847 protein-coding genes, 19 tRNA genes, 3 rRNA genes, 2 other RNA genes, 9 pseudogenes and 1 riboswitch (2 of these 881 cut by a window edge) are annotated in these 922,746 nt (G+C 72.1%); of the genes and pseudogenes, 568 read left to right on the top strand and 312 right to left on the bottom strand.

Annotated features, from left to right (window positions below):
• The 4 genes from FB462_RS13250 to FB462_RS13235 all read right to left on the bottom strand — a co-directional run.
• Positions 1-455, bottom strand: the 5' portion of a protein-coding gene (locus FB462_RS13250; RefSeq protein WP_141862354.1) for a bifunctional 4-hydroxy-2-oxoglutarate aldolase/2-dehydro-3-deoxy-phosphogluconate aldolase. 187 nt of this gene lie to the left of the window's left edge; only the first 455 of its 642 coding nucleotides appear in the window; it begins with the start codon at positions 453-455; its stop codon lies off the left edge, out of view.
• A gap of 83 nt (positions 456-538) precedes the next feature.
• Entirely contained in the window at positions 539-1,519 is a 981-nt protein-coding gene (locus FB462_RS13245; protein ID WP_141862352.1) for a sugar kinase, read from the bottom strand.
• Entirely contained in the window at positions 1,516-2,346 is an 831-nt protein-coding gene (locus FB462_RS13240; protein ID WP_058741400.1) for an IclR family transcriptional regulator, read from the bottom strand. The genes FB462_RS13245 and FB462_RS13240 overlap by 4 nt, the downstream gene beginning before the upstream one ends.
• Entirely contained in the window at positions 2,346-3,650 is a 1,305-nt protein-coding gene (locus FB462_RS13235) for an alanine racemase (RefSeq protein ID WP_167510112.1), read from the bottom strand. The genes FB462_RS13240 and FB462_RS13235 overlap by 1 nt, the downstream gene beginning before the upstream one ends.
• A 138-nt stretch (positions 3,651-3,788) precedes the next feature.
• On the opposite strand from FB462_RS13235, the gene FB462_RS13230 reads away from it, so the two are divergent.
• Both FB462_RS13230 and FB462_RS13225 read left to right on the top strand, forming a co-directional pair.
• Positions 3,789-5,192: an MFS transporter gene (locus FB462_RS13230; RefSeq protein WP_208738913.1), complete on the top strand. Its 1,404-nt coding sequence runs from the start codon at positions 3,789-3,791 to the stop codon at positions 5,190-5,192.
• A 156-nt stretch (positions 5,193-5,348) separates the two neighbouring features.
• Complete coding sequence (locus FB462_RS13225) at positions 5,349-6,125, top strand: endonuclease/exonuclease/phosphatase family protein (protein WP_141862349.1); 777 nt, start codon at positions 5,349-5,351, stop codon at positions 6,123-6,125.
• 370 nt (positions 6,126-6,495) lie between these two features.
• Here FB462_RS13225 and FB462_RS13220 read toward each other — a convergent pair whose 3' ends face one another.
• From FB462_RS13220 to FB462_RS13210, 3 genes are read right to left on the bottom strand one after another with little or no spacing between them, the layout of a single operon-like run.
• Complete coding sequence (locus FB462_RS13220; RefSeq protein WP_058741398.1) at positions 6,496-7,170, bottom strand: methionine ABC transporter permease; 675 nt, start codon at positions 7,168-7,170, stop codon at positions 6,496-6,498.
• Positions 7,167-8,207: a methionine ABC transporter ATP-binding protein gene (locus tag FB462_RS13215; RefSeq protein ID WP_141862347.1), complete on the bottom strand. Its 1,041-nt coding sequence runs from the start codon at positions 8,205-8,207 to the stop codon at positions 7,167-7,169. Before FB462_RS13215 ends, FB462_RS13220 begins: the two co-directional genes overlap by 4 nt.
• The gene (locus FB462_RS13210; protein ID WP_141862345.1) at positions 8,207-9,154 is read right to left on the bottom strand and encodes a MetQ/NlpA family ABC transporter substrate-binding protein; all 948 of its coding nucleotides are present in this window, start codon (positions 9,152-9,154) and stop codon (positions 8,207-8,209) included. The genes FB462_RS13215 and FB462_RS13210 overlap by 1 nt, the downstream gene beginning before the upstream one ends.
• A gap of 174 nt (positions 9,155-9,328) precedes the next feature.
• Between FB462_RS13210 and FB462_RS13205 the strand changes: the two genes are divergently transcribed.
• Entirely contained in the window at positions 9,329-9,817 is a 489-nt protein-coding gene (locus FB462_RS13205; protein WP_167510111.1) for a 2'-5' RNA ligase family protein, read from the top strand.
• Between the two features lie 31 nt (positions 9,818-9,848).
• Here FB462_RS13205 and FB462_RS13200 read toward each other — a convergent pair whose 3' ends face one another.
• The 3 genes from FB462_RS13200 to FB462_RS13190 form a co-directional block, all read right to left on the bottom strand.
• On the bottom strand, positions 9,849-11,096 hold the full coding sequence (locus tag FB462_RS13200) for an FAD-binding protein (RefSeq protein ID WP_141862341.1): 1,248 nt from the start codon (positions 11,094-11,096) through the stop codon (positions 9,849-9,851).
• A 153-nt stretch (positions 11,097-11,249) separates the two neighbouring features.
• Positions 11,250-12,728 carry an MDR family MFS transporter gene (locus tag FB462_RS13195; RefSeq protein WP_141862339.1) on the bottom strand — a complete coding sequence of 493 codons (1,479 nt, stop codon included), beginning with the start codon at positions 12,726-12,728 and terminating at the stop codon, positions 11,250-11,252.
• A gap of 107 nt (positions 12,729-12,835) precedes the next feature.
• Positions 12,836-13,117 (bottom strand): acylphosphatase, encoded by a 282-nt coding sequence (locus FB462_RS13190; protein ID WP_058741392.1) that lies wholly within the window; start codon positions 13,115-13,117, stop codon positions 12,836-12,838.
• A 101-nt stretch (positions 13,118-13,218) separates the two neighbouring features.
• On the opposite strand from FB462_RS13190, the gene FB462_RS13185 reads away from it, so the two are divergent.
• The 6 genes from FB462_RS13185 to FB462_RS13160 all read left to right on the top strand — a co-directional run bounded on the left by FB462_RS13185 (position 13,219) and on the right by FB462_RS13160 (position 19,405).
• Positions 13,219-13,950 (top strand): NUDIX hydrolase, encoded by a 732-nt coding sequence (locus FB462_RS13185; protein WP_114849758.1) that lies wholly within the window; start codon positions 13,219-13,221, stop codon positions 13,948-13,950.
• A 24-nt stretch (positions 13,951-13,974) separates the two neighbouring features.
• Positions 13,975-15,246: a quinolinate synthase NadA gene (gene nadA, locus FB462_RS13180; protein ID WP_141862337.1), complete on the top strand. Its 1,272-nt coding sequence runs from the start codon at positions 13,975-13,977 to the stop codon at positions 15,244-15,246.
• 16 nt (positions 15,247-15,262) lie between these two features.
• A complete protein-coding gene (locus FB462_RS13175; protein ID WP_141862335.1) occupies positions 15,263-16,933 on the top strand; it encodes an L-aspartate oxidase in 1,671 nt (556 codons plus the stop codon).
• Complete coding sequence (nadC, locus tag FB462_RS13170; RefSeq protein ID WP_141862333.1) at positions 16,930-17,868, top strand: carboxylating nicotinate-nucleotide diphosphorylase; 939 nt, start codon at positions 16,930-16,932, stop codon at positions 17,866-17,868. Before FB462_RS13175 ends, nadC begins: the two co-directional genes overlap by 4 nt.
• Position 17,869: 1 nt before the next feature.
• Positions 17,870-19,021 (top strand): cysteine desulfurase family protein, encoded by a 1,152-nt coding sequence (locus FB462_RS13165; RefSeq protein ID WP_141862331.1) that lies wholly within the window; start codon positions 17,870-17,872, stop codon positions 19,019-19,021.
• 69 nt (positions 19,022-19,090) lie between these two features.
• A complete protein-coding gene (locus FB462_RS13160) occupies positions 19,091-19,405 on the top strand; it encodes a hypothetical protein (RefSeq protein WP_114849754.1) in 315 nt (104 codons plus the stop codon).
• Between the two features lie 133 nt (positions 19,406-19,538).
• On the opposite strand, the gene FB462_RS13155 is transcribed toward FB462_RS13160, so the two are convergent.
• Complete coding sequence (locus FB462_RS13155; protein WP_058741387.1) at positions 19,539-20,003, bottom strand: MSMEG_6728 family protein; 465 nt, start codon at positions 20,001-20,003, stop codon at positions 19,539-19,541.
• 87 nt (positions 20,004-20,090) lie between these two features.
• On the opposite strand from FB462_RS13155, the gene FB462_RS13150 reads away from it, so the two are divergent.
• Positions 20,091-20,687, top strand: coding sequence for an NAD(P)H-dependent oxidoreductase (locus FB462_RS13150; protein WP_114849880.1), 597 nt, complete (start codon positions 20,091-20,093; stop codon positions 20,685-20,687).
• Between the two features lie 223 nt (positions 20,688-20,910).
• Here FB462_RS13150 and aroQ (FB462_RS13145) read toward each other — a convergent pair whose 3' ends face one another.
• On the bottom strand, positions 20,911-21,378 hold the full coding sequence (gene aroQ, locus FB462_RS13145; protein WP_141862329.1) for a type II 3-dehydroquinate dehydratase: 468 nt from the start codon (positions 21,376-21,378) through the stop codon (positions 20,911-20,913).
• A 137-nt stretch (positions 21,379-21,515) separates the two neighbouring features.
• Here aroQ (FB462_RS13145) and FB462_RS13140 point away from each other — a divergent pair, with 137 nt between their 5' ends.
• The gene (locus FB462_RS13140; RefSeq protein ID WP_141862327.1) at positions 21,516-23,186 is read left to right on the top strand and encodes a sodium:solute symporter family protein; all 1,671 of its coding nucleotides are present in this window, start codon (positions 21,516-21,518) and stop codon (positions 23,184-23,186) included.
• 24 nt (positions 23,187-23,210) lie between these two features.
• Positions 23,211-23,537, top strand: coding sequence for a hypothetical protein (locus tag FB462_RS13135; RefSeq protein WP_114849753.1), 327 nt, complete (start codon positions 23,211-23,213; stop codon positions 23,535-23,537).
• Positions 23,538-23,874: 337 nt separating this feature from the next.
• Here FB462_RS13135 and FB462_RS13130 read toward each other — a convergent pair whose 3' ends face one another.
• Positions 23,875-24,405, bottom strand: a complete 531-nt coding sequence (locus tag FB462_RS13130; RefSeq protein WP_141862325.1) for a DUF3800 domain-containing protein — start codon at positions 24,403-24,405, stop codon at positions 23,875-23,877.
• Between the two features lie 98 nt (positions 24,406-24,503).
• On the opposite strand from FB462_RS13130, the gene FB462_RS13125 reads away from it, so the two are divergent.
• The 3 genes from FB462_RS13125 to FB462_RS13115 are packed head-to-tail and all read left to right on the top strand — an operon-like array spanning position 24,504 to position 26,374.
• Positions 24,504-24,920 carry a VOC family protein gene (locus FB462_RS13125; RefSeq protein WP_058741383.1) on the top strand — a complete coding sequence of 139 codons (417 nt, stop codon included), beginning with the start codon at positions 24,504-24,506 and terminating at the stop codon, positions 24,918-24,920.
• A 37-nt stretch (positions 24,921-24,957) separates the two neighbouring features.
• Positions 24,958-25,596, top strand: a complete 639-nt coding sequence (locus FB462_RS13120) for a DNA-3-methyladenine glycosylase I (protein WP_058741382.1) — start codon at positions 24,958-24,960, stop codon at positions 25,594-25,596.
• A 58-nt stretch (positions 25,597-25,654) separates the two neighbouring features.
• A complete protein-coding gene (locus tag FB462_RS13115; protein ID WP_141862323.1) occupies positions 25,655-26,374 on the top strand; it encodes a DJ-1/PfpI family protein in 720 nt (239 codons plus the stop codon).
• A gap of 4 nt (positions 26,375-26,378) precedes the next feature.
• On the opposite strand, the gene FB462_RS13110 is transcribed toward FB462_RS13115, so the two are convergent.
• Together FB462_RS13110 and FB462_RS13105 are read right to left on the bottom strand one after the other, a co-directional pair.
• On the bottom strand, positions 26,379-26,849 hold the full coding sequence (locus FB462_RS13110; RefSeq protein ID WP_141862321.1) for a GNAT family N-acetyltransferase: 471 nt from the start codon (positions 26,847-26,849) through the stop codon (positions 26,379-26,381).
• A complete protein-coding gene (locus FB462_RS13105) occupies positions 26,846-27,658 on the bottom strand; it encodes a LysR family transcriptional regulator substrate-binding protein (RefSeq protein ID WP_167510110.1) in 813 nt (270 codons plus the stop codon). The genes FB462_RS13110 and FB462_RS13105 overlap by 4 nt, the downstream gene beginning before the upstream one ends.
• 32 nt (positions 27,659-27,690) lie before the next feature.
• Here FB462_RS13105 and FB462_RS13100 point away from each other — a divergent pair, with 32 nt between their 5' ends.
• From FB462_RS13100 to FB462_RS13090, 3 genes are all read left to right on the top strand, one after another.
• Positions 27,691-28,083 carry a DUF5997 family protein gene (locus tag FB462_RS13100; protein WP_058741378.1) on the top strand — a complete coding sequence of 131 codons (393 nt, stop codon included), beginning with the start codon at positions 27,691-27,693 and terminating at the stop codon, positions 28,081-28,083.
• A gap of 31 nt (positions 28,084-28,114) precedes the next feature.
• Positions 28,115-28,630: a hypothetical protein gene (locus FB462_RS13095; RefSeq protein ID WP_141862319.1), complete on the top strand. Its 516-nt coding sequence runs from the start codon at positions 28,115-28,117 to the stop codon at positions 28,628-28,630.
• A gap of 121 nt (positions 28,631-28,751) precedes the next feature.
• Positions 28,752-29,279, top strand: coding sequence for an Lrp/AsnC family transcriptional regulator (locus FB462_RS13090; protein WP_058741376.1), 528 nt, complete (start codon positions 28,752-28,754; stop codon positions 29,277-29,279).
• 46 nt (positions 29,280-29,325) lie between these two features.
• Here FB462_RS13090 and FB462_RS13085 read toward each other — a convergent pair whose 3' ends face one another.
• Entirely contained in the window at positions 29,326-29,757 is a 432-nt protein-coding gene (locus FB462_RS13085; protein ID WP_114849747.1) for a GNAT family N-acetyltransferase, read from the bottom strand.
• A 110-nt stretch (positions 29,758-29,867) separates the two neighbouring features.
• Between FB462_RS13085 and FB462_RS17560 the strand changes: the two genes are divergently transcribed.
• From FB462_RS17560 to FB462_RS13040, 9 genes are all read left to right on the top strand, one after another.
• Complete coding sequence (locus tag FB462_RS17560) at positions 29,868-31,268, top strand: hypothetical protein (protein ID WP_188868824.1); 1,401 nt, start codon at positions 29,868-29,870, stop codon at positions 31,266-31,268.
• Positions 31,269-31,356: 88 nt separating this feature from the next.
• Positions 31,357-33,042 carry an LPXTG cell wall anchor domain-containing protein gene (locus FB462_RS17555; protein ID WP_141862317.1) on the top strand — a complete coding sequence of 562 codons (1,686 nt, stop codon included), beginning with the start codon at positions 31,357-31,359 and terminating at the stop codon, positions 33,040-33,042.
• Positions 33,043-33,214: 172 nt separating this feature from the next.
• On the top strand, positions 33,215-34,540 hold the full coding sequence (locus tag FB462_RS13070; protein ID WP_229666651.1) for an alpha/beta hydrolase: 1,326 nt from the start codon (positions 33,215-33,217) through the stop codon (positions 34,538-34,540).
• A gap of 86 nt (positions 34,541-34,626) precedes the next feature.
• Positions 34,627-37,065, top strand: a complete 2,439-nt coding sequence (locus tag FB462_RS13065) for a bifunctional lysylphosphatidylglycerol flippase/synthetase MprF (protein WP_141862315.1) — start codon at positions 34,627-34,629, stop codon at positions 37,063-37,065.
• A gap of 317 nt (positions 37,066-37,382) precedes the next feature.
• Positions 37,383-37,514: riboswitch (FMN riboswitch) on the top strand.
• 81 nt (positions 37,515-37,595) lie between these two features.
• Positions 37,596-38,243, top strand: a complete 648-nt coding sequence (locus FB462_RS13060) for a riboflavin synthase (RefSeq protein ID WP_114849744.1) — start codon at positions 37,596-37,598, stop codon at positions 38,241-38,243.
• On the top strand, positions 38,240-39,001 hold the full coding sequence (ribB, locus tag FB462_RS13055) for a 3,4-dihydroxy-2-butanone-4-phosphate synthase (RefSeq protein WP_373286833.1): 762 nt from the start codon (positions 38,240-38,242) through the stop codon (positions 38,999-39,001). Before FB462_RS13060 ends, ribB begins: the two co-directional genes overlap by 4 nt.
• Positions 38,998-39,480 (top strand): 6,7-dimethyl-8-ribityllumazine synthase, encoded by a 483-nt coding sequence (ribH, locus tag FB462_RS13050; RefSeq protein ID WP_114849743.1) that lies wholly within the window; start codon positions 38,998-39,000, stop codon positions 39,478-39,480. Before ribB ends, ribH begins: the two co-directional genes overlap by 4 nt.
• 92 nt (positions 39,481-39,572) lie before the next feature.
• On the top strand, positions 39,573-40,250 hold the full coding sequence (locus FB462_RS13045; protein WP_141862313.1) for a TetR/AcrR family transcriptional regulator: 678 nt from the start codon (positions 39,573-39,575) through the stop codon (positions 40,248-40,250).
• The gene (locus tag FB462_RS13040; RefSeq protein ID WP_141862311.1) at positions 40,247-40,777 is read left to right on the top strand and encodes a hypothetical protein; all 531 of its coding nucleotides are present in this window, start codon (positions 40,247-40,249) and stop codon (positions 40,775-40,777) included. The genes FB462_RS13045 and FB462_RS13040 overlap by 4 nt, the downstream gene beginning before the upstream one ends.
• 219 nt (positions 40,778-40,996) lie before the next feature.
• Here the strand turns inward: FB462_RS13040 and FB462_RS17415 are convergent, their stop codons facing one another.
• Positions 40,997-41,167, bottom strand: coding sequence for a hypothetical protein (locus tag FB462_RS17415; protein ID WP_167510109.1), 171 nt, complete (start codon positions 41,165-41,167; stop codon positions 40,997-40,999).
• Between the two features lie 91 nt (positions 41,168-41,258).
• Positions 41,259-41,813: a TetR/AcrR family transcriptional regulator gene (locus FB462_RS13035; RefSeq protein WP_058742641.1), complete on the bottom strand. Its 555-nt coding sequence runs from the start codon at positions 41,811-41,813 to the stop codon at positions 41,259-41,261.
• Between the two features lie 135 nt (positions 41,814-41,948).
• Here FB462_RS13035 and FB462_RS13030 point away from each other — a divergent pair, with 135 nt between their 5' ends.
• The 5 genes from FB462_RS13030 (at position 41,949) to FB462_RS13010 (ending at position 48,291) form a co-directional block, all read left to right on the top strand.
• Positions 41,949-43,982 carry an aldo/keto reductase gene (locus tag FB462_RS13030; RefSeq protein ID WP_141862309.1) on the top strand — a complete coding sequence of 678 codons (2,034 nt, stop codon included), beginning with the start codon at positions 41,949-41,951 and terminating at the stop codon, positions 43,980-43,982.
• Between the two features lie 56 nt (positions 43,983-44,038).
• The gene (locus tag FB462_RS13025; protein WP_229666649.1) at positions 44,039-44,953 is read left to right on the top strand and encodes a LacI family DNA-binding transcriptional regulator; all 915 of its coding nucleotides are present in this window, start codon (positions 44,039-44,041) and stop codon (positions 44,951-44,953) included.
• Between the two features lie 354 nt (positions 44,954-45,307).
• Positions 45,308-46,831, top strand: a complete 1,524-nt coding sequence (locus FB462_RS13020) for an MFS transporter (protein WP_114849739.1) — start codon at positions 45,308-45,310, stop codon at positions 46,829-46,831.
• 292 nt (positions 46,832-47,123) lie between these two features.
• Complete coding sequence (locus FB462_RS13015; RefSeq protein WP_114849738.1) at positions 47,124-47,633, top strand: flavin reductase family protein; 510 nt, start codon at positions 47,124-47,126, stop codon at positions 47,631-47,633.
• 43 nt (positions 47,634-47,676) lie between these two features.
• Complete coding sequence (locus tag FB462_RS13010; protein ID WP_058742645.1) at positions 47,677-48,291, top strand: superoxide dismutase; 615 nt, start codon at positions 47,677-47,679, stop codon at positions 48,289-48,291.
• A 236-nt stretch (positions 48,292-48,527) separates the two neighbouring features.
• On the opposite strand, the gene FB462_RS13005 is transcribed toward FB462_RS13010, so the two are convergent.
• Positions 48,528-49,100, bottom strand: coding sequence for a TetR/AcrR family transcriptional regulator (locus FB462_RS13005; RefSeq protein ID WP_141862307.1), 573 nt, complete (start codon positions 49,098-49,100; stop codon positions 48,528-48,530).
• Positions 49,101-49,268: 168 nt separating this feature from the next.
• On the opposite strand from FB462_RS13005, the gene FB462_RS13000 reads away from it, so the two are divergent.
• Positions 49,269-50,243 (top strand): carbohydrate kinase family protein, encoded by a 975-nt coding sequence (locus tag FB462_RS13000; protein WP_167510108.1) that lies wholly within the window; start codon positions 49,269-49,271, stop codon positions 50,241-50,243.
• A gap of 8 nt (positions 50,244-50,251) precedes the next feature.
• Here FB462_RS13000 and FB462_RS12995 read toward each other — a convergent pair whose 3' ends face one another.
• The 5 genes from FB462_RS12995 to upp form a co-directional block, all read right to left on the bottom strand.
• Positions 50,252-51,703 (bottom strand): serine hydrolase domain-containing protein, encoded by a 1,452-nt coding sequence (locus tag FB462_RS12995; RefSeq protein ID WP_141862303.1) that lies wholly within the window; start codon positions 51,701-51,703, stop codon positions 50,252-50,254.
• Positions 51,700-53,049 carry a cryptochrome/photolyase family protein gene (locus FB462_RS12990; protein WP_141862301.1) on the bottom strand — a complete coding sequence of 450 codons (1,350 nt, stop codon included), beginning with the start codon at positions 53,047-53,049 and terminating at the stop codon, positions 51,700-51,702. The genes FB462_RS12995 and FB462_RS12990 overlap by 4 nt, the downstream gene beginning before the upstream one ends.
• Positions 53,046-53,552 (bottom strand): MarR family winged helix-turn-helix transcriptional regulator, encoded by a 507-nt coding sequence (locus tag FB462_RS12985; protein WP_114849734.1) that lies wholly within the window; start codon positions 53,550-53,552, stop codon positions 53,046-53,048. Before FB462_RS12985 ends, FB462_RS12990 begins: the two co-directional genes overlap by 4 nt.
• Positions 53,553-53,840: 288 nt before the next feature.
• Entirely contained in the window at positions 53,841-54,611 is a 771-nt protein-coding gene (locus tag FB462_RS12980) for a winged helix-turn-helix domain-containing protein (RefSeq protein WP_058741916.1), read from the bottom strand.
• Between the two features lie 526 nt (positions 54,612-55,137).
• Positions 55,138-55,773: a uracil phosphoribosyltransferase gene (gene upp / locus FB462_RS12975; protein ID WP_114849733.1), complete on the bottom strand. Its 636-nt coding sequence runs from the start codon at positions 55,771-55,773 to the stop codon at positions 55,138-55,140.
• Positions 55,774-55,848: 75 nt separating this feature from the next.
• Here upp and FB462_RS12970 point away from each other — a divergent pair, with 75 nt between their 5' ends.
• Positions 55,849-56,280 (top strand): nucleoside deaminase, encoded by a 432-nt coding sequence (locus tag FB462_RS12970; RefSeq protein ID WP_114849877.1) that lies wholly within the window; start codon positions 55,849-55,851, stop codon positions 56,278-56,280.
• A gap of 49 nt (positions 56,281-56,329) precedes the next feature.
• On the opposite strand, the gene FB462_RS12965 is transcribed toward FB462_RS12970, so the two are convergent.
• Together FB462_RS12965 and FB462_RS12960 are read right to left on the bottom strand one after the other, a co-directional pair.
• The gene (locus FB462_RS12965) at positions 56,330-56,707 is read right to left on the bottom strand and encodes a hypothetical protein (RefSeq protein ID WP_114849732.1); all 378 of its coding nucleotides are present in this window, start codon (positions 56,705-56,707) and stop codon (positions 56,330-56,332) included.
• Between the two features lie 49 nt (positions 56,708-56,756).
• Positions 56,757-57,713 (bottom strand): cation diffusion facilitator family transporter, encoded by a 957-nt coding sequence (locus FB462_RS12960; protein WP_114849731.1) that lies wholly within the window; start codon positions 57,711-57,713, stop codon positions 56,757-56,759.
• Between the two features lie 74 nt (positions 57,714-57,787).
• Between FB462_RS12960 and proC the strand changes: the two genes are divergently transcribed.
• Positions 57,788-58,618 (top strand): pyrroline-5-carboxylate reductase, encoded by an 831-nt coding sequence (gene proC / locus FB462_RS12955; protein WP_141862299.1) that lies wholly within the window; start codon positions 57,788-57,790, stop codon positions 58,616-58,618.
• A gap of 96 nt (positions 58,619-58,714) precedes the next feature.
• On the opposite strand, the gene FB462_RS12950 is transcribed toward proC, so the two are convergent.
• Both FB462_RS12950 and FB462_RS12945 read right to left on the bottom strand, forming a co-directional pair.
• Positions 58,715-59,422, bottom strand: a complete 708-nt coding sequence (locus FB462_RS12950) for a potassium channel family protein (protein ID WP_217507587.1) — start codon at positions 59,420-59,422, stop codon at positions 58,715-58,717.
• Complete coding sequence (locus tag FB462_RS12945) at positions 59,415-60,848, bottom strand: TrkH family potassium uptake protein (RefSeq protein ID WP_141862297.1); 1,434 nt, start codon at positions 60,846-60,848, stop codon at positions 59,415-59,417. Before FB462_RS12945 ends, FB462_RS12950 begins: the two co-directional genes overlap by 8 nt.
• Positions 60,849-60,919: 71 nt before the next feature.
• Between FB462_RS12945 and FB462_RS12940 the strand changes: the two genes are divergently transcribed.
• From FB462_RS12940 to FB462_RS12920, 5 genes are all read left to right on the top strand, one after another.
• A complete protein-coding gene (locus FB462_RS12940; protein WP_141862295.1) occupies positions 60,920-61,435 on the top strand; it encodes an ArsR/SmtB family transcription factor in 516 nt (171 codons plus the stop codon).
• Positions 61,436-61,561: 126 nt separating this feature from the next.
• Positions 61,562-61,759, top strand: coding sequence for a helix-turn-helix domain-containing protein (locus FB462_RS12935; protein ID WP_058741922.1), 198 nt, complete (start codon positions 61,562-61,564; stop codon positions 61,757-61,759).
• Between the two features lie 131 nt (positions 61,760-61,890).
• Complete coding sequence (locus FB462_RS12930; RefSeq protein WP_003792170.1) at positions 61,891-61,989, top strand: 30S ribosomal protein bS22; 99 nt, start codon at positions 61,891-61,893, stop codon at positions 61,987-61,989.
• 84 nt (positions 61,990-62,073) lie between these two features.
• Positions 62,074-62,328, top strand: coding sequence for a glutaredoxin family protein (locus tag FB462_RS12925; RefSeq protein ID WP_114849728.1), 255 nt, complete (start codon positions 62,074-62,076; stop codon positions 62,326-62,328).
• Entirely contained in the window at positions 62,325-62,618 is a 294-nt protein-coding gene (locus FB462_RS12920) for a Dabb family protein (RefSeq protein ID WP_114849727.1), read from the top strand. The genes FB462_RS12925 and FB462_RS12920 overlap by 4 nt, the downstream gene beginning before the upstream one ends.
• Positions 62,619-62,725: 107 nt before the next feature.
• On the opposite strand, the gene aspS is transcribed toward FB462_RS12920, so the two are convergent.
• A complete protein-coding gene (aspS, locus tag FB462_RS12915; protein WP_114849875.1) occupies positions 62,726-64,066 on the bottom strand; it encodes an aspartate--tRNA(Asn) ligase in 1,341 nt (446 codons plus the stop codon).
• 190 nt (positions 64,067-64,256) lie between these two features.
• Positions 64,257-64,658, bottom strand: a complete 402-nt coding sequence (locus tag FB462_RS12910) for a MerR family transcriptional regulator (RefSeq protein WP_114849724.1) — start codon at positions 64,656-64,658, stop codon at positions 64,257-64,259.
• Positions 64,659-64,698: 40 nt separating this feature from the next.
• Here FB462_RS12910 and FB462_RS12905 point away from each other — a divergent pair, with 40 nt between their 5' ends.
• From FB462_RS12905 to ccsB, 6 genes are all read left to right on the top strand, one after another.
• Positions 64,699-66,189, top strand: a complete 1,491-nt coding sequence (locus FB462_RS12905) for a SulP family inorganic anion transporter (RefSeq protein ID WP_058742566.1) — start codon at positions 64,699-64,701, stop codon at positions 66,187-66,189.
• Between the two features lie 67 nt (positions 66,190-66,256).
• Positions 66,257-66,913, top strand: coding sequence for a histidine phosphatase family protein (locus tag FB462_RS12900; RefSeq protein ID WP_141862293.1), 657 nt, complete (start codon positions 66,257-66,259; stop codon positions 66,911-66,913).
• Complete coding sequence (locus FB462_RS12895; protein ID WP_114849721.1) at positions 66,913-67,524, top strand: TlpA family protein disulfide reductase; 612 nt, start codon at positions 66,913-66,915, stop codon at positions 67,522-67,524. The genes FB462_RS12900 and FB462_RS12895 overlap by 1 nt, the downstream gene beginning before the upstream one ends.
• Before the next feature lie 45 nt (positions 67,525-67,569).
• Positions 67,570-68,268 carry a cytochrome c biogenesis CcdA family protein gene (locus tag FB462_RS12890; RefSeq protein ID WP_114849874.1) on the top strand — a complete coding sequence of 233 codons (699 nt, stop codon included), beginning with the start codon at positions 67,570-67,572 and terminating at the stop codon, positions 68,266-68,268.
• A 97-nt stretch (positions 68,269-68,365) separates the two neighbouring features.
• Complete coding sequence (resB, locus tag FB462_RS12885) at positions 68,366-70,045, top strand: cytochrome c biogenesis protein ResB (RefSeq protein WP_058742577.1); 1,680 nt, start codon at positions 68,366-68,368, stop codon at positions 70,043-70,045.
• A gap of 8 nt (positions 70,046-70,053) precedes the next feature.
• Positions 70,054-71,031: a c-type cytochrome biogenesis protein CcsB gene (ccsB, locus tag FB462_RS12880; RefSeq protein WP_141863357.1), complete on the top strand. Its 978-nt coding sequence runs from the start codon at positions 70,054-70,056 to the stop codon at positions 71,029-71,031.
• A gap of 273 nt (positions 71,032-71,304) precedes the next feature.
• Here ccsB and FB462_RS12875 read toward each other — a convergent pair whose 3' ends face one another.
• Positions 71,305-72,285 (bottom strand): o-succinylbenzoate synthase, encoded by a 981-nt coding sequence (locus FB462_RS12875; RefSeq protein ID WP_141862291.1) that lies wholly within the window; start codon positions 72,283-72,285, stop codon positions 71,305-71,307.
• Positions 72,286-72,493: 208 nt separating this feature from the next.
• Between FB462_RS12875 and FB462_RS12870 the strand changes: the two genes are divergently transcribed.
• The 4 genes from FB462_RS12870 (at position 72,494) to FB462_RS12855 (ending at position 76,330) form a co-directional block, all read left to right on the top strand.
• Positions 72,494-73,063, top strand: a complete 570-nt coding sequence (locus FB462_RS12870; protein ID WP_141862289.1) for a hypothetical protein — start codon at positions 72,494-72,496, stop codon at positions 73,061-73,063.
• Between the two features lie 107 nt (positions 73,064-73,170).
• Positions 73,171-74,100, top strand: a complete 930-nt coding sequence (locus FB462_RS12865) for a 1,4-dihydroxy-2-naphthoyl-CoA synthase (RefSeq protein WP_141862287.1) — start codon at positions 73,171-73,173, stop codon at positions 74,098-74,100.
• A complete protein-coding gene (locus tag FB462_RS12860) occupies positions 74,100-75,236 on the top strand; it encodes an AMP-binding protein (protein ID WP_141862285.1) in 1,137 nt (378 codons plus the stop codon). The genes FB462_RS12865 and FB462_RS12860 overlap by 1 nt, the downstream gene beginning before the upstream one ends.
• A gap of 98 nt (positions 75,237-75,334) precedes the next feature.
• Positions 75,335-76,330: a 1,4-dihydroxy-2-naphthoate polyprenyltransferase gene (locus tag FB462_RS12855; RefSeq protein WP_058742573.1), complete on the top strand. Its 996-nt coding sequence runs from the start codon at positions 75,335-75,337 to the stop codon at positions 76,328-76,330.
• Between the two features lie 55 nt (positions 76,331-76,385).
• On the opposite strand, the gene FB462_RS12850 is transcribed toward FB462_RS12855, so the two are convergent.
• A complete protein-coding gene (locus FB462_RS12850; RefSeq protein WP_058742574.1) occupies positions 76,386-76,709 on the bottom strand; it encodes a DUF4229 domain-containing protein in 324 nt (107 codons plus the stop codon).
• Between the two features lie 78 nt (positions 76,710-76,787).
• Between FB462_RS12850 and FB462_RS12845 the strand changes: the two genes are divergently transcribed.
• Both FB462_RS12845 and menD read left to right on the top strand, forming a co-directional pair.
• Positions 76,788-77,144: a PLDc N-terminal domain-containing protein gene (locus FB462_RS12845; protein ID WP_083520054.1), complete on the top strand. Its 357-nt coding sequence runs from the start codon at positions 76,788-76,790 to the stop codon at positions 77,142-77,144.
• Complete coding sequence (gene menD / locus FB462_RS12840; RefSeq protein WP_188868823.1) at positions 77,116-78,873, top strand: 2-succinyl-5-enolpyruvyl-6-hydroxy-3-cyclohexene-1-carboxylic-acid synthase; 1,758 nt, start codon at positions 77,116-77,118, stop codon at positions 78,871-78,873. Before FB462_RS12845 ends, menD begins: the two co-directional genes overlap by 29 nt.
• 393 nt (positions 78,874-79,266) lie before the next feature.
• Here menD and FB462_RS12835 read toward each other — a convergent pair whose 3' ends face one another.
• On the bottom strand, positions 79,267-80,526 hold the full coding sequence (locus FB462_RS12835) for an isochorismate synthase (RefSeq protein WP_141862281.1): 1,260 nt from the start codon (positions 80,524-80,526) through the stop codon (positions 79,267-79,269).
• A gap of 84 nt (positions 80,527-80,610) precedes the next feature.
• On the opposite strand from FB462_RS12835, the gene FB462_RS12830 reads away from it, so the two are divergent.
• The 4 genes from FB462_RS12830 to FB462_RS12815 all read left to right on the top strand — a co-directional run bounded on the left by FB462_RS12830 (position 80,611) and on the right by FB462_RS12815 (position 85,116).
• The gene (locus tag FB462_RS12830) at positions 80,611-81,423 is read left to right on the top strand and encodes a demethylmenaquinone methyltransferase (protein ID WP_114849713.1); all 813 of its coding nucleotides are present in this window, start codon (positions 80,611-80,613) and stop codon (positions 81,421-81,423) included.
• A 30-nt stretch (positions 81,424-81,453) separates the two neighbouring features.
• The gene (locus FB462_RS12825) at positions 81,454-82,530 is read left to right on the top strand and encodes a polyprenyl synthetase family protein (protein ID WP_141862279.1); all 1,077 of its coding nucleotides are present in this window, start codon (positions 81,454-81,456) and stop codon (positions 82,528-82,530) included.
• Positions 82,531-82,592: 62 nt separating this feature from the next.
• Positions 82,593-83,963, top strand: coding sequence for an FAD-dependent oxidoreductase (locus FB462_RS12820; protein WP_141862276.1), 1,371 nt, complete (start codon positions 82,593-82,595; stop codon positions 83,961-83,963).
• Positions 83,964-83,997: 34 nt separating this feature from the next.
• Positions 83,998-85,116 carry a heparan-alpha-glucosaminide N-acetyltransferase domain-containing protein gene (locus FB462_RS12815; RefSeq protein WP_141862274.1) on the top strand — a complete coding sequence of 373 codons (1,119 nt, stop codon included), beginning with the start codon at positions 83,998-84,000 and terminating at the stop codon, positions 85,114-85,116.
• Positions 85,117-85,191: 75 nt separating this feature from the next.
• Here the strand turns inward: FB462_RS12815 and cls are convergent, their stop codons facing one another.
• Positions 85,192-86,652 carry a cardiolipin synthase gene (gene cls / locus FB462_RS12810; protein WP_141862272.1) on the bottom strand — a complete coding sequence of 487 codons (1,461 nt, stop codon included), beginning with the start codon at positions 86,650-86,652 and terminating at the stop codon, positions 85,192-85,194.
• Between the two features lie 11 nt (positions 86,653-86,663).
• Entirely contained in the window at positions 86,664-87,152 is a 489-nt protein-coding gene (locus tag FB462_RS12805) for a YajQ family cyclic di-GMP-binding protein (RefSeq protein WP_114849708.1), read from the bottom strand.
• A 144-nt stretch (positions 87,153-87,296) separates the two neighbouring features.
• On the opposite strand from FB462_RS12805, the gene FB462_RS12800 reads away from it, so the two are divergent.
• From FB462_RS12800 to FB462_RS12780, 5 genes are all read left to right on the top strand, one after another.
• A tRNA-Tyr gene (locus FB462_RS12800) sits at positions 87,297-87,378 on the top strand.
• A gap of 95 nt (positions 87,379-87,473) precedes the next feature.
• Positions 87,474-88,295, top strand: coding sequence for an inositol monophosphatase family protein (locus FB462_RS12795; protein WP_141862270.1), 822 nt, complete (start codon positions 87,474-87,476; stop codon positions 88,293-88,295).
• A gap of 180 nt (positions 88,296-88,475) precedes the next feature.
• Positions 88,476-89,561: a M23 family metallopeptidase gene (locus FB462_RS12790; RefSeq protein WP_141862268.1), complete on the top strand. Its 1,086-nt coding sequence runs from the start codon at positions 88,476-88,478 to the stop codon at positions 89,559-89,561.
• Between the two features lie 92 nt (positions 89,562-89,653).
• A tRNA-Thr gene (locus tag FB462_RS12785) sits at positions 89,654-89,725 on the top strand.
• A 30-nt stretch (positions 89,726-89,755) separates the two neighbouring features.
• Positions 89,756-89,832 (top strand) — tRNA-Met (locus FB462_RS12780).
• Between the two features lie 443 nt (positions 89,833-90,275).
• Here the strand turns inward: FB462_RS12780 and FB462_RS12775 are convergent.
• Positions 90,276-90,653, bottom strand: a complete 378-nt coding sequence (locus FB462_RS12775) for a hypothetical protein (RefSeq protein WP_058741949.1) — start codon at positions 90,651-90,653, stop codon at positions 90,276-90,278.
• Between the two features lie 127 nt (positions 90,654-90,780).
• Here FB462_RS12775 and FB462_RS12770 point away from each other — a divergent pair, with 127 nt between their 5' ends.
• From FB462_RS12770 to FB462_RS12760, 3 genes are read left to right on the top strand one after another with little or no spacing between them, the layout of a single operon-like run.
• The gene (locus tag FB462_RS12770) at positions 90,781-91,230 is read left to right on the top strand and encodes a MaoC family dehydratase N-terminal domain-containing protein (RefSeq protein ID WP_114849705.1); all 450 of its coding nucleotides are present in this window, start codon (positions 90,781-90,783) and stop codon (positions 91,228-91,230) included.
• On the top strand, positions 91,227-91,652 hold the full coding sequence (locus FB462_RS12765; RefSeq protein ID WP_114849704.1) for a MaoC/PaaZ C-terminal domain-containing protein: 426 nt from the start codon (positions 91,227-91,229) through the stop codon (positions 91,650-91,652). Before FB462_RS12770 ends, FB462_RS12765 begins: the two co-directional genes overlap by 4 nt.
• On the top strand, positions 91,649-92,680 hold the full coding sequence (locus FB462_RS12760) for a UDP-N-acetylmuramate dehydrogenase (RefSeq protein WP_141863356.1): 1,032 nt from the start codon (positions 91,649-91,651) through the stop codon (positions 92,678-92,680). Before FB462_RS12765 ends, FB462_RS12760 begins: the two co-directional genes overlap by 4 nt.
• 109 nt (positions 92,681-92,789) lie before the next feature.
• On the opposite strand, the gene FB462_RS12755 is transcribed toward FB462_RS12760, so the two are convergent.
• Complete coding sequence (locus tag FB462_RS12755; protein ID WP_373286834.1) at positions 92,790-94,052, bottom strand: pyridoxal phosphate-dependent aminotransferase; 1,263 nt, start codon at positions 94,050-94,052, stop codon at positions 92,790-92,792.
• A gap of 118 nt (positions 94,053-94,170) precedes the next feature.
• Here FB462_RS12755 and FB462_RS12750 point away from each other — a divergent pair.
• From FB462_RS12750 to FB462_RS12725, 6 genes are all read left to right on the top strand, one after another.
• A tRNA-Trp gene (locus tag FB462_RS12750) sits at positions 94,171-94,243 on the top strand.
• A 20-nt stretch (positions 94,244-94,263) separates the two neighbouring features.
• Complete coding sequence (secE, locus tag FB462_RS12745) at positions 94,264-94,542, top strand: preprotein translocase subunit SecE (protein ID WP_058741959.1); 279 nt, start codon at positions 94,264-94,266, stop codon at positions 94,540-94,542.
• 132 nt (positions 94,543-94,674) lie between these two features.
• A complete protein-coding gene (gene nusG / locus FB462_RS12740; protein ID WP_141862267.1) occupies positions 94,675-95,727 on the top strand; it encodes a transcription termination/antitermination protein NusG in 1,053 nt (350 codons plus the stop codon).
• Between the two features lie 142 nt (positions 95,728-95,869).
• Complete coding sequence (gene rplK, locus FB462_RS12735) at positions 95,870-96,301, top strand: 50S ribosomal protein L11 (RefSeq protein WP_017888638.1); 432 nt, start codon at positions 95,870-95,872, stop codon at positions 96,299-96,301.
• A gap of 82 nt (positions 96,302-96,383) precedes the next feature.
• Positions 96,384-97,073, top strand: coding sequence for a 50S ribosomal protein L1 (rplA, locus tag FB462_RS12730; protein WP_058741945.1), 690 nt, complete (start codon positions 96,384-96,386; stop codon positions 97,071-97,073).
• Positions 97,074-97,264: 191 nt separating this feature from the next.
• Positions 97,265-97,873, top strand: a complete 609-nt coding sequence (locus FB462_RS12725; protein ID WP_141862265.1) for a Pr6Pr family membrane protein — start codon at positions 97,265-97,267, stop codon at positions 97,871-97,873.
• A gap of 6 nt (positions 97,874-97,879) precedes the next feature.
• On the opposite strand, the gene FB462_RS12720 is transcribed toward FB462_RS12725, so the two are convergent.
• Complete coding sequence (locus tag FB462_RS12720; protein WP_114849700.1) at positions 97,880-98,575, bottom strand: YqaJ viral recombinase family protein; 696 nt, start codon at positions 98,573-98,575, stop codon at positions 97,880-97,882.
• Between the two features lie 91 nt (positions 98,576-98,666).
• Positions 98,667-99,878, bottom strand: a complete 1,212-nt coding sequence (locus FB462_RS12715) for an ROK family transcriptional regulator (protein WP_058741942.1) — start codon at positions 99,876-99,878, stop codon at positions 98,667-98,669.
• A gap of 143 nt (positions 99,879-100,021) precedes the next feature.
• On the opposite strand from FB462_RS12715, the gene FB462_RS12710 reads away from it, so the two are divergent.
• The 6 genes from FB462_RS12710 (at position 100,022) to FB462_RS12685 (ending at position 106,410) form a co-directional block, all read left to right on the top strand.
• Positions 100,022-100,768, top strand: coding sequence for a sugar phosphate isomerase/epimerase family protein (locus tag FB462_RS12710; RefSeq protein ID WP_058741941.1), 747 nt, complete (start codon positions 100,022-100,024; stop codon positions 100,766-100,768).
• Complete coding sequence (locus tag FB462_RS12705; RefSeq protein WP_141862262.1) at positions 100,765-101,916, top strand: Gfo/Idh/MocA family protein; 1,152 nt, start codon at positions 100,765-100,767, stop codon at positions 101,914-101,916. The genes FB462_RS12710 and FB462_RS12705 overlap by 4 nt, the downstream gene beginning before the upstream one ends.
• A gap of 118 nt (positions 101,917-102,034) precedes the next feature.
• The gene (locus tag FB462_RS12700) at positions 102,035-103,336 is read left to right on the top strand and encodes an ABC transporter substrate-binding protein (protein WP_141862260.1); all 1,302 of its coding nucleotides are present in this window, start codon (positions 102,035-102,037) and stop codon (positions 103,334-103,336) included.
• A 191-nt stretch (positions 103,337-103,527) separates the two neighbouring features.
• Positions 103,528-104,520 (top strand): carbohydrate ABC transporter permease, encoded by a 993-nt coding sequence (locus FB462_RS12695; RefSeq protein ID WP_188868822.1) that lies wholly within the window; start codon positions 103,528-103,530, stop codon positions 104,518-104,520.
• Positions 104,513-105,352 (top strand): carbohydrate ABC transporter permease, encoded by an 840-nt coding sequence (locus FB462_RS12690; RefSeq protein WP_114849696.1) that lies wholly within the window; start codon positions 104,513-104,515, stop codon positions 105,350-105,352. Before FB462_RS12695 ends, FB462_RS12690 begins: the two co-directional genes overlap by 8 nt.
• Before the next feature lie 113 nt (positions 105,353-105,465).
• On the top strand, positions 105,466-106,410 hold the full coding sequence (locus FB462_RS12685) for a TolB family protein (RefSeq protein ID WP_141862258.1): 945 nt from the start codon (positions 105,466-105,468) through the stop codon (positions 106,408-106,410).
• Positions 106,411-106,429: 19 nt separating this feature from the next.
• Here FB462_RS12685 and FB462_RS12680 read toward each other — a convergent pair whose 3' ends face one another.
• The 3 genes from FB462_RS12680 to FB462_RS17410 are packed head-to-tail and all read right to left on the bottom strand — an operon-like array spanning position 106,430 to position 109,580.
• Complete coding sequence (locus FB462_RS12680) at positions 106,430-107,164, bottom strand: glycosyltransferase family 2 protein (protein WP_229666645.1); 735 nt, start codon at positions 107,162-107,164, stop codon at positions 106,430-106,432.
• The gene (locus FB462_RS12675; protein WP_229666644.1) at positions 107,161-108,558 is read right to left on the bottom strand and encodes a bifunctional PIG-L family deacetylase/class I SAM-dependent methyltransferase; all 1,398 of its coding nucleotides are present in this window, start codon (positions 108,556-108,558) and stop codon (positions 107,161-107,163) included. The genes FB462_RS12680 and FB462_RS12675 overlap by 4 nt, the downstream gene beginning before the upstream one ends.
• Positions 108,555-109,580, bottom strand: a complete 1,026-nt coding sequence (locus FB462_RS17410; protein ID WP_167510106.1) for an acyl-CoA dehydrogenase family protein — start codon at positions 109,578-109,580, stop codon at positions 108,555-108,557. Before FB462_RS17410 ends, FB462_RS12675 begins: the two co-directional genes overlap by 4 nt.
• A 112-nt stretch (positions 109,581-109,692) precedes the next feature.
• Here FB462_RS17410 and FB462_RS12665 point away from each other — a divergent pair, with 112 nt between their 5' ends.
• From FB462_RS12665 to rplL, 4 genes are all read left to right on the top strand, one after another.
• The gene (locus FB462_RS12665; RefSeq protein WP_204623197.1) at positions 109,693-110,427 is read left to right on the top strand and encodes a response regulator transcription factor; all 735 of its coding nucleotides are present in this window, start codon (positions 109,693-109,695) and stop codon (positions 110,425-110,427) included.
• Complete coding sequence (locus FB462_RS12660; RefSeq protein ID WP_141862253.1) at positions 110,424-111,875, top strand: sensor histidine kinase; 1,452 nt, start codon at positions 110,424-110,426, stop codon at positions 111,873-111,875. The genes FB462_RS12665 and FB462_RS12660 overlap by 4 nt, the downstream gene beginning before the upstream one ends.
• A gap of 268 nt (positions 111,876-112,143) precedes the next feature.
• On the top strand, positions 112,144-112,659 hold the full coding sequence (gene rplJ, locus FB462_RS12655) for a 50S ribosomal protein L10 (RefSeq protein WP_058741931.1): 516 nt from the start codon (positions 112,144-112,146) through the stop codon (positions 112,657-112,659).
• 51 nt (positions 112,660-112,710) lie between these two features.
• Complete coding sequence (rplL, locus tag FB462_RS12650) at positions 112,711-113,094, top strand: 50S ribosomal protein L7/L12 (protein ID WP_114849690.1); 384 nt, start codon at positions 112,711-112,713, stop codon at positions 113,092-113,094.
• 159 nt (positions 113,095-113,253) lie between these two features.
• Here the strand turns inward: rplL and FB462_RS12645 are convergent, their stop codons facing one another.
• Both FB462_RS12645 and FB462_RS12640 read right to left on the bottom strand, forming a co-directional pair.
• Positions 113,254-114,180 (bottom strand): hypothetical protein, encoded by a 927-nt coding sequence (locus tag FB462_RS12645; RefSeq protein WP_141862251.1) that lies wholly within the window; start codon positions 114,178-114,180, stop codon positions 113,254-113,256.
• Positions 114,181-114,365: 185 nt separating this feature from the next.
• Positions 114,366-115,790, bottom strand: coding sequence for an APC family permease (locus tag FB462_RS12640; RefSeq protein ID WP_141862249.1), 1,425 nt, complete (start codon positions 115,788-115,790; stop codon positions 114,366-114,368).
• 110 nt (positions 115,791-115,900) lie between these two features.
• Here FB462_RS12640 and FB462_RS12635 point away from each other — a divergent pair, with 110 nt between their 5' ends.
• The 7 genes from FB462_RS12635 (at position 115,901) to FB462_RS12605 (ending at position 126,470) form a co-directional block, all read left to right on the top strand.
• On the top strand, positions 115,901-117,787 hold the full coding sequence (locus tag FB462_RS12635) for an ABC transporter ATP-binding protein (protein WP_229666643.1): 1,887 nt from the start codon (positions 115,901-115,903) through the stop codon (positions 117,785-117,787).
• A 365-nt stretch (positions 117,788-118,152) separates the two neighbouring features.
• Complete coding sequence (locus FB462_RS12630) at positions 118,153-120,372, top strand: adenylate/guanylate cyclase domain-containing protein (RefSeq protein WP_167510105.1); 2,220 nt, start codon at positions 118,153-118,155, stop codon at positions 120,370-120,372.
• Positions 120,369-121,826, top strand: coding sequence for a mechanosensitive ion channel domain-containing protein (locus FB462_RS12625; protein WP_141862245.1), 1,458 nt, complete (start codon positions 120,369-120,371; stop codon positions 121,824-121,826). The genes FB462_RS12630 and FB462_RS12625 overlap by 4 nt, the downstream gene beginning before the upstream one ends.
• A 10-nt stretch (positions 121,827-121,836) precedes the next feature.
• Positions 121,837-123,201 carry a cystathionine beta-synthase gene (locus FB462_RS12620; RefSeq protein ID WP_114849685.1) on the top strand — a complete coding sequence of 455 codons (1,365 nt, stop codon included), beginning with the start codon at positions 121,837-121,839 and terminating at the stop codon, positions 123,199-123,201.
• Between the two features lie 61 nt (positions 123,202-123,262).
• Positions 123,263-124,408 carry a cystathionine gamma-synthase gene (locus FB462_RS12615; RefSeq protein ID WP_141862243.1) on the top strand — a complete coding sequence of 382 codons (1,146 nt, stop codon included), beginning with the start codon at positions 123,263-123,265 and terminating at the stop codon, positions 124,406-124,408.
• Between the two features lie 116 nt (positions 124,409-124,524).
• On the top strand, positions 124,525-125,913 hold the full coding sequence (locus tag FB462_RS12610) for an MFS transporter (protein ID WP_167510104.1): 1,389 nt from the start codon (positions 124,525-124,527) through the stop codon (positions 125,911-125,913).
• Between the two features lie 11 nt (positions 125,914-125,924).
• The gene (locus tag FB462_RS12605; protein WP_229666671.1) at positions 125,925-126,470 is read left to right on the top strand and encodes a substrate-binding domain-containing protein; all 546 of its coding nucleotides are present in this window, start codon (positions 125,925-125,927) and stop codon (positions 126,468-126,470) included.
• A 114-nt stretch (positions 126,471-126,584) separates the two neighbouring features.
• On the opposite strand, the gene FB462_RS12600 is transcribed toward FB462_RS12605, so the two are convergent.
• Positions 126,585-127,163: a TetR/AcrR family transcriptional regulator gene (locus FB462_RS12600; RefSeq protein WP_141862237.1), complete on the bottom strand. Its 579-nt coding sequence runs from the start codon at positions 127,161-127,163 to the stop codon at positions 126,585-126,587.
• Positions 127,164-127,462: 299 nt separating this feature from the next.
• Here FB462_RS12600 and FB462_RS12595 point away from each other — a divergent pair, with 299 nt between their 5' ends.
• Both FB462_RS12595 and FB462_RS12590 read left to right on the top strand, forming a co-directional pair.
• On the top strand, positions 127,463-128,719 hold the full coding sequence (locus tag FB462_RS12595) for a multidrug effflux MFS transporter (RefSeq protein ID WP_141862235.1): 1,257 nt from the start codon (positions 127,463-127,465) through the stop codon (positions 128,717-128,719).
• A 58-nt stretch (positions 128,720-128,777) separates the two neighbouring features.
• Entirely contained in the window at positions 128,778-130,796 is a 2,019-nt protein-coding gene (locus FB462_RS12590) for a helicase HerA-like domain-containing protein (RefSeq protein WP_141862233.1), read from the top strand.
• A 95-nt stretch (positions 130,797-130,891) separates the two neighbouring features.
• Here the strand turns inward: FB462_RS12590 and FB462_RS12585 are convergent, their stop codons facing one another.
• Together FB462_RS12585 and FB462_RS12580 are read right to left on the bottom strand one after the other, a co-directional pair.
• Positions 130,892-131,536, bottom strand: coding sequence for a hypothetical protein (locus FB462_RS12585; protein ID WP_141862232.1), 645 nt, complete (start codon positions 131,534-131,536; stop codon positions 130,892-130,894).
• Positions 131,537-131,868: 332 nt separating this feature from the next.
• Positions 131,869-131,956, bottom strand: a tRNA-Ser gene (locus tag FB462_RS12580).
• A gap of 122 nt (positions 131,957-132,078) precedes the next feature.
• On the opposite strand from FB462_RS12580, the gene pta reads away from it, so the two are divergent.
• Positions 132,079-134,187: a phosphate acetyltransferase gene (gene pta / locus FB462_RS12575; protein ID WP_141862230.1), complete on the top strand. Its 2,109-nt coding sequence runs from the start codon at positions 132,079-132,081 to the stop codon at positions 134,185-134,187.
• Positions 134,188-134,239: 52 nt separating this feature from the next.
• Positions 134,240-135,436 (top strand): acetate/propionate family kinase, encoded by a 1,197-nt coding sequence (locus FB462_RS12570; protein WP_141862228.1) that lies wholly within the window; start codon positions 134,240-134,242, stop codon positions 135,434-135,436.
• Between the two features lie 120 nt (positions 135,437-135,556).
• On the opposite strand, the gene FB462_RS12565 is transcribed toward FB462_RS12570, so the two are convergent.
• Complete coding sequence (locus FB462_RS12565; RefSeq protein ID WP_141862226.1) at positions 135,557-136,231, bottom strand: NAD(P)H-binding protein; 675 nt, start codon at positions 136,229-136,231, stop codon at positions 135,557-135,559.
• A gap of 36 nt (positions 136,232-136,267) precedes the next feature.
• Between FB462_RS12565 and ffs the strand changes: the two genes are divergently transcribed.
• The 12 genes from ffs to FB462_RS12505 all read left to right on the top strand — a co-directional run bounded on the left by ffs (position 136,268) and on the right by FB462_RS12505 (position 150,129).
• Positions 136,268-136,364, top strand: an RNA gene (gene ffs, locus FB462_RS12560) — signal recognition particle sRNA small type.
• An 85-nt stretch (positions 136,365-136,449) separates the two neighbouring features.
• Positions 136,450-139,191: a DNA polymerase III subunit gamma and tau gene (locus tag FB462_RS12555; protein WP_141862224.1), complete on the top strand. Its 2,742-nt coding sequence runs from the start codon at positions 136,450-136,452 to the stop codon at positions 139,189-139,191.
• A complete protein-coding gene (gene recR / locus FB462_RS12550; protein WP_058743291.1) occupies positions 139,191-139,790 on the top strand; it encodes a recombination mediator RecR in 600 nt (199 codons plus the stop codon). Before FB462_RS12555 ends, recR begins: the two co-directional genes overlap by 1 nt.
• A 165-nt stretch (positions 139,791-139,955) precedes the next feature.
• A complete protein-coding gene (locus FB462_RS12545) occupies positions 139,956-141,221 on the top strand; it encodes an aspartate kinase (RefSeq protein WP_058743290.1) in 1,266 nt (421 codons plus the stop codon).
• Positions 141,222-141,252: 31 nt separating this feature from the next.
• Entirely contained in the window at positions 141,253-142,302 is a 1,050-nt protein-coding gene (locus tag FB462_RS12540) for an aspartate-semialdehyde dehydrogenase (protein WP_141862222.1), read from the top strand.
• 113 nt (positions 142,303-142,415) lie between these two features.
• The gene (locus FB462_RS12535) at positions 142,416-143,903 is read left to right on the top strand and encodes a malate:quinone oxidoreductase (RefSeq protein ID WP_083520149.1); all 1,488 of its coding nucleotides are present in this window, start codon (positions 142,416-142,418) and stop codon (positions 143,901-143,903) included.
• Positions 143,904-143,954: 51 nt separating this feature from the next.
• Positions 143,955-145,103, top strand: a complete 1,149-nt coding sequence (locus FB462_RS12530) for an Rv2578c family radical SAM protein (protein WP_058743294.1) — start codon at positions 143,955-143,957, stop codon at positions 145,101-145,103.
• Between the two features lie 106 nt (positions 145,104-145,209).
• Complete coding sequence (locus FB462_RS12525) at positions 145,210-146,484, top strand: sensor histidine kinase (RefSeq protein ID WP_141862220.1); 1,275 nt, start codon at positions 145,210-145,212, stop codon at positions 146,482-146,484.
• Positions 146,481-147,680 carry a hypothetical protein gene (locus tag FB462_RS12520; protein ID WP_141862218.1) on the top strand — a complete coding sequence of 400 codons (1,200 nt, stop codon included), beginning with the start codon at positions 146,481-146,483 and terminating at the stop codon, positions 147,678-147,680. Before FB462_RS12525 ends, FB462_RS12520 begins: the two co-directional genes overlap by 4 nt.
• On the top strand, positions 147,667-148,368 hold the full coding sequence (locus FB462_RS12515) for a response regulator transcription factor (protein ID WP_229666641.1): 702 nt from the start codon (positions 147,667-147,669) through the stop codon (positions 148,366-148,368). Before FB462_RS12520 ends, FB462_RS12515 begins: the two co-directional genes overlap by 14 nt.
• Positions 148,368-148,994 (top strand): thymidine kinase, encoded by a 627-nt coding sequence (locus FB462_RS12510; RefSeq protein ID WP_141862217.1) that lies wholly within the window; start codon positions 148,368-148,370, stop codon positions 148,992-148,994. Before FB462_RS12515 ends, FB462_RS12510 begins: the two co-directional genes overlap by 1 nt.
• Positions 148,995-149,085: 91 nt before the next feature.
• Positions 149,086-150,129, top strand: a complete 1,044-nt coding sequence (locus FB462_RS12505) for an LLM class flavin-dependent oxidoreductase (protein WP_141862216.1) — start codon at positions 149,086-149,088, stop codon at positions 150,127-150,129.
• Between the two features lie 134 nt (positions 150,130-150,263).
• Here the strand turns inward: FB462_RS12505 and FB462_RS12500 are convergent, their stop codons facing one another.
• The 5 genes from FB462_RS12500 to FB462_RS12480 all read right to left on the bottom strand — a co-directional run bounded on the left by FB462_RS12500 (position 150,264) and on the right by FB462_RS12480 (position 155,788).
• Complete coding sequence (locus FB462_RS12500) at positions 150,264-150,896, bottom strand: response regulator transcription factor (RefSeq protein ID WP_141862214.1); 633 nt, start codon at positions 150,894-150,896, stop codon at positions 150,264-150,266.
• The gene (locus FB462_RS12495; RefSeq protein ID WP_141862212.1) at positions 150,893-151,921 is read right to left on the bottom strand and encodes a sensor histidine kinase; all 1,029 of its coding nucleotides are present in this window, start codon (positions 151,919-151,921) and stop codon (positions 150,893-150,895) included. Before FB462_RS12495 ends, FB462_RS12500 begins: the two co-directional genes overlap by 4 nt.
• A 180-nt stretch (positions 151,922-152,101) precedes the next feature.
• Positions 152,102-152,175: transfer RNA gene (locus tag FB462_RS12490), tRNA-Pro, on the bottom strand.
• 104 nt (positions 152,176-152,279) lie between these two features.
• Positions 152,280-153,236, bottom strand: a complete 957-nt coding sequence (locus tag FB462_RS12485; RefSeq protein WP_141862210.1) for a metallophosphoesterase — start codon at positions 153,234-153,236, stop codon at positions 152,280-152,282.
• A complete protein-coding gene (locus FB462_RS12480) occupies positions 153,233-155,788 on the bottom strand; it encodes a transglycosylase domain-containing protein (protein ID WP_141862208.1) in 2,556 nt (851 codons plus the stop codon). Before FB462_RS12480 ends, FB462_RS12485 begins: the two co-directional genes overlap by 4 nt.
• A gap of 50 nt (positions 155,789-155,838) precedes the next feature.
• Between FB462_RS12480 and sp36 the strand changes: the two genes are divergently transcribed.
• Positions 155,839-155,997 carry a Sp36 family protein gene (sp36, locus tag FB462_RS12475; protein ID WP_111227112.1) on the top strand — a complete coding sequence of 53 codons (159 nt, stop codon included), beginning with the start codon at positions 155,839-155,841 and terminating at the stop codon, positions 155,995-155,997.
• The gene (locus FB462_RS12470; protein WP_114849661.1) at positions 155,994-156,455 is read left to right on the top strand and encodes a RidA family protein; all 462 of its coding nucleotides are present in this window, start codon (positions 155,994-155,996) and stop codon (positions 156,453-156,455) included. Before sp36 ends, FB462_RS12470 begins: the two co-directional genes overlap by 4 nt.
• 85 nt (positions 156,456-156,540) lie before the next feature.
• Here the strand turns inward: FB462_RS12470 and acs are convergent, their stop codons facing one another.
• Positions 156,541-158,493: an acetate--CoA ligase gene (acs, locus tag FB462_RS12465; protein WP_141862206.1), complete on the bottom strand. Its 1,953-nt coding sequence runs from the start codon at positions 158,491-158,493 to the stop codon at positions 156,541-156,543.
• Between the two features lie 658 nt (positions 158,494-159,151).
• Between acs and FB462_RS12460 the strand changes: the two genes are divergently transcribed.
• The 13 genes from FB462_RS12460 to FB462_RS12400 all read left to right on the top strand — a co-directional run bounded on the left by FB462_RS12460 (position 159,152) and on the right by FB462_RS12400 (position 172,888).
• On the top strand, positions 159,152-160,165 hold the full coding sequence (locus FB462_RS12460; protein ID WP_114849659.1) for a TadA family conjugal transfer-associated ATPase: 1,014 nt from the start codon (positions 159,152-159,154) through the stop codon (positions 160,163-160,165).
• Positions 160,162-161,133 (top strand): type II secretion system F family protein, encoded by a 972-nt coding sequence (locus FB462_RS12455; protein ID WP_141862204.1) that lies wholly within the window; start codon positions 160,162-160,164, stop codon positions 161,131-161,133. The genes FB462_RS12460 and FB462_RS12455 overlap by 4 nt, the downstream gene beginning before the upstream one ends.
• 99 nt (positions 161,134-161,232) lie before the next feature.
• Entirely contained in the window at positions 161,233-161,439 is a 207-nt protein-coding gene (locus FB462_RS12450; RefSeq protein WP_058741674.1) for a DUF4244 domain-containing protein, read from the top strand.
• Positions 161,440-161,455: 16 nt separating this feature from the next.
• A complete protein-coding gene (locus tag FB462_RS12445; RefSeq protein WP_167510103.1) occupies positions 161,456-161,755 on the top strand; it encodes a hypothetical protein in 300 nt (99 codons plus the stop codon).
• A gap of 20 nt (positions 161,756-161,775) precedes the next feature.
• On the top strand, positions 161,776-165,015 hold the full coding sequence (topA, locus tag FB462_RS12440; protein ID WP_167510102.1) for a type I DNA topoisomerase: 3,240 nt from the start codon (positions 161,776-161,778) through the stop codon (positions 165,013-165,015).
• Positions 165,012-165,686 carry a dTMP kinase gene (gene tmk / locus FB462_RS12435; RefSeq protein ID WP_114849655.1) on the top strand — a complete coding sequence of 225 codons (675 nt, stop codon included), beginning with the start codon at positions 165,012-165,014 and terminating at the stop codon, positions 165,684-165,686. Before topA ends, tmk begins: the two co-directional genes overlap by 4 nt.
• A 25-nt stretch (positions 165,687-165,711) precedes the next feature.
• Complete coding sequence (locus FB462_RS12430) at positions 165,712-166,854, top strand: DNA polymerase III subunit delta' (protein WP_141862200.1); 1,143 nt, start codon at positions 165,712-165,714, stop codon at positions 166,852-166,854.
• A gap of 144 nt (positions 166,855-166,998) precedes the next feature.
• Positions 166,999-167,640 (top strand): TetR family transcriptional regulator, encoded by a 642-nt coding sequence (locus FB462_RS12425; RefSeq protein ID WP_114849653.1) that lies wholly within the window; start codon positions 166,999-167,001, stop codon positions 167,638-167,640.
• 44 nt (positions 167,641-167,684) lie between these two features.
• Positions 167,685-167,760: transfer RNA gene (locus FB462_RS12420), tRNA-Thr, on the top strand.
• Between the two features lie 311 nt (positions 167,761-168,071).
• Positions 168,072-169,142 (top strand): Gfo/Idh/MocA family protein, encoded by a 1,071-nt coding sequence (locus tag FB462_RS12415; protein ID WP_141862198.1) that lies wholly within the window; start codon positions 168,072-168,074, stop codon positions 169,140-169,142.
• 11 nt (positions 169,143-169,153) lie between these two features.
• Positions 169,154-170,641, top strand: a complete 1,488-nt coding sequence (gene dacB, locus FB462_RS12410) for a D-alanyl-D-alanine carboxypeptidase/D-alanyl-D-alanine endopeptidase (RefSeq protein WP_141862197.1) — start codon at positions 169,154-169,156, stop codon at positions 170,639-170,641.
• A gap of 100 nt (positions 170,642-170,741) precedes the next feature.
• Positions 170,742-171,362, top strand: a complete 621-nt coding sequence (locus FB462_RS12405; RefSeq protein ID WP_141862195.1) for an isochorismatase family protein — start codon at positions 170,742-170,744, stop codon at positions 171,360-171,362.
• Positions 171,363-171,418: 56 nt separating this feature from the next.
• Entirely contained in the window at positions 171,419-172,888 is a 1,470-nt protein-coding gene (locus tag FB462_RS12400; protein ID WP_141863352.1) for an NAD-dependent succinate-semialdehyde dehydrogenase, read from the top strand.
• 4 nt (positions 172,889-172,892) lie between these two features.
• Here the strand turns inward: FB462_RS12400 and FB462_RS12395 are convergent, their stop codons facing one another.
• From FB462_RS12395 to FB462_RS12355, 9 genes and pseudogenes are all read right to left on the bottom strand, one after another.
• Complete coding sequence (locus FB462_RS12395; RefSeq protein ID WP_141862193.1) at positions 172,893-174,737, bottom strand: ABC transporter ATP-binding protein; 1,845 nt, start codon at positions 174,735-174,737, stop codon at positions 172,893-172,895.
• A 225-nt stretch (positions 174,738-174,962) separates the two neighbouring features.
• A complete protein-coding gene (locus tag FB462_RS12390) occupies positions 174,963-176,360 on the bottom strand; it encodes an MFS transporter (RefSeq protein WP_141862191.1) in 1,398 nt (465 codons plus the stop codon).
• A gap of 253 nt (positions 176,361-176,613) precedes the next feature.
• Positions 176,614-177,237, bottom strand: a pseudogene (gene ribA, locus FB462_RS12385) (GTP cyclohydrolase II); the annotation flags it as partial.
• Between the two features lie 29 nt (positions 177,238-177,266).
• Positions 177,267-178,334, bottom strand: a complete 1,068-nt coding sequence (gene ribD, locus FB462_RS12380) for a bifunctional diaminohydroxyphosphoribosylaminopyrimidine deaminase/5-amino-6-(5-phosphoribosylamino)uracil reductase RibD (protein WP_141863351.1) — start codon at positions 178,332-178,334, stop codon at positions 177,267-177,269.
• 100 nt (positions 178,335-178,434) lie between these two features.
• Complete coding sequence (locus tag FB462_RS12375; protein WP_058742708.1) at positions 178,435-179,016, bottom strand: GNAT family N-acetyltransferase; 582 nt, start codon at positions 179,014-179,016, stop codon at positions 178,435-178,437.
• Positions 179,017-179,018: 2 nt separating this feature from the next.
• A complete protein-coding gene (gene trpS / locus FB462_RS12370) occupies positions 179,019-180,029 on the bottom strand; it encodes a tryptophan--tRNA ligase (protein WP_058742715.1) in 1,011 nt (336 codons plus the stop codon).
• Positions 180,030-180,064: 35 nt separating this feature from the next.
• Positions 180,065-180,907 carry an exodeoxyribonuclease III gene (locus FB462_RS12365; protein WP_114849865.1) on the bottom strand — a complete coding sequence of 281 codons (843 nt, stop codon included), beginning with the start codon at positions 180,905-180,907 and terminating at the stop codon, positions 180,065-180,067.
• A gap of 208 nt (positions 180,908-181,115) precedes the next feature.
• Positions 181,116-181,388 (bottom strand): HPr family phosphocarrier protein, encoded by a 273-nt coding sequence (locus FB462_RS12360; RefSeq protein WP_058742743.1) that lies wholly within the window; start codon positions 181,386-181,388, stop codon positions 181,116-181,118.
• Positions 181,389-181,463: 75 nt separating this feature from the next.
• A complete protein-coding gene (locus FB462_RS12355; RefSeq protein ID WP_058742742.1) occupies positions 181,464-182,234 on the bottom strand; it encodes a DeoR/GlpR family DNA-binding transcription regulator in 771 nt (256 codons plus the stop codon).
• Positions 182,235-182,483: 249 nt separating this feature from the next.
• On the opposite strand from FB462_RS12355, the gene ptsP reads away from it, so the two are divergent.
• The 4 genes from ptsP (at position 182,484) to FB462_RS12335 (ending at position 187,427) form a co-directional block, all read left to right on the top strand.
• A complete protein-coding gene (ptsP, locus tag FB462_RS12350) occupies positions 182,484-184,139 on the top strand; it encodes a phosphoenolpyruvate--protein phosphotransferase (RefSeq protein ID WP_141862189.1) in 1,656 nt (551 codons plus the stop codon).
• Between the two features lie 74 nt (positions 184,140-184,213).
• Positions 184,214-185,755 carry a PTS mannitol transporter subunit IIBC gene (locus FB462_RS12345; protein WP_141862187.1) on the top strand — a complete coding sequence of 514 codons (1,542 nt, stop codon included), beginning with the start codon at positions 184,214-184,216 and terminating at the stop codon, positions 185,753-185,755.
• Between the two features lie 74 nt (positions 185,756-185,829).
• On the top strand, positions 185,830-186,267 hold the full coding sequence (locus FB462_RS12340) for a PTS mannitol transporter subunit IIA (RefSeq protein WP_141862185.1): 438 nt from the start codon (positions 185,830-185,832) through the stop codon (positions 186,265-186,267).
• Positions 186,264-187,427 carry a mannitol-1-phosphate 5-dehydrogenase gene (locus FB462_RS12335; protein ID WP_141862183.1) on the top strand — a complete coding sequence of 388 codons (1,164 nt, stop codon included), beginning with the start codon at positions 186,264-186,266 and terminating at the stop codon, positions 187,425-187,427. Before FB462_RS12340 ends, FB462_RS12335 begins: the two co-directional genes overlap by 4 nt.
• Positions 187,428-187,496: 69 nt before the next feature.
• Here FB462_RS12335 and FB462_RS12330 read toward each other — a convergent pair whose 3' ends face one another.
• Entirely contained in the window at positions 187,497-187,847 is a 351-nt protein-coding gene (locus FB462_RS12330) for a hypothetical protein (protein WP_141862181.1), read from the bottom strand.
• Between the two features lie 148 nt (positions 187,848-187,995).
• On the opposite strand from FB462_RS12330, the gene FB462_RS12325 reads away from it, so the two are divergent.
• The 5 genes from FB462_RS12325 to FB462_RS12305 all read left to right on the top strand — a co-directional run bounded on the left by FB462_RS12325 (position 187,996) and on the right by FB462_RS12305 (position 191,341).
• Positions 187,996-188,928: an NADP-dependent oxidoreductase gene (locus FB462_RS12325; protein ID WP_141862179.1), complete on the top strand. Its 933-nt coding sequence runs from the start codon at positions 187,996-187,998 to the stop codon at positions 188,926-188,928.
• A gap of 94 nt (positions 188,929-189,022) precedes the next feature.
• Positions 189,023-189,640 (top strand): DUF805 domain-containing protein, encoded by a 618-nt coding sequence (locus FB462_RS12320; RefSeq protein ID WP_141862177.1) that lies wholly within the window; start codon positions 189,023-189,025, stop codon positions 189,638-189,640.
• 63 nt (positions 189,641-189,703) lie between these two features.
• Entirely contained in the window at positions 189,704-190,234 is a 531-nt protein-coding gene (locus tag FB462_RS12315) for a DUF805 domain-containing protein (protein ID WP_141862175.1), read from the top strand.
• Positions 190,231-190,968, top strand: coding sequence for a DUF805 domain-containing protein (locus tag FB462_RS12310; protein WP_141862173.1), 738 nt, complete (start codon positions 190,231-190,233; stop codon positions 190,966-190,968). The genes FB462_RS12315 and FB462_RS12310 overlap by 4 nt, the downstream gene beginning before the upstream one ends.
• Positions 190,969-191,062: 94 nt before the next feature.
• On the top strand, positions 191,063-191,341 hold the full coding sequence (locus FB462_RS12305) for a DUF4190 domain-containing protein (RefSeq protein WP_058742736.1): 279 nt from the start codon (positions 191,063-191,065) through the stop codon (positions 191,339-191,341).
• Between the two features lie 110 nt (positions 191,342-191,451).
• Here FB462_RS12305 and FB462_RS12300 read toward each other — a convergent pair whose 3' ends face one another.
• The 6 genes from FB462_RS12300 to FB462_RS12275 all read right to left on the bottom strand — a co-directional run bounded on the left by FB462_RS12300 (position 191,452) and on the right by FB462_RS12275 (position 197,023).
• The gene (locus FB462_RS12300) at positions 191,452-192,096 is read right to left on the bottom strand and encodes a TNT domain-containing protein (RefSeq protein WP_167510101.1); all 645 of its coding nucleotides are present in this window, start codon (positions 192,094-192,096) and stop codon (positions 191,452-191,454) included.
• A gap of 70 nt (positions 192,097-192,166) precedes the next feature.
• Complete coding sequence (locus FB462_RS12295; protein ID WP_058742734.1) at positions 192,167-192,940, bottom strand: succinate dehydrogenase iron-sulfur subunit; 774 nt, start codon at positions 192,938-192,940, stop codon at positions 192,167-192,169.
• Positions 192,940-194,748, bottom strand: a complete 1,809-nt coding sequence (sdhA, locus tag FB462_RS12290) for a succinate dehydrogenase flavoprotein subunit (RefSeq protein WP_058742733.1) — start codon at positions 194,746-194,748, stop codon at positions 192,940-192,942. Before sdhA ends, FB462_RS12295 begins: the two co-directional genes overlap by 1 nt.
• A 41-nt stretch (positions 194,749-194,789) precedes the next feature.
• Positions 194,790-195,236, bottom strand: coding sequence for a succinate dehydrogenase, hydrophobic membrane anchor protein (gene sdhD / locus FB462_RS12285; RefSeq protein WP_141862169.1), 447 nt, complete (start codon positions 195,234-195,236; stop codon positions 194,790-194,792).
• A 21-nt stretch (positions 195,237-195,257) separates the two neighbouring features.
• Positions 195,258-195,707: a succinate dehydrogenase, cytochrome b556 subunit gene (gene sdhC, locus FB462_RS12280; RefSeq protein WP_114849864.1), complete on the bottom strand. Its 450-nt coding sequence runs from the start codon at positions 195,705-195,707 to the stop codon at positions 195,258-195,260.
• Positions 195,708-195,784: 77 nt separating this feature from the next.
• Entirely contained in the window at positions 195,785-197,023 is a 1,239-nt protein-coding gene (locus FB462_RS12275) for a glycosyltransferase family 4 protein (RefSeq protein ID WP_229666638.1), read from the bottom strand.
• A gap of 187 nt (positions 197,024-197,210) precedes the next feature.
• Between FB462_RS12275 and FB462_RS12270 the strand changes: the two genes are divergently transcribed.
• The 15 genes from FB462_RS12270 to FB462_RS12200 all read left to right on the top strand — a co-directional run bounded on the left by FB462_RS12270 (position 197,211) and on the right by FB462_RS12200 (position 213,940).
• Positions 197,211-198,326 (top strand): mannose-1-phosphate guanylyltransferase, encoded by a 1,116-nt coding sequence (locus FB462_RS12270; RefSeq protein WP_141862165.1) that lies wholly within the window; start codon positions 197,211-197,213, stop codon positions 198,324-198,326.
• A 259-nt stretch (positions 198,327-198,585) separates the two neighbouring features.
• Complete coding sequence (locus tag FB462_RS12265; RefSeq protein ID WP_167510100.1) at positions 198,586-200,358, top strand: alpha/beta hydrolase; 1,773 nt, start codon at positions 198,586-198,588, stop codon at positions 200,356-200,358.
• Positions 200,359-200,489: 131 nt separating this feature from the next.
• Positions 200,490-200,888, top strand: coding sequence for a hypothetical protein (locus FB462_RS12260; protein ID WP_167510099.1), 399 nt, complete (start codon positions 200,490-200,492; stop codon positions 200,886-200,888).
• Positions 200,889-201,153: 265 nt separating this feature from the next.
• The gene (locus tag FB462_RS12255; protein ID WP_058742724.1) at positions 201,154-202,227 is read left to right on the top strand and encodes a BMP family lipoprotein; all 1,074 of its coding nucleotides are present in this window, start codon (positions 201,154-201,156) and stop codon (positions 202,225-202,227) included.
• 82 nt (positions 202,228-202,309) lie between these two features.
• A complete protein-coding gene (locus tag FB462_RS12250; RefSeq protein WP_114849632.1) occupies positions 202,310-203,830 on the top strand; it encodes an ABC transporter ATP-binding protein in 1,521 nt (506 codons plus the stop codon).
• Between the two features lie 49 nt (positions 203,831-203,879).
• Positions 203,880-205,259 carry an ABC transporter permease gene (locus tag FB462_RS12245; protein WP_208738912.1) on the top strand — a complete coding sequence of 460 codons (1,380 nt, stop codon included), beginning with the start codon at positions 203,880-203,882 and terminating at the stop codon, positions 205,257-205,259.
• Positions 205,256-206,542 carry an ABC transporter permease gene (locus FB462_RS12240; RefSeq protein ID WP_114849631.1) on the top strand — a complete coding sequence of 429 codons (1,287 nt, stop codon included), beginning with the start codon at positions 205,256-205,258 and terminating at the stop codon, positions 206,540-206,542. The genes FB462_RS12245 and FB462_RS12240 overlap by 4 nt, the downstream gene beginning before the upstream one ends.
• Before the next feature lie 19 nt (positions 206,543-206,561).
• On the top strand, positions 206,562-207,074 hold the full coding sequence (locus FB462_RS12235) for a cytidine deaminase (RefSeq protein WP_114849630.1): 513 nt from the start codon (positions 206,562-206,564) through the stop codon (positions 207,072-207,074).
• 1 nt (position 207,075) lies between these two features.
• Complete coding sequence (locus FB462_RS12230; RefSeq protein ID WP_114849629.1) at positions 207,076-208,365, top strand: thymidine phosphorylase; 1,290 nt, start codon at positions 207,076-207,078, stop codon at positions 208,363-208,365.
• A 38-nt stretch (positions 208,366-208,403) separates the two neighbouring features.
• Positions 208,404-209,516, top strand: coding sequence for an adenosine deaminase (locus FB462_RS12225; RefSeq protein WP_114849628.1), 1,113 nt, complete (start codon positions 208,404-208,406; stop codon positions 209,514-209,516).
• Positions 209,517-209,519: 3 nt separating this feature from the next.
• The gene (locus FB462_RS12220; RefSeq protein ID WP_058742376.1) at positions 209,520-209,966 is read left to right on the top strand and encodes a PTS sugar transporter subunit IIA; all 447 of its coding nucleotides are present in this window, start codon (positions 209,520-209,522) and stop codon (positions 209,964-209,966) included.
• Positions 209,963-210,241, top strand: coding sequence for a PTS sugar transporter subunit IIB (locus tag FB462_RS12215; RefSeq protein ID WP_058742375.1), 279 nt, complete (start codon positions 209,963-209,965; stop codon positions 210,239-210,241). The genes FB462_RS12220 and FB462_RS12215 overlap by 4 nt, the downstream gene beginning before the upstream one ends.
• 32 nt (positions 210,242-210,273) lie before the next feature.
• On the top strand, positions 210,274-211,101 hold the full coding sequence (locus FB462_RS12210; RefSeq protein WP_141862158.1) for a purine-nucleoside phosphorylase: 828 nt from the start codon (positions 210,274-210,276) through the stop codon (positions 211,099-211,101).
• On the top strand, positions 211,098-212,729 hold the full coding sequence (locus FB462_RS12205) for a phospho-sugar mutase (protein WP_141862157.1): 1,632 nt from the start codon (positions 211,098-211,100) through the stop codon (positions 212,727-212,729). Before FB462_RS12210 ends, FB462_RS12205 begins: the two co-directional genes overlap by 4 nt.
• A 257-nt stretch (positions 212,730-212,986) precedes the next feature.
• Positions 212,987-213,940 (top strand): hypothetical protein, encoded by a 954-nt coding sequence (locus tag FB462_RS12200; RefSeq protein ID WP_141862155.1) that lies wholly within the window; start codon positions 212,987-212,989, stop codon positions 213,938-213,940.
• Between the two features lie 98 nt (positions 213,941-214,038).
• Here FB462_RS12200 and FB462_RS12195 read toward each other — a convergent pair whose 3' ends face one another.
• Positions 214,039-215,817, bottom strand: coding sequence for an acetyl/propionyl/methylcrotonyl-CoA carboxylase subunit alpha (locus tag FB462_RS12195; protein ID WP_141862153.1), 1,779 nt, complete (start codon positions 215,815-215,817; stop codon positions 214,039-214,041).
• A 79-nt stretch (positions 215,818-215,896) separates the two neighbouring features.
• On the bottom strand, positions 215,897-216,694 hold the full coding sequence (locus tag FB462_RS12190) for a Maf family protein (protein ID WP_114849623.1): 798 nt from the start codon (positions 216,692-216,694) through the stop codon (positions 215,897-215,899).
• Between the two features lie 14 nt (positions 216,695-216,708).
• On the opposite strand from FB462_RS12190, the gene FB462_RS12185 reads away from it, so the two are divergent.
• The 4 genes and pseudogenes from FB462_RS12185 (at position 216,709) to FB462_RS12170 (ending at position 221,127) form a co-directional block, all read left to right on the top strand.
• Positions 216,709-217,968 carry a class I SAM-dependent RNA methyltransferase gene (locus FB462_RS12185; protein WP_114849622.1) on the top strand — a complete coding sequence of 420 codons (1,260 nt, stop codon included), beginning with the start codon at positions 216,709-216,711 and terminating at the stop codon, positions 217,966-217,968.
• 128 nt (positions 217,969-218,096) lie between these two features.
• Positions 218,097-218,812 (top strand): annotated as a pseudogene (locus FB462_RS12180) (response regulator transcription factor).
• 3 nt (positions 218,813-218,815) lie between these two features.
• The gene (locus FB462_RS12175) at positions 218,816-220,060 is read left to right on the top strand and encodes a sensor histidine kinase (RefSeq protein ID WP_114849621.1); all 1,245 of its coding nucleotides are present in this window, start codon (positions 218,816-218,818) and stop codon (positions 220,058-220,060) included.
• Entirely contained in the window at positions 220,057-221,127 is a 1,071-nt protein-coding gene (locus tag FB462_RS12170; protein ID WP_141862150.1) for a hypothetical protein, read from the top strand. The genes FB462_RS12175 and FB462_RS12170 overlap by 4 nt, the downstream gene beginning before the upstream one ends.
• A 455-nt stretch (positions 221,128-221,582) precedes the next feature.
• Here the strand turns inward: FB462_RS12170 and FB462_RS12165 are convergent, their stop codons facing one another.
• Together FB462_RS12165 and FB462_RS12160 are read right to left on the bottom strand one after the other, a co-directional pair.
• Positions 221,583-221,840 carry an acyl-CoA carboxylase subunit epsilon gene (locus FB462_RS12165; protein ID WP_114849620.1) on the bottom strand — a complete coding sequence of 86 codons (258 nt, stop codon included), beginning with the start codon at positions 221,838-221,840 and terminating at the stop codon, positions 221,583-221,585.
• The gene (locus FB462_RS12160) at positions 221,837-223,432 is read right to left on the bottom strand and encodes an acyl-CoA carboxylase subunit beta (protein WP_114849619.1); all 1,596 of its coding nucleotides are present in this window, start codon (positions 223,430-223,432) and stop codon (positions 221,837-221,839) included. The genes FB462_RS12165 and FB462_RS12160 overlap by 4 nt, the downstream gene beginning before the upstream one ends.
• A 74-nt stretch (positions 223,433-223,506) precedes the next feature.
• On the opposite strand from FB462_RS12160, the gene FB462_RS12155 reads away from it, so the two are divergent.
• The 3 genes from FB462_RS12155 to FB462_RS12145 are packed head-to-tail and all read left to right on the top strand — an operon-like array spanning position 223,507 to position 226,244.
• Positions 223,507-224,361 carry a biotin--[acetyl-CoA-carboxylase] ligase gene (locus tag FB462_RS12155; RefSeq protein ID WP_114849618.1) on the top strand — a complete coding sequence of 285 codons (855 nt, stop codon included), beginning with the start codon at positions 223,507-223,509 and terminating at the stop codon, positions 224,359-224,361.
• Positions 224,362-224,365: 4 nt separating this feature from the next.
• On the top strand, positions 224,366-224,884 hold the full coding sequence (locus tag FB462_RS12150; protein WP_058742363.1) for a PH domain-containing protein: 519 nt from the start codon (positions 224,366-224,368) through the stop codon (positions 224,882-224,884).
• Positions 224,885-224,936: 52 nt separating this feature from the next.
• Positions 224,937-226,244 (top strand): UDP-glucose dehydrogenase family protein, encoded by a 1,308-nt coding sequence (locus FB462_RS12145; RefSeq protein WP_141862146.1) that lies wholly within the window; start codon positions 224,937-224,939, stop codon positions 226,242-226,244.
• Positions 226,245-226,257: 13 nt separating this feature from the next.
• On the opposite strand, the gene FB462_RS12140 is transcribed toward FB462_RS12145, so the two are convergent.
• Positions 226,258-226,752 carry a GtrA family protein gene (locus FB462_RS12140; RefSeq protein ID WP_141862145.1) on the bottom strand — a complete coding sequence of 165 codons (495 nt, stop codon included), beginning with the start codon at positions 226,750-226,752 and terminating at the stop codon, positions 226,258-226,260.
• A gap of 129 nt (positions 226,753-226,881) precedes the next feature.
• Between FB462_RS12140 and FB462_RS12135 the strand changes: the two genes are divergently transcribed.
• Positions 226,882-228,018: a 5-(carboxyamino)imidazole ribonucleotide synthase gene (locus FB462_RS12135; protein ID WP_141862144.1), complete on the top strand. Its 1,137-nt coding sequence runs from the start codon at positions 226,882-226,884 to the stop codon at positions 228,016-228,018.
• A gap of 79 nt (positions 228,019-228,097) precedes the next feature.
• On the top strand, positions 228,098-228,565 hold the full coding sequence (gene purE / locus FB462_RS12130) for a 5-(carboxyamino)imidazole ribonucleotide mutase (protein ID WP_188868828.1): 468 nt from the start codon (positions 228,098-228,100) through the stop codon (positions 228,563-228,565).
• A gap of 27 nt (positions 228,566-228,592) precedes the next feature.
• Here purE and FB462_RS12125 read toward each other — a convergent pair whose 3' ends face one another.
• The 3 genes from FB462_RS12125 to FB462_RS12115 form a co-directional block, all read right to left on the bottom strand.
• Positions 228,593-229,285, bottom strand: coding sequence for a hypothetical protein (locus FB462_RS12125; protein ID WP_141862140.1), 693 nt, complete (start codon positions 229,283-229,285; stop codon positions 228,593-228,595).
• 85 nt (positions 229,286-229,370) lie between these two features.
• Positions 229,371-230,513, bottom strand: coding sequence for a glycosyltransferase family 4 protein (locus FB462_RS12120; RefSeq protein ID WP_141862138.1), 1,143 nt, complete (start codon positions 230,511-230,513; stop codon positions 229,371-229,373).
• A 78-nt stretch (positions 230,514-230,591) separates the two neighbouring features.
• The gene (locus tag FB462_RS12115) at positions 230,592-231,578 is read right to left on the bottom strand and encodes a lysylphosphatidylglycerol synthase domain-containing protein (protein ID WP_141862136.1); all 987 of its coding nucleotides are present in this window, start codon (positions 231,576-231,578) and stop codon (positions 230,592-230,594) included.
• Positions 231,579-231,643: 65 nt separating this feature from the next.
• On the opposite strand from FB462_RS12115, the gene FB462_RS12110 reads away from it, so the two are divergent.
• Positions 231,644-232,756, top strand: coding sequence for a glycosyltransferase (locus tag FB462_RS12110; RefSeq protein ID WP_229666635.1), 1,113 nt, complete (start codon positions 231,644-231,646; stop codon positions 232,754-232,756).
• Between the two features lie 111 nt (positions 232,757-232,867).
• Here the strand turns inward: FB462_RS12110 and rfbD are convergent, their stop codons facing one another.
• The 5 genes from rfbD to FB462_RS12085 are packed head-to-tail and all read right to left on the bottom strand — an operon-like array spanning position 232,868 to position 238,946.
• The gene (gene rfbD, locus FB462_RS12105; RefSeq protein ID WP_141862134.1) at positions 232,868-233,719 is read right to left on the bottom strand and encodes a dTDP-4-dehydrorhamnose reductase; all 852 of its coding nucleotides are present in this window, start codon (positions 233,717-233,719) and stop codon (positions 232,868-232,870) included.
• Positions 233,716-234,702 (bottom strand): dTDP-glucose 4,6-dehydratase, encoded by a 987-nt coding sequence (rfbB, locus tag FB462_RS12100; protein ID WP_141862132.1) that lies wholly within the window; start codon positions 234,700-234,702, stop codon positions 233,716-233,718. The genes rfbD and rfbB overlap by 4 nt, the downstream gene beginning before the upstream one ends.
• A gap of 11 nt (positions 234,703-234,713) precedes the next feature.
• Positions 234,714-236,297 carry a hypothetical protein gene (locus FB462_RS12095; protein WP_141862130.1) on the bottom strand — a complete coding sequence of 528 codons (1,584 nt, stop codon included), beginning with the start codon at positions 236,295-236,297 and terminating at the stop codon, positions 234,714-234,716.
• Positions 236,294-238,015, bottom strand: a complete 1,722-nt coding sequence (locus FB462_RS12090) for a glycosyltransferase family 39 protein (RefSeq protein WP_141862128.1) — start codon at positions 238,013-238,015, stop codon at positions 236,294-236,296. The genes FB462_RS12095 and FB462_RS12090 overlap by 4 nt, the downstream gene beginning before the upstream one ends.
• On the bottom strand, positions 238,005-238,946 hold the full coding sequence (locus tag FB462_RS12085) for a glycosyltransferase family 2 protein (RefSeq protein ID WP_141862126.1): 942 nt from the start codon (positions 238,944-238,946) through the stop codon (positions 238,005-238,007). The genes FB462_RS12090 and FB462_RS12085 overlap by 11 nt, the downstream gene beginning before the upstream one ends.
• A gap of 207 nt (positions 238,947-239,153) precedes the next feature.
• Between FB462_RS12085 and FB462_RS12080 the strand changes: the two genes are divergently transcribed.
• From FB462_RS12080 to FB462_RS12065, 4 genes are all read left to right on the top strand, one after another.
• On the top strand, positions 239,154-241,655 hold the full coding sequence (locus FB462_RS12080; protein ID WP_141862124.1) for a glycosyltransferase family 39 protein: 2,502 nt from the start codon (positions 239,154-239,156) through the stop codon (positions 241,653-241,655).
• 109 nt (positions 241,656-241,764) lie between these two features.
• Positions 241,765-242,373 carry a dTDP-4-dehydrorhamnose 3,5-epimerase family protein gene (locus FB462_RS12075; RefSeq protein WP_141862122.1) on the top strand — a complete coding sequence of 203 codons (609 nt, stop codon included), beginning with the start codon at positions 241,765-241,767 and terminating at the stop codon, positions 242,371-242,373.
• A 12-nt stretch (positions 242,374-242,385) separates the two neighbouring features.
• Positions 242,386-243,249 carry a glucose-1-phosphate thymidylyltransferase RfbA gene (gene rfbA / locus FB462_RS12070; protein ID WP_058741225.1) on the top strand — a complete coding sequence of 288 codons (864 nt, stop codon included), beginning with the start codon at positions 242,386-242,388 and terminating at the stop codon, positions 243,247-243,249.
• Entirely contained in the window at positions 243,249-245,231 is a 1,983-nt protein-coding gene (locus FB462_RS12065) for a glycosyltransferase family protein (protein WP_141862120.1), read from the top strand. Before rfbA ends, FB462_RS12065 begins: the two co-directional genes overlap by 1 nt.
• On the opposite strand, the gene FB462_RS12060 is transcribed toward FB462_RS12065, so the two are convergent.
• From FB462_RS12060 to FB462_RS12035, 6 genes are all read right to left on the bottom strand, one after another.
• A complete protein-coding gene (locus tag FB462_RS12060) occupies positions 245,228-246,397 on the bottom strand; it encodes a glycosyltransferase family 2 protein (protein ID WP_141862118.1) in 1,170 nt (389 codons plus the stop codon). The two genes, FB462_RS12065 and FB462_RS12060, sit on opposite strands and share 4 nt — an antisense overlap.
• A gap of 54 nt (positions 246,398-246,451) precedes the next feature.
• Positions 246,452-247,327, bottom strand: coding sequence for a glycosyltransferase family 2 protein (locus FB462_RS12055; RefSeq protein ID WP_141862116.1), 876 nt, complete (start codon positions 247,325-247,327; stop codon positions 246,452-246,454).
• Complete coding sequence (locus FB462_RS12050) at positions 247,324-248,466, bottom strand: glycosyltransferase family 4 protein (RefSeq protein ID WP_167510098.1); 1,143 nt, start codon at positions 248,464-248,466, stop codon at positions 247,324-247,326. Before FB462_RS12050 ends, FB462_RS12055 begins: the two co-directional genes overlap by 4 nt.
• A 2-nt stretch (positions 248,467-248,468) precedes the next feature.
• Complete coding sequence (locus FB462_RS12045) at positions 248,469-249,710, bottom strand: ABC transporter ATP-binding protein (RefSeq protein ID WP_141862113.1); 1,242 nt, start codon at positions 249,708-249,710, stop codon at positions 248,469-248,471.
• 4 nt (positions 249,711-249,714) lie between these two features.
• On the bottom strand, positions 249,715-250,611 hold the full coding sequence (locus FB462_RS12040; RefSeq protein ID WP_229666634.1) for an ABC transporter permease: 897 nt from the start codon (positions 250,609-250,611) through the stop codon (positions 249,715-249,717).
• Between the two features lie 69 nt (positions 250,612-250,680).
• Positions 250,681-253,248: a glycosyltransferase gene (locus FB462_RS12035; RefSeq protein ID WP_208738911.1), complete on the bottom strand. Its 2,568-nt coding sequence runs from the start codon at positions 253,246-253,248 to the stop codon at positions 250,681-250,683.
• Positions 253,249-253,369: 121 nt separating this feature from the next.
• Between FB462_RS12035 and FB462_RS17550 the strand changes: the two genes are divergently transcribed.
• The 4 genes from FB462_RS17550 (at position 253,370) to FB462_RS12015 (ending at position 258,943) form a co-directional block, all read left to right on the top strand.
• Positions 253,370-254,401 (top strand): glycosyltransferase family 2 protein, encoded by a 1,032-nt coding sequence (locus FB462_RS17550; RefSeq protein WP_208738910.1) that lies wholly within the window; start codon positions 253,370-253,372, stop codon positions 254,399-254,401.
• A gap of 225 nt (positions 254,402-254,626) precedes the next feature.
• Positions 254,627-256,711, top strand: a complete 2,085-nt coding sequence (locus tag FB462_RS12025; protein ID WP_141862109.1) for a hypothetical protein — start codon at positions 254,627-254,629, stop codon at positions 256,709-256,711.
• A 73-nt stretch (positions 256,712-256,784) separates the two neighbouring features.
• Positions 256,785-258,152 carry a hypothetical protein gene (locus tag FB462_RS12020; RefSeq protein WP_141862107.1) on the top strand — a complete coding sequence of 456 codons (1,368 nt, stop codon included), beginning with the start codon at positions 256,785-256,787 and terminating at the stop codon, positions 258,150-258,152.
• 26 nt (positions 258,153-258,178) lie between these two features.
• Positions 258,179-258,943, top strand: coding sequence for a polyprenol monophosphomannose synthase (locus FB462_RS12015; RefSeq protein ID WP_141862106.1), 765 nt, complete (start codon positions 258,179-258,181; stop codon positions 258,941-258,943).
• A gap of 59 nt (positions 258,944-259,002) precedes the next feature.
• On the opposite strand, the gene FB462_RS12010 is transcribed toward FB462_RS12015, so the two are convergent.
• Positions 259,003-260,337, bottom strand: coding sequence for a DUF2029 domain-containing protein (locus tag FB462_RS12010; protein ID WP_141862104.1), 1,335 nt, complete (start codon positions 260,335-260,337; stop codon positions 259,003-259,005).
• Between the two features lie 26 nt (positions 260,338-260,363).
• Complete coding sequence (locus FB462_RS12005) at positions 260,364-261,671, bottom strand: exopolysaccharide production protein (RefSeq protein ID WP_141862102.1); 1,308 nt, start codon at positions 261,669-261,671, stop codon at positions 260,364-260,366.
• Positions 261,672-261,767: 96 nt separating this feature from the next.
• On the opposite strand from FB462_RS12005, the gene FB462_RS12000 reads away from it, so the two are divergent.
• Positions 261,768-263,207, top strand: a complete 1,440-nt coding sequence (locus FB462_RS12000) for a hypothetical protein (protein ID WP_141862100.1) — start codon at positions 261,768-261,770, stop codon at positions 263,205-263,207.
• Here FB462_RS12000 and FB462_RS11995 read toward each other — a convergent pair.
• Positions 263,204-264,598 (bottom strand): O-antigen ligase family protein, encoded by a 1,395-nt coding sequence (locus FB462_RS11995; protein ID WP_141862098.1) that lies wholly within the window; start codon positions 264,596-264,598, stop codon positions 263,204-263,206. The genes FB462_RS12000 and FB462_RS11995 overlap by 4 nt on opposite strands.
• A gap of 34 nt (positions 264,599-264,632) precedes the next feature.
• Between FB462_RS11995 and manA the strand changes: the two genes are divergently transcribed.
• The 5 genes from manA to FB462_RS11970 all read left to right on the top strand — a co-directional run bounded on the left by manA (position 264,633) and on the right by FB462_RS11970 (position 271,930).
• The gene (gene manA, locus FB462_RS11990; protein ID WP_141862096.1) at positions 264,633-265,841 is read left to right on the top strand and encodes a mannose-6-phosphate isomerase, class I; all 1,209 of its coding nucleotides are present in this window, start codon (positions 264,633-264,635) and stop codon (positions 265,839-265,841) included.
• Positions 265,842-265,955: 114 nt separating this feature from the next.
• Complete coding sequence (gene galE, locus FB462_RS11985; RefSeq protein WP_141862094.1) at positions 265,956-266,918, top strand: UDP-glucose 4-epimerase GalE; 963 nt, start codon at positions 265,956-265,958, stop codon at positions 266,916-266,918.
• Between the two features lie 187 nt (positions 266,919-267,105).
• Positions 267,106-267,435: a WhiB family transcriptional regulator gene (locus FB462_RS11980; protein ID WP_373286830.1), complete on the top strand. Its 330-nt coding sequence runs from the start codon at positions 267,106-267,108 to the stop codon at positions 267,433-267,435.
• Between the two features lie 143 nt (positions 267,436-267,578).
• Positions 267,579-270,530 carry a glycosyltransferase family 2 protein gene (locus FB462_RS11975; protein WP_141862093.1) on the top strand — a complete coding sequence of 984 codons (2,952 nt, stop codon included), beginning with the start codon at positions 267,579-267,581 and terminating at the stop codon, positions 270,528-270,530.
• Positions 270,527-271,930, top strand: coding sequence for a DUF5719 family protein (locus tag FB462_RS11970; RefSeq protein WP_141862091.1), 1,404 nt, complete (start codon positions 270,527-270,529; stop codon positions 271,928-271,930). Before FB462_RS11975 ends, FB462_RS11970 begins: the two co-directional genes overlap by 4 nt.
• Before the next feature lie 73 nt (positions 271,931-272,003).
• Here the strand turns inward: FB462_RS11970 and FB462_RS11965 are convergent, their stop codons facing one another.
• Positions 272,004-272,444, bottom strand: coding sequence for a metallopeptidase family protein (locus FB462_RS11965; RefSeq protein ID WP_058742157.1), 441 nt, complete (start codon positions 272,442-272,444; stop codon positions 272,004-272,006).
• Positions 272,445-272,526: 82 nt separating this feature from the next.
• Here FB462_RS11965 and FB462_RS11960 point away from each other — a divergent pair, with 82 nt between their 5' ends.
• Positions 272,527-272,742, top strand: coding sequence for a DUF3499 family protein (locus FB462_RS11960; protein WP_058742158.1), 216 nt, complete (start codon positions 272,527-272,529; stop codon positions 272,740-272,742).
• A gap of 69 nt (positions 272,743-272,811) precedes the next feature.
• On the top strand, positions 272,812-274,290 hold the full coding sequence (gene ahcY / locus FB462_RS11955) for an adenosylhomocysteinase (protein ID WP_141862088.1): 1,479 nt from the start codon (positions 272,812-272,814) through the stop codon (positions 274,288-274,290).
• A 178-nt stretch (positions 274,291-274,468) separates the two neighbouring features.
• On the opposite strand, the gene FB462_RS11950 is transcribed toward ahcY, so the two are convergent.
• Positions 274,469-275,338: an RDD family protein gene (locus tag FB462_RS11950; protein WP_114849582.1), complete on the bottom strand. Its 870-nt coding sequence runs from the start codon at positions 275,336-275,338 to the stop codon at positions 274,469-274,471.
• Positions 275,339-275,406: 68 nt separating this feature from the next.
• Here FB462_RS11950 and FB462_RS11945 point away from each other — a divergent pair, with 68 nt between their 5' ends.
• Positions 275,407-276,402 (top strand): stage II sporulation protein M, encoded by a 996-nt coding sequence (locus tag FB462_RS11945; protein WP_141862086.1) that lies wholly within the window; start codon positions 275,407-275,409, stop codon positions 276,400-276,402.
• A 31-nt stretch (positions 276,403-276,433) separates the two neighbouring features.
• On the opposite strand, the gene FB462_RS11940 is transcribed toward FB462_RS11945, so the two are convergent.
• Genes FB462_RS11940 through FB462_RS11920 form a run of 5 tightly spaced genes read right to left on the bottom strand, consistent with a single transcriptional unit; the run spans position 276,434 to position 282,222 of the window.
• Positions 276,434-277,810, bottom strand: coding sequence for a DUF58 domain-containing protein (locus FB462_RS11940; protein WP_141862084.1), 1,377 nt, complete (start codon positions 277,808-277,810; stop codon positions 276,434-276,436).
• Positions 277,810-278,835: an AAA family ATPase gene (locus FB462_RS11935; RefSeq protein WP_229666630.1), complete on the bottom strand. Its 1,026-nt coding sequence runs from the start codon at positions 278,833-278,835 to the stop codon at positions 277,810-277,812. The genes FB462_RS11940 and FB462_RS11935 overlap by 1 nt, the downstream gene beginning before the upstream one ends.
• Entirely contained in the window at positions 278,832-280,208 is a 1,377-nt protein-coding gene (locus FB462_RS11930) for a DUF4350 domain-containing protein (protein WP_141862082.1), read from the bottom strand. The genes FB462_RS11935 and FB462_RS11930 overlap by 4 nt, the downstream gene beginning before the upstream one ends.
• Positions 280,205-280,843, bottom strand: a complete 639-nt coding sequence (locus FB462_RS11925; protein ID WP_141862081.1) for a DUF4129 domain-containing protein — start codon at positions 280,841-280,843, stop codon at positions 280,205-280,207. The genes FB462_RS11930 and FB462_RS11925 overlap by 4 nt, the downstream gene beginning before the upstream one ends.
• Entirely contained in the window at positions 280,840-282,222 is a 1,383-nt protein-coding gene (locus FB462_RS11920; protein WP_141862079.1) for a glycerophosphoryl diester phosphodiesterase membrane domain-containing protein, read from the bottom strand. Before FB462_RS11920 ends, FB462_RS11925 begins: the two co-directional genes overlap by 4 nt.
• A gap of 148 nt (positions 282,223-282,370) precedes the next feature.
• On the opposite strand from FB462_RS11920, the gene mtrA reads away from it, so the two are divergent.
• The 6 genes from mtrA (at position 282,371) to secA (ending at position 290,968) form a co-directional block, all read left to right on the top strand.
• Entirely contained in the window at positions 282,371-283,045 is a 675-nt protein-coding gene (gene mtrA, locus FB462_RS11915; RefSeq protein WP_058742167.1) for an MtrAB system response regulator MtrA, read from the top strand.
• Between the two features lie 5 nt (positions 283,046-283,050).
• Positions 283,051-284,730 (top strand): MtrAB system histidine kinase MtrB, encoded by a 1,680-nt coding sequence (gene mtrB, locus FB462_RS11910; protein WP_229666628.1) that lies wholly within the window; start codon positions 283,051-283,053, stop codon positions 284,728-284,730.
• The gene (locus FB462_RS11905; RefSeq protein ID WP_141862077.1) at positions 284,727-286,406 is read left to right on the top strand and encodes an LpqB family beta-propeller domain-containing protein; all 1,680 of its coding nucleotides are present in this window, start codon (positions 284,727-284,729) and stop codon (positions 286,404-286,406) included. The genes mtrB and FB462_RS11905 overlap by 4 nt, the downstream gene beginning before the upstream one ends.
• 108 nt (positions 286,407-286,514) lie before the next feature.
• Positions 286,515-287,204: a ComF family protein gene (locus FB462_RS11900; protein ID WP_141862075.1), complete on the top strand. Its 690-nt coding sequence runs from the start codon at positions 286,515-286,517 to the stop codon at positions 287,202-287,204.
• Between the two features lie 140 nt (positions 287,205-287,344).
• Positions 287,345-288,040, top strand: a complete 696-nt coding sequence (gene hpf / locus FB462_RS11895; RefSeq protein WP_141862073.1) for a ribosome hibernation-promoting factor, HPF/YfiA family — start codon at positions 287,345-287,347, stop codon at positions 288,038-288,040.
• Between the two features lie 147 nt (positions 288,041-288,187).
• Positions 288,188-290,968: a preprotein translocase subunit SecA gene (secA, locus tag FB462_RS11890; protein WP_058742171.1), complete on the top strand. Its 2,781-nt coding sequence runs from the start codon at positions 288,188-288,190 to the stop codon at positions 290,966-290,968.
• Positions 290,969-291,058: 90 nt separating this feature from the next.
• Here the strand turns inward: secA and FB462_RS11885 are convergent, their stop codons facing one another.
• Positions 291,059-291,544: an Rv3235 family protein gene (locus FB462_RS11885; RefSeq protein WP_141862071.1), complete on the bottom strand. Its 486-nt coding sequence runs from the start codon at positions 291,542-291,544 to the stop codon at positions 291,059-291,061.
• Positions 291,545-291,658: 114 nt separating this feature from the next.
• On the opposite strand from FB462_RS11885, the gene FB462_RS11880 reads away from it, so the two are divergent.
• The gene (locus FB462_RS11880; protein ID WP_141862069.1) at positions 291,659-293,164 is read left to right on the top strand and encodes a sensor histidine kinase; all 1,506 of its coding nucleotides are present in this window, start codon (positions 291,659-291,661) and stop codon (positions 293,162-293,164) included.
• Positions 293,165-293,261: 97 nt separating this feature from the next.
• Here FB462_RS11880 and FB462_RS11875 read toward each other — a convergent pair whose 3' ends face one another.
• Entirely contained in the window at positions 293,262-293,510 is a 249-nt protein-coding gene (locus tag FB462_RS11875) for a WhiB family transcriptional regulator (RefSeq protein ID WP_022904217.1), read from the bottom strand.
• Positions 293,511-293,768: 258 nt separating this feature from the next.
• Here FB462_RS11875 and FB462_RS11870 point away from each other — a divergent pair, with 258 nt between their 5' ends.
• The gene (locus FB462_RS11870; protein ID WP_114849572.1) at positions 293,769-294,200 is read left to right on the top strand and encodes a hypothetical protein; all 432 of its coding nucleotides are present in this window, start codon (positions 293,769-293,771) and stop codon (positions 294,198-294,200) included.
• Between the two features lie 146 nt (positions 294,201-294,346).
• Here FB462_RS11870 and bcp read toward each other — a convergent pair whose 3' ends face one another.
• Positions 294,347-294,817: a thioredoxin-dependent thiol peroxidase gene (bcp, locus tag FB462_RS11865; protein WP_114849571.1), complete on the bottom strand. Its 471-nt coding sequence runs from the start codon at positions 294,815-294,817 to the stop codon at positions 294,347-294,349.
• Between the two features lie 113 nt (positions 294,818-294,930).
• On the opposite strand from bcp, the gene FB462_RS11860 reads away from it, so the two are divergent.
• Positions 294,931-295,006 (top strand) — tRNA-Lys (locus FB462_RS11860).
• Between the two features lie 177 nt (positions 295,007-295,183).
• Here the strand turns inward: FB462_RS11860 and FB462_RS11855 are convergent.
• Positions 295,184-295,846 (bottom strand): IMPACT family protein, encoded by a 663-nt coding sequence (locus tag FB462_RS11855; protein ID WP_141862067.1) that lies wholly within the window; start codon positions 295,844-295,846, stop codon positions 295,184-295,186.
• A gap of 71 nt (positions 295,847-295,917) precedes the next feature.
• Here FB462_RS11855 and FB462_RS17405 point away from each other — a divergent pair, with 71 nt between their 5' ends.
• The 4 genes from FB462_RS17405 to FB462_RS11840 all read left to right on the top strand — a co-directional run bounded on the left by FB462_RS17405 (position 295,918) and on the right by FB462_RS11840 (position 298,199).
• On the top strand, positions 295,918-296,358 hold the full coding sequence (locus tag FB462_RS17405) for a hypothetical protein (RefSeq protein ID WP_058742987.1): 441 nt from the start codon (positions 295,918-295,920) through the stop codon (positions 296,356-296,358).
• Positions 296,355-296,840: an ImmA/IrrE family metallo-endopeptidase gene (locus tag FB462_RS17400; RefSeq protein WP_058742986.1), complete on the top strand. Its 486-nt coding sequence runs from the start codon at positions 296,355-296,357 to the stop codon at positions 296,838-296,840. Before FB462_RS17405 ends, FB462_RS17400 begins: the two co-directional genes overlap by 4 nt.
• Complete coding sequence (locus FB462_RS11845) at positions 296,837-297,775, top strand: hypothetical protein (RefSeq protein WP_141862065.1); 939 nt, start codon at positions 296,837-296,839, stop codon at positions 297,773-297,775. Before FB462_RS17400 ends, FB462_RS11845 begins: the two co-directional genes overlap by 4 nt.
• 208 nt (positions 297,776-297,983) lie before the next feature.
• Positions 297,984-298,199 (top strand): SCO4848 family membrane protein, encoded by a 216-nt coding sequence (locus tag FB462_RS11840; protein WP_114849568.1) that lies wholly within the window; start codon positions 297,984-297,986, stop codon positions 298,197-298,199.
• Positions 298,200-298,257: 58 nt separating this feature from the next.
• Here the strand turns inward: FB462_RS11840 and FB462_RS11835 are convergent, their stop codons facing one another.
• On the bottom strand, positions 298,258-298,569 hold the full coding sequence (locus FB462_RS11835; RefSeq protein ID WP_114849567.1) for a hypothetical protein: 312 nt from the start codon (positions 298,567-298,569) through the stop codon (positions 298,258-298,260).
• A gap of 101 nt (positions 298,570-298,670) precedes the next feature.
• Entirely contained in the window at positions 298,671-300,215 is a 1,545-nt protein-coding gene (locus FB462_RS11830; protein WP_114849566.1) for an amino acid permease, read from the bottom strand.
• Positions 300,216-300,330: 115 nt separating this feature from the next.
• Here FB462_RS11830 and FB462_RS11825 point away from each other — a divergent pair, with 115 nt between their 5' ends.
• Positions 300,331-301,509: a mechanosensitive ion channel family protein gene (locus tag FB462_RS11825; protein WP_141862063.1), complete on the top strand. Its 1,179-nt coding sequence runs from the start codon at positions 300,331-300,333 to the stop codon at positions 301,507-301,509.
• A gap of 142 nt (positions 301,510-301,651) precedes the next feature.
• Here FB462_RS11825 and FB462_RS11820 read toward each other — a convergent pair whose 3' ends face one another.
• The gene (locus FB462_RS11820; protein WP_058728987.1) at positions 301,652-301,843 is read right to left on the bottom strand and encodes a hypothetical protein; all 192 of its coding nucleotides are present in this window, start codon (positions 301,841-301,843) and stop codon (positions 301,652-301,654) included.
• 93 nt (positions 301,844-301,936) lie between these two features.
• Between FB462_RS11820 and FB462_RS11815 the strand changes: the two genes are divergently transcribed.
• Positions 301,937-303,088, top strand: coding sequence for an SLC13 family permease (locus FB462_RS11815; RefSeq protein ID WP_141862061.1), 1,152 nt, complete (start codon positions 301,937-301,939; stop codon positions 303,086-303,088).
• Between the two features lie 6 nt (positions 303,089-303,094).
• Here the strand turns inward: FB462_RS11815 and FB462_RS11810 are convergent, their stop codons facing one another.
• Positions 303,095-304,069 carry a magnesium transporter CorA family protein gene (locus FB462_RS11810; RefSeq protein WP_114851532.1) on the bottom strand — a complete coding sequence of 325 codons (975 nt, stop codon included), beginning with the start codon at positions 304,067-304,069 and terminating at the stop codon, positions 303,095-303,097.
• Between the two features lie 119 nt (positions 304,070-304,188).
• Between FB462_RS11810 and otsA the strand changes: the two genes are divergently transcribed.
• The 23 genes from otsA to FB462_RS11695 all read left to right on the top strand — a co-directional run bounded on the left by otsA (position 304,189) and on the right by FB462_RS11695 (position 332,821).
• Positions 304,189-305,784, top strand: a complete 1,596-nt coding sequence (gene otsA / locus FB462_RS11805; RefSeq protein WP_114851531.1) for an alpha,alpha-trehalose-phosphate synthase (UDP-forming) — start codon at positions 304,189-304,191, stop codon at positions 305,782-305,784.
• On the top strand, positions 305,777-306,559 hold the full coding sequence (otsB, locus tag FB462_RS11800) for a trehalose-phosphatase (RefSeq protein WP_229666626.1): 783 nt from the start codon (positions 305,777-305,779) through the stop codon (positions 306,557-306,559). Before otsA ends, otsB begins: the two co-directional genes overlap by 8 nt.
• 72 nt (positions 306,560-306,631) lie before the next feature.
• Positions 306,632-308,326, top strand: a complete 1,695-nt coding sequence (gene ilvD / locus FB462_RS11795; protein ID WP_058742977.1) for a dihydroxy-acid dehydratase — start codon at positions 306,632-306,634, stop codon at positions 308,324-308,326.
• 46 nt (positions 308,327-308,372) lie between these two features.
• Entirely contained in the window at positions 308,373-310,193 is a 1,821-nt protein-coding gene (locus tag FB462_RS11790; protein ID WP_141862057.1) for an acetolactate synthase large subunit, read from the top strand.
• Positions 310,190-310,690 carry an acetolactate synthase small subunit gene (gene ilvN, locus FB462_RS11785; RefSeq protein WP_022904394.1) on the top strand — a complete coding sequence of 167 codons (501 nt, stop codon included), beginning with the start codon at positions 310,190-310,192 and terminating at the stop codon, positions 310,688-310,690. Before FB462_RS11790 ends, ilvN begins: the two co-directional genes overlap by 4 nt.
• A 52-nt stretch (positions 310,691-310,742) precedes the next feature.
• Positions 310,743-311,768 (top strand): ketol-acid reductoisomerase, encoded by a 1,026-nt coding sequence (ilvC, locus tag FB462_RS11780; protein ID WP_058742975.1) that lies wholly within the window; start codon positions 310,743-310,745, stop codon positions 311,766-311,768.
• A 207-nt stretch (positions 311,769-311,975) separates the two neighbouring features.
• On the top strand, positions 311,976-313,166 hold the full coding sequence (locus tag FB462_RS11775) for a mannitol-1-phosphate 5-dehydrogenase (protein ID WP_058742974.1): 1,191 nt from the start codon (positions 311,976-311,978) through the stop codon (positions 313,164-313,166).
• Positions 313,167-313,215: 49 nt separating this feature from the next.
• Complete coding sequence (locus tag FB462_RS11770; RefSeq protein WP_058742973.1) at positions 313,216-313,659, top strand: hypothetical protein; 444 nt, start codon at positions 313,216-313,218, stop codon at positions 313,657-313,659.
• Positions 313,656-314,036: a hypothetical protein gene (locus FB462_RS11765; RefSeq protein ID WP_058742972.1), complete on the top strand. Its 381-nt coding sequence runs from the start codon at positions 313,656-313,658 to the stop codon at positions 314,034-314,036. The genes FB462_RS11770 and FB462_RS11765 overlap by 4 nt, the downstream gene beginning before the upstream one ends.
• A 156-nt stretch (positions 314,037-314,192) precedes the next feature.
• Positions 314,193-315,782 carry a phosphoglycerate dehydrogenase gene (gene serA, locus FB462_RS11760; protein WP_058742971.1) on the top strand — a complete coding sequence of 530 codons (1,590 nt, stop codon included), beginning with the start codon at positions 314,193-314,195 and terminating at the stop codon, positions 315,780-315,782.
• Positions 315,783-315,796: 14 nt separating this feature from the next.
• Positions 315,797-316,858 carry a 3-isopropylmalate dehydrogenase gene (locus FB462_RS11755; protein ID WP_058742991.1) on the top strand — a complete coding sequence of 354 codons (1,062 nt, stop codon included), beginning with the start codon at positions 315,797-315,799 and terminating at the stop codon, positions 316,856-316,858.
• Positions 316,859-316,872: 14 nt separating this feature from the next.
• Complete coding sequence (locus FB462_RS11750; protein WP_058742970.1) at positions 316,873-317,988, top strand: branched-chain amino acid aminotransferase; 1,116 nt, start codon at positions 316,873-316,875, stop codon at positions 317,986-317,988.
• A 24-nt stretch (positions 317,989-318,012) separates the two neighbouring features.
• Positions 318,013-318,783, top strand: coding sequence for a fumarylacetoacetate hydrolase family protein (locus FB462_RS11745; RefSeq protein ID WP_058742969.1), 771 nt, complete (start codon positions 318,013-318,015; stop codon positions 318,781-318,783).
• 516 nt (positions 318,784-319,299) lie between these two features.
• Positions 319,300-320,821: ribosomal RNA gene (locus tag FB462_RS11740) — 16S ribosomal RNA — on the top strand.
• Positions 320,822-321,286: 465 nt separating this feature from the next.
• Positions 321,287-324,415: ribosomal RNA gene (locus FB462_RS11735) — 23S ribosomal RNA — on the top strand.
• Positions 324,416-324,553: 138 nt separating this feature from the next.
• Positions 324,554-324,670, top strand: a 5S ribosomal RNA gene (gene rrf / locus FB462_RS11730).
• Together the 16S, 23S and 5S rRNA genes form the textbook arrangement of a ribosomal RNA operon.
• A gap of 144 nt (positions 324,671-324,814) precedes the next feature.
• Entirely contained in the window at positions 324,815-326,302 is a 1,488-nt protein-coding gene (gltX, locus tag FB462_RS11725; RefSeq protein ID WP_141862048.1) for a glutamate--tRNA ligase, read from the top strand.
• 7 nt (positions 326,303-326,309) lie between these two features.
• A complete protein-coding gene (locus tag FB462_RS11720; protein WP_308423653.1) occupies positions 326,310-327,299 on the top strand; it encodes an NAD(P)/FAD-dependent oxidoreductase in 990 nt (329 codons plus the stop codon).
• Between the two features lie 45 nt (positions 327,300-327,344).
• Positions 327,345-327,416, top strand: a tRNA-Gln gene (locus FB462_RS11715).
• Positions 327,417-327,860: 444 nt separating this feature from the next.
• A complete protein-coding gene (locus FB462_RS17545; protein ID WP_141862046.1) occupies positions 327,861-328,751 on the top strand; it encodes a glycosyltransferase family 2 protein in 891 nt (296 codons plus the stop codon).
• A complete protein-coding gene (locus tag FB462_RS17540; RefSeq protein ID WP_188868845.1) occupies positions 328,748-329,710 on the top strand; it encodes a glycosyltransferase family 2 protein in 963 nt (320 codons plus the stop codon). Before FB462_RS17545 ends, FB462_RS17540 begins: the two co-directional genes overlap by 4 nt.
• Positions 329,707-331,956: a hypothetical protein gene (locus FB462_RS11700; protein ID WP_167510097.1), complete on the top strand. Its 2,250-nt coding sequence runs from the start codon at positions 329,707-329,709 to the stop codon at positions 331,954-331,956. Before FB462_RS17540 ends, FB462_RS11700 begins: the two co-directional genes overlap by 4 nt.
• 7 nt (positions 331,957-331,963) lie before the next feature.
• The gene (locus tag FB462_RS11695; RefSeq protein ID WP_167510096.1) at positions 331,964-332,821 is read left to right on the top strand and encodes a glycoside hydrolase family 16 protein; all 858 of its coding nucleotides are present in this window, start codon (positions 331,964-331,966) and stop codon (positions 332,819-332,821) included.
• 87 nt (positions 332,822-332,908) lie between these two features.
• Here the strand turns inward: FB462_RS11695 and FB462_RS11690 are convergent, their stop codons facing one another.
• From FB462_RS11690 to FB462_RS17910, 3 genes and pseudogenes are all read right to left on the bottom strand, one after another.
• Positions 332,909-334,414 carry a lipopolysaccharide biosynthesis protein gene (locus tag FB462_RS11690; RefSeq protein WP_141862040.1) on the bottom strand — a complete coding sequence of 502 codons (1,506 nt, stop codon included), beginning with the start codon at positions 334,412-334,414 and terminating at the stop codon, positions 332,909-332,911.
• The gene (locus tag FB462_RS11685) at positions 334,411-334,677 is read right to left on the bottom strand and encodes a hypothetical protein (protein ID WP_141862038.1); all 267 of its coding nucleotides are present in this window, start codon (positions 334,675-334,677) and stop codon (positions 334,411-334,413) included. The genes FB462_RS11690 and FB462_RS11685 overlap by 4 nt, the downstream gene beginning before the upstream one ends.
• A gap of 89 nt (positions 334,678-334,766) precedes the next feature.
• A pseudogene (locus FB462_RS17910) lies at positions 334,767-335,306 on the bottom strand (beta-1,6-N-acetylglucosaminyltransferase); the annotation flags it as partial.
• 423 nt (positions 335,307-335,729) lie between these two features.
• Between FB462_RS17910 and FB462_RS11675 the strand changes: the two are divergent.
• Complete coding sequence (locus FB462_RS11675) at positions 335,730-337,070, top strand: glycosyltransferase family 2 protein (RefSeq protein WP_167510095.1); 1,341 nt, start codon at positions 335,730-335,732, stop codon at positions 337,068-337,070.
• A 216-nt stretch (positions 337,071-337,286) separates the two neighbouring features.
• On the opposite strand, the gene FB462_RS11670 is transcribed toward FB462_RS11675, so the two are convergent.
• Complete coding sequence (locus FB462_RS11670) at positions 337,287-338,666, bottom strand: glycosyltransferase (RefSeq protein WP_141862034.1); 1,380 nt, start codon at positions 338,664-338,666, stop codon at positions 337,287-337,289.
• 313 nt (positions 338,667-338,979) lie between these two features.
• Here FB462_RS11670 and FB462_RS11665 point away from each other — a divergent pair, with 313 nt between their 5' ends.
• The 8 genes from FB462_RS11665 to FB462_RS11630 all read left to right on the top strand — a co-directional run bounded on the left by FB462_RS11665 (position 338,980) and on the right by FB462_RS11630 (position 344,924).
• Positions 338,980-340,269: an ABC transporter substrate-binding protein gene (locus FB462_RS11665; protein WP_229666800.1), complete on the top strand. Its 1,290-nt coding sequence runs from the start codon at positions 338,980-338,982 to the stop codon at positions 340,267-340,269.
• A gap of 157 nt (positions 340,270-340,426) precedes the next feature.
• Entirely contained in the window at positions 340,427-341,401 is a 975-nt protein-coding gene (locus tag FB462_RS11660) for a carbohydrate ABC transporter permease (RefSeq protein WP_058741711.1), read from the top strand.
• Positions 341,398-342,300 (top strand): carbohydrate ABC transporter permease, encoded by a 903-nt coding sequence (locus FB462_RS11655; protein ID WP_141862032.1) that lies wholly within the window; start codon positions 341,398-341,400, stop codon positions 342,298-342,300. Before FB462_RS11660 ends, FB462_RS11655 begins: the two co-directional genes overlap by 4 nt.
• A gap of 7 nt (positions 342,301-342,307) precedes the next feature.
• Positions 342,308-342,700: a hypothetical protein gene (locus FB462_RS11650; RefSeq protein ID WP_141862030.1), complete on the top strand. Its 393-nt coding sequence runs from the start codon at positions 342,308-342,310 to the stop codon at positions 342,698-342,700.
• Positions 342,701-342,713: 13 nt separating this feature from the next.
• On the top strand, positions 342,714-343,727 hold the full coding sequence (locus FB462_RS11645; protein WP_141862028.1) for a LacI family DNA-binding transcriptional regulator: 1,014 nt from the start codon (positions 342,714-342,716) through the stop codon (positions 343,725-343,727).
• Positions 343,728-343,946: 219 nt separating this feature from the next.
• Positions 343,947-344,579, top strand: a complete 633-nt coding sequence (locus tag FB462_RS11640) for an MBL fold metallo-hydrolase (protein ID WP_141862026.1) — start codon at positions 343,947-343,949, stop codon at positions 344,577-344,579.
• A gap of 129 nt (positions 344,580-344,708) precedes the next feature.
• Positions 344,709-344,784 (top strand) — tRNA-Glu (locus tag FB462_RS11635).
• A gap of 67 nt (positions 344,785-344,851) precedes the next feature.
• A tRNA-Glu gene (locus FB462_RS11630) sits at positions 344,852-344,924 on the top strand.
• A 244-nt stretch (positions 344,925-345,168) separates the two neighbouring features.
• On the opposite strand, the gene FB462_RS11625 is transcribed toward FB462_RS11630, so the two are convergent.
• Positions 345,169-345,672, bottom strand: a complete 504-nt coding sequence (locus FB462_RS11625) for a MarR family winged helix-turn-helix transcriptional regulator (protein WP_058743298.1) — start codon at positions 345,670-345,672, stop codon at positions 345,169-345,171.
• A gap of 84 nt (positions 345,673-345,756) precedes the next feature.
• On the opposite strand from FB462_RS11625, the gene FB462_RS11620 reads away from it, so the two are divergent.
• On the top strand, positions 345,757-347,007 hold the full coding sequence (locus tag FB462_RS11620; RefSeq protein WP_141862024.1) for an FAD-dependent oxidoreductase: 1,251 nt from the start codon (positions 345,757-345,759) through the stop codon (positions 347,005-347,007).
• 219 nt (positions 347,008-347,226) lie between these two features.
• On the opposite strand, the gene FB462_RS11615 is transcribed toward FB462_RS11620, so the two are convergent.
• Positions 347,227-348,336, bottom strand: a complete 1,110-nt coding sequence (locus FB462_RS11615) for an FAD-dependent oxidoreductase (protein WP_141862022.1) — start codon at positions 348,334-348,336, stop codon at positions 347,227-347,229.
• Positions 348,337-348,455: 119 nt separating this feature from the next.
• Between FB462_RS11615 and FB462_RS11610 the strand changes: the two genes are divergently transcribed.
• From FB462_RS11610 to FB462_RS11580, 7 genes are all read left to right on the top strand, one after another.
• On the top strand, positions 348,456-349,961 hold the full coding sequence (locus FB462_RS11610) for a pyridoxal phosphate-dependent decarboxylase family protein (protein ID WP_141862020.1): 1,506 nt from the start codon (positions 348,456-348,458) through the stop codon (positions 349,959-349,961).
• The gene (locus tag FB462_RS11605) at positions 349,958-351,358 is read left to right on the top strand and encodes a lysine N(6)-hydroxylase/L-ornithine N(5)-oxygenase family protein (RefSeq protein WP_141862018.1); all 1,401 of its coding nucleotides are present in this window, start codon (positions 349,958-349,960) and stop codon (positions 351,356-351,358) included. The genes FB462_RS11610 and FB462_RS11605 overlap by 4 nt, the downstream gene beginning before the upstream one ends.
• On the top strand, positions 351,355-353,676 hold the full coding sequence (locus FB462_RS11600) for a GNAT family N-acetyltransferase (protein ID WP_141862016.1): 2,322 nt from the start codon (positions 351,355-351,357) through the stop codon (positions 353,674-353,676). The genes FB462_RS11605 and FB462_RS11600 overlap by 4 nt, the downstream gene beginning before the upstream one ends.
• Before the next feature lie 82 nt (positions 353,677-353,758).
• Positions 353,759-354,229 carry a RidA family protein gene (locus FB462_RS11595; protein ID WP_114850154.1) on the top strand — a complete coding sequence of 157 codons (471 nt, stop codon included), beginning with the start codon at positions 353,759-353,761 and terminating at the stop codon, positions 354,227-354,229.
• A gap of 69 nt (positions 354,230-354,298) precedes the next feature.
• Positions 354,299-354,745: a fluoride efflux transporter FluC gene (locus FB462_RS11590; protein WP_058742007.1), complete on the top strand. Its 447-nt coding sequence runs from the start codon at positions 354,299-354,301 to the stop codon at positions 354,743-354,745.
• Complete coding sequence (locus tag FB462_RS11585; RefSeq protein WP_058742008.1) at positions 354,742-355,131, top strand: fluoride efflux transporter FluC; 390 nt, start codon at positions 354,742-354,744, stop codon at positions 355,129-355,131. The genes FB462_RS11590 and FB462_RS11585 overlap by 4 nt, the downstream gene beginning before the upstream one ends.
• Positions 355,128-355,733 (top strand): histidine phosphatase family protein, encoded by a 606-nt coding sequence (locus tag FB462_RS11580; RefSeq protein ID WP_058742009.1) that lies wholly within the window; start codon positions 355,128-355,130, stop codon positions 355,731-355,733. The genes FB462_RS11585 and FB462_RS11580 overlap by 4 nt, the downstream gene beginning before the upstream one ends.
• A gap of 154 nt (positions 355,734-355,887) precedes the next feature.
• Here the strand turns inward: FB462_RS11580 and FB462_RS11575 are convergent, their stop codons facing one another.
• On the bottom strand, positions 355,888-356,955 hold the full coding sequence (locus FB462_RS11575; protein WP_141862014.1) for an FUSC family protein: 1,068 nt from the start codon (positions 356,953-356,955) through the stop codon (positions 355,888-355,890).
• Between the two features lie 227 nt (positions 356,956-357,182).
• On the opposite strand from FB462_RS11575, the gene leuC reads away from it, so the two are divergent.
• From leuC to FB462_RS11545, 6 genes are all read left to right on the top strand, one after another.
• Entirely contained in the window at positions 357,183-358,634 is a 1,452-nt protein-coding gene (gene leuC / locus FB462_RS11570) for a 3-isopropylmalate dehydratase large subunit (protein ID WP_058742011.1), read from the top strand.
• Complete coding sequence (gene leuD / locus FB462_RS11565) at positions 358,634-359,230, top strand: 3-isopropylmalate dehydratase small subunit (protein WP_114850093.1); 597 nt, start codon at positions 358,634-358,636, stop codon at positions 359,228-359,230. Before leuC ends, leuD begins: the two co-directional genes overlap by 1 nt.
• The gene (gene murA / locus FB462_RS11560; RefSeq protein WP_058742013.1) at positions 359,230-360,597 is read left to right on the top strand and encodes a UDP-N-acetylglucosamine 1-carboxyvinyltransferase; all 1,368 of its coding nucleotides are present in this window, start codon (positions 359,230-359,232) and stop codon (positions 360,595-360,597) included. Before leuD ends, murA begins: the two co-directional genes overlap by 1 nt.
• Positions 360,598-360,601: 4 nt before the next feature.
• Positions 360,602-361,450 carry a lysophospholipid acyltransferase family protein gene (locus FB462_RS11555; RefSeq protein WP_229666802.1) on the top strand — a complete coding sequence of 283 codons (849 nt, stop codon included), beginning with the start codon at positions 360,602-360,604 and terminating at the stop codon, positions 361,448-361,450.
• A 91-nt stretch (positions 361,451-361,541) separates the two neighbouring features.
• Positions 361,542-362,555 (top strand): NAD(P)H-dependent glycerol-3-phosphate dehydrogenase, encoded by a 1,014-nt coding sequence (locus FB462_RS11550; RefSeq protein ID WP_058742053.1) that lies wholly within the window; start codon positions 361,542-361,544, stop codon positions 362,553-362,555.
• A gap of 32 nt (positions 362,556-362,587) precedes the next feature.
• Positions 362,588-363,685 carry a D-alanine--D-alanine ligase family protein gene (locus FB462_RS11545; protein WP_141862012.1) on the top strand — a complete coding sequence of 366 codons (1,098 nt, stop codon included), beginning with the start codon at positions 362,588-362,590 and terminating at the stop codon, positions 363,683-363,685.
• A 112-nt stretch (positions 363,686-363,797) separates the two neighbouring features.
• Here the strand turns inward: FB462_RS11545 and FB462_RS11540 are convergent, their stop codons facing one another.
• Complete coding sequence (locus FB462_RS11540; RefSeq protein ID WP_058742014.1) at positions 363,798-364,283, bottom strand: DUF3515 family protein; 486 nt, start codon at positions 364,281-364,283, stop codon at positions 363,798-363,800.
• Positions 364,284-364,307: 24 nt separating this feature from the next.
• Here FB462_RS11540 and thiL point away from each other — a divergent pair, with 24 nt between their 5' ends.
• On the top strand, positions 364,308-365,303 hold the full coding sequence (gene thiL / locus FB462_RS11535; protein ID WP_114850092.1) for a thiamine-phosphate kinase: 996 nt from the start codon (positions 364,308-364,310) through the stop codon (positions 365,301-365,303).
• 40 nt (positions 365,304-365,343) lie between these two features.
• Here the strand turns inward: thiL and FB462_RS11530 are convergent, their stop codons facing one another.
• Positions 365,344-365,907 (bottom strand): RsmD family RNA methyltransferase, encoded by a 564-nt coding sequence (locus tag FB462_RS11530; protein WP_114850091.1) that lies wholly within the window; start codon positions 365,905-365,907, stop codon positions 365,344-365,346.
• Positions 365,908-366,075: 168 nt separating this feature from the next.
• On the opposite strand from FB462_RS11530, the gene FB462_RS11525 reads away from it, so the two are divergent.
• From FB462_RS11525 to FB462_RS11495, 7 genes are all read left to right on the top strand, one after another.
• Complete coding sequence (locus FB462_RS11525; RefSeq protein ID WP_373286843.1) at positions 366,076-368,256, top strand: ATP-dependent DNA helicase RecG; 2,181 nt, start codon at positions 366,076-366,078, stop codon at positions 368,254-368,256.
• A 91-nt stretch (positions 368,257-368,347) separates the two neighbouring features.
• Entirely contained in the window at positions 368,348-368,851 is a 504-nt protein-coding gene (gene coaD / locus FB462_RS11520) for a pantetheine-phosphate adenylyltransferase (protein WP_114850089.1), read from the top strand.
• A 66-nt stretch (positions 368,852-368,917) separates the two neighbouring features.
• The gene (locus tag FB462_RS11515) at positions 368,918-369,469 is read left to right on the top strand and encodes a YceD family protein (RefSeq protein ID WP_058742018.1); all 552 of its coding nucleotides are present in this window, start codon (positions 368,918-368,920) and stop codon (positions 369,467-369,469) included.
• Positions 369,470-369,513: 44 nt separating this feature from the next.
• Complete coding sequence (rpmF, locus tag FB462_RS11510) at positions 369,514-369,717, top strand: 50S ribosomal protein L32 (RefSeq protein ID WP_056126067.1); 204 nt, start codon at positions 369,514-369,516, stop codon at positions 369,715-369,717.
• 13 nt (positions 369,718-369,730) lie between these two features.
• Positions 369,731-370,456, top strand: a complete 726-nt coding sequence (gene rnc / locus FB462_RS11505; protein ID WP_141862009.1) for a ribonuclease III — start codon at positions 369,731-369,733, stop codon at positions 370,454-370,456.
• A gap of 4 nt (positions 370,457-370,460) precedes the next feature.
• A complete protein-coding gene (gene mutM, locus FB462_RS11500; protein WP_141862007.1) occupies positions 370,461-371,435 on the top strand; it encodes a bifunctional DNA-formamidopyrimidine glycosylase/DNA-(apurinic or apyrimidinic site) lyase in 975 nt (324 codons plus the stop codon).
• Positions 371,436-371,513: 78 nt separating this feature from the next.
• Positions 371,514-375,263 carry a chromosome segregation SMC family protein gene (locus FB462_RS11495; RefSeq protein WP_141862005.1) on the top strand — a complete coding sequence of 1,250 codons (3,750 nt, stop codon included), beginning with the start codon at positions 371,514-371,516 and terminating at the stop codon, positions 375,261-375,263.
• 155 nt (positions 375,264-375,418) lie between these two features.
• On the opposite strand, the gene FB462_RS11490 is transcribed toward FB462_RS11495, so the two are convergent.
• On the bottom strand, positions 375,419-376,447 hold the full coding sequence (locus FB462_RS11490) for a TerC family protein (protein ID WP_141862003.1): 1,029 nt from the start codon (positions 376,445-376,447) through the stop codon (positions 375,419-375,421).
• Between the two features lie 209 nt (positions 376,448-376,656).
• On the opposite strand from FB462_RS11490, the gene ftsY reads away from it, so the two are divergent.
• Together ftsY and FB462_RS11480 are read left to right on the top strand one after the other, a co-directional pair.
• Positions 376,657-377,526, top strand: coding sequence for a signal recognition particle-docking protein FtsY (ftsY, locus tag FB462_RS11485; protein ID WP_058742022.1), 870 nt, complete (start codon positions 376,657-376,659; stop codon positions 377,524-377,526).
• 50 nt (positions 377,527-377,576) lie between these two features.
• On the top strand, positions 377,577-377,735 hold the full coding sequence (locus FB462_RS11480; protein WP_141862001.1) for a DUF4175 domain-containing protein: 159 nt from the start codon (positions 377,577-377,579) through the stop codon (positions 377,733-377,735).
• A gap of 162 nt (positions 377,736-377,897) precedes the next feature.
• On the opposite strand, the gene lipA is transcribed toward FB462_RS11480, so the two are convergent.
• On the bottom strand, positions 377,898-378,881 hold the full coding sequence (gene lipA, locus FB462_RS11475; RefSeq protein ID WP_141861999.1) for a lipoyl synthase: 984 nt from the start codon (positions 378,879-378,881) through the stop codon (positions 377,898-377,900).
• Positions 378,878-379,630 (bottom strand): lipoyl(octanoyl) transferase LipB, encoded by a 753-nt coding sequence (gene lipB, locus FB462_RS11470; protein ID WP_141861997.1) that lies wholly within the window; start codon positions 379,628-379,630, stop codon positions 378,878-378,880. The genes lipA and lipB overlap by 4 nt, the downstream gene beginning before the upstream one ends.
• A gap of 117 nt (positions 379,631-379,747) precedes the next feature.
• On the opposite strand from lipB, the gene ffh reads away from it, so the two are divergent.
• Entirely contained in the window at positions 379,748-381,304 is a 1,557-nt protein-coding gene (gene ffh, locus FB462_RS11465) for a signal recognition particle protein (protein WP_058742024.1), read from the top strand.
• Between the two features lie 72 nt (positions 381,305-381,376).
• Here ffh and FB462_RS11460 read toward each other — a convergent pair whose 3' ends face one another.
• Entirely contained in the window at positions 381,377-382,507 is a 1,131-nt protein-coding gene (locus FB462_RS11460) for a glutamate--cysteine ligase (protein WP_141861995.1), read from the bottom strand.
• Positions 382,508-382,585: 78 nt separating this feature from the next.
• Here FB462_RS11460 and FB462_RS11455 point away from each other — a divergent pair, with 78 nt between their 5' ends.
• The 5 genes from FB462_RS11455 (at position 382,586) to trmD (ending at position 386,798) form a co-directional block, all read left to right on the top strand.
• Entirely contained in the window at positions 382,586-384,706 is a 2,121-nt protein-coding gene (locus FB462_RS11455) for an FAD-dependent oxidoreductase (RefSeq protein WP_141861993.1), read from the top strand.
• A gap of 176 nt (positions 384,707-384,882) precedes the next feature.
• Positions 384,883-385,296 carry a 30S ribosomal protein S16 gene (rpsP, locus tag FB462_RS11450; RefSeq protein WP_058742027.1) on the top strand — a complete coding sequence of 138 codons (414 nt, stop codon included), beginning with the start codon at positions 384,883-384,885 and terminating at the stop codon, positions 385,294-385,296.
• A gap of 4 nt (positions 385,297-385,300) precedes the next feature.
• On the top strand, positions 385,301-385,537 hold the full coding sequence (locus tag FB462_RS11445) for an RNA-binding protein (protein ID WP_022902329.1): 237 nt from the start codon (positions 385,301-385,303) through the stop codon (positions 385,535-385,537).
• Between the two features lie 19 nt (positions 385,538-385,556).
• Complete coding sequence (gene rimM / locus FB462_RS11440; protein ID WP_174778092.1) at positions 385,557-386,099, top strand: ribosome maturation factor RimM; 543 nt, start codon at positions 385,557-385,559, stop codon at positions 386,097-386,099.
• Between the two features lie 6 nt (positions 386,100-386,105).
• The gene (trmD, locus tag FB462_RS11435; RefSeq protein ID WP_141861989.1) at positions 386,106-386,798 is read left to right on the top strand and encodes a tRNA (guanosine(37)-N1)-methyltransferase TrmD; all 693 of its coding nucleotides are present in this window, start codon (positions 386,106-386,108) and stop codon (positions 386,796-386,798) included.
• Positions 386,799-386,857: 59 nt separating this feature from the next.
• Here trmD and map (FB462_RS11430) read toward each other — a convergent pair whose 3' ends face one another.
• Entirely contained in the window at positions 386,858-387,649 is a 792-nt protein-coding gene (gene map / locus FB462_RS11430) for a type I methionyl aminopeptidase (RefSeq protein WP_141861987.1), read from the bottom strand.
• Positions 387,650-387,815: 166 nt separating this feature from the next.
• Here map (FB462_RS11430) and rplS point away from each other — a divergent pair, with 166 nt between their 5' ends.
• The 9 genes and pseudogenes from rplS (at position 387,816) to FB462_RS11385 (ending at position 395,006) form a co-directional block, all read left to right on the top strand.
• Positions 387,816-388,172 carry a 50S ribosomal protein L19 gene (rplS, locus tag FB462_RS11425; RefSeq protein WP_058742031.1) on the top strand — a complete coding sequence of 119 codons (357 nt, stop codon included), beginning with the start codon at positions 387,816-387,818 and terminating at the stop codon, positions 388,170-388,172.
• Positions 388,173-388,340: 168 nt separating this feature from the next.
• Positions 388,341-389,089 (top strand): annotated as a pseudogene (gene lepB, locus FB462_RS11420) (signal peptidase I).
• Positions 389,086-389,793, top strand: a complete 708-nt coding sequence (locus tag FB462_RS11415; protein ID WP_180225439.1) for a ribonuclease HII — start codon at positions 389,086-389,088, stop codon at positions 389,791-389,793. Before lepB ends, FB462_RS11415 begins: the two are co-directional and overlap by 4 nt.
• Positions 389,794-389,837: 44 nt before the next feature.
• A complete protein-coding gene (locus FB462_RS11410; protein ID WP_058742034.1) occupies positions 389,838-390,161 on the top strand; it encodes a DUF2469 family protein in 324 nt (107 codons plus the stop codon).
• 114 nt (positions 390,162-390,275) lie between these two features.
• On the top strand, positions 390,276-390,632 hold the full coding sequence (locus FB462_RS11405) for a histone-like nucleoid-structuring protein Lsr2 (RefSeq protein WP_058742035.1): 357 nt from the start codon (positions 390,276-390,278) through the stop codon (positions 390,630-390,632).
• A gap of 163 nt (positions 390,633-390,795) precedes the next feature.
• On the top strand, positions 390,796-391,164 hold the full coding sequence (locus FB462_RS11400) for a YraN family protein (protein WP_141861985.1): 369 nt from the start codon (positions 390,796-390,798) through the stop codon (positions 391,162-391,164).
• Positions 391,161-392,681, top strand: coding sequence for a YifB family Mg chelatase-like AAA ATPase (locus FB462_RS11395; protein WP_141861983.1), 1,521 nt, complete (start codon positions 391,161-391,163; stop codon positions 392,679-392,681). The genes FB462_RS11400 and FB462_RS11395 overlap by 4 nt, the downstream gene beginning before the upstream one ends.
• Positions 392,681-393,985 carry a DNA-processing protein DprA gene (gene dprA / locus FB462_RS11390; protein WP_114850073.1) on the top strand — a complete coding sequence of 435 codons (1,305 nt, stop codon included), beginning with the start codon at positions 392,681-392,683 and terminating at the stop codon, positions 393,983-393,985. The genes FB462_RS11395 and dprA overlap by 1 nt, the downstream gene beginning before the upstream one ends.
• Before the next feature lie 25 nt (positions 393,986-394,010).
• The gene (locus FB462_RS11385; protein WP_141861981.1) at positions 394,011-395,006 is read left to right on the top strand and encodes a tyrosine recombinase XerC; all 996 of its coding nucleotides are present in this window, start codon (positions 394,011-394,013) and stop codon (positions 395,004-395,006) included.
• Positions 395,007-395,117: 111 nt separating this feature from the next.
• Here FB462_RS11385 and FB462_RS11380 read toward each other — a convergent pair whose 3' ends face one another.
• The gene (locus FB462_RS11380; protein WP_141861979.1) at positions 395,118-395,750 is read right to left on the bottom strand and encodes a M23 family metallopeptidase; all 633 of its coding nucleotides are present in this window, start codon (positions 395,748-395,750) and stop codon (positions 395,118-395,120) included.
• A 245-nt stretch (positions 395,751-395,995) separates the two neighbouring features.
• Here FB462_RS11380 and FB462_RS11375 point away from each other — a divergent pair, with 245 nt between their 5' ends.
• The 10 genes from FB462_RS11375 to FB462_RS11330 all read left to right on the top strand — a co-directional run bounded on the left by FB462_RS11375 (position 395,996) and on the right by FB462_RS11330 (position 404,716).
• Complete coding sequence (locus FB462_RS11375; protein WP_114850070.1) at positions 395,996-397,435, top strand: sugar porter family MFS transporter; 1,440 nt, start codon at positions 395,996-395,998, stop codon at positions 397,433-397,435.
• 274 nt (positions 397,436-397,709) lie between these two features.
• The gene (gene rpsB, locus FB462_RS11370) at positions 397,710-398,588 is read left to right on the top strand and encodes a 30S ribosomal protein S2 (RefSeq protein ID WP_141861977.1); all 879 of its coding nucleotides are present in this window, start codon (positions 397,710-397,712) and stop codon (positions 398,586-398,588) included.
• An 80-nt stretch (positions 398,589-398,668) separates the two neighbouring features.
• A complete protein-coding gene (gene tsf / locus FB462_RS11365) occupies positions 398,669-399,496 on the top strand; it encodes a translation elongation factor Ts (protein WP_058742042.1) in 828 nt (275 codons plus the stop codon).
• 156 nt (positions 399,497-399,652) lie between these two features.
• Positions 399,653-400,372, top strand: coding sequence for a UMP kinase (gene pyrH / locus FB462_RS11360; RefSeq protein ID WP_058742043.1), 720 nt, complete (start codon positions 399,653-399,655; stop codon positions 400,370-400,372).
• Between the two features lie 47 nt (positions 400,373-400,419).
• Entirely contained in the window at positions 400,420-400,974 is a 555-nt protein-coding gene (gene frr, locus FB462_RS11355; RefSeq protein WP_114850068.1) for a ribosome recycling factor, read from the top strand.
• A complete protein-coding gene (locus FB462_RS11350) occupies positions 400,974-401,969 on the top strand; it encodes a phosphatidate cytidylyltransferase (protein ID WP_058742045.1) in 996 nt (331 codons plus the stop codon). Before frr ends, FB462_RS11350 begins: the two co-directional genes overlap by 1 nt.
• Positions 401,970-402,074: 105 nt before the next feature.
• A complete protein-coding gene (locus FB462_RS11345; RefSeq protein WP_058742046.1) occupies positions 402,075-402,623 on the top strand; it encodes a DivIVA domain-containing protein in 549 nt (182 codons plus the stop codon).
• 93 nt (positions 402,624-402,716) lie between these two features.
• Positions 402,717-403,658, top strand: coding sequence for an aggregation-promoting factor C-terminal-like domain-containing protein (locus FB462_RS11340; protein WP_229666805.1), 942 nt, complete (start codon positions 402,717-402,719; stop codon positions 403,656-403,658).
• Between the two features lie 12 nt (positions 403,659-403,670).
• A complete protein-coding gene (locus FB462_RS11335) occupies positions 403,671-403,976 on the top strand; it encodes a hypothetical protein (RefSeq protein WP_058742047.1) in 306 nt (101 codons plus the stop codon).
• Positions 403,973-404,716 (top strand): alpha/beta hydrolase, encoded by a 744-nt coding sequence (locus FB462_RS11330; RefSeq protein ID WP_141861975.1) that lies wholly within the window; start codon positions 403,973-403,975, stop codon positions 404,714-404,716. The genes FB462_RS11335 and FB462_RS11330 overlap by 4 nt, the downstream gene beginning before the upstream one ends.
• 72 nt (positions 404,717-404,788) lie before the next feature.
• Here FB462_RS11330 and FB462_RS11325 read toward each other — a convergent pair whose 3' ends face one another.
• Positions 404,789-406,633 (bottom strand): coiled-coil domain-containing protein, encoded by a 1,845-nt coding sequence (locus tag FB462_RS11325; protein WP_188868846.1) that lies wholly within the window; start codon positions 406,631-406,633, stop codon positions 404,789-404,791.
• 260 nt (positions 406,634-406,893) lie between these two features.
• Here FB462_RS11325 and FB462_RS11320 point away from each other — a divergent pair, with 260 nt between their 5' ends.
• Together FB462_RS11320 and FB462_RS11315 are read left to right on the top strand one after the other, a co-directional pair.
• Positions 406,894-408,633, top strand: coding sequence for a DUF8094 domain-containing protein (locus tag FB462_RS11320; RefSeq protein WP_141861973.1), 1,740 nt, complete (start codon positions 406,894-406,896; stop codon positions 408,631-408,633).
• Positions 408,630-409,628, top strand: a complete 999-nt coding sequence (locus FB462_RS11315) for a tetratricopeptide repeat protein (RefSeq protein WP_141861971.1) — start codon at positions 408,630-408,632, stop codon at positions 409,626-409,628. The genes FB462_RS11320 and FB462_RS11315 overlap by 4 nt, the downstream gene beginning before the upstream one ends.
• A gap of 224 nt (positions 409,629-409,852) precedes the next feature.
• Here the strand turns inward: FB462_RS11315 and glgB are convergent, their stop codons facing one another.
• The 3 genes from glgB to FB462_RS11300 form a co-directional block, all read right to left on the bottom strand.
• Positions 409,853-412,447 (bottom strand): 1,4-alpha-glucan branching protein GlgB, encoded by a 2,595-nt coding sequence (glgB, locus tag FB462_RS11310; RefSeq protein ID WP_229666812.1) that lies wholly within the window; start codon positions 412,445-412,447, stop codon positions 409,853-409,855.
• On the bottom strand, positions 412,444-414,444 hold the full coding sequence (locus FB462_RS11305; protein WP_204622584.1) for an alpha-1,4-glucan--maltose-1-phosphate maltosyltransferase: 2,001 nt from the start codon (positions 414,442-414,444) through the stop codon (positions 412,444-412,446). Before FB462_RS11305 ends, glgB begins: the two co-directional genes overlap by 4 nt.
• 235 nt (positions 414,445-414,679) lie before the next feature.
• On the bottom strand, positions 414,680-416,743 hold the full coding sequence (locus tag FB462_RS11300; RefSeq protein WP_141861969.1) for a glycogen debranching protein: 2,064 nt from the start codon (positions 416,741-416,743) through the stop codon (positions 414,680-414,682).
• 89 nt (positions 416,744-416,832) lie between these two features.
• Here FB462_RS11300 and FB462_RS11295 point away from each other — a divergent pair, with 89 nt between their 5' ends.
• Entirely contained in the window at positions 416,833-417,996 is a 1,164-nt protein-coding gene (locus FB462_RS11295) for a cysteine desulfurase family protein (RefSeq protein ID WP_141861967.1), read from the top strand.
• A gap of 25 nt (positions 417,997-418,021) precedes the next feature.
• Here the strand turns inward: FB462_RS11295 and FB462_RS11290 are convergent, their stop codons facing one another.
• A complete protein-coding gene (locus FB462_RS11290) occupies positions 418,022-418,384 on the bottom strand; it encodes a hypothetical protein (protein WP_114850061.1) in 363 nt (120 codons plus the stop codon).
• Positions 418,385-418,483: 99 nt separating this feature from the next.
• On the opposite strand from FB462_RS11290, the gene prfB reads away from it, so the two are divergent.
• The 7 genes from prfB to FB462_RS11255 all read left to right on the top strand — a co-directional run bounded on the left by prfB (position 418,484) and on the right by FB462_RS11255 (position 425,269).
• On the top strand, positions 418,484-419,593 hold the full coding sequence (gene prfB, locus FB462_RS11285) for a peptide chain release factor 2 (protein WP_141861965.1): 1,110 nt from the start codon (positions 418,484-418,486) through the stop codon (positions 419,591-419,593).
• Positions 419,594-419,665: 72 nt separating this feature from the next.
• On the top strand, positions 419,666-420,424 hold the full coding sequence (ftsE, locus tag FB462_RS11280; protein WP_058740697.1) for a cell division ATP-binding protein FtsE: 759 nt from the start codon (positions 419,666-419,668) through the stop codon (positions 420,422-420,424).
• Positions 420,421-421,335 (top strand): permease-like cell division protein FtsX, encoded by a 915-nt coding sequence (gene ftsX / locus FB462_RS11275; protein ID WP_058740696.1) that lies wholly within the window; start codon positions 420,421-420,423, stop codon positions 421,333-421,335. The genes ftsE and ftsX overlap by 4 nt, the downstream gene beginning before the upstream one ends.
• Before the next feature lie 124 nt (positions 421,336-421,459).
• Complete coding sequence (smpB, locus tag FB462_RS11270; protein WP_058740695.1) at positions 421,460-421,936, top strand: SsrA-binding protein SmpB; 477 nt, start codon at positions 421,460-421,462, stop codon at positions 421,934-421,936.
• A 98-nt stretch (positions 421,937-422,034) separates the two neighbouring features.
• Positions 422,035-422,411, top strand: a transfer-messenger RNA (tmRNA) gene (gene ssrA, locus FB462_RS11265).
• A gap of 278 nt (positions 422,412-422,689) precedes the next feature.
• Positions 422,690-423,457 carry a hypothetical protein gene (locus FB462_RS11260; protein WP_141861963.1) on the top strand — a complete coding sequence of 256 codons (768 nt, stop codon included), beginning with the start codon at positions 422,690-422,692 and terminating at the stop codon, positions 423,455-423,457.
• Between the two features lie 141 nt (positions 423,458-423,598).
• Complete coding sequence (locus FB462_RS11255; protein WP_208738909.1) at positions 423,599-425,269, top strand: APC family permease; 1,671 nt, start codon at positions 423,599-423,601, stop codon at positions 425,267-425,269.
• Here the strand turns inward: FB462_RS11255 and FB462_RS11250 are convergent.
• The 9 genes from FB462_RS11250 to aroA form a co-directional block, all read right to left on the bottom strand.
• Complete coding sequence (locus FB462_RS11250) at positions 425,266-426,570, bottom strand: LLM class flavin-dependent oxidoreductase (RefSeq protein WP_141861961.1); 1,305 nt, start codon at positions 426,568-426,570, stop codon at positions 425,266-425,268. The two genes, FB462_RS11255 and FB462_RS11250, sit on opposite strands and share 4 nt — an antisense overlap.
• A 1-nt stretch (position 426,571) precedes the next feature.
• On the bottom strand, positions 426,572-427,939 hold the full coding sequence (locus FB462_RS11245) for an O-acetylhomoserine aminocarboxypropyltransferase/cysteine synthase family protein (RefSeq protein ID WP_141861959.1): 1,368 nt from the start codon (positions 427,937-427,939) through the stop codon (positions 426,572-426,574).
• Between the two features lie 149 nt (positions 427,940-428,088).
• Positions 428,089-428,799, bottom strand: a complete 711-nt coding sequence (locus tag FB462_RS11240) for a M50 family metallopeptidase (RefSeq protein WP_167510094.1) — start codon at positions 428,797-428,799, stop codon at positions 428,089-428,091.
• Between the two features lie 153 nt (positions 428,800-428,952).
• On the bottom strand, positions 428,953-430,806 hold the full coding sequence (gene glmS / locus FB462_RS11235; RefSeq protein ID WP_141861955.1) for a glutamine--fructose-6-phosphate transaminase (isomerizing): 1,854 nt from the start codon (positions 430,804-430,806) through the stop codon (positions 428,953-428,955).
• 427 nt (positions 430,807-431,233) lie between these two features.
• Entirely contained in the window at positions 431,234-433,924 is a 2,691-nt protein-coding gene (locus FB462_RS11230) for a helix-turn-helix transcriptional regulator (RefSeq protein ID WP_141861953.1), read from the bottom strand.
• A gap of 471 nt (positions 433,925-434,395) precedes the next feature.
• Positions 434,396-435,181: an inositol monophosphatase family protein gene (locus FB462_RS11225; RefSeq protein WP_141861951.1), complete on the bottom strand. Its 786-nt coding sequence runs from the start codon at positions 435,179-435,181 to the stop codon at positions 434,396-434,398.
• Positions 435,182-435,224: 43 nt separating this feature from the next.
• Complete coding sequence (locus FB462_RS11220) at positions 435,225-436,373, bottom strand: ABC-2 transporter permease (protein WP_141861949.1); 1,149 nt, start codon at positions 436,371-436,373, stop codon at positions 435,225-435,227.
• A gap of 31 nt (positions 436,374-436,404) precedes the next feature.
• Positions 436,405-437,448 carry a ribosome small subunit-dependent GTPase A gene (gene rsgA / locus FB462_RS11215; protein ID WP_141861947.1) on the bottom strand — a complete coding sequence of 348 codons (1,044 nt, stop codon included), beginning with the start codon at positions 437,446-437,448 and terminating at the stop codon, positions 436,405-436,407.
• A 5-nt stretch (positions 437,449-437,453) separates the two neighbouring features.
• Positions 437,454-438,833: a 3-phosphoshikimate 1-carboxyvinyltransferase gene (gene aroA, locus FB462_RS11210; protein WP_141861945.1), complete on the bottom strand. Its 1,380-nt coding sequence runs from the start codon at positions 438,831-438,833 to the stop codon at positions 437,454-437,456.
• A gap of 186 nt (positions 438,834-439,019) precedes the next feature.
• Between aroA and FB462_RS11205 the strand changes: the two genes are divergently transcribed.
• Genes FB462_RS11205 through FB462_RS11195 form a run of 3 tightly spaced genes read left to right on the top strand, consistent with a single transcriptional unit; the run spans position 439,020 to position 440,519 of the window.
• Positions 439,020-439,787 (top strand): sigma-70 family RNA polymerase sigma factor, encoded by a 768-nt coding sequence (locus FB462_RS11205; protein ID WP_114850145.1) that lies wholly within the window; start codon positions 439,020-439,022, stop codon positions 439,785-439,787.
• Positions 439,784-440,026 (top strand): zf-HC2 domain-containing protein, encoded by a 243-nt coding sequence (locus FB462_RS11200; protein ID WP_058740684.1) that lies wholly within the window; start codon positions 439,784-439,786, stop codon positions 440,024-440,026. The genes FB462_RS11205 and FB462_RS11200 overlap by 4 nt, the downstream gene beginning before the upstream one ends.
• A gap of 52 nt (positions 440,027-440,078) precedes the next feature.
• Positions 440,079-440,519: a GNAT family N-acetyltransferase gene (locus FB462_RS11195; protein ID WP_141861943.1), complete on the top strand. Its 441-nt coding sequence runs from the start codon at positions 440,079-440,081 to the stop codon at positions 440,517-440,519.
• A gap of 76 nt (positions 440,520-440,595) precedes the next feature.
• Here FB462_RS11195 and FB462_RS11190 read toward each other — a convergent pair whose 3' ends face one another.
• Positions 440,596-444,354: a multifunctional oxoglutarate decarboxylase/oxoglutarate dehydrogenase thiamine pyrophosphate-binding subunit/dihydrolipoyllysine-residue succinyltransferase subunit gene (locus tag FB462_RS11190; RefSeq protein WP_188868847.1), complete on the bottom strand. Its 3,759-nt coding sequence runs from the start codon at positions 444,352-444,354 to the stop codon at positions 440,596-440,598.
• Positions 444,355-444,565: 211 nt separating this feature from the next.
• Between FB462_RS11190 and guaB1 the strand changes: the two genes are divergently transcribed.
• Positions 444,566-446,005, top strand: a complete 1,440-nt coding sequence (gene guaB1, locus FB462_RS11185; protein WP_114850050.1) for a GMP reductase — start codon at positions 444,566-444,568, stop codon at positions 446,003-446,005.
• Between the two features lie 113 nt (positions 446,006-446,118).
• Here the strand turns inward: guaB1 and FB462_RS11180 are convergent, their stop codons facing one another.
• The 4 genes from FB462_RS11180 to FB462_RS11165 all read right to left on the bottom strand — a co-directional run bounded on the left by FB462_RS11180 (position 446,119) and on the right by FB462_RS11165 (position 450,477).
• Positions 446,119-447,228, bottom strand: coding sequence for a hemolysin family protein (locus tag FB462_RS11180; RefSeq protein ID WP_229666814.1), 1,110 nt, complete (start codon positions 447,226-447,228; stop codon positions 446,119-446,121).
• Positions 447,225-448,610, bottom strand: coding sequence for a hemolysin family protein (locus FB462_RS11175; RefSeq protein WP_114850049.1), 1,386 nt, complete (start codon positions 448,608-448,610; stop codon positions 447,225-447,227). The genes FB462_RS11180 and FB462_RS11175 overlap by 4 nt, the downstream gene beginning before the upstream one ends.
• 152 nt (positions 448,611-448,762) lie before the next feature.
• Positions 448,763-449,845: an NADH:flavin oxidoreductase/NADH oxidase gene (locus FB462_RS11170; protein WP_114850048.1), complete on the bottom strand. Its 1,083-nt coding sequence runs from the start codon at positions 449,843-449,845 to the stop codon at positions 448,763-448,765.
• A complete protein-coding gene (locus FB462_RS11165; protein WP_141861941.1) occupies positions 449,842-450,477 on the bottom strand; it encodes an HAD family hydrolase in 636 nt (211 codons plus the stop codon). Before FB462_RS11165 ends, FB462_RS11170 begins: the two co-directional genes overlap by 4 nt.
• A gap of 24 nt (positions 450,478-450,501) precedes the next feature.
• On the opposite strand from FB462_RS11165, the gene FB462_RS11160 reads away from it, so the two are divergent.
• Both FB462_RS11160 and FB462_RS11155 read left to right on the top strand, forming a co-directional pair.
• The gene (locus FB462_RS11160; RefSeq protein ID WP_141861940.1) at positions 450,502-451,347 is read left to right on the top strand and encodes an ADP-dependent NAD(P)H-hydrate dehydratase; all 846 of its coding nucleotides are present in this window, start codon (positions 450,502-450,504) and stop codon (positions 451,345-451,347) included.
• A 318-nt stretch (positions 451,348-451,665) separates the two neighbouring features.
• Complete coding sequence (locus tag FB462_RS11155; RefSeq protein ID WP_141861938.1) at positions 451,666-452,478, top strand: glycoside hydrolase family 16 protein; 813 nt, start codon at positions 451,666-451,668, stop codon at positions 452,476-452,478.
• A 41-nt stretch (positions 452,479-452,519) separates the two neighbouring features.
• Here the strand turns inward: FB462_RS11155 and FB462_RS11150 are convergent, their stop codons facing one another.
• Positions 452,520-453,236 carry a YceI family protein gene (locus FB462_RS11150; protein ID WP_114850044.1) on the bottom strand — a complete coding sequence of 239 codons (717 nt, stop codon included), beginning with the start codon at positions 453,234-453,236 and terminating at the stop codon, positions 452,520-452,522.
• A 61-nt stretch (positions 453,237-453,297) separates the two neighbouring features.
• Between FB462_RS11150 and FB462_RS11145 the strand changes: the two genes are divergently transcribed.
• Entirely contained in the window at positions 453,298-454,575 is a 1,278-nt protein-coding gene (locus tag FB462_RS11145) for a glycosyltransferase 87 family protein (RefSeq protein ID WP_141861936.1), read from the top strand.
• Entirely contained in the window at positions 454,572-454,880 is a 309-nt protein-coding gene (locus FB462_RS11140; protein ID WP_141861933.1) for a thiamine-binding protein, read from the top strand. The genes FB462_RS11145 and FB462_RS11140 overlap by 4 nt, the downstream gene beginning before the upstream one ends.
• Positions 454,881-454,911: 31 nt before the next feature.
• On the opposite strand, the gene FB462_RS11135 is transcribed toward FB462_RS11140, so the two are convergent.
• Entirely contained in the window at positions 454,912-455,091 is a 180-nt protein-coding gene (locus tag FB462_RS11135) for a hypothetical protein (RefSeq protein ID WP_141861931.1), read from the bottom strand.
• Between the two features lie 47 nt (positions 455,092-455,138).
• On the opposite strand from FB462_RS11135, the gene FB462_RS11130 reads away from it, so the two are divergent.
• Together FB462_RS11130 and FB462_RS11125 are read left to right on the top strand one after the other, a co-directional pair.
• Entirely contained in the window at positions 455,139-455,393 is a 255-nt protein-coding gene (locus tag FB462_RS11130; protein WP_141861929.1) for a hypothetical protein, read from the top strand.
• Between the two features lie 253 nt (positions 455,394-455,646).
• Positions 455,647-456,912, top strand: a complete 1,266-nt coding sequence (locus tag FB462_RS11125) for an MFS transporter (RefSeq protein WP_114850039.1) — start codon at positions 455,647-455,649, stop codon at positions 456,910-456,912.
• 284 nt (positions 456,913-457,196) lie between these two features.
• Here the strand turns inward: FB462_RS11125 and FB462_RS11120 are convergent, their stop codons facing one another.
• The 6 genes from FB462_RS11120 to FB462_RS11095 form a co-directional block, all read right to left on the bottom strand.
• On the bottom strand, positions 457,197-457,868 hold the full coding sequence (locus FB462_RS11120; protein ID WP_058740671.1) for a response regulator transcription factor: 672 nt from the start codon (positions 457,866-457,868) through the stop codon (positions 457,197-457,199).
• A 146-nt stretch (positions 457,869-458,014) separates the two neighbouring features.
• Positions 458,015-459,337 (bottom strand): hypothetical protein, encoded by a 1,323-nt coding sequence (locus tag FB462_RS11115; RefSeq protein ID WP_141861927.1) that lies wholly within the window; start codon positions 459,335-459,337, stop codon positions 458,015-458,017.
• On the bottom strand, positions 459,334-460,491 hold the full coding sequence (locus FB462_RS11110) for a sensor histidine kinase (protein WP_114850037.1): 1,158 nt from the start codon (positions 460,489-460,491) through the stop codon (positions 459,334-459,336). The genes FB462_RS11115 and FB462_RS11110 overlap by 4 nt, the downstream gene beginning before the upstream one ends.
• A gap of 296 nt (positions 460,492-460,787) precedes the next feature.
• Positions 460,788-461,987, bottom strand: coding sequence for a homoserine O-acetyltransferase MetX (gene metX / locus FB462_RS11105; RefSeq protein WP_141861925.1), 1,200 nt, complete (start codon positions 461,985-461,987; stop codon positions 460,788-460,790).
• 117 nt (positions 461,988-462,104) lie between these two features.
• Positions 462,105-463,436: a bifunctional o-acetylhomoserine/o-acetylserine sulfhydrylase gene (locus tag FB462_RS11100; RefSeq protein ID WP_058740667.1), complete on the bottom strand. Its 1,332-nt coding sequence runs from the start codon at positions 463,434-463,436 to the stop codon at positions 462,105-462,107.
• A gap of 147 nt (positions 463,437-463,583) precedes the next feature.
• Positions 463,584-464,753 (bottom strand): acyltransferase family protein, encoded by a 1,170-nt coding sequence (locus FB462_RS11095; protein WP_141861922.1) that lies wholly within the window; start codon positions 464,751-464,753, stop codon positions 463,584-463,586.
• A gap of 72 nt (positions 464,754-464,825) precedes the next feature.
• Here FB462_RS11095 and FB462_RS11090 point away from each other — a divergent pair, with 72 nt between their 5' ends.
• The 5 genes from FB462_RS11090 to FB462_RS11070 all read left to right on the top strand — a co-directional run bounded on the left by FB462_RS11090 (position 464,826) and on the right by FB462_RS11070 (position 468,403).
• Complete coding sequence (locus FB462_RS11090) at positions 464,826-465,599, top strand: SDR family oxidoreductase (RefSeq protein ID WP_114850035.1); 774 nt, start codon at positions 464,826-464,828, stop codon at positions 465,597-465,599.
• 109 nt (positions 465,600-465,708) lie between these two features.
• Positions 465,709-466,242: a phosphoribosyltransferase gene (locus tag FB462_RS11085; protein WP_217507756.1), complete on the top strand. Its 534-nt coding sequence runs from the start codon at positions 465,709-465,711 to the stop codon at positions 466,240-466,242.
• The gene (locus FB462_RS11080; RefSeq protein ID WP_141861920.1) at positions 466,239-466,958 is read left to right on the top strand and encodes a Type 1 glutamine amidotransferase-like domain-containing protein; all 720 of its coding nucleotides are present in this window, start codon (positions 466,239-466,241) and stop codon (positions 466,956-466,958) included. Before FB462_RS11085 ends, FB462_RS11080 begins: the two co-directional genes overlap by 4 nt.
• Positions 466,959-466,967: 9 nt before the next feature.
• Positions 466,968-467,648: a uracil-DNA glycosylase gene (locus FB462_RS11075; protein WP_141861918.1), complete on the top strand. Its 681-nt coding sequence runs from the start codon at positions 466,968-466,970 to the stop codon at positions 467,646-467,648.
• Between the two features lie 146 nt (positions 467,649-467,794).
• A complete protein-coding gene (locus FB462_RS11070; RefSeq protein ID WP_058740663.1) occupies positions 467,795-468,403 on the top strand; it encodes a GNAT family N-acetyltransferase in 609 nt (202 codons plus the stop codon).
• Between the two features lie 163 nt (positions 468,404-468,566).
• Here FB462_RS11070 and FB462_RS11065 read toward each other — a convergent pair whose 3' ends face one another.
• Positions 468,567-469,292 carry a FadR/GntR family transcriptional regulator gene (locus FB462_RS11065; RefSeq protein ID WP_141861916.1) on the bottom strand — a complete coding sequence of 242 codons (726 nt, stop codon included), beginning with the start codon at positions 469,290-469,292 and terminating at the stop codon, positions 468,567-468,569.
• Between the two features lie 311 nt (positions 469,293-469,603).
• On the opposite strand from FB462_RS11065, the gene FB462_RS11060 reads away from it, so the two are divergent.
• Together FB462_RS11060 and FB462_RS11055 are read left to right on the top strand one after the other, a co-directional pair.
• On the top strand, positions 469,604-471,181 hold the full coding sequence (locus FB462_RS11060) for a GntP family permease (protein ID WP_254631632.1): 1,578 nt from the start codon (positions 469,604-469,606) through the stop codon (positions 471,179-471,181).
• A gap of 38 nt (positions 471,182-471,219) precedes the next feature.
• Positions 471,220-471,705, top strand: a complete 486-nt coding sequence (locus tag FB462_RS11055; protein ID WP_141863338.1) for a gluconokinase — start codon at positions 471,220-471,222, stop codon at positions 471,703-471,705.
• 21 nt (positions 471,706-471,726) lie between these two features.
• Here FB462_RS11055 and FB462_RS11050 read toward each other — a convergent pair whose 3' ends face one another.
• The 6 genes from FB462_RS11050 to FB462_RS11025 all read right to left on the bottom strand — a co-directional run bounded on the left by FB462_RS11050 (position 471,727) and on the right by FB462_RS11025 (position 479,713).
• On the bottom strand, positions 471,727-472,650 hold the full coding sequence (locus tag FB462_RS11050; RefSeq protein ID WP_141861914.1) for a L,D-transpeptidase: 924 nt from the start codon (positions 472,648-472,650) through the stop codon (positions 471,727-471,729).
• Positions 472,651-472,731: 81 nt separating this feature from the next.
• Positions 472,732-474,723 carry a glycoside hydrolase family 43 protein gene (locus FB462_RS11045; protein WP_141861912.1) on the bottom strand — a complete coding sequence of 664 codons (1,992 nt, stop codon included), beginning with the start codon at positions 474,721-474,723 and terminating at the stop codon, positions 472,732-472,734.
• A gap of 129 nt (positions 474,724-474,852) precedes the next feature.
• A complete protein-coding gene (locus FB462_RS11040; protein WP_141861910.1) occupies positions 474,853-476,517 on the bottom strand; it encodes an ABC-F family ATP-binding cassette domain-containing protein in 1,665 nt (554 codons plus the stop codon).
• A gap of 246 nt (positions 476,518-476,763) precedes the next feature.
• Positions 476,764-477,432 carry a response regulator gene (locus FB462_RS11035; RefSeq protein ID WP_141861908.1) on the bottom strand — a complete coding sequence of 223 codons (669 nt, stop codon included), beginning with the start codon at positions 477,430-477,432 and terminating at the stop codon, positions 476,764-476,766.
• Positions 477,429-478,274, bottom strand: coding sequence for a sensor histidine kinase (locus FB462_RS11030; RefSeq protein WP_141861906.1), 846 nt, complete (start codon positions 478,272-478,274; stop codon positions 477,429-477,431). Before FB462_RS11030 ends, FB462_RS11035 begins: the two co-directional genes overlap by 4 nt.
• A 461-nt stretch (positions 478,275-478,735) precedes the next feature.
• A complete protein-coding gene (locus FB462_RS11025; protein WP_141861903.1) occupies positions 478,736-479,713 on the bottom strand; it encodes a type II CAAX endopeptidase family protein in 978 nt (325 codons plus the stop codon).
• A gap of 119 nt (positions 479,714-479,832) precedes the next feature.
• On the opposite strand from FB462_RS11025, the gene FB462_RS11020 reads away from it, so the two are divergent.
• Together FB462_RS11020 and FB462_RS11015 are read left to right on the top strand one after the other, a co-directional pair.
• Positions 479,833-480,795 carry an NmrA family NAD(P)-binding protein gene (locus tag FB462_RS11020; protein WP_141861901.1) on the top strand — a complete coding sequence of 321 codons (963 nt, stop codon included), beginning with the start codon at positions 479,833-479,835 and terminating at the stop codon, positions 480,793-480,795.
• Between the two features lie 11 nt (positions 480,796-480,806).
• The gene (locus FB462_RS11015) at positions 480,807-482,264 is read left to right on the top strand and encodes an amidase (protein WP_141861899.1); all 1,458 of its coding nucleotides are present in this window, start codon (positions 480,807-480,809) and stop codon (positions 482,262-482,264) included.
• 24 nt (positions 482,265-482,288) lie between these two features.
• On the opposite strand, the gene FB462_RS11010 is transcribed toward FB462_RS11015, so the two are convergent.
• The 6 genes from FB462_RS11010 to FB462_RS10985 all read right to left on the bottom strand — a co-directional run bounded on the left by FB462_RS11010 (position 482,289) and on the right by FB462_RS10985 (position 488,356).
• Complete coding sequence (locus FB462_RS11010) at positions 482,289-483,104, bottom strand: ABC transporter ATP-binding protein (protein ID WP_229666816.1); 816 nt, start codon at positions 483,102-483,104, stop codon at positions 482,289-482,291.
• Complete coding sequence (locus FB462_RS11005) at positions 483,101-483,958, bottom strand: ABC transporter ATP-binding protein (RefSeq protein WP_308423658.1); 858 nt, start codon at positions 483,956-483,958, stop codon at positions 483,101-483,103. The genes FB462_RS11010 and FB462_RS11005 overlap by 4 nt, the downstream gene beginning before the upstream one ends.
• Entirely contained in the window at positions 483,955-484,833 is an 879-nt protein-coding gene (locus tag FB462_RS11000; protein ID WP_114850022.1) for an ABC transporter permease, read from the bottom strand. The genes FB462_RS11005 and FB462_RS11000 overlap by 4 nt, the downstream gene beginning before the upstream one ends.
• Positions 484,830-485,783 (bottom strand): ABC transporter permease, encoded by a 954-nt coding sequence (locus FB462_RS10995; protein ID WP_114850021.1) that lies wholly within the window; start codon positions 485,781-485,783, stop codon positions 484,830-484,832. Before FB462_RS10995 ends, FB462_RS11000 begins: the two co-directional genes overlap by 4 nt.
• Positions 485,784-485,820: 37 nt before the next feature.
• The gene (locus tag FB462_RS10990) at positions 485,821-487,347 is read right to left on the bottom strand and encodes an ABC transporter substrate-binding protein (RefSeq protein WP_114850020.1); all 1,527 of its coding nucleotides are present in this window, start codon (positions 487,345-487,347) and stop codon (positions 485,821-485,823) included.
• Between the two features lie 61 nt (positions 487,348-487,408).
• Entirely contained in the window at positions 487,409-488,356 is a 948-nt protein-coding gene (locus tag FB462_RS10985; protein ID WP_167510093.1) for an alpha/beta fold hydrolase, read from the bottom strand.
• 77 nt (positions 488,357-488,433) lie between these two features.
• Here FB462_RS10985 and FB462_RS10980 point away from each other — a divergent pair, with 77 nt between their 5' ends.
• The gene (locus FB462_RS10980; protein ID WP_229666817.1) at positions 488,434-489,366 is read left to right on the top strand and encodes a siderophore-interacting protein; all 933 of its coding nucleotides are present in this window, start codon (positions 488,434-488,436) and stop codon (positions 489,364-489,366) included.
• Positions 489,363-490,175 carry an ABC transporter ATP-binding protein gene (locus FB462_RS10975; protein ID WP_141863334.1) on the top strand — a complete coding sequence of 271 codons (813 nt, stop codon included), beginning with the start codon at positions 489,363-489,365 and terminating at the stop codon, positions 490,173-490,175. Before FB462_RS10980 ends, FB462_RS10975 begins: the two co-directional genes overlap by 4 nt.
• A 149-nt stretch (positions 490,176-490,324) precedes the next feature.
• Here the strand turns inward: FB462_RS10975 and FB462_RS10970 are convergent, their stop codons facing one another.
• The 5 genes from FB462_RS10970 to FB462_RS10950 all read right to left on the bottom strand — a co-directional run bounded on the left by FB462_RS10970 (position 490,325) and on the right by FB462_RS10950 (position 496,089).
• Positions 490,325-490,684 carry a Fe-S oxidoreductase gene (locus FB462_RS10970; RefSeq protein ID WP_188868848.1) on the bottom strand — a complete coding sequence of 120 codons (360 nt, stop codon included), beginning with the start codon at positions 490,682-490,684 and terminating at the stop codon, positions 490,325-490,327.
• Positions 490,685-490,686: 2 nt separating this feature from the next.
• Positions 490,687-492,090 carry a dihydrolipoyl dehydrogenase family protein gene (locus tag FB462_RS10965; RefSeq protein WP_114850018.1) on the bottom strand — a complete coding sequence of 468 codons (1,404 nt, stop codon included), beginning with the start codon at positions 492,088-492,090 and terminating at the stop codon, positions 490,687-490,689.
• Between the two features lie 392 nt (positions 492,091-492,482).
• The gene (locus FB462_RS10960) at positions 492,483-493,301 is read right to left on the bottom strand and encodes an arginase family protein (RefSeq protein WP_141861897.1); all 819 of its coding nucleotides are present in this window, start codon (positions 493,299-493,301) and stop codon (positions 492,483-492,485) included.
• Between the two features lie 50 nt (positions 493,302-493,351).
• Entirely contained in the window at positions 493,352-494,077 is a 726-nt protein-coding gene (locus FB462_RS10955) for a PspA/IM30 family protein (protein ID WP_114850016.1), read from the bottom strand.
• Between the two features lie 113 nt (positions 494,078-494,190).
• Positions 494,191-496,089, bottom strand: coding sequence for a TPM domain-containing protein (locus FB462_RS10950; protein WP_167510092.1), 1,899 nt, complete (start codon positions 496,087-496,089; stop codon positions 494,191-494,193).
• Positions 496,090-496,413: 324 nt separating this feature from the next.
• Here FB462_RS10950 and FB462_RS10945 point away from each other — a divergent pair, with 324 nt between their 5' ends.
• Both FB462_RS10945 and FB462_RS10940 read left to right on the top strand, forming a co-directional pair.
• Positions 496,414-496,617 carry a hypothetical protein gene (locus FB462_RS10945; protein WP_058729997.1) on the top strand — a complete coding sequence of 68 codons (204 nt, stop codon included), beginning with the start codon at positions 496,414-496,416 and terminating at the stop codon, positions 496,615-496,617.
• Positions 496,618-496,648: 31 nt separating this feature from the next.
• Positions 496,649-497,299: a 4'-phosphopantetheinyl transferase family protein gene (locus FB462_RS10940; RefSeq protein WP_141861893.1), complete on the top strand. Its 651-nt coding sequence runs from the start codon at positions 496,649-496,651 to the stop codon at positions 497,297-497,299.
• On the opposite strand, the gene map (FB462_RS10935) is transcribed toward FB462_RS10940, so the two are convergent.
• A complete protein-coding gene (gene map, locus FB462_RS10935) occupies positions 497,280-498,050 on the bottom strand; it encodes a type I methionyl aminopeptidase (RefSeq protein WP_141861891.1) in 771 nt (256 codons plus the stop codon). The genes FB462_RS10940 and map (FB462_RS10935) overlap by 20 nt on opposite strands.
• Positions 498,051-498,110: 60 nt before the next feature.
• Between map (FB462_RS10935) and FB462_RS10930 the strand changes: the two genes are divergently transcribed.
• Entirely contained in the window at positions 498,111-498,371 is a 261-nt protein-coding gene (locus tag FB462_RS10930) for a helix-turn-helix domain-containing protein (protein WP_141861889.1), read from the top strand.
• Positions 498,372-498,388: 17 nt separating this feature from the next.
• On the opposite strand, the gene FB462_RS10925 is transcribed toward FB462_RS10930, so the two are convergent.
• The 4 genes from FB462_RS10925 to FB462_RS17535 all read right to left on the bottom strand — a co-directional run bounded on the left by FB462_RS10925 (position 498,389) and on the right by FB462_RS17535 (position 504,715).
• On the bottom strand, positions 498,389-499,717 hold the full coding sequence (locus FB462_RS10925; protein WP_141861887.1) for a M1 family metallopeptidase: 1,329 nt from the start codon (positions 499,715-499,717) through the stop codon (positions 498,389-498,391).
• Positions 499,714-503,640 (bottom strand): Pls/PosA family non-ribosomal peptide synthetase, encoded by a 3,927-nt coding sequence (locus FB462_RS10920; protein ID WP_141861885.1) that lies wholly within the window; start codon positions 503,638-503,640, stop codon positions 499,714-499,716. The genes FB462_RS10925 and FB462_RS10920 overlap by 4 nt, the downstream gene beginning before the upstream one ends.
• A gap of 135 nt (positions 503,641-503,775) precedes the next feature.
• Positions 503,776-503,847, bottom strand: a tRNA-Arg gene (locus tag FB462_RS10915).
• A gap of 289 nt (positions 503,848-504,136) precedes the next feature.
• Positions 504,137-504,715, bottom strand: coding sequence for a hypothetical protein (locus FB462_RS17535; RefSeq protein ID WP_188868849.1), 579 nt, complete (start codon positions 504,713-504,715; stop codon positions 504,137-504,139).
• A gap of 71 nt (positions 504,716-504,786) precedes the next feature.
• Between FB462_RS17535 and argS the strand changes: the two genes are divergently transcribed.
• The 9 genes from argS to prmC all read left to right on the top strand — a co-directional run bounded on the left by argS (position 504,787) and on the right by prmC (position 516,720).
• Positions 504,787-506,451, top strand: coding sequence for an arginine--tRNA ligase (argS, locus tag FB462_RS10905; RefSeq protein WP_141861883.1), 1,665 nt, complete (start codon positions 504,787-504,789; stop codon positions 506,449-506,451).
• 205 nt (positions 506,452-506,656) lie between these two features.
• The gene (locus tag FB462_RS10900; RefSeq protein ID WP_141861881.1) at positions 506,657-507,415 is read left to right on the top strand and encodes an LmeA family phospholipid-binding protein; all 759 of its coding nucleotides are present in this window, start codon (positions 506,657-506,659) and stop codon (positions 507,413-507,415) included.
• A 99-nt stretch (positions 507,416-507,514) separates the two neighbouring features.
• Positions 507,515-508,936: a diaminopimelate decarboxylase gene (gene lysA / locus FB462_RS10895; RefSeq protein WP_141861879.1), complete on the top strand. Its 1,422-nt coding sequence runs from the start codon at positions 507,515-507,517 to the stop codon at positions 508,934-508,936.
• A 26-nt stretch (positions 508,937-508,962) separates the two neighbouring features.
• On the top strand, positions 508,963-510,282 hold the full coding sequence (locus tag FB462_RS10890) for a homoserine dehydrogenase (RefSeq protein ID WP_058742857.1): 1,320 nt from the start codon (positions 508,963-508,965) through the stop codon (positions 510,280-510,282).
• A gap of 49 nt (positions 510,283-510,331) precedes the next feature.
• Positions 510,332-511,411, top strand: coding sequence for a threonine synthase (gene thrC / locus FB462_RS10885; RefSeq protein WP_141861877.1), 1,080 nt, complete (start codon positions 510,332-510,334; stop codon positions 511,409-511,411).
• A 32-nt stretch (positions 511,412-511,443) separates the two neighbouring features.
• Complete coding sequence (gene thrB / locus FB462_RS10880) at positions 511,444-512,400, top strand: homoserine kinase (protein WP_141863332.1); 957 nt, start codon at positions 511,444-511,446, stop codon at positions 512,398-512,400.
• Positions 512,401-512,561: 161 nt separating this feature from the next.
• A complete protein-coding gene (gene rho / locus FB462_RS10875) occupies positions 512,562-514,739 on the top strand; it encodes a transcription termination factor Rho (RefSeq protein ID WP_141861875.1) in 2,178 nt (725 codons plus the stop codon).
• Positions 514,740-514,742: 3 nt separating this feature from the next.
• Complete coding sequence (prfA, locus tag FB462_RS10870) at positions 514,743-515,828, top strand: peptide chain release factor 1 (protein WP_058740390.1); 1,086 nt, start codon at positions 514,743-514,745, stop codon at positions 515,826-515,828.
• 16 nt (positions 515,829-515,844) lie between these two features.
• On the top strand, positions 515,845-516,720 hold the full coding sequence (gene prmC / locus FB462_RS10865) for a peptide chain release factor N(5)-glutamine methyltransferase (protein WP_141861873.1): 876 nt from the start codon (positions 515,845-515,847) through the stop codon (positions 516,718-516,720).
• On the opposite strand, the gene FB462_RS10860 is transcribed toward prmC, so the two are convergent.
• Positions 516,717-517,379 (bottom strand): HAD family hydrolase, encoded by a 663-nt coding sequence (locus FB462_RS10860; RefSeq protein WP_141861871.1) that lies wholly within the window; start codon positions 517,377-517,379, stop codon positions 516,717-516,719. The two genes, prmC and FB462_RS10860, sit on opposite strands and share 4 nt — an antisense overlap.
• A gap of 37 nt (positions 517,380-517,416) precedes the next feature.
• On the opposite strand from FB462_RS10860, the gene FB462_RS10855 reads away from it, so the two are divergent.
• The 22 genes from FB462_RS10855 (at position 517,417) to FB462_RS10750 (ending at position 544,730) form a co-directional block, all read left to right on the top strand.
• A complete protein-coding gene (locus tag FB462_RS10855) occupies positions 517,417-518,091 on the top strand; it encodes an L-threonylcarbamoyladenylate synthase (RefSeq protein ID WP_114850007.1) in 675 nt (224 codons plus the stop codon).
• A complete protein-coding gene (locus FB462_RS10850) occupies positions 518,088-519,314 on the top strand; it encodes an MraY family glycosyltransferase (protein WP_114850006.1) in 1,227 nt (408 codons plus the stop codon). Before FB462_RS10855 ends, FB462_RS10850 begins: the two co-directional genes overlap by 4 nt.
• Positions 519,311-519,790 (top strand): Cg1360 family ATP-synthase-associated protein, encoded by a 480-nt coding sequence (locus FB462_RS10845; protein WP_058740386.1) that lies wholly within the window; start codon positions 519,311-519,313, stop codon positions 519,788-519,790. Before FB462_RS10850 ends, FB462_RS10845 begins: the two co-directional genes overlap by 4 nt.
• 180 nt (positions 519,791-519,970) lie before the next feature.
• Positions 519,971-520,756 carry a F0F1 ATP synthase subunit A gene (gene atpB, locus FB462_RS10840; RefSeq protein WP_114850005.1) on the top strand — a complete coding sequence of 262 codons (786 nt, stop codon included), beginning with the start codon at positions 519,971-519,973 and terminating at the stop codon, positions 520,754-520,756.
• Between the two features lie 56 nt (positions 520,757-520,812).
• Positions 520,813-521,049 carry an ATP synthase F0 subunit C gene (gene atpE / locus FB462_RS10835; protein ID WP_058729232.1) on the top strand — a complete coding sequence of 79 codons (237 nt, stop codon included), beginning with the start codon at positions 520,813-520,815 and terminating at the stop codon, positions 521,047-521,049.
• Between the two features lie 9 nt (positions 521,050-521,058).
• Complete coding sequence (locus FB462_RS10830; RefSeq protein ID WP_058740385.1) at positions 521,059-521,613, top strand: F0F1 ATP synthase subunit B; 555 nt, start codon at positions 521,059-521,061, stop codon at positions 521,611-521,613.
• 2 nt (positions 521,614-521,615) lie between these two features.
• Entirely contained in the window at positions 521,616-522,410 is a 795-nt protein-coding gene (locus FB462_RS10825) for a F0F1 ATP synthase subunit delta (protein ID WP_058740384.1), read from the top strand.
• 107 nt (positions 522,411-522,517) lie between these two features.
• The gene (atpA, locus tag FB462_RS10820; RefSeq protein WP_058740383.1) at positions 522,518-524,146 is read left to right on the top strand and encodes a F0F1 ATP synthase subunit alpha; all 1,629 of its coding nucleotides are present in this window, start codon (positions 522,518-522,520) and stop codon (positions 524,144-524,146) included.
• Positions 524,147-525,049 (top strand): F0F1 ATP synthase subunit gamma, encoded by a 903-nt coding sequence (locus FB462_RS17530; RefSeq protein ID WP_058740382.1) that lies wholly within the window; start codon positions 524,147-524,149, stop codon positions 525,047-525,049.
• 48 nt (positions 525,050-525,097) lie between these two features.
• On the top strand, positions 525,098-526,552 hold the full coding sequence (gene atpD / locus FB462_RS17525) for a F0F1 ATP synthase subunit beta (RefSeq protein WP_058740381.1): 1,455 nt from the start codon (positions 525,098-525,100) through the stop codon (positions 526,550-526,552).
• A gap of 1 nt (position 526,553) precedes the next feature.
• On the top strand, positions 526,554-526,817 hold the full coding sequence (locus FB462_RS10805) for a F0F1 ATP synthase subunit epsilon (protein ID WP_058740380.1): 264 nt from the start codon (positions 526,554-526,556) through the stop codon (positions 526,815-526,817).
• On the top strand, positions 526,814-527,584 hold the full coding sequence (locus FB462_RS10800) for a YaaA family protein (protein WP_141861869.1): 771 nt from the start codon (positions 526,814-526,816) through the stop codon (positions 527,582-527,584). The genes FB462_RS10805 and FB462_RS10800 overlap by 4 nt, the downstream gene beginning before the upstream one ends.
• A gap of 89 nt (positions 527,585-527,673) precedes the next feature.
• Positions 527,674-528,270 (top strand): hypothetical protein, encoded by a 597-nt coding sequence (locus FB462_RS10795; protein WP_141861867.1) that lies wholly within the window; start codon positions 527,674-527,676, stop codon positions 528,268-528,270.
• Positions 528,267-528,947 carry an FHA domain-containing protein gene (locus FB462_RS10790; protein ID WP_141861865.1) on the top strand — a complete coding sequence of 227 codons (681 nt, stop codon included), beginning with the start codon at positions 528,267-528,269 and terminating at the stop codon, positions 528,945-528,947. Before FB462_RS10795 ends, FB462_RS10790 begins: the two co-directional genes overlap by 4 nt.
• Before the next feature lie 60 nt (positions 528,948-529,007).
• Positions 529,008-529,829, top strand: coding sequence for a PP2C family protein-serine/threonine phosphatase (locus tag FB462_RS10785; RefSeq protein ID WP_229666818.1), 822 nt, complete (start codon positions 529,008-529,010; stop codon positions 529,827-529,829).
• Positions 529,830-530,014: 185 nt separating this feature from the next.
• Positions 530,015-531,424, top strand: a complete 1,410-nt coding sequence (locus tag FB462_RS10780) for a serine/threonine-protein kinase (protein ID WP_141861863.1) — start codon at positions 530,015-530,017, stop codon at positions 531,422-531,424.
• The gene (locus FB462_RS10775) at positions 531,421-537,234 is read left to right on the top strand and encodes an Ig-like domain-containing protein (RefSeq protein WP_167510091.1); all 5,814 of its coding nucleotides are present in this window, start codon (positions 531,421-531,423) and stop codon (positions 537,232-537,234) included. Before FB462_RS10780 ends, FB462_RS10775 begins: the two co-directional genes overlap by 4 nt.
• Positions 537,235-537,301: 67 nt before the next feature.
• The gene (locus FB462_RS10770; protein ID WP_141861859.1) at positions 537,302-538,273 is read left to right on the top strand and encodes an AAA family ATPase; all 972 of its coding nucleotides are present in this window, start codon (positions 537,302-537,304) and stop codon (positions 538,271-538,273) included.
• Complete coding sequence (locus tag FB462_RS10765; protein WP_141861857.1) at positions 538,270-539,682, top strand: DUF58 domain-containing protein; 1,413 nt, start codon at positions 538,270-538,272, stop codon at positions 539,680-539,682. The genes FB462_RS10770 and FB462_RS10765 overlap by 4 nt, the downstream gene beginning before the upstream one ends.
• Entirely contained in the window at positions 539,679-542,144 is a 2,466-nt protein-coding gene (locus FB462_RS10760) for a transglutaminase domain-containing protein (RefSeq protein WP_141861855.1), read from the top strand. The genes FB462_RS10765 and FB462_RS10760 overlap by 4 nt, the downstream gene beginning before the upstream one ends.
• Positions 542,141-543,883 carry a zinc-ribbon domain-containing protein gene (locus FB462_RS17690; RefSeq protein WP_229666819.1) on the top strand — a complete coding sequence of 581 codons (1,743 nt, stop codon included), beginning with the start codon at positions 542,141-542,143 and terminating at the stop codon, positions 543,881-543,883. The genes FB462_RS10760 and FB462_RS17690 overlap by 4 nt, the downstream gene beginning before the upstream one ends.
• A 103-nt stretch (positions 543,884-543,986) precedes the next feature.
• Entirely contained in the window at positions 543,987-544,730 is a 744-nt protein-coding gene (locus FB462_RS10750) for a hypothetical protein (protein WP_141861853.1), read from the top strand.
• A gap of 11 nt (positions 544,731-544,741) precedes the next feature.
• On the opposite strand, the gene FB462_RS10745 is transcribed toward FB462_RS10750, so the two are convergent.
• The gene (locus tag FB462_RS10745; protein WP_141861851.1) at positions 544,742-545,734 is read right to left on the bottom strand and encodes an asparaginase; all 993 of its coding nucleotides are present in this window, start codon (positions 545,732-545,734) and stop codon (positions 544,742-544,744) included.
• Between the two features lie 34 nt (positions 545,735-545,768).
• Between FB462_RS10745 and FB462_RS10740 the strand changes: the two genes are divergently transcribed.
• The 12 genes from FB462_RS10740 (at position 545,769) to rbfA (ending at position 560,126) form a co-directional block, all read left to right on the top strand.
• Positions 545,769-546,245 carry an OsmC family protein gene (locus FB462_RS10740; protein ID WP_229666820.1) on the top strand — a complete coding sequence of 159 codons (477 nt, stop codon included), beginning with the start codon at positions 545,769-545,771 and terminating at the stop codon, positions 546,243-546,245.
• A gap of 6 nt (positions 546,246-546,251) precedes the next feature.
• The gene (locus FB462_RS10735; protein WP_141861847.1) at positions 546,252-547,223 is read left to right on the top strand and encodes an FKBP-type peptidyl-prolyl cis-trans isomerase; all 972 of its coding nucleotides are present in this window, start codon (positions 546,252-546,254) and stop codon (positions 547,221-547,223) included.
• 2 nt (positions 547,224-547,225) lie between these two features.
• On the top strand, positions 547,226-548,533 hold the full coding sequence (locus tag FB462_RS10725; protein ID WP_244289134.1) for a 1-deoxy-D-xylulose-5-phosphate reductoisomerase: 1,308 nt from the start codon (positions 547,226-547,228) through the stop codon (positions 548,531-548,533).
• Between the two features lie 122 nt (positions 548,534-548,655).
• On the top strand, positions 548,656-549,990 hold the full coding sequence (locus FB462_RS10720) for a M50 family metallopeptidase (protein ID WP_175326338.1): 1,335 nt from the start codon (positions 548,656-548,658) through the stop codon (positions 549,988-549,990).
• Between the two features lie 16 nt (positions 549,991-550,006).
• Positions 550,007-551,452, top strand: a complete 1,446-nt coding sequence (locus FB462_RS10715) for a purine-cytosine permease family protein (protein ID WP_141861845.1) — start codon at positions 550,007-550,009, stop codon at positions 551,450-551,452.
• Positions 551,449-552,024, top strand: coding sequence for a cysteine hydrolase family protein (locus FB462_RS10710; RefSeq protein ID WP_058742889.1), 576 nt, complete (start codon positions 551,449-551,451; stop codon positions 552,022-552,024). The genes FB462_RS10715 and FB462_RS10710 overlap by 4 nt, the downstream gene beginning before the upstream one ends.
• 50 nt (positions 552,025-552,074) lie before the next feature.
• Positions 552,075-553,208 (top strand): flavodoxin-dependent (E)-4-hydroxy-3-methylbut-2-enyl-diphosphate synthase, encoded by a 1,134-nt coding sequence (gene ispG / locus FB462_RS10705; RefSeq protein ID WP_058742895.1) that lies wholly within the window; start codon positions 552,075-552,077, stop codon positions 553,206-553,208.
• 37 nt (positions 553,209-553,245) lie between these two features.
• Positions 553,246-555,000: a proline--tRNA ligase gene (locus FB462_RS10700; RefSeq protein ID WP_141861843.1), complete on the top strand. Its 1,755-nt coding sequence runs from the start codon at positions 553,246-553,248 to the stop codon at positions 554,998-555,000.
• A gap of 197 nt (positions 555,001-555,197) precedes the next feature.
• Positions 555,198-556,193 carry a transcription termination factor NusA gene (gene nusA / locus FB462_RS10695; protein WP_141861841.1) on the top strand — a complete coding sequence of 332 codons (996 nt, stop codon included), beginning with the start codon at positions 555,198-555,200 and terminating at the stop codon, positions 556,191-556,193.
• A gap of 178 nt (positions 556,194-556,371) precedes the next feature.
• A complete protein-coding gene (locus FB462_RS10690; protein ID WP_114849987.1) occupies positions 556,372-556,686 on the top strand; it encodes a YlxR family protein in 315 nt (104 codons plus the stop codon).
• A gap of 75 nt (positions 556,687-556,761) precedes the next feature.
• Positions 556,762-559,593, top strand: a complete 2,832-nt coding sequence (gene infB / locus FB462_RS10685; RefSeq protein WP_114849986.1) for a translation initiation factor IF-2 — start codon at positions 556,762-556,764, stop codon at positions 559,591-559,593.
• Between the two features lie 89 nt (positions 559,594-559,682).
• Positions 559,683-560,126: a 30S ribosome-binding factor RbfA gene (rbfA, locus tag FB462_RS10680; RefSeq protein WP_058742112.1), complete on the top strand. Its 444-nt coding sequence runs from the start codon at positions 559,683-559,685 to the stop codon at positions 560,124-560,126.
• 3 nt (positions 560,127-560,129) lie between these two features.
• On the opposite strand, the gene FB462_RS10675 is transcribed toward rbfA, so the two are convergent.
• Positions 560,130-561,029, bottom strand: coding sequence for an HhH-GPD family protein (locus FB462_RS10675; protein ID WP_141861839.1), 900 nt, complete (start codon positions 561,027-561,029; stop codon positions 560,130-560,132).
• Between the two features lie 52 nt (positions 561,030-561,081).
• On the opposite strand from FB462_RS10675, the gene FB462_RS10670 reads away from it, so the two are divergent.
• The 5 genes from FB462_RS10670 (at position 561,082) to FB462_RS10650 (ending at position 564,387) form a co-directional block, all read left to right on the top strand.
• Complete coding sequence (locus FB462_RS10670; RefSeq protein ID WP_058742114.1) at positions 561,082-561,528, top strand: hypothetical protein; 447 nt, start codon at positions 561,082-561,084, stop codon at positions 561,526-561,528.
• 36 nt (positions 561,529-561,564) lie between these two features.
• Positions 561,565-562,533 carry a tRNA pseudouridine(55) synthase TruB gene (gene truB / locus FB462_RS10665; RefSeq protein WP_141861837.1) on the top strand — a complete coding sequence of 323 codons (969 nt, stop codon included), beginning with the start codon at positions 561,565-561,567 and terminating at the stop codon, positions 562,531-562,533.
• The gene (locus FB462_RS10660; RefSeq protein ID WP_058742116.1) at positions 562,530-562,895 is read left to right on the top strand and encodes a hypothetical protein; all 366 of its coding nucleotides are present in this window, start codon (positions 562,530-562,532) and stop codon (positions 562,893-562,895) included. The genes truB and FB462_RS10660 overlap by 4 nt, the downstream gene beginning before the upstream one ends.
• 80 nt (positions 562,896-562,975) lie before the next feature.
• Entirely contained in the window at positions 562,976-563,416 is a 441-nt protein-coding gene (locus tag FB462_RS10655) for a hypothetical protein (protein WP_141861835.1), read from the top strand.
• Positions 563,417-563,424: 8 nt separating this feature from the next.
• Positions 563,425-564,387, top strand: a complete 963-nt coding sequence (locus tag FB462_RS10650; protein ID WP_141861833.1) for a bifunctional riboflavin kinase/FAD synthetase — start codon at positions 563,425-563,427, stop codon at positions 564,385-564,387.
• A 223-nt stretch (positions 564,388-564,610) separates the two neighbouring features.
• On the opposite strand, the gene FB462_RS10640 is transcribed toward FB462_RS10650, so the two are convergent.
• Together FB462_RS10640 and FB462_RS10635 are read right to left on the bottom strand one after the other, a co-directional pair.
• Positions 564,611-565,843 carry a DUF349 domain-containing protein gene (locus FB462_RS10640; RefSeq protein ID WP_180225371.1) on the bottom strand — a complete coding sequence of 411 codons (1,233 nt, stop codon included), beginning with the start codon at positions 565,841-565,843 and terminating at the stop codon, positions 564,611-564,613.
• Between the two features lie 111 nt (positions 565,844-565,954).
• The gene (locus FB462_RS10635; RefSeq protein ID WP_141861831.1) at positions 565,955-566,770 is read right to left on the bottom strand and encodes a peptidylprolyl isomerase; all 816 of its coding nucleotides are present in this window, start codon (positions 566,768-566,770) and stop codon (positions 565,955-565,957) included.
• A 128-nt stretch (positions 566,771-566,898) separates the two neighbouring features.
• Between FB462_RS10635 and FB462_RS10630 the strand changes: the two genes are divergently transcribed.
• From FB462_RS10630 to aroB, 9 genes are all read left to right on the top strand, one after another.
• Positions 566,899-568,281, top strand: coding sequence for a replication-associated recombination protein A (locus FB462_RS10630; RefSeq protein ID WP_114849981.1), 1,383 nt, complete (start codon positions 566,899-566,901; stop codon positions 568,279-568,281).
• Positions 568,282-568,546: 265 nt separating this feature from the next.
• On the top strand, positions 568,547-569,176 hold the full coding sequence (gene rpsD, locus FB462_RS10625; protein WP_141861829.1) for a 30S ribosomal protein S4: 630 nt from the start codon (positions 568,547-568,549) through the stop codon (positions 569,174-569,176).
• A 129-nt stretch (positions 569,177-569,305) separates the two neighbouring features.
• Positions 569,306-569,500 (top strand): hypothetical protein, encoded by a 195-nt coding sequence (locus tag FB462_RS10620; RefSeq protein ID WP_114849980.1) that lies wholly within the window; start codon positions 569,306-569,308, stop codon positions 569,498-569,500.
• A 59-nt stretch (positions 569,501-569,559) separates the two neighbouring features.
• Entirely contained in the window at positions 569,560-572,217 is a 2,658-nt protein-coding gene (gene alaS / locus FB462_RS10615; RefSeq protein WP_141861827.1) for an alanine--tRNA ligase, read from the top strand.
• 8 nt (positions 572,218-572,225) lie between these two features.
• The gene (ruvX, locus tag FB462_RS10610; RefSeq protein ID WP_058742143.1) at positions 572,226-572,669 is read left to right on the top strand and encodes a Holliday junction resolvase RuvX; all 444 of its coding nucleotides are present in this window, start codon (positions 572,226-572,228) and stop codon (positions 572,667-572,669) included.
• A gap of 93 nt (positions 572,670-572,762) precedes the next feature.
• On the top strand, positions 572,763-574,256 hold the full coding sequence (mltG, locus tag FB462_RS10605) for an endolytic transglycosylase MltG (protein ID WP_141861825.1): 1,494 nt from the start codon (positions 572,763-572,765) through the stop codon (positions 574,254-574,256).
• Positions 574,257-574,325: 69 nt separating this feature from the next.
• On the top strand, positions 574,326-575,546 hold the full coding sequence (aroC, locus tag FB462_RS10600; RefSeq protein WP_141861823.1) for a chorismate synthase: 1,221 nt from the start codon (positions 574,326-574,328) through the stop codon (positions 575,544-575,546).
• On the top strand, positions 575,543-576,085 hold the full coding sequence (locus tag FB462_RS10595; protein WP_373286840.1) for a shikimate kinase: 543 nt from the start codon (positions 575,543-575,545) through the stop codon (positions 576,083-576,085). The genes aroC and FB462_RS10595 overlap by 4 nt, the downstream gene beginning before the upstream one ends.
• Complete coding sequence (gene aroB, locus FB462_RS10590) at positions 576,082-577,179, top strand: 3-dehydroquinate synthase (protein WP_373286841.1); 1,098 nt, start codon at positions 576,082-576,084, stop codon at positions 577,177-577,179. The genes FB462_RS10595 and aroB overlap by 4 nt, the downstream gene beginning before the upstream one ends.
• 13 nt (positions 577,180-577,192) lie before the next feature.
• Here aroB and FB462_RS10585 read toward each other — a convergent pair whose 3' ends face one another.
• Together FB462_RS10585 and FB462_RS10580 are read right to left on the bottom strand one after the other, a co-directional pair.
• Positions 577,193-578,152, bottom strand: a complete 960-nt coding sequence (locus tag FB462_RS10585) for an IS481 family transposase (protein ID WP_114851556.1) — start codon at positions 578,150-578,152, stop codon at positions 577,193-577,195.
• 118 nt (positions 578,153-578,270) lie between these two features.
• Positions 578,271-578,450: a hypothetical protein gene (locus tag FB462_RS10580; RefSeq protein WP_058742123.1), complete on the bottom strand. Its 180-nt coding sequence runs from the start codon at positions 578,448-578,450 to the stop codon at positions 578,271-578,273.
• 447 nt (positions 578,451-578,897) lie between these two features.
• On the opposite strand from FB462_RS10580, the gene FB462_RS10575 reads away from it, so the two are divergent.
• The 16 genes from FB462_RS10575 (at position 578,898) to FB462_RS10500 (ending at position 597,650) form a co-directional block, all read left to right on the top strand.
• Positions 578,898-580,586, top strand: a complete 1,689-nt coding sequence (locus FB462_RS10575; protein ID WP_167510090.1) for an ABC1 kinase family protein — start codon at positions 578,898-578,900, stop codon at positions 580,584-580,586.
• Between the two features lie 198 nt (positions 580,587-580,784).
• Positions 580,785-581,348 (top strand): elongation factor P, encoded by a 564-nt coding sequence (gene efp, locus FB462_RS10570; protein ID WP_058742126.1) that lies wholly within the window; start codon positions 580,785-580,787, stop codon positions 581,346-581,348.
• 11 nt (positions 581,349-581,359) lie between these two features.
• Positions 581,360-581,869, top strand: a complete 510-nt coding sequence (nusB, locus tag FB462_RS10565) for a transcription antitermination factor NusB (protein WP_083519979.1) — start codon at positions 581,360-581,362, stop codon at positions 581,867-581,869.
• Positions 581,870-581,926: 57 nt separating this feature from the next.
• Entirely contained in the window at positions 581,927-582,487 is a 561-nt protein-coding gene (gene pyrR, locus FB462_RS10560) for a bifunctional pyr operon transcriptional regulator/uracil phosphoribosyltransferase PyrR (RefSeq protein ID WP_141861818.1), read from the top strand.
• A complete protein-coding gene (locus FB462_RS10555; protein ID WP_058742128.1) occupies positions 582,487-583,449 on the top strand; it encodes an aspartate carbamoyltransferase catalytic subunit in 963 nt (320 codons plus the stop codon). The genes pyrR and FB462_RS10555 overlap by 1 nt, the downstream gene beginning before the upstream one ends.
• Entirely contained in the window at positions 583,446-584,804 is a 1,359-nt protein-coding gene (locus FB462_RS10550) for a dihydroorotase (protein ID WP_141861816.1), read from the top strand. Before FB462_RS10555 ends, FB462_RS10550 begins: the two co-directional genes overlap by 4 nt.
• Positions 584,801-585,343, top strand: a complete 543-nt coding sequence (locus FB462_RS10545; protein WP_058742130.1) for a PH-like domain-containing protein — start codon at positions 584,801-584,803, stop codon at positions 585,341-585,343. The genes FB462_RS10550 and FB462_RS10545 overlap by 4 nt, the downstream gene beginning before the upstream one ends.
• Complete coding sequence (gene carA / locus FB462_RS10540) at positions 585,343-586,542, top strand: glutamine-hydrolyzing carbamoyl-phosphate synthase small subunit (RefSeq protein ID WP_058742131.1); 1,200 nt, start codon at positions 585,343-585,345, stop codon at positions 586,540-586,542. The genes FB462_RS10545 and carA overlap by 1 nt, the downstream gene beginning before the upstream one ends.
• Positions 586,542-589,820: a carbamoyl-phosphate synthase large subunit gene (gene carB / locus FB462_RS10535; protein WP_141861814.1), complete on the top strand. Its 3,279-nt coding sequence runs from the start codon at positions 586,542-586,544 to the stop codon at positions 589,818-589,820. The genes carA and carB overlap by 1 nt, the downstream gene beginning before the upstream one ends.
• Positions 589,821-589,831: 11 nt before the next feature.
• Positions 589,832-590,719: an orotidine-5'-phosphate decarboxylase gene (gene pyrF / locus FB462_RS10530; RefSeq protein ID WP_229666822.1), complete on the top strand. Its 888-nt coding sequence runs from the start codon at positions 589,832-589,834 to the stop codon at positions 590,717-590,719.
• Complete coding sequence (gene gmk, locus FB462_RS10525) at positions 590,716-591,651, top strand: guanylate kinase (RefSeq protein ID WP_058742133.1); 936 nt, start codon at positions 590,716-590,718, stop codon at positions 591,649-591,651. Before pyrF ends, gmk begins: the two co-directional genes overlap by 4 nt.
• 56 nt (positions 591,652-591,707) lie before the next feature.
• Complete coding sequence (gene rpoZ / locus FB462_RS10520; protein WP_058742134.1) at positions 591,708-591,968, top strand: DNA-directed RNA polymerase subunit omega; 261 nt, start codon at positions 591,708-591,710, stop codon at positions 591,966-591,968.
• Positions 591,969-591,973: 5 nt separating this feature from the next.
• Positions 591,974-593,188 (top strand): methionine adenosyltransferase, encoded by a 1,215-nt coding sequence (gene metK, locus FB462_RS10515; RefSeq protein ID WP_058742135.1) that lies wholly within the window; start codon positions 591,974-591,976, stop codon positions 593,186-593,188.
• Between the two features lie 8 nt (positions 593,189-593,196).
• The gene (locus tag FB462_RS10510; protein WP_141861812.1) at positions 593,197-595,275 is read left to right on the top strand and encodes a primosomal protein N' family DNA-binding protein; all 2,079 of its coding nucleotides are present in this window, start codon (positions 593,197-593,199) and stop codon (positions 595,273-595,275) included.
• Between the two features lie 102 nt (positions 595,276-595,377).
• On the top strand, positions 595,378-596,469 hold the full coding sequence (gene tdh / locus FB462_RS10505; RefSeq protein ID WP_141861811.1) for an L-threonine 3-dehydrogenase: 1,092 nt from the start codon (positions 595,378-595,380) through the stop codon (positions 596,467-596,469).
• Positions 596,469-597,650: a glycine C-acetyltransferase gene (locus FB462_RS10500; protein ID WP_141863327.1), complete on the top strand. Its 1,182-nt coding sequence runs from the start codon at positions 596,469-596,471 to the stop codon at positions 597,648-597,650. Before tdh ends, FB462_RS10500 begins: the two co-directional genes overlap by 1 nt.
• A gap of 123 nt (positions 597,651-597,773) precedes the next feature.
• On the opposite strand, the gene FB462_RS10495 is transcribed toward FB462_RS10500, so the two are convergent.
• Positions 597,774-598,229 carry a DUF4383 domain-containing protein gene (locus tag FB462_RS10495; protein ID WP_181819222.1) on the bottom strand — a complete coding sequence of 152 codons (456 nt, stop codon included), beginning with the start codon at positions 598,227-598,229 and terminating at the stop codon, positions 597,774-597,776.
• Between the two features lie 93 nt (positions 598,230-598,322).
• Between FB462_RS10495 and FB462_RS10490 the strand changes: the two genes are divergently transcribed.
• The 18 genes from FB462_RS10490 (at position 598,323) to FB462_RS10405 (ending at position 620,092) form a co-directional block, all read left to right on the top strand.
• The gene (locus FB462_RS10490) at positions 598,323-599,255 is read left to right on the top strand and encodes a methionyl-tRNA formyltransferase (RefSeq protein ID WP_141861810.1); all 933 of its coding nucleotides are present in this window, start codon (positions 598,323-598,325) and stop codon (positions 599,253-599,255) included.
• Entirely contained in the window at positions 599,252-600,736 is a 1,485-nt protein-coding gene (locus tag FB462_RS10485; protein WP_167510089.1) for an RsmB/NOP family class I SAM-dependent RNA methyltransferase, read from the top strand. The genes FB462_RS10490 and FB462_RS10485 overlap by 4 nt, the downstream gene beginning before the upstream one ends.
• A gap of 162 nt (positions 600,737-600,898) precedes the next feature.
• The gene (gene rpe / locus FB462_RS10480) at positions 600,899-601,558 is read left to right on the top strand and encodes a ribulose-phosphate 3-epimerase (protein ID WP_141861809.1); all 660 of its coding nucleotides are present in this window, start codon (positions 600,899-600,901) and stop codon (positions 601,556-601,558) included.
• Between the two features lie 107 nt (positions 601,559-601,665).
• Positions 601,666-601,929, top strand: coding sequence for a phosphoribosyl-ATP diphosphatase (locus tag FB462_RS10475; RefSeq protein WP_058742152.1), 264 nt, complete (start codon positions 601,666-601,668; stop codon positions 601,927-601,929).
• Between the two features lie 72 nt (positions 601,930-602,001).
• Positions 602,002-602,841 (top strand): ATP phosphoribosyltransferase, encoded by an 840-nt coding sequence (hisG, locus tag FB462_RS10470; RefSeq protein ID WP_058742140.1) that lies wholly within the window; start codon positions 602,002-602,004, stop codon positions 602,839-602,841.
• Entirely contained in the window at positions 602,838-603,686 is an 849-nt protein-coding gene (gene hisF / locus FB462_RS10465; RefSeq protein WP_259549864.1) for an imidazole glycerol phosphate synthase subunit HisF, read from the top strand. The genes hisG and hisF overlap by 4 nt, the downstream gene beginning before the upstream one ends.
• A 152-nt stretch (positions 603,687-603,838) precedes the next feature.
• Positions 603,839-604,222, top strand: a complete 384-nt coding sequence (gene hisI / locus FB462_RS10460; RefSeq protein WP_058741458.1) for a phosphoribosyl-AMP cyclohydrolase — start codon at positions 603,839-603,841, stop codon at positions 604,220-604,222.
• Complete coding sequence (locus tag FB462_RS10455; RefSeq protein WP_141861807.1) at positions 604,219-605,745, top strand: anthranilate synthase component I; 1,527 nt, start codon at positions 604,219-604,221, stop codon at positions 605,743-605,745. Before hisI ends, FB462_RS10455 begins: the two co-directional genes overlap by 4 nt.
• On the top strand, positions 605,742-606,428 hold the full coding sequence (locus tag FB462_RS10450) for a Trp biosynthesis-associated membrane protein (protein ID WP_114849963.1): 687 nt from the start codon (positions 605,742-605,744) through the stop codon (positions 606,426-606,428). The genes FB462_RS10455 and FB462_RS10450 overlap by 4 nt, the downstream gene beginning before the upstream one ends.
• Entirely contained in the window at positions 606,425-606,664 is a 240-nt protein-coding gene (locus FB462_RS17390; RefSeq protein ID WP_058741461.1) for a DUF6704 family protein, read from the top strand. The genes FB462_RS10450 and FB462_RS17390 overlap by 4 nt, the downstream gene beginning before the upstream one ends.
• 11 nt (positions 606,665-606,675) lie before the next feature.
• Complete coding sequence (trpC, locus tag FB462_RS10440) at positions 606,676-607,476, top strand: indole-3-glycerol phosphate synthase TrpC (RefSeq protein WP_058741464.1); 801 nt, start codon at positions 606,676-606,678, stop codon at positions 607,474-607,476.
• 67 nt (positions 607,477-607,543) lie between these two features.
• Positions 607,544-608,758, top strand: coding sequence for a tryptophan synthase subunit beta (trpB, locus tag FB462_RS10435; protein ID WP_141861803.1), 1,215 nt, complete (start codon positions 607,544-607,546; stop codon positions 608,756-608,758).
• On the top strand, positions 608,755-609,558 hold the full coding sequence (trpA, locus tag FB462_RS10430; protein ID WP_114849960.1) for a tryptophan synthase subunit alpha: 804 nt from the start codon (positions 608,755-608,757) through the stop codon (positions 609,556-609,558). Before trpB ends, trpA begins: the two co-directional genes overlap by 4 nt.
• A 217-nt stretch (positions 609,559-609,775) precedes the next feature.
• Positions 609,776-610,771 carry a prolipoprotein diacylglyceryl transferase gene (gene lgt, locus FB462_RS10425; RefSeq protein WP_141861801.1) on the top strand — a complete coding sequence of 332 codons (996 nt, stop codon included), beginning with the start codon at positions 609,776-609,778 and terminating at the stop codon, positions 610,769-610,771.
• Positions 610,772-611,010: 239 nt separating this feature from the next.
• Positions 611,011-615,663, top strand: coding sequence for a glutamate synthase large subunit (gene gltB, locus FB462_RS10420; RefSeq protein WP_268238499.1), 4,653 nt, complete (start codon positions 611,011-611,013; stop codon positions 615,661-615,663).
• 108 nt (positions 615,664-615,771) lie between these two features.
• Positions 615,772-617,229 carry a glutamate synthase subunit beta gene (locus FB462_RS10415; protein WP_141861799.1) on the top strand — a complete coding sequence of 486 codons (1,458 nt, stop codon included), beginning with the start codon at positions 615,772-615,774 and terminating at the stop codon, positions 617,227-617,229.
• A gap of 150 nt (positions 617,230-617,379) precedes the next feature.
• Positions 617,380-618,825, top strand: a complete 1,446-nt coding sequence (gene pyk, locus FB462_RS10410) for a pyruvate kinase (RefSeq protein ID WP_058742554.1) — start codon at positions 617,380-617,382, stop codon at positions 618,823-618,825.
• A gap of 181 nt (positions 618,826-619,006) precedes the next feature.
• On the top strand, positions 619,007-620,092 hold the full coding sequence (locus FB462_RS10405) for a VIT1/CCC1 transporter family protein (RefSeq protein WP_373286845.1): 1,086 nt from the start codon (positions 619,007-619,009) through the stop codon (positions 620,090-620,092).
• A 56-nt stretch (positions 620,093-620,148) separates the two neighbouring features.
• Here the strand turns inward: FB462_RS10405 and FB462_RS10400 are convergent, their stop codons facing one another.
• Complete coding sequence (locus tag FB462_RS10400) at positions 620,149-620,688, bottom strand: HdeD family acid-resistance protein (protein WP_167510088.1); 540 nt, start codon at positions 620,686-620,688, stop codon at positions 620,149-620,151.
• A gap of 532 nt (positions 620,689-621,220) precedes the next feature.
• Here FB462_RS10400 and FB462_RS10395 point away from each other — a divergent pair.
• From FB462_RS10395 to FB462_RS10385, 3 genes are all read left to right on the top strand, one after another.
• Positions 621,221-621,751 (top strand): DNA/RNA non-specific endonuclease, encoded by a 531-nt coding sequence (locus FB462_RS10395; RefSeq protein ID WP_141861795.1) that lies wholly within the window; start codon positions 621,221-621,223, stop codon positions 621,749-621,751.
• 277 nt (positions 621,752-622,028) lie between these two features.
• Positions 622,029-622,637: a hypothetical protein gene (locus FB462_RS10390; protein ID WP_141861793.1), complete on the top strand. Its 609-nt coding sequence runs from the start codon at positions 622,029-622,031 to the stop codon at positions 622,635-622,637.
• Entirely contained in the window at positions 622,634-623,497 is an 864-nt protein-coding gene (locus FB462_RS10385) for an SseB family protein (RefSeq protein WP_141861791.1), read from the top strand. Before FB462_RS10390 ends, FB462_RS10385 begins: the two co-directional genes overlap by 4 nt.
• Here the strand turns inward: FB462_RS10385 and FB462_RS17385 are convergent.
• Genes FB462_RS17385 through FB462_RS10365 form a run of 4 tightly spaced genes read right to left on the bottom strand, consistent with a single transcriptional unit; the run spans position 623,475 to position 627,858 of the window.
• Positions 623,475-625,085 (bottom strand): hypothetical protein, encoded by a 1,611-nt coding sequence (locus FB462_RS17385; RefSeq protein WP_167510087.1) that lies wholly within the window; start codon positions 625,083-625,085, stop codon positions 623,475-623,477. The genes FB462_RS10385 and FB462_RS17385 overlap by 23 nt on opposite strands.
• The gene (locus tag FB462_RS10375; RefSeq protein WP_141861789.1) at positions 625,075-626,415 is read right to left on the bottom strand and encodes an AAA family ATPase; all 1,341 of its coding nucleotides are present in this window, start codon (positions 626,413-626,415) and stop codon (positions 625,075-625,077) included. Before FB462_RS10375 ends, FB462_RS17385 begins: the two co-directional genes overlap by 11 nt.
• A complete protein-coding gene (locus FB462_RS10370; protein WP_141861787.1) occupies positions 626,412-626,786 on the bottom strand; it encodes a hypothetical protein in 375 nt (124 codons plus the stop codon). The genes FB462_RS10375 and FB462_RS10370 overlap by 4 nt, the downstream gene beginning before the upstream one ends.
• Positions 626,776-627,858 (bottom strand): DUF6177 family protein, encoded by a 1,083-nt coding sequence (locus FB462_RS10365; protein WP_141861785.1) that lies wholly within the window; start codon positions 627,856-627,858, stop codon positions 626,776-626,778. Before FB462_RS10365 ends, FB462_RS10370 begins: the two co-directional genes overlap by 11 nt.
• A 139-nt stretch (positions 627,859-627,997) precedes the next feature.
• Here FB462_RS10365 and exaC point away from each other — a divergent pair, with 139 nt between their 5' ends.
• Both exaC and FB462_RS10355 read left to right on the top strand, forming a co-directional pair.
• Positions 627,998-629,539 (top strand): acetaldehyde dehydrogenase ExaC, encoded by a 1,542-nt coding sequence (gene exaC / locus FB462_RS10360; protein WP_141861783.1) that lies wholly within the window; start codon positions 627,998-628,000, stop codon positions 629,537-629,539.
• Between the two features lie 49 nt (positions 629,540-629,588).
• Entirely contained in the window at positions 629,589-630,035 is a 447-nt protein-coding gene (locus FB462_RS10355) for a DUF779 domain-containing protein (RefSeq protein ID WP_141861781.1), read from the top strand.
• Here the strand turns inward: FB462_RS10355 and FB462_RS17515 are convergent.
• The 3 genes and pseudogenes from FB462_RS17515 to FB462_RS10345 form a co-directional block, all read right to left on the bottom strand.
• A complete protein-coding gene (locus tag FB462_RS17515) occupies positions 629,989-630,606 on the bottom strand; it encodes a site-specific integrase (RefSeq protein ID WP_208738908.1) in 618 nt (205 codons plus the stop codon). The genes FB462_RS10355 and FB462_RS17515 overlap by 47 nt on opposite strands.
• A 402-nt stretch (positions 630,607-631,008) precedes the next feature.
• Positions 631,009-631,080: pseudogene (locus FB462_RS17925) on the bottom strand (hypothetical protein); the annotation flags it as partial.
• Positions 631,055-631,504, bottom strand: a complete 450-nt coding sequence (locus FB462_RS10345; RefSeq protein ID WP_141861777.1) for a hypothetical protein — start codon at positions 631,502-631,504, stop codon at positions 631,055-631,057. The pseudogene FB462_RS17925 and the gene FB462_RS10345, both read right to left, overlap by 26 nt.
• Positions 631,505-631,607: 103 nt before the next feature.
• Here FB462_RS10345 and FB462_RS10340 point away from each other — a divergent pair, with 103 nt between their 5' ends.
• The 8 genes from FB462_RS10340 (at position 631,608) to FB462_RS10305 (ending at position 635,210) form a co-directional block, all read left to right on the top strand.
• On the top strand, positions 631,608-631,790 hold the full coding sequence (locus FB462_RS10340) for a helix-turn-helix transcriptional regulator (RefSeq protein ID WP_141861775.1): 183 nt from the start codon (positions 631,608-631,610) through the stop codon (positions 631,788-631,790).
• Positions 631,790-632,332, top strand: a complete 543-nt coding sequence (locus FB462_RS10335; RefSeq protein WP_141861772.1) for a hypothetical protein — start codon at positions 631,790-631,792, stop codon at positions 632,330-632,332. The genes FB462_RS10340 and FB462_RS10335 overlap by 1 nt, the downstream gene beginning before the upstream one ends.
• Positions 632,332-632,604: a hypothetical protein gene (locus FB462_RS10330; protein ID WP_141861770.1), complete on the top strand. Its 273-nt coding sequence runs from the start codon at positions 632,332-632,334 to the stop codon at positions 632,602-632,604. Before FB462_RS10335 ends, FB462_RS10330 begins: the two co-directional genes overlap by 1 nt.
• The gene (locus FB462_RS10325) at positions 632,604-633,461 is read left to right on the top strand and encodes a hypothetical protein (RefSeq protein WP_141861768.1); all 858 of its coding nucleotides are present in this window, start codon (positions 632,604-632,606) and stop codon (positions 633,459-633,461) included. The genes FB462_RS10330 and FB462_RS10325 overlap by 1 nt, the downstream gene beginning before the upstream one ends.
• Positions 633,370-633,747, top strand: coding sequence for a hypothetical protein (locus tag FB462_RS10320; protein WP_141861766.1), 378 nt, complete (start codon positions 633,370-633,372; stop codon positions 633,745-633,747). Before FB462_RS10325 ends, FB462_RS10320 begins: the two co-directional genes overlap by 92 nt.
• 86 nt (positions 633,748-633,833) lie before the next feature.
• Positions 633,834-634,076 (top strand): hypothetical protein, encoded by a 243-nt coding sequence (locus FB462_RS10315; RefSeq protein WP_141861764.1) that lies wholly within the window; start codon positions 633,834-633,836, stop codon positions 634,074-634,076.
• Positions 634,073-634,993 (top strand): hypothetical protein, encoded by a 921-nt coding sequence (locus FB462_RS10310; RefSeq protein ID WP_141861762.1) that lies wholly within the window; start codon positions 634,073-634,075, stop codon positions 634,991-634,993. The genes FB462_RS10315 and FB462_RS10310 overlap by 4 nt, the downstream gene beginning before the upstream one ends.
• The gene (locus tag FB462_RS10305; RefSeq protein ID WP_141861760.1) at positions 634,986-635,210 is read left to right on the top strand and encodes a helix-turn-helix domain-containing protein; all 225 of its coding nucleotides are present in this window, start codon (positions 634,986-634,988) and stop codon (positions 635,208-635,210) included. Before FB462_RS10310 ends, FB462_RS10305 begins: the two co-directional genes overlap by 8 nt.
• Before the next feature lie 724 nt (positions 635,211-635,934).
• On the opposite strand, the gene FB462_RS10300 is transcribed toward FB462_RS10305, so the two are convergent.
• Positions 635,935-636,546, bottom strand: a complete 612-nt coding sequence (locus tag FB462_RS10300; protein WP_141861758.1) for a HEPN domain-containing protein — start codon at positions 636,544-636,546, stop codon at positions 635,935-635,937.
• 208 nt (positions 636,547-636,754) lie between these two features.
• On the opposite strand from FB462_RS10300, the gene FB462_RS10295 reads away from it, so the two are divergent.
• From FB462_RS10295 to FB462_RS10180, 25 genes are all read left to right on the top strand, one after another.
• Positions 636,755-637,078: a hypothetical protein gene (locus FB462_RS10295; protein WP_141861756.1), complete on the top strand. Its 324-nt coding sequence runs from the start codon at positions 636,755-636,757 to the stop codon at positions 637,076-637,078.
• 82 nt (positions 637,079-637,160) lie between these two features.
• On the top strand, positions 637,161-638,651 hold the full coding sequence (locus FB462_RS10290; protein ID WP_141861754.1) for a terminase: 1,491 nt from the start codon (positions 637,161-637,163) through the stop codon (positions 638,649-638,651).
• Positions 638,652-638,665: 14 nt separating this feature from the next.
• The gene (locus tag FB462_RS10285; RefSeq protein WP_141861752.1) at positions 638,666-638,872 is read left to right on the top strand and encodes a hypothetical protein; all 207 of its coding nucleotides are present in this window, start codon (positions 638,666-638,668) and stop codon (positions 638,870-638,872) included.
• Positions 638,869-640,299: a phage portal protein gene (locus FB462_RS10280; protein WP_141861750.1), complete on the top strand. Its 1,431-nt coding sequence runs from the start codon at positions 638,869-638,871 to the stop codon at positions 640,297-640,299. The genes FB462_RS10285 and FB462_RS10280 overlap by 4 nt, the downstream gene beginning before the upstream one ends.
• Positions 640,296-641,030, top strand: a complete 735-nt coding sequence (locus FB462_RS10275; protein WP_167510086.1) for an HK97 family phage prohead protease — start codon at positions 640,296-640,298, stop codon at positions 641,028-641,030. The genes FB462_RS10280 and FB462_RS10275 overlap by 4 nt, the downstream gene beginning before the upstream one ends.
• A 21-nt stretch (positions 641,031-641,051) precedes the next feature.
• Entirely contained in the window at positions 641,052-642,305 is a 1,254-nt protein-coding gene (locus tag FB462_RS10270; RefSeq protein WP_208738907.1) for a phage major capsid protein, read from the top strand.
• A 17-nt stretch (positions 642,306-642,322) separates the two neighbouring features.
• On the top strand, positions 642,323-642,472 hold the full coding sequence (locus tag FB462_RS17380; RefSeq protein WP_167510085.1) for a hypothetical protein: 150 nt from the start codon (positions 642,323-642,325) through the stop codon (positions 642,470-642,472).
• A 12-nt stretch (positions 642,473-642,484) separates the two neighbouring features.
• A complete protein-coding gene (locus tag FB462_RS10265) occupies positions 642,485-642,982 on the top strand; it encodes a hypothetical protein (protein WP_141861746.1) in 498 nt (165 codons plus the stop codon).
• A 14-nt stretch (positions 642,983-642,996) separates the two neighbouring features.
• Positions 642,997-643,230, top strand: a complete 234-nt coding sequence (locus FB462_RS10260) for a hypothetical protein (RefSeq protein WP_141861744.1) — start codon at positions 642,997-642,999, stop codon at positions 643,228-643,230.
• On the top strand, positions 643,230-643,577 hold the full coding sequence (locus tag FB462_RS10255; RefSeq protein ID WP_141861742.1) for a hypothetical protein: 348 nt from the start codon (positions 643,230-643,232) through the stop codon (positions 643,575-643,577). Before FB462_RS10260 ends, FB462_RS10255 begins: the two co-directional genes overlap by 1 nt.
• A complete protein-coding gene (locus FB462_RS10250) occupies positions 643,577-643,852 on the top strand; it encodes an HK97 gp10 family phage protein (RefSeq protein ID WP_141861740.1) in 276 nt (91 codons plus the stop codon). Before FB462_RS10255 ends, FB462_RS10250 begins: the two co-directional genes overlap by 1 nt.
• Positions 643,849-644,271 carry a hypothetical protein gene (locus FB462_RS10245; protein WP_141861737.1) on the top strand — a complete coding sequence of 141 codons (423 nt, stop codon included), beginning with the start codon at positions 643,849-643,851 and terminating at the stop codon, positions 644,269-644,271. Before FB462_RS10250 ends, FB462_RS10245 begins: the two co-directional genes overlap by 4 nt.
• A gap of 70 nt (positions 644,272-644,341) precedes the next feature.
• Positions 644,342-644,935 (top strand): hypothetical protein, encoded by a 594-nt coding sequence (locus tag FB462_RS10240; RefSeq protein ID WP_141861735.1) that lies wholly within the window; start codon positions 644,342-644,344, stop codon positions 644,933-644,935.
• 93 nt (positions 644,936-645,028) lie between these two features.
• Complete coding sequence (locus FB462_RS10235) at positions 645,029-645,385, top strand: hypothetical protein (RefSeq protein WP_141861733.1); 357 nt, start codon at positions 645,029-645,031, stop codon at positions 645,383-645,385.
• Positions 645,386-645,761: 376 nt separating this feature from the next.
• A complete protein-coding gene (locus tag FB462_RS10230) occupies positions 645,762-649,712 on the top strand; it encodes a phage tail protein (RefSeq protein WP_141861731.1) in 3,951 nt (1,316 codons plus the stop codon).
• 16 nt (positions 649,713-649,728) lie between these two features.
• Positions 649,729-650,634, top strand: a complete 906-nt coding sequence (locus tag FB462_RS10225) for a hypothetical protein (RefSeq protein ID WP_141861729.1) — start codon at positions 649,729-649,731, stop codon at positions 650,632-650,634.
• Complete coding sequence (locus FB462_RS10220; RefSeq protein WP_141861727.1) at positions 650,627-651,748, top strand: hypothetical protein; 1,122 nt, start codon at positions 650,627-650,629, stop codon at positions 651,746-651,748. Before FB462_RS10225 ends, FB462_RS10220 begins: the two co-directional genes overlap by 8 nt.
• 26 nt (positions 651,749-651,774) lie before the next feature.
• Positions 651,775-652,644: a hypothetical protein gene (locus FB462_RS10215; RefSeq protein WP_141861725.1), complete on the top strand. Its 870-nt coding sequence runs from the start codon at positions 651,775-651,777 to the stop codon at positions 652,642-652,644.
• Positions 652,645-652,683: 39 nt separating this feature from the next.
• Positions 652,684-653,298 (top strand): hypothetical protein, encoded by a 615-nt coding sequence (locus tag FB462_RS10210; RefSeq protein WP_141861723.1) that lies wholly within the window; start codon positions 652,684-652,686, stop codon positions 653,296-653,298.
• Positions 653,299-653,363: 65 nt separating this feature from the next.
• Positions 653,364-654,086, top strand: coding sequence for a M15 family metallopeptidase (locus FB462_RS10205; protein WP_141861721.1), 723 nt, complete (start codon positions 653,364-653,366; stop codon positions 654,084-654,086).
• Entirely contained in the window at positions 654,083-654,490 is a 408-nt protein-coding gene (locus FB462_RS10200; RefSeq protein ID WP_141861720.1) for a hypothetical protein, read from the top strand. Before FB462_RS10205 ends, FB462_RS10200 begins: the two co-directional genes overlap by 4 nt.
• 30 nt (positions 654,491-654,520) lie before the next feature.
• On the top strand, positions 654,521-654,919 hold the full coding sequence (locus tag FB462_RS10195) for a hypothetical protein (protein WP_167510084.1): 399 nt from the start codon (positions 654,521-654,523) through the stop codon (positions 654,917-654,919).
• Entirely contained in the window at positions 654,916-655,101 is a 186-nt protein-coding gene (locus tag FB462_RS10190; protein ID WP_141861716.1) for a hypothetical protein, read from the top strand. Before FB462_RS10195 ends, FB462_RS10190 begins: the two co-directional genes overlap by 4 nt.
• Entirely contained in the window at positions 655,101-655,478 is a 378-nt protein-coding gene (locus FB462_RS10185) for a putative phage holin (RefSeq protein WP_141861714.1), read from the top strand. The genes FB462_RS10190 and FB462_RS10185 overlap by 1 nt, the downstream gene beginning before the upstream one ends.
• Positions 655,479-655,489: 11 nt before the next feature.
• Complete coding sequence (locus FB462_RS10180; protein ID WP_141861712.1) at positions 655,490-656,878, top strand: SGNH/GDSL hydrolase family protein; 1,389 nt, start codon at positions 655,490-655,492, stop codon at positions 656,876-656,878.
• A 35-nt stretch (positions 656,879-656,913) separates the two neighbouring features.
• Here the strand turns inward: FB462_RS10180 and FB462_RS10175 are convergent, their stop codons facing one another.
• The 4 genes from FB462_RS10175 to FB462_RS17375 form a co-directional block, all read right to left on the bottom strand.
• Positions 656,914-658,341, bottom strand: a complete 1,428-nt coding sequence (locus FB462_RS10175; RefSeq protein WP_167510083.1) for an oligosaccharide repeat unit polymerase — start codon at positions 658,339-658,341, stop codon at positions 656,914-656,916.
• Positions 658,342-658,402: 61 nt separating this feature from the next.
• Positions 658,403-659,173, bottom strand: a complete 771-nt coding sequence (locus FB462_RS10170; RefSeq protein ID WP_141861707.1) for an SGNH/GDSL hydrolase family protein — start codon at positions 659,171-659,173, stop codon at positions 658,403-658,405.
• A gap of 23 nt (positions 659,174-659,196) precedes the next feature.
• On the bottom strand, positions 659,197-659,496 hold the full coding sequence (locus tag FB462_RS10165; RefSeq protein WP_141861705.1) for a hypothetical protein: 300 nt from the start codon (positions 659,494-659,496) through the stop codon (positions 659,197-659,199).
• Positions 659,497-659,967: 471 nt separating this feature from the next.
• Complete coding sequence (locus FB462_RS17375; RefSeq protein ID WP_167510082.1) at positions 659,968-660,105, bottom strand: hypothetical protein; 138 nt, start codon at positions 660,103-660,105, stop codon at positions 659,968-659,970.
• Between the two features lie 301 nt (positions 660,106-660,406).
• Between FB462_RS17375 and FB462_RS10160 the strand changes: the two genes are divergently transcribed.
• On the top strand, positions 660,407-662,056 hold the full coding sequence (locus tag FB462_RS10160; protein ID WP_141861703.1) for a PLL family lectin: 1,650 nt from the start codon (positions 660,407-660,409) through the stop codon (positions 662,054-662,056).
• A 97-nt stretch (positions 662,057-662,153) separates the two neighbouring features.
• On the opposite strand, the gene FB462_RS10155 is transcribed toward FB462_RS10160, so the two are convergent.
• Positions 662,154-662,387, bottom strand: coding sequence for a hypothetical protein (locus FB462_RS10155; protein ID WP_141861701.1), 234 nt, complete (start codon positions 662,385-662,387; stop codon positions 662,154-662,156).
• Positions 662,388-662,634: 247 nt separating this feature from the next.
• Here FB462_RS10155 and FB462_RS10150 point away from each other — a divergent pair, with 247 nt between their 5' ends.
• Positions 662,635-663,234, top strand: a complete 600-nt coding sequence (locus FB462_RS10150) for a hypothetical protein (protein ID WP_167510081.1) — start codon at positions 662,635-662,637, stop codon at positions 663,232-663,234.
• A 133-nt stretch (positions 663,235-663,367) separates the two neighbouring features.
• Here FB462_RS10150 and FB462_RS10145 read toward each other — a convergent pair whose 3' ends face one another.
• The gene (locus FB462_RS10145) at positions 663,368-663,553 is read right to left on the bottom strand and encodes a hypothetical protein (protein WP_141861697.1); all 186 of its coding nucleotides are present in this window, start codon (positions 663,551-663,553) and stop codon (positions 663,368-663,370) included.
• A gap of 159 nt (positions 663,554-663,712) precedes the next feature.
• Here FB462_RS10145 and FB462_RS10140 point away from each other — a divergent pair, with 159 nt between their 5' ends.
• Both FB462_RS10140 and FB462_RS10135 read left to right on the top strand, forming a co-directional pair.
• On the top strand, positions 663,713-664,264 hold the full coding sequence (locus FB462_RS10140; protein ID WP_141861695.1) for a Panacea domain-containing protein: 552 nt from the start codon (positions 663,713-663,715) through the stop codon (positions 664,262-664,264).
• A complete protein-coding gene (locus tag FB462_RS10135; protein WP_141861693.1) occupies positions 664,261-664,629 on the top strand; it encodes a type II toxin-antitoxin system death-on-curing family toxin in 369 nt (122 codons plus the stop codon). The genes FB462_RS10140 and FB462_RS10135 overlap by 4 nt, the downstream gene beginning before the upstream one ends.
• A gap of 61 nt (positions 664,630-664,690) precedes the next feature.
• Here FB462_RS10135 and FB462_RS10130 read toward each other — a convergent pair whose 3' ends face one another.
• Both FB462_RS10130 and FB462_RS10125 read right to left on the bottom strand, forming a co-directional pair.
• On the bottom strand, positions 664,691-665,158 hold the full coding sequence (locus tag FB462_RS10130; protein ID WP_141861691.1) for a hypothetical protein: 468 nt from the start codon (positions 665,156-665,158) through the stop codon (positions 664,691-664,693).
• Positions 665,155-665,394, bottom strand: coding sequence for a hypothetical protein (locus tag FB462_RS10125; protein WP_141861689.1), 240 nt, complete (start codon positions 665,392-665,394; stop codon positions 665,155-665,157). The genes FB462_RS10130 and FB462_RS10125 overlap by 4 nt, the downstream gene beginning before the upstream one ends.
• A gap of 423 nt (positions 665,395-665,817) precedes the next feature.
• On the opposite strand from FB462_RS10125, the gene FB462_RS10120 reads away from it, so the two are divergent.
• Together FB462_RS10120 and FB462_RS10115 are read left to right on the top strand one after the other, a co-directional pair.
• Complete coding sequence (locus tag FB462_RS10120; RefSeq protein WP_141861687.1) at positions 665,818-666,009, top strand: hypothetical protein; 192 nt, start codon at positions 665,818-665,820, stop codon at positions 666,007-666,009.
• A 76-nt stretch (positions 666,010-666,085) separates the two neighbouring features.
• On the top strand, positions 666,086-666,340 hold the full coding sequence (locus FB462_RS10115; RefSeq protein WP_141861685.1) for a hypothetical protein: 255 nt from the start codon (positions 666,086-666,088) through the stop codon (positions 666,338-666,340).
• Positions 666,341-666,402: 62 nt separating this feature from the next.
• Here FB462_RS10115 and FB462_RS10110 read toward each other — a convergent pair whose 3' ends face one another.
• A complete protein-coding gene (locus FB462_RS10110) occupies positions 666,403-667,005 on the bottom strand; it encodes a hypothetical protein (protein ID WP_141861683.1) in 603 nt (200 codons plus the stop codon).
• Positions 667,006-667,401: 396 nt separating this feature from the next.
• Entirely contained in the window at positions 667,402-667,791 is a 390-nt protein-coding gene (locus FB462_RS10105) for a hypothetical protein (RefSeq protein WP_167510080.1), read from the bottom strand.
• Positions 667,792-667,906: 115 nt separating this feature from the next.
• On the opposite strand from FB462_RS10105, the gene FB462_RS10100 reads away from it, so the two are divergent.
• A complete protein-coding gene (locus FB462_RS10100; RefSeq protein ID WP_141861679.1) occupies positions 667,907-668,161 on the top strand; it encodes a DUF2188 domain-containing protein in 255 nt (84 codons plus the stop codon).
• A 59-nt stretch (positions 668,162-668,220) separates the two neighbouring features.
• On the opposite strand, the gene FB462_RS10095 is transcribed toward FB462_RS10100, so the two are convergent.
• Positions 668,221-668,409 (bottom strand): hypothetical protein, encoded by a 189-nt coding sequence (locus FB462_RS10095; protein WP_141861677.1) that lies wholly within the window; start codon positions 668,407-668,409, stop codon positions 668,221-668,223.
• A gap of 375 nt (positions 668,410-668,784) precedes the next feature.
• Here FB462_RS10095 and FB462_RS10090 point away from each other — a divergent pair, with 375 nt between their 5' ends.
• Positions 668,785-669,309, top strand: a complete 525-nt coding sequence (locus FB462_RS10090) for a hypothetical protein (RefSeq protein WP_141861675.1) — start codon at positions 668,785-668,787, stop codon at positions 669,307-669,309.
• Positions 669,310-669,314: 5 nt separating this feature from the next.
• Here FB462_RS10090 and FB462_RS17370 read toward each other — a convergent pair whose 3' ends face one another.
• The gene (locus FB462_RS17370; RefSeq protein ID WP_167510079.1) at positions 669,315-669,779 is read right to left on the bottom strand and encodes a helix-turn-helix domain-containing protein; all 465 of its coding nucleotides are present in this window, start codon (positions 669,777-669,779) and stop codon (positions 669,315-669,317) included.
• Positions 669,780-669,920: 141 nt separating this feature from the next.
• On the opposite strand from FB462_RS17370, the pseudogene FB462_RS10080 reads away from it, so the two are divergent.
• Positions 669,921-670,085, top strand: a pseudogene (locus FB462_RS10080) (DUF779 domain-containing protein); the annotation flags it as partial.
• Between the two features lie 52 nt (positions 670,086-670,137).
• Positions 670,138-671,361: a GAF domain-containing protein gene (locus tag FB462_RS10075; protein ID WP_167510078.1), complete on the top strand. Its 1,224-nt coding sequence runs from the start codon at positions 670,138-670,140 to the stop codon at positions 671,359-671,361.
• A gap of 85 nt (positions 671,362-671,446) precedes the next feature.
• Here the strand turns inward: FB462_RS10075 and FB462_RS10070 are convergent, their stop codons facing one another.
• Positions 671,447-671,983 (bottom strand): hypothetical protein, encoded by a 537-nt coding sequence (locus FB462_RS10070; RefSeq protein ID WP_141861671.1) that lies wholly within the window; start codon positions 671,981-671,983, stop codon positions 671,447-671,449.
• A gap of 145 nt (positions 671,984-672,128) precedes the next feature.
• Between FB462_RS10070 and FB462_RS10065 the strand changes: the two genes are divergently transcribed.
• The 5 genes from FB462_RS10065 to FB462_RS10045 all read left to right on the top strand — a co-directional run bounded on the left by FB462_RS10065 (position 672,129) and on the right by FB462_RS10045 (position 675,932).
• Entirely contained in the window at positions 672,129-672,812 is a 684-nt protein-coding gene (locus FB462_RS10065) for a response regulator transcription factor (protein ID WP_167510077.1), read from the top strand.
• Positions 672,809-674,338, top strand: a complete 1,530-nt coding sequence (locus tag FB462_RS10060) for a sensor histidine kinase (protein WP_167510076.1) — start codon at positions 672,809-672,811, stop codon at positions 674,336-674,338. The genes FB462_RS10065 and FB462_RS10060 overlap by 4 nt, the downstream gene beginning before the upstream one ends.
• A 7-nt stretch (positions 674,339-674,345) precedes the next feature.
• Positions 674,346-674,426 (top strand) — tRNA-Leu (locus tag FB462_RS10055).
• Between the two features lie 182 nt (positions 674,427-674,608).
• Positions 674,609-675,214: an ANTAR domain-containing response regulator gene (locus FB462_RS10050; RefSeq protein ID WP_022903868.1), complete on the top strand. Its 606-nt coding sequence runs from the start codon at positions 674,609-674,611 to the stop codon at positions 675,212-675,214.
• Positions 675,215-675,461: 247 nt separating this feature from the next.
• A complete protein-coding gene (locus tag FB462_RS10045; RefSeq protein WP_167510075.1) occupies positions 675,462-675,932 on the top strand; it encodes a GNAT family N-acetyltransferase in 471 nt (156 codons plus the stop codon).
• 20 nt (positions 675,933-675,952) lie between these two features.
• Here the strand turns inward: FB462_RS10045 and FB462_RS10040 are convergent, their stop codons facing one another.
• Positions 675,953-676,321: a PaaI family thioesterase gene (locus FB462_RS10040; protein WP_058743365.1), complete on the bottom strand. Its 369-nt coding sequence runs from the start codon at positions 676,319-676,321 to the stop codon at positions 675,953-675,955.
• A gap of 143 nt (positions 676,322-676,464) precedes the next feature.
• Between FB462_RS10040 and polA the strand changes: the two genes are divergently transcribed.
• The 15 genes from polA to FB462_RS09965 all read left to right on the top strand — a co-directional run bounded on the left by polA (position 676,465) and on the right by FB462_RS09965 (position 698,082).
• Positions 676,465-679,110, top strand: a complete 2,646-nt coding sequence (polA, locus tag FB462_RS10035; protein WP_229666682.1) for a DNA polymerase I — start codon at positions 676,465-676,467, stop codon at positions 679,108-679,110.
• A gap of 286 nt (positions 679,111-679,396) precedes the next feature.
• Complete coding sequence (locus tag FB462_RS10030; RefSeq protein WP_114849938.1) at positions 679,397-681,076, top strand: DUF885 domain-containing protein; 1,680 nt, start codon at positions 679,397-679,399, stop codon at positions 681,074-681,076.
• 244 nt (positions 681,077-681,320) lie between these two features.
• Entirely contained in the window at positions 681,321-682,784 is a 1,464-nt protein-coding gene (rpsA, locus tag FB462_RS10025; RefSeq protein ID WP_058742916.1) for a 30S ribosomal protein S1, read from the top strand.
• 92 nt (positions 682,785-682,876) lie between these two features.
• On the top strand, positions 682,877-683,479 hold the full coding sequence (gene coaE / locus FB462_RS10020) for a dephospho-CoA kinase (RefSeq protein ID WP_141861666.1): 603 nt from the start codon (positions 682,877-682,879) through the stop codon (positions 683,477-683,479).
• Between the two features lie 86 nt (positions 683,480-683,565).
• Positions 683,566-685,650 (top strand): excinuclease ABC subunit UvrB, encoded by a 2,085-nt coding sequence (gene uvrB / locus FB462_RS10015; protein WP_175325186.1) that lies wholly within the window; start codon positions 683,566-683,568, stop codon positions 685,648-685,650.
• Entirely contained in the window at positions 685,640-686,587 is a 948-nt protein-coding gene (locus FB462_RS10010) for an SDR family NAD(P)-dependent oxidoreductase (protein ID WP_141861664.1), read from the top strand. The genes uvrB and FB462_RS10010 overlap by 11 nt, the downstream gene beginning before the upstream one ends.
• Before the next feature lie 59 nt (positions 686,588-686,646).
• Complete coding sequence (gene uvrA / locus FB462_RS10005; protein ID WP_229666684.1) at positions 686,647-689,652, top strand: excinuclease ABC subunit UvrA; 3,006 nt, start codon at positions 686,647-686,649, stop codon at positions 689,650-689,652.
• Positions 689,653-691,704 (top strand): excinuclease ABC subunit UvrC, encoded by a 2,052-nt coding sequence (gene uvrC / locus FB462_RS10000; protein ID WP_141861662.1) that lies wholly within the window; start codon positions 689,653-689,655, stop codon positions 691,702-691,704.
• Positions 691,705-691,906: 202 nt separating this feature from the next.
• Positions 691,907-692,860, top strand: coding sequence for an RNase adapter RapZ (gene rapZ / locus FB462_RS09995; protein WP_141861660.1), 954 nt, complete (start codon positions 691,907-691,909; stop codon positions 692,858-692,860).
• Positions 692,861-692,968: 108 nt separating this feature from the next.
• Entirely contained in the window at positions 692,969-693,949 is a 981-nt protein-coding gene (gene whiA / locus FB462_RS09990; RefSeq protein WP_141861658.1) for a DNA-binding protein WhiA, read from the top strand.
• 257 nt (positions 693,950-694,206) lie between these two features.
• On the top strand, positions 694,207-695,259 hold the full coding sequence (gene gap, locus FB462_RS09985) for a type I glyceraldehyde-3-phosphate dehydrogenase (protein WP_141861655.1): 1,053 nt from the start codon (positions 694,207-694,209) through the stop codon (positions 695,257-695,259).
• Positions 695,256-696,473, top strand: coding sequence for a phosphoglycerate kinase (locus tag FB462_RS09980; protein WP_141861653.1), 1,218 nt, complete (start codon positions 695,256-695,258; stop codon positions 696,471-696,473). The genes gap and FB462_RS09980 overlap by 4 nt, the downstream gene beginning before the upstream one ends.
• A gap of 43 nt (positions 696,474-696,516) precedes the next feature.
• On the top strand, positions 696,517-697,296 hold the full coding sequence (gene tpiA / locus FB462_RS09975; RefSeq protein ID WP_141861651.1) for a triose-phosphate isomerase: 780 nt from the start codon (positions 696,517-696,519) through the stop codon (positions 697,294-697,296).
• A 172-nt stretch (positions 697,297-697,468) separates the two neighbouring features.
• Positions 697,469-697,720 (top strand): preprotein translocase subunit SecG, encoded by a 252-nt coding sequence (gene secG / locus FB462_RS09970; RefSeq protein WP_058742909.1) that lies wholly within the window; start codon positions 697,469-697,471, stop codon positions 697,718-697,720.
• 2 nt (positions 697,721-697,722) lie between these two features.
• Entirely contained in the window at positions 697,723-698,082 is a 360-nt protein-coding gene (locus FB462_RS09965) for an RNA polymerase-binding protein RbpA (protein ID WP_058742908.1), read from the top strand.
• A gap of 226 nt (positions 698,083-698,308) precedes the next feature.
• Here the strand turns inward: FB462_RS09965 and pgl are convergent, their stop codons facing one another.
• From pgl to tkt, 5 genes are all read right to left on the bottom strand, one after another.
• The gene (gene pgl / locus FB462_RS09960) at positions 698,309-699,079 is read right to left on the bottom strand and encodes a 6-phosphogluconolactonase (protein WP_141861649.1); all 771 of its coding nucleotides are present in this window, start codon (positions 699,077-699,079) and stop codon (positions 698,309-698,311) included.
• 88 nt (positions 699,080-699,167) lie between these two features.
• Complete coding sequence (locus tag FB462_RS09955) at positions 699,168-700,112, bottom strand: glucose-6-phosphate dehydrogenase assembly protein OpcA (RefSeq protein ID WP_058742906.1); 945 nt, start codon at positions 700,110-700,112, stop codon at positions 699,168-699,170.
• On the bottom strand, positions 700,109-701,647 hold the full coding sequence (zwf, locus tag FB462_RS09950) for a glucose-6-phosphate dehydrogenase (RefSeq protein ID WP_065959048.1): 1,539 nt from the start codon (positions 701,645-701,647) through the stop codon (positions 700,109-700,111). The genes FB462_RS09955 and zwf overlap by 4 nt, the downstream gene beginning before the upstream one ends.
• Before the next feature lie 192 nt (positions 701,648-701,839).
• Positions 701,840-702,952, bottom strand: a complete 1,113-nt coding sequence (gene tal / locus FB462_RS09945; protein WP_114849930.1) for a transaldolase — start codon at positions 702,950-702,952, stop codon at positions 701,840-701,842.
• A gap of 128 nt (positions 702,953-703,080) precedes the next feature.
• Positions 703,081-705,174: a transketolase gene (gene tkt / locus FB462_RS09940; protein ID WP_114849929.1), complete on the bottom strand. Its 2,094-nt coding sequence runs from the start codon at positions 705,172-705,174 to the stop codon at positions 703,081-703,083.
• Positions 705,175-705,569: 395 nt separating this feature from the next.
• Between tkt and FB462_RS09935 the strand changes: the two genes are divergently transcribed.
• Positions 705,570-706,502: a heme o synthase gene (locus FB462_RS09935; protein ID WP_114849928.1), complete on the top strand. Its 933-nt coding sequence runs from the start codon at positions 705,570-705,572 to the stop codon at positions 706,500-706,502.
• A gap of 426 nt (positions 706,503-706,928) precedes the next feature.
• Here the strand turns inward: FB462_RS09935 and FB462_RS09930 are convergent, their stop codons facing one another.
• Positions 706,929-707,915 carry a COX15/CtaA family protein gene (locus FB462_RS09930; RefSeq protein WP_114849927.1) on the bottom strand — a complete coding sequence of 329 codons (987 nt, stop codon included), beginning with the start codon at positions 707,913-707,915 and terminating at the stop codon, positions 706,929-706,931.
• Positions 707,916-708,181: 266 nt separating this feature from the next.
• On the opposite strand from FB462_RS09930, the gene sufB reads away from it, so the two are divergent.
• From sufB to FB462_RS09905, 5 genes are all read left to right on the top strand, one after another.
• Entirely contained in the window at positions 708,182-709,600 is a 1,419-nt protein-coding gene (gene sufB, locus FB462_RS09925) for a Fe-S cluster assembly protein SufB (protein WP_114849926.1), read from the top strand.
• The gene (gene sufD / locus FB462_RS09920; protein WP_114849925.1) at positions 709,600-710,874 is read left to right on the top strand and encodes a Fe-S cluster assembly protein SufD; all 1,275 of its coding nucleotides are present in this window, start codon (positions 709,600-709,602) and stop codon (positions 710,872-710,874) included. The genes sufB and sufD overlap by 1 nt, the downstream gene beginning before the upstream one ends.
• Positions 710,874-711,200, top strand: a complete 327-nt coding sequence (locus FB462_RS09915; RefSeq protein ID WP_213143203.1) for a non-heme iron oxygenase ferredoxin subunit — start codon at positions 710,874-710,876, stop codon at positions 711,198-711,200. The genes sufD and FB462_RS09915 overlap by 1 nt, the downstream gene beginning before the upstream one ends.
• A gap of 70 nt (positions 711,201-711,270) precedes the next feature.
• Positions 711,271-712,038, top strand: a complete 768-nt coding sequence (sufC, locus tag FB462_RS09910) for a Fe-S cluster assembly ATPase SufC (protein ID WP_058727807.1) — start codon at positions 711,271-711,273, stop codon at positions 712,036-712,038.
• Positions 712,038-712,367: a metal-sulfur cluster assembly factor gene (locus FB462_RS09905; RefSeq protein WP_022902786.1), complete on the top strand. Its 330-nt coding sequence runs from the start codon at positions 712,038-712,040 to the stop codon at positions 712,365-712,367. The genes sufC and FB462_RS09905 overlap by 1 nt, the downstream gene beginning before the upstream one ends.
• Before the next feature lie 294 nt (positions 712,368-712,661).
• Here the strand turns inward: FB462_RS09905 and FB462_RS09900 are convergent, their stop codons facing one another.
• A complete protein-coding gene (locus FB462_RS09900; RefSeq protein WP_141861647.1) occupies positions 712,662-713,261 on the bottom strand; it encodes a biotin transporter BioY in 600 nt (199 codons plus the stop codon).
• A gap of 115 nt (positions 713,262-713,376) precedes the next feature.
• Between FB462_RS09900 and FB462_RS09895 the strand changes: the two genes are divergently transcribed.
• Complete coding sequence (locus FB462_RS09895; RefSeq protein ID WP_141861645.1) at positions 713,377-714,975, top strand: ABC-F family ATP-binding cassette domain-containing protein; 1,599 nt, start codon at positions 713,377-713,379, stop codon at positions 714,973-714,975.
• A 12-nt stretch (positions 714,976-714,987) separates the two neighbouring features.
• Here FB462_RS09895 and FB462_RS09890 read toward each other — a convergent pair whose 3' ends face one another.
• The 3 genes from FB462_RS09890 to FB462_RS09880 are packed head-to-tail and all read right to left on the bottom strand — an operon-like array spanning position 714,988 to position 716,758.
• Entirely contained in the window at positions 714,988-715,992 is a 1,005-nt protein-coding gene (locus tag FB462_RS09890; protein WP_141861643.1) for an SURF1 family cytochrome oxidase biogenesis protein, read from the bottom strand.
• A complete protein-coding gene (locus FB462_RS09885; protein WP_373286835.1) occupies positions 715,989-716,297 on the bottom strand; it encodes a hypothetical protein in 309 nt (102 codons plus the stop codon). The genes FB462_RS09890 and FB462_RS09885 overlap by 4 nt, the downstream gene beginning before the upstream one ends.
• Positions 716,297-716,758: a DUF3099 domain-containing protein gene (locus FB462_RS09880; RefSeq protein ID WP_114849922.1), complete on the bottom strand. Its 462-nt coding sequence runs from the start codon at positions 716,756-716,758 to the stop codon at positions 716,297-716,299. Before FB462_RS09880 ends, FB462_RS09885 begins: the two co-directional genes overlap by 1 nt.
• A 165-nt stretch (positions 716,759-716,923) precedes the next feature.
• Here FB462_RS09880 and fabG point away from each other — a divergent pair, with 165 nt between their 5' ends.
• Positions 716,924-717,637, top strand: coding sequence for a 3-oxoacyl-ACP reductase FabG (gene fabG, locus FB462_RS09875; protein ID WP_114850118.1), 714 nt, complete (start codon positions 716,924-716,926; stop codon positions 717,635-717,637).
• An 18-nt stretch (positions 717,638-717,655) separates the two neighbouring features.
• Here fabG and serB read toward each other — a convergent pair whose 3' ends face one another.
• Complete coding sequence (gene serB, locus FB462_RS09870; RefSeq protein WP_141861641.1) at positions 717,656-718,294, bottom strand: phosphoserine phosphatase SerB; 639 nt, start codon at positions 718,292-718,294, stop codon at positions 717,656-717,658.
• Positions 718,295-718,874: 580 nt separating this feature from the next.
• Positions 718,875-720,116, bottom strand: coding sequence for a glucose-1-phosphate adenylyltransferase (locus tag FB462_RS09865; RefSeq protein ID WP_141861639.1), 1,242 nt, complete (start codon positions 720,114-720,116; stop codon positions 718,875-718,877).
• 47 nt (positions 720,117-720,163) lie between these two features.
• On the opposite strand from FB462_RS09865, the gene glgA reads away from it, so the two are divergent.
• The 3 genes from glgA (at position 720,164) to FB462_RS09850 (ending at position 722,525) form a co-directional block, all read left to right on the top strand.
• Positions 720,164-721,363 (top strand): glycogen synthase, encoded by a 1,200-nt coding sequence (glgA, locus tag FB462_RS09860; protein WP_141861637.1) that lies wholly within the window; start codon positions 720,164-720,166, stop codon positions 721,361-721,363.
• A gap of 10 nt (positions 721,364-721,373) precedes the next feature.
• Positions 721,374-722,156, top strand: a complete 783-nt coding sequence (locus tag FB462_RS09855; RefSeq protein ID WP_058743382.1) for an ABC transporter ATP-binding protein — start codon at positions 721,374-721,376, stop codon at positions 722,154-722,156.
• 120 nt (positions 722,157-722,276) lie between these two features.
• Positions 722,277-722,525 (top strand): type B 50S ribosomal protein L31, encoded by a 249-nt coding sequence (locus FB462_RS09850; RefSeq protein WP_058743381.1) that lies wholly within the window; start codon positions 722,277-722,279, stop codon positions 722,523-722,525.
• 301 nt (positions 722,526-722,826) lie between these two features.
• Here the strand turns inward: FB462_RS09850 and FB462_RS09845 are convergent, their stop codons facing one another.
• The 13 genes from FB462_RS09845 to treS form a co-directional block, all read right to left on the bottom strand.
• A complete protein-coding gene (locus FB462_RS09845; RefSeq protein WP_141861635.1) occupies positions 722,827-723,636 on the bottom strand; it encodes an HAD family hydrolase in 810 nt (269 codons plus the stop codon).
• On the bottom strand, positions 723,633-726,269 hold the full coding sequence (locus FB462_RS09840) for a phosphoribosyltransferase domain-containing protein (RefSeq protein ID WP_208738906.1): 2,637 nt from the start codon (positions 726,267-726,269) through the stop codon (positions 723,633-723,635). The genes FB462_RS09845 and FB462_RS09840 overlap by 4 nt, the downstream gene beginning before the upstream one ends.
• The gene (locus FB462_RS09835) at positions 726,266-727,447 is read right to left on the bottom strand and encodes an HpcH/HpaI aldolase/citrate lyase family protein (protein ID WP_141861631.1); all 1,182 of its coding nucleotides are present in this window, start codon (positions 727,445-727,447) and stop codon (positions 726,266-726,268) included. The genes FB462_RS09840 and FB462_RS09835 overlap by 4 nt, the downstream gene beginning before the upstream one ends.
• Before the next feature lie 3 nt (positions 727,448-727,450).
• Positions 727,451-728,191: a hypothetical protein gene (locus tag FB462_RS09830; RefSeq protein ID WP_141861629.1), complete on the bottom strand. Its 741-nt coding sequence runs from the start codon at positions 728,189-728,191 to the stop codon at positions 727,451-727,453.
• Between the two features lie 38 nt (positions 728,192-728,229).
• A complete protein-coding gene (locus FB462_RS09825) occupies positions 728,230-728,790 on the bottom strand; it encodes a TerD family protein (protein WP_141861627.1) in 561 nt (186 codons plus the stop codon).
• Positions 728,787-729,362 (bottom strand): hypothetical protein, encoded by a 576-nt coding sequence (locus tag FB462_RS09820; protein ID WP_141861625.1) that lies wholly within the window; start codon positions 729,360-729,362, stop codon positions 728,787-728,789. Before FB462_RS09820 ends, FB462_RS09825 begins: the two co-directional genes overlap by 4 nt.
• 18 nt (positions 729,363-729,380) lie before the next feature.
• Positions 729,381-730,601, bottom strand: a complete 1,221-nt coding sequence (locus FB462_RS09815; RefSeq protein WP_141861623.1) for a toxic anion resistance protein — start codon at positions 730,599-730,601, stop codon at positions 729,381-729,383.
• Between the two features lie 56 nt (positions 730,602-730,657).
• Positions 730,658-731,236: a TerD family protein gene (locus FB462_RS09810; RefSeq protein ID WP_141861621.1), complete on the bottom strand. Its 579-nt coding sequence runs from the start codon at positions 731,234-731,236 to the stop codon at positions 730,658-730,660.
• Positions 731,237-731,279: 43 nt separating this feature from the next.
• Positions 731,280-731,861 carry a TerD family protein gene (locus FB462_RS09805; RefSeq protein WP_114849910.1) on the bottom strand — a complete coding sequence of 194 codons (582 nt, stop codon included), beginning with the start codon at positions 731,859-731,861 and terminating at the stop codon, positions 731,280-731,282.
• Positions 731,862-731,881: 20 nt separating this feature from the next.
• Entirely contained in the window at positions 731,882-732,469 is a 588-nt protein-coding gene (locus tag FB462_RS09800; RefSeq protein ID WP_141861619.1) for a TerD family protein, read from the bottom strand.
• Positions 732,470-732,531: 62 nt separating this feature from the next.
• Positions 732,532-733,659 carry a DUF475 domain-containing protein gene (locus FB462_RS09795; RefSeq protein ID WP_058740892.1) on the bottom strand — a complete coding sequence of 376 codons (1,128 nt, stop codon included), beginning with the start codon at positions 733,657-733,659 and terminating at the stop codon, positions 732,532-732,534.
• 78 nt (positions 733,660-733,737) lie between these two features.
• Entirely contained in the window at positions 733,738-734,454 is a 717-nt protein-coding gene (locus FB462_RS09790) for a 3'-5' exonuclease (RefSeq protein ID WP_058740911.1), read from the bottom strand.
• 132 nt (positions 734,455-734,586) lie between these two features.
• The gene (gene treS / locus FB462_RS09785; RefSeq protein ID WP_141861617.1) at positions 734,587-736,299 is read right to left on the bottom strand and encodes a maltose alpha-D-glucosyltransferase; all 1,713 of its coding nucleotides are present in this window, start codon (positions 736,297-736,299) and stop codon (positions 734,587-734,589) included.
• Positions 736,300-736,565: 266 nt separating this feature from the next.
• Between treS and FB462_RS09780 the strand changes: the two genes are divergently transcribed.
• Positions 736,566-737,516, top strand: a complete 951-nt coding sequence (locus FB462_RS09780; protein ID WP_141861615.1) for an alpha/beta fold hydrolase — start codon at positions 736,566-736,568, stop codon at positions 737,514-737,516.
• Between the two features lie 5 nt (positions 737,517-737,521).
• Positions 737,522-738,601 (top strand): glycosyltransferase family 4 protein, encoded by a 1,080-nt coding sequence (locus FB462_RS09775; RefSeq protein WP_141863320.1) that lies wholly within the window; start codon positions 737,522-737,524, stop codon positions 738,599-738,601.
• A gap of 112 nt (positions 738,602-738,713) precedes the next feature.
• Here the strand turns inward: FB462_RS09775 and FB462_RS09770 are convergent, their stop codons facing one another.
• From FB462_RS09770 to FB462_RS09760, 3 genes are all read right to left on the bottom strand, one after another.
• Positions 738,714-739,541 (bottom strand): hypothetical protein, encoded by an 828-nt coding sequence (locus FB462_RS09770; protein WP_141861613.1) that lies wholly within the window; start codon positions 739,539-739,541, stop codon positions 738,714-738,716.
• A gap of 114 nt (positions 739,542-739,655) precedes the next feature.
• Positions 739,656-740,294 carry a histidine phosphatase family protein gene (locus FB462_RS09765; RefSeq protein ID WP_141861611.1) on the bottom strand — a complete coding sequence of 213 codons (639 nt, stop codon included), beginning with the start codon at positions 740,292-740,294 and terminating at the stop codon, positions 739,656-739,658.
• A complete protein-coding gene (locus FB462_RS09760; protein WP_058740909.1) occupies positions 740,291-741,124 on the bottom strand; it encodes a Sir2 family NAD-dependent protein deacetylase in 834 nt (277 codons plus the stop codon). The genes FB462_RS09765 and FB462_RS09760 overlap by 4 nt, the downstream gene beginning before the upstream one ends.
• 74 nt (positions 741,125-741,198) lie before the next feature.
• Between FB462_RS09760 and FB462_RS09755 the strand changes: the two genes are divergently transcribed.
• On the top strand, positions 741,199-742,017 hold the full coding sequence (locus FB462_RS09755) for a TrmH family RNA methyltransferase (RefSeq protein WP_114849903.1): 819 nt from the start codon (positions 741,199-741,201) through the stop codon (positions 742,015-742,017).
• A gap of 51 nt (positions 742,018-742,068) precedes the next feature.
• Here FB462_RS09755 and FB462_RS09750 read toward each other — a convergent pair whose 3' ends face one another.
• Entirely contained in the window at positions 742,069-743,589 is a 1,521-nt protein-coding gene (locus tag FB462_RS09750) for an AtzH-like domain-containing protein (RefSeq protein ID WP_141861609.1), read from the bottom strand.
• Positions 743,586-744,722 (bottom strand): acetamidase/formamidase family protein, encoded by a 1,137-nt coding sequence (locus FB462_RS09745; RefSeq protein WP_141861608.1) that lies wholly within the window; start codon positions 744,720-744,722, stop codon positions 743,586-743,588. The genes FB462_RS09750 and FB462_RS09745 overlap by 4 nt, the downstream gene beginning before the upstream one ends.
• Positions 744,723-744,873: 151 nt before the next feature.
• On the opposite strand from FB462_RS09745, the gene FB462_RS09740 reads away from it, so the two are divergent.
• Both FB462_RS09740 and FB462_RS09735 read left to right on the top strand, forming a co-directional pair.
• Positions 744,874-746,067, top strand: a complete 1,194-nt coding sequence (locus tag FB462_RS09740; RefSeq protein WP_167510074.1) for a D-alanyl-D-alanine carboxypeptidase family protein — start codon at positions 744,874-744,876, stop codon at positions 746,065-746,067.
• Between the two features lie 27 nt (positions 746,068-746,094).
• The gene (locus tag FB462_RS09735; RefSeq protein WP_141861604.1) at positions 746,095-747,465 is read left to right on the top strand and encodes a serine hydrolase domain-containing protein; all 1,371 of its coding nucleotides are present in this window, start codon (positions 746,095-746,097) and stop codon (positions 747,463-747,465) included.
• Between the two features lie 105 nt (positions 747,466-747,570).
• On the opposite strand, the gene FB462_RS09730 is transcribed toward FB462_RS09735, so the two are convergent.
• Positions 747,571-748,365 (bottom strand): SGNH/GDSL hydrolase family protein, encoded by a 795-nt coding sequence (locus tag FB462_RS09730; protein WP_141861602.1) that lies wholly within the window; start codon positions 748,363-748,365, stop codon positions 747,571-747,573.
• A gap of 23 nt (positions 748,366-748,388) precedes the next feature.
• Between FB462_RS09730 and FB462_RS09725 the strand changes: the two genes are divergently transcribed.
• From FB462_RS09725 to FB462_RS09700, 6 genes and pseudogenes are all read left to right on the top strand, one after another.
• Complete coding sequence (locus FB462_RS09725) at positions 748,389-749,543, top strand: acyl-CoA dehydrogenase family protein (RefSeq protein ID WP_141861600.1); 1,155 nt, start codon at positions 748,389-748,391, stop codon at positions 749,541-749,543.
• A gap of 58 nt (positions 749,544-749,601) precedes the next feature.
• Positions 749,602-750,852 (top strand): DNA polymerase IV, encoded by a 1,251-nt coding sequence (gene dinB, locus FB462_RS09720; RefSeq protein WP_141861598.1) that lies wholly within the window; start codon positions 749,602-749,604, stop codon positions 750,850-750,852.
• 119 nt (positions 750,853-750,971) lie between these two features.
• Positions 750,972-752,771 carry a DEAD/DEAH box helicase gene (locus tag FB462_RS09715; protein WP_058740907.1) on the top strand — a complete coding sequence of 600 codons (1,800 nt, stop codon included), beginning with the start codon at positions 750,972-750,974 and terminating at the stop codon, positions 752,769-752,771.
• 7 nt (positions 752,772-752,778) lie between these two features.
• Positions 752,779-752,988 (top strand): hypothetical protein, encoded by a 210-nt coding sequence (locus tag FB462_RS09710; RefSeq protein ID WP_114851209.1) that lies wholly within the window; start codon positions 752,779-752,781, stop codon positions 752,986-752,988.
• A gap of 98 nt (positions 752,989-753,086) precedes the next feature.
• On the top strand, positions 753,087-754,415 hold the full coding sequence (locus tag FB462_RS09705) for an NAD(P)/FAD-dependent oxidoreductase (RefSeq protein WP_058740879.1): 1,329 nt from the start codon (positions 753,087-753,089) through the stop codon (positions 754,413-754,415).
• A 121-nt stretch (positions 754,416-754,536) separates the two neighbouring features.
• Positions 754,537-754,980: pseudogene (locus tag FB462_RS09700) on the top strand (alcohol dehydrogenase catalytic domain-containing protein); the annotation flags it as partial.
• 418 nt (positions 754,981-755,398) lie between these two features.
• On the opposite strand, the gene FB462_RS09695 reads toward FB462_RS09700, so the two are convergent.
• Positions 755,399-755,484 (bottom strand) — tRNA-Leu (locus FB462_RS09695).
• 171 nt (positions 755,485-755,655) lie between these two features.
• Between FB462_RS09695 and FB462_RS09690 the strand changes: the two genes are divergently transcribed.
• From FB462_RS09690 to mshC, 3 genes are all read left to right on the top strand, one after another.
• Positions 755,656-756,984 (top strand): M20/M25/M40 family metallo-hydrolase, encoded by a 1,329-nt coding sequence (locus FB462_RS09690; protein WP_058740876.1) that lies wholly within the window; start codon positions 755,656-755,658, stop codon positions 756,982-756,984.
• A 61-nt stretch (positions 756,985-757,045) separates the two neighbouring features.
• The gene (locus FB462_RS09685) at positions 757,046-757,876 is read left to right on the top strand and encodes an undecaprenyl-diphosphate phosphatase (protein WP_114851207.1); all 831 of its coding nucleotides are present in this window, start codon (positions 757,046-757,048) and stop codon (positions 757,874-757,876) included.
• Complete coding sequence (gene mshC, locus FB462_RS09680; protein WP_114851206.1) at positions 757,873-759,117, top strand: cysteine--1-D-myo-inosityl 2-amino-2-deoxy-alpha-D-glucopyranoside ligase; 1,245 nt, start codon at positions 757,873-757,875, stop codon at positions 759,115-759,117. Before FB462_RS09685 ends, mshC begins: the two co-directional genes overlap by 4 nt.
• A 229-nt stretch (positions 759,118-759,346) precedes the next feature.
• Here the strand turns inward: mshC and FB462_RS09675 are convergent, their stop codons facing one another.
• Positions 759,347-760,273 (bottom strand): proteasome assembly chaperone family protein, encoded by a 927-nt coding sequence (locus FB462_RS09675; RefSeq protein WP_141861596.1) that lies wholly within the window; start codon positions 760,271-760,273, stop codon positions 759,347-759,349.
• A gap of 145 nt (positions 760,274-760,418) precedes the next feature.
• On the opposite strand from FB462_RS09675, the gene FB462_RS09670 reads away from it, so the two are divergent.
• From FB462_RS09670 to FB462_RS09630, 9 genes are all read left to right on the top strand, one after another.
• Positions 760,419-761,129, top strand: coding sequence for an HAD family hydrolase (locus tag FB462_RS09670; RefSeq protein WP_229666686.1), 711 nt, complete (start codon positions 760,419-760,421; stop codon positions 761,127-761,129).
• On the top strand, positions 761,126-762,241 hold the full coding sequence (locus FB462_RS09665; protein WP_229666688.1) for a tRNA (adenine-N1)-methyltransferase: 1,116 nt from the start codon (positions 761,126-761,128) through the stop codon (positions 762,239-762,241). Before FB462_RS09670 ends, FB462_RS09665 begins: the two co-directional genes overlap by 4 nt.
• 43 nt (positions 762,242-762,284) lie before the next feature.
• On the top strand, positions 762,285-763,208 hold the full coding sequence (locus FB462_RS09660; protein ID WP_141861594.1) for an FKBP-type peptidyl-prolyl cis-trans isomerase: 924 nt from the start codon (positions 762,285-762,287) through the stop codon (positions 763,206-763,208).
• 102 nt (positions 763,209-763,310) lie between these two features.
• A complete protein-coding gene (locus FB462_RS09655) occupies positions 763,311-764,366 on the top strand; it encodes a helix-turn-helix transcriptional regulator (RefSeq protein ID WP_114851205.1) in 1,056 nt (351 codons plus the stop codon).
• Positions 764,359-765,330 carry a helix-turn-helix transcriptional regulator gene (locus FB462_RS09650; RefSeq protein ID WP_141861592.1) on the top strand — a complete coding sequence of 324 codons (972 nt, stop codon included), beginning with the start codon at positions 764,359-764,361 and terminating at the stop codon, positions 765,328-765,330. The genes FB462_RS09655 and FB462_RS09650 overlap by 8 nt, the downstream gene beginning before the upstream one ends.
• Before the next feature lie 236 nt (positions 765,331-765,566).
• Positions 765,567-766,319, top strand: a complete 753-nt coding sequence (tatC, locus tag FB462_RS09645) for a twin-arginine translocase subunit TatC (RefSeq protein WP_141863317.1) — start codon at positions 765,567-765,569, stop codon at positions 766,317-766,319.
• Entirely contained in the window at positions 766,319-768,760 is a 2,442-nt protein-coding gene (locus FB462_RS09640; protein WP_058740869.1) for a DEAD/DEAH box helicase, read from the top strand. Before tatC ends, FB462_RS09640 begins: the two co-directional genes overlap by 1 nt.
• Positions 768,761-768,771: 11 nt before the next feature.
• Positions 768,772-770,403 (top strand): apolipoprotein N-acyltransferase, encoded by a 1,632-nt coding sequence (gene lnt, locus FB462_RS09635; protein WP_141861590.1) that lies wholly within the window; start codon positions 768,772-768,774, stop codon positions 770,401-770,403.
• A gap of 104 nt (positions 770,404-770,507) precedes the next feature.
• Entirely contained in the window at positions 770,508-770,858 is a 351-nt protein-coding gene (locus FB462_RS09630) for an RNA polymerase-binding protein RbpA (protein WP_058740868.1), read from the top strand.
• A gap of 136 nt (positions 770,859-770,994) precedes the next feature.
• On the opposite strand, the gene FB462_RS09625 is transcribed toward FB462_RS09630, so the two are convergent.
• Both FB462_RS09625 and FB462_RS09620 read right to left on the bottom strand, forming a co-directional pair.
• Entirely contained in the window at positions 770,995-772,152 is a 1,158-nt protein-coding gene (locus tag FB462_RS09625; protein ID WP_141861588.1) for an SPFH domain-containing protein, read from the bottom strand.
• A complete protein-coding gene (locus FB462_RS09620) occupies positions 772,149-772,619 on the bottom strand; it encodes an NfeD family protein (protein WP_141861586.1) in 471 nt (156 codons plus the stop codon). Before FB462_RS09620 ends, FB462_RS09625 begins: the two co-directional genes overlap by 4 nt.
• 172 nt (positions 772,620-772,791) lie before the next feature.
• Between FB462_RS09620 and FB462_RS09615 the strand changes: the two genes are divergently transcribed.
• The 5 genes from FB462_RS09615 (at position 772,792) to FB462_RS17360 (ending at position 777,160) form a co-directional block, all read left to right on the top strand.
• Positions 772,792-773,553, top strand: a complete 762-nt coding sequence (locus FB462_RS09615; protein ID WP_141861584.1) for an SDR family oxidoreductase — start codon at positions 772,792-772,794, stop codon at positions 773,551-773,553.
• Positions 773,554-773,563: 10 nt separating this feature from the next.
• Positions 773,564-774,019, top strand: a complete 456-nt coding sequence (locus FB462_RS09610) for an NUDIX hydrolase (protein ID WP_141861582.1) — start codon at positions 773,564-773,566, stop codon at positions 774,017-774,019.
• 40 nt (positions 774,020-774,059) lie between these two features.
• Positions 774,060-776,444: an excinuclease ABC subunit UvrA gene (locus FB462_RS09605; protein WP_141861580.1), complete on the top strand. Its 2,385-nt coding sequence runs from the start codon at positions 774,060-774,062 to the stop codon at positions 776,442-776,444.
• Between the two features lie 114 nt (positions 776,445-776,558).
• On the top strand, positions 776,559-776,867 hold the full coding sequence (locus FB462_RS17365; RefSeq protein WP_114851196.1) for a DUF4190 domain-containing protein: 309 nt from the start codon (positions 776,559-776,561) through the stop codon (positions 776,865-776,867).
• Positions 776,868-776,995: 128 nt separating this feature from the next.
• Positions 776,996-777,160, top strand: a complete 165-nt coding sequence (locus FB462_RS17360; RefSeq protein ID WP_167510073.1) for a hypothetical protein — start codon at positions 776,996-776,998, stop codon at positions 777,158-777,160.
• Between the two features lie 154 nt (positions 777,161-777,314).
• Here FB462_RS17360 and FB462_RS09595 read toward each other — a convergent pair whose 3' ends face one another.
• Together FB462_RS09595 and FB462_RS09590 are read right to left on the bottom strand one after the other, a co-directional pair.
• Positions 777,315-778,352, bottom strand: coding sequence for an alcohol dehydrogenase catalytic domain-containing protein (locus FB462_RS09595; protein ID WP_141861578.1), 1,038 nt, complete (start codon positions 778,350-778,352; stop codon positions 777,315-777,317).
• Positions 778,353-778,439: 87 nt separating this feature from the next.
• Positions 778,440-779,660: a beta-ketoacyl-[acyl-carrier-protein] synthase family protein gene (locus FB462_RS09590; protein ID WP_141861577.1), complete on the bottom strand. Its 1,221-nt coding sequence runs from the start codon at positions 779,658-779,660 to the stop codon at positions 778,440-778,442.
• Between the two features lie 56 nt (positions 779,661-779,716).
• On the opposite strand from FB462_RS09590, the gene FB462_RS09585 reads away from it, so the two are divergent.
• Positions 779,717-780,334 carry a TetR/AcrR family transcriptional regulator gene (locus FB462_RS09585; RefSeq protein WP_141861575.1) on the top strand — a complete coding sequence of 206 codons (618 nt, stop codon included), beginning with the start codon at positions 779,717-779,719 and terminating at the stop codon, positions 780,332-780,334.
• A gap of 53 nt (positions 780,335-780,387) precedes the next feature.
• Here the strand turns inward: FB462_RS09585 and dhaM are convergent, their stop codons facing one another.
• Genes dhaM through dhaK form a run of 3 tightly spaced genes read right to left on the bottom strand, consistent with a single transcriptional unit; the run spans position 780,388 to position 782,765 of the window.
• Entirely contained in the window at positions 780,388-781,110 is a 723-nt protein-coding gene (gene dhaM, locus FB462_RS09580) for a dihydroxyacetone kinase phosphoryl donor subunit DhaM (protein WP_141861573.1), read from the bottom strand.
• The gene (dhaL, locus tag FB462_RS09575; RefSeq protein WP_141861571.1) at positions 781,107-781,733 is read right to left on the bottom strand and encodes a dihydroxyacetone kinase subunit DhaL; all 627 of its coding nucleotides are present in this window, start codon (positions 781,731-781,733) and stop codon (positions 781,107-781,109) included. Before dhaL ends, dhaM begins: the two co-directional genes overlap by 4 nt.
• Positions 781,734-781,763: 30 nt before the next feature.
• The gene (gene dhaK, locus FB462_RS09570; protein WP_141861569.1) at positions 781,764-782,765 is read right to left on the bottom strand and encodes a dihydroxyacetone kinase subunit DhaK; all 1,002 of its coding nucleotides are present in this window, start codon (positions 782,763-782,765) and stop codon (positions 781,764-781,766) included.
• A 310-nt stretch (positions 782,766-783,075) separates the two neighbouring features.
• Between dhaK and FB462_RS09565 the strand changes: the two genes are divergently transcribed.
• Together FB462_RS09565 and glpK are read left to right on the top strand one after the other, a co-directional pair.
• Entirely contained in the window at positions 783,076-783,798 is a 723-nt protein-coding gene (locus FB462_RS09565) for an MIP/aquaporin family protein (protein WP_058742687.1), read from the top strand.
• 92 nt (positions 783,799-783,890) lie between these two features.
• Positions 783,891-785,402 carry a glycerol kinase GlpK gene (glpK, locus tag FB462_RS09560; protein ID WP_141861567.1) on the top strand — a complete coding sequence of 504 codons (1,512 nt, stop codon included), beginning with the start codon at positions 783,891-783,893 and terminating at the stop codon, positions 785,400-785,402.
• A gap of 215 nt (positions 785,403-785,617) precedes the next feature.
• Here glpK and trpD read toward each other — a convergent pair whose 3' ends face one another.
• Positions 785,618-786,673: an anthranilate phosphoribosyltransferase gene (gene trpD / locus FB462_RS09555; RefSeq protein ID WP_141861565.1), complete on the bottom strand. Its 1,056-nt coding sequence runs from the start codon at positions 786,671-786,673 to the stop codon at positions 785,618-785,620.
• Positions 786,674-786,743: 70 nt separating this feature from the next.
• Between trpD and ctaE the strand changes: the two genes are divergently transcribed.
• The 5 genes from ctaE (at position 786,744) to FB462_RS09530 (ending at position 792,148) form a co-directional block, all read left to right on the top strand.
• Positions 786,744-787,382: an aa3-type cytochrome oxidase subunit III gene (ctaE, locus tag FB462_RS09550; RefSeq protein WP_141861563.1), complete on the top strand. Its 639-nt coding sequence runs from the start codon at positions 786,744-786,746 to the stop codon at positions 787,380-787,382.
• A 21-nt stretch (positions 787,383-787,403) separates the two neighbouring features.
• A complete protein-coding gene (qcrC, locus tag FB462_RS09545) occupies positions 787,404-788,207 on the top strand; it encodes a cytochrome bc1 complex diheme cytochrome c subunit (protein ID WP_058743206.1) in 804 nt (267 codons plus the stop codon).
• A 33-nt stretch (positions 788,208-788,240) separates the two neighbouring features.
• Complete coding sequence (gene qcrA, locus FB462_RS09540; protein ID WP_058743207.1) at positions 788,241-789,308, top strand: cytochrome bc1 complex Rieske iron-sulfur subunit; 1,068 nt, start codon at positions 788,241-788,243, stop codon at positions 789,306-789,308.
• On the top strand, positions 789,308-790,996 hold the full coding sequence (gene qcrB, locus FB462_RS09535; RefSeq protein ID WP_058743208.1) for a cytochrome bc1 complex cytochrome b subunit: 1,689 nt from the start codon (positions 789,308-789,310) through the stop codon (positions 790,994-790,996). The genes qcrA and qcrB overlap by 1 nt, the downstream gene beginning before the upstream one ends.
• A 192-nt stretch (positions 790,997-791,188) precedes the next feature.
• Positions 791,189-792,148, top strand: coding sequence for a phosphodiesterase (locus FB462_RS09530; RefSeq protein WP_114851188.1), 960 nt, complete (start codon positions 791,189-791,191; stop codon positions 792,146-792,148).
• Positions 792,149-792,329: 181 nt separating this feature from the next.
• Here the strand turns inward: FB462_RS09530 and FB462_RS09525 are convergent, their stop codons facing one another.
• From FB462_RS09525 to FB462_RS09510, 4 genes are all read right to left on the bottom strand, one after another.
• A complete protein-coding gene (locus FB462_RS09525) occupies positions 792,330-793,883 on the bottom strand; it encodes a stealth conserved region 3 domain-containing protein (RefSeq protein WP_141861561.1) in 1,554 nt (517 codons plus the stop codon).
• 107 nt (positions 793,884-793,990) lie between these two features.
• Entirely contained in the window at positions 793,991-794,431 is a 441-nt protein-coding gene (locus FB462_RS09520) for a DUF6804 family protein (protein WP_229666691.1), read from the bottom strand.
• Positions 794,431-795,033 (bottom strand): GDSL-type esterase/lipase family protein, encoded by a 603-nt coding sequence (locus FB462_RS09515; protein WP_058743211.1) that lies wholly within the window; start codon positions 795,031-795,033, stop codon positions 794,431-794,433. Before FB462_RS09515 ends, FB462_RS09520 begins: the two co-directional genes overlap by 1 nt.
• Complete coding sequence (locus tag FB462_RS09510) at positions 795,030-796,562, bottom strand: SDR family oxidoreductase (protein WP_141861559.1); 1,533 nt, start codon at positions 796,560-796,562, stop codon at positions 795,030-795,032. The genes FB462_RS09515 and FB462_RS09510 overlap by 4 nt, the downstream gene beginning before the upstream one ends.
• 42 nt (positions 796,563-796,604) lie before the next feature.
• On the opposite strand from FB462_RS09510, the gene deoC reads away from it, so the two are divergent.
• The 3 genes from deoC (at position 796,605) to FB462_RS09495 (ending at position 799,085) form a co-directional block, all read left to right on the top strand.
• Positions 796,605-797,366, top strand: a complete 762-nt coding sequence (gene deoC / locus FB462_RS09505; protein ID WP_373286836.1) for a deoxyribose-phosphate aldolase — start codon at positions 796,605-796,607, stop codon at positions 797,364-797,366.
• 137 nt (positions 797,367-797,503) lie between these two features.
• A complete protein-coding gene (locus tag FB462_RS09500; RefSeq protein ID WP_141861557.1) occupies positions 797,504-798,454 on the top strand; it encodes an ROK family protein in 951 nt (316 codons plus the stop codon).
• An 88-nt stretch (positions 798,455-798,542) separates the two neighbouring features.
• Entirely contained in the window at positions 798,543-799,085 is a 543-nt protein-coding gene (locus tag FB462_RS09495) for a hypothetical protein (protein ID WP_141861555.1), read from the top strand.
• A 15-nt stretch (positions 799,086-799,100) separates the two neighbouring features.
• Here FB462_RS09495 and FB462_RS09490 read toward each other — a convergent pair whose 3' ends face one another.
• The 14 genes from FB462_RS09490 to FB462_RS09425 form a co-directional block, all read right to left on the bottom strand.
• The gene (locus FB462_RS09490; RefSeq protein ID WP_229666693.1) at positions 799,101-801,440 is read right to left on the bottom strand and encodes a RelA/SpoT family protein; all 2,340 of its coding nucleotides are present in this window, start codon (positions 801,438-801,440) and stop codon (positions 799,101-799,103) included.
• A gap of 57 nt (positions 801,441-801,497) precedes the next feature.
• Positions 801,498-801,863, bottom strand: a complete 366-nt coding sequence (locus tag FB462_RS09485) for a rhodanese-like domain-containing protein (protein ID WP_114851181.1) — start codon at positions 801,861-801,863, stop codon at positions 801,498-801,500.
• A complete protein-coding gene (secF, locus tag FB462_RS09480) occupies positions 801,863-802,867 on the bottom strand; it encodes a protein translocase subunit SecF (RefSeq protein WP_141861553.1) in 1,005 nt (334 codons plus the stop codon). The genes FB462_RS09485 and secF overlap by 1 nt, the downstream gene beginning before the upstream one ends.
• Positions 802,867-804,621, bottom strand: coding sequence for a protein translocase subunit SecD (gene secD, locus FB462_RS09475; protein ID WP_141861552.1), 1,755 nt, complete (start codon positions 804,619-804,621; stop codon positions 802,867-802,869). Before secD ends, secF begins: the two co-directional genes overlap by 1 nt.
• A gap of 91 nt (positions 804,622-804,712) precedes the next feature.
• Positions 804,713-805,123 carry a preprotein translocase subunit YajC gene (locus FB462_RS09470; RefSeq protein ID WP_058743035.1) on the bottom strand — a complete coding sequence of 137 codons (411 nt, stop codon included), beginning with the start codon at positions 805,121-805,123 and terminating at the stop codon, positions 804,713-804,715.
• A gap of 127 nt (positions 805,124-805,250) precedes the next feature.
• Positions 805,251-806,282, bottom strand: a complete 1,032-nt coding sequence (gene ruvB / locus FB462_RS09465; protein WP_058743034.1) for a Holliday junction branch migration DNA helicase RuvB — start codon at positions 806,280-806,282, stop codon at positions 805,251-805,253.
• On the bottom strand, positions 806,279-806,902 hold the full coding sequence (ruvA, locus tag FB462_RS09460) for a Holliday junction branch migration protein RuvA (RefSeq protein WP_058743033.1): 624 nt from the start codon (positions 806,900-806,902) through the stop codon (positions 806,279-806,281). The genes ruvB and ruvA overlap by 4 nt, the downstream gene beginning before the upstream one ends.
• Positions 806,903-806,911: 9 nt before the next feature.
• The gene (gene ruvC, locus FB462_RS09455; RefSeq protein WP_083520117.1) at positions 806,912-807,580 is read right to left on the bottom strand and encodes a crossover junction endodeoxyribonuclease RuvC; all 669 of its coding nucleotides are present in this window, start codon (positions 807,578-807,580) and stop codon (positions 806,912-806,914) included.
• Positions 807,581-807,584: 4 nt separating this feature from the next.
• Complete coding sequence (locus tag FB462_RS09450) at positions 807,585-808,349, bottom strand: YebC/PmpR family DNA-binding transcriptional regulator (protein WP_058743032.1); 765 nt, start codon at positions 808,347-808,349, stop codon at positions 807,585-807,587.
• 115 nt (positions 808,350-808,464) lie between these two features.
• Positions 808,465-809,058: a pyridoxal 5'-phosphate synthase glutaminase subunit PdxT gene (gene pdxT / locus FB462_RS09445; RefSeq protein ID WP_141861550.1), complete on the bottom strand. Its 594-nt coding sequence runs from the start codon at positions 809,056-809,058 to the stop codon at positions 808,465-808,467.
• Positions 809,055-809,975, bottom strand: a complete 921-nt coding sequence (gene pdxS / locus FB462_RS09440; RefSeq protein ID WP_141861548.1) for a pyridoxal 5'-phosphate synthase lyase subunit PdxS — start codon at positions 809,973-809,975, stop codon at positions 809,055-809,057. The genes pdxT and pdxS overlap by 4 nt, the downstream gene beginning before the upstream one ends.
• Before the next feature lie 13 nt (positions 809,976-809,988).
• The gene (locus tag FB462_RS09435) at positions 809,989-810,615 is read right to left on the bottom strand and encodes an HIT family protein (protein ID WP_114851173.1); all 627 of its coding nucleotides are present in this window, start codon (positions 810,613-810,615) and stop codon (positions 809,989-809,991) included.
• The gene (thrS, locus tag FB462_RS09430; protein ID WP_141863314.1) at positions 810,615-812,603 is read right to left on the bottom strand and encodes a threonine--tRNA ligase; all 1,989 of its coding nucleotides are present in this window, start codon (positions 812,601-812,603) and stop codon (positions 810,615-810,617) included. The genes FB462_RS09435 and thrS overlap by 1 nt, the downstream gene beginning before the upstream one ends.
• A gap of 94 nt (positions 812,604-812,697) precedes the next feature.
• Positions 812,698-813,240, bottom strand: coding sequence for an adenine phosphoribosyltransferase (locus tag FB462_RS09425; protein ID WP_058743030.1), 543 nt, complete (start codon positions 813,238-813,240; stop codon positions 812,698-812,700).
• Between the two features lie 152 nt (positions 813,241-813,392).
• Between FB462_RS09425 and FB462_RS09420 the strand changes: the two genes are divergently transcribed.
• Positions 813,393-814,412, top strand: a complete 1,020-nt coding sequence (locus FB462_RS09420; protein ID WP_141861546.1) for a glycoside hydrolase family 6 protein — start codon at positions 813,393-813,395, stop codon at positions 814,410-814,412.
• A gap of 125 nt (positions 814,413-814,537) precedes the next feature.
• Here FB462_RS09420 and FB462_RS09415 read toward each other — a convergent pair whose 3' ends face one another.
• The 3 genes from FB462_RS09415 to ybaK form a co-directional block, all read right to left on the bottom strand.
• On the bottom strand, positions 814,538-814,771 hold the full coding sequence (locus FB462_RS09415; protein WP_141861544.1) for a hypothetical protein: 234 nt from the start codon (positions 814,769-814,771) through the stop codon (positions 814,538-814,540).
• Between the two features lie 629 nt (positions 814,772-815,400).
• Entirely contained in the window at positions 815,401-817,983 is a 2,583-nt protein-coding gene (locus FB462_RS09410) for an ATP-dependent Clp protease ATP-binding subunit (RefSeq protein WP_141861542.1), read from the bottom strand.
• 95 nt (positions 817,984-818,078) lie between these two features.
• Complete coding sequence (gene ybaK / locus FB462_RS09405) at positions 818,079-818,564, bottom strand: Cys-tRNA(Pro) deacylase (RefSeq protein WP_058743027.1); 486 nt, start codon at positions 818,562-818,564, stop codon at positions 818,079-818,081.
• Positions 818,565-818,628: 64 nt separating this feature from the next.
• Here ybaK and FB462_RS09400 point away from each other — a divergent pair, with 64 nt between their 5' ends.
• Positions 818,629-818,919 carry a hypothetical protein gene (locus tag FB462_RS09400; RefSeq protein WP_058743026.1) on the top strand — a complete coding sequence of 97 codons (291 nt, stop codon included), beginning with the start codon at positions 818,629-818,631 and terminating at the stop codon, positions 818,917-818,919.
• Between the two features lie 72 nt (positions 818,920-818,991).
• Positions 818,992-819,732 carry a YidC/Oxa1 family membrane protein insertase gene (locus FB462_RS09395; RefSeq protein ID WP_141861540.1) on the top strand — a complete coding sequence of 247 codons (741 nt, stop codon included), beginning with the start codon at positions 818,992-818,994 and terminating at the stop codon, positions 819,730-819,732.
• Here the strand turns inward: FB462_RS09395 and FB462_RS09390 are convergent.
• On the bottom strand, positions 819,729-819,983 hold the full coding sequence (locus tag FB462_RS09390) for a hypothetical protein (protein ID WP_141861538.1): 255 nt from the start codon (positions 819,981-819,983) through the stop codon (positions 819,729-819,731). The genes FB462_RS09395 and FB462_RS09390 overlap by 4 nt on opposite strands.
• A gap of 109 nt (positions 819,984-820,092) precedes the next feature.
• On the opposite strand from FB462_RS09390, the gene FB462_RS09385 reads away from it, so the two are divergent.
• Entirely contained in the window at positions 820,093-820,938 is an 846-nt protein-coding gene (locus FB462_RS09385; protein ID WP_141861536.1) for a hypothetical protein, read from the top strand.
• Between the two features lie 245 nt (positions 820,939-821,183).
• A complete protein-coding gene (locus tag FB462_RS09380) occupies positions 821,184-822,545 on the top strand; it encodes an MFS transporter (protein ID WP_141861534.1) in 1,362 nt (453 codons plus the stop codon).
• A gap of 164 nt (positions 822,546-822,709) precedes the next feature.
• Here the strand turns inward: FB462_RS09380 and FB462_RS09375 are convergent, their stop codons facing one another.
• Both FB462_RS09375 and FB462_RS09370 read right to left on the bottom strand, forming a co-directional pair.
• A complete protein-coding gene (locus tag FB462_RS09375) occupies positions 822,710-824,977 on the bottom strand; it encodes a carboxypeptidase regulatory-like domain-containing protein (protein ID WP_141861532.1) in 2,268 nt (755 codons plus the stop codon).
• Positions 824,978-825,090: 113 nt separating this feature from the next.
• Entirely contained in the window at positions 825,091-825,552 is a 462-nt protein-coding gene (locus FB462_RS09370) for an NUDIX hydrolase (protein ID WP_141861530.1), read from the bottom strand.
• Positions 825,553-825,686: 134 nt separating this feature from the next.
• Between FB462_RS09370 and FB462_RS09365 the strand changes: the two genes are divergently transcribed.
• Positions 825,687-826,532, top strand: coding sequence for a universal stress protein (locus FB462_RS09365; protein WP_141861528.1), 846 nt, complete (start codon positions 825,687-825,689; stop codon positions 826,530-826,532).
• Positions 826,533-826,595: 63 nt separating this feature from the next.
• On the opposite strand, the gene FB462_RS09360 is transcribed toward FB462_RS09365, so the two are convergent.
• The 3 genes from FB462_RS09360 to FB462_RS09350 form a co-directional block, all read right to left on the bottom strand.
• On the bottom strand, positions 826,596-827,711 hold the full coding sequence (locus FB462_RS09360; RefSeq protein WP_141861526.1) for an SGNH/GDSL hydrolase family protein: 1,116 nt from the start codon (positions 827,709-827,711) through the stop codon (positions 826,596-826,598).
• A gap of 81 nt (positions 827,712-827,792) precedes the next feature.
• A complete protein-coding gene (locus FB462_RS09355; RefSeq protein WP_058743018.1) occupies positions 827,793-828,149 on the bottom strand; it encodes a PRC-barrel domain-containing protein in 357 nt (118 codons plus the stop codon).
• Positions 828,150-828,189: 40 nt separating this feature from the next.
• Positions 828,190-829,170, bottom strand: a complete 981-nt coding sequence (locus tag FB462_RS09350) for a glycosyltransferase family 9 protein (RefSeq protein WP_141861524.1) — start codon at positions 829,168-829,170, stop codon at positions 828,190-828,192.
• Positions 829,171-829,233: 63 nt separating this feature from the next.
• Between FB462_RS09350 and FB462_RS09345 the strand changes: the two genes are divergently transcribed.
• From FB462_RS09345 to FB462_RS09305, 7 genes are all read left to right on the top strand, one after another.
• The gene (locus FB462_RS09345; protein ID WP_141861522.1) at positions 829,234-829,785 is read left to right on the top strand and encodes a D-glycero-alpha-D-manno-heptose-1,7-bisphosphate 7-phosphatase; all 552 of its coding nucleotides are present in this window, start codon (positions 829,234-829,236) and stop codon (positions 829,783-829,785) included.
• Between the two features lie 134 nt (positions 829,786-829,919).
• Positions 829,920-830,975: a glycosyltransferase family 9 protein gene (locus FB462_RS09335; RefSeq protein WP_141863313.1), complete on the top strand. Its 1,056-nt coding sequence runs from the start codon at positions 829,920-829,922 to the stop codon at positions 830,973-830,975.
• Positions 830,976-831,059: 84 nt separating this feature from the next.
• On the top strand, positions 831,060-832,061 hold the full coding sequence (locus FB462_RS09330) for a glycosyltransferase (RefSeq protein ID WP_141861520.1): 1,002 nt from the start codon (positions 831,060-831,062) through the stop codon (positions 832,059-832,061).
• Positions 832,058-833,425, top strand: coding sequence for a glycosyltransferase (locus tag FB462_RS09325; RefSeq protein ID WP_141861518.1), 1,368 nt, complete (start codon positions 832,058-832,060; stop codon positions 833,423-833,425). The genes FB462_RS09330 and FB462_RS09325 overlap by 4 nt, the downstream gene beginning before the upstream one ends.
• Positions 833,422-834,048: a D-sedoheptulose-7-phosphate isomerase gene (locus FB462_RS09320; RefSeq protein ID WP_141861516.1), complete on the top strand. Its 627-nt coding sequence runs from the start codon at positions 833,422-833,424 to the stop codon at positions 834,046-834,048. The genes FB462_RS09325 and FB462_RS09320 overlap by 4 nt, the downstream gene beginning before the upstream one ends.
• Positions 834,049-834,134: 86 nt before the next feature.
• Entirely contained in the window at positions 834,135-835,520 is a 1,386-nt protein-coding gene (locus FB462_RS09310) for a PfkB family carbohydrate kinase (protein ID WP_141863312.1), read from the top strand.
• 136 nt (positions 835,521-835,656) lie between these two features.
• The gene (locus FB462_RS09305; protein ID WP_058741779.1) at positions 835,657-836,361 is read left to right on the top strand and encodes an SDR family oxidoreductase; all 705 of its coding nucleotides are present in this window, start codon (positions 835,657-835,659) and stop codon (positions 836,359-836,361) included.
• A gap of 369 nt (positions 836,362-836,730) precedes the next feature.
• Here FB462_RS09305 and FB462_RS09300 read toward each other — a convergent pair whose 3' ends face one another.
• A complete protein-coding gene (locus tag FB462_RS09300; protein ID WP_141861514.1) occupies positions 836,731-837,843 on the bottom strand; it encodes a glycosyltransferase family 9 protein in 1,113 nt (370 codons plus the stop codon).
• Between the two features lie 167 nt (positions 837,844-838,010).
• Between FB462_RS09300 and FB462_RS09295 the strand changes: the two genes are divergently transcribed.
• Genes FB462_RS09295 through FB462_RS09285 form a run of 3 tightly spaced genes read left to right on the top strand, consistent with a single transcriptional unit; the run spans position 838,011 to position 841,989 of the window.
• A complete protein-coding gene (locus FB462_RS09295; RefSeq protein WP_141861513.1) occupies positions 838,011-839,579 on the top strand; it encodes an aldehyde dehydrogenase family protein in 1,569 nt (522 codons plus the stop codon).
• Complete coding sequence (rfaE2, locus tag FB462_RS09290) at positions 839,576-841,108, top strand: D-glycero-beta-D-manno-heptose 1-phosphate adenylyltransferase (protein WP_229666696.1); 1,533 nt, start codon at positions 839,576-839,578, stop codon at positions 841,106-841,108. Before FB462_RS09295 ends, rfaE2 begins: the two co-directional genes overlap by 4 nt.
• Positions 841,105-841,989, top strand: coding sequence for a glycosyltransferase (locus FB462_RS09285; RefSeq protein WP_141861511.1), 885 nt, complete (start codon positions 841,105-841,107; stop codon positions 841,987-841,989). The genes rfaE2 and FB462_RS09285 overlap by 4 nt, the downstream gene beginning before the upstream one ends.
• A gap of 100 nt (positions 841,990-842,089) precedes the next feature.
• On the opposite strand, the gene FB462_RS09280 is transcribed toward FB462_RS09285, so the two are convergent.
• Positions 842,090-842,542 carry an SIP domain-containing protein gene (locus FB462_RS09280; protein ID WP_167510072.1) on the bottom strand — a complete coding sequence of 151 codons (453 nt, stop codon included), beginning with the start codon at positions 842,540-842,542 and terminating at the stop codon, positions 842,090-842,092.
• 148 nt (positions 842,543-842,690) lie between these two features.
• Here FB462_RS09280 and FB462_RS09275 point away from each other — a divergent pair, with 148 nt between their 5' ends.
• Positions 842,691-843,284, top strand: coding sequence for a molybdopterin-dependent oxidoreductase (locus FB462_RS09275; RefSeq protein WP_114851152.1), 594 nt, complete (start codon positions 842,691-842,693; stop codon positions 843,282-843,284).
• A complete protein-coding gene (locus tag FB462_RS09270) occupies positions 843,281-844,081 on the top strand; it encodes an FAD-binding oxidoreductase (protein WP_114851151.1) in 801 nt (266 codons plus the stop codon). The genes FB462_RS09275 and FB462_RS09270 overlap by 4 nt, the downstream gene beginning before the upstream one ends.
• A gap of 106 nt (positions 844,082-844,187) precedes the next feature.
• Here the strand turns inward: FB462_RS09270 and FB462_RS09265 are convergent.
• Positions 844,188-844,259: transfer RNA gene (locus FB462_RS09265), tRNA-Gly, on the bottom strand.
• Positions 844,260-844,514: 255 nt separating this feature from the next.
• Here FB462_RS09265 and FB462_RS09260 point away from each other — a divergent pair.
• The gene (locus FB462_RS09260; protein ID WP_114851150.1) at positions 844,515-844,721 is read left to right on the top strand and encodes a hypothetical protein; all 207 of its coding nucleotides are present in this window, start codon (positions 844,515-844,517) and stop codon (positions 844,719-844,721) included.
• Positions 844,722-844,772: 51 nt separating this feature from the next.
• On the opposite strand, the gene FB462_RS09255 is transcribed toward FB462_RS09260, so the two are convergent.
• Both FB462_RS09255 and FB462_RS09250 read right to left on the bottom strand, forming a co-directional pair.
• Positions 844,773-845,162 carry a hypothetical protein gene (locus tag FB462_RS09255; protein WP_141861507.1) on the bottom strand — a complete coding sequence of 130 codons (390 nt, stop codon included), beginning with the start codon at positions 845,160-845,162 and terminating at the stop codon, positions 844,773-844,775.
• A 46-nt stretch (positions 845,163-845,208) separates the two neighbouring features.
• The gene (locus FB462_RS09250) at positions 845,209-845,892 is read right to left on the bottom strand and encodes an SMI1/KNR4 family protein (RefSeq protein ID WP_141861505.1); all 684 of its coding nucleotides are present in this window, start codon (positions 845,890-845,892) and stop codon (positions 845,209-845,211) included.
• Between the two features lie 107 nt (positions 845,893-845,999).
• Here FB462_RS09250 and FB462_RS09245 point away from each other — a divergent pair, with 107 nt between their 5' ends.
• Positions 846,000-846,905: a hypothetical protein gene (locus FB462_RS09245; protein ID WP_141861503.1), complete on the top strand. Its 906-nt coding sequence runs from the start codon at positions 846,000-846,002 to the stop codon at positions 846,903-846,905.
• 57 nt (positions 846,906-846,962) lie between these two features.
• A complete protein-coding gene (locus FB462_RS09240; protein WP_141861501.1) occupies positions 846,963-847,532 on the top strand; it encodes an AAA family ATPase in 570 nt (189 codons plus the stop codon).
• 310 nt (positions 847,533-847,842) lie between these two features.
• On the opposite strand, the gene FB462_RS09230 is transcribed toward FB462_RS09240, so the two are convergent.
• Both FB462_RS09230 and FB462_RS09225 read right to left on the bottom strand, forming a co-directional pair.
• Positions 847,843-848,268: a hypothetical protein gene (locus FB462_RS09230; RefSeq protein ID WP_141861499.1), complete on the bottom strand. Its 426-nt coding sequence runs from the start codon at positions 848,266-848,268 to the stop codon at positions 847,843-847,845.
• Positions 848,269-848,443: 175 nt separating this feature from the next.
• On the bottom strand, positions 848,444-848,953 hold the full coding sequence (locus FB462_RS09225; RefSeq protein WP_167510071.1) for a hypothetical protein: 510 nt from the start codon (positions 848,951-848,953) through the stop codon (positions 848,444-848,446).
• Positions 848,954-849,402: 449 nt separating this feature from the next.
• Between FB462_RS09225 and FB462_RS09220 the strand changes: the two genes are divergently transcribed.
• On the top strand, positions 849,403-850,113 hold the full coding sequence (locus FB462_RS09220) for a hypothetical protein (protein WP_114851143.1): 711 nt from the start codon (positions 849,403-849,405) through the stop codon (positions 850,111-850,113).
• 17 nt (positions 850,114-850,130) lie between these two features.
• On the opposite strand, the gene FB462_RS17355 is transcribed toward FB462_RS09220, so the two are convergent.
• From FB462_RS17355 to FB462_RS09200, 5 genes are all read right to left on the bottom strand, one after another.
• Positions 850,131-850,304 (bottom strand): hypothetical protein, encoded by a 174-nt coding sequence (locus FB462_RS17355; RefSeq protein ID WP_167510070.1) that lies wholly within the window; start codon positions 850,302-850,304, stop codon positions 850,131-850,133.
• Positions 850,305-850,385: 81 nt separating this feature from the next.
• Entirely contained in the window at positions 850,386-851,237 is an 852-nt protein-coding gene (locus FB462_RS09215) for a universal stress protein (RefSeq protein ID WP_114851142.1), read from the bottom strand.
• Positions 851,238-851,292: 55 nt separating this feature from the next.
• The gene (locus tag FB462_RS09210; protein WP_141861497.1) at positions 851,293-852,903 is read right to left on the bottom strand and encodes an ABC transporter permease; all 1,611 of its coding nucleotides are present in this window, start codon (positions 852,901-852,903) and stop codon (positions 851,293-851,295) included.
• Positions 852,900-853,862, bottom strand: coding sequence for an ABC transporter ATP-binding protein (locus FB462_RS09205; RefSeq protein ID WP_229666698.1), 963 nt, complete (start codon positions 853,860-853,862; stop codon positions 852,900-852,902). The genes FB462_RS09210 and FB462_RS09205 overlap by 4 nt, the downstream gene beginning before the upstream one ends.
• Positions 853,859-854,650: a universal stress protein gene (locus FB462_RS09200; RefSeq protein WP_114851140.1), complete on the bottom strand. Its 792-nt coding sequence runs from the start codon at positions 854,648-854,650 to the stop codon at positions 853,859-853,861. The genes FB462_RS09205 and FB462_RS09200 overlap by 4 nt, the downstream gene beginning before the upstream one ends.
• A gap of 252 nt (positions 854,651-854,902) precedes the next feature.
• On the opposite strand from FB462_RS09200, the gene FB462_RS09195 reads away from it, so the two are divergent.
• From FB462_RS09195 to FB462_RS09180, 4 genes are all read left to right on the top strand, one after another.
• Positions 854,903-855,775: a universal stress protein gene (locus FB462_RS09195; protein WP_167510069.1), complete on the top strand. Its 873-nt coding sequence runs from the start codon at positions 854,903-854,905 to the stop codon at positions 855,773-855,775.
• Between the two features lies 1 nt (position 855,776).
• On the top strand, positions 855,777-856,634 hold the full coding sequence (locus FB462_RS09190; protein ID WP_141861495.1) for a universal stress protein: 858 nt from the start codon (positions 855,777-855,779) through the stop codon (positions 856,632-856,634).
• Between the two features lie 216 nt (positions 856,635-856,850).
• On the top strand, positions 856,851-858,563 hold the full coding sequence (locus FB462_RS09185; protein ID WP_114851137.1) for a sensor histidine kinase: 1,713 nt from the start codon (positions 856,851-856,853) through the stop codon (positions 858,561-858,563).
• Positions 858,560-859,201 (top strand): response regulator, encoded by a 642-nt coding sequence (locus FB462_RS09180; protein ID WP_141861493.1) that lies wholly within the window; start codon positions 858,560-858,562, stop codon positions 859,199-859,201. The genes FB462_RS09185 and FB462_RS09180 overlap by 4 nt, the downstream gene beginning before the upstream one ends.
• A 296-nt stretch (positions 859,202-859,497) precedes the next feature.
• Here the strand turns inward: FB462_RS09180 and FB462_RS09170 are convergent, their stop codons facing one another.
• Positions 859,498-860,553 (bottom strand): 2,3-butanediol dehydrogenase, encoded by a 1,056-nt coding sequence (locus FB462_RS09170; protein ID WP_114851213.1) that lies wholly within the window; start codon positions 860,551-860,553, stop codon positions 859,498-859,500.
• A gap of 32 nt (positions 860,554-860,585) precedes the next feature.
• Positions 860,586-863,114 carry a phosphoketolase family protein gene (locus FB462_RS09165; protein WP_114851212.1) on the bottom strand — a complete coding sequence of 843 codons (2,529 nt, stop codon included), beginning with the start codon at positions 863,112-863,114 and terminating at the stop codon, positions 860,586-860,588.
• Positions 863,115-863,467: 353 nt separating this feature from the next.
• On the opposite strand from FB462_RS09165, the gene FB462_RS09160 reads away from it, so the two are divergent.
• The 5 genes from FB462_RS09160 to adhP all read left to right on the top strand — a co-directional run bounded on the left by FB462_RS09160 (position 863,468) and on the right by adhP (position 868,534).
• The gene (locus FB462_RS09160) at positions 863,468-864,880 is read left to right on the top strand and encodes a cytochrome ubiquinol oxidase subunit I (RefSeq protein ID WP_141861491.1); all 1,413 of its coding nucleotides are present in this window, start codon (positions 863,468-863,470) and stop codon (positions 864,878-864,880) included.
• Between the two features lies 1 nt (position 864,881).
• On the top strand, positions 864,882-865,886 hold the full coding sequence (gene cydB / locus FB462_RS09155) for a cytochrome d ubiquinol oxidase subunit II (RefSeq protein ID WP_141861489.1): 1,005 nt from the start codon (positions 864,882-864,884) through the stop codon (positions 865,884-865,886).
• 145 nt (positions 865,887-866,031) lie between these two features.
• On the top strand, positions 866,032-866,583 hold the full coding sequence (locus FB462_RS09150) for a BON domain-containing protein (protein WP_167510068.1): 552 nt from the start codon (positions 866,032-866,034) through the stop codon (positions 866,581-866,583).
• A 402-nt stretch (positions 866,584-866,985) separates the two neighbouring features.
• Positions 866,986-867,381: a hypothetical protein gene (locus FB462_RS09145; RefSeq protein WP_141861487.1), complete on the top strand. Its 396-nt coding sequence runs from the start codon at positions 866,986-866,988 to the stop codon at positions 867,379-867,381.
• An 82-nt stretch (positions 867,382-867,463) separates the two neighbouring features.
• Positions 867,464-868,534, top strand: coding sequence for an alcohol dehydrogenase AdhP (gene adhP, locus FB462_RS09140; RefSeq protein WP_141861486.1), 1,071 nt, complete (start codon positions 867,464-867,466; stop codon positions 868,532-868,534).
• Positions 868,535-869,000: 466 nt separating this feature from the next.
• On the opposite strand, the gene FB462_RS09135 is transcribed toward adhP, so the two are convergent.
• Positions 869,001-870,176, bottom strand: a complete 1,176-nt coding sequence (locus tag FB462_RS09135; RefSeq protein WP_167510067.1) for a polymer-forming cytoskeletal protein — start codon at positions 870,174-870,176, stop codon at positions 869,001-869,003.
• A 192-nt stretch (positions 870,177-870,368) separates the two neighbouring features.
• Here FB462_RS09135 and FB462_RS09130 point away from each other — a divergent pair, with 192 nt between their 5' ends.
• The 6 genes from FB462_RS09130 (at position 870,369) to FB462_RS09105 (ending at position 877,871) form a co-directional block, all read left to right on the top strand.
• Complete coding sequence (locus FB462_RS09130; protein ID WP_167510066.1) at positions 870,369-871,250, top strand: universal stress protein; 882 nt, start codon at positions 870,369-870,371, stop codon at positions 871,248-871,250.
• A complete protein-coding gene (locus FB462_RS09125; RefSeq protein ID WP_022904011.1) occupies positions 871,250-872,110 on the top strand; it encodes a universal stress protein in 861 nt (286 codons plus the stop codon). The genes FB462_RS09130 and FB462_RS09125 overlap by 1 nt, the downstream gene beginning before the upstream one ends.
• Positions 872,107-874,641, top strand: a complete 2,535-nt coding sequence (locus tag FB462_RS09120) for a cation-translocating P-type ATPase (RefSeq protein ID WP_141861482.1) — start codon at positions 872,107-872,109, stop codon at positions 874,639-874,641. Before FB462_RS09125 ends, FB462_RS09120 begins: the two co-directional genes overlap by 4 nt.
• A 137-nt stretch (positions 874,642-874,778) precedes the next feature.
• Positions 874,779-875,249: a pyridoxamine 5'-phosphate oxidase family protein gene (locus tag FB462_RS09115; RefSeq protein WP_141861480.1), complete on the top strand. Its 471-nt coding sequence runs from the start codon at positions 874,779-874,781 to the stop codon at positions 875,247-875,249.
• An 86-nt stretch (positions 875,250-875,335) separates the two neighbouring features.
• The gene (locus tag FB462_RS09110; protein WP_167510065.1) at positions 875,336-876,388 is read left to right on the top strand and encodes a lysylphosphatidylglycerol synthase transmembrane domain-containing protein; all 1,053 of its coding nucleotides are present in this window, start codon (positions 875,336-875,338) and stop codon (positions 876,386-876,388) included.
• 955 nt (positions 876,389-877,343) lie between these two features.
• The gene (locus FB462_RS09105; RefSeq protein ID WP_141861476.1) at positions 877,344-877,871 is read left to right on the top strand and encodes a hypothetical protein; all 528 of its coding nucleotides are present in this window, start codon (positions 877,344-877,346) and stop codon (positions 877,869-877,871) included.
• 42 nt (positions 877,872-877,913) lie between these two features.
• Here the strand turns inward: FB462_RS09105 and FB462_RS09100 are convergent, their stop codons facing one another.
• The 4 genes from FB462_RS09100 to FB462_RS09085 all read right to left on the bottom strand — a co-directional run bounded on the left by FB462_RS09100 (position 877,914) and on the right by FB462_RS09085 (position 880,609).
• Positions 877,914-878,372 (bottom strand): hypothetical protein, encoded by a 459-nt coding sequence (locus FB462_RS09100; protein WP_141861474.1) that lies wholly within the window; start codon positions 878,370-878,372, stop codon positions 877,914-877,916.
• Positions 878,369-879,583, bottom strand: a complete 1,215-nt coding sequence (locus FB462_RS09095) for a hypothetical protein (RefSeq protein ID WP_167510064.1) — start codon at positions 879,581-879,583, stop codon at positions 878,369-878,371. Before FB462_RS09095 ends, FB462_RS09100 begins: the two co-directional genes overlap by 4 nt.
• 221 nt (positions 879,584-879,804) lie before the next feature.
• Positions 879,805-880,434, bottom strand: a complete 630-nt coding sequence (locus FB462_RS09090; RefSeq protein ID WP_114851121.1) for a hypothetical protein — start codon at positions 880,432-880,434, stop codon at positions 879,805-879,807.
• A 1-nt stretch (position 880,435) separates the two neighbouring features.
• Positions 880,436-880,609: a DUF4177 domain-containing protein gene (locus FB462_RS09085; RefSeq protein WP_114851120.1), complete on the bottom strand. Its 174-nt coding sequence runs from the start codon at positions 880,607-880,609 to the stop codon at positions 880,436-880,438.
• Between the two features lie 694 nt (positions 880,610-881,303).
• On the opposite strand from FB462_RS09085, the gene FB462_RS09080 reads away from it, so the two are divergent.
• The gene (locus FB462_RS09080) at positions 881,304-881,543 is read left to right on the top strand and encodes a hypothetical protein (protein WP_208738905.1); all 240 of its coding nucleotides are present in this window, start codon (positions 881,304-881,306) and stop codon (positions 881,541-881,543) included.
• Complete coding sequence (locus tag FB462_RS09075; RefSeq protein ID WP_141861469.1) at positions 881,543-882,685, top strand: site-specific integrase; 1,143 nt, start codon at positions 881,543-881,545, stop codon at positions 882,683-882,685. The genes FB462_RS09080 and FB462_RS09075 overlap by 1 nt, the downstream gene beginning before the upstream one ends.
• 593 nt (positions 882,686-883,278) lie before the next feature.
• On the opposite strand, the gene FB462_RS09070 is transcribed toward FB462_RS09075, so the two are convergent.
• From FB462_RS09070 to FB462_RS09060, 3 genes are all read right to left on the bottom strand, one after another.
• Positions 883,279-883,353 (bottom strand) — tRNA-Val (locus FB462_RS09070).
• Positions 883,354-883,368: 15 nt separating this feature from the next.
• A tRNA-Cys gene (locus tag FB462_RS09065) sits at positions 883,369-883,442 on the bottom strand.
• Positions 883,443-883,524: 82 nt separating this feature from the next.
• A tRNA-Gly gene (locus FB462_RS09060) sits at positions 883,525-883,596 on the bottom strand.
• A 367-nt stretch (positions 883,597-883,963) separates the two neighbouring features.
• Between FB462_RS09060 and FB462_RS09055 the strand changes: the two genes are divergently transcribed.
• From FB462_RS09055 to FB462_RS09035, 5 genes are all read left to right on the top strand, one after another.
• Positions 883,964-884,036, top strand: a tRNA-Val gene (locus tag FB462_RS09055).
• A gap of 115 nt (positions 884,037-884,151) precedes the next feature.
• Entirely contained in the window at positions 884,152-885,678 is a 1,527-nt protein-coding gene (locus FB462_RS09050) for a DUF3375 family protein (protein WP_141861467.1), read from the top strand.
• A complete protein-coding gene (locus tag FB462_RS09045) occupies positions 885,675-886,442 on the top strand; it encodes a DUF4194 domain-containing protein (protein ID WP_114851106.1) in 768 nt (255 codons plus the stop codon). The genes FB462_RS09050 and FB462_RS09045 overlap by 4 nt, the downstream gene beginning before the upstream one ends.
• Positions 886,439-889,819: an ATP-binding protein gene (locus FB462_RS09040; RefSeq protein WP_141861465.1), complete on the top strand. Its 3,381-nt coding sequence runs from the start codon at positions 886,439-886,441 to the stop codon at positions 889,817-889,819. The genes FB462_RS09045 and FB462_RS09040 overlap by 4 nt, the downstream gene beginning before the upstream one ends.
• Positions 889,820-890,027: 208 nt before the next feature.
• Positions 890,028-890,336, top strand: coding sequence for a hypothetical protein (locus FB462_RS09035; protein ID WP_229666702.1), 309 nt, complete (start codon positions 890,028-890,030; stop codon positions 890,334-890,336).
• Between the two features lie 185 nt (positions 890,337-890,521).
• Here FB462_RS09035 and FB462_RS09030 read toward each other — a convergent pair whose 3' ends face one another.
• Positions 890,522-891,985, bottom strand: a complete 1,464-nt coding sequence (locus tag FB462_RS09030) for a peptide MFS transporter (protein WP_141861462.1) — start codon at positions 891,983-891,985, stop codon at positions 890,522-890,524.
• A 211-nt stretch (positions 891,986-892,196) separates the two neighbouring features.
• On the opposite strand from FB462_RS09030, the gene FB462_RS09025 reads away from it, so the two are divergent.
• Complete coding sequence (locus tag FB462_RS09025; protein ID WP_114851103.1) at positions 892,197-894,311, top strand: acyl-CoA dehydrogenase family protein; 2,115 nt, start codon at positions 892,197-892,199, stop codon at positions 894,309-894,311.
• Between the two features lie 137 nt (positions 894,312-894,448).
• On the opposite strand, the gene csrA is transcribed toward FB462_RS09025, so the two are convergent.
• From csrA to FB462_RS08960, 13 genes are all read right to left on the bottom strand, one after another.
• Positions 894,449-894,718, bottom strand: coding sequence for a carbon storage regulator CsrA (gene csrA / locus FB462_RS09020; protein ID WP_058740408.1), 270 nt, complete (start codon positions 894,716-894,718; stop codon positions 894,449-894,451).
• A 4-nt stretch (positions 894,719-894,722) separates the two neighbouring features.
• Positions 894,723-895,697: a hypothetical protein gene (locus FB462_RS09015; protein ID WP_141861460.1), complete on the bottom strand. Its 975-nt coding sequence runs from the start codon at positions 895,695-895,697 to the stop codon at positions 894,723-894,725.
• Complete coding sequence (locus FB462_RS09010; protein WP_141861459.1) at positions 895,672-897,726, bottom strand: flagellar biosynthesis protein FlhA; 2,055 nt, start codon at positions 897,724-897,726, stop codon at positions 895,672-895,674. The genes FB462_RS09015 and FB462_RS09010 overlap by 26 nt, the downstream gene beginning before the upstream one ends.
• Positions 897,723-898,955: an EscU/YscU/HrcU family type III secretion system export apparatus switch protein gene (locus tag FB462_RS09005; RefSeq protein WP_114851100.1), complete on the bottom strand. Its 1,233-nt coding sequence runs from the start codon at positions 898,953-898,955 to the stop codon at positions 897,723-897,725. Before FB462_RS09005 ends, FB462_RS09010 begins: the two co-directional genes overlap by 4 nt.
• Before the next feature lie 4 nt (positions 898,956-898,959).
• Entirely contained in the window at positions 898,960-899,736 is a 777-nt protein-coding gene (locus FB462_RS09000; RefSeq protein WP_114851099.1) for a flagellar biosynthetic protein FliR, read from the bottom strand.
• Entirely contained in the window at positions 899,736-900,011 is a 276-nt protein-coding gene (gene fliQ, locus FB462_RS08995; RefSeq protein ID WP_058740403.1) for a flagellar biosynthesis protein FliQ, read from the bottom strand. Before fliQ ends, FB462_RS09000 begins: the two co-directional genes overlap by 1 nt.
• Complete coding sequence (fliP, locus tag FB462_RS08990; protein ID WP_141861457.1) at positions 900,011-900,832, bottom strand: flagellar type III secretion system pore protein FliP; 822 nt, start codon at positions 900,830-900,832, stop codon at positions 900,011-900,013. The genes fliQ and fliP overlap by 1 nt, the downstream gene beginning before the upstream one ends.
• Complete coding sequence (locus tag FB462_RS08985; RefSeq protein WP_141861455.1) at positions 900,829-901,353, bottom strand: FliO/MopB family protein; 525 nt, start codon at positions 901,351-901,353, stop codon at positions 900,829-900,831. Before FB462_RS08985 ends, fliP begins: the two co-directional genes overlap by 4 nt.
• An 8-nt stretch (positions 901,354-901,361) precedes the next feature.
• Entirely contained in the window at positions 901,362-902,066 is a 705-nt protein-coding gene (gene fliN / locus FB462_RS08980) for a flagellar motor switch protein FliN (RefSeq protein ID WP_058740401.1), read from the bottom strand.
• Positions 902,063-902,941 carry a flagellar motor switch protein FliM gene (locus FB462_RS08975; RefSeq protein WP_141861453.1) on the bottom strand — a complete coding sequence of 293 codons (879 nt, stop codon included), beginning with the start codon at positions 902,939-902,941 and terminating at the stop codon, positions 902,063-902,065. The genes fliN and FB462_RS08975 overlap by 4 nt, the downstream gene beginning before the upstream one ends.
• A gap of 132 nt (positions 902,942-903,073) precedes the next feature.
• Complete coding sequence (locus FB462_RS08970) at positions 903,074-904,009, bottom strand: OmpA/MotB family protein (protein ID WP_114851095.1); 936 nt, start codon at positions 904,007-904,009, stop codon at positions 903,074-903,076.
• 2 nt (positions 904,010-904,011) lie between these two features.
• Positions 904,012-904,836: a motility protein A gene (locus FB462_RS08965; RefSeq protein WP_058740398.1), complete on the bottom strand. Its 825-nt coding sequence runs from the start codon at positions 904,834-904,836 to the stop codon at positions 904,012-904,014.
• Position 904,837: 1 nt separating this feature from the next.
• Positions 904,838-905,134 carry a flagellar FlbD family protein gene (locus tag FB462_RS08960; RefSeq protein ID WP_141861452.1) on the bottom strand — a complete coding sequence of 99 codons (297 nt, stop codon included), beginning with the start codon at positions 905,132-905,134 and terminating at the stop codon, positions 904,838-904,840.
• 223 nt (positions 905,135-905,357) lie between these two features.
• Between FB462_RS08960 and FB462_RS08955 the strand changes: the two genes are divergently transcribed.
• The 4 genes from FB462_RS08955 to FB462_RS08940 all read left to right on the top strand — a co-directional run bounded on the left by FB462_RS08955 (position 905,358) and on the right by FB462_RS08940 (position 910,108).
• Positions 905,358-906,938 carry a helix-turn-helix domain-containing protein gene (locus tag FB462_RS08955; RefSeq protein WP_229666703.1) on the top strand — a complete coding sequence of 527 codons (1,581 nt, stop codon included), beginning with the start codon at positions 905,358-905,360 and terminating at the stop codon, positions 906,936-906,938.
• A gap of 206 nt (positions 906,939-907,144) precedes the next feature.
• Positions 907,145-907,621, top strand: coding sequence for an RNA polymerase sigma factor (locus tag FB462_RS08950; protein WP_141861450.1), 477 nt, complete (start codon positions 907,145-907,147; stop codon positions 907,619-907,621).
• A complete protein-coding gene (locus FB462_RS08945; protein WP_167510063.1) occupies positions 907,611-908,423 on the top strand; it encodes a hypothetical protein in 813 nt (270 codons plus the stop codon). Before FB462_RS08950 ends, FB462_RS08945 begins: the two co-directional genes overlap by 11 nt.
• Positions 908,424-908,527: 104 nt before the next feature.
• The gene (locus tag FB462_RS08940) at positions 908,528-910,108 is read left to right on the top strand and encodes a Na+/H+ antiporter (RefSeq protein ID WP_141861447.1); all 1,581 of its coding nucleotides are present in this window, start codon (positions 908,528-908,530) and stop codon (positions 910,106-910,108) included.
• Here FB462_RS08940 and FB462_RS08935 read toward each other — a convergent pair.
• On the bottom strand, positions 910,063-910,839 hold the full coding sequence (locus tag FB462_RS08935; RefSeq protein ID WP_141861445.1) for a FadR/GntR family transcriptional regulator: 777 nt from the start codon (positions 910,837-910,839) through the stop codon (positions 910,063-910,065). The genes FB462_RS08940 and FB462_RS08935 overlap by 46 nt on opposite strands.
• A 74-nt stretch (positions 910,840-910,913) precedes the next feature.
• Here FB462_RS08935 and FB462_RS08930 point away from each other — a divergent pair.
• The 6 genes and pseudogenes from FB462_RS08930 (at position 910,914) to FB462_RS08910 (ending at position 916,068) form a co-directional block, all read left to right on the top strand.
• Positions 910,914-911,858, top strand: a pseudogene (locus tag FB462_RS08930) (proline iminopeptidase-family hydrolase).
• A 218-nt stretch (positions 911,859-912,076) separates the two neighbouring features.
• Positions 912,077-913,351 carry an APC family permease gene (locus tag FB462_RS08925; RefSeq protein WP_229666704.1) on the top strand — a complete coding sequence of 425 codons (1,275 nt, stop codon included), beginning with the start codon at positions 912,077-912,079 and terminating at the stop codon, positions 913,349-913,351.
• A complete protein-coding gene (locus FB462_RS08920; protein WP_141861444.1) occupies positions 913,348-914,292 on the top strand; it encodes an acetamidase/formamidase family protein in 945 nt (314 codons plus the stop codon). Before FB462_RS08925 ends, FB462_RS08920 begins: the two co-directional genes overlap by 4 nt.
• 225 nt (positions 914,293-914,517) lie before the next feature.
• Positions 914,518-914,763, top strand: coding sequence for a hypothetical protein (locus tag FB462_RS17350; RefSeq protein ID WP_167510062.1), 246 nt, complete (start codon positions 914,518-914,520; stop codon positions 914,761-914,763).
• The gene (aroQ, locus tag FB462_RS17345) at positions 914,760-915,356 is read left to right on the top strand and encodes a gamma subclass chorismate mutase AroQ (RefSeq protein WP_167510061.1); all 597 of its coding nucleotides are present in this window, start codon (positions 914,760-914,762) and stop codon (positions 915,354-915,356) included. The genes FB462_RS17350 and aroQ (FB462_RS17345) overlap by 4 nt, the downstream gene beginning before the upstream one ends.
• Positions 915,357-915,438: 82 nt before the next feature.
• Complete coding sequence (locus FB462_RS08910) at positions 915,439-916,068, top strand: TetR family transcriptional regulator (RefSeq protein WP_141861442.1); 630 nt, start codon at positions 915,439-915,441, stop codon at positions 916,066-916,068.
• Positions 916,069-916,228: 160 nt separating this feature from the next.
• Here FB462_RS08910 and FB462_RS08905 read toward each other — a convergent pair whose 3' ends face one another.
• Positions 916,229-916,786 (bottom strand): DUF6611 family protein, encoded by a 558-nt coding sequence (locus tag FB462_RS08905; RefSeq protein ID WP_141861440.1) that lies wholly within the window; start codon positions 916,784-916,786, stop codon positions 916,229-916,231.
• 157 nt (positions 916,787-916,943) lie between these two features.
• On the opposite strand from FB462_RS08905, the gene FB462_RS08900 reads away from it, so the two are divergent.
• From FB462_RS08900 to FB462_RS17815, 3 genes and pseudogenes are all read left to right on the top strand, one after another.
• Positions 916,944-917,618, top strand: a complete 675-nt coding sequence (locus FB462_RS08900; RefSeq protein ID WP_141861438.1) for an NUDIX domain-containing protein — start codon at positions 916,944-916,946, stop codon at positions 917,616-917,618.
• Positions 917,615-917,959, top strand: a pseudogene (locus tag FB462_RS17905) (inositol monophosphatase family protein); the annotation flags it as partial. The gene FB462_RS08900 and the pseudogene FB462_RS17905, both read left to right, overlap by 4 nt.
• 70 nt (positions 917,960-918,029) lie before the next feature.
• Positions 918,030-918,383: an inositol monophosphatase family protein gene (locus FB462_RS17815; protein ID WP_141861436.1), complete on the top strand. Its 354-nt coding sequence runs from the start codon at positions 918,030-918,032 to the stop codon at positions 918,381-918,383.
• A gap of 154 nt (positions 918,384-918,537) precedes the next feature.
• Here FB462_RS17815 and FB462_RS08885 read toward each other — a convergent pair whose 3' ends face one another.
• Positions 918,538-919,116, bottom strand: coding sequence for a TetR/AcrR family transcriptional regulator (locus FB462_RS08885; RefSeq protein ID WP_058741999.1), 579 nt, complete (start codon positions 919,114-919,116; stop codon positions 918,538-918,540).
• A 141-nt stretch (positions 919,117-919,257) separates the two neighbouring features.
• Between FB462_RS08885 and FB462_RS08880 the strand changes: the two genes are divergently transcribed.
• Entirely contained in the window at positions 919,258-920,139 is an 882-nt protein-coding gene (locus FB462_RS08880) for an NAD-dependent epimerase/dehydratase family protein (protein ID WP_141861434.1), read from the top strand.
• 143 nt (positions 920,140-920,282) lie between these two features.
• On the top strand, positions 920,283-920,966 hold the full coding sequence (locus tag FB462_RS08875; protein WP_114851078.1) for a DUF1345 domain-containing protein: 684 nt from the start codon (positions 920,283-920,285) through the stop codon (positions 920,964-920,966).
• A 59-nt stretch (positions 920,967-921,025) separates the two neighbouring features.
• Here the strand turns inward: FB462_RS08875 and FB462_RS08870 are convergent, their stop codons facing one another.
• Together FB462_RS08870 and FB462_RS08865 are read right to left on the bottom strand one after the other, a co-directional pair.
• Positions 921,026-921,478, bottom strand: a complete 453-nt coding sequence (locus FB462_RS08870; RefSeq protein ID WP_141861432.1) for a hypothetical protein — start codon at positions 921,476-921,478, stop codon at positions 921,026-921,028.
• Between the two features lie 327 nt (positions 921,479-921,805).
• Positions 921,806-922,746, bottom strand: the 3' portion of a protein-coding gene (locus FB462_RS08865; RefSeq protein WP_141861430.1) for a UDP-glucose dehydrogenase family protein. The gene runs 490 nt beyond the window's last position; the window shows 941 of its 1,431 coding nt (coding positions 491-1,431); the start codon falls outside the window, past its right edge; its stop codon occupies positions 921,806-921,808.

Genomic DNA, 922,746 nt, shown 5'->3' with positions numbered 1-922,746 from the left:
GCGAGCGCCTGGCGCAGGAACGCCGGGCCGCCGAGCTGCGCCGCGGGGAAGACCTTCACCGCACGGGCGCCGAGCTGCCACGCGCGGACGATCTCGCTCGGCGTCGCGGCGCCCGGGTACCAGCCGAGTCCGAGTGCGTGGGCCCGCTCGCCGATCGCGGGGTCGGTGTGCGGGCTGACCGCGAAGGTCGCGCCGAGGGCGGCCGCCTCGTCGACCTGTCCGGGCTCCATCACGGTGCCGACGCCGACCGCGACGCCGCTGCCGTGGCGCTCGACGGTCCGGGCGATGCCCTCGCGCCAGCCCGGGGTGTTCGTCGTCAGCTCGACCGCGCGGACCCCGGCCTCGACGAGGGTCGTGACGACGGCCTCGACGTGCTCGCCCGTCCCGCCACGGAGGATCGCGACGGCGGGGCCCGCGGCGTGCCGGTGGCGGGGGTGCGGGGCGGTGTCGGTCATGCGGGCTCCTGGTGGTCGCGGCTCGTGGTCTGCGGTGCGGTGCGGTGCGGTGCGGTGCGGTCGTGTGGTGGGGTCGTGCGGTGTCAGCGGTCGACGCGGTCGTGGACGTCGGCGGTGTCCGGCGTGCCCGGGCGGTGCAGTGCGGCGGGGTCGGGTCGGTGCCAGTCGCCCGCGACCGTGCACGCGAGCGCCCCGGCGTCGGCGGCACGGTCCAGCGCGGTCTCCGCCGGCGCCCCGGTCAGCGTCGCGGCGAGCCAGGCGGCGACGAACGCGTCCCCGGCGCCGACCGGGTCGACGACCCGCACGGGTGTGGCCGGGCGCCGCAGGGTCCGTCCGTCGACGACCGCGACGGCCCCGCGCGACCCGGCCTTCACGACCGCGGGGCCCCGCGACACGGCGGCGAGCGCGTGGGCGAGGTCCTCGTCGGTGCCCTCGTCGTCGCCGAGGCCCAGGAGCAGGCGGGCCTCGTCGTCACCGGCGAACAGGACCTCGGCGCGCTCGGCGACCGGACGGTAGACCCCCCGGGCGGTCGACGCGTCGACGAGCTTCGCCCGGTGGTTGACGTCGAACGACACCGGCACCCCGGCGGCGTCGGCGCGGTCGAGGACGGCATGGACGGTCGCCCGCGCGGTGTCGGACAGGGCGAGCGTGATGCCGGTCAGGTGCACCGCGGCCGCGCGTTCGACGAGTCCGGCGGGGACGTCCTCCGGCACGAGGGCCGACGCCGCGGAGTGCCGTCGGTGGTAGGTCACCCGCGTGCGGCCGTCGTGCAGGCGCTCCTTGACCATGAGGCCCGTCGAGCGGTCGGGGTCGACCACGGGGACGACGTCGACCCCGGCTGAGCGGACGTCGCGGAGCACGCGGTCGCCGGCCGGGTCCGCGCCGACCCGACCGACCCACGTCGCGGGGACGCCGGCACGGACGAGTCCGATCGCGACGTTGCTCTCGGCGCCGCCGGTGTCGACCCGGAGGTGTTCGAGCTCGGCGACCTCGCCGGGCTCGGTCCCGCTGAGCAGGAGCATCGTCTCGCCGACGGTCACCACGGCGCCGGTCGGCTCGGTCACCGGACGCCGCCGGAGCTCGCGGTGCGGGCGAGGGCCAGCCCGGCGGAGGACGACCCGAGCGCCACCGACACCTCGAGTGCGGTCCGGACGACGCCCTCGCCGAGCTCCCGGACGGCCGCGGCGGGGAAGCGGGAGGCCAGCCCGGAGATGCTCATCGCCCCGACGACCTGGTTCGCGTGGTCGAGCACGGGCGCGGCGACGCAGCGGATGCCCGGTTCGTTCTCGCGGTCGTCGATGCCGTAGCCGCGCGCGCGGGTCCGCTCGACCTCCTGCCGCCAGCGGTCGTCGTCCGTGATCGTCTGGTCGGTCATCGCGACGGCGGGTACGGCCAGGACCTGGGTCAGGAGCTCGGGCTCGCCGAACGCCACGATCGCCTTGCCCGAGGCCGTGTTCCGCATCGGCAGGCGGTTCCCGATCCGCGACCCCATCCGGACGGTGCCTCGGGTCTCGACCTTGTCGACGTAGACGATGTCGGTGCCGTCCGGGACGACCAGGTGGCAGGTGAGCCCGGTGGCCTCGGCCGTCCGGCGGAGGAACGGTGCCGCGGCGGCGCGGAGGTCGATGCCCTCCAGGTAGCTCTGGCCGAGGAGCAGCGCCCCGAGCCCGAGCGTGAAGCCGGCCTCGGGCGTCCGGCGGAGCAGGTCGGTCTCGAGCATCGGGGCCGTCAGTCGCAGCACGGTCGACTTCGCCGTGCCGAGCTCGGCCGCGAGCTCGGTCAGGGACACCGACGCGGCGCCGCCCCGGGTCCGGTCCGCGACGTGCTCGAGCAGCCGCAGCCCGCGGCGGAGCGACAGCGCGGCGTTCCGGGCCGGCACCTCCGCGGTCATCAGAACCACGTCCCGATCGTCTGCACGACGGTGTCGTCGTCGTCGAGGACCCGCACCTGACGCCACTTGTCGAACACCGTGCACGGGTGCGAGACCCCGAGCACGACGACGTCGCCCGGCGTGAGCCGGGGTGCGTCGTCCGTCAGCGCGAGGTAGCAGTGCTGGTCGTCCAGGCACACCACGGTGACCGCCCCGGGTGGCGGGACGACCTGCGGGTCGTGCGCCGTGCCTCCAGGCCGGATCCCCCGCACGACGGGCAGGCCCTCGTCGAAGGAGACGTCGCGCTTGCCGATCGCGACGAAGGCGCGACCCGGTTCCGGGCACGAGGTGACGCGGCCCCAGACCTCGATCGCCGGGCGGAGGGAGCCCTCTTCGGGGCGACGGCCGAAGGGCGTGCGCTCGGCGTAGAAGCCGTCGTCGTGGGTCAGGTACGCGCCGGAGCGGAGCAGCACGTCGACGTCGGCGGGCCGGTCCGCGAGCGCGTCGACCACGCCGTCGAACCAGGCGCTGCCGCCCATGCTGAGGAGCATCCGGTCAGCGGGGACGAGCGGACGGAGGTCGGCTGCGACGGCGGCGACGCCGGCGACCCAGCGTCGGGCGGTGTCGACGTCGGGCAGGCCGCCCTCGTACCCGGTGACGCCCCGGAGGACCAGGCCCGCGTCGACGGCCGCCTGTGCGACGGTGCGGGCCTCGGCGGGGGAGCGCACGCCGGTGCGGCCACCGGGGAAGCCGACCTCGACCAGGACGTGGACCGTGCCGCCGGTGCGTGCCTGCGCGGCGGAGGCGGCGGTGACGCCGGCGAGCGAGTCGACGTTGCAGAGGACGTCGGCGGGTGCCGGTGCGATCGTTGCCGGGGCGTCGGTGCTCGCGTCCGTTCCGGTGCTCGCGTCGGTGGCCTCGTCGCGGGTGGCGAGCCAGTCGAGGCCCGCCGGGTCGAGCACCTCGTTCGCGACGAGGACCCGCCGCACGCCGTGCGCCCACGCCACCATCGCCTGCTGCACGGAGGCGACCGTGACGCCCCACGCGCCGGCGCGGAGCTGCCGCTCGACCAGGGCGGGGGCCATGTGGGTCTTCATGTGCGGGGCGAGCAGCAGGCCGTGGCGGTCGACGTAGGCCTGCATGACCGTGGTGTTGTGCGCCAGGGCGGAGCCGCGGAGGGTCATGACGGGCAGGTGCGCGTGGTCGAGCACGTGGGGGCGGGCCGGTGCCGCCGGGTCGGGTGCGCCCTTGTCGGTCACGGTGGCGGGGCGGTCGGCGGCGTCCTCGCGCTCCGGTGCGGCCGGGCGGTCGGGGGTGGTGGCCATCGGTCCTCCTGCTGGTCGCGGTGGTCCCACCGTCCACGGGGGAGGTGCGGCCGGGCAACGTCGCCGTCCTCTCCATTGTGCGGTGCAGAACCATCCCGGGTGTGGCGGAAACCGAGCGGGCATAGCATTCGAGGCGACATGACGACGATGACGACGACCCGACGGCGGGGGAGCACGGCGGTGGCGGTGCTCGTCGCCGGCACCTACTTCATGGAGCTCCTGGACGGGACGATCCTCGCGACCGCTGCGCCGGCGATGGGACGGGACCTCGGGGTCGACTCCGCGGCCGTCGGCGTCGCGATCACGGCGTACCTCGTCACCCTCGCGGTGTTCATCCCGGTCAGCGGGTGGCTCACGGACCGGATCGGTTCCCGCACGGTCTTCGCGGGCGCGATCGTGCTCTTCACGGTCGCCTCCGGGCTGTGCGCGATGGCGACGGGACTCGTCGACCTGACGATCTGGCGCATCGTGCAGGGCCTCGGTGGGGCGCTCATGGTGCCGGTCGGCCGCCTGGTGGTCCTGCGGAGCGCCGGGCGGGACCAGCTCGTCCGCGCCATCGCGATCCTGACCTGGCCGGCACTCGCGGCACCGATCGTCGCGCCCTTCGTCGGCGGGGTGCTCGTCGACACCTTGAGCTGGCACTGGATCTTCCTCGTCAACATCCCCCTCGGCGTCGTCGCGTTCGTCGCGGCGCTCGTCCTCGTCCCGCAGGAGCGCGCGCCGGAACGGGTACCGTTCGACTGGTTCGGGTCGCTGCTGGCGTGCCTCGGCCTCGGTGCCCTCGTCGTGATGGCCTCGCTGCTCGCGCTCGACGACATCCCCGTGGTCGCCGTCGTCGTGTCCGGGATCGTCGGCGCGGTGTGCTCTTGGCAGGCCGTCCGGCACTTCCGCAGCGCGCCGCACCCGATCATGGGGCTGGAGTCCTTCCGGCTCGAGACCTTCCGGGTCTCGCACGCAGGCGGCAGCCTGTTCCGCCTGGCCGTCTCGGCGGTGCCGTTCGTCCTGCCGCTGCTGTTCCAGGACGCGTGGGGGTGGAGCGCCGTCCTCGCGGGGTCGGCCGTGCTCTGGGTCTTCGTCGGCAACCTCGGGATCAAGCCCATGACGACGCCGTTCCTGCGGTGGTTCGGGTACCGGCCGGTCATCGTCGTGTCGAGTGCCGTCGCCGCGCTGACGGTCGTCGCGATGGTGTTCATGACCGAGGACACCCCGTTCTGGCTCCTCGCGCTCCTGCTCGTGGTGAGCGGCGCCGCGCGCTCCGTGGGGTTCACCGCCTACAACACGATCGCGTTCGCGGACGTCGAGCAGGCGGACATGACGCCGGCGAACACCCTGTCGTCGACGCTGCAGCAGGTCGCCGCCGGGTTCGGCGTCGCGGTCGCCGCCGTCGCGATCCGGGCGGCGGCCGGTCTCGGCGGGTCCGGGCCGTACCACGTGGCGTTCTGGGTGGTCGCGGCGCTGCTCGCGGTGGCCTGCCTGGAGGGCGTGCTCATGAGCCGGACCGCCGGCGAGACCGTCCGGCCCGTGCGGCGCGCGCGTGCCTGAGCGCGGCGCGACGCGGGGCCGGGCCGCGCCGTCATCCGTTTCCGACACGGTCACACGCGCGAAACCCGGGGTGCGCTACGGTCACAGCAACTGTCCGCGACAGCCGAGTACGGTGACCGCGGCAGGGTGACCGAGACACCCAGGACGGAAGGCAGCATGGCCGGGCCACAGCAGCAGGGATCGATCGCAGCCGACGCGGCTGTGGAGCCGACGGCCCTGCGCGTCGTGAGCTACAACCTGCGCGAGCACACCGCCAACGGCGAGCTCGCCGCCCTCGCAGAGGCGTCCGACGCCGACGTCATCTGCGTCCAGGAGTGCGACAGCAACGACCTCGCGCCTCAGGTCGGTGGGCTCTCGCTCGCGGCCTCCACCAAGGCGAACCGACTCGGTCTGGCGATCTACAAGCGGGACGACCGGTTCGAGGTCGAGGACTTCAGCATCCACTCACTGCAGAAGTCCCTGCACGACCGGGTCCTCGCGCCCGCGCACGAGCGCCTCATCGCGATGCGCCTCCGCGACACCGAGGCAGACACCGAGGTCATCGTCGCCTCGTTCCACGCCTCGCCGCTCACCGCCACGAACTCCCTGCGCCGCAAGCAGATCGAGGCCGCGCACCAGTTCGTCCGCGACCTGTCGGACGAGGCTCCGGCGATCATGGTCGGCGACTTCAACTACCCGTGGTTCCAGACGAACCTGCGCCGGAAGATCGAGGAACACGGCTTCGCGCTGTCGCTGTCCGACCAGCCCACCTACCTGCGCTACCGCAAGTTCACGGGCCACTTCGACTTCGCCACGAGCGTCGGCCTGCACATCGCGGGCGTGGAGACCCTGCCCGCGGGCATCTCCGACCACCGGCCGATCCTGGTCCGGGCGCACTACGAACACCTCGGCGCGACCGGCGCGGTCCCCGTGCCCGAGGCTCCCGCCGCCTGACGGGCAGACCACTCGCACGCGGCGGCGTCGCGCGGCGGAGCGCCGGGGGTGCCTGCATGCGGGCGCCGCGCGTGCAGGACACGCCGCCTGCGGGGCGCAGCGCGTGCACAGAACGTCGCGTGGACCCGCCGAGCGCGACAGATGTGGCCCGCTCGGCGCGCGGCCGCTCGGCTCGGGCATCGACGCGCGAGCGTGCACGACACCCCGCGTGCGGGGCGCCGAGCGTGCACGGAACGTCGGGTGGTCGCGCCGAGCGCGACAGATGTGGCCCGCTCGGCGCGCGGCCCGGCGGTCTGCCGCACCGACGACGGACGGAAGGCACGGTGCCAGCCGGCACCGTGCCTCCCGTCCGTGGGGTGGTCGCGTCGCGTCAGCGACGCAGCGTGGCGCGCGCCAACCGGTTGCCGACCAGCTGCCCGAGCTGGACGATGACCACGATCGCCGCGACGGACACGTACACGATCCACCAGTCGTACCGCTGCGACCCGTACACGATCGCGTACTCGCCGAGACCGCCGCCGCCGATGAGCGCCCCCTGCGCGGTCATGTCGACGATGCCCACGAAGATGAACGTGTACCCGAGGATGAGCGGCCCGATGCCCTCCGGGATGAGCACGGTCAGCAGGATCGACACCGGGTGTGCGCCCGAGGCCCGTGCGGCCTCGACGACACCCGGGTCGACAGCGAGCAGGTTCTGCTCGACGATCCGGGCGACCGCGAACGACGCCGCGAGGGAGATCGCGAAGGTCACCGCGGGGACCCCGATCGTGGTCTGCACGGCGACGCGGGACAGGGGCGCGATCGCCGCGAGGAAGATCACGAACGGGATCGGTCGGACGATGTTCACGACCACGTTGACGATCGTGTGGACCGTCCGGTTGCCGAGCAGGTTGCCCGGACGGGTGGCGTACAGGACGAGTCCGAGTGCCAGGCCGATGACCCCGGCGACGACGAGCGAGACCAGCGTCATCACGAGGGTGTCGCGGATCGCGGCGAAGAACACGTCGGACGTGTCGATCACGCTCTGGAAGCCGTTGCCGTTCACGCTGCCACCTCCTCGTCGACGGTGATGCCCCCGGCGCGGAGTGCACCGACCGCCCGGTCGACTGTCGCCGGGTCCGGCGCCGTCAGTTCGTAGGTCAGGGATCCGATCCGGCGCTCCCGGATCTCACCGACGCCGCCGAACACGAGCTCGGCGCCGACGCCGGCATCGCGCCAGGCGGCGTCGATCCGGTTCTGCAGACCGACCTCGTCGGTGATCCGCACCGTGACGAGCCGTCCGCGGTGGTGCTCGCGGAGCCGGGCGAGCTGCTCGCCGGAGGGCCGGTCGTGCAGCGCGGTCCGGACGAACCGCTGGGCGGCGCCGGTCTGCGGGTCCGCGAACACGTCGTAGACGTCGCCGACCTCGACCACGCGGCCCTGCTCCATGACGGCGACCCGGTCCGCGATCTGGCGGACGGCGTCCATCTCGTGGGTGATCACGATGATCGTCACACCGAGCTCCCGGTTGACGCGGCGCAGGAGTGCGAGCACCTCGGCCGTGGTCTCGGGGTCGAGGGCACTCGTGGCCTCGTCCGCGAGCAGCAGCTCGGGGTTCGAGGCCAGCGCCCGGGCGATGCCGACACGCTGCTTCTGCCCGCCGGAGAGCTGCTCCGGGTAGGCGTGGGCACGCTCGAGCAGCCCGACGAAGTCGAGCAGCTCGGCCACGCGGCGGTCCCGCTCGGCCTTCGCGACACCGGCGACCTTGAGCGGGTACGCGACGTTGCCGGCGATCGTGCGGGACCGGAACAGGTTGAACTGCTGGAAGATCATGCCGATCTTCCGACGCGCCAGACGGCGGTCCCGCTCGGGGATCGCCGTCAGCTCCTGCCCGCCGACCGTGACGCTGCCCGACGAGGGCAGCTCCAGGGCGTTGACGAGCCGGACCAGGGTGGACTTGCCGGCACCGGAGTACCCGATGACGCCGAGGACCTCTCCCCGGTGCACGTCCAGGGAGACATCCTCGACGGCCACCACGGTCTCGCCGGTGTCGGCGCGACGGTAGTGCTTCGAGACGCCGCGGAGTTCGACGAGGACCGGCACTACTGCTTGGCCGCCTTCGCGTCCTGCTCGACCTTCGCGAGCTCGTCCTGCAGCTTCGTGGCGCTCTCGTCGCGGGCGACCGCCTCGGGCAGGTCCTGCTTGAAGGCCTTCTGCACGGCCGAGTCCTGGAAGAGCTTCGCCAGGTCCAGGTAGGTCTTGTTGTCCTTGTCGGCGTCGCGCACGGCGAAGACGTTGACGTACGGGGCGGCGCTCGCGCTCGCGGGGTCGTCCTGGAAGATGATGTCGCTCGTCGGCAGCTTGGCCGCGGTGGCGAAGTTGTTGTTCACGACGGCCGCGGCGACCGAGCCCTGCTGCAGGGCGTTCGCGGTCTGCGAGGCGTCGAGCGGCTGGACGTCGACCTTCGACGACGTGATGTCGGTCGTCGTCGAGAACGCGGAGCCGCCGTCCTTCAGCTCGAGGAGCTTCGCGGACTGCAGGATGAGGAGCGCCCGCGCCTGGTTGATCGAGTCGTTCGGGATCGCGACCTTGGCGTCCTTCGGCAGCTCGCTCGTCTTCGTGTAGTCCGTCGCGTAGAGCGGCAGCGGGTAGACGGCGGTCGAACCGATGGGCTGCAGGTCGTCGTCCGACGTGACGTTGTAGTCCGCCAGGTACTGGATGTGCTGGAACTGGTTGATGTCCAGCTGGCCGTCCTTCAGCGCGGGGTTCGGCAGCGAGTAGTCGGAGAAGTTGGTGAGCTTCACGGTCACGCCGAGCTCGTCCTTCGCCAGCTTCGTGTACGTGCTCCAGTAGCCGAGCGACTTGTCGGCGACACCGATCGTCACGGTCTTCTGCGCGCCGCCGGCGGCGGTGCTGTCCGAACCGCCGGAGCGGACGGCACCGACGATGACGGCGACGACGATCGCGACGACGACCACCGCGGCGGCGATGATCCAGCCGATCGGGCGCTTGCTCCTCGGCTTCTCGGGCAGGACGGGTGCTGCGGACATGGGTGCTCCTCGTGGGCCGTGCTGTGGGGGTCGCGGTGGTCCGCGGTGTGCGTTCGAGTGTGACGGGCGGTCGGGGCGCCGGGCCAATCCCGTTCCGTCGTGTTACATCCCGTGGTTCTCCACAGGACGCCGTCCACGAGCCCGTCGGACGTGCCCGGTTGGTTGACTCGTCCTGTGCGCAGCATCGAACTCGTCCTCACCCCCGACGCCGACCTGGCGGTCCGGGCGGCGTGGGACGCCCTGACCCTCGCCGACCTGCCGAGCCTCGGACGGTCCGGCACGAACGACCCGCACGTCACGGTGGTCGCCGGCGACGGTGTCACCGTCCCGGACACGATCGCGACGCCGCCCGTGCAGCTGCGGCTCGGCGGGGTGCTGCTCTTCCCCGCGGGGCCCGGGCGGTCGGTGCTCGCCCGGGCGGTCGTGGTCGGTCCGGCCCTCGCGGCGTTCCACGCGGCCGTGCACCGAGCCGCGCGGGGCACGGTCGACACCTCGGCACCCGGGGCGTGGTCGCCGCACGTCACCTTCGCGCGTCGGGTCCGGGACGTCGACCTCGGGCCGGCGGTCGCCGCGCTGCGCTCGGCACCACTGCCGGACAGGCTGGGCGTGGCGGGCGTGCGTCACTGGGACGGCGAGACGAAGACCGTCACCCGGCTCGCGTGATCGGGATCGACGGTCGGACGGGAGGCACGGGTCAGGTCCGCAGGACCCGCTCGCCGAGCGCCGACGCGAACTTCCGCTGCGGGTCCGCCGCGGCTACCAGTCGACGGAAGTCGGGCAGCCGCGGCCAGAGGCGCTCGACCGTCTCCGCGTCCAGGGAGCTCATCTTGCCCCAGTGCGGTCGGCCGTCGAACGGGGCGAGGAGCCCCTCGAGGTCGGGGAGCAGGGCCGCGACCGCCTCCGGGTGCTTCTGCCAGGTGAAGGCGATGCAGAGCAGGTCCTCGCCCTGGGTCGGGCTGAGCCAGAACGGGTCGGCGGCCATCGTCCGGAGTTCGCACACGTGCAGGTGTGGCTGGATGCGGGCGGCCATCGTGCGGACGGCGTCCAGCGCGGGCGCCGCGAGCCGCAGCGGCACGAAGTGTTCGCTCTGCACCTCGGAGCCGTGGGACGGGACGGTGTCGATCGGGAAGTGCGGCAGCCGGTCCCACCACGGGCCGACGGATCCGTCCCGGGCGGTGTGGTGGCCGTCCGCGGGGCGACCGGGCAGCCGTGGGGCGCCGACGAGGTCGTCCGGGACCGGGACGTCGCCCGCACCGTCGGGGACGCGCGACTTCAGCAGGACCTCGCCGACCTCGTCACCGAAGACCGTGTAGGCGCACACCGAGTACGCACTCGCGTGGACCGCGGCGACGTTCGCGACGTAGACGTCCCATGGAAGCGGACCGTAGGAGTCCTGGCGCATCCGGTAGGTCCGTTCGACGTCGACCTCGACCCGGGTGACGACGCCGAGGAGACCGAGGTGCAGCACGGCGCCGTCGAAGTCGGGGTCACCACGGCGCAGGGTCCGCCGCGACCCGTCCGGACCGAGCAGCTCGAACGCGCGGACGGCGGTGCTCAGCGAGCCGAGGGCGGTGCCGGAGCCGTGCGTCCCGGTGGCGATGGCACCGCCGAGGGAGATGTGGGGGAGTGACCCGGTGTTGTGCAGGGCGACCCCGGCCCGGTCGAGCTCGGGCGCGACGACGCCGTACCGGGTGCCGGCGCCCATGGTCGCGGTGCCGGCGGCGGTGTCCACGACCAGGTCGGTGGGGACGTCCGACAGGTCGAGCAGCACGCCGGGGGCGTCGGCGACGTCGTTGAAGGAGTGCCGGGTGCCGAGACCGTGGACGCGGGACTCCCGGGCGACGATCTCGGCGGCCTCGTCGATCGAGCGCGGCCGCTCCACCCGCCGGGCCGAGTAGGTGACCGTGCCGGACCAGTTCAGCTCGCGCGCCGTCGACCGCATGCCCTCACGATGCCACGCGGGTGCCCGGCGCGGTAGCGGTGTCCGCGGACCACGACGTCGACGAACCACGTTCCCGACGTCGAACCAGGGATCAGGGCTGGTTCGACGTCGGGAACGTGGTTCGACCCGGGGCGCGGTGCGCGCCGACGGGCCTCAGTGCACGACGGGCGTGGGTGCGCCCTCCGGGGTGTCCGGCCGGCGCACGAGCGCCGAGGTCGCGATCCCGGCGAGCGAGATCACCGCCCCGACGAGGAACGCCGTGGCGACACCGGACGCCGTCGCGGAGCGCACGCCCTCGGCGTCCGCCCCGGCACCGGCCGACGCGGCGCCGATCGTCAGGAGCGTCACGAACAGGGCCGTCCCGGCTGCGCCGGCCAGCTGCTGCGTGGTGCCGAGCACCGCGCTGCCGTGCGAGTACAGGCGCTGCGGCAGCCCGCCGAGCGCCGCGGTGAACAGCGGCGTGAACGTCAGAGCGAGGCCGAGGCTCAGCACGACGTGCGCACCGAGGACGAACCACACGCTCGTGTCCGCGCCGACCGTCGCGAGCGCCCAGAGCACGGCGCTGATGATGATCGAGCCGGGGATCAGCAGCACGCGCGGACCGCGACGGTCGTAGATGCGCCCGACGACGGGGGACAGGAGGCCCATGAGCAGCCCGCCGGGGAGCAGGAGCAGCCCGACCTGCAGGACCTCGAGCCCGAGCACGCGCTCGAGGTAGATCGGCAGCAGGATGAGCGTCCCGAACATCGCCATGAAGCTCAGCCCCATCGCGACGATCGGGATCGTGAAGCCGCGCGTCCGGAAGGTCCGCAGGTCGAGCAGGGCGCTGTCGGTGCGCTGCAGACGGGTCTGCCGCAGGACGAACACCACGAGGGCGACGACCCCGACGACCAGGGCCGCGACGGGGACGAGCGGACCGGTCGACCCCGCCTCGCCGAGGCTGGACAGGCCGAACACGATGCCGCCGAACGCGAAGGCCGACACCACGACGGAGAGCACGTCGAGCGGCGCCTTCCGCGGCGTCGAGACGTTCCGGACCTTCAGGGCGCCGAGGACGAGCGCGACGAGCGCGATCGGCAGGACGAAGCCGAACAGCCAGCGCCACGAGAACGCGTTGAGGATGAGCCCGGAGATCGTCGGTCCGACGGCGGGTGCCACCGAGATGACGATCGAGATGTTGCCCATGATCCGGCCGCGGTGCGCGGGCTCGACGAGGTTCAGGACCGTCGTCATGAGGAGCGGCATCATGATCGCCGTGCCGCTGGCCTGCACGATGCGGCCGACGAGCAGCATCGGGAAGCCCGTCGCGGCGAGGGCGATCAGCGTCCCGGCGGCGAACAGGCTCATCGCCCAGGTGAAGACCGGGCGGGTGTGGAACCGCTGGAGCAGGAAGCCCGTGACCGGGATCACCACGGCCATGGTGAGCAGGAAGCCCGTGGTGAGCCACTGGCCGGTCGCTGCGCTGATGCCGAGGTCGTCCATGAGCCGGGGGAGCGCGACGCCCATGATCGTCTCGTTGAGGATCACCACGAACGCCGATACGAGCAGCAGCCCGATCACGAGTCGGGTCTCGCCGGGGGACGGCTGCACGACGCTCCCGGTGCGGGGTGCGGAATCGACGGCCTGGGTCATGCTGGGCTCCTGACGGGGTCACGGCGTGGGCGGGGCGCCGAGGGCGCAGACGGGGGAACATCCTGAGCGGACGTCCACATTCCCGATCAGTGCAGGACCGATCCCGATCAGTGCAGGATCGCGAACCCGTCCCCGTCGCCGTGCGGCACCACCGTCCGCAACGACACGTCCGTCACCGTGGCCGACGGCGGCCCGGTCCGGATGAACGCCATGAGCGCGTCCACCGCGGCCGACGGCCCCTCCGCCTCGACCTCCACCGTCCCGTCGAACAGGTTCCTGGCGTACCCGACGAGCTCGAGCCCGTCGGCCTTCCGTGCGGTCCAGTACCGGAACCCGACCCCCTGGACCGTGCCCGACACCACGGCGTGCATCCTCGTCACCGTCGTCATGGACCCGAACGTAGGCCGCGATGCGTCCTCCGGCATTTCCGCCGTGTTCCGATCGCGTGAACGGTGATAGTGTCACTACAACCCGAACACTTCGAGTCACCATGACACTATCTCCTGAACCCGCACCCACCGCCATCCGCGTCGCGGTCTCCACCGTGATCGTGGCGCTGCGCCCGCACCCGGACACCGGGGCACCGGCGCTCTGGATGCCGCTCGTGCGCCGTGTCGCCGAGCCGCACGAGGGCTCGTGGGCGCTGCCGGGCGGCTGGGTCGGTCCGGACGAGGGGCTCGAGGACTCCGCCGCCGCCCGCCTCCGCGAGACGACGAACGTGCAGCCGCGGTACCTCGAGCAGCTCTACGCCTTCGGTGACGTCGACCGCTCCCCGAGTCGGGTCGTGTCGATCGTGTACTGGGCCCTCGTGCACCCGGACGAGGCGAGCTCGGTGCCGGACGACTGGAACGTGCGGTGGTTCCTCGCCGACGAGCACCCGCCGCTCGCGTTCGACCACGACCGCATCGTCGAGTACGCCCTCTGGCGCCTGCGCACCAAGGTGTCGTACTCGCGGATCGCCCAGGCGTTCCTCGGCGACCGCTTCACCCTGACCGAGCTCCGCGGTGTGTACGAGGCCGTGCTCGGGCGGGCGCTCGACCCCGCGAACTTCCGACGCCAGGTGGCGCAGGGCGACGCGGTGCTTCCCACCGACGAGACGACGAGCGGCGGGCGGCACCGTCCGGCCAGGCTCTACCGTTCGAACCCCGACCTCGCGTACGCCGACAACGGCCCCCTCACGCCGACGACCGCCGCGACGACCGTCACCGCCGCGACCCACTAGCCACCCCGAACCGAAGGAAGCACCGTGTCCATCGCGACCACCATCGAGCTCATCTCCAACGGCCGGGCCGACGGCAGCACGTGCACGCCCGACCTCGCGGCGCCCACGTGGGACTTCGACGCGCGCCCCGGCTACGGCCCGGGCTCCTCGATGTCCGACGTCATCCCGACGGGTGCTCCGCGGCAGGGGCAGATCCCGGAGGAGTACAAGACCGCCAGCGACGATGAGCTGCACGCCCGCATCGAGCGCGCGAAGGCGACCCTGGGGGACCGCGTCGTGGTGCTCGGGCACTTCTACCAGCGCGACGAGGTCGTCCGGCACGCCGACTTCCTCGGCGACTCGTTCCAGCTCGCGAACGCCGCCCTGACCAAGCCCGACGCCGAGGCGATCGTCTTCTGCGGTGTGCACTTCATGGCGGAGACGGCGGACATCCTGGCGCGGGACGACCAGCGCGTGATCCTGCCGAACCTCGCCGCCGGGTGCTCGATGGCCGACATGGCCGACATCGACAGCGTCGAGCAGGCCTGGGCCGAGCTCGAGCAGGTCTACGGCACGGAACCGGACGCCGACGGCCGCGTCCCGGTCGTCCCCGTGACGTACATGAACTCCGCCGCCGACCTCAAGGCGTTCTGCGGCCGGCACGGCGGCATCGTCTGCACGAGCTCGAACGCGGCGACGGTGCTCGAGTGGGCGTTCGAGCGCGGGCAGCGCGTGCTCTTCTTCCCGGACCAGCACCTCGGGCGCAACACCGCGAAGGCCATGGGCGTCAGCACCGACCGCATGCCGATGTGGAACCCGCGCAAGCCCCTCGGCGGCAACACCGCCCAGGAGCTGCAGGACGCGCAGGTGGTCCTCTGGCACGGGTTCTGCTCGGTGCACCGTCGCTTCACGGTCGACCAGATCGAGCAGGCACGGCGGGACCACCCGGGCGTGCAGGTCATCGTCCACCCGGAGTGCCCGATGGCCGTCGTGGACGCCGCCGACGCCGCCGGCAGCACCGACCTGATCCGCCGGACCGTCGCCGTGGCGACCGAACCGACGACGTTCGCGATCGGCACCGAGATCAACATGGTGAACCGGCTCGCCGCCGAGTTCCCGCAGCACACGATCTTCTGCCTGGACCCCGTCGTGTGCCCCTGCTCGACGATGTACCGCATCCACCCGGGCTACCTCGCGTGGGTCCTCGAGGCGCTCGTCCGCGGTGAGGTCCTGAACGAGATCGTCGTCCCCGCCGACGTCCAGGCCGACGCCCGGGTCGCCCTCGAGCGCATGCTCGCCGCGAAGCCGCGCGGCTGACGGACGGCACCGCACCGTGCACGTCGTCATCGTCGGATCCGGGATCGCCGGACTCACCGCCGCCGTCCGCGCGAGCGCCCGCCACGACGTCACCCTCGTGACGAAGGGTGCGCTGCGCGACGGCGCCACCGCGTACGCCCAGGGCGGCATCGCCGTCGCGCTCGGCGCCGACGACCGTGTCGCCCTGCACGAGCAGGACACCCGGGCCGCGGCCGCCGGCAGCGCCGACGAGCACGCCGTCGCGGTGCTCTGCGCCGACGGCCCCGCCCGGGTCCGCGACCTGCTCGCGCTCGGGGTGCCGTTCGACCGGACCACCGACCCCGCCAGCCTCGACCGGTACGGCGACGACCTCGCCCGCGGGCGCGAGGCCGCCCATGGTCGCTGGCGCGTCCTGCACGCGGACGGCGACGCGACGGGAGCCGCCGTCGAGCGGACCCTGGTCGACGCGCTGCACCGGTGCCACGTCACGATCCTCGAGCGCACCTGCCTGACCGGCCTCGTGCTGCGGGCCGGCGCCGTGGTCGGGGTCGACGTCCTCGACCTGCTCGGCGAGCCCCGCCGGATCGACGCCGACGCCGTCGTGCTCGCCGCCGGCGGGGCCGGGCACCTGTACCGGGAGACCACGAACCCGCTCGTCGCGACGGGCGACGGGGTCGCCGCGGCGTGGCGTGCCGGCGCGGTGGTCGCGGACCTGGAGTTCGTCCAGTTCCACCCGACCCGCCTCGCCGTGCCGGACGGTGGTCTGGTCTCCGAGGCCGTCCGCGGCGAGGGTGCCGTCCTGCGGGACGCGGCCGGTCGCCGCTTCATGACCGCCGTGCACCCGGACGCCGAGCTCGCCCCGCGGGACGTCGTCGCCCGCGGCATCGCGGCCGCGGTCCGCGAGCAGGGTGGTGCGCCCGTCCTCCTCGACGCGACGGGCCTCGACCCCGACCACCTCGTCCGCCGTTTCCCCGGCCTGACCCGCGCGACACGGGCCGCCGGGTTCGACTGGACCCGCGAGGGCGTCCCGGTCGCGCCCGCCGCGCACTACGCGATGGGCGGTGTGGTCACGGACGCCGAGGGGCGCACGAGCCTGCCCGGCCTCCTCGCCGTCGGCGAGACCGCCTGCACAGGGGTGCACGGTGCGAACCGGCTCGCGTCGAACTCCCTGCTCGAGGGACTCGTCTTCGGGGTCCGCGCCGCCGACGCGGTCGCCGTGCCGCGCCCCGCGCACCTCCGGCTCCGCGGCGACGCCGACCTGCCCGTCGTGACCGTCCCGCCCGTGGTGACCGATGGGCACGACGGGACCGACGTGGCGGGCGCACACCGCGCCTCCCGTCCGGTGCACGGTGACCGGCCTGGAGGCGCGACCCACCCCCGCGACGTCACCGACGTCCGCCGGGTGGTCCAGACCGAGATGACCGAGCGGGTCGGGCTGCTGCGCGACGCCGCCGGGCTCGCCGCGGCGCGGCGGACGCTCGACGCCCTGCCGGACCCGGCCCCGACCGGGGTGCGGGCCGCCGAGGACCGCGCGCTGCTCGACCTGGCGCGCATCACGGCCCGCGCCGCCGAGGCGCGGCGCGAGTCCCGCGGCGCGCACGCCCGGACCGACCACCCCGACACCGACCCGACCGCGCCGGCCAGCACCGCGTGGGTCCGGACCCCCGTCACCGTCACCACGCCCGTCCAGCAGGGAGTCCCCGCATGACCACCACCGTCCCCGTCGATCCCGGCACCATCCCGCCGCACGCGCTGCGACGCGTGATCGAGACGGCGCTCGAGGAGGACGCGCCCTGGGGCGACGTGACCAGCGAGGCGCTCATCCCCGCCGACGCGACCGCCACGGCGATCCTGGCGGCGCGCGAGTCCGGCGTGTTCGCCGGCGGGACCGTCTTCGCCGCCGTCATGGTCGCGGTCGACCCGTCCGTCGAGACCGTCCTGCACGTGCGGGACGGTGCTCGGTTCGCGGCCGGTGACGTGCTCGCGACCGTGCACGGGTCGGCACGCTCGGTGCTCCGTGCCGAGCGCGTCGCCCTCAACCTGGCGCAGCGGATGTCCGGCATCGCCACCGTCACCGCCCGGTACGTCGCCGCGGTCGAGGGCACGCGCGCCCGCATCGCCGACACCCGGAAGACCACCCCGGGCCTCCGGGCGCTCGAGCGCTACGCCGTGCGCTGCGGCGGCGGGCACAACCACCGGACCTCGCTGTCCGACGCGGTGCTCGCGAAGGACAACCACCTCGCCGTCCTCGCGGCACGCGGGGTGCCGATCGGCGACGCGATCACCGCGGCCCGCGAGCGGCTCGGGCACACCGTGCACGTCGAGGTCGAGGTGGACCGGCTCGACCAGGTGGAGCCCGTCGTCGCCGCCGGCGTGGACACGATCATGCTCGACAACTTCACCCCGGAGCAGCTCGTCGCCGGCGTCGCGGCCGTGGCCGGGCGCGCGGTGGTCGAGGCCTCCGGCGGGGTGTCGCTCGAGACCGTCGCGGCGATCGCGGCGACCGGGGTCGACGTCGTGTCGGTCGGGGCGCTGACGCACTCGGCGAGGGCGCTCGACCTGGGCCTCGACATCGCGGTGTCCGACGGCGCCGTCGGTGTTCCGTCGCCGTCCGTGTCGCCCGCCGCCCCGGGTCGCGGCTGACGTGTTCTACCTGGACCGCGCCGCGACGACCCCGGTCCGCCGCGAGGTGCTCGAGGCGATGTGGCCCTACCTGACCGGGGTGTTCGGCAACCCGTCCTCCACGCACGGCGTCGGGGACGCGGCGGCGCGCGGGCTCGCCGACGCCCGGGCGACGGTGGCGCGGGTGCTCGGCTGCCGTCCGGGCGAGGTCGTCTTCACCACGGGCGGCACCGAGGGCGCGAACACCGCGGTCAAGGGCATCGCCCTCGCCGCACCCCGCGGTCGGCACGTCGTCACGAGCGCGATCGAGCACGAGGCGGTGCTCGAGAGCTGCCGGTACCTCGAGCGGTACCACGGCTTCACGGTCACGCTCGTGCCGGTGGACGCGGACGGGGTCGTCACGGTCGAGGCGCTCACCGCGGCCCTCCGGCCGGACACCACGCTCGTCTCGATCGCGCACGCCGACAACGAGATCGGGACGGTGCAGGACGTGCCGGCGCTCGCCGCGGCCGCACACGCCGTCGGAGCGCGGTTCCACACCGACGCCGTGCAGAGCGCGCCGTGGCTGGCGGTCGGGCTCGACGTGCTCGGCGTGGACGCGCTCTCGCTCTCTGGTCACAAGCTCGGCGCACCGAAGGGCACCGGCGTCCTCGTGCTCCGCGCCGGGGTCCCGCTCGAGCCGCTCCTGCACGGCGGTGGGCAGGAACGCGGACGACGGTCCGGCACCGAGGACGTCGCCGGAGCGGTGGCGGTGGCGACCGCGCTCGCCCTCGCGGCGGGGGAGCGGGCGGACGCGGCGGCGATGGCGGCGGTGACCCGGGACGCCGTGCTCGACGGGGTGACCGCGGCGGTCCCCGGCGCGGTCGTCACGGGATCGCGGCGCTCGCGCCTGCCGGGGCACGCGTCGTTCTGCTTCCCGGGGGAGCCCGTCAACGGGGAGACCGTGCTGCTCGAGCTCGAGCAGCACGACGTGGTGTCCTCGTCGGGCAGCGCCTGCGCGGCCGGCAGCACCGAGGCCTCGCACGTCCTCACCGCGACCGGGCTGTCCGAGGACGTCGCGAGGACCGCGCTCCGCCTGACCTTCGACGCGTCCCTGACCGAGGACGATGCGGCCGCGGTGGTCCGGGCGGTGGCCGATGCGGTGTCGACCGTGCGGCGACTCGGAGTGAACTAGACGTTCTACTCCATGAATGGGGTGATGTCCCCCCTTCTGCGGACCGGCGTGGTCCGCCACGATGGGGGCATGGCCAACGCGATCACGACCCGCCTCCGGCAGGAGGACCGCTTCCGAGTGGTCCAGCTCCTCCCGGCTCCGGCCACCGTCGTCGCGCTCGCCATCGCCGCGCAGCACGACCTCGGGACCGCACCGCTCGGCGTGATCGCGTCCGTCGGTGCGCTCGCGACCCTCGGCAGCGCGCTGCTCCCGATGGTCCGCCCCGCGGCGGTCCGACGGTCGATGCCCGTCCCGCGGGAGGCCGACCGGTACGCCGCGGCCACGCTCACGGCGCTGACGCCGGCCGTCACCACCCCTGACCAGGGGGATGCCGAACAGCACTGAACCACCCGAACCCCGGACGCAGGACCCCTGACCGCGTCCGGAGCAGGGCACGACGTCCCCCTGTCGTCGGACCCTGCAGCGCCGCCCCCGCCGTGGACGCGGCGCCGGACCCTGACCGGCGCCGCACCCCCTGTCAGTCCGCGGACGGGGGCGGCGTCGTCCCCGGCCAGACGTACTCCAGGTCGTCCGGCACGTCGGGGAACAGCGGGCGGTAGTGCTCCGGAGCCTTCTGCACGAGCTTCGACCGGTGCGACTCGTGCACCGCGGGGTCGTGGTTCCAGGCGGGCACCGGGAAGTCGCCGCGCTCGTACGCCGCCAGGTCCTCCGGCACACGGGCGAGGTCGACGAGCGTCTTGCCCAGGCACGTGTCGGCGTGCCCACGCTCGAGCCACACCCGGCACGTCGCGTCCTGGTACGCCATCAGTGCCGGCCGGTACCCGCGCCACATCGCGACGACGGGGTGGTGCTGCCAGCCGTAGTCCGGCAGCGTCAGGGCGCGCATGACCTGCAGCGTCTCGACCCGCTGCTTCCCGAGTCGCTTGTCGTCGAGCACCTCGGCGGAGGCCCGGAAGTCGGCGTAGGGCAGGAACGTCTGCATCCCCGCGACGGTACGCGCGGGTGCTGGAGCGCGACACAAGTCGTCACACCCGGGCGGGCGCGGAGCGGGCGTGTGAGCATCGACCGCATGAGCGGAGAACTCGTCGTCGGCGTCAGTGGCAGCCCCTCCGACCCGTCCCGGACGTCCACCCTGGTGGCCGCCACGGTCGCACGGCTCGGGGAGGAGATCGAGGACGCCCGGACCGAGACGGTGGAGATCGGGCCCCTGCTCGCCGACCTCGGCGCAGCGTCCTCACGCGAGGCGATGTCGGACCGGACACGTCGGGCGCTCGAGACGGTCGAGGCCGCGGACGTGCTCGTGGTCGGCAGCCCGGCGTTCCGCGCGGCGTACTCCGGGGCCTTCAAGCTCTTCTTCGACTGGGTCGGGCAGTACGACCTCGTCGACACCCCGGTGCTGCTCACGGCCACCGGCGGCAGTGACCGGCACGCGCTCCTCGTCGAGCACCAGATGCGGCCGTTGTTCGGCTTCTTCCAGTCCACGACCCTGCCGCTCGGCGTGTTCGGCAACGAGCGCGACTTCACCAAGCGCGAGGGCGGCTACGACATCAGCAGCGTCGACCTCGAGCTCCGCATCGACCAGGCCGTCCGGCGGGCGCTGCCGATCATCCGCGGCGGCTTCGCCACGGCGGGCCTGGCCGACGTCCGCCGCCCCGCCGACTTCTAGACACGCAGCGCGCGGCGCGACCGCGCCGACCTGCCCGGCTCGGCTTCGGCGAGGTGCCGCAACTCGCCGCTGACGCGGCGTCGAGGTGTCACAGAATCCCGGAACGTCCGTCGAGATGCCGAGATCTCGGCACCTCGGGGAAGCAGGCTGTGCGCGTCACGCGGCGCGCGGGCGGACGGGAGGCGCGTGGCGGGCCCGCCACGAGCCTCCTGTCCGGTGCGGCTCAGCCGAGCAGGGTCGCGACGTGCGCGACCGCGAGGCGGTAGCCGTCGGCGCCCGCGCCGGCGATCACGGCCGTCGCCGCGGTGGCCACGTGGTCGACGTGCCGGAAGGGTTCGCGCTTCCACGTGTTCGACAGGTGCACCTCGACGACGGGGACGTCGAGCGCCTCGACCGCGTCGTGCAGTGCGACGGAGGTGTGCGCGTAGGCGGCGGGGTTGATCACGACGCCGGCGAAGTCGTCGAGTGCCTCGTGCAGCCACTCGACCAGCTCGCCCTCACGGTTGGTCTGACGGAAGTCCGCCTCGAGCTCGTGCACGGCCGCCTCGGTGTGCACGATCGCCTCGATCTCTGCGAGTGTCACGGTGCCGTACTGCGTCGCGTCCCGTCGCCCGAGGATGTCCAGGTTCGGCCCGTTCAGGACGAGGATCCGCCGCGGGCGTGTCGTGGTGTCGGTGGCCGGCTCGCTCATGGGGGAGAGCATACCGAGCGGGACGCACGGCGACACGGCCACGCATGCGCTGGCTGTGTGAACGGTCACATCGCGGTGTAACGTCTCCGTCCGTGTCGGCGCAGTTGCCGACTGCAACACATGGATGTGGAGATCGCATGGTCCTCGCTGCGGCGACCAACGGGATCCGGCTCGAACTGGGCTGGGTCGACTACTTGATGATCATCGTGTACTTCGCGGTGGTGATCGGCATCGGGTTCACCGCCAGGCGGCAGGTGCGCACGAGCATGGACTTCTTCCTGTCGGGACGGTCCATGCCCGCGTGGATCACCGGTCTGGCCTTCGTGTCCGCGAACCTCGGCGCGACCGAGATCCTGGGCATGGCCGCGAACGGTGCCCAGATCGGCATGGCGACGCTGCACTACTACCTCATCGGTGCGGTGCCGGCGATGGTGTTCCTCGGCCTCGTGATGATGCCCTTCTACTACGGCTCGAAGGTCCGGAGCGTCCCGGAGTTCATGCTCCGCCGCTTCGGCAAGGCCCCGCACCTCGTCAACGCCATCGCCTTCGCGGTGTCGAACGTCCTGATCGCCGGCATCAACCTCTACGCGATGGCCATCGTCATCGAGGCGATGCTCGGCTGGCCGGAGTGGCTCGCCATCCTGGTGTCCGCCGCGTTCGTGCTCGCCTACATCACCCTCGGCGGCCTGAGCAGCGCCATCTACAACGAGGTCATGCAGTTCTTCGTGATCATCGCCGGCCTCGTGCCGCTGACGATCGTCGGTCTGCACCGCGTCGGCGGGTGGAGCGGCCTGACCGAGGCCATCGAGCAGACCCAGGGCGTGCGGCACCTGCAGACCTGGGCCGGGACCGGCATCGGCGACGTCACCAACCCGATCGGCGCGAACTGGCTCGCGATCGTGCTCGGCCTGGGCTTCGTCCTGTCCTTCGGCTACTGGACGACGAACTTCACCGAGGTGCAGCGCGCGTTCTCGGCGAAGAACATGTCGGCCGCCCGACGGACGCCGCTCATCGCCGCGATCCCGAAGCTCTTCATCCCGTTCATCGTCGTCATCCCGGGCCTCATCGCCGCGGCGGTCGTCGGCAACCAGTTCGCCTCGGGGGAGCTGACCTACAACGACGCGATCCCGAAGCTCATCCAGATGTACCTGCCGACGGGCGTGCTCGGCATCGCGGTGACGGGCCTCCTCGCCTCGTTCATGGCGGGCATGGCGGCCAACGTGTCGTCCTTCAACACCGTCTTCACGTACGACATCTGGCAGCGCTACATCAAGCCGAACATGCCCGACCTGCACTACCTGCAGACCGGCCGCTGGGTCACGGTCGTCGGCGTGGTCGTCGGCATCGGCACGGCGTTCCTCGCAGCGCAGGCCGGCAACATCATGACGTACATGCAGACGCTGTTCTCGTTCTTCAACGCACCGCTGTTCGGCGTCTTCATCCTCGGCCTGCTGTGGAAGCGGATGACCACGCAGGGCGCACTGTGGGGCTACGTCCTCGGCATCGTCACGCCGACCATCACCTGGATCGCGTACCTGGTGAACCCGGAGCTGTTCTCCACCGCGACCGCGGAGACGATGTACGGCGCGATCATCTCGTTCGTCACGGTGCTCGTCGTCGGTGTGCTCGTCTCGCTCGCGACGAAGCCGAAGGACGTCTCGGAGCTCGGCGGCCTGGTCTACGGCGTCGGCAAGATCGACATGACCGCCGGGGCCGTCGCGACCGACACCGCCTGGTACCGCTCGCCCGCCCTGCTCGGCACCGTCGCCCTGGTGCTCTGCGTCGCCCTCTACCTGCCGTTCCTCTAGGCCCGGACCCGAAGGAGTACCACCATGCGTGACGACACCACCACGCTGACCGAGGAGCAGGTCGCCCTCGTCCGCTCCACCCGTCGACTCGACCTGCGCCGCATCCTCGGCGGACTGTTCGTGCTCTACGGCGTGATCACCACGATCGTCGGGATCGTGCACTGGGACACCGACCCGCAGAAGACCGGCGGCATCCACATCAACCTGTGGGTGGGCCTGTCGCTGCTCGTCGGCGGCCTGCTCTTCTTCCTCTGGGACCGCCTCAACCCGGTCCCCGCGGAGGACATCATCGGCCAGGCCGAGTCCGAGGCGGACCAGCGCGCCGCCGGCGAGGGCCGCGACGCGGTCTGACCCGGGGGAGCGCCACGGCGCACCAGGCAGGAACGGGCGTGCCCGGTCGGATCACCCGACCGGGCACGCCCGTCCTCGCTCGGTCCAGCGGGTCGGACTGCGTCGCGTCGCGGAGATGGTTGCGGCGACGGCCTGGAGGCACGGTGCGGTTCCGGCGCGCGGGCCACGTCGTGCTTCGCGCGATTGACGCACGCTGCGCTCCGCGCCTAACATTGACATGTCGGTCGGGTGCTCTCGGCCGGAAGCGATCCCCGGATGTCCTGCAGCCAGCGCGGGCCCGGGGATCCGCGCTGTTCAGGATCCGCGCTGTTCAGGGACCCGCCATCGAGATCGGTCTTCACGGGACGACGACGGTCGCGCTCGGCCTCCCGTGATCGAGTCCCGCGCTGTGCGCGCCACAGGCGAGGTCCGCCAGCGCCAGGAGCGTCTCGTCGGAGGCGTGCGCATGCTCGTACCGGACGGCCCGTCCGATGCCGCGGTCGCGCAGTGCCCGCAACATCGACCGGTCGTCGCGATCGCGTGCCGGTCCTCGTGTCTCGAACACGACTTCGCCGACGTGCCGCTGTTCGAGCTCCCACACCAGGCGTTCCAGGCAGTGTCGTCGCCTGCGTTCCACCCGGGCAACCGGGCCGTCGTACCGGATGACCAGGACCTCGACTGCGTGACGCAGGAGATCGAGCCACGAGACCCGCTGTGCCGGGAGGGCCTCGTACCAGTGCAGCTTGCGCATCCGACGTGGCGTCGCGGCGAGGATCGCTGTTCGTGCCGCCTGACGATCGCTGATCGCGACGATGACGGCGGCCATCAGGTACGTCGTGTGGTCGAGACCGCCGCCCGGCTCGGATTCGTCGACGAAGGCGGTGCGCATCTCGGTAGCATATTGCGTTCCACGTTGGTACCGGTCGTGAAGGATGGTTGCGCGTGGTCCGGTACTGCGAGAGGTTCGACCTCGACGAAGGAGTCCCCATGCCCACGATGGTGTTCATCAACCTGCCCGTGACCGACCTCGCCCGGGCGACCGGGTTCTACGAGGCGCTCGGCTACTCGATCAACCCGGACTTCACGGACGAGACCGCCGCGTGCGTCGTGGTGAGCGACACCGTGTACGTGATGCTGCTCACGCACGCGAAGTTCCAGGAGTTCACCGACAAGACGATCGCGGACCCGGGGACGATCGAGGTGATCAACTCCCTGAGCGCCGCGTCGAAGGACGAGGTGCACCGCATCGTCGACGCGGCCGTGATGAGCGGCGGGAACGAGGACCGGCCGGAGATGGACCTCGGCTTCATGTACCAGCGGAGCTTCACGGACCCGGACGGGCACCGCTGGGAGTACGTCTGGATGGACGAGCAGGCGATGACGGACGGCCCGCCGGCCGAGTAGTCCCGACGTCGTCGGTGCCGGCCGCCAAGATGGCAGGGTGACCGACGAACCCGTGGCCCCGCCCGCCGACGAACGCACGACCGCGACGACCGACCTCGTCACGGGGGAGGACGGTCTCGCCCGCCCGGTGTGGGCCGCCACCGACGCGATGCTCCGCGACTACTACGACACCGAGTGGGGGATGCCCGTGCACGACGAGCGTGGGGTGTTCGAGCGCCTCTCGCTCGAGGCGTTCCAGTCCGGGCTCTCCTGGCGCACGATCCTGGCGAAGCGTCCGGCGTTCCGCGCAGCCTTCGCGGACTTCGACCCGGACACGGTCGCGCGCTTCGACGAGGACGACGTCGCACGACTGATGGCCGACGCCGGCATCGTGCGGAACCAGGCGAAGATCCGGGCGACCATCACCAACGCGAACGCCACGGTCGCCCTCCGCGCGGACGGCGGTCTGGCGGACCTCGTGTGGTCCTTCCGCCCCGACGCCACCCCGGCGCCCCGGACCGCCGCCGAGGTGCCGACCACGAGCCCCGAGTCCGTCGCCCTGTCGAAGGCCCTGCGGAAGCGCGGGTTCGCGTTCGTCGGACCGACCACGATGCACGCCCTGATGGAGGCGCTCGGCATCGTCGACACGCACCTGCTCGGCAGCCACCGCCGCGGGACCTCCGGCGTCTGGGCCTGAGCGGGACCGGCACCGAGCGGAACGACCCGACCCGACCCGCCGGGGCTAGGGTCGCGGCATGGACGCCGACACGACACCGGACGCCGAGCGCGGGCACGACCCGGCCGAGGTACGGATCGCGTTCCTGCTGTTCCCCCCGGTGACGCAGCTCGACCTGACCGGCCCGGCGCAGGTCCTCACCCGCGTGCCGGGTGCCCGGGCCGAGTACGTCGCCGCGACGCTCGACCCGGTCGCCACCGACTGCGGGTTCGCCGTCGTCCCGACCCGGACCCTCGAGACCGCCGCCGACGCCGACGTGCTCGTCGTCCCGGGCGGGGACGGCGCCTTCGACGCGATGCTCGACCCCGCGGTGGTGGCGTTCGTCCGACGGCAGGCCGAGCGTGCCACCTGGGTGGTCTCGGTGTGCACGGGAGCGTTCGTGCTCGGGGCCGCCGGGCTCCTCGCGGGGAAGCGGGCGACGACGCACTGGGCGTCGGCGCCCCTGCTCGAGGCGTTCGGCGCCGAACCGGTGCCGGAGCGGGTCGTGACCGACGGCTCCGTCGTGACCGCGGCCGGGGTGAGCGCCGGGATCGACATGGCGCTGTGGCTTGCGGCGGAGCTCGCCGGGCAGCCCGTCGCCGAGCGGATCCAGCTGCAGCTCGAGTACGACCCGCAGCCGCCGTTCGAGGCCGGGTCGGCCCTCCGCGCGGACGCCCTGGTGGTCACCGCGGCCCGCGCCGACACCGAGGCACGTCGGGGTGCCCGCGTCGCGCAGGCTGCCGCAGCGGTGCTGCCCTGACGGTTCAGTCCAGCGGGAGCTGCATCTGCGTCGCGGTGACGCGGTACCCGAGCTGCGCGTACAGGTCCTGCGCCCCGGTGTTGTAGCCGAAGACGTTCAGGCCGATCGACGTCGCGCCGTGCTCACGGGCGACCCGCTGCCCGGCCTCGAGCGCCCGTCGGGCGTGCCCGCGCCGCCGGTGCTCCTCGTCGACCTCGACGTCGAACACCCACCACTCCGCGCTGCCGACCGAGAACGGTCCGATCCAGAGGTACCCGGCCACGTCTCCGGCGTCGTCGACCACGTCCCACACGAAGTGCTCCGGCAGGGGAGCGCCGCCCGGGAACCACTGGTCGAGCGACTTCTGCTTGTTCGCCTCGGCCTGCTCGCGGGTCTCGCCGGAGCGCATGCGGGACGCGACGTACTCGGCCATCGTGCGGTCCAGCCACCCCGGGATCCGGTCCGCCGGCATCGGGACGAGCTGCGTCCCGGTCACCGGTTCCCCTTGGAGCCGCGCTTCGGCTTGCCGTTCCCGAGCCGCTGTGTGCCCGGTCGGCCGGTCCCGCGGGGCTTCCGCGCGCCCTTGCCCCCGGCCTTGCCGCCGGACGCCTGCTTCGCGGTGGCCTTGCCGCCGCCGCTCCCGGTGCCCGAGCCGCGCCCTCCGCCGCGCCCACCCGTGCCGGCCCGACCCGTGCCGGAGCCACCCCGCGACCCACGCGAGCCGTCGTCGTCGGCGTCCGGAGTGCCTCCTGGCCGGTCCTGCGCAGCACGCGAACTGTTGGCGGTCCGCCCACGCACCACGCCGATGAACTCCTCCGTCGTCTCGGACGCGTCCGCGTCCCGCCAGACGAGCGCGATCCGGGTCCCCGCGGCGTCCGCCAGTGGGCGAGCGACCAGGTCCTTCCGGCTCGCGGCGCGGAAGAGCGACTGCGGGAGCACCGCGACGCCGACGTTCGCCTCGACCAGGTCGAGCACCGCGGCGACGTCGGCGGGGACCGGACCGGCGTCGACGACGTGCACGTCGGCCAGGTCGGTGTCGGAGACGACGTCGGAGGCGGCGAGGGGCGCGTCCTTCGGCATCGCGACGACGGCCGTCTCGGTCCAGAGCGGGATGGCGTTCAGGTGTACGCCGACGGGCATCCGCGCGAAGGCCATGTCGGCCTCGCCGGCGAGGGCCTCGTCGACCCCGTCGTGGCCGATCGGGAGCAGGCCGAGGGTGGCGTCCGGGAAGCGTTCCCGCCAGACCCGGACCCACTTCGCGGGGGAGACCCCCGGGACGAAGGCGATGGTGAGGGCCGCGGTCATGCAACCGAGCATAGGGGCCGTACCCTAGACCCATGGCGCAGGAACAGACGATGAAGGCCGAGACGGCTGCGAAGAAGCTCGGCATCCTGCTGGCGGCCGCCCCGGAGTCCTTCCGCGAGGGTCTCGTCACGCGGACCGCCTTCGACGAGCTCCGCACGCAGCCGCCGGCGTGGCTCGAGGACCTCCGTCGCGACGGCCCGCACCCGCGCCCCGTCGTCGCCCAGAAGCTCGGCGTCTCGATCTCCGGCCTGAACCGTGCCGGCATCGACGAGCCGCTCACGACCGCCCAGGTCAAGGAGTTGCTGCAGGAGATGCCCGAGTGGCTCGTCCGTGAGCGCGCGACCCAGGCCGAGGTGCACGCCGAGAACGCCCGCGTGAAGCAGCAGCGCGCCGAGAAGGCCGCGGCCCGCGCCGCCCAGGACTGACCACCCGGCCCCACCCCGACCACCGCACGCCATGACCGCCGCGCACGAGACCGTCGCCGACGCGATGCTCGTCGTGCCGCAGTTCGCGTCGGTGTGCTGCATCGTCGGCGATCGCTACCGTCCCCGGCCCGGCGTGATCGTGCCCGCGACGGTCATGCTCGTCGCGATGGTGTTGCCGGTGGCGCAGGTCGGTTCCGTCTGGACGCTCCTGGCCGCGACGGCGCTGCTCCTCCTCGCCCCGCTGCCGGTGATGCGTCGTCGCCGCCCCGACGGGCGACGGGCGGAGCCCATGGACGTGCACCGGGCGCTGTCGTCGGTCGTGATGGCCGGCATGCTCCTGATGGGGCACGCGACCGGCTTGGTCGACGACCATGCTGGACACGGCGTGGCCCTGTCCGCCGTGCTCGGCGCCGGGGTGATCGGCTACTGCGCGTTCAGCGGCTGGCTGCTCCGGTACGAGTGGGGCCGGGCGGACCGTCGCGCGGTCCGCAGCGGCGAGGTCTTCGCGATGACGGTCGCCGTCATCGGCATGACGCTCGCCATGTGACCCACGGCCTGGAGGCACGACCCGCCTCCGCCCGTCGGCCCGCCCCGTTCCGATCGCCGGGTCCGGCGGTCGGCCCGGTGCTCCGGTGCGCGGGCGGACCGGCTCGCGGTAGCGTCGGGGCGTGTCCGACCGACCAGCACGCCGCCCCGATCCCGCGCCGCGCCTCGACGAGGTCGACGAGCGCATCCTCTGGACCCTTGCCGCCGACGCCCGGATCCCGAACAACCGGCTCGCGGCCGCCGTGGGGGTGGCACCGTCGACGTGCCTCGCCCGGGTGCGGGCGCTCGAGGACGCCGGGCTGATCCGGGGCTACCGGGCGGACGTGGACGTCGCGGGGCTCGGGTTCGCGATCGAGGCGATGGTATCCGTCCGCGTGCACGCCGCCGCCCGGCACGAGCTGCGCGAGTTCGCGAAGCGCCTGCTCCGGGTGCCGGTCGTGCAGGACGTGTCGTTCCTCGCCGGCGACAAGGACTTCCTCGTGCACATCGCGTGCACGTCCACCGAGCAGCTGCGGGACTTCGTCGCGGACGAGCTGAGCGGGGACCCCTCGGTCGCGACGACGCAGACGAACATCGTGTTCGAGCGACTCGTGGCCGACCGGGCGCAGCAGGGCCGGTCGTTCGACGAGCTGCGGCGCTGGCGGGCCTGAGCGGGGCGCCTCGTCCGGTCAGCGCTGCCGGGTCAGCCCTGTCGGGTCAGCGCTGCCGGGTCATCGGGACGTGCGGGATGGCGTCCTCGAGGAAGTCCTCGCCGGAGCGCACGAAGCCGAACCGGGCGTACCACTGCTCGAGGTGCGCCTGGGCGTTGATCGCGATCGAGCCGGAGCGTGACTCGGCGATGGCGGCCTCCATGAGCCGGGCTCCGAGGCCCTGTCCGCGGGCGTGCCGAGCGGTGGCGACGCGACCGATCCGCTCCGTGCCGTCGGCCTCGCGGAGCAGGCGCAGGGTGGCGTCGACCGAGCCCTGCCCGGCCCAGAACTGCAGCGTGCCCGGCTCGAGGTCGCGGCCGTCGATGTCCGGGTAGGCGCACTCCTGCTCGACGACGAAGACGTCCTGCCGCAGGCGCAGCAGCTCGTGCAGCGTGACGACGTCCAGGTTGCGCGTGGGGGCGTGGAAGATCGAGGTCACGACCGGCCTTTCTCGAAGAATCCTCCAGAAAGGGTTCCGATCCGGAGCGGGACGGCGTACCGTACCGGCCAACCACTCTACGTGCGCAGCCGAGATCAGGAGGTGAGCGCATGGACCAGCCGTTGCGCGACCCCTGGCGCGCGCTGCTCCGGATCGTCCTCGCGGGCGTCGGGGTCGCCGCTGCCCTCGTGCTGCTCTCGCTCGTGCTCGGTGCCCGGCCGGCCGCTGCCGCCGAGGGAGCGCCGCAGCAGCGGGGCATCGTCGGTGGACTCGTGCAGGACCTCGGCGGGACCGTCCAGGGCGTCACCGGCGAGGTCGGCTCCGTGGTCGACCAGTCCGTCGCGCCCGTCCGGAAGGCCGTGCCGGCTCCGGCGCCCGCTCCGGCCGCACCTGCCCCGGCTCCGGCGCCCGCTCCGGCCGCACCTGCCCCGGCTCCGGTCCCTGCCGCACCCGTTCCCGCTGCTCCCGCTCCCGTTCCTGCCGCGCCTGCCCCCGCCGCGGCGGCACCCGCGCCGGCTGCTTCCTCGCCTGCGGCGCCGGCTCCTGCGGCACCCGCTGCTCCTGCACCCGCTCCTGCCGCACCTGCTGCTGCCGCACCTGCTGCTCCCGCTCCTGCCGCACCCGCTGCTGCCGGAGTCGGGATGACAACGGGGGCTCCGGACGTGTCCGAGACGAGCACCGCCTCCCGGCCGCTCTCCGGCACGCTCGTATCCGTCCTCGAGCCGGTCACCGGCACCGTGCAGTCGGTGACCGACGCCCGGCCGGTGACCGCGGTCGTCGAGGCCGTCGACACCGTCGTCGGCGCGCTCCCGCTGACGGGCACGCTCCTCAGCGACGACACCGTGGGGACGGTCGTCGCTCCGGTCACGGGTGTGGTCGACGACACCCTCGGCGTCGTCGGCGGAACGGTCGGCACGCTCCCCGAGACCGTCGGCGACGTCGTCGGACCGGTCGAGGCCGTCCTGCCCCTGCCCGCGCCGGTGCTGCCCGTGCCGTCCCTCCCGGTCCCGGCCCTGCCGACGCCCGGCGTCCCCGTGCCCGGCCAGACCGTGCCGACGTCCACGGCACTCCCCGGCGGCAGCACCGTCGCGGTGCCGGCACCGGCGTCCGCAGGGGATCCGGCCGGTCCGGTCGCCTTCGCGGCGGCCGCGCCGTCCGCGAGCGCCGGACCCGCGAGCGACGACCAGCTGGTCGCGAGCACGACGTCGATCGTCCCCGTTCGCGGGGTCGCCGCCGAGCACGCCACGACGGGCGCCGCGGGATCGGTCACGGTCGACGGCACCGCACTCCGCGTGCCCGCCGACGGCGACCGGGTCGTCCCGCTGCCGGGCGGTGGCGGATCGACGGGCTCCGGCTCCGGCGGTGGCTCCGGTTCCGCCGGGGCTGCACCGGTCGGCGTCGACGGCACCGTCGGCACCCAGGTCTCCCTCGCCGCGGGGTCACGCGGCACGCTCGACGACGACGTGGTCCCCGCGTCGGTCGTCGGCGACCACGACGTCGCTCCTGACTGAGGTCGGTGCGCCTGTCCAGCCCGGCAGGCACGCACCTCCCGACCGCACCAGCGGTCGGTGACGATCTCGATCAGGAAGTGACACGACCATGAACAAGCACGTCTCCAGGGGGCTGTGGTTCGCCCTCTGCCTCGGAGGCCTGACGCTCGGAGGGGCAGCGGCCGCGAACGCCGCGACGACCTCCGGCGCGGACGGCATCCTGTCCGGCACCCAGGTCGCGCCGTCCGTGAGCGCCCCGGTGTCCGTCGCCGGGAACGCTCTCGGGGTGCTCGGCGACGCCGTCTCCGCTCCCGCTCCGGCAGCGCCCGCTCCGGCCCCGGCGGCGCCCGCTCCCGCGGCTCCGGCCCCCGCTCCTGCGGCTTCGACCCCCGCTCCTGCGCCCGTCACGTCGGGCGCGGACGGCGTGGCCTCGGGGACCCAGGTGGCCCCGGTGGTCACCGCCCCGGTCGCCGTCTCCGGCACCGCGGTCGCAGTCGGCGGCGACGCCACCACGAGCACTCCGGCCCCGGCCGCTCCGGCTCCGGCTCCCGCTCCGGCCGCTCCGGCACCCGTGACGTCCGGCGAGGACGGCATCGGCTCCGGCACCCAGGTCGTCGGTGACGTCACCGCTCCGGTCACGGTCGGCGGCAACGCGGTCGGTGTCCTCGGGGACGCCACCGCGACGGCGCCGACCCCGGCTCCCGCAGCACCGGCGGCGCCCGCAGCACCCGCGGCGCCCGCTGCCGAGCCGACGACGTCGGGTCAGGACGGCGTCGCCTCGGGCACGCAGGTCGCCCCGGTCGTCTCGGTCCCGGTGACCGTGACCGGCAACGGGATCGGGCTCCTCGGTGACGGCACGTCGACCGCCACGGGCCCGGCGGCGCCGGCTGCTCCGGCGGCGCCGTCGGCGGGTGGTACGACCTCGGGTGAGGACGGCATCGGTTCGGGCACGCAGGTGTCGCCGGTGGTGAGCCTGCCGGTGACGATCGGTGGCAACGGGATCGGTGTCGTCGGTGACGGCACGTCGACCTCGACCGGTGGGACCGGCTCGGGCACGGGTTCCACGACCCCGTCGGCGGGTGGTACGACCTCGGGTGAGGACGGCATCGGTTCGGGCACGCAGGTGTCGCCGGTGGTGAGCCTGCCGGTGACGATCGGTGGCAACGGGATCGGTGTCGTCGGTGACGGCACGTCGACCTCGACCGGTGGGACCGGCTCGGGCACGGGTTCCACGGTCCCGACGGCCGGTGGCACGACCTCCGGCGCCGGCGGCCTGCTGTCCGGGACGCAGATCGTCCCCGTGATCAGCATCCCGGTCACCATCGGCGGGAACGGCATCGGCGTCGTCGGTGACGGCACGAGCACCACCCCCGGCACCGGGACCGACCCGGGCACCCCCGGCACCCCGGGCACCCCCGGCACCCCCGGCACCCCGGGAACGCCCGGCACCCCGGGAACGCCCGGCACCCCGGGAACGCCCGGGACGCCCGGCACTCCGGGAACCCCTGGTGAGCCCGGCACGCCCGGCACCCCGGGCACGCCCGGCACCGGGACCGACGGCACGACGCCCGTCGTGACCACGGTGCCGGTCGCGACCACGACCACCACGGTCGCCGCCGCGACCGAGGTGACCACCGCCTCCCGTCCGACCGTCGCGACCACGTCGACGACGCAGGCCGGACAGCCGCAGCTCGCGTACACCGGAGCCGCGTCGCAGACGCTGCCCGCGGCGGTCGCGCTGCTGCTGCTGATGGCGGGAGCCGGGGCGTTGGTCCTGCGCAAGCGGCTCGGCTGACACCACCACGGGTCGGAGGGGCACCGTCCGCGGTGCCCCTCCGACCCGTGCGCCGTCGAAGCGCAGGCTTGGACGACACCGAACGTTCCCTGGGAGCACTCGGTACCGAACCTGTGCGCAGTGGAAGCGCTTGCGCGGCCCCGCGGCAGCGGGGGAGCGCCACGATGAGAGCGTGCTCCACGAACTCCTGCGCATCCCGATCACCGGCCGGGCGGTCCTCGTCCCGGTCTACGTCATCACGGCCGTCCTGGCGGCCTGGGTCCTCGTCGGACCGGCGCGGGAACGGCACCGCGGACGGCGGCTCGCGTTCCGCGTCGGTGCCGGTGTGCTCGGTGCCGTGGTCGGCCTCGTCGCGGTGTGGTGGACGGGTGACGTGCAGGACCTGTTCGGCGTCGCCTTCACGCCGATCACCCGGATGTGGGTGGCGTTCGCGTTCGCCGGGGTCGCCCTGCTCCTGGTCGTCCTCGTCCAGGGCGGGTGGCGTCGCCGTGGACTGGCGGTGGCCGCCGCGGCCGCGGTCGTCCTGTCTGCGGGCCTGGGCGTGAACGTCGACTTCGGCTTCTACAAGAACGTGCAGCAGGCCATCGCGACGAGCCCCTACAAGACCGTCAAGCTGGCGGAGCGCAGCAGCTCGGCGACCCCCGCGACCGACCTCTCCGGGTGGCAGGCCCCGGCGGGCATGCCGAAGACCGGCGAGACCATCAGCGTGGCGATCCCCGGCACGGTGTCCCACTTCCGCGCCCGCAAGGCCGTGGTGTGGCTGCCGCCGGCGGCCCGGGTCGCGAACCCGCCGAAGCTCCCCGTCATCATCGCCTTCTCGGGGCAGCCCGGACAGCCCGCCGACCTGTTCCAGACCGGCAACATGGGGCAGTACCTCGACCACTACGCCGCGGCACACCAGGGCCTCGGGCCGATCGTCGTGTCGCCGGACCAGCTCGGGGCGCCGAACCGCAACCCGATGTGCCTGGACTCGCGTCGACTCGGCCGGAGCGAGACGTACATCATGACCGACACCGTGGACTGGATCCAGTCGCACCTGCCGGTCGAGAGCGGCCCGTCGCACTGGGCCGTCGCCGGCTTCTCCGAGGGGGCGACCTGCGCGATGCAGCTCTCCGCCGCGCACCCGGACGTGTTCGGTACCGCCCTGGCGATCTCGAGCGAGATCGGTCCGAAGAACGGCAGCGTGCAGCAGACCATCGCGCTCGGGTTCGGCGGGGACGCCGCCGCCTACCGCGCCGCGATGCCCGTCGCCCTGATGGCGGCACACGCGCCGTACCGCGACCACCTCACGGTCTTCGGCTACGGTCAGGACGACGCCCCGTACACGGCGTCGACCGAGACGCTCCGGACCGCCGCGGAGCGGGCCGGGATGCAGACGCAGACCTTCGTCTCGCCCGGGTCCGCCCACGACTGGAACACCGTGCGGTACGTGCTCGCGCACGGGCTGCCCCCGGTGCTGGCGCACCTCGGTCTCCCGGCAGCGGAAGGCACCCTGTGAACGACCAGACGGCGACGGCGCCGCCGGACTCCGGCACCGCGCCGGGCACTTCCCCCCAGGGCGCCCCCGGACCACGGGAGCCGCGCATGCCCGGCAAGGTCCAGGCGGCCACCGTCGCAGCCGCCCGGACCGTCGGCCGGTCGGTCCGCCGGTACCCCGTCACCACCGTCGTCGTGCTGCTCGTGCTCGTGACCTCGGTGGTCGGTGTGGTCCTCCGGGTCTCCCACGGCATCACGCCGTCACACTTCGGGCCGCTCCGGGTCTTCGCCGCGTCGACCGGCCTGCTCGCACTCGTCGCCACGATCGTCGGCGTCGTCGTGCTGCTCGGCGCGTCCGAGCGCCTGATGGGGCCGTGGCGCACGGTCACCGCCTTCGTCGTCACGACGGTCGTCGGCACCGGCCTCGGCGCGCTCACCGCGTTCCTCGACCCGGACGGCCGTCCGATCGGTTCGCTCCTGCTCGGCCGGGCGACGAGCTTCGACCCGTGGACCGCGATGGTCGGGACGATCGTCACCGCGAGCGCCTTCGCCGGGCCGCTCTGGCGTCGCCGCATCCGGGTCAACGCCTTCGCGGTCGTCGCCGCGCTCCTGCTCTACGCCGGGCACGTCTCGGACCTGTACGCCGCGTTCGCCGCCCTCGTCGGCTGGGGCCTCGGGACGATGCTCCGGAGCGGTCCGGCCCGCATCGGCTGGGTGCGCAGCTCGCACCGCGAGACCCGTGTGCTCCTCGGGACCGTCGTGCTCGTGTCCGCGGTCGGCCCGGTCATCGCGCTCGTGTCGCGCGCCCGCGTCGGACTCCTCGCGCCGCTCGCCGCGGTCGTCGGGGCCGGCCCGGTGACCCCGGTCCGCGGCTGCCACGCCGACGGCGCGGTGGACACGTGCCTGCGCGGGCTCCTCGACTACCGGGCGACCGACCCCTGGACCCTCCTGCTCGCCGTCGCACCGCTGCTCGTCCTGGTCGTGGGCGGTCTCGGGCTGTTCCGGGGGAGCCGCTTCGCGGTCTGGCTCGTCGTCGCCGTCGACCTGGTCACCGCGATCGCCGCAGCGGTCACCTACAGTGCCGTCCCCGGTCGGGTCCAGCAGCTGCACGCATCGGAGAACCTGGTCGTGGTGGACCTGTCGATCGCCGCGTCCATCGTCGTGCCGCTCGCGACCGCGCTCGTGCTCGTCGTCCTGCGCCGGTCGTTCACGGTGCTGCCGTCCCGCCGTCGCATCGCCACCTTCGCGGTCGTCGTGCTCGCGGCCGCCGCGGTCATCGTCGTGGTCGTGCTCGTCACCGCGGCCTCGTCGCCCCAGCGGGTCCCCGACCCCTTCCGCCTGGTGATCGCCGTGCTCGGCCCGCTGTCCCCGGTGACGTTCTGGGACCGGCTGCCCGCGATGGACCCCGCGCTCCGGTTCGTGCTCGGCGTCTCCGGCCCCCTGCTGTGGACCGTCATCGCGCTCGCCGCGATCCGGCCGACCGGCGCCGCGCCGCACGCGCTCGACACCGACGAGGTCGGTATGGACCGCGCCCGCGCCCGCGCACTCCTGGAGGCCGCGGGCGGCGACACCTTCGGGTGGATGACGACGTGGCAGGGCAACGCCTACTGGTTCGCCGCCGACGGCCGCGCCGGGGTCGCGTTCCGGCGCAACGGCCGGGTCGCGGTGACGGTCGGCGGGCCGTTCGGGTGGCCGGACGCCCGCGACCGGGCGATGACCGAGTTCGCCCGGTACTGCGACGACAACGGATGGACGGCGGTGTTCTACGGCATCGAGGCCACCGCGGCCGAGCACCTCACGGGGCAGGGCTGGGCGACGCTCCCCGTCGCCGAGGACGCCGACTTCGACCCCCGCACGTGGACGACCACCGGCAAGAAGAAGCAGGACGTCCGCACCTCGGTGAACAAGGCGAAGCGCGAGGGCATCACCGCGCTGTGGTCGTCGTGGCAGGACCTGCCCGTGGCCACCACCCGGCAGATCGAGGCGATCTCCGAGGAGTGGGTCTCCGAGCGGGAGCTGCCGGAGATGGGCTTCACGCTCGGCGGGATCGACGAGATGCGCGACCCGGCCGTCCGCACCCTCGTCGCGCTCGACGCCGCGGGCACGGTCCTCGCGGTGACGAGCTGGCTGCCCACGTTCCGCGAGGGACGCGTCGTCGGCTGGACCCTCGACGTGATGCGCCGCACCGCCGCGGCCCCGAACGGCGTGATGGAGTTCCTGGTCGCCAGCGCCGCGGACCGGATGCGCGAGGACGGCGTCGAGCGGCTCAGCCTGTCCGCGGCGCCGCTCGCGTCGTCGGGGGACGCACCGCCGTCGAGCGACGGCGTGCAGAACCTGCTCGACCTGGTCGGCGGGGTGCTCGAGCCGGTCTACGGGTTCCGGTCGCTCCTGCGGTTCAAGGCGAAGTTCGGTCCGGACCTGCACCCGCTCGTGCTCGCATACCCGGACCCGGTCGCGCTGCCGTCGATCGGCATCGCGGTCGTGCGGGCGTACCTGCCCGACCTGTCGCTCCGGCAGGCGGTCGCCCTGGTGCGCGGTCGCGGCTGACGGGCGGTCCGCGACGACGGACGGGAGGATCGTGGCGGGCCCCGCCACGATCCTCCCGTCCGTCCCGCCCCCACACGACGGGACGGTCCCGCCCTGCCGAGGCGCCGCCGAGCTGTCGAGGCGCCGCCGAGCTGTCGAGACGCCGCCGTGTGCGCGAGACGCCGCCTTGTGCGCGAGACGCCGCCGGATCCGGGGGCGTCTCGGTGACTCCGAGCCGTCTCGCGCCCGCGTTCTCCGGCCCACCCAGTCCCGCCACGTCACACCGCGCAACCGGCCGGACGTCGTGCCGGTGGGGTGGGGTATGGTTCGGGGTACGCAAGCGCTCCGGGGTCGGTGCAATTCCGAACCGGTGGTGACAGTCCACGAGCTGACGTCGGGTACGCCCGACCGAGGCTGACCCGGTGGGACTCCGGGACCGACGGTGAGAGTCCGGATGGGAGGAAGCGCTGGCGGGCAGGGCGATCCGTCGTCCCCTCCCGCCGATGCCGACGTCCGTCGAGCACACCCGGAGTCCCGTTGAGAGGACACCAGTGTTCACCGGCATCATCGAGGAACTCGGCACCGTCACCGCCGTCGAGCAGCACGGCGACTCCGTCGCGCTCACCGTCCGCGGACCGGTCGTGGTCGCGGACGCCCGGCACGGCGACTCCATCGCCACGAGCGGCGTCTGCCTGACCGTGGTCGAGCGGACCGACGACACCTTCACGGCCTTCGTCATGGCGCAGACCCTCGACATGAGCGCGCACGGCTCGCTCGCCGTGGGGGACCGCCTGAACCTCGAGCGCGCGGCCTCGGTCGGCGACCGGCTCGGCGGCCACATCGTGCAGGGGCACGTCGACGGCACCGCGACCGTCCTGTCGACGAACGACGGCGACGGGTGGCGGCGCGTGCGGTTCTCGCTCGCACCGGACCTCAGCCCGCTCGTCGTCGACAAGGGCTCGGTCGCGATCGACGGCGTCTCGCTCACCGTCAGCGCCGTCTCCGACGAGACCACCGACCCGGCGTCCGCCTGGTTCGAGGTCAGCCTGATCCCCGAGACGCTCACCGCGACGACCCTCGGGGAACGCGTCCCCGGCGACCGCGTGAACATCGAGACCGACGTCCTCGCCCGCCACGTCCGGCGCATGCTCCGGCTCGACGCGGCGGTCGCCGCGGAACCCGCCCTGGAGGCACGGTGAGTGCCCTCGACGCCGCGCACGTCGTGCCCCTGCCCGTGGCCGACTCCGGCGCGCCCGTGGCGGGCTCCGGCCCGACCGCGGCTGGTTCGGGCCCGTCCGCGACCCGGGGTCTCTCCTCGGTCGAGGACGCCGTCGCGGCCATCGCGGCGGGTCGGCCCGTGATCGTGGCGGACGACGAGCACCGCGAGAACGAGGGCGACGTCGTCCTCGCCGCGGAGCTCGCGACGCCGGAGTGGATCGCCTGGACCGTGGCGCACTCGTCCGGGTTCATCTGCGCCCCGGTCAGCGCGGACATCGCGGACGCGCTCGACCTGCCGCCGATGGTCGCGCACAACGAGGACGTCCGGGGCACCGCCTACACGGTCACCGTCGACGCCGCGGTCGGGGTCACGACCGGCATCAGCGCGCACGACCGCGCCAGGACGCTCCGGGTGCTCGCGGACCCGACGTCCGTGCGCGACGACCTGCACCGTCCGGGGCACGTCGTCCCGCTGCGCGCGCGACCAGGTGGGGTCCGGGAGCGCGCCGGGCACACCGAGGCCTCGATCGAGCTCGTCACCGCGGCAGGGCTCCGGCCCGCCGCGGCGATCTGCGAGATCGTCGGCGACGACGGCGAGATGATGCGGTTGCCGCAGCTCGTCGAACTCGGGGCACGCGAGGGCGTGCCCGTCATCACCATCGCCGCACTCGTCGACTGGCTCGACGCGGCCGACCGGGCAGCGACGGACGTCGCGTCCACCGAAGGGACCACACGATGAGCGGAGCAGGAGCCGCGGAGCGCGACCACGTCGACGGGACGGGCGTCCGGGTGGCGATCGTCGCCGGGCAGTGGCACGAGACGATCGCGGGCGGGTTGCTCGCCGGCGCACAGCGCGAGGTGCAGCGGCTCGGCGCGACGGCGCAGGTCGTTCCCGTGCCGGGGAGCTTCGAACTGCCGGTCGTCGCGAAGGCGGCGCTCGAGTCCGGCTTCGACGCGGTCGTCGCCCTCGGGGTGATCATCCGCGGCGGGACCCCGCACTTCGAGTTCGTCTCGGACGCGGCGACGAGCGGCCTGACCCGGGTGGCGATCGACACCGGCAAGCCTGTCGGCTTCGGCGTGCTGACGCTCGAGGACGAACAGCAGGGCCTCGACCGCGCCGGCCTGCCCGGGTCGAAGGAGGACAAGGGAGCCGAGGCCGCGCACGCCGCGATCGCCACGGCCGTGTCCCTCCGGAGCCTGCGCCAGATGGCCGGCTGACCTCCGACCCCCACGACGAGCACTCCGCACACCTCGTGCGGGGTGCTCGTCGTCGTCGTGCCCGGGAGCGGTCCGAGGTGTAGTTTTTGAACATGTTCGAAAATGACGCCGCGCCGGTGACGAAGCGCGACCGCACGCGGGCCCGCATCCGCGAGGTGGCGATCCGGTCCCTCCGCGAACGCGGGTACGACGGCACGACCATGCGGGGGATCGCGGACGAGGCCGGGTTGTCGGTCGGCAACGCCTACTACCACTTCCCGACGAAGGACCACCTGGTCCAGGAGCTCTACGTCGAGGTGCAGCACGAGCACGTCGCCCGAGCCACCCCGGAGCTCGAGGGCGTCGAGGAGCTCGCCGACCGCGTGGGGGTCGTCGTGCGGACGGGCCTGGCGAACCTCCGGTCCTGGCACGGGATCGCGCCGCAGTTCCTGACGACCGCGATCGCGCCCGGGTCCCCGAACAACCCGATGTCGCCGGAGTCCGCGCCGGCGCGCGACGTCGTGCTCGGGCTCTTCCGTCAGGCCGTCGACGGTTCCCGTACGAAGCTCCCCGCGCCGCTCGGCGAGGACCTGCCGCGGGCGCTGTGGACCGCCTACCTGCTCGTCACGCTGTTCTGGGTGTACGACACCTCGCCCGACCAGCGTCGGACGGACCGGCTCGTCGACACGGCCCTCGGGGTGCTCCGCTTCGCCCTGCCGATGCTCCGCGTCCGGCCCTTCCGCCGCACGGTCACCGAGATCGTCGGCATCGTCGCCGGGCGGGACGCGTGACCGCCGGACCGGGGCGCGGTTGGACCGTCGCCGAGTCCGTCGAGCTCGAGGCCCGCGCGTACGGCTGGCTGGTCCTCGTGACGCTGCCGGCCGTCACCCTCGCTGCGATGCAGGTCCTCGTCCTCGGCCCCGGGAACGGAGGCCTCGACTGGTCGGTCCTGTGGTGGGCGGTCGCCGTCCCGCTCACCTCGGCGCTGCCGGCGCTCGGGGCGGCGATCGTCGTCCTGCCGGTCACGTACGGCGTCGGTCGGTGCCTGCGGCGGGTGGACTCGGACGCGGCGCACGTCGGATGGACGGCCGTGACGGCCGGGCTCAGCGCCGCGGTGATGATCGAGGTGATCACGGGGGCGACCTCGTACACGGCCCCGTTCCGTGCCGACGCGCTCCTGTTCGGGCTGGTCTACGCGGTGCCGTTCGGGATCGCCGCCGCGGTGGCGGGTGCCCTCGCCCGGATCGGGCAGCTGCGCCGCACCGCCGCCGTGGTCCCGGCGCCGGAGCCGGTGTCGGTGCCCGCGCCGCTGGGGTAGGCACGTCGAACCAGGGAACCGACGTCGAACCAGCTGTGGGGGGTGGTTCGACGTCGGCTCCGTGGTTCGATGCCGCACGGACGCGGGCCGGGCCCGTGGTGCGCGCGGCGCGGACGCGGGGCGCGGAGCGCGACGGCCGCGCGGACGCAGGACGGCCCCGCACCGATCGGTGCGGGGCCGTCCTGACGAGCGCCGGAGCGCTGCGACCAAGCGCTGCGGTCAGCGCTTGCCGAAGACGTGGATCGGCAGGTAGAACGACAGGCACATGAGGAGCACGCCGCCCATGAAGACGAACGCCTGACCGGACTGCACCTGGAACGCGAACCCGAACAGGTACATCGACACCAGCAGCAGCAGGATCGAGAAGAAAGCGGCGATGACGCGGCCCACGGTGGTACCTCCGGTTCGAGCGGGTGGATCTCGACCAGTCTATCCCCAGGTCGGCCGGGGCCGGTGCACGCCCCGACGACGGGGCGCCGGTTCACGCAGCGGGGCGGGTGGCGATGAGGCGGTCGACGACGGCGAGCAACGTCTCCATGTCGACGGTGCCACGGTTCGGCCGGACCTCGGACCCGGTCACCGCGCCGAGGGAGGCCTGGTGGTACAGCCCGTCGCCGAGGAGCTTGACGGCCTGCGCGGTGGGCGCGTCGCCGAGCTCGTCGACGAGGGTCTCGAGCCATGCGTTCTCGGTGTCGTCGAGGGTCCGGCCGGCTTCCTCGTACCCGGCCTGCTGCAGCCGGCTGGCCGCCAGGAGGGCGAGGTCGAGCTCACTGCCGACGAACAGGCAGTTCCGCACGAAGTACCGCGCGGCGCCGTCCTCGGCCTCGCGCATCCGCTCGACGTCGATCGCCCCGAGGTCGGACAGGCGCTCGCACAGCCCCTCGACCAGGGCGGCCTTCGAGCCGAAGTGGTACAGCAGTCCGCCCTTCGAGACGCCCGCCCGCGCGGCGACGGCGTCGAGGGTCGCCGGACGCTCGCCTTCCTCGCACACGATGGCGACGAAGCTGTCCAGGACGCGGTCTCGGGCGCTTGCCATGCGCACGAGTCTAGGCAACCGCCCGCACGCCGACGAACGACCGGTTCCGTGAACGTTCACGAACTCCTTGTCCGCGCGCTCGGCGGTGGGTAGCGTCGCAGCGACCGCACGGCCCACCGCACGAACAGGAACCGCATGTCAGCGCAGACCGCGACCCCCTCGACCACGCCGTCCACGGGCGCCGACCGGCCCGGATGGGCGGTGCTCGGCCCCGGCAGCATCGCCCGCCGCTTCCTGTCGCAGCTGCCGGCGAGCACCGGCACGCTCGTGGCCGCCGGGAGCTCGTCGCCGGAGCGCGCGCAGGCCTTCGCCGACGAAGCCGCCGAGCACGGATTCGCCGACGTCGCCGCGGTGGACCACGCCGGGGTGCTCGCGGACGACCGGGTCGACGCCGTCTACGTCTCGACGGTGCACACCGGCCACGCCGACCTCGTGCTCCGTGCCCTCGCCGCCGGCAAGGCCGTGCTCTGCGAGAAGCCGCTCGCCCCGAACCACGGCACCGCGATGGCGCTCGTCGACGCCGCACGCCAGGCGGGTCTGCCCCTCGTCGAGGCCTACATGTACCGATTCCACCCGCAGACCGCGGCGCTCCTCGACCTCGTCCGCCAGGGTGCGATCGGCGACGTCCTGCACGTGGACGCGTCCTTCGCGTTCCGCACGGGCGAGCGCAGCGGTCGACTGTACGACCCGGCGACGGCGGGCGGCGGCATCCTCGACGTCGGCGGGTACCCGGTCACGATGACCGCCGCGATCGTGCAGGCGGCGACCGGTGTCGCCGTCGCCGAGCCGATCGACCTGACGGCCACCGGGACCCTCGGCCCCACCGGGGTCGACGAGTGGACGGTGGCGCAGCTGACCTACCGCGGCGGCATCACGGCGAGCGTCCGGACCGGCGTGCACCTGCAGGACGACAACGCGGTGACCGTCCACGGCAGCCGCGGCCGCATCGTCCTCACCGACCCGTGGACGCTGTCGGCCGACCCGACGATCACCGTCAGCACCGTCGACGAGGAGCCCCGCACCATCTCCTTCGCGGGCGAGCACCCCTACGCCCGCGAGGCTGACGCGACGACCGACGCGCTGCGCGCCGGAGCCGTCGAGGCGGCGCAGATGACCCTGGACGAGACGCTCGCGACCGCCCGCACGCTCGACCGCTGGCGCGCCGCGATCGGCCTGCGCTACCCGTTCGAGGCGGAGACGGCCGACATCCCCACGGTGAGCAGCGCCCCGTTGCGCGTCCGCGACGACGCCCCGATGCGGTACGGCGAGGTCCCCGGCGTCGGCAAGCGCATGTCCCGGCTGGTCATGGGTGTCGACAACCAGCCCGACCTCGCCCACGCGAGCGCGCTGTTCGACATGTTCGTCGAGCAGGGCGGCAACGTCTTCGACACCGGCTACGTCTACGGCGGCGGCGTCCTCGAGGGTCGACTCGGCAAGTGGATCGAGAACCGCGGCATCCGGGACGACGTGGTCGTCATCACCAAGGGCGCCCACACCCCGTACTGCGACCCGGAGTCGCTCACCCGGCAGCTGCTCGAGAGCCTCGAGCGGCAGGGCACGGACCACGCGGACATCTACATGATGCACCGCGACAACGAGGACGTACCCGTCGGGGAGTTCGTCGACGTGCTCGACGAGCACCGCCGCGCTGGTCGGATCCGGGTGTTCGGCGGCTCGAACTGGAGCACCGCCCGGTTCGACGAGGCGAACGAGTACGCCCGGGCGAACGGCAAGCACGGGTTCGAGGTCCTCAGCAACCACTTCGGTCTCGCCGAGGCGTACGACGTCCCGTGGGCCGGCTGCCGCCACGCGACCGACCCGGAGTCGAAGCGCTGGCTCGAGGAACGACAGGTCCCGCTCCTGCCGTGGTCGTCCCAGGCCCGCGGGTTCTTCACCGGCCGTGCCGCTCCCGGCGACACGAGCGACCCGGAGCTCGTGCGCTGCTACTACTCGGACGAGAACTTCGAGCGCCTCCGCCGCGCACGCGAGCTCGGCGCGCAGCACGGCGTGCCCGCGACCGCGATCGCCCTGGCGTACGTGCTGCACCAGCCGTTCCCGACCTTCCCGCTGTTCGGTCCGCGCACCATCGAGGAGGCCCGTTCGTCGATGACCGGACTGTCCGTCGAGCTGAGCCCCGAGCAGGTCGCCTGGCTGGACCTGCGCGCCTGACCGCGGCGCTCGACCGACAGCGCGACCCGAACGTGACCGACACCACGCCCCACGGCGTGACCGACACCGTCCACCCCGCGGACGCAGCAGCACCGGACGGAGCAGCAGGCGCCGACGCGTCCGCGGGGCGGTCGGCCACCCGCGCCACGATCCACGACGTCGCCGCGGCTGCCGGGGTCTCGCGCCAGACCGTGACCCGTGCGATGAACGGCATGTACGGCATCAGCGCGGCGACGCAGGAGCGCGTCCTGGCCGCTGCGTCGGCGCTGCACTACCGGCCGTCGCGCTTCGGCCGCGGGCTCGTCACCGGCGGTGACCGCCAGCTCGGCCTCGTGGTGAACGACCTCCGGAACCCGTACTCGCCCGAGCTCGCGGCCGCGGTGCTCGGCCTGGCTGCGGCCCGCGGGTGGAACGTCATGCTCGCCGACGTCGGGCTCGCGGGGGACTCCGACCGCGCGGTGCAGGCCCTCGGGGCGCAGACCGACGTGGTGATCGGGTACCTCGGCATCCGCGCGCCCGAGTGGATCGAGCGGCTCGGCACGGTCCCCGTGGTCGAGCTCGACCCCGCTGGCGAGGTCCTCCGCGGCGCCGTCCGCATCGACCCGGCGTCGGCCGTCGAGGACCTCGCCGACCACCTGACGGCCACGGGGGTCCGGCACCCGGTGATCGTCGACGCCTCGCACACCGGCCGTCCGAGCAGTCGCGGGCTCCTCGTGCTCGACGCACTCCGGCGCCGTGGGCACCGCCCGGAGATCGCGATCGCCGAGGCGTCGACGTCCGAGCACGGAGCCGCGATGGCCGCGCGGGCGCTCGAACGGTTCCCCGCTGTCGACGCGGTGGTCGCGTTCAACGACGTGATGGCGCTCGGCGTCCTCGCCGCGTGCCGTCGCGCCGGTGTCGACGTCCCCGGACGCGTCCGCGTCGTCGGCGTCGACGGGCTCGCGGTCGGCACGCTCGTCGCGCCCACCTGACCACCCTGGCGGTCGACCTCGGCGCCGTCGCACGCGAGGCCCTCGACCTCGCCCTCGGCATGATCGCGGGGGAGCTGCCCCGCTCCGGCGCGTCGGTGCAGCGCACCGTGCGCCACCGGTTGCTGGTGCGCGAGTCCGCCTGAGCGGCCCGCGTCCGCAGGGTTCGCAGGAAACGGACGGGAGGCCCGTGGCGGCGCCGCCACGGGCCTCCCGTCCGCTGTTCGGTTGCACTTGCAACCAACACCGTCCAGACGGTACACTTACGGAGTCCTGACGGGGCGCGTGCCGACACCGCGCCCCGTCTCGTCTGCTCCGCCGTCGACCTGGTCCGGCTCGAACCCCCAGGGAGTCACCGTGTCCGCACTGCTCACCAGCCCCGTCGCCACCGCCGTCACCGGCAGCCGCGCCCGACGGTTCGCCGCGCTCGCCGTGCTGATGCTGCCCGTCCTGCTCATCTCGGTGGACAACACCGTCCTGAGCTTCGCGCTGCCGACGATCGCCCGCGCCCTCGACCCCAGCGCGACCACGCAGCTCTGGATCGTCGACGCCTACCCGCTCGTCCTCGCCGGCCTGCTCGTCGTCATGGGCAGCATCGGCGACCGCATCGGACGCCGCCGGATCCTCGTCGTCGGCGCGACCGGGTTCGCGCTGTTCTCCGTCGCCGCCGCGTTCGCGACCGAGGCCTGGATGCTCGTCGCGGCCCGCATCGCGATGGGCGTCTTCGGCGCGATGCTCATGCCGGCCACGCTCTCGATCATCCGCAACGTGTTCACCGACGCGGGGGAGCGGCGGATGGCGCTCGCCGTCTGGTCGACGATGTTCGCCGCCGGCAACGCCCTCGGCCCGCTCGTCGGCGGTGTGCTCCTGGCGCACTTCCACTGGGGCAGCGTCTTCCTGGTCGCCGTCCCGATCCTCGTGCTCATGCTCGTCGGCGTGCCGTTCTTCGTGCCGGAGTCCCGCGACCCCGCGCCGGGGCCCGTCGACGTCCCGAGCATGCTGCTCTCGCTCGGGACGCTCGCGCCCGTTGCCTGGGCGATCAAGTCGATCGTGCACCCGGAGGAGCGCGGCTTCGCGATCGCCATGCTCGCCGTCGGCGTGCTCTGCGGCATCGCGTTCGTCCGCCGGCAGCTCCGGTCGCGCACGCCCATGCTCGACCTCCGGCTGTTCCGGAGCACGGCCTTCAGCGGCAGCGTGCTCATGAACATGGCGGCGATGTTCTCGCTCACCGGCTTCCTGTTCTTCATCGCGCAGCACCTGCAGCTCGTCGCCGGGCTCGACCCGTTCGCCTCCGGGATGGTGCTCATCCCCGGGTCGGTGCTCACGATCGTCGCCGGACTCGTCGTCGTGCCGATCGTCGCCCGGGTGGCCCCACGGTGGGTCGTCGCGGTCTCGCTGACGTTCTCGGCTGCCGCGTACGCGATGGTCTCGGTCCTCGGGCACCACGCGTCCGTGGTCGCCCTGGCGTTCGCGTTCGTGCTGCTCGGCATCGGGATCGGCGCGTCCGAGACGGTCACGAACGACCTCATCATCTCGACGGCGCCCGCGGACAAGGCCGGTGCGGCGTCGGCGGTGTCCGAGACGGCGTACGAGATCGGCGCGGTCCTCGGGACGGCCGTGCTCGGCACCATCCTCGCGACGGCCTACCGGGCGCACGTCGTGGTGCCCGGCGGCCTGAGCGGGTCGGCGCACACGGCGGCGCAGGAGACCCTCGGCGGCGCGGTGTCGGCGGCGCAGGACCTCGGCGGCACGGCCGGGCAGGCGCTGCTCGAGAGCGCCCGATCGGCGTTCGACTCCGGCGTGACGATCACGGCGGGCGTCGCCGCGGTGCTCATGCTCGTCGCGGCGGCCGCGTCGGTCGTCATGCTCAAGCGCGACTGACCCGGCGGCGCGCGACCGGCGCGGGCGGTCCTGCGTGGCCCCGTGCTTGCTCGCGCGCACTCGATGGAGCAGAAGACGTCGGGTCGGTGACCGCCGCCCGACGTCGACTGCTCCATCGACGACCCCGGGCAGGCTCCGGCGCACCCGGGTGTCGGCCTCCGGCGTCCCCTCCGGCGCGCCCGGGATCGGACGAACCTGGGAATCGTTGACCTGAACCACGGTTGAGGTCCTACGTTGGGACGTGGCCGCGCAGCCGCGGCCCACCCCACCCCGGAGGAACCCCACGACTGCCATGCCCGACGAAGCACCGGCCACGACCGCCGACGCGTACAAGGCCGCCTTCCGCGGACACCCCGCCGGTGTGGCGGTCATCACCGCCGAGGGACCCGACGGCCCCACCGGCCTCACCGCCTCGAGCGTCGCGAGCGTCGCCGTGGACCCGCCCGTCCTGGTGTTCTCGCTCTCGACGAAATCCGGCTCCGCCGGGGTCGTGCTCGGCGCCGACGTCTTCGTCGTGCACCTCGTCGACTCGCTGAGCGTCGGACTCGCCAAGCGCTTCGCCGCGACCGGCAGCCCGGCCGCCGACGACCCGATGTGGGGGACCCTGCCCACGGGCGAGCGGTACCTACCGACTGCGGCCACCGCCCTGCGCTGCCGGCCGCGCTCGACGACCGAGATCGGTTCGTCCACCGTGGTCGTCGCCGAGGTCCTCGACATCGTCGTCGGCCGCGAGCACGGCGAGCCGCTGGTCTACCACAACCGGGAGTTCCACTCCCTCTCCGAACGTTCCCGGCTCTCCTGAGTCGCGGAGCACCGTCCGACAACCACGAACGAAAGGACCTCCGATGGCTGAGTACACCCTGCCCGACCTGCCGTACGACTACGCCGCCCTCGAGCCGCACATCAGCGGCAAGATCATGCAGCTGCACCACGACAAGCACCACCAGGCCTACGTGACGGGCGCCAACACCGCGCTGCAGCAGCTCGGCGAGGCTCGTGAGTCGGGCAACTTCGGTGCGATCAACAAGCTCGAGAAGGACCTCGCGTTCCACCTCGGCGGCCACGTCAACCACTCGATCTTCTGGACCAACCTCGGGCCGGACACGAAGGTCCCCGAGGGTGAGCTCGCCGCGGCGATCGACGAGTTCTTCGGCTCCTTCGAGCAGTTCCAGGCGCAGTTCGCGGCGGTCGCGAACGGCATCCAGGGCTCCGGCTGGTCCGTCCTCGCGTGGGACCAGGTCGGCCAGAAGCTGGTCACGTTCCAGCTCTTCGACCAGCAGGCCAACGTCCCGCTCGGCGTCGTCCCGATCTTCATGCTCGACATGTGGGAGCACGCCTTCTACCTCGACTACCTCAACGTCAAGGCGGACTACGTCAAGGCCGTGTGGAACATCGTCGACTGGGAGAACGTGGCAGCGCGCTTCGCGAACGCGAAGGCGCAGTCGTTCGTCACCCTGTGACGCGACGTCGGTCACCCCGGTGACCGACCCACGGACGGGAGGCGCGGTGCCGGCTGGTACCGCGCCTCCCGTCCGTCGTCTGGTCACCGCGCGCAGTCTGGTCGCCGTGCGCAGTCTGGCGGTCGCGCGCGGTCTGCTGACAGGCGTCGGCCGATGGCCGCGGGTGGGCTGACGGGCACGCGTCTGCTGGCGGTTCGTCGATCCTGTGCGACCCGCCGGCGGGCGGACGGGCGCCGTCAGGCGGTGGCGAGGGAGCCGACGGACACCTCGAGCGCGATCGCCCGGAGCGCGCCGTCGACGTCCGTGCCGGCCGGGTCGACGAGGGCGCCCCACTGCACGCCACGTGCGGCACCGACGGCGGCGCGTGCCGTGCGCTCGGCGGTGTCCGGGCAGGCGCCGTGCGCGGAGCACCAGGCAGCGATCTCCGCGATCCGCCGCCGGAACGACCGCCGTTCGCGATCCCGCCCGTCGATGGACTCCACGCAGCCGAGCTCGAACGTCAGCCGCGCGGCGAGTGCGCGTTCGGGGGAGTCCAGTCCGCCGAACACCGTGACGAGGTGCCGGCCCAGTGCGTCGGTGTCGCCCTCGGGGTCGAGGACGAGATCGACCACGTCGGCCTCGAGGTGGTCGACCACCGCCTGGATCAGGGACTCCCGCGAGCCGAAGTGGTACACGATCGGGTACGCGCTCGTGCCGAGGACCCGGCCGAGGCTGCGGACGGAGACGTCCTCGAGCTTGGTGTCGAGCAGGTGCTGCGCGACCTTCTCGACGATCGCGGGCTTGAGCGTCGGGTCGGGCTTCCTGGGCATGGGATCTCCGGGGGTCGCGGTCGCGTGGTGGTCGGTCGACGCGCACGACGCAGCCGATCACCTGAAATGTTAGCCGATCGCCATGACATCCCGCACCTGCGAGGATCGACATCTGCTCGCAGCTTCCCTGAAGTAGAGGAATACTCGGGTCTGGCTAGGATGGCGGACGTGTCATCGTCCTCCGAGCCCGTCGTGGTGCCCCCACGGCCCGCAGCCACCCGCGCCGGACGAGAGGTCACGGGTCGTCGTCGCGGCGTCGGGAAGCGCTTCCTGGTCGTCGGCGACGTGCTCGACGGGGTCCTCGTGCAGACGAGCGCCGAGGCGGTGGGGACGCACGACCCGGCGGCCGTGATCCAGCACCGGTCGCTCGGCGCCGCGGGCAACACCGCCACCTGGCTCGGCTGGCTCGGGGCGGAGGTCGACCTCGTCGCCCGCGTCGGCGTCGACGACGTCCTCCGGCACGAGCGCTCCCTGGCGGACGCCGGCGTCCGGGCGCACGTGCGCTACGACGCGCGCGCCGCGACCGGGGCGATCGTCTCCGTACGCGACGGCCGCGGCCGGACCGCGATGACGGATCCCGCGGCGAGCGGTGACCTCGACGCGGCGGACGTGCCGGGCGACCTCGTCGCGCGCGCGGACATCGTGCACCTCACCGGGGCGGCGATGCTCGGTGGTGGTGGTGCCGAGCGGATCGCAGGGCTCGTCGCACGAGCGGGGTCCGCGGGTGCGCGGGTGTCGCTCGACCCGTCCGCCGAGGCCGTGGTCCGCTCCGTCGGCCCCGAGGCGTTCCTCGCCGCCCTGGACGGCGTCGACGTGCTCTTCCCGGACGAGGCCGAGGCCTGCGCGCTGACCGGCGCGGCGACCGCAGCCGAGGCCGTCCGCCGGCTCACCGCGGTCGTGCCGCTCGTCGTCGTGACGACCGGGTCCGACGGGGCGCTGCTCGGACGTCCGGGCCGGAGCCCGCAGCGGGTCCCGGCCACCCCGGCGACGGTCGTCGACACGCTCGGGGCCGGGGACGCCTTCGCCGCCGGGTTCCTGCGTGCGTGGGCGACCGACCCCGTGCGGGTCGGCGCCGCCGCGCGCGAGGGCACCCGGGTGGCGTCGCGTGCGCTGGGCTTCGTGGGCGGCCGTCCGCCGGTCTGAGCTGGGCCCTAGCGCTCGGTGGGCTCCGCGGTCACCGTCAGGGTCTGCACGAGTCCGACGGCGAGCGGCGCGAGCTTGATCTCGATGCGGAGGCGCCCGTTCGTCCCCGGCAGCCACCAGCGCAGCTGTGAGGGCACGGTCGCGTGCTCCTCGACGGGGTCCGCGTGCAGGTCGACACCGACGCGGGCGACGGCCTCAGCGAGTGCCCGCCGTCGCCGTTCGTACGGCTGGTCCATCGCGACGTTCGGGCTGCAGACGCGGTCGGCGAGGGCGTCGCCGGCGGGGTCCTGCGGGGCGTCGGCCCACTGCTGGAGCAGGGTCGTGACCGAGCGCTGGGCGTCCCGGGCGGCGGCGGTGGTCCGCTCGACGCCCGGCGCGACCGGGACCGGCTGGCCCGGGATTCGGTCCAGCACGAGGTCGAGCGCCCGGTCGGCGGCCGCGGAGACCTTGGCCTGCGTGGCGTTCTCGAACGCGACCACGCCGAGGCCGTGCTCGACGGACCAGCGCATGTGCGCGGAGAAGCCGGGGTAGCCGCCGGAGTGGCTGACGAGCTCACCGAACCGCGGGTCCTGCTCGACGAACAGCCCGAAGCCGTACGCGGTCGCCCGGGTCGAGGACGGGACCACCGACGGCGGCACGACGCGCATCGCCTGCTGCATGAGCCGCCGGTCGGCGGGGGAGAGCGGTCCGGGCTCCGGGGCGGTCGACGTTGCCGAGGCCAGGTGCCGTGCCCACCGGGCGAGGTCGCGGACGGTCGAGAACAGTCCGCCGATCGACGAGAACGCTCCGGGGCCGGTCATCGGCTGCGGGGTCCACGACCCGTCGTCGTCGCGCTGCCCGGTCACCACGTACCCGCGGGCGTCCTCGGCGCGGAACACCGTGTCCTCCAGGCCGAGGGGTACCAGCACGCGGCTGGCCGCGGCTTCGTGGAACGTCGTCCCGGCCGCGACGGCCACCGCGCGACCGAGCAGGGCGTACCCGGTGTTCGAGTAGGCGAACCGGGTCCCGGGCACCGAGTCGAACAGCAGCCCGCCCCGGAGCACGTCGTCGAGTTCCGCGTCGGCGATCGACTCCTGCCGGTCGGCCCACGGGTCGTCCGTCGGGAACCCGCCGGCCATGGTGAGGAGCATGCGCAGGGTCGGGACCGGGGCGTCCCGCGACGGCAGCGTGACCTCGGCGAACGCCGGGACCGCGTCGGTGATCGGGGCGTCCAGGTCGGCGCGGCCCTCGGCGACGAGCGTGAGGAGGGTCGCCGCGGTGACGCTCTTCGTGCACGACGCGATGCGGTACACGGTGTCGGCGTCCGGTGCCCGACCGTCCCCGCGGTCGCCGTGCCCGCCGGAGGCGATGAGCCCGTCACGGTCGAACACGCCCCAGACGCTGCTCGGGGCCGTCCGGGCCGCGACGCGGTCATGGAACAGCGCGTCGACCTCGGCCAGCAGGTCGTCGGGCAGGCTCATCCGCGGCGCATCCGGTCGTAGGCGTCGAGGGCGCGCTGCCGGCTCGCCTTGAGGTCGACCATCGGCTCCGGCCGGTCCTCGTCCGCGGGGACCCAGCGGTGCACGTACTCACGGTGCGGGTCGAACCGCTCGAGCTGCCGGTCGGGGTTGAAGACGCGGAAGTACGGCGCCGCGTCGAACCCGGACCCGGCGACCCACTGCCAGTTGCCCGCGTTGTTGGCCGGGTCGGCGTCGACGAGGGTGTCCCAGAACCACTGCTCGCCGATCCGCCAGTCGACCAGCAGGTTCTTCACGAGGAAGCTCGCCGCCGCCAGCCGCACACGGTTGTGCATCGCGCCGGAGTGCCAGAGCTCCCGCATCCCCGCGTCGACCAGGTCGAAGCCCGTGCGGCCGTGCCGCCAGCGGTCGATCTCGTCCTGGTCGGCGTCGCGCCACGGGAAGGCGTCGAACTCACGGCGGACGTTCACGGTGGCGATGTCGTCGCAGTGGAAGTACTCGTTCCAGTTGAACTCGCGCCATGCGAGCTGCCGGAGGAAGGCCGGGGCCTGCCGACGCTGCTCGGGCTCGAGTTCGCCGTGCAGCCGGTGCCACACCTGGTACGGGCTGACCTCGCCCCAGCGCAGGTGCGGGGACAGGTCGCTCGTCGCCGCCATCGCGGGCTCATCGCGCTGGTCGTAGTCCTCGAGCGCGTCGTGGACGAACCGTTCGAGCTTCCGGTGCGCCCCGGCCTCGCCCGGCTCCCAGGCGTCGCGGAGCCCGCCGGCCCAGTCCGGAGCGGTCGGCAGCAGGGCCCAGTCGTCCAGGTCGTCGCCGTCCACGTCCGCCGGCGCCGGCAGGTCGCGGGGCTTCGGCAGCGGGTGCCGGGGTTCGGGCATCGCCTGCGCCGCGCGCCAGAACGGCGTGAAGACCTTGAACGGCTCGCCCTGGCCGGTCAGGACGGTCCACGGCTCCCAGAGCAGGTTCGCCGCGAAGCTGTGCGCCTCGGTCCCGGCGTCGGTCAGGGCGCTCTTGATGCCGGCGTCCAGGTCGCGCTCGACCCGGCCGTAGCGACGGTTCCAGTAGACCGCGTCCGCACCGGCGTCACGGACCAGGGCCGGCACCACGTCGGCAGCAGCGCCCTTCCGGAACACGAGTCGTGACCCCCGGTCCCGCAGCTCGCCGTCGAGCGCCGCGAGCGAGTGGTGCAGCCACCAGCGGCTCGCGGCCCCGACCGGTCGGATGCCGTCGGTCTCCTCGTCGAGGACGACCGCGACCGTGACGGGTCCACCGTGGTCGATCGCGGCACGGAGCGCGGGGTTGTCGGCGAGCCGCAGGTCCTCCCGCAGCCAGACGACCGCGCCGCTCATGCGTCCACCGTGGCCCGGTCACGCGGGACGCGGGTGGTGCTCCGCCCCGGTGCGTCCGCCGCGACCCGGAGCTTCGTGCACAGGGCGGTGAGCGTCTGGAGCTCGTCGTCGTCGAGACCGGCGCCGACCTGCTCCGCGATGGTCTGCGCGTGCTGCACGGCGACCGAGCGGTAGACGTCGAACCCGTGCGCCGTGAGGGCGACGATGACCCCGCGGGCGTCGCTCGGGTCCGGCTGCTTCTCGACGATGCCCTTCGACGCCAGGCGCTCGACGAGTCGGCTGACGCTCGGCTGGGTGAGCAGCAGGTGTCCGGTGAGCTCGCGCATCCGGCACCGACGGCCGGGCTGCGTCGACAGGTTGAAGCACACGTCGTACTCGTTGAACGAGATCTCCGCGCTCGGGAAGTCGGCGTTGAGCGCCCGCATGACCGTCACCTGCGCCCGGAACAGTGCTTCCCAGGCCGCGACGGCGGTCGCCTTGTCGCTGCGGCGTGACTCGTCCACGGTGCGGCCCCTTCGGTCGTGCGGTCAACCCACACTAGCGACGGAGCACGAGCGCGCCGTGCAGACGGGGGACACGCCCGCGGACGGGTCGGCAGACGCAACGAGGGCCGGTCGCCTTCTGGGCGACCGGCCCTCTCCCTTGCACCAAGAGTGTCCTGCAATCACATTCCGCAGCCAGTGCCACAGCAAACACTGTCTGCAAGAAGGACTGTATAACGGCGAGGTAACGGCGCGCCAGCGTGTGACGAGGTCGTTCGCTGCGAGTTCACCGGGAGGACGCCGAGCGGATCAGAAGAGGTCGGGCGAGGGCGTCGAGGCGTAGCGCACCGCGACGTCGGCGTGCCGGTCGAACCGGTAGCCGACACCCCGCACGGTGCGGACGATCTCCTCGAACGCGCCGAGCTTCGAACGGAGCCGACGGACGTGCACGTCGATCGTGCGCTCGTTCGGGGTCTCGTCCTCGCCGTCCGACCACAGGCCCTCGATGATGGCCGCGCGGTCGACGGTCTGTCCCTCGCGGAGGACGAGGAACTGCAGGAGCTCGAACTCCTTGTAGGTCAGGGGAGCGGCCTCGCCGTCGAGCGTGACCCGCTTCCGGGAGATGTCGATGACGACCCCGGTCTCCTCGGGCTCGGGCTTCTCGGCCTGCTTGCGGGCGGCGACGGCGGAGCGGTCCTGCAGGGCGAGCCGGACGACGTCGACGTCGCGGCCTCCGGAGCCCTCGGCGGCGACGGCCACCGCGGCGTACGTCTCCGAGGTCGGCACGAGCTGCGCGGTGAGGGCCTTGAGCTGCTCGACCACCGCGGCGAGCGAGGTGCCCGCGGCAGCGGCCTGCGCCTCGTCGATGCCGACGTACAGCGCGAAGCCGCGGGCCTCGGTGCCCTCGGGCAGCGACCGGTTGCGCTGCGGCGCGACGACCGGGCTGGTCGGGATGCCGTCCGGGACCGGCGGGGCGGCCGGCGCGCGACGGGACCGGATCGACGTCACGGTGCCGAGGTCCGTCGACACGGACGCGGGGGAGCGGTGAGCGGTGCGGGGCTGGGCGATGGTGAGCGACATGGCGGTTCTTCCGTGCGGGTTGCTGCGCTGCGTGCGGCGCGGCGGTGTCGAATGCGTCGGTCCGGGTTCGGCGGATCGCCGTGTCGCCCTGCGGTCCGTCGGTGGACCGGGGCCTTCCCGGGGGTACGGGTGCACCGTCTCGAGCACGGTCGCTGTCCGTCGCCGGACGCTGTGCGTCGTCGATTCGGTGTCACCCGGGGATCACACGCTCGCGACCGGGGTGGTGTCGCGGGGGATCCAGCTGGAACGGGTACCGATCAGGCACACATTCGACAACGCATGACCGCCGTCGTCGGCATCATCGTGCCGACGGTCCCCACTGCCCCTCGGGAGGAGCACGTCTCGAGGACGCGGGTGGACGGGTTCGCAGTCATGGGACGAGTATCAGCGGTATACCAACCCCGTGTCAACCGTCCGTGCGGACGGTGCGCGGTCCGGCCCCCGGGATGCAGGACGCCCCCGACCACGCGGGACGCCACGCCTTCCGGCAGGGTCTCGCGCGAGCGGGGGCGTCGCGTCGGTGGTGCTACTCGGCCAGCCCGTACAGGCGGTCGCCGGCGTCGCCGAGGCCCGGGACGATGTACCCGTTCTCGTCGAGCTTCTCGTCGAGGGCGCCGAGCACGATCGTGACGTTGCGGTCGCCGACGGCCTGCTCGACGGCGGCCAGGCCCTCGGGAGCGCCCAGGATGCACACGCACGTGACCTCCTCCGCGCCGCGGTCGAACAGGAAGTCGATCGCCGCCGCGAGGGTACCGCCCGTCGCGAGCATCGGGTCGAGCACGAAGCACTGGCGGCCGGACAGGTCGTCGGGCAGGCGCTCGGCGTAGGTCTGGGGCTCGAGCGTGGTCTCGTTGCGCGCCATGCCGAGGAAGCCGACCTCGGCCGTGGGGACGAGCTTGACCATGCCCTCGAGCATGCCGAGGCCCGCGCGGAGGATCGGGACGACGAGCGGGCGGGGCTTCGCGATGGAGACGCCCATGGTGTGCGCCACCGGGGTGTCGATCGGCGTGGCCGTGACGCGGACGTTGCGCGTCGCCTCGTACGCGAGGAGCGTGACGAGCTCCTCGGTCAGGGCGCGGAACGTGGGGGACGGTGTGGTCCGGTCGCGGAGCACCGAGAGCTTGTGGGTGATGAGCGGGTGGTCGGCGACGTGGACTCGCATGGAGTCGAGCGTACCGTGCCGATGGGGCAGGATCGACGCGTGGAAGACCCCGCCGGCCGCCCGTTCACCGCCGCCATGGACCGTGCCCTCGCCGAGGCACGCGCGTGCCTGGCCACCGGTGACGTCCCGGTCGGGGCCGTCGTGCTCGACGCCGACGGCGCCGTCGTGGCGGTGGGGCGCAACGAGCGCGAGGCGCGGCAGGACCCGACCGCCCACGCCGAGGTCCTGGCGCTCCGGGCCGCGGCCGAGGTCACGCGGGACTGGCACCTCGCGGAGCACACGCTCGTGGTGACGCTGGAGCCGTGCCCCATGTGCGCCGGTGCCGCGCTCGCCGCCCGGGTGCCGCGGATCGTGTTCGGGGCGTGGGACCCGAAGGCCGGGGCGTCGGGGAGCGTCTACGACATCGCGCGGGACCGCCGGCTGCCGCACCGGTCCGAGGTCGTCGGCGGCGTGCGGGAGGCGGCCTGCGCCGCACTGCTCGACGCGTTCTTCCACGAACGACGCTGACCCCGCGGACCGCGGACCGCGGACCACGAACCGCGGACCGCGGAGCGCCCTACTTCCAGAGCACCGCGACGAGCACGTTGATGATCGCCAGCGCCCCGGCCGAGTGGAAGAACGGCAGCGCGGCCTTCGCCTTCGCCTTCCCGGCGTCGGCCTGCGCCTGACGCGCCCGGGCGACGAGCGCCAGGACGAGCGCGACCACCGCGACGGCCAGCTTCACGCCGAGCTTCGCGTGGTTCGCCCCGCCGTCCGTCGTGGCATCGAGGATGCCCATCATCGCGAGGCCCGTGACGAGCTGCGTGACGAGCCCGATGACCATCCAGCCGGTCTGGAACCCGCCCTTCCGGCGCACCTGCACGAGGAACGCGCCGATCACGGCCGCGAGGCCGAGGAAGTGCAGGATGAGCAGGACCGAGGAGAGCGCCGTCATGGACACGAGCCTGGCGGAAGCGGGTGGTCCTCCGCCAGCAAGGCTGCCCTCAGTCGGCGGCGCGGATGACGATCGCCTCGGTCGGCGGTCGTGGTCCGGTCCGGAGCACGTCCGGCTCGACGTAGATCACCCGTGCGGCCGGGACCGCTGCGCGGATCCGCTGCTCCACGGCGTCGATGCCCGCCGCGACGTCGCCGAGCCGCCGGTCGCCGTCGACGGCGACCTTCATGCCGACCATGAGCTCGTCCGGGCCGAGGTACAGGGTCTTGAGGTGCACGATCGAGTCGACCTCCGGCCCGTCGAGCGTCGCGGTCCGGATGCGTTCGACGTCGGCGTCGTTCGCTCCCTCGCCCACGAGCAGGCTCTTCGTCTCGATGCCGAGCACGACCGCCACCGCGATGAGGAGCAGGGCGATCAGGATCGTGCCGGCCGCGTCGAACACCCCGTTGCCGGTGACCACCGTCAGCCCGACGCCGAGCAGCGCGAACACCAGGCCGGTCAGGGCCGCCGTGTCCTCGAGCATGACGACGGGGAGTTCGGGCGCCTTCGCCCGGCGCACGAACTGCACCCACGACTGCGACCCCTTGTGCGGGCGGGCCTCCCGCAGCGCCGTGCGGAGCGAGAAGCCCTCGAGCCCGATCGCGACGACGAGCACGGCGACCGGCAGCCACCAGTTCTCGAGCGGGTGCGGCGCCGCGAGCTTCTCGAGCCCCTCGTACAGCGAGAAGACCCCGCCGACGGTGAACAGGATGATCGACACGACGAACGCGTACACGTACCGTTCGCGCCCGTGGCCGAAGGGGTGCTCCTGGTCGGCCGCCTTCCGCGCGCGCCGTCCGCCGAGCAGCAGCAGGAGCTGGTTCGCGGAGTCGGCCAGGGAGTGCACGCCCTCCGCGAGCATCGCCGCGGACCCGCTGATCGCCGCCGCGACGAACTTGACGATCGCGATCCCGACGTTCGCGGCCAGTGCGGCGAGGATCGCCCTCGTGCCTCCCGAAGCGCTCACAGGTGTCCCTTCTCCCGACGTGCCCCGATCCTAGGCGCGACCGGTGCGCGAGGTCGCTGGATAGGGTCATGAGCATGACGATCGAACTGCCCCGCACCGCCATGCTCGGCGTCGGCTCCATGTCCGGCGCGGTCCTCGACGGCCTGCTCGCCGCGGGGCTCGACCCGGCGACCGTGACGCTCACGACGAAGTCCGAGGGCTCGGCTGCGGCACTGCGGGAGCGCGGGCTCGACGCCCTCGCCACCGACACGGACCCGGACGCCAACCGGCACGCGGTCCGCGGCGCCGACCTCGTGGTGCTCGGGGTGAAGCCGTACATGGTGGCCGACGTGCTCGACGAGGTCGCCGCCTCCCTGCACCCGGGCGCCGTGGTCGTCAGCGTCGCCGTCGGCACGACCACCGCAGCGATGGAGACCCGCGTGCCCGCCGGCGTCCGCGTCGTCCGCGCGCTGCCGAACACCCCGATCGGCGTCGGGCACGGCGTCACCGGCATCAGCGCCGGCGCGACCGCCGACGACGCCGCGGTCGCGGTCGCGTCGTCCGTGTTCAGTGCCTCCGGCACCGTGCTCACCGTGCCCGAGGACCGGCTCGACGCCCTGTCCGCGGTCTCCGGTTCCGGACCCGCCTACGTCTTCCTGCTCGTCGAGCAGTGGCAGGAGGCCGCCGAGCGCCTCGGCTTCGACCACGAGCAGGCCGCCGCGATGGTGCAGGGGACGCTCCGCGGCGCGGTCGAGCTGCTGGCCGCCTCCGGGCGGGAGCCCGCGGACCTCCGGCGGGCGGTCACCAGCCCGGCCGGCACGACCGAGCGCGCCGTCGCCGTCCTGCAGGACGCGGACCTCGCCGCGACCCTGGAGCGCGCGTCGCGCGCGGCGATCGCACGGGCCGAGGAGATCGCGCGGTCCTGACACCGTGCGGTCCAGCCCTCGCGTCGCCGGGGGCGACGAACACCGGAAGGGAGGATCGTGACGGGCCCCGCCACGAGCCTCCAGGCCGTCAGCGGGTCACTCGAGCGCCGCGAAGCGTTCCAGGTCCGTCTCGGTGCCGGAGACGATGATCACGTCGTCCTCGCCGATCACGCTGTCCGGCGTCGCCGGCACGAACGCCCGCCCCGGCGACTTGATGCCGAGCACGGTGAGTCCGTGCCGCGTGCGGATGACCGTCGTGGCGAGGTCCTTGCCGCGCACCGCGCGGGGCGGGTGCATCTTGACCACCGCGAAGTCGTCGTCGAACTCGATGAAGTCGAGCATGCGTCCCGAGACCAGGTGGGCGGTCCGCTCGCCGGCCTCGCGCTCCGGGTAGACGACGTGGTTCGCGCCGATGCGGGACAGGATCGTGCCGTGCGACCGGCTGACGGCCTTCGCCCAGATCTGCGGGATCCCGAGGTCGACGAGGTTCGAGGTGATGAGGACGCTCGACTCCAGGTGCGAGCCGACCGCGACCACGGCGATCGCGAAGTCCTGCGCACCGATCTGCCGCAGGGCGTCGATGTCGGTGGCGTCCGCCTGCACGGCGTGGGTGACCCGGTCCGACCACTTCTGCACCAGCGCGGCGTCGGTGTCGACGACGAGGACCTCGCGGTTCTGGCGCTCGAGCTGCCCGGCGGTCGCGGCGCCGAAGCGGCCGAGGCCGAGGACGAGCACGGGGGCGTCGTGGCTCACGGCTCCGGTGACGGGGTGGGGCGCACGGCGGTCGGCGCGTCGGTCAGCCAACGATGGGCCTCTCTTCGGGTCGGCGGAACAGCTGCCGGCTCTGGCTGGCGGCCAGGGCTGCGGCGATCGTCACTGTACCGACCCGGCCGAGGAACATGGTGGCGGCGAGCACGTACTTGCCGGACTCGGGCAGCTCGGCCGAGATCCCGGAGGACAGGCCGCACGTGGCGAAGGCCGAGATGACCTCGAACAGCACGCGGTCCAGGGAGTCGCCGGTGATCTGCAGGAGCACGACGGTGGCGACGGCGACGATCGTCGCGCCCCACAGCACGACGGCGACGGCGACGCGGAGGACGTCGCTCGGGATGCGGCGGCCGAACGCCTCCATGCTGCGGCGGCCCCGGGCCTCGGCGACGGCGGCGAGGAACAGCACGGCGAGGGTCGTCACCTTGATGCCGCCGGCGGTCGAGGCCGAGCCGCCGCCGATGAACATGAGCATGTCGGTGACGAGCAGGCTCGCGCCGTTCATCTGCTCGACGTCGATCGTCGCGAAGCCGCCCGAGCGGGTCATCGTCGAGAAGAAGAGCGCCTGGAACGCGGTGTGGCCGGCGCCCTCGGACCCGAGCGTGCGGGGGTTCGAGGCCTCGAGCGCGGTGTAGACGACGGCGCCGAGGAGCAGCAGGACCGCACTCGTGGTCAGCGTGAGCTTGACGTGGATCGGCCACCGCCGCGGGGAGCGGAGCTGCTTGGTGAGCGTCCGGATGACCGGGAAGCCGATCGACCCGAGGACGACCGCGACCATGAGCAGCGACAGGAACCAGTAGTCGTGGGTGAACGGCGCGAGGCCGTCGGCGTTCGGTGCGAACCCCGTGTTCGTGAACGCCATCGCCGCGTAGTAGAAGGAGTCGCCCACGGCCGTCCAGAACGGGTACCCGGCGACGAGCACGGACGGCAGGAGCAGGAGCCCGACGGCGATCTCGATCGTCAGCGTGCTCACCGCCACCGTCAGCAGGAGCGTGCCGACCTCGCCGAGCCGGACCGCCTGGCCCTCGGGGACGGCGCCGTGGTGGGTGCGGAGCGGGTTCGAGTCGCCCGCGGCGATGAGCTTCGCGCGGAGCCCGAGCCGACGGGTCACCACGAGCCCGAGGATCGACGCGAAGGTCAGGACCCCGACGGCGCCGATCTGCGTGCCGATCACCACGAGGGTCTTGCCGAACACCGACCAGTGCGTGGCCATGTCGACCGTGGCGAGTCCGGTCACGCAGACGACCGACGCGGCGGTGAACAGGGCGTCCGAGAAGTGCGTCGTCGTGCCGTCCGCCGAGGCCATCGGCGTCATGAACAGCAGCGTGAACAGGAGCACCAGCGCGATGAAGACGAGGATCGCCAGTCGGGAGGGCGAGGAGCGCAGCACCGCGGCGATCCGGCTCACCTGTCGCCGGGAGGCGCTCACCTGGGGCGGGAGCGGCTCGGTGCGGTCGAGCATCGTATGCCTCCGGGGACATGGGCGGGACAGCGGTCATGGTACATCCGTGCCCGCCCGACTAGCCTTGCCGCATGGCCGACATCTTCACCGTCGTGGCGGACCCGACCCGGCGCGAACTGCTCGGTGCGCTGCTCGCCGCGTACGGGTCGGACAGCACCGGGGGCGAGCTCAGCGTCGGGCAGCTCGTCACGAAGCTCGGCGTGAGCCAGCCGACCGTGTCGAAGCACCTCCGGGTCCTGCGGGACAACGGCCTCGTGTCCACGCGCGATGAGGGCCAGCACCGCTTCTACCGCCTCGACCCCGAGCCCCTCGTCCGGCTCGAGGAGTGGGTGGTCCCGTTCACCGGCGCGGTGGACGCCGACGGCACCCCCGCCACGACGGCCTGGACGCTCGACGGCCAGCCGGTCTCGATCCGCCGCAACGGCACCGCCGGCAAGGCCACGGTCGAGGTCGGCACGGAGCTCGGCCGCGTGATGGCCGAGGCGTCCTACCGCGCGAACGCGGCGTTCAGCGGGGCGCAGCAGGGCTGGGAGCGCGTCGTCGAGAGCAGTCGGAAGCGCTTCACCCGACGGGGCGAGGACGACTGACGTCACGGTTCGGCCCCGAGCCTCGGAAGTGCCTGGACACGTCGTCCCGTCGGCCCCTACAGTTACCAGAGACCACACAGGTCACACCCATCCCGCGCGGGAGCGCGGGTCACCCGAAGGACCACCATGAGCGGCAGTTTCGACGACGTGCGCTTCCTCACCGTCGCAGAGGTCGCCGAGATGATGCGCGTCTCCAAGATGACGGTCTACCGGATGGTGCACGCCGGTGAGCTGCCCGCGATCCGCTTCGGCCGGTCGTTCCGCGTCCCGGAGTCCGCGGTCGCCGACGTCCTGCGCGGCGGCGGGGTCGCCGACGTCGGCTAGCGCCCGTCCGCCCGGCCACGCCGCTCGTTCGACAGGACCGCTGCGCTCCGCTAGACTCGGCCGGGTTGATTTTCCGCGGTCTCTTCGGGCCCGGTGTCCACACATCAGCATCGTTCCGAGCGAGGTCCACTATGGGTTCTGTCATCAAGAAGCGTCGCAAGCGCATGGCGAAGAAGAAGCACCGCAAGCTCCTGCGCAAGACGCGTCACCAGCGTCGCAACAAGAAGTAAGTCCAGTACTTGCACCCGAAGCCCCGGTCCGCCGGGGCTTTCGTGTGTCCGGGCGCCGGTCCCCCTGCGGGCTAGGGTGATGACATGCCCGCCGTGACCCTGTTGACGAAGCCCGGCTGCCACCTCTGCGACGACGCCCGACCGATCGTCGAGCGGGTCGTGGCCGACCATCCCGGCACCATCCTGCAGGAGCGGTCGATCCTGGACGACGACGCGCTGCGCGAGCAGTACGCCGAGGACATCCCGGTCGTCCTGGTCGACGGGCGGGTCCACAGCAACTGGCACGTGGACGCCGACCGGCTCCACCGTGCACTCGAGAAGGCCGAGGCCCGCGCATGATCCACCACGTCGTCTCATGGACCCTGCGGGAGGACCTCGACCGCTCGGCGTCGATCGACCGCATCCGCGAACTGCTGACCGGCCTGGTCGGCACCGTCGAGGCGATCCGCTCCCTCGAGGTCGTCGAGAACGTCGCCTACCCGGGGAAGAACCAGGACGTCGCGGTCGTCGCGACGTTCGACGACCTCGTCGGGCTGGACGCGTACCAGGTGCACCCCGACCACCAGGCGGCGGCAGCGGAGATCCGCGGACTCGTCACGTCGCGGGCGGCCATCGACTGGGAGCGGTGATCCGCGCCTCTCGTCCATGACGTGCGACCAGCCGGGACCGTCCCGGTCGTGGACACGAGAACGGCCACCCTCCTGCAGGAGGGCGGCCGTTCTCGTGTCGTCGCAGGTTACGGGGTGAGCCGCGTCGGCCCGCGGAACAGGTACGTGACCTCGCGGATCGACGGCTCGTGCAGCGCGAGCATGAGCACGCGGGCCAGACCCATGCCGAAGCCGCCGTGCGGCGGGACGCCGTAGCGGAAGAAGTCGAGGTACCAGTCGATCTCGGCGGTGTCGAGACCCTTCTCCTCGGCCTGTGCCGCGAGGCGCTCGACGCGGTGCTCGCGCTGCGCGCCGGTCGAGATCTCGGCGCCGTTGAACAGCAGGTCGTAGCTGTTCGTGAGCGTCGGGTCGTCCTCGTGGCGCATGTGGTAGTAGGGCCGGATCGTGGCGTCGTAGTCGGTGACGAACACGAACTCGGAGCCGTGCGTCTCCTTCGCCCAGGCGCTCACGCGGCGCTCGCCCTCGGGGTCCAGATCACCGTCGGCGCGCACGACCTCGTAGCCGCTTTCGGCCACGATCTTCCGGGCCTCGGCGAGGGTGACGCGGGGGAACGGGGCGGTCGGCACGACGAACTCGAAGCCGAAGACCTCCTCGATCTCCTCGCCGTACTTCTCCTTGACGGCGGTGAAGCCGGCGACGAGCAGCTCCTCGTGCATGGCCATGACGTCGGCGTGCGACTCGACCCACGAGATCTCGGCGTCGACGCTCGTGAACTCGGTGGCGTGCCGGCTCGTGAACGACGGGTCCGCGCGGAAGGCGTCGGCGATCTCGAACACCGCGCCGAAGCCGGCGGGCTGCGCCATCTGCTTGAAGTTCTGCGGCGACTGCGCCAGGTAGGCCGTCGTCTCGAAGTACTCGAGCTGGAAGAGCTCGGCGCGGGACTCCGACGCCGACGCCATCAGCTTCGGGGTGTGGATCTCGATGTAGTCGCGCTCGACCCAGTACGTGCGGAACGCGTGCTCCATCGTCGTCTGGATGCGGAAGATCAGGTTCTGCTTCCGGTTGCGCAGGTCCAGGAAGCGCCAGTCGAGCCGCTTGTCCAGGGAGGAGTCGTCGGCGATCGGGGTCTCCGGGATCGCGGCGCTCACCACCTCGAGCGAGCCGACCTTGACCTCGAGCCCGCCGAGCTTCACGCGCTCGTCGTGCTTCAGGGTGCCGCGCACGTGCACGAAGGTGCCGTGGGCGAGACCGGAGATCGCGTTGGTGATGCCGAGGGCGGCCTGGGCGGCGTCGTCGCCGTCCTCCGCCTCGCGCGTGGCCGGGTTCACCAGCTGCGCGGCACCGGTCTCGTCGCGCAGGACGACGAACTGGACCTTCTTCTGGTCACGGACGGTCTCCACCCATCCGGCGACGGCAACGGGGCCGTCGGGGAGGGCGGCGAGGTCGGCGATACGGGTGCGTTCGATCACGGTCGTCGAGTCTACGGCCTCCTCCACAGGGAGGGTTCCGCGGGTGGTCCTCCACAGATCCGGACGGGAGGCACGGGTCGGGCCCGTCTGGTCCGTAGCGTCGGGTGCGTGGTCGGGTCGCGAGTCGAGAGGGGTCCCCGGTGACGGCAGGGGGAGTGGGGCTCGCGGCCTGGCCGCCCCTCGCGGGGCATCAGGGGAGCGAGGCGCGGAGGGTGCTCAGCGTCCCGATGAACTCCTCCGCCATGCCGGCACGCTCGACGAGCTTCGCGTGGCGAGCCCGGGCGTCGTCCAGGAACGCGTCGAGTCGGGCGGCGCGGGTCCTGGCATCGTCCGGGTCGGCGTCGCGCAGGCCGTCGACGACCCGGAGCAGCTCGGCCATCTCGTCGAGGGTGAACCCGAGGGGCTTCATCCGTCGGATCACGAGCAGGCGCTCGAGGTCGTCGCCCGTGTAGACGCGGAAGCCTCCGGTGGTGCGGCCGCTCGGGACGAGGAGCCCGACCTCGTCGTAGTGCCGGATCGTCCGGAGGGACATCCCCGCACGCTCGGCCAGCTCGCCGATGTGCATGGTCGCAGGGAGGCCGGCATCGCTCATGGTCCAACCCTACCCTCACGTGAGGGTAGGGTTGCCCGCGATGACCGTGCTCACCCATGCCCCCACGCCGCCGCGCGTCCTCGATGCCCTCCGATCGCCGCGGATGCTGACGCGCGAGGTCCTCGCCGGCGTCGTCACCGCGCTCGCCCTGATCCCCGAGGCGATCTCGTTCTCGGTCGTCGCCGGCGTCGACCCCGCCGTCGGGCTGTTCTCGAGCGTCGTCATCGCCGTGGTGATCGCGTTCGTCGGCGGTCGCCCCGCGATGGTCTCGGCCGCCGCAGGGTCGGTCGCCCTGGTGATCGCTCCGCTCGTGCGCGACCACGGGATCGCCTACCTCGTCCCCGCGGTGGTGCTCGGCGGCGTGTTCCAGCTCGTCCTCGGGTTCCTCGGGGTCGCACGGCTGATGCGCTTCATCCCGCGGAGCGTCAACGTCGCGTTCGTGAACGCGCTGGCCATCCTCATCTTCACCGCGCAGCTGCCGAACCTGTTCGGCGGGGACGTGCCCGTCGTGGTGTGGCCGCTCACCGCGCTCGGCGTCGGCATCGTCGTCGGGTTCCCGTTCCTCACGAAGGCCGTCCCCGCGCCGCTCGTCGCCGTGGTCGTCGTCACGGCGATCACGATCGTCTTCGGCATCGCCGTGCCGACCGTCGGCGACGAGGGGGCCCTGCCGACGGCACTGCCCGGCTTCGGCGGGATCACCGTCCCGATCACGTTCGAGACGCTGCAGATCGTCGCGCCGTACGCGTTCGGCGTCGCGATCGTCGGACTCATCGAGACACTCCTCACGGCACAGCTCGTCGACTCGATCACCGAGACCCGGTCGAGCGCCTGGCGGGAGTCCTGGGGGCAGGGCATCGCGAACATCGCGTCCGCGTTCTTCGGCGGCACGGGCGGCTGCGCGATGATCGGCCAGACGGTCATCAACGTGAAGACCGCCGGCGCGCGCACCCGGATCTCGACGTTCGTGGCCGGCGTCTCGGTGCTCGTGCTGACGATCGTGCTGCACGACCTGGTCGCGCAGATCCCGATGGCGGCGCTCACCGCCGTGATGCTCATGGTGTGCGTCGCGACCTTCGACTGGCACAGCATCCGACCGCGCACCCTCGGGCGGATGCCGCTCGGCGAGACCGCCGTCATGCTGATCACGGTCGTGGTGGTCGTCGCGACCGACAACCTCGCCACCGGCGTGCTCGTCGGGGTGGTCGTCGCCGCACTCGTCTTCGCGCGGCGGGCGGCGCACCTCGTCACGGTCGTGCGGGAGCCGGTGGACGAGCGCACCGTCCGCTACCGGGTCCGCGGCGCGCTGTTCTTCGCGTCGTCGAACGACCTCGTCACCAGGTTCTCGTACGCCGAGGACCCCGAGCACGTCATCGTCGACATGAGCGACGCGCACGTGTTCGACGCGAGCACCGTCGCCGCGCTCGACGGCGTGGAGCAGCGGTTCGCGAAGCACGGCTCGACGGTCGAGGTCGTGAACCTCAACACCGGGTCGGTCGCCCTGCACGGACGGTTGACGGGGCGCCTCGGCTGAACGTCCCCGCATCCGTGAATCCGCTGTGGGGCGGGTGGGAACAGCGGAGCGACCTAGACTGGAACCCATGCCCGCGACACGGATCCACCTCGTCCGGCACGGCGAGGTCCACAACCCGGGGCGAGTGCTCTACGGCCGTCTGCCCGGCTTCGGCCTGAGCGACCTCGGCGCCCGGATGGCCGCGGCGTCGGCGACCGCGTGGAAGGGAGCCGGCGTCGATGTTCGCCGGATCGTGGCGTCCCCGCTCCAGCGCACGCAGGAGTCCGCAGCGCCGTGGGCCCAGGCCTACGGCCTCGACGTCTCGCTCGACGAGCGCCTCATCGAGCCGACGAACCGGTACGAGGGGCAGCGTCCCGGCTTCACGAAGCGGTCGCTCGGTCGCCCGACGGAGTGGCCCTGGATCGCGAACCCGTTCCGACCGAGCTGGGGCGAGGCGTACGAGTCCATCGCGGGCCGCATGCTCGCCGCCGTCACCACGGCGTGGGAGAGCGTCGACGAGGGCGACGTCGTCCTCGTGAGCCACCAGCTGCCGATCTGGACGGTGCACCGCAAGCTCGCGGGGGAGCCCCTGTGGCACGACCCGCGCAAGCGCCGGTGCGACCTGTCCAGCATCACGACCGTCGAGCGTGTGCCCGCCACCTCGTCCGGCCGCTTCACCGAGGTCGGGTACGCGGACCCGGCGCACGCGTTGCGCGGATCCGCCGTCGACGAAGGAGCTGTCTGATGTCCACCCGAACCCGGTTCGCCACCCTCGCGGCGACGGCGGTGATCGCCGCCCTGGCGCTCGCCGGGTGCTCGTCGTCGAACGACTCGCTGTCCAAGCAGTACGGCAGCGGGACCACGCAGAACTACATCTCCGGCGACGGCGCGGTGACCGAGGTCGCCGCCGACAAGCGCACCGACCCGGTCGAGTTCAGCGCGAAGGACTCCGACGGCGACACCATCTCGTCGAAGGCGCTCCGCGGCAAGGTCGTCGTCCTGAACTTCTGGTACGCCGGCTGCCCGCCGTGCCGTGCCGAGGCGAAGTACCTCAACCAGGTGCACGACCAGTACGCCGACCAGGACGTCGCCTTCGTGGGTGTCAACGTCCGGGACGAGGCCGGTACCGCCGCCGCGTTCGAGCGCACCTTCAAGGTCGACTACCCGAACGTGCTCGACGCGGGGACGGGCACGATGCAGCTCGCGCTCTCCGGGCAGATCGCCCCGAACGCCGTGCCCGCGACGATCGTGCTCGACAAGCAGGGTCGCGTCGCCGCCCGTGTGCTCGGCGCGGTCGACGGTCCGAGCATCCTGCAGACCCTGGTCGGCGACGAGCTGCACGGCAAGGCCTCCTGACCCGTGTCCGGCAACCCCTTCGCCGACGCGATCCTCAGCGGCCAGATGGTCGTCGCGCTGCCCGTGGCCGCGCTCGCGGGGCTCGTGTCGTTCCTGTCGCCGTGCGTGCTGCCGCTCGTCCCGGGCTACCTCGGGTACGTCGGCGGCGTCGCCGAGGGCGGGCAGCGTCGCGGCCGTGTGGTGCTCGGGGTGCTGCTGTTCATCCTCGGCTTCACCGCCGTGTTCGTCGCGTACACGACCGTCTTCGGTGCGCTCGGCTTCTGGCTCGTCCGCTGGCGCGACCTCATCACGCAGGTGCTCGGCGTCGTGGTCATCGCGATGGGGCTGGTCTTCGTCGGCCGGTTCACGTTCCTGCAGCGCACCCTCAAGCCGTCGTGGACGCCCGCGACGGGTCTCGTCGGCGCGCCGCTCCTCGGCATCGTGTTCGGTCTCGGCTGGACCCCCTGCCTGGGCCCGACGCTCGCCGCTATCAACCTGCTCAGCGTGCAGTCGGGCAGCGCTTGGCAGGGCATGTGGCTCGGCGTCGCGTACTGCCTGGGCCTCGGCGTCCCGTTCGTCCTCGTGGCGCTCGGCGCCGGCTGGGCCACCGGGGCGATCCGCGCCGTCAAGCGCCACATGCGTGTCGTCAACATCATCGGAGGAGCGATCCTGATCGTCATCGGTCTGCTCATGGTCACCGGCATCTGGTCGGCCGTCATGTCGAGTCTCGGGGCGGTGATCCAGAGCTTTGTCCCCGCAGTCTGACCGCGACGCCGACGACACCGCGCGCGCCGATGCCCCAACGGACGCCACCGCGACCGACGCCACCGCACGCGACGACACCGTCTCCGGCGGCGACCCCATGCGACCGTCGGACCACGTCGACAGCACCGCCGCCGCGGCCGCGGACGACGCCGACGGCGGGGTGACGCAGCCGAAGCTCGGGTTCGTCGGCTACCTGCGCTTCTTCTGGCGGCAGCTGACCAGCATGCGGACCGCACTGTTCCTGCTCATGCTCCTCGCGCTCGCGGCGATCCCCGGCTCCCTCGTGCCGCAGCGGACCGCGGACCCGAACGGCGTCGTGCAGTACAAGGCCGACCACCCGCAGCTCTTCCCGGTGCTCGACACGCTCCAGGTCTTCGACACCTACACCTCGGTGTGGTTCTCGGCGATCTACCTGCTGCTGTTCGTGTCCCTCATCGGCTGCATCGTGCCGCGGACGAAGCACCACTGGCAGGCCCTCCGCACCCGCCCGCCGCGGACCCCGGTGCGGCTCGGTCGCCTGGCGGGCTACCGCTCCGTCCCGGTCGAAGCAGCGGCGCTCCAGGGCGACCGGACGACCGACGTGGGCGGTGCGACGGACGCAGCCACGAGCCTCCCGTCCGTCGACCACGCCGTGACGCGAGCCGCCGCGCTCCTGAAGCGGTCCGGCTACCGCGTCGAGCGCTTCGGCGACTCGGTCAGCGCGGAGCGCGGCTACCTGCGCGAGACCGGCAACCTCGTGTTCCACGCGGCCCTCGTCGGTGTGCTCGTCGCCGTCGGGCTCGGCGGTGGCTTCAGCTACACCGGACAGCGGCTGCTCGTCGAGGGCCAGACGTTCTCGAACGTCCTCGGCTCCTACGACTCGTTCAACCCGGGTCGCTGGTTCACCCAGTCCGACCTGCAGGGCTACAACCTGACGCTCGACAAGTTCACGACGACGTACGAGGAGCGCAACCTCGACGCCCTCGGCCAGGCGCTCGACTACTCGGCGACGATCACCGCACGTCAGAAGGACGGCCAGGAGCGCACGGAGCGCCTCGGCGTCAACGAGCCGCTGTCCATCGGCGGCACCAACGTGTACCTGCTCGGCAACGGCTACGCGATGCAGGTGACGGTGCGCGACGGCGACGGGAACGTGGCGTTCAAGGACGTCGTGCCGTTCCTGCCCGAGGACGCGAACTACACGTCCACCGGCGTCATCAAGGTCCCGGACGCGAAGCCGTCGCAGCTCGGCATGGTCGGGTTCTTCTACCCGACGGCGTCGAAGCTCGGCTCCGGTGCGTTCGCGAGCGCCTACCCGGACGCGCAGAACCCGCTGCTGACGCTGCAGGTCTACCGCGGCGACCTCGGGCTCGACAGCGGCGTGCCGCAGAGCGTCTACTCGCTCGACACGAGCGGGCTCGAGCAGATCGCCGGACGCCAGTCGAAGGCGGCGAGCATCGAGCTGAAGCCCGGGCAGTCGAAGGAGCTCCCCGACGGCACGGGCTCGATCACGTTCGACGGCGTCAAGCGCTACGTGTCGCTCGACGTGCACCACGACCCGTCGCAGCTCTTCGTCGCCGGCTTCGCGGTCCTCGCCGTGCTCGGTCTGCTCACCTCGCTGTTCGTCCCGCGCCGACGTGTGTGGGTGAAGGCGGTCCCGCGTCGCGGTGCGGAACACGGCGAGTACGACCTGGAGTACGCCGGGCTCGCCCGCGGCGAGGACCCCAACCTCGAACGAGCGGTCGCGGACATCGCTCGACGCCACCTGTCGGACCTCGGAGTTAGGATCCCTGCGTGAACCCGGACATGACGACCAACCTCGCGACCTACTCGGTCGTGCTGACCTACTCGGCGATCGCCGTGTACGTCATCGCGTTCATCGCGTTCGCGCTGGACATGGCGAAGCGCTCGGGTGAGGTCACCGCCGCCGCTGCCGGGGCGTCCACCGCGGCGGCCGAGCGGACGGTCGCCACCGTCCAGGGCGGCACGGTCGTGCTCGAGAAGGTCACCGAGTCGGCTGATCGGTCGGACCGCGGCACGAAGTTCGAGCGCGTCGGCATGGCCGTGACGATCCTCGCGCTCGTGCTGCACGTCGGGGCGGTCGTCCTCCGGGGCATCGCGGCCGACCGTGTGCCGTGGGGCAACATGTTCGAGTTCTCGCTCACGGGCACGGCGCTCATCACGCTGATCTTCCTGCTCGTGCAGTTCTGGCAGAACCTGAAGTTCCTCGGTGTCTTCATCAGCGGCCTGACGATCATCCTGCTCGGCATCGCCACGGTGAACTACTACGTGCCCGTCCGGCCGCTCGTGCCGGCGCTCGAGTCGTACTGGCTCGTCATCCACGTGTTCGTGGCGATCGCCGGGACCGGGTTCTTCGCCCTCGGCGCCGGGCTCGCGGTGGCGCAGCTCGTGCAGACGTCCCGACAGAGCCGCGGTCTCGCGACCAAGCTGCGGTTCATGGAGACCCTGCCGGACGCCGACCGGCTCGAGGTCCTGAGCTACCGGGTCATCCTGGTCGGCTTCGTCCTCTGGACCTTCACGCTGATCGCCGGTGCCATCTGGGCCGAGCGAGCGTGGGGCCGCTACTGGGGCTGGGACACGAAGGAGGTCTGGACCTTCATCATCTGGACCCTCTACGCCGGGTACATCCACGCCCGTGCGACGCGCGGTTGGCGCGGGGCGCGCTCGTCCTGGCTGGCGCTCATCGGGTTCGCCGCGGTGATGTTCAACTTCGCCGTCGTGAACGTGTTCTTCAAGGGGCTGCACAGCTACTCCGGCCTGTGAGCCGTCGAGTGCGGTGACGGACCAGGATCCGTGACGGACGGGAGGCGCGGTGCCGGCTGGCACCGCGCCTCCCGTCCGTCACGGGTGCGGCCCGGCGGTCGCGTGCTCGCTCGGGCTGGGGTGCGCTCGAGCGGGCCACATCTGGGCCGCTCGACGTCGCCCGGCGACGGATTGCGCCCGCGCGGCGAACGCGCGCGGCGTGTCCTGCCCACTCGGCGCCCGCTCGGCGCCCGCTCGGCGCGCCACAAGGGCGCACGCGCCGCCGCCCGCGGGTCAGGCCGCGGCGAGCAGGGCGTGCGTCCGCCGGAGCCGGTCGAGCCACCACGCCCGGCGCTCCGGGGCCGCGGCGTGCCGCTCGAGCAGCTCGACCGACACCTCGGCCCGCCGGACGGCGACGCGCCCGCCGACCGGCAGGAGCGGGGTCGCGGTCACGTCGGCCTCGAACATCGCCGCCGTGCCGAGGCCGGCGGCGTAGCCCGGGGACATCGCCGCAGCCGCGAGGAACGCCCCCATCCCGAGCCCGACCGAGGTGTCGAGCGCGCTGGACACCACGCAGGGCAGTCCGGCCTCCGCGACGACCCGCTGCGCAGCGGTCACGCCCCCGAGCGGCTGCGCCTTCACGACCAGGACGTCGGCAGCGCCGGCCCGTGCCACCGCGAGGGGATCGGCGGCGCGACGGACGCTCTCGTCGGCGGCGATCGCGACCCCGAGCCCGGAGGTCCGGCGGCGGAGGTCGGCGAGCTCGGGGACGGACCGGACCGGCTGTTCGGCGTACTGCAGGTCGAGGGGTGCGAGGGACTCGAGCGCCCGGACAGCCTGGTCGACGGTCCACAGGCCGTTCGCGTCGACCCGGACGGCGGCGTCCGGACCCATCACACGACGGACCGCGGTGACCCGGTCGACGTCGTCCTCCAAGGTCGTCCCGGGTTCGGCGACCTTCACCTTCGCGGTCGTGCACCCGGGGTAGCGGGCGAGGACCTCGGCGACGCGGTCGGCGGGGACGGCCGGGACGGTGGCGTTCACCGGGACGGAGTCGGCCGCCGGTTCGTGGTCGGTCCAGCCGAAGTCGATCGCCGCGCGGAGCCACGCGGTGGCCTCGGCGTCGTCGTACTCGACGAACGGCGAGAACTCCGTCCAACCGGCGGGGCCGCGGAGCACGAGGGCCTCGCGGATGGTGATGCCCCGGAAGCGCACCCGCATCGGCAGGGCGACGACGTGGGCGTCGGCGGTCAGGTCGGCGAGGTCGGGGAGCACGGTCCATCCTCCCGCAGGGACTGTGAGCGCGCTCGGCCCCCGCCGCAGGTCACGGTCCGGACACGTCCAGCGCGTCCGCCGGTTCCTCGGAGCGGACCGCCAGGGCCGGCCATTAGCATGCGACGGTCGGCCAGCGCCGACGCACGTGCACCACGTGACCGACGTCGCGGCGACGACCGCGACGCACCCTGTGACGAATGGAGGGCCGGTGCCGCCGGAACCGCAGCAGCGCGCGCAGCGAGCAGCCGCGCCCGCGACGAGCGCGCAGCGGCGACCCGCCCCCGCACCGGCCCGCACGACGCAAGACAAGCAGGTCCGCACGGCGCCGGACAAGCAGCTCCGAGCCGCGCAGGGCAAGCAGGCCCGCGGCGCCACGAACCAGCGGGTGGGCGCCCGTCCGGCCGGGAGCGGCACGAGCGACTTCGAGCGCCTCATGCAGCGCAACACCGTCGACGCTCGGACCCTCGCGCAGCGGGCCCGCCGGCGCAAGAACCCGATGGCCGGCAAGATCGCCCTCGGCCTCGCGATCGTCTCGGCCGCGGTGGACGCCAGCGCCTTCGCGGTGTTCATGGGCGGCGACACCACCTTCGCGTTCGGCATCTGCTTCGTCGTGGTGTTCCTGACGCTGATCGCCGCGGTGCTCGGCTTCGTCGCCGCGGTCGGGTCGTTCGGCCGCTGGTACGGCGCGATCGGGGTCGTCCTGGCGTTCTTCGCGAACCCGGTGATCCTCATCGTCCTGCTGGTGGTGGTGGCGCCCGAAGCGCTCACCACCATGTGACCGGCCCGACGCACCACGAGCACGCCGCACCACGAGCACGACGCGGCCCGACGCACCACCAGCACGAGCACGACCGCCTGCCCGGGCGACGGCGATACGGTGGAGGCATGCCCGCCCCCGTCTCCGACCTGTTCGACCCCGACGTCTGGACCGCGGCTCCGATCGCGGAGCACTTCACCGACATCACGTACCACAAGCACGTGTCGCAGGGCATCGTCCGCGTCGCCTTCGACCGCCCCGAGGTCCGGAACGCCTTCCGTCCCCGCACGGTCGACGAGCTGTACCGCGCCCTGGACGACGCCCGCCAGGACCCCCGCGTCGGCGTCGTCCTGCTCACCGGCAACGGCCCGAGCCCGAAGGACGGCGGGTGGGCGTTCTGCTCCGGCGGCGACCAGCGCATCCGCGGACGCAGCGGCTACCAGTACGTCGGCGACGAGGGTGCCCCGCCCGAGGGCGTCGACCCCGCCGCGGCGCAGGCGTCGATGGGCCGCCTGCACATCCTCGAGGTGCAGCGCCTCATCCGCATGATGCCGAAGGTCGTCATCGCGGTCGTCCCCGGCTGGGCGGCCGGCGGCGGCCACTCGTTGCACGCGATCTGCGACCTGACGATCGCGAGCGCCGAGCACGGGAAGTTCAAGCAGACCGACGCCGACGTCGGCTCGTTCGACGGCGGGTACGGCAGCGCCTACTACGCCCGCCAGATCGGCCAGAAGCTCGCGCGCGAGGTCTTCTTCCTCGCCGAGGAGTACTCCGCCCAGCGTGCCTACGAGATGGGTGCGGTGAACAAGGTGGTTCCGCACGCCGACCTGGAGCGCGAGGCCATCGCGTGGGGCGAGACGATCCTGGGCAAGTCGCCGACCGCGATCCGGATGCTCAAGTACGCCTTCAACGCGGTGGACGACGGGATGGTCGGCCAGCAGGTCTTCGCGGGCGAGGCCACGCGCCTCGCCTACGGCACGGACGAGGCGGTCGAGGGCCGCGACTCGTTCCTGCAGAAGCGCGAGCCCGACTGGACCGCCTTCCCCTGGCACTTCTGATGGCCCGTCCGCTGGTCGCGCTGGGGGCGTCCGACCCGTCGGCCGTGCTGCGCGGCCTGGAGGCAGCGCTCGCCGGCGGCCCCGCGCTGCTCCCCGTCGCGGAGGACGCCCCGGCCCTGCCGACCGCACCACCGTCCCACGTCGAGCAGCGGGTCGCCCTGGTCGTCGAGACGAGCGGCTCGACGGGGACCGGCAAGCGGGTGGCACTGTCGTCCGACGCCGTCCTCGCGGGTGCGGCGGCCGCGGACGCGACCCTCGGCGGACCGGGCGCGTGGCTCCTCGCGTTGCCGACGCACTACATCGCCGGCCTCAACGTCCTGACGCGGTCGATCACCGCCGGGACGACCCCGGTCGTGCTGCCCGTCGGCCACTTCGACCCCGCGGCCTTCGCGGACGCGGTGGACCGGCTCGACGTCGGTCCGGCCGCCCCGCGACGCTACACCTCGCTCGTCCCGGTGCAGCTGGCGCGGGTGCTCGACGACCCCCGGGCGATCGCGGCCGCGGCGACGCTCGACGCGGTGCTCGTCGGCGGGCAGGCCACCCCGGTGCCCCTCCGCGAGCGTGCCCGTGCCGCCGGCGTCCGTGTCGTCACGACCTACGGCGCGAGCGAGACGAGCGGCGGCTGCGTGTACGACGGCGTTCCCCTCGGGCCGGTGCGGGCCGCGGTCGACGACGGGGAGCTGCTGCTCGCCGGGCCGGTGCTCGCCGAGGGGTACCTCGGCGACGACGAGCGGACGGCGCGGACCTTCACGGAGCGCGACGGCCTCCGCTGGTACCGGACGGGCGATGCCGGGCAGGTCGAGGACGGCCGCGTCCGCGTGCTCGGGCGGCTCGACGACGTCGTGATCTCCGGTGGTGAGAAGGTCCCGCTCGGTGCGGTCGAACGGATCGTGCGCGGCATCGCCGGACAGGAGAGCGCGGTGGTGACGCGCCGCGCGTCCGCGGAGTGGGGCGAGGTGCCCGTCGTCGTGACGGAGCGGTCGCTCGACCTGGACACCGTGCGCGCCGTCGTCGGCGACGCCCTCGGCCGGGCCGCCCGGCCCGCCGACGTGGTCGTCGTGGACCGCCTGCCGATGCTCGCGTCGGGCAAGCCGGACCGCCGGGCGGTGCGCACGATCGCCGACCCCGCCAGCTGACGGACCCCCGTCCTGACGGGCCGGGCCACCTGACGGACCGGACCGGCGTGGGGGAGGTGCGCCGTGCCTCCCGGTCGACGTCGGTACGATGGTCGGCCGTGGCACGTACGAAGAACACGACCCCGGCGAAGCGCCGCAGCGGCAACCCCGCGAAGGCCGCTGCGCCGCAGCGCACGAAGCGGCGCGCGACCGCACGCGACTGGATCGGCGGGGCGCGCCTGCGCACCCTGACGCTCGGCGTCGTCCCGGTCGTGCTGGGGACGGGCGTCGCGTTCGTCGACAGCGGCGAACCCGGCGACTTCGGTGCGTACCTGGTGAAGGACCACCATCTCGTCGTGGCCCTGCTCGCCCTCGCGGTCGCGCTGTTCCTGCAGATCGGCGTGAACTACAGCAACGACTACTCGGACGGCGTCCGGGGCACCGACGAGTTCCGCGTCGGACCCGCACGTCTGACCGGGGCCGGGCTCGCGAAGCCGCGCACGGTGCTCACCGTCGCGCTGACGTTCTTCGGCCTGGCCGCGGTCGCGGGTCTCGTCATCGTCGTGCTCACCGGGCTGTGGTGGCTGCTGCTCGTGGGCGCCGCCGCGATCGTCGCCGCCTGGTTCTACACCGGGGGCAAGCGGCCCTACGGGTACAACGCCCTCGGCGAGGTGTTCGTCTTCGTGTTCTTCGGGCTCGTCGCCGTGCTCGGTACCGAGTTCGTGCAGATCCGTGCCGTCACGACGAGCGGGTGGGCGGCGGCCGTCGCCGCGGGCCTGTTCGCGTGCGCGGTCCTCATGGTGAACAACATCCGCGACATCGACGAGGACCAGCAGGCGGGCAAGCGCACCCTCGCGGTCGTCGTCGGCCGTCCGGTGGCCCGCGTGCTCTTCGCGCTGTTCCTGCTGCTGCCCTACGTCGCGCTGCTCTGGTTCACGCTGCTGTACTTCCGGACCGGCTTCGCGTACTTCTCGCTGCTGCTGGCCCTGCCGGCGCTGGCGATCGGGGTGTCGTCGCGGAAGCCGCGGGAGCTCATCACCGCGCTCCAGCTGTCGTCCTTCGCGTCGCTGGCCTACGGCGTCGTGCTCGGCGTCACACTCGCCGTCCAGCCGTAGCGGCCGCTGCGGCGGTCAGGCCCCAGCGACGCCGGGCCCGGCCGGTGGCGGCGAGTCACTCCTCGCCGGACTCCCGACGGACCTCGTGCCGCTCGGCATCGGACACCGGACGCGGCGCGGGGGAGTCGGAGTCGGCGGCGTCGACGAAGTCGTCCTCGAAGTCGCTGTCCGCGTCGTGCTCCTTGCGGGGCCGACGGGACGCGAGGCTCGAGGTGACCTGGCCGCGCAGTCCCGGGAGCGCGATGTACGAGACGAGCAGGCCGATGAGCGCCGCACCGATCGTCGCCCAGTACCAGGGCAGACCGATCACGAACAGGACGACGAGGGCCACGGCGAAGATGCCGAGCCGGGCCAGGGTGTAGACGAGCCACGCTTTCACCCGACGAGTCTACGGACCCCACGGCGCACGGCGGCTGACGGGCAGGTGCATCCCAGGCGCCGAACCTAGACTCCGTCCATGGTCCGTCTGTGGTTGATCGTCGTCGTCGCCGCCGTGGCCTTCACGGTCTACGCGGTCATCGACTGCGCGACCATGCCCCGGCAGCGCATCCGGTCGCTCCGCAAGGGCTGGTGGATCCTCCTCGTGCTCGTCCTGCCCGTCCTCGGTGCCGTGCTGTGGTTCCTGCTCGGCCGGGCACCGGCGGCCAGCGGCCCGGGCCCCCGCTACCGTGGACCCGAAGACGACCCGGACTTCCTCGGCGGCCCCCGTGCTCCCGAGCCCCACCGCACGGACAAGGACCAGGACGACGAGACCCTCCGAGACCTCGAAGAACAGTTCCACGAGCGTGACGACGACGGCCCCGCCGATCGCTGACGATCCTGCGGGATCCGGCAGCCCGGCGACCGACTTCGCCCTCGCGCTCCTCGGCGCCCTCGCGCGCGCCGGCGTCACCGACGTCGTCGTCAGTCCGGGTTCACGCTCGCAGGCCCTCGCCCTCGCCGCCGTCGCCCTCGAACGGGCCGGCGGGGTCACGGTGCACGTCCGGCTCGACGAGCGCACCGCCGGGTTCTTCGCCCTCGGGCTCGCCGTCGAGAGCGGCCGGCCCGCCGCGGTCGTGACGACCTCGGGCACCGCCGTCGCGAACCTGCACCCCGCCGTGCTCGAGGCGCACCACTCCGGCGTACCGATGGTCGTGCTCAGCGCCGACCGTCCGGACGAGCTCCGCGGCATCGGCAGCAACCAGACGACCGTGCAGCCGGGGCTGTTCGGCCCTGCGGTCGCCTTCGTGCGGGACGTGCAGGCGCCGACCGCGGGTGGGGTCGACCAGGACGCCGTCCGGTCCCTCGCGCGCGAGGCCGTCGCGGTCGCCGCAGGCCACACCGGCCAGCCGGGTCCGGTCCAGCTCAACGTCGCCTTCCGCGAGCCGCTGTCCGCGGGGCTCCGCGCCGAGGACGTCCAGGGCGTCCCCGACGACGAGGTCGACCTCGAGCACGCCCGGCGCCGGGTGCACACGGACCTGCCCGTCGCGGAGCTCGCACCCGACGAGGTCCCCGGGACCGTCGTCGTCGCAGGACACGACGCCGGCGAGGACGCCGAGCGGATCGCGTGGGAGCTCGGTGCGCCGCTGCTGGCCGAGGTGTCGAGCGGGGCGCGCTTCGGACGGAACCTCGTCGTCGCCTACCGCGACCTGCTCCGCGACGCCGACTTCGGTGGTGCGGTCCGCCGCGCGGTCGTGCTCGGTCACCCCACGCTCAGCCGCGAGGTCCCCGCGCTCCTGCAGCGCGACGACGTCGAGACGGTCGTGGTCCGCGGACCGGGGGCCGACCCGTACGACCCGGCCCGTGCCTCCCGTCCGTCCGCCGAGACCACCTTCGTGTCCGACGTCCGCGTGACGGGCCGGACCACCCCGGCACACCGGGCGTGGGTGGGGCGCTGGGTGGCGACGAGCCGCGCGCTCCTCGGCGACGGCGACGCCGGTCCGGACCTGGACGCCAAGCGGTCCGCCGACCGGACCGAGCGCAACCGATTCCTGCGCGACGAGGTCGCGCTGCGCCGCCGCGCGGTCGACCGCGAGATGCTCGTCGAGGCGGTCTGGGGTGCGACGTGGCCGCACGACCGGCTCGTGCTCGGCGCCTCGCAGCTCATCCGGGTCGCGGACGCGCACGTCGCCGGCAAGAAGCTCCGGGTGCACGCCAACCGCGGGCTCGCGGGCATCGACGGCACGGTGTCGACGGCGCTCGGGATCGCGGCGGCGCTGGACCGGTCACCGGACTCGATCGGCACGACGCGGGTGCTCGTGGGGGACCTGACGTTCCTGCACGACCTCGGCGCGTTCGTCACCGGGACCGAGGAGCGGCGGCACCGCGTGCAGGTCGTGGTCGGCAACGACGGCGGGGGCGCGATCTTCCGCGGACTCGAGGTCGTGGCGACCACGCCCGAGCAGGACATGCGACGGATGATGACGACGCCGCAGCAGGTGGACGTCGAGCGCGTGGTGACGGGGCTCGGGTGGTCGTACCGGCGGGCAGCGACGTGGGGTGACCTCGAGGCGGTGCTCACCGACCCGGCGGAGCGGCTGGTGGTCGAGGTGCCGCTGGTCTGACGGGCCGGTGCTCGCTCCTCTCGGCTGGGCTGGGCTGGGCTGGGCTCGGCTCGGCTCGTCTCGTCTCGTCTCGTCGAGACGGTCCGGTCGCGTCGAGACGCCGCCGGATCCGGGGGCGTCTCGCGTGTGGCGGTGCGTCTCGCGCGGACGCGGGCGTCTCGCGTTCGCCGTGTGGCCGGGTGGCGCCGGACGGGAGGCACGGTGCGGGCCCGCCACGATCATCCCGTCGGGGGCGGTCACGCGGGTGACGTTCCTGCCCATCGCACCCGACATGGGAAGCCGATCCGCGCGTCGGAGGCCGGAAGGAACGACTGCCCACGCGCGGATCGGTCTCCCGTGCGCGGATCGGCACCCGTCGCGCGGATCGGCACCCGCCCGCCTGCCGGCGCGCGCTCAGGCCAGGGCGTCGCGCACCGGGCGGAACTTGAGCGCCGTCTCGGCGACCTCGCGCGCCGGGTCGGAGCCGGCGACGATGCCTGCGCCGGCCCAGGCGCGGACGGTCCCGTCGTCCTCGATGCGGGCGCTGCGGAGCGCGAGCATCCACTCGCCGTCGCCGTTCGCCCCGAGCCAACCGACGGGTCCGGCGTAGCGGCCCCGGTCGACGCCCTCGAGCTCGGCGACGAGCCGCACGGCCACGTCGGTCGGCGTCCCGGCGACCGCGGCCGTCGGGTGCAGCGCGTCGGCGACGTCGAGCGAGGTCGTCCCGGCGGGGAGCGTCGCGCGGACGTCGGTCGCGAGGTGCCAGAGGTTCGGCAGCTGCAGCCGGAACGGCTCCGGGTCGGCCCGCAGGTCGGTGGCGATCGGTCGGAGCGCCGCCAGCAGGCTCGCGATCGCGAAGCCGTGCTCCTCGACGTCCTTCCCACTCGACGCCAGCGCCTCGGCGGCGGCGCGGTCGGACACCGGGTCGGTCCCGCGTGCGGCGCTGCCGGCGAGCACCCGCGCGGACAGCTCGGTGCCGTCCGTCCGGGCGAGCGTCTCGGGCGTGGCTCCGACGAGCCCGTCCACGGCGAAGGTGACGCACTGCGGGTAGGCGGCGGCGAGGTCGAGCAGGATCGCCCGGCGATCGGCGCCGTCCGGCAGGGTCCCGACGAGGTCGCGCGCGAGCACGACCTTCTCGGCGCGGCCCGCGATGATCCGGCGGACGGCCTCGGCGACGTTCGCGGCGTAGGTGTCCTCGTCGACCCGGCCGGGGCCGAAGGCGACCGAGACGTGCCCACCCACCGCGGGCACCGGGACCGAGGTCCGGGTGAACGCGAGCGGAGCCGGGTCCGGGGTCGTGTCGACGGCGGTGAGCCATGCCTTGCCGCGGCGCTTGCCGATGACCACCCGGGGGACGACCAGCACGCTGCGCTCGGCGGAGTCGTCCGCGAACGTGAAGGAGCCGAACGCCACGAGCCCGGTCCCGCGGAGCTGCACCGGGTCGTCGACCACGGCGCTGCCGACGACGTCCCGCCAGACCACGGCGGCGTCGCGCATCCGGTCCGGTCCGGAGAACTCGAAGCGCAGGGCCTCGCCGATCCCGACGATGCCGTCGCCGCCCCGCACGAACGCGAGCGGAGCGTCCCGCAGGGTGTGCCGCAGCACGTCGCCGGGATCGTCGAGGATGCGGGTCGAGACCGTGAGCGTGGGAGCCGCCGTGGTGGTTCGGGTCACGCACCGATCGTACGCGCGGACGGGGTGCAAGGGCCCCGGCCCGGCGTCGGGGACACCCTCGGGCGCGACCTCTAGGATGGTGCGGTGAGCAGAGCGGACCTGAGCAAGCAGCCGGCTGAAGTGGCGGCCATGTTCGACGACGTCGCCGCGAAGTACGACCTCACGAACGACATCCTGTCGGCGGGCAACGCCCCGCTGTGGCGCGTCGCCACGGTCCGTGCGGTCGACCCGCAGCCGGGCGAGCGCGTCCTCGACATCGCCGCGGGCACGGGCACGAGCGCCGCGGCACTCGCCAAGAAGGGTGCCGAGGTCACCGCGCTCGACCTGTCCGCGGGCATGATCGCCGTCGGGCGTGAGCGCCACCCCGAGATCACCTTCGTCGAGGGCGACGCCGAGCACCTGCCCTTCGACGACGACTCGTTCGACGCCGTGACGATCTCGTTCGGCCTCCGCAACGTGAACGACCCGATGCAGGCCATCACCGAGATGCTCCGGGTGCTCAAGCCCGGCGGTCGCGTCGTGATCTGCGAGTTCTCCACCCCGCCGATGGCGCTGCTGCGCTTCGGCTACGGCGCCTACCTCAAGCGCGTGCTCCCGGGCATCGCGCGGCTGTCGAGCAGCAACCCGGCCGCCTACCGCTACCTCGCCGAGTCCATCGAGGCCTGGCCCGACCAGCAGGTCCTCAGCCAGTGGCTGCGCGGCGTCGGCTTCACGATGGTCGCGCACCGCAACCTGACCGCCGGCATCGTAGCGCTGCACCGCGGCCGGAAGCCCGTCGCCGGCACCGTCCGCGAGTCGGTGGCCCGCCGTGCCAAGGCCCGTCGGGAGCACCAGCACACGGGCGAGCAGCCCAGCGTGGTCGACCCCGGCGCCGAGCAGCCCGGCACGGACGCCTGACGGCCCCCACCCCCGAACACGGAGCAGCACTTGAACCCGAGCGTCCCGGTCGCACGTCGCGCACCGAGTCTCCGCGCGTCGTTGGGCATCGGCGAGCGACTCTTCGCCACGCCGTCGGAGCGCCGCTTCATCACCGCCGTCGACGACGGTCTCGAGCTCGTCGAGGAGCAGCTCGAGGTCGCGATGCGGTCCACCGACACCCTCGCCGACACGACGAGCCGCTACCTGCTGTCGGCCGGTGGCAAGCGGATCCGCCCGACGCTGACGCTCCTCATCGCGCAGCTCGGCCAGGGCGTGACGGACGCCGTGGTCAAGGCCGCGGTGAGCATCGAGACCACACACCTCGCGTCGCTCTACCACGACGACGTCATGGACGAGGCCCCGGTGCGCCGCGGTGTCCCCGCGGCACACGTGACCTACGGCAACAACGTCGCCATCCTGACGGGAGACCTGCTGTTCGCCCGTGCGAGCCTCATCACCGCGGACCTCGGCGCCGAGGGCATCCGGATGCAGGCCGAGACCTTCCAGCGCCTCTGCATGGGGCAGCTCCACGAGACCACCGGCCCGCAGCCCGAGGACGACCCCGTCGAGCACTACATCCAGGTGCTCAGCGACAAGACCGGCTCGCTCATCGCCACCGCGGCCCGCGCCGGCGTGATGTTCTCGGGCGCCGACCGGGCGTACCTCGACGCCGTCGGCACCTTCGGCGAGAAGGTGGGCGTCGCGTTCCAGCTCGTCGACGACGTGATCGACCTGGCGCCCGCGACGGACAAGACCGGCAAGATCGCCGGCAACGACCTCCGCGCCGGCGTCGACACCCTGCCCCTGCTCCAGCTCCGCCGACTCGCGGGTGACGACGCCGAGGCCGCCGCGCTGCTCGGCCGTATCGAACGCGACGTCAAGGACGCCCCGGACGACGCCGTCGACTCCACGCCGTACCAGTCCGCGGTCGCCGCGCTCCGGGCGCACCAGGCGACCACCGCCACACGCGCCGTCGCCGTGCGCTGGGCAGAGGAAGCCGTCGAGGCCCTCGCCCCGCTGCCCGACGGCACCGTGAAGCGCGCACTCACCCGCTTCGCCGAGTCGGTCGTCGAGCGGAGCCGATGACCTCGCCGGCACACCAGCCGACACCCCCGGCAGCACCCCGCACGAACGAACTGGAGACACCAGTGCCCACCCTCCGACTCGCCATCGTCGGCGCCGGTCCCGCCGGCATCTACGCCGCGGACATCCTGTTGCGGGAGGCCCGCGGGTTCGACGTCTCGATCGACCTGTTCGAGCAGCTCCCGGCGCCGTACGGCCTGGTCCGCTACGGCGTCGCACCGGACCACCCCCGCATCAAGGGCATCGTCAACGCGCTCCGTGACGTGCTCGACCGCGGCGTCGTCCGGCTGTTCGGCAACGTGCGGTTCGGCGAGGACATCACGCTCGACGACCTGCAGCAGCACTACCACGCGGTGCTCTTCTCGACGGGTGCCATCAAGGACGCCGACCTGGACGTCCCCGGCGTCGAGCTCGAGGGCTCCTACGGCGCGGCGGACTTCGTCAGCTGGTTCGACGGGCACCCGGACGTCCCGCGCACCTGGCCGCTCGAGGCCGAGAGCGTCGCGGTGATCGGCAACGGCAACGTCGCACTCGACGTCTCCCGTATCCTCGCGAAGCACGCCGACGACCTGCTGCCGACCGAGATCCCCGCGAACGTCTACGACGGCCTCAAGGCCAGCCCCGTCACCGACGTGCACGTCTTCGGCCGCCGCGGTCCGGCGCAGGTGAAGTTCACGCCGCTCGAGCTCCGCGAGCTCGGTGAGCTCCGCGACGTCGACATGGTCGTGTACGACGAGGACTTCGACCATGACGAGGCCTCGAAGACCGCCATCGCCACGAACAAGCAGGTCATGGTGATGAACCGCGTGCTCGAGCAGTGGCGCCAGCGCGAGACCGGCACCGCCAGCCGCCGCCTGCACCTGCACTTCTACGCGAAGCCCCTCGAGCTCGTCGGCGAGGACGGCCACGTCACGGCGATCCGCTACGAGCGCACCCGCCCCGACGGTCTCGGCGGGGTCGAGGGCACCGGCGAGGTCCGCGAGCTCCCGGTGCAGGCCGTGTACCGCGCGGTCGGATACTTCGGGTCCCCGCTCCCGGGCGTGCCGTTCGACGAGCGCACCGGCGTCATCCCGAACCACGAGGGCCAGGTCCTCGACGCCGACGGCCACCAGCTCCCCGGCATCTACGCCACCGGCTGGATCAAGCGCGGACCCGTCGGGCTCATCGGACACACCAAGTCCGACGCGATGGAGACCGTCCAGCACATCGTCACCGACCAGGCGTCGTGGTGGAGCCCGGCCGACCCGTCGCCCGAGGCCGTCCCGGCGCTGCTCCGCGAGCGCGGCGTGGAGTTCACGGACCTCGACGGCTGGCACGCGCTCGACGAGCACGAGCAGGCACTCGGCGGCGCCGAGGGTCGCGAGCGCATCAAGGTCGTCCCACGCGACGAGATGGTCGACGTGTCGCTTCGTCGCGTCGACCAGCCGACGAGCTGACCGCCCCGACGACCACCGCGCGCCCCGCACCGCGATGACCACCGCCCGCCCCGCACCGCCCGCCGCGATGCGGGGCGTGCTCGTCGCGCCCGGACGGCTGCAAGGCGTCGACGTGGCGCGGGCCCTCGCGCTGCTCGGCATGATGGCCGCGCACGTCGGCGGCGTCGCGGACGCGTTCGACTGGGCCGACGGCGCGACGTGGTCCGCCGTCGCGAACGGCCGGCCGTCGACGCTGTTCGCGGTCCTCGCCGGGGTGTCGATCGGGTTGACCAGCGGCCGCACCACGCCGCCCGGAGCGCCGGCGATCGGCCGGGTCCGCGCACGGCTCGCGGTCCGCGCGGTCTTCGTGTTCTCGATCGGGCTGCTGCTCATGGCGCTCGACACGCCCGTCTACGTCATCCTGCCGACCTACGGGGCGCTCTTCCTGCTCGTCGTGCCGGTCCTGCGGCTGCGCGCACGGTGGCTGTTCGTCCTCGCCGCGGTGTGTGCGCTCGCGTCGCCGGTGGCTGCCCTCGCGGTCGTCCCGCTCTACGCGGACGCCGGCATGTTCGGGGTGCAGCTCGGGCTGGTCTACCCGGTGGTCACGTTCCTGGCGTACGTCCTGGTCGGAATCGCGGTCGCCAGGAGCGGTCTGGAGGATCGTGTCCGGCAGGTCCTGCTCCTCGCGTCCGGCGCGCTGGTCGCCGCCACCGCCTACGTGGTCGGGAACCTGGTCGCCCCGGTCCCGACGGACGCCGAGTACGCGTTCCCGGGGCTGCCGTACGCTCCGGACGACAGCACGCCGGGGCAGGTGCTCGCGCAGTACTTCGCGTCGCCCCGGGACCACTCGTCCTCGGTCGTGGACGTCGTGGCGACGGCCGGGATCGCCGTCGCGGTCGTCGCCCTGTGCACGCTCGTGTTCGACGGACGTGGTCGGACGGTCGCCCGGGTCGCGTTCCCGCTCGCGGCGGTCGGGTCGATGCCGCTGACCGTGTACGCCGGCCACCTCGTCGTCATCGCGGCGCTGCCCGAGTACCCGGAGTCCGCGACCGCGTGGGGCTGGTTCGCCGTCGGCTCGGTGCTGTTCGCGATGACGTGGCGGGCGGTCCTGGGACGCGGCCCGCTCGAGCGGCTCGTGGCGCGGCTCACCCGACTGGTGGCGGAAGCACGCTGACCCCGCGGTGCCGGGCCGGCACCGACGTCCGACGGGTCGGGCGGGGCGGACCCGCACCGTGCCTCCCGGCTGGCCCTACTGCAGGGCTGCCGTCAGCCGCGCGACGTTGTCGAGCACCTGGGACCGACGCGGACGTTCGAGCCACGCGTCCAGCGTGAGCTCGAACGAGGCCTCCTTGTAGGCGGCCTGCACTCCGCGCAGCGCGTCCACGAACCGGCGCCCGCGGACCATCACCGAGACCTCGAGGTTCAGGCTGAACGACCGCATGTCCATGTTGCTCGACCCGATGACGGACACGTCGTCGTCGATCGTGAAGTGCTTCGCGTGCAGGATCGTCGGGGCGCGGTACAGCCAGATCTTCACGCCGGCACGCAGGAGCTCCTCGTAGTAGGAGCGCTGCGCGTGCCAGGTCATCGCGTGGTCGCCCATCTCGCCGACGAACAGCTCGACCTCGACCCCGCGCTGCGCCGTCGTCGTGATCGCGTAGAGCATCGAGTCGTCCGGCACGAAGTACGGCGACGTGATCGACACCTTCTCCTGGGCGGAGTAGAGCAGCGCGTTGAACAGGCGCAGGTTGTTCTCGCCGTCGAACCCGGGGCCGGAGGGGACCACCTGGCAGTCGAGGGCGTCCCCGCGGTCGGCGCGCTGCACCGGGTCGCTCTCGCGGAGCAGGAGCTCGTCCGTCTCGCTGTACCAGTCGGTGACGAACAGGGCGTTCAGGCCGGCGACGACCGGGCCCTCGAAGCGGGCGAACAGGTCCTTGTAGACCATGCCCTTCTCGATGTGCGACGGCAGGTCGTAGGACGGGTCGATGAGGTTCTGCGACCCGGTGAACGCGACCGAGCCGTCGATCACCATGATCTTCCGGTGGTTGCGGAGATCCGGGCGCTGGAACTTCCCCTGCAGCGGCTGCAGGGGGAGCATGAGGTGCCACTCGATGCCGGCCTGGTCGAGGAACGCGAGCGTGTCCTTGTAGCCCGGGTAGCCGCGGCTCGCCCAGTGGTCCAGGAGGAACCGGACCGTCACACCGCGGGCCTGCGCACGGGCGAGGGCCTCGAAGTACGGCCGCGTCGTGTCGTCGATCGTCGCGATGTAGAACTCGACGTGGACGAACCGGCGCGACTGGTCGATCGCGCGGGTCATCTCCTGCACCGACTCGTACGAGTCCGGGTAGAGCTCCGCCGAGTTGCCGCCGACCAGGGGCATCGCGCCGAGCTCGCGGTTGAGCTTCGTGATGCTCTCGAGCCACGGCGGCCACGGGTGGTCCCGTCGCACGCGCTCGATGCCCTCGGTCTGCTCGAGGATGTACGCGTTGATCTCCGTCTGCTTCTCGCGCCGGGCCTTCGGCAGCTTCGTCGACCCGATCACCAGGAAGACGATGAACCCGATGTAGGGGATCAGGAAGATCGCGAGGAGCCAGGCGGTCGCGGTCTGCGGCTTCCGGTTGTACGGGACGTAGATGATCGAGAAGACACGGATCGCCAGGTCCAGCAGGACCAGGAGAACGGTGATCGCGACGCTGAGCCAGTGCTCCACGGGGTGCGGCGCTAGCGGAAGTTGATGAACTGCAGCGGCACGTCGAACTCTTCACCCTTGAGGAGCTGGATCGTGTTCTGCAGGTCGTCACGGCTCTTCGAGGAGACGCGCAGCTCGTCGCCCTGGATCTGGTTCTTCACGCTCTTCGGGGCGTTCGCTCGGAGGAACGCGCCGATCTTCTTCGCGACGTCCTGCTCGATGCCGTTCTTGAACTTCACCTCGATGCGGTACTCCTTGCCCGAGGGGAAGGGGTCGCCGGCGTCCAGGCTCTTCAGGCTGATGTTGCGCTTGATCGCCTTGGTCTGCAGGACGTCGAGGACGGCCTTCGCACGCTCCTCGGAGTTCGCCTTGATGAGGACGTCCTCGCCGCTGAACGCGATCGAGGCCGCGGCGCCCTTGAAGTCGTAGCGCTGCTCGATCTCCTTGGCTGCCTGGTTGACGGCGTTCTCCGCCTCCATCTTGTCGACCTTGCTCACCACGTCGAAGGAACTGTCTGCCATGCCGGACAGCCTAACGGCGGACGGGAGGCACGGTTCGGGTCCGGCACGTCGGCTGCGGTGGGCGGTGGTCACGACCACCCTTCGGCATCCGCTATGCTCTTGGAGCGCCTTCGGTTGGTGATCACACGAGCCGGGTGCGCACATGGCGAGTTACCCAAGCGGCCAAAGGGATCTGACTGTAAATCAGCCGGCGTAGCCTTCGGGGGTTCGAATCCCTCACTCGCCACTCGATGAACCGGCCCCGTCCTCCTCGGACGGGGCCGTTCGCGTTCCGGCACGCATCGCGTTCCGGCACGCGTCGCGTTCCGGCATGCTGGGGTCGTGTCCGACGCGCTCACCCCAGTCCAGTTCGCCGACCTCGCCGAGTCGATCGCACGCGAAGGAGCCGCCCTCGCCGCCCGTCGTCGTGCCGAGGGGGTCGAAGTCGCCGACCGCAAGTCGAGCATCGTCGACGTCGTCACCGCGGCCGACCGCGAGGTCGAGGAGCTGGTCCGTCGCCGGATCGCCGAGGCCCGTCCCGACGACGGCTTCCACGGCGAGGAGTCCGGCTCAGGCACCGGGACGTCCGGCTACACGTGGGTCGTCGACCCGATCGACGGGACCGTCAACTACCTCTACGGCAGCGACGTGTACGGCGTCAGCATCGGCGTCGTCCGCGGTGAGCCGGACCCGACGACGTGGGAGCCGGTCGCCGGCATCGTGGTGCAGCCCGCGACCGGCACCGTCTTCCGCGGCGCGGTCGGCGCCGGGGCGACCCGCGACGGGGTGCCGCTCCGCGTGGCGGCGCCGGCGTCGCTCGCCGAGACGCTCGTCGCCACCGGCTTCGGGTACACGGCGGACCGTCGTCGGGAGCAGGTCGCCGTGCTCGCCGGGCTCATCGGCGAGGTGCGGGACGTCCGACGCGGGGGAGCAGCGTCGCTCGACTGCTGCGCGGTGGGCGCCGGGACCGTCGACGCCTACTACGAGCGGGGGATCAACCCGTGGGACATGGCCGGCGGCGCGGTCGTCGCGGCCGAGGCCGGCGCCACGGTCCGCATCTGGGACGCGGGCGGGACCCGGTCCTTCCTGTTCGCCGCGCCAGCGGTGGCCGACGGACTCGAGGCACTCGTCCGACGGCTCGAGCGGGAGGTGCTCGGCGGCTGAGCGCTCCGGGCGACCTGCACGGACGTGCACGCGACTGGCGAGGAGCTGTACGTCCTGCTAGCGTGCTCCAGTCCCGTTACCTGCTCGTTACCAACGGGAGCCCTGCCCCACGCTCGTGCTCCCGACCCACGAGCGCTCCGTGCCCCGAACTCCCGCCGAACCAGGATCAGCCCCGAACGCATGCCCCACGCTCCCGTGACGCCCACCCGCACCGCCGACGTCGACGCCGCTCCCGAGCCGGTCGTCCACCTCACCCGACGCGAGCGCATCGCCGCCGAGCGACGAGCGGCAGCAGCAGGCGGACCGGTCGCAGCCCCGGTCCGTGCCGAGGTCGCCGCGCCCGTGACCCCGCCCGCGCCGGCGTCGCCGATCGACCTGGCACCCGCGTCGCCCGTGCGTCCCGAGCCCTCTGCCGGCGCGGTCACTCCGCCGGCTCCCACCTCGCCGGTCGTCGGTCAGGCTGCCGTCCGCAGGGCCGGTCGTGCCGCACGTCCCGTCGTCACCACGGCGGACCGGGCGACCAGGCACATCCCCGCGGTCCCGGCTGCCCCGGCTGCGGCCACCGCGTCCACCGGCTCGTCCTTCCGCCGGACCGCGTCGCGCATCACCGCGGTCGGTGCCCTGCTCTTCGCCGCCGGACTCGTCGTGTCGACGTCGCTCCCGGCGCAGGCGCTCTGGGTCCCGACGAGCACGACGGCCGAGCGCACCGGCAGCGGCGCCGCCCAGACCCTCGCGGTCGGCGACGGCGCGACCGACGCGGAGACCACGCGCGACCAGTACTCGGTGTCGAGCGCTGCGCAGTACAAGAACGTCGACGCGTCCTCGTTCACGAACGACGCGAACGGCACCATCCAGTGGCCGTTCCTCACCGGTGTCCCGATCACGTCCGGCTTCGGCGGCCGCCAGGTGGAGGGCTGCTCCTTCTGCTCGACGAACCACATGGGCGTCGACTTCGCCCCGGGCGAGGGCACCCCGATCCGTTCGGTCGCCGCCGGAACGGTCATCAAGGTGCAGGCGCACGACGGCGGTTTCGGCAATGACGTCTGGGTGCAGCACGACGTCGACGGCAAGCAGTTCGTCAGCGTCTACGGCCACATGAAGGACAACACGTTCGAGGTGGTCCGCGGCCAGCAGATCGAGGTCGGTCAGGTCCTCGGCCAGGTCGGCTCGACGGGCAACTCGACCGGGCCGCACCTGCACCTCGAGATCCACGTCGACGGAGTCCCCGTGGACCCGCTGGCGTGGCTCCGCGCGAACGCGAACTAGCGGGTCAGCTGCGGCACGCCCGGGCGTCACGTCCGGTTCCCGACCACCGTCGCGGGTCTGCTACTCTCGTCTGGTGCCGCCGAGCGGCACTCGCCCCGATAGCTCAGTGGTAGAGCACTTCCATGGTAAGGAAGGGGTCGTCAGTTCAATCCTGACTCGGGGCTCCGACCCGGAGCTGTGCGCTCCGGATCTCTGGCGGGGTAGCTCAGTTGGTTAGAGCACACGACTCATAATCGTGGGGTCACGGGTTCAAGTCCCGTCCTCGCTACCACAAGCCCGGCGATCTGCTCGCCGGGCTTTCGTCGTTCCCGGGCTGGACTCGTCTCGGGCTCTGCTGGTCTCGGGCTGTACCCGTCTCGGGCTGTACCTGTCTCGGGCCGTGCTGGTGTCGGGCTGTGCTCGTCCCGCTGCGTGTGCTGCGCCGCCGCCCACCCCGCGCGCCTGGTCGTTCCGGGCATCCCTGGTCGTTCCGGGCATCCCTGGTCGTCCCGGAGCACCAGGGACGCGCGATCCCACCAGGTACGGGCGCGCGTTCCTGCCCATCACGCTCGACATGAGATGCCGATCCGCTCGTAGGGCGCTGGAAAGGACGACCTGCCTTGCGCGGAACGGCCTCCTACGCGCGGATCGGCCTCCTACGCGCGGATCGGCCTCCTACGCGCGGAACGGCCTCCTACGCGCGGATCGGCCTCCTACACGCGGATCGGCCTCGGGTCAGCGTGGGGGAGCGGTGAGCAGGCCGGCCGCGCGCAGGGAGCGCTCGAGCGTCGCGTTCACCTGCTGCCACGCCGAGCGGCGTCGTCCGGCGCCGATGCTCCCGCCGGACACCGCGGTGCCGTGCACGGCGTGCCGCAGGGTGATCGTGGTCGAGGTCCCCGTGACGGTGGAGGACAGCTCGTAGCGGCGGAACTGCCGCGACGGGTGCACCAGGGCCCCGAGCAGGATCGTCAGCGCGCGGCTGCCCGACGTCGCGGTGAGCGTGCCGCCGGTGGACTCCACGCGGTGGCCGGCCTGGCGCAGTGCGGCGCCCGCGACCTCCATGGCCGTGCAGCGGTCACCCGTGTGCACCGCGAACTCGGTCGTCGTCTCCATCGTTCCTCCCCACCCCCGGGGTCGGCACAGCGACCCGACGACTTCCCCCGAAGCCGTTCGCGGCAGCATAGCCGAAACCGTCTCAGTTCCGGGCAGTGTGTCGCGGGGCGTCGGTAGACTCCCGGACGTGTCAGTGAACCCCGAGCTCGTCGGCAGGACGTTCCCGCCGGCCCAGCCCTACCTGGTCGGTCGCGAGAAGGTGCGCGAGTTCTCGCGGGCCGTCTTCGCGACGAACCCGATCCACCACGACCCCGACGCCGCCCGGAACGCCGGGTACGCCGACGTCGTCGCACCGCCGACCTTCGCCGTCGTCGTGCAGGAAGCCACGCTCGCGCAGCTCCTCGCCGAGCCCGACGCCGGGATCGACTTCTCGCGCGTCGTGCACGGCGAGCAGTCCTTCACGTACGAGCGGCCGATCGTCGCGGGCGACGAGCTCACCGCGACGCTGACCGTCACGAGCGTGAAGTCCCTCGGCGGCAACGCCATGGTCACCGCCGAGAGCACGATGCAGGACGCCACCGGGGAGCACGTCGTCACGGCGACCTCCACCCTCGTGGTCCGAGGAGACGACGCATGACCGCCGCACCGCTCACCGCCGTCGAGGTCGGCACCGTCGTCGCCGAGCGCACGGTCCACCTCACCCGCGACTCGCTCGTCCGCTACGCCGGGGCCTCCGGGGACTTCAACCCGATCCACTACCGCGACGACGTCGCCGCCTCGGTCGGCCTCCCCGGTGTCCTCGCGCACGGCATGCTGACGATGGGCCTCGCGGTCCAGCCGGTGTCCGAGTGGCTCGGCGACCGCGGGACCGTCCAGCGCTACGGCGTGCGGTTCACCCGCCCCGTCGTCGTCGATCCGCAACAGGGTGCCGACGTCACCGTCATCGCGAAGGTCGGCACGGTCGACGCGGACGGTCGCCCCCAGCGCATCGACCTCACCGTGACCGCCGGCGGGCCGACCGTGCTCGGCAAGGCGCAGGTGACGGTGGTGCTCCGCTGACCGGGTCGACGCGTCTCGCCGACCTGACGACGTTCCGCGTCGGGGGTCCCGCCAGGACGCTCCTGACCGCCGAGACAACCGACGAGCTCGTCGCGCACGCGCACACGGCCTGGGCGGACGACGAGTGGCTGGTCGTCGGCGGCGGCAGCAACCTGCTGGTCGCCGACGACGGCTTCGACGGCACCGTCGTGCTGGTCCGCACCCGCGGCGTCACCGCCGAGCCCGACGCGGACGGCGTCACCGTCCGCGTCGCGGCCGGTGAGCCGTGGGACGCGTTCGTCGCCACCACGATCGCGAACGGGTGGACCGGACTGGAGGCACTGAGCGGCATCCCGGGCACGGTCGGCGCCGCCCCCGTGCAGAACATCGGCGCCTACGGGGTCGAGCTGTCCGACGTGCTCACCGCGATCGACTTCCTCGACGCGTCGACGGGGGAGCGCGCGTGGGTCCCGGCCGCCGAGCTGGCGCTCGGCTACCGCACGTCGACGCTCAAGCACGGCCGGCGCGGGGTCGTCCTCGCCGTCGAGTTCCGTCTCGGCTCGGCTCCCGAGGCCGGGGTGCCGGTCCGGTACGCCCAGCTCGCTGGCTCGCTGGAGGTCGACCTCGGCGCGCCGGTCGACCCGGCGACGATCCGCGAGACCGTGCTCCGGCTCCGTGCGTCGAAGGGCATGGTCCTCGACGACGCCGATCCGGACACGTGGAGCGCCGGGTCGTTCTTCACGAACCCGGTCGTCTCCGCCGCCTTCGCCGAGACGCTCCCGCCGGAGGCGCCGCGCTGGCCCGCCGGGGACGACGTCAAGCTCAGTGCGGCCTGGCTCATCGAGCACGCTGGGGTGCACCGCGGTTACGCGGTCCCGGGGTCCCGTGCGGGGATCTCGTCGAAGCACACCCTCGCGCTGACGAACCGGGGCGACGCGACCGCGGCGCAGGTCGCGGAGCTCGCGCGCTACGTGCAGGCGACCGTCCTGAACCGCTTCGGGGTCGCGCTCGTGCCCGAGCCGGTCGTGGTCGGTGACCTGACCGCCTGATCGCCACGATCCTCCCGGCCGTCCCGCAGCCGGTCTGACGGACCGCACCCCCGGAACGACGTCGCGCCCCGCTGCTGCGGGGCGCGACGTCGTCGACGGGGTGCGACGATCAGGCGGAGAAGAACGCCGCCAGGCGACGGACGCCCTCGGCGATGTCGTCGTCGCCCAGGGCGTAGGACAGTCGCAGGTAGCCGGAGGGGCCGAAGGCCTCGCCGGGGACGACCGCGACCTCGGCGTGCTCGAGGATCAGGTCGGCGAGCTCGAGCGTCGTCGTGGGGGTGGAACCTGCCCACTCGCGACCGAGCAGCGCCGTCACGTCGGGGTAGACGTAGAACGCGCCCTGCGGGGTCGGCGTGACGAAGCCGGGGATCGCGTTGAGGCCGTCGACGATCGAGCGGCGACGGCGGTCGAACGCATCGCGCATCGCGGCGACGGGCTTCTGCGGGCCGGTCAGTGCGGCGATCGCGGCGCGCTGGGACACGTTCGACACGTTCGAGGACAGGTGCGACTGCAGGTTCGACGCGGCCTTGACGGCGTCGGCCGGGCCGATGAACCACCCGACGCGCCAGCCGGTCATGGCGTAGGTCTTCGCGACGCCGTTCACCAGGATCGTGGTGTCGGCGAGGGCCGGGACCGCCTCGAGGATGCCGGTGAAGCGCACGCCGTCGTACACGAGGTCCTGGTAGATCTCGTCGCTGATCACCCAGATGCCGTGCTCGAGGGCCCACTCACCGATGGCCTTCGTCTGCTCGGCGGTGTAGACCGAGCCGGTCGGGTTCGACGGCGAGCAGAACAGCAGCGCCTTCGTCGCTGGGGTCCTGGCGGCCTCGAGCTGCTCGACGGTGACGAGGTAGTCCTGGTCGCTACCGGCGAAGACCTCGACCGGGACGCCGCCGGCGAGCCGGATGGCCTCGGGGTAGGTGGTCCAGTACGGGGCCGGCAGCAGGACCTCGTCGCCGGCGTCGACGATCGTCTGGAACGCCTGGTACACGGCCTGCTTGCCGCCGTTCGTGACGATCACCTGCGCGGGGTCGACGGTCACGCCGGACTCGCGCGCGGTCTTGTCGGCGATGGCCTGCTTGAGCTCGGGCAGCCCGGTCGCCGGCGTGTACCGGTGGTTCCTCGGGTCCTGCGCGGCCTGGACGGCGGCGTCGACGACGTGCTGTGGCGTCGCGAAGTCGGGCTCGCCCGCGGCGAAGGACACGACCGGTCGGCCGGCGGCCTTGAGCGCCTTGGCCTTCGCGTCGACCTTGAGCGTGGCGGACTCGGCGATCGCCGCGATGCGCGACGCGATGCGCGGTCGGTCCGCCTGTGCGGCGGGCTCGGGGGTGGTGGACTCGGGGCCGGGGGCTGCGGTGCTCACGGCTCCCAGCCTACCGACGCGGCGCGCCGGAGCATCCGTCAAGTGGACAGCGTGTGACGGACTCCCGTACACTCGACCACCGGCGCACGGAACGCTCTGCGGAACGTGGCCACGGGGCATTCCCCCTAGGGCGGTGGCTCAATTGGTAGAGCAGCGGTCTCCAAAACCGCAGGTTGCAGGTTCGAGTCCTGTCCGCCCTGCAAGTCTGGAAGGTGTGAAGTTGGCGAGCAAGGACATGGAGACGACGACGGACGACGTCGTCGCGAAGGCCAAGGCCGATCGCGCCCAGCGCGGCGGGCCGTTCGCCGCCATCGCCCTCTTCATCCGCCAGGTCATCGGCGAGCTCCGCAAGGTCGTGACACCGACCCGCAAGGAGCTCTTCAGCTACACCGGCGTCGTGCTGGTCTTCGTCATCGTGATGATGATCCTCGTGTCGATCCTCGACTTCGTGTTCGGTCTCGGCGTCGGTTACGTCTTCGGCAACGGTCCGACGGTCTGATCCGACGGGCCCCTGCGGGCGTCCGGCTGGTCTGGGCGTCGTCCGACAGGAGTACGGTCGCCCGAGACGGAACCGGACGCGCACCGCTCCGACCGCACACCCGATCCGCACCACCGAACGGAAAGAACCGCAGTGTCTGACAACTCCCGCGACGACATCGACCTCGCCACGGCTGCCGAGCAGTCCTCGGAGGTCGAGGAGAACCAGGAAGGCGACGTCGAGACGAGCGAGGGCCGCTCGGTCGAGTCCGCCGAGGAGCGTGCGATCTCCGTCGAGGACGAGGACGAGGACGAGGACGACGAGTCCCTCGGTCTGAGCGACGAGCCCGACGACGGCACGGTCGACGCCTCCATCGACGAGGCGCTCACGGCGCTGCAGGAGTCCCGCGACCCCGAGGCGGACGCTGTCGTGGACGACGCACTCGACGTCGACACCCTGGACGAGGCGGAGGCCGCCGTCGAGGCCGTCGAGGACGAGGAAGAGACCGAGCTCGAGGCGGAGACCGCCGCCGAGGCGAACGAGACGATCGCCGCGGACGAGGCCCTCGACGCTGACGACGACACCGAGGTCGACCCGTACGAGGCGTTCAAGGCCGAGCTGCGGATGAAGCCGGGCAAGTGGTACGTCATCCACTCCTACGCGGGCTTCGAGCGCCGCGTGAAGTCGAACATCGAGAACCGCATGGTCTCGATGTCGATGGAGGACTCGATCTACCAGGTCGAGGTCCCCATGGAGGACGTCGTCGAGATCAAGAACGGACAGCGCAAGCTGGTCACCCGCGTCCGGATCCCCTCGTACGTGCTCGTCCGCATGGACCTCAACGAGGACTCGTGGTCGGTCGTCCGCCACACCCCGGGCGTCACCGGCTTCGTCGGCAACGCGCACAACCCCACGCCGCTCCGCTTCGACGAGGCGTTCGGCATGCTGAAGTCCCTCGTGCAGGTCGCCGAGGCGGCCCCCACCAAGGGTGGCGCCAAGGGCAGCGGCTTCGCGCAGGCCCAGCCGCAGGCCGAGGTCGACTTCGAGATCGGCGAGACGATCACCATCAAGGAGGGCTCGTTCGCGGGTCTGCCCGGTTCGATCTCCGAGATCAAGCCCGAGAGCGGCAAGCTCACCGTCCTCGTCTCGCTGTTCGAGCGCGAGACGCCGGTCGAGCTCAGCTTCGACCAGGTCACCAAGCTCTAGTCCGATCCGCGAGATCGGGTAGACTACTGAGGTTTGGCCCCGTGCGCTGACGCGTGCGGGGCTTCACCGCGGTCCGGATCCGCCGGACCAGCGGGAGAGTGCACGGGTCCCCGTGCGTTCGATTCCAGGAGGAAAGCGAAGAATGGCACCGAAGAAGAAGGTCACGGGCCTGATCAAGCTGCAGATCAACGCGGGCGCCGCCAACCCGGCCCCGCCGATCGGTCCGGCGCTCGGTCAGCACGGCGTGAACATCATGGAGTTCTGCAAGGCGTACAACGCCGCGACCGAGTCGCAGCGCGGGAACGTCGTGCCGGTCGAGATCACCGTCTACGAGGACCGTTCGTTCACGTTCGTCCTCAAGACCCCGCCGGCCGCGGAGCTCATCAAGAAGGCTGCGGGTGTGCAGAAGGGGTCTTCGACCCCGCACACGGTCAAGGTCGCGAAGATCTCGATGGACCAGGTCCGTCAGATCGCCGAAACGAAGCAGGCCGACCTGAACGCCAACGACATCGAGCAGGCCGCGAAGATCATCGCCGGCACCGCTCGTTCGATGGGCATCACGGTCGAGGCCTGAGCCTCAGCGCCACACACACCCCAACCTTTCCGTGGGAGAGCCTCGCCGGCTCGTCAACCACGTAGCTCCTGAGGAGAACACCATGGCGAAGAAGTCCAAGGCCTACCAGGCCGCGGCCGCGAAGATCGAGGCCGACAAGTTCTACACCCCGACCGAGGCCGTCGCCCTCGCGAAGGAGACCGGGTCGGCCAAGACCGACTCGACCATCGAGGTCGCGCTCAAGCTCGGCGTCGACCCGCGCAAGGCGGACCAGATGGTCCGCGGCACGGTCATCCTGCCGCACGGCACGGGCAAGACCGCCCGCGTCATCGTCTTCGCCGTGGGCGCTGCGGCCGAGGCCGCCATCGCCGCCGGTGCCGACGAGGTCGGTGGCGACGAGCTCATCGCGAAGGTCGCCGAGGGCTACACCGCCTTCGACTCGGCCGTCGCGACCCCGGACCTCATGGGCAAGGTCGGTCGACTCGGCAAGGTGCTCGGCCCGCGTGGCCTCATGCCGAACCCCAAGACCGGCACCGTGACGCCGAACGTGGCCCAGGCCGTGAACGACATCAAGGGCGGCAAGATCGAGTTCCGCGTCGACAAGCACGCCAACGTGCACTTCGTCGTCGGCAAGGCCTCGTTCACGCCGGAGCAGCTCGACGAGAACATCTCGACCGCGCTCGAGGAGATCGTCCGTCTCAAGCCGTCCGCCTCCAAGGGCCGTTACATCACGAAGGGCGCCGTCTCGACGACCTTCGGCCCCGGCATCCCGCTGGACGTCAACGCGATCTGACGACCTTCGGCACAGGGCTGGTTCAGGCCATCCCGCTGGACGTCAACGCGATCTGACGACCTTCGGCACAGGGCTGGTTCAGGCCATCCCGCTGGACGTCGACGCGATCTGAATCTGATCGACCAGGAGACCCGCACCGCTTCCGGTGCGGGTCTCCTGCGTTCCGGCCCGGGTCCGGATAGCGTGGTGTCGTGCGGACCATCGTCAACTCGCTCCGGCTGATCGCCGTGATCGCCATCGTGGCGGCAGTGCTGGCCCAGTGGCTCGTCAGCTCGAAGTCCCCGGACTACCTGTTCTGGAACTTCTTCGGGTACTTCACGATCCAGTCCAACATCGTCATCGCGGTCGCCCTCGCGCTGACGCTCGTCGCCGCTGCCCGCCGGAAGCGCGGCGACGTCCTCGTCAGCGGGCTCCGCGGTGCGGCGACGGTCTACATCGCCACGACCGGCGTCGTCTACAACACGCTGCTCGTCGGGGCAGCTGTCGAGAACACGGTGCCGTGGTCCAACGACCTGCTGCACAAGTGGATCCCGCTGTACGCGGTGCTCGACTGGCTGCTCTTCTCGGACCGGGCGCGCCTGCTGCTGCGGCACGTCTGGTGGTTCCTGGTCTACCCGGCCGTGTGGCTCGCGGTCGTCCTGATCCGTGGCGCGACCGACGGGTGGGTGCCGTACCCGTTCCTGAACCCGGAACAGGGCTACGGGGTGGTGAGCCTGTACTGCCTCGGGGTCGCCGTCTTCATCGGGCTGATGGGCATCCTGGTGGTGGGGATGAGCAGGTTGCGGATCGTGAAGGTCTGACGCCGGTCAGGTGCGGAACGCCCGCAGCTTGTCCAGCACCAGGTCGGCGAGCTGTACGAGGCCGCGGATCTGGTCGTCGTCGCGGTCGATCCACCGGCACTCCGGCTCGTCGGCGACGGGGACGAACCCGTCGTGGCGCTCCCAGACGAACAGCGTGCGGTCGGCGCCGAGCACGTACTGCTGCCACCAGACCTGCCGCAGGTAGTGCCGCGGGATGCTCCGCCACGCCTTGCCCGTGGTCTTGATCTCGGCGAGGACGAGTCGCTCCGACGCATCGAACCCGACACCGTCCGGGGTGGCCAGGTGTGCGCGGTTCGTGCTCGCGTGGAACAGGTGTGCCGAGGGCTCGATGCCGTGCGTGGCGGCCACCCAGGCGGCGATCACGGGTTCGCGGTCCTTGCCGTGCTCGGTGAAGGCGTTGCCGGAGAACCGGGAGCCGTAGCGCTTGTCGGTGACGACCGCCTCGACCGCGCGGAGCGACGCGAGCCGCGCGACGTCGGTCGCGGTGATGCCCATCGCGCGCGCCCGCAACCAGGCGACCCGGTCGGAGGAGTGCGCGACGATCCGCTCGGTGTGCCCTCGCAGCGCGGTGAAGGCATCGTGTCGTGCCGCCGCGGCCGGGGCGACCGGCGTGGCGGACGCGGGGCGATCCTCCAGGCCGGGGTCCAGGTCGCCCCACAGGGTGGGCTGCACGATCGTCACCCGACGATTCTCACCCCGCGCGCCGACAGCGCGGTAACCGACGCGCGCGGCGCCCGGCGACAGCGCGGTGATCGACGCGCGCAGCGCGCGGTCAGGAGACGAGTGCCCGGCGCTCCGCGAAGACGACGAGTTCGTCGACCCCGGCGGGGGAGAGGGCGTAGTCGATCGCCAGGGCCGCGGCGCCGTGGAGTGCCGCGAGCGATCCGGCGTGCGACTGGGCGATGACGAGGTGCTCGGTGGCGAGGGGCATCGAGCGGGAGTAGACGACCTCTCGGACGCCGGCGAGCAGGTGCTCCCCGGCGCGGGTGATCGACCCGCCGAGGACGATCACCGACGGGTTCATCAGGGAGACGCAGGTCGCGAGCACCTCGCCGATGTCGCGCCCGGCCTGGCGCACGGCGCCGATCGCGTCGAGCTCGGCGCGGTTCACCAGGTCGATGACGTCGCCGCTCGTGTGCACGTCGTGCCCCTTCGCCCGGAGGGCACGGGCGATCGCGGGTCCGGAGGCGACGGCCTCGAGGCACCCGGTGTTGCCGCAGTGGCACGGCACGTCGCCCGCACGGGACACCCGCACGTGGCCGATGTCGCCCGCGGTGCCCTGCGCGCCGCGCTGCAGTGCGCCGTCGGAGACGATGCCGGAGCCGATGCCGGTCGCGACCTTGACGAAGAGCAGGTGGTCGACGCCGGACCAGCCGTGTCCGCGTTCGCCGAGCGCGGCGATGTTCACGTCGTTGTCGACCAGGACGTGGGCGGGCACGTGCGCGCGGAGCCACGCGGGGACGTCGAAGCCGTCCCACCCGGGCATGATCGGCGGGTTGGCCGGACGCCCCGTGGAGAACTCGACGGGACCGGGGACGCCGATGCCGATCGCGATGACGTCCTCGCGGGCGCGGCCGACCTCGTCGAGGAGCGCGTCGATGGTCTCGACGAGCCAGGTCAGGGTCGGTACGGGGCCGGCGGCGATGTCGATCGCGGCCTCGCGCGTGGCGAGCGGAGTGGCGACGAGGTCGGTCACCGCGACCCGGCCGTGCGAGGCACCGAGGTCGGCGGCGACGACGAGTCGGGCGCGGGGGACGAGTGCGACCTGCGCGGGTGGGCGGCCGCCCGTGGAGGCGGCGGTCTCGACGGGGCCGACGAGTCCGACCTCGATGAGGGCGTCCAGGCGCACGGCGATGGTCGAGCGTGCGAGTCCCGTCAGGGCGGCGAGCTCCCCGCGGGTCCGCGGCACTCCGTCGCGGAGGATCTGGAACAGCTCGCTCGTCCCGACCGGAGGCGACGCTGCCGTCCGTGTCGTGTCGACCATGTCGGGAGTGAACCACACATCGATCGCGCCACGCAACGAAGATCGTCGACGAAGTCACAACTTTTGCTTGACCGCCGACAGAAGCGGTCATAGTGTGACGCTCGGTCAGTGACGATCCACCATCTCGACGAGGAGAACCCCTGGTGACGCAACCCCTCTCGGTCCAGCTCTACACGGTGCGCGACGCGCTCTCGGCGGACCTGCTCGGCACGCTGCAGCGCATCGCGGGCATCGGCTACACGGACGTCGAGGCCTTCGGCTTCGTGGACCGCGCCGAAGCCCTGCGCGACGCACTCGGCGAGGCCGGCCTCCGTTCCCCGAGCGGCCACGCCCGACTGCTGGACGCCGGTGAGCAGGACCTCGAGCGCATCTTCCACGCCAGCACCACGATCGGCCTCGGGACGCTCATCGACCCGCACATCGACGAGGCCCGCTGGACGACCCGCGAGGACGTCGAGGCGATCGCCCGCGAGCTCAGCGCCCTCGCCCCGCGTGCGGCCGACCACGGTCTGACGCTCGGCTACCACAACCACGCGTTCGAGTTCTCGAACCGCATCGACGGCGTCTCGGCCTACGAGGTCTTCGCCGACGCGCTCTCCGACGACGTCGTGCTCGAGCTCGACACCTACTGGGTGACCGTCGGTGGCGACGACCCCGTCGCGGTGCTCGGCAAGTACGGCGACAAGGTGCAGTTCCTGCACGTCAAGGACGGCGACGGCTCGCACGACGACAAGCAGCAGGTCGCGGTCGGCAACGGCATCATGCCGATCCGTGACATCGTCGCCGCCGCTCCCGACGCCCAGCACGTCGTCGAGCTCGACGACCACGAGGGCGACGTGTTCCAGGCCGTCGCCGACTCCTACACGTTCCTCCAGGGGGCCCGAGCATGACCGACACCACCACGACCGCAGCCGCGTCGACCGACAGCGCCCGCCGCACCGGTCCCGTCGGCGTCGGCGTCATCGGCGCCGGGGTCATCTCCGACCAGTACCTGTCGAACCTCACCGCGTTCCCCGACCTGCAGGTCCGGTTCGTCGCGGACATCGACGAGCCGCGCGCCGCCGCACAGGCCGAGAAGTGGGGCGTGCCCGGCTCCGGCTCGGTCGCCGAGCTCCTGGCGGACGACGACGTCGAGATCGTCGTGAACCTGACGATCCCGGCCGCGCACGTCGAGGTCGCCCTGCAGGCCCTCGCCGCCGGCAAGCACGTCTGGGGCGAGAAGCCCTACGCGCTCGACCGGGAGAGCGCCGCGCAGCTCCGTGACGCCGCGGCCGCCGCGGGCAAGACCGTGAGCGTCGCCCCGGACACGTTCCTCGGCGCCGGGCTGCAGACCGCCCTCCGCACGATCCGCGAGGGCCGCATCGGCACGCCGCTCAACGGCCTGACGCTCTTCCAGAGCCCCGGACCGGAGTCGTGGCACCCGAGCCCCGAGTTCCTGTTCGCGTACGGTGCCGGTCCGCTGTTCGACATCGGCCCGTACTACATCACGACGCTCGTGCAGGCGTTCGGCCCGGTCGCCAAGGTGACCGCGACGGCGTCGAAGTCCCGCGCCACCCGGACGATCGGCTCCGGCCCGAAGGCCGGCACGGACTTCCCGGTCGAGGTGCCGACGAACCACTCCGCGCTCATCCAGTTCGAGGACGGCGGGAGCGCGCAGAGCGTCTTCTCGTTCGAGTCGGACCGTGGTCGCACCGGCTTCGTCGAGATCGCGGGGGAGACCGGCACGGTCGTGTTCCCGGACCCGAACAACTTCGACGGCGACACCGAGCTGTACGCGCACGGTGCCGAGGGCCCCGAGACGATCCCCGCGGTCGGCTCCACCTACTCGCGCGGCACGGGCGTGGTCGACCTCGCCCGCTCGCTCCGCGCCGGGGAGGACAACCGGGTCCCCGGTGCCCTCGCCTTCCACGTCCTCGACGTGATGGTCTCCATCGCCGAGGCGGCCGAACGTGGTGAGACCGTGCTCGTGGAGAGCACGGTCGAGCCCTCCCCGACCCTCCCCGAGGGTTGGGACCCCGCGGAGCAGACCCTGTCCTGACCCCAGGACGGGCCCGCTCCGGCCCGCGCGTCGGCCACACGGCCGGCTCGCACCCACACAGCAGCACCCGACACGCACCACCCTCAGCACCATCTCAACGACGAGAAAGTAGAGAGTCATGCGCACTGCCATCCGCGCACTGGCCATCACCGCGGCCGCGGCACTCACCGTGACCGGCCTGGCGGCCTGCTCATCCGGGTCGTCCGGTTCCTCCGGCGACGGGAAGACGCTCACGTACTGGGCGTCGAACCAGGGCACGTCGCTCCAGAACGACAAGGAGGTGCTCACCCCCGTCCTCGAGAAGTTCACCAAGGAGACCGGGATCAAGGTGAACCTCCAGGTCATCGGCTGGAACGACCTGCAGAACAAGATCCAGACCGCCGTCACCTCGGGCCAGGGCCCGGACGTCGTCAACATCGGCAACACCTGGGCCACCTCGCTCCAGGCCACCGGCGCCTTCCAGGAGTTCGGTGACTCGGAGATGCAGGCGATCGGCGGCGCCGACAAGTTCGGCAAGGTCGCACTCTCCACCGGTGGTGCGCCCGGCAAGACCGTCACGAGCGTCCCGCTCTACGGCCTCGCCTACGGCCTGTACTACAACAAGCAGATGTTCAAGGACGCCGGTCTCGAGGCGCCGACGACGTGGGAGGACCTCACGGCGGACGCCAAGAAGCTCACCTCGGGCGACAAGTACGGCTTCACCATCGCCGGTGGTTCGTACACCGAGAACTCGCACTTCGCGTTCATCACCTCGGCGCAGAACGGCGGCGAGTGGTTCGACAAGAGCGGCAAGCCGACCTTCACCGAGAAGGCGAACGTCGACGGCATCAAGCGCTACCTCGACCTGATGCAGTCGGACAAGGTCGTCAACCCGTCGAACGCGCAGTACGACAACGGCACGCAGGCGGTCTCGGACTTCGCGAACAAGAAGGCCGCGATGATGCTGACGCAGAACAACGCGAACGCCACCATCACGTCGCAGGGCATGACCACCGACGAGTTCGGTGTCGTCCCCTTCCCGACGACCGCTGACGGCAAGGACATCGCGTCCTTCCCGGCCGGCATCAACCTGTCGATCTTCAAGAACACGAAGAACAAGGACGGCGCCCTGAAGTTCGTCAAGTACATGACGAGCGAGGAGACCCAGACCACGCTGGACAAGCCGTACGCGGCCCTGCCGGTGCTGGCCTCGGCTGCGGACTCGGTCACCGACGAGCAGACGAAGACCTTCCTCGACATCTACAACAACAAGGCGAAGCCCCTTCCGCTGGTGCCCGCCGAGGACCAGTTCGAGTCGACGGTCGGCAAGGCGATGAACGACATGTTCGCCAAGATCGCCACCGGCTCGACGGTGTCGGACAGCGACATCAAGTCGGCGCTGCAGACCGCGCAGGACCAGGTCTCGCAGGCGGCCGGTTAGTCGGCCTGGAGGCCCGGGGCGCGTCCGCAGGACGCGTCCCGGGCCTCGCCCCTCCGCACCCGGCCGCGTGCCGGGGGTGAGCCGATCGGCTCACGCATGCCGCGCCTCCAGGCCGCTGCCACGGCCCGACCGCCACCGCGGTCACGAGACGCGAAGCACCCGATCCCATCCTCGCCGGAAGGCCACCACCCATGACCACCTCGGTCCTGCCCGAATCCGAGCGCATCGACCTGACGCACACGAAGGCACCGACCCTGTCGGGGCCGCAGCCCGGTCGCAAGCCCAAGCGACACTGGCTGCCGTACGCGCTCGTCGCACCGGCGATCCTGTTCGAGCTGCTCATCCACATCGTGCCGATGCTCGTCGGCATCTGGATCTCCTTCATCCAGCTCACCAAGTACTTCATCGCGAACTGGGGCGCCGCACCGTTCGCAGGCTTCCGGAACTACTCGATCGTCGTCGACTTCGACCAGGCGATCGGCAAGGGCGTCCTCAACTCGTTCCTGATCACGTGCGGGTTCACCGTCCTGGTGGTCGGGCTCTCGTGGACGTTCGGCATGGCCGCCGCGGTCGCGCTGCAGAAGCCCTTCAAGGGTCGCGGCCTGTTCCGCACGCTGTTCCTGGTGCCCTACGCGCTGCCGATGTACGCCGGCATCATCACGTGGAAGTTCATGTTCCAGCGTGACTCCGGCGCGATCAACCACATCCTGGTCGACCAGCTGCACCTGATGGGGCAGGGGCCGTTCTGGCTGATCGGGTCGAACGCCTTCGTCTCGGTCGTCGTCGTGGCGATCTGGAAGACCTGGCCGTTCGCGTTCCTCATGCTCATGGCCGGCCTGCAGTCGGTGCCGAACGACGTGTACGAGGCCGCCTCGGTCGACGGCGCGAAGCCGTTCCGGCAGTGGCGCTCGATCACGCTGCCGATGGTCCGCCCGGTCAACGTGACGCTCGTGCTCGTGATGTTCCTCTGGACGTTCAACGACTTCAACACGCCGTTCGTGCTGTTCGGCTCGACCGCGCAGCCGCCGGCCGCCGACCTGCTCAGCTTCCACATCTACAACGCGTCGTTCATCACCTGGAACTTCGGCTCCGGTGCCGCGATGAGCGTCCTGCTCCTCATCTTCCTGCTCATCGTCACGGGCATCTACCTCGCCGTGACCAACCGGAGGTCCGTCCGTGCGTGAGACATTCGGCGCCAAGTCCTTCAAGGTCGTCACCCTCGTCCTGCTGACCCTGTTCACGGTCGTCCCGCTCTACGTGATGATCACGACGGCGATCAAGCCGCTCGGCGACGTCCAGAACGACTTCACGTGGATCCCGACGAACATCACCCTGCAGCCGTTCATCGACATGTGGACGACGGTTCCGCTCGGGCAGTACTTCATCAACTCGCTCGTGGTCTGCACGGTCGCGACGGTGTTCTCGCTCATCATCGCGACGTTCGCCGCCTACGGGGTCTCCCGGTGGAACTTCACGGGCAAGAGCACCTTCACCACCGCGGTGCTCTCGACGCAGATGTTCCCCGGTGTGCTGTTCCTGCTCCCGCTGTTCCTGATCTTCACGAACCTCGGGAACGCGCTCGGCATCCAGCTCGTCGGGTCGTGGACCGGCCTGATCATCACCTACCTGACCTTCACGCTGCCGTTCTCGATCTGGATGCTCGCGGGGTACTTCGAGACCATCCCGCGGGAGCTCGACGAGGCCGCGATGGTCGACGGCTCGGGTCCGATGGGTGCCCTGTTCCGGGTGATCCTGCCCTCGGCCCGTCCGGGTCTGGTCGCGGTCGGCATCTACTCGTTCATGACGGCGTGGGGTGAGGTGCTGTTCGCCTCGGTCATGACGAACGGCAACGGGTCCACCCTGGCGGTCGGTCTGCAGCAGTACTCGACGCAGACCAACGTGTACTGGAACCAGATCATGGCGGCGTCGCTCGTCGTCTCGATCCCCGTCGTGGTGGCGTTCCTCATCGTGCAGCGCCAGTTCGTGGCCGGCCTGACCGCGGGTGCGGTGAAGTAGGGGCGGCTGCCTGCCTGCCCGAGACTCGGCTCGGCGGACGGTTTCGTGGCCTGAGGGCCGCGGAACCGTCCGCCGGGCCGGGTCTCGTTCCACGACGACGACAGGATGGACGCATGACCGACACCACCCGCGGGCGGCAGCTGCTGCCCGGACAGACGAGCCGCGTGCACGTGTACGACCTCGCGTCGCGGACGAGCCGACCCGTGTTCGCGTCGCGGACCGTGCTCGTCGAGGCGCCGAACGTGCTCGACGAGCGCACCCTCGTGCTGAACGGCGACGGTGACCTCTGGCTGCTGCGCCTGCCCGACCCCGGGAGCGACGTCGTGCTCGACGAGTCCGCGCTCGTCCGCGTGCCGATGCCCGGGGTCACGGAGATCAACAACGACCACGTGCTCGACCCCTCCGGGACCTCCGTCGTGGTGAGCGCCCGCGACGGGGAGCTGTACCGGGTGCCCCTGCCCGACGGCGGCTCGGCGGAGCGCCTGACCGACACCGCGGCCGTGCTGCCGGTCGTCCGGAAGTACTACCTGCACGGCATCGCCCCGGACGGCAGCGCGCTCGCGGCGATCGTGGGGGAGCGCACGGTCGACGGGGTCTGGACGACGGACGTCGCGCTCGTCGACCCGGCCACCGGCGCCACGACGTTCCTGACCCGTGACGAGCACCCGGACGACGGCTGCGCGATCACCCCGGACGGCCGCACGGTCCTGTTCAACACGGAGCGCTTCACCCCGGGGACCGCGCAGCTCGCGGCGCTCCGGCTCGACGGCGGCGACCCGGTCCGCCTGACCGCGGACGAGCGGGTGGACTGGTTCCCGCACCTGTCGCCGGACGGGCAGCACCTGCTCTACCTGTCCTACGGACCGGGTGTGCAGGGCCACCCCGCCGACCACCCCGTCGAGCTCCGGCTGCTCCCGGGTGTGCTGACCCGCGGCGCGCGGGTGGCCGTCGTGCCGGAGACCCTCGTCGCGCTCCACGGTGGCCAGGGCACGGTCAACGTGCCGCCGTGGTCGCCCGACTCGACGTGGTTCGCGTACTGCGACTACCCGGTGGCGTGACCGCCGAGCCCGGCTCCGCTCAGCCGGCGTCGCCGTAGGTGCGGCGCAGGTGCTCCGCGTACCCGCCGGGCGTCCGACCGTCGAAGCGGCCGCTCGTGACGACGGGCAGCGCGGTCGTCGCGCGGACGTCGAAGCCGAGTGCTCGGGCCCGCTCGACGAGTCGGACGTCCTCGTGCTCCGGTACGGGATCGAACCCGCCGACCGCGCGGTCGACGTCCGCCCGGACCCCGAGGTTCGCGCCGTGCACGTGGCCGAGCGTCGACCCGGGCGGGTGGGCCGCACGCCAGCGCCGGAGCACCTCGGGTTCCAGGTCGTCGGGGTCGGGCACGACCGCGCCGACGAGCAGGTGGCCGCCGTCGACCAGCACGTCGGCCTGCTGCACGAGCCAGTCCCGGTGCACCCGCGAGTCGGCGTCGGTGTGGGCGAACCAGTGGCCGGACGGCGGCACGTCAGCGGCCGCCCGCCGTCGGGCGAGCAGCACGCCGAGCGCCCGGGCCCGACCGACCCCGACCCGGTCCGAGGTGTGCACCGCGAGGGTGCCGTCCGCCCAGGTCCGGTGCGTGCGGACCGCGGCGTCGACCGCAGCGGCCGTGCCGTCCGTGCAGCCGTCGAGAACGAGGGTCACGCCGACCGCGGTGGCCGGGTGGGCCCGACGAACGATCCGGACGGCGACGGCCAGTGCCGCGAGCGACCGGCCGATCGTGGTCTCCTCGTCGTGCGCGGGGACCACGACGTCGATGCGGTGCCCGCTCACCCGACGAGCCCCTCCGCACGCGCGACCGAGGTCACTGCGGCACCGGGGAACACCGTGAGCACGAAGTCCGGCTCGACGTGCTGCACGAGCGCCGGACGGGGCCATCGCCGCGCGATCGCGGCGTGCACCGTGTCGCCGTCCGACACGGCGTGGTCGTCCGGGTGTCGCCAGTGGCAGGCGACGAGCACCCCGTCGTCGTCGAGCGTGTCGAGCACCCGGTCCACGGTCCGGTCGAGGTCGTCCGGGGACAGGTAGTAGCCGACCTCGCTGAGGACGACGAGGTCCCGGCGTCCCTCGGGCCACTCCCCGGGGAACGCCGCGAGGGCGAACCGGGCCGACGGCGCGCGACGTCGGGCGCGCTCGAGCGCCGCCGCCGCGAGGTCCGTGCCGAGGACGTCGTCCGCCCGTTCGGTGAGCGCGGCGGTCAGGACGCCGGTGGCGCACCCGAGCTCGAGCGCCGACCGGAAGCGTTCGCGGGGGAGCGCCGCGAGCGTCACCGCGCGCTTCCGCCGCTCGTACCAGGAGCCCTCGAAGTCCCAGCCCTCGGGCTTCCGGGCGTAGTGCGCGTCGAACGACTCGCGCGACCTCGACTGCACGGGCGCGAAGTACCACTCCTCGGCGCGCAGGTGGTGGGCGGCATGGCGGGCGTCCACCACCGCCTCGTCGCCGGGCGCCGGGGAGAGCGGTCGGGTCTGCGACCGGTGGGCATCGAGGGCCCGCGCCTTGCGGTCTCGCACGGCGGCGGCGAGGTGCAGCGCGCGCGCCCGCGAGCACGGCATCGCAGCGGCAGCGGCAGCGGCATCAGCGGCATCAGCGCCACGAGCGTCGGCATCGGTGAGGGGCGCGTCCCAGTGCCACGCCCAGATCGGGTACGCCAGGAGCGTCGCCCCGGGGGTGGCGGCCACGACCTGCTCGGCGACCTCGCCCGCGACGCGGTGGTCCCGGTGCCCGTCGCCCCGCCAGGGTGCGACCACGAGCGTCGGGCGCACGGCCCCGGCCAGCCACCGGACGAGCGCCTCGCGGAGGACCTCGGCGTGCTCGCGGACCCCGCCGTCCGGCACGTCGAGCTCGGTGGCGGTCGCGGTCGGGTGCAGCACCCGGAGCGCCGCACGGAACTCGGCGCCACGACGCTCGGCCAGCGCCGCGGGCGTCGTCGTGGGGGAGTCGGGGTGGGAGCGCTCGCCGCGGGTGCCGAGGAGCACGTGCACCGGGATCCCGGCGTCGGCCGCGGTCGCGACGAGTCCGCCGGCGCCCAGGGTCTCGTCGTCCGGGTGCGGTGCGACCACGACGACCGACCCGGTCCCACGCAGGTCGACCCTGTCCGGGTCGAGACCCGCGAGGAAGGTCGTCCAGACGGCGGGATCGGTGCCGGGGTCCCGGTGGTCGAAGCTCACCACGCGACACCGCCGTGCTCGAGGACCTTGCGGCCGATCCGGGCGAGGTCCCGGTCCCCGTGGTCCTGCAGCACGTACAGCTCGAGGTCGGCGACCCGCGCGGCGACGGCGCGGTCCGCGGTCAGCGGCGCCGGACCGACCGTGCGGACCACACGCTCGCGGACGGTGTCGACGGCTCGGCGCACCCGCGACCGGGTGACCTGAGCGAGGAAGGACCAGTCGGTGTCGTCGTCGGTGCCGTCGATGCGGGCGGCGGCCGCGGCCAGGGCGTCTTCGGCGTCGGCGAGGTCGGCAACGGTCACGCCGAGTGCCGCCTGGAGCAACTCCGAGTCCGGCCGCGTCGCCGCGAGGGACCGGAGGACCCGGGCCAGCCCGAGCGCACCACCCCACCAGCAGGCCGCGACACCGATGCCGCCCCAGGCGAACCCCGGTCGGGTCAGGTACCACCCGGGCCCACCGACCGGGACGGCCCGGACGTCCACGAGGTCGACCGGCCCGCTCGGGACGTCCGGCATGCCCCTGGCCACCCAGGCCTCGTCGTGCACCGTCACCCCAGGCTGACGGAGGTCGACGGCGAAGAGCTGCCGGTCGTCGCCGACGTGCGCGGTGACCAGGGCGTGCGAGAGCGTCGACGCCAGGGAGCACCACGGCTTCGTCCCGTCGAGCCGGAAGACCCCCGCACCGCCCTCGGTCGCGTCGACGCGGAGCCCCGGGGCCTCGGCGGCGAAGACGCCGAACGTGGCGTCTGCCGGAGCCGGCACACCCGCCTGCGCGAGGATCGCCAGCGCGTCGAGGTGCGGCTCGACCGTCCGAGCGGTGGCGACGTCCGCGGCGGCGACCGCGGCGAGCGTCGCGAACACGGCGCCCGACGTGCCGGCGGTGATGACCGGGGTGGTGGACGCGAGGGTCCGCGCGACCGCGAGCCGATCAACCGGGGTGGCACCGTGCCTCCCGGCCGTGGCCTCGACGTCCGCGGTGGCGACGTCCCGCGCAGAAGCGGGCCATGCGGGGGACTGGAGCATGTCGCCGACGCTACGGAGCGGACCCTTCGGACCCTGCCCGGCGATCCACAGAGCGCGGAGGGGTGCTGCACAGACGGCTCATAGGAATTGCTCGATACTCGAAGACGTGACCATCTCCCAGCCCGCAGCAGCCCCGCGTCTCTCCCGTGCCGACGGATCCCCGTTGCGCATCCTCGTCGTCGACGACGAGGCCAGCCTCACCGACCTGCTGTCGATGGCGCTCCGCTACGAGGGCTGGGACGTCAAGAGCGCGAACGGCGGGCAGGAGGCCCTCGCCACGGCCCGCGAGTGGAAGCCCGATGCGATGGTGCTCGACGTGATGATGCCGGACCTCGACGGGCTGCAGGTGCTCGGTCGGCTCCGGCAGAACAACGACGACACCCCGGTGCTGTTCCTCACCGCGAAGGACTCCGTCGAGGACCGGGTGACCGGGCTCACGGCAGGTGGCGACGACTACGTCACGAAGCCGTTCTCGCTGGAGGAGGTCGTGGCTCGGCTCCGCGGGCTCATCCGTCGGTCGCAGATCTCGATCTCCGAGGCGGGGGACTCCCGCATCGTCGTCGGCGACCTCGTGCTCGACGAGGAGTCCTACGAGGTCTCCCGCGCCGGACGCCCGATCGAGCTGACCGCCACCGAGTTCGAGCTGCTCCGCTTCCTCATGCGCAACCCGCGCCGCGTGCTCTCGAAGGCGCAGATCCTGGACCGCGTCTGGTCCTACGACTTCGGCGGCAAGTCGTCGGTCGTCGAGATCTACATCTCGTACCTGCGCAAGAAGATCGACGCCGGCGAGACCCCGATGATCCACACGGTCCGGGGCGTCGGGTACGTCATCAAGCCGACGTCGTGACGCTGCGCCGCCGGCTCGTCCTGAGCATCGTCGCGCTCGTGGTCGCCGTGAGCGCGGTGATCGGCGCCGGCAGCATCCTCGCGCTCGCGTCCATCCAGCGCTCGGCGATCGACCAGCAGCTGCAGTACGCGACGAGCCGAGCGCAGCGGTCGGTCGAGCAGCAGCAGGGCGGCGGGAGCCCCGGGATCGACATCGGCCGTCCGAGCGGGCAGGCCGCCGGCACGCTCACCGTCTACTTCCTGAACGGCGACGTGGCGGTCGGGACCGTGCTCGACAACGACGGGGCGGTCGACCGCATCGGCACGGACGTCGTCCGACCGCTCGGCGGCGTGACCGTCGACGGGCTCGCGCACACCGTCGACCTGGGCGGTGACCTCGGGCGCTACCGCGTCACCGCGGTGTCCCTCGGGACCGCGGTCCTCGTCGTCGGCCTGCCGATGGCCCCGGTGTACGAGAGCGTGTGGAAGCTCCTCGGGGTCGTCCTCGTCGTCACCGTGCTCGCGCTCCTCGTCGCGTCGCTCGTCGCGGCCGTCGTCGTCCGCCGGTCGCTCCGGCCGCTCGAGCGCGTCGCGGAGACCGCCTCGGCCGTGGCCCGGATGCCCCTCGAGCGGAGCGACGCCCTCGACGGGGTCCGCGTTCCCGACACCGACCCCCGGACCGAGGTCGGCCGGGTCGGCACCGCGTTCAACCGGATGCTCGGGCACATCGGGAACGCCATGCAGGCGCGCGAGCGCTCGGAGCAGAAGGTCCGCCAGTTCGTCGCGGACGCCTCGCACGAACTCCGCACCCCGCTCGCGTCGGTGCGCGGGTACGCCGAGCTCACCCGACGGATGGGGGGCGACCTGCCGCCGGACGTCGTCTACGCCATGGGCCGGATCGAGTCCGAGTCGCTCCGGATGACGAGCATGGTCGAGGACCTGCTCCTGCTCGCCCGGCTCGACGAGGGCCGCGAGGTCCAGTTCGCCGAGGTCGACCTGACCGGCCTGGTGTTCGACGCCGTCAACGACGCGCACGCCGCCTCGCCGGCGCACGAGATCGCCGTCGAGGTCCCGGACGAGCCCGTGGTCGTCCCCGGTGACGCGGCTCGGCTGCACCAGGTCATCGTCAACCTCGTCACGAACGCGCGGACGCACACCCCGGACGGCACCCGGATCACGGTCGGGTTGGCCCCGGCGGCCGGCGGTGTGGACCTGACCGTGCGGGACGACGGGCAGGGCATCGACCCGGAGTTCCTGCCGAAGCTGTTCGAGCGGTTCGCGCGGGCGGACAGCTCGCGGTCGCGGAGTGCGGGGTCGACCGGGCTCGGGCTCGCGATCGTCGACGCGGTCGTGCAGGCGCACGGCGGGACGGTGTCGGTCGCGAGCGTGCCGGGGGACACCGTGTTCACGGTGCACCTGCCGAGCACGCGTCCGGTCGTGCCCGCCGACGTGGTGGCGGCGACCGCCTGACGGGCTGGAGGTGCGGAGGGGGCCCGCCACGTGCCTCCCGTCCGTGGGTTGGTCGCCACCCTCGTCCTGTGGTACCGTTCTCGAAGCCAAAGACCGCCGGTCGTCTGTGCGCTCGCGCACAGACCGAAGGTCCTCACTCGTGGGGCAGCCAGCGCAGGTGTTCAGACCCTCTCCTCTTCACGGGGGAGCAGCTCCGAGCCTCTGCGCCGGAGCTTTTTCCATGTACGGGGTCCTGGGGCTAGCCGGCAAGAAACCCCCAAGGAGAACCATGGCGAACAAGGAAGCTGCGGTCGCCGAGCTCACGGATGCATTCCAGAGCTCGAACGCCGTTCTGCTCACCGAGTACCGCGGTCTCACGGTCGCGCAGCTCAAGGAGCTCCGCAACTCGATCCGTGAGCACGCCACGTACGCCGTGGTGAAGAACACGCTGACCAAGATCGCGGCGAACAACGCCGGCATCACGTCGTTCGACGACGAGCTCGCCGGTCCGTCCGCTCTCGCCTTCGTCCACGGTGACACCGTCGCCGTCGCGAAGTCGCTGCGTGCATTCGCCAAGGCGAACCCCCAGCTCGTGGTGAAGGGCGGTTACTTCGACGGTAACCCGCTCACCGCGACCGAGGTGGACAAGCTCGCCGACCTCGAGTCCCGTGAAGTCCTGCTCGGCAAGCTCGCCGGCGCCTTCAAGGCCTCGCTGTTCGGTGCTGCGTACCTGTTCCAGGCACCCCTCTCGCAGGCCGTCCGCACCGTGGACGCCCTCCGCGAGAAGCAGGAGTCCGCGGCCTGACCAGGCACGCGTTCATCAACCACACGTACTAGCTAGTAGTAGGAGAAAATCATGGCGAAGCTTTCGCAGGACGAGCTCATCGAGGCCTTCAAGGAGCTCACGCTCATCGAGCTCTCGGACTTCGTGAAGAAGTTCGAGGAGGTCTTCGAGGTCACCGCTGCTGCCCCCGTCGCGGTCGCCGCGGCCGGTGGCGCCGCTGCCCCGGCCGAGGAGGTCGAGGAGAAGACCGAGTTCGACGTCGTCCTCAAGTCGGCCGGTGACAAGAAGATCCAGGTCATCAAGGAGGTCCGTGGCCTCACGTCGCTCGGCCTGGGCGAGGCCAAGGCGCTCGTCGAGACCGCCGACGCCAAGATCCTCGAGGGTGTCAACAAGGAGACGGCCGACAAGGCGAAGGAGGCCCTCGAGGCCGCCGGCGCCACGGTCGAGCTCGCGTAAGTACTGCTTACGGCTCTTCGCGAAGGCCGCTGCCCCTCGGGGTGGCGGCCTTCGTCGTGTGCGGGGGCGGCGCGGGTCGGGCGGGAGTTCACGCGCTGAGCGACACTTCACGGCGGCAGGCGCGCGTGAAGTGTCGCTGAGCGCGTGAGCTGCTCTGGCTCACACCGGGACGCCGTGTGCGCGGAAGAGCGCTCGGAGTCGGTCGAGCTCGACCAGGTGCCACCACGTCGCCCGGACGACCGTACGGACGGCGGGCAGCGCCCGGACCCGGTCCTCGCGACGCTTCTCCGCCCAGAGCACGTCGCCGGGGTCGCGTCCGTCCAGCATCGTCGGGTCGACGTACTTCTGTCGCCCGTCGAACTCGACGACCACCCCCAGGGACGGGAACCAGAAGTCGAGCCGGTCGATCGTGCCGTCGGCGTGCCGTACCAGCGCCTGGCTCACCCACGGCGGCATGCCCAGCTCGACGAACCGCGCGGCGGCGAAGGACTCCCCGGCGGACTCGTGGAGCGGGTCGAGCGCATCGAGCACGGCGGCGGCGCGGACGGACCCACGGGCTGGTCGTCGGGGGACGTGCTGTTGCAGCTCGTCGATCCGGACCTGCCTGCGGCGGACGGCGGCATCGACGGCAACCGCTGCGACGTGCAGCGCACACGACGTCGCGAGCATCACCGCCGTGTCGAGGGCCGAGGTGACGGGAACGCCATCGAACGCCGCGGCGTCGACGGCGGTCCGCGGGACGCCGGGGTGACGGATGACACCAGCTCGGTGCTGGATGAGCGTTGCGTTCGGATCGAGCACGTGGACCCGATCGCCGACGTTCCCGATCCAGGGCCAGCCGTGGATCATCGCGGCGGTCCCGTGCGAGAAGACGGAACCGGGACGCAGCAGCGGCGCGACGGCACGCGCGCGGGTGCGGTGTCGTTCGTGGAGGGCGAGGCCTTCCCAGACGTCGCGCTCGATGAACACCCCGGGCAGCAGCCGCACGAGACTGCCCGCCGCGTGCCGACGCTGCAGGGTCCGAGCGGTCGCCGGGTCGGCGGGGGACGTCCGGAGGATCGGTGTGCGCTTCCGGTGTTCGTGCATGCGCCGATCGTGGCCGTGCCCGGGCGGGTCCGGGGTGGGATCGGCGGGACCGGTGCACGACCTCCGCAGCGACCGGCTGTGTGGAGGACGGATGGCACGGGCTCAGCGACAGGTCACGGGCTGACCGGCGCGTGAGGTGTCGCTGAGCGCGTGAGGACGCAGCAGGGCGCGGGCCGCCGGGCGCGTCAGCGCAGGGTGCTGTGTCGGCGGCCGTAGGCCAGGTAGAGCACCACGCCGGCGAGCATCCACAGCCCGAAGGCGATCCACGTGCCGGCTCCGAGGAACACGGCGAGCAGGACGCAGCAGAGCGTGCCGAGCACCGGGACGACCGGGAAGAGCGGGACGCGGTACGAGCGCTCGAGGCCGGGCCGGCTGCGGCGCAGCACGAGCACCGACACGTTGACGAGGGCGAACGCGACGAGGGTGCCGATGCTCGTGGCGTCGGCGAGCTCGCCGAGGGGGACGAGCGCCGCGACGACGGTCACGACGACGCCGACCACGAGGGTGCCGACGACGGGCGTGCCGGTGCGGTGGGAGACCCGGCCGAAGAGCTTCGGCACGAGCCCGTCCCGCGCCATGGTCAGCAGGATGCGTGTCTGGCCGTAGAGCACGGTGAGCACGACGCTCGCGATCGCGATCACGGCGCCGACGGAGAACACGAGCGCGACCCAGGGCTGGCCGGTGACGTCGACGACGATGCGGACGAGCGAGGCCTCGTCCGCGGAGAACGACGTCCACGAGCGGGCCCCGATCGCGGCGATGGCCACGAGGATGTAGAGCGCGGTGATGAGCGCGATCGACCCGATGATCGCGCGGGGGAGGTCCCGGCGGGGGTCCTTCGCCTCTTCGCCCGCGGTCGACGCGGCGTCGAACCCGATGTACGAGAAGAACAGGCGCGAGGCCGCAGCGGTGACGCCCGCGGCACCCATGGGTGCGAGGGGCTCGAAGTTCTGCGCGCGGAACGCGGTGAAGGCGACGGCGACGAAGAACACCAGCAGGGCGATCTTCACGACGACCATGAGCGTGTTGACCCAGGCGCTCTCGCGCGCGCCGGGCAGCAGGACCGCCGTCGCGAGCAGGACCAGGAGCGCCGCGGGCAGGTTGACGACCCCGCCGTCGCCCGGGGGCGCTGCGAGGGCCGTCGGCAGGTGCAGACCGAAGACGCGGAGGGTCTCGTCGACGTACTCGCTCGCACCTACGGCCACGGCGGCCACGGACACCGCGTACTCGAGGACCAGGCACCAGCCGCAGACCCAGGCGATGCCCTCGCCCATCGTCGCGTACGTGTACGAGTAGCTCGACCCCGACGTCGGCACCGCGCCGGCCATCTCGGCGTACGACAGCGCGGAGAGCAGGGCGGCGACCCCGGCCACGACGAACGAGATCCACACGGCCGGTCCGGCGAGGGGCACCGCGGTCCCGAGCACGACGAGGATGCCGGTGCCGAGGGTCGCGCCGACGCTGATCATCGTCAGGTGCCACACGCCGAGCGAGCGGCGGAGCGGCGCACCGTCCACGCCGCGCGCGGCCTCGGCCTGCAGCTGCTCGATGGGCTTGCGCCGAGCGAGCTGCTGGCGGAGCGACGTGGGGCGGGTGGGCGCGGACGTCATGGGACCTCTGTGGAGCCGGGGAAGGGGACTGCTGATGGTCGCACGGCCCCTGAACGGGGTCAAATACGGGCCGCCCCGCCACTGTCCCCGGGCGGGGATAGGTTTGCCCCATGAGCATGGGTCACGGGATGCGACCGGGTACCGCGGGTGGGCCCCGCGGCGGTGGGCGCATCTCGAGCGGCGACAGCCGGGCACAGAAGGCCGCCAACGCCGAGGCACCGCGCATCCCGCACCTCGTCCGGCGGATCGCGGAACTGTTCGTGCCGCACCGCCGCGCCATCGTCCTGACGGTCGTGCTCGTGCTCGTCGGGGCCGCCCTGTCGGTGATCCCGCCGCTGCTCACCCAGCAGGCCTTCGACCGCGGACTGTTCCCGCCGGGTGGTCGCCCGGACCTGCCGGTGCTGTTCGAGCTCGTCGGCGGCATGATCGCCCTCTGGATCGCGAGTGCCGGCGTCGGCATCTGGCAGACCTACCTGACGGCGACCGTCGGCAACAAGGTCATGGGCGCCATGCGCATGCGGCTCTTCGGGCACCTGCAGCGGATGGAACTGGCGTTCTTCACCCGCACGAAGACCGGCGTCATCCAGTCGCGGCTGCAGAACGACGTCGGTGGCGTCGCGAGCGTCCTCAACAACACGATCTCGTCCGTCCTCGGCAACACCGTCACCGTCATCGCCGCGATCGTCGCGATGCTGCTGCTGAGCTGGCAGATGACGCTCGTCGCGGTCGTCCTGCTGCCGCTGCTGGTCGTCGCCCAGCGGCGGGTCGGCCAGGTCCGCGCGCGGATCGCCGCGCAGACGCAGGAGTCGCTGTCCGACATGACGGCGATCACCCAGGAGGCACTGAGCGTCTCCGGCATCCTGCTCGCCAAGTCCTTCAACCAGCAGCGCAGCGAGACGCAGCGCTACGGGGACGAGAACCGCAACCAGATCCAGTTGCAGGTGCGGCAGCAGATGTCCGGCCAGTGGTTCTTCGCCATCGTCCAGGTCTTCCTGTCGATCATCCCCGCGGTCATCTACGTGGTGGCCGCGTACCTGATCATCGGGAACGTGCCGTTCACCGCCGGCACCATCGTCGCGTTCACCACGGTGCAGTCGCGGCTGCTCTTCCCGACCGTGGGCCTGCTGCGCGTCGTCCTCGACCTGCAGACCTCGGGAGCGCTGTTCGCCCGGATCTTCGAGTACCTGGACCTGCGTCCCGCCATCACCGACGCGCCGACCGCCCAGAAGGTCGACGAGCGCCGCGTCGGGCACGTGGCGTTCGAGGACGTCACCTTCGCCTACCCGGACGCCCAGGCCGACGCACCCACGTTGCAGCAGGTCTCGTTCGAGCTCGAACCGGGGCAGTTCGCCGCCTTCGTCGGGCCGTCGGGCGCGGGCAAGACGACGATCTCCTACCTGGTCCCTCGGCTGTACGAAGCGTCCTCGGGCTCGGTGCGGTTCGCGGGCGCAGACGTGCGCGACCTGGAGCACGAGGACCTGATGCGTCACGTCGGCATCGTCAGCCAGGAGACGTACCTGTTCCACGCCTCGATCGGCGACAACCTCCGGTACGCCAAGCCGGACGCGACCGACGCCGAGCTCGAGCGTGCGGCGCGTGCGGCGAACATCCACGAGACGATCGCCTCGTTCCCCGACGGCTACGACACCGTCGTGGGGGAGCGCGGTTACCGGTTGTCCGGCGGTGAGAAGCAGCGCATCGCGATCGCTCGGGTGCTGCTCAAGGACCCGCCGGTGCTCGTGCTCGACGAGGCGACGAGCGCGCTCGACTCCATCTCCGAACACGTCGTCCAGACCGCCCTCGACACGGCGGCTGCCGGGCGGACGACGATCTCGATCGCGCACCGGCTCTCGACGATCCGGGACGCCGACGTGATCTTCGTCCTCGACCACGGGCGGATCGTCGAGCGCGGGACACACGACGGACTGCTCGACCGTGACGGCGTGTACGCGGCGCTCTTCCGGCAGCAGAATGCGACGGTCGACGCGGACCGCTGACCGCCCGGAGCCCACCGGCCCGCCCGCCGAGGCCTCCCGAGGCGCCCGCCGAGGCGCCACCGCGCACCGTCGACTGAGCAGACGACGTCGCGCGCCGGAGACGCAGGCGACGTCTTCTGCTCACCGGAGGAACCGGCGGGGCGCCCCACGCGCTGCGGGCACCTGCGCGCCGCACCGGACGCGCCGGACGCGACCCCGTGCCTCCAGTCCGGACCCCGGCCCGTCCACCCGACGGCCGCCCGCCCGCCCGCGCGATGCGGCGAGCGGACAGCCGCGCCGAGCAGACAGCCGATCCCGCACCCGAGCACCCCTCACCTGGTAACCGTGGTCTGACAGCCCGCGCCTCGATCCACCAGGAGAACGACGTGACCGCAGTCCCACCGCAGCCCGATCCGATCCCGCCCGCGGCTGACGCGGCACCCGACGCCCCGCGCGTCGTCGAGGAGGCGCCGCGGCGCCGACCCGCCGTGCGGGGCCTGTTCTCGCGGGGGTCGCTGGACATCCAGTCGAAGCTCCTCGTGATGCTGCTCGGGGTGAGCATCGTCGCGGCGCTGGTCGTCGGCGCGGTGGGCTACCTGAACGGCCGGTCCTCGTTGCAGACCGCGGCGACGAACCAGGTGACGTCCCTCCGTGAAACGCGGATCACCGAGCTGCAGCGTTCGTTCTCGCAGTTCACGCAGACCGTGGTCGCCCAGACCCGGAACGCGAGCGTCGTGGGCGCGACGAAGGCCTTCACGGCCGGGTGGCAGGACCTCCAGCGCCAGCCGGTGACAGACGCGGACCGGACGAAGGTCGACGGCTGGTACCGCGACACGTTCGTGCCGCAGCTCGACGCCCGCTCCGGCGAGACCGCGAACCCGGAGCAGTTCGCCCCGACGACGGACCCGCAGATCTACCTGCAGGCGCGGTACACGGCGCCGTTCACCGACTACGACGAGGCGATCAAGGAAGACGACGCGGGCGACGGCAGCGCGTGGTCGGCCGCGCACGCGGAGTACCAGGAGTACTTCCGGCAGGCGACCGAGACCGTCGGCTACGACGACCTGCTCCTCATGGACACCGACGGGAACGTCGTCTACTCGGCGTACGGCGGCGCGGACCTCGGGACGGACCTGGACGACGGGCCGTACCGGGACTCGAACCTGGCGTCCGGCTACCAGGACGCCCTCCGGCTGACGAGCGCCGACGACTTCGTGGTGACCGACTTCGCGCGGTACGTCCCGAGCCTGAACGTCCCGACGCTGTGGGTGATGTCCCCGGTCGGCGACCAGGGGAAGATCATCGGCGTGATGGCCGTGCAGGTGCCGGTCGAGCTCGTGAACAGCGTCATGACCGGCAACGAGGGCTGGAAGGGCGACGGGCTCGGGGACACCGGTGAGTCGTACCTGGTCGGCGCCGACCACCTCATGCGGTCGTACCCCCGCCAGCTGCTCCAGCACCCCCGGCAGTACGAGCAGGACGTCGTCGCCGCGGGGACGGCACCGTCCGTCGCGGAGCGGCAGCTGGCCGTGAAGGGGTCGGTGCTGCTCCAGGAGGTGGACTCGACCGCGGTGTCCCGGGCGCTGCAGGGGAAGACCGGGACGGTGATCGGCACCGACTACCGCGGCAAGGAGGTCCTCGCCGCGTACGCGCCGCTCGAGGTGGACGGCCTGCGGTGGGTGGTCGTCGCGCAGACCGACACCGCCGAGGCGTTCGGCCCGGTGAACGACTTCACCCGCAACCTCGGGCTGTCCCTCGTCGGGATCATCGTGCTCGTCAGCCTGCTCTCGCTGCTCCTCGCGCAGGTGTTCGTGCGCCCGGTCCGACGGCTGCAGACCGCCGTGAACCGGGTCAGCGCGGGCGAGCTCGGGGTCGAGGTGCGCACCCGTCCCGGAGACGAGATCGGCGACCTCGGGGTGGCGTTCAACGACATGAGCCGGAGCCTGCAGGTGAAGCAGGACCTGCTCGACGAGCAGCGGCGGCAGAACGACGCGCTGCTCCTCACGATGATGCCGGCCGACGTCGCCGAGCGGTACAAGCAGGGTGACGACACGATCGCGGCCGACCACCAGGACGTGGCCGTCGTCTACGCGGACCTGGTCGGGTTCGACGACTTCGCGCGTGGCCTGTCCGCCGAGGAGAGCCTGTCGCTCGTCAACGACCTGTGGCGGTCGCTGGACGAGGCGGCGAGTCGGTACGGCGTCGAGCGGGTGCGCACGACGCGGGCGGGCTACCTGGCGTCGTGCGGCCTGAGCGTTCCCCGGGTCGACAACGTCCGGCGGATGGTCGACTGGGCGGAGGAGTCCCAGCGCGTCGTCGACCGCTTCAACGCGCAACACGGCTCGCGCGTGGGCCTCCGCGCCGGCATCGACACCGGGCAGGTGACGAGCGGGCTCGTCGGCCGGTCGAAGCTCGTCTACGACATGTGGGGCGACGCGGTCAGCCTGGCGTACCGCGTGCAGGGCATCGCACCGGCCGCCGGCGTCTACGCGACGCAGCGCGTGGTCGACAAGCTCGGCGACCGCGACGGCCTGGTCGACGCCGGCGAGGTCCGCACCCAGAGCGGCACGCAGCGCATCTGGAAGCTCGAGCAGGTGGCGTCGTGACCGCGTTCTGGGAGCAGTCGTGGTTCTGGCCGTCGATCGCGGTGATCGTCGGCCTGCCGGTGCTGCTGCTCGTCCTCACCGAGCTGCAGTCCTCGCTGCAGCGCCGGCACAACCCGATGCACAAGGTCATCGGGCTGCTCCGGAACGCGGTCGTGCCGATCATCGCGATCCTGGTGCTGTCCGTGCAGGTCACCGATGCGGTGGACCCCGGCCAGCCGGTCGTGAACCAGGTCATCGCCTCGGTCCTCGGGTTCCTGGTGATCGTGTTCGTGCTGAACGGGTTGAACGTCCTGCTCTTCACGAACGCCCGCGCCGGGTCGTGGCGCGAGAAGGTCCCGTCGATATTCGTCGACATCGCCCGGATCGTGCTCATCGCGCTCGGGCTCGCGCTCGTCTTCAAGATCGTCTGGGGCGCCGACGTCGGCGGGATCTTCACCGCCCTGGGTGTCGGGTCGCTCGTCATCGGCCTCGCGCTGCAGTCCGCGGTCGGACCGGTCATCGCGGGACTCTTCCTGCTCTTCGAGCAGCCGTTCCGGCTCGGCGACTGGCTCGACGTGGGCGGCACCCGTGGCCGGGTCGTCGAGGTGAACTGGCGGTCCGTGCACATCGACACCGGGGGTGGGATCCTGGTCACCCCGAACTCGTCGCTCGCCGGTGCGTCGTTCACGAACCTCAGCCGGACAGGAGGCACGTTCCCGGTCACGACGTCCGTCACGTTCACGACGGACGACGCCCCGGCGGCCGTGGTCGCGCTGTTGCAGCGCACCGCCGCGGCCCTGCCGCAGCTCGCGCGGGACACCGCGCCGGCGGCTGAGCCGGCCGGCGGCGCGGCGTACACGGTGTCGTTCGAGGTCGGCGGCCCGTCCCAGGAGGGACCGGCGCTCGCGCAGTTCCGGACTTGGCTCTGGTACGCCGCCCGCCGTGAGGGCTTGGCACTCGACGGCGACGGGACGGACGACCACGCGACCGAGGAACGGCGGGACGCGGCGCTCGCCGCGGTGGCGCCGATCCTGTACCTCGGTGACGAGGACCGCGCGGCGCTCGCCCCTGCCGTGCGGCTCGAGCGCTACGCGGCCGGCGAGGTGATCGCCCGCCCCGGCGTCGTGCCGACGGTGATCCGGTTCGTCCTCAGCGGCAGCATCGAGCTGCGGGTGCCGTTCGACGGGACGCAGCTCCTGGCGACGAAGGTGGAAGCCGGCGACTACGTCGGGCAGACGGCCCTGACCCGCGAGGTCGTGCAGGCGTTCCAGGTGGCGACCACCGAGGTGTCCGTGCTCGCGGTCCCGGCCCCGGTCCTCGACGCGATCGTGCAGCGGACCCCGCGCCTGGCGAAGGACATCAGCGCCGTCATCGACCGCCGTCACCAGGACGTCCAGGACGTCCTGCAGGCCCAGGAGCAGGTCCGCCTGCAGTCCCGCGTCGCATCCCAGCGGGTCGCCGGGGGAGCCGCCTAGACTCGGCCGCGTGCGTTACGCGAACTCGGTCGTCGACCTCGTCGGCGACACCCCGCTCGTCCGTCTGAACCGCGTCACCGAGGGCATCCGGCCGACCGTCCTGGTCAAGGTCGAGTACCTGAACCCGGGCGGCTCGTCGAAGGACCGCATCGCGACGCGGATCATCGATGCGGCCGAGGCCTCCGGCGACCTGCGCCCCGGCGGGACGATCGTCGAACCGACCTCCGGGAACACCGGGGTCGGGCTCGCGCTCGTGGCCCAGCAGCGCGGGTACCGGTGCGTGTTCGTCCTGCCGGACAAGGTCGGCGAGGACAAGCGGAACGTCCTCACCGCGTACGGCGCCGAGATCGTCGTCACCCCCACCGCGGTCCCGCCGGAGCACCCGGAGTCGTACTACTCGGTGTCGGACCGGCTCGTGCGGGAGATCCCCGGCGCCTACAAGCCGAACCAGTACGCGAACCCGAACGGCCCGCGGAGCCACTACGAGACCACCGGTCCCGAGATCTGGCGCGACACCGAGGGGCAGATCACGCACTTCGTCGCCGGCGTCGGCACCGGGGGCACCATCTCCGGCACCGGCCGGTACCTCAAGGAAGCGTCGGACGGACGCGTCCGGATCGTCGGCGCGGACCCGGAGGGCTCGGTCTACTCGGGCGGCACCGGGCGGCCGTACCTGGTGGAGGGCGTCGGCGAGGACTTCTGGCCAGCCGCGTACGACGCCGGGATCCCGGACGAGATCATCGCCGTGACGGACGCCGAGTCGTTCGCGATGACCCGCCGCCTGGCGCGCGAGGAGGGCCTGCTCGTGGGCGGGTCGAGCGGCATGGCCGTGGTCGCCGCGCTCCGGGCCGCGCAGGACCTGACCGAGGACGACGTCGTCGTGGTGCTCCTGCCGGACAGCGGCCGGGGCTACCTCGGCAAGATCTTCAACGACCGGTGGATGCGCTCGTACGGCTTCGCCGAGACCGACGACGCGCGGACGGTGGGGTCCGTCGTCGCGGGCAAGGACGGCCGTCTGCCGGACCTCGTGCACGCGCACCCGTCGGACACCGTGCGGGACGTCGTCGAGATCATGGCGACGTACGGCGTCTCGCAGATGCCGGTCCTGAGCGCCGAGCCGCCCGTCGTGATCGGCGAGGTCGTCGGTGCCGTCGCCGAGAAGGACCTGCTCGAGCAGGTGTTCACCGGCGCGGCCGCGATGACCGACGCGGTGTCCGGCTTCGTCGGGGACCCGCTCCCGCTCATCGGCACGGGGGAGTCCCTGTCCGCGGCCCGGCGGGCGCTCGAGTCCGTCGACGCCCTGCTCGTCGTCGACGACGGCAAGCCGGTGACCGTGCTGACCCGGCACGACCTGCTGACCTCCCTGTCCGAGTGACCCGGGCCGCGCACCGACGCGCCCCCGACCACGACCCCGAGCTGCAAGGAACCCCGATCGCATGACCGAGTTCGACACCCGTGCCGTCCACGCCGGCCAGGACCCCGACGCCACGACCGGCGCGGTGATCCCGCCCATCCACGTCACGAGCACCTACGTGCAGGACGGCGTGGGGAACATGCGGAACGGCTACGAGTACTCGCGCGGCGGCAACCCGACGCGGGACGCCCTGCAGACGCTCCTCGCCGACCTGGACGGCGGCGTCGCGGCGTACTCGTTCGCGTCCGGGCTGGCCGCCGAGGACGCCCTGCTCCGCGCGTACCTGGAGCCCGGCGCCCGCGTGGTGATGGGCAACGACGTCTACGGCGGGACGCACCGCCTGGTGAACCGGCTGCACGTGCCGTGGGGCGTCGAGCTCGTCGTCGTCGACATGAGCGACGTCGACCGGGTCCGCGCCGCGCTCGAGGGTGCCCCCGCGAAGACCGTCCTGTGGGTCGAGACCCCGACGAACCCGCTCATGAAGATCGCCGACATCGCGCTGCTGTCCGAGGTCGGGCACGCCGCCGGTGCGCTCGTCGTCGTGGACAACACGTTCGCCTCGCCGTACCTGCAGCAGCCGCTCGCGCTCGGCGCCGACGCGGTGTCGTACTCCACGACGAAGTACCTCGGGGGCCACTCCGACGTCGTCGGCGGTGCGGTCGTGCTGCGGGACCAGGAGTTCGCGGAGCAGGTCGGCTTCCTGCAGTTCGGTGCGGGTGCGATCGCCTCGCCGTTCGACGCCTTCCTGACCACCCGCGGCATCAAGACGCTGCCGCTGCGGATGGAGCGGCACTCCGCGAACGCGCAGGCCGTGGCCGAGGCGCTCGTGTCCGCCCCGGGTGTCGAGCGCGTCTTCTACCCGGGCCTCGCCGACCACCCCGGGCACGACGTCGCCGCGAAGCAGATGCGTGGCTTCGGCGGCATGCTCTCGGTCGCGCTGACCGGCGGCCCCGCGGCGGCGAAGCGGTTCGTCGAGTCGACCGAGGTGTTCACGCTCGCCGAGTCGCTCGGCGGGGTCGAGTCGCTCATCGGCTACCCGAGCGAGATGACGCACGCGTCCGTCAAGGGCACGGAGCTCGCCGTGCCGGAGAACGTCGTCCGCCTGTCGGTGGGCATCGAGGACGCCGGCGACCTGGTCGCGGACGTCCTGCAGGCGTTGGAGCGCTGACGTCCCGGCGCGCTGACGTCGCGGCGCGCTGACGCGCGCGCAGGGCGGACTGGAGGATCGTGGCGGCGCCGCCACGATCCTCCAGTCCGTCCGTGGTCACCGGTAGCGTGACCCGGGTGAGCAGCGTGGCGACGACGACCGGGATCCTCAGCGGGCGCTACGCGCTCGCGACGATCGGCATGGTCGCCATCGTGGGCGTCGCGGCGTTCCAGAACCTGGCGATGACCACGGTCATGCCGGAGATCAGCCGTGACCTCGACGGCGAGACGCTGTACGCGCTCGCCTTCGCGGCACCCCTCGCCGCGGGTGTCCCTGGCATGGTGCTCGCGGGGAACTGGACGGACCGGTCCGGCGGTCGTGTCGTCGCGTGGGTCTCGGCCGCGCTCTTCGCGCTCGGCACCGCGGTCGTGATGCTGGCGCCCACGATGGAGGTGTTCCTCGTCGGGCGGCTCGTCGAGGGCTTCGGTGCCGGGGCGATCGACGTCGTGCTCTACGTGCTCGTCGCACGGATCTTCCCAGCCGAGCTGCACGGCCCGGTGTTCGCCGGGTTCGCCGCGGCGTGGGTCGTCCCGGCGCTCGTCGGCCCGGCGGTCGCGGGGATCGTCACCGAGACGTGGGGCTGGCACTGGGTCTTCGCCGGGGCGCTCGTCATCGCGGTGGTGTCGTTCGCCCTGCTCGTGCCGACCCTCGGGAAGCTGCACGCCCCGGCCGCCGCGCTCCGACCGGTGTGGCAACGCACCAGGATCGGCTGGTCCGTCGGGGCGGCGATCGCGATCCTGCTCCTCAACGTCGCCCCGGACCTCGGCCCGTGGCCGCGCGTCGCCGCGGTCGTCGTCGGGGTCGTCGGCACGTGGGCGGCGCTCCGTCCGCTGCTGCCGACCGGGACGTTCCGTGCGGCGCCCGGGCTGCCGAGCGTGGTGCTCCTGCGGGGACTCGTCGCGGCGGCGTTCTTCGGGAGCGAGGCCTACGTGCCGTTCCTGCTGCAGTCGCGGCACGGTCTGTCGGCGTCGACGGCGGGCCTCGCGCTGACCGTCGCCGCCCTGAGCTGGGCCGGTGCCAGCTGGGTGCACGGACGGGTCGGCGAGGAACGCCTGACGGCCGCCAGGACGTTCGGTGTCGGGCTCGCCCTGGTGCTCGTCAGCCTGGTCACGGCGCTCGCGGTCGCCGCGTTCGACCTGCCGTGGTGGGTGCTCGTCGTCGGCTGGTTCGTCGGCGGCGCGGGCATGGGCGGGCTGTACCCGCGGGCGTCGATGCTGACGCTGCGGTTCTCGGGCGAGGGCGACGACGGGTTCGCGAGCTCGGCGCTGACGATCGCGGACGCCTCGGGCAGCGTCGTCGGGCTCGCGGTCACCGGGTTGCTGTTCGTCGGCAGCGGGGGAGCGGACGCCGCGTGGTCGTTCCCGCTCGTGTTCCTCGCGATGATCGTGATCGCGCTGCTCGCCACCGCGGCGGTCCGACGGCTCGGCCCGGTGCCGCCGCCTGCAGGTGCCGAGCGGGTAGCGTGACGCGCGTGCGCATGCGGGTCGGGGCCGTCGTGGCCGTCGTGGTGGGGGCGGCCCTCGTCGCCCTGACCGGTTGCCAGGGTCCCACGACCGCGGCGCCGACGCCCGTGCAGAGCTCGGACCTGACCAGCTCGGACGGCGGCTTCGACCGGCACGCCGTGGTCGGGGTGGTCCTGTCCGCCGCGGACGGCTCGCTCGGCACGGCGCTCGGCGACCGGCTCGACGCAGCGGGGTTCCGGTCGGACGTCCGGGTGGCGCCCGAGCAGGACGGCGCGGCGGCCCAGCGCGAGGCGATCGACGCGCTCGTCCGGGGCGGCGCGAAGGCGGTGCTCGTCCGCGCAGTCGACGCCTCGGCCCTGGCCGGGGCGCTCCAGACCGCGCACGACGCCGGCGTGGTCGTGGTGTCCCTCGGTGGGTCCCTGCCCGCGAGCGGGACCGGGGGCGACGGGGTGTCCGCCGACCATCGAGTGCCCGGCGACGACGGGGACGCGTTCGTCGACGCCACGGTCGACGTGGTGCGGTCGCTGCAGCGCGGCGAGAAGCCGACGGTCAGCAACTGACGATCAGCGACCGACGATCAGCGACCGACGATCAGCGACCGACGATCAGCGACCGACGATCAGCGACCGACGATCAGCGACTGACGGTCGCTGCTGTCGCCGGTGCCGCGGCGCTCAGTGCCACCAGGACGGGAACGACAGCGTGATCGTCTCGACGAGCGACCTCCGCGACCGCCGGGGCCCGGCGAGCCAGGCCTCGATCGCACCGACGAACCCCTGCGCGACGAACCCGGCCGCGACGTCGTCGAGCATGGTCGGGCGCTCGGTGGGGAGCTCGCGGATGTGCTGCGCGCTCGAAACGGTGAAGTGCTCGACGAGGAGCCGGTGGAGCGAGGCGTCCTCGGTGTCCGGGAGCCCCTTCGCGTAGATGTCCCGGTGGGACACCACGTGCTCGACGACCGCGTCGATCCCGCGACGGGTGATCGCAGCGAGCTCGTCGGCACCCGCACCACGGGCGGCAGCCGTCCGGCGGGCCTCGGCGTCGTCCTCGCGGATGCGGTCGAGCTCGGGCGTGAGCACGTCGGCGAGCAGCGACCCCGGCGAGACCGCGTGCGAGTAGAAGGTCGCACGGTTGATCCCGGCCGCGCGCGTGACGTCCGCGACGGTGATCGTGGACACGGGGCGGTCGGCGGCCAGCCGCAGGATCGCCTCGCGCAGGGCTGCGGTGGTGTGCAGGATCCGTGCGTCGACCACGGTCCCACCCCCTTCTCGCCGAGTCCGTTGCCCGGTCCGACCGGGTGTCGACGAGCACGGTCGACGCTACCGTACGGCGACCGCCCGGACGGGACGGAGAGCGCGGTGTGACGCGACGGATGTGGTGCGGGAGGTTCCGGGAGCGCTCACGCAGCCCGTAGGATGGTTCCGTGGGCGAATCGATTCGATTCGACTCGGCCGGGTCCGCCCGGTGCGACCCCGCTCTCCCGGCGCCGGGCAACCGCGGCGCCCGTGATCACCTCCCTCTCCCGTCTCTCCTGTCGAAGGACCGCTCGCTCGTGACCGCGCCCGCCACCACTGGTCCACTCCGCGTCGTGCTCCACCCCGGTGACTCGCTCACCCGGGGTCAGCGCCTCGTCTACGTCTTCGTGCTCGGCGCGCTCACCGCGCTCGGGCCGTTCACCATCGACCTCTACCTGCCGGCGTTCCCGTCGCTCAAGGAGCAGTTCGGGGTCTCCGACGGCGCCGTGCAGCTCACGCTCACGGCGACGACGCTCGGGTTCGCGGTCGGCCAGCTGCTGGTCGGCCCGTGGAGCGACAAGGTCGGTCGTCGCCTGCCGCTCATCATCGCCACCACGGTGCACATCGCGGCGTCCATCGGAGCGGCCACCGCGCCGGACATCGAGCTGCTGGCCGTGTTCCGCGTCCTGCAGGGCATGGGTGCCGCGGCGGGTGGTGTCGTCGCGATGGCCACCGTCCGCGACCTGTTCGGCGGCAAGCCCCTCGTGCGCATGCTGTCGCGCCTGGCGATGGTGAACGGCCTCGCACCGATCCTCGCGCCGCTCATCGGCTCGCAGATGCTCCGCTTCACCAGCTGGCGCGGCATCTTCGTGTTCCTCGCCTGCTACGGCCTGGCCGTCGTGATCGCGTCGATCCTGCTCATCGTCGAGACGCTGCCGAAGGAGCGCCGGCACGAGGCCGGCCACTCCACCGTCGGCCAGCGGTACAGGGCGCTGTTCTCCGACCGGATCTTCGTCGGCGTCGCGCTCATCGGAGCGATGGTGTTCAGCGGCCTGTTCTCGTACCTGAGTTCGTCGCCGTTCCTGTTCCAGGGCGTCTACGGGCTCAACGCGCAGCAGTACGGACTGCTCTTCGCGGTGAACTCCATCGGCGTCGTCGTCGGCGTGCAGATCTCCTCGCGGATCGCGCAGCGTGTCGGCCCGCAGTGGATCCTCGCCTGCTCGACCGCGACCCTGTTCCTGGCGTCGGTCGCGATCATCGTGCTCGACGCGCTGGGTGCCGGACTGGTCGGCGTGCTCGTGCCGCTCTGGTTCTTCATCGCGGCGTGCGGCTTCTCGTTCCCGCTCGTCCAGGTGATCGGCCTCGCCGCGCACGGCAAGGAAGCCGGCACCGCCGCCTCGCTCCTCGGCGCCCTGAACTTCGGTGTCGCCGGGCTCATCTCGCCGGTCGTCGGCTGGCTCGGCATCGAGACCGCGGCGCCGATGGCGGCCGTGATGGCGTGCACGGCGGCGGTGGCGATCGTCCTGCTCTGGGCCGTGGTCCGCCCCCGCACGGTCCCCGCCCTCACGCACTAGTCACTCCCCGTCGTCGTCCGGCCGGACCGGCGTCGGTCGGCGTCCGTACGCTGTGGCCATGAGCGACGACGCGGTGGAGCAGGCGAGATCAGCGGCAGCGGCGGCGCAGGCCGCCGCCGAGGAGGCGCGTCGGCTCGCCGACGAGGCCGCACGGCGGGCCGAGGAGCTCGCCGCAGCGCTGAGCCGGACAGTGGCCGCAGCGCCCACCGAGCCGGCGGCGACGACAGCCGAGCCGGCAGCAGCGCCCACGGACCCGGCCACCCCGGCAGCCGAGTCGACGTCGTCCACAGGCACCGAGCCTCCCGTCCGGCCCGACACCCGACCCGGCGACCAGGCGACCCCGCCGCTCACCGCACCACCCGCCGGACCGCTCGGCGCCGACGCCGTGGCGGCCGTCCGTACCGGGTACGCCGTCGGCGGCACCGCCCTCGAACTCGGCGCGCTCGTCAACGGCGAGGCGCTGCCGGACGTCCAGGTCCGCATCCCGCTCGGCATGCTCAACCGGCACGGCCTCGTCGCGGGTGCCACCGGCACGGGCAAGACCCGCACCCTGCAGCTCCTCGCCGAGCAGATCGCCGCGGCCGGTGTGCCGGTGTTCGCGGCGGACGTCAAGGGCGACCTGTCCGGCTTGGCGACCCCCGGCCAGCCGAACGACAAGCTGCTCGCGCGCACGGCGGGCATCGGCCAGCAGTGGCAGGGCGTCGGCAGCCAGGCCGAGTTCTACGCCCTCGGCGGCGTCGGCACGGGTGTCCCGGTCCGGGCGACGGTGTCCGGGTTCGGGCCGCTGCTGCTCGCGAAGGTGCTCGGTCTCAACGAGACGCAGGAGTCGTCGCTCGGGCTCGTCTTCCACTACGCCGAGCAGGCCGGGCTGCCGCTCGTCGACCTGTCCGACCTGCGGAGCGTCCTGACCTACCTGACGAGCGACGCGGGCAAGGGCGAACTCGCGGACCTCGGCGGTCTGTCGAAGCAGACGGTCGGCGTGATCCTGCGCGAGCTCGTCACCTTCGCCGACCAGGGTGCCGACGCGTTCTTCGGGGAGCCGGAGATCGACACCGCCGAGTTCCTCCGGACGGCCCCGGACGGCCGCGGGATCGTGAGCCTGCTCGAGGTCCCCGGCGTGCAGGACCAGCCACAGCTGTTCTCGACGTTCCTGATGTGGATGCTCGCAGACCTGTTCAACGAGCTGCCCGAGGTCGGCGACCAGGACAAGCCGAAGCTCGTGTTCTTCCTCGACGAGGCGCACCTGCTGTTCACGGGTGCGTCGAAGGACTTCACCGAGCAGGTCGTCCGCACCGTCCGGCTGATCCGTTCGAAGGGCGTCGGCGTGTTCTTCGTCACGCAGACGCCGAAGGACGTCCCGAACGACGTGCTCGCGCAGCTGGGGTCGCGCATCCAGCACCAGCTCCGCGCCCACACGCCCGACGACGCGAAGGCTCTCCGCGCCACGGTGTCGACCTACCCGACGAGCGAGTACGACCTCGGCGAGGTCCTGACCTCGCTGGCGACGGGTGAGGCGATCGTCACCGTGATGAACGAGCGTGGTGCGCCCACGCCGGTCGCGTGGACGCGCCTGCGCGCGCCGCAGGGCTCCATGGAGCCCCTGCCGGGGGCGGACCTGGAGGCCCGGGTCACCTCGTCCCCGCTCCTCGCCCGGTACGGCACCCGCGTCGACCCCGACTCGGCGCACGAGATCCTCGCGCGCCGGATGGAGGCCGCGGCCGCCGAGGCCGCCGCCGCGGAGGCGGCGGAGCACGCCGCGTCCGCGCAGGCCGAGGCCGAGAAGCAGGCGGCGCGGGCCGCCGCGGCAGCCGCGAAGGAGGCGGCGGCACGGGCGAAGCAGGACGAGCGAGAGCGTCGGGCCGCGCAGCAGGAGTACGAGCGCACGCAGCGGGAGTTCGAGCGCGCGGAGCGGACGGCCGAGTCGCGGCGGAGCGGTCGCTCGCCACGGTCGTCGCGGACGTCGACCTCGCGGCGGTCGGGGGACCCGCTGTCGGACCTGCTCGGTCCGGGGCTCGGCGGGACCATCGCCAAGGAGGTCGTGAAGGGGATCTTCTCGACCCTGCGACGCCGGCGCTGAGGGGCCGCGCTGACGGTCGGCGAGCTCGGGTGGCGCGGTCGGTCAGCGTGCTCGTCGGGCGCTGATCGGTCAGCGTGCTCGGGCGGCGCGGACGGTCAGCGTGCGAGGAGTCCGATCGTCTCGACGGCGAGGACCCCGACGACGAGGGCGGCCGCAGCGCCACCCGCGACCGCGACGCCGGCACGACGCTCGTACCAGGCGCGGCTCGACGGCCAGCGGCGGGCGACCTCGCGTGCCGGCAGGACGCGGCCTTCGCGGTCCACCTGGACGTCGAGCACGTCGACCACGCGCTCGAGTGCCGCGTCGCCCCAGACGTCGCCGCGCATGCGGAACAGGTGCTCGTCGTCGGCGTCGAACGCCAGGAGCGTCCGGACCGGGCGGTCGGCCGTCCCGTGCTGCGTCGTCACGAGGACGAGGTGGTGCACCCGGGCCCGCGGGATGCGTCGGTTTGCGGTGACCACGCCGTGCAGCACGACGTCGTCCTCATCGATCCCGAGGAACGCCGAGCCGAGCCGAACGAACAGCACACCGGCCAGGACGGCGAGGAGCACGACGAAGCCGGCCACGAGCGACCACCAGCGCATCGGGAGGGTGACCCAGACCAGCGCGACGACGAGTGGGACGGCGGAGCAGACGACGCTCAGGGCGGTGGAGCGGACCAGTGCGCGACGGGGCCGGAGCACCGTGTCGAACACCGGCGCGCGCAGTCGTCCCGTCGCCGGTACCGTCGCGTCCCCCACGTGGGTCTCCTCGCCCTCGGGTGCGCGGGCAGCGTCGACCGCACGCCCGTCGGGCGACGCCCCTGCCGCCCGGTTGCACCGTGTCCGACCCGTCCCGGGGTCGTCCGTGAGTACAGACTAGGGCCTCGGCGGGGCCGGAGGACAGTGCGTTCCACTGCGCAGCGGCGTGTTCCGGCCACCTCGTTGCGGACGGGGGGCACAGCCGTCGGCCTGACGGGGGACACGGGCGTCGACGGGCGCCACCGGAACGACGAAGGGCACCCGCTAGGCGGGTGCCCTTCGTCGTTCTTGACCGGTACGTTCCTGGCCGGACCGCTCCTGGTGGGAGTTGCTGGCGGAGAATGGGGGATTCGAACCCCCGAGGGCTTGCACCCAACACGCTTTCCAAGCGTGCGCCATAGGCCACTAGGCGAATTCTCCAGGCGACATCTCGCGATGACGAAAACCAATGGTACAGGTTCCCGAGGGTGTGGATGACCACGAGCCTCCACAGCCCCGCCGGCTCCCAGAGGGCCCGTCGAGCGCGCGACTACCCTGGAGGTGTGTCGACCCGCATCTACATCACGTCAGCAGAGGGGCACACCGGCAAGAGCACCGTGGCCCTCGGTGTCCTCGAGACCCTCGCCCGATCCGTCGGTCGCGTCGGCGTGTTCCGACCCGTCGCCCGGTCGGTCGCCGAGCCCGACTACGTGCTCGAGCTGCTCCTGCAGCACACCGCCGTCGGGCTCTCGTACGACGAGGCCGTCGGCGTCACCTACGACGACGTCCACGCGGACCCCGACGCCGCGCTCGGCACGATCCTGTCCCGATTCGCGCAGGTCGAGCGGCAGTGCGACGCGGTCGTGGTCCTCGGGTCCGACTACACCGACGTGGGCAGCCCGACGGAGCTGTCCTTCAACGCGAAGGTCGCGGCGAACCTCGGGGCGCCCGTGCTGCTCGTGCTCGGCGGCCGCGACTCCGCCGAGCGGGGGGCGCGCACGGCCGAGGCGATGGCGCAGGTCGCCGACGTCACGACGAGCGAGCTCCGGGCGGCGCACGCCCAGCTCCTCGGCGTGGTGGTGAACCGTGCCGACCCGGACGCGCTCGCGGCGATCGTCGCGAGCGTCGAGCACGCGGTGCGCGACGTCCACCCCGACACGCCCGTCTGGGCCATCCCCGAGGACCGCGTGCTCGTCGCACCGACCGTCCGTGCCCTGCTGCAGGCGACCGGCGCGACGCTCGTCCGTGGGGACGAGGCCCTGCTCGACCGCGAGGCCCTGGGCACCGTCGTCGCCGGCATGAGCATGGAGAACGTGCTGCCCCGGCTCATCGAGGGCGGGATCGTGGTCGTGCCGGGGGACCGCAGCGACGTGCTGCTCGCCACGGTGCTCGCGAACCAGTCCGAGACCTTCCCGAGCCTGGCCGGTGTCATCCTGAACGGCGGGTTCGAGACCTCGCCGCAGATCACCCGCCTGCTCGAGGGCCTGTCGAGCTCGCTGCCGATCGCCCGGAACGACCTCGGCACGTACGACACCGCGCTCCGGATCACCCACACCCGCGGGCGGCTCGCGGCGGACTCCCCGCGGAAGGCCGACCTCGCGCTCGCGCTCTTCGAGCAGCACGTCGACGCCGACGCCCTGCGCGACCGGCTGCAGCTCACGCCGTCCGGCGTCGTGACGCCGCTCATGTTCGAGCACGGCCTGCTCGACCGGGCCCGCGGCTACGGCAAGCGGATCGTCCTGCCCGAGGGCGACGACGACCGCATCCTGCACGCCGCGTCCACGCTGCTGCAGCGTCAGGTCTGCGCGCTGACGATCCTCGGCGAACCCGCCGCGATCCGTGCCCGCGCGACCGAGCTCGGGCTCGACCTCGAGGGTGCGCAGCTCGTCAGCCCGTTCGACCCCGAGCTCCGCGAGCGCTTCGCCGAGGAGTACACCCGGCTGCGGGCGCACAAGGGCATGTCGATCGAGCTCGCCCGCGACACCGTCACGGACGTCTCGTACTTCGGCACGCTCATGGTGCAGCTCGGGTTGGCCGACGGCATGGTGTCCGGCGCGAAGCACACCACGGCGCACACGATCCGGCCGTCCTTCGAGATCATCAAGACCCGGCCGGACACGTCGATCGTGTCGAGCGTCTTCCTCATGGCGCTGGCCGACCGCGTGCTCGTTTACGGCGACTGCGCGGTGATCCCGGACCCGACGAGCGAGCAGCTCGCCGACATCGCGATCTCGTCGGCCGAGACCGCGGCGCAGTTCGGCATCGATCCGCGGGTGGCGATGCTCAGCTACTCGACCGGGGACAGCGGCACCGGGGCGGACGTCGACAAGGTCCGCGCGGGCACCGCCTTCGTGCGGGAGCGTCGCCCGGACCTGCTCGTCGAGGGCCCCATCCAGTACGACGCCGCCGCCGACCCGACCGTCGCGAGCACGAAGATGCCGGGCTCGCCGGTCGCCGGCAGGGCGACGGTGTTCGTCTTCCCGGACCTGAACACCGGCAACAACACCTACAAGGCCGTGCAGCGGTCGGCGGGTGCCGTGGCCATCGGTCCGGTGCTCCAGGGCCTGCGCAAGCCGATCAACGACCTCTCGCGGGGCGCCCTCGTCGGCGACATCGTGAACACCGTCGCGATCACCGCGATCCAGGCCGGCACCGCGACCGACGCGGCCTGACCGACCGACCCGCACCGCGCCTCCAGTCCGTCCCGAGAAAGGCACCACCCCAGTGACCGCAGCCCTCGTCGTGAACTCCGGTTCGAGTTCGTTCAAGTACCAGCTCATCGAGCTCGAGGGCGAGCGCACGCTCGCCTCCGGGCTGGTGGAGCGCATCGGCGAGTCCGCCGGCGCGTGGAAGCACACGAACGCGGTGACGGGGGAGTCGTCCTCGAACGACTCAGCCGACGTCCCGGACCACGCGGCGGGCTTCCAAGCCATGCTCGACGCCTTCGCGAAGGTCGGCCCGTCGTTCGACGAGCACCCCCCGGCGGTCGTCGGCCACCGCGTGGTGCACGGCGGGACCACGTTCGACCGGGCGACGGTCGTGACGGACGAGGTCGAGGAGCAGATCGAGGCGCTGAACAGCCTCGCGCCGCTGCACAACCCGGCGAACCTCGAGGGGATCCGGGCCGCGAAGCAGGTCTTCGCCGACGTCCCGCACGTCGCCGTGTTCGACACCGCGTTCCACCAGACGATGCCGCCGCACGCGTACACGTACGCGATCCCGGCCGACCTCGCCGAGAAGCACCAGATCCGGCGCTACGGCATGCACGGCACGAGCCACAAGTACGTCTCCGAGCAGGCCGCCGCGTTCCTCGACCGCCCGCTGTCCGAGCTGAAGACCATCGTGCTGCACCTCGGCAACGGGGCTTCGGCCGCGGCGATCGACGGCGGCCGCTCGATCGAGACCTCGATGGGCCTGACCCCGCTCGAGGGCCTGGTGATGGGGACCCGCTCCGGCGACCTCGACCCCGCCGTCCTGCTGCACCTGCACCGCGAGGCCGGACTCGACTTCGACGAGCTCGACACCATGCTCAACAAGCAGTCGGGCCTGCTCGGGCTCACCGGCAACGGGGACATGAGGGACGTGCAGGACGCTGCGTCGCGCGGTGACGAGACCGCCGAGGCGGCGCTCGCCGTGTACCGGCACCGGATCCGCCGGTACGTGGGGGCGTACACGGCGCAGCTCGGTGGGCTGGACGCCGTGGTCTTCACCGCGGGCGTCGGGGAGAACAACGCGCTGCTGCGCCGGCGCGTGCTCGCGGGGCTCGAGCACCTGGGCATCGAGGTCGACGCGGACCGGAACGAGTTGGCCTCACGGGAGGCACGGCGCATCTCCACGGACGCGTCGCGTGTCGCGGTGCTCGTCATCCCGACGAACGAGGAGCTCGAGATCGCCCGGCAGTCGGCTGCGGTCGCGCTGTAGCTCGCGGCGGTCGCGCGCGAGACGCCCCCGAGTGCGCGAGACGCCCCCGGATCCGGGGGCGTCTCGACGGTTGGGGGGCGTCTCGGCAGCGCGGGGGGCGTCTCGTTCGTGCGGATCGGGTCAGCCGAGGGCGTGCAGGGCGGCGGGGATCGGTGTGTTGCCGCTCGTCACCTCGAACTGCACGCCGACCGCGGAGTCGTCGAGGAGCGCGTGCAGCACGACCGCGGCGACGTCCGCACGGGGGATCGACCCGCGCGGCACCGTGCGCCCGACGGCGACCGTGCCCTGCGGCGGTGTGTCGAGGAGCGCACCCGGACGGACGATCGTCCAGCGCAGGTTCCGCGCGCGGATGTCCGCGTCCGCCTCGGACTTCGCGCGCAGGTACACCTGGAAGACGTCGTCCTCGGAGCGGGCGGGCACGACGGCCCGCTCCGGGTCGTACGAGTCGGCCGCCATCGCCGAGATCATCACGTAGCGGTCGATGCCCATCCGCTCGGCGGCGTCGGCGAGGAGCAGTGCGGCGTCCCGGTCGACGGTCTCCTTCCGCTCCGCACCGCTGTTCGGGCCGGCACCGGCCGCGAACACCACCGCGTCGACCCCGCGCAGGCGCAGGGCGAGTTCGTCGTCGTCGACCTGCTCCAGGTCCACGACCAGCGCGGTCGCGCCCTGCTGCTCCACGTCGGCGCGGTGCGCGGGGTTCCTGATGACGGCGACGGCGTCGTGGCCGGCGTCGGTGACGAGGCGGGCGAGGAGCAGGGCGATCTGTCCGTGTCCTCCGGCGATGGCGATCTTCATGTGTCCGATACTGCCCGTCGCGTCCGGTAGACTTCCGGAGGCTCCTCACGTGACGCCATCCAGGCCAACTCCCCCAGGGCGGAAACGCAGCAAGGGTAACCGGGCTCTGGCGGGTGCGTGAGGAGTCTTCTTCGTTCCCGGAAGGGGTGTGACCCGACGCCGTCCACAGGCTCGGTGTGACGGCTGGTGGTGTCGGCCGTCCCGGCTACCCTTGGTCCGTGGTCACCGCCCTGTATCGCCGTTACCGGCCCGAGAACTTCGCCGAGCTGATCGGGCAGTCGCAGGTCACCGACCCGCTGCGGACCGCGCTCCGGACGAACCGTGTCAACCACGCGTACCTGTTCAGCGGGCCGCGCGGCTGCGGCAAGACGACCTCGGCCCGCATCCTCGCACGCTGCCTCAACTGCGCCGAGGGGCCGACGGACACCCCGTGCGGTGTCTGCCCGAGCTGCGTCGAGCTCGCGCGCGGGGGCAGCGGTTCCCTCGACGTGATCGAGATCGACGCGGCGAGCCACAACGGTGTCGACGACGCTCGCGACCTGCGCGACCGCGCCGTGTTCGCCCCGGCACGCGACCGCTTCAAGATCTTCATCCTGGACGAGGCGCACATGGTGACGCCGCAGGGCTTCAACGCGCTGCTCAAGCTGGTCGAGGAGCCCCCTGAGCACGTCAAGTTCATCTTCGCGACGACCGAGCCCGAGAAGGTCATCGGCACCATCCGGTCGCGGACCCACCACTACCCGTTCCGTCTCGTGCCGCCGGCCACGATGCTCGAGTACGTCGAGCAGCTCTGTGCGCAGGAGTCCGTGTCGGTCGCGCCGGGCGTCCTGCCCCTGGTGGTCCGGGCCGGTGGCGGATCGGTGCGGGACACCCTGTCGCTGCTCGACCAGCTCATGGCGGGGAGCGAGGACGGCGCCATCGCGTACGAGCGTGCCGTCGCCCTGCTCGGCTACACCGACGCGGCACTGCTCGACGACGTGGTCGACGCGCTCGCCGTCGCGGACCCGGCATCGGCGTTCGCGGCCATCGACCGCGTCGTGCAGACCGGTCAAGACCCGCGACGCTTCGTCGAGGACCTGCTCGAGCGGCTTCGTGACCTGATCGTCGTCGCCGCCACGAACGAGAGCGCGGCGGCGGTCCTGCGCGGCATCTCGCCCGAGGAACTCGACACCATGACCCGCCAGGCCGGGGTGTTCGGGGCGACGGCGCTGTCCCGGGCGGCGGACATCGCGAACCGCGCCCTGACGGACATGACCGGTGCGACCTCACCGCGGCTGCACCTCGAGCTGATGACGGCACGCATGCTCGTGCCCGAGGCCGACGACACCCAGCGCGGGGCCCTCGCCCGTGTGGAGCGGCTCGAGCGCCGTGTCGGTGTCGGCGACGCGGGCGGACACCAGGGCGGCTCCACGGCGGCCGTGGCTCCTGCCGCTCCGCAGCGCACCGCGGCTCCGGCGCCCGCGTCGACCGCTTCGCCTGAGTCGACCGCTGCGCCCGCGCAGTCGGCGGCTCCTGCAGCGAGCGCACGCTCGACCACCGAGTCGTCGTCCGCCGGCGGGTCGGCCGCCCCCGGAGATGCCGTGCGTGACGCCGCCGCGGCGTGGGGAGCGGTCGCCCCGAGCACCCCGCAGCCCGTGCAGCAGCCGCACGCCGAGCGCCCGTCGACGGATGCCCCGGCCGCCCCGTCCGGCACGGCCAACGCCTCGTCGACCGGGCAGGGCACGGCCGTCGGCGACGAGCCCGTGGTCCGTCCCATCTCGGCCGTGGGCTTCCAGCAGCTCCGCGACGCCTGGCCGCAGGTCGTCGAGCACGTGCAGAAGGCCCGTCGGTCGGCGTGGTCCGTGGTCGTCACGGCGCAGGTCACAGCCCTGCGTGAGGACGTGCTCACCCTGACGTTCCCGAGCCAGCAGGACGTGGCGTCCTTCAAGGAGATGTCCGATCCCGCGACGAGCGTCAGTGAGCTCCTCCGCTCGGCGATCATCGACGTCCTCGGACTCCGGGTGAAGTTCGTCGCCCGCGGGCCCGGGCAGCACCAGCAGCAGCCGCACGGTCAGCAGCGGGCTCCGCAGCAGCAGATCCCGCAGCAGCAGGCACAGCAGGCCCCGCAGCAGGCGCAGCAGGCCCCGCAGCAGGCGCAGCAGGCGGCGGCGCCGGAGCGTCGTGCCCCCGAGCCGAAGCCCGAGCCCGAGGTCGCGGCGCCGCGGGCTCAGGCGCCGCAGGCTCCGGGGCAGCAGCAGGCGCCCCAGGCTCCCGCGGCACCGACTCCCGCACCGCAGCCCGCGGTGACACCGCCACCGGCGCCGGCGTCCAGCAGCCCGGTCACCGACTGGGCCGTCGCCACCATCCCGGCGACGGACCCGACGCCCGCACCCGCCGCCCCGGCCGGACGAGCGGAACCGAGCTGGTCGGCGCCCTTCGGCACGACGGACACCGGCGAGCCCGTCACCCCCGTCCCGGTCGTCGGCGACCCCGCCGCCGACGCAGCGCTCGCCGCACAGCTGCGTCCGGCCTCGGCACTCGGCGGAGGCGCCTCCGCGACGCCGCGCCCGCGTGCCGAGTCCACCTCGGCCGCCGCACCGGCGGCAGCCGAGACGTCGGGGTCCGCACCCGCTGCGCCCGACACCTCGGCGACCCGGTCCGACGTGCCCGTCGACGACCACCCCCTCGACGACGAGCCGTACGACGACGGCGCCCCGTTCCCCGACCCGGGCACCGGAGCGCCGGCCGCGGCGCCGACACCGCCCGCAGCGGCGTCCGGCCTGCAGCAGGGCGCTGCCCGACAGCAGGGCGCCGCCCAGCAGCAGGCCGCACCCCGACAGCAGGCCGCCCGGCCGCAGCCGACCACCGCACCTCCGGCCCGTCGTGCCCCCGTCGCGGGACGCTACGGCGAGGCCGTCGTCCGTGAGATCCTCGGTGCCCAGTTCATCGAGGAGACCGCCCTGCACGAGGAAGGTGCCTGATGTACGACGGCATCGTCCAGGACCTGATCGACGAGTTCGGTCGCCTGCCCGGCATCGGCCCGAAGTCCGCGCAGCGGATCGCGTTCCACATCCTGCAGACCGAGTCGTTCGACCCGAGCCGACTGGCGGAGCTCCTGGCCGACGTCAAGGAGAAGGTCCGCTTCTGCGAGGTCTGCGGCAACGTGACCGAGTCCGAGCGCTGCAGCATCTGCCGCGACCCCCGTCGTTCGCCGACCGTGATCTGCGTGGTGGAAGAGGCGAAGGACGTCGCCGCGATCGAACGGACGCGCGAGTTCCGCGGGCTCTACCACGTGCTCGGCGGTGCGATCAGCCCGATCGACGGTGTCGGTCCGGACGACCTGCGCATCCAGCAGCTCATGACGCGCCTGGCCGACGGCACGGTGGACGAGGTCATCATCGCGACCGACCCGAACCTCGAGGGCGAAGCGACGGCGACGTACCTCAGTCGTCTGCTCGTCCCGATGGGCATCCGGACGACCCGACTCGCGTCCGGTCTGCCCGTGGGCGGCGACCTGGAGTACGCCGACGAGGTCACACTCGGACGGGCCTTCGAGGGTCGTCGCCTGGTCGGCGGCTGAGCACGACGCCACCGGCGGCACGCACCCGCCGCGCGGCTCCTCACGCCCAACAGCACGCAGGATCCTTGCGTCCCACCCCGTTCCGACGCAACATCCGCGGAACACCCTCTACCATTGTCGAACCGCTCCACATCGCGGATCCGTCGTTCCCGGGAGTACCAAGCAGTGGCCTTGATCGTGCAGAAGTTCGGTGGATCGTCCGTCGCGGACGCCGAGAGCATCAAGCGCGTGGCGAAGCGGATCGTCCAGACGAAGAAGGCCGGCAACGACGTCGTCGTCGCGGTCTCGGCGATGGGCGACACCACCGACGAGCTCGTCGACCTCGCGCACTCGGTGACGCCCATCCCGGCTGGTCGTGAGCTCGACATGCTGCTCACGGCGGGGGAGCGCATCTCGATGGCCCTGCTCGCGATGGCGATCAAGAGCCTGGGCGTCGAAGCCTCGTCCTACACCGGCAGCCAGGCGGGCATGCTCACCGACGCCCAGCACGGCAAGGCCCGCATCGTCGACGTCACCCCGAAGCGCGTGCGCGAGGCGCTCGACGCCGGCCACGTCGCGATCGTCGCGGGCTTCCAGGGCTTCAACCGCACGACCGGCGAGATCACCACGCTCGGTCGCGGCGGCTCCGACACCACGGCCGTCGCCCTCGCCGCCGCGCTCGACGCCGACGTCTGCGAGATCTACACCGACGTCGACGGCATCTTCACCGCCGACCCGCGCGTGGTCCCGAAGGCCAAGAAGGTCGACCGGATCACGAGCGAGGAGATGCTCGAGCTCGCGGCCTCCGGCGCCAAGGTCCTGTACATCCGTGCCGTCGAGTACGCCCGTCGGCACGGCGTCACCCTGCACGTCCGCTCCTCCTTCAGCAACGCCGAGGGAACCATCGTCTACAACCCTGCAGAGGGGGAAACCGTGGAAGAACCGATCATCACCGGGATCGCCGGAGACCTCTCCGAGGGCAAGATCACCGTCGTCGGCGTGCCCGACACCCCGGGCAAGGCCGCCGAGATCTTCACGATCGTGGCCCGTGCCGGCGCGAACATCGACATGATCGTGCAGAACGTGTCCGAGGCCGTCACCGGCCGCACGGACATCTCCTTCACGCTGCCGAAGGACCAGGGCCAGGGCGTGCTCACGGCGCTCGAGGTCGCGAAGGCCGACATCGGCTACGAGGGCATCCAGTACGACGACCAGATCGGCAAGCTCGCCCTCGTCGGTGCGGGCATGCGCACGAACGCCGGCGTCTCCGCCGCGCTCTTCCGCGCCCTGCACGAGGCGTCGATCAACATCGAGATGATCTCGACCTCGGAGATCCGCATCTCGGTCGTCACCCGTGCCGACACCCTGAACGAGGCGATGCGCGTCGTGCACGCGGCGTTCGGCCTCGACGCCGACCAGGAAGCCGTCGTCTACGCCGGCACGGGCCGCTGACCGCGGTCCCGCGAACGAGCAGGAGCACCACATGAGCACCACCGTCGCCGTCGTCGGCGCCACCGGTCAGGTCGGCGCCGTGATGCGTCGCCTCCTCGAGGAGCGCGCGTTCCCGGCCGACCGCGTCCGGTTCTTCGCGAGCGCCCGATCCGCCGGCACCACGCTGCCGTTCCGCGGCGAGGAGATCCTCGTCGAGGACTCCGAGACCGCCGACCCGTCCGGCATCGACATCGCGCTGTTCTCGGCGGGTGCCACCGCCTCGCGCGCCCTCGCGCCGAAGTTCGCCGCTGCGGGAGCCGTCGTCGTCGACAACTCCAGCGCCTGGCGGATGGACCCGGAGGTCCCGCTCGTGGTGAGCGAGGTGAACCCGCACGCCATCGACCAGGCGCCGAAGGGCATCATCGCGAACCCGAACTGCACGACGATGGCGATCATGCCCGTGCTCAAGGTCCTGGACACCGAGTCCGGTCTCCGCCGACTCGTGGCCACGACGTACCAGGCCGTGTCCGGGTCCGGGCTCGCCGGGGTCGAGGAACTGCTCGGCCAGGCCGAGGCCGCCCTCGAGCAGGACGCCGCGGCGCTGACCCACGACGGCTCGGCCGTGACCTTCCCGGAGCCGGTCAAGTACGTGCGTCCCATCGCGTTCGACGTCGTGCCGCTCGCCGGATCGATCGTCGAGGACGGCGAGGGCGAGACCGACGAGGAGAAGAAGCTCCGCAACGAGAGCCGGAAGATCCTCGAGCTGCCCGACCTGCTCGTCGCCGGCACCTGCGTGCGCGTCCCGGTCTTCACCGGGCACTCGATCTCGGTGCACGCCGAGTTCGACCGTCCGCTCTCGCCCGAGCGCGCGACGGCGATCCTCGCCGAGGCGCCCGGCGTCGAGCTCGCCGACGTGCCGACGCCGCTGCAGGCCGCCGGGCAGGACCCGTCGTTCGTCGGCCGGATCCGGGCCGACCAGTCCGCGCCCGCCGGTCACGGCCTCGCGCTCTTCGTGAGCAGCGACAACCTGCGGAAGGGCGCCGCGCTCAACGCGGTACAGATCGCCGAGACGATCGTCGCCAGCCGCACCGTCGCCGCGTAGCGGCCGGGGTAGGGACCAGAAGACGGACGGGAGGCACGTGGCGGGTCCGCCACGTGCCTCCCGTCCGTCTGTCGGTCGGCTCGCACCCGGCCGCACGCCGGTAGGATCGACGGGTGGCAGTGAAGCAGGTGGACCCCATCGACGTCGTCCTGGTCGGGGGAGGGATCATGAGCGCCACGCTCGGCGCGATCATCCACCGGCTCGAGCCCACGTGGCGCATCCGCGTGTACGAGCGGCTCGGATCGGTCGCGCAGGAGTCCTCGAACCCGTGGAACAACGCGGGCACCGGGCACTCGGCGCTCTGCGAGCTGAACTACACGCCCGAGCTGCCCGACGGACGGGTCGAGATCGCGAAGGCCGTCACGGTCAACGAGCAGTTCCAGGTGTCGCGGCAGTTCTGGGCCCACCTCGTCGAGACCGGTGCGCTGCCGGAACCTTCGAACTTCATCAACCCGACGCCGCACATCTCGTTCGTCTGGGGTGCTGACAACGTCGAGTACATGCGGAAGCGCTGGGAGGCGCTCAAGGACCACCCGCTGTTCGCGGGCATCGAGTTCTCGGACGACCCCGCGCAGATCCGGCAGTGGGCACCCGCGCTCATCCCGGGGCGCAAGAAGGACCAGCCGATCGCGGCGACGTACTCCGCCGCCGGCTCCGACGTCGACTTCGGGTCGCTGACCCGCCAGCTCTTCGACGAGCTCGAGATCGCCGGCGTCGAGTTCGAGCCGTCACACCAGGTCCGGAAGATCACCCGCTCGACGGTGTCCGAGGGCTGGGTCCTCGACGTCCGCAACGAGATCGGTCGCTCCACGCAGCGCATCGCGGCGAAGTTCGTCTTCGTCGGCGCGGGCGGCGGAGCACTCCACCTGCTGCAGAAGTCCGGCATCCCGGAGATCCGCGGGTACGGCGGGTTCCCGGTGTCCGGCGAGTTCCTCCGGACCGACGAGCCCGAGGTCGTGCAGAAGCACGCGGCGAAGGTGTACGGCAAGGCGAGCGTCGGCGCTCCGCCGATGTCCGTCCCGCACCTCGACACCCGCATCGTCGACGGCAAGGCGTCGCTCATGTTCGGCCCGTACGCCGGGTTCAGCCCGAAGTTCCTCAAGCAGGGCTCCGTGCTCGACCTGTTCCGCTCGATCCGACCACACAACCTGCGCCCGATGCTCAGCGTCGCGTTCTCGAACTTCGACCTCGTCCGCTACCTCGTCGGACAGCTGCTCGCGTCGAAGCAGACGAAGTTCGACGCCCTCCGCGAGTTCATGCCGACGGCCGAGCCGGACAACTGGCACCGGATCACCGCCGGGCAGCGTGTCCAGGTGATCAAGCCCGACCGCGAGAAGGGTGGGGTGCTGCAGTTCGGGACCGAGGTCATCACGTCGGCCGACGGGTCGATCGCGGGTCTGCTCGGTGCGAGCCCCGGGGCGTCCACCGCGGTGCCGATCATGCTGTCCATGCTGCAGCGGTGCTTCCCGGACCGCTGGGCAGGCTGGGAGCCGACGGTGCGCGAGATGGTGCCGACGTACGGCACGGACCTCGGCTCCGACCCGGCGCTCGCGGACGAGACCCTCGCGCGGACCGCGAAGGTGCTCGGGCTGCACCACTGAACCGGGCTCGCCCGGCTTGACCACTGTTCGAACGTGTGTTCGAATGGCGGCATGCGGTGGAGTGGGCAGGCGATCGACGCGGAGCGGACCGACGCGCTCCCGGGACTCGCGTCGAACAGCGGACTCGTGCGGAGCGTCACGACGCCGGAGTTCGCGGGCGTCACCTTCCACGAGGTCCTGGCGAAGAGTGCCCTGAACCGTGTGCCCAGTGCCGACGGTGCCGGTACCTACGGCTGGACGATCAACCCGTACCGCGGGTGCAGCCACGCGTGCGTGTACTGCTTCGCCCGGCCGACGCACACCTACCTGGAGTTCGACGGCGGCGCGGACTTCGACCAGCAGATCGTCGTGAAGACCAACGTCGCCGACGTGCTCCGCCGCGAACTCCGCCGACCGAGCTGGCAGGGGCACCCGGTCGCCCTCGGCACGAACACCGACCCGTACCAGCGCGCCGAGGGCAAGTACCGGCTGATGCCGGGCGTGATCCGTGCCCTCGCCGAGTCCGGGACGCCGTTCAGCATCCTGACGAAGGGCACGCTGCTCCGACGCGACCTGCCCCTGCTGGCCGAGGCGGCACGGCAGGTACCGATCGACCTGGCGATGTCGATCGCGGTGTACGACGACGCGCTGCAGCAGCAGGTCGAGCCGGGCACCCCGACGACGGCGGCACGGTTGGCGACCGTCCGGGCGATCCGGGACGCGGGCCTCGACTGCTCGGTGTTCCTGATGCCCGTGCTGCCGTTCATCACCGACACCCGGGCACACCTCGACGACGCGATCGGGCGGGCGGCCGCGGCCGGTGCGACGAGCGTCATGTACTCGGCGTTGCACCTGCGGCCCGGGGTCAAGCCGTGGTGGTTCGCGTGGCTGCAGCAGACCCGGCCGGACCTGGTCGCGCGGTACCGGTCGATGTACCTCGACAACACGTACGCCCCGAAGGACTACCGCCGGTGGCTCGCGGAGCGGGTCCGTCCCATCCTGCGCGCCCACGGGGTCGCGGTCGGTCGGGTCGACCCGGCGACCGGCTCGATGGGGTTCCGCGACCGCGAGGAACGGCTGCGCACGATCCCGACGGGACCCACGGCCTCGCCGCTCGACGAGCAGTCGCGTCCGTCGGTGTCGCCGCTGCAGCGCGCGGACCCCGGCTGGGGGCATCGGACGGCCAGCGTCGGTGCGGCGTCCGGGCCGACCCTGTTCTGACGCGAGTGCGCTTCCGCGTTCGGGGGACACCGAGTGTCGGTGATCGGCGGTAACATCGGGCGGGTCGCCGAACGGTGCTCGTTTCGGGGTACACGACAGCCTCCCGATGGCCGTCGTCGGCGACACGACGACCCTCCGGAAGGACCCTCGACCCGTGCTCGGCATCCCCACGCACCTCGCGCCCCGCGTGAATGCCTGGTCGACCGTGCGCGCCTTCCATGCCGCCGCCGTCGGGTCCGTGGTGGCCGCGGCGGTCGTGCTGCTGCTCTACCGGCTGGCCGACCCGGACGTCCGGATCGTCGGCGCCGTGCTCGCCCTCGTGCCGATGGCCCTGATGATCGGCGTGCACGTGCAGTTCGGCACGTGGCGGTCGGCCGTGGCCTTCCTGCTCGTCGGCGGGGTGTCCGCGTGGTGGTTCGCGCTCGTCGTGCAGCGCGAGGTCCCGGCGGGCTGGGTGACGAGCTACCTGCTGTCGCTCGTGATCATCCCGCTCGTCCTCGTCGGTGGTGCCGGCGCGGTGGCCGGACGCGTCGTGCTCTGGTCGGTCGGCGGGTTCCTGGTCGGACGCCTCGCGACCTCGATCGCCGTCGCGCAGGTGGACGGGCCGCCACGGCCGCTCCTGCTCGCCTGGGTGACCCTCGGCTTCGTCGTCGCGCTCGTGCTCTTCACCAGCCGGAACACCGCACGGTCCGAGCGGGTCCAGCCCGAGCTGCTCCGCTCCGCGCGCGAGGAGCACGTCTCGGCGTACCGCGCCGGGGTCGAGGCCGAGGCCGCGGCGATCCTCCACGACACCGTGCTCAACCACCTCGGCGCCATCGCCCTGGCACCGGACGGCCCGATGGACCCGCAACTCGCACGCACGGTGGAGTCCGACGTCGCGATGCTGACCGGCAAGGAGTGGCTCGCGCCGTCCGGGTCCACCGTGGACCGGCCGTCCGCCGTCGCCGTCGACGCGTTCGAGGCGATGGTCGACGAGCACCGCGCCGAGGGCCTGCAGGTCGACGTGACGGGTGACACCGCCGTGCTCGGCGCCCTCGACCACACCGCCTCGACCGCGCTGTTCCGCGCGGTCGGCCAGTGCCTCGCCAACGTCCGGAAGCACGCCGGCACCGACCGAGCCGAGGTCAGCGTCTTCGACGACGGTGCATCGTGCACGGTCATGGTCGTCGACGACGGCCGTGGCTTCGACGAGCAGGAGACCAGCCCGGACCGGATGGGCCTGCGCGGCTCCGTCCGCGAGCGCATCGCGCGCGTCGGTGGCGACGTGCAGGTCTGGTCGTCGCCCGGGTCCGGCACCAGCGTGATGATGACGGTGCCGCACGCCGCCGTCGCGGTCCCGGTCGCTGCCACGCTCGACGACGAGTGGGGGACCGGCCGGTGAGCCGCGTCGACGACGTCCGGGCCCGCACCCGTGGCAGCCGCACGGCGCAGCAGTACGACCCGCTCGGCGCGATGGGGTCCCGTCCGCTCGCGATCGTCCTCGGCGCCGGTGGGGTCGCCTGGGCGCTCCTCGTGTCCGTGTTCGACCGGGACGTGCCCGGGAGCCCGACGCTCAGCGCGTTGACCGTCCTGCTCCTCGCTGCGTCCGGCGCGGTCGTGTTCGTCGCCTCGTCGCCGTTCCGCGCCCCGTTCCCGCGGTGGGCGTTCGTGCTCCACGTCGTCCTGCTCGCCGCAGCGACCGTCGCGAGCGTCGCGGCGCAGTGGGGCCCTGACCGCAGCGCCCTGAACGACTTCATGAGCCTGCTCACCGCGACCGGCATCGTGATGGCAGCGCCGTACCGACCGTGGCGGGACCTCGCCGTGGGCGGGGTGGTGCTGGCCGTCGTCGACGCCGGAGCGTGGGGCGCTGCCGCGACCGTGTTCCCGTACGGCGTCCCGGCGTCGGTCGCGGCGTTCCTCGCCGCCGCCCCGACGCTCGTGCTCACCACGGCGGCCGTGGTGTTCGCCGCGACCTTCGCCGGGCTCGCCGAGCGCGTCCAGATCCGGGCCGGGTCCTACTCCGTCGCCCGCGCGGAGCGGGACGGCATCGCCGCGAGCGTGCAGCACGACCGCTCGGTGGTCCTCGCCCGCGACGTCGCACCGTTCTTCGCCGAGCTCCGCACGAGGGAGGTCATCACGGACGCCGACCGTGCGCGGGCCCGTGCGATCGCCGACGGCATCCGGCGGGCCATGGTCGCCGACGCCGACCGGACGTGGTTCGAGCACGCCGTGGTCGTGGACGGCGGGACGGCCAGCGCGATCGACGACCCGGACGGGCTGATCGCGACGCTCGACGCCGACCAGCGCACCGTCGTCCGGACGTTCCTGCGCGCGGCCCTCCGCGCGGCGACGGTCGACCCGGCCGGGTTCCGCGCCCGGGTCCGGCGGGCGGTGGACGACGATCCGCCGACGACCCCGAGCGCCACCGGGGCCGGAGCGGTCTCCGTCGCGCTCGACCTGGCCGTGGATGACTCCGACGTGGGCATCCACCGCACCTTCGACCCCTACCTCGCGGTCCTCCGCGTGACCTTCCCCGACCTCGACGTCGCCGTCCGGCCGTCGTCCCTCGCACTAAGGTTCTCCTATGACCAGCACTGACCCGAACCGGACCACGGAGGGCGTGCCCCCGCTCCCGCAGCCCGGCACCCGACGCGTGCGGCTGGCGATCCTCGACGACCACGAGGTGCTGCTCGACAGCCTCTCGAGCTGGATCGCCGTGAACGCCTTCGACTTCGACCTCGCGCTGACGGCCCACACCTGGCTCGAGATGGTGCACAGCGAGAACTTCCCGACCGACCTGGTCTTCCTCGACTTCCAGCTCAAGGAGCCGGTGTCGATCGAGGCTCGGGTCCGCACCTGCCGCGCGGCCGGGGCGAAGGTCATCGTGCTGTCCAGCGTCGACAGCCGCGAGTCGCGCGACCGCGCCCTCGCCGCCGGTGCCGCGGCGTTCCTGTCGAAGTCGCTGCCGATGCGCGAGGTCATGGACGTGGCGCGCGAGGTCATGGGCGTCTCGCGAGAGACCCCGCCGCAGCGCGACTGGCGTCCGCTGCCCACCGGCGCGAACGCGCACCAGCGGCCGAAGCTCAGCCACGGCGAGGAAGAGGCGCTGCGCCTGTACGTGTCGGGCTACTCGACGAACGAGGTCGCCGCGCAGATGAACGTGCAGTACGAGACGGCCAAGACCTACCTGCGCCGCGTGCGCGAGAAGTACAGCAAGGTCGGTCGTCCGGCGTCGAAGAAGTCCGACCTGATCCGTCGTGCGGCAGAGGACGGGTTCCTCGCGTAGTGGCGAAGCTCTACTTCCGCTACGGCGCGATGAACAGCGGCAAGAGCACCGGACTCCTGCAGGCCGCCTACAACTACGAGGAGCGCGGGCAGCGCGTGCTGCTCGCGAAGCCGTCGGTCGACACCAAGGGTGACCGCGAGATCGTGTCGCGCCTCGGCGTCACCCGGTCCGTCGACGTCGTCTTCGCGCCGGACGACGACGTCCGCGCGTCCGTCGCAGCTGCCGGTGCGGTAGACCCGGAGTCCGACCGGCTCGACGGCATGGTCCGGCCGCTCAGCTGCGTCCTCGTCGACGAGGCGCAGTTCCTGACGCCCCGCCAGGTCGACGACCTGCTCCGCATCGCCGTCCTCGACGACGTCCCGGTGCTCGCCTACGGCATCCGCACCGACTTCCGCACCGAGGCGTTCCCCGGCAGCGCGCGGCTGCTCGAGATCGCGCACTCCCTCGAGGAGCTCAAGACCATCTGCCGCTGCGGTCGCAAGGCGGTGTTCAATCCCCGCAAGGTCGACGGACGCTTCGTCTTCGACGGCTCGCAGGTCGCCATCGACGGCGCCGGCGTCACCTACGAGGCGCTGTGCGCCAACTGCTACCTCACCGAGTCGGGCGGTCGCCTGGACGGCGACTGACGGACTGGAGGCTCGTGGCGGGCCCCGCCACGAGCCTCCAGTCCGTCCCGTGGCCCGGAATGCACGCGAGCCGGCGACCGTTGGTGCCCACATGAGCGACGCCACCGTGCACCTGTCCGTCCTGGACCTGGCCACCCGCGAGTACGGCCAGACGAACACCGAGGCCCTGCAGGGCACCATCGACACGGCGGTGCACGCCGAACGGCTGGGCTACGAGCGGATCTGGGTCGCCGAGCACCACGGCATGCCGGGCATCACCTCGTCGGCGCCCGCGGTGCTGCTGAGCGCCGTCGGCGCCGCCACCTCGCGGATCCGGATCGGCTCCGGTGGCGTGATGCTGCCGAACCACGCGCCGCTCGTCGTCGCCGAGCAGTTCGGCACGCTGCGAGCGCTGTACGGCGACCGGGTCGACCTCGGCATCGGCCGGGCGCCGGGCACCGACGGTGCGACCGCGATGGCGCTGCGCCGCACGGACCGTCTCGACGTCGACGACTTCCCGCAGCAGCTCGCCGACCTGATCGGCTTCTTCACGGGGATGGACGCCGAGAACCCGCTGTCGCGCATCCGCGCGGTTCCCGGGTACGGCGACGTGCCGGAGTTCTGGCTGCTCGGATCCTCCGGGTACAGCGCCCAGGTGGCGGGGGCGCTCGGCGTCTCGTTCGCCTTCGCGCACCACTTCGCGTCGGACAACACCGAGGCGGCGCTCGCGCTGTACCGGGACTCGTTCCGGCCCTCGCGCTTCCGGCAGACGCCGAACGCGCTGATCGGCGTGCAGGTCGTCACCGACGAGGACCCCGCGGTCGTCGACGAGCAGAGCGCCCCGGGGATGATCTCGTTCATCCGGATGCGGCAGGGTGCCAAGCCCGAGCCGGTGTCGATGGACGAGGCCCGCGCGTACGAGTTCTCCGACCTCGAGCGACGGTTCATCGCGGCACGCACGGAGCGCCAGGCGTACGGCTCACGTGAGCAGGTCGCGGCGAAGCTCAACGAGCTCGTGGCGTCCACGGGCGCGGACGGGGTGATCGTGGCGCCGGGGGCCGCCCAGGCGCGGTACCGGCACCAGGCGCTCGAGGTCGTCGCGTCGCTGCAGGCCGAGGGACGGCTCGTGCCCGCCGGGGTGGCTGCGGCGCGGTAGCCCGGGCTGCGGTGCCGCTGCGGCTGTTGCGGTGCCGCTGCTGCGGTGTTGGCGGCCACTCTTCGCGCCCAGCGACACCTCACGCGCTCGCGATGCCGTGAGATGTCGCTGGGCGCGAATGATCGCTGGCTGGCTCAGGCCAGCAGGCCGAGGCGGTTCGCGGTGGCGATCGCGCCGACGCGGGTGCCCACGTCGAGCTTCCGGAACACGTTGTAGACGTGGCGCTTCACCGTGCCGACCGCCAGGCCCAGCTCCGACGCGATCTCGGCGTTCGACCGAGCGGCGGCGACGAGCCGCAGGACCTCGAGTTCGCGGTCGCTCAGGGGCGTGCCCGCCCGTGCCTCGGTGACGAGGTCGATCGGGAAGGTCACCGGCGCGGCGTCGGTGCTCGTCGCCCGGACGATGCGGTCGACGAGCTCGCGGCTCGGGGTGTCCTTGGTGACGAAGTCCACGGCACCGGCGTCGAGGAGCGCCCGGCGCAGCACCGCGTCCCGGTGCATGGTCAGCACGACCACCCGGACGTGCGGGTGCCGCCGACGCACCGTCGCGATGGTCGTCCGTGCCGGTGGCCCGTCGAGCTCCACGTCCAGGAGCAGCACGTCGATCGCCGCGACCTCGGGGGAGTCCAGCACATCGGACGGCCGTTCGCCGTGCGCGACGACGCGGATGGTCGGTACCGCGGACAGGATCGTGGCGAGTCCCTCGCGGAACAGCCGGTGGTCGTCGACGATCGCGACGTGCGTGATGCCCGGCCGCTGCCCGGTCACAGCGACCCCATGGGGACGACGAGCCGAACGGTGGTCCCGGTGCCCGGGGCGCTCTCGACGTCGAGTCGTGCCCCGAGGACGCCCGCGCGCTCGCGCATGGTGTGCTGCCCGAGCCGGCCCTCCGCCGCGGTCCCCGGCGTGAACCCCGGTCCGTCGTCCCGCACGGTCACCACGACCGTCGTCTCCGACCACGCGAACGTCACCGTCCCCGTCGACCCCGGGGCGTGCTTGCGCCGGTTCGTGAGGGCCTCGAGCAGGATCGTCAGGGTCTCCTCGGCCTTCCAGTTCGGCAGGGCACCGGGCACGCCCGTCGTGGTGATCGTCAGCCGGTCGTCGCCGGGGAACAGGTCGTCGACGTGCCGTCGCAGGGCGTCGTCGAGGCGGTCGTCGCCGACCCGGGCGTGCAGCGAGACCGCGAGGTCCTGGACGTCCCCGAGCGCGGTCCGGAGCAGCCGTCCGGCCGCCTCGAGCTGCGCGGTGCGCTCGGAGGTCGGGGGATCGGTCAGCAGGACCAGGTCGAGCCGCTGCAGCCCCGCGAGGACGCCGTGGGCGACCCGGTCGTGCAGGTCCCGGGCGATCTGGGTGCGGGAGTCGAGGTTGGTCGTCGTGACGCGCTGCCGCAGCGCCTCGGTGTACGCGATCGCCCCCGCCGGGAACCGGCTCCAGACGCCCGCGTGCAGGGCCCGGGTGGCGCGGAGGACCTCGTCGGTGGTGCTCGCACCGACCTCGGCGACGAAGACCGGCAGGTAGGCGTCGAAGAGCATCTCCGCGGCGAGCATGGCGCCGGCCGGGTGCTGGGCGTGCTCGGCGTGCAGCGCACCGGTGGCGAGGTGCTCCGGGTCGAGGTAGCGGTCGCTGACGATGCTCGCGGTGCCGTCACCCGCGGCGTACCGAGCGTGCGCTTCGGTGATCATCGAGGTCACGTTCTCGAGCAGGCTCTGCGCCAGCACGGGATCGTCGGCGAGCTCCGGGAACCGGGACCCGATCTCGGTGAGGACGGCGGCGAGCTGCGGAGGGATCGTCATGACGCCTGTGAGCGTAGCGGGGCCCCGGGGTGGGGAGCGTGCCGCGGGCCGGTCCTGTACCCACGGACACACGCCGTCGGGGACCGAGCACGGGGCCAGAAAGAGCAGAAGGCCAGACAGAGCAAGAGGCCCTGGTTCCTTCGAACCAGGGCCTCTTGCGGTTACTGTCTCAACACAGTGTCGGGGTGACAGGATTTGAACCTGCGACCTCCTCGTCCCGAACGAGGCGCGCTACCAAGCTGCGCCACACCCCGCGGTGTGATCACTCCGTTCCCGGAGCAACCCCAGAAGTCTATCCGATGTTCGGGGGTGCTCACGACCATCGGCGAGACGCCCGGGCGAGTCGCTGTCGCAGGGGTCAGTCGGTGCGTGCCGTGAGGGTCACGACGACGGCCTCGGGGCGGCAGGCGAAGCGGACGGGCGCGTAGATCGACGTCCCGATGCCCGCGGAGACCTCGAGCCACGACCAGTGCGCGCGGTGCTGCCACTTGTGCAGGCCGCTCACGTACCGCCGCGGCAGGTCGGAGTTCGTGACGAGGGCGCCGATGCCGGGGACCTGCACCTGCCCGCCGTGGGTGTGCCCGGCGAAGACGATGTCCGCGCCCTGGTCGACGAAGGCGTTGAGCACGCGGCGGTACGGCGCGTGCGTGATCCCGATCGCGACGGGGGAGGGGCCGTCCTCGTCCTCGGTCCACGGGACGTCGCTGCGCATCTCGTCGACGTTCGTCGGCAGCAGGTCGAGCCGGTCCCAGCCCCGGTGCGCGTCCGACGTGCCGAACAGCTCGAAGCGTGACCCGCGGAGCTCGATCGCGTGCGCCTGGTCGTTCACGTCGAGCCAGCCGAGCGACTCGAAGAAGGCCGTCTGCCGGTCGATGTCGAGCGACACCGGCCGACGGTCGGCGTGCATGCGGCTCGGACCGCCGAAGTACTTCAGCGGGTTGCGGGGCGACGGTCCGTAGAAGTCGTTCGAACCGTGCGCGAAGGCACCCGGGACGCCGCGGAACGGCTCGAGCGCGTACTCCACCGCGCTGTTCGCCGTCGCGTGCCCGAGATTGTCGCCGGTGTTCACGACGAAGTCCGGCTCGACGAGCGACAGGTCGCGCAGCCACTGCTGCTTGTCGGCCTGCCACGGTGCCATGTGGATGTCGGAGAGGTGCAGCACCGTCACGTCGCGGGATCCGGGCGCGAGCACCGGCACGGTCTCCCACCGGATACCGAAGCGGCGACGCTCGACGAGGGAACCCCACGCCGCCGTCGCCGCTCCGATGGTCGCACCCGCGGCGATGATGCCCAGCGCGGCGCGACCGCGACTCACTTGCAGTCCTTCGGCGCCTTGCCGTCCTTGTCCCCGAAGAGCTGGAGCGTCAGCGCCGTGCTCTTCGCGGTGGCGGTCCCGGCACCCGGGTCGACCGCGGCCACGGTGCACTCCTTGCCGCCCTTCGCGTACTGGTCGGAGACGTTCACCGAGCCGAAGCCGGCGTCGCCGAGCGTGCTCCGGGCGTCCTGCAGGCTCTTGCCCGCGACCTCCGGCACGGTCGACTGCGAGCCGTCCGTCGTGTACACGGTCACCGAGGAGCCGGTGGAGAGCAGGGAACCGGCGCCCGGCGAGGTCGAGGAGACCGTGCCCGCCGTGCCGGCACCCGGCTGCGCGCCACCGTCGACGTACGTGAACCCGGCGGACGACAGGATCGAACGGGCCTCGTCGGCGGTCTTGCCCGACACGTCCGGGACGGCGACGCTGTTGCCGCGGAGGGCGGTCTGCGACGGGGTCGGGAACGGGTCGGCCGGGTGCTTGGCGTTGATCGGGATCATCGCCTGCTGCCACACGTGCGCACGCTGCGAAGCGTAGGAGCCCCACCCGGCGCCGGGCAGGTAGTGGCGGAGGTTGTTCTTGCCACCGTCCGTGTTGCCCTGCCAGTACGCCGTCGCGACCTTCGAGCTCGCACCGACGAGCCAGATCTGGTCGGCGTCGTCCGTGGTGCCCGTCTTCGCGAACAGCTGCGTGCCGTCCGGGGTCTGCGCGCCCACGGCCGTACCGGACGCGATCGTCCCGCGCATGGCGAAGGCCGCGGTCGCGGCGACGCTCGGGTCGAGCACCTGCTTGCACTGCTTCGGCTGGCCGCCGAGCGACTTGCCCTCGGCGTTCGTGATGTTGTCGATCGCGATCGGGGAGCAGTACGTGCCGTTGTTCGCGATGGTCGCGTAGGCGGACGCCATGGTGAGCGGCGCGATGTTGTTCGTGCCGAGGATCGACGACGGGTATGCGTTCAGCTCGGTCTTCTCGTCGGCGGAGTGCACGCCGAGGTCCTGCGCGGTCTGGCGGATGTCGCACAGGTCGAGCTTCGCGGCCATGGACGCGAACGCCGCGTTCACGGACAGCGCGGTGGCACGGGCGACCGTGAAGTTGCCGTTCTCACCCGCGGAGTCGTTCTTCGGCGCCCAGTTCGACGTGATGGTCGAGCCGCACTGCGTCCACCGCGACGTGTTGTGCGGCGTGCCGTTGACGCTCTCGTTCAGCCCGTGCCCGGCCTTCAGCCAGTCGAGGAGCGTGAACACCTTGTAGGTCGAGCCGACCTGGAAGCCGATCGACCCGCCGTACTCCTTGTCGACCGAGTAGTTGATCGACGTCGCCGTGGGCGGGGTCTGCAGGGACTGGTCGTAGTCCTTGTTCTGCGCCATCGTCAGGATGCGCCCGGTCGACGCCTCGACGGAGTTGAGGGCACCACCGAGGCTGAAGCGGCTCTCGGTGTTCGGGTCGAACGTGTTGAGCAGGTCCTTCTGCTGACCGTTCAGGTCGAGGTCGAGGGTGGTCTGCACGGTGTAGCCGCCGTTGCGCCAGGCGGTCGCGCGCTCCTTCTCGGTCGCGCCGAGCTGGGACATCTGCTTGACGACCTTGACCGCGTAGTCGCAGAAGAACTGCGAGCCGTTGCCGGCCGCCGACTGGCAACCCTGGTTCGGCTCCGTCAGGTGCACGTAGTCCGCGGGCTTCGAGGCGATGGCCGCGTCGAACTGCTCCTTGGTCAGGTGCTTCTGCGCGTACATGGACTTGAGGATGACGTCGCGACGGGCGACGTTCGCGTCGTAGTACTTGGGGTCGGACAGGTTCCGCGAGTTCGGCGACTGCACGATCGCGAGGATCGAGGCGGCCTCCTGCGGGGTCAGGTCCGTGGCGTTCTTGTTGAAGTAGTGCTGTGCGGCGGCCTGCACGCCGTACGTCTGGTCGCCGAAGTAGGCGATGTTGAGGTACCCGGTCAGGATCTCCTTGTGCGAGTACTTCTTCGCCAGACCGATCGCGAGCTTCATCTCCTCGAGCTTGCGGGGGATGGTCTGCTCGACGGCGTCGTTGTAGGCCTTCTCGCGCTCCTCCGGGGTGGGGAGCTCGAGCGCCTGCTGCATCTTGATGTTGCGCACCAGCTGCATGGTCAGCGTCGACCCACCGCCGGACTCGCCGAGACCCCCGGCCAGGGATCCGACGCCCGCACGCACCAGGGACGTCATGTCGACACCGCCGTGGTCGTAGAAGCGCTTGTCCTCGCCGTCGATCGCCGCGTTCTTCAGCTGGTCGCTGATCTGGTCGAACTGCAGCTCCTGGCGGTTCTGGTCGTAGACCGTCGCGAGGTGCACCGGCTGCCCGTTCGAGTACGCCAGGACCTCGTTGCGCTGCGGCAGGTCACCGATCTCGATGTACTCCGGCAGTGACTCGAAGACGCCGATCGTCGAGGTCGTCGTGACGCCGGCGACCGCGATCGCCGGGGTGACGCCGATCGTGACCAGCAGGCCGGCGAGCGCGCTGAAGCCGACGAAACCGACGAAGGCGCCGATCGCGGAGACGGGCTTGGTCCGCGAGGCAGACTTCTGGGCAGACATAGGATGCAGCCTAAACGACGCCCACGACTGAAAGGCTGGCAAGGAACCGCATGACTCGCTGGGAGTACTTCACCACGCCGTTGATGATCCACAACACCGCCGCCATCCTGAACGCCCACGGCGACGAGGGCTGGGAGCTGGTCCAGGTCGTCACCGGACCCGAGGGCGGACTGGTCGCCTACCTGAAGCGCCCGAAGGCGGACGCGTGAGCCTCGCGGACCGCCTCGCCGAGCTCGGGCTGACGATCCCCGCGGTCGCCGCCCCCGTCGCCGCCTACGTGCCCGCGGTCGTCACCGGCCGGTACGTCTACACCGCGGGACAGCTGCCCTTCGTCGACGGCGCGCTGCCCGTCACGGGCAAGGTCGGGACGTCGGTCGACGCCGAGACCGCCACGGCGCAGGCGCGCGTGGCCGCGCTGAACGCGCTCGCGGCCGTCCAGTCGGTCGCCGGTTCCCTCGAGCGGGTCGCCCGGGTCGTCAAGGTGACGGTCTTCGTCGCCTCGGACCCGTCCTTCACCGGCCAGCCCGCCGTCGCCAACGGCGCGTCGACCCTGGTCGGCGAGGTCTTCGGCGACGCCGGCGTCCACGCGCGGAGCGCCGTGGGCGTCGCGGTGCTGCCGCTGGACGCGCCGGTCGAGGTCGAGCTGGTCGTCGAGCTGACGGACTGAACCACCTGCGCACCGCAGCCGGTGCGCCCACGTGAGCGGGGCCTCCAGTCAGGACGGACTGGAGGCCCCGCTCACGTTCCGTGCGCTACATCAGTTCCGCGATGGTCGCCATGACCGTCGGGTCGGCGAGCGTCGTCGTGTCGCCGATGCGGCGGCCCTCGGCCGCGTCGCGGAGGAGGCGGCGCATGATCTTGCCGGAGCGGGTCTTCGGGAGCTCCGGGACCACGACCACCTGGCGCGGCTTCGCGATCGCCCCGATGCGCTTGCCGACCCAGTCACGGAGTTCCTTCGCGACCGCGTCGCGGTCGACGCCCTCGGCCGCCTCGGCGGTGAGGATCACGAACGCGACCACGGCCTGACCGGTCGTCTCGTCGGCGGCGCCGACGACCGCGGCCTCGGCGACGCCCTCGTGCCCGACGAGTGCCGACTCGATCTCCGCGGTGGACAGGCGGTGACCGGAGACGTTCATGACGTCGTCGACCCGCCCCTGCACCCAGATGTCGCCCTGGCCGTCGAGCCGCGCCCCGTCGCCCGCGAAGTAGCGGCCGGGGAAGCGCGACCAGTAGGTCTCGACGAAGCGGTCCGGGTCGCCCCAGATGCCGCGGGCCATCGACGGCCACGGGTCGGTGATCGTGAGGTAGCCGCTGCCGCCGGGGGCGACACGCTGGCCGTCCTCGTCCACGATCTCCGCGGTGATGCCGGGGAGCGGGGTCTGGGCGGCGCCGGGCTTGAGCTTCGTGACCCCCGGGAGCGCGGAGATCATGATCGCGCCGGTCTCGGTCTGCCACCACGTGTCGACGATGGGCGTGCGGTCGTGTCCGATGACCTGGCGGTACCACTGCCACGCCTCGGGGTTGATCGGCTCGCCGACGCTCCCGAGCAGGCGGAGGGACGCCAGGCTGCGTGCCTCGGGGATCTGGCGGCCGGCCTTCATGGCGGCGCGGACCGCGGTGGGGGCGGTGTACAGGACCGTCACGCCGTACGAGTCGACGATGTCCCACCAGCGGCCGGGCTTCGGCTCGTCCGGGGTGCCCTCGTACAGGACCTGCGTGACGCCGTTCGCCAGGGGGCCGTAGACGACGTAGGAGTGCCCGGTGATCCAGCCGATGTCGGCCGTGCACCAGTAGACGTCCTTCTCCGGGTGCATGTCGAACACGTTGCGGTGCGTGTACGCCGCCTGCGTCAGGTAGCCACCTGACGTGTGCACGATGCCCTTCGGCTTCCCGGTCGTCCCGGACGTGTAGAGGATGAACAGGGGCGTCTCGGCGGGGAACGCCTGCGGCTCGTGCTCGGCTGCGGCCTTCGCGATCTCGTCGTGCCACCACAGGTCGCGATCGGTCCAGCCGACCTCGTTGCCCCCGCGCTTCACGACCAGCACGTGCTCGACGGTGTCCGTGCCGTCGCCGGCCAGGGCCTCGTCGACCGCGGGCTTGAGCGGCGACACCGCTCCGCGCCGCCAGCCGCCGTCCGCGGTGACGACGAGCTTCGCGCCGGCGTCCTCGATGCGGGCGCGGAGGCTCTCGGCGCTGAACCCGCCGAACACCACCGAGTGCACGGCACCGATGCGCGCGACGGCGAGCATCGTGACCACGGCCTCGGGGATGAGGGGCATGTAGACGACGACGCGGTCGCCCTGCTCGACGCCCAGGTCGGTGAGCATGTTCGCGGCGCGCTGCACCTCGGCGGTGAGCTCGGCGTAGGTGATCCGGCGGGTGTCGCCGGGGGCGCCCTCGAAGTGGATCGCCACGCGGTCGCCGTTGCCCGCGCGGACGTGGCGGTCCAGGCAGTTCTCCGCGACGTTGAGCGTGCCGTCGTCGAACCACTTGGCGAACGGCGTGCCCGACCAGTCGAGCGTCCGGGTGAACGGCGTCCGCCAGTCGAGCAGGTTCCGCGCCTGGTCCGCCCAGAACGCCTCGCGGTCGGCGGCGGCGGCCTCGTGCAGGTCCTCGTGCGCGACGGCGTCGGCGACGAAGTCGGCGGGGGGAGCGAAGGTCGGGCCGTCCTCGTGGCGTTCGTCGGCCTGGGTCGGAGTGGACATCGGTGTCCTTTCGCGTCGTTGCGGCAGGGGTGCTCGGCCGTCGGTTGCTGGTGCGGTCGGCGCCGGGTGGCGGTCGTCGGTCGCGGGTGCGGTCGGCGCCGGGTGGCGGTCGTCGGTCGCGGGTGCGGTCGGCGGTCGAGTGGGTGCAGACGGAGACTACCGCCGGGCGCGGACCGGAGGGTCGTCGTGACACGAGCCGGATCACGACCGGGGGTTGCCGAGCAGGCTCGTTCATGGGGTACAGTGATTCCTACCGGGCTCGTTCCCGGTGGCACCGGTTCGGATTCCCCCCAATCCACCGATGTCCGGCGGCACCAGTTCCCCCCAACCGGTGCCGCCTCTTCTTTTTCCCCGACGGGTGTCGCGCATCCGTCCGGCGGCCCGTCGGGTGATCCCCGATCTGGTGCCGAACCGTGGACAGACCTGTCCATAGCGGCGCGACGCGCGTTCGATCGGTGTCGAGGCCCCGGGACCTCTCGTGAGACGGGTCAGGGCGGGTCGGTACGGTGTTGCGCCACCCCTGGACTCGCGGCACTGAACGGGGTACGGCTTTGTAGTTCGGGGTACAAAAGAGTCCGCTGGCCGGGATCCGCTCTGTTGTCCACAGAGCCGTTCGTCCGCGCGGCGAACCACGGATGGTCGCCCTACCGTCCCCGTCATGCACCGACACCGAGCCGCGACCGATCCCTTCCTGCCGCACGTCGACCGGCCGGCGCACCGGCGTCGGGTGGACGCCGGTGTCTTCGAGGAGCTCGCCGCCCTCGTGGTCGACGCGGACACGACCGACGTCCTGGTCGTCGGCGGACGTGGCACGTGGGTCGACCGGGGGCGAGGACTCGAACGGGTCCCGCCGGCCCTGCCCGAGCGGCGCGTGCGGGCGCTGGCGACCGAGCTCGTCGCACTCGGCGACCGGCACGTCGACGAGAGCACACCGTGTGCGGACGTCCGGATCGGGGACGGCATCCGGGTGCACGTCGTGCTCGCGCCGGTCGCGGTCGACGGGACCGCGCTGTCCGTCCGCCTGCCGCGGCCCGGTCGTCCGACCCTCGCCGACCTCGAGGGCCTCGGCGCGTTCCGGACGGTGCCACGGTCGGTGATCGAGGACGCCGTCGCCGCGCGGCGGAACGTCCTGGTGACCGGCGCGACCGGCAGCGGCAAGACGACGATGCTCTCCGCGATGCTCGCCGCCGTCCCGCACACCGAGCGGATCGTGACCGTCGAGGACGTCGCCGAACTCCGCGTGGACCATCCCCACGTCGTCGCGCTCGAGGCACGTCAGGCGAACGCCGAGGGGGCCGGAGCGCTCGGCCTCGAACGGCTCGTCCGCGAGGCCCTGCGGATGCGTCCGGACCGCCTCGTGGTGGGGGAGTGCCGGGGCGCCGAGGTGCGCGAGCTCCTCGCCGCGCTGAACACGGGGCACGACGGTGGCGCCGGGACCCTGCACGCGAACGGTCTGGCGGACGTCGCAGCCCGGCTCGAGGCCCTCGGAGCGCTCGCCGGGCTCGGGGCCACCGCCGTCGCCCGGCAGGTCGTCAGCGCGCTGGACCTCGTCGTGCACCTCGAGCGGCGGGCCGGGAAACGCATCGTCGCAGCGGTCGGCACGCTCGTCGTGGACGAGGGCGGTCGGCTCGCGACGCGACCGCTCCAGGGCACGGCACGCCGGCGACGATGACCGGTGACGGCTCGGACGGGTGGCAGGCCGGCGGCGGCGCGGCTGCGCGTCGGGTCGGAGGCGGCGCGGCCGGGCACAGGGTCGACGGCGCTGCGATCGCGCGTCGGATCGACCAGGTCGCGGTCCTGGTGGCTGCCGGCGTCCCACCGCCGCGCGCATGGACGCTGGTCGGCGGACTCCCCGACGGGGACGACCCGGCCTGGCAGGACGTGCGCACCGTCCTCGCGGTCGCCGAGCGCACCGGGGCGCCCGTGGCCGACGCGCTCCGGGTGCTCGCCGCGGCGATGCGTCGGACGGCAGCCTCGGACCGGGCGGTCCGGGTGGCGCTCGCGGGGCCGCGGACGAGTGCCCGGGTGGTGCTGACGCTGCCGGTGTTCGGCCTCGCGCTCGCGTCGGCGTGGGGAGCCGGAGCGGTCGAGGTGCTCGTCACCGGTCCGGTCGGCTGGTGCTGCACGGTGTCGGCCGGGCTCCTCGTCCTGGTCGGTCGACGGTGGAGTGCCGGCCTCGTCCGCCGAGCGACGCCGGACGGCCGGGTCGCGGGGGTCCTGCTCGACGCCTGGGCGGTCGCGGTGTCCGGCGGAGGGTCGTGGGCGGCGGCCGCCACGACGGTGCGGGAGGTCCTCGCCGAGCAGGGCGGTGGTGCCCTGGCTCCGGCTTCGGCTTCGGCTTCGGCTCCGGCTCCGGCTCCGGCTCCGGCTCCGTCTCCGGCGGAGGCGGCGACCGAGCGCCGGCTCCGGGAGGTCCTGTCCCTCAGCCGTCGTGCCGGTGTGCCCGCGGCGGGGCTCCTCCGTGCCGCGGCCGAGGACGTGCGCGACGACGCGGCTGCCGCCGCGCTCGCCGAGGCCGAACGGCTCGGCGTGCGACTCGTCCTGCCCCTGGGGGTGTGCGTGCTCCCGGCGTTCGTGCTGGTCGCCGTCGTGCCGGTCGTCGTCGGTGTCCTCTCCTCCACCGTCGGGGGTCCGGGCTGACGCATCCACAGACCGCATGGTCCGCCCGTCCCGCGGCCGCCGCGCTCGCGAGGCTGGTCCCACGACGAGCGAGATGCCTCACAGAGAAAGGGGAACGACATGACCGACACCACGAGGGGCCACCGCGGCCACCGCCGCACGAGGCGCCGGCTGCGGCTCCGCGCCGACGACGGGTCCGCCACGGCCGAGTACGCGGTCGTCATCCTGGCCGCGGTGGCCTTCGCCGGCGTGCTCGTGGCCGTGATGCGGTCGGGCGAGGTCCAGCAGATCCTGACCGACCTCGTCCGCGGTGCGCTCACCTCGTGACGGCGGGAGCGTGACCGTGGAGTTCGCTGTGGCACTGCCCGCCGTGGTCCTCGTGCTCGTGACGCTGGCGGCCGGGGTCGTCCTGGTCGACCGCGTCGGGAGCATGCAGGCCGCGGCGGGCGCCGCCGCACGGGCGCTCGGGCGGGGCGACCAGGCCGCGGCCGACCGGCTGGTGCGCGAGGGGGCGCCGGGCACGGTCGCGACCGTCCGGCACGCCGACGGCACGGTGTGCGTCGACCTGGTGGGGCGGACGGGCGGCCCGCTGTCCGCCGTCCCGCTGACCGCGACGGGGTGCGCGGCGGAGGCGGGTCGGTGAGCGGGCACCGGGGAGGTCCGGTGCTCCGGTCGGACCGCGGTTCAGCGACGATCCTGCTGGTCGGGGTCGTCGCCCTCGTCCTGCTCGTCGGCTCGGTGGCGCTCGGCGCCGCGCGCGACCGGGTCCTGTCGACTCGTGCGGCGGCCACGGCGGACTCGGCGGCGATCGCCGCTGCCGCGGCCGCCGTCGGGCTCGTGGCCGGTGCGCCGTGCGCCGCTGCCGGTCGGGTCGCCAGCGCGAACGACGCGCGGCTCACCGACTGTCGGACGGCGGGCTCCGTCGCCCGGGTCGGCGTCACGGTCGGTTCCGGAGCGTTCGCCGTGGGCGCGCTCGCGGTGGCCGGTCCGCCCACCGGGACGTGCCGACAGTGTGTGTATGGTGTGCACGTCGGCCCCCGGTCACCGTCGTCCCGGTCGTCCATGGTCCCCGTGCGGGACGGAGCCGGCGTGCACCATCGATCAAGGAGTCACGTGCCAGGCACGAAGAAGCTCGTGATCGTCGAGAGCCCCGCGAAGGCGAAGACGATCGCGCAATACCTCGGTGACGGATACGAAGTCCAGGCGTCAGTCGGACACATCCGCGACCTCGTCGAGCCCAAGAACCTGCCGGCCGAGCTGAAGAAGGGGTCGCTCGGCAAGTTCTCCGTCGACGTCGACAACGGCTTCGAGCCCTACTACGTGGTCTCCGACGCGAAGAAGAAGACGGTGACCGAGCTCAAGCGGGCGCTCAAGGACGCCGACGAGCTCTACCTCGCAACTGATGAGGACCGCGAGGGCGAGGCCATCGCGTGGCACCTCCTGCAGGTGCTCAAGCCCAAGGTGCCCGTGAAGCGCATGGTGTTCCACGAGATCACGAAGGAGGCCATCCAGCGCGCGCAGGAGGCCACCCGCGAACTCGACACCGCGCTCGTCGACGCCCAGGAGACCCGTCGCATCCTCGACCGGCTCTACGGGTACGAGGTCTCGCCGGTGCTCTGGCGCAAGGTCGGACCCGGGCTGTCCGCCGGGCGCGTGCAGTCCGCCGCGACCCGTCTCGTCGTGGACCGGGAGCGCGAGCGCCTGGCGTTCGTCTCGGCGAACTACTGGGACCTGACGGCGCGCTTCGAGAAGGTCGGCGACACCGCCTTCACCGCCCGGCTCGCTCGTCTCCAGGGCGCCCGCGTGGCCTCCGGTCGCGACTTCGACGACCGCGGTGCGCTCAAGGGCGAGGCCGTCCGGCTGGACGAGGCGTCCGCCGCTGCCCTGACCCGTGTGCTCGAGCAGGCCGGCGACGCCGTCGTCCGCAGCGTCGACTCGAAGCCGTACACGCGCCGTCCGGCTGCGCCGTTCACCACCTCGACGCTCCAGCAGGAGGCCGCGCGGAAGCTCCGCTTCTCGGCCCGGCAGACGATGAGCGTCGCGCAGGGGCTGTACGAGAACGGCCACATCACCTACATGCGAACGGACTCGTCGTCCCTGTCGCAGCAGGCGATCACGGCCGCCCGCAAGCAGGCGTCATCGCTGTACGGTCCGGAGACCGTCCCGGACAAGCCGCGCAGCTACGCCGGCAAGAGCAAGAACGCGCAGGAGGCGCACGAGGCCATCCGGCCTGCGGGCGACACCTTCAAGACCCCGTCCGAGATGGAGGGGGTGCTGCGCGGCAACGACTGGAAGCTCTACGACCTCATCTGGAAGCGCACGGTCGCGTCGCAGATGGCGGACGCCAAGGGCTCGACCGCGTCGGTCGTCCTCGGGATCACGTCGACCGAGCCCGTCACGGGCCTGGCGTCGACGGCGAACGGCACGGACGCGGAGTTCACCGCGTCCGGCACCGTGATCACCTTCCGCGGCTTCCTCAACGCGTACGAGGAAGGTCGCGACGAGGAGCGCCACGGCGGTGCCGACGGCGCGGACGCGAAGCTCCCGCAGATGGCCGAGGGGGACCACCTCGGCGTCAGCGAGGTCGACGCCAAGGGCCACGACACCTCGGCCCCGCCGCGGTACACCGAGGCGAGCCTGGTGAAGACGCTCGAGGAGCTCGGCATCGGTCGACCCTCGACGTACGCCGCGATCATCTCGACGATCATGGACCGCGGCTACGTGACCCAGCGCGGCAGCGCACTCGTGCCGAACTGGATCGCGTTCAGCGTGGTCCGGCTGCTCGAGGACCACTTCGCCGACCTGGTGCAGTACGACTTCACCGCCGGGATGGAAGAGGACCTCGACCGCATCGCCAGCGGCGACGAGGACCGGGTCGACTGGCTCAAGGAGTTCTACTTCGGCGGCGGCGACCAGCGTGGTCTGCGCACGGTCATCGACAACCTCGGCGAGATCGACGCGCGGGACATCAACTCGGTCGATCTCGCGCCGGGGCTCACGCTCCGCATCGGTCGGTACGGCCCCTACATCGAGGTGCCGGGCGAGGACCCCGAGAAGCCTCGACGCGTGAACGTCCCCGAGGACCTGGCGCCGGACGAGCTCACCGCCGAGAAGGCACAGGAGCTCGTCGACGCCCCGGTCGTCGGCGACCGCGTCGTGGGCATCAACCCGGAGTCCGGGAAGGAGGTCCTGGCGAAGGACGGTCGGTTCGGCCCCTACGTCACCGAGCGGACCCCCGAGCCCGAGCCCACCGTGGACCCCGCGACCGGCGAGGTGACGGAGCCTGCCCCGGCCGAGGCCGCAGCAGCGACGACGACCGCAGCGGCGACGACCGCGACGAAGGCGCCGGCGAAGAAGACCACGAAGAAGGCCGCCGCGCCGAAGGAGCGCACCGCGTCGCTCTTCAAGTCGATGGACCCGCAGACCGTCGACCTGGAGACCGCGCTGAAGCTCCTCGACCTGCCCCGCGTCGTCGGGAAGGACCCGGAGTCCGGCGAGGACATCACGGCGCAGAACGGCCGCTACGGTCCGTACATCAAGAAGGGCACGGACACCCGGACCCTGCCGAGCGAGGACGCGATCTTCGAGGTCGACCTGCCCGGCGCGCTCGAGCTGTTCGCCCAGCCGAAGTACGGCGGCCGTCGGACCGCGAGCGCCGCGCTCAAGGAGTTCGAGGCGGACCCGGTGTCCGGCAAGCCGATCAAGGTGAAGGACGGTCGCTTCGGTCCGTACGTCACCGACGGTGAGACGAACGCCACGATCCCGCGCGGCGAGGACGTCGAGTCCGTCGACCATGCCCGCGCCGTCCAGCTCCTGGCCGACAAGCGTGCCAAGGGTCCGGTCAAGAAGAAGGCCCCGGCGCGGAAGGCCGCTCCGAAGAAGGCCGCCCCGAAGAAGCAGTGACCGACGGAACAGCGCCGCTCGCAGCAGCGGACGGATCGCCGGCGCGCGGGTGGTTCATCACGCTCGAAGGAGGGGACGGTGTCGGCAAGACGACACAGGCCGCCCTGCTGACGGCGTGGCTCGAGGCGCGCGGCCGCACGGTCGTCCGGACCCGTGAGCCCGGGGGCACCGACCTCGGGCAGCGGATCCGCGAGATCGTCCTGCACGAACGCGGCCACGTCGCCCCGCGCGCCGAGGCCCTGCTCTACGCGGCCGACCGGGCGCACCACGTCGAGACCGTGGTGCGCCCCGCCGTCGCGCGCGGCGACGTCGTGCTGCAGGACCGCTACATCGACTCGTCGGTGGCGTACCAGGGCGTCGCGCGCGGCCTCGGCGCCGACCACATCCGGTCGGTGTCGGACTGGGCCGCCGACGGGCTCGTCCCGGACCTGACCGTCCTGCTCGACCTCGACGTCACGGTCGGCCGTTCGCGGGTGGCAGCGGCCCGGGGCGACACGTTCGACCGGCTCGAGTCCGAGGCCGAGGCGTTCCACGAGTCGGTCCGGCAGGCGTTCCTCGCCATGGCGACGGCCGAGCCGGACCGGTTCCTGGTCGTCGACGCCGCCGAGGACCCCGTTGCGGTGCAGCAGCGCATCCGTGCGGCCGTCGCTGCCCTGGTGCCCGCGGCGTGACGGTGGCTGCTGACAGGATGACCACGTGAGCGTGTGGGACGGCCTGACCGGTCAGGACGAGGCGGTGGCTGCGCTGCGGTCCGCTGCCGAGGGGCCGGAGGACACCGGTGGCATGACGCACTCGTGGCTCATCACCGGCCCGCCCGGGTCCGGTCGGTCGAACGTCGCCGCGGCCTTCGCCGCCGCGCTGGTCGGTGCAGGCTCCGACGTCGACCACGCGCTCCGGCAGATCGCAGCGCGCACCCACCCGGACGTGTCCGTCCTGACCACCCAGCGGGTGATCATCACGATCGACGAGATCCGGCAGCTCGTGACGTCGTCGTACTACTCGCCGTCGGTGGGCCGGTACCGCGTCGTCATCATCGAGGACGCCGACCGCATGACCGAGCGGACCTCGAACCTGCTGCTCAAGGCGCTCGAGGAGCCCCCGGAGCGGACGGTGTGGATCCTGTGCGCCCCGAGCGAGGCCGACCTGCTGCCGACCATCCGGTCCCGCGTCCGGTCCGTGCGTCTCCGGGTGCCCGACGTCGCCTCGGTCGCCGAGCTCATCGTCGCGCGCACCGGTGTCGACCGCGCCCTCGCGACGGATGCCGCGCGCCAGGCGCAGAGCCACATCGGGATGGCCCAGCGGCTCGCCACGAGCGAGGAGGCCCGCGGTCGCCGACGGCGCACCCTGACCACCGTGCTCGGCGTGCGCTCCGTGGGTGACGCCGTGATGGCTGCGGCGGACCTGCTCGCGGTCGCGGACGAGGACGCGAAGGCGATCACCCAGCAGCGCGACGCCGAGGAACGAGACGCCGCCCTGCGGTCCCTCGGCATCGAGCCCGGCGGGACGGTCCCGCCCGCGCTCCGCTCGCAGCTCCGTGCCCTCGAGGAAGACCAGAAGCGCCGGGCGACGCGGAGCCTGCGGGACGGTCTCGACCGCATCCTGGTCGACGTCTCCTCGCTGTACCGCGACCTGCTCCTGCTCGGGCTCGGTGCTCCGGCGGAACCGGTGAACGAGGCCATGCGGGACGAACTCGACCGGGCCCTCGGAGCGGTACCCCCGGCGGCCGCGCTCGAGGTCCTCGACGCGATCGCCCTCGCACGGCAGCGGATCGCCGCCAACGTCGCCGCGCTCCTGGCACTCGAGGCCCTCCTGGTCACGATCGCCCGCGCGACCCGCTGACCAGCGTCGCCCGCTCGGCGGGCCGCGCCACGATCGCCCGCGCGACCCGCTGACCACCGCCCCCCGCTCGGCGGGCCGCGCCACGATCCTCCCGTCCGTCCCCGCCCCCACCTGCGGGCCCGGCGCCCGTGAGAAGATCACCGCATGCCCGACGCCGCTCCCGGCCTGCGCGAGCGCAAGCGCCGCGCCACCCGCTTCGCGATCCAGCAGGCCGCCCTCCGGATCGCGATCGAGTCCGGCCTCGCCGCCGTGACGGTCGACGAGGTCTCGCGACGCGCCGACGTGTCGCCGCGCACGTTCTTCAACTACTTCCCGAGCAAGGAGCAGGCGCTCCTCGGCGACGACCCGACGCTGCCGGACGACGACGCCCTGGCGACGTTCCGCGCCGGCGGGCCGAGCGGGGACCTGCTCGGCGACCTGGGGACCCTGCTGGTGCACGCGACCGAGGAGCTCATCGAGGAGCGCGGCCTGCTCGAGGAGCGGCAGCAGGTGCTGCGCGCCGCGCCCGAGCTGTTCAGTCGGCGGATGGCGTCGATGAAGGAGTTCCAGGCGCAGATCGAGGACGCCGTCGCCGCCCGACTCCGGACGACGGACCCCGCGTTGGCGGACGCCGCGGACCCGGATGCGCTGCGGCGCCGGGCGAGACTGGCCTCGATCGTGGCGCTCGCGGCCCTGCGGCACGCCTGGTGGGAGTGGTCGGACAGCACGACCGAGACGCACCTGGTGGACGAGCTGGAGCGGTCCTTCGCCGAGCTCGGGGCGCTCGTTTCGCGTTCGCTCGTCTGAACCTGTATAGTCCTTACCCGTGCCACTCCGGCAACGGAGTGCCCGCCGCCTTAGCTCAGTCGGCAGAGCGATTCACTCGTAATGAATAGGTCGTCGGTTCGATTCCGACAGGCGGCTCCACCGAGAACCCCCGTCCTCCAGCAGGAGGCGGGGGTTCTCGCCGTTCCGGGCCGCAACGCCGGGCACGCCCGGGACCCGCCCGCCGGACGCGCCGGGCACGCGCCGGCGCGTCCGCCGGACCCGCCGGGCACGCCCGGGACCCGCCCGCCGGACGCGCCGGGCACGCCCGGGACCCGCCCGCCGGACGCGCCGGCCACACGCGGGCGCGTCCGCCGGACGCGCCGAGCCCGTGCGCGACACGACCCGTCCGCCGGACGCACCCACCCCGTCACACGACCGGCCGTCCCGGCGCCGACTGGTAGACAGGTCGCATGACGGTTCGCTGGGGAGTCATCGGCACGGGCGGCATCGCCCACTCGTTCGTGCGGGACTGCACCGCCGCCGGGGTCGCGTTCGTCGCGGTCGGCAGCCGCACGCCGGAGCGCGCCGAGGCGTTCGCCGCCGAGCACGGCATCCCGCGGGCGTACGGCTCGTACGAGGACCTCGTCGCCGCGGACGACGTCGACGCGGTGTACGTCGCGACCCCGCACTCCCGGCACGCCGAGGACGCCCTCCTCGCCGTCGCCGCCGGCAAGCACGTCCTCGTCGAGAAGGCCTTCACGATCACCGCGGCAGAGGCCCGCCGCGTCGTCGATGCCGCCCGCCGCGCCGACGTCGCCGTGATGGAGGCGATGTGGACGCGCTTCCTGCCGCAGTCCGCGATGATCCGCCAGGTCATCGCCGAGGGGCGCATCGGTCGCCCCCGGGTGGTCGAGGCCACGCACCACCAGGCGCTGCCGTCCGACCCGACGCATCGCCTCAACGACCCCGCGCTCGGCGGGGGCGCGATCCTGGACCTCGGCGTCTACCCGATCTCGTTCGCGGTCGACGTGCTCGGGGTCCCGACGGCGGTCACCGCGGCGGGCACGCTGAGCGACCAGGGCGTCGACACGCAGATGGGCGTCGTGCTCACCCATGGGGGCGGCGCGCAGTCGATGCTCCACTTCGGCCTGGACCTGCGGAGCCCGAACACCGCGTCGATCATCGGCGAGGACGGCCGCATCGACCTCGACGCGACCTGGTACACCCCGACGACGTGGCGGATCCGGGACCGGGACGGTGTGGTGGTCGAGGAGTTCGACGGCCGCGAGGAACTCGCGGGCTACGGGCACGAGGCCCGCGCCTTCGAGGCGATGATCGCCTCCGGCATGCACGAGGGCGGTCCGATGGACCCCGAGGAGACCGTCGCGATCATGACCGTGATGGACGAGGCTCGTCGCCAGGTCGGCGTCCGCTACGCGGCCGACGGCGACGGCGACACCGCTGCTCCCTCTGGTGCGCCGGCCGACGGTGCACGGTCGGTTCCGGGATCCGGCCTGGAGGCTCCTCCCGCAGTTCCGTAGGATCGGTCGGGATGTCCGACCAGCAGCCCTCGTCGCAGTCCGTCGCCGACCGCCTCCGTCACGCGGTCGCCGCCGTCCGCGGGTCCGTCACCCGCCGCCCGGTGCCGTGGATCGCGGGTGCCCTGGCCGGCGTCCTCGTGCTCGGGTCCGGGGGAGCCGTCGCGATCGCGGCGGCGACCGCTCCGACCACGCGGTCGACGAGCGCCGCCGCGGCGCCGTCGGCGACGACGTCCCGGACGCCGAGCCCGACCCCCACCCCGACGCCCACGCCGGCCGGCCGGTCGGTGCCGCAGGACGTCGCCGGCCCGTCCGCCCTGCGGACGTGCACGATCGACGCCGCGGCCTCGGCGCCCGGCCTCGGCGACTTCGAGGGGTACGTGATGAACGCGGCGACCGGCGAGGTCCTGTTCTCCCGCAAGGGCGACCAGCCCGCGCAGACCGGCAGCGTGATGAAGACCCTCACGACGGCGACGGCCCTCGCGGTCCTCGGCGGCGACCACCGGATCCCGACGACGGTGACGAAGGAGTCGGACGGCACGATCGCGATCGTCGGTCACGGCGACCCGACGCTCTCGGTCGGCGGCGGCACGGTCTACCCCGGGGCGCCCACCCTGGCGCAGCTCGCCCAGCAGGTGAAGGCGTCCCTCGGTGACGCCCCCGTCACGACGATCGTCACCGACGACACCTACTGGAACGACGCCGACGCGTGGGATCCCACGTGGCCCGTGAGCGAGCGGACGATCGGGTACCAGCCCGAGGTCACGGCGCTCATGGTGGACGGCGACCGGGCGAACCCCGCGGCCGCGACCTCGCCGCGCTCCACCGATCCGGTCGGTCGCGCGGGTGCGGCGTTCCGGACGGCACTGGCGAACGCGGGCGTGGTCGGGGCGGGGAACGCCCAGATCGTCAAGCGGGCCACGACGAGCACGGACACGATCGCGACGGTCTCCTCGCAGCCCGTCTCGACGCTGATCGGGCAGATGATCCCGAACTCGGACAACACCCTGGCCGAGATGCTCGCGCGGATCTCCTCGAAGGAGTCCGGCGCCGACGGCTCCGCAGCTTCGCTCACCGGGGTCTACCAGAAGGCACTCTCGTCGTACGGGGTCGACCCGGCGGGCATCGTGATCAAGGACGGCTCGGGGGAGAGCGCGTCGAACGCGGTGTCGCCCGACTTCGTCGCCCACCTCATGGTCCAGGTCGCGGCCGGCGCGAAGGGCCTCGGGACCCTCGCGGAGTCGCTGCCGGTGGCCGGGCAGTCGGGGACGCTCGCGAGCCGCTTCACCGGGGCGAACGCCGTGGCGCGCGGCAAGGTGCACGCCAAGACCGGGTGGATCGACAGCGCGAACACCCTCGGCGGCTACATCGACGCGGCGGACGGCACCCGGTTGACGTTCGCGTTCTACGCGATCGGCTCGTCGCGGGCGGCGGCGCTCCCCGCGCTCGACGCCGTGACCGCGGCCACCTACTCGTGCGGTGGGCAGCTCACCGGGTCCTGATCCCGCGACGGACGCCGCCCTGTTCGCGCTCCGCTGAGTCCTGCGCGCGTCGCCCTCGCGGCCGACCGGGCTCGGAGGCGCCGGGTGCAGGATGGACAGCATGGCCAGGGCACTGCTCGTCGTCGACGTCCAGAACGACTTCACGGAGGGCGGTGCGCTCAGCGTCGCCGGCGGGGCCGCCCTCGCGGAGCGCATCACGGCGCTCCTCGGTCGGCACGCCGACGAGTACGACCTGATCGTCGGGTCCCGCGACTGGCACCACGGCGACGACGACAACGGCGGCCACTTCGCCGGCGCGGCGGGCCCGGACTTCGTCGACACCTGGCCCGTGCACTGCGTCGGCGGTACCGCGGGCGCCGAGTACCACCCGGCCCTCGACACCTCGGTCGTGGACGTCCACGTGTTCAAGGGGCAGGGCCGTCCCGACTACTCGGCGTTCCAGGCCGTGACCGAGGACGGCACCGCCCTGCCGGACCTGCTGGCGGAGCGCCGCGTGACCACGGTCGACATCGTCGGCATCGCGACGGACCACTGCGTCCGGGCCTCGGCGCTCGACGCCCGCGAAGCCGGCCTGGACGTCGCCGTGTACGAGGACCTGGTCGCGGGCGTGGACCCGGACCGGAGCGCTGCGGCGCTCGACGACATCCGAGCGGCCGGCGGACACGTCGACCGCAGCGACATGGACGAGGGGCTCGCGAACCCCGGAGGAGCAGTACTGTGACCGACACCACCACCGACACCACCGGCACCGAGCTCGACGGTGGCCAGACCACGACCGTGGCGGACGACCACGTCCGCGTCACGGGGGTACCGACGGGCCTGTTCATCGGCGGGCAGTGGCGGGCCGCGAGCGGTGGCGCGACGTTCGCCGTCCGGGACCCGTCGACGGGGGAGGTCCTCGCCGAGGTCGCCGACGCCACGCCGGAGGACGGTACGGCCGCCCTCGACGCCGCTGCCGCCGCGCAGGAGTCGTGGGCCGCGACACCGCCCCGCACGCGGTCGGACATCCTGCGCCGGGCCTTCGACCTGGCGCTCGAGCACGAGGACGACCTCGCCGCGCTCATGACCCTCGAGATGGGCAAGCCCCTCGCCGAGTCGCGGGGCGAGGTGACCTACGGTGCCGAGTTCCTCCGCTGGTTCTCGGAGGAGGCCGTCCGGATCCACGGCGACTACCGCACGAACCCGGAGGGCACCGGCCGCGGGATCGTCCTGCGTCGGCCGGTCGGCCCGGTGTACGCGATCACCCCGTGGAACTTCCCGCTCGCGATGGCGACCCGGAAGATCGGGCCCGCCCTGGCCGCCGGCTGCACCGTGGTGCTCAAGCCCGCCGAGCTCACCCCGCTCACGACGCTGTTCCTCGTCGAGCTGTTCCGCCGTGCGGGGCTGCCGGACGGCGTGCTCAACGTCGTGCCGGCCCTCGACGCGAAGGGCCTGTCCGCGCCGATCCTCGCCGACCGTCGCCTTCGGAAGCTCACCTTCACGGGGTCGACCCCGGTCGGCTCGGCGCTCCTCAAGCAGGCCGCGGACACCGTCCTCAAGACGAGCATGGAGCTCGGCGGCAACGCCCCGCTCCTGGTCTTCGACGACGCCGACCTGGACCAGGCCGTCGAGGCCGCGATGCAGGCGAAGTTCCGGAACGTCGGCGAGGCCTGCACCGCCGCGAACCGCTTCTTCGTGCAGGAGGGCATCGCGGACGCCTTCACCGCGGCGCTCACCGCGAAGGTGGACGCGTTCCGCATCGGCCGCGGGACCGAGGACGGCACGACGATGGGGCCGCTCATCGACGACCGGGCGGTGGACAAGGCCGCGGCCCTGGTCGACGACGCCGTGCAGCGCGGGGCGCGGCTCGTCACCGGCGGCGAGCGGGTCGACCGGCCGGGGACGTTCTACGCGCCCACCGTCCTGGACGACGTGCAGCCGGGGTCCGACATCCTGACGACCGAGATCTTCGGCCCGGTCGTCTCGATCACCCGGTTCGCCACCGAGGAGGAGGGCATCCGGCTCGCGAACGACACCGAGTACGGCCTGGTCGCCTACGCGTTCACCGGTGACTTCCGGCGGGGGCAGCGGCTGGCGGAGCGCCTGGAGACGGGGATGCTCGGGTTGAACACGGGCGTCGTCTCGAACGCCGCGTTCCCGTTCGGCGGGGTGAAGTCCTCCGGACTCGGGCGCGAGGGGTCGCACGAGGGCATCGAGGAGTACCTGGAGTCGGTGTACGTCCTGACGCCGGACCCCTTCGCCGCCTGACGGTTCAGACCAGGAGCTGGTGCTTCGCCAGGTCCCGGTACAGCGGGGTGGACTGCACGAGCTCGGAGTGCGTGCCCGTGCCCACCACCCGGCCGTGCTCGAGCACCACGATGACGTCGGAGTCCACCACGGTCGACAGCCGGTGGGCGATGACGAGCAGGGTGCGGTCCTCGGCCACGGCGTCGATCGCGAGCCGCATCTTCTGCTCGTTCACCCCGTCGAGCGACGAGGTCGACTCGTCGAGCAGCAGGATCGGCGGCGCCGCCAGGAGCGCCCGGGCGATCGCGAGCCGCTGCCGCTCACCGCCGGAGAGCATCACGCCGTCCTCACCGACCTGCGCGTCGAGGCCACGCGGGTCGCGGTGCAGCACGTCGCCGAGGTTCACGGCCTCGAGCACGCGGACGCACTCGGCCTCGGACGCGTCGGGGGATCCGAGCAGCAGGTTCGCCCGGATCGTGCCGGCGAGCACGGGGGCGTCCTGCTCGACGTAGCCGATCTGCGCGCGGAGCTCCGCGCGGTCGAGCCCGCGCACGTCGACCCCGCCGAGCCGGATGACACCGGAGGTCGGGTCGTAGAACCGCTCGATGAGCGCGAGCGTCGTCGACTTGCCCGCGCCCGAGGGCCCGACGAGCGCGACCCGGGCACCGCGCGGCACCCGGAAGGACACGTCGTCCAGCACGTCGTCGTCCGCACCAGGAGCGCCATCACCAGCACCAGCACCGCCACCAACGGCACCCGCACCCGCAGCCCCGTCCGCGCCCGACGCATCGGCGCCCCGCGCGTACCGGAACGTGACGTGCTCGAACGCGATCGCGTCGTCCGTCTCCGTCGCGGCGGCCACCCGCACGGCGCCGTCGTCCTGGTCCTCGGTCGGCAGGTGCAGGATCTCCTCGATGCGGCCGAGCGCGCCGAGCGCCTGCGCGACGGCCACCGCGGCGCCGAGGGCCTGCCCGAGCGGCATCACCATCATGAAGAGCAGCAGGATGAACGTGATGAGCGTCGCGATGGTGATCTGCCCAGCGGCGACCTGCGCGCCGCCGACACCGAGCACGGCGATGAACGCGACCTGCATGACGATGCTCGCGACCGGCACGACGAACGCCGACATCTTCGCGATGTCGAGGCCGCGACGGTAGGCCTCGGTCGCGTGGTCGTCGACCTCGCGGACCTCGCGGTCGGTGGCGCCGGCGGCGCGGATGGTCCGCACGGCCCCGATGCCGCGCTCGATCGCGGCCGTGAGGTCGCCGACCTTCTCCTGCGCCCGCTTCGACGCGATGCGGATGCGCCGGCTGAGCCCGCCGACGACGACGATCGCGACGAGGACGATGACGACCGTGATCCCGAGGAGGAGCGGGTCGATCACGGCCATCGCGATGATCGCGCCGATGAACGTGAGCGCGCCGCCGATCGACTCGATGAGCCCCTGCGTGAGCACCGCGCGCAGGAGCGTCGTGTCGCTCCCCACGCGGGAGACGAGGTCACCCGTGCGCCGCGTGTCGAACTCCGAGATCGGCAGGTTGAGGATCCGCGCGATGAGCTTGCGGCGCGTCGAGAGCACCACGCCCTCGCCCGCGCGTTGGAGCAGGAAGTGCTGGACGCCGTTCAGGAGTCCGGACACGAGCACGAGCGCCACGAGCACCCAGACGAGGACCGACAGGGTGTCGCCCTGCTGCACGGCCGTCACGACCTGGTTCACCAGCAGCGGCTGCGCGAGCGATGCGGCGGCTCCGAGGACGCTCAGCACGATGATCACGGCCATCGCGGGCTTGTTCTCGAACAGGTAGGTCAGCAGCCGTCCGAAGCTGGCGCGGGGCCCGTCGGACTTCTTGGCACGTGCGAAGAGACTCATCGTTCCTGGTTCCTGCCGCCCGTGCGGGAGGTGCCGGCGGCCGTCGTCCAGTCTCGCACCGACCGGTGGGTGCGCGCTGCGCGAGGACGGACGGGAGGCACGGTGCCAGCTGGCACACCTCCCTCGCAGGCTCGGTCGGCGCGCCCCGCGTGACGCTGGCGCGTCACCGCTGAGCGGGGCGCGCTCCCGTCCGAAGTGGAGTCGCGTCAGCGACGTGTGGTCGCGTCAGCGACGCGTCGTCGTCGCGTCCCCGTCCGCGAGGCCGGCCTGCTTGGTCTCGCGGACGAGCAGGAGGGCGACGAGCGTCACGACGGCGGCCCCGGTCAGGTACAGCCCGACGAAGAAGATGTTCCCGTCCGGCTGCCACAGCTTCAGCGCGATCGTCGGCGCGAGCGAGGCCCCGATGATCGACGCGATGTTGTACGCCAGCGCGGAGCCCGTGTACCGGACGTTCGTCGGGAAGAGCTCCGGAAGGAGCGCCCCCATCGGCCCGAACGTCAGGCCCATGAGCGACAGCCCGACGATCAGGAACGTCACGACGGTGATCGGCCCGTTGGCGGCGGCGAACCAGAGCTGGAACGTCAGACCGAACAGGGCGATGCCGAGCGTGGTCGGGATCAGGGTGCGGCGGCGACCGTACTTGTCCGCGAGCCAGCCGGCGATCGGGGTGAAGATGCCGAAGAACACCACGCCGATCATGAGCAGCGTGAGGAACTCACCGCGGCTGTAGCCGAGCCCGAGCTTCTGCAGCGGTGCCGGCTCGGACGGGTTCGTGCCGTAGTTCAGCGTGAACGTCGTCATGAAGTAGAAGAGGACGTACGTGGCGACCATGCCGAACGTGCCGACGACGACGGCTTTCCACGACGTGCGGAACACCCGGCCGAGCGGGAGCTTCGCGACCGAGCCGCTCTCCTGGACGCCGCGGAACACGGTCGACTCGACCAGCTTGAAGCGGACGTAGAGACCCACCATGACGAGCACCGCGGACAGCAGGAACGGGATGCGCCAGCCCCACGCCTGGAAGTCGGCGTTCGGGGTGCCGTCGGCGGCGGCGGGCATGGCGGCGTTGATCGCGATGAACAGGCCGTTCGCGAGCAGGAAGCCGATCGGGGCGCCGAGCTGCGGCATCGAGCCGAAGACACCACGCTTGCCCTTCGGGGCGTTCTCGGTCGCGAGCAGGGCCGCGCCGGACCACTCGCCGCCGAGGCCGACGCCCTGGGCGAAGCGCAGCACGGCGAGGAGCACCGGCGCCCAGATGCCGACGCTCGCGAAGGTCGGCAGGCAGCCGATCAGGAACGTCGCGGTGCCCATCACGAGCAAGGACGCGACGAGCGTCGCTTTGCGGCCGATGCGGTCACCGAAGTGGCCGAACAGGATCGACCCGACGGGCCGGGCGAAGAAGGCGAGGGCGAACGTGACGAACGACGACAGCTGCGAGGCCGTCGGGTCCTCGTTCGGGAAGAAGAGCGTCGGGAAGACCAGGACGGCGGCGGTCGCGTAGACGTAGAAGTCGTAGAACTCGATCGACGTGCCGACGAGGCTCGCGATGACGACGCGGGAGCGCGGGTTCTCGGCGGCCGGGGCCGGTGTGGTCGTGGACGTGGGTGCCGGTGCGGCGGACATGGTGCGGGGGACTCCGAGGGGAGCGCTCGGACGAGCGCGGCGGTGTGCCGAAGCTGCGGACACCGGCTGGTCCGCGCGGGGTGGCGCGGGCGTTGCCGGGTGCGTTCTGTGGTTGGGACCGCTCGTGACGGAGAACCCAGCGTACGACAGATGTCGCCCAGCTGCGAATCCACCGAGGATCGGCTGGCGCGGCGCTGGGGGGTCGCCCGCGCCGCGCATCGCCGCGCGGTCGCCCGCGCAGCCCTGCTCGTGGTCAGCTCGCGGCGCCGGCCTGCAGGTGCGCGGGGAGCTGGTGCCCCATCCGGTCGCGCTTCGTGTCGAGGTACCCGGCGTTCTGCGCGGAGACCCCGACGACGAGCGGGACGAGGGACTCGACGGTGATGCCGTGCTCCTCGAGCTGTCGGCGCTTCTCCGGGTTGTTCGAGAGCAGGCGGACGCTCGTGATCCCGAGGTCGGCGAGGATGCCGGCCGCGCCGCCGTACTCCCGCGAGTCGGCGGGGAGCCCGAGCGCCAGGTTCGCGTCGAGCGTGTCGAGGCCGTCCTCCTGCAGGCGGTAGGCCTTGAGCTTGTTGATGAGGCCGATGCCCCGGCCCTCCTGCCCGCGCAGGTAGACGACCACACCGCCCTCGGCGGCGATCGTGTCCAGCGCGGCGTCGAGCTGCGGTCCGCACTCGCACTTCAGCGAGCCGAACGCCTCGCCGGTCAGGCACTCGGAGTGCACCCGCACGAGCGCACCGGGGCCGGGCAGTGAACCGTCGTCGTCCGTCGCGATGATCGCGACGTGCTCCGCGCCCGTGACGAGGTCGCGGTAGGCGCGCATCTGGAAGGTGCCGTGGGTGGTCGGGACGTTCGTCGCGACCTCGAACTGGACCGGGCTGCCCGGGGTGGGGGAGGTGAGTGCGTCGGTCATGGGGTACTCCGGTCGTCGTGAGCCCCGTCGTCTCCGCGCTCGTCGACCGCCGTCGTCGGTCCGGTACCGGGCCGGGAACGGTGGGGTCGTGCGCGGACCAGCAGGTCGGGGCCGAGGCTGGTGGTCGATGTTACGTCCAACTGGTGACGCTCGCCGATGCTTCCCACCCCGACGTCGCCGAGGGCGGTCCGGGGACCTCCGAGCAGCACCGGGGCGAGGTAGACGAGCACCTCGTCGACGAGTCCCGCGGCGATCAGCGCGGACGCGATCGTCGGACCCCCCTCGACGAAGACGGAGTGGACACCGTGGTCGCGCAGGCTGCGCAGGGCGGTGTCGAGGTCGTGCCCGGGGAGGGTCACGAGGCCGCGGGGGTGCCGACGGACGGCGGCGTCCTCGGGCACGGGGCGGTCGCCCAGGACGACCGGGAGCGGCTGGTCGGCGAGGAGCTCGCCGCCATCGCCGCGGGCGGTCAGGCTCGGGTCGTCGGCGAGCACGGTGCCCGTGCCGACGAGGATGGCGTCGTGCGCGGCCCGCTGCTCGTGCACGTGCTGGCGGGCGGCTGCGCCGGTGATCCACTTGCTCGTGCCGTCGGCAGCCGCGGCACGACCGTCCAGGCTCGACGCCCACTTCACGGTGACCCACGGCCGCCCGGCGCGGACCGACAGCAGCCAGCGCTCGAGGAACGCCTCGGCCTCGTCGGCGAGGACGCCGGAGACCACCTCGACCCCGGCGGCGCGCAGGCGGTCGGCGCCCCCGCGCGCCTGGACGCCCGGGTCGTCGACGGCGTAGACGACCCGTGCGACGCCGGCCTCGATGAGCGCGACGGCGCAGGGCCCGGTGCGTCCGGTGTGGTTGCACGGCTCGAGGGTCACGACGGCCGTGGCGCCGCGGAGCTGCTCCGGCGACAGCTTGGCCATCGCGTCGACCTCGGCGTGCGGGGTCCCCGCGCCCTTGTGCCAGCCCTCGGCGAGGACGTCACCGGCGGGGGAGAGCACCACGGCGCCGACGCGGGCGTGGTCGCCGACGACGGGTCCGCGGGCCGCGAGGTCGAGCGCTCGCTGCATCGCACGGACCTCGGCCGGACGAGCCGGCGGGAGGGGGGACGTGGTCACGCTCCGACACTACCGACGGGAGCGTGGTGACGCGTCACCGACTTGTCCCCTGTCAGCGAACGACGCCGCCGTCACGGAAGGACGCGTCCGGCCAGGGGAGCGCCGACGCCGGGACGCCGTCCGCGCGACGGAGCCCGGTCCAGGCCGTCGTCGGCGCGCCGTCCCGTGCGGGGATGCGGGCCGGACCGGTGCCGGTGAACGAGAACCCGGCCGAGCGGGCGACGGACGCCGACGCGGTGTTGCCCTCGTAGCACTCCCAGTACACGTCCGCCGCGCCCTGGGAGAACGCCCACCGGACGACCAGGTCGACGGCCTCGTGCATGAGCCCGGCGCCCCGGGCGGACGGCGCCAGCCAGAAGCCGAGGTCGCGGTGCTCGGTGCGGAAGGACACGACGCCCTCGAGCCAGGTCGACCCGGTACGGCGGATCGCCCAGGTGTACTCGCGGTCGGACGCCCACCCGGGGCCGACGAGGGCGTCCAGGAAGGTCCGTGCGTGCTGCTCGGTGTACGGCGTCGGCACGGTCGTCCACCGCACGACGTCGGGGTCCTGGCACGCCGCGGTGATCGCCGCCGTGTCGGACCGGATCGGCAGGTCGAGCCGGACCCGGTCCGACGACAGCGTGACGGGCAGCATCGTCAGCCGCGGGTGCGGGGCACGAAGCCGATGCGGTCGTACACCCGGGCGAGCGTCGCCTGCGCGATGGACTCGGCGCGGTCGGCGCCGACCGCGAGCAGGCGGTCGAGCTCGGCGGGGTCGTCGAGCAGCTCGAGCGTGCGCGCCCGCACCGGCTCGAGCTCGGCGACGACGGCGTCGGCCACCGCGCCCTTGAGGTCGCCGTAGCCCTTGCCGACGAACTGCTCCTCGAGCGTCGCGACGGGCGTGCGCGTGAACGCGGACAGGATCGCGAGGAGGTTCGTGACGCCGGGCTTCGCCTGCCGGTCCGCCCGGATCTCGCGCTCGGTGTCGGTGACCGCCGACCGGATCTTCTTCGCGGTCCGCTTCGGGTCGTCGAGCAGGCGGATGAGGCCGTTGTCGGACGCGGCCGACTTGCTCATCTTGCTCGTCGGGTCCTGCAGGTCGTAGATCCGCGCGGTCTCGGTGCCGATCTTGGCCTCCGGCACGACGAACGTGTCCCCGAACCGGGAGTTGAAGCGGTTCGCCAGGTCCCGGGTCAGTTCGACGTGCTGGCGCTGGTCGTCGCCGACCGGGACGACGGCGGTGTCGTAGAGCAGGATGTCCGCGGCCATCAGGATCGGGTACGTGAAGAGCCCGACGGACGCCGCCTCGGCGCCCTGACGTGCCGACTTGTCCTTGAACTGGGTCATCCGGCTGGCCTCGCCGAAGCCGGTGAGGGTGTTGAGGACCCAGGCCAGCTCGGCGTGCGCGGGGACGTGCGACTGCACGAACAGCGTCGACTTCGTCGGGTCGATGCCCGAGGCGATGTACTGCGCCGCGGTCGCTCGGGTGCTCGCGCGGAGCTCGGACGGGTCCTGCGGCGAGGTGATCGCGTGCATGTCGACCACGCAGTAGATCGCGTCGTGGTCGTCCTGCAGGTCGCGCCACTGCATGAGCGCCCCGACGTAGTTGCCGAGGTGGAGGGACCCGGCGGAGGGCTGGATCCCGGAGAAGATGCGCGTCGTGGTCATGGGGGTGTCCTGGTGGTGCGGGGGTGAGAGGAGGGTCAGAGCTCGTAGTCGACGACCACGGGGGCGTGGTCGGACCATCGCTGGTCGTACGCCGCGGCGCGGTCCACCGTGTACTGCGCGACCTTCGCCGCGAGTTCGGGGGTCGCCACCTGGTAGTCGATGCGCCAGCCGCTGTCGTTGTCGAACGCCTGGCCGCGCCAGGACCACCACGTGTACGGGCCGTCGACGTCGCCGGCCTGCTCGCGACCGACGTCGACCCAGCCGAGCCCCGGTCCGGTCGAGCCGTCCGCGCCCTCGACCTGCTCGCCGTCGGCGCCGAAGAACCGCGAGAAGTAGGCACGCTCGCGCGGGAGGAACCCGGCACGCTTGACGTTGCCCTTCCAGTTCTTGATGTCGCGCTGGTCGTGGCCGACGTTGAGGTCACCGACGACGACCGCGAGCGGGTTGTGCGCGCGGAGCGCCGGGAGCCGCTCGGTCATCGCGTCGAGGAACTTCCACTTCTCGTCCTGCTTGGGGGTGTCGACCTCGCCCGAGTGCACGTACGCCGACACGACCGTGACCGTGGCGTCGCCGACCTCGTAGTCGGCCTCGATCCAGCGGCCGGCCGAGTCGAAGTCGGCGGGGCCGAGCTCGACGCGGTGCAGGTGCGCGCGCTTCCGTGACGCGATGGCGACGCCCGCGCGGCCCTTCGCCGTCGCCGGGTCGTGCACGACGTCCCACTCGTCGCCGAGCAGCCCGGTCAGGTCGTCGGTGGACGCACGGACCTCTTGGAGGGCGAGCACGTCGACGTCGCGGGTGGCGAGCCAGTCGCCCATGCCCTTCCGGAACGCGGCGCGGACGCCGTTCACGTTGACGGATGCGAGGCGCAGGCGTGTCATGCCGACCACCTTATCGGCGGGCGCGGACGCGGCCGGTCCCGCCGCCGTTCCTGCATCGGTGAAGCAGCAACTGTCGGGTGCGGACGGGCGACGCGACGTCGTCTGCTCCATGACGGCCGTACAAGCGCGCACGGACGGACGGGAGGCACGGTGCCAGCTGGCACCGTGCCTCCCGTCCGTCGTCTGGTCGCGACCGCGACCTGCGCGCTCAGGCCGCGTCGTGGTCCGTCTGCAGGAACTCGACCAGGCTGTCGGCGGTCGCCTCGGCGTCGTCGCCGGACACCGTCAGGGTGACCTCGTCGCCGTTCTCGATGCCCAGGCCGAGGAGGGCCAGGATGCTGCCGGCATTGCCGGACTTGTCGCCCTTGGCGATCGTCACCTGGTGGCCGGACGCGGTGACGGTCTGGACGAACAGCGAGGCGGGGCGGGCGTGCAGCCCGGACGCGCTGGCGACGGTGACGGTGCGGGTGGCTTCGGACATCGATGAACTCCTGTCGACGGGGTGGTGGCGCTCATGGTAGCGAGCGCCGGGTGGGACGGTCCTGGCGGCCGGACGTCAGTCGCGGCCGGGCCAGAAGACCTCGGTGCCGGCCGCCTCGACCTCGCGGACGAGGTCGGCGTTGACGGCGGGATCGGTGATGATCGTGTCGATCGCGGCGAGCGGGGCGACGCGGCCGAACTCCTCGCGTCCGAACTTCGTGTGGTCGGCGAGCAGGATGCTCCGGCGCGCGGACTTGATCATCGCGCTCTTCACGGCGGCCTCGGCCATGTTGTGCGTGGTGAGGCCGCGCTCGGGCGTGATGCCGTTGATGCTGATGAAGGCGACGTCGACGCTCACCATGCCGATGAGCTGGTGCGTCCACGTCCCGACGCCGGCGAGCGAGTCGCTGCGGATGTTGCCGCCCAGCAGGTGCAGGTCGATGCCGGGGCGGTTCGCGACGGCCATCGCGACGGGGAGCGAGTGCGTGACGACGGTCAGCCCCCGGTCGGTCGGGAGCATCTCGGCGAGGCAGATCGTCGAGGTCCCGGCGTCGATCATCACCGAGCCGTTCTCGGGCAGCTCGCCGAGGGCCGCCTCGGCGATGACCATCTTCTCGGCCTGGTTGATGCCGCCGCGGTCGCCGACCCCCGGGTGCAGGGTGATCCGCTCGACGGGGATGGCGCCACCGTGCGCGCGGCGGACGAGGCCACGCCGCTCGAGGCTCGTGAGGTCGCGCCGGATGGTCTCCGGCGTGACCGCGAGGAGCTCGGCGAGGTCCTTCACGTCGACCCGGCCGTGCGCCCGCGCCTGCTCGACGATGCGCTGGTGGCGCTCTGGTGCGTACATGGACCTCGTCGTCTCGGTCGATCGGCGTGCTCGGAACAGAACGGACACGACCGGGCACGATCTCGACGGATCAGCGCGGATCGGTTCGTCCGTCAGACGCAAACGGGCATCTGTTTCTGCATTTTTATCCCCGGATGTGTTTGTTTGTCAACGTGGATCGGGGTAGTGTGACGTCACGCCGCCGCGGTCGAGCCCTCGTTCGTCGCGCGGCAGCCCCAAGCACCTCCGCGTGAGATGAAGGAGTCTCGAATGACCGAACTGCTCGGCACCGGCGTCGGCAGTGGCGTCGCCCACGGCCCCGTGCTCCGCATGGCGGACCCGCTCGGCGAACCGTCGACCGCCCCGCTCGAGGGTTCCGCGGACGACGCGAAGCAGGCCGTGCACGACGCGCTCGCCGTGGTCGCGGAGGACCTCAACACGCGCGGGCAGCTCGCCGGCGGCGACGCCCAGGCCGTGCTCGAGGCGCAGGCGCTCATGGCGCAGGACCCCACGCTCCTCGACGACGTGCACGCCCGCATCGACGGCGGCACGAACGCCGAGCGTGCGGTGTTCGAGGCGTTCGGCCAGTTCCGCGACCTGCTCGTCGGCATGGGCGGCTACATGGGGGAGCGTGCCGCCGACCTCGACGACGTGGCGCAGCGCATCGTCGCGAAGCTCCGCGGCGTCCCCGCTCCCGGCGTCCCCGAGTCGGACAACCCCTTCGTGCTCGTCGCCCGCGACCTCGCGCCGGCCGACACCGCACTCCTCGACCTCGACAAGGTGCAGGCGCTCGTCACCCGTGACGGCGGCCCGACCTCGCACACCGCGATCCTCGCCCGCGCCAAGGGCATCACGGCCATCGTCGGCGTCACCGGGGCCGACGCCCTGGCCGACGGCACCGAGGTCGTCGTCGACGCCGCGGCCGGCACGGTCGTCACCGACCCGTCGGACGAGCTCGTCGCCGACGTCGAGCGCCGCATCGCCGAGCGTGCCGCCGCCGCGTCCGCGCCGCTCACTGCCGGTGCGCTCGCCGACGGCCACACCGTCCCGCTCCTGGCGAACCTCGGCAGCCCCGCCGACGCCGCCGGTGCCGTTGCTCTCGGTGCGGAGGGCGTGGGGCTCTTCCGCACCGAGTTCCTCTTCCTCGACGCGCCGACGGCCCCGACCGTCGAGCAGCAGACGGCGTCCTACCGCCAGCTGCTCGAGGCGTTCCCGGGCAAGAAGGTCGTCGTCCGCGCGCTCGACGCCGGCGCCGACAAGCCCCTGCCGTTCCTCACCGACAAGGACGAGGAGAACCCGGCGCTCGGCCGTCGCGGCCTCCGCGCCCTCCGGAACCACGAGGAGGTGCTGCGCGACCAGCTCACCGCCCTCGCGCAGGCCGACGCGGCGACCGAGGCCGACCTCTGGGTGATGGCCCCGATGGTCGCCGACGCCGAGGAGACCGAGTACTTCGTCGACCTCGCCCGCGACCTCGGGATCCGCACCGCCGGGGTGATGGCCGAGGTGCCGTCGCTCGCCCTGATGGCGGAGCAGGTCCTGACGCACGCCGACTTCGTGTCGATCGGCACGAACGACCTGACCCAGTACACGATGGCCGCCGACCGAATGCTCGGCACCGTCGCGTCCTACCAGGACCCGTGGCACCCCGCCGTCCTGCGCCTTGTCGCGCAGCTCGGACAGGCCGGACAGACCGCCGGGAAGGCCGTCGGCATCTGCGGCGAGGCGGCGGCCGACCCGCTGCTCGCCGTCGTGCTCGTCGGCCTCGGCGCCACCACCCTCTCGATGACCCCCGCGGCCCTGGCCGACGTGCGCGCCGAACTCGGCAAGCACACGCTCGACCAGGCCCGCGAGATGGCGAAGGCGGCACTCGCCGCGAGCACCGCGGCGGCTGCCAAGTCCGCCGCGGCCGCAGCGCACGCCGCCTAGCCGCAGCACCACCGCAGCACAGCAGCACCCCACACCCTCCACCACTGCAGCACCCATCACAGAAAGCCAGGCACATGACAACGTCGTCCGTTGCAGCGCCCGACGCTCCCGCGAAGTCGCGGGGCGGCGCACGCGTCGCCGTGCAGAAGTTCGGCACCTTCCTCTCCGGCATGGTCATGCCCAACATCGCGATCTTCATCGCGTGGGGCATCATCACCGCCTTCTTCATCCCGAAGGGCTGGACCCCGGTGGCCGTCCTCGGTGGCTCGGCCGACGGGACCGTCCCAGGCGTGGTCGGACCGATCCTGACCTACCTCATCCCCCTCGCGATCGCGATCCAGGGCGGCCGCATGGTCTACGAGACCCGAGGCGCGGTCGTCGGCTCGATCTTCGCCATGGGCGTCATCCTCGGCTCCGACACGACGATGATCCTCGGCGCGATGATCTGCGGTCCGCTGGGGGCGTACGTCATGAAGCAGGTCGACCGCATCTGGGACGGCAAGATCAAGCCGGGCTTCGAGATGCTCGTGAACAACTACGCGGCCGGCATCCTCGGCTTCGGGCTGTTCATGATCGGGTTCTTCTGGCTGTCCAAGGTCTTCACCGGGATCGCGACCGTGCTGGGCGCAGCTGTCGAGTTCCTGATCACGCATTCGCTGCTGCCGCTCGCGAGCGTCTTCATCGAGCCCGCGAAGGTCTTCTTCCTCAACAACGCCATCAACCACGGCGTCCTCGACCAGCTCGGTGTCGACCAGGTCAAGGAGTCGGGCAAGAGCATCCTGTTCCTCCTCGAGGCGAACCCCGGCCCCGGTCTCGGCATCCTGCTCGCCTTCACCTTCTTCGGGGTCGGCATCGCCCGCTCGACCGCGCCCGGCGCGATCATCATCCAGTTCCTCGGTGGCATCCACGAGATCTACTTCCCGTACGTGCTGCAGAAGCCGGTCCTGTTCATCGCCGTCATCCTCGGCGGCGGCACCGGCGTGCTGACCAACGTCCTGTTCAACTCGGGGCTGACCGGCCCCGCCTCGCCAGGGTCGATCATCGCGGTCCTGGGCAACACGCCCCGCGACAGCTTCGTCGGCGTCATCCTCTCCGTGGTCCTCTCCGCCGCTGTGTCGTTCGCGGTCGCCTCGTTCTTCCTGCTCGCGAGCCGGAAGCGTGACCTCGCCAACGGCGGCGGCGACATGACCGCCGCGATGGCGAAGCTCCAGGCGAACAAGGGCCGCGACGTCAACGCCGCGACCTCGGGTCTGCTCGGCAACAACACCCCGCGCTCGGAGGAGGAGACCGAGGCCGCCTTCGGTGGCGTCGGCTCCGGCACCGCGACGGCGACCCGCGTCGAGAACGTCGTGTTCGCCTGCGACGCCGGCATGGGCTCGAGCGCGATGGGCGCCAGCGTCCTGCGCAACAAGGTGAAGAAGGCGGGCATCGAGGGCGTCACGGTCGTCAACAAGGCGATCGCGAACCTCGACGGCACCGAGGACCTCATCATCACGCAGGAGGAGCTGACGGACCGCGCCCGGCAGAAGAACCCGAACGCGCAGCACGTGTCGGTCGGCAACTTCATGAACGCGCCGCAGTACGACCAGGTCGTCGACCAGCTCAAGAACCAGTAACAGCGTGCAGTATCGGAGGGGGCGGGCTGAGGCCCGCCCCCTCCACCACGTCCTCGAACAGCAAGGAGAACCCCATGCCCGTCCTGCAGGAGAGCCAGATCCGCATCCACACGGAGGACACCGCTCCGACCAAGTCGGAGGCGATGAAGGAGGCCGCCGAGATCCTCGAGGCTGCAGGCGCGGTCACGGCGGACTACTACCCGGCGATGCTCGAGCGTGAGAAGAGCGTCTCGACGTACATGGGCAACTTCCTCGCGATCCCGCACGGCACCAACGACGCGAAGGACGCCATCAAGTCGTCCGCGCTGTTGTTCATCCGCTACGCCACCCCGATCGACTGGGACGGCAACCCCGTGCGCTTCGTCGTCGGCATCGCCGGCGTGAACAACGAGCACCTCGACATCCTGTCCAAGATCGCGATCGTGTTCTCGGACGAGGACGAGGTCCAGAAGCTCACCGACGCCCCGGACACCGCGGCGATCCTGTCGATCCTCGGCGAGGTCAACGAGTGACCTCCGGCACGCGCACCGCGGTCCACTTCGGCGCCGGCAACATCGGTCGTGGCTTCGTCGGACTCCTGCTCCACGAGGCTGGCTACGAGGTCGTGTTCGCCGACGTCGCTGCCCCGCTGATCGACGCCCTCGCCGCCGCGGACTCCTACACCGTGCACGAGGTCGGCCAGGGGGCCCAGGACCACGAGGTCACCGGGTTCCGGGCCGTCAACAGCGCCCAGGACGAGACCGGCGTCGTCGCCGAGGTCGCCGCGGCCGACGTCGTCACGTGCGCCGTGGGCCCGACGGTCCTGAAGTTCATCGCGCCCGTGATCGCCGCCGCGCTCCGCCAGCGCGACGCCGACGCGGCACCGCTGGCCGTGATGGCGTGCGAGAACGCGATCAACGCCACCGACCGGCTGCGCGAGTTCATCGTCGACGCGCTGCCTGCCGAGTCGCGCGACGAGGCGCTGGCGAAGGCCGTCTTCGCGAACACCGCCGTCGACCGCATCGTCCCCGCCCAGCCCGAGGGCGCCGGCCTCGACGTCACGGTGGAGACCTACTACGAGTGGGCCATCGACCGCACCCCGTTCGGCGGCTCCGAGCCCGAGATCCCGGGCGCCCACTACGTCGACGGCCTCGCGGCGTCGATCGAGCGCAAGCTCTTCACGGTCAACACGGGGCACGCCACCGTCGCGTACCACGGCTTCCTCGCCGGGGCGGACAAGATCTCCGACGCGATCGCGATTCCCGCCGTGCGCTCCGAGCTCGAGTCGGTCCTCGCCGAGACGAGCGACCTGCTCGTGCGCCGCCACGAGCTCGACCCCGATGTGCACCGCTCCTACGTCGAGGCGATCATCGGCCGCTTCGAGAACCCGCACCTGCCCGACACGGTCACCCGGGTCGGCCGGCAGCCGCTCCGCAAGCTGTCCCGCGACGAGCGCTTCGTCTCGCCGGCGGCCGCCCTGGCCGAGGACGGCACCGAGCCGACCGCGCTGCTCGACGCGATGGGTGCGGCCCTGCGCTTCGACGTCGCGGACGACGAGCAGAGCGTCGAGCTGCAGGAGATGCTCCGGTCCGACCGCGCGGACGCGGACGTCGCGACGGAGATCACCGGGCTCGACGCGCAGCACCCGCTGCACGCCGCCTTCACGGAGCGGGTGCGCGCGGCGCGCGCCTGAGGCCGACACGACGAAGGCCCCCTCTGCGGTGAGGGGGCCTTCGTCGTGCCGAGCGCGGGCGCCGACGGGTCAGAACACCTTGTACTCGGACTTGCTGCAGGAGCTGCAGCCCTTGCTCCGGTAGAACTTCAACTGGACCCGCTTCTTCTGGTAGTGCGCCTTTGTGAAGGCCTCCCGCATCTGGTGGTTGCCCGAGTTGCAGGCGAGGCCCGACGGGTAGTTCAGCGGGAGGAACTTGCAGAGGTTGTCAGCCTTCCCGATGTTTCCGTAGAAGGTCTCAACCTGCGCGCGGGAGTACGTGAAGGTGATCGGGTCGAAGTAGTACTGGTCCTCTGCCTGCGCCGCGGTGGCGCCTCCGCCGATGATCGCGCCGGTCAGCACCAGCGCTGCCCCTGCCTTGAGCATTGTGTTCTTCAGCATCTCGAGATCCCCCTGATCTGTCGTGTGGATGAGCCGACCATGCAACACGTCCCCCGTTCGGGTGTCAATGCGGTGTTCCCGACCTGTGCGCACGCTCAGATCGGTGCGCGACTGTGCGGCGCCGCGGCATCGGCGTAGCGTCGGCACCATGACGAAGCACTGGGTGGCGCCGCGGTTCGGCGGCAGCGAGGTCCTGGAGTACGCCGACACCGAGGTCCGCGCCCCCGGCCCGGGCGAGGTCACGATCGACGTCCGCGCGGCCGGCATGAACCCCGCCGACACGAAGCACACCCGGCAGGGCGACCCGTCCGACCTGCCGATCCCGATCGGGTACGAGGTAGCCGGGATCATCAGCGCCCTCGGCCCGGACACCACGATCGCCTCGGGTGGGGGATCCGTCGGCGACGCGGTCCTGGCCTTCCGCGTCTCGGGTGGTTGGGCGGAACGGATCACGGTGCCCGCCGCCGACGTCTTCGCCAAGCCCGCGTCCCTCGGGTTCCCCGAGGCGGCGAACCTGCTCCTCGCCGGCACGACCGCGGCCGACATGCTCCGCGTCACGCGCGCCGAAGGGTCGGACACCGTGGTCGTCCACGGCGCGTCCGGTGCCGTCGGCGTGAGCCTGCTCCAGCAGCTGCGGCTGCTCGGGGCACGGGTCATCGGCACGGCCTCCGAGCGCAACGCCGACACCGTCCGCCGCTTCGGTGGCGAGTGGGTCGCGTACGGCGACGGTCTGGAGGCACGCATCCGTTCCCTCGCACCGTCCGGTGTCGACGTGGCACTGGACTGCGTCGGGAGCGACGAGGCCGTGGACGTCTCGCTCGCGGTGGTCGCGGACCGGAGCCGGATCGTCACGATCGCCGCCTTCGGCCGCGCGGAGGCGGACGGCATCCAGGCCGTCGGTGGCGCGCAGCCCGAGAGCAAGGCGTTCCGGGACTCCGTGCGGCAGCGGCTCGTCGACCTGGCAGCGGAGGGTCGGTTGGTCGTGCCCGTGGCGCGGACGTTCCCGCTCGCCGACGCGAGGGACGCCGCCGAGGTGCTCGAGTCGCAGCACCCCGGCGGCAAGCTGGCGCTGGTGCCCTGACGCCGGTCGGTCGCCGCGGATCCGCCTGCAGGGGGACGTGGGGTGGTCCGGTGGGCTGCCAGACTCGGAGGGCACCGCGATCCGGGAGGACCCCATGAGCAACCAGGACCCCTACGGTCAGCAGCCGTCGTACGGTCAGCAGCCGTCGTACGGGCAGCAGCCGTCGTACGGGCAGCAGCCGTCGTACGGGCAGCAGCCGTCGTACGGGCAGCAGCCCCCGTACGGGCAGCAGCCGCCGTACTCGCAGCAGCCGCCGTACTCGCAACAGCAGTACGGCCAGCGGCCGCCCGCGCCCGGTCGGGGGCAGGTCCCGCCGCTGTGGGCGCCGTGGTACGGCATCCCGTTCCACGAGGCGTTCACCCGCTTCTGGAAGAAGTACGTCCGGTTCGACGGCCGCGCGAGCCGCAGCGAGTTCTGGTTCTGGGCGCTCTGGTACGCGATCGGATCGGTGGTGGCGGGCATCCTCGGCGGCCTGCTCGACGGGCTGCCCTTCGTCTCGAACGCGGACGACGGCATCACGACGCTCTGGTCGCTGGCGTGCGCGATCGGCTTCGTCGCGCTGACCATGCGGCGCCTGCACGACGTGAACCTGTCCGGGTACTTCGCCCTCTTCTTCATCATCCCGCCGATCGGCGTGCTCTTCGCGCTGATCGTCGGACTGATCGGGACCGATCCCCAGGGGCAGCGGTTCGACCGACCCGATCAGGTGTGACATGTGGGCCGGTCGTTCTGGTTGGATCGTGGGGAACGCAGCACCGACCACGAGGGGGACACCGTGACACAGCAGCAACCAGGAGCGCCGTACCGTACCGCGACCGAGCCGGAGTCCGGCGGCCCAACGGGTGAGCCGCCCATCTGGGCGCCCCGGTACGGCGCGTCGTTCGGGCAGGCGGTCGGACGCTTCTTCCGCAAGTACGCGACCTTCAGCGGTCGAGCGAGTCGCAGCGAGTTCTGGTGGGCGTACCTGGTGGTCGCCGGGGTGTCGTTCATCCTGGTGGCGGTCGCGATCGCCTACCGGGTCGCGACGGTCGAGTACCGGACCTACGACCTCGGCGGCGGCCAGGTCTACCAGGCGACGACCCCGCCGGGGCCGGTGTTCTGGCTCCTCCTGACCCTGCCCGCGCTGTGGTGGCTCGCGACCATCGTGCCGACCCTTGCCCTCGGGTGGCGGCGTCTGCACGACGCGAACCTGCCCGGTGCGCTGTACCTGATCGCGGTGTTCGTCGGGATCGTGGGGATCGTCTTCGGTCTCCTGCCGTCGAACCCCGAGGGCGCCCGACACGACCGACCGGAGGCAGGACGATGACGAACGACCAGACCCCGCAGTGGGGCAAGCCGGACCAGCCCGGCGACCAGCAGCCGCAGTACGGGCAGCCGCAGCCGTACGGGCAGCAGCCCCAGTACGCGCAGCCGCCGCAGCCGTACGGGCAGCCCCAGCAGTACGGGCAGCAGCCCCAGCCGTACGGGCAGCCACAGCAGCCGTACGGGCAGCAGCCCCAGTACGGGCAGCCCCAGGCCGGCCTGCCCTACCCGCAGTACGTCCCCGCCGGACCGATCCCGCGGGACGCGAGCGGCGCTCCGCCCCTCTGGGCGCCCTGGTACGGCATCGGGTTCCTCGACGCCTTCACCCGGTTCTGGAAGAAGTACGCGCGGTTCGACGGTCGCGCCAGCCGCAGCGAGTTCTGGTACTGGTTCCTCGCGAACGCGATCATCTCGACGATCCTGTTCGGCGGCTACATCGCCGGCATGATCGCCTGGGCGGCGTCGTCCACGACGGTCGACGAGTACGGGCAGTCCACCTCGAACGGCTCGGTCCCGGTCGTCGGCATCCTGTTCCTCGTGCTGTACTTCGTGTGGTGGGCGGCGACCATCGTGCCGACCTTCGCGCTCGGGTGGCGCCGGGTGCACGACGCGAACCTCGCCGGACCCTTCTGGCTCATCTCGCTCGTGACCGGCATCGCGGCGATCGTGTTCGGTGCTCTCGAGTCGAACCCTGCGGGCGCGCAGTACGACCGCCCGGACGGCCAGCCGAAGGCCTGACGTCGCGCCGCGGACGGGACGCCCCGCCGCCGGTACATTGGTGCCGACCAGCCGCCCGGTCTGGTCCTGCAGCACACATCCCGAGGGGGACCCCATGACCACCGCCCAGCCGTACAAGCCCGCAGCGCCGGCGTCCGACCGCTTCAGCGTCCTCGCGATCGTCGGGTTCGTCCTGGCCTTCGTCGTGAACATCGCCGGACTCGTCGTCAGCATCATTGCGCTCGTCCAGCTCAAGCGCACCGGTGAGCGCGGTCGTGGACTCGCGCTGGCCGGCGTGATCATCAGCGCCCTGTCGATCGTGCTCAGCATCGTGTCGATGATCGTCGTGTTCTCCGCAGCGGCGAACATGCAGGGCACCACCGGCGGCTACTGAGCCGACACCCGCGCGACGGGCGGCTCCTGAGCCGACACTCGCGGCACGATGAAGCGGCCCACCTCGTCAGGGATGGGCCGCTTGGTCGTGCTCGAGCCGGGCGCCGCTGGTCAGACCACGCGGAGCCGGACGAGCGAGCCGTCGACGACGAGGTCGCGGATTGTGACCGACGGGTCCGCGGTCCGGAAGCGCAGCGCACCGCCGGGCTGGTCGAACCAGGGCTGCACGAACGAGACCTCGACCAGGAACGGCCGGTCGACGACGTACCGGTGCACCTCGGGCGCCGCCGCGACGTGGGGCGGCAGGGAACGCTGGGGGAGCGGGGTGTCGAGCGGGTGCAGCAGGTACCCGTCCGGACCGCCGACGCGGTCGACGGGCACGCCCGCGGGGATCTGGATGCGCAGGCCCTGGTCGCCGGCCTGGGCGACCTGCTGCGCGAGCTGCGGGTACGTCGAGGCGGCACGATCGCGGAGCCCGTCGAGCTCGTGGCGGGGGATGTCCCGCGGCGCCGGGAACGCGCGGTTCAGGAAACGCCGCAGCATCTCGACCGCATCGGCCTCGCCACGGGCGGTCGCGAGCCGACGCGCGGTGCCGTAGTCGACGACCTCGAGTGCGAAGTCGTCCGGCTGGTCTGCCGGCACGATGCGGAGCGCGCCCTCCACCGGCGGCTCGTGCAGTTGCTCCCCGGGGAGCTGCACGTACCGAACGGTGTAGCCGAGCTGGTCGAGGATGGGGCGGGTCTCCGCGAACGTCATGGCCGCGAGCCTACCGGGCGCCGACATGCCGTTCGCCGAGACCCCGCTGGGTGCTCGGTGAGCACCGACCTCACGCGCCGCCGCGCATGATCGCCTGCTTGACCTCGGAGATGGCCTTCGTCACCTGGATCCCGCGCGGGCAGGCCTCGGAGCAGTTGAAGGTCGTGCGGCAGCGCCAGACGCCCTCCTTGTCGTTGAGGATGTCGAGCCGCACGTTCGCGGCGTCGTCGCGGGAGTCGAAGATGAAGCGGTGGGCGTTCACGATGGCCGCCGGACCGAAGTACTGGCCGTCAGTCCAGAACACCGGGCAGGACGACGTGCACGCGGCGCAGAGGATGCACTTCGTGGTGTCGTCGAAGCGGGCGCGGTCCGCGACGGACTGCACGCGCTCCTTGCCCTTCTCCGGCTTGCTCGACGCCTGCAGGAACGGCTGGACCTCGCGGAAGGACTGGAAGAAGGGCTCCATGTCGACGACGAGGTCCTTCTCGAGCGGCAGGCCCTTGATCGCCTCGACGTAGATCGGCTTCGACACGTCGAGGTCCTTGATGAGCGTCTTGCACGCCAGACGGTTGCGCCCGTTGATCCGCATCGCGTCCGACCCGCACACGCCGTGCGCGCAGGAACGGCGGAACGTCAGCGACCCGTCCTGCTCCCACTTGATCTTGTGCAGGGCGTCGAGGATGCGGTCGGTCGGCAGCATCATGACGTCGAAGTCCTGCCAGCGCGGCTCGTCGTCGACCTCGGGGTCGAAGCGCCGGACGATCACCGTCACGGGGAACGATCCGGGAGGGGCGTCCTGCACGGTGTCGGTGCGGGGGGCGTCGGAGACCAGGGTGTCGGTCATCAGTACTTCCTCTCCATCGGCTCGTAGCGCGTCACCACGACGGGCTTCCAGTCGAGCGTGATGTGGTCGTCGGCGAGTGACGAGTGCGGGTCGCCCGTCAGGTACGCCATGGTGTGCTGCATGTAGTTCTCGTCGTCGCGCTTCGGGTAGTCGTCGCGCATGTGTCCGCCGCGGCTCTCCTTGCGGTTGCGCGCGGAGTAGACGACGACCTCGGCCAGGTCGAGCAGGAAGCCGAGCTCGACCGCCTCGAGCAGGTCGGTGTTGAACCGCTTGCCCTTGTCCTGCACGGCGACGTTGCGGAACCGGTCGCGCAGCTCGTGGATGGTCTCGGTCATCTTGCCGAGCGACTCGTCGGTGCGGAACACCTGCGCGTTCTTGTCCATCTCGTCCTGCAGCTCCTTGCGCAGCACGGCGATGCGTTCGGTGCCGGTCGAGGAGCGCAGCTGCGCGAGCATGTCGCGGATCCCGGCGGCCGGGTCCTCCGGCAGGGGGAGGAACTCCGCGGTCTGGACGTACTCGGCCGCGTTGTTGCCGGAGCGCTTGCCGAACACGTTGATGTCGAGCAGCGAGTTCGTGCCGAGGCGGTTCGAGCCGTGCACGGACACGCACGCGCACTCGCCGGCGGCGTACAGACCGGGGACGACGGTGGTGTTGTCGTACAGGACCTCGGCCTTGACGTTCGTCGGGATGCCGCCCATCGCGTAGTGCGCGGTCGGCATGACCGGCACCGGCTCGACGACCGGGTCGACCCCGAGGTAGGTGCGCGCGAACTCGGTGATGTCCGGCAGCTTCGTCTCGAGGACCTCGGCACCGAGGTGCGTGCAGTCGAGCAGGACGTAGTCCTTGTTCGGGCCGGCACCGCGGCCCTCGGCGACCTCCTGCACCATGCACCGGGCGACGATGTCGCGGGGAGCGAGGTCCTTGATCGTCGGGGCGTAGCGCTCCATGAAGCGTTCGCCGGAGGCGTTGCGGAGGATCGCCCCCTCGCCGCGGGCGCCCTCGGTGAGCAGGATGCCGAGGCCGGCGAGGCCGGTCGGGTGGAACTGGAAGAACTCCATGTCCTCGAGCGGCAGGCCGGTGCGCCAGACGATGCCGACGCCGTCGCCGGTCAGGGTGTGGGCGTTCGAGGTGGTCTTGAACATCTTGCCGAAGCCACCGGTCGCGAAGATCACGGCCTTGGCGTGGAAGACGTGCAGGTCACCCGTGGCGAGCTCGTACGCGACGACGCCCGCCGGCTGCTTGCGCGTGACGCCGTCGTCGCCCGTGACGTCCACCATGACGAGGTCGAGCGCGTAGAACTCGTTGTGGAACTCGACGCCGAGCTTCACGCAGTTCTGGAACAGCGTCTGCAGGATCATGTGGCCCGTGCGGTCCGCGGCGTAGCAGGCCCGCCGGACCGGGGCCTTGCCGTGGTCGCGGGTGTGGCCGCCGAAGCGTCGCTGGTCGATCTTGCCCTCCGGGGTGCGGTTGAAGGGCAGGCCCATGTTCTCGAGGTCGATGACCGCGTCGATGGCCTCCTTCGCCAGGATCTCGGCGGCGTCCTGGTCGACCAGGTAGTCGCCGCCCTTGATCGTGTCGAAGGTGTGCCACTCCCACGAGTCCTCTTCGACGTTCGCGAGTGCGGCGGCCATGCCGCCCTGCGCCGCGCCCGTGTGGGAGCGGGTCGGGTAGAGCTTCGAGATGACGGCGGTCTTGGCCTTCGGGCCGGCCTCGATCGCGGCGCGCATCCCGGCGCCGCCCGCGCCGATGATGACGATGTCGTGCTGGTGGTGGTGGACCGTGGTCTCGGTCGGGGTGTTCGCAGGCACAGGGGTCTTTCGTTCGGAGGAGGAGCGGTCGTCGGGGATCGTCAGCGCGCCGGGCAGAACGACGGCAGGTCCGCAGCGGCGGCGCCGGCGGGGCACGGGTCGAACGTCCAGCAGACGAGCAGCCCGAGCACGACGAGTGCGACGCAGGCGATGAGCACGGCGAGCAGCAGGGTCTTCCGGACCCCGGGCTTCGCGACGTAGTCGTTGATGATCGTGCGCATGCCGTTGGAGCCGTGCACCAGGGCGAGGACCAGCATGAGCGAGTCCCACACCTGCCAGAACGGGTTGGCCCACTTGCCGGCGACGAAGGCGAAGTCGATCTGCTTGACGCCTTCACCCGCGACCATGTTGACGAAGAGGTGGCCGAAGATGAGCACGACGAGCAGGACGCCCGAGGCGCGCATGTAGATCCACCCCCACTTCTCCCAGTTGGTGGTGCGGCGTGCGGCGCTGGCCGAGCGAGGCGGCTCGACGGTCTGTGTGGTCATGGTCGTCTCCCGTCCCTTCGCCTACTGGAAGTCCGCGACGAGGTTCATGAGCTGGCGCGGGAGGAAGCCCGCGATGAGGACTGCCCACACGACGAGCACGATCCAGAACATGGCGCGCTGGTACTTCGGGCCCTTCGACCAGAAGTCCACCAGGATGATGCGCAGGCCGTTCAGGGCGTGGAAGACGATCGCCATCACGAGAGCGATCTCACCGAGGTTCATGATCGGCGTCTTGTAGGTCCCGATGACGGCGTTGTAGGCCTCGGGCGAGAGCCGCACGAGGGCCGTGTCGAGGATGTGCACCAGCAGGAAGAAGTAGATCGCGACGCCGGTGATCCGGTGCAGCACCCACGACCACATCCCCGTGGACCCGCGGTACAGCGTCCCCTCGAGCTTCCGGGACGCGCGCGGCGCATCGATCGTCACGCGCGGTTCGACCACCGTCGTCCCGCCTGCGGTCTGCTCGGCCATGAGCAAGTCCTCCCATAGGACGGGCTCGCCGATCGGCGAGCCCTTGCCGTTCGTGTTCGTGTGGAACACGACCCATCCTATGCGCCCGCGCTGACCTTCTCGTCCCGACCGGCCCGCGCGGTGCGCGTCAGGGCAGGCGGCGCGCCGATCGTCCGCGCCGTGTCGTGGTGCGCGAGGAGCTGGTCGCCGATGGCCTCCCACGTGGTGCCTTCGACGCGGAGCCGCCCGGCCGAGCCCATCCGCGCCGCGGCGTCCGGGTCGCCGACGAGCCCGAGCACCGCCCGGCGCAGTGCCTGCGGGACGTCCGGGTCGTACAGCTCGCCGTCGAGGCCCGGCGCGACGAGGTCGAGCGGACCGCCGGCGGCCGGTGCCACCACGGGCAGCCCGGTCGCGTGCGCCTCCTGCAGGGTCTGGCCGAAGGTCTCCGCGGGACCCGTGTGCACGAAGACGTCGAGCATCGCGTACGCGTCGGCCAGCGCGTCGCCCCGCAGCGGACCGGTGAACGTGACGTCGAGGTGACGGAGCCGACGCTCCAGGTACGCGCGGGACGGGCCGCCCCCGGCGACGACGACCCGGATCCCGGGGAGGCCGCCGAGCTCGGCGAGTCGCTCGACCTCCTTCTCGGGCGCGAGCCGCCCGACGTAGCCGACGATCGTCTCGCCGTCCGGTGCGGTCCGCCGACGTGCCGCACGCACCGACGCGCTGTGCCGACGGTCCGGGTGGAAGAGCGTCGTGTCGACGCCCCGGCCCCACCGCGTCACCCGCGGGACGCCGTCCTCGGCGAGCATCGCGGCGGTCGCGCTCGACGGCGCGAGCGTCAGCGACGCGCCGGCGTGGATGCGCCCGAGGATCCTGCGCACCAACGGGACGGTCGCGGTCAGGCCGTTGCGGCGTGCGAACCCGGCCACGTCGGTCTGGAACACGGCGACGGAGGGGATGCCGAGCCTCCCGGCCGCCGTGATGGCGCGTCCACCCAACAGGAACGGACTGGCGGCGTGGAGCACGTCGGCGCCGGAGGCGGCGAGGATCGTGTCGAGCACCGGGTGGGGGAGGGCGACGGGGAACTGGCGGTACGCCACCGCCGGGATGCGGTGGACGTCGAAGGAGCGGTAGCGCTCCACCTGCGTCTTCGAGCGGAACTGCGCGAGTCCGGGGGTGTCCGGGGCGATCACGACCGCGCGGTGCCCGCGGCGCTCCAGATGGTCGAGGACCGCCAGGACGCTGGTGGTGACGCCGTTGAGGGTGGGCAGGAAGCTCTCGGTCACGACGGCCACGGTCCGTTGGGACGTGCCGCGCTCCACGCTGCGTGCGCTCATGGTGCGGCCCATGCTCCGCGGCCGGCGTGACCGGGTGGTGCGGTCCGCGTGAACGCCCGGCAGGCAGGTGGTGAACACCCGGACGGGAGGATCGGGGCCCGGTCCGACGCGCGGCGCGCGCGGGCGCGTCCGGGCACCGTGCGGGCGGCGTCCAGGTCGCGTCCGGCGGGACCGGTACGGTGAGCGCGTGGCAGACGCACTCGAGGACTTCTACGCGATCATCCCGGCCGGCGGCATCGGCTCCCGGCTGTGGCCGCTGTCGCGCGCCGACGCACCCAAGTTCCTGCACGACCTGACCGGTTCCGGCAGCTCGTTGCTCCGGCAGACCTGGGACCGGCTCGCGCCGCTCGCCGGCGACCAGCGGATCATGGTCGTCACCGGCCGGGCGCACCGTGCCGCGGTCGAGGCGCAGCTGCCCGGGGTCGCCGACCACAACGTCGTGCTCGAGAGCGAGCCGAAGGACAGCACCGCGGCGATCGGCCTGGCGGCCGCGATCCTCCGACGCCGCGAGCCGGACGTCGTGATCGGCTCGTTCGCAGCCGACCACGTGATCGGTGACGCGCGTGGGTTCCGCCGTTCCGTCCGTGAAGCCGTGGCCTCGGCCCGCGCCGGGTACGTGACCACGATCGGCATCACCCCGACGGAGCCCGCGATCGGCTTCGGCTACATCCACGCCGACGACGCCCCCGCGGACATCGACGGGGCGCCGACGGCGCACGCGGTCCGGTCCTTCGTCGAGAAGCCCGACCTCGACACCGCCCGCTCGTACGTCGAGCAGGGCACCTACCTCTGGAACGCGGGCATGTTCATCGCCCGCGCCGACGTCCTGCTCGCCGAGATCGGTCGGACCAAGCCCGAGCTGCTCGCCGGGATCGAGGAGCTCGCCGCCGCCTGGGACACCTCGTCGCGCGGGGCGGTCGTGGACGCGATCTGGCCGGCGCTCGAGAAGATCGCGATCGACTACACCGTCGCCGAGCCGGCGGCGGCCGCGGGTCGGATGGTCGTCGTCCCCGGCGACTTCGACTGGGACGACGTCGGCGACTTCGCATCGCTCGCGAAGCTGCAGTCCGGCGGTCGGGCGAACAACCTCGCGGTCCTCGGGGACAACGCCCGCATCCTCGCGGACTCGTCGAGCGGCATCGTCGTCGCGCACAGCCAACGGCTCATCTCACTGATCGGCGTCGAGGACATCGTGGTGGTCGACACCCCGGACGCGCTGCTCGTCACGACGAGCGCGAACGCCCAGCGGGTCAAGGGCGTCGTCGACGCGCTGAAGATCAGCGGGCGGGACGACGTGCTCTGAGGCCGTGCGGTAATGTTCCAGGTGCTGGGGGATGAGCACCGACGACGAGGGATCGTGCATGGGGGACATCGAGTTCGACGCGGGGAGCGCCGAGGCGATGGCGCGGGTCGCGCGGTCGGCGGCTGACACACTCCGCGGTCAGGCCGGGAGCCGTCGGCAGGCCGCCGAGGACGCCCTCGCGGACTTCGAAGGTTCGTACGCGCGCCGCTTCCGCGATGCAGTGGTCATCGAGGCCGAGGACCGGGGCCGTCTGACGGGGGTGCTCGACGGCCTGGCGACGGATGTCGGTCGTGCCGCCGCGGAGCGAGAACGGGCGCGTCGGGTCGCCCATGATGCGTGGAAGGCTCGCGAGGCAGAGCGACGGCAGACGGTCGGCGCGATCGCCGGCCCGTTCGCCGGGACCGCTACTGACCTGTGGGACACCTTCGTCGACCGTGAGCCGTCGAGCGAGGCCCTCCGACCTCCGATCGTCGATGCCGAGTTCCGCGGTCGCGAGCGAGCGCGGTACGGCGACGGTGCGAGCCAGAGCAGGTCCTCGGCGGACCCGAGCGCACTGCAGGGGTTCGCGTCGACCGTGTCTGCCCTCGACACGACCGCATCGGCCGAGGCTGACCGCGTGCGGACCGCCTGGTCGGCGTTCACGGCGTCGTGCGGCTGGGTGCACTTCGACCGGAAGAGCATGCCCGACGGTTTCGAACGTTATGTCCGGGAGAACGATGAGGACCGATCGTGGATCGGCAAGGTCGCCGAGGCGTTCGAGCAGGCCGGTGGGAACGGGTCCCTCTCAGATGCAGCACTCGACATCGCAGCCGTCGGGCGGGCCGCTCCGGCGTTGCGAGGGCTCTTCGCAGAGGGCCTGACGCCGACGCAGGTCGCGGATGGGTGGAGGGCCCTCGGGTTGACCAAGGCCGACGCCGGTGTCCTCGACGCGCTCCCGACGGAGGTGCTCGCCCGGTTGGGGAACCTCGAGGGGGTCGCGTACTGGGCGCGGAGCACAGCGAACGTCCTCGTGCTCAACCAGCGGCTGGGCGACGTGGAACTCGAGATCGCGCAGCTCGAGGGCGCCGTCGCATCGGCGGGGGACGGAGCGAGCGCCCTCGCCCGGGAACTCAACGCGCTGTACGCGGACCGGAAGGCACTGCGGAACATCAACGCAGCGATGAAGGTCCCTGACCAGGCTGCCCACGGTCAGCGATACCTCATCTCGTTGTCCGAGGACCATCCTCCACTCGCCGCCGTGTCGATAGGTGACCTCGACAGCGCGAATTCCGTCACGTGGGCGGTGCCCGGGATGGACACCACTACCGCTGACATGAGCTCCTGGGCGCGGGCTGCTCAGAACATCTACGACGAACAGGGAAGAGATGTCGACGAGCCCAGCCAAGCGGTCATCGCCTGGATCGGTTACGAGACACCGGATGTGACGACCGTGTTGGGTATGCAGAAGGCGGAAGTCGGCGGCCGGAAGCTCGCTGCTTCGATCGACGGACTGGGCGCGATCCGCGGTGACGACATGCCGACGACGAACGTCGTCGCGCACTCGTACGGCACCACGACTGCAGCCGTCGCGCTGTCGGCCACCGGCGCGCACGTCGACCGCTTCGTTGCTCTGGGATCCGCTGGCCTACCGAACGACGTCGACTCGGCCGGCAAGTTGCACGCAGAACACGTCTACGTCGGTCAAGCGCGGAACGTCGTGTTCGATGAGGCCGGTCACGGTGATCAGCTCGCCGGCCTAGGGCGGATGGCTCCCGGCCACCACGTCGACCCGGCGACACGCGTGTTCGGTGCCACCACTTTCGGTACGGACACGAATCCAGCAACCGTCGAAGAGCAACGCCCAGTGCTCAACCACGATCCGCTCACCGGTGACCATTCCGGGTACCTGGACGCGCAGACCGAGTCGCTCTACAACGTCGGGCGGGTCACGACAGGCCACGAAGGAGCGGCGACACCCTTCGTCCCGAAGCCTCCCACCGACCGGGATCAGGCGCTGTTCGGGCCTTTCCAATCCATGCTCGGGGACCGATGATCACGATCAGCACATCTTGCGTGCGGCACAGCATCGCGAGTGCTCTCCTACTGACGACGCTCAGCGGTCTGCTCGCTGGGTGCGCCTTCGGAGCGCCGGACACGAGCACGACACGACGAACGGAGCCCACCGTGGACGCCGACAGCGCCAAGCAGCACATGATCGAGGCGGTGGACGACGCCACAGCCCGTCTCGGTGGGGTGTGGAAGCCCCGGACTGGCCCCGACTACGCCGAGGACTGTGTGTTGCCCGACGGCGAGCAGGGCGCGCGCTGGCGGTACCTGACGGGCAGCGAGCTCGCGGGGGACCCGACGGCCGACGGGGCCCGGATGGCGGACCACTGGCGGGCTCAGGGGATGGAGGTCGTCGTCCGCGACTCGGAGGACGGCCCCGCGGTGTTCGGGAGCGGCGGCGACGACATCGCCGGCATCAGCGTGTACGCGTACTCGGGGAACTACACAGTTCAGGCCCTCTCACGGTGCTTCCCGGGCGACGCCGACCGGATCATGGAGCAGCTGTCCGACGAGTGATCGCTCCGCGGATGACGATTCCGTGCACGGCCCCCGATCCTCAGCGTCGGCTGTAGCGCTCCACCACGAAATCTCGCCGCGACCCCCGAAGTGGGGTCGACGGCGTGGCCTCCGGTTACGGGCCTGTTTCCACGGGGTCGCGATCCCGTAACTGATCCCAGCGGTCCCTCAGGGGCGTTCTGTACCGGCCCGACGGTCGTGTACTGTCGCCACGATCGCCCGGAACGCACGTGGTCCGGGCACCGCCCCCCGGAGGAACCAACCCGTGACATCTCGTACCCGCCAGGTCCTGCTCAGCGGCCTCGCCCTCGCCGGCACCGTGGCAGTCCTCGCCGGCTGCTCGGCCGCCCCGTCCGAAACCGCGACGTCGAAGAAGAGCGACTTCCGCCCCTGCATGGTCTCCGACGCCGGTGGCTTCGACGACAAGTCGTTCAACCAGCTCGGCTTCGAGGGCATGAAGGACGCCGCGGCCGACCTCGGTGCGACGTACAAGTCGGCCGAGTCGAAGGACGCGACGGTCTACGACTCGAACATCCAGCAGCTCGTCGGCCAGAACTGCAACCTCATCGTCACCGTCGGCTTCAACCTCGCCGACGCCACGAAGAAGCAGGCCGCCGCGAACCCCGACACCGACTTCGCGATCATCGACGACAACTCGATCGACGCCAAGAACGTCAAGCCGATCACGTTCGACACCTCGCAGGCGGCGTTCCTCGCCGGCTACGCGGCCGCGTCGTACTCGAAGTCCGGCGTCGTCGGCACCTTCGGCGGCATGCAGATCCCGACCGTCACCATCTTCATGGACGGCTTCGCGGACGGCGTGAAGTACTACAACGAGCAGAAGAAGAAGGACGTCAAGGTCGTCGGCTGGGACGTCGACAGCCAGAAGGGCTCCTTCACCGGTGGCTTCGACGCCGGCACGCAGGCGAAGGCCGTGGCGCAGACGCTCCTCGACCAGAACGCCGACGTGATCCTGCCCGTCGGTGGCCCGATCTACCAGTCGGCTGCCGAGGCGATCAAGGACGCGAACAACGGTTCGGTCCTGATCGGTGCGGACAGCGACCTGTACGAGGCCGACCCGCGCTACAAGGACATCGCGTTCACGTCCGTCGAGAAGGGCATGCGCCCGGCCGTCAAGGACGTCGTCGAGCAGGCCGCGGACGGCAAGTACTCGAACACCCCGTACGTCGGCACCCTGAAGAACGACGGTGTCGGCATCGCGCCGTTCCACGACTACTCGTCGAAGGTCGACTCCGGCCTGCAGGGCGAGCTGGACAAGATCAAGTCGGGCATCATCGACGGCTCGATCACGGTCGAGACCAAGGCGACCGTCAAGTAGCACGACCGATGCGGGCGGGGGACGAGTCCTCCGCCCGCATCGACGTGTCCACAGCACCACCGACAGGAACAGACCCCGGAACATGAAGCTCGAACTCCGTGGCATCACGAAGCGGTTCGGACCACTCGTCGCCAACGACCACATCTCGCTCACCGTCGAGCCGGGTGAGGTCCACTGCCTCCTCGGCGAGAACGGCGCGGGCAAGTCCACGCTCATGAACGTCCTCTACGGCCTGTACCAGGCCGACGAGGGCGAGATCCTCCTGGACGACGTCGTCCAGGACTTCGACGGACCCGGCGACGCGATGCGCGCCGGCATCGGCATGGTGCACCAGCACTTCATGCTCGTGCCGGTCTTCACCGTCGCCGAGAACGTCATGCTCGGCCAGGAGCAGACCTCCTTCGGCGGCCGACTCGACCTCGCCGGGGCCCGCGCCCGCGTGCGGGAGATCAGCGACCGCTTCGGCTTCGACGTCGACCCCGACGCCCGGGTCGAGGACCTGCCCGTCGGCGTGCAGCAGCGTGTCGAGATCATCAAGGCGCTGTCCCGCGACGCGAAGGTCCTGGTGTTCGACGAGCCGACGGCCGTCCTCACGCCGCAGGAGACCGACGAGCTGATGGGCATCATGCGCCAGCTCCGCGAGGCCGGCACGGCGATCGTCTTCATCACCCACAAGCTGCGCGAGGTCCGCGAGGTCGCCGACCGCATCACGGTCATCCGCCTCGGCGCCGTCGTGGGAGAGGCCTCGCCGACGGCGACGAACAACGAGCTGGCCGCCCTGATGGTCGGCCGTGCCGTGTCGCTCGTGGTCGACAAGGCACCGGCGACCGGCGGGGACGACGCGCTCGTCGTCGAGCACCTGACGGTCACCGACCCCTCGGGCGTGGTCCTCGTCGACGACGTCTCGTTCACGGTCCGCCGCGGCGAGGTGCTCGCGATCGCGGGCGTCCAGGGCAACGGGCAGACCGAGCTCACCGAGGCGATCATCGGCCTCGAGCCCGTGCGCGCCGGTCGGGTCACCCTCGACGGCAAGGAGCTCACCGGGCGCACCGTCAAGCAGGTGCTCGACGCGGGTGTCGGCTTCGTGCCCGAGGACCGCAAGGAGGACGGCCTGGTCGGCGAGTTCACCATCGCGGAGAACCTGATGCTCGACCGCGCCGACCACGACGAGTTCGTCCGCGCCGGCACGATCCGCTCCGCCGAGCGCGACGCGTTCGCGGACGAGAAGATCGCCGAGTTCGACATCCGCACGCCGTCCCGCACGACGGCGGCCGGCCGGCTGTCCGGCGGCAACCAGCAGAAGATCGTCCTCGCCCGCGAGCTCAGCCGCGAGCTCCGGCTCTTCGTCGCCGCGCAGCCCACGCGCGGCATCGACGTCGGGTCCATCGAGTTCGTCCACAAGCGCATCGTCGCCACACGCGACACCGGCGTCCCGGTCATCGTCGTCTCCACGGAGCTCGACGAGGTCGTGGCGCTCGCCGACCGGATCGCGGTCATGTACCGCGGCGGCATCGTCGGCATCGTCCCCGCGGACACCCCGCGCGACGTCCTCGGCCTCATGATGGCCGGGGAACTCCCCGAAGGAACGGAACAGGTCGCATGATGGCCGCCGAACTCGCAGCAACCACAGCAGAAGGAACGGAGCTGGCAGCGTGAGCACCCCCACGCCGGACGACACGACGCGACCGGCGACCCCGGCCCCCGCGTCGGACGACACGACGCGACCGGCAACCCCGGCCCCCGCGCCCACCGACGACCGTCTGCAGGACACCGAGGCCACCCCGCACCTGATGACCGACTCCGCCGCCGACTCCGAGCGGCGCGCGGGCGGCGACCGGTGGCGGGCCGCGGCGCAGCAGATCGTGAACGGCTCCGTGCTCGTGACGGTCCTGGCCGTCGTCCTCGCCCTGGTGGCCTGCGGCATCCTGATCGCGGTCACCGACGAGAACGTCCGCACCGCCGCCGGGTACTTCTTCGCCCGTCCGACTGACACCCTGCAGGCGATCGGCACCTCGGTCGGCGGCGCCTACGCGTCGCTCTTCCAGGGCTCGGTGATCAACTTCGGTGCACCGTCCTTCGCCCAGGCCATCGTGCCGATCACGCGCTCGGTCGACTACGCCGTGCCGCTGATCGCCGCCGGTCTCGGCATCGCGCTGTCGTTCCGCGCCGGCCTGTTCAACATCGGCGGCCAGGGGCAGATCCTGATGGGCGCCGCGGCGGCCGGCTGGGTCGGCTTCTCGTTCGACGGCCCCGCCGCGCTGCACATCCCGCTCACCGTCCTCGCCGGCATCGTCGGCGGTGCGGTCTGGGGCGGCATCGTCGGCGTGCTCAAGGCCCGGACGGGTGCGAACGAGGTGGTCGTCACGATCATGCTCAACTACGTCGCGCTCTACCTGGTCAGCTTCCTGCTCCGCACCCCGGGTCTCCTGCAGGCCCCGGGGAGCGCGAACCCGATCTCGCCCGCGACGAAGGACAGCGCGGTCTTCCCGGCGCTCTTCGGTCCGCGGTACGGGATCAACCTCGGGTTCGTCGTGGCGATCATCGCGGTCGTCGTCGTGTGGTGGCTCGTGAACAAGTCGTCGCTCGGCTTCCGATTCCGCACCATCGGCGAGAACCCCCGCGCGGCCCGTGTGGCCGGCATGAGCGTCCCCGCGCTGACGATCTGGGTGCTCGTGATCTCCGGCGCGCTCGTCGGCATCGCCGGCGCGTACCAGGTGCAGGGTGCGGTGACCTCGGGCTTCACGTCCGGGATCGACGCCGGCATCGGCTTCGACGCGATCACGGTCGCACTCCTCGGCCGCTCGAAGCCGTGGGGCGTGTTCTGGGCGGCGATCCTGTTCGGTGTCCTGAAGAACGGCGGCTACGCCATGCAGGCCGCGAACGGCATCCCGATCGACATCGTCGGCGTGATCCAGGCGCTCATCGTCCTCTTCATCGCCGCGCCGCCGCTCGTCCGCGCGATCTTCCGGATCCCGCAACCGGGAGCCCGCCGCCGTGTCCGCAAGAACAGCAAGAAGGCGGTCGCCGCATGAGCACCATGACCCCCACCGCGGTCCCGGCCCTGCCCGCCGACCGTCCCGTCGAGACGACGCGCAGCTGGAAGACCCCGGTCGCGTTCGGCGTCTTCACGCTCCTCGCCCTCGTCCTGTTCGGTTTCGCCCGACGCCCCGGCACCGCGACGTTCCGCCTGGCCTCGGCCGGCGACTTCTTCGCGCTGCCGAACGTCCCGCTGCCGGCCGCCGCCACCGGCGTGGTCGCCATCGTCCTGCTCGCCCTCGCCACCGTGTACGCGGTCGTCGAGACGCGCGGTGCCCGCCGGGTGCCGCTCTGGGTGACCGCGCTCTTCGCGCTGGTCTTCGTCGTCGGCTTCCTCAGCTGGGCCGTCGCCGGTGACTCGATCACCATCCCGGGCATGCTCGTCGGCGCCCTGAGCCTCAGCGTCCCGCTGGTGTTCGGTGCCCTCGGCGGGGTCATCTCGGAGCGCGTCGGCGTCGTGAACATCGCCATCGAGGGCCAGTTCCTCGCCGGCGCGTTCACCTCGGCGATGATCGCCTCGCTCACCGGCTCGGCGTGGGTCGGTCTGGTCGGCGCGCTCGTCGCCGGTGTCCTGGTGTCCTTCGTCCTCGCGGCGTTCAGCATCAAGTACCTCGTCGACCAGGTCATCGTCGGTGTCGTCATCAACGCGTTCATCTCGGGTCTGACCGGCTTCCTGTACTCGCAGGTCCTGTCGCCGAACCAGGGCACGCTGAACGTCGGCATCCGCTTCCCCAAGATCGAGATCCCGCTCCTCCACCAGATCCCGATCATCGGCCCGATCTTCTTCGAGCAGACCGTCGTGGTCTACCTGGCGTACGTCGCCGTCGCGGTCGTCACCTTCGGCCTGTTCAAGACCCGCTGGGGCCTGCGCCTCCGTGCGGTCGGCGAGCACCCGCAGGCAGCCGACACGGTCGGCATCAACGTCGCCAGGACGCGCTTCTGGAACGTCTCGATCGCGGGCGCCGTCGCCGGTCTCGGCGGTGCGTACTTCACGCTCGACGCCGCGGGCGGCTTCACGAAGGACATGACGGCCGGCGCGGGCTACATCGCGCTCGCGGCGGTCATCTTCGGTCGTTGGGACCCGATCCGTGCGACGTTCGCGGCGCTGCTGTTCGGCTTCGCCTCGAACCTGCAGAACACGCTCGCGGCGGTCGGTTCGCCGGTCCCGAGCGAGTTCCTGCTCATGCTGCCCTACGTGGTCACGATCTTCGCGGTCGCCGGCCTGGTCGGACAGTCGCGCGGGCCGGCGGCCGCCGGCAAGCCGTACATCAAGAGCTGACGGACGGGAGGCACGGGTCATGACCGACACGAACGCTGCGGGTGACCAGGCGGTCGCCGCGACCGACGGGGCGGACGCCGCCCCGATCCTCCCGGCCGGTGCCGCCGACCCCGGGAACGACGCGGGCCGAGCGGTCGACTGGAGCGTGCTCCGCGACGCGGCCACGGCCGCGATGCGGCGCGCCTACGCGCCCTACTCGTCCTTCCCGGTGGGGGCCGCTGCCCTGACCGACGACGGGCGGGTCGTGTCCGGCTGCAACGTCGAGAACGCGTCGTACGGGGTCACCCTGTGCGCCGAGTGCTCGCTCGTGTCGCAGCTGCACATGACGGGCGGCGGCAAGCTCGTCGCGTTCACGTGCGTGGACGGCGACGGCGCCACCCTGATGCCGTGCGGTCGCTGCCGGCAGCTGCTCTTCGAGCACTCCGCCGAGGGCATGCTCCTCGAGACCGTCTCCGGCATCCGCACCATCGACGAGGTCCTGCCGGACGCCTTCGGGCCCCGGACCCTCGCCACCTACCAGGAAGAGCACTGACATGGCCGTCGAGCCGTTCGACACCGTCGACCTGATCCGCACCAAGCGTTCGGGCGACGCCCTCAGCACGCCCGAGATCGACTGGCTGGTCGACGCGTACACGCGCGGGTACGTCGAGGACCCGCAGATGGCGGCGCTCGCGATGGCGATCTTCCTGAACGGGATGGAGCGTCGGGAGATCAAGGACCTGACGCTCGCGATGATCGCGTCGGGGGAGCGGATGTCGTTCGGCTCGCTCGGCAAGACCACGGTCGACAAGCACTCCACCGGTGGCGTCGGGGACAAGATCACGCTGCCGCTCGCACCGCTCGTGGCGTCGTTCGGCGTCGCGGTGCCGCAGCTCTCCGGGCGGGGGCTCGGCCACACCGGCGGGACGCTCGACAAGCTCGAGTCGATCCCCGGGTGGCAGGCGTCGATCTCGAACGACCGGATGATGCAGGTGCTGTCGGACGTCGGCGCGGTCATCTGCGCCGCCGGTTCCGGGCTCGCCCCGGCGGACAAGAAGCTCTACGCGCTGCGGGACATCACCGGCACCGTCGAGTGCATCCCGCTCATCGCGTCGAGCATCATGTCGAAGAAGATCGCCGAGGGCACCGGTGCGCTGGTGCTCGACGTGAAGTTCGGCTCCGGGGCGTTCATGCCGACGTACGAGGCGTCGAAGGAGCTCGCGCAGACGATGGTCGACCTCGGGAACGACGCCGGGGTCGCGACCTCGGCGCTCCTGACCGACATGGAGGTGCCGCTCGGCCTGACGATCGGCAACGCGCTCGAGGTCCGCGAGTCCGTCGAGGTCCTGGCCGGTGGTGGCCCGGCCGACGTGGTGTCGCTGACGGTCGAACTGGCGTCGGAGATGCTGCGGCTCGCCGGCCTGCCGGACGCCGACCCGGCGGCCGCGCTGGCCGACGGCCGGGCGATGGACACCTGGCGCCGGATGATCGAGGCCCAGGGCGGCGAAGCGTCCGCGACGCTGCCCGTGGCCCGCGAGCAGCACGTCGTCACAGCGTCCTCGTCCGGGGTCCTGACCGAGCAGCAGGCGCTGCCGTTCGGGGTCGCCGCGTGGCGCCTCGGCGCGGGTCGTGCCCGGGCGCAGGACCCCGTGCAGGCCGGTGCGGGCATCGAGCTGCACGTCAAGCCGGGCGACGCGGTCACGGCCGGGCAGCCGCTGTGGACGCTGCACACCGACGAGCCGGCGCGGTTCGAGCGGGCGCTGGAGTCGCTGGAGGGCGCGTGGTCGATCGGGGAGACCGCTCCCGAGCGGGGCCCGATCGTGCGGGAGCGCATCACCGGTTGAGCGCGCGGAAGGTCGGGGCGCACCGATAGCCTGAGGGCATGAGCGCCGACGCCCCGACCTACCGCCTGCCCGACGCCGGGGCGGTCATCGACGACCTGCCCAAGGTCTCGCTGCACGACCACCTCGACGGTGGGCTGCGGCCCGCCACGATCGTCGAGCTCGCGGAGTCGGCGGGCGTCACGCTCCCGACCACCGACCCCGCGGCGCTCGGGGCCTGGTTCGCCGAGCAGTCGAACTCCGGCTCGCTCGTCGAGTACCTGAAGACCTTCGACGTGACCACCTCGGTCATGCAGACCGCGCCGCAGCTGCACCGCGTCGCGAAGGAGTTCGTCGAGGACCTCGTCGCCGACGGCGTGGTCTACGGCGAGGTCCGGTGGGCCCCGGAGCAGCACCTGCGCGGCGGCCTGACGCTCGACGAGACCGTCGAGGCGGTCCAGGCCGGCATCGCCGAGGCGGTCGACGCCGCCGGCGGGTCGATCCGCGTCGGACAGCTCGTCACCGCGATGCGGCACGCCGACCGGTCCCTCGAGATCGCGGAGCTCGCCGTGCGGCACCGCGACCGCGGCGTCGTGGGCTTCGACATCGCGGGGGCCGAGGCCGGGTTCCCGGCGTCGAACCACCGTCCCGCGTTCGATTACCTGGCATCCGAGCTCTTCCCCGTGACGGTGCACGCCGGCGAGGCCGACGGGCTCGCCTCGATCCGCTCGGCGCTCGTCGACGGCCGGGCGCTCCGCCTGGGCCACGGCGTCCGGATCTTCGAGGACGTCACGCTCTCCGACGCCGGGGACGGCTCGACCCTCGCCGCGCTCGGCGAGGTCGCGTCGTGGGTGCGCGACCGGGAGATCCCGCTCGAGGTCTCGCCGTCGTCGAACCTGCAGACCGGCGCGATCGCGGCGTGGGGCGACGACCTCGCCGACCACCCCTTCGACGTGCTGTACCAGCTCGGCTTCCGGGTCACGGTGAACACCGACAACCGCCTGATGAGCGGCACCACGCTCACGCGCGAGCTGGCCCTGCTGGCGGCGACGTTCGGGTACGACCTCGACGACCTCGCCGCGTTCCAGATCAACGCCGCGCTCGGCTCGTTCCTGCCGCTGGAGGACCGCGAGGAGATCATCGCGACCATCACGGCCGGTCACCAGGAGGCCTAGGACATGCCGTTGCCGCCGCTGCCGGACCCCGCCGTCGTGCTCGGGGCGTCCGCGTCGTCGTGGCGCGCGGCGCTCCGGCTCGCCGGCGACGCCCTCGTCGCCTCCGGTGCCGCCACCGACGCCTACACCGAGGCGATGACCGACCTGGTCGACGAGCACGGTCCGTACATCGTGATCTCGCCCGGACTCGCCTTCGCGCACGCCCGGCCGGGGCCGGCAGTGCTCCGTGACGGGCTCGCCGTCGTGACCCTGCGGGAGCCGGTGGCGTTCGGCCACCCGCACAACGACCCCGTCTCGGTCGTGCTCGGGCTCGCGGTGGCCGAGGTCGGCACGCACCTCGAGTCGATCGGCGAGATCGCGAACCTGTTCAACGACCCGACCGTCACCGGGCGCATCGCGGCGGCGACGTCCGCGGCCGAGGTCCGGGCGATCATGGGAGCACCCGCGTGAAGATCGTGACCATCTGCGGCGCCGGGATCGGCTCGAGCGGCATCCTCAAGGTGAACGCCGAGAAGGCCCTCGACGCGCTCGGACTCGCCGCCACGGTCGAGGCGGCCGACGTCGCCTCGGTGCGGGACGTCGCCGAGGACGCGAACGTGATCCTGACGAGCGCGGAGTTCGTCGAGGCGATCGGCGACACCTACGCGGAGGTCATCGTCATCCGCAACCACTTCGACCAGGGCGAGATCACCGCCGCCGTGGACCGGGCGCTCGGGGAGCACTGAACCGGTCCGTGCCCGCCCTCTAGAGTTGGGGCATGAGCACGGAGAACCCGCTGAACGACCCCGCCGCCGACCCGTTCGAGGTCGCCCGCGACGCCGCCGCCGTCATCGCCGACCGGTCCGGCATCGAGCGGCACGACATCGCCCTGACCCTCGGCTCCGGCTGGGGCAAGGCCGCCGACATCCTCGGCGAGACGGTGTCCACGATCGACGCGGCCGACGTGCCCGGCTTCAGCGCCTCGGCGGTGCCCGGTCACTCCGGCACGGTGCGCTCCATCCGCCTGCAGGACGATCGGCACGCGCTGGTCATCGGCGCCCGGACGCACTACTACGAGAACCACGGCGTCCGCCGGGTCGTGCACAGCGTCCGGACGGCCGCGGCCACGGGCGCGTCGATCATGGTCCTGACGAACGGGGCCGGCGGCATCAAGGAGCACTGGACGCCCGGTACCCCGGTCCTCATCAGCGACCACATCAACCTGACCGCCGACAGCCCGCTCGAGGGCGCGACGTTCGTCGACCTGACCGACCTGTACTCGGCACGACTCCGCGCCGTCGCGAAGACGATCGACCCCTCGCTCGACGAGGGCGTCTACACGCAGTTCCGCGGCCCGCACTACGAGACCCCGGCCGAGGTGCAGATGGCGAGGACGATCGGCGGGCACATCGTCGGCATGTCGACCGCGCTCGAGGCCATCGCCGCGCGCCAGGCGGGCATGGAGGTGCTCGGCTTCTCGCTCATCACGAACCTCGCCGCCGGCATCCAGAAGACCCCGCTGTCGCACGCCGAGGTCCTCGAGGCCGGCAAGCAGGCCGAGCCGGTCATCGCCGACCTGCTCGCGCGCGTGGTGGCGGCCCTGTGAGCGTCGTCGACACCGCCCGCGCCTGGATCGAGCAGGACCCGGACGACGAGACGCGCGCCGAGCTCCAGCGGCTCGTGGACGCCGGGGACACCGACGAGCTGACCGCGCGCTTCGCCGGACGGCTGGCGTTCGGCACGGCCGGGCTCCGCGCCGAGCTCGGTGCCGGTCCGCTCCGGATGAACCGCGTGGTCGTCACCCAGGCCGCGGCCGGTCTGGCACGGTTCCTCGTCGACACCGGCCGGGACCGCAGCGTCGTGATCGGCTACGACGGTCGGGTGAACTCGGACGTCTTCGCGCGGGACTCCGCCGAGGTGATGCGCGGCCTCGGGCTCGAGGTCACGCTGCTGCCCTCCGCGCTGCCCACCCCGGTGCTCGCCTTCGCGGTCCGGCACCTCGGTGTCGGCGCCGGCGTGATGGTCACCGCGAGCCACAACCCGCCGCGGGACAACGGCTACAAGGTGTACCTCGGCGGCGACAACGACGGCTCGCAGATCGTGCCGCCGGTCGACGGGGAGATCGCCGCGGCGATCGACGCCGTCGCGGCGGGCGACGTCCGCGACCTCGTCCGTGCCACCGACTACACCGTCGCGGGTCCGGAGCTGGCCGCGGCGTACGTGACCGCGACGGCCGCGACGGTGCCGGCCACGATCCTCCCGTCCGATGCCCAGCCGACGGTGGTCTACACGGCCATGCACGGGGTCGGGTGGGAGACCGCGCGGGCGGTCTTCGCCGCGGCGGGCTTCGCGGAGCCGGTCGTCGTGCCGGAGCAGATCGAGCCGGACGGGGCGTTCCCGACGGTCGCGTTCCCGAACCCGGAGGAGCCGGGCGCGATGGACCTGGCGATCGCGCAGGGCGTCGCCGTCGGCGCGGACCTGGTGATCGCGAACGACCCGGACGCCGACCGGCTCGCGCTCGCGATCCCGGACGGTGCCGGGTCGTTCCGACGCCTGTCCGGCAACGAGGTCGGGTGGCTCCTCGGGTGGCGTGCAGCCTCCCGCGCGGCGGCCGAGGGGCGGACGGGCACGCTCGCCGCGTCGATCGTGTCGTCGCCGGCCCTGGCCCGCGTCGCCGAGCGGTACGGGCTCGGCTACCGGGACACCCTGACGGGCTTCAAGTGGGTCTCGCGGGTGCCGTCGCTGGTGTTCGGCTACGAAGAAGCCCTCGGCTACCTCGTCGACCCCGACGTCGTGCGGGACAAGGACGGGATCTCGGCGGCGCTGTCGCTGCTCGACCTCGCCGTGTCGCTCGCTGCGGACGGGCAGACGGTGGCCGACCAGCTCGACGCCTTCGCGGCCGAGTTCGGGGCCTTCGCGTCCGGACAGGTCGCCACGCGCGTCGACGACCTGTCGCGCATCGGGACGATCATGGCCGCGCTCCGGTCCACCCCGCCGACGACGCTCGGCGGACGGGCCGTCGAGACCGTGACGGACTACGACGCGGGGGTCGAGGGCTTCCCGCCGTCGGACATCCTGCGCTACGACCTGGACGGGGGCGCGCGGGTGATCGTCCGCCCGAGCGGCACCGAACCCAAGGTCAAGGTCTACATCGACACGGTCGCGGACTCGCCCGCCGAGGCCCGTGCGCTCGTCGAGGCCCTCGCCGACGACGTGCGCCCGCTGGTGTCGTAGGGGGCGGGGCGGCCGCGGACGGTCGGTCGGCCGCCGGCCGGGGTCGTCCGCACAACGCAAAGCACGCCGCGCCACGCGATCGCATGGCGTGGTGTGCTTTGCGTTGTGCAGGAGCAATCCGCACCATTGCCCGCGCGCACCGCGGCGGCACGAAGGCTCCCTCGCGACTCCTCCACAGCCCAGGTCTGCGGTTCCGGAGTCCACAAGGGAGTGCTGTGCGTCGCCGCGGACATCGGCGCGGTGCCACCGTCGTCTGCATGGCCAGACTCGAGATCGTCGTCGGTGGGGAAGCGGACCCGAGCGGGCGTCGCGGTCGTGGACACCGCGAGCGAGCTCTGCGCGGGGAGCTCGTCCGCGTCGGCCCGGGTCGGTTCGTCCTCGGCGACGAGTGGCGGCGAGCGACACCAGGTGAGCGCCACATCGCCCGGGTCAAGGCCGTGCACGACCGGCTCGCCCCTCGGCTGATCGTGTCACACGCCTCGGCCGCCGCGCTGCACGGGCTGCCGTGGCCTGGAGAGTTCCCCGACTTGGTCGAGGTGATCGATCCGTTGCGGTCGACGGGACAGACGCTGCGTTCCGTGCACAAGCGGCCCGGAGCCGGGCGACAGTTCCGCCTGGCCGAGATGACGGCCACGGGACGTCGCCTGACGGACCTGGCGACCACCGCGGTCGACCTGGCCATCGCGTACCCGCTCCGGACGAGCGTGCCTGCCCTGGACGCGGTGCTCGCGAGGGGAACGGATCGCGAGCGACTCATCGCGGCACTCGTCGCCGCGGGGCCGGTGCGCCACCGTGCGCGGGCGGAGCGGGCAGTCGCGATCGCAGACGGACGATCCGGGTCTCCGGGCGAGTTGGTGGCTCGGGTCGCGCTCGACGAGGTCGGTGCCCCGCAACCCGAGCTCCAGCACCGGTTCGACGACGACGCGGGGCTGGTCGGCTTCGTCGACTTCTGGTTCCCTGAGCAGGGCGTGGTGCTCGAGTACGACGGACGGGTCAAGTACACCGACCCGGCCCTCCGGCGGCCGGGTCAGACGGCGGCGGACGTCGTCGTGGCCGAGAAACGCCGCGAGGACCGGATCCGTCGCTGCCCGGGTGTCCACGGTTTCGGTCGGATCGGGCACGCGGAGACCCAGGACACCGAACTGCTGCGCGAGCTGCTCCGCTCGTTGGGTGTCCCGACGACGCGCCCCCGGTTCACGACGGTCCGATGACGACCGTGGTGTCGCGTGGTGCACAACGGAAAGCACACCGCACCAGGCCTTTCGGCGGTGCGGTGTGCTTTCGGTTGTGCGAAACGAGCGCCCGCCGGCTACGCCAGCTCGAGCAGCACGTGGCCGGACGAGACCGTCTGGCCGACCGGGGCGTTGAGCCCCTTCACCACGCCGTCGCGCGGCGCCTGGACGGGCTGTTCCATCTTCATGGCCTCGAGGACGACGAGCAGGTCGCCCTTCACCACGGTGTCACCCTCGGCGACCGCGAGCTTGACGACGGTGGCCTGCATCGGCGACGTGACGGAGCCCGAGGACGCCAGGCCGCCGCGGACCCCGGAGGACCGGCGCTTCGGCGGGGCGGACGGACCGGCGGGGCGACGTCCGGCGGCACCCGCGGCGCCACCGCCGACGATCGACGGCATGGTGACCTCGATGCGCTTCCCCTGGACCTCGACGACGACCGTGTCGCGCTCGGCGGGAGCGGGGAGCTCCTCGGTCGCGCCGGTCCAGGCCGGGATGTCGTTCTGGAAGTCGGTCTCGATCCACTGCGTGTAGACGCTGAACGGCGTCGCGTCGTCGGTGGCGAAGGCCGGGTCGGACACGACCGCGCGGTGGAAGGGCAGCACGGTCGGCAGCCCGGTGACCTCGAACTCGGCGAGGGCACGGCGCGAGCGCTCCAGCGCCTCCTCGCGGGTGGCACCCGTGACGATGAGCTTCGCGAGCATCGAGTCGAACGAGCCGGACACGACGTCGCCGGACACGACGCCGGAGTCGACACGGACGCCGGGGCCCGAGGGGGCGGCGAAGGCGTGCACCGGGCCGGGCGCCGGGAAGAAGTTGCGCCCGGGGTCCTCGCCGTTGATGCGGAACTCGAACGAGTGCCCGCGGGGCGCCGGGTCGGCGTAGTCGAGCGTGCCGCCCTCGGCGATGCGGAACTGCTCACGCACGAGGTCGATGCCCGTCACCTCTTCCGAGACGCAGTGTTCGACCTGCAGGCGGGTGTTCACCTCGAGGAAGGACACCGTGCCGTCGGCGCCGATGAGGAACTCGCACGTGCCGGCACCGACGTAGCCGACCTCGCGCAGGATCGCCTTCGACGACTCGTACAGCCGCGTCTCCTGGTCGGGCGTCAGGTAGGGCGCCGGGGCCTCTTCGACGAGCTTCTGGTGGCGACGCTGCAGCGAGCAGTCGCGCGTGGAGACGATCACGACGTTGCCGTGCTCGTCGGCCAGGCACTGGGTCTCGACGTGGCGCGGCTTGTCGAGGTACTTCTCGACGAAGCACTCGCCACGGCCGAACGCCGCGATGGCCTCGCGCGTGGCGGACTCGAACAGTTCCTCCACCGACTCGCGGGAGCGGACGACCTTCAGGCCTCGGCCGCCGCCGCCGAAGGCCGCCTTGATCGCGACGGGCAGCCCGACCTGGTCGACGAAGTCGAACACCTCGGACACGTCCTGCACGGGCTCGATCGTCCCGGGGGCGAGCGGCGCACCGACCTTCTCGGCCACGTGGCGCGCGGAGACCTTGTCACCGAGGCGCTCGATCGACTCGGGCGACGGGCCGATCCAGGTCAGCCCGGCGTCGATCACGGCGCGCGCGAAGTCGGCGTTCTCGGCGAGGAACCCGTAGCCCGGGTGCACGGCGTCGGCGCCGGACCGTCGGGCGACCGAGATGATCTTGTCGATGACGAGGTAGGTGTCGGCGCTCGTGGTGCCGTTCAGCGCGTACGCCTCGTCGGCGAGGCGGGCGTGGAGGGCGTCACGGTCCTGGTCGGCGTAGACCGCGACCGATGCCTTGCCTGCGTCGCGGGCCGCGCGGATGATGCGGACGGCGATCTCGCCGCGGTTCGCGATGAGGACCTTGCTGATACGGGGCATGGTAAGTCAGCGTATTCGTGCGACGGCGGCCCGAATTGACCGGCATCCACAAAGAACCGCGGCGAACAAGTGTGGATGTCTACATCGACCACAGGTCGTGCCACGCGATGCCGAACCCGCGGAGCAACATCGACCGGAGCACCGGCAGCGACAGGCCCACGACGGCCGACGGCGCACCGTCGATCCGGGTGATGTACGCCGCGGCCCGCCCGTCGATCGTGAAGGCCCCCGCCACCTCGAGCGGCTCGCCCGTCGCGACGTACGCGTCGATCTCGTCCACCGACACGTCGTCGGCGAACGTGAGCACCGCGCTGTCGACCGCGACCACGCGGTCACCGGCGGCGACCAGCGTCGACCCGCCGGGCGCGACCGCACCCAGGTGGCCGGCCGGTCCGAGCGGCCCGCCGTCCGACGGGTCCACCTGCCGGACGGGAGGCACGGTGCCGGCCCGCCCCGTGCCTCCCGTCCGGTCCGCGGCCGGGTCCGCAGGCCGGTCGGCGCGACGGTCCACGACGCAGTGGCCGCTCCACAGGGTGCCGCCGCCGGCGGCGAGCATCTGCCGCCAGCGTTCGCGGGCGACGGCCGGCTCGTGCGGCTTGCCGTGCAGGACGCCGTCGACCTCGAAGGCGGAGTCGCCGCCGAACACGAACCCGTCGACGGGGGAGCCGGCGATCCGTGCGTCGGCGACCGCGCCGGCCTTGGCGACGGCGAGCATCGCGACGAGCTCGGGACCGGTGAGGTTCCGGCCCAGCGCAGCCGCAGCGGCGGCGACCGCGGCGTCCTCGTCGACGCCCGGGGCGACGAGGACCGGCTCGATGCCGGTCTGCGCCAGGAGTGCGCGGCGGGCGGGGGACGTACTCGCGAGGTACAGACGCATGGGAACATCGAACCATGGGTGAATCCGTCGGCAGGCTGCTCGAACTCGACGTCACCGGGATCGCCCACGGCGGGATCTCGGTGGCACGGCACGAGGGGCGCGTGGTGTTCGTCTCGGACGCCGTCCCGGGCGAGCGCGTCGTCGCCCGCGTGACCGAGGACCGCAAGAAGTCGTTCTGGCGCGCTGACACGGTGTCGGTCGTCACGCCGAGCGAGCACCGCGTGGAGCACGTCTGGCCCGAGGCCGCGCTGGACCGCGACCCGGCCGTGCGTGCGGGCGGTGCCGAGTTCGGACACATCGCACTCGCCCACCAGCGCACGCTGAAGCACGACGTGCTCGTCGACGCCTTCGCGCGCTTCGCCCGGACGGACCTCGTCGAGGCGCTCGGGCACGACGTCGTGGTCGAGGCGGCCCCCGGCGACGACGCGGCGAACGGTCTCGGCTGGCGCACACGTGTCCGGCTGCACGTCGACGAGGACGGCACCGCCGGCCCGTACGCGTCCCGCTCGCACACGGTCGTGCCGGTGGCCTCGCTGCCGCTCGTCACCGACGTCGTGCAGGGGAGTGCGCCGCTCGGCCGCGGGGCGCTGCCCGGTGCGTCCGTCGTGGACGTCCTCGCCCCGAGCGGTGCCGAGGGCGCTCGGCTCGTGATCGACGCGCAGGCGCCGACCGTGGTGCGCGAGCTCGTCGGGGAGCGTGCGTTCGCGGTCGACGACACCGGCTTCTGGCAGGTCCACCGTCAGGCCCCGGCGGTGCTGACCGCGGCCGTGCAGGACCTGGTCGACCGCGACCGCGTCGACCCGGAGGGGCAGCACCTGGACCTGTACGGCGGCGTCGGCCTGCTCGCCGCCGCGCTCGGCGACGTCGTCGGGCCCAAGGCGCGCATCACGAGCGTCGAGAGCGCGCCCCGCGCGACGGAGCACGCGCAGGAGAACCTCGCCGAGTGGATCGGCGCCCGTGCCGAGACCGGCCGCGTCGACCGGTGGCTCGCGCGGACCGCCGCCGGTGCGTCCCGGCCCGAGCTGGAGCGCTTCCGCGCCGGCACGGTCGTGCTCGACCCGCCGCGCTCGGGCGCCGGGCGCGAGGTCGTCGTGCAGATCGCCGCGCTCCAGCCGGCGCAGGTCGTCTACGTCGCGTGCGACCCGGTCGCGTTGGCGCGGGACGTCGCGACGTTCGCGGACCTGGGGTACCGGCTCGAGGCGTTGCGGGCGTTCGACCTGTTCCCGCACACGCACCACCTGGAGGCCGTGGCGCGCCTGGTGCCGCTCGCCTGAGGTCGGGTGACGCCGGGTTGCGTGACGCGGTGCACAGGAACCCGGTGGCTGGGTGCATCCTGGGTATCCTTGGTCGGTGATCGCTCCCAGTATCAGGGGCTGGGCGCGCATCGGAACGAGAGGCCACCGTGGCAGCAGACACGAACACCAGCACCGGAGCGACCGGACTCGCGACCAGACCGGTCCGCGTCGCGATCGTCGACGACCACGAGTCCGTGCGACTCGGGATCCAGGCGGCGTGCCAGAACGAGGGCTTCGAGGTGGTGCTCACCGCCGCGAGCGTCCGCGAGTACATCGACCACCTCGACGGTCGTGAGGTCGACGTCGTCGTCCTCGACCTGTCGCTCGGCGACGGCTCGACCGTCACGGCGAACGTGAAGGGTGTGCAGGGCACCGGTTCCGCGGTCCTCGTGCACTCCATCGCCGACCGCGTGGCGAGCGTCCGCGAGGCACTGGCGCAGGGGCCGCCGGCGTCATCCCGAAGTCCTCGGCGACGAAGACCGTGATGGCCGCCGTCGCGACCGTGGCACGCGGCGACGTCCTCAACAACCTCGAGTGGGCGAGCGCCATCGACGCCGACCGCGACTTCGCGAAGGCCCAGCTCGGCCGTCGGGAGCGGGAGATCCTGCACCTGTACGCGTCCGGCCTGCCGCTCAAGCTCGCCGCCCAGCAGCTCGGCATCGGGTACTCGACCGCGCGGGAGTACCTCGACCGCATCCGCGTGAAGTACGTCGAGGTCGGCCGACCCGCGCCGACCAAGGTCGACCTGCTCCGTCGTGCGGTCGAGGACGGCATCCTGCCGGGCCTCGACTCGGGCATCGACCCCGACGCGGACGGTCGCTGACCCGTGGCCACCGCGGCCGAGCCCGCGCCGGCGCTCGCCGAACCCGCGCCGTTCGGGATCGACCCGGCGCGCGGCGTCCGGCCGTCGATCACGCAGGCGTCGGTCGAGCGGGCGTTCGCGATCCTCATCGCGGTCGCCGCGATCGGCTTCGGGGCCATCAACGTCCCGAACGTGCTGCAGCAGCTCCCGTCGCTCGACCCGTTCTGGGGTCCGCTCGCGGCGGGGCTGCTCGGCGCGTCCTTCCTGTTCGTCGGGGTGTCGGCGTTCGCGCAGCGGCTGGCGCAGATCGCCCAGATCGTGTGTGCCCTGCTCTTCCTCGTCGTGCTGGTGACCTGGCCGCTCACGGTCGTGCACCCGCTCGAGGGGGCCGAGAAGCCGTGGCCGTGGTGGTTCTGCACCGTCGGCTCGACCGCGGCCGCGATGGGCTTCGCGCCGTGGCGGGCGATCGTCTACACCGCGCTCGTCCCCGCCGTGTACGCCTGGGTCGCCTTCTCGCCCCTCGGCGGGTCGGGTGGCCCGCAGGCGCTGCTCGACGGGGCCTTCACCATGATCCTCAGTGGCGCGGTGCTCGTGATCGCCGTCCTGCTGCGGCGCGCGGCGGCGGCGGTGGACGTCGCCCAGGCCACCGCGGTGCGGCGGTACTCGTCCGCGATCCGGGAGCACGCGACCGAGGTCGAGCGCGTGCAGGTCGACGCGATCGTGCACGACAGCGTGCTCACGACCCTGCTGTCGGCCGCGCGTGCCGAGACGCCCGAGGCCAAGGCCCTGGCGGCACGGATGGCCAGGAACGCGATCGACCACCTCGGCGCCGCGGCCGCGGACCTGCCCGGCGAGGCACCTCCCGTGTCCGTCGTCGAGCTCCGGGACCGGATCGTCGACGCCCTCGGCACCCTCAGCGCGCCGGTGACCGTGCGGGACGCCCCAGTCGGCGGGCTGCGGATGCCCGCCGCGGCCGCGGACGCGATCGCCTCGGCCGCACTGCAGGCCGCGGTGAACAGCGTGCAGCACGCCGGCGGACCGGCCGTCCGGCGCTGGGTCTGCATCGAGCAGCGGGGCGCGTCGGTGCACGTCGAGGTCGGTGACGACGGCGCCGGGTTCGACCTCGCCGCCGTCCCGGCCGCCCGGCTCGGCGTCCGCCGCTCGATCATCGAGCGCGTGCAGGCCGTCGACGGCACGGCACTCGTGCTGAGCAACCCCGGCGCCGGCACCCGCATCCGCCTCGCGTGGAGCTCCGGAGGCCGCTCGTGAGGGTCTCGCTGCCCGCCGGGATCGCGATCGGTCTCGCCGCGCTCTTCTCGCTGTTCCACCTCGTCCTCGCACTGGCGTCGCTGCCACGGGTGAGCGACATCGGCCCGGTGCTCGCGTGCATGGCGCTCTACGCCGCCGCGAGTGCCGTCGCGATCTTCCTGCCCGGGCGGACGCTCCCGGTCTGGGCCGCGTGCTTCTCGCTCGCGACGGCCCTCGTCATGCCCGTGATCGAGGCGCCCGTCATCGACCTCGGGTCCGCGTCGACCTCCACCACGTGGTGGGTCGCGGCGGTCGGCACGCTCATGACGGTCCTGTCCGTCCGTGGGCGTCGCGCCTTCGCGTGGGTCGGCGTCGGGTTCCTGGCCGTGTTCGTCGTCGCGTGGGCGGGTCCCGGACCGGCGCTCAGCAGCCTCGGGGTCGTCGGGAGCCTGTCGTGGGTGGCGATCGCCACCGGCTTCGCGGTCGCCATGGACCGGGCGACCCGGGTGACGCGGGACTTCGTCCGGGCGGAGCAGGAGACCGCCGACTGGCAGGCGGCGCAGGACGCCCACGTGTTCGAGCGGCAGTTCCGGCTCAGCCAGACGACGCGGATGGCCCTGCCGATGCTCGAGCGCGTGATCGAGACCGGCGGTGACCTCACCCCGGACGAACGCGACGAGTGCCTGCACCTCGAGCAGGCGATCCGGGACGAGATCCGCGGCCGATCGCTCCTGTCCGACGACGTCCGCGACGAGGTGATGCGCCTCCGTCGCCGCGGCGCCACGGTGCAGCTGCACGACGACGGCGGTCTGGACGACCTGGAGATCGACGACCTGCGACGCGTGCACGCCCGGATCGCCGAGGCCCTGCGGCAGGCGCGGGAGGCCGACAACGTGATCGTGCGCACCGTCGCCGAGGGGTCGGACGCCGCGGTCTCGGTGGTGGGGCTCCGGCTCGACACCGCCGCGAGCGAGTCCGCCGCGCTCGGCACCGGGCTCGACGACGAGGACGACGAGGACGAGGACGAGGACGACTCGGTCGTGGTCTGGCTCGAGATCCCGCGGCACGAGACCCTCGACCAGCGCTGAAGCCGGAGGCCGGCACCGCCGGTGACGACCGCATCCCGGAGACGGGGAACGGGCCGGTCCGAGGACCGGCCCGTTCGCGACCCGAGTCTGAGCGACAACCCGAATATCGCCCTGGCTCGTAGCTGGTCGGCGACGTCGTACCCTAGTCGGCCACCGACCTGCGATGTTCTTCGTAGAAGGACACCGAACACGCACTAGTGTGCCCGTCGCCGAGCGTCGTGTCAGTCGTCATTATGGGGGACAAATTCGCCCACGACGGGCCCGGGCGGGGCTGCGTGCCCCCCGTCTGCGGGCAGACCGGCCGCGACACCGTCCCGACCTGCCCAGCGCACCGCGGGGTGCGTGTCCGCGTGTCCGGGGACGGACAGGGGTACATCGTCGCCCGGATACCCCCGTCGGCACAAGACCCCCGCCGGTGAACGGCGGGGGTCTGTGGGTGGTCCGGACGGTGATGCTCAGCGCAGGGAGCGCGTCCACGCCCCGTGGCCGTGCGGCAGCGGCTGCCGCAGACCGGCAGCCGAGGCGTCCCAGCCGGCTCGCGGAGAGACCGTGACCTCGGCGCGACCGAGCGCCGCGGCCTCGTCGGCCTGACGCTGCAGCACCGCGACGACCGCGGCGAGTTCCTCGGGCGAGGGGTCGCCGGACACGACACGGACGTCCGCGACGGTCGCCGGGGCGTCCGTCGGGACCGCCGCCGCGTGCTTGCCGCTCACAGCGGGATGTTCCCGTGCTTCTTCGGCGGCAGCGACGCGCGCTTGCCCCGGAGCGCCCGCAGGGCCTTGACGACGGACACGCGCGTGGCGTGCGGCTGGATGATGCCGTCGAGCTCACCGCGCTCCGCCGCCAGGTACGGCGACGCGACGTTGTAGGTGTACTCGTTCGCGAGCTTCGCGCGCACTGCGGCCACGTCCTCGCCGGACTCCTCGGCGCGCTTGATCTCCGCGCGGTAGAGGATGTTCACGGCGCCCTGACCGCCCATCACGGCGATCTCCGCGGTCGGCCATGCCAGGTTGATGTCGGCGCCGAGCTGCTTCGAGCCCATCACGATGTACGCGCCGCCGTACGCCTTGCGGGTGATGACGGTGACGAGCGGCACGGTGGCCTCGGCGTAGGCGTACAGCAGCTTCGCGCCGCGGCGGATCACGCCGGTCCACTCCTGGTCGGTGCCGGGCAGGTACCCGGGCACGTCGACGAGGGTCAGGATCGGGATGCCGAACGCGTCGCAGAACCGTACGAAGCGGGCGGCCTTCTCGCCGGCGTCGATGTTCAGCGTGCCGGCCATGGCCTGCGGCTGGTTCGCGATGATGCCGACCGTGCGACCCTCGACCCGACCGAAGCCGACGAGGATGTTCGGCGCGAAGAGCGGCTGCACCTCGAGGAACTCGCCGTCGTCGACGACGTGCTCGATGATCGTCGTGACGTCGTACGGCTGGTTCGTGGAGTCCGGGATGACGGTGTCGAGCTCGTGGTCCGCGTCGGTGGTCTCGAGCTCGGGCAGGACGTCGTACGCGGGTGCGTCGGAGAGGTTGTTGTCCGGCAGGAACCCGATGAGCGAGCGGGCGTAGTCGAGCGCGTCGGTCTCGTCCTCGGCCAGGTAGTGCGCGACGCCGGACACCGCGTTGTGGGTCTGCGCGCCGCCGAGCTCCTCGAAGCCGACGTCCTCGCCCGTGACGGTCTTGATGACGTCCGGACCGGTGACGAACATGTGGCTCGTCTTGTCGACCATGATCACGAAGTCTGTGAGGGCGGGGGAGTACACCGCACCGCCGGCCGCCGGGCCCATGACGATCGAGATCTGCGGGACGACCCCGGACGCCTGGGTGTTCAGGCGGAAGATCTCGCCGTACTTGCCGAGCGCGACGACGCCCTCCTGGATGCGCGCGCCGCCGGAGTCGAGGATGCCGATGATCGGCACGCCGGTCTTGAGCGCGTGCTGCATCACCTTGATGATCTTCTCGCCGGCGACCTCGCCGAGGGAGCCGCCGAAGACCGTGAAGTCCTGCGCGTACACCGCGACGTTCCGGCCGTGGATCGTGCCGACACCGGTGACGACGGCGTCGCCGTAGGGGCGCTTGGCGTCCATGCCGAACGCGGTGGTGCGGTGGCGGACGAACTCGTCGAACTCGACGAACGAGTTGTCGTCGAGGAGCTGCTCGATGCGCTCGCGGGCGGTGCCCTTGCCCTTCGCGTGCTGCTTCGCGATGGCGGCCTCGCCCGCGGCGGTCACGGCCTCGTGGTAGCGGTCGCGCAGGTCCGCGAGGCGACCGGCCGTCGTCGAGAGGTCGGGGGTGTCTCCTGTGGTCACCCGCTCACCTTACCGGCGGGCCGGACGGCCCCGGTTGGAGGACCCCCACGGTTCCTGCCCGTACATTTGCGTGCATGTCCACACTCGTGACGCCCGCCTTCCCGCGCTCCCGCGCCGTCGTCGATGGCTCGGGTGGCACGTTCGCGGCGCCGGAGCGGACCGGTTCCACCAACGCGGACCTGCTCGCGGTCGCCACTGACCGGCCGCACGGCAGCGTCGTCGCGACGCTCGACCAGACCGCGGGCCGGGGGCGGCTCGACCGCAGCTGGTCCGCGCCGGCCGGGCAGACGCTCGCGGCGAGCCTGCTGGTCCGCGCCGACCTGTCGGACCGCGACCGCGGCTGGTTGCCGCTCGTCGCCGGGGCCGCGATGCGGACCGCCGTGTCCGCGGTGCTGCCGGGCGTGGACGACGCGGGGCGCGCCTCCCGTCCGACCGACCCGGTCCCCAGGTCCGGTGCCCCGACGGTCGCGGTGAAGTGGCCGAACGACGTGCTCGTCGACGACCGCAAGGTCTGCGGCATCCTGTGCCAGGTCGCGTCCGACGGCAGCGTCGTCGTCGGCGCCGGCGTCAACCTGACGATCCCCGCCGACGCGATGCCGACGCCGACCGCGACGTCACTCGCCGTGGCGGGCGCGACCGCCGGGGCGGCCGCGCTGGCCGATGCCGTCCTGTCCGTCTTCCACACGACCGTCCTGGAGGCGGTGGCCGCCCTGGCCGCAGGCGCTGCGGACGCGCAGGCGGTCCGGTGCGGCGTCCGTGCGGCGTGCGGCACGATCGGTCGCCACGTCCGGTTGGAGCTGCCCGACGGCACCGTCGTCGAGGCGGAGGCGACCGGCATCGACGACGACGGCCGGATCACGATCCGGGATCGGGACGGCCGCTCCAGGGGCGTCGCGGTGGGGGACCTCACCCACCTGCGGTATGCATGACGGCATGACCGCCGAGCCGCCGCCCGAACGCGTCGTCGCGCGGCTCCGACCGCACGCACGCCGGCTCGTGCGCCCGGCGGTCTTCGTGCTCCTGGTCGCCGCGGCCGGGGGGTTCGGGTTCGGGGTGTTCCGCGCCCAACTCGCCTGGGTCAACGTCGTGGTGGCCGCCGTCACGGTCCTGCTCGTCGTCCTCGGCGGGCTCGTCCCGCTGTTCCGGTGGATGTCGGAGCGCTACGTCGTCACGACCCGGCGGCTCGTCGTCGTGCACGGACTCGGCACCCGCACGCGGCGGGAGCTCCTGCACTCGCGTGGGTACGACGTCACCGTGCGCCGGCGCGGACTGCAGGGCGTCTGGCGGTCCGGCGACGTCCTGGTGTTCCCCGGTGACGACACGCCCGTCGTGCTCGGGGACGTCCCGCACGCGGACCTGGTCGTCGCCGTGCTGCACGACCTGGTCGAGGCGCACGAGGCACGGCGCCGACACCGCGAGCCCGACTGGGACGACATCGTCGGCGGGTACTGACCGCCCGTTCGTCGAGGGGCACTCGTGTCTCGGCGTCCGGTACCGTCGACCCGTGCGTATCTCCGTCATCGGCTGCGGGTACCTCGGTGCCGTGCACGCCGCCTCCATGGCCAAGCTCGGACACGAGGTCGTCGCGATCGACGTCGACCCCGGCAAGATCGAACGGCTCGCCGCCGGCGACGCCCCGTTCTTCGAACCGGGGCTCCCCGAGATCCTGGGCGAGGCACTGGCCTCCGGCCGCATCGAGTTCACGACCGACACCGCGGCGGTCGCGGGGTCCCAGGTGCACTTCCTCGCCGTCGGGACGCCGCAGGGCCCGACCGGCGCAGCGGACCTGACCTACGTCGACGCCGCGGTCGAGGCCCTGCTGCCGCACTTGACCGCGGGCGACCTGGTCGTCGGGAAGTCGACCGTGCCGGTGGGGACCGCCGTGCGGCTCGCCGCGCAGGTGTCCGCTGCCGTCCCGGGCGCGACGCTCGTGTGGAACCCCGAGTTCCTCCGAGAGGGCTTCGCCGTGCAGGACACCATCTCGCCCGACCGCTTCGTGTACGGCGTCCCGGACGGCCCCGAGGGCGAACGCGCCGTCGCCGTCCTCGACGAGGTCTACGCCCAGGCGCTGGCCGCAGGGACCCCGCGACTCGTGGTCGACATGCCGACGAGCGAGCTCGTGAAGATCAGCGCGAACGCGTTCCTCGCGACGAAGATCTCGTTCATCAACGCGATGGCCGAGATCGCCGAGGTCGCCGGTGCGGACGTCACCGCGCTCGCCGACGCGATCGGCCACGACGACCGGATCGGTCGCAAGTTCCTGAACGCCGGGCTCGGCTTCGGCGGCGGTTGCCTGCCGAAGGACATCCGTGCGTTCCAGGCCCGCGCCGACGAGCTCGGCGTGGGGGAGTCGCTGGCCTTCCTCGCCGACGTCGACGCCGTCAACCTCCGTCGTCGGGCGCACGTCGTCACGCTCGCGGGCGAGCTCCTCGGCGGGTCCGTCGCGGGGCGGCGCGTCGCGGTCCTCGGACTCGCGTTCAAGCCGAACTCGGACGACGTCCGCGACTCGCCGGCGCTCGACATCGCGGCCCGGCTGACCGAACTCGGCGCGACCGTGGCCGGGTACGACCCGGCAGCGAACCACACGGCCGCCCGGGTGCACCCGGAGCTGACCACCGTCGACTCCGCCGCCGAGGCGTTGCAGGGCGCCGAACTCGTGCTCGTCCTGACCGAGTGGGCGGAGTTCCGCGAGCTCGACCCGACGGCCGTCGCCGAGCTCGTGGCCGCCCCGGTCGTGCTCGACGGGCGGAACTGCCTGGACCGCGACGCGTGGACCGCCGCGGGCTTCACCGTGCGGGGCATGGGGCGCTGAGCGCGCCCGACCGTCAGCGGGTGACGGTGCGGTCGTCGACGGTGTCGGCGACCGCACCGTCCGTCGCTTCGCCCTCGCGGGCGACGCGGTCGGGGTGGTACACCCAGACCTTGTAGAGCCAGAACCGGAACGCCGTGCCGAGCACGAGGCCGATCACGTTGCCGGAGATGTTGTCGGCCAGGGCGGACGTGAACCCGAGGGCGTAGTGCGAGATCCCGAGGCAGCCGAGCGAGATCGCCATGCCGCCGAGGGACACGACGACGAACTCGACGCCCTCCTTCGCGGCGACCGAGCGGCGCTGGTGCCGGAACGTCCAGTACCGGTTGCCCATCCAGTTCACGAAGATCGCGACGATCGTCGAGCAGACCTTCGCCCAGAACGGTCCGGAGTGGACCTCCTCCGGCGAGAGCACGGTCGCCCGCAGCGCGTTGAAGACGGTGAGGTCGACCACGAAGCCCACCGCGCCGACGATGCCGAAGCGTGCCAGCTGAGCGATGAGTCGCCGCACGAGGCCTCCCGGATTCCGTAGAGTTGTCTCCGGCCGATCTGGCCGATCGGCGGGGCCGGAGTGCGGCCTCGGAACAGTGTAGACGGGTGGCTCTGTCCCGCCGCCCGGAAGCCGGAAGGAACGTACAGCATGGCGTTGCGCGTCGGAGTGGTCGGTGGCGGCCAGCTCGCTCGGATGATGGTCCCCGCGGCCGTGGAGCTCGGTCTCGACATCCGGGTGCTGGCGGAGGGCCCCGGCATGTCCGCGGCGATCGCGGCCACGGCCGAGGGCGACTACCACGACGCCGCCACGGTCCTCGGCTTCGCGCGGGAGGTCGACGTCGTGACGTTCGACCACGAGCACGTGCCCCAGGACGTCCTGCGCGCCCTCGTCGAGGCGGGCGTGGCGGTGCACCCGGGGCCGTCCGCCCTCGCCGTCGCGCAGGACAAGATCACGATGCGGCGCCGACTGAGCGCGCTCGGACTCCCCGTGCCCGACTGGGCAGCGGTGCGCGACTCCGGTGAACTCGCCGACTTCCTGGCCGACCACGGCGGTCGCGCCGTCGTGAAGACCCCACGCGGCGGGTACGACGGCAAGGGCGTGCGGGTCGTGTCCGACGCCGCCGAGGTCGACGACTGGTTCGCCGCCGTCGCCGAGGCCGCCGGTGACCAGGCACTCCTGGTCGAGGAACTCGTGCCGTTCACCCGGGAGCTCGCGCAGTCCGTCGCGCGGCGACCGTCCGGGCAGGTCGTCGCGTGGCCGCTCGTCGAGACCGTGCAGCGGGAAGGCGTGTGCGCCGAGGTCCTCGCGCCCGCGCCGGCGTCGGCCGGACGGCTCGCCGACCTGGCCGAGTCGATCGCCGTGCGGATCGCCGAGGAGCTCGACGTGACGGGGGTGCTCGCCGTCGAGCTGTTCCAGACGGCCGACGACCGTGTGCTCATCAACGAGCTCGCCATGCGTCCGCACAACACCGGGCACTGGTCGATCGACGGCGCGACGACGAGCCAGTTCGAGCAGCACCTGCGGGCCGTCCTCGACCTGCCCCTCGGTGCGACCGGGATGCACGCTCCGGCGGCCGTGATGGTCAACGTGCTCGGCGGTCCGGAGGACGGCGACCTCGCCGCACGGTACCCGGGGGCGCTCGAGGCCTTCCCCGAGGCGAAGTACCACTTCTACGGCAAGGCCCCCCGGCCGGGTCGGAAGGTCGGACACGTCACGGTGCTCGGCGAGGACGTCGACGACGTCGTCTACCGGGCCCGCGCGGCGGCGTCGCACTTCGACGACTGACCGGCGGAGGACCGCGGGCCCGCACTAGGCTCGGGGCGTGACCGACGCCACCGCCGCCGCCCCGCTCGTCTCGATCATCATGGGGTCCGACTCCGACTGGCCCACCATGCGCCCGGCCGCCGACACGTTGGCCGAGCTCGGCATCCCGACCGAGGTCGACGTCGTGTCGGCCCACCGCACGCCCGACAAGATGACGCGTTTCGCCCGCGAGGCCGCGGGACGTGGCATCCGGGTCGTGATCGCCGGAGCCGGCGGTGCCGCGCACCTGCCGGGCATGGTCGCGTCGATGACGACGCTGCCCGTGATCGGCGTGCCGGTGCAGCTCGCGCGCCTGGACGGCCTGGACTCCCTGCTGTCCATCGTGCAGATGCCCGCGGGCATCCCGGTCGCGACGATGGCGATCAACGGTGCCGCGAACGCGGGACTGCTCGCCGCCCGGATCATCGGCAGCACGGACCCCGACGTCGCCGAACGCCTCGCCGAGCACGCCGTCGGGCTCGAGCAGGCCGTCGAGCGGAAGGCCCAGGCGCTCCGCGACGCGCTCTGACGCCTGGCGCTCCCGTGCCGCGGCGGGTCAGCCTGCGGTCGCGGTGCCCGTGCGACCGTCGACCGTCACGGTCGACACGCCACCGCCGGTGAGCGTCGCGGTCCACACCGGGGCGCCGGCGGACCCCCCGAGGGTCAGTGCCGACAGCTTCCCGCCGCCGCCGGCGCGTTCCGCCGCCGTGGCCGCCGCCGCGGCGTCGGTCGTCGCGGCAGCGGCCCGCGCGCGGTCCGCAGCCCCAGTGGCGCCGTCGACGGCCTTCGGGAACGGCCCGGAGGTGACGCGGCCGAGGGTCGCGGACACGACGGACTGCGTCTCGGTGCCGTCCGACCCGACGACGACGACCGTCCACGAGTCTCCGGAACCGGCGAGGGACACCACGGAACCGCCACCGGCCGCGGCGATGCCCTGCTTGCTGACGGCCGCCCAGTCGACGGACGCGGGCGCTTCGGCTCCGCTGCCGTTGCCGGTCCCGGGGCCGGTGCCGTCGTCGGCCGGCCCTGTCTGGTCGTCGGTCGGGGTCGCACTCGGCGCGGACGGCTGCCCGGCGTCCGGAGCGCTGCTCGGGGTGCGCGTCGGCGTCGGGGTCGGGGTGGCGCTCTGTGAGGCCGAGACATTCGGCGCCGGAGCCGGTCCGTCCGAGCACGCGCTGAGCAGGACGGTCATCCCGACACCGAGCAGGACGGCGGTGGTGAGGACCGGGGCGTGGTGTCGACGAGCCATGCGCCGATGATGGCAGGCGGGACACACCGGATCCGCGGGCGACACGGCGCGGGACGGGATCGATGCGTTCCCGTGATGCGTGGCCCTACAGGTCGGCGTGCAGCTGCCAGGTCTCGAGCGCGGAGTCGTGCCAGTCGAACATCCGGGCACGGTCCGGACCGGCGATCGCCAGCTGGCCGGCGAGCAGCGGGTCGTTGACGACCTGGAACACGGCCTGCGCCAGGCGCTCGGGGTAGCGCTCCCTCGGGCTGGTCTCGACGCGGACCCCCGCGTCCGAGGCGACCTCGCTGACCGCGGGGTCGTCGGAGTGGATGACCGGCGTCCCGAAGCTCATCGCCTCGATCACCGGGAGGCCGAACCCCTCGGCGAAGCTCGGGAACACGAACACCGTCGCACGGTCGTAGACCACCGCGAGGTCCGCGTCGTCGACCCGTCCGAGCACCTTGACCCGCTCGGGGGCGAGCCCGGCGCGCTCGACCGTCCCGACGACGTCGACGTCGCCCCAGCCGTCCGGTCCGGCGATCACGAGGGGGACGTCGTCCGGCGCGTCGGGGTGCGCCATCGCCTGGATGAGCTCCGCCAGGCCCTTGCGGGGCTCGAGGGTCCCGACCGCGAGCACGTAGCGATCGGGCAGGCCCAGGCGCTCCGCCCGCAGGTCGGCGTCGACGGGTACCCGGAGTCGTCCGCTCGGAGCGCCGCCGATGACCCGCAGGCGGTCGTCGAACCGGTGCACCTCGTTCAGCTGTGCCGCCACCGCGTGGGTCGGCACGACGACGGCGTCGGCGTGCCGGAACGCCCGCTTCACCATCGCCTTGTGGAAGTTGACGCCGCGCGGGGTGAGGGTCTCCGGGTGCGTCCACGGCACGGTGTCGTGCACGGTGACGACGGTCTGGTGCCCGGGGTCCTGGAAACGGTCGTGCTTCACGAGCGGCGCGAGGACGCTCGGCGCGTGCACCATGCCCTGGGAGGCGCCGCGTGCGAGGCCGCCCTGCCACGCCAGGGCCAGCTCGCGCCGGGGGAGCCGGAGCCGCTCGAGCTCGGCCAGTCCGGGCAGCAGTCGGTGCAGGCGTTCGACCTCGGCCGGTGACGCGGCCGACACGATCGCGGCGACGTCGCACCCGGCGGGCGCGGTGGCGATCAGCTGCCGGGTGAGTTCCTCCGCGTAACGACCGATGCCGCCGGGGACCGGGGCGATCACCTGGTCCACGATCACGCGGAGAGTCGTCATCTGGTCGGGCTCCTCAGGATGGTGCAGCGGCGGCGGCCGCGGTCGGGTCGATCGACCATACCAGCGGCCACCCGGAGTTCACGGGGTGGGTCCGTCGCCCGACCCGACCGACGCCGACCCCGCGTCGATCCCGGCCCGGCGTCGGCGTTCGCCCACGACCGCCGCACCCGCGAAGACCACGTCGACGACGGTGAGCAGCACGCGCGAGGTCACGGCGACGCTCACCGAGGCCGAGGAACCGAGCGGTACGCCCGCCGCCAGCAGCGCGGTGAGCACCGCCTCGCGCCCGCCGAGCCCGGCGGGCAGGAAGAACACGAGGAAGCCGACCAGCCAGGCCAGTGCGTAGGCGCCGACCGTGAGCGTCGTGACCCGCAGGTCCACCGACGCGAGCGGCACGAGCACGAGGGCGATGTGCAGGCCGAAGACGACCCACGCGAGCACGGCCCAGCCGAAGGCGCGCACGACCGCAGCGGTCCGGAGCTCGATCGTCCCGAGGTCGCGCCGGGTGACCCGTGACGCCAGGCGCAGGCCGAACCGGAGCACCGCGGGGTGCAGGGCGGCGAGCACGACGGGGACGAGCAGCACCACGAACCAGTAGTGCGCGAACGCGTCGGGCTGCACGAACGGGACGGTCACGGCCGCCACGGAGACGCCGGCACCGCAGCTCACCAGGAGCGTGAGCATGCCGACGGCGACGCTCTGGGCCGCGGGCACGCGGTGTTCCCGGCCGAGGTCGGCCTGCGCGACGATCGGCCACACCGAGCCGGGCACGTACTTGCCGATCTGCGACAGGAAGAACACCCGCTGGGCCGCGCGGAACGGGATGCGGTGGCCGGCGCCGTGCATCAGGGCCCGCCAGGACAGGAAGGTCACGAAGGTCGCCGCGGCGCCGGTCAGGAGCGCGGCGACGAGCGTCCAGGGATCCTGCCGGGTGAACGCGTCCGCGATGTCCCCGGCGCGGGGCACCAGGAACGCCACGCAGAGCACCAGGGCGACGACGAGTCCGACGACGCGGACGACGGACTTCGCACGCGAGGGCTTCGCGGGCGTCGGGAGGTCGGTCATGCTCACCTAGGGTTGTTCGGGCGTGCCGCATCCGATCACGGCGCGTTCACGGAAGGGGCGACCACGTGCGGATCTTGGCCTTCGGAACATACCAGGCGGCGGACCACCCCAGGGTCCGGGTGCTCGCCGACGGACTGCGGGAGCGCGGCCACCAGGTCGCCGAGGCGAACGTGCCGCTCGGGCTGTCCACGAAGGAGCGCGTCGCGATGCTCGGCGGAGCATCCGGAGCGCTGCGGATGGTCGGACGCCTGGCGCGGAGCTGGTCACGACTGGTGCTCGTCAGCACCCGAGTGCGTCGCCGCGCCCGTCCGGACGCCGTGCTCGTCGGGTACATGGGCCACTTCGACGTGTGGCTCGCCCGGTTGCTCTTCCCGCGCACGCCCGTCGTGCTGGACCACCTCGTGTTCGCGGCCACGACGGCGCAGGACCGCGGCGTCGGGGCCACCGGTGTGAAGCAGCGCCTGCTGCGGTTCCTGGACCGGGCCGCGCTCACGATCGCGGACGTCGTCCTCGTCGACACCGAGGAACACCGCGACGTGGTGCCGCCGTCCCTCCGGGCGAAGGCCGTCGTCGTCCCCGTCGGGGCGACCGGCGCCTGGTACGAGGCCGGTGCGCGCGAGGCCGACCGCCGAGCGGACGCGCCCCTCCGGGTGGTCTTCTACGGGCTCTTCACCCCGCTGCAGGGTGCCGGGACGATCGGCCGTGCCGTCGGAGCGTTGCCCGACGACGGCAGCGTGCTCGTCACCATGATCGGCAGCGGACAGGACCTGGACGAGGCGCGCCGGTCAGCGACGGGCGGCGCGCCGACCGAGTGGCGGTCGTGGGTCGACGCGGCGGAGCTCCCGGACCTCGTCGCGGCCCACGACGTCGGCATCGGCATCGCGGGGACCACCGAGAAGGCGCTGAAGGTCGTCCCGAACAAGGTCTACCAGTGCGCCGCGGCCGGACTGGCGGTCGTCACGAGCGACACCGCGCCGCAGCGGCGCGCCTTCGGCGACGCGGTGACGTCGTTCCCGGCGGGGGACGCGGCCGCGCTGGCGGCCGCCGTCCGTGCGCTGGCCGACGACCGGGACCTGCTCGCGCGTCGCCGCGCCGCGGCAGCGACGGCCGCGGACCGGTTCCGCCCGGCGGCGGCGGTCGCCCCGCTCGAGGACCGGCTCACCACCCTGCTGGGTTGAGACGACGGGACCGGCCGGGACGACGGGACCGGCCGGGACGACGGACGGGAGGCCCTGCTCACGGACCGCGCGTGGCGGACGTGCGCAGGGCCTCCCGTCAGGATCCGCCGGTCAGGCGGTGAGCACGCCCGCAGCGGCCGCGGCGTGGAGCGCGTCGCGCCAGTCGCGCATCGGCGCGATGCCGGCACGTGCCCATCCGTCGTGTCCGAGGACGCTGTAGGCGGGGCGCGGTGCCGGGCGGACGAAGGCCGAGCTGTCGGTCGGCAGGACCCGCTCCGGGTCGAGGCCGACCTCGGCGTAGATCGCCTTCGTGAAGTCGAGCCAGGACCCCTGACCGCCGTTCGTCCCGTGGTAGGTGCCGGCCGGCGCGTCGGCGTCGAGCATCGCGACGATCTGGCGGGCCAGGTCCGCGGTCCACGTCGGCTGGCCGACCTGGTCCGTGACGACGCTGACCGTTTCGTGCGACCCGGCGAGCCGGATCATCGTCTTCGCGAAGTTCGGGCCGCCCGCGCCGTACAGCCACGCGGTGCGCACGATGTACGACGAGTCCGGTGCGATCCGTCGGACCGCGTCCTCGCCGGCCGCCTTCGTGCGACCGTAGGCGCCGATCGGGTCGGTCGGCTCGTCCTCGGCGTAGGGGGACGTACCGTTGCCGTCGAACACGTAGTCGGTCGACACCTGCACGAGCTTCGCGCCGGCGGCGACGGTGGCCGTGGCGAGGACCTCGGGTCCGCGTGCGTTGACCGCGTACGCGTCGTCCTCGTGCGACTCGGCGTCGTCCACCTTCGTGTAGGCGGCGGCGTTGACGACGACGTCGTGACCGGCGACGGCCGCGGCGACCGCCTGCTCGTCCGTGATGTCGAGGTCGGCGCGGGAGAGCGCGGTGACGTCACGTCCGGACAGGGCCTGCTGCAGGTCCTGTCCGAGCATGCCGGCGGCGCCGGTGATCAGGTAGCGGGTCATGCGAGGGCTGCGCGCTCCTTGAGGGGCTCCCACCACGCGCGGTTGTCGCGGTACCACTGCACGACGTCGGCGAGGCCCTGCTCGAACGGCACCTGCGGCTCGTAACCGAGCTCGGCCTGGATCTTCGAGATGTCGACGGAGTAGCGGAGGTCGTGGCCGAGGCGGTCCTGGACGCGGTCGACGTACGACCAGTCCTTGCCGGTGGCCTCGAGCAGCATGCCGGTGAGCTCCTTGTTCGTGAGCTCGGTGCCGCCGCCGATGTTGTAGACCTCGCCCGCGCGGCCCCCGACGAGCACCATCGCGATGCCGCGGGTGTGGTCGTCGACGTGCAGCCAGTCGCGGATGTTGTTGCCCTCGCCGTACAGCGGGACGTGCTTGTCGTCGATCAGGTTCGTGACGAACAGCGGGATGACCTTCTCGGGGAAGTGGTACGGCCCGTAGTTGTTCGAGCACCGCGTGATCGACACGTTCATGCCGTGCGTGCGGTGGTAGCTGCGGGCGAGCAGGTCGCTGCCGGCCTTGGACGCCGAGTACGGCGAGTTCGGCTCGAGCGGGCGGTCCTCGGCCCACGAGCCCTCGCTGATGGAACCGTAGACCTCGTCCGTGGAGACGTGCACGAAGCGCTCGGTGCCGTGACGGAGCGCGGCGTCGAGCAGACGCTGGGTCCCGACGACGTTGGTCTCGACGAAGACGCCGGAGTCGCGGACCGAGCGGTCGACGTGCGACTCGGCGGCGAAGTGCACGATCGCGTCGATGCCCGGGATCACCTCGTCGAGCTTCGCGGCGTCGGTGATGTCACCCTGCACGAAGGAGTAGCGGGGCGAGTCCGCGACGGGGGCGAGGTTCTCGAGGTTCCCCGAGTAGGTGAGTGCGTCGTAGACGACGACGTCGGCGCCTTCCAGGCCGGGGTAGGCGTCCTGCAGCGTACGGCGGACGAAGTTCGAGCCGATGAAGCCGGCCCCTCCGGTGACGAGGATCTTCACGCGTTGTTCCTTCAGTGATCGGTTCGACGGTCGGCGGGCAGTCTAGCGGGCGCGGTCGCGGGCGCCGGAGCCGTCCGGCGTCCGAACCACCGCCACAGGGACACGGCGGTCGCGGCTCCCACGACGGCGGTGAGCACGACGAGCCCCCCGAGGACCCCGCGACCGACGGGCAGCGAGTCCCACAGGGTCTGCTTGCCGGCGGCGGAGACCCGGAAGACGAACTCCTCGAAACTGCCGACGTACAGCAGCCCGAGCGCTGCGAGGGCGATGAGCGGCGCCACGACGAGCACGGCCCGTGCCAGTCGGACGCGGACCTGCTCGCGGACGACCAGGCCGCGCCAGCCGACCGCCTGCACGACGAGCAGCGCTGCGAGTGCGGGGAACAGGAAGCGCCCCTGGTCCACGCGGACGCTGAGGTGGCCGACGTAGGTCGCCCAGTCGCGAGCGAGCACGACGACGAGGGCGGTCGCCGGGAACACGCCCACGACGAGCATCGTCCGACGGTCGACCGTGCGGCGCGAGGCGGCCCAGACCACGGCGGTGAGCGCGATCACGGTCGCGCTGTCGACGATGATCGGGGAGAGCGGCCACTCGTACCGGCCGAGCTGGCCCCAGAACGAGTCCGAGATGCCGTTCCAGAAGGTGCCGCCGAACTGGACCGGGTCCGGGCCCTCGCCCGCGGGCCACTGCTTGGTGACGGGCGCGAACGGGTCCGGTTGCGGCGATCCCGTCCGGATGAACTGGCGGGCGTACCACCACCCCGTCGTGACGACGGGGACGGCCAGCACGACGAGGGCCCGGAGCACCCGACCGACGACCTCCCGCGCCGCGCGCACCGATCGGCGCGCGGCGAGCACGGTGACGAGGGCGAAGGGGACGGCCATCCAGCCGCCGGCCATCACCGCGGTCCCGACGGACAGTGCACCGCCGAGTGCGACGGCGGTCAGCCACGACCGGTCGCCGGTCAGGACACGCACGGCGAGCCAGGTCGCGAGCGCACCGGCGGTGATGACGGGTACCCACAGCGAGACCGACGACGCGAGCTGCACGACCTGGGGTACGGCGAGCAGGACCGCCGCGGCGGCGACGGCGAGGCGGGGAGACCGGGTGGCGCGACGCACCGATGCCCACACGAGCACGGGGAGCGGCGCGGCCACCACGACGTCGACGAGCCGCATGACCAGCACGACGAGGTCCCATCTGCGGGAGCCGAAGTCGATCAGGTGCGCGACCGCGGCCTGCACCAGGAAGTACGTCGGGGGGTGCTGCGACATCGGGTTCCCGCGCGGGTTGAGCGTGCCGTCGCCGATGATGTCCGCGAACGTCCCGCGCTGCACCGCGGGCGGCAGGTGCGCCGGCACGTTCTGCGCGAGCAGCCCCTGGACGTAGTGCAGGTCACCCGTCGCGGGCCACGGCTGGCCCAGCGCGAGGTGCACGACCGCGTCGACGTTCGCGACCTCGTCCGGGCCGTGCAGCGCGGGGTTCACGTACGCCCACGTGACGAGGAGCAGCAGGAACACCGTGGTGGTGCCGGCGACCAGCAGGAGTTCGGATCGGCCGATCCCCGGGGTGGTCCGGGAGCGGGGGCGGCTCATGCGGTGGTTCCTCGGTCGGGGACGCTGCCCGGATCGGACGTCGTCCCGTGGTCGTGGTCGTTGCCGGCGGGCGCACCGCCGTCGCCGGCGGCTGCGTGTCCGGCCGGTGCACCGACCGGCTCGGTGTCGGGGACACCCGGGACACCCGGGACACCCGGGACACCCGGGACACCGGGAACGCTCGGGACGCCTCGCGACAGGAGCACCGCGGTCACCGCGAGCACGAGCGCGACCAGCCACGCCGCGACGAGGCCGGGCACGGGCGCGGGTGTCGACGCAGCCAGCGCCGCGAGTCCGGCCGAGGTGACCCGGGTGCGTCCGCTCTCGCCGATCCAGGTGAACGTGAAGAAGGGACCGTAGAGCGCCAGGGCCACGGCGATCGCACTCACGACCGTCGCGAACCGCCGCCGTGCCCGGTCGGTCCCGACGGCACGCCGCCAGGCGATCGCGCTCAGGGCGACGAAGACGAGCAGCGCGGGGAAGTAGTAGCGCCCCTGTGTCGCGCCGATGAAGGTCGTCGAGCGGTAGCTGCCCCAGGCGTTCGCGGTCTGGAACACGAAGACGGTCAGTGGCAGCACCGCCAGCGCGACCGCCACACGGAGCCCGGGAGCGCGACGGAAGCCCCAGACCAGGACCGCGCCGAGCGCGAGCACCGTGGCGGTCTCGAACACGACGGGCGACAGGATCCACTGCGCGCGGCCGCCGAAGCTGCCCCAGAACGTCCGCGCGATGGTCGTCCACGACACGTCCGCGAACGCCGCCGGGTCAGGACCCGTGCCCGCCGGGAAGGGCTGCGGTGGTCGGATCGACTCGAAGCCGCTCGGCTGCAGCGTGTGGAAGACCACGAGGTTCCGCAGCCACCACCACGCGCCGATCAGCGCGGCGATCGCGAGCACCCAGAGCGCGCGGAGCAGCCGGGCCGCGACCCCCGTGCGACGGGATGCCCCGACCAGCACGACGACCGCGACGAACGGGATCAGCGGGAGCGCCGTGCCCTTCCAGAGGATGGCGACACCGAGCGACACCGCGAGGGCGACGGCGGTCCTGGTCCGCGCGTCCCCGGTGAGCACCCTGCTCGCGAGCCACACCGTGGTGGCCGCGAACAGCACGACCGGCGGGTCGTTCGACACGGACGCACCGATCGACGCCAGCTCCGGCACGGCCAGCACCGCGAAGGCGCCGACGACCGCGGCCCGGGGTGAGCCCGTCACGCGGCGCACGGTGGCCCAGGCGAGGGCAGGGAGCGGCAGCACGAAGAGGGCGCTGAAGAGCCGGACCAGGACCACGTCGACGTCCACACGGTGCGCCGTGAAGTCGACCGCGCGCAGCACACCTCCGGCGAGGACGTAGTACGTCGACGGGTGCTGCGTCATCTGGTTGACGGTGTCGGCCTCGGCCGACCCGGTCGACCGCAGGAGGTCGCCCATCGACGGTCCGGCACCGGACCCGGCCTGGTCCACCGCCCGGAGCAGGTGCATGTCGCCCGGGTCGGGCCAGCCGTCCCCGATCGCGAGGTGCACCGCGGCGTCGAAGTGCGCGCGCTCGTCCGGGGCCTGGAACGCGGGCAGGAGGGCCGCCCAGAGCACCAGGAGCACACCGAAGAGCGCCGTGACCGCGACGACGACGAGACACTCGCGACCGCCCGGCGCGCCACCCTCGGGGGCGCGCCGGTGCGCCGACGTCGTCGTGTCGGCCTGCGCGGGGAGGTCAGTCGCCATACCGGGCGAGCTTCTGCAGGTCGAGCTGCTCCTCTGCCAGCGTGCGGTTCAGCCGCGTCAGGTCCGCGACCACGCCGATCGTGATCGACAGGACCGCGGTGATGACGAGCACGATCCCGAGCAGCAGCGACTGCAGGTGGTTCCCGCCGGAGTCGGTGGCGAGCAGGACCAGGTAGCGGACGAACGGGATGAGCCCGCAGGCGGCGAGGACCGCGCTCACCGACGCGAACAGCGCCATCGGGCGGTACATCAGGTACACGCGGGCGATCGCCGAACCGGACTCGAACATGTGCTGCCAGATGTTGCTGAACAGGCGCGACTCGCGCGTCTTCGCGTTCGTCGTGATCGGGATGCTCGCGATCGCGATGCGCTTGTACCCGGCCTGCACGATCGTCTCCATGCAGTAGCTGAACCGCGTCACGATGTTCAGCCGGATGAGCGAGTACTTCGAGTAGGCGCGGAAGCCGCTGGCGGCGTCGGGCAGGTCGAGCCCGGCGGCGCGGCTCGCCACCCAGGAACCGAAGCGCTGCATCGCCTTCTTGAACCCGGAGAAGTGCTCGATCGTCCGGGTCTGCCGGTCGCCGATGACGATCTCGGCCTCGGACCGCAGGATCGGCTGGACCAGGTCGGCGATCTGCGCCTGCGGGTACTGGTTGTCGCCGTCGGTGTTCACGACGATGTCCGCGCCGTGCAGCAGCGCGTAGTCCACGCCGTCCCGGAAGGACCGCGCGAGCCCCATGTTCGACGTGTGCCGGACGAAGTGCGTCACGCCGTGGGCGCGCGCGACCTCGACGGTCCGGTCGGTCGACCCGTCGTCGATGACCAGCACCTCGATCTCGTCGATGCCGGGGATCGACTCCGGGATGGTGCTGAGGACGGCGGGGAGCGTCTGTTCCTCGTTGAGGCACGGGATCTGGATGAAGAGCTTCACTGCGTCGGGCGTCTCGATCTGGTCGTCGGTGCACCGCCCGCGGGCTCGGGCGATGGTGGGGAGCTGTCCGGACTCCTCCGCCCAGCCTATGCGGACGCACAGATGCTGCGGTCTCGGTGTCGCGCTCGGAGTCGGCGTGAGCCGGGCCGGACGTCGCGGGGCTGAGCACAGATCACCTTGTCACGGACTGTGGGAGGATCGCACATCGTGCGTCGATCCCTCCCGTCCGTCACCGCCGGCATCGTCCTCGCCGCGGCGTGCTTCGCCGTCCTCGCGTCGATCGCGATCGGCTTCAGCGCCCCGCCCTTCAACTCCGGTGACGAGGCCGCGCACTTCGACTACGCGGTGACGGTCTGGCACGGGCACCTGCCGGTCTTCGAGGACGGGCTCTCGATCCGGTCGCCCTTCGGCATCCTGCCGCCCGTCCAGTGGGTGTCACAGCACCCGCCGCTCTTCTACGCGATCCTCGCCCCGGTGGTCGGGCCGCTCTGGGACGGCGGCCACCTGTACGCGGCCGTCCTCACCGGACGCGCCGTGAACGCCGTGCTCGCCGGTCTGACCGTGCTCGCTTCCGCGTGGGCGGCGCGTCGGGTCCTGCCCGCCAGACCGGTCGTCTCCGCCGTCGCGGCGGTCGTCGTCGCGATGACCCCGATGTTCCTGCTCGTCGGTGGCGCGGTCTACAACGACCTGCCGAACGTCGCGTTCGGGGCGCTCGCGATCGGCGTCGGCGCCACCGCGATCCGCCGGGGTCTCTCCACGCGACTCGTGGTCCTCGGTGCCGTGGTGACGGCAGCCGGCATGCTCAGCCGCCTCTCCGCGGTCGTCTTCGTCGCGGTCGTCCTGGTCGCCTTCCTCTGCGCCAAGGGGAGCGGCCGGTGGAACCGCCTGCCGGGCAAGGTCCTCGCCGTGGCGGTCGCCGCGGTCGCCCCGGTGCTCGCCGCGGGGTGGTTCTTCCTCCGCAACCGCCAGCTCACCGGGAACATCGCCGGCAGCCACCCCGACTGGGCAGCGCAGAACCTGCGGCGCGAGCAGCACGGCTTCGTCGAGACCGTCACCGACCCGGGGTTCTGGTCCGGCGTGTTCTCGGTGTTCCGCGGACACTTCGCCGACCCGTGGGGGTGGACGTGGGCGCTCCTGGTCGTCCCCCTGCTGCTCGCGGTCGTCGTCGCCGTCGTGCCCGGGCTCCGGCGCAGCACGCTCGCACCGGTCCGTCGCCGCGACCTCGACCCCCGCGGCGACCGGCTCGCCGACGCGCTCGTCGCCCTGATGCTCGTGGCGGTTTTCGCCGCAGTGGTGTTCCTGCAGGTGCGCTTCACGATGCAGGGCGGTGCCGCGCAGGCCCGGTACGGCCTGCCGGTGGTGCCCGTCCTGGCCGTCGCGATGGCGGTCGGCCTGACGGGGTTCGGACGGATCGTCGCGCCGCTCGTCGTCACCACGTGGATCACCGTCGCCGGGTACGACTGGTTCGCCATCGTCGACCTGTCCCGGCCCGCGTTCACCGCCGCCGCCACGCTCCCGATCACCCGGGTCGCCGTCGCGCTGGCGGTCCTCGCCCTTGCCGTCGTGGTCGTCCTGACCTGGGTGGCGTTCCTGCGCCGACCGGTCGCGACGGGAACGGGGACAGCGACGGGGACGGGCACGGGCGCCGTCCCCGGTCCGGTCGCCACCGAGCCGCTGCCCCTGGTGGGCTTCGTCGTGCACGGGGCCGGCGGGGTCCACCCCGCCTCCGCCCACATCCGCGTGACGGGACGCATGTCGGCGCTCGCCGCGTCCGGTGCCGCCCGCGTCGCGCAGGTCGACCCGGTGCGGTGGGCGGACGGCTCGGACACCGCCCACCTGGACGCGATCCTCGTGCAGCGGGACGCGTTCCCCCTGGCGTCCCTGGACGACGCGTTCGCCCGCGCACGCGCCGAGGGCACCCGCATCGTCGCCGAGGTCGACGACGACTTCTTCTCCCCGGAGGCCCGTGCCCGGCTCGCGCGGGCCGAGTACGACCCGGAGCGCCTGGCGTCCGTCGATCGCCTGGTCCGGTCCGCCGACGCCGTGGTCGTCTCGACGCGCGCGCTGCAGGCGGTGCTCGCCGCCGAGGCCGTGGCCGCCGTCGTCGTGCCCAACGCCGTCCAACCGGGCCTGTGGGCCGACCAGACCGTCACCGCCCCGTCGGCCGCCGACACCACCGGTCCCCGCCGGGTCCTGTACATGGGGTCCGCGACCCACGGTGGCGACCTCGACCTGCTCCGTCCGGTCTTCGACGGCTTCACGGACGAGGACGGCCGACCGGTGCGTCTCGAGGTCGTCGGTGTGACCGGGGACGACGACGTCTGGCACGACCGGCTGGCAGTCCCCGAGGGCGCGTCGCACTACCCGGACTTCGTCGCGTTCCTGCGGGCGAACGCACACCGGTGGTCCGCCGGCGTGGCGCCGCTCACCGACGACCGCTTCAACGACGCCAAGAGCGACCTCAAGTTCCTCGAGTACACGATGCTCGGGCTGCCCTTCGTCGGCTCCGACCGGCCGTCCTACGCCGGCGTCGACGCGCACGGTGGTCTGCTCGCGGGTGACGGACCGGACGCGTGGCGCGCCGCCCTGCTCACCGCGTTCCGGCAGTCCGGGGAACGGGTCGCCCGAGCGCGCGCGTACGTCGCGGCCGAACGCACGCTCGGCGCGGACGGCCCTTGGCGGACGGCCCTCGGGATCGACCCGGCCTGAGGCGCCGCGGCCGGCGCGGAACACCCAGCAGCCAGCAGCCCGCAGCCCGTAGCCAGCAGCGCGCAGCGCGCTCCGGCGGCGTCCGCGCGCGCTTTGCTAGGCTTCCCCGGTGCAGATCCGCGAACTGAAGATCCCCGGCGCGTGGGAGTTCACGCCCGTCCAGCACGGCGACGCACGAGGAGCGTTCCTCGAGTCGTACCGTGCCGACGTCCTCGAGGAGACCGTCGGTCACCCGCTGGACCTCCGCCAGGTGAACATGTCCATCTCGTCCGCCGGCGTCGCGCGGGGCATCCACTACGCCCTCGTCGCCCCGAGCCAGGCGAAGTACGTGACGGCCGTCCGTGGCGCGTTCATCGACTACATCGTCGACATCCGCGTCGGTTCCCCGACGTTCGGGCAGTGGGACGCCGTCCGGATCGACGACGTCGACCGCAGGGCCGTCTACCTGTCCGAGGGCCTCGGCCACGCGATCGTCGCGCTCGAGGACCGCTCGACCGTCAACTACCTGGTCAGCGCGCACTACGACCCGCAGCGCGAGAAGGGGATCACCATCCTCGACCCGACGGTCGGCCTCGAGCTGCCCGACGGCATCGGCGAGCCGGTCCTGTCCGAGAAGGACACCACCGCGCCGACGCTCGAGCAGGCCGCCGAGCAGGGTCTGCTGCCGACCTACGAGGAAGCGGTGGCCTACACCGAGTCCCTCCGGACGAAGAAGTAAGGGGGCCCGGACGTGAAGGGCATCATCCTGGCCGGCGGTTCCGGCACGCGCCTGTGGCCGATCACCAAGGGCATCAGCAAGCAGCTCATGCCGATCTACGACAAGCCGATGGTCTACTACCCGCTGTCGACCCTCATGATGGCGGGCATCCGCGAGGTCCTCGTCATCACGACCCCGGAGTACAACGACCAGTTCCGGGCCCTGCTCGGCGACGGGTCGTCCCTCGGCATGGACATCCAGTACGCCGTGCAGCCGAGCCCGGACGGCCTCGCGCAGGCCTTCGTCATCGGCGAGGAGTTCATCGGCGACGACAGCGTCGCGCTCGTCCTCGGCGACAACATCTTCCACGGCACGGGCCTCGGCACGAACCTCCGGAAGAACACCGAGGTCGACGGCGCGACGATCTTCGCGTACCACGTCGCCGACCCGAAGGCGTACGGCGTGGTCGAGTTCGACGACTCCTTCACGGCGGTCTCCATCGAGGAGAAGCCCGAGCACCCGAAGTCGAACTACGCGGTCCCCGGGCTGTACTTCTACGACAACTCGGTCATCGAGATCGCCAAGACGATCGAGCCGAGCGCCCGTGGCGAGCTCGAGATCTCGACGGTCAACGAGCGCTACCTCGACGCCGGCAAGCTCGGCGTGCAGGTCCTCGACCGCGGCACCGCCTGGCTCGACACCGGCACGTTCGAGTCGATGATGCAGGCGTCCGAGTACGTCAAGGTCATCGAGGACCGCCAGGGCTTCAAGATCGGCTGCATCGAGGAGATCGCCTGGCGCAACGGCTGGATCGACGACGCGCAGCTCGCCGACCTGGCCGCGCCGCTCGTGAAGGGCGGCTACGGCGTGTACCTGCAGAACCTCCTGCAGGACTGATGCGGCGTACCGGGCTCGGCCGGCTCTTCGGCCGGCCCGGAGTGTCGCAGGGACCCGGCGGCGGCACCTCGGCACCGGACGGGACCACGGCGGCCGACGCGACCACGAGCGGGCCGCGCCCGGACGCCGGAGCCGCCACGCGCCTCCCGGTCGACACGACGTTCCCGGACCCGACCGCCGCGCCGCCACAGACCGCCGACGGCTTCGACGTCGTCGTGACCGTCGCCGAGTCCGCGTTCCGCTCCGGCGCGCACCGGCCGGCCGTCGACGGCGCGACCGCGGCCGGCGCGCGCACGGTCGTCGTCAGCGTCCACGACGTGCACGCCGGGCCGACGAGCACCTACGCGCCGGTCGAAGCCGGTCCCGACCACCTGGTCGCGCGACCGACGGTCGCGGCGACGTGGGGCGGCGCGGTCGCGGCCGCACGCCCGCTCCTGACGAGCGCCGTCACCGTGGTGCAGGACGCGTCGATCGCGCTGCCGGCGGACGGCTGGCAGCGGCTGGTGGCGGCCGTCGGGACCGCCACCGAGGACGGCCGGGAGGCGCGGGTCGCCGTGGCCGTCGTCCGGACCGCCGACGACGTGGTCGCGAGCGCGGGCGCGGTGCTCGTCCGCGGGACGGCTCCCGTCGCGGCGCTGCTGCGCGGACACCCGGCGGAGGACGCCGAGGCCCTCGCCGGAGTCACGGTGTTCGCGGCCGACGAGCCGTGCTTCGCGGTCCGCACCGGAGACCTGGCCGCGCCCGTGCCGACCGTCGACACGCGGACCGCGGTGGCGCGGCTGACGCGCGACACCGCGGACGGCGCCGGTGGCGACTGCGTCGTCGTGCCGCTGGGTCGGGTGTACCGCACGGGCGCACTCCGGGAGCGGCGCTACGACGGCGATGCCGCCGACGCCCTGACCGTGTGGCGCGGCCGCCGGGACGACACCGCGACGACCGCCCTGTCCCGGCTCGGACTCGTCCCGGGCGCCGGGTCCGCCGACGTCGCCGGCGCGCCGGTGGCCCTGCGCGAACCCGTCGTACGGGCGGAGCGCGGACCGGAACGGATCGCGCTCGTCGACCGGGGGGAACGACTGCGCTGGTCCGTCCGCATCGCCGCGCACCCCGGACCCCGGGGCGACGACTGGGGCGACACGTTCTTCGCACACGACCTCGCGGCGGCGCTCCGCGGGCTGGGGCAGGAGGTCGTCGTCGACCACCGCGAGTCCCACGTCCGGCCCGCTTCGGAACACCTCGACGACGTCGCCCTGACCCTGCGGGGACTGGACGACACCCCCACGCACCCGACGGCGACCAACGTCCTGTGGGTGATCTCGCACCCGGACCTCGTCACGCCGGCCGAGCTCACCCGGTACGACCTGCGGTTCGCCGCCGGTCCGGTCTGGGCCGAGCGCACGGCCGCGGCCACGGGCCTCTCCGTCGAGCCGCTGCTGCAGGCGACCGACCCGGCACGCTTCCACCCGGGGCCGGTCGACCCCGAGCACGCCGGACTCGACGTCGCGTTCGTGGGCAAGACCCGCGCGGTGTTCCGACCCGTGGTGCGGGACGCGGTGGAGGCCGGCCTCGACCTGGCCGTGTGGGGCGAGGGTTGGGAAGGGCTGCTGCCGGACGGCGTGCACCGCGGGGTGTTCGTGCCGAACGACGCGCTGCCGTCGCTCTACCGCAGCGCCCGGGTGGTGCTCAACGACCACTGGGACGACATGGCGCGGGACGGGTTCGTCTCGAACCGGCTGTTCGACGCGGCGGCCTCGGGTGCGCTCGTCGTCACCGACCCGGTGCCCGGCGTCGAGGACCTGTTCCACGGCGCGGTGCGGACGTACGGCTCGGTCGACGAGCTCCGTCGGACGGCGCAGCGGGGGGAGTCGACCACCGTCGCCGCGCGTGTGGAACGCGGCGCGCGGATCGGTGCCGAGCACTCCTTCGCGGCGCGGGCGGCCGTCCTGCTCGACGCGGTGCGTCGACAGCGGGGGACGGCCCGCTAGGACCGGCGCAGACGTCGTGCGACGTCACCTGCGCGGTCGGCGATCCGCACCACGCGACGCGCCCGGACGGCGGCGAGCTCGGCCTCGCGGACCTGGATGACCGCGGCCCGCTCCTCGGAGCTGCGGACCGCCGCCTGTGCCCGGTCGCGCTCGAACTGGACGGTCGCACGGAGCGTGTCCGCCGTCGCCTCACCGGCCCGGACGGCGTCCTCGAGTTCCTCGATCCGCACGTCGCGACGCACCACGGCCCGGCCGACCGCGCGCAGGCGTCGGAGACGGTCCTCGGGGACGAGCGCTTCGGCGTCCGCACCGTCGAGTACGGGGGATCCGGCGCGGCGGAGGCTCTCGGCCACGCCGTCGTCACGGGTGAACGGGCCGTCGGCCGCTTCGGCGTCGGTCACGAACCGGAGCGAGAACGTCGACTCGAGGACCCCCTCCTGGAGCCGCCGGAAGTCGCGCATGCCGTGGTGCCGCGGGCTCGGCGTGAGGTCGGGGTTCGCCTCGTAGGCACGTCCGGACACGTCGACGCGGTGCTCGTACTGCTGCCACGAGCGCCAGGGCAGGTGCAGGACCTCGAGCCGGAGGGCCGGCGGCACGGGGGCGCCGTTCGCGACGCTGACCTGGTGGTTGCCCTGCACGACGACGACCTCCGGATCGCCGACGTGCACGGCGTTGGACGTCGGGGGTGCGAGGAGGCCCACGGCGCGCAGCTCGTCGGTCGAGCGTTCGTCGCGCCAGTGCAGACGCTCGAGCCCGGCGCCGGACTCGGCCATCGCCCCGACGAGGTTGACCACCGGCACGGTGAAGGCGCCGATCACCGGGTCGAGCTGCTCGAACACCTGCCGCACCGTCAGCGACCGGTCGACGGGGAGCACGAACTCGTCGGTGTCGGCGTTGACGACCCAGTCCGCGCGGTGGACGGTCGAGGCGTCCCGCGCCATGCCGGTGACGACGGTGCCTTGCTGCTTCCGGTGCACCGGGTCGTGTCGCAGGTCGACGGTGACGTCGTCCCGTTCGGCGAACGCGGCGAGGAGCTCTGCGGTGCCGTCGACGGAGCCGTTGTCGGTGATGACGAAGACGTCGAAGCCCTGGGCGACGTGGTGGTCGAGCCACGCGGGCAGGACGTCCGCTTCGTCGCGGACCATCAGGGTGACGGCGAGGATCATGCGGGGACTCCGGTTCGGGGGGAGGAGTTCGGGAGGACGGCCGACTGTACCGCGTCAGCGGGTGTGCGTGAGGTGGGCGCGCAGGGCCAGCGCGACCCGGAGCACCAGGCGCAGCGGCCACAGCCACCAGCCCCGGTACTTCCGCGCGAGGAAACGGTACGCGCTCTCGTGGTGGGCGCGACGCATGCGATCCGAGGACCCCTGCGTGGCGGTGCCTCCCACGTGGGTCGCCGTCGCCGCCGGTTCGTACACGTTGCGGAGCCCGAGGTGCCCGACCCGCCAGCCGAGGTCGACGTCCTCGAAGTACATGAAGTAGCCCTCGTCGAAGCCGCCGAGTCGCTCGAAGACGTCACGGCGCACGAGCACGCACGCCCCGGAGAGCCACCCGGCGTCGCGGCGCAGGTCCTGCTCGCCCTCCTGTCGGTAGCGCTTGGTCCAGGGGTTGCCCGGCCAGAGGTTCGCGAAGAGCGCGTGGCCGAGGCCGGTCCGGAGCGACGGCACGAGCCGGGCCGAGGGGTAGACCTCGCCCGTCGGTTCGAGCACCTTGGGTCCCACGGCGCCGATCGTCGGGTCCGCGGCGGCGGTCGCGATCAACCGGTCCAGTGCGCCGGCGCCGAGCACGACGTCCGGGTTCGACACGAGCACCCAGCGGACGTCCGGCCCGAGGGTCGCGACCGCGCGGTTCACGGCGGCGCCGTACCCACGGTTCTCGCCGAGCTCCAGGAAGCGCGCACCGGCGGCCTCGGTCACGGCGCGCAGCCCGTCCGCGTCGGCGGAGTCGTTGTCCGCGACGACGACCTCGACGGGGGCGCTGCTCGCGGCCGGGGTCGACGCCAGGAAGGGCGGCAGGACGTCGTGCGAGTTGTACGAGACGGTGACGATCGCGGCCCGCCCAGGCCCGGCACTGCCGGCTGTGGCGTCGGCGTTCATGCGGCCACCCCGGTCGCGTAGACGCCGAGGTGCACGCGGGCGCAAGCCGCCCACGTGAAGCCCGCGGCGCGGGCGGCGGCACGGTCACGACGGGCCGTGCGGGCGGGGCCGTCCGGGTCGTCGGCGAGCAGGGCGGCGAGGTCCGCACGGATCGGGCCGGCGTCGGGATCGGTGTACGTCACCGCGTCCCCGCCGACCTCCGGGATCGCGAGCCGCCGGGTGGTGAGGACGTCGGCCCGGCAGGCCATCGCCTCGAGCACCGGGAGCCCGAAGCCCTCGGCCGTGCTCGGGTACACGACGACGCGGGCGCCGCCGAGGAACGCGCGGAGCTCCTCGAGCGGCAGGTAGCCCAGGTACCGCAGCGGTGCGCCGGGGCGGTCGCCCGCGGTGCGGAGTTCCCGCACGGCGGTGTCGTCCCAGCCGAGGCCGCCCGCGACCAGGAGCGGCGGCACGTCGGCGTCGCCGAGCGCGCGGTGGGCCGCGATGAGCTCGGGGATCCGCTTGCGCGGCTCGACCGTGCCGAGGAACGCGATCCAGTCGTCGCCGTCACCGAGTCCGTGCGCGTGGCGGAACGCGGTCACCTCGGCGGAGGAGGGCGCGTGGAACACGGCCGCGTCGACCCCGAGGTGCGCGACGGCGGTCGGCCGCCGGGCGGTCCCCGCGAGCCGGTCGAGCTCGCCGACGGTCGCGGCGCTCGGAGCGACCGTCGCGCGGGCGAACCGGCGCGCGAGTCGGGTCCAGGTCCGGAAGAACGCGACCTTGGTGCGCGCGTGCGCGGCCGGGTCGCTGAAGAACGTCGCGTCGTGCAGGGTGACGACCGTCCGGGAGGCACGGATCACCGGGAACGTGTAGTGCGGGCTGTGCAGGGTGGTCGCCCCGACCCGGCGGAGCAGCGCCGGCAGGCCGGTCTGCTCCCAGACCAGCCGGGCCGGGCGGCGCGCCGTCCAGCCCGGCGCCTGGTGGTAGCGGTGCTCGGGTGCGAGGGCGCGGAGCCACGCGAGGTCGGCACGCTTGACGACGACGTCGACCGTGCTGCCGGTCTCCTGCAGTCCGGCGAGGAGTCCGGAGATGTACCGCGCCACCCCGCCGCGGTTCGGCGGGATCGACGTCGCGTCGACCAGCACCGGCAGGTGCTGCAACGTCAGGCCCCGATCTGGCGTTCGGTGGTCTTCGTCCAGGCGATGCCGGACTGGGTGTCCTCGTCCTGGACCACGAAGCGGGCGGCCTCGCGCTCGATGACGATGTGCTCGCCGTTCGGCTTCGCCAGGAAGACGTGCACGAAGTACTGGCCACCGCCGAGCCGCAGGTCGGAGAGGCGCCACTCGACCGTGGCCGTGCCGCGGAGCGGGTCGTGCCGGACCTGGGTCTGGCGGCTGTCGATGCCGAACGCCGGGTGACCGAGGTGGTTCTCGATCTTGATCCCGGCGCGCCACTCGGGCAGGACGTCCTTGTGCGAGAACGTCGCACGCACGACGAGGTCGTCGCCGTGGTGGTGCTCGGCGCCGGGCGCGCGGCCGGGGATCTCGAGCTCGACGCGCTCGACCTTGGCGGGGTTCGCGTCCTCTTCCGGGTGCGCGGCCTCGGCCTCGGCGACGCGGCGGCCCTCGAGGATCTCGCGGAAGTTCTTCACCGCGAGACGCGCGGAGCCCTGGAACTTCACCTCGCCGTGGTGCAGCACGACGGCGGAGTCGCAGAGTTCCTGGACCTGGCCGAGCGAGTGCGACACGAGGATGATCGTGCGGCCCTGCTCCTGGAACTCGCGGATCTTGTCGAGACACTTCTTCTGGAACTGCTCGTCACCGACCGCCAGGACCTCGTCGACGAGGAGCACGTCGGGGTCGGTGTTGATCGCGACCGCGAACGCGAGTCGGACGTACATGCCCGACGAGTAGAACTTCACCTGGGTGTCGATGAAGTCGCCGATCCCGGAGAACTGCAGGATGTCGGCGAACCGGGCCTCGGTCTCCTCCTGCGTCTGGCCGAGGATCGCAGCGTTCAGGTAGACGTTCTCGCGCCCGGTCAGGTCCGGGTGGAAGCCCGCGCCGAGCTCGATGAGGGCGGCGAGGCGACCGCGGCGCTCCACCGAGCCGCTGGTGGGCTCGAGGATACCGCCGATCGTCTTGAGCAGCGTCGACTTCCCGGAGCCGTTCGGGCCGAGCAGGCCGATCGTGGTGCCGGCGGGGATGTCGAGGCTGATGTCCTTGAGTGCCCAGAAGTCCTCGCTGTGGCGACGTCCGGCACGTCCCAGCGTGACGACGCGCTCCTTGAGCGAGTTGTCCTTGCGGATCGTGAAGCGCTTCGACACGTTCCGCACGGTCACGACGTCGGGGGCGTCGGCGAAGGGGGAGCGGGTCTCCCGGTCGATCTCGTTGTCGATGCTCATCGGATCAGATCTCCTGGGCGAAGTTGCCCTGCAGCTTGGCGAACACACGCTGGCACACGAGGAGCGCGACCAGGCCGACGACGGCGGCGACCGCCATCCGGACCAGCAGGTGCGACGGGTACTCGGAGTCGGCACCGGCGGTCCAGAACGCACGGTGGATGCCGAGGACGGCCAGGGTGATCGGGTTGGACGTGTAGATCGAGAGCAGCCACTCCGGCGCGCGGGTGGCCACCATCTGCCAGCTGTAGACGATCGGGGACGCCCACATGAGCAGGAGCACGAGGACCTCGACGAGGTACTGCATGTCACGCAGGTAGACGTTCAGCGCCGCGAGCAGCAGGGCGAGGGCGGTCGCCCAGATCAGGATGACCGCGACCGACGGCAGGAAGTAGAGCAGGTCGAGGCGCACCCAGGCGAAGCCGCTCTGCAGGATCGCGGCGGCGATCAGGACGACGAGCTGCACGCCGAAGTTGAACAGCGCGGCACCGACGCTCGCGAGCGGGTAGATCTCGCGCGGCAGGTAGATCTTCTTGATCAGGCCCGCGTTGCCGACGATCGACGCCGTCCCCGCGGCGACGATCTCGCTGAACAGGCCGTAGAGCGTCAAGCCGGAGAACACGTAGATCGCGAACTCCGGGATGTTCCGGGACGCGCCGAGGATCTCACCGAGGACGAAGAAGTAGATCGCCAGCTGCACGAGCGGGCGGATCAGGGTCCAGGCGAAGCCGAGCGCGCTGTCCTTGTACCGCGACTTGAGGTCGCGACGGATCAGCAGGTCGAGGAGCTGCCGGTGCGCGAAGATCTCACGCAGCGACCCGATGACGGCGGTGGCCGGGCGACCGGCCGGGACCATCTGCTCCTGCCGGAGGCGCTCGAACCGCTCGGTGACGATGTTGCTCAAAGGGGGTCCTTACGTTCGACGCGGGCGACGGACAACTGTACATCGGCGACCAGGGGCGGCCGCCGGGCGTCAGCGCCCGTTCTTGCTCTCGCGCATCAGCCGGGCGCGGTTCTGCACCTTGTCGCGCAGCCCGGAGACGCCGTTCTCGCGCAGGTACCAGGCCGCGAGCCGGGCGTCGCGGACGAGACCGTGCCGGCTGTTCGCGATCTGGTGGAACTGCAGCTCACGGGCCCGCGCGGGGCTGAGCTGCACGCGCGGGCGGCCCGCTGCCGCGACGGAACCGGCCGGGACGGCGGCCTCGTGCGCGCGGTCCGCGGCGACGTGCGGGTCCTTGCAGAACTCGACCAGGGGAGCGAGAGCACGCTCCCACGTGAAGTCCTCGCGGACCCGGCTCACCGCGGCGCGGGCGGCAGCGGCGGCTTCGGGGTCGTACAGCATCGACTCGAGCGCGGCGGCGAGTCCGTCGACGTCGCGCTCCTTCACGGCGACGCCCATGCCCTCGGCCGCGACCAGGTCGCCGAAGCTGTCACCGTCGGTCGTGACGATCGGCAGGTTCGCCCACATGTAGTCGAGGATGCGGGTGCGGAACGAGAACGTCGTCTCGATGTGCGCGAAGTGCGTGCTGACGCCGGCGTCGGCCTCGAGCAGGTAGTTCTGCCGGTCGTCCAGCGCCACCCACTGCTCGTTGAAGAAGACGTGCTTGTTCGTCAGGCCCAGGTGGTCGCTGATGCGGCGGGTCTCGGCGACGATCGCCATCTCCGGCACGTCGGGGTTCGGGTGCGCGACGCCGAGGAAGAACAGACGGATGTCGTCGTGCGTCTCGGCGACCTTGGCCACCGCGCGGACGAGCGAGGGGGTGTCGAACCAGTTGTAGATGCCACCGCCCCAGATGACGACCTTGTCGTCCTCGCCGATGCCGGGGGTCACGCCGCGGATCGCCTTGCGCTCGTGCTTCGGCGGCGTCGAGTCCATGCCGAACGGCGCGATCGCGATGAGCTTCTCGAGGTTGTCGTCCGCCAGGTAGTTGTCCGGGTTGACACGACCGACGGCGGCCAGCTGTCCGAGCCAGAACAGGCGCTGACGCTCCGAGGCGCAGAGGAAGAAGTCGCCGCGCTCGAGCTGGCGGTTGATGACCTCGGTGGTCGAGGTGACCTGGTTGCGCCAGCCGACGTCGCCGTTGTCGCGCGCCTGCTCGAGCTGCTCGAGGTGCATCGGGTCGTACAGGTCGACGACCATGGTCTTGTTCGAGTTCTGCAACGTCTGGAAGTGGTGCAGCGCGTAGCCCTGGAAGAAGATGACGTCTGCCCACTCCTCGTGCTCGCGCATCGTGCGCTCGTGCTGGAGCGGCACGCGGGAGACCTCGAAGGCGTCGGACTTGCGGTTCGCGACGTTCCAGGTCACCAGGCGGACGTCGTTGTGCGGGGCGAGTGCCTCGGCGATCTTCCACGCGCGCATGCCCGGGCCGGCCATCTTCTCGCCGAGCGCGTCGCCGGTGATGATGAGGACCTTCGTGCGGTGCATCGGCTGCTCGACGTCGAACGCCTCGATGATGGCCTGGTAGCCCTCGAGGAAGTAGCCGTCCTCGAACAGCGGCTTGAAGGCGTCGCCGAACAGGCGGAAGACCTCCTTGTCGGAGCGCACGCGCTGCGACTGGATCCGGCGGCGCTCCTCGCCGAGGCGGGGGAGGTCCGCGACGAACTGGTCGAGGGCGTAGAGACCGGCGACGGCCTCCTTCGACATCGGCGTCGTCGGGTCGAACTCGTCCGGCGCACCGGTGAAGCGACGGATGTCGAACTCCTCCGAGTCGCGGCCACTCTTCGCGACGGCACGACGGGCGAGCAGCGCGAGGGCCGCGGGCAGGAAGGTCCCGAGGTTCTCGTCGGACAGGTTCTTGTAGAGCAGGTGCAGGGCGTTCCGCTCGAGCAGGTACATCTCGCGGTGGTCGCCGAACGACTTCATCGAGCCGTGGTGCTTGTGGAAGACGACCGAGCGCGGGGCGAACCGCACGCGGTAGCCGAGCAGGTTGAGGCGCCAGCCCAGGTCCACGTCGTCGTAGAACATGAACAGGCCCTCGTCGAACCCGCCGACCTCGAGGAACACCTCGCGGCGGACGAACAGCGCGGAGCCGGTGCCGAACAGCAGGTCCTGCGGGGTGTCGAAGCGGCCGTCGTCGATCTCGGTGACGTGCGCCTTGTAGCCCATGCCGAACCAGCTCAGGCCGGACTCGACGAAGTCGATCGCCTTGCCGTCCCAGTCGAGCACCTTGCTCGCGACCGCGGCGACCCGGGGGCTCGGGGCGAAGCCCGCCATGCCCTCCTTGATCCAGTTCACGTCGGGCTTCGCGTCGTTGTTGAGGAACGCCACGACGTCGCCGGACGCCTCGCGCGCGCCGAGGTTGCTCCCGCCGGTGAAGCCGAGGTTCTCCGCGGAGACCACGATCTTGACGTTCTTCCGGCTGCCGAGCTCGGCGCGCAGGCGCTGCTCGCTGTCGTCCCCGGAGCCGTTCTCGACGACGACGATCTCGAGCCGGTCCGCCGGCCAGTCGACCTCGGTCAGGCGCGCGATGCACTCGAGGGTGTCGTCGGTCCCGCGGAAGTTGATGACGACGACGGACACGCGAGGCGCTGATGTGGACACGGACGGATCTCCATACGTCGGCTGGTGGGGTCGGCCCGGGAGCTCGTGGGACTGCCCCGGAAGGCGGCACCACTGTACCGGACGTGGTCCGGGTCCTCCGGCGACCTGGGACACTGGCCTCGTGGACGTCTCCGTGGTCATCGTCGACTGGCACCAGCCCGAACTCACCCGCCGTGCCGTCCGGTCCGTGCTCTCGCAGCGCGTCGACGCGTCGGTCGAGGTGGTCCTCGTCGTGAACGAGTCCGACGACGACACCGTCGCGGCGTACCGCGCCGACCTGCCGGGTGTGACGATCGTCGCCGAACGGACCAACGCCGGGTTCGCCGGCGGGGTCGCCCGCGGCATCGCGGCGGCGTCGGGGGAGACCGTCGTGCTCCTCAACAACGACGCGGTCGCCGACCACGGGTTCCTCGACCGCGGGCTCGCAGTGCTCGCCGCCGGTGGTCCGACCGTCGCGGCGGTCGCCGCGACCGCAGTGCTCGAGGGCCGCTTCGTCCGGACGCCGGCCGACGCGCCGCGCTCGGCCACGGACCTCGTCGCCCGGGACGGCGCCCGCTGGCACCGAGCCGAGGTGGGCGAGACCCTGGTGAACGGCACGGGGGTCGTGCTCGACCGGTCCGGCAACGGGCGGGACCGCGACTGGTTGCGGCCCGTGGACGACGCGCCCGAGCACGCACCGCTCTTCGGCTTCTCCGGCGGGGCCGTGTTCCTGCGCCGCGGACCCCTCGACGAGGTCGGCGGCTTCGACGAGTCCCTGTTCATGTACTACGAGGACCTCGACGTCGCGTGGCGACTCCGCCTCGCCGGGTACGACGTCCGCTCCGCACCCGACGCCGTCGTCGTGCACCGGCACGCGGCGAGCTCGGCCAGCGACGGTCCGCTCGTGCGGACCCAGAGCATGCGGAACCGTCTGCTCGTCGTCGTCCGCAACGGCTCCCGCCGGCTCGTCACCCGCGTCGTGCTGCGCACGCTGGTGCGGCTGGTCCTTGACCTCGTCCGCCCGGCCGGCGCGCAGCTCACGCCGGCCGCGTGGCGGCGGATCGTCCTGGAGGCCCCTGCCGCCCTCCGGCGCGCGCGTCGCCTCCGCCGTGGCGACGCGGTGGGCGAGGCGGCGCGTCGCGCCGTGGAGCGCCTGCTCGACCCGACAGGATGAGCCGTCGCCTGCACGGATGCACAGGCGACCGGGTCGGCCACGGACGTCGACCTGACGGGCGTGCACCGTGCCTCCCGTTCGGGGCGCGAAACCGGGGCTGTGTGATCGCTGTGGTGCAGGTAGCCTGATGTGACAGACGTGACTCGCCGGATCAGGGCCCGGCCACGCGCGGTCGGGACGACCGCGTGGCAGACACCGAGTCGCCGCCACAGGGAGGCCCCCGTCGTGAAGAAGGTCATCGCCATGCTCGCGAGCGTGCTCACGGTCGCGAGCGTGCTCGTGGGCGTCCAGCTCGCCGGCACCTCCGCGCCGCAGGACGCCGCCTCGGCGCTGAGCGGCTCGCAGTTCGACGCGGGCAACATCATCTCGGACGCCGAGTTCTACAACGGCGGCGGGATGTCCGAGTCCGCGATCCAGTCCTTCCTGAACGCGCAGATCGGCACGTGCTCCTCGAGCTCGTGCCTGAACGTCGGTCGGTACTCGCTGAACAGCCACGGCGCCGACGCGATGTGCTCGGCGGTCACCGGTGGTTCGTCGCTGTCCGCGGCGCAGATCATCGCCCGGGTCGGTGCCGCGTGCGGCATCAACCCGAAGGTCATCATCGTCACGCTGCAGAAGGAGCAGGCGCTCGTCAACGGCGGCACCGCGCGGAACCCGTCCGCCGGGATCCTGGCCAGGGCGATGGGCTACGCGTGCCCGGACAGCGCGAACGGCGGCTGCGACCCCGCGTACTCCGGCGTCGGCAACCAGGTCTACTGGGCGTCGTGGCAGTGGAAGCGGTACGGCAACCCGGCCGGCACGAGCAACTACTTCACGTGGTTCGCGCCCGACGGCAACCGCAGCGTGCAGTACAACCCGAGCGCCTCGTGCGGCACCAAGACCGTGTACATCCAGAACAAGGCCACCGCCGCGCTGTACTACTACACGCCCTACACGCCGAACCAGGCGGCGCTGAACAACCTCTACGGAACGGGTGACTCCTGCTCCGCGTACGGCAACCGGAACTTCTGGCGGCTGTACAGCGACTGGTTCGGCTCGACCTCCGGCGGAGGGACGACCGCCGCCGGCAACCTCGACGGCGTCACCGCCGGGTACAACTCGGTGACCGTGAACGGGTGGGCACTCGACACGACGACGTCCGCCAGCACCCGGGTCGACGTGTACGTCGGATCCGCCGGCACGGCCGTGCCGGCGAAGCAGAGCCGACCGGACGTCGGCGCCGCCTACCCGAAGCTCGGGAGCGCCCACGGCTTCAACCAGCGCATCACCGCCGCACCGGGACCGCAGCAGGTCTGCGTGTTCGCGATCTCCGCGAACGGTGCCACGAGCGCGAACCTCGGCTGTTCCTCCGTGGTCGTCCAGGACGGGTCGCCGTTCGGCTCGCTCGACACCGCGTCCGCGGTGCCTGGCGGCGTCTCGGTCAGCGGCTGGGCGATCGACCCTGAGACGGCCGCCTCGCTCGACGTGCACGTCTACGCGGACGGCAAGCTGCTGCAGCGTCTCGTGGCGAACCAGAACCGCGCGGACGTCGGCCGGGCCTACCCGAGCGCCGGTCCCGCGCACGGCTACTCGGGTGTGGTCGCGGCACCGCCCGGTGTCCACTCGATCTGCGTGTACGGCATCAACGTGCAGAACGGCGGCAACCGCGTGGTCGGCAGCTGCACGTCGGTCAACGTGCCGGGGTCCAAGCCGATCGGTTCCCTGGACGAGGTCACCACGACCCCGACCTCGCTGACGGTGCGAGGGTGGGCCCTCGACGGCGACTCCGCCTCCTCGATCCCGGTCGACGTCTACGTCGATGGTGTCGGGCGACGGACCACGGCGAACGCGCAGCGCGGGGACATCGCCCGCAACTGGACCGCCTACGGATCCGCGCACGGCTTCTCGCTGACCGTGCAGGCCTCGAACGGCCCGCACCAGGTCTGTGTGTACGCGATCAACGTCGGGGCCGGTTCCGACAACACTCAGCTGGGCTGCCGGACCGTCACGGTGAAGAACGCCGCGCCGATCGGGAGCCTCGACGTGGTCACGGCCGCGAACGGCTCGGTGCAGGCAGCCGGTTGGGCCATCGACCCCGACACGGCGGCTCCCATTGCGGTCGACGTGTACGTGGACGGCGCGGGTCGGCGGCTGACCGCGAACGCCGTGCGCAAGGATGTCGCGCGGTCCTACCCGTCCGCCGGACCGAACCACGGGTGGTCGGGCACGCTCGCCGCAGCCTCCGGTCAGCGGCAGGTGTGCGCGTACGCGATCGACAGTGCGGGTGGCGCGAACACCCTGCTCGGGTGCCGGTCGGTCGTCGTACCCTGATCGGGGGCTGCGCCGAGCGTCGGGTCACCGGGGTGTGACACCGGGTGTGTGAGATCATTCCCCGGTGCTGCACGTGACGACATCCGGGGACGAGCCGGACCTGCGCGAACCCGTGGGAGAACCGGACGTACCGACCTGGCGGTCGAAGCGCGTGGTGCGCGTCGCCGGACCGGTCGTGCTGTTCCTCGTGACGATCGCGCTCGGGTGGCTCCGGCTCACGCCGCAGGTGCGCAACACGGTCTGGGCCGAGGACGGCAAGGTCTTCCTCGAGGAGCAGTACAACCTCGGTGTCGCGGGGGCGCTGTTCCACGACTACGCCGGCTACCTGCACGTGGTCCCGCGTCTCATCGTCGCCGCCGTGTCGAAGACCCTCCCCGTTGACCACTTCGCCGTGGGCATCTCGGCCGCGTGCGTGGTCGTCGTCGCCGCCGTCGGAGTCGCGGTCTTCGTGCTGACGAAGGACGTGATCCGGTCGACGACGGCACGGGTCCTGCTCTCGCTGGTGCCGACCCTCGTGCCCCTCGGGCCGATGGAGATCCAGGCGAACGTCGCGAACCTGCACTGGTTCCTGATGTTCCTCACACCGTTCCTGCTCCTGACCCCGGTGCGCTCCTGGACCAAGGGTGTGCTGCTCGGCATCGTCGCGCTGTTCTGTGCCCTCACCGAGATCCAGGTCGTCGCGTTCTTCCCCCTGTTCCTCCTGCAGATCCGCAACCCCCGACGCTGGCCCGTCCTGACGGGGGCCCTCGTCGGTGCCGCAGCGCAGGTGGCCACCACGCTCCTCCACCCGCGCGTGTCGGCCCCCGCCGGGCACGACTCGATCCCCGACATGGTGCTCGGGTACATCGCGCAGCCGGTCGCCGGTTCCTGGACCTGGAGCATGCCGACGGTCGGCGGGCTCATCGCCGCGCACGGGATCGCCGTCGTCGTCGTGCCGTTCGTCGTGCTCGTGGCACTCGTCGCGGCCGGGGCCTGGATCGGCTACCGCGGCCAGCGCTGGGTGCTCGCGTCGATGATCTGGGGGTCGGCTGCCGTCTGGTGCGGCGCCGTGGTGCTCAACCCCAACAGCATGCTCGCGTTCGCGCACTTCGACGCGGACACGTGGCGCACCGTCTGGACCTTCCGCTACACCGCGGCCGCCTCGATGTACGTCATCGCCGGCTTCGTCGCCGTCCTCGACGCCTTCCTCGTCCAGCGCGCCCTGTGGCTGCGGGTGGTCGGAGTCCTCCTGGTCGCGGTCGTCGTCTGGACTTTCGCGGCGAACTTCGCGATGGACAAGTCCAACCGGCAGCAGGGGCCGTTCTGGTCCGGCCAGGTCGACCAGTCCGACGCTCGATGTGCGACCGCGCCCCGCGGGAACGCCCTGATCCAGATCGCCCCGGGCCCGCAGTGGGCCGTGACCGTGCCGTGCCGGCTGATCGACGAGGACGCAGCACGGTGACCGCCGTCCCCGACCACGAGGAACACATGAACACCACCCCCCGCCAGTCCGCGCTCGTGATCGTCCCGACGTACAACGAGGCCGAGAACATCCGCGAGATCGCCTCGCGGATCCTCGACACCGTGCCCGAGGCACACCTGCTCGTCGTCGACGACGGCAGCCCCGACGGGACGGGCGACCTGGTCGACGGGATCGCGGCGACGGACGAGCGCGTCCACCTGCTGCGACGCTCGGGCAAGCTCGGTCTCGGGACGGCGTACGTCGCTGGCTTCCGCTGGGGACTCGAGCGCGGGTACGACCTGCTCATCGAGATGGACGCGGACGGCTCGCACCCCGCGGACCGCTTGCCCGCGATGATCGACGCGGTCGTGTCCGCCGACCCCGCGGACGACGTCATGCTCGCGATCGGGTCCCGGTGGACCACCGGTGGGTCCGTGGTGGACTGGCCGAAGCACCGCGAGGTCCTGAGCCGCGGCGGGAACGCGTACGCCCGCATCATGCTCGGGCTCGACGTGCACGACATCACCGCCGGGTTCCGGGTCTACCGCGCCGACGCGATCGCCCGGATGGACCTCGACTCCATCGACTCGAAGGGCTACTGCTTCCAGGTCGACATGACGCTGCGCGTGCACGACCTCGGTGGACGCATCGTGGAGGTGCCGATCCGCTTCCGGGACCGCATCCACGGCGTCTCGAAGATGAGCCAGGCCATCGTCGTCGAGGCGATGGTCCGCACCACCCAGTGGGGACTGCAGCGGCGCTTCCGGCCGCGATCCGCACGTCGGGCCTGATCCGGGTCGCCTGGCCCGGGGCGCCTGGCGCGGACGGGACCGGTGCCGGTCCTCGTCCGTCACGCCGGCGCGGGGTGTTCCAGGGAGCGGCGACCGGCCGGGAGTGTCGCCGCGCCACCCGGCCGGTCTGCGGCACGGCCCACCGCCTCGGCGCGCAGGAACCGCACGACGAACACGACGAGCAGCACCGCGCGGATCCAGATCGCGGCCGTCAGCATCTGCCCGGCCCAGGTCTCCCCGGTCTGCCCCACCGCGTCGTAGTACCCGTTCCGGAAGAAGCCGACCGTCAGGCACACGTCGGTGACGAGGTACGCGGTGACCCACCAGCCGCCGATGCGCAGCACCACGAAGAACGGCAGCAGCCAGAGCACGTACTGGGGCGAGTCCACCTTGTTCGCGACCATGTAGACGCACAGCATGGCCGCCGACGACTGGATCCACGGCGTCCGACCGGTCCGGAGTGCGCGGAGCACCGTGACGGCCAGGACCGCGAGGACCCCGACCGCCGTCGTCACGGTGGCGAGGGTCGCCATCGTCCCCTGCAGCGGCCCGTCGAGGTCCGCGGACCAGGGGAGCAGGCCGTAGTACCAGATCGTCAGCGTCGACGGACCGATCGGACGCTCCGCCTGGAAGCGGAAGACCGAGGACCACCCCTCGTAGTTGACGAGGGCGAACGGCACGTTGGCGACGAGCACGACCCCGACACCCGAGCCGACGGTGACCGCGGTGCGCCGCACCCGCTCGGACCACGGGGCGTCGCTGTCGAGGAGCGCGGCGACGGCCATGGCACCGAGGAACATCAGCGGGTAGAGCTTGAAGGCGCCACCGAGCCCGAGCAGCGCCCCGGCGAGGGCCCACCGGAGCAGCGGCGACCACGCGCGTGGTGGTGCGGTCGCGACGAGCAGGGCGGCGACGGTGCTGGCGACCGGCAGGACGTCCCAGTTGTAGACCGCGTACAGCGCGAGCGGCGGGGTGGCCGCGAAGACCCAGGCGCGACGTCCGGCGATGCGCTGCAGGGCGAGCGTCACGAGCACCGCGAGCACGGCGGCGACCACGGCCGTGACGACCAGGAAGCCGCGCGCCGAGTCGACCGGCAGGGCGGTCAGCCAGACCCAGACGCCGGTCGCGGTCGGGTACTCGACCGTCCCGCCACCGAGGACGGGCGGGTCACCACGCCAGGTGCCGTGCACGTACGGGAAGACGTGCTGCGCGAGGCCGCGGTTGTTCCAGAGCGCAGCGACGTCGGACCAGCAGCCGAAGCGGTTGACGTACTCGGCGCGGGACACGTCGGCCGGCTGGGGGACCGTGCACAGGAGCTTCTGCCCGAGGTCCAGGACGCAGGACAGTGTGACGACGAGGCACATCGCGATGCGTTCGAGCAGGGGGAGGCGCACCCCGCGACCCTAGCAAGCCGCGGGGGTCAGCCCTGGTCGCGGGGCAGGTGTCGGCGCCAGGACCGCCGCCGCGCCGCGACGACGATCACGGTCGTGAACAGCATCAGCCCGGCACCGTGCAGCAGGTAGCTCTCGGCCGTGCTGGTGACGCCGAGCAGGACGAGGACGGCCGCGGGCCAGACGTACGCGACACCGGGGAAGGTCGTCGCCGTCACCCAGGCGCGGGCGAACGCGAGCCCCGCGGCGACCGCGAGCAGGAGCGTGCCGGCGAGCCCGATCTGCAGGTAGGCGTCGACGAACGCGTTCAGACCGGACGTGAAGCGCGCGCCGGCGGGGTCGACCAGGGTCGTGAACGGGAACACGGCCTCGCTCGGCCACGTACCGACCCAGCCCCAGCCCTGCATCGGGAACTGCGCACCGAGCACCCGGATCTGCTCCCACAGACCCAGGCGCGTCGCCGTGCCGCCCGCCGCACCGATCTCCGCGAGCACCCGGTGCCGGAGCGCCAGGCCGAGGGTCGCCATGCCGAGCACGACCGCGCCGAGCACCGCGTTCACCACCGGTCTGGTGGCCGGTCTGGCGTGCCGCAGCGACCACAGTGCGAGCGCGGTCACGGCGAGTGCGATCATCGCGATCCCGGTGATCGGTGACTGCACGAGCATCAGGGCGATCACGGCGAGGGCGGTCGACGCGACGGCCCGCCACGTGGTGACCGACCGGGTGAGGAACTCGACGACGAACGTGACCAAGGCCACCGCGGCGACGAAGCCCATGAAGTTGCGGGTGCCGCCGACGCCCTGGATCGGGCCGCCGTACGCGATGTCCCCACGGATGCCGAACGCGGGGAACGGCACGTCGAGCACGAGTCCGGACAGCACCTCGAGCCCGAGGGCGACGACGAGCAGGATGCGGAAGGCGTCGCCGGCCGCGCGGATGACCTGCACGAGGTCCCGGCCGAGCGCCAGGTAGAGCCCGAGTCCGACGAAGCAGACCGTGGACGCGAACCCGCGCAGGGCGACCCACGAGTACTGACTCCAGAGCACGCTGAGGGCGCAGAACCCGACGAAGGCCAGCAGGGACAGCGGCAGGACGCCGTGCCACTCGATGCGGTAGCGCTGTCCGAGCAGGCTCAGGCCGGCGAGCACCACGAGGGTCGCGAGGGCGGCCCACGACCCGGCGGTGCCGACCATCGCGTGCACGGCCGGCTGCCCGAACGCGAAGAGCAGGACCGCGGTCGCCAGGGCCTGGCTGAACCGCCCGCCCGCCGAGAACCCGATCCAGGCGGAGAGGTACCGGCGCGCGAGCGCACGCCTGCTCACCGTCCGGTCCGTCACCCGTCCATCCTCTCGCACCTCGTGGAGAGTCCGCCGCGGGCATCGCGGAGCGTCGATATGGCTGGTCGTCGATATCTCGGATAGGTTCTCGCCCCGATGGACGAGCACGACGGCCCCGCGCGCACCGCGTCCCGCCGTCGCCGCGCGGTCGTCCAGGCGCTCGCAGCCGTCCTCGTCGCGCTGGCCGCCGCGGCACTCGCCTGGTGGCGCCTCGGCCCGGTGACCCGCTCGACGACCTGGGCCGAGGACGGCGGGATCTTCCTCCGCGAGCAGCTCGCGTACGGCGCCGGCGACACGCTCCTGCGGCCCTACGCCGGCTACCTCCACCTCGTCCCGCGCCTGCTCGTGGACCTCGCGGTGCACCGTCCGGTCGAGCAGTACGCCCTGACACTGTCCGCGTCGGCGTGCGCCGTCGTCGGCGTCGTCGCCGCGTCGCTCTTCCTGCTGTCCCGCGACGTCGTGCGCCCCTGGCCGTTCCGGCTCGTCCTGGCGGCGGTCCCGGTCGTCCTGCCGCTCGCCCCGGTCGAGATCAGCGGCAACGTCGCCAACCTGCACTGGTACGCGATGGCGCTCGTCCCGTGGCTGTTCTCGTACCGGGCCCGCACCTGGTGGGGATCCGGCGTCGTCGCCCTGCTGACCCTCGCGGCGACGCTGACGGAGCTCCAGACGGTCCTGTTCCTGCCGCTCCTCGCGCTGGCGTGGTGGCCCGCCCGCGACCTCACCGGTCGGCGGGCCGCTGCCGGTGAGCGGGACCGTCTCCGCGCGCTGCCCGTGACCGTCGCGGCGGTGCTCGGGGGCACCCTGCAGGTGGTCGCCGCCCTGACGACGGAACGACTCTCCCGCCCTGGGGACCCCTCCGTCGGCGACGTCGTTCGCGGGTACCTGCTGCTGCCGTTCGGTGGGCTGTGGGACCGCGACGTCGCCGCCGTCGGTGCGGCCGTGGCCCGCCACGGCTGGTGGGTCGTGCTGCTGCCGGCGGCCGGGATCGGCGTGGCGGTCCTCGCCGCGGTGCTCGTGGCCGGCTGGCGCACTCGGTGGACCATCGTCGCGCTGGTGCTCGGTGCGGCCGGCGTCTGGACCGCGGCGCTCGTCGCGAACCGCTCCGCGAACGGGCGGTGGGGCTCGGTCACCGGCGCGGCCCTGGCCGCGATCGGGCCGAACCGCTACGCCGCCGCCGCGGGCATGCTGCTGCTGTCCGCCGTGGTCGTCGCGGCTGCGGCACTCGCGGGCGACCGGTGGGCCCCGCGGCACGGCGGCGACCCGACGGGCCGACGTCGCCGACGGACGACCCGGACAGGAGGCGCGGTGCACGTCCTCCGCGTCGGCCTCGGCTGGTGCCTGGTCGCGCTGGTGGTGACGACGGCCGTCGCGAACGCCGCCCCCGCTCGGACGAACCGCAGCGACGGACCAGAGTGGGCGCCGCAGGTCGCGTCCTCCGTCGGCGTCTGCCGTGCCGACCCCGCCGCGGTGCTCGAGGTGCGGACGGCACCGTGGTCGGCGCAGGTGCCGTGCGCGCTGGTGGTGCGGGACCGCTAGCGGCGGTCGGTGTCCGTGACGTCCGACCCGCGGAAGGCACGGACGGCGACCGGGATGCGGGGACCGTCGCCCACCGAGGGCGGCTCCTCGCCGACGAGCACGTTGCGGGTCTTGATCGCGATGAGCGCGAAGAGCACCCAGTTCCCCTGGTACAGCAGACGCGACTCGGCGACGGACTGGACCAGGAGGGCGACGACGACGAGCAGGGGGAAGAGCGTGACCGGGTCGAAGGCCCGCGGCAGCAGGTCCGTGCCGTAGCCGGTCCGGGTCGCGCACCACCAGGACCGGACGAGGGTCGACAGCACGTACAGCCCGAAGAGCACCAGGCCGACGATCCCGGTCTGCATCCAGACGTCCAGGTACGCGTCGTGCGCCTGCAGGTAGACGACGCCGTTCCGGTGCGCGATGCCGGCGAGCTCCGGGATGTTCGGCCACCAGTAGCCGATCCAGCCCGACCCGACGACCGGGTGTCGGTCGACCAGGCCGAGGACCGCCGACCAGATCTCGCCGCGGCCGGTCAGGTCCGACGACTTGCCGAGGACCGCGGTGAGCACACCGCGTCCGACGAGCGCCAGCACGGCGAGGACCACTGCGCCGGTCGCCACCACGGCGTACCGGGGCGCCCGACGTCCGCTCGGCACCCGCCGCACCCACACCGCGACGACGGCTGCGACCACGACGACCGCGGCGGCGACGAGCACCGTCGACGAGCGTGTCAGGGCGAGCACGAGGACCCCGAGCACGAGCCACACGACGGCCCGGTCGCGGCGGATGCGCCCCTCGGCGAGCTGCACGGCGACGGCCACCAGGGCCAGGAGCGCGACCATGGCGAGCAGGTTGGCGTTGCCGGGGAGGCCCTGGATCCGCCCGCCCGTCAAGAGCTCGGCGCGTGAGAAGTAGAAGGCGTCCGGGACCTTCCGGTCGCCGTAGTCCGTCCAGATCGGAGCGATCGGGTGCCGCACGACCACGGCGACGACGGCCTCGAACAGCAGCGACAGGCCGAGCACCCACCGCATCGCGAGCGAGACGGCGTCGAGGATCCGCCGCCACGACAGCGTCGACGCGATCGCGAACGCCACCAGGACGCACAGGACCTGCGCGACCATGCTCGCCAGGGTCGCGGCGCGCCAGTGCGACCACGCGACGGTCAGCAGGCACCAGCCCAGGAACACCCAGAGCGCGCGCGGTGTCCGGGCGAGGGACGGTCGGGCGCGCACGACGACCGAGACGCCCCACCCGCCGAGCGCGGCCCAGACGACCGCGGCGCCGTACCAGGTGAGCGTGTTCGGGACGGCGTCGCCCGCGAACAGGACGCCGACGACCGCGGCGCCGAGGGCGAAGGCCTCGCGCTCGGGCACGGTCCCACGGGCGATCGGCCAGGTGTTCGTCACGGGGGACAGGCTAACCGCCCGCTACGCTCGGCACATGTTCCTCGGCATCACGAACACCCCGCGCGACTACGCGTGGGGTTCCGTCACCGCGATCCCCGAACTCCTCGGCCGCACCGTCACCGGCGCGCCGCAGGCCGAGCTCTGGCTCGGTGCGCACCCCGGCAGCCCGAGCGTCGTGGTGAACCCCGCGACCGTCGGTGGCGCGGACACGCTCCTCGAGTGGATCGCCGCGGAGCCCGAGGCAGCACTCGGACCGGACCGCACCGGACTGCCGTTCCTCCTGAAGCTCCTCGCCGCCGCGGCCCCGCTGTCCCTGCAGGCGCACCCCACGCCGGAGCAGGCGCAGGAGGGCTTCGCCCGCGAGGAAGCAGCCGGCGTCCCGATCGACGACCCGGCCCGGAACTACAAGGACCCGTTCCCGAAGCCCGAGCTCGTGGTCGCACTCAGCGAGCGGTTCGAGGCGCTCAGCGGGTTCCGCCCCGTCGAGGACACCCTGGCGGACGTCGACCTGCTCGACGCCGCTTCCGGTCGGCTCGGAGCGCTCCGCGTGCACCTGGCCCACGGGCTCGAGGACACCGTCAGCTGGCTCGAGACCGCCGATCCGTCGGCGCTCGCCGTGGTCCAGGCGGCGAGCGACCTCGCCGCCGCGCTGCCGGACGACGCCGCCAGCCCGAACACCCGGACCGTGCGGGACCTCACCACCGCGTACCCGGGCGACCCCGGCATCGTCGTGTCGCTGCTCATGCACCGCGTGACGCTCACCGCCGGCCAGGCGATGTACCTGCCCGCCGGGAACGTCCACGCGTACCTCGACGGGCTCGGGGTCGAGCTCATGGCCCCCTCGGACAACGTCCTGCGCGGCGGGCTGACGCCGAAGCACGTCGACGTCCCGGAGCTCCTCCGCGTGCTCGACTTCACCGCGCACCCCGCACCCGTGCTCGAACCGGAGCAGCTCGCGCCGGGCGTGGACCGCTTCGCACCGGAGGGCGTCGGCTTCGCGCTCCTCCGCGTCACCGGCGAGGGGCGCCCGGTCGGTCTCGCGACGGGTGGGGTCGCACCGCTCTCCGGACCGTCGATCGCGATCTGCACCGAGGGCGTGGTGACGCTCGTCGGTGCCACCTCGGCGACCCTGCTCCGCCAGGGCGAGTCCTGTTTCGTCACCCCGGACGAGGGCGACGTCACGGTCGAGGCGGACGTCGCCTCCGGCCTGACCTCCACGGTCTTCTTCGCGACGGGCGCCTGACCCCCGAGCCGGACCGACGGGCGCCCGGACCCGGCCGGACCCGGACCCAGCCGGACCCGGACACGCAGCCCGGGTCGGCTCGCCGGGGTCGCCCGGTCCGCTAGCGTGACGAGCATGAGTTGGCTGGTCACCGGCGGTGCCGGGTACATCGGGTCCCACGTCGTCCGCGCCCTGCGCGCCGCCGGCATCGAGACGGTCGCACTCGACGACCTGTCGAGCGGCTTCCGGGCGTTCGTCCCCGAGGACGTCCCGTTCGTCGAGGGCACCATCCTGGACGGCGAGCTCGTCGCCCGGACGCTCCGTGACCACGCGGTGACCGGTGTCGTGCACGTGGCCGGCTTCAAGTACGCCGGCGTCTCGGTCGAGCGCCCGCTGCACACCTACGAGCAGAACGTCACCGGCACCGCGACGCTCCTGCGCGCCATGGCCGAGAACGGCGTCACGAAGGCGGTCTTCTCGTCGAGCGCGGCCGTGTACGGCACACCGGACGTCGAGACCGTGGTCGAGGACACCCCGAAGGCGCCGGAGTCCCCGTACGGCGAGTCGAAGCTCATCGGCGAGTGGCTGCTGCGGGACATGGAGGTCGCCGCCGGCTTCACGACGACGTCCCTCCGCTACTTCAACGTCGTCGGGTCGGGGGAGCCGGACCTGTACGACGCGAGCCCGCACAACCTGTTCCCGCTGGTCTTCGACGCCCTCCTCGCCGGCCGGACGCCCCGGATCAACGGCGACGACTACGCCACCCCGGACGGCACCTGCGTCCGCGACTACATCCACGTCGCCGACCTCGCGCACTCGCACGCGGTCGCGGCCCGGAAGCTCGAGGCGGGGGAGCCCCTGCAACGCGCCTACAACCTCGGCAGCGGCGACGGCGTGAGCGTGCGACAGATCATGGACGCGATGGCCTCCGGTACCGGGATCGCGTTCGAGCCGGAGGTCGCACCCCGCCGGCCGGGCGACCCCGCGCGGATCGTCGCGACGGGCGAGGCCGCAGCGCGCGACCTCGAGTGGGCGATGCGGCACTCGCTCGACGAGATGGTGACCAGCGCCTGGGAAGCCCGCCGCCGCATCGGCTGACGCGCTCGGCGGGCGTTCTTGTCCCCCGACGGCCGGACAGAACGCCCGCGACACGCCCGTACGGGGGACATGACACGCCGCCGCGCTCAGTGCCTTCTATGATCCGCGACTTGACTCTCGGGAATCACACCGCTGTAATTACAGGCAAGCGACCTCGGTCGTGGTGACCGCAGTCGAGACGTCAGGGGTGATCAGGGTGAACGGTGCCGACTTCAACGCCGGAGTGCCGGAGGACTGGCACGTCGACCCCGTGTCCCTCGGGGTCCCCGGCGTCCGCCGTCCCGTCGCCGACGAGGAGAACCCGCTGTCGTGGCAGGTCGACTCGCTGTGCGCGCAGACCGACCCCGAGGCGTTCTTCCCCGAGAAGGGCGGCTCGACGCGCGAGGCCAAGAAGATCTGCACCTCGTGCGAGGTCCGGTCGCAGTGCCTCGAGTACGCACTCGAGAACGACGAGCGCTTCGGGATCTGGGGCGGCCTGTCCGAGCGCGAACGCCGCAAGCTGCGCCGTCGCGCCTAGCGGCTCCCGTCCGTCCCGGCGACCCGGCCAGGAGGCACGGCGCGCGCCCGACGTACACGGCACCGTGACCGGACCCACAGGTTCACGGCACGCCGTCCCGGCGGACCGGCACCGCGCCTCCAGACCGTAGAGTGACGCGCGTCATGCAGACCAGTCCCGCGCAGTCCCTGCCCCGCCCCGAGTCCGACCGGTCCCGGTCCGACGAGGGTCGGCCGCGGGTCGACGAGTCCCGGCCGGACCAGGCCCGGACCGGCCGACCCCGCGTCACGGCGGTGCTCGTCACCGCGAACGGTGGGGAGCACCTCGACCGGACCATCGACGGTCTCGTCGGGCAGACCCGGCACCCCGAGAACCTCGTCGTCGTCGACCTCGGGTCGACCGACGGCTCGACGGCCGACATCGCCCTCGGCGGATCCGCCGGGCTGGTCCGGCTCCCGGCCGGACGCCCCTTCGGCGAGGCGGTCGCACGCGGCGAACACGAGGCGCCGGTCGCGCCCGACGACGAGCCCGCCGAGGAGTGGCTCTGGATCCTGGGGCACGACAACGCGCCGGCGCCGACCGCCCTCGCGGAGATGCTGTCCGCCGTCGAGATCGCACCGTCCGTCGTCGTCGCCGGCCCGAAGCTCGTCGCGGTCGACGACCCGTCGCTGATCCGCGCGTTCGGCGAGAGCACGACGCGTACCGGTCGCTCGCTCACGCTCGTGCAGGACGAACTCGACCAGGGGCAGCACGACCGGCACACCGACGTGCTCGGCGTCGCCGCGGCCGGCATGCTCGTGCGTCGCTCGGTCTGGCGCGACCTCGGCGGCTTCGACCCGGCGCTGCCCGACGTCGACGCCGCCCTCGACTTCTGCATCCGCGCACGGCTCGCGGGGCACCGTGTGGCCGTCGTCCCGGAGGCCCGCGTCACGAGCGCCGGCCCGATCGAGGAGTTCGGTCGCAAGCGCGTCTCCGAGGCCCGTCGGGTGCGGGCCCACCGGCAGGCGCAGCTGCACCGCCGCCTCACCTACGCGCCCGCCGGACTGCTCTGGCTGCACTGGCTCACGCTCGTGCCGTTCGCGATCGGTCGTGCGATCGGGCACCTCGTGGCGAAGCACCCCGCCGCCGTGTCGGGCGAGCTCGCCGCGGCGTTCTCGGTCGCCTTCGGCAGCGGGGTGCGCCGCGCCCGTCGCAACGTGCAGCGCACGCGCCGCGTCGGCTGGGCGGCCGTCGAACCCCTCCGGGTGAGCTGGCGACGCCTCCACGAGCACCGCACCACCACGCGTGACGTCGAGCTCGCCCGGGTCGAGGACGCCCCGATCGCGCGGGCGTCGTTCCTCGGCGACGGGGGCGTCTGGGTGGTGCTCGCCGCGGCCGTGCTCAGCGTCGTGACGCTCTGGCCGCTCCTGGGCACCCCGGCGCTGACCGGCGGGGGACTCCTGCCGCTGAGCACCGACGTCGGACGGCTCTGGCAGAACGTCGGCTACGGCTGGCACTCCATCGGGACCGGCTCCACCGGCCCGAGCGACCCCTTCGCGGCCGTCGTCGCGCTCCTCGGGAGCATCACCGCCTGGTCGCCCTCGACCTCGGTCGTGCTCGTGGTGCTGCTCGCGATGCCGGTCTCCGCCCTCGGCGCGTGGTTCGCGGTGCGCAAGGTCACCACCCGATCCTGGGTGCCCGTGGTCGGCGCGGCGCTGTACGCCATCGCGCCGTCCTTGATCGGTGCCGTCACGACGGGGCACCTCGGTGCCGTGATCGCCCACCTGACGCTCCCGTGGCTCGTGCTCGCGGTCCTCGAAGCACACCGCTCGTGGGCCTGGGCGTCCGGTGCGTCGCTGCTGTTCGCGGTCGTCGCCGCGTCGGCCCCGTCGCTCCTGCCCGTGCTCCTGCTCGGCTGGCTCGTCTCGGTGGTCGTCGGCTGGCGCCGCGCGCACCGGCGGGTGTTCATCCCGGTGCCGACGGCGGTGCTGTTCCTGCCGCTCGTGCTCGAGCAGATCGCGCGGGGCAACCCGCTCGCGGTCTTCGCCGACCCGGGCGTGCCCTCGGCCACCCGTGCGCCGTCCGCGCTCCAGCTGGCGATCGGCCAGCCGCTGCCGGACTGGAACGGCTGGCTGCCGGTCGTCGGGTCGATCGACGCCGGTGCGGTGCTCGTCGCGCTGCCGATCGTGATGGCCGTGCTCGCGCTGCCCGTGGGGCTCCTGGCGATCGGCTCGCTCCTCGGCCACCGCTGGCACGTTGCGAGCGCCGCGCTCGTCCTGGCTCTCGTCGGGTACGCCACCGCCTTCGGGGCCACCCACCTGACCGTGACCGGGGTCGGCTCGACGACCACCATCGTCTGGCCCGGCAGCGCGCTGTCGGTGTACTGGATCGCGCTCGTCCTCGCCGCGTGCGTCGGGATCGACGTCCTGCCGCGGACCGCTCCGGCCACGGGGCTCGTCGCGACCGTGTTCGTCGGGATCGCCGTCGCTCCGGCGTTCGCCGCGTTCACGCTCGGGAACGCCGTCGTCGCCCCGACGACCGGCCGCGTGCTCAGCGCCTACGTCAACGCCGAGGCGCAGGCGAACCCGGACGTGGGCACGCTCGTCGTCGACCCGCAGCCAGACGGGTCCCTCGCGGTCGCCCTCGAACGCGGGCAGGGCTCCACGCTGGACGACCAGTCGACGCTCGACGCGACCGCGCTCCGCCTCAGCCCGGCTGGTACTCGACTGACCACGCTCGCGGGCAACCTCGCGAGCCGCAGCGGCTACGACCCGGAGCCCGCGCTCCGCGAGCTCGGCATCTCGTTCGTGCTGCTGCAGGACGCGCCGTCCGACGACGCCGCACAGGCCGTGTACGACCGGGCCGCCGGCGCCATCGGCCAGGACGCCCGCTTCACGAGCATCGGCGAGACGGCCACCGGCCGGCTGTTCCACTACGACGGCCAGGTCGACCGGGTGACCGGCGGCTCGGCGGCGACCCGGGCCACGCACGTGCTGTACCTCGTCGTGCTCGGCATCGTGTTCGGCGCGGCCGCGCTGCTCGCCGTGCCGACCGCCCCGCGCCGCCGTCGGGCGACCAGCAACGTCATCGAGGCCGAGGAGCCCGCCACCACCTTCGACGAGGAGCGAGACGAATGAGCACCGACCACGCCGCCGTCCGCCGGTGGGTCCTCCGCGGCACCGCGACCGCGGTGGCCGTCGTGGTCGCCGCCGGAGCAGTGACCGCGGCGCACGCGATCGGCACGTCCGCCGAGCCCGTCCGCCCCGCCGGCCGGACCGTGACCCCGGTGCCCGCCGCGGCCGAGCGCGTGTGCGCCGGCAGCGCGCTCCGGCTGTCCGACGACGCCGGGAACGACGCCACCCGCGCGAGCACCGTCGGCAGCGCCACGATCGCGTCCGCGACGACCGGCTCGACCGTCGACCGCTCGACGCTCGGGTCCTCGACCACGGGCGGCAGCGAGCCGGAGCTCCTCACCGCCCCGGCCGGAGACACGACCCCGCAGGTCGCCGGCAGCAGCAGCCAGACCGTGTCGTCGGGTGACCTCGTCGGCACCGCCTCCGCGTCCTGCGACGACCCGAGCCAGTCGGCCTGGCTCGTCGGCGGGTCGACGGAGACGGGACGCACGACGCTCGTGACGCTCTCCAACCCGACCGACGTGAACGCCACGGTCGACCTGGCGGTGTACGACGCGAACGGCACCGTCAGCGCCCCCGGCACGAACGGCATCGTCGTGGCGCCGAACACGCAGAAGGTCGTGCCCCTGTCGGGCTTCGTCGCCGACCAGGCGTCGACGGTCGTGCACGTCACCTCCACCGGCGGGCAGATCGTCGCGCACATGCAGGAGAGCATCGTCCGGACGCTCACACCAGGCGGCTACGACGTCGTGTCCGGGGGAGCCGCACCCTCGACGAAGCAGGTCGTCCCGGCGGTCGTGCTCGAGAAGACGCAGGAGGCGCAGCGCGGCGACGACACCGCGGACGCCGCACCCGTCGTCCGGCTGTTCGTGCCGGGATCCCGCGCCGCGCGCGTCACGCTCGGGATCAGCACCGCCGACGGTGGCGGCTCCATGGTGAACGCGACGGCCGAGCCCGGTGTGGTCACCGACGTGGCGCTCGACGACTTCCCCGACGGTCGCTACGCGTTCACGATCTCGTCGACCGAGCCCGTCGTCGCCGGCGTCCGCAGCACGAGCCCGACCGAGGACGGGCGGACCGACCTCGGGTGGTTCGCCTCGGCGGAGCCGCTCACCGACAGCACGATCACGGCCCTCGCGCCCGGTTCGGCCCAGCGGATGACGTTCGTGAACCCCACGCGGAGCGACGCCACCGTGACCATCCGGTCCGGCGACGACCGTCAGCGCGTGACCGTCGCCTCGGACGGCATGGCGACCGTGACGGTGCCGGTCTCGAAGCAGCTCGTGATGACGGGGACCGAGGGTCTGGTCGCCGGGGTCACCTACGCCGGCTCGGACGGCATCTCGGGCTTCCCGATCCGACCTGCGACCGAGGAGTCCACGCCGCTGCGCGTGTTCCCGTGATCGAGCACAGGCCGTGATCATGCACGGGCCCTGATCACGAGACGGGCCCTGATCACGACACGGGCACCGAGGGTCACCAGTGGCGGTAACGGTCCGGGGCGAGGTCCCACGGGTCCTTGTCGAGGAGCTCGCCCACGGCCCGGAAGACGGCCGTCTCGACGATGACCCGCCGGTCGGTGTCGTCCTTCTCCGGGCTGTGGGTCACACGCTCCACCGGGATCCGGAAGAGCGTCACACGGCGGGCGTCGCGGTCGACCCGCCACCGCGGCATGTGGTCGGGCAGCGAGGCGTCGGTGGGCATGTCCGCGACGAGGAACACCACGCCCGCCAGGTCCTCCGGCCAGAGCCCGAGCAGGTAGTGCGCAGTGTCGCCGACGATCCGGTCGAAGGCCTCGGCGCGGGTGATCACGGGCGCGAGCTCCGGTCCGGTGACGCTCGACCGACCGCCGCGCCCGTGTCGGGAGCGACCTCGGCCGCGGTCGACGGGGGTGACGATCGGGGGCTTGCGACGCATCCCGTCATCGTACGCGGCGGGACGCGAGCGGGCCGCGACCGGAGGGACGGTACGGCCGTGCTCCGCTAGGGTCGAGTCCGGTATGGACGTACGGATCTGCAGCAAGGTCGCCTGTGGCGCGAGCGCCTCGGCGACGCTGACGTACGACTACGCCGACTCCATGGTCGTCGTCGGACCCCTCTCCACGCGCGTCGAGCCGCACGGCTACGACCTGTGCGCGCGGCACGCCGCCCGGCTCCGGGTCCCGCGCGGGTGGGACGTGGTGCGTCGCGGACCGCTCCGTCAGCCGACGGACTGACACCGCGCCTCCTGTCCGTGTCCTGGCCGACCCGTGACCGACGGGACGCGGCGTGGAAGACTCGACCGCATGGCCACCGAGACCTCCACCGCAGCACCGTTCCGCGTCGCCGACCTGTCGCTCGCCGCGGCCGGACGCCACCAGATCCGCCTCGCCGAGAACGAGATGCCGGGACTGATGTCGCTCCGCGAGGAGTTCGGCGGCGCGCAGCCGCTCGCCGGCGCGCGCATCGCCGGGTCGCTGCACATGACGGTGCAGACCGCGGTGCTCATCGAGACGCTCGTGGCGCTCGGCGCGCAGGTGCGCTGGGCGAGCTGCAACATCTTCTCCACGCAGGACGAGGCGGCCGCAGCGGTCGCGGTCGGCCCGCACGGCACGGTCGACGCCCCCGACGGTGTCCCGGTGTTCGCGTGGAAGGGTGAGACGCTCGAGGAGTACTGGTGGTGCACGAGCCGGATCTTCGACTGGAGCGCCGAGGCTGCCGAGGCCGGTTCCGACTGGGCCGGACCGAACCTGATCCTGGACGACGGCGGCGACGCGACCATGCTGCTGCACACCGGCGCCGACGCCGAGGCAGCCGGGTCCGCGCCGGAGCCCGCCGCGGACGCGAGCGCCGAGTGGCGGATCGTGCTCGACACCGTCGCGGAGTCGCTGCGCGCGTCGAGCGACCGCTGGACCCGGATCGCGGCGGACGTGCAGGGCGTCACCGAGGAGACCACGACCGGCGTGCACCGCCTGTACGACCTCGCGCGCCGTGGACAGCTCCGCTTCCCGGCGATCAACGTGAACGACTCGGTGACGAAGTCGAAGTTCGACAACAAGTACGGCATCCGGCACTCACTCCCGGACGGCCTGAACCGCGCGACCGACGTCCTGATCGGCGGCAAGGTCGCCTTCGTCGTCGGGTACGGCGACGTCGGCAAGGGCGCCGCCGAGGCGCTGCGTGGGCAGGGTGCGCGGGTCATCGTGTCCGAGGTCGACCCGATCTGCGCACTGCAGGCCGCGATGGACGGCTACCAGGTCGCCCGGCTCGCGGACGTCGCGGGCGAGGTCGACATCGTCGTGACGTGCACCGGCAACCTCGGGGTCGTCGGGGTCGAGGACCTGCTCGCGCTCAAGCACCTCGCGGTCGTGGCGAACGTCGGGCACTTCGACAACGAGATCGACATGGCCGGGCTCGAGGGACTCGCCGGTGCCGAGCGCGTCGAGATCAAGCCGCAGGTGCACGAGTGGCGGCTGCCGAACGGGCGCTCGGTCCTGGTCCTCAGCGAGGGGCGGCTGATGAACCTCGGCAACGCGACGGGTCACCCGTCGTTCGTGATGAGCACCTCGTTCACGAACCAGGTGCTCGCCCAGATCGAGCTGCACACCCGGCGCGACGCGTACCCGACGGGCGTGCACGTGCTGCCGAAGCACCTCGACGAGAAGGTCGCGCGGCTGCACCTCGACGCCCTCGGCGTCCGGCTCACCGAGCTCCGGCCGGAGCAGGCCGACTACATCGGCGTCCCGGTCGAGGGGCCGTACAAGCCCGACCACTACCGGTACTGAGCCGGGCGCGCCGGCCGGCGCGGGCACGTCGGCCGGCCGGCGACGTCGGCGCCGAGTCTCGCGCTGGCGGACGAGACGCGCGCGCAGGAGCCCGAGTCGTGTCCGCCATGCCGAGTCTCGCCCCCGCGGCGCGTGCCGCGGCGGGCGCCCCGCACCGCACCGCGGGCACGTCGGCGCGTCAGCGCGGGAAGCCCGGCGGCCGGCCCGTTGCGGCCGCGGCGGCCCGGTCGAGCACGGCCGCCCGGGCACGCAGCGCCCGGGTGTCCCGGTCCCGCCGCAGCACGACGACCCCGGCCAGGAACACCTCGGCGGGTACGGGCGGCAGCGGGTGCACGTGCGGGACGACCTCGGCGGCGAGCCGCTCGGCCGTCGCCACCCGAGCCGCCGGCGCCAGGTCGGCGGCCCCGCGGAAGAACGCACCCAGGCGATTCTCGAGCCGCTGCGGCAGCGCCGAGACGTCGGCGGTGCCGGCCCACGCGGTGAGCTCGACGGGCAGGAGCACCTGAGCCGGACGGTGCCGGACGGCCCGCTCGTGCTGCACGACGGTCCCCGCGAGCAGATCCCCGAGGCGCCGCGGCCGACTGCCGAACAGGGCGACGACGAGGGCGATCGACCCGAACGAGCCCCACAGCTCCAGCAGGCCGACGAGCGCGCGGGTGATCGCGTGCCGGAAGCCGACCGCACCGCCGTCGAGCCGCACGACCCGGGTGCCGGTGGCGAACCGGCCGACGCTCCGACCGCGGGTGACGGTCTCCAGCGCAGCCGGGACGAGCACGAGCACCACGACGAGGACGCCGATCGACAGGGCGGCTCCCCACGCCGGGTCGAGGCCGTTCGGCCACAGCCGGGACATCCCGAGCAGCAGCATCAGGTACAGGACGACGAGGTACAGCCCGTCGAGCAGCCCAGCGGCGATGCGGAGCGCGATGCCGGCGGGCTGGACGTCGAGGGCGACCGCCTCGCCGACGACGAGCTCGTCCGCGGTGTCGTCGAGCGCGTGGACGTACCGCGCGTCGGCCAGGTCGCGGGGCGCTCGCGTCGTCGGCATGGCATCATTCTGTCGCACGGACCGAACGGTGGGACAGCACCGGACGGCGAGACGACGGGGGAGACGACGTGGACCTGGACGCCTACGAGGCCGTGCACCGCGACCGCTGGCAGGAACTCGACCAGCTCGCCCGCGCGCGTCCCCGCACCGGGGCCGACGCCGACCGGCTCGTCGCCGGGTACCAGGCGGCCGCCACCGACCTCGCGCGCATCCGCGCCGCCTCCCCTCGCACGGCGACCGGGGACCGGCTGTCGCTGACGCTCTTCCGCGCCCGGCTCCGGCTCACCGGCACCCCGGTCGACCCGCTCACGGCGCTGACCGGCTTCCTCGTGCTCCAGCTCCCCGCCGCGCTGTACCGCATCCGGTGGCTGACGCTCTGGGTCGCCGCCGCCACCGCGGTCGTCGCGGCCGTCGTCGCGGTGTGGATCAGCACGACACCCGGCGCGCTCGAGACCTTCGGGACTCCGGAGTCCCTCCGCCGGTACGCCACGCAGGACTTCCAGGCGTACTACTCCGACCACGGCCTCGGGGCCTTCACCGCCCAGGTGTGGACGAACAACGCGTACATCGCCGCGAGCATGGTGGCGTTCGGCATCACCGGGTTCTTCGTGCCGTACTCGATCGGGCAGAACGCGATCAACCTCGGGGTGTCGGCGGCGATCATGCACTCCGAGGGCCGCCTCGGCGACTTCTTCGTCTGGATCGCGCCGCACGGCCAGCTCGAGCTCTACTCGATCTTCCTCGCCGGGGCCGCGGGACTCCGGATCGCCTGGTCGTGGATCGCACCGGGGGAGCGGACGCGCGCGCAGGCACTCGCCGAGGACGGCCGCGCGCTCGTCACCGTCGCCCTCGGTCTGGTCGGCACGCTGCTGCTCTCCGGACTCGTCGAGGGCGTCGTGACCCGCCAGGACTGGCCCTGGCCGGTCAAGATCGGGATCGGCACCGTCGCCCTCGCCGCGGTGCTCTGGTACCAGTGGGTGCTCGGCGGCCGCGCGTACCGCGCCGGCCAGCGCGGCGACGTCGAGGAGTTCGAGCGCGGTGCGACCGCGCTGGTGGCGGGCTGATCCCGGGGAGCCGCCACGCGACTCCCAGCCGTCAGAGCCGGCCGCCCGCCTTCGCACGGACGTACGCGTCGGCGACCAGCGGCGGCACGTCCGAGGGTCGTCCGCTGACGACCTCGGCCCCGGCGCGTCGGGCCACGTCCGCGACGCCGGCCGCGTCGAGCAGGGAGCGTTCCGCGGCGGCCCGCCGGTACACGTCGCGCTCCGCGCCGGACGGGAGGCCCGCGGCCCGTCGCGCGGACCGCGTGCGTCCGCCCCGGGTCCGGCCCGGTACGACCCCGGTGACGGGGTCCGGGTCACCGGCGGCGGTGCGGTGCACGGTGGGGTCCTCGACGCCGGTGACGACGACCGCGTGGTCACGGGCGAGGCGGGGGAGGACCGCGAGCAGGTCGCCCGACGAGCCGACCGAGTCCAGTCCGGTGAGCAGCACGACGAGGGCCCTGGCGGTCGTCACACCGTCGACCAGGCCGGGGACGGCGGACCAGTCCGTCGCACGGAGGCCCGGTTCGACGGTCGCGAGGACCTCGCCGAACCGCTGCACGACGTCCGACCGGGTGGCGCCGCGGACGCGGTCGCGGACGGCGTCGTCGAGGACCACGAGGTCGACGCGGTCACCGGCCGCGGCCGCGAGGGCGCCGAGCAGCAGCGCCGCCTCGATGAACGTGTCGAGGCGCGGTTCGTCCTCGATCCGACCGGCTCCGGAGCGCCCGGCGTCGACGACCACCACGACCCGGCGGTCGCGCTCCGGTCGCCAGGTCCGGACGACCAGGTCCTGCCGACGCGCGGTCGCCCGCCAGTCGATCGACCGGACGTCGTCACCCCGGACGTAGTCGCGGAGCGAGTCGAACTCGGTGCCGTGACCGCGGAGCTGCAGGGTCGTCTCACCGTCGAGCTCGCGCAGTCGGGCGAGCCGGGACGGCAGGTGTCGGCGGGACCGGAACGGCGGGGTGACGACGAGCGTCCCCGGTGCCGCCAGGACCCGCTGCCGGGCGGCGAGGCCGAGGGGCCCGACCGCCCGCACCGCGACCCCGGTCGTGGTGCGACGGCCGCGACGGAACGGCGCGAACCGCATCCGCGCGGTCCGGCGTTCCCCCGGCGGCACGTCGAGGCGGAAGCGGCGCGGCTGCTGTCCGGCCGACGGCTCCCACATGTCGCGGAGCTCGGCGCGGAGCCGACGGGTGCCGTCGTTCGCGACGACGAGCGTGCCGTCCGCGGTGGCGTCCCGCCGGGCGGCGCGGGGCATCCGCCGCTCGACGCGGAGTCGCCCCGGGTCGGCGGCGAGGACGACGTCGAGTGCCGCGCCGACCACGACGACCGCCACCCAGGCGAGCCCCGCCCAGCCGCTGCCGAGCAGCACCGTCGGGACGACGGCGACGGCGAGCAGGACGACGAACCGGCCGGTGACCGCCACTAGATCGGCACCCGGACCTGCTCGAGCACCTGCTGCAGGACGCTGTCGGCACCGACGCCCTCGAGCTCGGCGTCCGCGGCCACCCGTAGGCGGTGGCGCCAGACCGGCACGGCCATCGCCTGCACGTGGTCCGGCGTGATCGCGTCGTAGCCGGTCAGCCACGCCCAGGCCTTCGCCGCGGCGAGCAGTGCGGTCGCGCCGCGCGGGCTCACCCCGACGCGGACGGACGGGGCCTGGCGGGTCGCGCGGGCCAGGTCCACGACGTAGGCGAGCACGTCGTCACGCGCGGCGACGGCCTGCACGGCGCGCTGGGCGGCGCGCACCTCGTCGGCGCCGAGCACGGGCGTGATCCCGGCGGAGCGCACGTCCCGCGGGACGAAGCCGTCCGCGTGTCGACGGAGCACCTGCCACTCGACGTCGCGCGGCGGCACGTCGAGGACGAGCTTCAGGAGGAACCGGTCGAGCTGGGCCTCCGGCAGCGTGTAGGTGCCCTCGAACTCGATCGGGTTCATGGTCGCCGCGACGAAGAACGGGTCGGGCAGCGGGTGTGCCGCGCCGTCGACGCTCACCTGGCGTTCCTCCATCGCCTCGAGCAGGGCGGACTGGGTCTTCGGGGGTGTGCGGTTCACCTCGTCCGCGAGCAGCACGTTCGTGAACACGGGGCCCTCGCGGAACGGGAACGTGCCCGTCGACGCGTCGTACACGAGCGAACCGGTCACGTCGCCGGGCATCAGGTCCGGCGTGAACTGGATCCGCTTCGTGTCGAGCGACATCGCCGCCGCCAGGCTCCGGACGAGCAGGGTCTTCGCGACACCCGGGACGCCCTCCAACAGGACGTGCCCCTGCGCCAGGACGCCGACGATCATGCCGGAGACGGCGCCCTCCTGGCCGACGACGGCCTTGGCGACCTCGGAGCGGAGCCGCCCGAAGGCCTCGCGGAGGTCGTCGCGCCGGGTTTCGCGACGCGCGCCGGTCTGGTCGTCGGGCCGGGCGTCGGTGGCCGCGCTGCTGGTGTGGTCGGTCACGGTCGTGCTCCTCGGTGCTTGTTCGACGGCGGGTGCTGGTCGGGCGGCGGGTACTGGTCGGACGGCGGCTGCCGGTGTTCTGTGCGCCGCTCGCTGGTGGTCTGGTGCCGGTCGTCCACCGAGCCGCCCGTCGCGGCGCGCAGCGCCCGTTCGAGCGCGTCGAGCTCGGCCACCGCCGTGACCAGCGTCCGGTCGTCGCGGACGGGACCGCCGACCAGGACCGCGCCGACCTCGGAGTCGGAGCGTCCGGTCGCACGGGCGACGGCCCGGACGACGTCGTCGACGTGCGTGCTGCGGGCCAAGCCGAGCCGACCGGCACTCCGTCGGAGGGCGGCGACGCGCAGGGTGTCGAGCGCGTGCGTGCGGTCGCGGGTCCTCGCGTACAGGCGGGCCCGTCCCTCGGTGGTCTCGGCCGCGCGGACGACGACCGGCAGCCGCTCGACGACGAGCGGTCCGAGGCGCCGACCACGCCAGACGGCGGCCGCGACCGCGACGAGCCCGAGGAGGGCGAGGACGCTCGGCACCCACGGCGGGGCGAGTGAGCCGAGCGTCGGCGCGGCGTCCCCGCCGGCCGGGGTCGGCACGTACCAGCTCAGCATCGGGGTCGCGCTGCTCCCGCCGCCCTGGCCGAGCAGCCCGAGGGCGAGGGCCGCGTCGCCCGCGGTCGTGATCGTGTCGTTCCGCAGGGCGCCGGTGGTGCCGAGGAGGACGACGTCCCCACCCGCCGTGGTGGTCCGCGCGATGCCCCACCCGCGGCCGTCACCGAGGTCGGTCGACGCGCAGAGCTCGACGCCCGCGGTGTCGGCGTCCGGCGCCGCGACGTAGGCGGTGCCCTCGGTGGTGACCGACCGGGCGGCGGCCACCGCCGGCACGGGGCACGTGGTCGTGGACACGGTCCGGCGCTCGGTCACGCTGGACGCGGGCTCCAGCGGCAGCCCGACGGCGTCGAGCACGCGGGCGTCCTCGGTGACCAGGACGACGTGGGCGGCGCGGGCGACGATGCGTCGTGCGACACCGGGGTCGAGGACCCCCGCGGAGTCGTCGACCAGGACCGTGCCGTCCCCGAGACGGCCCGCGTCCCGCACCACGTCGACGGCGACCCCCTGCTGCTCCAGGACCCGGACGAGTGCGCGGGAGCCGCTCGCCGTCGTCGAGGTCGGGTCGAGCGGGGTCCGGTCCGTCGGCGCCGACCCCTGCACGACGGCCGTGGCCACCGCGAGGACCAGCGCGACGGCGACGACGACCGACCACAGGACGACCCGGCGGGCGAGACCGCCGCGACCGGTCCCCGCGGGAGCCGGGCCCGCGGACACCGGGGTCGTGGACGGCTCGGGGGTCGCGGTGCGCTCGCGGGTGGCACCGGCCGCGCTCACGCGGGCACCGCCGGCTGGTCGGGTCGGACGGGGCGGGTGGTCCGCACGGTCGCCTCGGTGTCCAGGACCGCGCGGGCGGTCGGTTCGTCCGCGGGACGACCGAGGTACCGCACGGCGTCGAACGCCGCGGCGGCCCGGGCGAGGGCGACGGCGGCGTCCGGGAAGGACGGCGCCGCACGGTCGGCGATCGCGCGGGCCGTGGCGCCTGGCACGTCCGGGACGAGGTCCCGTTCGCCGAGGCCCCTGGCGATCGCCCGGTAGCCGTCGAGGACCGCGCCGTCCCAGTCCCCGGCGCGGAGTGCTGCCCGTGCGGCCTCGGCGACGTCGCGCGTCGGACGCAGGTCGTCCGCGTCGAACACCCCGCCGATCGAGTCCGCGGCGGTGCGGGCGCGTCGGCGGGGGAGTCCGCGGGCGACGACCACGAGGACGACGACCGCGACGAGGACGACCACGGCCGTCCAGAGCAGCGTCTGCGCGACGGCGGGGGACCCGAGCCCGTCGGCACGCAGCGACTGCAGCCAGTCGAGGACCGCGCGCGACGCCCGGTCCCACCAGGTCGGCTCGACGGCCGCGTACTCGCTGCGCTGCAGTTCGCGCTCGAGCAGGTCCCGGGCCTCGTCCGGACCGGGGGTCACGGGCGACCGTCCGGCTTCCCGCCCCAGGTCGGCGGCTCCGGCTGCTGCGCGGGAGGGACCGGCCACTGCGGCGGCTGCTGCGACCACTGCTGCTGCGGGGTCCACTGCTGCTGCGGCGGCCACGGCCGACCCTGCGCGGGCAGGAGCGGGTCGGCGGGCGCGAACGGGTCGCTCGGCTGCCCGGTCTCGAGGTGCGCCGCGATCCGCTGGTCGAGCCCCTCGGTCCGGATGCGGCGGTCGACCGCCAGGAAGGTCGTGATCGAGGCGGACAGCACGTCGACGACGCACTGGACCGCGATCACGAGCAGGCTCCCGACCACCAGGGCGACGACGGCACCGACGCCCAGCCCGGCCCGCGCGCCCGTCTGCCCGAGGGGGTCGAAGGTCCCGCCGAGCAGCAGCGCCCCGATGGACAGCGGCGTCGCGGCGATCGACGCGGCGAACCCGAACACGACCTGCACGAGCAGCAGGATGCCGAAGGTCCGCCAGAACGCACGCCGGGTGAGCCGCCACGACTGCGCGGCCGCGGCGAACACCGACCGGCCCTCGAGCGCGATCGTCGGGACCGTGAAGGCGAACCGCGTGCCGAGCCAGGCGGCGAGCACGCCGAACCCGAGCGCGAGCACGACGAAGAGCAGGACGACGCCGCCGAGGCCCACGCGACTGCCCGACCCGATCGCGGCGACGCCGGCGAACGCCACCAGGCCGAACACCAGGGCGGCGACCACACCGGCGCCGGCCTGCAGCAGGATCCAGGCGAGGACCGACCACCGGCGACCGGCGAGCAGCCGCCACAGGCCGCCGAACGATGCACGGCGACCGAGGATCCGCTGCCCGGTGTCGACGGCGACGGGCGCCACGAGGAAGCCCCGGCCGAGCGAGGCGATGAAGGGCAGCGCGACGGACAGGAGCAGCCAGAGCGTGATGGCCCCCGCGGTCACTGCCTCGGCACCCCGACCGGCGTCGACCGCGGCGAACATCCGCGACTGGAGTGCCTGCTGCCCGAGGGTCCCGGCGAGGGTCGACACCAACCCGAGCACGCCGCTCAGCAGCAGGCTCCAGAGCAGCAGGACCCGCGCGTTCCGCCGGAGGACGGTGAACGCACCGGACAGGACGTCCCCCAGCCCGAGCGGTCGCAGCGGCAGCACGGGACGCGAGCCGGCCTGCTGCGGCCCGGGCTTCCCGGACCACCCGCCGGACGGCGGCTGCGCGCCGGACCACGCGCCGGACGGCGGCTGCGCGCCGGACCACCCGCCGGACGGCGGCTGTTGCCCCGACCACCCGCCGGACGACTGCGACCCCGGTGCCGGTGGCGTGCCTCCCGGCCGATCCGCCCCGTCACGCGACCCGGACGCTCCCGGTACCTGCCAGTCGGACATCCCCGCCCCCGTCGTCATCCGTCGGCCGCGCTGCGGTCGCGCGCGGACACTCCCATCCTGTCGGAAAACCCGGCCGTGCGGGGGACGGCGCTATCGTGAGCCTGGGTGCCGGTCCGGCACCACCGCCCGCCACCCGGAGTCCACGCACATGACACCGCGCATCCTCGTCGTCGACGACGACCAGGCCCTCGCCGAGATGATCGGCATCGTCCTCCGCTCCGAGGGCTACGAGCCCGAGTTCAGCGGCGACGGCAACGACGCCGTCGACGCGTTCCACAGCACCAAGCCCGACCTCGTCCTGCTCGACGTCATGCTCCCGGGCATCGACGGCATCGAGGTCTGCAAGCGCATCCGCGCCGAGAGCGGCACGCCGATCATCATGCTCACCGCGAAGGGCGACACCGCCGACGTCGTCGCGGGGCTCGAGAACGGCGCCGACGACTACGTCGTGAAGCCGTTCAACCCGAAGGAGCTCGTCGCGCGCATCAAGACGCGGCTCCGACCGACCGCCTCGGACGCGACCGTGCTGCACGCGGGCGACCTGACCGTCGACGTCGCCGCGCACGAGGTCCGTCGCGGCGACACCGTCATCGCGCTCACCCCGCTCGAGTTCGACCTGCTCCGGGCGCTCGCCGAGAAGCCGAACCAGGTGTTCACGCGCGAGATGCTCCTCGACCAGGTGTGGGGCTACCACTACAAGGCGGACACCCGGCTCGTGAACGTCCACGTGCAGCGACTCCGCGCGAAGATCGAGCACGACCCCGACAACCCCCGGATCGTGACCACGGTGCGCGGCGTGGGGTACCGGGCCGGAGGAGCCTGAGCACCGTGTCGTCGGGACCGTCGCGCGACCTCTTCGGCCGCGGGTGGGCGGCGCGCACGCGTCGCCGGGTCCGCCGGTGGGTCCGGCGCGGCTGGTACGCCGTCGCCTGGCTCTGGCGACGCTCCCTGCTGGTCCGGTCGGTCGCCATCACCGTCCTGACCACCGGGCTCGCCGTCGTGGTGATCGGCACCGCGGTGATGATCAGCATCTCGAACAACGTGTACGCCCAGCGCCGCGACCAGATCGAGGCGGAGTCGGCCCGGGCGACGGTCGTGGCACAGGGCATCTTCGACGCGGCGACGGCGGCCGAGGACAACAACCAGACCGAGCTCGAGACGCTGCAGAGCGAGGCGCAGCAGGCGATCCTGTCGAACACGACGAGCCCCGGCGGCACGAGCATCGCGATCGAGCGGAGCCCGGACCAGTCCACCCCGCAGACCCTGCAGAACCTGGCGAGCTCGGACTTCCCGGACGAGGTCATCACCGACGCACTCCGGCGCGAGGTCGCCAAGGACACCGGTCGACTGAGCCTGCAAGCCGTGCGGCTCGACGACGGCGGCCGTCGTGAACCCGGGCTGGCCGTCGGGTCGGTGCTGCAGATCCCGAGCGCGGGCCAGTACGAGCTCTACATCGTCTACGACCTCTCCGACGCGCAGCAGACCCTGGACTTCGTCTCGCAGACCCTGTCGATCGGCGGCGTCGCGCTCATCGTGCTCATCGCCCTCGTGACGTCCCTCGTCGTGCGGCTCGTGGTGGTGCCGATCCGTGGTGCGGCGGAGACCAGTCGGAAGATCGCGGCGGGGCGCCTCGACGAACGCATCCCCGTCCGCGGGCACGACGACATCGCGATCCTCGCACGGAGCTTCAACGACATGGCGGACGCCGTGAGCCGGCAGATCACCCAGCTCGCCGAGCTCTCCCGCGTGCAGCAGCGGTTCGTGTCGGACGTCTCGCACGAGCTCCGGACCCCGCTCACGACGATCCGGCTCGCCGGCGACATGCTCTTCGACTCCCGGCACGCCTTCGAGCCGTCGGTCGGTCGGTCGGCGGAGCTCCTGCACGCCCAGGTCGAGCGCTTCGAGCTCCTGCTCGCCGACCTCCTCGAGATCTCCCGCTACGACGCGCAGGCCGTGCAGCTCGACACCGAACCCGTCGTGCCCGCGTCCCTCGCGGCCGACATCGTCGAGGAGTTCCGACCCCTCGCCGAGCGCGCCGGCGTCGACCTGCAGCTGGCCACCCCCGGCGGCCACACCACGATGCAGCTCGACGCGAAGCGGGTCCGGCGGATCCTGCGGAACCTCGTCGGCAACGCGATCGAGCACGGTGATGCGAAGCCCGTGCAGGTCGTGGTCGACAGCGACTCGCGCAGCGTCGCGATCGCCGTCCGCGACCAGGGCGTCGGCATGCCGCCGGAGGACACCGCCCGCGTGTTCGACCGGTTCTGGCGGGCCGATCCGAGCCGGAAACGCACGATCGGGGGGACCGGGCTCGGCCTCGCGATCTCCCTCGGCGACGCGCGGCTGCACGGCGGACGCATCGACGTGTGGTCCCGCCCGGGCGAGGGGTCGACCTTCGTGCTCGTGCTGCCGCGCGGCGAGCAGGTCGGCACGGCGACGTCCGCGATCCCGCTGCCCGAACTCGACGAGGCGTACGACGGCCCCCGGGCCGTCCGGGAGGAACGATGAGGAACACCCTCCGTGCCGCGGTGGCGACCGCGCTCGCGGCCCTGACCGTCGTCGCGGTCACCGCCTGCGCGGCCATCCCCACCGACGGCCCCGTGCGCGCCGGCCAGTCGGTCAAGGACGAGTCGATCTCCGGGGTGGACTTCCGCCCGGACAAGCCCGTCGACGGATCCGACCAGACCGCGATCCTGCGCGGCTTCGTCGCCGCGGGCACGGGCGCCCAGGACGACTACGCGATCGCTCGGGAGTTCCTCGCGGACGGCTTCGCGAAGAAGTGGAACCCGCGCCGCGGCGTGACGATCCTGCAGGGCAGCGGCACCGTCGAGCGGGTCGCCGACCGCGAGCTGACCTACACGCTCACCGCGAGTGCGACCGTCGACCAGGACGGCGAGTACACCCAGGCCGTGCGCCCGACCACGTCCACCCTGACGTTCCAGTTCGTCCGGCAGGACGGCCAGTGGCGCATCGCCTACGCGCCCGACGGCATCATCCTGACGCCGGTCAGCTTCGAGTCCGTGTTCCAGGAGCACGCGCTGTACTTCTTCGACCCCACCTACCAGTTCCTCGTGCCGGACGAGCGGTGGTTCCTCGCGCGCTCGTCGACCAGCACCCGGATCGCGAGCGCCCTGCTCGCCGGACCCGCTGACTGGCTGAAGGGCGCCGTCGTCTCGGCGTTCCCGGAGGGCACGCAGCTCTCCCTGAACGCGGTCACGATCGACAACGGCACCGCGCTGGTCGACCTGTCGAGCGACGCCCTCAGCTCGAGCAACGACGACAAGGCCCGGATGCGCGAGCAGCTCACGCGCTCCCTCGCCTCGGTCGCGTCGGTGTCCTCGGTCTCGATCACCTTCGAGGGCGCCACCTTCTCCGGCGCGGAGCAGGACGGCACCCCGGCGCAGGTCAACCCCGACGTCGACCCGCGGCCCCTGGTCGTCCGGGACGACCAGGTCGGCTTCGCGACGGCCGGCGGCAAGGTCGCACCGCTCGGCGGCGGGCTCGCCGACACCGTCGCCGGGCTCGACCCGCGGTCCCTCGCCCTGTCCGCGTCCGGCACGGTCGCCGCGGTCGGCAACGCCAGCGGCGTCGTGGTCGCCCGCGGCAAGGACGCCCTCCGCGTCGACGCGACGCCGGGACTCGTCCCGCCGTCGATCGACGACCTCGACTTCGTGTGGGTCGGCCGGTCCGACGACACCGGCCAGGTCACGGCGTACGGCCTCGGCGGCGACCCGCACGCCGTGAAGACGACGCTGCCGCAGGGCAAGCTCGTGTCGTTCCAGCTGTCCCGCGACTCCACGCGCGCACTCGCACTCATCGAGACCGCGGACGGTCCGGCCCTGTACGTGATGGCCGTCGTGCGCGGCGCCGACCGGACGCCGACGAGCCTCGGCTCGCCGGTGCGCGTGCAGGCCGCGAGCGGCGACGCCGTCGGCGCGGCCTGGGTGAACGACAGCGACGTCGTGTCCGTCGCCCAGACCGACGCCGGTCCGGAGGTCGTCCGCTCCACGGTCGGTGGGCAGTCGAGCACCCTGCCGAAGGCCGAGGGCGTGGCGACCGCGGTCGTCGGGGGCGACGGCGGATCGATGCTCCTGCGGATGTCGGACGGGTCCGTGCTCCGGTCCACCGGCGGCGGCTGGGACACGACCGGGCTCACCGCGGACGTCCTCGGCGTCCAGCGCTGATCGGGCGGCCCACCCCGTCCTCCTCCGCAGGCCGGCCGGACAGGAGGCCCGTCCACCGCCCGTCCCCTCGGCGCGCGTCCGCAGGACGGTCACCCCGAGCATGGGGACGTGACCCGAGCGCAGCCCGACCCGCCCCCGCCCCGCGACCGCTGGACGGACGCCGCCCTCGCGGTGCTCGGACTGGTCCTGCCGGTCGCGTGCGTCGGGTGCGGCGCCCCGGACCGGGCGCTCTGCCGGTCCTGCCGCGCCGAACTCGACGCGCTCCCCACGTGCCGCCGGCTGGTGGCCGGCGTCCGGCTCGACGCCGCGTGGTCCTACGAGGGCCTCGTCCGCACCCTGGTGCTCGAGTGCAAGCTCCGGAGCCGCGTCGACCTCGCCGGGCCGCTCGCCGGACGGTTCGGCGTGCTCGTCCGGCGCGCGCTCGCCGACCACCCCGAGGCGGTGCTCCTGCGCGTCCCGCCGTCACGCCGCGGAGCTCGACGTCGCGGGTTCGACCCGGTGGTCCTCCTGCTGGGGCGCGCGCGGCTGCGACGACCGCGGGCGCTCGTGCGCGTCCGCGCCGGTGGCCCGGGTCAGCGGGTCGCCGCGGGGCACGGGCAGAAGGAGCGGACGGCCGTCGAACGGGTCGTCGCGACGGTCGGCACCCTGCGCGCCACCGGCGTGACCGGTCGAGACGTCGTGCTCGTCGACGACGTCGTGACGACCGGGGTCACGATGGCCGAGGCGATCCGGGCGGTCCGCGTCGCCGGCGGCCGGGTCGTGCGGTGCGTGGCGCTCGCCGAGGTGGACGCCCGGTGACGCCTGGGTGTCCGGTGGGTGTCCGCACCGACCCGCCGAGGGGTGGTGACGGCGGCTCGGTCGGGGGTCTAGCCTCGCGGCAAGGCGTCCGGGATCGCCGGATGGAGGCGACGCGCCGAAGTACGGATGGGAGCCGCCACATGGACGTGACGATCACAGGACGGAACGTCGGGGTCACCGATCGATTCCGCACCTACGTCGAACAGAAGTCCGAGAAGATCGACGTGCTCGCCGACCGCGCCCTCGCCTTCGAGGTGCGCCTCAGCCGCCACAACGAGAAGTCCGGCGGCAGCGGAGGCGAGGACCGCGTCGAACTGACCCTCATCGGCCCCGGCCCGCTGGTCCGCGCGGAGTCCGCGGCGTCGGACAAGTACGCCGCGTTCGACCTGGCGTTCGCGCGTATCACCGAGCGGCTCCGCCGGGCGCGTGACCGCAAGAAGGTGCACCGCGGACGCCACCGCCCGACCTCCGTGGCCGAGGCGTCCGGCACCGCGTTCGAGCACATGGGCGTGACGCCCGCCGACGGCAAGCTCATCGAGACCGTCGCGACCGGGGCCGTCCCCGTGGTCGAGGAGGCACACGAGGACGACGCCGACGTCTACTCGCCCGTGGTGATCCGGCACAAGGTCTTCCAGGAGTCGCCGATGACCGTCGACGACGCGCTCTACCGGATGGAGCTCGTCGGGCACGACTTCTACCTGTTCGTCGACGCCGAGACCCACCGACCGAGCGTCGTCTACCGCCGGAAGGGCTGGGACTACGGCGTGATCGGCATCGACGGCAGCGACTCCGCCGACCAGGTCGCCGAACCGGACCGCACGGCCGCCACGGTCTGAGTCGCACCGACGACCGACGGTGTGCGCGGCCCGCGACCGGGCCGCGCACACCCGCGTCCCTCCCAGCGCAGGGACCTGGCGGGTTGCTAGCATGACTGGCTGTTCGGACCGCGCAGGTCGCGCGCGACGACCCCGTAAGGAGCTCACGTGGCAAACGTGCTGGAGAAGGTCCTCCGCATCGGCGAAGGGCGCACCCTCCGTCGGCTGAAGGCGTACGCCTCGGCCATCAACGACCTCGAGGACGACTTCGCGAGCCTCACGGACGAGGAGCTCCAGGACGAGACGAAGGAGCTCCGCGAGCGCTACGCCAACGGCGAGACCCTCGACGACCTGCTCCCCGAGGCCTTCGCCGCGGTGCGCGAGGCAGCGAAGCGCACGCTCGGCATGCGGCACTTCGACGTGCAGCTCATGGGCGGCGCGGCCCTGCACCTCGGCAACATCGCCGAGATGAAGACCGGTGAGGGCAAGACCCTCGTCGCGACGACCGCCGCTTACCTCAACGCGATCCCGTCGCGCGGCGTGCACGTCATCACGGTCAACGACTTCCTCGCGTCGTACCAGTCCGAGATCATGGGCCGCGTCTTCCGCGCGCTCGGCATGACCACGGGCTGCATCATCGCGAACCAGACCCCCGCCGAGCGCCGCGAGCAGTACGCCGCGGACATCACGTACGGCACGAACAACGAGTTCGGCTTCGACTACCTGCGCGACAACATGGCGTGGCAGGCCTCGGACATGGTGCAGCGCGGGCACTTCTTCGCGATCGTGGACGAGGTCGACTCGATCCTCATCGACGAGGCCCGCACGCCGCTCATCATCTCCGGTCCGTCCTCGGGCGAGGCCAACCGGTGGTTCACCGAGTTCGCCTCCATCGCCACGCGGCTCATCCCGGGCGAGGACTACGAGGTCGACGAGAAGAAGCGCACCGTCGGCGTGCTCGAGCCCGGCATCGAGAAGGTCGAGGACTACCTCGGCATCGACAACCTGTACGAGTCGGCGAACACTCCGCTCATCTCGTTCCTGAACAACTCGATCAAGGCCGTCGCCCTGTTCAAGCGCGACAAGGACTACGTCGTGATGAACGGCGAGGTCCTGATCGTCGACGAGCACACCGGTCGCATCCTGATGGGCCGCCGCTACAACGAGGGCATCCACCAGGCGATCGAGGCGAAGGAGGGCGTCGAGGTCAAGGCCGAGAACCAGACCCTCGCGACCGTCACGCTGCAGAACTACTTCCGCCTGTACCAGAAGCTCTCCGGCATGACGGGTACCGCCGAGACCGAGGCGGCCGAGTTCATGTCGACGTACAAGCTCGGCGTCGTCCCGATCCCGACGAACAAGCCGATGCAGCGCATCGACCAGACCGACCTCGTCTACAAGAACGAGAAGGCGAAGTTCGAGCAGGTCGCCGAGGACATCGCCGAGCGCCACGAGAAGGGCCAGCCGGTCCTGGTGGGCACGACGAGCGTCGAGAAGTCCGAGTACCTGTCGAAGCTCCTCGCCAAGAAGGGCGTGAAGCACGAGGTCCTCAACGCCAAGAACCACGCACGCGAAGCCGCGATCGTGGCCCAGGCCGGTCGACTCGGCGCCGTGACCGTCGCCACGAACATGGCCGGCCGCGGTACGGACATCATGCTCGGCGGCAACTCCGAGTTCCTCGCCGTGCAGGAGATGCACGCCAAGGGGCTGTCCCCGACCGAGACGCCGGAGGAGTACGAGGCCGCCTGGGACGAGGTCTTCGCCGAGGTCAAGAAGACCGTCGAGTCCGAGGGCGACAAGGTCCGCGACGCCGGCGGGCTCTACGTGCTCGGCACCGAGCGCCACGAGTCGCGCCGCATCGACAACCAGCTCCGCGGTCGTTCCGGCCGCCAGGGTGACCCGGGCGAGAGCCGCTTCTACCTGTCGCTCACCGACGACCTGATGCGCCTGTTCAACTCCGGTGCCGCCGAGAGCCTCATGGGCCGCTCGAACGTGCCGGACGACATGGCGATCGAGAACAAGCTCGTCAGCCGCGCGATCCGCTCCGCCCAGGCGCAGGTCGAGGGCCGCAACGCCGAGATCCGCAAGAACGTCCTGAAGTACGACGACGTCCTGAACCGCCAGCGCGAGGCGATCTACAGCGACCGTCGTCACATCCTCGAGGGCGACGACATCCACGAGCGTGCGCAGACGTTCCTGAAGAGCGTCGTCGACGACGTGATCGACACCCACACCGCCGAGGGCAACGCGGACGACTGGGACCTCGACGCGATGTGGACCGAGCTCGGGACGCTGTACCCGATCTCGATCTCCATCGACGAGGTCATCACGGAGGCCGGCTCGAAGGGCAAGGCGACGCGCGACTTCCTCGGGCGGGAGATCCTGTCCGACGCCAAGCTCGCCTACCAGAAGCGCGAGGAACTCCTCGGCGAAGAGGCCATGCGCGAGCTCGAGCGCCGCGTCGTCCTCTCGGTGATCGACCGCCGCTGGCGTGACCACCTGTACGAGATGGACTACCTCAAGGACGGCATCGGCCTCCGCGCCATGGCCCAGCGCGACCCGCTGGTCGAGTACCAGCGCGAGGGCTACGCGCTCTTCCAGAGCATGATGGGCCAGATCCGCGAAGAGTCGGTCGGCTACCTCTTCAACCTCGAGGTGCAGGTCCAGTCCGACGGCGACAACGCCGTGATCGAGGCGAAGGGCCTCGGCGAGGGCGAGGCCACCGGGCTCGAGTACTCGGCGCCGTCGATCGACGGCGAGGTCGAGGTCCGCGACGAGCAGGGTCGCCTCGAGCAGGCGGCGACGGCCCGCGCCCAGAAGGCGCAGGCCGAGGCCGAGGCCGCCGCGGGTCCCGAGCAGGGCTCCGCCTTCGGGAACGCAGCCACGGCCTCCGGTCAGGCCTCGGCCAACAACCGTGCCGAGCGCCGGCAGGCAGCCAAGAAGGGCTGATCCGCAGCGGCCCACGAGCGCGTACGCGACGGACGGGAGGCGCGGTGCCGGCGGGCACCGCGCCTCCCGTCCTCCTGCTGGGCGCGTCGTTCAGAGGACGCCGACGACGACGGCCCGCCAGCGGCCCTGCCGGAGCTCGAGGCGGAGCGCGACGGCGCGCGCATGAGCGCGGGTGTGCACGACGACGGCCGCCTCGACCACTCCGGGCGCGACCGGGCAGAGCCGGACCGTGCCGACCTGGACGAGCGGCCGTGATCGGGCGCGACGCCGGAGCGCCCGGGCGCGCGCGGCGACGGCCGCGCGGTGCAGCAGGTGCCGGTGCACGTCCTCGGTGACCCACCGCGCGATGCTGTCGACGTCGCGGGCACCGGCGAGGACCTCCACGACACAACGGGCGAGGGCAGCGGCGACCTCGGCCGGGTCCGGCGGGGCGTCGGCGTCCGGCGTCCCGGGTTCCGGTGGCGGAGCCGGTGTCCCGGCGGGCCGCGGAGCCGGGACCGCGGCGACCGCTCGGACTCTCGTCTCCGATCGGTCGTCGTCGTCCTCGTCGTCGAGTCGATGCGCGTGTCCTGACACCCCGGTCCCTCCCATGTGGCGAACGTACGAATGTGTACGACATGAGAAATACGAAAGCAGCGTGGCTGTGGAGGCGTGCCGTTGTCCACAACGGGCCGCACCTAGACTGACGTGGTGTCGACCCTCAGTGACCTCGTCCTCGCGCAAGGCCGATCCTCCGAAGCGGACGTGGAGTGGCTCCACCTGCTCGTGGGGGACTGGCAGCTCCTCGCCGACCTGTCCTTCGCCGACATGGTGCTCTGGGTACCGACCGCCGAGGACGGCTCGTTCGTGGCCGTCGCGCACGCCCGGCCGAGCTCCGCCGCGACGCTCTTCTACCGCGACATCGTCGGGCAGGAGATCCGCGAGGAATGGCGCGAGCAGGTCACCGAGTGCTTCGCCGCCGCCCGGGTCGTCGACTCCGCCGAGCCGGACTGGTACGAGGACACCCCGACGCGCGTCCGGGCGATCCCGGTGCTCCGCCGACTGAGCCCGAACAGCGCCGAGACGACCGAGCGTCCGATCGCCGTCGTCACGCGGCACTCGAACCAGGACGAGATGCGGACCCCGAGCCGCCAGGAGCTCAACTTCACCGCGAGCGCGAACGACCTGTTCGGGATGATCGCCACGGGTGACTTCCCGGACCTCGGTGCCCCGGCCGGCCCCCGCCGCGGTGCGCCCCGCGCGAGTGACGGGCTGCTCCGCCTCGACACGAACGGCGTCGTCACCTTCGCGAGCCCGAACGGCCTGAGCGCCTTCAACCGCATGGGCTTCGAGGGTGAGCTCGAGCGGAAGTCCCTCGCCGAGGTCACGACCGAGCTGATCGGCTCGCAGCTCGACGTGGACGAGTCCCTGCCGCTCGTCGTGACCGGGCGGGCTCCGTGGCGCGCCGACGTCGAGGCGAAGGGCGTGACGGTCTCGTTGCGCTCCATCCCGCTCCGCGACCAGGGCGACCGCATCGGCGCGATCGTGCTCTGCCGCGACGTCACCGAGCTCCGGCACCAGGAGCGCGAGCTCATCACCAAGGACGCGACGATCCGCGAGATCCACCACCGCGTCAAGAACAACCTGCAGACGGTCGCGTCCCTGCTCCGCATCCAGGCGCGCCGGACCCACTCGGACGAGGCCCGGACGTCACTGCAGAACGCCATGCGTCGCGTGGCGGCGATCGCCGTCGTGCACGACACCCTGTCGACCGGCCTCAGCCAGAACGTCGACTTCGACGAGGTGTTCGACTCCGTGCTGAAGCTCGTGACCGAGGTCGCGGCGTCCCACAACACGACTGTCCGCCCGAAGAAGACCGGCGAGTTCGGCGTGCTGCCCTCGGAGGCGGCGACCCCGCTCGCGCTCGGCCTCACCGAGCTCGTCACGAACGCCGTCGAGCACGGGCTGGACGGCCGCGACGGCGAGGTCGAGATCGTGGCGAACCGCTCCGACGACCACCTCGACATCGAGGTCCGCGACAACGGCCGAGGCCTGCCGGAGGGCAAGGTCGGCTCGGGGCTCGGCACGCAGATCGTCCGCACGCTCATCCAGGGCGAGCTCGGCGGGACGATCGACTGGCACACGCTCACCGGCAGCGGCACCGAGGTCACCATCACGATCCCGTTCCGCTGGCTCACCGCCGCCGGCGCCGCGTAGCGCTCGGCGCCGTGGGCCCGCCCCAGGCTGGACACACGACGACGCCCGTCGCTCCCAGGGGAGCGACGGGCGTCGTCGTGTCGTTGGTGCTGCTGCGTCAGGAGGCGCGGCGGGCGCGGGCCGCGCGGCGCTTCAGCGCACGACGCTCGTCCTCGCTGAGGCCGCCCCAGACGCCCGAGTCCTGGTTGTTCTCGAGGGCGTACTGCAGGCACATCTCCGTCACCGTGCACCGAGCGCAGACCGACTTGGCCTTCTCGATCTGGTCGACGGCGGGTCCGGTGTTGCCCACCGGGAAGAAGAGCTCGGGGTCCGCGGTGAGGCAAGCTGCCTGGTCACGCCAGTCCATGTGTGGTGCTCCTTGATGTCGATGCTCGAACGGCAGGCCGGGGCCGCGGCTCGGGGATCGGAACGCTGGGCATGCACAGGGCACGAGGGGAGACCTGTGGGGGAGGAATCCGCTGGGAGCGAGTCTGACGCCCGCTGAACGCTCGGGGGAGGAGCGTCGAACCGCGGGAGACGCACACCACATCGTGCCGTCCAAACGACCTCGAATATCGTTCCATACTGGTGGTACCAAATCAAGGGTTCCATCTGGAGGATCGCTGTGTCCGAGACCACCCCGAACGGCCCCGGCCCCGTCGCCGGTCGATCCCCGGCGTTCACGACGCTGCTCGTGGTCGTCGGCCTCGAGGCGCTCGCGCTCGTCGTCGTGACGGTCGCGCTCCTCGTGGAACTCCTCGTCGCGCCGGCGTCGAGCATCGCTTCCGCGATCGCGCTCGTGGTCCTCGCCGCGATCGCCGCGACCTGGCTCGTCGCGATGTTCCTCGGGCTTCGGAACCACCGCTCGTGGGTCCGCTCCGGGATCATCGTCTGGCAGGTGCTCCAGGGCGCGCTCGCGATCGGCGCGTTCCAGGGCGTCTTCCGCGTCGCCTGGGTGGGCTGGGTGCTCCTCATCCCGGCACTGGTCGGCCTCACCCTCGTGCTCTCGCGGCCGATCACGGCCGCGCTCGTCCCGCGCGGCCAGCGGGACGACTGACGTCGCGTCTCGGGACGTGAGCGCGAACGGACGGGAGCGCGCCCCGCTCAGCGGTGACGCGCCAGCGTCACGCGGGGCGCGCCGACCGAGCCTGCGAGGGAGGTGTGCCAGCTGGCACCGCGCCTCCCGTCCGTCCGTGGCTGGGTTCAGACCAGGCCGAGCTTCTTCCGGAGGCTGGCCACGTGACCGGTCGCCTTCACGTTGTAGAGGGGCAGCTGCACGCGGCCGTCCTCGTCGACGACGATCGTCGAGCGGATCGTGCCGGTGACGATCTTGCCGTAGTTGTTCTTCTCGCCCCAGGCGCCGTAGGCGCGGTGCACGGCGAGGTCGGGGTCGCTCAGCAGCGGGAAGGTCAGGGCCTGCTCGTGCTGGAACTCCTTGAGCTTCGCCTGCTCGTCCTTCGAGACGCCGAGGACCTCGTAGCCGGCCGCCTGGAGCGACGTCATGTTGTCGCGGAAGTCGCACGCCTCGGTGGTGCACCCGGGGGTCGAGGCCGCCGGGTAGAAGTACACGATGACCTTCCGACCGCGCAGGTCGGCGAGCGCGTGCTCCGTGCCGTCCTGGTCCGGGAGGGTGAAGTCGGGGGCGGTGTCGCCGACCGCGAGACGGTCCGTCATGGTGCTCCTGTTCGTGTCCGGTGCCCGAGTGGTCGTGAGCACCCAGAACCCATGCTATTGTTGTTTCCCGTTGCAGCACGCAAGTGCGAGAGCAGCAGACAACTCAACACCATGCGCCTCTAGCTCAATTGGCAGAGCAACTGACTCTTAATCAGTGGGTTCTCGGTTCAAGTCCGAGGGGGCGCACCACACAGCAGGCCCGGTCGGATCATCCCGACCGGGCCTGTTTCGTTGTCCGGCGATGTTCTCGGGGGCGAGCGACGCGACACGCGCGGGGTGTGGATCTCGACGAGATCCAGCGGGACGGATCTGTGGCCGTCCGCAGTTCGTCCGCGCCGGGCGCGATCGGTCGGCCGTCGGGTGCTGTCAGGCCCCGGAGGTCGTGTCGGGCAGGTCGACCACGCGGGTCGGACCCGACTCGGGGACGAGCGTCCCGGCCGAGGCGGCAGCGAGGTCGGCGCGCAGGGCGTCGAGGGCGTCCTCCGGCACCCAGAGCGAGAACGTGGCCGTGGCGCCGTACTCGGGGGTGTCGAACGTGGCGTCGTGGTGTCCGGCCCAGTCGCGCAGCAGGTTGTCGATCCGGCCGGCCTCGGCGTGCGGCACGGCCACGGTGGCCCGGGTGCGCTCGGCTCGTCGGACCAGTGCTGCCTGGTCGAGCGCCTCGGAGACGGCCGACGAGTACGCCCGGACGAGCCCACCGGCGCCGAGCTTGACGCCGCCGAAGTACCGCGTCACGACGACGACCAGGTCGGTCAGGTCGCGGCGCCGGAGGACCTCGAGCATCGGGACGCCGGCGGTGCCGGACGGTTCGCCGTCGTCGGAGGACCGCGCCTGGTCCCCGAGGACGCCCGTGACCATCGCCGTGCAGTGGTGCCGCGCGTCCCAGTACCGGCGTCGGACCTCGGCGACCACCCGCTCGGCGTCGGGGACGTCCACCACCGGCTCGACCGTCGCGATGAACCGGGAGCGGTTGACCGTCCGTTCGTGCTCGACGGTGCCAGCGACGGTCGAGGGCAGGACGCGGGACATCCCGACAGGCTACGGCGGGACCGCGCTACCATGGCGTGCACCGCTGGCGACTGGGGAGGAGTCCGATCGACATGACGACCACCGATCCCAAGGGTGGCGCGCTCGACGCGGCCGAGCTCGCGCGCCGGCTCAACCTGCTGCTCGACTTCGAGGAGTCGCAGCGTGGCGCCCCGGTGCCGTTCTCCGCGGTCGAGGACTACGTCGCGGCGCAGGGCGGTTCGCTCTCCCGCGCGAAGTGGACGTACATGATCTCCGGGGACGGCCGGCGCAACCGCGACACGGACCTGCTCCGCGTGCTCGCCGGCTTCTTCGAGGTGGACGAGCGCTTCCTGCTCGAGGACAGTGCGGTCCCGGAGCGGATCGGTGCCCAGATCGAGCTCGTGCGGGCACTCCGCTCGGCTCGGGTCAGTGGCTTCGCGGCGCGGACGTTCCCCGGGGAGCTCTCGCCCGACGCCCTGCGGCGCATCGCCCGGGTGCTCGAGGAGGAGTCGGCGCGGGGGAGCGTCGCATGACCGGGCCAACCGGCCACGGCGAGGCGTCCGCCTCGGTACAGGCGTTCTGGACGAGGGGGGAGCGCGAGGGCTGGTCGGACATCGACCAGGCCGTCGCCGCAGCCGCGGACCACGTCGGCAAGCCGATCGTCGTGCGCGAGGAGTCGTTCCTCAGCGAGGAGCCCGTCTGTGGCTTCGTCGCGACGCTCGAGCACCAGCACCTCGTGATGATCTCGCCCACCGCGTCCGAGACCTTCCGGGCGTTCGTCATCGGCCACGAGCTCGGACACGTGCTGCACCGCCACCAGGAGCACGCGCCGCAGTCCGCCTACGTCCGCGACGTCATCCCCGACGTGCCGGAGTACAAGGTCGAACGCGCCCTCGCGCGCGGCATGTTCACGAATGACTACGAGCACCAGGCCGAGCTCTTCGCCGACCAGCTCGCGGGTCTCATCCGACGGCACCGCGGCCGGCCGAGTGCCTTCCGCGGGGTCTTCGGGTGATCCTCGCCGTCGCCCAGGCGCTCGTCCTGGTCGCCGGGAGCGTCATCCTCCTCCGACTGCAGCGCGGACAGGACCGCACCCTCGCGGTGACGTTCCTGCTGTTCGCGGCGACGGTCGTCACGAACGTCGACCCGCTGTACCGCTGGCTCGACCCCCTGCTGGGCGGGCAGAACGTCGTCACGGTGCTGAGCGACTGCCTGATGGTCGCCGGGACGAGCACGCTGCTCTGGGGCGTCGCGAAGGCGGTCGGCGCCGCACGTCCGTGGCTGCGGACCACGATCGTCATCGCATGCGTGGTCGTCGTCGTGGTGGTCGTCGGGGCGTTCGTCGCGCTCGATCGTCCCGCCACGACCACGACGTTCATGCTCGTCGCCGGGGACCAGCCGGCCGCCGCCGTGTACTCGATCGCGCAGACCGCGTACCTCGGCACGGCGTTGGCCGCGACTGCGGTCATCTGCGTGCTCCACCTGCGCGAGGCCCGCACCGCCGCCGACCGCCTCGGCCTGTGGTTCATCGTCCTCGGCGGGGTGCTCGGTGTCGTCCGCATGGTCGTGGTGGTCGTCATGGACCTCGCGCACGTCGCCGGTCGGCTCGACGTCACCCACGCCCTGTCCCTGCCGTACGACGTCACGACCCCCGGCGCGGTGCTGTGCACGGCGTCCGGGATGCTCCTGCTCGTCATCGGCCACCAGGTCGCGCGTCGTCGGACGAGCCGGCGTCTCGACGCCGCCCTGGCCGCGCTGGAGCCGCTGCACGAGCGCATCGGCACGGACAACGCCTACCCCGAGTCCACTGACGCCGCCACCCGGGTGAGCCGCCTGATCGTCGAGATCAACGACGGCGCGCGACGAGCCCGCCGTCCGCTCGACCCCGACGACCGTGCCGTCCTGGCCGCCGCGGAGTCGGCGCTCGACGATGCGGCGGGCACGGCCTGACGTCGTTCTGCATCGGAACGATCACGTTCCCGAGCACGGCTCGACCTCCTGTGGACCAGCCGTGTAGGGTCTGTAGCACGTGCTACACGTCGTGTGGTGCGCCGGGGCGGACTCGGCCGCGTTGGGGGCGGCCGAGCACCCCCGGGTCCCGCGGCACCGGCGGTTCCCGAGCGCAGCGGCCGATGGGTGCGGTGTCTAGACTCGTCGCGTGACCGTCTTCGCCGCCATCGTGCTCTTCGTCGCCGCCGTCTTCAACGTCGTCACGTGGCCCCGGTTCTTCCAGCGCGTGGCGAAGGACGCCCGGGCGCGGGACGCCGCCGGCAAGCCGACGACCTTCTACTCGGTGCACCTCGTGCTGCTGCTCATCGCGTTCGCGATCGCCCTCGCCGCGGTCGTCGCCGGCGTCCTGCTGCTGCTGGCCTGACCCGCGCCGCAGCGTCGGGACCACGTCCGGACGCCGCGCCGCGCCGCAGCGCCGCGCCTCAGGACTCGGACGGCAGCGGGTCGCCCAGCGCCCGACCGAGCACGAGCGCCGCGATCCGCTCGTCGGACGTGTCGAGCAGCACCCGGTAGGTGTCCGACGCGGTGACGAACTCCACGCACACCGCGTCGAAGTCGCACGGTTCGATGCGCCAGCCCCGCACCTCGTCCATCGGGACCTGCGTCAGGGTGTCGCGCTCGAAGCTCGTCTCGGCCCGCACGAGCTCGTCGTACACCCGGATCCGACCGATGGTCCCGCGCCACGTCAGCTGCAGGTCGAACGTCGGGGCGGGGGAGACAGAAGGGTCCGGCACACGCCGATCGTACCGACGCGTGCCGGACCCGTGGAAGGTTCCGGGGCGAACCGCCCGCGCATTCCGGATGACATGGGGACGCGCGGACCGTCCGTGCGGGATCATTCCCCCCTGCTGTCACCGTCCTTGCCGCGACGGACCTGGTTCGCCGGGTCGCGGACGCCGATCGGGTACGGCCCGGTCACGCCCTCGCGGAGCGCTGCGATGCGCAGGATCCGGTCGCGCTGCAGGAACCACCCGACGACGAGCAGCGGGATGATGACGACGAGCGACGCGATCGTGTACGTCCCGACCGGGTAGTCGATCGCCATGAGCACGACGACCGACGCCAGGAACGCCAGGGTCAACCACGACGTCACCGGAGCGCCGGGCAGGCGGAACGTCGGCTCCTTCGCCAGGCCCTGCTTCGCCCACTGCCGCAGACGCATCTGGCATAGGATGATCGTGCCCCACGCCGTGATGATCCCGAGGCTCGCGACGTTCAGCGCGATCTCGAACGCCTGCGCCGGGACGAAGTAGTTGAGCGCGACGCCCGCGACGGTGAAGGCCGCGGTGAGCAGGATGCCGGCGTAGGGCACGCCGCCTTTCGACATCTTCGTGGTCCACTTCGGCGCCGAGCCGTTCATGCCCATCGAGTGCAGGGCTCGGCCGGTGGAGTACAGACCGGCGTTCAGCGACGACAGCGCGGCGGTGAGCACGACGAAGTTCATGATCGAGCCGGCGATGACGCCCACCTGCGGGTTGCCGAGCGACGAGAAGAACGTCACGAACGGGCTCTGCCCGTCCTTGTACGACGTGTACGGCAGCAGCAGGGAGAGCAGGACGACCGACCCGACGTAGAAGACCGCGATGCGGAAGACGACGGAGTTGATGGCGCGGGGGATGACCTTCTCGGTGTCCTGGGTCTCGCCGGACGCGGTGCCGACCAGCTCGATGGCCGCGTAGGCGAACACGACGCCCTGGACCACGAGCACCGCGGGCAGCACGCCGTTCGGGATGAGCCCGCCGTTGTCCTGCCAGATCGAGAAGCCCGTGCGGACCGCCTCGCCACCGGTCTCCACCGGGAACGCGAAGACGAGCCAGACGAGCGCGATGACGAGGAACGCCACGAGCGCCGCGACCTTGATGAGCGCGAACCAGAACTCGAGCTCGCCGAACACCTTGACCGCGACCATGTTGGCGGCGAGCACGACGACCAGGGCGATGAGTGCGAGGAGCCACTGCGGCGCCGCGGTGAACGCGCTCCAGTAGTGGAGGTAGAGCGCGACCGCGGTGGTGTCCACGATCGACGTCATCGCCCAGTTCAGGAAGTACATCCACCCGGCGGCGTACGCGAACTTCTCGCCGTAGAACTCGCGGGCGTACGAGATGAAGGACCCGGAGGACGGGCGGTGCAGCACGAGCTCGCCGAGGGCCCGGAGGATGAAGAAGGCGAAGATGCCCGCGACCAGGTAGGTGACCGCCAGGGCCGGTCCCGCCGTGTTCAGGCGGCCGCCCGCGCCGAGGAAGAGTCCGGTGCCGATGGCCCCGCCGATCGCGATCATCTGCAGTTGCCGGGGCTTCAGACCGTGCTGGTAGCCCTCCTGCTCGTGCGAGAAGTCGTTCGCGGGCGTGCGGGACACACCCGTGTCGTTCTGCGCTGTCATGCGCGCCAACCTACATGCGTGTCCGCGCCGGGGTGGAACGGAATGCCGACCTGAACGACACCACAGGTCAGGCGATGCTGAACACGACCGGTGGGGGACCGGACAGCATGGACCGATGGACACCCTCCTCCGACTCCTGGTCGCGATCGGGATCGCCCTGCTCGTGACGGCCGCCGCCGCGCTCGTCCTGCACCTCGTGCTCCGGACGATCGCCCGACGGGAACGCTGGGCCGCCGTGCTCTCCCGACGCACGAAGCACCCGTTCCGATCGATGCTCCTCGTGGCACTGACCTGGGCGGCCTTCGCGGCGAGCGTGCCGCGGAACGCTGAGGCGTACCCGTGGCGCGACGAGGTCTCCCACGCGTTCCTCATCGTCACGATCGCGGTGGGCTGCTGGCTCGCCTGCGAGATCGCGATCTTCCTCGAGGACCTCGGCCTGCACCGCTACCGCGTCGACGTCCCGGACAACCGCGTCGCCCGGCGGATCCGCACGCAGGTCCTCATCATCCGACGGCTCACGGTCGCGGTCCTCGTGATCATCGCGGTCGGCGCCATCCTCCTGACCTTTCCCGGGGTCGAGGCCGCCGGTGCGAGCGTCCTCGCCTCGGCGGGGCTCATCTCGGTCGTCGCGGGCCTCGCGGCGCAGTCGACCCTGGGCAACGTGTTCGCCGGGATGCAGCTCGCGTTCTCCGGGTCGATCCGCGTGGACGACGTCGTGGTCGTCGAGCAGCAGTGGGGGCGCATCGAGGAGATCACCCTCACCTACGTCGTCGTGCACCTCTGGGACGACCGCCGGTTCGTGCTGCCGTCGACGTACTTCACGAGCACGCCCTTCGAGAACTGGACCCGTACGGGTAGCGAGCTCCTCGGCGCCGTCGAGTTCGACCTCGACTGGCGGATCAGCCCGACCGAGATGCGCACCGAGCTCGACCGGATCCTCGGCACGTCGACGATCTGGGACGGCCGCACCAAGGTACTGCAGGTCACCGAGGCGGTCGGCGGCCTGGTGCGCGTGCGCATCCTCGTCAGTGCCCGGGACGCCGGCGGCCTGTTCGACCTGCGCTGCTACGTGCGCGAGGAGATGGTCGAGTGGGTGCAGCGCGAGCACCCGGACGCGCTCCCGCGGCAGCGCGTGCAGGTCACGCAGGGCCGGGAGGCGGTCGGCAAGGCCCGACCGCGCACCGAGGAGCAGGACGCCTCGCTCTTCCGCGAGGGCGACGAGCGCTCCGCGCTCTTCACCGGACCGATCCAGACGTCCGGCATCCGCCCGGAGGACGTCCCGCCCGCGCGCTGAGGGACGCGACCACACGACGGATGGGCGCGCCCCGCTCAGCGGTGACGCGCCAGCGTCACGCGGGGCGCGCCGACCGAGCCTGCGAGGGAGGGGTGCCAGCCGACACCGTGCCTCCCGTCCGATGGGTGGTCGCGCTGGCGACCTAGCGCTGACGCGCCTTCACCGCGCGGTCGTCCTCGACGACCGTGCCGAGCGCGACGATCGTCGTCGCGAGCCACGCGATCCACGTGAGCGCGAGGCGCCAGTCCCGCGGCCCCTGCCGCGTCGTCTGCACCACGCTGTAGCCGCTGATGATCGAACTCCACACCGCACCGCTGAACATGAACTTCCGCACCGGTTCCTCCTCTGGTCGTCCCCGCCACGCTACCGGCCGCTACATTGGAGCGCCGCCGGTCGCCCTGCCCGGCCCGAGCGTCGAGGAGTCACCGTGCGTCAGGCCGTCATCGGGGGAGTGCTGCTCGTGGTCGGCGCCGTGTGCGTCGTCCTCGGCCTCCTGCCCCTGCCCGACCTCGCAACCCTCGCCGAGCGTGTCGTCCCGGTGCTCGCGTTCGTGCTCGGGCTGACCGTCGTGTCCGAGCTCGCGGCCGACGCGGGCGTCTTCGACCGGCTCGCCGACCTCGCCGCGCGCGTCGGCGGTGGCCGCACGATCGGCCTGTGGGTGTCCGTGGTCGTGCTCGCGGTCGTCTGCACCGTGTTCCTGTCGATCGACACCACCGCGGTGCTCCTGACGCCCATCGTGATCGCGCTCGCCCGCCGGGTCGGCCTGCCCCCGATGCCGTTCGCCCTGACGACCGTCTGGCTCGCGAACACCGCGTCGATGCTGCTGCCGGTGTCCAACCTGACGAACCTGCTCGCGGTCGACAAGATCGGGCTCGACGGACCGATCCCGTTCGCCGGGCTCATGGTGTGGGCGGCGCTCGCCGGGGTCGTCGTGCCGTGCGCCGTGCTCCTCGTCGTGTTCCGCGGCAAGCTCTTCGGCCGGTACACCCCGGTCGAGGTCCGGCGCCCGCGGGACCCGGTGTTCTTCTGGGCCGCGTCCGTCGTGCTCGTCGCCCTCGTCGTCGCGCTCACCGCCGGCGTCACGGTGTGGATCGCGGCGCTCGCGGCGGCGGTGCTGCTCGTCGTCGTCGCGGCCTTCCGTGCGCCGTCCGAGCTCCGGCCGTCCCGTGTGCCGTGGTCGACGCTGCTGTTCGCGGCGGGGCTGTTCGTCGTCGTGGAGACGCTGCACACCACGGGCCTGACCGACCCGGTCGTGCACGCGCTGTCCGGCGGCACCGGGACGGGCTCGCTCCTGCTGCTCGGCGGCGCCGGTGCGGTCGCGGCGAACGCCATCGACAACCTGCCGGCGTACCTGGTGCTCGAGCCGGCAGCGGGGCACGAGGCCCTGCGCTACGCGGCGCTGCTCGTCGGCGTGAACGCCGGCTGCCTCATCACGCCGTGGGCGTCGCTCGCGACGCTGCTCTGGCACGCGCGGCTCGCGTCCGAGGGCGTGCACCTGTCGTGGGGGCGCTACATGGCGCTCGGCTGCGTGGTCGCACCGCTCACCGTCGTCGCCGGGGTGCTCGCGCTGCAGATCTGACCCGGGCTACAGCCAGTCCTTCGTCTTGAACACCCGGTAGAGCACGAGCGACGTCGCCAGGATCAGCGAGACGGACGCGGCGAGCCCGCTCCAGTGCCCCTCGCCCGGGAACGTCACGTTCTGCCCGAAGAAGCCCGTGATCGCCGTCGGGATCGCGATGATCGCCGCCCAGCTCGTCACCTTCTTCATCACGGTGTTCTGCCGGTTCGACGCCAGGTTGAGGTTCGTGTCGAGGACGCTCGACACGGCGTCACGCAGTTGGTCGACGGAGTCCGCGACGGAGACCAGGTGGTCCTCGACGTCCCGGAAGTACGGGCGGATGCCGTCCTGGATCGACTCGGCGTCGCCGTGCAGGAAGGACGCGACGCTGTCCCGGGTCGGGACGACCTGGCGCCGGAGGACGCCGAGCGCCTTCCGGAGCCGGAACGACCGCCGCTGGATCTGCTGCTCGCGGGGGTTGCCGTGCTCGAACAGGTCGTCCTCGAGCGCCTCGATCCGCGCCTCGATGTCCTCGACGGTGACCGTGGCGTGGTCGACGACCGCGTCGAGGAGCCCCCACACGAGCCAGGGCACCCCGTGGTCGCACACGTCGGCGTTGGCGTCGAGCCGTCGTTCGACCGCGGCCATGTCGACGTCCGGTCCGTGCATCGTGACGAGGGCGCGCCGGCTGACGAACGCCTTCACCTCGTGCGTCACGAGCTCGCCGTCGTCGTCGATGCCGTCGACGTCGTAGACCACGAGGAACAGGCTCTGCCGGTACCGGTCGAGCTTCGGGCGCTGCCCCGGCTCGAGGGCGTCCTCGAGCGCGAGCGCGTGGATCCCGAGCTCGTCCTCGACGTGTCGCAGGTCCTCCGGCCCGGGCTCGGTGTGGTCCACCCAGACGAAGGTGTCGTCGTCCCGCTCGAGCAGGTCCGAGACGCGGTCCACCGGGAAGTCCCGCTCCGCCGCACTCCCGTTCCGCCACGCCCGTGTCACGACCATGTGCGAAGCCTAGCCAGCGGCGACCGGGCGTCCGGCCGGGGACCGCCTGACCCCGCGCTGGTACCGTCGGCTCCGCACCCCGGCGCACCTTCCGGGCGGAACGGAGAGACCAGCACCTCATGGCAGCACCCACCGACACCGACCCAGACCGCTACGCGTTCGTCGTCGCCTCGAACCGCCTGCCCGTCGACCGTGTCGTCGACGAGGACGGCAACGAGGGCTGGCGGCACTCCCCGGGCGGCCTCGTGACCGCCCTCGAGCCGGTGATGCGGGCGAACGACGGTGCGTGGGTCGGCTGGGTCGGGCAGCCGGACGTCGAGGTGGCGCCGTTCGACAACGAGGGCATCCACATCGTCCCGGTGCCGCTGAGCGCCGACGACGTCGAGGAGTACTACGAGGGCTTCAGCAACGACACCCTCTGGCCGCTCTACCACGACGTGATCGAGCACCCGAGCTACCACCGCGACTGGTGGAACGCGTACAAGCGGGTCAACGAGCGCTTCGCCGACCAGATCGTCGAGATCGTCGAGCAGGACGGCGTCGTCTGGGTGCAGGACTACCAGCTGCAGCTCCTGCCGGCCCTGCTCCGGGAGCGCCGTCCGGACCTGACGATCGGCTTCTTCAACCACATCCCGTTCCCGCCGGTCGGCATCTACGCGCAGCTGCCGTGGCGCGCGCAGATCCTCGACGGGCTGCTCGGCGCCGACGTCATCGGGTTCCAGCGGCACGACGACGCGAGCGACTTCCTCCGCGCGGTCCGCCACATCAAGGGCTACACGACCAAGGGCTCGACCATCGACGTCCCGGTCGACGACCCGGCGGCACCGCGGAGCCGCAAGGGCATCACCGTGCGCCACGTCGAGGCCCGGCACTTCCCGATCTCGATCGACGCCGAGAGCTTCGAGGCGATCGCGCACCGACCCGAGGTCCAGGAGCGAGCGAAGGAGATCCGCGCGAGCCTCGGCAACCCGAAGACGGTCCTGCTCGGTGTCGACCGGCTCGACTACACCAAGGGGATCCGGCACCGCATCAAGGCGTTCGGCGAGCTGATCGAGGACGGCCGGGTCGCGGTCGAGGACGCGACGCTCGTCCAGGTCGCCAGCCCGAGCCGCGAGCGTGTGGACACGTACGCGGCGCTCCGCGACGAGATCGAGCTGACCGTCGGACGGATCAACGGCGACCTCGGCGTGATCGGGCACCAACCCATCTCGTACCTGCACCACGGCTACCCGCGCGAGGAGATGGTCGCGCTGTACCTCGCCGCGGACATCATGCTCGTGACCGCACTCCGCGACGGCATGAACCTCGTCGCGAAGGAGTACGTCGCGACCCGCTCGGACAACGACGGCGTCCTCATCCTGTCCGAGTTCGCCGGGGCCGCCGACGAGCTGAAGCAGGCGGTCATCGTCAACCCGCACGACATCGGCGCCCTGAAGGACGCGATCCAGCGCGCGATCGAGATGCCCCGCCGCGAGCGGTCGACGCGCATGCGCGCGCTCCGGAAGCGCGTCCGCGAGAACGACGTGGCCCGCTGGTCGCGCTCCTTCCTCGAGGCGCTCGACCGGCACGCGCCGAGCCGCGCCAAGCTCGACCCCTCGGCCGCCGACCCGGGTGACCAGCACGTCGAGCAGCTCCAGGACACGACGTCGATCTTCGACCAGGACGCGCAGACCGCGCGCGCCGCCGAGGACACCCGGGAGGCACGTGGTGCCTGAGCCGTCGACCGACCCGACCGCCCTGTCGTCGGCCCTCGAGACGCTCGCGGCTGCGCCGCGACTGCTCGTCGCCCTCGACTTCGACGGCACGCTCGCACCGTTCGCCGACGACCCCGCGCAGGTCGGTGCGCTCCCGGGCTCGTGGGCGGCGGTGCTGACCCTGCAGCGCGCCCGCGACACCGAGGTCGTGCTCGTCTCCGGACGGCCGCTCGAGGGACTCGCCCGGGTGTCGCACGCGCCGGAGGACATGGCGCTCGTCGGGTCGCACGGCGTCGAGTGGCGGGTCGACGGGCACGCCGAGGCCGCCCTGACCGAGGACGAGCACGCCCGCGTGGCCCGTGTCGGCGCGGCGCTCGACGAGGTGGGCGCACGGTTCCCGGACGTCGTCGTCGAGCACAAGCCCGCCGGGCACGGGGTGCACACGCGCCGGGCGAGCGCCGAGGTGGCCGCGGCGGCGAACGCCGCTGCGCACGAGGCCGCGCACCGCGCCGACCCGGAGGTCCTCGAGCGCGGCGGCAAGGACATCCTCGAGTTCGCCGTCCGGCACGTGACCAAGGGCGACGCCGTCGACCGGCTCCGCGAGCTGCGGGGCGCGGACGCCGTGTTCTTCGCCGGCGACGACGTCACCGACGAGGACGCCTTCCGGGTCCTCCGGGACGGCGACGTGGGCGTGAAGGTGGGGGAGGGCGACACGCTCGCCGGCCACCGCGTGGCGGACCCGGCCGCGCTCACCGACGTCCTGAAGCAGTTGGGGCGTCTGCGCGCGACGCGCTGACGACCCGGCCACGTGCCTCCCGTCCGACGGGTCGTGTCCCGCTGGTATCCCAAACGGTCCTAGACTCGCACCATGCCTGACATCGACGTGAAGCCGCGTAGCCGGGTCGTCACCGACGGGATCGAAGCGACCACCTCGCGTGGCATGCTCCGGGCCGTCGGCATGGGCGACGCAGACTGGGACAAGCCGCAGATCGGGATCGCGTCCTCCTGGAACGAGATCACCCCCTGCAACCTCTCCCTCGACCGCCTCGCGCAGGGCGCGAAGGAGGGCGTGCACTCCGGCGGCGGGTACCCGCTGCAGTTCGGCACCATCTCCGTCTCCGACGGGATCTCGATGGGCCACGAGGGCATGCACTTCTCGCTCGTCTCGCGCGAGGTCATCGCCGACAGCGTCGAGACCGTCGTGAACGCGGAGCGCCTCGACGGCACCGTGCTCCTCGCCGGCTGCGACAAGTCGCTGCCCGGCATGCTCATGGCCGCCGCGCGCCTCGACCTCGCGAGCGTCTTCCTCTACGCGGGCTCGGTCATGCCGGGCTACGTGAAGCAGGCCGACGGCTCCTTCAAGGAGGTCACGATCATCGACTCCTTCGAGGGCGTCGGTGCGTGCAAGGCCGGCACCATGACCGAGGCCGAGCTCAAGGAGATCGAGTGCGCGATCGTCCCGGGCGAGGGCGCCTGCGGCGGGATGTACACGGCGAACACCATGGCGAGCGTGGCCGAGGCCCTCGGCATGTCGCTGCCGGGGTCCGCTGCCCCGCCGAGCGCAGACCGCCGCCGTGACTACTACGCGCGCCGCTCAGGCGAGGCCGTCGTCAACATGCTCCGCCTCGGCCTGACGGCCCGGCAGATCCTGACGCGCGAGGCGTTCGAGAACGCCATCGCCGTCGCCATGGCCCTGGGAGGCTCGACCAACGTCGTCCTGCACCTGCTCGCGATCGCGCACGAGGCCGAGGTCGAGCTGACCCTCGACGACTTCAACCGCATCGGCTCGAAGGTGCCGCACCTGGCCGACATGAAGCCCTTCGGCAAGTACGTCATGGTCGACGTCGACCGCAACGGCGGCATCCCGGTGATCATGAAGGCGCTGCTCGAGGCCGGTCTGCTGCACGGCGACGTGATGACCGTCACCGGCAAGACCCTCGCCGAGAACCTGGCCGAGATCGACCCGCCGGAGCTCGACGGCGAGGTGTTCCGGAAGCTCGACAACCCGATCCACGAGACCGGTGGCCTGACCATCCTCAAGGGCTCCTTCGCCCCGGACGGCGCCGTCGTGAAGACCGCCGGGTTCGACGCCGCCGTGTTCGAGGGCCCCGCGCGGGTGTTCGACCGCGAGCGTGCCGCGATGGACGCCCTCACCGAGGGACAGATCCAGAAGGGCGACGTGGTGGTCATCCGCTACGAGGGCCCGAAGGGTGGCCCTGGCATGCGCGAGATGCTCGCGATCACCGCCGCCATCAAGGGCGCGGGCCTCGGCAAGGATGTACTACTGTTGACGGACGGACGATTCTCAGGCGGCACAACCGGCCTGTGCATCGGCCACATCGCACCGGAAGCCGTGGACGCAGGTCCAGTGGCATTCGTGCGCGATGGCGACCGCATCCGTGTCGACATCGCGGCTCGCTCGCTCGACCTACTGGTCGACGACGCCGAGCTGGAGGCCCGCCGAGCAGGCTGGGCCCCGCTGCCCCCGCGCTACACCCGCGGAGTCCTCGCGAAGTTCGCGAAGCTCGTCCAGTCCGCCGCCAAGGGCGCGGTCACGGGCTAGCGTCGACACCCGCACCACCGCCATCACTCCAGGCAAGGAACACCTCATGCCCACGGAAGCCACTCCGCTGTCCGCGGCCGCCTGTGCACGCCGGTCGCCGGAGATCCTGACCGGCTCGGGAGCCGTCCTCCGGACGCTCGAGCACCTCGGGATCACCGACGTCTTCGGCCTGCCCGGCGGCGCCATCATCCCGTTCTACGACGAGCTCATGGCGTCCACGACGATCCGGCACATCCTCGTCCGGCACGAGCAGGGCGCCGGCCACGCGGCCGAGGGGTACGCCTCGGCCTCCGGCAAGGTCGGCGTCGCGATCGCCACGTCCGGCCCCGGTGCGACGAACCTCGTCACCGCGATCGCCGACGCCTACATGGACTCGGTGCCGTTCATCGCGATCACCGGGCAGGTGTTCTCGACCCTGATGGGGACGGACGCCTTCCAGGAGGCCGACATCGTCGGGATCACGATGCCGATCACGAAGCACTCGTTCCTCGTGACCGACCCGGCGGACATCCCCGCGACGCTCGCCGCCGCGCACCAGATCGCCACGACCGGTCGTCCGGGCCCGGTGCTCGTCGACATCACGAAGGACGCCCAGCAGAAGTCGGCGCCCTACGTGTGGCCGCCGAAGATCGACCTGCCCGGCTACCGCCCCGTCACGAAGGCGCACGGCAAGCAGATCGTCGCCGCGGCGCAGCTCCTCGCCGAGGCCGAGCGTCCCGTGCTGTACGTCGGCGGCGGCGTGGTCCGCTCCGATGCGACCGCCGAGCTGCTGCGCTTCGCCGAGGCCACCGGTGCGCCGGTCGTCACGACGCTCATGGCGCGTGGTGCCTTCCCCGACTCGCACCCGCAGCACCTCGGCATGCCCGGCATGCACGGCACCGTCCCCGCGGTGCTCGGGCTGCAGGACAGCGACCTCATCATCGCCCTCGGTGCACGGTTCGACGACCGCGTGACCGGCAAGGCCGACGAGTTCGCGCCGCACGCCAAGGTCGTGCACGTCGACATCGACCCCGCCGAGATCTCGAAGATCCGGTTCGCCGACGTGCCGATCGTCGGCGACGCCCGCGAGGTCCTCGGCGACCTGCTCGAGGCCTGGGGCGACGTCGCCGCGGACCGTGCCGACACGAGCGCGTGGTGGACCAAGCTCGAGCAGCTCCGGACGGACTTCCCGCTCGGGTACGCCGAGCCGACCGACGGACTCCTCGCCCCGCAGGCGATCATCCGCCGCATCGGCGAGCTCACCGGGCCCGAGGCCGTCTACGCCTCCGGGGTCGGCCAGCACCAGATGTGGTCGGCGCAGTTCATCAAGTACGAGCGGCCGCACGCGTGGCTGAACTCGGGCGGCGCGGGCACGATGGGCTACTCGGTCCCCGCGGCGATGGGCGCGAAGGTCGCCGAGCCGGACCGCGTGGTCTGGGCGATCGACGGCGACGGCTGCTTCCAGATGACGAACCAGGAACTCGCGACCTGCGTCATCAACGACATCCCGATCAAGGTCGCGGTCATCAACAACTCGTCGCTCGGCATGGTGCGGCAGTGGCAGACGCTGTTCTACGACGGTCGGCACTCCTTCACCGACCTCGAGACCGGCCACGAGAGCCGTCGCGTGCCGGACTTCGTGAAGCTCGCCGACGCGTACGGTGCCCTCGGCATCCGCGTCGAGCGCGCCGACCAGGTCGACGACGCGATCAAGCTCGCCCTCGAGACGAACGACCGCCCCGTCGTCATCGACTTCGTGGTGAGCCGTGACTCCATGGTGTGGCCGATGGTCCCGCAGGGGGTCGGCAACTCCTCGATCGAGTACGCCCGCGACCACGCGCCCAGCTGGGACGTCGAGGACGCCGACATGACCGGAGACCCCGCATGAGCCACGTCCTCTCCCTGCTCGTCGAGGACAAGCCGGGTCTGCTGACGCGCGTCGCCGGGCTGTTCGCCCGTCGCGGCTTCAACATCGAGTCGCTCGCGGTGGGCAACACCGAGGTCGAGGGCCTCAGTCGGATCACGGTCGTCGTGGACGTCGAGGACCTGCCGCTCGAGCAGGTCACGAAGCAGCTGAACAAGCTCGTCAACGTGATCAAGATCGTCGAGCTCGACTTCTCGCAGTCGGTGCAGCGCGAGCACATGCTCGTCAAGGTCCGGGTCGACAACCAGACCCGGTCGGCGGTCCTCGAGGCCGTGACCCTCTTCCGTGCGCAGGTCGTCGACGTGGCGACCGACTCGCTCGTGGTCGAGGTGACCGGCGACCCCGGCAAGATCCAGGCCATCCTCCGCGTCCTCGAGCCGTACGGCATCAAGGAACTCGCCCGTGCCGGCCTGCTCGGCATGGGCCGCGGCCCGAAGAGCATCACCGACCGCGTCCGCTGAACACCGCTCCAGCACGCGCACCAGACCACCAGAACCAAGGAGACACACCCTCGTGACTGACATCGTGTACGACGCCGACGCCGACCTGACGCTCATCCAGGGCAAGAAGGTCGCCGTCATCGGCTACGGCTCGCAGGGCCACGCCCACGCCCTCAACCTCCGCGACTCGGGCGTCGAGGTCAAGATCGGCCTCAAGGAGGGCTCGAAGAGCCGTCAGAAGGCGGAAGAGGCGGGCTTCGACGTGCAGACCCCGGCCGAGGTCACGAAGTGGGCCGACGTCGTCGTCATCCTCGCCCCGGACCAGGTCCAGCGCATCGTCTACCGCGAGGACATCGAGCCGAACCTCAAGCCGGGCGCCACGCTCGTCTTCGGCCACGGCTTCAACATCCGCTACGGCTACATCGAGGCCCCCGAGGGCGTCGACGTCTCCCTCGTCGCGCCGAAGGGCCCCGGTCACACCGTGCGCCGCGAGTACGAGGCCGGCCGCGGCGTGCCCGTGATCGTGGCCGTCGAGGTCGACGCGTCCGGATCGGCCTGGGACCTCGCGTGGTCCTACTCGAAGGCGATCGGCGGCCTGCGCGCCGGCGGCATCAAGACGACCTTCACCGAGGAGACCGAGACCGACCTGTTCGGTGAGCAGGCCGTCCTGTGCGGTGGCACCTCGCAGCTCATCCAGTACGGCTTCGAGACCCTGACCGAGGCCGGCTACCAGCCGCAGATCGCGTACTTCGAGGTCCTGCACGAGCTCAAGCTCATCGTCGACCTCATCTGGGAGGGCGGTCTCACGAAGCAGCGCTGGTCGATCTCCGACACGGCCGAGTTCGGCGACTACGTCTCCGGCCCGCGCGTGATCTCGCCCGAGGTCAAGGAGAACATGAAGGCCGTCCTCGCGGACATCCAGGACGGCACCTTCGCGAAGCGCTTCATCGCGGACCAGGACGCCGGCGCACCGGAGTTCACGGCCCTGCGCGAGAAGGGCGAGAACCACCCGATCGAGGCGACCGGCCGCGAGCTCCGCGCCCTGTTCGCGTGGAAGTCGAACGACGCCGACTACGTGGACGGCTCCGCCGCGCGGTAGTCTGCGGACACCACACTCGACGACGAGGCGGCGGTGCGACTGCACCGCCGCCTCGCGATGTGACACGGACCTCATGCACCAGTACCCCACCTGTCCCCGCGCCGCCCGACGGCCGGGTCCCGCCGACCCCGTGACCACCCTCGCGACGGCCCTGCCGTCCACGAGGAGTGGTCACGACCGGTCCTCCCGACATGCGAGGATCGACGGATGGCGGTGACGAAGCGAGCGGTCCACATCGGCGCCGGTAAGATCGGGCGCGGATTCGTGGGCCAGTTCCTGGTCGCGAGCGGCTACGAGCTCACGTTCGTCGACGTCGACGCCCGGGTCGTCTCGGCCCTCAACGAGGCCGGCCGCTTCGTGGTGCACGAGGTCGGCGAGATGCCCGTCGAGCACCTCGTGTACGGCTTCCACGCGCTGAGCAGCAAGACCGACCGCGACCGCGTCGTGCAGGCGATCGCGGAGGCCGACGTCGTGACCACGGCCGTCGGGGCCCGCACGCTCCCGCTCGTCGCCCCGGTCATCGCCGAGGGCCTGGCCGCCCGGCCGCTCGACCGCGGTGACGTCACGATCGTCGCCTGCGAGAACGCGTTCAACGCGACCGACTCCCTGCACGCCAGCATCCGTCGTGCGCCGATCCTCGAGGACCGCGACATCGCCGCCGTCTTCGCCAACTGCGCGATCGACCGGATCGTCCCCGACCAGTCCGGCGTGCTCGGCCAGTCCGGCGGGCTCGACGTCGTGCTCGAGCCGTTCTACGAGTGGGTCATCGAGCGGACGCCGTTCGCCGACTCGGATTCCGAGCCGCCGCAGATCGACGGCGTGACGTGGGTCGACGACCTGCAGCCGTTCGTCGAGCGCAAGCTCTACACGGTGAACACCGCGCACGCGACGGCCGCCTACCACGGCTACGTCCGGGGGATCCGGCTCATCCGCGAGGCCCTCGAGGACCGCGACGTCCGCGCCGAGGTGGACGGCGTCCTCGCCGAGACCACCGCGCTGCTCGTGGCGAAGCACGGGTTCGACCCGGCCGAGCACGCCCGCTACGTCGCCGCGAACCTGACCCGCATCGCGAACCCGCTGCTCCCGGACACCACCGTCCGGGTCGGGCGGAACCCGCTCCGGAAGCTCGGCCGTCGCGAGCGCTTCGTCGGCCCCGCGTCGCAGCTCGCCGAGCGTGGCCTGCCGGTCGACCACCTGCTCGGTGCCGTCCGCGCCGCGCTCGCGTTCGACGACGAGAACGACCCCGAGTCGATCGAGCTGCACGCGCTCCTGCGCTCCGGCGCGACCGCGCACGCGCTCACCGAGATCCTCACGGGCCTGATGGAGAGCCACCCGCTCTTCCCGGCCGTGCGCGAGGTCGTCGCCGAGGTCCTCGCGACCCAGCCCGCCGACGTCTGACGACGCCGCGGTGCGGCCGCGGTCGTCGACGGCTCGTAGAATCGTCCCCATGACCACGGCAGCTTCCCCGCCCGACGGCTCGGTCGACCGCGACGACGACGAAGCCCTCAGCTGGGGCGACGCCGACGACGCGACCCACGTCGACGCGGCCCACAACCCGGTCGCGGTCAAGGACCGTGGCGGCCGCGACCCCGAGACGCCCGAGACCTCCGGCGCCCTGATCGGTTTCGGCGTGTTCGGCGGGCTCTACCTGCTCTACACGGTCGCGTGGCTCCTCACGGCGTCGACGTCGTACGTGGCGAACGTCGACACCCTGCTGACGGTGTTCGTCGAGGTCCTCCGGTTCCTGTCCATCGTCGCGCCGGCGCTCTGGTTCACGGTCGTCCTCTGGGCGGCCCGTGGCCGTCGCACCCGCACGCGGCTCCTCTGGATGCTGCTCGGCGCCGCCGTCCTGTTCCCGTGGCCGTTCCTCATGACCAGGAGCTTCGGGTGACCGCGGCCACGCCGGCGACGCGCCGGCAGTCATCGCCCCTCGTCGGTCGGATCGTCGTCTGGGCCGTCTTCGGCGTCCTCTTCGCCTACATGACCGTCCAGAGCGTCGGGAACCTGGTGACCGTCTCGCAGTCGGTCCGCGCCTTCAACACGTTCCTCGAGTCCGCGTCCGGCGGCGGTTCGCTGCAGCGCAGCACCCCGTGGGTGTGGTTGGTCCTCGACATCGCGATCGCGCCGGTCGCGTTCGCGGTCGCCCTCTGGGTGACGCGCCGCACGCGTCTCGCCGTGACGGTCGGCGTCTTCGTGGTCGCCTTCGCTGCCGCGGGTGCGCTCTGGCTGGACCTCCAGCTCTTCGTGCCCCGGCTCCTCGACTTCTGACGCGACCACCCCACTGACAGGAGGCTCGTGGCACGCCCGCCACGATCCTCCCGTCCGCCGTGTGGTCCCGGACCGGACCACCGGGACGGTCGTAACCGCCTGCTCGCGTCGATACGATGGTGGGATACCGCCCGTCTCGTGTGAGGAACTGCAGCTGTGCCGAAGCCGGTCGTCCTGATCGCCGAAGAACTCTCGCCCGCCACCGTCGACGCCCTCGGGCCCGACTTCGAGATCCGGAACGTGGACGGTACCGACCGACCCGCCCTCCTGGCCTCCCTGGCCGACGCGCACGCCGTGCTCGTCCGCTCCGCCACGAAGATCGACGCCGAGGCGATCGCCGCCGCGCCGCAGCTCAAGGTCGTCGCCCGCGCCGGCGTCGGCCTCGACAACGTCGACATCAAGGCGGCCACGACCGCCGGTGTGATGGTCGTCAACGCGCCGACCTCGAACATCATCTCGGCGGCCGAGCTGACCGTCGGGCACATCCTGTCGCTGGCCCGGCACATCCCGGCGGCGCACGCGTCGCTCGCCGCGGGGGCCTGGAAGCGCTCGTCGTACACGGGCGTCGAGCTGTACGAGAAGACCGTCGGCATCATCGGCCTCGGCCGGATCGGCGCGCTCATCACCCAGCGCCTGCAGGCGTTCGGCGTCTCGGTCATCGCGTACGACCCCTACGTCACGTCGGCCCGGGCGCAGCAGCTGGGCGTCGAACTCGTGTCGCTCGAGGACCTCCTGCGCCGCGCGGACTTCACCACGATCCACATGCCGAAGACCCCGGAGACGGTCGGCATGATCTCCGACGAGCAGTTCGCGCTCATGAAGCCGAGCGCCTTCGTCGTGAACGTCGCACGCGGCGGGCTCATCGACGAGGACGCCCTGCACCGCGCCCTCACCGCGGGCACGATCGCCGGCGCCGGCCTGGACGTCTTCGTCTCCGAGCCGCCGAAGGACTCGCCGCTCCTCGCGCTGCCGAACGTCGTCGTCACGCCCCACCTCGGCGCCTCGACCGACGAAGCGCAGGAGAAGGCGGGGGTCTCGGTCGCCAAGTCCGTGCGCCTGGCGCTCGGCGGCGAGCTCGTCCCCGACGCCGTGAACGTCGCCGGTGGTGTCATCGACCCGTACGTCCGCCCGGGCATCCCGCTGATGGAGAAGCTCGGCCAGGTCTTCACCGGCCTCGCGACCTCGCCGGTCACGAGCATCGACGTCGAGGTCCACGGCGAGCTCGCGCAGTACGACGTCAGCGTCCTCAAGCTCGCGGCGCTCAAGGGCGTGTTCACGGACGTCGTCAGCGACCAGGTGTCCTACGTCAACGCACCGCTCATCGCGGAGCAGCGCGGGGTCACCGTGCGGCTCATCACCGACGCGGACAGCCCGGAGTACCGCAACGTGCTCACGATCCGCGGCGCCCAGTCCGACGGCCCGGCGATCAGCGTCTCCGGCACCCTGACCGGCCCGAAGCAGGTCGAGAAGCTCGTCGAGATCAACGGCCACGACGTCGAGGTCGCCCTCGAGTCGCACCACGTCGTGATGGTCTACACCGACCGCCCGGGCATCGTCGCGGTCTACGGCAAGGAGTTCGGCGAGGCGGGCATCAACATCGCCGCGATGCAGATCTCCCGCCGCGAAGCCGGTGGCCAGGCGCTCAGCGTCCTGACCGTCGACTCGCCGGTGCCCGCCGAGATCCTCGAGCACGTCCGGTCCACCATCGACGCGACCTCGCTCCGCGAGATCGACATCACGCTGTAGGGGAGTGGCGAGACATGGCACAGTCGCTCAAGCTCGCGGTCGTCCGCGGCGACGGGATCGGTCCCGAGGTCGTCGACGAGGCGCTGAAGGTCCTGCACGCGGTGCTGCCGGACGACCTCGTCGTCGAGGAGACCGCGTTCTCGCTCGGCGCGACCCGGTACCTCGAGACCGGCGACGTCCTGACCGACGACGACATGTCCGCCCTCGCCGAGCACGACGCGATCCTGCTCGGCGCCGTCGGCGGCGACCCGCGCGACCCGCGGCTCGCCGGCGGCATCATCGAACGCGGCCTGCTCCTGAAGCTCCGGTTCGCGTTCGACCACTACGTCAACCTGCGCCCGACGACGGTGTACTCCTCGGTCGCGAGTCCGCTCGCCGACCCGGGCGAGGTCGACTTCGTGGTGGTCCGCGAGGGCACCGAGGGCCCCTACGTCGGCAACGGCGGCGCGATCCGGGTCGGGACGCCGCACGAGATCGCGACCGAGGTCTCGCTCAACACCGCGCACGGTGTCGAGCGCGTGGTCCGGTACGCGTTCGACCTGGCCGAGCGTCGGCCGCGGAAGCACCTGACGCTCGTGCACAAGAGCAACGTCCTCGTGCACGCCGGATCGCTCTGGCAGCGCACGGTCGCCGCGGTGGCCGAGGAGCACCCCGACGTCACGGTCGACTACCAGCACGTCGACGCCGTGACGATCCACATGGTCCGCGAACCCGGTAGGTTCGACGTCATCGTCACCGACAACCTGTTCGGCGACATCATCACCGACCTCGCCGGCGCGATCAGCGGCGGCATCGGTCTGGCGGCCTCGGGGAACCTGAACCCGGACGGCACCTTCCCCAGCATGTTCGAGCCGGTCCACGGTTCCGCGCCGGACATCGCAGGCCAGCAGCTCGCCGACCCGACGGCCGCGATCCTGTCCGTCGCGTTGCTCCTCGACCACATCGGTCGCGGTGACCTCGCGGCGGTCGTGACGCGGGCGGTCGAGGCCGACCTCGCCGGCCGGGGCACAACGCACCGCCGCACGGCCGAGATCGGCGACGCGATCGCCGCAGCGGCACGCACCACCACCGCCTGACAGGAGTCACCCCGATGAGCACCGACACCGACACGTCCTTCGATCTCGCGTTCGCGAGCGTCCCCTCGCCCGAGCGCCGTGCGGCGGCCGAGCGCGAGGAGATCCTGGCCGACCCGGGCTTCGGCAAGCACTTCACGGACCACATGGCGACCGTGCAGTGGACGCTCGACGGCGGGTGGCACGACGCGTCGGTCCACCCGTACGGGCCGCTCTCGCTCGACCCGAGCGCGAGCGTGTTCCACTACGCGCAGGAGATCTTCGAGGGCCTCAAGGCCTACCGGCACGCGGACGGCTCGGTGTGGTCGTTCCGGCCGGACGCGAACGCCCGCCGGTTCCAGCGGTCGGCCCGTCGCCTGGCGCTGCCCGAACTGCCGGTCGAGGTGTTCGTCGAGTCCATCCGGCAGCTCGTGCGCACGGACGTCGACTGGGTGCCGTCCGCTCCGGAGACCAGCCTGTACCTGCGCCCGTTCATGATCGCGACGGAGTCGTTCCTCGGGGTCCGTGCCGCGCAGGCGGTCGCGTACCACTGCATCGCGAGCCCGGCCGGCGCGTACTTCACCTCCGGCCCGAAGCCCGTGTCGATCTGGCTCTCCACGCAGTACGCCCGCGCCGCCCGCGGTGGCACGGGTGCGGCGAAGACCGGCGGCAACTACGCGGCGTCCCTGCTGCCCCAGCAGGAGGCCTACGAGCAGGGCTGCCAGCAGGTCATGTTCCTCGACTCGGAAGAGGGCAAGTACCTGGAAGAGCTCGGCGGCATGAACGTCGTGCTCGTGAAGTCCGACGGCACGCTCGTGACGCCGGACTCCGAGTCGATCCTCGAGGGCATCACGCGCGACTCGATCCTGCAGCTCGCCGAGGACCGCGGGCTCCGGGTCGAGCGCCGCCGGGTCGCCCTCGACGAGTGGCGTGACGGCGTCGCCGACGGCTCGATCATCGAGGCGTTCGCGTGCGGGACCGCAGCGGTCGTCACGCCGATCGCCGAGCTCCGCGGCGACGGGTTCACCATCGGTTCGCCGACGGTCGGCGCCGGCGAGCTCACGATGTCCCTCCGCGACGAGCTCACCGACATCCAGTACGGCCGTCGTCCCGACCCGCACGGGTGGATGACGCGGCTGACCGACCCGGCCTGAGCGCGGGATCGGTAGGGTCGAACGGTGAAGATCGCACGGTTCAGCAGCACGGGTGAAGACCCTCGGTACGGCATCCTCGACGAACGCGACCTGGTCGTGCTCGCGGGGGACCCGATGTACCAGGGGTTCGAGACGACGGGGGAGCGGGTGCCGCTCGCCGACGCGAAGCTCCTCGCCCCGGTGATCCCGCGGTCGAAGGTCATCGGCGTGGGCCTGAACTACGCCGAGCACGCGTCCGAGATGGACGAGCGCTCCGGGGACGACCCGGTGGTCTTCCTCAAGCCGAACACCGCGGTGGTCGGTCCTGACGACCCCATCCGTCTGCCCGCCGACGTCGGCCGGGTCGACCACGAGGGCGAACTCGCGATCGTGATCGGGTCGCTCGCCAAGAACGTCCGGCGCGAGGACTTCGCGAGCGTCGTGCTCGGGTACACGATCGCGAACGACGTGACCGCCCGCGACCTGCAGGCCCGCGACGGCCAGTGGACCCGCTCGAAGGGCTTCGACACGTTCTGCCCGCTCGGTCCGGTGATCGAGACCGAGATCGACCCGTCGGACATCCGGCTGGAGACACGCGTCGACGGGGAGCTGCGCCAGGCGGCCTCGACCGCCGAGATGGTCCACGACATCCCGACCCTGGTCGAGTTCGTGTCGTCGATCTGGACGCTCCTGCCCGGTGACGTCATCCTGACCGGGACCCCGGCCGGCGTCGGGCAGATCCGCGACGGCGAGGTCGTCGAGGTCCTCATCGAGGGCATCGGCTCCCTGAAGAACCCCGTCATCGCCCGGCACTGAGCCCGCGATGCCGAACGGCCCGCTCCCCACCGGGGGAGCGGGCCGTCCTGCTTCCTGGCGCGCTCGCGTGGGCGACACGCCCGGGCGGTGCGCTGGTTGGCGGGGTCCCTGGGGCGTGTGTAGAGTAATCACTCGTTGCCGCTGAGGCGGAGAACGGAACGGCCGAGACGGTCACCGGGTCATCGATCCGGAGGATGCAGTCCGGACGGGATCCCGCTCAGGCAACCAACCCCACGAACGAACATGCACCGCAAGGTGGCGTTCCGGGGTGTCGAGATCGAAAGCCCCTCTGTTGAGGTCCGGTGTTTGTCGGGCTGATTGGTGGGTGCGTCTGGTCCTTGAGAACTCAACAGCGTGCACATTGTCAATGCCAATTATTTTGACCCCGTGTGATCGTGGCTCTTTTGGGGGTCACGGTTGTCGGAGACAATTCCTTTTGGATTGAATTGATTGTCAGTAGACAGTCTTTACGGTCAGTTTCAACTCGCTGACACTTTCGGGTGTTGGTTGTATTTTTTTACGGAGAGTTTGATCCTGGCTCAGGACGAACGCTGGCGGCGTGCTTAACACATGCAAGTCGAACGATGATGCCCAGCTTGCTGGGTGGATTAGTGGCGAACGGGTGAGTAACACGTGAGTAACCTGCCCCTGACTCTGGGATAAGCGTTGGAAACGACGTCTAATACTGGATATGACTGCCGGCCGCATGGTCTGGTGGTGGAAAGATTTTTTGGTTGGGGATGGACTCGCGGCCTATCAGCTTGTTGGTGAGGTAATGGCTCACCAAGGCGACGACGGGTAGCCGGCCTGAGAGGGTGACCGGCCACACTGGGACTGAGACACGGCCCAGACTCCTACGGGAGGCAGCAGTGGGGAATATTGCACAATGGGCGAAAGCCTGATGCAGCAACGCCGCGTGAGGGATGACGGCCTTCGGGTTGTAAACCTCTTTTAGTAGGGAAGAAGCGTAAGTGACGGTACCTGCAGAAAAAGCACCGGCTAACTACGTGCCAGCAGCCGCGGTAATACGTAGGGTGCAAGCGTTGTCCGGAATTATTGGGCGTAAAGAGCTCGTAGGCGGTTTGTCGCGTCTGCTGTGAAATCCCGAGGCTCAACCTCGGGCTTGCAGTGGGTACGGGCAGACTAGAGTGCGGTAGGGGAGATTGGAATTCCTGGTGTAGCGGTGGAATGCGCAGATATCAGGAGGAACACCGATGGCGAAGGCAGATCTCTGGGCCGTAACTGACGCTGAGGAGCGAAAGCGTGGGGAGCGAACAGGATTAGATACCCTGGTAGTCCACGCCGTAAACGTTGGGCGCTAGATGTAGGGACCTTTCCACGGTTTCTGTGTCGTAGCTAACGCATTAAGCGCCCCGCCTGGGGAGTACGGCCGCAAGGCTAAAACTCAAAGGAATTGACGGGGGCCCGCACAAGCGGCGGAGCATGCGGATTAATTCGATGCAACGCGAAGAACCTTACCAAGGCTTGACATACACCGGAAACGGCCAGAGATGGTTGCCCCCTTGTGGTCGGTGTACAGGTGGTGCATGGTTGTCGTCAGCTCGTGTCGTGAGATGTTGGGTTAAGTCCCGCAACGAGCGCAACCCTCGTTCTATGTTGCCAGCGCGTTATGGCGGGGACTCATAGGAGACTGCCGGGGTCAACTCGGAGGAAGGTGGGGATGACGTCAAATCATCATGCCCCTTATGTCTTGGGCTTCACGCATGCTACAATGGCCGGTACAAAGGGCTGCGATACCGTAAGGTGGAGCGAATCCCAAAAAGCCGGTCTCAGTTCGGATTGAGGTCTGCAACTCGACCTCATGAAGTCGGAGTCGCTAGTAATCGCAGATCAGCAACGCTGCGGTGAATACGTTCCCGGGCCTTGTACACACCGCCCGTCAAGTCATGAAAGTCGGTAACACCCGAAGCCGGTGGCCTAACCCTTGTGGAAGGAGCCGTCGAAGGTGGGATCGGTGATTAGGACTAAGTCGTAACAAGGTAGCCGTACCGGAAGGTGCGGCTGGATCACCTCCTTTCTAAGGAGCATCTGGCTCGTCCTCGTGTCTGCAGTAGGCAGGTGTGGGGTGGGTCCAGGCGCCTGGTTCGGACCGAACGTGTCCGACGGGTAGCTCATGGGTGGAACATTGACAGTGCAGTCGGGAGCGCAGCTTCCGGCCCTAGTACGCCAGCTTGCTGGTTGGGACGGGTCGGTGGTGAGCGGGTCGGCTGGTGCACGTTGTTGGGTCCTGAGGGACCAGGCTTCCCGGTCGCCGCCCTGTTCCAGGGTGGACGGTTTCCGGGGGTTGAGCCGGCGGAGTGATCCGTCAGGGTTCTTCGGTGGGCCACATGAAGCTGATGCGTTGGTGTCGGTGGGGTGTGGTGCCGATCGTATGTTGAGAACTACACAGTGGACGCGAGCATCTTTGAAATCGCTTGCAATGGTTGGTCGGCCTTCGGGTCTGGCCGGTTGTTGTGAGTGGATTGCAATTTTTAATCTTTGTGGTCAAGTTTCTAAGAGCAAACGGTGGATGCCTTGGCATCTGGAGCCGAAGAAGGACGTAGAAATCTGCGATAAGCCTCGGGGAGCTGATAATCGAGCTGTGAGCCGAGGATTTCCGAATGGGGAAACCCCGCCAGGCGCTTTGTGACCTGGTGACTCCCGCCTGAATATATAGGGCGGGTAGAGGGAACGTGGGGAAGTGAAACATCTCAGTACCCACAGGAAGAGAAAACAACATGTGATTCCGTGAGTAGTGGCGAGCGAAAGCGGATGAGGCTAAACCGATCATGTGTGATAGCCGGCGGGCGTTGCATGGTCGGGGTTGTGGGACACGTCGCTCAGTTCTGCCGGACTGGGGCGGTTACAGCGCATCATAGTCGAACCGGTTTGAAAGCCGGGCCGTAGTGGGTGCCAGCCCCGTAGACGAAATGGTGTTATGGCCGGATGTGTATCCCAAGTAGCACGGGGCCCGAGAAATCCCGTGTGAATCTGTCAGGACCACCTGATAAGCCTAAATACTCCCAGATGACCGATAGCGGACAAGTACCGTGAGGGAAAGGTGAAAAGTACCCCGGGAGGGGAGTGAAATAGTACCTGAAACCGTTTGCTCACAAACCGTCGGAGCCTCCTTGTAGGGGTGACGGCGTGCCTTTTGAAGAATGAGCCTGCGAGTTAGTGATATGTGGCGAGGTTAACCCGTGTGGGGCAGCCGTAGCGAAAGCGAGTCTGAATAGGGCGATACAGTCGCATGTCCTAGACCCGAAGCGAAGTGATCTATCCATGGCCAGGTTGAAGCGACGGTAAGACGTCGTGGAGGACCGAACCCACTTCAGTTGAAAATGGAGGGGATGAGCTGTGGATAGGGGTGAAAGGCCAATCAAACTTCGTGATAGCTGGTTCTCTCCGAAATGCATTTAGGTGCAGCGTTGCGTGTTTCTCGCCGGAGGTAGAGCTACTGGATGGCCGATGGGCCTCAACAGGTTACTGACGTCAGCCAAACTCCGAATGCCGGTGAGTGAGAGCGCAGCAGTGAGACGGTGGGGGATAAGCTTCATCGTCGAGAGGGAAACAACCCAGACTACCAACTAAGGCCCCTAAGCGTGTGCTAAGTGGGAAAGGATGTGGAGTTGCACAGACAACCAGGAGGTTGGCTTAGAAGCAGCCACCCTTGAAAGAGTGCGTAATAGCTCACTGGTCAAGTGATTCCGCGCCGACAATGTAACGGGGCTCAAGCACACCGCCGAAGTTGTAGATTTCGCACACCGATTAGCCTTCGTGGTTCAGTCGTGCGGAGTGGTAGGAGAGCGTCGTGTGGCGAGTGAAGCGGCGGAGTAATCCAGCCGTGGACGCCACACGAGTGAGAATGCAGGCATGAGTAGCGAAAGACGGGTGAGAAACCCGTCCTCCGAAAGACCAAGGGTTCCAGGGCCAGGTTAATCCGCCCTGGGTAAGTCGGGACCTAAGGCGAGGCCGACAGGCGTAGTCGATGGACAACGGGTTGATATTCCCGTACCGGCGAACAACCGCCCAAGCTAATCCAGTGGTGCTAAGAGTCCTAACCCGGGCTTACCGGATCCCTTCGGGGTGATGGTGTCCGGTCTAACGCTCGACCCCATGCTGGTGCGGCTAGCGTATGAACAGGTGTGACGCAGGAAGGTAGCTGAGCCAGGCGATGGTATCCGTAAGGTGAACCTGGTGTAAGGATGTAGGGCTGACGATAGGCAAATCCGTCGTCTGTGTGCCTGAGATCCGACGCGTACCCGTTTTGGGGAAATCAGTGATCCTATGCTGCCGAGAAAAGCATCGACGCGAGGTTGCAGCCGCCCGTACCCGAAACCGACTCAGGTGGTCAGGTAGAGAATACCAAGGAGATCGAGAGAATCGTGGTTAAGGAACTCGGCAAAATGCCCCCGTAACTTCGGGAGAAGGGGGGCCGGACACGTGATACGAACTTGCTTTGTTGAGCGTTGAAGGCCGCAGAGACCAGTGGGAAGCGACTGTTTACTAAAAACACAGGTCCGTGCGAAGTCGCAAGACGATGTATACGGACTGACGCCTGCCCGGTGCTGGAAGGTTAAGAGGAAGGGTTAGCCTTTGGGCGAAGCTCTGAATTTAAGCCCCAGTAAACGGCGGTGGTAACTATAACCATCCTAAGGTAGCGAAATTCCTTGTCGGGTAAGTTCCGACCTGCACGAATGGCGTAACGACTTCCCAGCTGTCTCAACCGCGAACTCGGCGAAATTGCACTACGAGTAAAGATGCTCGTTACGCGCAGCAGGACGGAAAGACCCCGTGACCTTTACTACAGTTTGGTATTGGTGTTCGGAGTGGCTTGTGTAGGATAGGTGGGAGACTGTGAAGCGGGCACGCTAGTGTTCGTGGAGTCATTGTTGAAATACCACTCTGGTCACTTTGGATGTCTAACGTAGGACCCTGATCGGGTTCATGGACAGTGCCTGATGGGTAGTTTAACTGGGGCGGTTGCCTCCCAAAGAGTAACGGAGGCGCCCAAAGGTTCCCTCAACCTGGTTGGCAATCAGGTGGCGAGTGTAAGTGCACAAGGGAGCTTGACTGTGAGACTGACAGGTCGAGCAGGGACGAAAGTCGGGACTAGTGATCCGGCAGTGGCTTGTGGAAGCGCTGTCGCTCAACGGATAAAAGGTACCTCGGGGATAACAGGCTGATCTTGCCCAAGAGTCCATATCGACGGCATGGTTTGGCACCTCGATGTCGGCTCGTCGCATCCTGGGGCTGGAGTAGGTCCCAAGGGTTGGGCTGTTCGCCCATTAAAGCGGTACGCGAGCTGGGTTTAGAACGTCGTGAGACAGTTCGGTCCCTATCCGCTGCGCGCGTTGGAAATTTGAGAAGATCTATCCCTAGTACGAGAGGACCGGGATGGACGAACCTCTGGTGTGTCAGTTGTTCTGCCAAGGGCACCGCTGATTAGCTACGTTCGGACCGGATAACCGCTGAAAGCATCTAAGCGGGAAGCCGTCTTCGAGATGAGATTTCCATGCACCTTGAGTGTGAGAGGCTCCCAGCAGACTACTGGGTTGATAGGCCGGATGTGGAAGCGGGGACTAACGACCCGTGGAGCTGACCGGTACTAATAAGCCGAAGACTTGACAACACACTTTTTACCCACACCATTCGTGGTGTGGGGCTCGCGTCCACTTTGTGGTTCCCGACAGACGATCGGGAACATGAAACTGAACACCGCGCATGCGCGGGACAGCTTTCTTGATCCGATGGGTCAAGTCGAAGGTGTTCCGGTGGTCATAGCGAGAGGGAAACGCCCGGTCACATTCCGAACCCGGAAGCTAAGCCTCTCAGCGCCGATGGTACTGCAAGGGGGACCTTGTGGGAGAGTAGGACGCCGCCGGACTCAACGTTGGTAACACCAGGGAACCCCTGACCATGACTGGTCAGGGGTTTCCTGCGTTTCGGGGCTCCTGCATTTCCGGGCGGCTTCCACAGCGTCTCCTGCAGCCTGCCCGGCGCAGTGGGCTGCCGGTAGGATCGACCCGTCATGACTGCACCGTTCACCGCCGCAACCGGCTCCGACATCCGCGTCCGTTTCTGCCCGAGCCCGACGGGGACCCCGCACGTGGGCCTCATCCGGACGGCGCTCTTCAACTGGGCCTACGCCCGCCACAACGGCGGCAAGCTCGTGTTCCGCATCGAGGACACCGACGCCGCCAGGGACAGCGAGGAGTCGTACGAGCAGATCCTCGACGCACTCCGGTGGCTCCGGTTGGACTGGGACGAGGGCGTCGAGGTCGGTGGACCGCACGGCCCCTACCGGCAGTCGGAGCGTTCGGACGTGTACGACGACGTCATCGCGAAGCTGCGCGCTTCGGGGCACGTCTACGAGTCGTACGTCACTCCGGAGGAGATGGAGGCGCGCAACAAGGCCGCCGGTCGCGACCCGAAGCAGGGCTACGACAACCACGAGCGTGACCTGACCGAGGCGGAGCGCCAGGCCTTCCGTGACGAGGGCCGGCAGCCGGCCCTGCGGCTGCGCGTGCCGGACCGCGACCTGAGCTTCGAGGACCTCGTGCGCGGCGAGATCACCTTCAAGCAGGGGACGTTCCCGGACTTCGTCGTGGTGCGCCCGAACGGCAAGCCGCTCTACACGTTCACGAACCCGGTGGACGACGCCCTGATGGGGATCACCCACGTGCTCCGCGGCGAGGACCTGCTGTCGTCGACCCCGCGCCAGATCGCCCTGTACGAGGCGCTGTACGAGATCGGGATCACGTCCTTCATCCCGCGCTTCGGGCACATGCCCTACGTGATGGGGGAGGGCAACAAGAAGCTCTCGAAGCGCGACCCCGAGTCGAACCTCTTCCACCACCGTGCCGCGGGCATGGTCCCCGAGGGCCTGCTCAACTACCTCGCGCTCCTCGGCTGGTCGATCGCGCCGGACCGCGACGTCTTCACCTCGGACGAGATGGTCGCCGCGTTCGACGTCGTCGACGTGAACCCGAACCCGGCCCGCTTCGACCACAAGAAGGCCGAGGCGATCAACGGCGACCACATCCGGCTGCTCGGCGCCGACGACTTCCGCGCGCGACTGCTGCCGTACCTGGACGGGGTGGTCGCCGACCCGCCCACGCCGGAGCAGGAGCGCGTGCTCACCGCCGCAGCTCCGCTCGTGCAGGAGCGCATGCAGCTGCTCGGCGAGGCGCCGGCGCTGCTCGGGTTCCTGTTCACGGCGGACGACGACCTGGTGGTCGAGGACGACGCACTGGCCTCGCTCAAGGGCGACACGGCCGAGGTGCTCCGTGCCGGCACGGCGGCGCTCGAGGGCCTGCAGGACTGGGACACCGCCTCGATCGAGGCCGCGCTCCGCACGGCGCTGATCGACGAGATGGGCCTGAAGCCGCGGGTCGCGTTCGGACCTCTGCGCGTCGCGGTGTCCGGCCGTCGCATCAGCCCGCCGCTGTTCGAGTCGATGGAGATCCTCGGCAAGGAGTCCACCCTGACGCGGCTGCGTCGGCTCGCGGATCGCTGACGACACCGTGGGAGCTGACGACACGGTGCCCGCCGACGCGGCGCCGGCCGACGCGGTGCCGGCTGAGCTCGTGCAGGCGGACGTCGCGGTCATCGGGGCGGGACCGGCCGGGCTCAGCGCGGCGCTCAACCTCGTCCGTGCACGGCGGACGGTGCTCCTCGTCGACGCGAACCGCCCGCGGAACGCCGCCACGCTGCGGTCGCACGGGTTCGTGACGCGCGACGGCATCTCGCCGCTCGAGCTGCGGCGCCTCGGCCGCGAGGAGGTCGCCGGCTACCCGGAGGCCACGGTCGTGCAGGCCGTCGTCGACCGCGTGGCCCCGGACGGGGACGCGTGGACGGTGCACGGCTCGTGGCGCGGCACCGAGACGACGGCGCGGGTGCGTGCCGTGGTCGTCGCGACTGGGCTCCGCGAGGAGTTCCCCGCGCTGCCGTCGCTCCGGGCGTTCTACGGCACGTCCGCGCACAGCTGCGTCGAGTGCGACGGGTACGAGCACGCCGCCCAGGCCCTCGGACTGGTCTGCGAGACGCCGGACGTCGTCGACCGGGCGCTGCTGTTGGCGTCCTGGACCGACGACCTCGTCGTGTACACGAACGGGGTCGCGCCGCTCGATCCTGCCGGACGTGCGCGTCTGGCAGCCGCCGGGGTGCGCGTGGACGAGCGTCCGGTGGCGGACCTCGAGGGGGATCGGTCTGGTCTCACGGGTGTCCGACTGGCCGACGGCACGGTGACGCCGCACACGGGGGTCTTCCTGCGCCCGGTGTGGCACGCGGACCTCGACTGGCTCGACGCCCCGGTCGTGCGTGACGGGGAGGGCCTCGTCCGGGTCGACCGGCTCGGGCGGACAGGTGTCGCAGGGCTCTACGCGGTCGGTGACGTGACGCCGCCCGGACCGGAACAGCTCATCGTGGCGGCCGGTCACGGGGCGACGACGGCGGCTGCCGTGCACCGTGACCTGGTGGGTGGTCTCGAAGACGCTCGGGATGCTGTACAGTAGTTGATCGTGCCCCGGGCAACCGGGAACAGAAGGCCAACGGCCTTTTGGGGTATGGTGTAATTGGCAACACAGCGGTTTCTGGTACCGTCGTTCTTGGTTCGAGTCCAGGTACCCCAGCAACATCACAAGTGAAAGGCCCCCGGGAATCCCGGGGGCCTTTCGCGTTGTCCGCGGACGGCCTCGGATCCGAGGACACGCCCGGATCGCCCGCGAGGCTCGGATCCGGCCGGGTCGCGCGCAGCAGACCGCTCGCGCCGCATGGTCCGCGCTGGACCGGTCGCGCCGGCGGCTCGCACCAGGGTGGGGAGCACACGGCGGGACGCGCCGGGCGGGCGCGGGGCGATCCTCCAGGCCGGCGGCGGAGCCGCTTGCGGGTTTCCGTAGCGGTCGCTGGTGAGCCGCAAGGCGGACCCGAGCGCATTGACCCGCCCACGCGCCGCGACGAGGGTTGTGGAGCACGGACGAGGCGTACCCACTCGTCCAGGACCCCCGGCGGCGTCGTACCCGCGTCCCTGCTGGGAGCCGTCCCCTGCACCCTGAACCCGACAGGAGCACCTCCGCATGTCCGTCAGCCCGGTCCGTCCGGCAGACCCCCGCGTCTCCGTGGTCATCCCGGCGCGCAACGAAGCGCGCAACCTCGAGATCATCCTCCCGAAGCTCCCGCCGGTGCACGAGGTCATCCTCGTGGACGGCAACTCCGTCGACGACACCGTCGCGACCGCCCGCCGGATCATGCCCGGCATCCGTGTCGTGCACCAGACCCGGAAGGGCAAGGGCAACGCCCTCGCATGCGGGTTCGAGGCCGTGACCGGCGACGTCGTCGTGATGTTCGACGCCGACTGCTCCGCGGACCCGGACGAGATCCCGCGCTTCGTCCAGGCGCTCCGCGACGGTGCCGACGTCGCGAAGGGCACCCGGTACGCCCTGGGCGGCGGCAGCGACGACATCACCATCGTCCGGAGCCTCGGCAACCGCGGGCTGAACCTGCTGTGCAACGTCATCCTCGGCACCCGGTACAGCGACCTCTGCTACGGCTACAACGCCTTCTGGGCCGACACGCTGCCGGCGATCGCGCTGCTGTCCTCGACGCTCCCGAAGCCGCTGGACGGCTCGATGCTGTGGGGCGACGGGTTCGAGATCGAGACCGTGCTGACGTGCCGGTGGTCGGCCGCCGGACTGCGCATCGCCGAGGTGCCGAGCCACGAGAAGCTGCGCGTGCACGGGGCGAGCAACCTCAACGCCGTCACGGACGGCATCCGCGTCCTGACGTCGATCGTGCACGAGCGGCGGCGGGCCTCCGGGCGCCGTGCCGTGTCGGCTGCGCCGGTGGTGGCTGCGCCGGTGGTGGCTGCGCCGGTGGTGGCTGCGCCGGTGGTGCTGCCGGCGGCGGCGCACGCGCCGGCGGCGGCGCACGCGTCGCCGGCCGGGGCGCTCGAGGGGGACGCCGCGTGACGCGGGTCGCCGTCGTCGTCTGCGCCTACACGCAGCTGCGGTGGGGCGACCTGCAGGACAGTGTCGAGTCGGCGCGTCGGCAGCCGGAGCACCCGGAGGTCGTGCTGGTGATCGACCACGAGCCGGAGCTGCTCGCCCGGGCCCGCGCGCGCTGGCCGGAGCTGCTCGTCCTCGAGAACGCCGAGGACCGCGGCCTGTCCGGCGCCCGCAACACCGGGGTGGCGGCGACGGACGCCGACGTGGTCGCGTTCCTGGACGACGACGCCACCGCCGATCCCGACTGGCTCGGGCACATGCTCGCCGCGCTCGAGGACCCCGCGGTCGTCGGCGTCGGCGGCCGCGCCACGCCGTCCTGGCCCTCGACCACGGGCTCCGGGCCGTACGTCGACGAGCTCCTGTGGATCGTCGGCTGCAGCTACACCGGCCTGCCGGAGACCGCGGGCGACGTCCGCAACGTGATCGGGTCGAGCATGGCGTTCCGTCGCGAGTCGATCCTGCGCGCCGGCGGCTTCCGGTCCGGCATCGGCCGCGTCGGGAACCAGCCGCTCGGCTGCGAGGAGACCGAGCTGTGCATCCGCATCGCCGCGGTGCAGCCGGGGGCGCGGATCCGCCACGAGCCGCGGTCGAACGTGTCGCACCGGGTGTCGGCGGACCGCGTCGGCATGCGGTACCTGCTCCGCCGGAGCTACTACGAGGGCATCTCGAAGGCCGTGCTGGCACGTCGCGTCGGCACCGGTGATGCGCTCGCCAGCGAGTCCATCTACCTGACCCGGGTGATCCCGCGGGCGGTGCTCCGCGAGCTCCGTGCCGTCGGTCGCGGCGGGCTCGCTCGCGCTGCCACGGTGGTCGCGTCGGTCGCCACGACCGTCCTGGGCTACGCCGTGGGCCGGCTGCTCGGCGGCGTGGTCGTCGCCGCGCCGGCACCGCGTCCCGTTGCCGACCCGGTCGGCACGCGATGAGCCGGGGGACCGCGACGCCCGCGGTCGGTGCCCACGTCGCCACAGGACCCGCGTCGGCCCGACGGCGCGAGGGTGTGGACGCGGACGACGTCATGGGACCCGGTGCTCGGCTCGCCGCGGCCGGGGTCGTCGTCGTCGCGCTCGTCGCCGTGGCCCTCGGCGCCGGGCTGCACGTGCCGGTCCTGCGGGGGAGTGCGACCGTCGTCTTCCTGTTCGCCCTGCTCGGCGTCGCGCCGCTGCTGCTCGTCCGGCCGATGCCCCTGGCACGCTTCGTGCTGCTCGCGGTCGCCGGCTCGATCACCGGCACGATCGGGATCGGCTACACGATGGCGACCGTCGGGTGGTGGCACCCGGCGGTGCCCTTCGCGGTCGTGGTCGTCCTGACGTCGGCGGTGCTCGCGTCCACCGTGCTGCGGGACCTCCAGCAGCTGCGTCGACGGGAGCGCCGACCGGCCCCGGCACCCCTGACGGAGTCCGTGCGGACCGGGTCCGGGCGGATCGTGCTCGGGGGGACCGTGCTCGGTCTCGCGACGGTCGTGGTCGCCGCGGTGACCCACGTCGGCGACCCGGTGCCCGCCGGACTGTTCGGTCGGCTCGGGATCGGGCTGCCGGTCGGGCTCGCCGTGCTCGTCGCGGCGGCGGTCGTCGCGTTCGTCCGGGGGCGAGCCGTCGCCGTGCCCGTCGTGGCGCTCGGCCTGGCCGTGCAGCTCGCGCAGGCGATCACCTACGGGATGCCCACCGTGACCGCTGCCGCGCGGCACGTCGGGGTCCTGGAGTACATCCGGCAGTTCGGCCGCACCGATCCGGCCTCGGACATCTTCCAGACCTGGTCGGGGCTGTTCGCCGGGGGCGCGTGGGCGGCCGACGTCGGGGGCATCGTGAACGCGATGACCATCGCCGCGTGGGTGCCGGTGCTGCTCGCGGGCGTCACGACGCTCGGTGTCGGGGTGCTCGCCGCGCACTGGCTGCCCGGTCGACGCCGGCCGTGGATCGCGGCGTTCCTCACCGCGATGACCGGTTCGCTCAACACGACGTACTTCTCGCCGCAGTCGACCGGCGTCCTGCTCGTCGTCGCGATGCTCGTGCTCGCCACGGGCCCGCTCCTGGAGACCGCCGCGGCCGTCGCCGACGGGTCCGTGCAGCGGGTCCTCCGGCCGCGCACCGTGCGGCTGCCGCAGGTGCTCGCGATCGCCGTGATCGGCGTCGTCCTCGTCGTCACGCACCAGATCTCGCCGTACCTCGCGGTCGCGGCGCTCGGCGTGCTCGTGGTCTTCCGGCTCCTGCGTCCGTGGTGGCTGCCGCTCGTCGTGCTCGTGCCGGCGGTGGTCTTCGCCGCGCTGAACGGCGACGTGCTCGGCCGGTTCCTGTCGCTCTCGGCGATCGGGAAGGTGTTCGACAACGTGCAACCGCCCGAGCACGACATGACCGTGCTCCCGAAGCCGCTCGTCACCGGGCTGGCGTTCGACGTGCCGGCGGCGACGCTCGTGCTCGTCGGCCTCGTCGCGGTCGTCACCGTGCTGGTCCGACGCGACCGGCTGCACTGGGGGCTCCTCGCCGCGGCCGCGAGTCCGATCTCGCTGCTCGTCGCGACGAACTACGGGCAGGAGGGCATCTTCCGCGTGGTCCTGTTCGCGACCCCGTGGCTGGCGGTCCTCGCCGCCGGGCTCCCGCTCCCCGCCGGTCGGTGGGCGCGCGTCGGGACGGCCGTCCGGGCAGCGCTCCGGCCGGCAGCCGCCCGGTACGTCCTCGCGGCGGCGGGCGTCACGGCCCTCGTGGCGGTCGGTGCCTTCGGACAGACCGCCCTGGACTGGAACCGCGTGACGACCCGGAGCGAGTCGGCGGCGACGCAGTGGTACGACCGGACCGCGCCGAAGGGCTCGGTCATGCTCCTCACCGGTTCGGGGAACGCCGTGCCGGGGAACACCGGCGCCCGGTACTTCGACGTCGACTACGTGTCGCGTGAGGCGCTCGGCCCGTACCCGTCCGGCACCGGCTACGACCCCGACGCCGACGTCTCGACCCTGACGCGGCAGTTCGTCGCCCGGACCACCGCGACGAAGTACTACGCCCTCGTGGCCGCGCCGATGGGTGCGTACGACGAGCGCTACGGCTACCAGCGGTACCCCGACTACGAGCGGCTCGCGGACGCGATGGCGTCGTCGCCGTACTGGCACCGGGTCTGGTCGTCCGGCACCACCGCCGTGTACGAGCTGACCACGGCCGGGATGCGGCATGCCGCGAGCTGATCCACCGATGACGACGACGGCCGGGCGGGCCACCACGGACCGTGGCGGCCCGCCCGGCCGTGGCCGACACCGTGCGACGGCGCTCGGTGTCGGCGCGGTCGTCGGCGCGCTCGCCGTCGGCGCCGCGGTGCTCACGGTGACCGGCGGCTCGAGCGCGCACGACCCGAGCGGCGAGACGATGACGACCTCGGACGGCGGTGCGTGGCATCGCGTGTACTCCGAGGACTTCGCGGACGACGCGCCGACCGGGACGTTCGCGTCCCGGTACGCCGACCGGTTCACCACCTACGACGGGTTTGCGGACACCGCCGGGACCGGACGGTACAGCGCGTCCGCGGTCACTGCGCACGACGGGCTGCTCGACGTCGGGCTGCGGACGACCGACGGCGGCACCCCGCTGGCCGGTGGCGTCGTGCCGCTCGTCGACGGGCGCTGGGGCGGGCAGACCTCGGGACGGTACAGCATCCGGATGAAGAGCGACCGGGTCGACGGCTACGGCGTGGCCGTCCTGCTGTGGAGCGACGCGAACCGGTGGTCGGACGGCGAGGTCGACTTCCCCGAGGGTGGCCTGGGGCAGCGTGCGTGGCTCAACGTGCACTGCCTGGACGACCCTGCGCGGCAGTGCGTGCACCACGAGACGGACGCCCGGCTCAGCGACTGGCACACCTACACTATCGAGTGGACGCCCGAGCGGATGACCTTCATGGTGGACGGACGCACGGTCGGGACGACCACCGAGGACGTCCCGACGGCGCGCATGCACCTCGTGCTGCAGGCAGGTTCCACCGGTGGCACGCCGCCGCGGGCCGCACGGGGCTCGGTGCTCGTGGACTGGGTCACGATCGACGTCCCCGCGGCGGGCTGAGACCGTCGGCCCCGACGCACGGACCGCACCGCGCCCGCCGCTTGCGCCGGACCGGGGGCACGAGCACGCGTCCGCGCGGCTCCGTCGTCAGGCCGCGGTGGCTCCGCCGCGCGCCGCCCCGAGCCGTCGCAGGAACCACGGCACGCACGCCGCGACGCCGACGACCCGCACGACGTCCCAGGGGGTGTCCTGGGGCAGCAGCAGGGACACCCCGGCCACCACGAGGGCTGCCACGAGGGGCAGGGTCACCCGGGCTCCCGGTCCCCGCCACGCCCGACGGTCGGGCAGCGCGAGCAGCTGGGCCGCCGCGAGGAGCGTGTACGCGAGCACGGTCGCGACGCCCGCGCCGAGGATGCCGAGCCACGGGACGAGGACCAGGTTCGCCGCGATGTTCACGGCACCGGCGCCGGCCGCGATGACGCCGACGGCGACTCCGCGGCGCTCGACCACGAGCAGCCGCCCGGTCGCGCCGCTCGCCACGACGGGCACGGCCGTGACGGCCACGACGAAGACGACGACGCCGAGCTCGTCGACGCGGTACGACGCGGGCGCGAGGAACGGCAGCGCGACGGGTGCCGCGAGCGTCACGGCGAGGACGACGGGCGCCACGAGACGGTAGAGCTCGTCCCGCGCGTGCAGGGCCAACCGGAGTCGGGCGCCGGCGTTGCGGAGCGCGGCGAAGTGCGGTGCCCACGCCGAGTTCGTGAACGTGAGGAGGAGGACCACGGCCGACCCGACGACGTAGGCGATCTGGTAGCGGGCGACCTCCGCCGGGCCGAGCAGGCTCTGCACGACGACACGGTCGCCGGCGTTGAGCACGAAGTACGACAGGTTGCCGAGGGCGACCGGGACCCCGAGTCGGAACGCCCGGGTCGTGGTCCGCCGGTCGAACAGGCCCTGGAGGCGGGGCCGCGTCGCCGCGATCCCGATCACCATCGCGACGCCCTGCGCGACGACACCGCCCCACGCGTACGTGGTGGCGTCGGCGTGCACCCACAGGAGCAGCCCGAGACCGATGACGGAGCCGCCGACCGACGACAGCAGGCTCGTGACCGCGAAGACCCGGATGCGGTCCTGCGCGACGAGGAGCGCCAGCGCCACCTGGACGACCGCGGCCGGCGCGGTCCAGAGGACGGCGACGAGGAGCAGCGGGTGCGCCCCGACGAAGCCCGCGGCGTCCGCCCAGACCGGGATCGTGGCGAGCGCCGTCCCGGTGACGACCGCGGCGGTCAGCGCGCCGACGGCGAGCAGCCCGCGGGCGCGACGGTCCGAGCCGTCCTCGGCGCGCTGCAGGACCGTCGCCTGGTCGAGCCCGGCGACCGCGAGCACGGAGAGCGCCTGGAACAGGGCGATCGAGGACGCGAGGACGCCGAACTCCGACGCGGGCAGCAGGTGCGCGAGGACGGGGGAGATCAGCGACGAGACGACGAGCTGCATCGACCAGACGACGACGTACAGCAGACCGCGGCCGAACAGTCGGGACGACCCCTCGGCGACGTCGTCGACTGCCGCGTCCGATGCGTCCGACATCCGGTCGGACGCGGCCCGTCGTGCCCGACCGAGCGCCTCGCGCCGGGTGAGGGGCTGGGTCACGACCGGACCACGTCCTGCCGCAGGGCGAACGCCCCGTCGATGAGGTCGAGCAGCTCCGTGCTCCGCTCGGTCGAGAACTTCCGCGCGAACAGGTGCGGCAGGCCGCCGTCCGGGATGGTCCGGCGCTCGAGCACCCGTCCGGCGTCGGCGGTCCCGAGCCACGGCGGGCTCTTCCGCCGCGAGTCGTCCCAGCCGATCCACCACAGCGAGTGCTGCACGTGCTCGTCCGCGAACCCGGGGGTGAGCGCCGGGGTCGCCAGCACCGTCGGGACGAAGGTCCGTCGGCCACCCAGCTGCGCCGCCAGGTCCGGACGAGGTCGGGGCGGCCGTCGAACGCGTCCACGACCGCGGTGGCGTGCCGGCGGGCGAGGACCTTGAGCTGCGACCCGCCGGTCAGGACGACGCCCGAGGGCAGCCGCCGGGGGATCGGCAGCCGCAGCATGTGCTTGCGCCAGGCCCAGTGCCGGTAGCGGAGCCGGGCGAGCCCGCCGTCGCGGCCCCAGAGCGGGTCGGGCAGCGGGAACGTCGCGACGAAGGAGTCCTCGCGGTGCGCCTCGAGGGTCGCGCGGATCTCGGCGGCGTCCGCCAGCGGGTAGTCGCTCCCGGTGAGGACGGCGACGTGGGTCGCGTCCGTGCCGTCGAGCGCGGCCCGGTAGCCGGCGACCTCGGCGACGACGTTCTCCCACCGGGCCCACCCGGTGCGGATGCGCGGCAGGAGTCGGACCCGGTCGGGCAGTCCGTCCACCATCGCGCGGTACTCGGACTCCGGGGTGCTCACGTCGCAGTGCAGGAACACGTCGAACGGGTCGAGTGCCTCGACGAGCCGGCGCACGTGCGCAGGGTCCTGGTGCGCGAGCACGACGCACGCCGGGACCGCGGGGGAGATGGCCATGCCGGGACGCTAACCCGGGCGCAGCGCGGCGGGCAGCCGGTCCCGGGCCCCCTGCGGGGAAGCGGCGGTTTCCCGCAGGCGCCGACACAGGCGCACGACGCAGGCGCCGGCAACGGCGCCAGCGCAGCCGCAGTCGTCGGTCAGCGCCGCAGGCGGAACCTCGGACAGTCGCAGAGCGCGCAGTCCGTGCCCGAGCGGTAGTGCTCGTGCGCGGCACGCGGGTGCCCGCAGACGCAGGGGTCCGTGTCGGATCCGGCCGGCATGGGTCCTCCTCGTGCCCGGCTCGGGTCGGCCGGTGCGTCACCCGCGATCCTACGGGGCGCGAGCGGTCCGGTCGCGGCAAACCGCACGGCTCGGCGACCGTCGCCGCAACCGTCGCCCGGGTCGCTTGACCCGTCCCGGCCGGCTGCCGAGCATCGGGACGTGACCCCGAGCCGGACCAGCCCGATCGCCAGCAGCGTCCTGACGCTCCGCCCTGCGCTGCCGCGCGCCGACGAACCGACGTGGGCCGGAGCCGCCTGGGTCGGCGCCGTCGACCGACCGACGGCGCTCGCCGCGACGACGGTCGCGCTCGCTGGAGCCGACGGCTTCCGTCGCGCCCGCCTGCTCGTCCGCGACGGGCTCGAGATCGCCGGCTCCGTCGATGTGTCCGTCACCCCGGACGGGGACCTGGACCCGGCCGAGCTGGGACGGGCGCTGCGCGCGCTGCCGGCCACGATCCTCCCGGCCGACACCGGCCCCGCACCCGTGGGGCGCGTCTCCGTCGTGATCGGGACCCGCGACCGGCCGGAGGACCTGCGGACCTGCCTGCGGTCCGTCCTCGCGTCGACGTGGCCCGACCTCGAGGTGGTCGTCGCGGACAGCGCGCCGACCACGTCGGCGACGCGGGACGTGGTCGCCTCGATCGCGGATCCTCGTGTCACCTACGTCCTGGAGGCACGGCCTGGCGTCGCGCGGGCACGGAACGCCGGGCTCGCTGTCGCCACGGGCGAGGTGGTCGCGTTCACCGACGACGACGTCGTCGTCGACCCCGACTGGGTGACGGCCGTCGCGGGCGCGTTCGCGCGCGACGCGGACGTCGCGTGCGTGACGGGGCTCGTGCCGAGCGCGGAGCTCCGGACGCCCACGCAGCGGTGGTTCGACGAACGCGTGACCTGGGCACGGAACACCCGGCGCCGGGTCTTCCGGGCCGCTGAGCCGCCCGCCGACCTGCCGCTCTTCCCGTTCTCGGTCGGGGCGTTCGGCACCGGGGCGAACGTGTCCCTCCGGCGCTCGGCCGCGGTCGCGCTCGGCGGGTTCGACGACGCCCTCGGCGTGGGGACGCCGACGAAGGGCGGCGAGGACCTGGACGTGTTCGTCCGGGTGCTGTCCTCGGGTGCGGCGCTCGCGGTCGAGCCCTCGGCCGTGGTGTGGCACCGGCACCGCTCGGAGCCGGCGGCGCTGCGCGCCCAGGCGGTCGGCTACGGCGCCGGGCTCGGCGCGTGGGTCACGAAGCTCGTGCTCGACCCGCGGACGGCGCTCGCCGTGGTGCGGCGTGCGGTCCCGGCGCTGCGGCGGCTCGGGTCGCTCGGGCAGGACGACGGTGCGCGGTCGGCCGGTGCTCCTGGCGCGGTGGGTGCGGATGCACCGGGGACGGCACGGTCCGGCGCGTGGGCGGCCGACGAGGAGCTCCGTGCGGCGACGGTCGGGTTGCGGCGGATCGAGCTGACCGCGGCGCTCGGCGGGCCGTGGCGGTACCTCGTGTCGCGGCGCGCTCGGTGCTGACCCGGGACGCTCGCGCGCGGGGTCGTCGCGCGGGCCGTCCCGCCGCGGGCCGTCGTGGCGCGGGCCGTCGTGGCGCGGGTCGAACCACGGATGCGACGTCGAACCAGGGAGAGGCACTGGTTCGACGTCGCATCGCTGGTTCGACGCAGCCGAGCGCGGCGGGCGGCGGGCGGCGCGGGCCGTCCCGGCGCGGGGCGCCGGGGCGCCCCGCGCGCGTCAGGCGCCGGTGTGCGTCCGCTCGACCTCGCGCCAGGCTCGCCGGCTGCGCAGCCACGCGGCCGGTCCCGCGGGGAAGCCCCGGAGCTCGTGGAACGCCAGGGACCGCGGCACGCGCGTCGGGGGCACCGCCGACGGGGTCACGGTCGTCGCCGTGGCGCTCCCACGTCGGACGAGTCGGCTGAGCACCCGGCCGGCCATCGCCCGGGCCGCCGGGGGAGCGAGCCGCACCAGGGCCGCCAGGTGCCGACGGTCCGCCGACACGAGTGCGCAGAGCAGCGCCGTGAAGCCCACCCCGTTCGCGTGCAGCTGCCCGTGCAGTCCGGCCAGGTCCGGCCGGTGCCGGTGGTGCACGACCGCGCGCGGCTCGACGCCGATCCGCCCACCGCGCCACAGGACGTCGATGAACATCGCGAGGTCCTCGCCGCCACGTGCGGGGACGCCGGCACCGAGCACCGGGTCGAACCCGCCGACGCGGTCGAACACGCTCCGACGCACCGCCCAGTTCGCTCCGGCACCGTACCCGCCCACGCCGTACACCGGGAACCGCCGACGGACAGAGCCGTCGGCCGCCACGGCGGAGACCCGTGCGTGCCGCAGGGCCCCGGGAGCGTCCTCGGGCACCAGGGTCAGTGGGTCGAAGGTGCGCTCGCCGCTGAACCCGCCGTAGTACGCCTCGTACCAGATCTGCGCGGGGGTCTCGAGCTCGGCCGGCAGGATCATGCCCGTGACCGCGTCCAGCTCGGGTTCCTGGACGAACCGGGTACCGATCATCCGGAGCCACCGCGGGTCGACGCGGACGTCGTCGTCCGTGAAGGCGACGACCTCGCCCGTGGCCGCCGCGACCCCGGCGTTCCGTCCGGCGGAACAGCCCGGGCGACGCTCGACGACGAGTCGCACGTCGTGCCCGGCGAGCAGTCCGGGGAGCGGGTCCTCGGCGGGGACCGCGACGCGGTTGTCGACGACGACGACCTCGTAGGACGGGTAGTCGAGTGCCGCGAGGTGGTCGAGCAGCCGCGCGATGTCGGCCAGGCGCGTCACGATCGTCGAGACCACGACGGAGACGGACGGCAGTGCGGTGTCCGGCACCGCGGACGTGCCGGTGGTCGGCGCACCCGTCCGAGCGACGGGCGAGCCGGCGTGCAGGCCGTCCGACCAGCCGGCTGGCTCGCCGATGAGTGCTGCGATCGCCCGCTCGGCGTCGGCCGGGTCGTCGGTCAGTGTGACGTCGAGCGTCGTCACGGGGTGGCCGTCGCGGTACCCGACCACGAGCGCGGTCGCCCGACGGTCGTCGGCGACGAGTTCCGGGAGCGGGGCGTCCAGGTCCACACGGACCACCCGTCGGGGACCGGGGGTCGACACGGGCGTGAGCAGGGCCATGACCGGACGGTACCGAGCAGTGCGGGAGACGGACAATGCTCGATGAGCGTCGTGGCGGGGTTCCCACGCGGTTCCTGCGTGGTTCCGCAGATCGAAGGTCTCGTATCCCGCAACGCCGGGGAAGTGAGCGCTCACCAGGGAAAACCGTCCACCGGGTGGAGATCACAGGCAGGTCACGATCCTTTTGCAACCGGTTGCGAAGATCTTCTGGATGGGCGTAGCTTCCTCCTCCAGCAGGCAGCGCCGCCTGCTCCAGGCCGCGACGTCGCACCCGATCGACGCCCCCTGGTGATCTCGATGAGGAGACAACGCTGTGCAGAAATCTCGCGCCAAGGTGCGCTTCGCATCCGTCGCCGGGGTCGCCGTCATCGGCCTCGTGCTCACCGGCTGCTCGTCCGGCGGCTCGGCCAGCTCGAACGACGCCTCGAACGGCCAGGACAGCCGGGGACCGATCACGTACGTGCAGGGCAAGGACAACTCGAACGTGGTCCGCCCGCTGATCGAGAAGTGGAACGCCGCCCACCCGGACGAGAAGGTCACGTTCAAGGAACAGTCCGACCAGGCCGACCAGCAGCACGACGACCTCGTGCAGCACTTCCAGGCCAAGGACGCGAACTACGACGTGGTCGACGTCGACGTCGTCTGGACCGCGGAGTTCGCCGCGAAGGGCTGGTTGACCCCGCTCACCGGCAAGATGAAGATCGACACCTCGAAGCTCCTGCCGTCCACGGTGAAGACCGCGACGTACAACGACACGCTCTACGCCGCACCGCAGACCTCCGACGGTGCGCTGCTCTACTACCGCAAGGACCTCGTCAAGACGCCCCCGACCACGTGGGCCGAGATGATGAAGGACTGCGACATCGCCAAGCAGGCCGGCATCGGCTGCTACGCCGGTCAGTTCGCGAAGTACGAGGGCCTGACCGTGAACGCCTCCGAGGCGATCAACGGCTCCGGTGGTTCGGTCCTGAACAAGAGCGGCTCGCCCGACGTCGACACGGCCGATGCGAAGGCCGGTCTGCAGAACCTGGTCGACGCGTTCAAGGACGGGAACATCCCGGCCGAGGCGATCACCTACCAGGAGGAGCAGGGCCGCACCGCGTTCGAGAGCGGCAAGCTGCTCTTCCTGCGCAACTGGCCGTACGTCTACAACCTCGCGAAGACCGACGGGTCGAGCACGGTGAAGGACACGTTCGGCATCGCGCCGATCCCCGGCAAGGACGGTACGGGCGCCTCGACGCTCGGCGGGCACAACGCCGCGATCAGCGTGTACTCGAAGCACAAGGCGACCGCGCACGACTTCCTCGAGTTCCTGGAGTCGAACGAGACGCAGAAGTTCTTCGCGACGCAGGGCTCGCTGGCCCCGGTCGTCGGTGACCTGTACACCGACTCCGAGCTCACGTCGAAGCTGCCGTACCTGCCCACCCTGCTGAAGTCGATCGAGTCGGCCGAGCCGCGTCCGGTGACGCCGTTCTACCCAGCCGTGACGAAGGCGATCCAGGACAACTCCTACGCCGCGCTCAAGGGCTCGAAGAGCGTCGACGAGGCCGTCAAGGACATGCAGGCCGCGCTCAAGACCGCGACCAGCGGCAACAGCAACTGACCGTGGCCCGCGGCTGACGCCGCAGCGGACTGGAGGATCGTGGCGGTCCCGCCACGATCCTCCCGTCCGCCCCCACATGCGTCCCGACACCCGGCAAGGAGGCCGCCACGTGTCCGCAGCAACCGAGATCCCCGCCGCCATCCCGAACCCACAGGGGATGGAGCCGCCGAAGCGGCGCAAGGGCGGACTGAACGCCGAGCACGGCCGGTGGGCCGTGTACCTGATCGGCCCGACGATCGTGCTCCTCGCGATCGTCATCGGCTACCCCGTCGTCAGCGCCGTCATCCAGTCGTTCCAGCTCGACGCCGGACTCGACAAGGCGACCGGCCTGTTCGTGCAGGGGGGGTTCGCCGGCGTCACGAACTACGTGCACTGGCTCGCACAGCAGTGCGGCAACACCACCTGCCCGCCCGGCAACCTCGGCTCGCAGTTCTGGGTGTCGATGGGCAACACGGTCTTCTTCACCGTGGTGACCGTCGCGCTCGAGACCGTCATCGGCGTGTGGATGGCGATCATCATGAACCGCAACTTCAAGGGCCGCGCCTTCGTCCGTGCCGCGATCCTGGTGCCGTGGGCCATCCCGACCGCCGTCACCGCGAAGCTCTGGTACTTCATCTTCGACGCGAACGGCGTGCTCAACCACGTGCTCGGGCAGCAGATCCTGTGGACCTCGAGCGAGTGGGCGTCCCGCTGGGCGATCATCATCGCCGACACCTGGAAGACGACGCCGTTCATGGCGCTCCTCATCCTCGCCGGGCTGCAGCTCATCCCGGAGGAGGTCTACGAGGCCGGGAAGATGGACGGCGCCTCCACCGTGCAGCGCTTCGTCAACATCACGCTGCCGCTCATCAAGCCCGCGCTCATGGTCGCCGTCCTGTTCCGCGTGCTCGACGCGCTGCGCATGTACGACCTGCCGGCGATCCTCACGGGCGGCGGTGGTGGCTCGGGCAACGCGACGACCACGCTGTCGATCCTGGTCGTCGACCAGATCCGGCAGGGCTTCAACTCCGCCTCGGCACTCTCCACCATCACGTTCCTGGTGATCTTCCTCGTCGCGTTCGTCTTCGTCCGGTTCCTCGGTGCGAACGTCGTGCAGACCCAGGCCGCCCAGCAGAAGGGTGAACTCAAGTGACGCTCGCAGCAGACCGGCTACACATTCCCGCCGAACGTGCTGGCGCACGCGGCGATGTCAGGGTCAAGCGGCACACCGGCCCGCGGCTCCGCACCGGCATCCAGGCCGTGGTCATCGCCGTGTGGTGCCTGCTGCCGTTCTACTGGATGGTCGTCACGAGCTTCCGGGACGTCGGCTTCACGTTCGACGCCACCCCGTGGCCGACGCACGTCACGCTCGACAACTACACGACGGCGTTCTCGACGGCGCTCGGCAACCACCTCGGTCGTGCGCTGCTCAACAGCCTGCTTATCGGCGGTGTGGTCACGATCATCGCGCTGCTCGTCGGCACGAGTGCGGCGTACGCGCTGGCCCGGCTCGAGTTCAAGGGCAAGTCGCTCATCGCCGGCGCGATCCTCGCCGCGTCGATGTTCCCGGGTGTCGCGCTCATCTCGCCGCTGTTCCAGCTCTTCACGGACATCGGCTGGATGGGCACCTACCAGGCGCTCATCCTGCCGAGCATCTCGTTCGTGCTGCCCCTGACCGTCTACACCCTCGCGTCGTTCTTCCGCGAGATGCCGTGGGACCTCGAGGAGGCGGCCCGCATCGACGGGTGCACCCGGGTGTCGGCGTTCCGGCGGATCATCCTGCCGCTCGCCGCCCCTGCCGTGTTCACGACCGCGATCCTGGCGTTCATCTCGTCCTGGAACGAGTACCTCATCTCGTCCCAGCTGTCGTCCGACGCCACCCAGCCGGTCACCGTCGCGATCGCGTCGTTCGCCGGGTCGCAGCCGCACCAGGAGCCGTACACGGCGGTCATGGCGGCGGGCACGATCGTCACGATCCCACTCGTCATCCTGGTGCTCGTGTTCCAGCGACGCATCGTGGCCGGCCTCACCGCCGGCGGCGTGAAGGGCTGACGGAGTCATGGCACAGCGAGGACCCACACGTCCCACCGCCCGGATCGAGGAGGCGATCGGCTTCGCCGGCACCTTCGGCGTCCTGTTCCTCGGCGTCACGGTGTTCTGCGAGGTCACCGGACGCCCCGCGCTCGGCTGGGCGATGACCCTGCTCGTCTGCGTGCTCGCCGTGGTGGTGCTCGACCGGTGGCGGGTCTCCGTCCTCCGGCGGCACGCGGCGGCGACCGGGGTCGTCGACGGTATCGGTGCGGCAGGACCGGCGAGCGGCCGGCCCGGGTCCTCCCGGAGCGGCGTCGACCGCGCCGCTCCGGGCCGGACCGCGTCCGTGTCCGCACCGGCGTCGCCGGCCGCGGTCCGCACCCGGCCCGTCGCGGACGCGACGCACGGCGCCGACGGCTGACGGGCCTCCCGGCATGCCCATGGGGATCCAGGAGATCGCGACCGTCACGGGCCTGTCCAAGTCGACCGTGTCCCGCGCGCTGCGGGGGATGCCGACGGTGGCGGACGCCACCATCGACCAGGTGCGGCGGGTCGCCGACGAGCTCGGGTACGTGCCGAGCTCGGCGGCGGCCGGACTCGCCACGGGACGGCAGCGGGCCGTCGGCGTGGTCGTCCCGGTGATCGACCGCTGGTTCTACGTGCGGGCCCTCGGCGGGATCGACGCGGAGCTGCGGCGCGCCGGGTACGACCTCGTGCTCTACAACCTCGGCGGTCCCGGCGGCGACCGGGGTCGGGCGTTCCGACGCTCGATGCTCCGGCACCGCGTCGACGGCCTCGTGCTGCTCTCGCTCGTGCTCGACGAGACCGAACGCGCCGAGCTCGAGCTCACCCGGCACCCGATGATCGTGATCGGGGGCCCCGCGCCCGGGCTCCGGAACGTCGGGGTCGACGACCTCGCCGTCACCGAGACCGCGATCGGGCACCTCGCCGGGCTCGGCCACCGCGAGGTCGCGTACCTCGGCGGCCAGGACGAGGACGGCATGAACGTCGCCGTGCCGTACCTGCGCCGGGACGGGTTCGCGGACGCGATGCGCGTTCGGGGCCTCGACGTCCGCGAGGACCGGCTGCTCGACGGACGGTTCTCGTTCGCCGGGGGAGTGGCAGCCGGCGCGGACCTGTTCGCCCGTGACCCGACGGACCGTCCCACGGCGGTGTTCTGCGCCTCGGACGAGATGGCGCTCGGGGTGCTGCTCGCGGCGTCGCGGGCCGGGCTCTCGGTCCCGGGGGACGTCTCCGTGATGGGCATCGACGGCCACGAGTACGGCGCGGTCGTCGGGCTGACCACCGTGGCGCAGGACCCGGAGGCGCAGGGCCGCGCGGCGGCACGGGCCGTGCTCGCCGAGGTCGACGGTGGCTCGGCGGGTCCGCTGCCCGCGGCGCCGGCGGAGCTCGTGGTGCGCACGTCGACGGCGGCCCCGCGGCGGTAGGGCGCGGGGGCGCGGCGGCGCGCCGCGATCGCGCGGGCCGGTCCGTGGTGCGGCGTGCTGCCGCACAACCGGAAGCACGCCGCGCCGTCGAAGTCCGTGGCACGGTGTGCTTCTGGTTGTGCTGAGGCCCGCCCGGCCCGGCCGCCGGCCCGGCCCGCCCGGCCCGCCCGGCCCGCCCGGCCCGCCCGGCTCGGCGCGCCCGGGCGTAGGGTCGCCGGCGTGGAGGTCACCAAGCTCGAGCACGCCTGCCAGGTCGTCCGGTCCGGGGCCGCCCGCCTGGTGCTCGACCCCGGCGAGTTCAGCCGGCCGGTCGAGGTCACCGGGGTCGTGGCCGTCGTCGCCACGCACCAGCACCCCGACCACGTCACGGCCGAGCAGGTCGCCCGGATCCTCGCACGCAACCCGGACGCGGTCGTCCTCGGACCGCCCGGGGTCGCCACGGTCCTCGCCGACGCCGGGATCACCGTGGACGTGGTCACCGACGGCGACCACCGCGAGGTCGGCCCCTTCACCCTCGACTTCCACGGCACGCGGCACAACGTGATCCACGCGTCCGTCCCCGTCGTCGACAACACCGGCGTGCTCGTGGACGGCCGGCTGTTCCACCCGGGCGACGCCTACACGGTGCCGGGGGTCCCGGTCGAGGTCCTCGCCGCACCCGTCGGCGCCCCCTGGCTCAAGGTCGCCGAGATGATGGACTGGATCGCCGCGGTCGCACCGCGCCGTGCGTACCCGATCCACGAGGCGACGCTCTCCGCGGTCGGCTTCGCGATGCACACGGGCCGCCAGCGCGAGGCGCTCGGCGACGGGGAACTCGTGGTGCTGCAGCCGGGCGACGTGCTGCAGGTCTGACCCGACACCGGCCTGGAGGCACGTCCCACCATCCACGGATCGGCCCGCTCCGGACGCGGCACACCCGGGCGACACGCCTCGTTTTGGCAGTGCGCGGCTGCTGTGCCATACTTATCGGGTTGTCGGAACGGCCCCATCGTACAGCGGCCTAGTACGTCGCCCTCTCACGGCGGTAACGCGGGTTCGAATCCCGCTGGGGTCACCAAGAGCAGGTCACTTCGGTGCCTTGCCTCCGTGTCCGACAACACGTGTGCTCCGTCCGCGGAGACCACGGCCCCATCGTACAGCGGCCTAGTACGTCGCCCTCTCACGGCGGTAACGCGGGTTCGAATCCCGCTGGGGTCACACACCACGAACCCCCGTCGAGCTCCGGCTCGGCGGGGGTTCCGTCGTTCCCGGACTGTGTCGCCGCCGGGCTCTGTCGACTCCGGGCTCGGAGCTCCGAGCTTCGAGCTCCGAGCGCTGCTTGCGCGCTGCTGCCCGTGCGTCGCGCGTCTCCGGTCGCTCGTCGATTGAGCAGAAGACGTCGGACATCCGGATCCGACCCGACAGCTTCTGCTCCACCGTGGAGGTGGAGGCTCAGCCGCGCTCAGCCGCCGGAGCGCCCGCGCCGTGCCAGTCGGGCGTTCGCGGTCGTGGCCGCCTCCGTCATCCGGTCGAGGAACGCCAGCGCCGCCCGGGTCTCGTCCGGCGCCGACCCGCGGAGCGTCGACGCGATCTCCTGCCCGGCGAACCCGAGGAACGCCGCGTTCGCCCGCTGTGCGGTCTCGGTCGTCCGGAGCGTCACACGCCGCCGGTCGGTGCTCTCCCGGTGCCGGGTGACGTGCCCTGCCGACTCGAGCCGGTCGACCAGGACCGAGGTCGCCCCGGAGGTCATCCCGATCCGCCGCGCCAGCTCGGCGGGCGACAGCGGCTCGCCGGCCCGCTCGGCCCAGAGCACCTGCCCGAGGGCGTTGGCGTCGGACGGCGTCAGGTCGACCCAGGCGCCGAGGTGCCGGTTCAGCTCGTCGAACGCCACCGCCCAGTCGCGCAGGCGCTGCATCACCGCGACCTCCACCTCGGTCCACGCGGTGTCGAGCGGGTCGACGTCCATCCAGGTTCCTCCACAGTCAAGTCGCTTCACTGTAAAGCACGACGACCGAGCGGTCGCCCGACGACAGCACACGAGGAGCAGGACATGTCCGCACCACACGCAGTGATCTCCGGAGCGAGCATCGCAGGTCTGTCCGCGGCCTGGTGGCTGCGCCGCACCGGTTGGGACGTCACGGTGATCGAACGTGCGCCGGCGTTCCGCGACGGCGGCCAGAACGTCGACGTCCGCGGCGTCGCCCACGAGGTCCTCGAGCGGATGGGCCTCGTCGACGCCGTCCGCGCGGCGAACACGACCGAGACGGGCACGGTGCTCGTCACCCAGGACGGGTCGGTCCGGGCCGAACTGCCGGGCGACGGGCCGGACGGCGCGACCGCCGAACTCGAGGTGCTGCGCGGCGACTTCGCCCGCATCCTGCTCGACGACCTGCCCGACGGGGTCGAGGTCGTGTACGGCGACACGATCACCTCGGTGACCGACCGCGACGACGCCGTCACCGTGACGACCTCGGCCCGACGCCGGTTCGACGCCGACCTGCTCGTCGTCGCCGAGGGCGTCCGGTCGTCGACGCGGAGCCTCGTGTTCAACGCCCCGGACGACGTCGACCCCCGCGACCTCGGCGTCACGATGGCCTTCGGCACGATCCCGCGCACCGCCTCCGACGACGACCGCTGGCGCTGGTACACGGCGGTCGGCGGCCGTCAGGTGCACCTCCGGCCGGACCCGCACGGCACCACGAGGGCGATCCTCGCGTACGCAGCCGAGGGCGACCAGGACGACCTGGGCGACGTGGACAGCCGGGACCGATCGGCCGTCGTCGCGGCCCTCGCCCGTCGGTACGAGGGTGTCGGGTGGGAGACCGACCGTGTCCTCGCGGGCTTCGCCACCACCGACGACCTGTACGTCGACCGCCTGACCCAGATCCGGATGCCGTCCTGGCGGCGCGGGCGTGTCGCCCTGGTCGGCGACGCCGCGTGGTGCGTCACGCCGATGGGCGGCGGCGGGGCGTCACTCGCCCTGACGAGCGGCTACGTCCTCGCCGCGTCCCTGGCCGCCCAGCTCTTCGACGACACCGCAGCCCGTGACGACACGTCGTCCGCGTCGGTCGAGCGGGCGCTGGCGGCCTTCGACGACTGGATGCGTCCGCTCGTCGACGACGTGCAGGGCATCCCGAGCGGCGTCGTGCGGTTCGCCTACCCGCGCAGCCGGGTCGGACTCGCGGCACGGTGGGCCATCGACGCGCTGCTCCTGTCGACGCCGCTCCGCTCGCTGGCCGCGCGGGTGACCCGGGTCGCGGACACCGACCGGCCGCTCCCACCGCTCACCGTGGCCTCCTGAGGCGCCCTCCTGCGCGCCGGACGCCGCCGAGTCCGCGAGCCTCCGCCGGATCCGAGGGCGTCTCGCTGCGCTGGAGGCGTTCCGCGGACTCGGGGCGTCTCGCAGGCGCAGGGCGCGGGAGCGGGAGCGGGTGCACGTGCGTCCGGCGTCGCGACCCGACCAGGCGACGGACGGGAGGCGCGGGGCGGGCTGGCGCCGTGCCTCCCGCCCGTCCTGTGGTCACGTCGCGGACGGGACCGGCGCGCCGTCGAGGAACCGCGCGACCTCGCGGGCGGCCGCGCGTCCCGCGCGGTTCGCGCCGATCGTGGACTGCGACGGTCCGTAGCCGACCAGGTGCACACGGGGGTCCGCCGTGACCCGCGTCCCGGTCATCGGGATGCCGCCGAGCGGGCCGCGCAGCCCGAGCGGCGCGAGGTGGTCGAGGTCGGCGCGGTAGCCCGTCGCCCAGATGACGACGTCGACCGAGGTGGACGACCCGTCCTGCTCGACGACCCCGTGCGGCCCCATCCGCGTGAACATCGGCCGCCGGTCGAGCACGCCGCGCTCCCGGGCAGCCACGGCGTAGTCGGTCCAGATCAGGCCCGTGTAGGACACGATGCTGCCCGGGGTGCGACCGGCCATGACGTCCGCCGCGACCCGGCGCTCGACGTCGACCCCGTCGAGCTCGTGGACGAAGTCGCCCGGCAGGAACACCGGCTCGCGGCGGGTGTACCAGACGGTGTCGGTCACCCGGCTGACCTCCTCGAGGAGCTGCACGGCCGAGATCCCGCCACCGACGACCGCGACGCGCCGGCCGCGGAAGTGCTCGGCGTCGACGTAGTCCCGGCTGTGCAGCTGCTCGCCGGTGAACCGCTCGGCACCGGGCACGTCCGGGACGACCGGGGTGTCCCAGGTGCCGGTGGCGTTCACGACCGCACGGACCTGCCAGTCGCCGCGGTCCGTCTCGACGTGCAGCGGCGCCGTGGTCGTCGCCCCGAGGGACCGGACGGCGCGGACGTGCACCGGGCGGTGGACCGGCAGGTGCTCGTGCTCCTCGTACGCCGCAAAGTACCGGGGGACTGCCGTGCGGCTCGGCTCCTCGAGGTCGATCGGTGGCACGGGCATGCCGGGCAGGTCGAAGATGCCGTTCACGGTGCGCATCCGGAGCGACTCCCAGCGGTGCTGCCACGCCCCGCCCGGCCGCGGGTTCGCGTCGAGCACGACGACGGTCCGTCCCGCCGGGTCGCCGTCCGGGACGAACCCGCGGCGGACGAGGTGGTGCGCGGCGGACAGTCCGGCCTGCCCGGCCCCGACGACGGCGACCGACGCGGTGGCGGGGGCAGCGGGCACGGTCCGACGATAACCCGGCGGGTGTGTCGCCTGTTCCGGGGGACAGTCCCACCAGAACGACCGTTCTTCCCCCGTCCGCGGGTACCCGACCGCTGAAAGTAAGGATAGCCTTCCCTAACGTGAACAGCTCCGAACCACAGCTCGAGATCCTCGACACCGCCCGGGCCGACCGCTACCGGGCCGTCGTCCACACCGCCGTCGACCGGACCGCGGACCGCTTCGCGTCGGTCACCGCGCCGACCACCGACACCCCGGCCGCCGTGCTCCGGGACCGGGTCGCCGCGATCGACCTCGACCGCCCGCTCGGGACCGCCGAGGCCGCCGTCGCGGAGGTCGACACGCTCTTCTGCGCCGAGGCGGTCTGGTTCCACCACCCCGGCTCCCTCGCGCACCTGAACTGCCCGGTGGCGGTGCCCGCCGTCGCCGCGGAGACGGTGCTCGCGGCCGTGAACCCCTCGGTCGACACCTGGGACCAGTCGCGCATCGGCACCGACATCGAACGGCGCGTGGTCCGCTGGGCCGCCGGGACGATCGGCTTCGCGGACGGGGACGGGATCTTCACCTCCGGCGGGACCCAGTCGAACCTGCACGCCCTGCTGCTCGCACGGCAGGCCGCCACGAGCCGGACGGGCCGGGCCGGTCGCCGTCCGGCGCTCGACGACCTGGTCGTGTTCGCCACCGCGTCGAGCCACTTCAGCGTCCGCAAGTCGGCGATGGTCCTCGGGCTCCCCGAGCACGCCGTCGTCGACGTCGCGGCCGACGCCGCCGGCCGCATGCGCCCCGACGCCCTGGCCCACGCCGTCGCGGACGCCCGCCGCGAGGGCCGCACGCCGATGGCCGTCGTCGCCACCGCCGGGACGACCGACCGCGGGTGCATCGACCCGCTCGAGCCGATCGCGGACGTGTGCGACCTCGAGGACGTCTGGCTGCACGTCGACGCCGCGTACGGGTGCGGACTGCTCGTGTCCCCGACGCGCCGGCACCTGCTCGACGGGATCGAACGGGCGCGGAGCGTCACCGCGGACTTCCACAAGTCGTTCTTCCAGCCGGTGTCCTCGAGCGCGCTGCTCCTGCGGGACCCGGCCGACCTGGGCCGTGCGGCCTGGCACGCCGACTACCTGAACCCCGAGGACGCCGACGAACCGAACCAGGTCGACAAGTCGCTCCAGACGACCCGGCGCTTCGACGCGCTCAAGCTCTGGGCGACGCTGCGGGCGAGCGGTGCGACCGCGATCGGCCGGGCGTTCGACACCGTGCTCGACGTGACCGAGCAGGTGCACGAGCACGTGGGTGCGCACCCGGACCTGGTGCTCGTCGCGCCGACCCAGCTGAGCACGGTGCTGTTCCGCTGGCAGCCGGACGGGGTCGTCGACGCCGATGCGGACGTCCTCGTCGCACCCCTGCGCGCCGCACTGCTCGCCGAGGGGCGGGTGCTCGTCGCGAAGACCGTGGTCGACGGTCGGCCGTGCAACAAGCTCACGCTGCTCGACCCCGGGACGAGCGCCGAGCAGGTCGTCGCGGCGCTCGACCACGTGGTCGCGACCGCGGAGCGCCTGCACGCGGAGCGCACCGCGACGACGACGAACCACCTCCGCACCACTGAGCCGACGGGAGCGAACCGATGACCCCGACCCCGACCCCGACCCCGACCCCGACCACGGGCACCGTCCACGACCTCGTCGGCGTCGGCATCGGCCCCTTCAACCTCGGCCTCGCCTGCCTGACGGACCCGATCGCCGACCTCGACGCCGTGTTCCTCGACCAGGCCGACGGCTTCGCCTGGCACCACGGCATGATGCTCGACGACGCCACGATCCAGGTGCCGTTCCTCGCCGACCTCGTGACGATGGCCGACCCGACCTCGCCGTACTCGTTCCTCGCCTGGCTCAAACGGACCGGGCGGCTCTACCCGTTCTACATCCGCGAGGACTTCCACCCCCTGCGCAGCGAGTACGACGCCTACTGCCGGTGGGCCGCCGACCAGCTCGAGACCCTCCGCTGGGGCCGCCGGGTCGTCGCCGTCGAGCACGACCTCGAGACCGACCTGTTCACGGTGCACGCCGAGACCCCGACCGGGCCCGAGACCTACCGCGCCCGCCACGTCGTCACGGGCATCGGCACCGAGCCGGCGGTTCCCGAAGCCCTCCGCGACCTGGGCGGCCCCGTCGTGCACTCCGCCGGCTACCTGCCCGCCCGCGAGGACCTGCGCCGCGCCGACTCGATCGCCGTCGTCGGCAGCGGGCAGTCCGCCGCCGAGGTCTACCGCGACCTGCTCGAGGGCATCCGCGACGGCGGGTACCGCCTCGACTGGATCACCCGCTCGCCCCGGTTCTTCCCGATGGAGGACACCAAGCTCACCCTCGAGATGACGAGCCCGGAGTACACCGACCACTTCCACGCGCTGCCGCCCGACGTGCGCGACCGTCTCGGTCGCGAGCAGCGCGGGCTGTACAAGGGCATCAGCGCCGACCTCGTCGACACGATCTACGACACGCTCTACCGGATCAGCGCCCACGGACCCGTCCCCACGACGCTCCGCACGGACACGAGCGTGGTCGCGGCAGAGTGGCTGCCCGACCGCGACCGCTTCCGCCTGACGCTCCGGCACGCGCAGCTCGGCACCGAGGCGACGCACGAGGTCGCCCGGCTCGTCCTCGCGACCGGGTACCGCCCCCGCACGCCCCACTTCCTCGCCCCTGTCGAGCACCTCGTCGCCCGCGACGAGCGCGGCCGGTTCGCGGTCGCCCGCGACCTGCACGTCGACACCCTGGGCGGCCGCATCTGGGTGCAGAACGCCGAGGAGCACACGCACGGCCTGACCGCGCCCGACCTCGGGATGGGCGCGTGGCGGAACGCGTCGATCATCCGGTCCGTCACGGGGCGCGCCGTGTACGGCCTGGAGGATCGGATCGCCTTCCAGGAGTTCGGCCTGCCCGGCGGGCGGCCGGCTCCCGGAGCGTCGCCGGTGGCGGCGAGCGCCGCCACCACGCGCCTCCCGGAGGCCGCGGGGGTGCGCGCATGAGCGCCCGCACGGCCGAGCGCGACCTGGCGCGCGCAGCCACGAGCCTCCTGTCCGTCGAACCCGTGGACCCGGGACGGGACGCCGCCCTGCTGGGGTCCTGGCTGGCGGAGCCCGCGTCGTCCTGGTGGGGGATGGCGGACCGCGACGTGGACGCGGTCCGGACGTACCTGACGGCGGTGCGCGACGACCCGGCGCAGGCGGGGTGGCTGCTCCGCCGCGACGGCGCGCCGATCGCCTACGCCGAGACGTACGACCCGGCCGTCGTGCTGCTCACCGACGTGTGGGACGCCGAGCCGGGCGACGTCGGCATGCACCTGCTCGTCGCACCGCCGCCCGCCGAGGGACGGGTGCACGGCCTGACGAGCGCGGTGATGCGAGCGGTCGTCGAGCACTGCCGCGACGTGCTCGGCGCGCGCCGTGTCGTCGTCGAGCCGGACGTGCGGAACACGGCCGTGCAGCGGAAGAACGCCGAGGTCGGGTTCCGAGCGCTCCGTGTGGTGGACGTCGACGGCAAGCGGGCGCTCCTCTCGGTGCTCGACACCGCGCGCATCGGGGTGCCGGACGACGGCGGGCCGGCGGCGCACCTGCGGCCGGAGCACCTGGAGCCCGCGGAACGGCACCTCGTCGCGAAGGCGATCGCCGAGTTCACCCATGAGCGGTTGACCGCGCCGCGTGTGGACGGTGACGGGTGGGCGCTCGACGCGGGGGACTCGACCTACCGGTTCCGGGCGCGGGTGCACACGCTCGAGCACTGGGTGCTCGACGAGGACTCGCTGACCCGGACGCGTGACGGCGTCCCCGCGCCGCTCAGTGCGCAGGAGCTCGTGCTCGACCTGCGGGACGTGCTCGGGATCCCGGACTCGATGCTCGGCACCTACCTGGACGAGATCGCGTCGACGCTGGCGAGCGCGGCGGCGAAGCACCGGCGAGGTGGGCCGTCCGCGGCGCAGCTGGCGCGCGGGCGGACGGACGGCGACGTCGTCGCGTCGTTCCAGGACGCCGAGGCCGCGATGACCGAGGGGCACCCGGCCTTCGTCGCCGCGAACGGGCGGATCGGGTTCGGGCTCGACGAGTACCACGCCCACGCCCCGGAGGCGGGCGCCCGCTTCCGCTACCGGTGGCTCGCCGCACGGCGGGAGCACACGCACCTGGCGCTCGCCGCGGACCGCACCGAGCACGACCACTGGGCCGCCGAGCTCGACGCGGCGACCGTCGCAGGCTTCCAGGCGACGCTCGAGCGCCGTGGCCTCGACCCCGACGGGTACACCTGGTTCCCGGTGCACCCGTGGCAGTGGCAGCACCGGATCGCCGTGACCTTCGCGCCCGACCTCGGCCGGCAGGACCTCGTCGACCTCGGCGAGGGACCCGACGAGCACCAGCCGCAGCAGTCGATCCGCACGGCGTTCAACCGGAGCCGTCCCGCGCGCTCGTACGTCAAGACGGCGCTCGCCGTGCAGAACATGGGGTTCCTCCGCGGCATGTCCCCCGCGTACATGCGGACGACCCCCGCCGTGAACGACTGGGTCGCCGGACTCGTCGACGCCGACCCCGTGCTCGCCGACGCCGGCTTCGGCGTGCTCCGCGAGCACGCCGCCATCGGGTACACCGGGGACGCGCACCACCGCGTCGACGTGGCGTCACCACAGCGGAAGATGCTCGCCGCGCTCTGGCGGGAGAGCCCCGTGCCGCGGCTGGGACCGGGGGAGCGGCCGATCACCATGGCCGCCCTGCTGCACCGGGACGCGCGCGGTCGCTCGGTGGCCGCTGCCCTCATCACACAGTCGGGCCTCGACGCCGCGGACTGGGTGCGCCGGTACCTCGACGCGTACCTCCGACCCGTCGTGCACTGCCTCACCGAGCACCAGCTGCTCTTCATGCCGCACGGCGAGAACCTCGTGCTCGTGCTGCGCGACGGCGTGGTCTCCCGGGTGTTCATGAAGGACATCGGGGAAGAGGTGGTGGTCGTCGGCGACGTCGCCGTCCCGGTCGGCACCGAGCGGATCGTGCACCCGGTCGACGACGCCGAGGCGGCCCTCGGCGTGTTCACCGACGTGTTCGACGGGGTGCTCCGGTACCTCGCCGCGATCCTCGACGAGGACGGGGTCCTGTCCGGTGCGACGTTCTGGCGGTTGGTCGGCGCGTGCGTGGACGACGCCGTCGTGGGCCGTGCGCGACCGCTCGACCTGCGTGCGCCGGACTTCGAGCACTCGTGCCTGAACCGGCTCCAGCTGCGGAACACCCTGCAGATGGTGGACCTGTCCGCGCAGACGGAGTCGCTCATCCGGGCGGGGCGGATGCCGAACCCGATCGGGCGCTGAGCGCGGGCGGCGCCGGGCCGCGCCGTGCTGCGCCGGGTCGTGCCGTCGCGCCGGCCCGGCGCGGCTCTGCCAGGCTGTGGCCATGACCGGTGTCGTCCAGCTCGTCCGATCCGACCGACTCAGTGACGTCGCCGAGTACGCGTACGCGGCGACCGCACCCGCCGACGCCCGCCTGGTGTTCGCGGCCGGGGCGTGCCCGCTCGACGAGCAGGGTCGGACCGTGGCGGTCGGGGACCACCGCGGCCAGGCCGCCCGGTGCATGGCCAACCTCGAGACGGCGCTCGCCGCGGCGGGAGCGGGACTCGGTGACCTGCTCCACACGCGGGTGCTCGTGGCGTCCTCGCGGCAGGAGGACCTCGTCGCCGCGTGGCAGGTGGTCCGGGCGGCGATGGGCGACCACGACGTGCCGAGCACCCTGATGGGTGTCACCGCCCTGGGCTACGACGACCAGCTCGTCGAGGTCGAGGGCGTCGCCGCGGTCCGGGACGGAAGCGGTATCGTCGGGATGTCGTCAGACCCGGCAGTGGGGCCTGCCGGACCCAACCGCGGCTGAGCCGCCAACGGTCCCTGTTCCGAGATGAGTGCACGTGTGCGATGCCGCGTGCTCGGTGACAGGAGACCCATGACGACCGCGACCGACCGCCCCCCGCACCGCCGCTGGCGGTACCTCGTGCTCGTCGCCCTCGGCGGCGCGATCGGCACCGGTGCCCGTGCGGCGCTCGCCGCGGCCCTGCCCGCGGTCGACGGCCTGAGCTGGACGATCCTCGCGATCAACGTCGTCGGGGCGCTCTGCCTGGGCGCGCTGCTCGAGTCGCTCGCGCACCGCGGCCCCGACGTCGGTGCGCGCCGCACCGTCCGCCTGTTCGTCGGCACGGGTGTCCTCGGCGGCTTCACGACGTACTCGACGCTCGCCGACGACACCGCGAAGCTCCTCGACGTCGGCCGGTGGGGCGCGGGCACCGGGTACGCGCTGCTGTCGGTCGCGCTCGGGGTGGTGGCCGCGGCCGCGGGTGCGTGGCTCGCCGGGGCCCGCCGCTCGCGCCGCGCCCGGACGGAGGACGCCCGGTGAGCCCCCTCGAACTCCTCGTCGTCTCGCTCGGCGGCGGCCTGGGCTCCGCGCTCCGCTTCGCACTCGACGGCACCGTGAAGGCGCGGGTGGCACGGGCCGCGCTGGGGTGGTTCCCGGTCGGCACGATGCTCATCAACGTCACCGGATCGCTCGTGCTCGGGGTCGTGACCGGGCTCGGCGAGGCGGGCACGCTCGGCCTGCCGCTGGTCGCGGTCCTCGGGACGGGCATGATGGGCGGGTACACGACGTTCTCGACGGCGAGTGTCGAGACCGTGCAGCTGTTCCGGTCCGGGAAGCCCGGGCCCGCCGTGCTCAACGGCCTCGGGATGCTCGTCGTCTCGGTCGGCGCGGCTGCGCTCGGCCTGTACCTCGGAAGGAACACATGACCTCGGAACGCCCCGGCGAACTCGTCCTCGTCCGCCACGGAGAGACGGAGTGGTCGAAGAGCGGTCAGCACACCGGCCGCACCGACATCCCGCTCACCGAGAACGGCATCGAGCAGGCGAAGCGCGCCGGACGCTACCTGGCGGACCGGACGTTCGCGCTCGCGCTGTCGAGCCCGCTCGAACGCGCCCGCGAGACCGCGCGGCTCGTCGGTGTCGACCCGGAGCTCGACGAGGACCTGTACGAGTGGGACTACGGCGCGTACGAGGGCTTGACCACCCCGCAGATCAAGGTCAAGCGGCACGGACCCTGGGACCTCTGGACCGACGGCGTCCCCGCGGGCGACACCCCGGGGGAGAACGCCGCCGAGGTCCGCGTCCGCGTCGAGCGCGTGCTGAACCGGGTGCGCCCGGTCCTCGCCGAGGGGGACGACGCGATCGTGGTCGCCCACGGGCACGTCCTGCGCGCCCTCGGTGCCGCCTGGATCCGCCTCGCGCCGCAGGACGGTGCCGTGCTGAAGCTCGGCACGGCCACGGTGAGCTCGCTCGGCTACGAGCACGGCCGCCCGGTGATCGACTCCTGGAACATCGCACCGCGCGACTGATCCCGGGGGCGGAACGTCCCATCGCACGTGCGATCGGAGGACGATCCGCGCGTGGACAGCCGGAACGAACGGCCTTCCATGCGCAGATCGTCCTCCTTCGCGCGGAACAGCCTCCGACGCGCGGATCGGCCGAGCAGACCACCCGCCCCGCGGCTCAGACCGTGCGGATCGCGCCCGTCGCGCCGAGCGCCCGGCCCCGCCGACGCTCGATCAGCCGCCCGACCACGAGGAGCGCCACGCTCACCACGGCGCCGAGCGTCGTCTGCGCGATCCGGTCGAGCGCGAGGAGCTCCGGCGCCTCGGGCAGGCTCAGCCACGACACCGCGAGCGCGAGCGGCGTGAGGAACAGCAGCGTCACGGCGTAGTGCCGCGCGACGAAGATCTCGGCGAAGAACTGCCCGACGACCGCGATCACGACGATCCACCACGCCGAGGGCTCCAGGAGCAGGATCCCGACGGCGACCACGGTCCCGCCGATCGTGCCGATGACGCGCTGGGACGCGCGCCGGACGGTGTGCCGCTGCCGGATCGCGGGCAGGGTCGACACCACGGCGACGACCGCCCAGTACGGGTGCCCGAGGGCCGGGACCGACTCCGCGACCGCCCCCGCGACGAGCGCCCCGACGACGTTCAGCCCGACGGTCTCCCACAGTGCCGGCGTCCGCAGGACCGCGAACGACCGGTGCTTGTGCGGCGCGATCGGACGGAACACGTGCGGTGCGCGCGGGTGCAGCACGAGCCGGATGACCGCCCCTGACATCGCCACGAGCCACGCCCACACGACCGAGCCGACGATGATCGTCGCGACGAGCGGCAGGTCCGCCGGGCGCACCGGGACGAGGGCCGACACGCAGAACGCGAACACCGGGAAGATCGGCTGGGCCGGGATCGTCTGCAGCGTGCTGAGGGTGCACACCGCGACGACGAGCACCACGACGAGCCCGGTGCCCTGCAACCACAGCGGCGCGCCGGACATCGACACCGCGATGCCGGCGGCCATGCACGCGGCCTGCAGCAACCCCGCGATGCCGGTGGTCACCATCCGCTGTCGGTACGGCTCGGTCGCGCCGAAGATCGCGGTGAACCCGGCGAACATCGCGAACGCCGCGTACCCGGGCATCCCGAGCGCGATGAGCAGGGCGAGCGGGGCGCCGCCGGCGATCGCGGCGCGGGCTGCGCCCTCGAGGTTGGTGGTCCGGGTCGAGTGCGCAGGTGTCGTCATGTCCTCCCCATCATCCCACCGCGACAGGTGTCGTCCGGGACCGCGGGTGCTCGGCCCGCCCCGGCGCGCGACGCGACCCACCACCGGACGGGAGGATCGTGGCGGCCCCGCCCCGTGCCTCCAGGCCGTCCCGCCCTGGGCACGCAAGTTGGTATACCAACCTGCTAGTCTTGCCGGACCGAGCCGCGCACGCGGCGCATCGACGTCAACGAGGAAGGGCCGGGCCGATGGGAAAGACGCTCGCCGAGAAGGTGTGGGACGACCACGTCGTGGTCAAGGGCGAGGACGGGAACCCGGACCTCCTCTACATCGACCTCCACCTCGTGCACGAGGTCACGAGCCCCCAGGCGTTCGACGGCCTGCGTCAGGCCGGCCGCCCCGTGCGCCGCCTCGACCTGACCATCGCGACCGAGGACCACAACACCCCGACCCTCGCGATCGACCGGCCCATCGCAGACCCGACGAGCCGCACCCAGATCGAGACCCTGCGCCGCAACTGCGCCGAGTTCGGGGTCCGCCTGCACTCGCTGGGCGACAAGGAGCAGGGGATCGTCCACGTGGTCGGTCCGCAGCTCGGCCTGACCATGCCGGGCATCACGGTCGTTTGCGGCGACTCGCACACGAGCACCCACGGCGCGTTCGGCGCGATGGCGTTCGGCATCGGCACGTCCGAGGTCGAGCACGTCCTCGCCACGCAGACCCTGCCGCTGAAGCCCTTCAAGACGATGGCGATCACGGTCGAGGGCACGCTGCGCCCCGGCGTCACGGCGAAGGACATCATCCTGGCGGTCATCGCCCAGATCGGCACCGGCGGCGGGCAGGGCTACGTGCTCGAGTACCGCGGCTCCGCGATCCGGGCGCTCTCGATGGAGGGCCGCATGACGATCTGCAACATGTCGATCGAGGCCGGGGCCCGCGCCGGCATGGTCGCCCCCGACCAGACGACCTACGACTACGTGCAGGGCCGTGATCACGCGCCGACCGGCCAGGACTGGGACGACGCCGTCGCGTACTGGGACACGCTCGCGACCGACGACGACGCCGTGTTCGACGCCGAGGTGTTCATCGACGCCGACGCCCTCGAGCCGTTCGTCACGTGGGGCACGAACCCCGGCCAGGGCGTGTCCCTGTCCGAGTCGGTGCCGGACCCCGCGAGCTACAGCGACCCGAACGACCAGGCCGCGGCGCAGCGCGCGCTGGAGTACATGGACCTGCAGGCCGGAACGCCGATGAAGGACATCGCGGTCGACGCGGTGTTCATGGGCTCCTGCACGAACTCCCGCATCGAGGACCTCCGGGCCTTCGCGTCGATCATCAAGGGCCGGTCGAAGGCACCCGGTGTCCGCGTGATGGTCGTGCCGGGGTCCGCCCGGGTCCGGCTCGAGGCCGAGGCGGAGGGGCTCGACCAGGTCTTCACGGACTTCGGCGCCGAGTGGCGGTTCGCCGGCTGCTCGATGTGCCTCGGCATGAACCCCGACCAGCTCGCACCGGGGGAGCGCTGCGCGAGCACCTCGAACCGGAACTTCGAGGGCCGCCAGGGCAAGGGCGGGCGCACCCACCTGGTGTCGCCGCTCGTCGCGGCCGCGACCGCCGTCCGCGGCACGCTCTCCAGCCCGTGGGACCTCGCCACCGACGACGAACTGAACGACGTCGTGAACAGCACCGAAGGGGCCAACTGATGGACAAGATCACCACCGTCACGGGGATCGCCGCCCCGCTGCAGCGCTCGAACGTCGACACCGACCAGATCATCCCCGCGGTGTACCTCAAGCGCGTCACGAAGACCGGCTTCGAGGACGCCCTGTTCGCCGGGTGGCGCCAGGACCCCGAGTTCGTGCTCAACCAGCCCGTGTTCCAGGGCGCGCAGGTGCTCGTCGCCGGGCCGGACTTCGGCACCGGTTCCTCGCGCGAGCACGCCGTCTGGGCGCTCCGCGACTTCGGGTTCCGCGTCGTCGTCTCACCCCGTTTCGCGGACATCTTCAAAGGCAACGCGGGCAAGCAGGGCCTGGTCACCGCGATCGTGACCGAACCGGAAGTCGAGCGGCTCTGGGCCGAGATCGCGGCGAACCCGGGGATCGAGGCGACCGTCGACCTCGTCGCGCAGCGCGTGTCGCTCGGCGCGGTGGACGTGCCCTTCGAGATCGACGCTTACACTCGTTGGCGGTTGATGGAAGGGCTCGACGACATCGGGCTCACCCTCCGTGACGAGTCCTCGATCACGGAGTTCGAATCCCGCCGCTCCAGATGGCGGCCGAAGACATTGCCGGTGAAGTAGTGAACTCCCTCGTACAGGACGCAGCAGCAGCAGGGGCCCGCGTCGGCCTGAAGTCGGACGAGATCGTCATCCGGGGCGGCAAGCCGCTCGTGGGACGCATCGAGGTCCGCGGCGCGAAGAACCTCGCGACCAAGGCGATGGTGGCGTCCCTGCTCGGTGACACCCCGTCGATCCTCAAGGACGTCCCGGACATCTCCGACGTCAAGGTCGTCCGCGGCCTGCTCGAGGTGCACGGTGTGCGCATCACGGATCCTGCACGAGGCGAGCTCATCCTCGACCCGTCGAACGTCGAGTCGGCGCACTTCGCCGAGATCGACGCGCACGCCGGGTCGAGCCGCATCCCGATCCTGTTCTGCGGCCCGCTGCTGCACAAGCTCGGCGAGGCGTTCATCCCCGACCTCGGCGGCTGCCGCATCGGTGACCGGCCGATCGACTTCCACCTCGACGCCCTCCGCGCGATGGGCGCCGTCGTCGACAAGCAGGTCAACGGCATCCACCTGACCGCACCGGACGGCCTCCGCGGCGCGAAGATCGAGCTGCCGTACCCGAGCGTCGGCGCGACCGAGCAGGTCCTGCTGTCCTCGGTCCTCGCCGAGGGCGTGACCGAGCTCCGCAACGCCGCGATCGAGCCCGAGATCATGGACCTCATCGCGATCCTGCAGAAGATGGGCGCGATCGTCACGGTCGAGCCGTCCCGCACGATCTTCATCGAGGGCGTCGAGTCGCTCCGCGGCTACACGCACCGCGCGATCAACGACCGCAACGAGGCCGCCAGCTGGGCCTCGGCCGCGCTCGCCACGAACGGCGACATCTTCGTCGAGGGCGCCGACCAGCAGGACCTCATGACGTTCCTCAACGTCTTCCGCAAGGTCGGCGGCGGGTTCGACGTCCAGGAGGACGGGATCCGCTTCTACCGCGAGCGCGAGGTCCTGCGCCCGGTCGTCGTCGAGACCGACGTGCACCCCGGCTTCATGACCGACTGGCAGCAGCCGCTCGTCGTGGCGCTGACCCAGGCCGAGGGCACGAGCATCGTGCACGAGACCGTCTACGAGAACCGCTTCGGCTTCACCGACGCCCTGAACGAGATGGGCGCCGACATCGTCGTCCACAAGGAGGGGCTGCCCGGCCACGACCGTCGCGTCGCCCGCCGCCCGTTCGAGCAGGCAGCCGTCATCACCGGTCCGACGCCGCTGCACGCCGCGAACGTCCGCGTCCCCGACCTGCGCGGCGGCTTCAGCCACCTCATCGCGGCGCTCACCGCCGAGGGCGAGTCGCACATCACCAACGTCGGCATCATCAGCCGGGGCTACGAGCACTTCATCCCGAAGCTGCGCAAGCTCGGCGCCGACTTCGACTTCGCGGGCTAGGCGCGTGGCTGCTGACGCGGCCGGTCGCGGCCCGGCAGACGGCGCCGGCGACGGCCTGGAGGCACGGCGCACGTCCGCCACGGACGTCACGACGGGTCTGCCCACGCCCGGGCGCCGGTGGCGGCGCGGTGAGCTGAACACCGCGTTCCGCATCACCGCCTCCGTCGTGATCCCGGTCTTCCGGTACTCGGCGCGCTACCACTGGCACGGGTCGAAGCGGCTGCCGGAGGGCGGCGCGTTCGTGCTCGCCCCGAACCACTTCACGAACATCGACCCGCTCGTGGTGGGCACGGCCGTGTGGCTGTCCCGGCGCGCCCCGCGGTTCCTCGCGAAGGCGTCGCTCTTCAAGGTCCCGGTCTTCGGCAAGCTCATGTCGGGGATGGGCCAGATCCCGGTCGAGCGCTCCGGACGCACGCGGCTGAGCGACCCGCTCGGCGGCGGCAGGTCGGTCATCGAGCAGGGCGGTGCGATCATCGTCTATCCCGAAGGGACGCTGACACGCGACCCCGACCTGTGGCCGATGCGCGGCAAGACCGGCGCGGTGCGGATCGCGCTCGAGAACGACGTGCCGCTCATCCCGATGGCCCACTGGGGCACGCAGGGGATCATGGCGCGGTACGGCAAGAAGCTGAAGCTGTTCCCGCCGACCCGCGTCGACGTGATCGTCGGCGACGAGGTCGACCTGTCGGCGTACCGCGGCCGACCGATCGACCAGCAGATGCTGCTCGAGGCCACCGCGATCGTCATGCAGCGCATCACCGAGCTGCTCGAGGAACTGCGCGGCGAGACGGCTCCCGCCACCCGCTGGGACCCGTCCGCGAACAACCAGAAGGAGACCGGCAAGTTTGAGTGACCACGGCACGGGCCTCCGCCCGCACGAGGACCACCCGGACCCCGCGGTCGCCGCACCCGGCGCGGTCGACACCGCCGCCATCCGCGTGGTGATGCAGTCGACCGACAAGCCGCGCGTCGCCGTGATCGGTGCCGGCAGCTGGGGGACCACGTTCGCCAAGGTGCTCGCCGAGGGCGGTGCCGACACCGTCGTCTGGGCGCGCCGGCCCGAGGTCGCCCGCGAGATCACCGAGACGAAGCGCAACTCCGACTACCTGCCCGGCATCAACCTGCCCCGAACCCTGACGGCGTCGACCTCGCTGTCGGCCGTGCTCGACGGCGCGGAACAGGTGTACGTCTCGGTCCCGTCGCAGTCCCTGCGCTCGAACCTGGCCGCGATCGCGCCGCTGCTGCCCGAGGGCGTCCCCGTCGTCAGCCTGATGAAGGGCGTCGAGAAGGCCACCGGGCTGCGGATGAGCGAGGTCCTGCACGAGGGACTCGGCATCGACCGCGACCGGATCGCCGTCGCGAGCGGCCCGAACCTCGCGCTCGAGATCGCCCGTCGGCAGCCGACCGCGGCCGTCGTGTCGTCGACCTCGATCGACACCGCCACCGCGGTCGCCGCGGTCGCCACGAACCCGTACTTCCGGTCGTTCACGAACACCGACGTGATCGGGACCGAGTTCGGCGGCGTGCTGAAGAACCTGATCGCCGTGGCGATCGGCATCGTGGACGGCGTCGGCTACGGCGAGAACACGAAGGCGTCGATCATCACCCGCGGGCTCGCCGAGATGACCGACTTCGCGGTGTCCCTCGGGGCGCAGCCCTCGACGCTGTCCGGGCTCGCCGGGCTCGGGGACCTCATCGCCACGTGCCAGTCGCCGCTGTCGCGGAACAACACCGCCGGGCGACTGCTCGGGCAGGGGTACCGCTTCGACGAGGTCGTGCGGCAGATGGACCAGACCGCCGAGGGGCTGGCATCGGTCGCCCCGATCCTCGAACTCGCGGCGGCGAACGGCGTCGACATGCCCATCGTCGGGCAGGTGGCCGAGGTCCTCGCCGGTAGGCTCGACCCGCGCAACATCGCGCCGCACCTCACCGAGACCGACGAACCCCAGGGCGAGTGACCGGTCCGGTCCCGACCAGCAAGGGGACTGCCATGCCCACGATCGCTCCCGCGACCACGACCGTCGCCGTGCTCTTCGGCGGGCGCTCCAGTGAGCACGAGATCAGCTGCGTGACCGCCGGAGGGATCATGGACGTCGTCGACCGGTCGTCCTACGACGTCGTGCCGATCGGCATCACCGCCGAGGGTGCATTCACGCTGCAGGCCGACGACCCCGCGCAGTGGGCGCTCCGGGACGGCGTGCTGCCGACGGTGCCCGACAACGGCACCCGCGTGGCGTTCCCGACGTCCCCCGCGACGAACGAGCTCGTCGTGTCGCACCCGGACGGCTCGGTCGAGACGATCGCCGTCGACGTGGTGTTCCCGATCCTGCACGGCCCCTTCGGCGAGGACGGTACGATCCAGGGCCTCCTCGAGATCGCCGGGCTGCCGTACGTCGGCGACGGCGTGCTCGCGAGCGCCCTGGCGATGGACAAGCACACCGCCAAGGCCGTGCTCGAGCACGCCGGGCTCCGCGTCGCGCCGTGGAACACGGTGCTCCGCCGCGAGTGGGCCGCCGACCCGGTGGACGTCGCCGAGACCGTCGCCGCGCACGGCTGGCCGCTGTTCGTGAAGCCCGCCCGCGCCGGTTCGAGCATGGGCGTCTCCCGGGTCGACGAGCCGTCGCAGCTCGGAGCCGCGATGGACCTGGCGTTCGAGCACGACTCGAAGGTCATCGTCGAGCCGCGGGTGGTCGGTCGCGAGGTCGAGGTCGCCGTGCTCGAGGGCCGCGACGGTGTGCCGCGCACGAGCCTGCCCGGCGAGATCGTCGTCGCCGAGGACGGCTTCTACGACTTCGCCTCGAAGTACCTCGGCGGGGACGAGGCGCTGCTCTGCCCGGCGCCGCTCACCGAGTCCGAGACCGACCAGATCCGTTCGATCGGTGCTCGTGCGTTCGAGGCGATCGGCGGCGCCGGACTCGCCCGCGTCGACTGCTTCCTGACCGACGACGGCTTCGTGGTGAACGAGGTCAACACCATGCCCGGGTTCACGCCGCTGTCGATGTACCCGCGGTGCTGGGCGGCGTCGGGCGTGTCGTACGGCGAACTCGTGACGGAGCTCATCGAGCTGGGGCGCGCCGCCGTCCGTTGACGCGCGACGGGTCGTGCGTCAGCCCGAGTCTCGCGTGCAGCGACGAGTCGCGGCGTGGCGCGACCGAGTCGTGTCGGTCAGCCCGAGACTCGGGGCGACTGGCGGCCGTGCGTCATCCCTGCACCTGGGACGGGTCGAGGCACTCGCGTCCGTCCTTCGGCAGCGTCGACACCGCGTCGGAGAGGTCCTGCACCACCTGTGAGGTGGTCAGCTTCGTGTCGATGACGACCTGCACCGCGGGCGTGCGGCCGAACGTGGTGAACACGATCTGCGCGCCCCGGTCGTCGCGGATCCAGTCGACCCCGCCCTGGCTGAAGCACGGCAGGTCGGACACGGTCGGCACCGCGACGCCGCAGTGGTAGATCGCCGCCTCGGGGTCGCCCCACGCGGCGGTCGACTGCGCGTTCGTGTTCCGCATCGCGTACTTCGTGTCGACGGTGCTCGGCAGCCGGACCTGCACGGCGGCGCACGCGGCCGCGTCGGCAGAGGGCGCCGGGGACATCGAGACGGCGTTCGTGCAGCCCGTCAGGCCGGCGGCGAGGGCCACGGCCACGCCCGCGATCGCGGTCCAGCGGAGGGGGCGGCGCACGGTGTCCATCGGGGTCCAGGCTACCGTTCTGGTGTGGACGCACCGAACGAGGCCTGGGCCGGACCGACCGTCGGCGAGGTCGGTGAGCTGGCCGTCCTGGACCGCATCGTCCGACGGCTCCCGCCCGGGTCACCCGAGGTCGGCCCCGGCGACGACTGCGCCGTGGTGTCGGCGCCGGACCGCCGGTTCGTCGTGACGACGGACATGATGGTGCACGGTCCGGACTTCCGGTGGGCGTGGTCCTCGCCGGCCGACGTCGGGTGGAAGGCCGCGGCGACGAACCTGTCCGACGTCGCGGCGATGGGCGCGGTCCCCACGGCGCTCGTGATCGCCCTCGCGGCGCCCCAGGACACCCCGGTGACGGTCCTCGAGTCCTTCGCGGACGGGGTCCGGCAGGCCGTCGACGCGCTGGCGCCCGCGTGCGGTGTCGTCGGCGGCGACCTCTCGACGTCGGCGACGTTCACGGTGTCCGTCTCGGCGTTCGGCGACCTCGACGGACACGCACCGGTCCTGCGCTCGGGAGCCCGTCCCGGCGACGTCCTCGCCGTGTCCGGCGAGCTCGGCCCCGCGGCGCGCGGGCTCGCCCGGCTCTTCCGTGACGGCGTCGACGCCGACGGCGAGCCGTCCCGCGCGGCGACGCTCGCGAGTGGTGCCGACACCGACCCGGACGTCGCGCGGCAGCGGCGCCCCGTCCCACCGATCGCCGACGGCCCCGCGGCCGCGGCTGCGGGGGCCACGGCGATGCTCGACCTGTCCGACGGCCTCGCGATCGACGCCGGTCGCCTCGCCCGCGCGAGCGGGGTCACGCTGGCGTTCGACGCCGAGGCCGTCCCCGAGGGCTCTGCGCTGCACGGCGGCGAGGACCACGGGCTCCTCGCGACCTTCCCCGCCGGGACGGACCTGCCCGGGGGCTTCCGGCGGATCGGCAGCGTGCTCGACCGCGGCGACCACGACCTGCTCCGCGCCGGCGTCCCGGTGCCGACCTCCGGCTGGGACCCCTACGCGGACTGGGACGGCGCCGCGGGCTGACACGCCCGCACCCGTCCAGCGAGCACCACCGGCCCCCGCGTCACACGCTCGGTGCGACGGCCTCCCACGCCACGGTCTCGCCGTAGCTCCGCTTGCTGAAGGGCTCCAGTCCCGCGGGCCACGTCGGCTCCGGGGAACGCTTGCTCCGCTCGACCACCACGACCGCACCAGGGGTCAGCCGCGGCACGAGCGCCTCGAGCACCTCGGCGATCTCGTGCTCCGTGACGTCGTACGGCGGGTCGATGAACACCAGGTCGAAGGTCCGCACCGTCGCCCGCAGGAACCCGAGTGCCGGCTGCGGGTGCACGTCGACGCGCACCCCGGGGACCCGCTGCTGCACGGCCCGTGCGTTCGCCCGGCACGCCTCGGCCGCCCCGGAGGCACGGTCCACCAGGACCACCTCGACCGCGCCGCGGGACGCCGCCTCGAGCCCGAGCGCGCCCGTGCCGGCGTACAGGTCGGCCACCGCCGCGTCGTCGACGAGCCCACGCGCCTCCAACGAGGAGAACAGCGCCTCGCGCACCCGGTCGCTCGTCGGTCGCGTCCCGGACTTCGGCACGCGGAGCGTCGTGGAACCGGCGGCACCGGCGATGATCCGTGTCATGCAGCCACCGTAGCGGCCGCCGGGCGCCACCCCGGGTCCCTCCACAGGCTCGCGTGACCAGTCGCCTGCTCCACAGGCCGGACGGGAGGATCGGGGCACGTCGGCCGTGCCGGGTACCGTGGTCGCGTGGTCACCTCCGCGAGCCCCGCACCGGCGGTGGCGCCCGACCTGGGTCCGGCGCCGCTCGACGCCCGGCTGAGCGGCGTGCTCGGCGGCCGGACGGCGACGGCGATCGAGAAGGCGTTCGGGTACCGCACCGTGGGGGAGTTCCTCGAGCACGCCCCGCGGCGCTACGCCGAGCGCGGTGCCCTGACGGCGCTCGACTCCCTGGCGATCGGCGAGTCCGTGACGATCGTGGCCGAGGTCATCGACGTCCGCGAACGCACGATGCGCGCCCGCCGCGGGGCGATCCTCGAAGCGAAGATCGGCGACGGCAAGGGCCTCCTGACGCTGACGTTCTTCAACCAGGGCTGGCGGACGAAGGACCTCGTCCCCGGTGCCCGGGGCGTGTTCGCCGGCAAGGTGGGCGACTACCGCGGCGCCCGGCAGCTGGCGCACCCCGACTACGAGCTGTTCGACGCGGACGACCCCCGTGCGACCGCGGACCCGGAGAGCGACGAGGCCATCCGCTGGTCCCGCCAGCCCATCCCGATCTACCCGGCGACCGCCTCGCTGACGTCCTGGCAGATCGCGAAGGCCATCGGTGTGGTGCTCGACACCCTGCCCGACGTCGACGACCCGATCCCGGCACCGGTCCGGAACCGACTCGGCCTGGTGCCCTTCCGCCGGGCACTCGAGCTGCTCCACCGGCCGGAGAAGGTCGCGGACTTCAAGCGCGCCCAGGACGCCCTGCGCTACCGCGAGGCGTTCGTGCTGCAGACCGCGCTCGTCCAGCGGCGGATCGCGGCCAGGGCGACCGCGGCGACCCCGCGGCGTGCAGCTCCGGGCGGCATCCTCGAGCGCTTCGACGCGACGCTGCCGTTCACGCTCACCGACGACCAGCGTGCCGTCGGCGCCGAGATCGACCGCGACCTCGCCGGCGAGTGGCCGATGCACCGGCTCGTGCAAGGTGAGGTCGGTTCGGGCAAGACCCTCGTGGCGATCCGCGCGATGCTCACGGTCGCCGAGTCCGGCGGTCAGTCGGCGCTCATCGCCCCGACCGAGGTCCTGGCGGCGCAGCACCTGCGCTCCATCGTGAAGTTCCTCGGACCGGACCTGGCCGCCGAGCTCCGTCCCGTCATCCTGACCGGCTCCCAGTCCACCGATGAACGCCGACGGGCCCTGCTCGCCGCCGCGTCCGGCAGCTCCCGCCTCGTCGTCGGCACGCACGCCCTCCTCGGCGACCGCGTGGACTTCGCCGAGCTCGGGCTCGTCGTCGTCGACGAACAGCACCGCTTCGGCGTCGAGCAGCGCGAAGCACTCCGCACGAAGGGCGCGACCCCGCCGCACGTGCTCGTCCTGACCGCCACGCCGATCCCACGAACGGTGGCGATGACGGTCTTCGGCGACCTCGACGTCTCCACGATCACGGGCCTGCCCTCAGGACGCGCGGGCGTCGAGACCTTCGCCGTCGGGCTCGCCGAGCACCCCGGGTGGGAAGCCCGGATCTGGACCCGGATGGCCGAGGAGCTCGCTGCGGGGCGCCAGGCGTTCGTGGTCTGCCCGGCGATCGACGACGCCCACCGCGAGGACGACGGCGACGCCGACCCGGACGGCGACGACGCGCCGAAGCGCGCGCCCGCCACGGTGCTCGCGACGGCCGAGCGGATGCGCGCGATGCCCGTGCTCCAGGGCCGCCGGATCGAGGTCCTGCACGGTCGGATGTCCGCCGACGAGAAGGACCGCGTGATGACCTCGTTCGCGGCCGGCGACGTCGACGTGCTCGTCGCGACCACCGTCATCGAGGTCGGGGTCGACGTCCCGAACGCCTCGATGATGGCCGTGCTCGACGCCGACCGGTTCGGGGTGTCCCAGCTCCACCAGCTCCGCGGGCGCATCGGCCGCGGGCAGTACCCGGGCGTGTGCCTGCTGGTCACCACCGCCGAGGCCGAGACGGTCTCCCGCGAGCGCGTCGACGCGGTGGCGGCCTCGGACGACGGCTTCGAACTCGCCCGGGTGGACCTCGAACTCCGCCGCGAAGGAGACGTGCTCGGCGAACGGCAGTCCGGCGGCCGGTCGTCGCTCAACCTGCTGCGCGTGGTCGAGCACGCCGACCTCATCGTCGACGCGCGCGAGGAAGCCGAGCGGGTCCTCGAGCCGGACCCGCAGCTGCAGGACCACCCGGCCCTGCGCGAGGCCCTCGCGCGCCGCCTGGACGAGTCCGACGCCGCCTTCCTCGGCAAGAACTGACAGCACGCGGTCGGAGGCGGCGGCACGCGGCCGGACGCGACCACACGCGCTCCGAGGCACCCGAGCACCCGGACTCGGTAGCGTTGCGGCCATGGCCCACATCGCCGTCGTCCCCGGCTCCTTCGACCCCGTGACCCTCGGGCACCTCGACGTCATCGGACGGGCCGCCCGGCTCTTCGACGAGGTGCACGTCCTCGTCGTGCACAACCCCGACAAGAAGCCCGCCATGTTCGAGGCCGCTGACCGGGTGCGGCTCATCGAGGCCTCGCTCGCCGAGGTCGGCGTGCCGGGGGACGTCCGGGTCGGCGAGTGGACGTCGGGCCTGCTGGTGGACTACTGCCGGCAGGTCGGTGCCGGGGTCCTCGTGAAGGGCGTCCGCTCGGGCGAGGACGTCGCCTACGAGACGCCGATGGCGATCATGAACCGGCACCTCGCGGACGTCGAGACGGTGTTCCTGCTGCCGGAGGCCTCGCGGGCGCACGTCTCGAGCTCCCTCATCCGCCAGGTCTCCACCCTGGGCGGCGACGTCACGCCGTACGTCCCCGCCGTCGTGGCCGAGGCGCTGGCACAGCGCACGGGCGCGACCGACGACTGACACGCCCTCCCGCCACCTCGACTCTCCGCCCGGTTCGCGCTAGGCTCGTCGATCGTGTCTTCCCCCGTGAACAGCCCCTACGCCCTGCGCGTGCGTGACCTCGCGCACCGTCCGGGCGAGATGCGCGAGCACTCGCTCGACGTCGAGGTGCCGGACGCGATGGGTGCGGGCGTCATCGCCGTCCGCACGGGTGCGCAGCTCCACCTGGACGTCCGACTCGAGGGCCTGCACGAGGGTGTCCTCGTCTCCGGTCACGCCTCGGCAGAGGCGACGGGGGAGTGCTCGCGCTGCCTCATCGACATCAGCGAACCCGTCGAGGTCGATTTCGCCGAGTTGTTCGCGTATGATGCCTCGGAGGATTTCGACTTCTTCGTTCGCGACGACCACGTGGACTGCGAACCGGTCGTTCGAGATGCGGTGGTGCTGTCGCTGCCGTTCCAGCCGGTCTGCCGACCGGACTGCCCAGGACTCGACCCGGAGACGGGTGAGCGTCTGGCCGACCTCGACGGGTACACCCCTCGCGAGGTCCTGGACCCGCGCTGGGCCGCACTGAGCGGCTTCCAGGGCGCCGACGACACACCGAACCAGAGCCCCGAGGACGACGGCCGCACGGCCTGACGCTCCTCGCACACCGACCACCGACCTACCGAAAGAGAACCACCATGGCCGTTCCCAAGCGCAAGCAGTCCCGTGCCAACACGCACGCCCGTCGTTCGCAGTGGAAGGCCGCGCCGGTCCAGCTCGTGAAGACGATCGAGAACGGTCAGGTCACCTACAGCCTCCCGCACCGCGCGAAGGTCGTCGAGGACTCGGCCGGCACGCCCCTGTACATGGAGTACAAGGGCCGCAAGGTCGCCGACGTCTGATCGGACAGCACGCATGACCGCGACGTCCGGCACCACGGGGTCCCGCCCCGTGGGGCCGGACGTCGTTCGTCTGCAGGGCATCCTCGGCGTCGACCTCGACCCCGAGCTGCTCCAGCTCGCCCTGACCCACCGCTCGTACGCGTACGAGCACGGCGGGATCGGGCACAACGAACGCCTCGAGTTCCTCGGGGACTCCATCCTCGGCCAGGCCGTGACCGTGAAGCTCTTCCGGTCCTTCCCCGACCTCGACGAGGGCGAGCTCGCCAAGCGGCGTGCGAGCCTCGTCTCGACGGTCGCCCTCGCCGAGATCGCCCGCAACATCGGGCTCGGCGCCTACCTGCGCCTCGGCAAGGGCGAGGAGCAGACCGGCGGCCGTGACAAGGCGTCGATCCTGGCGGACACCGTCGAGGCCGTGATCGGCGCGACGTACCTGTCCGCGGGCCCCGACGACGCGACCGACCTCGTGCTCCGCCTGGTCGAACCGCTGCTCGTCGACCCGGACCGCTTCGGCGCCGCGATGGACCCGAAGACGAGCCTGCAGGAGCTCGCCGCCAGCCTGGCCCTCGGCAACCCGTCGTACCGGGTGACCGAGGAGGGCCCCGACCACGACAAGACCTTCCACGCGACCGTCGTGCTGCAGGGCGAGGACGTCTCCACGGGCTCCGGCTCGAGCAAGAAGACCGCCGAGATGGCCGCCGCGCTCGACGCGTGGACGCGGCTCTCCGGCCGGGCGGCCTGACCGCGTGCCCGAACTCCCCGAGGTCGAGGTCGTCCGCGCCGGCCTCGAACCCGCCGTCAGCGGCGCCCGGGTCCTGCACGTGGACGTCGTCGACGACCGGGCGCTGACCCGGCACGACGGCCCCGCCGAGGACTTCGCGGAGCGCCTGACCGGGCGGACCATCGCCGCGGCCGTCCGTCGCGGCAAGTTCATGTGGTTCCCGCTGGCGCCCGGGCCGGACGGCGACACGCACCCCGAGGCGCTCGTCACCCACCTCGGCATGTCCGGCCAGGTGCTCCTCGGCCGCGACCGCCCGGCGGCGAAGCACCGCCGCATCCTCATCGACGTGCAACCCGTCGGCACCGACCGCGACGGCGCCCCCGAGGCCCCGGTCCAGCTCGAGTTCGTCGACCAGCGGACCTTCGGGTCGATGGCGATCGACGCGATGGTCCCCACCGTGGACGGAGCGCCGGCCGGGTCCGCCGGGGCCGTCGACACCCGGGACCCCGACGCACCGTGGCGCCGCTCGATCCCGTACCAGGTGTCGCACATCGCGCGGGACCCGCTCGACCCCGCGTTCGACGACGACCGGTTCGTCGCCACGGCACGGAAGCGCTCGAGCGGCATCAAGCGGGTGCTCCTCGACCAGGGCGTCGTGAGCGGCATCGGGAACATCTACGCTGACGAGTCGCTGTGGGCTGCCCGCCTGCACTTCGACCGTCCGGCGGACCGGCTGCCCCGGGCCGAACTGCACCGGCTTCTCGCCGAGGTCCGGAGCGTCCTGGGCCGTGCCCTCGAGGACGGCGGGACGAGCTTCGACGCGCAGTACGTCAACGTGAACGGGCAGTCCGGGTACTTCTCGCAGCGCCTGGCGGTCTACGGGCAGCAGGGGAAGCCGTGTCCCCGGTGCGGCACGACGATCGTGCGCGAGGCGTTCATGAACCGGTCGAGCCACCGTTGCCCCGTGTGCCAGCCCGCCCCGCGCCCGCGCAAGCGTTAGCCTGACGCCCACCAGGACCACCGCCAGCGGCGGCAGCACCGCCGCCCCCAGCAGCGCAGCAGACCGCCCGGAGACCGCATGTACTTGAAGAGCCTGACCATCAAGGGGTTCAAGTCCTTCGCGCAGCCGACGACGTTCGCGTTCGAGCCCGGGGTGACCTGCATCGTCGGACCGAACGGATCGGGCAAGTCGAACGTCGTCGACGCCCTCGCGTGGGTGATGGGGGAGCAGGGCGCGAAGACCCTGCGCGGCGGCAAGATGGAGGACGTCATCTTCGCCGGGACCTCGACCCGCGGCCCGCTCGGCCGGGCGCAGGTGCTCCTGACGATCGACAACACCGACGGTCTGCTGCCGATCGACTACTCCGAGGTGACGATCTCGCGCACGCTCTTCCGGAACGGCGGCAGCGAGTACGCGATCAACGGCGAGAACTGCCGCCTGCTCGACGTCCAGGAGCTCCTGAGCGACACCGGACTCGGCCGCGAGATGCACGTCATCGTCGGGCAGGGCCAGCTGGACAAGGTCCTGCACGCCACCCCGGAGGACCGCCGCGGCTTCATCGAGGAGGCCGCCGGGATCCTCAAGCACCGCCGCCGCAAGGAGAAGACCCTCCGCAAGCTCGACGCGATGCAGACGAACCTGACGCGCCTGTCCGACCTCGCCGGCGAGATCCGTCGGCAGCTGAAGCCCCTCGGGCGCCAGGCCGAGGTCGCCCGGCGCGCGCAGTCCGTCGCCGCGGTGGCCCGGGACGCCAAGGCCCGCATCCTCGCCGACGACGTGGTCCGGCTCCGCCGCGAGCTGCACGACCACCAGGAGGTCGAGGCCGGCCGGAAGTCCGAGCGCATCGTGCTGCAGGAGCGCCTGGAGCAGACCAGGGCCCGGCAGCAGCAGGTCGAGCAGAGCATTGTCGGCGACGACGTCGACCGCGCCCGGACGGTCGTGCACCGGCTGGAGAGCGTCCAGGAGCGGCTGCGCGGCCTGTCCAGCCTGGCGAACCAGCGGCTGATGTTCCTCGCGCAGCAGGCCGACGCGCCGCAGCAGGGCCCGACGATCACCCCGGAGCGGGTGCAGGGCGTCCGCGACGAGGCCGAGCGGCTCGAGGCCCGTGCCGCCGCGATGACCGCGGGCACCGCCGACACCGCCCGTGCGGTCGCCGAGGCCCGCGCCCGGCTCGACGCCCTCGACGAGCAGATCGCCGCGCAGGCCGCCCTCGTCGCGCAGCACGACCTCGAGGCCCAGCGGCTCGCCGGTGCCGTCGACGTCGCGCGGTCGCGCCGCGGATCGGCCGTCGCCGACCGGGAGCGACGGGCGCGCGCCCTCGCCGAGGCCGAGGACCGTGCGGAGCGCGCGGCCGCGGCGCTGGCCGAGGTCGGCGTCGACCCCGCTGAGGGCGTCGACGAGTCCGCGCTGACGACCGCGCACGAGACCGCCCGGCACGACCTCGAGGCGGCCCAGACCGAGCGGGACGCGCAGCGCGACCGGCTGCACGCCCTGGAGCGCGAACGGGACGCCCTCGACGCGCGCGTCGCCGCGCTCGGCATGTCCATCGACGTGCGCGACGGCTCCCAGGCGGTCATCGACGCGGCACGGGACGGCGTGCTCGGTCGCCTGGCCGACGCGCTCACCGTCACCGCCGGCTTCGAGGCGCCGGTCGCCGCGGCCCTCGACGGGCTCGCCGACGCCGTGCTCACCGCGGACCGCGCCGCCGCGCTCGACACCGTCGCGCACGCACGCGCAGAGGACCTCGGGCGCGTCGACGTGGTGGTCGCCGACGCCGTCGACGACGGCCCCGGGCTGCCGACGACGCTGCCGGCCGGCGTCCGACCCGCCCTGGACGTCGTCCAGGGCCCGCCCGCCCTGACCGCGCTCCTCCGGACCACGCTGGTCGCGGTGGACGACACCGTCGACCTGGAGGCGGTGCTCGCCGCCGCCCCGCACGCCACGGTGGTCACGGGGTCGGGTGACCTGGTCCGCGCGGTCCGCGTCACCGGCGGCGGGGAGCGCGCCGTCTCCCGCATCGAGCTCGTCGCGGAACGCGACGCCGCCCGGGCCCGCCGCGCCGCGGTCGCGACGGACGCCGAGGACGCGGCCACGGGCCTCCAGGCAGCACGGAACGCCGTCGAGGACGCGCGCCGCCGGACCGACGAGGCCGACCGCGTACTCCGCGCGCACACCGCGGCGAAGGCCGACTACGACCGGTCGAGTGCGTCGACGCGCGCGAAGGCCGAGAACGCCGTGGCCGAGGTCGAGCGGCTGCGTGCCGCCCTCGCCGAGACCGACGGGGCCGGCGAGGCGGCCGAGGCCGCGCTCGCGGCCGCCGAACAGGACCAGCACGCGTTCGCCGAGCAGCCCCGGCCGGTCGTCGACGCGTCCGGGCGTCCAGCGCTGCAGGAGGCCGTCGAGGCGGCCAGGGCCGCCGAGATCGAGCACCGCATCCAGGTCGAGACGGTGCGCGAACGCGCGCGGTCCGAGCGGAACCGGGCCGCGGGGCTCCAGCGGCAGCTCGAGGCGGAGCGCGCGGCTGCCGAGGAAGCAGCCCGACTCGCCGTCGTGCGGCGGGGGCAGATCGCGGTGGCCGAGAGCGTGCTCGCGGACCTGCCGGGGCTGCTCGGCGCCGTGGACCGGTCGCTCGCCGAGGCCCGCGTGCGTCTGGCCACCGAGGAGGCCGAGCGGACGAAGCGCAACACCGAGCTCCAGGTCGTCCGGAACGAGGAGCGCGAGCTCCGGGACCGTCTGCAGACCATCACCGACGGGGTGCACTCCCTCGAGATGGAGATCTACGAGAAGAAGCTGCACGTGTCGGGGCTGCTCGACCGGGCGCAGAGCGAGCTCGGGCTGCCCGAGGGGGTGCTCGTCACGGAGTACGGGCCGCACGTGCCGGTGCCGGTGGACGTCCTGGTCGACCCGCGGGTCCTGGCGCGGCGGCACCGCGAGGCGGAGCGGGCGCGCGCGGCGGCGGAGCGGGACGCCGACACCGACGCCGACGCCGCGGGCGTCGACACGGTCGACGCAGGGGCCGAGGACCTGGATGCCGACGACGTGGTCGAGCTCGTCGACGCCGGGTCCACGCTGCCCGGCGGTGCGGCGCTGCCCGAGTTCGACGCCACCGACGAGGTCGACCCCGCCTCGGTCGAGACCGTGCCCTACGTCCGCGCCGAACAAGAGGCACGACTCGCGGCGGCCGAGCGCGACCTCGGGCGGCTCGGCAAGGTGAACCCGCTCGCCCTCGAAGAATTCCAGGCGCTCGAGCAGCGGCACGCGTTCCTCGCGGAGCAGCTCGAGGACCTGCAGAAGACCCGGACGGACCTCCTCACGATCATCGAGGAGCTCGACACGAAGATGCAGACCATCTTCGAGGCGGCGTTCCACGACACCCGCGAGGCGTTCGACGTGATCTTCCCGATCCTGTTCCCGGGCGGCTCCGGGTCGATCACGCTGACGAACCCCGACGACCTGCTCGCCACCGGCATCGACGTGCAGGTGAAGCCCGCCGGCAAGAAGATCGACCGCCTGACGCTGCTGTCCGGCGGGGAGCGGTCCCTCGCGGCCGTGGCGCTCCTCGTGGCGATCTTCACCGCGCGGCCGTCGCCGTTCTACATCATGGACGAGGTCGAGGCGGCGCTCGACGACGCGAACCTCGGGCGTCTGCTCACGGTGTTCGAGCGGCTCCGCGAGTCCTCGCAGCTCATCGTCATCACGCACCAGAAGCGCACGATGGAGATCGCGGACGCGCTGTACGGGGTGTCGATGCGGCAGGACGGGGTCTCGGCCGTGGTCGGGCAGCGCGTGCAGCGCCGCGAGCCGGAGCCCGCGGACGCGGTCGCGTAGCGCGGGCACGAGCTCACGCGCTGAGCGACAGTCCACGCGCTCGGCGCGCCGTGAAGTGTCGCTGGGCGCGTGAAGTCGCCCGGTCGCGACCCACGAACGGACGGGAGGCACGGTGCCAGCTGGCACCGCGCCTCCTGTCCGGAACCGTCCCGCGACTACTTCGCGTCGGCCTCGACCGCGGTCTTCGGCTGGCCGGTCGGGGTGAGCCCGCGCTCCTGGCGCTTCTTCGAGACGACCAGCGAGGCGACCGTCGCGACGGCGATCGTCAGCGCGATGAAGCCCAACGAGAACCAGATCGGGATCTCCGGCGCCCAGAGGATCGGCTGCCCACCGTTGATGAACGGCACCTCGTTGACGTGCATCGCGTGGAAGACGAGCTTCACGCCGATGAACGCGAGGATGACGGCGAGACCCTGGCCGAGGTAGATGAGCCGCTCGAGCAGCCCCGCGATGAGGAAGTAGAGCTGGCGGAGACCGAGGAGCGAGAACGCGTTCGCGGTGAACACGATGAACGCGTCCTGCGTCAGACCGAAGATCGCCGGGATCGAGTCGAGGGCGAACAGCACGTCGGTCAGACCGATGGCGACCATGACGAGCAGCATCGGGGTGAACAGCCGCTTGCCGTCGACCCGGGTGGTCAGCTTGTCGCCGTCGTAGTCCTTCGAAGTCGGGATGATGCGGCGGAGGATCCGGATGAGGCGGGAGTCGCCCTCGGACGCGTCGTGCTCACCACTGCTGCGGGCCTGCGACCACGCGAGCCAGAACAGCAGCGCGCCGAACAGGTAGAACACCCACGAGAAGTTCTCGATGATCGTGACGCCCAGGGCGATGAACACACCGCGCGCGACGAGGGCGATCGCGACACCGACCAGCAGGACCTTCTGCTGGAACTCCTTCGGCACCGCGAAGCTCGTCATGATGATGAGGAAGACGAACAGGTTGTCGACCGACAGCGCCTTCTCGGTCAACCACCCGGCGAAGTACTCGCCGCCGGCCTGTCCGCCGCCGAAGACGAGGATGCCGACACCGAACAGGATCGCGAGCCCGACGTAGAACGCCGACCAGAACGCGGATTCCTTGATGTGCGGCACGTGCGGCGTGCGCACGTGCGAGTAGAAGTCGAACACCAGCAGCGCGAGGATGCCCGCGATGGTGATGAGCCAGACGTAGAGAGGAACGTCCATGGATGTCCTTCAGGTTCGGGGCGTCCCGCCGTGCGGGTACGCCGATGCCTGAAGGTCTCCTCCACCGTGTCGACCGTGTCGTCACGACCGGCGTCCCGGGCCTGGATCGTCCCAGACCGTACTGACGGGTGCGCCGCGAGGGAGTACTCCCCTTCAGGACCTGAGCCTATCCGGCACAGCCCGCACTCGACGCGCTCTAAGCTGGGAACATGGCGAGTTCCTGGTCCCTGTCCTCCCGTCTCCGCGGCCTGTTCCAGCGGAAGACCATCGACGAGACCACGTGGGACGACCTCGAGACCGCGTTGATCGGTGCGGATTTCGGCCCCGACATCGCGGACGAGGTCATCGAGGACCTGCACGCGCGCGTCGACCGGTACGGCACGACCGACCCGGCGGACCTGCAGCGCATGCTCCGCGAGGTGCTCGAGGAGCGCCTGTCGAAGCTCGACACGACGCTCAAGCTCAGCGCCCGTCCAGCCGTCGTGCTGGTCGTCGGCGTGAACGGCGTCGGCAAGACGACGACCATCGGCAAGTTCGCGAAGTTCCTCAAGACGTACGACCGCACCGTGCTCGTCGGCGCGGCGGACACGTTCCGCGCGGCCGCCGTCGAGCAGGTCGCCACGTGGGCCCAGCGCGCCGGCGTGGACGTCGTGCGCCCGGCGCAGCCCGGTCAGGACCCGGCTTCGGTCGCGTACCAGACGGTCGAGAAGGCCATCCACGACGGCACCGAGATCGTCGTCATCGACACCGCCGGCCGACTGCACACCAAGGCCGGGCTGATGGACGAGCTCTCGAAGATCAAGCGCGTGGTCGAGAAGCAGACCGAGATCGCCGAGGTGCTGCTCGTCCTCGACGCCACGACCGGGCAGAACGGCCTGGCCCAGGCGCAGGCGTTCATCGAGGGCGCCGGGGTCACCGGGCTCGTCATCACGAAGCTCGACGGCTCCGCGAAGGCCGGGTTCGTGCTCAGCGTGCAGGAGAAGACCGGGATCCCGATCAAGCTCATCGGTCAGGGCGAGGGCATCAACGACCTGACCGGCTTCACCCCCCACGTCTTCGTGCAGAACCTGGTGGGCTAGATCCGGGTACCGTCTCCGCCGTACTGCCCGCCAGAACTAGGAGACACCCCATGCCCGCTCTGCTGATCATCGCGATCATCGTCGGCCTCGTCCTGCTCTTCAGCGGCATCTTCGTCGGTGCCCTGAAGTTCCTGCTGTGGGTCGGCATCGTCATCGTCCTGCTGGCCGTCATCGGCTGGCTGCTGCGGAGCATCCGCGGCCGCGCGTAGCGACGACCGGGCACGTCCCGACGTGACCACAGGACGGACGGGAGGCGCGGTGCCAGCTGGCACCGTCCTCCCTCGCAGGCTCGGTCGGCGCGCCCCGCGCAACGCTCCGCGTTGCCGCTGAGCGGGGCGCGCCCGCCCGTCTCCCGGTCGCGTCGGCGGACGTCAGACGGCTTGGCGCCCGGGCGTCGCGTCGAGCAGGTGGGACAGGTGCGGCGGCACCGTGCCGCCCCGTGCCACCGTCGCACGGGCCCACAGTCGCCCGGCGCGGTAGGACGACCGCACCAGGGGGCCCGCGAGGACGCCGGCGAACCCGATCCGCTCGGCGACCTCGCGGAGTTCGACGAACTCCTCCGGCTTCACCCACCGCGCGACCGGCAGGTGCCGGGGCGACGGTCGGAGGTACTGGGTGAGGGTGATGATGTCGGTTCCCGCGTCGTGGAGCTGCTGCAGGGCGTCCTCGACCTCGGCGCGCTCCTCGCCCATCCCGAGGATCAGGTTCGACTTCGTCACGAGTCCCGCGTCGCGACCCTGCGTGATGACGTCGAGTGACCGGTCGAAGCGGAACGCCGGCCGGATGCGCTTGAAGATCCGCGGCACGGTCTCGACGTTGTGCGCGAAGACCTCGGGGCGGGCGTCGAACACCTGACCGAGCTGGTCGGGGCGTCCGTTGAAGTCGGGGACGAGGATCTCGACGCCGGTACCGGGGGAGTGCTCGTGGATCGCGCGGATGGTCTCGGCGTAGAGCCACGCGCCGCCGTCGTCGAGGTCGTCGCGGGCGACACCCGTCACCGTGGCGTACTTCAGGCCCATCTCGGCGACCGAGTCCGCGACCCGTCGGGGCTCGTCGCGGTCGAGGGGCTCCGGTCGACCGGTGTCGATCTGGCAGAAGTCGCAGCGCCGCGTGCACTGCGAGCCGCCGATCAGGAAGGTGGCCTCGCGGTCCTCCCAGCACTCGAAGATGTTCGGGCAGCCGGCCTCCTGGCAGACGGTGTGCAGCTGCTTGTCGCGGACCAGGCCGGACAGCTCGCGGAACTCGGGGCCCTGCACCGCCCGCGTCTTGATCCAGGCGGGCTTGACCTCGATGGGCGTCTCGGCGTTGCGGGCCTCGACGCGGAGCATCCGGCGGCCTTCGGGGGCGAGGGTCATGCGGCGACCTCCTGTCGCGTGCTGGTGGGACCGGCGTGACCGGCCGAGCTGATCCGGGCGCCGGCGTGCATGCCCGCGACGGCCTGTTCGATGCGGTGCCCGACCGCGGCGGCGACCTCGTCGACGGTGACGTGCCGTCCGGTCGCGCGGCTCAGGGTCGTGACCCCGGCGTCGGCGATGCCGCACGGGACGATCGCGGCGTACGGGGTCAGGTCGTTGTCGCAGTTCACCGCGATGCCGTGGCTCGAGACGCCCTCGGCGACGTGCAGGCCGATCGCGCCGACCTTGTCGAGGGTGCGGCCGTGCCGGTCGTCGCCGGCGCCGTCGGACCCGGCGCCGGGTCCGTCCTCGCCCGGTCGTGGCAGCCACACGCCGCTGCGCCCGGGGACCCGCTGCGCGCTGAGCCCGACGGACGCCGCGGTGTCGAGCACCACCTGCTCGAGGTCCCGCACCCACGCGACGACGTCGAGCGGTGCGGGCAGTCGGACGATCGGGTAGGCCACGAGCTGCCCGGGACCGTGCCACGTGATGCGCCCGCCCCGGTCGACCTCGACCACGTGGGAGCCGTCCGTCGGCAGGTCGGACGGCTCGGTCCGGCGACCGGCGGTGTACACCGACGGGTGCTCGCACAGCACGACGACCCCGGGCGAACGGCCCGCGACGACGTCGGCGTGGTACGCGCGCTGCAGGGCGACGCCTTCCTCGTAGTCGAGGAGTCCGGGCCACCGGATGATCTCGAGTTCCTCCACGGGGAGCACGCTACGGCAGTTCCTGGACTGCGTCCAACAACCTGTGCGGGAGTGCAGTGGACGGACATCGTCCGCGGTCCGGGGGCCCGGCGGTGCGGCCTGTAGAATCGACGGATCATGGCGCAATTCGGCTCACTCTCCGATCGGCTGACCGAGACCTTCCGCAACCTGCGGACCAAGGGTCGTCTGTCCCCGTCCGACGTCGACGGCACCGTCCGCGAGATCCGCCGGGCCCTGCTCGACGCGGACGTCGCGCTCGAGGTCGTCAAGTCCTTCACCGCATCCATCCGCGAGCGCGCGCTCTCGGACGAGGTCAACAAGGCCCTCAACCCGGCGCAGCAGGTCGTCCAGATCGTCAACGAGGAGCTCGTCGGCATCCTCGGCGGACAGCAGCGTCGGCTCGAGTTCGCCAAGCGGCCGCCGACGGTCATCATGCTCGCGGGCCTGCAGGGCGCCGGCAAGACGACCCTCGCGGGCAAGCTCGGCAAGTGGCTCAAGAAGGACGGCCACACGCCGATGCTCGTCGCGGCGGACCTCCAGCGTCCGAACGCCGTGCAGCAGCTGCAGGTCGTCGGCGAGCAGGCCGGCGTGCACGTCTTCGCCCCGGAGCCCGGCAACGGTGTCGGCGACCCGGTGAAGGTCGCGAAGAACGCGATCAAGGCCGCCGTCGACCAGCAGTACGACACCGTCATCGTGGACACCGCCGGTCGTCTCGGCGTCGACGCGGAGCTCATGAAGCAGGCCGCGAACATCCGCAAGGCGGTCGACCCGGACGAGGTCCTGTTCGTCATCGACGCGATGATCGGTCAGGACGCCGTGAACACCGCGCGCGCCTTCCAGGAGGGCGTCGACTTCACCGGTGTCGTCCTGTCGAAGCTCGACGGCGACGCCCGCGGTGGTGCGGCCCTGTCGGTCGCCAGCGTCACCGGCCGCCCGATCATGTTCGCGTCGACCGGCGAGTCGCTCGACGACTTCGAGCCGTTCCACCCGGACCGCATGGCGAGCCGCATCCTCGACCTCGGCGACATCCTGTCCCTCATCGAGCAGGCGCAGCAGGCGTTCGACGAGGACGAGGCGCGCAAGGTCGCCGAGAAGATCGCGAGCGACTCGTTCACACTCGACGACTTCCTCGGGCAGATGCAGCAGCTCCGCAAGGCCGGCTCGATCAAGGGCATGCTCGGGATGCTCCCCGGCGCCAAGGGCATGCGCGAGGCGCTCGACAACTTCGACGAGCGCGAGATCGTCCGGACCGAGGCGATCATCCAGTCGATGACGAAGCAGGAGCGTCAGCTCCCGAAGCTCCTCAACGGCTCGCGGCGGCTCCGCATCGCCAAGGGCTCCGGCACGACGGTCACCGAGGTCAACGCCCTCGTGAACCGCTTCGAGCAGGCGGCGAAGATGATGAAGACCGTCGCGCGCGGCGGTGTGCCGCAGATGCCGGGCATGGGTCCGATCCCGGGCATGCACGGCGGCAAGAAGAAGCAGCAGCAGGGCGGCGCCAAGAAGAAGAAGGTCGGCAACCCCGCCAAGCGCGCGGCGCTGGCGTCGGGTGCCGCGGCGCAGCCGCAGCAGCAGACGCCGAGCGGCTCGGGCTTCGGGTTCGGCGGGTCGAAGAACCCCAAGGCTCCCACCGAGGAGGAGATGGCGAGCCTGCAGAAGTTCCTCGGTCGCTAGTCGCGACCGGATGACGGACAGGAGGCCCGTGGCGGGATCGCCACGGGCCTCCTGTCCGTCTGCGGGTCGCGTCTAGAGCGAGTCGCGCAGTTCGGTGACCAGGTGGCGGACGACGGCGCGGAGGTCGCCGCCGTGCTCCTGCGCGACCCGGAGCTGCCGCTGGTACGAGGCGCCGTCCGCGATCATCGTGTCGAGGTGGTGCAGCTCCTGCTGGCAGCCGAGCCGCTCCGCGATCGGGTCGAGCCGCTCGACCAGGTCGTGTACCTCGTCGGTGACCAGGCGCTCGTCGCCGGCCGCGTTCGTGATGATCTCGGCCTCCATGCCGTAGCGGGCCGCGCGCCACTTGTTCTCGCGGATGAACCAGGGCTGCATCGACGGCAGCGTCTCGCCGCGGTCGAGCCGGTCGGACAGTGCGGTGACCAGGCACTGCACGAACGCGGTGACCGCGCCGACCTCGTGCAGGGTGGAGACGCCGTCGGACACGCGGTTCTCGAGCGTGCCCCAGCCCGGCGAGGGCCGGATGTCCCAGCGGAGGTCCTTGAACCCGTCGATCACGCCGGTCTTCGTCAGGTCGTCGACGACGGTCTCGAAGCCGGACCACGCGCCGATCGAGGGTGGGAGGCCGCCGGTCGGGAGCTGCTGGAACATGAGCGCGCGGTTCGACGCGTAGCCCGTGTCGGTGCCGGCCCAGAACGGGCTCGACGCGGTGAACGCCTGCAGGTGCGGGACGTACGCGAGCATCGCGTTCATGATCGGCACGGCCTTGTCGCGGTCGTCGATGCCGACGTGCACGTGGACACCCCAGATGAGCATCTGCCGGCCCCACCAGCGCGTCCGGTCGATGAGCGTCGTGTAGTGCTCGCTGTCGGCGGTGATCTCCTGCTGGTCCCACACCGCGAAGGGATGCGTGCCGGAGCACATCACCTGGGCGTCGAGGGGTTCGGCCGCGTCGATGACCTCGCCGATGATCCCGGAGAGCTCGGACGTGGCACCGCCGACGGTCTCGTGGACACCCGTGACGACCTCGACCGTGTTCGTGAGGAGCTCCTCCGTCACCCGGTCGTGGTCCCCGAGACGCTCCTGCACGGCGGCGATGACGGCGGGGGCGCGGGGTGCGAGGTCGCCGGTGTCCCGGTCGACCAGCGGGAGTTCCCACTCGACGCCGATGGTCGACGGGCGGGACTCGGTGAAGCGGATGTCCATGCGGCCATCCTGCCCGTGGTGTTGGAGGGTCGGCACAAGGAACGCGGCGCCCGGCGCGGCGTCCGGCAGAGTGGTGGCATGCGCAACGTTGCCGTGCCCGAGCTCGCCGTCGTCTCCTCGCCGTGGACCCTGGGGTCGCTGCGCCTGTCGAACCGCGTGCTCATGGGGTCGATGCACACCGGGCTCGAGGTGCTGGACGACGGCGGCGCCGCGATGGCCGCGTTCTACCGGGAGCGGGCGGCGGGCGGTGCCGCGTGCATCGTGACCGGCGGCATCGCGGTGAGCGACGAGGCCCGTGGTGGCCCGGACTTCGCGGTGTTCGGCGCCGGGGGAGCGGACGAGCGCTTCCGGGTGGCCGTCGCCGCCGTGCACGACGAGGGTGGGACGATCCTCGCCCAGCTCTTCCACGCGGGGCGCTACGCCCTGGTGCAGGGCGTGCTCGACCGGCACGGGCGGCAGCAGCGCGCGGTGGCACCGTCGGCACTGCCGTGGGCGGCCGCACGCGGGGTCGTGCCCGAGGAACTGACGGCGGCCGAGGTCGAGCGGACCGTCGAGGACTTCGCCGCGGCGGCCCGGTCGGCGCGGGCGATCGGGTTCGACGGTGTCGAGATCATGGCGTCCGAGGGGTACTTGATCAACCAGTTCCAGTCACCGCTCACGAACCTGCGCGACGACGCGTGGGGCGGGACGCCGGAGAAGCGCCGGCGGTTCGCGGTCGAGGTCGTCCGTGCGGTGCGCGCCGCGGTGCCCGACCTGGCCGTGACGATCCGGCTCTCCGGGGCCGACCTGATGCCGGGGTCGACGACCGACGCCGAGGTGGACGCGCTCGTGCACGACCTGCTGCCCCTCGGGCTCGACGGGATCTCGGTCGGCATCGGCTGGCACGAGTCCCGGACGCCCACCGTGCAGGCCGCGGTGCCGCACGGTGCGTGGCTCGCGTACGCCGAACGCATCGCCCGGGTCGTCCGGGCGTCCGCGTTCCCCGACGTGCGGGTCATCGCCTCGAACCGGATGACCGACCTGCGCGACGGCGAGGCGGTCCTCGCCGACGGCCTGCTCGACGCGGTCGCCCTCGCGCGGCCGTTCCTCGCCGACCCCGCGCTCGTCGACCGGTCCCTTGCCGGTCGCTTCGACCTCGTGAACACGTGCATCGGCTGCAACCAGGCGTGCCTGGACCGGTCGATCGTCGGTGCGCCGGTCTCGTGCCTGGTGAACCCGCGCGCGGGCCGTGAGCTCGCGTTCCCGTCCCGCCCGACGGACGGACCGAAGCGGGTCGACGTCGTCGGCGGCGGTCCGGCCGGCCTCGCCGCGGCCGTGGACGCCGCGCGGCGGGGGCACCGCGTCACGGTGTGGGAGGCCGACGACCGGCTCGGCGGCCAGTTCGACCTCGCGGCGCTCGTCCCGGGCAAGGAGGACTACGCCGCGACGGTCCGGGCCGCCCGCGCCGAGCTCGAGGAACGGGGCGCCGTGGTCCGCACCGGACACCCCGCGGACGTGGCGGACCTGCTCGGCAGCGACGCCGTCGTGGTGGCGGTCGGGGTGGTCCCGCGCACCCTCGACGTCCCCGGGGCCGACCTGCCGCACGTCGTGAGCTACGAGCACGCGCTCCGGCACGGTGTCCCGGCCGGGACCGTCGCGCTCGTCGGGGGCGGCGGCATCGGGGTGGACACGGCGGCGTTCCTGGTCGAGTCGCCCGACGAGGTCGTCCGGGCACGGGAGTTCGGCGAGTGGTGGGACGTCGCGGTGTCCGACGAGGTCCTCGGCGACGTGCCGCAGCGCGAGCCGGCCGCCGAACGGGTGCTCCGGCCGGGGTCGGACGTCACGGTGCTGCGGCGGTCCGGGAAGTTCGGGCAGGGGGTGGGCATCACGTCCCGGTGGGTGGCGGTCGGACGGCTGCGGGACGCCGGCGTCCGGATGGTCGGCGGGGTGCAGGAGTACCTCCGCATCGAGCCGGGGCGGCTCTGGATCCGCGACGAGGACGGACAGGAGCGCGCCGTGCCGGCCGACCACGTGGTGGTGTGCGCCGGGCAGGAACCGAGCCCGGCCGCAGCGGCGACCGCCGCCGACGGACTGGTGCCGCGCCTCCGCGCCGCCGGTGTGCCGTTCGCGGTGGTGGGCGGCGCCCGGGACGCGCGCGGTGTGGACGCCGTCCGGGCGACGAGCGAGGCGCTGGAGGCGGTCCGCCGACTCGCACCGTGACGATCTCCGGCGCGTCTCGGCTCGCTTCTCAGCCGGAGATCTGCAAGAATGAACGGTCGAATCGCGTCTGCTCGACCCTCTATCCAGCAGTGCGCGACTCCCTTCGAGCTTCCACCGCGCGTGCCCCCACGCCCGCGGTTCCGGTTCAACCACAACAACACGCAACAGGAGCAATTGTGGCTGTCAAGATCCGTCTCAAGCGTCTCGGTAAGATCCGTGCGCCGTACTACCGTGTCGTCGTCGCCGACTCGCGCACCAAGCGCGACGGTCGCGTGATCGAGGAGATCGGCAAGTACCACCCCACCGAGGAGCCCTCGGTCATCGAGATCAACTCGGACCGTGCCCAGTACTGGCTCGGCGTCGGCGCGCAGCCGACCGAGCAGGTCGCGGCGCTCCTCAAGCTCACGGGCGACTGGGGCAAGTTCAAGGGCGAGGGCAACACCGAGTCCGTCGTCAAGGTCGCCGAGCCGAAGCAGGCCTTCGTGGCCGACTCGGCCAAGAAGCCGGTCCTCAAGCCGAAGTCGGAGAAGAAGGCCCCCGAGGCCCCTGCTGCCGACGCGTCGGACGACGCCGAGACGACCGAGGCCTGATTCCTTGCTCGAATCCGCGCTGACGCACCTCGTCAAGGGGATCGTCGATCACCCGGACGACGTGCGCGTCGCCAGTTCCACCTCCGCGCGGGGCGAGGTCCTCGAGGTGCGTGTGCACCCCGAGGACCTCGGCCGCGTGATCGGTCGCGCCGGACGGACCGCGAAGGCGCTCCGCACCCTCGTCTCGGCTCTCGCCGACGGCAAGCGGGTGCGGGTCGACGTGGTCGACACCGATTCCTAGGGAGACGACCCAACTCCGGGTGGGTCGAATCACGAAGGCGCACGGGCTCAAGGGCGGCATCAAGCTCGAGCTCTACACCGACGACCCGGATCGTCGGTTCACGCCAGGAGCGGAGTTCACGCTCCAGGTGCCTGCGGAGTCCCCGTGGTCGGGCAAGACCATCACGCTGGACGAGCTCCGCTGGTACAACGGCCACCCGGTCGCCTTCTTCGAGGGCATCGGGGACCGCACCGCGGCCGAGACCCTCGCACGGGCGATCCTCTGGGTCGAACAGGACGCCGACGCCGACACCGGCGAGGACGACGCCTGGTACGACCACCAGCTGGTCGGCCTCCGCGTCCTGCGGGACGACGTCGAGGTCGGGACGGTCGCACGCGTCGACCACCTGCCGGCGCAGGACCTGCTCGCGATCGACACCGCGGACCGCGGCGAGGTACTCGTACCGTTCGTCTCGGCGATCGTGCCGTCGGTCGACATCGAGGCCGGCACGGTGACCGTGACGCCGCCGACCGGCCTGTTCGAGGACCCCGAGGACACCTCGCGGCCCGAGACGATCTCCTAGGCCGCCGTGCGCATCGACATCGTCACGATCTTCCCCGAGTTCTTCTCGGTCCTCGACGTCTCCCTGCTCGGCAAGGCGCGCGTCGACGGTCTGCTCGACGTGCACGTGCACGACCTGCGGCAGTGGACGACCGACCGGCACCGCACCGTCGACGACACGCCGTACGGCGGCGGCGCCGGCATGGTGATGAAGCCGGAGCCGTGGGCCCAGGCGCTCGAGTCGGTCCTGCGCGAGGACGGCTCGTCCACCCTCGTCGTGCCGACCCCTGCCGGTACCCCGTTCCGGCAGTCGATCGCGCGGTCGCTCGCGTCGACGTCGGAGCACCTCGTGTTCGCCTGCGGGCGGTACGAGGGCATCGACGCGCGGGTGTTCGCGTGGGCGGCGTCCCGCTGCTCGGTGGTGGAGCTCTCGCTCGGCGACTACGTGCTGAACGGCGGCGAGGTCGCGGCCATGGCCATGATCGAGGCCGTCGGACGCCTGGTCCCCGGCGTCGTCGGCAACCCGGAGTCCCTCGTCGAGGAGTCCCACGAGGACGGCCTGCTCGAGTACCCCTCCTACACGAAGCCCGCCGTCTGGCGGGACCTCGAGGTCCCGGACGTCCTGCTCAGCGGGCACCACGCCCGCGTCGCCGCGTGGCGGCACGAGCAGCAGGTGGAGCGGACGCTGCGCGTCCGTCCGGACCTGCTGCCGGACGCGTAGGCCGGTCGCGACTGACGGACTGGAGGCACAGTGCCGGCTGGCACCGCGCCTCCAGTCCGTCAGTGGGTGGCGTCGGACCGTTGCGCGCGACGCAGGGTGAGGACCTCGGGACCCGCGTCGGTGACGGCGACCGTGTGCTCGACGTGCGCCGCGCGCGAGCCGTCGACGCTCTTCAGCGTCCAGCCGTCCTCGTCCTGGACCAGCTCGTCGGTGCCCTGCATGAGCCACGGCTCGATGGCGACCACGAGTCCCGGTCGCAGCTTCAGTCCGCGCCCGGGTCGTCCGTCGTTCGGGACGTGCGGTTCACCGTGCATGGTGCGGCCGACGCCGTGTCCACCGAACTGCGTGTTGACGCTGTAGCCGGCGTCCTTCGCCACCCGGCCGATCGCGTACGAGACGTCGCCGAGCTTGTTGCCCGGCCGGAACTGCTCGATGCCGGCCGCGAGTGCACGCTCGACGGTCGTGACGAGGTGCTGGTCCTCGTCGCGCGGCGTGCCGACCTGCACCGTCACCGCGGAGTCCGCGACCCAGCCGTCGACGCTCGCGGCGAAGTCCAGGCTGACGAGGTCGCCGTCCACGAGCACGCGGTCGTACGGCAGCCCATGGAGCGCCGCGTCGTTGACCGACGTGCAGAGGTTCTTGCCGAAGGGGGAGTTGCCGAACGACGGGTGGTAGTCGACGTAGCAGCTCACCGCGCCCCGGTCGGCGATCATCCGGGCCGCGACGCGGTCGAGGTCGAGCAGGTTCACCCCGACGTCGACCGTCGTGAGCAGTTCGTCGAGGACGTCGGCGACGAACCGGCCGGCGGCGCGCAGGCCGTCCAGTTCGGCGGCGGTACGGAGTTCGATCATCCGTCCATCCTGCACCGGTTGGCGGGGTCCGCGGTTCTGTGGCAAGATTGATCGCTGTGCCCTGGCTGGACTCTGCCACGGGGGAGTCGCCGTTTCCGGGTACACATCATTCTTTCCACAACCGATCCGCGGCGACCCGTGCGCGTCCGCAGAGAGTGAACCCATCATGAGCCAGCTCCTCGACCACGTCGACGCAGCCTCGCTGCGCACCGACGTCCCGGACTTCCGCCCCGGCGACACCATCAAGGTGCACGTCAACATCATCGAAGGCACGCGCTCGCGCGTCCAGGTCTTCCAGGGCGTCGTCATCGCGCGTCAGGGCCACGGCCTCGGCGAGACCTTCAAGGTCCGCAAGGTGAGCTTCCAGGTCGGCGTCGAGCGCTGGTTCCCGGTGCACTCGCCGATCATCGACCACATCGAGGTCGTCACCCGTGGTGACGTCCGTCGCGCGAAGCTGTACTACCTGCGCGAGCTGCGCGGCAAGGCGGCCCGCCGCAAGATCAAGGAGAAGCGCGACGCCTGATCGCCTTCACAGTGAGCCCCGCGAGGCGGGTGCCGCTGCGGGCCCCTCGTCCATGTACGGTTGTGCATCGACGGGGGGCCTTTCCCGTCGTCCGGGAAGTCGTCCACCGGCGACCCGGACTGCAGTACCTGCTCGCTCCGGCGCGCACGGGTGTGAACGAGAGCGGACATGACGGACACGACGCAGGGATCGGGCCGGCGCCCGCGGACCGAGAAGAAGAAGGCGAACGGAGTCCTCACCTTCCTCCGCGACCTCGTCATCATCTTCGTCGCCGCGCTGCTCGTCTCGTTCCTCGTCAAGACGTTCCTGATCCGGTCGTTCTACATCCCGTCGGCGTCGATGGAGAACACCCTGCAGATCAACGACCGGGTGATCGTCAACGAGCTCGTGCCGGACGTCGTCAGCCTGAAGCGCGGGGACGTCGTCGTCTTCAAGGACCCGGGGGATGGCTCAGCGGCGCCGATGTGCCGAAGGTCGCTCCGGACACGCAGCCCGCGAAGGCCATCGACTGGCTCCTGACGCAGGTCGGGCTCGGCACCGGCGACAGCGACGACCACCTCATCAAGCGGGTGATCGGTCTGCCCGGCGACAAGGTTTCCTGCTGCAACGAGCTCGGGCAGATGTCGGTCAACGGCGTGCCGATCAAGGAGCCGTACCTCAAGCTGCCGGTGGGGGAGACCCGCGCGTCCGGCACGAACTTCTCGGTGACCGTCCCCGAGGGCACCATCTGGGTGATGGGCGACAACCGCTACGACTCGAAGGACTCTCGGTACAACGGCGACACCCCGTCGAAGGGCTTCGTGCCGCTGTCCGACGTGACCGGACGAGCCTTCGTCATCTCGTGGCCGACGAGCCGCTGGACGTGGCTCGACGACTACCCCGACGTCTTCGCCGGCGTGGAGCAGCGGGACAAGTGACCGCCGTCCGTCCCTCCCTCCGCGTCGAGAAGCGGCTGCTGGCGGCCGGTCGCGTCACCGTGATCGGCATGGACGAGGTCGGTCGCGGCGCCATCGCCGGACCGGTCGCGGTCGGCGTCGCCGCCGTCACGCTCGACGTCGGGCGCGTGCCGCAGGGGCTCGCGGACTCGAAGCTGCTGTCGGCCGCCCGCCGGACGGAACTCGTCCCCGTCGTCCGGCGGTGGGCGCGGACCGCGGTGGGGATGGCCTCGGCGCAGGTCGTCGACGAGCAGGGCATCGTCCCGGCGCTCGGGCAGGCCGGGGCTGCCGCGCTCGGGTCGCTCGTCGCGGACGGTCTCGACCTCGAGGGCGCGGTCGTCGTGCTCGACGGATCGTTCGACTGGCTGTCCCGCGCCGTGCCGCCGACGATGCACCCGCCGACCGGGTCACTCGATGTGGTCGTGCGCGTGAAGGCCGACCGGGACTGCGCCTCCGTCGCCGCGGCGTCGGTCGTGGCGAAGGTCGAACGCGACAGCCTGATGACGACCGCGCACGAGGACGCACCGCACTACGCGTGGGCCTCGAACAAGGGCTACGGCTCGACCGCGCACTACGACGCGATCCGCGCGGTCGGGGCGCACGACCTGCACCGCAAGAGCTGGCTGCACCAGGCCTCGTCGGTGGCGCTCGACGGCTTCGACGAACTCGAGGTCGTCGGACGCTGAACCGGCGCGACGGTCGCCCCGTGTCGCCGTAGACTGTCGGAGCGATGGATGACGACGAATTCGACGACTACGACCGCGAGGTCGAACTGGCCCTGTACCGCGAGTACCGCGACGTCGTGTCGCAGTTCCGCTACGTGGTCGAGACCGAGCGGCGTTTCTACCTGGCGAACGAGGTCGAACTCGTGCGCCGTGACACCGAGCACGACTTCTACTTCGAGTTGTCGATGAGTGACGTGTGGGTCTGGGACGTCTACCGTTCCGACCGGTTCGTGAAGTCGGTGCGGGTGCTCACGTTCAAGGACGTGAACGTCGAGGAACTCACGTCGCGTGAACTCGAATTGCCGAAGGAACTCGCACTCGACGAGTGAACGTCGTTTTCTGTCGGAGAATGTTCTCCGGGGGAAATGCGGTGTCACGTCGGACATTCGGCGGCGCATTCCGCTAATCTGCAGTGGAAACATCCACTGACAACAGGAGCAGACATGGCACAGAAGGTCACCGTCCAGCTCGTCGACGACCTCGACGATTCCCCCATCGCCGCGGGTGAAGGCCGCACGGTCGAATTCGCGTTCGATGGTTCGAACTACGAGATCGACCTGTCCGACGACAACGTCGACAAGTTCCGCGAGGCCATCTCCGACTACGTCGCGGCCGCCCGCAAGGTGTCCGGCCGTCGCTCCGGTTCGGGCTCCGCCTCGGCACCGAAGTCGGCACCGAAGCGTGGCAACTCGGAAGAACTCGCGAAGATCCGCGAATGGGCCAAGGAGAACGGGTACGAGGTCTCGAGCCGCGGCCGTATCTCCACCCAGGTGCAGGAAGCCTACGCAGCAGCGCACTGAGTTCCAGTGCACTGATACTCCCCGGAACCCCGGACGACCTCGTGTCGTCCGGGGTTCCGTCGTTCCTCCACAACGCATTCCTCGCGCGGTGTTCTCCACCGCTCCGGGAACGACCGCCGCGAGGTGATCAGTCGCCGTCATCGTCGATGGTGGAGGTGACGCCGTGGAACGGACGAACACAGGTCGCAGGGGGATCGGAGCGACGGGGGAATCGCTGGCCGTCGACTGGCTGGTGGCGAAGGGGTACCGGATCGTCGACCGGAACTGGCGGTGTCGGTCCGGTGAAGTCGACGTCGTCGCGTGGGACCGGGGAACGCTCGTCTTCGTCGAGGTGAAGACCCGCACCGGGCCGACCGCCGGACACCCGTTCGAGGCGATCACGCCGGCGAAGGCCGCCCGGCTGCGGCAGCTCGTGCCGCAGTGGTTCCGCGAGCACCCGGAGACGAGTGCGCCGTTCATCCGCATCGACGCGGTGGCGGTGCACCTCGACGGCGACCGTCACGGCGTCGAGCACGTCGAGGGCGTGCTGTGAGCGGGGTCGGACGGACGTCCGCGATCGCGCTGCTCGGGGTGCGGGCGCGGTGCATCGAGGTCGAGGCGCACCTCACGAGCCAGCTGCCGGGCTTCAGCATCATCGGGTTGCCGGACACCTCGCTCGGCGAGGCCCGGGAGCGCGTGCGGGCGGCCGCGGCCAACGCCGGGTCGCCGCTCCCGGCCCGGCGGATCACGGTGAACCTGACCCCGGCCGCGATCCCGAAGCGCGGGTCGGGGTTCGACCTGGCGATCGCGATGGCCGTGCTCGCCGCCGCCGAGGTGGCACCGGACGTGTCCGAGCGGACGGCCTACGTCGGGGAGCTCGGGCTCGACGGCCGCGTGCGACCGGTGCACGGGGTCATCCCGATGCTGCTCGCCGCGCGCGAGGCCGGCATCGAGCGGGTCGTGCTGCCCGTGGGCAACCTGGCCGAGGCGCGCGTGGTCTCCGGCGTGCAGGTGGTCGGCGTGGACTCGCTGCGCGCGGCGGCGATCGCCGGGGGAGCGTTGCTGCCGCCCGTGCAGGTGGACCCGGTGCTCGCGCCCGAGCTCCCGGCCGCACCCGCCCCGGCAGCGGAGCTCGCGGACGTGGTCGGCAACCCGATCGGCGTACGGGCGGTGATCGCCGCGGCGGCCGGGGGTCACCACGCGCTGCTCCTCGGGCCTCCGGGAGCGGGGAAGACGATGCTCGCCGAGCGCCTGCACGGGATCCTGCCGGACCTCGACGACGAGGCTGCGCTCGAGCTCGCGACGGTCCGGTCGGTCGCCGGTGCCGGAGCGGCCTCGTGGACCACCCGGCCGCCGTGGGAGGCGCCGCACCACTCGGCGTCCGCGGTGTCGTTGATCGGCGGGGGCAGCGGGACGGTCCGCCCGGGCGCGGTGTCGCGCGCGACCCGAGGGGTGCTGTTCCTCGACGAGGCGCCGGAGTTCCCGCGCGCGGTGCTCGACGCCCTCCGGCAGCCGCTCGAGTCCGGCACGGTGACGGTGCACCGGGCGGCGGGCGCGGCGGAGTTCCCGGCGCGGTGTCAGCTCCTGCTCGCGGCGAACCCGTGTCCGTGCGGGAACGCCGGACAGGGCACGCAGCCGTGCGAGTGCCCGCCGTCCACCGTCCGGCGCTACCTCGCCCGGATGTCCGGTCCCTTGCTCGACCGGCTGGACATCCGGGTCCGGGTGCCACGTGTCACGACGGCGTCGATCCGGGCGGCGGACGGCGGGACACCGACGAGCGCCGAGGCCCGGACGCTCGTGGTCGGTGCGCGGGACCGAGCACGTGCGCGGCTCGACGGGACGGGATGGACGAGCAACGCGCAGGTGTCCGGGGCCTGGCTCCGCGGGGCTGGGCGGTCCGAGCCTGGTTCGACGGCGACGCTCGACCGGGCGCTCGACCTCGGCACGCTGACCATGCGGGGGTGGGACCGGACCATGCGACTCGCCTGGACGCTCGCCGACCTCGAGGGTGCCGAGCGGCCTGCGACCCACCACGTGCACGAGGCCCTCGCGCTCAGGGGTGCGCTCTGATGCGGCAGCAGGCATGGCGGGACCTGGTCGGCACCGCCCTCGGGCCCGGGGTCCACGGGGTCGACCTCGGAGAGGCGGCGGCCCGCGTGGTGTGGTCAGCGCTCGTGGAGCCCGGCGACGGCGTGGCGGGCGCGCTGCTCGCTGCGTGCGGAGCGGAGCGCGCCCTCCGCGCCGTCGAGGGGGCGATCGGGACCGGGGATGCCGGACTCCGGGGACTCCTGTGGACCGCCCTCGAGGACGACGTCGCGGGTGCTGACGATCCCGACGCCCTCGGGACGGCGCTCCGGGCGGCCGTCGGACGTTGGGGACCGCGACTCCGGGCGCGACGTCCTGCCGACACGGTCGGTGCGGCGCTCGCGGTCGGGGCGCGACTGCTCGTCCCAGGGGCTCCGGGGTGGCCGGATCGAGTGGACGACCTCGGACCGCACGCGCCGGTCGTGCTCTGGGCGATCGGCACACGGGCTGACGACCCGGCGACGCTCGCGGTCGTCGGGTCCCGCGCGAACACGGTCGCGGGCGCAGAGGCGGCGGCCGAGATCACCTCGGCCGCTGCGGACTCGGGGTGTGCCGTCGTCAGCGGAGGGGCCTACGGGATCGACGCCGTCGCGCACCGCGTCGCCCTGGCTGCGGGGGCGACGACCGTCGCGGTGCTCGCCGGGGGCATCGACCAGCTCTACCCGGTCGGCAACACCGACCTGCTCCGGACCGTCGCCCGGCAGGGTCGTCTGCTGGCGGAGTCACCGCCGGGCACCAGGCCGAGTCGCTGGCGGTTCCTGGCGCGGAACCGGTTGATCGCTGCGCTGGGCGACGCCACCGTCGTGGTCGAGGCGGGCGCTCGGTCGGGGGCGCTGAACACCGCGCACCACGCCGCGCAGCTCGGCCGGCCGGTCTTCGCGGTCCCCGGGGCGTTCTCGTCGTCGGCGTCGGTGGGGTGTCACCGGCTGGTCGCCGACGGGCGGGCCCAGATCGTCGTGCGTCCGGACGACCCGGTCCGCGCGGTCGTGGCGGAGACCTCTGTCGCTGACGTCCCGGCGCCGGGGTCGTGCTCGCCCGACGGCCGGGAGCACGACGACCCGCGCCGTGCCGGGACCGCCCGCCACCGCGCTCGGACCGACCCGCTCGTCGGGGCGCGGACGGATCCCGAGGTGCTCCGTGTCCTCGACGCGCTCGGCCGGCGTCCGCTCGTCGAGCCGGAGATCGTCGTCCGTTCGGGGATGTCGCAGGCCGAGGTCGCCGACGCGCTGGCACTCGCAGAGCTGCAGGGGCTCGTGGTGCACATCGGCGGCGGGTGGGCGCGGGCGTGACGGGGACCGCGCCTACGCTGGGGCCGTGGCGGAGCAGACGGACGACCGACTCGTCGTGGTCGTGGAGGCGTTCCTCACGCACGTCCGCTCGGCCCGTGGGCTCAGCGAACAGACGGTCCGCGCGTACGCGAGTGACCTCGAGCAGCTCGTGGCCTTCGCGGACGACCGTGGCATCGCGACCCTCGACGGCGTCGGACTCGAGCTCCTCCGCGACTGGCTCTGGGAGGCAGACCAGCGGGGGCTCGCGCGGTCGACCATCGCGCGGCGCTCGTCCTCTGTCCGAGCGTTCACCCGGTGGGCGAGCGAGTCCGGGGTGCTGCCGACCGACCCGGGGGCGCGGCTCCGGGCGCCGAAGAGCGCGGCCCACCTGCCGCGGGTCGTCGGGTCCGACCAGGTGCGCGTGCTGCTCGACGGGCTCGCGAGTCGGGCCTCTGGTGACGACCCGGTGGCGCTCCGCGACCTCGCGGTGGTCGAACTGCTGTACGCCACCGCCATCCGGGTGGGGGAGCTGGTGGGGATCGACCTGACCGCGGTCGACCGGTCCCGGCTGACCGTGCGGGTGCTCGGCAAGGGCGGCCGCGAGCGCGTGGTGCCCTTCGGGGTGCCCGCCCGGGATGCCCTCGAGGCCTGGACCAGCCGCGGCCGTCCGGTGCTGGCTGCACGGGCGGCAGCGCGCACCGACACCGCGGTGTCGTCCGCCGGGGCCGGGCATTCTCGCATCGCCGTCGCTGGATCAGGATCGGACGGTGCGCTGTTCCTCGGGGACCGGGGCGGCCGGCTCGGGACCCGTGGTGTCTACCGGATCGTGGCCCGTGTGCTCGCGGACCTGCCGGGGGAGGGTCCGAGCGGGCCGCACACCTTCCGGCACACGGCGGCGACGCACCTGCTGGACGGGGGAGCGGACCTCCGCGCCGTGCAGGAGCTGCTCGGGCACGCGAGCCTCGGCACGACGCAGATCTACACGCACGTCTCGTCGGCGCGCCTCCGGGAGGTCTACCGCACGGCCCACCCGCGCGCCTGACCCGGCACCGCCGCCGAGCAGACCCGCCCCGAGCAGACCAACCCGAGCAGACCCAGCCCGCCGAGGCTCGGCCCGAGCACGCTCGGCCCGAGCACGCCCGGCCCGCTCGTGTCACCCCGGCCAGGCGTCGTCCGGCAGCAGCACCGGCCACTCGGCGGCCGGCAGGTACGGCAGAGGGTCGACGTACCGACCGTCGACCCTCGCGCCGAGGTGCAGGCACGGGGCCGACGCCGGACAGTGCCCGACCGAGACGGTGCCGACGGTGCTGCCCTGATCGACCTCGTCCCCGGTGGAGACCGACGGGTCGACCGAGTCCAGGGTGGAGACGAGCCCGCCGCCGTGGTCGATCGACACCACGCCGCGGCCGGCCACCGAACCGGCGAACGAAACCGTGCCGGAGGCCACCGCCACCGCGGGCGTCCCGATCGACGCGGCGACGTCGATCCCGCGATGCCCCGCTGCGTAGTCGTCGGCCGGGGCCTCCCACCCGCGCTCGACGATCCGTGAGCCGGTCGGCCACACCCACGGCGCCTCGTCCTGCGCGTCCGCCGCCCGCACCGCCGCTCCCGGGGACCCCGGCGCGAGCACCGCCGCACCGACCGACCGCACCGACCCGACCGGCACCGACCCGACCGGCACCGACCCGACCGGCACCGACCCGACCGGCACCGACCCGACCAGCGCCGTCCCGACCAGCGCTGCTCCGACCAGTACCGACCCCGTGAGTGACCCGCTCCACCGCATGCACCGAGGTTCGCAGCGCCGGACGCCATCCGCGCACGGCGCTCGTGGTCTGTGGAACGGGAGCCGCGCCTCCCGTCCGGTGGAGGAGTGCGACGACCCGACCGCGCACCCCGGTTGTGCCCGCGCCCCGAACGGGGAGTAGGGTCTGGGGCGCTCCGGAACACGCAACGCCGCTCGGACGGCGAACCAGCCGACCGCCGGGGCACCGTGCGCCACCCAGCACGGCGGCAAGAACCTGGAGCACCGTGTCGAACACGTCCACCCAGCACGGCGAGGACCGTGCGTTCAAGGGGAAGGTCACCCTGTTCGCCATCGCGGCGGCGGTCGGTGGCTTCCTCTTCGGATTCGACTCCTCCGTCATCAACGGAGCGGTCGACGCGATCAAGGGCGAGTTCGGCCTGTCCGAGGCCGCCAGCGGCTTCGCGGTCGCCTCGGCCCTGATCGGCTGCGCCTTCGGTGCGTACTTCGCCGGCCGCCTGGCGGACCGCTGGGGCCGCACCCGCGTCATGTTCTGGGCAGCAGTGCTGTTCTTCGTCAGCTCGATCGGCAGCGCCTTCGCGTTCGCGACCTGGGACCTCGTGATCTGGCGTCTCGTCGGCGGCCTCGGCATCGGCACCGCATCGGTCATCGCCCCCGCCTACATCTCCGAGGTGTCCCCGAAGGCGATCCGCGGTCGGCTGGCCTCGTTCCAGCAGCTCGCGATCACCCTCGGTATCTTCGCCGCACTGCTGTCCGACCAGATCTTCGCGGTGACCGCCGGCGGTGCATCGGAGCAGGTGCTCGGGCTCGCCGCGTGGCGCTGGATGTTCCTGGTCGGCGTGATCCCCTCGGTGGTCTACGGCGTGCTCGCGATCACGCTCCCGGAGTCCCCGCGCTTCCTGCTCGCGCAGGGCCGCAAGGAGGACGCCCGCGACGTGATGGGCAAGATCGTCCCGCGCGACACGGTGAACACGAGCCTGGAGGAGATCCAGGACGGCATCGAGAAGGAGTCCAAGGAGAAGAAGGGCTCCATCCGGGGCAACCGCTTCGGCCTGCAGCCGATCGTCTGGGTCGGCATCATCCTCGCCGTCCTGCAGCAGTTCGTCGGCATCAACGTGATCTTCTACTACTCGACGACGCTCTGGCAGGCCGTCGGGTTCAAGGAGGACCAGTCCTTCCTCATCTCCACGATCACCTCGGTCGTGAACGTCGCGGTCACCTTCATCGCCATCTTCACGGTCGACAAGCTCGGGCGGAAGCCGCTCCTGGTCGCCGGCTCGACGGGCATGTTCGTGTCGCTGACCATGGTCGCGATCGCCTTCTCGCAGGCCACCATCGTCGACGGCGCGCCGCAGCTGCCCGGCGCGTGGGGACTCATCGCGCTGATCTTCGCGAACCTGTTCGTCGTGTCCTTCGGCGCGACGTGGGGCCCGCTCATGTGGGTGCTCCTCGGCGAGATGTTCCCGAACCGCATCCGTGCGACCGCGCTCGGTGTCGGTTCCGCGGCGAACTGGGTCGCGAACTTCGTCGTCACCATCTCGTTCCCGGTCCTGTCCGGCTTCAACCTGACCGTGACCTACGGCATCTACGCCCTGTTCGCCCTGCTCTCCCTGTTCTTCGTGATCGCGAAGATCCCGGAGACCAAGGGCCGCTCCCTCGAGGAGATGGGCATCACGGCCGAGGGTGACACGGTGTCCGCCAAGTAACGACGCACCAGCGTCACCACGTCCTGGAGGCGCGGTGCGGGTCCGACCCGCACCGCGCCTCCCGTGCGTCCAGACCTGCTAGAGTGCTTCCAGCAGCGCGCCGAGCGCGCTGACTTCGCGCGTCCACTCGCGTCTCTCGGCCACCGGTCCCGCTCTCACGAGCGGGCGGCCGTGCGGACAGGGCGCCAGGGGTCACGACCACCGGTCGTGACCGACACAACCGCAACCGTGCTCACGGCCTGACAGCCGTGCGCCGAGAACAAGGAGGGACGGCATGGCCGTCGTCACCATCCGCCAGCTGCTCGACAGCGGCGTCCACTTCGGACACCAGACCCGTCGGTGGAACCCGAAGGTGAAGCGCTTCATCCTCGCCGAGCGCTCGGGCATCCACATCATCGACCTGCAGCAGTCGCTGGCCTACATCGACCGCGCGTACGACTTCGTCAAGGAGACGGTCGCGCACGGTGGCACGATCCTCTTCGTGGGCACCAAGAAGCAGGCCCAGGGCTCCATCGCCGAGCAGGCGACCCGCGTCGGCCAGCCGTACGTCAACCAGCGTTGGCTCGGCGGTCTGCTCACGAACTTCCAGACGGTCTCCAAGCGCCTCGCGCGCATGAAGGAGCTCGAGGAGATCGACTTCGACGACACGACGAAGGGCTTCACCAAGAAGGAGCTCCTCATCAAGAAGCGCGAGCTGGACAAGCTCCACAAGACCCTCGGTGGTATCCGCAACCTCACGCGGACCCCGAGCGCGCTCTGGATCGTCGACACCAAGAAGGAGCACCTCGCCGTCGACGAGGCGCAGAAGCTCGGGATCCCGGTCATCGGCATCCTCGACACCAACTGCGACCCGGACGAGATCACGTACCCGATCCCGGGCAACGACGACGCGATCCGCTCCGTCGGCCTCCTCACCCGCATCGTCGCCGACGCCGCGGCCGAGGGCCTGAAGACCCGCCACAACGGTGGCGACCAGGAAGAGGCCGAGCCGCTCGCCGAGTGGGAGCAGGAGCTCCTCGGTGGCGAGCAGGCCGCGCCGGCCGCCGAGACCCCGGTCGAGGAGAACGACGCCGACGCGCAGGTCGCCGCGAAGGAGATCGGCGAGCCGATCGCCGAGGCCGACAAGAACGCCGAAGCCACCCCCGCCGAGTGACATCCGGGGGCGTCGGGCCGGTCGGCTCGGCGCCCCTTCCTTCTCTCTCCACAACTCCAGTCCAGAAAGGACTCCAGCCAATGGCCAACTACAGCCTTGCTGACGTGAAGAAGCTCCGTGAGGACCTCGGGGCCGGCATGATGGACGCCAAGAACGCCCTCGTCGAGGCCGACGGCGACTACGACAAGGCCGTCGAGCTGCTCCGCATCAAGGGCGCGAAGGCCGTCGCCAAGCGCGACGACCGTGCGACCTCCGAGGGCGTCGTCGTGGCGTCGACCGAGGGTGGCGCCGCCACCGTCGTCGAGCTCGCCAGCGAGACCGACTTCGTCGCGAAGAACGAGAAGTTCACCACCCTCGCCGACAAGGTCGTCGCCGCGGTCGCCGCTGCAGGCGCGTCCGACGTCGAGGCCGGCAACGCCGCGCCGCTCGAGGGCAAGACGGTCGCCGAGGCGATCGACGAGGCCGCCGCTGCGCTGGGCGAGAAGCTCGCGCTCCGCACGGTCGTCCGGGTCGAGGGCGACGCCTTCGAGGTCTACCTGCACAAGACCAGCCAGGACCTGCCCCCGCAGATCGCCGTCGTCATCGCCTACTCGGGCTCCGACGCGGCCGAGGCCCGCTCGATCGCCCAGCACGTCGCGTTCGCGAACCCGACGTACCTGACCCGCGACGAGATCCCGGCCGAGGCGATCGAGAAGGAGCGCGCGACCGTCGAGGCGATCACGCGCGAGGAGGGCAAGCCGGAGGCCGCCCTGCCGAAGATCGTCGAGGGTCGCCTCAACGCCTACCGCAAGCAGGTCGCGCTCCTCGAGCAGGACTACGCGAAGGACAACAAGCTGTCCGTCGCGAAGGCCGCCGAGAACGCCGGCATCACGATCCAGGGCTTCGCCCGCGTCAAGGTCGGCGCGTAGCGAACCCGTGACGGGGCTCGGAACCACATCGGTTCCGGGCCCCGTTTCTGCGCGCGCTGCGACACGCGCGGAACCGGCACGGAGGCACGACCTCCTCCGCCGGACCGGCTCCGGCCGGGTAGATTCCCACGAGACATTCGACGAAGGGTGCGCCACATGACGAACGAGAAGACCGGACGCCGCCGGGTCCTGCTGAAGCTGTCGGGGGAGGCGTTCGGGGCCGGGTCCCTCGGGGTGAACCCGGACGTCATCAGCACCATCGCCAAGGAGATCGCCGCGGCCGCGCAGGACGTCGAGGTCGCGATCGTGGTCGGCGGCGGGAACTTCTTCCGCGGCGCCGAGCTCTCGCAGCGCGGCATGGACCGCGGTCGCGCCGACTACATGGGCATGCTCGGCACGGTGATGAACGCCCTCGCGCTGCAGGACTTCCTGGAGCAGGCCGGAGCGGCCACGCGCGTGCAGTCCGCGATCAGCATGACGCAGGTCGCGGAGCCCTACATCCCGCGCCGCGCGGAGCGTCACCTCGAGAAGGGCCGCATCGTGATCTTCGGTGCCGGCGCGGGTCTGCCGTACTTCTCCACCGACACGGTCGCCGCGCAGCGTGCGCTCGAGATCGACGCGCACGAGGTCCTCGTCGCGAAGAACGGCGTCGACGGCGTCTACACGGCGGACCCGAAGAAGGACGCCACGGCCGAGAAGCTCCACCACGTGACGTACCAGGACGCACTGCTCCAGGGCCTCAAGGTCGTGGACGCCACCGCGTTCTCCCTCTGCATGGACAACGGCATGCCGATGCACGTGTTCGGCATGGAGGGCGAGGGCAACGTGGCCGCCGCGATCCGCGGGGAGCGGATCGGCACGGTGGTCAGCAACTGACCCCGGCCGCTGACTAGACTCGACAGCAGTACCGAAGGAGAACCACCGTGATCAGTGATGTCCTGACCGAAGCCACCGAGAAGATGGCGAAGGCCGTCGACGTCGCCAAGGACGACTTCGCGACCGTCCGCACCGGACGCATCAACCCCGCGCTCTTCCAGAAGATCCCGGTCGACTACTACGGCACGCCGACGCCGCTCGCGCAGCTGGCGTCCATGCAGACGCCCGAGGCCCGCACGCTCGTCGTCACGCCGTACGACAAGTCCGCGCTCAAGGAGATCGAACGCGCCATCGCGACGTTCCCGAACCTCGGCGCCAGCCCGTCGAACGACGGCGAGATCGTCCGCGTGACGATCCCGGAGCTCACCCAGGACCGCCGCAAGGAGTTCGTGAAGCTCGTGCGCGGCAAGGGCGAGGACCACAAGGTCGTCGTCCGGAACATCCGTCGTCGCGCCAAGGACGACCTGGACGCGCTGAAGGGCGAGATCTCCGACGACGAGATCGCCCGCGCCGACAAGGACCTCGAGACCCTGACGAAGAAGCACGTCGACCAGATCGACGACGCGCTGAAGAAGAAGGAAGCCGAACTCCTCGAGGTCTGATGCGTCTCCCCGACCCGGGCGGCGACCGCCCCACGCAACCGCGCCCGTCCGCGAAGAAGGGGCTCCGACAGGACTTCGACGCCCGTGCCCGCGCGGCGCGCGCCGACTTCGAAGCGCAGCTCAAGCAGCGCAAGGCGGAGTTCGGCGCGCGCAACGAGGCGCTGACGGCGCGCACCGGACGGAACCTGCCAGCGGCGATCGGCATCGCGCTGGCCTTCGCGGTCGTCATGCTCGCCGCGCTCCTCATCTGGAAGCCGGCGTTCATGGTCGTCGCCGCGTTCCTGCTCGGTGTCGCCGTGTACGAGCTCGCGAGCGCCATGCGGTTCGCGGGGCGGGACGTGCCGCGGATCCCGAGCGTCGCGGCCGCGGTCGGCATGGTGCCGCTGGCGTTCCTCGGCGGACAGGTGGCTGCGCTCTTCGCGGTGCTCGGCGGGATCGTCCTCATCGTGGTCTGGCGGCTCGTCGAGGTCGCCCTCGCGCGCGAGAAGCCGCCGGCCGGGCACGTCGCCCGTGACCTGACGAACGGGCTGTTCGTCCAGGCGTACATCACGCTCCTCGGAGCGTGCATCGTCCTGCTGTCGGCGCAGCCCCGCGGTGAGCTCTGGGTGATCGCGTTCATCCTGGTGGTCGTCGCGGTCGACACCGGGGCCTACGCCACGGGGCTCAACCTCGGGAAGCACCCGATGGCGCCCCGGATCAGCCCGAAGAAGACCTGGGAGGGCTTCGCGGGATCGGTCGCGGCGAGCATCCTCGTCGGGATCGTCGTCGTGTGGCTCCTGCTCGGGCTGCCGTGGTGGACCGGCATCGTCCTCGGCGTGCTCATCTCCGGGTCCGCGACCCTCGGTGACCTCACCGAGTCGATGATCAAGCGCGACCTCGGCATCAAGGACATCTCGTCGTTCCTGCCGGGGCACGGGGGACTGCTCGACCGGATCGACAGCATCCTGCCGTCGGCCGCCGTCGCGTACGTCCTGTTCCTGATCGTCGTGCACTGATCGTCGTGCACGGACCGACGGTCGTGCACTGATCGTCGTGCACTGACAGGCGTGCTCGGGGCGCGTCCAGCCAGCGCCAGGGTCGGGTGCTGGCAGAATGTCGCCGTGGCCACCACCTTCCCCACCGCAGACCGCCGCGCCCTCGGGTACGACGTCGACGAGGTCGACCGGTTCCTCGAGGACGCCCGCCGCGCCTACACGGCCGCCGACACGGCGCCGGGGATCGAGGCGGCGAAGATCCGCGCCACCGCGTTCTCGATGCGCAAGGGCGGGTACTCCACGGCGCACGTCGACGCCGCCCTCGAGCGACTCGAGGACGCCTTCGCCGCCCGGGAGCGCGAGCGGGAGATCGCCGACGTCGGCAAGAAGGCCTGGTACGCCGAGGCCCGCTCGAAGGCCTCGGACGTCGTCGCCCGCCTGGAGCGTCCGGACGGGCAGCGTTTCGCCCGCACGAGCCCGCTCGGGACCGGGTACCACCCGAAGGACGTCGACGCCTTCGCCCAGCGCCTCGCCGGCTACTTCCGCGACGGCAAGCCGCTGAGCCTCACCGAGGTCCGGTCGATCGTCTTCCGACCGAAGCACGGCGGCTACCGCGAGGCGCAGGTCGACGCACTGCTGGACGCCGTCGTCGAGGTCATGCTCGCCGTCCGCTGACGACTCCCCGCATGGTCCGGCCCGGCGATCCGACGACGCGCTGGGTGCCGGTGCTTCCGGTTGCGTGACCATTCCGTTATCCTGGTCAGACTCATGGGCAGGCACACGGCAGACTTCAGCTCCGACCGCGGCAGCAGCGAGCACCTCGACCAGACGGTCGTCGGTGAGCGTCGCGCGGCACGTGAACGACTCCGCACGGCGGAGCACGCGGTCCTCCACGCGGCCCCCGCGGTCGCGACGGCGTCCATCCCCGCCGCACCCGTCAGCGCTCCGGCGCGATCCACGTTCGACGCCGCGGTCCCGCGGACGCCGGCCGACCCGCGCGTCGTCAAGCAGCGACGTGCCGTGCAGCAGCGCCGAGCGGTCGCCGCCGCACCGAAGCCCGCCCGCAGCGTGAACACGTTCATGCGCAAGCGCGCGACGATCCCCGCGCTCTCGTTCTTCGCCGTGTTCGGCTTCGTGGGTGGCTCGCTCTTCAACCCGATGCAGCCGGACGTGGCGCAGGCTGCCGTCTCGGCACCCGTGCTCGTCAAGGCCCCGGTCGAGCCGCAGCAGTACACCGCGCACGGCACCTACGGCGACTTCGAGGTCTCCCGCGACGGCTACGGCGTCACGGTCCCCGCGCCGAAGGTGACCGCCCCGCCGGCGACCGAGACCGACGACACCGCGGACACGACCGCCACCAAGAAGGTCACCGCGACGAACACCTTCGCCGCGCAGGCCGCCACGCCGAACCCCGGCAGCGCGCAGGCGATCGCCCAGGAGATGGTCGCGGCCCGCGGCTGGGGCTCCGACCAGTTCAACTGCCTCGTGCTGCTCTGGAACAAGGAGTCCGGCTGGCGCGTGAACGCCTACAACCCGAGCGGTGCGTACGGCATCCCGCAGGCCCTGCCCGGCAGCAAGATGGGCACGGTCGGCGCCGACTGGCAGACGAACCCGGCGACCCAGATCACCTGGGGTCTCAACTACATCTCGGGCGTGTACGGCACGCCGTGCGGAGCCTGGGGCCACAGCCAGTCCTACAACTGGTACTGATCGGCGCCGGGGGTGCCGCGCAGCAACCGACCGCGGCGTCCCCGCGGTCACGGACCCGAGCCCGAGGACGAACCCACGGGCCTCGACCGGCTCATGTCGTCCTGGAAGCGGACCGAGGTCCGTCGCGGCCGCACGTTCACCGTGCAGCCCGTCTCGGCTGCGTCGGCGCAGAAAGAGTACGTCTGCCCGGGCTGCGGCGGCACCGTCCTGCCCGGTACCGCGCACGTTGTCGTCTGGCGAGCCGACGGTGTCCTCGGTGACGAGGCCGACCTGGCGTCGCGCCGCCACTGGCACAACCACTGCTGGAGCATCGCATGAGCACCGAGATCCGCTCGAACACCGAACTGCCGGCACAGCGGACCGACGTCGAGCTGTACACGGACGACCACCTGACGCTCGTCGGTGAGCTCGCGGAACCGCTCGGACGCCCCGCTCGCGGCACGATCGTCACCCTGCACCCGCTGCCCACGGCGCAGGGCTTCATGGACTCGCACGTCCTGAAGAAGGCGGCGGCCCGCCTGCCGGATCTCGCCGGCATCGCGGTCCTCCGTTTCAACTTCCGGTCGGTCTCCTCGCCACGCGGGACGTCCGAGGGCACCTTCGGCGACGGTGTCTCCGAGGGCTTCGACCTGCGCGCCGCCGTCCGCGAGGTCACCGCGCGCGGGCTCCCCGCGCCGTGGCTCGTCGGATGGTCCTTCGGCACCGAGGTCGTCCTCAAGCACGCGCTCGAGCACGTCGCGGCCGGCACCGTCGCCGGGGTGGTCCTGCTGTCGCCGCCCCTGCACCGCACCTCGGACGAGGAACTCGCACGCTGGGCGTCCGTCGACGTTCCCGTGGTCGCGCTCGTCCCGGAGCACGACGACTTCCTGCGCCCGGACGAGGCCGCGCGTCGCTTCGCTCCTGCGCCGAACGTCCGGGTCGTGCCGATCGAGGGCGCGAAGCACCTGTGGGTGGGGGAGCGGTACGTGCGGATCGTGCTCGACACGATCGCCGACCTCGTCGTGCCCGGCAGTGCACCGCTGCCGACGCACACCGACCTGCCGGTCCGTTCCGCCTGATGGCCCACCCGGCCGTCCCGACGACGCAACCCGGCCTGGAGGCGCCGGTCGCGCCTCCAGGCCGGGTCACCGTCAGCGGGTGGTGACGTCCGTCGCGGTGTCCGCGTCCGCGTCGCGACCGGCGTCCGGTGCGCCGGAACCGAGCAGTCCGGTGGCGTGCGTCAGCACGCCACGCAGGTTCTCGAGGTAGCCGGCGACGGCATCGCGTTCGGTCCGGATCGCCGCCAGGCGGTCCTCGGCCTCTGCCTCGATCGCGGCGGTGCGCTCCTCGGCGTCGGCGACCATGCGGTGCACGCGCTGCTGGGCGTCGGCGACGATCGTCCGGGCGTGCTCCTGCGCGTCGGCCGTGCTGGAGCGCTCGAGGTCGTCGGCCTCCTGCTGCAGGCGCTCGGCGCGTTCGCGGGCCTCGGTTGCTCGGCGGGTCGCCTCGGCGAGCTGCAGGTTCGCCTCGTCCAGGTACTTCTGCGTCTCGGTGACCGTCTCGTGGTGCTTCTGCAGGTACTCCTGCTCGGCGTCGTCGCGGCGCGCGGCGAGCTCCGACTCGAGCGCCGTGCGGGCCTCGTCGCGCTCGCGGGCGATCTCGGCGCGGACCTCGTCGCGCTCCTTCGCGAGGACCGCGCGCATCGTCTCGACCTCCTGCTGGAGCGCAGCGCGCTCGGCTTCGAGGTCGGTGAGCTCGGCGCGGCGACGGTCGGCGACCTCGGCGTCCAGCTCGGCGTGCTCGCGCTCCCGGCGGGCGGCGAGCTCGTCGGCGTGCTCACGGGCGGCGCGCTCCGCGGCCGCGTCGGCCTCGGCGCGCTCCCGTTCGATGCGCGCGCTGTGCTGCTGCAGCTCATCGGCGATGCGGTCGGAGGTCTCCTGCACGAGGCGGGCGTTCTCGACGCGGGTCTGCTCCTCGTCGACGCGCAGCTGGGCGCGGAGGGCCTCGGCCTCCTGCTCCAGCGCCGCCCGGGCACCGGCGAGCTCGCGCTCCCAGCCGGCACGGGCGGCGGCGAGCTCCTCGTCGTGCACGCGTCGGCGTTCCCCGAGCTCGGCGTCCAGGTCGGCGCGGCGGGTCGCGGTCTCCGACTCGAGGGCGGCGCGGCCCTCCTCGAGCGCGAGGGCGTGTTCGCGCTGCTGCTCGTCGCGCTCGCGGTGCCAGGCCGTGCGACCCAGGGTGACCTCGCGGTCGAGGGCCGTGCGCCGGTCGGTCTCCTCGCGCTCGAGGTCGGCCGTACGACGGGTGTGCTCTGCCTCGAACACGCTGCGGCGGTGCTCGGTCTCGCGGTCCAGTTCCTCGGCCGCGGCGCGGGCCTGCGCGGCGTCGCGCTGCGCGGTCTCGCGGAGCTCGGCGACCTCGTGCTCGACGCGGGCACGCAGGGCGTTCGTCTCGCGGATGGCGACCGAGCGGACCTCGGCGGCCTCGGTGACGGCGGCGCCCCGGATCGCGGCGGCCTCGTTGCGGGCGTCCTGCGTGAGCAGGCCGGCCTCGGCGCGGGCACGCTCGATGGTGTCGGCGGACTCGGCGCGGGCGCGGGACAGTTCGTCGGTGGCGCGGCTCCTGGCGTCCTCGAGCGTCTCGGAGGCCTCTTGCCGGGCCTCGCGGAGCAGGCGGTCGGCCTCGTTCCGGCTCGCGGCACGCAGGCGCTGCGCGTCGATGTCGGCCTGGCTGATGAGGCGCGTCGACTGCTCCTCAGCGACCCGGAGCGTCGACTCGAGGCGCGTGCCGAGTCCGCTGTAGGTCGGGGTCCCGGCCTCGTCGAGCTCGCCCTGCAGGTCGGAGACGCGGGTCTGCAGGAGACGGATCTCCTTCGCGGCCTCGGCGCGGTCGTTGTTCGACTTGATGAGCTCCCGGCGCAGGTCGCCCAGGGCCCGGTCCACGTCGTCGCGGCGGTACCCGCGCAGCTCGGTCCCGAACTCGGCCTCGTCGTTCGCCACGTGTTGCTCCTGGGGGTCGGCGGAGGGCCAGCCCTTGGCCCGCGGACGATTGTAGTGGCGGCGCCACCGGGGGGCCTGAGCCGGGGTCTCGTCGAGGCGGTGCCACCGACGGGGCTGAGTCGCGGCCGCCGACGGTCCGTCGGTGGTGCGCGAGCGCTCGGCTCAGCGAGCAGGGATGCGATGTCCAGGGTCGCTCGCTATCCTGGAGCGCTGATTCGCGCGCCGACATCCCCCACCCCGGCGCGGTAGGGAGAAGATCCGTGCGATTCGTCCTGGCGATCGTCAGTTTCGTCATCGGTCTGCTGCTCGTCGGGCTCGCTGTCGGCCAGCGAACCGTCTTCGCGCCACCGTCCTCGCTCGTCGCGCAGTCGACCAGCAAGGCCTCCGCCCCGGTGACGGTCATCCCGGGGTCGACGCTCAACGCCAACCCCGGGTACCAACGCATCAACGTCTCCGGTTCCGGCGACGTCTTCGCCGCCTACGGCAAGACGAGCGACGTGCAGGCCTGGATCGGTGACGCGAAGCACACCACGCTCCGGTTCGACGCCGAGCAGGACCGCCTGGTCGGCAAGACGACCGGCAGTGCCTCGAGCGTCCCGGACCCGTCGGGCAGCGACCTCTGGTACCAGGAGTGGCCCGGCGCGGGGCAGTTCACCGTGCGGCTGCCGTCGGACGTGTCGCTCGTGGTCCTCGGCAACGGGAAGGACGCGGCACCCACGGACGTGTCCGTGACCTGGCCACGGGACACCGCGACCCCGTCGGTCGGCCCACTGCTCGTCGCGGGCGGCCTGTTCCTCGTCGGCGGCGTCGCGCTGCTCGTCTGGGCGTTCCTGCACCAGCGTCGGGGGCGCGGTCCGCGTCGTCGCAGCGGTGGGACGAGGCCGCCCAGGGTGCGCGCGTCGCGCCGGGCCGCCGCAGCGGGTGCCCAGGTGCCGAGCCGCGGTCGTCGTGGGCGCCGTCCGCTCATCGCCGTGCCGATCGTGCTCGTCGGCGCGCTCGGGCTCGCCGGCTGTTCGTCCGACTACTGGCCGCAGGGCGGTTCCGCGGACGTGACCGCCACGCCGACCGCATCGGCGACGGCGGGTGCCGAGCAGGACGAGCCGACGGCAGCGTCGAAGCAGCAGATCCAGAAGATCGTGCAGCGCGTCGCCGAGGTGGCACAGAAGGCCGACGAGGCCAAGGACGCGTCGCTCCTCGAGTCGCGCTTCACGGGTGCCGCGCTCGACTTCCGGAAGGCCAACTACGCCATCCGCGCGAAGGACGACAAGGCGGCGGCCCCGCCGGCGATCTCCGCGCAGCAGGTGTGCGTCGCGCTCCCGCAGCAGACGGACACCTGGCCGCGGACGGTGTTCGCGATCGTCGCCGAGGACTGCACCGCGAAGACCGCTCCGCAGGCGCTCACGATGGTCCAGGCGAGCGCACGCGACGAGTACAAGGTCGCGTACGACGTGTCGCTCGAGGCCGCGGCGCAGGTGCCGAGCCTCGCGCCGACGTCCCTCGGTGCCGCGCAGCTCGCCGGCAACACGAAGCTGCTCCGCATCGCGCCGGACGACATCGCGGCCGCCTACGGTGACGTGCTGTCGAAGGACAGCGAGAGCTCGTCGGCGTCGTTGTTCGAGTCCGACGGCGACGGCCTGCGGTCGACCATCGGCAAGGCGTACAAGGACAAGAAGTCCGAATCGCTGCCGGACACCGCCAAGATCGAGTACTCGTCCCAGGTCCCCGACGACAGCGCGATCGCCATCGCGACCGACGGTGCCGGTGCGCTCGTGTCCGCCGACCTGGACGAGATCGAGAAGGTCACGCCGACCGCAGCCGGTGCCGAGGTGAACACCGAGGGTGCCGTCAAGGCGCTGTCGGGCGTCGACTCCAGCACGAAGGGGATCAGCGCCACGTACAGCGTGCAGCTGCTCTTCTCCGTGCCGCCCGTCGGAAGTGATGACAAGGTGGTCCTGCTCGGGTTCACGCAGGGCCTGACCGCAGCGAGTGAGGTGCAATGACCAACGTCCCCCCGACCCCGTCCGGTCTCCGCGGAGCCGTCGACCTGTCGTCGCTCGTCGACCGGGCCCAGCGTCCGGCAGCCCCGGCCGCCCCCGCTCCGGGGGCACCGCAGGGCGCGACCGCGGGTGCAGCCCCGTCGACGACCGAGCTGGCCGTCCCGTCGCTCGTGCTCGACGTCACCGACCAGACGTTCCAGGACGTGCTCGAGCTGTCCTCGGTCGTCCCGGTGATCGTCGACATCTGGGCCGAGTGGTGCGGGCCGTGCAAGCAGCTCTCACCGATCCTCGAGCAGCTCACCGCCGAGTACGACGGTCGTGTCGTGCTCGCCAAGGTCGACGCGGACACCAACCCGCAGCTCGTCCAGGCGTTCCAGGCGCAGTCCATCCCGACCGTTGCGGCGGTCATCGGCGGGCGCCCGCTCGGGCTCTTCGTCGGGGCCCTGCCGGAGGCGCAGGTCCGCGACGTCTTCGAGCAGGTCGTCGCCGCTGCCGAGCAGAACGGCGTGACCGGGCGTGTGCGCGTCGACGGCCAGTCCGGAGACGTCGCCGCGGAGCCGCGGGGCGAACCCGAGCCGGAGCCGCTGCCTCCGCACCACCAGGCCGCCTACGACGCGATCGAGCGCGGTGACTACGCCGCCGCCGTGCAGGAGTACAAGACCGCGATCGCGCAGGACCCGAACGACCAGATGGCCGTCGCCGGTCTCGCGCAGGTGTCGCTGCTCGACCGGCTCTCCGGCCGCACAGCGGACGAGGTCCGGACCGCCGCTGCCGCTGCGCCCCAGGACCTCGAGGCGCAGCTCGCCGTGGCCGACCTGGACGTCAGCGGCGGGCACGTCGAGGACGCCTTCGGGCGCCTGCTCGACCTCGTCCCCACCGTGTTCGGTGCGGAGCGCGAGGCCCTGCGTGTCCGACTCGTGGAGTACTTCGAGCTCATCGGCGTCGACGACCCGCGGGTCGTCGTGGCGCGGCGTCGGCTCGCGAACGCGCTGTACTAGCGCGCGGTCCTCGCGCGACGTCGCCGAGACGCCGCCGATCCGCCGAGACGCCGCCGGATCCGGCGGCGTCTCGGCGTTCCGGGACCGTCTCGCTGCTGCGGGACCGTCTCGCTGCTGCGGGACCATCTGGTGGGGCCGGTGCCGTCGCGCGGGTGCGCACCACATGACGGACGGGAGGCGCGGTGCCAGCCGGCACCGCGCCTCCCGTCCGTCAGGGGGTCGCGTCAGCGAGCCAGGCGCAACCAGACCGCTCCGAGCGGTGGCACCACGAAGTGTGCCGAGGCGGGGCGGCCCGCCCACGGGGTCTCGTCCGCGGTGACCGAGCCGAGGTTGCCGACCCCGGATCCGCCGTACTCGACGGCGTCGGTGTTGAGCACCTCGTCCCACTGGCCGGCCGACGGCAGGCCGAAGCGCCGCTCCACGGGCACGCCCGAGAAGTTCACGAACACGGCCAGTCGGTCGTCGCCGTCCTTGCGCAGGAACCCGAGTGTGGAGTGCGGGGCGTCGCCGCCCTCGATCCACTCGAAGCCCTCGGGCGAGGAGTCGTGCGTCCACAGCGCCGGCGTGTCCTTGTACACGCGGTTGAGCGAGGCGACGAGGTCCTGGACGCCGAGGTGCCCCGGGTCGTCGAGGAGCCACCAGTCGAGCCCGCGGGCCTCGGACCACTCGGACGGCTGCGCGAACTCCTGGCCCATGAAGAGCAGCTGTTTGCCGGGGTGCGCCCACATGTAGGCCAGGTAGGCGCGGACGTTCGCGAGCTTCTGCCACTCGTCGCCGGGCATCTTGCCGAAGAGCGACCCCTTGCCGTGCACGACCTCGTCGTGGCTGATCGGCAGCGTGAACTGCTCGCTGAACGCGTACACGAGCGAGAACGTGATCTCGTCGTGGTGGTAGCTGCGGTGGACCGGCTCGCGCTCGATGTACTCGAGGGAGTCGTGCATCCACCCCATGTTCCACTTCTGGCCGAACCCGAGCCCGCCGGCGCTCGTCGGCTGGGTCACCCCCGGCCACGAGGTGCTCTCCTCGGCGATCATGACGATGCCGGGGTAGCGCTTGTACGCCGTGGCGTTCGTCTCCTGCAGGAAGGAGATCGCCTCGAGGTTCTCGCGGCCCCCGTGCACGTTCGGCAGCCACTCGGTACGGGAGTAGTCGAGGTACAGCATCGACGCGACGGCGTCCACGCGCAGACCGTCGATGTGGAACTCCTCGAGCCAGTACAGCGCGTTCGCGACCAGGAAGTTCCGCACCTGCGGCTGCCCGAAGTCGAACACGTAGGTGCCCCAGTCGAGCTGCTCGCCGCGTCGGGGATCGGGGTGCTCGAACAGGGCGTACCCGTCGAACTTCGCCAGCGCCCACTCGTCCTTGGGGAAGTGGCCGGGGACCCAGTCCATGATCACGCCGATGCCCGCGGAGTGCAGGCGGTCGATCAGGTAGCGGAGGTCGTCCGGCGTACCGAACCGGGCGGTTGGGGCGTAGTAGCCGGTGACCTGGTACCCCCACGAGCCGCCGAACGGGTGCTCGGCGAGGGGGAGGAACTCGACGTGCGTGAACCCGAGGTGCTGCACGTGCCCGATCAGCTGGTCGGCGACCTCGCGGTAGGACAGCCCCGGACGCCAGGAGCCGAGGTGCACCTCGTAGACGCTCATCGGGGCGTCGTGCGTGGTGCTCTGCGCGCGGCGTTCCATCCAGGCGGTGTCGCCCTCGGACCACGTGTAGTCGGACGCGGTGATCACGGAGGCGGTCGCCGGCGGCACCTCGGTCCGACGGGCGAAGGGGTCTGCCCGCTCGACCCAGCCGGAGTCGGTCAGGATCTGGAACTTGTACCGCTGCCCGACCAGGGCGCCCGGCCAGAAGAGCTCCCACACGCCGAGGTCGCCGAGGCGGCGCATCGCGGTGGTGCGACCCTCCCAGCCCTCGAAGTCGCCGATCACGCGGACGGCCGTGGCACGGGGCGCCCAGACCGTGAAGGCCACGCCGTCGACGCCGTCGACCGTGGCGACGTGGGCGCCGAGGTGGTGCCACAGCTGCTCGTCGCGACCCTCGCCGAACAGGTGGAGGTCGAGCTCACCGATGGTCGGCGCGAAGCGGTATGCGTCGTCCGTGGTCCAGGTCGCGTCGTCGGCGTCCGTGGACTCGTCGAAGTCGTAGTCGGCCTCGACCCGGTAGCGACCGAGGGTGCCGGGCGTCGCGCCGACCCACATGCCGTCGCCCTCGTGGGTGAGTTCGACGTCGTCGCCGTCAGGGCGGACGATGCGGACCGACGACGCGAGGTGTCGGACGACCCGGACGCTCGTCCCACCGTCGACCGGGTGCGGCCCGAGCACGTCGTGCGGGCGGGACCAGCGGCCCTCGGCGACCTGCTGTCGAAGCCAGTCCTCGACCGGGGCGGGCCGCGGTCCGTCGGGCGACGGCGCTCCGGAGTCGGTGCTCGGGGTCGGCGCGGTGCTCGTCGTCGTGGTGGTGCTCGCCGCTGTCGGCTCCTGGGACCCGGACGGAGCGGTGGCCTGTCCGCCGAGCGTCGCGGACTCGGGAACGCCGCGGTCCGGAGCTTCGGGGGAGACCTCGGGTGCCCCGGGGAGGTCCTCACCCGGAGCGGACACCCGCGGTTCGTAGCGCGGCTCGTCCGCACCGCTCGGTGCGAGAGCGGTCGGCGTCGCCGAGGGACGACGCACGGGCGGCGGGGGCGGCGGCACCGGCGGGACGCTCGGGCCCTGTCCGCGGTCGGTGGCGGGAGTCGGCGCCGGGCTGTCAGGAGCGCTGGCGGAGTTCGGCTGGTCGGCACCCATCGGCGGGGTCCCCTTCGGGTCACGGTCGGTCATCGGTGGGGTCCCTCCACGACGAGCAGGTGCACGGGCTCCTGGAACGCGTCCAGGCGGACGTAGTTCGACGAGCCCCACACCCAACGCTGGCCGGTCACGACGTCGCGGACGTCGAACGGCTGCTCGGTCGGCAGTCCCAGGGCGGCGAGGTCGAGGTGCACCGTCGTCTCGCGGGCGGAGTGCGGGTCGACGTTCGCCACGACGATCACCGTGTCGGCGCGGCCGGAACGGATGAACTCGCCGGGCAGGTGCTTCGAGTACACGACGATCGCCGGGTCCTCGGCCGCGTGCACGTGCAGGTTGCGCAGCTGCCGGAGCGCGGGGTGCGCCTGCCGGAACCGGTTGAGCATCGTGACGTACGGCGCCAGGCTCGCCCCCTCGGCCTCGGCCAGGGCGAAGTCACGGGGCTTGTACTCGTACTTCTCGTTGTCGATGTTCTCCTCGGAGCCCGGGCGGGCGACGTCCTCGAAGAGCTCGTACCCGGCGTACATGCCCCAGGTCGGCGCCCCCGTCGCGGCGAGCGCTGCGCGCACCTTGTAGCCGGCACGGCCGCCGAACTGCAGGTACTCGGTGAGGATGTCCGGCGTGTTCACGAAGAGGTTCGGGCGCAGGTAGGCGCTCGTCTCGTGGCTGAGCTCGGTGAAGTAGTCCTCGATCTCGTCCTTCGTGTTCCGCCAGGTGAAGTACGTGTAGGACTGCTGGAACCCGGCCTCGGCCAGGGCACGCATCATCGCCGGACGGGTGAACGCCTCGGCCAGGAACACGGTCTCGGGGTGCTCGTCGCGGACCTCGCGGATGACCCGCTCCCAGAACCACAGCGGCTTGGTGTGCGGGTTGTCGACGCGGAAGATCCGGACACCGAAGGCGATCCAGTGCCTGAGGACCCGGAGGACCTCGGTGACGATGCCCTCGGGGTCGGAGTCGAACTGGATCGGGTAGATGTCCTGGTAGCGCTTCGGGGGGTTCTCGGCCGTGGCGATCGACCCGTCGGCGCGGACCGTGAACCACTCCGGGTGCGCCTGCACCCAGGGGTGGTCGGGGGAGCACTGCAGGGCGAAGTCGAGCGCGACCTCCATCCCGGTGTTCTTCGCCGTCTCGACGAAGTCGCGGAAGTCGTCCTCGGTCCCCAGGTCCGGGTGGATCGCGTCGTGACCGCCCTCCGGCCCGCCGATCGCCCACGGGCTGCCGGGGTCGTTCGGACCAGGGGTCAGCGTGTTGTTCGGGCCCTTGCGTGCGGTGGTGCCGATCGGGTGGATCGGCGGCAGGTAGACGACGTCGAAGCCCATGCGGGCCACCGCGGGCAGACGTCGGGCCGCGGTGCGGAAGTCGCCGCTCTTCCACGACCCGTCGGGGTTCTTCTTCGCGCCCTCGCTCCGGGGGAAGAACTCGTACCAGGCGCCGACACCGGCGCGGGTGCGCTCGACGTCGAGCAGCTGGGTGGGGGAGTGCGTGCGGAGCGAGGTGAGCGGTGCGTCCTCGACCTCGCCGGTGATCCGCGGGTCGTCGACGGCTGCGAGTCGTTCGGCCGGGTCGAGCTCGGTGTCCCGGACCCGCTCGGCGGCGCGCGCGGCGGCGGTCGAGTCGGTCTCCGCTGCGAGCCGGTCGAGCAGCACCGCCCCGTCGAGGAGCGTGGCCTCGGTGTCCACCCCGGCGGCGATCTTCAGGCGTGCCCCGTGGATCCAGGTCGCCCAGTCGTCGGAGAACGACTCGACGTGCCACGTCCAGACGCCCGTGTGGTCGACCTGCACGGTCGCCTCGTACCGGTCGGTGCCGGCGCCCACCAAGGTCATCGGGACGGTGCGGGTGCCGCCGTCGGGGCGCTCCAGCACGAGGTCGGCGCCGATGACCCCGTGTCCCTCGCGGAAGACGGTCGCACCGAACGTGATCACCTCGCCGTCGAAGGCCTTCGACGGGAACCCGTTCGGGGTCGTCGGCGTGAGTCGGGTGATCGGGATGCGCCCGATCTTCGGTCGGCGGGGTCGGTCTGCAGTGGCCACGGAGCCGACGCTACCCGGCTGCGGGGCCAGCGTTCCCCGGAAGACGCGGCCTGTGCACGACCGGGCGCGCCGTGCGGCCTGTGGAGGAGGGCGGTGCCGTGCACCTTCCTGCCCATCGCAGCCGACGTGGGAAGCCCATCCGCGCATCGGGGGTCGGAAGGAACGGCCTCCGATGCGCGGATCGTCCTCCGACGCGCGGGACCGCCTTCGACGCGCGGATCGGCCCCGGGTCGCGCTACGCCACCTCGAACACGTGGATGCCCGGGCCGTACGCGGTGAAGACCTGCCCGGCCGGGCGGACCCGCTCGTGGTCCCGGTGCTTCTCGCTCGACCACGCCAGGCGGTACCCGACGACGTCGTCGCGGACCGGCAGCGTCAGGTCCCGCGTCCGCCCGCTGCCGTGCACGACGACGAGCACCCGGTCGGCCGGCTCGTGCACCGGGGTCGACTCGGCGAACCACTGCACCGCGCGGTGGATCGGCTGGTCCCACCCCTCCGGGGTCATCGCACCGCCGTCCGGCCCGTACCAGGACATCCGCGTCGCTCCCGGGGTCTCCTGGCCCTCGACGCCGTACCGGGTCGGGCGGAGCGCCGGGTGCGCGGCCCGGAGCCGGGCGAGCGCGGCGACCGCCTCGGTCATCGACTCGGCGTCCTCGTCGTCGGACCAGTCGACGGGCGTCAGGTCCTCGGACACGACGTACGCGTTGTTGTTGCCGTGCTGCGTGCGGCTCCGCTCGTCGCCGGCGGTGAGCATCGGGACGCCGGCGGACAGCATGAGCGTGCCGACGAGGTTCCGCATCGACCGACCCCGGGCGGCGCGCACCCCGCGGTCGGCGGTGTCGCCCTCGATCCCGTGGTTGAACGAGCGGTTGTCGTCCGACCCGTCGCGGTTCTCCTCGCCGTTCGCCTCGTTGTGCTTGCGGTCGTGCGAGACCAGGTCGAGCAGGGTGAAGCCGTCGTGAGCGGTGACGAAGTTCACGCTCGCCGTCGGACCGCGGTCCGGACCGAACAGCGCCCGAGACCCCGTCAGCGCCCCGGCGAGCGCTCCGATCCCCGCGGAGGGCGCACCGTTCCGCCGTTCCTCGGCGATGTCCGTCAGCCAGAACTGCCGCACGGTGTTCCGGAAGCCGTCGTTCCACTCGCTCGTCCGGGCACCGAACGCCCCGGTGCGCCACCCGTCCGGTCCGACGTCCCACGGCTCGGCGACGACGAGCACGTCCTGCAGGTCGGGGTGCCGGCGGATCCGGTCGAGCAGCGGGTGCGCCGCGTCGAAGACGTGGCGGTCGTCGCGGGCGAGCGCGGCCATCAGGTCGAACCGGAAGCCGTCGACCTGGACCTCGCGCGCCCAGTAGCGGAGGCTGTCGACGACGAGGTCGGCGGCGGCGTCCGTCGAGGTGTTCAGCGTGTTCCCGCACCCGGTCGTGTCGTAGTAGGCGTCGCCGTCCGGGGTCCACCGGTAGTGGGACGCGCCGTCGAGTCCGCGGAGCGACGAGGTGGGACCGCCCAGGCCCTCTTCTGCGGTGTGGTTGTAGACGACGTCGAGCACGACCTGGATCCCGGCCTCGTGCAGGAGCCGGACCATGCCCTTGAACTCCCGCAGGACCCCGGAGGCGCCGGCGGCCCGCGCCCCGGCGGAGGCGTGCGCGGCGTGCGGGGCGAAGAAGCCGAGGGAGTTGTACCCCCACGCGTTCTCCCGCCCGGCGTCGCGGAGCCACGCCTCGGAGTCGAACGCGTGCACGGGCAGCAGCTCGATCGTCGTGACGCCGATGCGGTGCAGGTGCGCGATCGTGCTCGGGTGGGCCACGCCCGCGTACGTCCCGCGCAGGTGCTCGGGCACGTGCGGGTTCGCCGCGGTCAGCGTGCGGACGTTCGCCTCGTACACGACGGCCCGGTCGAGCGGTACGACCGGCTTCACCACGCCGCCCCAGTCGAACGCGTCGTCGACGACCTCGCTCGTCCAGCGCGCAGAGCCGGAGCCGCCGCCGGAGCCGGCGTCGGCACGCACGATCCCGCGGGCGTACGGGTCGAGCAGCGGTCGCGACGCGTCGAACCCGTGCCGCGGCCCGTCCGGTCCGTCCACGAGCAGGTGGTAGCGGTCGCCCGGTCGGACGTCGGGTGTGGCGGCCGCCCAGCGGTCCGTCCCCGTGACCGGCTCGAGCGCGTACCACGTCGGCTGCGCGTCACCGGGGCGCTGCACGACCAGGGTCACGGCGGTCGCGTCCGTGGAACGGACCGAGAACCGCGGCTCGCCGTCGCCGAGGCGGAAGCCGGGGGTCTCGTCGATCGCGGTCTCCTGCATGCCACCCAGGGTACGAGAGGCCGCGCGTATCCTGGACACGCTCGACCGGGGGCCACCGCGCGCCCCGCCGCCCACGTCCAGGAAGTCCCGTGCCCGTCTACCTCGACCACGCCGCGACGACGCCGATGCTGCCCGCAGCGCTCGCCGCGTACACCGACGCGCTCGGCACCGTCGGGAACCCGTCGTCGATCCACAGCGCCGGACAGCGCGCGAAGATGCTGCTCGAGGACGGCCGCGCCGCCGTCGCGGCGTCGCTCGACGCCGAGCCGGTCGAGGTCGTCTTCACCTCCGGCGGCACCGAGAGCATCAACCTCGCCGTGAAGGGCCTGTACTGGGTCCGCCAGCAGGACCGCCCACGGCCGCGGATCGTCGTCCCGGCGGGGGAGCACCACGCGACGGTCGACACCGTCGAGTGGCTCGAGCGCCACGAGGGAGCGGTCGTCGACGTGGTCCCGTTGGACGCGCAGGGTCGCGTCGACCTCGCCGGCCTGGAGGCGCGACTCGCGGACGCCACGGACGTCGCCCTGGTCACGTTCCTGTGGGCGAACAACGAGGTCGGTACCCTGCAGCCGGTGCGTCGCATCGTGGAGACCGCGCACGCCGCGGGCGTGCCGGTGCACAGCGACGCCGTCGCCGCGTACGGGCAGGTGCCGGTCTCGTTCCGGGACTCCGGGCTCGACGCGCTGAGCGTGTCGGCACACAAGATCGGCGGACCGGTCGGCATCGGTGCGCTCGTCCTCGGACGCCGTGCCTCGGTCGAGCCCCTGATCCACGGCGGCGGCCAGCAACGGCAGGTTCGGAGCGGCACCCAGGACGCGTCGGCCGCGGTCGCGTTCGGCGTCGCCGCGTCCACCGCACACACGGACCTCTCGCCCCTGCGGGACCGGCTCGTGGCCGGTGTGCAGCGGGCCGTCCCGTCCGCGCGGTTGATGGGTGACCCGGTCGACCGGCTGCCGGGCAACGCGCACTTCACGTTCCCGGGCTGCGAGGGCGACTCGCTGCTGTTCCTGCTCGACGCCGCCGGGGTCGCGGTGTCCACCGGTTCGGCGTGCCAGGCCGGCGTGCCGGAGGCCTCGCACGTGCTGCTCGCGATGGGGTTGTCCGAGGAGGACGCCCGCGGCGCGCTCCGCATCACGCTCGGGCACACCTCGACGCAGGCCGACGTCGACGCGTTCCTCGCCGCACTGCCGGACGCGGTCGCCCGGGCCGGTGCCGCGGGGATGGCCGCACGCACGCCCGTGCTCGGCCGCTGAGACCCGTCGACGCTGCTTCCGGCGGTCAGGCCGGTTCGTCGACGAGCGCGACGAACCGGGTGCCCACCCCGTGCACGGCGTACCGGGCGTGTCCCGGTGCGGGTGCCGGCGCGTCCTCGGGGTCGTGCCGGTCGCACACGAGCAGCGTCCACTCCGGCCACCACTTCTTCGGCCGGGCCGTCTCGGTGTCCCCGCAGATCGAGCAGGTGAGGTCCGTCCAGACCTTCCTGGCCCCCGTCCGGTTCGCCCGCGACTGCACGAGCCAGGCGGGCGGGTCCGACTCGATCGCCGACAGCTCCGCCTCGGAGAGGTGGGCGGGGAGCCCGTGCCGGCTCGCCATCTCCAGGGGGATGTCGAGCCGGACGGCGGCGTCGCGTCGTGAGACCATCCGACCAGGGTAGGCGGCGTCGGACGCGACCGGCGTGGCGGCGGTGGGGCGTGCCTCCCGGTCGGCGGCCCCGGACGCACGCCGGTAGGATCGGTGACCATGGTCGAACTGGACTTCTCCGAGCAGCTCTCCGCCCTCCGCGAGACGTTCGGCAACATCCGCTCGGTGGTCGACGTCGACCGCCTGCAGCGTGAGATCGCCGAACTCAGTGAGCAGGCGGGTGCCCAGGACCTCTGGGACGACGTCGAGCACGCGCAGCAGGTGACGAGCGCGCTCTCGCACCGGCAGGCCGAGCTGCGGAAGATCACCGACACGCAAGCGCGCATCGACGACCTCGAGGTCCTCGTCGAGATGGCGAACGAGGCCGACGACCAGGAGTCCGCGGACGAGGCCGCCGCCGAGCTCAAGGCCATCCAGAAGACGATGAGCGACCTCGAGGTGCAGACGCTCCTCGACGGCGAGTACGACGACCGCCCCGCGGTGATCACGATCCGTGCGGGGGCCGGCGGAGTCGACGCGGCGGACTTCGCCGAGATGCTCCTCCGGATGTACCTGCGCTACGCAGAGCAGCACGGGTACAAGACCACCGTGATGGACACCTCCTACGCGGAGGAGGCGGGCATCAAGTCCGCCACGTTCGAGGTCGACGCGCCGCACGCGTTCGGCACCCTGTCGGTCGAGGCCGGCACGCACCGCCTGGTCCGGATGTCGCCGTTCGGCGCCGCGGGCAAGCGCCAGACGTCCTTCGCGGCCGTCGAGGTCATCCCGCTCATGCCGGAGACCGCGGTCATCGACATCCCAGAGAACGACATCCGCGTCGACGTCTTCCGGTCCTCGGGCCCCGGTGGGCAGTCGGTCAACACGACCGACTCCGCCGTCCGCCTGACCCACATCCCGACCGGTACCGTCGTCTCGATGCAGAACGAGAAGTCGCAGATCCAGAACCGTGCGGCGGCCATGCGCGTGCTGCAGTCGCGCCTGCTCCTGCTGAAGCAGGAAGAGGAGAACGCGAAGAAGAAGGAGCTGGCGGGGAACATCACCGCGAGCTGGGGCGACCAGATCCGCTCGTACGTCCTCGCGCCGTACCAGATGGTCAAGGACCTGCGGACCGAGCACGAGGTGAACAACCCCTCAGCCGTGTTCGACGGTGACCTGGACGGCTTCATCAACGCGGGCATCCGCTGGCGCAAGCAGGGCGACGAGGACTGAGGTCCGCCGCGGCGGACCTGAGCCGCGCGCCTCGGTGGATTTCCGGACCGGGCGACCTACCCTGATCCGGTCATGATCAAATTCGACCACGTCACCAAGGTCTACTCGGGCAACCCGAGTCCGGCGCTCGACGACGTCTCCCTCGAGATCCTCAAGGGCGAGTTCGTCTTCCTCGTCGGTGCCTCCGGCTCCGGCAAGTCGAGCTTCCTGCGTCTCGTCCTCAAGGAGGAGAAGCCCTCCCGGGGGCAGATCCACGTGCTCGGGCAACGCCTGGGCGCCCTGTCGTCGCGCAAGGTCCCCTACTTCCGTCGCAACCTCGGCGTGGTGTTCCAGGACTTCCGCCTGCTGCCGAACAAGAACGTCTTCGACAACGTCGCGTTCTCGCTGCAGGTGATCGGCAAGAGCAAGGGCTTCATCAGCGAGGCCGTCACCGACGTGCTCAAGCTCGTCGGGCTCGCCGGCAAGGCGACGCGCATGCCGCACGAGCTCTCCGGTGGTGAGCAGCAGCGTGTCGCGATCGCCCGCGCGGTCGTGAACAAGCCCGCGGTCCTGCTCGCCGACGAACCGACGGGCAACCTCGACCCGACGACCTCGGCCGGCATCATGGCGCTCCTCGAACGCATCAACCAGGGAGGCACCACCGTGCTCATGGCGACGCACGACGCCAGCATCGTGAACCAGATGCAGCGCCGGGTGATCGAGCTCTCCAACGGCACGATCCTCCGCGACGAGCAGTCCGGCGGGTATCAGACGCAGGCGATCCCCGTGCAGCGCGGCGCCGGCGTCTCGAACACCACCGGCATCCAGACGATCCCGGGGCTCATCCGATGAGGCTCGGGCTGGTCATGTCCGAGGTCGGGTCCGGTCTCCGCCGGAACGTCTCGATGGTGGTGTCCGTCGTCCTCGTGACCTTCATCTCGCTGACCTTCGTCGGCACGGCGATCCTGCTCCAGATGCAGATCAACCAGATGAAGGGCTACTGGTACGACCGGGCCCAGGTCGCGGTGTACCTCTGCACGGACACCGACACCACGGGCAACTGCACCGGGGCGAAGGTCACGGACGAGCAGCGGCAGCAGGTCGAGGCGCAGCTCGACTCGTCGACCCTCAAGCCGTACATCGAGAAGACGTACTTCGAGGACCAGGCGCAGGCGTACGACCGGTTCAAGCAGCAGTTCAAGGACTCGCCGGCGACCGAGTTCGTCAAGCCGGAGTACCTCAACGAGACCATCTGGGTGAACCTGAAGAACCCGTCGCAGGCCGACGTGCTCCAGGAGAGCCTGTCGAAGGTCGCCGGTGTGCAGAGCGTCGTCGACCAGCGCGGCTACCTGCAGCCGATCTTCAACCTGCTGAACGCCTCGTCGTACACGGCGATCGGCATCGCGTCGCTCATGCTCGTCGCCGCCGTCCTGCTCATCGCCACCACGATCCGGCTCTCCGCGTTCAGTCGACGGCGCGAGCTCGGCATCATGCGGCTGGTGGGAGCGTCGAACCGGTTCATCCAGACCCCGTTCGTGCTCGAGGGGGTCATCGCCGCGGCGATCGGCGCGGTCCTGTCGGGTGGCGCGATCCTGGCGGTTGTCTGGTTCTTCGTCCGGAACTACCTGTCCCAGCGGTTCCCGCAGACGTCCTTCATCGGCATGTCCGACGCCGCGGTCGTCGTACCGGCCGTGATCGTCGTGGGTGTGCTGCTCGCGGGCATCTCGGCGTCCATCGCGATCCGGCGGTACCTCCGGGTCTGATCGCCCACACGCCACGCGGGACGGGGTCGACGCGCCGGGAAGGTGCGCGGCCCCGTCGCTGTTCACTAGGCTGGAGGGCTGCGCCAGGACGGGCAGCAGGACCAGCACCTCGGAAGGGAACACCATGGCGAAGGAACGCGGCGAGAAGATCGTGGCGACGAACCGTCGCGCGCGCCACGACTACCTGATCGAGGACACGTACGAGGCCGGCATGGTCCTGTCCGGGACCGAGGTGAAGTCGCTCCGCGAGGGGCGGGCCTCGCTCGTCGACGGCTACGCCTTCATCGACGCCGGGGAAGCCTGGCTCGACGCCGTGCACATCCCCGAGTACACCGAGGGCACGTGGAACAACCACACGCCGAGGCGGAAGCGCAAGCTGCTCCTGCACAAGCAGCAGATCGTGAAGATCTCGCACAAGACGGCGCAGGGCGGCTACACGCTGGTCCCGCTGCAGATCTACTTCCACGACGGTCGCGCGAAGGTCGAGATCGCGGTCGCCAAGGGCAAGCGCGAGTTCGACAAGCGTCAGGCGCTTCGGGAGAAGACCGACAAGCGCGAGGCCGAGCGGGCGATGCGCTCGCGGAACCGCCTCGGCGAGTGACAGACCTCCCCTTCGTCGGCTAGACTGGGGGACCGCTCCGATCCGGAGCACTTGACAACTCCACAGCGCGACAGCGGCTCGCACGTTCCGGCCTGTACGGGGATGATCGGTTTCGACATTGCCTGTGTGCCGACGGGAAGCGGGCCGAGGACCCACGGTCATCTCGTGAACGATCCGTGGAAAACAACAAGTGCCAATTCCAAGCGCACTGACTTCGCTCTCGCTGCGTAAGCAGCCCAGCACATGAAGTCCGTCGGCCAGGTGACCGTCCCCTAACCTGATCCCGGCGTCATCCAGAGGACTTGCTGCACGGTTGCGCCTCAGGGCCGTGCGGGACTTGCACTGAGACTGGGCTCGTCGTTCTAGAAGCCGGTAGCAAAGGACGGAGCCGAGCAGAACGCCTCATCCGGATACGCCCGTAGAAGACGTCGAAGCGCAGCGATGGACGGGGGTTCGATTCCCCCCATCTCCACCGATCGCCGGACGTCGAGCCGCTGTCGCAGTGCTCCTCAAGGCTCAGTGCCCGTGAAGGGTCAGTGCCTGTGAAGGGTCGGTGCCTGTGAAGGGTCGGTGCCCGTGAAGGGTCGGTGCCCGTGAAGGGTCGGTGCCCGTGAAGGCGCTGGTGTTGTCTGAACGCCCCGTCGTCGTCCCCTGGACGATGCCGGGGCGTTCGCTGTTCCCGGGAGCGCTGGCGACTACTGTCCGGATCAGGTGCGGGAGGGACCCGGACCGGTGCACGAGAGGGTGTGTCGCGTGGTGCAGGAGATCGCGATCCGTGTCCGGCTGAGAGAGCAGGAGCGCGTGGGGTTGGCGGAGTACGAGCGGATCGTCGGGTCGGTGGCCTCGGTCGCGGCCGTCGTTGCGTGGCTGCCGACGCCGGAGTCTCGGCTGGTGCTCCGGGGTCGCGGCGCTGAGCCCGTGCGCCTCGAGACCCTGTCGTACGGGTCGGTGTTCGAGATGCTCGTCGTCCTGGACCAGCGGTCGCCCGCGGTCGAGCGTGCTGCGGCCGCGGTCGCCGCCCTGGTCGACGCCGTCCGGGACGAAGCCGTCGCCGACGACGCGGCCGGGGTGGCCGGGGAGCTCGACCGGCTCGACCGTGCGGCGCCGCGGGGTCGATCGGTCGTCGAGCGGAGCCTGCGCGCGTTCCTCGAGGGGGCACGGTCCGACGTGCTCGCACGGCGGACGACGACGCGGGTGCGTGCGGCCCAGGCGCTGCTCCGGCTCGCCGAGGACGGGGCGGAGATCATCGTCGAGCGGGTGGACGACGCGCTGGCGCCCGAGGTGACCGAGGCGCCGGTGGAGGGGCTCCCGGAGACCGGCGGGATCGTGGTGCTCGCTGATCCGGGGATGCCGTCGGACGACACCGAGCACGACGAGAAGCAGCCCGACAAGAAGAAGAAGGACGCCAAGAAGAAGAAGGACGCCAAGAAGAAGGACGGCAAGAAGAAGAAGGACGGCAAGAAGAAGTTCGACAAGAAGCAGGACAAGAAGAGCAAGAAGAGGAGCAGCAAGAAGCCTTGACCCGTCCAGCCGGAAGGCTGTGGGATTGTACAGTGCTCTTGTTTCCATCGTGTTAAACAATCCGCCACCGGGGCCCGCGCAGTGCCAGCATCGTGACGCGCGACTCCGTCCGATGGGGTCGCCCCGTCGAACGGAGCTGCAGTGGACACCACCACGACCCAGGCGCTGCCGGACTCCGGCCTGAAGCGCAACGTCGGATTCATCGGGCTCATCTGGGCCTCGACCGGGTCGATCATCGGCTCCGGGTGGCTGTTCGGGTCGCAGGAGGCCCTGAAGACCGCCGGCCCGGCCGCGATCATCTCGTGGGTGATCGGCGGGGTCGCCGTGCTGGTCCTCGCGCTCGTGCACGCCGAGCTCGGCGGCATGTTCCCGATCGCCGGCGGGACGGCCCGCTTCCCGCACATCGCGTTCGGCGGGGTCGCCGGCGCGTCGTTCGGGTGGTTCTCCTGGCTGCAGTCCGTGACGGTCGCCCCGATCGAGGTCGAGGCGATGATCAAGTACGCGCAGCACTGGCAGTTCGCCCACCCGTGGCTGCACACCGTCGTCGTCAACGGCCAGACGCAGCAGCTGCTGACCGGTGCGGGGATCGCCGTCGCGATCGTCCTGATGGCCGTCGTCACGGTGATCAACCTGCTGAGCGTCCGGATCCTGGCGAACACGAACTCCGCCGCGACCTGGTGGAAGGTCGCGATCCCGCTGCTGGTCATCATCGTGCTGGCCTTCAGCGGTTTCCACGGCGAGAACTTCACGGCGGCGGACGGCTTCCTGCCGCAGGGGGCGAAGGGCATCCTCGCAGCGGTGTCGACGTCGGGCATCATCTTCGCGTTCCTCGGCTTCGAGCAGGCGGACCAGCTCGCGGGCGAGGCGAAGAACCCGAAGCGCGACATCCCCCGCGCCGTCATCGGCTCCGTGGTCATCGGGCTGGTGATCTACCTCTTGCTCCAGGTCGTGTTCCTCGGCGCGCTGCAGTCCGGCGCGGTGCAGGGCTCGTGGGCGACCGCCGACTTCACGAAGTACACCGGTCCGTTCGCCGACATCGCGATGGCCGCGGGGCTGACCTGGCTCGCGGTGGTCATCTTCGTCGACGCGATCATCTCCCCGGCGGGCACCGGCCTGATCTACGTGACCGCCACGACGCGCATCTCGTACGGCCTGAGCCGCAACGGCTACTTCCCGAAGGCGTTCGAGTGGACGACGAAGGCCGGCGTGCCGTGGGTCGGACTCGTGACCGCGTTCGTCGTCGGCTGCGCGTGCTTCGCCCCGTTCCCGTCGTGGCAGGGGCTCGTCAGCCTCATCACGAGCGCGTCGGTGCTCATGTACGCCGGGGCGCCGCTCGCCCTCGGGGCGTTCCGGAAGCGCATCCCGGAGGTCGAGCGCCCCTACCGGATGCCGATCGCGTCGGTCCTGTCGCCGGTGGCTTTCATCATCGCCAACCTGATCATCCTGTGGACCGGGTGGGACACCGACTGGAAGCTCGGCGTCGCGATCCTCATCGGCGCGGTCGTCATCGTCCTGAACAACGTGTTCCGCGGTGCGACCAGCGTCCGCCCCCGGTGGGACTGGAAGGCGGCGCAGTGGCTGCTGCCGTACCTGGTCGGGATGGGACTCATCGTCTACTTCAGTGACTTCAACACCACCGCGCCGGTCGTGCTGTTCCCGCTGTGGGTGGACATCGTCGTCGTGGCCGTGTTCTCGCTCGTGGTCTACTTCTGGGCGATCGCCTCGGCGTCCCCGCGGGAGGAGATCCTCCGCACCGCCGCGGACGTCCGCGACGTCGAGGAGTCCAACGTCCTCGAGCCCGTCCGCCACTAGAAGTCGAACAGGTTCCCCCGCAGACCCCCGTCCCCGTACTCCCGCCGCAGCAGCCCGCGGCGTCGGAGCACGGGGACGAGGTCGCCCGTCATCCGGTACACCTGAGCCGGGTGCAGGTCGCCGGACAGGATGAACCCGTCGTTGTCGGCGTCGGCGCCGAGCTCCTCGGCGAAGTCCGCGAACTCCTCGGCCGTGCCGACGAACCCGTCCCGGGTGCGCAGCCGCCCGAGCCGTGCCTTCCGGGTCAGGAGCTCCCGCAGCGGCGCGTCCGGGGTGTCGCCGAGCAGGCCGCGGATCGTCCCGGCGGAGACGTGCTCGCCGAACGTCCCGGCGGGCACGGGCGCGTCGAGGTCGAGCACGGTCAGGTCCGTCTCCGAGTCGCTCGACCACGCCACGGCCGCGGCCAGCAGTGCCTCGTCGGTCGGGTGGGCGGACGCGTCGACGAGCCGGTCGGTCTCCTCCGCCGAGGCGACGAGGACCGGCTTCACCACGAACAGCACGCGCACGTCGTCGGCGCTCCGACCGGCGTCCGCCGCGGCGGCGAGCACGCGGGCGCGGTACTCCCGGACGGCGGCGGCCGACAGCGGCGCGAGGGCGAGCTGCACGTCCGAGTGCGTCCCGGCGAAGCCGAGCCCGCGTCCGGAGCCGCCGGGGGAGACCACGACCGGGTCCGTGTCGAGCGGCAGCGCGTTGAGCGGTCCGTCGGCGGTGAAGTACGCGCCCTCGTGGTGGAAGGCGTCGAGCGCGTCCCCGTCCGCGAAGTGCCAGTCGGAACGGGAACCGACGTACCCGTCGCCCCACGAGTGCCAGAGCCGCCGCAGCAGCGTGATCCACTCCTCGGCCCGGTCGTACGCGGCGTCGTGGGGGAGCGGCGCCGCGCCGACGTGGCGGGCACTCCCGGTGTCCGTGACGACGTTCAGGCCGAACCGGTCCGACGACAGGTGCGCGAGCGTGGCGGCCTGCCGGGCGGCCAGGTACGGCGGGGTGATCCCGGCGTTCACCGTCGGAGCGATGCCGATGTGCGACGTGGCGGCGAACAGGTACGGCGCCAGCAGCAGCGGGTCGTGCTTCGGGCCGCCGTAGGCCTGCCGGATCCGCAGGTCCAGGGTGGACGGGTTGCCGAGGGAGATCGCGTCCTCGGCGATCACCAGGTCCATCCCGGCCTGCTCGAGCGCGCGGACGGACTGCTGGTACAGGTCCGGCTTGGTCCAGTCGTGGCCCCAGTCCCAGTCCGCCCGCCCCCACGCCTGTGGGCCGAAGCCCCGCGAGAAGAAGTACCCGAAGTGCTGCAGGTCCACCATCTCAGGCCACCTGCGTCGCCGCACGGTCCGTGGCGGACGCGCCACGGGCCTCCCGGCCGGCCGTGGAGCCGACTGCCCTGCGGACCGCGGCGAACCCGCGCTCCAGGTCGCGGAGCAGGTCGGCGACGTCCTCGATCCCGACGGACAGGCGGACGAGGCCGTCGTCGATGCCCTGCGCGGCCCGCTCGGCGGGCGTCCGACCGGCGTGCGTCGTCGTGGCGGGGTGCAGGACGAGCGAGCGGACGTCGCCCAGGTGGGTCATCCGGCTGAACAGCTCGACGGCGTCGATGAAGGCCCGCGCCGCCGGCTCGCCGCCGGCGAGCGTGAAGGCGAAGACGGACCCGGCTCCGCGGGGCAGGTAGCGCTGGGCGAGGTCGTGGTACGGACTGGAGGCGAGGCCCGCGTGGTCGACGCTCGTCACCTCCGGCTGCTGGTCCAGCCAGGTGGCGACCGCCAGCGCGTTCGCGCAGTGGCGCTCGACGCGCAGGCTGAGGGTCTCGATGCCCTGGCGGAGCAGGAAGGCGTTGAACGGCGACGGTGTCGGACCGATGCGGGACGCGATGACGTCCCGCGCGTACACCACCCAGGCGCGCGGGCCGTGGACGTCGACGTAGCTGCGGCCGCCGAGGGCGTGCTCGGGCGTCGTCAGGTGCGTCCACCGCTCCGGGGCGGCGGACCAGTCGAACGTGCCGGCGTCCACGACGACCCCGCCGAGGCCGGACCCGTGGCCGGACAGGAACTTCGACGCCGAGTGCACGACGACGTCGGCGCCGTGCTCGACCGGACGGACGAGGTACGGCGTCGCGAGGGTGTTGTCGACCACGAGCGGGACCCCGGCGCGATGGGCGGTGGCGGCGACGCCGGTGATGTCGAGCACGTCGTTCTTCGGGTTCGGGATGGTCTCGGCGAAGAAGGCCTTCGTGTTCGGACGGACGGCCGCGGCCCACGCGTCGAGGTCGCGGGCGTCGGCGACGAAGTCCACCTCGATGCCGAGCCGGCCGAGGTTCTGCAGGAGCAGCCCGCGGGTGCCCTCGTAGATGCTCTGCGCGCTGACGACGTGGTCGCCGGTCTGCAGCAGACCGAGGAACGCGACCGTCACGGCCGCCTGGCCACTCGCGACGAGGATCGCCTCGGCGCCGCGCTCGAGCAGGGCGATGCGCCGTTCGACGTCGGCGTTCGTCGGGTTGCCGAGGCGCGTGTACGTGTAGCCGTCGTCGGTGCCGGCGAAGCGGTCGCGGGCCTGGTCGAAGTCCTCGAACAGGAAGCCGGAGGTCATGTGCACGGCGGGGACCCGGGCGCCGTGGTCGGCGTCGGGCCGGAACCCGCCGTGGACCTGTTCGGTGCTGAAGCCGTGGCCGTCGTGTGACATGGGGTCCCTCCGGGTGTGGGTCGTGCGGGTACTCTCGCACCCCGACGGCCGCCGTGGGGGCTGTGCGGCGCCCGGTTACGCCCGGGGACCGGGGCGTGCCGCAGCGGCGGTCCCGCGCCCACGTTGCCGGCGTGCTGCCGTGCCGCGCGTCAGAACAGGGCGCGGACGCCGGTGGCCAGGGTGTCCCACACGACGAGCAGCGGGTCGCGGGCCAGCCACACCGCGACGGCGTTCACGGCCACGAACAGCACGAACCACACCGCGGCGGGCAGGCGCATCTCGGCCGCTGCGATGTGGAAGTCCGTCTGCACGCGGGCTCCGGTCAGCAGCCACCGCGCGACGGCGGCCACCGAGCGGACCCCGTCCACGACGAACGCCGCCCCGACGCCGGCGACGACGAGCACCGTGGCCTCGGAGGGACGCAGCGCCACCGAGAGCGCGAGCGCGTCGAAGCCGACGACCACGAGCAGCCCGAACCAGTTCCGGACGAACGCCAGGGCGACGAGCCCCACCACGCCGAGCACCACGACCGGCAGCCACCGGGAGCCGTGCAGCACCCCGGCGAGCAGCAGCACACCCGCCCACACCGGCGCACTGTAGCCAGCGAACAGGTTCGCGATCCGGACCGCCCACCGCACTGCGGCGGGGACGCGGCCGAGTCGGACCCAGGCCTCGCCGGAGCCGTCCGGGTGCAGGTCGATCCGCTCGATGCGTCCGCCGAACGGCACGACCACGACGCAGTGCCCCACCTCGTGCACGATCGTCGCGGCGATCCGGGCGACGCGGCCGAGGAACGGCACGAAGGGCAGCAGGGCGCCGACCAGGACGGCGACGAAGACGAGCGGCGGGGCAGCGGTCACGGCGACCAGGATGACAGGGCGCACCTCGGACCCAGCCGGACGCGACCGACGCCCGGCCGGACGCTCAGCCGGGCAGGACGGCGACGAGCACCACGACCACCGTGACGAGGACGACGAGTGCGGCCGTGACGGCGACGGACACCGTCACCCGGTTCACCCGGGTGTGACGGGCCATGCGCCCCCCACCGCCCGCGCGGTGCCCCGCGGCTTGTCGACGTCACACCCCGCCTGCAGCGCGAGCTCCCGGGCGAGCATCTGCAGCGGGACGACCGCCTCGACCGGCCCCCACGGAGCGGTCCCGCGGCCCCAGGCGAGGTCCGCGGTCGCGTTCCGGGACGCCGTGAGCGCCGGGACGTCGGAGTCCGCGCCGCCGATGGTCACGACGAGCGCCCCGCGGGCCCGGACCTCGGCGACGTCCGCCCGGAGCCGGTGGTCGCCGTGGTCGACGACGACGACCGGGATGCCCTCGTCGACGAGGGCGAGCGGGCCGTGCTTGAGTTCGCCGGCGGGGTGCGCCTGGGCCCACCGGTAGCTCAGCTCCGTGGTCTTCAGGGCGCCCTCCGCCGCGTACGGCAGCCCGGGACCCCGGCCGAGGAACAGGAGGCCCGGGGCGTCCCGCACGGTCGCGGCGAGCAGCGGCACCCGGTCGGCGGCGACCGCCGCCGCGGCCGCCATCCGTCCGGGCAGCTCGGCGAGCTCGTCGACCAGCGCTGCCGCCCGGGTGGGGTCGAGCCGCCCGGAGGCGACGAGCGCCGAGACGACCGCGGTCACGCCGACGACCACCTGCGCGGTGAAGGTCTTCGTGGCGGTGACCCCGACCTCGGGACCCGCGTCGCAGTCGAGCACCGCGTCGGCACGGCGGGCGAGCGAGGAGTGCACGTCGTTCGTCAGCGCGAGGACCGGGTGGCGGTCCTCGAACCGTTCGAGCGCCCGGAGCACGTCGGCGGTCTCACCGGACCGGCTGATCGCCACGACGAGCGTGCCCGGTGCGAGGACCACCTGGTCGGACTCGCTCGCCGCGACGACGTCGGTCGGGACCCCTCCGAGTCGTCGGAGCACGCCCGCGACGACCTGCCCGGCGTGCAGCGACGTCCCGCACGCCACGACCGCCAACCGGTCGAACGCGGGTAGCCCGAGACCGGCCCAGGTGCTCCCGTCGACGGTCCGGCGGCCGACCCGGTCCAGGATCGTGGCGACGATCGCCGGCTGCTCGCCGATCTCCTTCGCCATGTGGTCCGCGTGGTCCCCGCGGTCCGGCGTGTCCGCGGCGAAGGGCGCCGGCGTCGGGAACGGCACGGGGACCGCCAGCCCACCGGACGACCACGACCACGCCTCACCGAGCTCGACGACGTCCCCGTCGCGCAGCGGCACGAACGTCTCGCACCACGGCGCGATCGCCCCGACATCGCTCGCCACGAAGTCCCCGCGGTCCGACCGGGCGACGACGAGCGGCGACCGGTGGGCCGCCGCGACCATCCGGCCGTCCCGGGCGTCCAGGACGACGACCGCCCAGGACCCCTCGAGCTGCGCCGCGGTCAGCTGCACCGCGAGCATGAGGTCAGGGTCGACGGTCAACGCCCGCTCGACCAGGTGCGCCACGACCTCGGAGTCGCCCTCGGAGCGGAACACGTGCCCCTGCGCCTCGAGCGAGCTCCGCAGGCGCCCGGCGTTCGCGATCGTGCCGTTGTGCACGATGCTGATCCGCCCGGAGCAGTCCGCGTGCGGGTGGGCGTTCCGCTCGCTCACCGCGCCGCGGGTCGCCCACCGGGTGTGCGCGATCCCCGCACCGGTCGCCGCGCTGGCCACGGGGACCGTCGCCGCGTGCTCGGCCACGCGCGCCCGCAGGTCGCCGACGCGGGACACGGAGCGGACCGTCTCGATCGTCCCGGCCGCCGTCCGCACCGCCACGCCCACCGAGTCGTACCCCCGGTACTCGAGCCGCTCGAGACCGTCGAGCAGGTAGGGGGTGGCGTCGTCGGTGACACGGGCCGCGATGATGCCGCACATCTGGTGTCCGATCGGTGGGACTGCTGGGGGAGTTCGGCACCGACCGCCGTCGGGTCTGCCGCGCATCCGGGTCCGCCGGCCGGACCGCCGCCCGCCCCCGGATCAGGCGGGGGCGGACGACGGCGTTCGTGGCCGACGGTTCGGGTACCGGACGAGGGTCCGCGGACGGGTCCCCACCAGGGGACACGACGGTCGGTGCAGGAGCAGCCTCCACCGCGGCGGTGGCCCGGGCAACGGCCGCCCGCCCCTCTTGCGGTTCCCCGCCGCCGCGGTGCGTCGCGGCGACGGCCGTGCGGTCTCCCGCAACCGGACCCGGCGGTCACCAGGGTGGGACGACGACGGACGGGAGGCCCGGTACCAGCTGGTACCGGGCCTCCCGTCCGTCAGGGGGTCGCGTCCACGTCACCGCGGTGTCGGACGCGACCCGTCACGTGAGCAGCGCCACCAGGTGCGAGCGCGAGCGCGCGCCGACCTTGCGGTAGATCTGCGTGAGCCGCAGCTCGACCGTCCGCTGCGACATGAACAGCGACGAGGCGATCTCGCGGTTGCGGTACCCCTCCGTCACCTTCTGCACGACCGCGCGCTCCTCGGCCGTCAGCGACGTGAGCACCGCCGACGCGTCCGGCACGCTCCGCGGGGATCCCGGCACCTGCGCGCTCGGGACGGAGCGCACCGACGACGGGGCCGCGAAGGACGGCATCGCCGCACTCGCGACCGGCGTCACGAGCGGCCGCCGGAGCCCGGCTGCCTCGTACGACGCCGCCGCAGCGGCACCGAGCCGCGGACGCTCCGCCGCGGTGCCGACGCAGGCGAGCGCCGCGAACGTGCGGGCCCGCTCGTACTGCGAGTCGTGCGGCTGGAACAGCTCCAGCGCACGGCGCCGCGCGGCGTCGCGGGTCGTGTCGTCCGCGACGAGCGCCAGGCTCCTGGCGAGCACCAGGGCACCCCACCGCGACGGCCGGGCGTGGTGGTCCGCCGCGAGCCGTGCCGTCACGGTGCGTGCGTCGTCCGTCCGACCGGCCCGGACGTAGCCCTCGACGAGGTCGCCGAGGTGCCGGAGCATCGTCGGGTTCCGCATCGAGCGGCCCACGGCGTCCGCGGCCTCGAGGGCGACCACGGCCTCCTCGACCCGGCCGTCCAGCAGGAGCACCCGCCCACGGAGCGCGTGCAGCTTCGCCGTCGTGGCCCACAGCTGGTTCGTCGACCGCTGCGCGAGGCACCGGTCGAGCACCTCGAGGGCCTCGTGGGAGCGCCCCTCGGCGAAGTGCCGGTACGCGATCGCGAGCGCCCGGGAGGCCTCCGGCGGACGCCGGTCCGCACCGGCCGCGGCGTCCCAGACGTCGATCGCCCGGAGCGCCTGCCGGTAGTTGCCGGAACGCAGCTCGTTCTCGGCGGACAGGTAGCGGGCGGCCTCGGTCCAGACCGCCTGGGTCTCCTGGCTGCGGGCCATCGCCAGGGCGAACACCCGGCGGGCGCTGCGGTGGCGCTCGCCGAGGCTCAGGGCGTGCGCGACGAGGAGCAGCGCGGGGTCGGACAGTGCGAGCAGCTGCGACGTCGCGAGGCCGTCGTAGAGCTCGCTGTCCGGCGCGAGCGTGCCGTCGATCGCGTCGACGAGGTGCGACACCGCGGTGGCGATCTCCGCGGTGTGCGCGTCGACCGCCGGGCGGAGCGCCTCGACCCGGGCGAGCAGGTCGCGGGCCTGCTCGAGGTCCCAGGACTCGGCGCGGAAGCTCGCGACGGTCGCGAGGAGTCCTGCCGCCGCGGGCGCTTCGGGTGCGTCCGGGGCGACGGGCACGTGCAGCTCGTCCGCGTGCACGACCTCGCCGCGCAGGTACTGCACGGAGTACAGCAGCCGCAGGCGGCGGACCTCGTCGGCGGTCCGGCGGAACGGCCGGATCGCGGCCAGGTACCGTGCGGCGAGCCCGAGCATGCGGTTCGCGAGCATCGCCTCGGCGACGCCCAGGAGCGCCGCGCGCTCGTCCTCGCAGCCGGAGCCGACGTGCAGGGCGCGCTCGGCGAGGGCCACTGCGGCGTTCGGCACGCCGTCCGCCACGTAGCCCGCGGCCGCGGTCAGCAGACCGACCACGTCCGGGACGTCGTCGACGAAGCTGCGGTGCCAGGCCGCCGCACGGGGGTCGGACTCCGCGACCACGCCGGCGAGCTCGGTGTGCCCGGCGCGCCGCTGTCGAGCGGACATCCGCCACCAGAGCACCGATCGCACGAGCGGGTCGCGGACGGTGACGCTCTGGCCGCGCACCGCGACGAGCCCGGCGTCGGCCAGGTCGTCGACGGTGTCCCGGTCCCACGCCGCCGTGCGTGCGACGGGGGCGAGCGCGAGGCGGGCGAGGACGTCCAGATCGCGTCCTCCCTCGCTCTCGTGCTCGAGGGAACGGTCGGCGATCGCCTCGCCGGTCGCCGTCGGACGCAGGGGGAGCAGGAGCGGCTCGGTGCCGGTCCGCTGCTCCGGGCTGAGGGCGTCGACCTGCTCGCGGAGGGCGCCGGGGTTGCCCCCGGTCTCCTGGGCGAGCACGGCGAGGACGCCCTCGTTCGCGTCCGCGGGCGCCATCGAGCGCGCCGCGACCAGTGCTTCGTCGGCGGTCAGCGGTTCGAGCCGCAGCGTCGGCAGGGACGCGAGCGGCCCGTCCGACGGGACCGAGCGGACCGTGGCGACCAGGCGCAGGGCCGTGCCGGCCAGCCGACCGGCGAGGAACGCGATGAGCTCCTGGCTCTCCGCGTCCATCCGGTCGAGGTCGTCGATGAGGACGACCGTCGGCGGCAGGGTCAGCGTCTGCACGGCCTCGAGGAAGTCGTGCGCCGCAGCGAGTCCGCCCGAGCCGGAGCCCGGGGCGTCGGACTCCAGGAGCAGGGCGATGTGGGCCGACGCACGGGGGTCGTCGAGCGCGGTGAACAGGGAGGTCACGCCGGCGAGCGGCCAGCGGGACTCGGTCCCGTTGACACCGACGCGCACGACGGGGAGGGCGACGCGGTTCGCGACCGCGTCGAGGACGCTGCTGCGTCCGGAACCAGGGTCGCCGACGACGACCATCGCGCACTCACGAGGGAGTGCTGCGAGGGTCGCGATCCGGTCGACCTCGAGACGGCGACCGGTGAGTGCCATGACTCACCGGCCCCCGGGTGTCGCGGCGGCGAGGGTGCGCGCGCCGAATCGGACGGGAACGAGATGCGGACGACGAGTGAGGGTGCACTCGGTTCCGCGCAGGAACGATGAAGACATCGTCTGTACCACCCCTCGGGTTAGGGTTTCTGGACGAGAAACGACGGGTCCGACACCGCTTTCGGACCTAGGGAATCCGAGGCGTTCTCCGACCTGACGCTGCCGTCACAGTAACCCAGGTCCGGCACCACTTCGAGGGCCGCGGCGACGAGTTGTCCGATCGCGTTGTCCCCAGTCCGGGGGGTCGCCCGGCGGGGCGTCCAGCGCGGCGCACCGGGGGAGGCGTCGGCCTGGGGTACAGGCCGTGGTGGTGCGTCGGGACCGTTCCCTTCCGCTCCGGGCCGCGCCCTCGGACGTGCCCCGGTGGAGGGGTACGTCCGCGGTCGACGGGGTCAGTGCCGGATCAGCGCCGTCTCAGGCGCGGCGGACGACCTCGACGACGGCGTCGTGCACGAGCCCGTTCGTCGCGAGCGCACTGCCGTGCCAGGGGCCGGGGTCGCCGTCGAGCGAGGTGAAGCGCCCGCCGGCCTCCTCGACGATCGGCACGAGGGCGGCCATGTCCCACGGCTTGAGGTCGGGCTCGCCGGCGACGTCGAGCACGCCCTCGGCCACGAGCATGTACGACCACATGTCGCCGTACGCGCGGGTGCGCCACACGCTCCGGGAGAGCGCGACGAGGGCGTCGAGCCGGTCGTCGTCGTCCCACTGCTGGATGCTGTTGTAGCTGATGCTCGCGTCGGCGAGCTCCGCGACGCCGGAGACCCGGAGCGGGCCGTCGGTGGAGTGCGCGCCGAGCCCCTCGGCGGCCCACCAGCGTTTCCCGAGCGCGGGCGCGCTGACCACGCCGAGCACCGGACGGCCGTCGACGGCCAGGGAGATGAGGGTCGCCCACACCGGGACGCCCCGCAGGTAGTTCGCGGTGCCGTCGATCGGATCGACGACCCACTGCCGGTGTCCCTCGCTCGTGGCCTCGGCGCCGGTGTCCGCGGTGGTCTCCTCGCCGAGGAACGCGTCGTCCGGCCGCTCGGCGGCGAGCCGGTCCCGCAGGGCGCGCTCGACCGCCTGGTCGGCGTCGGTCACGTGCGTGCTGTCGGCTTTCTTCGACACGTGCAGGTCCGCGGCGCGGAAGCGCTCGAGGCTGATCGCGTCGGCGGTGTCGGCGAGGGAGCGGGCGAAGTCCAGGTCGGCGCTGAGGTCCACGGCGTCAGCGTACCGGCGGTCGGGTCGTGCAGGGCGGACCGCGCTACGCCGCGACGACCGACTCCTCTTCGTACTGCGAGACCGCGCGCTCCCGGGCGAGGCGGCTCCGACGCGCGGCGAGGCCGTGCACGACGACGCCCAGCAGCACCGCGACGGCGAGCCAGAGCGCCAGCACGAGCGCGGGGCGGCCGAGCGAGGACCCCGGGAAGTACACGAGGTCCTGGGCGGCCTGCAGCCACGCTGCGCCACTCCAGAACGTGTTCAGGGCCGCGAAGAACCCGGGCTGGAACGTCGGCTGGAAGATCCCGCCGGAGCTCGTGAAGTTGAGCATCACGAAGAGCATCGTGAGGATCGGCGTCGTCCACCGGCCGAGCAGCGGGTGCAGGCCGACCCCGAGGGCGATGACGATCGCGTCGTACAGCCAGGCGAAGAGGAACACCTGCCAGCGGTGGTCCGGCACGACGCCGTAGACCGGGCCGGCCACGATCGTGCCGATGCCGGCGACCACCGCGGCGGTCGCGGCACCCACCACGACGGTCCAGAACGCCCGGAGGCGCGTGGCGACCGCGGCCACGGCGATGGCCGAGGCGTACCCGCCGACGCTCAGGCCGACGAGCAGGAAGAACAGGCCCTGGCCGGTGGGGTCCTCCGGTCCGGTCGGGACGACGTCCTGCACCGTGAAGGGCAGGTGCTGCTCGTAGGCGATCGGCAGGAAGACCTTCTGGGCGGCGGACGCGGTCGTCTCGCTCGCGGCGGACGAGACGTACAGCGTCGCCGCGTCCGTCGTCGGCGCGTACACGGCGGCGAGCTCGCGGTCCCGGACCTGCTGTTCGGCGGCAGCGGGCGAGGCCACGACGTGGGCGACGAGCTTGCCGTCGGAGCCGTCCGTGACGGTCTGGGCGAAGACCTGCGCCGCGGCGCCCTGACCGACGACACCGACCGGGAGCTCGTGCGGCGTCGGTGCGTGGAAGGCACCGAGGTAGGCGAGGGTCATGCCGACCGCGAGGAAGAGGGGCACGAGGATGTGCGACCCGAAGCCGCGCAGCGTCCGCCCGAGGTGCTCGGGGCGCAGGACAGACGGACCGGACGGGCGGCGCGGGGGACGCGGCGCGGCGTGGTCGGCGTGGTGGTGCGACGGACGAGGCTCGGGGTTCGGGGTGACCACCAAGTTGTACTTTGCAACTTCTGACACGAGGGACGACTGTACACCCGTGCCGCCCGGGTCAGTCCGCGCCGGGGTCGTCCGCGCCCATGCCGGTCAGGAGTGCCCGGAACGAGTCGAGGCGCTCGACACCGGTCGGCCCGAGCTCGCCGTCCTGCACCCGGTCGACGATCTCCCAGTCGTGCGCCTGGTCGAGCGGGATGCCGTCGGCGGGCTCGCGGACCGGGACGGCGTGCGACGCGAAGGCCCGGAAGACGTTCGCGGGCTCGACGTGCCCCAGGCCGAACGACCGGACGCCGGGGGTGTCGATGATCCAACCGCCGTCGCGCACGCGCAGGGCGATCGACGACGACGAGGTGTGCCGCCCACGGCCGGTGACCGCGTTCACGACGCCCGTCGCGCGGGTGGACCCCGTGATCGCGTTGACGAGCGTCGACTTGCCGACGCCCGAGTGCCCGACGGTGACCGTCACGCGCCCGTCCAGGACCTCGTGCAGGGCCTCGAACGGCACGTCGTCCGAGCGGCTCGTGACGATCCGCAGGTCCAGGCAGGCGAAGTGCGCGAGGAACGGTGCCGGGTCGGCGAGGTCGGTCTTGGTGACGCAGAGCACCGGGTCGAGGCCGGCGTCGAACGCGGCCACGAGGTACCGGTCGATCAGCCGGGGCCGGGGCTCCGGGTCGGCCGCCGCCACGACGACGAGCATCTGGTCGGCGTTCGCGACGATGACGCGCTCGACCTCGTCGGTGTCGTCGGCGCTCCGGCGGAGCAGCGTCGTGCGCTCGTCGACCTTGACGATGCGGGCGAGGGACCCCGGCTCGCCGGACACGTCTCCCACGAGCGAGACGCGGTCGCCGGTCACGACGGACTTCTTGCCGAGCTCGCGGGCCTTCGTCGCGGTGATCACGGCGTCGTCGACGAGCACGCCGAAGCGGCCGCGGTCGACGTTCGTGACCCAGCCGCGGGTCGCGTCGTCGTACGTCGGCCGGGTCTTCGTGCGCGGCCGGTTGCCCTTCGGGTTCGGCCGGATCCGGACCTTCGACTCGTACTGCCCGTACGGCTCGTCGTCGTCCGTGTCGTCGCCGTCGACGTCGTCCCACCAGCTCATGCCCGTCACGCCCCGTCGCGGTCGGCGGAGGCGGCGGAGGCGCCGGTCGCCACGAGGGCCGCCCAGAGCTCGGGGAACTGGGGCAGCGTCTTCGCGGTGCAGCCGATGTCGTCGACGGCGACGCCGTCGACGACGAGTCCCACGATCGCCCCGGCGGTGGCCATCCGGTGGTCGTCGTACGCGGCCCACGGGCCGCCGTGGAGCCGCGCCGGCGCGATCCGCAGGCCGTCGTCGAGTTCCTGCACCGTGCCTCCCGACCGGTTCACGTCCCCCGCGAGCGCGGCGAGCCGGTCCGTCTCGTGCCCGCGCAGGTGACCGATCCCGGTGATCTCGCTCGGTGCGTCCGCCAGCGCGGCCAGCGCGACGAGCGCGGGGGCGAGCTCGCCACCGCGGGTCAGGTCCAGGTCCACCCCCGGCAAGGAGGCGCCGCCCAGGACCCCGACGCCGCCGTCGACGAGCAGATCGTCGCCGTCGCGCGTCACGGTCGCGCCCCAGCGCGGCAGCAGCGTCTCGAGGTCGGCACCGACCTGCGTCGTCGCGGTGGGCCACGTGCGGATCCGCACCGTGCCGCCGGCCACGAGGGCGGCGACGGCGAACGGCGCGGCGTTCGACAGGTCGGGCTCGATCGTGACGTCGCGCGCGGCGATCGGGCCGGGGTGCACGACCCACTCGCCGACGGCCGGTTGGTCGACGCGGACGCCGCGGGCGCGGAGCGCGGCGACGGTCATGTCGATGTGCGGCAGGCTCGGGAGTCGGTCGCCGACGTGCGTGAGGTGCAGGCCCTCCTCGAAGCGCGGCGCGGAGAGGAGCAGGCCGGAGACGAACTGCGAGGACGCGCTCGCGTCGATGGTGAGCGCCCCGCCCCGGACCGAGCCGGTCCCGGTGAACGTGAAGGGCATCGCGCCGTCGCCGTCGTCGGTGACGTCCACGCCGAGGTCGACGAGCGCGCGGATGATCGCCCCCATCGGCCGCTTCCGGGCGTAGGGGTCGCCGTCGATCGTGACCGACCCGGCGGCGAGGGCGGCGAGCGGCGGCAGGAAGCGCATCACGGTGCCGGCGAGCCCGCAGTCGACCCGGACGCCGCCGCGCATCGGGGCCGGGGTGATCCGGAGGTCGGGGCCGTACGGGTTCGCGTCGGTGCCGGGCGCCGGCTCGAGTTCCTCGATGCCGACGCCGAGCTGCCGGAGCCCCGCGACCATGAGTGCGGAGTCGCGGGAGTGCAGGGGGAGCCGGATGGTCGACGGGCCGTCCGCGAGGGCGGCGAGCACGAGCTCCCGGTTCGTCAGGGACTTCGAGCCGGGGAGCGCGACGTCCCCGTGCAGGGGCCCGCGTGCGCGCGGGGCGATCCACGGATCGGGCTGCTGGGAATGCGTCGTGTCGGCCATCGGTTCACCAGGGTACTGAACGCACCGGGAGGACCATTGGCGACAGCAACACTGGCGCGACCGTCGACACGGTTGCGGGACACGGTCACGACGCTCGACGACGCGGTCGTGCCCGGCTCGCGCGGGGCGGCGGGCACGCTCGTGGCCGCCGGGCAGGTCGGGACCGTCCGCCTAGACTGGGACGCGATGACCACCGACGAGCCGCAGGCAGCACCGCACGACCTGGTCGAGGAGACCGAGGAGCAGCTCGACGCGGTCTCCGAAGCGGCCGAGGAACTGGCCGAGCCCGCCGACGAGAAGACCGTGTCGGAGTCCGAGCTGCGGTCGCTGTTCGAGACCCAGGCGCTGCCCTTCATGGACCAGCTCTACGGTGCCGCGATGCGGATGACTCGCAACCCCGCCGATGCCTCGGACCTGGTGCAGGAGACCTTCGTCAAGGCGTACGCCGCGTTCCGGCAGTTCCGCCAGGGTACGAACCTGAAGGCCTGGCTGTACCGGATCCTGACGAACACGTTCATCAACACGTACCGCAAGAACCAGCGGAACCCGTACCAGGGCACCATCGACGAGCTCGAGGACTGGCAGCTCGGCGGCGCGGAGAGCGTCACCCAGTCGGTGTCCGCCCGCTCCGCCGAGGCCGACGCGATCGACCACCTGCCGTCCTCCGCCGTGAAGGACGCGCTGCAGTCGATCCCCGAGGACTTCCGGATGGCCGTGTACTTCGCTGACGTCGAGGGCTTCTCCTACCAGGAGATCGCCGACATCATGAAGACCCCCGTGGGGACGGTCATGAGCCGTCTCCACCGTGGCCGCCGGCTCCTCCGCGGGCTCCTGGCGGACCACGCACGCGAGACCGGCATCGTCCCGGACGCAGCGTCGACGGCGACGATGCGCGGACGCGGCCGGAAGACACCGGCGACCACTGGTCGCTCCGACGGGAAGGACGCACGATGAGCGGCTGCGACTGCTCGAAGGCGAAGGCCGAGCTCGAGGAGTTCCTGCACGACGAGCTCTGCCGCGAGGACGCCGCGGACATCCGCGAGCACATGGAGTCCTGCGAGGACTGCACGAGCGAGCACCGCGTCGGCGTCGTCCTCATGGAGACCGTCAAGCGCGCCTGCAAGGAGACGGCTCCCGACCAGCTCCGGACCGAGATCCTCGCGCGCATCCGGGTGGAGCAGGCGAGCCACTGAGCGTCGCGGCGGCGTGTCGTCACACGTCGCCGGTGCTCGGTAGGGTCGGCCCATGACCCTCACCGCCGAGTCGATCACCACCTGGTCCGACGCGGACGTCGCCGACGTCACCGCCCTCGTCCGCCTGCTCGGGCACGTCGTCGACGAGCCCGAGATGCGCGCGCGGCTCGAGCGGCTCACGCCCGCAGCGGGGCACCGCACGTGGCTCGTCCGCGGCGACGACGGCCGCGCGGTCGCGGTGGCGGGTGCGCAGGTCACGTGGTCCTACGCGAGCGACGAGCCGACGGCGCAGCTCCTGCTGCTGGTGGTCGACCCCGCGGCCAGGAGGCACGGCACGGGTTCCGCGCTCATCGACACCTTCGAGACGTGGGCGCGTGAGCAGGGCGCACGGCGCCTGAGCGCCGTGTCCGCGGCGGCGACGGACAGTGCGCACCGCTTCTACCAGAAGCGCGGGTACCACGAGGCCGGGGTTCGGTACACGAAGCTTCGGTAGCCCCGAGGCCGAGACGAGCACGGCCCGCCCCGGAGGTCCGGGGCGGGCCGTGCTCGCTTCGTGGTGTGGTGCGGTGTCAGTGCTGCGCCGAGCCGAGGGCCCGGCGGATCACGTCCGAGGCCTCCTGCGCGGAGCGCTTCGACGAACCGGTCGCCGGGGCGGCGCTGGCCGGACGAGCCGCGACCGAGAGCGGCCGACCGTCGAGGTGCGGCGAGAGCCCCATGCAGACGAACGGCCAGGCACCCTGGTTCTCGGGCTCCTCCTGGGCCCACACGACCTCGGCGTCCGGGTAGCCCGCGAGGACCGCGAGCAGGTCGTCGAGGGGGAGCGGCGCGAGCTGCTCGAGCCGGACCAGGGCGACATCGGAACGGCCCTGCTTCTCGAGCTCGGCGCGCAGGTCGTGGTGGACCTTGCCGGAGTGCAGCACGACGCGGCGCACGGCACCCTTGTCGGCCACACGGTCGTCGTCCAGGACCGCGTGGAACGTGCCGCTCGTGAACGCCTCGACCGGACTCGTCGCCTGGCGGAGCCGGAGCATCGCCTTCGGCGTGAACACGACGAGCGGCTTCTGCGGGCGCTCCCACGCCTGACGACGGAGCAGGTGGAACCACGACGCCGGCGTCGACGGACGCGCGACGATCATGTTCTCCTCGGCGCAGAGCTGCAGGTACCGCTCGATACGTGCCGAGGAGTGGTCCGGCCCCTGGCCCTCGTAGCCGTGCGGCAGCAGCAGGACGAGGCCGGAGCGCTGCCCCCACTTCTGCTCGGCCGACGAGATGAACTCGTCGATCACGGTCTGGGCGCCGTTGGCGAAGTCGCCGAACTGGGCCTCCCAGAGCACGAGCGCCTCGGGACGCTCGACCGAGTACCCGTACTCGAACGCCATCGCCGCGTACTCGCTGAGCAGCGAGTCGTAGATCATGAAGCGCGCCTGGTCCTCGCTGACGTTCGCGAGCGGCAGCCACTCCTGGCCGTTCGACCGGTCGTGGAAGACCGCCTGGCGCTGGACGAACGTGCCGCGGCGGGCGTCCTGGCCGACGAGTCGGACGGGCTTGCCCTCGACGAGGACGGACCCGATCGCCATGAGCTCGGCCATCGCCCAGTCGATGCCGCCGGAGCGGGTCATCTCGGTGCGCTTGGTGAGGAGCTGCTGGAGCTTCGGGTGCACCTGGAACCCGGCGGGCGGATTGCTGTGCGCGTCGCCGATCGCCCGGACGAGGTCCTCCGAGATCGCGGTCTCGTGCACGTCCACCTCGGAGTCGTCGCGCTGTGCGGTCGGCCGCTCGAGGCCGTCCACCGCACCGGCGTCGTCGCCCGTGACCACCGGCATCGTGCCGGTCTGCGCCTCGTGCGTCTCGGCGAAGGCGCGCTCCAGGCGGTCCTGGAAGTCGCGGTGCGCCTCGTCGTACTCCTGCTGGGTGATGTCGCCGCGGCCGACGAGCGCCTCGGTGTACAGCGTGCGGACGGAGCGCTTCGCCTCGATGAGGTTGTACATCATCGGCTGCGTCATCGAGGGGTCGTCGCCCTCGTTGTGGCCGCGGCGGCGGTAGCAGACCAGGTCGATCACGACGTCGCGGTGGAACTCCTCGCGGTAGGCGAAGGCCAGCTCCGCGACGCGGGCCACGGCCTCGGGGTCGTCGCCGTTCACGTGGAAGATCGGCGCCTGGATCGTCTTCGCGACGTCGGTCGAGTAGACCGACGTGCGGGCGGACTCCGGCGGGGTGGTGAACCCGACCTGGTTGTTGATCACCAGGTGGACGGTGCCGCCGGTGCGGTAGCCGCGGAGCTGCGACATCTGCAGCGTCTCGACCACGACGCCCTGGCCGGCCATGGCCGCGTCGCCGTGCACGAGCACCGGCAGCACGCCGAAGGTACCCGGGGGCGTGCGGTCCTGCTTCGCGCGGACGATGCCCTCGAGCACGCCGTCGACGGCCTCGAGGTGCGACGGGTTCGCCGCGATCGTCACGGGGATCGACGAGCCGTCCGACGCGCGGAACACGCCCTCGGTGCCGACGTGGTACTTCACGTCGCCGGAGCCCTGCCCGGAGACGGCGCCGGGCAGCGACGAGCCCTCGAACTCCCGGAAGATCTGACCGTAGGTCTTGCCGGCGATGTTCGTCAGCACGTTCAGGCGGCCGCGGTGGGCCATGCCGATCGCGACCTCGGACAGGCCGGAGGTGGCGGCGTGCTGGATGAGCGTGTCGAGGAAGGCGATGGTGGACTCGCCCCCCTCGAGCGAGAAGCGCTTCTGGCCGACGTACTTCGTCTGCAGGAAGGTCTCGAAGGCCTCGGCCTCGTTGAGCTTGCCGAGGACGCGGAGCTGCTCGTCCTTCGACGGCTTCGAGTACGGGACCTCGATGTGGGCCTGCACCCAGCGGCGCTGCTCCGGGTCCTGGATGTGCATGTACTCGATGCCGACCGTGCGGCAGTAGGCGTCGCGGAGGATCCCGAGCACGTCGCGGAGCGGCGCGTTCGTGGTGCCGGCGAGACCGCCCGTGACGAACTCGCGGTCGAGGTCCCAGAACGTCAGCCCGTGGTTCTCGATCTCGAGGTCCGGGTGCGTGCGCTGCCGGTACTCGAGCGGGTCGATGTCCGCCATCAGGTGCCCGCGGACGCGGTAGCTGTTGATGAGCTCCTGCACGCGCGAGGTCTTGTTGACCCGGTGCGCCAGGTCGACGTTGATGTCGTTCGCCCACTGGATCGGCTTGTAGGGGATCCGGAGCGCGGCGAAGATGCCCTCGTAGAAGCCGTGCTCGCCGATGAGCCGCTCGTGCACCTTCTTCAGGTACTCGCCCGACCCGGCGCCCTGGATGACGCGGTGGTCGTAGGTGCTCGTCAGCGTGATGGTCTTGCCGACGCCGAGCTCGACGAGCGTCTTCGTCGCGGAGCCCTGGAACTGCGCCGGGTACTCGAGCGCGCCGGCGCCGATGATCGATCCCTGGCCCTTCGTGAGGCGGGGGACCGAGTGGACCGTGCCGATGCCGCCCGGGTTCGTCAGCGAGATCGTCGTGCCCTGGAAGTCGGCCGGGGTGAGCTTGTTGTCACGCGCGCGCTTGACGAGGTCCTCGTAGGCGGAGAGGAACTGGCCGAACGTCAGCGTCTCGGCGCGCTTGATGCTCGGGACGAGGAGCGAGCGCGTGCCGTCCTTCTTCGGGACGTCGATCGCGATGCCCAGGCCGACGTGCGCGGGCTCGACGACGAAGGGCTTGCCGTCGCGCTCCTCGTAGAAGACGTTCTGACTCGGGAAGTCCTTCAGTGCCTGGACCATCGCCCAGCCGATCAGGTGCGTGAAGGAGATCTTGCCGCCGCGCGCCCGGCGCAGGTGGTTGTTGATCACGATCCGGTTGTCGATCATGAGCTTCGCCGGGATCGTCCGCACGCTCGTGGCGGTCGGGACGGTGAGCGAGGCGTCCATGTTCGACGCGAGGGTCTTCGCCATGCCGCGGAGCGGGGTGGCGACGTCCTCGTGGGTCTCGTCGTGGTCGTCGGCGGCGTCGTTCGCCTCGGCCGGGATCGGCTGCGGCGACGGCTGCTTCGACGTGGTCTTCGCCTGGATCGGGCCGCCTGGCTGCTGCGCCGCAGCCGCGGGCTGCGCGGCGGACCGGGGCTGCGCGGCCGTCTCGGGCTGCGGGACCGCCTGCTGCTGCGCAGGTGCCGGGGAGTTCCCGCCGGCTGCGGCGCCCTGCGACCGGTGGTAGCTCTCGAGGACGGGCCACCAGGACTTGTCCACCGACTCCTTGTCGGCGACGAACTGCTCGTACAGCTCGTCGACGAGCCATTCGTTCGCCCCGAATTCGCCCGCGGTCTCGTCCGTACCCGTCAGATGGCTCGACACAGCCGATCGCCCACTCTCCGTCGATAGATGCTCGTGTGTGTCGTGCGGGGCAACCCTGCTCCGCACTGCCCGCCAGCCTAGCCGTTCCGTCATGACCGTCCGGTGCGAGGCGGGGGTGGGTCGCGCCTCCCGGCACCCCGCGCGTGTCGGGGCCGCGGACGCCCGTCGGACCGGGGATCCCGCGCCCCTGCGGAGCCGTACAGTGGACTCCATGAGGTTCTACGAGACGCGGCCGACCCACGACCTGACCTACTCCGACGTCTTCCTCGTCCCGAGCCGTTCCGGCGTGACGAGCCGCTTCGACGTGGACCTCTCGACGAACGACGGCACGGGCGCGACCATCCCGATCGTCAGCGCGAACATGAACTCGGTGACCGGCCCCCGGCTGGCCGCCACGCTCGCCCGGCGCGGTGGGCTCGGGGTGCTGCCGCAGGACATGCACCTGCAGGACCTCGACGCCGCGATCCGGTGGGTCAAGGACCAGCCGGTCGACTTCGACACCCCCTACGACCTCGGTGCCGACACGACCGTGGCCGAGGCCCTCGAGCAGCTCCTGCCGGTCGCGGGCCGCGGGGTCGTCGTGCGGGACGCGTCGGGGGAGTACCTCGGCTGCGTGCCCGCCGGTCGTCTCGGCACCGCGGGGCCGGACGCCACGCTCGGCGACCTGCTGCACGGGGCCTCCACCGCGATCGACGCCGACGACGCCGGTTCGCCCCGCCACGTGTACGACGTGCTGTCCGCCGCCGAGGTCGACTTCGCCCCGGTCGTCCGGCACGGCCGAGTCGTCGGCACGACCAGCCGGACGAGCGCGATCCGCTCCGACATCTACACGCCCGCGGTGGACGGCGACGGCCGTCTCCGGGTCGCCGCCGCGGTCGGCATCAACGGCGACGTCGCCGCCAAGGCGAAGGCCCTCGCGGCCGCCGGCGTCGACGTGCTCGTCCTCGACACCGCGCACGGACACCAGGAGGGCATGCTCCGCGCGCTCCGGACGGTCTCCTCGCTCGGCCTCGGCCTGCCGATCGTCGCCGGCAACGTCGTCACCGCGGACGCCGTGGCCCACCTCGTCGACGCCGGCGCGAGCATCATCAAGGTCGGCGTCGGACCCGGCGCGATGTGCACCACGCGCATGATGACCGCCGTCGGCCGACCGCAGTTCTCCGCCGTGCTCGAGACCGCCGCGGCCGCGCGCTCGCTCGGCGCGCACGTCTGGGCCGACGGCGGCGTCCGCTACCCGCGGGACGTGGCACTGGCGCTGGCCGCCGGGGCCTCGGCCGTCATGATCGGCTCGTGGTTCGCCGGCACGCTCGAGGCACCGGGCGTGCTGCGCCGCGACGCCGCGGGCAAGGCGTACAAGGAGAGCTGGGGCATGGCGTCGGCGAAGGCCGTGCGGGAGCGCTTCGAGCGGCTCGACCCGTACGAGCGCGCACGCAAGGCACTCTTCGCCGAGGGCATCTCGTCGTCGACGATCTACCTCGACCCCGAGCGCCCGAGCGTCGAGGACCTGCTCGACATGATCACCACGGGCATCCGCAGCTCGGCGACGTACGCGGGGGCGTCGTCCCTCGCCGAGTTCTCCGAGCGGGCCCTGGTCGGGATCCAGTCCGCTGCGGGCTACGAGGAGGGCAAGCCCCTGCCCGTCAGCTGGTAGCGCCGGGTCGCGCGACGCGACCCCACACGGACGGGAGGCACGGTGCCAGCTGGCACCGTGCCTCCCGTCCGTTCGTGGCTCGGACCGACCGACGTCTAGTCAGTGCCGTCGGGTCAGCGACGTCGGGTGGCGTCCTGGACCTCGCCGACCAGCTCCTCGAGGATGTCCTCGAGGAACAGCACGCCGAGCGTCCGCCCGTCCGCGTCGAACGCGCGCGCCACGTGCCGCCCGGCGGCCCGCATGGTCGCGAGGGCGTCCTCGAGGTCCATCTCCGTGTACAGCGAGATGAGCTGCCGGATGCGCTTCGGCGGCACCGGGTCGTCGAACTCGTCCGGGCGCAGGTCGATGACGTCCTTGACGTGCACGTAGCCCGTCGGGTCGCCGTCGTCGCCGACGAGCACGTAGCGGGAGAAGCCGCGCTGCGCCACGGAGCGCTCGACGTCAGCCGGGGTGGCGTCGTCGGGGAGCGTGACGAGTTCGGACATCGGCACCGCGACGTCCTTGACCTTCTTCTCGGTGAACTCGAACGCCATCGCGAGCTTGCCGTCGTCGGTGAGCGTGCCCTCGCGGCGGGACTGCTCCACGATGGTCTGGACCTCTTCCACCGTGAAGGCGCTCACGGCCTCGTCCTTCGGCTCGACCTTGAACAGGCGCAGCACGCCGTTCGCGACCTCGTTCAGGCCGACGACGACCCAGTGCAGGGCGTGCCCGATGTACCAGAGCGTCGGGACGAGCACGAGGGCGGCGCGGTCGGGCATCGAGAACGAGATGTTCTTCGGCACCATCTCACCGAACACCACGTGCAGGAACGAGACGAGCAGGAGCGTGAACACGAACGCGACGATGCCGATCACCTCGACGCTCCACCCGGTCAAGCCGAGCGGGACCTCGAGCAGGTGGTGGATCGCGGGCTCGGACACGTTGAGGATGAGCAACGAGCAGACCGTGATGCCGAGCTGGGTGGTGGCGAGCATGCGGGTCGCGTGCTCCATCGCCCAGAGGGTCATCTGCGCGGCCTTCGAGCCGGCCTCGGCGCGTGGTTCGATCTGCGACCGCCGCGCGGAGATGACGGCGAACTCGGCGGCGACGAAGTAGGCGTTGCCGAGCAGCAGCACGACGAGCCAGAAGATGCCCCACCAGTCGGAACTGCTCGAGGCGGACTCGCCGGCGGCCAGGACGACCCCGCTCGACACCGCGTCGCTCAACGGGGCTGCGGCGCTCATCGGGCGCCCTCCTTCGTGGCCGGGATGATGATGCCGGTGGCGGGGCGCTGCGTGGTCGCGGTGCTGCCGGTCGGCGTCGGGTCGGGGTGGATCGGGGTCCAGCGGATGCGGTCGATGCGGCGGCCGTCCAGGCGTTCGACGCGGAAGACGCCGTCCTCGATCGCGACCTCGTCACCGACGACCGGCAGGCGGCCGAGCGTCGACATGAGGAACCCGCCGACGGTCTCGTACGGACCGTCCTCGGGGACGCGCACGCCGGCGCGGTCCTCGAGCTCGTCCGGCCGGAGGAGCCCCGGGAAGGTCAGCCACCCGCGGGAGCGGACGACGTCGATGCGGGCGCGGTCGTGCTCGTCGGACACCTCGCCGACGATCTCCTCGACGAGGTCCTCGAGCGTGACGACCCCGGCGGTGCCGCCGTACTCGTCGACGACGATCACCATCTGGTAACCGCGGCTCCGGACCTCGGCGAGCAGGGTGTCGCCGGGCATGGTCTCCGGGACGCGCTCGGCCTCGGTCATGAGTGCGCCGACGGGCACCTCGGCGCGCTTCTCGCGCGGCACGGCGACGGCCTGCTTGACGTGCACGAGCCCGACGACGTCGTCCGCGTCCTCCTCGATGACGGGGAAGCGGCTGAAGCCGGTGCGACGGGCCAGGGCGATGACGTCCTCGGCGGACTCCGACACCCGGATCGTGGACAGGCGGGGGCGCGGGGTCATCACGTCGCTCGCGCTGAGCTCGGAGAACGCGATGGTCCGCTGCAGGAGCGTCGCGGTGTCCTGTTCGAGCGAGCCCTCGGACGCGGACCGGCGGAGGAGCGAGCTGAGTTCCTCGGCGCTCCGCGCACCCGACAGCTCCTCCTGCGGTTCGATGCCCATCGACCGGAGCACGGCGTTCGCGGTGCCGTTGAGCACGGCGACCGCGGGCTTGAACACGGTCGTGAACGCGACCTGCAGGGGCACGACGAGCTTCGCGGTCTGCAACGGCAGGGCGAGGGCGAAGTTCTTCGGGACGAGCTCGCCGAGGATCATCGACAGCAGGGTCGCGATCACCAGGGCGACGATCGACCCGACGGTCTCGACGATCGCCTCGGGCAGGTCGAGTGCGAGGAACGGCGCCTCGAGCAGGGTCGCGATCGAGGGCTCGAGCAGGTAGCCGGTCAGCAGGGTGGTCAGCGTGATGCCGAGCTGCGCGCTCGACAGGTGCGTCGAGGTGACCTTGAGCGCGCCGATGACCGGCCCGAGGCCCGACTCGCCGCGGTCCCGACGTGCCTCGACCTCGGCGCGGTCGAGGTTCACGAGGGCGAACTCGGACGCGACGAACACACCCGTGCCGAGCGTCAGCAGGATGCCGCCGATCAGCATGACGACGTCGATCGGGCTCATTCTTCACCTCCCGCAGGGCGCGAGGGAGTGCTGCTCACCGAGTGAGCGGCGGATGAGTGAGGCGAGGAAGCGTTCGGAGGATCGTCCACAGTGAGGGTCATCGTACTGCGTCGGGGCATCGGAAGCCGAGAGGACGTACAGGTCAGGGTGGCCTACGCCGTCACCCGGGCGCGGTGGTACTGCTGCGGTTCGTAGTCGACGTGCACGCCGAGCTCGACCGCAGCGCGGAGCGGGAAGGCCGGGTCGCGGAGGAACTCGCGCCCGACCATGACCACGTCGGCCTGTCCGGTCGCGACGACCTGCTCGGCCTGGAACGCGTCGGAGATCATGCCGACCGCGATCGTCCGGACGCCCGCGTCACGCTTCAGTGCTGCCGCGAACGGCACCTGGTAGCCGGGGCCGACCGGGATCGGGGCACTCGCGACGTTGCCGCCGGTCGACACGTCGGCCAGGTCGGCACCGTGCTCGGCCGCCCAGCGCGCGACCTGCGTGGTCTCGTCCAGGGTCAGTCCGCCGTCGACCCAGTCGGTGGCCGAGAAGCGGACGACGACGGGGAAGCCTGCGCCGACCTCGGCGCGCACCGCGTCGAGCACCTCGAGGAGCGCACGGGCCCGGTTCTCGAGCGACCCGCCGTAGGCGTCCGTGCGGTGGTTCGACAGCGGCGAGAGGAACTGGTGGAGCAGGTAGCCGTGCGCGGCGTGCAGCTCGACGAGGTCGAAGCCCGCGTCGACGGCCCGACGGGCGGCGGCCGCGAAGGCGAGCGCGACGACCCGGATGTCCTCGGGCTCGAGCTCGCGCGGCGCGGCGTACCCGCCGAAGGCCACGGCCGACGGGGCCACGGTGCTCCACCCGCCCTGGTCGACCGGCACTGAGCCGTGCGTGTCCTCCCACGGGCGGAACGTCGACGCCTTGCGCCCGGCGTGCGCGAGCTGGATGCCGGCCGCGGCGCCCTGGTCGTGCAGGAAGTCGACGATCGGGCGGAACGCGTCCCGCTGCTCGTCGTTCCACAGCCCGAGGTCCTGCGGGCTGATCCGACCCTCGGGGACGACCCCCGTCGCCTCGACCACGACCGCGCCGGCACCGCCCTTGGCGAACCCGCCGAGGTGCACGAGGTGCCACGGGGTCGGGACGCCGTCCTGCCGCTCGACCGAGTACTGGCACATCGGGGAGACCCAGATGCGGTTGCGGACGGTCAGGTCACGGACGGTGATCGGGTCGAACAGGGCGTGGGTCACGCGGGGGCTCCTTCGGCGGACGCCGCCAGGTCCTGCAGGAAGGCCCGCAGCCCGGCCGGCGACGTGTAGTGGTGGCCGACCGCCCCGATCGCGTCCGCGCCGGCGGCGTTCTCGGCCCTGTTGTCGACGAACACCATCTGCTCCGGCGTGATTCCCAGCCGGTCGCACGTCGTGCGGTAGACGGACGCGTCGGGCTTCAGGACGTGCTCCTCGGCGCTGACGACGACGGTCTCGAAGAGCGACCCCATCGGCGACCGGCGGTAGGGGTCGCCGAAGTCGAAGCCGGCGTTCGACAGGAGCGCGAGCCGGGTGCCGGCGTCGTGCAGCTCCTCGACGATCGCGAGGGTCTCCGGCTCGACCGCGAACCACCCGGTGAAGTCGATCGCCCAGAAGCCGTGCACCTCGGTGACGCTCCAGGTCCGGCCCGTCCGGGTGCCGATCGCGCGCCAGTACTCCAGCACGGACAGGTCGCCGCGGTCCAGGTCGTGCCGGAGCTCCTGGTAGACGGGCAGCAGCTCGTCCGCGGGCACCCCGGTGGCCTGCACGAGGGCGTCCCACGCGCCGTGCGGCGTCCTGCTGATCACCTCGCCGTAGTCGAAGACCACCACGCGACCGGGCAGGAACAGGCTCATGCGCCCCACCGTAACGTGGGGACGATGAACGACTTCGTGCCCGTCACCCCGTCCGACGCCGCCGCCTGGACCACCGCGCCGACCGGCGAGTCGACGAAGTACCGCCGCGGGGTGCTCGGCGTCGCGACGGGGTCGGCGGCCTACCCTGGCGCCGCGGTGCTCGGCGTCGACGCAGCCGTGCACACGGGGGTCGGCATGGTCCGGTACGTCGGCCCCGACCGGGCGACCGACCACGTCCTGTCCCGCCGACCCGAAGCCGTCGCCGGCGTCGGACGCGTGCAGGCGTGGCTCGTCGGCTCCGGGATCTCGGCGGCCTCGCTCGACGACCTCGACGACACGACCGCCGAGGCGTTCCGGCGCGCCTCGGACGACGGCGTCCCGGTCGTCGTCGACGCCGGGGCGATCCCGCTCGTCGACCTCGGGCCGCTCGCGGTGCTCACCCCGCACGCGGGTGAACTCGCGAAGCTGCTGCGCGTCGACCGTGACGAGGTCGAGGGGGACCCGCGCGGTTCGGCCCTCCGCGCCGCGGAGCGGACCGGGAGCGTCGTCCTGCTGAAGGGTGCGGACACGCACGTCGTCACGCCGGACGGGTCGGTGCGCCTGGTCGCCTCGTCCGCCACGCCGTGGCTCGCGGCGGCCGGCGCCGGGGACGTCCTCGGCGGCGTGCTCGGCGCCCTCGTCGCGACCCGCGCCGGCAGCGCGGCCGTCGGACCGGAGGAGCTCGCGCACCTCGCCGCGGCCGCCGCGGTCGTGCACGGCACGGCCGCGCGCCGCGCCTCGGGGGGCGGACCGTTCCCGATGACCGCGCTCGTCGCGGCCCTCCCCGGCGTCGTCCGCGACCTCGTGACCACCGGCGACGCGACCGCCTGAGCGAGCGGACCCACCGGTCCGCGCAGCGGCCGTCCGCCGGACGTGTGGACCACCGGACGGGAGGCACGTCCCGCGTCCGGTGGCGCGCCTCCCGTCCGGTGTGCACCGGCACCGAGACCGGGCCGCGCCGACGTCCGTCCAGCGGACCGTGCCGACGGCCGCTGCGCGGGTTGCCGCACGTACGTCGGGAAGCCGCAGCGATCCCGCCACCGGGTCGCGGGGACGTCGAGGTGACCGTCCGGTCGGCGTAGACACGTCGCGAGGGACGTGCGCCGGACCACCCGACCCGGCGGCCGCCCCGGAAAGCGATGCTCCACCATGTCCCGAACCCGATCGACGAAGATCCTCCGAGCGGCGATCGTCCTGACCGCCGCGGCCCTCGCGGCGCTCACCGTGTCCGCGGTGTCGAGCGCCGACGCGCGGCCGCAGCCGCACCCCGACGGCACCGCCGTCGTCAGCGGTGCCACACCGACGGCCTCGGCGACACCCGCCGCGCCGCCCACCGGTGACGGCCCACCCACGTTCGCCGAGGACTTCGACACCCCGGCGGCGGCCGGCGGCGCGTTCGCGACGACGTACGCGGGGTCGTGGCAGCCGTACCCGGACGGCATGGGCGGCAAGTACTGGTCCGGACCGACCGTCAGCGCGCACGACGGGTACATGGACGTGGCGATGGACGGGAAGCGCGGTGCCGCGGGGACGTTCGGCACCCCGGACGGGGCGTGGGCGCACACCGGCGGGGTGTTCAGCGTCCGGGCGCGGGCGATCGGCGGCGACGGCAACGGTGCCGCGTTCATGCTCTGGCCGACGTCGGACCGGTGGTCCGACGGCGAGGTCGACTTCCCGGAGGGGAACTTCGCCGGACCCGTCGGCGCGTTCGTGCACTCGACGGTCCCCGGGCAGGAACGGCGGGCGGCCGGACTGCACACCGACGCGTCCTGGCGGGACTGGCACACGTACACGACCGTGTGGGAGCCCGGCCGGACCGTGCGGTTCTACGTGGACGCGCAGCTCGTCTTCGAGGCGCACGACCACGTGCCGACGACCCCGCACCGGTACATGTTCCAGATCGGGGACTGGGGTGCGCCGGGGCACCTCGAGATCGACTGGGTGCGGACCTGGACCGACTGAGGGCGGTCAGCGGGTCGGGCTGGTGTCGGCCCCGTCCGCGGTCAGCGGGCGGGGCTCGCGTGCACCAGGAACTCGACGGCGCCACGTGGCTCGACCCGGACGAACCCCAGGTCGGGCGCCTGCACGCCGTAGTCCGCGAACGTCACGGGCACGCTGCCGGACACCTGCACGCCGTCGCCGTCCAGGCCGATCTGCAGCGTCGCCGTGACCGAGCGGGTCACCCCGTGCAGCGTCAGCTCGCCGGGGGCGTCGACGGTCGTGGTGGCGGAACCGCTCGGGACGGCGTCCGCGATCGGCTCCCCGAGGGTGAAGGTCGCGGTGGGGAAGGCCGCGACGTCGAGGGCGGAGTCGCGGAAGTACGAGTCGCGCTGCGCGGAGTCCGTCGCGATGTCGGCGACACGGACCGTGACGGTCGCTGCCGTGATCGCGGTCCCGGCGACCGTCGCCTCGCCGCTGACGCTGTCGGTCCGGCCGGTGACCGTGACGTCCGAGCCGTTCAGCACCTCGTGCACGCGGTAGCCGGCCTCGGAGTCCCCGCCGACGGTCCAGCGGCCCGCCAGGTCCGCGGGGTCCAGGGTCGACGGCGCGCGGCTCGCGGCGACGGTGGGGGTCGCCGAGGCCTTCGCGTCCTCTCGCGAGGAGTACGCCCTGGTGGCCGCGACGACACCGACGGCGAGGACCGAGACGACCACCACCACCAGGACGACCCAGGCGACGGGGTTGCGGGTCGGACGTCGGCGGGGTGGGACTGCGGTCACGGCGCCACCGTGGCACGTCCCGCTCAGGGGAGCCTGGACGACGCCCCGCTACGCTCGACCGGTGCAGGTACGGTTCCGGTGGGTCGAGGCGGCCCTGTTCGTCGCGGCGTTCGTGCTCGTGCACGCGTTCCTGTGGTGGGCGAACACGTCCCTGCCGAACCTGCCGCTCGGGGACGTCACCCGCACGTACCGCGAGTGGATCGAGGCGGGCCACCGGGACCACTACTGGGTCGGTGTCGACTCGGACTGGGTCTACCCGGTGTTCGCGATCGTGCCCATGGCCGCCGCCGCGCTCGGCGGCGCCGCGTCGATCGGCACCGGGTGGCTGCTGCTCATGACCGTGCTCGACGCCGCCGCGGTCGCCGTCCTCTGGCGGTTCCGCGCGCTCGGGGTGCGGGTGGTCTGGTGGTGGCTGCTGTTCCTGCTGGCGCTCGGCCCGATCGCTCTCGGCCGCATCGACGCGGTCGCGACGGCCCTCGCCCTGGTCGGGGTGGCCTTCGTCGCGACCCGACCCGCCGTCGCTTCGGCGGTGTTCACCGTCGCCGCGTGGACCAAGGTCTGGCCGGCCGCGCTCGTCGGGGTCCTGCTGCTGCGCCGAGGGCACCGGCGGGGCGTCTTCACCGGGGCGCTGGTCGTGACGGCGCTGATCGTCCTGGTCGACGTGCTGTACGGGGGAGCGGCGCACCTGCTTTCCTTCGTCTCGCAGCAGAGCGGCCGGGCGCTGCAGATCGAGGCTCCGCTCGCGACGCCGTTCATGTGGGCGGCGGCGGCCGGCGTCCCCGGGGCCGCGGTCTACTACGACACCGGGATCCTGACCTTCGAGGTGTCCGGGGCCGGGACGCACGCGGCCGCTGCGCTCTCCACGCCACTGATGGCCGTCACCGTGCTCGCCGGGATCGTCCTCGCGCTGGTCGCGGTCCGGCGCGGTGCCCGCCGTGCCGAGGTCGCCCCGCTGCTGGCGCTCGTGCTCGTCGCCGCGCTCATCGCGACGAACAAGGTCGGCTCCCCGCAGTACGTCGGCTGGTTCGCGGTCCCCGTCGTGTGGGGACTCGTCGCCGGGCGTGCCAGTGCCCGGCGGTTCGTGCCGGTCGCGGTCGCCCTGCTCGTGACGGCCGTGCTCACCCAGGTCTTCTACCCGACGTTCTACGACCAGGTGCTCCTGGTGCGTCCCTGGGTGCTCGTGGTGCTGACGATCCGGAACCTGCTCGAGGTCGGGGTGCTCGTCTGGGGGCTCGTCCTGCTGGCTCGCTCGCCGTCCGGACGGTCCGCGCGGACCCGGGAGCTCCCGTCCGACGGTGGCGTGCCCGTCGAGGTCGAGCGGGGCAGGATGGACGCATGATCGTCGCGTTCTCCGTCGCCCCGTCCGGTGGTCCCGCAGCGTCCTCGGACGGCTCCGTGCACGACGCGGTCGCCGCCGCGGTGCGGATCGTCCGCGAGTCCGGGCTGCCGAACCGCACCTCGTCGATGTTCACCGAGATCGAGGGGGAGTGGGACGAGGTGATGGACGTCGTCAAGCGGGCGACCGAGGCCGTCGCCGCCCACGGCACCCGGGTGTCGCTCGTGCTGAAGGCCGACATCCGGCCGGGCCACACCGGCGAGATCGACGGCAAGCTCGAACGGCTCGAAGCAGCGCTCGGCGACTGAGACGGGGGGGCGTCCGGCTGCTGGTCGGCCGCTACGGGTACATCCGCCCCGTGTTCTGGTCGCGCTCTGCCTGCCGGAGCGCCTCGGCGATCTCCGGATCGGAGCCGTCGAAGGCCCGCGACCGCGAGCCGAAGTCGGTCACGTGGTGCATCCACAGCCAGAGTCCGAACAGCGCGACGAGCACAACCACGGTCCCGATCCACCACCACATGACCGTCACGCTACCGCCGCGGCCGACACGCCGCCACGGTCCCCGGGATGTCGGTGGCCGGGTGTCTCATGGTGTCGTCGAGCCGCACCCGCGGCCGGACCGACGACCACGAGGAGCGCGTGATGACCCACGACGGCTGGTGCCCTGACTGCGACCTGCAGACGGTCGTGGTCGACGCGGACGAGCAGGGCGAGAACGGCTGGGCGACGTGCGTCGAGTGCGGCGCGGGCTGGGTGCACCGGGACGAGGTGCCCGAGCCGGCGCCGTCGGCCGCAGCCCACGTGGAGCGCCGCGCGGCCTGAGGGCTGTTCCGCAGACGACCTCCCGCTGGTCGCTCGGGCGTCTGGTCGAATCGATTCGGTCCGCCGCTTCCGCTGACCCGTTGGAGCGTTCTACACTGCTGGGACGGGCTGCATCGCAGGCCCGTCCCGTTCGCCGCCGAACCCGCACCGGCCCCGACCACCGTCGGACGGTCCTCGGTCGGCGCCGCGCTGCGCCGGACCGGGACCCCAGATCGCGGCGGGCCTCCCACCCCACGTCACGAGAACAGGTCGCATGACGCTCACCACCCCGACGAGCCGCGCGCTCGCCCTCATCGCCCTCGCCATGGGCGGCTTCGCGATCGGTTCGACCGAGTTCGTCGCGATGGGGCTGCTGCCGAACATCGCCGAGGCGCTGCTGCCGCAGCAGTACGCCGTCTCGCCGGACGCCGGGGTCGCGCACGCCGGGTGGCTCGTCAGCGCCTACGCCCTCGGGGTCGTCGTCGGTGCCCCGACGATCGCGGCGATCTCCGCGACCTTCCCGCGCAAGGGCCTGATCCTCGTCCTGCTCGTGGGCTTCGTCGTCGCGACGGTCGCGAGCGCGGTCCTGCCGAGCTTCGGCCTGGTCCTCGTGGCACGCTTCGTCGCGGGTCTGCCGCACGGCGCGTACTTCGGCATCGCCTCCATCGTGGCCGGCGACATCATGGGACCCGGCAAGCGGGGCAAGGGCATCGCGATGGTCATGCTCGGCCTGTCCATCGCGAACGTCGTCGGTGTGCCCGCGATCACATGGGTCGGGCAGAACGCCGGTTGGCGGACCGCGTACGGGGTCGTGTCGGTCCTGTTCGCGCTGACGTTCCTGGCGGTCGCCGCCTTCGTCCCGCGCAGCCCCCGCGACGAGCACGCGACCATCGGCCGCGAGCTGCGGGCGTTCCGCTCCCCGCAGGTGTGGATCGTCATGGGCCTCGGCGCCGTCGGGTTCGGTGGGTTCTTCGCCGTGTACTCGTACATCTCGCCGCTCGTCCAGAACGTCACGGGGCTGCCCGAGTCGGCGGTGCCGCTCGTCCTGGTGGTCGTCGGGCTCGGCATGGTCGTCGGTGGCGTCCTCGGCGGGCACCTGGCGGACCGGAGCGTCAAGCGGACCATCTACGTCGGCATGCTCGCACTCGTCGGTGCCCTGCTCGTCACGGTCTTCACGGCGCAGTGGACGTGGGGCGTGTTCCTCGGTGCGTTCCTGCTCGGCGCGACCTCGTCGGCGATACCCCCGGCGGTGCAGTCGCGACTCATGGACGTGGCCGGCGACGCCCGCACGATCGCGGCGGCGCTCAACCACTCCGCGTTCAACATCGGCAACTCGCTCGGTGCGGCCCTCGGCGGCGCGGTGATCGCGGCCGGCTTCGGGTTCCTCGCGCCGGCGTGGCTCGGCATCGTCCTCGCCCTGCTCGGCCTGGTCGTCACCGCGGTGAGCTACGGCGTCGAGCGGCGGACCGTCCGGCGTGCGGGGCTGCGCACGACGTCCCCGTCGACGGGTCCGATCACCGCGCCGGTCCCGACCGTCTGAGTCGTTCCGTCCGTCCGGCGCGCGCGGCTGCCCGGCGGTCCTGGCCGTCCGATGAGTGAGCAGAAGCCGTCGGGTCCGTCGGACGGAACCAACGGCTTCTGCTCACTCGACAGCGCCCAGGTGTCGACAGCGCACGGGTGTCCACAGCGCACGAGTGTCGACAGCGACCGGAGGACGGACGGGAGGCACGTGGCGGCGTCGCCACGTGGAGGCACGTGGCGGCGTCGCCACGTGCCTCCCGTCCGGTTGCTGGGTGCGGCAGTCCGCCGGACCGCGAGCGGTCCCTACAGCCCGACCGGGCTGCCGTCCTGCACGATGATGCCGTCGGTGATCGCCCGCTTCCGCAGCGCGACCTTCGTGCCGACGTCGAAGCCGGCGACGCGGTACTTCTCACGGATGCGCTTGAGGTAGCTCTTCGCGGTCTCCTCGGAGATGCCGAGCTGGTACGCGACGCTCTTGACCGGCTCGCCGCCGCCGTAGAGCGCCATGACGCGACGCTCCTGGGCGCTGAGCTTCGGGACGCCGCCGACGTCGCCGCTGTTGATCGCGAGGTCGAGCTCGGCGGAGACGTACTGCTCGCCGCGCTGCGCGGCGCGGATCGCCTCGACGATCATGTCCGCGTCCTCGCTCTTGACGAGGTAGCCGAGGGCGCCGGCGCCCAGGGCCTCGCGGACGACGTTCGGCTCCGAGTACGTGCTCATCACGACGGTCTTGACGCCCGCGGTCTTGAGCGTGGAGATCTTCAACGACACCGGGATGGAGTCCTTGAGGTCGAGGTCCAGCAGGACGACGTCGACGGGGAACGCCGGGTTCGTCAGGAGCTCGGGCCAGGTCGTGACCGCGGCGACGAGGGTGATGTCGTCGGCGGCGCTGCGGATCCACTCGGTGAGTGCGCCGAGGAGCATCTTGTGGTCGTCGACGAGTGCGAGTCGGATCGGTTCCTCTGGAGTCGCCATCAGGCGTCCTTTCTCGGGGGCGTGCCTGCCGATCCTAGGGGGAGCGACCGGTCGTGGCGGGCAGGTGGGCCAGGGTGTCCGGGACTCCGGGGCCGGCCAGGTGGTGCGTTCGTGGGGCGGGTCGCTCGGCGCGCGGCGGGACGGGGCTACATCGACGGGTGCCGGTCGACGACGCAGTGGGCGACGACGGTGAGCACCCCGTCGCGGACCGAGTCGGTGTACGGACCGATGCGCTGCAGGGCGCTCCACGCGGTGGGGCCGAGGCGACGCCGGGGGACCCCGCGGGACTCGAAGACGATCGGCACGTCCATGCGTTCGTCGGAGACCGGGTGGCCGTCGGAGCCGATCGGCCCGAGGGTCACGGAGACGACCGGGACGCCGGGCTGGCTCGTCCGGCCGTCGCCGACCATCTGCCAGAGCGCCTGCAGGAGCCCGTCGCGCTGCGCGGGGGTGAGGTGCCCCGCGAGGCCCTGCGGGTCGGCGACGCTGACCGAGCGGCCGAGGTGGTCGGACTCCGTGATGGCGTGGTAGAGCCAGGTCTCGCGGCGGCCCTCGATGAGGTGCAGGCGGAGCTCGGTGGCGAGCGACGCGGCGACCGAGGCGGAGGCATCGGACAGGGGGAGCGGGTCGGACCCGTTCGCGACGGCGTCGAGGAGCTTCTCGGCGGCCAGGTCGAGCCGGGCGAGCTCGTCGGAGGCGAGCATGCCGACGGCGAACTGCGGCGCCTGCACGTTGCTCTGCACGAGCACGCGGTCGAGCTCGCGCTGCACGAGCTGGCGGAACCGGTGCACGACGAACAGGGCGATGGACGGCGGGACCACGACGATCGCGAGCATCGACACCAGGCCCGGCATGGTGTCCGGGGTGATCGGCGTCGACGTCACCGCCATCGCGACGAAGGCCGCACCGAGCACGACGATCGCGGTCCCGACCTCCTTTGCGGGGCGCAGCGAGGCGATCGGGAGCAGGGCGAACCCGGCGGCGACCGACGCGCTCGCGGTCCGGGCGAGGTCGTGCTCGGGGAAGATCCCGACGAAGTCGAGCGTCACCACGCACGCGAGCACGACGCAGATGAGTGCGAAGGCGGTGCCGGTCAGGCGTTCGCCGTAGGTCATCAGGCTCAGGCAGACGCACACAGCGGCGAGGAGGTAGAGCGCCCACGCGGCGGCCGGGAGCCACGGGTTCGACAGCCCGGGAGCGTGCACGAGGAAGAGCGCGATGCCGGCGACGGCCTGGATCGCGGCGAGCACCGCGGCGCCGAGGCCGAGGTAACCGGTGCCGAGCGACGCCCCGGGCTTCGCTGCCTGGCGGAGCGAGCGCGCGCCGGTGGAGGTGGACGGCAGGCCCCGGGCCTGCCGCCGGTCGGTCCCGCGGTAGCGCTCCCGGGCCTCGCGGCGGGTGCGGGGTGCGGCCGCCGCGGTCTCGCCGGGCAGGCCGCGGCTGATGGTGTCCTCCGGCAGGCGGCTCACCGCGGTGCCTCCAGCACGACGGTGGTGCCGGAGCCGGGCGCCGAGAAGAGCTTGGCGTCACCGCCGACCTCGCGCAGACGGTTCACGACGCTCTCCTTGAAGCCGAGTCGTTCGGCGCCGACGGCGTCGAGGTCGAAGCCCACACCGGAGTCCGTCACCATCGCGCGGACGGTCTCCTGGTCGTGGACGATCGTCACGTGCGCCTCGCCGACACCCGCGTGCCGTCGGACGTTCTCCAGGCACTCGCCGAGCGCGAGCAGGAACGCGTCGAGCACGTGCGAGGGGAGCAGGACCTGGCCGGTGCCGTGCCAGCTGACCTCGAGCCCCATCCGGCCGAAGCGCTGCTTGACGGACTCGAGCGTCTGCCCGAGCGGCGACTCCTCCTGCCGGGTGAGCGAGTAGTCGCCGGACTGCTGCGGCTGCGGGGTCGCGCCGAGCCGGAGGTGGCGGAGGAGGCGGGCGTCCTCGGCGGCCTGCTCGCGCATGGCCTGCTCGGAGACCCCGCGGCCGGAGTGGGCCAGGAGCGTGAGGGTCGCGAGCACGGTGTCGTGCAGGAGCCGGGCACCCTGTCGGCGCTGGGCCTCGGTCTCGCTCGCCTGGCGTTCGGCGCGGTGCGCGGTCCCGATGCTCTGGATGCGTCGGGCGACCCGGGGGATGCTGCGGGCGATCCACACGGTGATCACGGCGATGAGGATCCACCCGAGGGCTGTCCCGACCGCGGCGGCGGACAGCACGCTGCCGGACGCCCACACGACCGCCGCGAGCGCGACGGCGCCGCTGCCGATCGTCAGGGCGAGACCGGGGCGGGAACCCCGCTGCGCCATGAGCGGTGCGGAGAGCGAACCGGCGGCCAGGGGGACGACGGCGGCGGCGACCACGGGACGCTGGTCGGGCGTCGTGCCGAGGAGCAGGAGGGCGAGTGCGCCGAGCCCGGAGACGGACGCGAGGGCGCTCCACCACGGGGAGCCGTTCGCGCCGAAGGCCAGGAACGCGGCGATGAGCACGGCGATGCACGCGAGCGCACCGAGGAGGGGCATGATCGGCACCGACGCCGAGCTGATGATGCCCACGACCGACACCAGGGCGCACGTGACACCCACGACACGGGTCGTCGACCGCAGCAAGCGGTCGCGTTCCTGTGCGATGAAGTCCATCGGTGTCCTGGTGGTGACGTCAGCACCGCTCCGGTGGTTCCGGGGGCTGTGCTGGTGCGGCGGTACGGGTGTGCTGGTGACCGTCCGTCCGGGGGTCCGGACGGTCGTGCGCTCGGCGGGAGACCGGCTCCGTCGTCATCATTCCACGGGCGGCACCCGTTGTGGGGTGTCCGGCACGCCAGTGACGTCAGGATGGCGACGGGATCGTTACCCGGGCCGCGCTGCGCGGACGCGCGGCGACGGCGTCGGCGGTGCCCACGCGGACGACGGCACCGAGCGGCGCGGACGCCCGGCGGTCAGTCGAGCAGGCGGCGCAGGTGGGCCCCCACGGCCTCGTGCTCGATGAGGAACCCGTCGTGCCCGAACTCGCTGGCGATCACCGCCGCCCGGTCGCCGTCGAGGGCGTCGGGCACCCCGGCTGCGATGCGGTGCTGGTCCTCGACCGGGAACAGTCGGTCGCTCGACACCCCGACCACGAGCGTGCGCGCCCGCACCGTGCCGAGCGCTGCGGCGACCCCGCCCCGGCCGGCCCCGACGTCGTGCGAGTCCATCGCGTGCGTCAGCGTCACGTACGAGGCCGCGTCGAACCGCCGGGTGAACTTGTTGCCGTGGAAGTCGAGGTAGCTCTCCACGCTGAAGCGGCCGTCGTCGCCGAGCGGAGAGACGTCGCTCTGCCAGGACCGGGCGAACCTGCCGTTCAGCTCGTCGGGCGCGCGGTAGGTCATGAGCGCCATCCGCCGTGCCAGGGCGAGCCCGCGGTGGGGTCCCTCGCCGGGGTCGGCGTCGTGGTAGTCGCCGTCCGCGAAGGCCGGGTCCATCTGGATCGCCGTGCGCTGCAGCGAGTTCGCGGCGATCTGGTCGGCGGTGGTCTGCGCGGTCGTGGCGAGCAGCGCGAGGCGCTCGACCCGCTCCGGGTGGGCGATCGCGAACTCGAGCGCGTGCATGCCGCCCATCGACCCGCCGACGACGGCCGCGAAGCGCTCGATGCCGAGCCGGTCGGCGAGCTGCGCCTGCACGGCGACCTGGTCGCGGACCGTGACGAAGGGGAAGCGGCCGCCCCACTCGCGGCCGTCCGGCGCGACCGAGGACGGCCCCGTCGTGCCCTGGCACCCGCCGAGCATGTTCGGCGCGACGACGAACCACCGATCGGTGTCGATCGCCCGACCGGGTCCGACGACGTCACCCCACCAGCCGGCCGTGCGGTGCCCGGGTCCGGGGGGACCGGCGACGTGCGAGTCCCCGGTCAGCGCGTGGAACACCAGCACCGCGTTGTCCCGTGCGGCGTTCGGCGTCCCCCACGTCTCGTAGGCCACGCGCACGGACGGCAGGCGGCCACCACGCACCCACTGCTCGCCCAGCGACTCGAAGCGGCGGGCGCCGGGGTGGTCGCCCGGGCGCCAGGCCCCGGTGACGGGCGGCTTGCCGAGGGTGCCCAGCTCGGCGCCGGGCACGAGGGTGGACGGCACGGAGTCCTCGGGGGTCGTCTGCCAGTCCATGGTGGGTCCAGTCTGCCGGGAGGCGCGACGCACCGCCGCCGTGTTACGTCATGCCCGGCGTGTGGCCGGGCCCGCGAGCGCGGCGACGACGCTCCGCCCGCGCGCCCGGCCCGCGCGCTACGCGCGCTGGCCCTCCTGGGCGACGGCCCGCGCCGCCGCGAGCCCCGCCTCGAGGTCGGCCCGCAGGTCCTCGACGTTCTCGATGCCGACCGACAGCCGCACGAGCCCCGGGGTGACCCCGGTCGTCAGCTGCTGCTCGGGCGTGAGCTGCGAGTGCGTCGTCGATGCCGGGTGGATCACCAGGGACCGCACGTCCCCGATGTTCGCCAGGTGCGAGAACAGCTGCAGGTGGTCGACGAACGCCTTCCCCGCGGGCACGCCGCCCTTCAGCTCGAAGGACAGCACCGCCCCGACGCCGCGCGGCGCGTACTTGTTCGCTGCCGCGTACCAGGGCGAGGTCGGCAGCCCCGCGTAGGACACCGACGCGACGTCCGGGTGCCGGTCGAGCCACTCGGCGATCTCCTGCGCGTTCGACACGTGCCGCTCGATGCGGAGCGACAGCGTCTCGATGCCCTGCAGCAGCGCGAACGCGGTGTCCGGGGAGTTCGACGCACCGAGGTCGCGGAGCAGCTGCACCCGGGCCTTCACGACGTACGCGAGCTCGTTGCCCACGGCCTGCGCGAACACGGCGCCGTGGTAGGACGGGTCGGGGCTGTTGAACTCCGGGAAGCGCTCGGCGTGGTCCGACCAGGCGAACCGGCCGCCGTCGACGATCACGCCGCCGATCACCGTGCCGTGGCCGCCGAGGAACTTCGTCGCCGAGTGCACGACGATGTCCGCGCCGTGCTCGAACGGACGGATCAGGTACGGCGTCGCGATGGTGTTGTCGACGATCAGGGGCACGCCGGCCTCGTGCGCGACGTCCGACACCTTCGTGATGTCGAGGACGTTGATGCGCGGGTTGCCGATGGTCTCCGCGAAGAACAGCTTCGTGTTCGGCCGGACCGCGCGGCGCCACTCCTCGGCGTCGTCCTGGTCCTCGACGAAGGTGGTCTCGATGCCGAGCTTCGCGAGCGTGTACTTGAACAGGTTGTACGTGCCGCCGTAGATCGACGACGACGACACGATGTGGTCGCCGGCACCCGCGATGTTGAGCACCGCGTACGTCTCCGCCGCCTGCCCCGAGGACACGAGCAGCGCCCCGGTGCCGCCCTCGAGCGCGGCGATCCGCTGCTCGACGACGTCGTTCGTCGGGTTCATGATCCGCGAGTAGATGTTCCCCGGCTGCGCGAGCGCGAACAGGTCGCGGGCGTGGTCCGAGTTCTCGAACACGTACGACGTCGTCTTGTAGATCGGCGTCGCACGGGCACCCGTGGTCGGGTCGGGCTGCGCGCCGGCGTGGACCTGTGTCGTCTCGAACCGCCAGGCGGCGGCGTCGTTCGTGCTCATCGGTGCTCCTGTCGGGTGCGGTGGTCGTCGGGTCGCCCTGCGCGTCGGACGGGAGGCCCGTGGCTGCGCTGCGTCGACCGTCACGGTACGCAGGTGGCCGGGCGGGCACCAGCAGGGCCGCCACCGGGCGTAACGGACGGGGCGGACCTAGGCCGTGCCTCCAGGCCGTCGGGGTGCCGGTCCCGGGGTCGCGACGTCCCTGCGGAACAGCCAGTCCACCTTCGGCTCGAGCAGCCAGCGCATCGCGCGGCGCACGAAGGGCTGCGCCAGGAACAGGCTGACCGCGCAGGCGACCGCGACCATCAGCAGCACGTACGGCCAGGCGGAGTGCTCGCCGGCCAGGACCCCGGACTCGCGGATCGGGTACAGGACGAACGTGTGGAGCAGGTAGACGGACATCGTCGCCGCGCCGAACCGGGTGATCCACACCCTCCGGCGCGGCACGAGCAGCAGGAACGACGCCGTCAGCACGCCGGCGAGCAGCACCAGACCGAGCCGGACACCGCCCGCCCACCAGGCGTCCTCACCGAGCCCGGCGTACGAGTCGTCGTAGAAGAACCAGTGGTGCAGGTCGAACTCGGCGAACTGCGGGATGAACAGCAGGCAGGCGGCCGCCCACGCCGCGAACACCGCGCCGGCCGCCATGCGCACGCGCACCACCGTGCGGCGGGACGCCTCGTACCAGCGGTCGAACAGCCCCCACTGCCTGAGCTGCCAGCCGACCAGGAAGAACGGCAGCAGGCTGATCGCCCGACCGAGCGAGAACGTCGAGTCGACGTTGTCCGAGTACCCGACCCCGACGCTGAGCACCACCGCCCAGAACAGCGGCCACCGCAGGATCGCCAGGTACGGCAGCACGAGCCGGAAGATCCCGAGCGCCAGGAGGAACCAGAGCGTCCACGTGGGCTGCGTCGGGTTGAACTCCTTGCCGCCCTCGACGACCGCCTGCACCACGGTCCAGATCGTCTGCATCACGATGTACGGCACGACGATGTCGGTGAACGTCCGCCGCATCCGCTGCGCGGACGGGGTGTCCGCCGACGAGAAGTAGCCGCTGATCACGCCGAACGCGGGCATGTGGAACGCGTAGATGAACGTGTAGAGCGCGAGGGCGTGCTCGCTGCCGGCCGTCTGGCGCTGGATGGCGTGCCCGATCACCACGAGGGTCACGGCGACGAAGCGTGCGGTGTCCCACATCGGGATGCGACGAGGGGCGCGGCCGGGCTCGAGCGGGGTGGTCGGGGCGGTCGGCGCGGCGTCCTTGCTCGTGCGTGGTCCGGTGTCCCTGCTCGTGCGCGGTCCGGCGTCCCTGCTCATGCCCGGTCACGGTACCGGATCGTCGTCGGTACGGTGGTGCGGTCCGCTCCCGTCCCTTCCGTCGGAGGTCCCATGTCCCGTCTCGCCGTCGTCACCGGAGCCAGCTCGGGCATCGGTGCCGCCACCGTCCGGCTGTTCCGCTCGAGGGGCTGGGACGTCCTGGCCGTCGCCCGACGCGAGGACCGGCTCCGGGCGCTCGCCGAGGAGACCGGCACCGACTGGCTCGTCGCGGACGTCACGGACGCGGACGCGGTCGCGGCGCTCGCCGCACGGGTGGCCGAGGCCGGCGGTGCCGACGTGCTCGTGAACAACGCCGGTGGCGCCCTCGGCTCGGCGAGCGTCGAGGAGTCCGACGTCGACGACTGGCGCGCCATGTTCGAGGTGAACGTGATCGGGACGAAGCGCGTCACCGCCGCACTGCTGCCGCAGCTCCGCCGTCGGGCCGCGATCGCCGGGGTCGCGGACGTCGTCACCGTGACGAGCACGGCCGGGCACGTGGCGTACGAGAACGGCGGTGGCTACAACGCCGCGAAGTTCGCCGAGCACGCCCTGGTCGGCGCGCTCCGCCTCGAGCTGAACGGGGAGCCGCTCCGGGTGGTCGAGATCGCCCCCGGGCTGGTGAAGACCGACGAGTTCGCCCTCACGCGCTTCCGGGGCGACCGCGAGAAGGCCGACGCGGTGTACGCCGACGTGCCGGAGCCGCTCGTGGCCGAGGACGTCGCCGAGGCGATCGTGCACGCGGTCGAGCTGCCGGCGCACGTCAACCTGGACCTGGTGACCGTGCGGCCCGTCGCGCAGTCGGCGCAGCACAAGCTGGCGCGGGGGCCGCTCACCCCGCGGAGCTGACGCGGGCGGACGCCGGGCTGCGTCCGCGCCCGGGTCCGGGTCGGTCCGGACGCGCGCGGGTCCTGGTGACGGGTCGCGGTGGACGGGGCAGTGCCGCTACCGTGGTCGGATGCCGATCAGCAGCGAACCCGGGGCAGCCGCGCAGGCACCCTCGACCGTGACCGTCACGAGCGGGCCCGAGGTGCTCGGGTGGCTCGAGTTCGGGGACGCGGCCCGGCTGCTCGCCAAGGACGTGCTGTCCTCCGGCTTCGAGCCCGAGGTCGTCGTCGCGGTCGCCCGCGGCGGGCTGATCATCGCCGGTGCCGTCGCCTACGCGCTCGGCACCAAGGAGTGCGGCTCGATCAACGTCGAGTTCTACACCGACGTCGAGCAGCGTCTGGACGAGCCCGTCATCCTGTCGCCGGCCCTCGACGCGCCGAGCCTGGCGGGCAAGCGGGTCCTCGTGGTCGACGACGTCTCCGACTCCGGCCGCACCCTGCGCCTGGTCGTCGACATCATCCGGAACGCCGGCGCCGACGTCCGCAGCGCGTGCCTGTACTCGAAGCCCGGCACGGTGCTCGAGCCCGACCACGTCTGGCGTCGCGTCGACGGCTGGATCACGTTCCCGTGGAGCGCCCTCGCCCCGGTGACGGCCGAGTCGTGAGCATCCACCTCGTCGGCGGCGGCCCGGTCATCGCCTCGGACGCCGTCGCGCCGTTCCTTGCCGAGGCCACCGCGCGCGCCGCTGCCGTCGGCCGGACCGTGCCGCGCATCGGGCTCCTCTCCGTCTCGCGGCAGGACGGCACATCGCCCTCGTCGACGGCCGACCTCGCCGAGGCCCTCGGCGGTGCCCGGCAGGCCGAGGTCCTGGTGACCGAGGTCGCCCCCGGCACGGTCTTCGCCACCTCGGTCCTCAGCGACGTCGACGCGCTCGTGATCGGCGGCGGCGTGACCCCGCACTACCTCGACGCGATCGCCCCGCTCGTCGACCAGATCCGGCTGCTCGTGTCCGACGGCCTGCCCTACCTCGGCTACTCGGCCGGCGCGATGGTCGCTGCCGACCGCGCGCTCCTCGGCGGCTGGCGCATCGGCGGCGTCGAGGTCTGCCCCGAGGAAGCGTCCGAGGGGCTGGACGAGGTCGAGCTCCGCGAGGGACTCGGGCTCGTCGACCTGACCATCGACGTGCACGCCGTCCAGGCCGGCACGCTGGCGCGACTGATCGCCGCCGCCGAGGCGGAGTTCGTCACCGCCGGGCTCGCGATCGACGAGGACACGGCGCTCGTCGTCGGCGAGGGCGCCCTCCAGGTCCGCGGCACCGGAAGCGTCTGGCGCGTCGTCGCCGGGGACGAGTCGGTCTCCGTCGCGACCATGGGCGCCTAGGCACCGGTCGTGCAGCCGCGGCCGCTCGCCGAGCTCGTCGACCCCGGGTGGGCCGAGGCCCTCGCGCCCGTCGAGACCGACGTGCACCGGATGGGGGACTGGCTCCGCGACGAGGTCGCCGCCGGGCGCCCCTACCTGCCCGCCGGCGACGTCGTCCTGCGTGCGTTCACACAGCCCTTCGACGACGTGAAGGTGCTCGTCGTCGGACAGGACCCGTACCCGACGCCGGGGCACCCGATCGGGCTGTCCTTCGCGGTCGACCCGCACGTCCGGCCCGTTCCGCGGAGTCTGGCGAACGTCTACCGCGAGCTCCGCGACGACCTCGGCGTGACGCCGCCGGCGCACGGCGACCTGCGTGCGTGGTCGGAGCAGGGCGTGCTGCTGCTCAACCGTGTGCTGACGGTCGGGTCCGGCGCCGCCGGGAGCCACCGCGGCAAGGGCTGGGAGGCCGTCACCGACCAGGCCGTTCGCGCGCTCGTCGCCCGGGGGACCCCGCTCGTCGCCGTGCTCTGGGGTGCCCAGGCTGCGTCCGTCCGACCGCTCCTCGGCGACACCCCGGTCGTGGCGTCGGCGCACCCGTCGCCGCTGAGCGCCTCCCGCGGGTTCTTCGGCAGCCGTCCGTTCTCGCAGGTGAACGCCCTGCTCGAGCAGCAGGGCGCGACCCCGGTCGACTGGTCCCTGCCCGTTTGACGCGCCGGCACGTCGGCCGAGTCTCGGCGTGGGCGACACGACTCGGGTCGCAGCGCCCGGGAGTCGTCGCCCAGCGCGAGACTCGGCAGCGCCCGCCGTCGTGGCAGCGCCTGACGGCCCGGCCGCGCCCGCACTAGGCTCGGGACGTGCTCGAGGAGGAATACCAGCGTCGCCGCGTGCTGCCGCGCCACCTGCGCGCGCCCGTGCCCGCCGAGGCCGCGTTCACCTACACGATCCGCGCCGCCGAACCCGGGGACCTGCCCGACGTCCGCGAGATCCACACGCACTACGTCCGGAACTCCTCCGTCACGTTCGACCCGTCGGCGTTCACGTTCGCGAAGTGGAAGCAGCGGTACGACGAGGTCCGTCGCCGCGGCCTGCCGTTCCTGGTCGCCGAGAACCCGTCCGGGCAGGTGCTCGGCTACGCCCTCGTCGACCCGTGGAACCCGCGCGACCGGTCGAACCACGTCGTCGAGGACTCGATCTACCTCGGCGCCGCCGCCGGTGGGAAGGGACTCGGCCGCGCCCTCATGGAGGCCCTGCTCGAGGAGTGCCGCTCCGCCGGCGTCCGCGAGGTCATCGCCGTCATCGCCGACCGCCAGGCCGAGGCGTCGATCCGCCTGCACGAGCGCCTGGGCTTCGAGGAGGTCGGCCGCATGGGCAAGGTCGGCTTCAAGTACGACCGCTGGCTCGGCACCGTCACGATGCGGCTGCGCCTCCGCGGTCCCCGCCTCTTCGCGCGCGGCCGGCGCTGACGCGGCCCCGGGCCGGAGGGGAGGCGCGTGGCGGGGTCCGCACGATCCTCCCGTCCGCCCTTCCCCCGGTCGCGCGCGATGGCTGGTCGTTCCGGGCGTACCCGGTGCTCCGGGAACGTCAGGGATGCCCGGTTCCGCCAGGTACCGACGCGCCGCTCGCCCGTCAGGGGGCCGGTGCCTCGGCGATGAACTCGTCCCGCGTGACGCGCAGGAGCGCCGTCGCGGCGGAGGACGCGGCGTCCGCGTCGCCGTCGACGACCGCGCGCGCGACCGCCACGTGGCGAGCGGCGGCGTCGTGGGTCCAGCGGGTGATGGTGTCGCGCGACTCGGAGGTGCGGGTGCGGAGCAGGGCCTCGACGGTGCCGGCGAAGTGGGCGAAGACCGCGTTGCCGGACGCCGCGAGGAGGGCGCGGTGGAAGCGGACGTCGGCCTCGAGGTAGGCGCGGGAGTCGTCGCGGTCGCAGGCGGCGGCCATGTCGGTCGCGGCGGCGAGGACGGCGGCGGTACGGTCGGTGCCGTCGGTGGCGTCGGTGCCGACGTTCGTGGCGGCCAGGGCGGCGGCGACGGGTTCGACGCCGAGCCGGAGCTCGAGGAGCTCCCGCTGCTGCGCGAAGTACGCGGGGGAGGCGCCGCGCCACCGGATGACGGTCGGGGCGAGGAGCTCCCACGAGGACGCGGGCCGGACGAGCGTGCCGACCCGCTGCCGGGGCTCGACGAGGCCGAGGGACTGGAGGACGCGGAGGGCCTCGCGGACGACGGACCGGGACACGCCGTACTCCTCGGCGACGGCTTCGGGGCGGACGACCGTGCCCGGACGGAGCAGTCCGTCGACGATCTGCTGCCCGAGCGTCTCGAGCACCTGGGCGTGGAGCCCGCGGGCGGTGGTCATCGTTCCTCCGTGCTGGTCGTGCTGGTCGTGCTGGTCGTGCTGGGTGTGCGACTCGGGCGGATTGTGCGTTGCAGCGCGCGACCCGTCCGGCTGGGTCCGTCCTGCTCATCGAAGCGGCAGACTGCCGGGCAGGGCGCACGGCACGCGGCGCTTCGTCGTATGATCTGATTAATCAGATTATTGGACCGGACCATCGCGTGTCCGGTCGCGCCCCGCGCGGACCGCCGGCCGACCACCCGGCCGACCGGTCACGAGCGGTGCACACACGAAGGCGACGGGGCCGCGAGGCGGCGGCCCAGGAAGGGGCACAGATGCCTCACGCACCCACGTCCGGAGCGTTGGACGAGCTAACCGCGCACGGGCTGACCGCGCCGCACGGGCTCACCGTCCTGGCGGCCGAGGGCGGCAGCACACCGACCGTCGACCCCTCCGGGGCGGTCGGCCAGCTCGTCGCGGCGGCGGTGGTCGGCATCGTCGTCATCATCGTCCTCATCACGTGGCTCAAGGTCCACCCGTTCATCGCGCTCGTGATCGGTGCCCTCGGCGTCGGGATCGGCGCCGGGCTCGCCCCGGACAAGGCCGTGACGAGCTTCGGCAACGGCTTCGGCGCGACGATGACGAGCGTCGGCATCCTCGTCGGCCTCGGGGCGATGTTCGGCCGCATGCTCGTCGACTCCGGCGCTGCCGACCGAGTGGTCGACACCCTCGTGCGACGGTCCTCGACGGCCGCGCTGCCGTGGACGATGGCCCTGATCGGGGCGCTCATCGGACTGCCGATGTTCTTCGAGGTGGGCCTCGTGCTCCTCATCCCGATCATCGTCCTCGTCGCGAAGCGCAGCGGCGTCCCGATCATGAAGATCGCGGTCCCGGCCCTCGTCGGCCTGTCGACCATGCACGCCTTCGTGCCGCCGCACCCCGGCCCGCTCGTCGCCGTGTCGACGGTCGGCGCGAACCTCGGCACCACCCTGGCCTTCGGCATCGTGCTCGCGATCCCGGTCATCGTCCTCGCCGGTCCGGTCTTCGCCCGCTTCGCGGCGCGCTGGGTCGACATCCCCGCGCCCGACATGTTCTCGTCGCGTGGTGCGGCCGCGTCGACCGGCTCCGGTCCGGCGGACCCCGCGCAGGCCGGACGGGAGGCACGGCGCGGCCCCGCCACGCAGGACACCGCGTCCCTGCCGAACGGCAAGAGCGACTTCACCCGCGTGATCAGCGAGCCGCGGAGCCCGTCCTTCACGGTCGCCCTGGTCGGCATCCTGCTGCCGGTGGTGCTCATGCTCGCCCAGGCCGTCCGCGAGGCCGTCGCGCCCGACGCCGCCGGCGGCTGGGTGTCGCTGCTCGACTTCCTCGGGTCGCCCGTGATCGCGATCGGCATCGCCGCCGTCTTCGCGATGGTGTTCTTCGCGATCGGTGGTGGCATGGACCGGTCCGCCGTCGCGAAGTCCCTCGAGGACGCGCTGCCCCCGATCGCCGGCGTGCTGCTCATCGTCGGTGCCGGCGGCGGCTTCAAGCAGGTACTCATCGACACCGGCATCGGCGGGGTGATCGCGGACGCCGTGCAGGAGTCCGGCATCTCGGTGCTGCTCGTGGCGTGGGTTGTGTCCGCCCTCGTACGCGTCGCCACCGGGTCGGCGACGGTCGCGACCGTGACGGCCGCCGGGATCATGGCGCCGATCGCCGAGGGGCTGTCGACGCCGGAGACGTCGCTGCTCGTCCTCGCCATCGGTGCGGGGTCGGTGTTCCTGTCGCACGTGAACGACGCCGGGTTCTGGCTCGTGAAGGGCTACCTCGGCACGACGGTGGGGCAGACGTTCAAGACGTGGACCGTGCTCGAGTGCCTCATCTCGGTGCTCGGCCTGGGCGGCGTGCTCCTCGCGGGGGTGTTCCTGTGACCGCCGAGGCCGGGGTCGACGCGCGGGTCCTCGTCGTGATGGGCGTCTCCGGGTCCGGGAAGTCCACGGTCGCGGCGATGGTCGCCGAGCGCCTGGGATGGGACTTCGCCGAGGGCGACGAGATGCACCCGCCGGCGAACGTCGACAAGATGCAGGCCGGCACCCCGCTCACCGACGAGGACCGCTGGCCCTGGCTCGACGTCGTCGCCGGGTGGATCCGGACGCACCTGGACGACGGACGCCCGGGCGTGGTGACCTGCTCCGCGCTGAAGCGCTCGTACCGCGACGTGCTCCGCGCCCCCGGGGTCGTCTTCGTGCACGTCGCGGGCGACGGCGCGCTCATCGCCGACCGGATGTCCGCGCGGTCTGGGCACTTCATGCCGACGTCGCTGCTGGCGTCGCAGCTGGCCACGCTCGAGCTCCCGCAGGCGGACGAGGCGCACGTGACGATCGCCGCGGACCGGACGCCGGAGGAGGAGAGCGCCGAGGTGCTCGAGCGGCTCGGGTTGTCGCCGAACGCCTGAGGCATCGGACGACGTCCGCGGTCAGGTGAACTGGATCGCGGTGCCGACCGGCAGCTGCGCGAGGGTCTTCGTCATCTCGGCGGAGATCCGGACGCAGCCGTGCGAGCTGCCGGTCGGGTCCGGGTAGTAGTGCAGCGCGGTCAGGGCCGCGTTCCCGCCGTACTGGGCGATCCGCGACGAGTGCGCCCCGGTCAGGATGATCGGGTTGCCCTGCGTGTACGTCACGCGGGCGTCGACGTACGCGGCCTCGACGTACGTCGCCGTCGCGGTGGGGGTCGGGTCGTCGGGCGTGCCGAGCCGGGCGGCCTCGGTCGCGCTGACCGCCCCGTCCCGGCCCACGACCGAGACCGTCGACGCGGCGACGTCCACCTGGATCATCCGGTCCGCGGACGTGAGCGTGAAGTCGGCGGCGCGCGCCCAGGCGAAGGTGGCGCTCGGCGCCGTCGGGTCACCGCCGTCGCCGGGGGTGCGGTTCCGCGCCGGGGTGGAGACGAGGACCATGCCGCCGTCCTGCCCGGGGCTCCGGCCCCAGACGGCCGTGGCCGCCGGGGTGTCGATCGTCGAGACCGTGGACGCGAGCGTCGCGATCGGAGCTGCCGACGCCGACGGCTCGGCGTAGAGCGCGACGAGTGCAGCGTTCGGCACGGCGATCGTCCACTGGTTCTCGGGGTGGACGTGCGTGCCGTCGAGGAGCTGCGGGACGACCGCGTCGTGGAAGGCCAGGGGCAGGGCGGCGAGCTGCTCGGCCGACGGTGCCGCCGGGACCGCGGCCAGGGGCGTGGCGCTCGGCGTCGGCGACGGGGTCGGCGAGACCGAGCGCGGCGCTGCCGCGCGGGTGGCCGCCGGTTCGGGCGCCGACCCCGCCGCGACGACCCCGACGACGGTGCCCGCGACGGCGACCACCCCGACGGCTGCGAGTGCGATGCCCCAGGTCCTGCGCTGCATGGTGTCCTCCCCGGCACCAGTCCACCAGATCCGGGCCGGGAGGGCACGCCGCTCGGCGCGGCGCGCCCCCTCGACGGCGGGTCAGCCCTTCGAGACCATCACCCAGCTGAGCTGGATGCCGTACTTCGTCGCGGGCGAGACCCGGAGGTCGACGACGCCGTCCTTGCCGACGGTCACCTCGGCCGACAGCGTCCGGAAGGTGCCGTCGATCGGCTGCGCGGTCGCGACGGTCTTCCCGTTGACCGACACCGCGGCAGCGCGACCGGGCGCGCTCTTGGTCCACGGGTCCCAGAAGCCGACGTCGACGCGCTGCTTGCCGGACTTCAGACCGGTGAGCACGTACTCCAGGTCGGTCGCGTCGGCCTGCCAGCGGACGGTGCTCGTGATCGTCCCGCCCGAGGTGCCGTTCGTCCCGCCCGTGGTGCCGAGGTAGCCCCAGTGGTCGCCGGTCGACGGGTCGGCCCCGAAGCGCTGGTCGTCGACGGAGTTGAGCAGCCGGTCGCCGCGCTGCCGCAGGAACGCGAGGTCCGCGGTGTGGTCGGCGGTGCCCTGGCCGCCGGCGTCGACGAAGTAGGACAGCTTCGCGGGGAGCACCGTCACCGTGCGGGTGAAGGTCCGGCCGTCGTCGAGTGTGCCGGTCACGGTCCGCTCACCGGCCGTGGCGAGTGCGTCCGCCGCCCACGTGACGCGGTGCGACCGGGTCGTGGACCCCTCGCGGACCTGCACGGTGCGCGGGAGTGCCTTCGTGCTCGACGAGAGCGTGGCCTGCCCGGGGACCGCGGTGGTGACTGTCCAGGGCGTGGACGGCTGCAGGTCGTCCAGCGTCCAGCTGGTGGTGTCGCACGAGAACGACATCGCGCCGCCCTCGCCGAAGGTCACCGGGAGCCAGACCGACGGCGCGGTCCGCAGGTCGGTGGCGTTGTTCCACCGGTCGCCGAGGTACACGACCCGACCGTCGCCGAGGTTGAGCAGCGACGTGCTCTGCGAGTTGCACGTGGTGTCGGCGTTCGTGCCGGTGGCCGGGTTGCCGTGCGCCGTCCAGGTCCCGAGCAGGTCCGTCGCGGTGGCGTACGCGGCCGCGTTCGGGGCCCACCCGGTCGCGCCGGAGGTCACGAGGTAGTACGTCCCGCCGACCTTGGTGAGGGCCGGGGCCTCCCGCTGCCCGCCGATCCAGGGCTGCGGTCGGCGGAAGTCGACGCCCTCGACGGCCGTGGCAGGGTCCGCCGACAGGTTCGTGTAGTCGGCGTCGAGCTTCGAGATGTAGAGCGTCAGGTTCTCTTCGCTGGCGTAGACGATGTACGCGGTGCCGTCGTCGTCCACGAAGAGGTTCATGTCACGGGCCATGCCCGGGTCGCTCGGGTGCTGGTTGGTGGGGTCGCTCGCGGGGACCCGGTCGAGCCGGTACGAGTCGACGTAGCGGAACGGTCCCGTGGGGGAGTCGGCGACGGCGACCCCGGCGGTGGCCTTGGCGTACTGGGCGTCGGAGGTGGCCGTGGGGCCGTCGGCGTGCACCCACATGACCCACTTGCCGGTCTTCGCGTTGTGGATCACCTTCGGCCGCTCGAGGATCGCACCCGGACGGGTCGCGCTCTCCGCCGTGACGCCGAGGTCGCGGTAGACGGCGTCCTGCTGCGCCTGGTCGTAGCCGCCGTACAGCGCGGCGAAGTACGGGTCGGCGAAGTCGGCGCGGCTCGTCATCGTGCGGAGGGCGAGGCCCTCGTCGTGCCAGTCGTACAGGTCGCGCGACGAGTAGACGTGCACGCCCGGGGTGTCGCTGTACCCGTTCGTGCGGTCCTCGCCGTACCAGTAGTAGATCGGCTTGCCGTCGCTGTCCTGCGCGGTGACGACCTGGCCGCCGTGCCCCTGGATCGGCTGTCCCTGGTCGTCGTTCCACGGCTGTCCCGGCTGGAAGGCCGGCGCTGTGGTCGATGCTGCTGCGTTCGTCGCTGCCGCGGCCGGTGCCGCCGCGGCGAGGGCCGGGGCACCGCCCAGCCCGCCGACGGCCACCGCTGCCGCGATCGCCCAGGCGAGTGTGCGTCGCCCGTTCCCCTGTCGTGTTGCTCGGATCCCCATCGATCCCGCCTCCTCGGCTGTCGTCGTCGACCCCTGTGTCGACCCGGTGCTGACGGCTGTGTCAACGTCAACATCCTGGAGGGGTCGGCGCGGGCAGCGCAAGGGTGCCGTCCCGTTGCCGCACCCGGATCAGCGCTCGGTGACCCGCCCGTCCTCGACCCGCCACTGCCGGTCGAGCCGGACCGTGTCGAGCATCCGGCGGTCGTGCGTGACGAGCAGGAGGGTGCCGTCGTAGCCCTCGAGCGCCTGCTCGAGCTGTTCGATGGCCGGGAGGTCGAGGTGGTTCGTCGGCTCGTCGAGCACGAGGACGTTCACCCCGCGGGCCTGCAGCAGCGCCAGCCCGGCGCGGGTCCGCTCCCCGGGGGAGAGCTGCGCCGCCGGTCGACCGACGTGGTCGGCCTTCAGCCCGAACTTGGCGAGCAGGGTCCGGACGTCGGCCGTGGTCATCTCCGGGACGAGGGCCTCGAACGCCGCGGCGAGGGGCTCGTCGCCCGTGAAGGCCGCTCGGGCCTGGTCGACCTCGCCGACCGCGACGCTCGACCCCATCGAGGCGTTCCCCGACGTCGGCTCGATCCGTCCGAGCAGCGCCGCGAGGAGCGTCGACTTGCCGGCGCCGTTCGGTCCGGTGATGCCGATGCGGTCCCCGCCGGAGACCTGCAGCGAGACGGGCCCGAGGGTGAACCCGCCGCGTTCGTAACGGGCGTCGGACAGCGTCGCGACGACGGCGGACGACCGCGGGGCGCTCCCGATCGTGAACGCGAGCTGCCACTCCTTGCGCGGCTCCTCGACCTCGTCCAGGCGTGCGATCCGGGACTCCATCTGCCGGACCTTCTGCGCCTGCTTCTCGCTCGACTCGCTCGCGGCCTTCCGACGGATCTTGTCGTTGTCGGGGTTCTTCTTCATCGCGTTCCGGACGCCCTGGCTCGACCACTCCCGCTGGGTGCGGGCGCGGGACACCAGGTCGGCCTTCGTCGCCGCGTACTCGTCGTACGCGTCGCGCTTGTGCTGCCGGGCGATCTCGCGCTCCTCGAGGAACGAGTCGTACCCGCCGCCGAACAGCCGGTGTGACGACTGCGCGAGGTCGAGTTCGAGCACCGCGGTGACCGAACGGGCGAGGAACTCGCGGTCGTGGCTGACCAGGACGGCGCCACCGCGCAGGCCCCGGACGAACTGCTCGAGCCGTTCGAGGCCGTCCAGGTCGAGGTCGTTCGTCGGCTCGTCGAGGAGCACCACGTCGAAGCGGGAGAGCAGCAGTGCCGCCAGTCCGACGCGCGCTGCCTGCCCGCCGGACAACGCGGTCATCGGGGAGTCCGGGCCGACTCCGGCGTCCTCAGCGCCCACGTCGAGCCCGAGCTCGGCGAGGACGACGGGCAGGCGCTCGTCCAGGTCCGCGGCGCCCGCGGCGAGCCAGTGCTCGAGCGCCGCGCTGTAGCGGTCCGCGGCGGCGTCGTCGGCGTCCGGCGCGCCGAGGGCCTCGGCGGCGGTGTCCATCGCCGCGGTGGCCTGGGCACACCCGGTCCGACGGGCCACGTACGCGGCGACCGTCTCACCGGGGACGCGCTCGTGCTCCTGGGGCAGCCACCCGACGAACGCGTCCGGCGGGTTCGTCGACACCGTGCCGGCGAGCGGCTCGTCGACACCCGCGAGCAGCCGCAGGAGCGTCGACTTCCCGGCGCCGTTCACCCCGACGAGCCCGATCACGTCACCAGGGGCCACCGTGAGGTCGAGGCCCTCGAAGAGCGTGCGTGCGGCGTGGCCGCCGGCGAGGTCCTTGGCGACGAGCGTGGCGGTCATCCGGACATGGTCCCACGGACGCGCGCCGCGTCCGCGACGCACCACCCACCGGACGGGAGGCTCGGGTCGGCCCCGCCACGCGCCTCCCGTCCGTCAGGCGGTCCCGCCCGTAGCGAGCGTTCCTGCCCATCGCGCGTGACATGGGATGCCGATCCGCGCGTGGGGTGCCGGAAGGAACGGCCTCCTACGAGCGATTCACCCTCCTACGAGCGGATCGGCCTCCGACGCGCGGAGCGGCAGCGCGCGCTACCCCTCGGGGACCGCCACGACCCGGTTCTGGTACGCCCACACCACTGCCTGCAGGCGCGACCGGACCCCGAGCTTCGGGAGCATCCGCGCCAGGTACGACTTCACGGTGGAGACCTCGACGACCAGGGCCGCCGCGATCTCCTCGTTCGACATCCCCTGCGCCAGGAGCAGCAACACGTCGCGCTCGCGGGCGGTCAGGACCTCGCTGGCGCGGTCCCCGGTCACGGGCTGCAGGCTGCGCCGGGACACGAACTCCCGCAGGACCCGCCGGGTCAGGGAATGGTCGATGGTGCCGTTGCCCGCCGCGACCTGCCGGACGGCGCCGACGATGACGTCGGGCTCGGCGTCCTTGAGCAGGAACCCCGACGCGCCGGCCTCGAGCGCCCCGAACACCAGGTCGTCGAGGTCGAACGTCGTCAGCACCAACACCGGCACCGCGGGGTCCGCGTCCGGAGCGCAGAGCTCCCGGGCGACCTCGATCCCGTTCCGCACCGGCATCCGGACGTCGAGCACCGCCACGTCCGGCCGCGTCGACCGCGCGAGGGCGAGCGCCTCGCCGCCGTCGGCCGCGACCGCCACCACGTCGACGTCCGGCTCGGCCGCGAGCAGCGCGGACACGCCGGCGCGGACGAGCGGCTGGTCGTCCGCCACGAGCACCCGGATCACGACGCCGCCTCGGGCTGCTCGCGGCTCAGCTCGAGGGTCACCACCCAGCCGCCGCCGTCGGTCGGCCCGGCCTGGAGGCGCGCCCCCACCAGGTCCGCCCGCTCACGCATGCCACGCAGTCCGTTCCCACCCGCTGCCGTGCTCCCGGACGACGGTGCGGTGGGAACCGAGTTCTCGACACGGACCCGGAGGCGTTCGTCGTCGCGGTCGTCGACGGTCACCGTGACCATCGACCCGGCCGCGTGCACGGCTGCATTCGACAGCGCCTCCTGCACGGTCCGGTAGGTGACGAGCTGCGCGAGCGGACCGACGCCGTCCGCCAGGGGACGATCGCCCGGCAGCACCTCGAGCCGGACGTCCGACCGGAGCCGCGCGCGTTCGACCAGGTCGACGACGCCGGCGACGGTCTCGACCGTGCGTTCGGCGGGGGAGTCGTCGCGCAGGAGCCCGACGAGGCGACGCAGGTCCTCGAGCACGGCGGTGCTCTGCTCCCGCACCTGCCGCACCCCCTCGTGCGCGGCGGGCGGGTCGACGTCGATCTGCCGGTCGATGACGGCCGACATGAGGGCGATGCCGGACAGGTGGTGCGCGGCGATGTCGTGCAGCTCGCGGGCCATGGCAGCACGCTCGCGGGACACCGCGGCGTCGACCCGGGCGTCCTGCTCGCGGACCGACGCCGAGGCCTCGGCGGCGCGAGCGTCCGCCTCCGCCGAGCGTGCGTCGGCCTCGGCGACCCGGGCGGCGCGGACCTCCCGGCGGGAGCGGACGACGAGCGCGACGACCAGGGGGAGCCCGACCGCGCCGAGGGCCTGCAGGACGCCCTGCCCCGACGCGTCGAGCAACGCCCGGACGACCTGCCCGCCGCGGAACGCTCCGCTGACGATCGCCCGGTGCCACCCCCGTGCCGACGGCGACGAGCAGGGCGGTGACGACGAGCGCGGGCCAGGTCCGGACCAGGGGCGCGCGCAGGGCGACGACGACCACCGCGACGAGGACCGGGAGCGCCGTCAGCCCGAACAGGTCGACGACCGCCGGGACGGCCACGGCGATCGGCACCGGGACCGCGGCGACCGCGACGAGCACCGTCCGGGGGAACCGACGCACGGCCAGGAGCGCGGCGGACTGCACGAGCAGCCCGAGCGCCAGGAGCGACCACGGCAGGCTGCCCACCGCGGGAGCGACGACGGGCGCTGCGAGGGTCTCGGGGTCGGCGGCGTCCAGCGGCGGGAGGCCGAGCAGCAGGCCGAGCGCGACGACCGCGGTGCCGAGCGCGACCAGCACCTCGGTGCGGCCGACGCGGGACTCAGCGGGTGCCATCGTCCGATCCTACGAGGACGACGTGCGCCGACGTCGTGGTGGAGGGCGTGCCTCCCGGCCGGTCACCGCGCGCACCCGGGTAGCCGAGCCGCCCGCGGGTGGCGACGAGCAGGACGACCGCCGCGACCGTGGAGACGATCGCGAGACCGTGCATCATCGTGCCGGCCGTCATCCCCGGGTACATGTCCGCCCACAGCGTCGAGATGGTGTTGTTCACACCGACGTGCAGGAGCAGCGCGACCGGCAGGCTCTCGCCGGTGCGGTTGAAGACCCAGGTCATCACGACGTTGAAGGTGATCGTGAAGAGCGCGAACACGAGCGGTTCCGACCAGTGCGCGTCCGGCCACCCGCCCCAGTCGGACAGGTACAGCGGCATGTGCCAGAGCGCCCAGAGCGGACCGAGCACCGCGACGGCACCGAGGGGACCGAACCGCTCCTGCAGCCGGGGCAGGGCGAAGTCGCGCCAGCCGGGCTCCTCCGACAGACCGGTGGTGAACAGCTGCACGACCAGCCCGGGCACGAGTGCCACGAGCGCCAGCGCCGTGGGAGCCTGCACCTGACCGCCGGAGAACGGCAGCCCGGTCAGGACCACCAGCAGCGGGACGCCGACGAGCGCCAGCGCGTACCAGCGCCACGGGACCCGCCAGCGCCACAGCCGCCCGACCCAGCGCCGGAGACCCGGGCGCCCGTCGGCGAGGGCCGTGACGAGGAACGCGCTGCCGAGCGGACCGAGGAGCGCCCCGGGGAGGATGCCGGTGAACTGCGCCGTGCCGAGCAACTCCGGGAAGTGGACGTCCCAGACGCCGAGCCCGTGCGGGCTGAGGATGTACGGGATCCAGGCGAGCCAGCTCAGGCCGAGCGCCAGGACCGCGAAGGTCGCGATGGGGTGTCGCGCCGCGAGGTTCGTCCGGGGTGCGTGCTTCCCCGTGTTCGTGTGTTCGTCGGTCTTCGTGTGTGGAGGCATGGCTTCGACGCTAGGAATCCGCCGTCCCCGCGACGACCGGCGGAGGGACGCACCACCGGGAGTTCCTCCGAAGGGTGCAAGCCGGAGCCGACCCGGGCGAGGGTGCGTAGCGTCGGGGCATGACCACCACCGTCCTCGTCGCGGGCGCCACCGGCGACCTCGGCACGCGCATCGTCCACGCCCTGCTCGACGACCGGTCCCCTGTCGGTGGCACGGGTGCCGACCGGGGACCCGTGCTCGTCCGGGCGCTCAGCCGGTCGGGCGGGGCGGCCGGGTCGACCGGTGCCGCGAGTGCCTTCGGGGCGCCGGACCGCGTGCGCCTCGTCTCCGCCGCCTACGACGACCACGACGCCCTCGTCCGCGCCCTCGACGGGGTCGACGTCGTCGTCTCCGCGGTGAGCGGGACCCGCTCGGTCATCGTCGACGCCCAGTCCGCCCTGCTCCGCGCCGCCGTGGACGCCGGGGTGCCGCGGTTCCTGCCGTCCGACTACTCCGCCGACTACCGCTCGATCACCCCGGGCACCAACCGCAACTTCGAGCTCCGCCGCGAGTTCACCGCCGTGCTCGACGCCGCACCGGTCCGCGCGACCTCGGTGCTGAACGGCGCCTTCACCGACATGCTCACCGGCCAGGCACCCATGATCCTGTTCGACCGCCGCCGGGTGCTGTACTGGTCCTCCGCCGACCAGGTGCTCGACTTCACCACGAAGGACGACACCGCGCGGGTGACGGCGCTCGCCGCACTCGACCCGGACGCCCCGCGGGTCGTCGAGGTCGCCGGCGACCGGGTGACCGCCCGGAGCGTCGCGGACACGCTCTCGCAGCTCACCGGCACGCACTTCCGCACGCAGTGGGCGGGCACCGCGAGCACGCTGTCGGCCATGGCGCGGATCGGCCGACGCGTCTCGAGCGCCCCGGACGACGAGCCGTTCCCCGCCTGGCAGGGGATGCAGTACTTCGTCAGCATGTTCAGCGGCGAGGCCACCCTCCACCACGTCCGGAACGACCGCTACGGCCCGCACCGCTGGACGACGGTCCGGGACGTGCTCGCCGCACACCTGGCCGCGGACACCGCCGCCTAGGCTCAGGGACCGTGTTCGAACTCCACCACCTCACCGCGCAGGAACTCTGGGACTGGATCCGACGGGGCGAGACCACCGCGCTCGAGGTCACCGAGCACTACCTCGACCGCATCGCTCGGCTCGACCCGGAGCTCGGCGCGTTCGTCACCGTCACCGCGGACGAGGCCCGGAGCCGCGCCGCGCAGCTCGGGACCACCGCGCAGCCCGGGACCGACGTGCCGACCTCCCGACCGCTCTGCGGACTCCCGCACGGCGACAAGGACCTGTACGACCGCACGGGCGTCGTCACCCGCAGCGGATCCGTCGCCCTGCCCGCGGCACCCGCAGCCGCCGACCACCCGCTCGTCGCAGCGCTCGCCGCGGCCGGCACCGTGAGCCTCGGCAAGACGACGACGCCCGAGTTCGGGATGTCGTCGTCCTCCGAGACCCGACTCGGCACCACCGTCAACCCCTGGGACACCTCCCGGGCTCCCGGCGGGTCGTCGAGCGGTGCCGCGGTCGCGGTCGCGGCGGGACTGCTCCCGGCGGCCGTGGGGACCGACGGCGGGGGATCGGTGCGCATCCCCGCGGCGGCGACCGGGCTCGTCGGACTCAAGCCGAGCCGGGGCCGGGTGCCGTCCGTGCCCGGACGGTCGGGCCTCGGCGGCCTGAGCGTCGCCGGGCCGATCACCCGGAACGTCGCGGACGCCGGCATGTTCCTCGACGCCCTCGTCCGGCCGACCGGGCTCGACGAACCGAGGCCGTACGCGCTCGTCACGCCCGACGTCGGCGACGGCCCCTTCACCGCCGCGGCGGTCCGGGGCGAGGGGCGCTTCGTCGTCGGGCTGCTCGACGGCTCCCCGTGGGACGACACCGTCGACGTGGTGTTCGACCCCGCCGCCCGCGAGGCCGTGGCCACCGCCGTCCGGGTGCTCGGCGAGGTCGGGCACGGGGTCGAGGACGTCTCGTTGCCCCGGGTGCCCTACGCCGACGCCTTCCGGGTGGCGTGGGAGTCGAGCGCCGCCGGGCTGCCCCGGGTGCCCGGCATCGACCTGACGGCGCTGACCCCGCTCGTCGGGTGGCTCGTCGAGCGCGGCCGGCGACTCACCGCGACGCAGGTGCTCGACGCCATGACGGCCCTCGACGCGTTCTCCGTGGCGCTGATCCGGGCGTTCGACCGGTTCGACGCCGTGCTCACCCCGACGTTGGCGTTGCCGCCGCGGCCCCTCGGATGGTACGGCGACGACCCGGACGAGGACTTCCGCCGCCAGTGCGCGTACTCCCCGTGGACCTCGATGGTGAACGTCGCGGGACTGCCCGCGATCACGCTGCCCGTCGGGGTCACCGGTGCGGGCCACCCGGACGGCGAGGGTCTGCCGATGGGCGTGCAGCTGATCGGCCGTCCCGGGGGTGAGCGCACGCTGCTCGCGCTCGGCGCCCAGCTCGAGCGACGTCTGCGGTGGCAGCGGCGGCACCCCGCCTGCTGGTGAGGCGCTCGCGCCCGCCCGCACCGCCTACGGCAGCGTCGGCGCCGCCGCGACCAGCGCCCGCGTGACGTCGTGCTGGGGGTCGTCCAGCAGCGCGACCGGGCCGTGCTCGACGATCCGCCCCTCGGACAGCACCGCCACGGTGTCGCACAGCCGCTGCACCACGCCGATGTCGTGCGACACGAGGACGAGCGTCAACCCGAGGTCGTCCGCGAGCGAGCGGAACAGGTCGATCACGCGCGCGCGGACCACCACGTCGAGGGCGCTCATCGGCTCGTCCCCGAACAGGATCCGCGGCTCGTGCACCACCGCCCGGGCGATCGCGATCCGCTGCCGCTGCCCGCCGGAGAACTCGTGCGGGTACCGGTCCACGGCGTCCACCGGCAGGTCGACCCGCTCGAGGACCCGCCGCACCAGCTCTCGGTGGTCGCCGGGGATCCGCAGTGCCCGGAGCGGCTCGGCGATGATCGTGCCCACGCGCATCCGCGGGTCGAGCGACGCATAGGGGTCCTGGAACACGACGCCCGTCTCGCGACGGAACCACCGCATCGCGGCAGCGGAGGCGGACGCGACCACGGGACGACCGGAGGCGGTCACGGTGCCGGCGGAAGGCGCCTCCAGGCCGGCGAGCAGCCGCACCAGGGTGGACTTGCCGGACCCGGACTCGCCGACGATCCCGAGCCGGGCGCCGGGAGCGACCGTCAGGTCGATCCCGTCGACGGCGGTGCGGACCGGGCCGGGCTCGAACGGCCCACGGCGGGGGAGCCGGTACGTGCGGTGCAGCCCGGTCCCGGCCAGGACGGGCAGGGCGTCCGGCTGCGGCGCTGCGGAGGGCGTGGTCACGGGGTCCTCCTGGCGGTGGCGCGGGCGGCCTCGACGAGTGCGGTCGTGGCGGGGTGCTGCGGTGCCCCGAGCAGGGTGCGGACCGGCCCCTGCTCGACGACGCGCCCCTCGTGCAGCACGACGGCGGTGTCGGCGATGCGCGCGAGCACGGCGAGGTCGTGCGTCACGAACAGCATCCCGGTGCCGCGTGCCGAGGACAGCCGCTCGAACAGCTCGAGGATCCGGGCCTCGGTCGTGACGTCGAGCGCCGTGGTCGGCTCGTCGGCGATCAGGTAGGCGGGCGACCCGGCCATCGCCATCGCGATGCAGATCCGCTGCCGCTGCCCGCCGGACAGCTGGTGCGGGTACTGCCGCAGGAGCGACGCCGGGTCCGGCAGACCCACCGCGTCGGCCAGTGCGACGGCGGCGGTCCGTGCGGCACGACGGTCCAGGCCGCGGTGCAGCCGGAGGGGCTCCGCGACCTGCGCGCCGACCCGTCGGAGCGGGTCGAGCGCCGTGCCCGGTTCCTGGAACACCATGCCCAGGTCCGCGCCGCGGTGCTTCGCCCGCTCGCGGTCGGGCAGGCCGACGAGCTCCCGCCCGTCCAGGCGGATGCTGCCGGTCACGAGCGCACCGGTGGGCTCCAACCCCATCAGGGCGAGCGAGGTCATCGACTTGCCGGATCCGGACGCGCCGATCACGCCGACGCGACGGCCGGGAGGCACGGTGAACGACACACGGTCCAGGACCGTCCGCCCCGCGATGCGCACCGAGAGACCCGAGACCTCGAGTCCGGCGCGCGGGTCCGGCCCGCGCTCGTGTGCGTCCGTCACGCGGTCGTGTGCGTGCGTCACGCGGTCGTGTGCGTCCGTCACGCGGTCACCCCCGGGGTCGTCGGCGAGGTCGTGGTCGGGTCGGACGCCCGGTCGCCCGTCGTCAGCCGCGGGTCGGTCGCGTCCCGCACCGCGTCGCCGAGCAGCGAGAGCGCGGCGACCACGAGGGCGATCGCGGCTCCCGGCCACGCGGCGCTCCACGGGTGGACGCCCACGTAGGTCTGCAGGTCGGCGAGCATGCTGCCCCACGACGCGGTGTCCGAGCCGGCGCCGTAGCCCAGGTACGACAACCCGGCCTCGGCCAGGACCGCGGTCGCCATCGCGAGCGAGAGCTGCACGGTGAACAGCGGCGTCGCGTTCGGCACGAGGTGACGGGTGAGCACCCCGAGCGGTCCCACGCCGGACGCCCGTGCCGCGACGACGTAGTCGCTGCGCGCGATCCGGCGGATCTCGCCGCGGGCCACGCGGGCGATCGTCACGCCGAAGGACAGGCCGACGCTCACGACCACGACGCCGAGCGAACCGCCGAACACCGCGGTGAGCAGCATCGCCGTCAACAGCGTGGGGAACGCCACGAGGATGTCGAGCAGGACGGCCGTGCCCTCGCGCACCCACCGGGCGGTGAGCGAGCCGACCGCCGTGAGCACGATGCCGACGACGCTCGCGATGACCCCGGACCCCACCGCGACGAGCACCGTCGTCCGCGTGCCCGCGAGGAGGTAGCTCGCGATGTCCCGTCCGGAGGCGTCGGTGCCGAACCAGTGCGCGGCGCTCGGCCCGGACCACTGCCGGAACGGGTCGGTGCGGAAGGGGTCCTGCGGCGTCCACACGAGGGACACGGCGGCCAGGACCACGAGCAGGCCGAGGACCACGACGGCGAACACCCCGGTCGGCCGGGCGACGAGTCGGCGGATCACTCGTGCACCTCGCGTTGCCGGGGGTCGAGCACGCGGTGCAGCACGTCGACCGCGAAGCCGACGAGCAGGACGAGCCCGGTGAGCACGAGGAGCTCGGACTGCACCTTCGTGACGTCCCGCCGGCCGACGTCGGTGACGAGCATCCGGCCGACACCGGGCAGCGAGAACAGCTGCTCGACGACGACGGCCCCGACGAGCAGCCCGGCGATCTGCACACCGAGCACCGCGAGCACCGTGAGCGCCACGGACGGCAGCCCGTGCCGCACGAGCGCCTGCGTCCGGGTGAGCCCGATCGCGGCGGCGGTGCGGACGTGGTCGGCGTCGAGCACCCCGAGCGTGGCGGAGCGCGTGAACCGCAGGATCACGGCGCCCTCGACCGCGCCGATCGTGAGCGCGGGGAGCACGAGCGCCGAGAACGCCCGCCCGGGCTCGCCCCAGCCGTCGAGCGGGAAGCCCTGCGGCGGGAGCCAGCGGAGCGTCACGGCGAACAGCGCGATGAGCAGCAGCCCCGCCCAGACGATCGGGATCGCGGCGACGGCCTGGGCGACGAACGCGATCACGGCACCGCCCGCGCGGCGCCGCAGCACCGCGGCGAGCACCCCGAGCGGCACGCCGAGCACCAGGGCCGCGGCGAGCGACATCCCGGCGAGGGGCAGCGTGACCGCGAGCTTCTGGGTCAGCTCGGGGGCGACCTGGCCCCCGGTGACGAGCGAGCGGCCGAGGTCGCCGTGCAGCAGCCCGCCGATCCAGTCGGCGTACTGCACCACGACCGGCCGGTCCAGGCCGAGCTGCTGCCGGAGCTGCTCGACCTGCGCCGGGGACGCCTGCGTGCCGGCGACGACCTGCGCGACGTCGCCGGGGAGCACCCGGAGCACGGCGAACACGATGATGCTCGCCACGAGCAGACCGACGACGAGCAGCAGCAGTCGCCCGACGAGGAACCGGGTCACGAGTCCGATGCTACGGGCCCGGCAGCGGCGACCCCGGTCACCGCACCGCCAGCTGCGCGAGGTCCAGGCGGGAGTTCGTGCCGTCGAACGGCACGCCCGTCACGCCCTTGCGGACCGCGGTGACCGACGTCGCCGTGTAGAGCCACTCGCCGGCGGCGTCCTCGCTGACGATCCGGGCCGCCTGTTCGAGCGCCTTCGTCTTGTCGGCCTGGTCGGTCGCCGCGACGGACTGCGCGTACAGGGCCTGCACCTCGGGGTTGTCGTACCCGAAGTAGTAGTCCGGGTTCGCCCAGTTGCCGAAGTCCCGCGACTCGACGTGGTTGACCATCGACAGGTCGAAGTCGTGCTTCTCGAACACCTGCGACAGCCACGTGGCGAAGTCGACGCGCTGGACGCTCAGCGTGATGCCGACGTCCGCGAGCTGCGACTTCAGCACGTCGCCGATCGTCGCCGCGTAGATGTTCGGGTAGGTCAGGGTGAGCTTCAGGTCCTTCGCGCCGGCCTCGGCGAGCAGCTGCTTCGCGGCCGCGGGGTCGTACGCGTCGACGTCGGTCAGGTCCTGGTAGCCCGGGTCGAGCTCCGGGATCGGCCCGCCCTGCGGCACCCCGGTCCCACCGATCGCCTTGATGAGCGCCTTCGGGTCGATCGCCTGCCGGATCGCCTTGCGGACCTTGACGTCGGTGAAGGGCGCCTTGCGGTCGTTGAACGCGAGCGTGTACTTGTCGGTCGTCTTGCCGGTGTGCAGCGAGATGTCGGCGTTGCCCTCGAGCTGGCTCTTCAGCGTGCCGTCGACCGAGGTCTGCACGTCCAGGTCGCCCGCGGCCATCGCGTTCACGGCCGCGGACCCGTCCGTGATGTACCGGAACTCGACCTTGGCGACCTTCGCCTTCGTGCCCCAGTAGTCGGCGTTCCGGGCGAAGACGAGCGCGTCGCCCTGCTTCCAGCTCGACACCTCGTACGGGCCGGTGCCGTTCGCGGAGTCCGACAGGTCGTTCTTCGCGGCCTGCTCGAGCACGAGTCCCGCGCGGCCGGTCAGGTTCCAGAGCAGGTCGGAGTCCGGCTTCGACAGCGTCAGGACGACCTGGTCCGACGACGGCGACGCGATCGACCGGACGTTCGCGAGCTGCGCGGAGTCGACGTAGGACGCGTTGTCCTTGACCTGCTGGAGCGACCACACGACGTCGGCCGCGGTGACCGGCTTGCCGTCCTGGAACGTCGTCCCGTCGCGGAGCGTGAACGTGTAGGTGAGCCCGTCGGACGAGACCTCGTGCTTCGACGCGAGCACGTCGTGGATCGCACCGCTGCCGTCCGCCGCCCGGCCGACGAGCCCCTGGTACACGTTGTCGATGAGCACCTGGTCGAGTGCGGCACCGGACTGCGTGCGGATGTCCAGGCTGGTCGGTTCGAGGACGAGCCCGATCCGGACGGTCGCGTCGGCGCCGCCCTGTTCGTTCGACGATCCCGAGCACCCGGTCAGGGCGAGGGCCGAGACGACCGCGACGGCCGTGCTGGCGAGGGCGACGCGTGCTGCGCGTCGACCCAGGCGGGGGAGGAGCGGACTCATGGGTTGTGGGTTCCTTCCGGGCGCGTGGGAGCGACGGTCGTCGCGTCGCGCTCGCAAGAGGCTACCGATCAACCGGACCGTCGGGGGACGGTTTCTCCACGGAGTGCAACAATCCGTGGTCCCCGGCCCATGCCCGGATCGCCGTGGCCAGTTCGAGGGGTGCCTGGTTCTGCACCGCGTGCCGCGCCGTGACCGTCACGACCCGGGCGTCGGGCAGGCGCTCGACGAACCCGGTGTGCAGTTTCGGGGAGACGTAGCCGCGGTCCCCCCGGACGAGCAGCAGTGGGACGTCCAGCGCCTCGAGGTCCGGCCACGCGTCGGCGAAGCGGCCCACCGAGGCGGTCCGGCCGGCGGGCAGGTGCGGGAAGTGGTGCCGCCGCACGAGCCGCCCGTCCGCGCCGAGCCGGGTGGTGTGCCGCGCCTCGCGGAGCAGCACCTGCCGGTCGTCGCCGACCCGGGCCTCGACGGCGCGGTCGACCACCTCGTCGAGGGACGCGAACGGCTCCTCGTCCTCGAGCGCCCGCGCGATCCGGTCGACGGCCCGCTGCGCGAAGTCCGGCGACATGTCGACGAGCACGAGACCGGTCACCCGCTCCGGTGCGAGCGACGCCAGCCGCGCAGCGAGGATCGCCCCGAGCGAGTGCCCGACGACGATCCCCGGCGGCACGTCGAGCGCGTCGAGCGCGGCGAGCACCTGCGGGGCGGTGACCGCGGCGCCGTAGTCCGCGTCGTCGCGCCAGCTCGACCGGCCGTGTCCCGGCAGGTCGAGGGCGACCGCCGGCTCGCCGACGGCGAGCGCGGTCTGGTCGAAGCTGTGCGCGTCGATGCCGAGCCCGTGCAGGTAGGTGATCCGTGCCTCCCGTCCGTCCGCCGTGTCCCACCGGATCGCGGCGGTCTCGCGTCCGTCGTCGCCGCGGACCACCTGCCTGGAGGCGCGGAGCGGCTCCGTCACGCCGCTCGCGGCGGCGAGCGCGGCCAGGTCCGAGAATTCGTCGTCGGGTTCGTGCACGGGGACGATCCTCGCACCGTCCGGGGTACCCCGTTCCACCCTGGAACGGTTAGGTGAGGCATGCCATACTTGCGTTCGTGGCTGCCCGGTACCGCGTCTTCTCCGTCCGCGTGACGGCCGTGTCCGCGCTGACCCCCTCGTTCGTCCGGGTGACGCTGTCCGGAGACGCCCTCGCGGAGTTCTCCGCGGTGGGGCTCGACCAGCGGATCAAGATCGTGCTGCCGATCCCGGGCCACGGCTTCACCGACCTGCCCGACGGCGACGACTGGTACGGCGCCTGGCGCGCGCTGCCGGACGCCGTGCGGAACCCGCTGCGCACCTACACGGTCCGCTCGTTCCGTCCGGATGCCCGCGAACTCGACATCGACTTCGTCGCGCACGGCGACACCGGCCCTGCGTCCCGCTGGGTCTCGGGCTGCCGCGTCGGCGACGAGCTCCGCATCGTCGGTCCGGCGGTCCCGTCCTCGCCGGCCGAGCTCCCGAGCGGTGCCGCCGAGTTCGCCCCGGGGCGCGCCGACCGCATCCTGCTCGCCGGCGACGAGACCGCGGCGCCGGCGATCTGCGCCATCCTCGAGGCCCTCGACGTCACGGCCGTCGGCCACGTCTTCATCGAGGTCCCGACCGACGCCGACCGCCTGCCGGTGTCCGCGCCCGCCGGGGTCGAGGTCCGCTGGATCGCCCGGAACGGCGCCTCGCACGGCGAGCGCATGACCCACCAGGTGCACGCGTGGGCGTCGGACGTCGTCGGCGGCCGAGGCGCTGCCGCCGCGGTCGCGCCCACGGTCGCACTCGCCCCGGTCGACGCGGATGTCGACGCAGATCTCGACGTCGACGAGCAGGTGCTCTGGGACGTCCCCGCCGCCGCCGAGGAGCGCCCCGTCTACGCGTGGATCGCGGGGGAGGCCAGCTGCGTCAAGGAGCTCCGGCGCCACCTCGTGCGCGGTGTCGGCATCGCCCGGGAGCAGGTCGCGTTCATGGGCTACTGGCGGCACGGCAGGGCCGAGCACTGAACACTTCCACCCCCTCGGCGCTCCCGACGACGGCGCTCGGCGCCCGCGGGCTGACGCTCGCGTACGAGGACCGCGTCGTGGTGGACGCCCTCGACGTCGACGTGCCGGACGGTGAGCTCACGGTCGTCGTCGGTCCGAACGCGTGCGGCAAGTCGACGCTCCTCAAGGCGTTCGCCCGGACCCTGACGCCCCGCGCGGGCACGGTGTACCTCGACGGTGCGCCGATCACGTCCTACCGCCCGAAGGCCGTCGCGCGCCGGGTCGGCATGCTTCCGCAGACGCCGATCGCCCCCGAGGGCATCACCGTCCGCGACCTCGTCTCCCGCGGCCGGTTCCCGCACCAGGACCTGCTGCACCCCTCGTCGGGCTCCGACCGCACCGCCGTCCAGGCCGCGCTCGAGCAGACCGACACCGTGACGCTCGCCGACCGCAGCGTCGGGGAGCTCTCCGGCGGGCAGCGGCAGCGCGTCTGGATCGCGATGGTGCTCGCGCAGGAGACCGACATCGTCCTGCTCGACGAGCCGACGACGTTCCTCGACATCGCGCACCAGTACGACGTGCTCGAACTGGCCTCGGCGCTGCACGCGGCCGGACGCACGGTCGTCGCGGTGCTCCACGACCTCAACCAGGCGGCGCGGTACGCCACGCACCTCGTCGCGATGCGGGCGGGGTCGATCGTCGCGCAGGGGCGTCCGGCCGACGTGCTGACCGCTGAGCTCGTCGAGGACGTCTTCGGCCTGCCGTGCGTGGTCGTCGCGGACCCCGAGACGGGCACGCCCCTGGTCGTCCCGCGCCGCCGCGCCGCCTGACGCGCGCGCTCGCATCGCGCGCTCGCCCCCGCTGTGCTTGGTCACCCGCGAGTGGTCAGGACACGCCGCTCACGTCCGCTCGGAGGTCACAATTCGTCGCCCGAGCACGCCGAACGTGCCAGATCTGGCACGCTCGGCGTGCGTCGGCGTCAGCGGACGTAGCCGCCGTCCTCGAGGCCGGCCTCGACCTCGAAGCGGTTGCGCAGGGGATCGCGGCCCGCGAGTGCGTAGAGCAGCGGCATGGCCATGCCGTAGCGGCGCCACTGCGTGACGTGCACGCGCTCGTGCCGGAGCACCCGGTCGCCGTCGTTGTCGCGCGTCAGGTACACCGATCCCACGCAGGTCCCGCCGCGGCGGAAGACCCACCGGGGCAGGCCGCTGCAGACCACCAGCCCGTCGACGACCCGGATCCTGCCGGTCGACAGCGGCACGCCGATCGCGAGGCCGACGGCCGTGGCGAACAGCCAGCCGGCCCGCGACACGGCGGAGTCGAGGAGCGGGTTCCGCACCGCTACTCCGGGCGGCCGTAGGTCTCGAGCAGGCGCAGCCAGACCTCGTTCATGGTCGGGTAGGCCGGGACGGCGTGCCAGAGGCGGTCGACCGGGACCTCGCCGACGACGGCGACCGTCGCGGCGTGGAGCATCTCGGCAACGTCCTGACCGACGAAGGTCACGCCGACGACGACCCCGCGGTCCTCGTCGACGACCATCTTCGCGCGCCCGGTGTACCCGTCGGCCTGCAGTGCGGAGCCGGCGACGGCGCCCAGGTCGTACTCGACGGCGCGGACGGTGAGCCCCTGCTTGCGAGCAGCGTCCTCGGTCAGGCCGACGCTCGCGACCTCCGGGTCCGTGAAGGTCACCTGCGGCACCGCGGCGTGGTCGGCCGTCGCGACGTGCGCGCCCCACGGCTCGGTGTGCACCGGACGGCCCTGGTGGCGTGCGGCGATCGCCTCGCCCGCGGCGCGCGCCTGGTACTTGCCCTGGTGGGTCAGGAGTGCGCGGTGGTTGACGTCACCGACGGCGTAGAGCCAGTCGGTGCCCTGCACGAGCATCGTGTCGTCGACCTGCAGCCAGTCGCCGGGGGTGAGCCCGACGGTCTCGAGGCCGAGTTCGGCGGTGTGCGGCGACCGGCCGGTGGCGGCGAGCACCTCGCTCGTCACCAGGGTCGTGCCGTCGTCGAGGGTCGTCGTGACCAGGCCGTGCTCGTCCCGGTCGACACGGGTCGGGTTGACGCCCGTGCGGACGTCGATGCCGAGCTCCCGCATGGCGTCCGCGACGAGCTCGCCCGCGAAGGGCTCCATGCCGCCGAGCAGGCCGTGCCGGGCGACGAGGGTGACCTTCGCGCCGAGGGACGCCCAGGCGGTCGCGAGCTCGGAGCCGGCGACCCCGCCGCCGATCACGAGCAGGCTCTCGGGGACGTGCTGGGCGCTGGTGCCCTCGCGGGTGCCCCAGGGCTTCGCCTCGGCCAGGCCGGGGACGTCGGGGAGCTGGTGCAGCGACCCGGTCACGACGGCGACGGCGGCACGGGCGGTGTGGGTCTCGCCGGCGACCTCGACGGTCTTCTCGCCGGTGATGCGCGCGTGGCCGCGGATGAGCGCGATGTCGGCGGACTCGAGCCACGCGACCTGTCCGTCGTCCTTCCAGTCCGAGGTGAACGAGTTGCGACGGGCGAGCACCTTCGCGGCGTCGAGGTCACCCGTCACGGCCTGGGCGGCGCCCTCGAGTCGCTTCGCCGCCGCGACCGCGTGCCCGCTGCGCAGGAGCGCCTTCGAGGGCATGCACGCCCAGTACGAGCACTCGCCGCCGACCAGCTCGGCCTCGACCACGGCGACCGAGAGGCCGCGCTTGTGGGCGTAGTCCGCCACGTTCTCGCCGACTGCGCCGGCGCCGATCACGATGAGGTCGTAGTCCGTCATGTGCCCGAGCGTACGCAGGCCGCCGGAGGGGCGTCCGGGTGCGATGGGTATCGGTCCGGATGGCGCGTCGGAGTCGGCGGCCGAGGACGGTTCGCGCCCGTCGCGCAGCGCGGTGGGGTCGGTGCGGGGTCAGGTGCGGATGCAGGTGCGGGTGCGTGTGGAGGCGCGGGTGAGCGTGGAGGTGCGGGTGAGCGATCGATCCCATCGCGCGCGACATGGGATGCGGGCCCGCGCGTCTGGGGTCGGAACGGACGACACCTGATGCGCGGGACGTCCTCCGATGCGCGGAAGGGCCTGCGATGCGCGGGACGTCCTCCGATGCGCGGAAGGGCCTGCGATGCGCGAGATGTCCTCCGATACGCGGGACGGCTCCCGATGCGCGGAACCGCCCGCTACGCGCGGGACGCCGTGGTGAGGGCGCCGACCGCGCGCAGGATCACGCCGAGGTCGTCGACGGCCCGCTCGGGGTCGACCGGCGCGAACCCCGTCAGCGCCGCACCGACGAGCCGTCGGCCGCGGGTCGCCGCCTGGATCTGCGCGACGAGTGCCGCCGCGTCGAGTCCGAACGGCACGGGTTCGAGCAGCCCGTCGACCTCGGACGGGTCCAGGACGTCGAGGTCGACGTGCACGAACACCGCGTCGGCTCCGGTCGCGGTGACGGCGGCGTCGAGGGTGTCCGGGGTCGCGTCGTCCACGTCGAGGTGCGTGATCCCGACCCGGTCGAGCGCGGCGAGCTCGGCGTCCTCGGTGCCGCGGATGCCCGCGACGACGACGGCCGCTGGGTCGACGACGGGCAGGTCCGGGAACAGGTCGTCCGGCCGGTCGACGAGCAGCCGGAGCACCGCGGTCTCCGCGGCGACGGGCTGGGCGCGGTTCAGAGCGCGGTACCCGCTCGACCCGGCGATCCGGACGAAGGCCGTGCCGGGACGCACGAGCACCGTTGCCCCGAGCACGCTCGAGCCGTCCCCGCCGACGACGAGCACGGGTTCGCTCGCGACCCCGACCTCCTCGGCGACGCGCTCGGCGACCGAGCGGACCGAGGTGTAGCGCGCGACGGCGGTCTCGAGTCGGTCGCCTGCGCCCGCGGGCACGTCGACGACGGTGGTGGCGGCACGGGGGAGATCGGCTGCGACGGCCTGGGCGCCGTCGCCGAGGCGCATCGCCCGCGACGACGCCGAACCCTGCCACTGCCCGACGACGAGGAACTGCATCGTCTCAGTCTGTCAGCACGGCCCGGCGCCGTCCGCACCAGCGTGTCGGGTCAGATCGTCGACGACCCGCCGTTCTTCAGCGCGGCGAGTCGCGCCTCGACCTCGGCGTCCCGGCCGACGTCCTCGAGGCTCTCGAACTGCGCGTCCAGGCTCGACGACTGGAGCTCCTGCTGTCCGAGGACCTTCGCCTCCTCGCGGCGGACCTTCTCCTCGAAGCGGTTGAGGTCGCTCGTCGGGTCGGTGATGTCGATGTTGCCGATGGCGTCGTTCACCTTCGACTGTGCCTCGGCGGTCTTCTGTCGGGCGACGAGCGAGTCGCGCTTGGCCTTGAGCTGCTCGAGCTTCTGCTCCATGCCGGCGAGACCGGACTTGAGCTTCTCGACCTGCTCGTTCTGGGTGGCGAGCGGGCCCTCGTTGTCCTTGACCTCTTGTTCGGCGGCGATCTGCTTGCCGATGGCGATCTTCGCGAGGTTGTCGAACTTGTCCGCCTCGGCCGTCTTGCCCTCGGCGCGGTACTTGTCCGCGGCCGACGAGGCGTTCGCGGCCTTCTGCCCCCACTCGGTGGCGGCGCGCTTGTCCTCCTCGTGGTCCTGCTCGAGCAGGCGGAGGTTGCCGATCGTCTGCGCGATCGCGGTCTTGGCGTCCGCGATGTTGTTCGTGTAGTCGCGGACGAGCTGGTCCAGCATCTTCTGCGGGTCCTCGGCGTCGTCGATGATCTGGTTCACGTTCGCGCGGATGAGCGCGGAGATCCGGCCGAAGATGGTCTGCTTTGCCATGTGCGTTGCCTTTCCTGGGAGGTCCGTCGGTGGTCTGACTGGTGATCTGGATGGGCGGTCCGGCGGTCTGCCGGGGGAGGTGTCGCTGGGCGGGCGGTGGGGAGGCCCGGAGGTCAGAAGCGGCCGCCGCCGGAGAACCCGCCGCCTCCGCCGCCCCCGCCACCGCCGAAGCCGCCGCCCCCGCCCCCGAAGCCGCCGAACGACCCGCCGCCGAAGCTGCCCCCGCGTCCGCCGAGCAGTCCGCCGAGCACGAGGCCGGTGACCAGCCCGCCGAGCTGCGCGCCGTTCCCGCCGCCGCCCTGCCCCGGCCACCCGCCCATGTCGTCGTTCGCCGCGTCCATCGCAGCCGCGGCGTACTGCTCCGCCGACCGCGCCGCCTGCACCGCACGTGCGGGGTCGGAGGTGGCGAGGTCGACCGCGTCGTCGAGCGCCCGCTCGGCCTCGGACAGCCGGGTCCGCGCGGTGGTGCCGACGGCGCCGCGGCGCACGGAGATGAAGTCCCGCGCCTGACTGATCCGTGTCCGCGCGTCCCGCAGCGCGTCGTCGAGCGCCCGCTGGGCCCGCTCGCGCTGCTCCTGCTGGCTGTGGGCGGTGGCCAACGCGGCGTCGATGGCCGTGTTCGCCTTCGTGAGGGCGTCGACCGCCGCGATCGGGTCCCGCGGGTCGACCGCCTGCCGGAGCACCGCGTCGGCCTGCGTCGCCGTTGCGGCGAGGGCCGGGTCGCCCGATCGCATCGCGCGCGCCGCGGCGACGTCGCCCTCGAGGTCGGCGCGCATCGCCTGCGCGCGGGCAGCGGCCTCGGCGAAGGTCGTCTCCGCGGCGGTCGCACTGCCGGTCAGCTGCTGCACCTGCGCCAGGGCGTGCTGCGCGTCCCGCACGGCGATGACGGCCTCGCCCTTGTCGCCGGAGGCGATCGCGGCCGTGGCTGCCCGGGACCGCTCGGTCGCGTAGTCGAGCACCTGCTGCGCCTGGTCGACGTTGTCCGACACCGATGCCAGGGTCCGGCCGGCGTACGCCCCGCGCACCCGGTCGAGCGCCGCCCGCGCGGCGGCGAGGTCGGCGGGAGCGGCGGCCACCGCGGACCCGAGCGCCCGTGCCGCGTCCTCGACCCCGTCCTCGAGCGCTCGGAGGCGGTCGAAGGCCTCGGTCTGCTCGTCGATCGCCGCGTGCGCCTGCTCGCAGATCGCGATGATCTGGTTCGCCCACTCGGCGCGCTGCTGCGGGGTGTCGGGGACCTCGTCGTCGAGCTGCTGCTGGTACGCGAAGGCCTGGCGGACGGACCGCTTCGCGGCGTCGACCGCCTCGGCGAAGGGCTTCGCGGCGTCGTCGCCGAACTGGGCGGCGGCGAACCCGACCTCTTGCTCGGCGGTCTTGAGCTCGTCGTCGATGGTGACGAGGGCACCGCCCGCGGCCCGTTCGAGTCCCGCGAGCGACTCCTGCTGCGCCCGCGCGGCCGCTGCCGTCCGGCGCTTGTTCCGTGCTCGGACGACGAGCAGCAGGACGAGCAGGCCGACCACGACGACGGCGAGCGCGACCCACAGCCAGGTCAGGTCCGGCGGCGCCTGGCTGGCGACCAGGCCGTCCGCGAGCGCGACCGCCGCGCCCGACCAGTTCCCGTCCCGCAGCTGGGGGACCGCGTCCTGCTGGTAGGCGTTCTCGACGTCCGTCGAGGACAGCACGCCCTCGGTCGTCTGCCGGATGTCCGCGATCCGGTCGTCGACCGCGACCGACAGCACGATGCTGTCGGAGCCGATCTGGTTCCGCTGGATGACCGCGTCGCCCCAGGCAGTGTGGTCGGTCGGGTCCGTGAACGTGGGGACGTAGACGACGTAGAGCTGCGTCTTCGTCTCGTCGTACAGGTCCTGGATCGCCCGCTCGACCTGCGTCCGCTGCCCGCTCGTCAGCGCTCCGGCGTCGTCGAGCACGTACGCTCCGGCGAGGTCCACCGGCTCGGTGGCGTCCGCGGCGGCCACGGGGACGAGCACGGGGCCGACGACCAGACCGACGGCCACCAGTGCCGCGCCGAGCCGGGCGCGGAACCCGCGGCGTCCGCGCCGCCGTTGTCCCCCGGCGGAGTCCGCTCTGTGTGAAGCCGTCGTCGCGCTCGTCCGGGCGTGGACCGCTCGCATCCGTCCTCCATCCGTCGTCGGGTGTGCCCTGCGACGCACCCCGTGACCGCGCCGAGCAGGCTGCCGTCGCCCCGATGCTATCCACGCTCCTTCGCGGACGGACAGACTTCGGGAGAACCCCGCGGGACGCGCAACCTGGGGAGGGTTTGTCCCCCGGGCGGGGTATGCTGGCGGCCACTGTTCGACGACGAACGGAAGGGGAGCACGATGGAGCGCACGACGAGCACAGAGGTCGTCCCACTGGAGGACGGCTACCACCGCGTCTCGACGCCGGCGAGCGGCGTGATCGGCTTCGTCCGGGAGCAGGACGGCCGCTACGAGGTCCTGCGCGGCCGCGTCCGGCAGGCAACCCGGTCCGAGGGCGCCTACAGCACCATGAACGTCGCGCTCATCGCGCTCACGCACGCCTGATCCGCCCTCCCGTCGCGGGTAGGCTCACCGCGTGGTCGCCCGGTCCCGCAACGACGTCAGGTGCGGTGCCGTCGCCGTGACGGTGCACGTCGTCGCCGCGGACGCGGACACCGCTGGTGTCGGCCGGGAGGCACTGGTCACCGCCGCCGCGTCCGCTGCGGGTGTCGAGCCGGTCACCGTACGCACCGGCCGGTCCTGTCCGACGTGCGGCGCATCCGACCACGGGCGCCCCTGGGCGGAGGCCGCCGGTACGGCCGTCCCGGTGAGCCTCGCGCGCACGACCGGCATCGTCGCCGTGGCCGCGCTGCAGGGGACTGCGCGGTCGACGAGGACGACCCTGCCGACCGTCGGCGTCGACGTGGAGCGGGTCTCGCGCGTCGCCGCCGCCCCGCTCGACGCGTCCGGCCCGCGGGAGTCCGCCCGGCTCCGCACGGTGCAGGACCGCGCCGCCGCGTGGGCCGTCACCGAGGCGGTGCTCAAGCGCGACGGCCGCGGGCTCCGCGTCGACCCCGCCCGGGTCGAGGTCGACCTCCGCCGCGGTCGGGCACGGCTCGACGGCCGCTGGCAGCCGGTGACGGTGACCTGGCTCGACGCGGACCTCGTGCTCGCGGTCGCGGCGGGCGGCCTGCCGATCACGGTCACCGCGCCGCAGGACGTCCCGCTCAGCGCCGGGGGTGCGTGAGGACCTCGGCACCGTCCTCGGTGATCGCGATCGTGTGCTCGGTGTGTGCCGTCCGGGACCCCGTCGCGCTCCGCAGCGTCCAGCCGTCCGGGTCGGTGACGAGTTCGTCGGTGTCCGCCATCACCCACGGCTCCAGTGCGAGGAGGAGCCCCGGCCGGAGCGTGTACCCGCGCCCCGGTCGACCGGTGTTCGACACGTGCGGGTCCTGGTGCATGGTCGACCCGATGCCGTGGCCGCCGAACTCGGTGTTCACGAGGTACCCGGCGTCGGTGAGCACGGTGCCGACGGCGTGGGACAGGTCACCGGTCCGAGCGCCGGGGCGGGCGGCCGCGATCCCGGCGGCCAGGGCGCGCTCGGTCGCCGCGATGAGCGCCGTGTCCGCGGGGTCGGGCGTGCCGACGACGAAGCTGATGGCCGCGTCAGCGGCGATCCCGTCGAGGGACACCGCCAGGTCGAGCGTGAGCAGGTCGCCGTCCACGAGCGCCCGGTCGTGGGGCAGCCCGTGCAGGACCGCGTCGTTCACGGCGGTGCACACGTGGTGGCCGAACGGCCCGCGGCCGAACGACGGGGCGTAGTCGACGTAGCAGGAGTCGGCGCCCGCGTCCTCGATCAGCGTCCGGGCCCACGCGTCGATCTCGAGCAGGTTCGTGCCCACCCGGGTGCGCTCGCGGAGGGTCTGCAGGACGGTGCCGACGAGGGCGCCCGTGCGGCGGGCCCGGTCGACCTCGGTGGGGCTCAGGATCTCGATCACGCGTCGAGGCTACCGGTACAGTTCGGCCGGTACAACAGTACCGGTACTACCATCAGGTCCATGGTCCGTCTCCCGCTCAGTCCCGAGGAGCTCGAGCGTGGGCGTCGGCTCGGGGCGCTGCTCCGCCGGGCCCGTGCCGAGCGCTCGATGCTCGACGTCGCCCTGGCCGCCGGCATCTCGCCCGAGACCCTGCGGAAGATCGAGACGGGCCGGATCGCGACCCCGGCGTTCGCCACGATCGCCGCGGTCGCCGGCGAGGTCGGACTCTCGCTCGACACGCTCTGGACGGACGTGCACGCGCCGGACCGCGCGGCCTCGTAACGCTCCCTCGGCGCCGCTCAGACCGGACGGACGACCGGCAGCGCAGGCACCCCGGGTTCGTCGACCCACGGCCCGGTGATCCGTCGCACCGCGTCGACGGGCAGTCCCGCCGCGTCCGCGAGCGCGCCGAGCACGTCCTCGGGCACCACGTTGCCGTGCCGGTACCGGTCGGTGAGCGTCCGCAGCCCCGCGAAGAACCCCTCGTCGCCGACGGTCCGTCGGACGGCGTGCAGGGCGAGGGCGCCGCGCTTGTAGACCCGGTCGTCGAACATGTCCCGCGCGCCCGGCGACGCGACGACGAGGTCCTGCGGCCCGGCGACCAGCGCTTGTCGGTGCTGCGCGGCGAGCACGTCCGCCGAGTCGCCGCCGCGGTGCTCGGACCACAGCCACTCCGCGTAGCAGGCGAAGCCCTCGTGCAGCCAGATGTCCTGCCAGCGGCGGACGGTGAGCGAGTTCCCGAACCACTGGTGCGCGAGCTCGTGCGCGATGAGCCGGTCGGTGCCGTGCTCGCCGTCGACGTGGTTCCGGCCGAACACCGCGAGCCCGTGCGCCTCGAGCGGGATCTCGAGCTCGTCGTCCGTCACCACGAGCCCGTAGGACGAGAACGGGTACGGGCCGAACCGGTCGGCGTAGAGCGCGAGCATCTCGGGCACCTGCCCGAAGTCCGTCCGGACTGCGGACGCCAGGTCCGCCGGGTGGTGCACGGTCACCGGCGGGACGGCACCGCGGAGTCGCGTCGAGCGGTAGCGCCCGATCTGCACGGTCGCCAGGTACGTGGCCATCGGCTCGGTCACCGCGTAGGTCCAGGTCGTGCCGGCGCGGGCCTGCTCACGGCCGAGCAGGTCGCCGTTCGCGACGACGTCGTAGCCGGTCTCGGCGGTGATCTCGAAGCGGTAGGTGGCCTTGTCGTCCGGGCGGTCGTTGCACGGGAACCAGCTCGGGGCACCGGTCGGCTGCGCGGCGACGATGACGCCGTCGGTCAGTTCCTCCCACCCGATCTGGCCCCATGGGCTGCGGAGCGGACGCGGCGCGCCGCGGTAGCGCAGGTGCAGCGTGAACTCGGCGCCGGCGGCGATCGGCTCGGCGGGGGTGACGGTCAGCTTGTGGGTCGACGCGGCGACCTTCGCCGCCCGGACGCCGTCGACGTCCGCACGGTCGACCCGCAGCCCGTGCAGGTCGAGCACGATCCGGTCCAGGGCGACGAGCGCCCGCGCGGTGATCGTCGCCGTCGCGTCGAGCCGGTTGGTCGCGACGCGGTAGCCGAGACGCAGGTCGTGGTGCAGGGCGCTCCACCGACGGTCGCCGCTGTGCGGGGTGTACGGGTCGGCGTCGGGGTTCGGCTTCACGGTGCCGTCGAGTCTGCCACGCCCGGGTCCTCGGCGCGGGCCACCGGCGGGGCGGTCGTCCACGGAGCGATGGGGTTGCCCGACCAGTGCGTGCCGCCGGGGACCTGCTCGCCGCGCATCACGAGCGACGCCGGACCGACGGTCGCGCCGGGGCCGATGCCCGCCGCCGGCAGGACGACGCTGTGCGGGCCGAGGGTCGCGCCGGTGTCCAGGCGGACCGCGTCGAGCTGCATGACCCGGTCGTGGAACAGGTGGGTCTGCACGACGGTCCCGCGCGCGACGGACGCACCGGCGCCGATCTCGACGAGGTCGGCCTCCGGCAGCCAGTACGTCTCGATCCAGGTGCCGCGGCCGATCCGGGCTCCGAGGCTCCGGAGCCACGCGGCCAGGGCCGGCGTCCCCGTGGCCTGCTCCGCGAACCAGGGCCGGGCGACGGTCTCGACGAACGTGTCCTGCACCTCGTTGCGCCACACGAACGACGACCACAGCGGCCGTTCCCTGGCGTCGATCCGCCCGACGAAGACCCACTTCGCGGCCGTCGACACCGCGGCGGCGACGGCGCCCGCGACGATGAGGACCGGACCCGCGAGCAGGACGGTCCAGACGAGCCCGACCGAGGACCACAGCGCGAGCAGCGACCCCGCGACGCCGAGCGCGATCGCGGCGGACACCATCGGGGCCACGAGTCGGAGCAGTTCCCACAGCCCCCGCGCGACCTTCAGGCGGCGCGGCGGACGGAAGGTGCGCTCCTCGTCGAACTCGGTCGTCGCCCGGCGCAGTCGGACCGGCGGCGATCCGAGCCACGACGAGCCGCGCTTGGCCTTCTTCGGCACCGCGGAGAGCACCGCGACCAGGGCCTCGCGGGGGACCGAGCGGCCGGCCCCGGTCATGCCGGAGTTGCCGAGGAACGCGCGCCGCCCGACCTTCGACCGCCCGATCCGGACGTACCCGCCGCCGAGCTCGTACGTCGCGACCATGGTGTCGTCGGCGAGGAACGCCCCCGACGCGATCTGCGTGAGCGAGGGGATGAGGAGCACGGTCGAGATCTCGGTGTCCCGACCGACCCTCGCCCCGAGCACCCGGAGCCACAGCGGCGTGACGAGCGAGGCGTACAGGGGGAACAGCAGGGTCCGTGCGGCGTCGAGCACCCGTTCGGTGCACCACGCCTGCCACCCGGTCCGGGACCGCACCGGGTACCGGCCCTCGCGGAGGCCGATGCCGAGCAGCCGGACGGCGACGACCACGAGCCCGGCGTACACGGCACCCGCGACGAGCGTGGCGAGCGGGACGGCCGCCAGGCCGTGCAGCACGGCGGACCCGATCGTGTCCGCTCGCCCGACCAGGGCCGCGGCGACCGTCACGCCGGCCGCGACGCCGACGACGGGCAGCCCCGCGACGACGACGGAGCCGACCCCGTACGCGACGAGCCAGCGCCTGCGGGACGGTGGTCGTGCCTCCCGACCGTGCCGAGCCGAGCCGACGCGTTCCGCCGGCGAACCCGCCCAGCGCTCCCCGTCGGGGACCTGGCCGGAGACGGCGGAGCCGGCCTCCACCTCGGCTCCCACGCCGACGTGCGCGCCCGGCATCAGGGTCGAGCGGCTGTGCACGACCGCGTCGGCGTCGACCCGGACCCGGCCGAGACGGAACACGTCGCCGTCGACCCAGTGCCCGGCGAGGTCGACCTCGGGTTCGATCGACGCCCGCTTGCCGATCGTGAGCATGCCGGTCACGGGCGGGAGCGTGTGCAGGTCGACGCCTTGACCGATCCGGGCGCCGAGCGCGCGGGCGTAGTAGCTGATCCACGGCGCGCCGGACGTCGAGGGGCCGTCGACGGCCTCGGCGATCCGCTCCGCGAGCCAGACGCGCACGTGCACCGAGCCGCCACGGGGGTGGTCGCCCGGGCGGACGCCGAGCAGGACGAGCCGGGCGAGCACGACCGTGAGCGCCATCTTGCCCACGGGGGTGACGAACACCGCGAGCGCGAGCACGAGGGCCCACCAGGGCAGCGACGGCAGGGCGGGGAACGACGTCGCGTGCAGGACGCTCGACGCGAGGGCGGTCCAGGTCGTGACCCGCAGCCCGCGGAGGACCTGCACCGGCAGGCCGAGCACCGTCAGCAGCAGCCCGGTCGCCGGCGGGACCGGACGGACGGGGCGCCGGGCGGCGGCGACCGGCCCGGCGTCGTCGAGTGCCTCGGCCAGCGCGCCGATCCGCGGGTGGTCGTACACGTCGGCGACGGTCGTCGTCGGGAAGCGTTCGCGGATGGCCGAGACGAGCTGCGCCGCGGTCAGCGAGCCGCCGCCGTGCGCGAAGAAGTCGTCGTCGACGCTCGTCACCGGGACGCCGAGGATCGCCGCCCACCGCTCGGCGATCCACGCGACGGTGTCCGGCAGCAGGGCGGTGTCGGTGGCGCCGGGGAGCGGCCAGGGGAGCGCAGCGCGGTCGACCTTGCCCGAGGTGCGGGTCGGCAGGGCGTCGACGACGGCGAGGAGCGGCACGAGGGCGGCGGGCAGCTCCTGCCGGAGGCGCTCGTTCGCGGCGGCGGTGTCGATCGTCGCGCCGGCGACCGGGGCGACGTACCCGACGAGCACCTGGTTCCCGGCGGGGGTGCGCTGCACGACGGCGGCACCGCCCGCGACGCCGTCCAGGCCCTGCAGCGCGGCGTCCACCTCGCCGAGCTCGATCCGGCGACCGCCGAGCTTGACCTGGTCGTCGGCGCGGCCCTGGAACACCAGGCCCTCGGGCTCGTACCGCACGAGGTCCCCGCTCCGGTACGCCCGGTCCCACCCGAGCTCCGGGAAGGGTGCGTACTTCTCGGCGTCCTTCGCCGGGTCGAGGTACCGGCCGAGTCCGACGCCCCCGATGACGAGCTCGCCGACGCCGCCGGGGGCGACGCGCTGCCCGTGCTCGTCGACGACGGCGAGGTCCCAGCCGTCCAGGGGCAGGCCGATCCGGACGGGCTGGCTGCCGTCCATCAGGGACCCGCAGGCCACGACGGTGGCCTCGGTCGGGCCGTAGGTGTTCCAGAGCTCGCGGTCCCGGGACGTGATGCGGGCGGCGAGCTCGGGCGGGCAGGCCTCGCCGCCGAAGATGACGAGCCGGACCTGCTCGAGGGCGTCGTCGGGCCAGAGCGCCGCGAGGGTCGGCACGGTCGAGACGATCGTGATCGTGTGCGCGATGAGCCACGGCCCGAGGTCGACCCCGGTCCGGACGAGCGACCGCGGTGCGGGGACCAGGCACGCCCCGTGGCCCCACGCGAGCCACATCTCCTCGCAGGACGCGTCGAACGCGACGCTCAGCCCGGCGAGGACCCGGTCGCCCGGACCGATCGGGGCGTCCTGCAGGAACATCCGTGCCTCGGCGTCGACGAACGCGGCCGCGGAGCGGTGGGTCACGGCGACGCCCTTGGGGACACCGGTCGAACCGGAGGTGAAGATGATCCACGCGTCGTCGTCCACCGTCGGAGCCTCCGCACGCGCGCCGGGGTCGACGACCGGCGAGGGGTCGGCGTCGGGCGCGCCGGAGGTCCGCAGGACGCCGCCCGCCCCGATCACACCGACGACCCCGGCCTCGCCGAACACGAGCGCCGCCCGCTCCTCGGGGTCGTCGGCGTCGACGGGGACGTACGCGGCGCCGGCGGCGAGCACCGCGAGGATCGACACGTACAGGTCCCGACCGCCGGACGGGATGCGGATGCCGACGCGGTCGCCGCGGCGCACCCCGCGCGTGGCGAGGTCGTCGGCCCGCGCGGCGACGAGGTCGAGCAGGGTCGCGTAGTCGACGGTCCCGGCGGGGTCCTCGAGCGCGAGGGTGTCCGGGGTCGCGGCCGCGGTCGCCCGCAGGACGTCGAGCAGGGTGCGCGGGTCGGGCGCATGCGTGCCGCGGGCGAGGGGTGCCTGGGTGTCCGAGGTGCCGGTGCTCATCGGCGCGGATCATAGTGACGCCGGGTGTCGCGCCGGCAAACCATGACGCCGACCGTGCTCTGAGTGGAGGAGAGCGCCGGAACGAGAAGAGCCCCGGCGGTGAGGCCGGGGCTTCTGACTGTGCTGCGTTTCCTGTGCCCCCAGGAGGATTCGAACCTCCGCCCCTGCCTCCGGAGGGCAGTGCTCTATCCCCTGAGCTATGGGGGCTCGTGGGCGAGACCAACCGTAGCAGGTCTGCGCACCGCACCGGGACAGCGCGTGTCGCGTCGCACCGGACGGGAGGCACGGTGCGGGCCCGCCCCGCGCCTCCCGTCCGCTGCCGGGTCGCGTCGGACGCGCCGCCCGTCGGCTGCCGGGTCGCGTCGGACGCGCCGCCCGTCGGCTGCCGGGTCGCGTCGGACGCGCCGCCCGTCGGCTGCCGGATCGCGTCGGACGCGCCTCCCGTCCGCTGCCGGGTCGCGTCGAACGCGGGCCGGCGGCCGGGCGTGCCGTCCCGTCAGCCGGCCGGCGTCGCCGAGGCGCTCGGCTGGAGTGCCGCGTGCACGGCGTCGACGACGGGCTGCGCGCCGCCGGGCTCCGTGAAGAGGGTCGACTCGGTGGTGATCCAGTACGGATCGGGGAACGCGTCCGCGCGCCCGACGCCGTCGGTCAGGGCGAAGTAGCCCTCGACGCGGTAGGTCGGCACCGAGCCGCCGCGCTCGTACAGGGCGTCCTTCAGTGTCGTGAGCGACTTCTCAGGCAGGTGGGCGACGGCGAGCGTCACCGTGGTGGCGGGGTCGTCGGTCGCGACGAAGCGGCACACGCGACCGCGCTGACGCTCGATGGTGGCCGCCGGTGTGCCCTTCGCGGGCGTCCAGGACGTGTCCTGCGTGAACGTCTTCCCGTACACCTGCAGCGCCGACGCGGGGAGCAGGTCGGTGCAGCCCTGGGCCACGCGCTGCCCGATCGGTCCGGCGCTCGCGCTGGCGCTGGGGGAGCCGCCGCCGGACCCGCCCGTGCACGCCGTGAGGGCGAGGGACGCGGTCACGCTGAGGACGGCGACGGTGATCGCCCGGGCACGGCTGCGGGTGGTCATCCGGACATGATGGTGCACGCGACCAGACGCGGGCCAGGAGCCGCCTGGACGTCCCGGTAGGATCGACCCTCGTGACTCCTGCCGAACTCTCCGCCGCGTACCTGTCGATCCTGACCGGGATCGTCGAGCGACGAGGCGCGTCCGACACCGTGACCGTCGGGGAGTCGCACGTCGCGCTTGAACGGCCGAAGAACCGTGCGCACGGCGACTGGGCCTCGAACGCGGCGATGCAGCTCGCGAAGCGCCTCGGCACGAACCCGCGCGAGCTCGCGACCGAGATCGCGGGCGAGCTGACCGAGCTGGACGGCGTCGCGTCGGTCGACGTCGCCGGACCCGGCTTCATCAACATCACGCTCGAGGCGGCGGCCGCGGGGGAGATCGCCCGCACGATCGTCAACGGGGGTTCGTCCTTCGGGCACGGCGACCTGTACGACGGCGTCCGCATCGACCTCGAGTTCGTGTCCGCCAACCCGACGGGCCCGATCCACATGGGCGGCGTCCGCTGGGCCGCGGTCGGCGACAGCCTGGCGCGCGTGTTCGCCGCGCAGGGCGGCCTCGTCACCCGCGAGTACTACTTCAACGACCACGGCGCGCAGATCGACCGCTTCGCCCGGTCCCTCGTCGCGTCCGCGCTCGGGGAGCCCACGCCCGAGGACGGCTACGGCGGCGCCTACATCAGCGAGATCGCCGCCCGCGTGCTGTCGACGTACGACGGCGACGTGCGCGACCTGCCCCGCGACGAGGCGCAGGAGCTGTTCCGCCGCGAAGGCGTCGACTTCATGTTCGCCGACATCAAGCAGTCGCTGCACGACTTCGGCGTCGACTTCGACGTGTACTTCCACGAGAACTCGCTGCACGAGTCGAAGGCCGTCGAGCGCGCCATCGAGCGCCTGCAGTCGCTCGGGATGATGTACGAGGCCGAGGGGGCGCTCTGGCTCCGCACGACCGACTTCGGCGACGACCGGGACCGCGTCGTCATCAAGTCCGACGGCGACCCCGCGTACATCGCCGGTGACCTGGCGTACTACCTCGACAAGCGCGAGCGGGGGTTCGAGCGGAACCTCATCATGCTCGGCGCGGACCACCACGGCTACGTCGGTCGGATGATGGCGATGTGCGCGGCGTTCGGCGACGAGCCGGGCACGAACCTCGAGATCCTCATCGGCCAGATGGTCAACCTGCTCAAGGACGGCCAGCCGTTCCGGATGTCGAAGCGCAACGGCACGATCGTGACGATGGAGGACCTCGTCGACGCCGTCGGTGTGGACGCCGGCCGGTACGCCCTCGTGCGGTTCGCCAGCGACACCGCGATCGACATCGACCTCGACCTGCTCACCAAGCGGACGAACGACAACCCGGTCTTCTACGTGCAGTACGCCCACGCCCGCACGCAGTCGGTGGCGCGCAACGCCGCCGCCTCCGGGGTGGACCGCTCGGCGTTCGACGCCTCGCTGCTCACCCACGACACCGAGGGTGCACTCCTCGGTGCCCTCGCGGAGTACCCGCGGGTCGTCCGGCAGGCCGCGGAGCTGCGCGAGCCGCACCGCATCGCGCGGTACATCGAGCAGCTCGCGGGGCTGTACCACCGCTGGTACGACGCCTGCCGCGTGACGCCGCTCGGCGACGAGGCCGTGACCGACCTGCACCGCACCCGCCTCTGGCTGAACGACGCCACCGGCCAGGTCGTCCGCAACGGCCTGGGGCTGCTCGGCGTCTCCGCTCCCGAGCGCATGTAGCGCGGCCCCGCCCGGATCGAACCACGGAACCGACGTCGAACCAGCCCCCGCGGCTGGTTCGACGTCGGTTTCCTGGTTCGACGCGCGCCCGCCGGGCCGCCCGCCGACCGCCGCCGACGCGCCGGGCCGCGCGCCGCAGCCGGCGCGCCGGACCGCACCCGTGCCTCCAGGCCGGCTGCCGGGGGACCCTGGCAGGGTGGGACGCATGTCCGTCGCCCCCGCACCCGCCCGGAAGCGCCGTCGCTGGCCGATCGTCCTCGTCGTGCTCGTCCTCGTGCTTGTCGCGATCGCGGTCGTCGCCGAGTTCGTCCTGCGCGGCGTGGTGGACCGCACGATCGCCGACCAGGTCGAGCAGTCCCTGCCCGACGGCACGACCGGCGAGGTCACTGCCCACGCCGAGGGCATCGTCCTGCCGCAGCTGATCGCCGGGACGCTCGACCGGGTGGACATCTCGTCGGACCGGATCACGGTCGACGGCGTCCCGCTCGCGGCGGACGTCACCGTGCACGACGTCCCGGTCGACGGCAAGGGCGACGTCCGGGACGTCGACGGGCACGTGACGCTCGCCGCCTCGAGCGTGAAGGACCTGGCGAAGTACAGCCCGCTGTTCGACCGGCTCCGGCTCGTCGACGGCGGGGTCGAGCTCTCCGGCTCCACCGCGGTGCTCGGCTACGACATCTCGTACGCGGCCACCGGTGACGTCGTGGCGCAGCCCGACGGCCGCGGCGTGACGATCACGCCGCAGACGGTCCGGATCACGAACTCGGCGCTCGGGCTCAAGGTGGACTCCATCCCCGGCGTGACCGACGTGCCCGTGACGGTCTGCACGGCGCAGTTCCTGCCGGAGCAGCTGCGGGTCCGCTCGCTCGACATCACCGGGTCGGACGCGACCGTGCGGGTCACGGCCGATCGGCTGCCGCTCACGGAGCAGGGACTGCAGACCGTGGGGACCTGCGGCAGCTGACGGCGCGGGGGAGTCGCGTCCCGTCGCCGCGCGTGTCGTCGCGCCGCGGCCCGTAACAGCGGACTGGAGGCTCGTCCCGGCTCGCTAGGATCGGGTCCCGTGAGCGAGAACCCCCTTGCCCCGCCGCGGCTGCGGGTCCCCGACGACGCCTCCGCGCTGACCGCGCGCATCTGGCCCGCGTCCGCGACGCGGACCGACGACGGCTCGCTCGCGATCGGCGGCGTCGCCGCCGCCGACCTGGTCGCGCAGTACGGCACGCCGCTCTACGTCGTCGACGAGCGCGACGTGCAGTCCCGTGCCGTCCGCGTCCGCACCGCGTTCGACGACGCCTTCGGCCTGATCGGCACCCGGGCGCACGTCTACTACGCCGCGAAGGCGTTCCTCACGACCCAGGTCGCCACGTGGATGGCCGAGGCCGACCTCCGCGTCGACGTCTGCACGGGCGGGGAGCTCGCGGTCGCCCTGGCCGGCGGCGTCGACCCGGCACGCCTGGGCTTCCACGGCAACGACAAGTCCGACGCCGAGATCGCCCGCGCGGTCGAGGTCGGCCTCGGCACGATCGTGCTCGACAGCCACGAGGAGATCGGTCGCGTCGCCCGTGCCGCGGCGGACGCCGGGACCGTGCAGCGCGTCCGGATCCGGATCAACAGCGGTGTCCACGCGTCGACGCACGAGTACCTGGCGACCGCGCGCGAGGACCAGAAGTTCGGCATCCCCCTGACCGAGGCCGTCCAGGCCGCCGCAGCCGTGCGCGCGGAGCCGAGCCTGGCGTTCGTCGGTCTGCACTCGCACATCGGCTCGCAGATCTTCGACGAGTCGGGCTTCCGCGAGGCCGCCCGCCGTCTGATGGACGTGCACGCCGAGCTCGTGCAGTCCGGGCCGGTGCCGGAGCTGAACCTCGGCGGCGGCTGGGGGATCGACTACACCGAGGCGGACGAGGCGTTCGCCCCGGAGGACGTCGCCGAGGCCCTCGCCACCATCGTCGCCGAGGCCTGCGCCGAGCGGGACATCCCGGTGCCGGAGATCGCGGTCGAGCCCGGCCGCTACATCGTCGGCCCCGCGGGCGTCACGCTCTACCGCGTCGGCACGATCAAGCCGGTCGCGCTCGAGACCGAGGACGGCGCGAGCGCCACACGCACGTACGTGTCGGTCGACGGCGGCATGAGCGACAACGCCCGTCCCGCGCTGTACGGCGCCGACTACACCGCCCGGCTCGCCCGCACCTCGGACGCCCCGGCCGTCCTGACGCGCGTCGTCGGCAAGCACTGCGAGTCGGGCGACATCGTCGTGCACGACGAGTACCTGCCCGGCGACGTGCACCGAGGCGACCTGCTCGCCGTCGCGGCCACCGGTGCCTACTGCTGGGCGCTGTCGAGCAACTACAACCACGTGGGCCGCCCGCCGGTCGTCGCGGTGGCGGACGGCGCTGCCCGTACCCTGGTCCGGGGCGAGTCGATCGACGACCTCCTCGCCCGCGACACCGGGGTCGTCCCCGCGCCCGCAGCCGGCGCGGCCGGATGACCCGAGAACGACAGGACCCGTACCAGATGATCGAATACCGCAACGTCCGCGTCGCGCTGCTCGGAGCCGGCTCGGTCGGCTCCCAGGTGGCCCGGCTGCTCCTGGAGCACGGCGACGAGCTCGCCTCCCGTGCCGGCGCCGGCCTCGAGCTCGTTGGCATCGCGGTCCGCGACACCGACGCGCCTCGGGACGTCGACCTGCCGAAGGAGCTCTTCACGACGGACGCGGCGTCGCTCATCCTCGGCGCGGACATCGTCGTCGAGCTCATCGGCGGCATCGAGCCCGCGCGCACGCTCGTCCTGCAGGCGCTGCAGTCCGGCGCCGACGTCGTCACGGGCAACAAGGCGCTCCTCGCCACGCACGGCCCGGAGCTCTTCGCCGCGGCGGAGCAGGTCGGCGCGCAGCTCTACTACGAGGCCGCCGTCGCCGGGGCGATCCCGATCATCCGGCCGCTGCACGACTCGCTCGCGGGCGACCGCATCGAGCGGATCATGGGCATCGTCAACGGCACGACCAACTTCATCCTCGACCTGATGGACCGCGAGGGCGCGACGTTCGAGGACGCCCTGGCCACGGCGACCGAGCTCGGGTACGCCGAGGCCGACCCGACCGCCGACGTCGAGGGCTACGACGCAGCGCAGAAGGCCGCCATCCTCGCGTCGCTCGCGTTCCACACCTCGGTCCCGCTCGCCGCCGTGCACCGCGAGGGCATCACCTCGGTCACGATCGAGCAGGTCCGGGCCGCGCGCAAGGCCGGCTACGTCGTGAAGATCCTCGCGACGGCCGAGCGCCTGACCGACGCGCAGGGCGTCGAGGGCGTCAGCGCCCGGGTGTACCCGGCGCTCGTCCCGGAGTCGCACCCCCTGGCGAGCGTGCACGGCGCGAAGAACGCCGTGTTCGTCGAGGCCGAGGCGGCCGGCGACCTCATGTTCTACGGCGCGGGTGCCGGCGGCGTCGAGACGGCGTCCGCGGTGCTCGGCGACCTGGTGTCCGCCGCCCGTCGCCACGTCATCGGCGGCCCCGGGATCGCCGAGTCGACGCAGTCGGCGCTGCCGGTCTTCCCGATCGGCTCGGTGAGCACGCGCTACCAGATCACGCTGCACGTCGCGGACGCCCCTGGCGTGCTCTCCACCGTCGCCGGCGTCCTCGCCGACCACGGCGTCAGCGTCGAGACCGTCGAGCAGACCGCCGCCACCGACCCGGGTGACGGCACGGCCGGCACCGCGAACCTCGTGATCGGCACGCACCTCGCCCGCGAGTCCGCCCTGGCCGACACGGTCCGGGCCCTCCGTGACGAGGACGTCGTCGTCGAGGTGACGAGCGTGCTCCGCGTCGTCGGCGCCTGACCGTCACCCCACCGCCCCCGACTGCAACACACCGAACAAGGAGAGCCTGATGGCCCACCAGTGGCAGGGAGTCCTGCGCGAGTACGCTGATCGTCTCGACGTGACCGAGACGACGCCGATCGTCACCCTCGGCGAGGGCGGGACCCCGCTCATCCCGGCTCGTCGTCTGTCGGAGCGCACCGGCGCCGAGGTCTACGTGAAGTACGAGGGCATGAACCCGACCGGCTCCTTCAAGGACCGCGGCATGACCATGGCGATCTCGAAGGCCGTCGAGCACGGTGCGAAGGCCGTCATCTGCGCCTCGACCGGCAACACGAGCGCGTCGGCCGCCGCCTACGCCACGCACGCGGGGATCACCGCTGCGGTGCTCGTGCCCGAGGGCAAGATCGCCATGGGCAAGCTCAGCCAGGCCGTCGCGCACGACGGCCAGCTGCTGCAGGTGCAGGGCAACTTCGACGACTGCCTCGACATCGCGCGCGACCTCGCCGCGAACTACCCGGTGCACCTCGTGAACTCGGTCAACAACGACCGCATCGAAGGGCAGAAGACCGCCGCGTTCGAGGTCGTCGACGTCCTCGGTGACGCGCCGGACTTCCACTTCCTGCCCGTCGGCAACGCCGGCAACTACACGGCGTACTCCCGCGGCTACCGCGAGGACGTCGCGGCCGGCCGGTCGACGAAGATGCCGCGCATGTTCGGCTTCCAGGCCGCCGGATCCGCCCCGATCGTCCGCGGCGAGGTCGTCCCGAACCCGGACACCATCGCGTCGGCGATCCGCATCGGCAACCCGGCCTCGTGGCAGTACGCGCTCGAGGCCCGGGACGAGACCGACGGCTACTTCGGTGCGATCACCGACGAGGCGATCCTCGTCGCGCACCGCATCCTGTCCGCCGAGGTCGGCGTCTTCGTCGAGCCCGCGTCCGCGATCGGCGTGGCCGGACTGCTCGAGCGTGCCGACGCCGGCATCGTGCCCAAGGGTGCGAAGGTCGTCATCACGGTGACCGGACACGGCCTCAAGGACCCGCAGTGGGCCCTCCGCACGGCGGACGGCGGCGAGGTCGCTCCGACGAGCGTCCCGGTCGACACGAAGTCGGTCGCCGACGTGCTCGGACTGGTCGGCTCCGCGTGAGCGTCGACCGCTCGTCCGGGCCGGGGGAGGGCATGACCGCCCGCAACGCTGTACCGGCCGGACGGGCGGTGCGTGTGCGCGTCCCGGCGACCTCCGCGAACCTCGGCCCGGGGTTCGACTCCCTGGGGCTCGCGCTGTCGCTCTACGACGAGGTCGTCGTCCGGGTCCGTCCGGAGCCGGGCGCGACCGTCACGGTCGAGGGCGTCGGTGCCGGCGAGGTCGCGACGGACGACTCGAACCTGGTCGTCCGGGCCGTCCGCCGCGGCCTCGAGCACGCCGGAGTGGCCCAGCCCGGGCTCGAGCTGCACGCCGTCAACGCGATCGCGCACGGGCGCGGCATGGGTTCGTCCGCCGCGGCGATCGTCGCCGGGCTCATGGCCGCCCGCGGACTCCTCGAGGGGATCGTCGACCTCGACGCATCGACCCTGCTGTCGCTCGCCACCGAGATGGAGGGGCACCCCGACAACGTCGCCCCGGCCCTGTTCGGCGGTCTGACGATCGCGTGGATGACGCCAGAGGGCCCCGCGTACAAGCGGCTGCTCGTCCACCGCGGTGTCTCGCCGGTGGTCTTCGTGCCGACCTCGACGCTGTCGACGAAGCTCGCGCGGTCCCTGCAACCCGCGAGCGTGCCGCACGAGGACGCCGCGTTCAACGTGTCGCGGTCCGCCCTGCTCGTCGCCGCGCTCATCCAGAGCCCCGAGCTGCTGCTCGCCGCGACCGAGGACCGCCTGCACCAGTCGTACCGGGCGAGCGCGATGCCCGAGACGGACGCGCTCATCGGTCTCCTCCGGCAGCAGGGCCTCGCCGCGGTCGTCTCCGGCGCGGGACCGAGCCTGCTCGTCCTGGGCAGCGACCCGGCGCAGCGCCTGACGGCCGCGGACCTGGTGGCGCGACACGCGCAGTCCGACTGGCGGGCCCTCATGCTGGCCGTGGACCTGGGTGGTGCTACAGTGGTGCCGCACTCGGCGCTCGAAGCCGATCCCGCGTAGGCGCAAGGACTGCTCCTCACCAGCGCAGGGTCCGGTGCGCGGGGGCACTCTCTTTCTGATCACCGAATCCCGGTCCGTCGTCTGAACGACGGTCGACGCGCACCCATGCGCCGGGACGGTGGAAACTCTCCGCGTTCTGCGGTTCGAAAGGAAACACCGACTTGACGAACGTCAACGACTCCACCCCGGTGGAGATCCCCAGCGACCTGCGCGCCCTCCGACTCCCGGAGCTCCAGCGGATCGCCTCCTCGCTCGGCATCACCGGGCTCTCCAAGCTCCGCAAGGGCGACCTCATCGCCTCGATCGAGGACAAGCGTCCCGCCGACGCCGCCCCCGCCGAGACCCCCACGGTCGAGACCCCCGCGGTCGAGACCCCCGCGGTCGAGACCCCGGCGGAGCCGGCTCCGGCAGTCGAGACCCCCGCGGCAGCCGAGCCGACCGAGGCCCCCGCCGCCGAGCAGCCCGCCCGTGGCCGTCGCTCGCGCCGTGCCTCGTCCGGCGGCACGGTCAGCGCCGCGCCGACCTCGGCCGCCGAGCACACCAACCACGGCCACACCGGCACCGAGGACCTGCTCGCGGGCCTCGACCAGGTGCGCGCCGAGAAGGACGCCCAGGAGGCCGCCCAGGCCGGACAGCGCCGTGGCCGTGGCCGCGGTCCCGCCGCCGAGGCGCCGACGGTCGACGCCGCCGACCAGCAGGCCGATGCCGGTCAGCAGCCGGCCGACGCCGGTCAGCAGCCGGCCGACCAGGGTCGGACGCAGGACGACCAGGGCCAGCAGGACCAGGGCCAGGACGAGCAGCAGGGCGAGGGCGGCTCGCGCCGCGGACGCCGCAGCCGGGGTCGCGGTCGCGGCCGCGGGCAGAACGGCGAGAACGGCGAGCAGCAGTCCGGCGAGCAGAACGGCCAGCAGAAGCAGGCCGGTCAGCAGCACGCCAAGCAGGACGAGCAGAAGGCCGACGCCGACCAGGACGACCGCCAGCAGCAGAACGGCCAGCAGAAGCAGAACGGCCGCCAGAGCCAGAACGGCCAGCAGAAGCAGAACGGCCAGCAGCAGAACGGCCCGCAGCAGAACGGCCAGCAGGACGACGCCGAGGGCGGCCGCGGCCGTCGTCAGCGGGACCGCAAGCGCGGCCGTGGCGCCCAGAACGACGAGTTCGAGCCGGAGATCACCGAGGACGACGTCCTCATCCCGATCGCCGGCATCCTCGACGTCCTCGACAACTACGCCTTCGTGCGCACCACGGGCTACCTGCCCGGCCCGAGCGACGTCTACGTCTCGCTCGGCCAGGTGAAGAAGTACCACCTGCGCAAGGGCGACGCGGTCGTCGGCGCGATCAAGCAGCCGCGGGACAACGAGCAGCAGGGCCGCCAGAAGTACAACGCCCTGGTCAAGGTCGACTCGATCAACGGGCAGACCACGGACGAGGCAGCGGCCCGCAAGGACTTCTCCGACCTGACCCCGCTGTACCCGAACGAGCGCCTGCGGCTGGAGACCGAGCCGCAGAAGCTGTCCACGCGGATCATCGACCTCGTGTCGCCGATCGGCAAGGGCCAGCGCGGGCTCATCGTGTCCCCGCCCAAGGCCGGCAAGACCGTCGTGCTGCAGGCCATCGCCAACGCGATCGCGAAGAACAACCCCGAGGCGCACCTCATGGTCGTCCTGGTGGACGAGCGTCCCGAAGAGGTCACCGACATGCAGCGCTCGGTGAAGGGCGAGGTCATCGCCTCGACCTTCGACCGGCCCGCCGAGGACCACACCACGGTCGCCGAGCTCGCCATCGAGCGTGCGAAGCGTCTCGTCGAGCTCGGTCACGACGTCGTCGTGCTGCTCGACTCGATCACCCGTCTGGGCCGCGCCTACAACCTGGCGACCCCGGCCTCCGGTCGCGTGCTCTCCGGCGGCGTCGACTCCGCGGCGCTCTACCCGCCCAAGCGCTTCTTCGGCGCCGCGCGCAACATCGAGGACGGCGGCTCGCTGACCATCCTCGCGACCGCGCTCGTCGAGACCGGCTCGAAGATGGACGAGGTGATCTTCGAGGAGTTCAAGGGCACCGGCAACATGGAGCTCCGCCTGAACCGCCACCTGGCCGACAAGCGGATCTTCCCGGCCGTCGACGTGAACGCCTCCGGGACCCGTCGCGAGGAGCAGCTGCTCTCCGCCGACGAGGTCAAGATCACGTGGCGCCTGCGTCGAGCCCTCGCCGGGCTCGACCCGCAGCAGGCGCTCGAGATCGTGCTGCGGAACCTCAAGGAGACGCAGTCCAACGTCGAGTTCCTCGTCCAGGTGCAGAAGTCGGTCCCGACGACCGGCGGGCGCCACGACGGCCACCAGGAGTAACGCGTGTTCGAGTCGGTGGCGGGGCTGCTGGCGGAACACGAGGACCTGACGCAGCAGCTGTCGGACCCCGCGCTCCACGCCGATGCCGCCCGGGCGAAGAAGGTGAACCGGCGCTACGCCGAGCTGAGCCAGATCAAGGCCGCGTACGAGTCCTGGCAGGCGGCGGGGGACGACCTCGCCGCCGCCCAGGAGCTCGCCCGCGAGGACGAGGCGTTCGCGGACGAGGTCCCCGGGCTGCAGGAGCAGCTGGCGGAGCGCCAGGAGCGCCTCCGCCGGCTCCTCATCCCGCGCGACCCGGATGACGGGCGCGACGTGATCATGGAGATCAAGGGCGGTGAGGGCGGCGAGGAGTCGGCGCTCTTCGCCGCGGACCTGCTCCGGATGTACTCGCACTACGCCGAGGCGAAGGGCTGGAAGGTCGAGCTCCTCGAGCGCACCGAGTCCGACCTCGGCGGCTACAAGGACGTCCAGGTCGCGATCAAGTCGAACGCGACCGACCCCTCGCAGGGGGTCTGGGCACACCTGAAGTACGAGGGCGGCGTGCACCGCGTGCAGCGCGTGCCGGCCACCGAGTCGCAGGGCCGCATCCACACCTCGACCACCGGCGTGCTGGTGTTCCCCGAGGTCGACGAGCCCGAAGAGGTCCAGATCAACCAGAACGACCTCAAGATCGACGTGTACCGGTCGTCCGGCCCCGGCGGGCAGTCCGTCAACACGACGGACTCCGCGGTCCGCATCACGCACCTGCCCACGGGCATCACGGTCGCGATGCAGAACGAGAAGTCGCAGCTGCAGAACCGCGAGGCCGGCATGCGCGTCCTCCGCGCCCGCATCCTCGCCCGCCAGCAGGAGGAGCTCGACGCCATCGCCTCGGACGCGCGCAAGTCGCAGATCCGCGGCATGGACCGCTCGGAGCGCATCCGCACGTACAACTTCCCGGAGAACCGGATCGCGGACCACCGCACCGGCTACAAGGCGTACGACCTGGACCGCGTGATGAACGGGGCGCTCGAGCCCGTCATCCAATCCGCCATCTCGGCGGACGAAGAGGCCCGCCTGGCCGCCATCGGCGACCAGGACGGCCAGTAGCGGCCTGGAGGATCGGATCACCTCCGACGGTCAGCCGACGTTCACCGCGGATCGCCTCCTCGAGGAGGCGACCGCGGCGCTCGTCGCGCACGGGGTCCCGTCCGCGCGTGTGGACGCCGAACTCCTGCTCGCCTGGGCGACCGACACGTCGCGCGGCGCGGTGCAGGCACGCGCGATGACCGGGGGAGCGATCGCTGCCGACCACGTCGACCGCTTCCGGCACGCGGTCGCGCGGCGCACCACCCGCGAGCCGCTCCAGCACATCACCGGCGAGGCGCACTTCCGCGCGCTGACCCTGGCCGTCGGACCCGGCGTGTTCGTGCCGCGACCGGAGACCGAGGGGGTCGTGCAGTTCGGGATCGACGCCCTGCGCGCCGCCGCGGTCCCGGAGCCCGTCGCCGTCGACCTCGGGTCGGGGAGCGGGGCGATCGCGATCGCGATGGACACCGAGGTGCCGAACGCGGTCGTGTACGCGGTGGAGCGCTCGCCCGAGGCGCTCCCGTGGACCCGGCGCAACGTCGACGCCCACGGCGGGACCGTCCGGCTCGTCGAGGGCGACCTCGCTGATGCTCTCCCGGAGCTCGACGGCACGGTGTCGGTCGTCGTCTCGAACCCGCCGTACGTGCCCGACGACATGGTGCCGGTCGACCCCGAGGTCCGCGACCACGACCCGGCGCTCGCGCTGTACGGGGGAGCGGACGGCCTCGACGCCGTCCGGGCCCTCACCGAGACGGCCTGGCGCCTGCTCGTGCCGGGCGGTCTCCTCGTGATCGAGCACGCGGAGCAGCAGGGCGCCGGTGTGCGCGAGGTCCTCGCGCGCCGGGGGTTCCGGACCCCGGAGACGCACGTCGACCTCACCGGGCGCGACCGCACGACCACCGCGACCCGCTAGACGGACCCGAGCCGCGCCTCCAGGCTGTCGTCGGTCATCGCGACGAAGGCGCGGACCGCGTCGCGGAGGTCCGTGTGCTCCTCGACGAGCACCGCGTGGATGCCCACCGACCGCGCCGCCTCGACGTTGACCGGCATGTCGTCCGCGAAGAACGTGCGCTCGGCGGGGACACCGTGGTGCGCGAGCGCCCGCTCGAAGACCTCGGGCTCGGGCTTCCTGGCCCCGAAGTTGCTCGTCGTGTCCAGGTGCTCGCCGAAGAGCGGCGGGAGCGACGGTACCCAGCGGCCGATCCACCGACCGGCGAGCGGTCCGTTGTTCGTGAGGAGCCCGACGCGTCCGTGCTCGGCGGCGATCCGGACCGCCTCGACCCGGTCCGGGAGCTCCGTCATGGCCGCGCCGCGGATCCGCGCCCAGTCGGCCTCGGGCACGTCGGTGCCCATCGCGTCGGCGAACGCGGCCAGGTAGGCGTCGCCGTCGGCGTAGTGGCCGGCCTCGGCGCGGGCCTCGTTCCCGCAGTCCCACCAGCGGCGGCGGAGCTCCGCGAAGTCGTGTCCGGTGAACTCGGCGAGGGCGGCCATCCGGACCCGCCAGTCGTACCGGACGAGGACCTCGTCCATGTCGAAGAGGAACAGGAGGCGGGGCGCGTCGGTCTCGTTCACGATGCCACCCATTGTGTCGCACTATCATCGTCGAGTCATGGCCTCCCGATACGACTGCACCGACCCCGACGGGCTCCTGACCGGGATGCGGCTCGCACGTGCCGCGCTCGGGCGCGGAGAGCTCGTCGTCGTCCCCACCGACACCGTGTACGGCCTGGCGGCGGACGCGTTCAGCGCGAGCGCCGTCCAGCGCCTCCTCGACGCGAAGGGCCGCACGCGGCAGTCGCCGCCGCCGGTGCTCATCCCGGGGCCGCCGACGCTCGAGGCGCTGGCCACCGAGATCCCGCAGCAGGTCCGCGACCTCGTCGACGAGTTCTGGCCCGGCGGCCTCACCGTGATCCTCCGCGCGCAGCCGTCGCTCGACTGGGACCTGGGGGAGACGCGGGGGACCGTGGCGCTCCGGATGCCCGACTCGCGGATCGCCCTCGAGCTCCTGCAGGAGGTCGGACCGCTCGCGGTGTCCTCCGCGAACTCCACGGGCGACCCCGCAGCGATGGACGTCGACCGGGCCGAGGCGATGCTCGGCGACAGCGTGTCGGTGTACCTGGACGGCGGCCCGATCGCCGTGCGGGACGGCGTCGCAGCGTCCACCGGATCGACCATCGTCGACGCGACCGGGCTGTCCACCGGGGGGAAGCTGACGATCGTGCGGCACGGCGTCATCCCCGACGACGAGATCGCCCGGGTCGTCGGAGCCGACCTGCTCACGTGAAGTACTACCTGCTCGCCGGCGCGATCGCCGCGGTCGTGAGCTTCTGCATGAGCTGGATCGTGTGGAAGCTCGGCCTGCGGTACGGCTGGTACCCGAAGGTCCGCGAGCGCGACGTGCACCGCACGCCGACCCCGCGGCTCGGCGGGATCGCGATGTACATCGGCGTGATCGTGGCGATGCTCGCTGCGTGGTTCCTGTTCCCGTCCATCGCGGGGACCGACTACTTCCGCCTGGTGTTCAGCGAACCGGGGCGCGTGCTCGCGGTACTCGGCGGGGCGACGATCATCGTCGTGCTCGGCGTCGCCGACGACATCTGGGACCTGGACTGGATGACCAAGCTGGCCGGGCAGATCATCGCGGCCGGCATCCTCGCGTGGCAGGGCGTGGCGATCGTCTCGCTGCCGATCGGCAACACGCTCGGCGTCGGCTCGTCGTACATGAGCCTGATCTTCACGGTGCTCGCGGTCGTGCTCGTGATGAACGCCGTGAACTTCATCGACGGGCTGGACGGCCTGGTCGCCGGCGTCGCGATCATCGCCGGCGGCGTGTTCTTCCTGTACACGTTCTTCATCAACCGCGTGGTCGTCCAGACGGAGTTCTTCTTCAACCTGCCGTCGCTGCTCACGGCGGTGCTCGTCGGGGCGTGCTTCGGCTTCCTCATCCTGAACTGGCACCCCGCGAAGCTCTTCATGGGGGACGCGGGCGCGCTCCTCGTCGGCTTCCTGATGGCCACGAGCGCGGTGTCGGTGACGGGCAACATCGACCCGGCGGCGGTGCAGACGCGCCAGGCCCTGCTGCCGGCGTTCATCCCGATCCTGCTGCCGTTCGCGATCCTGATCGTGCCGATCCTCGACTTCGGGCTGGCCGTCACCAGGCGCCTGAGCGCGGGGAAGTCGCCGTTCTCGGCCGATCGGAAGCACCTGCACCACCGGCTGCTCGACATGGGGCACTCGCACTTCCACGCGGTGCTCATCTTCTACGCGTGGACCGCGACCGTCGCGTTCGGGTGTCTGCTGTTCCTGTTCGTGGACTGGTACTGGGTGCTGACCTTCGTCGCCGTCGGGTTCACCGTGTGCGCCGTCGCCACGTTCGCCCCGCTCGGGCGGAAGCGCGCCGAGTTCGCCGCGCAGGCCGCCACGCGGTCGTCCCCCGTGGTGGACGCCCGCCTCGACCCCCTCGACCGCGCCGCCAACGACCGATCGATCCCTGGAGACCCCTCGTGACCGCACCGAATGCCCTCGACCACGTCCGGCCGGTCTTCCGCCGCATCCTCCTCTGGGCGGGCCTCCTCGCCGTCGCACTGGCGGTCGTCGGCGGGGTCGTCGGGCTCGTCGTGAGCGGCACGCCAGGCCTGGTCGGCGGACTGCTCGGCGCGGTGCTCAGCGTGGTGTTCCTCGGGCTCACGGCGCTGTCCGTGCTCGTCGCCCTGCGGGTGTCGAAGGGGCAGATGATCTCCGGTGCCTTCTTCGGCATCGTGATGGGCACCTGGATCCTGAAGTTCATCCTGTTCCTCGTGGTGCTCATCGCGCTGCGTGACCGGGCGTGGGTGGACTTCCCGGTGCTCGCGGTCGTGATCATCGTCGGCGTCGTCGGATCCCTCGTGATCGACGTCGTCGCGGTCGCCAAGGCGCGCATCCCGATCGGCGTCAGCCTGCCCGGTGACGGCTCCGCTCCTGGGAACGACACCCCCCGCTCCTGAGAGCCCGGGAAGCCTCTCGCACCTGATAGGCTTCTCGAAGTCCGCGTCCGGAGCCTCGCTCGGAGCGGACGAGCCTCCACACAGTCCACCATCGCGTGCCATGACGTGCGCGCGCCGACACAGGAGACAGCGCTGCTATCCCACGCTCTTCCCCTGTCCCTCACCGCTGCGGCCAACACCGTGGCGGCGGGGAGCAGCAAGGCCGCCGAATTCCATGGTCCGTCGATCAACGAGTTCTTCCCGGACCCGATCTTCTTCGCCGGGACCCCGATCGAGATGGACCGCATCGTCCTCATCCGCTTGTTCGCGGTGGCCGTGCTGCTCGTCTTCGCGTTCGTCGGGACGCGCGCGCTGAAGCTCGTCCCGAACCGGGGCCAGGCCTTCATCGAGTACGCGTTCGACGTCGTCCGTCGCAACACCTTCGACAACCTGGGTGAGAAGGACGGCAAGCGCTTCCTGCCGCTCCTCGCCACGGTCTTCTTCGGTGTGCTCTTCATGAACCTGACGGGTCTCATCCCGTTCATGAACATCGCCGGGACCAGCCGCATCGCGATGCCGATGATCCTCGCGATCGTCGCCTACGTCGCCTTCATCTACGCCGGTCTCCGCAAGCACCCGGGCACGTTCCTGCGCAACGCGCTGTTCCCGCCCGGGGTGCCGTGGCCGCTGTACATCATCGTGACGCCGATCGAGATCGTCTCGACCTTCGTGCTCCGTCCGGTGACGCTCACGCTGCGACTGCTCATGAACATGGTCGTCGGCCACCTCCTCCTGGTGCTGTTCTTCTCGGCGACCTGGTTCTTCTTCTTCGACGCCGACAGCCTCTTCAAGCTGTTCGGCATCGGGACCCTGGCGTTCGGCATCGCGTTCAGCTTCTTCGAGATCCTCGTCGCGCTGCTGCAGGCGTACGTCTTCATGCTGCTGACCGCTGTGTACATCCAGCTCGCGCTGGCTGACGAGCACTGACCTACTGACCCCCATACGGCACGACATCCGTCGGGCCGCACTCGAAAGGAAAACACGTGGACGCAACGACCGTTCTCGCGGAGATCAACGGCAACATCGCAACGGTTGGCTACGGCCTCGCCGCGATCGGTCCGGCCATCGGCGTGGGCATCGTCGTCGGCAAGACGATCGAGTCCGTCGCTCGCCAGCCTGAGCTCCAGGGCCGTCTGACGACCCTCATGTACATCGGTATCGCCTTCACGGAGGCCCTGGCCTTCATCGGCATCGCCACGTACTTCATCTTCACTGCGTAAGGCTTCTCGATGCAGACTGCACTCATCATCGCGGCGGAGGAGACCCACAATCCGCTGATCCCGCCGGTGTACGACATCGTGTGGTCCGCGGTGGCCTTCGTCATCATCTTCATCGTGATGTGGCGCGTCGTGACGCCGCGCATCACGAAGATGCTCGATGAGCGCACCGAGGCCATCGAGGGTGGCATCAAGAAGGCGGAAGCCGCTCAGGAGCAGGCCGCGGCCGCGCTCGAGGAGTACAACAAGCAGCTCGCCGACGCGCGTGCCGAAGCCTCGCGGATCCGCGAGCAGGCCCGTGCCGACGCGACCGCGATCGGCAACGAGGTCCGCGAGCAGGCACAGGCGGATGCGGCACGCATCACCGCCAACGCCCAGGCGCAGATCGAGGCCGAGCGGCAGAGCGCGCTCCAGTCGCTGCGGAGCGAGGTGGGCACCCTCGCCCTCGACCTCGCCTCCGGTGTGATCGGCGAGTCGCTCCGCGACGACGCGAAGTCGGCCGCGGTCGTGGACCGCTTCCTCGCCGACCTCGAGGCATCGCAGGGCCAGTCGGCCGGGGAGCGCTGAGCATGCGCAGCGCCACCAGGGAAGCACTCACGTCGACGAGGGCGGTGCTCGCCGACCTCGGCGGGTCGGTCGACCTCGGCGCGGGTGTCGAGATCCTCGCCTCCGGGCGTGCGATCGCCGGTGCGCCCCAGCTGCTCGGACTGCTCTCGGACCCGACGGCGGACGTCGTCGGCAAGAAGGTCCTCATCGACCGCGTCTTCGCCGGCCAGTCCGACGCGACGCGTGCGGTCCTGACCGCCGTGGCCGGCTCGCGCTGGTCCTCGCAGCAGGACCTGCTCGCCGGCATCGAGGACGCGGGCATCCGCGCCGTCGCGGCCACCGCGTCGTCGGACACCTCGATCGAGGCCGAGCTGTTCGCGTTCGAGACCGCCGTCCGTTCGGACGCGTCGCTCGAGCTCGCACTCGGCACGAAGCTCGGCAGCCCGGCGGAGAAGGCCGCGCTCGTCGAGCGTCTGATCGGGTCGAAGGCCTCGGCGCAGACGACCGCGATCGTCGCCCACCTCGTGCAGCAGCCGCGTGGCCGCCGCATCGGTGAGCTCGTCCGCGACGCCTCGCGCATCGTGGCCGACCAGGCGGGCAAGCTCGTCGCGACGGTCATCACCGCGTCCCCGCTCTCGGACGGCCAGGCGGCTCGCGTCGCCCGGGGTCTCGCCGAGCGGTACGGCAAGGACATCAGCGTCAACCACGTCGTCGACCCCGCGGTCGTCGGCGGGGTCCGCGTGCAGGTCGGTGGCGACGTCATCGACGGCACGGTGTCCACGCGCCTGTCGGAGCTCCGGCTCCAGCTCGCCGGCTGAGCGTACGGTCGAAGCCGCCCCACCCAAGTCCACAACGGGAACTGCCGAGTCAGGCAGCGTCACCCTCTCGGAGCCGAAGGGCCCCGGAAACCAACAAGGAAAATCCCATGGCAGACATCACCATCAGCCCCGATGAGATCCGTGATGCCCTGAAGGACTTCGTCTCGAACTACGAGCCGACGAAGGCCTCCACGGCCGAGGTCGGGCACGTCACCGACGCGGGCGACGGCATCGCGCACGTCGAGGGCCTCCCCGGCGTCATGGCGAACGAGCTCATCCGCTTCGAGGACGGGACCCTGGGTCTCGCGCAGAACCTCGACGAGGACGAGATCGGCGCCATCGTGCTCGGCGAGTTCGCCGGCATCGAGGAGGGCCAGGAGGTCACCCGCACGGGTGAGGTCCTGTCCGCCCCCGTCGGCGACGGCTTCCTCGGTCGCGTGGTCGACCCGCTCGGCAACCCGATCGACGGTCTCGGCGAGATCCAGGCCGAGGGCCGTCGTGCCCTCGAGCTCCAGGCCCCTGGAGTCATGTCCCGCAAGTCGGTCCACGAGCCGCTCCAGACCGGCATCAAGGCGATCGACGCCATGATCCCGGTCGGCCGCGGTCAGCGTCAGCTGATCATCGGCGACCGCCAGACCGGCAAGACGGCGATCGCGATCGACACGATCATCAACCAGAAGGCCAACTGGGAGTCCGGCGACGTCGAGAAGCAGGTCCGCTGCATCTACGTCGCGATCGGTCAGAAGGGCTCCACGATCGCCTCCGTCAAGGGTGCGCTCGAGGACGCCGGCGCGATGGAGTACACCACCATCGTCGCCGCTCCGGCCTCCGACCCGGCCGGCTTCAAGTACCTCGCCCCCTACACCGGTTCGGCCATCGGCCAGCACTGGATGTACGGCGGCAAGCACGTCCTGATCATCTTCGACGACCTGTCGAAGCAGGCCGAGGCCTACCGCGCCGTGTCCCTCCTCCTCCGTCGTCCGCCGGGCCGCGAGGCCTACCCGGGTGACGTCTTCTACCTGCACTCCCGTCTGCTGGAGCGTTGCGCGAAGCTGTCCGACGACCTCGGCGCCGGTTCGATGACGGGTCTCCCGATCATCGAGACCAAGGCGAACGACGTCTCGGCGTACATCCCGACCAACGTGATCTCGATCACCGACGGCCAGATCTTCCTGCAGTCGGACCTGTTCAACGCGAACCAGCGTCCGGCCGTCGACGTGGGCATCTCGGTGTCGCGCGTCGGTGGTGACGCCCAGGTGAAGTCGATCAAGAAGGTCTCCGGCACGCTCAAGCTCGAGCTCGCGCAGTACCGCTCGCTCGAGGCGTTCGCGATGTTCGCGTCCGACCTCGACCAGGCGTCGCGTCGTCAGCTCGACCGTGGTGCGCGTCTGACCGAGCTCCTCAAGCAGCCGCAGTACTCGCCGTACCCGGTCGAGGAGCAGGTCGTCTCGATCTGGGCCGGCACGAACGGCAAGCTCGACGAGGTGCCCGTCTCCGACGTGCTCCGCTTCGAGTCGGAGCTGCTCGAGCACCTCCGCCGCAACTCGGACGTCCTGACGACGCTCCGCGAGACCAACCAGCTCAGCGACGACACCGTCGCCGCGATGGACCGCGAGATCGACGCCTTCAAGAAGGGCTTCCAGACGAGCGACGGCAAGACGCTCGGCTCGGAGCAGTTCGACGCGGCGCAGGCCGAGGACGTCGACCAGGAGCAGATCGTCAAGGGTCGTCGCTAGATGGCGGCACAGGTCCGGGTCTACCGACAGCGCATCAAGTCGGCGAAGACCACGAAGAAGGTCACTCGCGCGATGGAGCTGATCTCGGCGTCGCGGATCCAGAAGGCGCAGGCGCGCATGGCCGCGTCCGGCCCGTACTCGCGGGCCGTGACGCGTGCCGTGTCGGCCGTGGCGACGTTCTCGAACGTCGACCACGTGCTGACCACCGAGCCCGAGTCCTCGACCCGTGCGGCGGTCGTCCTGTTCACCTCCGACCGCGGCCTCAACGGCGCGTTCAGCTCCAACGTCCTCAAGCAGGGCGAGGAGCTCGCCTCCCTGCTCCGCAGCGAGGGCAAGGACGTGGTGTTCTACCTCGTCGGTCGGAAGGCCGTCGGGTACTTCACGTTCCGTGAGCGTGCGTCGGAGCGCCAGTGGATCGGCGGCACCGACCAGCCGGAGTTCTCGACGGCGAAGGAGATCGGCGACGCGGTCGTGTCGAAGTTCCTCCAGGACACGGCGGAGGGCGGTGTGGACGAGATCCACATCGTGTTCAACCGCTTCCTGAGCCTCGCCACGCAGGAGCCCCAGGTCGTGCGTCTGCTGCCGCTCGAGGTCGTCGAGGGGGTCGAGGCGCCGTCGAACGACGAGCCGCTCCCGCTCTACGAGTTCGAGCCGGACGCCGACGCGGTGCTCGACGCGCTGCTCCCGGTCTACATCGAGAGCCGCATCTTCAACGCCATGCTGCAGTCGGCCGCTTCCGAGCACGCCGCCCGCCAAAAGGCCATGAAGTCCGCGAGCGACAACGCCGACTCGCTCATCAACGAGTTCACCCGGCTCGCGAACAACGCGCGTCAGGCCGAGATCACCCAGCAGATCTCCGAGATCGTCGGCGGCGCCGACGCCCTCTCGTCGAAGAAGAAGTAGTCCGCGGACGCCCGCGGACAGACACCACCCCTCAGGAAGGCACACGCCATGACCGACACCGCCACCACCGCGGTCGAGACGTCGTCGGCGCCCGGTGTCGGACGGATCGCCCGTGTCACGGGTCCCGTCGTCGACATCGAGTTCCCGCACGACGCCATCCCCGACATCTACAACCTCCTGCACACGACAGTCACCATCGGTGACGACTCGCAGGAGATCGGCCTCGAGGTCGCGCAGCACCTCGGCGACGACCTGGTCCGCGCCATCTCGCTGAAGCCGACCGACGGTCTCGTCCGCGGTCAGGAGGTCCGTGACTCGGGCGCCCCGATCTCGGTCCCCGTCGGCGACGTCACCAAGGGCAAGGTCTTCGACGTGCTGGGCAACGTGCTCAACACCGACGAGGCGCTCGAGATCACCGAGCGTTGGCCGATCCACCGCAAGGCCCCGGCCTTCGACCAGCTCGAGTCGAAGACCACCATGTTCGAGACCGGCATCAAGTCGATCGACCTCCTCACGCCGTACGTGCAGGGTGGCAAGATCGGCCTCTTCGGTGGCGCGGGCGTCGGCAAGACGGTCCTCATCCAGGAGATGATCCAGCGCGTCGCGCAGGACCACGGTGGTGTCTCGGTGTTCGCCGGTGTCGGTGAGCGCACCCGTGAGGGCAACGACCTCATCGGTGAGATGGAAGAGGCCGGTGTCTTCGACAAGACCGCCCTCGTGTTCGGCCAGATGGACGAGCCGCCGGGAACGCGCCTGCGCGTGGCCCTGTCGGCGCTGACGATGGCTGAGTACTTCCGCGACGTCCAGAAGCAGGACGTGCTCCTCTTCATCGACAACATCTTCCGCTTCACGCAGGCCGGTTCCGAGGTCTCCACGCTGCTCGGTCGCATGCCGTCCGCGGTGGGCTACCAGCCGAACCTCGCCGACGAGATGGGTGTGCTCCAGGAGCGCATCACCTCGACGCGTGGTCACTCGATCACCTCGCTGCAGGCGATCTACGTGCCGGCCGACGACTACACCGACCCGGCGCCGGCGACCACGTTCGCGCACCTCGACGCCACGACCGAGCTCTCGCGTGAGATCGCGTCGCAGGGCCTGTACCCGGCCATCGACCCGCTGACCTCGACGTCGCGGATCATGGACCCCCGGTACCTGGGCGCCGACCACTACGAGACCGCGACGCGTGTCAAGCAGATCCTCCAGAAGAACAAGGAGCTGCAGGAGATCATCGCGATCCTCGGTGTCGACGAGCTCTCCGAGGAGGACAAGATCACGGTCGAGCGCGCTCGTCGGATCCAGCAGTTCCTCTCGCAGAACACGTACATGGCGAAGAAGTTCACGGGTGTCGAGGGTTCGACCGTCCCGCTGAAGGACACCATCGAGTCGTTCCGCGCGATCGCCGACGGCGAGTTCGACCACGTCGCGACCCAGGCCTTCTTCAACGTCGGTGGCATCAACGACGTCGAAGAGAAGTGGGCGCAGATCCAGAAGGAGAACCGCTGACATGGCGGCACTCACCGTGAGCGTCGTCTCGGCCGACCGCGAGGTCTGGTCGGGCGACGCCACCATGGTCGTGGCTCGGACGTCCGAGGGCCAGATCGGCATCCTCGCGGGGCACGAGCCGCTGCTAGCCACCCTCGCGCAGGGGCAGGTCCGCATCACCCGAGCCGACGGCTCGACGGTGGCGGCGGACGCCGAGGACGGCTTCCTGTCGGTCGAGCACGACACGGTCACGATCGTGGCGCGCCAGGCCGCGCTGGCGTCCTGACCGGACTGACCGTCCTCCTCCCGCCTTCGGAGACGAAGCGGGAGGGCGGGGACACGGACCGCACGCTCGACCTGCGTGCGCTGTCCTTCCCGGAACTGGCCGACGAACGGGCCGCGGTGATCACCGCGGCCCGTTCCGTCAGTTCCGAGGAGTCCACGGCACGGACGGCCCTGAAGCTCGGCCCGAAGTCGATCGCCGAGCGGCTCCGCAACCTCGAGCTCGACACCGCGGCGACCCTGCCGGCGATCGAGCGGTACACCGGGGTGCTCTACGACCCGCTCGCCGCCGACGCGGCCGACGACGCCACCCGACGCTGGTGGGCGGACCACGTCGTGGTGCAGTCCGCGATGTTCGGCCCGATCGGTGCCGGAGACCAGATCCCCGCCTACCGGTTGTCGCACGACTCGCGCCTCGGCCCGCTCCGGCTCGCCCGGCACTGGCCGGAGGTGTCGTCCCGCGCGATCGGCAGCCGCGGCGCCGGGCTCGTGCTCGACCTGCGGTCCGAGGGGTACCGCGCGCTCGGTCCCGTGCCCGGAGCGGTCGCTCCGCGCGTGGTGAGCGTCGACGCCGGCGGACGACGCAAGGCGCTGAACCACTGGAACAAGACCGCGAAGGGTCGGCTCGTCGCGCTCCTCGGTCGGACGGGGGCGCAGGTCGCGTCGGTCGACGACCTCGCCGCGTGGGCTCGTGCGAACGGCGTGACGTTCGACCGCACGGCCGACGGCTGGGACCTCGTCGCCGAGAGCCTGGAACCCGCTTCGGTCTGATCCTCCACAGGAGCGCTCCGGCGGCTGTCCGTCCACAGACGTGCCGCGGACGTCGGCCTGGAGGCGCGTGGCGCGTCACGATCTCGTGCATGACCTCGTCGACGAACACCCACCCGTCCACCTTCGTGCGCTGGCCACGCGAGATCGCGGCCGCCGTCACCCTCCGCGCGGCCTGCGCCGCGCTCGTCGCCCCGGAGCATCCGGAGGATGCGCTCGACCCGCGCCGCGCCGTCGTCGTCACGACGGCCTGCGGGGCACTCGCCACGCGCTTCGCGCTGGTCGCGTTCATCGCGGCGCGCGACACCCCGACGCCGCGCTCGGTACGGTCGTTCGACCCGTTCCGCGACCCGACCCCGCCGGCGCTCACCGGGACGGGGCCGGCTCCGGACCGCGTCCGGCTGCGGGTCGCGGGGGACCGCTGCGCCTCTGCGTGGCGCCACTGGCGGGCGGAGCGACCCGGCGGGGTGGACGACGCGATCGGGGCTGCCGGCGCCCTGGCCCTCGCCGCGTGGTGCTCGTGGGCACTCGGGTCGCCCGCACGGGCGCTCGTGCGCGCACAACACGCGCTCGACACCTGGGCCGACGATCCCCTCGCGGCGCTCGTGGCGCGCTCGGTCCGCGCCGGCAACGGGCCGAGCTGGTCGACGGACCACACGGGGCGGACCGGATCGTCTACGGTGGGATGACGATGCAGCGACAGTGGACGGACGAGGACGACCTCGACGACACGGTGATCCGACCCGGGCGGACCGGCGCGGACCCGGCGGTCGCTCCGGACGACGACACCGTCATCCGACCCCGGGCCGATGAGCCCGGATCGCACGGCTCGTTCGGTGCTCCCGACGACGACACGGTCATCCGGGTCGCCGGGCCGGGCGCGCCGGTGGGCGCGAGCCGGTCCGACGGGGCAGCGACGATCCTCCCGGCCGATCCCGCACCGGTCCGTCGACTGCCGTCGATCCGTGTGGCCGGTCGTGTCGTCCGGCTCGACCACCCGGTCGTGGTCGGCCGACGGCCGACCCTGCCCCGGGTGGTGCGCGGTCCGACTCCCGAGCTCGTGACCGTGCCGTCGCCGAGTGGGCAGGTGTCGTCCTCGCACGTGCTCGTGCACGCCGACGGCGAGGCCGCGGTGGTCGAGGACCTCCGTTCGACCAACGGCACCGTCGTCCGTCCCGCGGGAGCCGCGCCGTTCCGGATGCCGTCGGGTGCCTCGATCGTCGTGCTGACGGGTACGCTCATCGAGATCGGTGACGGCAACGTGATCGAGGTCCTGTCGCCGCACCTCCGCGTCGGACCCGCGGACGGCATCCCACCGTTCCCGCCGACCCCGTTCCCGCGGATCCCGTTCGCGCCGACCCCGTGACGGCGCCGGTGTGCCCGACGCCGCCCGTTCCCCTGACGACCAGAGAGCGACCCTGAAACCGTGACCGAACTCGGCCGAGCAGCCACCGAGCACGCCATCGACGTCCCCGGCGCCGCCGGCACGACCCTCACGCTCTCGTGGGGCGCCGCCACCGACGTCGGGCGCCGTCGGGACCACAACGAGGACAGCTACGTCGTCGGTGCACCGTTCTTCGTCGTCGCCGACGGGATGGGCGGGCACCTCGCGGGGGACCGGGCGAGCGACGCGGTCGTCCGCCGACTCGACCAGGTCGCCGACGGTCCGTTCACGACACGGCAGCAGATCCAGCGCGCGCTCCTGCTCGCGACCGCGGACATCGAGCGGGCGGCCGGCGGCAACGCGCTCGGTGCCGGCACGACCGTGACGGGTGTCGCGCTGGTCGCGTCGCACGGACTCCCGGCCGCGCTCGTGTTCAACGTGGGCGACTCACGCACCTACCGGATCGAGGACGGCACCCTGCGTCGGGTGACCGTCGACCACTCGGTCGTCCAGGAGATGGTCGACGCGGGGCTCCTGCGCGCCGAGGACGCCGAGCAGCACCCGGACAGCAACGTCATCACGCGCGCCGTCGGCTTCGGCGAGCCGCCGGAGCCGGACTGGTGGACGCTGCCGCTGCGCGCCGGCGACCGCTACATCGTCTGCTCCGACGGGCTGACCAAGGAGCTCGGGGACGTCGGCATCGGCCGGATCGCGGCCCGGGTGCCCGCCGCGCAGGACCTCGCCGAGCGTCTCGTCGGCGACGCCGTCGTCGCGGGTGGGCGGGACAACGTCACCGTCGTGGTGCTGCAGGTCGACGAGGCGCCCGCCGATCCGGACGTCGAGGACACGCTGCCCCGCCACTGACTGCCGACACCGACGTCCGGCGCCGACCACTGTCGCCGGTCCCCGCCGGGTCGCCACCCCCGAAGTGGGGGCGTGTGTCAGTGCTGTGGGGCTGCAGCGGGCCCGGGGCGTCGGTGCCTCGTCCGTAGGATGTCAGGGCCGAGACGACACAGCCGGCCGTCCGGCCGGGGAGAGGGAGGGCGACCATGGCGCGACGCCTGCCGTCCACCCCGCCCGTGATCGCCGGCTCCACGCCCGTGCACGTCCTGGGCAGCGGTGGCTTCGCCGACGTGTTCCTCTACGAACAGGACATGCCGCGCCGCCAGGTCGCCGTGAAGGTGCTGCTCGACGAGGTCGTCGACGACCGGGTGCGGCAGATGTTCCAGGCCGAGGCGAACCTCATGGCCCGGCTCAGCACCCACCCGTCGATCCTCACGGTGTTCCAGGCGAGCGTCGCGTCCGACGGGCGGCCGTACCTCGTGATGGAGCTGTGCTCCTCGTCCCTCAGCGAGCGCTACCGCCGCGAAGCGATCCCCGTGTCCGAGGTCCTGTCGATCGGGGTCAGGATCGGGTCGGCCCTCGAGACCGCGCACCGCGAAGGCGTGCTCCACCGCGACATCAAGCCGTCGAACATCCTCCGGACGGCCTACGGCAACCCGGTCCTGTCCGACTTCGGCATCGCGGCCAGCATCGGGAGCGCCGACCCGGACGAACCGGTCGGGATGTCGATCCCGTGGTCCGCGCCGGAGGTCCTGGCCGACGAGTCGCGCGGGTCGATCCAGTCCGAGGTCTACTCCCTCGCCGCCACCGTGTACTCGCTGCTCGCCGGCCGCAGTCCGTTCGAGGTGCGCGGCGGGAAGAACGGCGCGGCCGACCTGATGGCGCGCATCGACAAGGGCGGGGTCAAGCCGACCGGCCGCGCCGACGCGCCGCCGTCGCTCGAGCGGCTGCTCGCCACCGCGATGTCGCGGAAGCCCGCCGCGCGTCCGGCGACCGTGATGGAGTTCGTCCGCGGACTGCAGGAGGTGGAGGCCGAACTCGGCATCCCGCAGACGCCCGCCGACGTCGCGGTCGAGGCATGGGCCGCTGCGACGCCCACGCTCGACGCCGACCACACGGTCGTCCGGGAGCTCCAGCCCGCGGGCCGGTCCTCGGTCCGCCGTCGGACCCGTCGGGCGCTCCAGGGCGGGGCGGCGACCGGGGCCGAGAGCATCGGTACCCTGCACCGCACCGGCTCGGCCACCCGCTCCCGGCGAGGTGGCCGGTCGACGCTCGTCTGGGCCACCGCACTGTCCGCCGTGGTCGTGGCGGCCCTCGCCGTGGTCGCGGTGCTCGTCGTCACCCGCCTGGGCACGGGGTCGATCCCGGTCGTGCAGGACGTGCGGGCCGAGGCCGGCGCGGACGCGGTGTCGTTCAGCTGGGATGACCCCGGACTCCGCGCCGGCGACACCTACGTCATCACCTCCGGTGGGGCCTCCAGCCAGCAGACCGGCACGACCTTCGTCGTGTCCGGGACCTCCGGTACCGAGGAGTGCATCACCGTGGCGGTCAACCGCGACGGCAAGACCGGTGCGGCCAGTGCGCAGCAGTGCGGGACCGTCGGGGGCGCCGAGTGATCCGCGCCTTCCTCGCGAAGCACCGGTCCGCCGTGGTCGGCGTCGGCGCCTCGGTCGTCGTAGCCGCCGTGGTCGCGACCGCCGCGGTGGTCTCGACGGGCTACCACACGCAGCGCGTGGACCTCGGGGACGGCACGGTCTGGGTGCCGTCGGCCGAGTACGGGGCGGTCGGCCGGGCGAACACCGGCGTGCTCGAGCTCAACACCGCGGTCGAGACGGCCAGCGACGACCTGTCCGTCCTGCAGCGCGGGCGCCAGGTGTACAGCGTCGACGGCACGAAGGGCACGGTCGCGAAGGTCGACGTGGCCTCGGCGACGGTCGGCGACCCGGTCACGCTGCCGGCGGGAGCGCCGCAGGTGTTCTTCGCCGGGGACACCGCCGTCGTGGGGAACGGCGACACCGGCGAGCTCTGGGCCACACCCGCGTCGGAGCTCGGCGACTTCGACGCTGCCGCCAAGGCCGACCTCACGCTCGGCGCGGACGCGGTGTTCGACGCGTCCGACTCGCACGTCGCGGTGTACTCGCCGCGGACCGGTCGGGCGTCCCTCGTCGACGTCGGGACCGGTCTGACCGTGGACCGTCGGTGGGACGTCCGGTTCGACCGCGACCACGACTTCCAGGTGGCGTCCTTCGGCGACCACGTCGCCGTGCTCGACCGCACCAGCGGCGCGCTGTCGGTGGACGGCGACACCGTCGACCTGGGGGAGCGCGTCGGCAGCGCACCGGCGCTGCAGCACTCCGTCGACGACGCTGCCGACGTCGTCGTCGCGGGGACGGCGGGCATGGTCCGCGTCGGCGCCTCCGGCCAGGTCGAGCAGACCGCGCTCCAGGTCTCCGGCCGCGCCGCACGGCCGACGGTCGTCGGGTCGTGCACGTACGCCGCGTGGACCGGCGGACAGGCGCTCGACACGTGCGACGGCCGCGCGCTCCAGCGGCTCAGCGACACCGCCGGCGCGAGTGACCTGCAGATCGTGCACAACGGCGACACCGTCGTCGCGAACGACCCGCGCAGCGGGCGCTCGTGGGCGATCGACCGCAGCGGTCAGCTCATCGACAACTGGGCCGACCTCGTCAAGCGGGACGACGAGCAGCGGCAGGAGCAGGTGTCGTCCGACGACCCGGAGGTCGACAAGGACCAGAAGCCGCCGGTGGCGGTCGACGACGACCTGGGCGCGCGTCCGGGACGCACCACGAGCCTCCCGGTCCTGCTCAACGACTACGACCCGAACGGCGACCCACTCGTGATCAGCGAGGTCGGCACGATCGACGCGGGGGTCGGGACGGTGCGCATCGTCGGCGACGGCCAGCGGCTTCAGATCACGCTCGCCGCGGGTGCCAGCGGCACCGTCTCGTTCCCCTACACGATCACCGACGGCAACGGCGGGTCGGCGTCCGCGACGGTCCGCGTCAGCATCCGGCCGGAGTCCGAGAACGAACCGCCGCGACAGGTGCGCGACACGTCGGCGGACGTCGTCCGCGGCGGCCACGTCGTGACGGACGTGCTCGCCGACTGGGTCGACCCCGACGGCGACCCGGTGTACCTGAAGTCGGCGTCCGCCGAGGGCGACCGGGTGTCCACCACGCCGGACGGGCTGCTCGACTTCCGCAACCAGAGCGGCCGGACCGGCGACCGTACCGTCCAGATCGTCGTGAGCGACGGCCGCGCCGACGGCCGCGGCGCGGTGACGGTGCACGTCACGGACCCCGGTCAGGTGCCGCTCTTCGCCGACCCGTTCGCGGTCACCGGGTACGCGGGCAAGTCCTTCGAGGTGCAGCCGCTCCGGCACGTCCGCGGCGGGAACGGCACCGTCACGCTGACCAGCGTGTCGTCGTCGGCCGGCCTGACGGTCACGCCGGCCTACGACGCCGGGACGTTCCGGGTCGTCGGGGCGTCGGCCGGGGACCACCAGCTCGAGTACACGGTCACGGACGGCACGAAGACGACGAGCGGCGTCGTGCGCGTGACGGTCGCGGCGCCGCCGGACGCCTCGACCGCGCCGATCACCACCCCGAAGACGGTGTTCGTGAACACGTTGTCGACGAAGGACACCGACGTCACCGCGACCGACATCGACCCCGCCGGCGGCGTGCTCATGGTGACGGCGCTCGACGCCCCGGACCGGTCCAGCGGCGTCCAGGCGAGCGTCCTCGACCAGCACACCGTCCGGGTCACCCTGACGGCCCCGCTCGACGGACCGGTCACCTTCGGTTACACCGAGTCGAACGGGCTCGCCACCGCGACCGGCACAGTCACCGTGGTCGAGATCCCGAAGCCCGACCGCATCCAGCCGCCCGTGGCCCAGGCGGACACGGCGACCGTGCGCGTCGGGGACGTCGCCGAGATCGACGTCCTCGCCAACGACACGCAGCCGGAGGGCGAGCCGCTCACGCTGCAGCCCGAACTCGTGCAGAACGTGCCCGGCAACGGTGGCCTGCTGTTCGTGTCGGGGGACCGGTTGCGGTACCTCGCTCCCGAGACCCCGGGCAACTACACCGCGGTGTACCGCGTCGCCGGGCCTGACGGCCAGTACGCCGACGCCACCGTGTCGATATCGGTCCGCGAGCGCGACGTGGCGACGAACAACCCGCCCGTGCCCCGGACGGTGACCGCCCGCGTCGTCGCCGGACAGTCCGTGCGGGTGTCGATCCCGTTGAACGGCATCGACCCGGACGGTGACTCCGTGCAGCTCGTCGGTGTCGCGGACAACCCGGAGAAGGGGTCCGTCAGCGACGTGTCCTCCGACGCGCTGACCTACGAGGCCGGCGACTACTCGGCGGGCACCGACGAGTTCACCTACACGGTCGTCGACGCCCTCGGCGCCCGTGCGACCGGGACCGTCCGGGTCGGCATCTCGCCGCGGGCGGAGCAGGCCTCGAACCCGGTGGCGCAGGCCGACCACGTCACGATCCGCCCCGGCGGCAGCGTCACGGTCCGGGTGCTGCAGAACGACTCCGACCCCGAGGGCGGCGCGCTCCGGGTCACCGCGGCCGAGCCCACGGCGAGCGGGGTCGCCGCGAAGGTGCTCCGCGGGACCGAGGTGCGCGTCACCCCGCCGCGCTCCGCCGACCGCGGTGACTTCGCGGTGCTGTACACCGTCGCGAACGACACCGGCGGCTCGAGCACGGCGTTCCTCACCGTGACCGTCGACCCGGACGCCCAGCCGCTCCGGCCCGAGGTCGAGGACACCACGCTCGACCTGCAGGACATCCTGCACCGGCAGAGCGTGACCGTGGACGTGCTCCGGAACGTCTTCTTCGCCGAGGGATCGACCTCCCGCCTGCGGGTGGGCGTGGTCGACGGGTACGGCGACACCGCGCAGACCACCCCCGACCGGCGGATCACCGTCCGCCTGACCGACGCGTCACAGGTGATCCCGTTCTCGGTCACGCGCTCGGACCACCCCGACGTGGTGTCCTACGGCTTCATCCACGTCCCCGGGTTCGACGACGCCCTGCCCCAGGTCGACCGGAGCGCCGGCGTGGTCACCGTGAAGAGCGAGGCGACCGTCCGGATCCCGCTCGAGAAGTACGTCGTGACGGCGAACGGCCGGACCGCGCAGCTCACCGACCGCGCGACGGTCAAGGCCACGCACGCGAACGGCGACGACCTGGTCGTGGACCGCTCGACGCTCCAGTTCACGTCGTCGAAGCTCTACTACGGCAACGCCTCGATCTCCTTCGAGGTCACCGACGGCTCGAGCGCGAACGGGGGCAAGGGACGCGTCGCGACGCTCGTCCTGCCGATCAAGGTGACCCCGCGGGCGAACCAACCCCCGGCGTTCACGGGTTCGACGGTCGACATGCAACCGGGTGACACCCGGACGATCGACCTCACGAAGCTCACCGACTACCCGTACCCCGCCGACCTCCCCGAGCTGCGCTACAGCGTGGTGAGCCGACCGGGGTCCGGGACGACCGCGACGATCGACGGGCAGCAGCTCCGCATCTCGGTCGCCGACACGGCGCCGAAGGACACGACGGCGTCGATCGGCATCGGCGTCGCGGACGCGGCGAACGCCGGACGTGCCGGCAGCGTGACGGTCGACGTCGTCGGCTCCACCCGGCCGCTCGTGCAACCGGGGGCCGACCGGGCCGTGACCAAGCGCGGTGCAACGACGACCATCGACGTCCTGTCGAACGACCAACCGACGAACCCGTTCCCGGACGAGGCGCTCCGCGTCGTCGCGATCCGTGGTCTCGGCGGCGGTCTGCCCGCCGGGGTCTCGGTGACGCCGAGCAGCGACCGCTCGCGACTCCAGGTGTCCGTCGCGGACGGTGCGCAGCCGGTCGACGCTCACCTGCAGTACCAGGTCGCCGACGCGACGAACGACCCCGACCGGTACGTCTGGGGCGACGTGACGATCTCGGTCCAGGACGTCCCGGACGCACCCGGCGCCCCGAGCCGCACCGGGTCGAACCAGGGCGGACAGGTCACCCTCGCGTGGTCCACCCCGCAGGCGAACAACTCGCCGATCACCGGGTACCGCGTGCAGGGCACCAACGGGGTCGCGAAGGACTGCGGCACGTCGACCGTCTGCACCGTGACCGGTCTCGACCCGTCCGCTTCGTACCGCTTCACCGTCGTCGCGACGAACGCGATCGGGGACTCCGTCGCGTCGGCGTCCTCGGCGCCGATCAGTGCGGACTTCGTGCCGGCCGCGCCGAAGGGCCTCTCGGTGACGGCGAGCCAGGACACGCCGAACCAGCTCGACGTGCGGTGGGACGCGGTGCCCGCACCGAACGGCGGCACCCCGGTGTCGAACTACGTCGTGACGATCTCCGGCCCCGGCCTCACGACGACCCGCAGCACGGGGACGTCGACGTCGACCTCGTTCTCGGGCGCGCAGAGCGGGCAGTCGTACGACGTGCAGGTCTCGGCGCGGAACGCCGCGGACCGTGACGGTTCGGTCGTGGAGTGGAACCAGGCGCGGGCGTCCGGGACCGCGGTGGGCGTCCCCGGGACGCCGAGCCTGAACGCGACCGGCCAGAAGGACGGCACCTCGACAGCGGTGTCGCTGCAGGCGTCCGAGGGCGACTGGGGTGGCGGTGGCAGCCAGAACTGGAAGATCGCCAAGTTCGCGGTGAGCACCCCGATCCCGAACGGCTGCTCGACGAGCGGAGCGGTGCAGGTCTGGAACGCGGCCTCCGCCACGGACCGGATCTCGACCCAGTTCCGCTACGTGGCGTACGCCGACAACGGATCGTTCTGTTCCGCGTCGCAAGCCGCGAGCGTCCAGGGCTACGAGACCCCCGACGCTCCGAGCGGATCGGTCACGACCGACGACGTCGACAGCGACGGGAACGTCGACCTGACCGTGCAGGCCACGCCGACGTCGCCGTACCTGTACTACTCGGTTAACGGCGGGGCGCCGCAGCGGTTCTCAGGCTCTGCCTCGATCGGCGCGGGGGCCGGCTACGGGGTCGACAGCAGCGTGGTGTTCACGTCCTGCGCCGTCGACGGTGACTACTGCGCATCGAGCAGCGCGTCCACCGCGACCGCGTTCACGACAAGGGCGAGCGTCTCCGTCGCGACCGAGGGACAGGCGCCGGTCATCAACCCACCGGCGAACAACGGCCGGTTCCAGCCGAGCGCCTACGACGTCCAGTACTGCCGGATCGCGCCGCACCTGCTGTGCTCGACGACCAACCCGGCGACCGGGGCAGCCTGGACGACCTCGGACGCCGTGCCGTCGGGCTACGCGACAATCTGGGTCCGGGCGACGGTGAACGGCGTCCAGGACCCCGAGGGCGTCACTCGACAGATCGACCAGGCGCCGAGCACCGATCCCTCCACACCCGCGGCCGGGTGACCCCGGGCCGCGCCCCGCTCCCCGTACGCTGCTGACACCGCATCCCCGAGAACGAGGACCCTCCCGCATGAGCATGACCCCCGAGCAGGCCACCTGGTTCGCCGACGTCGCCGGCCGCATCGTGACCAACGTCGAGCAGGTGCTCCTCGGGAAGACGTTCGTGATCCGTCTGGCCGTCACCGCGATGCTCAGCGAGGGACACCTGCTGCTCGAGGACGTCCCGGGCACGGGCAAGACGAGCCTCGCCCGCGCGATGGCGCAGAGCGTGCAGGGGTCGACGAACCGCATCCAGTTCACGCCGGACCTGCTCCCGGGTGACATCACCGGGATCAGCGTCTACGACCAGCGATCCCAGGAGTTCGACTTCCACCGCGGCCCGGTGTTCGCGAACATCGTGCTCGCCGACGAGATCAACCGTGCCAGTCCGAAGACCCAGTCCGCCCTGCTCGAGGCGATGGAGGAGTCGGCGGTCACGGTCGACGGCGTGAACCACCGCCTCGCCGCACCCTTCATGGTCATCGCGACGCAGAACCCCGTCGAGCAGGCCGGCACGTACCGCCTGCCCGAGGCGCAGCTCGACCGCTTCCTCTTGAAGACCTCGATCGGGTACCCGGACCACGCCGCGACGGTCCGGATCCTCGAGACCTCGTCCGCGCCGTCGGCCTCGGTGCCGCTCGCCGCCGTCGTGCCGGCTGCGACGATCACCGAGATGGCCGCCCTCGCCCGGACGGTGCACGTCGACCCGACGATCGCCGACTACGTGGCGCGCCTGGTGGACGCCACGCGCTCCGCGAACGAGGTCCGCCTCGGTGTGAGCGTGCGCGGTGCCATGGGCCTCGTCCGTGCGTCGCGCGTCCTCGCCGCGCTCAACGGCCGCCACTACGTCACCCCCGACGACGTCAAGGCACTCGCCGTCCCGGTGCTCGCGCACCGGCTGGTCCTCGACGCCGAAGCCGAGTTCGACGGGGTCAGCACGACGAGCGTCGTTGCGCAGCTCCTCGTCGAGACGCCGCCGCCGAGCGACCGGGCGGTCTCGTGAACGATCGTCGGTCCGCCGCGACGCGCTCACGGCGCGCCGCGACCCGGTCACGTCGGGGCGCCACCGTCACGGAGCGCACCGGGACGGTCGCCGGGCTGACGAACGTCCGGACCCGCCTGGTCGGCGACCGGGAGGGGGTCGCCGCCGACGCGGTCGTCGGGCTCGCGAAGGCCTGGTCCACGGCCTGGAGGCTCGTCCGTCGCGGGTGGACAGAGGTCTCCTCGGTGGTCACCGGCCTGGGATGGGCGGTCGCCGCCGTCACGCTGGTCGCGTTCGTCGTCGGGTACCGGTCCGGGCTGCGCGAGGTCGTCGTGGTCGGGTGGGCGGGGACCGTCCTGGTCCTCGTCGCGGCCGTCGCCCTCGTCGGTCGCTCGCGCCTGCTCATCCGGATGCGCCTGCCACAGCACCGCGTCGCCGTGGGGGACGAGGCCGGTGTCGTGGTCACGGCCGAGAACCCGGCGCGCCTGCCGTCGGTGCCCGCCACGGTCGAGGTCCCGGTCGGTCCGGGGCTGGTGGACGTCGCGATCCCGGGCATCCCGCCGCGGGGCACGTTCGAGCAGCGCGTCCCGGTCCCGACGGTCCGACGCGGTGTGCTCGACGTCGGACCCGTCACGGGCGTGCGTGCCGACCCCGTCGGGCTGGTCCGGCGCGAGGTCGTGTGGACCGCCCGCGAGCAGGTCATCGTCCACCCGCGCACGATCGCGATCCCCTCGACGAGCACCGGTCTGGTCCGGGACCTCGAGGGACAGGCGACCACCGACCTCTCGCCGGCGGACATCGCCTTCCACGCGATCCGCGAGTACATGCCCGGTGACGACCCCCGGACCATCCACTGGAAGTCGACGGCGAAGTCGGGCGCCCTGATGGTCCGGCAGTTCGAGGACACGCGCCGGTCCCACCTCGTCGTCGCCCTCGGCGTCGGACGCGGCGAGTTCGCGGACGACGACGAGTTCGAGCTCGCCGTGAGCGCCGCCGCGTCGCTCGGCACCCGGGCCGTCCGGGACGGCAGGGAGGTCTCCGTCGTCGTCTCCGCGCGGACCCCGGAGTACGCCAAGCGCGCCGTCTACGCCGTCCAGCCACTGCCCACGGTGACGCCCACCCGACTGCTCGACGCCTTCGCGACGGTCGGGCTCGCCGACTCGTGCCTGCCCGTGGCCGAGGTGTCGCGCATCGTGGGGGTCGAGACCACCGGGATCTCCGTCGCGTTCCTCGTCGTCGGCTCCACGGTCGGCCTGCCCGCCCTCCGCCTCGCAGCGACGCGCTTCCCGGTCGGCGTCGAGGTGGTCGCCGTGATCTGCGAACCGGAGGCCCAGCCCCGGTTCCTCCGCGTCGCCGGTCTGACCGTCGTGACGATCGGCTACCTGGACGACCTCCGCACCGCCCTGCACCGGCAGGCGGCCGCCGCGTGAGCGCCGTGACCGGGACGCGGGCCGACGCACGGCGTGCAGCCCGGCGTCGGGACGCGCGTCGCGAACCGCTGCGCCTGGTCGGCGGCACGCTCGTGGTCTGGCTCCTGCTCGCGGTCGGCAGCGTGTCGTGGTGGCCGGTCTACCGCGACGGGTCCATGGTCGCCGCTGCCGTCACCGCGGTGGTCGCCGGCTCGGTGGTCGCCCTCGCGGGGGCGGCGCTCCGCCTGCCCGCCCTCGTCGTCGGCGTCGCCACCGCTGCGGCCTTCGCCGCGACTGGCGTCCCCGCTGCCGTGCCGTCCGAGGCGGCCGGTCTGCTGCCGACCGGACCCGGTCTGGTGGACCTCGCGGCCGGTGTCGCACTCGACTGGAAGCGTCTGGTGACCATCAGCCTGCCGGTCGGGTCCTACGAGTCGCTGCTCGTCCCCTTCTTCGTCACGCTCCTCGTCGCGACGGTGACGGCCGTGAGCGTGGCGACCCGTGCCTCCCGTCCGGAACTCGCGAGCATCCCGGCTCTCGTCCTCTTCGCCGCCGGCGTCGTCGTCGGTCCGACGCGACTCGACGTGTCCGTGGCGAGTGCGGTCCTGCTCGGCGGGATCGCACTCGTCTGGGCGCTGACGGTGCGGTACGTCCGTCGCGCCGCGGCCGTGTCGCGCACCGTCGGGGCGCGGGTGCCGGTCTGGCGTTCGGTGCTCCGACCCGCGCTCGTCGGGACCGGCACGATCGTCGCGGCCGGGGTCGTGGCGACCGGACTCGGACTCGTCGTGCCACCGGCCGCGGACCGGACGGTCGCCCGCAGCGACGTCGTGAAGCCCTTCGACCCACGGGACCACGTGAGTCCGCTGAGCGGGTTCCGCGCGTACGAGGAGTTCGGCGCCGCCGATGCACCACAGCTGACGGTGACGGGTCTGCCCGCGGGCGGGTTCGTCCGGATCGCGACCCTCGACACGTACGACGGGGTCGTGTACCGCGTCGGCGGCGACGACGGGGCGTCGGCGTCCGGCACCTTCGAGCGCGTGCCGACGAGCGTCGACGTGCGCGGCGTGTCCGGCACCGACGTCCGCGTCGACGTGCGGGTCGACGGGTACCGGGGCGTGTGGCTGCCGACCGTCGGCGCCCTCCGTTCGGTGACGTTCCAGGGCGGCGACGCGGGCTCCGAACGCGGTGCGTTCTTCTACAACCGCACCACCAGCACCGGAGCGGTGGTGAGCGGGGTGGGCGACCGCACCCGCTACCAGCTCGACGCCGTCGTCCCGGACCAGCCGACGGACGCCCAGCTCGCCGACGCCCGACCGGGCACCGCCTCCGTCCCGACGCCGTCCGGCGTGCCGGACGCGGTCCGCGAGCGGGTCGAGGCGACGACCGCCGACGCGGGCTCCGACGGCGCGAAGCTCCTGGCTGCGGTGCAGGACCTCAAGCGGACGGGCTACGTGAGCCACGGCGTCGGCGACGACCGCGCCAGCCGCTCGGGTCACGGGGCGGACCGCATCCAGGAACTCCTGACGTCCCCGCTCATGATCGGCGACCAGGAGCAGTACGCCGTCACGGCCGCCCTGATGGCGCGCGAGCTCGGTTTCCCGGCACGGGTGGTGATGGGCTTCACCGCCGGGGGAGACGCCGGTGGGGACGCCGCTGAGACGGCAGGCGGCTCCGGCGGGACCACCACGTTCCGCGGTTCCGACGTCACCGCGCGGATCGAGGTCGACACCGCGCAGTACGGGTGGGTGATGCTCGACCCGAACCCGGTCGTGCGCGAGATCCCCGAGGAGCAGGACCAGACGCCGCAGCCGGTCACGCGTCCGGAGACCGTCGTCCCGCCGCCGCCGGTCGAGCAGCAGGACCAGGACCGGCAGGCGCCGCCGCAGAGCGACCGGAGCACCCCGCCGGTGCAGCCGCTCTGGTTGCAAGTGTTGCTCGCTGCCCTGCCGTGGGTGCTCGGCGTCCTCGCGCTGGCGGCCCTCGTGCTCCTGCCGTTCGCCGTCGTCGTCCTGCTCAAGCGCCTGCGACGGCGTCGGCGGCGCCGAGCCCCGACCCCGCGCGGGCGGATCGTCGGCGCCTGGGACGAGTACCGCGACGCCCTCGTCGACCGAGGGCACGACGTCACCCGCGCAGCCACGCGCAAGGAGGCCGTCGTCGGTGCACCGGGCGAGGGCGGGACGGGCCTCGCTGCGCTGGCGGACCGCGCGGTCTTCGGGCCGGACGACCCCGACGACCGCATCGCGAGCCGGATGTGGTCGGCGACCGAGGAAGCGGTCCGGAGCCTCCGCACCGGGCGGAACCGACGGCAGCGGTGGCGTGCGGCGGTGTCCGTCCGGTCCCTGCGTACGGGCAGCAGCCCCCGAACGGGGTCCCGACGTGTCTCGTCGGCCGGCCGGTGGCACCGCGGTCGTCCGGGCACGCGTGACTACGATGGGCCGGAGGCCGGCGAGCGTCGTGGACGGCCGAGTGAGGACCAACAACCGTGATCAGATGCGAACACTGCGGGTCGATGCTCCCCGAGGGGGCGATCTTCTGCGGTGAGTGCGGGCGATCGGTGAACGTCGCGGCGAACCGTCGTCCCGCGCCGGCAGCCCGGAACGACCAGACGACACCGCCGCCGCTGCAGCAGCCGGATCCGCAGGGCCGTCGCCCCGACCCGGCCACCGAGGCGTGGTTGCCCGAGGCGACCCTGGACCCCGCGACCCGGGCCTGGCTGACCGGCTCAGACCCGAACCCGACCGCCGCCCCCGCCGCACCGCACGGCATCGACCAGCGTGGTGCCGATCCGCGCGGGGCCGATTCGCGTGGTGCACGGACGCACGCGCACGGTGCGGTCTCCGGCGTCCACGTCCCCGCGACGGGCGCTCCGACCGCGCAGCCGGAGCCGCCCCTCGACCCGGAGCAGTACCCGTCGTCCTCGGTACCGGACGGTGCCGACGCCGAGTGGACGCGTCCCGCGGCTCCCCGTGAGCGACCGGCCGAGCAGACGGACCCGGTCGACGTGCCCGAGCCGCCCACCACCCCGGTCTGGCAGCCGCCGACGCAGTCGGCCCCGGTCGCGCCCTCCCGTCCGTCGTGGTGGGTCGGCCGTCCGCCGGCCGCTGAGGAGACCCCGACCGACGTCCCCGACGTCGCGCGGACCGACACCGCCCGGGACATGGCACGACCCCAGGAGAACGACACCGCCGTCGTCGAGCCCCTCGTCGACCGGCGCCCCTCGCGCCCGACACCGCTCGTGACCCCCGGGAGCGGATCCGCGACCTGTCACGTCTGCGGACACACGCTCGAGCCCGACGACATCTTCTGCGCCGAATGCGGAGCCGTGCGTCCCGCGGTGACCGCAGCGTTCACCGGACCCGTCGTCCCGCTGCCGATCGCCCGCCCGGACTGGGCTGCCGACGACCAAGCGCTCGTCGCAGCCGACGCGGTGGACGACGGCGACCAGGACAGTCGCGGCGACGACGCGACCGCCGCCGACGCTGATGCGAGCGACGCGAGCGCCGCGGACGAGCACGGTGCGGACGGGGACGACGCGACCGAGCACGACACGGACATGAACGCTGACGCCGACGAGCACGCCGCCGACGTGAGCGCGCCCAGCGCGGACGAGCACGACACGGGCGCAGGCGCGCTCGGCGGAGCGCCCGAGGCCGTCGGCCACGCGCCGCTCCCGCCGGTACCCGGCTCACCGACCGTCCCGTCCGCACCCGCAGCCGAGTGGACCGCGCCGCCCGTCACGAACGTCGCGACCACGGCCTCGGGTGCCCCCACCGCCCCTCCGCTTCCCGGTTCGACGGGGCCGGTGCTGCCGCCCACGGGGTCGGCGACGGCTCCGTCGAGTGCGGATGACCTGGACGAGGACGTCGAAGCGACCCGGATCGTCACGAAGGACACCGGCCGGGACCCCTTCGTCCTGCACTGCAGCACCGGGGAGCGCGTCGAGGTGCACGGTACCGGGCTGCTCGGTCGCCTGCCGCGGCCGCAGCCGGGGGAGCGGTTCGACGACCTCGTGACCGTCCACGACCCGGGGAAGTCCGTCTCGAAGACCCACCTCGAGCTCGGTCGGGACGGCGACGACCTCTGGGTCTCCGACCGGTTCTCGGGCAACGGCACGGTCATCCGGCACATCGACGGCTCGATCCGCCGCTGCGAGCCGGGGCGACGTTACCGCGTGGAGCGCGGGGCCCGCGTGGACATCGGCGAGCAGTTCTTCCTGGTGCAGTGACCGTGCGCTGTTCCTCCTCCACAACGGAGGAACAGCGCATCGCCCTCCACAGGACGGGCGGCTCCCTCCATGGGCAGGTCGTCCCTCTGCTGGACTGACCGGCGTGTCCCTCCTCGTCGCTCGAACCGCCCTCGTCGGCACCGCCGTGCTGCTCGGGCTCGCCGCGGTGCTCCTCGCGCTCGACGGACCCGCGAGGGCCGTCCTGTTCGGTGCGTCCAGCTGCTGCGCCCTGCTCGACCGTGCGGCGACCCGGTCGCTGCGGACGACGCCGGACGAGCCTGAACCGGAGTCGACGCGGAGGCATCTCGACCCGGGAACTAGCGACGACCGTCCGGCCCCCCAGGCGCAGTCCCGCCGGCCGGACCTGCTCCTCGGGCACGACGACGACGGCGAGCCGATCGGTCACGAACTCGGCACACCTGGGCGTCCGACGCACCTCGTGGTGGTCGGCACCGGCGCCCTCGCACTCGCGGTGTTCGTCGAACTCGCGGACCTGCTCCGTGCGACCACGACCGCGACCGCGACCACGACCGCGACCGGGACGGCGACGGCGATCCTCGGGGGCGACGTCCGGACGGCTCTCGCCGATGACCTCGTCGACGCTCGGCCGCCGGTCGCCGCGCTCGACGGCGCGCCGGCAGGCGTGTCCCTCCCCGCGGAGACGGCGGTGGCCGTCCTGTCCGATGCGGACGAGCGCATCCGGACGACGATCGTGCTCGTCCCGAGCGAGCGGATGCAGCCCCGGGCGTGGGACACCGTCGTCGAGGTCACCCGCTACGGATGCTCCGTGCGACGGGTGCAGGACCATCGCTCACGCGCGCTCGACCCCGCGTTGCCGACGCTGTGACGACGCCGGGTTCAGCGCAGGCCGGCGCCGACCCGCACCGCGCCGACGGGCACTCCGCCGCCGAGCACCTGCTCGCCCGTCGCACGCAGGACGTCCGCGACGCCCTCTGCGTCGACGTGCCCGTTCCGCTGCAGGAGCGTCAGCGCCGCGAGGGTCCCGGCGCGCTGGGAGCCGTCGAGCGTCTTCACGGCGACGGCCGCGCCTCCGGGCAGACCCATCACCATGACGCCCTCGGCACCGAACTTCGCGAGGACCTGCAGGCGCTCGATCGTGACGGTGTTGGCCCGCCCGACGCCGTCGATCGCCCACGGGTGGTGCAGGACCGCGTCGACGAGCGCGGCAGAGTCCGCGTCCGCTCGAGCGACGACTCCCGCGAAGCCGCGGGCGAGACCGGTCAGGGTCAGGGGGAACACCGGGGCGCCACACCCGTCCGTGCCGACCAGGTCGACCGTCTCCCGCGTGAACTCCTCGACGGTGTCACGGACGCGCTGCTGCAGCGGGTGGGCCATGTCCAGGTAGGTGGCCTCGTCCCAGCCGTTCACCCGGCAGGCGGCGAGCATGCCCGCGTGCTTCCCCGAGCAGTTCATCGCCAGGCGCCGGGGCTCTGCCATCGTGCGGGCCGTCGCCCGGTCGAACGGCATGTCCGGCGGGCAGCCCAGGTCGGCCTCGGTGTGGTCGAAGGACTCGAGCATGTGCAGGGCGAGGGCCTGGTGCGGGGCCGTGCCGGCGTGGCTCGCCGTGGTGAGCACGAGTTCCTCGTCGCTGAAGGACGCCCCGGCTCGGCGGATGGCCAGCGCCTGGAACGGCTTCATCGTCGACCGGGGGTAGATGCTCGCCGTCACGTCGCCGACCGCGTCGAGCACCCGACCGTCGGCACCGACGACGACACCGGCACCCACGTGCCGGCTCTCATCGAAGCCGTTGCGGTCGAGCACCGCGAGCTCGACGGAACCGTCGGCGGTGAGAGGATGGCGATCAGTGCGGACATCGGTGCTCACCGTCATGCCGCCAGCGTACCGACACCGACGAAGGGCCACCGTGAGCGACCACTCCTACGAGGTCTCCGTCAACTGGACCGGCAACCGCGGCACCGGGACGAGCGGCTACCGCGACTACGGCCGCGACCACCACGTCACCGCCGCGGGGAAGCCGTCCATCCCGGGATCGGCCGACCCGACGTTCCGTGGCGACGCGGACCGGTGGAACCCCGAGGAGATGCTGCTCGGCGCCCTCGCGCAGTGCCACATGATGAGCTACCTGTACGTCGCCGTGCAGCAGGGCTTCACCGTCCTCGACTACACCGACACCGCGACGGCGTCGCTCGACGTCCACCGTGACGGCACCGGCGAGGTCACCGCCGTCCACCTGCACCCGGTGGTCACGATCGCCGAACCGGACCGCGTCGCCGACGCCGACGCGGCGCACGCCCGCGCGAACGAACTCTGCTTCATCGCCCGCTCCGTGGCGTTCCCCGTCCACCACGCGCCGGTCACCAAGGTCCGTACGGCACACTAGGTCCCCGTGAAGCGTCTCCGCCTGCTCCCGATCGCCCTCGTCCCCGCCGTCGTGCTGGGACTCGCCGCCTGCTCCGGTTCGGGGTCGGGTGACGCGTCGGCCTCGCCGAGCGCGTCCTCGAGCGCGTCGGCCACGCCGATCTCCGCCTGCCCGAAGCCGGGTTCGGCGTCGAAGAGCATCGAGGTCAGCGGTGCGTTCGGCGGCAAGGAGGCCCCGACGGTCAGGTTCGACAAGGGCATCAGCGCGAAGACGCCGCAGGCCTCCACGGTCGTGCAGGGCGACGGTGCCGCGCTCAAGGACGGCGAGTTCGCGCAGGTCTCCTACGCCGTGTACCAGGCGAAGGACGCCTCGAAGCTCGGCGCGGTCGGCTTCGACCAGGGCAACCCGCAGGTCCTGTCGGTGGGCGGCACCGGCTTCGGTGCCCTGCTCGCCTGCACCAAGGTCGGCGACCGGGTCGCGGCGGTCGGTGCGTCCTCGGCGCTCGGCTTCACCACGAGCGGCGACATCGTCGTCGTCGCGGACGTGCTCGCGAAGACCCCGACGAAGGCGACCGGCACCCCGCAGGAGCAGAACCCCGCACTGCCCACGGTCAGGGACAAGGCGGACGGCGAGCCGGAGATCACGATCCCCGCCGGCGAGACCGCCCCCGCGAAGACCGAGGTCGAGGTCCTCAAGCAGGGCGACGGTGACACCGTGGCCGACGGGGACAGCGTCCTGGTGCAGTACAAGGGCGTGACGCTCGACGGCGGCAAGGAGTTCGACTCCTCGTGGTCGAAGGGCGCCCCCACCACCTTCACGGTTTCCGAGGGCTCGCTCATCAAGGGCTTCGTCACCGGCCTCGTCGGGCAGAAGATCGGCTCGCAGGTCCTCATCGTGACGACGGCCGAGGACGCCTACGGCTCGAACCCGCCCGAGGGCTCGAACATCCCGAAGGATGCCTCGCTCGTCTTCGTCGTCGACCTCCTGGCCAAGGGCTGACCATGACGCCGACCGGCCCGGCCGACGCGACCAGCCCGACCAGCCCGACCGGCCCGGCCGACGCGACCGGCCCGGCCGACGCGACCGGCCCGGCCGACGCGACCGGCCCGGCCGACGCGACCGGCCCGGCCGACGCGACCGGCCCGGCCGACGCGACCGGCCCGGCCGACGCGACCGGCCCGGCCGACGCGACCGGCCCGACCGACGCGACCGGCCCGACCGGCCCGACCGGACGGCGCCGCATCGTCGTCCTCGGCAGCACGGGCTCGATCGGCACCCAGGCCCTCGACGTCGTCGCCCGCAACCCCGACCGCTTCGAGGTCGTCGGCCTCACCGCCGGCACCAACCGCGAGCTCGTCGCCGAGCAGGCCGCCCGCTTCGGCGTCACGGAGACCGCGTTCGGCGCGGCCGACGCCGAACGCCTGGTCCGCGGTGTCGAGGCGGACGTCGTCCTCAACGGCATCACCGGCTCGGTCGGCCTCGGCCCGACCCTGGCGGCGCTGGACACCGGCGCGACGCTCGCCCTCGCGAACAAGGAGAGCCTGATCGTCGGCGGCCCGCTCGTGCAGGCCGCCGCCGCGCCCGGGCAGATCGTGCCCGTCGACAGCGAGCACTCCGCCATCGCGCAGGCGCTCCGCTCGGGCACCGGCGCCGAGGTCCGGCGGCTCGTCCTCACGGCGAGCGGCGGCCCGTTCCGCGGACGCTCCCGCGCCGAGCTCGTCGACGTCACGCCCGCGCAGGCGCTCGCACACCCGACGTGGGACATGGGACTCGTCGTCACGACGAACTCCGCGACGCTCGTCAACAAGGGCCTCGAGGTCATCGAGGCGCACCTGCTGTTCGGCGTGCCGTACGACCGCATCGACGTGACGGTGCACGCGCAGTCGATCGTGCACTCGATGGTCGAGTTCGTCGACGGCTCGACGATCGCCCAGGCCTCGCCGCCGGACATGCGCCTGCCGATCGCGCTCGGCCTGGCCTGGCCGGACCGCGTCCCCGGCGTGGGCGTCCCGCTCGACTGGACGACCGCGAGCACCTGGACCTTCGAACCGCTCGACACGCAGGCCTTCGGCGCCGTCGACCTCGCGAAGCACGTCGGGGTCCTCGGCGGCACGTTCCCCGCGGTCTTCAACGCCGCGAACGAGCAGGCCGTCGCCGCTTTCCACGCCGGAGCGATCGGCTTCCTCGACATCGTCGACACGGTCCGGCGCGTCGTCGACGCGCACACGGCGGGGGAGCCGTCCCTGGACGGCGTACTGGCGGCCGAGCGCTGGGCCCGCGACGCGGCGGACCGCGCGCTGACGCGCTGACGCGCTGACCCGACCCGTGCCTCCCGTCCGTCCCGTGGTGACCACCTGACGGACGGGAGGCCCGCCCCACCTCTCAGGATGCGCTCGGCTCCGTCATGGGCGGGGTCCCGTACCCTCTCCTGGTGACCGTCGAATCCGTGCTCCTGTTCGTCCTCGGCGTGGTCGTCTTCATCGTCGGCCTGCTGGTCTCGATCGGCCTCCACGAGCTCGGCCACCTGTCCTTCGCGAAGCTCTTCGGCGTCAAGGTCACGCAGTACTCGCTCGGGTTCGGCAAGGCGATGTGGTCCTTCCGCCGCGGCGAGACCGAGTACGGGATCCGCCCGATCCTGCTCGGCGGGTACATCTCGATGGTCGGCATGCTCAAGCCCCGGGCCTCGGGCAAGCCGAACGCGATCACGAACACCGGCATGTACGGCGCGTTCGTGCAGGACGCGCGCGAGGCGAGCGCCGCGCAGATCGCGGACTCCGGCGGCGACGACTCCCGCGCGTTCTACCGGCTGACCCCGTGGAAGCGCATCATCGTCATGGTCGCCGGCCCGGCGATGAACCTCGTCATCGGCATCGTCCTGTTCGGCGTGCTGCTGTGCGGCTTCGGTGCCCCGACGACGACCTTCACGTCGAGCGTCGACTGCGTCCTGCCGTCGAGCAGCGCCACGGCGTGCGCCCCGGGGGACGCCGAGTCACCCGCGAAGCAGGCCGGCATCCGGGACGGCGACGTCGTCCTGGCGGTGGACGGCCAGCAGGACCCGACGATCGCCGAGGTCTCGAAGGTCTTCCAGCGCTCCGCCGGCAAGACCGTGACGGTCGTGGTCGAGCGCGACGGTGCGCGGAAGACGCTCGAGGTCACGCCGCAGCTCGCCACCCGCGACGTCGTCACGGCCGAGGGCACGGCGGCGAAGAACGCGGACGGCACCACGAAGACGCAGCAGGTCGGTGTCGTGGGGGTCAGCATCGGGCAGTCCCTCGTGCGGCAGTCCCCGGCGGCCGTCCTCCCCGCGACGGGCGCGCAGATCGCCGCGTCGGCGCACCTGATCATCGACCTGCCGCAGCGGCTCGTCGCGGTGTGGAACGCGGCGTTCGGCTCGCAGGCGCGGTCCCAGGACAGCCCGGTCTCGGTCGTCGGCGTCGGCCGGGCCATCGGCGAGGTCTCGTCGATGAGCGGGGTCCCCGTGGTCGACAAGGTCTACACGATCCTCGGGCTCCTGGCGTCGCTCAACATCGGCCTGTTCGTGCTCAACATGGTGCCGCTCCTGCCGCTCGACGGCGGTCACATCGCCGGGGCGCTGTGGGAGGCCGTGAAGCGCCGCGCGTACCTGCTCGTCGGCAAGCCGGACCCGGGCGCGATCGACCTGGCCAAGACGATGCCGCTCACGATGGTCGTCGTCGTGCTCCTGGCCGGGATGAGCGCGCTCCTCGTCTACGCCGACATCGTGCGACCGGTGAACCTGTTCGGCTAGCACTACGCTCGGGCGCATGAGCACAGCCCCCGAGGTCCGCGCCGTCGAGCGCCAGGGCATCGACGTCATCGCCGAGTCCGACCGGAAGGGGCGGCCCCGCGGGCTGTTCTGGCCGTGGTTCGCCGCGAACGTCTCGGTGCTCGGCCTGAGCTACGGCTCGTTCGTCCTCGGGTTCGGCATCTCGCTGGCCCAGGCGACGATCGTGTCCGTCGTCGGCGTCGCGTTCTCGTTCCTGCTCTGCGGGATCGTCGCGATCGCCGGCAAGCGAGGCTCGGCGCCGACGATGGTCCTCAGCCGCGCGGCGTTCGGCGTGCGGGGGAACCGGCTGCCGTCGTTCCTGAGCTGGGTGCTCACCGTCGGGTGGGAGACCGCGCTGGCGTCCCTCGCGGTCCTGGCGACGTCGACCGTGTTCCGGGAGCTCGGCTGGGACGACGGCGTCGTGACGAAGCTCGTCGCCCTGGTCGTGGTCGCCGCGCTGGTGGTCGGGGCGGGGATCGCCGGCTTCGACGTCATCATGCGCCTGCAGACCGTGATCACCGTCGTCACCGCCGTGCTCACGGTGGTCTACGTCGTGCTCGCGGTGCCGTCGATCGACCTCGGCACGCTCGGCGCCCTGCCGTCCGGGAGCGCCCAGAACGTCCTCGGCGCACTCGTCCTCGTGATGACGGGCTTCGGGCTCGGCTGGGTCAACGCCGCTGCGGACTACTCGCGCTACCTGCCGCGGACCGCCTCGACCGGGGGCGTGGTCTGGTGGACGACGTTCGGCGGTGCGCTCGCCCCCGCCGTCCTGGTCGTGGTGGGCGTCCTGCTCGCGGGTTCGTCGAAGGACCTGAACAGCGCGATCGGCGCCGACCCGATCGGTGCGCTCACGACGATCCTGCCGGTGTGGTTCCTCGTCCCGTTCGCCCTCGTCGCGATCCTCGGGCTCGTCGGCGGTGCCGTGCTCGACATCTACTCGTCCGGGCTCGCGCTCCTCAGCGCCGGCGTCCGGATCCCGCGGCCCGTCGCGGCCGGGGTCGACGGCGTGTTCATGGTTGCCGGGGCCGTGTACGTGGTCTTCTTCGCGAAGGACTTCATCTCGCCGTTCCAGGCGTTCCTCGTGACCCTCGGCGTGCCGATCGCCGCCTGGGCGGGGGTGTTCGTCGCCGACGTGCTGCTGCGTCGCCGGGCCTACGCGGACGCCGAGCTCGACGACGTGCGGGGCCGCTACGGCGACGTGCGCTGGGCCGCGATCGGGCTCGTCGTCCTCGGGACCGTCCTCGGCTGGGGGCTCGTCACGAACACGTACGGCGTCCCGGCTTGGCTGAACTGGCAGGGCTACCTGCTCGAGCCGTTCGGCCTCGGTGGCCGGCAGGGCGCGTGGGCGTACGCCAACCTCGGCGTCCTCGTCGCGCTCGTGGTCGGGTTCGTCGGCACGCTCCTCACCGCGCGCGGGTCCGTGCGCCGCCAGGAGCAGGCGTGAGCGTCGTCGTCCCGCCCGACGCGTGGCTCGTCGCGATCGACCTGCAGCGCATCTTCACCGGTGACAGCCCGTGGGCGGCGCCGCGGTACGACGCGGCCGCCGCCGGGACCGGACGGCTGCTGCCCCGGTTCGCCGGTCGCACGGTCTTCACGCGCTTCGTCGCGCCCGAGCGGCCCGAGGGTGCCTGGGTGCCGTACTACCGGGACTGGCCGTTCGCGCTCGTCCCGGACGGCGACCCGCTGTACGGCCTGACCGAGCCCTTCGCATCCGCCGCGGTCGACCGACGCGACCCCGTCGTCACGGAACCGACCTTCGGCAAGTGGGGGACGAGCCTCCGCGCCGTCGTCGGCGACCACCCGCACCTCGTGCTCACCGGCGTCTCCACCGACTGCTGCGTGCTGAGCACCGCGCTGGCCGCGGCCGACGCCGGCGCGACCGTCACGGTCGTCGCCGACGCGTGCGCCGGCGCCACCGACGCCGACCACGAGCGCGCCCTCGACGCGATGCGGCTGTACGCCCCGCTCGTCACGGTCGTGGACCGCGGGACGGACCTGGTGACCAGCGCCGAGTGACGGCACCGCGAGCGCGTAGAGTGCACCTCGTGCCAGCAGTGAACCTCGGTCTGCCGAAAGTCCCCGAAACCCTGAGCCCGCGTCGGAAGTCGCGGCAGATCCGGGTGGGCAAGGTCCTCGTGGGCGGCGACGCTCCCGTCTCGGTGCAGTCGATGACCACCACGCCGACGACGAACATCAACGCGACGCTGCAGCAGATCGCCGAGCTCACCGCCTCCGGGTGCGACATCGTGCGCGTCGCGGTCCCGAGCCAGGACGACGCCGACGCGCTGCCGATCATCGCGAAGAAGTCGCAGATCCCGGTCATCGCCGACATCCACTTCCAGCCGAAGTACGTCTTCCAGGCCATCGACGCCGGGTGCGCCGCGGTCCGCGTGAACCCGGGCAACATCCGCAAGTTCGACGACCAGGTCGGCGCGATCGCCCGGGCCGCCAAGGACGCGGGCGTCTCGCTGCGCATCGGTGTGAACGCCGGGTCGCTCGAGCCGAGCCTGCTGCAGAAGTACGGCAAGGCCACGCCCGAGGCACTGGTCGAGTCCGCCGTGTGGGAAGCGTCCCTGTTCGAGGAGCACGACTTCCACGACTTCAAGATCTCGGTCAAGCACAACGACCCGATCGTCATGGTGAAGGCCTACCGGCAGCTCGCCGCCGCGGGGGACTGGCCGCTGCACCTCGGGGTGACCGAGGCCGGACCGGAGTTCCAGGGCACGATCAAGAGCGCCACGGCGTTCGGCATCCTGCTCGCCGAGGGCATCGGCGACACCATCCGCGTCTCGCTCTCCGCGCCGCCCGCGCAGGAGGTGAAGGTCGGCCTGCAGATCCTGCAGTCGCTCAACCTGCGCGAACGCAAGCTCGAGATCGTCTCGTGCCCGAGCTGCGGCCGCGCGCAGGTCGACGTCTACCAGCTCGCCAACGACGTCACGAAGGGGCTCGAGGGCATGACCGTCCCGCTCCGCGTCGCCGTCATGGGCTGCGTCGTGAACGGTCCGGGCGAAGCGCGCGAGGCCGACCTCGGCGTCGCGTCCGGCAACGGCAAGGGACAGATCTTCGTGAAGGGACAGGTGATCAAGACCGTGCCGGAGCGCGAGATCGTGCAGACCCTCATCGAGGAGGCCAACCGGCTCGCCGACGAGATGGGTCCGGACGCCACGACGGGTTCGCCCCAGGTCGTCACGACCCCCTAGTCGCGGGGAGGGCCGCGTGCGCCGCTAGGCTTGCCCCGTGGTCACACGGCTCTCCCATCTCTTCCTCCGCACGCTCCGCGACGACCCCTCCGACGCCGAGGTGACGAGCGCGAAGCTGCTCGTCCGCGCCGGCTACGTCCGTCGTCAGTCCCCGGGGATCTTCGCGTGGCTGCCGCTCGGCCTGCGCGTCCGCCGCCGCATCGAGGACATCGTCCGCCAGGAGATGGTGGCCGCCGGCGCGCAGGAGGTCCTGCTGCCCGCGCTCCTGCCGCGCGAGCCCTACGAGGCGACGAACCGCTGGGCCGAGTACGGCGACGGCATGTTCCGCCTGCAGGACCGCAAGGGCGCCGACTACCTGCTCGCGCCCACACACGAGGAGATGTTCGCGCTGCTCGTGAAGGACCTGTACGGCTCGTACAAGGACCTTCCCGTCACGCTGTTCCAGATCCAGGACAAGTACCGCGACGAGGCCCGGCCCCGCGCCGGACTCCTGCGCGGGCGCGAGTTCACCATGAAGGACGCGTACTCGTTCGACCTCACGGACGAGGGGCTCGAGCGCAGCTACCAGGTGATGCGGGACGCCTACGAGCGCATCTTCACCCGACTCGGCCTCGAGTACGTCATCGTCCAGGCGGACGCCGGCGCGATGGGCGGCTCGAAGTCCGAGGAGTTCCTGCACCCGATCGGCGTCGGCGAGGACACCTTCGTCCGGAGCGCCGGCGGCTACGCAGCGAACGTCGAGGCCTACGTCACCCCCGCGGCCGACAGCCTGCCGATCGAGGGGCAGCCGGAGCCCGTGCGCCTGCCCGCGGCGGACACGCCGACCATCGACACGCTCGTCGCGCACGCCAACGACGCCGCCCCCCGCGCGGACCGTCCGTGGACGGCTGCGGACACCCTGAAGAACGTCGTGCTCGCCCTGACGCACCTCGACGGCACCCGCGAGGTCGTCGTCGTCGGGCTCCCCGGCGACCGGGACGTCGACCTGAAGCGCGCCGAGGTGGCCTTCGCGCCCGCCGAGGTCGAGGCGGCCGGTGACGACGACTTCAAGCGCCACCCCGGCGTGTTCGTGAAGGGCTACATCGGCCCGCAGGTCCTGGGCGCCGACAGCCCCTCGGGCATCCGGTACCTCGTCGACCCCCGCGTCGCCGAGGGGACCGCGTGGGTCACCGGCGCGAACGAGCGCGGCGTGCACGTCTCCGGACTCGTCGCAGGTCGCGACTTCACCGCGGACGGCACCGCCGACGTCGCGGACGTCCGAGCCGGCGACCCCGCACCGGACGGCTCGGGCCCCCTCGAGACCGCCCGCGGCATGGAGATCGGGCACGTCTTCCAGCTCGGCCGCAAGTACGCCGAGGCCCTCGGACTCAAAGTCCAGGACGAGAACGGCAAGCTCGCGACCGTCACGATGGGTTCGTACGGCATCGGCGTCACGCGCATCATGGCGATCCTCGCCGAAGCGCACAACGACGAGAAGGGCCTCGCCTGGCCGAAGGAGATCGCACCGTTCGACGTGCACGTGGTCGCCACCGGCAAGGACGAGGTCGCCTACGACGTCGCCTCGTCGCTCATCGCGACCCTCGAGGGCGAGCGGTACGACGTCGTCTACGACGACCGCCCGAAGGTCTCGCCCGGCGTGAAGCTCCGCGACGCCGAGCTTCTCGGCGTGCCAGTGGTCATCGTCGCCGGTCGGAGCGCCGCCGACGGCGTCGTCGAACTGTGGGACCGCCGCTCCGGCGAGCGGCGAGACGTGCCGGTCGCGGAGCTGCTCGAGGCGGTCCGCGCGATCTGATCGCGACCCCGTGAGGGACGGGCGCGCTCCGCTCGGCGGCGACGCGGAGCGTTGCGCGGGGCGCGCCGACCGAGCCTGCGAGGGAGGCGTGGCGGGTCCGCCACGCGCCTCCCGTCCTGTTCTGGGGTACGCTGGTCGCCGACTTCCGCGCAGATCCAACCCGCGGAGGCGACTCAGCTGAATACGGAGGCACCTCGGTGAAGATCGACCTCGCAGTCCTGCGACTCATGGAGCGCGAGCGGGAGATCCCGTTCGACGAACTCGTCCAGATCATCGAATCCGCCATCCTGACGGCGTACCAGAAGCACCGCGCGGAGAACGACGAGCCCGTCGACGCCCAGGCGCGTGTCGAGCTCGACCGCAAGTGCGGCGAGGTCTCGGTCTACGTGCCGGAGCGTGACGAGGAGGGCACCGTCGTCGGCGAGGCCGTCGACCAGCCGAGCGACTTCGGCCGCATCGCCGCCTTCGCCGCGAAGCAGGTCATCAACCAGCGCCTCCGCGACATCGGCGACGACAAGATCCTCGGCCAGTTCCGCGGCAAGGAGGGTGACATCGTCGCGGGCGTGATCCAGCAGGGTCCGAACCCGAAGATGGTGCACGTCGACCTCGGCACGGTCGAGGCGATCCTCCCGCCCGAGGAGCAGGTCCCAGGCGAGGAGTACAAGCACGGCAACCGCATCCGCGTCTACGTCACGAGCGTCGGCCGCGGGGCGAAGGGCCCGCAGATCACGGTCTCGCGCACACACCCCGGGCTCGTCCGCAAGCTCTTCGCGCTCGAGGTCCCGGAGATCGCCTCCGGTGTCGTCGAGATCACGTCGATCGCCCGCGAGGCCGGGCACCGCACGAAGCTCGCCGTGAAGGCGAACGAGTCCGGCGTGAACGCGAAGGGTGCCTGCATCGGTGAGCTCGGCGCCCGCGTGCGTGCCGTGACGACCGAGCTCGGCGCGGAGAAGATCGACATCGTCGACTACTCGTCCGACCTGGCGTCCTTCGTCGCGAGCGCCCTGTCGCCGGCGAAGGTGACGAGCGCGTTCGTGCTCGACGCCTCGACGAAGGCCGTCCGCGCGCTCGTGCCGGACTACCAGCTGTCGCTCGCGATCGGCAAGGAAGGGCAGAACGCCCGCCTCGCCGCGAAGCTCACCGGCGCGCGGATCGACATCCAGCCGGACTCGATCCTGGACGGCGACGAGTAGGGATCGACATCCAGGCAGTGCCGGTCAGGGCTCGATCCTGGACGGCGACGAGTAGGGTCGACATCCAGGCAGTGCCGGTCAGGGCTCGATCCTGGACGGCGACGAGTAGGCGCGTTTTCGCTGGTGGCGTGGCCCGGTCGGGCGCGCCGGATCGCGGTCGTCGGAGGTGAGGAGTAAGATGGTTCCCGTCAGAACGTGCATCGGCAGTCGTCGCCGTGCTCCCCGGTCCTCCCTCCTCCGTGTCGTCGCCTCGAGCGACGGTCGCGTCGTGGCGGACCCGAAGGCAGTCATGCCGGGCAGGGGAGCGTGGCTCACCCCGACCGTCGAAGCCTACGAACTGGCCGTCAAGCGCCGGGCCTTCCGCCGGGCGCTCCGGCTGGATCGCGAACCCGACACGTCCGCAGTGCTCGACCACCTGCACGGCCTCGCAGCCGAGCAGTCGGGCGGACACCAGGACACGACAGAACAGGCTGAACGGCTTATGGACAACTGATGAGCGGCTCGAAATGAGACCCGTCATCCAGTGAGTCCTGCCCCCTTCGCGGGGTGGGACCCGTGAAGGAGAACAGTGGCAAAACCACGCGTACACGAGATCGCATCCGAACTCGGTGTCGACAGCAAGACCGCAATGGAGAAGCTCAAGGAGCTCGGCGAGTTCGTCAAGGGCCCGAGCTCCAGTGTGGAACCCCCCGTCGCGCGCAAGCTCCGTGCTGCGCTGCAGGCGTCCGGCGCCTCGTCGTCGGCTCCGGCAGCGTCGGCCACGCCGAGCGCGCCCGCCAAGACCGCAGCGCCGAAGTCGAGCGCGCCGAAGCCCGGCGGCCCCCGCCCGGGTCCGGCCCGTCCGGCACCGGCCCCGCAGCCCGAGCCCCAGGCGCAGGCCCCGGCCAGCGACGCCCCGGTGCCCGCTGCACCGAAGTCGGTCGCCCAGCGCCAGGCCGAGGCCGAGGCCGCACGCAAGGCCGCAGCCGACGAGAAGGCCGCGAGCCAGGCGTCCGGTGGCACGACCGCGCCGAAGGGTGACGCCGTCAAGCCCGGCGGTTCCCCGAAGCCGGGCGCAGCAGCCGGCCCGAAGCCGGGTGGCCCGAAGCCGGGCGCACGTCCCGGCAACAACCCCTACGCGTCGAGCCAGGGCATGGGCTCGCGCCCGCCGCGTCCGGGCAACAACCCGTACTCCTCGAACCAGGGCATGGGACAGCGTCCCGCCGGAGGCGCCGGTGGCGGCAACGGCATCCCGCGTCCGGCACCGCCGCGTCCGGGCGCCCCGCGTCCCGGAGCGCCGCGTCCGGGTGGCCCCGGTCAGGCGAACCGTCCCAACGGCTTCGGGCAGCGCCCGGGCCAGGGTGGCGGCCGTGGTGGCCCCGGCGGTCGTCCGGGTGCCCCGGGTGCCGGCGGCGGCTTCCCGCGTCCGGCGTTCTCCGGCCCGCGTCCCGCCGGTGGCGGTGGCCGTGGTCGTGGCCCCGGTGGTGGGACCGCCGGTGCGTTCGGTCGCGGTGGTGGCAAGAGCCGTGCCCGCAAGTCGAAGCGGACGAAGCGCGCCGAGTACGAGATGCGGCAGGCGCCGTCGCTCGGCGGCGTGCAGGTCCCTCGTGGCGACGGCAACACGGTCGTCCGTCTGCGCCGTGGTGCGAGCATCTCGGACTTCGCGGACAAGATCGACGCGATGCCCGGCAACCTCGTGACGGTGCTGTTCCACCTCGGTGAGATGGCGACCGCCACGGAGTCCCTGGACGAGGCCACGTTCGAGGTCCTCGGCGAGGAGCTCGGCTACAAGATCCAGATCGTCTCGCCCGAGGACGAGGACCGTGAGCTCCTCGAGGGCTTCGACATCGACCTCGATGCCGAGCTCGAGGACGAGGACGACGACGTGCTGCAGCAGCGGCCGCCGGTCGTCACCGTCATGGGCCACGTCGACCACGGCAAGACCCGCCTCCTCGACGCGATCCGCAACTCGAAGGTCGTCGAGGGCGAGGCCGGTGGCATCACCCAGCACATCGGTGCGTACCAGATCACGACCGAGCACGAGGGCATCGACCGCCCGATCACCTTCATCGACACCCCGGGTCACGAGGCGTTCACCGCCATGCGTGCCCGTGGTGCCCAGGTGACGGACATCGCGATCCTCGTGGTCGCGGCGGACGACGGCATCATGCCCCAGACGATCGAGGCACTGAACCACGCGCAGTCGGCCGGTGTGCCGATCGTGGTCGCGGTGAACAAGATCGACAAGGAGGGCGCGAACCCGGCGAAGGTCCGGCAGCAGCTCACCGAGTACAACCTGGTGGCCGAGGAGTACGGCGGCGACGTCATGTTCGTCGACGTGTCGGCGCGCAACAACGTCGGCATCCAGGACCTCCTCGACGCCGTGCTGCTCACCGCCGACGCGGGTCTCGACCTGCGTGCGAACCCCGACAAGGACGCACGCGGTGTCGCGATCGAAGCCCGACTCGACAAGGGTCGCGGTGCGGTCGCCACGGTGCTCATCCAGTCCGGCACGCTCCACGTCGGTGACGCCATCGTGGCGGGTACGGCCTACGGCCGCGTCCGTGCGATGACCGACGAGGACGGCAACGCGGTCACTGCCGCGACGCCGAGCCGCCCGGTCCAGGTGCAGGGTCTGTCGTCGGTGCCGCGCGCCGGTGACACGTTCCTCGTCACCGAAGAAGACCGCACGGCCCGTCAGATCGCCGAGAAGCGTGAAGCCGCCGAGCGCAACGCCCAGCTGGCCAAGGCCCGCAAGCGCATCTCGCTCGAGGACTTCACCCGCGCACTCGAAGAGGGCAAGGTCGACTCGCTCAACCTCATCATCAAGGGTGACGTCTCCGGTGCCGTCGAGGCACTCGAGCAGTCGCTCCTGGACATCGAGGTCGACGACAGCGTCCAGCTCCGGATCCTGCACCGCGGCGTCGGTGCGATCACGGAGTCGGACATCGACCTGGCCACGATCGACAACGCGATCGTCGTCGGCTTCAACGTCCGCCCGGACGTCAAGGCCCGCGAGCGTGCGGCGCGCGAAGGCATCGACGTGCGCTTCTACTCGGTCATCTACAACGCACTCGAGGACATCGAGCAGTCCCTCAAGGGCATGCTCAAGCCCGAGTACGAAGAGGTCCAGTCGGGTGTCGCCGAGATCCGCGAGGTGTTCCGCTCCTCGAAGTTCGGCAACATCGCCGGTGTCATCGTCCGCTCCGGCACGATCACGCGCAACGCCAAGGCGCGCGTCATCCGTGACGGTGTGGTGCTCGCCGACGGACTGGCCATCGAGTCGCTGCGTCGTTTCAAGGACGACGTCACCGAGGTCCGCACGGACTTCGAGGCCGGTATCGGTCTGGGCAAGTACAACGACATCCAGGTCGGTGACGAGATCGAGACCACAGAGCTCGTCGAGAAGCCTCGCGACTGACGCCTGGCTAGTCTGGACCCCGCTCCTCCCTCGGGAGGGGCGGGGTCCACCCGTTCCACCAGAAGAATCCCTGCCCCAGGAGGCACCCAATGGCCGATCCGCAGCGCGCACGCAAGATGGCGGACCGCATCAAGGAAGTCGTCGCTCGTCGACTCGACAAGGGTCTGCGCGACCCGCGTCTCGGCTTCGTCACGATCACCGACGTCCGCGTCACCGGGGACCTGCAGCACGCCTCGGTCTTCTACACCGTCTACGGCTCCGACGAGGAGCGTGCCGACTCCGCCGCGGCGCTCAAGGCCGCGACCGGCATGCTCCGGAGCGAGGTCGGCAAGAACATCACGGCACGGCTCACCCCCTCGCTCGAGTTCATCGCCGACGCCCTGCCGGAGACCTCGGCGCACATGGAGGACCTGCTCGCCCAGGCGCAGATGCGCGACGCGCAGGTGAAGGCGGCCTCGGCCGGTGCGCAGTACGCCGGCGACGCCGACCCGTACAAGCACGACGACGAGGACGAGGACGACGACCGCGCCTGACCCTCACGCACTCGGGAGCGTGTACCCGCCCGCATCGTCCCCGACGGCCAGCCCGTCGCGGAGGAGCGAGGTGAGGGCACGCTCCCGCTGTGCGTCGTCCGGCCAGACCAGGTCGATCTCGGAACGGAGCACGGGGACGTCGCTCGACCGCAGCTCGGCCATGATCAGGCCGCGCACCTGCCGGTCGCTCCCGGCGAAGCGCGCCTGCTTCGGTGCTCGCGGTCCGTCGTGCTCCGGGTACCCCGCGGCGCGCCAGGCGCACCGGTCGGCGATCGGGCAGGTGTCGCACGCGGGGGAGCGGGCGACGCAGACCAGCGCCCCGAGCTCCATCGCGGCCGCGTTCGTCGCCGCCGCCAGGTCGCGTTCCTCGGGCAGCACGGACGCCATCAGCGGCAGGTCCTGCTTCGCCTTCGCCGGTCCCGGCTCGCCCTGCCCGAGCAGCGCGCGGGCGAGGACCCGCCGGACGTTGACGTCGACGACCGGGTGGCGGTCGCCGTACGCGAACACCGCGACGGCACGCGCGGTGTAGTCACCGATCCCCGGCAGCGCGAGCAGGGCGTCGACGTCCCGCGGCACGACGTTGTCGTGCTGTTCCGCGATGGCGGTCGCCGCCGCGTGCAGCGCGAGCGCGCGACGCGGGTAGCCGAGCCGGTCCCAGGCACGCACCGCGTCCGCCGGGGGTGACGCCGCGAGGTCCGCAGGCGTCGGCCACCGGGTGAGCCACGCCTCCAGTCGGGGGACGACGCGCGCGACCTGCGTCTGCTGCAGCATGACCTCGCTGACCAGCGTGCCCCACGCCGGGAAGCCGGGGCGGCGCCACGGCAGGTCACGCGCCTCGGCGCGGAACCAGGCGACCAGCGGCGTCGCGAGGTCGGGTCGGGTCGCGTCCGACGGTTCGTCCACAGGAGGACGGGAGGCTCCGCTCGCGTTCACCACGACAGCCTACGGTGGGTGCATGGCACGCTGGGCACCGCAGGAGACCGACACGTACGCCGCGATCGCGGGCGAGGTGATCGCGCAGGTGGGGACGAACCGCGCCGTGATCGGGGTGGACGGGCAGGACGGCACTGACCTCGAGCGCGTCGCCGCCGGCCTCGTCGCCGGCTTCGAGCAGCACGGTGTCCCCGCGATGGCGGCCGCCGCTCCCTCGGACGACGTCGACCGGCTCCGTGCGGACGTCGTGACGCCGTTCCGCACGACGGGCGCCGGCGACGGTGTCCTGGTCGTGCACGGGCACGGCCTGCTGGCGCCGGGGGCGCGGGGGCTGTGGCGCTGGTCGCTGTGGGTCGAGCGCGAGGACGGGCGGCTCGAGCGCCGCGCGGACGTCAAGCTCGCCGCCTCCGCGATCCTGGACGCGACCGACCCCGAGCACCCGCGGCGCAACTGGAACGACGCCTGCTGAGCGCCGGCCCCGCAGCGCCGCTGGTACCCTCGTCCGGTGCTCGCTTCCGCGCCTGACGGCATCCTCCTCGTCGACAAGCCGCAGGGCATCTCGAGCCACCGGGTCGTCTCGATCGCCCGCCGCCGCCTCGGCCTGAAGAAGATCGGTCACGCCGGGACGCTCGACCCGATGGCGACCGGCCTGCTCATCCTGGGGGCCGGGCCGTCGACGCGTCTGCTGACGCACCTGGTCGGCCTCGGCAAGACCTACACCGCGACCATCCGGCTCGGCGTGTCGACGGACTCGGACGACGCCGACGGCACCCCGACCGCCGCACCGGGCGTCCTCGGCGCCGACGTCGGCGAGGCCGCGGTCGAGCGCGCCGTGGCGCAGCAGCGCGGCACGATCGACCAGGTGCCCTCCACCGTGAGCGCGATCAAGGTCGACGGGCGACGCGCCTACGACCTCGCGCGGAAGGGCGAGGAGGTCGTCCTGCGCTCCCGCACCGTCACGGTGTCCCGCTTCGACGTGACCGCGCGCACCGAGCACACGGTCCGGGTTGACGGCGTCGACGTCGCCGTGGTCGACCTCGACGTGGTCGTCGACTGCTCGTCGGGAACGTACGTCCGCGCCCTCGCCCGGGACGTCGGGGCTGCGCTCGGCACCGGCGGGCACCTCACCGCGCTCCGTCGGACGGCGGTGGGCCCGTTCGACGTCGCCGACGCGGTCGACCTCGAGGACGACGACGTCGACGTCCTCGGCGCGCTCGCCCGGCCGGCGGACGTCGCGCGGCGGCTCTTCCCGAGCGTGTCGCTCGACCCGCAGGCGGCGAAGGACCTGACGGACGGCAAGCGGGTCGCCGCCGACCACCCGGACGACGACGGCCCCGTTGCGGCGGTCGCGACGGCGGACGACCGGCTCGTCGGACTCGTGTCGGTCCGGCGCGGGCGACTCCGTGTCATCACGAACTTCCCCGCGCCGGCGTCCGCCGCCGCGGACGCCGACCGGAGCGGAGCCGACGCGTGATCGAGTGGTTCATGTGGGTGCAGCTCGTGCTCGCGGTCGTCGTGGGGATCTTCACGGTCGTCGTCGGGTTCGTCGGGTGGAAGCCGAACGACTACACGGTCGGAGCGCTCGCCCTCATCGAGGTGCTGCTGCTCGCCCAGGGGGTCGTGTCGCTCGTGCTGCCGGCCGTCGGGTCGCCGCCGCAGGGCAACGGGCTCGAGTTCGGCGTGTACGCGGTGTCGGTGCTGCTCGTCCCGCCGGCGGCCATCGTCTGGGCGCTCATCGACCGCACCCGCTGGAGCACGGTCGTCCTCGGCGCCGGTGCGTTCACCGTCGCGGTGATGGTCTACCGGATGTACCAGATCTGGTTCGCGCTGAACTGACCAGCGCCCACCGGGTGCTCGGGGCGGACAGCGGCTCGGGCTGGCATCGGGTGTCCCAGGGCGTCGGTAGACTCGGTGCCGTGGCGACCAGATCCTCCCTCGCGACCGGTGTCGGCCGTGTCCTCATCGCCGTCTACGGCATCCTCGCCCTCGCCGCGACGGGACGCAGCGTCGTGCAGATCATCGAGAAGTTCTCGCACGCGCCGTTCGCCTACACGCTCAGCGCGGTGGCGGCGCTCGTGTACATCGTCGCGATGATCGCCCTCATCGCCCCCGGCCGGGTCTGGTACCGGGTCGCCTGCGTGACGATCGGCTTCGAGATGGCCGGCGTGCTGATCGTCGGCACGCTGTCCCTGGTCGACCGACAGCTCTTCCCGGACGACACCGTCTGGTCGTACTACGGCCTCGGCTACGTCTTCGCGCCGCTCGTGCTGCCGATCGCCGGGCTCTGGTGGCTCCGCAAGCACCACCGCACGGCTGCCGCCGAGCCCGCCCGCAGCACCGTCGCGGCCGGCGAGTAGGGGCGCGCGTGCAGTTCTACGACGACCCTGCCGACGTCGCCTCGGGCTTCGGACCGAGCGCGGTGACGATCGGCAAGTTCGACGGCGTGCACGTCGGCCACCGCGCCGTGATCGCGCACCTCGAGCGTGCCGCACGCGAACAGGGGCTCGTGTCGACCGTCGTCACCTTCGACCGGCACCCGCTCAGCGTCATCGACCCGAGCCGGGTCCCGCCGGCCCTCACGAGCACTGCGCAGCGCCGTGAGCTCCTGGAGTCCGTCGGGGTCGACGCGACCCTGCTGCTCCGCTTCGACGAGCACCTGCAGACGCAGGCGCCGGAGTCGTTCGTGTCCGACGTGCTCGTCGACACGCTGCACGCCCGGCTCGTCTTCGTCGGCAGCGACTTCCGCTTCGGTGCCCGCGGTGCCGGCGACGTCGCCCTGCTGCGGGCGCTGGGGGAGCGGCACGGCTTCACGGTCGAGCTCATCGACGACGTCGACCTGCGGGACGACGTCCGCGAGTCGGACGAGCGCCGCGTGTCCTCCACGTGGATCCGCGAGCTCCTGGGTCAGGGCCGGGTGGCCGAGGCCGCGCGACTGCTCGGGCGAGAGCACGCCGTCCGCAGCACCGTCGTGCACGGCAACCAGCGCGGCCGTGCGATGGGCTACCCGACCGCGAACCTCGACCCGGCGTGCGAGGGCTTCGTGCCCGCCGACGGGGTGTACGCCGCTCGGGTCCTGCACCGCGGCACGGTCTACCCCGCGGCTGTCTCGGTCGGGAACAACCCGACCTTCGAGGGCGTGCCCGCGAAGCAGATCGAGGCGCACCTGCTCGACGTCGACATCGACCTGTACGGCGAGACGATCTCGGTCCTGTTCGTGTCCTACGTCCGGGGCATGGTGGCGTTCTCCTCGATGGACGAGCTCGCTGCCCAGATGCGGCAGGACGACCTCGACATCCGACTGTTGCTCGGCATGCCCGCTCCCGTCTGACCCGGACCGAGCGTCGCCCGATCGACGGTCACCCGATCGACGATCACCTGATCGACGGTCACCCGATCGACGATCACCTGATCGACGGTCACCCGATCGACGATCACCTGATCGACGGTCCTCCGGACGACGAGGGCCCCCGCACACGCGGGGGCCCTCGTCGTTGACCGGGTGATCAACCGCTCGGAGCTTCGACCACTCGGATGGTCAACCGCTCAGATCTTCAACCACCAAGCGCGTCGAGCCAGATCTTACGGGCGTCGAGGGCTTCCTGCGCGTCCTTGATCTTCCGGGCGTTCCCGGAGGCCTGCGCCTCGGCGAGCTCGGCCTCGAGCTTGCCGATCGCGTCCTCGAGCTGGCTCGCGAGGCCGGTCTGACGGGCCTTGCGCTCCGGGTCCGACGCCTTCCAGTGCTGGTCCTCGAGGCTCCGCACGTGGTCCTCGACCGCGCGCAGTCGGTCCTCGATGCGGCGGACGTCCCCGCGGGGGACCTTGCCGATCTCGTCCCAGCGGCGCTGGATGTCGGTGAGCGTGCGGCGCGCGGCAACGCGGTCGTGCTGCTGCAGGAGCGGCTCGGCCTCGGTGAGGAGCTCCTGCTTCGCGACGAGGTTGGCGGAGTACTCCTCGTTCTCCACCGCAGCCTCGGCGTGGCGCTGCTCGAACAGTACGTCACCGGCGGCCTTGAACCGCGCCCACAGCGCGTCGTCGTGGCGCTTGCCCGCCCGGCCGGCGCGCTTCCACTCGTCCAGGAGTTCGCGGTAGGCGGGGATCCCGTCCGAGCCGCGCGAGGCGAGTGCCTCGGCCTGCTGCACGAGCTCCTGCTTGCGGCCCCGTGCGTCGCGGTGCTGCGCGTCGAGCTCGGAGTAGAAAGCGCGGCGGTGCTGGTCGACCGTCGAGCGGGCGGCACGGAACCGCTTCCAGAGCTCGTTCGCCTCGTTCTTGGGCAGGCGGGGACCGTCGTGCTGGTGCTGCTGCCAGCGGGCGAACACGTCGTCCAGCTGTGCGGTGATCTGCTTCCACTGCGCACGCGCGGGGTCGACGGCCGCGAGCTGCTCGGCTTCCTCGACCAGGGCGGTCCGGTGCGCGAGGGCGTCCGTCAGGGCCTGCTGCGCCTGCGCCTGCTGCTCCTTGGTCAGCGAACCGACCTGCTCGGAGAGCTTCGCGACGCGATCCTCGAGGGACTTCAGGTCACCGACGACCCGGGCCTCGGTCACCTGCGCGCGGAGGTGCTCGACCGTGCGGGCGACGTCGTTCGCCGAGGCACCGCGCTGGGTGCGCTGCTCCGCGATCTTCACCTGCCCCTCGAGGTCGGCGTACTTCCGCGCGAAGTACGCGAGCGCCTCGTCCGGGGTGGCGTCGGGGTACTCGCCGACCGCCTTCTCGGTGTCCTCGTACCGGACGTACACCGTCCCGTTCTCGTCGACCCGGCCCCAGGTCGTTGCTTCGTCAGGTCCCACAGGTCTCGCCTCGATCGTGGTCGTGCATCACCGACGTCACCGTCGGCACGGTCAGGTCGTCAGCCTATTGCACGGGAGGCCTCCGCGACCCCCGTCCGTGCGACCTGTGGACTACTGCTGTTCGGCGATGGTGGCGCCGGTGATCGTCGTCGCGACCTTCGGCTCGCCCGTGCCGTCGCTCCCGGGGGAGGCGATGCCCTTCGAGGTGATCTGGGACTCGAGCCGGTCGAGGCCGCTCGTCACCTTGCCCACCACGGTGTAGCCGCCCGTCGAGCCGTCGAGGGTCGTGTCGCCGTAGACGATGAAGAACTGCGTGGTCTGCGACGTCGGCGAGGACCCACGGGCGATCGCGATCGTGCCGGCGGGGTACTCCCCGTCGCTCGGCACGTTCTCGAGCGGCCCGTACTGGAAACCGGCGTCACCCGTCCCGTCGCCGTTCGCGGAGCCGCACTGCAGGAACTCGAAGTCGGCGCTGTCGGCGAGCCGGTGGCACGTCGTGCCCTCGTAGAACTGCTTCCGGATGAGGTCGATCTCGACGCTCGCGGCCTGCGGGGCGGCCTTGCCGTCGAGCTCGATGCCGAGCTCGACGTCCTTGTTCAGGGTCAGCGTGCCGGTCCAGGTCTTCCCGCCGGCGATGGACTTGCTCGGCGTGTCTCCGGTGTCGCCCGAGGCACTGGCGGACGGGGTCGCCGTGGCGGTGGCCGACGTGCTCGCGCTGGCGTCCGCCTTCCCGGAGCCCTGCGTGCCCGCGTGGACGAGCTGGGACCCGGTCGCGAGCGCGGCGACCAGGACGAGCACCACCGCACCGACCGTGTTGTCCCGCACCCGGCGCCGGCGCTGCCGATCGTGCAGCCCCTGACGGGCCTGGTACAGACGGAGCCGCTCGCGCGCCTCGCGGTTGTCGCGCGACTGGTTCTTCGGTGCCACGGTGCTGATCGGACCTCTCGTCGAGTGTGCCGCCGAGCGTAGCGGACGGCGCGGTGCGCCCGGCCTGGAGGCACGCCCACGTCGGTGGGTCGGCCTACGATCGATGCATGGCAGCGGATCGAACGGGCATGCGTGCGCCCACCACCGGCGGTCGCGCCGGCCTGGCACAGGGCTCGGTGCCGCTCGCCGTCCGGATGCGCCCCACCAGCCTCGACGAGGTGGCCGGGCAGCAGCACCTGCTCGGTCGCGGCAGTCCGCTCGTGCAGCTCGCGACGGGCACGCGCGAGAACCCGGGTGGGGTCTCGGTGATCCTCTGGGGGCCGCCCGGTACCGGCAAGACCACCCTCGCGCAGGCGATCGCGCGGCAGTCCGGTCGCGAGTTCGTCGAGCTCTCCGCGGTCACCGCTGGGGTCAAGGACGTGCGCGAGGTCATGGAGAAGGCCCTGACCCACCGCGACCTGTACGGCTCGACCACCGTGTTGTTCCTCGACGAGATCCACCGCTTCAGCAAGGCGCAGCAGGACGCCCTGCTGCCCGGCGTCGAGAACGGCTGGGTGATCCTCATCGCGGCGACGACCGAGAACCCGTCGTTCTCCGTCATCTCGCCGCTGCTGTCCCGGTCGCTGCTCCTGACGCTCAAGCCCCTCACGGACGCCGACCTCGGCATGCTCGTCGACCGCGCGGTCGAGGACCCACGGGGGCTCGGCGGGTCGGTCGTGCTCGGTGACGACGCCCGTGCGGCCATCGTGCGGCTGTCCTCCGGCGATGCCCGACGCGCTCTGACCGCGCTCGAGGCCGCGGCGTCCTCGGCCATCGCGGCCGCTGCCGACCCCGAGGACGACGACGACGCGCCGCTCGACGGCGTCGACACCGTCCCGGTCGTCGACGCGGACACCGTGGCGGCCGCGGTGGACCGGGCGCTGCTCCGCTACGACCGCCAGGGCGACGAGCACTACGACGTCATCAGCGCCTTCATCAAGTCGGTGCGGGGGAGCGACGTCGACGCCGCGCTCCACTACCTGGCCCGCATGATCGAGGCGGGCGAGGACCCGCGGTTCATCGCGCGGCGCATCATCATCTCCGCGTCCGAGGACATCGGCATGGCGGACCCGCAGGCACTGCCCATAGCGGTCGCCGCGGCGCAGGCCGTCCAGCTCATCGGCATGCCCGAGGGCCGGATCCCCCTGGCCGAGGCGGTCGTGTACCTGGCCACCGCTCCGAAGTCGAACGCGTCCTACAACGGCGTGAACGCGGCGATCGCCGACGTCAAGGCCGGGCGGATGGGCGTCGTGCCGATGCACCTCCGTGACGCGCACTACCCCGGGGCGAAGCGGCTCGGGCACGGCAAGGGCTACGTCTACTCGCACGACGCCGAGCACGGGGTGGCCCGACAGCAGTACCTGCCCGACGTCCTCGACGGCACCGAGTACTACACGCCGACCGGCAACGGGTACGAGCGCGAGGTCGGTCCGCGCCTCGAGCGGCTCCGGAAGATCACCCGCGGCGAGTAGTGCTGGCACCGCGGGTCCAGATACTGCTAACATTGCCGGGCCTACGTCCTGGTCCTCGCGTGCGGCTGCGCCGAGGACAGAGTCCCGCTCCGGCGGTACGGGGACAGAGGTTCGGACTGTAGCCGTCCGATCCCACAGGCTCATCCCTCTGGATCCCGTCGTCGGGACCGAACACGCCCGCGTGCTTGCAGTGCCCCCGGTACGCAGTGCCCGCGGACGGGTGGTGTCCGACGAGTCATTCAGTTCAGACAGAGAAAAGGACCCTGTGTCTACCAAGTCACGCACCCGCAGCAAGACCCGCCTCTCGCGCGCGCTCGGCATCCCGCTGACGCCGAAGGCGGCCCGCTACCTCGAGAAGCGCCCCTACGGCCCCGGTGAGCACGGCCGCACCCGCCGTCGTGCGGACAGCGACTACGCCGTCCGCCTCCGTGAGAAGCAGCGTCTGCGCGCCCAGTACGGCATCCGCGAGAAGCAGCTCCGCATCGTCTTCGAAGAGGCCCGCAAGACGAAGGGCCTGACCGGTGAGAACCTGGTCGAGCTCCTCGAGCAGCGCCTCGACGCCCTCGTGCTCCGTGCCGGCTTCGCCCGCACCACCGCGCAGGCCCGTCAGCTGATCGTGCACCGTCACATCATGATCGACGGCAAGCTCGTCGACCGTCCGTCCTTCCGCGTGAAGGAGGGCCAGATGATCCACGTCAAGCAGCGCTCCGAGTCCCTCGAGCCCCTCCAGGTCGCCGCCGCCGGTGGTCACCTCGAGGTCCTGCCGAAGGTCCCGGGCTACCTCGAGGTCGAGATCGAGAAGCTCCAGGCCCGCCTGGTCCGTCGCCCGAAGCGCGCCGAGGTCCCCGTGACCTGTGAAGTGCAGCTCGTCGTCGAGTACTACGCAGCTCGCTGATCCACCGATCACACCCGAACGGCGGGTCGTCCTCTCAGGAGGACGGCCCGCCGTTCGGCGTACCGGAGGTTCCCCGCCACTAGACTCGTCGGGCACGCGCCGCCTGCGTGCGCGAGAGGGAGGGGCACCGTGAAGCAGCTGTTCTTCGTCGCCGTCGGCGTCGTCATCGGGTTCGCCGCAGCGCACCGGATCGCGAACACCCCGGGTGGCGCGCGCTTCTTCGCGGACGTGAACGCCCGGACCAAGGCCTTCACGGACGCCGTGGCCGACGGCTACCGGTCGCGGGACGCCGAGCTGCGCCCGTCCACCGACGTCGTCGACTGACCGCCCGAGCCGCGTCCCCGCGCACACCCTCCCACCGACTCCTCGACCCAGGAAGCACCATGCAGACCGCAGAGATCCGCCGCCGTTGGCTCCAGTACTTCGGCGACCGTGGGCACACCGTCGTCCCGTCCGCGTCGCTCGTCTCCGACGACCCGTCGCTCCTGTTCACGGTCGCCGGCATGGTGCCGTTCATCCCGTACCTGACGGGGCTCGTCCCGGCGCCGTACCCGCGCGCCACGAGCGTGCAGAAGTGCATCCGCACGAACGACATCGAAGAGGTCGGCAAGACCCCGCGGCACGGCACGTTCTTCCAGATGAACGGTAACTTCTCGTTCGGCGACTACTTCAAGGAGCAGGCGATCCAGTACGCCTGGGAGTTCCTGACGTCGTCGGAGTCCGACGGGGGCCTCGGCTTCGACCCGGAGGACCTGTGGGTCACCGTGTACGAGGACGACGACGAGGCGATCGCCTTCTGGAAGCAGCACTCGTCGCTGCCCGACGAGCGCATCCAGCGCCTGGGCAAGGACACCAACTACTGGTCGACCGGGCAGCCCGGTCCTGCTGGCCCCTGCTCGGAGATCTTCTTCGACCGCGGCCCGGCGTACGGCATCGACGGCGGTCCTGCGACGGACGACGACCGCTACGTCGAGATCTGGAACCTCGTGTTCATGCAGTACCAGATCCAGAACGTGCGGTCGAAGGTCGACTTCGACATCACGGGCGACCTGCCGAACCAGAACATCGACACCGGCATGGGCCTGGAGCGCGTCGCGTTCATCAAGCAGGGCGTCGACAACATGTACGAGATCGACCAGGTGCGCCCGGTCCTCGACAAGGCGGCCGAGATCTCCGGCCGCCGCTACGGCGCCGTGCACGAGGACGACGTCCGCATGCGCGTCATCGCCGACCACGTCCGCTCGTCGCTCATGCTCGTCGCGGACGGCGTGACGCCGTCGAACGAGGGACGCGGCTACATCCTCCGCCGACTCCTGCGCCGCACGGTCCGCGCGATGCGCCTGCTCGGCGTCGAGGGCGCCACCTTCCCCGAGCTCTTCCCGGCGTCGCGCGACGCGATGCGGGACGCCTACCCCGAGGTCGCGGAGCAGTACGACCGCATCGCGCGCACCGTCTACGCGGAAGAGGAGACCTTCCTCCGCACGCTCGCGCAGGGGACGACGATCCTCGACGTGGCCGTCGAGCGTGCGAAGCAGGACGGCGCCCCGTCGATCGGCGGCGACACGGCGTTCCTGCTGCACGACACGTTCGGCTTCCCGATCGACCTGACGATGGAGATGGCCGAGGAGGCGGGCGTCGTCGTCGACCGCACCGCGTTCGACACGCTCATGTCCGAGCAGCGTGCCCGTGCCAAGGCAGACGCGAAGAGCAAGAAGACGGCCCTCGCCGACCTGAGCGTCTACAGTGCCTTCCGCGCCGCAGGCGAGACCGTGTTCCTCGGCTACGACGCGCTCGAGGCGGAGTCCGCGATCCTCGGCATCATCGTCGACGGTGTCAGCGTGGACCGCGCGGTCGCGGGCGACATCGCCGAGGTCATCCTCGGTGAGACCTCGCTCTACGCCGAGAGCGGTGGCCAGGACGCGGACCAGGGCTCGATCGTCGGCAACGGCTTCGACCTCGAGGTCCTCGACGTGCAGCGTCCGGTCGCCGGGCTCTGGAGCCACAAGGTCCAGGTCCGGTCCGGCGAGGTCGGCGTCGGCGACGCCGCCACCACCGTCGTCGACGCCGAGTACCGCCGCGGTGCGACCCAGGCGCACTCCGCGACCCACCTCGTGAACGCCGCACTCCGCGACGTGCTCGGCCCGGAGGCGCTGCAGGCCGGCTCGTACAACAAGTCCGGCTACATGCGCCTCGACTTCTCCTGGTCGCAGCCGGTCTCGACGTCGACCCGCTCCGAGATCGAGGAGGTCGTGAACGCCGCGATCCGCTCCGACCTCGAGGTCTCCACCCGCGTGCTGCCGCTCGACGAGGCGAAGGCCCTCGGCGCCCAGGCACTCTTCGGCGAGAAGTACGGCGCCGAGGTCCGCATGGTCGACATCGGCGGCCCGTGGTCCCGTGAGCTCTGCGGTGGCACGCACGTCGCCTCGAGCGCCCAGGTCGGCCTCGTCAACCTGGTGGGGGAGTCGAGCGTCGGCTCGACGAACCGCCGCGTCGAGGCGCTCGTGGGGCTCGAGGGCTTCCGTGACCTGGCGGTCGAGCGCACGATCGTCTCGCAGCTGTCCAGCGCGCTCAAGGCGCCGCGGCACGACCTACCGGGACGCGTGCAGAGCCTGATGGAGGACCTCCGCGCCGCCCAGAAGCGCATCGCCGAGTTCGAGTCGGCGAACCTGCAGCAGCGGGTGCCGAGCATCGCGAAGCAGGCCACGACCGTCGGCGCGACGACCGTCGTCGCCGAGACGGTCGACGGCGTCCAGTCCGCCGACGACCTCCGTTCGCTCGCCACCGGCGTGCGCGCACAGCTCGGCGACGGTGCGTCCGTGGTCGTGCTCGGTGCCGTCGTGAGCGGCAAGCCCGTCGTGATCGTCGTGACGAACGACGCCGCGCGCGCTGCGGGCGTCCAGGCCGGACCCCTCGCGAAGGAGGCCGCGGGCGTGCTCGGCGGCGGCGGTGGCGGCAAGCCGGACCTGGCGCAGGGCGGCGGGACCGACCCGGCTGCGTTGCCGGCGGCCCTGCGTGCGGTGACCGCGCGCCTGGCGGGCTGACGGTGACGATGCGGTCCGGGCGACGACTCGGCATCGACGTCGGTCGCGCCCGGATCGGCGTCGCCGTGTGCGACCGGGACGGGTTGCTCGCCACCCCGGTCGAGACCGTGCGACGCGACGACAGCAGGGACCTCGGGCGCATCCTGGCGATCGCCGACGAGTACGACGTGCTCGAGGTCGTCGTCGGACTGCCGCTGTCGATGTCCGGCGGCGACACGCCCTCGACCGCCGACGCCCGCGCGTTCGCCGAGCGGATCGCACGGCACCGTCCGGTCCGGCTCGTCGACGAGCGTCTGTCGACCGTGACGGCCCAGCGCGGCCTGCACCAGGCGGGCAAGAACACGAAGAAGTCCCGGGCCGTGATCGACCAAGCGGCCGCTGTTATCATTCTGCAACACGCGCTCGACCACGAGCGTGCGTCCAGCGCCGCCCCCGGCGCCACGCTCCCCTGACCGGTCGGCCGACGACGAGGACGCCGCCACCGACCGTCGTACCCGGACCGACACCACCAGGCGGAGCCCCCGACCCGAGGAACCGAGGATCCGTTGGCAGACGACCTGGACTGGAACGCGATCATCGCGCCCGGTGACGACGCCGACGGGCGCAAGCAGCCCGCGGCACGACCCGACGACACCGAACGTCCGACGAGCGCCGACCAGCCGCTGTCCCGCCGCGAAGCCCGCGCCGCCGAGGCGGCCCGCGGTCGACGGGACGGCGACGACGCCGACAGCACGCGACCGACGTCGCCGGCCGACGCTCCCGTCGCGCAGCACCACGACGAGCTCCACCCCGAGGTGCGAGCGCTCCTGACCGGCGAGGTGCCGGCGGACGCAGCCCGGAACGCCGGGCTCGTCGGTGGTGCCGCAGCCGCCGGTGGCGGTGCGGCACCCGGCGGCGGGGCCGCGGGAGGCGGCGGACGTGACGGCCGTGGCGGCGGAGGGCGATCCTCCAGGCCGCCGCGCGAGCCGCGGCCGAAGCGACGACGCGGACCGCTGATCGCGGGGATCGTGATCGTGGCGGTCGTGCTCGCCGCCGGCGGCGGGGCGTACGCGTTCGCGGCACCGAAGATCCAACAGGTGATCGGCGCGATCAGCGGCGCCCAGGAGTCGGACGACTACTCCGGATCCGGGACGAGCAAGGTCACCATCACGATCAAGCAGGGCGACATCGGCGAGGACGTCGCGAAGACGCTGCAACGCAGCGGTGTCGTGAAGAGCTCGCAGGTGTTCTACAAGCTGCTGCTGACGTCGCCGAACGTGCAGTTCCAGCCGGGCTCCTACGCGCTCAAGAAGGAGATGAGCGCGAAGTCGGCCCTCGCGGCACTGCAGGACGAGAAGAGCCGCGTGCAGGCCTCCATCGTCATCCCCGAGGGCACGGCCCTGCAGGACATCGAGGCCGGGATGGTCTCGAAGGCCGGTCTCACCAAGGAAGAGGTCTCGTCCGCGGCCGCCGACGTGCAGGCCTACGGGCTGCCGGCCGGCACCACGACGCTCGAGGGCTGGCTGTTCCCGGCCACGTACCCGATCAACCCGGGCTGGAGCGCGAAGCAGTACTTCCAGTCGATGGTCGACACGATGAAGCAGCACCTCGCCGCAGCGGGCGTCGCCGAGGCCGACCAGGAGCGCGTGATCATCTTCGCCTCGCTCGTGCAGAAGGAGGCCGGCGTCGCAGCCGACTTCCCGAAGGTCGCGCGCGTGTTCCAGAACCGTCTCGACCAGGGGATGGCGCTGCAGTCCGACGCGACCGTCGCCTACGGGACGGGCAACACGCACACCGTCACGACGACCGACGCCGAGCGCGCAGACGCGGGGAACAAGTACAACACGTACCAGCACAAGGGCCTGCCGCCGGCACCGATCTCGAACCCGGGCGACGTCGCGATCAAGGCCGTCACCCAGCCCGCGAGCGGGAGCTGGCTGTACTTCGTCACGGTGAACCTGGAGACCGGCGAGACCGTGTTCTCCGACACCCTGCCGCAGCACGAGGCCGCGGTGGCGCAGTTCCGGGCCTGGCTGCGGGCGCACCCGTCGTACCAGTGAGCAGATCGGTCCAGTGAGCCGGTCCGGCTGCCGCGTCGCACGGTGGTGCGCTGTGGGAGGATGGTCGACATGCTTCGTTGGTTGACCGCTGGTGAGTCCCACGGACCCGAACTGATCGCGATGCTCGAGGGCCTGCCCGCGGGTGTGCCGGTGTCGTTCGAGTCCATCCGCACCGACCTCGCACGGCGGAAGCTCGGGTACGGCCGGGGCTCCCGCATGAAGTTCGAGCAGGACGAACTGCACGTCTCCGGCGGTGTCCGCCACGGGTACTCGATCGGCAGCCCGATCGCCATCCGCATCGGCAACACCGAGTGGCCGAAGTGGGTCGAGGTGATGAGCCCCGAGCCCGTCGAGCAGACCGAGATGTCGCGCGGTCGCAGCGCCCCGCTGACCCGCCCGCGTCCGGGTCACGCCGACCTGGTCGGCATGCAGAAGTACGGTTTCGACGAGTCGCGTCCGATCCTCGAGCGCGCGTCCGCCCGTGAGACCGCGGCCCGCGTCGCGCTCGGCGCCGTCGCGAAGTCCTTCCTCGCCGAGCTCGGCATCCGGTCCGTCGCGCACACCCTGCAGGTCGGTACCGTCCGCGTGCCGGACGGCACGGACCTGCCGCAGCCCGACGACGTCGACCGGCTCGACGAGGACCAGCTGCGGTGTTTCGACGCCGAGACCTCAGCGCGCATGGTCACCGAGGTCGAGGCCGCGAAGAAGGACGGCGACACCCTGGGCGGCGTCGTCGAGGTCCTGTTCTACGGCGTGCCCCCGGGACTCGGCTCCCACGTGCAGTGGGACCGTCGACTCGACGCCCGTCTCGCCGCCGCGATCATGGGCATCCAGGCGATCAAGGGGGTCGAGGTCGGTGACGGCTTCGCGACCGCCGGGCGACGGGGGTCGGCGGCGCACGACGAGCTGTACCGCGAGGACGGCGAGATCATCCGCACGAGCGACCGCGCCGGCGGCACCGAGGGCGGCATGTCGACCGGCACCGTGCTGCGCGTCCGCGCCGGCATGAAGCCGATCGCGACGATCCCGCACGCCCTGCACACCATCGACGTCGCCACGGGCGAGGACGCCTCGGCGCACCACCAGCGCAGCGACGTCTGCGCGGTGCCCGCCGCCGGCGTCGTCGCCGAGGCCATGGTCGCGCTCGTGCTCGCCGACGCCGTGCTCGAGAAGTTCGGCGGGGACAGCCTCGCCGAGACGAAGCGGAACCTCGACGGCTACCTGGCCGCGATCCCGGAGACGCTCCGCTCCCGGCGGACCGACGCCGCCGAGCCCTCGACCGCCTGGTGAGCACGCCCGACCCGGCGCCGCACGGGCCGGTCGTCGTGATCGGCCCGATGGGCGCCGGCAAGTCGAGCGTCGGCAAGCGCGTCGCGAAGGCGCTCGGCGTGCCGTTCACCGACACCGACCGGGTCATCGCGCGCGAGCACGGCCCGATCCCGGGCATCTTCGCGGAGCGCGGGGAGCCGGCGTTCCGGGAGCTCGAGGCCCGGGCGGTCCGGGACGCGATCGCCACCGGCGGGGTCGTCTCGGTCGGCGGGGGAGCCGTCACCCACGCGGACACCCGGGACGCCATGGCCGGGGCGCGGGTCGTGCTCCTGACCGTCTCACCCGAGGCCGTGGCTGAACGCATCGCCGGCAGCGACCGCCCGCTGCTCGCCCAGGGCGGCATCGACGCCTGGCAGACGATCCTGGACGCCCGGGCCGCCACCTACGCCGAACTGGCGCACGCCACCTTCGACACCTCGCGGCGGCCGATGTCGCACGTCGTGCAGGACGTCGTCGCGTGGGTGACCGCGCAGGACACCACCACCGGAGGGACACCGTGACCGAGTCGAACCTGCCCGAGGGCACCACCGAGATCCGGGTCGGCGGTGACGGCGGGTACGTCGTCGCGGTCGGGAACGGCCTGCTCGGGTCCGTCCCGGCGCTGCTCGGTCCGCGCGTCGCCAAGGTCCTGATCGTGCACGCCCCGACGCTCGGCGCCCGGGCGAACGAGCTCCGCGCGACACTCGCCGACGCTGGATTCGAAGCGCTGATCGCCGAGGTGCCGGACGCCGAAGGGGCCAAGCGCGTCGAGGTGGCGGCGTTCTGCTGGCAGGTCATGGGCCAGGCGGACTTCACCCGCACGGACGCCGTGATCGGGCTCGGCGGCGGTGCGGTCACGGACCTCGCCGGCTTCGTCGCGGCGACGTGGCTCCGCGGCGTCCCCTTCCTGGCGATCCCGACGAGCGTGCTCGGCATGGTCGACGCGAGCGTCGGGGGCAAGACCGGCATCAACACGAACGAGGGCAAGAACCTGGTCGGGGTGTTCTCCGCGCCGCGCGCCGTGGTCGTTGACCTCGACCTGGCACGGACGCTGCCCCGGAACGAGATCCTGACCGGGTTCGCCGAGATCGTGAAGGCGGGCTTCATCGCCGTGCCGGAGATCCTCGACGTCATCGAGGCCGACGTCGCACGCGTCACGGACCCGACGACGCCGGAGTTCCGCCGCGTCGTCGAGCTCGCGATCGCGCTCAAGGCCGAGGTCGTGTCGGACGACTTCACCGAGCAGGGCCGTCGCGAGGTCCTCAACTACGGGCACACGCTCGGCCACGCCATCGAGCACGCCGAGCGCTACCAGTGGCGACACGGCGCGGCGGTCTCGGTCGGGATGGTGTTCGCAGCCGAGCTCGCGCGCCTGACCGGGCACCTCGACGACGCCACCGTGGACCGGCACCGCTCGATCCTGGAGTCGCTCGAGCTCCCGACCTCCTACGGGCTCGGCCGGTGGGAGGGGCTGCTCGCGACGATGCGTCGGGACAAGAAGGCCCGGGCCGGCATGCTGCGGTTCATCATCCTGGACGGGGTCGGCAAGCCGGTCACGCTCGAGGGGCCCGAGGACCACCTGCTCTTCACCGCGTACCAGGAGGTCGGGGTCTAGCTGTACTGAGCCGTCAGGTTGTTGACACTCGGGCTGCGGGCGTGAGTCCGTGGCTCGAGTGGATCCGTTCAGTGTTGTAGTGCTCGATCCAGGGTGCAAGCGCGTCAGTTCGGGCCTGGTTGCTGGTGAAAGGCTGCCGGTACGCCCACTCGGTCGCGAGGGTCCGGTTGAACCGCTCGACCTTGCCGTTCTGCCACGGGCAGTGGGGCTTGATGAACTTCTGCCGCGCGCCCAGCGCCGCGACTGCGTCCTTGAACGCGGCCGAGTGCCGGTAGGCGAACGCGTTGTCCGAGATCACCCGCTCGATCCTGGGGATGCCATGGCGGGCGAAGTGGGCAGCGGCGCGCGTGAGGAACCCGGCTGCTGTCACGCCTTTCTCGTCGGGGTGGATCTCCGCGTAGGCGAGCCGAGTGCGATCATCGACGGCCGCGTGGACGTAGTCGAAGCCGATCCCGCGTCCCCTGAACTCCTCCTTGCGGCCATGGACGCGCCAGCCGCCGCCGTCCGGGATGCGGCCGAGCTTCTTCACGTCGACGTGGACCATGTCGCCGGGATGCTCGTGCTCGTAGCGGTTCGTCGTTGCTCTGGTCGCTCGGATCAGCGCTCCCGTGACCGGGTCCAGCCACGCCAACGGCGGGACCTGATGTCGGGCGAGGATGCGGGAGATCGTCCGAGCCGGGACACCGGTCTCCGCGGAGAGCCTGACGGGACCGAACCGGAGCCGGGTCCTGGCAGCGAGGACCACCGCTTCGCGTTCCGGGCTCGTCTTCGTCGGCATCCTGCGAGGACGACTCGACCGATCCGACAAGCCGGCGGCGCCCTCAGCGCGGAACCGGCGCACCCACCGATGCGCGCACTGACGAGAGACGCCGAGCTCTTTCGCGACGTGCGCAACGGGACGGCGATCATCGACGACGCGGGCGACAAGCAATCGACGTCCGTGCAGGGTCAATCGGGCGTTAGCGTGGGACACAGAGGCCTCCTGGCAGTGGCAGAACTAGACAGCTCCATCAAGCCAGGAGGCCTCGTCGCGTCACAACCCCCGAAGGGTCACCAACGTCACGGCCGAGTACATCTAGCTCCGCGCGGGATCACCGCAGCGTGGGTCGTGTCCGACGCCACCACCACCGCACGCGCATCGAGACGGTCAGCACACCGGTGCGTTCCCACTCGCGGAACTCGTCGAGCGTGGCCCCGTTCTCCCACGCCCAGTACTCGTCGTCGTCACGGTCTGGGTCGAGTGCGTCCGGCAGTGGTCGGAAGATCCTCATGAGTCGGCCTCCTGTCCAGCGGTCGGTCCTTGCCGTCGTTCGGCGTCGGCTGCGGCCCGTTCCCGACGACGGAGCGCGCGGTACGCCAGTCGGCGATCCGGTTTCGGCCACCACGATACGGTCGCGAGGTTCCGGAGCACAGCGATCGAGATGTCGTACGCACGGTCGTGCGGCTGCTGACGGAGCGCACAGGTGAAGCGTTCCCAGGCGTGGTGGCGGATCACGGTCCGTCGCGCCTGGAACGCGCCGAACCAGCTGACGACGGCGCCGACAGAGGACGCCAGGGCGGCGATGTTCGCCGCGACGAGTGCGGTCTCCGTGCCACCCAACGTCGCGCGCCGGGCGCACGCCGACGTCGGAGGCGAGCCGACCTGTGGAAAGCGCGCCGTGCCTCCAGGCCGTGGAGGAGCGCGGCAGGTGCGCAGGGCGGGGGAGCAGACTGGTCCAGTGCCCACCCCGCCCCGTCTGAGCGAGCTCGGTCAGCAGGAGGCCGACGCCGGCAGCCTGCGGTCCCGTGGCCGCCGCTTCGCCGAGCTGCTCGCGATCGCCCGTCGTCACCGTCTGCTGCCCTTCCGCCGGCTCGACTTCTCGCACGCCCCCGAGACCGCCGACCTGCGCCGTGACCAGGCGGAACACCTGCGGCGGGCCCTCGAGGAGGCCGGCGGCGGCTTCGTGAAGATGGGCCAGCTGCTCTCGACGCGGGACGACCTGCTGCCGGAGGAGTGGACCGAGGGGCTCGCGCACCTGCAACGGAGCGTGACCCCGGCGGACGCCGGCGCGGTCGCCGCCCTGCTCGAGGAGGAGCTCGGTGCCCCGGTCGACCAGGTGTTCGCGAGCTTCGACCCGGAGCCGGTCGCCGCCGCCTCGATCGCGCAGGTGCACCGTGCGACGCTGCAGGACGGCACGGTCGTGGCGGTGAAGGTCCAGCGCCCCGGCATCGACGCGGCGGTGCGTCGCGACGTCGACATCGCGCTCCGCGTGGTGCGGTTCCTGGCCCGGACGAGCACCGAGGCGCGGCAGGTCGGGGTCGCCGACGTCGCGCAGCAGTACGCCGACGACCTGGTCCGCCAGGTGGACTTCTCGTCGGAGATGCGGAACCTCGCGGCGCTCCGGGCCGCGCAGGCACGGAGTGCTCGACCGGACGCCGTGGCGTTCCCGGAGCCCTACCGGGACCTGTCGAGCCGTCGCGTCATGGTCATGGAGTTCCTCGAGGGCGAGACCCTCAGCGCGCTGCGCGCAGCCCGGTCGACGCGGGACCTCGACGAGCCGATGCGGGCCGTCCTCGACGCGTTCCTGCGGCAGGTGGTGTTCGACGGGATCTACCACGCCGACCTGCACCCGGGGAACGTCGTGCTGCTGCCGGACGGCCGCCCGGCGCTCATCGACTTCGGGTCCGTCGGGCGGCTCGACCCCGGGCTCCGCGAGACCGTGCAGGACCTGCTCGCCGGGTACATCCAGGACGACACCGCGCGCATCGCCGACGGTGTGCTGCGGATGGCGCCGGTCCGGAACCCCGAGGACGAAGCCGACTTCCGCCGGGACATCGCCGCGTTCGTCGCGGACGAGCTCGGGCCCGGTGCGCGGATCGGCGTCGAGACGGTGGACGACGCCGTCGCCGTGTTCGGTCGCTACCGGCTCAAGCCGCCGCCGGACTTCGTCGCGGCAGCACGTGCGCTGGCGATCTTCGAGGGCACGCTCCGGACGCTCGCGCCGTCGTTCGACCTGCTCGAGGAGTCACGGGACCTGGCCAGGGGGCAGATCCGGGACCAGCTGCGCCCCCGTGCGGTGCGGGACCTGGCGATCCGTGAGCTCTTCGGCGTCGTGTCCACGGTCCGTCGGCTGCCGCGGCGTGTGGACCGCATCGGCGAGGCGCTCGAGAACGGCAAGCTCGCCGTGAACATCCGGTTGTTCTCGGACCGGCGGGACCGCGAGGTCGTGTCGGGACTGCTCCGCCGGGTGCTCCTGGTGTTGCTCGGCGCGGGTGCGGGGGTGCTGTCGATCGTGTACCTGGCGATGCCGGCCCGGCCGACGGCGGTCCTGTCCACCGGCGCCGCCGGCGGGCTGCTGGGCGGCGCGGCCGTCGTGCTCCTCGTGTGGGCCGCGGTCGACGCGTGGCGGGCACGCCGACGACGCTGACCCGCGCGGTCGGCGCTGACCCGCGCGCGCCGGCTCGCGCCCGCCGGCTCGCGCCCGCCGCCCCGCGCCCGCCGTCGCGCCTGGCCGTCCCGCGTCCGTCCGCTACACTCGTCGGGGCGTCGGCACGGGCCTCCCGGCCGCCGTCGGGACCGGACGCACGTCCGGGAGACCTTCACAACACCATCGAACGGAAGACCCATGGCGAGTACCACTGACATCAAGAACGGCGCCGTTCTCATCATCGACGGGCAGCTCTGGTCGGTCGTCGAGTTCCAGCACGTCAAGCCGGGCAAGGGCGGCGCGTTCGTCCGCACCAAGCTGAAGAACGTCGTCTCGGGCAAGGTCGTCGACCGCACGTTCAACGCCGGCGCGAAGATCGACACCGCGACCGTCGACCGCCGTGACTACCAGTACCTGTACCAGGACGGCGAGTCCTACGTGTTCATGGACACCGACACCTACGACCAGATCCCGGTCTCCGAGGCCGTGGTCGGCGACGCGAAGAACTTCCTGCTCGAGTCCGCGATGGTCACCATCGCGATGAACGAGGGCAACCCGCTCTACATCGAGCTCCCGACGTCGATCGTCACCGAGGTGGAGACCGAGCCTGGCCTGCAGGGCGACCGTTCCTCCGGCGGCACGAAGGACGCGACGATCATCGCGACCGGCCACCGCATCCAGGTGCCGCTGTACCTGGAGAACGGCACCACCGTGAAGATCGACACGCGCGACGGCAGCTTCCTCGGCCGCGTCAACTCCTAGGCGTCCGCCCGATGAGTGCTCGTTCGAAGGCCCGCAAGCGCGCCCTCGACATGCTGTACGTGGCCGAGGTGCGTGAGCTCCCGATCGCCGACGTCCTGGCGACCGAGACCGTCCGGCACCTCGACCAGCCCGAGCGCGCCTCGAGCTGGGACTACGCACGGCAGATCGTCACGGGCGTCGACGACGACCGGTCGGCCATCGACAAGGTGATCGTGGAGCACGCGCAGGGCTGGTCCATCGCCCGCATGCCCGTGCTCGACCGCTGCATCCTGCGGATGGGCGTCTGGGAGCTCCGGTACAACCCGGAGGTCCCGGACGCGGTGGCGATCGCCGAGGCGGTCGAGCTCGCGCAGTCGCTGTCGACCGACGACTCGGCGAGCTTCGTGAACGGCGTGCTCGGCGCCGTGGCGGGCGGCCGTGCACCGTCGGCGAAGGCGGCCACCGCTCCCTCCGCCGGCGCTGCCGACGACGACGCCGCACCGTCCGGCCGGACGGTCGCAGGGGACCAGGAGTCCCGGTAGGGTTGACCACGTCAGCGTCCTTTAAGTCCGTCCGGTGAGGCGGGGAAGGAGGTCGGCGTGGGCACCAGAACGGTCCTGCAACAGCCCGACATCACGCGTGCCCTGACACGCATCGCGCACGAGATCCTCGAGGCCAACCACGGTGCCTCGGACCTCGTGCTCCTGGGTATCCCGACGCGGGGTGCCGTCCTGGCCGAGCGGCTCGCGTCGCTGCTCGCGGACATCGAGCCCGAGTGGGCCGCCGAGCGCGACCAGCGCCTCGGCACGCTCGACGTGACGATGCACCGGGACGACCTGGGGCACGGCATCGGTCGTACACCGCACCGCACCACGATCCCGACGAGCGGCATCGACGGCAAGGTCGTCGTGCTCGTCGACGACGTGCTGTACTCCGGCCGCACCGTGCGGGCCGCCCTCGACGCCCTGCAGGGCATCGGGCGGCCCCGTGCGGTGCGGCTCGCCGTGCTCGTCGACCGCGGGCACCGGCAGCTCCCCATCCGGGCGGACCACGTCGGCAAGAACCTGCCGACAGCGTCCGACGAACGGGTCACGCTGCGCCTCACCGAGACCGACGGCACCGACGAAGTCGTGATCGAGCAGCCGGGGGACGACGCCTGATGCGCCACCTGCTCTCCACCGCCGACCTGTCGCGCGACGAGGCCGTCCGGATCCTCGACGTCGCCGAGGAGATGGCCGAGGTCAACACGCGCGAGGTCCGGAAGCTCCCGGCCCTCCGCGGCAAGACCGTGGTCAACCTGTTCTTCGAGGACTCCACCCGCACCCGCATCTCCTTCGAGGCGGCGGCGAAGCGGCTCTCCGCCGACGTCATCAACTTCGCTGCGAAGGGCTCGAGCGTCTCGAAGGGCGAGTCGCTCAAGGACACCGTGCAGACCCTCGGCGCGATGGGCATCGACGGCATCGTGATGCGGCACCCCGCGTCCGGCGCTCCGCGGGTCCTCGCCGAGGCCGACTGGATCGACGTCCCGGTGGTGAACGCCGGCGACGGGACGCACGAGCACCCGACCCAGGCGCTCCTCGACGCCTTCACGATGCGCCGTCGGCTGCACGGCGACGCCAGCCGGGGCGCGGCCCTGGACGGTGTCCGCGTGACGATCGTCGGCGACGTCCTGCACAGCCGCGTCGCCCGGTCGAACGCCTGGCTCCTCCGCACGCTCGGCGCCCAGGTCACGTTCGCCGCTCCGCCGACGCTCCTGCCGGCGGTCGACCGCCCGTTCGGCGGAGCAGTGCACCACGACCTCGACGCGGCCCTCGCCGAGGACCCGGACGTCGTGATGCTCCTCCGCATCCAACAGGAGCGCATGAACGACGCGTTCTTCCCGAACCCCCGCGAGTACACGCGGCACTTCGGCCTGACGGCGGCCCGCGCGGCGGCCCTGTCCGAGCGCACGCTGATCATGCACCCGGGGCCGATGAACCGCGGACTCGAGATCGCCGGCGTCGCCGCCGACGACCCCCGCTCGACCGTCGTCGAGCAGGTCGCGAACGGCGTGTCGGTCCGGATGGCCGTCCTCTACCTCGCCCTGACGGGCGAGCACGAACCGAAGGAGTCCGTCGCATGACCGCTCACCTCATCCGTGGCGCGCAGCTGGTCGACGGCACGCGTGCCGACATCCGCCTGGAGGCGCGGCGCATCACCGCGGTCGGGTCCGGTCTCGACGCGGCCGGGGCCACGGTCGTCGACGCTGACGGGCTGATCGCGCTGCCCGGCCTCGTGGACCTCCACACGCACCTCCGCGAGCCCGGTTTCGAGGAGTCCGAGACGGTGCTCACCGGGTCGCGAGCGGCGGCCGCCGGCGGCTTCACCGCGGTGAACGCGATGGCGAACTCGTCGCCGGTCGCCGACACGGCGGGGGTCGTCGAGCAGGTGCAGGCGCTCGGCGACGACGCCGGGTACGTCACGGTCCGCCCGATCGGTGCGGTGTCGCAGGGGCTGCAGGGAACCCACCTGTCCGAGATCGGGGCCATGGCGACGAGCAGGGCGAAGGTCCGGGTGTTCTCGGACGACGGGTCCTGCGTCGCCGACCCGCTGCTCATGCGCCGGGCGCTCGAGTACATCAAGGGCTTCGGCGGGGTCCTCGCGCAGCACGCGCAGGAACCGCGGCTCACCATCGGCGCGCAGATGAACGAGGGCCGGCTGTCGTCGGAGCTCGGGCTCGCCGGCTGGCCCGCGGTGGCGGAGGAGGCGATCATCGCCCGCGACGTGCTGCTCGCCGACCACGTCGGAGCGCGCCTGCACGTGTGCCACGTCTCGACCGCGGGCAGCGTCGAGGTCATCCGCTGGGCCAAGTCCCGCGGCATCGACGTCACCGCCGAGGTCACGCCGCACCACCTCGTGCTCACCGAGGAACTCATCGCCGGGGTCGACGGCGCGCCCGGGTACGACGCCAAGTACAAGGTGAACCCGCCGCTCCGCTCGCGCGAGGACGTGGACGCGCTCCGCGCCGCACTCGCCGACGGCACCATCGACATCGTCGCCACCGACCACGCGCCGCACACCGCCGAGGCGAAGTGCTGCGAGTGGCCGGCCGCCGCGAACGGCATGGTCGGACTCGAGTCGGCGCTCAGCGTCGTGCACGCGGCCGTGGTCGAGTCCGGACAGCTCGACTGGGCGGACGTCGCGCGCGTCCTGTCCGAGGCGCCGGCGCGCATCGGGCAGGTCGAGGGCCACGGACAGCGCATCGTCGAGGGCGCTCCAGCCGAGCTCGCCCTCTACGACCCGGCGGCCGTCCGCGAGTTCTCCGTGGCGGATCTTGCCGGCCAGTCGCAGAACTCCCCGTACCTCGGGATGCGCCTGCCCGGACGGGTCGTCGCGACCTTCCACCACGGCGCCCCGACGGTGCTCGACGGCCGGCTCGTCGACGCCGAGACCGTCGCGGCGCACGCGCGCAGCGTGCGGGCGGAGGCGACGGCATGAGTGGTGACGCGCTGCGCTGGCTCGTCGGCGGGATCGTCCTGGCCCTCGTCGCCCTGCTGTTCGTCGCCATGGCGCGCACCTGGCGGACGCGGGCCAGGCGTCAGACGGCAGCCGTGCCTCCCGTCCCGGTCCCGACCGACGTCGGACCGGCAGCCGGGTCCTGGGACGGGTTCACCGTCGCGACGACCCGCGCCGACGAGCCACTCGAACGCATCACCGCCGGCGGTCTCGGGTTCCGGGGCCGCGGCGGGGTGACCGTCCACGACACCGGGGTGGTCCTGCACCACGCCGGCGCCGTGGACCGCTGGATCGCGGTGGACGCCGTGCGCGGCGCCGACCGCGCCACGTGGGCCATCGACCGTGTGGTCGAGCCCGGGGGACTGGTCCGTCTGCGATGGACGGCGACCGGCGCCGCAGGTGCGACGGACCTCGACACCTACTTCCGGTTCCCGGAAGGCGGCGCAGCAGCACTCGCCGCCCTGCAGGGACTGACGACGACGCACGAACACCCGCACCCCGCGGGCGAAGGGACGAACTGATGACACGCGAACGGGCCGTGCTGGTCCTCGAGGACGGCACCCGGTACGACGGATGGGCGTACGGCGCCCGAGGCCGATCCCTCGGCGAGGTGGTCTTCGCCACGGGCATGACCGGCTACCAGGAGACGCTGACCGACCCGTCCTACGCCGGACAGATCGTGGTGCAGACGGCACCGCACATCGGCAACACCGGCGTCAACGACGAGGACCCCGAGTCCCGTCGCATCTGGGTGGCGGGCTACGTCGTCCGCGACCCCAGCCGCGTCGTGTCGAACCACCGCGCGAACGCCACGCTCGACGAGCACCTCGTCCGCGACGGCATCGTCGGCATCTCCGGGATCGACACCCGCGCGCTGACGCGTCGGATCCGCGACGCCGGCGCCATGAAGGGCGGCGTCTTCAGCGGCGCGGACGCGGACCTGTCCGCCGACGAGCAGCTGGCCGCCGTCCGCGACCAGGCCGCGATGCAGGGTGCGAGCTTCTCGTCGATCGTCTCCACGCCGGAGACCTACGTGGTCCCGGCCGTCGGGGAGCAGATCGGCCGGCTCGCCGTGCTCGACCTCGGCGTGAAGGCGTCGACCACCCGCTACCTCGCCGAGCGCGGGTTCGAGGTGCACGTCGTGCCGCAGGACATCACCGCGGCCGAGCTGTCGGCGCTGGATCCCGATGCCCTCTTCTACTCGAACGGCCCCGGCGACCCCGCCGCGAGCGACGCGCAGGTCGAACTCCTGCAGCAGTCGCTGCGGACCGGCCGCCCGTTCTTCGGCATCTGCTTCGGCAACCAGCTCCTCGGCCGCGCGCTGGGCTTCGGTACCTACAAGCTGCCGTTCGGCCACCGCGGGATCAACCAGCCGGTGCTCGACACCGCCACGGGCAAGGTCGAGATCACGAGCCAGAACCACGGCTTCGCGGTCGACGCGCCCCTGGACCAGGTCGTCGAGTCGCCCGCCGGGTTCGGTCGGGTCGAGGTCTCGCACTACTCCCTGAACGACCAGGTGGTCGAGGGGCTCCGCGCCCTCGACGTGCCCGCCTTCAGCGTGCAGTACCACCCGGAGGCGGCGGCCGGCCCGCACGACTCCATGTACCTGTTCGACCGGTTCGCCGACCTGGTCCGCGCGCGCCGTGCGGGGGAGCCGCTCGACGCGGCCACCGCCACCGCCACGACCCCCGCAGCCGACGTCACGAAGGAAGCCAACTGATGCCGAAGCGCGCAGACATCAACTCCGTCCTCGTCATCGGCTCCGGCCCGATCGTCATCGGGCAGGCCGCCGAGTTCGACTACTCCGGCACCCAGGCGTGCCGCGTCCTCCGCGCCGAGGGCGTCCGCGTCATCCTCGTCAACCCGAACCCGGCGACGATCATGACCGACCCGGACTTCGCCGACGCGACCTACATCGAGCCGATCACGAGCGCGTCGCTCGAGGAGATCATCAAGATCGAGCAGCCCGACGCGGTCCTGCCGACCCTCGGCGGTCAGACGGCCCTCAACGCGGCGATCAAGCTCGACGCCGAGGGCATCCTCGAGAAGTACGGCGTCGAGCTCATCGGCGCCAAGGTCGACGCGATCCAGCGCGGCGAGGACCGCCAGCTCTTCAAGGAGCTCGTCCTCGAGTCCGGCGCCGACGTGGCCCGCAGCCACATCGCGCACACCCTCGAGGAAGCCAAGGCGTTCGCGGCCGACCTCGGATACCCGCTCGTCGTCCGGCCGTCCTTCACGATGGGCGGCCTCGGTTCGGGCTTCGCCTACAACGAGGAGGAGCTCGTCCGCTTCGTCGGCGACGGCCTGCAGTCCAGCCCGACCACCGAGGTGCTCCTCGAGGAGTCGATCCTCGGCTGGAAGGAGTACGAGCTCGAGCTCATGCGGGACAACTTCGACAACACGGTCGTGATCTGCTCGATCGAGAACGTCGACCCGGTGGGCGTCCACACGGGCGACTCGATCACGGTCGCCCCCGCGCTGACGCTGACCGACCGCGAGTACCAGAACATGCGGAACATCGGCATCGACATCATCCGTCGCGTCGGTGTCGACACCGGTGGCTGCAACATCCAGTTCGCCGTCGACCCGTCGAACGGCCGGCTCATCGTCATCGAGATGAACCCGCGCGTCTCCCGCTCGTCGGCGCTCGCGTCGAAGGCCACGGGCTTCCCGATCGCGAAGATCGCCGCGAAGCTCGCCATCGGGTACCGCCTGGACGAGATCGAGAACGACATCACCCGCGTCACCCCGGCGAGCTTCGAGCCGACGCTCGACTACGTCGTCGTGAAGACCCCGCGGTTCGCGTTCGAGAAGTTCCCGGCGGCCGACGCCACGCTCACAACCACGATGAAGAGCGTCGGCGAGGCGATGGCCATCGGCCGGAACTACGCCACCGCGCTGCAGAAGTCCCTGCGGAGCCTCGAGAAGCGCGGCTCGAGCTTCCATTGGGACACCCCGGCGGCCGAGCTCGACAAGGACGCGCTGCTCGAGAAGGCCCAGGTGCCGACCGACGGCCGCATCGTCACGGTGCAGCAGGCGCTCGTCGCCGGCGCCACGGCGGACGAGGTCTTCGAGGCCACGAAGATCGACCCGTGGTTCATCGACCAGATCGTCCTCATCAACGAGGTCGCGGCCGAGGTCGCAGCAGCCGAGACGCTCGACGCGGGCACCCTCCGGTGGGCCAAGGAGCACGGCTTCAGCGACGCTCAGATCGCGGGCCTGCGGGGGATCTCCGAGCAGGAGGCCCGCGACGCGCGGCACGCCCTGGGCATCCGCCCCGTCTTCAAGACGGTCGACACCTGCGCCGGCGAGTTCCCGGCCCTCACGCCGTACCACTACTCGTCGTACGACACCGAGACCGAGGTCGCCCCGAGCGACCGCAAGAAGGTCGTCATCCTCGGCTCCGGCCCGAACCGCATCGGCCAGGGCGTCGAGTTCGACTACTCGTGCGTCCACGCCTCCTTCGCGCTCAGCGAGGCCGGGTTCGAGACGATCATGATCAACTGCAACCCGGAGACGGTGTCGACCGACTACGACACCTCGGACCGGCTCTACTTCGAGCCGCTCACCACAGAGGACGTCCTCGAGGTCATCGAGGCCGAGGCCGCTTCCGGCGAGCTCGTCGGCGTCGTCGTGCAGCTCGGCGGCCAGACCGCCCTGGGCCTGGCGAAGCCGCTCGAGGCGGCCGGGATCCCGATCCTCGGCACGAGCCCCGCGGCGATCGACTCCGCCGAGGAGCGCGGGCAGTTCTCCGCGATCCTCGAGCAGGCCGGCCTGCTCGCACCGCGCAACGGCACCGCGCACGACCTGGCGAGCGCGACCGCGGTCGCCGAGGAGATCGGCTACCCGGTCCTCGTCCGCCCGTCCTTCGTGCTCGGCGGCCGCGGCATGGAGATCGTCTACGACCCGGCCGCCCTGGCGGACTACTTCGACCGGATGGCCGACGAGGCGATCATCGGCCCGGAGCTCCCGCTGCTCGTCGACCGGTTCCTGGACGACGCGGTGGAGATCGACGTCGACGCGCTGTCCGACGGGGAGCGCCTGTACATCGGCGGCATCATGGAGCACATCGAGGAGGCCGGCATCCACTCCGGCGACTCGGCGTGCACCCTGCCCCCGGTCGGACTCGGCAAGGCGGAGATCCGCGGCGTGGTCGAGGCCACCGAGCGGATCGCACGCGGCATCGGCGTGCAGGGCCTGCTCAACGTCCAGTTCGCCATCGGCGCCGGCGTGCTCTACGTGCTCGAGGCGAACCCGCGCGCGAGCCGCACGGTCCCGTTCGTCTCGAAGGCGCTCGGCATCCCGCTCGCGAAGGCCGCGAGCCGCATCATGACCGGCACCTCGATCGACGCGCTCGTCGCCGAGGGCCTGCTGCCCGAGCGTGACGGCTCGTCCGTGCCCGCGCAGGCACCGGTCGCCGTCAAGGAGGCCGTGCTGCCCTTCCGCCGCTTCCGCACCCACGACGGCCAGGTCGTCGACTCGGTGCTCAGCCCGGAGATGCGCTCCACGGGCGAGGTCATGGGCATCGACCGCGACTTCCCCCGCGCCTTCCTCAAGTCGCAGGACGCCGCGTACGGCGGCCTGCCGACGAGCGGCACGGTGTTCGTGAGCGTCGCGGACACCGACAAGCGCCAGGTGGTCCTGCCGGTGCACCGCCTGCAGCAGCTCGGCTTCACGATCACCGCGACCGAGGGCACCGCCGAGGTGCTCCGCCGCAACGGCATCGAGGTCACGCTGGTCGGCAAGTACAGCGAGGGCGGCGAGAGCGTCGTCGACCTGCTCGCCCGCGACGAGGTCGACATCGTCATCAACACGCCGTCCGGTGCCGCCGGTCGCGCGGACGGGTACGAGATCCGTGCGGCGACGGTCGCGGCGGACAAGCCGCTCTTCACGACCATCGCGCAGCTGGGTGCAGCGGTCGCGGCGATCGAGACGATCGGCACGCCGCACAGCGTCCGAAGCCTGCAGGACTACGCGCTCGAGCGCGCGACCTGGTGACGGCCGGTCCCGTGGCAGCTGACACCCGGCCGGGAGGCACGGCCCCCTTCGGCGTGCGGCTCGCCGCCGCCATCGGGTCGCGTTCCGCACTGTGCGTCGGCATCGACCCCCACGCCGCCACCCTGGCGGCGTGGGGGCTCGGCCGCGACGAGCAGGGGCTGACGGCGTTCGGCGCCGCCCTGGTCGACGCGGCCGCCGGCCGCGCGGCGATCGTCAAGCCGCAGGTCGCCTTCTTCGAGGCGGCGGGGGTCGCCGGCTACCGCGCGCTCGACGCGACCGTCCGTCGGGCACGTGATGCGGGCCTCCTGGTCGTCGCCGACGTCAAGCGGGGCGACATCGGCTCGACCGGTGACGACTACGCGCTGGCGTGGCTGGACCGCGACGGGCCGTTCCGGGCCGACGCGATGACGGTCTCGCCGTACCTCGGCTACGGGTCGCTCGTCGGCACCGTCGACGTGGCGCGCCGGAACGGTGCGGGGGTCTTCGTGCTCGCCGCGACGAGCAACCCCGAGGCACGGCTGCTGCAGACCGCGGTCGTCGCCGAGGGCCCGCGTGCCGGCCGGACGGTCGCGGCCGGTATCGTGCTCGATGTGGCAGACGACAACCGGACCGGCGGCGACCAGCCGCTCGGGGACGTCGGGCTCGTGCTCGGCGCCACCCTCGACCTCGACGACTTCGGCATCGACGCGGCGGCCATCGGCTCCGCGCCGGTGCTCGCCCCGGGCTTCGGCGCGCAGGGCGCCCGGATCGAGGACCTCCGGTCGTTGTACGGCTCTCGTGCCGAGCAGGTGCTCGTGAGCGAGTCCCGCGGGCTGCTGTCCGCCGGCCCCGACGGGGTCGCCGGGCTCGTGCAGGAGCGGGCGGACCGCATCCGTGTGGCGCTGGAGGTGGCCGCGTGACGGACGGCACGGACGGCGCACCCGTGGACCGCAGCGGCCTCCCCGCGCACCGGAACCCGCCGGAGGTCGACCGGGTCGCCGCCGCCCGCGCCGCCGTGGCCGCGCGACGCGCCCGGGCAGCGGTCAAGGCGCAGGTCGCGTCGGGGGAGCGCAGCCCCCTCGAGGTCGCCCGCGCCGCCTGGTCCGACGCCGACCTGCCCGCCGAGAAGTCGCTGCGCGTCCGCGACCTCCTGACGAGCATCTCGGGCATCGGTCCCGCCCGTGCCGAGGCCGTGATGAGCGAGCTGCGGATCGCGCCGTCGAAGCGCCTCGGCGGACTCGGCTCGCGGCAGCGTTCGGCCCTGGCCGACTGGCTCGCCGCGCGCGGCCGGAAACGTGGCACGTCGAAGCTCGTCGTGCTCGCCGGACCCACCGCCGTGGGCAAGGGCACGGTGAGCGCGTACATCCGCGAGCAGTACCCGGACGTGAACCTCAGCGTCTCCGCGACGACCCGGAAGCCCCGACCGGGCGAGGTCGACGGCGTGCACTACTACTTCGTCGACGACGCCGAGTTCGACCGGATGATCCGCGACCGCGAGCTCCTGGAGTGGGCGGTCGTGCACAACTCCTACCGCTACGGCACCCCGCGGCCGCCGATCGACCGCGCGCTCGACGCCGGCGACAAGGTGATGCTCGAGATCGACCTGCAGGGCGCGCGGCAGGTGCGCGACGCCATGCCCGAGGCGGTCCTGGTGTTCCTGCTCCCGCCGACGTGGGAGGAACTCGTCCGCCGCCTGATCGGCCGCGGCACCGAGTCCGCCGAGGAACAGGCCCGCCGGCTCGAGACCGCCAAGGTCGAGCTCGCCGCCCAGGACGAGTTCGACGTGCGGATCGTGAACTCCGATGTCGGCACCGCGGCACGAGAAGTCGTAGACTTGTTCACTGCGCCCTAGCCGGGAGCGCCCGTGCCCTCCGGGGCACACACCATCTTCTGCCGACTGGAGACACCATGGCCAACCCCCAGGGCATCATCGACCCGCCCATCGACGACCTGCTGTCCAAGGTGGAGTCGAAGTACGCGCTCGTCATCTTCGCGTCGAAGCGCGCTCGTCAGATCAACGACTACTACGCGGACCTGCACGAGGGATCGCTCTTCGACAACGTCGGGCCGCTCGTCGACTCGACCATCGACGACAAGCCGCTGTCCGTCGCTCTCCACGAGATCAACGAGGACAAGCTGACCGTCACCAAGCAGCAGCCCACCGACTGACCGCGGTGACGAGCACCAACCTGCGCCTCTTCACGTCCGAGTCGGTGACGGAGGGGCACCCCGACAAGATCTGCGACCAGATCTCGGACACGATCCTCGACGCGCTGCTCACGGTCGACCCGCACGCGCGCGTCGCCGTCGAGACGATGGTGACGACTGGGCTGGTGCACGTCGCCGGCGAGGTCACGACCTCGGGCTACGTCGAGATCCCGAAGCTCGTCCGCGACGTCATCACGGGCATCGGGTACAACTCGTCCGAGGTCTCGTTCGACGGCCGCACCTGCGGCGTCGAAGTCTCGATCGGTGCGCAGTCGCCGGACATCGCGCAGGGCGTCGACGAGTCGCTCGACAGCCGCTCCGGCGCAGGCGTCGACCCGCTCGACCGGCAGGGTGCCGGTGACCAGGGCATCATGTTCGGTTTCGCGACGAACGAGACGCCGGAGTACATGCCCGTCGCGATCTGGCTCGCGCACCGCCTGGCGGAGCGTCTGGCCGAGGTGCGCAAGACCGGTGTGCTCGACTTCCTCCGCCCCGACGGGAAGACGCAGGTCACCGTCGGGTACGACGGCGTCGTCCCGAAGACCGTCGAGACCGTCGTGCTCTCGACGCAGCACTCGCCGGCGGTGACGCTGGCCGAGCTCACGGCGCAGATCACCGAGCACGTGATCCGTCCGGTGCTCGACCTGGTGGACCTCGACTCGTCGCACGTCGACGTGATCGTGAACCCGACCGGCCGGTTCGAGATCGGTGGTCCCCAGGGCGACGCCGGGCTGACCGGTCGCAAGGTGATCGTCGACACGTACGGCGGAGCGTCCCGGCACGGTGGTGGCGCGTTCAGCGGCAAGGACCCGTCGAAGGTCGACCGCTCGGCCGCGTACGCGCTGCGCTGGGTCGCGAAGAACGCCGTCGCGGCGGGGCTCGCGGACCGGCTCGAGGTGCAGGTGGCGTACGCGATCGGCCGCGCGAAGCCCGTCGGGCTGTACGTCGAGTCGTTCGGCACCGGCCATGTCGACGACGCCACGATCGAGGCCGCGATCACGCAGGTGTTCGACCTGCGTCCGGCCGCGATCATCCGCGACCTCGACCTGCTCAAGCCCCGGTACGCGCAGACCGCGGCGTACGGCCACTTCGGCCGCGAGCTGCCCGGCTTCACCTGGGAGCAGCTCGACCGCGTCGAGGAACTCCGCGCCGCCGCAGGACTCGTCGCCGCCACCGTCTAGGGCACCGCGTGCCCGTCGTCGCGCGTGTCGTCCTCGACTCGCCGCTCCCGCAGTTGGACCGTCTGTTCGACTACCGGGTGCCGGCCGAGCTCGAGGACGACTGCGTGCCGGGCGTCCGTGTCAAGGTGCCGCTGCGCACCGGGGCGCGGATGTCCGACGCCTGGGTGGTCGAGGTCGTCGCGGCGGACGCCGCCGACGCCGACACGACCTTCGCGGGTGAGCTGAGCCCGGTCGAGCAGGTCGTCTCGCCGGTGCCCGTCCTGGCACCGGAGATCTGGTCGCTCGCCCGGGCCGTCGCCGACCGGGCCGCGGGGGTCGCCTCCGACGTGCTCCGGCTCGCCGTCCCGCCCCGGCAGGTGCGGGCCGAGAAGGCCTGGCTCGCGCGCGACCCCGAGTGGTCGCCGCCGTCGGTCACGGCCGGCCCCGTCGCCGGCTACGCCGAGGGCGTCCTGGAGGCGCTGGTCTCCGATCACGGACGCGCGGCGGTGGCCGCCCTGCCGCACCCGGTCGCGCTGCACCCCGTCGCGCTGCACCCCGTCGTGGTCGCGCCGAGCCCCGTCCACGGTGGCCCGGACCCGGCTCCCGCTGCTCCCGAGCCGGGACCGGATCCGGTCTGGGTCCCCGGCTGGGCCGCCACGATCGCCCAGGCCGCGGCACACGCCGTCGCCGCGGAGCAGTCCGTGGTCGTCGCGGTCCCCGACTTCCGCGACGTCACCGACCTCGAGCGGGCGCTCCTCGCCGTGCTGCCGGTCGAGCGCGTCGTGCGCTTCGACGCCAAGCAGACGAACGGCGCGCGGGCGAAGGCACTGCTGCAGGCCCGGTCGCACGCCGTCGTGGCGATCGGCAACCGCACCGCGATGTACGCGCCGGCGACCGACCTCGGTCTGATCGTCGTGTGGGACGACGGGGACGCCTCGTTCGTCGAGCCCCGGGCACCGTACGTGCACACCCGTGACGTCGCGCTCGTCCGGGCGGCCCAGTCCGGCGCCGGGCTGCTGTTCGTCTCGCACGCGCGGAGCACCGACGTGCAACGGCTCGTCGAACTGCACTGGCTCGACGAGGTCGCTCCGTACCGGCAGCCAACCCCGAAGGTCATCCCGACGGTGCAGCAGGGCGGTGCCGAGGGGTTCGCGGCCCAGGCACGCATCCCGAGCACGGCCTGGCGTGCGGCGCGCGAGGCGAGTCAGCACTGGCCGGTGCTCGTGCAGGTCGCGAGTCCCGGGTTCGGCACCGGCCTGGTCTGCGCCGAGTGCGGGGAACGGGCGCACTGCCGGGTGTGCGGGGGACCGCTCGGCCAACCCCACCGCGGCGCGACTCCGCAGTGCCGGTTCTGCGGCGCCCTCGCCGTGGGCTTCCGGTGTCCGACGTGCGGCAACGGCACCGTGAAGCCCGTCGGGCAGGGCGCTCAGCGCACCGCCGACGAGCTCGGCCGGGCGTTCCCGGGCACCCGCATCGTCGTCGCCGACGGTTCCCGACCGCTCGACGAGGTCCCCGCCCGCCCCTCGGTGGTCGTCGCCACCCGCGGCGCGGAGCCGAACGTGCCGGGCGGCTACGCCTGCGTGCTCCTGCTCGACGGGGAGCGCATGCTCGCCCGCGAGGGCCTCCGCGTGCAGGAGGACGTGCTGCGGTTCTGGACGGGCGCCGCGGCGAAGGGCGCCCCCGGGTCCGAGGTCTACCTGGTGGGCATCGGCGGCCGGCTCGCGACCGCGATGGCCACCTGGCGGCTCGACGTCCCCGCGCACGACGAACTCGTCGACCGTCGCGCGCTGCACTTCCCACCGGCGGTGCGGGTCGCGACCCTGACCGGCACGGACGACGCCGTGACGGCCGCGGTCGAGGCCCTCGGGGACTCCCTGGTCGGCGACGTGCTCGGTCCGGTGCCGGTCGAGGACGATCCGGTCCCGGGCACGGTCCGGGCGATCGTGCGGTTCCCGTACGCGCACGGTGCCGAGGTCGCGGCGACGCTCAAGGCCGAGGTCATCCGGCGCTCGTCCACGCGGCGGGTGCTCCCCGGCGGCAACCGCCGTCGTGCGGCACCCACGCTCCGCGTCCGGCTCGACGACGCCGAGCCCTTCGCCGAGGTCTGACCGCCCCCGCGCGTCGCGGCCACCTGTGCCAGGCTGAGGGACGGTGGTCACGAGCCACCGCCGAACACACCACACGCACAACGAGGTGACGAGGTGACGCCGATGCGCGCGCTCTGGAAGCCGGACGCCGGTCCGGGACTGATCATGACCGAACGACCGGTGCCGGTCCCCGCCCCGGACGAGGTGCTCGTGCGGGTGCTCCGCACCGGGATCTGCGGGACCGACCTGCACATCGAGCGGTGGGACGACTGGGCCGCGTCGGCGGTCTCCGCACCGCTCGTCCCCGGGCACGAGTTCTCCGGCGAGGTGGTCGAGGTCGGGCCCGCCGTCCGCGACGTCGCCGTGGGGGACCGGGTCTCCGGCGAGGGCCACATCGTGTGCGGCACATGCCGGAACTGCCGGGCCGGCCGCCGCCAGATGTGCATCCGCACGAAGGGCGTCGGCGTGCAGCGGGACGGCGCCTTCGCGGAGTACCTGACGCTCCCCGCCGCGAACGTCTGGGTGCACCACACCGACGTCGACCCCGAGGTCGCCGCGCTCTTCGACCCGCTCGGCAACGCGGTGCACACGGCGCTCGCGTTCCCCCTCGTCGGCGAGGACGTGCTCGTCACCGGCTGCGGTCCGATCGGGCTCATGGCGATCGCCGTCGCACGGCACGCCGGCGCCCGGTTCGTCGTCGGCACCGACGTCAGTGCGAACCGGCTCGCCCTCGCCAGGACGATGGGCGCGGACCTCGCCGTCGACGTGTCGGACGCCGGCGCCGGACGTGGTGCGGCGACCGCCGGGTCGCAGGACGCGGTCGGGGCCCTCCGCGACGCCCAGCAGCGGCTCGGCATGCGCGAGGGCTTCGACGTCGGCTTCGAGATGTCCGGCGCGCCCACGGCCCTGCCGGCGATGGTCGAGACGATGAACCACGGCGGCCGGATCGCGATGCTCGGACTCCCGTCCGGGCCGATCGCGGTCGACTGGGGGAAGGTCGTCACGCACATGCTCACCGTGAAGGGGATCTACGGCCGCGAGATGTTCGAGACGTGGCAGACCATGAGCAGCATGCTGCAGACGAGCGCGGCGCTCCGCGGTCGGATCGGCTCGCTCGTGTCCGGGCGCTTCCCGGCACGGGACTGGCAGCAGGCGTTCGCCGCGGCGGCGAGCGCGGACGGCGGCAAGGTCGTCATCGACTGGACGGAGGCGTGATGTACGGCGCGATGCAGGACCATCTGCAGGCAGAGCTCGCGGGCATCGAGGCGGCGGGGCTGACGAAGCGGGAGCGCGGCATCGCCGGCCCCCAGCGCGCGGCGATCGAGGCCGGCGGAACGGAGCTGCTGAACTTCTGCGCGAACAACTACCTCGGGCTCGCGGACGCCCCGGAGCTCGTGGACGCCGCGAAGGACGCCCTCGACCGTTGGGGGTACGGGATGGCCAGCGTGCGCTTCATCTGCGGCACGCAGGACCTGCACCTCGAGCTCGAGGAACGGGTCTCCGGCTTCCTCGGCACCGAGGCGACGATCCTGTACTCGTCGTGCTTCGACGCGAACGGCGGGCTGTTCGAGGTGCTGCTCGGTCCGGAGGACGCCGTGATCTCCGACGAGCTGAACCACGCGTCGGTCATCGACGGCATCCGGCTCAGCAAGGCGCGCCGGTTCCGGTACCGGAACCGGGACACCGCCGACCTGGAGGCGCAGCTCGCCGCCGCCGCGGACGCCCGGTTCCGCCTCGTGGTCACGGACGGCGTGTTCTCGATGGACGGGTCGATCGCGCCGCTGGCCGAGATCTGCGATCTCGCGGAGCGGTACGACGCCCTCGTGGTCGTGGACGACTCGCACGCCGTCGGGTTCGTCGGCGCGCACGGACGGGGCACGCCCGAGCTGTGCGGGGTCGCGGACCGGGTGGACGTCCTGACCGGGACGTTCGGCAAGGCACTCGGCGGGGCCTCGGGCGGGTACGTCTCCGGCCGCCGGGAGATCGTCGACCTGCTGCGCCAGCGTTCCCGGCCGTACCTGTTCTCGAACTCGCTCGCCCCGGTGATCGCCGCGGGCACGGTGGCGGCGCTCGACCTGATCGAGCGATCGGAGGACGCCCGCGCCCGGCTGGCCGCGAACGCCGCGCGCTTCCGGTCGTCGATGACCGACGCCGGGTTCGAGCTGCTGCCCGGGGAGCACCCGATCGTCCCGGTGATGTTCCACGACGCGGCGCGCACGGCCCGGATCGCCGACGAGATGCAGGCCCGCGGGGTCTACGTCACGGCGTTCAGCTACCCGGTGGTCCCGGAGGGGCGGGCACGCATCCGGGTGCAGCTCTCCGCCGCGCACACGCCCGAGCAGGTCGACCGTTGCGTCGAGGCCTTCGTGGCCGCACGCGCAGCCGTCCCCGCCTGACGATCCCCTCGCAACACGCAACGTCGGCGGTTCCTCGCAGCGGAGTACCGCTGCGAGCAACCGCCGACGTTGCGTTTCGCGGGCCGACCCCCGGGGTCAGGCCCAGGGGGCAGGCCCCGGAGGTCAGGCGCCGACGGGCGTCCGGCGACCGCGCGGGAACACGACGCCGAGGGCGACCATGCCGATCGCGAGCACGAGGTGCAGCCAGTTGTCGGCCCAGTTGAGCGGCACGAAGTTCGCGCCGGACATCGTGCCGGCGGTGAACAGCCCGTACACCCAGAGCACGAAGTAGACGACTCCGCCGATCACGAGGTACATGCGCGAGCCGGTCGCCCGGTTCGCCGCGAGCAGGCCGACGACGCCGAACAGCAGGTGCACGATGTTGTGCAGCACCGAGACCTGGAAGATCCCGAGCAGCATCGCCATCGAGCCGTGTCCGGCACCGCCGAGGTCGCCGGAGGTCAGCCCGGGCACGAACCCGGCGATCCCGACGAGCAGGAAGACGATGCCGACGACCATCGCGACCTTCTGGATCGACGAGCCGGCGTAGCGGTTGGTGGAGGTGGTCACGTCACTCATGACCCGGACGGTACTCAGCGGGCTCGCAGCGTGTTCGCGGATCCGCGACGCCCGCGCGCGTCGGACACCTCGGCCCGTGGGACGATGGAACCCATGCGCCTCGTCGTCGCCGGCAGCCCCGCTGCGGCCGTCCCCACCCTCCGCCGCCTCGCGGCGTCCGACCACGAGATCGCCGCCGTGCTCACCCGGCCGCCGACGCCGCAGGGCCGGAAGCGCGTCCTCACGCCGACCCCGGTCGCGCAGGTCGCGGCGGAGCTCGGCCTCCCGGTGATCGAGGCGACGCGGGTGGACGACGACGTCACCGCGCGGTTGACCGACCTGCGGGCCGACCTCGGCGTCATCGTCGCCTACGGTGCACTGCTCCGCCGCCCGGCCCTCGACGCGCCCCGGCTCGGCTGGGTGAACCTGCACTTCTCCGACCTGCCGGCGTACCGCGGTGCCGCCCCGGTCCAGCGCGCGGTGATGGCCGGCGACACCCGCACCGCCGCGACGGTGTTCCAGCTCGTCGAGGCGCTCGACGCCGGGCCCGTGTACGCGAGCGACCCGTTCGACATCGACCCCGAGGCGACCGCGGGCGAGGTCCTCGCCGCGATGGCCGACCGCGGTGCCGAGACCGTCCTGCGCGTCGTCGACGCCCTCGCAGCGGGCACCGCCGTCGCCCGCGAGCAGGTCGGCGAGCCGACCCTCGCCCCGAAGACGACGATCGCGGACGGGCGGATCGACTTCACCGCGCCTGCTGCCGTCGTGCACGCCCGCCTCCGCGGCGTGACGCCCGAGCCCGGCGCGTTCGCCCACCTCGGCGAGACCCGCGTGAAGCTGCTGCGCAGCACTCGGGAGGGAGGCGCGACTTCCGCCGTCCCGCGGCTCGCGCCCGGCGCGCTCGGGCTGGTCGACGGGCGCCTGCTCGTCGGCACCGCGGACGAGCCCCTCGCACTGCTCCAGGTGCAGCCGGCCGGCAAGCAGGCGATGGACGGTGCCGCCTGGGCACGCGGCCTCGGCGCGCTGGACGGGAAGGTCCTGTCGTGAGCCCCGCGCAGCAGCGCCGCGGCCCGCGCACGGTCAGCGCCCGTCGGGTGGCGTTCGACGTGCTCCGCGCTGTGCAGGTCGACGACGCCTACGCGAACCTGCTCCTGCCGACCCGGATCCGCCGTGCCGGCCTGTCCGCCCGCGACGCCGCCTTCGCCACCGAGCTGACGTACGGGTCGATCCGGATGCTCGGCCGGTACGACGCGATCATCGGCATCGCCTCCGGCCGTCGCGTCGACAACGTCGAGTCCGACGTGCTCGACGTGCTGCGGCTCGGGGTGCACCAGCTGCTCGGGATGCGCACACCGACGCACGCCGCCGTCTCCGCGACGGTGGAGCTCACCCGCGAGATCGGTGCCCGCCGTGCCACTGGCTTCGTCAACGCCGTGCTCCGCAAGGTCGCGGCCCGCACCGACGACGAGTGGGACGCGCTCATCACCGAGGGCCGGGGTGGCGACGCCCTGCTCGCGACGCGCTGGTCGCACCCGGCCTGGGTGGTCGCAGCGCTCCGGGACGCCCTCGCCGCCGAACGCTCCCGGGACGAGCTCGCCGCGCTCCTGGCCGCCGACAACGTCGCACCGCGCGTGCAGCTCGTGGCGCTGCCGGGCCTCGCGACGGCCGAGGACGTGCAGGCGGCCGAGGCCGTGCCGGACCCGGCCACGTCGGCGACCGAGGACGACCAGGCGACGCAGGACGCGCCTCCCGTCAGTCCGCAGCGGGACGAGACGGACGCGCGACCGGTGTCCCCGGTGGGCATCCGCGGGACGACCGGCGACCCCGCGCGCGTGCCGGGCGTCGCGGCCGGTCGGCTCCGTGTGCAGGACGAGGGCTCGCAGCTCGCCGCACTCGCGCTCAGCCGGTCCTCCGCCGTCCGGGCGGGGGAGCGGTGGCTCGACATGTGCGCCGGGCCGGGCGGCAAGGCCGCGCTCCTCGCCGCCGAGGCAGCGCAGGGCGGTGCGACCCTGGTCGCGAACGAACTCGTGCCGGCGCGTGCCGGACTGGTGCGGAAGGCCCTCGCGACGGTCGCCGGCGGTGACGTCGTGACCGTGGTCGAGGGCGACGGGCGTCGCTTCGGGAAGCCGGGCGACGAGCGGTTCGACCGCGTCCTGCTCGACGCGCCGTGCACTGGACTCGGCGCCCTCCGTCGTCGACCAGAGGCCCGGTGGCGGAAGCAGCCGGAGGACGTCCCCGAGCTCGCGGCGCTCCAGGCCGAGCTGCTCGACGCGGCCGTCCGGGCCCTGGCCCCCGGCGGAACGCTCGCGTACGTCACGTGCTCGCCGCACCTCGCCGAGACGCGCGGGCAGGTCGACGCGCTCATGGCAAGGCACGGCGGCGTGCTCGAACAGCTCGACACCGCCGGGGTCGTGCGCGCCGTCGCCTCCAGGGATCCGCAGGTCGCGGACGGCCGCACCGTGCAGCTCTGGCCGCACCGGATCGGCACCGACGCCATGTTCGTCGCGCTGTTCCGCCGCACCGCCTGACGACGGGCGGCGGCGGGGCAGCGCGGCGACGGCCGGTGTCGGCCGAGTCTCGCGCTGGGCGACGAGTCTCGGTCCCGAGCGCTCGAGACTCGTCGCCGGGCCCGAGACTCGGTCGGCCAGCGCCCGGGGCAGCGACCCGGCGGGCGTCGGTAGGGTTGTGCGGTGACCATCCGCATCGCGCCGAGCATCCTGTCCGCCGACTTCGCGAACCTCGAGCGGGAGCTGCACCGCATCGAGAGCGCCGACCTCGTGCACGTCGACGTGATGGACAACCACTTCGTGCCGAACCTGACGCTCGGCCTGCCGATCGTGCAGCGCCTGCAGGAGGTCTCGCCGGTCCCGCTCGACGTCCACCTGATGATCACCGACGCCGACACGCAGGCACCGAAGTACGCCGAGACGGGTGCCTCGAGCGTCACGTTCCACTTCGAGGCCGCCGCGGACCCGGTCGCCACCGCGGCCGCGATCCGCTCGAACGGTGCCCGTGCCGCGGTGGCGATCAAGCCCGGGACGCCGATCACGCAGGTCCTGCGCCACCTCGACGCCTACGACATGGTGCTGCTCATGACCGTCGAGCCGGGTTTCGGCGGCCAGTCGTTCATGCCGTCCGTGATGCCGAAGCTCGCCGACGCCCGCGCCGCCGTCGACGCGTCCGGGCTCGACGTCTGGCTCGAGGTGGACGGCGGCATCGCCGTCGACACCGTCCCCGAGGCGGTCCGGAGCGGCGCGGACACGCTCGTCGCCGGCTCTGCGGTCTACGGCGGCGAGCCGGCGCAGCGCATCGCGGACCTGCGCGAGGCCGCAGCGGCGGCACGCGCGTGACGCGGACCGACCACGTCGACGACGTGACCGGCGAGCCGGCGGCGATCCGTGCCTCCCGTCCGGACGGTGCGTCGGCCGGACCCGCGCAGGACGGTAGCCTGGTCCCCGTGAAGACGTTCGACGACCTGTTCGCGGAGCTGACCGAGAAGGCGCGCACGCGCCCCGAGGGCTCCGGCACCGTCGCCGAACTGGACGCCGGCGTGCACCAGATCGGCAAGAAGATCGTGGAAGAGGCCGCCGAGGTCTGGATGGCGGCCGAGTACGAGGGTGACGAGCGCACCTCGGAGGAGATCTCGCAGCTGGTCTACCACCTGCAGGTCCTCATGGTCGCGAAGGGGCTCACCCCGGCGGACGTCTGGCGACATCTGTAGGCAGGCGCGTCGCGCACCGAGCGCCACCGCCCCCGCAGCCGTCCCGACCTCCAGCAGAAAGCAGACCACCTGATGCTCCGCATCGCCGTGCCCAACAAGGGCTCCCTGTCCGAGACCGCGTCCGAGATGCTCAAGGAGGCCGGGTACGCCGGTCGCCGCGACCCGAAGGCGCTGCACCTGCTCGACGAGCGCAACGGCGTCGAGTTCTTCTTCCTCCGTCCCCGGGACATCGCCACGTACGTCGGTTCCGGCGCACTCGACGTCGGCATCACCGGCCGCGACCTGCTCCTCGACTCCGGGTCGGCGGCGCACGAGGTCGACGCGCTCGGGTTCGCCGACTCGACCTTCCGCTTCGCGGGCACGCCCGGCCGGTTCACCGAGCTGCAGGACCTCGAGGGCGTCCGGGTGGCGACGAGCTACCCGGGCCTGGTCGGCGAGTTCCTCGCCCAGCACGGCGTCACGGCGACCCTGGTGAAGCTCGACGGCGCGGTGGAGAGCGCGGTGCGTCTCGGCGTGGCCGACGCGGTCGCCGACGTCGTCTCGACGGGCAGCACGCTCCGCGCGGCCGGCCTCGAGATCTTCGGCCCGGTCATCCTCGAGTCGACCGCGCTGCTCATCTCGACCGACGAGACCATCCCGGGCATCGACGTCCTCCGCCGCCGGCTGCAGGGCGTGCTCGTCGCCCGCGGCTACGTGATGCTCGACTACGACATCCCGACGGGCCTGCTCGAGCAGGCGACCGCGGTGGCGTCCGGCATCGAGTCGCCCACGGTGTCGCCGCTGCACGACCGTGACTGGTCCGCCGTCCGCGTGATGATCCCGCGCGAGGACGCGAACCTCATCATGGACGCGCTCTACGACCTCGGCGCCCGGGCGATCCTGGTCAGCCCGATCCACGCCGCACGCCTGTGAACGCCGCGACCGAAGGCACGGAGCCGACCGGCAGCCCGGAGCCGACGGCCGCGTCCGGCAGCCCGGGGCCGACGGCCGCGACCGGCGGGGTCGCGGTCCGGGTCATCCCGTGCCTCGACGTCTCCGGCGGCCGAGTCGTCAAGGGCGTCAACTTCCTCGACCTGCAGGACGCCGGCGACCCCGTCGAGCTCGCCGCCCGCTACTACGAGCAGGGCGCGGACGAGCTGACCTTCCTGGACGTCGGCGCCACGGTCGAGAACCGCGCGACGATGTACGAGACGGTCACCCGCACCGCCGAGCAGGTCTTCATCCCGCTCACCGTCGGCGGCGGGGTCCGGAGCGTCGACGACGTCTCCCGCCTGCAGCAGTGCGGCGCGGACAAGATCGGCGTGAACAGCGCCGCGATCGCCCGCCCGGCCCTGGTCGGCGAGATCGCGGACCGCTTCGGCGCACAGGCGGTCGTGCTGTCGCTCGACGTCAAGCGGAGCGACCGGATGCCGTCCGGGTTCGTCGTCACGACGCACGGCGGGCGGACCGAGTCCGACCTCGACGCGATCGCCTGGGCGCGCGAGGGCGTCGAGCGTGGCGCGGGCGAGCTCCTCGTGAACTCGATCGACGCCGACGGCACGAAGAACGGCTTCGACCTCGAACTCGTCGCCGCCGTCCGCGCGGTCTCCGCGGTCCCCGTCATCGCCTCGGGCGGCGCCGGTCACCTCGACCACTTCGCACCGGCGGTCGACGCCGGGGCCGACGCGGTCCTCGCGGCGAGCGTCTTCCACCGGGGTGAGATGACGATCGGCGACGTCAAGTCGGCGCTGCGCGCCGCGGGTCACCTCGTCCGCTGAGGCCCCGGTCCCGCGGTCTGCCGCCCCACGACCGGACGGGAGGCGCGTGGCGGGCCCGCCACGATCCTCCCGTCCGTCCGTCCGTCCCCACCACCGACCGGCGCGATCCCACCACGGACCGGCCCGGTCCCACGCCGTAGGCTAGGAGCCTCATGACCGACAGCACCGACACCAGCACGGAAGCGGTCCTCGACCGCGCGCGGTTCGGTGCGGACGGGTTGCTCCCCGCCGTCGTGCAGGAGGAGTCCACGAAGGACGTCCTCATGCTCGGCTGGATGGACCGGGAAGCCCTGCGCCGCACCCTGACCGAGGGGCGGGTGACCTTCTGGTCCCGCTCCCGGCGCGAGTACTGGCGGAAGGGCGACACCTCCGGGCACGCCCAGTACGTGCGCGCCGCGGCCCTGGACTGCGACGACGACACGCTGCTCGTGACCGTGCACCAGGTCGGCGCCGCGTGCCACACCGGTGCGCACCGGTGCTTCGACGTGGACCCCCTCGACCCCGTGACCGCGACCGCACCGGAGGCCACGCGATGAGCACCTCGACCAGCACCACGCGCTCGGACTTCGACGCCCTGCTCGACGGCCACCGGGTCGTGCCCGTCGTCCGCGCGCTGTACGCCGACAGTGAGACCCCGGTCGGGGTCTACCGCAAGCTCGCGGACGGCCGCCCCGGCTCCTTCCTGCTCGAGTCGGCGGGGCAGGGCGGCCTCTGGTCGCGCTGGTCGTTCGTCGGCGTGCGGAGCTTCGGCGTGCTCACGCAGGAGGGTGACCGGGCCGCGTGGATCGACACCGGCATCCCGGCGTCGCGCGCCGTCGGGTCGCTCGACGGCGCCCCGCTCGAGGTGCTCGCGCGGCTGCACGAGCGCTGGGCGACCCCGCGCGTCCCCGGGACGCCGCCGCTCGTCGGCGGGACCGTCGGGTTCATCGGCTGGGAGGCCGTTCGGCAGCTCGAGCACCTGCCGAACGTGCCGGACGCCGACTTCGACGTGCCCGGTCAGGCACTCGCGTTCGTGTCCGAGCTGGCCGCGCTCGACCACCGCACCGGCCTCGTGCTGCTCGTCGCCAGTGCCTTGAACGACGGCACCGACGACGCCGACACGATGTGGCAGGACGCGCAGTCCCGGCTCGACCGGATGCAGGCCGACCTGGTCACGCCGAGCGTCGCCACCGTGGCCGAGGCGTTCGAGATCGCCGAGCCGACGCCGCGGCACCGCTCGACCCCGGACGAGTACATGGCCGCGGTGGTGCGGTCGAAGGACTTCATCCGCGACGGCGACGTGTTCCAGGTGGTGATCTCGCAGCGGTTCGACCACGACGTGACGGCCGACCCGCTCGACGTCTACCGGGTGCTCCGGACGCTCAACCCGAGCCCGTACATGTACTTCCTGTCCCTCGCGGACACGGCCGACGAGCGGTTCTGGATCGTCGGGGCCTCGCCCGAGGCCCTCGTGAAGGTCCAGGACGGTCGGGCGATCACCCACCCGATCGCCGGGTCGCGGCCCCGCGGGGCGACCCCGGTCGAGGACGTCCGGCTCGGCGACGAACTGCTCGCCGACCCGAAGGAGCGCGCCGAGCACCTGATGCTCGTCGACCTCGCCCGCAACGACCTGCAGAAGGTGTGCGAGCCGGGGTCCGTCGCGGTCACGGAGTTCATGACCGTCGAGCGCTTCAGCCACATCATGCACCTGGTGTCGAGCGTCGAGGGGGCCGTGTGTCCCGGAGCGTCCGCGATCGACGTCTTCCGTGCGACCTTCCCGGCCGGCACGCTCTCCGGGGCACCGAAGCCGCGCGCCCTCGAGATCATCGACGAGCTCGAACCGGCGAAGCGCGGCGTCTACGCGGGCGTCGTCGGGTACTTCGACTTCGCCGGTGACGCCGACCTGGCCATCGCGATCCGAACGGCGCTCATCAAGGACGGGGTCGCCCGGGTGCAGGCCGGCGCCGGGCTCGTGGCGGACTCCGACCCGCACACCGAGCACGTCGAGGCGGTCAACAAGGCCGCGGCCCCGCTGCGCGCCGTCGCGACCGCCAACCGCATGCGCGAGGTCCGGTCGTGAAGCGCTCCCGACCGATCACCGTCGTCGCCGGGCTCGCCGTCGCGGGCATCGTGATGCTCTCGTGGACGCAGACCTGGTTCACGGTGCACCTGCACGCCGGGACGGCCGTCGTGTCCCGGGTCGTCGCCGACGGGGCCGCCGCGGTCCCGCAGTACACCGCGCTCGCCATCGCGAGCCTGGCGCTCTTCCTCGCGCTGACGATCGCGGGGCGGGTGCTCCGCGTCGTGCTCGGCGTGGTCGAGGTCCTGCTCGGCGCGGGTGTCGTCGCGGTCGGTGTGAGCGCGCTGGCCGACCCGGTCGCCGCGGCGAAGGGCGCCGTGGGCGAGGTCGCCGGCGTGAGCGACATCGACGCGGTCCGCCGGGCGGTGTCGAGCGTCGACGTGACGCCGTGGCCGCTCGTCGGGATCGCCGGGGGCGTCCTCGCCGTGCTCCTCGGCGTTGCCGTCCTGGTCCTGCAGCGGTCGTGGCCCGGGCCGAGCCGGAAGTACGGCGCGGCGACCGCGGGTGCGGCGGCCGACGCCCGTGCGGCGGCCCCGACCGTGCGCGACGCCGTCACCGACTGGGACGACCTCAGTGCCGGCGACGACCCGACCGTCCTGGACGAGGCGTCCACGACCGACACGGTAGGATCGGAGCGGCGCCGATCGGACGACGGCGCCGGAGCAGAACGAGGAGCACCGTGAGCAACACTGAGCCCGCAGAACTCGGCGAAGGCCACTCGCCCGCCGCCTGGACCGCCGTCGTGATCATGCTGATCGGGTTCGCGGCCGGGACGCTGTTCTTCTGGTTCGACCTGGCGTGGGGCGTCTGGGCCTCCGCCGCGGTCGTGGTCGTCGGGCTCATCGTCGGTGCCGTCATGAAGCGCGCCGGCTACGGCGTCGACGGCCCGAAGTTCGTCCCCAAGCACCACGCGGAGTAGTCGTGCCGAACGTGCTCGAGACCCTCGTCGCGGGTGCCCTCGAGGACGCCGCCGCCCGTCGCCTCGACCGTCCGTACGCGGACGTCGAACGCGACCTCGACCGGGTGGCATCGCCCCTCGACGCGCTCGACTTCCTCGCCCCGGGTGACCGCGTCAAGATCCTCGCCGAGGTCAAGCGCGCGAGCCCGTCCCGCGGCTCGATGGCCACCATCGAGGACCCGGCCGCCCTGGCCGCCGACTACGAGCGCGGTGGCGCCTCGACGATCAGCGTCCTGACCGAGGGACGGAAGTTCCTCGGCAGCCTCGCCGACCTCGAGGCCGTCAAGGCGCGCGTCGGCGTCCCGGTGCTCCGCAAGGACTTCATCGCGGACCCGTACCAGGTGGTCGAGGCCCGCGCCGCCGGCGCCGATCTCGTGCTGCTCATCGTCGCCGCCCTCGACCAGGCCCGGCTCGTCGAGCTGCACGACCTGGCCGAGCAGCTCGGCATGCGCGTCCTGGTCGAGGCGCACTCCGCGGACGAGGTCTCGCGTGGCCTCGACGCCGGTGCGCGCATCCTCGGCGTGAACGCCCGCGACCTGACCGACTTCTCGCTGGACCGCGACCTGTTCGGGTCGCTCGCCGACCGGATCCCCGACGGGGTCGTCCGCGTCGCCGAGTCCGCCGTCGCCGGTCCTGCCGACGTCGCGCACTACCGCGCCGCAGGTGCCGACGTCGTCCTGGTGGGGGAGGCGCTCGTCACGGGCGCGGACCCCGCCGCCACCCTCGCGTCGTTCATCGACGCCGCGGACGGCCTCGGCCGCCCGCGGGTCTGACCGACACCGTCCCCATCGGCAGCCGTCCACCCGACGGCGCACGCCGACCCCATCCGGGAGACCCATCGTGACCTCACTGCGTGACCTGCACGGACCGTACTTCGGCGACTTCGGCGGACGCTTCGTCCCCGAGTCGCTGGTCCTCGCTCTCGACGAGCTCGAGACGGCCTTCCGCGAGGCCTGGGCGGACCCGGCGTTCCGCGAGGAGCTCGACACGCTCCAGCGCGAGTACACCGGGCGCCCGTCGATCATCACCGAGGCGCCCCGGTTCGCGAAGCACGCCGGCGGTGCCCGGATCCTGCTCAAGCGCGAGGACCTCAACCACACCGGCTCGCACAAGATCAACAACGTGCTCGGTCAGGCCCTCGTCGCGAAGCGCCTCGGCAAGACGCGCCTCATCGCCGAGACCGGCGCCGGCCAGCACGGTGTCGCGACGGCCACCGCTGCGGCGCTCTTCGGCATGGACTGCGTCGTCTACATGGGCGCGGTGGACACCGAGCGTCAGGCGCTGAACGTCGCCCGGATGCGACTGCTCGGCGCCGAGGTGATCCCGGTCGAGACCGGATCGCGCACGCTCAAGGACGCGATCAACGACGCCCTGCGGGACTGGGTCGCCAACGTCGAGTCGACGCACTACCTGCTCGGCACGGTCGCGGGCCCGCACCCGTTCCCGGAGATGGTCCGCGAGTTCCACAAGGTGATCGGCGAAGAGGCCCGTCAGCAGGTCCTCGACCGTGTCGGTCGCCTGCCGGACGCCGTCGCCGCGTGCGTGGGCGGCGGGTCGAACGCGATGGGCATCTTCGAGGCGTTCCTCGACGACGAGTCCGTCAAGCTCCACGGCTACGAGGCCGGCGGCGAGGGCATCGAGACGGGGCGGCACGCCGCGAGCATCTCGCTCGGCCGCACCGGCGTGCTGCAGGGCACGATGTCCTACCTGATGCAGGACGAGGACGGCCAGACCATCGAGAGCCACAGCATCTCGGCCGGTCTCGACTACCCGAGCGTCGGGCCCGAGCACGCCTACCTCGCGTCGATCGGTCGCGCCACGTACGAGCCGATCACCGACACCGAGGCGATGGAGGCCTTCCGGCTCCTCAGCCGCACCGAGGGCATCCTGCCGGCGATCGAGTCGTCGCACGCCCTGGCCGGTGCGATCAAGCTCGGCAAGGAGCTCGGCCCGGACGGCGTCATCCTGATCAACCTGTCCGGACGTGGCGACAAGGACGTGGCGTCCGCCAGCCGCTACTTCGGGATCCTCGACGAGAACGCGGTGCAGCTGTGACGAACCCTGAGACCACCCGATCGGTCGCCGCGACGATCGACGCCGCCAACACCGAGCGCGCCGGCGCCGTCGTCGGGTACCTGCCCGCCGGGTTCCCGGACCTGCAGACGAGCGTCGACGCGGCGGTCGCCCTCGCCGAGAACGGCGTCGACGTCATCGAGCTCGGCCTGCCGTACTCCGACCCCGTGATGGACGGCCCCGTCATCCAGCGCGCGGCTGAGGAGAGCCTGGCGAACGGCTTCCGCGTCGCGCAGGTGTTCGACGCCGTCGCGCAGATCACGAGCCGCGCGGACGTGCCGGTGCTCGTCATGACGTACTGGAACCCGGTGCTGCGCTACGGCGTCGACCGGTTCGCTGACGACCTCGTGGCCTCCGGAGCGTCCGGTCTCATCACGCCCGACCTCATCCCCGACGAGGGACGCGCCTGGATCGACGCCTCCGAGCGCACCGGGCTCGACCGTGTGTTCCTCGCGGCGCCGTCCTCCACCGACACCCGGATGCAGCAGGCGGTGCAGGCGAGCCGCGGCTTCGTGTACGCCGTCTCCACGATGGGTGTCACCGGCGCGCGCGTCGGCGTGGACACCGCAGCGCGGACGGTCGTGTCGCGGCTCCGCGACGCGGGCGTCGCCCGGACCTGTGTCGGGCTCGGGATCTCGACGGCCGACCAGGTCACCGAGGTGCTCGAGTACGCCGACGGCGCCATCGTCGGTTCGGCGTTCGTGCGTGCGCTCGCGGACCTCGGCGTCCAGGGCGTCGCGGACCGTGCGGCCGACCTGACGTCGGGTGCCGTGCGTCGCTGAGCGCGCAGGCGCGCAGCGCCGCTGCTCCGCCGCCCCGGTCGGGAGGCACGGTGCGGGTGACCGACGTCGGTGACCCGCACCGTGCCTCCCGTCCGTCACAGTTCCCACAGGACGGGCCGCAGCGTTCCTGACCGGCGCGGTTCCCGCGCTACAGTGATCGGGGCCGACCCGGTGTCGGTCCCGCGGACGCAGAGCACCGAAAGGCGACAGCACCTCCATGCCCCTCCTGAGCATCCCGAGCCCGAGCACGGCCTGGCAGTACTTCGACCTGACGGCCTGGCTCCGTGACGTGTTCGGGTTCTCGCTGCCCCTCGACTTCCGCATCCACGCCTACGCGATCTGCATCCTGCTCGGGATCGTCGCGGCCGTGTTGCTCGCGAACCGCCGGCTCAACGCCCGCGGCGTCGAGCGCTGGATCATCATCGACATCGCGATCTGGGCGGTGCCGTTCGGCATCATCGGCGGGCGCCTGTTCCACGTCTTCACCCACGTCAGCGACTACTTCGGCCCGGGCCGCGACCCGCTGTCCTTCCTCTACATCTGGGAGGGCGGTCTGGCCATCTTCGGCGCGATCATCCTCGGCTCGGTCGGGGCGTGGATCGGCTGCCGGCAGGTGGGCCTGCGCTTCACGACCCTGATCGACGCGATCGCGCCCGGCGTGCTGCTCGCCCAGGCGTTCGGGCGGCTCGGCAACTACTTCAACCACGAGCTCTTCGGCATGCCGACGAACCTGCCGTGGGGCCTGCAGATCGAGTCGTCGAACCCGGCGTTCCCGAAGGGCCTGCCCGAGGGCACGCTGTTCCACCCGACGTTCCTCTACGAGATCATCTGGAACGTCTGCGGCGTCGTCGTGATCCTGCTGCTCGACAAGCGCTTCCGCCTGCAGTGGGGCAAGGTCATGGCGCTCTACCTGATCTGGTACGGCACCGGCCGTTCCGTGCTCGAGTCCATCCGCGTCGACACGAGCGAGACGTTCTTCGGAATCCGCACGAACGTGTGGGCGTCCTTCGCCGCGATCCTGATCGGCATCATCGTCTTCATCGTCCAGACGCGGCGGCACACCGGCAAGGAACCGAGCCCGTACGCCCCGGGACGCCAGCCGCGTCGGACCTCCGATGTAGACTCGGACGACACCTGGTCAGAACACGACGACGACGCCGCGGCGGCCGTCACGGGCTCCGATCCGGTGCCGGCAGGCGGGTCCGCGAAGTAACGCGGCGCCCACCAGCCGACACGAGCAACAGCACCACCCAACCCGCCGCACGGTCGACACCCGCCGACCACGCGGACCCGCTGCACCGGCCGGCGTCGTCACCATCGACGCCGCGACCACGCACGTCGTGAGCGCACACCCTCGACGACGTGCATGGGCACCAGTCCCGCCCGCTCGGGCGGAACGCACCACCGGGCCACCGACGTCCCTGGTCCACTTCCTCGTGAGGACGGTTCCCCATGGCGCTCCAGCCACACCCGACCCCCGCCCAGGCCGCGCAGCGTGCACTCGGTCAGCGTGCACCCGGTCAGCGTGCACCCGGCGCACTCCTGCCCGCGCACCGGCGCTTCTCCGCCGTGCCGGACGCGACCGGCGCGTACGACCCGGCGAACGAGAAGGACGCCTGCGGTCTCGCGATGGTGGCGACCCTGCGCGGGACGGCCGGCCATGACATCGTCGACGCCGCACTCGGTGCACTGCGCAACCTCGAGCACCGCGGTGCCGTGGGATCGGACGCGGGCACCGGCGACGGCGCGGGCATCCTGTGCCAGGTGCCGGACGCGTTCCTGCGCGACGAGGTCGACTTCGAGCTGCCGGCAGCGGGGGAGTACGCGGTCGGGACGGCCTACCTGCCGACCGACGACGACGAGCGGCACGCGGTGCAGGGTGCCGTCGAGCGGATCGCGCGCGAAGAGGGGCTCCGGGTGCTCGGCTGGCGTCCGGTGCCGGTCCGCCCCGAGGTCCTCGGCACGCTCGCCCGCGCGGCGATGCCGGCGTTCGAGCAGCTCTTCGTGGCGTCCACCCGGCACGACGTGCACGGTGCCGCGTGGAGCGGGATCGCCCTCGACCGTCAGGCCTTCCGCCTCCGCAAGCGCGCGGAGCACGGGCTCGAGGTCTACTTCATGTCGCTGTCGAGCCGGACCATGGTCTACAAGGGCATGGTCACGACGCTCCAACTCGAGCCGTTCTACCCGGACCTCAGCGACGAGCGGTTCGCCTCGAAGCTCGCGATCGTGCACTCGCGCTACTCCACGAACACCTTCCCGTCGTGGCCGCTCGCGCAGCCCTTCCGCACGCTCGCCCACAACGGCGAGATCAACACCGTCCGCGGCAACCGCAACTGGATGCGCGCCCGCCAGTCCCAGCTCGAGAGCGAGCTGCTCGGCGACCTCGCACCGCTGCTGCCGATCGTCAGCCCCGGCGCGAGCGACTCGGCGTCCTTCGACGAGACCCTCGAGCTGCTCGCCCTGACCGGGCGGAGCCTTCCGCACGCGGTCTCGATGATGGTGCCGGAGGCCTGGGAGAACCAGGTCGGCATGGACCCCGACCTGCGGGCGTTCTACGAGTACCACTCGATGCTCATGGAGCCGTGGGACGGCCCCGCCGCGATCACGTTCACCGACGGTGCGATCGTCGGCGCCACGCTCGACCGCAACGGCCTGCGCCCCGGCCGGTTCCTCGTCACCGACGACGGCCTGATCGTGATGGGGTCGGAGACCGGCGTGCTCGACGTGCCGCCGGGCAAGGTCGTCCGCAAGGGCCGCCTGCGCCCCGGTCGGATGTTCGTCGTGGACACCGAGGCCGGTCGGATCATCGAGGACGACGAGGTCAAGCGCGACCTCGCGGCGTCCGGACCCTGGGCCCAGTGGCTCGACGAGGGCCGGATCAACCTGTCCGACCTGCCCGACCGCGAGCACATCGTGCACACGCCCGCGTCGGTCACCCGCCGCCAGCGCGCCTTCGGCTACACCGAGGAAGAAGTCCGCATCCTGCTGCGGCCGATGGCGCAGACCGGCGCCGAGCCGCTCGGTGCGATGGGCTCGGACACGCCGATCGCGGTGCTGTCCGAGCGCCCCCGTCTGCTGTTCGACTACTTCACGCAGCAGTTCGCGCAGGTGACGAACCCGCCGCTCGACTCGATCCGCGAGCAGGTCATCACCTCGATGGGCATGGGCCTCGGCCCGGAGCGCAACCTGCTCGACGCCGGCCCCGAGCACGCGAAGCAGATCACGCTCGACTTCCCGGTCATCGACAACGACGAGCTCGCGAAGATCCAGCACTTCGAGACGGCGTCCGGTCGGCACCTCACCGTGACGATCAAGGGCCTGTACCGCGTCGACGCCGGCAAGAAGGCGATGCAGAAGCGCATCGCCGCGGTGTGCGACGAGGTCGACGCGGCGATCGAGTCCGGCAAGCAGTTCATCGTGCTGTCCGACCGCGACGGCAACGCGGAGCAGGCCCCCGTGCCGAGCCTCCTGCTGCTCGCCGCCGTGCACCACCACCTGATCCGGACCGAGCAGCGCATGAAGGTCGGGCTGATCGTCGAGGCCGGCGACGTGCGCGAGGTCCACCACGTGGCGACCCTGATCGGCTACGGCGCGTCCGCGATCAACCCGTACCTGGCGATGGAGACGTGCGAGAACCTCGTGCGCTCCGGGATGATCACCGGGCTCACCCCCGAGCAGGCCGTGAAGAACGTCATCAAGGCGCTCGGCAAGGGCGTCCTGAAGATCATGTCGAAGATGGGCATCTCGACGGTGTCCAGCTACGCGGGCGCCCAGGCGTTCGAGGCCGTCGGGCTCAGCCAGGAGTTCGTCGACAAGTACTTCACCGGCACCTCGTCGATCCTCGGCGGTGTGGGGATCGAGGTCATCGCGAAGGAGAACGCCGAGCGCCACGCCCAGGCGTATCCGCAGGACGGCGCGGTGCTCTCGCACGAGCGCCTGCAGACCGGCGGCGAGTACCAGTGGCGCCGCGAGGGACCGCCGCACCTGTTCAACCCGGACACGGTGTTCCGCCTGCAGCACGCGACGCGCGCCCGCCGGTACGACATCTTCCGCGAGTACTCCCGGGCGGTCGACGACCAGTCCGAGGACCTCATGACGCTCCGCGGGCTCTTCCGGTTCCGCCACGGCGTCCGGCAGCCGATCCCGCTGGACGAGGTCGAGCCGATCGAGTCGATCGTCAAGCGGTTCAACACCGGTGCGATGTCCTACGGCTCGATCTCGCAAGAGGCGCACGAGACCCTCGCGATCGCGATGAACCGCCTCGGTGCCCGCTCGAACACGGGCGAGGGCGGCGAGGACGTCGAGCGCCTGCTCGACCCGGAGCGTCGCAGCGCGATCAAGCAGGTCGCCTCCGGCCGCTTCGGCGTCACGAGCATGTACCTGACGCACGCCACCGACATCCAGCTGAAGATGGCGCAGGGTGCGAAGCCGGGTGAGGGCGGCCAGCTCCCGCCGACGAAGGTGTACCCCTGGGTCGCGCGGACCCGGCACGCCACCGCGGGCGTCGGGCTCATCTCGCCGCCGCCGCACCACGACATCTACTCGATCGAGGACCTCAAGCAGCTGATCTTCGACGTGAAGCGGGCGAACCCGTCGGCGCGTGTCCATGTCAAGCTCGTGAGCCAGTCCGGCATCGGCGCGGTCGCCGCGGGCGTCACGAAGGCGCTGGCCGACGTCGTGCTCGTCTCGGGGCACGACGGCGGCACGGGTGCCTCCCCGCTCAACTCGTTGAAGCACGCCGGCACCCCGTGGGAGATCGGCCTGGCCGAGACGCAGCAGACGCTCATGCTGAACGGCATGCGCGACCGCGTCGTGGTGCAGGTCGACGGGCAGATGAAGACCGGGCGCGACGTGGTCGTGGCCGCGCTGCTCGGGGCAGAGGAGTACGGCTTCGCGACCGCACCGCTCGTGGTCGAGGGCTGCATCCTCATGCGGGTCTGCCACCTCGACACGTGCCCGGTGGGCGTCGCGACGCAGAACCCGGAGCTCCGGAAGCGCTTCTTGGGCAAGCCCGAGTTCGTCGTGAACTTCTTCGAGTTCATCGCTCAAGAAGTCCGCGAGCTCCTCGCCGAGCTCGGCTTCCGCAGCCTGGACGAGGCGATCGGCCAGGTCGACGCGCTCGACACCGACCGTGCCGTCGAGCACTGGAAGGCGTCCGGTCTCGACCTCGCGCCGGTGCTGCACGGCCCGGAGTTCGGTCGCGACGAGCCCCGTCGCCACCTGCGCGACCAGGACCACGAGCTCGACGAGCACTTCGACGTCCGGCTGATCCACGAGACCGCCGACGTGCTCGAGCACGGGGGGTCGATCGCGCTGGACCTGCCGATCCGCAACACGGAGCGCGCCGTCGGCACGATGCTCGGGCACGAGGTCACGCTCCGCCACGGCGAGCACGGCCTGCCCGCCGGGTCGATCGACATCACGCTCCGCGGGTCCGCCGGGCAGTCGCTCGGTGCGTTCCTGCCCGCCGGCATCACGCTCCGGCTCGTGGGCGACAGCAACGACTACGTCGGCAAGGGGCTGTCGGGTGGCTCGATCGTCGTGCGCCCGGACTCGGAGTCCGCGTTCGAGGCGTCCGAGAACGTCATCGCCGGCAACGTCATCGGGTACGGCGCGACCCAGGGCAGCATGTTCATCCGCGGTGTCGTGGGCGAGCGCTTCCTGGTCCGGAACTCCGGGGCGACCGCGGTCGTCGAGGGCGTGGGCGACCACGCGCTCGAGTACATGACCGGCGGTCTGGCGCTCATCCTCGGCGAGACCGGCCGGAACCTCGGCGCCGGCATGTCCGGTGGCACGGCGTACGTCCTGGGGCTCCGTCGCGAGCACGTGAACACCGACGCCCTGGCGACCGGCGAGCTCCGGCTCGAGGAGCTCGACAGCGCCGACGTCGAGATCGTCACGGACCTGCTCCGGCAGCACCACGACGAGACCGGGTCGACCGTGGCGGGCGACCTGCTCGAGTCCGGCGACCTCAGCGCCTTCGTGAAGGTGCTGCCGCGGGACTACGCCGCCGTGCTCGAGACCCGCCAGCAGGCTGTCGACGAGGGGCTCGACCCCGACGGCGACATCGTTTGGAACCGCATCTTGGAGGTGACCGGTGGCTGAGACCCTCGGCACGGAACCGGCAGTTCACATCGACATCGCGGAGGTGACCGGTGGCTGAGATCCTCGGCACGGAACCGGCAGTGTGCATCAACACCACGGAGGTGACCGGTGGCTGACCCGAAGGGCTTCCTCAAGGTCCAGGAGCGCGAGCTCCCCGCACGACGACCCGTCCCCGTCCGCCTCATGGACTGGAAAGAGGTCTACGAGCAGCAGGAGTCCGGCGCGCTCAAGCGCCAGGCCGGCCGCTGCATGGACTGCGGCGTCCCGTTCTGCCACCAGGGCTGCCCGCTCGGGAACCTCATCCCCGAGTGGAACGACCTGACGTGGCGCGGCGAGGGCCGCCAGGCGATCGAGCGCCTGCACGCGACGAACAACTTCCCGGAGTTCACGGGTCGGCTCTGCCCGGCACCGTGCGAGGCGTCCTGCGTGCTCGGCATCAACCAGCCGCCGGTCACGATCAAGCAGGTCGAGGTCTCGATCATCGACGAGGCGTTCCAGAACGGCTGGGTCACACCGCACCCGCCGGAGCGCCTGACCGGCAAGACCGTGGCGGTCGTCGGGTCCGGCCCCGCCGGCCTCGCCGCCGCGCAGCAGCTCACGCGCGCCGGCCACACCGTCGCCGTGTACGAGCGCGACGACCGCATCGGCGGCCTGCTCCGCTACGGCATCCCGGACTTCAAGATGGAGAAGCGCCAGATCGACGCGCGCCTCGCCCAGATGCAGGCCGAGGGCACCCGCTTCCGCGCAGGCGTCGAGATCGGCGTCGACATCACCTGGGACGACCTGAAGTCCCGGTACGACGCGGTCGTCGTCGCGACCGGCGCGACCGTCCCGCGCGACCTGCCGATCCCCGGCCGCGACCTGGCCGGCGTGCAGTACGCGATGGACTACCTCGTCCAGCAGAACAAGACGAACGCGGGCACCACGGTCGACAACCAGGTGACCGCCGAGGGCAAGCACGTCGTCGTGATCGGCGGCGGCGACACCGGCGCGGACTGCATCGGCACGGCGCACCGGCAGGGCGCGCTGAGCGTGACGAACCTGGCCATCGGCAAGCAGCCGCCGCTCGAGCGTCCGTCCGACCAGCCGTGGCCGATGTTCCCGACCGTGTTCGAGGTCTCCAGCGCCCACGAGGAGGGCGGCGAGCGGCACTACCTGGCGTCGACCGTCGAGTTCCTCGGGAACGCCGCGGGCGAGGTCCGGGCGCTCCGGGTCGCCGAGACCGAGTACGTCGACGGCCGCCGCGTCCCGAAGAGCGGCACTGAGCGCGAGATCCCCGCCGACCTCGTCCTCATCGCGATGGGCTTCACCGGCCCGGAGACCGAGACGCTCGAGCCGCAGCTCGGGCTGCCGACCACGCCGTCCGGTGCGGTCGCACGCCAGGCCGACTACTCCACCAACGAGCCGGGCGTGTTCGTCGCCGGGGACGCCGGCCGCGGACAGTCGCTCATCGTCTGGGCGATCGCCGAGGGCCGCGCCGCCGCCGCGAAGGTCGACGAGTACCTCGAGGGCTCGACGATCCTGCCGGCACCGGTGAAGGCCACCGACCGTGCCATCTCGGTCTGACCGGGCGGGCGACGTGAACGACACGGGAACGCACGACCGCCAGTGAGCAGCAGGCCACCGGCACTCGATAGGGTGCTGGTGGCCTGCTGTCGTTCCGCGCGGCCCCACAGCGCGGAAACCCCAGCACCATCCACCACACGAAGGAATCCATTGAGACGCGCAAAGATCGTTTCGACGCTCGGACCCGCCACGTCGGAGTACGAGACCGTCAAGGAGATCATCGAAGCGGGCGTCGACGTCGCCCGCCTCAACCTCAGCCACGGTGACTACAGCGTCCACGAGGCCAACTACGAGAACGTCCGTCGCGCCGCCGAGGAGCTCGGCAAGCCGGTCGCGATCCTCGTCGACCTGCAGGGCCCGAAGATCCGCCTCGCCCGGTTCGCGGACGGCCCCCACGAGCTCGCCGTCGGTGACGTCTTCACCATCACGACCGAGGACGTGCCCGGCTCGAAGGAGATCTGCGGCACGACGTTCAAGGGCCTGCCCCAGGACGTGAAGCCCGGCGACCCGCTGCTCATCGACGACGGCCGGGTGCGGCTCCGCGTGCTCGACACCGACGGCGTGCGCGTGCGCACCGAGGTCGTCGTCGCCGGCACCGTCTCGAACAACAAGGGCATCAACCTGCCCGGCGTCGCGGTCAACGTGCCCGCGCTGAGCGAGAAGGACGAGGCCGACCTCCGCTGGGCGATCCGCCAGGGCGCCGACCTCATCGCGCTGTCGTTCGTGCGCAACGCCGCCGACGTCGACCGCGCGCACGAGATCATGGACGAGGAGGGCAAGCGCCTCCCCGTCATCGCGAAGATCGAGAAGCCGCAGGCCGTCGACGCCCTCGAGGAGATCATCGACGCGTTCGACAGCATCATGGTCGCCCGCGGTGACCTCGGCGTCGAGCTCCCGCTCGAGGCCGTCCCGATCGTGCAGAAGCGCGCCGTCGAGCTGAGCCGCCGCATGGCGAAGCCGGTCATCGTCGCGACGCAGATGCTCGAGTCGATGATCTCGTCGCCGATCCCCACCCGTGCCGAGACCTCCGACGTCGCGAACGCCGTCCTCGACGGTGCGGACGCGGTCATGCTCTCGGGCGAGACCAGCGTCGGCGAGTACCCGGTGCAGACCGTCCGCACGATGGCCCGCATCGTCGAGTCCACCGAGGACCACGGCCTCGAGCGCATCGCCCCGCTCGGCACCAAGCCGCGCACGCTCGGAGGTGCGATCACCCTCGCCGCGGTCGAGATCGCCGAGTTCACCGAGGCGTCGTACCTCTGCGTCTTCACCGAGTCCGGCGACTCGGCCCGCCGCATGTCGCGTCTGCGCCACGGTCTGCCGATCATCGCGTTCACCCCGAACGAGGCCACGCGTCGCCGCATGGCCCTCACGTGGGGCGTCCGTTCGTTCCTGGTCGACCGGAAGACCCACACCGACGAGCTCTTCTCGCAGGTGGACGACGTCCTCCTCGAGAACGGCCTGGCCGCCCCCGGCGACCGCGTCATCGTGACGGCCGGTTCGCCTCCCGGCATCGAGGGCTCGACGAACGACCTCCGCGTGCACCGCGTCGGCGACGCGCACGCCGAGGCCGCCCCGGCCTACGTGCGCGACTGACACCCGGTCACCACGCCACAGGGCGCGGACGGGAGGCACGGTGCGGGTTCCGCACACCGCCTCCGGTCCGCGCCCTGTCGCGTCCCACGCCCGCCCTCGTCCGGAACGGAGCCGCACCCGACGACGCGGCCGCGCCCGCTCTGCGCACCCACCCGTCCACGCGCGGGCGTGAGCGGGCAGGATCGGTGGGGTGAGCCTCCAGGACGAGAACCGTTCCGCACCCACCGCGACGGACGTGCGTCGCTGGCGCCGCTACCTGGCCGACGAGCGGGCGGAGGCCGCCGTCTACCGGAACCTCGCCGCGCGACGGACGGGTGAGGAGCGCGAGATCCTCGCGGCCCTCGCCGAGGCGGAGGGCCGGCACGAGCAGCACTGGATCGACCTGCTCGGCGACCGGGCGGGGCGGCCGCTGCGGGGGAGTTGGCGGACCCGGGTGCTCGCCGCGCTGGCGAAGCGGTTCGGCTCGGTGTTCGTGCTCGCGCTCATGCAGCGTGCCGAGGACCGCTCGCCGTACGCCGACGACGACGACGCCACGGCGCGGATGGCCGCCGACGAGCGGATCCACGGCGAGGTGGTCCGCGGGCTGGCGAACCGGGGGCGGATGCGCCTGTCCGGGACGTTCCGGGCGGCGGTGTTCGGCGCGAACGACGGTCTCGTGTCGAACCTGGCGCTCATCATCGGCATCAGTGCGTCCGGCGCCGACCGGCACTTCGTCCTGCTGAGCGGCGTCGCGGGTCTGCTCGCCGGTGCGCTGTCGATGGGCGCGGGGGAGTACGTCTCCGTGCGGTCGCAGCGGGAGCTGCTCGACGCCTCGGCGCCGCACCCCGAGGCCGGGCAGGCCGTCGCCGACCTCGACGTCGACGCGAACGAGCTGGCGCTGGTCTACCGGGCACGCGGGATGACCGAGATCGAGGCGCAGGCGCACGCGGACGAGGTCCTCGGCGGGCGGACGGTGCCGTCGGCGACCGGCCCGGACGAACACGAGGCGGTCGGCAACGGCATGAGCGCGGCGGTGTCGAGCTTCCTGTTCTTCGCGTCGGGTGCGGTGATCCCGGTGCTGCCGTACCTGTTCGGGCTCGAGGGGTGGGCGGCTGTGCTGCTCGCGGCGCTGCTCGTCGGGATCGCGCTGCTCGGGACGGGCGCGGTCGTCGGGGTGCTCAGCGGAGCGTCGCCGCTGCGTCGGGCCCTGCGGCAGCTCGCGATCGGGTTCGGTGCGGCCGCGGTGACGTACGGACTCGGCCTGCTGTTCGGGACGGGGAGCGCGTAGGACGCGCGGAGGCGTCCGGTCGGGTTCGGTGCGTGGCGGTCAGCGGCGCAGCGCGGTCAGCGTCGCATCGCCGCGCGGGGCGGCAGGAGCAGGAGCGCGGCGGCGCCGACCACGACGAGGGCGATCCCCGAGAAGACCGTGAAGACGGTGAGGGCGAGTCCGGGGGCGACGAGGACCACGACGCCGCCGAGGATCGACAGCACGCCGCTCACGACCGTCGGGACCCGTGAGGAACCGGGGTGCCCGACCACGGCGCCGACGAGGGCAGCGATGCCCTCGACCAGGAACGCGATCCCGGCGAGCACGGCGTAGACGAGCAGCGGGATCGCCGGGTCGACGAGCGTCAGGAGGCCGGCGAGCCCGACGAGGACCCCGACGATGCCCGAGGTCCAGCGCCACGCTGGTGGGGTGCCGTGCCCCCGGACGGCGGCGAACACCCGCAGCGCCCCGGCCACCACGAGGTACACGCCGAACACGAGGGCGACGAGCACGAGCGAGGGGCGGGGCCAGACGATCGCGACGATCCCGAGGACGACGGCCACCACGGCCGTCACGACGACGAACACTCGGAACGTGCGGACGGCACGGGAATCCACGGGACCTCCTGATCGATCGGGTGGCCTCCGACGGTACCCGGCGTTCAGCCGCGGCGTTGCGTCCCGAGCACCCCGACGACGCGTCGGTCGAGCTCGGCGAGCGCCCGCCGGGTCCCTGCCGACAGTCGGGCGGTCGGGACACGGCCGCCGACGGCGAGCTCCGCGTGCGGATGCGCCCTCCGCCCCCGCCTCGCACGCCGATGCCCCGTCGGCGCCTGCACCCCGTCCTGAGGCGCCGGCGCCGCACGCCGATGCGCCGACGGCACCGCACGTCGACACACCGAACGCCGGCCACGGTGACGCGCCGTCCGTCGAGCGTGGCGAGACGCCGGCCGTTGCGCACGACGAGCCGCCGACCAATGTCCACGGCGACGCGCCGACCCCTGCGCACGGCGACTCGCCCGCGGCGACCCACGGGGACACCCCGGCCGGCGCGCACGACGACGCACCGAGCCCCGCGCACGGCGACGACGCCCCGCCAGCTCCGCACGGGGACGCCCCTGCCGCGCACGACGAACCGTCGACCACGCACGTGGGGGACGACGGCGTCGAGCGGACGGTGCGCCAGTACGACTCCGGCAGCAAGGGGGCGTGGAACACCGACCTGTACCACAAGGCGATCGAGGCGAACACGCGGTACGAGATCGATGGCGGCAAGTGGGTCTACGAGACCGACGAGCACGCACGGGTCGTGCACGCCGAGGGTCACCTCGACCAGGTGGTCAAGGAGCTCGAGAACCGGTCTCGGCACGGTGGGCAACAGACTGCCGCGGGAGGGGCGGACCGTTTGCGTGTCGACCACGGCGGCCACATCTTCGCGACGCTCTTCGGCGGTCCGGGTGAGGGCATCAACCTCACGGCGCAGTGGAGCAAGGTCAACCTCGGAGCGTACAAGGCCCTCGAGAATCAGTGGGCGACGGCGATCGACTCCGGCAGATCGGTCCGTGTCGAAGTGAACCTGACGTACCCGGACGGACTCCGGCCGTCCAGGTACGATGTGGAATACCAGATCGGTGACGGCCCGATTCGATCGGCCCGGTTCTCGAACGCCCCGACCCCATGAGCCGCCGTGTTGCGGCTCTGCACTCTGGAGAGATGTGACAGCGGAACAACAAGCCCTCGAAGCGCGGATCGTGGCGGAAGCAGGTCGGCTGCTCGGCCCCCACGACGACTGGGTGACGGCTCGGTGCATCGTGGCCGAGGTGGGCTCGATGGGCACGCTGGTCAGTCGATTCACCCGGGCAGACGGTTCTCTCGGATCCATGCGCGTCCGAGGGCAGTTCCAGGACCTCTGGGAACAACTCCGCGAGGTGATGGCTGATCCTGAACGGGGAGCTTGGTTGTCCGCCTCCCTCGATGTCGACCGGGCGTCCGGCAGTTCTTCGTTCTCGTACAACTGGGATGGCCGCGTCTGGTTCGACCGGCTGATCCCGGACCTCGACCCTTCGGACGTCGACCTGGCGCTGCCACTCGATGAGGCGTGGGGGGAAGAACTCGCCCGACACCCGCGTTCGCCCGAGCACGTCCCTGCATGGCTGCATGCACTCGTGGCAGGCGAGGGCACAGAGCCTCAGCCCGGGGACGGCGCTGCCATCGAGCGGGCGATCGCTGCGGCGCCCACCTGGCCGCCGGCGCGCGCCTCGCTGGCGTCGTCGACACGCTGGTCCGAGGTGTTCGACGCCGTGTCAGAGGAGATCGTGCGGGCGCTCCGTGCGGACACCCCGGCGACGGAGCTGCTCCACCGCGAGGTCGACGACCGCGCACTCGAGCAGGTCGCAGCCTCCGCCGCCGGGCCGCTGCTCCGACGGTTCGTCCACGACACCGCTTCGTGTGGCGCCCTCGCAGCCGAGCTGGACACCCCGAACGGCCCGGACCGCGCCGAGGACGACGTGACCGACGCGATCACCGACCTCGTGGACTGGCAGGTCGCACGGCGGTTCGACCGATGACCGGCCTGGAGAACCCGGAACTCGACGCCCGGCTCGGCCGCGCCCTGGTCGACCCGTCAGCACTCGGTGAGTTCGTGGACAGCTTCGTCCCGAGTCCGCTCCTGGTGCCGATGCACATCGACGGCGAGACGGCCTACCCGATCGTGACGCACCGGGACGACGGCCCTGCCCTGGCCGTGTTCACCGGCGAGCAGCACAGCCTGCAGATCGACCTGCCGACCGCCAACGACGTGGTCGTCCTGACGGGCGCACGGGTCATCGGGATCGCCGTCCCCGACAGCGGCATCCTGGTCAACCCGGGTCCGCGGGAACTGCACCTGCCGGCCGCCCTCGTGGCGCACGTGCACCCGCAGATCCCGGCCGAACTGCTGGCACCACGGACGACCCCCACGGAACAGTCCGGGCAGCCCGAACCGGCAGGGTCGATCGTCGCCACGCAGCAGGCTCAGTCGACGCTCGCTGGCAACGCGTACCGGTGGCTGGCACAGGGTGGCACCTTCGACTCGGCGGACTTCTTCGTGGGGTTCTGCGGGAGCGAACACACAGCGCGTGGCGCAGTCGTCTCCGCAGGACAGACCACCCCGGTGCAGGTGCCGGACCCGATGGTCGACGAGTTCCGCGTGCTCCGGCGTTCCGCGGCCGAACCGGAGAAGGGAACCTGGATCGGCGCCGAGCTCCACCTGACCTCGGCCGGATCGTTCTCGTACTCGTTCGTGTACGACGACCGACTCGACTTCGGAGCTGCCGATCCCCGCGTTCCCCGAACCGACGCAGATCCGGTTCCGGGACTCGATGCCTGGCGCGGGGAGTTCGCCGCTCAGGGGCGCAACGCGCGGTTCATCCCGGAGTGGGCACACTGACCGACCGCGACTGCGGTGGGATGGTGGGCACGTCGAAGCTGGGCACCGAGAACGACGGCACCGAGAACGACGGCACCGGTACCGGGGAACCCGACGACGGGGAATCGGGCGCCGGCGGACCGGGCGCCGGCGCGCCCGGAACCGTGAACGTGCTGACCGGAGCGGGCTCGCGGTCCGACGTCCCGCGCGCACCCGGCGGTTGCAACCCCACGGCGCCGATCGCGACGAGCCCGATGGTCAGCCCGGCGAGCGCCAGCAGCCGGTAGCGGATGCCGAGACTCCGCAGGTACCGCTGCGGCGCGAACCGTCCAGCGCGCACGGCCTCGACGAACGCCGTCGCCGTGACGAGGGCGATCGGCCACGCCGCGGCGGTGACGAGTCCCGCCGGTGCGCCGTCTGACGATCCGGTCGCGGCGACCACCAGCCCGAGCACCCCGGCCCCGAGCCCGGTCCACAGCGCGAGTTCCTGGCGCAGGCTGCCGAAGCGCCACCCGACGCCCCACAGCACCCGCCCGGTCCGCGCCCGTGCTGCACGGAGCACCCGGTCGTCCCCGGGCAGCGGCGCCGCGACGGACAGCAGCCCCGCGACGACCGCGGTGCCGAGCACCCACGCGCTGGCCAGCTCCCAGGCGGGACCGTCGACGCCGACCGCCACCCAGCGCACGGCGACACCGAGCACGACCAACCCGGTCGTGACCATCGCGGCCCATCGGGCGACGACGGATCCGCGCCGGCTCAGCGTGGCGAGGTAGCTCGCCGGCAGCCGATCACGACGCCGTCGGTACCGCCGCAGCGCTGCCCAGACCGCGGCGGCGCCCCCGGCCGCGGCGACGGTCGCCGCCACGGCTCCGGGGAGACCGGGTCCTGCCAGCGCGACGGCCGCGACGACCGCCGGGACGAGCGCGACAGCGGACGCTGCTCGACGCTCCCAGGTGACAGCCGCGTCGAGTAGTTCCCGTGACTCCTCGTCACCCGGGTTGGTGACGAGCAGGTCGAGCAACAACCCGGGCTGCTCGGCCACGGGTGCGTACTCGGCTCGGAGCGCCAGGAGTGCCGGGTGCTGCGACGCCCGCTCGAGCCCCGCAGCGACGAACCCCCGCGCGAGTCCGGTGTTGCCGTGCACCCGTTCGCAGACGGCAGCGACCGTGTGCCAGTCCGGAGACCCCGGCTCCAGCTCGAGCGCCCGGTGGTACGCGTGCCGGACCTGCTCGATGCGGCGGCCACGCCCGTCGATGCTCGCCAGCGCGTGCTGTGCCCACACGCCGGCGACGTCGGGTGCCATGCCGACCAGCTGCGAGGTGATGGTCAGCGCCTCCGGGGCCCGGCCGGCCACGATGAGCACGGCCACCAGCCGCAGGTACGGGGGCAGCGTGTCGGGAGCGGCCTGAAGCGCGGACCGCGCGGCCTGCTCGGCCTGCAGCAGGTCGCCACGCGCCTGCAGCAGCGCGGCCCACTCCGTCAGCAGCGCAGCGTCGCCCGGAGCCGTACCGAGCGCGTCCTGCAGCAGCCGCTCGGCGGCCTCGAGTTGCCCGAGGGCCCGCAGCGACCCGGCCCGCGCGACGACCGACTCGGTGGCGTCAGAGGACACGCTTCTGCTTCAGGTACACCACCAGGTCGTCGTACCGGCCGTCGGCGTTCGCGAACGCGGCGACGTTCTTCGCGGTCACGAGCCACGAGCCCGTCGACGGTCGGACCTGGCCGAGGGCGTGCTGCACGTCCGCCATCACGAGCGGCTGGATCTCACCCGCGGCGACGGAGCGGGCCATCGCCTGTTCTGCTGCGGAGGTCACGAGGTGCGCCAGGTCGGCCCCGGAGAAGTCCTGCGTCGCCGCGACGACCTGTCCGAGGTCGATGCCGGCGATGGGGCGTCGGGCGAAGTGGTGGCGCAGGATCGCCTCGCGCGCGGGAGCGTCCGGCGGCAACACGAGCGTCATCCGGTCGAGTCGTCCGGGGCGCAGGAACGCCGGGTCAACGTCCCACGGGCTGTTCGTCGCGGCGAGCACGAACAGCCCGTCGTTCTCGGAACCGACGGAGTCGAGTTCGAGCAGCAGCTGGTTCACCATCTGCCGCAGTCCGCTCCAGCCGCTGCCGATGCTCGACCGTCGGGCGCCGAGCGCGTCGATCTCGTCGAGGAACAGCACCGCCGGCGTCTGCGCCCGCGCCGCCTCGAAGACGGCGTGCAGGTTCTTCTCCGTGTTGCCGAGGTAGGGATCGAGCACCTGGTCGATCCGCGCGGTCACGAAGTGCGCGCCGAGTTCGCCGGCGATGGCCCGCGCCATGAAGGTCTTGCCGCACCCGGGCGGTCCGTAGAGCAGCAGCCCACCGCGCAGCGTCTGCCCGAAGGCCGCGGCGATCTCCGGGTGCCGCATCGGTTCCAGGAAGGACTCGCGGATGCGCTGCTTGACGTCCGCGAGTCCGCCGACGTCGTCGAGGGTGACGTCGGGCCGTTCGACCTCGACGTCGACGACGTGCTCGCCCTCGCCGTCGAGCCGGATCTTCTCCGGCACGTCCGACGGCACGGCCGACGGCCCGGCCGACGCCTCGGGCGGCGGTGTCGGCCCGTCCTGCGGGCCGCCGGCGGACTCGACGAAGGGCGGCGGGACGCTGCGTCCCAGCTCCGCCTCGGCACGTCGCCAGTCGAACGCCTCCTCGGGACGGCCGGGAGGCTCGGTGCCGGTGGCCGCGTCGCCGACGTCGGTGGGTCCGGGCGTCCGGAGCGCGGCGCTCGCGTCCGCGAGCACGTGCAGGGCGAGCGCGTTGCCGGGGTCCAGCTGCAGCACCACGGCGGCGTGCTGGAGTGCCTCGGCCGCCCGGCCGCGTTGCAGGAGCAGCTGCGCGACCTGGCCGCGCAGGGCGACGTCGTCGGGCGCTGCCTGCACGGCGGCGAAGAGGCTGGCGAAGAGCGGGTCGTCGGTCATCGCGGGCCACCGTCCTGTGTCGAGAGCGCGGCGTGCGCGTGGTCCGCGATCGCCTCGGCCAGTCCGGTGCCGACGGACCCGGCGTCGTCGTGCAGGGGGACGAAGACGTCGGTCCACCACCAGCCGCCACCCTCCGCCTCGGGCGGGAGCTCGGTGAGGTCGGGCAGCAGGCGACGGACCTCGGTGTCCGAGCGGACGCGGCGGGGGTGCTGCACGGTGGCGACGACCCGTCCGTCGGCGTCCGTGAAGCGTCCGACCAGTCCGCCGCGGACGAGTCGCAGGCCGATCCCGGGGTCCACCGCGGCGGCCGCGGGGCGGAACTCGGCGTCGCCGACGAGCGTCGGACCGAGGATCGTGAGTTCACGGGGCACGGTGCTGCTCCTCCTGCGGGGTCCGGCCGGCGCCGAGGTCCCGGCCGGTCAGGCGTTCGAGGGCGTCGCGGCCCAGGTGGTCGACCACGGGGCGCAGGCGTTCCCACCCGGTGGCGTCCGGGCGCGAGGGGCCGTCGCGGAACCGCAACACGAGCGACGGCACCCGCGGACGGCCGACCCGTTCGGCTCCGAACCGGTCGCGCATCTCGTCGACGTCGAGTCCGAGGCCCTTGACAGCGGGGGAGCCGAGCAGCATCGCCACGGGTTCGGGGTCCTGCTCCAGCGTCGGGCGCACGGTCAGGTCGGCCGAGCCGACGCGGGCGAACACCATCGCGACCAGCGGGAGCGCAGTGCGGCACAGGTCGCCGAGCAGCACGGTCACGGCGTCGTGCGCGCGCTGGACCGCGTCGCTGCCGGGGACCCCGACGCCGACCAGGCCGGAGACGACCTCCTCCACCCCGTGCTCGGTACGCCGCGCGGTGAGCGACCCGGCCAGCGGCGCCCGCTCGTCGCCGACGACCACGAACCGGGCGTCCTGCGGCATCCGTGCGCGTGCGGCAGCGGTGAGGGTGTCCTTGTCCCAGTCGGCCTCGACCGGTTCGTGCGAGCCCCAACCACTCGGGGTCGTGCCGGGCCCGAGCGCGGCGAACGTCTCCCACGCACGACCCAGACGTGTGCCGGCGTCGGGGCGGTGGCGGATCGACGCCGACACCACGAACTGCACCTGCTCCGGTCGGGGGACCTCGAGGTACCGCGGGTCGACGGCGTCGGTGGTCCGGGGAGAGCGGAAGCCGTCGGCGAGTCCGAGCAGCGACGTGCCGGTCGACCCGTCGCGCAGCGCGCCGTCGCCGGACCGGACGACCCAGCGTCCGTCGGCCGCGTCGAGGACCTGCCGGAACGGTTCGGTCAGGCGGGAGGAGTCCGGGGTCAGGAACACCACCCGGAGTCCGGCAGCCGCGGCCTGGACGACGAGGTCCGCGCGCATCGGGGTGAGCGCCACGAGCCGCCCGACGGTCTCACTGACGACGTAGCCCGCGCCGGTCCCGTCCACCAGCGGGTGCTCGATCCCCATGCACCCGACCATACGGGACGGCGGCGCGCAGCGCGGGGCGGGGCCGCTCCGCAACCCGTTGCAACCCCCGCCGCCGTAGCGTCCCGTCCGAGGCGCGCAGACCGTGCGCCGTCGACATCGTCGTCGAGAGGGCACCACCATGACCATCGCAGCATCGCCGACCACCTACGCCGCACCGGGCGAGGACGGAGCGCTCGTCGCCTTCCGCTCCCGGTACGACCACTACATCGGCGGCGAGTACGTCCCGCCGACGGGTGGGCAGTACTTCGAGAACCCCACCCCGGTCACCGGGAAGACCTTCACCGAGGTCGCGCGGGGCGACTCCACGGACGTCGACAAGGCCGTCGCCGCCGCGTGGAAGGCCTTCCCGGCCTGGGGGAAGACGAGCGTCACCGAGCGCGCGAACATCCTGAACCGCATCGCCGACCGGATGGAGCAGAACCTCGAGATGCTCGCCGTCGCCGAGACGTGGGAGAACGGCAAGCCGATCCGCGAGACGCTCGGCGCGGACATCCCGCTCGCGATCGACCACTTCCGCTACTTCGCCGGCGCGATCCGCGCGCAGGAGGGCTCGACGGGGGAGATCGACCACGACACCGTCGCGTACCACTTCCACGAGCCGCTCGGGGTGGTCGCGCAGATCATCCCGTGGAACTTCCCGATCCTGATGGCGGTGTGGAAGCTCGCACCGGCACTCGCCGCCGGCAACTGCGTCGTGCTGAAGCCCGCCGAGCAGACGCCCGCGTCGATCCACGTGCTCCTCGGTCTGATCGAGGACCTGCTGCCCGCCGGGGTGGTCAACGTCGTGAACGGCTTCGGGTTCGAGGTCGGGGCTCCACTCGCGCAGCACCCGGACGTCCGCAAGGTCGCCTTCACGGGCGAGACCACGACCGGGCGCCTGATCATGCAGTACGCGTCGCAGAACCTGATCCCGGTGACGCTCGAGCTCGGCGGCAAGAGCCCGAACGTGTTCTTCGCCGACGTCGCCCAGGAGAAGGACGCCTTCTACGACAAGGCGCTCGAGGGCTTCGCCTTCTTCAACCTCAACCAGGGCGAGGTCTGCACGTGCCCGTCGCGTGCCTTGGTCGCGAAGGAGATCTACGACGGGTTCGTGGCCGACGGTCTGGACCGGGTGCGCGCGGTCAAGCAGGGCCACCCGCTGGACGTGTCGACGATGATCGGTGCCCAGGCGTCGAACGACCAGCTCGAGAAGATCCTGAGCTACATCGACATCGGCAAGCAGGAAGGCGCGAAGCTCCTCACGGGCGGTGAGCGCGCGGATCTCGGTGGTGAGCTGAGCGGCGGGTACTACGTCACGCCGACGGTGTTCGAGGGCGACAACAGCATGCGCATCTTCCAGGAGGAGATCTTCGGACCCGTCCTCGCGCTGACGTCCTTCAGCGGGTACGACGACGCGATCCGGATCGCCAACGACACCCTGTACGGACTCGGCGCGGGTGTCTGGAGCCGCGAGGCGACGACGCTCTACCGGGCGGGCCGCGACATCCAGGCCGGACGTGTCTGGTCGAACACCTACCACCAGTACCCGGCCGGCGCGGCGTTCGGCGGCTACAAGCAGTCCGGTGTCGGCCGCGAGAACCACAAGATGATGCTCGACCACTACCAGCAGACGAAGAACCTGCTCGTGTCGTACGCCGAGGGACCGATGGGGTTCTTCTGATGACGCATCGTCACGCCGAGGGAGCAGCGCCGGAAGGGGGGTCCTCCTGATGACGAAGCCCGGGACCACCGCCCGCGTCGCCGTCACGCCGGAGGCGGCCGAGCTCCTCCGCGCGCTCACGGCCCGGCACGGACCGCTGATGTTCCACCAGTCCGGCGGCTGCTGCGACGGCTCGAGCCCGATGTGCTACCCCGTCGGGATGTTCCGCACCGGTCCCGGCGACGTCCTGCTCGGCACCATCGACGTCCCCGAGCTCGACCCTGTCGAGGTCACAGCGCCCATCGAGGTGTACATGTCCCGAGCGCAGTTCGAGTACTGGAAGTACAGCCATCTGCTGATCGACGTCGTCGACGGCCGCGGATCCGGGTTCTCGGTCGAAAGCCCGCTGAACAGGCGTTTCCTGACCCGGTCACGCCTGTTCACCGACTCCGAACTGATCGATCTCGGGCTTACGCCTCGCGTTCAGTCCGCAGATCGTCCGCAGAATCAGCCGTAGACGCCATCAGGTCCGCCGCTGCAGCACGCGTGCGGTCCGCGGCGTCAGGGAACAGGTGCGCGTAGATCGCGAGCGTGATCGCCGGTGACGCATGCCCCATCGCACGAGCGACCGACACAGCGTCGAGTCCGGAACGGATCAAGCCCGACGCGTAGAAGTGCCGGAAGTCGTGCGGCGTGATCCCGTCCACCCCTGCGGCAGTGCACGCTTTCTCGAACCAGCGTCGCAGCGCGTTGGGGGAGGGCGGGTCACCGGGAAGGAACCACTGCGCGGAGCCGAAGACACCAACGTCGCGCATCGCCGCCGACAGCCGTTCCGTGAGCGCGGACGGCACCGGGACCACCCGTTCGCTGCCGTGCTTCGGCGGGCAGACCTCACGGGTGCCAGGGCGGTTCTGCACCTGACGCGCGACGTGGACGGTGCGGCGCAGCCAGTCGACGTCGCTGACCTGCACCGCTGCGGCTTCCCCGATCCGCAGGCCGGCGTACGCCATCACGTCCAGCAATGGGCGCAGGAACGGCTCCGCTCGGTCTCGGATCGCGTTCACCTCTCGCGGCGTCGGGATCCGCATTGTGTGCTCGGTCTTCCGGACCGCGGGGAGCTTCAAGCCGGCGGTCGGATCCTCGCTGAGCAGCCGGTCGTGGACAGCGGCGCGGAGCGCGCCCCGGACGTACTTCACGCGGGTGCGGATCGTCGACGCCGCGAGGTTCGCCTGCATCGCCTTCACCCATGCCTCGGCGTGGGAACGTCGAAGTTTCGCGAACGGGACGGCGCCGAAGTCGCAGGCCTCGACAGCCCGGTCCGCTGCTGTCCGGGTACCGACGGCCCACACCTGCCGGTCCGCCCAGTCGCCGTAGAAGCCAGCGAGGGTTATGGTAGATCGCTGAGGGTCCACGTACGTGCCGGTCCGACGAGCGGCGGCGATTTCGTCCAGCCAGGCCTGGCCGTCGCGTTTCCGGTCGAAGTGCTTGGAGTGCTCACGCCCGTCGTCGTCGCGGTAACGGGCCCGCCACTTCCCGTCAGGGCGCTGTCGAATGCTCGCCATCGAGTTCCACTTCCGAGAATAGGGTTGGGACCGCGCCGTCGTCGTCGCGGCGCTGCAGGGCCTCGTCGGCGCTCAGCCCCAGCAGCACCTCGTGAGTTCCGGCGACGGACTGCAGGCGAGCGCGGGATGCTTCGTACCGGGCGGCGGCCTGCTGGAGCTCGGCGAGCGCCCTGCGGAATTCCGCCCGCGCGACGGCAATCGCAGCCTGCTCGGCATCCGCTGCGACTTGCAGCTCTGAGCCGAGCACTTGCTCGAGATCCATGGCCTCGGCGAGCCGGAGGGGGCGCTCCCCGCTTTCGACCTTCCACACCGTCGTCTGTGACCAGCGCCAGCCGAGCTCGCGCATCGCGGCTGCCACCTCACGCTGCGCACGGTCACCGCGGAGGCGAGACACGGCCCGCCCGATTTGCTCGTCTGTGATCACGAGGCGACGGTACTTCGGAACGGACTTGCACACAACTCCGATTCGTGTACATTGGTGCTCACTCCGGTTCGGAGTAGTCCACATAGTACAAGTTGGAGTGATTATGACGAAGCTTCTGACGCTTGCCGAGACGGCCGAGCGGCTGCGCAAGACGCCCGATGCGCTGCGCTGGATGATCCAAAAGGGCACAGCGCCGAAGAGCGCGAAGATCGGCGGCCGCGTGATGTTCCGCGAGGCCGACGTCGATGCGTTCGTCGAGGCGCAGTTCGAGGAGGCAACGGCCTGATGAACGGAAACACGAAGGCCCCCGGAGCCGGCAAGGGCTCCGAGGGCGGGACCGAAAACCGCGGAGGCATTCGAGTCGTGCACCAGTTTACGCCGACTCCAGCCGAACGAGCGAAGTACGCCGACTACGACGTCGTGTTCAAGGAGAGCAAGGCGCGGGTCGAGATCGAGGTTGTGGACGGTCGGGTGATTCGGTTCGCATCGTCGGTCTGGAGGGTACCGAGCACGAAGACCTTCGTCGTTTGGATGCGTTCCGGCGCGACAAAGCGCGATCGTGCGATCGCGAAGATGGTTGCTCACAAGATGCCCTACGGCGAATGGGCGCGGATGCCCGACATGTGGGCGCGTCAGCGCATCAACGGCGTCGTCAGCTTTCGCCAGCAGCGTGGTGTGATCGACGACGAGGCGTTGTTGTTGTTCGAACTCGAGATGTCCATGGACGAGACGTTGTTGTTGAACGCGACGGTCCCCGAGGGGGCCTTGTTGACGCGGGGGTTCACGCACAACGACGTGCGTGCGCCCCATGCAGAAAGGGCCCGCTGATGCGCCGGATCCACTACGGCAGTCTCACCCTGGTCGTGTCGAACGATGTTGCAGACATGCTCGTCACGCTTAGCACGGAGCTCGCCAACGTCGGAGAGATGGCCTCCGCTCCGGTGGCGGCTGTTGAGGGAACCGCCGTGCTCACGCTCGGCGTGGGAGTGATGATCGCTGTGCTGGACGCTCCACCAGCCGAGGAGTCAGCAGAATCGCTCGAGTCTTGGGCGTACATGCGCGACATGCTCGAGGAGCTGCAGAGTCGGGAGGAGTCCTGATGGTGCCGCTCGAGCACGCTATCGCCCGCGACTTCATCCCCCTGCGAGGAGCGCTCGTCGCCGAGCTTGGTGCGGCTCCCGCGATCCTGTGGCAGCTCATCTGGTTCCGGACCGGACCGGACAGCCCTGCCTCCTACGAGCAGAACGGCCACCGGTGGTGGCGCGCCAACCGCGAGGAGCTCTCGAAGCATTCGGGTCTGACCGTGGACCAGGTGAAGCGCATCGTATCGAAGCTCGAGGCGGACGGCGCCCTCGAGAGCGCTCGACACCAAGCCGGGGGAGTGACTGATCACACGAAGTCCTACCGGTGCCTCACGGACGAAATCGCGCGACCGATTGGTGCAAATCCGCCCAATCTAGATTGGGGCAAATCCGCCCAATCCTCCTATAAGAACCATGAAGAAGAGAAGACTCCGTCTTCTCTCGTGCAGGAACGGGATGACGTCCGAGCTCTCTGCACTCAGCTGGCGGACCTGATCGAGGAGAACGGATCGCCGCGGCCGACCGTCGGGGCGGGCTGGCGAGACGCAGCACGTCTGCTCTTGGATCGCGATCACAGACCGCTCGACGAGGCCATGCAGGTCCTTGAGTGGTCGCAGCGAGATGACTTCTGGCGATCGAACATCTTGTCGATGCCGACGTTCCGCAAGCAGTACGACAAGCTGCGCCTCCGGATGGGTCGCAACCCCGGGCAGTCCCGGGGGCAACAACGGCAAGAAGAAGCGATGGCGCTGATCGAGCGCGCCGCACGAAGGGACCAGGAATATGAAGCAGCAGGACACCGCGGCACTCCTCAGCTGGATGCAGGGCCTCGATGGACGGCACCTGACGGACATCTCGGTCGCGGCATGGACTGAAGTCCTCGGCTCGGACATCACGTACGCCGAAGCGCGCACCGCGGCCGTCGAGCACTACGCCACCGAGACGCGCTACTGCATGCCAGCCGACGTGATCCGTGTCGTCGACGAGCGGCGACGCGGCGAGCGCCGCAGCGCCGAACACGAGCAGTACATGCTCGAGGCGAAGCAGCGCTGGTGCGATGCCGCCGGGGTCAGCGTCGACGAGTACGACCAACATCTCGCCGCCGGTGATCACACCTGGATCCGCGAGCACGACGAGAAGCAGCGCGCACTACAGAGCTGAACGCACTCACCCAGGGCCGGCGGGCAGGCCGCGTCAGAACATACGCCGCAGCCTCCCGACCGGCCCACGATCTCGAAGGAGCGACCTTGCACATCGACGGCACTGACCAGCTGAGCTTCGGGGCAGTGGGACTCTGGCACAAGCTCCACTACGCGTACGGGTCGCGTTGCAACAGCGTCGACGTTCTCACCGTCCACCCCGACCTGCACGCCTGGGGCCCGGAAGAGGACACGACCGATCCAAGCGGGCCGATGGACGAGCTGCTCGCTCTCGGCTTCATTGAGCAGGAGGGCCCTGACTTGTTGCTGCACGAGGAGGTTGAGCTGTGACCGACCCCACCACCCCCGAGGTCGACGCGGACACCGCGTACGCCCTCACCGCCACCCGAGCACGCCGAGCACTCGGCGACGCCGCCGGCCTCATCGCCTACGCCCGGTCCCTCGCGATCCCGTCCCTCGGCGTCATGGGCGACGGCATGCCCCGCGCCGCGTCGAAGGAGGCCCCGCTCCCGTTCCGCGCCGACGCGATCGACGACACCGACGACGCCTACGCCCGCCTCATCCAGTGGGTCACCTACTGGGCCGGCGCCCTGCAGGTGAACCCGCCGGCGACCGTCGTCGCCGTGTGGAAGCGCGGCGACGAGGAGCAGGGCTTCCGCGCCGAAGCCACCCCGGCCGGCGCGGGCGAGCTCGTGAAGATCCTCGTCACGTGGCTTCTCATCCGGTGGGACGCGATCGTGCTCCACGACAGCGGCGAGGTGTTCGTCACCGACATCGGTGACATCTTCCGACCGCTGTTCGGCAAGTACCCGCGCCGACCCCAGCGGGAGCGTCAGGTGCTGCCCCGCCCCTGCGAGGTCTGCGACCACTACGCCGTCGGCGCCGAGTGGGCCTCGGAGGACGTCACCGACTTCGTGGTCCGCTGCGACCACTGCGACGACACCGTGCCCGGCGCGACGTACCTCGCATCGGAGAAGACCGCACGGAAGCTCATGCAGGAGCTCCGTGAGGAACGGCAGGTCTGGGACCGCGGCGCCGTGCTCCGGTTCTACGACGAGCACGGCTACTACCCGGCCGACGGGGAACCCCTCGACAAGCCGCGCGCAGCACCGGCGTGCGCGGCGACGGCAATGGTGCAGCGGCGGCCCGCGGTCTGCGCGCGGCGTCTCGGCCACAACGGGCCGCACCGGTCCCTCGCGACCGGCACGGCGGTCGAGTGGGGCGAGGAGGACGGCGAGGGTGGCTGACGACTGGTGGACGAAGGCGCAGGCGATCAAGCACCTCGGCATCACCCGCCAGACCCTCAGCGGCTACATCACCAGCGGCGCCGTCACCGTCTACGGCCGCGGCAGGGAGAAGCTGCTCCGCCGCGAGGAGGTCCAAGCCGAGTACCGACGCCGCCAGCTGAAGCGCAAGACCGGCCGGTGGGGACACGCCGCACGACGAACCCCACCCGGTACCTGACAAACCCGTGCTAGCCTTGCGGAAGCGAACCACTACGTCACGGTTGCCATCACGCTTTCCGAAGGCCCTCACCATCACCGGTGGGGGCCTTCGTCGTACCCCGGTGAGGCGTCGTTGCCCCGGGCTACGGGCTGATCCGCCCGGCCGTCGGAGGCGAACGGATCCCGGGCCGGCGCTTCTGAGGCGTTGCGCCGGCCCGCAGACTTCCTCGTGCCCGCCGACACGCACCGCTACCGCAACCGCCGCCGGGCCCGCACCTCGCTCTGGGACCGGCCGCACAGCGAACCACCGCACGCGGCGCGAGCACGAGGAACTACTTCGGCGGGGGCGTTGACGCGACCCGGAAGTGCCGCGAAGGACGCTCATGACGGGGACCTCCAGGCTCCGAGGCGTACCTGCGGTCCCGCCGATCCCACCTGGCTGGAGGCGACGTGAGCAAGCACCACCCGTCAACGCGCCGGATGCGCGCCGTCCGAGAGGAACGCCGCACCGCCTGGGCGGCCGAGGACGCACCCTGCTGGCTGTGTGGGCAGCTGATCGACTGGACTGTCCCCGACGGCTCCACGGACAGCTCGTTCGAGTATGACCATTACTTCCCGGCCAGCACCCACCCCGAGCACTACGACGACCCCGCGAACGGACGGCCGTCGCACCGAGGCTGCAACCGCGACCGCGGCAACGGCGCCCCGAGAGCGGGCCTTGGCTCGCCCAGCCGGCGCTGGCTCTAAGCGAGAACCTCATCGATGGCCTGCACAAGTCCCCGGAGCCACGTCAGATCATCCGCAACCTCGGCAGTATCGACTGGCTCTCGAGCTATTCGACGAGGTCGCGATTGACGTTGCATGTCACCCTCGTGAACTACTTGATTTCGACGACGTACTATCCGATTGAGCTGATCCTGGATCGACTGCGCCTTCTGAGCCGGATTGATTTTAGTTTCGATCTTCGCAAACGCTTTGCGAGTCCCAAGCATCTGCATTGCGTCGCCAACGCCGCGCGAGCTCTGGAAGGTGTGCGCCAGGATGACCCGCTCAAGGGTGTGTCGGACTCGAACCTTCGGACGAATCGTCGTTCGGCTCGCAGCCATCGCCTCGCTCAGCTCCACGAGCTCGCCGAACGGCACGTCCAGGTTCTTCAACGCGCTCGGCATCTTCTTGAGCGGGGCCTTCGCCAGAGCCCAATGGAGGTACGTGTCCAGCGCGGCCACACCGAGGGCTAGCGCGGAACGCCTCAGGTCATCTGCAACCAGCGGAGACGACACGGACGGTGCTTCATCCAAGAGCGCTTGGGCCCGGTCGAACACGTCGTCTGCTGCCTGCTTTGCACTGATCCCCATGGCTGGCAAGACTACGGAGCCGCCATCCGATGCCGCGGCCCCACTGCGGGGGTAGGGGAGCATAAGCCGCTGGCTTGCCCGCACCCGGGGCACCCCCCGCCATGAGTGTTCCTCTCCCCCCGCGTTTCTGACGCGTTTTTGCCACCAGGGAGGCCCCAGAATCATGCCTGAGGGACGAAAGGCCGCCAGTCGGGAGCACAGGGCCGCTGTGACGCGCATGCTGAAGGCCACTGGGCTGCTCCGGATCCCCGAGGAGGCTCCGCTCGTCGCGTTGGTGAAGTCGCTGGCGAAGGAGATGGACGAGGGCGGCGGGTCGCGGACGTATTCGGCGTACCTGTCGGCCTTGAAGGACGTCCGCCGGGTGCTGGATCGCGCACCGGGGTCCGCGGCCCTGCCGAGCACGGCGGCGCCGAGCCCGGCCGACGCCGACGAGGTCTCCTCGGAGGAGAAGGCGCCGGTCGATCAGGAGGTCCTGGACTTTGCAGGTTTCGCAGCAGCTAAGGGTCGCCCTCCGCGGCGGCAAGGGGCGTGAGGAGCCGCGCGTTTGGACGCGTCCGCTCCGGCCGCTGACGCCGGAGACGTCGCACGGGTTCCACGTCATCGAGTTCGCTCGGGTGTACCTCGGGGTGACGCTGCGGCCGTGGCAGTGCTGGCTGCTGATCCACGCGCTTGAGCTGCTCGAGGACGGCACGTACCGGTTCCGCAAGGTGATCATCATCGTCGGCCGCCAGAACGGCAAGACGAAGCTGATCGAGGTGCTGGCCGCGTGGTGGCTGTTCGTGGACTCGGAGTCGTTCCCGGACCACATCGCGGCGCACGACTTCCTCGTCCTCGGGACGGCGCAGGACCGCGACACCGCGAAGAAGGTGTGGCGCCGCGTTCTCGAGCGCTCGAACCCGGAGGTGCTGCGCTGGCCGGACCGGTTCACGCCGGCTGAGCGCGAGGTGCTGGTCCCGGTGCTCGCGAAGCAGTCGCGGACGCCGTCGACGACGAACGGGTCCGAGGCGATCCGGCTCGCGAACGGGGCACGGTACGAGATCGCGGCGCTCGCGTCCGGCGGTGCCCGCGGCGACTCGACGGCGCGGGCGATCATCGACGAGCTCCGGGAGCAGAAGACCTGGGACGGCTGGGCGGCGTTCTCGAAGACGCTGAACGGCACGTTCAACTCGCAGATGTGGGCGATCTCGTCCGCCGGCGACGCCCGGTCGGTGGTCCTCGCTGACCTGCGTGCGTCCGCGACGGAGACGTGCCGGCTCTGGGCCGAGTACGTCGAGACGGGGCTGCAGGCCGCCGAGGAGTTCGCGAACGAGCACGACACCACGAACGGCCTGTTCGAGTGGTCGGCGCACGAGGACGCGGCGATCGACGACCCGGAGGGGTACTTCCAGTCGAACCCGTCGATCGGGTACGGCTACAACGTCGAGCAGCTGCTCTCCGACCTTGCTTCCGGTGAGCCGGAGGTGGTCACGAAGACCGAGGTGCTCTGCCAGTGGGTCACGGCGAGCATCGACGCGCACCTCGACGCGGGCGCGTGGGCCGACTGCGCGGACCCGTACTCGGAGCCCGCCGAGGGCGCACGGCTGATCCTTGGAGTCGACACCGGCGCCGATCGCGAGATGACGTACGTGTCCGTCGTCGGCGACCGGGCGGACGGGCTGCTGCACTGCGAGCTGATCGCGCAGCGCCCCGGGATGCTCTGGGTCGTCGACGCGGTGAAGCGCGCGGCCGAGAAGAACGGCATCACGGAGGTCGCGCTGCAGACTCGCGGCGCCCCGTCGGCTGAGTTCGCGGAACCGCTCGAGAAGGCCGGCCTGACCGTGCACCGCATCGAGGGCACCGCGCTCGGCTCGTCGGCCGGGCAGACGAAGGACCGGGTCCGGCAGCGAACCCTGCGGCACCGCGGCGACCAGGAGTCGCTGAACCTCGCCGTGTCGGGCGCCGTGTCCCGGAAGCTCAACGAGGTCCGCGTCTGGGACCGCATCAACAGCGTCGTGGACATCGCCCCGATCGTCGCCGTCTCGGCCGCGCAGTGGGCGCACGACAACACCGAACCCCCCGAGCCGTTCACGTCCGCCTACGAGGACGAGGAGCTGCTCGTGGTCTGACGAAGGGACCGCGCGTGCGTGAGCTCAAGACCCTGACGGGCCGGACGGTCATCGTCGTGACGGCGGAGACGGCCCTCGAGGGCGTCGTCGAGTCCGCGACCCGCACCTGCGTGACCCTCGTGGACGCGCGCGCCGTCGACGGACCGACTCCGGTCCCCGTCGACGGGTCGGTGCTCGTCCCGACGTCGCGGATCGCGTACGTGCAGGTGGTGCCCGCATGAGCGCCGTGTTCCAGACCCTCGGCGAGCTGTCCACGCACCTCGCCGGCACGAACATCGAGGTCGTCGACCCGGGGGTCCCGCTCGTCGAGTGGGCCGCGGAGCTGTCGAACGACCCGTCGTGGAAGAACCAGCCGTCGATCCGGAAGGTCGTCGGGTTCGCCGCGCGGAACATCGCGTCGGTCCCGATGCACCTCTACGAGTTCGTCGGCGAGCAGGACCGCCGCCGGGTGCGCGACGGGGCGCTCGCCGAGGTGCTGCGGCGCCCGTCGCGAGCCCCTGGCGAGACGGCGTACCGGTTCTGGGAGCGGGTCCTCATCGAGGGCCTGATCTACGACCGGTTCGCGGTCCGCATCGTCGAACGCGACGACGGCTACGAGCTCGTCCGGATCCCGGCCCGCCTGGTCACGTTCGCCGCGGACGCGCTGGACCGGATCACGTCGGTGAACGTCCGGAAGCCGGACGGCACCGTGCAGGAGCTCGACCCGGCCGGGTTCATCCTCGACGCCGGCTACGCGACGAAGGGCGCCAGCGGCACGTCGCCGCTGAAGACGCTCCGAGACCTCCTCGACGAGCAGACGGAGGCGGTCCGGTACCGCCGGTCGATCTGGCGGAACGGCGCACGCACCGCGGGCGTCATCGAGCGGCCCGCGAACACCCCGTGGGCCGACGGTGCGCGCGAGCGGTTCGGCCGCTCGTGGCAGAACTTCTCCCGCGGCGGCGGCCAGGAGGGCGGCACCCCGGTCCTCGAGGACGGCATGCAGTACAAGGCCATCGACGCGTTCCGGCCCCGCGACACCCTCGACCTCGAGGGTCGTCAGCTGACGGACGCGGAGGTCGCCGCGGCGTTCCACATCGCGCCCGAGCTCGTCGGCGCCCGGGAGGGCACCTTCTCGAACATCAAGGCGTTCAAGGAGATGCTCTACGGCCCCGCGCTGGGCCCGTACATCTCGGCGTGGGAGCAGACGCTCGACGCGACCCTCGTCCCGCTGCTCGGCACGCCGAACCAGTACGTCGAGGCGAACGTCGAGGCGAAGATGCGCGGCTCGTTCGAGGAGCAGGCCGGCGTCCTGTCGACGTCCGTCGGGGCGCCGTGGATGACTCGCAACGAGGCGCGCGCGAAGCAGAACATGTCCGCGATCGACGGCGGCGACGAGCTGATCACGCCGCTGAACGTCCTCGTCGGCGGTCAGGCGTCCCCGCAGGACGGGAAGACCGGCCCGGTGGTCGCGAAGTTCGCGGCCCGGCAGGAGCAGGTCGTCCGGTCGCAGAAGGCGGCCGGCTCGGACTGGTGGGACGGCCCGCGGTGGGACCGCGAGCTCGTCGCCGACCTGGTGAAGGCCGGCGTCGACGTCATCGAAGCGGCGACCGTCGCGAAGCAGTTCAACACCGAGGCGGAGCAGCGGTTCCGCGCCGAGGAGGAGTCGTGACCGTGAAGACGAAGACCGTCGACATCGAGGTCAAGGCCGATGCGCCGGACGGCGAGGGCCAGTTCACCGGGTACGCGTCGGTGTTCGGCAACAAGGACTCGTACGGCGACGTCGTCCTGCCGGGGGCGTTCGCGGAGTCGCTGAAGACCTTCGGGCCGAACGGGTCCGGGATCCCGGTCTACTGGCGGCACCGGATGGACGACCCGTACATGCTCATCGGGCAGACGATCGAGGCGAAGGAGGACGAGCGCGGCCTGTTCGTGCACGTCCAGCTCGACACGTCGATCAACAACGGCGCGCAGACGTACAAGCTGCTGAAGGCCGGTCTGGTCAAGCAGATGTCGTTCGCGTACGACGTCGTCGAGGGCGCGCTCGTCGAGTCCGAGAACGACGGCTACTACTACGAGCTCCGGAAGCTCACCATCCACGAGGTGTCCGTCGTGCCGGTGGGAGCGAACCAGGAGACCGAGATCCTCGCCGTGAAGTCGGCCGCGCTCGCGGTCGCTGCCGGCGTGAAGGCGGGGCAGATCGTCCCGACCGAGGCCAGGGAAGACCTCGAGGGCGCGATCACCGCGCTCAAGGGTGCTCTGGCGACCACCACCGATCAGGAGAAGGCAGCCGGCACGCCCGACGCCAAGGACGAGGAGCCGCCCGCGGCCAAGTCCGAGGAGCAGACGACCGTCCCCGCAGCTCGAGCACTGGCGGAAGCAACCATCCAGGGCCTGCTCTAGCAGGCAGAGAGGAGCCCCATCGTGGGACTCAAGGCACAGCTGGCTGCACTCGTCTCCGAGATGCAGTCGATCGTCGACACCGCGAAGGCCGCCGGGCGCGACCTCGACGCGGACGAGGCGAAGTCCATCGAGGCGAAGGCGGCGGAGGCCGGCGAGCTGCGCGACCGCATCGCGCGCATCGAGGCGGGCGAGAAGTCGCTCGCCGAGCTGTCGAAGGTCGTCACCGAGCCGGGCAAGACCGGCGACGCGGAGCATGGCGACGAGGACGGCACGGAGGTGCCGCTCGGTGAGCGGTTCATGAAGTCCGCGCCGTACCAGGCGTGGAAGAAGGAGAACCCCTCCGGCGTCGGCCAGGGCACCCCGATCCAGATCGGCACGGTCCGGATCGGTTCGCTGAAGGACTTCGACGCGAACCGCAAGGCGCTCACGTCGCCGATCGCGAACATCCAGCCGATCCGCGTGCCGACCGTCGACCAGGTGCAGCGGCCGACGCTGTCCCTGCTGGACGTCGTCTCGCGCGGCACCGCGGCCGGCAACTTCGAGTACGTCCAGGTCACCTCGGTGACCCGGAACGCGAAGATCGTCCCCGAGGCCACCTCGGCGACGGACAACGCGGCGCTGAAGCCCGTCTCGGACCTCACCACGACCCTCGCGGACGCGAAGGCCTACACGTACGCCGACGGCTACGACGTCACCAACCAGCTCCTCGCCGATGCCCCGGCGTTCGCGTCCTACATGGACAACGAGCTCCGGTACTCGCTCGACTCGGTCATCGAGGACACCCTCCTCAACGGCTCGGGCACGAACGGCGTCCCGAAGGGCATCCTGAACACCACTGGTGTCCAGGAGCAGGAGTACGCCACCGCCGACGGCCCGATGGGCTTCGTGAAGGCCGTCCGTCGTGCCATCACGAAGGTGACGCAGCTGCAGGGCGGCACGGTCGCGGCGATCCTCCTGAACCCGGAGGACGACGAGAACATCGACCTGCTGCAGGACGCGAACGAGCGCTTCTACGGTCAGGGCCCGTTCGGCACCGGCCCGCAGACGCTCTGGGGCCGCCCCCGCATCCTGTCGGAGGCGATCGAGCCCGGCGAGTTCCTCCTCGGCGACTTCCGCCAGGTGGCGCTCCTCGACCGTGAGGGCCTGTCGGTGCAGGCCTTCAACCAGCACAAGGACTACGCGCAGCGGAACATGACGTACGTGCGTGCGGAGCTCCGCGCGATGCAGGTCATCTGGAAGCCCGCGTACCTCGTGCACGGCGGCCCGGCCGCCTGAGCGGGAGGGAGCAGCAGATGACGAGCCAGATGAAGGTCATCGACGGCGTCCGGTACCGCGAGGAGGACATCCCCGCGGACGCGAAGGACGTCACGGTCGACGAGAAGAAGGCCGCCCCGAAGGCGAGGGTCGTCAGCAACAAGGCGGCCGCGCCGGAGAGCAAGTAGGAGGTGACGGGCGTGACGAGCATCCCTCCGATCGTCGAACCAGGGCCGCGGTCGCCGAAGTTCTGGCTCGACGCAGCACAGGGCGCCGTCCGGCGGTTCTGCGGCTGGCACGTCGCGCCCGTCATCACCGAGACGATCCGACTGGACGGGACCGGGCAGCGCACGCTCCTGGTCCCGTCCGGCCGGATCCTCGAGGTCACCGCGGCGACCTCGGACGGCCGCGACGTCCTCGCGCAGGTCGACGTGTCCGGGAAGGGCATGCTCGAGCTCCGCGACGACGGGCTCTGGTCGTCTCGGCTCGGCGGCATCAGCATCACCCTCCGCCACGGGTACGCAGTCGACGAGGCACCCGACGTCGCCGGCGTCATCGCGACCGCGGCGGCACGCGGCGGCGGCCCGGGCGGGCAAATCGTCTCCCAGGCGGTCGGGCCCGCGAACGTCCGCTACAGCGGCAATGACATCCAGCTCCTGCAGACGGAGCTCGCAACGCTCGAGCCGTACCGGCTCTGACGAGGAGACCACCGATGGTGAACATCACGGACCAGCGCGGGAACCAGTTCACGGTCCCGGACGAAGTCGCTGACGACTACCGTTCTCCGGGCATCGCGGTCCCGGCGCCCGCCGACGACCCGGCACCGGACGAGCACACCCACAACGGCGACATCAGGGCGTGGGCGGCTCGGCACGACGTCGATCTCGGCGACGCGACGACGAAGGCGGACATGCTCGACGTGATCCGCGCCTCGCTGGGCGGCTGATGGAGTTCGCGGCCGGCGCGACCGTCGTCCGCCTCCGCGCGACGCCGGTCCTGGACCCGTACTCGCAGCGGCCCGTCGGCGCGGACTGGACTGCCCCGAACACGCTCACGATCGCGGGCGCGTTCGTCGGGTCGTCGTCCTCGTCTCCCGTCGACGGCGAGCTCCGGCGGGAAGTCGTCACGACGAAGTCGCTCTACTGCGACCCGAGCGCGGACGTGCGCGTCGGTGACCGCATCGTCTCCGGCGCTCACACGTACACGGTCACCGCGGTCCCGGAGGCGGACGTGAACCCGTGGACGGGCTGGCAGCCGGTGCAGGAGATCCCGCTCGAGGAGGTGGTCGGCTGATGGCGAAGATGACGTTCAACGAGCGCTACTTCGACGAGCTGCTGAAGTCGTCGCGCGTCGACGGCCTCGTGTCGCGGATCGCCGACGGTATCGCGACGGACGCGCGTGCCTCGGCGCCGGTCGACACGGGCGCGTACCGGTCGGGCATCGTCCGCCGGAAGAAGACCAGCGCGCACCGCGTCGTGCATCTGGTCGTCGCGTCGGATCCGAAGTCGCTGATCATCGAGGCCCGCACCGGGAACCTCGTCCGTGCGCTCCGGAAGCGGAAGCGGTGACCGCGGTCATCTACGCGGACCTCGAGCAGTATCTCTGCGACCGGTTCCGCGCCGAGCTCGCCGCCCGCGGCCGCTCGGATGTCCTGGTGAGCAACCGGGAGCCGGGACCGAACGAATCGGCGCCCGCGGCGATGCTGATCGTCCGCGACAACTCCGGCCCGTCGAAGTCGATGATCTCCGCCGAGCGGGACGTGAACCTGTCGGTTCTCGCCGGCACGAAGGCCGCCCCGAAGCCCGCGATGGACCTCGCACGGCTCGTCACAGCCCTCGCCGGGGACCTGGCAGGCCTCGAACCCGGCAACCCGATCGCGCACGTGCCGGAGGACGGCGTCAACGGCCCCTACTGGGTGCCGGAGGACGCCGTGTACGCGCGCACGCTGACCACGGTGACGTTCGTCGTCGTCGGACAGCCTCTCTGACCGCATCCACACCCACCCACCACCACATCGCCCCTGGCAGCAGCCGGGGGCTTCTCTCTGAAGGAGCAACATGGCTGCGGACTCGCAGGGCAACGACATCACCGCCGTCGGCATCCCGATCTCTGGGTCCGTCGGCATCGCACCGATCACCACCGCGCTGCTGACGCCGGCCGCGGGCAAGGCGTACGACCTCGAGCTCGCCGAGGCGTTCCGGAAGCTGGGTCTGCAGACCGAGGACGGCGGCCACAACTGGACGCTCGAGGCGGACGGCGACCCGATCGTCTTCTTCCAGGACGGCTACTCGATCCCGTCGGGCCTCGCGAACGCGACGCTCGTCGTGAAGCTCGCGCAGTACGACGCGCTCACCCAGGAGCTCCTGTCCGGCGCGGTGCCGGACGCGAACGGCTACATCCTCATCGACGCGGCTGGCCACTCGACCGAGTACCGGCTGTTCACCGAGGAGATCTTCAAGAACGGCGTCATCCGCCGCCGGCAGGCGGGCAAGGCGACCATCACCGGCGTCGTGGTCGACCAGTCGACCCGCGGCGAGGTGAACGGCGTCGAGGTGACATTCAAGATCGACCGCTCCCCGGACCTCGGGAACAAGCACCTCGGCGAGTGGCTGATCAAGCCGCCCGTCGACGGTGGCACGTCCGGTTCCTGACCCTGACCGCGGGGCCGCCGCTGTGGATGCCGGCGGCCCCGCACCTCACCACGCATCCACGCCCGCATCCACGACCAGGAAGGCATCCACACCATGACCGAGTCCGCATTCACCGAGCCCGCTGCCCCGACGATCGAGAAGGCGCCGGAGCCGGAGTTCCCGCAGTTCCGGCTGATCGAGAAGAACCTCCACGTCCTCACGTCGACGCAGGGCGAGCTCGTGCTCCCGCTGCAGGTGAAGACGAAGGTGTTCCGCCGCATCTCGGAGATCGACGACGAGATGAAGCAGCTGTTCGCGATGCTCGACGATCTCGGTGACGCCGAGACGCCGCGCAAGCTCGACGAGCTCGACATCTTCGAGACGCAGAAGATCGTCGGCCGCTTCTTCGAGGAGTTCGCGGCGAAGGCGCAGGCCACCGTGGGGGAATCGCAGCGCTCCTCCAACTCGTAGAGGAGCACCGGCGCCCGCTGCGCGCCGACTTCCGCCGCTGGTTCGGGCTCAGCCTCGACGAGCTCGGCGAGACGTACACGCACGGTGAGGCGTGGGACCACGTACAGACGCTCCGGGACACCCCGGGCTCGTGGTTCCACGCCTCTCTCGCTGGTTGGGACTGGCCCGCCACCTGGGTCGACGTCGCGACAATCGCGGCCGCGTCGACGACCGTCAACGTCAACCGCGACGAGAAGAAGCAGCCGAAGCCGCTCGAGTTCGCCTGGCCGTGGCCTGACCCGGAGCAGACGGCCGAGAAGGTCACCGACGAGGAGCGCACGGCGCTCAAGGCGACGCTGAAGCGGTACTCGGCGTTCCACGACTGAGAGGGGCACCGATGACGTCCGAGGTCGGTTCCGGTCAGGTAGCCATCTTCCCAACGCTGCGCGGCTTCCGCCGTGCGGTCGCTCGGGAGGTCGACGGCACCACCGCGGACTCCGGCCGCCGCTTCCAGCGGGCGTTCTCCCGCGCCGGCCGTGACGCCGGCGACGGGGCCGGTTCGGGGTTCCGGCAGGCGTTCTCGCGCGGCACCCGCGGTGTGTCCGACGCGACGCTGAAGGCTCTCGCCGCGGACGTGTCGAAGTCGTCGCGCGCCCTGTCGGCGGCCCGTCTCGCTGAGATGGACGCCGCCGGCAAGGTGCGCGTCGCCGAGACCCGCCTCCTCGAGGTCAGGTCCCGGTTCGGCGCGACGTCGTCGCAGGCGATCGCCGCCGAGGAGCGCCTCGCCGCGGTGCAGCGTCGGCTCGTCGTCACGCAGGAGAACACCCGCGCCGCGTCGGAACGTCTCGCGGCTGCTCGTGCCGCGCAGACTGCCGCGGTCGGCGCTGAGACGCGGGCGACGCAGCGGGCCCGCGCGAGCTTCTCGATGATGTTCTCGCAGTTCCGGTCGGGGTTCGCGGACGCCCGGGCGGCGCAGTCCGCGTTCTCCGGCGTCACGGGTGCGCTGGGCGGCCTCGCTCGGCTGTCCCTGGCGCCGCTCGAGATCGGACTGAACGCGGTCCGGCTGGCGACCTCCCGGTCGTCGACGGGCTTCCAGAACTTCGTCGCCGGATTCCGGGACGCGAACGCTGCGGCGTCGGCGTTCACCGGCACCCTCGGCACTCTCGGCGGGCAGGTCGCCCGCCTTCTCGCTCCCGTCCGAGCGCTCGGCGTCTCGTTCGTCGACGCGTTCACGACTCCGTTCCGGCAGATCGCCGCCGGCTTCGCGGACGCGGCGCTCGGCGCGACCGGCTTCCTCGGGATCCTCGGCCGTGTCGGCGCCGGCGCACGCCGCGTCTTCGACAAGGTGTCGACGGCGGCGCAGACCGTCTCGCTGAACGTCGCGGCACCGTTCTCGCAGTTCCGCGCCGGGTTCCTCGACGCATCCCGTGCCGCGTCCGTCCTGACGGGCCGCATGGGGACGCTCGGCGGGGCTGTGCGGGCGACGATGGACCGGGCGATCGCCTCGGTCGTCGCGTTCGGCACGGCGACCCTCCGCCCGTTCGTCAACTTCACCGCCGGGTTCCGCAGCGCCGACATCGCCGCCGCCGGACTCGCCGGCCGGATGGGGACGCTCGGCGCCGCGGTCGCGAAGGGCCTCGCCCCCGTGCAGACGGCAGCCGTCGCGGTCGGTTCCGCGATCCGGGCCGGTGTGGTCGGCGCGATCAACCTGATCCCCGAGCCGGTGCGGCAGGCGGGCCAGACCGTCGTCGCGGCCATGCAGAAGATGGGCTCGGCTGTCGCGTCCGGGTTCCGCGGCCTCGGCCCGGTCGCGGGTGCTGCAGGCTCGGCGATCGCTGCCGGCTTCTCGTCCGCGATGAACAGCGTCCGGTCGCTCGCTGCCGACGCGGCGACCGCGGTGACGTCGACGTTCAAGGGCGTCGGCCTCGCTGTTGCAGCAGGCGTCGCGGCGGCAGGTGGCGCTGGGTTCAACCGCCTCGCCTCGATCGAGACGGCGCAGGCGAAGCTCAAGGCGCTCGGCAACACGTCGCAGGACGTCGCCGAGATCATGAAGAACGCCAACGACGCCGTGATCGGGACGCAGTTCTCGCTCGCTGACGCCGTGACTGGTGCCGCGTCGGCGGTCGCTGCCGGCGTGAAGCCCGGCAAGGAGCTCACGGACTACCTGAAGACGTCGGCGAACGCCGCCGCCATCGCGGGTGTGAACTTCAACGACCTCGGCCTGGTCATGAACCAGGTCCAGGCGCAGAACAAGGCGTACACGCAGGACCTCAACCAGGTCGCGACGCGAGGCATCCCGATCTACGCCGCTCTCCGCAAGGTGTACGGCGAGACGCAGGAGGAGCTGCGTGACCGCCTGCAGCGCGGCGAGGTCGACGCTCAGCACTTCCAGCAGGCGCTGAAGGTCGCGGTCGGCGACGGCGCGGTGGCCATCGGTCAGACCACGGTCGGCGCGTTCAAGAACATGGGCGCCGCGTTCAGCCGGTTCGGTGCGGGTCTCCTCACGGGGGTCTACCCGATCTTCGTGCAGGTCTTCCGGACCATCACGCAGGGCCTCGACGCGATCACCCCCGCGGTGACCGCGGTGTCGAACGCGATCGGTCCGTCGCTGCAGGCGGCGGTCGGCGCGGGCCTCGAGCGCATCTCGGGCGTCTTCGCGAGCGTGAAGGGCGCGCTGGCCGGGCTCGACATGTCGGGCCTCTCCGGTGCGTTCTCGACGCTCGGTCAGGTGCTTGCTCTGGCTGCGCCTCTGCTGCCGATTGTCGCGGGGTCGATCGCTGGCCTGGTGTCGCAGCTGCCGATCCTCGGCAAGCTGCTCGCTGGCCCCTTCGCCGCTCTTGCGGGTCCGCTCGGTCTGGTCGTCGGCATCTTCACCACGCTCCTCGCGCTCTCTCCCGAGCTCCGCCGGGCGATGGGGGATGCCTTCAGCCAGATCGGCACAGCGGTCGGCAACCTCGCCTCGATCCTCGGCCCGGTATTCAGCCAGGTCCTCGCGGCAATCGTGCCGGCTGTCGGAGCAATCGGGTCTGCGCTCGGGACGGCGATCGGTGCGGTGGTGCCGCTGCTCGATCCGCTCGTCGGGATCATCGCGCAGCTCGCACCGCTGCTGGTCCCGATCGCGCAGCTCGTCGGCCAGGTCGCTGCGGCACTCGCCGGGGCGCTCGCGTCGGCGATCGGTTCGGTCCTGCCGCCGCTGACGGCGCTGGCGACGTCGGTCGTCCCGGTGATCCGGACGGTCATCGCGTCGCTGACGCCGGTGATCACCGCGCTGACGCCGATCCTGACGCAGTTCGCGTCGACGATCGGTGACGCGCTCGGCGCCGCGTTCGCGATTGTCCTGCCGATCATCACCGCGGTGGTGCAGGCCCTCGGGCCGATCCTCACCACGGTGATCTCGGCGCTGTTGCCGATCATCCAGCAGCTGATCCCGATCGTCATCCAGATCGCGACGACGTTCGGTCAGGTGCTCGGCCAGGTGCTGACGGCGCTCCTGCCGATCATCACGCAGCTGATCGGGTTCATCGCGCAGCTCGTCCCGGTGATTATGCCGCTGATCACCGCCGTGCTCAGCCTGGTGGCGGCGTTCCTGCCGCTGCTGACGCCGCTACTGCAGCTGATCGGCACGATCCTCCCGCCGCTGATCTCGCTGTTCTCCGCGGTCCTCGGCCCGGTGCTGCAGCTGGTGCAGGTGATCATCTCCGCGCTGATGCCGGTCATCACGGCGCTGATCGGTGTCCTCACGGGCTTGATCACGTTCGTCGTCGGGGTGTTCACCGGCAACTGGAAGATGGCGTGGAACGGCATCAAGCAGGTGTTCTCCGGGGTCTTTGACTTCTTTAGGTCGGCGATCTCCGGGGTCGGCGCGATCTTCGGCGGCATCGTCGACGCGGTGATCGGCATCGGCTCGAGCTTGTTCTCCGCGGGGAAGGCGATCATCGGCCGGCTGATCGACGGCATCAAGTCGATGATCGGCGCGGTCGGTGACGCGATCGGGTCCGTGGTGGAGAAGGTGAAGGCCTTCCTGCCGCACTCGCCCGCGAAGGAGGGCCCGTTCTCCGGAGCTGGCTGGACCGGCCTCCGGACGTCGGGTCAGGCGCTGATGGAGCAGTTCAACGCTGGCATCTCGGACTCGGACGTGTCCCTGTTCCGGAACGTCGCGCTCGGGGTCACCGGGTCGGCGTCCGGGACGGCCACGGCCGCGCCGACTGGCGGCACGTCGACGGCGTTCCCGGACCAGGTGACGCTCGTCGACTCGAGCGGCGCGCTGCTCGGGGTGATGGACGTGAAGATCCGCCGCTCGCAGGACGCCCTCGGGGACCGCATCGGACGCGGCACTCGGGTCCGCTGACAGGAAGGAAGACCAGATGGCCGACATCGTCGACGGTGGGGGTCCGGACTCGGTCTTCCCGGACACCCTGGACGGGGGGAACCCGGCAACGGTGTATCCCCCCGCCCTGACGCCGCTCCCGGAAGGGCGACCGGTTCCGTCGGTACAGATCATCGTCGCGGACGTGAAGCCGGGCACGGCGGCGGTCGACGTGTACCGGATCGCGGACGGCCGGACGACGCTGGTGCGTGGCGGGATCCGGAAGTCCGCGATCGGCGGCACGACCCTCGTCGACTGGGAGGCTCCTTTCGGGGTGCCGATCCAGTACCGGGCCGAGCAGTTCGACGACACGGACACGTCGCTGGGCTTCACGGAGACCTCGACGACGACGCTCGAGGTGACGGACACCTGGATCCACCAGCCCCTGAACCCATCCGTCGCGGTGTCGCCGTTGCGGCTCTCCAAGACCGCAGGGGACGTCGCACGTTCGACCCCCGGCGAGCTTGTGTACGTGCAGGGCGCGGAGTTCGCGACTCGGGTCGGCGGCCAGCGTCGCGGGGTCTCCGCGGTGCCGTTCGAGCTCCTTACTCGGTCGCTGGCGGACGCGGATCGGCTGCAGGCCGTGTTCGGTCAGTACGGCAGCCGCGGCGCCGGCGTGGTGTGCATCCGGGCGCCGCCGCCGATGCGTCTCCCGCGGACGTTCTACGCGTCGGTCGATGAGGTGCACGAGGTCCCGGTGAACATCCAGATCGGCCGCGAGGACATCACGTTCACGTTCGAGGCGACGGAGGCACGGCCGCCCGCTCCTGGGCTCGTGACGGCCGTCCTGCGGCGCAAGGACATCGACGCCGCGTACCCGACTCGGGCGGCTCGCGCTGCGGCGTACGCGACGCGCCTCGAGCGGGACTCGGACTACTCGCTGGCGGGGGTCGCGGATGCGTGAGGCCAGCGAGCAGCTGCGCGACGTGCTCCGCTCCGGATCGTTCGACGTGCAGTGGGTCGCGGACGTCTACTACGACGGCACCCGTCGGATGGCGAACATCGACATCACCCGGCCGTCGTTCACGGATGACCGCACCGCGAAGGTGCAGGGGTCGGGGTCGTGCACGGTCGTGTGGACGTCGGACTTCGCTGCGTCGCTGACGCCCCGGGCCGCGTCGGACATGCTCGCACCCTTCGGGGCTGAGCTGTCGATCGCCGTGCTCATCACCGCTGGTTCATTCACGAGCCGGGTGCAGATGGGCTGGTACCGCATCGACGAGGTCCCCAACGCCGCTGACCACCTCGAGGAGTTCGCCGGCCGGCTGATCCCGGTCGGGTCGACTGTCGAGCTGACGTTGATGGACCGGATGCGGAAGACGCAGAAGGACCGCTTCGACGTGCCGTCGTCGCCGCCGCAGAAGCTGTCGGTGCTGACGGAGGCGCAGCGCATCACCGGCTTCCAGATCGTCCGTGAGCTCCCTGACGGGGCGATCCCGAAGTCGTTCGCGTACGAGGAGGAGCGCCTTGATCCGCTGTACGACCTGCTGGCGCTGATCGACGCGGAACCGTACATGCGGCCGGACGGTTCGATGGGGCAGCGTCCGCTGGACTGGCCGGTGGTCACGGATGTCCTCACGGACGGCTCAGACGGCACGGTCGTGTCGGTCGGGAACTCGATGTCGGCGGAGAAGGTCTACAACCGGGTCGCGGTCCGGTCGTCGGCGTCCGACGATTCGGACGTGCAGATCCTCGGGTCGGCGCAGATCACGGACGGGCCGCTGCGGGCCGTGAACGCGGACGGTTCGCCCTCGCCGTACGGCCGGGTGACCTACTACTACTCGTCGGACTTCATCACCACTCGAGCGCAGGCGAACGCGTACGCGGCTCAGCTGCTGCCGCGGGTGTCGTCGCTGCGAACTCGTGAGGTGCCCGTCGAGGAGGTCTTCAACCCGCTCCGGCAGGTCGGGGATGTCCTCGAGGTGAGGCAGCGGGGTCGGGACACGATCGTCGGCCGGGTGAAGACCCTGGACCGGGGCGAGGGCGCGACGCAGCAGATGACGTTGGAGGTGCAGTAGTGGACCTCGCGGCGGCTCTCTTCGGGATGAGTGACGGATCCCGGGTGACGGTGTGGCAGGCGAAGTACGTCAGCCGCGACGGCGCGTCCGTGCAGTGCGATGTCTCGAACGGCGACGCGGTGGGCCGGGTCACGGCGCAGACGATGTCGGAGTACCGCCCGTCGGTAGGCGAGCAGGTGTGGCTGCTCGCAGTGAAGCCGTCCGACGGCGCCGTGAAGTTCTACTACACCGGCCCCGTGGTAATGCCGCCGCCTGTCGGGACGGTGGTCTCGGCCGCGTCGGACTTCGTGACCGTCGACACGGACATCGGGCAGGTGCAGGCCACCTATAACCAGGGCGACACCCTGTCGGCGTCGCAGCAAGTCCGCCTGGTGTGGTCCGACGGGCCGCACGTCGTCGGGGTGCTCTCCACGAACCCTCCGCCCGTGCAGCCGCCGGACCCGCCCGCGGGATCGGGGCCGACGTCGCACGTGGACACCTTCACGGCTGTCGACGCTGGGTCGTTCTCGGACGGCCGGTGGTGGCAGCCGCAGCCGTGGGCGTCGAACTCGACGCTCGGCGCCTGGTTCATCGGCAGCAAGGTCCGCGACACCCTCCGCGGCGCTCCCGTGACCCGGATCGAGATGTGGGTCAACCTGGCGTACAAGTTCGGGTCACCGCCGAACATCGGCACCCACTCGCACGACTCGAAGCCCGGCGGAGCGCCGGCGATCTCGAACGCCCGACCGATCGCAGTCACCTCCGGCACCTGGGTGGAGCTCCCCGTCGAGTTCGGGCAGGCGCTCTCCAACGGTTCCGCGTCCGGCATCGGTCTCGCGCACGGCGGATTCAACAAGTTCGCCTCCCTCGCGGCCGACGCCCAGTCAGGTGCGCTCCGCATCACCTCCACGTACTGATCCCCGCCGGCGCGCGGGACCCCACGGAAGGAACACCGCATGGCAGCGGACGACTACGGCCCCAAGGGCAACGGCATCTACTCCGCGTCGGGCGCATCCGACGACGGCGCGGACCTCACCGAGATCGCCGCGTTCGCGGGCCAGGTCGGGAACCGACGTGTCGGCACCACCGCGCAGCGGAACGCAGCGCTGACGGAGCTGATCGGTCCGGGCTCCCCGGGCGTGTGGGAAGGTCTCGAGTGGCGGGACACGACCGACGGGAACGTGTACGTCCTCTCGTCGGGTGCGTGGGTGTACCTGTTCGGGGACACTGGCTGGCTGAACCCGTCGTTCGTGAACGGTGGGAACCCGGGCACCGGCAACGACACTGCGGGGCAGGCGAACCCGGCTGCGCAGTACCGGCGCCGCAACGGTGTCGTGTCGATGACCGGCTACTGGGTGCCGACGACGAACTCGGAGATCCAGTTCCGTCTGCCGGGCGGGTTCCGGCCGAAGAACACGATGACGTTCTGGTGCGAGCGCGGGTCGAACAACGGGCCCGGCGCGAAGATGGAGATCCAGCGCGGCACGGGCGCGGTGATCTACCGCGTCAGCCCGTCCGGTGGCACCGGCGCTGTCGACTACGGCGCGATCCGGTTCGACGCGGACGCCTGACCCGCACCTCCTCTCAACGCCGTCCCGACCTGGGGCGGTGTTCGTCGTTCCAGGAAGGGATCGGCATGACCACCAGCAGCTTCAGCGTCGGCAGGTCGTCGTATGGCGACCTCCGCGGGGTCGAGCAGTTCGTCGCCACGGAGCGGATGGCGCTGCAGATCCTGTCCGTGAAGATCGACTTCGACCAGATGAAGGCCGACCAGGGCTCCGGTGACCGGCTGTCGATCAACGAGGGCAAGCGGTCCCGCGCCCGGCAGGACTACCTGTGGGCGAACCGCGTTGCGCTCGGGGTCGTCGTCGCGCCGCCGTACACGTCCCGGCACGACGAGATCCGCAACGGCAACGCGATCGACGTCGGCGTCACGATGGCCGACGGCCGGAACCGTGCCCTGACCGCTGCGGAGTTCGACTGGCTGCACACGCAGGTCGAACGCCGCGGCGGCACGTGGACGGGCCGGAACTTCGGGGAGCCGTGGCACCACGAGATGGCGACCCGCGCCGAGGTCGTCCCCCCGTACCCGAACGCCCGAGCGATCGTCGCCGCGGGCCCCACCATCAAGAGCACCACCACACCGGTAGGAGACATCGTGAACACGTTCATCATCAAGGTCGACAACGGGAAGGGTGCGTGGGACGCGTTCCTCGCCAACCCGGAGACGATGCGGATCCTCCCGCTCGGCAGCACCGCGCTCGCGTTCTGGAAGGCCCGCGGCGTCCCGGAGCAGCCGGACATGCAGGCCCGGCAGGTGCTCGCGGGGTTCGAGCTCGTCAAGGGCAAGGGGGCGTGAGCATGGTCGACGGCAAGCACGAGGCGACCAGCCTCGAAACCCAGGACATCTGGTTCAAGTCGCAGCGAGTGCTGCGAACGATCGTGCAGGTCGGCATCCCGGCGTTCATCACGTTCGCCGCGGTCCTCCCGACGATCATCAACGCGCTCGGCCTGCCGGTCGACGGCACCGTGTACCTGTGGCTGCTGTCCGCGGCGGGAGTGGTCACCGCGATCGCGGGTGCCCTGTCGCGGGTGATGGCAATCCCGGCGGTGAACGAGTGGCTGACGCACATCGGACTCGGGTCGGAGCCGAAGGCTGTGGCGGCGGAGCGGGCAGCCGCGAAGTCGCCGGACCTGCAGCCGGCACAGTTCGAACCGTCCACCGTCGACTACCGCGACGACGACAGCTCCACGGCCAAGTAGGCCGTGCCGTTCTCCCCGGGGGTGGGCCTCATGCACTGGTTCCTCGCATCGACCGTGTCCACCCCCGATTCGGCGCCGTCCGGCCTGTGGGACTGGGTGTCTGGCACCTTGTCGGTGTCGGACATCATCCAAGGCTCCGGGCTGGCGCTGATCGTCGTGCTGTTCGCCACCAGGCGGATCCTGACGATCGGAGACCACCGGGGGCGCATCGAGGACCTCGAGAAGTACCACGCCGCGGTCTTGCGCGAGAAGGACGACCGGTACGCCGAGTTGAAGGAGTCCCGCGACTTCTGGCGTGAGGCGCACGACGAGCAGTCGACGCGTGCCGACAAGGCCGAGACCGCGGTCCGCGAGCTCGGCGTCGAGTACGCGCAGCTCTCCAACCACCTGCTGGGCTCCATCGAGCAAGCCGCTGAGGTGACGCCATGAACGAGCAGACCGCCGGCCGGGAGGAAGCACGCCGCGCCCGCGACGAGGCACGGTCCGCGTCGCACCGGTTGGACATGCTCCTCGACACGATCCGCACGGGGCCGCTCGCGCAGCTGCGGCAGTCGAGGGAAGAGAACCACTTCGCGCAGAAGATGCGCGCGATCATCCGAGGGGATCAGTGATGGACGTCTGGCTGAACACGTGGGCGACGGCCCCGGCGACCGTGGCGGGCGTCTTCGCGCTCCTCACGGCGCTGCTGTACGGGCTGGGTTCGCCCTGGTACCGGTCGGTTCTCGGGACGGTGTTCTTCGGCCTGTTCGTCGGTTCCGTGCCGGTGTTCGCCCTGGTGCTGGTGCGGCGCATCGTCGCGACCATCGCGTCCGGCGGCCCGCAGACGTCCGGAGACGGGCTGGGTGCGCTCGCGTTCGCCGTGTACACGTTCGTCGCCGTCGTCTGGGTGCTGGTGTTCTTCACCGTCGTCCGTGAGCGCCGGCACACTCCGACCCCAACGCCGCCGATCGAGCGGCGTCACGACTCCCGCGCTGCGGCGCACGACTGAGAGCAGGAAGCATGGCCGTCGACTACAAGCGGATCCGGGTGCGGCGCGGAACCCTGGGCGACTTCATTGCCGCGGGGTTCATCCCCGAAGATGGTGAACCTATCGCGATCATCGGCGCGGACGGGAAGTCGAGCGGGTACAAGATCGGCAACGGTGTCGACGCTGTCGACAAGCTGCCAGCGCTCAGCAAGGGTGACGCCGGACCTCAGGGGAACCCAGGCGTGAAGGGCGACCCGGGCGGGGCTTTCACCTACGCGTCCCCAGGCATCTACAGCGCAGCGGGTGCCGTCAGCATCCCCGCCCTGACTGGCAACAGCCTCGAGTACCTGCAGCAGCAGCGCGCCCGAGCTCTGCAGTCCTGGTGGTTCGCACTCGCGAACCGCGACTACGCCCCGGCCGTTGCACGCTTCGGCCCCGGTGACAGCATCACCGAGGGGCAGGGTGCGACGACTCGTGATCGCCGCTGGGTGCAGCGAGCGCAGATGCTGCTCCGTCGTCACTTCCCGACGACCGCGCTCGGCAGCGGAGGCGGTGTCGGTTGGATCGACCCGTGGCAGATGGCGAACTCGTTCGGTCAGCCGGCCACCGTCGGCGGGAACCTTCCGGCTAATCCGGGAGGCGGCGGCAGTTACACGGACACTGGATTCGGCCTGAGCCGCCGCACGTACATCCTGAAGGCGTCGACCGACACGTGGACGATCACCGTCAAGGGCACGAGCGTCGACATCCACGGTGTGCAGGTCAACGGGGCCACCGCGACCATCACCGTCGACGGCGGGACACCGCAGACGATCTCGTTCGGCGGAAGCGGGGTGTCCGACGGGAAGGTCATTCGAGTCACCCTCGGGGCGTCCGGCGGTCACACGATCACTCTCGCTGGGGCGTCCGGGAGCTTTTACTTCTCGGGCATCTACGTCAACGACGGCGACGAGAACCAGGGCGTGCACACGTACGGCAACGGCTACTACGGGCAGTCGACCACGTTCTTCGCCAACCTGGACGCTCCGAAGCCGATTGCTGCGATCCAGCCGAGCTTGTTCGTCATCGCGCTCTCGATCAACGACTACGCGGCGAACGCGTCAGCGGCCACGGCGAAGCAGAACCTGCAGAAGATCATCGCCGCCTGCAAGGCGAACGTCACCACACCGCCGTCGTTCGTGCTCATGCCGTACTGGCTCCGCACCGGCACCTTCACCGGCGACGCCTGGTCAGCGTTCGTCGCCGCTCAGTACGAGATCGCAGCGGCCGACCCATCGGTGTGCGTCCTCGATCTGAACGCCCGCATGCCCGCCGCCAATGGGCCCGCAGCGAACCCGTACTACACGGACGGCATCCACCCCACGGACATGTCGCATGCGTTCATCGCTGACCAGCTCGTCCGGTTCCTCAGCCCCATGTGACACAACCTGAGCGCGCGGCGCATGAGCTTGTGTCGTCAGCCCCTCGAGAGGCTCCTCTGGGAGACTCCCGAGGGGCTTTTCCCCGTTGCTGGAGCGGAGCTCTTAAACGTCAGGAACCAGTTGAGCAGGAGGATGACGCCCAGCGACGCCATGGCCTGCAATAGTGACCCGCGCAGCATGATGAGGAAGTAGAACGGGACGATGCTCCCCAGCAGCGTCGGGGTCCCCGTCGCGAGGATCTGGGCGTCGAGCCGAGCATCCCACCGTCGAGCGCCGAAGCCGACGAGGATCATGCCGAGGATGAGGAGCGGCCACCCGCCGTTGATGAAGAACTCGGCCCACAGTGGTGCGGAGAGGTTCTGAAAGCTGTACCCGCGGAACTGGGCGAGCAGGACGCCGGTGTCGATCGCCTTGTCGGGCCAGATGGACCGCGGCACCCAGAAGAAGATGACTCCGAGGAGTTGGTCACCCCAGGTGATGCCGCGGACGGCGACGAAGTAGACGGCGTTGTTGATCTGGTCGAAGCTGTCGAAGTCGCCGGACAGGAGGGACTCGAGGGGGTTCTGCAGGGAGACCTTCGCGTCGAGGCTGTTGCGGAAGGTGGACGCGATGGGGAACAGGAAGAACAGGGCGCCGAGGGTGAGGACGCTGATGGTTCGGTAGCGGCGGAGGGTTCCCCAGATTCCGGCGGCGGCTAGAAACGCGAGGTAGACCGTGCCGACTGCGTAGCGCGCGCTGCTGATGGGGTTGACGATGAGCAGGAGCGTCACCGCGGTGACCGCGAGCAGGAGCAGGGGTGCTTTCGATCCGGCTCGTCGACGCTGGCGGAACAGCATGATCTGCGCGACGAGCGCGACGAGCATGCTCATGCTGGCGAAGCCGACGATCAGGGCGGCAGTCGTGTCGTCTGGGAAGACTTCGCCGAGACGTGCGCTGAATTCGAGCCGCGGGCGACCGAAGGACGCGAGACCGACCCGGGAGACGTAGAAGGCGGCGACGGCGAAGGCGAAGAGGGTGATCAGGACTACGCGTGGTGCGTGAAGGTGCTGGACTGGTCGGACGCGGATCGCTGCGTCGGGCGCCTTGATCGTTGCGAGCAAGCTGCCGAAGCAGATCGAGGCGAATCCGGCCAGGATGATGAGCACCGTCGTCGTAGCGAAGTCTTCGACAAATCCCGGGGTGGTTCCCACCTCCGCACGCATCCGGAGCTGCACCAGAGGCGCAAGTCCGAGGAAGCCGTAGACGAACACGCAGACGATCATCTCGACGAGGTGTCGTTGTCGGCTACTGATGGTCCAGCTGAACCGGGCGGCACTCGCGATGGTCATGGCGAGCGCCCCGACCCAGGCGGCGTACCCGTTGTCGGGTGTACTCAGGATGATCAGGAGCGGGACGATCCCGGCGAGCACGATGAAGGTGATCGTGCCGAGCAGCGGGCTCGGCGTCGTGCTGGTGTTGTTCACCGAGGACCCCATATCGACTGATCCTAAGCGAACCTCAGCACGCACCGTGTGCTCGCGATCATCAACCAGCGGTTGGGGATGCTGACGGTTCTCCTCGCGGCACGTCCGACGGGAGTTCCTCGATGAAACGGTCGGCGATGTGCTGGTGCCCGCTGTCGGAGGGGTGCTGACCGTCCGTCCAATAGTCCGCCGGCGACTCATAGGTGCTCGTAGGCGAGATCGAGCTAATGTAATCCGCGCCGATCGCCTGTGCAGCCGCGCTGGTCGCAGCGTCGTTCGTACGGGTGGCGGGCTTGATCTCTCCCGGGTTGACCGGGCCGTACACGACAATCTTCGCGTCGGGAACGGCAGCGCGGATCTGAACGAGCGTGTCCTTGATTGCGGAGTCGACCTGGTCGGTCGGGAACAGCAGGTCGTTCTGACTCCCGGCGATCACGACGATGTCCGGTCGAGCGGCCTTGATCTTGGCGATGCGAGAGGCGTACTGGTCAGCCTGACCTTGATCGGGGCCGCCGTTCACGTAGCCAGTTCCGCCCTGGCCGAGGTTGATCTCGATCCAGCCTTCCTTCTGTGCTACGAGCGTGGTCCAGCGCTTCGCGGGTGTTGAGGCTCCGGTGCCTTCGACGTAGGAGTCGCCGAAGAAGACCGCTCGGGGCTTGTCAGGCAGGGAGCTAGCGAAGGTAGGCGCCGGCCGAGCGGTCGCGCCGGCAGCGGGCCGGGAGTTGTTCACGTGCTGCATTGCGAGCACGACCATCGTCCCGGCAAACACCGCCAGCAACCCGATGATGATGCCCTTGTAGGAGCGACCGAACCAGTCCGTGAAGTTCCCCATAATCCCCTGATCCTAAGCGACGCTCACGATGCGCCCCGCCCCTCCTTCGAGGGTGCGGGGCGCTTTTTGTCGTTCCGACGACGAACGGCGTCGCGCCAGACCCACGCGCAATCGGCGCCCTGCCCGAACCCCCACTCGACGAGGACTGCGCGGTCGGTGTACGCGATGACGCGGCCCTCGAGCTCGAGGATGCGATCGGGGAACTGGATCCACGCCAGGACCGGGTCCGGCTGCGCCAGGTCGACCTCGGGGCCGCCGCGCGCTGCCTCGGGGAGCGAGTACGCGTCGACGAGCCGCCACCGGTCCCGCCGTCGAACTGCCACGGCGCGACGGTAGCGACTGGCCTCCGACAGTGCGTGGCCGCGGACCGCATCCGGCGGACATACCGCCCGGTGGTGGTCAGTCTGGACGAGTGGATGGGAGCGTCATGGCTGCACGGTCGTTGTACGAGAGCGAGCCCGGCGTTCCTCCGGTGCGAGTGGTGTCGCTGCGGGCTCTGCGAGCGCGCGCGAAGCGCGGTCTGTTTGAGACGGAAGTGCCCGTGTGGCCCGACTTCTTCGAGGCGCTGACGGAGCAACCCGAGCCGCGGCGCGGCTATCGGCGTCGGGGGAAGTCGAGTTCTGCCGCGGCGTCGTTCCACTGCGAGAGCGTGGTCGCTGACTTGTGTCGGTGCAGTCCCGGGTGTCCAATGCGGAGCTGGCAGCGGAAGCGCCACCACGTCGATTCGCAGCGGCGGGTCGAGGGCACGGCAGGAAGGTAGCGCCCTGACCTCCCTGTGGAGAATCGGCGTTCTCTTACCGACTGTCGCGATGCGGTCCGCGGCTAACGGGGTGCTCCGTGACCGGCTCGAGGCCGTCGACGAAGTCGTGCAGGAACTCGTCGAGGTCGAAGGGCCGCAGCTCGGCGTTCAGGTCGTCGCGTTCTGAACTCATGCAGACACGGTACGCGGGATTGCTAGACAGCCTAGGGATCATCTGTCGGAAGTGGACGAGCGCGACTCCGCTCGAGGGGCGACGGAGCCTCATCGCACTCAGGCTCGCTACTGCACCATGTACGTTGCTTGTCCGCGCTATGGGGCGTATTGCTAGCATGTACACAGGTGAGGCACAGATGCGCCGAGGGGCGGCGCACAGGGGAGCCTCCCGGAAGCGAACTGCTATGTCTCTGACGACATCTATGCCAGGTAGACGGCGGAGGCTTACCTCCGTCCTGCTCCTGCTCACTCTCGTCTCGGTGGTCCTTTCGACCATCGTTCTCGTAAGCCCTCAGCAAGCTCGCGCGGCCGCCGCTTGTGGCGCGTCGTGCGAGAACATCTCCGGTGACAGCGCGGCGCTCGCCAAGCAGCTCGTTGCGTTCAAGAACGCAGGCCAATTCGAGGCGTCCGCGGGAGGATCGGGCAACAACGACCTCTTCAACAACGAGATCGTTCCGATCGCCAACGGTTCCCCGACTCCTACCTGCAAGGTGGACGTCCGGATCCTGCAGACGATGGTCATCCTCGTCAAGCAGTACGGCTTCGTGCAGGTCAACGACCTCAACCGAGAGTGCAAGACGATGAGCCACCCGTACACGTGTGCTCAGAACCCGCGCTCACTGCACTGCATTGACCCAGCCGTCGCGATCGACTTCGGTGGCATCGGATCCCGGAACAACGTCAATGGGTCGAGCTCCCAGACCAAGAGTCTGCTCACCTTCCTCGACACCTTCCTGCCGCGCGGTAGTCAGGCTGGCCAGGTCCAGTGCCGGTCCACGTGGTCGTTCTCAAACATCACCCGCCAGTTCGACGACACGTGCAACCACCAGCACGTCGACCTGAGCGGAGTGGGCACAGGGCTCACCCTGCCCGCTGCCGTCGCGCCCACCCAGAACCGTGCCAACAAGCTGTTCCCAAGCGGCCCCATCGGCTACAACAGCAGCAACGATGCCGAGGTCTTCGCCATCAGCTCCGGCGGCGACGTCGTTCACAACTACTCCACTCCCGGCCAAGGCACAGGCTGGAGCGGCTTCAGCTCGCTGCAGGGCAGCTCCAACACGAAGGTCACCACAGGCAAGAACAGCGCCGGCAACGCCGAGGTCTTCGCCATCGGCGGAGGCGGTGTGATCTTCCACAAGTGGTTCATCCCCGGCACCGGTTGGAGCGACTGGAACTCACTCGGCAAGACCGGCTTCACGGACATGGCGTTGAGCTACAACGTCGACGGCAACGAGGTCCTCTACGCAATCGGCGACGGTGGCGTGATGTGGCAAGCCTGGTACGACTCGGCAAAGGGCTGGACCGGCTGGAGCTCCCTCGGCGGTGATCACTGGACCGATGTGACGACCGGATTCAACCGGAACGGCGAGCCGGAGATCTTCGCTATCGGTGGTGGCGGTCGCGTATTCCACAAGTGGTTCACGAAGGGAGTCGGCTGGAACGACTGGTCCCTCGTGAACTCGACCGGTGGCTTCACGAAGATCACCCTTGCCTACAACGCAGCAGGTGACGAGGAGCTCTTCGGGATCGGCTCCGGCGGCGCAATCTCGCACGCCTGGTACGACAGCTCCGCTGGCTGGACCGCTTGGAACCAGTTGCAGGGTGGCCCAAGCTACAAGGGCCTCGCGGTCGGCGTCAACGCCCTCGGCTTCACTGAAGTGTTCGGCCTCGGAACCGACGGTGCGCTCTACAACACCTGGTACGACTCGGCCAACGGCTGGGGCACCCTGACCAAGTTCGCCAACGGTCCGTTCGTCGATGTCGCGGTCGGCTACAACGCCCAGGACCGCGAGGAAGTCTTCACGATCGGCACTGACGGCCAGGCGTACCACAAGTACGCGACGCCAGGCGAGGGAACCGGGTGGAGCAACGTCATCCCCCTCGGCGGCACCGGGCTGCGCTGGGGCTGATTCGATCACCTGATCCATGCACCGGCGTGTGACGCCCCCTCTCTCAACTATGAAAGGGGGCGTCACCCGTATCCGCAGTCTCGAGTTCGACAGTCGGTCAGCGGTCGCGCGGCCGAGCCGTCCGCACTGTGACGGTGTTACGGGGCACCCACGCGCGCTGCAGGCGCCCCTGCCAGGAGATCTCCACGAACACAGCGACGTCGGACAGTGCGACCGCGAACGCCTTCACCTCGGCGAGCACGCCGATCTGGTCGAAGCGGAGGTTGTGCACGGTGACCGGCTGCGGCGGGTCGACGGGGTCGGGGCTGCCGACTTGGTCAAGGCGCAGCAACTCGGCAGCGGCGACCGCGAGGTCCTGATGCTCAGGCGGTGCTTGCTTCCTTGATCATCGGCGGCCGGTCCGACATCTGCTCTTCGCAGCATCCGCTCGCGATAGGCGCAAGCCCAGAGAGACAGCTTCCGGGTCATGGAGGCGGTGATCGACCAGACCTGCTTCGGGGAGAGCGTCCGGGGCGGGCACGAGGCCTCCTCTACGATCGGCTCAGGCTCGCCGAGAGGGGACAGCGATGTGGAGTGACGTGCTCGAGTGGTTCGACGTACATGGCGGCGGAGTGAGTGCCTTCGCTGCGATCCTCACCGCCGTGGTCGCGATCATCACTCTGATCGCGGCCGGGCAGGACAGCCGCCGACGGAGCCAGCCGATGATCGTCGCCGAGCTCCGGTACGCGCCCGACTCGGACACTGCGCTTGACCTCGTCGTCCGGAATGCCGGGCCCACAGTTGCGCGGCACATCAGCGTCGAGTTCGAACCCCCACTCGACGTGCCGCCCGTCGGTGCAGACGGCGAGGGGGCGGCCATCGGTTACGTCGTCCGGCGCTACGAGAACCCCATTCCGATGATGGGCCCGGGCCAGGAGCTCTCGAACACTTGGTACGTCGCGCATTACCCAGGTGGCAAGCTAGCGAACGCTGAGCCAGCCCCAGAACGCGTCACCGTGCGGGTGAAGTGCCGAGGCATCGGTCGGCGCTGGCTGCGGTGGTCCTACCCGATCGACGACAAGGCGATGACGTTCGCGACGAGCACGACATCGTCTTCCTCTTTTAAGGGCCGCCTCGCGTCGATCAGCAACTCGCTCGAGTCGATCGCTAGGGCCGTCCCGAAGCGGACTGGCAGGTAGTACCTGGCCGGGGCAGAACTCGTACACACCCGGACCGGCGCGTCTAGCCGGAACCGCCACTGGCGGAGCGTGCCGCTGGTTACTCCGATCAGTGCGGTCACCTCAGCCGGTGTCATCCACTCATCGTCATCGCTCACGCTGATCGCGGTGGCCAGTAGTTGGTGGTGTCGCCGTGCTCGTCGCGGAGCTCGTACTGAGTCACGACAGCACCTGGGCCGGAGACGGCGTGAACGACCGTCCAACCGAGCGGGACAGTGTCGCCGGGGTAGTCGATGCGGGTGCCGTCAGCAGGGCCCTCGTGGAGCAGCAGCGTCTTCATGGGGGAACGGTAGCGCGGCGGGTTCTGCCGGTTCGGCATGGGCGAACGCTTTGGACAAGTCCTCCATAGCGTGTCGTGTCATCCACCCGCTACGGTCAGTGGACAATCTGTGCACAACGGCCAGATTTCGGTGGATAACGTGTGGACAACAGTGTGGAGGTGATCAGCGTGACGACGACAGCGATCGACGTTGCCGCGTACATCCGGACACGCGTCCGGGCTGACATGTGGTCCCTGCAGAAGCTGACCTATCTGTCTCAGGCATGGTCGCTCGGCATCAACGGGCGCCCCCTGTTTGCGGAGACCATCGAGGCATGGCGTGATGGTCCCGTTGTCCGGAGCCTGTACCGCAAGGATCGCCATGAGTTCGTCCCCGCATACGCCGGAACCCTCTCGCGGGAGGACACCGCCCTGATCGATGCTGTCCTAACGCAGTACAAGGGCTTGAGCTCTGACCAGTTGATCAACCTGACTCACCAGGACAAGCCCTGGATCGACGCTCGAGGTGGCGCCCCGGCGTGGGTGGCCACGAACACGGCTATGAGCACCGGGGAAATTCGGAAGCTCTACACCGCACGCACCATCGCGGGCCGGGATGTGCCGGCACCCGTCACTGTCGGCGTCGCCGCGTCTGACGAGTCGGTTCGAGTTGCGGCCGACTCGGTGATCAGTCGTTGGCGGACAGCTCTTGACCTCCTAGCGACGCGGTGAGGCCAGAACTCACCGTCGAGCAGGTCATTCTCATCCACGACAGCATGGTCGACGCCCCGGTCACGGACCGCGGGAAGCTTGAGTCGGGGGTGCGCCGGGCGTTTCACGGCATGGGCGGGCAGTACTTCTACGTCAGCATCTGGGCGCAGACTGCTGCGCTGATCCATGGAATTGCGGCCGCGCACGGCTTCTTCGACGGCAACAAGCGCACTGCGTGGACCGCAGGGATGACGCTGCTCGAGCTGAACGGGGTCCGCCTACGGCGAATCCCGGACGAAGAGACCGCGAACTACATGGTCGAGATCACCGAGGGTCTGCACACCATTGACCAGATCGCGCTCACTCTGGCCGGCTACGCCGACTGACCGTCAGCATGCAACACGAAAGCGCGCCCACCTCGACCTGAGATGGGCGCGCTTTTGTGTGTCAGGACAAGTTGGCCAACAGGCCCGGGTAAAGATGCAGTAGCTCGCGAAGGTTCGCCTGGCTCTGCCCATCCCCGCCGAGCTCCACGGTGTCACCGGAACGGAACGTCAGGTGCAGAGCGGTCGCGGCGTGGTCCGCGGACCCCTCCTGGAAGACGTTCGGCGCTTGCGTCAGCTCCACCTTCGAGATGGCGGAGCGCGACCAGCTGTCGGTGCCGATCGTTTCGTCGTCCTCCGCCCACGCTTTGTGCACGTGCGTTGCGGTCAGGGCGAGGACGTGTGTCGTATCGGCAAGGAATCGTGCCTCGGCGTACTGGAATGATCCTTCTCCGATGGAGAGCGCGAGCCCGCTGAGGAGACGCTGCGCCACGGACGCACGACCGGACCAACGCTTGCCGTCCGCCCAGCCGTACGACTGCGCGGCCAGCACCCGGTTCAGCTCTTCAGCGACCCGCTTCGCGGCACTCACTGGGCGAACACCTGGTCATCGGCGGGCGTGTAGGTCCAGTTCCGAATGTCGATCGGCACACCGGCCGTCACGAAAATCACCCGAGACCCAGCGGCAGTTGGCAAGGAGACCCATCCTCCACCGACTCGGCAGGCCTCGAGGATCTCGTCCTCGACCTTGTCGGTGTCGGAGTTGTCGCGCAGGTCGATTGTCTGCGCGCCGTAGGTAACTGCGGATTTGAAGGTAGCGGTAGCCATCAGCGGTGCTCCTTCGGGTGCTTGTGGTCGATCTGGTGGTGCGTCATCGGCTCCCCCTTCTTAGCGGTGTGGAACGTTGAGCCTATTGACAGGTGTAACGAGCGGACTAGCCCTCGAACGGGGCGCGCGAACGCGGACCAGTGCCAACCAGCTACTGCGCCATTGGTCGGGCGCTTCGGGTTTCGCTTTCGCGCGAACGCGACGACCCGCACAGGTACCAGTTCGGACATGACTGGGCCCCCGCCCAGAAGGACGGGGCCCTTCAGCGAAGGTGTGTGCGCACTCCCACCTCCGGCAACGTACAGGCTGAGGACTCAGCGCGGCATCGGGAGCGATCGAGCCAATGCTGCGATGGAGCGCCTTCGGAAGCCGGCGCCCAGAGCGGAACTGACAAGAGCTCTCGTACGGTCGATAGCGAGGGCCATGAAGTCGATCTACAGAATCATCATCGGGGGCGCCGAGATCGCTCTTGACCCGAATCAGGCATGGGATGACAAGCAGCTTCGTGACCATCTTGCGTCGCCGACTCCCGTCACGCTCAAGACCGCCGACGCCGGGACCGTGACGTTCATCCCTGGGCCCGGCATCGCAATCGTCCGGGAGCTCCTGCTCTGAGGGGGTGGGGGCGCCTTAGCTGGTCTGCTCCTGACGAATCAGTCGTCCCGGGCGGACGGCAGCTATGGTGCTCCGCATGGCTAACGGCGATCTTCGAGCAGAGCAGGTGGATCCGCGGGACGTGCAGGTCGAGGTAGATGATCCGGTCTACCGGGTCTACTTCACCGATGAAGGCGGCGCGAGCGACGAGTACCGACTGACCGGCGCGACAGACGTGCGGGAAGTACTCAGATGGGGAACCGCGAACGCGGCCGGACGCTCGTTCCAGCTCTTCGTCGAGACCGACGGAGCTGGTGGCCGACGGCTCGATCTCCTCGCCACAGTGAGCTGAAAGACGAGAAGAGGGGCCGACTGCAGTCAGCGGTCGGCCCCTCTTCTCTTGGTGTGAATGCGTTATGGCACGTAGATGAAGGCAGAGGCCGCGGCGCCGATGTTGAACGGCTTCAGCGGCGGAGCAGCCTGCCCGGAGTGAGAGCCGCGGAAGTACGCGTTCCTGGCGATGTGGGTCGCCGACCCCTGGGCCGGCACGTACCAGGTCTGCGACATCAGCCCGTTGGGATCCGCTGCCACGTTTTGGACGTAGTTCGACTCCGCGACGATCTGCAGTGAGTTGATGCTGTTGTGGGTCGTCCGGCCGAGCAGGGACTCGACGCGGATCGGAACGGTCGCCGTCGGGCCCTTGCAGGTGACTCGGGTCTTCGCGATGACGCTGGCGGCGCCCTTCGACCAGTGCGGGTTGTCGGTCTTGCCGTTGCAGACCCACGTGGCCTGTGCGGCAAAGATGCGGGTCTTGCCGGCTGCGTCGGTGTACTTGCCCGCCGGAACGGTGAACGTCGATGTCGACGTGTCTTCCGGCCCGGTGAGTGCCTGCAGCGCGAACTGCGGCAGCTGTTCCGGTGCTACTGCTTCGTCGGCTTGTGCCGGCCCAGCGATCAGGATCGGCAGGGCGACAGCGGCAGCAAGCCCCAGACCCGCGAGCGGCTTCATGAACTTCATGGTGTGACCTTCCCCTGAGAGCGTGATCGCGCCGGCCCCTCCGGCTGTGCCCTCTCCATCGCAGACTGCCCCCGCGGAAGGTCAGCAGCAATGCACGGCCGGCGATTCCATCCCCGAGGAGGACCGTGGCCTAGTCGGGTGACCAAGTCGATGGCCATCGGGGGAGTGCCGGGCTCGGCCTGCCGGTCAGACTGGGGGAGCGACTTTTCACTGTCCGGGCGCGAGCCGAGTGGTCTGCTCGAGCAGACGGCCATCTGCTGTCTGCACCGCGACCCACTGCAGTGCGGGGAGCTGGTCCTGGCTGAGCCGCATGATGTTCTTAGCTAGCTGCTCAACCTCCGCCTCCGACGTCTCCAGAGCGGCGACTTGGATGGTGACGTGCACGATTCCGGGCGCCTAGTCCTCGAGGTGAGAGATTCGCCAGTTCAGCAGCGCCGGGTCGTGACCCTCCGTACCGGAGAGGCCGTCGGTGAAGTTGGTCACGCCCCATGCCGTCTTGAGCTCGGCATCGACCTGTTCAGCCAGCGGTGCGGCAGGAGCGTGCTCCGCCTGGCGGGTGGGGGCGGTGGGTGACGGCTGAGTCGTCTCTCGAGTCGGCGTCGACGCAGCGGCGGTCATGGACGGGACTGCGCTCGGTTCGTCTCCCGCGGCGGTCGCGACGCCGCCGATGGCCAGCAGGGCCAGCGTTCCGCCCGCGATCCAAGTCAACTTGGTCGGGCGTCTGCGGTCATCGAGGAGACGAAGTGCCATCTGGTCATGCTTGCGGACGCTGATCGCCTCGTACATCCCCTGGTATGGGTGCCGGCGGCTTCGGGAAGCTACGCCGACGGGCCGACACCAGATCGTGACCCAGCGCGTGTCCAACGAGCGATAGCGTCACGCGCGAACGAGGAGGTTCGCTATGCCGAAGGGCAATGACAACGACCGGTACGTCGTCCCCAACAACGACCGCGGCGGGTGGGACGTGAAGAAAGAGAACGCGCAGCGAGCATCGGCGCACGCCAGAACGCAGGCCGAAGCGGAAGCTCGGGCGAAGGAGATTGCGGAGAACGCAGGCGGCGGAGACGTCCGCGTGCAGCGCCGCGATGGCCGTTGGCGCGATAGCGACACGACGCCGAGTGGGAACGAGTCTAGGAAACGCGATACCAAGCATTGACGTAAGACCCCCTCGGGTTCCTTCGGGAGCTCGAGGGGGTTTCTAGTCGTTCGATAGTGCTACTCGAGCATCTTCTTCTGTGCGCGTGCAATCGCGTGGAGCGCGAAGCCGATGGACTCGATCGCGGTGGCTAGGTCACGTTCGGGACCGAGCGCCACAGGCTTGGCCTTCTGGGAGAAGCTGATCACGTTGTTGGCGTTGACCATCGCGTTTTCGAGATCCTGGACGGCGCCATACTTGTCGGGCATGGGAGCCCCTTTCTTTTGGTGGTTGACCGCAGCGTAGCGAGACGGATCGCTCTGCGGCCGCGCGGTGTGATTGTCCAGGCCTGATTCTTCTGGCGCCCGATCGAACGGACGTCTATACCCAACCCCCTTCGCCTGACCCGGCGGGGATACTGGGTGCATGGATCGAGCTCACCGCAGGAGTTCCCGGGACCGTTCCCGCTCGAGCGCACCGCGTTGCCGACGACCGCGTCCCCTGACGTGCCGGAAGCACCCGAACGCGCTGAGTGTGGATTCCTTCGACGGGCTCGGCGACCGCACATCGTCGCAGCCAGTGAGACGCACGCTGCGGGTACGCCGACAGGCGGCCGACCGGCCGCTGTCGCGACGGTGTGAGCGGTGACGCTTCCCCGGTGGACGCCGGTCCGGGCTGCAGCGTTCCAGGGCCTGCAGAAGGCGGCTGACGAGCTCGCTGGCGGTGGTGCCCAGGAATACGTCGCTCTCGGCACCGCGGTCTTCTGGGCCGCGACGCTCGACGAGCAACTCCGTCGCGAGCACGGGGAGCAATACGACCGGCTGCGTGACAAAGATCCAGCTGGCGCCGTGCTGCCCGGCATCCGCCTCGTCCGTAACGGGATCACGCACGGCGCGGTCGTCGCCGTTTCGCCAGCGGGTCTGCAGTTCCCTCTGGAGTACCCGCTCAACTTCGGTCCCCTCGTGTATCAGTCACTGGAGTCCCTGCTCGAGGACTGGATCGGAGACCGTCACGGCGGAAAGGCGAACGCGCAGCAGGATACGGTCTACCGGGAGCGGTTCGAGGGTAGGACGCTGATGGAGCCGTTGTGGGAGGCGGTTGCCTGGTTTGCGCGCCTCGAGCGAGCGCAGTGGGACATCGATGTCCTGCAGCCCGGCGACGGGTCGTAGGCGGATCAGAGCGAGCGCAGCGGGCCGCGGCGCACTGGCGGCGTGACGCCCATCCACGTGTCGAGGTCCTCGCGGCGGACCCGCCAGGTCGCGTTCCGGGTGCGCTGGATGCCCTTGAGTTCGCCGGCACGGCATGCGTCGGCGATCGTCCGCCAGTGCGTGCGCGTGTAATCCGCGGCCTCGCGGAGCGTGAGGATGTCGTCGCCGGACCTCGGTCGGTTGATCCACTCGTCGAGGACGTCGGAGCGGTACTTCACGAGACGGCCTACCCGAAGCGAGGGCGGTCCCTTGTGGAGCCGACGCCACTCGTAGAGTGTCTTTGGTTGCACGCCGAGCCGCGCGGCTGCCTGCTCGACCCCGAGGAGCTCCGGCGAGGCCTCGGGCGCGGGCTGCGCGGGAAGGAGCTCGGCGAGCTGCCGGGCGACCTCGTCGCGGATGGCAGCTCGGAGCGCTGTAAGCAGTTCGTCCATGGTCCATGATGGGCCGTTGAGTCCGCAGTCAGTCCGCAGAACCCACCCGAAGATGCTCCGCCGCACACCGCCCTACAGCGCCCCGATCCGCGTCAGTCCGCGGAATCCAATGCCTCGCGGTGTCTGCCACCGAGACCGGGCGAGTACTGGAAGTACACCCACCTCACGATCGACGTCGTCGACGGGCGGGGCAGCGGGTTCTCGGTCGAGGTCCCCGAGGGCAAGCGGTTCCTCACCCGCTCACGGATGCTGACCGACGCCGAGCTCGAGGACCTGGGCCTGGTCCCGGCGGTGCGGCCGACGTAGGCTGACCGCACCGACCGCGACGGCGCGGCGGAGACCTGCGAGGGGAGGCACCGTGCCCGCTCCCGCAGGGCTCCGCCCGCTCGTCGCCGAGTCCTGGCGTCGCTCGGCCCGGGTGGACCCGGACGGCCTGCCGACGCTCGCGCTCGACGACGCCCAGCTCGACGCCATCCGTGGCCAGGGACCGATCGGCACCGCGCTCCCCGTGGTCCGTCGGCTCCTGCTCGACGACGTCCGCGCCGCCGGGTGCGTCGTCGCGCTGACCGACGCCGCCGGCTGCATCGTCTGGGTGGACGGCGCACGTGCGGCCCGGCGCGCCGCCGAGGACATGGGCTTCACGGCCGGCGCCGACTGGGCCGAGGAGCACGCCGGCACGAGCGCCCCGGGGACGGCGCTCCGCCTCGGCCGCGGCGTGCAGATCCGGTCCGAGGAGCACTACGCCACCGCCGTGAAGGCGTTCTCCTGCACGGCCGTCCCGCTGCACGCGGCGGACGGCTCGGTCGTCGGCGCCCTCGACATCACGGGCGACGACCGTGCGGTCGAACGCCACACGCTGCCGCTCCTCACGGCGACGGCCGCCGCGGCCGAGGCGGAGATCGCCCTCACCGCCCTCCGGCACGCCGCCCGGGCGACCTCGACGACCGTCCCGCGCGCAGACCGAGCCGACCGAGCAGACCGAGGCCGCCGCGGTGCCGACTCGGCCGAACTGACGCTGCTCGGGTCCGACACCGCGACCCTCCGGACCGGAGACCGTGCCGTCCGGCTGTCCGAGCGGCACTCCGAGGTGCTCGCCGTCCTGGCGTCCACGCCCGGCGGTCTCGCCGCAGCCGACCTCGCGGTCGCGGTGTACGGCGACCGCCGTGCGGTCCCCACGCTCCGGGCAGAGGTCGTGCGCCTCCGCCGCGTCCTCGCGGACCACGCGCCGGGCGCGCACCTGTCGTCGCGGCCGTACCGCCTGACCGGGATCCGCACCGACGTCGAGACGGTGCTGTCCGCGCTCGACCGCGGGGCGCGCCTCCAGGCCGTCGACGGGTACTCCGGACCGGTCCTGCCGGGGTCGGCGTCGCCGGGCGTCGACGACCTGCGGGACGCGGTCCGGTCCCGGTTCCGCGAGTCGGTGCTGACCGACGGCGGGGTCGAGGCGTTGCAGGCGTGGTCGCGGACCGCGGACGGCGCCGCGGATCCGCAGGTGCTCCGCGCCCTGCTCGGGGTGCTGCCGCGGCGGTCCCCGCGGCGGGCCGGTCTCGTCGCGGCGATCGAGGCGCTCGACCGCCGCTGACGGGGTCGGGACACCGGCCGGGAGGCGCGCCCCGCGTCGACCACGCGGCCGACGGGGTGCGCCTCCCGCAGCGCGTGCGGTCCGGTCAGGACCCGGACGTCGGTGCGGGCGTCGCCTGGTCGCCCTGCTCCGGTGCGCCAGGAGGGGTCGGTGCGTCGGTCGGGGCGTTCTTCGGTGCCTTCCCGTCCTTGCCGGGTGCGGGCGGGGTGGTCGCGTCCTTACCGGGCGCGTCCTTCGGTGCCTTCGCGTCCTTGCCCGGCGCGGGCGGGGTCGGGGCGTCCTTGCCCGGCGCGGGCAGGGCGACGCAACCCGGGGCCGCCGGAGCGTCCTTGCCGTCCTTGCCGGCGGCGTCCTCCCCGGGCGCCGGCGCTCCTTCGGGCCCGTCCTTCGGCGCGGCCTTCGGCGCTCCGGACGGGGCGCCGGTCGGCGCCCCGCTGGGTGCGCCGGTGGGGGCGGTGACGGTCGGGCCGCTGCCGGCACCGTCGGCCATCGCCGCGGTCACGCCCACGCCACCGAGGACGAGCACCGCGGCCGCGGCGGTCCCGATGCCGATCGCGCGGAGCCGGCGGTGGCGGCGCGGGGCCCGCTCGGTCGTGGTCTCGTCGTGCAGTTCGTCGTTCATGGTGTCTCCGGTTCTCCGTGGCGGACCGGGGTGGTCCGCCGACGAGGACGACGGTCGAGCTCGAATCTGAAGCAGGACTGAAGCACAGGGGTTCTCCAGCTGGCTCCATGCTCCGTGCTCACCGACGGACCGTACGGTGTCCGCCGTGAACGCACCCGCACGCATCCTCGTGGTCGAGGACGACGACGCCCTCCGCACCGCCGTCGTCTCGACCCTGCGCGCCGAGGGACACCTCGTCGCCGCGGCCCCCGACGGCCGGACGATCCTCGACGACCTCGACCGCGCCGTCCCGGACCTCGTCCTGCTCGACTGGATGCTGCCCGGGCCGAGCGGCATCCTCCTCGCCGCCCGCATCCGGGCCCGGTCGGACGCCGCCGTCGTGATGATGACCGCGCGCGACGAGCTCGACGACCGACTCCGCGGGTTCGCCGAGGGTGCCGACGACTACGTCGTGAAGCCCTTCGCGATGGCCGAGCTCGTGGCCCGGGTGACGGCCGTGCTCCGGCGCCGTGGTCGAGTGCCGACGGTGATCGAGGTCGGCGACCTGGTGATCGACCCCGAGGGTGCCACGGTCCGACGGGACGGCGTGCTGCTCGACCTCACCGCGACCGAGTTCCGGTTGCTCTGCTTCCTGGCCGAGAGCCGCGGGCGGACGGTGTCGAAGGGCCAGATCACGACCCAGGTCTGGGGCTACGACGCGGTCGCGGCGAACCTGGTCGAGGTGCACCTCAGCGCGCTCCGCCGGAAGATGGAGGCGCACGGCCCGCGTCTGGTGCACACGGTCCGCGGAATCGGGTACCGGCTCGCGGCGGACCGGGGCGCCGCGTGACCGGGTCGCTGCCCACGTCCCCGCTGCGGACCACGTCGCTGCGGCTCCGCACGGTCGTGGCGATCATCGCCCTGCTGGCCGTGCTGCTCTCCGGACTCGTCGTCGCGGTCGAGGCCGTCCTCGGCGCCCGGCTCCGGGCCCAGGTCGAGGACCGCCTGCGTGACCGGGCCTCGGCGGCGGCGGCCCTCGTCGGGGTGCTCGACGCCGACGACCTGGCCGACCGGCTCTCCGCGCAGGGGCTCTCCGTCCGCATCGTGCAGCCCGACGGCGCGGCGGTCGAGGCGGGACCGACGCCCGAGCAGCTCCGCTCCGGCCCGCCCGATCCGGCCGGGCTGCCCGGCCCCGCCGGCAAGCGGGCCGCAGGGTCGGAAGGCACGACCTCGGGCTCGGCCACCAGCACCGGCACGAGCACGACGTCGGGCGCCCGGATCACCGCGTCCTCGGTGTCCGACGACGACGGCGTGCTGACCCTCCGGTCGACGCTGGACGACGGCACCCGGATCACGCTGACCGCCGGCACTCGCGATGTCCAGGAGACCCTCACGCAGCTCGGCTGGGTGATGGGCGGCGCCTCCGCCGCGTTCCTCGGCGTCGCGGTGGTCGGCGTCGTGCTCGTCGTGCGTCGATCGCTCCGACCACTCGACGAGATGACCGACACCGCGCGGTCGATCGCCGGTGGGGACCGCGGGCGGCGACTCCGGCCGTCCCGGACCGACACCGAGATCGGCCGGGTCGCGGTCGCCTTCGACGAGATGCTCGACGCCGTCGAGGGTGCGGAGACACAGGCCCTCGCAGCCGAGGAGCGGGTCCGCTCGTTCCTGTCCGACGCCGCGCACGAGCTCCGGACCCCGGTCGCGGGGGTGCGCGCGGCGGCCGACACCCTCGTGCGCAGCGGGGACGACGACGCCGCCACCCGAGAGGTCCTCGCCGTGCACGTCGTCCGCCAGGCCGACCGGGCAGCGCGGCTCGTCGACGACATGCTCACGATGGCCCGGCTGGACCGGGGCATCGCGCTCGAACGCCGGACCACCGACCTGGTGCCGTGGGTCCGCGCAGAGGTGGAGCGGCTCCGGCTCCGGCTGCCCGCCGTCACCCTGGACCTCCGCGCGCCGGACGACCCGGTGCACGCCGAGGTCGACCCGGACCGGCTCGCGCAGGTGCTCGGCAACCTGGTCGACAACGCGGCCCGTGCCACCGGGGGATCCGGCACGGTCACGGTCACCCTCGCCCGCGACGACGCCGTCGCGGTCCTCCGCGTCGAGGACGACGGACCGGGCGTCCCCGAGGCCGACCGCGAGCGGGTGTTCGACCGGCTCGTCCGGCTCGAGGCCGCACGCGACGTCCGCTCCGGCGGCGCCGGACTCGGGCTGCCGATCGCCCGCGGGATCGCCGTCGCGCACGGCGGGACACTCGCGCACGCGTCCGGGACGGGAGCGCTCGGCGGCGCGGTGTTCGAGCTGCGCCTTCCGGCGGTCGCCGTCGGGCCGACGACGGACCGGGCGGAGGGGCACGTGCTGCTAGCCTGAAGTCCTCGCGAGTGTGGTGGAACGGTAGACACGGGGCACTCAAAATGCTCTGCCTCACGGCGTGCGGGTTCGAGTCCCGCCACTCGTACAAGGACGGCTCACGGCGCGCGGGCTGCGCCGACCCGGGGGTCCCGCCACTCGTACAAGGACGGCTCACGGCGCGCGGGCTGCGCCGACCCGGGGGTCCCGCCACTCGTACGGACAGCCCGGCCCCGAAGGGCCGGGAGGGCCTGACGGACCGGTCTTGCTCCGTCTAGTAGGCTCTCCGACGTGAGTGACACAGAAGCAACCCCAGCAGCACCGCGTCGCGTCGTCGTCGCCGAGGACGAGTCGCTCATCCGTCTCGACATCGTCGAGATCCTCCGCGACAACGGGTTCGACGTGGTCGGCGAGGCCGGCGACGGTGAGACCGCCGTCCAGCTCGCCACCGACCTCCGCCCGGACCTCGTCGTCATGGACGTCAAGATGCCCCAGCTCGACGGCATCTCCGCGGCCGAGAAGCTCTCCAAGAACCACATCGCTCCGGTGGTCCTCCTCACGGCGTTCAGCCAGAAGGACCTCGTCGAGCGCGCGACCGAGGCCGGCGCCCTCGCCTACGTCGTCAAGCCCTTCACCCCGAACGACCTGCTCCCCGCGATCGAGATCGCCCTCTCGCGCCACCAGCAGATCATCACGCTCGAGGCCGAGGTCGCCGACCTGGTCGAGCGCTTCGAGACCCGCAAGCTCGTCGACCGCGCCAAGGGCCTGCTGAACGAGAAGATGGGCCTCACCGAGCCCGAGGCGTTCCGCTGGATCCAGAAGGCCTCGATGGACCGCCGCCTGACCATGCACGACGTCGCCAAGGCGATCATCGAGCAGCTCAGCGCCAAGAAGTAACGAGCACCCGCTCGCTCACGCAGGAGCGCCGCCGGACATCGTCCGGCGGCGCTCCTGCGTCCCCGGGCGGACAACCGGCCCACAGTCGATGGAGCAGTCCCCGTCGGGTCCGGGCGCGGGACCCGACGGGGACTGCTCCATCGACGGAACGCAACGCAACGCGGGCCTCAGGACAACGCAGCACTGCACCGGACCGGAGGCGCGTCCCGGCCCCGCCGCAGGGCCGACCACCTGGCAAGGTGGGGGCATGGACGACGTGGTGATCCGTGCCTCCCGGCTGGAGGACATGGCGGCGGTGGCCGACCTGCGGTGGCGGTGGAGCGTCGACGAGACCGGTCGGGCGCCGACGGCGACGCCCGACGAGTACCGCGAGGCGACCGCTGCGTTCGCGCGCGAGCACGCGGCGTCGCACCGGTGCGTCGTGGCGGAACGGGGTAGCGTCGTGCTCGGGATGGCGTGGCTCGCGCTGAACGCCAGGCCGCCGGTGCCGCACCGGCCTCGCGGGCGGGTCGCCGCGGAGCTGCAGAGCGTCTACGTCCACCCGGACCTGCGCGGTGTCGGCGTCGCCGGAGCCCTCGTCGCCGCGCTGCTCGACCTCGCCGACGAGGCCGGAGCCGAACGGGTCGTGGTCCACTCGAGCGCGATGGGGGAGCCGCTCTACCGGCGGCTCGGATTCGGTGACGCCCGGCTGCTGCTGCAGCGCCCGCCCGAGGACTGACCCGCCGGCGCCGGACGGGACTAGCGCCGCTCGCGGATCATGTTCGTGATGCGCACGGTCGAGCACCGACGGCCCTCGTCGTCGGTCAGGACGATCTCGTGCGTGGTCAGCGTGCCGCCGAGGTGGATCGCCGTGCAGGTGCCGGTGACGCGGCCGCTCGTGGCGCTCCGTGAGTGCGACGCGCTCAGCTCGATCCCCACGGCGTAGCGGCCGGGGCCGGCGTGCACGTTCGCGGCCATCGAACCGAGGCTCTCGGCGAGGACGACGTACGCGCCCCCGTGCAGGAGCCCGACGGGCTGGCGGTTGCCCTCGACCGGGATGGAACCGACGGCACGCTCGGCGGTCAGCTCGGTGATGACCATGCCCATCTTCTCGGCGAGTTCGCCCATGCCCCGGTCGGCCAGTCGGGGGTCCACCCCGGTGTCGGCGAGGGCTCCGGTGGTGGTCGCTTCGTCGGTCACGCGCGCAGGACTCCCGTGTCGGATGGCGTCGGTAGGCTGTCCGGGTGTCGGACTCCGCAAAGCCTACCCTCATGGTCATCGACGGCCACTCGCTCGCCTTCCGGGCCTTCTACGCGCTCCCGGTCGACAGCTTCGTGAACCGCGAGGGGCAGCACACGAACGCCATCCACGGCTTCATCTCGATGCTGCTCATGCTCCTCCAGCGCGAGAAGCCCACGCACCTCGCCGTCGCGTTCGACATCTCCCGCTTCTCGTTCCGCACGCGCGAGTACGAGGACTACAAGGGCACCCGCTCCGAGACCCCGGCCGAGTTCAAGGGCCAGATCCCGCTCCTGCAGCAGGCGCTCGAGGCGATGGGCATCACGACGGTCACGAAGGAGGACTACGAGGCCGACGACATCCTCGCCACCCTCGCCCGCCAGGGCTCGGAGCAGGGGTACCAGGTCTACGTCGTGTCCGGTGACCGCGACTCGATCCAGCTCGTGAACGACGACGTCACGCTGCTCTACCCGTCCGTCCGCGGGGTCTCCGAACTCACCCGCTACGACCGCGACAAAGTGTACGAGCGCTACGGCATCGAGCCGCACCAGTACCCGGACATCGCGGCACTCGTCGGCGAGACCAGCGACAACCTGATCGGCATCGACAAGGTCGGCGAGAAGACCGCCGTCAAGTGGATCACCGCGTACGGCTCGCTCGACGGCGTGCTCGAGCACGCGGACGAGATCAAGGGCGTCGTCGGCAACAACCTGCGCGAGCAGAAGGACCGGGCGATCCGGAACCGCAAGCTGAACCGGCTCGTGAACGACGTCGAGCTGCCGGTCGGCCCCGGCGACGTGGCGCTCCGACCGCTCGACGAGCAGGCGGTCCGTGACCTCTTCGCGAAGCTGCAGTTCCGCACGCTGCTCGACCGGGTGTTCAAGGTCGCCGGCACGGGCGAGCCGTCCGACGTCGCGGAGTCGGCGGGCTCCGTCGACAGCGGTGCACCGACCCCGCCGCCCGTCACGACCGTCATCGACGAGGAACTCGGGTACTGGCTCGACCGCAAGGCCGCGAACGACGCCGAGAACGGGTTCGGCGTCGCGGTCGAGGTCATCGACGGCCGACTGAGCGCCATCGGCATCGCGACGCACGACGACGCGGTGCTCGTCCCCGGCGGCAGCGGCACGAAGGACTACGAGCAGCTCGCGGCCTGGTTCGCCTCGGACGCGCCCAAGCACTTCCACGACGCCAAGGCCGCGATCAAGGCCCTCGCGACGGTCGGGTTCACGGTGCGGGGGATCGCGGGCGACGCGCGCTTGACCGGGTGGCTCGCCCAGCCGGGCAAGCAGGGCCAGCCGCTGTCCGACCTCGTGTACCAGGAGCTCGGCGAGGAACTGCCGACCGCCGACCCGAACCAGCTCGTCCCCGAGACCGACCCGGTGAACGTCGGCGTGCACGCCTGGTACGTCCTCCGTGTCGACACCGCTCTGCGCGCCCGCGTCGACGAGTCCTCGCTCCGCGTGCTCGACACCATCGAGCTGCCGCTCGTGCCGGTGCTCGCCGGTATGGAGACCACCGGCGTCGCGATCGACCGTCCCGTCCTCACCGGGCTGTCGCACGACCTGGGGGAGCGCGCCGCGGAGCTCGCGCAGCAGGCGTTCGCCGAGATCGGGCACGAGGTCAACCTCGGCTCGCCGAAGCAGCTGCAGGAGGTGCTCTTCACCGAGCTCGCGATGCCGAAGACGCGGAAGACCAAGACCGGCTTCTCGACCGACGCCGCGAGCCTCGCCGACCTGCAGGAGCAGCACCCGCACCCGTTCCTCGGGCTGCTGCTCCAGCACCGTGACGCGACGAAGCTCCGGCAGATCGTGGACACGCTCGACGCCGCGGTCGTCGACGGCCGCATCCACACGAGCTACGAGCAGACCGGCAGCAGCACCGGCCGGATCTCGTCGACCGACCCGAACCTGCAGAACATCCCCGTCAAGACCGCGGTCGGCCGCCGGGTCCGCTCGGCCTTCGCGGTCGCCGAGCCGTACACGACCCTGGTCACGGCCGACTACTCGCAGATCGAGATGCGGATCATGGCACACCTGTCCGGTGACCCCGGACTGATCCAGGCCTTCAACGAAGGCGAGGACCTGCACCGCTTCGTCGGTGCGCGGGTCTTCGGGGTCGAGCCGGCCGACGTCAGCGCCGAGATGCGCACGAAGGTCAAGGCGATGTCGTACGGCCTCGCGTACGGCCTGAGCCCGTTCGGCCTGTCGAAGCAGCTCCGCATCGACCAGTCCGAGGCGCGCACGCTCATGAACGAGTACTTCGCCCGCTTCGGCGCCGTGCGCGACTACCTGCGCGGGGTCGTGGAGCAGGCCCGCGAGGACGGCTACACCGAGACGATCTTCGGCCGCCGCCGGCCGTTCCCCGACCTGAAGAGCCCGAACCGGGTCCTCCGCGAGAACGCCGAGCGCGCCGCGCTGAACGCGCCGATCCAGGGGTCCGCGGCGGACATCATGAAGATCGCGATGCTCGGGGTCGACGCCGACCTGCGGGACGGCGGGCTCGAGTCGCATCTGCTGCTGCAGGTGCACGACGAGCTCATCCTCGAGGTCGCCCCCGGCGAGCAGGAGCGCGTCGAGGAGATCCTGCGCACCCGGATGGGCGGCGCAGCCGAGCTCAGCGTCCCCCTGGACGTCTCCGTCGGCGTCGGCCCGAACTGGGAGGCCGCGGCGCACTGACGCGGGTCGGGCGCGGCCCGTCGGGCCCGCCCTGCTCCGTCTGCCGCGCCCACGAGCGGACGGGAGGCACGGTGCCGGCTGGCACCGTGCCTCCCGTCCGTCCGTGGTGCTGCGCCGTCCGTGGTGAGTGTTCCTGCCCATCGCACGTGACCTGGGATGGTGAACCGCGCGGAGGAGGCCGAAAGGAACGGCACCCCTCGCGCGGATCGACCTGCCACGTGCGGAACGGCACCCCCTGCGCGGATCGGCGCCCGGCGTGTGACCATGCCCTGAGTAGGGTCGGGGCATGACCGAAGACCGTCCCGTCCGTCAGCCCTCCGCCGTCGACCGGGTCGCCGAGGACTGGGTGACCACCCTCGTCGACCTCGACCCCACCGTCGCCACGTACATCGGCGTCCCCGGACGCACCGGGGCCTACGGCGACACCTCGCCCGCCGGCGCCGACGCCCTCGCGGACGCCGCCCGCGCCGCACGCCGTGCCCTGGACGCCGCCGACGCGACCGACGACGTCGACCGGGTGACGAAGACCGACCTGGGTGCCGAGCTCGACCTCGTCGTCGAGTCCCACGAGCGGAAGCTCCACCTACGCGACCTGAACGTCATCGCGAGCCCCGCGCAGGAGCTCCGGGACGTGCTCGACCTCATGCCGACCGCGACCACCGACGACTGGCAGGACGTCGCCGGGCGCCTGCACGCGCTGCCCGACGCCCTCGAGGGCTACCGCGAGACGCTGCTCCAGGGCACCCGCGAGCAGGTGACGCCCGCACGCCGCCAGGTCGCCCTCATCGCCGAGCAGGCAGCGCGCAACGGCGCCGAGGACGGCTTCTTCCGGCAGCTCGTCGACGGGGCCGCGCTCGAGGGCGGGGAGCCCCTGCCCGAGGCGCTCCGCACCGAGCTCAGCCGCGGTGCCGAGGTCGCGGCCGCCGCCTACCGGTCGCTCGGCGGGTTCCTCGAGCACGAGCTCCTGCCGCTCGCCACCCCGGTGGACGCGGTCGGACGCGAGGACTACGCGCTGCACTCCCGTCGGTTCCTCGGCGCGGTCGTGGACCTCGACGAGACGTACGAGTGGGGGATCGAGGAGCTCGCCCGCATGCGCGACGAGCAGGAGCGCATCGCCGACCGCATCGAGTCCGGCGCCTCGGTCGCGCGGGCCATCGAGGTGCTCGACGCCGACCCGGCCCGGATCCTGCACGGCACGGACGCCCTGCAGCGCTGGATGCAGGAGACGAGCGACGCGTCGATCGCCGCGATGGACGGGAAGTACTTCGACATCGCCGACCCGATCAAGCGCCTGGAGTGCCGGATCGCCCCCACGCAGGAGGGCGGCATCTACTACACCGGCCCCTCCGACGACTTCTCGCGGGCCGGCCGCATGTGGTGGTCCGTCCCGCAGGGCGTCACCGAGTTCGGGACCTGGCGCGAGAAGACCACGGTCTACCACGAGGGCGTCCCCGGCCACCACCTGCAGATCAGCCAGGCGGTCTACAACCGCGGCGAGCTGAACACCTGGCGCCGGCAGCTCGCCGGTCCGTCCGGGCACGTCGAGGGCTGGGCGCTGTACGCCGAGCGCCTGATGGAGCAGCTCGGCTTCCTCGACGACGACGGCGATCGCCTCGGCATGCTCGACGGCCAGCGGATGCGCGCGGCCCGTGTCGTGCTCGACATCGGCGTGCACCTGCAGAAGACGAACCCCGACGGCGGCGGCTGGACGTGGGAGTACGCGCTCGACTTCATGGGCCAGAACGTCAACATGGCGCCCGAGTTCGTGCAGTTCGAGGTCGCGCGCTACTTCGGCTGGCCCGGGCAGGCCCCGTCGTACAAGGTGGGCCAGCGTGTCTGGGAGTCGATCCGCGACGAGCTCGCGGCGCGCGAGGGTGCCGCGTTCGACCTGAAGGCCTTCCACCACCGCGCGCTCGCGCTCGGTGGTGTCGGCCTGGACACGCTGCGGACCGCGCTGCTCGGCTGACGCCGGTGGCGTACGGACTGGAGGATCGTGGCGGCGCCGCCACGATCCTCCAGTCCGCCCCTCGGCCGGTCCGAGCGACGACACGCCCGGTTGTGGGGCCCCGCGACCAGTGGTTAGACTTGGGCGGCGCAATCCGCGCCAACCAATCACTGCCATGACGGCTCGTACCGACGATCGGTGCGGACCAGGGGGTCGCTCCCTCGCCGTCACGGCCCGACTCATGTCCGTTCGGAGCAATCTCTACATGACAACCACCACGACCAAGGCTCCCAAGCAGGTCGCCATCAACGACATCGGCTCGGCTGATGACTTCCTGGCCGAGGTCGAGAAGACCCTCAAGTTCTTCAACGACGGCGATCTGATCTCCGGAACCGTCGTGAAGATCGACCGCGACGAGGTCCTCCTCGACGTCGGCTACAAGACCGAGGGTGTCATCCCCTCGCGCGAACTCTCGATCAAGCACGACGTCGACCCCAACGAGGTCGTCGAGGTCGGCGACGAGGTCGAGGCCCTGGTCCTCCAGAAGGAGGACAAGGAAGGTCGCCTGATCCTGTCGAAGAAGCGTGCGCAGTACGAGCGTGCGTGGGGCGACGTCGAGAAGATCAAGGAGTCCGACGGCGTCGTGACCGGCACGGTCATCGAGGTCGTCAAGGGCGGCCTGATCGTCGACATCGGTCTCCGCGGCTTCCTCCCCGCCTCGCTCATCGAGCTGCGTCGCGTCCGCGACCTGACCCCGTACCTGGGCCAGGAGCTCGAGGCGAAGATCCTCGAGCTCGACAAGAACCGCAACAACGTCGTGCTCTCGCGCCGCGCCCTGCTCGAGCAGACGCAGTCCGAGTCGCGCACCACGTTCCTCAACAACCTCCACAAGGGCCAGGTCCGCAAGGGCATCGTGTCGTCGATCGTCAACTTCGGTGCGTTCGTCGACCTGGGCGGCGTCGACGGTCTCGTCCACGTCTCCGAGCTCTCCTGGAAGCACATCGAGCACGCCAGCGAGGTCGTCGAGGTCGGTCAGGAAGTCACCGTCGAGATCCTCGAGGTGGACCTGGACCGCGAGCGCGTGTCGCTCTCGCTCAAGGCCACGCAGGAGGACCCGTGGCAGGTCTTCGCCCGCACCCACGCGATCGGTCAGATCGCGCCGGGCAAGGTCACGAAGCTCGTGCCGTTCGGTGCCTTCGTCCGTGTCGCGGACGGCATCGAGGGCCTCGTCCACATCTCGGAGCTCTCGAACAAGCACGTCGAGCTCGCCGAGCAGGTCGTCTCCGTCGGTGACGAGGTCTTCGTCAAGATCATCGACATCGACCTCGACCGTCGCCGCATCTCGCTCAGCCTCAAGCAGGCGAACGAGGGCGTGGACCCGGAGGGCACCGAGTTCGACCCGGCGCTCTACGGCATGCCGACCGAGTACGACGACCAGGGCAACTACAAGTACCCGGACGGCTTCGACCCGGAGACGAACGAGTGGCTCGAGGGCTACGACGCCCAGCGCACCGAGTGGGAGGGCCAGTACGCGGCCGCCCAGTCGCGCTGGGAGGCCCACAAGGCGCAGGTCGCGAAGACCATCGCCGACGAGGCGCAGGGCAACTTCGACCTGCCGGCCAGCGCGTCGACCTCGTCGTCCTTCACGAGCGAGTCGAACGGTCAGGGCACCCTGGCCGACGACGCCTCGCTCGCGGCGCTCCGCGAGAAGCTCAGCTCGAGCAACTGATCGAGCGGGTCACACCGTCCCGGAAGCCCGGCACCCCCACAGGGGTGCCGGGCTTCCGGCGTTCCGGGGCCGCGCGTCGCTAGCCTGGTCGGGTGCGCATCATCGGTCTCACGGGCGGCATCGCCGCGGGCAAGTCCACCGTCTCCCGTCGATGGGCGGAGCACGGCGCCGTCGTGGTCGATGCGGACCGCCTGGCGCGGGACGCGGTGGCTCCGGAGAGCCCCGGGCTGGCGCAGGTCGCCGAACGGTTCGGCCCCGGCGTGATCGCCGCGGACGGGTCGCTCGACCGCCCGGCACTCGGGGCCGTGGTGTTCGCCGACCCGGTGGCACGGCGGGACCTCGAGGCGATCACCCACCCGGAGGTCTGGCGCCTCGCGCAGCAGGCGTTCGACGCGGCCGAGGCGGCCGACCCCGACGCGGTGGTGGTGTACGACGTGCCGCTCCTCGCCGAGGCGCGGGGGAGCCGCCCGCTGCGCTTCGATGCCGTGGTCGTGGTGGACGCGCCCGCCGCGCAGCGCATCGAGCGGCTCGTGGCACACCGGGGGATGGCCAGGGACGAAGCCGAGCGACGGGTGGCGTCGCAAGCCAGCGATGCGGAGCGCCTGGCCCTGGCCGACCACGTCGTCGACGCCACGGGGACGCTCGAGGCGACGATCCGGTCCGCCGACGCGGTGTGGGAGCAGCTCACCCACTGACCGCTCGCGTCCGAGCCGATCTCGCTCCGTTCCGCCCGTGGCGAGCAGCGCGGTCGGTGTCAGCGGTCCCGACTACCGTGGAGGCCATGGCAGTGTCGATCGAGCCCACCCGGGCGATCCGTCCGTTCGAGGTCATCAGCGAGTACTCGCCGAGCGGTGACCAGCCCGCCGCGATCGCGGAGCTCGCCGGACGCATCAACGCCGGCGAGACCGACGTCGTGCTGCTCGGCGCGACGGGTACCGGCAAGTCGGCGACGACCGCCTGGCTCATCGAGCAGGTGCAGCGGCCGACGCTCGTGCTCGCGCACAACAAGACCCTCGCCGCCCAGCTCGCGAACGAGTTCCGCGGGCTGCTGCCGAACAACGCCGTCGAGTACTTCGTCTCGTACTACGACTACTACCAGCCCGAGGCCTACGTCCCGCAGACGGACACCTTCATCGAGAAGGACTCCTCCGTCAACGCCGAGGTCGAGCGGCTCCGGCACTCCACCACGAACTCGCTCCTCAGCCGCCGTGACGTCGTGGTCGTCTCCACCGTCTCGTGCATCTACGGCCTCGGCACGCCGGAGCAGTACATGAACGCCTCGGTCGCGCTGCACGTGGGACAGACCATCTCGCGCGACCAGCTCGTCCGGAAGTTCGTCGGGATGCAGTACCAGCGGAACGACGTGGACTTCGCGCGTGGCACGTTCCGCGTGCGCGGGGACACGATCGAGATCATCCCGATGTACGAAGAGCACGCGATCCGCATCGAGATGTTCGGGGACGAGATCGAGGCGCTGTCCTCCCTGCACCCGCTCACCGGCAGCGTGATCGACGACCTGCCCGCCGTGTCGATCTTCCCGGCGTCCCACTACGTCGCGGACACCGACGTCATGCACCGCGCGATCGAGCGGATCAAGGACGAGCTGGCCGAGCGGCTCGCCGAGCTCGAGGGACAGGGCAAGCTGCTCGAGGCCCAGCGGCTGCGGATGCGCACGACGTTCGACATCGAGATGATGGAGCAGATCGGCTTCTGCTCGGGCATCGAGAACTACTCGCGGCACATGGACGGTCGTGACGCCGGCGAAGCCCCCCACTGCCTGCTCGACTACTTCCCGGACGACTTCCTCATCGTCATCGACGAGTCGCACGTGACCGTGCCGCAGATCGGCGCGATGTACGAGGGCGATGCCTCGCGCAAGCGGACGCTCGTCGAGCACGGCTTCCGCCTGCCGAGCGCGCTGGACAACCGTCCGCTGACGTTCGAGGAGTTCCTCGACCGCGTCGGGCAGAAGGTCTACCTGTCGGCCACCCCGGGCAAGTACGAGCTCGGCATCACCGACAGCGTCGTCGAGCAGATCATCCGCCCGACCGGCCTCGTCGACCCCGAGATCGTCGTGAAGCCGAGCGACGGGCAGATCGACGACCTGCTCGAGGAGATCAAGCAGCGCGTCGAGAAGGACGAGCGGGTGCTCGTCACGACGCTCACCAAGCGCATGGCCGAGGAACTCACCGACTTCCTCGGGAACGCCGGCGTCCGGGTGCGGTACCTGCACTCCGACGTCGACACCCTCAAGCGCGTCGAGCTGCTCACCGAGCTGCGCCAAGGCGTGTACGACGTCCTGGTCGGCATCAACCTGCTGCGCGAGGGCCTCGACCTGCCCGAGGTCTCGCTCGTCGCCATCCTGGACGCCGACAAGGAAGGTTTCCTCCGCTCCTCGACCTCGCTCATCCAGACCATCGGCCGCGCGGCGCGCAACGTGTCGGGCCAGGTGCTCATGTACGCCGACAAGGTGACCGACTCCATGCAGCAGGCCATCGAGGAGACCGACCGTCGCCGCGAGAAGCAGGTGGCGTACAACCTCGAGCACGGCATCGACCCGCAGCCGCTCCGCAAGAAGATCGCCGACATCACCGAGATCCTGGCGCGCGAGAACGACGACACCAAGGCGCTGCTCGAGGGGCGCCCGGCGGCCGACGGCCGGAAGTCGCCGACGCCGAACCTCAAGCGCGAGGGCATCGCGGGCGAGGGTGCGACCCAGCTCGAGGCGACGATCGCCGACCTCAACGACCAGATGCTGCAGGCCGCCGCCGAGCTGAAGTTCGAGCTCGCCGCGCGGCTTCGCGACGAGGTCCAGGACCTCAAGAAGGCGCTCCGGCAGATGGAGTCCGCCGGCCATGTCCGCTGAGGTCGTGTCCGCTGACGCCGTGGCCGACCGGGCTCCGAGCCGACGCACGGTCGTCGTCACGGGCGCCAGCGCCGGGCTCGGGTACCACGCGGCCGAGCAGCTCGCGGCGAAGGGGCACCGGGTCGTCCTGGCGGTGCGGAACCCGGAGCGCGGCGCTGCTGCTGAGCGGAGCATCCGGCGGCACGTCGACGACGCGGACCTCGCGATGCTGCACCTCGACCTCGCCGACCTGACGAGCGTCCGGGCGGCGGCCGAGCGCCTCGCTGACCTCGGGCCGGTGCACGCGCTGCTGAACAACGCGGGGGTCGTCGGGTCGGCCGAGCGGCAGGAGACCGCGCAGGGGTTCGAGCTGCAGGTCGGCACGAACCACCTCGGGCACTTCGCCTGGACCGCGCTCGCACTGCCGCTGCTCGACCAGCACGTCGGTCGGGTCGTGCACCTCGGGTCGATCGCGCACCGCTTCGCGACCCTCGACCCCCGGGACCCGCTCGCGACCGGCCGGTACGAGGGGCACCGGCAGTACGCCCGGAGCAAGCTCGCGGTGATGCTCTTCGGCTTCGAGCTGGCCGAACGGCTCGCCGACGCCGGGTCCTCCGTGGCGAGCGTCGTGGCCCACCCCGGGCTCGCGCTCGACGCCGCCGCGCCGCCGCGGCCGGACGTCGCGCCGACCCGTTCGGAGCCGGCCTGGATGCGGGCCGGCTCCGGCTGGGTCGCCCAGGGCAAGGACGCCGGGGCGTGGCCGCTCGTGCACGCCGCCGTCGGCGACGGGGTCAGGTCGGGGGAGTACTGGGGCCCCGGCGGCCCGCTGCAGTTCGCCGGCGCTCCGGCCGTCGTGCCCGCCCGGATCCGGGCGCACGACCGCACCGCCGCAGCACGGCTGTGGACCGCGAGCGAACGGGCCACGGGTGTCGCGTTCGCTCTCGACGCACTCGTCTGATCCGATCCGGACCGCCACGCCCGGACGGATGTCGGTGCGGCTTCGTAGAATCGTCTGCGATGACCATCACCTCTGACCGCGGTACCACGACCTCGGGCCGGAACGCCTTCGGCGAGCCCGCAGACCTCCACCTCCCCGGCGGCACGGCACCGCACAGCACCTCGACGCTCAGCGTCCGGGGTGCCCGCGTGCACAACCTCCGCGACGTCGACCTCGAGATCCCGCGGGACTCCCTCGTCGTCTTCACCGGGCTCTCCGGGTCGGGCAAGTCCTCGCTCGCGTTCGACACGATCTTCGCCGAGGGGCAGCGCCGCTACGTCGAGTCGCTCTCCGCGTACGCGCGGCAGTTCCTCGGGCAGGTGGACCGACCCGACGTCGACTTCATCGAGGGGCTGTCGCCCGCGGTGTCGATCGACCAGAAGTCGACGAACCGCAACCCCCGGTCGACGGTCGGCACCATCACCGAGGTCTACGACTACATGCGTCTGCTCTGGGCGCGCATCGGCGTCCCGCACTGCCCCGTCTGCGGCGAGGTGATCAGCAAGCAGAGCGTGCAGCAGATCGCCGACCAGCTCATGGAGTTCGAGTCGGGGACCCGCTTCCAGGTGCTCGCGCCGGTCATCTCGAAGAAGAAGGGCGAGTTCGTCGACCTCTTCCAGGAGCTCGCGGCCTCCGGCTACGCCCGTGCGATCGTCGACGGCGAGCGGATCCAGCTGAGCGACCCGCCGAAGCTCAAGAAGCAGGTCAAGCACGACATCTCGGTGATCATCGACCGGCTCGTGGCGAGCGACGACATCCTCGGTCGGCTCACCGACTCACTCGAGACCGCGCTGCGGCTGACGAGCGGCACGGTGGCCATCGACCTCGTCGACCACGAGGGCCCCGGCGCGGTCCGGACCTACTCCGAGAACCTCTCCTGCCCGAACAACCACCCGCTCGCGCTGACCGAGATCGAGCCCCGCACGTTCTCGTTCAACGCCCCGTTCGGGGCCTGCCCGGAGTGCTCCGGCCTCGGCACGCGCATGTCGGTCGACCCGGACCTCGTCCTCGGTGACCCCGAGGCGTCCCTCCGCGACGGCGTGCTGCTGCCGTGGACCGGGACGAGCGGGCTGTACTCGTACTTCGAGAAGCTCCTCGCCGGTCTCGGCAAGGACCTCGGGTTCTCGCTCGACACCCCGTGGAGCCAGCTCGACCCGTCGGTGCAGGCGGCGATCCTGACCGGCAAGGACTTCCAGGTCTCGGTGTCGTGGAAGAACCGCTTCGGGCGCGAGATGCGGTACACGAGTGGGTTCGAGGGTGTCATGCCCTACATCGAGCGCAAGTTCGCCGAGGCCGAGTCGGACTCGCAGCGGCAGCGCTTCCAGGGCTACCTGCGCGAGGTCCCGTGCCCGGTGTGCGACGGCACGCGGCTCAAGCCCGAGGTCCTGGCGGTCACGGTCGACGGCCGGAGCATCGCGGACGTCACCGACATGTCGCTCGACGACGCGTACGCCTTCATGGAGACCCTGACGCTCACCGAGCGCGAGGCCCACATCGCCGCCGCGGTCCTGCGCGAGATCCGGGCGCGCCTCGAGTTCCTGCTCGAGGTCGGCCTGAACTACCTGACGCTGGCCCGCGGTGCCGGCGGGCTGTCCGGTGGCGAAGCGCAGCGCATCCGTCTCGCGACGCAGATCGGCTCGGGCCTGACGGGCGTGCTCTACGTGCTCGACGAGCCGAGCATCGGGCTGCACCAGCGCGACAACCGGCGGCTGATCGACACCCTCGTCAAGCTCAAGGACCTCGGCAACACGCTCATCGTCGTCGAGCACGACGAGGACACCATCCGCACCGCCGACTGGGTCGTCGACATCGGACCGGGTGCGGGCGTGAACGGCGGCGTCGTCGTGCACTCCGGGTCCTACGAGGGCATCATCGAGAACCGCGACTCGATCACGGGCGACTACCTCGCCGGCCGTCGTGCCATCGAGGTCCCGGCCGAGCGCCGGAAGGTCAACCCGAAGCGCGTGATCAGCGTGCAGGGGGCGCGGGCGAACAACCTCAAGCAGGTGGACGTCGACTTCCCGCTCGGCGTGTTCACCGCGGTCACCGGCGTCAGCGGTTCGGGCAAGTCGACGCTCGTCAACGACATCCTGTACAAGGTGCTCGCCAACCAGCTCAACGGCGCCCGGCACATCGCCGGCAAGCACACGCGCGTCAAGGGGCTCGACCAGCTCGACAAGGTCGTGCACGTCGACCAGGCGCCGATCGGCCGCACCCCGCGGTCGAACCCGGCGACGTACACCGGCGTGTTCGACCGGATCCGGCAGCTCTTCGCCGAGACGCCCGAGGCGAAGGCCCGCGGGTACCAGCCCGGGCGCTTCAGCTTCAACGTCAAGGGCGGCCGCTGCGAGAACTGCTCCGGCGACGGCACGATCAAAATCGAGATGAACTTCCTCCCCGACGTCTACGTCGCCTGCGAGGTCTGCGGTGGTGCCCGGTACAACCGCGAGACGCTGCAGGTGCACTACAAGGGCAAGGACATCTCCGAGGTCCTCGACATGCCCATCAGCGAGGCGGCCGAGTTCTTCGAGCCGATCTCGGCGATCCACCGGTACATGGCGACCCTCGTCGACGTCGGCCTGGGCTACGTCCGGCTCGGCCAGAGCGCCACGACCCTGTCCGGGGGCGAGGCGCAGCGCGTCAAGCTCGCGACCGAGCTGCAGCGCCGTTCGAACGGCCGCACGGTCTACGTGCTCGACGAGCCGACCACGGGTCTCCACTTCGAGGACGTCCGGAAGCTGCTGCTCGTGCTGCAGAGCCTGGTCGACAAGGGCAACACCGTCATCACGATCGAGCACAACCTCGACGTCATCAAGTCGGCCGACTGGCTCGTCGACATGGGTCCGGAGGGCGGCGCCGGTGGTGGCACGGTCCTGGCGGTCGGCACGCCCGAGCACGTCGCGGACGTCCCCGAGAGCCACACCGGGGTGTTCCTCCGCGAGATCTTCGACGCGCAGGACGCCCGGGTCGGCAAGCAGCAGGCCGTCGGCGCCCGCACGGCGAAGCAGAAGGCGGGTGCGCGCTAGGTGGCGAACACCGTCCCCTGGCGGCCGAAGGCGTCGGAGATCCCGACCGACCCGGGCGTCTACCGGTGGCGCGACGAAGCCGGTCGGGTGCTCTACGTCGGCAAGGCGAAGAACCTCCGCGCGCGGCTGAGCAACTACTTCGCCCCGCTGCCGACCCTGCACGAGCGGACGCGCCGGATGGTGCTCACCGCCCGCAGCGTCGAGTGGACGACGGTCGGCTCCGAGATCGAGGCCCTCCAGCTCGAGTACACGTGGATCAAGGAGTTCGACCCGCCGTTCAACGTCAAGTTCCGGGACGACAAGTCGTACCCGTACATGGCGATCACCCTGGGCGAGGAGTCGCCGCGGGTGATGGTGACGCGGAACCGGAAGATCAAGGGCGCGAAGTACTTCGGGCCCTACCCGAAGATCTGGGCGGTCCACGACACCATCGACCTGATGATCAAGGTGTTCCCGATCCGCACCTGCTCCGACTCGTCGTACAAGCGGGCGATGCAGACCGGCAAGCCGTGCTTCCCCGGGCAGATCGGGAAGTGCGGCGGCCCGTGCTCGCAGAAGGTGACGATCGCCGAGCACCGCGCGATCGTCGAGCAGTTCGTCCGCTTCATGGCGAGCTACGACCGCCGGGTGATCACCGAGCTGAAGCAGCGGATGGCGGCCTCGGCGGACGCCATGCAGTACGAGCAGGCCGCGCGCTACCGCGACCAGGTCGGAGCGCTCGAGGCCGTGCTCGAGAAGTCGGCCGTGGTGCTCCGCGACTCGGTGGACCTCGACCTGTTCGGCGTCGCCGAGGACGAGCTCGCCGCCGCCGTGCAGCTGTTCTCGGTCCGCGGCGGCCGCATCCGCGGTGTCCGGGGCTGGGTCGTCGACAAGGAACTCGACATCAGCACCGGCGACCTCGTCGAGCAGATCGTCCAGGGTCAGTACGCGACGAGCGAGGAACCTCCGCGCGAGGTCGTCGTGCCGGAGCTGCCGGAGGACGCCGAGGCCCTCGAGCAGTGGCTCAGCGAACGTCGGGGTGGCCGCGGCACCAAGCTCAGCACCGCCCAGCGCGGCGACCGGGCCGGGCTCGCCCGGACGGCCGCTCAGAACGCGGCGCAGGCGCTCATGCTCTACAAGACGAAGCGGAGCGCGGACTACACCACCCGGTCGGCCGCGCTCGCGGACATCCAGGAGGCCCTCGGCATGACCGAGGCGCCGCTCCGGATGGAGTGCTACGACATCTCGCACCTGCAGGGCACGAACGTCGTGGCGTCGATGGTCGTCTTCGAGGACGGGCTGCCCCGCAAGGACCAGTACCGCCGGTACACGATCGCCGAGACGACCGACGACACGGACAGCATGTACCAGGTGCTCTCCCGTCGACTCGCGCGGCTCGACGAGGACGCCTCGGTGCCCGACGTCCCGGACGCGACGAGTGACGACGTCGTCGAGGGCACGAAGCCGACGAAGCGCTTCGCCTACCGTCCGCAGCTGCTGATCGTCGACGGCGGGCAGCCGCAGGTGCAGGCGGCGAAGCGGGCGATGGACGAGGCCGGCGTGCACGACATCGCCCTGGTCGGCATCGCGAAGCGCCTCGAGGAACTCTGGCTGCCGGACGACGACTTCCCGGTGATCATGCCGCGCAACTCCGAGGCCCTGTTCCTCATCCAGCGCATCCGTGACCAGGCCCACCGGTTCGCGATCACGCACCAGCGGACCCGCCGGAAGCGCGACGTCCGGTCCCAGCTGTCCGAGGTGCCGGGGCTCGGCCCCACGCGGGTGAACGCCCTGCTGAAGCACTTCGGGTCGGTGTCGCGGCTGCGCGAGGCGACGGCGGAGCAGATCGCCGAGGTGAACGGGGTCGGTCCGGCGACCGCGGCCGCGGTCGTCACGAAGCTGGCGCAGACCCCGGCCAGTGCACTGACCGCCAGCGCCGCCAGCGCCGCCAGCCCGGCCAGCCCGAGCAGCGCAGCCGAACCCAGCAGTCCGACGAGCACTCCGACGAGCACCCCGACCGGTCCGGTCCAGGTGCCGACGGTCTCCGAGGACGGCCCCCAGCGCCCGGCCTGACCACGGGCGCAGCAGGCCGGGTCCCGACCCGGACAGCCGACCCGCTGCAACGACCCGACGCGGCTGATCCGATCACCGACCAGCACCGCCGACCCGGACAGCCGTCCCGGACAGCCGCCCCAGCGGGCCGGGCGATAGCCTGGACCCGCAGCCGACACACCCCGGGCGCGCCGCCCGGACCGCGACGACGGAGCCCCCGACCATGAGCGACAGCAACGCCGAGCACGAGCACGAGCACGACAGCCCCGAGCAGGGCCACGACGGCCCCGCCACCCCCGCCCGGACGACCCAGCAGCACGACATCCTCATCGTGACGGGCATGTCCGGCGCCGGACGCTCGACCGTCGGCAAGGCCCTCGAGGACCTCGGCTGGTACGTCGTCGACAACCTCCCGACCCAGATGCTCGGCCCACTCACCGAGCTCGCCGACCGGGCGGGGGAGAAGATCCCGAAGATCGCGACCGTCGTCGACGTCCGCGGCGGCCGGTTCTTCACCGACCCCGAGCAGGCCGTCGCCCAGGTCCGCGCGAGCGCCTCGGCCCGCGTGCGGGTGCTCTTCCTCGAGGCCACCGACGCCGTGCTCGTCCGCCGCTTCGAGCAGGTCCGCCGGCCGCACCCGCTGCAGGAGGACGGCACGCTCCTCGACGGCATCGGCCGCGAGCGGACCCGGTTGTCGGCCCTGCGCGACGCCGCCGACGTGATCATCGACACCTCGGACCTGAACATCCACCAACTCGCGAACACCGTCACCGAGCGCTTCGCGGAGGACCACTTCGTCGGCGTGCAGGTGACGCTGATGAGCTTCGGTTTCAAGTACGGCCTGCCCGCCGACGCCGACATGGTGGCCGACGTCCGCTTCATCCCGAACCCGTACTGGGTGCCCGAGCTGCGCCCCCACACCGGCCTCGACGCCCCGGTCTCGGACTACGTGCTCGCGCAGCCGGGAGCCCGCTCGTTCGTCGAGCGGTACGCGGCCGTGCTGGAGCCTGTCCTGGCGGGATACCAGCGCGAGAACAAAAGACACGCTACGATCGCCATCGGCTGTACCGGCGGCAAGCACCGTTCGGTCGCCGTCGTCGCCGAGTTGGCGAACCTCCTCCGCAGCATGCCCGACGTCGCCGTGCGTGTGCAGAACCGAGACCTCGGCCGGGAGTGACCGCCCCTCCGGCCGTCGCTCACGAGCGTGTCGTGCTCAGGAGCCCTCCGGTGCTCACCAGTGCGCGGGCCTGCGGACCCCACCAGAAGAAACGTTAGGAATGATGCTGTGCCGTTGACTGCCGAGGTCAAGGACGAACTGGCCAGGGTCGTCGTGAACCGCAACACGGTCCGCGCCGCCGAACTCGCCACGATCCTCCGGTTCGCGGGTGGCCTGCACGTCATCTCCGGCCGGATCGCCGTCGAGGTCGAGCTCGACACCCGGATCATCGTCCACCGCGTCCGCAAGGACCTCGCCGAGCTCTACGGCGTCCGCTCCGAGGCGAGCGTCGGCTCGTCCGCCTCGTCGCGTCGGGGCACCCGCTACCTCGTCCGCGTGCTCGAGGCGGGGGAGACCCTCGCGCGCCAGACCGGTCTGATGGACGCCCGTCGCCGTCCGGTCCGCGGCCTGCCGAACCGGCTCACCACCGGCAACCGCGAAGACCTCGCCGCCATCTGGCGCGGTGCGTTCCTCGCCTCCGGCACGCTCACCGACCCGGGCCGCGCGGCCGCGCTCGAGGTCACCTGTCCCGGCAACGAGGCCGCGATGGCCCTCGTCGGTGCCGCGTCGCGCCTCGGCATCGGCGCGAAGGGCCGCGAGGTCCGCGGCGTGCACCGTGTCGTCATCCGCGACGGCGAGGCCATCGGGCAGATGCTGACGGTCATGGGTGCCGCCCGCACGAACGCCGACTGGGAGGAGATGCGCCAGCGCCGCGAGGTCCGTGCGACGGCGAACCGCCTGGTCAACTTCGACGACGCGAACCTCCGCCGCTCCGCGCAGGCCGCGGTCGCCGCGTGCGCCCGCGTCGAGCGCGCGCTCGAGATCCTCGGTGACGAGGTCCCCGACCACCTCAAGTACGCCGGCTCGCTCCGCCTCGAGCACCGCGACGCGTCGCTCGACGAGCTCGGTCAGCACGCGGAGCCGCCGATGACGAAGGACGCGATCGCCGGCCGCATCCGCCGCCTCCTCGCGATGGCGGACAAGCGCGCCTCCGACCTGGGCATCCCGGGCACCGAGGCGAGCGTCCCCGAGGAGCTCGAGGGCGCCTGATCGCGGGTCTGACGACCCACCGGACGGGAGGCACGGTGCCAGCTGGCACCGTGCCTCCCGTCCGTCGTCGGGGCGCGTCCGCGGACGGCCGCGCGACCGTCCGGACGGACCGTCATCCGGCGCGGGTCCGCAGTGTCCGACTGCTAGGGTCGTTACGGCGACGTTACGGGGCGTATCGTCCACCACACGTGGGCCCGAAGGGCCCATGACTCCGAAAGCAGCGCCCCCGGGGCGCTCCACACCCACCAGGAGATCCATTGACCGTCAAGATCGGCATCAACGGCTTCGGCCGCATCGGCCGTAACTTCTTCCGGGCCGCCCTCGCGAAGGGCTCCGACCTCGAGATCGTGGCGGTGAACGGCCTCACCGACAACGCGGCGCTCGCGAACCTGCTGAAGTTCGACTCCGTCACCGGTCGCCTCGGCGTCTCCGTCGAGCTCGACGGCGACAGCATCGTCGTCGACGGCAAGCCGATCAAGGTCCTCGCGGAGCGCGATCCCGCCAACCTCCCCTGGGGTGAGCTGGGTGTCGACGTCGTCATCGAGTCGACCGGGTTCTTCACCAAGGCCGCCGACGCGCAGAAGCACATCGACGCGGGCGCCAAGAAGGTCATCATCTCCGCCCCGGCCACGGGTGACGACGTCACCATCGTGCTCGGCGTGAACGAGGACCAGTACGACCCGGCGAACCACCACATCATCTCGAACGCGTCCTGCACCACGAACAGCCTCGCGCCGCTCGCCAAGGTGTTCCACGACAAGTTCGGCATCGAGCGTGGCCTGATGACGACGGTGCACGCCTACACCGCCGACCAGAACCTGCAGGACGGCCCGCACAAGGACCCGCGTCGTGCCCGTGCCGCCGCCCTGAACATCGTCCCGACCTCCACGGGTGCGGCCAAGGCCATCGGCCTGGTCATGCCGGAGCTCGCCGGCAAGCTCGACGGCTACGCGCTCCGCGTGCCGGTGCCCACCGGTTCGATCACCGACCTCACCCTCGAGACCAAGTCCGAGGTCACCGTCGACGAGATCAACGCCGCCTACAAGGAGGCCGCCGAGGGCCCGCTCAAGGGCATCCTGCTCTACAGCGAGGACCCGCTGGTGTCGACCGACATCACCACGGACCCGCACTCCTCGATCTACGACTCCGGCCTGACCAAGGTCATCGGCGGCCTCTCGATCTACGACTCCGGCCTGACCAAGGTCATCGGCGGCCTCGTGAAGATCACCTCGTGGTACGACAACGAGTGGGGCTACTCGAACCGCCTCGTCGACCTCACCGAGTACGTGGGCGAGCGACTCTCGGCATGAGCCTGCGCACCCTCGAGGACCTCGGCGACCTCGCCGGCAAGCGCGTCGTCGTCCGCTGCGACCTGAACGTCCCGCTCAAGGACGGCAAGATCACGGACGACGGCCGCGTGCGCGCGTCGCTGGGCACGCTGAACACCCTGGTGAACGCCGGAGCGCGGGTCATCGTGATCTCGCACCTCGGTCGTCCCGACGGGTCGCCGGCGCCGGAGTACTCGCTCACCCCCGTGGGGCAGCGGCTCTCCGAGCTGCTCGGGAAAGAGGTCACGTTCGTCGGCGAGACCGTCGGCGACGACGCGACCGCGGCCGCCGAGGCCCTCGGGGACGGCGACGTCCTGCTGCTCGAGAACCTCCGGTTCAACCCGGAGGAGACCTCGAAGGACGCCTCCGAGCGCCAGCAGTTCGCCGAGCGGATCGCCGCCCTGGGCGACGCCTTCGTGTCGGACGGCTTCGGCGTCGTGCACCGCAAGCAGGCGTCGGTCTTCGAACTCGCCGCGGCGCTGCCCAGCGCCGCCGGCTCGCTCATCGAGTCCGAGCTGACGGTGCTCGAGCGCCTGACGAAGGACCCCGAGCGGCCGTACACGGTCGTCCTCGGCGGGTCGAAGGTCAGCGACAAGCTCGGGGTCATCGACCACCTGCTCCCGCAGGTCGACACGCTCTGCATCGGCGGCGGCATGCTCTTCACGTTCCTCGCGGCCCAGGGCCACGGGGTCGCGAAGTCGCTGCTCGAGCAGGACCAGCTCGACACGGTGCGCTCGTACCTGGCGAAGGCCGACGAGCTCGGCGTGACGATCGACCTGCCGACCGACGTCGTCGTGGCCTCGGGCTTCGCGGCGGACGCCGAGCACGAGACGGTCGCGGCCGACGCGATCGAGTCGACTGCGTTCGGCGCGGACGGCATCGGGCTCGACATCGGTCCGGAGACGGCCGCCCGGTTCGCGAAGGCGGTGTCCGGGTCGAAGACGGTGTTCTGGAACGGTCCGATGGGCGTGTTCGAGTTCCCGGCCTTCGCGGCCGGCACGAAGACCGTCGCGCAGGCGCTCACCGAGGTCGACGGCCTCGGGGTCGTCGGTGGCGGTGACTCGGCAGCAGCCGTGCGGTCGCTCGGCTTCGCCGACGACCGGTTCGGCCACATCTCGACCGGTGGCGGTGCGAGCCTCGAGTTCCTCGAGGGCAAGTCGCTGCCCGGTCTCGAAGCACTGGGGTGGTCCCGATGAGCCGTACGCCCTTCATCGCCGGCAACGCTGGGAAGGACGCAGCATGAACCGCACCCCCTTCATCGCCGGCAACTGGAAGATGAACCTGGACCACCTCCAAGCCATCGCCACGGTGCAGAAGCTCGCCTGGACGCTGAAGGACGCGCGCCACGACCACGACGACGTCGAGGTCGCGGTGTTCCCGCCCTTCACCGACCTGCGCAGCGTGCAGACGCTGATCTCGGCCGACAAGCTCGAGATCCGCTTCGGTGCCCAGGACCTGTCCCAGTACGACTCCGGTGCCTACACCGGTGACGTCTCGGGGGCGTTCCTCAAGGCACTCGACGCGCAGTACGTCATCGTCGGGCACTCCGAGCGTCGTACGATGCACGGGGAGACCGACGAGGTCGTCGCCGCCAAGACCGCCGCCGCCGTCAAGCACGGCATCGTCCCGGTCGTCTGCGTCGGCGAGACCGGCGAGGAGCGCGAGCAGCGCGGCGCGGGCGTCGTCCCGGTCGAGCAGCTGAACGTGGTCCTCGGCGCGGTGCAGCCGTCCGAGATCGTCGTGGCGTACGAGCCGGTCTGGGCCATCGGCTCCGGCCAGGCCGCCACGCCCGAGCAGGCGCAGGACGACTGCGCCGCGCTCCGTCGGGCCATCGCTGCGGCGTGGGGCGACGAGGCCGCTGCGGCCACGCGCGTGCTCTACGGCGGTTCGGTGAAGTCGGGCAACATCGCGGGGTTCCTCCGCGAGCCCGACATCGACGGTGCGCTCGTCGGCGGCGCGTCGCTCGACGTGCAGGAGTTCGCGGCGATCGCGCGCTTCCGTCAGCACGTCGGGCTCTAGTCCCACTTCGCTCCCAGGCCGGTCACGTCCGCGTGGCCGGCCTGGCCAGCGTCCGGCACCGGGCCAGACCGGTGCCTGTCGGCTCCGGCGCCGGGCCACACCGGTGCCGGTGGCCCCGGTCACTCCGGCAGCCCGGTACACTTGCATGGCTGACTGACACGAAAGGTACGTCGTGGCGATTCTCTCCGTCGTGCTGCAGGTCCTGCTCGCGATCACGAGCCTCCTGCTCACGCTCCTCATCCTGCTGCACAAAGGCCGCGGTGGCGGCCTCTCCGACATGTTCGGCGGCGGCGTGACGAGCAACCTCGGGGCGTCCGGCGTCGCCGAGCGCAACCTCAACCGCATCACGGTGATCCTCGGTCTGATCTGGATCGTGTCGATCATCGTGCTCGGTCTCATCAACAAGTTCACAGCGGGGAGCTGAACATGGCAAGCGGAGGCAGTGCAATCCGGGGCTCGCGCGTCGGAGCCGGGCCCATGGGGGAGCAGGACCGCGGGGTCCAGGCCGAGCGGGTGGCCGTCTCGTACTGGGACGCCCTCGGGAACGAGGTCGTCCGGTACTTCTCGGCGACCCTCCCCGACGAGGAGATCCCCGAGACGGTCGACTCGCCGTCCACCGGGCTCCCGGCCGGTCGCGACAAGGAGAACCCTCCGGTCGTCGCGAAGACCGAGCCGTACAAGACCCACCTTGCGTACGTCAAGGAACGTCGCACCGAGGAAGAGGCAGCGCAGCTCCTCGAAGACGCGCTGCAGCAGCTCCGGCAGCGTCGCGGCACCGCGAAGTAGCCCCACGGTCGTCCGAAGGCCCCCGTACCGATCCGGTACGGGGGCCTTCGTCGTTCCCGTCGCTGTTCGTGCCGCAGGACTCGCGTGGGGCCCTCGTCGTTCGCGAATGTGCACGACATGCCGCCGGTCGCTCGTCGACCGGGCAGGAGTCGTCGCCGCGCGGTGCCGAGCGTGACAGAAGAGACCCGCTCGCGGGGTCGCGAGCGGGCCTCTTCCGGGGGTGCGCCTAGTACGTCGACGCGATGAGGTTCTCGGGCACGTCGCGCGCGGCGTCCTGGTCGACGAAGAACACCGTGCGCTTCCGACCCTGCACGCCGCCGACCGGGACCTCGTCCACCGCGGCGCCGGCGAGGGCGAGCCCCAGGACCGAGGCCTTCTCGGCGCCGGACAGGATGACCCACACACGCTGCGAGGCGTTGATCACCGGGAAGGACAGCGTCAGACGCCGCGGCGGCGGCTTGGGGGAGTCGTCCACGGTCAGCACGGCACGGTCGGTGACGGCGAGCTGCGGGAACTCCGGGAAGAGCGAGGCGGTGTGGCCGTCGGGGCCGACGCCGAGCAGCGTGATGTCGAACCGGGGTGCGACGGCGCCCTCGGGTGCGGCGTCCTGCAGCTCGCGCTCGTACTGGGAGGCTGCCTCGTCGATGGAGAGCCCGGCGTCCGAGGCGCCCATCGGGTGGACGTTCTCGGTGGGGATCCCGACGTGGTCGAGGAAGTCGGTCTGTGTGCCGGTGACGTTGCGGTCGGCGTCGCCCTCGGGGACCCAGCGCTCGTCGACCCACCAGACGTGCACCTTCGACCAGTCGACGCTCTCGCGCGCCGGCGACTGGCTGATCGCGGCGAGGACCAGGGAGGACACGGAGCCACCGCTGATCGCGATGTCCGCGCGCTCCTGCTCGTCGAGCACGTCGATGATCTTCGTGAGGAAGCGAGCGGCGACGGATGCGCCGAGGGCCTGCTTGTCCGGGTGCACCAGCACCCGTCGTTCGTTGGTCACGTGACTCCCGTGTTCGTGGCGGCCCGGCGCGCGAGCAGGACCGGGTCGGCCGGACCGCCACCGGGGTGACGGTCCGGCCCGGGTGGAGCTAGCCCGCGATCGACTCGCGGAGTTGCGGCACCCCGTGCTTGACGACGTCCCCGAAGAGGACGTCCGGGTCGAGTCTACGGAGTTCCTCGGCCAGGCAGTCGCGCAGGTTGCGGCGCGGCAGCGACAGGTCGTGCGTCGGCTGTCCGGGCATCGACAGGGTCGCGACGTCCACCAGGGAGCGCTCGAGGTCGATGGTGCCGGACTCGCGCTCGAGCTTCACGCCGTGGATGCCGCTCGAGCCGGTCGCGCGGGGCGACGTGACGACTCGGACGGGCACCTCGAGGCGCAGCTGCAGCCAGGCGGCGAGCATGATCGTCGACGGGCTGTCGCTCGCGCCGGAGACCTCGACGCCGGTGATGGGCTCGTACGGCGGCTGGTCGAGCGCCGCGGCGAGCTGGTTCCGCCAGAGCGTCAGCCGGGTCCACGCGAAGTCGGTGTCACCGGGGACGTAGGACTCTCCGAGCGCGGCGATCGCCTCGTTCGGGTCCTTCTGGGCGGCGGCGTCGGTGATGCGGCGCTGCGCGATCCGACCGAGTGCGGACTCGGACGGCTTCGACGGTGCGGCGTCGGGCCACCAGGCGACGACGGGGGCGTCCGGCAGGAGCAGCCCGGTGACCAGGCTCTCCTCGTCGGTCGCGGTCTCGCCGTACGCGCGCAGGACGATGACCTCGCTGGCGCCCGCGTCGCTCCCGACGCGGATCTGCGCGTCGAGGCGACCGGGGGACTTCGTGTCCCCGGCGTTCTTCGACACGATGATGACGCGCATCGGGTGCTCGCGCGACGCCTCGTTCGCGGCCGAGATCGCCTCTTCCTCGTGCCCGAGGGCGGTCGAGACGATGAGGGTCAGCACGCGGCCGAGGGCGACGGCGCCGCCCTCCTCACGGATGTGCACCAGGGTCTTCTGGATCTTCGAGACCGTGGTGTCGGGCAGGTCGATCTTCATGGACGCCTCCAGGTCCGGCCGTCGCGGGCGAGCAGGTCGTCGGCCGAGGCCGGACCCCACGTGCCGGGACGGTACTGCTCGGGCTGGCCCTGCGTGGCCCAGAACTCCTCGATCGGGTCGAGGATCTTCCAGGAGAGCTCGACCTCCTGGTGCCGGGGGAACAGGGGCGGGTCGCCGAGGAGCACGTCGAGGATGAGTCGCTCGTACGCCTCGGGGGACGCCTCGGTGAACGCGTGGCCGTAGCCGAAGTCCATCGTCACGTCGCGCACCTGCGTGCCGACGCCGGGGACCTTCGAACCGAAGCGGAGCGTGACGCCCTCGTCCGGCTGCACGCGGATGACGAGTGCGTTCTGGCCGAGGGGGGACTGCGGGATGCCGAAGACGTCCTCGGGGACGCGCTTGAACACGATCGCGATCTCGGTGACGCGGCGGCCGAGACGCTTGCCCGCGCGCAGGTAGAACGGGACGCCCTGCCAGCGACGGGTCGCGATGTCGAGCTTGATCGCCGCGAAGGTCTCGGTCGTGGACTCGGGGTTCATGCCCGCTTCCTCGAGGAACCCGAGCACCTTCTCGCCGCCCTGCCAGCCGCCGGCGTACTGCCCGCGGGCCGTCGCGGTGGCGAGGTCCTCCGGCAGGCGCACCGCGGAGAGCACCTTCTCCTTCTCGGCGCGGAGGTGACCGGCCTTGAACGAGACGGGCTCCTCCATCGCCGTGAGGGCGAGGAGCTGCAGCAGGTGGTTCTGGATGACGTCGCGCGCCGCGCCGATGCCGTCGTAGTACGCGGCACGACCGGCGACACCGATGTCCTCGGCCATCGTGATCTGCACGTGGTCGACGTAGTTCGAGTTCCAGATGGGTTCGTACATCTGGTTCGCGAACCGGAGCGTCAGCAGGTTCTGGACGGTCTCCTTGCCGAGGTAGTGGTCGATGCGGAACACGTCGTCTGGCGCGAACACGCTCTCGACGATCGCGTTGAGCTCGCGTGCGGTGCGGAGGTCCGAACCGAACGGCTTCTCGACGACGACCCGGCTCCAGGAGCCCTCGCGCTGCTCGGTCAGCCCGGACAGCTTCAGCTGCTCGGTGACGACCGGGAACATCTTCGGCGGGATGGAGAGGTAGAACGCGTGGTTCCCGAGGGTGCCGCGCTCCTCGTCGAGCGTGTCGACGGTGCGCTTGAGCTCCCGGAACGCCTCGGGGTCGTCGAACGATCCCTGGACGAAGCGGATGCCCTGCTCGAGCTGGCGCCACACGTCCTCGTCGAACGGGGTGCGGGAGTGTTCCTTGACCGCGTCGTGGACGAGCTGGGAGAAGTCTTGGTCCTCCCAGTCGCGGCGGGCGAACCCGACCAGCGCGAACCCGGGCGGCAGGAGCCCCCGGTTCGCCAGGTCGTAGACCGCGGGCATCAGCTTCTTGCGGGACAGGTCGCCCGTCACGCCGAAGATGATGAGGGTGCTGGGTCCCGCGATCCGGTTCAGACGACGATCGGTCGGCAACCGGAGCGGGTTGTGCTCCGGGGTGACAGCCACCGGTGACATGAGTCGGTGAACTCCTTGTGAGTCGAACGGAGACGGCGGAGCGCAACGCTGCGGGGGCAGCGGCGACTCCGCCGTCGTGGTGGTCTGGGCCGGCCGGGAGGCGCCTGGCGGCTCCGGCGGGCAGGTCCTGACCGGTGGGTGCCCGCGTCCGGCGACGATGGTGCCGTCACCGGACGCGGGCTCCGGTGGTGCCTACTTGCTGTTCTCGAGCGCGGTCTTCACCGTGTCGACCAGCTCGCCCCAGGAGACGTTGAACTTGTCGACGCCCTCCTTCTCGAGCAGCGCCACGACGTCGTCGTAGTCGACGCCCGCGGCGGCGATCTGGTCCATGACCTGCTGGGCGTCGTCGTACGAGCCGGCGATCGCGTCGCCGTGGATCTCGCCGTGGTCGAACGTGGCGTCGAGCGTCTTGCCCGGCATGGTGTTGACCGTGTTCGGCGCGGCGAGCTCGGTCACGTACAGGGTGTCGGGCAGCGACGGGTCCTTGACACCGGTCGAGGCCCAGAGCGGACGCTGCGTGTTCGCGCCGGCCTCGAGCAGGCCCAGGGCACGCTCGGTGGCGAAGGCCTCGGTCCAGACCTGGTAGGCGAGCTGCGCGTTGGCGATGCCGGCCTTCGACTTGAGGGCCTTCGCCTCGTCGGTGCCGACGGCGTCCAGGCGCTTGTCGATCTCGGAGTCGACGCGCGACACGAAGAACGACGCGACCGAGTGGATCTTCGAGAGGTCGTGGCCGGCGGCCTTGGCCTTCTCGAGGCCACCGAGGTAGGCGTCGATGACGGCGCGGTAGCGCTCGAGCGAGAAGATCAGGGTGACGTTCACCGAGATGCCGGCACCGATGACCTCGGTGATGGCCTCGAGGCCCTCGACGGTCGCGGGGATCTTGATGAGGACGTTCTCGCGGCCGACCTTCTCGAACAGGAACTTCGCCTGCTCGATGGTCTTCGCGGTCTCGTGCGCGAGGCCCGGCTCGACCTCGATCGAGACGCGGCCGTCGAAGCCCTTGGTCTCGTCGTAGATCGGCTTGAAGACGTCGGACGCGTTCGCGACGTCCTGGGTGGTGATCTCGAAGATCGCGTCGGTCACGTCGGTGCCCGCGGCGGCGAGCTCCTTGACCTGCGCGTCGTAGCGCTCGCCCTTGGCGAGGGCTGACGCGAAGATCGTCGGGTTCGTCGTGACGCCGACGACGTTCTTCTGCTCGATCAGCTCGGAGAGCTTGCCGGTCTCGAGGAGCTCCCGCGAGAGGTCGTCGAGCCAGATGCTGACGCCGACCTCGGAGAGGGCGGCGGTGGGGGTGTTCTCAGCCATGGTGTTCCACTTCTTCTTTCGTCGGCCCGGAGGCCGTGGACTGTGGGCCGGGAGGCGCGGGGCGGGACCCGCCATGAGCCTCCCGGCAGCAGGGCCGGATCCGGCGTACCGGACCCGGCCCTGGAGGGTCAGGAAGCTGCGATCGATTCCTTGGCGGCGGCCACGACGTGCTCCGTCGTGAAGCCGAACTCCGCGAAGAGCCGCTGGTAGTCGGCCGACGCACCGAAGTGCTCGATCGAGACGCTGCGGCCCTTGTCGCCGACGATGTCCCGCCAGCTCATCGCGATGCCGGCCTCGACCGAGACGCGCGCGGTGACGGCCTTCGGCAGGACCTGCTCGCGGTAGTTCTCCGACTGCTCGAAGAACCACTCGAGGGACGGCGCGCTCACGACGCGGGCGTTGATGCCCTCGCCCTTGAGCTGCTCACGCGCGTCGACGGCGATCTGGACCTCGGAGCCGGTCGCGATGAGGATCACGTCCGGGGTGCCGTTCGGCGCCTCGGCCAGGACGTACGCGCCCTTGCCGACGTTCTTCGCCGAGGCGAAGGTGTCGCCGGAGGCCTCGCCCTCACCGCGCTCGAACACGGGGAGGTTCTGACGGCTCAGCGCGATGCCGGCCGGGCGGTCCTTGTGCTTGAGCATCTCGAGCCAGGCGTAGGAGACCTCGTTCGCGTCGGCCGGGCGGACGACGTCGAGACCCGGGATCGCACGGAGGGCGGTGAGCTGCTCGATCGGCTGGTGCGTCGGGCCGTCCTCGCCGAGGGCGATGGAGTCGTGCGTCCAGACGTAGATCGCCGGTGCGCCCATGAGCGCGGCGAGACGGACCGCCGGACGCATGTAGTCGCTGAAGATCAGGAAGGTGCCGCCGAAGGGGCGGGTGTTCCCGTGCAGGACGATGCCGGACAGGATCGAGCCCATCGCGTGCTCGCGGATGCCGAAGTGCAGCACGCGGCCGTACGGGTCGGTGCTCCAGGTCTTCGTGCTCGCCTCGGCCGGACCGAAGGACTTCGCGCCCTCGATCGTGGTGAGGTTCGACTCGGCGAGGTCCGCCGAACCGCCCCAGAACTCGGGCATGAGCGGCGCGATGGCGTTGATGACCTTGCCGGAGGCGGCGCGGGTCGAGACGTCCTTCTCGGTGGAGAAGACCGGCAGGGCCTCCTCGAGGCCCTCGGGGAGCTCGCCGGCGTTGATGCGGTCGAGCATCGCCTTCTTCTCCGGGTTGGCCGCGGCCCACGCGTCGAAGGTCTTGGTCCACTCGGCGTGCTCGGCCTGGCCCTTGGCGACGGCGCCGCGCGTGTACTCGAGGACCTCGGGGTCGACGTGGAAGGTCTGCTCGGGGTCGAAGCCGAGGACCTCCTTGAGGCCCTTCAGCTCCTCGCCACCCAGGGCGGAGCCGTGGATCTTGCCGGAGTTCTGCTTGGTCGGCGACGGCCAACCGATGATCGTCTTGAGGACGATGAGCGACGGCTTGGTCGTCTCGGCCTTGGCGGCCTCGACGGCGCGGTAGAGCTCCTCGACGTCCTCGGAGTACTCGCCGGTCTTCTTCCAGTCGACGTGCTGGACGTGCCAGCCGAGCGACTCGTAGCGGGCGGCGACGTCCTCGGAGAACGCGATGTCGGTGTCGTCCTCGATCGAGATCTGGTTCGAGTCGTAGAACACGACCAGGCGACCGAGCTGCTGGCGGCCGGCGAGGCTCGCGGCCTCGTTCGTGACGCCCTCCTGCATGTCACCGTCACCGGCGATCACGTAGGTGAAGTGGTCGAACGGCGACTCGCCGTCGGCGGTCTCCGGGTCGAACAGGCCGCGCTCGAAGCGCTGCGCGTAGCCGAAGCCCACGGCCGAGGCGAGACCCTGGCCGAGCGGGCCGGTGGTGATCTCGACGCCGTCGGTGTGGCCGTACTCCGGGTGACCCGGGGTCTTCGAGCCCCACTTGCGCAGGTGCTGCAGGTCCTCGAGCTCGAGGCCGTAGCCGTGCAGGTAGAACTGCACGTACTGCAGGATCGACGCGTGGCCCGCCGACAGGATGAAGCGGTCGCGGCCGATCCAGGTGGAGTCGCTGGGGTCGCGACGCATCACCTTCTGGAAGAGCAGGTGGGCGACGGGCGCGAGGCTCATCGCGGTGCCGGGGTGACCGTTGCCGGCGGCCTCGACCGAGTCGGCGGCGAGGACGCGCGCCGTGTCGACGGCCTTCTTGTCGATGGCGTCCCAGGTGAATTCAGCCACTTGGATGTTGACCCTTCGTTGTTGCGACATGTGCGAGGGCTCGTGCCATCGCACGGACATGATCGCCGTCCCGGGGCCGGGTGTCGTGCTGCCGTCCGAACGGCGGCCGACCGGCTCGGTACGGCCGACGTCTTCGGGGCGCGCACTACGGGAGGCCCCTCCAGCATAGTGACCACGCACTCAGAAGGTGTCCAGGTGACACGGCCACCGTGTCGGTGCGCCGCAGTGGCTCTGGCGGTCCGGCGGGGCGGGGCATCATCGCGGCGCCGTGATGGCCTAAACTAAGCAGGACCCGTGTGCATTCCGGGTCGACGCACGCCCCGACGACGACGGAGCCGTCCACCGAGTGTGCGAGCTGACGCGAACAGACTGAGGTTCCCTTGCCGACTGCCACCGTGACCCGGCCCGACACCGATCGACCCCGCTCGACGCTGTCCCGCAAGGTCCGTGCGTACGTCTCGCTGACCAAGCCGCGCGTCATGGAGCTCCTGCTCGTCACGACCGCGCCGACGATGTTCCTCGCCGAGCGCGGCGTCCCCGACCTGTGGCTCGTGTTCTGGACGATGCTCGGCGGGGCGATGTCCGCCGGGTCCGCGTCGGCCTTCAACTGCTACATCGACCGCGACATCGACCGGCTGATGAAGCGCACGAGCTCCCGTCCGCTCGTCACCGGCGAGCTGTCGGACCGCGAAGCGCTCGTGTTCTCGTGGGTGCTCGCCGTGCTGTCGACGGCGGTCCTCGGCTTCCTCGTGAACTGGCTCGCGGCCGCCCTCAGCGTCGTAGCGATCCTCATCTACGTCTGCGTCTACACGCTGTGGCTCAAGCGCCGCACGCCGCAGAACATCGTCTGGGGCGGGTCCGCCGGCTGCATGCCCGTGCTCATCGGCTGGGCCGGGGTCACCGGCTCGCTGACGTGGACGCCGATCATCCTCTTCATGGTGATCTTCCTCTGGACGCCGCCGCACTACTGGCCGCTGTCGATGAAGTACCGCGACGACTACGACGCGGCCGCCGTGCCGATGCTCGCGGTGGTCCGGGGCCGCACGGTCGTCGGCCTGCAGGTCGTCCTGTACGCCTGGGCGACGCTCGTCTGCTCGCTGCTGCTGATCCCGGTCGCCGGCATGGGGCCGCTCTACACGGTCGTCGCGCTGGCCGGCGGCACCTGGTTCGTCGTCGAGTCGCACCGCCTGTACTCGCGGGCGATCCAGCACGTCGAGCACGTGCAGCCGATGCGCGTCTTCCACAGCTCGATCACCTACCTGACGCTGCTGTTCATCGCGGTGGGCATCGACCCCCTGCTGCCGCAGGTCTTCACCTTCTCGCTGTAGCGGCGGGCGCCCGGGGCTCCCCGGAGACGGTCGTCGCGTTCCGCGAGACGCCCGCCTGCGCCCGAGACGCCCTCCTGTGCACGAGACGCCGCCGGTTCCGGCGGCGTCTCGTGCGTTCGGGGGCGTCTCGCGTCGGCGGTGCGCGGCGACGGACTGGAGGCACGGGGCGGGCCGGTGCCGTGCCTCCCGTCCGGTGGGTGGGTGCGTCGGTCCGGCGGCACGCGCCGGGGTGACGGCGTGACGGCGTGACGGTCGATCGTCGCCGTCGTGGGTCACCGCCGCTGTCGTCCGACCGCGGACGTGACGCTCCGTCGGTCGGCGCGGTGGCGATCCCGGTCGTCCGGCGGCAGCGACGCAGCCGCGACGCGCCCGGGACGACGGAATCCCGCGGACCGAGGGCCCGCGGGGTTCCGGTGGTGGGCCGGGTCAGGCGTGCAGCGGTTCCCGCGCGGCCTGGCGTCCGGCGGTGCCCCGCGTCGACAGGACCACGACGGTCACCGCACCGACCAGGAGTCCGGCGAGGACCATGTGCGTCCCGACGAGCCCGACCGGCAGGCCCGTGCGGGCCTGGGTGAGGCCGACCGCGATCTGGACGAACTCGACCACGAGGAGCAGGAGCGCCCAGGTGCTCGGCAGGCGCAGGCGGACCGCGCCGACGACGAGCACGAGCGTCAGGGCGAACAGGGCGTAGGCCGGGATCGCGTGCAGGTGCTCCATGAGGGCGGGGTCGAACCCCGTGCGGTGCAGACGGCCGCCGTCCACGGCCTCGTCCGCGCCGGCGTGCGGGCCGGAGCCGGTGGTCAGGATCCCGACGAGCACGGTCACGGCGACCGCCGCGACGGTGCCGCTGACGACACCGCGGTACCAGCCCGGGACGAGTCGGTCGGCGGTACGGGGCCCCCGCATCGCGCGGTAGACCATCGTCGCGGTGATCGCCACGAGGGTCGCGGAGACGACGAAGTGCAGGCCGACGACGAAGGGGTTGAGGTTCGTCAGGACGCTGAGGCCGCCGATCACGGCCTGGACCGGGATGGCCACACCCTGTGCGAACGCGAGCCAGAACAGCTCCGGGCGGGTACGGCGCATCCGGACGACCGCCAGGAACGCGGCGATCGCGACGACGACGAGCACGAAGGTGAGGAGCCGGTTCCCGAACTCGATGACGCCGTGGATGCCCATCTCGGGCGTCGACACGAGCGACTCGGCGGTGCACTTCGGCCACGTGGGGCACCCGAGGCCGGAGGCGGTCAGGCGCACGAGCCCACCGGTGCCGATGAGCACCACCTCGACGACGAAGGAGGCCCAGGCCAGCCAGATCACGCGGCGGTCGACCGACCGGGGGAGGGACCACCACCGTGCGGTGCCGCCGTCCGGTGCGACGCTCTGCTCGACGGTGGGTCCGACGCGAGTCACGAGGGTGGTGCCTTCCTGTTGTTCGGTGCGGCGAACCTGTAGGATTCGAGGGTTCAGCAGCAGTCAAGTCTAGGCAGGCGCCGGCTCCGAATGGGCCGTGATCGCGGATCGGTCGGACGACTGCGTGGAACCATTGTCGTTGCGAGGCAGCAACAGCGTGGCCGACCTGCACGTGACGAGCGTGTCGGAGGTCTGCGGTGGAATGGCGTCCGGACGCCACGGGTTCACCCGGAGACGCTGCCGTGCGAGAAGGAAACGAGGAGACCATGTCCGACGTGCTCATCGACCGTCCCGAGCTCGAAGGGCTCGGCCAATACGAGTTCGGCTGGTCCGACTCCGACACCGCCGGTGCGTCCGCGCGCCGTGGCCTCTCCGAGGAGGTCGTCACCGACATCTCCACCCGCAAGGGCGAGCCCGAGTGGATGCAGAAGCTCCGCCTCAAGGCCCTGACGCTCTTCGACCGCAAGCCGATGCCCTCGTGGGGCGCCGACCTGTCGGACATCGACTTCGACAACATCAAGTACTTCGTCAAGTCCACGGAGAAGCAGGCCCAGACCTGGGAAGAGCTGCCCGAGGACATCCGCAACACCTACGAGCGCCTGGGCATCCCCGAGGCCGAGCGCCAGCGCCTGGTCGCCGGCGTCGCCGCGCAGTACGAGTCCGAGGTCGTCTACCACCAGATCCGCGAGGACCTGGAGCAGCAGGGCGTCATCTTCATGGACACCGACACGGCGCTCCGCGAGCACCCGGAGTTCTTCGAGGAGTACTTCGGCTCCGTGATCCCCGCCGGCGACAACAAGTTCGCCGCGCTCAACACGGCGGTCTGGTCCGGCGGCTCGTTCGTCTACGTCCCGAAGGGCGTGCACGTCGAGATCCCGCTGCAGGCCTACTTCCGGATCAACACCGAGAACATGGGGCAGTTCGAGCGGACGCTGATCATCGCGGACGAGGACTCCTACGTCCACTACATCGAGGGCTGCACGGCGCCGATCTACAAGTCGGACTCGCTGCACTCCGCCGTGGTCGAGATCATCGTCAAGAAGAACGCCCGCGTCCGGTACACGACCATCCAGAACTGGTCGAGCAACGTCTACAACCTCGTCACCAAGCGTGCGATCGCGCACGAGGGCGCCACGATGGAGTGGATCGACGGCAACATCGGCTCCAAGGTCACGATGAAGTACCCGTCGATCTACCTCGCGGGCGAGCACGCCAAGGGCGAGACCCTGTCGGTGGCCTTCGCGGGTCCCGGGCAGCACCAGGACGCCGGCGCGAAGATGATCCACATGGCGCCCTACACGACGTCGTCGATCGTCTCGAAGTCGATCGCCCGTGGCGGCGGTCGTGCGGGCTACCGCGGCGAGGTCCGGGTGGACCCGGCGGCCCACCACGCGGCGAACACCGTGCGCTGTGACGCGCTCCTCGTCGACACCGTCAGTCGGAGCGACACCTACCCGGCCATCGACATCCGCGTCGACGACGTGCAGCTCGGGCACGAGGCCACGGTGTCCCGTGTCAGCGAGGAGCAGCTCTTCTACCTGATGTCCCGCGGCATGCCCGAGGACGAGGCGATGGCGATGATCGTCCGCGGCTTCATCGAGCCGATCGCCCGCGAGCTCCCGATGGAGTACGCGCTCGAACTCAACAAGCTCATCGAGATGAGCATGGAAGGATCCGTCGGCTAGTGAGCAGCTCCACGCCCACCCCCCGCATCGACCAGCCGGTCGCCCCCGCGCCCGGCTCGGAGCAGCACGGTGCGAAGGCCCACTCGGACGGCGGCTGGGACGCCCCGGACGCCGCCGCGAAGAAGGTCCCCGTCCAGACCCGCTCGGAGCGCCCGCAGTCGGGTGACCTCGACGCGTTCGCCCCGGTCACCGGTCGCGAGGTCAACTGGAAGTTCGCGCCGATCGCCAAGCTCCAGCCGCTGCTCGACGGCGGACTCGACGGCTCCGCCTACCCGTTCCTCGCCCGTCAGACCGAGGGCGCGGACGTCGAGTGGGGTCGCAGCGACGACCCGGCCGTCGGGACCGCGGGTCTGCCCGAGGACCGCGCCGCGGCCGCCGCGTGGACCGCGCGCGACGCGGTGCTCAAGGTCACCGTCAAGGCGACCGAGGCACACGAGTCCATCTCGATCACCCGCTCGGACTTCGGCACGCAGGCCCGCGCGGCGCACACGGTCATCACGGCCGAGCAGCACGCGCAGGGCATCGTCGTCATCGACAACCGTGGCTCGGCGCTGCTCAGCGAGAACGTCGAGATCGTCGTCCGCGACGGTGCGCGCCTGACCGTCGTCAGCCTGCAGGACTGGGACGACGACGCGGTGCACGTGTCGACGCAGTTCGCCGAGGTGGGGCGGGACGCCTTCCTCAAGCACGTCGTGGTCTCGCTCGGCGGCGACGTCGTCCGGGTCAACCCGTCCACGCACCTCGGCGCGCAGGGCGCGGACACCGAGATGTACGGCGTGTACTTCGCCGACGCCGGGCAGTACATCGAGCAACAGGTCTACGTGAACCACGACGCGCCGAACACGCGCGGCCGGGTCAACTACAAGGGCGCGCTGCAGGGCGAGGGCGCGCACACGGTCTGGATCGGCGACGTGCTCATCGGCCGCGCCGGCGACGGCACCGACTCGTACGAGCAGAACCGCAACCTCGTGCTCACCGACGGCACGCGCGCGGACAGCATCCCGAACCTCGAGATCGAGACCGGCAACATCGAGGGCGCCGGCCACGCCAGCGCCACCGGTCGGTTCGACGACGAGCAGCTGTTCTACCTGCAGGCCCGCGGCATCCCCGAGGAAGAGGCCCGTCGCCTCGTCGTCCTGGGCTTCCTGGTGGAGGTCATCCAGAAGATCGGCTCACCCGAGCTCGAGGAGCGCCTGATCGCCGCGGTGGAGCAGGAGCTCGCCGAGGGCCGCACCGCGGTGGCCGCGCCCGCCGACGAGCAGGCAGACGCCTGATGGCCGAGAAGGTCTGCGCCGAGTCGGAGATCGCCGTCGACAGCCCGATGCGGGTCGTCGTCGACGGGACGGCCGTCGCGATCGTGAAGGACTCCGCGGGCACCGTGCACGCGATCGGCGACACCTGCACGCACGGGGACATCTCCCTGGCCGAGGGCTTCGTCGAGGGCGACACGCTCGAGTGCTGGGCGCACGGCTCCCGGTTCTCGCTCGCGACGGGGAAGCCGCAGAACTTCCCGGCCTACGAGCCCGTCCCGGTCTTCCGGGTCGAGGTCCGGGACGGCGACGTGTACGTCGACGTCCACGACCCCGTGCCCGTCGACTGAGCCCCGGCTCCTCCCACTCTTCCCGCGCGGCTGACGCCGCACCCCAGCTGCAACCGAAGGAACACACGCAATGTCCACTCTGGAAATCCGCGACCTGCAGGTCTCGATCGACACCGACCAGGGCACCAAGGAGATCCTGAAGGGTGTCGACCTCACCATCAACGAGGGCGAGATCCACGCGATCATGGGGCCGAACGGCTCCGGCAAGTCGACCCTGGCGTACACGATCGCCGGGCACCCGCGCTACAACGTCACGGGTGGCTCGATCACGCTCGACGGCGAGGACGTCCTGTCGATGAGCGTCGACGAGCGCGCCCGCGCCGGCATGTTCCTCGCGATGCAGTACCCGGTCGAGATCCCGGGCGTCACGGTGTCGAACTTCCTGCGCACCGCCAAGACCGCGATCGACGGCGAGGCCCCGGCCCTGCGCGGCTGGGTCAAGGACCTGCGTCAGTCGATGGCCGACCTCAAGATGGACAGCTCGTTCGCCGAGCGCAACGTCAACGAGGGCTTCTCGGGCGGCGAGAAGAAGCGCCACGAGATCATGCAGCTCGAGCTCCTCAAGCCGAAGTTCGCGGTGCTCGACGAGACCGACTCCGGCCTCGACGTCGACGCGCTGAAGATCGTCTCGGAGGGCGTCAACCGCGCGAAGGCCGCGACCGGCCTCGGCGTGCTGCTCATCACGCACTACACGCGCATCCTCCGCTACATCAAGCCGGACTTCGTGCACGTGTTCGTCGCGGGCAAGGTCGCGGAGCAGGGCGGCCCCGAGCTCGCCGAGCGCCTCGAGAACGAGGGCTACGACCGCTACGTCCAGGCAGCTGCGGCGGGCAACTGATGATCACCGCACTCTCCCCGGAGAAGTTCGACGAGGTCGTCGAGGGCCTCAAGGAGGTCCAGGACCCGGAGCTCGGCGTGAACATCGTCGACCTCGGTCTGATCTACGACCTCGCCATGGACGACGAGGCGAACGCGCTCGTGATCAGCATGACGCTGACGAGCGCGGGCTGCCCGCTGACCGACGTCATCGAGGGTGACACGGCCAACGCGCTCGACGGCATCGTCGACGCGTTCCGCATCAACTGGGTGTGGATGCCGCCGTGGGGTCCGGAGCGGATCACCGACGACGGGCGCGAGATGATGCGCGCGCTCGGCTTCTCGATCTAGTCGCGACCACCTGCAGGACGGGAGGCACGGTGCCAGCTGGCACCGTGCCTCCCGTCCGTCGTCTCGGCGTCGCGCGTCGGCCCGTCCCGCCGAGCGGGCCACATGTGGCCTACTCGGCGCCCTCGGCCGACCGGAAGTGCCCGTCCGGCGTTGTGCACGCGGCGTGTCGTGCCCGCTCGCGGGGTGCGGTCGCTGATTCGCGAGCGCGCGGACGCGAGCGTCTCCGACCCCCACACGCAGCAGGGCCCCGCACCGTCCGGTGCGGGGCCCTGCTGCGTGTGGGGGAGCCGGAGGTCAGCGGCGGCCGGCCAGCTTCCACGCCAGGGGCAGCACGCCCGCGGCGATCAGGGCCTTGGCGACACCGCCGACGATGAACGGGTACAGGCCGGCGGCCAGCACCGACTGCAGGTCGTTCGGCGCGCCGAGCTGGCCGAGGACGACCGCGAGCCACGGCAGCCCGGTGACGAAGGGGATCGCGCTCGCGAGGAGCATCGCGACGGTGGCGCGGCCGACCTTGCGGTCCCAGTCGCGACGCGCGAGCCAGCCGATCACGCCGGCGGCCGGGATGAACCCGATCACGTAGCCGAAGCTCGGCGAGGTCAGCGCGGCGAGCCCGCCCGTGGCCTCGGCGAAGAACGGCGCACCGGCGAGCCCGGCGACGGCGTAGGCGAGCAGCGAGAGCATGCCGCGACGGGCGCCGAGGGTCGCGCCGACCAGGACGACCGCGAGCGTCTGCCCGGTGATCGGCACCGGCCACATCGGGACCTGGACCTGCGCCATCGCGGCGGTGAACAGGGCACCGCCGGCCACGAGGGCGACGTTGGTGGCGAGGCCGTGCGTGCGGAGGCGGTCGGCGAGGACTGCGCGGCGAGCGAACCCGGTGGCGTTCGTCATGGATTCTCCTAGAATGGACTGCTGGTCCCGTTCGGGACCATCGGTCCCGTCAGCGTAGCGGTGCACCTCCCGCACACACCGTTGTGCACATCCACCAACTGATTGGACGTCCTCTGTGCTTGCCGTGCACGAACTCGAGATCCGCGTCGGGGCCCGCCTCCTCATGCAGGACGTGTCCTTCCGCGTCGAGAAGGGCGACAAGATCGGTCTCGTCGGCCGGAACGGCGCGGGCAAGACCACGATGACCAAGGCCCTCGCGGGGGAGACGCAGCCCACCGGCGGCAAGATCGACCGCTCGGGCGAGATCGGCTACCTGCCGCAGGACCCTCGTTCCGGCAACCCCGAGGACACCGCGCGCAAGCGCATCCTCGACGCCCGCGGGCTCGGCGAGCTCGTGGAGGGGATCCGCCAGGCGACGCTCGACATGGCGAGCGAGGACCCGGACGTCGCCGAGAAGGCCATGCGTCGCTACAGCCGGCTCGACGACGAGTTCAACGCTCTCGGCGGCTACGCGGCCGAGGCCGAGGCGGCGTCCATCGCGTCGAACCTCAAGCTGCCGGACCGCATCCTCGACCAGCCGCTCAAGACGCTCTCCGGTGGTCAGCGCCGCCGCATCGAGCTCGCCCGCATCCTGTTCTCGGACGCGGACACGATGATCCTCGACGAGCCGACGAACCACCTCGACGCGGACTCGATCGTCTGGCTCCGCGAGCACCTGAAGACCTACCCGGGCGGCGTCATCGTGATCTCGCACGACGTCGAGCTCGTTGACGAGGTCGTCAACCGCGTCTTCTACCTCGACGCCAACCGGCAGTGCATCGACGTCTACAACATGGGGTGGAAGCTCTACCAGCGGCAGCGCGCCGCGGACGAGGAGCGCCGCCGCAAGGAGCGCGCGAACGCCGAGAAGAAGGCCGCCACCCTCAAGGACCAGGCCGCCCGGTTCGGTGCGAAGGCCACGAAGGCCGCGGCGGCGCACCAGATGGTCGCCCGCGCCGAGAAGCTCCTGGCCGGACTCGAGGACGAGCGCGCCGTCGACCGCGTGGCGAAGCTCCGTTTCCCGACGCCCGCCGCCTGCGGACGGACGCCGCTCATGGCCGAGGGGCTCTCGAAGTCGTACGGCTCGCTCGAGATCTTCGCCGGCCTCGACCTGGCGATCGACCGGGGCTCGCGGGTCGTCATCCTCGGCTTCAACGGCGCGGGCAAGACGACGCTGCTGCGCATCCTGGCCGGCGCGGACCAGCCGGACACGGGGGAGATCCTGCCCGGTCACGGCCTGCGCATCGGGTACTACGCCCAGGAGCACGAGAACATCGACGTGAACCGCACGGTGATCGAGAACATGGTGTCGGCGTCGCCGAACCTGACCGAGACCGAGGCGCGCCGGGTCCTCGGCTCGTTCCTGTTCACCGGCGACGACGGCTACAAGAAGGCCGGGGTCCTGTCCGGTGGCGAGAAGACCCGCCTGTCGCTCGCGATGATCGTCGTGTCCGGTGCGAACGTGCTGCTGCTCGACGAGCCCACGAACAACCTCGACCCGGCGTCCCGCGAGGAGATCCTCGGTGCGCTGGCCGGGTACGAGGGTGCCGTCGTCCTGGTGTCGCACGACGCCGGTGCGGTCGAGGCGCTGAACCCCGAGCGGGTCCTGCTGCTGCCGGACGGCACCGAGGACCACTGGAACAAGGACTACGCGGAGCTCATCGAGCTGGCGTAGGACCGCCGGGCGTCAGCGGCCGGCGCCGAGCAGCTGGTCCTCGACCTCGTCGTCGGACTTCGGCTTGGCGTCCTTCCGCCGCTGCCGCTCGAGCGCGCGCTCGCGCTCGTCGGGGTCGTCCTGGTTGAGGTTCCGGTACTCCTGCACCATCACGTAGGCCAGGAACCCGAAGCCACCGGCGGCGAACAGGAACCACTGGATGAAGTAGCTGAGGTGCAGCCCGGTGTCGGCAGAAGGGCGGTCCCAGCCGAGCGGAGCCGCCTGGGTCGGCGCGGGGGACTCGGACGCGAGCTGCCCGTACGCACCGGTCCAGATCGGCACGTCCACCTTGTCGGCGACGTCGGGCAGCGTGACCGACTGCACCTGGTCGGTGTGGGACGGGTCCGACCGGCCGGGGATGCGCGGTTCGCTCTGCTGCAGCCGTGCGGTCACGGTCACCTCGCCGCCCGGGGGAGCGGGGACGTGATCCGGGGCGTCCTGCCGGTTGCCGGTCGGGACCCACCCCCGGTCGACCACGAAGGCGCGTCCGTCGGCGGTGACGAGCGGCGTCAGCACCTCGAACCCGGGCTGCCCGTTGTGCACGCGGTTGCGGACGAGGAGCTGCTCGTCGACGTCGTACCGGCCCGTGACCTGCACCCGGAGCCAGGTGTCGCCGTCGTCCCAGCTGCTCGCCTGCGGGAGCGCTTCGGTCAGGGGGACGGGGGTGTGGTCGTAGTTCGCGGCGATCTGCTCGTTCTGCCGGACCGCCTCGTTCCGCCGGTCCCACTGCCACATGCCGAACAGGGTGCAGACGATCGCGAACGCGACGGCGATCGCGAAGTAGCCGAGCCACCGACGGCTGCGGACGAATCGCCAGCCGACGGTCGGCCCGTCGGCAGCAGTGCTGTCGGCAGCTACGCCGTCGGGGACGGTGTCGGTGTTGTCGGACGAGCCTGCACGGTGTTGTTCTGCCTGACGCTGCAGCTTGGCAGCGTGCTTCCGGCCGTACCGGCTGCTCGGGTCGAACGGGTCGGTCATCGTCCGGTGCCGGTGGAGCGCACCCCGACGTCGTTCTTCGGCGCGTCCTCACGCGTCCGGACGTCCTCGAGCCGCTCGACCTCTTCCTGCATGCCCGTGACGCGCACGGGAAAGGACCGCGAACGGAGGTAGTCGGCGAGGAAGTCGCAGTGCTCGTCGCACGCGGCCCAGATCTTGACCCGGTCGGTGGCGTGGATGCGCGGGTTCCGCCAGTTGATGCGCCACTCGGCGGTCTCACTGCAGCCGGCCCGTGAGCACACCGGGGTCGAGCCCGGCTCGGTGAAGAGGTCGAAGGTCGCGCCCATCAGCGCCGGGCCTTCGACCGCGCGGTCCAGACGCGGGAGCGGTCGCCGTTCCGCTGCCACTCTTCCTGGGCGTGCTGCGCCTGTTCGCGCAGGCGCTCCTGCTCGGCGCGGTAGGCCTCGGCCCGGGCGTCCTCCTGTTGCTCGCGGAGGCGGGGGTCGACGGCGTCGTAGAGCTCGATGGCACCGGCGGGCGTCACGATGTCGCTCTCTGCCTGGCTGCCGGCGTTCGCCAGGATCACGGCGACCCAGGGGATGACGGCCGCGGCGACGATCGGGATGACCGCGAGCCACGTGTGCCACGCGGACCAGATGAGGACGGCGCCGACGAAGCACACCACGCGGAACGCCATCTGCCAGACGTACTTGGACAGGCGGTGCGCCCGGTCCAGCTCCGGGGAGTCCGGGAGCGTCGTGATGCTCTGCATCGCGGTGGTACGCGACTTCGTGCGCTGCGACTTCATACGGTGTTCTTCCTCTTCCCGGTGACCAGCCTAAGCCCGCACCACCGACAGTGGGCCAGCCGCGCGGGGGACAACTGCGGGTACCGGCTCCGGTACGCTCGTCCGGGCGTGTCCGGCGGGTCCGACCGACCGGACGCCCGGTACCACCACACGAACGGAGCGACCATGAGCACCCCCCGAACCGTCCTGATCACCGGCGGCAACCGCGGCATCGGCCACGCGCTGGCGGAGCGTTTCGTCGCAGAGGGCCACCGCGTCGCCGTGACCTCCCGGAGCGGCACGGGCGGACCCGAGGGCGCGCTCACCGTCGCCGCGGACATCACGGACTCCGCCTCGGTCGACGCCGCGTTCACGCAGGTCGAGGCCGAGCTCGGCCCGGTCGAGGTCCTCGTCGCGAACGCCGGGATCACGAACGACCAGCTCCTGCTCCGCATGTCGGAGGAGGACTTCACGAGCGTCGTCGACACGAACCTGACGGGTACCTTCCGCGTCGTCAAGCGCGCCACGAAGGGGATGATGAAGGCGAAGTTCGGCCGCATCGTGCTCATGTCGAGCGTCGTCGGTGCGTACGGCCAGGTCGGTCAGGTCAACTACGCATCGTCGAAGGCCGCGCTCGTCGGCATGGCGCGGTCGATCACCCGCGAGCTCGGGTCCCGCGGCATCACGGCGAACGTCGTCGCTCCCGGGTTCATCCAGACGGACATGACGGCCGCGCTCCCCGAGGAGCTGCAGGCCGAGTTCAAGAAGCAGATCCCGGCGGCGCGCTACGGCACCGTCGAGGACGTCGCGGCGGCCACGCTGTTCCTCGCCGGCGACGGCGCCGGGTACGTCTCCGGAGCGGTCATCCCGGTCGACGGCGGTCTCGGGATGGGCCACTAGGCCGTCCCGCGGGCCGGGTCAGCCCCGCAGACCCAGCGTGGCGAGCACGGCGGACAGGTCGCGGTCCACGACCGCCACGTCCGCCCGTGCGCGCACGAGCGGCTTCGCGTCGAACGCCACGCCCAGCGCCGCGACGCCGAGCATGACGAGGTCGTTCGCGCCGTCGCCGACCGCCACGGTCCGCGAGAGGGGCACGTCGTCCTCGGCGGCCCACGCCCGCAGGGTCTCGGCCTTCGCCGCCGCGTCCACGACGTCGCCGGACACCCGGCCGGTCAGGGCGCCGTCGACGACCTCGAGCCGGTTGGCCCGGCAGTGGTCCAGCCCGAGCCGTGCGGCGAACGGGTCGAGGACCTCGTGGAACCCGCCGGACACGACGCCCACGGTCCCGCCGGCGGCGTGCACGCCGCGGACGAGCTCGTCGGCGCCCCGCGTCACGCGGACCGCCTGCTGCGCGCGCGTGCAGACGTCGGCCGGGAGGCCCGCCAGGGTCGCGACCCGCTCCCGGAGGCTCGCGGCGAAGTCGATCTCCCCGCGCATGGCGCGCTCCGTCACCGCCTGCACCTGTGGCCGGGTCCCGGCGTGGTCGGCGAGGAGCTCGATGACCTCGTCCTCGAGGAGGGTGGAATCGGCATCGAGGACGACGAGGAAGCGGGGCACGGACCAACGGTACCGACTGCCGGGGGCGCGGCCGACGTCCGTGACGTCAGCCGCGCCTCCAGGCCGGTGGTGCCACGTCGGCGACGTGACCTGCCGGGTCCCCGCTACGCCTCGACGCGGACGCCCTTGCCGACGTCGGCGGGTGCAGTCCGGACTCGGACGCCGTTTCGCGCTACGCCTCGACGCGGACGCCCTTGCCGACGTCGGCGGGTGCAGTCCGGACTCGGACGCCGTTTCGCGCTACGCCTCGACGCGGACGCCCTTGCCGACGTCGGCGGGTGCAGTCCGGACTCGGACGCCGTTTCGCGCTACGCCTCGACGCGGACGCCCTTGCCGACGTCGGCGGGTGCAGTCCGGACTCGGACGCCGTTTCGCGCTACGCCTCGACGCGGACGCCCTTGCCGACGTCGGCGGGTGCAGTCCGGACTCGGACGCCGTTTCGCGCTACGCCTCGACGCGGACGCCCTTGCCGACGTCGGCGGGTGCAGTCCGGACTCGGACGCCGTTTCGCGCTACGCCTCGACGCGGACGCCCTTGCCGACGTCGGCGGGTGCAGTCCGGACTCGGACGCCGTTTCGCGCTACGCCTCGACGCGGACGCCCTTGCCGACGACCGTGATCCCGGACTCCGTCACCGTGAAGCCGCGGGCCTCGTCGGTCTCGCGGTCCACGCCGACCTGCGCGCCCGGCGCGATGACGACGTCCTTGTCCAGGATCGCGTGGTTGACGATCGCGCCGGCGCCGATGGATGCACGCTCGAAGACGATCGAGTCGAGGACCTTCGCGCCGGAGTCGATCCCGCACCAGGGACCGATGACGCTGCGCTCGACCTGCGCGCCGGAGAGCAGGCAGCCGAGCGAGACGATCGAGTCGACCGTGGAGCCGGTGTTGCCGTTGCCGTCACGGACGAACTTCGCCGGCGGCAGGTTCGTCTGCTGGTTGAAGATCGGCCAGTCCTGGTTGTACAGGTTGAAGACCGGGACGGGCGCGATGAGGTCCATGTGCGCGTCGAAGAACGAGTCGATCGTCCCCACGTCGCGCCAGTAGAAGCGGTCGCGCTCGTTCGAGCCGGGCACGTCGTTGCGCTGCAGGTCGTAGACGCCGGCGTCGCCGCGGGACACGAAGTCCGGGACGATGTCGCCGCCCATGTCGTGCGCGCTCGTCTCGATCTGCCCGTCGCGGAGCACCGCGTCGACGAGGGCGTCGGCGGTGAAGACGTAGTTGCCCATCGACGCGAGGATCTCGCCGGGGGAGTCGGCCAGCCCGACGGCGTCCTTGGGCTTCTCGAGGAACGCGTCGATCTTCGTCGGGTCGTCCTCGGCGACCTGGATCACGCCGAACTGGTCGGCGAGGCCGATCGGCTGGCGGATCGCCGCGACCGTGGCACTGCGGCCGGAATTGATGTGGGCCTCGATCATCTGCGAGAAGTCCATGCGGTACACGTGGTCGGCACCGACCACCACGACGATGTCCGGGCGCTCGTCGCGGAGCAGGTTGAGCGACTGCAGGATCGCGTCGGCGGACCCGGCGAACCAGCGCTTGCCGAGTCGCTGCTGCGCGGGCACCGAGGCGACGTACGAGCCGAGGAGGCCCTCCATGCGCCAGGTCTCCGCGACGTGGCGGTCGAGGCTGTGCGACTTGTACTGCGTCAGGACGACGATCTTCTGCAACCCGGAGTTGACCAGGTTGGAGAGCGCGAAGTCGATGAGTCGGAAGTTCCCGCCGAACGGGACTGCGGGCTTCGCGCGGTCGGCGGTGAGCGGCATGAGCCGCTTGCCCTCGCCACCGGCGAGGACGATGCCGAATACCTTCTTTGGTGCCATGTGGTTCACAGTAGGCGTCCGGACAGCGAACCCGTTACGTTGAACCAGTGCGAGTCGATCTGCTGACCAGGGAGTATCCGCCGGAGGTCTACGGCGGAGCGGGTGTCCACGTTGCCGAACTCACCGCAGCCCTGCGGTCGGGGACGGACACGGACGTCCGCGTGCGGGCCTTCGGGGCCTTCCGCGACGAGACCGATGTCTGGGCGTACCGCACGCCCGCCGGCCTGGAGCAGGCGAACGGCGCACTGCAGGCCCTCGGCACGGACGTCGCGATCGCGGCCGACGTCGCCGGTGCGGACCTCGTGCACTCGCACACCTGGTACGCGAACGCCGCCGGACGGATCGCGCAGCTCACCCACGCCATCCCGCACGTGGTCACCGCCCACAGCCTCGAGCCGCTCCGCCCGTGGAAGGCCGAGCAGCTCGGCGGCGGCTACCGGCTCTCGAGCTGGATGGAGCGCGAGGCGTTCGAGAACGCCGACGGCGTGATCGCCGTGTCGAAGGCCATGCGGGCCGACATCCTGCGCTCGTACCCGTCGATCGACCCGGCGACGGTACGGGTCGTCTACAACGGCATCGACATCGAGGAGTGGAAGCCGACCGTCGACGAGGACGCCGTCCGCGCGCTCGGCATCGACCCGTCGAAGCGCTCCGTGGTGTTCGTCGGCCGGATCACGCGGCAGAAGGGCCTGCCGTACCTGCTCCGCGCGGTGGCCGCGCTCCCCGAGGACGTCCAGATCGTCCTGTGCGCCGGCGCCCCGGACACCCCCGAGATCATGGCCGAGGTCACCGGGCTCGTCGAGTCGCTCCGCGAGACGCGGCAGGGCGTGGTCTGGATCGACCGGATGCTGTCCCACCGCGAGGTCGTGAACGTGCTGTCGTCCGGCACCGTGTTCGTCTGCCCCTCGATCTACGAGCCGCTCGGCATCGTGAACCTCGAGGCGATGGCGTGCGGCATCCCGGTCGTCGGCACGAAGACCGGCGGCATCCCCGAGGTCGTCGCGGACGGCCTGACCGGGCGCATCGTGCCGATCGACCAGGCGCAGGACGGCACGGGCACCCCGAACGACCCCGACCGCTTCGTCGCCGACCTCGCCGCGACCCTGGACGAGGTGCTCGCCGACGAGGGCCTGGCGAAGCTCATGGGCCGCGCCGGACGCCTCCGCGTGGAGTCCGAGTTCACGTGGGACGCGATCGCCCACCGGACACGGCAGGTCTACGACGAGGTGCTCGCGCAGAACCCGTAGGCTGGAGCACATGCCCTCGGTCGTGCGCTTGTCAGACGTCTCCGTGGTCCGCAACGGGGCCACCATCCTCGACGGGATCTCGTGGGAGGTGCAGGACGACGAACGCTGGGTGGTGCTCGGCGCGAACGGTGCCGGCAAGACCACGCTGCTGCAGGTCGCGGGCGCGCAGACGTTCCCCACGTCGGGGTCCGTCGAGGTGCTCGGGACCGACCTGGGCGGCGCCGACCTCTTCGAGCTCCGTCCGCGCATCGGCTTCGCGTCCACCGCGCTCGCCCGGCGCATCCCGGTGACCGAGAAGGTCGTCGACGTCGTGCTCACCGCGGCGTACTCGGTCACGGGGCGCTGGAACGAGGAGTACGAGGAGCTCGACGTCCGCCGCGCCCAGCGTGTGCTCGAGGAGTGGGGTCTCGGCGCCTTCACCGAGCGCACGTTCGGCGAGCTGAGCGACGGCGAGCAGAAGCGCGTGCAGATCGCCCGTGCCGTCATGACCGACCCCGAGGTCCTGTTCCTGGACGAGCCGGCCGCGTCGCTCGACCTCGGTGCCCGCGAGAGCCTGGTCCGGACGCTCGGCGGCTACGCGCAGAGCAGCGACTCGCCCGCCATCGTCGTGGTCACCCACCACGTCGAGGAGATCCCCGCGGGCTTCACCCACGCCCTGGTGCTCGCGGACGGCCACGTCCAGGCGTCCGGCGCGATCGACGAGGTGCTCACCGACGCCACCCTGACCGAGGCGTTCGGCGTCGCGCTCACCGTGACCGAGGACGCCGGCCGCTGGACGGCACGCGCGGCCTGACCTGCTCCTGTTCCGGCCCGTCTTCTGGTATCGTGGACGGCTGGCGCACGCCGCAGACTTCCCGTGCGGTGCTCACTCGAGTGCCCGCACATTCCCACCATCTCCAACCGAGGAATCTCCATGAAGACCGACATCCACCCCGAGTACAACGCCATCGTCTTCCGCGACCTGGCCTCCGGTGAGACGTTCCTGACGCGTTCGACCGCGACCAGCGACAAGACCATCGAGCTCGACGGTGCGACCTACCCGGTCATCGACGTCGAGATCTCGTCCGCGTCGCACCCGTTCTACACGGGCAAGCAGCGCATCCTCGACTCGGCCGGTCGCGTCGAGAAGTTCAACCAGCGCTTCAAGGGCTTCAGCAAGTAGGTCCCGAACGCCTGACGGGCGGTCCTCCTCCGGGAGGGCCGCCCGTTCTGCGTGTGCGGGCGGGCGCTCGCGGGCGCGCGACGGGAGGGCGAGCGATGGGAGGGCTGGGCACGTTTCGGGCCCAGCGACACGTCACGGGGTCGCGAGCGCGCGAGCTGTCGCTCAGCGCGTGAGGACGGACGGGAGGCGCGGGGCGGGGCGGCACCGTGCCTCCAGGCCGGTGGGTGGCCGCGTGGCGGACGCGGGCGGACAGGCGGCGCGGCCCGGCCGGCGCGCGTCCCGGCTGCGCGGCCCGGCGCGGTCAGGCGCGCGCGACCGCCGCCGCGGCCAGCGCCACGATCTCCTCGCCGGCGCGCACGCCCGCGGCGTGCGTCACGGTGCAGTGCGGCGCGGTCCACCCGACGGCGTGGAGCTCGCCGTGCGCCGGCCGGAGCGCGACGTCCGCCCACGCGAGCATGTCCCGGTCGAGCAGCGAGTCGCCCGCGGCGACGGTGGTCGTGGCGCCGACACGCGCGGCGACCTCGGCGAGGGCACGTTCCTTCCGGATCGCTCGGGGCACCGCGTACAGCTTGCGGCCCTGGAGCGACACGACCCACCCGAGCAGGTCGAGCGCGGCGACGAGGTCCTGCAGCGCGGCGTCGGGAAGCGCCGCCCGGTCGACGACGGCGTAGACGAACAGCTCCTCGGCGCGGTGGTTCCGGAGCAGGGCGCCGGTGGGCAGGAGGCCCAGGAAGCGTTCCTCGGCCTCGGGGAGCGGCGCCGACGAGGACGCGATGTCCGACCGGAGGGACTCCGCCCAGTCGGCGTCCGGCGTGCCGCCGTGCAGGATGACGGCCCCGTTCGTGGTGACCGCCCAGCCGTCCGTGGGCAGGGGCAGGCGGATCCGCCGGTACTGCGCCACGGTCCGGGTCGTGACCGGCACCACGGTCGCGCGCGCGGCGAGGGCGGCGAGGGCGTCCTCGGCGGGACGAGTCATGAAGGACAGGGGCGCGCCCTGGTACACCTCGGCGACGACGAGCGGTGGTGCCTGGTCGTCCGGGCCCTCGAGCAGCAGGGCGGCCGCGGAGTAGACGAGCGTGCGGTCGAGGTCGAACCCGACGACGGCGCTCACGGTGTGGCCGCCGTGACGGGCTGCTCGACGACCCGGCTGCCGAGCGGGTGGATGAGGCCCACGCAGCTGTACGCCAGGTCCGGCCGGGTCACGACGGGCACGCCGCGTTCGCGAGCGAGGGCGACGACGTGTGCGACGTCGACGTCCTCGGGGTCGCGGACGAGCACCTGCCACGGGACGCGGCGGAGCAGCACGCGGGTCGTCTCGCCGACACCGGGCTTGACGAGGTGCAGGTCCTCGATGCCGTACTCGGCGCCGATCGCCTCGACGGTGCGCATGCCGCGCCAGTCCACCGCGCGGTCGGCGGCGGCCGCGGCTGCGGCGGGGGCCTGCGCCGCGGCGGTCGCCAGCGCGGCGGTCACCCGGGGTCGGACGGCGTCGAACCGGTCCTCGATCGCGGCCACGAACGCCCGCGAGTGGTCGCGGTCGCCCAGGTGCCGGTACTGCTTCGCACCGTGCAGCGTGCCGAGCGGCGTCACCGACCGGTTGAACACCGTGCGCGAGACCAGGCCGGACACTGTCGAGTTGAGGCACGCCGACGGCACGAGGTAGTCGTCCCGGGTGCCGTGCAACGGCGTGCACCCCGCCGGGTCGGCCAGGACGGCGAGGTCGTCCCGGAACCGGACGCCGTCGGTCTCCGCGAACCGGTCGAGCGCGGCCGTGAGCTCCCGGGTGATCGCGCCCTTGCCGGTCCAGCCGTCGACGAAGACGACCTGGTCGGGGTCGTGGTGGGCGGCGAGCCACCGGAGCGCGGTCTCGTCGATGCCGACGCCGCGGACGATGCTCGCTGTGACGTGGGGGAGCAGCACGCCGTGGTACCGGGCAGCCCAGCGGCGGACGAGGATCCCGATCGGGGTCCCGGCCCGGGCGAGGGACACGAGCACCGGACGCTCCCGGTCGTGCAGGACGAGCTCGGTCACGGTGCCGACCGCCTCGGCCACGCGGTCGGCCGAGCGGTGCAGCGCGTCCTCGTAGAGCCGCTCGTAGGCGGGCGACGGCACGTACTCGACGGGCAGCGACTCGGCGTAGTTGGCGCCCTCGAGCTGGATCGCGCGCTCCCGGTCGGCGGTGTCGGCCTCGAGTGCGACGTCGGCCAGGTCCTGCAGCAGCCACGTGACGTCGTCGGGCTCGTACGACCCGAACGACGGCCCGGTCAGCGGACGCGGCCCGGTGTCGGCGGGGGAGCCGCCGGACCGGTCGAGCGCCGACTCGACGAGGACCACCCGGGGCGTCACCGCGGCCAGGGCGGAGAGGAGGCCGTCGTCGCCGTCGAGCAGCGCGCGGTCCGTCCCCGGCTCGGGCAGCACGACGATCGCGTCGAAGCCGCGGACGTTGTAGGCGTACCGCTCACCCGGACCGTCGACGGTCCGTTCGCGCGACCGGAACCGGATCCCGGACCGCACCGGCCACGCGGGGTCGTCGAGCACGGCGACGGGGGAGCGGGTGGTGGTCGAGGACGTCACGTCCAGCCCGGTGCGCCGGAGCGCGTCCGCCACGACGAGCGGCGTGTGCATGTGCTCCTCGGCGCCGAGCACGAGCACGCGTCCGGGGGCGGCCCCGAGCAGGGGCCGGAGGTCGGCGGCGGTGCCCTCGACGTCGGTGCGCGGCAGGCGGGTGCGGCTCGCGGGGACGCCGGTGCGGTCCGTCGCGGTCGGCGCGGCGCGCAGGGTGGTCACCTCGGCGGCCGGCCGGGAGGCACGGGGTGCGTCCGACGGGTCGTCCCCTGTCCCGACGTGGCTGGCGCTGTCGGCGCTGACGGCGCCGGGGCTGAGGTCGACGGCGTGGGCCGCGATGAGGTCGGCGGCCGCCTGCGGCAGGCCGTCGGGTAGCGAGACCGCGCCCCGCCCGAGCGAGACGACCGTCACGGGCGCGCCGAGCTCGTCACCGAGGGAGTCGGTGGCCGCGACGTCCGCCGGGGTCCGGAGGTCGACCAGGGTCGCCACCACCCAGCGTCGCTGCGGTGCGAGGGCGTGGAGCGCGCGGATGGTCGCTCGGGCGGTCGCGCCCGTGCTCAGCTCGTCGTCCACGAGGACGACCGTGCCGTCGCCGGGGAGCCAGTCCGGGTCCTCCGGCAGCAGTCGGTGGGCGGTCGCGTGCGAGTGGGCCTCGTCGAAGCCCGCCGCGGCGACGGCACCCTCGGGGTCGTGCCGCGTCGAGTGGAGGGACCGCGCGCCGAGGGTCTCGGCGACCATCGCGCCGAGGGCGGTGGCGGTCTCCGCGAAGCCGAGAACGAGGACGTCCGGGTGGTCCGGGCGGTGGACGGCGAGGTCGGTGCGGAGCGTGGTCGCGGCGCGGTGCCGGTCGGCGCGGTCCCGTTCCCCGTCCGTGGTGGCCGTCGGCAGCAGGGCCGTGAGGCGACCGATCGTCGCGTCGTCGACCCGGTGTCCGTCGTCGAGGACGTCGGCGACGCGGGCGCCCAGGACCTCGCCGGCGGCGAGGGCCACGGCCGGCACCGTGGGGACGTGCTTGGCGAGGACGGTCGAGACGAGCAGGTGCGCGCGCTTCGGGTTCCGTCGGAGGGCGACGCGCACGAGCTCGCCGAGCGGGACGGTTGCGGTCCTGTCGGGGGCGTCGGTGTCCTTCGGCGCGTCGCTGAGCACGACCCCGAGGTCGGCGGGCGTGGGCAGGGTCACGGCAGGCTCCGTTCCAGCAGGTCGACGAAGGTCACGTCGGGTGCGGCCACCCCGAACGCACGGGCCCGGAGCAGCGTCCGCTCGGCCCACTCGTGGTGGGGCTTCATCTCGTTCATCTTGTTGCCGTAGCGCGAGGCCGCGGCGCCGCCCGAGGTGTTCGCGAGCACGTCCTCGGCGTCGGAGAACTCTTCGTCGCTGACGACCGACATCGCGTGCACGAGGGGCACGTGCCGGGGGTGGATCACCGTCTTGCCGGTCAGGCCGTTCGCGCGGTCGAGCGTGACCTCGCGCAGCAGCCCGTCGAAGCCCTCGAGCAGCAGCTGCCGGCGGAGGGCGAGGTCGCCCGCCTGCTCGAACGGCGTCGACCGGAGTTGCGTCCGGAAGACCCGGTCCGAGTCGGGGTAGTGCTCCCACACCGGGCCGGCGACCACGAACCCGTCGCCCGAGCGACCGAGGACGTTCACGACCTCGCCGATCACGGACGCCAGCACCTGCACGTCGTACACCGTGAGGTGCGACGGCCGCCGGAGCCCGTAGACGCTCGACAGGTCGGTCGCGCCGATGCGCACCGCGAGGACGTCGCGCCGCCTGTCGACCAGCACGTCGCGGATCGCGGTGAGGGCGTCGGTGCGGGTCTCGCGGTGGATGATCGACGGCGACTCCAGGATGGGCATCACCACGAGCCGGTGGTCGTCCGGGCGCCCGGCGTTGCAGTCGTCCAGGACCCGGAACCAGCGGTCCCCGACGCCGTCCTGCGCCTCGAACTTCGGCAGCACGATGCCGGTCAGGACGTCGAGCGCCTCTGGTCCGACCCGGTCGGCGAAGCGCGCCAGGTGCTCGGCGTCACGGACGCGGACGAACAGCTGCGGGAGCGTGTCGGGGTCCTCCGACCGCGCGAGCTCGCGGAGCGCGGCGTCGACGTTGTCCTCGGCGCGGGGCAGGTCCGCGTCGGCGACCGAGTCCTCGAGGCAGAGCACGATGGAGGCGGCCCCGAGCTCCCGCTGCCGGCGGACGTCACGGACCAGGTCCGGACGGATCCCCGGTGTGTAGAGCGTCGCGCCGAGGGCGACCGCGCGGAGGGCGGTCCCGCTGCTCCGGGTGACGTCCTCGGGCGGTTGCCGGAAGAACGCCCGGTGCCCGTCCGGATCGCTCCGTTCGAGCTCGGCGAAGTGGCGCACGGGTCAGGCTCCGATCGACGGGGCGGAGAGGGTGAACCCGAAGGCGGCGAAGACCTCGCCGTCGTGCGGGGCCCGGGGGAACGGTTCGGCGCGGAGTTCGAGCTCCCCGTCGACGACCGACAGCGCGAGGATCGTCGTCGTGTCACCGGTGCCGGGGTCGACCGCGAGGGTGGTGCCGTCGTGCAGTGCGACGGTCATCCGCTCGGCGCCCCTCGCGATGAACAGCGCACGGCGCAGACTGCGGACGTACCGGAGCGCGACGAGGGCGACACCGTCGTCGAACCCGACGAGCGGCCGGTTGCCCGGGGTCTGGACGGCTCGCCCGGCGGTGGCGCCGTCGACGGTCGCCGCGCCGACGACGTGGTCGGTGCTCTCCCAGACCGTGCTCGTGCAACCGGCGACGACGAGGCTCCCGACGGCGGAGCGTCGACGGTCGACGCGGACGACGGGCGTCCCGGCGTCGAGGACCTGCACGTCGCGGGGGTCGGCAGCCGGGAACGGACGGACCCGTCGAGCGCGGGCAGCGAGCCTGGAGGCGACGCGCGCCGACGGGCCGGTCGACGTCGGTGTGGGGGTGGACCCCGGACTCGGCACGGACGGCGTGCGGGGGACGGAGGGCGTCGTCCGCGCCGTGGGGCCGGACAGGGTCAGCCCGGTCCCCCGGGTCGGGGCGCCACCGTCCGTCGGTCCTGCGATCGGTGGCGTCGCCGCAGCGCGCTGCGTGCCGGCCGTGTCCCGCGGCACCGGTGGGACCCGCCGCCGGAGGTACGGGTGCGCCGAGGTCATCGCCGCCGACCGATGCCGTGGTCGTTCCGGAGCCCGGTGAGCCCCGTCGTGTAGCCCTGGCCCACCGCGCGGAACTTCCAGTCCGTCCGGTGCCGGTACAGCTCGCCGAGGATCACGGCGTCGATGGTGTGGTTGCGGTCCGACGGCAGCGCGAAGGACACCAGTTCGCGGCCGTCCGGCGCGCTGACGCGGATCGACATCGAGCGCACCGAGCCGAGGTCGCCGGGGGAGCGGCGGTCCGGGTCGAGGTAGACCGCGAAGACGATCTTGTCGACGACGTCCGGCACCGACACGAGGTCGACGTCGATCTCCTCGTCGTCGGACTCGTCGAGGTACGCGACGGAGGCGTCGGCGCTCTCGAGCTGGTTGAAGAAGACGAGGTCCTCGTCGGAGAGCACGAGTCCGTCCGCGCCGCACACCAGGGCGACGGGCACGAGCTCGGCCGACGGACCACGGCTGACGATCTGGTCCCATGCGATGCCGACGACGACCGCCGTCAGGCCGGGGTTCTCGGCCGTCAGCGCGGCGTTCGCCCCGGGGACGAGCCGCCCGCTCACGAGTCCGCTCCGCGGAGTCGCAACCCCGGATCGCCGTCACCGAGACGCTCCCGTAGGAAGCGGCCGTGGGTGGAGAGCTCGGCGATGGCGCCGCTCCGGATCTGTTCGTGCATGTCCTCCACCGTCTCCGCGACGACGTCGAGCTGGTCGGCGAGCGTCCGGGTGGCGTCGCTGTCGTCGCGCCGGTCCGCCGCGGGCAGCGAGCGGTACGTGCGGACGGGTGTGGGCAGGTAGTCGTCGACGACGGCTTGGAACAGGTAGCGCTGCTCCGTCGAGGCGCCGCGGGCGACGGTCGTGTCGGCGGCCTCGCGCAGGAGGTCCTCGACGTGGCGGATCCGCGAGGCGATCACCGTCGGCAGGTCGGCTCCCGCGGCCCGGACGAACGCGCGCAGGTCGTCGAGCCCGGCGGCGACGGCACGGTAGTCCGCCGAGCCGCCGGCACCGCGGACGTCGATCCGGGCCGCGGCGGCCGCAGCCGCTTCCTCGGGCGTCGGCGTCCGATGCCCCTCGTCGTGCCGGTGGTCGGCACGGTCGTCGTCCCGGCCGAAGAGCGCCCGGAAGCGGTCACGCACGGCGCCGGGCAGTGGAGGTCATCGGGCGACCGACCGGGGGTCGTCGTCGCTCTGCCGCGCACGCTCCAGGTAGGGCTTCGCCCGCTGGATGCCCGCCTCGAGCGCGCTCACGGTCGATGACATGTTCTTCGCCGCCTCGGAGCGGAACGAGTCGATGGCGTCCATCGTCTGGAACACGTTGTCGAACGCGCGCTGCAGGGTCTCCACGCTGACGCCGGAGTTCGTCGCCTGCTGGTGGATCCGCGTGGTCTGGTCGCGGAGCATCTCGCTCGTCTGCAGGATCATCGCGTTCGTGGTGTTGTTCACGGCGTCGATCTGGTCGAGCACCATGCGCTGGTTCGCGAGCGCCTGGGCGACGACGACCGCGGTGCGGAGGGCCGCGACGGTCGTGGTGCGCGCTCGCTCGACACCCTTGATGAGCTCGGTGTTGTTCTTGCGGACGAGGTCCATGGCGAGGTACCCCTGCACCGAGACCGCGAGCTGCGTGAGGATGTCCTGGTGCCGCTGGCGCACCGGGAACAGCACGTCGGACTCGAGCTTCTGCGCCTCGTCCACGCGGCCGGCGTTCCGCAGCGACTCGACCTTCGTGACGGCCGCCTGGTCGAGCGCCTTCGCGAAGACGGCGTACTCGCTCAGCTGCTGCATGGTCTCCCACAGCTGGACCTTCTCGTCGGCGAGCGTCGCGTTGTCCTTGCGGAGCTCGTCCTGGCCGGCCATGAGCGACTTGATGATGCGGTCGAGCTGCGTCTGCGCGGACTCGTAGCGCTGGAAGTACTTCGCGAGCTTGTTGCCGCCGGGGATCATCCCGAGGATCTTCCGGCCGGTGCTGAGGTCGGCCTGGTTCGGGGTCAGGTCCTCGACGGTCGAGCGAAGGTCGCCGAGGGTCGTCGCGACCTTCACCTGTGCGCTGTCGCCCGTCCGGCGGGCCCCCGCGACCGAGGACTGCGACCGCTCGAGCATCCGCGACGAGAACCCGCCGGACCGGGCGATCTCGCTGCCCGCGATCTGGTTGATGCCGTCGACCTTCTCGCCGAAGGCCGGGGAGCGCGGGTCGAGCGCGGCGACCTCGTCGACGAACTCGCGCGCCTGCGCCGCGATCTGCGCCTGCCGCTCGGCGTCGACCGGAACCATGCCGGGGGCGTCGTCTGGCGTGATCGTCTCCGCCGCGTCGGCCGGCCGCAGGACGAGGGCGTCCTCGGACGAGTCAGCGGGCTCCGGCGGTGCGAGGGGTCCGGGCATCGGTGTCTCCTGGGTCGTTCGAAGGGGTCGCGGGGTCGCGGGTCGAGGGGAGCGGCTCAGCCGAGCTGGACGCCGAAGTCGGTGGCGATGCCGGCGAGGCCGGTCGTGTAGCCCTGGCCGACGGCGCGGAACTTCCACTCGGCACCGTTGCGGTACAGCTCGGAGAAGATCATCGCCGTCTCGGGCGCCGCCTCCTCGGACAGGTCGTAGCGGACGATCTCGTTGCCGTCCTGGTCGAGCACGCGGGAGTACGCACTCCGGACCTGGCCGAAGTTCTGCCGCCGGGCCTCGCCCTGGTCGATCGACACCGCGATGACCACGCGGACGACGTCGGCGGGGAGCGCCTGCAGGTCGACGGTGATCTGCTCGTCGTCTCCGTCGCCCTGACCGGTGCGGTTGTCGCCCTGGTGCGCCACGGCACCGTCGACGCTGCGCGGCTGGTTGTAGAAGATGAAGTCGGCGTCCGAGCGGACCTTGCCCGACTCGCCGAGCAGCAGCGCCGACGCGTCGAGGTCGAACTGCTCGCCCGAGGTCGTGCGCGGGTCCCAGCCGAGGCCGACCGTCGCGACGGTCAGCCCGGGGCTCGTCTTCGTGAGGGAGAGGTTGTTGCCCTTGGCGAGGGAGAGTCCAGCCATGATCGGGTCCTTCCAGGTGGTGCGGTCGGTGCGGGTGCGGAGGTCAGTCGAGGACGACGCCGAAGTCGGTGGCGACGCCCCGGAGTCCGGTGGCGTAGCCCTGGCCGACGGCGCGGAACTTCCACTCACCGTTGTACCGGTAGATCTCCGCGAAGATCATGCCGGTCTCCGACGCGGCGTCCTCGGTGAGGTCGAAGCGCACGACCTCGTTGCCGGTCTCGTCGTTCACGACCCGGCAGAAGGCGCCGCGGACCTGCCCGAAGTTCTGCCGACGGGCGTCCGCCTGGTCGATCGTCACGACGATGACGACCCGCTCGACGTCGGCGGCGACGGCGTCGAGGTCGACGAGGATCTGCTCGTCGTCGCCCTCGCCCTCGCCGGTGCGGTTGTCGCCCTGGTGGACGACCGAGCCGTCGTTCGACTGCAGCTGGTTGTAGAAGATGAAGTCGTCGTTCGAGCGCACCCGGCCGTTCGCGCCGACGAGCAGCGCGGAGGCGTCGAGGTCGAACTGCTCACCGGCGGTCGTGCGCGGGTCCCAGCCGAGACCGATCATCGCGCGCCGGAGACCCGGGTCGGTCTTGGTGAGCGAGAGGTTGTTGCCCTTGGACAGCGAGAGGGTCGCCACGGAGGACTCCTGTTCCTTGATCAGAGGGCCGCGGCCGCGGGGGCGACCAGGTCCTGGACGGTGCGGCCGTTCGCCCGCTCGCCGATCGCGCTGAACGACCAGCCAGCCGAGCCGCGGGCCACCTTCGCCATCACCATGGCGGTGTGCGGACCGGACTCGGTGAGCTCGTAGCGCACGACCTCGGGGGCACCGGCGGTGGAGTCGTCGACGACCCGGCAGAACGCGTTCTTGACGCTGTCGAAGGTCTGGCGGCTGTAGCTGCTGATCACGAACACGATCTGCGCGACGGCGGGGTGCACGGCGCTCAGGTCGATGCGGATCGTCTCGTCGTCGCCCTCACCGGCGCCGGTGAGGTTGTCGCCGGTGTGCTGGGCGGAGCCGTCCTTGCTGCGGAGCTGGTTGAACCAGACGTAGTCGATCGGCGTGCCCTGGGCGTCGAAGAAGATCGCCGAGGCGTCGAGGTCGACCTCGGCCTCCTTGCGGCCGCCGAACAGCCCGCGCTTCGCGGCGACGGCGTCCCACCCGAGGCCGAGGCGCACGCGCGTCAGTGCGCTGCCGTCCTGTTTCGTGAGGGAGAGCGACTGGCCCTTCTGGAGGCTGAGTCCCATGGTGTGACCTTTCGTTGGAGCAGTTCGGTGTCGTCCGCGCGGGACCAGTGGCGTCGCGCGGATCAGTGGACGAGCTGGGCGGGTTCCGCCGGCTGCTCGGCCGCGGCCTTGCGGCGGTTCCGGACGACGGAGGAGATGAAGGCGGCGAGGATGAAGACGACGCCGATCAGGCCCGTGACCACCTCGTTGACCTCGGTCGTGATCGTGACGAGCAGGATCACGGCGAGGGCGCCGATCGCCCAGTGCGCGCCGTGGTCGAGGTACTCGAACTCGTCGAGCGTGCCCTGGCGGACGAGGAACACCGTGAGCGAGCGGACGAACATCGCGCCGATGAGGCCGAGGCCCAGGGCGATGATGATCGGGTCCGCGGTGATCGCGAACGCGCCGATTACGCCGTCGAACGAGAACGACGCGTCGATCACCTCGAGGTACAGGAACAGCAGGAACGCCGCACGGCCGGCGACGTGCCCGAGGCGGCGCTTCTTCGTGATGCGGTCGGCCTCGGCCACCATGTGGTCGGTGCTCTCGAGCGCATCGCCCTCGTCCTCCGGGTCGTCGACGTCGAAGAGCCCGCCGAGTCCGGTGACGAGGAAGTAGGTCACGAGTCCGGCGATGCCGGCGATGAGCACGACGCTCTGGTGGTCGCCCGAGGACACCGCGAAGACGGCGAGCAGCACGAGGGCGACGACGACGTTGACCATCGGGAGCTTGCCGATCACGTGCAGCGGGCGCTCGAGCCACTTGAGCCACAGGATGTCGCGGTCCTCGAACATGAAGTCGAGGAAGATCATCAGCAGGAACATCCCGCCGAAGGCCGCGATCTGCGGGTGCGCCTCGTGCAGCAGGTAGGCGTACGTGCCGGGCTCGTCGATCGGGCCCTTCTCGAGCGCGAGCTGGACGGCCTCGACCGGGTTCAGCTGCGCGGTGATGCCGACGATGAGGAGCGGGAAGAGCACACGCATGCCGAACACCGCGATGACGATGCCCACGGTGAGGAACATCTTCTGCCAGAACGGGCTCATCCGCTCGAGGATGCGCGCGTTCACGACGGCGTTGTCGAAGCTCAGGCTGATCTCGAGCACACCGAGGATGAGCGTGATCACGACGGCGGTCCAGCTGCCGTAGATCAGCGCCGTGGCGAGGGCGAGGACGGTGATCACGAGGGACCACCCGAAGGTCTTCAGGAACACGTGCGGCGGTCTCCCGGTCGGTGCGTCGTCGAGCAGGGGCTGAGGACGTTCGCAGTCGAACGAGCCCCCGCGGCGATGCTACATGCTCGGCGCCGTCCCGCGGTGGGGCCAGCGGCCGTCTGCGGTGAACGCCGGATCGCGCTGCTTCCGCATGTACTCCTGGAACGAGGACGCCTGATCGGCGCACCAGCCGACCTGCTTGCGGTGGAGCTCCTCGGCCGAGACGCCGAGCTCCTCCGGGTACTTCGCGGCGATGGCCTGCGCGACCCGACCCGCGGCGACGGCGTCGGCCCCGGCGTCGTGCGCGTCGTCGAGCTGCACGCCGTAGAGCGCCGACGCGGCCTCGAGCGTGCGCTTGCCCTTGCGGTACGTGTCGAGCGCCTTGTCGATCACGAGCGGGTCGACGACGTTGCCGACAACGGGGGAGGGCAGGCCGTGCCGTCGGGCCTCGCGGTCGAGCACCGTGAGGTCGTACGGGGCGTTGTAGATGACGAGCGGGATGCCGCGGGCGAACACGGCCTCGACCGCGGCGATGACCTCGGCCACCACCTCGCCGGCGGGGCGGCCCTCGGCCTGCGCCCGCTCGGTGGTGTAGCCGTGCACCGCGGCGGCGCCCTCGGGGATCGCGATGCCCGGGTCAGCCACCCAGGCGCCCTCGACGATGGACCGCCCGGTCATGTCGATGAGCCCGACGTGCGCGGTGACGATGCGGGCGGTCTCGACGTCGACGCCCGTTGTCTCGAGGTCGAACACGCCGAGTGCGTGCCACCAGGGGCGACCGGAGAGGTCCTGCACCGGGGCGTCCGGAGCGGACGTGTCGGTCACTGCTGCGGAGTACGTCACGTCAGGAGGCTAGCCGGACGCACCGACACGACCGACGCGACCCGCCCGCCGGACCCGACCCGTGCCTCCAGGCCGGTCCGCTCGCTACTGCGTGACCGGCCGCCCGACGTGCAGCCAGTAGAACGACTGCGTCCCCATCGTCAGCGTCACGTTCCCCTCGTCGTCGAACGACGGGAACGACCCGCCGCCGAACAGGTCGTACAGCGGCCGCCCCGCGAACTCCGGGGCCGACACCGTGACGGACGTCGGGTTCGTCGCGAACGAGAACACGCACAGGACGTCCTCGGCGCTCGGCCCGAACTGCTGCCCGGAGCCCTCCCAGGACCGGACGAACGCGAGGACGGAGTCGTTGGACGTCTCCTGCACGTGCAGGCTGCCCATCCCGAACACGGGGTGCGCCTTGCGGACGTGGATGACGTTCCGCACCCAGTGCAGCAGCGAGCGGGACTGCGCGAGCTGCGCCTCGACGTTGACCTGCGCGTAGTTGTAGACGAGCGACTGGACGACCGGGAGGTAGAGCTTGCCCGGGTCGGCGGTCGAGAACCCGGCGTTCCGGTCCGGCGTCCACTGCATGGGCGTGCGCGAGGAGTCGCGGTCCGGCAGCCAGATGTTGTCGCCCATGCCGATCTCGTCGCCGTAGTACAGGAACGGCGAGCCCGGCAGCGAGAACAGCAGCGCGTGGATGAGCTCGAGCTCCGCGCGGGAGTTGTCGAGCAGCGGCGCGAGGCGACGGCGGATGCCGATGTTCGAACGCATCCGCGGGTCGTAGCCGTACCAGCCGTACATCGCCTGGCGGTACTCCTCGCTGACCATCTCGAGCGTCAGCTCGTCGTGGTTCCGGAGGAACACGCCCCACGCGGCCTTCTCCGGGACGTCGAGCGTCTCCGACAGGATCGCCTTGAGCTCGGCGGCGTGCTGGGCGCGCAGCGAGTAGAAGATGCGCGGCATCACCGGGAAGTCGAACGCCATGTGGCACTCGGGCTCCTCGTCGGTACCGAAGAACGCGGCGGTCTCGCGGGGCCACTGGTTCGCCTCGGCCAGGAGCACGCGGCCGGGGTACTCGTCGTCGACCATCGCGCGGAGCTTCTTGATGAACTCGTGCGTCTCCGGCTCGCCCTCGCCGTTGCCGTCCTCGGACTGGAACAGGTACGGGATGGCGTCGAGTCGGAGCCCGTCGACGCCCATGTCGAGCCAGTGCCGGACCACGTCGTAGACGGCCTCGACCACGGCGGGGTTCTCGTAGTTGAGGTCGGGCTGGTGCGAGAAGAACCGGTGGAAGAAGAACTGTCGACGGACCGGGTCGAACGTCCAGTTCGACTCCTCGGTGTCCACGAAGATGATGCGGATGTTCTGGTAGTGCTCGTCGGTGTCGCGCCAGACGTAGAAGTCGCCGTAGGGGCCGTCCGGGTCCTCGCGGGACTGCTGGAACCACTCGTGCTGGTCGCTCGTGTGGTTGAGCACCATGTCGATGACGATGCGCATGTTCCGCTCGTGCGCCTTCGTCACGAGTTCGCGGAAGTCGTCGAGGGTGCCGAACTCCGGCAGGATCGCCTTGTAGTCCTGGATGTCGTAGCCGCCGTCGCGCATCGGCGACTGGAAGAACGGCGGCAGCCACAGGGCGTCGACGCCGAGCCACTGCAGGTAGTCGAGCTTGCCGATGACCCCCTGGATGTCACCGATCCCGTCGCCGTTCGAGTCGACGAACGAGCGGATCATGCACTCGTAGAAGACCGAGCGCTTGTGCCACTGCGGGTCGAGCGTGAGTCCGGGCAGCTGGATCGGGGCCGTGAACGTCAACCGTGCTCCTCGTCGAAGGTCGGCGGGCCGGCGGCGTGGCCCGTCCCCGCCACAGTAGGCGCGCGGCCCTGCGACTGTCCGCGGGTTGCGCGGGTCGCGTTCGGTCGCGTTCCGTCCCGTGCGGTCCGCCGGCCTGGAGGCACGGGGCGCGTCGCCGGGGCGGGCTGCGGTCCGGTGCGTGGTCCGGTTCGTCTGGGTGGGCTGCGGTCCGGTTCGTCGGGGTGGGCTGCGGTCCGGTGCGTGGTCCGGTTCGTAGACTGGCCGGGATGCGAGCGCCCGTGATCTCCCCGTACCAGTCGCTGACGGCGTCGACGCCCGTCGTGCACCGCTCCGTCGTGGTCGACGGCCGCACCACGCACTACTGGGAGTACGGGCCGGCCGACGCGCAGGAGACGGTCCTGGCCGTCCACGGGTTCCGCGGCGACCACCACGGCCTCGAGACGATCGCCGCCCACCTGGTCGGCAAGCGGGTGCTCGTGCCGGACCTGCCCGGCTTCGGGATCTCGGACCCGCTGCCCGTGTCGGACATCGACGGCTACGTCGGTTGGCTCACCGGCTTCCACCGAGCCCTCGGGCTGACGCGGGACACCGTCGTGCTCGGCCACTCCTTCGGCTCGATCGTCACCGCGGCTGCCGTCGCCGCCGGGCTCGGCACGCGGCTGCTCGTCCTCGTGAACCCCATCGCCGCGCCGGCGCTCCAGGGGCCGCGTGCCGTCGCCACCGGCATCGCGATCGGGTACTACCGCGCGGGGGCCCTGCTGCCGCGGCCGCTCGGGCTCGGGCTGCTCCGGAACCGTGCGATCGTCCGGGCGATGAGCGTCGCGATGCTCAAGAGCCACGACCGCGACCTCCGCCGCTGGGTGCACGAGCAGCACGACCGGTACTTCTCGGCGTTCGCGGACCGCACGAGCGTGCTCGAGGCGTTCCGCACCTCGGTCACCCACGACGTGTCGGAGTACGCCGACCGCATCGACGTGCCCGTCCTCCTCGTCGCCGCGGAGCACGACGACATCACCGCGGTCCCCGAGCAGCAGGCGCTCGCGGCGCGGCTGCGGGACGCCGAGCTCGTGGTGGTCCCGGGCGTCGGGCACCTCGTGCACTACGAGACCCCGGGCGCGGCCTCAGAAGCCGTGCTCCGTCGGATGGCCGACCGACCGCGTCGCGCGGGGCACCCGCGGCGGACCGGGTCCGGCAGGGTGGACGGGGCGACCTCGTGACGTGCCTGCGGATCGGCATCGACTGCCGGTACGTCCGCATCGGGCGGCACGACGGCATCAGCCGGTTCACCGCCGGCATCGCGGCGCACCTGCCCGACCGGCACGACGCCGTGCTGCTCGTGCACGACGAACGGCAGCTCGAGTCGCTGCCGTCCGGACTGCCGTGGGAGCTCGTCCCGGCGCCGACCGACGTGGGGGAGCCGTTCGTCGCCCGGGTCGTCAACCGGCTCGGCCTGGACGCGGTGTTCTCGCCCATGCAGACCATGGGGTCGCGTGGGCGGCGGTACGCCCTCGTGCTGACCCTGCACGACCTCATCTACTACCGGAACCGCACGCCGCCGCGGGAGTTCTCGTGGCCGATCCGGCTCGGCTGGCGGCTGTTCCACCTCAGCTGGGCGCCGCAGCGCTTCCTGCTCGACGGCGCCGACGGCGTGGTCACGGTCTCGCGCACGACCGCCGGCCTGATCGCGGAGCACCGGCTCACGAAGCGCGCGGTCACGGTCGCGTACAACGCGGCGGACCCGGCGGAACCGCGCGACCCGGCGGCCGGGCGGCAGCGCTCCCTCGTCTACATGGGCTCGTACATGCCGTACAAGAACGTCGAGACCCTGGCCGCCGCGCTGCCGCTGCTCGGACCGGACTGGACGCTGCACTGCATGTCCCGGGTGTCCGACGCCGACCGCCGGCGGCTCGAGCGGCTCGCACCGGCGGGTTCGATCGTGTGGCACGACGGTGCGTCCGACGAGGAGTACCTCGCGACGCTGCGGTCCGCGACGGCACTCGTCACGGCGTCCCGCGACGAGGGCTTCGGCATCCCGCTCGTCGAGGCGATGGGTGTCGGCACACCGGTCGCGGTGAGCGACATCCCCATCTTCCGTGAGATCGGCGGCGACGCCGCGGAGTACTTCGACCCGTCGTCGCCCGCGGCCGTCGCCGCCGCGGTCCGTCGGCTCGAGGACCGCTGGGACACGGCGTCGGCGGCATCGCGGGAGCGGGCCGCCCGGTTCCGCTGGGCGGACTCCGCCGAGCAGGTCGTGCAGGCCGTCGAACGTGCGGTGGCCGATCGGGCGCGACGCCGCGGCTGACGGACGCCTGCGCCAGGTGGCGGGCACGCCGCGTCATCGCGCCCGGCGTGGTCCGCCGACCACCGTGCCCGGTGCGGTCCGCCGCGCACCGTGTCCCGTGTGGCCCGCCTCGTCAGCGGTCAGCTGCGGTGACCGTCGCTCCCGGGAAGACGGCGTGCGTCCGCTCCGACGCGGTCGCGACCACGGCGTCGAGCGCTGCTCCGGTGCCGCCGGTCACCACGACGACCCGCTGGAGCGCCGGGTCGTCCGCCGTGCGTTCCGGCCCGGAGGAGCAGCGCACCGCCACCACCCCGCCGACGTCCGCGACGGAGCGGGCGACCTCGAACCGCTGCCGGCTGACGGCCGCGTCCGCGGACACCCCGACGTCGAGCGTCCCGATCCGCGCGACCGCCGTCACCCGCACGCCGTTGCCGCCGGCGTCGGCAGCGGCGGCGCTCAGCCGCGTGACCACGTCGACCTGCTGACCGGGGGAGAGCGCGGTGTCGACCACGACGACCGCGGCCACGTCGTACGCCGCGAACGCCTGCTTGTCGGCGGTCGGGTCCTTGACCGTCTGCACGCCCGGGACCGCGCTGGCGTCGGCGCGGAACCGGTCGAGGGCCGCCTGCGGCTGCGGGAAGACCCCGCCGACGCCGTTCTGCACGCTGCCGACGATGGTCGACAGCACGACCGCGATCACGACGCCGGCGACCGCGAACCCGAGCAGCACGAGGGATCCCCGTCGCAGGCGCTGCGCGCCGGTGACCGTGCGGACCGCGGCGGTGTCCGGTCCGAACACACGGTCCAGGTCGTCGTCGGACGCGTGCCGACCCGAGTCAGCGGCGGCGAGCCGACCCGAGGCAGCGGCGGCGTGCCGACCCGGGACCGCGGCGGCGCGCCCACCGTCGGGCAGGGGGCGTTCGGACCACGGTGGGTCGTCGTCGGTCCGCCTGGCGTCCATGCCGTCCCCCTCACACCGTCCGGGTCGGGCGGCCCGGGAGCCGGCCGTCCGTGCAGCGGAGCGTAGTCCGGCGACGGTCAGGGGGTTGCGGGTTCCGCGGGACGCCGTCGTGGGTCAGCCGCGGCGCTCCAGCGGGTTCTGCTCCGCGAACGATTCGTCGCCGGTCTGCTCGGAGACCTCGTCCAGCGGGTCGTCGAACCGGACGAGCTCGGCTCGGAAGCGCTCGGGGTCCCAGCGGAACGAGTGCACCGACCCGTTGCGGATCGGCGTCGACCAGCGGTCCGCGGTGCCGGGAGCGGCGGCGTTGACGAGTGCACGGATCACCGCGCCGTGGGTCGCGACGACGACCGACCCCGCGTCGAACCGGACCGCGATCTCGCCGAGGGTCTCGGTGGCGCGGGCGAGGAGGGCGCTCCGCGACTCACGTCCGGGGACGACGTCGTCCGCGTAGCGCTCGACGACCTCGGAGTCGGTGAGGCCCTCGGCTTCGCCGTAGGACCGCTCGGCCAGGCCCGGGTAGGTCGACGGGACGTCGAGCCCGAGGTGGGCGGCGATGATCGACCCGGTCTCGTACGCGCGCGAGAGCGGCGACGCGACGACGGCGTCGAAGGACCAACGCGCGAGGAGTGCTGCGGCCGCGGCCGCCTGGGAACGGCCGGTGTCGTTGAGCGGGATGTCGGTGGAGCCCTGGATGCGGCGCTGCGCGTTCCAGTCGGTCTCGCCGTGCCGGACCAGGGTGAGGAGCGTCGTCACCCGTCGATCATCGCAGACGGCAGCAGACGCGCCGCCAGGGCCTCGAGCGTCTCGGTGGTCCCGCCGTCGATCTTCACCGCTGCTCGCCGGTCGCTGCGGGTGGTGCCGCGGTTCACGATGACGACCGGGTGCTTGCGGCGCGTGGCGTGGTCGACCAGGCGGACGCCGGAGTTCACGGTGAGGGACGACCCGACGACCAGGAGCGCGTCCGCGTCGGCCACGATCGACACGGCCTCGCGGAACTTCTCGGCCGGCACGAACTCGCCGAAGAACACCACGTCGGGCTTCAGCACCCCGCCGCACACCGAGCAGTCGGGCACGCGGAAGCGCTCGACGTCGGTGATCTCGACGTCACCGTCCGGCTGCAGCTCGACGTTGCCCGGTTCGTCGATCCAGGGGTTCTCGCGATCGAGCACGGCGGCGAGGTCAGCGCGCGAGAAGACCTGCCCGCACGTCAGGCACACCGCGCGGTCCATCGACCCGTGGATCTCGACCACCCGGCGCGACCCGGACCGCAGGTGCAGCCCGTCGACGTTCTGCGTGACGACCCCGGTGACGAGCCCCGCTCGCTCGAGCGCGGCGAGGGCGCGGTGCCCGGCGTTCGGACGTGCCGCGGCGAACGAACGCCACCCCAGGTGCGAGCCGGCCCAGTACCGCTGTCGCTTCGCGGCGTCGGACCGGAACTCCTGGAAGGTCATCGGCTTGCGGACCACCCGGCCGTCGCCGCGGTAGTCGGGGATCCCGGAGTCGGTGCTCAGCCCCGCCCCGGACAGCACCGCGATCCGCTTGCCCGCGAGGAGCTCGACCACGCGGTCCAGCTCGGCCTGCATCGGGTCGGTCAGCACGTCGTCCACGGTACCCTCAACAGCCGACCGCCCAGCCGCCTTCCCACGAAACGAGCCCCGTGCACCCCGTCCGCATCGACACCCTCGACGACCCGCGCCTCGACGACTTCGCCCGACTGACCGACGTGGCGCTCCGACGGGTCTCCGAGCCGGAGGGCGGGCTGTACATCGCGGAGTCGAACACGGTGATCGAGCGCTCGGTCCGGGCCGGGCACGTGCCCCGGAGCGTCCTCGTGCAGGAGAAGTGGCTCGACAGCGTGCTGCCCCTGGTGGCGGACCACGAGGGCCCGGTCTTCGTCGGGCCCGACGCCCTGCTCGAGCAGCTGACCGGGTTCGCCATGCACCGGGGCGCCCTCGCCGCGATGCACCGTCCGGAGCTGCCGAGCGTCGCGGACGTCGTGCGGGACGCCCGGCTCGTGGTCGTGCTCGAGGACATCGTCGACCACACGAACGTCGGTGCCGTCTTCCGGAGCGTCGCCGGACTCGGCGCCGACGCGGTGCTCGTCAGCCCGCGCTGCGCCGACCCGCTCTACCGACGGAGCGTCCGGGTCAGCATGGGCACCGTCCTGCAGGTGCCGTGGACCCGCATCGGCGACTGGCCCGCGGCGGGCGACGACCTCCGCGCGCAGGGGTTCCACCTCGCCGCGATGGCGCTCACCGACCGCTCGGTGGACCTGGACGCCTTCGTGCAGGACATCCCCGAGCGGATCGCGCTCGTGATGGGCACCGAGGGCCAGGGCCTCACGCCCGCCGCGATCGCCGCAGCCGACACGACCGTCCGGATCCCGATGGCGCACGGCGTCGACTCGCTCAACGTGGCTGCGGCGAGCGCCGTCGGCCTGTGGGCGGTCGCCCACGCGCAGCGGGCGGCCCGCTAGGCACCGATCCGGTCGGCGGGCAGCAGCACCGGCCGGGAGGATCGTGGCGGGTCAGGCGGGCAGCCACCGTCCGACGGCGGTCACCAGGGCGCGGTCCGTGTCCGGCCCGCCGGTCAGGCACCCCCCGACGGGCGCGCCGTCCACGGTGAGCACCGGCGCGCTCACCGACGGGAGGCCGCCGACGCTCGCGAGCGCGGTCATCGCGGTCGTCGCCGTCCGGACCCGCTCGAGCTCGACCGCGTCGGCGGCGAGCGCGGGAGCCGGGCCGGGCACGGTCGGCGCCAGGAACACGCGGTAGTGCAGCGCCTCGCGGATCGCGGCCCGGACGACGGGGAACCGCTCGCGCGCCGCCGCCACCTGGTCGGCCGGAGCGGCGGCGGCCGCGGCGAACCGTCCACCGACGACGGCGCCGAGCGCTCCCGGGTGTGCGGCGATCCAGTCGCCGTGCACGGCCGTGGCCTCGGCGCCCTGCACCAGCCGGAGCAGCTCGCGCAGCTCGTCGAGTCCGGGGAGTCCGAGCGCGGCGAGGGAGGTCTCCGGCACGTCGGGCCCGACCGCGGCGCGGAAGGCCTCCCGCGTCGCCGGGTCCGCGGCGTCGAGCAGGTCCGTCAGGACCACCGGGTCGCCGACCGGCTGTCGGGCGATGTCGTCCGGCACCGAGGCGTCGAGCGCGCGGAGGAGCGTGTCGGCGTCCCGCGTCAGCCATCCGACGGTGTCGAACGACGGCGCGAGAGGCAGGAGTCCGGCCCGGTCGACGAGCCCGTGCGTCGTGCGGAGGCCCCACAGCCCCTGGTAGGACGCCGGGACCCGGATCGAGCCGGCCGTGTCGGTGCCCAGTCCGATGCCGGCCGTCCCGGAACGGACGGCCGACGCTGAGCCGCTGGACGATCCTCCCGGCACGGCGGTCGGGACCGCCCCGTTGGGTGGGGTGCCGTGGTGTTCGTTGCGTCCCGTGAGCGCGTAGGCGAACTCGTCGGTCCGCGCGATGCCGCGGATCGACGCGCCGGCGGCGAGGAGCGCCGCGACGGCGGCCGCTGCCGTCGCGGCGGGGACCGACTCCCGCAGGTACGTGGGGTTCCCGGCACCGACGGGGTGCCCGGGGACGGCGTAGAGGTCCTTCACGGCGACGGTCTCGCCGTCGAGCGGGCCGGTCCCGGTCGGGGCGACGAGCGGGTCGCCGAGCACGCGCCAGACCGTGGTGTCGAACGCCCGCGGGCGTCCGGTGACGTGCGCCGCCTCGATCCGCCACGTGCCGTCCTGGCGGCGCCACAGCTGGGTCTGCAGGCCGGAGCCGCCCGCGTCGAAGGTGGACACGGCGACGACCAGGGCGAGGTCGTCAGCGAGCGGTCGGACCTCGACCCGGGTCAGGGTCCGGCTCGCGACCCCACCGCGCGCGCCGCGGAAGGCGCTGATCGCGTCGTGGCCGACGAGCAGACCGCGGTCGTCGCCGCGCAGGGTCGTGGGGGAGCGGACGAAGGCGTCGTCGAGCGCGGCGAGGTCGTCGGCGGCGAGGGCGCGCTCGTAGGCGTCCAGGGCCTCGAGGAGCCCGGCAGGGGCGTCCGGCCCGCTCACCGGAGGTCCTCGAAGTCGGCCTTGCGGATGCGGGCGTGCGCCCCCGTGACGAGGTCGACCACCTGCGAGACGTTGAAGTCGGTCGCGGCGCTGAGGTACGCGTACGCCAGGTGCGGCTCCATGCCGTAGCGGGCGCCGAGGATCGCGATCGCGTGCCGGACGCAGGCCCGGACGGCCTCGTCGAGGTCGGGGTCCATGCCGGTCGGGACGAGGAACTCGTGCGTCTCGACGAGCGGCCACACGAGGTCGCCGAACCGCTGGACTGCCTCGGCAGCGGGCGTCAGGTCGAAGCGCAGCGTCGCCCGGAGCGAGGCCTCCATCGCGGTGAGCGCGACCTCGCCGTCCCCCTGCGCGAAGTGCGGGTCGCCGACGTACACCGACGCGCCCGGCACGAGCACGGGCAGGTGCAGCTGGGCTCCGGCCTGCAGCAGGTTGACGTCGACGTTCCCGCCGTGCCGCCCCGGTGGGACCGAGTGGAGCCGTTCGCCCGGGGTCGCGACACCGGTGATGCCGAGGAACGGGGCGAGCGGGAAGCGGGCGTACCGGTCGCGGGACTCGGTGAGCGGGATGCGGCCGAGCAGCCCGTCCGGTCCGGGGACGACGTCCGCGAAGACGCTCACGGTCGTGCCGTCGACCGGGTACTCGCCGTGCAGCGCGCCGCGGCCGTGCCGGTTCGACACGACCCCGTACGGGACCCGGGGCAGCGTCTCGAGCACCGTGACGGTCAGGACGTCCCCGGGCTCTGCGCCCTCGACCGCGATCGGGCCGGTGACCACGTGCGGTCCGTCGTGCTCCGGGTCGCGGCGAGCGGCACGGGCCACGGCGACCGCGTCGTCGAGGACGTGCTCGCGGGGCACGCCGTGCCGGGCGAAGAACGCCACCGGGTCGCTGCCCTGGTCGGGCAGGAGCCCCTCGTGGCTGAGCGTGTCGATCGTCACCTCGGCAGCGGACGGCACCGTCATCACCGGGCGGTCGGCGTCGCTCGGCAGGCGTCCCCACAGCGCCTGCTCCGGGTTGACCGGCAGGTACCGGTCGGAGCGGACCGGACCCGTGCCCGGTTGCAGGACAGGGACGGCGGGGGCGGACGACGGCGGCGGCACGGGCGCGGTGCCCGGGGTGGATCCGTGGAGCATGTCCGTCACGGTAGGGGGCGTCCGGGGCCGCACCGGGCCGTCCCGCCGATGTTTTACACGTTCGTCACACGCGGCACCCGGTCACGCCCCGGTACGCTCCTGTGCCGTGCCAGCAGTCGTCCGTCGCCCCCGCTCCGCCATCAGGAGGCCCGTGACGATCACCGTCGTCGCCGTCCTCGTGCTCGTCGTCGGGTTCCTCGTCGCGGCGGCCGTCGTGCCGTTCGCCCCGGCGAGCGCGCGGACCACGACGTACGCCGCCCCGACCTCGACGCTGCCGGCGCTGTCCTTCCCGGGCTACGGCGCGACCGCGGTCGAGGCCACCGACTTCCCGGAGAGCCTGCGGACGAGCGGGGACCGGAAGGCCCGGTCGATCGCGAGCATCTCGAAGGTCGTGACCGCGCTCGTCGTCCTCGACGCGAAGCCGCTCCGACAGGGCCAGGCGGGACCGACGATCACGTTCGACGCGCAGATGCAGGGGCTCTACGCGACCTACGCTGCGCAGAACGGCGAGGTCGCCCCGATGCCCGCGGGGCTGCAGCTGTCGCAGTACCAGACCATGCAGGTCATGCTCATGAAGTCCGCGAACAACTACGCCGGCGCGCTCGCACTCTGGGCGTTCGGCTCGATGGACGCCTACCAGCGCGCCGCGACGACCTGGCTGCACGCGCACGGGCTCGACGACACCACGATCCACGAGCCGACGGGCCTGGACGCGGGCAACACCTCGACCGCGACCGACCTCGTCGACCTCGGGCAGCTCGCACTCGCGGACCCCGTGGTCAAGGAGATCGTCGGCACCGCGCAGGCCACGGTCCCTGGCGCCGGGCAGATCGAGAACTCGAACAAGCTGCTCGGGATGGACGGCGTCGAGGGCATCAAGACCGGAACGCTCGACCAGGCCGGCGCCTGCCTGCTGTTCGCCGCCACCTACGAGCGGGGCGGCCGGACCGTCACGGTCGTCGGGGCGATGCTCGGCGGGGTCGACCACGACTCGCTCGACGTCGACGTGCAGCGGCTTCTGCGCTCGGTCGCCGACAACTTCCAGGTCGTCACCCTGACGCACGCCGGGCAGACGTTCGGGACGTTCTCGACGCCGTGGCGGGACGAGGCCGACGCCGTCTCGGCGAAGGCGGCCGAGGTCCTGGTCTGGGGACGGACCACCGTGACCGCGAAGACCACGCTCGAGCAGCTCACCTTCGGCGCTGCGGGGGATCGGGTCGGGCGTGTGCGCTTCACGATCTCCGACCACGACCCGGTGACCGTGCCGCTCGTCCTCGAGCGCGGGATCGAGGACCCCGGCGTCTGGTGGCGCTGGACGAACCCGTTCCAGGGCACCGCCGCCTGACCCCGAGCACCGCGTAGTGTCGGCGGGGTGACGACGACGTTCCCCCGGTCCACCCCGTCCGCCCTCGGCATCGACGCACGCGGGGTGTCCGCGTTCCTCGACGCCCTCGAGTCCACGCCGGGTGTGGAACCCCACTCGTTCCAGCTGCTCCGGCACGGGCAGCTCGCCGCCGAGGGCTGGTGGGCGCCGTACGCCCCCGACCGGGTGCACCTGCTCTACTCGCTGAGCAAGAGCTTCACCGCCGCCGCCGTCGGCACCGCGGTCCGGGCCGGCCTGGTCGACCTCGACGCCACGGTCCTCTCGTACTTCCCCGAGCTCGACGCCGACGTCACCGACGAGCGCAGCCGGCGCATCCGCGTGCGGCACCTGCTCGCGATGGCGTCCGGGCACCGCGAGGAGGCCCTCGAGCGCGCCCGCGCCGCCGACCCGACGAACCTCGTCCGCGGGTTCCTCCTGACGCCCCCGGACGAGGAGCCCGGCAGCGTCTTCGCCTACAACCAGCCCTGCACCTACACGCTCGCGGCGATCGTCCGACGCGTGACCGGCGGTTCCCTGGTCGACTGGCTCCGCCCGCACGTCCTCGAACCCCTCGGGATCGACGACCTCGTCTGGAAGACCGACGAGACCGGCGCCGAGCTCGGCTTCAGTGGCTGCTACGCCCCGACCTCGGCCGTCGCCGCACTCGGGCAGCTGTACCTGCAGCGGGGCGTGTGGGACGGCCAGCGCATCCTCGACGAGGACTGGGTCGCCGCCGCGACGAGCACGCAGGTCGCGAATCCGGACGAGGAGAACGTCGACTGGCGACAGGGCTACGGCTTCCAGTTCTGGATGGCCCGGCACGGCTTCCGCGGCGACGGCGCCTACGGCCAGTTCTGCGTCGTCCTGCCCGAGCAGGACGTCGTCCTCGCCATGACCGGACAGAGCACCGACATGCAGGCCGTCCTCGACGCGGCCTGGCAGCACCTGCTGCCCGCCGTCGACGCTGCGGACGTCGACGTGGCAGCCGACACCGCCCTGGAGGCACGGCTCGCCTCCCTGGGGCTGCCTCCCGTCGAGGGGGTGGAGCTGCACGACGACGCGGACGGGTCCTACGCGGCGACCGGCGTCGCCGACGGGGTGCGTCTCGCCCGTTCGGGCGACGGCTGGCGCGTCACGGTGGACGTCGACGGCGGCACGCTGACGTGCCCGGTCGGTCAGGGCACGTGGGCCGTCGAGGGTCCGCTCGCCGCGAGCGGGGCCCGCCGACGCGAGGGGGTCGTCGCCGTCGACGTCCGCTTCGTCGAGAGCCCGCACCGGCTCCGCCTCCGGCTCGACACCGGCACGGGCACGGCGACCTCGTCGTGGGCGACGCAGCCGTTGCACGACGGACCGCTGACGCTCCGGCGCCCGGCCGACTGATCGGCCGTCGCCCGGTCGCACCCGGCCACCCGGTCGCACCCCGTCTCCGGCGTCGCACCCTGCCACAGCGGGGTGCGACGCGCGTGCGGGGGTGCGACGGGGGCACTAGGGCGTGTCGGAGCGGTGCTCGACGACGTCCTGCAGCTCCGGGCGCTTCGGGGAGACGCCGTCGCCGGAGGACGTGTGCCGGATCCGGCGCACCACCCACGGCACGAGGTACTCCCGCGCCCAGCCGAGGTCCTCGACCCGGGCCTCGCGCCACGGTCGGGCCTCGAGCGGCTCCGGCACGAACGGCTCCAGCCCGTGGTCGACGCCCAGGGTGTCGAGCACGGCCGCGGCGACCGTGGCGTGGCCCGTGGGGGAGTGGTGCAGCCGGTCGGGTGCCCACATCCGCGGGTCCCGCAGCACCCGGAGCGCCCACATGTCGGCGACGAGCGCCCCGTGCTTCAGCGCGATGGCGTGCAGGTTCTCGTTGTAGATCGCCGTCTTGCCGCGGACCATCCCGAGCACCGGGGTCATGCCGACGTCCGGGCCGGTGAACAGCAGGACCGTCGCACCGTCGCTCCGGAGCCGCTCGACCATGCCGTCGAACCGCTCGGCGAGCTCGTCGGGGTCCGACCCCGGTCGGATGATGTCGTTGCCGCCGGCCGAGACCGTGACGAGGTCCGGGCGGAGCGCCAGGGCAGGCTCGACCTGCTCGTCGACGATCTGGCCGAGGAGCCGACCGCGGATCGCGATGTTCGCGTACGCGAAGTCGTCGGTGCGGTGCGCGAGGACCTCGGCGACCCGGTCGGCCCAGCCGCGGTTGCCGCCGGGCACGGTCGGGTCGGGGTCCCCGATGCCCTCGGTGAACGAGTCACCGATCGCGACGTACCTGGACCACGGATGACGATCTGACACGTCCCGAACCGTAGTCTCGTGCCATGACGAAGGCCAACCCCGCCTGGAGCCTGCCCGAGGACCTGCTCGCCCGGATCGCGGCGCGGGCGCCCGGGTACGACGCGGACAACGCCTTCTGCGCCGAGGACCTGGCCGAGCTCCGTGCCGCTGGATGGCTGCGGATCGGGGTGCCCGTCGAGCAGGGCGGCTCTGGGCTCGGCCTCGCCGCGACGGCGCGGTTGCAGCAGGAGCTCGCGCAGGCCGCACCGGCGACCGCGCTCGGGCTGGGGATGCACCAGGTCTGGGTGCAGGCGGCCCGCAGCGTGTCCGCACAGGGTGGGTCGTTCCTCCAGGCCGTCACCGACCACGCGGCGGACGACCACCTGCTCGCGTTCGGGGTGAGCGAACCCGGCAACGACGCCGTCCTGTTCGACTCGTCGACGACGGCGGAGCCGGACGGCGACGGGGGCTACCGCTTCACCGGGACGAAGGTGTCGACGTCGCTCGCACCGGCGTGGGACGTGCTGAGCGTGTTCGGGAAGGACACCAGCGGGCCGGAGCCGCGGCTGGTGCACGGCTTCGTGCTCCGTTCCGACGGCGACGTCGAGCACCTGGACGACTGGGACACGCTCGGGATGCGCGCGACGCAGAGCCGGACCACCCGGCTGCTCGGCGTGCACGTGCCCGCGGAGCGCATCGTGCGGTCGCTGCCGGTCGGCCCGACGAACGACCCGCTCGTGTTCGGGATCTTCGCCGCGTTCGAGCTGCTCGTGGCGTCCGTGTACGTCGGGATCGCCTCGCGCGCGGTGGACCTGGCGGTCACGGCGGTGTCCGGTCGCGCGGGGCGGGACGGGGTCCCGCGGTCGCAGGACCCGGACGTCCGTCGGACGATCGCGGACCTGCGCGGTGCCGTCGACGCCGTGGCGCTGCAGGTCGGGTCGCTCGCCCGGTCGGCGGACGAGGGCGAGGACCTGGGCGCGCGGTGGTTCCCCCTGCTCGTCGGGACCAAGGCGCGGACGGTCGACGCGGCGCAGCACGTGGTGGACGAGGCGATGCGCGTCGTCGGCGGGCGGGCGTACGCGGCGGACTCGGAGCTGGCGCGGCTCGCCCGGGACGTCCGGGCCGGGCAGTACCACCCGTCCACGCGGGACTCCGCAGCGCGGACGATCGCGGCGGCGGAGCTCGGCCCGCTCGCGTAGCGGCGCCGGCGCGCGGCGGCCGGTCGTCGGTGTCGGTGGGGCGTGGCATCATCGGCGCGTGAGCAAGCAGGACGGACGCAACCGGCTCGTCTCGGACCGTCCCGTGGACGACCTGACGGCGACGGTGCTGCACGTCGACATGGACGCCTTCTTCGCGTCCGTCGAACTGCTCGACCGTCCCGACCTGCGCGGCCTGCCCGTGATCGTCGGCCACGACTCCGACCGGTCCGTCGTCACCGCGGCCACGTACGAGGCCCGGAGGTACGGCGTGAACTCCGCGATGCCGATGGCCGTCGCCAAGCGCCGCTGCCCGAACGCGATCATCGTCGAGCCGCACTTCGAGAAGTACACGGCGAAGTCAGCCGCCGTGATGCGCGTGTTCGGGAGCTTCACGCCCCGCGTCGAGAAGCTCGGTATCGACGAGGCGTTCCTCGACGTCGCCGGAGCGCTCCGGCTCTCCGGCACCCCGTGGGAGATCGGTCGGGCGATCCGCGCCGCGGTCCTCGCCGAGACCGGGCTGCACTGCTCGGTGGGCGCAGCCTCGACCAAGTTCGTCGCGAAGCTCGCGTCCAGCCGGGCGAAGCCGGACGGGCTCCTCGTCGTCCCGGCCGAGCACACCGTCGCGTTCCTGCACCCGCAGCCCGTCTCCGCGCTGTGGGGCGTCGGCGGCACCACGCAGGAGAAGCTCGAGCGGCGCGGCATCCGCACGGTCGGCGACCTCGCGCACACCCCGCTGCCCTCCCTCGTCGCGGCACTCGGACCCGCTGGCGGCCAGCGCCTGCACGACCTGTCGTGGGGGCGTGACCCGCGGGTCGTCGATACCGGCGTCAGCGAGAAGTCGATCGGGCACGAGACCACGTTCGGCCACGACCTCACCGAACGCGACGACGTCGCCCGCGAGCTCCTGCGCCTGGCCGACAAGGTGGCCGTCCGGCTCCGGCGCGCCGACGTGCAGGCCCGCACCGTGGCGCTCAAGGTCCGGTACACCGACTTCAGCACGCTGACCCGGTCGCGCACCCTCGCCGAACCCACCGACGTCGCCAAGCGGCTGCACCACGAGGCCGTCGAGCTCTACGACGTGCTGCACCGGCCGGGCAACCGGATCCGGCTCATCGGCGTCCGCGGCGAGAACCTCGTGCCCGCCGCCGCGAGCAACGCGCTGTGGGACGACGACGCGCCATGGCGGGACACCGAGACCACCGTGGACGCCGTCGCCGCACGCTTCGGCGCGGGCGTGCTCCGGCCCGCCTCGCTCGTCCGCGGCACGCCCGAGCAGCGGCCCCCGCACGCCCGGCAGGACCCCGCGTGACGGTAGACTCGCGTGAAGTGAGCGCAGCGGAGTACGACGACCAGCAGCAGCCCGCGACACTGTGGGGCGACACCCCCGAGACCGTCGCGGACGGCGCCGTCCGCCCGCACGAAGACGCCGTGGCCCAGGCCGAGAACGCCGGCAACGCGGCCGCCGAGCACCTGTCGCCGGCGTTCCCCGAGCGGGCCGCGTGGGGCACTGCGTCCAAGCTCCGCGCCTGGCAGGTCGAGGCCCTCACGAAGTACTTCGAGAAGGAGCCGCGCGACTTCCTCGCAGCCGCGACCCCGGGCGCCGGCAAGACCACGTTCGCGCTCCGGCTCGCGACCGAGCTCCTCGCCCGCGGCACGATCGACCGGATCATCGTCGTCGCGCCGACCGAGCACCTCAAGCGGCAGTGGGCCGACTCCGCCGACCGCGTGGGCATCCGGCTCGACCCGATGTTCAAGAACGGCGACGGCATGTTCGGCCGGCACTACCAGGGCGTCGCGATCACGTACGCCCAGGTCGGCATGAACCCTGAGGTCCACCAGCGCATCACCGCAGGCGGGAAGACCCTGGTCATCCTCGACGAGGTGCACCACGGCGGCGACGCCCTGACCTGGGGCGACGGCATCCGCGAGGCGTTCACGAAGGCCACGCGCCGACTGTCGCTCTCCGGGACGCCGTTCCGCTCGGACACCGCCCCGATCCCGTTCGTGCAGTACGCCCCCGACGAGCAGGGCATCCGCACCTCGGTGTCCGACTACAACTACGGCTACGGCCGCGCGCTCAAGGACGGCGTCGTCCGCCCGGTGCTCTTCATGGCCTACGCCGGCCAGATGCGCTGGAAGACCCGGATGGGCGACGAGATGTCGGCCTCGCTCGGCGAGCAGGTGACGAAGGACATCACGGCGCAGGCGTGGCGCACCGCGCTCTCCCCGGAGGGCGAGTGGATGCCGGCCGTGCTGTCCGCCGCCGACAAGCGTCTGACCGAGGTCCGCCGAGGTGTCCCGGACGCCGGCGGGCTCGTCATCGCCACCGACACCACGACGGCTCGTGCCTACGCCCGCATCCTGCAGCGCATCACGGGGGAACGACCGACCGTCGTGCTCTCGGACGAGGCCGCCGGGTCCAGCCGCATCCAGGCCTTCTCCGAGGACACCTCGCGCTGGATGGTCGCCGTCCGCATGGTGTCCGAGGGCGTCGACGTCCCCCGGCTCTGCGTCGGCGTCTACGCCACGAGCGCGAGCACCCCGCTGTTCTTCGCGCAGGTGATCGGCCGATTCGTGCGCGCCCGTCGCCGTGGGGAGACCGCGAGCGTCTTCCTGCCGAGCGTGCCGAACCTGATGGCCCTGGCCGCCACCCTCGAACTCGAACGCGACCACGCGCTCGACCGCCCGAAGGACGCCGACGACGGGATGTACAACCCCGAGGACGCGATGGTCGCCGAGGCCAACAAGGAGGACCGCGCGTCGGAGAGCCTGCTCGAGGTGCAGCCCTTCCAGGCGCTCGACTCGCAGGCCTCGTTCGACCGTGTCCTCTACGACGGCGGCGAGTTCGGCACCGGTGGCGAGGTCGGTTCGCTCGAGGAACTCGACTTCATCGGCATTCCCGGGCTGCTCGAGCCCGACCAGGTGCGTGACCTGCTCCGCGCCCGCCAGGCGACCCAGGCCAAGCGGTCCCGCGGTCGTGCGGTGAAGGACGGCCTGCCGAAGCAGCAGCCCGCGGCGGACCGCCCGATGTACCAGACGCTCAAGGAACAACGGACCGAGCTCGCCCGGCTGGTGTCGATCTGGTCCCGGCACGCCAACGAACCGCACGGCGCGATCCACGCCGAGCTCCGACGCATCAGCGGCGGCCCGGCCGTCGCGCAGGCGAGCGTCGAGCAGATCCAGAAGCGCATCGACGTCCTGCGCTCCCGCATCGGCAACCGACGCTGAGCCGCTCGTGATCGAGCAGGTCGACGACCGCACCTGGTACGTCCGACGCACCCCCGAGTCCTCACCCGAGGCGATCATCGACCGCTTCGGCGGCGGCTACCGACTCCGCCGGTTCTCGCTCACCGAGTCCCGCCGCACCCCGCACGGTGTGTACACCGGGCCGGAGCTCGCCGAGACCGCGTGGTGGCGACTGCAGGACCGTCCACGCGGACGGTGACCGGTGCACCGACGGACCGCGGACACCCGCCGTGCCGTCGCCGGATCGCGCGGCGCGGCTTGGTGACGCGACCAGGCTTCTTCCGGTAGACCGGACGCATGGCAGACTCCATCCCCCACGTCCTCGTCCTCGGCGGCGGCTCCGCCGGCTACACCACGGTCAAGCAGCTGCAGAAGCACGCGGCGACCGTGCCGATGCGCATCACGCTGGTGGACCAGAACACGTACTACACGTACCTGCCGTTCCTGCCGGAGGTCGCCGGCGGTCACATCGCGCCGAAGGACGTCACCTTCGAGCTGCGCCGCGCGCTCAAGAAGACCCGCGTCATCCAGGGCAAGGTCACCGGCATCTCGTCGAAGGACAAGACCGTGTCGATCGCCACGGCCGGTGGTGACGACCGCACCCTCGGCTACGATCAGCTCGTCGTCGCGCTCGGCTCCGTCACCCGCACGTTCCCGACGCCGGGGCTCGAGGAGTACGGGGTCGGCTTCAAGACCGTCGAAGAAGCCGCCTACGTCCGCGCGAAGCTCCTCGACAACATCGCGAAGGCCGCTGCCACGCGAGACGAGGACGAGCGCCGCCGTCTGCTCACGAGCATCTTCGTCGGCGGTGGCTACACCGGGGTCGAGGCCATCGGCGAGCTCTTCGACGTGTCGCAGGCCGCCATCAAGACCTACCCGTCGCTCGCCGGCGAGCAGCCCCGCTGGGTGCTCATCGACGCGCTCGACCGCGTGGCGCCCGAGGTCGGCCCGGAGCTGTCGAAGTGGACCCTCGAGTCGCTCCGCGCCCGCGGCATCGACGTCCGCCTGAAGACCACCATGCCGAGCTGCGAGGGCGGCGTCGTCAAGCTCTCCGACGGCGACGAGTTCGCGACCGGACTGCTCGTCTGGACCGCCGGCGTCAAGCCGAACCCGCTCCTCGACGCCTCGGACCTGCCCCGCGGCCCGAAGGGGCACCTCGCCGCGAACGCGAAGCTCCAGGTCGAAGCCGAGGACACGCACGAGGTCGTCCCGGGCGTCTGGGGCCTCGGTGACGTCGCCCAGGTCCCCGACCTGACCGCCGAGAAGCAGCCGGCGTACTACCCGCCGAACGCGCAGAACGCCGTCCGCCAGGCCGTCGTCGCCGCCGACAACGTGGTCGCCACGATCACCGGCAAGCCGCTCGAGGAGTACCGCCACCCGTCGATCGGCACCGTCGCCTCGTACGGCGTCGGCAAGGGCGCCGCGAACATCAAGGGCGTCAAGATGACGAACCTGCTCGCCTGGCTCGCCCACCGCTCCTACCACGTCTACGCGATGCCGACCCTGAACCGGAAGGCGCGCATCGTCATCGGTTGGGTCACCGGTGCGGTGTCCGGTCGCGACGCGACCTCGCTGATCAAGGAGACGGACCCCCGCCGCAACTTCGTCGAGGCGTCCAAGTCCTAGGGACGTCACCACCCCACGGACGGGAGGCGCGGTGCCGGCTGGCACCGCGCCTCCCGTCCTTTGTGGGTCGCCTCCCACCCGACCAGGCCGAGCGTGGCGCGCACGAGCGAGAGGAGCGCGCATGCGCGCCATGACGTACCGCGGGCCGTACCGGGTCCGCGTCGAGGAGAAGCCCGACCCGCGGATCGAGCACCCGAACGACGCGATCGTGCGGGTCGAACGCGCCGCGATCTGCGGGTCCGACCTGCACCTCTACCACGGGATGATGCCGGACAGCCGCGTCGGCCACACCTTCGGGCACGAGTTCATCGGGGTCGTCGAGCAGGTGGGACCGTCGGTGCGGAGCCTCGACGTGGGCGACCGGGTGATGGTGCCGTTCCACATCTCGTGCGGCAGCTGCTGGTTCTGCGCCAGGGGACTGTTCACGAACTGCCACAACGTGAACCCGAACGCCACCGCGGTCGGCGGGATCTTCGGCTACTCGCACACCACGGGCGGCTACGACGGCGGGCAGGCCGAGCGCGTGCGGGTGCCGTTCGCCGACGTCGGGCCGCAGGCGCAGCCGCTGGCCGGTCCGGCCGGCGTCGTGAAGCGGTACGCCTACCGACGCTTCAGCGAGGGTCGGCTGGCGCACTGGATGCTGCTCGTCGTCGGTGACCGCATCGACGTCGCGACGCACCGGGTGACGGACGCGCTCCGCGGGAGGCCGGACCGGCTCCTGCACGAGACCGGGGTGCGCTCGGAGCGGGTGACGCACCCCGTGCGGGCGCGACTCGGGTCGTCCCGCCGGGACTGGCGGCACCAGCTGCTCGACCCGGTCGTCGCGAACTGGGGGTGGCTCGCGGCGATCGGTGGCGTGGTGGTGGTGGTGCGGCGGCTGCGGCGGCGCTGAACCCTGGCGGAGCCGGGGCGGCCCGTGCAGCGCCGCCCGCGCAACGCAGAAGGCCCCCTGACCGAAGTCAGGGGGCCTTGCGCTGTTCCTGTGTCCGAGGGGGGACTTGAACCCCCACGCCCTAATACGGGCACTAGCACCTCAAGCTAGCGCGTCTACCAATTCCGCCACCCGGACAGGTGTTTCCAGTTGTGTGCCAGAGCCGATCCGGGCTGTTCCCCCGGCCGTTCTGACAGGAGAAGACACTAGCACGGCCCTGAACGCCCGATGAACACGGACGCGCATCCCGGGCGCGTCCTCGGTCGCGCCACCGACCGACGCGCCGACGCGGCCCGGTAGCGTGAGGGCATGAGCGACCAGCAGGCGAGCGCCGACCCGACCGAGCAGGACCTCGAGGCGACGGCCGCGATCGCGCGGGACCTCATCCGCATCGACACGACGAACTGGGGCGAGGGGAAGTCCCGCGGCGAGACGGAGGCCGCGCACTACGTCGAGGCGAAGCTCCGCGACCTCGGTCTGGAACCGCAGCTCTTCGAGTCGGAGCCCGACCGCGTGAGCGTCGTCGCCCGGGTCCCCGGTCGTGACCGCAGCAAGCCCGCCCTCGTCGTGCACGGACACCTCGACGTCGTCCCCGCCGACCCCGCGAACTGGACGGTGGACCCGTTCGGCGGCGAGGTCCGGGACGGCATGCTCTGGGGCCGCGGTGCCGTCGACATGAAGAACATGGACGCGATGATGCTCACGTCGCTCGCCGACGTCGTCGAGCGGCAGGGAGCGCCCGAGCGGGACCTGGTGATCGCGTACTTCGCCGACGAGGAGGCCGGGGGCGTGCTCGGCTCCCACCACGTCGTCGAGCACCACCCCGAGGTCTTCGCCGGGGCGTCGGCGGCCATCAGCGAAGTCGGCGGGTACTCGATCACGCTCGGCGACCGACGCGCCTACCTGCTGCAGACCGGCGAGAAGGCGCTGATGTGGATCAAGCTGGTCACCCGCGGCACCGCGGCGCACGGGTCCCACGTCATCCGCGACAACGCCGTCACGAAGCTCGCGGCGGCGGTCGCCCGCATCGGCAGCGAGGAGTGGCCGGTCCGGCTGTCGGCGACCACCGACGCGATGGTCGCCGAGGTCGCCCGGTTCCTCGGCGTCGACCCGACGGTCACCGGCCCCGACGAGGTCGCTCTCGCGACCGGGTCGGCCTCGCGGTTCATCCACGCGGCGCTGCACACGACGTCGAACCCGACGGTCCTGACGGCCGGGTACAAGCACAACGTCATCCCGGACACCGCCGAGGCGCTCGTCGACATCCGCTGCCTGCCCGGCGACGAGGAGTCCGTTCTCGCGCGCGTCCGGGAACTCGCGGGCGACGACGTCGAGGTCGTGACGTCCTTCCGCGACATCGGGCTCGAGCAGGACTTCGGCGGCCCGCTCGTCGACGCGGTCCGGGACGTCCTCGGCCGCCACGACCCGGGTGCCCCGGTGCTGCCCTACCTGCTCTCGGGTGGGACCGACAACAAGGCACTCTCGACGCTCGGCATCGCCGGCTACGGCTTCGTCCCGCTGCAGCTGCCGGCCGACGTCGACTTCCCGGCGATGTTCCACGGCGTCGACGAGCGGGTCCCGCTCGACGCCCTGGCATTCGGGCGGCGCGTCCTCGGCGACCTGCTCGCCACGTACTGATACATTGCCGGGTCGCCCCCGCGGCACCGTCCTGCCTGCTGACCCCTGAAAGGCCCGCACGATGCACATCCTCGAGGCGATCTTCCTCGGCTTCGTGCAGGGACTCACCGAGTTCCTGCCCGTCTCGTCGAGCGCGCACCTGCGCATCGTGGGCCTGTTCCTGCCCGACGCGAAGGACCCCGGCGCGGCCTTCACGGCGGTGACGCAGCTCGGCACCGAGACCGCGGTGCTCATCTACTTCTGGAAGGACATCACGCGGATCGTCGGGCGGTGGTTCCGCTCGGTCCTCCGGCGGGACATCCCGAAGGGCGACCCCGACGTCCGGCTGGGCTGGCTGGTGATCCTCGGGACGATCCCGATCGGGGTCGCGGGGCTGCTGCTCAAGGACTCGATCGAGACCACCTTCCGGTCCCTGTGGATCGTCGCGATCGTCCTCATCGTGTTCGGCATCGTGCTCGGCGTGCTCGACGTCGTCGGTCGCAAGGTGCGCCGCATCGAGCACATGACGTTCCGGAGCGGCCTGCTCATCGGTCTCGCGCAGGTGCTCGCCCTGGTGCCGGGTGTCTCGCGCTCCGGTGCGACCGTCTCGATGGGCCTCGCGCTCGGCTACACCCGTCCGGCCGCGGCGCGGTTCGCGTTCCTGCTCGCGATCCCGGCGGTGTTCCTGTCCGGCTTCTACGAGGCCGCGACGAGCCTCGGGGACACCGGCGCGCCCTTCGGACTCGTCGACACGCTCGTCGCCACGGTGGTCGCGTTCCTCGTCGGCTTCGTCGTGATCGCCGCGTTCATGAACTACATCTCGAAGCGGAGCTTCCTGCCCTTCGTGGTCTACCGGATCGCACTCGGTATCGTGCTCATCGTGTTGCTGTCGCTCGGAGTGGTCCAGCCGTGAGGGCCTGGGAGGCCCCATCCGTCCCCGACGTCCCCGGGGAGGGCCCTCGTCCCGTCGTGCACGACACGGCGTCCGGGCACCCGGTGGACCCGACGCGCGGCGAGGACCGCGCCGCGCTCTACGTCTGCGGCATCACGCCGTACGACGCGACGCACCTCGGCCATGCCGCGACCTACCTGGCGTTCGACACCCTCGGCCGGGCATGGCGGGACGCCGGGCTCCTGGTCGAGTACGCGCAGAACACGACCGACGTCGACGACCCGCTGCTCGAGCGAGCCGCCCGTGACGGCGTGGACTGGCGCGAGCTCGCCGCCTCGCAGATCGACCTGTTCCGTCGCGACATGGAGGCGCTCCGCGTCCTGCCGCCGGACGAGTACGTCGCCGTCACGGACGAGGTCGAGCGCGTCGCCGAGGCCGTCGCCTTCCTGCAGGAGACCGGCTACGCCTACGCGGTCCCGACGGCGGAGTCCGAGGGCGACGACCTCTACTTCGACGTGAACCGCCCCACCGAGGCGTGGACGCTCGGGGACGAGAGCCGACTGGACCGCGAGACGATGACGCGCCTGTCGGCCGAGCGCGGCGGCGACCCCGACCGTGCCGGCAAGCGCGATCCGCTCGACCCACTGCTCTGGCGCGCCGCGCGCACGGGGGAGCCGTCGTGGGACACCGTCGTCGGTCCGGGACGTCCGGGCTGGCACATCGAGTGCAGCGTCATCGCGGGCGACCGCCTCGGCCTGCCGATCAGCGTGCAGGGCGGCGGCAGCGACCTCGTCTTCCCGCACCACGAGATGAGCGCCGGTCACGCGGCGGCTCTCGCGCACCAACCCCTCGCGAACGCGTTCGTGCACACCGGGATGATCGCCTACCAGGGCGAGAAGATCTCGAAGTCGCTCGGCAACCTCGTCACCGTCCGCGGACTGCTCGACGACGGCGCCGACCCGCGCGCGATCCGCCTCGCCCTGCTGTCGCACAAGTACTCCGACGACTGGGAGTGGTTCGACGGCGAGCTCTCGAGCGCCACGGCACGCCTCGCGACCTGGGACGCCTGGGCCGCCGGCGAGCCGGCCGGACACGCAGACGACGCCGCCGACGTCGCCGCGCGCATCCGCGCACGGGTCGCCGACGACCTCGACACGCCCGGAGCGGTCGCCGCGGTGGACACCGCGATTGCGGGCGGCACGGCCGTCACGCCGGAGCTCGTCGACCTCGTCGACGCCCTGCTCGGCATCCGCCTCGGCTGACAGGTCGGCCCGCGCCGGTCGAGCGTGCACGACACGCCGCGCGTGTGCCGCTGGGCGGGCACGTCTCGTCGGCGGACGGCGCCGAACGGGCCAGATCTGGCGCGCTCGGCGCGCCGAGCGGGGGGGGGCGGCCCGCCGCGACGCGGCTGGCGGCTGGCGGACGTGCCCGCAGACGGACGGGAGGCGCGGTGCCAGCCGGCACCGCGCCTCCCGTCCGTCTGTGGTGCGTCTACTGCTGGGGCGGCCGCCAGGGACCCTCGCCACCCGCGGTGCCGCCGTCCTTGCCGTCCTTGCGCTCCCGCCGCCGGAGGTACTGCTCGAACTCCTGCGCGATGGCGTCCCCGGACGCCTCGGGGGAGTCGACGGTGTCCCGGGCCTGCTCGAGCTGCCCGATGTAGCTCGCCATGTCCTCGTCGTCGGCGGCGAGGGCGTCGATGCCCTCCTCCCACTCCGTGGCCTCGTCGAGCAGGGTGCCGCGCGGCACGGTGACGTCGGTGAGCTCCTCCATCTTGTCGAGGAGCGACAGGGTGGCCTTCGGCGAGGGGGAGTTGTGCACGTAGTGCGGGACCGAGGCCCAGAGCGACAGGGTCGTCAGGCCCGCGGTGTCCATCGCGTCGGACAGCACGCCGAGGATGCCCGTCGGGCCCTCGTACGTGGAGCGGTCGACGTCGAAGGCCGAGCGCACCCCGGCGTCCTCGCTCGAGACGAACACCGAGATCGGTCGGGTGTGCGGCACGTCGGCGAGCATCGCCCCGACGAACACCACGGCGTCGATCGAGTACACGTCGGCGAGGTCGATCACCTCGGCGCAGAAGCCGCGCCACGTCCGCGAGGGCTCGGGGCCGACGAGCACGAAGACCTCGCGCTCGGACTCGGCACCCGTCGCTCCGACGACCGGTCGACCGTCCTGGCCGGGGCCGTACAGCACGATCCGGGGCCAGGTGATGCCGCGCGAGCCGTCCTCCGAGGTCCCGACCTCTGGCCGGTTGAACTGGTAGTCGACGTACCGCTCACCGTCGATCTCGCGCAGTTCGTCGAGCCCCAGGGCGTCGACGATGCGCCGAGCGAGACCGCTGGCCGCCTCGCCGGCGTCGTTCCAGCCCTCGAACGCGACGACGAGCAGTCGGCCGTCGCTGAAGGGGGAGTGCTGTGGCACGGAGGGGCCTCCTGGTGGTGGAGCGGGGCACGCGCTGCACGCGCGCGGCCGGACACGGTACGAGTACCCCAGGATAGGCCCGGCGCTCGTCGGGGCGTGGCGGCGTCCGCGTGCAGCGGAACCCCGACCGCTAGACTCGTCGCCCGTGACCGCCCAGCACCCCGACCGAGTCCTGCCCGCAGCCGTGCTGTGGGACATGGACGGCACGCTCATCGACACGGAGCCGATCTGGCAGCAGTCCCAGGTGGAGCTGACCGCCCGGTACGGCGCCGAGTGGACCCACGAGGACGGCCTCTCGCTCGTCGGCTCCGGCCTCGAGCGCTCGGGGGAGATCCTCCGCGACAAGGGCGTCGACATGGAGGTCGAGGAGATCGTCCAGTGGATGACCGACTACGTCACCGAGCGGCTCGACGGCGAAGAACTGCCGTGGCGCCCGGGTGCGCGTGAGCTCGTCGAGGAGCTGCACGACCGCGGGGTCCCGACCGCCCTCGTGACGATGTCCCGTCGCAAGATGGCCCTGGTCGCGGCCGAGGCCCTCGGCGCCCGCGGCTTCCGTGTCGTCGTCGCCGGTGACGACGTCGACCGCCCGAAGCCCTTCCCGGACGCCTACCTGGCCGCTGCCGACGCCCTCGGCGTCGAGGCCACGGCCTGCGTCGCGGTCGAGGACTCGGCCACCGGCGTCGCTGCGGCGGTCGCGTCCGGCGCCGTCACGGTCGCCGTCGAGCACATCGTGCCGCTCTCCGAGATCGGCGGGGGCGACGTGCACCTGACGACCCTCGCCGGGGTCGACGTCGACCGCCTGGTCGAGCTCACCGGCCCGGCCCTGGCCGCCCGCACCGAGGCGGTGGCCCGATGACCGCCGAGCAGCACGACGACCAGCTGCACGAAGACCAGCAACCCGCCGACCAGCACGACGAGCTCGCCGCCCTGCCGCACACCGCCGGGGGCGCCCCGCACTCCCCGCCGCGCGGTCCGTTCCGCGCCGGGGACCGCGTGCAGCTCACCGGCCCGAAGGGCAAGCTCACGACGCTGTCGCTGGAGACCGCGGGGGAGTACCACACCCACCGCGGTGTCCTCCGGCACGACGACGTCATCGGCCAGCCCGACGGCTCCGTGATCCGGGCGAGCACCGGCGACGAGTACCTCGCGCTCCGCCCGCTCCTCAACGACTACGTCATGTCGATGCCCCGCGGTGCCGCGATCGTCTACCCGAAGGACGCGGCCCAGATCGTCGCCTTCGCCGACGTCTTCCCGGGTGCCCGCGTGGTCGAGGCCGGCGTGGGGTCCGGCGCGCTGTCGCTCTTCCTGCTCCGCGCGATCGGCCCGACCGGTCGCCTGCAGTCCTTCGAGCGTCGGGAGGAGTTCGCGGCGATCGCCCGCGGCAACGTCGGGACCTTCCTCGGCGCCGTCCCGGACAACTGGTCCGTCACGGTCGGCGACCTGGTCGAGGAGCTCCCGGACGCGACCGAGCCGCAGAGCGTCGACCGGGTCGTGCTCGACATGCTCGCCCCGTGGGAGTGCGTCGACGCCGCGGCGGACGCCCTCGTCCCCGGCGGGCTCATCGTCTGCTACGTCGCCACCGTCACGCAGCTGTCCCGCACCGCCGAGGCCCTCCGCGACACCGGGCGCTTCACGGACCCGCAGTCGAGCGAGACCCTCGTGCGCACCTGGCACGTCGAGGGTCTGGCCGTCCGACCGGACCACCGGATGGTCGGACACACCGGCTTCCTGGTCACGGCACGCCGCCTGGCCGACGGCGTCGTGCTCCCCAACCTGAAGCGTCGCGCAGGCAAGGCGGAGTTCTCGGACGAGGACGTCGAGGCCTGGACGCCCGGCGCCGTGGGGGAGCGGTCGGCCAGCGACAAGAAGCTCCGCAAGGTCGCACGGCAGGCGGCAGCGCAGGCCCGCAAGGTGGCCGCCGCCGAGGCCGGTGCAGCACAGCCCGGTCCGGTCGAGGGCGACCGGTAGAGTACCGACCGTGCCCGTCCTGCATCGAACGGAAAGAGGGTCCGTGCGCACCATCCCCGCACTCCTGGTCACCATCGGCCTCGCCGCCGCCCTCACCGGCTGCTCCGCCAGCGGTGCCGGCACGACGCCGCCCCGCTGCGCCGCCCCCGGGGCAGCGTCGCAGGCGGTCACCGCGAGCGGTGCGTTCGGCAAGGAGCCGAAGGTGAACGTCCCGGCCGGGCTCACCACGAAGGGCACGCAGGTCTCGGTGCTCCGTTCCGGTGACGGTCGTGCGGTCGAGCAGGGCACGCCGGTCCTCGTCGAGTACACGCTCGTCGACGGTGCCACCGGGAAGGTCGTCGAGACGAGCGGCTACTCCGGCCAGAGCGCGCTGCTCACGGCGGGCGCGGACAAGTTCGGCGCCCTCGGTGCCGCGCTCGAGTGCTCGAACGTCGGCGACCGCCTGGCCGTCGCGCTCCCCAAGAGCGCCCTGACCGCCGGGGCGAGCACCTCCACCGAGTCCTCGAAGACCGAGGACGCCGTCGTCGCCGTGGTGGACGTGCGCCGCGCCTACGACGCCCGCGCGACCGGGACCCCGCAGCTCGCCGGCGACGAGATGCCCGCGGTCGTCCTCGCACCGTCCGGCGCCCCCGGCATCACGATCCCCTCGTGGAGCGCGCCGACGAGCGACGAGTACCACCTGCTCCGCAAGGGCAGCGGCGCCGAGCTCACCGACAAGGACACCGCCGTCTTCAAGTACACGGCCGTGACCTGGGGCGACTCGACCGCCGACTCGAACGTCACCGGGTCGAACTGGACCGACGGCTCGGGCGCGCAGACGCTGCCGCTCGCCGAGGGCCAGGTCATCGACGGCGTGCGCAAGGCCGTGATCGGCCGTCACGTCGGCGACCAGGTCCTGGCGATCGTGCACCAGGGCGGTTCGGCGACTGCGTACGTCATCGACGTCCTCGGCGTCATGCCGTCCTGATCGAGTCCCTCCCGGACCGGCCCCCGCGCACCGCGTCGAGCCGTCCACCGACCGACGCGCGGGTGCACTCCGGTGCACCCGCGCTGTCGTAGGATCGGGCTCGTGCCAGCGACCCGAGCTCCCCGTGTGCCCGCAGAGGAGCGGCTCTTCAGCCTCGTGCTGGCGCTGCTCTCGACGGAGTCCGGGCTGACGAAGGCCGAGATCCTCGCGAACGTGCAGGGCTACCGGCAGCGCTTCACCCCCGGCGGCGACAACGCGTCGCTCGAGCGGCAGTTCGAACGCGACAAGGACGACGTCCGCGAGCTCGGCATCCCGCTCGAGACGATCGAGACCCCGGGGGCGGCGGGCAACAATCAGACGCTCCGCTACCGGATCCCGAAGGGCGAGTACGACCTGCCGCTCGACGTCCGGTTCACGCCCGACGAGTCCGCGCTGCTGTCGCTCGCCGCGATGGCCTGGCGCGAGGGCGCGCTGTCCGCCGACTCCCGCCGGGCCCTCCTCAAGGTCCGTTCGGCCGGCACGGACGACTCCGCCGCCGACGACACCGGCGCCGACGACGTCGAGGACCCCCGCGGCATGGCCGCCTACGCTCCACGGCTCCGGACCCGCGACGCGGCGTTCGAACCCCTGCGGTCCGCGCTCGACCGGGCAGCGGCCGTGCGCTTCGACTACATCACCCCGGGCGAGCACGAGCCCCGGCAGCGCGACGTCGCACCGCTCGCGCTCGTCCAGCACGGCGGCCGGTGGATGCTCTGCGCGCACGAGTTCTCGACGGGCGGGACGAAGAACTACCTGCTCTCCCGGATCGTCGGTCCGGTGACCACCCACCACCCCGGACAGCACCCCGCACCGGCCGGTGCCGGCGAGCGCGCCCTCGCCGAGCTCGACCGGATCTGGGCCGAGCGGACCGCGCGCATCGCCGTGCAGCCCGGCTCGGACGCCGAGCGGCGGCTGCAGCGCCGTCGGGGGACCGAGGTCGACGGCGGCGGCGTGCTCGTCGTGCACCACGTCGACCCGCAGATCCTGGCCGAGGAACTCGCCGCGTTCGGCCCGGAGGTCCGCGTGCTCGAGCCCGCCGCACTGCGCGAGCAGGTGGCGGCCCGGCTCCGCGGCCTGGTCGCCGACCACACGGACCCCGAGGAGACCGCGCGTGGCTGACCAGCAACCGCTCCAGGCGCAGGACAAGCTCGCGTTCCTGCTCGTCCTCGTCCCGTACCTGATCGACCACGAGCGCGTCTCGGTCGCCGACGCCGCACGGCACTTCGGCGTCACCGAGCAGCGCATCCGCCGGGCCGTCGAGCTCATCGCGGTGTCCGGCGTCCCCGGCGAGACCATGCAGTACCAGCACGGCGACCTGTTCGACATCGCGTGGGACGACTTCGAGCAGAACGACATGATCGTGCTGACGAACCTCGTCGCGATCGACGACGCGCCCCGGCTCTCCGCGCGCGAGGCCTCGGCGCTGATCGCCGGGCTCCAGTACCTGTCCGCCCTGCCCGAGGCCGCCGACCGCCAGGCCATCCACGACCTGATGGCCAAGCTGTCGCGCGGCGCCGGGGGAGCGGCGTCGAACGTCGCCGTCGGCCAGGACCTGCACGACGCCACGCTCGCGACGATCCGGCGCGCGATGGCGGACGGCCGCGGGCTCGTGTTCGACTACGCCGGCCCGCGCACCCGCGGCAGCACCCGCCGCGTCGATCCGCTCCGGGTGGAGTCGATCGACACCGACTGGTACCTCCGCGCCTGGGACCTGGACCGCGATGCGCTCCGGACGTTCCGCCTCGACCGGATGTCCGCCGTGGCCGTCGACGACCGCGCTGCTGAGCGGTCCACCGCAGACGTGGTCATCCCAGACACGCTCTTCCAACAGTCCGGCCAGGACGTCATCGTCACGGTCGAGCTCGACTGCTCGGCGCTGCCGCTCGTCGCGGACTTCCTCGCCGACACGGCCGACGCCGAGGACGCCGACGGCCGCGTCCGCATCCGTCTCGCCGCGTCGAACGGCTTCGACGGCGTGGTGCGGCTGGTCGCCGGGCTGCCGGGTCGCGCCGTCGTCCTCGACCCGCCGGCGGCGCGCACGGCCGTCCGGTCGTTCGCCGAGGCGGCCCTGGCCGCCGAGTAGCGGGCGCCTGCCGGGCCGCGCGCGCGTCACGTCGTGCGCGACGCGACCCCGGTACGGACGGGGGGCACGGGGCCGGCCCGCACCGTGCCTCCCGTCCGCCTCGACGCGGCCTGTGCGTCGCGCCCGGGCGACCGACTTGTCGGTGCCGGTCCCGTAGGATCGACCGCATGGCTTCGACGACCGCGAGCGGGCGAGCGGAGCGGCCCGGGCGTCCGAAGAAGGACACCGAGGGCCGCATGTCGCTCGGGCAGCACCTCATCGAGCTGCGGAACCGGCTGTTCAAGGCCGTCGTCGCGGTCGCGGTCTGCGCGATCGGCGGCTGGTTCCTCACGCCGTTCGTGCTCGACGCGCTGCGCGCGCCGGTCACGCAGCTGGCCGAGGTCGGCGGCCACACCGCCGAACTGAACTTCCCGATGATCACCGGGGCCTTCGACCTCAAGCTGCAGATCGCGATCACGATCGGCATCGTCATCTCGAGCCCGGTCTGGCTGTACCAGGTGTGGGCGTTCATCGTCCCCGCGCTCGTGCGCCGCGAGAAGCAGTACGTCTTCGGGTTCCTCGGCACCGCCATCCCGCTGTTCTTCGCCGGGTGCTGGTTCGGGTGGTACATCTTGCCGCACGTCGTCGGCATCCTCGGCAGCTTCGTCTCCGCGCAGGACACGTCGATCGTCGACGCCAAGGCCTACTACGACTTCGTCATCAAGCTCATCGTCGCCGTCGGCATCGCGTTCGTCCTGCCGGTGTTCCTCGTGCTGCTGAACTTCGTCGGCGTGCTGTCGGCCGCCTCGATCATCAAGGCCTGGCGCGTCGCGATCCTGTGCATCCTGGTGTTCTGCGCGATCGTCACGCCGTCCGCCGACGTCATCTCGATGTTCCTGCTCGCCGTACCGATGGTCGTGCTGTACGTCGCGGCCTGCGCGGTGACGTGGATCCACGACCGTCGGGCGGCCAGGCGCCAGGCGAAGCTCGACGCGGAGTACGGAGCCTGATGACCACGGAACTCAGCCCCGCCGAGCGGTACCGGGCGGCGAAGGTCCGGAACCGTTCGCGCAACCTCGAGCTGTTCCGCACCGACCTGCGCTTCGACCTCGACCCGTTCCAGACCGCCGCGTGCGACGCCCTCGACCAGGGCCGCAGCGTCCTGGTCGCCGCGCCGACCGGTGCGGGCAAGACGATCGTCGCCGAGTTCGCGATCTGGCTCGCGATGCGCCAGCCCACGCCGAAGGTGTTCTACACGACGCCGATGAAGGCGCTGAGCAACCAGAAGTACGCCGAGCTCGTGCAGGCCTACGGCGAGTCCGAGGTCGGGCTGCTCACCGGCGACACCAACGTCAACCCCCGCGCCCGGGTCGTCGTGATGACGACCGAGGTCCTGCGGAACATGATCTACGCGGGATCCGACCTGCTCGACGACCTCGCGTGGGTCGTCCTCGACGAGGTGCACTACCTGGCCGACCGGTTCCGCGGCGCGGTCTGGGAAGAGGTCATCCTGCACCTGCCGACCGAGGTCCGACTGGTCTCGCTGAGCGCGACGGTCTCCAACGCCGAGGAGTTCGGCGACTGGCTGCAGACCGTCCGCGGCGACACCGACGTCATCGTGTCCGAGGACCGTCCGGTGCCGCTCGAGCAGCACGTGCTCGTCGGCTCGAAGATGGTCGACCTGTTCGACTCCAGCGGTGCCGCGGCGACGAACCGCGTCAACCCGGAGCTCCTCCGGCTCGTCGGCGGCGCGTCCCGCAGCGAGCGGCACGGCGGCGGACACCGCGGGCGCCGTGGACGCGGCGGGTACCCGGAGCACCGCGGACCGCGCACCGAGAAGATGTTCCGCGAGCAGATCGCCCGCGTCCTCGACGAGCGCATGCTGCTCCCCGCGATCTTCTTCGTGTTCAGCCGGAACGGCTGCGACCAGGGCGTCCGCCAGGTGCTCCGCTCCGGGGTGTCGTTCACGACCGCGCAGGAGCGGCGCGAGATCCGCGAGACCGCCGAGTACCACTGCCGTACGCTCCTCGACGAGGACCTCGCCGTCCTCGGGTACTGGGAGTGGCTCGAGGGGCTCGAGCGCGGCGTGGCGGCCCACCACGCCGGACTCCTGCCCGCGTTCAAGGAGGTCGTCGAGGACCTCTTCCGCCGCAAGCTGCTCAAGGTCGTGTTCGCGACCGAGACGCTCGCGCTCGGGGTGAACATGCCGGCGCGGACCGTGGTGCTCGAGAAGCTCGAGAAGTTCAACGGCGAAGCCCGTGTGCCGATCACCCCGGGGGAGTACACGCAGCTCACCGGTCGCGCGGGCCGACGGGGCATCGACGTCGAGGGGCACTCGGTCATCCAGTGGTCCGACGGGCTCGACCCGCAGGCCGTGGCGTCCCTCGCGAGCCGGCGCACGTACCCGCTCAACTCGTCGTTCAAGCCGACCTACAACATGGCGGTCAACCTGATCGACCAGTTCGGGCGGCAGCGCACGCGCGAGGTCCTCGAGACCTCGTTCGCACAGTTCCAGGCGGACCGCTCGGTCGTCGACCTCGCCCGCAAGGTGCGGTCGCAGCAGGAGTCGCTCGACGGGTACCAGCAGGCCATGCAGTGCCACCTCGGTGACTTCACCGAGTACGCGGCGCTCCGTCGGCAGCTCTCCGACCTCGAACGGACGAACGTGCCCGGCGGCCGCGAGGCGTCGCACGGCGCCAAGCGCGACCGGCAGGCGGCGATCACCGAGGTCCGTCGGCAGATGCAGCGGCATCCCTGCCACGCCTGCCCGGACCGCGAGGCGCACGCCCGCTGGGCCGAGCGCTGGTACAAGCTCAAGCGCGCCAACGACAAGCTCGTGCAGCAGATCCGCTCCCGCACGGGCGCCGTCGCGACGACGTTCGACAGGGTGACGGACGTGCTCCTGCAGCTCGGCTACCTGGTTCCGACCGGTGACGGCGAGGCGACCGTCGCGCCCGGCGGCCGACGCCTGCAGCGGATCTACGGCGAGCGGGACCTGCTCGTCGCCGAGTGCCTCGAGGCGGGGGTCTGGAAGGACCTCACCCCGGCGCAGCTCGCCGCGATGGCCGCCACGATCGTCTACCAGCCGCGGCGCGAGGACGCCCCGGGCACCGAGCACGCCCTGCCCCGCGGCGCGTTCCGGCCGGCGCTCGACGAGACCCTCACGATCTGGGCGCGACTCGACGACGTCGAGCGGGACGCACGGCTCGCCGGGTCGCAGCCGCCCACCCCGGCGATGGCGGTCGGCATGTTCCGCTGGGCCTCGGGATCCGCGCTCGACGATGTGCTCCGCACGCTCGACCTGCCCGCCGGGGACTTCGTGCGCTGGTCGAAGCAGGTCATCGACCTGCTCGACCAGGTGAAGAACGCGGGCGACGACGACCTGTCCACGACCGCGCGGCGCGCGACGGACGCGGTGCGCCGCGGCATCGTCGCCTACGCGACGGTCTGACAGGAGGCGCCATGGCGGTCCTCGGCAGCGCGGTGCGCCCGCAGGGTGGTGGCGTCCGGCAGCGTTCCGGTGACGTCCGGCCGTCGTCGAGCGCACCCGTGCGGGACGCGTTCGCGGCCCTGCCGCTCCGGACGGCGCTGCCGCTCGCGGTGATCGGCGGCCTGCTCTTCGCGCTCTCGTTCCCGTCCCCCGGGTGGTGGTTCCTCGCCTACCCGGCGATGGCCTGCATGCTCCTCGCCGCGATGGGACAGCGCGCCCGTCGCGCCGCGTGGCTCGGGTACGTCGCCGGTGCCGCGTTCTGGCTCCCGGCGATCTCGTGGGCCGGTCGCTACCTCGGCCCGGTGCCTTGGCTCGCGCTCGCCCTGTTCGAGGCGGCGTACTTCGCCCTCGGCGCCGTCGCGATCGCGCTCGCCTACCGGTGGGTGGGCCGGGTGTCCCGGTCGGTCGCCTGGCGGGTGTGGGTGCTGCCGGCGGTCGTCGCGGGCCTCTGGACGGGGCGCGAGTGGTTCTCCGGCAGCTGGCCGTACGAGGGCTTCGCCTGGGGGCGCGTCGGCCTGTCCCAGTCGCAGGGACCGTTCACGCACCTCGCCGCGTACGTCGGCGTGCTCGGCGTGACCTTCGTCGTCGTGTACTGCGTCGCCGTGGCGCTCTCGCTCGTCCTCGTCGTGCCCGAGGACCCCGGTGCGGTGCTCCGTGCACCGATCCGCGTCGCGACCGCGGGGCTCCTGGTCGCCGCGGTCCTCGCCGTGCCCGCGTGGCCGACCCCGACCGACGGCACCATCCGCATCGAGGCCGTGCAGGGCAACGGACCCGCCGGGTACTTCGACGGTGCACAGCCGGGCGAGGTCCTGAACGCCCAGGTGGCTGCGACCGAGGTCGGCGCGAAGGGCGTCGACCTCGTGGTGTGGCCCGAGGCCTCCGCGGAGTACGACCCGCGGGTCCAGCCGGTGATCGCCGACGCCCTGGACACCGTCGTCGAATCCGTCGGGGCCCCGATCGTCGCCGGAGCGATCACGCAGACGGCCTCGGGCGTGCTGCACAACACGTCCTTCGTGTGGACCGCCGACGGGTGGCAGTCCTCGTACGACAAGAAGCGTCCCGTGCCGTTCGGCGAGTACGTCCCGGACCGCTGGTTCTTCTCGAAGCTCGCACCGTCCCTCATCGGCCTGCTCCAGCGCGACTACACGCCCGGCACCAAGCCGAACGTCCTCGACGTCGCGGGCATCAAGGCCGGCATCGCGATCTGCTTCGACATCGTCGACGACGGGCTCACGACCGACATGGCCCGCGGGGGAGCGCAGGTGATCCTCGCCCAGACGAACAACGCCGACTTCGACGGCACCGACGAGAACCTGCAGCAGCTCGAGATCGCGCGGCTCCGGGCGGTCGAGACCGGTCGCTCGCTCGTCAACATCTCCACGGTCGGGGCCTCACAGGTCATCGACCCGACCGGTCGGACGATCGACCGGGTGCCGGCGTACACGGCGACGTCGATGATCACCGACGTGCCGCTCGGTACGGGGACGACCCCGGCGACCGTCGCGTCCGGGTCGGTCACGCTCGTCGTCGCGCTCGGGTCGCTCCTCGCGCTCCTCGCCTGCGCGCCGTGGGGTCGACGGCGCTCCACCGCTGCCCGAGGCTGAACCCCGCCACCTCCCTCTGGGAACGGTCTGTGAATGCGCCTCACCGGGATGGATGCCGCGTGGGACAGTGTTGGGGACTGCAGACGAGCGAGAGGAGCACAACCATGGCTGATCGGAGTCTCCGCGGCATGCGGCTCGGAAGTCAGAGTCTCCAGAGCGAGGAGGGCGTCGAGCTCTCCGACCGGAAGCGTGCGGTCTACCAGACGACCTCGGGGGAGACCTTCGACGTCGTCTTCTCGGCCGATGCCGAGGTCCCCCAGACGTGGTCCGAGCCCCGGACCGGTCGCGAGGGTCGTCTGCTCGGCGACGACGGCATCCCCGTCGAGGTCGCTGCAGAGGACGTCAAGGCACCGAGGACCCACTGGGACATGCTGCTCGAGCGGCGGTCCCGCGAAGAGCTCGAGGAGCTGCTCGAGGAACGCCTGGCGGTCCTGCGCGCCCGACGCGGCGCATGAGCCGCGCCACCTAGGACCGCGCGCCTGGGTCCGTTCCCGCGCGGCTGTCCCTGCCGCCGACACGACGACGCCCGTCCCGGATCTTCCGGGACGGGCGTCGTCGCGTGCGGCCGTGCGTGTGCCAGCCCGGGTGTGGCTATGCCTGCGGCCGCTCGTCCCCGAGGACGTCCTTCGTCGCGTCGTCCGCGGCCGCGAGGTGCGCATCGACACTCCGGTCGGACTCCGCGAGCCGCTCGTCGAGCGCCGCGTCCGGGACGATGTCGGCGGCCGTCGCGTCCGGTCGGGGGTTCGACGCGGCGGCACCGTCGACCGTGGCGGTGTCGGCGAGGCTCTTGTTCGCGAGCTCCGAGATCTTCGCCAGGAAGTCCGTGCCACCGCCGGCACCCGCGACCGGGCCGGAGCCGGAGCGGCTCGCCGTGAAGCCCTTCGCGATGCCGGAGAGCGCCTCGGTGAACTCGCTCGGGATCATCCAGAGCTTGTTCGACGTTCCTTCGGCGATCTTCGGCAGCGTCTGCAGGTACTGGTACGACAGCAGCTTCTCGTCCGGGTCGCCCGTGTGGATGGCGTCGAACACGGTCGCGATCGCCTGCGCCTCGCCCTCGGCGCGCAGGACCTGGGCCTTCGCGTCACCCTCGGCCTGCAGGATGGCGGCCTGTCGCTGGCCCTCGGCCTCGAGGATCTGGGACTGCTTCGTGCCCTCGGCCTGCAGGATCGCCGCACGACGGTTCCGCTCGGCACGCAGCTGCTGCTCCATGGCGTCCTGGATCGACACGGGCGGCTCGATCGCCTTGAGCTCGACGCGGCCGACGCGGATGCCCCACTTGCCGGTGGCCTCGTCGAGGACGACCCGGAGCTGGCCGTTGATGTTGTCGCGGCTGGTCAGGGCCTCTTCGAGGTTCAGGCCACCGACCACGTTGCGGAGGGTGGTGGTCGTGAGCTGCTCGACGGCCCCGAGGTAGTTCGCGATCTCGTACGTTGCCGCTCGGGCGTCCGTCACCTGGAAGTAGACGACCGTGTCGATCGAGACCACGAGGTTGTCCTCGGTGATCACGGGCTGCGGCGGGAACGAGACGACCTGCTCGCGCATGTCGATGAGCGGCCGGAGCCGGTCGATGAACGGCACCAGGATGTTGAGTCCCGGGTTGAGCGTCTTGTGGTACTTCCCGAGTCGTTCGACGATGCCGGCGGTGGCCTGCGGCACGATCCGGATCGCGCGGGACAGGACGACGATCACGAAGATCACGACGACGAGGACGAGGACGAGCAGAGCGATCGTCCCGGCTGAGATGGTCACGAGGTGGCCCTTTCTCCGAGGCGGACGACCGCGGTCGACCCCTCGATCGACTCGACGACCACGGGGGCGCCGAGCGGTGGTGTGCGCTCGGGGGAGTCGGCGGCGAGCTGGGCGCTCCACGTCTCGCCGTTCGCGAGCCGGACCTGGCCCGGCGTCGATGACGTGAACGCGACGGCGACCGTGCCGCGCAGGCCGATCAATCCCTCGATGTTGGTGCGGTGCGGATCGGCGCTCCGGCCCAGGGCCGCGAGGAGCCGCGGGCGGACGAGCGAGAGCAGCAGCAGCGCGACGCCGGCGGCGACGATGGCCGCGAGCCACCACGGTGCGCCGAGCAGCGCCGCGATCAACCCCCCGGCCGCCCCCGCCGCGAGCATCAGGAAGATGAAGTCGAGGGTGAAGATCTCGACCACCCCGAGCAGCAGTGTCAGTCCGATCCAGACGATGGTCTGGATCCAGTCGGTGTTCACGCGGACTCCCTCCCTCGTCGCGCACGCCGGCGTGCAGCGTCGCGACTGCCGGTACTTCCCTCCAACCTACCGTCCGCCCCTGACCCGGGGACGAGCGCGGGCGGCGCGGCCGGGACCGGTTGGTAGGCTCGTCGGCGGCCGACCGGCCGGAATACGCGACCAGGAGAACACTGTGACGAACCCCCTCGCCCCCGGATCCCTCGCCGACAAGCGCGCCCTCGTCACCGGGTCCTCGCGCGGCATCGGCGCCGACACCGTCGGCTACCTGGCGGAGGCCGGCGCGAAGGTCGTCGTCAACTACCGCAACAAGGCACGTCGTGCCGAGCAGATCGCCGAGAAGGTCGTCACCGCGGGTGGTTCGGCCCTCGCCGTCGCCGCGGACCTGACCGACCACGACTCCGTGCAGGCGATGGTCGACACGGTCGTGTCGGAGTGGGGCGGCATCGACCTCCTCGTCCTGAACGCCTCCGGCGGCATGGAGGCCGACCTGGGCGAGGACTACGCGCTCCGCCTGAACCGCGACGCGCAGGTCGACATGCTGCAGACCGCCGTGCCGCACATGCCGGCCGGCTCGCGCGTCGTCTTCGTCACGAGCCACCAGGCCCACTTCGTCGAGACCGCCGAGACGATGGACGAGTACGTCCCCGTCGCGAAGAGCAAGCGAGCGGGGGAGCTCGCGCTCCGTGAGCTGATCCCGCAGCTCGACGCCGCCGGCATCGAGTTCGTCGTCGTCTCCGGCGACATGATCGAGGGCACCATCACCGCGACGCTCCTCAACCGCCTGAACCCGGGCGCGATCGAGGGTCGTCGGCAGGAGGTCGGGAAGCTCTACAGCGTCTCCGAGTTCGCGGCCGAGATCGCCCTCGCCGCCGTCGAGCCGATCCCCGCCGACCACACCAAGCTCGTCGGCGACGTCAGCGGCTTCACGCAGTAACGTCGTCCGGGTGACCGCCAAGCCCGGCCTGCGCCGCACCTCCCGGATCATCCTGCTCGACCCGGACGACCGCGTGTTCCTGATGGACACGCGGTCGCCGTCGTCCGACGGCGCGCACCGCTGGATCACGCCGGCCGGCGGCGTCGACCCGGGGGAGTCGCACCGGGACGCCGCGGTGCGCGAGCTGCGCGAGGAGACCGGCATCGTCGTCGACGACCCGGGTGAGCCCGTGTGGACCTGGGACTTCACCGTCGAGTGGGACCTCGCCGACCACGACCGCGGCCACAGCGAGTTCTACGTCGTGCGCACGCCGGGTTTCACCCTGTCCGACGCCGGGTGGACCGAGGACGAGCAGGTCGACATCCTCGACGCGCGGTGGTGGACGGCCGACGAGCTGGACGCCACCGACGAGCCGTTCGAACCGGCCGAGCTCCCGGGCCTCGTCCGTCTCCACAGCCGCCGCTGAGGGGCTGTCCCGGCGCCCGCCGGACCGCTACCGTCGTCGCATGGGCGACACCACCCGACACCCGGCCGACCAGCACGATCGGATCCGCGTCCGCGGCGCGCGCGAGAACAACCTGCGCGACGTCGACGTCGACCTGCCGAAACGCCGACTGACGGTCTTCACCGGGGTGTCCGGGTCCGGCAAGAGCTCCCTCGTGTTCGCCACGCTCGCCGCCGAGTCGCAGCGGATGGTCAACGAGACGTACAGCGCCTTCGTGCAGGGCTTCATGCCGTCGCTCGCCCGGCCCGACGTCGACGTCCTGGACGGGCTGACGACCGCGATCGTCGTCGACCAGGAACGCATCGGCGCCGACCCGCGGTCCACCGTCGGCACGGTCACCGACGCCTACGCGATGCTCCGGCTCCTCTTCAGCCGCCTCGGCGAACCCCACGTCGGCGGCCCGAACGCGTTCTCGTTCAACCTCGCGACCGTCACCGCCGGCGGGGCGATCACCGTGCAGAAGGGCAAGGACGCCAAGGCCGAGCACGTCTCGTTCTCCCGGCTCGGCGGCATGTGCGCGGAGTGCGAGGGACGGGGGAGCGTCTCGGACATCGACCTGGCACAGCTCTTCGACGACACCAGGGCCCTGTCCGACGGCGCCATCACGATCCCGGGGTGGGGCGGGGACGGCTGGATGGTCCGGATGTACGCGGAGTCCGGGTTCGTCGACGGTGACAAACCGATCCGCGAGTTCACCGAGCAGGAGCGTGCGGACTTCCTGTACCGCGAGCCGACGAAGCGGAAGATCGCCGGCATCAACATGACGTACGAGGGCCTGGTCCTCCGGGTCCGCCGTTCGTTCCTGCAGAAGGACCGCGAGGCGATGCAGCCGCACGTCCGCGCCTTCGTCGACCGTGCGGTGACCTTCACGACCTGTCCGGCGTGCGACGGCACCCGCCTGAACGGCGCCGCCCGTTCGTCGCGCATCGCCGGCCGGAACATCGCCGAGGTGTGCGCGATGCAGGTGTCCGACCTGGCCGCCTGGCTCCGCACCCTCGACGCGCCGTCCGTGCAGCCGCTCCTCGACGGCCTGCGGCACGCGGTCGACGCCTTCGTCGAGATCGGACTCGGGTACCTCTCGCTCGACCGGCCGACCGGCACGCTGTCCGGGGGAGAGGGCCAACGGGTGAAGATGGTGAAGCACCTCGGCTCGAGCCTGAGCGACGTCACGTACGTCTTCGACGAGCCGAGCACCGGCCTCCACCCGCACGACATCGAGCGGATGGACCACCTGTTGCTGCGGCTCCGCGACAAGGGCAACACCGTGCTGGTCGTCGAGCACAAGCCCGAGGTCATCGGGATCGCGGACCACGTCGTCGACCTCGGCCCGGGGGCCGGCCGGGACGGCGGACGGGTGTGCTTCACCGGGACGGTCGACCAGCTCCGGGGGAGCGACACCGTGACCGGGCGGCACCTCGGCGACCGCGTCGCGCTCAAGGACACCGTCCGTCGACCCACCGGTGCGATCCCGATCCGCGGTGCCGACCGGCACAACCTGCAGGACGTCGACGTCGACGTGCCGACCGGTGTGCTCACGGTGGTCACCGGTGTGGCCGGCTCCGGCAAGAGCACGCTCGTCCACGGATCGCTGGCGACGTTGGACGGGGTCGTCGCCGTCGACCAGAGCGCCATCCGCGGCTCCCGCCGCAGCAACCCTGCGACGTACACCGGGCTGCTCGAGCCGGTGCGCAAGGCCTTCGCGAAGGCGAACGGAGTGAAGCCAGCCCTGTTCAGCGCGAACTCCGAGGGTGCCTGTCCAGCATGCAACGGCGCCGGTGTGGTCTACGTCGACCTCGGCATGATGGCCGGTGTCTCGACGCCGTGCGCGGAGTGCGGCGGTCGGCGGTTCGACCAGTCCGTGCTCGGGTACCGGCTCGGCGGCCGGGACATCAGCGAGGTCCTGGCGATGTCCGTCGCCGAGGCCGAACGGTTCTTCGCCGAGGGGGAGTCGCGCGTCCCCGCCGCCCACACCGTCGCACGTCGGCTCGTCGACGTCGGGCTCGGGTACCTGACCATCGGGCAGCCGCTCACGACGCTCTCCGGTGGCGAACGCCAGCGGTTGAAGCTCGCGACGCACCTCGGCGACCCCGGCGGGGTGATCGTCCTCGACGAGCCGACGACCGGCCTCCACCTGGCGGACGTCGCCCAGCTGCTCGGGCTGCTCGACCGGCTCGTCGACGCGGGCCGCACGGTCGTCGTCATCGAGCACCACCAGGCCGTCATGGCGCACGCCGACTGGATCATCGACCTCGGGCCGGGCGCCGGGCACGACGGCGGCCGGGTGGTCTTCGCGGGGACTCCGGCCGACCTGGTGGCCGCCCGCTCGACGCTCACCGGCGAGCACCTCGCCGCGTACGTGCCTCCCGTCGGCGTCGACGAGCACTGAAGCAACCGGCAGCGAACGCACGGGCAACCTGAACCGAACGCGCACGGAACGCATACCGTGTGCGGTGACGGCCGGGTGCGCCCGCACCACCGGCCCCTGATCCAAGGAGCTCCCATGTCCACGAACGGTTACCCGCCGGCCCCGAACGCCCCCGGTGGAGCCCCGGTCCGCAGCGGCGGCAACGGCCTCGCCGTCGGCTCGCTGGTCCTCGGCATCGTCGGCGTCGTCTTCGCGTTCCTGGTCTCGATCGTCGGCCTCGTCGCCGGCATCGTGGGCCTGGTGCTCGGCATCATCGCCCGTCGCCGCGGCCTCAGCCGTGGCATGGTGCTCGCGGGCATCGTCCTCAGCGCCATCGCGATCGTCGTCGCGATCATCTTCATGATCCTCGGTGCCGTGCTCGCGACACAGATGCTCAACAACTGACGACGACTCCGAACGGGAGGCACGTGGCGGCGTCGCCACGTGCCTCCCGTCCCGTCCGTGGCCGGGCTGCGCACTGCGCGACCGCACCCGCGGGACCCCGCCAGGCCGCGACGAGTAGCGTGCGCCGCATGACGTACAGCCAGCCGGACCCGGCAGAAGAGACCACGCAGGCAGAGGCACCCGAGCAGCCCGACACGGACCGCTCGGACCTCGAGGAGCACGGCGAGGAGCAGGCCGCGCTCGAGATCGACAGCGAGGACGTGCCCACGGGCGACGAGACGCCCGAGCACTGACGACGACGCAGGACACGCCGCCCACGGTGACCGTGGGTGGCGTGTCCTGCATCCTGGAGTCGAACGGACCACGCCGCGAGCAAGCGCCGATAATGCATATTATGTCAACTCAGGTCGACGCGGCATGGTCCGAGGGTGGGCTGTCGCCGCTGCCCTACCGCTCGAAGACCGCGACGGTCATGCCCGCAGACGTCGGCGGCCCGTCCATCGCGACGAGCTCGTCCGGCAGGTCCGCGAACCCGACCGTCCGGCCGATCGACTCCGCCGGCCGGAGTCGCCCGGCGACGACCTCCTCGAGCATCGCGACGTACTCGCCGACCGCGATCCCGTGGCTGCCGAGCAGCTCCAGTTCGTCACCGATCACGCGGCCCATCGGGATCGCCGGGATCGCCTCGTCGTCGAGCAGCAGGCCGACCTGCACGTGTCGCCCCCGCGGCCGGAGCGAGGCCACCGCGGCGACCGAGGTCGCACGGCTGCCGTACGCGTCGACGGACACGTGCGCGCCGCCACTCGTGAGCTCCCGGACCGTCCGGACCGCGCCGTCGCCCATCGTGACCGTGGCGGCCCCGAGTCCGGCCGCACGCTCGAGTGCAGCGGCCGAGACGTCCACCGCGACGACCCGCGCACCAGCCCCGAGGGCGACGATGACCGTCGAGATCCCCACCCCGCCGCAGCCGAAGACGACGACCCACTCCCCTGCAGCGACGCGTCCGCGGGTGTGCAGGGCGTGGTACGCCGTGCCGAACCGGCAGCCGAGCCCGGCGGCCTCGGCGAACCCGACCTCGTCGGGCAGCGCCACGAGGTTGACGTCGGCGTGCGGGACGACGACGGCCTCGGCGTAGGAGCCGGGCAGCGTGAACCCGGGCTGCTCCTGGCGCGTGCAGACCTGGGTGGCGCCGTCACGGCACTGGTCGCACGTGCCGCACGCGAAGACGAACGGTGCCGTGACGCGCTGGCCGACGGTGAAGCGGGTGACCCCGGGGCCGACCGCGTCGACGACGCCGGCGAACTCGTGACCCGGCACGTGCGGGAGCCGGACCGAGTCGTCGTGGCCCTTCCAGGCGTGCCAGTCGCTCCGGCAGACGCCGGTCGCCGCGACGCGGACGACGACGCCGTCGGAGGGCGGGGTCGGCGTCGGCAGGTCGACGATGACGGGGCGGGTACCGAACTGCTCGTACTGGACTGCGCGCACGCGCTCATCCTGACAGAAGGGCAGACCGACACACGGACGGACGGACAGACGGACCGCCGGACGGTCGGACGCCCCACCGCGCCGCGGTCACGCCGCCGTCAGTACCAGCGACGCGTTCTGCCCGCCGAACCCGAACGAGTTGTTGAGCGCCGCCCGCAGCGGCGCCCGCCGCGCAGCCTCCGCCACGACGTCGAGCTCGACCGCCGGGTCGAGGTGCTCGAGGTTGCGCGTCGGCGGCACCGTCCCGGTCTCCAGGGCCCGCACGGTCAGGATCGTCTCGACCGCCCCGGCCGCACCGAACATGTGCCCGATCGCCCCCTTCGGCGCCGTGACGAGGGCGTGCTCCCCCACTGCCCGCCGGATCGCAGCCGCCTCGCCGACGTCCCCGACTGGTGTGCTCGTCGCGTGCGCGTTGACGTGGTCGACGTCCGCGCCCGTCAGTCCGGCCATCCGGATCGCCGCGGTCATCGCGCGCTCCTGCTCGCTGCCGTCCGCGAGCGGTGCGGTGACGTGGTGCGCGTCCGAAGTGACGCCCCAGCCGGCCAGGACCGCCCGGGACCGGTGCCGTCTGCCGGCGGCGTGCTCGGCCCGTTCCAGGACGACGAACCCGGCGCCCTCGCCGAGCACGAACCCGCGCCGGTCGACGTCGAACGGGCGGGACAGCGTCGCCGGGTCGTCGTCGCCGGGCTTCGCGAGCGCCTGCGACTGCGCGAAGGACGCCATCGTGACCGGTGTCACCGCGGCCTCGGTCCCTCCGGCGATCACGACGTCGGCCTCCCCCGTCACGATGAGCCGTGCGGCGACCGCGATCGCTTCGGCACCGGACGCGCACGCCGACACCGTCGTGTACGCGCCGCCGCGGGCCCCGCGCTCGATGCTGATCTGCGCGGCGGCGGCGTTCGCCATGAGCATCGGCACCGTCCGGGGTGACACCCGACGCGCCCCACCCGTCCCGAGCACGTCGTGGGCGTCGAGCAGGGTCTCCACTCCCCCGATGCCGGTCCCGACGACGACGGCCAACCGGTCGCCGTCGACCTCCGGTGAGCCGGCGTCCGCCCAGGCCTCGGCGGCCGCCACGAGCGCGAGCTGCTGGCTCCGGTCGAGCCGGTTCGCGCGGACGCGGCCGAGTGCGGCGTCGGCGTCGAGCGCCGCCGGGGCCCCGATCCGGATCGGCACGGCGTCCCACAACCCGCCGTCGCGGTCGAGCCGCGTGACGCCGGACCGTCCGCCGACGACGGCGTCCCAGAGCGGGTCGACGCCGTGACCGAACGGGGAGACGGCGCCGAGGCCGGAGACGGAGAGGTGCACGGGGAACTCCTTCTTGTACAGCAGACAAGTGGAGTTGTACCACGTACAATCGGAACGTGGCAACCACGACGGACGGCGGCACCGCGCGCGGCGCGGCGACCCGCGCACGCATCCTCGAGGCGACCGCGGCGCTGCTCCGCGACGTCCAGGCAGCCAACGCGGCGACGGACGAGGACCCGGCGACCACCGCACCCGTCACCGTCAGCGAGATCGCCCGCGCCGCGGGCGTCTACCCGAACCAGATCACGCACCACTACGGGTCGAAGGACCGGCTCGTCCTCGACGCCGCCTTCACACTGTTCCTCCGTGACACATCGCGGTTGCAGGCCGCCGGACGCCGCTCCCGCACGCCGGAGGGATTCCGCAGCGTCCTCGCCCGCACGGCCCTCGCCATGCCGTCCACCCCGCTCGTCGTCCGCGCCCTCGCGACCACCGGCGGCGACCCGGCGCTGCGCGAGCGCGTGCGGCTGCTGCTCGCCCTGCTCTTCCGGCAGTCCGAGCGGTACCTCGACCGGGTCGTCACCGAGCACGGCTGGCGGAGCCCGAACGGCGTCGCCCGGGACGCCCGGACGTTCTGGAGCGCGGTGTTCGGCGCGACGCTCCTCGCCGACGCCGGGGTGACCGGCGGGCCGTCGGACATCGACCTCGCCGGGACCGTCTCGGTCACCGGTTGACCCCGCGTCCGTCCGGCGCGTGCGCGGACGGACGCGGGACGGTCAGCGTGCGGTCACTCGCTGAAGCCGGACCGGACCAGCGCGGTCAGCGCGTCGACGGCGTCCTGCGCGTCGGCGCCGGTCGCCTCGATGGTCACGGTCGCGCCCTTCGGCAGGGCGAGCGCCATGATCGCGAGCAGGCTCTTCGCGTCCACGCCGTTCACGCGGACGGTCGCCTCGTGCTTCGTGGCGGTCTTCACGAACTCCGCGGCCGGTCGCGCGTGCAGGCCGCTCTCGTTCACCAACTCGACGGTCGAGGACGCGGCCACGTCGTCGACGCTGGCGGCCCCGACACCCGGCCCCGCGCCTCCAGGCTGGTCGCCGTCCGCACGGGAGGCACTGCTCGCCTCCGCCTCGGAGGCTGCGGCGGTCGCCGCGGCAGCGAGCACCGCGTCGACGTCGCCGCCCGTCTGGGCGGCGACGGCGGCGGCCACCGTGCCCTCGACCAGGGGCGCCTGCGAGACGAACACGCGTGCCCGCGCGTCGTCGTCGAGGAAGTCGAGCGCGGTGTCCGTCGTCAGGTAGGCGGACCCGAGGTCGCAGAGGACGACGACCGCGTCGGCCGCGCCGAGCTCCTCGAACCCTGCGGTGATCGCCTCGAAGGAGGTCCCGATCCCGCCGTCCTCGGTCCCGCCGGCCGCGAACATCGGGACGTCGGCGGCCATCTGGCGTGCAAGCTCGACGGTGCCGGTCGCGATCGCCGCGCTGTGCGAGACGACCAGGATGCCGACCGTCACGCGGCGTCCACCGCCGCGCGCAGGATGTACGCCGTCGACTGCGCGCCCGGGTCGCGGTGCCCGACGGCGCGCTCCCCCAGGTAGCTCGCGCGGCCCTTGCGGGCGACGAGCGGGTCGGTCGACTCGGCACCGGTGGCCGCGGCGTCTGCGGCGGCCTCGAGCACACGCTCGGGGGCCTCGCCGGCGGTCGCGGCGGTCGCGGCGGCGTCGACGGCGGGCGTCCACGCGTCGACCATGGTCTTGTCGCCGACCTCGGCCTTGCCGCGCGACACGACCCCGTCGCGCGCCGCGGTGAGCACGGCGACGAGCGTGTCCGCGTCGAGCTCCGACGCGTCACCGGCGGCCTGCGCGGCCTTGAGGTACGCGGTGCCGAAGAGCGGGCCGGCGGCGCCGCCGACCGTCGAGATGAGCTTCGTCGCGACGACCTTGAACACCGCTCCGGGCGAGTCGAAGGAGCCGGAGTCGAGCGCCTCGACGACCGCGCGGAACCCGCGGTCGAGGTTCTCGCCGTGGTCGCCGTCGCCGATCTCACGGTCGAGCGTGACGAGCTCCGCCCGGTGGTCGTCGATGGTCGACGCGGTGCGACGCACCCAGTCGAGGGCCCATGCGGTGTCGAGCGCCAATTCGTGTTCCTTCCTGGAGGGTGGGCGGTGTCAGCGGCCCCAGCGCAGGGCCGGGGTCTCCACCGGGGCGTCCCAGAGGGCGGTGAGTTCGTCGTCGAGAACCGTGACGGTGAGCGAGAACCCCTGCATCTCGAGGGACGTGACGTAGTCCCCGACCAAGCTACGCGTGACGTGGTGGCCACGGTCCGTGAGCACCTCGGCCGCGCGGCGGTAGAGGATGTAGAGCTCGGCGAGCGGCGTGCCGCCCATGCCGTTGACGAGCAGGAGCAGGTCCGACCCGGCCGGCGCGTCGAGGTCCGTGAGGATCGGTTCGAGCACCCGGTCGACGAGCTGGTCGGCCGGTGCCATGGGGATCCGCTCCCGCCCGGGCTCGCCGTGGATGCCGATGCCCAGCTCGACCTCGTCGTCGGCGAGCGTGAAGGACGGCTCCCCCGCGTGCGGGACGGTGCCGGAGGACAGCGCGAGTCCCATCGAGCGGGTGACGTCGTTGACGTGCCGCGCGACGGCGGCCACGGCGTCCAGGTCGTCGCCCCGCTCGGCGGCGGCACCCGCGCACTTCTCGACGACGACCGTGCCGGCGACCCCGCGGCGTCCGGCCGTGTAGAGCGAGTCCTGCACCGCGACGTCGTCGTCGACCACGACGCTCTCGACCCGGACGTCCTCCATGCCGGCGAGCTCGGCGGCGGTCTCGAAGTTGAGCACGTCGCCGGTGTAGTTCTTGACGATGTGGAGCACCCCGGCTCCCCCGTCGACGGCCTTCGTCGCGGCGACGATCGGGTCCGGGGTCGGGCTCGTGAACACCGGGCCGGGGACGGCGGCGTCGAGCATGCCGTACCCGACGAACCCGGCGTGCAGGGGCTCGTGCCCGCTGCCGCCGCCGCTCACGATCCCGACCTTGCCGGCGACGGGAGCGTCCGCGCGGTGCAGGTGGATCGGGTCCTCGACGAGGACGACGTGGTCGGCGTGCGCCCGGGCGAAACCGCGCACGGTCTCGGTGACGACGGCCTGCGGATCGTTGATGAGCTTCTTCATGCTGTCCTCCACGGTGGCGGGGCCGCTCGCGACGGGGCCACACCGCCGTCGTCGACCGGAGTGCGTTCACCCTACAGCGGCCACCTGTTCGGTCCATGTGCACGTTCGTGCAGCACGATGCGCGCGTGGCGACGGCTCCTGATGGGCAACCGCACACCGGGCATGCACGTTCGTGCACTTTCGCGAACTTCCCTCGGTGGCGCATCGCGCAGCGGCGATCCGCGTCACTATGCTCGGCCCCAATCACTCAACGGGGAGTGCCGGACGCAGCACCACCGGACCCCCGACCCCTACGCACAGGAGGTCACCGATGGACGGCATCGGCGTCAATTTCCTCTCGGAGCTCGTCGGTACGGCGATGCTCATCATCCTCGGTGGCGGTGTCGTCGCCGCAGTCTCCCTCACGAAGTCGAAGGGCTTCGGTGCGGGCTTCCTCATGGTCACGATCGGCTGGGGCTTCGCGGTCTTCGCCGGTGTCACCGTTTCGTACAAGTCCGGCGGCCAGCTCAACCCCGCGGTCAGCCTCGCGCAGGCGATCCTCGGCAACATCACCATCGGCCAGATGTTCCTGTACTGGATCGCGCAGCTCATCGGCGCGATCATCGGTGCGGTCATCGTCTGGCTCGCCTACAAGCAGCACTTCGACGAGGAGCCGGACGCAGCAGCGAAGCTCGGCGTCTTCTCGACCGGCCCGGCGATCCGCTCCTACGGCTGGAACGTCGTGACCGAGATCATCGGCACCTTCGTCCTCGTCTTCGTCGTCATCGCCTTCACCAACGGCAAGACCCCGGCCGAGCTCGGCGCGATCCCCGTCGCCTTCCTCGTGATCGCGATCGGTGTCTCGCTCGGTGGCCCGACCGGCTACGCCATCAACCCCGCCCGTGACCTCGGTCCGCGCATCGCCCACGCCCTCCTGCCGATCAAGGGCAAGGGCTCCAGCGACTGGTCATACGCCTGGGTCCCGGTCGTCGGACCGCTCGTCGGTGGCGCGCTCGCAGCCGTGCTGTCGAAGGCCCTCCTCCCCCTCGTCTGACCCCTCCCGCACCGGCCGGCCCCACCCGGGGCCGGCCCCGGTCGACGCCCCGCGCCGACCGACGCACCGAACACACCCGCAAAGGAGCACCAATGGCCGACTACATCGTCGCCATCGACCAGGGCACCACCTCGACCCGAGCGATCGTCTTCGACCACTCCGGTTCGATCGTCTCCGTCGGACAGAAGGAGCACGAGCAGATCTTCCCGCGCGCCGGGTGGGTCGAGCATGACCCCGCGGAGATCTGGGACAACACGCGCGAGGTCATCGGCCAGGCGCTGTCCCGCGCGGACATCACCCGCCACGACGTCGCCGCGGTCGGCATCACCAACCAGCGCGAGACCGCAGTGGTCTGGGACAAGACCACCGGCAAGGCCGTGTACAACGCCATCGTCTGGCAGGACACCCGCACGCAGGCGATCGTCGACGAGCTCGCGGACGGCGACACCGACCGCTACAAGTCGATCGTCGGCCTGCCCCTCGCCACGTACTTCTCCGGCACCAAGATCGCCTGGATCCTCGAGAACGTCGAGGGTGCGCGCGAGAAGGCCGAGGCCGGCGACCTGCTCTTCGGCACCACCGACACCTGGGTCCTCTGGAACCTGACCGGCGGCACCGACGGCGGCGTGCACAAGACCGACGTCACGAACGCGTCCCGCACGCTGTTCATGGACCTCGAGACGCTGTCCTGGCGCGACGACATCCTCGCCGACTTCGGCGTGCCGAAGTCGATGCTCCCCGAGATCGTCAGTTCCTCCGAGGTCTACGGCCACGTCGAGTCGTCCAACCTGCTCCGCGAGGTCCCGATCGCCGGCATCCTCGGCGACCAGCAGGCCGCGACCTTCGGCCAGGCGGCGTTCGACCAGGGCGAGTCGAAGAACACCTACGGCACCGGCAACTTCCTGATCTTCAACACCGGTACCGAGATCGTCCGCTCCGAGAACGGGCTGCTCACCACCGTCGGCTACAAGCTCGGCGACCAGGAGACGCACTACGCGCTCGAGGGCTCGATCGCCGTCACGGGTTCGCTCATCCAGTGGCTCCGCGACAACCTCGGCATCATCGGCAGCGCCCCCGAGGTCGAGGCACTCGCCAAGACCGTCGAGGACAACGGCGGCGTCTACTTCGTCCCGGCGTTCTCGGGTCTGTTCGCGCCGTACTGGCGTCCGGACGCCCGCGGTGCCCTCGTCGGCCTGACGCGCTACGTCAACAAGGGCCACATCGCCCGCGCCGCGCTCGAGGCGACGGCGCTCCAGACCCGAGAGGTCCTGGACGCGGTCAACGCCGACTCCGGTGTCGAGCTGACGGAGCTCAAGGTCGACGGCGGCATGACCGCCAACGACGCCCTCATGCAGTTCCAGGCGGACATCCTCAACGTGCCGGTCGTCCGACCGGTCGTCGCGGAGACCACCGCCCTCGGTGCCGCCTACGCCGCCGGTCTGGCCGTCGGGTTCTGGGCGAACCTGGACGAGCTGCGCGCCAACTGGCAGGAGGACAAGCGCTGGGAGCCCCAGCTCGACGACGCCGAGCGCGACCGTCAGCTCCGCCTCTGGAAGAAGGCCGTCACGAAGACCTTCGACTGGGTCGACGAGGACGTGCGCTGACCCGCGTGTGAGGTGACCGCCTGGAGGCGCGGTGCCGGTCCGACGGACCGGCACCGCGCCTCCAGTGCGTGGCCTGCTGGTGCGTCCGCTGGTGCGCCTGCTCGCGAGACGCCGCCACGACGGCGAGACGCCCCCGGATCCGGGGGCGTCTCGGCGGTTCGGCGGTGTCTCGGAGGTTCGGCTGGGTCGCCGCTCGACGCCGCGGCGTCGCCGGGTCAGGCCGCGGGGGCCGCGCCGACCCAGTCGGCGAGCTTCTGCGCCGCTGCGCCGGAGTCGATCGCCTCGGCGGCCACGACGAGCTGCTCGCGGAAGCGCTGCAGGATCGGCCGATCGGCCTGGTCGGGGTCCTCGGCGAGCCGGAAGGACACCAGTCCCGCGGCGGCGTTCAGCAGGACGATGTCCCGGACCGGGCCGGTCTCCCCCGCCAGCACCCGGTGGACCACGGCGGCGTTGTGCTCCGGGTCACCGCCGAGCAGGTCCTCGGTACGCGCGCGGGCGATCCCGAGGTCCCGCGGGTCGAGGTCGTGCTCGATCACGCGGCCACCGGTGACCTCCCAGATGTGCGAGTGCCCGGTCGTGGTGAGCTCGTCGAGGCCGTCGTCACCGCGGAACACAAGTGCCGTGGCGCCGCGGGTCTGGAACACGCCCGTGATGATCGGCACGAGCTCGAGCTGGGCCACACCGACCGCGTTCGCCTCGCACCGGGCGGGATTGACGAGCGGGCCGAGGAAGTTGAAGACGGTCGGCACGCCGATCTCGCGGCGCACCGGAGCCGCGTGCGCGAAGCCGGGGTGGAACGCGCTCGCGAAGGCGAAGGTCAGACCGACACGCCGGAACGTGTCCGCTACCCGCACCGCGTCCATCGTCAGGTCGAGCCCGAGGGCGGCGAGCACGTCGCTCGATCCGGACTTCGACGAGCTCGCGCGGTTGCCGTGCTTGACGACCGGCACGCCCGAGGCGGAGATCACGATCGCGGCCATCGTCGAGACGTTCACGGTACCCACGACGTCGCCGCCGGTGCCGACGATGTCGAGCGCCATCGGGTCCACGTCCAGTGGGACAGCGGCATCGAGGATGGCGTCGCGGAACCCGACGACCTCGTCGACGGTCTCGCCCTTCGCACGCAGGGCCACGGCGAACGCGGCGATCTGTGCTGCTGTCGCACGCCCCTGGACGATCTCCTCCATGGCCCATGTGGACTGCCTGATCGAGAGGTCCTCGCGCGCCATGAGCGCGCTGATCACCGCAGGCCAGGAGAGTGAGAGCGACATGCCTTGATCGTAGTGAGTTCGAGAGACCCGCCAGTCTGCTGCGAAAACACTGTCACAGGTTTCGGCCATAATGGTGGACGTGACTAGCACCCCTCTCTCCAGATCCGCCAGCGGTCCGGTCCTGAACAGGCCGAACGCCGTTGCCGTGGGGACGATCGTGTGGCTGGGCAGCGAGGTCATGTTCTTCGCCGGCCTGTTCGCGATCTACTTCACGCTGCGCAGCACCTCGCCCGAGCTCTGGGCGACCGAGACGTCCAAGCTCGAGGTGCCCTTCGCCTCCGTGAACACGATCATCCTGGTGCTGTCCAGCTTCGCCTGCCAGTTCGCGGTCTTCGCCGCCGAACGCTTCCAGGTGCACCGCACGAGCTGGAACCCGAAGGACTGGGGCATGACGGAGTGGTTCTTCGTCACGTACTGCATGGGCGCGATCTTCGTCTGCGGCCAGATCTTCGAGTACGCCAACCTCTGGCATGAGGGCGTCACGCTCTCCTCGAGCGCCTATGGCTCCGCGTTCTACATGACCACCGGCTTCCACGGCCTGCACGTCACGGGCGGTCTCATCGCGTTCCTCCTCACCCTGGGTCGTGGCTTCGCCGCCAAGAACTTCGGGCACAAGGAGGCGACCACCGCGATCGTCGTGTCGTACTACTGGCACTTCGTCGACGTGGTCTGGATCGGTCTCTTCGCCGTCATCTACCTTCTCAAGTAGGAACTGGACACCCCGCACAGCATGTTCAACAGAACCAAGTCCAAGAAGGGCCGCCGTTCCCCGATGGCGACCGTGTCGCTCATCGTCGTGGGTCTCATGACCACCGGCGGTGCGTACGCGCTGTTCAGCTCGACGGCCAACGCCGACGACAGCACGACCACCGTGGCCTCGAGCCAGTCGAAGGTGAACGAGGGCCAGAAGCTCTTCGCCTCGAACTGCGCGACCTGCCACGGTCTCGACGCGCAGGGCACGAGCGAGGGCCCGTCCCTCATCGGTGTCGGCGCCGCGTCGGTCGACTTCCAGGTCGGCACCGGTCGCATGCCGATGGCTGCCCAGGGCCCGCAGGCCGAGGAGAAGCCCGCCCAGTTCACGGACGAGCAGATCGACGCGATGGGTGCCTACGTCGCCTCGCTCGGCCCCGGCCCGGCCGTCCCCTCCACGTCGCTGACCGACGGCAAGGGCGACGCCGCCGAGGGCGCCGAGCTCTTCCGCATCAACTGCGCGATGTGCCACAACGTGGCCGGTGCCGGTGGTGCGCTGACCGAGGGCAAGTACGCGCCGAACCTGCAGACGGTCTCCGGCAAGCACATCTACGAGGCCATGGCCACCGGCCCGCAGAACATGCCGGTCTTCAACGACCTGAACCTCACGCCCGAGCAGAAGGCCGACATCATCACGTACCTCAAGTACGTGCAGGACAACAAGTCGCCTGGCGGCTTCGCCCTCGGCTCCCTCGGCCCGGTGGCAGAGGGTCTGTTCATCTGGATCTTCGGTCTCGGTGCGGTCGTCGCGATGACCGTGTGGCTGACCGCGAAGACCAACTGATCGTCCGTGTCGAACGACACTGAAGGGAACACCATGGCAGAGCACGACGACGAGGCACTGAGCTCGTCCTCGGCTGTCGAGAAGCACGGCACGACCAGTACCCCGGCAGGCACGGCGGTCGTTCCCGCCGACCCGTTCGAGAACCCGGGCGAGCCGCCGCACCGCGCGCGCCGCACCGACGTCGACCCGAAGAAGCAGCGCCTGGCCGAGCGTCAGGTCGCCACGTTCTTCTACCTGTCCATCGTGGGCAGCGTCCTGGCGATCGCGGCCTACGTCGCGTTCCCGATCGACCCAGAGAACTTCGGCACCGTCCGCGCTGGCAACCTCTGGCTCGGCCTGGCCATCGCCCTCGCGCTCATCGCCCTGGGCCTCGGCGCCGTCTACTGGTCGAAGACGCTCGTCGTCGACCGCGAGATCTCCGAGATGCGCCACCCCACCCGTGGGACCGACGCGACCCGCGCCAAGGCGGTCGAGGCGTTCCAGCTCGCCGACAAGGAGTCCGGGTTCAGCCGCCGCAAGCTGATCCGCAACTCGATGATCGGCGCCCTGGCCGCGTTCCCGCTGCCCGGCATCGTCCTCGTCCGTGACCTCGCCCCGGCAGAGGACCCGAACGAGCTGCTCCGTCACACGTTCTGGAAGTCGGGCATGCGCCTGACGAAGGACCCGACGGGCCTCCCCATCCGGGCCTCCGACGTCACCATCGGTTCGGTCTTCCACGTGATCCCGGACGGCATGCTGGACTCGGAGCACATGCTCGAGGAGAAGGCCAAGGCCTCCGTCCTCCTCATGCGCCTCGACCCGAAGGACCTCAACCCCGCCAAGGGGCACGAGGACTGGGGCTACGACGGCATCGTCGCCTACTCCAAGATCTGCACCCACGTCGGGTGCCCGGTCGCGCTCTACGAGCAGCAGACGCACCACCTGCTGTGCCCGTGCCACCAGTCGACGTTCGACGTCTCGAACAACTGCGAGGTCATCTTCGGCCCGGCCGCACGTCCCCTCCCCCAACTTCCGATCGCGATCGACGACGACGGCTACCTGGTCGCCCAGAGCGACTTCCACGAGCCGGTCGGACCGTCCTTCTGGGAGCGTGAACGCTGATGACCAGCACCACAACCACCACCCCTTCGTCGACGGCCACGAAGCCGGCGCCGGAGCGCGGATCCCGCATCATCGGCGGGGTCGCGAACTACATCGACGAGCGCACCAGCATCTCGGGCCTCGTGAAGGAGGTCGGGCGGAAGATCTTCCCCGACCACTGGAGCTTCATGCTCGGCGAGGTCGCGCTGTACAGCTTCGTCGTCGTACTGCTCTCCGGGACGTTCCTGACGTTCTTCTTCCAGGCGTCGATGACCGAGGTCGTCTACAACGGCTCGTACGTGCCGCTGAAGGGCGTCGAGATGTCGACCGCCCTGCAGTCCACGCTGAACATCTCGTTCGACATCCGCGGCGGACTCTTCGTCCGGCAGATCCACCACTGGGCGGCCCTGCTGTTCGTGGCCTCGATCATGCTGCACATGGCCCGCGTGTTCTTCACGGGTGCCTTCCGCAAGCCGCGTGAGCTCAACTGGGTCTTCGGCTTCGTGCTGTGGATCCTGGCCATGGCCGAGGGCTTCACGGGCTACTCGCTCCCCGACGATCTGCTCTCCGGCAACGGTCTCCGCATCATCGTCGGCATGATCGAGGGCGTCCCGGTCATCGGCGTCTGGATCGCCTACCTGCTGTTCGGCGGCGAATTCCCGGGCACAGACATCGTCGGCCGCCTGTACACGCTGCACATCCTGCTGCTCCCGGCGATCCTCGTCGCGGTGCTCGGCGTCCACCTCGTGCTGGTCGTCATCAACAAGCACACGCAGTTCGCGGGTCCGGGCAAGACGAACGAGAACGTCGTCGGTGTCCCGATCCTCCCGGCGTTCGCCGCGAAGGCCGGTGGCTTCTTCTTCATCGTCGCGGGCATCCTGGCCCTCATCGCGTCGCTGTTCACGATCAACCCGATCTGGAACTACGGCCCGTACGACCCGTCCCCGGTGTCCGCCGGTACCCAGCCCGACTGGTACATCGGCTTCGCCGACGGCGCGCTCCGTCTGGTGCCGCCGCACTGGGAGGTCGTGTGGTTCGGCTACACGGTGTCGTTCAACATCCTCGTGCCGATCGCGGTCCTGATGTTCCTCATCATCGCGATGTTCATCTACCCCTTCATCGAGGCGTGGGTGACCGGTGACAAGCGCGAGCACCACCTGGCCGACCGTCCGCGCAACGCCCCGACCCGCACCGCCTTCGGTGCCGCGGGCATCACGCTGTACGCCTCGCTCTGGGCGGCTGCCTCGTCCGACATCATCGCCACGCACTTCATGGTGTCGATCGAGCACGTGATCCACGTCATCCAGGCCACGACGGTCCTCGGCCCGTTCGTCGCCTTCTGGATCACGAAGCGCGTCTGCCTCGCGCTGCAGAAGAAGGACCGCGAGATCGTCCTGCACGGCTACGAGTCGGGCCGCATCGTCCGCCTGCCGCACGGCGAGTACATCGAGGTGCACGAGCAGCTCGACGAGTACGAGCGCTGGAAGCTCCTGCAGTTCAACGAGTACAAGCCCCTCATGATCCGTCCGGACGCCAAGGGTCGGATCACCGCGGTGCAGAAGACCCGTGCACGCCTCTCCCGCTTCTTCTTCGAGGACCGCATCGCTCCGGTCACGAAGTCCGAGCTCGAGGCCGCGCACGCCGCTCACCACGGTCCGGAGATCGACAGCACCACCCCGGCCCCCGCGGTCGGTGCCGGGAACCACTGACACCCAGCTACACTTCTCGGCAAGAACGAACGAGCCCCTCGTCCACTTCGTGGTCGGGGGGCTCGTTCGTTCGCCTCAATTTCAGAGAAACACGCTTCCGGTTCACCTCGGATTCAAGAACGAGTGGTGGACTCGTGGAGAACGGTGTGGCACTGTGTTGCACCACGCATCCGCCAACGGAACGAGACACCGATGGACAGCCGGACGGCCGAACACCCCAGGCCGAACCACTTCCTCCTCCACCTCAGCGACACCCACCTCGTGGCGGGTGACGGCGACCTCTACGGAGACGTCGACTCCGCAGCGCGGCTGCAGGCGATCATCGCCGACATCGAGGCCTCCGGGACCCACCCCGAGGCGATCGTCGTCACCGGCGACGTGGCCGACAAGGGTGAGCCCGGCGCCTACGCCCGGGTCCGCGACATCGTCGAGCCGGCCGCGGCCCGGATCGGCGCGCAGGTCATCTGGGCCATGGGCAACCACGACGAGCGCGGCGCCTTCCGCCAGGAGCTCTTCGGCCTGCAGCCCACCGACCGCCCCGTCGACTTCGTGTACGACGTGAACGGACTGCGCGTGATCACCCTCGACACGAGCGTCCCGGGCCAGCACCACGGCGAGGTCTCCCCCGCGCAGCTCGACTGGCTCGCCGAGGTCCTCTCCGAGGCAGCGCCGCACGGCACGATCCTCGCGATGCACCACCCGCCCGTGCCGAGCGTCCAGGACCTCGCCGTCCTCGTCGAGCTCCGTGACCAGGCGGCCCTGGCCGAGGTCGTCGAGGGCTCCGACGTCATCGCGATCATCGCCGGTCACCTCCACTACTCCACGAGCGCGGTGTTCGCCGGCATCCCGGTCTCGGTCGCCAGCGCCACGTGTTACACGCAGGACCTGACGGAGTACCAGGGCGGAACCCGGGGACAGGACGGCGCGCAGTCGTTCAACCTCGTGCACGTCTACGGCAACAACGTCGTGCACTCGGTGGTCCCGGTCGGGCACTACTCGACCGTCGGGCAGCCCGTCTCCGCGACGGAGACCGAAGCACGTCTCGCGGCCGCGGGGGTGTCCATCCCGGCCGCGGTCGAGCCGGCCCCGGTCACGGCGAGCATCCCGGTGTTCACGCTCGACGCGGTCCCTACCAGCCCCGTCCGCCGCTGACGAGCGCGGCGACGCGGAGTCGCAGCGCTGCGTCATCGCGGTGCTGCGGCCTCGCGTTGCCCGCGTCGGTGCGCGCCGAACACGCACGACACCCCGTGAGCGCGTCGCCGAGCGTGCACAGGACGTCGGTTGACGGCGCCGAGCGTCCCAGATCCGGCACGCTCGGCGCCGGGCGCCAGCGCTACTCCGCGGTACGCTCCCACGGCGCCGGGAACGGGAAGTACCGCTCCAGGAACTCCGTGACGCGCGCTGTCCGCTCCTCGTCCGAGACCTCGGGGAAGCTGCCGTCGTTCAGGCAGAAGAAGTCGACGTTCCGCTTCTTGAGCAGGTCGTCGAGCGCCTTGAGCCCGGACTGCATCGTCGTGTCGACGTACCGGACGGTGGCGTTCTCCTGCATGATCGCGCGACCGGTCAGCAGTGCGTAGTAGTGGTAGAGCGAGTTCGTCACCGAGATGTTGTCGGCGGCCCGGAAGCGCGACGCCGCGGTGGCGCGGAACTCGTCCGCGAACTCGTGCTCCATCTCGGTCATGATCGACGCCCGGAGCGGCGTGGGCGCGTGCTCGAGGTGCCTCGTGGTCACCGCGCCGAAGCGCTGCTGGAGCAGGCGACGGTTCACCCGGGCGGAGTTCTCGAACCCGCTGCGTGCCGGGTTGTTCGAGCCGAGCCCGATCCGGGTCGTCGCGAGGATGAACTTCGTCACCGACCCCGGGCTGAAGAACACCGACGGGTCGACCGAGCGACCGAAGAACATGTCGTCGTTCGAGTAGATGAAGTGCTCGCTGATGCCCGGGATGTGGTGCAGCTGCGATTCGACGGCCTGCGAGTTGTGCGTGGGCAGCACGGAGGGGTCCGCGAAGAACTCCTCGCTCCGGACGATCCGCACCTTCGGGTGGTCGGCCAGCCAGTGCGGCGCCGGCGAGTCGGTGGCGATGTAGATCTGCCGGATCCACGGGGCGAAGGTGTGCACCGATCGGAGCGCGTACTTCAGCTCGTCGATCTGCCGGAAGCGGGCGGGGGCGTCGTCGCCCTCCCCCAGCACGGCGTTCGCCTGCGCGGCCTGGCGGGCGCGCTGGTACTCGATCGCGTTGCCGTCGACCCACGAGAAGACGATGTCGACCGGGAAGCGGATGTCCGACACGTGGTCCTCGAACATGTGCTCGACGGTGCGCCATGTGCGGCCGTACCGCTCGATGTCCACGACGACGAACTCCTCGACGGGCAGGGAACGCCGCATGAGGGCGTTCTCCTTCGGCGCGAGCACCTCGGTGTCGGTCACGCGCCAGAACTCGAGCTGGACGCTCGTCTCCGCCCCGTAGCGCAAGCGCCCGAGCGGCTCGAGGCGGGGGCGGAACACCCGCAGGACCGGCTCCTCGACCGGACCGAGCCCGTCGTCGATGACGAGCACCGCGGGCTTGCCCGGCGGCTTGGCGTAGAACGGCTCGTTCGCCGAGGCGGCCATCACGGCGCTCTCGGCCCGCTGGCGGTCTCGCTCGTCGACCGCGATCACGGGTCGCTGGTCGTTGCCGCGGATGAGCAGGTGGTCGACGTCGCCGGCGGTGAGCGCGTCGTCGAGGAACAGGAGGTCCTCGATCATCGACTGCTGGGGCGTCAGGTGCCCGTTGACCAGGGTCAGCCGTCCCTTGCGGACGACGACGTCGGGACGGTCGAGACCGCCCGAGGACGGTCGAGGGTTCAGCAGAGGACTCTCGGTCGCCGGCTCGGTCTCGTGGCTCATCCATGCCCTTCGGATCGTGTCGCCGGGCCCTGCGCCCGGCTCCTGTGATCCTACCGTCCGGCGGTCACCCCGGTCGGCGGGTCGGCTCGCGCCGACGACGTGGTGCGCTACGGCCTGGAGGCGCTGCTCGCGTCCGCCTGACGTGGCACCTTGACGAGGATCCCGACAGCGACGAACAGCGCGGCCACGACGAGTTGCAGGGCGGCCCAGACCTGCCCCGGGATCGGCACGACGACGACCGGGTTCCAGCAGACCGCGACGGCCGCCATCGCCACGGCGGCCCACCACGTGCGTCCCCGCACCGCGAAGACGAGCACGATGAGCGCGAGCACGGTCACGCCCCACCGGACGAACACGAACGCCGATGAGTCGATGATCGCCACGAACGCCAGCAGGAGCATCGCCGCGATGAGCGACGGCGCGAGGGCGGGCCGGGTGAACGGCGGGGTGGTCTTCGCGGTGGTCGCCCCGCGGCCGGCGGTGCCCGGTCGCGACGAGGGCACGCCGGTGAGCGACGACCCCGCCGGGGGCCGACCCTTCCGTGCCATCAGGCGCCGGCCTCCTCGAGGTCGATCGCCTGGATCGGGCGCGACATCGGCGGGAGCCCACGGAGCCGCTCGAGGGCGGGTTCGAGCTCCGCGACGACGGCGCGGTAGCCGTCCTCGGTCAGGTGCAGGCCGTCGTCGGTGTACCGCTCGTCGAGGTGGTCGCCGTCGGCGAGGGCGGGCCAGAGGTCGAGGTACTGCGCGTGGCAGGTGGCGACGAACTGGCGCAGGTGCCGGTTGGCCGCGTCGATCTTCGCCGCCCACTCGGCCTGTCGGGGCAGGATCGACACGAGGAGCAGGCGGACACCCGGCAGTTCGCGTCGGAGGGTCACGAGGACGGACTCGACCCCGCGGACGACGTGCTCGACGCTCGCGCGGTGGTTGCCGAAGTCGTTGGTGCCGATGAGCAGGACGATCGCCTCCGGCTGCTCGGCGACGACGGCGTCCAGACGCTCGAGGACGCCGTCGGTGGTGTCCCCGCCGATGCCCTGGTTGACGACGTGCTCGCCCGGGAGCCAGGCGTCCCAGGAGCCCTGCTCGGTGATGCTGTCACCCAGGAACAGGAGCGGTCCGTGTCCCTCGGTCGTGGCTGGCCGATCGGTCATGCTGCCTCCTCGTGGACGGGTGCCTCGGACCCATTGTGCTGGGTCCAGTTGCGCCCCGTCGACTCCGTGTGCTCGGACTCGCGCTCGGCGGCGGCCGTGATGCGTTCCACCATCCCGGGGAAGATCACCCCGTGGAACGGCAGTATCGAGTACCAGTAGAGCCGTCCGGACAGCCCCTGCGGGAAGTAGATCGCCCGCTGGTGGTAGTCGCTCCCACCGCCGTCGCTCGGTGTGACGGTCATCTCGAGCCAGGCGCGACCCGGCGACTTGAACTCGGCGCGCAGGCGCAGGTACCGCCCACGCTCGAGGCGCTCGACCCGCCACCAGTCCAGGGCGTCGCCCTGCTCCAGCCGCCTGGGGTCGCGGCGGCCGCGGCTCAGTCCCACCCCGCCGGCGAGCTTGTCCATCCAGCCCCTGGCGACCCAGGCGAGCGGGAACGAGTACCACCCGTTGTCACCGCCGATGCCCTCGACGACGCGCCAGACGTCCTCGGCTGAGGCGGAGGTGTGTCGGCGGCGGTCGTCGACGTAGACGGTGTGCCCGGCCCAGTCCGGGTCGCTCGGCAGCGGGTCCGCGGGGGTCGCCGCGAGCGTGGCGCTGCGCCAGCTCGTCTCGACCTCGCCCTTCCGCATCCGGGCGAGCGCGAGCCGGACCGCTCGTCGGTAGGACGTCAGCCCGCCCTCGGGACGCGGCACCACGTCGTCGATGTCGTGCTCGCGCTGGATGCACTCGAACTGCAGCGACTCGATGATCGGCGTCGCGAGCTTCCGCGGGATGGGCGTCACGATGTTGAACCAGTGCGCGGAGAGCCCGGGCGTGAGCACCGGGAGCACCGTGAACCGACGCTGCGGCAGCTTCGCCTCGACCGCGTAGCCGTTGAGCATCTGCCCGTACTTCAGGACGTCCGGGCCGCCGATGTCGAACGTGCGGTTGACGTCGGCCGGGATGTCGAGCGCGGCGACGAGGTAGTACAGGACGTCCCGGACGGCGATCGGCTGGATCCGGTTGCGGACCCACCGCGGCGCCGGCATCCACGGCAGCACGTCGGTGACGTGCCGGATCATCTCGAACGAGGTGCTTCCGGACCCGATCACGACGCCGGCCTGGTACGCGATCGTGGGGACGCCGGAGGCGAGCAGCACGTCCCCGACCTCCTTCCGGCTCCGCAGGTGCTTCGACAGCTCGCCGTCGGGGTGCAGCCCGCCGAGGTACACGAAGCGCCGGACCCCGGCGGACTTCGCCTCGCGCGCCATCGTCTCGACGGCCTGGCGCTCGGCCTGCTCGAAGTCGCCGTCGGCCCCCATCGCGTGCGCGAGGTAGTAGACCGCCTCGACGCCGTCGACGGCGGACCGGACGGCGACGGCGTCCTGCAGGTCACCCTGCGCCACCTCGACGTCGTCGTGCCAGGGGACGTCCTGGAGTTTCCGGGGGGTCCGCACGAACACCCGGACCTGGTGTCCGGCCTCGAGGAGACGGGGGACGAGTCGGCCGCCGATGTACCCGGTGGCGCCGGTGACGAGGACGTGCATGCGGGGCACGGTACGCCGGTCGCCTCCGGGTAGGCTTGCCGGGTGGACAACGCAGCGCTCCCCGATGACCCGCACGCAGCCGAACCGCACGCGATCGACGCCGACGCCGTGCGGGCCCTCATCGACCACGCGATCCTGAAGCCCGAGCTCACCCGCGCCGACGTCGACGCCCAGCTCGACGAGGCCGCGGCGTACCGGGTCTTCAGCGTGTGCGTCCGCCCGAGCGACGTCGCGCACGCCGTGGAGCGCCTGACCGGCACCGGGGTGGGCGTCGGGACGGTCATCGGCTTCCCGCACGGCACCACCTCGGCCGGCGCCAAGGTCGCCGAGTCGCTGCAGGCCCTGGCCGACGGTGCGTTCGAGCTCGACATGGTGCAGAACATCGGTGCCGCGAGGTCCGGCGACTGGCAGCGCGTCGAGGACGACGTCCGCGCGGTCGTCCAGGCCGCCGGGAACACCGTCGTGAAGGTCATCCTCGAGACCGCGTTCCTGACCGACGACGAGATCGTCGCGGCCTCGCGTGCCGCCCAGGCAGCGGGTGCCGCGTTCGTGAAGACGTCGACCGGGTTCGCCGGCGACGGTGCGACCGCCCCGCACATCCGGCTCATGCGCGAGACCGTCGGCGCGGGCACCGGGGTGAAGGCCTCCGGCGGTGTGCGCGGGCTCGACACGCTGCTCGAGATGGTCGAGGCCGGAGCCGACCGCATCGGGACGAGCGCCTCCGCGCGCATCCTCGACGAGGTCGCGCACCGCGCACAGACCGGTGCCGCGTCGTCGCTCGGCGACGACTCCTCGTCCTACTGAGCAGATCCACCCGTCCCGACCGCACCCGCGGCCGGGACCGCACCACCTGACCGACCCGCACCGGGCCGGGTCGTACCGGGCGCGACGATGCGTCGACCGGCCGCCCCGAGCCTCCCGTCCGCCGCATCGGAGCGCGCATGACCGACAGCACCGTCCTCGTCCCCCTCGCCCTGGCCGTCGACCTCGGCGGCACGAAGGTCGAAGCAGCCCTCGTGACCGACGCCGGCGTCGTCCTCCCGGCCACGCGCTTCCGCAGCCCCACCGGGCCGGGACGCACGTCCGAGGAACTGCAGGCGGCCGTCGACGAGGTCGTGACGAGCGCCCTCGCCGCACTGCCGGCGGACGGCCTGCTCGTCGGTGTCGGCGTCGGCTCCGCAGGTCCCGTGGACGAGCAGCACGGACTCGTCTCGCCGCTGAACATGCCGGTGTGGCGCGGGTACCCGCTCCGCGACCGCGTCGCTGCCCACGTCTCCGCCGACGTCCCGGTGACCCTGCGCATGGACGGCCTCGCGATCACGCTCGCCGAGCACTGGGTGGGCGCCGCGCAGGGACACGACCACGTGATGGGCATGATCGTCTCGACCGGGGTCGGCGGCGGACTCATCCTGCACGGCAGGACCGTCAGCGGCCCGACCGGCAACGCCGGCCACGTCGGACACGTCGAGTGCGGCGGGTTCGACGACCCGTGCGCGTGCGGCGGCACCGGCTGCCTCGAAGCCGTCGCGAGCGGCCCGAAGACGGTCGCCTGGGCGCAGCGCCAGGGGTTCACGGGGACCACCGGCGAGGAGCTCGCGGCCGCCTACGCCGCCGGCGACGAGGTCGCGGTGGCCGCCGTCAAGCGCAGCGGCCGCGCGCTCGGGCAGGCGATCGCCGCGGCGACCAGTCTGGTCGACCTCGAGGTCGTCGCCATCGGCGGCGGGTTCTCCCACGTCTCCCCCGACCTGTTCGAGTACGCCCGCCAGGCCGTCGCCGAGCGGGTGGAGTTCGGCTTCGTGACGAAGGTGCGCATCGTGCCGACGGGGCTGTCGCAGGACGGACCGCTGATCGGCGCCGCCGCGCTCGTGCACCGCGCCGACGTCCTGCGCTGAGGTCCTGCGGCTGCCGTCGTGCGCCGACGGCGCCTGCGGTTGTCCACAGTGGCTGTCCTGCCGGTGCACGCTCCGGCAGGATGGCCGGGTGCCGTCGTCCCGACTCCTGACCAGTGCGGACTGGCCGGAGGCGGAGCTCCGCGCCGCCGTGCTCGCCGGCGAGCTCGTGCCGGTGGGGTCCTGCTGGGCCTCCGTCGCCGAGCCTCAGGTGCCGTCGCTCCGTGCCGAAGCCTGGGCGGTCGACGTGCCAGAACGTCGGCTCGTCGCGTGCGGGGGCAGTGCGGCGTGGATCTGGGGCGGTCGGTCGTCTGCTCCGGAGCCGGCGGAGGCGGCCGCACCCCTCGGCGTCCGAGTCGCCGACGTGACGACCGTGCGCGTGCGGCAGGTACGCATCGGGCCAGAGGACACCGTGACGCTCGACGGCGTGCGCGTGACGACACCGGTCCGCACGGTCGTCGACCTGCTCCGCGCCACCGGGAACCTCGACCCCGACGCCGCGGACGCCGTGCGGGGGGTCTTCGCGGTGCGTGCGACCGAGCCCGAGGCGGTCCGGGTCGCACTGGACGCACTCGGGACCGTCCCGATGGTCCGTCAGGCCGCGAGGCGGCTCGACGCACTCCTCGGGGCGTGATCGGCTGGTCCCACGTCAGCCGGCGCTGACGCGGTAGACGTCGTAGACCGCGTCGATGCGCCGCACCGCGTTGAGCACCCGGTCCAGGTGGGTCGTGTCGCCCATCTCGAACACGAAGCGGCTCAGCGCCAGGCGGTCCGACGAGGTCGAGACGGTGGCGGACAGGATGTTGACGTGGTGGTCGGTCAGGACCCGCGTGACGTCGCTGAGCAGGCCGGAGCGGTCGAGCGCCTCGATCTGGATCTGCACGAGGAACACCGACTTCGACGACGGTGCCCACTCGACCTCGATCATGCGGTCGGGCTCGTTCATGAGCGACTTCACGTTCGTGCACGAGGCCTGGTGCACCGAGACGCCCTGGCCGCGGGTGATGAAGCCGACGATCTGGTCGCCGGGCACCGGGGTGCAGCACTTGGCGAGCTTGACGAGGATGTCGGGCGCCCCGCGCACGAGCACCCCGCTGTCGCTGTTGCGGAGCTGTCGGCTCGTCACCTGCCGCGGGAACGCGAGCTCGGGCTCGTCGGTCTCGGCTTCGGTCTGGACGCCCGCGAGCACCTTCTCGATGACCGACTGCGTGGAGACGTGTCCCTCGCCGATCGCCGCGTAGAGCGCGGAGACGTCCTCGTACCGCATCGCCGAGGCCACCTCGGAGATGGAGTCCTGGCTCATGATGCGCTGGAGCGGCAGGTTCTGCTTGCGCATCGCCCGCGCGATGGCGTCGCGACCCTGCTCGATCGCCTCTTCGCGGCGCTCCTTGGTGAACCACTGCTTGATCTTGTTCCGGGCGCGCGGACTGCGGACGAACGTCAGCCAGTCCTGGCTCGGGCCCGAGTCGGGGTTCTTCGACGTGAAGATCTCGACGACGTCGCCGCTGGACAGCTGGCTCTCGAGCGGCACCAGGCGACCGTTGACCTTGGCACCCATGGTGCGGTGCCCGATCTCGGTGTGCACGGCGTAGGCGAAGTCGACCGGGGTCGCACCGGCGGGCAGACCGATGACCTTGCCCTGCGGCGTGAAGACGTAGGTCTCCTTCGCGCCGATCTCGTACCGGAGCGAGTCGAGGAACTCCCCCGGGTCGCTCGTCTCCGCTTGCCAGTCGGTGATGTGGGCGAGCCACGCCATGTCCTGGTCGTCGGTGGTCGTCGTGTCGACGTCACGGCCCTGGGCGCGCTGCTTGTACTTCCAGTGCGCCGCGACCCCGAACTCGGCGCGCTGGTGCATCTCGTGCGTGCGGATCTGGATCTCGACCGCACGGCCCTGGGGTCCGAGCACCGTGGTGTGGAGCGACTGGTACAGGTTGAACTTCGGGGTCGCGATGTAGTCCTTGAAGCGCCCGGGCAGCGGGGTCCAGCGGGCGTGCACCGAGCCGAGCATGGCGTAGCAGTCGCGCACGGTGGGGACGAGCACGCGGATCCCGACCAGGTCGTAGATCTCGTCGAACTCGCGCCCGCGGACGATCATCTTCTGGTAGATCGAGTAGTACTGCTTCGGTCGGCCCATCACGTCGCCGCGGATCTTCGACGCCTTCAGGTCCTTCTTGAGCGTGCCGATCACGTTCTGCACGAACTGCTCGCGCTTCGGCTGCCGCTCCTTGACCAGGCTGTCGATCTCGACGTAGAGCTTCGGGTGCAGGACTGCGAACGACAGGTCCTCGAGCTCCAGCTTGATCATCTGGATGCCGAGCCGATGCGCCAGGGGCGCGTAGATCTCGAGCGTCTCCTTCGCCTTGCGCGTGGCGGAGGCGGACTCGACGAAGCCCCACGTGCGGGCGTTGTGCAGACGGTCCGCGAGCTTGATGACGAGCACGCGGATGTCCTTCGACATCGCGATGACCATCTTGCGGACGGTCTCGGCCTGGGCGCTGTCGCCGTACTTGACCTTGTCGAGCTTCGTGACACCGTCGACGAGCATCGCGATCTCGTCGCCGAACTCTGCGCGGAGCTCGTCGAGCTGGTAGTCCGTGTCCTCGACGGTGTCGTGCAGCAGCGCTGCGGCGATCGTGATCGTGCCGATCCCCAGGTCGGCGAGGATCTGCGCGACCGCCACCGGGTGCGTGATGTACGGCTCGCCCGACTTGCGCTTCTGCCCGTCGTGCGCGCGCTCCGCGACCGAGTACGCCCGCTCGATGAGCGTCACGTCGGCCTTCGGGTGGTGCGACCGCACCGTCCGGATCAACGTGTCGACGGCGCCGGCCGGCTGCGCCCGCGAGAAGAGCCGCGGCAGCAGGGACCGGAGCGACCCGATGTTCCCGGTCGTGTTCGGACCGAGCGGACTCGTCGGCCGCGGTGCGGAGCCGGGACGGCTCGCACCGGGCTCGGTCGCACCCTGGGGCGTGGACTCACGGGTGTCCGTCATGGTGCGCCTCCAACGACCGGTGTCCGGGTACGGTCCAGCAAGCCTACGCGCGTCCGGTCAGTGCTCGTGACGCGGTTCGCCCTGGGCGTCCTCGGCGGTGGCACCCGCGCGGACGACCGGCTCGCCGGCCTGCTCCCATGCCGTCATCCCGCCGACGAGGTTCACCGCGGGGACACCGGACTGCTCGAGCGCGGCGACGACCCGGGCGGACCGGCCGCCGGAGTGGCAGACGACGATCGCGGGCTGGTCGCCCCCGTCGATCTCCTGCCAGCGGGCGACGAGCTCCGACATGGGCACGAGCGTCGCCTCGGGAGCGTGGACCTCGTCCCACTCCCCCTGCTCGCGGACGTCGAACAGCCGCGCACCGGCGTCGATACGGCGACGGGCCTCGGCGACGTCGACGTCGTGCACCTCGACCGCCATCAGACGGCCTCGGCGGTCGCGTCGACCTCGCGCTGCCGTTTCTCGGCCGCCTGGCGCTTCTTGGCGTCGGCCTGCTTGATCTTCGGCTCGTTCTCGCGCAGGTGGGCGTACATCGGCGACGCGATGAAGATCGTCGAGTACGTGCCCACGATGATGCCGATGAACAGCGCGAGCGAGATGTCCCGCAGCGTGCCGGCGCCGAGCACGTAGGAGCCGATGAACAGGATCGCCGCGACGGGCAGCAGGGCCACGACCGAGGTGTTGATCGACCGGACGAGGGTCTGGTTCACCGCGAGGTTCACCGACTGGACGAAGGTCCGGTGCGACTCCTGGCTCGTGTTCTCACGCACCTTGTCGAACACCACGACGGTGTCGTACAGCGAGTACCCGAGGATCGTCAGGAAGCCGATGACCGCTGCTGGCGTGACCTCGAGCCCGACGATGCCGTACACGCCCGCCGTGATGAGCAGGTCGTGCAGCAGCGCCACCATGGCGGAGACGGACATCTTCCAGGTGCGGAAGTACAGCGCCATGACGACGGCGGCGAGCACGAGGAAGATCACGAGTCCGCGGATCGCCTGGGCGAGCACGTCGGCACCCCACGTCGCACCGATGTACGTCGAGGCGACCTGGTCATCGGAGACGTCGTACGCCTTCGCGAGGGCGTCCTGCACCTGGGTGGTCTCGCGGTCGGTCAGCTGCTCGGTCTGGACGCGGATGCCGTCCTGGCCGACCTGCGAGACGCGCGGGATGCCCTCGGGCACGATCGACTCGACGGTACGCGTCGCGATCGACTGGTCGGTCGAGCCGGCGTTCGAGATCGTGAACTCGGAGCCGCCGGTGAACTCGATGCCGAGCTGGTACCCGCCGCGGAGCCACGGCACGGCGAGGGACACCACGATCGCGATGATCGCGACGAGGTACCACGTCTTGCGTCGGCCGACGATGTCGTACGAGCGCTTGCCCGTGTAGAGGTCGTTGCCGAACTGGCTGAAGCTGGCCATCAGTCGTCCTTCCCGTCCGGCGTCGTGCCGTCCTGCGCGCCGGAGGCCTGCTGGGCCTTCCGCTCCGCGATCGTCTGGCGGCGCTGGGCCTCGCCCGCGCTGCGCTGGCGCTTGCCGTCGACCACGGGAGCGCGGAACTGCGCGCGACCGCGGTAGACCGCGCCGAGGGCGGACGGGTCGAGTCCGCTGAACCGGTGGCCCTCGCCGAAGAACCGGCTGCGGGCGATGAGCTGCATCATCGGGTGCGTGAAGAGCACGACGACGACGACGTCGATGAGCGTGGTGAGGAGCAGCGTGAACGCGAAGCCCTTCACGTCGCTGACCGCGAGGATGTAGAGCACCACGGCGGCGAGGAAGTTGATCGAGTCGGACGCCAGGATCGTGCGGAGCGCCCGCTTCCAACCGGACTCCACCGCGCTCTCGAGTCCGCGGCCGTCCCGGAGCTCGTCACGGATGCGCTCGAAGTAGACGATGAACGAGTCCGCCGTGATGCCGATGGCCACGATCAGGCCCGCGACGCCCGCGAGCGAGAGCCGGTAGTCGACGCGCCACGACATGATCGCGATGACCAGGTAGGTGATCACCGCGGCGACGCCGAGCGACAGGACCGTGACGAACGCCAGCGCGCGGTACTGGATGATCGAGTAGATCACGACGAGGATCAGACCGATCAGACCGGCGACGAGGCCGCCGACGAGCTGCGCGGTGCCGAGCGTCGCCGAGATGTTCTCGTTCGACTGCACCTGGAAGTTGATCGGCAGCGCGCCGTACTTCAGCTGGTCCGCCAGGGTCTTCGAGGTCTCCGCGGTGAAGTTGCCGGTGATCTGCGCCTTGCCGTTGGTGATCGCCGCGTTCGACGCCGGCGCGGTGATGACCGTGCCGTCGAGGACGATGGCGAACTGGTTCTGCGGCGGCTGGAGCTTGACCAGGCGGCTGGTGACCTCGCGGAAGTCGTCCGACGCCTTGCCCTTGAAGGTCAGGTTGACGGCCCACTGACCGGTCGTCGCGCCCTGCGAGTCGGTCGCGAGTCCGGAGGTCGCGTTGCTGATGCCGGAGCCGGAGACCTCGACCGGGCCGAGGATGTACTTCGCGGCGCCGTCCTGGTCGCAGGTGACGAGGGGCTGGTCGTCGGGCGCCGTCGTGACGTCGTCCGGGGCCTTGCAGTTGTAGTTCGTGTACAGGTCCTGCAGCGCGGGCGTGACCTGCGAGAGGTCGCTGCCGTTCGTCGCCTTCGCGGACGGCGTGGCCTCGAGCGACGCTGGCGGGGTGTACGGCGTCGGCGACGCGGAGGAGCCGTTCGCACCCCCGACCGAAGTGCTCGTCGCGGCCTCGGTGTAGAGCACCGGGCGGAAGGTGAGCTTGGCCGCGGCCTCGATGCGGTCGATGGTCGCCTTGTCGGGCTTGCCCGGGATGGACACGACGATGTTGTTCGTGCCCTGCGTGTTGATCTGCGACTCGGAGACACCCGTGGCGTTGATGCGCTGGCGGATGATGTTGACCGCCTGGTTGAGCTGCTGGGACGTCACCGAGCCGCCCTGCGTGTTCTGCGCCGCGAGCGTCAGCTGCGTGCCGCCCTGCAGGTCGAGCGCCAGTTCCGGCACCCAGCTCGCGCCGGCGAACCACTTGCCGGTGTCGTCCTTGGTGTTCGCTGCCAGCACCGATGCGGCGGTGTTCAGGCCCGCGAGTGCGGCCATGATGATCACCAACCAGGTGAGCGAGCGCAACGCCTTCTTGACGGGTGTCGATCGTGCCACCGGTCGTCTCGTCTTTCTGTTCAGGACCGACGGCGACGCCGGCGGCAGGAGTGAGGCCACCGGGTCACGAGGACCCGGTGGCCCGGGGGTGTCAGTCTTCGGTCTTGCGCTTCGCCGCGTCGGACTCGGTCGGCTCGACGCGCTGCCCGAACTCCGGCTCGTCGCGACGGTCGTCCTTGCCGAGGTCCAGGACCGGAGCCGCGGCTGCGTCGTCCGTGGTCACGGTCTCGTCGACGTCGGAGGCGTTGTCGTCGACCACGCGGGAGAGCGTCTGACGGTGGACCGTCACGACGGTGCCCGGGGCGATCTCGACGTCGGCGGTGACCTTCTCGTCGTCGACGGAGAGCAGCGTGCCGTAGAGGCCGAAGGAGAGCATGACGCGGGCGCCCGGCTGCATCTTCGTCTGCAGCTCGGCCTGCTGCTTCTTGCGCTTCCGGCTGCTGTAGAACATGAAGGCGGCGAACGCGACGATGATGACGATGAGGAAGATGGATTGATCCATGATGGCGTTGCCTTCTCTGGTTGCTCGGCTTCGGGCCGTAGCAGTCTAGGGCACGGGTCTGCACCCGTCCGGTCGCGCGGGGTGCTGCACCCGGCGCACGACTCAGGATGCAGAATACCGCATGCCGCTATTCGTCGTCGAACAGGTCCGGCTGCATCCCGGTGGCGGCGCCCGGCGTCAGGCCGAAGTGGCGCCAGGCCTGCGGGGTGGCGATCCGACCGCGCGGCGTCCGCGTGACGAGGCCGACCCGCACGAGGAACGGCTCCACGACGGACTCGATGGTCTCGGACTCCTCGCCGACGGACACCGCGAGGGTGTTCAGGCCGACCGGACCCCCGTCGAAGCGCGTGAGCATCGTCTCGACGACTGCGCGGTCGAGGCGGTCGAGACCGAGTTCGTCGACGTCGTACAGGTCGAGCGCCCCCTGGACGGCCGTCATGCCGTCGGCGGTGCCGTGCACGAGCGCGTAGTCCCGGACCCGGCGGAGCAGACGGTTCGCGATGCGTGGGGTCCCTCGGGAGCGCCCGGCGATCTCGCGGAGCGCCGAGCGGTCGATGCGCAGGTCGAGCAGGTGGGCGGCGCGGATCAGGACCTGTTCGAGCTCGTCCTTCTCGTAGAACTCGAGGTGTGCCGTGAAGCCGAAGCGGTCGCGCAGGGGGTTCGGGAGGAGGCCCGCGCGGGTGGTCGCTCCGACGAGCGTGAACGGCGCGAGGTCGAGCGGGATGCTCGTCGCGCCAGCACCCTTGCCGACCATGACGTCGATGCGGAAGTCCTCCATCGCGAGGTAGAGCATCTCCTCTGCGGAGCGCGCCATGCGGTGGATCTCGTCGATGAAGAGGACCTCGCCCGGGACGAGCGACGAGAGCACCGCCGCGAGGTCACCGGCGTGCTGGATCGCCGGCCCGCTCGACATCCGCAGCGGACGGCCGGACTCGTGCGCGACGATCATCGCGAGCGTCGTCTTGCCGAGACCGGGCGGCCCGGCCATCAGGATGTGGTCCGGCGTGCGTTCCTGCATCGCGGCGGCCTTGAGCAGCAGGTCGAGCTGCCCGCGGACCTTGCGCTGGCCGACGAACTCGTCCAGGGACTTCGGGCGGAGCGCGCCCTCGAACGCCAGTTCTTCCTGCGACTCGGCGCCGGCGGAGGTGATGCCGCTCACCGTCCGGCCCCCGCGGGACGGAGGGTCCCGAGCGCGGCGCGGAGGAGCGACTGCGTGCCCATGGCGGCGGCGCCCGGGTCGGTGGCGACGACCGAGTCGACGGCGGACTGCGCGGCGTCCTCGCGCCACCCGAGGCCGACGAGCGCCGAGACGACGTCGATCGCGGCGGGGTGTCCCCCGGCGGCACCCGCGACCGTGGCGCCGGCGGGTGCCTGCTCGAAGGCGAGGAGCTTGCCGGAGAGCGCGACCGTGATGAGCTTGGCGGTCTTCGGGCCGATGCCGGAGACCTTGCGGAAGACGGCGTCGTCCTCGGCGGCCACGGCGTTCGCGACCTGGGCAGGGTCGAGGTGTGCGAGCACCCCCATCGCGGACTTCGGGCCGACGCCCGACACGCTGCGCAGGAAGTCGAAGACCTGCAGCGCCTCGGCCGACTCGAAGCCGAACAGCTGGTGCTCGTCCTCGCGCACGATCATCCGCGTGCGCAGGAACACCTCGGACCCGTGGCGCATCGTCAGCGCGTGCGCCGGGGTGACGGTCACGGCGTACCCGACTCCCCCGACCTCGACCACCACGGCCGATCCGGCGATGTCGATGCAGGTTCCCCGGAGGCTCGCGATCATGCTCCGAGCCTAGGGCTGCCCACCGACGGAGCCGGCCCGCCGCGCGGCACCGCCCCGGCCGCGAGCGAACGGTGCGCCACCGCCCGGACGCGCCGCGGCGGCCGCGCGGGCGAGCGGGGAGTCCGCGGTGCCGGCCTGCGCGTCCCGCCAGGCGCGCTGTGCCGGGGTGAGCGTCGCCGGACCGGGGCCGACCCGGTCGGGTGATCCGAGCCTCCAGGCATGGCACACGGCCAGCGCGAGCGCGTCCGCGGCGTCCGCCGGCTTCGGGGCCTCGTCGAGTCCGAGCACCCGAGCGATCATGGTCTGCACCTGCCGCTTGTCGGCGTTGCCGTAGCCGGTGACGGCGGCCTTGACCTCGGACGGCGTGTGCAGTCCGACGGGCAGACCGCGCGCCGCCGCGGCGTGCAGCGCGAGTCCGGCGGCCTGGGCCGTGCCCATCACCGTCCGGACGTTCGCCTGCGCGAAGACGCGCTCGACGGCGACGGCGTCCGGACGGTGCTCGTCGATCTCGGCGGCGATGCCGTCCGCGATGCGGAGTAGGCGCTGTTCGAGCGCCATGTCGGCCGGCGTGCGCACGACGGTGACGTGCACGAGCCGGGCACGCCGGTTCGGTGCGACCTCGACCACGCCGACGCCGCACCGGGTGAGCCCGGGGTCGACCCCGAGCACCCGGAGCATCGGACTAGTCCTCGTCCTCGTCGAGCTCGGCCTGGACGTCCGCGGGGATGTCGAAGTTCGCGTAGACGTTCTGCACGTCGTCCGAGTCCTCGAGCGCGTCGATCAGCTTGAAGACCTTGCGCGCGGTGTCCGCGTCGACCGGGACCTTGACGCCGGGGACGAACTCGGCGTCGGCGGAGTCGTAGTCGATGCCGGCGTCCTGCAGCGCGGTGCGCGCAGCGACGAGGTCGGTCGCCTCGGTGATGACCTCGAAGCCACCGCCCTGGTCGATGACGTCCTCGACGCCCGCGTCGAGCACGGCCGTCATGACGGTGTCCTCGTCGAGGCCGTCGACCTTCGTCACCGAGATGACGCCCTTGCGGGAGAAGTTGTAGGCGACGCTGCCCGGGTCGGCCATGGTGCCGCCGTTGCGGGACATCGCCGTCCGGACCTCGGCCGCGGCGCGGTTCTTGTTGTCGGTGAGGCACTCGACGAGCATCGCGACGCCGTTCGGGCCGTAGCCCTCGTACATGATCGTCGTGTACTCGATCGACTCACCGGTCAGACCGGCGCCGCGCTTGATGGCGCGGTCGATGTTGTCGTTCGGCACCGAGGTCTTCTTGGCCTTCTGGACCGCGTCGACCAGGGTCGGGTTGCCCGACAGGTCGGCCCCGCCCATCTTGGCCGCGACCTCGATGTTCTTGATGAGCTTGGCGAACGACTTCGCGCGGCGCTGGTCGATGACCGCCTTCTTGTGCTTGGTCGTTGCCCACTTGGAATGCCCGGACACGGTGCTCCTTGGTCTCGCTGAAGATCCGGACCAGTCTACCGGCCGGGAGGATCGGATCGCCGCCGCCCCGCGGGTCGCGTCCCAGCCCGGTCGCGCCCGGCACCCGGGTCGGGCTTCAGCCGGAGCGGACCATCGCCAGGAAGCGGCGGTGGAAGCGGTCCTCGCCGGCGACCTCGGGGTGGAACGCACTCGCGAGCACGTTGCCCTGCTGCACGGCGACGACCTGCCCGTCGGCGAGGGCGCCGAGGACCTGGACGCCGGCCCCGTGCCGCTCCACCACGGGCGCACGGATGAACACCGCGTGCACCGGGGCGTCGCCGAGCGCCGGCATCGGGATGTCGGTCTCGAAGGAGTCGTTCTGGCTGCCGAAGGCGTTGCGACGCACCGTGGTGTCGAGCACGTCGAGGGTCTGCTGCCCGGGGATCCCCGCGGCGATGCGCGACGAGAGCATGATCATGCCCGCGCAGGTGCCGTACGTCGGGAGCCCGCCGCGGATCGCCGCGGACAGGGGCTCGGCCACGCCGAAGGCCCGGGAGAGCTTGTCCATGACGCTCGACTCGCCGCCCGGGATCACGACACCGTCGAGGGCGTCGATCTCTTCCGGGCGGCGGAGCGGCACGACGTCGGCGCCGAGCTCCGTCAGCGAGGCGATGTGCTCGCGGAAGTCACCCTGCAGCGCGAGGACCCCGATGCGGGGCCGGGCGCTCACCAGCCGCGCTCGGCGAGACGGTGCGGAGCGGGGACGTCGGCGACGTTGATGCCGACCATGGCCTCGCCGAGCCCGCGGGACACCTCGGCGATGACCTTGGGGTCGTCGTGGAAGGTGACGGCCCTGACGATCGCGGCGGCACGCTTCGCGGGGTCGCCGGACTTGAAGATGCCGGACCCGACGAACACGCCGTCGGCACCGAGCTGCATCATCATCGCGGCGTCGGCCGGGGTGGCGACACCACCGGCGGTGAAGAGCACGACCGGGAGCTTGCCGGTCTGCGCGACCTCCTTGACGACGTCGAACGGCGCCTGGAGCTCCTTCGCGGCGACGTAGAGCTCGTCCTCCTTGAGGTACCGCAGCGCCGCGATCTCCTTCGAGATGGTGCGGATGTGCTTCGTCGCCTCGGAGACGTCACCGGTGCCGGCCTCGCCCTTGGAGCGGATCATCGCGGCACCCTCGGTGATGCGACGGAGCGCCTCGCCCAGGTTGGTGGCACCGCAGACGAACGGCGTGGTGAAGTTCCACTTGTCGATGTGGTTGACGTAGTCGGCGGGCGACAGGACCTCGGACTCGTCGATGTAGTCGACGCCGAGCTCCTGGAGCACCTGGGCCTCGACGAAGTGGCCGATGCGGGCCTTCGCCATGACGGGGATCGACACCGCGGCGATGATCTCCTCGATCATCGACGGGTCGGACATGCGGGCGACGCCGCCCTGCGCGCGGATGTCGGCGGGGACGCGCTCGAGGGCCATGACGGCGGTCGCGCCGGCTTCCTCCGCGATGCGGGCCTGCTCGGCGTCGACGACGTCCATGATCACGCCGCCCTTGAGCATCTCGGCGAGACCGCGCTTGACGCGGTCGGAGCCGGTGATCGAGGTGCCGTTGGTGCCCGAGGTGCTGGTGCTGTCGCTCATGATGCCCTCCACTCTAGTGCGCCGTCGGCCAGCCTTCCGCGACGAGTCGGCGGGTGTCCCCCAGCAGCTGGGACATCGACTTCGTCCGGGCGATGATCGGGAAGAAGTTCGAGTCCGAGGCCCACCGCGGGACGACGTGCTGGTGCAGGTGCCCGGCCACCCCGGCGCCGGCGATCTCGCCCTGGTTCATGCCGATGTTGAAGCCGTCGCAGTGCGACACGGCACGCAGCACGCGCATCGCCGTCTGGGTCAGCTCCGCCATCTCGCGGGTCTCGTCCGGCGTCGCCTCGTCGTAGAGCGGGACGTGCCGGTACGGGCAGACGAGCAGGTGGCCGTTGTTGTACGGGAACAGGTTGAGCAGGACGTAGGCGTGCTCGCCGCGGGCGACGATGAGGGCGTCCTCGTCGGACTTCTGCGGTGCCTCGCAGAACGGGCAGTCGTCCTCGTGCCCGCGGCCCTTCCCCTCTCGACCGGCGTCGATGTACGCCATCCGGTGCGGGTTCCAGAGCCGCTGGAAGGCGTCCGGGACGGCCGCGCCGGTCGCGGCGTCCCGGATGACCAGCGGGTCGGGACCGACCACGTCGTCGACGTGACCGGTCCCGGGGACCGACGGCGTGCCTCCCGGCTGCTCGGCGACCATCAGACCTGCGTGCGGTCGCGGATCGCGGTGAGGATGCGCTCGACCGCCTCGTCCACGGGCACGCCGTTGTCCTGGCGGCCGTCGCGGAAGCGGAAGCTCACGGCACCGGCGTCGCGGTCGTCGCCGCCGGCGATGAGCTGGAACGGCACCTTCGCCTTGGTGTGCGTGCGGATCTTCTTCTGCATGCGGTCGTCCGAGTGGTCGACCTCGGCGCGGACACCGTGCGAACGGAGCTTCGCGACGACCTCGTCGAGGTAGTCGCCGTACTCGGCGGCGACCGGGATCGCGACGACCTGGACCGGGGACAGCCACGCCGGGAACGCACCCGCGTAGTGCTCGGTGAGGACGCCGAAGAAGCGCTCGATCGAGCCGAACAGGGCGCGGTGGATCATCACCGGGCGCTGCCGCGAGCCGTCCGGCGCCGTGTACTCGAGGCCGAAGCGCTCCGGCAGGTTGAAGTCGAGCTGCACGGTCGACATCTGCCACGTGCGGCCGATGGCGTCACGCGCCTGCACCGAGATCTTCGGGCCGTAGAACGCCGCGCCCGCCGGGTCCGGGACGAGCTCGAGCCCGGACTCCTCGGCGACCTCGCGCAGGGTGTCCGTCGCGACCTCCCACACGTCGTCGTCGCCGACGTACTTCTCCGGGTCCTTCGTGGAGAGCTCGAGGTAGAAGTCGTCGAGGCCGTAGTCGCGCAGGAGCGAGAGGACGAACTGGAGCGTCGTGGTGAGCTCCTCCTTCATCTTCTCCTGCGTGGTGAAGATGTGGGCGTCGTCCTGGGTCATGCCGCGGACGCGCGTGAGGCCGTGGATGACGCCGGACTTCTCGTTGCGGTAGACCGTGCCGAACTCGAACATCCGCAGGGGCAGGTCGCGGTAGGAGCGGGCCTGCGAGCGGTACGCCAGGATGTGCATCGGGCAGTTCATCGGCTTGAGGTAGTAGTCCGCCCCCTGCCGCGTGACGTTGCCGTCCTCGTCGGTCGCCTGGTCCATGTGCATGGCCGGGAACATGCCGTCCTTGTACCAGCCGAGGTGGCCCGACTGCTCGAACAGGTCGCCCTTGGTGATGTGCGGCGTGTAGACGAAGGAGTAGCCCTCTTGTTCGTGTCGGCGGCGCGAGTAGTCCTCCATCTCGCGGCGGATGATGCCGCCCTTCGGGTGGAAGATCGCCAGGCCCGAGCCGATCTCGTCGGGGAACGAGAACAGGTCGAGCTCGGCACCGAGCTTGCGGTGGTCGCGCTTCGCTGCCTCTTCGAGCCGGAGCTGGTACGCCTTGAGCTGCTCCTTGTCCGGCCACGCCGTGCCGTAGACGCGCTGCAGCTGCGGGTTCTTCTCGGAACCGCGCCAGTAGGCCGCCGCCACGCGCATGAGCTTCGACGCGTTGCCGATCCAGCGGGTGTGCGGGACGTGCGGGCCGCGGCACAGGTCCTGCCAGACGACCTCGCCCGACTTCGGGTCGACGTTCTCGTAGACGGTGAGCTCGCCGGCGCCGACCTCGACGCTCTCGCCGGAGTCGCCGTCGGCCGCGGCGCCCTTGAGGCCGATGAGCTCCTGCTTGTAGGGCTCCCCCGCCATGCGCTCACGGGCCTCGTCGTCGGTGACCACGACGCGCCGGAAGCGCTGGGCCTGGCGGACGATCCGGTCCATGCCCTTCTCGATCGCCTTGAGGTCCTCGGGCGTGAACGGCTCGGCGACGTCGAAGTCGTAGTAGTAGCCGTCGGTGACGGGCGGGCCGATGCCGAGCTTGGCGTCCGGGTTGATCTGCTGGACCGCCTGTGCGAGCACGTGCGCGGCGGAGTGTCGGAGGATGTCGAGGCCGTCCTGCTCCTGCAGCGTCACCGCCTCGACGGTCTCGCCGTCCTGCACGGCCGCGTCGAGGTCCTTCAGGACACCGCCGACGCGGATGGCGACGACGCCACGCTCGCCGTCGAAGAGCTCGGTGCCCGTCGTGGCCGTCGTCGCGGTGCGGGGCTCGGGTGCCTGGGGCAGGTCTGCGGGCTCGGGTGCGACTGCGTCGGTCACGATCGTGGTGCTCCTCGGTTGGTTCTGGGGTGGGTCAAGACTAGTGCGCGGTCACGCCGGTTCAGGCGGGCACGCGCCCGAGCGTCGTGACGGGCAGGCGCGGCTCGAGGCGCTCGCGCCCGGCCAGGCCGTCGAGCTCGAGGAGCGACGCGAAGCCGATCGCCTCGTAGCCCGCGCGCTCGAGCAGCGTGACGGTGGCTGCCGCCGTCCCGCCGGTCGCGAGGACGTCGTCGACGACGAGCACCCGGGTCCCCTGCGGCAGCTGGCCCGGGCGGAGCTCGAGCTCGGCCTCGCCGTACTCCAGCGCGTACTGCTCGCTGAGGACCTCGCCGGGGAGCTTCCCCGCCTTGCGGACGGTCAGCACGCCGACCTGGTGCTGCGCGGCGATCCCCCCGGCGAGGGCGAACCCGCGGGCCTCGATGCCGGCGACCGCCTGGAACCCCGCGCCCACGGCGAACGGCGCGGCGAGGGCCTCGCAGACGCGGCCGAACGCGACGGGGTCGGAGAACACCGGGGTCACGTCGCGGAACAGGATGCCGGGCTTCGGGAAGTCCGGCACGATCGCGGTGAGACGTTCGACGAGGGCAGCAGCGGTTTCGGTCACCGCACAACGGTAGTCGACCGCGTGGGCGGACCACGCCGAGGGCGGTCCCTGCCCCTCGTTCTGGTGCTCGACGCGCGGGCCGGTGAGGGGTTCCCATTGGACGAGGACCGGTCGACCGGGTGCACGGGGCGCCCTCCTGGTCGGGAGGAACCGTGCACCACCGCGTCAGCACCCTGGCCACCGCCGCCTTCACGGCGGCGATCGTGGTCGTCGGCCTGTCGGTCGCGCCGAGCAGTGCGACGGCTGCCACACGGACGGCCCGCGCGCCGATCGCGGCGGGCACCATCAGGACGGCACCCGCGAGTGCGGTGTTCGCCGGCGGACTGACCGTGCAGCCGGACAACCAACCCGCCGCCGCGGCCGCGGCACTCGCCGCCCAGGGCAGGACCGCCGACGCGGCGGCCGCTCGGACGATCGCCGCGCAGCCCATCGCCACCTGGCTGGGCGACTGGCTCCGCGGCGACCAGCTGGACCGCGTCGTGGCCCGCAACCTCGCCGCGGCCGAGAAGAGCGGGACGACCCCGGTGTTCGTGACCTACGCGATCCCGAACCGGGACTGCGGTGGGTACTCGGCCGGCGGACTCAGCGCAGCGGAGTACCCCGTGTGGAACCAGCGGATCGCGACGATGCTCCGCGGCCACCGCGCCGTCGTCCTCGTCGAACCGGACTCGCTGTCCCACCTGACCTCGTGCGTGTCCGAGAGCGCGACCCGTCCCGCACTGGTGGCCTCGGCGGTCCGTGCGTTCGCCGACGCCGGGGTCCCCGCCTACCTGGACGGCGGGAACGAGGACTGGAACCCGCCGGCCGTGCAGGCGGCGCTGCTGCAGCGCGCGGGCATCGACCGAGCACGGGGTTTCTACACGAACGTGGCGAACTTCTACGGTGTCGAAGGGGAGCGCGCCTACGCCGACCGTCTCAGCGCACTGGTCGGCGGCGCGCGCTACGTGATCGACGTGTCACGGAACGGCCGCGGGTGGCGCGGCACGTGGTGCAACCCGACGGGCGCCGGACTCGGGCAGTCGCCGCGGGTCACCGCCGGGACCACGCGGCTGGACGCCCTGCTGTGGGTGAAGACCCCCGGCGCCAGCGACGGGACCTGCAACGGCGGACCGGCGGCTGGGACGTGGTTCCCGGCGTACGCGGTCGCCCTCGTGGCGAACCGGAAGCGGTAGCGCGGACGGCTCGACGCGCGTCGAACCGACGAAGCGACGTCGAGCCAGGCGGGATGCCTGGTTCGACGTCGCGTTCGTGGTTCGGAGCGACGGCAGCCGGCGGCCGGCGGCCGTGACCGCGGGGCTCAGCGCCACATGCGCATGACGGCGCCGTGCACGAGCAGGTCCACCTCGCGCTGGCGCCGCTCGCGGTCGAGCCGCAGCCGGGTGGCGTGGTCGGCGGCGTACCGCACGTGGTGGGTGCGCCGGCTCCAGATGATCAGGGACATGCCGACCCGGAGGGCGATGCGGTCGGCGAGGGAGACCCGGCGCCGGGGCGCACGGGTACTGGGAGGGCGGACGTCGAGGTCGTTCGACACGGTGGTGCCTTTCTGGCAGGAGGGCAGGACGGAACAACCCGCAGGAGCGGGCAGGAATGCAGTGCCGGAGCGCGCCGGAAATGCACGCGACGACATTCCGCGCGGCGACCGAGAATGTCGGCACGCGGCACTGGAAGATCGTGGGGACGTCGTCCGCTCAGCCCACGGGACGCGCCGCGCGCGTCCGGTCAGGACCGGATCTGCGACGGGCGGTCGCGCCCCGGACAGGACCCGCGGAGCGCGCCCGCAAGGCGGGCTCGCAGGGCGGAACCGACGAGCGCGTCAGCCGCGTGGATCAGCAGCGTTGCGCCGAGCTCCTCGGGCGCAGCTGATTGAGCGCAGCCTCCTCGGCACGGCCGGGTGGGCTGGAGGGGACGTCCCGCGTCAGCGGTGACGGATCGGGGAGCCGCCGATCCCACGGACTCCACGGAACGGGTTCATCGCGGTGATCATCATCTTGTCGGCCCCCTTTCATCGTCGTTCAGCCGGTGGTGCTCGTGAACACTATCCATCCCGGGAATGCGAGCGCAACCCTTTTCTCGAAGAAATCCGGAAGAAGTTCCAGATCGCATTCCGCACACGACGACGGCCCGGTACCGAAGCGGTACCGGGCCGTCGTGTGGCGAGGGTCAGACCAGGGCGGTGTCCACGACACCGACCACGAGCGCGCCGTCGACCACGTCCACGCGGACGGTGTCGCCCTCGTGCACGGACTCGTCCACGACCAGGGTCGCGATGCGGTCGTCCACCTCGCGCTGGATGAGCCGACGGAGCGGACGGGCGCCGTACTCCGGCTCGGCACCGTGCTCGGCGAGCCAGGCGGCCGCGGCGTCGGACACCGACAGGGTCATCCCCTGGGCGAGCAGCCGCAGGGAGGTGTCCCGCAGCAGCAGGTCGACGATCGACCGGAGCTGGTCCTGCTCGAGCTTGCGGAACAGCACGATGTCGTCGATGCGGTTGATGAACTCCGGACGCACGGCCTCGCGCAGCCGCCCCATCACGCGGCGCCGCAGGTCGTCCTCGTCGAAACCGCCGTCCCCCGCGGCCGAGAAGCCGAGCGCACCGGACCTCGAGGCGAGGAACTCCGAGCCGATGTTCGACGTCATGACGACGACCGTGTTCCGGAAGTCGACGGTGCGTCCCTGTCCGTCGGTCAGGCGCCCGTCGTCGAGCACCTGCAGGAGCAGGTTGAACACGTCCGGGTGCGCCTTCTCGACCTCGTCGAGCAGGATCACCGAGTACGGGTTGCGCCGCACGCGCTCGGTGAGCTGCCCGGCCTCGCCGTAGCCGACGTACCCGGGAGGCGCACCGACGAGCCGCGAGACCGTGTGGCGCTCGCCGAACTCGCTCATGTCGAACCGGAGCATCGCCGACTCGTCGCCGAAGAGCGACCCGGCGAGGGCCTTCGCGAGCTCGGTCTTGCCGACACCTGTCGGGCCGAGGAACAGGAAGCTCCCGACCGGCCGCCGCGGGTCGCCCATGCCCGTCCGGCTCCGCCGGACGGCCGTCGCGACGGCGCGCACCGCGTCGTCCTGGCCGACGACCCGCTCGTGCAGCTCGTCCTCCAGGCCGGCCAGTCGGCTCCGGTCACCCTGCGTGAGGCGGGTCGCGGGGATCCCGGTGGCCCGGGACACCACCGCGGCGACGTCGGCCTCCGTGATCGTACGGTCACCCGGTGCCGGACGGGAGGCGCGGCTGCCGTCGTCCTGCGAGGCGGCGGTGATCTGGGCCTCCAGTCCGTCGATCTCGTCGCGCAGGCGCGACGCCTCCTCGTAGCGTTCCTCGGCGACCGCGGCGTCCTTCGCCGTGGCGAGGGACGCGACCTGCTCCCGCAGGGCGGCCACGTCGACGTCGCCCGAGCGGGCCAGCCGACGGCGGGCGCCGGCCTGGTCGATGAGGTCGATCGCCTTGTCGGGCAGGTGCCGGTCGGTGACGTACCGGTGCGAGAGCTCGACGGCGGCGCGGAGGGCCTGGTCGGTGTACTCGACGTCGTGGTGCTCGGCGTAGCGGGACGCCAGGCCGGTCAGGATCGCGACCGCGTCCTCGACGCTCGGCTCCCCCACGGTGACGGGCTGGAACCGGCGCTCGAGGGCGGCGTCCTGCTCGATGCGGCGGTACTCGGCGAGCGTCGTCGCACCGACGAGGTGCAGCTCGCCGCGGGCCAGGCGCGGCTTGAGGATGTTGCCGGCGTCCATCGAGCCGCCCTCGCCGCCACCGCCGGCGCCGACGACGGTGTGCAGCTCGTCGACGAAGACGATGAGTTCGTCGGCGTGCGCCGTGATCTCGTCCATCGCGTTCGTCAGGCGCTCCTCGAAGTCGCCCCGGTAGCGCGTGCCGGCGAGCATGCCGGCGAGGTCGAGGGCGACGACCCGCTTGCCCTGGAGCAGCACGGGGACGTCGCCGTCGGCGATGCGCTGTGCGAGCCCCTCGACGACGGCGGTCTTGCCGACGCCGGGCTCACCGATCAGGACGGGGTTGTTCTTGGTGCGGCGGAGCAGGATCTCGACGGTCTGCTCGATCTCCTCGGCGCGCCCGATCACCGGGTCGAGGCCGCCCTGTCGGGCGCGCTCGGTGAGGTCGGTGCCGAACTGGTCGAGCGTCGGGGTGTCCGACTGCTGCTGGTCGGTGTCGGTGGTGCCGGGCACCGGACGCCCCTCTCGAGCCGCCGCGGCGGCCTGCTGTGCGTACGACTGCATGACCTGCGGGGTCACGCCGGCGCTCGCCAGGAGCTGACCGGTGACGGTCTCCTGGTCCATGACGAGCGCGAAGAAGACGTGCTCGGGGTCGGTGTAGGTGCTGCCGAACCCGCGCGCCGCCTGGGTGGCCTCGACGAGGATGCGCTGCGCGCTCGGGGTGAGGGCGGGGCGGTCGTCGACGGGCGCGTCCGAAGGTGCGGGCAGGCGCTGCTCGACCTCGTTCGTCAGCTGCTCCGGGTCGACGCCAGCGGAGCGGACGACCGCGTCGAAGGGTTCGGTGGCGACGAGCTCGTGCAGCAGGTGCAGCGCGTCGAGCTCACGCTGTCCCTGGGACACGGCGTACGCGGCGGTGCGCTGGAGCAGCTCGTGGGTGCGACGGCTGAGCAGTCGCGTGATGTCGACCGGGCGTCCGAGCGGGACGGACCGCCGGGCGCCGGTCTCCTGGGCCGCGAGGAGTCGTGCGAGGAACTCGTCGAACGAGTCACTGCCGCTGGTCGGGCCGAACGTCTCTGGCAACGGGACCTCCTGGGAACTTGAGTGCCTTCGACTCAATGCAACGCAGGAGGAGCGGGCTCATTCCCGTTCGTCGGAGAAAGTTGCGGCGACCCGACTCAGGTCCGCGCGATCGCCGCGGTCCGGGCGTCCGTGGCGGTGATCAGGTCCGTGGGCGCGAGCTCGATGTCGAACCCGCGGCGGCCGCCGGAGACGAAGATGCTCGCGTACGTCAGGGCCGACTCGTCGACGACCGTCCGCAGCCGGGCCTTCTGGCCGACCGGGCTGATCCCACCGACGACGTACCCCGTGCGCTTCTCGGCGAGGGCCGGCAGCGCCAGCGAGGCCTTCTTGCCGCCGAGGGCCGCGGCGATCGCCTTGAGGTCGAGCCGGTTCGCGACCGGGACGACCGCGACCGCGAGCTGGCCGTCGACCGAGACCACCAGGGTCTTGAAGACCTGCTCCTCGCGCAGCCCGAGCGCCGCCGCTGCTTCTTCGCCGAAGTTCGTCGCCGTCTCGTGGTGCTCGTAGACGTGCGGGGTGTACGGGATCCCCGCCCGCTCGAGGGCGAGGGTCGCTGGGGTGCTCGGCGATCCTGCGGTCATGGCGTCGATCCTGCCCGTCCGCTCCTGCCGGTCGGCTGCGGCGCGCGGGCGTTACGCTGAACGGGTGATCACGCTCGTCGAGGGACTGCTGCGCATCGTCGCGGCGCTCGTCCTCGGCGACCCCGCGGTCGGACCGGCCCCGCTGCTCGCGGTGGCCGCCCTCGGGCTGACGGCCGTCGCGATCGGTGTCGTCGTCGTGCACCTGCTCGCGGTCGTCCTCGGCACCGCACGGCTCCCCCGCCCGGGTCCGGCCGCTGCCGAGGCCGCGGAGCTCGTGACGCGGATCGCGTGGAGCCACCCCGACGCCGACGGACACGTCCGCGGTCGGGCACCGGGAGCACCCGTCCCGGCCTGATCCCGGACGGTGACGACCACCGACGGTGACCGGGCCGCATGCACCCGTGCCCCTCCCACCGATCGGAACCCCGTGGACACCACCACCCTGCCCGTCGTCGGCCCGCTGCTGCACGGCGGCGCCGACCTGCTCACCGCGCTCACCGGCGCCCTCACCCCCGTCGGCGGCGGGTTCGCCGCCGCCCTGGCCGTCGTCGCGCTCACGCTCGCCGTCCGCGTCGCGCTCGTACCCCTGTCCGTGCTGCAGGTCCGGGCCGAACGGGACCGCCGCCGACTCGCCCCACAGCTCGCGGCCCTGCGGCGACGGTACGGATCCGACCGCGAGCGCCTGCAGCGTGCGGCCCAGGAGCTGTACACGTCCGAACGGGTCTCGCCGCTCGCCGGGTGCCTGCCGGTGCTCGCGCAGGCACCGGTGCTGTCGCTCGTGTACACACTGTTCACGCACGCCACGATCGACGGCGCCGTCAACGTGCTGCTCGACGCCACACTCGTCGGGATCCCGCTCGGGCACTCGCTGCTCGTCGTCCTCGCCGGGCCGCTCTGGACGCACGCGTGGGTCGTCCTCGTCCTGCTCGCCGTCCTGACCGTCGTGGTTGAGGCGTCCCGTCGCGCAGCCCTGCGCTGGAACCCGGTCACGCAGGACGGCACCGCACCGGCCGCCACGGTCCGCGTGGGGACGGCCGTCGCCCGGTGGGCACCGTTCGTCTCCGTGGTGTTCGCCGCGGTCGCTCCGCTCGCCGCGACGCTGTACGTCGTGACGAGCGCGGTCTGGACGCTCGGCGAACGCGCCGTGCTGCGCCGGGTGCTGCGCTAGCCGCCCTGCCCCTCCTGCTGCGGGCCCTGGTCGACGGGGTCGTACTCGGACCCGCGGCCCTGCTCCTCGTCGGCCGTCGGGACGTGGCGCTCGGTTCCGCTGCCGCCGGGGCTCGTCGCGACGTAGTCGGCCTCGCCGGACTGGGTGTCGTGCGACAGCGCCTCGAGGGTCTCCGGGTCCGCGTCGTGCCGGACGGCGTCGTGGCGCTCGGTCCCTGGTCGTTCGTCGTCGTGCTCGTGGTGGTCGGTCATGCGTCCCGTCTACCCGTCGCCGACTGGACAGTGGCCGCCCCGTCCGGACGCGCCGGGCGCTCCGGTGGGAACATGGCGGTCGTCCGGTGCGTCCGGACCGGGAGCGCACATGGCCGACGACGACGTCGCGACGGAACGGGCGCGGCTCGAGGCACTCGCGTGGGGTGCCGAGACGCCGCCGGACGAGGCTGCGCGGGCGCGGCTCGCCCTGCAGGCCCTGGCGAGCAGCACCGCGGACCACGGACGGGAGGCACGCCCCGCGCCCGCCCCGCCGGCCGCCCCTGACAGCCGGTCACCCCGCGCGGCCGGCCCCGGCGCGGTGCCCGACCGCGCGGCCGCACCGGTCGCCGCCGTGGCAACAGTCGCGCCGGAGGCGGCCACGGACCGAGCGGAGGCGCGGGACGGCGGTGGGGCGGACCTCCAGGCCGGTGCGCCGCAGACGGTCCGCAGCCGCCTCGCCGGGCTGCTGTGGACGGCCAGGCCGCGCGTCTGGATCGCGGTCGGCGCAGCGGCGACCATCGCGGTCGCGTTCGCCGCCGGCACGCTCGTCGGCACCGCGCGCGACCAGCCGGCCGTCGGCCCGAGCACCACGCCGACGCCGGGGACGGTCACGCTCGAGGAGCTGCTCGACATGCCGCAGACGTACGCGGACCAGCTGCCTGGCCCCGTCGAGGCGCCGGTGAGCCTGCGGACGACGCGACTGGTGTTCACGAACCGGGCGCTCGACGGGAGCGCCTTCGAGACGCCGTGGAACGTCTGGGCCGGCATCGGGACGGACCGCTCGACCATCTGCCTGGTCGCGACGGCGAACCGGCTCGAGTCGACGACCGCGTGCTACCCGCGCGAGGAGGCACTGCACGGGTCGGTGTCCCTGTCCGCGCAGTCGATGAGCGGGACGCTGACGCTGACGTTGCGTGGCGGCGGCGTGCAGGGCACGGTGACGAACGAGAACTGATCCCGGCCGATCGGGAATGCCCGCACGGGCACTGCGTTGGAGCGCTCCTAGGAGTTTCTCGGCGAACCCCCTCGCGCGATCCGGATGCACCGTGCAACACTGGATGAGCGCACTCGCCGTGGAGTCGTCCACAACACCCCGGGTCGTCCGACCCGGTCCACACCACAGCGAGCGCGCATCGCGCACCACCGTCACGACGGTCGGTCCGACGCGTGCTCCGCCGTTCCCCGGAGGAGGTCAGCAGCGTGTCCACGAACACCACCACCTCGGCCGTGTCGACGAACACGAGGCCGATCACCGTCACCACGCAGTCCGTCGTCGGCATCGCCGTGCTCGGGCTCGCCACGTTCTTCGCGATCACGACCGAGCTCATGCCGGTCGGTCTGCTCGGCACCATGAGCCGCGACCTCGGGGTCAGCGAGTCCACCATGGGCATCGTCGTCACCGTCTACGCCGCGGCCGTCGCCCTGCTCGCGCTCCCGCTGACGTCGTTCACCGCGCGGCTCCCCCGCAAGACCGTCCTCGTCGCGACGCTCGTCGGGTACGCGGTGTCGAACGTCCTCGTCGCCACGGCGCCGTCGTTCGCGGTCGTCTGCGCGGGCCGGGTCGTCGGCGGCGTCGCGCACGCGCTGTTCTTCTCGGTCGCGTCGGCCTACGCCACGCGCATCGTGCCGCCGCGGCTCGCCGGCCGGGCGATCGCGTTCGTCTACTCGGGCAGCTCGCTGGGCTTCGTCCTCGGCGTCCCGATCGCGACGTGGGTCGCGCAGACCATCGGGTGGCGTCCGGCCGTCGGCGCCGTCGCCCTGGCCGCCGCGGCGCTCGCCGTCGTCGCCGCCACGTTCCTGCCGGCAGTCCGCGGTAGCTCGTCGCCGCACATCGGTTCGCCGCGTGCCTGGGCCCGGACCGGGCTGCTCTCCGTCGTCGTCGCCGACCTGCTGCTGTTCGCCGGTCACTACGTCGTCTACACGTACATCGGCCCGTACGCGGTCGACGCCGGGCTCGACGCCGGCATGGTCAGCGGCGCGCTCCTCGTGCTCGGCGGCACCGGGGTCGTCGGCCTCTGGCTCGCCGGGATGTTCGTCGACCGGGCACCCCGCCAGACGCTGCTCGCAGCGATCGCCGTGATGGCCGCCGCGTTCGCCACGATGCCGTTCGTGCACGGCTCGCTCGTCGGCACGATGGTGGTCGCCGGGATCTGGATGGCGGCCAACGGCACCACCGGCACGCTGTTCATGGCGGCGGCGATCCGCACCGGCGGAGTCTCCCCCGACATCGCGGGCGCGCTCGTCAACGGGGCGTCGAACATCGGCATCGCGGGCGGCGCGGCGATCGGCGGGCAGGCACTCGGGATCGTCGGGCTGCAGTGGCTGCCGTTCGCGGGTGCGGTCGTGCTCGTCGGCTCCCTCGGGGTCGTCGTCGCTGCTCGCCGCGGGTTCCCCGTGCACACGCACGCGCAGGAGCACCTGTCGACGTCGTCGATCGAGGCGATCACGTCCTCGCTCGCGGTCGTCACCACGTCGGTGCCGGTCGTGAGCCGGGCGGTCCAGACGCTCACCGGGTCGGTCGCCGTCGCGACGGGCTCGGTGCCCACGCGCCGGCGGCGCTGAGGGGCGCGGGGCGGGTGCCGAGCGGGCCAGATCTGTCACGCTCGGCGTCGTCCGCCGACACGGTCTGCACGGTCGGCGATCGACGGGCGGGGTGTCGTGCGCGCTCGGTGCACGCACGAGGACGGGCGGGTCGGCTGGTGCCGGCCCGCCCGTCCTCGTGTGCGTCAGTCGCGCTGCTGTGCCGGGCGTCGCCGGGAGCGGACGCCCCGGGCGGCCAGCACGGCACCGCCGAGGAGCACGAGTGCGCCGGCGGCGACGAGCGCCGGGGTGGGCTCGGCCCCGGTGTACGCGAGCGGACCGGCCGCGCCGCCGCCGGTGGTCCCCCCACCGTCGGCGACCGGCTGGGTCACGGGCGTGCTCGGGGAGGGCGTCGGGGTCGGCGTGACCGCGGCTGCCGGCAGCGCGATGGTCAGCGGCGTGGGCGTCCCACCGACGGCGACCGTGGTCACGGTGACCGGTTCGCTGTCGACGTCGCCGGTGGAGGCGACGACGGAGTACTCGGTCTCCGGCCGCAACCCGGAGAGCACGAACGCGCCGTCCTGGTCGGTGGTCACGGTCACCGCGGCCCCGTCGGCCGGGTCGGTCGGGGTGGCCACGACCTCGACGTCCGGTGCGGGCGTGCCGTCGGCCTCGGTCACGGTGCCCGGCTGGTCCACCGTCGGCAGCGGCAGGACGAAGTCGACCGGGGTCGACGCGGCGCCGGTGTCCACGGTCGTGACGACCTGCGCCGCCGCGCCGTCGACGGTGATCCGGTACGGCGTGCCGGGTGTGAGGCCCGCGAGGTCGTAGGTGCCGTCCGCGTTCGTCGGGACGACCACGACCGCCCCGGCGCCGGCGTCGACCGGTCGCGCCGTGACGGTGACGCCGCCGATCGGCGTGCCGTCCTCGTACCGCACGGACCCGGGCTGGGAGACCGTGGCCGGGACGGGCGTGGTGAACGGGAAGTCCGCCGTCGCCGTGCCGTCGGCCGCAACGGTCACCGACACCTCGGTCGGCCCGGCGGTGCCGGTCGGCGTGGTGGTCCGGACCGTGTAGGTACCGGGGCGGACACGGAGGTCGTAGGTGCCGTCCGCCGCGGTGTCGAACGAGGCGACGACCTCGCCGCCCTGCAGGAGCTCGATGCGCGCGGGGTCGCCCGGTGCGGTCCCGTCCACCGTGACCCGTCCGCCCACGGTGCCGAGCGGTGCCTGGACGACGAGCGGCGGGACGGTCGCGGCCGGGGCACCGTCGGCGCCGGTGGTCGCGGTGACGGGCGTCGCGCCGTCAGCCGTGGCGACGACGGGCGTACCCGCGGGCAGACCGGGCACGGTGTAGCGGCCCTCGGCGTCGGTGACGACCTCGGCCAGGGTCGCCCCGGTGGCCGGGTCGGTCACGACCACGGTGACGTCGGCGACCGGCGTGCCGTCGGTGTCCACGACGGTCCCGTCGACCACGACCGTGCCGGGAGGTGTCGCGAACGCGAAGTCGGCGTCCGTGACGTCCGCGCGGAGGGACACCGGTGCCGGTGCGACGGTGAGGGTGGCGTTGTCGGGCGTCGCCACGGACACGCGGTAGCCGTCGGCCTGCGTCAGCGCGTCGAACGTGTAGCGGCCCTGGCCGTCCGTCGTGGTGGTGTACTCGGTGCCGTTCGGCGCGGTGACGGTCACGAGCGTGTCCGGCAGGGCCTCGCCGTCGAGCGTCGCGGTCCCGGACAGGGCGGACGTCTTGTTCGCGAACCAGGTCTGGTAGACGGGGAACCCGCTCCGCTGCTGGTAGGTGATGGTCAGCGTGGCGAGGGACACGGTCGGTGTGAACCAGGCCGACGCGCCCGCGGTGTCGTTCGCGGCGGCGTTCCCGACCAGGACGCCGGTCGTGGCGTCCCAGGTCGGTCGGTCCTGACCGGGTGTGGTGCCGCCCGGGTCCGGCGGGCAGCTCCAGCCTCCGGGCGAGACCGTCGAGCACGAGTTGTACGAGCCCTGGTACCCGAGCTGCGCGACGGACGCCGGGGAACCGTCCGCGAGGGTCGCCGTGATGGTCGCCTGGTCGGCGTCGATGTCGCCCAGCACGAACGACCAGCCACCGGCACCCGGGGTCCCGCCCGCGAAGCTGTAGGTCGTGACGGCGGGGTTCTGCGCGTTGTTCGCCGCGGGACGTTGGTTGACGTACGAGCTGTCCCGACTCGATCCGTACACGGCGCCGGGAGGTGTCGACGGCCCCTGCCACGTGGAGCGACCCGACACCACGGTGGTCTGGCTCGAGTTCGTCGTGAAGGTCGTCTCCGGGAACCCGGGCAGCGTCAGCGTCCCGGAGGTCACGGGTGTGCCTGCCGTCACGGCGAAGGCACCCCAGTGCCCCGTCGTCGCGGCGGACGCGGACGTCGCGCCGGTCACCGCCAACCCTGCTCCCAGGACGAGACCGGTGATCCCGGCCGTGATCGTGCGCCGTCCGCGCATGCAAGCTCCCCTGTTCCGCGTCGAGTGATCCTCGACGTTTCTTCAGGCTGCCAGGACGCGCGGGAGCGGGTCAATCGTCGTCCGGAAGGCGCACACGGTGCTCCGACGGACGATCACTCGATGGCGGGAAGGCGGTCGAGCACGGCGACCTGACCGGTGACGAGCAGCGCGCGGGCCTCGTCCACGCCGACCCACCGCCCTTCGTCGACCTCCGGCACCTCGACGGAACGGCCGGAGCCCCGCGGGAGCTCGAGACGGACGGTGTTGCTCCGGACCGCGTCCACCACGAAGTCGTCGGCCCGCCGCGCGAAGACGCGGACCCGCTTGCCGGAGGCCTGCCGGACCTCCCCGAGGTCGACGGTGGTGCCGTCCGGGGCCGGCACACCGACCTCCTCTGCGAACTCCCGGAGCGCCGCTGCGAGCGGGTCCTCGCCGGGGTCGAGCAGGCCCTTCGGGATCGACCAGGCGCGGGGCCGTCGCCGCCAGAACGGTCCGCCCATGTGCACGAGGAAGACCTCCGGCCCCTCGGAGTCGGGGGCCCGACGGTGCAGCAGGAGTCCGGCGCTGGTGACCACGGCCCGAGCGTAGTGCGGACCCTCGGCGATCGCTCAGGACGGCCACGGCGCAGACCGGTCCGGAGGGCGTAGCTTCCGGGACCAGAGGCGCCGAACGACGCCCCGGAGGACCCCGGACGAGGAGGTCGATCGGGATGGACGGACGATGGACGACGGTCACGCTGGCGGCGGACGCCGCGCGACCCCACGACGAGGCCGTGCGGTGGGTCACCGAGCACGTCGGCGACGTCGAGCGGGTGCACGTCATCGGTGTGGACCCGGCGAGCGAGGCCCGCGTCGGCCCGGACGGCGTCCGGGTCGCGGACGCCGTCGCGCGGGCCGTGCAGCACGGCGTACCGACGGCCGACGTGACGGTCCGACGGCACGCGGGCTCCTTCGCCCGGGCACTCGTGGACGAGTCGGACGAAGGCGACCTGCTGGTCGTCGGCACGTACCGCGGCCGACGCGGTTCGACGGCCGGCGGGGACCCGGCCCGCGTCGCCGAGCGCGCGGCGGTGCCCACGGTGGTCGTGCCGGACGGGCCGCACCCGATCGCCGGCGACGTCGTCCTGGCGGTCGACGAGCCGCCCGACGCGCACGCCGAGGCCCTGGCGGTCGCGGAGGCCCGGCGGACGCACCGGCGGCTGACACTGCTCCGGGCGTGGGAGATGCCGGTGCTCACCCGGACCGGGCTCACCGACTTCGCGGAGGAGCCGCTCCGGTGGCGCACCCGGAACGCCGAGCTCCTGCAGCGGGTCACCGCCGCCGTGACGGCTCGGCACCCGGACGTCCGCGTGCACCCGCTGCTCGTCGAGGGACGTCCGGGGCACGCCATCGCCGCGCACACCCGGCGGGCGTCGCTCGTGGTGCTCGGCGTCGGACACGTGCACGCACTGTCCGGCTCGGTGCTCCACGACGTCCTGCGCGAGACGGTGTCGCCGGTCCTGGTCGTCCCGCCCGCGGCGCACACCGCGACCGAGATCGACGAGGTCAGCGCCTGACACCGCGCCGGGCCGGGTCCGGCAGACGGCAGCGGACGCGGTCCGAGCCCCGGCGGCAGCAGGTCAGCCGGCCAGGTCCCGCACCGCTGCGGCCACCCGGCCGGTCAGCCACGCCACCCCGCGCTCGTTCGGGTGCAGGGCGCCGGGGACCAGGTCGATCCGGCTGAGGTTGCCGCTGCCCTCGAGCGACACGCCGGCGACGTAGGAGCCCTTCGTCGCGCAGGCCGAGTGCGCCTGCGACGCCGCGAAGACGTCGACGAACCGGACCCCGGCCGCCCGCGCGGCGTCGGCGGACACGGTGTCGAGCTCCTCCTGCACACCGTGCAGGTAGCGGACGTCGGTGTCGGTGAAGGGGAAGGTGTCGGACGGGAACGACCCCGCGAGGGTGCCGAGGTCGAGCGCGGACCGGAAGCAGCCGCCCCTCGGCGTGTGGTCGGCGTCCGGGAAGATCGCCGGGTACCCGAGGAACACGACGACGGCGTTCGGCGCCGCGGCGCGGACGGCCCCCAGCGTCTCGGCGATCGACAGCGCCACGCGGGACTGGATCTTCACGCCGAGCTGGTCCTCGCCGTCGCGGACGAGCGTGCTGCGGCACGACGGGGCGTCGCGGCCGGAGAACACCGGGCCCTTCGACGACAGCGCCAGGCACGACGCCGCGGTACCGAACAGGTCGGCGTCGTTCCCGCCGATGGTGATCGTCACCAGCCGCGTCCGGTCGGACAGTGCTCGGACCTGCGGCGGCACTCCGCGGAACTGGAAGCCCGACACGACGTCGTCCGAGGTCGCGCCCGCGCAGGTGACGTCGGTCAGCGCGAGGCCGAAGCGCGCGGCGATGCGGTGCGGGTAGTCGCGGGCGGACTGGGCGCAGGCGTCGGTGGGCAGGTGCGTCGGGTCGTCGAGCCCGTACCCGGCCGAGTACGAGTCGCCGAGCGCGACGTACTCCGACCCCGGCGGGATCGCGGCGAGGGACTCCGGCGGGTCGGACGGGACCGGGTACGGCACCGGCACGGGCCACATCGGCGCGGCGACCGCCGCACCGGAACCACCGACACGAGCCGCACCGACACCAGCACCACCGCTGACGCCACCGCCGCCCAGCGCGGAGGCTCCGACGAGCGCCACGACGGCCACGGCACCGAGCACCGCACGGCGGAACGCCGGACGGACACGGCGGAGCACCGGACGGGAGGGGGTCAGGGCGAGCCTCCGGGGAGTCGGGACGCGGACGGGACCACCCAGGCTAACCGTCCCGCCCGAGCGTCACCGACGACCGAGTCGCCGCTCTCCCCCGCTGCCGGTCTGGTACTGCAGGCCGTAGTGCTCGTAGAGCACCGGCTCGGTCGACGCCTCGAGCTCGCCGTCGGTCGGGATCGACGGCGCGTCCTTGACGAGCTTCTTCGGGAACGCCACGCGCAGGTGCTTCGGTGCCACGGTCGCCCCGACGAGCGGGACGAAGAGGAGCTTCTGGAACCCGACGAGGCCCGTCGTCACCGATCCGAACGCCGGCTCCGAGGTCGCGGTGTCGTAGTAGATGCTCTCGAGGGTCCCGACCTTGTCCTCGGCCTCGTCGACGACCGTCAGGCCGATCCAGTCGCGGATGTCAGTTGCTTCGAACACGGCGGGCTCCCATCGGAGGCGGAACAGGTCCGGTCCGACGCTACCGGGCGGCGGACGGGACGGTCACGGCGAGCGAGTCCACGGCGTCGAGAACGTCCTGCACGCCGACCGCGAGGAGCGCCGGGTCCGGGTCCTCGGCGAACACGTCACCGCGCCGCACCGACGCGTCGGTCAGCACCACGTGCGGTCCCGAGGCCGGCGGTCCCCACGCCTCCGGCGGCGCCGGACCGAACACGACGACCGACGGCACCCCGTAGGCCGACGCGAGGTGCGCCGCACCGGTGTCGACGGTCACGACGACGCTCGCGGCCGCGACGACCGCCGCGAACGGCTGCAGGTCGAGCACGCCGGCCAGGACCGCGTCGGGTGCCAGCCCGGCCGCCTGCGCAGCGGCGGCGGCGCGCTCGACCTCGTCCGTGCCTCCCGTCAGGACGACCCGGTGTCCGCGTTCCCGCAGCCCGCGCGCGACCGCGGCGAACCGGTCCGTCGGCCAGTGCCGGGCACCGTGGAAGGCGCCCACGTGCACGACCGCCGCACCGGGCGCGACCGACGGCTCGGCCGGACGCGCGATCGCGACCTCGTCGGCGTCCGCCGGGATCCCGTGCCAGGTCAGCAGGCGCGCCCAGCGCTCGCGTTCGTGCACGTCGTCCGGCCAGGGCGGGCCGTCGTTGCCGTGGAGTGGGTCGGCGTGGCCGATCACGCGGCGTGCGCCGAGTGCGGCGACGAGGTCCGAGGACTCCGGGCCGACGCCGTGCAGGTTCACCGCGACGTCCACCACGCCGGCCGGCGCGGCGATGGGGTGGTCGAGCCCGTGCTGGGCGAGGTGCACGTCCACCGGCAGCAGCTCGACCACCGGCGCCAACCACGCCGTCGTCGCGAGCGTGATGCGGTGGCCGGGGAACGCCCGGCGGAGGGCGTGCAGCGCGGGGACGGCGACGAGCGCGTCCCCGAGCTTGATGGCGCGGAGGACGAGCAGGTCCGGGCGCCCGTCGGACGGGGGCAGTACGGGGACGGCGGTCACCGCGCCGACGGTAACCGGACGTGCCTGGGGTGCTTCACGGCGTCGGACCGGTAGCAGTGCAGCATGCCCCTCGCGCCGGACCGCGTCATCCGCGGTGTCCTCTTCGACCGTGACGACACGCTCGTGATCGACGTCCCCTACAACGCCGACCCGCACCGGGTGGTCCCCGTGCCGGGGGCACACCGGGCCGTCGAGCGGGCGCGGGCCGCCGGGCTCCGCGTCGGCGTCGTCACGAACCAGTCGGTCGTCGCCAAGGGCCTGGCCACCCGCGAGCAGGTCGACGCCACGAACGCCCGCGTCGACGAGCTCGTCGGACCCTTCGACGTGTGGTGCGTCTGCCCGCACGACGCCGGGGACGGCTGCCGGTGCCGCAAGCCCCGGCCCGGCATGGTGCTCGACGCCGCGGCGGCGCTCGGCCTCGACCCCGCCGAGCTCGTCGTGGTCGGGGACATCGGCGCCGACGTCGGTGCCGCGCTCGCCGCGGGTGCGCAGGGGATCCTCGTGCCGACCGCGCGGACCCGGACGGAGGAGGTGGCGGCCGCGGACACGGTCGTCGGCTCGCTCGAGGAGGCGGTGGACCTGGTGCTCGCCCGCGTCCCCGCGGAACAGGCGTGAGCGGCAGCGCAGGCGTGCCCGGCAGTGCAGGCGTGAGCGGCAGCGCAGGCGTGCCCAGCAGCACCGCCACCGACACCAGCACCGGCACCGGCACCGGCACCGGCACCGACCCGACCCGCCGCCCCCGCGTCCTCGTGGTCCGCCTCGACTCCTTCGGCGACGTCCTGGTCACCGGCCCGGCCGTCCGCGCCGTCGCCGCCGGCGCCGCCCACGTCACGATGCTCTGCGGCCCGCAGGGTGCCCCCGCCGCCGATCTGCTGCCCGGGGTCGACCGCGTGCGCGTCTGGGCGGCGCCGTGGGTGACCGAGACCGCCCGCCCGATCGACGACGCCCTGCTCGGCGAGTTCCGCGCGCTCGTCACCGAGGAACAGCCGGACGAGGCCGTCGTCCTGACGTCCTTCCACCAGTCACCGCTGCCGGTCGCGCTGCTCCTGCGCCTGGCCGGCGTGGCGCGCGTCACCGGCGCCTCGGTGGACCACCCCGGGTCGCTGCTGGACGTGCGCCTGCGACCGGGCGAGGACCTCCCCGAGGACCTGCCCGAACCCGAGCGCGCCCTCCACATCGCCGCGGCCGCCGGGTTCGCGCTGCCCCCGACCGACGACGGGAGGCTCGTGGTGCGCCACGACGCCGTCGCACCACCCGAGGTGGTCGCCCTGGGTCGGTACGTGGTCGTGCACCCCGGCGCGAGCGTGCCCGCCCGCGCGTGGCCGGAGGACCACCACCGTGCGCTCGTCGCCGCCTACGCCGAGCGCGGGGTCCCCGTGGTCGTCACCGGCAGCCCGGGTGAGCGGGCGCTCACGGCCGCGGTCGCCGGGGACACCGCGCTCGACCTCGGCGGTCGGACCAGCCCCGCCGAGCTCGCCGCGGTGCTCGCCGGCGCCGAGGTGGTCGTCGTCGGGAACACCGGGCCCGCCCACCTCGCCGCCGCGGTCGGCGCCCGGATCGTCAGCCTGTTCTCGCCCGTGGTGCCCGCGGTGAAGTGGGCGCCCTACGCGCCGGACGTCGAACTGCTCGGCGACCAGCAGGCGCCGTGCCGCCTGAGCCGGGCCCGCGAGTGCCCCGTCGCCGGACACCCCTGCCTGTCCACGGTGCGCGTCGAGGACGTCCTGGCGGCCCACGAACGGCTCCTCGGACGCGCTCCGCGGATGAACACGAGAAGCCTGCGAGGTCCGGCAGCGGGCGCTGCGTAGCGTGCGCCACTGCTCCTCCTGCTCCTCGCCGGCCCCGGCGACGGAGCGTCCGGGAGGGGCTCAGGACGAGACGGAAGGCCCTGCATGCGGATCCTCGTGTGGCACGTGCACGGCGGCTGGATGGACGCCTTCGTCCGCGGCCCCCACGAGTACCTCATCCCGACCACCCCGGCGCGTGACGCCTGGGGGCTCGGACGCGGCGGCCGCGACTGGCCGGCGAACGCGATCGAGATCGAGCCCGCCGACGTCGACGAGGCCGAGGTCGACGTGGTCGTCCTGCAGCGCACCGAGGAACTCGAGGAGGCGGCGCGCCTGCTCGGCGGCCGCGAGGTGCCGACGGTCTTCGTGGAGCACAACGCACCGCGCATCGACGTGCCGAACAGCCTGCACCCGCTGCGCGACCGCGACGACCTGCTGATCGCGCACGTGACGCACTGGAACGCCCTGATGTGGGACTGCGGGACCACCCCCACGACCGTCGTCGAGCACGGCGTGGTCGACCCCGGGCCGCTGTACACCGGCACGCTCGAGCGCTTCGGCGTCGTGATCAACGAGCCGGTGCGCCGCGGCCGGGTCGTCGGCACCGACCTGCTCCCCCGCTTCGCCGCGGTCGCTCCGGTCGACGTCTGGGGCATGGGCACCGAGCGGCTGCCCGAAGCGGGCCTCGGTGACCGTGTCGTCCCCCGCGGCGACGTCCCCGCCGACCCGATGCACGCGGCCCTCGCCGAGCGCCGCGCCTACGTGCACCCGAACCGGTGGACGTCGCTCGGCCTGTCGCTCATCGAGGCGATGCACATGGCGATGCCGGTGCTCGTCCTCGCGACGACCGACGCACCGCGGAGCGTGCCCGACGACGCCGGCGCGATCGCGACCGACGTGGCGGACCTGGTCCGCGCCTCCAGGACGCTCCTGGAGGATCCCGAGGAGGCGCGCCGACGGGGCGCCGTGGCACGGGAGGCCGCGCTCGCGCGGCACGCGCTGCCCCGGTACCTGGCGGACTGGGACGACCTCCTCGACGACGCCGTCGCGCGGGGTGCGCGACGCGGACGCGCGACGGCCGTCGCACTGGAAGGGAGCACCCGATGAAGATCGCCATGGTCTCCGAGCACGCGAGCCCGCTCGCGGTGCTCGGTGGTGTCGACGCCGGCGGGCAGAACGTGCACGTCGCCGAGCTCTCCGGGGCGCTGGCCGACCGCGGCCACCAGGTGACGGTGTACACCCGCCGCGACGACGCCGCACTGCCCGTCCGGGTGCCGCTGCGCCCGGGCGTCGAGGTCGTGCACGTCGACGCCGGACCCGCCCGGCACGTCCCCAAGGACGACCTGTTCCCGTTCATGGACACCTTCGCCGCGGTGCTCGCCGCCGAGTGGTTCGTGGACCGCCCCGACGTGGTGCACGGGCACTTCTGGATGTCCGGGCACGCCGCACTCGACGCCGTCCGGCAGGTCCAGGCCCGTACCGGCGGCGTCCGCATCCCCGTCGTGCAGACCTTCCACGCGCTCGGCGTCGTGAAGCGCCGCCACCAGGGGTCGGCGGACACGAGCCCCGCGGAGCGCGAGTGGGTCGAGCCCGCGGTCGGGCGCAGCGTCGACCAGGTCGTCGCGACCTGCTCGGACGAGGCGTTCGAGCTGAAGGCCCTCGGCGTCCCCCTGCACGCCATCTCGGTCGTACCGTGCGGCGTCGACACCGAGCTGTTCACCCCGGACGGGCCCGCCGAGGAGCGGGGTCGCCCGTTCCGGGTCCTGACCGCGTCCCGGTTGGTCCGGCGGAAGGGCGTCGGCACCACGATCGCCGCCCTCGCCCGGCTGCTCGACGAGGGCCGCGACGTCGAGCTCGTCGTCGTCGGCGGTGCCGGGACGGCCGGGTCCGACCTGGTCGACGACCCGGAGTACCAGCGCCTGGACGCCCTCGCGCGCTCGCTCGGCGTCCGCGACCACGTGACCTTCCGCGGCCAGCTCGGGCAGCACGACATGCCCGCCGTCTACCGGAGCGCCGACGTCGTCGTGTGCGCCCCCTGGTACGAGCCGTTCGGCATCGTGCCGCTCGAGGCGATGGCGTGCGGCCGACCGGTCGTCGCGTCGAGCGTCGGCGGCCTGATCGACACGGTCGTCGAGGACGCCACCGGCCTGCACGTCCCCCCGCGCGACGAGGAGGCCGTCGCCGAGGCCGTCGGACTCGTGCTCGACGACAGCGCCCGCCGCGAGGCCTACGGTCGCGCCGGACGGGAGCGTGCGGAGGCCCGCTACACCTGGCACAAGGTCGCCGCGGACAGCGAGCGCGTCTACGAGCGGCTCGTCGCCGGGTCCGGTGCCACCGTGCCCGCTCCCCACGTCGCCGCGACCGGCACCGCCCCCGCCGCGGTGCCCGCCCCCATGACCACGGGCTCCCGCCCCACCCGCGCCGGCCGGACCCTCCGCCCGTCGCTCCCGACGGAGAGGACCGCACGATGACCATCGACCAGCAGACCGGGACCCTCGACCCGGGCACCGAGCGCACGAGCGTCCGGTCCGTCGTCGACCACATCGCCGCATCCGTGCCGGTGATCGCGTCCCTCGTCGACCACCAGGACCACATCGCCGCGTGGGCGGACGACATCGCCGGGCGCCTGGTCGCCGGCCGCCGGCTCCTCGCCGCGGGCAACGGCGGGTCCGCGGCCGAGGCGCAGCACCTGACGTCGGAGCTCACCGGCCGCTTCGACGGCGACCGGCCCGCGTACTCCGCGATCTCGCTGCACGCCGAGAGCTCGGCCGTCACGGCCATCGGGAACGACTACGGCTACGACGAGGTCTTCGCCCGCCAGGTCACGGCGCACGCCCGGGCCGGGGACGTCCTCGTCCTCCTGAGCACGAGCGGCAAGAGCCCGAACCTGCTCCGTGCCGCGGCGGCCGCGCGGGCCGTCGGCGCCCGGTCGATCGCGATGACCGGTCCCGGACCGAACCCGCTCGCCGACGCGGTCGACGACGCGATCTGCATCGACGGGCCGTCCGCGAACGTGCAGGAGGCGCAGCTCGTCCTCGTGCACGCGCTGTGCCGGGCGATGGAGCCCGCCCTCCGTCGCGGGGGCCGACGGTGACCGGCGACACCGGCCGCACGACCGGCAGCGCCGCGGGAGGCACCGGCAGCACCGCTGGCCGCGCCGGCCGCACCCGCCGCCGCGTCGTGGTCGTCGGGGACACCCTGCTCGACGTCGACGTCTCCGGCACCAGCGAACGCCTGAGCCCCGACGCCCCCGTCCCCGTCGTCGACGTCCGCACCGACGACCGGCGCGCGGGCGGGGCCGGTCTCGTGGCCTCGATGCTCGTCCGCGAGGGCCACGACGTCACGCTCGTCACCGTCCTCGGCGACGACGACCGCGCCGCCGAGGTCCGCGCCCTGCTCCCCGAGGTCGACGTCGTCGCCGGCCCGTCCGGGGTCGCCACGCCCGTCAAGACCCGCGTCCGGGTCGTCGACCACGCCCTGGTCCGGATCGACGAGGGCTGTGCGACACCGCCCGTCCCGGACACCACGGCCGCGATGACCGCCGCGCTCGAGGGCGCCGACGCGATCGTGGTCGCCGACTACGGCCGCGGGGTCGCCGCCTCCCCCGACCTCCGCGCCGCGCTCGAGCGCGTCGCCACCACCACCCCGGTCGTGTGGGACCCGCACCCGAAGGGTGCTGCGCCCGTGCCCGGCACCGCGGTCGTGACACCGAACACCGCCGAGGCCCGGCGCTTCACCGACGTCCCCGGCGACGGCGTGCCGTTCGCCACCGACGCGGCGGCCGCCCTCGTCGAGACCTGGGGCGTCGACGCCGTCGCCGTGACCATGGGCGACCGGGGTGCCCTCGTCGCGAGCCGTCGTCGTACCGCGCCCGACCGCGAGGCGGCGCTCGACAGCCGGTTCGTCCCCGCTCCGTCCGTCACCGCCGGCGACCCCTGCGGCGCCGGTGACCGGCTCGCCGCGGGTGTGGCGATCGCCCTGGCCGAGGGCGCCGACGTCACCGACGCCGTCGCCGCGGGCGTGCTCGCCGCCTCGGAGTACCTGGCCGCCGGTGGCGTCACGGCACTCTTCGCGGACGACGGCCCCGCCCCGGTGCCCGTCCCCGGCGTGGACCGCGACGCCCTCCGGGTCGTGCACGAGGTCCGGAGCGCCGGCGGCACCGTCGTCGCCACCGGCGGGTGCTTCGACCTGCTGCACGCCGGGCACGCCCGGACGCTCTCCGCCGCGCGGGCGCTCGGCGACTGCCTGGTCGTCTGCCTGAACTCCGACGACTCGGTCCGGGCGCTCAAGGGCCCGGAGCGGCCGATCATGAGCCAGGAGGACCGCGTCGAGCTGCTCCTCGCCCTGGACTGCGTCGACGCCGTCGTCGTCTTCGACGAGCACACCCCGGACGAGGCGCTCCGGCGCTTCCGTCCGGACGTCTGGGCGAAGGGCGGCGACTACGCAGCGAGCGAGCTCCCGGAGTCGGCCACCCTGGCCGAGTGGGGCGGCCGCGTCGTGACGGTCCCGTTCCACGCGGGCCGCTCGACCACCCGGCTCGCCGCCGCCATCGCGCGCGTCGGCTGACGGCGCCCGTCCCGACCACCCCCGGTCTGGAGGCACGGCGCACCGCCGCCACGTGCCTCCCGTCCGGTGGTCTGCACCACCACACCGCCCGTCGGCGCCGCCGACGGGCCGCACCACGCCCTCCGGAAGGAAGCACATGCCCGTCCCCACCACCCCCATCGGTCGCGTCCTCGTCACCGGCGGCGCCTCGGGTCTCGGCGCGGCGGTCGTCGCCGCCGTCACCGAGGCCGGCGGCACCCCGATCGTGCTCGACCTGCGGGTCGACGCGGTGCCCGAGGGCGTCGACGCCGTCGCGGTCGACGTCACCGACACCGAGGCCACCGAGCGCGCCGTCCGCGAGGCCGTCGAGCGCCACGGCGGGCTCGACGCGGTCGTCACCGCCGCCGGGATCGACAAGCCCGCGCCGATCGGGAGCATCTCGTCCGGCGACTGGGAGCGGATCGTCGGCGTGAACCTGCTCGGCACCGCGGCCGTCGTGCGCGCGGCGCTCCCGGCGCTCGAGGCCACGCACGGCCGGGTCGTGACGATCTCGTCGTCGCTCGCGCTCCGCGGCGTCGGCGACGGCACCGCCTACTCGGCGTCGAAGTTCGGCGTCCGCGGGTTCTCGCAGGCGCTGGCCGCCGAGTCCGCCGGACGCATCGGCGTGACGAACATCATCCCGGCGGGCATGCGCACCGCGTTCTTCGAGGGCCGGACGGAGCAGTACAAGCCGGGTCCGGACGCGCAGCTGATCGAGCCGGAGTACGTCGCGAACTCGATCCTGTTCGCGCTGTCGCAGCCGGCCGGGTGCGAGATCCGCGAGCTGTCGATCATGCCCGCGACCGAGCCCAGCTGGCCGTAGCCCGTCGAGCGCGGACGAGGCGCGGTACCCGTGGGTACCGCGCCTCTCGCGTGCCGAGAGTGCCACTTCTGGGGCGCTTGGCGCAGCCGAGCGACCGGAAGCGCCCGCGAGCCGACACGCCGACGGGGTGTCGTGCGCACTCGGTGACCGGCAGGGCAGGGGTGGGGCGTGCCTCCAGGCTGGCGCCGCCGTTTCAGGGGCCGACGGACGAGGGGGCGATGCTCCCCCGCGAGAGTGCCACTTCTGGGGCGCTCGGCGCAGCCGAGCGACCGGAAGGGCCCGCGGGCCGACACGCCGACGGGGTGTCGTACGCACTCGGTGACCGGCGGGGCGGGGGTGGGGCGTGCCTCCAGGCCGGTGTCCGAGGCTTCAGGGACCGACGGCCACGGGGTGGGCGGTCGTGGCCAGCAGGTCGGCGACGTCCGCGAGGACGGCGTCGGGCGTGACCTCGTCGACGTAGGACGGGTCGTGCGCGCAGCGCTCCGCGGTCCAGCCGACCTGCGTGACGTCGATGCCGCACACCGGGCACCGCGTGACGTAGGACAGGTGCACGCGGTGGCGACCGCGGTCGAACGGGCCGGCGTTCACCACGTTGCCGAACCAGAACACGCCCACGGTCGGGGTGCCCACGGCGACCGCGAGGTGCCTCGGGCCGGAGTCGTCGCCGACCACGACGTCGGCGGCGGCGAGCACGGCGGGCAGCTGCGACAGGGGCAGCGTGCCCGTGCGGTCGTGCAGGTGGTCGTGCAGCGCGGTGGGGACCGCGCCGCGGATGGCCTGGGCGGCCGGGACGTCGGACGCGTCCCCGACGAGCACGACGTCGTCGCCCGCGTCGAGCCGGGCGGTCACGACGGCGGCGAAGCGCTCCGGGCTCCAGCGACGGCGGGGGTCCGTGGCGCCGGGGTGCACCGCGACGAGCCGTCCGGCGACGCCGAGCTCTGCACGGACGGCGGCCCGCTCGTCGTCCGTCACGCGGACGCGCGGGTCGAGGGTGACCGGTGCCGCTCCGGCGAGCGAGGCGACCTCGAGCCCGCGGAGCACCTCGTGCTGGTAGTAGACGTAGCGGACCCAGCGCTCCAGGACCTCGGCGTCCTCGGTGGCGGTGCCGACGGTGTGGCGGGCGCCGAGCCGGAGCAGGAACGGGTTCGAGTTCCGGCCGCCGCCGTGCACCTGCACCGCGAGGTCGAAGCGACCGTGGAGCCGGGCGACGAACGCCTCGAGGTCCGGGGCACCTTCACCACCGTCACGGACCCCGGGCGCGACCGGCAGCTCCTCGAAGGCGTGCACCGCGTCCGTCCTCCCGCGCAGCACGGCCGGTGCGAGCGGTGAGCCGAGCAGCGTGATGCGGGCCTCGGGGTACGCGGCGGCGAGGGCCTCGAGCGCGGGGACCGCGAACATCAGGTCACCGAGTCCCCCACCACGGAGCACCGCGATCTCCCGGACGTCCTCGAAGCGTTCTCCACCGTTGCCGATCAGTTCCACCCGACCCGTCTACCGGAGGCCCCCCGGGAACACGGTCGGGCTTCGGCTCAGCGACGCGGGTCGGTGCGCTCCGTTGCGCTTCGCGGATGGGCCGGACCGAACCCGGACCGCCGCCCAGCAGCAGCCGGGCAGCGTGGGGCCTCCCGCCCGCGCACCCGAAGGACACCATGACCCTCGCCGCTCCGTCCCCCGCGTCGACCGACGCCGCCGCTGCCGCTCCGTCCTCCGCTGCGGCTCCTGATGCGGCTTCCGCTGCGGACGCCGCGATCGTCGTCACCGACCCCGTCTCCGGTTCGGTCGCCAGCACCACCCGGCGGTCGACCCCGGACGAGGTCCGCGACGCCGTCGCCCGCGCCCGTGCCGCTGCGCCCGGCTGGGCCCGGACCGCGCCGGCCGAGCGGGGCGCCGCACTCCACCGTGCGGCCGCGGTCCTCCGCGAGCACGCACAGGAGCTCGCCGACCTGAACACCCGGGAGACCGGCAAGGTCCCCGGCGACGCGCTCGGCGGGGTCGAGGCGGGCATCGGCACGCTCGTGCAGTACGCCGAGCTCGGACCCGTCCACCGCGGTGAGGCCCTCCGCGGGCAGTTCGGTGCCGCCGACTGGTCGGTGCCGCACCCCCGGGGCGTCGTCCTCGCGCTGACGCCCTGGAACGACCCGGTCGCCGTGGCGTGCGGGATCCTCGGCGCCGCGGTCGTCACCGGCAACACCGTCGTGCACAAGGGCAGCGAGCGGTGCCCGGCGACCATCACGCGGCTCAACGAGCTCCTGGCGGAGGCGCTGCCGGACGGCGTGCTCGTCGGGGTCGACGGCGACGCGGCCACCGGAGAGCTGCTCCTCGAGCAGGACGGCATCGACGTCTACGCGCACGTCGGCTCGACCGCGACCGGGGACCGCCTGACGGCCGCCGCCGCGACGACCCGCGCGCACGTCATCCGCGAGAACGGCGGCAACGACGCCGTGGTGGTCGACGGTGACGTCGACCCGGTCTGGGCGGCCGCGCAGGTCGCCCTCGGCGCCTTCGCCAACACCGGGCAGATCTGCACGAGCGTCGAGCGGGTCTACGTGCACCGTGCCGTCGCCGAGCCGTTCGTCGCCGCGCTCGTCGCCGAGGCCGAGCGCCGTACCGCGGCACCGGCCGCCGAGTTCGGACCACTCGTCGACGACCGGCTGCGCGCCACCGTGCAGGAGCACGTCGACGACGCGGTCGCGCACGGCGCCGTCGTGCGGACCGGCGGGGTCACCCCTGACGGTGCAGGCACGTTCTACCCGGCGACGGTCCTGACCGACTGCACCGACGAGATGCTCGCGATGACCGAGGAGACCTTCGGCCCGATCGCCCCGGTCCGCGTCGTCGAGGACTTCGACGAGGGCCTCCGGCTCGCGGCCGCCGACCGCTACGGACTCGCAGCCACCGTGCTGACCGCGGACACCGGGCACGCCCTGCGCGCCGCGGCGGAGCTGCCGGTCGGGACCGTCAAGGTCAACGCGGTCTTCGGCGGTGCGCCTGGCGGCAGCGCCGAACCGCGCGGCGCGTCCGGTGCCGGGTTCGGGTACGGACCGCACCTGCTCGACGAGATGACGACCACCACGGTGGTGCACCTCGAGCCGGCGCCGGCGCGCGTGACGTGGGCCGACGCGACGGCCGACGCCGAAGCCACCGCCGGCGCGACGGCCGACGCCACCGGCGGCGCGACGGCAGACGCCGGCGCCCACACCGACGGTGGTGCCCGGTGACCGCCGACGTCCGCCTCGTCCGCGACCTCGTCGCCACCGTCGACGACCGCGAACCCCTCGTCGTCGTGATCGGCGACTGCATCCTCGACCGCTGGACCGTCGGCGAGGCCGAACGGGTCTCCCGCGAGGCCCCCGCCCCTGTCGTCCGCGTCACCGGCACCGTCGCGGTGCCCGGCGGCGCCGCGAACACCGCCGTGAACGCCCGCGCCCTCGGCGCCCGCGTCCGCATGGTCGGGCTGGTCGGCGACGACGAGTCCGGTCGGGTCCTGCGTGACCGGCTGACCGCGGCCGGCGTCGACACGACCTTCCTCGTGGAGGTCCCCGGCGGCACCACGACCACGAAGTCGCGCGTCGTCGGCGGCGACCGCGTGGTGGTCCGTGTCGACGAGATCGCCGAGACCCCCGACGCCGCGACCGGGCAGCGTCTCGCCGACGCCGTCCGGCGGGCAGTCCGGTGCGCCGACGCCGCCGTGGTGTGCGACTACGACCTCGGCGTCCGTGCCGAGGACGTCGTCCCCGTGCTCGACGCCGACCGCCCCGCGGCCGTCGTCGTGGACGCACACGACTTCCGCCGCTGGGCCGCCCTGCACCCCGACCTCGTCACGCCGAACGCCGGCGAGACCGCCGCCCTGCTCGGCCACGACCTCGGCACCGGGTCCGCCCGGGTGCAGACCGTCGTCGACGCCCGCGCCGAGGTGCTCGCCCGCTCGGGCGCCCGCGCCGCCGTCGTCACGCTCGACAGGGACGGCACCGTCCTGCTCGAGCCCGGTTCCGACCAGGGCTTCCGGACCCGGGCGACCCCCGCGTCCGAGCAGCAGGCCTCCGGCGCCGGCGACACCTTCTGCGCGGCGGCGACCGTCGCGCTGGCGGTGCGTGCCCCCGCGCGCGACGCCGTCACGGTCGCGCAGGCCGCCGCGGACGTCGTGGTCCGCGAGGCCGGCACGTCGGTCTGCTCCGCCGCCGCGCTGCTCGAGTCGGTGACGGCTCCCGCGGCCACCGTCGTGGACCACGACGACCTCGCGACCGCCGTCGAGGCCGCCCGGGCCGCCGGTCGCCGCGTCGTCTTCACGAACGGTTGCTTCGACGTCGTGCACCGCGGACACACGACGTACCTGCGCCAGGCGCGGGAGCTCGGCGACCTGCTCGTCGTCGCGCTCAACGACGACGACTCCGTCCGTCGGCTGAAGGGCCCGGAGCGGCCGATCAACCCGGCCGAGGACCGCGCCGGCGTGCTCGCGGCGCTGGCGTGCGTCGACCTCGTGACGGTGTTCGCCACGGACACCCCGATCCCGCTCATCGAACGGCTCCGCCCCGAGGTCTACGTCAAGGGCGGCGACTACTCCCCCGAGATGCTCGAGGAGACCGGGGTGGTCCGCGCCTACGGCGGCGAGGTCGTCATGGTGGACTACGTGCCCGAGCACTCCACGACCGCGGTCGTCCGTCGCATCCGCGAGGCAGCGGCGGGGAACGACACCACCCCGACGACCGCAGCGCCCACCGCCCCCGTCGAGCCTGACCCGGCGCCGTGACCGCGGCCCGCTGGTCGGGCGCGTGGGCCCGGCCGTCGCACGACGCCCCGCTCGACGCGGAGGTGGACGTCCTCGTCCCGACGGTCGGACGTCCCGCCGAGCTCGCCACGACCCTCGCCGGGCTCGCCGCCCAGACCGACGTCGCGTTCCGCCTCGTCCTCAGCGACCAGTCCGCGGGCCAGGACGCCGCCACCGCGCCGGCGGTCGCCGCCATGCTGCGCGTCCTGGAGGCTCAGGGCCGCCCCGTCACGCTCCTCGCGCACCCGGAACGGCGCGGCTTGGCAGAGCACCGGCAGCACCTGCTCGACCACGCCACCGCACCCGCGGTGCTGTACCTCGACGACGACGTCTGGCTCGAACCGGGCTCGGTCCGCCGGATGCTCGACGCGCTCCGCTCCCTGGGCTGCGGGTTCGTCGGCAGTGCCGTGCAGGGGCTGTCCTACCTGGACGACCGACGGCCGCACGAGACGGCCGTGTACGAGCCGTGGGACGGCCCCGTCGTCCCCGAGGTCGTCCGTCGCGGCACCCCGGCGTTCGACCGTCTCTCGCTGCACAACGCCGCGAACCCGACGCACGTCGCCGCGGACCTCGACGTGGAGCCCGGCGGCTGGGTGCCCTACCGGGTCGCCTGGGTCGGGGCCTGCGTCCTCTACGACCGCGCGGCGCTCGAGGCCGTCGGCGGGTTCGGCTTCTGGCCCGTGCTGCCCACCGAGCACGCCGGCGAGGACGTCGTCGCCCAGTGGCGGGTCATGGAGCGCTTCGGCGGCGCCGGGATCCTGCCGTCCGGGGCCGTGCACCTCGAGAGCCCGACGACGGTCACGGACCGACGCGTCGACGCTCCCGACGTGCTGTTCCCCGAGCACGCCGACGCCACCCACTGACGCCCGCCCCACCCGGCTGGCCGACCCGAGTCCGACGCGCCGTTCCCGGACGGCGGACCGCACCGACCCGGCGGCGCCGCCACGTGCCTCCAGGCCGGCGTCAGCTGCCGGACTCGACCTGGACCTGCTGACCCGCGTCGGCGAGCCCGAGCTGGACGATCGAGCGCGCACGCTCGACCCACGGGCTGTCGGCGCAGCCGATCCAGACGGCGGTGCGAGGCTCGGCGCCCGCGACGCCCCACTCGGACGCCCACGCGGTGACGGCCTCGGCGAGGAGTTCACCGTGGTCGGCGAACACGAGCGACGGCAGGAGCGACGGGCGCTCGCACCGGACGAGCCAGGTGACGCTCAGCCGGGGCGGTGCCGGCAGGATGCGGACCTGCTCGGCGAAGGCCACCTCGACGACGACCTGGCCGTACGCGGTGTCGGGCAGCGCATCGAGCAGCAGTCGGATCTCGGGCAGGTCGTCAGCGGCACCCGCGAGCAGGACCCGGTCGGCCGGCGCCGCGGCGTCCGCGTCCGCGTCGTCCGCCCGCCCCGTGTGCCCGCTCATGTGCCGAGGGTACGGGCGGACCGCGGCCCTCCGGCGGACGCACGGCGACCTGCCAGCTGGGCCGCAGACCGCGCTGTCACCTGCCGGACACACACCACGCGTCCGGACACGGCATGATCGGTCACGACCACCCTTCGAAGGAGCACCCATGGCGACGTTCACCCGCGGCTTCGGCGGACGCCGGGACGACCGCGACGACCCCCGGATCCCGCCGGGGCAGACCCTCGTGCGGGACTGGCCCGTGCTGTCCGCCGGGGCGACGCCGGACATCGAGCCGGCCGACTGGAGCTTCTCGATCCGGACCGAGACCGGGCTGCACACGTGGACGTGGGACGAGGCGCAGGCGCTCGGCGTCGAGGACGTCACCGTCGACATCCACTGCGTGACGCACTGGACCAAGCTCGACATGCCGTGGCGCGGCGTCCCCCTCGACCGGTTCTTCGCCGACGTCGAGACCTCGCTCGAGTACTGCATGGTGCACAGCTTCGGCGGCTACACGACGAACGTGCCGCTCGACGAACTGCTCGACGGGCAGTCCTGGATCGCGTTCGAGGCGGACGGCGAGCCGCTCGAGCCGGAGCACGGCGGGCCCGCGCGGCTGCTCGTCCCGCACCTGTACTTCTGGAAGAGCGCGAAGTGGGTCCGCGGGATCGTCATGCAGTCCGACGACGAGCCCGGCTTCTGGGAGAACGCCGGCTACAACATGCACGGCGACCCCTGGAAGGAAGAGCGGTACTGGTGAGCGGGTCCGCACCGGTCGATGGCCTGGAGGCACGCCCCACCCCCGCCCCGTCCGCCGCGTCCCGCAGGCGGCCGGCCTGGCACCCGGCGACGGTCGCCGCCGTCGCGCAGGAGACGCCGAACGCGCGCCGCATCGTCCTCGACGTGCCGACCTGGCCCGGCAACGACCCCGGCCAGCACCTCGACCTGCGCCTGACCGCCGAGGACGGCTACCAGGCCTCCCGCTCGTACTCGATCGCCTCCGCCGGCGAGGGCACGCGGGTGGTCCTGGCCGTCGACCGCGTCGAGGGCGGCGAGGTCTCACCGTTCCTCGTCGACGCGATCGAGGTCGGCGACGGGCTCGACGTGCACGGTCCGCTCGGCGGCTGGTTCGTCTGGCGTCCAGGGCGCTCCGACCGGCCCGTCCAACTGATCGCCGGCGGATCGGGGATCGTGCCCCTGCTCCCGATGGTCACCGCGCACGCGGCCGCCGACGACCCGGTGCCCTTCCGGCTCCTCGCCGCGACGCGCACGCCCGAGGACGACTTCTTCGTCGAGGAGCTCGACGCCGCGCTGCGCTCCCCCGCGCCCCTCGAGGTCACGCACGTCTACAGCCGCCGTGCGCCCGAGGGGTCGGGGATGCCGGTCGGCCGCCTGACCCGCGACGGGCTCGAGCGTGCGGTGTTCCCGCCCGAGGTCGGCGCGCTCGTGTACGTGTGCGGGTCGACGCCGTTCGTCGAGCAGGTGCTGCGGTGGCTCGGGGAGCTCGGGCACGACGTGTCCGACGTGCGGGCCGAGCGCTTCGGCGGCGCGGGGTGACCGGGACCCGGATCCGCTGATCCGGACCGGCTGAACGACGAAGGCCCCGATCGACTGACCGGGGCCTTCGTGTCGCGATGCTGACCGTGCTGCTTCGCGTGTTCCGAGCGGATGACGAGATTCGAACTCGCGACCCTCACCTTGGCAAGGTGATGCGCTACCACTGCGCCACATCCGCGTACTCGAACACTCTACCCCGACATCGGCTGGGCACGCGGATCGTGTGCTCCACCGGGCGCGTCGCTTGCTCCGGCACGTCGGACCAATCCGGTACCCGCCGGTCTCCGGATGACTCCTCGGTGCCGAGGACGGCCGTCCTCGGACACCGGGGTCACCCGCCCCGCTGCCCGGTCCATCGCGGTGACCCGAACGCTGCGAGGGACCGGGCGGCCAGGGCGAGGTGTTCCCAGCCCCGGACGGGTTCACTGGGCCCATGAGCTACGTGCACGACAACCCCGGCGGCACCGAGGCCCACGGCGTCGACCTGATCGACGGCGAAGCCCCCGCGATCCGCATCCTCGTGCACGGCGACCTGCCGACGACGATCGAGCACGAGGACCGGGTCTGGCTCGCCACCGGCGACGCGCACGACGACGGCGACCCGTCGGCTCCCCCGATCGCGATCTACCGGCCGGTCTGACCAGGGCCCCGGTGTCCGTCCGCACCGTGCTGGCGATCGGCGACGGACGGTTCAGCGGCGGTCCCAGTGCGTCGACCAGAACGCGTCGAGGCGTTCCTGGTCGGTCCACCACGTGACGTCGACCTCACGGGTCAGCGCGTCGACGAGACCCCCCTCCGTACCGGGCACCCGATCATCGGGCCCCCAGTCCTCCATGACGAAGCGGCCGTCCTCGTCGAACACGGGTCCCGTCCGGTCCCAGACCTCCAGTTCGTAGTAGTCCAGGGCACCGCGCTCGTTCCAGTGCGGGTGCGCGACCACGGTCGCCCCGGCGGCCGGACCGGACCCGATCGTGCCGACGATGCCGTTGCGGCCCCACGCACTGAGCGGCGGCACGCCCGGGTGGACGTCGATCACCTCGTGCGGCGGTGTCCGTGCAGCACGCCTCGGCCAGATCCGCATGGACGCATGTTGCCACAGCACGGCGGCGGTCCGGCGCGATCGCCGGTCAGGCGGCTGGACGCCCGGTCGGGTGGAACAGCTGCGACAGCGGGCGGCTGGACGTCCAGTCCGGGTCGTCCTCGTCCGCAGACGGGATGAGGTCACCGGACTCGACGAGGTCGGACACCTGCTCGAGGTACGACGCCAGGGTCGGCGCGAGCACGTGGTGCCCCTCGTCGTCCGACCCGAAGGTGATGACCTGTCCGACGGTGCCGGCTGGGCCGGGATCGAGGTCCACGCCGATGTGGCTGCCGCTGCCGTCGTGGGTGAGCGGGATCCACCCGCGGACGGAGTACTTCGCCTGCACGAACCCGTCGGGGTCCGAGGACGCGAACTCGTCCATGTCCTCCCGGGACTCGAACCCCGCCCAGTTGTCCCAGTTCAGGAGCAGGTCCTGTACCGGCAGCAGCGGCGCCCCGGCGAACAGGCCGGCGGCGAAGCGCGGATCCGCTGCCGTGTACTGGTGTTGTCCGTCGTGCAGCAGGTACAGCGCGCGGACGTCCGCCGGCAGTTCCCTGCCGAGGTGCGTCCCCGCGTGCGTGAGTGCGGCTTCGGTCGCCGGCGGGTGCAGCATCGTGTCGCCAGGGATGCGGGCGACGAGCCGGGCGAGCGCTGCTCGGAGCCGGTCGGTCGCGTCGTCGGCTGGTGCAGGGTCGTGGTTCCCCCGCCGGAAGAGTCGGCCCAGGTCCATCGATCCACCGCACCGGTGGTCGCCAACTGACCACCCGGCTACGTCGCAGGACACAGTTCGTCCTGTGGGCTGATGTGTCGGCGTGCGGTCCTCGGCACAGTGGGGTGGTGAGGGGAATCCGGTGGGTCGCGGCTGCAGTCGTGGGGGCTGCGGCCGCGACCGCGCTCACCGGCTGCGGTGCCGGTTCGTGGTGCTCACCGCTCGAGCCGGGTCCGTCGGTCACCGCGGAGTACGCGCCGACGGTGAAGCGTCTCGAAGCGTTGCCGGGGGTGGTGGTGGTCACCGCGCGGTACTGGCAGCCGGACGACTCGCACTGCGTGTCCCGGGAGTACCTCGAGACGGCCGCGTGGTCGGCGGACTTCACCGTTCGTGTCCGTGCCGGGTTCACGCTCGAGCAGGTCCGCTCGGTGCGGGCGGCGCTCGGACCATCGACGGCGACCGTCAGGGCGCCCGCCGGGCACGACCTCGCCGCGTGGGAGCTCGACCTGGCGAACCCGTCCGGTGCGACACCAGCGCCGTCCGCGGCGCCGCTGACGGTGGACGAACGGGGCTTCCGGTTGGTGACCGCGGCGGCCGCGCTCCCGGACGTGACGGTCGCCCAGCAGGGGGCTTCCACGACCGTCCGCGTGCGGACTCCGTCGTCCCTTCCCGCAGCAGCGGCCTGGCTGCGCGCGCACCTGGACGGCGACGACCCGTCGTCGGTGTACGTCGGGACAGCGAAGACGTGGACGACGTACGTATCCGTCACCGGCTCGTCACCGGTGTCGGAGACGACCGTCGAGACGGCGGCTCGAGTCGCCGCAGCGGATCCGGATGTCCGGAGGTTCTCCGTGTCCGGGTCCCTGGTGACTGCGGTCGTCCCGACGGAGCGTCAGGCGAAGGCGGTCGTCGCCGCGTTCGAGGCGACACCGGTCGACGCGGACGGACAGCGGGTGTCCGTGTGGTGGCCGGACGGGAACGGGACCGAGGTTTCCGGGACGGTCGGCTCCGCTGCCGCTCGACGCGTCGGCTGACGGACGAGCACGAACGACGTCCGCGCGGAGGACGTCACGGCACGGCAGACTCGGCGCATGGCAGTCGAGCGTGGTGGGCGGACCTGGATCATCACCGGCATGCCCGGGGCGGGCAAGTCGACCGTCAGTGCGCGCCTCGCCGCTGCGCTGCCACGCGCGGCCCGTGTCGCCGCGGACGACGTCAGCCGGATGGTCAGGTCCGGCGCGGTGTGGCCGCTGGGACACCCCGCGGACGAGGCCGCACGGCAGATGGCGTTGTGCCACCGGAACATCGGCGCGCTGACCACGAACTTCGTGACCGCAGGCTTCGACACGGTCGTCGACTGCGTCCTCCCCGATGCGCACCACCTCGACCACCTCCTCGGCGTGCTGCCGCGGGCCCCGACCTCCCTCGTGGTCCTGGCACCCGGCGGAGCGACCTGCAGAGCCCGGAACGCCGCGCGGCCATCGGCGGACCGTTTCGAGTTCGACGGGCACGAGGCGCTCGACCGCTCGATGCGGGACGGGTTCCGGGACCAGGGTTGGTGGATCGACACGGCGTCGCAGTCCGTGGACGAGACCGTTCGACTCGTGGTCGAACACGCGGTCGTGGGAGACCGCGGGCGCATCGCGGTGCACGCCCGTTGACGGCACGCAGATCGGTGCAGCCCTCCGCCGTTCAGGGGATCCACCGGTTGCGCTGCAGGAAACGCGAAAACCCCCGCCGAAGCGGGGGTTTCCATGTGGTGGGCGATACTGGGATCGAACCAGTGACCTCTTTCGTGTCAGGGAAATGTGCCGTCGAACGGCCTGCCCGTCGTGGCTGGCATCTGGCCCGAGATCCGCGCCGGTGCGGGCTTCCGAATGGAACCGACATCAACGGAGATGAACGGCGATGCGTACAGATTCGTGCCAAGAAACGTGCCACGAACTGGCGACGAGACGATGTCGTGCGGCATCACACCGGTGAGCGGCGACGGCCCGCTCGGACGTCCTGCCAGAAGTCGAGAGCCTGCTCTGACGTCCAGTAGTCGTCGAGCAGGGGAACGTCGCAGGGCATCATCCACCCGAGGACAGAGGCAGCTTGCCACGGCGAGAGGATCTCGGCCTGGCGCACGACGGCGGTCCAGGTCGGAGAGAGCGTCAGTCGGAGGACATCCCGAGGCTCGTCGCGCAGTGCGATGCGCTCGTACAACGACACGTCCTTGGTGTCGTCCCGGAGTTCCACGATGACGCCGTACCCGGCACCGAGGGAGAGCACCTGCGCTCGCCCGCGTACCGCGGCGTCTTCGGCATCGGTGTCGCGGCACTCGATGACGAGCAGTTCCCCGCCCGGACCGAGCGCGTGCGCACGGAGCGCCTCGCGCAGGAGGGACCACGGCAACTCGCGCCATTCAGTGCCCGACGCGCCGTCCAGCGTGACGAGAACACCGCCCCAGTGCTCGATCGTCCTTTCGGGGTGTACCTCGGTCAACGTGGCTTCTCCGTTCCGGATCCCCGTCCATGACGGATGTCGTCCTCGGGGCACCTATGCGCGGACCAGGGCAACCCTCGTCGATTCACCACAACTCGATGACGCCTGCGTCAGCGAGCAGCCGCAAGCACGCATCGGGCGCTCCGCACACCCGCTCAGTGAGACCGCTCGGGAGCGGTCGCTCGCCGAGCTGCGTTCCCGTCAGGTACAGCGGCGGGACTCCGAGCCACCGCAACGGAAGCGGCCCGTCGAAGTGGGTGTCCTTCGGTGCTGCGTAGAGCCGGTGCTGCGAAGCGGACATCCTGTGGGCAGCGACGCACCACCGGACCTGTTCGTAGTGCGCTCGCTCCGCGGCCTGAGCGGCCTCGGCAGTCCGGGAGGCGAAGTCTGCCCGAGTGGTCGCGCCCGGGAACATCCACTGCAATGCGGTCGTCGCATCGTCCACGACCGCGCAGTCTCTGCCGCAGCTGATGATCATCGTGGTCACCGGGACTCCAACCGCGGTCGTGAGGTCCATGGGTTCGGTTTCCAGCTCGGCTCCCGGGCAGCGCGAGAGTCCTGAGGTGAACCGAGAGAAGTGGGTCGTGCTGGCCATGCTCAACACGATGCGGCGAAACCCGAGTTGATCCAGCCCCTGGCTTGCGAAGATCACGGCTGACGCTCAACGGGTTGAGCGGTCTGGCAAGTCAGCCAGTTCCGCAGCCTGCTGCGGAAGTAGGGCCTTCTTTCTTCTTCTTAACTTCTTGAACACAGATATAGATCTGAAGAAGAAGAGGGATACATCTCCCCTCCCACCTCCCCCATACATATAGATCCCTATCCATAGCTCTTACCCTCCGGCCGGAAGGGACGAGACTAGTGCCCTGGAACCCCGCCGATCGGCATGCCCCTGCGGTTAGCTCCGACTTCCGGACGTGAAGTCGGCGGGGAAGCCGGCCCCGCTGACCGACTGACGACGACCGGCACCCACAGCTCGTCCTGGTTTCGCCGCATACACGTGGATGAGGTCGTCAACAGGTCGGCCCTTAGCACCAGGAGCCCCAGATGACCACCAGCACGAAGAACGTCCCGGTGACCGAGACCATGACCCTCCGCGAGCTCGCCGGCGCCGTCGGTGTCGCGATGGGGAGCGCCTACGCCTGGTCCTCGAAGGGCAAACTGCCCGCCGGCACCTACCGGGACGAAACCGGGAAACTGCGCATCCCCCTCACCAGCGCCGAGCCGTTCATCGAGGAACGCCGATCCGACAAGCGCCGGTTCTACGGGTACGGCATCGAACCCTTCCCGGACGACGTCGAGACCGTGGACCTCGCGTGGATCGCCGCGCAGCTGAACGTGACCCAGCGACGCGTGTGGGTGCTCAGCTCCGAGGGTGCCCTCCCCGACTCTGCCCGCCGCATCGGCAACTCGATCCAGATCCCCATCGACGATGCCCGCCAGTTCGTGGAAGAGCGTCGCACCACCCGCCGCCGACCGTTCCCCTGCCACCGCCACCCCGACCGTTCCTCCGTCGGCCTGGGCTGGATCGCGGATGAGATCGGTGTGCCGCGCCGGTCGCTGTACTACATCATCAACGTCGTGCCGCTGCCGGACTCCGCCTACTACGTGGGCAACGAGTTCCGAGTGCCTCGGCAGGACGCCTTGAGCTGGGTCCGCGCGTTCTGCGACGGACTGGGCGAGGACACCCCGACCGCGCGCCGTACCCGCCGCGTGTGGGAGCGGGCGCTCGGGACCCGCGCATCCTCAGCGCAGTGACGACGCCGCGCTGCCTGTCAGGCGATCTCGTCGACGTAGGCAGGCTGACTGTAGGACCGCCCTTGCCACCGCACCTGCACCGGCCACCACCCGCCCTGCGTGACCACGCCCTGCTCGCCGCTACGGACGAACGACCGGCTCACACCGCCGTGATCCTGAAGAGCTACCACGAGCGTACCTGCCTGCAACATGTCGTCTCCATCCTTGAACCGTTGATCGGTACAGGGGAGGTATGCGCGGAGACTGGCCGTTCGTGGGCGGTGTCGCCGGTGTCACAGGTCCGCGGAGGGCCTATCGAGCTGCTGGGGCACCACGCACACGGGGACGCGGCCGTCGTGCACGAGGTGTTCTCCTACGGACCCGAAGAGACTGCCGGCGACGGCCGACCGGTGGCGTCGTCCGATGACGATGAGTGCCGCGGCTTCTCCGCTGCGCTGCAGGACTGCTGCCGGGCGCCCCTGACGGAGCTCCGCGCGCACGCGCAGGTCAGGGAGTTCTCGGCTCACCCTGCGGATGGCAGCGTCCAGTTCGAGTTGTCCCTCGTGCTCCCAGCGTGGCGCGTCCCGCGCGAGGTACACCCGACCGATCGGCGACACGCTCGTCGGTGGTTCCCAGGCTCGGACGAGGACGAGGTCGCCGCCGCGTTGCCCAACTCTCTCCGAGGCGAACTCGAGTGCGCTCGTGGCCGTCTGGGCTTCGACACCGACCACGACGGAAGGAGCGGGAGTGGGCTGCCACCGTTCGGGTACGACCACCACCGGGCCTTTCACCCCGGCCATGACTCGTTCCGCGACACGACCGGTGACGGACGCCCAGACCCGGTCGCTGCGGCGTCCGCCGATCACCAGGATGTCCGATTCGCCGGTCTCCCCAACGAGTCGACCCAGTGTCGGGCCGTTCATGACTTCCTGCTCGATCCTGAGATCGGGATGCCGCTCGGTGAGCAGATGCCGTGCGATCGTCAGCCGACCCGTTGAACGCTCCGCTGCCTCACCGAACCGCTCGTGGATGGTCACCAGCCGTACTACGTCACCATCCGCGACGTTGTGCGCGATCCACTGGAGCGTGTTCCAGCCCGCCGCGGTCTCGTCGATCGCGACGCTCCAACGCACCTGCTTCAGCATCGTCGGTTCCTTTCTCGTTCCTCGGTCGTCCGCTTCCTTGCGCTCGGCGTGCTCGTCAATGGTCTGACCCCGTGTCCCTGAACCGCATAGCGAGCGCCGAGATCCCGACGACGACGAGCGCGCCGGCCGTGATCGCGACGGCAGCGGCCACGCTCGGCCCCGTGTGAAAGGGATCCACGACGTGCTCGAACGGGCTCAGTCGGCGCAGCGACTCCGGCAAGCCGGCGATGCTGCCGTACTCGCCGACGAAGGCCGCGGCAGCGTAGAGCGACCAGGCGAGCGCCACGCTCGTGCGCGGCACGATCGCGAGGACGAACGCGGACACGGCGAGCATGACGAGCACCGCCGGCAGTTGGCCGAGCGGCGCTGTCGCCCAAGGCGCCGACGTGCCGCCGACCTCCCCCGCGGCGACGGCCGCGACCAGTCCGGACAGCAAAAGCACCACAGCAGCGACCGCGCCGGGGAGTGCAGCGAACGCGAAGAACCACGCCGTGCGGCTGGCACCGCTGACGATCAGGAGATCTGCTCGCGCGCTGGCCTCCTCCCGCCGCAGTCGGAGCGCTCCCTGCACGCACATGGCCGAGACCAGGACTCCGATGGTCTCTGCACCCAGTCGGACGAACGACTCCGACACGTCCTGCGCTCCGCCGCCCATGGCCGTGATCGTCCTCGTGACCGCCGGAGATACGGAAGTGAGCTGGTCGGTGACCACACCCGACAGTGAACCGACGAGCGCACTGAAGGCGAGGATCGCGATCGTCCACGTGACCAGGACCGCCCGGTCGAGGCGGACAGCCAGGCCGAACGCTCCCCGCAGCCACAGGCGGGCATCCGCTCGTCCCGGTCGGTGGCCGATGGTCGCCGACCCGACATCTCGACGGCCCGCCGTGACGACGGCACCCACGCCGGCCGCGACGAAGAGCGTGGGTCCGAGGACGAGGGGCCAGAGCGACTGCTCGCCGAACGGCCGGGTCGCCTGCGCCCAACCGATCGGACTCGCCCAGCTGACCCACGACGGTCGCAGGACCAGCGTGCGCATGTCTGCGGTGCCGGTTGCATCCCCGATGCCCCGGATGAAGTACCACGCCACCAAGACGATGGCTCCCGTGGCGTTGGTGGCGCGTCCAGACGGGAAGAACTGTGCGAGGAGCAGGACGACTCCGGCCGTACCCACCCCGGTGCCCGCGCACGCTGCACCGAACAGCATCGATCCGCCCGGAGGCTCCGCTGTGAGGGCGGTGCCCGATGCAACCGCGACACCGGCGATGGCGTTCCAGGCCACCACGAACAACAGCACACTCACGACTGGTCCGGTCCGGGCCGTCGCGGTGGAGCTCAGAGTGTCCCCGAGACCACTCTCCTCGGCCGCGCGACTGTGCCGGGTGACGAGGAAGACGTTCATCATCCCGACCAGGAAAGCGACGAACGACAGGCTGAGGGCGGTCAAGAACGCCCCAGCAGAGGCGCCGTCAGGTGTCCCTCTGAACACCAGGACGACGGGCGTGGCGAGGAGTACGCGGAGCGTGGCCGCACGAGCGGCTCCGGTGGGGAACGTCGCGGCGACCTGGACGGTGACCAGCGACGTCGTGACCGCGAGCCCCAGGACCCAGCCGACGAGCTGCCACAGGTCTGCCCGGAGGCGTGACCGGACCAGCAGCAGGATCATGACGTGCTCCATGCGGTTGCCGCCGAGACCGACTCGGTCTCGTACTGGTGCAGGAACAACTCCTCCAGGGACGGCGGAGCGATGACGAGACCGGTGATGTCGAGTGCCGCGAGCCGGGGGAGAGCGGCCACGACGTCCGACTCCGCGACGCTGCAGGAGAACCGGGCGCCCGTCACGGAGAGATCGCGCGCTTCGGGCAGGGCGGCGCGCACCTCGCGGATCGATCCTGCGGCGTCGAAGGAGACAGTGGTCCGCGTGCGCCGTCGCAGCTCCGCCATCGAGCCCGTCTCGACCACCCGACCGGCGCGGACGATCGAAACGGTCGTGCAGAGCGCCTGTGCTTCGCTCAGGACGTGGGACGACAGGAGCACGGTCGCTCCAACGTCGTGCGACGCTCGGACGTGTCGCGCGAACACCTCCTGCATCAGGGGGTCGAGTCCCGTCGTCGGCTCGTCGAACAGGTAGAGCTCCGCCGGGAGGAGCAGTGCGGCGACGAGGAGAACCTTCTGGCGGTTGCCTCGCGAGTACGCACGGACGCGTTTCGTGGGGTCGAGTGCGAAATCCTCGAGCAGCGCGGCCCGCTTCGCTCGGACGGGACGGGATCGCACCGCGCCGCCGCGCAACGAAGTCAGGAGGTCGATCGTTTCGCCCCCGGTCAGCCCGGGCCACAGAGCCGCGTCCCCGGAAACGGCCGCCATCCGGCGGTGGAGCGACACCGCGTCGCTCCACGGATCGCCACCGAGCACTCGGACGTCCCCGCGCGTCGCCTTACTGAGACCGAGGAGGATCCGCATGGTGCTGGTCTTGCCCGCGCCGTTCGGCCCGAGGAACCCGTGCACCTCCCCCGCGGCGACGTCCAGGTCGAGGCCATCGACTGCTCGGACACGCCCGTAGCGTTTCTCGAGCCCGCGGATCCGGACGGCGGCAGAGCCCGTCAGCCCGGTCGACGACCGATTCACCGGACGACCGCGACAGGCGTGCGGGACGCGCGGACGACCTGCTCGGTCACTGTTCCGGCCCTCGCGCGCCGGTGTCCCGCTCCGATGACGAGCAATGACGCGGCCTCGGCGGATTCCACGATGCGCCGCGCCGGCGGACCCGCAACGAGTCGCCGGACGACGTCCACGTCCGGCGCCTCGGCGAGAGCGTCCTCCACCTGTTCCTCCAGCATGCGCAACCGACGGGTCCGCTCGACGCCGCCCGGGTCCTCGGCACCATTGCCGTGTCGGGGTGACCATGCGCTGACGGCCACGATCGACTGTCTCGTGCGCCGCGCCTCCTGAACCGCGAAGCGCAGCGAAGGACGCGACGAAGCGCCCGGATCCACCGCGACGACGATCCCGTCCCGACGTGCCCCGGGCGCGAGCGGAACGACCACGACCGTGCAGGGGGCTGCGCCTACGAGGCGGTCCGCGAGCGAGGGCCGCGAGCCACGCGCTGCCGGCACCCCGTCCCGGCCCACGACGAGGACGGAGTCTGCGTCCACCGAAGCGAGCAGCACCGCGGTCGGGTGCCCACGGTGCACCTCGACGTCCACCCGAACGGCGTGGTCGGTGTCGATGACGGCGTTGACGGCCGCCCGCACGGAGAAGTCGGCGGTCGACAGGGACGGCGCGGCAGAGTCCGCTGGGACAGCGTGGACGACGATGAGGCGGTTCGGCCCGCCTTCAACGCGATCCAGTGCCCACGCGAGTGCGCCGCGAGCCGCGGACGACCCATCCCACCCGACGACGAATCGTCTGGTCATCGCTGACCCCTTCCTGGAGGCGGTCGGTACCCCCTCCGCTACGAGGCTGCGGGTCCATCCGCCGCGGGAACAGTGTCGAAGGTCCCGGTGCGCCCGGACCGACCCGGCAACCGTCTCGGAATGGAGAAGCCTGCCAACACCGGTAGGACGTTCGACCCTCCACGGCTCGCTGTGGTCGACCTACCGTCGTGGCAGGCGACCACCGCGGTCGCCAGCCGGGCACAGACCGGAAGAACCTGCCGAGGAGCAACCATGACCAGCTACACCGTCGCGGTCGACGACACCGACGCCGGCTCGCGGACCATCGAATGGATCGACGAGAACCTCCGCCCAGGAGACCGCGTTCGGCTCCTCACGGTCAGCGAGCTCTACTCCGAGACGGTGCTGCGGACCGAGCAGCGGCTCGAACAGGCAGAGACGCGGTTGCGTCGGCGTCACCCTGGGCTGATGGTCGAGCAGTCCGTGCCGGAGGGGCCGACGGTGGAGCGACTGCTGCTGGACTCCGAGGACAGCGACGTCCTCGTGCTCGGTGCCCGTCAGGCGCACGTCGTGCTCGCGACGCTCGGCGGCCGGATCGCTGAACGCGTCGTGGCACGTACCACCGTGCCCGTCATCGCCGTCCCCGAGCACTGGCACCACGGTGCGGGCCCGGTCGTGGTCGGCGTCGACGGTCGGACCGCCTCGGCCGCGCTCGCGTTCGCCGCGGACCAGGCTGCTGTCCGTGGCAGCGAACTCGTCCTCGTCCGGGCCTGGGACATCCCGCTGACGATCTCCCCGTACGCGAACATCTACCTCGCGGACGACCGGGAGCTGTGGGAGCACGAGAGCACGCTCGAGCTCCAGGCCGCGAGCCGTGCCGTGGCGGACCGCCACCCAGACCTCGTCGTCCGCGCGGCTCGTCGACACGGCCAGACCGCGGCCGCACTCCTGGAGGAAGCCGGGGCCGATGCCTCGCTCATCGTCACCGGGCGACGACACCGGACCGCCATCGGGGCGTTCCTCGGAGGTTCGGTCGGTGAAGCGCTGATGCACCGCGCCCACTCGCCGGTCTGCATCGTCCCCCAGCCGGCCGCCGCAGTGCCGGCGACGGCCTCAGCCGTACCCTCGCCGGCGGAGGTGCATTGACATGCGAGACGCTGCGGCTCCCGTTCCGCAACACGTCGTGGTCGGCATCGACGAGCACGAGGCGAGTCTGCGCACGATCGACTGGGTGATCGAACGGGATCTTCCGTCCGGCAGCCGTGTCGACGTCGTCACCGTCACGAACGGATGGTCAACGGATCCCCGCGCCGATCGAGCGCTGGTGGAAGCAGCAGCGGCGCGGCTCCCTGACAGGAGTCACGTGGGCGTCGAGACCCTGGTGCGGTTCGGGGCACCCGACCGCACGTTGCTCGAAGTCGCCGCCGACGCGGACCTCCTCGTGATCGGTAACCGCCGCCAACACCGACTGCGGACGGCGCTCGACGGTTGGATGCCGGAACGCATCCCGACGGTCGCCGACCTCCCGGTCGTTGTCGTTCCCGAGGACTGGGTCCCGGTCGACGGTGACGTCCTCCTCGGAGTCGACACGTCGACGGGGGACGCAGCTCTGCGGTTCGCCGCCGAAGAGGCGCTGCGGAGCCGCCACCGCCTCGGCGCGCTCCGGGCGTGGAAGCTCCCGGTGGCCACAGCGACGGGCGCGTTGAGCGTGCTCGAGGACCCGCAGCTGTACGAGGAGCACAACCGTGCCGTCCTCGCCGACAGCGAGCGACTCCTGCACATGCGGTACCCCGGGTTGCGCCACCACCCCTTACTCGAGGAAGGGGACCCCGTCGAGCGACTCCTGGCGCACGCGCCGTTCGCCTCGCTGGTGGTCCTCGGACGCCGGCACCGCACCACCATCGGCGGCCTGTTCACCGGTTCCACCGCGCACGGCCTCATCACGCAGGGACGCGCGCCCGTGGCGGTGGTGCCGCAGCGGCGACGTGAACTCCTGGAGCGATGACTGTACCGGGCGTCCCGGGGGCGACGAGGTCGTGGGACCTTGGTCCTACCGCTGACTCCAGCGCTCCTCTACATTGCTCACCGCGGGGCGCCTGATCCGGACCCGAAGCGGATCGAGCGCCCCGGTCCGGTCGAGCGCCCGCACCGCGGTCAGGGACCGCGGACTCCGTTCGATCAGCCGTCCTAGGATCGGAACTTCCACACCCGAAGGGACCTCATGGTCGAACCGCTCGCATTCCCGGATGCTCCGCGTTCCGCACTCGAGCGCACCATCGATGAACTGGTCGACCGTGCGCAGGCGGTGCTCCGCACGCAGGGCAGATTGCGGAACCTCCTCGCCGCGAACCGGCGGATCGTCGAGCACCTGGCCCTCGAGGACACGTTGCACGCGGTCGTGGCCGCGGCCCTGGAACTCGTCGACGCGGAGTACGGCGCGCTCGGCGTGATCGCACCGGACGGCGAGGAACTCGAACGGTTAATCCACGTCGGGATGGACGAGGAGCACGTCCGGCGCATCGGACACCTCCCCCGAGGCAAGGGTGTGCTCGGGGCCGTCATGCAGGACGCGCGCCCCGTCCGGTTGGAGCACCTCGGTGAGGACCCGCGCTCCGCTGGGTTCCCGGCGGGTCACCCGCCGATGGAGGGGTTCCTCGGGGTGCCGCTGCGGGTGCGCGACAAGGTCTACGGCAACCTCTACCTGACGAACCCGCGTCGCGGGCACTTCACGCAGGAGGATCAGGAGCTCGTCGAGGCGCTCGGCGCGACCGCAGGCGTGGCTATCGACAACGCGCGTCTGTTCGAAGAGAGCCAGCTGCGCGAACGGTGGGCGACCGCGACGGCCGACGTCAGTTCGGCGCTCGTCGCGGACGAGTCCATCGAGGACGTCCTCACGATCATCGCCGACCGGGTCCTCGCGTTCGTCGACGCGCACCTGGTCACCATCGTCCTGCCCGACGCCGACGCCGAGTACCTGCAGGTGGCGATCGCGGTCGGTCCTGTCGCGGACCCGGTCCGCGACCGCCGGTACCCCGCCGCCGGATCGCTCGCCGGGCGTGCCATCGACACGGGTGCCGTCGTCGCGGACACGACCGGAACCGCGGTCGCCGGGGTCGAGTGGACGCCCCCGCTCGGGCCGACGATCGCGATCCCGCTCCGGGTGGCCGGCGACGCACTCGGCGCGCTCGTCGTCGCCCGCGGGCCGGGCGGCCCGGTGTTCGCCGACGCCGAACTGGGCATGGCGGGCGAGTTCGGCCGGCAGACCAGCGTCGCACTCGCAGTGGCGCGGGGCCGTCGAGACCGACGGCGCCTGGAACTCGCCGAGGACCGCAGCAGGATCGCCAGGGACCTGCACGACCACGTCATCCAACGGCTGTTCGGATCCGGACTGGCACTGCAGGCGACCGCCCTGCGCGTCCCGGAGGACCTCCGCGACCACCTCGAGGAGCAGGTCAGCGCCATCGACGCGGCGATCGCTGAGGTCCGCACAGCGGTCTTCACGCTCGGCAGCTCCGACCGCCCAGCCGCACGGAGCACCCGGGAACGGCTGCTGGACGTCGTCACAGAGCTCCGCCCAGCACTCTCCCGCCCGCCTCGCATCACCTTCAGCGGTCCGGTCGACATCGACGTTACGGGGGCGCTCGCCCACGACGTCGTCGCCGCGGTTCGGGAGTCCGTCGCCAACGTCGCGCGACACGCCCCGGGCGCGGAATGCCGGGTCGAGGTCGCCGTCTCCGACGACGCCGTGCAGGTGGTCGTCGAGGACGACGGCCCTGGTCCCGGGTCGAGCGAGCGTCGGAGCGGTACCGCCAACCTGGCCGCCCGCGCGACGATGCGCGGCGGACGCTACGAGCTCGGCCCCGGGGCCGACGGCGGCACCACCGTCGTCTGGGCCGCACCCCTCGGACGAACCGAACGGAAGGAACCACGATGATCAAGGTGTTCCTCGTCGACGACCACGAGATCGTGCGACGCGGCGTCGCGGACCTCATCGACGCCCAACCCGACCTCCAGGTCGTGGGAGAAGCCGGCACCGTACGCGACACATCTGGCCGAGTGGCGGCGACCCGGCCGGACGTCGTCGTGCTCGACGTCCGCCTCCCGGACGGCAGCGGCGTCGACGCGTGCCGCTCGGTGCGGTCCGCGCACCCGGAGATCGCGTGCCTGATGCTGACCGCGTACGACGACGAGTCGGCGATGCAAGCAGCGCTGCTCGCCGGCGCGTCCGGGTACGTCGTGAAGGACATCCGCGGACAGACCCTGGTCGAGGACATCCGGCAGGTCGCGGCAGGTCGCAGTCTCCTCCCGGCCGTCCCGGTGGCGCAGGCGGTCGAACGCATCACCAGGCGGCCGGAGGACGACCTGCCGGACCTCACGCTCCGGGAACGGCAGGTGCTCGAACTCATCGCCGTCGGGTTGACGAACCGCCAGATCGGCGAACAGCTCGATCTCGCTGAGAAGACCGTGAAGAACTACGTGTCCGGGCTGCTCGCCAAACTGGGACTCGAGCGCCGGACACAGGCCGCGCTGTACGGCGCCGACCACGGGATACGCAAACCCGACGCACGGTGACACGACAGAGCCCGAGGACGGGATCTCTCGTCCTCGGGCTCTGTCCCTGCGTCCGTTCGGCTCAGATGAGCCACGGCGCCTTGCGAACAGCGGGGAGTCGCTTCCATCAGACACCGAGCCCCCACGTGTCCCCGGCCGAGAGCACGGCGACCACGATCAGCGCGAGCGCGTAGACGATGTGGTAGTCCACGAGCGCGTTCGTCGTTGGTCCCGGCTGGCTGCTTCGCGGGAGGGCGGACGAGGAGGGGCCCGCCGGTCATCGACCGGCGGGCCCCTCCTCTGGTCCTTGGTGGGAGTCAGGGGCGCACGAGGATCTTGACGTGGTCCTCGTTGTGGTGGATCAGCTGGTCGAAGCCCTGCTCGATGAGGTCGTCAAGCGCGATCCGACCGGTTATGAACGGTGCGAGGTCGAGTTTGCCGGACCGTACGAGTTCGATCGTCGCAGCGTGGTCGTTCGCGTACGCGATGGTGCCGCGGAGGTCGATCTCCTTGACGACGAGCTTCTCGAGGTCGACGACGGGCCGGTGGCCCCAGATCGAGACGTTCACGATCGCTGCGCCTGGACGCACTGCGTCGAGGAGGGTGTCGAGCACGACGTCGACCCCGGCGCACTCGAATCCGACGTCGGCCCCGCGACCGCCAGTCAGGGCACGGACTTCAGACGGTACGTCGACCTGGGTCGGGTCGAGCACGTGGTCGGCGACGCCGGTCCGGAGCGCCATGGCCTTGCGAGCGGAGCTGACCTCGCTGAGCACGACCGTCAGGCCCGCCGCCTTGCAGATGGCTGCGGTGAGCAGACCGATCGGGCCGCCACCGCCGACGAGCGCGACGTCCCCGGCCCCGGCCCCGCTGCGCACGAAGGCGTGATGTCCGACGGACAGCGGTTCGATGAGGGCCGCTTCGTCGAGCGGAAGGTCTCCCACCGGGTGCACCCATCGGCGCTCGACCGCGATGCGCTCTGACAGGCCTCCACCGCGGCCGGCGAGCCCGATGAAGTTCATGTCCGGCGAGAGCTGGTACTCGGTGCCCGGGTCGGACGGGACGTCATCGCGGATGATGTACGGCTCGACCACCACGTGGTCCCCGACGGCGAGGTCGGTGACGCCCTCGCCGAGGGCCGCGACCGTGCCGGACATCTCGTGGCCGAGCGTGACGGGAGCGGCCTCCCCCGAGATCGGGTGCGGATGTCCGGCCGGCGGGACGAAGATCGGTCCGTCGAGGTACTCGTGCAGGTCGGTACCGCAGATGCCGCACCAGGCGACATCGATGAGCACGGTGCCCGGGGTGGCTTCCGGTGCCGGGACGTCCTCGATGCGGATGTCACCGCGGTCGTGGTATCGGGCTGCCTTCATGGTCGTTGTCTCCTCGTTGTGCTGGTGGATGGTCATTCGTTGTCCCCACCCGTAGCGGCGGACGCGGCGGCGGCCGCGCCGACGCCGACGTTGGCGGAGCGCACCGACGTGGCGTCGTGCGTCGCGGTGTCACCGTCGGTCCACGTCCAGTCGGCGACGTCCGGCGCGTCTTCGCCGTGGGCCCGCGTGTAGGCCCTCGCAGCGACCCGGGCGTCCTGCATCCGTTGGCGGAGTCCGGCGTAGCGGGACCCGAGACCGGGGACGCGATCGAGCACGTCGATCACGAGGTGGAACCGGTCCATGTCGTTGAGCATCACCATGTCGAACGGCGTCGTGGTCGTGCCCTCCTCCTTGTAGCCGCGCACGTGCAGGTTCGCGTGGCCGTGACGGCGGTAGGTCAACCGGTGGATGAGCCAGGGGTACCCGTGGTAAGCGAAGACGACGGGCTTGTCGGTGGTGAAGACCGCGTCGTACTCCGCATCGGACAGCCCGTGCGGGTGCTCCCCCTCGGACACCAGGCGCATCAGGTCGACGACGTTCACGACGCGGACGCGCAGGTCCGGTACCTCGTCCTGCAGGATCGACACGGCCGCCAAGGTCTCGAGCGTCGGCACGTCCCCGGCGCAGGCGAGCACCACGTCGGGTTCCTCGCCGGGAAGCTCGTTGCCCGCCCACTCGAAGATCCCGAGCCCGCGGGTCATGTGGGCGATGGCTTCGTCCATCGACAACCAGTTGAACGTGGGCTGTTTTCCGGCGACGACGACGTTGACGTAGTCGACGGAGCGCAGGCAGTGGTCGTAGGTCGAGAGCAGCGTGTTCGCGTCGAAGGGCAGGTAGACGCGGACCACGTCGGGCTTCTTGTTGACGACGTGGTCGATGAACCCGGGGTCCTGGTGCGAGAGCCCGTTGTGGTCCTGCCGCCAGACGTGCGACGAGAGCAGGTAGTTGAGGGAGGCGATCGGGCGACGCCACGGGATCGTCTTGCTGACCTTCAGCCACTTGGCGTGTTGGTTGAGCATCGAGTCGACGATGTGGATGAACGCTTCGTAGCTGGTGAAGAGGCCGTGCCGCCCCGTCAGCAGGTACCCCTCGAGCCAGCCCTGGCACTGGTGCTCGCTGAGCATCTCCATGACGCGCCCGGCTCGGGCGAGGTGCTCGTCCGACGGGAGGTACTCGGCGTCCCACTGCTTGTCGGTGACCTCGAGCACGGCACTCAGGCGGTTCGACGCTGTCTCGTCCGGGCCGAAGATCCGGAAGCTGTCCGGGTTCAGGCGCACGACCTCGGCCAGCCACTCGCCGAGCACCCGCGTGGACTCGTTGACCGAGCCGCCGTGCGTGGGCACCTCGACCGCGTGGTCGCGGAAGTCGGGGAGCACGAGGTCCCGCTTGAGCAGGCCGCCGTTCGCGACCGGGTTCGCGCTCATCCTGCGGTCCCCCTCGGGTGCGAGTGCGGTCGCGAGCGCCACGGGCGCGCCCGCATCATCGAACAGCTCCTCGGGACGGTAGGAACGGAGCCAGCCCTCGAGCACGTGGAGGTGCTCCTCGGTGTCGCGGGCGTTCGCGAGCGGCACCTGGTGGGCGCGCCAGTTGCCCTCGGCTGGCTTGCCGTCGATCTCCGGCGGGCACGTCCAGCCCTTCGGCGTCCGGAGGATGATCATCGGCCAGGCCGGTCGACCGTCGAGCGTGCCCGCGCCGGCCTGTTCCTTGATGTCGGCGATGTGGTCGAGGACCCGGTCGAGCGTCGCGGCCATGCGGGCGTGCACGGCGCGGGGGTCCTCGCCGTCGAAGCCGCCGGAGACGACGTACGGCGTGTGGCCGTAGCCGCGCATCAGGGCGAGGAGCTCGTCCTCCGGGATGCGGGCGAGGACCGTGGGGTTGGCGATCTTGTACCCGTTGAGGTGCAGGATCGGCAGGACGACCCCGTCGTGCAGGGGGTCCATGAACTTGTTGGAGTGCCAGCTCGTGGCGAGCGGCCCGGTCTCGGCCTCGCCGTCGCCGACGACCGCGGCGACGAGCAGCCCGGGATTGTCGAAGGCGGCGCCGTACGCGTGGGACAGTGCGTAGCCGAGTTCTCCGCCCTCGTGGATCGAGCCCGGGGTCTCCGGTGCTGCGTGGGAGGGGATGCCGCCGGGGAAGGAGAACTGCCGGAAGAGCTTCCGGACGCCGTCCTCGGTCTGCGAGATCCCCGGGTAGACCTCGCTGTAGGTTCCGTCCAGGTACGCGTTGGCGACCATGCCGGGGCCGCCGTGTCCCGGACCCGTGACGTACAGCGTGTCGAGGTCACGCTCCTGGATGACCCGGTTGAGGTGGGCGTACACGAAGTTGAGACCTGGAGTGGTGCCCCAGTGTCCGAGGAGGCGCGGCTTGACGTCGTCACGAGTGAGCGGGCGGCGGAGCAGCGGGTTGTCGAGCAGGTAGATCTGGCCCACGGACAGGTAGTTCGCCGTCCGCCACCACGTGTGCAGCTGATCGAGCACCCGGTCGTCCACCGATCTGCCGGAACCGCGCCGGAATGCTGCTGCCTCCGATCCGGTGGGCGTTCTGGTGATCGTCGTGGTCATGTCGCTCATGCGTCTACCTCGCTCCCCGTCCGTGGCCGAACGGTCGCGGACCACTCGATCCTCGGCGCCGCTGGGTGCCGCGCGCAGGGTCGAAGGTCCCGCGTGCACGACGGGACCTTGGACTCTGCGGTCTTCGGCGATCGTGAGCGAGGTTGGAGCACATGCACGCAGACGACCATCATCACCGCGTTCCCGAGGCCGAGTGGGAGCGCCTCAAGCGGGAAGCGCGCGACCGCGCCCAGCGACAGACCGAATCGGAGTCGCCGCGCTGCGCTGACGGTGAGCCGAGTGAGTGATGTGCGCGGGACGAAGGTCCCTGGCGCCCAAGCGTTGAGGGCAGCAGGGTCGACCGCATGAACGACTTGCTCAGCACCCTGGTGCTGTCCCGGTGGCAGTTCGGCCTCACGACGATCTACCACTTCCTCTTCGTCCCCATCACCATCGGCATGGTGTTCGTGGTCGCGGTGTTCCAGACCGCCTGGGTCCGCACCGGCCGCGCGCACTACCTGCAGCTGACCCGGTTCTTCGGACGCATCTTCCTGATCAACTTCGCGATGGGTGTCGTGACGGGCATCGTGCAGGAGTTCCAGTTCGGCATGAACTGGTCGACGTACTCTCGGTTCGTCGGTGACGTCTTCGGGGCGCCGCTCGCGCTCGAGGGCATCCTCGCCTTCTTCCTCGAGGCAGCGTTCATCGGCATCTGGATCTTCGGCTGGGACCGCCTGCCCAAGGGCGTGCACCTCGCCAGCATCTGGCTCACCGCACTCGGGACGCTCTTGTCGGCCTACTTCATCATCGCCGCGAACGCCTTCATGCAGCACCCGGTCGGCTTCCGGCTCGACGCGTCCCGCGGTCGAGCAGAGTTGACCGACATCTGGGCGGTCGTCACCAACAAGGTCGCACTCGCAGCGTTCCCGCACACGATCGCAGCATCGTTCATGGTCGCCGCGGCCGTCGTCATCGCGGTCGCCGGCTGGCACCTCGCCCGGAACCAGCACCTCGAGACGATGCTCCCGGCGATCAAGTTCGGCCTCTGGACGATGGTCACCGCCGGGGCCGTGACGCTGCTCACCGGCGACCAGCTCGGCCTAGTCATGGTGGACACGCAGCCGATGAAGATGGCTGCAGCCGAGGCGCTCTACAACACGGCCACCGGCCAGGACGCGTCGTTCTCGATCTTCACGCTCGGCACCCCGGACGGAGTCCACGAGCTGTTCTCGATCCGCATCCCGTACCTGCTGTCCTTCCTGTCGACTCACACCACGCACGGCACCGTCGAGGGCATCCGCGAGCTCCAGGCGCAGTACACGCAGGTGTACGGAAGCGGCGACTACTCCCCCACCATCTGGGTCACCTACTGGGCCTTCCGCTGGATGATCGGCTTCGGAGCCGTCTCCGTCCTGCTCGCGATCGCTGGTCTGGTGCTGCTCCGCCGCGGACGGGTGCCGCAGCGCCGGTGGGTGTGGCGGATTGCGGTCTGGTCGGCGCCGCTCCCGATGGCCGCCATGACCGTCGGCTGGATCTTCACGGAGATGGGCCGCCAGCCGTGGCTCGTGTTCGGGCTGCTGAAGACGAGCGCTGGTGTGTCCCCGAACGTGACGGGGGTCGAGGTCCTCATCTCCCTCGTCGTCTTCACCCTGTTGTACGGCGCGCTGGCGGTCGTCGAGTTCCGCCTGCTCCGCCGCGCCGCCCAACGCGCCGACGAGCTCACCCCGCCCGAGGACCCAGCGCAGGACGCTCCTGAGACGATCGCGACGGTGTACTGAGATGGACCTGCCCGTTCTCTGGTTCGCGATCGTCGGGGTGTTCTTCGTCGGGTACTTCGTGCTCGACGGCTTCGACTTCGGCATCGGGATGTCCCTGCCCTTCCTCGGCAAGGACGACACCGACCGCCGCGTGCTGATCAACACCATCGGCCCCGTCTGGGACCTCAACGAGACGTGGGTCATCGTCGCCGGAGCGTGCCTGTTCGCGGCGTTCCCCGAGTGGTACGCGACGATGTTCTCCGGGTTCTACCTGGCGCTCCTGCTCATCCTCGCGGCCCTCATCGCCCGCGGCGTGTCGTTCGAGTATCGGCACCAGCGCCGGCACCCGGAGTGGAAGCGCCGCTTCGACCTGATGATCATCGTCGGCAGCGCGGTGCCGTCGTTCCTCTGGGGCGTCGCCTTCGGCAACGTCGTCCGCGGCATCCCGATGGACGCCGGACACAACTACACCGGCACCCTGTTCGACCTGCTCAACCCGTTCGCCCTGCTCACCGGGCTCGCCACCCTCCTGGTCTTCTTCACGCACGGCGTCGTGTTCGTCGCGCTGAAGACCGAGGGCGAGATCCGCGAACGGGCCAAGCGGCTCGCGACCCGCGCGGGCGTGCTCACGATCGTCGTCGGCGCTGCGTTCCTGGTGGCGATGGCGTTCGTCCGAGCGACGCCGGCGAGCCTCGTGCTCTCGGTGGTGGCCGCCCTCGCCCTCGTCCTCGCGGTGCTCTGCAACGCCTGGGGCCGTGAGGGACGCGCGTTCACCCTCATGGCGGTCACGATCGCCGCGGTCGTGCTGGCGATGTTCACGGCGATCTTCCCCGACGTCATGCCCGCCTCGAACGACCCGGCGAACAGCCTGACCGTGTGGAACGCGTCGAGCGGGCAGTACACGCTCACGGTGATGAGCTGGGTGGCGCTGGTCTTCGTCCCGCTCGTGCTCGCCTACCAGGCCTGGACGTACTGGGTCTTCCGCAAGCGCGTTACCCGCACCCACATCGAGGCTGCTACGGCGTGACCGGTGACGGTCTGACGCCACCACGGCCGGTCTGGAGGCGCGCTGCGGGCCCGCACCGCGCCTCCAGACCGTGCCTGGTCGCCGCGTGGACATGGCAGGACGTTGTGCCCTGCCGCCGGTCGCGTCAGGGCGCGATCATCTCCGCATGAGCACGACGAACCAAGTGAGCACGATGACACCCGCGGTCGTGGACCTCGGAGTCCGCGACCTGATCCTCCGCTCCTGGCGCTCGGAACGGTCCCTGGACGCCTCGACACTCGACGTGGCCGTCGACGTCGGCGGCAACCAGATCGTCCTGACCGGTGATGTGGGGTCGTACACCGATCGGCTGACAGCCCACGAGATAGCGTCCGGACACGCCACCGGGTTGCTCCCGGTGCGGAACCGTATCGTCGTGCGTCCGCTCGAGTGCGATCCGACCGAACCGGACGCGGTCCTCCAGGCCAGGGTGGAGGGTGCTGTCCGCGATGCTGCGCCGTACGCCGCTGTCAGGATCTCCGCGAGGGACCACGTCGTGCGGTTGTCGGGTCGACTCGGCGACGACGACGAACGGCGACGCGTCCACGCCGCGGCAGCACGCAGCCGCGGAGTGCACTTCGTCGACGACCGCACCACTATCGCTGCGAGTGACCCCCGTTCCGGACGGACCTTGGTCCCTGTCCCTCGTTCGCGGGCCATGGAACCGTCGTCGGCATGAAGAACCGGATCGCTTCCGCACCGCCCCGTCACCGCGCCGTCGAGGACCCGACCGAGAACCCTCCGAGCGTGACCATCGAGCTGTGTCCGACGAAACCACTGGACGTCGAGACGTTGCTCAGCATCGGTGTGACGCTCCGCGCCGCCGATCGACTGCACCCACACGAGCGCTGAGCGCGCGATCGTGGATGCTCGAGCGACAACTCAGCCACCCCCGGCCGGAGCCGGGGCCGCCTCGCGCCGCGCCTGGTGCGAGCTCGAACCAGCCGTACGCGCGGGACTCCTCAGCGAGATCAGCCACCTCGCGGTGGCGGGCACGGGTGCCGGCCGAACGCCATTCGAACGGACCGATGGGGCAGTCTTCGACTCCCCCGCCGTTCGCTGCGACCGCGTCCTGATCGCCATGGCCGACCTGCTCCGGACGGTGTCCGTTCCTCGCCGACGAGCACTGCGCTCCGCGCAGGTCGTGGTCGACACCGGGTTCCCGCTCGAGCGCGCCGTCGTGTCCGTCGCCGCGGCGCTGATCGTGGGGGAAACGGTGACTCTGGGGTTCGTGGGCGGCCTGGACCGAGCGTCCGCCGCCTACGTCCGGTCGCTGGCGGCACTGTTGCCCGGGCGCGTCCTCCGCGTCCGCTTCGGTGATCGGCTCGTGTCGGGTGGGTACGACCGGGTGAGCTGGTTGTCGCCGTCCTGCTGCGCGGAGTCCTCGCCGTTCGACCTGCGCATCCTCGATCAGATCAAGTCGACGTCGCTCCCCACCTCGGTGCTCGGTGGGACTTCTGACCCTGCCGTGCGATGAGCGCCCGCGGCAGGGTGACTCCACGGGCGCCGATTGGCGCGGGACACCGGGTCCCGGCACGCCCGTGAGGAGAGGTCATCCCATGAAGGCAGCAGTCGTCCACCAGTTCGGTCAGCCCCTCGTTGTCGAGGACCGGCCGCTCCCCGCACCCGGCGCCGGACAGGTCCTCGTCCGGATCGAGGCCTCCGGCCTCTGTCACACCGACATCCACGCAGCACGCGGAGACTGGCCGGTCAAGTCGACGCCGCCGTTCGTCCCCGGCCACGAGGGCGTCGGCATCATCGAGGAGCTCGGTGACGGCGTCACGAACCGACAGATCGGTGACCGGGTCGCGCTCCCCTGGCTCGGACACGCCTGCGGCCACTGCCGCTACTGCGTGGAAGGCCGCGAGACCCTCTGCGAACAGCAGCAGAACACCGGCTACTCAATCGACGGCGCCTTCGGGCAGTTCGCCGTCGCCGACGCGGACTACGTCGTCCCGGTCCCCGCCGGCGTCGCCCCGGAGGACGCAGCCCCGCTCACCTGCGCCGGCGTCACGACCTACAAGGCGCTCAAGGTCGCCGGGATCACGCCGTCCGAGACCGTCGCGGTCTTCGGCGTCGGCGGGCTCGGACACCTCGCTCTGCAGTACGCACGGGTGTTCGGCGCGCAGGTCATCGGCGTTGACGTCGAACCGGCCAAGCTCCAGCTCGCCCGCGACCTCGGTGCGGACCGCGCCGTCGATGCGTCCTCGGGCGACGCCGCCGCCCAGATCCAGGAGCTCGGCGGCGCGGACGTCGCCGTCGTGCTCGCAGCGTCCGCCAGCGTGTTCGAGCAGGCGTTCGCCTCCCTGAAGCGGGGAGGACGCCTCGTCTGCGTCGCACTGCCGGCGGACGGCACGATGAGCATCCCGATCTTCGACACCGTCCTCAAGGGGATCTCGATCATCGGGTCGATCGTCGGGACCCGGCAGGACCTCGCTGAGGTCTTCGCCCTGCACGCCGCCGGACGCACCCGGGTCGTGTCGGTCCGCCGCCCGCTCGCCGACGTGAACGAGGCGATGGCCGACGTGCTCGCCGGTCGGGTGCCGGCCCGGATCGTGTTCGACATGCCGCCCGTCCAGCGCGAGCAGATCGTCGCCGAGGACGAGTCCACGCAGGCTGGAACGCGATGATCGGCACGGGCCTCGCGGTCCACGACGACCGGACGCTCGTCGCGTCGGAGTGCTGGTCGCTCATCGGACGCGTCCGGAGCGGCCGGCTCGTCCGAGGCACCGTGTCCCAGGCGGAGGCGGTCGTCGTGGACCCCGCAAGCGGGTGCCTCGACCTCGAGGGACCCCGCCTCGGAGACCTCGGTTCGCGTACGACGGCTGTGTTCGAGACGGGCGCCCAAGATCCGACGGGGGGGCTGGAGCGTCATCGTCGTCGGACGCGCCGAACCGCTCGTCATCCGGGCCGGACGCGACGGACCGCTGCAGCGCTGGCGCTTCGACGTCCAGGAACTCAGCGGGATCGTGTTCACGTCCGACGCGCTTCGGGCAGACCGGGCTGACGCCGTCCGTACCTGACCTGCAGGCACGGCACGGAGGGACGAGCAGAACGGCCCGGTGCGAGCAGCACCGGGCCGTCTCCATGCTCCGGTCAGATCCTCCCCGCGCCTCCGGGCGTCGCGGGGATCCCCTCACCACCGCGCACGTCCGTCCTCCGTCCGGCACGGTCCCACGGACGGGCGTCGGCGATGTCGAGCAGTTGGGCACCGAGTCCGAGGACGATCGTCACCACGGTCACGAGGACTCCGAGGACGGGGATGTGCAGCGCCACGACGAGGACCGCACCGCCCAGGAGCGCCGTGACGACCGGCCCGCGTCGGCCGCGGAGGATCAGGCGTCCGATCATGAACGCTCCGTACGGGAACGCCGCGAGGGTCAGGACGAGCAGGACCAACAGTCCAGTCAGGGCCAGGGGTGCGCCGATGACCGTCACGAGCAGGAGGAGCAGGGCGAGCGGAGCGGCGACTGCTGTGACGAAGCCGACCAGTGCGGCCCTCCAGGGCGCCGCACGGAGCCGGTCGGTCACCCGGGTGAGCTGCCGAGGGACGAGGAGCCCGGCGGCCAGCGTGATCAGGCCCAGTGCGACGAGTGCGTACAGCAGGCCGACCAGCCAGGACGCGAACGCCTCGCCGGCGGTGGGGCGATAGGTCGTCCGGTTCGGATGGACGTGTTGCACCGACCCGTCGACGTGGTCGGCACGCATCTGCGCGGTGTGGTCGCTGACGTAGACGACGTCCCCGCCGATCGTCCCGGCGACGGTCAGCCGGTCCACGCTGAGTCGCGCGTCGCGGCCGAGGTCGCCCGCGACCGAGATCGTGTTCGCCGCAGCGACGAGGTCCTCCTTGACCGACCCCGACTGCGCGATGCTGATGCTGGACGCCGCGATGGTAGCGCTCCGCCGGACCGTGCCGGTGACCACGGCGGACTGAGCTGCGAGCCGGACGTCTCCGTCCACCTCTCCGGTGACGGTCACGGTCTGTGCGGCCGCGATGACGTCCCCGGTGACCCGCCCACTCACGGTCACGTTCTGGCCGGCGGCGTACACGTCCCCGTCCACGTTCCCGGCGACCTCGACGTCGGTGCCGCTGAGGAACCGCGGGCCGGTCACGCGCTCCGTCGCGCCGATCCTGGACGGGTCGTCCTGTGTCGTCGTGACGGCTGCGGCGGCGCCTCCCGTGACGGCTGTCAGAGCGACGACGATGCCGAGGACGACCGCCGAGCGCGGGACGTGACGGCGGGCGGTGGGCTGGGTTCGGTGTCTGGTCATCATGGCGGCTGTGTCGCGGGCTGGCCGTCGGCACGACAGGGTCGGAGGTCCTTGCTCGGCGCCGCGAGGGAGCGCCGGTGGGCGGGACCTTCGGCCCTGCCGGCGTCGTCCGCCCGCACCTAGCGTGCGGTGATGGGATGCGGCTGGAGCCGCAGGTGGGCGCAACCGGTGTCCACTGCGAAGGGAGTGACCATGACCGCCTACACCGTCGCCATCGACGACACGACTGCCGCCTGGAGGACCGTGGACTGGATCGCGGACGCCGTCGACCCTGCGACGGACAGCGTGCGGCTGGTCACCGTGAGCGAGTACACCGGCGAGGCCCTCGAACGGTCCGAAGAGCGACTCGAGGCGGCGGAGCAGCGCTTGCGCTCGACGCATGCCGAGCTCACCGTCCGGCACGACGTGACCGGCGGGCCGACCGTGGATCGCCTCGTGTCGGACGCCACGCGCGGCGACATGCTCGTGATCGGCGGCAACCAGGTGCACACGTTCGTCGCCGCGGCGCGGGGACGCGTGGCCGAGCGGGTGGTCGCGCACGCCGTCACCCCGGTCGTGGTGGTCCCGGAACACTGGGAGCGGTCCGACGGTCCGGTCGTCGTCGGTGTCGACGGGCGGTCCGCGTCCGCCGCGCTGTCCTGGGCCGCCGACCGAGCGGCCCGTGGCCGTCACGAGCTCGCCCTCGTGCGCGCCTGGGCGGTCCCGAGCGCGGTCGACGCCTACGCTGCGGTCGACCTCCAGGAGGACCGAGACCTCTGGTCGAAGGAGGCCGACCTCGAACTCCGGGCCGCGCTCCGGGCGGTCGGTGCCGCGCAGCCAGGGCTCCACGTCACCGGCGAAGCCGTCGAGGGGCAAGCTCGCGACGTGGTCCTCCGGTCGTCCCGGGGTGCGTCGTTGATCGTGGTCGGGCGTCGCCACCGGACGGCACTGGGCGGGTTCATCACGGGGTCGGTCGGTGAACGCCTGATGCACGAGGGGCACGCGCCGGTGTGCATCGTCCCCGAACCGACGCACACCGGTGGGGGCGCGGAGTCCGAGCGCCGTCCGGAACAGCTGCACGCCGAGGTGCGGTGATGCGCGACAGCAGCGTCGTCGGGACCGAACACGTGGTGGTCGGCATCGACGGACACGAGGCGAGTGACCGAGCGGTGGACTGGGTGGCCGTCCGGCGCCTCACGCCAGGGAGCCGGGTCGAGCTCATCACCGTCACCAACGGATGGGGAGGTGACCGACTGGCCCTCGACCGACGGCTCGCCCGCGCCGCAGAGCGCCTGACCGTGGCACACCAGCGGGTTGACGTCGCAGTGTTCCGGCTGTCAGGGGTGCCTGACCGGATGCTCGCGGACGCTGCATCGACCGCGGACCTGCTCGTCATCGGGAACCGGCGCCAGCACCGCGTCCGAACAGCGCTCGACGGGTGGATGCCCGAACGCGTGCCGACCCTCGCGAACGGTCCGACCGTCGTCGTCCCGGAGGACTGGCGACCGACGCACGGGGACGTCGTCCTCGGGGTCGACGACGCCACTGGTGACACCGCGCTCCGCTTCGCCGGGTCCCAGGCCGTCCGGGAGCACCGGCGGCTCAGTTTGGTGCGCTCGTGGAAGGTCGCCGAACCCGCCCGGGTCGGAACGCTGAGCGCCTTCGAGGACCCCGAACTCGTCGAAACGCACGCACGGGAGGTCCTGATCGACGCCGAACGGCTCCTCCACACCCGGTTCCCCGGACTGCAACACCGACCTGTCGTCGAGGAAGGCGACACGGCCGACGTCCTTGGCAGGTACGCCGAGGACGCGTCGATTGTCGTCCTCGGACGACATCACACGTCGACGCTTGAGGGTCGGCTCTTCGGCTCCACTGCACACGAGCTCATCAGTGGTTCGCGAACTCCGGTGTGCATCGCGCCGCTGCGCTCACCGGACCCGCGCCGACGATGAACGGTCCGACCTCCACGGCGCCCACTGCCGACCTCGCCGAAGGGCTCACGTCAACAGCCGCGGCGGCGCGGCTCGCCGAGGACGGGCCGAACGCCGTTGGCACATCGGCACCGAGCCTCGTGCGCACGATCGCCGGACAGTTCCGCAACGTCGTGCTCCTCCTCCTGCTCGCCACCGCGGTCGTCTCCGCAGTGCTCGGGCAGGTGCAGGACGCCGTCGTGATCACCGTCATCCTCCTCACGAGCGTCGGGCTCGGTACGGTCAACGAGTACCGATCCGCGCTGGTGTCCTCGGCGATGGCCGACCAGTTGCGGCACACCGCTCGGGCGCTCCGCGACGGGGTCTGGACGACCGTCGACGTGCGCGACGTGGTCGTCGGTGACCTCGTGCGCCTCGGGGTCGGCAGCGTCGTGCCCGCGGACGCAGCACTCGTGTCGGCACAGGATCTCCAACTCGACGAGAGCGTCCTCACGGGAGAGTCCCGTCCCGTGGAACACCGGACCGACGAATCCGTGCTCCAGGGCGCAGTCGTCGTCGCCGGTTCCGGTGATGCGCGGGTGACGGCCACCGGGAGGGCGACGGAGTTCGGCGGCATCGCTGCTGGTCTGCGTTCCCGTGCGCCCGAGACAGCGTTCCAGGCCGGCCTGGCGCGCTTCTCGATGCTACTGGTCTGGGTCGCCGTGTCGCTGATGGTCCTGATCGTGGTGGCCGGGATCGCGTTCTCCCGCCCACTGCTGACGACGGTGCTGTTCGCGCTGGCGATCGCCGTCGGGGTGACGCCGCAGCTGCTCCCCGCCGTGGTGAGCACCGCGCTCGCCTCCGGCGCCCGACTCCTCAAGCGGTCGGATGTGCTCGTGAAGCGTCTCGTGTGCGTCGAGGATCTCGGCGGTGTCGACGTCCTCGTCACCGACAAGACCGGCACGCTCACGTCGGGGGGCCTCCGCTTCCAGGATGCGCTGGACCCCAGTGGTCGCCCCGCTTCGACGCTCCTGGGCGTGGCCCGGGTTACCGTGCCACCAGACGTGCGCGCCGACGGTGCGGCCGGCTCGGTCGCCGACGTCCTCGACCGCGAGATCCTCGACGCGTCGGCGGCGAACGCGGCACCGGACGGCTCACCGGTCGTCCTCGCCACCCGGCCGTTCGACCACGAGCGGATGACCTCGTCGGCGCTGGTCCTCGAACACGACGGAAGCCGCCGCCTGGTCGTCAAGGGCGCTCCGGACGTCGTGCTGGCGCGGTGCAGCGACGTCGCACCCGCTGGCCAGGAGACCTTGCAGCGGTTGCTCGCCGCCGGTCACCGGGTGCTCGCGGTCGCGACCGCGGCCGTGCCCCGAGCGACGACGACCGCGGACCCGATCGCGGTCAGCAGTGCGTTCGTGCTCGAGGGGTTCCTCGTGTTCGAGGACCCGCCCCGCGCCGGCGTCGCGGACGCCATCGGCGCGTTGCGTGACCTCGGTGTCCAGGTCGTCGTGGTGACCGGCGATGACCCGGTGGTCGCCGCCGGTCTCGCGCGCGACGTCGGCATCCCCGTCGGTTCCGCCCTGCTCGGGAGCGAGATCGGTGCTGCAGCCGACCAGACCCTGGCTGCCCTCGCTTCCCGGGTGCTCGACGCCGGCGTCGTCGCTCGTGTCCGCCCCGCGGACAAGGCGGTCGTCGTGCGTGCGCTCCGCGACGCGGGGAGGACCGTCGCGTTCCTCGGCGACGGCGTGAACGACGCGCTCGCGCTGCACGCGGCGGACGTCGGCATCTCGGTGCTCTCGGCGACCGACGTCGCCCGGGACGCGGCGGACGTCGTCCTGCTCGACAAACGACTCGACGCAGTCGCCACCGCCGTCCGGACCGGTCGGCGGGTGTTCGCCAACACCCTCAAGTACGTGATGATGGGCACCTCGTCGAACATCGGCAACATGCTCAGCGCTGCCGTCGCGGCGAGCTTCCTGCCGTTCCTCCCGCTGCTGCCCGCGCAGGTCCTCCTGAACAACCTGATCTACGACCTCGGGCAGCTGGCGATCCCGACGGACCGTGTGGATCACGAACGGCTCACGTCTCCCGCGCGCTGGGACGTCGGCGCGGTCCGTCGGTTCATGCTCGTCTTCGGACCGGTGAGCTCGCTGTTCGACTTCATCACGTTCGCCGTCCTCCTCGGTGTGGTGCACGCCGGCCCGACGGAGTTCCGGACGGTCTGGTTCGTCGAGTCGCTCCTCACCCAGTCGCTGGTCGTGTTTGTCGTTCGCACGAACCGCGTTCCGTCCTGGCGCAGTCGGCCAGGACGGTGGCTCACCCTCGGTGCACTCGGTTCGGCGGCCCTCGGAGTCGTGCTGCCGCTGAGCCCGATCGGAGTGCTCGTCGACTTCGCGCCGCTGCCCGGCAGCCTGCTCGCGGTCATCGCCGTGATCGCCGTCGTCTACCTGCTCCTCGTCGAGGGGCTCAAGGCGTTCGCGTTCCGGTACGTGTTCCGGAACGATCTCGGAGCGCACCACACCGCACACCACGTGCGCCGCTTCGCAGCTCGCTTCGGTCGGACCCGCTGACCGCAGGCGCGTCGCGCCCCGGGTCGGTGGGACTTCCGGCCCTGCGCACGAGCAACGGTGCGTCGCATGCTGGTCCGACCGGGCGAGAAATCGGAGCGATCACGCTCGTTCCGTCCCGCAGACCAGGAGGAAAGACCATGGAAGCAGCGGCGACCGGACCATCGAACGAGGCGAAGGATCCGCGGGCTCAGGGAGCGGGCGGACTCGATGCGACCCCGCTGGACGAACTCGTCGTCACGCTCGACGCGGACCAGTGTTGGGAACGGCTGCACCGCAGCCGGATCGCCCGCGTAGCGTTCCGCACCCAGGAATCGCTGGAGATCATCCCGGTGAACTACGTCACAGAGACACGGAAACTGGCCTTCGCGACCTCGAGCAGTGTGATCCTCGACGCCGTCCACTCCGGGCGCGAGATCCTGATGGAGGTGGACGAACACGACGGGTGGACCGCCTGGAGCGTCGTGGCGAGGGGAACCGCCCACATCCCCGACACCCGGCACGTGACGGCGCAGCGGATCCGCTCGATGCTGGCGACACCGAAGCGCGCCACCGTCGTGCTCGAGCCGACCAGCGTCACCGGCCGGCTCTTCGACCAAGCCGCTCCATGACAGCCCCTCGCGGTCGCGCCGGGCGGGAGGACGGAAGGCGCGGTGCGAACCTGCACCGCGCCTCCCGTCCGTCACGACTACGCTGGATGCTCGCGATCGCCGCACCCTTTCTGGTCGCCGCGGCGGTGGTCATCGCCGCGCCGCACGCCGAGGAGGCGTTCCTCGTCCTCCGCGAACTACCGCCGAGCGCCTCGATCGTCGCCGGCGTGGCGGTCCTCGCCGAGGCGGTGTCCCTGACGGCCGCGTCTCGTGCTACCCGCGCGTTCCTGGGCCCCGACGCGCCGAGCTTCCGGCACGTCCTCGCGGTCGACCTCGTCGCGCAGGGGGTCCGCAGCGTTCTGCCCGGTGGAGCGGCGACCTCCGCGGGGTTGCGCATCTCACTCCTGCGACGCTTCGACGTGCCGGTCCCGATCGCGGCATCCGCGGCCACAACCGGGGTCGTCGTGTCGAACACCGTGCTCGGCGCACTCTTCATCAGTGGTGTGGCGCTGACCGCCTGGCACGGCCGTCCTTCCCCTGGTGTCACCCTCCTCGTCGGAGCTGTGCTCGTGCTCGCCGTCGCTGTCGGTCTGGGTTGCGCGCTCGTCGCTCGCCGAACCGATCGCGTTCGGAAGGGGGCCGTGCGGTTGACGGCGCCGCTGCGGCGAGCCGTCGGGCATCCGTCGGAAGCAACCATCGTCGGCTACGTCGACGGACTGGCCCTGGGGATGAGTCAGCTCCGATCGGCACGGACGCTCGCGACCCTGCTCACCTGGGTCGGATGCAACTGGGCTGCCGATCTTGTGGCCTTCGGGCTCATGCTCGTTGCTGCGGGCGCTCGACTCCCGTGGCCGGTCGTCGTCCTGGCGTACGGCATCGCGAACGTCCTGGCCACCGTTCCGATCACGCCCGGGGCGCTCGGGCTGGTCGAGGGAGCCGCAGTGACCACGCTTCACGTCGCAGGGGTCCCGACGTCGGTTGCGCTGCTCGGCGTCCTCGGCTGGCGTGCCGTCGAGTACTGGCTACCGATGCTCGCCGCGCTGGTCGTCGCACCGTTCTTGCTCGCCTCGACCCGCCGTCGCGGTGGAGCATCGTCTTGGTCTCGGCTGCGTTCTCGCCAACTCACACCTCGCCGCTCGTACCGAGGGCCTACCCGATGACGAACACCGCCGCCGGAGCGAGCGCGAGGAGCACGACGAAGCATCTGGACCTTGACTGCACCCGGACCGATCCGGGCGGCACGAGGATCGCCGGCGGGAGCAAGACCAGCCGGCAGAGGATGCTGCCGCCGGTGTGGTCGCTCTCGCGTCTGACGTCTCGCGACGTCGTCGGGGAGCGTGACCCGGGCGCCGTGGCGAGTGGACAGAGCTCCTGGAACGAGCCCGCGGTCGCGGTGCAACATCGGAGAAGACGAGAGCCTGCGCACAACCAACTGGCACTTCAGCGGTGCGTGATGGCTGCAGGGGAACGAGCCGAATGCATGCCGAGCGGACGGCCGAATGCGTGCGTCAGCATGTGCTGTCACCTAGGACGTTCTGGAGTTCTAGAGCGGGCCGGCGGTGAAGCGACCTGATCGATCGGGAGCATGAGGATCGTGCCCCGCCGGCGCGACTGACGGGACGGGACGACAGTCGAGTGTCGGGCTCGAGTCGGCCGGTGTGTCCCGGGACCTGAGCCAGAGACACGGGACGTGCGACACGGGACACGGGACACGGGACAAGATCGCGAGCGGGACAACCGAACTCGTCCGACGCTTCCGCCCGCTTGGAACAGATCACGCGGGGACTTGAGGGTGTCAGGCGAAGGCCGGTGCTGCCGAGGATGCAAGGGACGGGGTGCGCGTTCCGGGCATGCCCAGTTGGGCGATTCTGGGCCGACGCTGAACTGGTCGAGCCACAGGTTTCGTCGCCTTTTTCTCGGCCAGTTCCTGCGCTGCTGCTCCTTCATCTCAAGTGTCAACTGCTGCCCCGTGCGTGTCTGCGGATCGGTCACGCTCTGACCGCTCTTCGGCGCCGAAGTGGAACACCCCGGCAACGGTCCGCGAGCGGCCGAACAAGGTACGGCGGTGTCGCGCCCGCACGCGCCACGGCGCACGGTCCGCGCATACTCCGAACTGTGCACGCAGAAGAAGCCGCTCGTCGACGGGTCACCCTGAAGGAGGCCTGCCGTTCTGTTGAACGACTCGTGCTGCTGCTTTCGGAGAACGGCGGCCACGAGGAGCTCGCGCTCGAAGCGATCCGCCGCTCACGTCGCGTCGAGCGCATCGCCGCAGAGGCGGATACTCGTCCGTCCATGACCGCAGCACAGCAGACGCTGGATCGAGCCCTGGCGCTCCTCCGGGTCGGCGCACACCGAGGAGTCGCTTCCATCGAGTTCTTCATCGCCGTGGTTGTGAGCCTCGACTCAGAATCGACTGCACAGTCGCCCTCGCCCTTCCTCCAGCTGCACGAAGACGCTCGGCGCCTGACGGCAGAACTCGCGCCGCTCCTGCACAGCGCGGACGAGGCCGACCCGATCGTGCAGGCGTTGCTGACCGCCCAGGGAGAACTGTGGTCCGTCGCGTCGACTGACATCGAGGGAGTCGCCGCGACGCGCAGACGTCTCAGGACGCAACGCGCGGCCCTCCGATTGGTTCCCGGCTGAGGGAGGGCACGTGCGACAACGTCCGGTCGCGCCGCTGCGCCGTCAGTCGTGACGAGTCGCGTGCGCACGGCCATGGAGAAGCGGGTCGAGTTCGCTGCTCGTGAGCACGGTGATACCAAAGAGACGCGCCATGGCGAGGACTGCGTCGTCGTTCGAGATGATTGCCCATTCGTCGCCGAACAGGCCCTCTTCCTCTTCGTGGACGGCGTCCAGAGCGCATGCCACGAGCATCGGATCCGCGTTGCCCTTGCCGCTGTACAGGTTGACCAGACGAACGTCGTCGACCGGCACACGTTTCATGACCCGTTGCAGGTGGTGCAACACCCGTCCCGTCGTCCGGTACTCCAGCTCGGTCAGGGACACGATGTCCGGGAGGAAGCGAGCTTCGTGCAGCACCTCTGAGGGGATACGACAGTGCTCCCTGATGAACGGCGTGGAGCGTTCCTCGACCGTGAGTCGCGAGAGGGCGTTGTTGTCGAGGAGGTACCGGTACCCCATCATCCGAGCGCCTCCCGGAAGTCGCGGATCTGGTGTGGCTTGATCTTGTTCGCACAGACCACTCGGCAGAAGTCGCCTGGGGAGACGCGTCCGGCGTCGAGTGCCCGGAGCATGCGCGCCGAGAACTCCCTTCCGTTGTACGTGCGGACGCCGTTGACCGGCTTGGGCTGCTGTGCTCGGCTGGGTGGCCGAGCAGCGAATTCTCGCCCTAGGGCGTTGAGATGTGACGCGGCGACGGCGGGGCTCACGAGACGGAGACGCCGCGCTCGGACGACCAGGGCGCTCGGCGTGACGTTGAATCGATCTGCGGACGCCTTGAGGTCCTCGAGTGTCGCCAGCGCGAGCCCTCGAACTGCCTGCTCCGGCATCAGGATCTCCCCGACGATGTCGTACTCGCGTCCTGGCCCGACGGCCGGACTACTGCCGTCGTACGTCACCGGGGCGAAGATGCCCCGCGCGACGAGGACGGCAAGCAACGTCAACGTGAAGAGCTGCCGTCCTTCGGGCTCCTGCGCATCGCCGTGGTCCCCGCGAGCGAGAAAAATGTAGGGGACCTTTTTGTCCTTGATGGTCAGCCCGCTGAACTTCACCTCGATGAGCTGTGGCATGAACCCACGGACGCTCAACGAGACGAAGACCTGGTGTGCCTCCAGGCGCTCGATCAGAATCTCGAGCGCGCGCTTCTTCGTCCGCGCTTGAGTGAGCGTGTCGTGCTGCAATCCGAGAGCATCGACGAGCACCTTCGCGTCCGCTGCCGCTGACCCTCGCGACCTCTTAAGCAGACCCACGATCCGGTTGTCCTCGAGATCCGGATCGTGCTTGCGAAGGAGCATCTGTTTCCGGATGAGGTCCTTCACGATGAGCTCGACGTCCTTGACGTCGACGGTCGTCCGTGAATTGAGCGCGAACGTCTCCTTGCTGACCCCTTGGAGGAGCTTGTCCGTCTTGGTCGCGATCTGCGCACGGACGTGATCGTGGGGAGCGAAGAACAGCGGGTACGGGATGTCCGCCTTCCTCGACAGTTCGACGAGCTCACCAAACGTGATCTCCGAGCGGTCCAGCGCTTGCCGGTACGGAGCGCGGCCACTGACGACCGAGTTCTCGAAGAGGTCCTCGAAGACCCGGCGGTCGATCATGGTGCGGGTGCCGTTCAGCGCCACGGCGATCGGACGGACTGAGCCGAGCTGGTGCAGTCGTGGTTGCTCCGCGCGCATCCCTCGACGGTCACTCATTCTCGCGGCGGCCGCGACCCCGTGTTCGAGGTACGAGGCCGGCCAGTGCGCGCTCTTTCCGATTGCTGACCGAAAGTGCTGGGCCGCGCACATCAGCTCGCAGACCACCCGCCGTCCGACTGAAGAACCGCTCCGGGGCTATCAAAGGGACGGGCTGGCGGTGAGAGACCGCGCCGCACTCCGGCGCGAGCCCTCGATGTCGCTCAGCTCTGTGCTTCAGGAGCGGACTCGGACAAGCCGTCCCGTGATGGTCCCGTGGTGCGGGCGACGGAAGGAGGGGAGTCGCCCATGAGCTTCTCCCATCGATCCCGGATGTTCTCTTCTTGGGCGCGACTCATCAGCAGCGGGATGCGAACGCCCTCGAATGTCTGATCTATGAACCGCTCCAAGAGCCCCGCGATCTTCTCGTAGTAGTCCGCGACTTCCTTCGCATCATCGAGTGTCCAGACGGCGTGCTCAGACGTCGTTGCACCGTTCCGGGAGGTGGCCGGTCGACTGCTCCGCTCGCCGTAGTGCTCACCGGGCGTCTTCATCCGGTACCAAACCGAGTGCACAAGGAAGTTGCGCTGCGGCCGAGCCGCGCTGATCGCTTTGTCGATCGCGATGAGCTGTTCGAGCTGCGCCTCGGTGATCTTCTTGTTGTAGCGGGCGGCCCGCAGGCACATCTGTTGAAGCCGCGAGATGTCCTCGCCTGCCGTGAGCACCCGGCCGTAAGGCGACTCGATGAGAAGTGCGAACAACTCGCGCAGGTTCTGCTCGACCCGCGCGGACTCCGCCGCCGTGCGGCCGATCGCCGCGTACATCGCCTGGGTGGGCCGCTCTGTGCGAGCCACCTCAAACTTCTTCTCGCTCGAAGAGCACGCCGAGCGGACCGATGACAGACGGGCGCACCATCTGCGCAACCGTCCATCCCTTTGCTGCGTAGCGGTTGATGGTCTCGTTGAAGACTGCGACGTGCTTCGCCTCGTTGCCAGACCCGTTGATGGTGACGTACTCGTAGCGCTTCATCTTGCCCTCTCAACCCGTGTCGACGTTAGCAACCAGTGCGGACGCGTCTACTTTGCCAAGACACAACACGACTACTCTGCTGGGACGGGACCATCCTTCCCTACGCACGGTTCCCCCCCCCCCCCCCGCGCACGGCGGGGATTCCTGGGAGGTGACGACGCAGTGCCCCGACGCCCTCGGTCAGCACGAGTATCCCGATGCAAAGAGGAAGCGCCATACGGACCGGACGCCACTCCGCGCGATCCGGTCGACCGCACTGGCTTCTGTCAAAGTCACTGGCATCTCATCCTTGGTGATCACGGAGAGAATTCGTGCGCGGCAGGTCTGCCGCAGACAGTCCTGCTACCGATGACGGCGTCATCGACGGTCATCGGGGCAGCGGCTACGACGTGAGTTCCGGAACCGTAACGCATGGCCGCAACCGGCCCGTTCGGAGAACGATTCGCTCAACGAGAGCACCAGGGGCCCCGGCGTCGAGCCTCGCTGAACGCCTGAAGTGACGGAGGTCTTCCGTACAAACCGAGCCCGTCCCATCAGCGGAGGACGACTCGCCGACGTGACCTGGGCTTAGCCTCCTTCACCACGGCTGATGTGGCGTTCGCGCATAGACGGTGTGTCACCCACTCCGGGAGGCAACGAGCTGACGAAGCCCGTTACGTCCAGCACCGAAAGCGAACTGCCCATGCCCACGTCCTTGAGCCGCCTGACCGCGGAATCGGAGACCCGCGAGCTCACCCAGAAGTATGCGGCTCTCCTCAAACCGGCTGAAGCCGCATCGTTCCTCCTCACGTCCGTCGGGACGCTCGCCCAGCGGCGCTACCTCCGCCGCGGTCCCGCGTACATCAAGGTCGGCCGCTCCGTGGCCTATCGCCTCGGTGACCTGCTCGACTATGTCGAGCAGACGCGCGTATCGCACAACGGAGTGGCTGCCTGATGGCCACGATCCGTGAATACGAGACGGCGAAGGGCAAGCGGTTCGAGGTCGGGTACACGAAGCCGGACGGCGGAAGGACGCGGAAGCGTGGGTTTCGGACCAAGCGTGACGCGAAGGTCTGGTCCGCGGCGAACCTCATCGCAATGAGCAAGCCGAACTACCGCACTCAGTCCGACCTGTCGCAGAAGCTCGGCCCGTTCATCGACGAGTTCCTCGCTCGACGCGCGACGCTCGCCGCTACCACGGTCGCGAACCGTGCGGCCGTTGCGGGCAAGTGGATCACGCCGTACTGGAGCGAGACGTCCCTGGAGGCGCTCACGAAGAAGTCGGTGAGAGCCTGGGTGGAGTCCATCCACGCCGCCGGCGCCGGTGCGCAAACGATCCAGAAGGCGCACCAGATCCTAGGGGGCGTCCTCGAGGAGTGTGTCGAGCAGGGCCTACACACCGGGAACCCGGCGCGAGGAGTCAAGCTGCCCACGGTGGTGACGCGCGAGCACGGTTACCTCAGCGCCCCGCAGGTCGCGCACCTCCTCGACGAAGCGCAGGAGCGCGACCGGATGCTCATCGCCTTCCTGGCGTTCTCAGGACTGCGGTTCGGCGAAGCCGCGGCTCTCACGTTCGCCGACCTCGACTTCGCGAACAACGTCGTGCACGTCCGCAGGTCCGCGACCGAGGTCAGGGGCGAGCTCGTGCTCGGTCCGCCCAAGAACGGCAAGGCTCGACAGGTTCCGGGAGTGCCGCAGGTCATGGAGCCGCTCCGACGACGCTCGGCAGGGCGTGAGGCACACGACCTCGTCTTCACCGGGCCGGGGGGCGGCATGCTCAGGCTCTCGACCTGGCGGCGTCGAGTCTTCGCTCCAGCCGTCCGGCGTGCGATCGCAAGCTGGCCAACGAGCAACTTCGCGCGCGGAGCGGTCGTGCAGCACTTCCCGAAGCTCACCCCGCACGACCTGCGGCACACCGCCGCGAGCCTCGGGGTTTCCGCGGGCGCCACCGTGCCCCTCGTGCAGGGCATGCTCGGTCACGCCAAGCCGAGCATCACGCTCGATGTCTACACCGGACTCTTCCCGGCCGACTTCGACCCGCTAGTCACCAAGCTCGGCGACCTCGACTCTGGAGCGGGCATCGCGGACCGGCTCTGACCGCCCTCTCCCCCTTCATCCTTCGCGCCGAGTGCCGGCCTGTTCGATTCGTCGACAGGCCGGCATTCGGCTTTCATGCTTGCTTCCAGTAGCTGACAGCACGGCTGCGCACCGCCCGCGGAGCATCGGAACCGAGCGACGCGCGCGCGGGAAGGACTCATGCGTCGGGTTCGACTTCCCGGATCATCCTTACTCGAAGGACACGTCTCGAGCGCTACCCGAAGAGCCCGTGCATCAGGTCGGGGACGCCTTGTCCTGCCGAACCGGACCGCCGCCCGGCGACGTCCTTGCGTCGAGCCAGGTAGTACCTGCCGTGCCTCGGCTGCGAGCACCAGGGCCTGATTCCATCGGGCTCTTTGCGACGTCGCTCGCATCACGGGCACGCGCCGACTGTCGCGCATCGACGACATGGTGCGATCAGGACGCGTCGATCGACCGGATCTCTTGACGCGTCGCCTACCCGACATCGGGCGAGACGTAGGGCGGTGGAAGCTTTCGCTGATCGTGCCAGAACCGTGCCACGGCACCTGATCCGAGCCTTGGGCAACGCGTGGAGAAACACGAAAACCCCCGGATTTCCGGGGGTTTTCGGCTGGTGGGCGATACTGGGATCGAACCAGTGACCTCTTCCGTGTCAGGGAAGCGCGCTACCGCTGCGCCAATCGCCCAGGGGAGTGTGGAGCTGGAGGTGGGGACGGGATTCGAACCCGCGTGGACGGCTTTGCAGGCCGCTGCCTAGCCTCTCGGCCACCCCACCATCGAGGTTCACGTCTCCGTGAGTACCCGAACGGTGGGATACCCTCTGGTGAGTCGTGGTCGTCCGGAGACTCCCACACTCGAGCGGATGACGAGATTCGAACTCGCGACCCTCACCTTGGCAAGGTGATGCGCTACCACTGCGCCACATCCGCACTTCGAAGCGGCCCGAAGCCCGCCTCTGTCTCTCCGCTGTCGCGGCGACGAGAAGAACTCTATACGAACCGGACGGCATCCGCCAAAATCCTCCCCGTTCACCGGGCGTGTCCCCCGTGTTCATGCGGATCCGGGCCGGTCCGGCGCCATCCGACGACCCTTGATGGAGTAGCAACCGTCGAGTCGGGAGCGGGAACCCGACGCCTTCTGCTCCACCGTCCACCGGCGAGCACCGGAGACCTCCCGCCGAGCACGCCGCCGAGCAGCGCAGCCGTGCCCGCGGCCGACCGCGCCACACCCGGGCGGCGGCACGTGTTCGGCACACCCTCCAACGTCCGCTACTATCGACAGGCACCCAAGTGCAGGGGGCGATTGGCGCAGTTGGTAGCGCGCTTCGTTCACACCGAAGAGGTCATCAGTTCGAGTCTGGTATCGCCCACAGTGCCCATTCAGGGCCTGAAGAACACCCAAGTAGAGCCCGGCGCCATCGCGTCGGGCTCTAGTTGTTCCCCCGAGGCTTGTTCCCCCGAGCGCACGCACGACCCGAAGGACCCATGACCGACGTCGACCTCGAGTTCGCCCGCGTCCGTGCGGTCCTCGACCGCCCGACGCTCCGGCTCATGTCCCGCCCGACGAGCGCCGCCGTCCTCGCGGTGTTCCGGACGGTGTTCGACCGCGACGTCCAGTACGTCCCCGCCGACCGCATGCACCTGCAGGTCGAGGAGCACGTCGCGCGCCTGCAGGCGACGGGCGCGCGCGTGCCCGCGAGCGACCAGACCTCGGGCGAGCCGACGGACACCACCGCGCGTCCGAACGGCCGTGCGCTCTGCCGCGACTGGGTGGCGGCGCAGTGGCTCGTGCGCTCGAACTCCGCCGACGGCGACGAGCAGTACTCCCTGACGAGCCACGCCCTCGAGGCCCTGAGCATGGTCGATGCACTGGCCGCCGACCGGGCCCTCATCAGCGAGAGCCGGCTCGCCATGATCGTCGACGCCGTGCACCGGTGGGCGGCGCGCGCCGAACCGGACCCCGACGTGCAGGTCCGACGGCTCGACGCGCAGATCGCCGAGCTGCAGGCCGAGCGGGACCGCCTGGCGAACGGCGACGAGGTCGTCACGGTCGACGACCACCGGATGCGCGACGGCTACACGAACATCTCCGACCTGATCCGGCAGCTGCCGAGCGACTTCAAGCGCGTCGAGGAGGCGGTCGCCGCGATGCACCGCTCGATCGTCGAGGACTTCCGGCAGGAGGTGCGCCCGATCGGCGAGATCCTCGACGACTACCTCGCCCGCACGGACGACCTCATGCAGGCGACGCCGGAGGGCCGCGCGTTCGAGGGCGCGTTCGAGCTCCTCCGCGACGACGCCCTGCTCCTGCGGCTCCGGGACGACATCGCCACGATCCTGGCCCACCCGTTCGCGGACACGCTCGGGTCCGGGGAGCGCCGGGCCTTCCGCAACACGGTCGGCATCCTCCGCCAGGGCATCGAGGACGTCCTCGCCCAGCGCCGGCAGCTCACCGCGACGTTGCGCGACCAGATCGTGGCACACGACGTCGTCCGGGACCGCGAGCTCGACGCCGTGCTCCGCTCCGTGAACCGCGGCCTGGCGTCGTGGATCGAGCAGGGCAGCGCCCGCGACCGCGTCCCGCTCGGCCTGCTCCCCGCGACGGCCGAGGTCGGCACGCTCCGCGAACGCTTCCACGACCCGGACAACGACGCCGTCCCGCCGCCCATCGAGGAGCCCGACGACGACGTCTTCGAGGAACTCGACGTCGAGAGCCTCCGTCGGCACGGCGGCCCGCTCCTGGCGGAACTCCGCGCGGCGCTCCGCGACGCCGCGGACAGCGCCGACGCCTTCCACGCGCTCCCGCCGGAGCAGCGCCGGCCGGTCGAGCTGTTCGGCCTGGCGCACCTGCTCACCGGGAACGACGACTTCGAGACCGCCACGCACGTGGTCCCGCACCGCACGGTGCGTCCCGACGGCGAGCCGGTCACCTTCCACATGCCCACGGCGTCCCTGACCGGCGCGCCGGCGGACACCCAGCACGACCACGACAACGGCCAGGAGGCACGGTGAGCGACACGACGACGGCTCCCGTCGACAGCGTGGACCGCGACGAGACGGACCTCGGCGTCGTCGACACGACCGGTGACGACGAACGCGACGAGACCACGTTCGCCCTCTTCGAGGGCGACGAGGGACGGCTCGACGAGCCGCAGCGGCGCGCGCTCGTCGCGCTGCTCCGCAGCACGTACGTCAGCGCCCGCACGCACGCCGACGAGTGGCGCGCGGTGCTGGACGGCGAGCACCAGCTCCGCTCGCGGCTGAACGACCTGTTCCTCGAACTGCACGTCGACCGGGACCGCGAGGTCGCCTGGAAGCGCCAGGCCCGCTCGGAGAGCCAGCGCCGGGCCTTCCCGACGCTGCTGCGCGACGTCCCGTACACGCGCGAGGAGACGATCGTCCTCGTCTACCTGCGGATGCGGCTGCGCGCCGACCCCCGCCCGGGCCTGGACCAGGTCGTCGTCGACCGGTCCGAGATCACCGGGCACGTCGCCGGGTTCCTCCCGCCGTCGACCGACCGCACCCGGGACGAGTCCCGCGTCGCGAAGGCGATCGACCGCCTGGTGACCGCCCGGGTCCTCGTGAGGACCTCCGACCCGGACCGCTTCCGGGTGGCCAGCGTCGTCGAGGTGCTCCTCCCCCTCGAGCAGCTCCGCGAGCTCGAGCACTGGCTGCGCGACGCGACCGCCGCCGGTGGCGAGCCGACGGACGGCGCCGGGACGAGCCTCCCGGCCGAGCCCACCGACACCGACGACGAAGGCGAGCCGAGCGCATGACCGACACCGCGACCGACCCCGCCGGCGTGCCCGCCTGGGGCATGGACGCGCTCTTCGACACCGTCGCGCAGTGGCGTGCTGAGTCGATGCAGGTCGTCAACTGGGGCGGCTTCCACGGCCACCGGCACGTCGAGCTGTCCGGCACCGCGACGCTGATCTCCGGCGCCTCCGGCACCGGCAAGTCGACCCTGATGGACGCGTACCTGGCGGTCATGATGCCGTCGGACGTGCCGTTCAACGGCGCGTCGAACGACGCGACCACCGGGCGCGCCCGGAGCGCCGACCAGCGCAACCTGCTCACCTACCTGCGCGGCAAGGTCGACACGCGACGGGACCCGGAGACCGGCGCCCTGCGCGACGTCAACCTGCGCGGGGACGACCAGACCACGTGGGGCGCGGTCGCGGTGACGTTCCGGAACGACGACGAACGGCGCTTCACCGTGCTGCGGACCTACGTCGTGCCGAAGCGGGCGCGGGGCGTCGGCGACATCCAGATGACCATGGCGACGGTCGACGACACGTTCGACCTGCGCCGGCTCGAGGAGTTCGTGCCGTCCCGGTTCCACCACCTCGAGCTGACCAGCCGGGTGCCGGGGCTCGTCGTGCGGGACACCTACCAGGAGCTCGCGTACACGCTGCAGACCCGGCTCGGGATCGGCGACTCGGGCGGCGGCAACCGGGCGATGCGCCTGCTCGCCCGCATCCAGGCCGGCCAGCACCTGCCGACCGTCGACGCGCTGTACAAGTCCCTGGTGCTCGAGACGCCTGGGACGTACGACGCCGCCGACCGGGCGCTCGCGCACTTCTCCGCCCTCGACGAGGCGTACGAGGCGATGGACACCGAGGAGCGCAAGGTCCGCATCCTCGAGCCGATCGTCGACCTGCACGCCGAGATCGAACGGTCCCGCGCGGCCGCGGCGGCACTGGACGGCATCGCCCCCGGCGCCGAGGTCTCCCCCTTCGCGCACTGGACGGCTTCGCGCAAGCGCGCCCTGCTCGACGCCGAGGTCGACCGGAACACCCGCGAGCGCACGGCGGCCCGCGCCGACGTCGCCGCGACCGAGGCCCGGCACGCCGCCGTCGAGATCGAGCTCCGCGAGGCCGAGGGGCGCCTGCGCGACCAGGGCGGCAACGCGCTCGCGCAGCTCGAGGACCGCATCGACCGCGGCACGCGCGAGCGGGACACCATCGCCCGGACCCGGGCCACGTTCGAGGAGCGCACCGCGCCGCTCGGGCTGACGCTCGACACCGAGGCCGCGTTCGGCGCGGCGCAGCGGACCTCGCGGGAGTTCCTCGGCTCGGTCGCCCGGCAGCGCGTCGCCCTCGACCAGCGCCGCGACGCGCTGACCCGCGAGGAGTACCCGCTGCTCGACCGCGAGCGGACCCTGCGGCAGGAGCGGCAGTCGCTCGAGCACCGGCAGGGTGCGATGCCGCTGCCGATGCACGAGGCACGCCTGGCGATGGCGCGCGCGGCCGGGATCGACCCCGAGTCGCTGCCGTACGTCGCGGAGCTCCTCGACGTGCTCCCCGGCGAGGAGCAGTGGCGCACGGCGATCGAGTCCGTCCTGGCGCCGGTCGCCCGCACGCTCCTGGTCGACCAGGACCGGCTCGCCGACTTCAGCCAGGCGATCGACGCCCTGCGGCTGCCCGTCCGGGTGCAGTTCGAGGGCGTCCCGACCGGGCCGCACCTCGACCTCGACGGCGACCCCGCGATGGTCTCCGGCAAGCTCACCATCAAGGACTCCCCCTTCAGCACGTGGGTGCGGGAGCGCATCGAGTCGGACCGGATCGACGCCCGCTGCGTCGACACCGCCGCCGAGCTCGGTGGCGGCGGCCGCCGGGTCACCCCGTCCGGACAGCTCCGTGACGGCAAGCGCGGCGCGCATGGCGACCGGCGGCAGTCGAACGTCATCGGGTTCACGAACGAGGCCCGCGTGGCCGCGGTCGAGCAGGAGCTCGCGGCGATCGCGCAGGACCTCGCGACCCTCGAGGCCCGCCGCACGGACGTCGCCCAGGACCTCGCCGCGCTCGACGTCGTCCGCGCCGCCCACGAGCACTTGGTGGACGCGACGTGGGACGGCATCGACGTCGCCGGTGCGGACGAGTCGCTCGCGCGGCTCGACGCCGAACGCCAGGCCCTGCTCGCCGCGGACGACGGCCTCCGCACGCTCCGCGAGTCCGTGGCCCGTCTCCGCCGGTCCCTGGACGAGGCAGCGGACCGACGCGCGAGCGCCCGGCAGCAGGTGACCCGGCTCGAGGAGCGCCACGCGGTGCTCGTCGACGGGCAGGACGCCGCCGCGGACATCCTCGAGCGCTTCGACTCGGCACCGGGGAGCGTGCCAGACGACGCGCAGGCGCAGCTGCTGGCCGAGACCTTCGAGGAGGTCGGCGCCCCCGAGGGCATCGACGGCTTCGACGACGCCACCCGCCGCCTGCGCCGGCGACTCGAGGAGCGGCTCACCCAGGCGCTCGACGGGGCTGCGGCGGCCTCGAACGCCCTGACCGTGACGTTCCAGCGGTACCAGGACGCGTGGCCGGACCCGAACCTCGGCACCGGCGTCGCGTCGTGGCCGGACTACCACGCGATCCTCGAGGAGATCGTCGCCACCGGGCTGCACGCCCGACGCACCGAGTGGCGTCGTCGGCTGTCGCAGTGGAGCGGCGAGGACCTCGTGCCGCTCGCCGGAGCCTTCGACCGGGCGGTCGTCGAGATCGAGGAGCGGCTCGAACCCGTCAACGAGATCCTCCGCGAGCTGCCCTTCGGTGCGAACCGGGACCGTCTGAAGATCCAGATCCGCCGGGTCACGCGCGAGGACGTCACGGCGTTCCGCCGGGAGCTCCGCGCCCTGTCGGCCTCGGTGGACACGGAGCTGACCGACGACGTGCTCGAGACCCGCTTCCGACGGCTCCGCCGGTTCATGGCCGTCATCCGGCCGGAGCCGGGCGGGTCCCGTGGGCGCACGACGCAGCGCGACGCGGTGCTCGACGTCCGCCGGCACATGGAGATCACGGCCGTCCGGTACGACGTGGACGGCAACGACCTGGGCGTGTACTCCTCGCTCGGCGACAAGTCCGGCGGCGAGACGCAGGAGCTCGTCGCGTTCATCGTCGGGGCGGCCCTGCGCTACCAGCTCGGCGACGAGACCCGTCCACGGCCCCGGTTCGCGCCGGTGTTCCTCGACGAAGCGTTCATCAAGGCGGACTCGGAGTTCGCGGGGCGTGCCGTGACGGCGTGGCTCCGGCTCGGGTTCCAGCTCGTGGTGAGTGCGCCGCTCGACAAGGTCACGGCGCTCGAGCCCTCGATGGAGCGGCTGCTGTCGATGCGGAAGCACCCCGACACGGGCCACTCGTCCATCACGGAGATCGCCCGGGCGTAGGCGCGGCGCGGCGGGGCGAGGGGGCGGACGCGCGTGCCACATGTGGCACGCTCGCCGTCCCCCGCCGACACTTCGCGCCCGCCGGACGATGCGCACGCGGCACGTCGTGCACGCTCGCGGAGCCGCGCTCGGGTTCCGGGCGCGTCCGGGCGCGTCCGGGGCGTCCGGAGCGTCCGGGGCGTCCGGGGACGCGCGGTACGGTGAGCGGGTGTTCGGACGACGACCTCCCCGCCCCCGGCCCGACGACGCCTCCGGCAACGGGAGCCGCAACGGCAGCGGGAGCGGCATCGGGATCGGCGCCCTCGTCCGGGTCGTCCCGTCGGAGCGCGGCGGGGACCGCTGGGTCGGCGAGCCCGTCGGGGTCGTCGTGGCGCCGGGCGGGAACCAGCTCGGCGGCGTCCAGCGCGCGTGGGTGGTCGCCTTCGACGAGCCCGTACACACCGAGGACGGCCGCGGCCCGTTCGAGCGCGCGACCGTCCTGGGTCGTCAACTGGTGCCGGTCGAACCGGCGGAGTGACCCCGGGCCGCGACGGGCCCCGGGGCGGCGAGGCCTAGTACTCCTCGGAGCCGCTCTTCATCATCGCGGCGACGGCCATGCAGAAGCCGACGCCCCCGAGGACGCCGATGCCGATGATGACGCCTGCGATGAGTTCGAGCATGGTGGACTCCTGTGGTGACGGGGCCGGGCTGGTCCGCTCCAGGTTACCGGATGCCCCGCATGGCCTTCAGCACCGGCTTCGCGAGCAGGAGCAGCACGACACCCACGACGACCGCGACGAGGCCGAGCACCGTGAAGTACGGGGCCTCGTCCGTCGGGTCGTAGTAGGCCGACAGGACACCGGTCACCGCGGTGCCGAGCGACACCGACAGGAAGAACAGCGCGACCATCTGCGTCTGGAACTTCGGCGGCGCGAGCTTCGTCGCGACGGACTGGCCGACCGGCGAGAGCAGCAGCTCGGCGAGCGTGAAGACGAGCAGGATCGCGACGAGGGCCACAAGCGGCGTGCCGTTCTCCCCGGTGCCGACGAAGGGCAGGAACAGCAGGAACGCGATGCCCATGATGCCCGTGCCGAGCGCGAACTTCGTCGGGGTCGAGGGCTGCCGGGCACCGAGCTTCGTCCACATCGCCGCGAAGACGCCGGACAGCACGATGATGAACACCGGGTTGATCGACTGGATCCACGAGACCGGCATCGTCCAGTCGAAGAACGACCGGTCGAGGCGCTGGTCGGAGTACACCGTGACGACGGTGAACTGCTGCTGGTACAGCGACCAGAACACCGCGCTCGCGATGAACAGCGGGATGAAGGCGACGACGCGGGACCGCTCGTCGGCGGTGAGTCCGCTCGACAGGATCACGACGAAGTAGGCGATCGTCGCGACGACCACGACGGCGACCACGACGGTCGGCAGGTTCCGCACGGTCAGGAGCCCCGTCAGGACGGACACCACGACGAGCACGAGCACGACGGCGACGATCCCGCCGAGCAGGGGCAGCCGACGACGGTCGACCGGGTTCGTGACGTGCCGGACGGCGTCCGGGAGCTTCGGACGGCGGATCGCGTACTGCACGAGCCCCGCCGCCATGCCGATCGCCGCGAGTCCGAAGCCGAAGTGGAAGCCGAGGGTGCTCTGTAGCAGCCCGGTGAGCAGCGGGCCGGCGAAGGCGCCGAGGTTCACGCCGAGGTAGTACAGCGAGAAGCCGGCGTCGCGCCGGGGGTCGTCGCGGCTGTACAGCCCGCCGACGATGGTGGTCGCGGTCGCCTTGAGGCCACCGGACCCGAGCGCGATGAGCACCAGGCCGATCCCGACCCCGGCGACCCCCGGGACGAGCGCCAGTGCCACGTGCCCGGCCATCACGACGATCGCACTGCCGAACAGCGTCCGGTCCGCGCCCGCGAGCCGGTCGGCGACCCACGCCCCCGCGATGGTGAAGAGGTACACCGCGCCGCCGTAGGCGCCCATGATGCCGGTGGCGATGCCCTCGCTGATGCCGAGGCCGCCCTGCGACGCCGTGTAGTACATGTACAGGAGGACGATCCCCTGCATGCCGTAGAACGAGAACCGTTCCCAGAGCTCGACCGCGAACGGTGTGGACAGCTCGAACGGCTGCCCGAAGAAGGTGCGCTTGTGCTCCCGGGAGTCGGGTGCGGTGGTGCTGGACATCCGTCCACTGTGCCCCGCGCTCGCGACGACGGCCGAATCGAGCAGGGGTGCGAACAAAATCCCTCCGGCGCGTTTTGGAGGGTTCCCACCACGCGCGAGCCGGGCAGCGCGACGGTCTTGTTCGGCGGACACGGCGTTCACGCGACTGTCGGTCGCGGTGCCTAGCGTGGGTTCTGCAACACGGACAGAGCAGTTCAGGAAGGCTCCACGCATGGTCGACACCGCACCCGCACGCCCCAGCTCGACGACCGCAGCCCCGGCGACCGAGGCCCCGAACGCCAGCGCCGCCGGCGACCCGGCGGCCGGCACCCCGGTCGGCTCGACGGACACCGACGTCCGCATCGACACGACGCTCCTCGGCGAGCTCCTGCTCGGACGGTGGGCCGAGGACCGCCGGATCTCCCGTCGACTGACGAAGGACCCCGCGGTGCACAAGATCGAGGGCCAGCCGGTCCCCGAGCACCGTGCCCGTGCGCTCGAGCAGCTCCGCATCCTGGTCGACGCCGGCGCGATCCAGCGTCCGTACCCGCTCGAGTTCGGCGGGCAGGAGAACCACGGCGGCAACCTCGCCGCGTTCGAGGAGCTGACCACCGCCGACCCGTCGCTCCAGATCAAGGCCGGCGTGCAGTGGGGACTGTTCGGCTCGGCCGTGCACCACCTGGGCACCGAGCGGAACCACCGCGAGTTCCTGCCGGGGATCATCCGCTTCGACGTGCCCGGCTGCTTCGCCATGACGGAGACCGGGCACGGCTCGGACGTCCAGAGCATCGCGACGACGGCGACCTACGACCCGGCGACGCAGGAGTTCGAGATCCACACGCCGTTCCGCGGTGCGTGGAAGGACTACATCGGCAACGCAGCCCTGCACGGCAGAGCAGCCGTCGTGTTCGCGAAGCTCGTCACCGCGGGCGTCGACCACGGCGTGCACGCCTTCTACGTGCCGCTCCGCGACGTCGAGGGCGCCTTCCTGCCCGGCGTCGGCGGCGAGGACGACGGCGTCAAGGGCGGCCTGAACGGCATCGACAACGGCCGGCTCTGGTTCGACCACGTCCGGGTCCCCCGCACGAACCTGCTCAACCGGTACGGCGACGTCGCCGAGGACGGCACGTACAGCTCCCCCATCGCCTCGCCCGGACGCCGCTTCTTCACGATGCTCGGCACCCTCGTGCAGGGTCGGGTCTCGCTCGACGGTGCGGCCGTGGTCGCGCAGAAGATCGGGCTGCAGATCGCCCTGACCTACGCGATGGAGCGTCGGCAGTTCCCGACCGGCGGCGGTGACGAGGGCGTGCTGCTCGACTACGGCCGACACCAGCGTCGCCTGATCCCCCGGCTCGCGACGGTGTTCGCGCAGTCGTTCGCGCACGAGAAGCTCCTGCGCACGTTCGACGACGTGTTCAGCGGGCGCGAGGACACCCCGCAGCGCCGCGAGGACCTGGAGACCCAGGCCGCGGCGTTCAAGTCGATGTCGACCTGGTCGGCGCTCGAGACCCTGCAGGAGTGCCGCGAGGCCTGCGGTGGCGCCGGGTTCCTCGCCGAGAACCGCCTCACCGGTCTCCGCGCCGACCTCGACGTCTACGTGACGTTCGAGGGCGACAACACGATCCTGCTGCAGCTCGTCGGCAAGCGGCTCCTCACCGACTTCCGCGCCCGCGCCCCGCGCGACCCGGCGTCGACGGCCCGCTTCGTCGCCGCCCAGGCGGCCGCGAAGCTCGCCGACGCGTCCGGCCTGCGCCGGCTCGGGCAGACCGTCGCCGACCGCGGGTCGCTCGCGGCCTCCGTCACCGACCTGCAGGACCCCCGGACGCAGCGCGAGCTGCTCCAGGGCCGCGTCGACACGATGGTGACCGAGATCGGACTGCGGCTCGCCTCGGCCGGCAAGGACCGAGCGAAGGCGGCGAAGCTCCTGAACCGCTCGCAGCACGAGCTGATCGAGGCGGCGAAGGCGCACGCGGAGCTCATGCAGTGGGAGGCGTTCACGGACGCGATCGAGGAGGTCGCCCCCGGCGACACCCGACGCACGCTGGTCTGGCTGCGCGACCTGTTCGCCCTCGGGCTGCTCGAGCAGCACCTGGACTGGTACCTGCTGCACGGTCGGCTGTCGGCCCAGCGCGGTCGCGCGGTGTCGGCGTACGTCGACCGGCTCGTCGCCCGCATCCGGCCGATCGTCCCGCAGCTGATCGAGTCGTTCGGCTACGAGCCGGAGCACGTCCGGGCGCCGATCGCCCTCGGCGAGGAGCGTGCCCGGCAGGAGGAGGCAGCGGCGTGGTTCGCGGCCGAGGCCGCCGCCGGACGCCTGCCCGAGCAGGAGAAGAAGCCCCGGCCGTAGCGATCCGCAGGCAGGGCAGGCGGCGGGATCCCAGTCGGAGCCGCAGGAGCGCCGGGCCTCGGTCGGGGTCCGGCGCAGAACGCCCCGGTCGGGGTCCAGCGCGGAGCGCCCCGGCGCGAGGTCCGGCGCAGAACGCCTCAGTCGGGGTCCGGCGCGGTGCGCCCCAGCGCCGCCCGCAGCCGCGCCTCGGCGTCGTCCGGCCCCGCGGCACCGGCGGACGCGGCGGCGGCAGCCGCCTCGGCGTTCGCCTCGGTGACGGCGCGCACGACCTCCTCGCGCTGGATCTTCACCCCGCGCGGTGCGTCGATACCGATCCGCACGCCGTCCCCGCGGCTGTCGAGCACCGTGATGACGACGTCGTCACCGACGAGGATCCGCTCGCCGACCTTCCGCGTGAGTACCAGCACCCCGTCAGCCTAGCGACAGGACCGGGACCCCCAACCGGTGCACCGACTCCGGCGTGGCGGTCTCCCCCGCACCGATCGCCACGATGCCCGCGACGGACGTGCGCGACGCCACGGCCGACACCATCGCCACGGTGTCCTCGTGCTTCCGGCCGACGTCGACGACGACCCACACCTGATCCGGCGCGAGGCCCTCGGTCGTCGCGACGTCGTCCCACGCGGCGACGCCGAGCAGCGCGTGCCCGGCCTGCACGCCGGCCGCGCGGGCGAGGATCCCGGCCCGCCGGTCCGCGGCGTCGGTCGGCTGGAGCGCGTGCCGCATCGCGAAGACGCCGGCCGCTGCGTCGACGTCGGTCGGTCGGCCGACCAGCAGGACCAGGTCGCCGTCGGCGGACCGCACCGCCGGCACGACGGGGGCCGACAGGACCGGTGGCACCGCGCCTCCAGGCTGGTCGCCGGCACCGTCCTGGAGGCGCGACCCGCCCCCGTCGACCAAGCCCGCGTCCGGCTCGGGGCCGGCCCCGGCGGGCCCGCGCACCGGCACCGGCACGGGCACGGATGCATCCGCTGGCACGGATGCGGGCACGGATGCGGGCACGGACGTGGCTGCAGCTCCGCGCGGTGCGATCCCGTCCGCGACGAACCCGTCGAGCACCGACGCGAACGCGTCGGCACGCGCCGTCGCGGTGCCGTCGGAGCGGGCGATGCGGTCCTCGGCCGCCTCGGCGTCGGCGAGGAGCGCGGCGATGCCGACCCGCACGACCGGACCGTCCGCGATCGCGACCCGCGCGACGGGCGGGGTGGTCGGGTCGGCGACCTCGACGACCGCCTCGACGTGGGCGCGGCGGAACAGCCCGCCGATGCCGGCGGACGTGACGCGCTCGGCGGAGACGATGCGGGCGCTGGTGCCGAACTCGGCGCGGACGGCCTCGCGGACCGCCTCGAGCGTCGGGCCCCTACGCAGCGATCGGGTCGGCGGCACGGACCACCCCCACGGTCTCGATGGTGGAGCCCGCGGCGGTGGCCTCCTGGTACGACAGCACCGGCAGGCCGTTCGCCTGCGCGGAGACCATGCGGTGCACGGCCGGGCGGAGCTGCGGGGCGCACACCAGGACGGCGGAGAGCCCCTGTTCCTCGACCGAGCGCACGGCGTCGCGGAGGGACCCGAGGACCTGCTCGATGCGGTGCGCGTCGAGCACGATCTGGGTACCCTGCTCGGACGGCCGGAGCCCCTCGAGCATCGACTGCTCCAGGAGCGGGTCGATCATGATCACCCGGAGCGTGCCGTCCTCGGCGTAGCGCGCGGGCAGGGCCGGACCGAGGGCGGTGCGGGCGGCCTCGACGAGTCCCTCGGGGTCCGTCGAGACCTTGGCCCGGAGGGTGAGCGCCTCGCAGATCCGGCCGAGGTCGTTGATCGGGACACGCTCGGACAGCAGGCCCTGGAGCACGCGCTGCACCTCGGCGAGCGAGAGCATGCCGGGGACGAGCTCCTCGACCGCGGCCGGGTTCACCTGCTTGACGCCCTCGGTGAGGACCTTGACGTCCTCGCGCGTGAGCAGCCGTGCGGCGTTGTCCCCGATCACGGCCTGCAGGTGGGTGACGAGCACGGAGACCCGGTCGATCACGGTCGCACCCGTCATCTCCGCCGCGTGCCGGAGCTCGGCGGGGACCCACTTGCCGGCGAGCCCGAACACCGGCTCGACCGTCACCGCGCCGGGCAGCCCGTCGAGCTGGTCGCCGAGTGCGAGGACGCTCCGCGCGGGCGCGGTCCCCCGACCGGCCTCGACGCCGGCGATCCGGATGGCGTAGGTCGCCGGCGGCAGGTCGATGCTGTCGCGCGTCCGCACCGGCGGCACGACGATCCCCATGTCGACGGCGATCTTCCGGCGGAGCGCGCGGACCCGACCGAGCAGGTCGTCCGAGGCGCCGGACACCATGTCGACCAGGTCGGGGGCGAGCAGGATCTCGAGGGCGTGCACGCGCATCTGCTCGAGCAGGTCCTCGGGGCTGTCCGACGTGGGCGCCGCGGCCTCGAGCGCCTGCTGCTGCTCGGCCGCTTGCTCCTCGCGCTTCGCCTGCCGGGCGAGTCGCCATCCGGCGAACAGCAGGCCGGCGCCGATGAGCAGGAACGGGACGATCGGCATGCCGGGGATGAAGCCCATCGCGATCGCGGCCACCCCGGCGATCATCAGCGCGTTGCGGGACTGGGTCAGCTGCTTCGTCGCCGAGGCGCCGATCTCGGTCTCCGCGCCGGACCGGGTCACGATCATGCCCGTCGAGACCGCCATCAGGAGCGCCGGGATCTGCGTCACGAGCCCGTCGCCGATCGTCAGGATGCCGTACTTCGACAGGGCGTCGGTGATCGAGAGGCCGTTCTGCAGCATGCCGATCGCGATGCCGCCGATGAGGTTGATGACGATGATCAGGATGCCCGCGATCGCGTCGCCCTTGACGAACTTCGATGCGCCGTCCATCGCGCCGTAGAAGTCGGCCTCGGCGGAGACGGCCGCGCGGCGCTCCTTCGCCTCGGCGTCCGTGATGAGCCCGGCGTTCAGGTCGGCGTCGATCGCCATCTGCTTGCCCGGCATGGCGTCGAGGGTGAACCGCGCCCCGACCTCGGCGACGCGCTCGGCGCCCTTCGTGACGACGACGAACTGGATCACCACGAGGATGAGGAACACGACCGCGCCGATGATCACCGACCCGGAGACCGCGACGTGGCCGAACGCCTGGATGACGTCGCCGGCGAACCCCTCGCCGAGCACGAGCCGGGTGGACGCGACGTTCAGGCCGAGCCGGAACAGCGTCGCGACGAGCAGCAGCGAGGGGAACACCGAGAAGTCGAGCGGCTTCTTCACGAACAGCGTCGTGAGCAGGATCACGAGCGCCAGCAGGATGTTGCAGATGATGAGCACGTCGAGCAGGAACGACGGCACCGGCAGGATCAGGAGCAGGACGATCCCGACGATGAAGACGGGGACGGCGAGCTTCGGCAGGTCCTTGCGGTTCATGCGGGAACCCCTTGCGGATCGGAGGTCGCGGACGACGACGGGCTGGGTGCCGCGTCGGCGGCGGGACGGGACGGGCGGAGCCGGCGCGGACGCAGGTCGCCGCTGAGGGTGGCGGGGTCGAGGACGGCGGCGACCTCGGCCGGGGTGGTCGGACGGGGTGCGGCGTGCGTGCCCGCCGCGGCACCGCGGGCCTTGAGGGCCATCACGAACGACAGGACGCGGGCGACGGGCGTGTAGAGGTCGACCGGGACCTCCTGCCCGAGCTCGCACGCGGCGTGCAGCGCCCGGGTGAGCGGGACGTCGCGGACGATCGGTACCCGGGCCTCCTCGGCCCTGGCGCGGATGACGTCGGCGACCGGCCCGGCACCCTTCGCGGTCACCCGTGGAGCGGACTTCCCCGGTTCGTAGCGGAGCGCGACCGCGTAGTGGGTCGGGTTCGTCATGACGACGTCGGCGTCCCCGATCGCGGCGACCATCCGGTTCCGGCTCATCGCCAGCTGGCGGGAGCGTCGCTGCGACTTCACGAGGGGGTCGCCCTCGCTGTGCTTCGACTCGTCCTTGACCTCCTGCTTGGTCATCATGGTGCGCTTCCGGTTGCGCCGGACAACCACGAAGACGTCGACCGCGGCGAGGAGCAGCCCCGCGGCGACGGCGGCGCGCAGGAGCGTCCCGGTGCCGGCCGCGGCGGCGTCGAGCACCGCGGACAGCGGCAGCGAGCCGCTCGTCATGAGCACGGGCACGAGCGACTGCACGGCGAACCAGAGCACGAGCCCGACGACCGCGGTCTTGAGCAGCGCCTTCACCCCGTTCCAGAGCGCCTGCACGCCGAACACCCGCTTGATCCCGGCGACCGGGTCGAAGTGGTCCGGCTGCGGGGTCATCCGACGGAAGTGCACCCCGCCCTGCGCGACGGACACCGCCGCGACGGCGACCGCGACGACGCCGAGCATCGGGCCGAGCGTCGCCCCGATCGAGGCGAACGCGTCGACGAGCGCCTGCCGCGCCGTGGCGGTCGTGGGGTCGGCGATCACCCGCTGCACGACGTGCAGCTGCTCCTGCCCGGCCGAGGCGGCACTGCCGATCGCGGCGGGCATCATGAGCGCCGCCGTCGCGATCCCGACCCAGGCGCCGAGGTCCTGCGACCGGCCGAGCTGCCCCTTCCGGTGCACCTCCTGCATGCGCTTCTGGGTGGCCCGCTCGGACCGTTCCCCGCTGCCGCCGTCGGACACGCCGTCACCCCCGTCCGGTGATCGCGGCGACGGCGTCCCCGGTGAGGGACGACACCACCGCGGGCAGGGCCATGAAGAGCGCGCCGGCGAACACGACGGTCAGCCCGATCTTGATCGGGAAGCCCATCTGGAAGGCGTTCAGCGCGGGTGCGACCCGGGTGAGCAGCCCGAGTCCGACGTCCGCCAGGAAGAGCACGACGACGAGCGGGCCGGCGATCTGCAGCGCCGCGAGGAACATCTGCGACATCGCGGTGACGAGCAGCGCCGCGAGTGACCCGACCGCGAAGGTGCCGGGTGCACCGTCGGTGCCGACGAGGGGCACCGCGTCGAACGACCGGACGAGTCCGCCGACGATGGGCTGGTAGCCCCCGCTGGCGAACAGGAGCGCGAGGGACGCCATCTGGAACAGCCGGGTGAACTGCGCGCCGTTCACCTGGGACTGCGGGTCGAACGCCTGCGCGAGGGTGAACCCTCCGAACAGGTCGATGAGCGCACCGGCGGACTGCACGGCGGCGAAGACGAGGAACACCAGGAACCCGAGCCCGAGCCCCACCGCGAGCTGGGTGAGGAGGGCGAGGAGGAACGCCCCGGTGTCCGCCTGCACGTACCCGGCGCCGACGTGCGGCGCGAGGCCGATCGCCAGGGCGAGCCCGAGGACGACCTTGATCGTCGCCGGGAACGCCCGGTACGAGAACGGCGGCGCGATGACGAAGAACGCCACGAGCCGCACCCCGGCGAGCATCGTGGCCTCGAGCCGCGCGCCGTCGACGACGAGGTCCATCAGCCGGTCCCGAGCAGCTTCGGGATCATGTCGAACGCGACGTGCGTGAACGCCACCATCTCCGAGATCATCCAGTTGCCGCAGACGACCAGGGCGATCGCGACGGCGACGGCCTTCGGCACGAACGAGAGCGTGACCTCCTGGATCTGGGTCACGGACTGGAACAGCGAGATCGCGAACCCGACGACGAGCGAGGTCACGAGGACCGGGGCGGCGAGCTTCGCCGACACCAGGAGCGCCTGGAGCGTGAGGTCGATGACGGCCTGCTGGTTCATCAGTGCACCACCTGGTAGCTCTCGATGAGCGACTGGATGATGAGCCCCCACCCGTCGACGAGCACGAACAGCAGGATCTTGAACGGCAGCGAGATCATCACCGGTGGGAGCATCATCATGCCCATCGACATCAGCGCTGCGGACACGACGAGGTCGATCACCAGGAACGGGATGAAGATGACGAACCCGATGATGAACGCGCTGCGGAGCTCGGAGATCACGAACGCCGGGATCACGGTCGTCATCGGGACGGCGTCCATGTCCTTCGGGTTGGCCTGACCGGCCGCGCGGGTGATGAGCGCGACGTCCTCCTCGCGCGTCTGGTGCAGCATGAACGTGCGGAGCGGCTTCGTCCCGACCTCGACCGCCGTCGCGAAGTCGACGTGCCCCGCCAGGTACGGCTGCAGGGCGTCGTCGTTGATGTGCCCGAGCACCGGTGCCATCACGAAGAGCGACAGGAAGAGCGCGAGTCCGGCGAGGACCTGGTTCGGCGGGATGCCCTGGAGCGCGAGCGCGTTCCGGGTCATCGCGAGGACCACGAAGATCTTCGTGAAGGACGTCATCATGAGCAGCAGCGACGGGGCGACGCTGAGGAGCGTGATGCCCAGGAGCGTCACGACCGCCGACGACGGGCTGCCGTCCGGACCGTTCACGCTGACGCTGAAGTCCCCGGTCGCGGGCGGGGTCGGCGTCGCGGGCGCGCTCGGCTGGACGACCCCGGCGGCGTGTGCGCCGGTCGGGTCCAGGAGCAGCAGGCCGGCGAGCACCGCCGCGCCGAGCAGGACGAGCGTGACGAGGCGGCCGACGCGTGCGGCGGTCACCCGGCCCGCCGGTCGCGGAGCGCAGCCGCGGCCTGCCGCCACGTGTCGGCGGACAGGATCGAACCGTGCAGCTGACGGTTGGTCGGCACGAAGGTGCGCTGCGGACGCCGGTTGCGCGGACGCATGGGCAGCGACGCCGTCACCTCGGCCGTCTCGGCCGCTCCGACCGGGAGGATCGTGGCGGGGTCGTCCTGCTGCTCCAGCTCGGCGCGGAACCGGTCGGCGGACGTGACGATCGCGAGCTCGGGCTCCGGAGCGGGCGCCTGCCCGCTCGTGAGCAGCGCGACCCCGTGCTCGGACACGCCGAGGACGAGGCGCTCCCCCTCGACGTCCACCACGACGACGCTCGCCTTGCCGCCGATGCCGGTGCGCCCGACGACCTCGACGGACGCGGCTCGGCGGCCGCGGGCCTTCGGTCGGCCGAGCTGCCCCTTCGACACGCGGCGGTGCAGCACCCACATCAGGGCGAGCACGACGCCGAGCGACAGGGCGACGCGGAGGACGATGACCAGTGTGTCCACGGCCGGGCTCAGACGCTCTCGGCGACGTCGAGGATCTTCGTGATGCGGACCGCGTAGTCCTGGTCGACGACGACGACCTCGCCGTGCGCGATGAGCCGACCGTTCAGCAGGACGTCCGCGGGGGCCCCGGCGCTGCGGTCGAGCTCGACGACGGCGCCCGGTTCCATGCCGAGGACGTCGCGGACGGACATGCGCGTGCGGCCGATCTCGACCGTCAGCGTCATCTCGACGTTGTTGATCCGGCCGAGGTTCCCGGTCGGCACGGCGGGCGTGGCGGCCGGGGCGGAGACGGTGCCGTTCTCGCGGACGCGCAGGCCGAACCACCCACCGGGGACGCCGCCGGCGGTCAGTGCGAACACGACCGTCTCCGGGTCGGCGAACAGCGACGCGGCCGACTCGCGGCGGGCCTCGCCGAGGACCCCGACGCCGAGGACCCCGGCGGCGGCCTCGAGGGACGGGCGGAGGACGTCGGTGACCGCGACGATCCCGTGGTCGGTGCCGCCGGCGGCGACGACGGCCTCCAGGTCGGTGAGCACCAGGGCCAGGTCGGCCGACAGGCCGCCGACGAAGGACGCGACCACCGCGTCGGCCGCCGCTTCGAGCACGACCGCGGGCGCGCCTCCAGGCTGTGCCACCGCGGACAGGGGGGCCGCCGTCGGGAGCTGCGCCGCGAGCGACTCGGCGGCTGCGGTGTGGAGGGTGGTCGTGGTCATGCGTGCTGCTCCGTGGTGGTCGTGACGACGATGCCGGCGAGGCGCGAACCGTTCGCGCCGACGGCGGCCGTGCCGACGGGCTCGCCGTCGACGGCGATGGTGAGGGGGCGGTGCTGCGGGTGCGGCAGCGGCAGGACGTCGCCGACCGCGAGGCCGAGGACCCGCGCGGGGAGCACGGTCGCCGGCGCGAAGCGCAGGCTGACACCGACCGGGACCGCCGCGAGCTGCGCGTCGAGCAGGGCCTTCGCGTCGGCGGCGGTGACGCTCGAGGTGTCTTCGCCGAGCTGCGGCAGGAGCGCCTCGGCCGGCAGCGCGAGGGTCCCCGGTGCGACGCGGTCGCCGACGCGGATCGCGAACGAGGCGACGATCATCAGGTCGCCCTTCTGCGCGGCCTGTGCGAACTGGCTGTTGAACTGGAAGCCGCCGGTCGCGACCTCGTGCGTGAGCAGCCCGCCGAACGAGTAGCGCAGGTCGTCGAGGGCGTCCTCGACGATCTTCCGGACGAGCGCCTGCTCGATCGGGGTGAAGGTGCGGTCGGGGGTCGGCAGCGGCTTCGAGGCGCCGAGGGCGTGCGACACCCAGGTCAGGGCGGCGTCGAGCGGTACCTGCAGCACGCCCTTGGGTGCGATGCCGGCGATCGGCAGGAGCACCATGCCGGTCAGGGCGGGCAGCGACGCGGCGTACTCGTCGTACGTCGTCATCTCGACCTGCTCGCAGGTGACCTGGCTGACCGCCCGGACCTTGGCGGTCAGCTGCGTGCCCCACTGCCGGGCGAAGGTCTCGAAGGCGAGCTCGAGGACCCTGGCGTGCTCGCGGGCGAGCGTCGACGGGCGCGCGAAGTCGTACACCTCGGGCGCTGGCAGGGTCTCGGTCACGGGTGCGTCTGTCGGCCGCCGGCGGGCGCGCGTCAGTGCTGGCCCCCGGACTGGGGCCGGTGGGGCGGGGGCCTTGTCGGGTCACCGGGCTGCTGTGCCCGGGCGCTCCGGCATGTGTTCGCTCGTCGTGTGTCAGCCGGCGGCGCGCGCTCCGTCCTGCGCGGTCGCGAGCGCGGGCATCAGGCTGCTGACGTCCTGGTCCGCGTTCGAGAGCACGACGATGTCGACGCGGCGGTTCAGCGCGAGGTCGGCGTCCGAGTCGCCCTTCGCGAGCGGGCGGCTCGACCCGAAGCCGACGCTCTGCACGTGCTCGCCGGGCATCCCGCCGCGCTCGACCAGGTCGCGGAGCACGCCCGTCGCCCGGGCGGCGCTGAGCTCCCAGTTCGTGGCGTACGGCGCGGTCGAGTTCCGCTGGTCGGCGTGCCCCTCGACGCTCACGTCGTGGTTGCTCGTCCGCAGGACCGGCGCGATGGCGTCCATGATCCGCCGCGCCTGGTCGGAGAGGTCGGCGCTGTTCGTGCCGAAGTAGGTCTCGCTGCCGATCAGCCGGACCGTGAGCCCGCGGGCGTCGACCGTGAACTGCACGTTCGCCTGCTCGCCGGCCTTGTCCAGGTTGCCCTGGATCGCCGACTCGATCGCCTTCAGGTCGTCCAACTCGTGCTGCGCGGCGGCCAGGTCGGCCTTCGACGCGACCGGCGGGACCACCGTGGACGCGGGGTCGACGTTGGTGTCCTTCGCGCCGGAGGCCGCGGTGGAGTGCTCGGCCTTCGACTTGTCGGTCGCGTAGCCCTTGCCGTCCTTCGTGACCTGCGACTTCGACACGACCGTGCCGGACGCCGTGTCGATCTTGTCGGACTTGACCTCGCCGAAGCCGGTCGCGAGCGAGGTCTTCAGCGCGATGAACTTCTGCTGGTCGACCGACGACATCGCGAACAGGACGAGGAACATGCACATCAGGACGGTGATCATGTCCATGTAGGACGCCATCCACCGCTCGTCGGGGTGCTCGGCCTCGTCGTGGCCGCCGCGCTTCCGACCGCGTCCGCGGCCCCGGGGGTTCGCGCTCACGGTCAGGCCGCCAGCTGTTGGTCGTCGACGTCCGCCGACGCCCGGCCCTTCGCGCCCTTGCCGCCCTTCGCGTCGCCGCGGGCGGTCGGCGGGACCATCGCGGTCAGGCGTTCGCCGAGCAGGCGGGGCTGGCTGCCGGCCTGCACGGCGAGCAGCCCCTCCATCAGGAGGGTCTGACGGTCCGACTCGAGCTGCGCGAGCTTCTTGAGCTTGCCGCCGAACGGGAGCCACAGGAAGTTCGCGGTGAGCAGGCCCCAGAGCGTCGCGACGAACGCGCTCGCGATGAGCGGACCGAGCTCGTCTGGTTTGCCGAGGTTCGCGAGGACGTGGGTGAGCGACACTACCGTGCCGATGATGCCGACCGTCGGGGCGAAGCCGCCGAGGCCCATGAAGAACGCACTCGCGCTCCGCAGCGGTGCGGCGTTCGACTCGATCTCGTCCTCGAGCAGGATCCGGAGCTCGTCCCCGTCGGTGCCGTCGGCGATGTTCTGCAGCGCCTTCTTCATGAACGGGTCGTCGTGCTTGTCGGCCTCCTGCTCGAGCGCGAGCAGACCGTTCGAGCGGGCGGTCTCGGCGAGCCCGACGACGTCGTCGATGACGGCCTGCGGCGGCGTGACCTTGCCCGTGAACGCCTTCGGCACCGCCTTGAACGCGGCGATCGCGTCCTTCAGCGTGGTGCTCGCGATGCCGCAGCCGATCGTCGCGCCGAACACGAGCAGCATCGGGGCGGGCAGGAACAGTCCGGCGAGCTCGACGTGTTCCATCTGCGCCATGCCGAACAGGGCGCCGAAGGCAACGAGGATGCCGACGATGGTCGCGATGTCCACGTCAGCGCCCCCCGTCCGCGCGGGCGTCGGTCGGCCTGCTCGGCAGGGCCGCGACGGGTGCGAGGGAATGAGGACCGCCCGCGTTCTGGACGGACTGCGCGTCGGTGCCGTACGCCATCCCGACGATCCGGGCGCGGTACGCGGCGACGAGGTCGATCACCTCGGTCATGGACTCGCGGACGATGTACTTCGCCCCGTCGACCATGATGAGGGTCGTGTCCGGCGTCTCCTGGATGCGCTCCACGAGGTCCGGGTTGACAGCGAATGCGCTGCCGTTGAGTCGTGTGACGACGATCATGGCCCGTCCTGGTTCTCGATCGTCCCGCCGCCGTCCGTGGAGCGGGATGCAGGCCCGTCCGTGGTCCTGCACCGGTGGCTATCGGCGGAGGTCCCGACCTCGTTAGGAGCCGCACCACACCCGTCGCCCAAGTTCTCATGGACGAGTTATTCCCGATCCGTTCCTGCGAATCAGCCCCGTGATGTCCCCTGTTTTATCTCATGAGCGTGTTAGCGTGACGCCCATGTCCGACACCACCACCGTCGTCACGCCCACCGACCCGGCTGCTCCCGCAGCGGCCACCGCGCCCCTGCGCGAGGTCGGCGCGCTCATCCGCGGCGCCCGCAAGGGACGCAGCATGACCCAGTCGCAGCTCGCCGAGCGCGTCGGGACCAGCCAGAGCGCGATCAACCGGATCGAGCAGGGTGGCCAGAACCTGTCCCTCGAGATGCTCACGCGCATCAGCGAAGCGCTCGACCAGCAGATCGTCTCGATCGGCGGCGCACCGCAGCGCTCGCACCTGCGGGTGCAGGGCGGACGGAAGCTCAGCGGCTCCATCGCCGTCAACTCGAGCAAGAACGCGGCCGTCGCGCTGCTCTGCGCCTCGCTGCTGAACCGTGGCGTGACGCGGCTGCACCGGGTCGCGCGCATCGTCGAGGTCGACCGCATCATCGACGTGCTCCGCAGCCTCGGCGCGACCGTCACCTGGTCGCCCGACGGCGAGGTCCTGGAGATCGTCGCTCCGTCGGACCTGCACCTCGACGCGATCGACGCGGACGCCGCGCGCCGCACGCGCAGCGTGCTGATGTTCCTCGGCCCGCTGAGCGGTCGGTACGGGTCGTTCCGACTCCCCTACGCCGGCGGCTGCGACCTCGGGACCCGGACCGTCGAGCCGCACCTCATCGCGCTGCGCCCCTTCGGCGTCGACGTCGAGGCGACCTCCGGCTGGTACGAGGTCGGCGTCGCGAACCAGGACGTCCCGGCGCACTCCGTCGTCCTGACCGAACGCGGCGACACCGTGACCGAGAACGCGATCCTCGCGGCTGCCGCCCGCGACGGTGTGACCACCATCCGGAACGCCAGCCCGAACTACATGGTGCAGGACCTCTGCTTCTTCCTCGAGCTCCTCGGGGTGCAGGTCGAGGGCATCGGCACGACGACGCTCAAGATCACGGGCAAGAGCCGGATCGACGAGGTCGTGGACTACTGGCCCAGCGAGGACCCGGTCGAGGCGATGAGCCTGCTGACCGCCGGCATCGTCACGTCATCGACCCTGACCGTGACGCGCGCGCCGATCGAGTTCCTGGAGATCGAGCTCGCGACCCTGGCCGAGATGGGTCTGCGCTTCGACGTCAGCGAGGAGTACTCGGCCGCGAACGGTCGGACCCGCCTCGTCGACATCACGGTCCACCCCTCGGAGCTGCACGCGCCGATCGACAAGATCCACGCGATGCCGTTCCCTGGCCTGAACATCGACAACCTGCCGTTCTTCGTCGTGATCGCGGCGATGGCCGAGGGCACGACGCTCGTGCACGACTGGGTCTACGAGGGCCGGGCGATCCACCTGCTCGACCTGACCCGGCTCGGCGCCAGTGTGACCCTGCGCGACCCGCACCGGCTCGACGTCACCGGCCCGACGCACTTCTCCGGTGCCGAGGTCAGCTGCCCGCCGGCCCTGCGTCCCGCGGTGGTCATCCTGCTGGCGATGCTCGCGGCGAAGGGCGAGAGCGTCCTCCGCAACGTGGGCATCATCGCCCGCGGGTACGAGCAGCTGCAGGAGCGCCTCAACTCGCTCGGCGCGTCCATCGAGACGTTCCACGACTGACCTCCCCCCCCCATCGCGAAACGCAACGTGGGCGGTTCCTCGCAGCGGTACTCCGCTGCGAGCGACCGCCCACGTTGCGTGTTGCAGGGGGAACGGTACGACACGCCCGGGAGGAACGACCTGGTCAGGATACCGGGTCGCGGGACACTTCCAGGATGAGAGGGGGAACCATGGGACCACTGATGGACACCGGGCCGGAGAGCGGCATGGCAGACAGGCAGCTGCTCGCCGCCCTCGCCGCCGGCGACCGCGCGGCCCTGGCGACCGCGTTCGACCGCCACGCGCCGACCGTCCTGCGCTACGCGTGGGGACTCGCCGACACACCGGACGACGCACAGCGACTCGTGCAGGACACGCTCGCGGCCCTGTGGCGGGAGGCTCCGACGCTCGTCCTCGCGACCTCCGCCCTGCTCCCCTGGCTCCTCGTCACGTGCCGCGACCTCCACGTCGCGAGCACCCCCGCCGACGCCGACGCCCGTGCCCGGCACCGACCGCGCTTCGTCGGCGGACAGGTCGACGCGCTCCCAGAGCTCGACCGTCGGCTCGTCGAGCTCGCCCTCGGCGGAGGCCACTCCTACCAGGACGCCGCCCGGGTCCTCGGACGACCCGTCGCGGCGACCGCCCGACCCGCACGGCGGACCACGAAGCAGCGCACGGAGGCGGTGAACCACGGTGAACACTGAACCCCCGGTCGGAGACGACCTCGAACGGATGCTGGTCGCGATGAAGCAGAACGTCCTCGAACGCACACCCGACCAGGCGCCGCGTCGTCGCCACGGCGCCGGTCGACGGGCGGGACTGGTCATCGGCGTCGTCGCCCTGCTCGGCATCGGCGCCACCAGCGGCGCCGTCGCGCTCGGGATGGTGCCGCGCGCCTTCGTCGCCGGACCCGCGCCGATCGCGACGGTGACCCCGGAGCCGGCGGTGACGAGCGTCCCGTCCTCGGCACCGGTCGTCCAGTCGCCTCCGCCCACCTCGACGCCGACGCGACGGCCCTACCGTCAGACCGATCCGTCGACGTGGACGATCTCCGGCTCGGAGATCGGACCGGTGGCGCTCGGCGGGACGGTGGCCGGTGAGACCGACGACCTCCGCGGCCCCTTCAGCCTCCTGCCCTCGCCCGCTGACGGGTGCGTCGCGGACAACACCTGGGTCTCCCCCGACGGCGTGCAGGTGCAGGTGGTCGCCGACGACAGCGGGTCGGTCAGCACCGTGGAGGTCACGAGCACGGCCACCTCGACGCCGACCGCACCCGTCGCCGGACCGACCACGGCCGCCGGCATCGGGGTGGGGTCATCGGCAGAGGAGCTGCACGCGGCGTACCCGGACCTGGTGAACGACTCCCCCGGCACCACCGGCGACTGGTCGATGTGGTCGGTGGCCGTCGACGGCGGGACGGTGCGTTTCCAGATCGGGACCGGCGGGCACGTCGGCGCCGTCTGGATCGGGGACGTGAACCGGCCGACGGCCGTCTGCGACCTCTGACGCGCGGGGCACGAGGCGCGACACGTCGGCCGCGGGCGCGGATCGGGAAAACCCGCAGCACCTCGGGCGTTGACTGACAGGTCGGACGAACCTCGAGGAGACACGTGCTCGGTCCTGAACTGGTGGTCGCCCTCGGCCTCGCCATCGCCGTGACGGCTGCCGTCGCCGACCGCATCCGCGTCGCGCCGCCGGTGCTCCTGCTCGTGATCGGTGCGCTGCTCGCGCTCGTGCCGACCTTCGGGTTGGTGGAGCTCCCCGCGGACGCCGTGCTCCTGCTGTTCCTGCCGGCGCTGCTGTACTGGGAGAGCCTGACGACCTCGCTCCGGGAGATCCGGAAGAACCTCCGCGGGATCGTCCTGATGGGGACCGTGCTCGTCGTCGTGACGGCCGGGGTCGTCGCCACGCTCCTGCACCTCCTCGGCATGCCGTGGGGGCCGGCGTGGGTGCTCGGCGCCGCGGTCGCCCCGACCGACGCCACGGCGGTGGGCGTCCTGACGAAGATGCTGCCCCGTCGCAACGTCACGGTGCTCCGCGCCGAGAGCCTGGTCAACGACGGCACGACCCTGGTGGTCTACGGCATCGCGGTCGCCGTGACCGTGGGCACCCAGCAGCTGACGTTCTGGAGCGTCTCGTGGATGCTCGTGCTCTCCTACGTCGGCGGGGTCGCGGCCGGGCTCCTCGCGGCGTGGCTCGGCTCGCTCGTGCTGCGCCGGGTGGACACCGTGGTGCTCGAGAACCTCGTGACGCTGCTCGTCCCGTTCGCGGCGTTCCTCGGCGCCGAGGCGATCGGCGCCTCGGGCGTGCTCGCGGTCGTCGCGGCAGGCATCGTGGTGAGCCAGGTCGCACCGAAGCTCGACCGTGCCGAGACCCGGCAGCAGGTCCGCGCGTTCTGGTCCTTCCTGACGTACCTGCTCAACGGCGCCCTGTTCGTGCTCGTCGGCATCGAGGCCATGGTGGCCGCGCGGGAGCTCGACGCCCGCGAACTGTGGAGCGGCGTCGGGCTCGTGGTCGCGGTCTCGGTCGTGCTGGTCCTCGTGCGCTTCGCGTTCGAGGGCACGATCGGTGGAACGGTCTGGCTCGTCACCCGGCGCTTCGGCGGCGAGCCCCGCGAGGACCGCCGCGACCGGCTCGTGAGCGGCTTCGCCGGGTTCCGGGGCGCGGTGTCGCTCGCGATGGCGGTCGCCGTCCCCCGCACGCTCGAGTCCGGGGGCGCGTTCCCGGAGCGGGACCTCATCGTGTTCGTCACGGCGGGCGTCGTCGTCCTGACGATCGTCGGCCAGGCGCTCGTCCTGCCGGCGGTGCTCCGTCGGGCGGCCCTGCCGGAGGACGAGTCGGTCGGCGAGGAGCGGCGGCACGCCGAGCGCACGGCCATCGAGGAGGCGCTCGACGCACTCCCCCGACTCGCACGCTCTGCCGGTGCCGACCGTGCGACGGTGGCGCGGATCCGGAAGGACTACGAGGCACACCTGGACGTCATCGAGGCCCGCGCCCAGGAGGACGAGGACCACCCGGCCCTGCAGCGCCACGACTCCGCCGTTGCGCTCGAGCTCGCGCTCGTCCGCCACAAGGCGGCGACCCTCCTGCGGCTCCGCGACGCCGACGAGATCGACGACCTGGTACTCCGCCAGGTCCGCGCAGGCTACGACGCCGAGGAGGCGCGGCTCGAGGGCTCGACCCCACCCTGACCCCGCGCGGGCACCTGCCCCGCCCGCAGCATCGCCCGCTCGAGCAGCTCCAGGTCGATCCCGACGTGCCGCCGCGCGATCTGCCCGGCCGTCACCGTCGCCCCGTCGCACACGGCGTCGACGAGCGCCTCGTGCTCCCGGAGCGCCCGGGCCTCCATCTCGGCCATGCCCTCCGCGGTCCCCCAGAGGTGCGCGGGCGCCGCGATCGACACCTGCGACTCGAGCCCGGCCAGGGTCGCAGCGAGCACGTCGTTCCGTGCCGCGTCGATGATCGTCCGGTGCAGCACGGCGTCCGCCTGCTGCTTCGCGAGCCCGGACTCCGCGACCCGGAAGTCCTCGAGCCGAGCGCGGAGCGCCCCGCGCTCGTCGTCGGCGATCCGCTCGGCGGCCGCCGTGGCGAGGGCACCGTGCAGGAGCGCGATCGCGTCCGCGGTCTCGCGGATGCCGGCCCACCTCGCGGTCATCGTGCGCCCGACCGCCTCGGAGGACGAGTCCGGCCACTGCGTCCGGACGAACGTCCCGCCGCCGCGGCCGCGCCGGGTCTCGAGGAGCCCACGGTCCACCAGGCGCGCGAGGGCGGCCCGGACGGTGACCCGCCCGACCCCGAGCAGGCCGGTCAGCTCGCGCTCCGGCGGCAGCCGGGACCCGGGCAGGTACTCCCCGACGGCGACCGCGGTGACGAGCCGGTCCTCGACCTCGTCGACCCGGCTCTCCGGCGCGCGTTCCGCCACGTCGGCCCCTCCTGTCCTGTTTCGTCCACGTTAAAGGACCGGAAAAGGTCTTGCAGCAGACCTTTTCGGGAGCCATGCTGAGCGGCATGTCCCGCATCACCGAAGGCACGATGCCGTTCCGCGACGGCCACACCTGGTATCGCGTCACCGAACCCGTCTCCCCGACCCCCGGTGCGCTGCCGCTCGTCGTGCTGCACGGCGGCCCCGGCATGGCCCACGACTACCTCCGGAACCTCGCGGCCCTTGCAGACGAGACCGGTCGGACCGTCGTCCACCACGACCAGTTCGGCTGCGGCCGAAGCTCCCACCGTCCCGACGCCCCCGTCGACACCTGGGTCCCGCAGCTCTTCGTCGACGAGTACGCCGCGCTCGTCGAGCACCTGGGCCTCGGCGACCACCACGTCCTCGGGCAGTCGTGGGGCGGCATGCTCGGCGCGGAGATCGCCGTCCGGCAGCCCGAACACCTGCGCAGCCTGATGATCTGCAACTCCCCCGCGTCGATGCAGCTCTGGGTCGACGGCGCCGCCGAGCTCCGCGCGCAGCTACCCGGGGACGTCCAGGACGCCCTGCCCCGGCACGAGCAGGCCGGCACGGTCGACGACCCCGAGTACCTCGCCGCGACGCAGGTCTTCTACGAGCGCCACGTCTGCCGCGTCGTCCCCATGCCGTAGGACTTCGTCGACTCCGAGACCCAGATGGAACAGGAGCCGACGGTCTACCACACGATGAACGGCCCGAACGAGTTCCACGTCATCGGCACCATGCGCGACTGGACGATCGTCGACCGGCTCGACCGGGTCGCCGTCCCCACCCTGGTCGTCGCCGGCGAGCACGACGAGGCCACCCCCGCCACCTGGCAGCCCTTCGTCGAGCGCATCGCCGACGTCCGCCAGCACGTCTTCCCCGGCGCCAGCCACTGCACCCACCTGGAGCAGCCGGAGGAGTTCCGCCGCCTCGTCGCCGCGTTCGCGGCGACGCACGACGACCACCCCACCGTCGCGGACCGGCCCACCTCCTAGGTCGCGACCCCACACCGGACGGGAGGCGCGGCACCACCCCGCCACGATCCTCCCGTCCGGCTCCCCCCACCCACGCACCGTCTCCCCGAACGGAACCGTCATGTCGCAGCAGCACAGCGAGCTCTCCGCACAGCAGCAGCTCGAGGCCTACGGCTACAAGCAGGAGCTCAATCGCTCCGTGTCCACCACCGACCTGCTCGTCTACGGGCTCGTCGTTCATGGTGCCGATCGCCCCCTGGGCGATCTTCGGCACCGTCTACAACGCGTCGAGCGGCATGGTGCCGCTCGTCTACCTCGTCGGTCTCGTGGCGATGATCTTCACGGCGCTCGCGTACGCGCAGATGGCGAAGTCCATCCCGCTCGCGGGCAGCGTGTTCTCGTACGTCGGCCGCGGCATCCACCCCGCCGCCGGGTTCTTCGCCGGCTGGGCGATCCTGCTCGACTACCTGCTCGTCCCGACGCTGCTCTACGTGTTCGCCGCGGAGAGCATGGTCGGGATCTTCCCGGGCACGCCCCGCTGGCTGTGGGCGCTGCTCTTCGTCGCGATCAACACCGTCATCAACCTGCTCGGCGTCTCGTCGCTCAAGCTCGCGAACCGCATCTTCCTGCTCATCGAGCTCGTGTTCGTCGCGATCTTCGTCGTCATCGCGATCGTCGCCCTCACCGGCGGCACCGTGCCCGGAGCCTCGTTCTCGACCGACCAGGTGTGGGACCCGGCGAAGGTCTCCGCGCCGCTCATCGCGAGCGCCCTGTCCATCGCGGTGCTGAGCTTCCTCGGCTTCGACGGCATCTCGACCCTGTCCGAGGAGTCCACCGGCCGCCGCGGGGGCGCCGGCCTCGCGATGATCCTGGCGCTCGTGATCGTCGCGTTCCTGTTCGTCCTGCAGACCTGGCTCGCCTCCGCGCTGGCCGCCGACCGGGACGCGTTCCCGGACAGCGAGGTCGGCAACGCCTTCTTCTCGATCGTCGAACAGGCCTCGTCGAGCGGGTGGGCGACGGCGTTCTTCGCGGTGAACGTCCTGGCCGTCGGCATCGCCAACGCCATGGCCGCGCAGGCCGCCACGAGCCGCCTGCTCTTCTCGATGAGCCGCGACCGGCAGCTCCCCGCGTTCCTGCACAAGCTGAACGGCCGACAGGTCCCACAGAACGCGATCATCGTCGTCTCGGTGCTGTCCGCGATCCTCGTGCTGTTCTTCGTCGGGCAGATCGACACGATCTCGTCCCTGGTCAACTTCGGTGCCCTGTTCGGCTTCATGCTCCTGCACGTGTCGGTGTTCGTGCACCACGTCGTGAAGGGGAAGTCGCGCAACTGGCTGCTGCACCTGGTCGTGCCGCTCATCGGCTTCCTGATCATCGGGTACGTGCTGCTCAACGCCGCGGTCGAGGCCAAGGTCGGCGGCATCGTGTGGCTGGTCGTCGGTGCGATCGTGTTCCTCTACTACCGTGCGACGGGACGGTCGACCGAGGTCGGCTCGGAAGGAGACCACGCATGACCCCCGACCACCACCTGCCGAACACCCTCGGCGTCCCCGGGTTCGACCCGGCACGCGAGCCCGTGCTCCGCATCACCCCGGGCACCGGCGAGACGATCGGCTTCGAGACGACCGACGCCGTGTACGCCGAACTCGACCGGCACCACGACCTGGCCCAGCTGCAGGCACCGATCAACCCGGTGACCGGCCCGGTGTACGTCGAGGGCGCGATGCCGGGCGACACCCTCGCGGTGCACATCCACGACATCGAGCTGACGACGCACGGCTGGTCGGTCTCGCTCCCCGGGTCCGGGGCGCTCCAGCACGTCATGCCCGAGGGGGTCTTCGCGCGCCGCTGCCCGATCGAGGACGGCGTCGTGCACGTGACGGACCGGCACGCCTTCCCGGTCCGGCCGATGATCGGCTGCATCGGGGTGGCACCGGCCGAGGGCACGAACTCGACGATCATGCCCGCGTACGCCGAGGGCGGGAACATGGACGTGACCGAGGCCCGCCCCGGCTCCACCGTGTACCTGCCCGTGCGGGTGACCGGCGCGCTCCTGTCGATCGGGGACGTGCACGCGATCATGGCCGAGGGCGAGTCGTCCTTCGTCGCGATCGAGGCCCAGGGCACCGCGATCGTCTCCGTCGACCTGCTGCAGGGCGGGGCCGCCCTCCGGGCGCCGCGCATCGAGACGCCTGAGGAGTGGCTGTTCGTCGGGCTCGGAGACCCCGTGCAGGAGAGCATCCGGCGCGGGTACGAGGACACGTTCGCGTTCCTGGTCGACGAGCACGGGTGGAGCGCCGAGGACGCGTACGCGGTGCTCAGCGCCGTGGGCGACTCGAAGCTCGGCGGGCCGACGGGCTCCGGCGACCCGGACCCGCTGCACCCGTTCGCCGCGGTGGGTGCCGTGACGCTGCACCGGGTGCCGAAGGCGGTGCTGGGCGCCGCCGCGGGCTGAGCCACGGCGGACGGCCCGGCCGACTGCGCTCCGCACAACGGGAAGCACTCCGCGCCATGGTTCGCCGTGGCGCGGAGTGCTCCGCGTTGTGCGGCGGCACGCCGCACAACGATCCGCCCGGCGCACTGGACCGCGGGCTGAGCGCACCCTCATCGCGCCGGGGCCGACCGCGGCGGTACCTTCCTTTCGTCAGACGATCGTCTGGCGACAGGAAGGAGCGGCGGCATGGTGCTGCACCAGGTCACCACGGTCTACCCCGGACTCGACGTGCCCGTGGTCGAACCGTGCTCGTGCGCGTCCGCCGTCGACCACGTCGAGGTGTACCCGACGTGGAGCGAACTCGTGGTGGAGCCCCTGCGCCGGGCGATCCGCCGTCGAACGGAGGACGTGACGATCCGCTTCCTGGACGACGAGGAGACGGAACACCCATGGAACGCCACACCCGCACCGCTGGACGACGGACCGCGATGACGACCGCCGTGCTGCTGAGCCTGATCGCGACGGTGGTCGGCTCCGGCCTCGTCGCAGCCCGACCCGCGATCGCCGCGCCGACCACGTCCGACACCACCACCTTCGCCGGCACCGACACCGGACGGCTCTCGGGCGTCGGTGACCTCGTCGTCAGCCGACTCGCCCTGGCCGAGCCCGTCGCGGAGAGCAAGTGGCTGAGCGGGAAGCCGATCGCGGACCCGGCCCGCGAGCAGGCCGTCGTCGACGCGGGCGTCGCCCGGGCCCGAGCCGAGGGCGTCGACCCGGACCTCGTGACCCGGGTGCTCCGCGACCAGATCGCGGCGAGCAAGCTCGTGCAGCGCGGACTCTTCACACGGTGGACCCACGAGCCGTGGTCCGCCCCGACGACCGCGCCCGACCTGACCGCCGTCCGCACGCAGATCACGCAGATCGACGACGACCTGGTCGACCGGCTCGCGGCGGTCGCGCCGATCGCCGCGGCGCCGCGCTGCGCCCACGCCGTCGAGGCCGAGCGACACCGGGTCGAATCCGGCCTCGACTCGCTGCAGCGCAAGGGCCTGCACGTCGCGTGGTCGAACTTCTGCACCGACTGACGCCGAGACCGACACCGACGCGAACAGTGCTCCTAGAGTGGTGCCGGGTCGACCCGACGGCCCGGCACCGACCAGGAGGACCGTGAACCGACGACAGGCAGCGATGGCCGCGTCACGTGGAGCGATCGTCGCCGCGGCGGGGGCCCAGTTCGCCCGCTACGGCTACGAGGCCACGAGCTTCGCCCGCATCGCCGAGGCCATGGGACGCCCCAAGTCCGCGATCGGGTACCACCTGTTCCCGTCGAAGCACGCGCTCGCCGTCGCCGTGATCGAGGAACAGCAGGTCCGCTGGGTCGAGACGGCCGCTGCCGCCGCCGACGAGCCGGCCGGGGTCGAACGATTGACCCGCGTGCTGCTCGACACCGCGCTCGAGACCCGCGAACGCCCCGAGGCGGGCGGCGCCGTCCGCCTGCTCCGCGAGCTCCTCCACACCGACGTCGAGGTCCCCCGCGGCTTCGTCTGGGCCGACTTCATCCGCGAGCAGCTCGACGCCGCCCGGCCCGCGGACGCCCCGGCGCTGCCCGACCGCGCCGAGGACCTGCTCCTCGAGGCGACCTTCGGGCTCGTCACGTCGGCCGCGACGACGACGCCGGACGACCTCGTCGCCCGCCTCCGCGCGCTCTGGGTCCCCCTGCTCGTCTCCTTCGGCATCGCCGACGCCGACGTACGGGTCGCCTCCGTCGCCGACGCGACCACACGCGGCCCCGCCTGACGGCACCACCGTCGGACGGGAGGCGCGGGGCGGGCCGGCACCGTGCCTCCCGTCCGGTGGGTCACGGGCCCGACGGTCGATCAGTCGTAGCCGAGGACCACGGTGCCGTCGTCCTCCTGCTCCGGTGCGGTCGGGAGGGTCGGTCGCGTCAGGACGGTGGTCACGACCGCGCCCCGCGCCCCGGGGTCGCGGGGATCGCGTCCCAGACGTCACCCCAGACGAGCTCGAACTCGACCCGTCCGACGCGGTCCTGCCGGTGCGCCCGCTCGAGCACGGTGAGCGCGTCGAGCGATCCGTCGAAGAGCCGGCGGTCACCGTGCTCCTCGGGGCGGCCGTTGCCGTGGAAGGTCGTGACGGTCAGGGTCCGGACGGCCGGGCGGGTGCGACGGGTGGCACGGGCGAGCACGAGGAACCCGACGACGTTCAGCGTCACGGCGAGCCCGACGGCGACGAACGGACGGTCGTGCAGCACCAGGAGCAGCACGGCAGCGGTGAGCGGGCCACCGAGGCGCCAGGCGTGCCAGGCGCGGAGGAACAGGAGCTCGGTCGCGTTCGTGCCGGGCGGGTAGACCTCGAGGGTCCGGGCACTCCACAGGGCCCGGGTGACGGGCTGCACGGTGTAGCGGCCCCAGAGGTGCTCGCCCTGCAGGCTCCGCGCGCGGCGGCCCGGGGCGTGGCGGCGGCTGCCGGTCGCCGGTCGGTCGGTGTTGCTGTCCACGTCCAGGAGCCTCGCCCCGGGGACGTGCGGTGGGCCGGGCACTGACGGATCCCTCACGCAGCGGGATCGAGTCCGTGCGGTCCGCTCACGTCGGGTCCGCTCGCGTCGGGTCCGCTCGCGTCGCGTCCGCTCGCGCCGGTCCGCTAGCGTCGGTGGCGTGACGACGACGCGTGGGGCCACCGAACCGGACAGCAGGGGCAGGACCGGTCTCGACCGGGTCGGCCGAGACCTCGACCGCAACCCGGACGTGGTCGTCCGGGACGTCGAGGTGACCTCGGACGGCTGGCACGTGCTCCGCCGGACGACGTTCGACGTCCGCGGGCGGGACGGCTCGTGGACGACGCAGCAGCGCGAGACCTACGACCGCGGCAACGGTGCGGCGGTGCTCCCGTACGATCCGGAGCGCGGCACCGTCCTGCTGACCCGGCAGTTCCGCTGGCCCGCGTACGTCAACGAGCACCCGGACGGCATGCTCGTCGAGGTCGCCGCCGGCCTGCTCGACGCCGACGACCCGGAGACGGCGGTCCGGCGCGAGGCGCACGAGGAGCTCGGCGTCCGCCTCGGCCCGTTGACCCACGTCGTCGACGCGTACATGAGCCCGGGCTCGGTGACCGAGCGGGTGCACTGCTACGCGGCGCCGTACTCCGCGGCGGACCGGGTCGACGCCGGCGGCGGGATCGCGGACGAGGGCGAGGAGATCGAGGTGCTCGAGGTCCCCGGCGACGAGGCGCTCGCGATGCTCGACGACGGCCGCATCGTCGACGGCAAGACGATCCTGCTGCTGCAGTGGGCGGCACTCCGCGGGCTGGTCGGGACGGGAGCGGGTCGATGACCCCGGAGGCGGACCGCGATCTCGCCGTCGCCCTCGTGTCGCGGGCCGCCGCGCTCGCCGCGGAGATGCGGGTCTCGGGCACGCGGGCCGAGCAGAAGACCTCGGCCGCCGACCTGGTGACCGCGGCCGACCGCGCCGCCGAGGACCTCGTGCACGGCATGCTCGCCGAGCAGCGCCCCGGGGACGGCGTCACCGGCGAGGAGGGCGCCCACGACGACCCGGCGAACGGCCGCCGCTGGACCGTCGACCCGATCGACGGCACGTACAACTACGTCGCCGGGCTGCCGGCCTGGTGCAGCGCGGTGTCCCTCGAGGTCGACGGCGGACTCGTGCTCGGTGCCGTGCGACGACTCCTGCCCGACGAGACGTGGGTCGCGAGCGCGGGGGTGACCGCGTGCCGACGGCGTCCCCGTGCCGGCGATCCCCGACGTGCCGCTCGGGTCCGGAGCCGTCGCGACGTTCCTCAACGCCTCGCACCTGCGGGAGCGTGCGACCGCGCCGCTGTTCGCCCTGCTCGGTGCCGCCGCGACCATCCGGATCAGCGGCTCGGGGTCGTGCGACCTGGCGGACGTCGCCGCCGGGCGGACGGCGCTCTGGGTGCAGACGGACTGCGCCGACTGGGACTGGCTGCCGGGCCGGGCGCTCGTCGAGGGTGCCGGCGGCGCGGCCGAGGTCGTGCGGGCGCACGGGCACGGCTGGCACCTGGCGGGCGCGCCGACCGCCGTGCGCGAGGCCGCGGCGCTGCTGCGCGCGGGCAGCGCCTAGCGGGGTCGGCGGCGCGCGGCGGCGCGCTCTGCTGCCGAACAACCAGAAGCGCGCCGCGCCACGGAAGTCCCGGGCGCGGCGTGCTTCCGGTTGTGCGGAGACCACCACACCGCCCCGCACAACACCGCACCGCACCGCACCGCACCGCACCGGCTCAGCGCAGCGCCGCCGCCGCCTCCCGCAGCTCGCGCAGGACCGCCAGGGTCTGCACCGCGAGCGGCTCGTCGTCCGCGACGCCCCGCCCCGACCACCGCTCGAACCCCTGTGTGAAGGCGAGCACGCCCATCTCGCTCGCGAGCCGCGCCGGTACCGCGTCGACCCCGCGCGCGAGCAGCGCGTCGGTCATCGCCGCGGCCAGGCCGACGCTCTTCAGGGCGTCCCGCTCGCGCAGCTCCGCACTCGCGGCCACCGCCGCACGGAGCCTGGGCCCGAGCTCCCGGTTCACCGGGCCCATCTCGGCCGAGGCCCGCTCCACTCCGTTCGCGACGGCCTCGAGCGGTGTCGCCCCGTCCGGCGCGTCCGCGATCCCCTCGGCGAGCAGTCGGCTGAGCGTCTCCTGCCCGGCGACGAGCAGCTCCCGCTTGTCCGGGAAGTGCCGGAAGAAGGTGCTCTTCGTCACCCCGGCGCGCTCGGCGATCTCGGTCACGGTCGTGTCGTCGTACCCCTGCTCCGAGAACAGGTCGACCGCGGCCAGCACCAACCGCTCCCGCGCTCCGGGTTCCCACCTCGCCATCCGCCGATCCTACGGCCCGACGACCACTGACGGGACTCTTGTCCCATCCGATTCGCGCACCGACGGGACAACTGTCCCGTCACGGTCCTAGCGTGATGGCACCACGGTCCCGTCACTCGGCGGACCAGACAGGAGCACACCATGCACGTCTTCGTCACCGGCGGCACCGGCACGATCGGCACCGCCGTGATCGCCGAACTCCGCTCGGCGGGCCACACCGTCACCGCCCTCGCCCGCTCCGACCGCTCCGTCGAGGCGCTGGCCGCCCAGGGCGCCGAGACGGTGCGCGGGAGCATCGCCGACCTCGACGTCCTCCGGGCCGCTGCCGACGCCGCCGACGGGGTCGTCAGCCTGGCGTTCGCGAACGACTTCGGCACGGCGGAGGGCCTCGAGCAGGCCATCGCGGAGGAGTCCGCCGCGGTCCACACCCTCGGCGAGGCACTCGTCGACACCGGCAAGCCGCTCGTGGTCGTCTCGGGGACGCCGTGGGTCCCGGGCCGGCTCGCGCTCGAGACCGACCCGCTCCCCCTCGACGGCCCGGTCGCTGGGCGGGCCCGAACGGTCCTCGCCGCCCTGGACCTGGCCGACCGCGGGGTCCGGGTGTCGGCGGTGCGACTCCCCCGCACCGTGCACGCCGACGGCGCGGGCGGCTTCGCGGGCATCCTCACCGAGACCGCGCGGGCATCGGGCACCGCCGGCTACCCCGGCACCGGCGACCAGCGCTGGCCGGCGGTGCACGCCCGCGACGCCGCCGCGCTGTTCCGCCTCGCGCTCGAGGACGCGCCGGCCGGCTCCACCTGGCACGCCGTCGCCGACGAGGGCGACCGCGTCCGCGACCTCGCCGAGGTCATCGGCCGCCGCCTCGGCCTGCCGGTCGCCGCCGTCCCGGACGACACCTTCGGCCCGTTCGCTCCGATCTTCGCGACGGACCAGCCCGCCTCCGGGGCGGCGACCCAGCGTGCGCTCGGTTGGCAGCCCACCCACCCGAGCCTGCTGGCGGACCTCGAGAACGTCACCCCGTGACGGACGGGAGGCACGTGGCGGCGCCGCCACGTGCCTCCCGTCCGGTCCGGTGACCGCTCCGAAGCCGCGCACCTGCGCGCTCCCTCAGCGGCGCGGCGGCCCGGTCCCGGCGCACTGACGGCGGCGACCGGGAACCTGGGCGGATGACCACGCCCGCCGCTCCGTCGGCACCGCAGCCGACCCCCGTCCCGCGAGTCGGGCGGTCCCGTCGCTACCGGAACCGGCTCGTGCTCATGGTGGTCGTCGGGGTCGTCGTGGCGGTGGTGACCGGGCTGACGGTCGGGCCGCGGTGGGCCGCCTCGGTCGGGTGGGCGGCGGCGTGCGCGTCGTACGTGGTGACCGCCTTCCCGCTCCTGCGGGCCGACGCGGAGCGCACCGCGCGGCTGGCCGACCGCGAGGACCCGCGGCGGACGGTGTCGGACCTGCTGCTCGTCGGTGCCTCGGCGGCGAGCGTCGTCGCACTGCTCGTCGTGCTGAGCACGGCGCGGGGGCTGCACGGGACGGCGCAGGACCTCGCGGCCGCGCTCGGCGTCGTGAGCGTCTTCCTGTCGTGGCTGCTCGTGCAGACGCTCTTCACCCTCCGGTACGCCGAGCTGTACTACAGCGGCACGCCTGGCGGGATCTCGTTCAACCAGGACGAGCCGCCGCGGTACTCGGACTTCGCGTACTTCGCGGTCACGGTGGGGATGACGTACCAGGTGTCCGACACGTCGATCACCTCGAGCGCGGTCCGCGTGACGACGCTGCGGCACGCGCTGCTGTCGTTCTTCTTCGGAACCGTGGTGATCGCGAGCGTCGTCAACCTGGTCGCCGGGCTCGGGAGCTGACGGGCACGGGCGCGGCGGCGTGTCGAGGGGCGTTGCTCAGTCGGGGGCGTCGCCGTCGGTCAGACGACGCCTTCCTCGCTGACCCGCCATCCGTCCGCGGTGTGGCGGAGGAACAGTCCCCACTCGTTCCACCCGTCGGGCATCCCGGACACGTTCCGCACGTCGACGGTGAACCGGACGGACGTCTCCCCCGTCCCGTCGTCGGGCTGGGTGGTGGGGTCGCTGAACCGGCCGTGCCCGAGCAGGTGCGGGTCCTGGCCCGTGAACGTGTCCCACCAGGAGACGCACCAGGTCGTGTCGTCCGGGTCGGACAGTGCTCGCATGGTGGCGCAGTCGCGGTGCTCGGCCGCTCGCCAGAACGTCTCGGCGACGGTGCGGGCGGACGCGGAGCGCGGCGGGACCGCGACGGAGGTGGTCGACCAGGACGGGGCGGTCGCTGCGACGACCCCGACGACGGCGATGGTCGCCGCGCCGAGGAGGATCCCCCGGCGGATCTGCTGCGGTGTGGGCACGGTCCATGCTGACGGGTCCGGGGCGCTGGCCCGGTCGCGACGCGCGGGGGCGTCGCGAGGCGTCGCGGGGCGTCGAACCACGGATGCGACGTCGAACCGGGCGCGGGGGCTGGTTCGACGTCGGGAACGTGGTTCGACGGTCCCGCGCGGGCGGGCCGCACGGGGACGAACGGCGAACCCGATGCCGTCGTCCCCGTGGACGCCCCCGTCGCGCGGACGGGTGCCCGCTCCCCGGTGGTACCCCCACCGGGGAGTCCTCTCGCCGCCGGGCGGGCGCCGCACGGATCCGGTGTCGGACCGGTCGGCGCCGTCCCCGGCGGGCAACCGTCAGGCGGAGCGCTGGAGCTCGTCCTGCTCGTCGACGGAGATCTCGACCGTGCGCGGCGCGACCGGTCGGCCGAGCGCCCGGTACTCCCAGCCCGCGGCACGGTACCGGTCGGCGTCGAGCGCGTGCCGGCCGTCGACGATCCGCCGGGTGTGCACGAGGGCGCCGAGGTCCTCGGGGTCGGCGTCGCGGAACTGCTGCCACTCCGTGAGCAGCACGACGACGTCCGCGTCGACAACGGCGGCGGTCAGCGACGGCGCGTACCGGAGCTCGGGGCGGACCCGGGCGGCGTTCGCCATCGCCTCGGGGTCGTACACCGTGACGATCGCCCCGGCGTCGCGGAGCATCCGGGCGACGTCGAGCGCCGGGGCGTCCCGGATGTCGTCCGAGTTCGGCTTGAACGCCGCGCCGAGCGCCGCGACCTTCTTTCCGGCCAGGTCACCGTCGACGAGCTCCGCCACGAGGTCGACGGTGCGCTGCCGGCGACGGAGGTTGATCGCGTCGACCTCGTCGAGGAAGCGCACGGCCTGGCCGACGCCGAGCTCGTCCGCGCGGGCCGAGAACGCCCGGATGTCCTTCGGCAGGCAGCCGCCGCCGAACCCGAGGCCCGGCTTGAGGAACCGGCCGCCGATCCGGGTGTCGTGCGACAGCGCGCTCGCGAGCAGGCTGACGTCGGCGCCGGTCGCCTCGCAGATCTCGGCCATCGCGTTGATGAACGAGATCTTCGTGGCGAGGAACGAGTTCGCCGCGACCTTGACGAGCTCGGACGTCGGCAGGTCCGCGACGACGAGTGGCGTGCCCTCGTCGAGCACCGGGCGGAAGGCGGCGCGGAGCTGCGCCTCGGCCCACGGCGACTCCACGCCGAACACCAGGCGGTCCGGGTGCAGCGTGTCCTGGACGGCGTAGCCCTCGCGGAGGAACTCGGGGTTCCACGCGACCTCGA

Origin of the sequence: Curtobacterium citreum (genome assembly GCF_006715175.1) — a bacterium.
Lineage (GTDB): Bacteria > Actinomycetota > Actinomycetes > Actinomycetales > Microbacteriaceae > Curtobacterium > Curtobacterium citreum.
The sequence above is the reverse complement of the archived record's forward strand: the minus strand, read 5'-3'. Positions and strand labels throughout refer to the sequence as shown.

Excerpts from the sequence above, each read along its gene's own strand:
- FB462_RS10955 (WP_114850016.1), bottom strand. The coding sequence starts at position 494,077 with ATGGCAAAGCAGACCATCTTCGGCCGGATCTCCGCGCTCATCCGCGCG.
- FB462_RS09145 (WP_141861487.1), top strand. The coding sequence starts at position 866,986 with ATGGCCGACCTGCTCCGGACGGTGTCCGTTCCTCGCCGACGAGCACTG.
- leuD (WP_114850093.1), top strand. The coding sequence starts at position 358,634 with ATGGACAAGATCACCACCGTCACGGGGATCGCCGCCCCGCTGCAGCGC.
- FB462_RS12515 (WP_229666641.1), top strand. The coding sequence starts at position 147,667 with ATGACCAGCACTGACCCGAACCGGACCACGGAGGGCGTGCCCCCGCTC.
- FB462_RS10205 (WP_141861721.1), top strand. The coding sequence starts at position 653,364 with ATGACCACCAGCAGCTTCAGCGTCGGCAGGTCGTCGTATGGCGACCTC.
- FB462_RS09375 (WP_141861532.1), bottom strand. The coding sequence starts at position 824,977 with ATGCGCGGACGGCGCACGATCACGGCCGGGATCACCGGTCTCGTCCTG.
- FB462_RS11050 (WP_141861914.1), bottom strand. The coding sequence starts at position 472,650 with ATGCAGCGCAGGACCTGGGGCATCGCACTCGCAGCCGTCGGGGTGGTC.
- FB462_RS09130 (WP_167510066.1), top strand. The coding sequence starts at position 870,369 with ATGACCGCCTACACCGTCGCCATCGACGACACGACTGCCGCCTGGAGG.
- FB462_RS11125 (WP_114850039.1), top strand. The coding sequence starts at position 455,647 with ATGACGCTCACCACCCCGACGAGCCGCGCGCTCGCCCTCATCGCCCTC.
- FB462_RS11575 (WP_141862014.1), bottom strand. The coding sequence starts at position 356,955 with ATGACGACACCTGCGCACTCGACCCGGACCACCAACCTCGAGGGCGCA.
- FB462_RS09030 (WP_141861462.1), bottom strand. The coding sequence starts at position 891,985 with ATGTCCAGCACCACCGCACCCGACTCCCGGGAGCACAAGCGCACCTTC.
- FB462_RS11290 (WP_114850061.1), bottom strand. The coding sequence starts at position 418,384 with ATGGTCTCACGACGCGACGCCGCCGTCCGGCTCGACATCCCCCTGGAG.
- nusB (WP_083519979.1), top strand. The coding sequence starts at position 581,360 with ATGAGTGCTCGTTCGAAGGCCCGCAAGCGCGCCCTCGACATGCTGTAC.
- lipA (WP_141861999.1), bottom strand. The coding sequence starts at position 378,881 with ATGACCCTCGCCCCCGAAGGCCGCCGGATGCTCCGCGTCGAGGCCCGC.
- FB462_RS09915 (WP_213143203.1), top strand. The coding sequence starts at position 710,874 with ATGGCCGAGAAGGTCTGCGCCGAGTCGGAGATCGCCGTCGACAGCCCG.
- FB462_RS12910 (WP_114849724.1), bottom strand. The coding sequence starts at position 64,658 with ATGAGCGATGCCGGCCTCCCTGCGACCATGCACATCGGCGAGCTGGCC.
- FB462_RS13125 (WP_058741383.1), top strand. The coding sequence starts at position 24,504 with ATGCCCACGATGGTGTTCATCAACCTGCCCGTGACCGACCTCGCCCGG.
- FB462_RS09705 (WP_058740879.1), top strand. The coding sequence starts at position 753,087 with ATGGCAGACTCCATCCCCCACGTCCTCGTCCTCGGCGGCGGCTCCGCC.
- atpA (WP_058740383.1), top strand. The coding sequence starts at position 522,518 with ATGGCAGACATCACCATCAGCCCCGATGAGATCCGTGATGCCCTGAAG.
- FB462_RS12860 (WP_141862285.1), top strand. The coding sequence starts at position 74,100 with ATGGCCCGTCCGCTGGTCGCGCTGGGGGCGTCCGACCCGTCGGCCGTG.
- FB462_RS10070 (WP_141861671.1), bottom strand. The coding sequence starts at position 671,983 with ATGAACGACGAACTGCACGACGAGACCACGACCGAGCGGGCCCCGCGC.
- ahcY (WP_141862088.1), top strand. The coding sequence starts at position 272,812 with ATGGCCACCGAGACCTCCACCGCAGCACCGTTCCGCGTCGCCGACCTG.
- FB462_RS08875 (WP_114851078.1), top strand. The coding sequence starts at position 920,283 with ATGACCACGCCCGCCGCTCCGTCGGCACCGCAGCCGACCCCCGTCCCG.
- FB462_RS12415 (WP_141862198.1), top strand. The coding sequence starts at position 168,072 with ATGACGGTTCGCTGGGGAGTCATCGGCACGGGCGGCATCGCCCACTCG.
- FB462_RS08920 (WP_141861444.1), top strand. The coding sequence starts at position 913,348 with ATGACCCCCGACCACCACCTGCCGAACACCCTCGGCGTCCCCGGGTTC.
- FB462_RS17410 (WP_167510106.1), bottom strand. The coding sequence starts at position 109,580 with ATGCTCCAGTCCCCCGCATGGCCCGCTTCTGCGCGGGACGTCGCCACC.
- FB462_RS09800 (WP_141861619.1), bottom strand. The coding sequence starts at position 732,469 with ATGGGACTCAGCCTCCAGAAGGGCCAGTCGCTCTCCCTCACGAAACAG.
- FB462_RS11825 (WP_141862063.1), top strand. The coding sequence starts at position 300,331 with ATGGACACCCTCCTCCGACTCCTGGTCGCGATCGGGATCGCCCTGCTC.
- rpmF (WP_056126067.1), top strand. The coding sequence starts at position 369,514 with ATGGCCGTTCCCAAGCGCAAGCAGTCCCGTGCCAACACGCACGCCCGT.
- qcrB (WP_058743208.1), top strand. The coding sequence starts at position 789,308 with ATGACCAGCACCACAACCACCACCCCTTCGTCGACGGCCACGAAGCCG.
- FB462_RS17555 (WP_141862317.1), top strand. The coding sequence starts at position 31,357 with ATGAACAAGCACGTCTCCAGGGGGCTGTGGTTCGCCCTCTGCCTCGGA.
- FB462_RS09965 (WP_058742908.1), top strand. The coding sequence starts at position 697,723 with ATGGCAAGCGGAGGCAGTGCAATCCGGGGCTCGCGCGTCGGAGCCGGG.
- FB462_RS10630 (WP_114849981.1), top strand. The coding sequence starts at position 566,899 with ATGCGTGCGCCCACCACCGGCGGTCGCGCCGGCCTGGCACAGGGCTCG.
- dhaK (WP_141861569.1), bottom strand. The coding sequence starts at position 782,765 with ATGAAGAAGCTCATCAACGATCCGCAGGCCGTCGTCACCGAGACCGTG.
- FB462_RS10040 (WP_058743365.1), bottom strand. The coding sequence starts at position 676,321 with ATGGGCGAACTCGCCGAGAAGATGGGCATGGTCATCACCGAGCTGACC.
- purE (WP_188868828.1), top strand. The coding sequence starts at position 228,098 with ATGGGGTCCGACTCCGACTGGCCCACCATGCGCCCGGCCGCCGACACG.
- FB462_RS12055 (WP_141862116.1), bottom strand. The coding sequence starts at position 247,327 with ATGAACGCCGACGCCACAGCCGGCAGTGCCGGGCCTGGGCGGGCCGCG.
- FB462_RS10490 (WP_141861810.1), top strand. The coding sequence starts at position 598,323 with ATGCGCCTCGTCGTCGCCGGCAGCCCCGCTGCGGCCGTCCCCACCCTC.
- glmS (WP_141861955.1), bottom strand. The coding sequence starts at position 430,806 with ATGTGCGGCATCATCGCGGCCCGTGTCACCGACGACGCCACCCCCTAC.
- FB462_RS09125 (WP_022904011.1), top strand. The coding sequence starts at position 871,250 with ATGCGCGACAGCAGCGTCGTCGGGACCGAACACGTGGTGGTCGGCATC.
- sufB (WP_114849926.1), top strand. The coding sequence starts at position 708,182 with ATGTCCGACGTGCTCATCGACCGTCCCGAGCTCGAAGGGCTCGGCCAA.
- FB462_RS10190 (WP_141861716.1), top strand. The coding sequence starts at position 654,916 with ATGAACGAGCAGACCGCCGGCCGGGAGGAAGCACGCCGCGCCCGCGAC.
- FB462_RS12320 (WP_141862177.1), top strand. The coding sequence starts at position 189,023 with ATGAGCAACCAGGACCCCTACGGTCAGCAGCCGTCGTACGGTCAGCAG.
- FB462_RS12695 (WP_188868822.1), top strand. The coding sequence starts at position 103,528 with ATGACCACCTCGGTCCTGCCCGAATCCGAGCGCATCGACCTGACGCAC.
- FB462_RS11540 (WP_058742014.1), bottom strand. The coding sequence starts at position 364,283 with ATGGACACCGTGCGCCGCCCCCTCCGCTGGACCGCGATCGCGGGCGTG.
- FB462_RS09095 (WP_167510064.1), bottom strand. The coding sequence starts at position 879,583 with ATGCGCGCGGAGCAACCACGACTGCACCAGCTCGGCTCAGTCCGTCCG.
- lnt (WP_141861590.1), top strand. The coding sequence starts at position 768,772 with ATGGCGGTCCTCGGCAGCGCGGTGCGCCCGCAGGGTGGTGGCGTCCGG.
- FB462_RS09885 (WP_373286835.1), bottom strand. The coding sequence starts at position 716,297 with ATGGGCGCGACCTTCGACCTCTTCACCGAGCCGGGCTCGACCCCGGTG.
- FB462_RS09190 (WP_141861495.1), top strand. The coding sequence starts at position 855,777 with ATGCGAGACGCTGCGGCTCCCGTTCCGCAACACGTCGTGGTCGGCATC.
- FB462_RS11120 (WP_058740671.1), bottom strand. The coding sequence starts at position 457,868 with ATGGCGACTCCAGAGGAACCGATCCGACTCGCACTCGTCGACGACCAC.
- FB462_RS09760 (WP_058740909.1), bottom strand. The coding sequence starts at position 741,124 with ATGCAGGCCGAGCTGGACCGCGTGGTCGAGCTCCTCGCGGGCAAGCGG.
- FB462_RS08880 (WP_141861434.1), top strand. The coding sequence starts at position 919,258 with ATGCACGTCTTCGTCACCGGCGGCACCGGCACGATCGGCACCGCCGTG.
- FB462_RS10770 (WP_141861859.1), top strand. The coding sequence starts at position 537,302 with ATGAGCATGACCCCCGAGCAGGCCACCTGGTTCGCCGACGTCGCCGGC.
- FB462_RS12540 (WP_141862222.1), top strand. The coding sequence starts at position 141,253 with ATGAGCACCACCGTCGCCGTCGTCGGCGCCACCGGTCAGGTCGGCGCC.
- FB462_RS13185 (WP_114849758.1), top strand. The coding sequence starts at position 13,219 with ATGACACTATCTCCTGAACCCGCACCCACCGCCATCCGCGTCGCGGTC.
- FB462_RS13150 (WP_114849880.1), top strand. The coding sequence starts at position 20,091 with ATGAGCGGAGAACTCGTCGTCGGCGTCAGTGGCAGCCCCTCCGACCCG.
- FB462_RS12015 (WP_141862106.1), top strand. The coding sequence starts at position 258,179 with ATGAACACCACCCCCCGCCAGTCCGCGCTCGTGATCGTCCCGACGTAC.
- FB462_RS13005 (WP_141862307.1), bottom strand. The coding sequence starts at position 49,100 with ATGCCCAGGAAGCCCGACCCGACGCTCAAGCCCGCGATCGTCGAGAAG.
- FB462_RS12200 (WP_141862155.1), top strand. The coding sequence starts at position 212,987 with ATGGCCAGACTCGAGATCGTCGTCGGTGGGGAAGCGGACCCGAGCGGG.
- FB462_RS09010 (WP_141861459.1), bottom strand. The coding sequence starts at position 897,726 with ATGAACCGCAAGGACCTGCCGAAGCTCGCCGTCCCCGTCTTCATCGTC.
- FB462_RS11090 (WP_114850035.1), top strand. The coding sequence starts at position 464,826 with ATGTCCCGTCTCGCCGTCGTCACCGGAGCCAGCTCGGGCATCGGTGCC.
- FB462_RS09565 (WP_058742687.1), top strand. The coding sequence starts at position 783,076 with ATGGACGGCATCGGCGTCAATTTCCTCTCGGAGCTCGTCGGTACGGCG.
- FB462_RS10030 (WP_114849938.1), top strand. The coding sequence starts at position 679,397 with ATGACCGAAGACCGTCCCGTCCGTCAGCCCTCCGCCGTCGACCGGGTC.
- FB462_RS09295 (WP_141861513.1), top strand. The coding sequence starts at position 838,011 with ATGACCCTCGCCGCTCCGTCCCCCGCGTCGACCGACGCCGCCGCTGCC.
- FB462_RS13045 (WP_141862313.1), top strand. The coding sequence starts at position 39,573 with ATGTTCGAAAATGACGCCGCGCCGGTGACGAAGCGCGACCGCACGCGG.
- FB462_RS09320 (WP_141861516.1), top strand. The coding sequence starts at position 833,422 with ATGACCATCGACCAGCAGACCGGGACCCTCGACCCGGGCACCGAGCGC.
- zwf (WP_065959048.1), bottom strand. The coding sequence starts at position 701,647 with ATGTCACCGGTGGCTGTCACCCCGGAGCACAACCCGCTCCGGTTGCCG.
- FB462_RS09075 (WP_141861469.1), top strand. The coding sequence starts at position 881,543 with ATGGCCACGATCCGTGAATACGAGACGGCGAAGGGCAAGCGGTTCGAG.
- FB462_RS12340 (WP_141862185.1), top strand. The coding sequence starts at position 185,830 with ATGCCCGTCCTGCAGGAGAGCCAGATCCGCATCCACACGGAGGACACC.
- FB462_RS11755 (WP_058742991.1), top strand. The coding sequence starts at position 315,797 with ATGGCACAGTCGCTCAAGCTCGCGGTCGTCCGCGGCGACGGGATCGGT.
- FB462_RS11625 (WP_058743298.1), bottom strand. The coding sequence starts at position 345,672 with ATGGACGTCGACCCGCTCGACACCGCGTGGACCGAGGTGGAGGTCGCG.
- FB462_RS12970 (WP_114849877.1), top strand. The coding sequence starts at position 55,849 with ATGGACCGTGCCCTCGCCGAGGCACGCGCGTGCCTGGCCACCGGTGAC.
- thrC (WP_141861877.1), top strand. The coding sequence starts at position 510,332 with ATGGCCCACCAGTGGCAGGGAGTCCTGCGCGAGTACGCTGATCGTCTC.
- alaS (WP_141861827.1), top strand. The coding sequence starts at position 569,560 with ATGCAGACCGCAGAGATCCGCCGCCGTTGGCTCCAGTACTTCGGCGAC.
- FB462_RS10180 (WP_141861712.1), top strand. The coding sequence starts at position 655,490 with ATGGCCGTCGACTACAAGCGGATCCGGGTGCGGCGCGGAACCCTGGGC.
- uvrB (WP_175325186.1), top strand. The coding sequence starts at position 683,566 with ATGGCAGTGTCGATCGAGCCCACCCGGGCGATCCGTCCGTTCGAGGTC.
- FB462_RS12310 (WP_141862173.1), top strand. The coding sequence starts at position 190,231 with ATGACGAACGACCAGACCCCGCAGTGGGGCAAGCCGGACCAGCCCGGC.
- FB462_RS12480 (WP_141862208.1), bottom strand. The coding sequence starts at position 155,788 with ATGTCTGCCCAGAAGTCTGCCTCGCGGACCAAGCCCGTCTCCGCGATC.
- FB462_RS12845 (WP_083520054.1), top strand. The coding sequence starts at position 76,788 with ATGGTCCGTCTGTGGTTGATCGTCGTCGTCGCCGCCGTGGCCTTCACG.
- ruvX (WP_058742143.1), top strand. The coding sequence starts at position 572,226 with ATGCGGTCCGGGCGACGACTCGGCATCGACGTCGGTCGCGCCCGGATC.
- map (WP_141861987.1), bottom strand. The coding sequence starts at position 387,649 with ATGATCGAACTCCGTACCGCCGCCGAACTGGACGGCCTGCGCGCCGCC.
- FB462_RS11545 (WP_141862012.1), top strand. The coding sequence starts at position 362,588 with ATGCCCACGATCGCTCCCGCGACCACGACCGTCGCCGTGCTCTTCGGC.
- FB462_RS13240 (WP_058741400.1), bottom strand. The coding sequence starts at position 2,346 with ATGACCGCGGAGGTGCCGGCCCGGAACGCCGCGCTGTCGCTCCGCCGC.
- FB462_RS11480 (WP_141862001.1), top strand. The coding sequence starts at position 377,577 with ATGCCCGCTCTGCTGATCATCGCGATCATCGTCGGCCTCGTCCTGCTC.
- FB462_RS11155 (WP_141861938.1), top strand. The coding sequence starts at position 451,666 with ATGTCCCGAACCCGATCGACGAAGATCCTCCGAGCGGCGATCGTCCTG.
- FB462_RS11530 (WP_114850091.1), bottom strand. The coding sequence starts at position 365,907 with ATGACACGGATCATCGCCGGTGCCGCCGGTTCCACGACGCTCCGCGTG.
- ccsB (WP_141863357.1), top strand. The coding sequence starts at position 70,054 with ATGACGACCAACCTCGCGACCTACTCGGTCGTGCTGACCTACTCGGCG.
- FB462_RS10105 (WP_167510080.1), bottom strand. The coding sequence starts at position 667,791 with ATGTACGAGGCGATCAGCGTCCGCAAGCATGACCAGATGGCACTTCGT.
- FB462_RS10225 (WP_141861729.1), top strand. The coding sequence starts at position 649,729 with ATGGCCGACATCGTCGACGGTGGGGGTCCGGACTCGGTCTTCCCGGAC.
- FB462_RS11315 (WP_141861971.1), top strand. The coding sequence starts at position 408,630 with ATGACCAACGTCCCCCCGACCCCGTCCGGTCTCCGCGGAGCCGTCGAC.
- FB462_RS17530 (WP_058740382.1), top strand. The coding sequence starts at position 524,147 with ATGGCGGCACAGGTCCGGGTCTACCGACAGCGCATCAAGTCGGCGAAG.
- acs (WP_141862206.1), bottom strand. The coding sequence starts at position 158,493 with ATGTCCACTCCGACCCAGGCCGACGAACGCCACGAGGACGGCCCGACC.
- FB462_RS12685 (WP_141862258.1), top strand. The coding sequence starts at position 105,466 with ATGACCGACACCACCCGCGGGCGGCAGCTGCTGCCCGGACAGACGAGC.
- FB462_RS12360 (WP_058742743.1), bottom strand. The coding sequence starts at position 181,388 with ATGTCCGAAGCCACCCGCACCGTCACCGTCGCCAGCGCGTCCGGGCTG.
- bcp (WP_114849571.1), bottom strand. The coding sequence starts at position 294,817 with ATGACGGACCGTCTCGCGGTCGGCGACACCGCCCCCGACTTCACCCTC.
- FB462_RS13100 (WP_058741378.1), top strand. The coding sequence starts at position 27,691 with ATGGCGCAGGAACAGACGATGAAGGCCGAGACGGCTGCGAAGAAGCTC.
- FB462_RS13065 (WP_141862315.1), top strand. The coding sequence starts at position 34,627 with ATGCCCGGCAAGGTCCAGGCGGCCACCGTCGCAGCCGCCCGGACCGTC.
- gltX (WP_141862048.1), top strand. The coding sequence starts at position 324,815 with ATGACTGCACCGTTCACCGCCGCAACCGGCTCCGACATCCGCGTCCGT.
- guaB1 (WP_114850050.1), top strand. The coding sequence starts at position 444,566 with ATGAGGTTCTACGAGACGCGGCCGACCCACGACCTGACCTACTCCGAC.
- FB462_RS09955 (WP_058742906.1), bottom strand. The coding sequence starts at position 700,112 with ATGAAGATCGACCTGCCCGACACCACGGTCTCGAAGATCCAGAAGACC.
- FB462_RS12715 (WP_058741942.1), bottom strand. The coding sequence starts at position 99,878 with ATGGTCGACACGACACGGACGGCAGCGTCGCCTCCGGTCGGGACGAGC.
- coaD (WP_114850089.1), top strand. The coding sequence starts at position 368,348 with ATGGCCCACATCGCCGTCGTCCCCGGCTCCTTCGACCCCGTGACCCTC.
- FB462_RS09880 (WP_114849922.1), bottom strand. The coding sequence starts at position 716,758 with ATGAAGTCGCAGCGCACGAAGTCGCGTACCACCGCGATGCAGAGCATC.
- FB462_RS11595 (WP_114850154.1), top strand. The coding sequence starts at position 353,759 with ATGACCGGTGTCGTCCAGCTCGTCCGATCCGACCGACTCAGTGACGTC.
- FB462_RS13095 (WP_141862319.1), top strand. The coding sequence starts at position 28,115 with ATGACCGCCGCGCACGAGACCGTCGCCGACGCGATGCTCGTCGTGCCG.
- FB462_RS09250 (WP_141861505.1), bottom strand. The coding sequence starts at position 845,892 with ATGGACCTGGGCCGACTCTTCCGGCGGGGGAACCACGACCCTGCACCA.
- leuC (WP_058742011.1), top strand. The coding sequence starts at position 357,183 with ATGGGAAAGACGCTCGCCGAGAAGGTGTGGGACGACCACGTCGTGGTC.
- FB462_RS13130 (WP_141862325.1), bottom strand. The coding sequence starts at position 24,405 with ATGCGCACCGCCTTCGTCGACGAATCCGAGCCGGGCGGCGGTCTCGAC.
- FB462_RS12890 (WP_114849874.1), top strand. The coding sequence starts at position 67,570 with ATGGTCGTCGCGCTGCCCGTGGCCGCGCTCGCGGGGCTCGTGTCGTTC.
- FB462_RS13190 (WP_058741392.1), bottom strand. The coding sequence starts at position 13,117 with ATGACGACGGTGACGAGGATGCACGCCGTGGTGTCGGGCACGGTCCAG.
- FB462_RS09770 (WP_141861613.1), bottom strand. The coding sequence starts at position 739,541 with ATGGACGCCAGGCGGACCGACGACGACCCACCGTGGTCCGAACGCCCC.
- ftsE (WP_058740697.1), top strand. The coding sequence starts at position 419,666 with ATGATCAAATTCGACCACGTCACCAAGGTCTACTCGGGCAACCCGAGT.
- FB462_RS13160 (WP_114849754.1), top strand. The coding sequence starts at position 19,091 with ATGGCCAACGCGATCACGACCCGCCTCCGGCAGGAGGACCGCTTCCGA.
- FB462_RS12325 (WP_141862179.1), top strand. The coding sequence starts at position 187,996 with ATGACGAAGCACTGGGTGGCGCCGCGGTTCGGCGGCAGCGAGGTCCTG.
- FB462_RS12700 (WP_141862260.1), top strand. The coding sequence starts at position 102,035 with ATGCGCACTGCCATCCGCGCACTGGCCATCACCGCGGCCGCGGCACTC.
- FB462_RS10260 (WP_141861744.1), top strand. The coding sequence starts at position 642,997 with ATGGTGAACATCACGGACCAGCGCGGGAACCAGTTCACGGTCCCGGAC.
- rplS (WP_058742031.1), top strand. The coding sequence starts at position 387,816 with ATGAGCCAGCTCCTCGACCACGTCGACGCAGCCTCGCTGCGCACCGAC.
- FB462_RS11975 (WP_141862093.1), top strand. The coding sequence starts at position 267,579 with ATGCAGACCAGTCCCGCGCAGTCCCTGCCCCGCCCCGAGTCCGACCGG.
- FB462_RS09195 (WP_167510069.1), top strand. The coding sequence starts at position 854,903 with ATGACCAGCTACACCGTCGCGGTCGACGACACCGACGCCGGCTCGCGG.
- FB462_RS10825 (WP_058740384.1), top strand. The coding sequence starts at position 521,616 with ATGCGCAGCGCCACCAGGGAAGCACTCACGTCGACGAGGGCGGTGCTC.
- FB462_RS10300 (WP_141861758.1), bottom strand. The coding sequence starts at position 636,546 with ATGGGGATCAGTGCAAAGCAGGCAGCAGACGACGTGTTCGACCGGGCC.
- FB462_RS13015 (WP_114849738.1), top strand. The coding sequence starts at position 47,124 with ATGCCCGACGAAGCACCGGCCACGACCGCCGACGCGTACAAGGCCGCC.
- aroA (WP_141861945.1), bottom strand. The coding sequence starts at position 438,833 with ATGGCCGACACGACGCATTCCCAGCAGCCCGATCCGTGGATCGCCCCG.
- FB462_RS13225 (WP_141862349.1), top strand. The coding sequence starts at position 5,349 with ATGGCCGGGCCACAGCAGCAGGGATCGATCGCAGCCGACGCGGCTGTG.
- FB462_RS12775 (WP_058741949.1), bottom strand. The coding sequence starts at position 90,653 with ATGGAGACGACGACCGAGTTCGCGGTGCACACGGGTGACCGCTGCACG.
- mtrA (WP_058742167.1), top strand. The coding sequence starts at position 282,371 with ATGACACCGCGCATCCTCGTCGTCGACGACGACCAGGCCCTCGCCGAG.
- FB462_RS11875 (WP_022904217.1), bottom strand. The coding sequence starts at position 293,510 with ATGGACTGGCGTGACCAGGCAGCTTGCCTCACCGCGGACCCCGAGCTC.
- FB462_RS09365 (WP_141861528.1), top strand. The coding sequence starts at position 825,687 with ATGGACGGACGATGGACGACGGTCACGCTGGCGGCGGACGCCGCGCGA.
- hpf (WP_141862073.1), top strand. The coding sequence starts at position 287,345 with ATGGACGTGACGATCACAGGACGGAACGTCGGGGTCACCGATCGATTC.
- FB462_RS12115 (WP_141862136.1), bottom strand. The coding sequence starts at position 231,578 with ATGACCGACCTCCCGACGCCCGCGAAGCCCTCGCGTGCGAAGTCCGTC.
- pdxS (WP_141861548.1), bottom strand. The coding sequence starts at position 809,975 with ATGAGCGACAGCACCAGCACCTCGGGCACCAACGGCACCTCGATCACC.
- FB462_RS12345 (WP_141862187.1), top strand. The coding sequence starts at position 184,214 with ATGACAACGTCGTCCGTTGCAGCGCCCGACGCTCCCGCGAAGTCGCGG.
- FB462_RS12895 (WP_114849721.1), top strand. The coding sequence starts at position 66,913 with ATGTCCACCCGAACCCGGTTCGCCACCCTCGCGGCGACGGCGGTGATC.
- adhP (WP_141861486.1), top strand. The coding sequence starts at position 867,464 with ATGAAGGCAGCAGTCGTCCACCAGTTCGGTCAGCCCCTCGTTGTCGAG.
- FB462_RS09725 (WP_141861600.1), top strand. The coding sequence starts at position 748,389 with ATGACGAAGGCCAACCCCGCCTGGAGCCTGCCCGAGGACCTGCTCGCC.
- FB462_RS12395 (WP_141862193.1), bottom strand. The coding sequence starts at position 174,737 with ATGAGTCTCTTCGCACGTGCCAAGAAGTCCGACGGGCCCCGCGCCAGC.
- pyrH (WP_058742043.1), top strand. The coding sequence starts at position 399,653 with ATGACGAACGAGAAGACCGGACGCCGCCGGGTCCTGCTGAAGCTGTCG.
- FB462_RS13195 (WP_141862339.1), bottom strand. The coding sequence starts at position 12,728 with ATGACCCAGGCCGTCGATTCCGCACCCCGCACCGGGAGCGTCGTGCAG.
- FB462_RS10375 (WP_141861789.1), bottom strand. The coding sequence starts at position 626,415 with ATGACCGACGACCCGCTCTTCGCCAGCCTCTTCGCCGCCGTGCAGGCA.
- FB462_RS11855 (WP_141862067.1), bottom strand. The coding sequence starts at position 295,846 with ATGTCCCGCGTCCTGCCCTCGACCGTCGCTGGCACCGTCGAGCACGAA.
- FB462_RS09100 (WP_141861474.1), bottom strand. The coding sequence starts at position 878,372 with ATGATGGGGTACCGGTACCTCCTCGACAACAACGCCCTCTCGCGACTC.
- FB462_RS09200 (WP_114851140.1), bottom strand. The coding sequence starts at position 854,650 with ATGACCAGACGATTCGTCGTCGGGTGGGATGGGTCGTCCGCGGCTCGC.
- FB462_RS13105 (WP_167510110.1), bottom strand. The coding sequence starts at position 27,658 with ATGACCGCGGCCCTCACCATCGCCTTCGTCCCGGGGGTCTCCCCCGCG.
- FB462_RS09525 (WP_141861561.1), bottom strand. The coding sequence starts at position 793,883 with ATGAGCCACGAGACCGAGCCGGCGACCGAGAGTCCTCTGCTGAACCCT.
- FB462_RS11180 (WP_229666814.1), bottom strand. The coding sequence starts at position 447,228 with ATGAGCGCCGCAGCCCCGTTGAGCGACGCGGTGTCGAGCGGGGTCGTC.
- tdh (WP_141861811.1), top strand. The coding sequence starts at position 595,378 with ATGCGCGCGCTCTGGAAGCCGGACGCCGGTCCGGGACTGATCATGACC.
- FB462_RS11590 (WP_058742007.1), top strand. The coding sequence starts at position 354,299 with ATGACGACCGCGACCGACCGCCCCCCGCACCGCCGCTGGCGGTACCTC.
- prfB (WP_141861965.1), top strand. The coding sequence starts at position 418,484 with ATGGTCGAACTGGACTTCTCCGAGCAGCTCTCCGCCCTCCGCGAGACG.
- FB462_RS12375 (WP_058742708.1), bottom strand. The coding sequence starts at position 179,016 with ATGCTGCCCGTCACGCTGTCGTCGGACCGGGTCCGGCTCGACCTGCCG.
- ybaK (WP_058743027.1), bottom strand. The coding sequence starts at position 818,564 with ATGACCGCAGGATCGCCGAGCACCCCAGCGACCCTCGCCCTCGAGCGG.
- FB462_RS13115 (WP_141862323.1), top strand. The coding sequence starts at position 25,655 with ATGGACGCCGACACGACACCGGACGCCGAGCGCGGGCACGACCCGGCC.
- FB462_RS10010 (WP_141861664.1), top strand. The coding sequence starts at position 685,640 with ATGTCCGCTGAGGTCGTGTCCGCTGACGCCGTGGCCGACCGGGCTCCG.
- FB462_RS11165 (WP_141861941.1), bottom strand. The coding sequence starts at position 450,477 with ATGAGCCTGTTCCTGCCCGGTCGCGTGGTGGTCTTCGACTACGGCGAG.
- FB462_RS11020 (WP_141861901.1), top strand. The coding sequence starts at position 479,833 with ATGACCACCACCGTCCTCGTCGCGGGCGCCACCGGCGACCTCGGCACG.
- FB462_RS12150 (WP_058742363.1), top strand. The coding sequence starts at position 224,366 with ATGACCGCCGAGCCGCCGCCCGAACGCGTCGTCGCGCGGCTCCGACCG.
- qcrC (WP_058743206.1), top strand. The coding sequence starts at position 787,404 with ATGTTCAACAGAACCAAGTCCAAGAAGGGCCGCCGTTCCCCGATGGCG.
- FB462_RS09530 (WP_114851188.1), top strand. The coding sequence starts at position 791,189 with ATGGACAGCCGGACGGCCGAACACCCCAGGCCGAACCACTTCCTCCTC.
- FB462_RS09605 (WP_141861580.1), top strand. The coding sequence starts at position 774,060 with ATGGGCGACACCACCCGACACCCGGCCGACCAGCACGATCGGATCCGC.
- FB462_RS09905 (WP_022902786.1), top strand. The coding sequence starts at position 712,038 with ATGATCACCGCACTCTCCCCGGAGAAGTTCGACGAGGTCGTCGAGGGC.
- fabG (WP_114850118.1), top strand. The coding sequence starts at position 716,924 with ATGAGCACCCCCCGAACCGTCCTGATCACCGGCGGCAACCGCGGCATC.
- FB462_RS10790 (WP_141861865.1), top strand. The coding sequence starts at position 528,267 with ATGACGATGCAGCGACAGTGGACGGACGAGGACGACCTCGACGACACG.
- FB462_RS13235 (WP_167510112.1), bottom strand. The coding sequence starts at position 3,650 with ATGGCCACCACCCCCGACCGCCCGGCCGCACCGGAGCGCGAGGACGCC.
- FB462_RS10045 (WP_167510075.1), top strand. The coding sequence starts at position 675,462 with ATGGACGACGTGGTGATCCGTGCCTCCCGGCTGGAGGACATGGCGGCG.
- FB462_RS09345 (WP_141861522.1), top strand. The coding sequence starts at position 829,234 with ATGCCCCTCGCGCCGGACCGCGTCATCCGCGGTGTCCTCTTCGACCGT.
- FB462_RS12405 (WP_141862195.1), top strand. The coding sequence starts at position 170,742 with ATGGCCAGGGCACTGCTCGTCGTCGACGTCCAGAACGACTTCACGGAG.
- FB462_RS11175 (WP_114850049.1), bottom strand. The coding sequence starts at position 448,610 with ATGAGCCCGATCGACGTCGTCATGCTGATCGGCGGCATCCTGCTGACG.
- FB462_RS12615 (WP_141862243.1), top strand. The coding sequence starts at position 123,263 with ATGACCGAGTTCGACACCCGTGCCGTCCACGCCGGCCAGGACCCCGAC.
- FB462_RS09810 (WP_141861621.1), bottom strand. The coding sequence starts at position 731,236 with ATGGCTGGACTCTCCCTCGCCAAGGGCAACAACCTCTCCCTCACGAAG.
- FB462_RS11160 (WP_141861940.1), top strand. The coding sequence starts at position 450,502 with ATGAACGACTTCGTGCCCGTCACCCCGTCCGACGCCGCCGCCTGGACC.
- FB462_RS12920 (WP_114849727.1), top strand. The coding sequence starts at position 62,325 with ATGATCCACCACGTCGTCTCATGGACCCTGCGGGAGGACCTCGACCGC.
- rpsA (WP_058742916.1), top strand. The coding sequence starts at position 681,321 with ATGACAACCACCACGACCAAGGCTCCCAAGCAGGTCGCCATCAACGAC.
- FB462_RS09390 (WP_141861538.1), bottom strand. The coding sequence starts at position 819,983 with ATGACCGACCACCACGAGCACGACGACGAACGACCAGGGACCGAGCGC.
- FB462_RS10335 (WP_141861772.1), top strand. The coding sequence starts at position 631,790 with ATGAACGGAAACACGAAGGCCCCCGGAGCCGGCAAGGGCTCCGAGGGC.
- rapZ (WP_141861660.1), top strand. The coding sequence starts at position 691,907 with ATGAGCGACAGCAACGCCGAGCACGAGCACGAGCACGACAGCCCCGAG.
- FB462_RS12305 (WP_058742736.1), top strand. The coding sequence starts at position 191,063 with ATGACCACCGCCCAGCCGTACAAGCCCGCAGCGCCGGCGTCCGACCGC.
- FB462_RS09185 (WP_114851137.1), top strand. The coding sequence starts at position 856,851 with ATGGTCGAACCGCTCGCATTCCCGGATGCTCCGCGTTCCGCACTCGAG.
- FB462_RS11045 (WP_141861912.1), bottom strand. The coding sequence starts at position 474,723 with ATGGGGATCCGAGCAACACGACAGGGGAACGGGCGACGCACACTCGCC.
- FB462_RS17375 (WP_167510082.1), bottom strand. The coding sequence starts at position 660,105 with ATGAGTTCAGAACGCGACGACCTGAACGCCGAGCTGCGGCCCTTCGAC.
- FB462_RS12390 (WP_141862191.1), bottom strand. The coding sequence starts at position 176,360 with ATGTCCGCCGCACCGGCACCCACGTCCACGACCACACCGGCCCCGGCC.
- FB462_RS09855 (WP_058743382.1), top strand. The coding sequence starts at position 721,374 with ATGCCCTCGGTCGTGCGCTTGTCAGACGTCTCCGTGGTCCGCAACGGG.
- FB462_RS12450 (WP_058741674.1), top strand. The coding sequence starts at position 161,233 with ATGACCGACACCACGAGGGGCCACCGCGGCCACCGCCGCACGAGGCGC.
- dacB (WP_141862197.1), top strand. The coding sequence starts at position 169,154 with ATGTCCGACCAGCAGCCCTCGTCGCAGTCCGTCGCCGACCGCCTCCGT.
- FB462_RS12990 (WP_141862301.1), bottom strand. The coding sequence starts at position 53,049 with ATGAGCGGCGCGGTCGTCTGGCTGCGGGAGGACCTGCGGCTCGCCGAC.
- FB462_RS12965 (WP_114849732.1), bottom strand. The coding sequence starts at position 56,707 with ATGACGGCGCTCTCCTCGGTCCTGCTCATCCTGCACTTCCTCGGCCTC.
- FB462_RS12330 (WP_141862181.1), bottom strand. The coding sequence starts at position 187,847 with ATGCTGAAGAACACAATGCTCAAGGCAGGGGCAGCGCTGGTGCTGACC.
- tsf (WP_058742042.1), top strand. The coding sequence starts at position 398,669 with ATGGCCAACTACAGCCTTGCTGACGTGAAGAAGCTCCGTGAGGACCTC.
- qcrA (WP_058743207.1), top strand. The coding sequence starts at position 788,241 with ATGGCAGAGCACGACGACGAGGCACTGAGCTCGTCCTCGGCTGTCGAG.
- FB462_RS17515 (WP_208738908.1), bottom strand. The coding sequence starts at position 630,606 with ATGCGGATCCCGACGCCGCGAGAGGTGAACGCGATCCGAGACCGAGCG.
- FB462_RS09000 (WP_114851099.1), bottom strand. The coding sequence starts at position 899,736 with ATGGACCTCGTCGTCGACGGCGCGCGGCTCGAGGCCACGATGCTCGCC.
- uvrA (WP_229666684.1), top strand. The coding sequence starts at position 686,647 with ATGACCATCACCTCTGACCGCGGTACCACGACCTCGGGCCGGAACGCC.
- ilvD (WP_058742977.1), top strand. The coding sequence starts at position 306,632 with ATGCCTGACATCGACGTGAAGCCGCGTAGCCGGGTCGTCACCGACGGG.
- FB462_RS10945 (WP_058729997.1), top strand. The coding sequence starts at position 496,414 with ATGGAGCGCACGACGAGCACAGAGGTCGTCCCACTGGAGGACGGCTAC.
- FB462_RS12045 (WP_141862113.1), bottom strand. The coding sequence starts at position 249,710 with ATGAGCATCGACAACGAGATCGACCGGGAGACCCGCTCCCCCTTCGCC.
- FB462_RS11200 (WP_058740684.1), top strand. The coding sequence starts at position 439,784 with ATGAGCGGCTGCGACTGCTCGAAGGCGAAGGCCGAGCTCGAGGAGTTC.
- FB462_RS09485 (WP_114851181.1), bottom strand. The coding sequence starts at position 801,863 with ATGGCGGTCGAGGTGCACGACGTCGACGTCGCCGAGGCCCGTCGCCGT.
- FB462_RS13155 (WP_058741387.1), bottom strand. The coding sequence starts at position 20,003 with ATGCAGACGTTCCTGCCCTACGCCGACTTCCGGGCCTCCGCCGAGGTG.
- FB462_RS17535 (WP_188868849.1), bottom strand. The coding sequence starts at position 504,715 with ATGACCACCCGCAGCCGTGCCCGGGCGATCACCGTCGCCGTCCTCAGC.
- ruvC (WP_083520117.1), bottom strand. The coding sequence starts at position 807,580 with ATGCTCCGGGTGCTCGGGGTCGACCCCGGGCTCACCCGGTGCGGCGTC.
- recR (WP_058743291.1), top strand. The coding sequence starts at position 139,191 with ATGTACGACGGCATCGTCCAGGACCTGATCGACGAGTTCGGTCGCCTG.
- FB462_RS12095 (WP_141862130.1), bottom strand. The coding sequence starts at position 236,297 with ATGAGCCGCCCCCGCTCCCGGACCACCCCGGGGATCGGCCGATCCGAA.
- FB462_RS09850 (WP_058743381.1), top strand. The coding sequence starts at position 722,277 with ATGAAGACCGACATCCACCCCGAGTACAACGCCATCGTCTTCCGCGAC.
- rpoZ (WP_058742134.1), top strand. The coding sequence starts at position 591,708 with ATGGCCAACCCCCAGGGCATCATCGACCCGCCCATCGACGACCTGCTG.
- FB462_RS10320 (WP_141861766.1), top strand. The coding sequence starts at position 633,370 with ATGAAGCAGCAGGACACCGCGGCACTCCTCAGCTGGATGCAGGGCCTC.
- FB462_RS11350 (WP_058742045.1), top strand. The coding sequence starts at position 400,974 with ATGCGTCTCCCCGACCCGGGCGGCGACCGCCCCACGCAACCGCGCCCG.
- FB462_RS10230 (WP_141861731.1), top strand. The coding sequence starts at position 645,762 with ATGACGTCCGAGGTCGGTTCCGGTCAGGTAGCCATCTTCCCAACGCTG.
- FB462_RS12455 (WP_141862204.1), top strand. The coding sequence starts at position 160,162 with ATGACCGGTGACGGCTCGGACGGGTGGCAGGCCGGCGGCGGCGCGGCT.
- secF (WP_141861553.1), bottom strand. The coding sequence starts at position 802,867 with ATGGCCAGCTTCAGCCAGTTCGGCAACGACCTCTACACGGGCAAGCGC.
- FB462_RS12790 (WP_141862268.1), top strand. The coding sequence starts at position 88,476 with ATGCCCCACGCTCCCGTGACGCCCACCCGCACCGCCGACGTCGACGCC.
- cydB (WP_141861489.1), top strand. The coding sequence starts at position 864,882 with ATGGACCTGCCCGTTCTCTGGTTCGCGATCGTCGGGGTGTTCTTCGTC.
- FB462_RS11340 (WP_229666805.1), top strand. The coding sequence starts at position 402,717 with ATGGGCAGGCACACGGCAGACTTCAGCTCCGACCGCGGCAGCAGCGAG.
- lgt (WP_141861801.1), top strand. The coding sequence starts at position 609,776 with ATGCCCCTCCTGAGCATCCCGAGCCCGAGCACGGCCTGGCAGTACTTC.
- ftsX (WP_058740696.1), top strand. The coding sequence starts at position 420,421 with ATGAGGCTCGGGCTGGTCATGTCCGAGGTCGGGTCCGGTCTCCGCCGG.
- FB462_RS13210 (WP_141862345.1), bottom strand. The coding sequence starts at position 9,154 with ATGTCCGCAGCACCCGTCCTGCCCGAGAAGCCGAGGAGCAAGCGCCCG.
- FB462_RS12425 (WP_114849653.1), top strand. The coding sequence starts at position 166,999 with ATGCCCGACGCCGCTCCCGGCCTGCGCGAGCGCAAGCGCCGCGCCACC.
- FB462_RS11600 (WP_141862016.1), top strand. The coding sequence starts at position 351,355 with ATGAGCGCCCGCACGGCCGAGCGCGACCTGGCGCGCGCAGCCACGAGC.
- FB462_RS10235 (WP_141861733.1), top strand. The coding sequence starts at position 645,029 with ATGACCGAGTCCGCATTCACCGAGCCCGCTGCCCCGACGATCGAGAAG.
- FB462_RS11830 (WP_114849566.1), bottom strand. The coding sequence starts at position 300,215 with ATGACAGCGCAGAACGACACGGGTGTGTCCCGCACGCCCGCGAACGAC.
- FB462_RS11245 (WP_141861959.1), bottom strand. The coding sequence starts at position 427,939 with ATGTCACACGACGGCCACGGCTTCAGCACCGAACAGGTCCACGGCGGG.
- FB462_RS11905 (WP_141862077.1), top strand. The coding sequence starts at position 284,727 with ATGAGGAACACCCTCCGTGCCGCGGTGGCGACCGCGCTCGCGGCCCTG.
- FB462_RS11770 (WP_058742973.1), top strand. The coding sequence starts at position 313,216 with ATGACCACGGCAGCTTCCCCGCCCGACGGCTCGGTCGACCGCGACGAC.
- FB462_RS12195 (WP_141862153.1), bottom strand. The coding sequence starts at position 215,817 with ATGCCCCGTATCAGCAAGGTCCTCATCGCGAACCGCGGCGAGATCGCC.
- FB462_RS10555 (WP_058742128.1), top strand. The coding sequence starts at position 582,487 with ATGCGCCACCTGCTCTCCACCGCCGACCTGTCGCGCGACGAGGCCGTC.
- FB462_RS12995 (WP_141862303.1), bottom strand. The coding sequence starts at position 51,703 with ATGAGCCTGCCCGACGACCTGCTGGCCGAGGTCGACGCGCTGTTCCAT.
- FB462_RS11380 (WP_141861979.1), bottom strand. The coding sequence starts at position 395,750 with ATGCGGTGGAGCGGGTCACTCACGGGGTCGGTACTGGTCGGAGCAGCG.
- FB462_RS10100 (WP_141861679.1), top strand. The coding sequence starts at position 667,907 with ATGCCGAAGGGCAATGACAACGACCGGTACGTCGTCCCCAACAACGAC.
- FB462_RS09210 (WP_141861497.1), bottom strand. The coding sequence starts at position 852,903 with ATGATCCTGCTGCTGGTCCGGTCACGCCTCCGGGCAGACCTGTGGCAG.
- dprA (WP_114850073.1), top strand. The coding sequence starts at position 392,681 with ATGCGGCAGCAGGCATGGCGGGACCTGGTCGGCACCGCCCTCGGGCCC.
- FB462_RS11970 (WP_141862091.1), top strand. The coding sequence starts at position 270,527 with ATGAGCACCGACCACGCCGCCGTCCGCCGGTGGGTCCTCCGCGGCACC.
- FB462_RS10210 (WP_141861723.1), top strand. The coding sequence starts at position 652,684 with ATGGCAGCGGACGACTACGGCCCCAAGGGCAACGGCATCTACTCCGCG.
- FB462_RS12900 (WP_141862293.1), top strand. The coding sequence starts at position 66,257 with ATGCCCGCGACACGGATCCACCTCGTCCGGCACGGCGAGGTCCACAAC.
- FB462_RS11055 (WP_141863338.1), top strand. The coding sequence starts at position 471,220 with ATGGGCGTCTCCGGGTCCGGGAAGTCCACGGTCGCGGCGATGGTCGCC.
- sdhD (WP_141862169.1), bottom strand. The coding sequence starts at position 195,236 with ATGACCACACAGACCGTCGAGCCGCCTCGCTCGGCCAGCGCCGCACGC.
- FB462_RS10890 (WP_058742857.1), top strand. The coding sequence starts at position 508,963 with ATGATCGAATACCGCAACGTCCGCGTCGCGCTGCTCGGAGCCGGCTCG.
- polA (WP_229666682.1), top strand. The coding sequence starts at position 676,465 with ATGGTCATCGACGGCCACTCGCTCGCCTTCCGGGCCTTCTACGCGCTC.
- FB462_RS08960 (WP_141861452.1), bottom strand. The coding sequence starts at position 905,134 with ATGATCGTCGTCACACGACTCAACGGCAGCGCATTCGCTGTCAACCCG.
- FB462_RS09980 (WP_141861653.1), top strand. The coding sequence starts at position 695,256 with ATGAGCCTGCGCACCCTCGAGGACCTCGGCGACCTCGCCGGCAAGCGC.
- FB462_RS10240 (WP_141861735.1), top strand. The coding sequence starts at position 644,342 with ATGGCTGCGGACTCGCAGGGCAACGACATCACCGCCGTCGGCATCCCG.
- FB462_RS12905 (WP_058742566.1), top strand. The coding sequence starts at position 64,699 with ATGACCGTGCTCACCCATGCCCCCACGCCGCCGCGCGTCCTCGATGCC.
- FB462_RS08885 (WP_058741999.1), bottom strand. The coding sequence starts at position 919,116 with ATGGCGAGGTGGGAACCCGGAGCGCGGGAGCGGTTGGTGCTGGCCGCG.
- smpB (WP_058740695.1), top strand. The coding sequence starts at position 421,460 with ATGGCGAAGGAACGCGGCGAGAAGATCGTGGCGACGAACCGTCGCGCG.
- FB462_RS11085 (WP_217507756.1), top strand. The coding sequence starts at position 465,709 with ATGCCGATCAGCAGCGAACCCGGGGCAGCCGCGCAGGCACCCTCGACC.
- FB462_RS11195 (WP_141861943.1), top strand. The coding sequence starts at position 440,079 with ATGACCCTCACCGCCGAGTCGATCACCACCTGGTCCGACGCGGACGTC.
- FB462_RS12530 (WP_058743294.1), top strand. The coding sequence starts at position 143,955 with ATGCGGTGGAGTGGGCAGGCGATCGACGCGGAGCGGACCGACGCGCTC.
- FB462_RS11405 (WP_058742035.1), top strand. The coding sequence starts at position 390,276 with ATGGCACAGAAGGTCACCGTCCAGCTCGTCGACGACCTCGACGATTCC.
- FB462_RS12640 (WP_141862249.1), bottom strand. The coding sequence starts at position 115,790 with ATGACGTCCGCGCCCACCCGCCCCACGTCGCTCCGCCAGCAGCTCGCT.
- sp36 (WP_111227112.1), top strand. The coding sequence starts at position 155,839 with ATGACTCGCTGGGAGTACTTCACCACGCCGTTGATGATCCACAACACC.
- hisG (WP_058742140.1), top strand. The coding sequence starts at position 602,002 with ATGCTCCGCATCGCCGTGCCCAACAAGGGCTCCCTGTCCGAGACCGCG.
- nadC (WP_141862333.1), top strand. The coding sequence starts at position 16,930 with ATGACCACCACCGTCCCCGTCGATCCCGGCACCATCCCGCCGCACGCG.
- FB462_RS11135 (WP_141861931.1), bottom strand. The coding sequence starts at position 455,091 with ATGTGGTGGTGGATCGGGACCGTGGTTGTGCTCGTCGCGCTGTTCGGA.
- FB462_RS12815 (WP_141862274.1), top strand. The coding sequence starts at position 83,998 with ATGACCACCGCCCGCCCCGCACCGCCCGCCGCGATGCGGGGCGTGCTC.
- proC (WP_141862299.1), top strand. The coding sequence starts at position 57,788 with ATGACGATCGAACTGCCCCGCACCGCCATGCTCGGCGTCGGCTCCATG.
- FB462_RS09665 (WP_229666688.1), top strand. The coding sequence starts at position 761,126 with ATGACCGCCGAGCAGCACGACGACCAGCTGCACGAAGACCAGCAACCC.
- FB462_RS11230 (WP_141861953.1), bottom strand. The coding sequence starts at position 433,924 with ATGGCACTCACCGGTCGCCGTCTCGAGGTCGACCGGATCGCGACCCTC.
- FB462_RS10110 (WP_141861683.1), bottom strand. The coding sequence starts at position 667,005 with ATGAAGTTCATGAAGCCGCTCGCGGGTCTGGGGCTTGCTGCCGCTGTC.
- FB462_RS12460 (WP_114849659.1), top strand. The coding sequence starts at position 159,152 with ATGCACCGACACCGAGCCGCGACCGATCCCTTCCTGCCGCACGTCGAC.
- ilvN (WP_022904394.1), top strand. The coding sequence starts at position 310,190 with ATGAGCCACGTCCTCTCCCTGCTCGTCGAGGACAAGCCGGGTCTGCTG.
- FB462_RS11060 (WP_254631632.1), top strand. The coding sequence starts at position 469,604 with ATGCCTCACGCACCCACGTCCGGAGCGTTGGACGAGCTAACCGCGCAC.
- FB462_RS10715 (WP_141861845.1), top strand. The coding sequence starts at position 550,007 with ATGAGCACAGCCCCCGAGGTCCGCGCCGTCGAGCGCCAGGGCATCGAC.
- FB462_RS11790 (WP_141862057.1), top strand. The coding sequence starts at position 308,373 with ATGCCCACGGAAGCCACTCCGCTGTCCGCGGCCGCCTGTGCACGCCGG.
- FB462_RS12980 (WP_058741916.1), bottom strand. The coding sequence starts at position 54,611 with ATGTCGCTCACCATCGCCCAGCCCCGCACCGCTCACCGCTCCCCCGCG.
- FB462_RS10385 (WP_141861791.1), top strand. The coding sequence starts at position 622,634 with ATGACCGGCCTGGAGAACCCGGAACTCGACGCCCGGCTCGGCCGCGCC.
- FB462_RS09780 (WP_141861615.1), top strand. The coding sequence starts at position 736,566 with ATGCGAGCGCCCGTGATCTCCCCGTACCAGTCGCTGACGGCGTCGACG.
- FB462_RS17545 (WP_141862046.1), top strand. The coding sequence starts at position 327,861 with ATGTCCGTCAGCCCGGTCCGTCCGGCAGACCCCCGCGTCTCCGTGGTC.
- tatC (WP_141863317.1), top strand. The coding sequence starts at position 765,567 with ATGTCGCTCGGGCAGCACCTCATCGAGCTGCGGAACCGGCTGTTCAAG.
- FB462_RS10545 (WP_058742130.1), top strand. The coding sequence starts at position 584,801 with ATGAGTGGTGACGCGCTGCGCTGGCTCGTCGGCGGGATCGTCCTGGCC.
- FB462_RS12925 (WP_114849728.1), top strand. The coding sequence starts at position 62,074 with ATGCCCGCCGTGACCCTGTTGACGAAGCCCGGCTGCCACCTCTGCGAC.
- FB462_RS11330 (WP_141861975.1), top strand. The coding sequence starts at position 403,973 with ATGAGCACCGAGATCCGCTCGAACACCGAACTGCCGGCACAGCGGACC.
- FB462_RS11110 (WP_114850037.1), bottom strand. The coding sequence starts at position 460,491 with ATGGACTTCATCGCACAGGAACGCGACCGCTTGCTGCGGTCGACGACC.
- FB462_RS10125 (WP_141861689.1), bottom strand. The coding sequence starts at position 665,394 with ATGGCTACCGCTACCTTCAAATCCGCAGTTACCTACGGCGCGCAGACA.
- FB462_RS10795 (WP_141861867.1), top strand. The coding sequence starts at position 527,674 with ATGACCTCGTCGACGAACACCCACCCGTCCACCTTCGTGCGCTGGCCA.
- FB462_RS17370 (WP_167510079.1), bottom strand. The coding sequence starts at position 669,779 with ATGGACGAACTGCTTACAGCGCTCCGAGCTGCCATCCGCGACGAGGTC.
- glgB (WP_229666812.1), bottom strand. The coding sequence starts at position 412,447 with ATGACCGACCGTGACCCGAAGGGGACCCCGCCGATGGGTGCCGACCAG.
- FB462_RS09115 (WP_141861480.1), top strand. The coding sequence starts at position 874,779 with ATGGAAGCAGCGGCGACCGGACCATCGAACGAGGCGAAGGATCCGCGG.
- FB462_RS17405 (WP_058742987.1), top strand. The coding sequence starts at position 295,918 with ATGACGACCACCGATCCCAAGGGTGGCGCGCTCGACGCGGCCGAGCTC.
- ruvA (WP_058743033.1), bottom strand. The coding sequence starts at position 806,902 with ATGATCGCGAGCCTCCGGGGAACCTGCATCGACATCGCCGGATCGGCC.
- rfbD (WP_141862134.1), bottom strand. The coding sequence starts at position 233,719 with ATGACCCGCTACCTGATCACCGGCGCCGCCGGCATGCTCGGACAGGAC.
- rplJ (WP_058741931.1), top strand. The coding sequence starts at position 112,144 with ATGGCGAACAAGGAAGCTGCGGTCGCCGAGCTCACGGATGCATTCCAG.
- fliQ (WP_058740403.1), bottom strand. The coding sequence starts at position 900,011 with ATGAACCAGCAGGCCGTCATCGACCTCACGCTCCAGGCGCTCCTGGTG.
- FB462_RS11605 (WP_141862018.1), top strand. The coding sequence starts at position 349,958 with ATGACCCCGACCCCGACCCCGACCCCGACCCCGACCACGGGCACCGTC.
- FB462_RS09515 (WP_058743211.1), bottom strand. The coding sequence starts at position 795,033 with ATGACCGATCGGCCAGCCACGACCGAGGGACACGGACCGCTCCTGTTC.
- FB462_RS12230 (WP_114849629.1), top strand. The coding sequence starts at position 207,076 with ATGGCCGTCGAGCCGTTCGACACCGTCGACCTGATCCGCACCAAGCGT.
- FB462_RS09640 (WP_058740869.1), top strand. The coding sequence starts at position 766,319 with ATGACCACGGAACTCAGCCCCGCCGAGCGGTACCGGGCGGCGAAGGTC.
- FB462_RS10170 (WP_141861707.1), bottom strand. The coding sequence starts at position 659,173 with ATGGGGAACTTCACGGACTGGTTCGGTCGCTCCTACAAGGGCATCATC.
- galE (WP_141862094.1), top strand. The coding sequence starts at position 265,956 with ATGAGTTGGCTGGTCACCGGCGGTGCCGGGTACATCGGGTCCCACGTC.
- FB462_RS10455 (WP_141861807.1), top strand. The coding sequence starts at position 604,219 with ATGAGCACCTCGACCAGCACCACGCGCTCGGACTTCGACGCCCTGCTC.
- aroQ (WP_167510061.1), top strand. The coding sequence starts at position 914,760 with ATGACGACCGCCGTGCTGCTGAGCCTGATCGCGACGGTGGTCGGCTCC.
- trpD (WP_141861565.1), bottom strand. The coding sequence starts at position 786,673 with ATGTCGCTCTCACTCTCCTGGCCTGCGGTGATCAGCGCGCTCATGGCG.
- efp (WP_058742126.1), top strand. The coding sequence starts at position 580,785 with ATGGCGAGTACCACTGACATCAAGAACGGCGCCGTTCTCATCATCGAC.
- FB462_RS12190 (WP_114849623.1), bottom strand. The coding sequence starts at position 216,694 with ATGCGTCTGTACCTCGCGAGTACGTCCCCCGCCCGCCGCGCACTCCTG.
- FB462_RS12945 (WP_141862297.1), bottom strand. The coding sequence starts at position 60,848 with ATGCTCGACCGCACCGAGCCGCTCCCGCCCCAGGTGAGCGCCTCCCGG.
- FB462_RS09150 (WP_167510068.1), top strand. The coding sequence starts at position 866,032 with ATGAGCACGACGAACCAAGTGAGCACGATGACACCCGCGGTCGTGGAC.
- FB462_RS11455 (WP_141861993.1), top strand. The coding sequence starts at position 382,586 with ATGCGCAACGTTGCCGTGCCCGAGCTCGCCGTCGTCTCCTCGCCGTGG.
- FB462_RS17350 (WP_167510062.1), top strand. The coding sequence starts at position 914,518 with ATGGTGCTGCACCAGGTCACCACGGTCTACCCCGGACTCGACGTGCCC.
- FB462_RS10690 (WP_114849987.1), top strand. The coding sequence starts at position 556,372 with ATGGTTCCCGTCAGAACGTGCATCGGCAGTCGTCGCCGTGCTCCCCGG.
- FB462_RS11495 (WP_141862005.1), top strand. The coding sequence starts at position 371,514 with ATGTACTTGAAGAGCCTGACCATCAAGGGGTTCAAGTCCTTCGCGCAG.
- FB462_RS09240 (WP_141861501.1), top strand. The coding sequence starts at position 846,963 with ATGGCAGTCGAGCGTGGTGGGCGGACCTGGATCATCACCGGCATGCCC.
- rplL (WP_114849690.1), top strand. The coding sequence starts at position 112,711 with ATGGCGAAGCTTTCGCAGGACGAGCTCATCGAGGCCTTCAAGGAGCTC.
- FB462_RS10930 (WP_141861889.1), top strand. The coding sequence starts at position 498,111 with ATGGTCCGTCTCCCGCTCAGTCCCGAGGAGCTCGAGCGTGGGCGTCGG.
- FB462_RS09510 (WP_141861559.1), bottom strand. The coding sequence starts at position 796,562 with ATGCACGTCCTCGTCACCGGCGCCACCGGGTACATCGGCGGCCGACTC.
- FB462_RS12295 (WP_058742734.1), bottom strand. The coding sequence starts at position 192,940 with ATGACCGACACCCTGGTCTCCGACGCCCCCCGCACCGACACCGTGCAG.
- FB462_RS10990 (WP_114850020.1), bottom strand. The coding sequence starts at position 487,347 with ATGAGTCCGCTCCTCCCCCGCCTGGGTCGACGCGCAGCACGCGTCGCC.
- ftsY (WP_058742022.1), top strand. The coding sequence starts at position 376,657 with ATGGCGAGTTCCTGGTCCCTGTCCTCCCGTCTCCGCGGCCTGTTCCAG.
- FB462_RS10195 (WP_167510084.1), top strand. The coding sequence starts at position 654,521 with ATGCACTGGTTCCTCGCATCGACCGTGTCCACCCCCGATTCGGCGCCG.
- FB462_RS09025 (WP_114851103.1), top strand. The coding sequence starts at position 892,197 with ATGGTCGACACCGCACCCGCACGCCCCAGCTCGACGACCGCAGCCCCG.
- FB462_RS10965 (WP_114850018.1), bottom strand. The coding sequence starts at position 492,090 with ATGACGGACTACGACCTCATCGTGATCGGCGCCGGCGCAGTCGGCGAG.
- FB462_RS13035 (WP_058742641.1), bottom strand. The coding sequence starts at position 41,813 with ATGGCAAGCGCCCGAGACCGCGTCCTGGACAGCTTCGTCGCCATCGTG.
- FB462_RS11130 (WP_141861929.1), top strand. The coding sequence starts at position 455,139 with ATGTCGGTGGCCGGGTGTCTCATGGTGTCGTCGAGCCGCACCCGCGGC.
- FB462_RS11095 (WP_141861922.1), bottom strand. The coding sequence starts at position 464,753 with ATGAGCAGGGACGCCGGACCGCGCACGAGCAGGGACACCGGACCACGC.
- FB462_RS09900 (WP_141861647.1), bottom strand. The coding sequence starts at position 713,261 with ATGACGAACGCCACCGGGTTCGCTCGCCGCGCAGTCCTCGCCGACCGC.
- carA (WP_058742131.1), top strand. The coding sequence starts at position 585,343 with ATGACACGCGAACGGGCCGTGCTGGTCCTCGAGGACGGCACCCGGTAC.
- FB462_RS10185 (WP_141861714.1), top strand. The coding sequence starts at position 655,101 with ATGGACGTCTGGCTGAACACGTGGGCGACGGCCCCGGCGACCGTGGCG.
- FB462_RS10355 (WP_141861781.1), top strand. The coding sequence starts at position 629,589 with ATGACGAAGCCCGGGACCACCGCCCGCGTCGCCGTCACGCCGGAGGCG.
- FB462_RS13140 (WP_141862327.1), top strand. The coding sequence starts at position 21,516 with ATGGTCCTCGCTGCGGCGACCAACGGGATCCGGCTCGAACTGGGCTGG.
- FB462_RS13030 (WP_141862309.1), top strand. The coding sequence starts at position 41,949 with ATGTCAGCGCAGACCGCGACCCCCTCGACCACGCCGTCCACGGGCGCC.
- FB462_RS11965 (WP_058742157.1), bottom strand. The coding sequence starts at position 272,444 with ATGCGTCGCAAGCCCCCGATCGTCACCCCCGTCGACCGCGGCCGAGGT.
- FB462_RS09685 (WP_114851207.1), top strand. The coding sequence starts at position 757,046 with ATGCACATCCTCGAGGCGATCTTCCTCGGCTTCGTGCAGGGACTCACC.
- FB462_RS11025 (WP_141861903.1), bottom strand. The coding sequence starts at position 479,713 with ATGCCTCCACACACGAAGACCGACGAACACACGAACACGGGGAAGCAC.
- sufC (WP_058727807.1), top strand. The coding sequence starts at position 711,271 with ATGTCCACTCTGGAAATCCGCGACCTGCAGGTCTCGATCGACACCGAC.
- tpiA (WP_141861651.1), top strand. The coding sequence starts at position 696,517 with ATGAACCGCACCCCCTTCATCGCCGGCAACTGGAAGATGAACCTGGAC.
- FB462_RS09890 (WP_141861643.1), bottom strand. The coding sequence starts at position 715,992 with ATGACCGACCCGTTCGACCCGAGCAGCCGGTACGGCCGGAAGCACGCT.
- FB462_RS09280 (WP_167510072.1), bottom strand. The coding sequence starts at position 842,542 with ATGAGCGGGCACACGGGGCGGGCGGACGACGCGGACGCGGACGCCGCG.
- FB462_RS09745 (WP_141861608.1), bottom strand. The coding sequence starts at position 744,722 with ATGCTCCACGGATCCACCCCGGGCACCGCGCCCGTGCCGCCGCCGTCG.
- FB462_RS12090 (WP_141862128.1), bottom strand. The coding sequence starts at position 238,015 with ATGGCGACTGACCTCCCCGCGCAGGCCGACACGACGACGTCGGCGCAC.
- FB462_RS12805 (WP_114849708.1), bottom strand. The coding sequence starts at position 87,152 with ATGGCAGACAGTTCCTTCGACGTGGTGAGCAAGGTCGACAAGATGGAG.
- FB462_RS12605 (WP_229666671.1), top strand. The coding sequence starts at position 125,925 with ATGCGGGTCGGGGCCGTCGTGGCCGTCGTGGTGGGGGCGGCCCTCGTC.
- FB462_RS12635 (WP_229666643.1), top strand. The coding sequence starts at position 115,901 with ATGAGCATGGGTCACGGGATGCGACCGGGTACCGCGGGTGGGCCCCGC.
- upp (WP_114849733.1), bottom strand. The coding sequence starts at position 55,773 with ATGCGAGTCCACGTCGCCGACCACCCGCTCATCACCCACAAGCTCTCG.
- FB462_RS12135 (WP_141862144.1), top strand. The coding sequence starts at position 226,882 with ATGGCGTTGCGCGTCGGAGTGGTCGGTGGCGGCCAGCTCGCTCGGATG.
- FB462_RS12940 (WP_141862295.1), top strand. The coding sequence starts at position 60,920 with ATGGCCGACATCTTCACCGTCGTGGCGGACCCGACCCGGCGCGAACTG.
- FB462_RS12525 (WP_141862220.1), top strand. The coding sequence starts at position 145,210 with ATGGCCGTCGTCGGCGACACGACGACCCTCCGGAAGGACCCTCGACCC.
- FB462_RS12590 (WP_141862233.1), top strand. The coding sequence starts at position 128,778 with ATGAGCGACGACGCGGTGGAGCAGGCGAGATCAGCGGCAGCGGCGGCG.
- FB462_RS10805 (WP_058740380.1), top strand. The coding sequence starts at position 526,554 with ATGGCGGCACTCACCGTGAGCGTCGTCTCGGCCGACCGCGAGGTCTGG.
- FB462_RS11460 (WP_141861995.1), bottom strand. The coding sequence starts at position 382,507 with ATGGACATCCGCTTCACCGAGTCCCGCCCGTCGACCATCGGCGTCGAG.
- FB462_RS09180 (WP_141861493.1), top strand. The coding sequence starts at position 858,560 with ATGATCAAGGTGTTCCTCGTCGACGACCACGAGATCGTGCGACGCGGC.
- FB462_RS11775 (WP_058742974.1), top strand. The coding sequence starts at position 311,976 with ATGGCGGTGACGAAGCGAGCGGTCCACATCGGCGCCGGTAAGATCGGG.
- FB462_RS10215 (WP_141861725.1), top strand. The coding sequence starts at position 651,775 with ATGAGTGACGGATCCCGGGTGACGGTGTGGCAGGCGAAGTACGTCAGC.
- FB462_RS12935 (WP_058741922.1), top strand. The coding sequence starts at position 61,562 with ATGAGCGGCAGTTTCGACGACGTGCGCTTCCTCACCGTCGCAGAGGTC.
- FB462_RS12930 (WP_003792170.1), top strand. The coding sequence starts at position 61,891 with ATGGGTTCTGTCATCAAGAAGCGTCGCAAGCGCATGGCGAAGAAGAAG.
- FB462_RS12365 (WP_114849865.1), bottom strand. The coding sequence starts at position 180,907 with ATGACACGCCTGCGCCTCGCATCCGTCAACGTGAACGGCGTCCGCGCC.
- FB462_RS11205 (WP_114850145.1), top strand. The coding sequence starts at position 439,020 with ATGACCACCGACGAGCCGCAGGCAGCACCGCACGACCTGGTCGAGGAG.
- FB462_RS12060 (WP_141862118.1), bottom strand. The coding sequence starts at position 246,397 with ATGATCCTCGCCGTCACCCTGATGGTCCGCGACGAAGCGGACGTCCTG.
- FB462_RS17365 (WP_114851196.1), top strand. The coding sequence starts at position 776,559 with ATGTCCACGAACGGTTACCCGCCGGCCCCGAACGCCCCCGGTGGAGCC.
- FB462_RS13230 (WP_208738913.1), top strand. The coding sequence starts at position 3,789 with ATGACGACGATGACGACGACCCGACGGCGGGGGAGCACGGCGGTGGCG.
- FB462_RS09085 (WP_114851120.1), bottom strand. The coding sequence starts at position 880,609 with ATGAAGCGCTACGAGTACGTCACCATCAACGGGTCTGGCAACGAGGCG.
- FB462_RS12705 (WP_141862262.1), top strand. The coding sequence starts at position 100,765 with ATGACCGACACCACCACGACCGCAGCCGCGTCGACCGACAGCGCCCGC.
- rbfA (WP_058742112.1), top strand. The coding sequence starts at position 559,683 with ATGGCCGATCCGCAGCGCGCACGCAAGATGGCGGACCGCATCAAGGAA.
- FB462_RS11550 (WP_058742053.1), top strand. The coding sequence starts at position 361,542 with ATGCAGTCGACCGACAAGCCGCGCGTCGCCGTGATCGGTGCCGGCAGC.
- FB462_RS12210 (WP_141862158.1), top strand. The coding sequence starts at position 210,274 with ATGAGCACGGAGAACCCGCTGAACGACCCCGCCGCCGACCCGTTCGAG.
- FB462_RS10780 (WP_141861863.1), top strand. The coding sequence starts at position 530,015 with ATGGCGCGACGCCTGCCGTCCACCCCGCCCGTGATCGCCGGCTCCACG.
- FB462_RS13010 (WP_058742645.1), top strand. The coding sequence starts at position 47,677 with ATGGCTGAGTACACCCTGCCCGACCTGCCGTACGACTACGCCGCCCTC.
- rsgA (WP_141861947.1), bottom strand. The coding sequence starts at position 437,448 with ATGAGCTGGTGGGACGACGTCGACGGCGACGACACGGACGACGACGAG.
- FB462_RS10745 (WP_141861851.1), bottom strand. The coding sequence starts at position 545,734 with ATGACGGTGAGCACCGATGTCCGCACTGATCGCCATCCTCTCACCGCC.
- exaC (WP_141861783.1), top strand. The coding sequence starts at position 627,998 with ATGACCATCGCAGCATCGCCGACCACCTACGCCGCACCGGGCGAGGAC.
- rplA (WP_058741945.1), top strand. The coding sequence starts at position 96,384 with ATGGCGAAGAAGTCCAAGGCCTACCAGGCCGCGGCCGCGAAGATCGAG.
- FB462_RS09220 (WP_114851143.1), top strand. The coding sequence starts at position 849,403 with ATGACCACCAGCACGAAGAACGTCCCGGTGACCGAGACCATGACCCTC.
- FB462_RS09385 (WP_141861536.1), top strand. The coding sequence starts at position 820,093 with ATGGCCGACGACGACGTCGCGACGGAACGGGCGCGGCTCGAGGCACTC.
- metX (WP_141861925.1), bottom strand. The coding sequence starts at position 461,987 with ATGGACTGGCAGACGACCCCCGAGGACTCCGTGCCGTCCACCCTCGTG.
- sdhC (WP_114849864.1), bottom strand. The coding sequence starts at position 195,707 with ATGGCCGAGCAGACCGCAGGCGGGACGACGGTGGTCGAACCGCGCGTG.
- FB462_RS11250 (WP_141861961.1), bottom strand. The coding sequence starts at position 426,570 with ATGGTGGACCTGCAGCACTTCGGGTACTTCTTCTCGCGGGGCTTCGGC.
- FB462_RS09690 (WP_058740876.1), top strand. The coding sequence starts at position 755,656 with ATGAGCGACCAGCAGGCGAGCGCCGACCCGACCGAGCAGGACCTCGAG.
- FB462_RS12220 (WP_058742376.1), top strand. The coding sequence starts at position 209,520 with ATGCCGTTGCCGCCGCTGCCGGACCCCGCCGTCGTGCTCGGGGCGTCC.
- FB462_RS10900 (WP_141861881.1), top strand. The coding sequence starts at position 506,657 with ATGTCCGTCGCCCCCGCACCCGCCCGGAAGCGCCGTCGCTGGCCGATC.
- FB462_RS10330 (WP_141861770.1), top strand. The coding sequence starts at position 632,332 with ATGCGCCGGATCCACTACGGCAGTCTCACCCTGGTCGTGTCGAACGAT.
- FB462_RS09215 (WP_114851142.1), bottom strand. The coding sequence starts at position 851,237 with ATGCTGAAGCAGGTGCGTTGGAGCGTCGCGATCGACGAGACCGCGGCG.
- FB462_RS12505 (WP_141862216.1), top strand. The coding sequence starts at position 149,086 with ATGAGCGACGCCACCGTGCACCTGTCCGTCCTGGACCTGGCCACCCGC.
- FB462_RS11100 (WP_058740667.1), bottom strand. The coding sequence starts at position 463,436 with ATGAGCACGAACGACGCCGCCGCCTGGCGGTTCGAGACGACACAGGTC.
- FB462_RS12240 (WP_114849631.1), top strand. The coding sequence starts at position 205,256 with ATGAGCACCATGACCCCCACCGCGGTCCCGGCCCTGCCCGCCGACCGT.
- FB462_RS11695 (WP_167510096.1), top strand. The coding sequence starts at position 331,964 with ATGACGACGACGGCCGGGCGGGCCACCACGGACCGTGGCGGCCCGCCC.
- rnc (WP_141862009.1), top strand. The coding sequence starts at position 369,731 with ATGACCGCGACGTCCGGCACCACGGGGTCCCGCCCCGTGGGGCCGGAC.
- FB462_RS12185 (WP_114849622.1), top strand. The coding sequence starts at position 216,709 with ATGGGTGAATCCGTCGGCAGGCTGCTCGAACTCGACGTCACCGGGATC.
- FB462_RS12495 (WP_141862212.1), bottom strand. The coding sequence starts at position 151,921 with ATGACGATCCCTCCGCAGCTCGCCGCCGTCCTCACCGAGATCGGGTCC.
- FB462_RS12000 (WP_141862100.1), top strand. The coding sequence starts at position 261,768 with ATGGACGAGCACGACGGCCCCGCGCGCACCGCGTCCCGCCGTCGCCGC.
- FB462_RS11645 (WP_141862028.1), top strand. The coding sequence starts at position 342,714 with ATGCCCATGGGGATCCAGGAGATCGCGACCGTCACGGGCCTGTCCAAG.
- FB462_RS11410 (WP_058742034.1), top strand. The coding sequence starts at position 389,838 with ATGGATGACGACGAATTCGACGACTACGACCGCGAGGTCGAACTGGCC.
- rplK (WP_017888638.1), top strand. The coding sequence starts at position 95,870 with ATGGCACCGAAGAAGAAGGTCACGGGCCTGATCAAGCTGCAGATCAAC.
- FB462_RS11810 (WP_114851532.1), bottom strand. The coding sequence starts at position 304,069 with ATGGTCGTGACACGGGCGTGGCGGAACGGGAGTGCGGCGGAGCGGGAC.
- FB462_RS12250 (WP_114849632.1), top strand. The coding sequence starts at position 202,310 with ATGAAGCTCGAACTCCGTGGCATCACGAAGCGGTTCGGACCACTCGTC.
- FB462_RS09275 (WP_114851152.1), top strand. The coding sequence starts at position 842,691 with ATGGCGACGTTCACCCGCGGCTTCGGCGGACGCCGGGACGACCGCGAC.
- FB462_RS11580 (WP_058742009.1), top strand. The coding sequence starts at position 355,128 with ATGACCTCGGAACGCCCCGGCGAACTCGTCCTCGTCCGCCACGGAGAG.
- FB462_RS17355 (WP_167510070.1), bottom strand. The coding sequence starts at position 850,304 with ATGTTGCAGGCAGGTACGCTCGTGGTAGCTCTTCAGGATCACGGCGGT.
- ffh (WP_058742024.1), top strand. The coding sequence starts at position 379,748 with ATGGCGCAATTCGGCTCACTCTCCGATCGGCTGACCGAGACCTTCCGC.
- FB462_RS10120 (WP_141861687.1), top strand. The coding sequence starts at position 665,818 with ATGAAGTCGATCTACAGAATCATCATCGGGGGCGCCGAGATCGCTCTT.
- FB462_RS10095 (WP_141861677.1), bottom strand. The coding sequence starts at position 668,409 with ATGCCCGACAAGTATGGCGCCGTCCAGGATCTCGAAAACGCGATGGTC.
- otsA (WP_114851531.1), top strand. The coding sequence starts at position 304,189 with ATGGCAGCACCCACCGACACCGACCCAGACCGCTACGCGTTCGTCGTC.
- hisI (WP_058741458.1), top strand. The coding sequence starts at position 603,839 with ATGACCGACAGCACCGACACCAGCACGGAAGCGGTCCTCGACCGCGCG.
- FB462_RS08925 (WP_229666704.1), top strand. The coding sequence starts at position 912,077 with ATGGTGCCGATCGCCCCCTGGGCGATCTTCGGCACCGTCTACAACGCG.
- aroQ (WP_141862329.1), bottom strand. The coding sequence starts at position 21,378 with ATGAGCGAGCCGGCCACCGACACCACGACACGCCCGCGGCGGATCCTC.
- resB (WP_058742577.1), top strand. The coding sequence starts at position 68,366 with ATGCGACCGTCGGACCACGTCGACAGCACCGCCGCCGCGGCCGCGGAC.
- FB462_RS09865 (WP_141861639.1), bottom strand. The coding sequence starts at position 720,116 with ATGGCACCAAAGAAGGTATTCGGCATCGTCCTCGCCGGTGGCGAGGGC.
- FB462_RS11300 (WP_141861969.1), bottom strand. The coding sequence starts at position 416,743 with ATGCAGGAGACCGCGATCGACGAGACCCCCGGCTTCCGCCTCGGCGAC.
- FB462_RS10500 (WP_141863327.1), top strand. The coding sequence starts at position 596,469 with ATGTACGGCGCGATGCAGGACCATCTGCAGGCAGAGCTCGCGGGCATC.
- FB462_RS11490 (WP_141862003.1), bottom strand. The coding sequence starts at position 376,447 with ATGGACGTTCCTCTCTACGTCTGGCTCATCACCATCGCGGGCATCCTC.
- FB462_RS09040 (WP_141861465.1), top strand. The coding sequence starts at position 886,439 with ATGACCGACACCGCGACCGACCCCGCCGGCGTGCCCGCCTGGGGCATG.
- FB462_RS10670 (WP_058742114.1), top strand. The coding sequence starts at position 561,082 with ATGGCACGCTGGGCACCGCAGGAGACCGACACGTACGCCGCGATCGCG.
- FB462_RS12275 (WP_229666638.1), bottom strand. The coding sequence starts at position 197,023 with ATGAGCGCACGCAGCGTGGAGCGCGGCACGTCCCAACGGACCGTGGCC.
- FB462_RS08955 (WP_229666703.1), top strand. The coding sequence starts at position 905,358 with ATGTCCGACACCACCACCGTCGTCACGCCCACCGACCCGGCTGCTCCC.
- FB462_RS12235 (WP_114849630.1), top strand. The coding sequence starts at position 206,562 with ATGACCGACACGAACGCTGCGGGTGACCAGGCGGTCGCCGCGACCGAC.
- FB462_RS12645 (WP_141862251.1), bottom strand. The coding sequence starts at position 114,180 with ATGCACGAACACCGGAAGCGCACACCGATCCTCCGGACGTCCCCCGCC.
- FB462_RS11140 (WP_141861933.1), top strand. The coding sequence starts at position 454,572 with ATGATCGTCGCGTTCTCCGTCGCCCCGTCCGGTGGTCCCGCAGCGTCC.
- FB462_RS17380 (WP_167510085.1), top strand. The coding sequence starts at position 642,323 with ATGACGAGCCAGATGAAGGTCATCGACGGCGTCCGGTACCGCGAGGAG.
- FB462_RS17560 (WP_188868824.1), top strand. The coding sequence starts at position 29,868 with ATGGACCAGCCGTTGCGCGACCCCTGGCGCGCGCTGCTCCGGATCGTC.
- gltB (WP_268238499.1), top strand. The coding sequence starts at position 611,011 with ATGGCGCTCCAGCCACACCCGACCCCCGCCCAGGCCGCGCAGCGTGCA.
- FB462_RS12155 (WP_114849618.1), top strand. The coding sequence starts at position 223,507 with ATGTCCACACTCGTGACGCCCGCCTTCCCGCGCTCCCGCGCCGTCGTC.
- FB462_RS10495 (WP_181819222.1), bottom strand. The coding sequence starts at position 598,229 with ATGAGTGACGTGACCACCTCCACCAACCGCTACGCCGGCTCGTCGATC.
- FB462_RS17400 (WP_058742986.1), top strand. The coding sequence starts at position 296,355 with ATGACCGGGCCAACCGGCCACGGCGAGGCGTCCGCCTCGGTACAGGCG.
- FB462_RS09255 (WP_141861507.1), bottom strand. The coding sequence starts at position 845,162 with ATGCGGATCTGGCCGAGGCGTGCTGCACGGACACCGCCGCACGAGGTG.
- tal (WP_114849930.1), bottom strand. The coding sequence starts at position 702,952 with ATGGCTGAGAACACCCCCACCGCCGCCCTCTCCGAGGTCGGCGTCAGC.
- FB462_RS11660 (WP_058741711.1), top strand. The coding sequence starts at position 340,427 with ATGGAGCCGCCGAAGCGGCGCAAGGGCGGACTGAACGCCGAGCACGGC.
- FB462_RS11960 (WP_058742158.1), top strand. The coding sequence starts at position 272,527 with ATGGACGTACGGATCTGCAGCAAGGTCGCCTGTGGCGCGAGCGCCTCG.
- atpD (WP_058740381.1), top strand. The coding sequence starts at position 525,098 with ATGACCGACACCGCCACCACCGCGGTCGAGACGTCGTCGGCGCCCGGT.
- FB462_RS09110 (WP_167510065.1), top strand. The coding sequence starts at position 875,336 with ATGCTCGCGATCGCCGCACCCTTTCTGGTCGCCGCGGCGGTGGTCATC.
- FB462_RS11620 (WP_141862024.1), top strand. The coding sequence starts at position 345,757 with ATGTCCGCACCACACGCAGTGATCTCCGGAGCGAGCATCGCAGGTCTG.
- ctaE (WP_141861563.1), top strand. The coding sequence starts at position 786,744 with ATGGTGGACGTGACTAGCACCCCTCTCTCCAGATCCGCCAGCGGTCCG.
- FB462_RS09160 (WP_141861491.1), top strand. The coding sequence starts at position 863,468 with ATGAACGACTTGCTCAGCACCCTGGTGCTGTCCCGGTGGCAGTTCGGC.
- glpK (WP_141861567.1), top strand. The coding sequence starts at position 783,891 with ATGGCCGACTACATCGTCGCCATCGACCAGGGCACCACCTCGACCCGA.
- FB462_RS11670 (WP_141862034.1), bottom strand. The coding sequence starts at position 338,666 with ATGGCCCTGCTCACGCCCGTGTCGACCCCCGGTCCCCGACGGGTGGTC.
- FB462_RS12865 (WP_141862287.1), top strand. The coding sequence starts at position 73,171 with ATGCCCGCCCCCGTCTCCGACCTGTTCGACCCCGACGTCTGGACCGCG.
- FB462_RS12225 (WP_114849628.1), top strand. The coding sequence starts at position 208,404 with ATGAGCGCCGACGCCCCGACCTACCGCCTGCCCGACGCCGGGGCGGTC.
- FB462_RS11700 (WP_167510097.1), top strand. The coding sequence starts at position 329,707 with ATGAGCCGGGGGACCGCGACGCCCGCGGTCGGTGCCCACGTCGCCACA.
- FB462_RS09325 (WP_141861518.1), top strand. The coding sequence starts at position 832,058 with ATGAAGATCGCCATGGTCTCCGAGCACGCGAGCCCGCTCGCGGTGCTC.
- FB462_RS10550 (WP_141861816.1), top strand. The coding sequence starts at position 583,446 with ATGACCGCTCACCTCATCCGTGGCGCGCAGCTGGTCGACGGCACGCGT.
- FB462_RS11750 (WP_058742970.1), top strand. The coding sequence starts at position 316,873 with ATGAGCACCGACACCGACACGTCCTTCGATCTCGCGTTCGCGAGCGTC.
- FB462_RS09225 (WP_167510071.1), bottom strand. The coding sequence starts at position 848,953 with ATGGCCAGCACGACCCACTTCTCTCGGTTCACCTCAGGACTCTCGCGC.
- FB462_RS08950 (WP_141861450.1), top strand. The coding sequence starts at position 907,145 with ATGGCAGACAGGCAGCTGCTCGCCGCCCTCGCCGCCGGCGACCGCGCG.
- FB462_RS10340 (WP_141861775.1), top strand. The coding sequence starts at position 631,608 with ATGACGAAGCTTCTGACGCTTGCCGAGACGGCCGAGCGGCTGCGCAAG.
- FB462_RS12300 (WP_167510101.1), bottom strand. The coding sequence starts at position 192,096 with ATGACGTTCGCGGAGACCCGCCCCATCCTCGACCAGCTCGGCTACACC.
- FB462_RS10725 (WP_244289134.1), top strand. The coding sequence starts at position 547,226 with ATGACGCCGACCGGCCCGGCCGACGCGACCAGCCCGACCAGCCCGACC.
- FB462_RS10250 (WP_141861740.1), top strand. The coding sequence starts at position 643,577 with ATGGCGAAGATGACGTTCAACGAGCGCTACTTCGACGAGCTGCTGAAG.
- FB462_RS09330 (WP_141861520.1), top strand. The coding sequence starts at position 831,060 with ATGCGGATCCTCGTGTGGCACGTGCACGGCGGCTGGATGGACGCCTTC.
- FB462_RS10580 (WP_058742123.1), bottom strand. The coding sequence starts at position 578,450 with ATGAGGATCTTCCGACCACTGCCGGACGCACTCGACCCAGACCGTGAC.
- FB462_RS09815 (WP_141861623.1), bottom strand. The coding sequence starts at position 730,601 with ATGCCCGGACCCCTCGCACCGCCGGAGCCCGCTGACTCGTCCGAGGAC.
- FB462_RS09520 (WP_229666691.1), bottom strand. The coding sequence starts at position 794,431 with ATGGCACGGAAGGGTCGGCCCCCGGCGGGGTCGTCGCTCACCGGCGTG.
- FB462_RS13200 (WP_141862341.1), bottom strand. The coding sequence starts at position 11,096 with ATGCGGTCGACGGCGCGCGAGCTGAACTGGTCCGGCACGGTCACCTAC.
- rpsB (WP_141861977.1), top strand. The coding sequence starts at position 397,710 with ATGGCCGTCGTCACCATCCGCCAGCTGCTCGACAGCGGCGTCCACTTC.
- FB462_RS09120 (WP_141861482.1), top strand. The coding sequence starts at position 872,107 with ATGAACGGTCCGACCTCCACGGCGCCCACTGCCGACCTCGCCGAAGGG.
- ptsP (WP_141862189.1), top strand. The coding sequence starts at position 182,484 with ATGACCGAACTGCTCGGCACCGGCGTCGGCAGTGGCGTCGCCCACGGC.
- FB462_RS09435 (WP_114851173.1), bottom strand. The coding sequence starts at position 810,615 with ATGGTCGCCGAGCAGCCGGGAGGCACGCCGTCGGTCCCCGGGACCGGT.
- FB462_RS10115 (WP_141861685.1), top strand. The coding sequence starts at position 666,086 with ATGGCTAACGGCGATCTTCGAGCAGAGCAGGTGGATCCGCGGGACGTG.
- FB462_RS12120 (WP_141862138.1), bottom strand. The coding sequence starts at position 230,513 with ATGACGACTCTCCGCGTGATCGTGGACCAGGTGATCGCCCCGGTCCCC.
- FB462_RS12565 (WP_141862226.1), bottom strand. The coding sequence starts at position 136,231 with ATGAAGATCGCCATCGCCGGAGGACACGGACAGATCGCCCTGCTCCTC.
- FB462_RS10280 (WP_141861750.1), top strand. The coding sequence starts at position 638,869 with ATGAGCGCCGTGTTCCAGACCCTCGGCGAGCTGTCCACGCACCTCGCC.
- FB462_RS10855 (WP_114850007.1), top strand. The coding sequence starts at position 517,417 with ATGGCCTCCCGATACGACTGCACCGACCCCGACGGGCTCCTGACCGGG.
- FB462_RS12125 (WP_141862140.1), bottom strand. The coding sequence starts at position 229,285 with ATGGCTCGTCGACACCACGCCCCGGTCCTCACCACCGCCGTCCTGCTC.
- fliN (WP_058740401.1), bottom strand. The coding sequence starts at position 902,066 with ATGACCACGACCACCCTCCACACCGCAGCCGCCGAGTCGCTCGCGGCG.
- thrB (WP_141863332.1), top strand. The coding sequence starts at position 511,444 with ATGACCGCCCGCAACGCTGTACCGGCCGGACGGGCGGTGCGTGTGCGC.
- ribD (WP_141863351.1), bottom strand. The coding sequence starts at position 178,334 with ATGCAGCGAGCGCTCGACCTCGCGGCCCGCGGACCCGTCGTCGGCGAC.
- FB462_RS11950 (WP_114849582.1), bottom strand. The coding sequence starts at position 275,338 with ATGCCGACGACGCGAGCGCCCCGCGACCTGGCCGACGCGCGGTACGTC.
- manA (WP_141862096.1), top strand. The coding sequence starts at position 264,633 with ATGTTCCTCGGCATCACGAACACCCCGCGCGACTACGCGTGGGGTTCC.
- FB462_RS10365 (WP_141861785.1), bottom strand. The coding sequence starts at position 627,858 with ATGGGGATCGAGCACCCGCTGGTGGACGGGACCGGCGCGGGCTACGTC.
- aroC (WP_141861823.1), top strand. The coding sequence starts at position 574,326 with ATGCTTCGTTGGTTGACCGCTGGTGAGTCCCACGGACCCGAACTGATC.
- FB462_RS09490 (WP_229666693.1), bottom strand. The coding sequence starts at position 801,440 with ATGACGGACACCCGTGAGTCCACGCCCCAGGGTGCGACCGAGCCCGGT.
- FB462_RS12065 (WP_141862120.1), top strand. The coding sequence starts at position 243,249 with ATGCGGCGTACCGGGCTCGGCCGGCTCTTCGGCCGGCCCGGAGTGTCG.
- FB462_RS12355 (WP_058742742.1), bottom strand. The coding sequence starts at position 182,234 with ATGTACGCACCAGAGCGCCACCAGCGCATCGTCGAGCAGGCGCGGGCG.
- FB462_RS09470 (WP_058743035.1), bottom strand. The coding sequence starts at position 805,123 with ATGGATCAATCCATCTTCCTCATCGTCATCATCGTCGCGTTCGCCGCC.
- FB462_RS13135 (WP_114849753.1), top strand. The coding sequence starts at position 23,211 with ATGCGTGACGACACCACCACGCTGACCGAGGAGCAGGTCGCCCTCGTC.
- FB462_RS10960 (WP_141861897.1), bottom strand. The coding sequence starts at position 493,301 with ATGCAGTTCCTCGTCGTCGGGCAGTGGCAGGGTTCGGCGTCGTCGCGG.
- FB462_RS10325 (WP_141861768.1), top strand. The coding sequence starts at position 632,604 with ATGGTGCCGCTCGAGCACGCTATCGCCCGCGACTTCATCCCCCTGCGA.
- carB (WP_141861814.1), top strand. The coding sequence starts at position 586,542 with ATGCCGAAGCGCGCAGACATCAACTCCGTCCTCGTCATCGGCTCCGGC.
- FB462_RS17360 (WP_167510073.1), top strand. The coding sequence starts at position 776,996 with ATGACGTACAGCCAGCCGGACCCGGCAGAAGAGACCACGCAGGCAGAG.
- FB462_RS11650 (WP_141862030.1), top strand. The coding sequence starts at position 342,308 with ATGGCACAGCGAGGACCCACACGTCCCACCGCCCGGATCGAGGAGGCG.
- FB462_RS10220 (WP_141861727.1), top strand. The coding sequence starts at position 650,627 with ATGCGTGAGGCCAGCGAGCAGCTGCGCGACGTGCTCCGCTCCGGATCG.
- FB462_RS10255 (WP_141861742.1), top strand. The coding sequence starts at position 643,230 with ATGGAGTTCGCGGCCGGCGCGACCGTCGTCCGCCTCCGCGCGACGCCG.
- FB462_RS09135 (WP_167510067.1), bottom strand. The coding sequence starts at position 870,176 with ATGACCAGACACCGAACCCAGCCCACCGCCCGCCGTCACGTCCCGCGC.
- FB462_RS11920 (WP_141862079.1), bottom strand. The coding sequence starts at position 282,222 with ATGTCCGACTGGCAGGTACCGGGAGCGTCCGGGTCGCGTGACGGGGCG.
- FB462_RS09260 (WP_114851150.1), top strand. The coding sequence starts at position 844,515 with ATGAGCTACGTGCACGACAACCCCGGCGGCACCGAGGCCCACGGCGTC.
- FB462_RS09500 (WP_141861557.1), top strand. The coding sequence starts at position 797,504 with ATGACCGACAGCACCGTCCTCGTCCCCCTCGCCCTGGCCGTCGACCTC.
- ribH (WP_114849743.1), top strand. The coding sequence starts at position 38,998 with ATGAGCGGAGCAGGAGCCGCGGAGCGCGACCACGTCGACGGGACGGGC.
- trpS (WP_058742715.1), bottom strand. The coding sequence starts at position 180,029 with ATGACCACGACGCGCATCTTCTCCGGGATCCAGCCCTCCGCCGGGTCC.
- FB462_RS11065 (WP_141861916.1), bottom strand. The coding sequence starts at position 469,292 with ATGACCACCGCCCGCGGGCTCCACGCCCAGGTGCTCGAGACGCTCGGG.
- FB462_RS09165 (WP_114851212.1), bottom strand. The coding sequence starts at position 863,114 with ATGACCACGACGATCACCAGAACGCCCACCGGATCGGAGGCAGCAGCA.
- FB462_RS10830 (WP_058740385.1), top strand. The coding sequence starts at position 521,059 with ATGCAGACTGCACTCATCATCGCGGCGGAGGAGACCCACAATCCGCTG.
- FB462_RS09630 (WP_058740868.1), top strand. The coding sequence starts at position 770,508 with ATGGCTGATCGGAGTCTCCGCGGCATGCGGCTCGGAAGTCAGAGTCTC.
- FB462_RS11040 (WP_141861910.1), bottom strand. The coding sequence starts at position 476,517 with ATGACCGCCACGCTCGTCGCCAAGGACCTCGCCGGCGGCCACGCCGCA.
- FB462_RS09050 (WP_141861467.1), top strand. The coding sequence starts at position 884,152 with ATGACCGACGTCGACCTCGAGTTCGCCCGCGTCCGTGCGGTCCTCGAC.
- FB462_RS10920 (WP_141861885.1), bottom strand. The coding sequence starts at position 503,640 with ATGAGCACCGGCACCTCGGACACCCAGGCACCCCTCGCCCGCGGCACG.
- FB462_RS09170 (WP_114851213.1), bottom strand. The coding sequence starts at position 860,553 with ATGAAGGCAGCCCGATACCACGACCGCGGTGACATCCGCATCGAGGAC.
- FB462_RS10145 (WP_141861697.1), bottom strand. The coding sequence starts at position 663,553 with ATGAAGACGCTGCTGCTCCACGAGGGCCCTGCTGACGGCACCCGCATC.
- FB462_RS09305 (WP_058741779.1), top strand. The coding sequence starts at position 835,657 with ATGCCCGTCCCCACCACCCCCATCGGTCGCGTCCTCGTCACCGGCGGC.
- FB462_RS12765 (WP_114849704.1), top strand. The coding sequence starts at position 91,227 with ATGACCGCCGCACCGCTCACCGCCGTCGAGGTCGGCACCGTCGTCGCC.